The organism is Burkholderia sp. Z1 (assembly GCF_014893795.1).
GTDB classification, from domain to species: Bacteria; Pseudomonadota; Gammaproteobacteria; order Burkholderiales; family Burkholderiaceae; genus Burkholderia; species Burkholderia theae.
The window spans coordinates 1,827,018-2,742,500 of sequence record NZ_JACFYL010000001.1 but is presented as its reverse complement, the minus strand read 5'-3'; the positions used below and the strand labels follow the sequence as shown (position 1 = coordinate 2,742,500).

Annotated in this window: 829 protein-coding genes, 17 tRNA genes, 3 rRNA genes, 1 other RNA gene, 3 pseudogenes and 3 riboswitches (2 of these 856 running past the window's edge); of the genes and pseudogenes, 472 read left to right on the top strand and 381 right to left on the bottom strand. The window is 66.8% G+C overall.

Going from position 1 to position 915,483, the window contains the following annotated elements; genetic code table 11:
- Positions 1–16 carry the 3' portion of a lipid A export permease/ATP-binding protein MsbA gene (gene msbA / locus H3H55_RS12710; RefSeq protein WP_226800189.1) on the top strand. Its footprint begins 1,736 nt before the window's first position, so the window shows 16 of its 1,752 coding nt (coding positions 1,737–1,752); the start codon falls outside the window, past its left edge; its stop codon occupies positions 14–16.
- 97 nt (positions 17–113) lie between these two features.
- Positions 114–494 (top strand): RcnB family protein, encoded by a 381-nt coding sequence (locus H3H55_RS12705; protein WP_193098784.1) that lies wholly within the window; start codon positions 114–116, stop codon positions 492–494.
- A 64-nt stretch (positions 495–558) separates the two neighbouring features.
- On the opposite strand, the gene H3H55_RS12700 is transcribed toward H3H55_RS12705, so the two are convergent.
- The 13 genes from H3H55_RS12700 to upp form a co-directional block, all read right to left on the bottom strand.
- On the bottom strand, positions 559–1,128 hold the full coding sequence (locus H3H55_RS12700; protein ID WP_193098783.1) for an FUSC family protein: 570 nt from the start codon (positions 1,126–1,128) through the stop codon (positions 559–561).
- A 41-nt stretch (positions 1,129–1,169) separates the two neighbouring features.
- A complete protein-coding gene (locus H3H55_RS12695) occupies positions 1,170–2,438 on the bottom strand; it encodes an MFS transporter (protein ID WP_129512642.1) in 1,269 nt (422 codons plus the stop codon).
- Positions 2,435–3,397: a PRC-barrel domain-containing protein gene (locus tag H3H55_RS12690; protein ID WP_193098782.1), complete on the bottom strand. Its 963-nt coding sequence runs from the start codon at positions 3,395–3,397 to the stop codon at positions 2,435–2,437. Before H3H55_RS12690 ends, H3H55_RS12695 begins: the two co-directional genes overlap by 4 nt.
- 323 nt (positions 3,398–3,720) lie before the next feature.
- Positions 3,721–4,056: a YggL family protein gene (locus H3H55_RS12685; RefSeq protein WP_193098781.1), complete on the bottom strand. Its 336-nt coding sequence runs from the start codon at positions 4,054–4,056 to the stop codon at positions 3,721–3,723.
- 126 nt (positions 4,057–4,182) lie between these two features.
- Positions 4,183–5,652 (bottom strand): ribonuclease G, encoded by a 1,470-nt coding sequence (gene rng, locus H3H55_RS12680; protein WP_129512639.1) that lies wholly within the window; start codon positions 5,650–5,652, stop codon positions 4,183–4,185.
- Between the two features lie 8 nt (positions 5,653–5,660).
- Entirely contained in the window at positions 5,661–6,293 is a 633-nt protein-coding gene (locus H3H55_RS12675; RefSeq protein ID WP_048249281.1) for a Maf family protein, read from the bottom strand.
- Between the two features lie 51 nt (positions 6,294–6,344).
- Positions 6,345–6,815 carry a 23S rRNA (pseudouridine(1915)-N(3))-methyltransferase RlmH gene (gene rlmH / locus H3H55_RS12670; RefSeq protein WP_048249282.1) on the bottom strand — a complete coding sequence of 157 codons (471 nt, stop codon included), beginning with the start codon at positions 6,813–6,815 and terminating at the stop codon, positions 6,345–6,347.
- 19 nt (positions 6,816–6,834) lie between these two features.
- Positions 6,835–7,284 carry a ribosome silencing factor gene (gene rsfS, locus H3H55_RS12665; protein WP_129512638.1) on the bottom strand — a complete coding sequence of 150 codons (450 nt, stop codon included), beginning with the start codon at positions 7,282–7,284 and terminating at the stop codon, positions 6,835–6,837.
- A gap of 4 nt (positions 7,285–7,288) precedes the next feature.
- The gene (locus tag H3H55_RS12660; protein WP_193099488.1) at positions 7,289–8,014 is read right to left on the bottom strand and encodes a nicotinate-nucleotide adenylyltransferase; all 726 of its coding nucleotides are present in this window, start codon (positions 8,012–8,014) and stop codon (positions 7,289–7,291) included.
- Positions 8,015–8,028: 14 nt separating this feature from the next.
- Positions 8,029–8,952: an oxygen-dependent coproporphyrinogen oxidase gene (gene hemF, locus H3H55_RS12655; protein ID WP_129512636.1), complete on the bottom strand. Its 924-nt coding sequence runs from the start codon at positions 8,950–8,952 to the stop codon at positions 8,029–8,031.
- 406 nt (positions 8,953–9,358) lie between these two features.
- Entirely contained in the window at positions 9,359–10,639 is a 1,281-nt protein-coding gene (gene purD / locus H3H55_RS12650) for a phosphoribosylamine--glycine ligase (protein WP_193098780.1), read from the bottom strand.
- 104 nt (positions 10,640–10,743) lie between these two features.
- Positions 10,744–11,472: a YebC/PmpR family DNA-binding transcriptional regulator gene (locus H3H55_RS12645; protein WP_006478227.1), complete on the bottom strand. Its 729-nt coding sequence runs from the start codon at positions 11,470–11,472 to the stop codon at positions 10,744–10,746.
- A gap of 217 nt (positions 11,473–11,689) precedes the next feature.
- Positions 11,690–12,340, bottom strand: coding sequence for a uracil phosphoribosyltransferase (gene upp, locus H3H55_RS12640; RefSeq protein WP_048249293.1), 651 nt, complete (start codon positions 12,338–12,340; stop codon positions 11,690–11,692).
- 229 nt (positions 12,341–12,569) lie between these two features.
- On the opposite strand from upp, the gene H3H55_RS12635 reads away from it, so the two are divergent.
- Together H3H55_RS12635 and H3H55_RS12630 are read left to right on the top strand one after the other, a co-directional pair.
- Positions 12,570–13,349 carry an SDR family oxidoreductase gene (locus H3H55_RS12635; protein ID WP_129512634.1) on the top strand — a complete coding sequence of 260 codons (780 nt, stop codon included), beginning with the start codon at positions 12,570–12,572 and terminating at the stop codon, positions 13,347–13,349.
- Positions 13,350–13,401: 52 nt separating this feature from the next.
- Positions 13,402–13,794: a methylglyoxal synthase gene (locus H3H55_RS12630; RefSeq protein ID WP_193098779.1), complete on the top strand. Its 393-nt coding sequence runs from the start codon at positions 13,402–13,404 to the stop codon at positions 13,792–13,794.
- Between the two features lie 149 nt (positions 13,795–13,943).
- Here H3H55_RS12630 and H3H55_RS12625 read toward each other — a convergent pair whose 3' ends face one another.
- A complete protein-coding gene (locus H3H55_RS12625) occupies positions 13,944–14,351 on the bottom strand; it encodes a hypothetical protein (RefSeq protein WP_129512632.1) in 408 nt (135 codons plus the stop codon).
- A 254-nt stretch (positions 14,352–14,605) separates the two neighbouring features.
- Between H3H55_RS12625 and H3H55_RS12620 the strand changes: the two genes are divergently transcribed.
- The 14 genes from H3H55_RS12620 (at position 14,606) to H3H55_RS12555 (ending at position 30,466) form a co-directional block, all read left to right on the top strand.
- Positions 14,606–15,580, top strand: a complete 975-nt coding sequence (locus H3H55_RS12620; protein ID WP_193098778.1) for a quinone oxidoreductase family protein — start codon at positions 14,606–14,608, stop codon at positions 15,578–15,580.
- 300 nt (positions 15,581–15,880) lie between these two features.
- Entirely contained in the window at positions 15,881–15,973 is a 93-nt protein-coding gene (gene kdpF, locus H3H55_RS12615) for a K(+)-transporting ATPase subunit F (RefSeq protein ID WP_006752209.1), read from the top strand.
- Positions 15,970–17,775, top strand: coding sequence for a potassium-transporting ATPase subunit KdpA (gene kdpA, locus H3H55_RS12610; RefSeq protein WP_193098777.1), 1,806 nt, complete (start codon positions 15,970–15,972; stop codon positions 17,773–17,775). The genes kdpF and kdpA overlap by 4 nt, the downstream gene beginning before the upstream one ends.
- Before the next feature lie 54 nt (positions 17,776–17,829).
- The gene (kdpB, locus tag H3H55_RS12605) at positions 17,830–19,914 is read left to right on the top strand and encodes a potassium-transporting ATPase subunit KdpB (protein ID WP_047898641.1); all 2,085 of its coding nucleotides are present in this window, start codon (positions 17,830–17,832) and stop codon (positions 19,912–19,914) included.
- Between the two features lie 18 nt (positions 19,915–19,932).
- Positions 19,933–20,514: a potassium-transporting ATPase subunit KdpC gene (gene kdpC / locus H3H55_RS12600; RefSeq protein WP_048249304.1), complete on the top strand. Its 582-nt coding sequence runs from the start codon at positions 19,933–19,935 to the stop codon at positions 20,512–20,514.
- A 146-nt stretch (positions 20,515–20,660) separates the two neighbouring features.
- A complete protein-coding gene (locus H3H55_RS12595) occupies positions 20,661–23,504 on the top strand; it encodes a DUF4118 domain-containing protein (RefSeq protein WP_193098776.1) in 2,844 nt (947 codons plus the stop codon).
- The gene (gene kdpE, locus H3H55_RS12590) at positions 23,497–24,195 is read left to right on the top strand and encodes a two-component system response regulator KdpE (RefSeq protein WP_048249307.1); all 699 of its coding nucleotides are present in this window, start codon (positions 23,497–23,499) and stop codon (positions 24,193–24,195) included. Before H3H55_RS12595 ends, kdpE begins: the two co-directional genes overlap by 8 nt.
- Positions 24,196–24,353: 158 nt before the next feature.
- Complete coding sequence (locus H3H55_RS12585; protein WP_129512628.1) at positions 24,354–24,635, top strand: DUF333 domain-containing protein; 282 nt, start codon at positions 24,354–24,356, stop codon at positions 24,633–24,635.
- Positions 24,636–24,800: 165 nt separating this feature from the next.
- A complete protein-coding gene (gene sugE, locus H3H55_RS12580) occupies positions 24,801–25,121 on the top strand; it encodes a quaternary ammonium compound efflux SMR transporter SugE (RefSeq protein WP_048249311.1) in 321 nt (106 codons plus the stop codon).
- A gap of 211 nt (positions 25,122–25,332) precedes the next feature.
- The gene (locus tag H3H55_RS12575; protein ID WP_048249428.1) at positions 25,333–25,950 is read left to right on the top strand and encodes a DUF4126 domain-containing protein; all 618 of its coding nucleotides are present in this window, start codon (positions 25,333–25,335) and stop codon (positions 25,948–25,950) included.
- Between the two features lie 50 nt (positions 25,951–26,000).
- Positions 26,001–28,562: an ABC transporter permease gene (locus H3H55_RS12570; protein ID WP_193098775.1), complete on the top strand. Its 2,562-nt coding sequence runs from the start codon at positions 26,001–26,003 to the stop codon at positions 28,560–28,562.
- 43 nt (positions 28,563–28,605) lie between these two features.
- Positions 28,606–29,016: a group II truncated hemoglobin gene (locus H3H55_RS12565; protein ID WP_129512627.1), complete on the top strand. Its 411-nt coding sequence runs from the start codon at positions 28,606–28,608 to the stop codon at positions 29,014–29,016.
- 104 nt (positions 29,017–29,120) lie between these two features.
- Positions 29,121–29,852: an alanyl-tRNA editing protein gene (locus H3H55_RS12560; RefSeq protein WP_193098774.1), complete on the top strand. Its 732-nt coding sequence runs from the start codon at positions 29,121–29,123 to the stop codon at positions 29,850–29,852.
- Complete coding sequence (locus H3H55_RS12555) at positions 29,849–30,466, top strand: DUF924 family protein (protein ID WP_193098773.1); 618 nt, start codon at positions 29,849–29,851, stop codon at positions 30,464–30,466. The genes H3H55_RS12560 and H3H55_RS12555 overlap by 4 nt, the downstream gene beginning before the upstream one ends.
- Before the next feature lie 171 nt (positions 30,467–30,637).
- Here the strand turns inward: H3H55_RS12555 and H3H55_RS12550 are convergent, their stop codons facing one another.
- The 11 genes from H3H55_RS12550 to H3H55_RS12500 form a co-directional block, all read right to left on the bottom strand.
- Positions 30,638–32,530, bottom strand: coding sequence for an ArnT family glycosyltransferase (locus H3H55_RS12550; protein WP_193098772.1), 1,893 nt, complete (start codon positions 32,528–32,530; stop codon positions 30,638–30,640).
- Between the two features lie 229 nt (positions 32,531–32,759).
- Positions 32,760–33,521: an SDR family oxidoreductase gene (locus H3H55_RS12545; RefSeq protein ID WP_193098771.1), complete on the bottom strand. Its 762-nt coding sequence runs from the start codon at positions 33,519–33,521 to the stop codon at positions 32,760–32,762.
- A 22-nt stretch (positions 33,522–33,543) separates the two neighbouring features.
- Positions 33,544–34,125, bottom strand: a complete 582-nt coding sequence (locus H3H55_RS12540) for a TIGR00730 family Rossman fold protein (protein ID WP_193098770.1) — start codon at positions 34,123–34,125, stop codon at positions 33,544–33,546.
- Positions 34,122–34,880, bottom strand: coding sequence for a TetR/AcrR family transcriptional regulator (locus tag H3H55_RS12535; protein ID WP_048249327.1), 759 nt, complete (start codon positions 34,878–34,880; stop codon positions 34,122–34,124). Before H3H55_RS12535 ends, H3H55_RS12540 begins: the two co-directional genes overlap by 4 nt.
- A 206-nt stretch (positions 34,881–35,086) precedes the next feature.
- Positions 35,087–35,623: a diacylglycerol kinase gene (locus H3H55_RS12530; protein ID WP_193098769.1), complete on the bottom strand. Its 537-nt coding sequence runs from the start codon at positions 35,621–35,623 to the stop codon at positions 35,087–35,089.
- Positions 35,620–36,654: a glycosyltransferase family 4 protein gene (locus H3H55_RS12525; RefSeq protein ID WP_129512621.1), complete on the bottom strand. Its 1,035-nt coding sequence runs from the start codon at positions 36,652–36,654 to the stop codon at positions 35,620–35,622. The genes H3H55_RS12530 and H3H55_RS12525 overlap by 4 nt, the downstream gene beginning before the upstream one ends.
- 29 nt (positions 36,655–36,683) lie before the next feature.
- Positions 36,684–37,622, bottom strand: coding sequence for a UDP-2,3-diacylglucosamine diphosphatase (locus H3H55_RS12520; RefSeq protein WP_048249332.1), 939 nt, complete (start codon positions 37,620–37,622; stop codon positions 36,684–36,686).
- A 232-nt stretch (positions 37,623–37,854) separates the two neighbouring features.
- Positions 37,855–38,361, bottom strand: a complete 507-nt coding sequence (locus H3H55_RS12515) for an RDD family protein (RefSeq protein WP_193098768.1) — start codon at positions 38,359–38,361, stop codon at positions 37,855–37,857.
- 6 nt (positions 38,362–38,367) lie between these two features.
- Positions 38,368–39,129 (bottom strand): DUF3106 domain-containing protein, encoded by a 762-nt coding sequence (locus tag H3H55_RS12510; RefSeq protein WP_193098767.1) that lies wholly within the window; start codon positions 39,127–39,129, stop codon positions 38,368–38,370.
- A gap of 26 nt (positions 39,130–39,155) precedes the next feature.
- Positions 39,156–39,584 (bottom strand): DUF3619 family protein, encoded by a 429-nt coding sequence (locus H3H55_RS12505; RefSeq protein ID WP_129512617.1) that lies wholly within the window; start codon positions 39,582–39,584, stop codon positions 39,156–39,158.
- Entirely contained in the window at positions 39,581–40,144 is a 564-nt protein-coding gene (locus tag H3H55_RS12500; protein WP_048249338.1) for an RNA polymerase sigma factor, read from the bottom strand. Before H3H55_RS12500 ends, H3H55_RS12505 begins: the two co-directional genes overlap by 4 nt.
- Positions 40,145–40,496: 352 nt before the next feature.
- Here H3H55_RS12500 and H3H55_RS12495 point away from each other — a divergent pair, with 352 nt between their 5' ends.
- From H3H55_RS12495 to H3H55_RS12470, 6 genes are all read left to right on the top strand, one after another.
- Positions 40,497–42,260 (top strand): acetolactate synthase 3 catalytic subunit, encoded by a 1,764-nt coding sequence (locus tag H3H55_RS12495; RefSeq protein WP_048249340.1) that lies wholly within the window; start codon positions 40,497–40,499, stop codon positions 42,258–42,260.
- Between the two features lie 111 nt (positions 42,261–42,371).
- Positions 42,372–42,863: an acetolactate synthase small subunit gene (gene ilvN / locus H3H55_RS12490; protein ID WP_011352712.1), complete on the top strand. Its 492-nt coding sequence runs from the start codon at positions 42,372–42,374 to the stop codon at positions 42,861–42,863.
- Positions 42,864–42,958: 95 nt separating this feature from the next.
- Positions 42,959–43,975 (top strand): ketol-acid reductoisomerase, encoded by a 1,017-nt coding sequence (ilvC, locus tag H3H55_RS12485; RefSeq protein ID WP_048249341.1) that lies wholly within the window; start codon positions 42,959–42,961, stop codon positions 43,973–43,975.
- A gap of 127 nt (positions 43,976–44,102) precedes the next feature.
- Positions 44,103–44,747: a phosphatidylserine decarboxylase gene (locus H3H55_RS12480; protein WP_048249343.1), complete on the top strand. Its 645-nt coding sequence runs from the start codon at positions 44,103–44,105 to the stop codon at positions 44,745–44,747.
- A gap of 15 nt (positions 44,748–44,762) precedes the next feature.
- Positions 44,763–45,635, top strand: a complete 873-nt coding sequence (pssA, locus tag H3H55_RS12475) for a CDP-diacylglycerol--serine O-phosphatidyltransferase (RefSeq protein ID WP_129512616.1) — start codon at positions 44,763–44,765, stop codon at positions 45,633–45,635.
- 318 nt (positions 45,636–45,953) lie between these two features.
- On the top strand, positions 45,954–47,498 hold the full coding sequence (locus tag H3H55_RS12470) for a 2-isopropylmalate synthase (protein ID WP_048249346.1): 1,545 nt from the start codon (positions 45,954–45,956) through the stop codon (positions 47,496–47,498).
- A gap of 72 nt (positions 47,499–47,570) precedes the next feature.
- Here the strand turns inward: H3H55_RS12470 and H3H55_RS12465 are convergent, their stop codons facing one another.
- The 3 genes from H3H55_RS12465 to H3H55_RS12455 form a co-directional block, all read right to left on the bottom strand.
- Positions 47,571–49,121 (bottom strand): SulP family inorganic anion transporter, encoded by a 1,551-nt coding sequence (locus H3H55_RS12465; protein WP_193098766.1) that lies wholly within the window; start codon positions 49,119–49,121, stop codon positions 47,571–47,573.
- Positions 49,122–49,164: 43 nt separating this feature from the next.
- Positions 49,165–49,806: a carbonic anhydrase gene (locus H3H55_RS12460; RefSeq protein WP_193098765.1), complete on the bottom strand. Its 642-nt coding sequence runs from the start codon at positions 49,804–49,806 to the stop codon at positions 49,165–49,167.
- Positions 49,807–50,187: 381 nt separating this feature from the next.
- Positions 50,188–50,700: a hypothetical protein gene (locus H3H55_RS12455; protein WP_129512613.1), complete on the bottom strand. Its 513-nt coding sequence runs from the start codon at positions 50,698–50,700 to the stop codon at positions 50,188–50,190.
- 169 nt (positions 50,701–50,869) lie between these two features.
- On the opposite strand from H3H55_RS12455, the gene H3H55_RS12450 reads away from it, so the two are divergent.
- From H3H55_RS12450 to H3H55_RS12315, 28 genes are all read left to right on the top strand, one after another.
- On the top strand, positions 50,870–52,129 hold the full coding sequence (locus H3H55_RS12450) for a branched-chain amino acid ABC transporter substrate-binding protein (protein WP_193098764.1): 1,260 nt from the start codon (positions 50,870–50,872) through the stop codon (positions 52,127–52,129).
- Between the two features lie 107 nt (positions 52,130–52,236).
- The gene (rpsO, locus tag H3H55_RS12445) at positions 52,237–52,506 is read left to right on the top strand and encodes a 30S ribosomal protein S15 (protein WP_006398792.1); all 270 of its coding nucleotides are present in this window, start codon (positions 52,237–52,239) and stop codon (positions 52,504–52,506) included.
- Between the two features lie 290 nt (positions 52,507–52,796).
- Positions 52,797–54,944, top strand: a complete 2,148-nt coding sequence (pnp, locus tag H3H55_RS12440) for a polyribonucleotide nucleotidyltransferase (protein ID WP_193098763.1) — start codon at positions 52,797–52,799, stop codon at positions 54,942–54,944.
- A gap of 148 nt (positions 54,945–55,092) precedes the next feature.
- On the top strand, positions 55,093–56,112 hold the full coding sequence (locus tag H3H55_RS12435) for an NAD(P)H-quinone oxidoreductase (protein ID WP_129512610.1): 1,020 nt from the start codon (positions 55,093–55,095) through the stop codon (positions 56,110–56,112).
- 140 nt (positions 56,113–56,252) lie between these two features.
- Entirely contained in the window at positions 56,253–57,008 is a 756-nt protein-coding gene (gene tpiA / locus H3H55_RS12430) for a triose-phosphate isomerase (RefSeq protein ID WP_129512609.1), read from the top strand.
- Positions 57,009–57,080: 72 nt separating this feature from the next.
- Positions 57,081–57,458 carry a preprotein translocase subunit SecG gene (gene secG, locus H3H55_RS12425; protein WP_048249357.1) on the top strand — a complete coding sequence of 126 codons (378 nt, stop codon included), beginning with the start codon at positions 57,081–57,083 and terminating at the stop codon, positions 57,456–57,458.
- 111 nt (positions 57,459–57,569) lie between these two features.
- Positions 57,570–57,654, top strand: a tRNA-Leu gene (locus H3H55_RS12420).
- Between the two features lie 154 nt (positions 57,655–57,808).
- Positions 57,809–58,168 carry an NADH-quinone oxidoreductase subunit A gene (locus H3H55_RS12415; protein ID WP_006398798.1) on the top strand — a complete coding sequence of 120 codons (360 nt, stop codon included), beginning with the start codon at positions 57,809–57,811 and terminating at the stop codon, positions 58,166–58,168.
- A gap of 62 nt (positions 58,169–58,230) precedes the next feature.
- Positions 58,231–58,710: a NuoB/complex I 20 kDa subunit family protein gene (locus H3H55_RS12410; RefSeq protein ID WP_006398799.1), complete on the top strand. Its 480-nt coding sequence runs from the start codon at positions 58,231–58,233 to the stop codon at positions 58,708–58,710.
- Between the two features lie 21 nt (positions 58,711–58,731).
- Positions 58,732–59,334: an NADH-quinone oxidoreductase subunit C gene (locus H3H55_RS12405; RefSeq protein WP_006478264.1), complete on the top strand. Its 603-nt coding sequence runs from the start codon at positions 58,732–58,734 to the stop codon at positions 59,332–59,334.
- Positions 59,335–59,343: 9 nt separating this feature from the next.
- Entirely contained in the window at positions 59,344–60,597 is a 1,254-nt protein-coding gene (locus H3H55_RS12400; RefSeq protein ID WP_193098762.1) for an NADH-quinone oxidoreductase subunit D, read from the top strand.
- A 172-nt stretch (positions 60,598–60,769) separates the two neighbouring features.
- Positions 60,770–61,255, top strand: coding sequence for an NADH-quinone oxidoreductase subunit NuoE (gene nuoE, locus H3H55_RS12395; protein ID WP_129512606.1), 486 nt, complete (start codon positions 60,770–60,772; stop codon positions 61,253–61,255).
- The gene (nuoF, locus tag H3H55_RS12390) at positions 61,252–62,568 is read left to right on the top strand and encodes an NADH-quinone oxidoreductase subunit NuoF (RefSeq protein ID WP_048249360.1); all 1,317 of its coding nucleotides are present in this window, start codon (positions 61,252–61,254) and stop codon (positions 62,566–62,568) included. The genes nuoE and nuoF overlap by 4 nt, the downstream gene beginning before the upstream one ends.
- Positions 62,569–62,653: 85 nt before the next feature.
- On the top strand, positions 62,654–64,984 hold the full coding sequence (gene nuoG, locus H3H55_RS12385; protein WP_193098761.1) for an NADH-quinone oxidoreductase subunit NuoG: 2,331 nt from the start codon (positions 62,654–62,656) through the stop codon (positions 64,982–64,984).
- On the top strand, positions 64,985–66,052 hold the full coding sequence (gene nuoH, locus H3H55_RS12380; protein ID WP_129512604.1) for an NADH-quinone oxidoreductase subunit NuoH: 1,068 nt from the start codon (positions 64,985–64,987) through the stop codon (positions 66,050–66,052). It begins immediately after the preceding gene.
- A 15-nt stretch (positions 66,053–66,067) separates the two neighbouring features.
- On the top strand, positions 66,068–66,556 hold the full coding sequence (gene nuoI / locus H3H55_RS12375) for an NADH-quinone oxidoreductase subunit NuoI (protein WP_014896508.1): 489 nt from the start codon (positions 66,068–66,070) through the stop codon (positions 66,554–66,556).
- Positions 66,557–66,658: 102 nt separating this feature from the next.
- Positions 66,659–67,309, top strand: a complete 651-nt coding sequence (locus H3H55_RS12370) for an NADH-quinone oxidoreductase subunit J (RefSeq protein WP_129512603.1) — start codon at positions 66,659–66,661, stop codon at positions 67,307–67,309.
- A 17-nt stretch (positions 67,310–67,326) separates the two neighbouring features.
- Entirely contained in the window at positions 67,327–67,632 is a 306-nt protein-coding gene (nuoK, locus tag H3H55_RS12365) for an NADH-quinone oxidoreductase subunit NuoK (protein WP_048249367.1), read from the top strand.
- 17 nt (positions 67,633–67,649) lie between these two features.
- Positions 67,650–69,704, top strand: a complete 2,055-nt coding sequence (nuoL, locus tag H3H55_RS12360; RefSeq protein WP_129512602.1) for an NADH-quinone oxidoreductase subunit L — start codon at positions 67,650–67,652, stop codon at positions 69,702–69,704.
- Between the two features lie 17 nt (positions 69,705–69,721).
- Positions 69,722–71,212, top strand: a complete 1,491-nt coding sequence (locus H3H55_RS12355) for an NADH-quinone oxidoreductase subunit M (protein WP_129512601.1) — start codon at positions 69,722–69,724, stop codon at positions 71,210–71,212.
- Positions 71,213–71,248: 36 nt separating this feature from the next.
- The gene (nuoN, locus tag H3H55_RS12350; RefSeq protein ID WP_193099487.1) at positions 71,249–72,703 is read left to right on the top strand and encodes an NADH-quinone oxidoreductase subunit NuoN; all 1,455 of its coding nucleotides are present in this window, start codon (positions 71,249–71,251) and stop codon (positions 72,701–72,703) included.
- Positions 72,703–72,999 carry a DUF2818 family protein gene (locus H3H55_RS12345; protein WP_034184896.1) on the top strand — a complete coding sequence of 99 codons (297 nt, stop codon included), beginning with the start codon at positions 72,703–72,705 and terminating at the stop codon, positions 72,997–72,999. The genes nuoN and H3H55_RS12345 overlap by 1 nt, the downstream gene beginning before the upstream one ends.
- Before the next feature lie 36 nt (positions 73,000–73,035).
- Positions 73,036–73,626: an NUDIX domain-containing protein gene (locus H3H55_RS12340; RefSeq protein WP_193098760.1), complete on the top strand. Its 591-nt coding sequence runs from the start codon at positions 73,036–73,038 to the stop codon at positions 73,624–73,626.
- Between the two features lie 136 nt (positions 73,627–73,762).
- The gene (locus H3H55_RS12335) at positions 73,763–74,185 is read left to right on the top strand and encodes a DUF1178 family protein (protein ID WP_006478278.1); all 423 of its coding nucleotides are present in this window, start codon (positions 73,763–73,765) and stop codon (positions 74,183–74,185) included.
- 104 nt (positions 74,186–74,289) lie between these two features.
- Entirely contained in the window at positions 74,290–75,486 is a 1,197-nt protein-coding gene (locus H3H55_RS12330) for an acyl-CoA dehydrogenase family protein (protein ID WP_193098759.1), read from the top strand.
- Between the two features lie 25 nt (positions 75,487–75,511).
- Positions 75,512–76,645 (top strand): acyl-CoA dehydrogenase family protein, encoded by a 1,134-nt coding sequence (locus H3H55_RS12325; RefSeq protein ID WP_193098758.1) that lies wholly within the window; start codon positions 75,512–75,514, stop codon positions 76,643–76,645.
- Between the two features lie 38 nt (positions 76,646–76,683).
- Positions 76,684–77,145, top strand: a complete 462-nt coding sequence (locus H3H55_RS12320; protein WP_193098757.1) for a MaoC family dehydratase — start codon at positions 76,684–76,686, stop codon at positions 77,143–77,145.
- Positions 77,142–77,618, top strand: a complete 477-nt coding sequence (locus tag H3H55_RS12315; protein WP_193098756.1) for a MaoC family dehydratase — start codon at positions 77,142–77,144, stop codon at positions 77,616–77,618. Before H3H55_RS12320 ends, H3H55_RS12315 begins: the two co-directional genes overlap by 4 nt.
- 47 nt (positions 77,619–77,665) lie before the next feature.
- Here H3H55_RS12315 and H3H55_RS12310 read toward each other — a convergent pair whose 3' ends face one another.
- The 3 genes from H3H55_RS12310 to H3H55_RS12300 all read right to left on the bottom strand — a co-directional run bounded on the left by H3H55_RS12310 (position 77,666) and on the right by H3H55_RS12300 (position 79,553).
- Positions 77,666–78,358 (bottom strand): glutathione binding-like protein, encoded by a 693-nt coding sequence (locus H3H55_RS12310; RefSeq protein WP_193098755.1) that lies wholly within the window; start codon positions 78,356–78,358, stop codon positions 77,666–77,668.
- Between the two features lie 164 nt (positions 78,359–78,522).
- Positions 78,523–78,765 carry a hypothetical protein gene (locus H3H55_RS12305; protein WP_193098754.1) on the bottom strand — a complete coding sequence of 81 codons (243 nt, stop codon included), beginning with the start codon at positions 78,763–78,765 and terminating at the stop codon, positions 78,523–78,525.
- Positions 78,762–79,553: an oxepin-CoA hydrolase, alternative type gene (locus H3H55_RS12300; protein ID WP_193098753.1), complete on the bottom strand. Its 792-nt coding sequence runs from the start codon at positions 79,551–79,553 to the stop codon at positions 78,762–78,764. Before H3H55_RS12300 ends, H3H55_RS12305 begins: the two co-directional genes overlap by 4 nt.
- Before the next feature lie 202 nt (positions 79,554–79,755).
- Between H3H55_RS12300 and H3H55_RS12295 the strand changes: the two genes are divergently transcribed.
- Positions 79,756–80,412: a glutathione S-transferase gene (locus tag H3H55_RS12295; protein ID WP_048249387.1), complete on the top strand. Its 657-nt coding sequence runs from the start codon at positions 79,756–79,758 to the stop codon at positions 80,410–80,412.
- Between the two features lie 42 nt (positions 80,413–80,454).
- Here H3H55_RS12295 and H3H55_RS12290 read toward each other — a convergent pair whose 3' ends face one another.
- On the bottom strand, positions 80,455–81,627 hold the full coding sequence (locus H3H55_RS12290; protein WP_193098752.1) for a pyridoxal phosphate-dependent aminotransferase: 1,173 nt from the start codon (positions 81,625–81,627) through the stop codon (positions 80,455–80,457).
- Positions 81,628–81,660: 33 nt separating this feature from the next.
- The gene (locus H3H55_RS12285; RefSeq protein ID WP_193098751.1) at positions 81,661–82,158 is read right to left on the bottom strand and encodes a putative toxin-antitoxin system toxin component, PIN family; all 498 of its coding nucleotides are present in this window, start codon (positions 82,156–82,158) and stop codon (positions 81,661–81,663) included.
- A 57-nt stretch (positions 82,159–82,215) separates the two neighbouring features.
- Between H3H55_RS12285 and yaaA the strand changes: the two genes are divergently transcribed.
- Both yaaA and H3H55_RS12275 read left to right on the top strand, forming a co-directional pair.
- A complete protein-coding gene (gene yaaA / locus H3H55_RS12280; RefSeq protein WP_193098750.1) occupies positions 82,216–82,998 on the top strand; it encodes a peroxide stress protein YaaA in 783 nt (260 codons plus the stop codon).
- A gap of 137 nt (positions 82,999–83,135) precedes the next feature.
- Positions 83,136–84,290 (top strand): M14-type cytosolic carboxypeptidase, encoded by a 1,155-nt coding sequence (locus H3H55_RS12275; protein WP_193098749.1) that lies wholly within the window; start codon positions 83,136–83,138, stop codon positions 84,288–84,290.
- A 76-nt stretch (positions 84,291–84,366) separates the two neighbouring features.
- On the opposite strand, the gene H3H55_RS12270 is transcribed toward H3H55_RS12275, so the two are convergent.
- The 4 genes from H3H55_RS12270 to H3H55_RS12255 all read right to left on the bottom strand — a co-directional run bounded on the left by H3H55_RS12270 (position 84,367) and on the right by H3H55_RS12255 (position 88,168).
- Positions 84,367–85,014, bottom strand: a complete 648-nt coding sequence (locus H3H55_RS12270; RefSeq protein WP_129512586.1) for a BspC domain-containing protein — start codon at positions 85,012–85,014, stop codon at positions 84,367–84,369.
- Between the two features lie 139 nt (positions 85,015–85,153).
- The gene (locus H3H55_RS12265; protein WP_048249400.1) at positions 85,154–85,828 is read right to left on the bottom strand and encodes an energy-coupling factor ABC transporter permease; all 675 of its coding nucleotides are present in this window, start codon (positions 85,826–85,828) and stop codon (positions 85,154–85,156) included.
- Positions 85,829–85,903: 75 nt separating this feature from the next.
- Positions 85,904–86,740 (bottom strand): LuxR C-terminal-related transcriptional regulator, encoded by an 837-nt coding sequence (locus tag H3H55_RS12260; RefSeq protein WP_193099486.1) that lies wholly within the window; start codon positions 86,738–86,740, stop codon positions 85,904–85,906.
- Positions 86,741–86,950: 210 nt separating this feature from the next.
- The gene (locus H3H55_RS12255; protein ID WP_193098748.1) at positions 86,951–88,168 is read right to left on the bottom strand and encodes a DUF2863 family protein; all 1,218 of its coding nucleotides are present in this window, start codon (positions 88,166–88,168) and stop codon (positions 86,951–86,953) included.
- Positions 88,169–88,733: 565 nt separating this feature from the next.
- On the opposite strand from H3H55_RS12255, the gene H3H55_RS12250 reads away from it, so the two are divergent.
- The 8 genes from H3H55_RS12250 to H3H55_RS12215 all read left to right on the top strand — a co-directional run bounded on the left by H3H55_RS12250 (position 88,734) and on the right by H3H55_RS12215 (position 95,505).
- Positions 88,734–90,266, top strand: a 16S ribosomal RNA gene (locus H3H55_RS12250).
- Between the two features lie 63 nt (positions 90,267–90,329).
- A tRNA-Ile gene (locus H3H55_RS12245) sits at positions 90,330–90,406 on the top strand.
- Between the two features lie 41 nt (positions 90,407–90,447).
- A tRNA-Ala gene (locus tag H3H55_RS12240) sits at positions 90,448–90,523 on the top strand.
- Positions 90,524–90,823: 300 nt separating this feature from the next.
- Positions 90,824–93,705 (top strand): 23S ribosomal RNA (locus tag H3H55_RS12235).
- Positions 93,706–93,886: 181 nt separating this feature from the next.
- A 5S ribosomal RNA gene (rrf, locus tag H3H55_RS12230) occupies positions 93,887–93,999 on the top strand.
- The 16S, 23S and 5S rRNA genes sit together here with 2 tRNA genes alongside, the layout of an rRNA operon.
- Before the next feature lie 253 nt (positions 94,000–94,252).
- Positions 94,253–94,657, top strand: a complete 405-nt coding sequence (gene cueR, locus H3H55_RS12225) for a Cu(I)-responsive transcriptional regulator (RefSeq protein WP_193098747.1) — start codon at positions 94,253–94,255, stop codon at positions 94,655–94,657.
- Between the two features lie 216 nt (positions 94,658–94,873).
- Positions 94,874–95,020: a DUF3563 family protein gene (locus H3H55_RS12220; RefSeq protein ID WP_006478295.1), complete on the top strand. Its 147-nt coding sequence runs from the start codon at positions 94,874–94,876 to the stop codon at positions 95,018–95,020.
- Between the two features lie 113 nt (positions 95,021–95,133).
- On the top strand, positions 95,134–95,505 hold the full coding sequence (locus H3H55_RS12215) for a hypothetical protein (protein WP_129512582.1): 372 nt from the start codon (positions 95,134–95,136) through the stop codon (positions 95,503–95,505).
- A 15-nt stretch (positions 95,506–95,520) separates the two neighbouring features.
- Here the strand turns inward: H3H55_RS12215 and H3H55_RS12210 are convergent, their stop codons facing one another.
- Entirely contained in the window at positions 95,521–96,366 is an 846-nt protein-coding gene (locus tag H3H55_RS12210; protein ID WP_129512581.1) for a 23S rRNA (adenine(2030)-N(6))-methyltransferase RlmJ, read from the bottom strand.
- 111 nt (positions 96,367–96,477) lie between these two features.
- Entirely contained in the window at positions 96,478–97,449 is a 972-nt protein-coding gene (locus tag H3H55_RS12205; RefSeq protein ID WP_193098746.1) for a potassium channel beta subunit family protein, read from the bottom strand.
- Between the two features lie 164 nt (positions 97,450–97,613).
- Between H3H55_RS12205 and H3H55_RS12200 the strand changes: the two genes are divergently transcribed.
- Complete coding sequence (locus tag H3H55_RS12200) at positions 97,614–98,402, top strand: 3-hydroxybutyrate dehydrogenase (protein WP_129512580.1); 789 nt, start codon at positions 97,614–97,616, stop codon at positions 98,400–98,402.
- Positions 98,403–98,524: 122 nt separating this feature from the next.
- Here H3H55_RS12200 and H3H55_RS12195 read toward each other — a convergent pair whose 3' ends face one another.
- Entirely contained in the window at positions 98,525–99,724 is a 1,200-nt protein-coding gene (locus H3H55_RS12195; RefSeq protein WP_129512579.1) for an amino acid aminotransferase, read from the bottom strand.
- A 251-nt stretch (positions 99,725–99,975) separates the two neighbouring features.
- Between H3H55_RS12195 and uvrB the strand changes: the two genes are divergently transcribed.
- The 5 genes from uvrB (at position 99,976) to H3H55_RS12170 (ending at position 105,527) form a co-directional block, all read left to right on the top strand.
- Positions 99,976–102,066, top strand: coding sequence for an excinuclease ABC subunit UvrB (gene uvrB, locus H3H55_RS12190; protein WP_129512578.1), 2,091 nt, complete (start codon positions 99,976–99,978; stop codon positions 102,064–102,066).
- 226 nt (positions 102,067–102,292) lie between these two features.
- On the top strand, positions 102,293–102,844 hold the full coding sequence (locus H3H55_RS12185; protein WP_048248892.1) for an iron transporter: 552 nt from the start codon (positions 102,293–102,295) through the stop codon (positions 102,842–102,844).
- 55 nt (positions 102,845–102,899) lie between these two features.
- The gene (locus tag H3H55_RS12180; RefSeq protein ID WP_034190351.1) at positions 102,900–103,232 is read left to right on the top strand and encodes a cupredoxin domain-containing protein; all 333 of its coding nucleotides are present in this window, start codon (positions 102,900–102,902) and stop codon (positions 103,230–103,232) included.
- 58 nt (positions 103,233–103,290) lie between these two features.
- A complete protein-coding gene (locus H3H55_RS12175; protein ID WP_193098745.1) occupies positions 103,291–104,133 on the top strand; it encodes an FTR1 family iron permease in 843 nt (280 codons plus the stop codon).
- Positions 104,130–105,527 carry a 4Fe-4S binding protein gene (locus tag H3H55_RS12170; RefSeq protein WP_193098744.1) on the top strand — a complete coding sequence of 466 codons (1,398 nt, stop codon included), beginning with the start codon at positions 104,130–104,132 and terminating at the stop codon, positions 105,525–105,527. Before H3H55_RS12175 ends, H3H55_RS12170 begins: the two co-directional genes overlap by 4 nt.
- Before the next feature lie 274 nt (positions 105,528–105,801).
- On the opposite strand, the gene hemP is transcribed toward H3H55_RS12170, so the two are convergent.
- The 3 genes from hemP to H3H55_RS12155 form a co-directional block, all read right to left on the bottom strand.
- On the bottom strand, positions 105,802–106,047 hold the full coding sequence (gene hemP / locus H3H55_RS12165) for a hemin uptake protein HemP (protein WP_193098743.1): 246 nt from the start codon (positions 106,045–106,047) through the stop codon (positions 105,802–105,804).
- Between the two features lie 138 nt (positions 106,048–106,185).
- The gene (locus H3H55_RS12160; protein WP_129512574.1) at positions 106,186–106,668 is read right to left on the bottom strand and encodes an SRPBCC family protein; all 483 of its coding nucleotides are present in this window, start codon (positions 106,666–106,668) and stop codon (positions 106,186–106,188) included.
- A gap of 100 nt (positions 106,669–106,768) precedes the next feature.
- Positions 106,769–107,641 (bottom strand): pirin family protein, encoded by an 873-nt coding sequence (locus H3H55_RS12155; protein WP_193098742.1) that lies wholly within the window; start codon positions 107,639–107,641, stop codon positions 106,769–106,771.
- A gap of 122 nt (positions 107,642–107,763) precedes the next feature.
- On the opposite strand from H3H55_RS12155, the gene H3H55_RS12150 reads away from it, so the two are divergent.
- Complete coding sequence (locus H3H55_RS12150) at positions 107,764–108,738, top strand: LysR family transcriptional regulator (RefSeq protein WP_129512572.1); 975 nt, start codon at positions 107,764–107,766, stop codon at positions 108,736–108,738.
- A gap of 352 nt (positions 108,739–109,090) precedes the next feature.
- Here the strand turns inward: H3H55_RS12150 and H3H55_RS12145 are convergent, their stop codons facing one another.
- From H3H55_RS12145 to H3H55_RS12105, 10 genes are all read right to left on the bottom strand, one after another.
- A complete protein-coding gene (locus H3H55_RS12145) occupies positions 109,091–109,519 on the bottom strand; it encodes an ExbD/TolR family protein (RefSeq protein ID WP_048248885.1) in 429 nt (142 codons plus the stop codon).
- A 13-nt stretch (positions 109,520–109,532) separates the two neighbouring features.
- A complete protein-coding gene (locus tag H3H55_RS12140; RefSeq protein ID WP_048248884.1) occupies positions 109,533–110,264 on the bottom strand; it encodes a MotA/TolQ/ExbB proton channel family protein in 732 nt (243 codons plus the stop codon).
- 35 nt (positions 110,265–110,299) lie between these two features.
- On the bottom strand, positions 110,300–111,034 hold the full coding sequence (locus tag H3H55_RS12135) for an energy transducer TonB (protein ID WP_193098741.1): 735 nt from the start codon (positions 111,032–111,034) through the stop codon (positions 110,300–110,302).
- Positions 111,035–111,085: 51 nt separating this feature from the next.
- On the bottom strand, positions 111,086–111,208 hold the full coding sequence (locus H3H55_RS37550) for a hypothetical protein (RefSeq protein ID WP_264299663.1): 123 nt from the start codon (positions 111,206–111,208) through the stop codon (positions 111,086–111,088).
- Positions 111,209–111,252: 44 nt separating this feature from the next.
- Entirely contained in the window at positions 111,253–111,489 is a 237-nt protein-coding gene (locus H3H55_RS12130; protein WP_039370093.1) for a bacterioferritin-associated ferredoxin, read from the bottom strand.
- A gap of 150 nt (positions 111,490–111,639) precedes the next feature.
- Positions 111,640–112,503: a glutamate racemase gene (gene murI, locus H3H55_RS12125; RefSeq protein WP_193098740.1), complete on the bottom strand. Its 864-nt coding sequence runs from the start codon at positions 112,501–112,503 to the stop codon at positions 111,640–111,642.
- Between the two features lie 28 nt (positions 112,504–112,531).
- Positions 112,532–113,008: a bacterioferritin gene (gene bfr / locus H3H55_RS12120; protein ID WP_111016572.1), complete on the bottom strand. Its 477-nt coding sequence runs from the start codon at positions 113,006–113,008 to the stop codon at positions 112,532–112,534.
- A 193-nt stretch (positions 113,009–113,201) separates the two neighbouring features.
- The gene (locus H3H55_RS12115) at positions 113,202–114,725 is read right to left on the bottom strand and encodes a fumarate hydratase (protein WP_129512569.1); all 1,524 of its coding nucleotides are present in this window, start codon (positions 114,723–114,725) and stop codon (positions 113,202–113,204) included.
- Positions 114,726–114,760: 35 nt separating this feature from the next.
- Positions 114,761–115,369, bottom strand: coding sequence for a TIGR00645 family protein (locus H3H55_RS12110; RefSeq protein WP_193098739.1), 609 nt, complete (start codon positions 115,367–115,369; stop codon positions 114,761–114,763).
- A gap of 113 nt (positions 115,370–115,482) precedes the next feature.
- On the bottom strand, positions 115,483–116,391 hold the full coding sequence (locus tag H3H55_RS12105; RefSeq protein ID WP_193098738.1) for a DMT family transporter: 909 nt from the start codon (positions 116,389–116,391) through the stop codon (positions 115,483–115,485).
- A gap of 315 nt (positions 116,392–116,706) precedes the next feature.
- On the opposite strand from H3H55_RS12105, the gene acs reads away from it, so the two are divergent.
- The 3 genes from acs to H3H55_RS12090 all read left to right on the top strand — a co-directional run bounded on the left by acs (position 116,707) and on the right by H3H55_RS12090 (position 121,138).
- Entirely contained in the window at positions 116,707–118,689 is a 1,983-nt protein-coding gene (gene acs / locus H3H55_RS12100; RefSeq protein ID WP_193098737.1) for an acetate--CoA ligase, read from the top strand.
- A gap of 85 nt (positions 118,690–118,774) precedes the next feature.
- On the top strand, positions 118,775–119,119 hold the full coding sequence (locus H3H55_RS12095) for a DUF4212 domain-containing protein (protein ID WP_129512565.1): 345 nt from the start codon (positions 118,775–118,777) through the stop codon (positions 119,117–119,119).
- Between the two features lie 3 nt (positions 119,120–119,122).
- Positions 119,123–121,138: a sodium:solute symporter family protein gene (locus tag H3H55_RS12090; RefSeq protein ID WP_193098736.1), complete on the top strand. Its 2,016-nt coding sequence runs from the start codon at positions 119,123–119,125 to the stop codon at positions 121,136–121,138.
- Between the two features lie 87 nt (positions 121,139–121,225).
- Here H3H55_RS12090 and H3H55_RS12085 read toward each other — a convergent pair.
- Positions 121,226–121,316, bottom strand: a tRNA-Ser gene (locus tag H3H55_RS12085).
- Between the two features lie 57 nt (positions 121,317–121,373).
- Positions 121,374–123,560, bottom strand: coding sequence for a TonB-dependent receptor (locus tag H3H55_RS12080; RefSeq protein ID WP_193098735.1), 2,187 nt, complete (start codon positions 123,558–123,560; stop codon positions 121,374–121,376).
- 347 nt (positions 123,561–123,907) lie between these two features.
- Here H3H55_RS12080 and H3H55_RS12075 point away from each other — a divergent pair, with 347 nt between their 5' ends.
- The 8 genes from H3H55_RS12075 (at position 123,908) to H3H55_RS12040 (ending at position 130,641) form a co-directional block, all read left to right on the top strand.
- Positions 123,908–124,537 (top strand): LysE family translocator, encoded by a 630-nt coding sequence (locus H3H55_RS12075; protein ID WP_193098734.1) that lies wholly within the window; start codon positions 123,908–123,910, stop codon positions 124,535–124,537.
- Positions 124,538–124,544: 7 nt separating this feature from the next.
- Positions 124,545–124,961 carry a hypothetical protein gene (locus tag H3H55_RS12070; RefSeq protein WP_193098733.1) on the top strand — a complete coding sequence of 139 codons (417 nt, stop codon included), beginning with the start codon at positions 124,545–124,547 and terminating at the stop codon, positions 124,959–124,961.
- A 353-nt stretch (positions 124,962–125,314) separates the two neighbouring features.
- Positions 125,315–126,403, top strand: a complete 1,089-nt coding sequence (locus tag H3H55_RS12065; RefSeq protein ID WP_129512560.1) for a toxic anion resistance protein — start codon at positions 125,315–125,317, stop codon at positions 126,401–126,403.
- 10 nt (positions 126,404–126,413) lie between these two features.
- On the top strand, positions 126,414–127,160 hold the full coding sequence (locus H3H55_RS12060) for a VWA domain-containing protein (protein WP_193098732.1): 747 nt from the start codon (positions 126,414–126,416) through the stop codon (positions 127,158–127,160).
- 43 nt (positions 127,161–127,203) lie between these two features.
- Positions 127,204–128,220: a DUF475 domain-containing protein gene (locus H3H55_RS12055; RefSeq protein WP_048248870.1), complete on the top strand. Its 1,017-nt coding sequence runs from the start codon at positions 127,204–127,206 to the stop codon at positions 128,218–128,220.
- A gap of 92 nt (positions 128,221–128,312) precedes the next feature.
- The gene (locus H3H55_RS12050; protein ID WP_193098731.1) at positions 128,313–128,969 is read left to right on the top strand and encodes a TerD family protein; all 657 of its coding nucleotides are present in this window, start codon (positions 128,313–128,315) and stop codon (positions 128,967–128,969) included.
- Between the two features lie 51 nt (positions 128,970–129,020).
- The gene (locus tag H3H55_RS12045) at positions 129,021–129,887 is read left to right on the top strand and encodes a hypothetical protein (RefSeq protein WP_193098730.1); all 867 of its coding nucleotides are present in this window, start codon (positions 129,021–129,023) and stop codon (positions 129,885–129,887) included.
- 133 nt (positions 129,888–130,020) lie between these two features.
- Positions 130,021–130,641 carry an HAD family hydrolase gene (locus H3H55_RS12040; RefSeq protein ID WP_193098729.1) on the top strand — a complete coding sequence of 207 codons (621 nt, stop codon included), beginning with the start codon at positions 130,021–130,023 and terminating at the stop codon, positions 130,639–130,641.
- A gap of 43 nt (positions 130,642–130,684) precedes the next feature.
- On the opposite strand, the gene H3H55_RS12035 is transcribed toward H3H55_RS12040, so the two are convergent.
- Positions 130,685–131,794: a fatty acid desaturase gene (locus H3H55_RS12035; protein ID WP_193098728.1), complete on the bottom strand. Its 1,110-nt coding sequence runs from the start codon at positions 131,792–131,794 to the stop codon at positions 130,685–130,687.
- A gap of 226 nt (positions 131,795–132,020) precedes the next feature.
- Here H3H55_RS12035 and H3H55_RS12030 point away from each other — a divergent pair, with 226 nt between their 5' ends.
- Entirely contained in the window at positions 132,021–133,058 is a 1,038-nt protein-coding gene (locus H3H55_RS12030; protein ID WP_193098727.1) for an AraC family transcriptional regulator, read from the top strand.
- A 60-nt stretch (positions 133,059–133,118) separates the two neighbouring features.
- Here the strand turns inward: H3H55_RS12030 and H3H55_RS12025 are convergent, their stop codons facing one another.
- The 5 genes from H3H55_RS12025 to cysD all read right to left on the bottom strand — a co-directional run bounded on the left by H3H55_RS12025 (position 133,119) and on the right by cysD (position 139,971).
- Positions 133,119–134,168, bottom strand: a complete 1,050-nt coding sequence (locus H3H55_RS12025; RefSeq protein ID WP_193098726.1) for a lactonase family protein — start codon at positions 134,166–134,168, stop codon at positions 133,119–133,121.
- Positions 134,155–135,522, bottom strand: a complete 1,368-nt coding sequence (locus tag H3H55_RS12020) for an MFS transporter (protein WP_193098725.1) — start codon at positions 135,520–135,522, stop codon at positions 134,155–134,157. The genes H3H55_RS12025 and H3H55_RS12020 overlap by 14 nt, the downstream gene beginning before the upstream one ends.
- 245 nt (positions 135,523–135,767) lie before the next feature.
- Positions 135,768–136,955, bottom strand: a complete 1,188-nt coding sequence (locus H3H55_RS12015) for a helix-turn-helix transcriptional regulator (RefSeq protein WP_193098724.1) — start codon at positions 136,953–136,955, stop codon at positions 135,768–135,770.
- A gap of 119 nt (positions 136,956–137,074) precedes the next feature.
- A complete protein-coding gene (cysN, locus tag H3H55_RS12010; RefSeq protein WP_193098723.1) occupies positions 137,075–138,991 on the bottom strand; it encodes a sulfate adenylyltransferase subunit CysN in 1,917 nt (638 codons plus the stop codon).
- On the bottom strand, positions 138,991–139,971 hold the full coding sequence (gene cysD, locus H3H55_RS12005) for a sulfate adenylyltransferase subunit CysD (RefSeq protein WP_226800025.1): 981 nt from the start codon (positions 139,969–139,971) through the stop codon (positions 138,991–138,993). The genes cysN and cysD overlap by 1 nt, the downstream gene beginning before the upstream one ends.
- A gap of 130 nt (positions 139,972–140,101) precedes the next feature.
- On the opposite strand from cysD, the gene H3H55_RS12000 reads away from it, so the two are divergent.
- Genes H3H55_RS12000 through H3H55_RS11985 form a run of 4 tightly spaced genes read left to right on the top strand, consistent with a single transcriptional unit; the run spans position 140,102 to position 144,235 of the window.
- On the top strand, positions 140,102–141,211 hold the full coding sequence (locus tag H3H55_RS12000; protein ID WP_193098721.1) for a DUF1214 domain-containing protein: 1,110 nt from the start codon (positions 140,102–140,104) through the stop codon (positions 141,209–141,211).
- Complete coding sequence (locus tag H3H55_RS11995; protein ID WP_193098720.1) at positions 141,208–142,401, top strand: sulfotransferase family protein; 1,194 nt, start codon at positions 141,208–141,210, stop codon at positions 142,399–142,401. The genes H3H55_RS12000 and H3H55_RS11995 overlap by 4 nt, the downstream gene beginning before the upstream one ends.
- A 41-nt stretch (positions 142,402–142,442) precedes the next feature.
- Positions 142,443–143,234, top strand: coding sequence for an SDR family oxidoreductase (locus H3H55_RS11990; protein WP_193098719.1), 792 nt, complete (start codon positions 142,443–142,445; stop codon positions 143,232–143,234).
- 20 nt (positions 143,235–143,254) lie between these two features.
- Positions 143,255–144,235, top strand: a complete 981-nt coding sequence (locus H3H55_RS11985; protein ID WP_129512544.1) for an acetyltransferase — start codon at positions 143,255–143,257, stop codon at positions 144,233–144,235.
- A gap of 68 nt (positions 144,236–144,303) precedes the next feature.
- On the opposite strand, the gene H3H55_RS11980 is transcribed toward H3H55_RS11985, so the two are convergent.
- Both H3H55_RS11980 and H3H55_RS11975 read right to left on the bottom strand, forming a co-directional pair.
- On the bottom strand, positions 144,304–144,756 hold the full coding sequence (locus H3H55_RS11980) for a nuclear transport factor 2 family protein (protein ID WP_193098718.1): 453 nt from the start codon (positions 144,754–144,756) through the stop codon (positions 144,304–144,306).
- A gap of 13 nt (positions 144,757–144,769) precedes the next feature.
- Positions 144,770–145,249 carry an SRPBCC domain-containing protein gene (locus tag H3H55_RS11975; protein WP_193098717.1) on the bottom strand — a complete coding sequence of 160 codons (480 nt, stop codon included), beginning with the start codon at positions 145,247–145,249 and terminating at the stop codon, positions 144,770–144,772.
- 357 nt (positions 145,250–145,606) lie between these two features.
- Here H3H55_RS11975 and H3H55_RS11970 point away from each other — a divergent pair, with 357 nt between their 5' ends.
- Positions 145,607–147,085, top strand: a complete 1,479-nt coding sequence (locus H3H55_RS11970; RefSeq protein WP_193099485.1) for a cryptochrome/photolyase family protein — start codon at positions 145,607–145,609, stop codon at positions 147,083–147,085.
- A 33-nt stretch (positions 147,086–147,118) separates the two neighbouring features.
- Here the strand turns inward: H3H55_RS11970 and H3H55_RS37545 are convergent, their stop codons facing one another.
- The 3 genes from H3H55_RS37545 to H3H55_RS11960 form a co-directional block, all read right to left on the bottom strand.
- The gene (locus H3H55_RS37545) at positions 147,119–147,241 is read right to left on the bottom strand and encodes a hypothetical protein (protein WP_264299662.1); all 123 of its coding nucleotides are present in this window, start codon (positions 147,239–147,241) and stop codon (positions 147,119–147,121) included.
- Positions 147,232–148,464, bottom strand: coding sequence for an MFS transporter (locus H3H55_RS11965; RefSeq protein WP_226800023.1), 1,233 nt, complete (start codon positions 148,462–148,464; stop codon positions 147,232–147,234). The genes H3H55_RS37545 and H3H55_RS11965 overlap by 10 nt, the downstream gene beginning before the upstream one ends.
- 187 nt (positions 148,465–148,651) lie before the next feature.
- Positions 148,652–149,593, bottom strand: coding sequence for a LysR substrate-binding domain-containing protein (locus H3H55_RS11960; protein ID WP_193098716.1), 942 nt, complete (start codon positions 149,591–149,593; stop codon positions 148,652–148,654).
- Positions 149,594–149,861: 268 nt separating this feature from the next.
- Here H3H55_RS11960 and H3H55_RS11955 point away from each other — a divergent pair, with 268 nt between their 5' ends.
- Positions 149,862–150,902 (top strand): alpha/beta fold hydrolase, encoded by a 1,041-nt coding sequence (locus H3H55_RS11955; protein WP_193098715.1) that lies wholly within the window; start codon positions 149,862–149,864, stop codon positions 150,900–150,902.
- Positions 150,903–151,085: 183 nt separating this feature from the next.
- Positions 151,086–151,841, top strand: a complete 756-nt coding sequence (locus H3H55_RS11950; protein ID WP_193098714.1) for a 4'-phosphopantetheinyl transferase family protein — start codon at positions 151,086–151,088, stop codon at positions 151,839–151,841.
- Between the two features lie 21 nt (positions 151,842–151,862).
- Here H3H55_RS11950 and H3H55_RS11945 read toward each other — a convergent pair whose 3' ends face one another.
- The gene (locus H3H55_RS11945) at positions 151,863–152,783 is read right to left on the bottom strand and encodes a glutamate/aspartate ABC transporter substrate-binding protein (RefSeq protein ID WP_193098713.1); all 921 of its coding nucleotides are present in this window, start codon (positions 152,781–152,783) and stop codon (positions 151,863–151,865) included.
- 215 nt (positions 152,784–152,998) lie between these two features.
- Between H3H55_RS11945 and hutH the strand changes: the two genes are divergently transcribed.
- From hutH to H3H55_RS11890, 10 genes are all read left to right on the top strand, one after another.
- Positions 152,999–154,522: a histidine ammonia-lyase gene (gene hutH / locus H3H55_RS11940; RefSeq protein ID WP_129512537.1), complete on the top strand. Its 1,524-nt coding sequence runs from the start codon at positions 152,999–153,001 to the stop codon at positions 154,520–154,522.
- Between the two features lie 4 nt (positions 154,523–154,526).
- Complete coding sequence (gene hutC / locus H3H55_RS11935; RefSeq protein ID WP_048248840.1) at positions 154,527–155,222, top strand: histidine utilization repressor; 696 nt, start codon at positions 154,527–154,529, stop codon at positions 155,220–155,222.
- Positions 155,223–155,261: 39 nt separating this feature from the next.
- Positions 155,262–156,950, top strand: coding sequence for a urocanate hydratase (gene hutU / locus H3H55_RS11930; protein WP_129512536.1), 1,689 nt, complete (start codon positions 155,262–155,264; stop codon positions 156,948–156,950).
- A 2-nt stretch (positions 156,951–156,952) separates the two neighbouring features.
- Entirely contained in the window at positions 156,953–157,564 is a 612-nt protein-coding gene (locus tag H3H55_RS11925; RefSeq protein WP_193098712.1) for a HutD family protein, read from the top strand.
- A 4-nt stretch (positions 157,565–157,568) separates the two neighbouring features.
- Positions 157,569–158,792, top strand: a complete 1,224-nt coding sequence (hutI, locus tag H3H55_RS11920; RefSeq protein WP_193098711.1) for an imidazolonepropionase — start codon at positions 157,569–157,571, stop codon at positions 158,790–158,792.
- A gap of 152 nt (positions 158,793–158,944) precedes the next feature.
- On the top strand, positions 158,945–160,321 hold the full coding sequence (locus H3H55_RS11915; RefSeq protein WP_193098710.1) for a formimidoylglutamate deiminase: 1,377 nt from the start codon (positions 158,945–158,947) through the stop codon (positions 160,319–160,321).
- Positions 160,322–160,380: 59 nt separating this feature from the next.
- On the top strand, positions 160,381–161,178 hold the full coding sequence (gene hutG / locus H3H55_RS11910; RefSeq protein ID WP_193098709.1) for an N-formylglutamate deformylase: 798 nt from the start codon (positions 160,381–160,383) through the stop codon (positions 161,176–161,178).
- Between the two features lie 739 nt (positions 161,179–161,917).
- Entirely contained in the window at positions 161,918–162,724 is an 807-nt protein-coding gene (locus H3H55_RS11900; protein ID WP_193098708.1) for a gamma-glutamyl-gamma-aminobutyrate hydrolase family protein, read from the top strand.
- 12 nt (positions 162,725–162,736) lie between these two features.
- Complete coding sequence (locus H3H55_RS11895) at positions 162,737–164,074, top strand: glutamine synthetase family protein (protein WP_129512529.1); 1,338 nt, start codon at positions 162,737–162,739, stop codon at positions 164,072–164,074.
- Between the two features lie 26 nt (positions 164,075–164,100).
- Complete coding sequence (locus tag H3H55_RS11890) at positions 164,101–165,498, top strand: aspartate aminotransferase family protein (RefSeq protein WP_193098707.1); 1,398 nt, start codon at positions 164,101–164,103, stop codon at positions 165,496–165,498.
- Positions 165,499–165,724: 226 nt separating this feature from the next.
- Here H3H55_RS11890 and cysC read toward each other — a convergent pair whose 3' ends face one another.
- From cysC to H3H55_RS11875, 3 genes are all read right to left on the bottom strand, one after another.
- Positions 165,725–166,267 (bottom strand): adenylyl-sulfate kinase, encoded by a 543-nt coding sequence (gene cysC, locus H3H55_RS11885; RefSeq protein WP_193098706.1) that lies wholly within the window; start codon positions 166,265–166,267, stop codon positions 165,725–165,727.
- A 655-nt stretch (positions 166,268–166,922) separates the two neighbouring features.
- Positions 166,923–166,997 (bottom strand) — tRNA-Val (locus tag H3H55_RS11880).
- Between the two features lie 82 nt (positions 166,998–167,079).
- Positions 167,080–167,562, bottom strand: coding sequence for an Lrp/AsnC family transcriptional regulator (locus H3H55_RS11875; RefSeq protein WP_129512527.1), 483 nt, complete (start codon positions 167,560–167,562; stop codon positions 167,080–167,082).
- A gap of 191 nt (positions 167,563–167,753) precedes the next feature.
- On the opposite strand from H3H55_RS11875, the gene H3H55_RS11870 reads away from it, so the two are divergent.
- The 4 genes from H3H55_RS11870 to H3H55_RS11855 all read left to right on the top strand — a co-directional run bounded on the left by H3H55_RS11870 (position 167,754) and on the right by H3H55_RS11855 (position 172,038).
- The gene (locus tag H3H55_RS11870; protein ID WP_193098705.1) at positions 167,754–168,968 is read left to right on the top strand and encodes an amino acid aminotransferase; all 1,215 of its coding nucleotides are present in this window, start codon (positions 167,754–167,756) and stop codon (positions 168,966–168,968) included.
- A 31-nt stretch (positions 168,969–168,999) separates the two neighbouring features.
- Positions 169,000–169,386: a RidA family protein gene (locus tag H3H55_RS11865; protein WP_174961146.1), complete on the top strand. Its 387-nt coding sequence runs from the start codon at positions 169,000–169,002 to the stop codon at positions 169,384–169,386.
- Between the two features lie 71 nt (positions 169,387–169,457).
- Positions 169,458–170,528 (top strand): porin, encoded by a 1,071-nt coding sequence (locus H3H55_RS11860; protein ID WP_413463961.1) that lies wholly within the window; start codon positions 169,458–169,460, stop codon positions 170,526–170,528.
- Between the two features lie 91 nt (positions 170,529–170,619).
- Positions 170,620–172,038, top strand: a complete 1,419-nt coding sequence (locus H3H55_RS11855) for an amino acid permease (RefSeq protein ID WP_193098704.1) — start codon at positions 170,620–170,622, stop codon at positions 172,036–172,038.
- A gap of 13 nt (positions 172,039–172,051) precedes the next feature.
- Here H3H55_RS11855 and H3H55_RS11850 read toward each other — a convergent pair whose 3' ends face one another.
- A complete protein-coding gene (locus tag H3H55_RS11850) occupies positions 172,052–172,954 on the bottom strand; it encodes a LysR family transcriptional regulator (protein WP_129512523.1) in 903 nt (300 codons plus the stop codon).
- 166 nt (positions 172,955–173,120) lie between these two features.
- Between H3H55_RS11850 and H3H55_RS11845 the strand changes: the two genes are divergently transcribed.
- From H3H55_RS11845 to H3H55_RS11835, 3 genes are all read left to right on the top strand, one after another.
- Complete coding sequence (locus tag H3H55_RS11845; RefSeq protein ID WP_193098703.1) at positions 173,121–174,872, top strand: acyl-CoA dehydrogenase family protein; 1,752 nt, start codon at positions 173,121–173,123, stop codon at positions 174,870–174,872.
- The gene (locus tag H3H55_RS11840) at positions 174,869–176,080 is read left to right on the top strand and encodes a CaiB/BaiF CoA transferase family protein (protein ID WP_193098702.1); all 1,212 of its coding nucleotides are present in this window, start codon (positions 174,869–174,871) and stop codon (positions 176,078–176,080) included. The genes H3H55_RS11845 and H3H55_RS11840 overlap by 4 nt, the downstream gene beginning before the upstream one ends.
- Before the next feature lie 88 nt (positions 176,081–176,168).
- Positions 176,169–177,581 (top strand): MFS transporter, encoded by a 1,413-nt coding sequence (locus H3H55_RS11835; protein ID WP_193098701.1) that lies wholly within the window; start codon positions 176,169–176,171, stop codon positions 177,579–177,581.
- Between the two features lie 138 nt (positions 177,582–177,719).
- Here H3H55_RS11835 and H3H55_RS11830 read toward each other — a convergent pair whose 3' ends face one another.
- Both H3H55_RS11830 and argA read right to left on the bottom strand, forming a co-directional pair.
- Positions 177,720–177,995, bottom strand: a complete 276-nt coding sequence (locus H3H55_RS11830) for an oxidative damage protection protein (RefSeq protein WP_006478357.1) — start codon at positions 177,993–177,995, stop codon at positions 177,720–177,722.
- 49 nt (positions 177,996–178,044) lie between these two features.
- A complete protein-coding gene (gene argA / locus H3H55_RS11825) occupies positions 178,045–179,424 on the bottom strand; it encodes an amino-acid N-acetyltransferase (RefSeq protein ID WP_129512519.1) in 1,380 nt (459 codons plus the stop codon).
- Between the two features lie 23 nt (positions 179,425–179,447).
- On the opposite strand from argA, the gene hrpA reads away from it, so the two are divergent.
- The 5 genes from hrpA to H3H55_RS11800 all read left to right on the top strand — a co-directional run bounded on the left by hrpA (position 179,448) and on the right by H3H55_RS11800 (position 187,570).
- A complete protein-coding gene (hrpA, locus tag H3H55_RS11820; RefSeq protein ID WP_193098700.1) occupies positions 179,448–183,650 on the top strand; it encodes an ATP-dependent RNA helicase HrpA in 4,203 nt (1,400 codons plus the stop codon).
- 188 nt (positions 183,651–183,838) lie between these two features.
- The gene (locus H3H55_RS11815) at positions 183,839–184,828 is read left to right on the top strand and encodes a beta-propeller fold lactonase family protein (protein ID WP_129512517.1); all 990 of its coding nucleotides are present in this window, start codon (positions 183,839–183,841) and stop codon (positions 184,826–184,828) included.
- A gap of 16 nt (positions 184,829–184,844) precedes the next feature.
- The gene (locus H3H55_RS11810; RefSeq protein ID WP_048248805.1) at positions 184,845–185,819 is read left to right on the top strand and encodes a sterol desaturase family protein; all 975 of its coding nucleotides are present in this window, start codon (positions 184,845–184,847) and stop codon (positions 185,817–185,819) included.
- Positions 185,820–185,930: 111 nt separating this feature from the next.
- On the top strand, positions 185,931–186,758 hold the full coding sequence (locus H3H55_RS11805; protein WP_129512516.1) for an EI24 domain-containing protein: 828 nt from the start codon (positions 185,931–185,933) through the stop codon (positions 186,756–186,758).
- Positions 186,755–187,570, top strand: a complete 816-nt coding sequence (locus tag H3H55_RS11800) for a competence/damage-inducible protein A (RefSeq protein WP_193098699.1) — start codon at positions 186,755–186,757, stop codon at positions 187,568–187,570. The genes H3H55_RS11805 and H3H55_RS11800 overlap by 4 nt, the downstream gene beginning before the upstream one ends.
- A gap of 115 nt (positions 187,571–187,685) precedes the next feature.
- Here H3H55_RS11800 and H3H55_RS11795 read toward each other — a convergent pair whose 3' ends face one another.
- Positions 187,686–188,150 (bottom strand): rhodanese-like domain-containing protein, encoded by a 465-nt coding sequence (locus tag H3H55_RS11795; protein WP_048248801.1) that lies wholly within the window; start codon positions 188,148–188,150, stop codon positions 187,686–187,688.
- A 405-nt stretch (positions 188,151–188,555) separates the two neighbouring features.
- On the opposite strand from H3H55_RS11795, the gene glnA reads away from it, so the two are divergent.
- The 4 genes from glnA (at position 188,556) to H3H55_RS11775 (ending at position 195,022) form a co-directional block, all read left to right on the top strand.
- A complete protein-coding gene (gene glnA, locus H3H55_RS11790; RefSeq protein ID WP_129512515.1) occupies positions 188,556–189,971 on the top strand; it encodes a type I glutamate--ammonia ligase in 1,416 nt (471 codons plus the stop codon).
- Positions 189,972–190,132: 161 nt separating this feature from the next.
- Positions 190,133–191,275 carry a nitrogen regulation protein NR(II) gene (glnL, locus tag H3H55_RS11785; RefSeq protein ID WP_048248798.1) on the top strand — a complete coding sequence of 381 codons (1,143 nt, stop codon included), beginning with the start codon at positions 190,133–190,135 and terminating at the stop codon, positions 191,273–191,275.
- Between the two features lie 45 nt (positions 191,276–191,320).
- Positions 191,321–192,835, top strand: a complete 1,515-nt coding sequence (gene ntrC, locus H3H55_RS11780) for a nitrogen regulation protein NR(I) (protein ID WP_193098698.1) — start codon at positions 191,321–191,323, stop codon at positions 192,833–192,835.
- A 78-nt stretch (positions 192,836–192,913) separates the two neighbouring features.
- Positions 192,914–195,022, top strand: a complete 2,109-nt coding sequence (locus tag H3H55_RS11775; protein ID WP_193098697.1) for a prolyl oligopeptidase family serine peptidase — start codon at positions 192,914–192,916, stop codon at positions 195,020–195,022.
- A gap of 19 nt (positions 195,023–195,041) precedes the next feature.
- Here the strand turns inward: H3H55_RS11775 and xth are convergent, their stop codons facing one another.
- Positions 195,042–195,818 (bottom strand): exodeoxyribonuclease III, encoded by a 777-nt coding sequence (xth, locus tag H3H55_RS11770; protein ID WP_048248794.1) that lies wholly within the window; start codon positions 195,816–195,818, stop codon positions 195,042–195,044.
- Between the two features lie 183 nt (positions 195,819–196,001).
- Between xth and H3H55_RS11765 the strand changes: the two genes are divergently transcribed.
- Positions 196,002–196,078: transfer RNA gene (locus tag H3H55_RS11765), tRNA-Met, on the top strand.
- Between the two features lie 94 nt (positions 196,079–196,172).
- On the opposite strand, the gene H3H55_RS11760 is transcribed toward H3H55_RS11765, so the two are convergent.
- Positions 196,173–196,865: an aspartate/glutamate racemase family protein gene (locus tag H3H55_RS11760; RefSeq protein WP_193098696.1), complete on the bottom strand. Its 693-nt coding sequence runs from the start codon at positions 196,863–196,865 to the stop codon at positions 196,173–196,175.
- A 150-nt stretch (positions 196,866–197,015) separates the two neighbouring features.
- On the opposite strand from H3H55_RS11760, the gene dinB reads away from it, so the two are divergent.
- Positions 197,016–198,179, top strand: coding sequence for a DNA polymerase IV (gene dinB, locus H3H55_RS11755; RefSeq protein WP_193098695.1), 1,164 nt, complete (start codon positions 197,016–197,018; stop codon positions 198,177–198,179).
- Positions 198,180–198,237: 58 nt separating this feature from the next.
- Here dinB and H3H55_RS11750 read toward each other — a convergent pair whose 3' ends face one another.
- The 4 genes from H3H55_RS11750 to fixL form a co-directional block, all read right to left on the bottom strand.
- A complete protein-coding gene (locus H3H55_RS11750; RefSeq protein ID WP_193098694.1) occupies positions 198,238–200,325 on the bottom strand; it encodes a M3 family metallopeptidase in 2,088 nt (695 codons plus the stop codon).
- Between the two features lie 254 nt (positions 200,326–200,579).
- Positions 200,580–201,440 (bottom strand): bifunctional methylenetetrahydrofolate dehydrogenase/methenyltetrahydrofolate cyclohydrolase FolD, encoded by an 861-nt coding sequence (folD, locus tag H3H55_RS11745; protein WP_193098693.1) that lies wholly within the window; start codon positions 201,438–201,440, stop codon positions 200,580–200,582.
- 262 nt (positions 201,441–201,702) lie between these two features.
- A complete protein-coding gene (gene fixJ / locus H3H55_RS11740) occupies positions 201,703–202,341 on the bottom strand; it encodes an oxygen response regulator transcription factor FixJ (protein WP_006493245.1) in 639 nt (212 codons plus the stop codon).
- Positions 202,338–204,854 carry an oxygen sensor histidine kinase FixL gene (fixL, locus tag H3H55_RS11735; RefSeq protein WP_129512507.1) on the bottom strand — a complete coding sequence of 839 codons (2,517 nt, stop codon included), beginning with the start codon at positions 204,852–204,854 and terminating at the stop codon, positions 202,338–202,340. The genes fixJ and fixL overlap by 4 nt, the downstream gene beginning before the upstream one ends.
- A 273-nt stretch (positions 204,855–205,127) precedes the next feature.
- Between fixL and aceE the strand changes: the two genes are divergently transcribed.
- The 3 genes from aceE to lpdA all read left to right on the top strand — a co-directional run bounded on the left by aceE (position 205,128) and on the right by lpdA (position 211,579).
- Positions 205,128–207,824: a pyruvate dehydrogenase (acetyl-transferring), homodimeric type gene (gene aceE, locus H3H55_RS11730; RefSeq protein WP_129512506.1), complete on the top strand. Its 2,697-nt coding sequence runs from the start codon at positions 205,128–205,130 to the stop codon at positions 207,822–207,824.
- Positions 207,825–207,892: 68 nt separating this feature from the next.
- Positions 207,893–209,530 carry a dihydrolipoyllysine-residue acetyltransferase gene (gene aceF / locus H3H55_RS11725; RefSeq protein WP_193098692.1) on the top strand — a complete coding sequence of 546 codons (1,638 nt, stop codon included), beginning with the start codon at positions 207,893–207,895 and terminating at the stop codon, positions 209,528–209,530.
- Positions 209,531–209,809: 279 nt separating this feature from the next.
- Complete coding sequence (gene lpdA, locus H3H55_RS11720; RefSeq protein WP_193098691.1) at positions 209,810–211,579, top strand: dihydrolipoyl dehydrogenase; 1,770 nt, start codon at positions 209,810–209,812, stop codon at positions 211,577–211,579.
- A gap of 201 nt (positions 211,580–211,780) precedes the next feature.
- Here lpdA and H3H55_RS11715 read toward each other — a convergent pair whose 3' ends face one another.
- Positions 211,781–212,347: a phasin family protein gene (locus H3H55_RS11715; protein WP_048248776.1), complete on the bottom strand. Its 567-nt coding sequence runs from the start codon at positions 212,345–212,347 to the stop codon at positions 211,781–211,783.
- 654 nt (positions 212,348–213,001) lie between these two features.
- On the opposite strand from H3H55_RS11715, the gene pbpG reads away from it, so the two are divergent.
- Positions 213,002–214,168, top strand: coding sequence for a D-alanyl-D-alanine endopeptidase (gene pbpG, locus H3H55_RS11710; protein ID WP_129512503.1), 1,167 nt, complete (start codon positions 213,002–213,004; stop codon positions 214,166–214,168).
- Between the two features lie 98 nt (positions 214,169–214,266).
- Here the strand turns inward: pbpG and H3H55_RS11705 are convergent, their stop codons facing one another.
- On the bottom strand, positions 214,267–215,076 hold the full coding sequence (locus H3H55_RS11705) for an IclR family transcriptional regulator (RefSeq protein WP_129512502.1): 810 nt from the start codon (positions 215,074–215,076) through the stop codon (positions 214,267–214,269).
- A 183-nt stretch (positions 215,077–215,259) separates the two neighbouring features.
- Here H3H55_RS11705 and H3H55_RS11700 point away from each other — a divergent pair, with 183 nt between their 5' ends.
- From H3H55_RS11700 to iscX, 12 genes are all read left to right on the top strand, one after another.
- Positions 215,260–215,982, top strand: a complete 723-nt coding sequence (locus H3H55_RS11700) for a (Fe-S)-binding protein (protein WP_193098690.1) — start codon at positions 215,260–215,262, stop codon at positions 215,980–215,982.
- Between the two features lie 37 nt (positions 215,983–216,019).
- The gene (locus H3H55_RS11695; RefSeq protein WP_193098689.1) at positions 216,020–217,432 is read left to right on the top strand and encodes a lactate utilization protein B; all 1,413 of its coding nucleotides are present in this window, start codon (positions 216,020–216,022) and stop codon (positions 217,430–217,432) included.
- Between the two features lie 129 nt (positions 217,433–217,561).
- Complete coding sequence (locus H3H55_RS11690; protein ID WP_048248768.1) at positions 217,562–217,789, top strand: hypothetical protein; 228 nt, start codon at positions 217,562–217,564, stop codon at positions 217,787–217,789.
- 101 nt (positions 217,790–217,890) lie between these two features.
- A complete protein-coding gene (locus H3H55_RS11685; protein WP_193098688.1) occupies positions 217,891–218,373 on the top strand; it encodes a low molecular weight protein-tyrosine-phosphatase in 483 nt (160 codons plus the stop codon).
- Between the two features lie 114 nt (positions 218,374–218,487).
- Positions 218,488–219,027 (top strand): Fe-S cluster assembly transcriptional regulator IscR, encoded by a 540-nt coding sequence (gene iscR, locus H3H55_RS11680; RefSeq protein ID WP_048248765.1) that lies wholly within the window; start codon positions 218,488–218,490, stop codon positions 219,025–219,027.
- A gap of 65 nt (positions 219,028–219,092) precedes the next feature.
- Entirely contained in the window at positions 219,093–220,316 is a 1,224-nt protein-coding gene (locus tag H3H55_RS11675) for an IscS subfamily cysteine desulfurase (RefSeq protein ID WP_193098687.1), read from the top strand.
- 67 nt (positions 220,317–220,383) lie between these two features.
- Complete coding sequence (gene iscU, locus H3H55_RS11670; RefSeq protein ID WP_006481982.1) at positions 220,384–220,791, top strand: Fe-S cluster assembly scaffold IscU; 408 nt, start codon at positions 220,384–220,386, stop codon at positions 220,789–220,791.
- 65 nt (positions 220,792–220,856) lie between these two features.
- Positions 220,857–221,180, top strand: coding sequence for an iron-sulfur cluster assembly protein IscA (gene iscA, locus H3H55_RS11665; RefSeq protein ID WP_014896627.1), 324 nt, complete (start codon positions 220,857–220,859; stop codon positions 221,178–221,180).
- A 94-nt stretch (positions 221,181–221,274) separates the two neighbouring features.
- The gene (gene hscB / locus H3H55_RS11660) at positions 221,275–221,802 is read left to right on the top strand and encodes a Fe-S protein assembly co-chaperone HscB (protein WP_048248918.1); all 528 of its coding nucleotides are present in this window, start codon (positions 221,275–221,277) and stop codon (positions 221,800–221,802) included.
- Positions 221,803–221,856: 54 nt separating this feature from the next.
- Positions 221,857–223,725, top strand: coding sequence for a Fe-S protein assembly chaperone HscA (gene hscA / locus H3H55_RS11655; RefSeq protein WP_193098686.1), 1,869 nt, complete (start codon positions 221,857–221,859; stop codon positions 223,723–223,725).
- Between the two features lie 88 nt (positions 223,726–223,813).
- Entirely contained in the window at positions 223,814–224,155 is a 342-nt protein-coding gene (fdx, locus tag H3H55_RS11650) for an ISC system 2Fe-2S type ferredoxin (protein WP_006478392.1), read from the top strand.
- A 19-nt stretch (positions 224,156–224,174) separates the two neighbouring features.
- Positions 224,175–224,384, top strand: a complete 210-nt coding sequence (gene iscX / locus H3H55_RS11645; protein WP_010091957.1) for a Fe-S cluster assembly protein IscX — start codon at positions 224,175–224,177, stop codon at positions 224,382–224,384.
- Between the two features lie 120 nt (positions 224,385–224,504).
- Here the strand turns inward: iscX and H3H55_RS11640 are convergent, their stop codons facing one another.
- The 5 genes from H3H55_RS11640 to H3H55_RS11620 all read right to left on the bottom strand — a co-directional run bounded on the left by H3H55_RS11640 (position 224,505) and on the right by H3H55_RS11620 (position 231,222).
- The gene (locus H3H55_RS11640; protein ID WP_129512495.1) at positions 224,505–225,242 is read right to left on the bottom strand and encodes a glycine zipper 2TM domain-containing protein; all 738 of its coding nucleotides are present in this window, start codon (positions 225,240–225,242) and stop codon (positions 224,505–224,507) included.
- A 348-nt stretch (positions 225,243–225,590) separates the two neighbouring features.
- Entirely contained in the window at positions 225,591–227,117 is a 1,527-nt protein-coding gene (lysS, locus tag H3H55_RS11635; protein WP_129512494.1) for a lysine--tRNA ligase, read from the bottom strand.
- A 71-nt stretch (positions 227,118–227,188) separates the two neighbouring features.
- Positions 227,189–228,293, bottom strand: a protein-coding gene (gene prfB, locus H3H55_RS11630; protein WP_193098685.1) for a peptide chain release factor 2 whose coding sequence is annotated in 2 segments (ribosomal slippage) — positions 227,189–228,211 and positions 228,213–228,293 — 1,104 coding nt in all. Because the reading frame shifts where the segments join, the coding sequence is not laid out codon by codon here.
- A 152-nt stretch (positions 228,294–228,445) separates the two neighbouring features.
- Complete coding sequence (gene recJ / locus H3H55_RS11625) at positions 228,446–230,143, bottom strand: single-stranded-DNA-specific exonuclease RecJ (protein ID WP_129512492.1); 1,698 nt, start codon at positions 230,141–230,143, stop codon at positions 228,446–228,448.
- Between the two features lie 14 nt (positions 230,144–230,157).
- A complete protein-coding gene (locus H3H55_RS11620) occupies positions 230,158–231,222 on the bottom strand; it encodes a regulator (protein ID WP_129512491.1) in 1,065 nt (354 codons plus the stop codon).
- Positions 231,223–231,385: 163 nt separating this feature from the next.
- Here H3H55_RS11620 and H3H55_RS11615 point away from each other — a divergent pair, with 163 nt between their 5' ends.
- The 9 genes from H3H55_RS11615 (at position 231,386) to ftsB (ending at position 242,364) form a co-directional block, all read left to right on the top strand.
- The gene (locus tag H3H55_RS11615; RefSeq protein ID WP_048248753.1) at positions 231,386–232,639 is read left to right on the top strand and encodes a lipoprotein-releasing ABC transporter permease subunit; all 1,254 of its coding nucleotides are present in this window, start codon (positions 231,386–231,388) and stop codon (positions 232,637–232,639) included.
- Complete coding sequence (lolD, locus tag H3H55_RS11610; protein WP_193098684.1) at positions 232,632–233,390, top strand: lipoprotein-releasing ABC transporter ATP-binding protein LolD; 759 nt, start codon at positions 232,632–232,634, stop codon at positions 233,388–233,390. The genes H3H55_RS11615 and lolD overlap by 8 nt, the downstream gene beginning before the upstream one ends.
- A gap of 64 nt (positions 233,391–233,454) precedes the next feature.
- On the top strand, positions 233,455–234,243 hold the full coding sequence (locus H3H55_RS11605; RefSeq protein ID WP_193098683.1) for a TatD family hydrolase: 789 nt from the start codon (positions 233,455–233,457) through the stop codon (positions 234,241–234,243).
- Between the two features lie 57 nt (positions 234,244–234,300).
- Positions 234,301–236,784 carry a DNA internalization-related competence protein ComEC/Rec2 gene (locus H3H55_RS11600; protein WP_193098682.1) on the top strand — a complete coding sequence of 828 codons (2,484 nt, stop codon included), beginning with the start codon at positions 234,301–234,303 and terminating at the stop codon, positions 236,782–236,784.
- A 136-nt stretch (positions 236,785–236,920) separates the two neighbouring features.
- Positions 236,921–237,766, top strand: coding sequence for an alpha/beta fold hydrolase (locus H3H55_RS11595; protein ID WP_193098681.1), 846 nt, complete (start codon positions 236,921–236,923; stop codon positions 237,764–237,766).
- A gap of 190 nt (positions 237,767–237,956) precedes the next feature.
- Entirely contained in the window at positions 237,957–239,615 is a 1,659-nt protein-coding gene (locus H3H55_RS11590) for a CTP synthase (protein WP_129512487.1), read from the top strand.
- Positions 239,612–240,466 (top strand): 3-deoxy-8-phosphooctulonate synthase, encoded by an 855-nt coding sequence (gene kdsA, locus H3H55_RS11585; RefSeq protein ID WP_193098680.1) that lies wholly within the window; start codon positions 239,612–239,614, stop codon positions 240,464–240,466. Before H3H55_RS11590 ends, kdsA begins: the two co-directional genes overlap by 4 nt.
- Positions 240,467–240,572: 106 nt before the next feature.
- Positions 240,573–241,856 (top strand): phosphopyruvate hydratase, encoded by a 1,284-nt coding sequence (gene eno, locus H3H55_RS11580; RefSeq protein ID WP_006751590.1) that lies wholly within the window; start codon positions 240,573–240,575, stop codon positions 241,854–241,856.
- Positions 241,857–241,938: 82 nt separating this feature from the next.
- Positions 241,939–242,364: a cell division protein FtsB gene (gene ftsB, locus H3H55_RS11575; protein WP_048248742.1), complete on the top strand. Its 426-nt coding sequence runs from the start codon at positions 241,939–241,941 to the stop codon at positions 242,362–242,364.
- Positions 242,365–242,453: 89 nt separating this feature from the next.
- On the opposite strand, the gene H3H55_RS11570 is transcribed toward ftsB, so the two are convergent.
- The 3 genes from H3H55_RS11570 to H3H55_RS11560 form a co-directional block, all read right to left on the bottom strand.
- Entirely contained in the window at positions 242,454–242,810 is a 357-nt protein-coding gene (locus tag H3H55_RS11570) for a hypothetical protein (RefSeq protein WP_193098679.1), read from the bottom strand.
- A gap of 137 nt (positions 242,811–242,947) precedes the next feature.
- Complete coding sequence (gene hslO, locus H3H55_RS11565; protein ID WP_129512485.1) at positions 242,948–243,898, bottom strand: Hsp33 family molecular chaperone HslO; 951 nt, start codon at positions 243,896–243,898, stop codon at positions 242,948–242,950.
- A 25-nt stretch (positions 243,899–243,923) separates the two neighbouring features.
- Positions 243,924–244,448 (bottom strand): gamma carbonic anhydrase family protein, encoded by a 525-nt coding sequence (locus tag H3H55_RS11560; protein ID WP_193098678.1) that lies wholly within the window; start codon positions 244,446–244,448, stop codon positions 243,924–243,926.
- 143 nt (positions 244,449–244,591) lie between these two features.
- Here H3H55_RS11560 and H3H55_RS11555 point away from each other — a divergent pair, with 143 nt between their 5' ends.
- The 10 genes from H3H55_RS11555 to H3H55_RS11510 all read left to right on the top strand — a co-directional run bounded on the left by H3H55_RS11555 (position 244,592) and on the right by H3H55_RS11510 (position 253,686).
- A complete protein-coding gene (locus tag H3H55_RS11555) occupies positions 244,592–245,458 on the top strand; it encodes a ferritin-like domain-containing protein (RefSeq protein WP_193098677.1) in 867 nt (288 codons plus the stop codon).
- A gap of 199 nt (positions 245,459–245,657) precedes the next feature.
- Entirely contained in the window at positions 245,658–246,548 is an 891-nt protein-coding gene (locus H3H55_RS11550; RefSeq protein WP_193098676.1) for an alpha/beta fold hydrolase, read from the top strand.
- 82 nt (positions 246,549–246,630) lie between these two features.
- Complete coding sequence (locus H3H55_RS11545) at positions 246,631–247,461, top strand: 3',5'-nucleoside bisphosphate phosphatase (RefSeq protein WP_193098675.1); 831 nt, start codon at positions 246,631–246,633, stop codon at positions 247,459–247,461.
- Positions 247,462–247,532: 71 nt separating this feature from the next.
- Positions 247,533–248,165: an L-threonylcarbamoyladenylate synthase gene (locus tag H3H55_RS11540; RefSeq protein WP_129512480.1), complete on the top strand. Its 633-nt coding sequence runs from the start codon at positions 247,533–247,535 to the stop codon at positions 248,163–248,165.
- A gap of 47 nt (positions 248,166–248,212) precedes the next feature.
- Complete coding sequence (locus H3H55_RS11535; RefSeq protein WP_129512479.1) at positions 248,213–248,875, top strand: site-2 protease family protein; 663 nt, start codon at positions 248,213–248,215, stop codon at positions 248,873–248,875.
- 8 nt (positions 248,876–248,883) lie between these two features.
- Positions 248,884–250,086 carry a tryptophan--tRNA ligase gene (locus H3H55_RS11530; protein ID WP_048248731.1) on the top strand — a complete coding sequence of 401 codons (1,203 nt, stop codon included), beginning with the start codon at positions 248,884–248,886 and terminating at the stop codon, positions 250,084–250,086.
- Between the two features lie 5 nt (positions 250,087–250,091).
- Complete coding sequence (locus H3H55_RS11525; protein ID WP_193098674.1) at positions 250,092–250,694, top strand: class I SAM-dependent methyltransferase; 603 nt, start codon at positions 250,092–250,094, stop codon at positions 250,692–250,694.
- A gap of 48 nt (positions 250,695–250,742) precedes the next feature.
- Positions 250,743–251,648: a 4-hydroxy-tetrahydrodipicolinate synthase gene (dapA, locus tag H3H55_RS11520; protein WP_048248727.1), complete on the top strand. Its 906-nt coding sequence runs from the start codon at positions 250,743–250,745 to the stop codon at positions 251,646–251,648.
- A 111-nt stretch (positions 251,649–251,759) separates the two neighbouring features.
- The gene (gene bamC, locus H3H55_RS11515) at positions 251,760–252,905 is read left to right on the top strand and encodes an outer membrane protein assembly factor BamC (RefSeq protein ID WP_193098673.1); all 1,146 of its coding nucleotides are present in this window, start codon (positions 251,760–251,762) and stop codon (positions 252,903–252,905) included.
- Between the two features lie 4 nt (positions 252,906–252,909).
- Positions 252,910–253,686, top strand: coding sequence for an MBL fold metallo-hydrolase (locus tag H3H55_RS11510; protein ID WP_048248725.1), 777 nt, complete (start codon positions 252,910–252,912; stop codon positions 253,684–253,686).
- A gap of 114 nt (positions 253,687–253,800) precedes the next feature.
- Here H3H55_RS11510 and H3H55_RS11505 read toward each other — a convergent pair whose 3' ends face one another.
- From H3H55_RS11505 to H3H55_RS11500, 3 genes are read right to left on the bottom strand one after another with little or no spacing between them, the layout of a single operon-like run.
- On the bottom strand, positions 253,801–254,064 hold the full coding sequence (locus H3H55_RS11505) for a hypothetical protein (protein ID WP_034195863.1): 264 nt from the start codon (positions 254,062–254,064) through the stop codon (positions 253,801–253,803).
- Positions 253,994–254,239: a hypothetical protein gene (locus H3H55_RS37665; RefSeq protein ID WP_075122947.1), complete on the bottom strand. Its 246-nt coding sequence runs from the start codon at positions 254,237–254,239 to the stop codon at positions 253,994–253,996. The genes H3H55_RS11505 and H3H55_RS37665 overlap by 71 nt, the downstream gene beginning before the upstream one ends.
- A gap of 56 nt (positions 254,240–254,295) precedes the next feature.
- Positions 254,296–255,516, bottom strand: a complete 1,221-nt coding sequence (locus tag H3H55_RS11500; RefSeq protein WP_193098672.1) for a cupin domain-containing protein — start codon at positions 255,514–255,516, stop codon at positions 254,296–254,298.
- 32 nt (positions 255,517–255,548) lie between these two features.
- Between H3H55_RS11500 and H3H55_RS11495 the strand changes: the two genes are divergently transcribed.
- Entirely contained in the window at positions 255,549–256,091 is a 543-nt protein-coding gene (locus tag H3H55_RS11495) for an FKBP-type peptidyl-prolyl cis-trans isomerase (RefSeq protein WP_048248723.1), read from the top strand.
- On the opposite strand, the gene H3H55_RS11490 is transcribed toward H3H55_RS11495, so the two are convergent.
- The 5 genes from H3H55_RS11490 to H3H55_RS11470 form a co-directional block, all read right to left on the bottom strand.
- Positions 256,071–257,342 carry a hypothetical protein gene (locus tag H3H55_RS11490; protein WP_193098671.1) on the bottom strand — a complete coding sequence of 424 codons (1,272 nt, stop codon included), beginning with the start codon at positions 257,340–257,342 and terminating at the stop codon, positions 256,071–256,073. The genes H3H55_RS11495 and H3H55_RS11490 overlap by 21 nt on opposite strands.
- Positions 257,323–259,980 (bottom strand): DNA mismatch repair protein MutS, encoded by a 2,658-nt coding sequence (gene mutS, locus H3H55_RS11485; RefSeq protein WP_193098670.1) that lies wholly within the window; start codon positions 259,978–259,980, stop codon positions 257,323–257,325. The genes H3H55_RS11490 and mutS overlap by 20 nt, the downstream gene beginning before the upstream one ends.
- A gap of 209 nt (positions 259,981–260,189) precedes the next feature.
- Positions 260,190–261,812, bottom strand: coding sequence for an NAD(P)/FAD-dependent oxidoreductase (locus tag H3H55_RS11480; RefSeq protein WP_193099482.1), 1,623 nt, complete (start codon positions 261,810–261,812; stop codon positions 260,190–260,192).
- A gap of 171 nt (positions 261,813–261,983) precedes the next feature.
- A complete protein-coding gene (locus tag H3H55_RS11475; RefSeq protein ID WP_193098669.1) occupies positions 261,984–262,145 on the bottom strand; it encodes a hypothetical protein in 162 nt (53 codons plus the stop codon).
- A gap of 155 nt (positions 262,146–262,300) precedes the next feature.
- Positions 262,301–263,104 carry an inositol monophosphatase family protein gene (locus tag H3H55_RS11470; RefSeq protein ID WP_048248720.1) on the bottom strand — a complete coding sequence of 268 codons (804 nt, stop codon included), beginning with the start codon at positions 263,102–263,104 and terminating at the stop codon, positions 262,301–262,303.
- Between the two features lie 280 nt (positions 263,105–263,384).
- Between H3H55_RS11470 and H3H55_RS11465 the strand changes: the two genes are divergently transcribed.
- Together H3H55_RS11465 and cysE are read left to right on the top strand one after the other, a co-directional pair.
- A complete protein-coding gene (locus H3H55_RS11465; protein ID WP_193098668.1) occupies positions 263,385–264,209 on the top strand; it encodes an RNA methyltransferase in 825 nt (274 codons plus the stop codon).
- Between the two features lie 268 nt (positions 264,210–264,477).
- On the top strand, positions 264,478–265,281 hold the full coding sequence (gene cysE, locus H3H55_RS11460) for a serine O-acetyltransferase (protein ID WP_193098667.1): 804 nt from the start codon (positions 264,478–264,480) through the stop codon (positions 265,279–265,281).
- 48 nt (positions 265,282–265,329) lie between these two features.
- Here the strand turns inward: cysE and H3H55_RS11455 are convergent, their stop codons facing one another.
- From H3H55_RS11455 to H3H55_RS11440, 4 genes are all read right to left on the bottom strand, one after another.
- On the bottom strand, positions 265,330–266,130 hold the full coding sequence (locus H3H55_RS11455; RefSeq protein WP_193098666.1) for a UDP-2,3-diacylglucosamine diphosphatase: 801 nt from the start codon (positions 266,128–266,130) through the stop codon (positions 265,330–265,332).
- A gap of 27 nt (positions 266,131–266,157) precedes the next feature.
- Positions 266,158–266,649 carry a peptidylprolyl isomerase gene (locus tag H3H55_RS11450; RefSeq protein ID WP_048248715.1) on the bottom strand — a complete coding sequence of 164 codons (492 nt, stop codon included), beginning with the start codon at positions 266,647–266,649 and terminating at the stop codon, positions 266,158–266,160.
- A gap of 88 nt (positions 266,650–266,737) precedes the next feature.
- Complete coding sequence (locus H3H55_RS11445) at positions 266,738–267,313, bottom strand: peptidylprolyl isomerase (RefSeq protein WP_031399425.1); 576 nt, start codon at positions 267,311–267,313, stop codon at positions 266,738–266,740.
- 40 nt (positions 267,314–267,353) lie between these two features.
- Positions 267,354–268,076, bottom strand: a complete 723-nt coding sequence (locus H3H55_RS11440; RefSeq protein ID WP_193098665.1) for a tetratricopeptide repeat protein — start codon at positions 268,074–268,076, stop codon at positions 267,354–267,356.
- Between the two features lie 233 nt (positions 268,077–268,309).
- Here H3H55_RS11440 and cysS point away from each other — a divergent pair, with 233 nt between their 5' ends.
- The 18 genes from cysS (at position 268,310) to H3H55_RS11350 (ending at position 290,023) form a co-directional block, all read left to right on the top strand.
- Positions 268,310–269,707 (top strand): cysteine--tRNA ligase, encoded by a 1,398-nt coding sequence (cysS, locus tag H3H55_RS11435; protein WP_193098664.1) that lies wholly within the window; start codon positions 268,310–268,312, stop codon positions 269,705–269,707.
- 43 nt (positions 269,708–269,750) lie between these two features.
- Positions 269,751–270,578 carry a DNA-3-methyladenine glycosylase family protein gene (locus H3H55_RS11430; RefSeq protein ID WP_193098663.1) on the top strand — a complete coding sequence of 276 codons (828 nt, stop codon included), beginning with the start codon at positions 269,751–269,753 and terminating at the stop codon, positions 270,576–270,578.
- A gap of 103 nt (positions 270,579–270,681) precedes the next feature.
- A complete protein-coding gene (locus tag H3H55_RS11425; RefSeq protein ID WP_048248707.1) occupies positions 270,682–271,653 on the top strand; it encodes an acetyl-CoA carboxylase carboxyltransferase subunit alpha in 972 nt (323 codons plus the stop codon).
- Between the two features lie 46 nt (positions 271,654–271,699).
- Positions 271,700–273,121, top strand: coding sequence for a tRNA lysidine(34) synthetase TilS (gene tilS / locus H3H55_RS11420; RefSeq protein ID WP_129512470.1), 1,422 nt, complete (start codon positions 271,700–271,702; stop codon positions 273,119–273,121).
- Between the two features lie 343 nt (positions 273,122–273,464).
- On the top strand, positions 273,465–274,715 hold the full coding sequence (locus H3H55_RS11415) for an aspartate kinase (RefSeq protein ID WP_048248705.1): 1,251 nt from the start codon (positions 273,465–273,467) through the stop codon (positions 274,713–274,715).
- Positions 274,716–274,828: 113 nt separating this feature from the next.
- Positions 274,829–274,922 (top strand) — tRNA-Ser (locus tag H3H55_RS11410).
- A gap of 204 nt (positions 274,923–275,126) precedes the next feature.
- On the top strand, positions 275,127–276,509 hold the full coding sequence (locus tag H3H55_RS11405) for a hypothetical protein (RefSeq protein ID WP_226800019.1): 1,383 nt from the start codon (positions 275,127–275,129) through the stop codon (positions 276,507–276,509).
- A gap of 492 nt (positions 276,510–277,001) precedes the next feature.
- The gene (locus H3H55_RS11400) at positions 277,002–278,531 is read left to right on the top strand and encodes a complex I subunit 4 family protein (RefSeq protein WP_048248701.1); all 1,530 of its coding nucleotides are present in this window, start codon (positions 277,002–277,004) and stop codon (positions 278,529–278,531) included.
- A gap of 271 nt (positions 278,532–278,802) precedes the next feature.
- Entirely contained in the window at positions 278,803–279,690 is an 888-nt protein-coding gene (gene cyoA, locus H3H55_RS11395) for a ubiquinol oxidase subunit II (protein WP_193098661.1), read from the top strand.
- 3 nt (positions 279,691–279,693) lie between these two features.
- A complete protein-coding gene (gene cyoB, locus H3H55_RS11390; RefSeq protein WP_193098660.1) occupies positions 279,694–281,700 on the top strand; it encodes a cytochrome o ubiquinol oxidase subunit I in 2,007 nt (668 codons plus the stop codon).
- A complete protein-coding gene (gene cyoC / locus H3H55_RS11385; protein WP_193098659.1) occupies positions 281,700–282,308 on the top strand; it encodes a cytochrome o ubiquinol oxidase subunit III in 609 nt (202 codons plus the stop codon). The genes cyoB and cyoC overlap by 1 nt, the downstream gene beginning before the upstream one ends.
- Positions 282,309–282,641, top strand: a complete 333-nt coding sequence (gene cyoD, locus H3H55_RS11380) for a cytochrome o ubiquinol oxidase subunit IV (protein WP_193098658.1) — start codon at positions 282,309–282,311, stop codon at positions 282,639–282,641.
- Between the two features lie 333 nt (positions 282,642–282,974).
- Complete coding sequence (locus H3H55_RS11375) at positions 282,975–283,334, top strand: hypothetical protein (protein WP_193098657.1); 360 nt, start codon at positions 282,975–282,977, stop codon at positions 283,332–283,334.
- 141 nt (positions 283,335–283,475) lie between these two features.
- Positions 283,476–285,359, top strand: coding sequence for an extracellular solute-binding protein (locus H3H55_RS11370; RefSeq protein ID WP_193098656.1), 1,884 nt, complete (start codon positions 283,476–283,478; stop codon positions 285,357–285,359).
- Between the two features lie 52 nt (positions 285,360–285,411).
- On the top strand, positions 285,412–286,455 hold the full coding sequence (locus tag H3H55_RS11365) for a microcin C ABC transporter permease YejB (protein ID WP_193098655.1): 1,044 nt from the start codon (positions 285,412–285,414) through the stop codon (positions 286,453–286,455).
- 48 nt (positions 286,456–286,503) lie between these two features.
- Positions 286,504–287,601: an ABC transporter permease gene (locus H3H55_RS11360; protein WP_129512460.1), complete on the top strand. Its 1,098-nt coding sequence runs from the start codon at positions 286,504–286,506 to the stop codon at positions 287,599–287,601.
- Complete coding sequence (locus H3H55_RS11355; protein WP_193098654.1) at positions 287,598–289,220, top strand: ABC transporter ATP-binding protein; 1,623 nt, start codon at positions 287,598–287,600, stop codon at positions 289,218–289,220. Before H3H55_RS11360 ends, H3H55_RS11355 begins: the two co-directional genes overlap by 4 nt.
- Before the next feature lie 128 nt (positions 289,221–289,348).
- On the top strand, positions 289,349–290,023 hold the full coding sequence (locus H3H55_RS11350) for a C40 family peptidase (RefSeq protein WP_048248689.1): 675 nt from the start codon (positions 289,349–289,351) through the stop codon (positions 290,021–290,023).
- Positions 290,024–290,171: 148 nt separating this feature from the next.
- Here the strand turns inward: H3H55_RS11350 and H3H55_RS11345 are convergent, their stop codons facing one another.
- Positions 290,172–291,098 (bottom strand): patatin-like phospholipase family protein, encoded by a 927-nt coding sequence (locus H3H55_RS11345; RefSeq protein ID WP_193098653.1) that lies wholly within the window; start codon positions 291,096–291,098, stop codon positions 290,172–290,174.
- Between the two features lie 280 nt (positions 291,099–291,378).
- On the opposite strand from H3H55_RS11345, the gene gltX reads away from it, so the two are divergent.
- The 9 genes from gltX to H3H55_RS11300 all read left to right on the top strand — a co-directional run bounded on the left by gltX (position 291,379) and on the right by H3H55_RS11300 (position 294,799).
- Positions 291,379–292,788: a glutamate--tRNA ligase gene (gene gltX, locus H3H55_RS11340; RefSeq protein WP_193098652.1), complete on the top strand. Its 1,410-nt coding sequence runs from the start codon at positions 291,379–291,381 to the stop codon at positions 292,786–292,788.
- A 127-nt stretch (positions 292,789–292,915) separates the two neighbouring features.
- Positions 292,916–292,991, top strand: a tRNA-Ala gene (locus H3H55_RS11335).
- 140 nt (positions 292,992–293,131) lie between these two features.
- A tRNA-Glu gene (locus H3H55_RS11330) sits at positions 293,132–293,207 on the top strand.
- A gap of 78 nt (positions 293,208–293,285) precedes the next feature.
- A tRNA-Asp gene (locus tag H3H55_RS11325) sits at positions 293,286–293,362 on the top strand.
- A gap of 63 nt (positions 293,363–293,425) precedes the next feature.
- Positions 293,426–293,501, top strand: a tRNA-Glu gene (locus tag H3H55_RS11320).
- Positions 293,502–293,580: 79 nt separating this feature from the next.
- Positions 293,581–293,657 (top strand) — tRNA-Asp (locus H3H55_RS11315).
- 65 nt (positions 293,658–293,722) lie between these two features.
- Positions 293,723–293,798: transfer RNA gene (locus H3H55_RS11310), tRNA-Glu, on the top strand.
- 73 nt (positions 293,799–293,871) lie between these two features.
- Positions 293,872–293,948: transfer RNA gene (locus H3H55_RS11305), tRNA-Asp, on the top strand.
- Positions 293,949–294,334: 386 nt separating this feature from the next.
- On the top strand, positions 294,335–294,799 hold the full coding sequence (locus tag H3H55_RS11300; RefSeq protein WP_048248684.1) for a GNAT family N-acetyltransferase: 465 nt from the start codon (positions 294,335–294,337) through the stop codon (positions 294,797–294,799).
- Positions 294,800–294,826: 27 nt separating this feature from the next.
- Here H3H55_RS11300 and H3H55_RS11295 read toward each other — a convergent pair whose 3' ends face one another.
- The gene (locus H3H55_RS11295; RefSeq protein WP_193098651.1) at positions 294,827–295,705 is read right to left on the bottom strand and encodes an AraC family transcriptional regulator; all 879 of its coding nucleotides are present in this window, start codon (positions 295,703–295,705) and stop codon (positions 294,827–294,829) included.
- 257 nt (positions 295,706–295,962) lie between these two features.
- Here H3H55_RS11295 and H3H55_RS11290 point away from each other — a divergent pair, with 257 nt between their 5' ends.
- Positions 295,963–296,376 carry a gamma-glutamylcyclotransferase gene (locus tag H3H55_RS11290; RefSeq protein ID WP_193098650.1) on the top strand — a complete coding sequence of 138 codons (414 nt, stop codon included), beginning with the start codon at positions 295,963–295,965 and terminating at the stop codon, positions 296,374–296,376.
- 125 nt (positions 296,377–296,501) lie between these two features.
- Here the strand turns inward: H3H55_RS11290 and aceB are convergent, their stop codons facing one another.
- Both aceB and H3H55_RS11280 read right to left on the bottom strand, forming a co-directional pair.
- Positions 296,502–298,094 carry a malate synthase A gene (gene aceB / locus H3H55_RS11285; protein WP_193098649.1) on the bottom strand — a complete coding sequence of 531 codons (1,593 nt, stop codon included), beginning with the start codon at positions 298,092–298,094 and terminating at the stop codon, positions 296,502–296,504.
- 67 nt (positions 298,095–298,161) lie between these two features.
- Positions 298,162–298,923, bottom strand: coding sequence for a haloacid dehalogenase type II (locus H3H55_RS11280; protein WP_129512454.1), 762 nt, complete (start codon positions 298,921–298,923; stop codon positions 298,162–298,164).
- A gap of 153 nt (positions 298,924–299,076) precedes the next feature.
- On the opposite strand from H3H55_RS11280, the gene H3H55_RS11275 reads away from it, so the two are divergent.
- Positions 299,077–299,982 carry a LysR family transcriptional regulator gene (locus tag H3H55_RS11275; RefSeq protein ID WP_193098648.1) on the top strand — a complete coding sequence of 302 codons (906 nt, stop codon included), beginning with the start codon at positions 299,077–299,079 and terminating at the stop codon, positions 299,980–299,982.
- 159 nt (positions 299,983–300,141) lie between these two features.
- Complete coding sequence (locus H3H55_RS11270; protein WP_193099481.1) at positions 300,142–300,576, top strand: universal stress protein; 435 nt, start codon at positions 300,142–300,144, stop codon at positions 300,574–300,576.
- 211 nt (positions 300,577–300,787) lie between these two features.
- Here H3H55_RS11270 and aceA read toward each other — a convergent pair whose 3' ends face one another.
- The 3 genes from aceA to H3H55_RS11255 all read right to left on the bottom strand — a co-directional run bounded on the left by aceA (position 300,788) and on the right by H3H55_RS11255 (position 304,677).
- Positions 300,788–302,095: an isocitrate lyase gene (gene aceA / locus H3H55_RS11265; protein WP_193098647.1), complete on the bottom strand. Its 1,308-nt coding sequence runs from the start codon at positions 302,093–302,095 to the stop codon at positions 300,788–300,790.
- Positions 302,096–302,505: 410 nt separating this feature from the next.
- Positions 302,506–304,047, bottom strand: coding sequence for a DEAD/DEAH box helicase (locus tag H3H55_RS11260; protein ID WP_193098646.1), 1,542 nt, complete (start codon positions 304,045–304,047; stop codon positions 302,506–302,508).
- Between the two features lie 360 nt (positions 304,048–304,407).
- Positions 304,408–304,677 (bottom strand): acyl-CoA-binding protein, encoded by a 270-nt coding sequence (locus H3H55_RS11255; protein ID WP_193098645.1) that lies wholly within the window; start codon positions 304,675–304,677, stop codon positions 304,408–304,410.
- A gap of 147 nt (positions 304,678–304,824) precedes the next feature.
- Between H3H55_RS11255 and tsaB the strand changes: the two genes are divergently transcribed.
- Genes tsaB through H3H55_RS11235 form a run of 4 tightly spaced genes read left to right on the top strand, consistent with a single transcriptional unit; the run spans position 304,825 to position 308,051 of the window.
- Positions 304,825–305,592: a tRNA (adenosine(37)-N6)-threonylcarbamoyltransferase complex dimerization subunit type 1 TsaB gene (gene tsaB, locus H3H55_RS11250; RefSeq protein WP_193098644.1), complete on the top strand. Its 768-nt coding sequence runs from the start codon at positions 304,825–304,827 to the stop codon at positions 305,590–305,592.
- Positions 305,589–306,089, top strand: coding sequence for a ribosomal protein S18-alanine N-acetyltransferase (rimI, locus tag H3H55_RS11245; protein ID WP_193098643.1), 501 nt, complete (start codon positions 305,589–305,591; stop codon positions 306,087–306,089). The genes tsaB and rimI overlap by 4 nt, the downstream gene beginning before the upstream one ends.
- Entirely contained in the window at positions 306,076–307,089 is a 1,014-nt protein-coding gene (locus H3H55_RS11240) for a uracil-DNA glycosylase (RefSeq protein ID WP_193098642.1), read from the top strand. Before rimI ends, H3H55_RS11240 begins: the two co-directional genes overlap by 14 nt.
- Positions 307,086–308,051, top strand: coding sequence for a DUF1853 family protein (locus H3H55_RS11235; protein WP_193098641.1), 966 nt, complete (start codon positions 307,086–307,088; stop codon positions 308,049–308,051). Before H3H55_RS11240 ends, H3H55_RS11235 begins: the two co-directional genes overlap by 4 nt.
- An 18-nt stretch (positions 308,052–308,069) precedes the next feature.
- Here H3H55_RS11235 and thiD read toward each other — a convergent pair whose 3' ends face one another.
- On the bottom strand, positions 308,070–308,879 hold the full coding sequence (gene thiD, locus H3H55_RS11230) for a bifunctional hydroxymethylpyrimidine kinase/phosphomethylpyrimidine kinase (protein WP_193098640.1): 810 nt from the start codon (positions 308,877–308,879) through the stop codon (positions 308,070–308,072).
- Positions 308,880–308,937: 58 nt separating this feature from the next.
- A complete protein-coding gene (gene lplT / locus H3H55_RS11225) occupies positions 308,938–310,245 on the bottom strand; it encodes a lysophospholipid transporter LplT (protein ID WP_048248660.1) in 1,308 nt (435 codons plus the stop codon).
- A gap of 218 nt (positions 310,246–310,463) precedes the next feature.
- Between lplT and alr the strand changes: the two genes are divergently transcribed.
- The 3 genes from alr to H3H55_RS11210 all read left to right on the top strand — a co-directional run bounded on the left by alr (position 310,464) and on the right by H3H55_RS11210 (position 313,334).
- Positions 310,464–311,534 (top strand): alanine racemase, encoded by a 1,071-nt coding sequence (gene alr / locus H3H55_RS11220; RefSeq protein ID WP_129512444.1) that lies wholly within the window; start codon positions 310,464–310,466, stop codon positions 311,532–311,534.
- Positions 311,535–311,545: 11 nt separating this feature from the next.
- On the top strand, positions 311,546–312,922 hold the full coding sequence (radA, locus tag H3H55_RS11215; protein ID WP_129512443.1) for a DNA repair protein RadA: 1,377 nt from the start codon (positions 311,546–311,548) through the stop codon (positions 312,920–312,922).
- A gap of 145 nt (positions 312,923–313,067) precedes the next feature.
- Positions 313,068–313,334 carry a DUF2866 domain-containing protein gene (locus H3H55_RS11210; protein WP_193098639.1) on the top strand — a complete coding sequence of 89 codons (267 nt, stop codon included), beginning with the start codon at positions 313,068–313,070 and terminating at the stop codon, positions 313,332–313,334.
- Positions 313,335–313,515: 181 nt separating this feature from the next.
- Here the strand turns inward: H3H55_RS11210 and H3H55_RS11205 are convergent, their stop codons facing one another.
- A complete protein-coding gene (locus H3H55_RS11205) occupies positions 313,516–315,447 on the bottom strand; it encodes an ATP-binding cassette domain-containing protein (protein ID WP_129512441.1) in 1,932 nt (643 codons plus the stop codon).
- Between the two features lie 136 nt (positions 315,448–315,583).
- Between H3H55_RS11205 and H3H55_RS11200 the strand changes: the two genes are divergently transcribed.
- The gene (locus tag H3H55_RS11200) at positions 315,584–316,063 is read left to right on the top strand and encodes a glutathione peroxidase (RefSeq protein WP_193098638.1); all 480 of its coding nucleotides are present in this window, start codon (positions 315,584–315,586) and stop codon (positions 316,061–316,063) included.
- Positions 316,064–316,126: 63 nt separating this feature from the next.
- Here the strand turns inward: H3H55_RS11200 and cls are convergent, their stop codons facing one another.
- From cls to dapC, 6 genes are all read right to left on the bottom strand, one after another.
- Positions 316,127–317,566 (bottom strand): cardiolipin synthase, encoded by a 1,440-nt coding sequence (gene cls / locus H3H55_RS11195; RefSeq protein WP_129512439.1) that lies wholly within the window; start codon positions 317,564–317,566, stop codon positions 316,127–316,129.
- Positions 317,567–317,679: 113 nt separating this feature from the next.
- Positions 317,680–318,588: a 50S ribosomal protein L3 N(5)-glutamine methyltransferase gene (gene prmB / locus H3H55_RS11190; protein WP_129512438.1), complete on the bottom strand. Its 909-nt coding sequence runs from the start codon at positions 318,586–318,588 to the stop codon at positions 317,680–317,682.
- A gap of 11 nt (positions 318,589–318,599) precedes the next feature.
- A complete protein-coding gene (gene dapE, locus H3H55_RS11185) occupies positions 318,600–319,739 on the bottom strand; it encodes a succinyl-diaminopimelate desuccinylase (RefSeq protein WP_193098637.1) in 1,140 nt (379 codons plus the stop codon).
- 90 nt (positions 319,740–319,829) lie between these two features.
- Complete coding sequence (locus H3H55_RS11180) at positions 319,830–320,198, bottom strand: ArsC family reductase (protein ID WP_048248647.1); 369 nt, start codon at positions 320,196–320,198, stop codon at positions 319,830–319,832.
- Positions 320,198–321,025, bottom strand: coding sequence for a 2,3,4,5-tetrahydropyridine-2,6-dicarboxylate N-succinyltransferase (dapD, locus tag H3H55_RS11175; protein WP_129512436.1), 828 nt, complete (start codon positions 321,023–321,025; stop codon positions 320,198–320,200). The genes H3H55_RS11180 and dapD overlap by 1 nt, the downstream gene beginning before the upstream one ends.
- 44 nt (positions 321,026–321,069) lie before the next feature.
- Positions 321,070–322,302, bottom strand: a complete 1,233-nt coding sequence (gene dapC / locus H3H55_RS11170; RefSeq protein WP_193098636.1) for a succinyldiaminopimelate transaminase — start codon at positions 322,300–322,302, stop codon at positions 321,070–321,072.
- A 159-nt stretch (positions 322,303–322,461) separates the two neighbouring features.
- On the opposite strand from dapC, the gene H3H55_RS11165 reads away from it, so the two are divergent.
- The 5 genes from H3H55_RS11165 (at position 322,462) to def (ending at position 331,187) form a co-directional block, all read left to right on the top strand.
- On the top strand, positions 322,462–323,403 hold the full coding sequence (locus tag H3H55_RS11165; RefSeq protein ID WP_129514678.1) for a DMT family transporter: 942 nt from the start codon (positions 322,462–322,464) through the stop codon (positions 323,401–323,403).
- Positions 323,404–323,542: 139 nt separating this feature from the next.
- The gene (gene smc / locus H3H55_RS11160) at positions 323,543–327,055 is read left to right on the top strand and encodes a chromosome segregation protein SMC (protein ID WP_193098635.1); all 3,513 of its coding nucleotides are present in this window, start codon (positions 323,543–323,545) and stop codon (positions 327,053–327,055) included.
- Between the two features lie 85 nt (positions 327,056–327,140).
- The gene (locus H3H55_RS11155; protein WP_193098634.1) at positions 327,141–328,415 is read left to right on the top strand and encodes a cell division protein ZipA C-terminal FtsZ-binding domain-containing protein; all 1,275 of its coding nucleotides are present in this window, start codon (positions 327,141–327,143) and stop codon (positions 328,413–328,415) included.
- Between the two features lie 166 nt (positions 328,416–328,581).
- Positions 328,582–330,657, top strand: a complete 2,076-nt coding sequence (ligA, locus tag H3H55_RS11150; protein ID WP_193098633.1) for an NAD-dependent DNA ligase LigA — start codon at positions 328,582–328,584, stop codon at positions 330,655–330,657.
- Entirely contained in the window at positions 330,654–331,187 is a 534-nt protein-coding gene (def, locus tag H3H55_RS11145; protein ID WP_193098632.1) for a peptide deformylase, read from the top strand. Before ligA ends, def begins: the two co-directional genes overlap by 4 nt.
- 121 nt (positions 331,188–331,308) lie before the next feature.
- Here def and H3H55_RS11140 read toward each other — a convergent pair whose 3' ends face one another.
- From H3H55_RS11140 to map, 3 genes are read right to left on the bottom strand one after another with little or no spacing between them, the layout of a single operon-like run.
- A complete protein-coding gene (locus tag H3H55_RS11140; protein WP_193098631.1) occupies positions 331,309–333,489 on the bottom strand; it encodes a pseudouridine synthase in 2,181 nt (726 codons plus the stop codon).
- Between the two features lie 16 nt (positions 333,490–333,505).
- Positions 333,506–336,082: a [protein-PII] uridylyltransferase gene (locus tag H3H55_RS11135; RefSeq protein ID WP_193098630.1), complete on the bottom strand. Its 2,577-nt coding sequence runs from the start codon at positions 336,080–336,082 to the stop codon at positions 333,506–333,508.
- Between the two features lie 42 nt (positions 336,083–336,124).
- The gene (map, locus tag H3H55_RS11130; protein WP_096471205.1) at positions 336,125–336,940 is read right to left on the bottom strand and encodes a type I methionyl aminopeptidase; all 816 of its coding nucleotides are present in this window, start codon (positions 336,938–336,940) and stop codon (positions 336,125–336,127) included.
- Between the two features lie 379 nt (positions 336,941–337,319).
- Between map and rpsB the strand changes: the two genes are divergently transcribed.
- The 16 genes from rpsB (at position 337,320) to H3H55_RS11050 (ending at position 352,948) form a co-directional block, all read left to right on the top strand.
- Entirely contained in the window at positions 337,320–338,060 is a 741-nt protein-coding gene (gene rpsB / locus H3H55_RS11125) for a 30S ribosomal protein S2 (RefSeq protein ID WP_011352461.1), read from the top strand.
- 162 nt (positions 338,061–338,222) lie between these two features.
- Entirely contained in the window at positions 338,223–339,104 is an 882-nt protein-coding gene (gene tsf / locus H3H55_RS11120; RefSeq protein WP_048248633.1) for a translation elongation factor Ts, read from the top strand.
- A 156-nt stretch (positions 339,105–339,260) separates the two neighbouring features.
- Positions 339,261–339,974 carry a UMP kinase gene (gene pyrH / locus H3H55_RS11115; RefSeq protein ID WP_128848396.1) on the top strand — a complete coding sequence of 238 codons (714 nt, stop codon included), beginning with the start codon at positions 339,261–339,263 and terminating at the stop codon, positions 339,972–339,974.
- A 91-nt stretch (positions 339,975–340,065) separates the two neighbouring features.
- Positions 340,066–340,626 (top strand): ribosome recycling factor, encoded by a 561-nt coding sequence (gene frr, locus H3H55_RS11110; RefSeq protein ID WP_048248629.1) that lies wholly within the window; start codon positions 340,066–340,068, stop codon positions 340,624–340,626.
- Positions 340,627–340,675: 49 nt separating this feature from the next.
- Entirely contained in the window at positions 340,676–341,458 is a 783-nt protein-coding gene (gene uppS / locus H3H55_RS11105; RefSeq protein WP_193098629.1) for a polyprenyl diphosphate synthase, read from the top strand.
- Positions 341,452–342,273, top strand: a complete 822-nt coding sequence (locus tag H3H55_RS11100) for a phosphatidate cytidylyltransferase (protein ID WP_048248624.1) — start codon at positions 341,452–341,454, stop codon at positions 342,271–342,273. Before uppS ends, H3H55_RS11100 begins: the two co-directional genes overlap by 7 nt.
- Before the next feature lie 15 nt (positions 342,274–342,288).
- Positions 342,289–343,485 (top strand): 1-deoxy-D-xylulose-5-phosphate reductoisomerase, encoded by a 1,197-nt coding sequence (locus H3H55_RS11095; RefSeq protein ID WP_129512427.1) that lies wholly within the window; start codon positions 342,289–342,291, stop codon positions 343,483–343,485.
- An 11-nt stretch (positions 343,486–343,496) separates the two neighbouring features.
- Positions 343,497–344,882, top strand: coding sequence for an RIP metalloprotease RseP (gene rseP, locus H3H55_RS11090; RefSeq protein WP_193098628.1), 1,386 nt, complete (start codon positions 343,497–343,499; stop codon positions 344,880–344,882).
- Between the two features lie 61 nt (positions 344,883–344,943).
- Positions 344,944–347,253 carry an outer membrane protein assembly factor BamA gene (gene bamA, locus H3H55_RS11085; RefSeq protein ID WP_193098627.1) on the top strand — a complete coding sequence of 770 codons (2,310 nt, stop codon included), beginning with the start codon at positions 344,944–344,946 and terminating at the stop codon, positions 347,251–347,253.
- Positions 347,254–347,317: 64 nt separating this feature from the next.
- Positions 347,318–347,815: an OmpH family outer membrane protein gene (locus H3H55_RS11080; RefSeq protein ID WP_048248617.1), complete on the top strand. Its 498-nt coding sequence runs from the start codon at positions 347,318–347,320 to the stop codon at positions 347,813–347,815.
- Positions 347,816–347,831: 16 nt separating this feature from the next.
- Positions 347,832–348,911 carry a UDP-3-O-(3-hydroxymyristoyl)glucosamine N-acyltransferase gene (gene lpxD, locus H3H55_RS11075; RefSeq protein ID WP_193098626.1) on the top strand — a complete coding sequence of 360 codons (1,080 nt, stop codon included), beginning with the start codon at positions 347,832–347,834 and terminating at the stop codon, positions 348,909–348,911.
- A gap of 129 nt (positions 348,912–349,040) precedes the next feature.
- The gene (gene fabZ / locus H3H55_RS11070) at positions 349,041–349,508 is read left to right on the top strand and encodes a 3-hydroxyacyl-ACP dehydratase FabZ (RefSeq protein ID WP_017331951.1); all 468 of its coding nucleotides are present in this window, start codon (positions 349,041–349,043) and stop codon (positions 349,506–349,508) included.
- A gap of 58 nt (positions 349,509–349,566) precedes the next feature.
- Complete coding sequence (gene lpxA / locus H3H55_RS11065; RefSeq protein ID WP_129512423.1) at positions 349,567–350,355, top strand: acyl-ACP--UDP-N-acetylglucosamine O-acyltransferase; 789 nt, start codon at positions 349,567–349,569, stop codon at positions 350,353–350,355.
- 3 nt (positions 350,356–350,358) lie between these two features.
- Positions 350,359–351,528, top strand: coding sequence for a lipid-A-disaccharide synthase (lpxB, locus tag H3H55_RS11060; RefSeq protein WP_043888491.1), 1,170 nt, complete (start codon positions 350,359–350,361; stop codon positions 351,526–351,528).
- Positions 351,525–352,169: a ribonuclease HII gene (gene rnhB, locus H3H55_RS11055; protein WP_193098625.1), complete on the top strand. Its 645-nt coding sequence runs from the start codon at positions 351,525–351,527 to the stop codon at positions 352,167–352,169. Before lpxB ends, rnhB begins: the two co-directional genes overlap by 4 nt.
- Positions 352,166–352,948: a TrmH family RNA methyltransferase gene (locus H3H55_RS11050; RefSeq protein ID WP_193098624.1), complete on the top strand. Its 783-nt coding sequence runs from the start codon at positions 352,166–352,168 to the stop codon at positions 352,946–352,948. Before rnhB ends, H3H55_RS11050 begins: the two co-directional genes overlap by 4 nt.
- A 109-nt stretch (positions 352,949–353,057) precedes the next feature.
- On the opposite strand, the gene H3H55_RS11045 is transcribed toward H3H55_RS11050, so the two are convergent.
- A complete protein-coding gene (locus tag H3H55_RS11045) occupies positions 353,058–353,873 on the bottom strand; it encodes a pyruvate, water dikinase regulatory protein (protein ID WP_048248608.1) in 816 nt (271 codons plus the stop codon).
- 375 nt (positions 353,874–354,248) lie between these two features.
- On the opposite strand from H3H55_RS11045, the gene ppsA reads away from it, so the two are divergent.
- The 3 genes from ppsA to H3H55_RS11030 all read left to right on the top strand — a co-directional run bounded on the left by ppsA (position 354,249) and on the right by H3H55_RS11030 (position 358,305).
- The gene (gene ppsA, locus H3H55_RS11040) at positions 354,249–356,648 is read left to right on the top strand and encodes a phosphoenolpyruvate synthase (RefSeq protein WP_129512419.1); all 2,400 of its coding nucleotides are present in this window, start codon (positions 354,249–354,251) and stop codon (positions 356,646–356,648) included.
- Between the two features lie 253 nt (positions 356,649–356,901).
- The gene (locus H3H55_RS11035; protein ID WP_048248606.1) at positions 356,902–357,336 is read left to right on the top strand and encodes an NfeD family protein; all 435 of its coding nucleotides are present in this window, start codon (positions 356,902–356,904) and stop codon (positions 357,334–357,336) included.
- A gap of 33 nt (positions 357,337–357,369) precedes the next feature.
- Positions 357,370–358,305, top strand: coding sequence for an SPFH domain-containing protein (locus H3H55_RS11030; protein WP_048248604.1), 936 nt, complete (start codon positions 357,370–357,372; stop codon positions 358,303–358,305).
- 249 nt (positions 358,306–358,554) lie between these two features.
- Here H3H55_RS11030 and smpB read toward each other — a convergent pair whose 3' ends face one another.
- The gene (gene smpB, locus H3H55_RS11025; protein WP_048248603.1) at positions 358,555–359,001 is read right to left on the bottom strand and encodes an SsrA-binding protein SmpB; all 447 of its coding nucleotides are present in this window, start codon (positions 358,999–359,001) and stop codon (positions 358,555–358,557) included.
- Positions 359,002–359,099: 98 nt separating this feature from the next.
- Here smpB and H3H55_RS11020 point away from each other — a divergent pair, with 98 nt between their 5' ends.
- Both H3H55_RS11020 and H3H55_RS11015 read left to right on the top strand, forming a co-directional pair.
- Positions 359,100–359,537 (top strand): type II toxin-antitoxin system RatA family toxin, encoded by a 438-nt coding sequence (locus H3H55_RS11020; protein ID WP_048248602.1) that lies wholly within the window; start codon positions 359,100–359,102, stop codon positions 359,535–359,537.
- 4 nt (positions 359,538–359,541) lie between these two features.
- Positions 359,542–359,865, top strand: coding sequence for an RnfH family protein (locus H3H55_RS11015; RefSeq protein ID WP_193098623.1), 324 nt, complete (start codon positions 359,542–359,544; stop codon positions 359,863–359,865).
- A 54-nt stretch (positions 359,866–359,919) separates the two neighbouring features.
- On the opposite strand, the gene H3H55_RS11010 is transcribed toward H3H55_RS11015, so the two are convergent.
- The 3 genes from H3H55_RS11010 to H3H55_RS11000 all read right to left on the bottom strand — a co-directional run bounded on the left by H3H55_RS11010 (position 359,920) and on the right by H3H55_RS11000 (position 362,958).
- Positions 359,920–360,903: a DMT family transporter gene (locus H3H55_RS11010; protein ID WP_193098622.1), complete on the bottom strand. Its 984-nt coding sequence runs from the start codon at positions 360,901–360,903 to the stop codon at positions 359,920–359,922.
- Between the two features lie 110 nt (positions 360,904–361,013).
- Positions 361,014–361,706, bottom strand: coding sequence for a DUF5074 domain-containing protein (locus H3H55_RS11005; protein ID WP_193098621.1), 693 nt, complete (start codon positions 361,704–361,706; stop codon positions 361,014–361,016).
- 31 nt (positions 361,707–361,737) lie between these two features.
- Positions 361,738–362,958, bottom strand: coding sequence for a helix-turn-helix domain-containing protein (locus tag H3H55_RS11000; protein WP_193098620.1), 1,221 nt, complete (start codon positions 362,956–362,958; stop codon positions 361,738–361,740).
- 114 nt (positions 362,959–363,072) lie between these two features.
- On the opposite strand from H3H55_RS11000, the gene H3H55_RS10995 reads away from it, so the two are divergent.
- The 6 genes from H3H55_RS10995 (at position 363,073) to H3H55_RS10970 (ending at position 371,730) form a co-directional block, all read left to right on the top strand.
- Positions 363,073–363,837 carry a DUF899 domain-containing protein gene (locus H3H55_RS10995; protein WP_193098619.1) on the top strand — a complete coding sequence of 255 codons (765 nt, stop codon included), beginning with the start codon at positions 363,073–363,075 and terminating at the stop codon, positions 363,835–363,837.
- Between the two features lie 30 nt (positions 363,838–363,867).
- Positions 363,868–364,674 (top strand): DUF2182 domain-containing protein, encoded by an 807-nt coding sequence (locus H3H55_RS10990; protein WP_193098618.1) that lies wholly within the window; start codon positions 363,868–363,870, stop codon positions 364,672–364,674.
- A gap of 290 nt (positions 364,675–364,964) precedes the next feature.
- On the top strand, positions 364,965–366,425 hold the full coding sequence (guaB, locus tag H3H55_RS10985; RefSeq protein ID WP_048248592.1) for an IMP dehydrogenase: 1,461 nt from the start codon (positions 364,965–364,967) through the stop codon (positions 366,423–366,425).
- A 6-nt stretch (positions 366,426–366,431) separates the two neighbouring features.
- Complete coding sequence (locus H3H55_RS10980; protein WP_193098617.1) at positions 366,432–367,037, top strand: hypothetical protein; 606 nt, start codon at positions 366,432–366,434, stop codon at positions 367,035–367,037.
- A gap of 107 nt (positions 367,038–367,144) precedes the next feature.
- Positions 367,145–368,764 (top strand): glutamine-hydrolyzing GMP synthase, encoded by a 1,620-nt coding sequence (gene guaA / locus H3H55_RS10975; protein ID WP_193098616.1) that lies wholly within the window; start codon positions 367,145–367,147, stop codon positions 368,762–368,764.
- A gap of 257 nt (positions 368,765–369,021) precedes the next feature.
- Entirely contained in the window at positions 369,022–371,730 is a 2,709-nt protein-coding gene (locus H3H55_RS10970; protein ID WP_193098615.1) for an AAA domain-containing protein, read from the top strand.
- Positions 371,731–371,825: 95 nt separating this feature from the next.
- On the opposite strand, the gene H3H55_RS10965 is transcribed toward H3H55_RS10970, so the two are convergent.
- The gene (locus H3H55_RS10965; protein ID WP_193098614.1) at positions 371,826–372,749 is read right to left on the bottom strand and encodes a LysR family transcriptional regulator; all 924 of its coding nucleotides are present in this window, start codon (positions 372,747–372,749) and stop codon (positions 371,826–371,828) included.
- Positions 372,750–372,880: 131 nt separating this feature from the next.
- Between H3H55_RS10965 and H3H55_RS10960 the strand changes: the two genes are divergently transcribed.
- Entirely contained in the window at positions 372,881–373,672 is a 792-nt protein-coding gene (locus H3H55_RS10960; RefSeq protein WP_193098613.1) for a carboxymuconolactone decarboxylase family protein, read from the top strand.
- A gap of 239 nt (positions 373,673–373,911) precedes the next feature.
- Here the strand turns inward: H3H55_RS10960 and H3H55_RS10955 are convergent, their stop codons facing one another.
- The 8 genes from H3H55_RS10955 to H3H55_RS10920 all read right to left on the bottom strand — a co-directional run bounded on the left by H3H55_RS10955 (position 373,912) and on the right by H3H55_RS10920 (position 382,992).
- The gene (locus H3H55_RS10955; RefSeq protein ID WP_193098612.1) at positions 373,912–375,585 is read right to left on the bottom strand and encodes an FAD-dependent oxidoreductase; all 1,674 of its coding nucleotides are present in this window, start codon (positions 375,583–375,585) and stop codon (positions 373,912–373,914) included.
- A gap of 247 nt (positions 375,586–375,832) precedes the next feature.
- Positions 375,833–377,023 (bottom strand): FAD-dependent monooxygenase, encoded by a 1,191-nt coding sequence (locus H3H55_RS10950; RefSeq protein ID WP_193098611.1) that lies wholly within the window; start codon positions 377,021–377,023, stop codon positions 375,833–375,835.
- 57 nt (positions 377,024–377,080) lie between these two features.
- Positions 377,081–377,713, bottom strand: coding sequence for a dTMP kinase (locus H3H55_RS10945; protein WP_193098610.1), 633 nt, complete (start codon positions 377,711–377,713; stop codon positions 377,081–377,083).
- Positions 377,714–377,739: 26 nt separating this feature from the next.
- On the bottom strand, positions 377,740–378,846 hold the full coding sequence (locus H3H55_RS10940; protein ID WP_193098609.1) for a PEP/pyruvate-binding domain-containing protein: 1,107 nt from the start codon (positions 378,844–378,846) through the stop codon (positions 377,740–377,742).
- Entirely contained in the window at positions 378,843–380,675 is a 1,833-nt protein-coding gene (locus H3H55_RS10935; RefSeq protein ID WP_193098608.1) for a PEP-utilizing enzyme, read from the bottom strand. The genes H3H55_RS10940 and H3H55_RS10935 overlap by 4 nt, the downstream gene beginning before the upstream one ends.
- 63 nt (positions 380,676–380,738) lie before the next feature.
- Positions 380,739–381,878, bottom strand: a complete 1,140-nt coding sequence (locus H3H55_RS10930; RefSeq protein ID WP_193098607.1) for a hypothetical protein — start codon at positions 381,876–381,878, stop codon at positions 380,739–380,741.
- 70 nt (positions 381,879–381,948) lie between these two features.
- Positions 381,949–382,770 carry a hypothetical protein gene (locus H3H55_RS10925; protein WP_193098606.1) on the bottom strand — a complete coding sequence of 274 codons (822 nt, stop codon included), beginning with the start codon at positions 382,768–382,770 and terminating at the stop codon, positions 381,949–381,951.
- Between the two features lie 12 nt (positions 382,771–382,782).
- Positions 382,783–382,992 carry a hypothetical protein gene (locus tag H3H55_RS10920; RefSeq protein ID WP_048248574.1) on the bottom strand — a complete coding sequence of 70 codons (210 nt, stop codon included), beginning with the start codon at positions 382,990–382,992 and terminating at the stop codon, positions 382,783–382,785.
- 503 nt (positions 382,993–383,495) lie between these two features.
- Between H3H55_RS10920 and H3H55_RS10915 the strand changes: the two genes are divergently transcribed.
- Together H3H55_RS10915 and H3H55_RS10910 are read left to right on the top strand one after the other, a co-directional pair.
- A complete protein-coding gene (locus H3H55_RS10915; protein ID WP_193098605.1) occupies positions 383,496–384,623 on the top strand; it encodes a methyltransferase in 1,128 nt (375 codons plus the stop codon).
- A 12-nt stretch (positions 384,624–384,635) separates the two neighbouring features.
- Positions 384,636–385,286 carry a hypothetical protein gene (locus H3H55_RS10910; RefSeq protein ID WP_193098604.1) on the top strand — a complete coding sequence of 217 codons (651 nt, stop codon included), beginning with the start codon at positions 384,636–384,638 and terminating at the stop codon, positions 385,284–385,286.
- Between the two features lie 88 nt (positions 385,287–385,374).
- On the opposite strand, the gene H3H55_RS10905 is transcribed toward H3H55_RS10910, so the two are convergent.
- A complete protein-coding gene (locus H3H55_RS10905) occupies positions 385,375–385,992 on the bottom strand; it encodes a PolC-type DNA polymerase III (RefSeq protein WP_048248571.1) in 618 nt (205 codons plus the stop codon).
- A 318-nt stretch (positions 385,993–386,310) separates the two neighbouring features.
- Between H3H55_RS10905 and H3H55_RS10900 the strand changes: the two genes are divergently transcribed.
- Complete coding sequence (locus H3H55_RS10900) at positions 386,311–386,907, top strand: 2'-5' RNA ligase family protein (protein WP_226800017.1); 597 nt, start codon at positions 386,311–386,313, stop codon at positions 386,905–386,907.
- Positions 386,908–386,910: 3 nt separating this feature from the next.
- Here the strand turns inward: H3H55_RS10900 and H3H55_RS10895 are convergent, their stop codons facing one another.
- The gene (locus tag H3H55_RS10895; protein ID WP_413463960.1) at positions 386,911–387,576 is read right to left on the bottom strand and encodes a DJ-1/PfpI family protein; all 666 of its coding nucleotides are present in this window, start codon (positions 387,574–387,576) and stop codon (positions 386,911–386,913) included.
- A 97-nt stretch (positions 387,577–387,673) separates the two neighbouring features.
- Here H3H55_RS10895 and H3H55_RS10890 point away from each other — a divergent pair, with 97 nt between their 5' ends.
- A complete protein-coding gene (locus tag H3H55_RS10890; RefSeq protein WP_193098602.1) occupies positions 387,674–388,228 on the top strand; it encodes a TetR/AcrR family transcriptional regulator in 555 nt (184 codons plus the stop codon).
- Between the two features lie 143 nt (positions 388,229–388,371).
- Here the strand turns inward: H3H55_RS10890 and H3H55_RS10885 are convergent, their stop codons facing one another.
- The 8 genes from H3H55_RS10885 to H3H55_RS10850 all read right to left on the bottom strand — a co-directional run bounded on the left by H3H55_RS10885 (position 388,372) and on the right by H3H55_RS10850 (position 394,568).
- Complete coding sequence (locus H3H55_RS10885) at positions 388,372–388,821, bottom strand: acetyltransferase (protein WP_193098601.1); 450 nt, start codon at positions 388,819–388,821, stop codon at positions 388,372–388,374.
- 58 nt (positions 388,822–388,879) lie between these two features.
- Positions 388,880–389,371, bottom strand: coding sequence for an NUDIX hydrolase (locus tag H3H55_RS10880; RefSeq protein WP_193099479.1), 492 nt, complete (start codon positions 389,369–389,371; stop codon positions 388,880–388,882).
- 51 nt (positions 389,372–389,422) lie between these two features.
- A complete protein-coding gene (locus H3H55_RS10875; protein ID WP_413463967.1) occupies positions 389,423–390,337 on the bottom strand; it encodes an NAD(P)-dependent oxidoreductase in 915 nt (304 codons plus the stop codon).
- An 82-nt stretch (positions 390,338–390,419) separates the two neighbouring features.
- Positions 390,420–390,698, bottom strand: coding sequence for a gamma-butyrobetaine hydroxylase-like domain-containing protein (locus tag H3H55_RS10870; protein ID WP_193098599.1), 279 nt, complete (start codon positions 390,696–390,698; stop codon positions 390,420–390,422).
- On the bottom strand, positions 390,695–391,690 hold the full coding sequence (locus tag H3H55_RS10865; RefSeq protein ID WP_193098598.1) for a HEAT repeat domain-containing protein: 996 nt from the start codon (positions 391,688–391,690) through the stop codon (positions 390,695–390,697). Before H3H55_RS10865 ends, H3H55_RS10870 begins: the two co-directional genes overlap by 4 nt.
- A 114-nt stretch (positions 391,691–391,804) precedes the next feature.
- Complete coding sequence (locus H3H55_RS10860; protein ID WP_048248563.1) at positions 391,805–392,050, bottom strand: ferredoxin family protein; 246 nt, start codon at positions 392,048–392,050, stop codon at positions 391,805–391,807.
- Between the two features lie 11 nt (positions 392,051–392,061).
- The gene (locus H3H55_RS10855; RefSeq protein ID WP_193098597.1) at positions 392,062–393,801 is read right to left on the bottom strand and encodes a fumarate reductase/succinate dehydrogenase flavoprotein subunit; all 1,740 of its coding nucleotides are present in this window, start codon (positions 393,799–393,801) and stop codon (positions 392,062–392,064) included.
- On the bottom strand, positions 393,798–394,568 hold the full coding sequence (locus H3H55_RS10850) for a GntR family transcriptional regulator (protein WP_193098596.1): 771 nt from the start codon (positions 394,566–394,568) through the stop codon (positions 393,798–393,800). Before H3H55_RS10850 ends, H3H55_RS10855 begins: the two co-directional genes overlap by 4 nt.
- Before the next feature lie 342 nt (positions 394,569–394,910).
- Between H3H55_RS10850 and H3H55_RS10845 the strand changes: the two genes are divergently transcribed.
- The 11 genes from H3H55_RS10845 to H3H55_RS10795 all read left to right on the top strand — a co-directional run bounded on the left by H3H55_RS10845 (position 394,911) and on the right by H3H55_RS10795 (position 405,085).
- Positions 394,911–396,122: an MFS transporter gene (locus tag H3H55_RS10845; RefSeq protein WP_193098595.1), complete on the top strand. Its 1,212-nt coding sequence runs from the start codon at positions 394,911–394,913 to the stop codon at positions 396,120–396,122.
- A 279-nt stretch (positions 396,123–396,401) separates the two neighbouring features.
- The gene (locus tag H3H55_RS10840) at positions 396,402–396,803 is read left to right on the top strand and encodes a DnaJ family domain-containing protein (RefSeq protein ID WP_129512386.1); all 402 of its coding nucleotides are present in this window, start codon (positions 396,402–396,404) and stop codon (positions 396,801–396,803) included.
- Positions 396,800–397,393, top strand: coding sequence for a tRNA adenosine(34) deaminase TadA (gene tadA, locus H3H55_RS10835; RefSeq protein WP_193098594.1), 594 nt, complete (start codon positions 396,800–396,802; stop codon positions 397,391–397,393). The genes H3H55_RS10840 and tadA overlap by 4 nt, the downstream gene beginning before the upstream one ends.
- 100 nt (positions 397,394–397,493) lie before the next feature.
- Entirely contained in the window at positions 397,494–398,432 is a 939-nt protein-coding gene (ldcA, locus tag H3H55_RS10830; protein ID WP_193098593.1) for a muramoyltetrapeptide carboxypeptidase, read from the top strand.
- Between the two features lie 307 nt (positions 398,433–398,739).
- Positions 398,740–399,444 carry a GntR family transcriptional regulator gene (locus H3H55_RS10825; RefSeq protein WP_048248554.1) on the top strand — a complete coding sequence of 235 codons (705 nt, stop codon included), beginning with the start codon at positions 398,740–398,742 and terminating at the stop codon, positions 399,442–399,444.
- 149 nt (positions 399,445–399,593) lie between these two features.
- Positions 399,594–401,078 carry an NCS1 family nucleobase:cation symporter-1 gene (locus tag H3H55_RS10820; protein WP_193098592.1) on the top strand — a complete coding sequence of 495 codons (1,485 nt, stop codon included), beginning with the start codon at positions 399,594–399,596 and terminating at the stop codon, positions 401,076–401,078.
- 10 nt (positions 401,079–401,088) lie between these two features.
- Positions 401,089–401,880 (top strand): aspartate/glutamate racemase family protein, encoded by a 792-nt coding sequence (locus tag H3H55_RS10815; RefSeq protein ID WP_129512381.1) that lies wholly within the window; start codon positions 401,089–401,091, stop codon positions 401,878–401,880.
- Positions 401,881–402,028: 148 nt separating this feature from the next.
- Complete coding sequence (gene puuE, locus H3H55_RS10810) at positions 402,029–402,982, top strand: allantoinase PuuE (RefSeq protein WP_048248549.1); 954 nt, start codon at positions 402,029–402,031, stop codon at positions 402,980–402,982.
- A complete protein-coding gene (uraD, locus tag H3H55_RS10805; RefSeq protein ID WP_193098591.1) occupies positions 402,979–403,500 on the top strand; it encodes a 2-oxo-4-hydroxy-4-carboxy-5-ureidoimidazoline decarboxylase in 522 nt (173 codons plus the stop codon). The genes puuE and uraD overlap by 4 nt, the downstream gene beginning before the upstream one ends.
- A gap of 62 nt (positions 403,501–403,562) precedes the next feature.
- Positions 403,563–404,576, top strand: a complete 1,014-nt coding sequence (alc, locus tag H3H55_RS10800; RefSeq protein ID WP_193098590.1) for an allantoicase — start codon at positions 403,563–403,565, stop codon at positions 404,574–404,576.
- Complete coding sequence (locus tag H3H55_RS10795) at positions 404,573–405,085, top strand: ureidoglycolate lyase (protein ID WP_193098589.1); 513 nt, start codon at positions 404,573–404,575, stop codon at positions 405,083–405,085. Before alc ends, H3H55_RS10795 begins: the two co-directional genes overlap by 4 nt.
- An 82-nt stretch (positions 405,086–405,167) precedes the next feature.
- Here the strand turns inward: H3H55_RS10795 and H3H55_RS10790 are convergent, their stop codons facing one another.
- Positions 405,168–406,133 carry a LysR family transcriptional regulator gene (locus H3H55_RS10790; RefSeq protein WP_193098588.1) on the bottom strand — a complete coding sequence of 322 codons (966 nt, stop codon included), beginning with the start codon at positions 406,131–406,133 and terminating at the stop codon, positions 405,168–405,170.
- Between the two features lie 152 nt (positions 406,134–406,285).
- On the opposite strand from H3H55_RS10790, the gene H3H55_RS10785 reads away from it, so the two are divergent.
- A complete protein-coding gene (locus H3H55_RS10785) occupies positions 406,286–406,690 on the top strand; it encodes a RidA family protein (protein WP_193098587.1) in 405 nt (134 codons plus the stop codon).
- Between the two features lie 42 nt (positions 406,691–406,732).
- On the opposite strand, the gene H3H55_RS10780 is transcribed toward H3H55_RS10785, so the two are convergent.
- Positions 406,733–407,548 (bottom strand): aminotransferase class IV family protein, encoded by an 816-nt coding sequence (locus H3H55_RS10780; protein ID WP_193098586.1) that lies wholly within the window; start codon positions 407,546–407,548, stop codon positions 406,733–406,735.
- Between the two features lie 134 nt (positions 407,549–407,682).
- Between H3H55_RS10780 and H3H55_RS10775 the strand changes: the two genes are divergently transcribed.
- Together H3H55_RS10775 and H3H55_RS10770 are read left to right on the top strand one after the other, a co-directional pair.
- Positions 407,683–408,603 (top strand): LysR substrate-binding domain-containing protein, encoded by a 921-nt coding sequence (locus H3H55_RS10775; RefSeq protein WP_193098585.1) that lies wholly within the window; start codon positions 407,683–407,685, stop codon positions 408,601–408,603.
- 71 nt (positions 408,604–408,674) lie between these two features.
- Positions 408,675–409,085 (top strand): ACT domain-containing protein, encoded by a 411-nt coding sequence (locus H3H55_RS10770; protein ID WP_193098584.1) that lies wholly within the window; start codon positions 408,675–408,677, stop codon positions 409,083–409,085.
- Between the two features lie 91 nt (positions 409,086–409,176).
- Here H3H55_RS10770 and H3H55_RS10765 read toward each other — a convergent pair whose 3' ends face one another.
- Both H3H55_RS10765 and uraH read right to left on the bottom strand, forming a co-directional pair.
- Entirely contained in the window at positions 409,177–410,370 is a 1,194-nt protein-coding gene (locus H3H55_RS10765; RefSeq protein ID WP_193098583.1) for a urate hydroxylase PuuD, read from the bottom strand.
- A 54-nt stretch (positions 410,371–410,424) separates the two neighbouring features.
- Positions 410,425–410,778, bottom strand: coding sequence for a hydroxyisourate hydrolase (gene uraH, locus H3H55_RS10760; RefSeq protein WP_193098582.1), 354 nt, complete (start codon positions 410,776–410,778; stop codon positions 410,425–410,427).
- A gap of 511 nt (positions 410,779–411,289) precedes the next feature.
- Here uraH and H3H55_RS10755 point away from each other — a divergent pair.
- A complete protein-coding gene (locus H3H55_RS10755; RefSeq protein WP_193098581.1) occupies positions 411,290–412,702 on the top strand; it encodes an 8-oxoguanine deaminase in 1,413 nt (470 codons plus the stop codon).
- Positions 412,703–412,784: 82 nt separating this feature from the next.
- Here H3H55_RS10755 and H3H55_RS10750 read toward each other — a convergent pair whose 3' ends face one another.
- The gene (locus H3H55_RS10750; protein ID WP_006762467.1) at positions 412,785–413,714 is read right to left on the bottom strand and encodes a LysR substrate-binding domain-containing protein; all 930 of its coding nucleotides are present in this window, start codon (positions 413,712–413,714) and stop codon (positions 412,785–412,787) included.
- Positions 413,715–413,937: 223 nt separating this feature from the next.
- Positions 413,938–414,147: a dodecin gene (locus H3H55_RS10745; RefSeq protein WP_193098580.1), complete on the bottom strand. Its 210-nt coding sequence runs from the start codon at positions 414,145–414,147 to the stop codon at positions 413,938–413,940.
- Between the two features lie 135 nt (positions 414,148–414,282).
- On the opposite strand from H3H55_RS10745, the gene H3H55_RS10740 reads away from it, so the two are divergent.
- A complete protein-coding gene (locus H3H55_RS10740; RefSeq protein WP_129512371.1) occupies positions 414,283–415,176 on the top strand; it encodes an NAD(P)-dependent oxidoreductase in 894 nt (297 codons plus the stop codon).
- Positions 415,177–415,242: 66 nt separating this feature from the next.
- Here the strand turns inward: H3H55_RS10740 and H3H55_RS10735 are convergent, their stop codons facing one another.
- The 4 genes from H3H55_RS10735 to H3H55_RS10720 all read right to left on the bottom strand — a co-directional run bounded on the left by H3H55_RS10735 (position 415,243) and on the right by H3H55_RS10720 (position 418,606).
- Positions 415,243–415,689: a hypothetical protein gene (locus H3H55_RS10735; RefSeq protein WP_027784713.1), complete on the bottom strand. Its 447-nt coding sequence runs from the start codon at positions 415,687–415,689 to the stop codon at positions 415,243–415,245.
- Between the two features lie 333 nt (positions 415,690–416,022).
- Complete coding sequence (gene mscL / locus H3H55_RS10730) at positions 416,023–416,454, bottom strand: large conductance mechanosensitive channel protein MscL (RefSeq protein WP_193098579.1); 432 nt, start codon at positions 416,452–416,454, stop codon at positions 416,023–416,025.
- A gap of 233 nt (positions 416,455–416,687) precedes the next feature.
- Entirely contained in the window at positions 416,688–417,845 is a 1,158-nt protein-coding gene (locus H3H55_RS10725) for a tetratricopeptide repeat protein (RefSeq protein ID WP_193098578.1), read from the bottom strand.
- An 80-nt stretch (positions 417,846–417,925) separates the two neighbouring features.
- Positions 417,926–418,606, bottom strand: coding sequence for a PspA/IM30 family protein (locus H3H55_RS10720; RefSeq protein ID WP_048248525.1), 681 nt, complete (start codon positions 418,604–418,606; stop codon positions 417,926–417,928).
- Between the two features lie 443 nt (positions 418,607–419,049).
- On the opposite strand from H3H55_RS10720, the gene H3H55_RS10715 reads away from it, so the two are divergent.
- Positions 419,050–421,575 (top strand): penicillin-binding protein 1A, encoded by a 2,526-nt coding sequence (locus H3H55_RS10715; protein ID WP_193098577.1) that lies wholly within the window; start codon positions 419,050–419,052, stop codon positions 421,573–421,575.
- Between the two features lie 83 nt (positions 421,576–421,658).
- On the opposite strand, the gene H3H55_RS10710 is transcribed toward H3H55_RS10715, so the two are convergent.
- From H3H55_RS10710 to mfd, 4 genes are all read right to left on the bottom strand, one after another.
- Positions 421,659–422,129, bottom strand: a complete 471-nt coding sequence (locus tag H3H55_RS10710; protein WP_226800012.1) for a DUF3574 domain-containing protein — start codon at positions 422,127–422,129, stop codon at positions 421,659–421,661.
- A gap of 153 nt (positions 422,130–422,282) precedes the next feature.
- Entirely contained in the window at positions 422,283–423,302 is a 1,020-nt protein-coding gene (locus H3H55_RS10705; RefSeq protein WP_129512367.1) for a threonine/serine dehydratase, read from the bottom strand.
- A 60-nt stretch (positions 423,303–423,362) separates the two neighbouring features.
- Positions 423,363–424,583 (bottom strand): acetylornithine deacetylase, encoded by a 1,221-nt coding sequence (gene argE / locus H3H55_RS10700; protein WP_193098575.1) that lies wholly within the window; start codon positions 424,581–424,583, stop codon positions 423,363–423,365.
- 94 nt (positions 424,584–424,677) lie between these two features.
- The gene (gene mfd, locus H3H55_RS10695; protein WP_193098574.1) at positions 424,678–428,148 is read right to left on the bottom strand and encodes a transcription-repair coupling factor; all 3,471 of its coding nucleotides are present in this window, start codon (positions 428,146–428,148) and stop codon (positions 424,678–424,680) included.
- A gap of 108 nt (positions 428,149–428,256) precedes the next feature.
- Here mfd and ispD point away from each other — a divergent pair, with 108 nt between their 5' ends.
- Together ispD and ispF are read left to right on the top strand one after the other, a co-directional pair.
- Positions 428,257–428,967, top strand: a complete 711-nt coding sequence (gene ispD, locus H3H55_RS10690) for a 2-C-methyl-D-erythritol 4-phosphate cytidylyltransferase (RefSeq protein WP_129512364.1) — start codon at positions 428,257–428,259, stop codon at positions 428,965–428,967.
- A 28-nt stretch (positions 428,968–428,995) separates the two neighbouring features.
- Entirely contained in the window at positions 428,996–429,481 is a 486-nt protein-coding gene (gene ispF, locus H3H55_RS10685; RefSeq protein ID WP_129512363.1) for a 2-C-methyl-D-erythritol 2,4-cyclodiphosphate synthase, read from the top strand.
- Positions 429,482–429,606: 125 nt separating this feature from the next.
- Here the strand turns inward: ispF and H3H55_RS10680 are convergent, their stop codons facing one another.
- From H3H55_RS10680 to ompR, 4 genes are all read right to left on the bottom strand, one after another.
- Positions 429,607–430,134, bottom strand: a complete 528-nt coding sequence (locus H3H55_RS10680; RefSeq protein WP_048248515.1) for a carboxymuconolactone decarboxylase family protein — start codon at positions 430,132–430,134, stop codon at positions 429,607–429,609.
- 76 nt (positions 430,135–430,210) lie between these two features.
- Positions 430,211–430,759 carry a peroxiredoxin gene (locus H3H55_RS10675; RefSeq protein ID WP_193098573.1) on the bottom strand — a complete coding sequence of 183 codons (549 nt, stop codon included), beginning with the start codon at positions 430,757–430,759 and terminating at the stop codon, positions 430,211–430,213.
- A gap of 189 nt (positions 430,760–430,948) precedes the next feature.
- On the bottom strand, positions 430,949–432,310 hold the full coding sequence (locus H3H55_RS10670; protein ID WP_193098572.1) for an ATP-binding protein: 1,362 nt from the start codon (positions 432,308–432,310) through the stop codon (positions 430,949–430,951).
- A gap of 39 nt (positions 432,311–432,349) precedes the next feature.
- Positions 432,350–433,084 (bottom strand): two-component system response regulator OmpR, encoded by a 735-nt coding sequence (gene ompR / locus H3H55_RS10665; RefSeq protein ID WP_006478565.1) that lies wholly within the window; start codon positions 433,082–433,084, stop codon positions 432,350–432,352.
- A 258-nt stretch (positions 433,085–433,342) separates the two neighbouring features.
- On the opposite strand from ompR, the gene H3H55_RS10660 reads away from it, so the two are divergent.
- From H3H55_RS10660 to H3H55_RS10650, 3 genes are all read left to right on the top strand, one after another.
- Positions 433,343–433,621: a hypothetical protein gene (locus tag H3H55_RS10660; protein ID WP_193098571.1), complete on the top strand. Its 279-nt coding sequence runs from the start codon at positions 433,343–433,345 to the stop codon at positions 433,619–433,621.
- Positions 433,622–433,755: 134 nt separating this feature from the next.
- The gene (locus H3H55_RS10655; protein ID WP_193098570.1) at positions 433,756–435,255 is read left to right on the top strand and encodes a DUF1800 domain-containing protein; all 1,500 of its coding nucleotides are present in this window, start codon (positions 433,756–433,758) and stop codon (positions 435,253–435,255) included.
- A 67-nt stretch (positions 435,256–435,322) separates the two neighbouring features.
- The gene (locus H3H55_RS10650; RefSeq protein ID WP_193098569.1) at positions 435,323–436,537 is read left to right on the top strand and encodes a DUF1501 domain-containing protein; all 1,215 of its coding nucleotides are present in this window, start codon (positions 435,323–435,325) and stop codon (positions 436,535–436,537) included.
- Positions 436,538–436,547: 10 nt separating this feature from the next.
- Here the strand turns inward: H3H55_RS10650 and hpnD are convergent, their stop codons facing one another.
- Positions 436,548–437,381: a presqualene diphosphate synthase HpnD gene (gene hpnD, locus H3H55_RS10645; RefSeq protein ID WP_193098568.1), complete on the bottom strand. Its 834-nt coding sequence runs from the start codon at positions 437,379–437,381 to the stop codon at positions 436,548–436,550.
- 238 nt (positions 437,382–437,619) lie between these two features.
- Between hpnD and H3H55_RS10640 the strand changes: the two genes are divergently transcribed.
- Positions 437,620–437,706 (top strand) — tRNA-Leu (locus H3H55_RS10640).
- Between the two features lie 193 nt (positions 437,707–437,899).
- The gene (locus H3H55_RS10635) at positions 437,900–438,193 is read left to right on the top strand and encodes a hypothetical protein (protein ID WP_193098567.1); all 294 of its coding nucleotides are present in this window, start codon (positions 437,900–437,902) and stop codon (positions 438,191–438,193) included.
- A gap of 104 nt (positions 438,194–438,297) precedes the next feature.
- Here the strand turns inward: H3H55_RS10635 and H3H55_RS10630 are convergent, their stop codons facing one another.
- The 5 genes from H3H55_RS10630 to H3H55_RS37660 all read right to left on the bottom strand — a co-directional run bounded on the left by H3H55_RS10630 (position 438,298) and on the right by H3H55_RS37660 (position 442,212).
- Positions 438,298–438,528: a hypothetical protein gene (locus H3H55_RS10630; RefSeq protein WP_048248508.1), complete on the bottom strand. Its 231-nt coding sequence runs from the start codon at positions 438,526–438,528 to the stop codon at positions 438,298–438,300.
- Between the two features lie 111 nt (positions 438,529–438,639).
- On the bottom strand, positions 438,640–439,749 hold the full coding sequence (locus H3H55_RS10625) for a class II histone deacetylase (RefSeq protein ID WP_193098566.1): 1,110 nt from the start codon (positions 439,747–439,749) through the stop codon (positions 438,640–438,642).
- Positions 439,750–439,765: 16 nt separating this feature from the next.
- Positions 439,766–440,974 (bottom strand): MFS transporter, encoded by a 1,209-nt coding sequence (locus H3H55_RS10620; RefSeq protein WP_193098565.1) that lies wholly within the window; start codon positions 440,972–440,974, stop codon positions 439,766–439,768.
- A 21-nt stretch (positions 440,975–440,995) separates the two neighbouring features.
- Positions 440,996–442,042, bottom strand: coding sequence for a porin (locus tag H3H55_RS10615; RefSeq protein WP_193098564.1), 1,047 nt, complete (start codon positions 442,040–442,042; stop codon positions 440,996–440,998).
- Positions 442,039–442,212 carry a hypothetical protein gene (locus H3H55_RS37660; RefSeq protein ID WP_319022265.1) on the bottom strand — a complete coding sequence of 58 codons (174 nt, stop codon included), beginning with the start codon at positions 442,210–442,212 and terminating at the stop codon, positions 442,039–442,041. The genes H3H55_RS10615 and H3H55_RS37660 overlap by 4 nt, the downstream gene beginning before the upstream one ends.
- A gap of 132 nt (positions 442,213–442,344) precedes the next feature.
- Between H3H55_RS37660 and H3H55_RS10605 the strand changes: the two genes are divergently transcribed.
- Entirely contained in the window at positions 442,345–443,490 is a 1,146-nt protein-coding gene (locus H3H55_RS10605; protein ID WP_129512352.1) for a helix-turn-helix transcriptional regulator, read from the top strand.
- Between the two features lie 100 nt (positions 443,491–443,590).
- Complete coding sequence (locus tag H3H55_RS10600) at positions 443,591–444,589, top strand: 2-dehydropantoate 2-reductase (protein ID WP_193098562.1); 999 nt, start codon at positions 443,591–443,593, stop codon at positions 444,587–444,589.
- A gap of 188 nt (positions 444,590–444,777) precedes the next feature.
- On the opposite strand, the gene H3H55_RS10595 is transcribed toward H3H55_RS10600, so the two are convergent.
- Together H3H55_RS10595 and H3H55_RS10590 are read right to left on the bottom strand one after the other, a co-directional pair.
- A complete protein-coding gene (locus tag H3H55_RS10595; protein WP_129512350.1) occupies positions 444,778–445,227 on the bottom strand; it encodes a MarR family winged helix-turn-helix transcriptional regulator in 450 nt (149 codons plus the stop codon).
- A gap of 62 nt (positions 445,228–445,289) precedes the next feature.
- Complete coding sequence (locus H3H55_RS10590) at positions 445,290–446,435, bottom strand: glycerate kinase (protein WP_193098561.1); 1,146 nt, start codon at positions 446,433–446,435, stop codon at positions 445,290–445,292.
- Between the two features lie 375 nt (positions 446,436–446,810).
- Here H3H55_RS10590 and tig point away from each other — a divergent pair, with 375 nt between their 5' ends.
- The 7 genes from tig (at position 446,811) to H3H55_RS10555 (ending at position 455,647) form a co-directional block, all read left to right on the top strand.
- The gene (gene tig / locus H3H55_RS10585) at positions 446,811–448,157 is read left to right on the top strand and encodes a trigger factor (RefSeq protein ID WP_129512348.1); all 1,347 of its coding nucleotides are present in this window, start codon (positions 446,811–446,813) and stop codon (positions 448,155–448,157) included.
- Positions 448,158–448,297: 140 nt separating this feature from the next.
- The gene (gene clpP, locus H3H55_RS10580; RefSeq protein WP_010092137.1) at positions 448,298–448,951 is read left to right on the top strand and encodes an ATP-dependent Clp endopeptidase proteolytic subunit ClpP; all 654 of its coding nucleotides are present in this window, start codon (positions 448,298–448,300) and stop codon (positions 448,949–448,951) included.
- Between the two features lie 164 nt (positions 448,952–449,115).
- Positions 449,116–450,387 carry an ATP-dependent Clp protease ATP-binding subunit ClpX gene (gene clpX, locus H3H55_RS10575; protein WP_048248493.1) on the top strand — a complete coding sequence of 424 codons (1,272 nt, stop codon included), beginning with the start codon at positions 449,116–449,118 and terminating at the stop codon, positions 450,385–450,387.
- 197 nt (positions 450,388–450,584) lie between these two features.
- Positions 450,585–453,008, top strand: coding sequence for an endopeptidase La (gene lon, locus H3H55_RS10570; RefSeq protein ID WP_048248492.1), 2,424 nt, complete (start codon positions 450,585–450,587; stop codon positions 453,006–453,008).
- 206 nt (positions 453,009–453,214) lie between these two features.
- A tRNA-Val gene (locus tag H3H55_RS10565) sits at positions 453,215–453,290 on the top strand.
- A 23-nt stretch (positions 453,291–453,313) separates the two neighbouring features.
- Positions 453,314–453,390, top strand: a tRNA-Asp gene (locus H3H55_RS10560).
- Positions 453,391–453,712: 322 nt separating this feature from the next.
- The gene (locus tag H3H55_RS10555) at positions 453,713–455,647 is read left to right on the top strand and encodes a SurA N-terminal domain-containing protein (protein ID WP_193098560.1); all 1,935 of its coding nucleotides are present in this window, start codon (positions 453,713–453,715) and stop codon (positions 455,645–455,647) included.
- 73 nt (positions 455,648–455,720) lie between these two features.
- Here H3H55_RS10555 and H3H55_RS10550 read toward each other — a convergent pair whose 3' ends face one another.
- Positions 455,721–456,395 (bottom strand): arylesterase, encoded by a 675-nt coding sequence (locus H3H55_RS10550; protein ID WP_129512346.1) that lies wholly within the window; start codon positions 456,393–456,395, stop codon positions 455,721–455,723.
- On the opposite strand from H3H55_RS10550, the gene H3H55_RS10545 reads away from it, so the two are divergent.
- Positions 456,394–457,107, top strand: a complete 714-nt coding sequence (locus H3H55_RS10545; protein WP_129512345.1) for an ABC transporter ATP-binding protein — start codon at positions 456,394–456,396, stop codon at positions 457,105–457,107. The two genes, H3H55_RS10550 and H3H55_RS10545, sit on opposite strands and share 2 nt — an antisense overlap.
- Before the next feature lie 60 nt (positions 457,108–457,167).
- Here the strand turns inward: H3H55_RS10545 and pgi are convergent, their stop codons facing one another.
- From pgi to H3H55_RS10530, 3 genes are all read right to left on the bottom strand, one after another.
- Positions 457,168–458,790 carry a glucose-6-phosphate isomerase gene (gene pgi / locus H3H55_RS10540; RefSeq protein WP_193098559.1) on the bottom strand — a complete coding sequence of 541 codons (1,623 nt, stop codon included), beginning with the start codon at positions 458,788–458,790 and terminating at the stop codon, positions 457,168–457,170.
- 111 nt (positions 458,791–458,901) lie between these two features.
- Entirely contained in the window at positions 458,902–460,446 is a 1,545-nt protein-coding gene (locus H3H55_RS10535; protein WP_193098558.1) for an NAD(P)H-hydrate dehydratase, read from the bottom strand.
- A 53-nt stretch (positions 460,447–460,499) separates the two neighbouring features.
- Positions 460,500–461,801, bottom strand: coding sequence for an FAD-dependent oxidoreductase (locus H3H55_RS10530; RefSeq protein ID WP_193098557.1), 1,302 nt, complete (start codon positions 461,799–461,801; stop codon positions 460,500–460,502).
- A 328-nt stretch (positions 461,802–462,129) separates the two neighbouring features.
- On the opposite strand from H3H55_RS10530, the gene purL reads away from it, so the two are divergent.
- The gene (gene purL / locus H3H55_RS10525; RefSeq protein WP_193098556.1) at positions 462,130–466,194 is read left to right on the top strand and encodes a phosphoribosylformylglycinamidine synthase; all 4,065 of its coding nucleotides are present in this window, start codon (positions 462,130–462,132) and stop codon (positions 466,192–466,194) included.
- A gap of 5 nt (positions 466,195–466,199) precedes the next feature.
- Positions 466,200–466,763, top strand: coding sequence for a GNAT family N-acetyltransferase (locus H3H55_RS10520; protein WP_193098555.1), 564 nt, complete (start codon positions 466,200–466,202; stop codon positions 466,761–466,763).
- A gap of 148 nt (positions 466,764–466,911) precedes the next feature.
- Here the strand turns inward: H3H55_RS10520 and H3H55_RS10515 are convergent, their stop codons facing one another.
- From H3H55_RS10515 to H3H55_RS10495, 5 genes are all read right to left on the bottom strand, one after another.
- A complete protein-coding gene (locus H3H55_RS10515) occupies positions 466,912–467,694 on the bottom strand; it encodes a peptidylprolyl isomerase (RefSeq protein ID WP_129512340.1) in 783 nt (260 codons plus the stop codon).
- Positions 467,695–467,712: 18 nt separating this feature from the next.
- The gene (locus H3H55_RS10510; RefSeq protein ID WP_048248478.1) at positions 467,713–468,021 is read right to left on the bottom strand and encodes a BolA family protein; all 309 of its coding nucleotides are present in this window, start codon (positions 468,019–468,021) and stop codon (positions 467,713–467,715) included.
- A gap of 1 nt (position 468,022) precedes the next feature.
- Positions 468,023–468,553 (bottom strand): septation protein A, encoded by a 531-nt coding sequence (locus H3H55_RS10505; protein WP_011352350.1) that lies wholly within the window; start codon positions 468,551–468,553, stop codon positions 468,023–468,025.
- A gap of 130 nt (positions 468,554–468,683) precedes the next feature.
- Positions 468,684–469,115 carry a peptide-methionine (R)-S-oxide reductase MsrB gene (gene msrB, locus H3H55_RS10500; protein WP_129512339.1) on the bottom strand — a complete coding sequence of 144 codons (432 nt, stop codon included), beginning with the start codon at positions 469,113–469,115 and terminating at the stop codon, positions 468,684–468,686.
- A 44-nt stretch (positions 469,116–469,159) separates the two neighbouring features.
- Positions 469,160–470,728 (bottom strand): protein adenylyltransferase SelO, encoded by a 1,569-nt coding sequence (locus tag H3H55_RS10495; RefSeq protein WP_193098554.1) that lies wholly within the window; start codon positions 470,726–470,728, stop codon positions 469,160–469,162.
- Positions 470,729–470,883: 155 nt separating this feature from the next.
- Between H3H55_RS10495 and H3H55_RS10490 the strand changes: the two genes are divergently transcribed.
- The 5 genes from H3H55_RS10490 (at position 470,884) to H3H55_RS10470 (ending at position 478,342) form a co-directional block, all read left to right on the top strand.
- Complete coding sequence (locus H3H55_RS10490) at positions 470,884–472,527, top strand: 3-(methylthio)propionyl-CoA ligase (protein ID WP_193098553.1); 1,644 nt, start codon at positions 470,884–470,886, stop codon at positions 472,525–472,527.
- A 168-nt stretch (positions 472,528–472,695) separates the two neighbouring features.
- Positions 472,696–474,780: a 3-hydroxyacyl-CoA dehydrogenase NAD-binding domain-containing protein gene (locus tag H3H55_RS10485; RefSeq protein WP_193098552.1), complete on the top strand. Its 2,085-nt coding sequence runs from the start codon at positions 472,696–472,698 to the stop codon at positions 474,778–474,780.
- 35 nt (positions 474,781–474,815) lie between these two features.
- Positions 474,816–475,448, top strand: coding sequence for a bifunctional nicotinamidase/pyrazinamidase (pncA, locus tag H3H55_RS10480; protein ID WP_193098551.1), 633 nt, complete (start codon positions 474,816–474,818; stop codon positions 475,446–475,448).
- 50 nt (positions 475,449–475,498) lie between these two features.
- Positions 475,499–476,677 (top strand): acetyl-CoA C-acyltransferase, encoded by a 1,179-nt coding sequence (locus tag H3H55_RS10475; RefSeq protein WP_193098550.1) that lies wholly within the window; start codon positions 475,499–475,501, stop codon positions 476,675–476,677.
- Between the two features lie 261 nt (positions 476,678–476,938).
- Positions 476,939–478,342 carry a GGDEF domain-containing protein gene (locus tag H3H55_RS10470; protein ID WP_193098549.1) on the top strand — a complete coding sequence of 468 codons (1,404 nt, stop codon included), beginning with the start codon at positions 476,939–476,941 and terminating at the stop codon, positions 478,340–478,342.
- Positions 478,343–478,399: 57 nt separating this feature from the next.
- Here the strand turns inward: H3H55_RS10470 and H3H55_RS10465 are convergent, their stop codons facing one another.
- Positions 478,400–479,317 (bottom strand): LysR family transcriptional regulator, encoded by a 918-nt coding sequence (locus H3H55_RS10465; protein WP_193098548.1) that lies wholly within the window; start codon positions 479,315–479,317, stop codon positions 478,400–478,402.
- A 92-nt stretch (positions 479,318–479,409) separates the two neighbouring features.
- Here H3H55_RS10465 and H3H55_RS10460 point away from each other — a divergent pair, with 92 nt between their 5' ends.
- A complete protein-coding gene (locus H3H55_RS10460) occupies positions 479,410–480,423 on the top strand; it encodes a zinc-dependent alcohol dehydrogenase family protein (RefSeq protein ID WP_193098547.1) in 1,014 nt (337 codons plus the stop codon).
- A 72-nt stretch (positions 480,424–480,495) separates the two neighbouring features.
- Here H3H55_RS10460 and H3H55_RS10455 read toward each other — a convergent pair whose 3' ends face one another.
- On the bottom strand, positions 480,496–482,640 hold the full coding sequence (locus H3H55_RS10455) for a hypothetical protein (RefSeq protein ID WP_193098546.1): 2,145 nt from the start codon (positions 482,638–482,640) through the stop codon (positions 480,496–480,498).
- Positions 482,641–483,288: 648 nt separating this feature from the next.
- On the opposite strand from H3H55_RS10455, the gene H3H55_RS10450 reads away from it, so the two are divergent.
- Entirely contained in the window at positions 483,289–483,513 is a 225-nt protein-coding gene (locus tag H3H55_RS10450) for a hypothetical protein (protein WP_193098545.1), read from the top strand.
- 188 nt (positions 483,514–483,701) lie between these two features.
- Here the strand turns inward: H3H55_RS10450 and H3H55_RS10445 are convergent, their stop codons facing one another.
- The 3 genes and pseudogenes from H3H55_RS10445 to H3H55_RS37285 all read right to left on the bottom strand — a co-directional run.
- The gene (locus tag H3H55_RS10445; RefSeq protein ID WP_048248460.1) at positions 483,702–483,995 is read right to left on the bottom strand and encodes a hypothetical protein; all 294 of its coding nucleotides are present in this window, start codon (positions 483,993–483,995) and stop codon (positions 483,702–483,704) included.
- Between the two features lie 785 nt (positions 483,996–484,780).
- Positions 484,781–485,236 (bottom strand): avidin/streptavidin family protein, encoded by a 456-nt coding sequence (locus H3H55_RS10440; RefSeq protein ID WP_193098544.1) that lies wholly within the window; start codon positions 485,234–485,236, stop codon positions 484,781–484,783.
- 447 nt (positions 485,237–485,683) lie between these two features.
- Positions 485,684–485,965: pseudogene (locus tag H3H55_RS37285) on the bottom strand (Arm DNA-binding domain-containing protein); the annotation flags it as partial.
- Between the two features lie 245 nt (positions 485,966–486,210).
- Here H3H55_RS37285 and H3H55_RS10430 point away from each other — a divergent pair.
- The 4 genes from H3H55_RS10430 (at position 486,211) to H3H55_RS10415 (ending at position 488,641) form a co-directional block, all read left to right on the top strand.
- Positions 486,211–486,525, top strand: coding sequence for a Dabb family protein (locus H3H55_RS10430; RefSeq protein ID WP_193098543.1), 315 nt, complete (start codon positions 486,211–486,213; stop codon positions 486,523–486,525).
- Positions 486,522–487,001, top strand: coding sequence for a PaaI family thioesterase (locus H3H55_RS10425; protein WP_129512325.1), 480 nt, complete (start codon positions 486,522–486,524; stop codon positions 486,999–487,001). The genes H3H55_RS10430 and H3H55_RS10425 overlap by 4 nt, the downstream gene beginning before the upstream one ends.
- A gap of 197 nt (positions 487,002–487,198) precedes the next feature.
- Positions 487,199–488,158, top strand: coding sequence for an alpha/beta hydrolase (locus H3H55_RS10420; RefSeq protein WP_193098542.1), 960 nt, complete (start codon positions 487,199–487,201; stop codon positions 488,156–488,158).
- 42 nt (positions 488,159–488,200) lie between these two features.
- Complete coding sequence (locus tag H3H55_RS10415; RefSeq protein ID WP_193098541.1) at positions 488,201–488,641, top strand: GNAT family N-acetyltransferase; 441 nt, start codon at positions 488,201–488,203, stop codon at positions 488,639–488,641.
- Positions 488,642–488,655: 14 nt separating this feature from the next.
- On the opposite strand, the gene H3H55_RS10410 is transcribed toward H3H55_RS10415, so the two are convergent.
- A complete protein-coding gene (locus H3H55_RS10410; protein ID WP_193098540.1) occupies positions 488,656–489,501 on the bottom strand; it encodes an NRDE family protein in 846 nt (281 codons plus the stop codon).
- 73 nt (positions 489,502–489,574) lie between these two features.
- Positions 489,575–490,609: a YgfZ/GcvT domain-containing protein gene (locus tag H3H55_RS10405; protein WP_193098539.1), complete on the bottom strand. Its 1,035-nt coding sequence runs from the start codon at positions 490,607–490,609 to the stop codon at positions 489,575–489,577.
- Positions 490,610–490,686: 77 nt separating this feature from the next.
- Here H3H55_RS10405 and mltG point away from each other — a divergent pair, with 77 nt between their 5' ends.
- The 9 genes from mltG (at position 490,687) to H3H55_RS10360 (ending at position 499,347) form a co-directional block, all read left to right on the top strand.
- The gene (gene mltG / locus H3H55_RS10400) at positions 490,687–491,706 is read left to right on the top strand and encodes an endolytic transglycosylase MltG (protein WP_129512320.1); all 1,020 of its coding nucleotides are present in this window, start codon (positions 490,687–490,689) and stop codon (positions 491,704–491,706) included.
- A complete protein-coding gene (gene tmk, locus H3H55_RS10395; RefSeq protein WP_129512319.1) occupies positions 491,706–492,326 on the top strand; it encodes a dTMP kinase in 621 nt (206 codons plus the stop codon). Before mltG ends, tmk begins: the two co-directional genes overlap by 1 nt.
- Positions 492,327–492,345: 19 nt before the next feature.
- Entirely contained in the window at positions 492,346–493,374 is a 1,029-nt protein-coding gene (locus H3H55_RS10390) for a DNA polymerase III subunit delta' (RefSeq protein ID WP_048246805.1), read from the top strand.
- Positions 493,375–493,515: 141 nt separating this feature from the next.
- Entirely contained in the window at positions 493,516–494,295 is a 780-nt protein-coding gene (locus tag H3H55_RS10385) for a TatD family hydrolase (protein WP_193098538.1), read from the top strand.
- Positions 494,296–494,338: 43 nt separating this feature from the next.
- Positions 494,339–495,046 carry an ankyrin repeat domain-containing protein gene (locus tag H3H55_RS10380; RefSeq protein WP_193098537.1) on the top strand — a complete coding sequence of 236 codons (708 nt, stop codon included), beginning with the start codon at positions 494,339–494,341 and terminating at the stop codon, positions 495,044–495,046.
- 119 nt (positions 495,047–495,165) lie between these two features.
- Positions 495,166–495,522, top strand: coding sequence for a Rap1a/Tai family immunity protein (locus H3H55_RS10375; RefSeq protein WP_048246810.1), 357 nt, complete (start codon positions 495,166–495,168; stop codon positions 495,520–495,522).
- 96 nt (positions 495,523–495,618) lie between these two features.
- Positions 495,619–496,791 carry a mechanosensitive ion channel family protein gene (locus H3H55_RS10370; RefSeq protein ID WP_048246811.1) on the top strand — a complete coding sequence of 391 codons (1,173 nt, stop codon included), beginning with the start codon at positions 495,619–495,621 and terminating at the stop codon, positions 496,789–496,791.
- Positions 496,792–496,825: 34 nt separating this feature from the next.
- Positions 496,826–498,001 carry an AAA family ATPase gene (locus H3H55_RS10365; protein ID WP_193098536.1) on the top strand — a complete coding sequence of 392 codons (1,176 nt, stop codon included), beginning with the start codon at positions 496,826–496,828 and terminating at the stop codon, positions 497,999–498,001.
- 281 nt (positions 498,002–498,282) lie between these two features.
- On the top strand, positions 498,283–499,347 hold the full coding sequence (locus H3H55_RS10360) for a glycosyltransferase family 4 protein (protein ID WP_129512314.1): 1,065 nt from the start codon (positions 498,283–498,285) through the stop codon (positions 499,345–499,347).
- Positions 499,348–499,443: 96 nt separating this feature from the next.
- On the opposite strand, the gene H3H55_RS10355 is transcribed toward H3H55_RS10360, so the two are convergent.
- The 3 genes from H3H55_RS10355 to H3H55_RS10345 form a co-directional block, all read right to left on the bottom strand.
- Positions 499,444–500,031, bottom strand: a complete 588-nt coding sequence (locus H3H55_RS10355; protein ID WP_048246817.1) for a YSC84-related protein — start codon at positions 500,029–500,031, stop codon at positions 499,444–499,446.
- 226 nt (positions 500,032–500,257) lie between these two features.
- Positions 500,258–500,707, bottom strand: a complete 450-nt coding sequence (locus H3H55_RS10350; RefSeq protein WP_193098535.1) for a hypothetical protein — start codon at positions 500,705–500,707, stop codon at positions 500,258–500,260.
- A 258-nt stretch (positions 500,708–500,965) separates the two neighbouring features.
- Complete coding sequence (locus tag H3H55_RS10345; RefSeq protein ID WP_193098534.1) at positions 500,966–501,259, bottom strand: PsiF family protein; 294 nt, start codon at positions 501,257–501,259, stop codon at positions 500,966–500,968.
- A 271-nt stretch (positions 501,260–501,530) separates the two neighbouring features.
- Between H3H55_RS10345 and H3H55_RS10340 the strand changes: the two genes are divergently transcribed.
- On the top strand, positions 501,531–502,553 hold the full coding sequence (locus H3H55_RS10340) for an asparaginase (protein ID WP_129512312.1): 1,023 nt from the start codon (positions 501,531–501,533) through the stop codon (positions 502,551–502,553).
- 104 nt (positions 502,554–502,657) lie between these two features.
- On the opposite strand, the gene lysM is transcribed toward H3H55_RS10340, so the two are convergent.
- The 4 genes from lysM to gcl form a co-directional block, all read right to left on the bottom strand.
- A complete protein-coding gene (gene lysM / locus H3H55_RS10335; RefSeq protein ID WP_034181228.1) occupies positions 502,658–503,128 on the bottom strand; it encodes a peptidoglycan-binding protein LysM in 471 nt (156 codons plus the stop codon).
- A 459-nt stretch (positions 503,129–503,587) separates the two neighbouring features.
- Complete coding sequence (locus H3H55_RS10330) at positions 503,588–504,481, bottom strand: 2-hydroxy-3-oxopropionate reductase (protein WP_048246825.1); 894 nt, start codon at positions 504,479–504,481, stop codon at positions 503,588–503,590.
- A gap of 43 nt (positions 504,482–504,524) precedes the next feature.
- Positions 504,525–505,334, bottom strand: a complete 810-nt coding sequence (gene hyi, locus H3H55_RS10325) for a hydroxypyruvate isomerase (protein WP_048246826.1) — start codon at positions 505,332–505,334, stop codon at positions 504,525–504,527.
- A gap of 43 nt (positions 505,335–505,377) precedes the next feature.
- Positions 505,378–507,153, bottom strand: coding sequence for a glyoxylate carboligase (gene gcl / locus H3H55_RS10320; protein ID WP_129512311.1), 1,776 nt, complete (start codon positions 507,151–507,153; stop codon positions 505,378–505,380).
- Positions 507,154–507,325: 172 nt separating this feature from the next.
- Between gcl and H3H55_RS10315 the strand changes: the two genes are divergently transcribed.
- The 10 genes from H3H55_RS10315 to H3H55_RS10270 all read left to right on the top strand — a co-directional run bounded on the left by H3H55_RS10315 (position 507,326) and on the right by H3H55_RS10270 (position 514,966).
- Positions 507,326–508,237 carry a LysR family transcriptional regulator gene (locus tag H3H55_RS10315; RefSeq protein WP_048246830.1) on the top strand — a complete coding sequence of 304 codons (912 nt, stop codon included), beginning with the start codon at positions 507,326–507,328 and terminating at the stop codon, positions 508,235–508,237.
- 179 nt (positions 508,238–508,416) lie between these two features.
- Positions 508,417–509,058: an RNA polymerase sigma factor gene (locus H3H55_RS10310; RefSeq protein ID WP_193098533.1), complete on the top strand. Its 642-nt coding sequence runs from the start codon at positions 508,417–508,419 to the stop codon at positions 509,056–509,058.
- A complete protein-coding gene (locus H3H55_RS10305) occupies positions 509,048–509,953 on the top strand; it encodes an anti-sigma factor family protein (RefSeq protein WP_193098532.1) in 906 nt (301 codons plus the stop codon). Before H3H55_RS10310 ends, H3H55_RS10305 begins: the two co-directional genes overlap by 11 nt.
- A 230-nt stretch (positions 509,954–510,183) precedes the next feature.
- Positions 510,184–510,558: a 30S ribosomal protein S6 gene (rpsF, locus tag H3H55_RS10300; RefSeq protein ID WP_006402295.1), complete on the top strand. Its 375-nt coding sequence runs from the start codon at positions 510,184–510,186 to the stop codon at positions 510,556–510,558.
- 40 nt (positions 510,559–510,598) lie between these two features.
- Positions 510,599–510,898, top strand: coding sequence for a primosomal replication protein N (gene priB, locus H3H55_RS10295; RefSeq protein WP_006486250.1), 300 nt, complete (start codon positions 510,599–510,601; stop codon positions 510,896–510,898).
- A gap of 4 nt (positions 510,899–510,902) precedes the next feature.
- The gene (gene rpsR / locus H3H55_RS10290) at positions 510,903–511,178 is read left to right on the top strand and encodes a 30S ribosomal protein S18 (protein ID WP_047900883.1); all 276 of its coding nucleotides are present in this window, start codon (positions 510,903–510,905) and stop codon (positions 511,176–511,178) included.
- Positions 511,179–511,205: 27 nt separating this feature from the next.
- Positions 511,206–511,658 (top strand): 50S ribosomal protein L9, encoded by a 453-nt coding sequence (gene rplI, locus H3H55_RS10285; protein WP_193098531.1) that lies wholly within the window; start codon positions 511,206–511,208, stop codon positions 511,656–511,658.
- A 139-nt stretch (positions 511,659–511,797) separates the two neighbouring features.
- Entirely contained in the window at positions 511,798–513,180 is a 1,383-nt protein-coding gene (locus H3H55_RS10280) for a replicative DNA helicase (RefSeq protein ID WP_193098530.1), read from the top strand.
- A 138-nt stretch (positions 513,181–513,318) separates the two neighbouring features.
- Entirely contained in the window at positions 513,319–513,945 is a 627-nt protein-coding gene (locus H3H55_RS10275) for a DUF47 domain-containing protein (RefSeq protein ID WP_048246839.1), read from the top strand.
- A 10-nt stretch (positions 513,946–513,955) separates the two neighbouring features.
- Complete coding sequence (locus tag H3H55_RS10270; RefSeq protein WP_129512307.1) at positions 513,956–514,966, top strand: inorganic phosphate transporter; 1,011 nt, start codon at positions 513,956–513,958, stop codon at positions 514,964–514,966.
- Positions 514,967–515,100: 134 nt separating this feature from the next.
- Here H3H55_RS10270 and H3H55_RS10265 read toward each other — a convergent pair whose 3' ends face one another.
- On the bottom strand, positions 515,101–516,192 hold the full coding sequence (locus tag H3H55_RS10265) for a C40 family peptidase (protein ID WP_193098529.1): 1,092 nt from the start codon (positions 516,190–516,192) through the stop codon (positions 515,101–515,103).
- 237 nt (positions 516,193–516,429) lie between these two features.
- Positions 516,430–518,232, bottom strand: coding sequence for a PhoH family protein (locus H3H55_RS10260; RefSeq protein WP_193098528.1), 1,803 nt, complete (start codon positions 518,230–518,232; stop codon positions 516,430–516,432).
- On the opposite strand from H3H55_RS10260, the pseudogene H3H55_RS37280 reads away from it, so the two are divergent.
- Positions 518,128–518,372: pseudogene (locus H3H55_RS37280) on the top strand (hypothetical protein); the annotation flags it as partial. The gene H3H55_RS10260 and the pseudogene H3H55_RS37280 sit on opposite strands and share 105 nt — an antisense overlap.
- Positions 518,373–518,564: 192 nt before the next feature.
- On the opposite strand, the gene H3H55_RS10255 reads toward H3H55_RS37280, so the two are convergent.
- The 9 genes from H3H55_RS10255 to H3H55_RS10215 form a co-directional block, all read right to left on the bottom strand.
- Positions 518,565–519,026 carry a peroxiredoxin gene (locus H3H55_RS10255; protein ID WP_193098527.1) on the bottom strand — a complete coding sequence of 154 codons (462 nt, stop codon included), beginning with the start codon at positions 519,024–519,026 and terminating at the stop codon, positions 518,565–518,567.
- 110 nt (positions 519,027–519,136) lie between these two features.
- Positions 519,137–520,033 (bottom strand): polysaccharide deacetylase family protein, encoded by an 897-nt coding sequence (locus tag H3H55_RS10250; RefSeq protein WP_193098526.1) that lies wholly within the window; start codon positions 520,031–520,033, stop codon positions 519,137–519,139.
- A 13-nt stretch (positions 520,034–520,046) separates the two neighbouring features.
- A complete protein-coding gene (locus H3H55_RS10245) occupies positions 520,047–521,102 on the bottom strand; it encodes a bifunctional UDP-4-keto-pentose/UDP-xylose synthase (RefSeq protein WP_053077665.1) in 1,056 nt (351 codons plus the stop codon).
- Positions 521,099–522,046: a formyltransferase gene (locus H3H55_RS10240; protein ID WP_129512303.1), complete on the bottom strand. Its 948-nt coding sequence runs from the start codon at positions 522,044–522,046 to the stop codon at positions 521,099–521,101. The genes H3H55_RS10245 and H3H55_RS10240 overlap by 4 nt, the downstream gene beginning before the upstream one ends.
- A complete protein-coding gene (locus tag H3H55_RS10235) occupies positions 522,043–523,080 on the bottom strand; it encodes a glycosyltransferase (RefSeq protein WP_048246850.1) in 1,038 nt (345 codons plus the stop codon). The genes H3H55_RS10240 and H3H55_RS10235 overlap by 4 nt, the downstream gene beginning before the upstream one ends.
- Before the next feature lie 6 nt (positions 523,081–523,086).
- Positions 523,087–524,238, bottom strand: a complete 1,152-nt coding sequence (locus tag H3H55_RS10230) for a DegT/DnrJ/EryC1/StrS family aminotransferase (RefSeq protein ID WP_193098525.1) — start codon at positions 524,236–524,238, stop codon at positions 523,087–523,089.
- A 137-nt stretch (positions 524,239–524,375) separates the two neighbouring features.
- On the bottom strand, positions 524,376–524,747 hold the full coding sequence (locus H3H55_RS10225; protein ID WP_048246853.1) for an EamA family transporter: 372 nt from the start codon (positions 524,745–524,747) through the stop codon (positions 524,376–524,378).
- Positions 524,748–524,760: 13 nt separating this feature from the next.
- Entirely contained in the window at positions 524,761–526,437 is a 1,677-nt protein-coding gene (locus tag H3H55_RS10220) for a glycosyltransferase family 39 protein (protein ID WP_193098524.1), read from the bottom strand.
- Positions 526,438–526,561: 124 nt separating this feature from the next.
- On the bottom strand, positions 526,562–526,936 hold the full coding sequence (locus tag H3H55_RS10215; protein WP_129512300.1) for an Mth938-like domain-containing protein: 375 nt from the start codon (positions 526,934–526,936) through the stop codon (positions 526,562–526,564).
- A 313-nt stretch (positions 526,937–527,249) separates the two neighbouring features.
- On the opposite strand from H3H55_RS10215, the gene H3H55_RS10210 reads away from it, so the two are divergent.
- The 6 genes from H3H55_RS10210 to moaE all read left to right on the top strand — a co-directional run bounded on the left by H3H55_RS10210 (position 527,250) and on the right by moaE (position 533,585).
- Positions 527,250–528,488 (top strand): pyridoxal phosphate-dependent aminotransferase, encoded by a 1,239-nt coding sequence (locus H3H55_RS10210; protein ID WP_048246860.1) that lies wholly within the window; start codon positions 527,250–527,252, stop codon positions 528,486–528,488.
- 53 nt (positions 528,489–528,541) lie between these two features.
- Positions 528,542–529,867 carry a homoserine dehydrogenase gene (locus tag H3H55_RS10205; RefSeq protein ID WP_193098523.1) on the top strand — a complete coding sequence of 442 codons (1,326 nt, stop codon included), beginning with the start codon at positions 528,542–528,544 and terminating at the stop codon, positions 529,865–529,867.
- A gap of 7 nt (positions 529,868–529,874) precedes the next feature.
- On the top strand, positions 529,875–531,326 hold the full coding sequence (gene thrC, locus H3H55_RS10200) for a threonine synthase (RefSeq protein ID WP_129512298.1): 1,452 nt from the start codon (positions 529,875–529,877) through the stop codon (positions 531,324–531,326).
- A 247-nt stretch (positions 531,327–531,573) separates the two neighbouring features.
- Positions 531,574–532,821, top strand: a complete 1,248-nt coding sequence (gene glp / locus H3H55_RS10195) for a gephyrin-like molybdotransferase Glp (protein ID WP_129512297.1) — start codon at positions 531,574–531,576, stop codon at positions 532,819–532,821.
- A gap of 19 nt (positions 532,822–532,840) precedes the next feature.
- A complete protein-coding gene (gene moaD / locus H3H55_RS10190; protein WP_031403202.1) occupies positions 532,841–533,098 on the top strand; it encodes a molybdopterin converting factor subunit 1 in 258 nt (85 codons plus the stop codon).
- A gap of 10 nt (positions 533,099–533,108) precedes the next feature.
- Entirely contained in the window at positions 533,109–533,585 is a 477-nt protein-coding gene (gene moaE / locus H3H55_RS10185) for a molybdopterin synthase catalytic subunit MoaE (RefSeq protein WP_193098522.1), read from the top strand.
- Positions 533,586–533,645: 60 nt separating this feature from the next.
- Here the strand turns inward: moaE and H3H55_RS10180 are convergent, their stop codons facing one another.
- On the bottom strand, positions 533,646–534,206 hold the full coding sequence (locus H3H55_RS10180; protein ID WP_193098521.1) for a group III truncated hemoglobin: 561 nt from the start codon (positions 534,204–534,206) through the stop codon (positions 533,646–533,648).
- 250 nt (positions 534,207–534,456) lie between these two features.
- Between H3H55_RS10180 and H3H55_RS10175 the strand changes: the two genes are divergently transcribed.
- The gene (locus tag H3H55_RS10175) at positions 534,457–534,975 is read left to right on the top strand and encodes an Rrf2 family transcriptional regulator (RefSeq protein ID WP_193098520.1); all 519 of its coding nucleotides are present in this window, start codon (positions 534,457–534,459) and stop codon (positions 534,973–534,975) included.
- Positions 534,976–535,132: 157 nt separating this feature from the next.
- Positions 535,133–537,730 carry an ATP-dependent chaperone ClpB gene (gene clpB, locus H3H55_RS10170; protein WP_193098519.1) on the top strand — a complete coding sequence of 866 codons (2,598 nt, stop codon included), beginning with the start codon at positions 535,133–535,135 and terminating at the stop codon, positions 537,728–537,730.
- A gap of 120 nt (positions 537,731–537,850) precedes the next feature.
- Here clpB and H3H55_RS10165 read toward each other — a convergent pair whose 3' ends face one another.
- The 10 genes from H3H55_RS10165 to trxA form a co-directional block, all read right to left on the bottom strand.
- Positions 537,851–538,288: a YidB family protein gene (locus H3H55_RS10165; protein ID WP_048246875.1), complete on the bottom strand. Its 438-nt coding sequence runs from the start codon at positions 538,286–538,288 to the stop codon at positions 537,851–537,853.
- Between the two features lie 88 nt (positions 538,289–538,376).
- Positions 538,377–538,985, bottom strand: coding sequence for a ComEA family DNA-binding protein (locus tag H3H55_RS10160; RefSeq protein ID WP_193098518.1), 609 nt, complete (start codon positions 538,983–538,985; stop codon positions 538,377–538,379).
- A gap of 321 nt (positions 538,986–539,306) precedes the next feature.
- The gene (locus tag H3H55_RS10155; protein ID WP_193098517.1) at positions 539,307–540,662 is read right to left on the bottom strand and encodes an MATE family efflux transporter; all 1,356 of its coding nucleotides are present in this window, start codon (positions 540,660–540,662) and stop codon (positions 539,307–539,309) included.
- A gap of 2 nt (positions 540,663–540,664) precedes the next feature.
- Positions 540,665–542,497 carry an ArnT family glycosyltransferase gene (locus H3H55_RS10150; RefSeq protein WP_193098516.1) on the bottom strand — a complete coding sequence of 611 codons (1,833 nt, stop codon included), beginning with the start codon at positions 542,495–542,497 and terminating at the stop codon, positions 540,665–540,667.
- A gap of 145 nt (positions 542,498–542,642) precedes the next feature.
- A complete protein-coding gene (locus H3H55_RS10145; protein WP_006753671.1) occupies positions 542,643–542,903 on the bottom strand; it encodes a type B 50S ribosomal protein L31 in 261 nt (86 codons plus the stop codon).
- A 157-nt stretch (positions 542,904–543,060) separates the two neighbouring features.
- The gene (locus tag H3H55_RS10140; protein WP_193098515.1) at positions 543,061–543,894 is read right to left on the bottom strand and encodes a zinc-dependent peptidase; all 834 of its coding nucleotides are present in this window, start codon (positions 543,892–543,894) and stop codon (positions 543,061–543,063) included.
- 38 nt (positions 543,895–543,932) lie between these two features.
- Positions 543,933–545,489, bottom strand: a complete 1,557-nt coding sequence (locus tag H3H55_RS10135) for an MFS transporter (RefSeq protein ID WP_193098514.1) — start codon at positions 545,487–545,489, stop codon at positions 543,933–543,935.
- Positions 545,486–545,986 carry a MerR family transcriptional regulator gene (locus H3H55_RS10130; protein ID WP_129512287.1) on the bottom strand — a complete coding sequence of 167 codons (501 nt, stop codon included), beginning with the start codon at positions 545,984–545,986 and terminating at the stop codon, positions 545,486–545,488. Before H3H55_RS10130 ends, H3H55_RS10135 begins: the two co-directional genes overlap by 4 nt.
- A 131-nt stretch (positions 545,987–546,117) precedes the next feature.
- Positions 546,118–547,380, bottom strand: a complete 1,263-nt coding sequence (rho, locus tag H3H55_RS10125) for a transcription termination factor Rho (protein ID WP_006478662.1) — start codon at positions 547,378–547,380, stop codon at positions 546,118–546,120.
- Between the two features lie 195 nt (positions 547,381–547,575).
- Positions 547,576–547,902, bottom strand: coding sequence for a thioredoxin TrxA (gene trxA / locus H3H55_RS10120; RefSeq protein WP_006402348.1), 327 nt, complete (start codon positions 547,900–547,902; stop codon positions 547,576–547,578).
- A gap of 388 nt (positions 547,903–548,290) precedes the next feature.
- On the opposite strand from trxA, the gene ffs reads away from it, so the two are divergent.
- The 10 genes from ffs to H3H55_RS10070 all read left to right on the top strand — a co-directional run bounded on the left by ffs (position 548,291) and on the right by H3H55_RS10070 (position 557,769).
- An RNA gene (ffs, locus tag H3H55_RS10115) (signal recognition particle sRNA small type) lies at positions 548,291–548,389 on the top strand.
- A 127-nt stretch (positions 548,390–548,516) separates the two neighbouring features.
- On the top strand, positions 548,517–550,889 hold the full coding sequence (locus H3H55_RS10110; RefSeq protein ID WP_193098513.1) for a DNA polymerase III subunit gamma/tau: 2,373 nt from the start codon (positions 548,517–548,519) through the stop codon (positions 550,887–550,889).
- Between the two features lie 92 nt (positions 550,890–550,981).
- Positions 550,982–551,308, top strand: coding sequence for a YbaB/EbfC family nucleoid-associated protein (locus H3H55_RS10105; protein WP_006482124.1), 327 nt, complete (start codon positions 550,982–550,984; stop codon positions 551,306–551,308).
- A 31-nt stretch (positions 551,309–551,339) separates the two neighbouring features.
- Positions 551,340–551,936 (top strand): recombination mediator RecR, encoded by a 597-nt coding sequence (recR, locus tag H3H55_RS10100; RefSeq protein ID WP_034181272.1) that lies wholly within the window; start codon positions 551,340–551,342, stop codon positions 551,934–551,936.
- Between the two features lie 48 nt (positions 551,937–551,984).
- Positions 551,985–553,190, top strand: a complete 1,206-nt coding sequence (locus H3H55_RS10095) for a CaiB/BaiF CoA transferase family protein (RefSeq protein WP_193098512.1) — start codon at positions 551,985–551,987, stop codon at positions 553,188–553,190.
- Positions 553,191–553,305: 115 nt separating this feature from the next.
- On the top strand, positions 553,306–554,067 hold the full coding sequence (surE, locus tag H3H55_RS10090; RefSeq protein ID WP_193098511.1) for a 5'/3'-nucleotidase SurE: 762 nt from the start codon (positions 553,306–553,308) through the stop codon (positions 554,065–554,067).
- Complete coding sequence (locus tag H3H55_RS10085; protein ID WP_193098510.1) at positions 554,064–554,996, top strand: protein-L-isoaspartate(D-aspartate) O-methyltransferase; 933 nt, start codon at positions 554,064–554,066, stop codon at positions 554,994–554,996. The genes surE and H3H55_RS10085 overlap by 4 nt, the downstream gene beginning before the upstream one ends.
- Before the next feature lie 5 nt (positions 554,997–555,001).
- The gene (locus tag H3H55_RS10080) at positions 555,002–555,889 is read left to right on the top strand and encodes a peptidoglycan DD-metalloendopeptidase family protein (RefSeq protein ID WP_193098509.1); all 888 of its coding nucleotides are present in this window, start codon (positions 555,002–555,004) and stop codon (positions 555,887–555,889) included.
- Between the two features lie 11 nt (positions 555,890–555,900).
- Complete coding sequence (gene rpoS / locus H3H55_RS10075; protein WP_129512281.1) at positions 555,901–556,989, top strand: RNA polymerase sigma factor RpoS; 1,089 nt, start codon at positions 555,901–555,903, stop codon at positions 556,987–556,989.
- Between the two features lie 3 nt (positions 556,990–556,992).
- Positions 556,993–557,769: a 3'-5' exonuclease gene (locus H3H55_RS10070; protein WP_193098508.1), complete on the top strand. Its 777-nt coding sequence runs from the start codon at positions 556,993–556,995 to the stop codon at positions 557,767–557,769.
- Between the two features lie 33 nt (positions 557,770–557,802).
- On the opposite strand, the gene H3H55_RS10065 is transcribed toward H3H55_RS10070, so the two are convergent.
- Positions 557,803–558,657, bottom strand: a complete 855-nt coding sequence (locus H3H55_RS10065; protein ID WP_193098507.1) for an endonuclease/exonuclease/phosphatase family protein — start codon at positions 558,655–558,657, stop codon at positions 557,803–557,805.
- 162 nt (positions 558,658–558,819) lie between these two features.
- Here H3H55_RS10065 and rlmD point away from each other — a divergent pair, with 162 nt between their 5' ends.
- On the top strand, positions 558,820–560,274 hold the full coding sequence (gene rlmD / locus H3H55_RS10060) for a 23S rRNA (uracil(1939)-C(5))-methyltransferase RlmD (protein ID WP_048246899.1): 1,455 nt from the start codon (positions 558,820–558,822) through the stop codon (positions 560,272–560,274).
- 63 nt (positions 560,275–560,337) lie between these two features.
- Here rlmD and H3H55_RS10055 read toward each other — a convergent pair whose 3' ends face one another.
- Positions 560,338–561,036, bottom strand: a complete 699-nt coding sequence (locus tag H3H55_RS10055) for a Bax inhibitor-1/YccA family protein (RefSeq protein WP_006484459.1) — start codon at positions 561,034–561,036, stop codon at positions 560,338–560,340.
- A gap of 249 nt (positions 561,037–561,285) precedes the next feature.
- Here H3H55_RS10055 and ndk point away from each other — a divergent pair, with 249 nt between their 5' ends.
- From ndk to H3H55_RS09970, 17 genes are all read left to right on the top strand, one after another.
- Complete coding sequence (gene ndk / locus H3H55_RS10050; protein WP_047900843.1) at positions 561,286–561,711, top strand: nucleoside-diphosphate kinase; 426 nt, start codon at positions 561,286–561,288, stop codon at positions 561,709–561,711.
- A 55-nt stretch (positions 561,712–561,766) separates the two neighbouring features.
- Positions 561,767–562,906 (top strand): 23S rRNA (adenine(2503)-C(2))-methyltransferase RlmN, encoded by a 1,140-nt coding sequence (rlmN, locus tag H3H55_RS10045; protein ID WP_193098506.1) that lies wholly within the window; start codon positions 561,767–561,769, stop codon positions 562,904–562,906.
- A gap of 178 nt (positions 562,907–563,084) precedes the next feature.
- The gene (locus H3H55_RS10040) at positions 563,085–564,104 is read left to right on the top strand and encodes a helix-turn-helix domain-containing protein (protein WP_193098505.1); all 1,020 of its coding nucleotides are present in this window, start codon (positions 563,085–563,087) and stop codon (positions 564,102–564,104) included.
- 112 nt (positions 564,105–564,216) lie between these two features.
- On the top strand, positions 564,217–565,521 hold the full coding sequence (gene ispG / locus H3H55_RS10035) for a flavodoxin-dependent (E)-4-hydroxy-3-methylbut-2-enyl-diphosphate synthase (protein ID WP_048246905.1): 1,305 nt from the start codon (positions 564,217–564,219) through the stop codon (positions 565,519–565,521).
- Positions 565,522–565,537: 16 nt separating this feature from the next.
- Positions 565,538–566,878: a histidine--tRNA ligase gene (gene hisS / locus H3H55_RS10030; protein ID WP_129512275.1), complete on the top strand. Its 1,341-nt coding sequence runs from the start codon at positions 565,538–565,540 to the stop codon at positions 566,876–566,878.
- A gap of 55 nt (positions 566,879–566,933) precedes the next feature.
- Positions 566,934–567,563, top strand: a complete 630-nt coding sequence (locus H3H55_RS10025) for a tetratricopeptide repeat protein (protein WP_193098504.1) — start codon at positions 566,934–566,936, stop codon at positions 567,561–567,563.
- Between the two features lie 41 nt (positions 567,564–567,604).
- Positions 567,605–568,750 carry an outer membrane protein assembly factor BamB gene (bamB, locus tag H3H55_RS10020; protein WP_048246911.1) on the top strand — a complete coding sequence of 382 codons (1,146 nt, stop codon included), beginning with the start codon at positions 567,605–567,607 and terminating at the stop codon, positions 568,748–568,750.
- A 247-nt stretch (positions 568,751–568,997) separates the two neighbouring features.
- Positions 568,998–570,335 carry a ribosome biogenesis GTPase Der gene (gene der / locus H3H55_RS10015; RefSeq protein WP_048246912.1) on the top strand — a complete coding sequence of 446 codons (1,338 nt, stop codon included), beginning with the start codon at positions 568,998–569,000 and terminating at the stop codon, positions 570,333–570,335.
- Between the two features lie 142 nt (positions 570,336–570,477).
- Entirely contained in the window at positions 570,478–570,717 is a 240-nt protein-coding gene (gene hfq, locus H3H55_RS10010; RefSeq protein WP_047901242.1) for an RNA chaperone Hfq, read from the top strand.
- Positions 570,718–570,789: 72 nt separating this feature from the next.
- On the top strand, positions 570,790–571,953 hold the full coding sequence (hflX, locus tag H3H55_RS10005) for a GTPase HflX (protein WP_193099478.1): 1,164 nt from the start codon (positions 570,790–570,792) through the stop codon (positions 571,951–571,953).
- Between the two features lie 47 nt (positions 571,954–572,000).
- Positions 572,001–573,341 carry an FtsH protease activity modulator HflK gene (hflK, locus tag H3H55_RS10000; RefSeq protein ID WP_193098503.1) on the top strand — a complete coding sequence of 447 codons (1,341 nt, stop codon included), beginning with the start codon at positions 572,001–572,003 and terminating at the stop codon, positions 573,339–573,341.
- 14 nt (positions 573,342–573,355) lie between these two features.
- Positions 573,356–574,255 carry a protease modulator HflC gene (gene hflC / locus H3H55_RS09995; protein ID WP_193098502.1) on the top strand — a complete coding sequence of 300 codons (900 nt, stop codon included), beginning with the start codon at positions 573,356–573,358 and terminating at the stop codon, positions 574,253–574,255.
- A 36-nt stretch (positions 574,256–574,291) separates the two neighbouring features.
- Positions 574,292–574,483 carry a DUF2065 domain-containing protein gene (locus H3H55_RS09990; RefSeq protein ID WP_009687995.1) on the top strand — a complete coding sequence of 64 codons (192 nt, stop codon included), beginning with the start codon at positions 574,292–574,294 and terminating at the stop codon, positions 574,481–574,483.
- Positions 574,484–574,584: 101 nt separating this feature from the next.
- Positions 574,585–575,733, top strand: coding sequence for an ATP phosphoribosyltransferase regulatory subunit (locus H3H55_RS09985; RefSeq protein ID WP_129512270.1), 1,149 nt, complete (start codon positions 574,585–574,587; stop codon positions 575,731–575,733).
- Positions 575,734–575,846: 113 nt separating this feature from the next.
- A complete protein-coding gene (locus tag H3H55_RS09980; RefSeq protein ID WP_193098501.1) occupies positions 575,847–577,193 on the top strand; it encodes an adenylosuccinate synthase in 1,347 nt (448 codons plus the stop codon).
- Positions 577,194–577,199: 6 nt separating this feature from the next.
- Positions 577,200–577,796 carry a phosphoribosyltransferase gene (locus tag H3H55_RS09975; RefSeq protein WP_048246924.1) on the top strand — a complete coding sequence of 199 codons (597 nt, stop codon included), beginning with the start codon at positions 577,200–577,202 and terminating at the stop codon, positions 577,794–577,796.
- 274 nt (positions 577,797–578,070) lie between these two features.
- Complete coding sequence (locus H3H55_RS09970) at positions 578,071–579,987, top strand: potassium transporter Kup (protein WP_193098500.1); 1,917 nt, start codon at positions 578,071–578,073, stop codon at positions 579,985–579,987.
- A gap of 221 nt (positions 579,988–580,208) precedes the next feature.
- Here the strand turns inward: H3H55_RS09970 and H3H55_RS09965 are convergent, their stop codons facing one another.
- On the bottom strand, positions 580,209–582,536 hold the full coding sequence (locus tag H3H55_RS09965; RefSeq protein ID WP_193098499.1) for a Tex family protein: 2,328 nt from the start codon (positions 582,534–582,536) through the stop codon (positions 580,209–580,211).
- 160 nt (positions 582,537–582,696) lie between these two features.
- On the opposite strand from H3H55_RS09965, the gene H3H55_RS09960 reads away from it, so the two are divergent.
- The 3 genes from H3H55_RS09960 to H3H55_RS09950 all read left to right on the top strand — a co-directional run bounded on the left by H3H55_RS09960 (position 582,697) and on the right by H3H55_RS09950 (position 586,049).
- Positions 582,697–583,449, top strand: a complete 753-nt coding sequence (locus tag H3H55_RS09960; RefSeq protein ID WP_193098498.1) for a hypothetical protein — start codon at positions 582,697–582,699, stop codon at positions 583,447–583,449.
- A 77-nt stretch (positions 583,450–583,526) separates the two neighbouring features.
- Positions 583,527–583,742 carry a YdcH family protein gene (locus H3H55_RS09955; RefSeq protein WP_006478692.1) on the top strand — a complete coding sequence of 72 codons (216 nt, stop codon included), beginning with the start codon at positions 583,527–583,529 and terminating at the stop codon, positions 583,740–583,742.
- A 57-nt stretch (positions 583,743–583,799) separates the two neighbouring features.
- Positions 583,800–586,049, top strand: coding sequence for an ATP-dependent DNA helicase (locus tag H3H55_RS09950; protein WP_129512265.1), 2,250 nt, complete (start codon positions 583,800–583,802; stop codon positions 586,047–586,049).
- Positions 586,050–586,169: 120 nt separating this feature from the next.
- On the opposite strand, the gene H3H55_RS09945 is transcribed toward H3H55_RS09950, so the two are convergent.
- Positions 586,170–586,994: an outer membrane protein assembly factor BamD gene (locus tag H3H55_RS09945; protein WP_129512264.1), complete on the bottom strand. Its 825-nt coding sequence runs from the start codon at positions 586,992–586,994 to the stop codon at positions 586,170–586,172.
- Positions 586,995–587,035: 41 nt separating this feature from the next.
- Here H3H55_RS09945 and H3H55_RS09940 point away from each other — a divergent pair, with 41 nt between their 5' ends.
- The 7 genes from H3H55_RS09940 (at position 587,036) to H3H55_RS09910 (ending at position 595,414) form a co-directional block, all read left to right on the top strand.
- The gene (locus tag H3H55_RS09940) at positions 587,036–588,244 is read left to right on the top strand and encodes an RluA family pseudouridine synthase (protein WP_129512263.1); all 1,209 of its coding nucleotides are present in this window, start codon (positions 587,036–587,038) and stop codon (positions 588,242–588,244) included.
- A 6-nt stretch (positions 588,245–588,250) separates the two neighbouring features.
- Positions 588,251–589,090 (top strand): peptidoglycan editing factor PgeF, encoded by an 840-nt coding sequence (gene pgeF, locus H3H55_RS09935; RefSeq protein ID WP_193098497.1) that lies wholly within the window; start codon positions 588,251–588,253, stop codon positions 589,088–589,090.
- Positions 589,091–589,451: 361 nt separating this feature from the next.
- A complete protein-coding gene (phaC, locus tag H3H55_RS09930) occupies positions 589,452–591,317 on the top strand; it encodes a class I poly(R)-hydroxyalkanoic acid synthase (protein WP_193098496.1) in 1,866 nt (621 codons plus the stop codon).
- A gap of 99 nt (positions 591,318–591,416) precedes the next feature.
- A complete protein-coding gene (locus H3H55_RS09925) occupies positions 591,417–592,598 on the top strand; it encodes an acetyl-CoA C-acetyltransferase (protein ID WP_129512260.1) in 1,182 nt (393 codons plus the stop codon).
- 120 nt (positions 592,599–592,718) lie between these two features.
- Positions 592,719–593,459: a 3-ketoacyl-ACP reductase gene (locus H3H55_RS09920; protein ID WP_193098495.1), complete on the top strand. Its 741-nt coding sequence runs from the start codon at positions 592,719–592,721 to the stop codon at positions 593,457–593,459.
- A gap of 119 nt (positions 593,460–593,578) precedes the next feature.
- A complete protein-coding gene (phaR, locus tag H3H55_RS09915) occupies positions 593,579–594,145 on the top strand; it encodes a polyhydroxyalkanoate synthesis repressor PhaR (protein WP_129512258.1) in 567 nt (188 codons plus the stop codon).
- 432 nt (positions 594,146–594,577) lie between these two features.
- Positions 594,578–595,414, top strand: coding sequence for a lysozyme inhibitor LprI family protein (locus tag H3H55_RS09910; RefSeq protein WP_193098494.1), 837 nt, complete (start codon positions 594,578–594,580; stop codon positions 595,412–595,414).
- A gap of 62 nt (positions 595,415–595,476) precedes the next feature.
- On the opposite strand, the gene H3H55_RS09905 is transcribed toward H3H55_RS09910, so the two are convergent.
- Complete coding sequence (locus tag H3H55_RS09905; RefSeq protein ID WP_193098493.1) at positions 595,477–595,713, bottom strand: hypothetical protein; 237 nt, start codon at positions 595,711–595,713, stop codon at positions 595,477–595,479.
- A 281-nt stretch (positions 595,714–595,994) separates the two neighbouring features.
- Between H3H55_RS09905 and rimO the strand changes: the two genes are divergently transcribed.
- The 5 genes from rimO (at position 595,995) to H3H55_RS09880 (ending at position 601,402) form a co-directional block, all read left to right on the top strand.
- Positions 595,995–597,356, top strand: a complete 1,362-nt coding sequence (gene rimO, locus H3H55_RS09900) for a 30S ribosomal protein S12 methylthiotransferase RimO (RefSeq protein ID WP_048250895.1) — start codon at positions 595,995–595,997, stop codon at positions 597,354–597,356.
- A 3-nt stretch (positions 597,357–597,359) separates the two neighbouring features.
- Positions 597,360–598,286 (top strand): sugar kinase, encoded by a 927-nt coding sequence (locus tag H3H55_RS09895; RefSeq protein ID WP_193098492.1) that lies wholly within the window; start codon positions 597,360–597,362, stop codon positions 598,284–598,286.
- Between the two features lie 69 nt (positions 598,287–598,355).
- Complete coding sequence (bktB, locus tag H3H55_RS09890; protein ID WP_193098491.1) at positions 598,356–599,546, top strand: beta-ketothiolase BktB; 1,191 nt, start codon at positions 598,356–598,358, stop codon at positions 599,544–599,546.
- A gap of 18 nt (positions 599,547–599,564) precedes the next feature.
- Positions 599,565–600,107: a hypothetical protein gene (locus H3H55_RS09885; protein ID WP_129512253.1), complete on the top strand. Its 543-nt coding sequence runs from the start codon at positions 599,565–599,567 to the stop codon at positions 600,105–600,107.
- Between the two features lie 113 nt (positions 600,108–600,220).
- On the top strand, positions 600,221–601,402 hold the full coding sequence (locus H3H55_RS09880) for a cystathionine beta-lyase (RefSeq protein WP_193098490.1): 1,182 nt from the start codon (positions 600,221–600,223) through the stop codon (positions 601,400–601,402).
- Positions 601,403–601,488: 86 nt separating this feature from the next.
- Here the strand turns inward: H3H55_RS09880 and serB are convergent, their stop codons facing one another.
- Together serB and H3H55_RS09870 are read right to left on the bottom strand one after the other, a co-directional pair.
- On the bottom strand, positions 601,489–602,334 hold the full coding sequence (serB, locus tag H3H55_RS09875; RefSeq protein ID WP_048250981.1) for a phosphoserine phosphatase SerB: 846 nt from the start codon (positions 602,332–602,334) through the stop codon (positions 601,489–601,491).
- Positions 602,335–602,523: 189 nt separating this feature from the next.
- Positions 602,524–603,465, bottom strand: a complete 942-nt coding sequence (locus H3H55_RS09870; protein ID WP_129512250.1) for a LysR family transcriptional regulator — start codon at positions 603,463–603,465, stop codon at positions 602,524–602,526.
- Positions 603,466–603,589: 124 nt separating this feature from the next.
- Between H3H55_RS09870 and H3H55_RS09865 the strand changes: the two genes are divergently transcribed.
- The 3 genes from H3H55_RS09865 (at position 603,590) to H3H55_RS09855 (ending at position 606,134) form a co-directional block, all read left to right on the top strand.
- Complete coding sequence (locus H3H55_RS09865; RefSeq protein WP_193098489.1) at positions 603,590–604,606, top strand: zinc-binding alcohol dehydrogenase family protein; 1,017 nt, start codon at positions 603,590–603,592, stop codon at positions 604,604–604,606.
- A gap of 249 nt (positions 604,607–604,855) precedes the next feature.
- A complete protein-coding gene (locus H3H55_RS09860; RefSeq protein ID WP_193098488.1) occupies positions 604,856–605,407 on the top strand; it encodes a DUF6013 family protein in 552 nt (183 codons plus the stop codon).
- 253 nt (positions 605,408–605,660) lie between these two features.
- Positions 605,661–606,134, top strand: coding sequence for a PliI family lysozyme inhibitor of I-type lysozyme (locus H3H55_RS09855; protein ID WP_193098487.1), 474 nt, complete (start codon positions 605,661–605,663; stop codon positions 606,132–606,134).
- A gap of 42 nt (positions 606,135–606,176) precedes the next feature.
- Here the strand turns inward: H3H55_RS09855 and H3H55_RS09850 are convergent, their stop codons facing one another.
- Entirely contained in the window at positions 606,177–606,980 is an 804-nt protein-coding gene (locus H3H55_RS09850) for an ABC transporter permease (RefSeq protein WP_193098486.1), read from the bottom strand.
- A complete protein-coding gene (locus H3H55_RS09845) occupies positions 606,977–607,678 on the bottom strand; it encodes an ATP-binding cassette domain-containing protein (RefSeq protein ID WP_193098485.1) in 702 nt (233 codons plus the stop codon). The genes H3H55_RS09850 and H3H55_RS09845 overlap by 4 nt, the downstream gene beginning before the upstream one ends.
- 152 nt (positions 607,679–607,830) lie before the next feature.
- On the opposite strand from H3H55_RS09845, the gene H3H55_RS09840 reads away from it, so the two are divergent.
- Positions 607,831–610,110, top strand: coding sequence for an AsmA family protein (locus H3H55_RS09840; protein WP_193098484.1), 2,280 nt, complete (start codon positions 607,831–607,833; stop codon positions 610,108–610,110).
- A 126-nt stretch (positions 610,111–610,236) separates the two neighbouring features.
- Here H3H55_RS09840 and H3H55_RS09835 read toward each other — a convergent pair whose 3' ends face one another.
- Positions 610,237–610,689 carry a lipocalin-like domain-containing protein gene (locus tag H3H55_RS09835; protein ID WP_193098483.1) on the bottom strand — a complete coding sequence of 151 codons (453 nt, stop codon included), beginning with the start codon at positions 610,687–610,689 and terminating at the stop codon, positions 610,237–610,239.
- A gap of 172 nt (positions 610,690–610,861) precedes the next feature.
- Here H3H55_RS09835 and H3H55_RS09830 point away from each other — a divergent pair, with 172 nt between their 5' ends.
- The 6 genes from H3H55_RS09830 to H3H55_RS09805 all read left to right on the top strand — a co-directional run bounded on the left by H3H55_RS09830 (position 610,862) and on the right by H3H55_RS09805 (position 617,591).
- The gene (locus H3H55_RS09830; RefSeq protein ID WP_193098482.1) at positions 610,862–612,454 is read left to right on the top strand and encodes an ABC-F family ATPase; all 1,593 of its coding nucleotides are present in this window, start codon (positions 610,862–610,864) and stop codon (positions 612,452–612,454) included.
- Between the two features lie 243 nt (positions 612,455–612,697).
- Positions 612,698–613,447, top strand: a complete 750-nt coding sequence (locus tag H3H55_RS09825; RefSeq protein ID WP_193098481.1) for an FkbM family methyltransferase — start codon at positions 612,698–612,700, stop codon at positions 613,445–613,447.
- Complete coding sequence (locus H3H55_RS09820) at positions 613,448–614,440, top strand: phosphotransferase enzyme family protein (RefSeq protein WP_193098480.1); 993 nt, start codon at positions 613,448–613,450, stop codon at positions 614,438–614,440.
- A 1-nt stretch (position 614,441) separates the two neighbouring features.
- Positions 614,442–615,320, top strand: a complete 879-nt coding sequence (locus H3H55_RS09815; protein WP_193098479.1) for a 4Fe-4S cluster-binding domain-containing protein — start codon at positions 614,442–614,444, stop codon at positions 615,318–615,320.
- On the top strand, positions 615,317–616,378 hold the full coding sequence (locus H3H55_RS09810) for an asparagine synthase-related protein (protein ID WP_193098478.1): 1,062 nt from the start codon (positions 615,317–615,319) through the stop codon (positions 616,376–616,378). Before H3H55_RS09815 ends, H3H55_RS09810 begins: the two co-directional genes overlap by 4 nt.
- A gap of 7 nt (positions 616,379–616,385) precedes the next feature.
- Complete coding sequence (locus H3H55_RS09805; RefSeq protein WP_193098477.1) at positions 616,386–617,591, top strand: glycosyltransferase; 1,206 nt, start codon at positions 616,386–616,388, stop codon at positions 617,589–617,591.
- Here H3H55_RS09805 and H3H55_RS09800 read toward each other — a convergent pair.
- Positions 617,548–618,237, bottom strand: a complete 690-nt coding sequence (locus H3H55_RS09800; protein WP_129512233.1) for a cephalosporin hydroxylase family protein — start codon at positions 618,235–618,237, stop codon at positions 617,548–617,550. The genes H3H55_RS09805 and H3H55_RS09800 overlap by 44 nt on opposite strands.
- On the opposite strand from H3H55_RS09800, the gene H3H55_RS09795 reads away from it, so the two are divergent.
- Positions 618,236–619,222, top strand: coding sequence for a phosphotransferase (locus H3H55_RS09795; RefSeq protein WP_193098476.1), 987 nt, complete (start codon positions 618,236–618,238; stop codon positions 619,220–619,222). The genes H3H55_RS09800 and H3H55_RS09795 overlap by 2 nt on opposite strands.
- A gap of 20 nt (positions 619,223–619,242) precedes the next feature.
- On the opposite strand, the gene H3H55_RS09790 is transcribed toward H3H55_RS09795, so the two are convergent.
- The 5 genes from H3H55_RS09790 to H3H55_RS09770 form a co-directional block, all read right to left on the bottom strand.
- The gene (locus H3H55_RS09790) at positions 619,243–619,818 is read right to left on the bottom strand and encodes a polysaccharide deacetylase family protein (protein WP_193098475.1); all 576 of its coding nucleotides are present in this window, start codon (positions 619,816–619,818) and stop codon (positions 619,243–619,245) included.
- Positions 619,819–619,958: 140 nt separating this feature from the next.
- A complete protein-coding gene (locus H3H55_RS09785; RefSeq protein WP_193098474.1) occupies positions 619,959–620,768 on the bottom strand; it encodes an ABC transporter ATP-binding protein in 810 nt (269 codons plus the stop codon).
- Complete coding sequence (locus tag H3H55_RS09780) at positions 620,761–621,825, bottom strand: FecCD family ABC transporter permease (protein ID WP_193098473.1); 1,065 nt, start codon at positions 621,823–621,825, stop codon at positions 620,761–620,763. Before H3H55_RS09780 ends, H3H55_RS09785 begins: the two co-directional genes overlap by 8 nt.
- Positions 621,822–622,742: an alpha/beta hydrolase gene (locus H3H55_RS09775; protein ID WP_226800001.1), complete on the bottom strand. Its 921-nt coding sequence runs from the start codon at positions 622,740–622,742 to the stop codon at positions 621,822–621,824. The genes H3H55_RS09780 and H3H55_RS09775 overlap by 4 nt, the downstream gene beginning before the upstream one ends.
- A 22-nt stretch (positions 622,743–622,764) precedes the next feature.
- The gene (locus tag H3H55_RS09770) at positions 622,765–623,886 is read right to left on the bottom strand and encodes an ABC transporter substrate-binding protein (protein ID WP_193098471.1); all 1,122 of its coding nucleotides are present in this window, start codon (positions 623,884–623,886) and stop codon (positions 622,765–622,767) included.
- Between the two features lie 161 nt (positions 623,887–624,047).
- Between H3H55_RS09770 and H3H55_RS09765 the strand changes: the two genes are divergently transcribed.
- The 10 genes from H3H55_RS09765 (at position 624,048) to H3H55_RS09720 (ending at position 638,608) form a co-directional block, all read left to right on the top strand.
- The gene (locus H3H55_RS09765; RefSeq protein WP_193098470.1) at positions 624,048–625,028 is read left to right on the top strand and encodes a helix-turn-helix transcriptional regulator; all 981 of its coding nucleotides are present in this window, start codon (positions 624,048–624,050) and stop codon (positions 625,026–625,028) included.
- A gap of 117 nt (positions 625,029–625,145) precedes the next feature.
- A complete protein-coding gene (locus H3H55_RS09760; protein ID WP_193098469.1) occupies positions 625,146–627,353 on the top strand; it encodes a TonB-dependent receptor domain-containing protein in 2,208 nt (735 codons plus the stop codon).
- Positions 627,354–627,402: 49 nt separating this feature from the next.
- A complete protein-coding gene (locus tag H3H55_RS09755) occupies positions 627,403–628,587 on the top strand; it encodes an isochorismate synthase (protein ID WP_193098468.1) in 1,185 nt (394 codons plus the stop codon).
- A complete protein-coding gene (locus H3H55_RS09750; RefSeq protein WP_193098467.1) occupies positions 628,584–630,200 on the top strand; it encodes a (2,3-dihydroxybenzoyl)adenylate synthase in 1,617 nt (538 codons plus the stop codon). Before H3H55_RS09755 ends, H3H55_RS09750 begins: the two co-directional genes overlap by 4 nt.
- 48 nt (positions 630,201–630,248) lie before the next feature.
- A complete protein-coding gene (locus tag H3H55_RS09745) occupies positions 630,249–631,124 on the top strand; it encodes an isochorismatase family protein (RefSeq protein ID WP_193098466.1) in 876 nt (291 codons plus the stop codon).
- Positions 631,121–631,447, top strand: coding sequence for a DUF2218 domain-containing protein (locus tag H3H55_RS09740; protein WP_129512223.1), 327 nt, complete (start codon positions 631,121–631,123; stop codon positions 631,445–631,447). The genes H3H55_RS09745 and H3H55_RS09740 overlap by 4 nt, the downstream gene beginning before the upstream one ends.
- A 44-nt stretch (positions 631,448–631,491) precedes the next feature.
- Positions 631,492–635,406, top strand: a complete 3,915-nt coding sequence (locus H3H55_RS09735) for a non-ribosomal peptide synthetase (RefSeq protein WP_193098465.1) — start codon at positions 631,492–631,494, stop codon at positions 635,404–635,406.
- Entirely contained in the window at positions 635,403–636,197 is a 795-nt protein-coding gene (locus H3H55_RS09730; protein WP_226799999.1) for a 2,3-dihydro-2,3-dihydroxybenzoate dehydrogenase, read from the top strand. Before H3H55_RS09735 ends, H3H55_RS09730 begins: the two co-directional genes overlap by 4 nt.
- 34 nt (positions 636,198–636,231) lie before the next feature.
- Positions 636,232–637,335, top strand: a complete 1,104-nt coding sequence (locus tag H3H55_RS09725) for a 3-deoxy-7-phosphoheptulonate synthase (protein ID WP_193098464.1) — start codon at positions 636,232–636,234, stop codon at positions 637,333–637,335.
- A gap of 34 nt (positions 637,336–637,369) precedes the next feature.
- The gene (locus H3H55_RS09720) at positions 637,370–638,608 is read left to right on the top strand and encodes an MFS transporter (RefSeq protein ID WP_193098463.1); all 1,239 of its coding nucleotides are present in this window, start codon (positions 637,370–637,372) and stop codon (positions 638,606–638,608) included.
- A gap of 35 nt (positions 638,609–638,643) precedes the next feature.
- Here H3H55_RS09720 and H3H55_RS09715 read toward each other — a convergent pair whose 3' ends face one another.
- Positions 638,644–639,201 (bottom strand): hypothetical protein, encoded by a 558-nt coding sequence (locus H3H55_RS09715; RefSeq protein WP_193098462.1) that lies wholly within the window; start codon positions 639,199–639,201, stop codon positions 638,644–638,646.
- 297 nt (positions 639,202–639,498) lie between these two features.
- Between H3H55_RS09715 and H3H55_RS09710 the strand changes: the two genes are divergently transcribed.
- Positions 639,499–639,978: a DUF2501 domain-containing protein gene (locus H3H55_RS09710; protein ID WP_129512217.1), complete on the top strand. Its 480-nt coding sequence runs from the start codon at positions 639,499–639,501 to the stop codon at positions 639,976–639,978.
- 96 nt (positions 639,979–640,074) lie between these two features.
- Here H3H55_RS09710 and H3H55_RS09705 read toward each other — a convergent pair whose 3' ends face one another.
- Complete coding sequence (locus tag H3H55_RS09705) at positions 640,075–640,440, bottom strand: hypothetical protein (protein ID WP_047900785.1); 366 nt, start codon at positions 640,438–640,440, stop codon at positions 640,075–640,077.
- A gap of 298 nt (positions 640,441–640,738) precedes the next feature.
- Complete coding sequence (locus H3H55_RS09700) at positions 640,739–641,500, bottom strand: hypothetical protein (protein WP_193098461.1); 762 nt, start codon at positions 641,498–641,500, stop codon at positions 640,739–640,741.
- 172 nt (positions 641,501–641,672) lie between these two features.
- Here H3H55_RS09700 and H3H55_RS09695 point away from each other — a divergent pair, with 172 nt between their 5' ends.
- From H3H55_RS09695 to H3H55_RS09685, 3 genes are all read left to right on the top strand, one after another.
- Complete coding sequence (locus tag H3H55_RS09695; RefSeq protein WP_193098460.1) at positions 641,673–643,109, top strand: aldehyde dehydrogenase family protein; 1,437 nt, start codon at positions 641,673–641,675, stop codon at positions 643,107–643,109.
- A 123-nt stretch (positions 643,110–643,232) separates the two neighbouring features.
- Entirely contained in the window at positions 643,233–644,423 is a 1,191-nt protein-coding gene (locus H3H55_RS09690; protein ID WP_193098459.1) for an NAD(P)H-dependent flavin oxidoreductase, read from the top strand.
- A gap of 65 nt (positions 644,424–644,488) precedes the next feature.
- Positions 644,489–645,130, top strand: a complete 642-nt coding sequence (locus H3H55_RS09685; RefSeq protein ID WP_193098458.1) for an OmpW/AlkL family protein — start codon at positions 644,489–644,491, stop codon at positions 645,128–645,130.
- A 74-nt stretch (positions 645,131–645,204) separates the two neighbouring features.
- On the opposite strand, the gene H3H55_RS09680 is transcribed toward H3H55_RS09685, so the two are convergent.
- Positions 645,205–645,408, bottom strand: a complete 204-nt coding sequence (locus tag H3H55_RS09680; protein ID WP_006493160.1) for a DUF1289 domain-containing protein — start codon at positions 645,406–645,408, stop codon at positions 645,205–645,207.
- A 511-nt stretch (positions 645,409–645,919) separates the two neighbouring features.
- Between H3H55_RS09680 and H3H55_RS09675 the strand changes: the two genes are divergently transcribed.
- The 4 genes from H3H55_RS09675 to H3H55_RS09660 all read left to right on the top strand — a co-directional run bounded on the left by H3H55_RS09675 (position 645,920) and on the right by H3H55_RS09660 (position 650,001).
- On the top strand, positions 645,920–647,014 hold the full coding sequence (locus H3H55_RS09675) for a polyamine ABC transporter substrate-binding protein (RefSeq protein ID WP_193098457.1): 1,095 nt from the start codon (positions 645,920–645,922) through the stop codon (positions 647,012–647,014).
- Positions 647,015–647,099: 85 nt separating this feature from the next.
- Positions 647,100–648,260 carry an ABC transporter ATP-binding protein gene (locus tag H3H55_RS09670; protein ID WP_193098456.1) on the top strand — a complete coding sequence of 387 codons (1,161 nt, stop codon included), beginning with the start codon at positions 647,100–647,102 and terminating at the stop codon, positions 648,258–648,260.
- Entirely contained in the window at positions 648,257–649,183 is a 927-nt protein-coding gene (locus tag H3H55_RS09665) for an ABC transporter permease subunit (protein ID WP_129512211.1), read from the top strand. The genes H3H55_RS09670 and H3H55_RS09665 overlap by 4 nt, the downstream gene beginning before the upstream one ends.
- The gene (locus H3H55_RS09660) at positions 649,180–650,001 is read left to right on the top strand and encodes an ABC transporter permease subunit (protein WP_193098455.1); all 822 of its coding nucleotides are present in this window, start codon (positions 649,180–649,182) and stop codon (positions 649,999–650,001) included. The genes H3H55_RS09665 and H3H55_RS09660 overlap by 4 nt, the downstream gene beginning before the upstream one ends.
- A 97-nt stretch (positions 650,002–650,098) precedes the next feature.
- Here H3H55_RS09660 and H3H55_RS09655 read toward each other — a convergent pair whose 3' ends face one another.
- The 4 genes from H3H55_RS09655 to H3H55_RS09640 form a co-directional block, all read right to left on the bottom strand.
- Positions 650,099–651,712, bottom strand: coding sequence for an RICIN domain-containing protein (locus tag H3H55_RS09655; RefSeq protein ID WP_193098454.1), 1,614 nt, complete (start codon positions 651,710–651,712; stop codon positions 650,099–650,101).
- 156 nt (positions 651,713–651,868) lie between these two features.
- A complete protein-coding gene (locus tag H3H55_RS09650; RefSeq protein ID WP_193098453.1) occupies positions 651,869–652,675 on the bottom strand; it encodes a sulfite exporter TauE/SafE family protein in 807 nt (268 codons plus the stop codon).
- 18 nt (positions 652,676–652,693) lie between these two features.
- A complete protein-coding gene (locus H3H55_RS09645; RefSeq protein ID WP_129514670.1) occupies positions 652,694–654,364 on the bottom strand; it encodes a bifunctional protein tyrosine phosphatase family protein/NAD(P)/FAD-dependent oxidoreductase in 1,671 nt (556 codons plus the stop codon).
- Between the two features lie 30 nt (positions 654,365–654,394).
- On the bottom strand, positions 654,395–655,279 hold the full coding sequence (locus H3H55_RS09640) for an MBL fold metallo-hydrolase (RefSeq protein ID WP_193098452.1): 885 nt from the start codon (positions 655,277–655,279) through the stop codon (positions 654,395–654,397).
- A 249-nt stretch (positions 655,280–655,528) separates the two neighbouring features.
- On the opposite strand from H3H55_RS09640, the gene H3H55_RS09635 reads away from it, so the two are divergent.
- From H3H55_RS09635 to H3H55_RS09620, 4 genes are all read left to right on the top strand, one after another.
- Positions 655,529–656,911 carry a sigma-54 interaction domain-containing protein gene (locus tag H3H55_RS09635; protein ID WP_193098451.1) on the top strand — a complete coding sequence of 461 codons (1,383 nt, stop codon included), beginning with the start codon at positions 655,529–655,531 and terminating at the stop codon, positions 656,909–656,911.
- A gap of 83 nt (positions 656,912–656,994) precedes the next feature.
- Positions 656,995–657,522, top strand: coding sequence for a M949_RS01915 family surface polysaccharide biosynthesis protein (locus H3H55_RS09630; protein WP_193098450.1), 528 nt, complete (start codon positions 656,995–656,997; stop codon positions 657,520–657,522).
- A 161-nt stretch (positions 657,523–657,683) separates the two neighbouring features.
- Entirely contained in the window at positions 657,684–658,247 is a 564-nt protein-coding gene (locus H3H55_RS09625) for a DUF2975 domain-containing protein (protein WP_193098449.1), read from the top strand.
- Positions 658,248–658,255: 8 nt separating this feature from the next.
- Positions 658,256–658,480 carry a helix-turn-helix domain-containing protein gene (locus H3H55_RS09620; RefSeq protein WP_193098448.1) on the top strand — a complete coding sequence of 75 codons (225 nt, stop codon included), beginning with the start codon at positions 658,256–658,258 and terminating at the stop codon, positions 658,478–658,480.
- Between the two features lie 165 nt (positions 658,481–658,645).
- On the opposite strand, the gene H3H55_RS09615 is transcribed toward H3H55_RS09620, so the two are convergent.
- The 4 genes from H3H55_RS09615 to H3H55_RS09600 form a co-directional block, all read right to left on the bottom strand.
- Positions 658,646–659,674 carry a MerR family transcriptional regulator gene (locus H3H55_RS09615; protein ID WP_129514664.1) on the bottom strand — a complete coding sequence of 343 codons (1,029 nt, stop codon included), beginning with the start codon at positions 659,672–659,674 and terminating at the stop codon, positions 658,646–658,648.
- Positions 659,675–659,791: 117 nt separating this feature from the next.
- The gene (locus tag H3H55_RS09610) at positions 659,792–661,369 is read right to left on the bottom strand and encodes an efflux transporter outer membrane subunit (RefSeq protein ID WP_193098447.1); all 1,578 of its coding nucleotides are present in this window, start codon (positions 661,367–661,369) and stop codon (positions 659,792–659,794) included.
- Positions 661,370–661,371: 2 nt separating this feature from the next.
- Complete coding sequence (locus H3H55_RS09605) at positions 661,372–664,521, bottom strand: efflux RND transporter permease subunit (RefSeq protein WP_193098446.1); 3,150 nt, start codon at positions 664,519–664,521, stop codon at positions 661,372–661,374.
- Positions 664,518–665,627: an efflux RND transporter periplasmic adaptor subunit gene (locus H3H55_RS09600; RefSeq protein ID WP_193098445.1), complete on the bottom strand. Its 1,110-nt coding sequence runs from the start codon at positions 665,625–665,627 to the stop codon at positions 664,518–664,520. The genes H3H55_RS09605 and H3H55_RS09600 overlap by 4 nt, the downstream gene beginning before the upstream one ends.
- A gap of 179 nt (positions 665,628–665,806) precedes the next feature.
- Between H3H55_RS09600 and H3H55_RS09595 the strand changes: the two genes are divergently transcribed.
- On the top strand, positions 665,807–666,427 hold the full coding sequence (locus tag H3H55_RS09595) for a TetR/AcrR family transcriptional regulator (protein ID WP_129514660.1): 621 nt from the start codon (positions 665,807–665,809) through the stop codon (positions 666,425–666,427).
- Positions 666,428–666,448: 21 nt separating this feature from the next.
- On the opposite strand, the gene H3H55_RS09590 is transcribed toward H3H55_RS09595, so the two are convergent.
- On the bottom strand, positions 666,449–668,182 hold the full coding sequence (locus tag H3H55_RS09590) for a ClcB-like voltage-gated chloride channel protein (protein ID WP_319022292.1): 1,734 nt from the start codon (positions 668,180–668,182) through the stop codon (positions 666,449–666,451).
- Positions 668,183–668,279: 97 nt separating this feature from the next.
- Positions 668,280–669,347, bottom strand: a complete 1,068-nt coding sequence (locus H3H55_RS09585; protein WP_193098443.1) for a YeiH family protein — start codon at positions 669,345–669,347, stop codon at positions 668,280–668,282.
- Positions 669,348–669,459: 112 nt separating this feature from the next.
- Here H3H55_RS09585 and H3H55_RS09580 point away from each other — a divergent pair, with 112 nt between their 5' ends.
- The 8 genes from H3H55_RS09580 (at position 669,460) to H3H55_RS09545 (ending at position 677,278) form a co-directional block, all read left to right on the top strand.
- Positions 669,460–670,353, top strand: a complete 894-nt coding sequence (locus H3H55_RS09580) for a LysR family transcriptional regulator (protein ID WP_129514657.1) — start codon at positions 669,460–669,462, stop codon at positions 670,351–670,353.
- A gap of 161 nt (positions 670,354–670,514) precedes the next feature.
- A complete protein-coding gene (locus H3H55_RS09575; RefSeq protein WP_193098442.1) occupies positions 670,515–671,279 on the top strand; it encodes a TIM barrel protein in 765 nt (254 codons plus the stop codon).
- A gap of 28 nt (positions 671,280–671,307) precedes the next feature.
- Positions 671,308–672,300 carry a sugar kinase gene (locus H3H55_RS09570; RefSeq protein WP_193098441.1) on the top strand — a complete coding sequence of 331 codons (993 nt, stop codon included), beginning with the start codon at positions 671,308–671,310 and terminating at the stop codon, positions 672,298–672,300.
- Positions 672,301–672,458: 158 nt separating this feature from the next.
- Positions 672,459–673,739, top strand: coding sequence for an MFS transporter (locus tag H3H55_RS09565; protein ID WP_129514654.1), 1,281 nt, complete (start codon positions 672,459–672,461; stop codon positions 673,737–673,739).
- A 4-nt stretch (positions 673,740–673,743) separates the two neighbouring features.
- A complete protein-coding gene (locus H3H55_RS09560) occupies positions 673,744–674,709 on the top strand; it encodes an NAD(P)-dependent oxidoreductase (protein ID WP_193098440.1) in 966 nt (321 codons plus the stop codon).
- 307 nt (positions 674,710–675,016) lie between these two features.
- Positions 675,017–676,060: a LacI family DNA-binding transcriptional regulator gene (locus tag H3H55_RS09555; RefSeq protein ID WP_129514652.1), complete on the top strand. Its 1,044-nt coding sequence runs from the start codon at positions 675,017–675,019 to the stop codon at positions 676,058–676,060.
- 53 nt (positions 676,061–676,113) lie between these two features.
- Complete coding sequence (locus H3H55_RS09550; RefSeq protein WP_129514651.1) at positions 676,114–676,902, top strand: YhfC family intramembrane metalloprotease; 789 nt, start codon at positions 676,114–676,116, stop codon at positions 676,900–676,902.
- A gap of 13 nt (positions 676,903–676,915) precedes the next feature.
- Positions 676,916–677,278 carry a DUF3022 domain-containing protein gene (locus H3H55_RS09545; RefSeq protein WP_048250956.1) on the top strand — a complete coding sequence of 121 codons (363 nt, stop codon included), beginning with the start codon at positions 676,916–676,918 and terminating at the stop codon, positions 677,276–677,278.
- 33 nt (positions 677,279–677,311) lie between these two features.
- On the opposite strand, the gene H3H55_RS09540 is transcribed toward H3H55_RS09545, so the two are convergent.
- Both H3H55_RS09540 and H3H55_RS09535 read right to left on the bottom strand, forming a co-directional pair.
- Positions 677,312–677,743 (bottom strand): PGDYG domain-containing protein, encoded by a 432-nt coding sequence (locus H3H55_RS09540; RefSeq protein ID WP_193098439.1) that lies wholly within the window; start codon positions 677,741–677,743, stop codon positions 677,312–677,314.
- A 128-nt stretch (positions 677,744–677,871) separates the two neighbouring features.
- Positions 677,872–678,417: a Spy/CpxP family protein refolding chaperone gene (locus H3H55_RS09535; protein WP_193098438.1), complete on the bottom strand. Its 546-nt coding sequence runs from the start codon at positions 678,415–678,417 to the stop codon at positions 677,872–677,874.
- A 255-nt stretch (positions 678,418–678,672) separates the two neighbouring features.
- On the opposite strand from H3H55_RS09535, the gene H3H55_RS09530 reads away from it, so the two are divergent.
- Positions 678,673–679,137 carry an Lrp/AsnC family transcriptional regulator gene (locus H3H55_RS09530; protein WP_006481526.1) on the top strand — a complete coding sequence of 155 codons (465 nt, stop codon included), beginning with the start codon at positions 678,673–678,675 and terminating at the stop codon, positions 679,135–679,137.
- A 50-nt stretch (positions 679,138–679,187) separates the two neighbouring features.
- On the opposite strand, the gene H3H55_RS09525 is transcribed toward H3H55_RS09530, so the two are convergent.
- From H3H55_RS09525 to H3H55_RS09510, 4 genes are all read right to left on the bottom strand, one after another.
- Entirely contained in the window at positions 679,188–680,564 is a 1,377-nt protein-coding gene (locus tag H3H55_RS09525; protein WP_193098437.1) for a sensor histidine kinase, read from the bottom strand.
- Positions 680,540–681,205, bottom strand: coding sequence for a response regulator transcription factor (locus H3H55_RS09520; RefSeq protein ID WP_193098436.1), 666 nt, complete (start codon positions 681,203–681,205; stop codon positions 680,540–680,542). The genes H3H55_RS09525 and H3H55_RS09520 overlap by 25 nt, the downstream gene beginning before the upstream one ends.
- Positions 681,206–681,287: 82 nt before the next feature.
- On the bottom strand, positions 681,288–681,722 hold the full coding sequence (locus H3H55_RS09515; RefSeq protein ID WP_193098435.1) for a hypothetical protein: 435 nt from the start codon (positions 681,720–681,722) through the stop codon (positions 681,288–681,290).
- A 38-nt stretch (positions 681,723–681,760) separates the two neighbouring features.
- Positions 681,761–682,543 carry a hypothetical protein gene (locus H3H55_RS09510; RefSeq protein ID WP_193098434.1) on the bottom strand — a complete coding sequence of 261 codons (783 nt, stop codon included), beginning with the start codon at positions 682,541–682,543 and terminating at the stop codon, positions 681,761–681,763.
- A 250-nt stretch (positions 682,544–682,793) separates the two neighbouring features.
- Between H3H55_RS09510 and H3H55_RS09505 the strand changes: the two genes are divergently transcribed.
- The gene (locus tag H3H55_RS09505) at positions 682,794–683,894 is read left to right on the top strand and encodes a saccharopine dehydrogenase family protein (RefSeq protein ID WP_034181371.1); all 1,101 of its coding nucleotides are present in this window, start codon (positions 682,794–682,796) and stop codon (positions 683,892–683,894) included.
- A gap of 95 nt (positions 683,895–683,989) precedes the next feature.
- Here H3H55_RS09505 and H3H55_RS09500 read toward each other — a convergent pair whose 3' ends face one another.
- Both H3H55_RS09500 and cydX read right to left on the bottom strand, forming a co-directional pair.
- Positions 683,990–684,607: an AAA family ATPase gene (locus H3H55_RS09500; protein ID WP_193098433.1), complete on the bottom strand. Its 618-nt coding sequence runs from the start codon at positions 684,605–684,607 to the stop codon at positions 683,990–683,992.
- On the bottom strand, positions 684,604–684,762 hold the full coding sequence (gene cydX, locus H3H55_RS09495) for a cytochrome bd-I oxidase subunit CydX (RefSeq protein WP_193098432.1): 159 nt from the start codon (positions 684,760–684,762) through the stop codon (positions 684,604–684,606). Before cydX ends, H3H55_RS09500 begins: the two co-directional genes overlap by 4 nt.
- Positions 684,763–684,941: 179 nt before the next feature.
- Between cydX and corA the strand changes: the two genes are divergently transcribed.
- The gene (gene corA, locus H3H55_RS09490; RefSeq protein WP_193098431.1) at positions 684,942–685,919 is read left to right on the top strand and encodes a magnesium/cobalt transporter CorA; all 978 of its coding nucleotides are present in this window, start codon (positions 684,942–684,944) and stop codon (positions 685,917–685,919) included.
- Positions 685,920–685,929: 10 nt separating this feature from the next.
- Here corA and H3H55_RS09485 read toward each other — a convergent pair whose 3' ends face one another.
- Both H3H55_RS09485 and H3H55_RS09480 read right to left on the bottom strand, forming a co-directional pair.
- Complete coding sequence (locus tag H3H55_RS09485; RefSeq protein ID WP_048250967.1) at positions 685,930–686,217, bottom strand: YciI-like protein; 288 nt, start codon at positions 686,215–686,217, stop codon at positions 685,930–685,932.
- A gap of 300 nt (positions 686,218–686,517) precedes the next feature.
- Positions 686,518–687,006: an adenosine-specific kinase gene (locus H3H55_RS09480; RefSeq protein ID WP_193098430.1), complete on the bottom strand. Its 489-nt coding sequence runs from the start codon at positions 687,004–687,006 to the stop codon at positions 686,518–686,520.
- 142 nt (positions 687,007–687,148) lie between these two features.
- Here H3H55_RS09480 and H3H55_RS09475 point away from each other — a divergent pair, with 142 nt between their 5' ends.
- Together H3H55_RS09475 and H3H55_RS09470 are read left to right on the top strand one after the other, a co-directional pair.
- On the top strand, positions 687,149–688,135 hold the full coding sequence (locus H3H55_RS09475) for a cysteine synthase A (RefSeq protein ID WP_193099476.1): 987 nt from the start codon (positions 687,149–687,151) through the stop codon (positions 688,133–688,135).
- A 101-nt stretch (positions 688,136–688,236) separates the two neighbouring features.
- Positions 688,237–688,722, top strand: a complete 486-nt coding sequence (locus H3H55_RS09470; RefSeq protein ID WP_048250969.1) for an aminoacyl-tRNA deacylase — start codon at positions 688,237–688,239, stop codon at positions 688,720–688,722.
- A gap of 491 nt (positions 688,723–689,213) precedes the next feature.
- Here the strand turns inward: H3H55_RS09470 and H3H55_RS09465 are convergent, their stop codons facing one another.
- Positions 689,214–689,576, bottom strand: a complete 363-nt coding sequence (locus H3H55_RS09465) for a hypothetical protein (RefSeq protein WP_193098429.1) — start codon at positions 689,574–689,576, stop codon at positions 689,214–689,216.
- Between H3H55_RS09465 and H3H55_RS09460 the strand changes: the two genes are divergently transcribed.
- From H3H55_RS09460 to H3H55_RS09400, 13 genes are all read left to right on the top strand, one after another.
- On the top strand, positions 689,575–690,273 hold the full coding sequence (locus H3H55_RS09460) for an energy transducer TonB (protein WP_129514638.1): 699 nt from the start codon (positions 689,575–689,577) through the stop codon (positions 690,271–690,273). The genes H3H55_RS09465 and H3H55_RS09460 overlap by 2 nt on opposite strands.
- A gap of 86 nt (positions 690,274–690,359) precedes the next feature.
- Complete coding sequence (locus H3H55_RS09455) at positions 690,360–691,274, top strand: MotA/TolQ/ExbB proton channel family protein (protein ID WP_193098428.1); 915 nt, start codon at positions 690,360–690,362, stop codon at positions 691,272–691,274.
- Between the two features lie 20 nt (positions 691,275–691,294).
- Positions 691,295–691,717, top strand: coding sequence for an ExbD/TolR family protein (locus tag H3H55_RS09450; protein WP_048250972.1), 423 nt, complete (start codon positions 691,295–691,297; stop codon positions 691,715–691,717).
- Positions 691,718–691,892: 175 nt separating this feature from the next.
- Positions 691,893–692,324 (top strand): ExbD/TolR family protein, encoded by a 432-nt coding sequence (locus H3H55_RS09445; RefSeq protein ID WP_048250973.1) that lies wholly within the window; start codon positions 691,893–691,895, stop codon positions 692,322–692,324.
- 16 nt (positions 692,325–692,340) lie between these two features.
- Positions 692,341–693,531 (top strand): tetratricopeptide repeat protein, encoded by a 1,191-nt coding sequence (locus tag H3H55_RS09440; protein WP_193098427.1) that lies wholly within the window; start codon positions 692,341–692,343, stop codon positions 693,529–693,531.
- A 273-nt stretch (positions 693,532–693,804) separates the two neighbouring features.
- The gene (locus tag H3H55_RS09435) at positions 693,805–694,380 is read left to right on the top strand and encodes a helix-turn-helix domain-containing protein (RefSeq protein WP_193098426.1); all 576 of its coding nucleotides are present in this window, start codon (positions 693,805–693,807) and stop codon (positions 694,378–694,380) included.
- Between the two features lie 348 nt (positions 694,381–694,728).
- The gene (locus H3H55_RS09430) at positions 694,729–697,527 is read left to right on the top strand and encodes a TonB-dependent receptor (protein WP_193098425.1); all 2,799 of its coding nucleotides are present in this window, start codon (positions 694,729–694,731) and stop codon (positions 697,525–697,527) included.
- Positions 697,528–697,744: 217 nt separating this feature from the next.
- Positions 697,745–699,676: an extracellular solute-binding protein gene (locus H3H55_RS09425; RefSeq protein ID WP_413463959.1), complete on the top strand. Its 1,932-nt coding sequence runs from the start codon at positions 697,745–697,747 to the stop codon at positions 699,674–699,676.
- A gap of 12 nt (positions 699,677–699,688) precedes the next feature.
- Positions 699,689–700,741: a microcin C ABC transporter permease YejB gene (locus H3H55_RS09420; RefSeq protein ID WP_048250978.1), complete on the top strand. Its 1,053-nt coding sequence runs from the start codon at positions 699,689–699,691 to the stop codon at positions 700,739–700,741.
- On the top strand, positions 700,695–701,804 hold the full coding sequence (locus H3H55_RS09415) for an ABC transporter permease (protein WP_193098424.1): 1,110 nt from the start codon (positions 700,695–700,697) through the stop codon (positions 701,802–701,804). The genes H3H55_RS09420 and H3H55_RS09415 overlap by 47 nt, the downstream gene beginning before the upstream one ends.
- Positions 701,804–703,438, top strand: coding sequence for an ABC transporter ATP-binding protein (locus tag H3H55_RS09410; protein ID WP_129514779.1), 1,635 nt, complete (start codon positions 701,804–701,806; stop codon positions 703,436–703,438). Before H3H55_RS09415 ends, H3H55_RS09410 begins: the two co-directional genes overlap by 1 nt.
- A gap of 124 nt (positions 703,439–703,562) precedes the next feature.
- Entirely contained in the window at positions 703,563–706,736 is a 3,174-nt protein-coding gene (locus H3H55_RS09405; protein WP_193098423.1) for a multidrug efflux RND transporter permease subunit, read from the top strand.
- A 192-nt stretch (positions 706,737–706,928) separates the two neighbouring features.
- Complete coding sequence (locus H3H55_RS09400) at positions 706,929–708,419, top strand: ISNCY family transposase (protein WP_193098422.1); 1,491 nt, start codon at positions 706,929–706,931, stop codon at positions 708,417–708,419.
- A gap of 207 nt (positions 708,420–708,626) precedes the next feature.
- On the opposite strand, the gene H3H55_RS09395 is transcribed toward H3H55_RS09400, so the two are convergent.
- The 3 genes from H3H55_RS09395 to H3H55_RS09385 form a co-directional block, all read right to left on the bottom strand.
- Positions 708,627–708,809: a hypothetical protein gene (locus H3H55_RS09395; protein WP_129514631.1), complete on the bottom strand. Its 183-nt coding sequence runs from the start codon at positions 708,807–708,809 to the stop codon at positions 708,627–708,629.
- Positions 708,810–709,095: 286 nt separating this feature from the next.
- Complete coding sequence (locus H3H55_RS09390; RefSeq protein WP_129514630.1) at positions 709,096–710,436, bottom strand: APC family permease; 1,341 nt, start codon at positions 710,434–710,436, stop codon at positions 709,096–709,098.
- 129 nt (positions 710,437–710,565) lie between these two features.
- Complete coding sequence (locus H3H55_RS09385; protein WP_193098421.1) at positions 710,566–711,411, bottom strand: carbon-nitrogen hydrolase family protein; 846 nt, start codon at positions 711,409–711,411, stop codon at positions 710,566–710,568.
- Positions 711,412–711,589: 178 nt separating this feature from the next.
- On the opposite strand from H3H55_RS09385, the gene H3H55_RS09380 reads away from it, so the two are divergent.
- A complete protein-coding gene (locus H3H55_RS09380; protein WP_193098420.1) occupies positions 711,590–712,408 on the top strand; it encodes a response regulator transcription factor in 819 nt (272 codons plus the stop codon).
- Here H3H55_RS09380 and H3H55_RS09375 read toward each other — a convergent pair.
- Entirely contained in the window at positions 712,375–712,995 is a 621-nt protein-coding gene (locus H3H55_RS09375; protein WP_193098419.1) for a GNAT family N-acetyltransferase, read from the bottom strand. The genes H3H55_RS09380 and H3H55_RS09375 overlap by 34 nt on opposite strands.
- Positions 712,996–713,416: 421 nt before the next feature.
- Here H3H55_RS09375 and H3H55_RS09370 point away from each other — a divergent pair, with 421 nt between their 5' ends.
- Together H3H55_RS09370 and H3H55_RS09365 are read left to right on the top strand one after the other, a co-directional pair.
- On the top strand, positions 713,417–713,869 hold the full coding sequence (locus H3H55_RS09370; protein ID WP_193098418.1) for a MaoC family dehydratase: 453 nt from the start codon (positions 713,417–713,419) through the stop codon (positions 713,867–713,869).
- An 86-nt stretch (positions 713,870–713,955) separates the two neighbouring features.
- On the top strand, positions 713,956–714,867 hold the full coding sequence (locus H3H55_RS09365; protein WP_048243160.1) for a LysR family transcriptional regulator: 912 nt from the start codon (positions 713,956–713,958) through the stop codon (positions 714,865–714,867).
- Positions 714,868–714,885: 18 nt separating this feature from the next.
- Here the strand turns inward: H3H55_RS09365 and H3H55_RS09360 are convergent, their stop codons facing one another.
- The gene (locus H3H55_RS09360; RefSeq protein WP_193098417.1) at positions 714,886–715,605 is read right to left on the bottom strand and encodes a gamma-glutamylcyclotransferase; all 720 of its coding nucleotides are present in this window, start codon (positions 715,603–715,605) and stop codon (positions 714,886–714,888) included.
- A gap of 293 nt (positions 715,606–715,898) precedes the next feature.
- Between H3H55_RS09360 and H3H55_RS09355 the strand changes: the two genes are divergently transcribed.
- Positions 715,899–716,186: a DUF4148 domain-containing protein gene (locus H3H55_RS09355; protein WP_193098416.1), complete on the top strand. Its 288-nt coding sequence runs from the start codon at positions 715,899–715,901 to the stop codon at positions 716,184–716,186.
- A gap of 57 nt (positions 716,187–716,243) precedes the next feature.
- On the opposite strand, the gene H3H55_RS09350 is transcribed toward H3H55_RS09355, so the two are convergent.
- Genes H3H55_RS09350 through H3H55_RS09340 form a run of 3 tightly spaced genes read right to left on the bottom strand, consistent with a single transcriptional unit; the run spans position 716,244 to position 719,285 of the window.
- A complete protein-coding gene (locus H3H55_RS09350) occupies positions 716,244–717,878 on the bottom strand; it encodes an AMP-binding protein (RefSeq protein ID WP_193098415.1) in 1,635 nt (544 codons plus the stop codon).
- Between the two features lie 26 nt (positions 717,879–717,904).
- Positions 717,905–718,501, bottom strand: a complete 597-nt coding sequence (locus H3H55_RS09345; RefSeq protein WP_193098414.1) for a 2-hydroxychromene-2-carboxylate isomerase — start codon at positions 718,499–718,501, stop codon at positions 717,905–717,907.
- A 40-nt stretch (positions 718,502–718,541) separates the two neighbouring features.
- Entirely contained in the window at positions 718,542–719,285 is a 744-nt protein-coding gene (locus H3H55_RS09340) for an SDR family oxidoreductase (protein ID WP_048243164.1), read from the bottom strand.
- Between the two features lie 265 nt (positions 719,286–719,550).
- Between H3H55_RS09340 and H3H55_RS09335 the strand changes: the two genes are divergently transcribed.
- Positions 719,551–720,120: a TetR/AcrR family transcriptional regulator gene (locus H3H55_RS09335; RefSeq protein ID WP_129514619.1), complete on the top strand. Its 570-nt coding sequence runs from the start codon at positions 719,551–719,553 to the stop codon at positions 720,118–720,120.
- A 37-nt stretch (positions 720,121–720,157) separates the two neighbouring features.
- Here H3H55_RS09335 and H3H55_RS09330 read toward each other — a convergent pair whose 3' ends face one another.
- Complete coding sequence (locus H3H55_RS09330; RefSeq protein WP_226799995.1) at positions 720,158–720,442, bottom strand: ATP-binding protein; 285 nt, start codon at positions 720,440–720,442, stop codon at positions 720,158–720,160.
- Here H3H55_RS09330 and H3H55_RS09325 point away from each other — a divergent pair.
- Together H3H55_RS09325 and H3H55_RS09320 are read left to right on the top strand one after the other, a co-directional pair.
- Positions 720,419–721,062, top strand: a pseudogene (locus H3H55_RS09325) (class I SAM-dependent methyltransferase); the annotation flags it as partial. The gene H3H55_RS09330 and the pseudogene H3H55_RS09325 overlap by 24 nt on opposite strands.
- Complete coding sequence (locus tag H3H55_RS09320; RefSeq protein WP_193098413.1) at positions 721,059–721,934, top strand: lipid A biosynthesis lauroyl acyltransferase; 876 nt, start codon at positions 721,059–721,061, stop codon at positions 721,932–721,934. The pseudogene H3H55_RS09325 and the gene H3H55_RS09320, both read left to right, overlap by 4 nt.
- Positions 721,935–721,970: 36 nt before the next feature.
- On the opposite strand, the gene H3H55_RS09315 is transcribed toward H3H55_RS09320, so the two are convergent.
- On the bottom strand, positions 721,971–722,627 hold the full coding sequence (locus H3H55_RS09315) for a glutathione S-transferase family protein (protein WP_193098412.1): 657 nt from the start codon (positions 722,625–722,627) through the stop codon (positions 721,971–721,973).
- Between the two features lie 258 nt (positions 722,628–722,885).
- Here H3H55_RS09315 and H3H55_RS09310 point away from each other — a divergent pair, with 258 nt between their 5' ends.
- From H3H55_RS09310 to H3H55_RS09280, 7 genes are all read left to right on the top strand, one after another.
- A complete protein-coding gene (locus H3H55_RS09310) occupies positions 722,886–723,890 on the top strand; it encodes a LysR substrate-binding domain-containing protein (protein ID WP_193098411.1) in 1,005 nt (334 codons plus the stop codon).
- Between the two features lie 142 nt (positions 723,891–724,032).
- Positions 724,033–724,830, top strand: a complete 798-nt coding sequence (locus tag H3H55_RS09305; protein ID WP_226799993.1) for an alpha/beta hydrolase — start codon at positions 724,033–724,035, stop codon at positions 724,828–724,830.
- A gap of 83 nt (positions 724,831–724,913) precedes the next feature.
- The gene (locus H3H55_RS09300; RefSeq protein ID WP_193098409.1) at positions 724,914–725,675 is read left to right on the top strand and encodes an SDR family oxidoreductase; all 762 of its coding nucleotides are present in this window, start codon (positions 724,914–724,916) and stop codon (positions 725,673–725,675) included.
- Positions 725,676–725,824: 149 nt separating this feature from the next.
- On the top strand, positions 725,825–726,229 hold the full coding sequence (locus H3H55_RS09295) for an ester cyclase (RefSeq protein ID WP_048243174.1): 405 nt from the start codon (positions 725,825–725,827) through the stop codon (positions 726,227–726,229).
- Positions 726,230–726,267: 38 nt separating this feature from the next.
- Positions 726,268–726,990 (top strand): hypothetical protein, encoded by a 723-nt coding sequence (locus tag H3H55_RS09290; RefSeq protein WP_193098408.1) that lies wholly within the window; start codon positions 726,268–726,270, stop codon positions 726,988–726,990.
- Positions 726,991–727,025: 35 nt separating this feature from the next.
- Positions 727,026–728,147 (top strand): alkene reductase, encoded by a 1,122-nt coding sequence (locus tag H3H55_RS09285; protein WP_193098407.1) that lies wholly within the window; start codon positions 727,026–727,028, stop codon positions 728,145–728,147.
- Positions 728,148–728,181: 34 nt separating this feature from the next.
- Positions 728,182–729,147, top strand: a complete 966-nt coding sequence (locus tag H3H55_RS09280) for a D-2-hydroxyacid dehydrogenase family protein (RefSeq protein WP_193098406.1) — start codon at positions 728,182–728,184, stop codon at positions 729,145–729,147.
- A gap of 209 nt (positions 729,148–729,356) precedes the next feature.
- Here the strand turns inward: H3H55_RS09280 and H3H55_RS09275 are convergent, their stop codons facing one another.
- The 5 genes from H3H55_RS09275 to H3H55_RS09255 form a co-directional block, all read right to left on the bottom strand.
- Positions 729,357–730,913: a DHA2 family efflux MFS transporter permease subunit gene (locus tag H3H55_RS09275; protein ID WP_048243176.1), complete on the bottom strand. Its 1,557-nt coding sequence runs from the start codon at positions 730,911–730,913 to the stop codon at positions 729,357–729,359.
- 78 nt (positions 730,914–730,991) lie between these two features.
- Positions 730,992–732,152, bottom strand: a complete 1,161-nt coding sequence (locus tag H3H55_RS09270) for an HlyD family efflux transporter periplasmic adaptor subunit (protein ID WP_193098405.1) — start codon at positions 732,150–732,152, stop codon at positions 730,992–730,994.
- Positions 732,153–732,221: 69 nt separating this feature from the next.
- On the bottom strand, positions 732,222–733,733 hold the full coding sequence (locus tag H3H55_RS09265; protein WP_413463966.1) for an efflux transporter outer membrane subunit: 1,512 nt from the start codon (positions 733,731–733,733) through the stop codon (positions 732,222–732,224).
- A 127-nt stretch (positions 733,734–733,860) separates the two neighbouring features.
- Positions 733,861–734,295, bottom strand: coding sequence for a MarR family winged helix-turn-helix transcriptional regulator (locus H3H55_RS09260; RefSeq protein WP_193098404.1), 435 nt, complete (start codon positions 734,293–734,295; stop codon positions 733,861–733,863).
- Positions 734,296–734,389: 94 nt separating this feature from the next.
- A complete protein-coding gene (locus H3H55_RS09255; RefSeq protein WP_193098403.1) occupies positions 734,390–735,295 on the bottom strand; it encodes a LysR family transcriptional regulator in 906 nt (301 codons plus the stop codon).
- Between the two features lie 516 nt (positions 735,296–735,811).
- Here H3H55_RS09255 and H3H55_RS09250 point away from each other — a divergent pair.
- A complete protein-coding gene (locus tag H3H55_RS09250) occupies positions 735,812–736,519 on the top strand; it encodes an SDR family NAD(P)-dependent oxidoreductase (RefSeq protein WP_193098402.1) in 708 nt (235 codons plus the stop codon).
- Positions 736,520–736,549: 30 nt separating this feature from the next.
- On the opposite strand, the gene H3H55_RS09245 is transcribed toward H3H55_RS09250, so the two are convergent.
- Positions 736,550–737,515 carry a LysR family transcriptional regulator gene (locus H3H55_RS09245; protein ID WP_193098401.1) on the bottom strand — a complete coding sequence of 322 codons (966 nt, stop codon included), beginning with the start codon at positions 737,513–737,515 and terminating at the stop codon, positions 736,550–736,552.
- A 238-nt stretch (positions 737,516–737,753) separates the two neighbouring features.
- Between H3H55_RS09245 and H3H55_RS09240 the strand changes: the two genes are divergently transcribed.
- From H3H55_RS09240 to H3H55_RS09215, 6 genes are all read left to right on the top strand, one after another.
- Entirely contained in the window at positions 737,754–738,218 is a 465-nt protein-coding gene (locus H3H55_RS09240) for a RidA family protein (protein ID WP_193098400.1), read from the top strand.
- 280 nt (positions 738,219–738,498) lie between these two features.
- The gene (locus tag H3H55_RS09235; RefSeq protein ID WP_048243225.1) at positions 738,499–738,918 is read left to right on the top strand and encodes an organic hydroperoxide resistance protein; all 420 of its coding nucleotides are present in this window, start codon (positions 738,499–738,501) and stop codon (positions 738,916–738,918) included.
- Positions 738,919–738,984: 66 nt separating this feature from the next.
- Positions 738,985–739,311, top strand: a complete 327-nt coding sequence (locus tag H3H55_RS09230) for a DUF4148 domain-containing protein (protein WP_193098399.1) — start codon at positions 738,985–738,987, stop codon at positions 739,309–739,311.
- 63 nt (positions 739,312–739,374) lie between these two features.
- Positions 739,375–739,701: a DUF4148 domain-containing protein gene (locus tag H3H55_RS09225; protein ID WP_193098398.1), complete on the top strand. Its 327-nt coding sequence runs from the start codon at positions 739,375–739,377 to the stop codon at positions 739,699–739,701.
- Between the two features lie 77 nt (positions 739,702–739,778).
- The gene (locus H3H55_RS09220) at positions 739,779–740,105 is read left to right on the top strand and encodes a DUF4148 domain-containing protein (RefSeq protein ID WP_193098397.1); all 327 of its coding nucleotides are present in this window, start codon (positions 739,779–739,781) and stop codon (positions 740,103–740,105) included.
- A gap of 182 nt (positions 740,106–740,287) precedes the next feature.
- Positions 740,288–741,004 (top strand): GNAT family N-acetyltransferase, encoded by a 717-nt coding sequence (locus tag H3H55_RS09215; protein WP_129514604.1) that lies wholly within the window; start codon positions 740,288–740,290, stop codon positions 741,002–741,004.
- A gap of 48 nt (positions 741,005–741,052) precedes the next feature.
- Here H3H55_RS09215 and H3H55_RS09210 read toward each other — a convergent pair whose 3' ends face one another.
- From H3H55_RS09210 to H3H55_RS09190, 6 genes are all read right to left on the bottom strand, one after another.
- Complete coding sequence (locus H3H55_RS09210) at positions 741,053–741,508, bottom strand: MarR family winged helix-turn-helix transcriptional regulator (RefSeq protein ID WP_129514603.1); 456 nt, start codon at positions 741,506–741,508, stop codon at positions 741,053–741,055.
- A gap of 124 nt (positions 741,509–741,632) precedes the next feature.
- Positions 741,633–741,761: a hypothetical protein gene (locus H3H55_RS37540; protein WP_264299661.1), complete on the bottom strand. Its 129-nt coding sequence runs from the start codon at positions 741,759–741,761 to the stop codon at positions 741,633–741,635.
- Entirely contained in the window at positions 741,758–742,129 is a 372-nt protein-coding gene (locus H3H55_RS09205) for a GFA family protein (protein WP_193098396.1), read from the bottom strand. Before H3H55_RS09205 ends, H3H55_RS37540 begins: the two co-directional genes overlap by 4 nt.
- Positions 742,130–742,300: 171 nt before the next feature.
- Entirely contained in the window at positions 742,301–743,401 is a 1,101-nt protein-coding gene (locus tag H3H55_RS09200; RefSeq protein WP_193098395.1) for an NAD(P)H-dependent flavin oxidoreductase, read from the bottom strand.
- A 259-nt stretch (positions 743,402–743,660) separates the two neighbouring features.
- Positions 743,661–744,929 (bottom strand): MFS transporter, encoded by a 1,269-nt coding sequence (locus H3H55_RS09195; RefSeq protein WP_193098394.1) that lies wholly within the window; start codon positions 744,927–744,929, stop codon positions 743,661–743,663.
- Between the two features lie 206 nt (positions 744,930–745,135).
- Positions 745,136–746,062, bottom strand: coding sequence for a LysR family transcriptional regulator (locus tag H3H55_RS09190; RefSeq protein WP_193098393.1), 927 nt, complete (start codon positions 746,060–746,062; stop codon positions 745,136–745,138).
- Between the two features lie 233 nt (positions 746,063–746,295).
- Here H3H55_RS09190 and H3H55_RS09185 point away from each other — a divergent pair, with 233 nt between their 5' ends.
- From H3H55_RS09185 to H3H55_RS37270, 3 genes are all read left to right on the top strand, one after another.
- Positions 746,296–746,928, top strand: a complete 633-nt coding sequence (locus tag H3H55_RS09185) for a 5-formyltetrahydrofolate cyclo-ligase (RefSeq protein WP_193098392.1) — start codon at positions 746,296–746,298, stop codon at positions 746,926–746,928.
- Between the two features lie 62 nt (positions 746,929–746,990).
- Positions 746,991–747,182 carry a hypothetical protein gene (locus H3H55_RS37275; protein ID WP_226799991.1) on the top strand — a complete coding sequence of 64 codons (192 nt, stop codon included), beginning with the start codon at positions 746,991–746,993 and terminating at the stop codon, positions 747,180–747,182.
- Between the two features lie 183 nt (positions 747,183–747,365).
- The gene (locus H3H55_RS37270) at positions 747,366–747,674 is read left to right on the top strand and encodes a hypothetical protein (RefSeq protein ID WP_226799989.1); all 309 of its coding nucleotides are present in this window, start codon (positions 747,366–747,368) and stop codon (positions 747,672–747,674) included.
- 66 nt (positions 747,675–747,740) lie between these two features.
- Here the strand turns inward: H3H55_RS37270 and H3H55_RS09175 are convergent, their stop codons facing one another.
- On the bottom strand, positions 747,741–748,874 hold the full coding sequence (locus H3H55_RS09175; RefSeq protein WP_193098391.1) for an AAA family ATPase: 1,134 nt from the start codon (positions 748,872–748,874) through the stop codon (positions 747,741–747,743).
- A gap of 41 nt (positions 748,875–748,915) precedes the next feature.
- On the bottom strand, positions 748,916–749,785 hold the full coding sequence (locus H3H55_RS09170) for an RNA ligase family protein (RefSeq protein ID WP_193098390.1): 870 nt from the start codon (positions 749,783–749,785) through the stop codon (positions 748,916–748,918).
- Positions 749,786–750,519: 734 nt separating this feature from the next.
- Between H3H55_RS09170 and H3H55_RS09165 the strand changes: the two genes are divergently transcribed.
- The 3 genes from H3H55_RS09165 to H3H55_RS09155 all read left to right on the top strand — a co-directional run bounded on the left by H3H55_RS09165 (position 750,520) and on the right by H3H55_RS09155 (position 754,096).
- Positions 750,520–751,668, top strand: a complete 1,149-nt coding sequence (locus H3H55_RS09165; RefSeq protein WP_193098389.1) for an RNA ligase RtcB family protein — start codon at positions 750,520–750,522, stop codon at positions 751,666–751,668.
- A complete protein-coding gene (gene prfH, locus H3H55_RS09160; protein WP_193098388.1) occupies positions 751,662–752,276 on the top strand; it encodes a peptide chain release factor H in 615 nt (204 codons plus the stop codon). The genes H3H55_RS09165 and prfH overlap by 7 nt, the downstream gene beginning before the upstream one ends.
- Before the next feature lie 356 nt (positions 752,277–752,632).
- Positions 752,633–754,096 carry an MFS transporter gene (locus tag H3H55_RS09155; protein ID WP_193098387.1) on the top strand — a complete coding sequence of 488 codons (1,464 nt, stop codon included), beginning with the start codon at positions 752,633–752,635 and terminating at the stop codon, positions 754,094–754,096.
- Between the two features lie 65 nt (positions 754,097–754,161).
- Here the strand turns inward: H3H55_RS09155 and H3H55_RS09150 are convergent, their stop codons facing one another.
- The 9 genes from H3H55_RS09150 to H3H55_RS09110 form a co-directional block, all read right to left on the bottom strand.
- Complete coding sequence (locus H3H55_RS09150) at positions 754,162–754,923, bottom strand: O-methyltransferase (RefSeq protein ID WP_193098386.1); 762 nt, start codon at positions 754,921–754,923, stop codon at positions 754,162–754,164.
- A 104-nt stretch (positions 754,924–755,027) separates the two neighbouring features.
- Positions 755,028–755,324: a 4Fe-4S dicluster domain-containing protein gene (locus H3H55_RS09145; protein ID WP_193098385.1), complete on the bottom strand. Its 297-nt coding sequence runs from the start codon at positions 755,322–755,324 to the stop codon at positions 755,028–755,030.
- A 2-nt stretch (positions 755,325–755,326) separates the two neighbouring features.
- Positions 755,327–755,635 (bottom strand): hypothetical protein, encoded by a 309-nt coding sequence (locus tag H3H55_RS09140; RefSeq protein WP_193098384.1) that lies wholly within the window; start codon positions 755,633–755,635, stop codon positions 755,327–755,329.
- 12 nt (positions 755,636–755,647) lie between these two features.
- Positions 755,648–756,232 carry an RNA polymerase sigma factor gene (locus tag H3H55_RS09135; RefSeq protein ID WP_193098383.1) on the bottom strand — a complete coding sequence of 195 codons (585 nt, stop codon included), beginning with the start codon at positions 756,230–756,232 and terminating at the stop codon, positions 755,648–755,650.
- A gap of 458 nt (positions 756,233–756,690) precedes the next feature.
- Entirely contained in the window at positions 756,691–757,584 is an 894-nt protein-coding gene (locus tag H3H55_RS09130; RefSeq protein ID WP_193098382.1) for a LysR family transcriptional regulator, read from the bottom strand.
- A 96-nt stretch (positions 757,585–757,680) separates the two neighbouring features.
- On the bottom strand, positions 757,681–758,508 hold the full coding sequence (locus tag H3H55_RS09125; RefSeq protein ID WP_193098381.1) for an alpha/beta hydrolase: 828 nt from the start codon (positions 758,506–758,508) through the stop codon (positions 757,681–757,683).
- A gap of 236 nt (positions 758,509–758,744) precedes the next feature.
- A complete protein-coding gene (locus tag H3H55_RS09120; protein ID WP_129514590.1) occupies positions 758,745–759,128 on the bottom strand; it encodes a VOC family protein in 384 nt (127 codons plus the stop codon).
- Between the two features lie 15 nt (positions 759,129–759,143).
- Entirely contained in the window at positions 759,144–760,106 is a 963-nt protein-coding gene (locus tag H3H55_RS09115; protein WP_193098380.1) for a hydroxymethylglutaryl-CoA lyase, read from the bottom strand.
- Positions 760,107–760,128: 22 nt separating this feature from the next.
- Positions 760,129–761,319 (bottom strand): CaiB/BaiF CoA transferase family protein, encoded by a 1,191-nt coding sequence (locus H3H55_RS09110; RefSeq protein WP_193098379.1) that lies wholly within the window; start codon positions 761,317–761,319, stop codon positions 760,129–760,131.
- A gap of 262 nt (positions 761,320–761,581) precedes the next feature.
- Between H3H55_RS09110 and H3H55_RS09105 the strand changes: the two genes are divergently transcribed.
- On the top strand, positions 761,582–762,547 hold the full coding sequence (locus H3H55_RS09105) for a D-2-hydroxyacid dehydrogenase (RefSeq protein WP_193098378.1): 966 nt from the start codon (positions 761,582–761,584) through the stop codon (positions 762,545–762,547).
- Positions 762,548–762,777: 230 nt separating this feature from the next.
- On the opposite strand, the gene H3H55_RS09100 is transcribed toward H3H55_RS09105, so the two are convergent.
- From H3H55_RS09100 to H3H55_RS09075, 6 genes are all read right to left on the bottom strand, one after another.
- Positions 762,778–762,990, bottom strand: a complete 213-nt coding sequence (locus tag H3H55_RS09100; RefSeq protein ID WP_048243204.1) for a hypothetical protein — start codon at positions 762,988–762,990, stop codon at positions 762,778–762,780.
- 302 nt (positions 762,991–763,292) lie between these two features.
- Positions 763,293–763,730, bottom strand: a complete 438-nt coding sequence (locus H3H55_RS09095) for a hypothetical protein (protein WP_048243205.1) — start codon at positions 763,728–763,730, stop codon at positions 763,293–763,295.
- A 165-nt stretch (positions 763,731–763,895) separates the two neighbouring features.
- Positions 763,896–764,819 (bottom strand): ABC transporter permease, encoded by a 924-nt coding sequence (locus tag H3H55_RS09090; protein WP_193098377.1) that lies wholly within the window; start codon positions 764,817–764,819, stop codon positions 763,896–763,898.
- On the bottom strand, positions 764,819–765,688 hold the full coding sequence (locus H3H55_RS09085; RefSeq protein WP_193098376.1) for an ABC transporter permease: 870 nt from the start codon (positions 765,686–765,688) through the stop codon (positions 764,819–764,821). The genes H3H55_RS09090 and H3H55_RS09085 overlap by 1 nt, the downstream gene beginning before the upstream one ends.
- Positions 765,689–765,725: 37 nt before the next feature.
- Complete coding sequence (locus tag H3H55_RS09080) at positions 765,726–766,805, bottom strand: ABC transporter ATP-binding protein (protein WP_193098375.1); 1,080 nt, start codon at positions 766,803–766,805, stop codon at positions 765,726–765,728.
- Between the two features lie 49 nt (positions 766,806–766,854).
- On the bottom strand, positions 766,855–768,021 hold the full coding sequence (locus H3H55_RS09075; protein ID WP_193098374.1) for an ABC transporter substrate-binding protein: 1,167 nt from the start codon (positions 768,019–768,021) through the stop codon (positions 766,855–766,857).
- On the opposite strand from H3H55_RS09075, the gene H3H55_RS09070 reads away from it, so the two are divergent.
- Positions 768,020–768,211 (top strand): hypothetical protein, encoded by a 192-nt coding sequence (locus H3H55_RS09070; protein WP_193098373.1) that lies wholly within the window; start codon positions 768,020–768,022, stop codon positions 768,209–768,211. The two genes, H3H55_RS09075 and H3H55_RS09070, sit on opposite strands and share 2 nt — an antisense overlap.
- Positions 768,212–768,328: 117 nt before the next feature.
- Here H3H55_RS09070 and H3H55_RS09065 read toward each other — a convergent pair whose 3' ends face one another.
- The 6 genes from H3H55_RS09065 to H3H55_RS09040 form a co-directional block, all read right to left on the bottom strand.
- The gene (locus H3H55_RS09065; protein ID WP_193098372.1) at positions 768,329–768,904 is read right to left on the bottom strand and encodes an RBBP9/YdeN family alpha/beta hydrolase; all 576 of its coding nucleotides are present in this window, start codon (positions 768,902–768,904) and stop codon (positions 768,329–768,331) included.
- A 17-nt stretch (positions 768,905–768,921) separates the two neighbouring features.
- Positions 768,922–770,250, bottom strand: a complete 1,329-nt coding sequence (locus H3H55_RS09060; protein WP_193098371.1) for an MFS transporter — start codon at positions 770,248–770,250, stop codon at positions 768,922–768,924.
- 162 nt (positions 770,251–770,412) lie between these two features.
- A complete protein-coding gene (locus tag H3H55_RS09055; RefSeq protein WP_193098370.1) occupies positions 770,413–771,468 on the bottom strand; it encodes a 3-keto-5-aminohexanoate cleavage protein in 1,056 nt (351 codons plus the stop codon).
- 117 nt (positions 771,469–771,585) lie between these two features.
- Entirely contained in the window at positions 771,586–772,434 is an 849-nt protein-coding gene (locus H3H55_RS09050; RefSeq protein WP_193098369.1) for a TauD/TfdA dioxygenase family protein, read from the bottom strand.
- Positions 772,435–772,444: 10 nt separating this feature from the next.
- Positions 772,445–773,425, bottom strand: a complete 981-nt coding sequence (locus tag H3H55_RS09045; RefSeq protein ID WP_193098368.1) for a quinone oxidoreductase family protein — start codon at positions 773,423–773,425, stop codon at positions 772,445–772,447.
- Between the two features lie 20 nt (positions 773,426–773,445).
- A complete protein-coding gene (locus H3H55_RS09040; RefSeq protein ID WP_193098367.1) occupies positions 773,446–774,354 on the bottom strand; it encodes a universal stress protein in 909 nt (302 codons plus the stop codon).
- 243 nt (positions 774,355–774,597) lie between these two features.
- Here H3H55_RS09040 and H3H55_RS09035 point away from each other — a divergent pair, with 243 nt between their 5' ends.
- From H3H55_RS09035 to H3H55_RS09025, 3 genes are all read left to right on the top strand, one after another.
- The gene (locus H3H55_RS09035) at positions 774,598–777,297 is read left to right on the top strand and encodes a LuxR C-terminal-related transcriptional regulator (protein WP_193098366.1); all 2,700 of its coding nucleotides are present in this window, start codon (positions 774,598–774,600) and stop codon (positions 777,295–777,297) included.
- Positions 777,298–777,555: 258 nt separating this feature from the next.
- Positions 777,556–778,680 (top strand): porin, encoded by a 1,125-nt coding sequence (locus H3H55_RS09030; protein ID WP_193098365.1) that lies wholly within the window; start codon positions 777,556–777,558, stop codon positions 778,678–778,680.
- A gap of 186 nt (positions 778,681–778,866) precedes the next feature.
- Complete coding sequence (locus H3H55_RS09025; protein WP_048251807.1) at positions 778,867–779,571, top strand: glutathione S-transferase N-terminal domain-containing protein; 705 nt, start codon at positions 778,867–778,869, stop codon at positions 779,569–779,571.
- A 103-nt stretch (positions 779,572–779,674) separates the two neighbouring features.
- On the opposite strand, the gene H3H55_RS09020 is transcribed toward H3H55_RS09025, so the two are convergent.
- Entirely contained in the window at positions 779,675–780,190 is a 516-nt protein-coding gene (locus H3H55_RS09020) for a MarR family winged helix-turn-helix transcriptional regulator (protein WP_129514574.1), read from the bottom strand.
- 133 nt (positions 780,191–780,323) lie between these two features.
- Here H3H55_RS09020 and H3H55_RS09015 point away from each other — a divergent pair, with 133 nt between their 5' ends.
- Positions 780,324–781,502: an MFS transporter gene (locus tag H3H55_RS09015; protein ID WP_193098364.1), complete on the top strand. Its 1,179-nt coding sequence runs from the start codon at positions 780,324–780,326 to the stop codon at positions 781,500–781,502.
- A 33-nt stretch (positions 781,503–781,535) separates the two neighbouring features.
- Here the strand turns inward: H3H55_RS09015 and H3H55_RS09010 are convergent, their stop codons facing one another.
- The gene (locus H3H55_RS09010; protein ID WP_193098363.1) at positions 781,536–782,072 is read right to left on the bottom strand and encodes a MarR family winged helix-turn-helix transcriptional regulator; all 537 of its coding nucleotides are present in this window, start codon (positions 782,070–782,072) and stop codon (positions 781,536–781,538) included.
- Between the two features lie 141 nt (positions 782,073–782,213).
- Between H3H55_RS09010 and H3H55_RS09005 the strand changes: the two genes are divergently transcribed.
- Complete coding sequence (locus tag H3H55_RS09005) at positions 782,214–783,128, top strand: DMT family transporter (protein ID WP_193098362.1); 915 nt, start codon at positions 782,214–782,216, stop codon at positions 783,126–783,128.
- Here the strand turns inward: H3H55_RS09005 and cobM are convergent, their stop codons facing one another.
- Genes cobM through cbiE form a run of 4 tightly spaced genes read right to left on the bottom strand, consistent with a single transcriptional unit; the run spans position 783,129 to position 786,961 of the window.
- Positions 783,129–783,857 (bottom strand): precorrin-4 C(11)-methyltransferase, encoded by a 729-nt coding sequence (gene cobM, locus H3H55_RS09000; protein WP_193098361.1) that lies wholly within the window; start codon positions 783,855–783,857, stop codon positions 783,129–783,131.
- Between the two features lie 43 nt (positions 783,858–783,900).
- Complete coding sequence (locus tag H3H55_RS08995; protein ID WP_193098360.1) at positions 783,901–784,632, bottom strand: cobalt-precorrin-6A reductase; 732 nt, start codon at positions 784,630–784,632, stop codon at positions 783,901–783,903.
- A complete protein-coding gene (locus tag H3H55_RS08990) occupies positions 784,629–785,717 on the bottom strand; it encodes a cobalt-precorrin-5B (C(1))-methyltransferase (protein WP_193098359.1) in 1,089 nt (362 codons plus the stop codon). The genes H3H55_RS08995 and H3H55_RS08990 overlap by 4 nt, the downstream gene beginning before the upstream one ends.
- A complete protein-coding gene (cbiE, locus tag H3H55_RS08985) occupies positions 785,717–786,961 on the bottom strand; it encodes a precorrin-6y C5,15-methyltransferase (decarboxylating) subunit CbiE (RefSeq protein ID WP_193099473.1) in 1,245 nt (414 codons plus the stop codon). The genes H3H55_RS08990 and cbiE overlap by 1 nt, the downstream gene beginning before the upstream one ends.
- A 202-nt stretch (positions 786,962–787,163) precedes the next feature.
- Positions 787,164–787,355: riboswitch (cobalamin riboswitch) on the top strand.
- A gap of 67 nt (positions 787,356–787,422) precedes the next feature.
- On the opposite strand from cbiE, the gene cobG reads away from it, so the two are divergent.
- Genes cobG through cobJ form a run of 4 tightly spaced genes read left to right on the top strand, consistent with a single transcriptional unit; the run spans position 787,423 to position 791,885 of the window.
- Positions 787,423–788,811 carry a precorrin-3B synthase gene (gene cobG, locus H3H55_RS08980; RefSeq protein ID WP_413463958.1) on the top strand — a complete coding sequence of 463 codons (1,389 nt, stop codon included), beginning with the start codon at positions 787,423–787,425 and terminating at the stop codon, positions 788,809–788,811.
- Entirely contained in the window at positions 788,804–789,430 is a 627-nt protein-coding gene (locus tag H3H55_RS08975) for a precorrin-8X methylmutase (RefSeq protein WP_048243678.1), read from the top strand. Before cobG ends, H3H55_RS08975 begins: the two co-directional genes overlap by 8 nt.
- Positions 789,427–790,161 carry a precorrin-2 C(20)-methyltransferase gene (locus H3H55_RS08970; RefSeq protein ID WP_193098357.1) on the top strand — a complete coding sequence of 245 codons (735 nt, stop codon included), beginning with the start codon at positions 789,427–789,429 and terminating at the stop codon, positions 790,159–790,161. Before H3H55_RS08975 ends, H3H55_RS08970 begins: the two co-directional genes overlap by 4 nt.
- Positions 790,158–791,885, top strand: coding sequence for a precorrin-3B C(17)-methyltransferase (cobJ, locus tag H3H55_RS08965; protein WP_193098356.1), 1,728 nt, complete (start codon positions 790,158–790,160; stop codon positions 791,883–791,885). Before H3H55_RS08970 ends, cobJ begins: the two co-directional genes overlap by 4 nt.
- Before the next feature lie 6 nt (positions 791,886–791,891).
- On the opposite strand, the gene H3H55_RS08960 is transcribed toward cobJ, so the two are convergent.
- Positions 791,892–793,094, bottom strand: coding sequence for an MFS transporter (locus H3H55_RS08960; RefSeq protein WP_193098355.1), 1,203 nt, complete (start codon positions 793,092–793,094; stop codon positions 791,892–791,894).
- Between the two features lie 94 nt (positions 793,095–793,188).
- Between H3H55_RS08960 and H3H55_RS08955 the strand changes: the two genes are divergently transcribed.
- Entirely contained in the window at positions 793,189–794,091 is a 903-nt protein-coding gene (locus H3H55_RS08955; protein ID WP_048243686.1) for a LysR substrate-binding domain-containing protein, read from the top strand.
- A gap of 194 nt (positions 794,092–794,285) precedes the next feature.
- On the opposite strand, the gene H3H55_RS08950 is transcribed toward H3H55_RS08955, so the two are convergent.
- Together H3H55_RS08950 and H3H55_RS08945 are read right to left on the bottom strand one after the other, a co-directional pair.
- Positions 794,286–796,541, bottom strand: a complete 2,256-nt coding sequence (locus tag H3H55_RS08950; protein ID WP_193098354.1) for an Ig domain-containing protein — start codon at positions 796,539–796,541, stop codon at positions 794,286–794,288.
- Positions 796,542–797,032: 491 nt separating this feature from the next.
- A complete protein-coding gene (locus H3H55_RS08945) occupies positions 797,033–797,356 on the bottom strand; it encodes an H-type lectin domain-containing protein (RefSeq protein WP_164992013.1) in 324 nt (107 codons plus the stop codon).
- A gap of 390 nt (positions 797,357–797,746) precedes the next feature.
- On the opposite strand from H3H55_RS08945, the gene H3H55_RS08940 reads away from it, so the two are divergent.
- Entirely contained in the window at positions 797,747–799,102 is a 1,356-nt protein-coding gene (locus tag H3H55_RS08940) for a chitinase (RefSeq protein WP_193098353.1), read from the top strand.
- Between the two features lie 83 nt (positions 799,103–799,185).
- Here the strand turns inward: H3H55_RS08940 and H3H55_RS08935 are convergent, their stop codons facing one another.
- The 4 genes from H3H55_RS08935 to H3H55_RS08920 form a co-directional block, all read right to left on the bottom strand.
- The gene (locus H3H55_RS08935) at positions 799,186–799,929 is read right to left on the bottom strand and encodes an IclR family transcriptional regulator (protein ID WP_193098352.1); all 744 of its coding nucleotides are present in this window, start codon (positions 799,927–799,929) and stop codon (positions 799,186–799,188) included.
- A gap of 52 nt (positions 799,930–799,981) precedes the next feature.
- Complete coding sequence (locus tag H3H55_RS08930; protein ID WP_193098351.1) at positions 799,982–801,148, bottom strand: acyl-CoA dehydrogenase family protein; 1,167 nt, start codon at positions 801,146–801,148, stop codon at positions 799,982–799,984.
- Between the two features lie 37 nt (positions 801,149–801,185).
- Positions 801,186–802,487 carry a CitMHS family transporter gene (locus tag H3H55_RS08925; protein ID WP_193098350.1) on the bottom strand — a complete coding sequence of 434 codons (1,302 nt, stop codon included), beginning with the start codon at positions 802,485–802,487 and terminating at the stop codon, positions 801,186–801,188.
- A gap of 116 nt (positions 802,488–802,603) precedes the next feature.
- Positions 802,604–803,764 (bottom strand): CaiB/BaiF CoA transferase family protein, encoded by a 1,161-nt coding sequence (locus tag H3H55_RS08920; RefSeq protein WP_193098349.1) that lies wholly within the window; start codon positions 803,762–803,764, stop codon positions 802,604–802,606.
- Positions 803,765–804,040: 276 nt separating this feature from the next.
- Between H3H55_RS08920 and H3H55_RS08915 the strand changes: the two genes are divergently transcribed.
- Together H3H55_RS08915 and H3H55_RS08910 are read left to right on the top strand one after the other, a co-directional pair.
- A complete protein-coding gene (locus H3H55_RS08915; protein ID WP_193098348.1) occupies positions 804,041–804,262 on the top strand; it encodes a hypothetical protein in 222 nt (73 codons plus the stop codon).
- Between the two features lie 150 nt (positions 804,263–804,412).
- Positions 804,413–804,835: an NUDIX hydrolase gene (locus tag H3H55_RS08910; protein ID WP_193098347.1), complete on the top strand. Its 423-nt coding sequence runs from the start codon at positions 804,413–804,415 to the stop codon at positions 804,833–804,835.
- Positions 804,836–804,856: 21 nt separating this feature from the next.
- Here the strand turns inward: H3H55_RS08910 and H3H55_RS08905 are convergent, their stop codons facing one another.
- The 8 genes from H3H55_RS08905 to H3H55_RS08870 form a co-directional block, all read right to left on the bottom strand.
- Complete coding sequence (locus H3H55_RS08905; protein WP_193098346.1) at positions 804,857–805,183, bottom strand: low molecular weight protein tyrosine phosphatase family protein; 327 nt, start codon at positions 805,181–805,183, stop codon at positions 804,857–804,859.
- Between the two features lie 25 nt (positions 805,184–805,208).
- On the bottom strand, positions 805,209–805,781 hold the full coding sequence (locus H3H55_RS08900) for a DUF1993 family protein (RefSeq protein ID WP_129514552.1): 573 nt from the start codon (positions 805,779–805,781) through the stop codon (positions 805,209–805,211).
- Between the two features lie 172 nt (positions 805,782–805,953).
- On the bottom strand, positions 805,954–806,406 hold the full coding sequence (locus H3H55_RS08895) for a YaiI/YqxD family protein (RefSeq protein WP_193098345.1): 453 nt from the start codon (positions 806,404–806,406) through the stop codon (positions 805,954–805,956).
- Between the two features lie 61 nt (positions 806,407–806,467).
- Positions 806,468–807,076: a vWA domain-containing protein gene (locus H3H55_RS08890; protein WP_193098344.1), complete on the bottom strand. Its 609-nt coding sequence runs from the start codon at positions 807,074–807,076 to the stop codon at positions 806,468–806,470.
- Between the two features lie 68 nt (positions 807,077–807,144).
- Positions 807,145–808,221: an ATP-binding protein gene (locus H3H55_RS08885; protein ID WP_193098343.1), complete on the bottom strand. Its 1,077-nt coding sequence runs from the start codon at positions 808,219–808,221 to the stop codon at positions 807,145–807,147.
- Positions 808,218–812,027, bottom strand: coding sequence for a cobaltochelatase subunit CobN (cobN, locus tag H3H55_RS08880; RefSeq protein WP_193098342.1), 3,810 nt, complete (start codon positions 812,025–812,027; stop codon positions 808,218–808,220). Before cobN ends, H3H55_RS08885 begins: the two co-directional genes overlap by 4 nt.
- Positions 812,028–812,033: 6 nt before the next feature.
- Positions 812,034–813,113 carry a cobalamin biosynthesis protein CobW gene (cobW, locus tag H3H55_RS08875; RefSeq protein WP_193098341.1) on the bottom strand — a complete coding sequence of 360 codons (1,080 nt, stop codon included), beginning with the start codon at positions 813,111–813,113 and terminating at the stop codon, positions 812,034–812,036.
- 25 nt (positions 813,114–813,138) lie between these two features.
- Complete coding sequence (locus H3H55_RS08870; protein WP_193098340.1) at positions 813,139–814,197, bottom strand: HoxN/HupN/NixA family nickel/cobalt transporter; 1,059 nt, start codon at positions 814,195–814,197, stop codon at positions 813,139–813,141.
- A 187-nt stretch (positions 814,198–814,384) separates the two neighbouring features.
- A riboswitch (cobalamin riboswitch) is annotated at positions 814,385–814,650 on the bottom strand.
- Positions 814,651–814,764: 114 nt separating this feature from the next.
- A riboswitch (cobalamin riboswitch) is annotated at positions 814,765–815,001 on the top strand.
- Between the two features lie 109 nt (positions 815,002–815,110).
- Here H3H55_RS08870 and cobA point away from each other — a divergent pair.
- Genes cobA through H3H55_RS08850 form a run of 4 tightly spaced genes read left to right on the top strand, consistent with a single transcriptional unit; the run spans position 815,111 to position 818,238 of the window.
- Positions 815,111–815,920 carry a uroporphyrinogen-III C-methyltransferase gene (cobA, locus tag H3H55_RS08865; RefSeq protein WP_193098339.1) on the top strand — a complete coding sequence of 270 codons (810 nt, stop codon included), beginning with the start codon at positions 815,111–815,113 and terminating at the stop codon, positions 815,918–815,920.
- Complete coding sequence (locus H3H55_RS08860) at positions 815,917–816,294, top strand: cobalamin biosynthesis protein (RefSeq protein WP_193098338.1); 378 nt, start codon at positions 815,917–815,919, stop codon at positions 816,292–816,294. Before cobA ends, H3H55_RS08860 begins: the two co-directional genes overlap by 4 nt.
- 34 nt (positions 816,295–816,328) lie before the next feature.
- Entirely contained in the window at positions 816,329–816,931 is a 603-nt protein-coding gene (gene cobO, locus H3H55_RS08855) for a cob(I)yrinic acid a,c-diamide adenosyltransferase (protein WP_129514543.1), read from the top strand.
- 2 nt (positions 816,932–816,933) lie between these two features.
- Entirely contained in the window at positions 816,934–818,238 is a 1,305-nt protein-coding gene (locus tag H3H55_RS08850) for a cobyrinate a,c-diamide synthase (RefSeq protein WP_193098337.1), read from the top strand.
- A gap of 35 nt (positions 818,239–818,273) precedes the next feature.
- Here H3H55_RS08850 and bamE read toward each other — a convergent pair whose 3' ends face one another.
- Together bamE and H3H55_RS08840 are read right to left on the bottom strand one after the other, a co-directional pair.
- A complete protein-coding gene (gene bamE / locus H3H55_RS08845; protein WP_193098336.1) occupies positions 818,274–818,813 on the bottom strand; it encodes an outer membrane protein assembly factor BamE in 540 nt (179 codons plus the stop codon).
- Between the two features lie 178 nt (positions 818,814–818,991).
- Complete coding sequence (locus H3H55_RS08840; RefSeq protein WP_193098335.1) at positions 818,992–820,155, bottom strand: M20 aminoacylase family protein; 1,164 nt, start codon at positions 820,153–820,155, stop codon at positions 818,992–818,994.
- Positions 820,156–820,486: 331 nt separating this feature from the next.
- On the opposite strand from H3H55_RS08840, the gene H3H55_RS08835 reads away from it, so the two are divergent.
- Both H3H55_RS08835 and H3H55_RS08830 read left to right on the top strand, forming a co-directional pair.
- On the top strand, positions 820,487–821,560 hold the full coding sequence (locus H3H55_RS08835; RefSeq protein WP_193098334.1) for a type IV toxin-antitoxin system AbiEi family antitoxin: 1,074 nt from the start codon (positions 820,487–820,489) through the stop codon (positions 821,558–821,560).
- Positions 821,529–822,434 carry a nucleotidyl transferase AbiEii/AbiGii toxin family protein gene (locus tag H3H55_RS08830; RefSeq protein ID WP_193098333.1) on the top strand — a complete coding sequence of 302 codons (906 nt, stop codon included), beginning with the start codon at positions 821,529–821,531 and terminating at the stop codon, positions 822,432–822,434. Before H3H55_RS08835 ends, H3H55_RS08830 begins: the two co-directional genes overlap by 32 nt.
- 48 nt (positions 822,435–822,482) lie before the next feature.
- On the opposite strand, the gene H3H55_RS08825 is transcribed toward H3H55_RS08830, so the two are convergent.
- The 9 genes from H3H55_RS08825 to H3H55_RS08785 all read right to left on the bottom strand — a co-directional run bounded on the left by H3H55_RS08825 (position 822,483) and on the right by H3H55_RS08785 (position 844,703).
- A complete protein-coding gene (locus H3H55_RS08825; RefSeq protein ID WP_027787436.1) occupies positions 822,483–822,899 on the bottom strand; it encodes a PIN domain-containing protein in 417 nt (138 codons plus the stop codon).
- Positions 822,896–823,159, bottom strand: a complete 264-nt coding sequence (vapB, locus tag H3H55_RS08820; protein ID WP_193098332.1) for a type II toxin-antitoxin system VapB family antitoxin — start codon at positions 823,157–823,159, stop codon at positions 822,896–822,898. Before vapB ends, H3H55_RS08825 begins: the two co-directional genes overlap by 4 nt.
- Positions 823,160–823,399: 240 nt before the next feature.
- Entirely contained in the window at positions 823,400–824,416 is a 1,017-nt protein-coding gene (locus H3H55_RS08815) for a GNAT family N-acetyltransferase (RefSeq protein ID WP_193098331.1), read from the bottom strand.
- On the bottom strand, positions 824,416–825,255 hold the full coding sequence (locus H3H55_RS08810; protein ID WP_193098330.1) for a formyltransferase family protein: 840 nt from the start codon (positions 825,253–825,255) through the stop codon (positions 824,416–824,418). Before H3H55_RS08810 ends, H3H55_RS08815 begins: the two co-directional genes overlap by 1 nt.
- Positions 825,256–825,343: 88 nt before the next feature.
- Positions 825,344–827,617 (bottom strand): TonB-dependent siderophore receptor, encoded by a 2,274-nt coding sequence (locus H3H55_RS08805; RefSeq protein WP_193098329.1) that lies wholly within the window; start codon positions 827,615–827,617, stop codon positions 825,344–825,346.
- Positions 827,618–827,639: 22 nt separating this feature from the next.
- Positions 827,640–829,004, bottom strand: coding sequence for a lysine N(6)-hydroxylase/L-ornithine N(5)-oxygenase family protein (locus H3H55_RS08800; RefSeq protein ID WP_193098328.1), 1,365 nt, complete (start codon positions 829,002–829,004; stop codon positions 827,640–827,642).
- A gap of 32 nt (positions 829,005–829,036) precedes the next feature.
- Positions 829,037–830,050 (bottom strand): GNAT family N-acetyltransferase, encoded by a 1,014-nt coding sequence (locus H3H55_RS08795; RefSeq protein ID WP_193098327.1) that lies wholly within the window; start codon positions 830,048–830,050, stop codon positions 829,037–829,039.
- The gene (locus H3H55_RS08790) at positions 830,040–835,019 is read right to left on the bottom strand and encodes a non-ribosomal peptide synthetase (protein WP_193098326.1); all 4,980 of its coding nucleotides are present in this window, start codon (positions 835,017–835,019) and stop codon (positions 830,040–830,042) included. The genes H3H55_RS08795 and H3H55_RS08790 overlap by 11 nt, the downstream gene beginning before the upstream one ends.
- Positions 835,020–835,028: 9 nt before the next feature.
- Positions 835,029–844,703, bottom strand: a complete 9,675-nt coding sequence (locus tag H3H55_RS08785) for a non-ribosomal peptide synthetase (RefSeq protein WP_193098325.1) — start codon at positions 844,701–844,703, stop codon at positions 835,029–835,031.
- Between the two features lie 271 nt (positions 844,704–844,974).
- On the opposite strand from H3H55_RS08785, the gene H3H55_RS08780 reads away from it, so the two are divergent.
- Positions 844,975–846,720 (top strand): cyclic peptide export ABC transporter, encoded by a 1,746-nt coding sequence (locus H3H55_RS08780; protein WP_193098324.1) that lies wholly within the window; start codon positions 844,975–844,977, stop codon positions 846,718–846,720.
- Between the two features lie 185 nt (positions 846,721–846,905).
- Here the strand turns inward: H3H55_RS08780 and H3H55_RS08775 are convergent, their stop codons facing one another.
- The 7 genes from H3H55_RS08775 to H3H55_RS08745 form a co-directional block, all read right to left on the bottom strand.
- Positions 846,906–847,934: an ABC transporter substrate-binding protein gene (locus tag H3H55_RS08775; RefSeq protein WP_193098323.1), complete on the bottom strand. Its 1,029-nt coding sequence runs from the start codon at positions 847,932–847,934 to the stop codon at positions 846,906–846,908.
- The gene (gene fhuF / locus H3H55_RS08770) at positions 847,931–848,731 is read right to left on the bottom strand and encodes a siderophore-iron reductase FhuF (protein ID WP_193098322.1); all 801 of its coding nucleotides are present in this window, start codon (positions 848,729–848,731) and stop codon (positions 847,931–847,933) included. The genes H3H55_RS08775 and fhuF overlap by 4 nt, the downstream gene beginning before the upstream one ends.
- Positions 848,728–850,818 carry a Fe(3+)-hydroxamate ABC transporter permease FhuB gene (gene fhuB / locus H3H55_RS08765; protein WP_193098321.1) on the bottom strand — a complete coding sequence of 697 codons (2,091 nt, stop codon included), beginning with the start codon at positions 850,816–850,818 and terminating at the stop codon, positions 848,728–848,730. Before fhuB ends, fhuF begins: the two co-directional genes overlap by 4 nt.
- Positions 850,815–851,663 carry an ABC transporter ATP-binding protein gene (locus tag H3H55_RS08760; RefSeq protein ID WP_193098320.1) on the bottom strand — a complete coding sequence of 283 codons (849 nt, stop codon included), beginning with the start codon at positions 851,661–851,663 and terminating at the stop codon, positions 850,815–850,817. Before H3H55_RS08760 ends, fhuB begins: the two co-directional genes overlap by 4 nt.
- Complete coding sequence (locus H3H55_RS08755; protein WP_129514523.1) at positions 851,653–852,672, bottom strand: TauD/TfdA family dioxygenase; 1,020 nt, start codon at positions 852,670–852,672, stop codon at positions 851,653–851,655. Before H3H55_RS08755 ends, H3H55_RS08760 begins: the two co-directional genes overlap by 11 nt.
- A 44-nt stretch (positions 852,673–852,716) precedes the next feature.
- On the bottom strand, positions 852,717–852,959 hold the full coding sequence (locus tag H3H55_RS08750) for an MbtH family protein (protein ID WP_193098319.1): 243 nt from the start codon (positions 852,957–852,959) through the stop codon (positions 852,717–852,719).
- A gap of 88 nt (positions 852,960–853,047) precedes the next feature.
- Entirely contained in the window at positions 853,048–853,716 is a 669-nt protein-coding gene (locus tag H3H55_RS08745) for an RNA polymerase factor sigma-70 (RefSeq protein ID WP_129514521.1), read from the bottom strand.
- A gap of 325 nt (positions 853,717–854,041) precedes the next feature.
- On the opposite strand from H3H55_RS08745, the gene H3H55_RS08740 reads away from it, so the two are divergent.
- Positions 854,042–854,284 (top strand): hypothetical protein, encoded by a 243-nt coding sequence (locus H3H55_RS08740; protein WP_193098318.1) that lies wholly within the window; start codon positions 854,042–854,044, stop codon positions 854,282–854,284.
- Positions 854,285–854,332: 48 nt separating this feature from the next.
- A complete protein-coding gene (locus H3H55_RS08735; RefSeq protein WP_193098317.1) occupies positions 854,333–854,470 on the top strand; it encodes an HHHH-motif protein in 138 nt (45 codons plus the stop codon).
- Between the two features lie 90 nt (positions 854,471–854,560).
- On the opposite strand, the gene H3H55_RS08730 is transcribed toward H3H55_RS08735, so the two are convergent.
- The 7 genes from H3H55_RS08730 to H3H55_RS08700 all read right to left on the bottom strand — a co-directional run bounded on the left by H3H55_RS08730 (position 854,561) and on the right by H3H55_RS08700 (position 866,099).
- On the bottom strand, positions 854,561–855,583 hold the full coding sequence (locus H3H55_RS08730; protein WP_048243765.1) for a fimbrial protein: 1,023 nt from the start codon (positions 855,581–855,583) through the stop codon (positions 854,561–854,563).
- Entirely contained in the window at positions 855,580–856,326 is a 747-nt protein-coding gene (locus H3H55_RS08725; RefSeq protein ID WP_193098316.1) for a molecular chaperone, read from the bottom strand. The genes H3H55_RS08730 and H3H55_RS08725 overlap by 4 nt, the downstream gene beginning before the upstream one ends.
- Before the next feature lie 16 nt (positions 856,327–856,342).
- On the bottom strand, positions 856,343–858,796 hold the full coding sequence (locus tag H3H55_RS08720; RefSeq protein WP_193099472.1) for a fimbria/pilus outer membrane usher protein: 2,454 nt from the start codon (positions 858,794–858,796) through the stop codon (positions 856,343–856,345).
- A 119-nt stretch (positions 858,797–858,915) separates the two neighbouring features.
- A complete protein-coding gene (locus H3H55_RS08715; RefSeq protein ID WP_193098315.1) occupies positions 858,916–859,428 on the bottom strand; it encodes a fimbrial protein in 513 nt (170 codons plus the stop codon).
- Positions 859,429–860,282: 854 nt separating this feature from the next.
- Positions 860,283–861,743 (bottom strand): efflux transporter outer membrane subunit, encoded by a 1,461-nt coding sequence (locus H3H55_RS08710; RefSeq protein ID WP_193099471.1) that lies wholly within the window; start codon positions 861,741–861,743, stop codon positions 860,283–860,285.
- Positions 861,743–864,880 (bottom strand): multidrug efflux RND transporter permease subunit, encoded by a 3,138-nt coding sequence (locus H3H55_RS08705; RefSeq protein ID WP_193098314.1) that lies wholly within the window; start codon positions 864,878–864,880, stop codon positions 861,743–861,745. Before H3H55_RS08705 ends, H3H55_RS08710 begins: the two co-directional genes overlap by 1 nt.
- 19 nt (positions 864,881–864,899) lie before the next feature.
- Entirely contained in the window at positions 864,900–866,099 is a 1,200-nt protein-coding gene (locus H3H55_RS08700; protein ID WP_193098313.1) for a MexX/AxyX family multidrug efflux RND transporter periplasmic adaptor subunit, read from the bottom strand.
- A gap of 150 nt (positions 866,100–866,249) precedes the next feature.
- On the opposite strand from H3H55_RS08700, the gene H3H55_RS08695 reads away from it, so the two are divergent.
- Together H3H55_RS08695 and H3H55_RS08690 are read left to right on the top strand one after the other, a co-directional pair.
- A complete protein-coding gene (locus H3H55_RS08695; RefSeq protein ID WP_129514514.1) occupies positions 866,250–866,897 on the top strand; it encodes a TetR family transcriptional regulator in 648 nt (215 codons plus the stop codon).
- 338 nt (positions 866,898–867,235) lie between these two features.
- Entirely contained in the window at positions 867,236–868,501 is a 1,266-nt protein-coding gene (locus tag H3H55_RS08690; RefSeq protein WP_193098312.1) for a M23 family metallopeptidase, read from the top strand.
- Positions 868,502–868,669: 168 nt separating this feature from the next.
- On the opposite strand, the gene H3H55_RS08685 is transcribed toward H3H55_RS08690, so the two are convergent.
- The 9 genes from H3H55_RS08685 to H3H55_RS08645 form a co-directional block, all read right to left on the bottom strand.
- Positions 868,670–869,395: an amino acid ABC transporter permease gene (locus H3H55_RS08685; protein ID WP_193099470.1), complete on the bottom strand. Its 726-nt coding sequence runs from the start codon at positions 869,393–869,395 to the stop codon at positions 868,670–868,672.
- Positions 869,396–869,397: 2 nt separating this feature from the next.
- Positions 869,398–870,120: an amino acid ABC transporter permease gene (locus H3H55_RS08680; protein WP_193098311.1), complete on the bottom strand. Its 723-nt coding sequence runs from the start codon at positions 870,118–870,120 to the stop codon at positions 869,398–869,400.
- A gap of 92 nt (positions 870,121–870,212) precedes the next feature.
- Positions 870,213–871,028, bottom strand: coding sequence for an ABC transporter substrate-binding protein (locus H3H55_RS08675; protein WP_129514511.1), 816 nt, complete (start codon positions 871,026–871,028; stop codon positions 870,213–870,215).
- 214 nt (positions 871,029–871,242) lie between these two features.
- On the bottom strand, positions 871,243–871,935 hold the full coding sequence (locus H3H55_RS08670; protein ID WP_193098310.1) for an alpha/beta hydrolase: 693 nt from the start codon (positions 871,933–871,935) through the stop codon (positions 871,243–871,245).
- Positions 871,936–872,212: 277 nt separating this feature from the next.
- Positions 872,213–873,718, bottom strand: a complete 1,506-nt coding sequence (locus tag H3H55_RS08665; RefSeq protein WP_193098309.1) for an agmatine/peptidylarginine deiminase — start codon at positions 873,716–873,718, stop codon at positions 872,213–872,215.
- A 149-nt stretch (positions 873,719–873,867) separates the two neighbouring features.
- Positions 873,868–874,980 carry an agmatine/peptidylarginine deiminase gene (locus H3H55_RS08660; protein WP_129514508.1) on the bottom strand — a complete coding sequence of 371 codons (1,113 nt, stop codon included), beginning with the start codon at positions 874,978–874,980 and terminating at the stop codon, positions 873,868–873,870.
- 50 nt (positions 874,981–875,030) lie between these two features.
- Positions 875,031–876,143 carry a polyamine ABC transporter substrate-binding protein gene (locus H3H55_RS08655; RefSeq protein ID WP_193098308.1) on the bottom strand — a complete coding sequence of 371 codons (1,113 nt, stop codon included), beginning with the start codon at positions 876,141–876,143 and terminating at the stop codon, positions 875,031–875,033.
- 10 nt (positions 876,144–876,153) lie between these two features.
- Positions 876,154–877,068: an N-carbamoylputrescine amidase gene (aguB, locus tag H3H55_RS08650; RefSeq protein ID WP_193098307.1), complete on the bottom strand. Its 915-nt coding sequence runs from the start codon at positions 877,066–877,068 to the stop codon at positions 876,154–876,156.
- Positions 877,069–877,114: 46 nt separating this feature from the next.
- Positions 877,115–878,152: an agmatine/peptidylarginine deiminase gene (locus H3H55_RS08645; protein WP_193098306.1), complete on the bottom strand. Its 1,038-nt coding sequence runs from the start codon at positions 878,150–878,152 to the stop codon at positions 877,115–877,117.
- Positions 878,153–878,253: 101 nt separating this feature from the next.
- On the opposite strand from H3H55_RS08645, the gene H3H55_RS08640 reads away from it, so the two are divergent.
- Positions 878,254–879,183: a LysR family transcriptional regulator gene (locus tag H3H55_RS08640; RefSeq protein ID WP_193098305.1), complete on the top strand. Its 930-nt coding sequence runs from the start codon at positions 878,254–878,256 to the stop codon at positions 879,181–879,183.
- Positions 879,184–879,261: 78 nt separating this feature from the next.
- Here H3H55_RS08640 and H3H55_RS08635 read toward each other — a convergent pair whose 3' ends face one another.
- From H3H55_RS08635 to H3H55_RS08560, 16 genes are all read right to left on the bottom strand, one after another.
- Positions 879,262–880,566 (bottom strand): MFS family transporter, encoded by a 1,305-nt coding sequence (locus H3H55_RS08635; protein ID WP_129514503.1) that lies wholly within the window; start codon positions 880,564–880,566, stop codon positions 879,262–879,264.
- Between the two features lie 233 nt (positions 880,567–880,799).
- Positions 880,800–882,479 carry a SpoVR family protein gene (locus H3H55_RS08630; RefSeq protein WP_129514502.1) on the bottom strand — a complete coding sequence of 560 codons (1,680 nt, stop codon included), beginning with the start codon at positions 882,477–882,479 and terminating at the stop codon, positions 880,800–880,802.
- Positions 882,476–883,744, bottom strand: a complete 1,269-nt coding sequence (locus H3H55_RS08625; RefSeq protein WP_129514501.1) for a YeaH/YhbH family protein — start codon at positions 883,742–883,744, stop codon at positions 882,476–882,478. The genes H3H55_RS08630 and H3H55_RS08625 overlap by 4 nt, the downstream gene beginning before the upstream one ends.
- Positions 883,745–883,869: 125 nt before the next feature.
- Positions 883,870–885,792, bottom strand: a complete 1,923-nt coding sequence (locus tag H3H55_RS08620) for a PrkA family serine protein kinase (RefSeq protein WP_129514500.1) — start codon at positions 885,790–885,792, stop codon at positions 883,870–883,872.
- 545 nt (positions 885,793–886,337) lie between these two features.
- Entirely contained in the window at positions 886,338–888,098 is a 1,761-nt protein-coding gene (locus tag H3H55_RS08615; protein ID WP_193098304.1) for a methyl-accepting chemotaxis protein, read from the bottom strand.
- 299 nt (positions 888,099–888,397) lie between these two features.
- Complete coding sequence (rbsK, locus tag H3H55_RS08610) at positions 888,398–889,327, bottom strand: ribokinase (RefSeq protein ID WP_193098303.1); 930 nt, start codon at positions 889,325–889,327, stop codon at positions 888,398–888,400.
- A complete protein-coding gene (locus tag H3H55_RS08605) occupies positions 889,324–890,355 on the bottom strand; it encodes a LacI family DNA-binding transcriptional regulator (RefSeq protein ID WP_048243807.1) in 1,032 nt (343 codons plus the stop codon). Before H3H55_RS08605 ends, rbsK begins: the two co-directional genes overlap by 4 nt.
- Before the next feature lie 35 nt (positions 890,356–890,390).
- Positions 890,391–891,410 (bottom strand): ABC transporter permease, encoded by a 1,020-nt coding sequence (locus H3H55_RS08600; protein WP_129514497.1) that lies wholly within the window; start codon positions 891,408–891,410, stop codon positions 890,391–890,393.
- Positions 891,410–893,020, bottom strand: coding sequence for a sugar ABC transporter ATP-binding protein (locus H3H55_RS08595; RefSeq protein WP_193098302.1), 1,611 nt, complete (start codon positions 893,018–893,020; stop codon positions 891,410–891,412). Before H3H55_RS08595 ends, H3H55_RS08600 begins: the two co-directional genes overlap by 1 nt.
- Before the next feature lie 145 nt (positions 893,021–893,165).
- Positions 893,166–894,116: a sugar ABC transporter substrate-binding protein gene (locus H3H55_RS08590; protein WP_129514495.1), complete on the bottom strand. Its 951-nt coding sequence runs from the start codon at positions 894,114–894,116 to the stop codon at positions 893,166–893,168.
- 276 nt (positions 894,117–894,392) lie between these two features.
- Positions 894,393–894,779: a DUF805 domain-containing protein gene (locus tag H3H55_RS08585; protein WP_193098301.1), complete on the bottom strand. Its 387-nt coding sequence runs from the start codon at positions 894,777–894,779 to the stop codon at positions 894,393–894,395.
- 569 nt (positions 894,780–895,348) lie between these two features.
- The gene (locus tag H3H55_RS08580; RefSeq protein ID WP_048243814.1) at positions 895,349–896,275 is read right to left on the bottom strand and encodes a CysB family HTH-type transcriptional regulator; all 927 of its coding nucleotides are present in this window, start codon (positions 896,273–896,275) and stop codon (positions 895,349–895,351) included.
- A 75-nt stretch (positions 896,276–896,350) separates the two neighbouring features.
- Positions 896,351–897,409: a sulfate/molybdate ABC transporter ATP-binding protein gene (locus H3H55_RS08575; RefSeq protein ID WP_193098300.1), complete on the bottom strand. Its 1,059-nt coding sequence runs from the start codon at positions 897,407–897,409 to the stop codon at positions 896,351–896,353.
- Between the two features lie 13 nt (positions 897,410–897,422).
- The gene (gene cysW / locus H3H55_RS08570) at positions 897,423–898,373 is read right to left on the bottom strand and encodes a sulfate ABC transporter permease subunit CysW (RefSeq protein ID WP_129514492.1); all 951 of its coding nucleotides are present in this window, start codon (positions 898,371–898,373) and stop codon (positions 897,423–897,425) included.
- Positions 898,370–899,263, bottom strand: a complete 894-nt coding sequence (gene cysT / locus H3H55_RS08565) for a sulfate ABC transporter permease subunit CysT (protein ID WP_193098299.1) — start codon at positions 899,261–899,263, stop codon at positions 898,370–898,372. The genes cysW and cysT overlap by 4 nt, the downstream gene beginning before the upstream one ends.
- Positions 899,264–899,383: 120 nt before the next feature.
- Positions 899,384–900,421: a sulfate ABC transporter substrate-binding protein gene (locus H3H55_RS08560; protein WP_048243821.1), complete on the bottom strand. Its 1,038-nt coding sequence runs from the start codon at positions 900,419–900,421 to the stop codon at positions 899,384–899,386.
- Positions 900,422–900,685: 264 nt separating this feature from the next.
- On the opposite strand from H3H55_RS08560, the gene lexA reads away from it, so the two are divergent.
- The 3 genes from lexA to H3H55_RS08545 are packed head-to-tail and all read left to right on the top strand — an operon-like array spanning position 900,686 to position 902,440.
- Complete coding sequence (lexA, locus tag H3H55_RS08555; protein ID WP_047900600.1) at positions 900,686–901,333, top strand: transcriptional repressor LexA; 648 nt, start codon at positions 900,686–900,688, stop codon at positions 901,331–901,333.
- Between the two features lie 25 nt (positions 901,334–901,358).
- Entirely contained in the window at positions 901,359–901,694 is a 336-nt protein-coding gene (locus H3H55_RS08550) for a hypothetical protein (RefSeq protein WP_048243823.1), read from the top strand.
- Positions 901,695–901,723: 29 nt separating this feature from the next.
- Positions 901,724–902,440, top strand: coding sequence for a DUF2939 domain-containing protein (locus tag H3H55_RS08545; RefSeq protein ID WP_193098298.1), 717 nt, complete (start codon positions 901,724–901,726; stop codon positions 902,438–902,440).
- An 87-nt stretch (positions 902,441–902,527) separates the two neighbouring features.
- On the opposite strand, the gene H3H55_RS08540 is transcribed toward H3H55_RS08545, so the two are convergent.
- Positions 902,528–903,025 carry a universal stress protein gene (locus H3H55_RS08540; RefSeq protein WP_129514489.1) on the bottom strand — a complete coding sequence of 166 codons (498 nt, stop codon included), beginning with the start codon at positions 903,023–903,025 and terminating at the stop codon, positions 902,528–902,530.
- Between the two features lie 337 nt (positions 903,026–903,362).
- On the opposite strand from H3H55_RS08540, the gene nodI reads away from it, so the two are divergent.
- Together nodI and H3H55_RS08530 are read left to right on the top strand one after the other, a co-directional pair.
- Positions 903,363–904,277: a nodulation factor ABC transporter ATP-binding protein NodI gene (gene nodI, locus H3H55_RS08535; protein WP_240674405.1), complete on the top strand. Its 915-nt coding sequence runs from the start codon at positions 903,363–903,365 to the stop codon at positions 904,275–904,277.
- Positions 904,278–904,283: 6 nt separating this feature from the next.
- Positions 904,284–905,117, top strand: coding sequence for an ABC transporter permease (locus H3H55_RS08530; protein ID WP_048243831.1), 834 nt, complete (start codon positions 904,284–904,286; stop codon positions 905,115–905,117).
- A 37-nt stretch (positions 905,118–905,154) separates the two neighbouring features.
- Here the strand turns inward: H3H55_RS08530 and H3H55_RS08525 are convergent, their stop codons facing one another.
- The 4 genes from H3H55_RS08525 to H3H55_RS08510 form a co-directional block, all read right to left on the bottom strand.
- A complete protein-coding gene (locus H3H55_RS08525; RefSeq protein ID WP_048243832.1) occupies positions 905,155–905,577 on the bottom strand; it encodes a hypothetical protein in 423 nt (140 codons plus the stop codon).
- Between the two features lie 101 nt (positions 905,578–905,678).
- A complete protein-coding gene (locus H3H55_RS08520; protein ID WP_048243834.1) occupies positions 905,679–906,737 on the bottom strand; it encodes a permease in 1,059 nt (352 codons plus the stop codon).
- A complete protein-coding gene (gene mnmH / locus H3H55_RS08515; protein WP_193098297.1) occupies positions 906,734–907,861 on the bottom strand; it encodes a tRNA 2-selenouridine(34) synthase MnmH in 1,128 nt (375 codons plus the stop codon). Before mnmH ends, H3H55_RS08520 begins: the two co-directional genes overlap by 4 nt.
- Positions 907,862–907,925: 64 nt before the next feature.
- On the bottom strand, positions 907,926–908,879 hold the full coding sequence (locus H3H55_RS08510; protein ID WP_129514485.1) for a LysR family transcriptional regulator: 954 nt from the start codon (positions 908,877–908,879) through the stop codon (positions 907,926–907,928).
- Positions 908,880–909,044: 165 nt separating this feature from the next.
- Between H3H55_RS08510 and H3H55_RS08505 the strand changes: the two genes are divergently transcribed.
- Together H3H55_RS08505 and H3H55_RS08500 are read left to right on the top strand one after the other, a co-directional pair.
- Positions 909,045–910,466, top strand: coding sequence for a M20 family metallopeptidase (locus H3H55_RS08505; RefSeq protein WP_193098296.1), 1,422 nt, complete (start codon positions 909,045–909,047; stop codon positions 910,464–910,466).
- 35 nt (positions 910,467–910,501) lie between these two features.
- Positions 910,502–911,788 (top strand): MFS transporter, encoded by a 1,287-nt coding sequence (locus H3H55_RS08500; protein ID WP_048243839.1) that lies wholly within the window; start codon positions 910,502–910,504, stop codon positions 911,786–911,788.
- A gap of 77 nt (positions 911,789–911,865) precedes the next feature.
- On the opposite strand, the gene H3H55_RS08495 is transcribed toward H3H55_RS08500, so the two are convergent.
- Positions 911,866–912,918: an NADP(H)-dependent aldo-keto reductase gene (locus H3H55_RS08495; RefSeq protein ID WP_193098295.1), complete on the bottom strand. Its 1,053-nt coding sequence runs from the start codon at positions 912,916–912,918 to the stop codon at positions 911,866–911,868.
- Positions 912,919–913,061: 143 nt separating this feature from the next.
- Complete coding sequence (locus H3H55_RS08490) at positions 913,062–913,499, bottom strand: PaaI family thioesterase (protein WP_129514482.1); 438 nt, start codon at positions 913,497–913,499, stop codon at positions 913,062–913,064.
- A 169-nt stretch (positions 913,500–913,668) separates the two neighbouring features.
- On the opposite strand from H3H55_RS08490, the gene H3H55_RS08485 reads away from it, so the two are divergent.
- Both H3H55_RS08485 and H3H55_RS08480 read left to right on the top strand, forming a co-directional pair.
- Positions 913,669–914,157: a winged helix-turn-helix transcriptional regulator gene (locus tag H3H55_RS08485; protein ID WP_193098294.1), complete on the top strand. Its 489-nt coding sequence runs from the start codon at positions 913,669–913,671 to the stop codon at positions 914,155–914,157.
- Positions 914,158–914,488: 331 nt separating this feature from the next.
- Positions 914,489–915,112, top strand: a complete 624-nt coding sequence (locus H3H55_RS08480; protein ID WP_193098293.1) for a phospholipase D family protein — start codon at positions 914,489–914,491, stop codon at positions 915,110–915,112.
- A gap of 148 nt (positions 915,113–915,260) precedes the next feature.
- Here H3H55_RS08480 and H3H55_RS08475 read toward each other — a convergent pair whose 3' ends face one another.
- Positions 915,261–915,483 carry the 3' portion of a hypothetical protein gene (locus H3H55_RS08475; protein ID WP_129514480.1) on the bottom strand. 5 nt of this gene lie beyond the right edge of the window, so only the last 223 of its 228 coding nucleotides appear in the window; the start codon falls outside the window, past its right edge; the stop codon is at positions 915,261–915,263.

Sequence of the window (915,483 nt, the reverse complement as noted above, 5' to 3'; positions counted from 1 at the left end):
GCAGCAGGCGGCCTGACGCGCGCCGTGCGCATTTGCGTCATGCACCGTGTGCTAGTCTTGATGAGGCAGGTCCAGTCGTTTCGTCCGACCTGACAACATGGAGGGAAGGCACAATGAAGAAGATGCACAGCATGATGCTGGCCGCGCTGATCGCGGCGAGTTTCGCCGCGCCGGCCGCGATGGCGCAGGATCACGACAACCACAACGACCAGGGCGACCACGGCATGCAGCGTGGCCACGGCCCGAAACGCCCGCCGCCCGGCCAGATGCGTCATGAGGACGACGTGCCGCCGCGCTGGGCCGACCAACCGCGCCGCGAGTGGCACAAGGGCGACCGGCTTCCCCCCGAGTTCCGCGATCGCCAGTACGTGATCGACGACTGGCGCGGCTATCACCTGAGCCCGCCGCCGCGCGGCTATCAATGGGTTGGCGTCGGCGGGGATCACCTGCTGGTGCAGATCGGTTCCGGCATCGTGCTGCGGATCGGCGACTGACCTTGCCGATTGCCCGGCACGTATCGCGATGCCGCGATGCGCGCCGGGCAGCCGGCCCGCCGCATCACTTTGCCGCCGTCGCGCGGCGAAACCAGCGCCGCTCGATTCTCGACATCACCCAGCACACGCCCAGCGCACATACGGTGCCGAGCGCGACCTCGCCCAGCCGCATCAGCGGAATGTCCCACAGCGGGCCGTTGCCCGGAAACAGCAGCACGATCGTGGCGGTCACGCCGCCAAGCCGTGCCGCGCTGCCGACGTTCAGGCACCAGCAGCAGACGATCGTGAGCGCCACCGCGAGCGCATAGGCAACGAGGCGATCGCCGCCGAGCGCGGCGCCCGCGAAACCGAGCACGCCGCCGATCATCGCGCCGATGAACTGGTCGCGCGACAGCGACATCGTGTCCGAGTAGTTGTGCTGCGTGACGGCGATCGCGGTGACGGCCGCCCAGACGGCCTGCTCGGTGTGCAGTGCACGGCCGATCACGAAGGCGAGGCACGCGCCGCAGACGGCCTGGATGGCCATCAGCACGCCTTGCGTGAGCCGTTCGCCGAAGGTCAGCCCCTTGAACAGATCGAAGATCGACTGCTGGATCTGCTGGCGGGCTTCGTTGAGTGTCCTGATCGTATTCATCGTGAGTCGGCCAAGAAGCGGATAACGGCGGCGCGCCGCCTTCAGTGCGCCTGTTCGGGCGATGCGGCGGCCGCTTCGTCGGCGGCCGCGTCGCCGTTCTCGACACGCGTTTCGGGCATCACGAGCCAGACCAGCAGCACCGCGAGCGCGCCGGCGCCCGCGAGCCCGAAGAAGCTGACCGCGTTGCCGAAGTGATCGGCGACGTAGCCGGCCGCGGCCGTGCTGAGCGTCGCACCGATCCCGGCCGCGAGCCCGAACAGCCCGATGCACAGGTTGTAGCGGCCCTTGCCGCCCGCGACGTCCGCCGCGATCAGCGGCAGCATCACGCCGAACACGGCCGCGCTGATGCCGTCGAGCATCTGCACGGGCACGAGCAGGTACGGGCTGCTCACGCCGGCGAACAGCAGCGCGCGCACCGGCAGCGCGGAGAAGCCGAGCAGCAGGATCGGCCTGCGCCCCCAGCGTTGCGCGGAGCGGCCGACCCACGGCGACAGCATCGCGACGATCGCCTGCGGCACGATGATGCATGCGGCGATCACGAGCTGCACGTTCTCGCCCATCCCGGCCGTGACTTCACCGGCCGCGAGATTCAGCATCGCCGCGTTCGACAGGTGGAACAGCACGACGCACGCCGCGAAGATCAGCATCCGGCGGTCGCGCAGCAGTTCGAGCAGCGTTTCGCGCTCGCCGGCTTCGCCGTGGTCGACGTGATCGTCGGGCTTCGACGATTGCGGTATCACTTCGTGCGTCGGCTGGATCATCGCGAGCGCGAACAGCGCGGGCAGCGCCAGCACGGCGGTCAGCCAGAACACCGCGCGCGCGGAGAAATATTCGCCGGTGAGCCCCATCAGGCCCGCCGCGACCGCGCTGCCGATCGACGCCCAGCGCGCGTTGCGGCCGAGCCGGTCGCCGAGGTCGGCGCGGCCGACGAGCGAGAACGAGATCGCGGCCATCGCCGGCACGAGCATGCAGCTCGCGAAACCGTGGAACACCTCGGCGGCGATCACCGGCACGATCGTCGGGCTCGACGCGAGCAGCACCGCGGACAGGATGATGGCCACGATCGCCCACGCGGCCGCGCCTTTCTTGTTCTTCAGCGCATCGACGGCCGCGCCGCCCGGCACCTGGCTGACCATTGCGCTGATCGTGCCGATCGACAGCACCATGCCGATCTCGCCCTGCGTCCACTTGTGCGACGCGAGGTAGGACGCGATGAACGGACCGAACCCTGTTTGAACGTTTGCAACGAAGAAGTTGAGCCAGTCGAGGGACCGGAGACTGCGTACGCTGACGGAATGCTTGATCGTCATCGGGCAACACTCGCAGACGAAGCCGGCGCCGGGGCAACAGGCGGCGAGACCACGATGATCGGCTTGTCTGCCGCGTACGGCGGCGACGCCTTGATCTGCGCGTCGTTCAGGTCGAGCTGCGGATGCAGTGCCTTGTCGCGCGTGACGAAGCGCAGTGCGCCCCAGCTCGCGGCGATCGAGCGGCGGTCGGTATTGACGAGCCCGCCGAGGTCGAGCACGACGGCCTGCGGTTGGGCGCCTCGGTCGATCAGCACGTCGACGATGCGGCCGATCTTCGTGCCGTTCGGGCGCTCGACATCGCTGTCGAGCATCGGCAGCCGCGTCGCGGGCGAGGCCGCGGCCGAGCCCGACAGCGGCACCGCCTTCGGCCGCGCGGCCGGCGGCAGGTCGCCCGACGGCACGTCGAGCACGATCGGCTCCTGTTTGCCGCCGGGCGTGAAGCGGAACACGTTCCACGGGAAGATGACCTTGCGGTCGCCGACGCCCATGAAGCCCTGCAGGTTGACGGTCATCTCGCGCGGCTTGCCGCCCGCGTCGACCACCATGTCGACCGCGCGGCCGATCACCTTGCCGTTGCGGCGCGCGACTTCGCTGTCGAGCAGCGCATGGATCTGGGTGCGGTCGATCGGGCGCGTCGCGACGAGCGGCGCGGGCGGCGGCGGGGGCGGCGTCGGCGTTTCGGGGCGCTGCACGGGCTTCGGCCGTGTCACCTCGCGGTGCGGCTTCTTCGGCGCTTCCGGTTCTTCCGGCTGCGTCGGCGCCGGCACGGGCGGCATCGTCAGCGGCTCGCCGGCCGTTTCCTCGACAGGCTCGACGAGCGCCTCGCTGATCGGCGCGGGCGGATTCTGGGTCGGCAGCAGTCCACAGCCGGACAGCAGCGCGGCGGCGGCGAGAATCAGGAAGACCGTCGAGGACGGAAACGACTTGCGGGATGCGGGAAACGGAAGTCCGCCGCTCATTGACACTCACTCCATGGGTCGGGGGCGGCCCTAGGGCACGCGGCTGGCGATGGATGGCGGGTGCGGGCGGCGCACCACGCGAGGTGAGAGTTTAACGTGTCTTGCTTTCAGGACCGATTTCGATGGCCTGTTGGAGGCGGACTGTCGGGAAAAGGTAGGGATCGGCGCGGTGCGATTCGTGGGAGTCGGTACGGGTGGCGCGGGTGCCGAGCGGCGGGGGCGGAGAGAGAGGGCGCACGCCGGCGCCTCAGACGGCGCCGGCCTCGCCCGCCTTCAAGGCGGACAGGCGCGGGCGCCGCCCGATACGGCGAGAGGCCGGAAAATCAGGCGTCCGGATACCACGCGTCGGTGAATTCGCTGACCTTGACGTCGGTCAGTTCCGGCCGTGCGGCCAGCCAGCCGCGCACGATCTCGCGATCGGCGTCGGTCGTCGTACCGCGCGGTGCGCCGGAGATCACGTAAGCGCCGATGCCTTCGTCCGCGGATGCGACGGTCAGGAGCCCGTGCGCTTCGACGAAATCGATGAACGCGTCGATCAGCTCGCCGCGTTCGAGGTCGGTCAGCTCGTTGCGGTAATGTGCGGTTGCGTTGAACGCGAGTTCCTGGAATTCGCCGATGTGGAGTTTCTTGCGCTGGCGGCGGTTGTGGCCTTGGCTCATGGTATGTCGTGAATGCGAAAAGGGGTGTGAAAGGGCGGCGGCGGGTGCGGACGCGGCGTGCGCGAGCGACCCGGGCGCCGCATCGAAGCGCCGCGCGGCAATGCCGGCGGCGGGATGGGCGGAACCTTACATCAGCACGATATCGTACTGCTCCTGGCTCAGGTTCGATTCGACCTGCAGCGATACCGGCTTGCCGATGAAGTCGATCAGCATCGCGAGATGCTGCGACTCCTCGTCGAGGAACAGGTCGATCACCTGCTGCGCGGCGATCACGCGGAATTCGCGCGGGTTGAACTGCCGCGATTCGCGCAGGATCTCGCGCAGGACGTCGTAGCACACGGTGCGCGACGTCTTCACCTGGCCCTTGCCCTGGCAGGTCGGGCATGGTTCGCACAGCACGTGCGCGAGCGATTCGCGCGTGCGCTTGCGCGTCATCTCGACGAGACCGAGTTGCGAGAAGCCGTTGACCGTCACGCGCGTGCGGTCGCGCGACAGCGCCTTCTTCAGCTCGGACAGCACCGCGTCGCGATGCTCGGCGTTCTCCATGTCGATGAAGTCGATGATGATGATCCCGCCGAGGTTGCGCAGCCGCAGTTGCCGCGCGATCGTGTGCGCGGCCTCGAGGTTGGTCTTGAAGATCGTGTCGTCGAAGTTGCGTGCGCCGACATAACCGCCCGTGTTGACGTCGATCGTCGTCATCGCCTCGGTCTGGTCGATCATCAGGTAGCCGCCCGATTTCAGGTCGACGCGGCGCGACAGCGCGCGCTGGATCTCCGTCTCGATGTTGTACAGGTCGAACAGCGGCCGCTCGCCCGTGTAGTGGTGCAGCTTCGGGGCCACGGCCGGCGTGAACTCGGACGCGAATTCCGCGAGGCGCTGGTACGTCTCGCGCGAATCGACCTGGATGCGCGTCGTGTCGTCGTTCGAGAAATCGCGCAGCACGCGCTGCGCGAGATCGAGATCCTGGTACAGCAGGCTCGTCGCCGGCAGCCGCTGCGCAAGCCCGACGATGGTCGCCCAGGTCTTGCGCAGGTACGTGACGTCGCCGGCCAGTTCGTCGGAGGTGGCGTCCTCGGCGATCGTCCGCACGATGTAGCCGCCTTTCTCGTCCGGCGGGATCACGGCCGTCAGGCGCGCACGCACGGCCTCGCGCTCGGCCTCGCTCTCGATCTTCTGCGAGATGCCGATATGCGGCTCCTGCGGCAGGTAGACGAGCGTGCGGCCCGCGATGCTGACCTGCGTCGACAGCCGCGCGCCCTTCGTGCCGATCGGATCCTTGATCACCTGGACCATCAGCGTCTGGCCTTCGAACACGGTCTTTTCGATCGGCTGGTGCGGCGCGCTCGACTGCGGCTCGCCCGCGATGCGCGGCTGCCAGATGTCGGCGACGTGCAGAAACGCCGCGCGCTCGAGGCCGATATCGATGAACGCCGACTGCATGCCGGGCAGCACGCGCACGACCTTGCCGAGATAGATGTTGCCGACCCGCCCGCGCGACAGCGTGCGCTCGACGTGAAGCTCCTGCACCGCGCCTTGCTGGACGAGTGCGACCCGCGTTTCCTGCGGCGTGAGGTTGATCAGGATTTCTTCGTTCATGGTGGGATTCAGAAGGCGACACGCGCCGCACGCAGCAGCGCGGCGGTCTCAAAGAGGGGCAGACCCATGATACCCGAATGGGAACCGTCGATCCGCTCGATGAATTCGGCGGCGCGCCCCTGGATCGCGTACGCACCGGCCTTGCCGAACGGCTCGCCCGTTTCGACGTAGCGCGCGTAGGCGTCGTGCGACGCGGCCGCGAAGCGCACCGACGAGCGCGACAGCGCGGGCGGCAGCAGTTCGCCGCCGGCATCGATCACGGCGACGGCGGTCAGCACCGCGTGTTCGCGGCCCGCGAGGCGCGTCAGCATCGCGAGCGCATCATCGGCGTCGGCCGGCTTGCCGAGGATCGCGCCATCGATGGTCACGGTCGTATCGGCGACCAGCACCGGCGCGGCCGGCTTGCCGCTCGCGACGAGGCGCGCACGCGCGGCCTCGGCCTTCGCGACGGTCACGCGCCGCACGTACGCATCGGCGGCTTCGCCGGGCAGTTCGGCCTCGAGCGCCTCGGCGTCCTCGTCGGGGCGCGGCAGCAGCAGCTCGAAGCGTACGCCGATCTGCTGCAGCAGCTCCTGGCGGCGCGGGCTTTGCGAAGCGAGGTAAAGGGTGGGGAAAAGCGCGGGGGACGTGCTGGACGGCATGGTGTCGTTATCTCGGTGAGCGCGCGCGGCGCGCGTCTCGAGGACGACACGTCATGCGCGGTGATAGGGGTGATTCTGCGTGATGCTCCACGCCCGGTAAAGCTGTTCGGCGAGCAGCACGCGCACCATCCCGTGCGGCAGCGTCATGCTCGAGATGCGCAGCAGCACGTCGGCGCGTGCTTTCAGTTCCGGATCGAGCCCGTCGGCGCCGCCGATCACGAATGCGACGTCGCGGCCGTCCTGCTGCCAGCCGGGCAGCGCCTGCGCGAGCTGCATCGTGGTCCAGTCGCGGCCGCGCTCGTCGAGCGCGACGAGGCGCGCGCCCTTCGGCAGCGCGGCCTCGATCTTCTGCCGCTCGGCTGCCATCACGCTGTCGGCGCTACGGCCGCCCGAACGCAGTTCGGGCTTGATTTCGCGCAACTCGATGCGCAGCTCGGGCGGCATCCGCTTCGTGTATTCGTCGAAGCCGGATGCGATCCAGCCCGGCATCTTGTGGCCGACCGCGAGGATGAAAAGCTTCATCGGGACGATTCGTGACGACTTAGCGGCGGCGGGCGGCCGTTTTGCGCGCCGGGCGGGCTGCCGGTGCTTCTTCCTCGTCGTCCTCGTCTTCGCTTGCGGTGGCGAAGCCGTTCGTGCCCTTGCCGCCGCCGAGCTTCATCCGGACAGGCTTGTCTCCCCAGATTTCCTCGAGGTTGTAGTACTGGCGCAGGGCCGGCTGCAGGATGTGCACGACGGCGTCGCCGCAGTCGACGAGCACCCATTCGCCGGTGTCTTCGCCTTCGGAGCTGACGACGTCGCCGCCGGCTTCCTTGACCTTGTCGCGCACGTTCGACGCGAGGGCCTTGGTCTGGCGGTTGGAGGTGCCCGAGGCGACGACCACGCGGTCGAACAGTTCGGTCAGGTGGCTGGTGTTGAACACCTTGATGTCTTGCGCCTTGACGTCTTCGAGGGCGTCGACGATCACGCGCTGCAGTTTGCGAATATCCATGGAATCAGGTGTGGTAGAGGCGATGTTGAAGAATATAGGCCCATACGGCGGCCGGCACATGCTCGGCCGACGCGTCGGGCATTTGCGCATGGCGCGCGATGCATTCGCGCAGGTGCGCGCGGATGTCGGTCGCGGCAATGTCGAACGCGAGTGCCGTGTCGATCAGCAGGCTGCCGGCCGGCGTGGCCTTCAGCACGTCGGCGCCGGCCTGCCGCGCGGCGATTTCCCGCGCGACGTCCGGCGGCGCCGCGCCGAGCTCGAAGCCCGGTCGCGTCGACGCGCAGATGTGCGCGTAGTCGAACAGCTTGCGCCAGTCTCGCCACGTGTCGAGGCGCACGAGCTGGTCGGCACCGATCAGCAGCGACAGCGACGCGTTCGGGCCGATCCGCTCGCGCCAGCGCGCGAGCGTGTCGACCGTGTAGGTCGGGCCGGCGTGCTCGATCTCGTCGGTCGCGACGGTCACGGTCACGCCCGGCAGCACGAGCGCATCCGCGGCCGCGCGCGTCATCGCGAGCCGGTGCTCGGCGGCCGACACGTCGCGCTTCTGGTACGGCTGCCCGGCGGGCAGCAGCACGAGCTCGGTCAGACCGAGCAGCTCGGCGAACCGGCGCGCGAGCGCGAGATGGCCGTCGTGGATCGGGTCGAAAGTGCCGCCCAGCAAGCCGATACGACGCGGCAGCGGGGCGGGGCGGAGGGTGGTGTCCAGAAACGCGTCCTTTTCTTGGGGCAGCGGGGCGCGCGGGCTCACACCCAGTCGCGCGGCACGATGAAGTCGCTGTACAGGCGCGCTTCGGGCGTGCCCGGCTCGGGCTGCCAGTTGTAGCGCCAGTTCGCGACCGGCGGCATCGACATCAGGATCGACTCGGTCCGGCCGCCGCTTTGCAGGCCGAACAGCGTGCCACGGTCGAACACGAGGTTGAATTCGACATAGCGGCCGCGCCGGTACGCCTGGAAATCGCGCTCGCGCTCGCCGTACGGCAGGTCGACGCGGCGCTCGACGATCGGCAGGTAGGCCTGCAGGAACGCATCGCCGACGCTTTGCATCATGTCAAACGAGCGTTCGAAACCGGGTTCGGAGAAATCGTCGAAGAAGATCCCGCCGATGCCGCGCATTTCGTTGCGGTGCTTCAGGAAGAAATATTCGTCGCACCACTTCTTGAAGCGCGGGTACAGCTCGACGCCGAACGGGTCGAGCGCATCCTTGCAGGTCTGGTGGAAATGCCGTGCGTCGTCCTCGAAACCGTAAACCGGTGTCAGATCCATGCCGCCGCCGAACCAGAACACGGGCTCCTCGCCCGGTTTCGTCGCGATCAGCATCCGCACGTTCATGTGCACGGTCGGGCAGTACGGATTGCGCGGGTGCAGCACGAGCGACACGCCGAGCGCCTCGAAGCCGCGGCCCGCGAGCTGCGGGCGCGCCGCGCTCGCCGACGGCGGCAGCGCGTCGCCCGCGACGTCGGAAAAGCCGATTCCCGCGCGTTCGAACACGCGGCCGCCCTCGAGAATCCGCGTGCAGCCGCCGCCGCGCAGGCGTTCGGCCGGGCCGCGCTGCCATGCGTCGGTCGCGAGCGGCGTGCCGTCGAGCGCGCCGAGCGCGTCGGCGATGCGTGCCTGCAGGCCCTGGAGGTACGTGCGCACGCGCGCCACGTCGTAGGTCGAATCGGTCATGTCTGGACTGAGTGCCCCCGCCCGAAGCGGGAGCCGTAAAAAAGGCATCTGCCGGGCATTCTATCGAACCCCGGCAGAGGGGCCTGTTCCCGCTAATAACGGGCTTGCGAACGTGCCTTGCCGGTCGCAGTGCAAGGCGCGAGGAGCGCCGTTTGGCCGAGCCAAACAAGCGACGAGCAACGCCGCAATGCGGCCGGCAAGGCACGTTCCCGAAACTAACAAAATTCCATCCCTGGGGCTGGCCCCCAGAAGGGCCGATCGCCGCGTCATGCTCCTTGCGAATACGTCGAGTATTCGCTTCGTCGCAGTCCTTGCGCTCGGCCCTTCTGGGGGCCAGCGCAAGCCCGTTATTAGCGGGAACAGGCCCCTTCGGCCGCGCAGCCTATCGGCGCGGCCGAAGCTAACGTCACGCGTTCTTGCGGTTGAGCGCGCGGAAGCCGATGTCGCGGCGGTACTGCATGCCTTCGAAATTGATCTGGTTGATCGTGTCGTACGCATGCTGCTGCGCTTCGCGCACCGAATCGGCGAGGCCGACCACGCACAGCACGCGGCCGCCGGACGTCGTCAGCTTGTCGCCGTCGCCGAGCGTCGTGCCTGCATGGAACGTGACTGCCTGTTCGGTCTCGGCCGGGATCCCGTTGATGCGGTCGCCCTTGCGCGGCGCGTCCGGGTAGCCGTGCGCGGCCAGCACGACGCCGAGCGCGGTGCGGCGGTCCCAGTCGAGTTCGACCGTGTCGAGCGTGCCCGCGATCGCCTGTTCGACGATCTTCGAGAAATCGCTCTTCAGGCGCGCCATGATCGGCTGCGTTTCCGGGTCGCCCATCCGGCAGTTGAACTCGAGCGTGCGCGGATTGCCTTCCTTGTCGATCATCAGGCCCGCATACAGGAAGCCCGTGAAGCGGATGCCGTCCTTCTCCATCCCGCGCACGGTCGGCATGATGATCTCGCGCATCACGCGTGCGTGCATTTGCGGCGTGACGATCGGCGCGGGCGAATACGCGCCCATGCCACCGGTGTTCGGGCCGCGGTCCTCGTCGAGCAGGCGCTTGTGGTCCTGGCTGGAAGCCAGCGCCAGCGCGTGCTTGCCGTCGACCATCACGATGAAGCTCGCTTCCTCGCCGTCGAGGAATTCCTCGATCACGACGCGCGCGCCGGCATCGCCGAGCTTGTTGCCCGACAGCATCATGTCGACCGCTGCATGCGCTTCCTCGAGCGTCATCGCGACGACGACACCCTTGCCGGCCGCGAGGCCGTCGGCCTTCACGACGATCGGCGCACCCTTCGCGTCGATGTACGCGTGTGCGGCGGCGACATCGGCGAAGGTTTCGTAGTCGGCCGTCGGGATGCCGTGGCGCTTCATGAACGCCTTCGCGAAATCCTTCGAGCTTTCGAGCTGCGCGGCTTCGCGGGTCGGGCCGAACACCTTCAGGCCGCGCGCGCGGAACAGGTTGACGATGCCGGCCGCGAGCGGTGCTTCCGGCCCGACGAGCGTGAACGCGACGCCTTCGCGTTCCGCGAAATCGGCGAGTTCGTCGAGCGCCGTGATGTCGACGTTCTTCAGGCGCTCGTCCTGCGCCGTGCCGCCATTGCCCGGTGCGACGTAGACCATCTGGACGCGCGGCGACTGCGCGAGCTTCCACGCCAGCGCATGTTCGCGGCCGCCGGAACCGACGACGAGTAGTTTCATGGGATTCCCCGCAGACTAGAAAACAGGGCGGCCGGCACGCTCAGGCGCGCCGGCCGCGGATTCGGTCGGGCCGCCGCCGCGACAGATGCACGGCGGCCGGCATTTCATTCCTCGACGATGACGGCGTTCGTATACACGTCCTGCACGTCGTCGAGGTTCTCGAGCGCGTCCAGGAGCTTCTGCATCTTCGCCGCGTCGTCGCCGGTGAATTCGACTTCGTTCTGCGGCTTCATCGTCACTTCGGCGAGTTCGGCCTTGAAGCCGGCGGCTTCGAGCGCGTCCTTCACCGCCGAGAATGCCTGCCAGTCGCACAGCACTTCGATCGAGCCGTCGTCGTTCGTGTTCACGTCGTTCGCGCCGGCTTCGAGCGCGGCTTCCATCAGCGCGTCTTCCGATGTGCCGGGGGCGAACAGGAACTGGCCGACGTGATCGAACATGAACGCGACCGAACCGTCGGTGCCCATGTTGCCGCCGAACTTCGAGAACGCGTGGCGGACTTCCGCGACCGTGCGGGTGCGGTTGTCGGTCAGCGTGTCGACGATGATCGCCGCGCCGCTGATGCCGTAGCCTTCGTAGCGGATTTCCTCGTAGTTCGCGCCGTCCGCGCCGCCGACGCCGCGATCGATCGCGCGCTTGACGTTGTCCTTCGGCATGTTCGCGTCGGCCGCCTTGTCGACCGCGAGACGCAGGCGCGGGTTCGAGTTGACGTCGCCGCCGCCGAGGCGCGCCGCGACCTGGATTTCCTTGATCAGGCGGGTCCAGATCTTGCCGCGCTTCGCGTCGGCCGCTGCCTTCTTATGCTTGATGTTGGCCCATTTCGAATGACCAGCCATACCTTTCTCCGTGCCCGGGCGCGCTGCGCGGGCGATTGTGCCAATGTGTCGTTGAATCGGCGGCCGTTTCGGCGGGCATGAAGCCGCGGGGCCGCGCGTGTCGAGTGGATCGAGATTTTATCACGCGGCGACCGTCGGATCGGGGCCGCCGCGCATGGCCGAACGGCCGGGCAGGCCGCCGCGGACCGGGCCGCGCGCCGCGCGGCGGCCCAGGCCGTCAGTTCTTGGTGCCGAACAGGCGGTCGCCCGCGTCGCCGAGGCCCGGCACGATGTACGCGTGCTCGTTCAGGTGCGAATCGAGCGACGCGACGAACAGCTTCACGTCGGGGTGCGCGTCCTGGAACACCTGCACGCCCTCGGGCGCGGCGACCAGCGCGACGAACGTGATGTTCGCGGCCGGCACGTTGCGGCGCTTGAGCACGTCGACCGCATGCACGGCCGAGTAGCCGGTCGCGACCATCGGGTCGCACAGGATGAAGATGCGGTCTTCCAGATCCGGCAGGCGCACCAGGTATTCGACCGGGCGGTGGTCCTCGGCGCGGTAGACGCCGATGTGGCCGACGCGCGCGGACGGAACCAGGTCGAGCAGGCCGTCCGACATCCCGATACCTGCGCGCAGCACCGGCACGATCGCCAGTTTCTTGCCCGCGATCACCGGCGCGTCGACCTCGACGAGCGGGGTTTCGACCCGCTTGGTCGTGATCGGCAGGTTGCGGGTGATCTCGTAACCCATCAGCAGCGTGATTTCGCGCAGCAGCTCGCGGAACGTGCGCGTGGACGTGTCCTTGTCGCGCATGTGCGTGAGCTTGTGCTGGATCAGCGGGTGATCGGTGATGAAGAGATTCGGGAAACGGCTGTCCTGTTTCATGACGGGGGCGCCTTTACGGCAAAAGAGGATCGGGGGCGGAGGCGGGCGCAAGCCGGCCGTGCGCTTATGCCCGCAATTTTACCAAGGCGCGCCGCCTGATCCGGATAATATCGACGTCTCACGACAATCCGCGCGCCTGCGCCCGCCCGTTCGCCTGCCTGGCCCGCCCGTGGCCATGGGCCGAAGCGACCGGGTCGCGCCGGCGCGCGTCGCCAACCAGGAGTCGACGATGGATCTCGGCATCGCAGGAAAGACCGCGCTCGTATGCGCGGCAAGCAAGGGGCTCGGTCGCGGCTGCGCGGAAGCGCTGGCCGCCGAAGGCGTGAATCTCGTGATCGTCGCGCGCACGCGCGACACGCTCGACGCGACGGCCGACGCGATCCGCGCGGCGTCCGGCGTGACGGTCACGGCGGTCGCCTGCGACATCACGACGCCGGACGGCCGCGCGGCCGCGCTCGCCGCGTGCCCGCAGCCGGACATTCTCGTGACGAATGCCGGCGGCCCGCCGCCCGGCGACTTCCGCGACTTCTCGCACGACGACTGGATCCGCGCGCTCGAGTCGAACATGCTGACGCCGATCGAGCTGATCCGCGCGACCATCGACCCGATGATCGCGCGCGGCTTCGGCCGGATCGTCAACATCACGAGTTCGGCCGTGAAGGCGCCGATCGACGTGCTCGCGCTGTCGAACGGCGCGCGCTCCGGGCTGACCGGCTTCGTCGCCGGGCTGTCGCGCAAGGTCGCCGGTCAGGGCGTGACGATCAACAACCTGCTGCCGGGGCTGTTCGACACCGACCGGATCGCGACGACGCTCACCGCATCGGCGAAGGCGCAGGGCGTGACGGTCGACGAAATGCGTGCGCGGCGCACGAAGGACATCCCGGCCGGCCGCCTCGGCACGCGCGACGAATTCGGCGCGGCGTGCGCGTTCCTGTGCAGCGTGCATGCCGGCTATATCACCGGGCAGAACTGGCTGCTCGACGGCGGCGCGTACCCGGGCACGTTCTGACGCGCGCCCGATTCACGATCACGACAACAACCGAACGACGAAGGAACTGGAGATGAGCAAACCCCGCATCGCACTGATTGCGCACGACGCGAAGAAGGACGAGATCGTCGCACTTGCGGGTCAATTCCGCGCGACGCTCGCGCAATGCCGGCTGGTCGCGACGGGCACGACGGGCGGCCGCATCGCGGCCGCGCACGGGCTGGAGGTCGAGCGCAAGCTGTCGGGGCCGCTCGGCGGCGACCTGCAGATCGGCGCGGAACTGGCCGACGGCCGCATCGACATTGTCGTGTTCCTGCGCGACCCGATGACCGCGCAGCCGCACGACCCCGACATCACCGCGCTCGTGCGCGCGTGCGACGTGCACGATGTGCCGGTCGCGACCAACGTGGCCACCGCGCGGATGCTGCTCGACGATCTGGCGCGCAACATGCAGGACATCTGCTAGGCGCTTGCCGGGGCTGGTGACGAAACGAGGGTGAAGCGGTGCGCCCGCTCGGGCGTTGACCGCTTCTCGCGCCGGCGGCGACGAATGATCGTGGCAGTGAAGACGTCATCGGTCGTTCGCCGCATCTGGAGGTAACCTCCGCCGGCGGATCAGTTGACCGTCTGGATCAGCAGGGTGGCCTGCCCGCTGTTGTCGGCGCAGACATCGTCGGTGATGAAGCTCCAGAGGGGGAGGACGGTCGAGCCGCCGGTTACGTCGACGACGGTCGGCTGCTTCGTCACCGCCACGCCCCATCGCGCATTGCCCATGCCGCCCAGCACGTGCACGGTGTCGATCAGGCAACCGTTCCCGCCCGTGCAACTCATGGTGTTCGTCGAAAGTGACATCACGTATCGACCGGGGGCGAGTTGGAACGCAGCCGAATTGCCGTACGACGGGCCTGGCACGATCGCGTTTTGAATGCAGTTCTGCTTCGCATCGATCGTGATCGAGGTCGCGGCTTGGGCGGTGAAGGAGGCAAGGGCAAGCAGAACGGATGCAACGACGGGAATGCGCATGACTCGGATCCTTGATTTGAATGTAATGGTTTTTTGAAGGCACATCGGCGCGACTTGGCCGACCTCTTGCTTAACGGCATGCACGAACCTGTCTTTATGCTTTCATGTGAGTTTGTTTGACGGGGATCGCATCGAGTCGTCTTGTCGCCTTCCCGAGGCGGCGCGAGCAAGGAATTCGCTGATGCGCGAAAATCAGGCGTTCCGTCGTCAGACGGCCGAATCTTCCCTGAACTTCCAACCCAGGAGTACGACGCATGCCGAAAGCAATCCGATACGACCAGCCCGGCGGCCCGGACGTGATGAAGTGGGTCGATGTCGAGGTCGGCGCGCCGAAGGCGGGCGAAGTCCGCATCCGGCAGCATGCGGTCGGTCTCAACTACATCGACGTGTATTTCCGCACGGGCCTCTACCCGCAGCCGCTGCCCGGCGGCCTCGGGATGGAAGCGGCGGGCGAGGTGACGGCCGTCGGCGACGGCGTGACGGCGCTCAAGGTCGGCGACCGCGTCGCCTATGTCGGGCAGCCGCCGGGCGCGTATGCGCAGGAGCGCGTGATGCCGGCCGAGCGGCTCGTGAAACTGCCGGACGGCATCAGCTACGACGACGCGGCGTCGGTGATGCTGCAGGGCCTGACCGCGCACTACCTGCTGCGCCGCACGTACCCGGTGAAGGCCGGCGACACGATCCTGATCCACGCGGCGGCCGGCGGCGTCGGCCTGCTCGTGTGCCAGTGGGCGAAGGCGCTCGGCGCGACCGTGATCGGGACGGTCGGCTCCGACGAGAAAGCCGCGCTCGCGAAGGCGCACGGCTGCGATCATCCGATCGTCTACACGCGCGAGAACTTCACGCAGCGCGTGAAGGAGATCACGAACGGCGCGGGCGTGCCGGTCGTCTACGATTCGATCGGCAAGGACACCTACATCGGTTCGCTCGACAGCCTCGCGCCGCTCGGGCTGTTCGTCAGCTTCGGCAATGCGTCGGGCCCGCTGCCGCCGATCGACTCGAAGGAGTTCTCGTCGCGCGGCTCGTTGTTCTTCACGCGGCCGACGCTGTTCTCGTACATCGCGAAGCGCGCCGATCTCGAAGCGGCCGCGGCCGAACTGTTCGACGTGATCCTGTCGGGCAAGGTGAAGACGAGCATCAACCAGCGCTATCCGCTCGCGGAAGTCGGCCGCGCGCATGACGATCTCGAAGCGCGCAAGACCACCGGCTCGACGATCCTCGTTCCCTGACCGTTCCCTCCGTGCCGGCGCCATGCCGGCACGCGTCTTCGCGGGCGGCGCTGCGGCGCCGCCCGTCCCGCCCCCGAATCGCTCCCGCCCTCGCGTTTACGCGTTTTTTATATCCGCCCCGATACCTTTGACCCGTCCTTTACGTGGGTTCCCATAAGGTTCTAGTCGTCTCACTTCGATGACGGAGAACACAAAAATGGATGGGGTATTTATCGGCGCCCTGGTGCTTTTCACCGCGCTGATCCTCGGTTTGATCGCCGGTTGCGAGAAGCTCGTGCAATACGGCCGCGGGGGGCGAGCATGACCTGGATGCTTTGGCTGGCGGGCGCATCGACGGCCCTGCTGTTCGCGTATCTCGTCTTTGCGCTGCTGCGCGCGGAGGACATCGAATGAACGCGAACAACCTGTTGCAATCGCTGTTGTTCATCGTCGTGCTGCTGGCGGCGGCCGTTCCGGTCGCCCGCTACCTGACGGCGGTGATGGACGGCACTTCGCGCGTCGTGCGCGTGTTCGGGCCGCTCGAGCGCGTGCTGTACCGCATCGCCGGCGTCGATGCCGGCAGCGAGATGAGCTGGAAGCAGTACGCGATCGCGACGATCGCGTTCAACGCGCTCGGCGCATTGTTCCTCTATGGCCTGCTGCGCCTGCAGGGCTTCCTGCCCGGCAACCCGCAGCAGTTCGGCGCGATGACGGTCGACGGCGCATTCAACACGGCCGTCAGCTTCGTCACCAACACGAACTGGCAGGACTACACGCCCGAACAGACCGTCAGCTACCTGGCGCAGATGCTCGGCTTCACCGTGCAGAACTTCCTGTCGGCGGCGACCGGCATCGTCGTCGTGATCGCGCTGATCCGCGGCTTCGCGCGTCACACCGCGCAGACGATCGGCAACTTCTGGGTCGACCTCACGCGCGTGACGATGTACGTGCTCGTGCCGATGTCGATGATCATCGCCGGGCTGCTGATGAGCCAGGGCGTGATCCAGAACATGAAGTCGTACGAGGACGTGCCGGTGCTGCAGGCGAGCACCTATGCGGCGCCGAAGCTCGACGCGCAGGGCAACCCGGTGAAGGACGACAAGGGCAACCCGGTGACGGTGCCGACCCCGCTCACGAAGCAGACGCTCGCGATGGGCCCGGTCGCATCGCAGGAAGCGATCAAGATGCTCGGCACCAACGGTGGCGGCTTCTTCAACGCGAACTCCGCGCACCCGTACGAGAACCCGACGCCGTTCGCGAACTTCCTGCAGATCTTCTCGATCCTGATCATCCCGGCCGCGCTGTGTCTCGTGTTCGGTCGCATGATCGGCGACCGCCGGCAGGGCATCGCCGTGCTCGCGGCGATGACGGTCGCGTTCGTGGTCGCGGTCGGCTTCGAGGTGAGCGCCGAGCAGGGCGGCAACCCGACGCTCGCCGCGCTGCACGTCGACCAGTCGACGAGCGCGCTGCAGCCGGGCGGCAACATGGAAGGCAAGGAAACGCGCTTCGGGATCGCGCAGACCGGCATCTTCACGGTCGCGACGACGGCCGCGTCGTGCGGCGCGGTCGACACGATGCACGATTCGCTGACGCCGCTCGGCGGTCTCGTGCCGATGCTGCTGATGCAGCTCGGCGAGGTGATCTTCGGCGGGGTCGGCTCGGGTCTCTACGGGATGCTCGTGTTCGCGCTGCTCGCGGTGTTCGTCGCCGGCCTGATGATCGGCCGCACGCCGGAATACGTCGGCAAGAAGATCGAGTCGTACGAGATGAAGATGGTGTCGATCGTCGTGCTGCTCACGCCGCTGCTCGTGCTGGTCGGCACGTCGATCGCCGTGCTCGCCGATGCGGGCAAGGCCGGCATCGCGAACCCGGGCCCGCACGGTTTCTCGGAAATCCTGTACGCGTTCAGCTCGGCCGCGAACAACAACGGTAGCGCGTTCGCGGGCCTGACGGTCGGCACGCCGTTCTACAACTGGATGACCGCGATCGCGATGTGGTTCGGCCGCTTCGGCACCATCGTGCCGGTGCTGGCGATTGCCGGCTCGCTCGCCGCGAAGAAGCGCATCGCGGTAACGAGCGGCACGCTGCCGACGCACGGTCCGCTGTTCGTCGTGCTGCTGCTCGGCACCGTGCTGCTGGTGGGCGCGCTGACCTACGTGCCGGCGCTTGCGCTCGGCCCTGGCGTCGAGCACCTGATGATGTGGCTGGGCGCGTAAAGCGCGCCCGCATGGCGACACATTGAAAAGACTGAAGAGATTGAAGAGATCGCAATGACTCAACATTCCGCAACACGGTCCATGTTTGATCCGGCGCTGCTGCGCCCGGCGATCGTGGACTCGTTCAAGAAACTCACGCCGCGCACGCAGTTCCGCAACCCGGTGATGTTCTGCGTGTACGTCGGCAGCATCCTGACCACGATCCTGTGGATCGCGGCGCTCTCCGGCCAGGCCGAGGCGCCGTCTGGCTTCATCCTCGCGATCGCGCTGTGGCTGTGGTTCACGGTGCTGTTCGCGAACTTCGCCGAAGCGCTCGCCGAAGGGCGCTCGAAGGCGCAGGCCGCATCGCTGCGCAGCGCGAAGAAAGACGTGATGGCGAAGAAGCTCAACGAGCCGCATCCGAAGTCGCCGATCCGCATCACGACCGCGACCGAGCTGCGCAAGGGCGACGTCGTGCTCGTCGAGGCCGGCGACGTGATTCCGGCCGACGGCGAAGTCGTCGACGGCGTCGCATCGGTCGACGAATCGGCGATCACCGGCGAATCCGCGCCGGTGATCCGCGAATCGGGCGGCGATTTCTCGTCGGTGACGGGCGGCACGCGCGTGCTGTCCGACTGGATCGTCGTCAAGGTCACCGCGAACCCCGGCGAGGCGTTCCTCGACCGGATGATCGCGATGGTCGAAGGCGCGAAGCGCAAGAAGACGCCGAACGAGATCGCGCTGACGATCCTGCTCGTCGCGCTGACCATCGTGATGCTGCTCGCGACCGCGACGCTGCTGCCGTTCTCGATGTTCTCGGTGGAAGCGATGAAGGCCGGCCATGTGGTGACGATCACCGCGCTCGTCGCGCTGCTCGTATGCCTGATCCCGACAACGATCGGCGGTCTGCTGTCCGCGATCGGTGTGGCCGGGATGAGCCGGATGATGCAGGCGAACGTGATCGCGACGTCGGGCCGCGCGGTGGAAGCGGCCGGCGACGTCGACGTGCTGCTGCTCGACAAGACCGGCACGATCACGCTCGGCAACCGCCAGGCATCGACGTTCGTGCCGGCGCCGGGCGTGACCGAGGAAGCGCTGGCCGACGCCGCGCAGCTGTCGTCGCTCGCTGACGAAACGCCGGAAGGCCGCAGCATCGTCGTGCTCGCGAAGGAGCGCTTCAACATTCGCCAGCGCGACATGGCCCAGCTTCATGCGACGTTCATCGGCTTCTCCGCGCAGACGCGGATGAGCGGCGTCGATCTCCCCGGGCGTGAAATCCGCAAGGGCGCGGCCGATGCGATCCGCCGCTACGTCGAGACGCACGGCAGCCGGTTCCCGGAAGAAGTGCGCCGCGCGGTCGACGAAGTCGCGCGCCGCGGCAGCACGCCGCTCGTCGTGGCCGACCTGCATGAAGGGGCGGCGCGCGTGCTCGGCGTGATCGAGCTGAAGGACATCGTGAAGGGCGGCATCAAGGAGCGCTTCGCGGAACTGCGCAAGATGGGCATCAAGACCGTGATGGTGACGGGCGACAACCGGCTGACGGCGGCGGCGATCGCGGCGGAAGCAGGCGTCGACGATTTCCTCGCGGAAGCGACGCCGGAAACCAAGCTCGCGACGATCCGCGAACACCAGGCGGCCGGCCGGCTCGTCGCGATGACGGGCGACGGCACCAACGACGCGCCGGCGCTCGCACAGGCCGACGTGGCGGTGGCGATGAACACGGGCACGCAGGCCGCGAAGGAAGCGGGCAACATGGTCGACCTCGACTCGAACCCGACGAAGCTGATCGAGATCGTCGAGATCGGCAAGCAGATGCTGATGACGCGCGGCTCGCTGACGACGTTCTCGATCGCGAACGACATCGCGAAGTACTTCGCGATCATCCCGGCCGCGTTCGTGACCACGTACCCGCAACTGCGCGTGCTCGACATCATGCACCTGACGTCGCCGGCGTCCGCGATCCTGTCGGCGGTGATCTTCAATGCGCTGATCATCGTCGCGCTGATCCCGCTCGCGCTGAAGGGCGTGACCTACCGGCCGCTCGGCGCCGCGTCGCTGCTGCGCCGCAACCTGCTGGTCTACGGCCTCGGCGGCGTGCTGCTGCCGTTCCCGTTCATCAAGCTGATCGACATGACGCTCGCCGCACTCGGCTGGGCCTGAGGTCTTGAAGGAAACATCATGAAAACGTTGATTCGTCCGCTCGTCGTGCTCTTCGTCGTGCTTACCGCGGTGACGGGGCTCGCGTATCCGGCCGTGATGACCGTGTTCGGCCAGGCCGTGTTCCCGTCGCAGGCGAACGGCAGCCTGATCGAGAAGGATGGCAAGGCGGTCGGCTCCGCGCTGATCGGCCAGCAGTTCGACGCGCCGAAGTACTTCTGGGGCCGGCTGTCGGCCACGTCGCCGATGCCATACAACGCGACCGGCTCCGGCGGTTCGAACCTCGGCCCGCTGAATCCGTCGCTCGCCGACCAGGTGAAGGGGCGTATCGCCGCGCTGCGCGACGCGGGCACCGACATGTCGAAGCCCGTGCCGGTCGACCTCGTGACGGCGTCGGCGAGCGGCCTCGATCCGGAGATCACGCCGGCCGCCGCCGCGTACCAGGTCGACCGGGTGGCGAAGGTGCGCAACCTGACGCCCGATGCGGTCGCGCAGATCGTCGCCGCGAACACGACGGGCCGCCAGTTCGGCGTGCTCGGCGAGCCGCGCGTGAACGTGCTGAAGCTGAACCTCGCGCTCGACGCGGCGCAGGCCGCGCACTGATCGCACACTGATCGGCGTCCGGCGCGGTTCGACCCGCGCCGGACGCGTATTTTCCGACGGCGCATGCGCCGTCTTTGCCTTTTGCGGCGATTTGGAACAACAATGCTCGTACTCGCGCGCATCCGGGCGCTCCGCCTTCCTGACGCATGAACCGTCCCGACCCAGACCAACTCCTCGACAAGCTGCAGCGAGACGAAGAAAAGCAGCGGCGCGGCCAGCTCAAGATCTTCTTCGGCGCATCGGCCGGTGTCGGCAAGACCTATGCGATGCTGCAGGCCGCGCGCCAGCGCCTGCAGGAAGGCGTCGACGTCGTCGTCGGCATCGTCGAGACCCACGGCCGCAGCGAAACCGCCGCGCTGCTCGACGGCCTCGACGTGCTGCCGCTCGCGCGCATCGACTATCGCGGCCGCACGCTCGCCGAATTCGATCTCGATGGCGCGCTCGCCCGCCAGCCGCAACTGATCCTCGTCGACGAACTCGCGCACTCGAACGTGCAGGGTGCGCGGCACCTGAAGCGCTGGCAGGACGTCTACGAGCTGCTCGACGCGGGCATCGACGTGTATACGACCGTCAATGTCCAGCATCTCGAAAGCCTCAACGACGTGGTCGGCGCGATCACCGGCATCCGTGTGTGGGAGACCGTGCCCGACCGCGTGTTCGACGCGGCCGACGAGGTCACGCTCGTCGACCTGCCGGCCGAGGAGCTGCTCGAGCGGATGCGCGACGGCAAGGTCTATCTCGCGCAGCAGGCCGAGCGCGCGGTGCGCAACTTCTTCCGCAAGGGCAACCTGATCGCGCTGCGCGAATTGGCGCTGCGCCGCACGGCCGATCGCGTCGACGCGCAGATGCGCGAATACCGTGCCGACCGTTCGATCCAGCGCATCTGGCAGGCGCGCGAGCGACTGCTCGTGTGCGTCGGGCCCGGCGCCGAAGCGCCGACGCTCGTGCGTGCGGCCGCGCGGCTCGCCGCGAGCCTGAAGGCCGACTGGATCGCCGTATACGTGGAAACGCCGCGCCTGCAGCGGCTGCCCGATGCGCAGCGGCAGCGCACGCTCGACGCGCTGAAGCTCGCGGCCGAGCTGGGTGCCGAGACGGCGACGCTCGCCGGCACCGACGCAGTCGCCGCGCTGATCGGTTATGCGAAAGTGCGCAACGTGTCGAAGATCGTCGCGGGCGGCTCGCCGAAGGTCGGGCTGATGCGCCGCTTCGCGCGGCCGTTCGGCGAGAAGCTGGCCGAGCGCGCGGGCGACGTCGATCTGATGCTGATCCGTGCGTCCGCGAGCGACGAGGCGCGCGCCGCGCCGCTCGACCCGCGTGCGCGCGACTGGCGCGACGCGTTCGCGCAGTTCGGCACGCATCGTTCGCCGCCGCGCCACTATGCGTACGCGGCCGCGATCTGCGCGGCGATCACGGTCGTCGCGAGCCTCGTGTCCGAGCGGCTCGACCTCACGAACCTCGTGATGCTGTACCTGCTCGGCGTCGTGTTCTCGGCCGTGCGGCTCGGGCGCGGCCCGGGCGTGCTGCAGTCGTTCCTGTCGGTGGCCGCGTTCGATTTCTTCTTCGTGCCGCCGCGCATGTCGTTCTCGGTCAGCGACACGCAATACCTGCTGACCTTCTTCGGCATGCTGCTGACGTCGCTCGTGATCAGCCACCTGACGTCGACGCTGACGCGCCAGGCGAGCGTCGCGCAGCGCCGCGAGCGCCGTACCGGCGCGATCTATGCGATGGCGCGCGAGCTGGGCGCGGCGCTGACGACCGAGCAGATCGTCGAGATCGGCAGCCGCCACGTGGGCGAGGTGTTCCGCGCGCGCGTCGCGTTCCTGCTGCCGGACAGCGCGGACAAGGTGCGCCAGAAGATCGAGGAGCCCGATGCGGCCGTCACGCTGACGGGCGCCGATCTCGACAGCGACGTCGGCCAGTGGGTGTACGACCAGCAGAAGCCGGCCGGCCGCGGCACCGATACGCTGCCCGCGACGGTCGCGCTGTACCTGCCGCTGAAGGCGCCGATGCGCACGCGCGGCGTGCTCGCGGTCGCGTCGCGCGAGCCGCGCGAACTCGAGGTGCCCGAGCAGCAGCGGATGCTCGACGCATTCGCCGCGCAGATCGCGCTCGCGCTCGAACGGGTGCACTACGTCGAAATCGCGCGCGACGCGCTCGTCAACATGGAGTCCGAGCGGCTGCGCAACTCGCTGCTGTCGGCGATTTCGCACGACCTGCGCACGCCGCTCACGACGATCGTCGGTTTCTCGTCGATGCTCGCGAACGGGCGCGCGGCCGCGCAGAGCGGCGACGTTGCGGCGGCCGAACGGTTCGCGCAGCGCGAGGGCGAGCTCGTCGACGCGATTCACGACGAGGCGCTGCGCATGACGGGCATCGTCACGAACCTGCTCGACATGGCACGGCTGCAGGCCGGCAGCCTGCAGCTGAAGCGCCAGTGGTCGCTGCTCGAGGAAGCCGTCGGCGCGGCGCTCGCCGCGTGCAAGCGCGTGCTCGCGCGCCATCCCGCCCGTGTCACGCTGCCGGCCGACCTGCCGCTGCTGCAGATGGACGCGGTGCTGATGGAGCGCCTGTTCACCAACCTGTTCGAGAACGCGGCGAAGTACACGCCGCCCGACACGCCGCTCGACATCGGCGCGGAGCGCATGACCGACGACGGGCTGCCGTTCGTGCGCGTACACGTCGACGATCACGGCCCGGGCCTGCCGGCCGGCATGGAAACGCGAATCTTCGACAAGTTCACGCGCGGCGAGAAGGAATCGGCGACGCCGGGCATCGGGCTCGGCCTCGCGATCTGCCGCGCGATCGTCGAGGCGCACGGCGGTAAAATCGGCGCGCTCAACCGCACCGCGCCCGACGGCCACGTGACGGGCGCGCGCTTCTGGTTCACGCTGCCGGTCGAGACACCGCCGGCCGCACCCGCCGTACCCGATGACGAAGCCGACGTGCCGGGCGCATCGTCCCCATCCGAGCCATTGCCAGACCATGAGTGAACCCAGCCTGACCGTCGTCCTGATCGAGGACGAAAAGCAGATCCGCCGTTTCGTGCGTGCCGCGCTCGAAGAGGAGGACATCGCCGTGTTCGAGGCCGAGACGGGCAAACAGGGGCTGATCGACGCGGCGACGCGCAAGCCCGATCTCGTGATCGTCGACCTCGGCCTGCCCGATACCGACGGCCTCGACGTGATCCGCGAGCTGCGCGGCTGGTCCGAGGTGCCGGTGATCGTGCTGTCCGCGCGAACCCAGGAAGAAGAGAAGGTCGCCGCGCTCGACGCGGGTGCCGACGACTACCTGACCAAGCCGTTCGGCGTGTCCGAACTGCGCGCTCGGATCCGCGCGCAACTGCGCCGGCGCAACCAGGGCGGCGCGAACGAGTCGCCGAAGGTGAGCTTTGGCACCGTGATCGTCGATCTCGCGCTGCGCCAGGTGTGGCGCGACAACGAGATCGTGCACCTGACGCCGCTCGAATACCGGCTGCTCGCGACGCTCGTGCGGCACGCGGGGCGCGTGCTCACGCACCGCCAGTTGCTGCGCGACGTGTGGGGGCCGTCGCACGTCGAAAGCCATCATTACCTGCGCATCTACATGGCGCACCTGCGCCAGAAGCTCGAGCGCGATCCGGCGCAGCCCGAGTACATCGTCACCGAGACGGGCGTCGGCTACCGGCTCGTCGGCGCCGCGTGACGGGCAGCGCCCGGCGCCAGCAGCGCATGCGGGCGTGACGCCACGCGCCGGCGGGGTTGCGGCGACGCGACAGTCTCGCGACCGACGCCCGCCGTGCACACCGGCCGCGGATTCCCCGTTATGCTGACCGCTCAGCGAACAAAAACAAGGAGCGTGCAATGTCCGTCCGTCTGACCGTCATCTGTGCGCTGGCGCTTGCTGCGCCCGGCGCGTTCGCCCAACCGCTGCCGCCGGGGCAACAGCCGCCCGGTCAGGCGGCGCTGGCCAATCCCGCGTCGGTCAACTGCGAGAAACTCGGCGGTCGCCACGTGATCCGCAGCCTGCCGCGCGGGCAAGTCGGGATGTGCATGTTCAAGGATGGCCGCGTGTGCGAGGAGTGGACGCTGTACCGCGACGACCGCTGCGTCGGCGGCGCCGCGCCGAAGCGCGTGTCGAACTGACGTCGTTTTGAGCGGGCCCGGCCGATCCTGCCCCGGATCGGCCGCCGGCCGTGCGCCGTGCCCGGCGTGTCCGTAAGCATCTTGTTATACTCGGCGCCGCCCGGGGACGACCCCGGGTCATTCGCTTCAACGGGGACGGCCCCATCCGATACGGAGTACGTCGAGATGGCGTGGGTATTGTTGTTGATTGCCGGTTTGCTGGAAGTGGCCTGGGCGGCCGGCATGAAATCGTCGGACGGCTTCACGAAGCTCGGTCCGTCGGTGTTTACGATCGTCACCGCGCTGGCCAGCTTCGGGCTGCTCGCGGTCGCGATGCGCCAGTTGCCGCTCGGCACCGCGTACGCGGTGTGGACGGGGATCGGCGCGGTCGGCGCATTCGTGTTCGGCATCGTGATGATGGGCGAGGCGCTGACCGCCGCGCGCGTCGCGAGCGCTGCGCTGATCGTCGCGGGGCTGATCGGCCTCAAGCTGTCGTCGGCCGCCTGATGCCGGCCCCCGGGCGCGCGAGCACCCGGGGGCCGCGCTGCGGAATTGCGCCGGTCGCCCGGATAGCCTGTCTATAATGGAACGCATTCGGGCCTGAATGCCGATGCGCCGTTCGCGGCACGCGGTGCCGGTCGCCACGCGCCGCGCGGCCGGTCAGACCGACCCGATCCGATCAATCGGCAAATCGCACGGAAAGTGCAAGGAGAGGGCCATGATCGAAGCCATTTCGCTCGGCGCGGGGCTCGCGTGGGCGAGCGGGCTGCGCCTGTACCTGACGGTGCTGATCGCCGGCGTGCTGGCGCGGGTCGGCTGGCTCCATCTGCCCGACACGCTTGCCGTCCTGATGTCGCCGTGGGTCATCGGCGCCGCGGCCGTGCTCGCCCTCACCGAATTCCTTGCCGACAAGATCCCCGCGTTCGACTCGCTGTGGGATGCCGTGCACACTTTCATCCGCATCCCGGCCGGTGCCGTGCTCGCGGCCGGCGCGCTCGGCCATGCCGATCCGACCGTGCTGGCGGTCGCGGGGCTTGCCGGTGGCTCGCTTGCCGGTGCCGCGCACGTGGCGAAGGCCGGTACGCGCGCGCTGATCAACCTGTCTCCCGAACCGATTTCGAACTGGGTCGCGTCGTCGACCGAGGACGGCCTCGTGGTCGGCGGGCTGGTACTCGCGTTCTTCGTTCCGCTCGCGTTCCTCGTGCTGCTGGCCGCTTTCATCGCCGCTTCGGCATGGGCGCTGCCGCGCCTGTGGCGCGGTGTGTCGGGCGGTTTTCGCGGGATGGCGAACCACATGGTGTCGCGGCTCAACTCGATCGGGGGGAAGCGCGATTGAAGGGGCCGCAACACGCGGCGCAGCCGCCGGCCGGGCACCCCGGCCCTGACATGCACGCGCATGCCGGCCGCTTCGGCGTGCGCGACCTGATCCGCCAGGCCGCACGGATGACCGCGCGCGACTGGCGCGCGGGCGAGCTGACCTTGCTCGTACTCGCGCTGGTGCTCGCGGTCGCGGCGCTGACGAGCGTCGGCTTTCTTGCCGACCGGCTGCGCCAGGGGCTCGAGCGCGACGCGCGCCAGATGCTCGGCGCCGATTTCGTCGTGCGCGCCGATCGCCCCGTCGATCCGTCGTTCGACCGGCAGGCCCGCGCGCTCGGCCTGCAGACCGCAACGACCGCGATCTTCCCGAGCATGATCGCGTCCGCCGCGGGCGGGCAGGTGACCGACGCTGCGCCCTCGCGCCTCGCTGCCGTGAAGGCCGTGTCACCCGGGTATCCGCTGCGCGGCGCGGTCGATATCCTGCCGGCCGGCGCCACCGTCGCGCACAAGGCGGCTGCGATTCCCGCGCCCGGCACCGTCTGGGCCGATCCTGCGCTGCTCGATGCGCTGCACCTGAAGGCGGGTGATACGGTGCGCGTCGGGCTGCGCACGTTCACGGTCGCCGCGTCGATTTCCCGCGAACTCGATCGCGGTTTTTCGTTCGTCAATTTCTCGCCGCGGCTGATGATGCGCGCGGACGAACTCGCCGCGACCGGGCTCACCGGCTACGGCAGCCGCGTCACGTACCGGTTGCTGGTCGCCGGCGACGCGCAGGCCGTCACGCGCTTCGAAACGTATGCGCACGCGCGCGTCGACGGCGGGAAGCTGCGCGGCGTCGGCCTCGAGTCGTTGCAGGAAGGCCAGCCGCAGGTGCGGCAGACGCTCGATCGCGCGCGCCATTTCCTGACGCTCGTCGCGCTGCTGACCGCGCTGCTCGCGGCGGTCGCGATCGCGATGGCCGCGCAGCGCTACATGCGACGCCATCTCGATGGCTGCGCGACGATGCGCTGCCTTGGCGTGAGCCGCCGCACGCTCGGCGCGCTGTTCGCGCTCGAATTCGTCGGCATCGGGGTCGTGGCGGGCGCCGTGGGCGCGGCGCTCGGCTACGGCGGCCACTGGGCGTTGCTGACCGCGCTCGGCGGGCTGATCGAGGTCGCACTGCCGCCGCCCACGCTGTGGCCGGCGCTCATCGGCGTGGCCGCCGCACTCGTGCTGCTGCTCGGCTTCGCGCTGCCGCCGCTCGTGCCGCTTACGCGCGTGCCGCCGGTACGCGTGCTGCGGCGTGAGTGGGGCGATGCGTCGCGCACTGCGTGGGCCGCGTATGCGATCGGCGTTGTGCTGTTCGCGGGGCTGCTGATCGTCGCGGCCGGCAACCTGAAGCTCGGCCTGATCGTCGCGGGCGGCTTCGCCGGTGCGCTGGTCGGCTTCGCGCTGATCGCGCGGCTCGTGCTGTTCGCGGCCGCGCGCGCGGTGCGCAACGCGCGCGTGGCCGCGGGCGTCGGCTGGCGCTACGCGCTCGCGTCGCTGCACCGGCGCGGCACGTCCAGCGCGCTGCAGATCACCGCGCTGGCGCTCGGCCTGATGTGCCTGCTGCTGATCGCGATCACGCGCAACGACCTCGTCGCGGGCTGGCGGCAGTCGACACCGCCCGATGCGCCGAACCAGTTCCTGATCGACATCCAGCCCGACCAGCGCAACGACGTCGCGGCCTATCTGACCGCGCACGGCGTGCGCGACGCGGTGCCCGCGCCGATGGTGCGCGGCCGCCTCGTCGCGATCAACGGCAAGCCGGTGAATCCGGACGCCTACCCGTCCGACGAGGCACGCCGGCTCGTCGACCGCGAGTTCAACCTGTCGTACGCGACCGAGCTGCCGTCCGACAACCGGATCGTCGAAGGCGACTGGTTCGGCACCGCGGCCACGCCACAGATCTCGATCGAGGCCGGCCTGGCGAAGACGCTGAACGTGAAACCGGGCGACGTGCTGCGCTTCGACGTGACGGGGCTGACGGTCGACGCGCCGATCACGAGCGTGCGCAAGCTCGACTGGGGCACGTTCCGCGTCAACTTCTTCGTGCTGATGCCGCCGGCGGCGCTGAAGGATTTCCCGGCCGTCTATCTCACGAGCTTCCATCTGCCGGCATCGGATGCCGCGCTGCTCGATCCGCTGATCGCGCGCTACCCGAACCTGACCGCGATCGACGTCGCGCCGATCCTCGCACAGTTGCAGCGGATGATGCTGCAGGTGGTCGGCGCGGTGCAGTTTCTGTTTCTGTTCACGCTCGCAGCCGGCGTGCTCGTGCTGTACACGGCGCTCGCCGGTTCGCGCGACGAGCGGGTGCGCGAGGCCGCGCTGCTGCGCGCGCTCGGCGCGTCGCGTGCGCAGGTCAACGCGGTGCAGCGCGCGGAATTCGTCGTGGTCGGCGCACTGGCCGGCGTGCTGGCGTCGGCGGGCGCGATCGCGGTCGGCTGGGTGCTGGCGTCGCGCGTGTTCGACTTCCAGCTGGCCGTCGATCCGTGGCTCGTGCCGGCCGGCATCGTGGCCGGTGTCGCATGCGCCGGTGCGGCCGGCTGGCTGAGCCTGCATAATGTGTTGCGGCGCCCCGCGCTGCAGTCGCTGCGCGACGCATGAGCGTCGCCGGCGGCCCCGAAGATCCCGTTTTCCGACTATCCGTATGACCGATGTGAATGACGATGCGCCGTCGCAGCCGACGGCGTTCGAGCTCGTGGGCGGCGAAGCCCGCGTGCGCGAAATGGTGGACCGCTTCTACGACCTGATGGACCTCGAGCCCGAGTTCGCGCAGATTCGCGCGGTGCACCCGGCATCGCTCGACGGTTCGCGCGACAAGCTGTTCTGGTTCCTGTGCGGCTGGCTCGGCGGCCCCGACCACTACATCAGCCGGTTCGGCCATCCGCGGCTGCGCGCGCGGCACTTGCCGTTCCCGATCGCGTCGGTCGAGCGCGACCAGTGGCTGCGCTGCATGGCGTGGGCAATGGAGGATATCGGGCTGCCCGAGCCGTTGCGCGAGCGGCTCATGCATTCGTTTTACGAAACGGCCGACTGGATGCGCAACCGGCCCGGTTGATCGACCGGTACGCCGCTGCCCGCGCGCGGGACGATCTGCGTCTGGGCCCGCACGCCGCGCGGCGCGACACTGATCGTTTCCCCCATCGATACGAGGCTCGCCCGATGACGACACAAGCGCTGTTTCGCGAAGACGCGTACCTCACGCAATGCGATGCGATCGTTCAGGCCGTCGGCGACGACGGCATCCGGCTCGATCGCACCGTGTTCTATCCGCTCGGCGGCGGCCAGGCCGGCGACACCGGCACGCTGACGCTGCCCGACGGCGGCACGATCGACATTGCCGATACGCGCAAGGCGAAGTTCGACGGCGCGACGCCCGACGACGCCGTGCACGTGCCGGCGCCGGGGCAGGAGGCGCGTGTCGCCGCGCTCGAGCCCGGCACGCGCGTGGTCGCGACGATCGACTGGCTGCGCCGCTACCGGCACATGCGCCTGCATACGGCCGCGCACCTGATGTGCGCGGTGCTGCCGTACGCGGTCGACGGCTGCAGCGTGACGGCCGACTATGTGCGGCTCGATTTCGCGACGTCCGAAGCGATCGACCGCGACGACGTCGAGCGGCGCCTTGCGGGTCTTGTCGTCGGTGCGCATCCGGTCACGACCGAATGGATCACCGACGACGAGATGGCCGAGCGGCCCGAACTCGTGCGCACGATGAGCGTGAAGCCGCCGATGGGCCTCGGCCGCGTGCGGCTGCTGCGCATCGAGAATGTCGACCTGCAGCCGTGCGGCGGCACGCATGTGCGCAACACGTCGGAAATCGGCGGGCTGCGGGTCGCGAAACTTGAAAAGAAGAGCGCGCGGACCCGGCGCCTCGTACTGGAGTTTGCATGACGATCGACACCGGCACGGCGGGTGCGGCGCCGCTGGATCCGCACGCGCGGGAGATTCTGGATTTCTGGTTCGGCGAACCGGGTTCGGCCGAGTTCGGGCAGGAACGCAAGATCTGGTTCAACGGCGGCGCGGCGTTCGACGACGTGCTGCGCACGCGCTACGGCGCGTTGCTCGACGCCGCGTGCGATGGCGCATGCGATCACTGGGCCGGCTCGCCGTCGGGGGCGCTGGCGCTGATCGTCGTGCTCGACCAGTTCTCGCGCAACATCCATCGCGGCACACCGCGCGCGTTTGCCGCCGATCCGAGGGCGCTCGCGCTCGCGCGCCGCGTCGTCGCGGCCGGGTGGGACGCGCAGTTGCCGAGCGGGCATCACCGCGCATTCGCGTATCTGCCGTTCGAGCACGACGAGTCGGTCGAGAGCCAGCGCGAGGCCGTGCGCCTGTGCGCGGGCATTCGCGATGAGGCAGGGTGCGAGAGCTATCACCGCTTCGCGTTGCGGCATGCGGCCGTCGTCGAGCGCTTCGGCCGCTTCCCGCACCGGAACGCGATTCTCGGCCGTGCGTCGACCGATGAGGAGACGGCGTTCCTGCGCGAACCGGGTTCGTCGTTTTGAGCGGTCGGGCGGCTGCCCGCTGAGGAGAAGCGGCACGCCCGCGGAGTCGTGCGGGCGCCGTGGCGGTCAACGGAAGATGCGAGACGGCCGGCGCGCACGGCGCTCAGGCGGCCGTTCCCGACCGCTGCCGCACATCAAGCCAGGCACGACGGCGCGGCGCGCCGTCCTGCGTCACTGCAAATGCTGTTCGGGCGTGCGCACGTAGACGCGCAGCAGTTCGTCGTTGTCGCCCGGGCGGGCGCCGGTCCAGAACAGTTTCCATTCGCTGCCGGGCGCCGGATCGACGGCACGCACGCCCTGGACGATCATCCAGGTACAGCGCGTCGTCCGCGCGTCGTCGATCGGCGTGTGCTGGATGCCGGAGAAGTAGTACAGCATCGGCGCTTCCGATTCGCCGAGCCCGTGCAGGCTCGCCATGCAGTCGCCGTCGTTCCATTCGAGTGCGAGATGCGCGTTCAGGTCGTCGAACACCGAGCGGTAGCTCTTCGCGATATCGAGCCACGGCAGCAGCAGCGTATAGACGAGCCCCCATGCGACGAGTGCGCCGGCACCCCACGACAGCGCACCGCGCCAGCGGCCCGTCGTGCGCAGCTTCGGCAGCAGCGTCAGCCAGCCGATCGTCAGCGCGAGCGCACCGATCACGAGCGCGGGCTCGATCGGCATCGTCCAGTCGAGCGGCAGCCAGCGGCCGAGCGGCGCGAGATCCGCGCGCGACGCGGCCGGGTCGGCCATCACCGCCCAGATCGCCCATGCGAGTGCGGCGGTGGTGCCGAACAGGATGCGGCTCAGGTAATCCCATGCGAGATGCAGCTGGCGCGGCAGGCGTTCGATCGCCTGTGCGGCGACCAGCGCGAGCGGCGCGAAGAACGGCAGGATGTAGAGCTGGCGCGACGTCGCGGACACTTGCAGTACCGCGAGCCCGATGCCGACGAACAGCACGGGCAGCGCGATGCGCGGCGTGCGCCAGTCGCGCCAGGCACCGCGCGCGAGTGCGACGATCGCGAGCGGCGCGACCGGGAAGCCGACGAGCAGGAATGCGCGCAGGATGAAGAACGGCTTGTCGTTTTCCGCGCCCAGTTCCGGGACGGAGAAGCCGAAGAAGCGTCCGACGTTGTTATCCCAGAACCACGTCATGAACAGCGTTTCGGAGCGCAGGAACAGCGCGGTCGGCCAGATCAGCGCGAACGGCGCGAATACGAGCGCGGCAATGCCGAGCGAGCGCGCGAACGCGCGGGTGCGGCAGGCCGGGTAGAGCACCAGCGTACCCACGAGCGTGGCCGCGAACACGAGCGGCACGAACAGCCCTTTCGTCATCAGCGCGATGCCGACGCCCGCGCCGAAGATCGGCGCGGCCCAGCGGCCCGACGGCCGGACCGGCAGTCCGTGCCGCATCTGCTGCGCGCGCGCGACGTGCTGCATCACGAGTTCGAGCAGCCCGCAGAAGCCCATTGCCGTGCCGGCGAACAGCGCGACGTCCGTCATCATGTCGTGCATGTGCTTGATGACGACGAGCGTGCCTGCGCTCAGCACGACGGGGCCGATCACGCGCAGGTCGAACCAGCTGTCCGCGCGGCTGGCCACGCGCGCGGCGCGCGCGATGAAGCCGAACGCGAGTGCCGCGAACAGCGCGCTCGCGAGCCGTGCCGCGTCGTGCAGCGGCATCACGCGCTGCAGCAGCCATGCGAGGCTGGTCGCCACCCATGCGTAAAGCGGCGGCTTTTCCATGAACGGCAGGCCGGCATTGGTCGGCACGACGAAATCGCCGGTCTCGAGCATGTGCTGGATGATGCCGAACGTGTAGGTTTCGTCCTGTTTCCACGGATCGTGGCCGAGCACGCCCGGCAGCACGTACGCGCAGACCAGTGCGGCGACGAGCAGCCAGGCCCGCCAGCCGAGCAGCAGCGAGCGGCCGCGCGTGGCGCTGGTCGCGGCCGTCGCAGCCACGACGGGCGTGCCGGCGGCGTCCAGCTTCGCGGTGAGGTTGGCGTCGGCGGTCGAGCGGGTGTGCGGGGCCGGAGCGGGCACAGACGTGCGTCGCCGGCTGGGCGCTGCGGTTCCAGGCATGGAAAGGATCTCGGGTCGAGTCGAGCCGGTCCGGCGGCATGGGCAGGACCGATAAGGGCCACATCAGGGGGCGGCGGACAGGCGTGGATGACACCTGTCTGAATGTCCGCTAGTAGAACACGGAATTGTTACGGGTGTTTACTGAAACTGTCACAAAATTGTGGAGATTTGTGGTGTCGTGACGACAGATCGTTTCAGGCGGCGATTTTTATGCGCCGCGAATGCGGGTTTAGCGGCCGCCGCCGACGTCGAGCAGGGCGCCCGTCGTATAAGACGCCGCGTCGCCCAGCAGCCAGACGATTGCTTCGGCGATCTCGTGCGCTTCACCTGCGCGGCCGAGCGGCGTCTGCGCGCCGAGGCGGGCCGCACGGCCCGGCTGGCCGCCGCTCGCGTGGATGTCAGTCTCGATCAGGCCAGGGCGCACCGCGTTGACGCGCACGCCGTGCGGGCCGAGTTCCTTCGCAAGACCGATCGTCAGCGAGTCGACCGCGCCTTTCGAGCCCGCGTAGTCGACGTATTCGTTCGGCGAGCCGAGCCGGGACGCGATCGACGACACGTTGACGATCGCGCCGCCGCGCCCGCCACGGTCGGTGGACAACCGGCGCGCGGCTTCGCGCGCACACAGGTACGCGCCGAGCACGTTGGTGTCGAACATCCGCCGCAGCCGGTCGGCCGGCATGTCGGCGAGCGGCATTGACGGCGCGACGATGCCCGCGTTGTTGACGAGCGCGTCGAGGCGTCCGAATGCGGCGGTGACACCGTCGAACATCGCGACGACGTCGGCTTCGTTCGCGACGTCGCCCGCGACCACGCACGCACGGCCGCCCGCGTCGCGGACGGCTTGCGCGGTGAGTTCGGCCGCTGCCGCGTCGCGCGCGTAGTTGATGCCGACGTCCCAGCCGCGTTCGGCCGCGAGCACGGCGGTCGCGCGGCCGATGCCACGGCTCGCGCCGGTGATGAGGACGGCCTTGCAGTCGGACGGTGCGGTCATCGCGTGCGGTTTCCGGTGAGGGTTACTTCGCCGTGTCGGGCGCCCACTTGTCGCTGGCGGGCGGCTGGTAGCGACGCAGCTGCTCGATCAGTTCGACGGGCTTCGAATCGACGCACAGCGCGTCGAAATAGGTCGGACGCATGAAACCTTCGTCGACCGTATGGCGCAGCAACGCGATCAGCGGATCGTAGAACGAATCGATGTTGTAGAGCGCGACGGGCTTGCGGTGATAACCGAGCTGCGCCCACGTGTAGACCTCGAAGAACTCCTCGAGCGTGCCGGCGCCGCCGGGCATCGCGACGAACGCGTCGGCGAGGTCGGCCATCATTTTCTTGCGGTGGTGCATGTCGGGTACGACGTGCAGTTCCGACAGCCCCGTATGGCCGACTTCCTTGTCGACGAGCAGTTCGGGGATCACGCCGACCGCACGGCCGCCGGCCGCCATCACTTCGTCGGCGATCACGCCCATCAGGCCGACGCGGCCGCCGCCGTAGACGAGCGTGAGGCCCGCATCGACGAGCGCACGGCCGAACGCGCGCGCGGCGTCGGCATAGAGGGGCCGCACGCCTGACGACGAGCCGCAATAAACGCACACAGCCTTCATTGCTTGGCGTCCTTCGCGGGGGCTTGCCCGACGGTGACCGGCCCGCCGGCGGGGCGCGGCGAACCGTCGCGCGGAGGCAGGTAGTCGGTGAACTGGCGCTTGGGCAGCTTGCCGGAGACCAGGTCGTCGAACAGCTGGCGCGAACGCCCGCGCAGGTACGGCGCCATCACGGAGATCACGTGCATGCTGACCTGGTGCAGTTCCTCGCGGATTGCGTCCTGGTCGTTGTACTTGCGCGGATGCATCACGTACTGATACGACAGCCAGTACGTCGAGATGACGGCCATGTTGGTTGCGATGACCTCGATCTCGGCGGGCGTCGCGACCATCTCCGCGTCGGACACGAGCAACTCGCACATGTCGTGCGCGAAGCGCACCTTGTGGCTGATGATCTGCTTGAAGTGCGTCTCGAGCGTGCGGTTGCGGGCGAGCAGGTCGTTGAGGTCGCGATACAGGAACCGGTAGGTCCACATGAAATCGGCCATGTACTGCAGGTACGACCAGGTTTCGTCGATCGTCGGACGATGATCTTCGGGGAAGCGCAGCCGCCGTTCGATCTGCTGCTCGAACTGCGCGAAGATGCTGTTGATGATGTCGTCCTTGTTGCGGAAATGGTAGTACAGGTTGCCTGGACTGATTTCCATTTCCTCGGCGATCGTCGTGGTCGTGACGTTCGGCTCGCCGATCTCGTTGAAGAGTTTCAACGACAACTCGAGAATCCGTTCGCGGGTGCGGCGGGGAGGTTTCGCTTCCATGTCGTCCGGCCCTGTGTGTGCCGGACTGGCGGGCGCTGCAATCGATGCTGCGTGATTCGTCCGGCGCGGGTTGCTGTTCTATGTCTAGCGGACGATTATAAACCGGGGTTTCGCCACATCGGGCGCATTTCGTGATCGCGGCCCCGCGCGGCGCATGGTGCAGCGCCGCACGCGGGCGGTGCCGAGGGCACCCGCCGGGCAGCCGTCTAGAAGCCGAGCCAGTGTGCGACGACCGGGCCGAGCACGAAGCCCCACGTCGTCACGCACGCGAACAGCGCGACCGTCACGGCCGCGCTGCCGAGGTCCTTCGCGCGCTTGGACAACTCATGGCGTTCGAGCGAGATGCGGTCGATCGCGGCCTCGACGCTCGAGTTCAGCAACTCGACGATCAGCACCAGCAGCACCGAGGCGATCAGCAGCGCGCGCGACGCGGCCGGCACTGGCGCGAACGCGCCGATCGGGAGCATCAGCGCGGCGAGCGTGAGCTCCTGGCGAAACGCGCTCTCCTCGCGAATCGCGACACGAAAGCCGTTCAGCGAGTGCTTGAGTGCGTACCAGGCGCGCGTGATGCCGCGGTGGCGCTTGTACGGGTTCGGCGGCAGCGGGGTCAGTTGATCGTCGGGGCCGAGCGGTTCGTGCGCGTGCACGTCTGCTTCGGCGTGCGGCTCGTCCTCGTCGAACGGGCGGTGCCGATGCTGCGGCGCGGCGGGGGGCGGGGTCTTGTCGTTCAGGTCTCGTTTCAAACGGCGGCACCTTCGGCTGGCGAGTACGCGGTCTTCGGCAGCGGCTTCAGATGCGACGCGAACTGCTCGGATGCGGCGCGCCACGAGAAGCGTTCCGCCCACGCGCGCGCGGTCGTGCGTTCGATCTTCAGCGCTTCGAGGCAGGCTTCCTGCAGGTCCTCGTGCATCGAGCCTGCGTCGCCGCCACTGAGCACGTCGATCGGGCCCGTGACGGGATACGCGGCAACCGGCGTGCCGCAGGCGAGCGCCTCGAGCAGCACGAGGCCGAACGTGTCGGTGCGACTCGGGAACACGAACACGTCGGCCGCAGCATACACCTTCGCGAGCTCGGCCTGTGACAGCACGCCGAGATAGTTCGCCTCCGGATAGCGCGACTTCAGCTCGGCGAGCGCGGGGCCTTCGCCCGCGACCCACTTCGAGCCGGGCAGGTCGAGGCGCAGGAACGCCTCGACGTTCTTCTCGATCGCGACGCGGCCTACGTACAGGAAGATCGGCCGCGCGGTGTTGAGCACCTTCGACTCCATCGGCCGGAACACGTCGAGATCGACGCCGCGGGTCCACAGCACGACGTTCGTGAAGCCGAATTTCTCGAGGTCGTCCTTGACGACCGGCGTCGGCGCCATCACCGCGAGCGACGGGCCGTGGAACCAGTGCAGGAAGCGGTAGGTCGCGGCCAGCGGGATGCCGAAGCGCGCCTGCACGTATTCCGGAAAGCGCGTGTGGTACGCGGTCGTGTACGGCAGCTTGCGCGAGCGCGCATAGCGTCGCGCGGCGAGGCCGAGCGGGCCTTCGGTCGCGATGTGCAGCGCGTCGGGCGCGAACGCGTCGATCCGCGCGCGCAGCTTGCGGTACGGCAGGATCGACAGGCGGATCTCGGGGTAGGTCGGGCAGGGCACCGTGCGGAATTCCAGCGGTGTCAGCAGTTCGACGCGATGGCCGAGCGCGGTGAGTTCGCGCGCCGTGCTCTTCAGCGTGCGCACGACGCCGTTGACCTGCGGTTCCCACGCATCGGTGACGATCATGATCTTCATCGCGGCATTGTCCTGTAAGTAGAGTTGTGTCAGGCAGTGGCCTTGGCCTTGCGCGACGAGGTCTCCGACGGCGCGGCGCGCATCACCGTCCAGTAGACGATCTTCAGTTCGCCTTCCATCGTTTCGACGAGCGCGGACAGGCTTTCGACCCAGTCGCCGTCGTTGCAGTACAGCACGCCGTCGATATCGCGGATCTCTGCCTTGTGGATGTGGCCGCACACGACGCCGTCGCAGCCGCGGCGGCGCGCTTCGTCGGTCATCACGGTTTCGAACTGCGAGATGAAGTTGACCGCGTTCTTCACCTGGTGCTTCAGGTACTGCGACAGCGACCAGTACTGGAAGCCGAGCCGGCTGCGGATCCGGTTGAACCAGCGGTTCAGTACGAGGATCAGCGTGTAGAGCGTGTCGCCGAGGTACGCGAGCCATTTCGCGTGCTGGATCACGCCGTCGAACAGGTCGCCGTGCACGATCCACAAACGTTTGCCCGCGAGCGTCGTGTGGAAGGCCTCGCCGCGCACCTGGATGTCGCCGAACGCGAGGTCGCAGAACTGCCGTGCGCCTTCGTCGTGGTTGCCGGGGATATAGACGACCTGTGTGCCCTTGCGCGCCTTGCGCAGGATCTTCTGCACGACGTCGTTGTGCGCCTGCGGCCAGTACCAGCCTTTCTTCAACTGCCAGCCGTCGATGATGTCGCCGACGAGGTACAGGTATTCCGAATCGTTGTGGCGCAGGAAGTCGAGCAGGTACGGCGCCTGGCAACCACTCGAGCCGAGGTGGATGTCGGACAGCCAGATGGTGCGATAGCGATGCGCGGACGAGTCGGGGTCGTCGTGCGGCGTGACGTGCTCGGCAGGTGGTTCTTGCGATGCCAGGTCATCGGCTGCGGCCGAGCCGGACAGGAAGGCGGTGACGGCGCGGGCGCCGATCGGGTGACGGAAGAGGGAGGTCGCGGACGATTTCTGGCCCATGCATGACTCGCGCCGGTTGACATTACCGGCATTCCGCCATGCGGGCGTGACTGTGCCATGACAGTCACGAGACGTTCTTATTACGACCGTTGCAGGGTGTTTAGCAGTGAATGAAAGGGTGTTGTGTAATCTGCCGCACCGAACGGCCGGCGGTTGTCCGGCCGGTCGTCAGATCGGGTGGGATAAGCCTGGGTGAATGGCTTTCGTCTGGCGAATGCGGCGCGTCAGCGCGTCACCGCGGGATGGCGACGACGCGCGTGCGCGCGATCCGGTCGTGCGGGAACTGGCGGCCGGCATGCAGCCGCGCGGCGCCGGCCCACGCGACGATCCACGCGGCGGCGAGCGCGAGCGTGACGGGCACCGACACGCCGAGCAGCGGATGCAGCGCGAGCGGCGGCAGGAACCACAGCCAGCCGAGCGCATAACGAACGAGCGCGTGGGCCGCGCTCAGCGGCCGGCCGCTCGACGATTCGAGCCGCAGCCGCCAGGTCTTCATCGGCAGGGTCTGGCCGCCGTGCGTCCAGAACCAGACGAAGTACGCGCCGATGACGAGCGCGATCCAGGCGGCGAGCAGGTTGTGGTGGACGAGGCCGTTGCGTTGTTGCGTCGCGAGGCTGAACGCGAGCCCGGCGAAGAATACGACGCCGAACAGCAGCACGCCTTCGTAGAGCAGCGCGGCGAGGCGCCGCCGCACGGACGGCGCGGCGGCCGGAGTCCCGGGTGCGGGGGCGGTCGCCACGGCCGCTCAGGAGCCCTTGAACAGCGAAGGTGCGTCGGCGGGCGACACTGGCGCCACGGCGGCCGGTGCGGAAGCGGTGCCGGCCGTCGACGACGCGGGCACCGGCGTCGCGGCGGCGCCGGCCGATGCGGGCGCCGCCGCGGCGGCTGCGCCGCTTGCCGGGTGTTCGTGCGAATTGACGAGGCGGCGGACGTCACGGTCGGCGACGGTCGGCGGCGCGCTGACGACGCTCGGCCGGCGGCGGCGCTCGGCGGCCGCGAGACGTTCCTTCTGCTCCTCGGGGAGTTGCTGGTAGGCCTTCCACGCGCGCTCGCGCGCCTGGGCGGAAAGCTCCTTCGCGCTCTGGTAGTTCTCGCGTGCGACGCGGCGCTGGTCGGGTGTCATCCGCGCCCATTCGGCCATCCGGTCCTGCAGGCGCTTTTGATCATCAGGCGTCAATTTCGCGAAACGTGACGCGATCTTCAGCCATTTACGCTTGCGGGCATCACTGAAGCCGTCCCACTGGTCGGCGAACGGCGCGAGTGCCGCGTGCTGCGCCGGCGTGAGGCGCGCCCACGACAGCGGGCCGGTGGCGGCCGGCAGCGGCAGGGGCAGCGGGGTGAGGTCGGTGCTCAGCCCGGCCGCGGCCGATGCGGGCGCGGCAGGGTTGCTGGCCGCGACGGTCGTCGTCGCGGGGGGCGGGTTGAATCGCGAATAGGTGGCGACGTAGGAAACGGCGATCGCGATCACGCATCCGAAAAATACGGCCAGGCCGCGCTTCTGACTCACCCGTGCGATCCCCTCGTTATTGTCTGTTAGTGAGCGCGCGAAAGATACGCGTTGAACCCGTGATCGAGATACGCGTTGAGCGGCAGGTCGTCGCTGAGCATCGCCGCGTCGATATCGGCGAGTTCGGCGGTGCGCTGCAGGTCTTCCCAGTAGGCGATGCCGACGAGCCCCGCGAGCAGCAGCGCGAGCGGCCACGCGCGCAGCAGACGGCGCGCGAGCGACGCCTGCGGGCGGCTCGTGGGCGCCGGGCCGAATGCGCCGCCGGCCGCGCCGGCGAAGGCCGGCACGAACACCGGCGCGGTCGCGGCTTCGGGCTTCTTGCGCGCGAGCGCAGCCCGACGGGCGACGGCCAGCCGGTCGGTGGTCTCGGCTGGCAGTGCGGCCGCGTGCTCGTCCAGCGCGCGGCGCACCTTCAGCGCGAATTCGTGTTCTCGATTTGCGGGAGCGAAGCTCATAGCGTGATTCCTTTGGCCTTGAGCGCGTGCGCCAGGGTGTGGGTGGCTCGTGAGCAGTGCGTCTTGACGCTGCCTTCGGAGCACCCCATCGCGGCGGCAGTCTCGGCGACATCCATATCTTCCCAATAACGCATCAGGAACGCTTCCCGTTGACGTGCCGGAAGTTTCTGGATTTCTTCGTCGATCAGGGCCAGAACCTGCTCTCGTTCGAGGCGGTGCTCGCTGCTCTCGACACCCGCGTTGTCGTCCGCGGATTCGAGCGTTTCGAGGGGGTCGAAGTCGTCGTCGTCGGTGTTGTTCAGCGACGAGAAGAGCGTAACCCAGGTGTTGCGGACTTTCTGCCGGCGAAACCAGTCGTGGATCGCGTTCTGCAGGATCCGCTGAAAAAGCAGCGGCAATTCAGCCGCCGGCCGGTCGCCGTACTTCTCCGCAAGCTTGATCATCGCGTCCTGCACGATGTCGAGCGACGCATCGTCGTCACGCACGGCGTACGCAGCCTGCTTGAACGCGCGCCTTTCGACGCCCGCCAGAAAGTCGGCGAGTTCCTTGTCTGATGCCATTCCGTAAAGGTATGCGCTGCGGACTGCGGCGTGTGAAAGGTCGAAAAATTTCGTAAAACCCGCGGATGCTATCAAATTTTCGTGCCGCTTGGCACCGGGTTGGCCGCCGCGCGTTGCGCGCGAGCCGCGGCGGCGGGGTGCCGGACGGCGCGCATGATGCGCTGCGGGATATTTTGCTTGACGCCCCAATCATGACCCGCTATCGTCAATGATTCGCAACATGAAGTGATGGTCTCATTTGAGGCTGGCCCAAGAAGCCCGCCCTTCAAACTGGACGCGCCGCTTGAACCCGAGCCACAAGCCCGGCAGAGAGCACCCAATCAATTTTTTGCCGAAAATTCGAAAGGTCAAAATGAACATGCCCAGCGCGGAATTCTCCACGTCGGAACCCCTTTCCCCTCCCGATAGCGACTCCATCGGCGGTACCGTGCTCATGAAGGCACTGGCCGACGAAAACGTCGAATTCATCTGGGGCTACCCCGGCGGCTCGGTTCTCTACATCTACGACGAGCTTTACAAGCAGGACAAGATTCAGCACGTGCTGGTGCGCCACGAACAGGCGGCCGTGCACGCAGCCGATGCGTATGCGCGTTCCACCGGCAATGTCGGCGTCTGTCTCGTGACGTCCGGCCCCGGTGTCACCAACGCGGTGACCGGCATCGCAACGGCGTACATGGATTCGATCCCGATGGTCGTGATCAGCGGCCAGGTGCCGACGGCTGCGATCGGCCAGGACGCATTCCAGGAATGCGACACGGTCGGCATCACGCGTCCTTGCGTGAAGCACAACTTCCTCGTGAAGGACGTGCGCGACCTCGCGGAAACCGTCAAGAAGGCGTTCTACATCGCCCGCACGGGCCGTCCGGGCCCGGTGCTGATCGACATCCCGAAGGACATCTCGAAGACGCCGTGCGAGTACGTGCCCGTCAAGAGCGTGTCGCTGCGTTCGTACAACCCCGTCACGAAAGGCCATTCGGGTCAGATCCGCAAGGCCGTGTCGCTGCTGCTGACCGCGAAGCGTCCCTACATCTACACGGGTGGCGGCATCATCCTCGCCGACGCGTCGCGTGAACTGAACCAGTTCGCGGACCTGCTCGGCTACCCGGTCACGAACACGTTGATGGGCCTCGGCGGCTATCGCGCGTCGGACAAGAAATTCCTCGGCATGCTCGGCATGCACGGCACCTACGAAGCGAACATGGCGATGCAGCACTGCGACGTGCTGATCGCGATCGGTGCCCGCTTCGACGACCGCGTGATCGGCGACCCGGCGCACTTCGCGTCGCGTCCGCGCAAGATCATCCACATCGACATCGACCCGTCGTCGATCTCGAAGCGCGTGAAGGTCGATATCCCGATCGTCGGCGACGTGAAGGAAGTGCTGAAGGAGCTGATCGAGCAACTGCAGACGGCCGAGCATGGCCCCGACACCGAGGCGCTCGCGCAATGGTGGAAGGACATCGAGGGCTGGCGCTCGAAGGACTGCCTGAAGTTCGACCGCGAAAGCGAGATCATCAAGCCGCAGTACGTGGTCGAGAAGGCGTGGGAACTGACGGACGGCAATGCGTTCGTGTGTTCGGACGTCGGCCAGCACCAGATGTGGGCTGCGCAGTTCTACCGTTTCAACAAGCCGCGTCGCTGGATCAACTCCGGCGGCCTCGGCACGATGGGCTTCGGCCTGCCGGCAGCGATGGGCGTCAAGATGGCGCACCCGGACGACGACGTGCTGTGCATCACGGGCGAAGGCTCGATCCAGATGTGCATCCAGGAACTGTCGACCTGCCTGCAGTACGACACGCCCGTGAAGATCATTTCGCTGAACAACCGCTACCTCGGCATGGTCCGCCAGTGGCAGCAGATCGAATACAGCAAGCGCTATTCGCATTCGTACATGGATGCGCTGCCCGATTTCGTGAAGCTCGCCGAAGCGTACGGCCATGTCGGCATGCGGATCGAAAAGACCTCGGATGTGGAGCCGGCGCTGAAGGAAGCGCTGCGCCTGAAGGATCGCACCGTGTTTCTCGACTTCCAGACCGATCCGACCGAAAACGTCTGGCCGATGGTACAGGCCGGCAAGGGCATCACCGAGATGCTGCTCGGATCGGAAGATCTGTAACGGCGCGACGCGCGCGGGCCCGGATGCGGCCGCCTTCACGAAGGGCGGTGCGGCACGTGGCGGCGCGCGGCGCGAGTGAATCGACACGGACACATTCTGGAAGAAGCGAACATGAGACACATCATTTCCGTCCTGCTGGAGAACGAACCGGGCGCGCTGTCGCGCGTGGTCGGTCTGTTTTCCGCACGCGGCTACAACATCGAAACCTTGACGGTGGCGCCGACCGAAGACCAATCGCTGTCGCGGCTCACCATCGTTTCCATTGGCTCCGACGACGTGATCGAACAGATCACGAAGCATCTGAACCGCCTGATCGAGGTGGTGAAAGTGGTGGACCTGACCGACGGTGCACACATCGAACGCGAGCTGATGCTGATCAAGGTACGTGCAGTGGGCAAGGAGCGCGAAGAAATGAAGCGGATGGCGGACATTTTCCGCGGCCGCATCATCGACGTGACCGAAAAGACCTACACGATCGAATTGACGGGCGCGAGCGACAAGCTCGACGCATTCATCCAGGGGCTGGACGCGGGCGCGATCCTCGAGACCGTGCGCACCGGCAGCTCCGGCATCGGACGCGGCGAGCGCATCCTGAAGGTGTGATGCCCAAAGGCACGCCGGGTGCGCCGTCATGTCCCGGCCCGCAGTACTCCATCTGAACGAATTATTGAATTTTTTGAATTAGCGAAGGAACCATCATGAACGTTTTCTACGACAAAGACGCTGACCTCTCCCTCATCAAGGGCAAGCAAGTCACGATCATCGGCTACGGCTCGCAAGGCCATGCACACGCGCTGAACCTGAAGGAAAGCGGCGTGAACGTGACGGTCGGCCTGCGCAAGGGCGGCGCGTCGTGGAGCAAGGCCGAGAACGCCGGCCTGTCGGTCAAGGAAGTCGCGGAAGCCGTGAAGGGCGCGGACGTCGTGATGATGCTGCTGCCGGACGAGCAGATCGCCGACGTGTACGCGAAGGAAGTGCACGCGAACATCAAGCAGGGCGCGGCGCTGGCATTCGCGCACGGCTTCAACGTCCACTACGGCCAGGTGATCCCGCGCGCCGACCTCGACGTGATCATGATCGCGCCGAAGGCACCGGGCCACACCGTGCGCGGCACGTACTCGCAAGGTGGCGGCGTGCCGCACCTGATCGCGGTTGCGCAGAACAAGTCGGGCGCGGCACGCGACATCGCGCTGTCGTACGCGGCAGCGAACGGCGGCGGCCGTGCGGGCATCATCGAGACGAACTTCCGTGAAGAGACCGAAACCGACCTGTTCGGCGAGCAGGCCGTGCTGTGCGGCGGTACCGTCGAGCTGATCAAGGCCGGCTTCGAAACGCTGGTCGAAGCGGGTTACGCGCCGGAAATGGCGTACTTCGAGTGCCTGCACGAACTGAAGCTGATCGTCGACCTGATCTACGAAGGCGGCATCGCGAACATGAACTACTCGATCTCGAACAACGCCGAGTACGGCGAGTACGTGACGGGCCCGCGCGTCGTCACGGAAGAGACGAAGAAGGCGATGAAGCAGTGCCTGACCGACATCCAGACGGGCGAGTACGCAAAGAGCTTCATTCTCGAGAACAAGGCCGGCGCTCCGACGCTGCAATCGCGCCGCCGCCTGACGGCCGAGCACGAGATCGAGCAGGTCGGCGCGAAGCTGCGCGCGATGATGCCGTGGATCGCGAAGAACAAGCTCGTCGACCAGTCGAAGAACTAAGCACCGCGTGCTGTTCCGGCCCTTCGAGTGAAGGGTCGGCATCAAAAAGCCGTCCGAAGGCAGCAGTGCCCCGGGCGGCTTTTGTTATGCTACGGGCTTTGCAATTCACCGAACACAGAACGAATCCATGAACTATCCTCATCCGATCATCGCGCGCGAAGGCTGGCCGTTCATCGCGATTGCTGCCGTCATCGCGCTGTTGATCCACGCCGTCGGGGGCTTCGGCTTCGCGTGGCCGTTCTGGCTGCTGCTCGCTTTCGTCGTCCAGTTCTTCCGCGATCCGCAGCGCCCGATCCCGGCCCAGCCGAACGCGGTGCTGTGCCCGGCGGACGGCCGCATCGTCGCGGTCGAGACCACGCAGGATCCGTATGCGAACCGCGAAGCGCTGAAGATCAGCGTGTTCATGAATGTCTTCAACGTCCATTCGCAGCGTTCGCCGGTCGATGGCGCGATCACCAAGGTCGAATACTTCCCGGGCGCGTTCCTGAACGCGGCGATCGACAAGGCGTCGACCGAGAACGAGCGCAATGCGGTCGTGATCCAGACGGCGAGCGGCAAGACCGTCACCGCCGTGCAGATCGCCGGCCTCGTTGCCCGCCGGATTCTCTGCTACGTCCGCGCCGGCGAGCCGCTGTCGCGCGGTCAGCGCTACGGTTTCATCCGCTTCGGTTCGCGCGTCGACGTGTACCTGCCGATCGGCAGCCGCGCGAAGGTGTCGATCGGCGAGAAGGTCTACGCGTCGTCGACGATCCTCGCCGAGCTCGAACAGTAAGCGGCGGGGCGCACGATGGCCGCATTCAAACCGCGCCGGCCGCGCAACGGCTCCAGCCAGACGCCACGCCCGTTCCGCCGCAACAAGGGGATGGCGCCCGATCCGGTGCCCATCGAGAGCCGCCGCGCGTCGCGCCAGCGCTTCCTGAAGACGCGCGGCATCTACCTGCTGCCGAACGCGTTCACGACCGCCGCGCTGTTCTGCGGCTTCTTCGCGGTCGTGCAGGCGATGAACGTGCGCTTCGAGATCGCCGCGATCGCGATTTTCGTCGCGATGGTGCTCGACGGGATGGACGGGCGCGTCGCGCGCATGACGCATACGCAAAGCGCGTTCGGCGAGCAGTTCGACAGCCTGTCCGACATGGTGTCGTTCGGTGTCGCGCCCGCGCTCGTGATGTACGAGTGGGTGCTGAAGGATCTCGGTCGCTGGGGCTGGCTCGCCGCGTTCGTCTACTGCTCGGGCGCCGCGCTGCGTCTCGCGCGCTTCAATACCAACATCGGGGTCGTCGACAAGCGCTTCTTCCAGGGGCTGCCGAGCCCGGCCGCCGCCGCGCTGATCGCGGGCTTCGTGTGGCTCGCGACCGACAACCGCGTGCCGATGAAGCTCGGCTGGCTGCCGTGGGTCGCGTTCGTGCTGACGATCTACGCGGGCGTGACGATGGTGTCCAACGCGCCGTTCTACAGCGGCAAGGCGCTCGACGTACGGCATCGCGTGCCGTTCGCGGCGATCCTGCTCGTCGTCGTCGCGTTCGTGCTCGTGTCGTCCGATCCGCCGCTGATGCTGTTCTGCCTGTTCGTGCTGTACGGGCTGTCCGGCTATGTGTTCTGGGGCTATATGGCCATCCGCGGGCGGGCGAACCCGGCGCGCTCGTCGCAGCGCGATCACTGACCCGATACGCGATTTGACCGGAAACGGCGGCCTCGAGGCCGCCGTTTTCATTTGCCCCTGTTTGAATGGGGCGGCCCGGAGCGCCCGGGTGCCGTCCGATTGCGCGTCCAGCGGAATGCCGCTATAGTCTTCGGCATGACTGCATTTCCCCGCCTCTCCCTCCTTCTAGCCGGTGCGCCGCTACGCGCGCTAGCGTTGGCGCGCCTGCCGCGCTGACCGTTCTCGCCCTCCGTCAAGCTTCGTCTGTTGTTGAGCGTCGCCAGCGGTGGCGCGATCTCATTACGTTTGACTTCCGTATAAAGAGCCCTGGAGCCCCCCATGACAGACAAGCTGATCATTTTCGATACGACGTTGCGTGACGGCGAACAATCGCCTGGCGCGTCGATGACGAAGGAAGAGAAAATCCGCATCGCGAAGCATCTCGAGCGGATGAAGGTCGACGTGATCGAAGCCGGCTTCGCGGCCAGCTCGAACGGCGACTTCGACGCGATTCACACGATCGCCGGTCTCGTGAAGGACAGCACGATCTGTTCGCTGGCCCGGGCCAACGACAAGGACATCCAGCGCGCGGCCGACGCGCTGAAGCCGGCCAACAGCTTCCGGATCCACACGTTCATCGCGACGTCGCCGCTGCACATGGAGAAGAAGCTGCGGATGACGCCCGACCAGGTGTTCGAGCAGGCGCGCCTCGCGGTGCGCTTCGCGCGCAAGTTCACCGACAACGTCGAATTCTCGCCGGAAGACGGCAGCCGCTCCGATCTGGATTTCCTCTGCCGCGTGCTGGAAGCCGTGATTGCCGAAGGTGCGACGACGATCAACATTGCCGACACGGTCGGTTATGGCGTGCCGGAGCTTTACGGCAACCTCGTGAAGACGCTGCGCGAACGCATTCCGAACTCGGACAAGGCGATTTTCTCGGTGCACTGCCATAACGACCTCGGGATGGCCGTCGCGAACTCGCTCGCCGGCGTGAAGATCGGCGGCGCGCGTCAGATCGAGTGCACGATCAACGGTCTCGGCGAGCGCGCGGGCAACACGTCGCTGGAAGAAATCGTGATGGCCGTGAAGACCCGCAAGGACTACTTCGGCCTCGACGTCGGCATCGACACGACGCAGATCGTGCCGACGTCGAAGCTCGTGTCGCAGATCACCGGTTTCGTCGTGCAGCCGAACAAGGCCGTGGTCGGCGCGAACGCGTTCGCGCATGCGTCGGGCATCCACCAGGACGGCGTGCTGAAGGCGCGCGACACCTACGAGATCATGCGCGCGGAAGACGTGGGCTGGACCGCGAACAAGATCGTGCTCGGCAAGCTGTCGGGCCGCAACGCGTTCAAGCAGCGCCTGCAGGAGCTCGGCGTGTCGCTCGACAGCGAAGCGGAACTGAACGCCGCGTTCATGCGCTTCAAGGATCTGGCCGACCGCAAGTCCGAGATCTTCGACGAGGACATCATCGCGATCGTGTCTGAGGAATCGGCGCTCGCGCACGAGCAGGAGCACTTCAAGTTCGTGTCGCTGTCGCAGCGTTCGGAAACGGGCGAGCAACCGCAGGCGAAGATCGTGTTCGCGGTCGAGGGCAAGGAAGTGACCGGCGAAGCGCGCGGCAACGGGCCGGTCGACGCGACGTTCAACGCGATCGAGGGCGAAGTCGGCAGCGGTTCCGAGCTGCTGCTGTACTCGGTGAACGCGATCACGACCGGTACGCAGGCGCAGGGCGAAGTGACCGTCCGGCTGTCGAGGAGCGGGCGCATCGTCAATGGCGTCGGCACTGATCCGGACATCGTCGCCGCGTCCGCGAAGGCGTATATCTCCGCGCTGAACAAGCTGCATTCGAAGGACGACAAGGTCAACCCGCAGCGCTCATAAGCGCCGCGCGCGGCGCATCGCCGAAACGCCCCGTGCGGCCCAGTGCCGCCGGGGCGTTTTTTCATGCGCCGTTCATTCGGCGGCCGGCGCGCGGAACATCCAGCGGCGGCCGGCCGGGCGGGGCGCCGGGCTGCGTCGGCGGAACTCGACCGTGATCCCGCGCAGCGGCGCATCGGCGACGAACGCGTCGAGCAGTTCGAGCACGTCGTGATCGATGTAGTCGGCACGTGTCGCGTCGATGATCACTGCCGCCCGGTCCGGAATGTGCCGCAGATGATGCTTGACCTGCACCTTGCCGAGAAACGAGACGTCCTTGCGGAACGACAGCAGGAAGTGGTCGTCGTGCTGCGCGAGCGTGACGGGGCTTTTCAGGTTCGCGACGGCGACCGCCAGCACGCTGCAGGCGAGGCCGAACGCGATGCCGAACAGCAGGTCGACCGCGAGCACGCCGGCGATCGTCGCGGCGAACGGCGCGAACGCGGCCGGCCCCTGCTTCAACACCGCGCGGAACAGCGCCGGTTTCGCGAGCTTGAAGCCGGTGTGGATCAGGATCGCGGCAAGGCTCGCAAGCGGGATCAGGTTGATCAGGCCGGTGAGCGCGAACACGCTTGCAAGCAGCAGCATCCCGTGGACGATTGCCGACATCCGGCTTTGCGCGCCCGCGTTGACGTTCACCGAGCTGCGCACGATCACCGACGTGATCGGCAGGCCGCCGAACGCACCCGCGACGAGATTGCCGACGCCCTGTGCCTTCAGCTCGCGGTCGGGTTGGGTCGGCCGGCGCTTCGGGTCGATCTGTTCGACCGCTTCGAGGCTCAGCAGCGTTTCGAGGCTGGCAACGACCGCGAGCGTGATCGCGACGCGCCACACGTCCGGATTGACGAGCTGTGCGAAGTTCGGGCCGAGTTCCGCGTGCTTGAGCGAGGCCGCGAACGCCGCGAACGAGCCGAGCTCGGGCAGCGTCACGCGATGGGCGGCGCCCGGCGCGACCGACGGCGCGACGACGCCCAGCACGAGCGTGGCGCCGATGCCCAGGACGACGACCGCGAGTGGCGCGGGCACCGAACGCACCAGCGCGAAGCGGCGCAGTGCGGGCGTGTCCCACGCGATCAGCAGCGCGAGCGAGGCGAGCGCGATGGCCGTGGCCGCCCACGCGACCGGCAGGCCCGGCCACGAAGCAAACGATTGCGCAGCTGAGCCGCCGATGCCGAACGCAAACGGAATCTGCTTCACGATCAGCAGCAGGCCGATCGCGGCGAGCATGCCCTTGATGACGGGCGACGGCACGTAGGCGGCGAAGCGGCCGGCACGCAGCATGCCGAACCCGAACTGCAGCACGCCGGACAGCAGCACCGCGAGCAGGAACGCGGAGAAGCTGCCGAGCTGCGCGATCCCTTCGACGACGATCACGACGAGCCCGGCGGCCGGTCCGCTGACGGACAGCGACGAGCCGCTCAGCAGCGCGACGACGATGCCGCCGACAATGCCGGACACGAGCCCGGCGAACGGTTCGACACCGGATGCGTTGGCGATGCCGAGACACAGCGGCAGCGCAACGAGAAAAACGACGATGCCGGCGACGATGTCGCGCGGCAGGGTGGACAGGCGCTCGTTCAGTTTCATGGTTGGGGTGATTTCATTGGCTTGGGGGGCAGCGGGGTACGCGTCAGTCGAGCGCGGCGGCCGTCGCGGCCGGCACGGGTTCGACGTTGGCAGGCGGCGTCGCGTAGCCGGAATCGAGCTCCAGCAGGCGGCCGTCGGCGAGCGAAAAAATCCAGCCGTGCACGAGCGGCGGCCGTTCCCGGCCCCGCACGATCGGCGACGCGCGCAGCAACCGCACCTGTTCGAGCACGTTCAGTTCGGCGAGGCGGTCGGCGGCGACCGTGTCGTCGAGCCCGTCGAGCGTGTCGCGATGGCGCCGCGCGAGCGCGCAGAGCGGCGCGATGCGGCGCGCGACGTGCGGCAGGTCGGACGGCGGCGGCAGCAGCGACGCGCGCACGCCACCGCACCCGTAGTGCCCGCACACGATCACGTGGTCGACCTGAAGCACGCGTACCGCGTACTCGAGCACGCTGGCGGAATTGTCGTCGTCGGGGTGGAACAGGTTCGCGATGTTGCGATGGACGAACAGCTCGCCGGGTGCGCAATGCGTGATGGTTTCGGCCGGCACGCGGCTGTCCGAGCAGCCGATCCACAGCACGCGCGGATTCTGGCCGCGCGCGAGCGCGTCGAAAAAGCCGGGCGTGTGTTCGCGCGTCTCGCGGGCCCACGCGATGTTGGCGACCAGCATGCTCTTGGGGCGATTCATAGGACTCCTTTTTGATAAAGGCAAATGAATATCGGCCGAATTGGCGCAATATGATGCTTTCTAAATTGAAAGGTTGAATTTCGACTGATATTAGGGGTATGCCCTAGCGTTCCGGGTGTCCTGAAACAAATTGTTTCAAATTGACTGAACGTAGTGCATCGCCTGCACCAACCCGACGCATGACATGCATGGCGCATGCCTGTTTCCGCGCGAAGGCCCGCATGACGGGGATTTCAGCGTATTGCCATCGGAATGTCATCGATCGGAAAAGATTTCCGTCGCATTTTCTGAATTAATTAGATGGCGGAAAAAAGGAAATGGCCATTTACGCAATAATTCGTGAATGGCCATGGTGAAAATTGCGCGTCAATGCGTAATCGATCAGAACATGTTGCGGCGATCGGGATCGTGCAACGGGTCCGGCGTTTTCTGCGTGATGCGCAGAATGCCCTGCGGATCGAAATAGAAGCTGTACATCATGTACCAGACGTTGTCCTCGAGATACCGGTACGTCCACACCTCGCGCTTCATCAGCGGGAAGTAGGATGTCTCGACGGGGCGTCCGAAATTGACGAGGACATCGGTCTTCGTCCACTTGCCGATCTCCGCGCGATAGAACTCGCTCGGTTGCAGTACCTGGCGCACGTTGACGATCTTGTGAGCGGCGTCGACGTCGGCCGCGACCGTGACCTCGCCCATCGGCTGGGTCGGCCACATCAGGCGCTTGCCGCCGCCGGGCAGGTCGTAGATCTCGCGTGGCGGGCCCATGCGCGCGACGATTGCCGACTCGTCCTGGCCGGCCTGGTATTGCTGCCACGGTTGCGCGCAACCGGCCAGCAGCGCGGCGGCACCGGCCAACAGCACCGGCAGGCGCGCGGGAATGCGAATGCCCATGGGGATTCTCCAGAACACGGAAACACATCCCGTTTTATCACGGACGGCGCGCGACGGCGCGTCGTGCGAAAAAAATCGGTGCAGATCGCCGGTGCTGCGATGCTTGCGGGCGGCAGGGGCGCCGGCCTATGATCCGCGCTTCTCGGGCAGATTGACGGGCAGGTAGCCGATGCAGGGATGGAAGCGGTGTGCGCTCGCGTTGAGCGCGGGCTGGATGCTGGTGTCGTCCGCGTTTGCCGCGGGCGAGCCGGTGCGGATCGCGCTGATCGAAGGGATGTCGGGCCCGTTCGCGAACGCGGGCGCGGCGGTCGAGCGCAACCTGCGCTTCGGTGTCGAGCAGGTCAACGCGGCGGGCGGCGTGAAGCTGCGCGACGGCGCGCATCCGCTCGAGCTGGTCGTGCTCGACAGCAAGGGCAGCCCGGAGGAGGCACTCGTGCAGTTGCGCGCGGCCGCGGACCGCCATATCGGTTTCGTCGCGCAGGGCAACAGCTCGGCTGTCGCGGCCGCACTCGTCGCGGCGCTCGACAAGCTGAACGCGCGCGATCCGGACAACCGGATGCTGTTCCTCAACTATTCGGCCGACGATCCGGCGCTGACCGGCGCGCGCTGCAGTTTCTGGCATTTCCGCTTCGACGCGCATGCAGGCATGCGGATGGCCGCGCTCGCGGACGTGATGGCGAGCGACCGCGCGCTGCGCAAGGTTTATCTGCTGAACCAGGACTACAGCTTCGGCCACGACGTGAGCACACTCGCACGGCAGGCGCTTGCCGCACGGCGCCCCGACGTGACGATTGCCGGCGACGAATTCCACCCGATCGGCCGGATCAAGGATTTCTCGCCGTACGTCGCGAAGATCCGCGCGAGCGGTGCCGATGCCGTCGTGACCGGCAACTGGGGCAACGACCTCACGCTGCTCGTGAAGGCGGCGCGCGAGCAGGGGCTGAATGCGAAGTTCTATACGTTCTACGGCAACAGCCTCGGCGCACCGGCGGCACTCGGCGACGCCGGGGTCGGGCGAGTCGTGGCCGTCGCGGACTGGCACCCGAACGCGGGCGGCGCGAAATCCGACGCGTTCTACCGCGCGTTCCGGACCCGTTTCCCGGCCGCGCAGGACGACTATCCGGTGCGGCGCATGAGCCTGATGATCGAGATGCTGGCCGCCGCGATGAACCGCGCGGGTTCGGCCGACCCCGTCGCGGTCGCGCGTGCGCTCGAGGGCCTGTCGTTCGACGACGGCTTCCACGCGTCGCGGATGCGCGCGCAGGATCATCAGCTGATCCAGCCCCTTTACGTGATGCAGATGGACAAGGCCGGCACGCCGGGCGTGCGCTTCGACAACGAGGGTTCTGGCTACGGCTTCCGGACGGTGCTCGCGGTGCCGGCGCAGCGCACGGAGATGCCGTCGACCTGCTCGATGACGCGCCCGTGACAGGAGGCGGTAAGAAAGGCGTGGAGTTGTGCTACAATGCCCGCCGGTTGTAAGTCACGGCACGGCCATTCTTCCGTGTCCGCCTGTTCAGTTAGAAAGGAAATCAAATGTCTGTTGCAGATATCAAGAAGTCGGAAGTCGTTGCTCAGTTCGCCCGCGGTACCAACGACACGGGTTCGCCCGAAGTCCAGGTCGCACTGCTGACCGCACGTATCGTCGAACTGACGGGTCACTTCAAGACCCACGCGAAGGATCACCACAGCCGCCGCGGCCTGCTGCGCATGGTTAGCCGCCGCCGCAAGCTGCTCGACTACCTCAAGGGCAAGGATGCCGACCGTTACCGCGCGCTGATCGAGAAGCTGGGTCTGCGTAAGTAATCGAGGCGATTGCCGCCAGCAAGATGCCTGTGTCAGTCCGCTGATACAGGCATTTTGTTTTTGCGCGGTGCGTAGCGTCACGCGCACCGCAGGCTGTCCGGCCATTCGTGCCGGGCTGCCGGGACGGCCGATACCGGAGTCGGGATTTGTGTCATTCCAGCGCGCCGCTGCATGAGCGCCGCGCTGGAATGGCATAAGAAACACACCTTGCTCCGGGTGATTCGGTCGCGACGCCGCCGCACGGCAGGGCCGATGCGGTGAATGATAGAAATGCATTCAAAGGAGCAACCATGTCCATGTTCAACAAGGTCGTGAAGGAATTCCAGTGGGGCCAGCACAAGGTGCGCCTCGAAACCGGTGAAGTCGCTCGCCAGGCGAGCGGTGCGGTGATCGTCGACGTCGAAGACACCGTCGTGCTGGCAACCGTCGTCGGCGCGAAGTCGGCGAAGCCGGGTCAGGATTTCTTCCCGCTGACCGTCGACTACCTCGAGAAGACCTACTCGGCCGGCAAGATCCCGGGCGGCTTCTTCCGCCGCGAAGGCCGTCCGTCGGAGCACGAGACGCTGACGTCGCGCCTGATCGACCGTCCGCTGCGCCCGCTGTTCCCGGAAGGCTTCTACAACGAAGTCCAGGTCGTGATCCACGTGCTGTCCGTGAACCCGGAAGTCCCGGCGGACATCCCCGCGCTGATCGGCGCATCGGCCGCGCTCGCCGTGTCGGGCCTGCCGTTCAACGGCCCGGTCGGTGCCGCGCGCGTCGCGTACATCGACAACGCCTACGTGCTGAACCCGACGCGTGACCAGATCAAGGCATCGAGCCTCGATCTCGTCGTCGCAGGTACGGAACGCGCGGTGCTGATGGTCGAGTCGGAAGCCGATCAACTGTCGGAAGAAGTGATGCTGGGCGCCGTGGTGTTCGGCCACGAGCAGATGCAAGTGGCGATCGACGCGATCCACGAACTGGTGCGCGAAGGTGGCAAGCCCGAGTGGGACTGGCAGCCGGCGCCGAAGAACGAAGCGCTGATCGCGCGCGTGACCGAACTGGCGCAGAACGACCTGCTCGCTGCTTACCAGCTCCGCGACAAGCAAGCCCGTTCGACGAAGCTGAAGGAAGTCTACTCGGCGACCTTGGCGAAGCTCGAGGAAGACGCGCAGGCGGCCGGTACGGCAGCGGCCGACAAGGCCACCGTCGGCAACGTCCTGTTCGACATCGAAGCCAAGATCGTCCGTTCGCAGATCCTGAACGGCGAGCCGCGCATCGACGGCCGCGACACGCGCACCGTGCGCCCGATCGAGATCCGCACCGGCGTGCTGCCGCGTACCCACGGCTCGGCGCTGTTCACGCGCGGCGAGACGCAGGCGCTGGTCGTCGCGACGCTCGGCACGAAGGGTGACGAGCAGATCATCGACGCGCTCGAAGGCGAATACCGCGAGCGCTTCATGCTCCACTACAACATGCCCCCGTTCGCGACCGGCGAAACGGGCCGCGTCGGCTCGCCGAAGCGTCGCGAAATCGGCCACGGCCGCCTCGCGAAGCGCGCGCTGGTCAAGTGCCTGCCGAGCGCCGACGAATTCGGCTACTCGATCCGCGTCGTGTCGGAAATCACCGAGTCGAACGGTTCGTCGTCGATGGCATCGGTGTGCGGCGGCTGCCTCGCGCTGATGGACGCCGGCGTGCCGATGAAGGCGCACGTCGCGGGTATCGCGATGGGCCTGATCCTCGAAGGCAACAAGTTCGCGGTGCTGACCGACATCCTCGGCGACGAAGATCACCTCGGCGACATGGACTTCAAGGTGGCCGGCACGGAACAAGGCGTGACGGCGCTGCAGATGGACATCAAGATCCAGGGCATCACGAAGGAAATCATGCAGGTCGCGCTCGCACAGGCGAAGGAAGGCCGCATGCACATCCTCGGCAAGATGACGTCGGCGGTCTCGGGTGCGAACACGCAACTGTCGGAATTCGCGCCGCGCATGATCACGATCAAGATCAACCCGGAAAAGATCCGCGACGTGATCGGCAAGGGCGGTTCGGTGATCCGCGCGCTGACGGAAGAAACGGGCACGACCATCGACATTTCGGACGACGGCGTCGTGACGATCGCGAGCACGAACAGCGACGGCATGGCCGAAGCGAAGAAGCGCATCGAGAACATCACGGCCGAGATCGAAGTCGGCCAGGTGTACGAAGGCACGGTGCTGAAGCTGCTCGATTTCGGCGCGATCGTGAACCTGCTGCCGGGCAAGGATGGCCTGCTGCACATCTCGGAAATCGTCAACGAGCGTGTGAAGGACATCAACGACTACCTGAAGGAAGGTCAGCAGGTCAAGGTCAAGGTGATCCAGACGGACGAAAAGGGTCGCGTGCGTCTGTCGGCCAAGGCGCTGCTGAATGAAGCAGCGGCGTCGTCGCAGTCGGATACGCCGCCGCAGCAGTAAGCGGGCAGGCGGACCAACGGCCGGCAGTGCGAAAGCGCGCCGGCCGTTTTTTCTGTAGCATCGTTGTGCGGCGCAGCAGCGCCGGCGAGGCGCCCGTGCCGCGCGCACGGGTGTGCGATCCGATTCCGATCCAGGAGCGACCATCACCATGAAAGCCATCGAAATCACCGAATTCGGCGCCCCCGACGTGCTGAAGCTTGCGGAGCGTCCGCGCCCCGAACCGAAGCGTGGCGAGGTGCTGATCAAGGTGGCGGCTTCCGGCGTGAATCGGCCTGACGTCTTTCAGCGCAAGGGGGCGTATGCACCGCCGCCGGGCGCGTCGGATCTGCCGGGTCTCGAGGTCGCGGGCGAAATCGTCGGCGGCGACTTGTCCGATGCCGCGCTGAATCCGTTCGGCCTGGAGCTTGGCGATCGCGTGTGCGCGCTGCTCGCGGGCGGCGGTTATGCCGAGTATGCGGTCGCGCCGCTGCTGCAGTGCCTGCCGGTGCCCGGCGGGCTGACCGACATCGAGGCCGCGTCGCTGCCCGAAACGTTCTTCACCGTGTGGAGCAACGTGTTCGACCGTGCGCAACTCGGCGCGGGCGAGGGGGGCGAGCATGAGACGCTGCTCGTGCAGGGCGGCTCGAGCGGCATCGGCGTCACGGCGATCCAGATCGCGCATGCGCTCGGCTTTCGCGTGTTCGCGACGGCCGGCACCGCCGACAAGTGCCGTGCGTGCGAGGCGCTCGGCGCCGAACGCGCGATCAATTACAAGACCGAAGACTTCGTCGAGGTCGTGAAGTCGCTGACGCACGATCGCGGCGTCGACGTGATCCTGGACATGGTGGCGGGCTCGTATGTGCCGCGCGAGCTGTCCGCGCTCGCGGACGGCGGCCGCCTCGTGCTGATCGCGCTGCTCGGCGGTGCGAAGGCCGACGTGAACCTGAGCGAGATCCTGCGTCGCCGGCTGACGGTGACGGGTTCGACGCTGCGGCCGCGTCCGGTCGAGTTCAAGGCGCGCATCGCCGCGCAGCTGCAGGCGCGCGTGTGGCCGCTGATCGCCGACGGCCGCATCAAGCCGGTGATCTACCGTGTGCTGCCGGCCGCGGAAGCCGCGCAGGCGCATGCGCTGATGGAAAGCAGCGAGCACACCGGCAAGATCGTGCTCGATTGGGGTACGAACGCCTGACGCCCGTGCGGCCGGGCTTGACATGCGCGGTTTGACCGGTTCAAGCCGTGCGCAGTAAAATCGCCGGTTTGCTTCGCCAGATCAAACCTGACCGCCGGTTTCCGGCGCGTTAATGACACAGCGGTGACGAGACAGACACGATGTCGAAACAGAGAATAAAGCGGGTGATCGGCAACTGGAAGATGCACGGCCGGCTGGCCGGCAACCAGGCGTTGCTGAACGAAGTGGTGCAGGGCGCGGACGCCGTGGCGGCCGAAACGTCGGTCGGCGTGTGCGTGCCGTTCCCGTATCTCGCGCAGGTTCAGGCGCAGCTTGGCGGCGGTCGTGTCGCATTCGGCGCGCAGGACGTGTCCGCGCACGAGCAGGGCGCGTTCACCGGCGAAGTGGCGGCCGCGATGGTTGCCGAGTTCGGCGCACGCTATGCGATCGTCGGCCACTCGGAGCGTCGCGCGTATCACGGCGAAAGCAGCGAGACGGTCGCGGCGAAGACGCAGCGCGCGCTCGCGGCCGGCCTCACGCCCGTCGTGTGCGTCGGCGAGACGCTCGACGAGCGCGAGTCGGGCGCGACCGAGCAGGTCGTCGGTGCGCAGCTCGACGCGGTGCTGGCCGTGCTGACGGCTGACGAGGCGGTGCGCATCGTCGTCGCGTACGAGCCGGTCTGGGCGATCGGCACGGGCAAGAGCGCGACGTCGGCGCAGGCGCAGGACGTGCACGCGTTCCTGCGTGCGCGTCTCGCGGCGAAGGGTGCGGCGGACGTGTCCGTGCTGTACGGCGGCAGCGTGAAGCCGGACAACGCGGAAGAGCTGTTCGCGCAGCCGGACATCGACGGCGGCCTGATCGGCGGCGCGTCGCTGAAGGCGGAAGATTTCCTGGCGATCTGCCGGGCCGCGCGTTGAGCGGTCCGAGATCGAATTGAACCATGACGGCGGCCGGTCGATCCGGTCGCCCGATCCAATCGGGTGGGTGTGATGCTGTTATTCAAAACGCTGATTATTGTGGTGCAGGTACTGTCTGCACTTGGTGTGATTGGTCTCGTGCTGCTGCAGCACGGCAAGGGTGCCGACATGGGCGCTGCATTCGGCAGCGGCGCGTCGGGCAGCCTGTTCGGTGCGACGGGCTCGGCGAACTTCCTGTCGCGCACGACGGGTATCCTCGCGACGATCTTTTTTATCGCGACGCTCGCGCTGACGTACCTCGGTTCGTACAAGTCGACGCCGTCGGCAGGCGTGCTGGGCGCGGCGGCGACCGCTCCGGCACCGGTGTCCGCCGCATCGGCGCCGGCTGTCGCGGCGTCCGCTGCAGCGGGTTCGGCTGCAAGCGCGCCGGGCCAGGACGTCCCGAAATAAAAAGTCAAAAATTTTGCGGTTGTGCGTTGAACAATTCTGGAAGTCGGGTTAGAATTTAATTCTTGAAGCGATTCGCGGGAAACGAGCAGCATAACCCGAGTTGCATGCAGTGCCGACGTGGTGAAATTGGTAGACACGCTATCTTGAGGGGGTAGTGGCGAAAGCTGTGCGAGTTCGAGTCTCGCCGTCGGCACCAAAGTTACTCAATGCCAGCCGCTTCTAGTGGCTGGCATTTTTCATTTCTGGGGTGTGCTTGCGGTTGTCTTGCGATCGCATGCACTCCGAAATGATTCCTTCCGCCGGATAGTGGTATTCTCCGGACGCTCAGAACTAACCGATAGAGGATTGCCTTGAACCTCGCAGCCTATTACCCCGTCTTGTTGTTCCTCCTCGTGGGCACTGGTTTAGGTATAGCGCTGGTCAGCATCGGCAAGCTCCTTGGTCCCAACAAGCCGGACGTCGAGAAGAACGCACCGTACGAGTGCGGCTTCGAAGCCTTTGAAGACGCCCGGATGAAATTCGACGTTCGGTATTACCTCGTCGCCATCCTGTTCATCATCTTCGATCTCGAAACCGCATTCCTGTTCCCGTGGGGCGTCGCGCTCCGGGACATCGGCTGGCCGGGTTTCATCGCAATGATGATTTTTCTGCTCGAATTCCTGCTGGGCTTTGCCTATATCTGGAAGAAAGGCGGGCTCGATTGGGAGTGATGGGTTAATCGCCGGTTTGCATGAGCGGCCACGCTCGGTCGCTCGTCTGGAGTGGAAAGCAAATGAGTATCGAAGGGGTCTTGAAGGAAGGGTTTGTCACCACGACGGCTGACAAGCTGATCAACTGGACGCGTACCGGCTCGCTGTGGCCGATGACGTTCGGGCTCGCGTGTTGCGCCGTCGAGATGATGCATGCGGGCGCGGCCCGTTACGATCTGGACCGGTTCGGCGTCGTGTTTCGTCCGAGCCCGCGTCAATCGGACGTGATGATCGTTGCCGGCACGCTCTGCAACAAGATGGCACCCGCACTGCGCCGCGTGTACGACCAGATGGCCGAGCCGCGCTGGGTGATCTCGATGGGGTCGTGCGCGAATGGCGGCGGCTACTACCACTACTCGTATTCGGTGGTCCGCGGCTGCGACCGGATCGTGCCGGTCGACGTCTACGTGCCGGGCTGCCCGCCCACGGCCGAGGCGCTGGTCTACGGCGTGATCCAGCTTCAGGCGAAGATCCGCCGCACCAATACCATCGCCCGTCAATAAAGCCCCGAGCGTCCCCTCAATATGGCAAGCAAAATCGAGACTCTCAAGGCAAACCTCGAAGCCGCGCTCGGCGCGCGCGTGGTGAGCCTTACCGAAGCGATCGGTGAACTGACGCTCGTCGTGAAGGCGAGCGATTACCTCGAAGTCGCAAAGACGCTTCGCGACGATCCGAAGCTCCGTTTCGAGCAACTGATCGACCTCTGCGGCGTCGACTACCAGACCTTCGGCGACGGCGCCTACGACGGCCCGCGCTTCGCGGCCGTGTCGCACCTGCTGTCGGTCACGAACAACTGGCGCCTGCGCCTGCGGGCATTCGCGCCGGACGACGACCTGCCGATCGTGGCATCGCTGGTCGACATCTGGACCTCCGCGAACTGGTACGAGCGCGAAGCGTTCGACCTGTACGGCATCGTGTTCGAAGGCCACCCCGACCTGCGCCGCATCCTCACCGACTACGGCTTCATCGGCCACCCGTTCCGCAAGGACTTCCCGGTGTCGGGTTACGTCGAAATGCGTTACGACCCGGAAGAGAAGCGGGTCGTGTACCAGCCGGTGACGATCGAGCCGCGCGAAATCACGCCGCGCGTGATCCGCGAGGATCGCTATGGCGGTCTGAAACATTAAGGGGGCGTCATGGCAGAAATCAAGAACTACACGCTCAACTTCGGCCCGCAGCACCCGGCAGCGCACGGCGTGCTGCGCCTGGTGCTCGAGCTTGACGGCGAAGTCATCCAGCGCGCCGATCCGCACATCGGCCTGCTGCACCGCGCGACCGAAAAGCTCGCGGAATCCAAGACCTTCATCCAGTCCGTGCCGTACATGGACCGTCTCGACTACGTGTCGATGATGGTCAACGAGCACGGCTATGTGCTCGCGATCGAAAAGCTGCTCGGCATCGACGTGCCGGAGCGCGCGCAGTACATCCGCGTGCTGTTCGACGAGATCACGCGCGTGCTGAACCACCTGATGTGGATCGGCGCACACGCACTCGACGTCGGCGCGATGGCCGTGTTCCTGTACGCTTTCCGCGAACGCGAAGACCTGATGGACGTGTACGAAGCGGTGTCCGGCGCCCGGATGCACGCGGCGTACTACCGTCCGGGCGGCGTCTACCGCGATCTGCCTGACGCAATGCCGCAATACAAGGCGTCGAAGATTCGCAACGAGAAGGCGCTCGCGAAGATGAACGAATCGCGCAGCGGCTCGGTGCTCGACTTCATCGACGATTTCTTCACGCGCTTCCCGAAGTGCGTCGACGAATACGAAACGCTGCTGACCGACAACCGGATCTGGAAACAGCGTCTGGTCGGGATCGGCGTGGTCAGCCCGGAACGCGCGCTGCAGATGGGCCTGACGGGCCCGATGCTGCGCGGCTCGGGCATCGCGTGGGATCTGCGCAAGAAGCAGCCGTACGAAGTGTACGATCGCATGGATTTCGACGTGCCGGTCGGCGTGAACGGCGATTGCTACGACCGCTATCTGGTCCGCGTCGAGGAAATGCGCCAGTCGATCCGCATCGCGAAACAGTGTATTGAGTGGCTCCGAAAGAATCAGGGCCCGGTGATGACGGACAATCACAAGGTTGCACCGCCGTCGCGCGTCGGCATGAAGACCAACATGGAAGACTTGATTCACCACTTCAAGCTCTTCACCGAAGGTTTCCATGTGCCGGAAGGCGAAGCATACGCGGCGGTCGAGCATCCGAAGGGTGAGTTCGGCATCTACCTCGTGTCGGATGGTGCCAACAAGCCGTATCGCCTCAAGATTCGCGCACCGGGTTTCGCTCACCTGGCGTCGCTCGACGAAATGGCGCGCGGTCACATGATCGCCGACGCCGTCACGATCATCGGTACGCAGGACATCGTGTTCGGCGAGATCGATCGCTAATGGTTGCGCCGCCCGCACGAGCGGGCGGCGAGCAGTAAGTCACACGCGATGCGCGCTGAACCGGTGCGGCTTCGCAAGCTGTCAACAGAGTGAGCGCCAGGTCTGCCGTCCATGCACCCCAGTGTGCGGCAGGTTGTTCGTTCGGTAGGAATTGAAAGAGTCGTGTCTGAAAATGATCTCAGCTGAAGGCCTGAAAGAAATCGATCGAGCGTTGACGAAGTATCCCGCCGATCAGAAACAGTCCGCCGTGATGTCGGCGTTGGCCGTTGCTCAGGAAGAGCATGGCTGGCTGTCGCCCGAACTGATGCAGTTCGTTGCGGACTATCTCGGCATGCCGGCCGTTGCCGTGCAGGAAGTCGCGACGTTCTACACGATGTACGAGCTCAACCCGGTCGGCAAGCACAAGATCACGCTTTGCACGAACCTGCCGTGCCAGCTGGGTCCGGACGGCGGCGCGGAAGCGACTGCCGACTACCTGAAACAGAAGCTGGGCATCAGCTTCGGCGAGACCACGCCCGACGGCAAGTTCACGCTGAAGGAAGGCGAATGCATGGGCTCGTGCGGCGATGCGCCGGTGCTGCTGGTGAACAATCACAGAATGTGCAGCTTCATGAGCCGCGAGAAGATCGACCAGCTGCTTGAGGAGCTCTCGAAATGACGTCCCTCCACGACCGTCACATCAAACCGCTGATCCTCGCTGGTCTGAACGGCGAGAACTGGCATCTCGAAGACTACGTTGCGCGCGGCGGCTACAAGCAGCTGCGCCGCATTCTCGAAGAAAAGATCACGCCCGAGCAGGTGATCGCCGACGTGAAGGCGTCGGGCCTGCGTGGCCGTGGCGGTGCGGGCTTCCCGACCGGCCTGAAGTGGAGCTTCATGCCGCGCCAGTTCCCGGGGCAGAAGTACCTCGTCTGCAACTCGGACGAAGGCGAGCCGGGCACGTTCAAGGATCGCGACATCCTGCGCTGGAACCCGCACGCGCTGATCGAAGGCATGGCCATCGGCGCATACGCGATGGGCATCACCGTCGGCTACAACTACATCCACGGCGAAATCTTCGAAGTGTATCGACGCTTCGAGGCCGCGCTCGATGAAGCGCGCGCAGCCGGGTTCCTCGGCGACAACATCATGGGCTCGGAATTCTCGTTCCAGCTGCACGCGCACCATGGTTACGGCGCGTACATCTGCGGCGAGGAAACGGCGCTGCTCGAGTCGCTCGAAGGCAAGAAGGGCCAGCCGCGCTTCAAGCCGCCGTTCCCGGCGAGCTTCGGCGTGTACGGCAAGCCGACCACGATCAACAACACCGAGACGTTTGCCGCGGTGCCGTTCCTGCTGTCCATCGGGCCGCAGAATTACCTCGAGATCGGCAAGCCGAACAACGGCGGCACGAAGATTTTCTCGGTGTCGGGCGACGTCGAGCGTCCGGGCAACTACGAAGTGCCGCTCGGCACGCCGTTCGCGACGCTGATGGAGCTCGCCGGCGGGATGCGCGGCGGCAAGAAGATCAAGGCCGTGATTCCGGGCGGTTCGTCGGCACCGGTGATCCCGGGCGACATCATGATGCAGACCGATCTCGATTACGACGCGATCGCGAAGGCGGGCTCGATGCTCGGTTCCGGCGCGGTGATCGTGATGGACGAGACGCGCTGCATGGTGCGCTCGCTGCTGCGCCTGTCGTACTTCTACTACGAGGAATCGTGCGGCCAGTGCACGCCGTGCCGTGAAGGCACCGGCTGGCTGTATCGCGTCGTGAACCGTATCGAGCACGGCGAAGGCCGTCAGGAAGATCTGGACCTGCTGAACTCGGTTGCCGAGAACATCATGGGCCGCACGATCTGTGCGCTCGGCGATGCGGCGGCGATGCCGGTGCGCGGGATGCTCAAGCACTACTGGGACGAATTCGCGTACCACGTCGAGCACAAGCACTGCATGGTCGGCGGCCACGCGCCGCATGTGGCTGCGGCAGCCTGAAGCGAAACACCCGGTTGCGGAATTTGAGCGCACGGTCGGGCGAACGCGCGAACGAGCGGAAATAGGTTAAGGACCATTCACCATCATGGTTGAACTTGAAATAGACGGCAAGAAGGTCGAGGTGCCCGAAGGCAGCATGGTGATCCAGGCTGCGCACAAGGCGGATACGTACATTCCTCACTTCTGCTATCACAAGAAACTGTCGGTTGCGGCCAACTGCCGGATGTGTCTCGTCGAAGTCGAGAAGATGCCGAAGGCCGTGCCTGCCTGCGCGACCCCCGTGTCGGCCGGCATGATCGTTCACACGCAGTCCGACAAGGCTGTGAAGGCGCAGCAGTCGGTGATGGAATTCCTCCTCATCAATCACCCGCTCGATTGCCCGATCTGCGATCAGGGCGGCGAATGCCAGCTGCAGGATCTGGCGGTCGGCTACGGCAAGTCGTCGTCGCGCTACGCGGAAGAGAAGCGCGTGGTGTTCCACAAGAACGTGGGCCCGCTGATCTCGATGGAAGAAATGTCGCGCTGCATCCACTGCACGCGCTGCGTCCGCTTCGGCCAGGAAATCGCCGGCGTGATGGAGTTCGGCATGCTGGGCCGCGGCGAGCACTCGGAAATCACGACGTTCGTCGGCAAGACGGTCGACTCCGAGATGTCGGGCAACATGATCGACCTGTGCCCGGTCGGCGCGCTGACCAGCAAGCCGTTCCGCTACAGCGCCCGTACCTGGGAACTGTCGCGCCGCAAGTCGGTGAGCCCGCACGATTCCGTCGGCGCGAACCTCGTCGTGCAGGTGAAGAACAACCGCGTGATGCGCGTGCTGCCGTTCGAGAACGAAGCAATCAACGAATGCTGGATCTCGGACAAGGACCGCTTCTCGTATGAAGGCCTCAACAGTGAAGAGCGCCTGACGAAGCCGATGCTGAAGCAGGGCGGCCAGTGGATCGAGACCGACTGGCAGACCGCGCTCGAATACGTCGCGAAGGGCCTGAAGGGCATCGCCGCGGATCACGGCGCGAACGCGCTGGCGATGCTCGCGAGCGCGCACAGCACCGCTGAAGAGCTGTTCCTCGTGAAGCAGCTCGCCAACGAACTGAAGACGCCGAACGTCGATTTCCGTCTGCGTCAGCAGGATTTCTCGGCGCCGGTCCAGGGCGCACCGTGGCTCGGCATGCCGATCGCCGACCTGTCGAACGTGGATGCCGCGTTCGTCATCGGTTCGTTCCTGCGCCGCGACCACCCGCTGTTCGCCGCCCGCCTGCGCCAGGCCGCGAAGAACGGCGCGAAGCTGCACTTCCTGCACGCGACCGGTGACGACGCACTGATCCCGACCGCGCAGCGCATCGTCGCCGCGCCGTCGGCATGGCTCGACGAACTGGCCGGCATCGCCGCGGCCGTCGCGCAACTGCGCGGCGTCGCGCTGCCCGACACGCTCGCGGGCGTCACGGCATCGCCGGCTGCACAGACGGTCGCTCAAGCGCTCGCGAACGGCGAACGCCGCGCGGTGCTGCTCGGCAACGTCGCGGTCCGCCATCCGGAATTCGCGAAGCTGCACGCTGTCGCCCAGTGGATCGCCGACAACACCGGCGCCACGTTCGGCTTCCTGACGGAAGCGGCGAACACGGTCGGTGCGCACGTCGTCGGCGCGCTGCCGGGCGACGGCGGCCTGAATGCACGCGAAGCGTTCGCGCAGCCGCGCAAGGGCTACGTGCTGCTGAACGTCGAACCGGAATTCGATACGGCCGATCCGGCGCAGGCGCTTGCCGCGCTGAACCAGGCGGAAATGGTCGTCGTGATGTCGCCGTTCAAGCACGGCCTCGACTACGCCGACGTGCTGCTGCCGGTTGCGCCGTTCACGGAAACGGCCGGCACGTTCGTCAACGCGGAAGGCACCGTGCAGAGCTTCAACGGCGTCGTGCGCCCGCTCGGCGACACGCGTCCGGCCTGGAAGGTGCTGCGCGTGCTCGGCAGCCTGCTCGGCCTGCCGAACTTCGAATACGAGACGGCGGAAGAAGTGCGTCTCGCGGCGCTCGGCGACGCAGGGGTTGCCGGCCGTCTGTCGAACCAGACGTCGGTCGCGCCGGCGCGCGTTGCAGCGAATGCCGCGAACGGCGGCTTCGAGCGCCTCGCCGATGTGCCGATCTATCACGCCGACGCGCTCGTGCGCCGCGCAGGTGCATTGCACCTGACGGTCGCCGCGAAGGCAGCGAATGCCGCAGCCCTGCCGGCCGCGTTGTTCGACAAGCTGGGCTTGAAGGAAGGCGACGCCGTGCGCGTGCGCCAGGGCGAGCGTGCGGTGCAGTTGCCGGCCGTGCGCGACGCGAATCTTGCGGAGACGGTCGTTCGCGTGTCGGCGGCAACGCCTGCCGGCGCAGCGCTCGGCAGCCTGTCCGGTGAACTGGTGGTGGAGAAGGCGTAAATGAGCTTGTTCGATACGATCAACGCGGGCGGATCCCAGCTTCTCGGCTTCGCGTGGCCGACGGTGTGGGCAATCGTGCGCATCCTCGTCGTCTCCGTCGTCATCCTGCTGTGCGTCGCGTACCTGATTCTGTGGGAACGCAAGCTGATCGGCTGGATGCACGTGCGTCTCGGTCCGAACCGCGTCGGCCCCGGCGGCCTGCTGCAGCCGATCGCCGACGTGCTGAAGCTGCTGCTGAAGGAAGTCATTCAGCCGAGCGCGGCCAGCCGGTGGCTGTACCTGATCGCGCCGGTCATGACCGTCGTGCCGGCGTTCGCGGTGTGGGCCGTGATCCCGTTCCAGGCTGAAGCCGTCCTCGCGAACGTGAACGCGGGCCTGCTGTACGCGATGGCGATCTCGTCGATCGGCGTGTACGCGGTGATTCTCGCGGGCTGGGCATCGAACTCGAAGTACGCGTTCCTCGGCGCGATGCGCGCCGCAGCGCAGATGGTTTCGTACGAAATCTCGATGGGCTTCGCGCTGGTGCTGGTGCTGATGACGGCCGGCAGCCTGAACCTGTCGGAAATCGTCGGTTCGCAGCAGCACGGCTTCTTCGCGGGCCACGGCGTGAACTTCCTGTCGTGGAACTGGCTGCCGCTCCTGCCGGCGTTCGTCGTCTACTTCATCTCGGGCATCGCCGAAACGAACCGTCACCCGTTCGACGTGGTGGAAGGGGAGTCGGAGATCGTCGCGGGTCACATGATCGATTACTCGGGCATGGCGTTCGCGCTGTTCTTCCTCGCCGAGTACATCAACATGATCGTGATCTCGGCGCTGGCTGCGACGCTGTTCCTCGGCGGCTGGGATGCACCGTTCGAGTTCCTGTCGTTCATTCCGGGCATCTTCTGGCTGGTGCTGAAGGTCTTCGCACTGCTGTCGGTGTTCATCTGGGTCCGTGCGACGTTCCCGCGTTACCGTTACGACCAGATCATGCGCCTGGGCTGGAAGGTGTTCCTGCCCGTCACGGTGATCTGGGTGATCGTGGTCGGCTTCTGGATGATGTCGCCGCTCAACATCTGGGTGAAGTAAAGATCGGACGAAATCATGACGGCTATCCAACACTTCTTTAAGACCTTCTTCCTGACCGAGCTGCTGAAAGGGCTCGCGCTGACCGGTCGTTACACGTTCAAGCGCAAGGTCACCGTGCAGTTCCCGGAAGAGAAGACGCCGATCTCGCCGCGCTTCCGCGGGCTGCACGCGCTGCGCCGCTACGAGAACGGTGAAGAGCGCTGCATCGCGTGCAAGCTGTGCGAGGCCGTGTGCCCCGCCATGGCGATCACGATCGAATCGGAAACGCGCGCGGACAACACGCGCCGCACGACGCGCTACGACATCGACCTGACGAAGTGCATCTTCTGCGGTTTCTGCGAAGAGAGCTGCCCGGTCGATTCGATCGTCGAGACGCAGATTCTCGAGTACCACGGCGAAAAGCGCGGCGACCTGTATTTCACGAAGGAAATGCTGCTCGCGGTGGGCGATCGCTACGAGAAGGACATCGCTGCGGCAAAGGCTGCCGACGCGCCGTATCGTTGATTGTGTTTGCAGTGCCGGCCCGAAGCACGGGCCAGCCGCCGCGACGGGTGCGGGCGTCCCGCAAGCCGCGCCTGACTATGGCCTAACGATGAACCGGTAATCATGGAATTCACGACCGTACTGTTCTACATCTTCGCGCTGCTCCTGGTGGTATCAGGGCTGAAGGTGATCACTTCGCGCAACCCGGTGGCGTCTGCGCTTTTCCTTGTGCTGGCGTTCTTCAACGCCGCCGCGATCTGGATGCTGCTGGAAGCGGAGTTCCTCGCGATCCTGCTGGTGCTGGTGTACGTGGGCGCCGTGATGGTGCTGTTCCTGTTCGTCGTGATGATGCTGGACATCAACATCGACTACCTGCGTCGCGACTTCAAGCGCTTCGTGCCGATGGCGACCTTGGTCGGCGCGATCATCGTGATCGAGACCGCGCTGATCCTGTGGCGCGGCTACGGCGACACGCACACCGTGCACGCAATGGCGACGGGCGAAATGGCCAACTGGTCGAACACGCGACTGATCGGCAAGGTGATCTACACCGACTACATCTTCGCGTTCGAAATCGCCGGCCTCGTGCTGCTGGTCGCGATCATTGCCGCGATCGGGCTGACCGAGCGCAAGGGCAAGGACAGCAAGCGCCAGCGTGTGTCGGATCAGGTCAAGGTGCGCCGCGACGACCGCGTGCGCCTCGTGAAGATGGACGCCGAGAAGCCGGAGCCGGAAGCGGCGCAGAGCGAAGCCGGTTCGGGCAACAACGGCTAAGCGGAGAAAAGAAAACCATGTTGACTCTTGCTCATTACCTCGTGCTCGGCGCGATTCTGTTCGCGATCAGCATCGTCGGGATTTTCCTGAACCGCCGCAACATCATCATCATCCTGATGGCGATCGAACTGATGCTGCTGGCGGTGAACACCAACTTCGTCGCGTTCTCGCACTATCTCGGCGATATACACGGCCAGATCTTCGTGTTCTTCGTGCTGACGGTCGCCGCAGCGGAAGCCGCGATCGGTCTCGCGATTCTGGTGACCCTGTTCCGCAAGCTCGACACGATCAATGTCGAGGATCTCGATCAGCTCAAAGGTTAATCTCAGGCTACGCTGTTATGTCAACGACACTCAATGAAAACCTGCTGCTGGCGATTCCGCTCGCTCCGCTGGCCGGCTCGCTGATTGCGGGGCTGTTCGGGAACGCAGTCGGGCGCAAGGGCGCACACCGGATCACGATCCTCGGCGTGATGATCGCGTTCCTCCTGTCGGCGAAAGTCTTCCTCGACGTGATGGGCGGCGCGAGCTTCAACGCGACCGTCTACGAATGGATGAACGTCGGCTCGCTGAAGCTCGAAGTCGGCTTCCTCGTCGATTCGCTGACCGCGATGATGATGGTCGTCGTGACCTTCGTCTCGCTGATGGTGCACATCTACACGATCGGCTACATGGCGGAAGAAGACGGCTACCAGCGCTTCTTCTCGTACATCTCGCTGTTCACGTTCTCGATGCTGATGCTCGTGATGAGCAACAACTTCCTGCAGCTGTTCTTCGGCTGGGAAGCGGTGGGTCTGGTGTCGTACCTGCTGATCGGCTTCTACTTCACGCGTGAGAGCGCGATCTACGCGAACATGAAGGCGTTCCTCGTGAACCGCGTGGGCGACTTCGGCTTCCTGCTCGGCATCGGCCTGCTGCTCGCATTCGCCGGCTCGATGAACTACGGCGAAGTGTTCGCGAAGCGCGCCGAGCTCGCGAGCCTGCACTTCCCGGGCACCGACTGGGGCCTGCTGACCGCCGCCTGTATCTGCCTGTTCATCGGCGCGATGGGTAAATCGGCTCAGTTCCCGCTGCACGTGTGGCTGCCGGACTCGATGGAAGGCCCGACCCCGATCTCGGCGCTGATTCACGCGGCGACGATGGTGACGGCCGGCATCTTCATGGTGGCGCGCATGTCGCCGCTGTTCGAGCTGTCGGACACCGCGCTGTCGTTCATCATGGTGATCGGCGCGATCACGGCGTTGTTCATGGGCTTCCTCGGCATCATCCAGAACGACATCAAGCGGGTGGTCGCGTATTCGACGCTGTCGCAGCTCGGCTACATGACCGTCGCGCTCGGCGTGTCCGCTTACCCGGTCGCGTTGTTCCACCTGATGACGCACGCGTTCTTCAAGGCGCTGCTGTTCCTCGGCGCGGGCTCGGTGATCATGGGCATGCACCACGACCAGGACATCCGCAACATGGGCGGCCTGCGCAAGTACATGCCGATCACGTGGATCACGTCGCTCGTCGGCTCGCTCGCGCTGATCGGTACGCCGTTCTTCTCGGGCTTCTACTCGAAGGACTCGATCATCGACGCGGTGAAGCTGTCGCACCTGCCGGGTTCGGGCTTCGCGTACTTCGCGGTCGTCGCGAGCGTGTTCGTCACGGCGCTGTACTCGTTCCGCATGTACTTCCTGGTGTTCCACGGCGAAGAGCGTTTCCGCAAGCCGAAGCATCCGGAATCGCCGATGGGCATGGCGGCCGCGCATGGCCATGACGACCACGGCCATGGCCACGGTCATGACGACCACGCGCACGAACCGCACGAGACCCCGTGGGTCGTGTGGGTGCCGCTCGTCCTGCTGGCGATCCCGTCGGTGATCATCGGTGCGATCGCGGTCGGCCCGATGCTGTTCGGCGACTTCTTCGCGCACGGCGTGGCGTTCGACAAGGTGATCTTCATCGGCGAAAACCATCCGGCGCTGGCCGAGATGGCCGAGGAGTTCCACGGCTGGGTGGGCATGGGCCTGCACTCGGTGTCGGGCCTGCCGGTCTGGCTCGCGCTCGCCGGTGTCGTCGTCGCATGGTTCCTGTACCTGAAGCGTCCGGAGCTGCCGGCGTCGATCCGCCGCGCGTTCGGCCCGATCTACACGCTGCTCGACAACAAGTACTACATGGACAAGATCAACGAGGTGGTGTTCGCCCGCGGTTCGGTGGCGATCGGCCGCGGCCTGTGGAAGGAGGGTGACGTCGTGGTGATCGACGGCCTCGTCAACGGCAGCGCGCGGTTCATCGGCTGGTTCGCCAGCGTGATCCGCTTCCTCCAATCCGGTTACATCTATCACTACGCGTTCGCCATGATCATCGGCATGCTGGGGCTCCTGACCCTGTTTGTAACGCTCGGCGGCAAATAAGGCGGGGGGACAACTTAATGCACGCTTTTCCGATTCTGAGTACCGCGATCTGGCTGCCGATCGTTTTCGGCCTCCTCGTGCTTGCGGTGGGTAACGACAAAAATCCGGGGACGGCCCGCTGGGTCGCGCTGATCGGTTCGCTGCTCGGCCTCGCGGTCACGATTCCGCTGATCACGGGCTTCGATTCGAGCACGGCCGCGCTGCAGTTCGTCGAGAAGTCGACCTGGATCGAACGCTTCGACATCTCGTATCACCTCGGGGTCGACGGCATCTCGATGTGGTTCGTCGTGCTGACCGCGCTGATCACGGTGATCGTCGTGATCTCCGCGTGGGAAGTGATCACCGAGAACGTCGCGCAGTACCTCGCGGCCTTCCTGATCCTGTCCGGGATCATGATCGGCGTGTTCTCGGCGGCCGACGGCCTGCTGTTCTACGTGTTCTTCGAGGCGACCCTGATCCCGATGTACATCATCATCGGCGTGTGGGGCGGCCCGAACCGCGTGTATGCGGCATTCAAGTTCTTCCTGTACACGCTGGCCGGCTCGCTGCTGATGCTGGTCGCACTGATCTACCTGTACACGGAAACGCACTCGTTCGACCTGGCGACGTGGCAGAACGCGAAGATCGCGATGACGCCGCAGATCCTGCTGTTTATAGCGTTCTTCCTTGCGTTCGCAGTGAAGGTGCCGATGTGGCCGGTGCACACCTGGCTGCCGGACGCGCACGTGGAAGCGCCGACGGGCGGCTCGGTCGTGCTGGCCGCGATCATGCTGAAGCTCGGCGCGTACGGTTTCCTGCGCTTCTCGCTGCCGATCACGCCTGACGCGAGCCACTTCCTGGCCCCCGTCGTGATCACGCTGTCGCTGATCGCGGTGATCTACATCGGCCTCGTCGCGATGGTGCAGGCCGACATGAAGAAGCTGGTCGCGTATTCGTCGATCGCGCACATGGGCTTCGTCACGCTCGGCTTCTTCATCTTCAACCAGCTCGGCGTCGAAGGCGCGATCATCCAGATGATCTCGCACGGCTTCGTGTCGGGCGCGATGTTCCTTTGCATCGGCGTGCTGTACGACCGCGTGCACTCGCGCCAGATCGCCGACTACGGCGGTGTCGTCAACGTGATGCCGAAGTTCGCGGCGTTCGCGATGCTGTTCTCGATGGCCAACTGCGGCCTGCCGGGTACGTCGGGTTTCGTCGGCGAGTTCATGGTGATTCTCGCAGCCGTCCAGTACAACTTCTGGATCGCATTCGGCGCGGCGTTCACGCTGATCCTCGGCGCGGCCTATACGCTGTGGATGTACAAGCGCGTGTACTTCGGCGCGGTCGCGAACGATCACGTCGCCAAGCTGAAGGATATCGGCCGTCGCGAATTCGTGATGCTGGCCGTGCTTGCCGCGTTCACGCTGCTGATGGGCCTGTATCCGAAGCCTTTCACCGACGTGATGCACGTTTCCGTGGAAAACCTCCTCTCCCATGTCGCGCAGTCCAAGCTGCCGCTGGCGCAGTAATCGCGAGCGGAGGAACTCAAGATCATGAACGCTCCTATGAATGTCCTGTTGCCTGACGCGCTGGTGATGGCTGCCATCGTCGTCGCATGGCTGAACGACACCTTTACCGGTGCCTCAGGCCGTCGCCTGACCTATCTGATCGCGGTCGTATCGTCGGTCGTCGCCGGCGTGTGGTTCGCCGTGCAGGCACTCGACCCGCAGCAGTACTACTTCTTCTCGAAGATGATCGTCGTCGACTCGTTCGCGAGCATGATGAAGGCGGTCGTGTCGTTCGGTTTTGCGGTCTCGCTCGTTTATTCGCGCAAGTACCTCGAAGATCGCGACATGTTCCGCGGCGACGTGTTCCTGCTCGGCATGTTCTCGCTGCTCGGGCAGCTGGTCATGGTGTCGGGCAACAACTTCCTGACGCTGTACCTCGGTCTCGAACTGATGTCGCTGTCGCTGTACGCGGTCATCGCGCTGCGCCGCGACGCCGCGCAGTCGAGCGAAGCCGCGATGAAGTACTACGTGCTGGGCGCGCTTGCGTCGGGCTTCGTGCTGTACGGCATCTCGATGCTCTACGGCGCGACCGGCTCGCTCGAGCTGGGCGAGGTGTACAAGGCGGTCGGCGGCAACACCGACGCAGCCGTGCTGATGTTCGGCGTGATCTTCATCGTCGCCGGTATCGCGTTCAAGCTCGGCGCCGTGCCGTTCCACATGTGGGTGCCGGACGTCTATCAGGGCGCACCGACCGCGATGACGCTGTTCGTCGGCGGCGGCCCGAAGGTTGCCGCGTTCGCGTGGGGCCTGCGCTTCCTGGTGATGGGCCTGCTGCCGCTCGCACAGAACTGGCAGACCGCGCTCGTGATCCTCGCCGCGCTGTCGCTGATCGTCGGCAACATCACGGGTATCGTCCAGCGCAACATCAAGCGGATGCTCGCGTATTCGGCGATCTCGAACATGGGCTTCGTGCTGCTCGGCCTGCTCGCGGGCATCGTGAAGGGCGACGCGGCGGCACCGGCGAACGCATACAGCTCGGCGATGTTCTACGCGATCGTCTACCTGATCACGACGCTCGGTTCGTTCGGCGTGGTGATGCTGCTGGCGCGCCGCGATTTCGAAGCCGAAACGATCGACGACTTCAAGGGCCTCAACAAGCGCAGCCCGGTGTTCGCGTTCGTGATGATGGTCATGATGTTCTCGCTGGCGGGCATCCCGCCGACCGTCGGCTTCTACGCGAAGCTCGCCGTGCTCGAGGCGACCGTCAACGCGGGTCTCACGTGGCTGGCCGTGCTGGCCGTGATCACGTCGCTGTTCGGCGCGTTCTACTACCTGCGTATCGTGAAGCTGATGTACTTCGATGCGCCGCAGGATTCGACGCCGATCTCGGGCGATTTCTGCAAGCGCACGATCCTCGTGCTGAACGGCCTTGCGGTCGTCGTGCTCGGCCTGATCCCGAGCCCGCTGCTGACGGCCTGCCTGCAGGCGATCCGTCACACGCTGCCGCTGTAATGTCGGCAGCTGGCTGGTTTATCGTGCTGTTGGCGCTCGTGTGCGCCAACCTGCCGTTCCTGAACCAACGCCTCTTCGCCGTCGTGCCGTTCGGCGCGGCGAAGAAGAGCGCGTGGGTGCGGATCGGCGAGCTGATCGTGCTGTATTTCGTCGTCGGTGCACTCGGCTTCTGGCTCGAGTCGCGCGCCGGCAACCGCTTCGAACAGGGCTGGCAGTTTTACGCGATCACGTTCAGTCTTTTCATCGTGTTCGCGTTTCCCGGCTTCACGTTCCAGTATCTCGTCAAACGACGCTGACGGCTCCGGCCGTCGCGCTCAATCTTGGAGCCGCCGATGGCCGAACTACCCAATCACGACGCCGCACTGACCGAAACCTGCCTCGAGAGCGAGGCGATCTTCGACGGCGCGTTCCTCAAGCTCAAGCGCGACACCGTCCGCCTGCCGGACGGCAAAAAGGCCCTGCGCGAATACGTGCAGCACCCGGGCGCGGTGATGGTGATCCCGCTGTTCGACGACGGCCGCGTGCTGATGGAAAGCCAGTTTCGCTACCCGATCGGCAAGGTGATGGCCGAATTTCCGGCCGGCAAGCTCGACCCGAACGAAGGCGCGCTCGCGTGCGCGGTGCGCGAACTGCGCGAGGAAACGGGTTACACGGCACGCGAATATGTGTTCCTGGCCCGCATTCACCCGATCATTTCCTATTCGACCGAATTCATCGACCTGTACCTTGCGCGCGGGCTGACCGCGGGCGAGCGCCAGCTCGACGAAGGCGAATTCCTCGAGACCTTCACCGCGACGCAAGCCGACCTGCAGGAATGGGTGCGCACGGGGCAGATCTCCGACGTGAAGACGATCATTGGCACGATGTGGCTCGACAAGGTGCTGTCCGGCACCTGGCCGCTCGGCCCGGTCCTGACGCCCTGAGCGCAGCGTCAGCGGCGGGTGGGGCGCCGCGTTACAATCCGGTGACGCGGCGCTTCCGCGTCGCGCGATCGGGATTTAGCACGATCGTTCACAAAACCTGTTTTTGCGCTACACTCGCCACACGCCCTGATTCAGCATGAAGGTCCTCGATTTACAGTGCCCGCACGGTCATCGGTTCGAAGGCTGGTTCGCTTCCGCCGATGAATTCGAAGCGCAGTTGTCCCGCAAGCTGGTCGAATGTCCGGTGTGCGGGACGACCGAGGTCAACCGTCTGCCGTCGGCGCCGCGCCTGAACTTGTCGGGCGCGACGCAGGCACAGCCGGCCGATCCGCGTGCGCTGCAGGCGCAGGTGATGCGCGCGCTGCGCGAGGTGCTGGAGAAGACCGAGAACGTGGGCGAGCGCTTCGCCGAGGAAGCGCGGCGCATCCATTACAACGAGGCGCCGGCACGCAGCATCCGTGGCGTCACGACGCCGGAAGATGCGCAATCCTTGGTCGAAGAAGGCATCGACGTGATGCCGCTGCCGATTCCCGCCGCGCTGAAAGAACCGCTGCAATGACGTACGCAGTGGATCCTTGCCCGGCTGGACGGCCGTGGCGAGCGTCTGCATGGGACCGGAGTAACCGCTAAAGCGCTAACTCCGGTCGACAGGAGACACTGCGCATGGATCTGGATTATTCCCCTGCCGACGACGCGTTCCGCGTCGACGTTCGTGCCTGGCTCGAGGCCAACCTGCCTCATGCACTGCGCGCCAAGGTACTCGATCACAAACGACTCGACCGCGAGGATTTCGCGAGCTGGCACCGGATTCTCGGCCGGCGCGGCTGGTCCGCGCCTGCCTGGCCGGTCGAATACGGCGGCCCGGGCTGGGACGCGACGCAGCGACACATCTGGGATGAGGAGTGTGCGCGGATCGGTGCGCCGACCGTGCTGCCGTTCGGCGTGTCGATGGTCGCACCGGTACTGATGAAATACGGCAGCGAAGCGCAGAAGCGTCACTATCTGCCACGCATTCTCGACGGCTCGGACTGGTGGTGCCAGGGCTACTCGGAGCCGGGTTCCGGGTCCGACCTCGCGTCGCTGCGCACGCGCGCCGAACGCCAAGGCGACCACTACGTCGTCAATGGCCAGAAGACCTGGACGACGCTCGGCCAGTACGCCGACATGATGTTCTGCCTCGTGCGCACCGATCCGGACGCGAAGAAGCAGGAGGGCATCTCGTTCCTGCTGATCGACATGAAGACACCCGGCATTACGGTACGCCCGATCGTCATGCTCGACGAGGACCACGAGGTCAACGAGGTGTTCTTCGAGGACGTGAAGGTGCCGGTCGAGAATCTCGTCGGCGACGAGAACCGCGGCTGGACCTACGCGAAATACCTGCTTGGCCATGAGCGCACCGGTATCGCGCGCGTCGGCGCGTCGAAGCGCGAACTCGCGTTCCTGAAGCGCGTGGCGTCGAACCAGCGCAAGAACGGCAAGCCGTTGCTTGCCGATCCCGTGTTCGCGGCGAAGGTCGCGGCGCTCGAAGTCGAGCTGATGGCGCTCGAGGTGACGGTGCTGCGTGTGGTCAGCCGCGAGACGAGCGGCAAGGGGCCGGGCCCCGAGGCGTCGATGCTGAAGATCAAGGGTACCGAAGTGCAGCAGGCGCTCACCGAGTTGATGGTCGATGCGATCGGTCCGCTCGCCGCGCCGTTCGACGTGCCGTTCCTCGACGGCGAGCGCGAGCACAGCATCGCGGGCGACGACGATGCGGCGCCGCTTGCCGCCTACTACTTCAATTACCGGAAGACGTCGATCTACGGCGGTTCGAACGAGATCCAGAAGAACATCATCGCGCAGATGATTCTGGGTCTGTGATCACGGAACGGGAGCGGAGACAACCATGGATTTCAGCTTTACCGATGAGCAGCAGCAGTTCGCCGACGCGCTGCACCGTTATCTCGGCGAGCAATATGGCTTCGATGCACGTCAGGCAATCGTGCGCAGCGACACGGGCGTGTCGGACACGCAATGGAGCGCGTTCGCGGAACTGGGGCTGACCGCACTGCCGGTGCCGGACGCACAGGGTGGCTTCGGCGGCGGCCCGGTCGACATGCTGGTCGTGATGCAGGCGCTCGGCCGCGCGCTCGTGATCGAGCCGTACTGGGCAACGGCGGTCGGCGTCGAGGCGCTGCGCATCGCAGGCTCCGGCGCAGGCGAGGATGCCGCGCTGCTGGAGGCGGTCGCGCAGGGGCAAAAGCGCCTGGCGGTTGCGTTCCACGAACCGCATGCGCGCTACGACCTGTTCGAGCTCGACACGCGCGCACACGAGCAGGGCGGCACGTATCGGCTGACCGGCATCAAATCGATCGTTCAGCACGGCGCACAGGCGCACGTGTGGATCGTGCCTGCGCGTGTCGACGACGGCGGCATCGGCCTCTTTGTCGTCGAACGGGATGCAGCGAACACGAAGGTGGTCGACTACCGGACCATCGACGGCCAGCGTGCCGCGACGATCGAGTTCAACGAGACGCCTGCCCGGCTGCTGACGGGCGGTGCACGCGACGCGGCCGCGCTCGAGCAGGTTGCCGATTACGCGACGTTCCTGCTGTGCGCGGAAGCGGTCGGCGCGCTCGACGAACTGAATCGCGCCACGGTCGAATACACGAAGACGCGCGAGCAGTTCGGCGTGCCGATCGCGCGTTTCCAGGCGCTGCAGCACCGGATGGTCGACATGCTGATCCATGCCGAGCAGGCGCGTTCGCTGACCTACCTGGCGGCGGTGCGCTACGCGAGCGGCGATGCCGATGCGCGACGCAAGGCCGTGTCGGCCGCCAAAGCGCGCGTCGGCGCGGCCGCGCGCTTCGTCGGCCAGCAGGCCGTCCAGTTGCACGGCGGCATGGGCGTGACCAACGAGGTAGCCGCCGCGCACCTGTTCAAGCGGCTGTCGATCATCGAGACGACGCTCGGCGACACCGATCATCATCTTGCCCGGATCGCGGCACTGCCCGATTTCGCGCAGGCCGACGCGGCATGACGGCGGCGCGCGAGCGCGTCAGACAAGGAGACACACAAGTGGGTATCAGTTACGAAGATCTGGTGGTCGGCAGCACCATCGAAGTGGGCCGCTACACATTCGAGCCCGACGATATCAAGGCATTCGCGCAACGCTACGATCCGCAGCCGTTCCACCTCGACGAGGAGGCCGCGAAGTCGTCGCCGTTCGGCGGGCTGGTCGCGAGCGGCTGGCATACGTGCTCGGTGTTCATGAGCCTGCTCATCAAGAAGCTCGGGCCGGACTCGACCAGCATGGGCTCGCCGGGCATCGACTCGATTCGCTGGCTCAAGCCGGTGCGCTCCGGCGACACGATCACGATGTACCAGAAGGTCCACGACAAGCGCGTTTCGGAGAGCAAGCCCGATCGCGGCATCGTGTCGACGGAGTGGATCGGCGTCAATGGCAGCGGCGAGACGGTGATCAGCGTGCACAGCAAGGTGATCTTCGGGCTGCGCCATCCGGGAGGCACGAACGCATGACCGATGTGACATTGCCGCTGATCGCATCGGCGCAGGCGCTGCAGGCGCGTGTCGGCGCGGAGCCGCTCGCGAGCGGCTGGATCGCGATCGACCAGCATCGCGTCGACGGGTTCGCCGACGCGACCGGCGATCATCAATGGATACACGTCGACCCCGAACGCGCGCGGCGTGAGTCGCCGTTCGGCGGGCCGATCGCGCACGGGTTCCTGACGCTGTCGCTGATTCCCGCGTTGATGACCGACGCGATGCGCTTCGAGCAGAAGATGGGCGTGAACTACGGACTGAACCGTGTGCGGTTCCTGAAGCCGGTGCCGGTCGGTGCACGCGTGCGTGCGCTGTTTGCGGTGAAGGAAACCGCCGAGGCCGCGCAGGGCGGCGTGCAGGTGACCTGGTCGGTGTCGATGCAGGCCGAGCGTCCCGACGCGCCGTTGCTGGTTTGCGCGGCTGAATTCATCACGCTGCATTACTTCTGAAACGCGGGGCGGCATGCACGGATGCCGCTCCGCCCGTCACGCGCGGGTCAGTGCTTCGCGTATTGCGTCGCGCCGAACAGTACCTCGCGCGCCTTGTCGTCCTGCAGCGCCTTGCGCATCGACGCAAGGACTTCGACGCCGCGCAGCACGGCCGGTCGCGCGGCGATCGCCTCATGCCAGCGTTTCACGTTCGGCAACTCGTCGAGCACGATGCCCTGGTTTTGCCACGAGCGCGTCCACGGGAACGTCGCAATGTCCGCGATCGTGTACGCGTCGCCCGCGAGATATTCGGATTCGCCGAGGCGCTTGTCCATCACGTTGTAGAGGCGCTTCGCTTCGTTCGTGTAGCGGTTGACCGCGTACTCGATCTTCTCCGGCGCATACAGGCGGAAGTGGTGCGCCTGCCCGAGCATCGGGCCGATACCGCCCATCTGGAACATCAGCCACTCGAGCGTCGCATAACGCGCGGCCGGATCGGTCGGCAGAAATTTGCCGGTTTTCTCCGCAAGGTAGATCAGGATCGCGCCCGATTCGAACAGCGAGATCGGTTTGCCGCCGGGGCCGTCCGGATCGACGATCGCGGGGATCTTGTTGTTCGGGCTGATCTTCAGGAATTCGGGCTTGAACTGGTCGCCCGCACCGATATCGACCGGATGGGCACGATAAGCGAGGCCGGTTTCCTCGAGCATGATGTGCACCTTGTGGCCGTTCGGGGTCGCCCAGCTATAGACGTCGATCATCGTCAACTCCTTGGTTGCATGCGCGAACGCGGCGCCGGCAGCGCGCCGCGGCAGGCGGTCATTAGAGCATGGATCGACGCGGGCTGCTGGCGACGGAAACGTGCCCGCGGAGGCGTACGCGCGGGCGAGCGGGAGACCGTCGCCGAGGTTGCGCGCGGCTTTCCTTAATGCACCTTCTGCACGTATTGCCGCACCAGTTCACCTCTGAATTGCTCGACGATCAGCGAGCCCGCGAACCCGTCGATCGGTGCGGCGAGCCGGTGCGATATCGCCTCGATGTCGAAGCGCTGCTGTTCGCCGACGGAGGCTGTGCCTTCGAATGCCGCGTAGTCGGTACCGTGTTGCGCGGATTGCAGGTATGGGTGGTACGGCACTTCCATCGTCGTGTTGCGGACGCGGAGAATCAACGCTTGTAGTGGGGCTGGCGTTTCTCGAGAAATGCGGTGATGCCTTCGAGCCCGTCCGCATGATGCAGCGATGCGACGAAATGATCGCGCTCGGTGCCGAGATGCGGTTCGAGCGGCTGCATCGTCGCGTCGTCGAGCAACGACTTGATGCGCGTGAGCGTATTCGGCGAGATGCCGGCAAGGGCATCGGCCCATGCCAGCGCATCGGTCAGTGCCGAGCCGGGCACGGCGAGCCGATTGACGACGCCGAGCGCATGGAGGCGTTCGGCCGCGACCGGCTTGCCTTCGAACAGGATCTCGGCCGCGATCGCACGCGGCAGCGCGCGGGCGAGGAACCACGAACCGCCGCCGTCGGGCGTCAGGCCGACGCGCGCGTACGACATCACGAACTTCGCATCGTGCGCGGCGACGATCAGGTCGCACGCGAGCGCGAGCGAGAAGCCTGCGCCGGCCGCGGCGCCTTCGACCGCCGCGATCACCGGCTTCGTCGATGCGCGGATCGCCGTTACCCATGCGCCGAGCTGATCGATGCTGTCGGCCTGGTAGGACGGATCCTTCGAACGATTGTCGAGCAGCCGGTTCAGGTTGCCGCCTGCGCAGAAGAAGCGATCGGCGCCCGTCAGCACCACCGCGCGAATCGCGGGATCGCGCTCGGCAGTGGCGAGTGCTTCGACGCCGGCCGCGTACATGTCGGGATGCAGCGCGTTGCGCGCGCCGGGATTGGATAGCGTGAGGACGAGCGTCGAATCGCTCTCGGGCGGACGCGAGGCCAGCAGTTCAGCACTCATGCGAGCGTGTCTCCATCGGATGGCGGGGCTGCGGCGCCGCGCGTGTCGTGCGGACAGGCGCGGCTGTTGTTGCAGCGGATGTATTGTTGTCGTGACGGACGCAAAACTTGCTTTAGACTAGCACGAACGTGCTTTTCAGCACGACGTATCCCGATGCGGCCGGCATCGTTGCGGCCGCGCTCCAGCAAGGAAGGAGACTCCGATGCTACAGCTGTGCGGTATCCCGTTGTCCAACTATTACAACAAGGTGAAGTTCGTCCTGCTCGAGCACGACATCCCGTTCGAGGAGTCGGTGTGCGGTTTGCCGATCAGCGATCCGGCCCAGCTCGCCGATTCGCCGCTCGGCAAGATTCCGTTCCTGAGGACCGAAGAGGGCGCGCTGTTCGAGTCGCAGGTGATCGTCGAATACCTGGCGGCGCGTTATCCCGAGAAAGCCATTTTCCCGGCGGGGCCGTTCGCGGCCGCGAAGGTGCGCGAACTGGTCGAGACGCTCGAGCTGTATCTCGAATGGATGGCGCGCGAAATCTATACGGAAGCGTTTTTCGGCGGCAAGGTCAGCGACGGAATGAAGGCGCACGTCGAGAAGCGCCTACCGCGCGCGATCGATGCGTTCAAGCAGATGACGCAGTTTTCGCCGTATGTGCTCGGCGAGTCGTTCAGCCTCGCGGACATCGCCGCAACGATCCATCTGCCGGTCATCGGAATGGCGACGAAGGCCGTGTACGGGCGTGACTTTCTGCTCGACGCAGGCATCGACTGGAAGGCGCACTCGAAGAAGGTCGGCGAGCGCGCGGCTGCGCAGCGCGTGGCCGCCGATCGCAAGGCTTACGTCGAAGCGACGAGCGGCGTGCGCTCATAAGCGCGATTCCGGCGGGGCGGCGCGGGCCGCCCCGTGCGGGACTTACAGGCTGGCGAGCCGCTCGAGCGCGGACGCGAGCGTGCGTTCCTGCTTCGCGAAGCAGAAGCGCACGACCCCCGATTCGTGCGGCTCGTGATAGAACGCCGACACCGGAATCGCGGCCACGCCGATCTCCGACGTGAGCCATTTCGAGAATTCCGCTTCGGGCAGGTCGCTGATCGCCGAGTAATCGACGCACTGGAAGTACGTGCCCGTGCACGGCAGCAGCTTGAAGCGCGTGCGCTCGAGGCCGGCACGGAAGAAGTCGCGTTTCTTCTGGTAGAAGCCGGCGAGCGTCAGGTACGGGGCCGGGTCGCGCAGGTAGTCGGCGAGCCCGATCTGCATCGGCGTGTTCACCGTGAAGACGTTGAACTGGTGGACCTTGCGGAATTCCGCGGTCAGCGCTACGGGCGCCGCGACGTAGCCGACCTTCCAGCCCGTCACGTGATAGGTCTTGCCGAAGCTCGACACGATGAAGCTGCGCGACGCGAGTTCCGGATAGCGTGCAACGCTCTCGTGGCGCGCGCCGTCATAGACCATGTGCTCGTAGACCTCGTCGGACACGATCAGCACGTTGGTGCCGCGCACGATGTCCTCGAGCCTGCGCATGTCCGCCTCGCGCCACACGGTACCCGTCGGGTTATGCGGCGTGTTGATCAGGATCATGCGTGTTTTCGGCGTGATCGCGGCCGCGAGACGGTCGAACGGGATCGCGTAGTCCGGCGCTTCCAGCGTGACGAACACGGGCGTGCCACCCGCGAGTTCGATCGACGGCAGGTAGCTGTCGTAAGTCGGTTCGACGACGATCACTTCATCGCCCGGATGCACCGCGCACAGGATCGCCGTCAGCAGCGCCTGCGTCGCGCCGGCCGTCACCGTGATTTCGGTGGCCGGATCGTAGCGCCGGCCGTAGACCTGCGCGATCTTGTCGGCGATCGCGTCGCGTAGCGGCGCGACGCCGGCCATCGGCGGATACTGGTTGTGCCCGTTGCGCATCGCGGCCGCGACGGCGTCGACGATGCGCGGATCGCAATCGAAATCGGGGAATCCCTGGCCGAGGTTCACGGCGCCTTTTTCGGCGGCAAGCGCGCTCATGACCGTGAAGATCGTCGTGCCGACGTTCGGCAGGCGCGAGGGGAAAACGGGCGTCGTGGGCATGTCTGAAGGAGCGTTCATCGATACGGTCGAAATCGGGTGGAGACTGGTGCGTCAGGCCGGCGTGGCCGTGGTGATCGGTGCGGTGTCGAGCGCGCAGGCCTCGGCAAACGGCGCCGGTTGCGCGATCCGGAAGCCAAAGTCGCGTGCGGTGCGCTTCGCGAGCTTCAGCAGCGCACGGTCTTTCGAGACGAGCCATTCGGCCTGCGCGGCGCGGGCGAGTTCGAGAAACTTCTGGTCGTCGCGGTCCTTGCATTTCGGTAGCGGCGGCGCGTCGGCGTCGACGGGCGGCGGCTCGACGAGGCTCGCCAGGCGGGCGACGGTCGCGAGCGCGGCGGCCTTGTCGACCGCGCGCGCCTGGAACTGCGGATAATCGAGCACATACTCGAGCTCCGTCAGGCAGCGGCCGTCGATCACGGCGGCAAGCGTGCCGCGTTCCAGCGCGGCCCGGATCGGGCGCGTAGCGGGGTCGTCGAATACGAGAATGTCGATCCAGACGTTCGAGTCGAGCACGACGCGGTGCACGGTGTGCGGGGCGAGAGAGCGGGTCATTCGTTACAATCGGTGGTTTTCGTCTGACCGCAAGGCACGGCGTGCCAGCGAGCCTCTATGATAATCGTTCTCTCTCCAGCCAAATCCCTCGACTACGATACGCCTGCGCACGTCCAGTCTTACACGAAGCCTGCATTCGTCGACGACGCGTCGGAACTGATCGACGGCCTGCGCAAGCTTTCGCCGCAGGACATCGCGACGCTGATGGATATTTCCGATCCGCTCGCGCGCCTGAACTTCCAGCGCTACGCGGACTGGTCGCCGACCTTTACGCCGGCCAATGCGAAGCAGGCCGTGCTCGCGTTCAACGGCGACGTATATGAAGGATTCGACGCGAAATCGCTGTCGTCCGCCGATCTCGACTATGCGCAGCAGCACGTGCGCGTGCTGTCGGGCCTGTACGGGCTGCTGCGTCCGCTCGACCTGCTGCAGCCGTACCGGCTCGAGATGGGTACGCGCTTCGCGAACGCGCGCGGCAAGGATCTGTACGCGTTCTGGGGCGACCGCATCACGCGCGCGCTGAACGAACAGCTCGAGACGCGCAGCGGCGCGGCGCGCGTGCTGGTCAACTGCGCGTCGACCGAGTACTTCAAGTCGGTCAAGCCGAAACTGCTGGCCGCGCCCGTCATCACGCCGGTGTTCGAGGACTGGAAGGGCGGCCGCTACAAGATCATCAGCTTCCATGCGAAGCGTGCGCGCGGCCTGATGGCGCGTTTCATCGTCGAGAACCGTATTACCGAGCCGAAGGCGCTGCAGGAGTTCGCGATGGAAGGCTACGCATTCGACGCGGCTGCGTCGAACGATTCGACTTACGTATATCGCCGGCGAGTCGGCGAGTAACCATGCCGGCCGTTCACGAGATGGCCGGCGCATGCATGAGGCCGGGCAGGCGACACACCGCCGGTTTCGGCCGACTGCTTTGCATGGGACCGGAGTAAGCGCTGAAGCGCCAACTCCGGTCGACAGAGGAGAGACAGATGACCCTTTCGATCACCAGCAATTTCGACGCAGGCGCAATCGACGTCGTGTCGTGCGACAGCCCCGATGCGATTCGGCTGCGCGTACGTGGCGACAGCCGCTCGGAATTCGCGCAATGGTTTTACTACCGCTTGACGGGTGCACGCGGCGAGCGCTGCGTGATGACGTTCGAGAATGCGGCCGACTGCGCGTATCCGTCCGGCTGGCGCAACTACAACGCAGTGGCGAGCTACGACCGCGTCGACTGGTTCCGCGTGCCGACGACGTTCGACGGCAAGACGATGACCATCGACCATACGCCCGAGTTCGACAGCATCTACTACGCGTATTTCGAACCGTACTCGGAAGAACGTCACGCGGCATTTCTCGGCGCGGTCCAGCAGTTGCCGCAGGCGAGCGTCGTCGAGCTCGGCCGCACGGTCGAAGGCCGCCCGATGTCGCTGCTGACGCTCGGCACGCCGGAAACCGACGGTGAACCGAAGAAGAAGGTGTGGATCATCGCGCGCCAGCATCCCGGCGAGACAATGGCCGAATGGTTCGTCGAGGGCCTCGTCAAGCGGCTGGCCGGATGGGGTGACTGGGCCGGCGATCCGGTCGCGCGCAAGCTCTACGATCGCGTGACGTTCCACATCGTCCCGAACATGAACCCGGACGGCAGCGTGCACGGCAACCTGCGCACCAATGCGGCAGGCGCGAACCTGAACCGCGAGTGGATGGCGCCCGACGCCGAGCGCAGCCCCGAGGTGCTGGCCGTGCGCGACGCGATCCACGCGATCGGTTGCGACATGTTCTTCGACATTCACGGTGACGAGGATCTGCCGTACGTGTTCGTTGCCGGTTCGGAGATGCTGCCGAGCTTCACCGAGCAGCAGGGCAAGGAGCAGACCGCGTTCATCGACGCGTTCAAGGTGGCGAGCCCCGACTTCCAGACCGAGCATGGCTACGCGGCGAGCAAGTACAAGGAAGACGCGCTCAAGCTCGCGTCGAAGTACATCGGCCACCAGTTCGGCTGCCTGTCGCTGACGCTCGAGATGCCGTTCAAGGACAACGCGAACCTGCCCGACGAGCGGGTCGGCTGGAACGGCGAGCGCAGTGCGGCGCTCGGCGCGGCGATGCTGGCCGCGATCCTGGTGCACGTCGACGCGTTCGCGTAAGCGTACCGTCGTCGTATAAAAAAGCCGGGGCATCCTGCGATGCCCCGGCTTTTTTTGTCGTTGCTGCGTCGTCGTATCAGGACTTCTTCGCGGTTTTCTTCTTCACGACCTTCTTCTGGCCGCTCGACTTTTTCGTTGCGACGGCCTTCTTGCCGGTGCGGCCCGATGCCTTGGCCTTGCCTCGGTGCGACTTGCCCTTGAACTTCTTCGTCGAAGACGTGGAGCGTTCGGCGCGCGGCTTCAGCGGCGGAACGGGATCGTTCCAGCTGAACGCGAGCATCTGCTGGCCGACATAGCCGCAACGGAATTTAAGCGGCGTCGCGTCGCTGCCGTCATTGTGGATGCCGAGTCCATCGACCGTGACGATGTTGTCGACCTTCACGCGCTGCTTGCCCTGGTCGAACGAGTCGTTCCACGGCGTGATCGTCGCGTTGCCGCTGTCGAATGCGTTCGGCGCGAAGTCGACACGGTCGAAGGCCGACGACGTGCTGGCGATGAAGCTGCCGTGCGCCGCACAATCGGCAGCGAGCGGATCGGCATGCATTTCGTTGACGAATTTGTTGATCAGTTCGGAGCGCTGGTCGAGCAGGTCGGCGAACACCGGTGTCGGAAGCGCAAGCGACAGGCCCGCGATACAGGCTGCCAGCTTGCCGAGCGCCCGGAAAATCCGGAGCGAGGCAGGTGAGCTGTCCATCTGGTTATTGGTGAGGAGCGAATGAGACATCGGGCACGTATAGATGCCCGATGAAGAACAGGAGTTCAATCTTAGCGTAAAAAAGTTGTGCGGCAGTAGACGGCATATTCTCCCGCGCCGCGGAAGCGGCCGCCGACACGTGTCGACGGTGCCGTGATCGGAAGGGAATTCAGGCGCGCGGGCCGCCGAGGCGATAGCGCCGGACGTCGAAGGTCGTGACCCACGCGGGGCGATAGACGGCGATGAGTGCGGTCGCCATGCCCGTGAACCACGCTTCGCCGAGCGCGAGCAGCGCCGTGTTCAGCAGATAGCCGGCCGGAATCACGACGGGCACGCCATCCGCAAGCGCGAGCTGGACACCGGCCGCGGCAGCCGCGACCGCGATGATCGCGATGGCCGGCGACAGGAATCCCTGGCCGGTGATGAACGATGCGAGATTGTGCGGCAGCCATGCGAGTGCGGCGCGCTGCAGCAACGCCGACACGGCGACAGGCAGCGCACCGTAGATCAGATAGGTCAGGCCAATGCCTTGCCACGGCGCGTCGAAGATGATCGCGGCAACCGCCGTGACGGCGCCCATTGCGATCAGCGCGAGTGTCCAGTCGAACAGCGTGACGAGCAGCGTTGCGCCAAGCAGATGCATGACGATGCCGTCTTCGAGCCAGGCATTCGAGGCCCAGAGGACCGCGATCGCGGTGACGAGCGCGAGCCACACGTGCTGGAGCGTGGCGTCCTGCAGGCGCACGAAGGGGCGATTCCAGATCGCGAGTGCGAGCAGGGCCGCGGCGGCGATCCAGCCACCGATGCCAATCCAGAGCGGAAGCGGTGTGAAAAGAAAACCCATGCGTTCATATTACTCGTTGAGCATCAAAGGTGGGAATCCGCACATACCGACCGTCGCAATATCGAGACTGTTGGCCTAGCGTTCGCGCCGGAACCGCGCCGGCGGCTCTGCGGCGAGCGGCAGGTCTTGCGTACCGGCATTCGCGGCCGGCAACGGGTACGGATGGTCGTTCCGTTGCGCCCGATGTGGAGCCGGACCGTGTTCGCCGATGGCCGGCTTGCACGCGCGGCTGCGGTTCGCCAGCAGCACCTCGAGGTGGGGCGACAGCCAGCCGTTGTAGATCGCGACCGCGGCGGCGCGGTTCGCGGCGCCAAGCTGCTGGAAGATACTGGCGAGGTGGATCTTCACGGTACCTTCGCTGATGCCGAGCGTACGGGCGATCATCTTGTTCGTGCTGCCCATGTGGACGAAGCGCATGATCTGCGCTTGTCGCGGCGACAAGAGGCCGCTCGGCGGGCGGCGGGGCAGCGATCCGGCGAGCGTCTGGAAATGGGCATCGTGGCGGACCGCGGCTGCGGAGGGCAGCAGGCTGAGGGCAATCGGCGGGATGTAGTGCCCACCCAGCAGCACCATCTCGAGCGCGCGTACGATCAGGTGCGGCCGCGTGGAATGTGGGATCACGCCCGCGACACCGTAGTTGAAGAAGCGCTGGATGGATTCCGGCGACGCTTCGTCGACCAGTACGGCGGCGGGTGTCGGCGAGCACGCGCTGCACAGCGCCTGAAGCTCGCTGAGCCGGCCGACGTCCAGCCAGTCGATCGCGACGAGGTCGAAACGCTGGGTGCGCAGCAGCCGGCGCGCCTGGAAGCCGTCGGGCGCATCGTTGATGCTGGCGTGACGGTCGATCTGCCGCAACAGGGCCTTCAGTCCGTCGCGCCGCTCGGCGTCTGAATTGAGCACCAGGAACCGCATATTCAACCTCCTAAGGTGAGTCATTGATTTGCCGTCGGTCATGCCTTGGGTCCGATAATGACAAAGACCTTACACGATGTCTGCTTGGCTGAAAGGCTTAGGAAAAGTCTGAAAATTCGGGCGGCGGAATAGCGGACAAGAAAAAAGCCGCTCCGGCGGGAACCGGGAGCGGCTTCGGGCGGGCAGGCCGGGTGGGCCCGCGGCGCGCGGTCAGTGGAAGTGCGGTTGGGCGGGCGACGCGTCTTCCGGCATTTCCGCGTGGACGATTTCGCCGAGCGGATCCGCGTAGAGCGGCACGCCGCAGTCGTCGCAGTATTCGGGCTCGAAGCGGCCGGCGTGCCTGCGGACGTCGGTTACGCCGCATTCCTTCAGCAGGCTCACGATTTCCTCGAGCGGCCCTTCGATCGGCGCCTCGCCTTCGAGCGTCGCGCTGTCGGTCGACACGTCGCCGTTTTCGCGACCGTAGAGCGGCCACACGACACCGTAGATCACATCGTTGCTGGCACGTCGCGTGAAGCCGACACGATATTCGTCGATACGGCGTTCGCCGAAGCCGGCGACCACCGCGCGGAGTTCCTGCGGTGCCACACCAAGTGTGTCGAAAAGATAACGAATGGCGGTTCGCACCGTGTGCGGACGAATGCGTTCGTCCGCATCCCGGCACGCCGAATAGTACGCGTCCGGAAGCAGGCATTCGAACTCGCAGCCGGGCAGTGCGATCGACAGGTTCGGGCCGCCCTGGGCCGTCCATTGCTCGAGGCACTGGCCGCGTTCGATCCGGCTGCCGCTTTCTTCTTCCTGCCAGCGGAACAGCGACGCGCCGACGGGCGCGGCGACGACGGCGAGCAGGAAGCGCGGGTCGGCGAGGATCGGCGAGGTTTCGGGCAGGTCGCCGAAGCTGAGCTTGGGCGTGTGCTGGGTGATCGCCGAATGCGCGAGCTGCTGGGCAAGCCGGTAGGTTTCGACGTGGTGCCGCGGCAGCTGGTCGATGCTGTAGAGGAACGGCGCAAGCCCGACGAGTGTACCGTTCGCGAGGACATGGGCCTGCAGGTGCGTTCGCAGTGCGTCGGCAACGTCACTCTTGAGCGGGCCCGATGGAATCATGTAGCGCGTCCAGGCGAGCACCGGGACGGCGACCAGCAGCGCGTCGTACGGCTGGCCGTCGTGCTCGATCACCATCGACTCGCTATGGGTCTCGGCCATGTCGGCGAGCGCGCCGTAGGCATCGGGATGATTCTGCTGAAGATGGTCGAGCGCTGCGTCGAGCGTGGTCTGGTTGCCGTTGCGGACAATCTTGGCAAGCAGCGCATCGAGCTTCGCTTCCCAGAAGCGATCCTCGATGCGGCTGCCCGAGGCGAAGAGCGCAAGCGACAGACCAACCAGTTTGTCGGCATCGGGGGGGAGGCGTTTGGCGATTCGCTGGCGCATATTAAAGACGTATATAGAAAGAGGCGAAGAACCTCACATTCTAGTCCGTTCTTTGCACCATAAGCGGTCTCGTGCCCAGGCATGGCCGGACGGCCGAATGACGGCTTTTGTAAAAAAGTTGCTTCAAACCCCTTGCGCGAACGGGGCGGGGTGCATAGAATCACGCCTCTTTCGCGCTAACGGAAACGCAGCGCGGGAGAGGGAAGCGGTGCGGTTGGGGTGTGGTGGTAACGAGCCCTGGCAGCACTCGAAGTTGAACCCCGCAGTCGCAACGAAGCAGTTAAAAAGTTGTTGACGAGCTGCGAAACACGGTTCATAATCTCGCTTCTCTGCTGCTGAAAACGCAGCGCTGCTGAGAAACACCAAGTTCCTCGCAGATTGCTCTTTAAAAATTAACAGCCGATAAGTGTGGGCGCTTGATGGAAGCGAGCTGATCCTCGGATCAGATAGCAAAAGTATCAAGAGTCTCACACTAAAGTAAGTCAGGTTTATGAAGCAATTCATATTCCTGTCAGCTTTGAGTGAGCGACCGGTTCTTAACTGAACCGAAAACAGTAACAGGTTTAAACTGAAGAGTTTGATCCTGGCTCAGATTGAACGCTGGCGGCATGCCTTACACATGCAAGTCGAACGGCAGCACGGGTGCTTGCACCTGGTGGCGAGTGGCGAACGGGTGAGTAATACATCGGAACATGTCCTGTAGTGGGGGATAGCCCGGCGAAAGCCGGATTAATACCGCATACGATCTACGGATGAAAGCGGGGGACCTTCGGGCCTCGCGCTATAGGGTTGGCCGATGGCTGATTAGCTAGTTGGTGGGGTAAAGGCCTACCAAGGCGACGATCAGTAGCTGGTCTGAGAGGACGACCAGCCACACTGGGACTGAGACACGGCCCAGACTCCTACGGGAGGCAGCAGTGGGGAATTTTGGACAATGGGCGAAAGCCTGATCCAGCAATGCCGCGTGTGTGAAGAAGGCCTTCGGGTTGTAAAGCACTTTTGTCCGGAAAGAAATCCTTGGCTCTAATACAGTCGGGGGATGACGGTACCGGAAGAATAAGCACCGGCTAACTACGTGCCAGCAGCCGCGGTAATACGTAGGGTGCGAGCGTTAATCGGAATTACTGGGCGTAAAGCGTGCGCAGGCGGTTTGCTAAGACCGATGTGAAATCCCCGGGCTCAACCTGGGAACTGCATTGGTGACTGGCAGGCTAGAGTATGGCAGAGGGGGGTAGAATTCCACGTGTAGCAGTGAAATGCGTAGAGATGTGGAGGAATACCGATGGCGAAGGCAGCCCCCTGGGCCAATACTGACGCTCATGCACGAAAGCGTGGGGAGCAAACAGGATTAGATACCCTGGTAGTCCACGCCCTAAACGATGTCAACTAGTTGTTGGGGATTCATTTCCTTAGTAACGTAGCTAACGCGTGAAGTTGACCGCCTGGGGAGTACGGTCGCAAGATTAAAACTCAAAGGAATTGACGGGGACCCGCACAAGCGGTGGATGATGTGGATTAATTCGATGCAACGCGAAAAACCTTACCTACCCTTGACATGGTCGGAATCCCGCTGAGAGGTGGGAGTGCTCGAAAGAGAACCGATACACAGGTGCTGCATGGCTGTCGTCAGCTCGTGTCGTGAGATGTTGGGTTAAGTCCCGCAACGAGCGCAACCCTTGTCCTTAGTTGCTACGCAAGAGCACTCTAAGGAGACTGCCGGTGACAAACCGGAGGAAGGTGGGGATGACGTCAAGTCCTCATGGCCCTTATGGGTAGGGCTTCACACGTCATACAATGGTCGGAACAGAGGGTTGCCAACCCGCGAGGGGGAGCTAATCCCAGAAAACCGATCGTAGTCCGGATTGCACTCTGCAACTCGAGTGCATGAAGCTGGAATCGCTAGTAATCGCGGATCAGCATGCCGCGGTGAATACGTTCCCGGGTCTTGTACACACCGCCCGTCACACCATGGGAGTGGGTTTTACCAGAAGTGGCTAGTCTAACCGCAAGGAGGACGGTCACCACGGTAGGATTCATGACTGGGGTGAAGTCGTAACAAGGTAGCCGTATCGGAAGGTGCGGCTGGATCACCTCCTTTCTAGAGCTATCTCGCAAAGTTGAGCGCTCACGCTTATCGGCTGTAAATTAAAGACAGACTCAGGGGTCTGTAGCTCAGTCGGTTAGAGCACCGTCTTGATAAGGCGGGGGTCGTTGGTTCGAATCCAACCAGACCCACCAATGTCTTGTCTGGCGGTAGTACCTGAGGAATCTGTACTCATGGGGGCATAGCTCAGCTGGGAGAGCACCTGCTTTGCAAGCAGGGGGTCGTCGGTTCGATCCCGTCTGCCTCCACCAATCTTCAACGGGAAGCGTTTGGATCACACGTAAGTGACGTGTGAGACGAGCATTTGCCATTGGCGATTGAGCCAGTCAGAGTGATACGTAGTACGTATCGGCTGTCGTTCTTTAACAATCTGGAAGAAGTAAGTAATTTGGATAGCGGAAGCGTCTTGAGATGGACGTGAAAACTATCCGGGTTGTGATTGTATCGATGTATCTCAAGATGATTCGAACTCTATGTTTGACTCAATTGGAATACGGCACAACGCGAAAACTCAACCTGTAACGACTGTCGGAGAGACAGACTCGTTATAGGGTCAAGCGAACAAGTGCATGTGGTGGATGCCTTGGCGATCACAGGCGATGAAGGACGCGGTAGCCTGCGAAAAGCTACGGGGAGCTGGCAAACAAGCTTTGATCCGTAGATGTCCGAATGGGGAAACCCACTCCTTTTGGAGTATCCATGGCTGAATACATAGGCCATGCGAAGCGAACGCGGTGAACTGAAACATCTAAGTAACCGCAGGAAAAGAAATCAACCGAGATTCCCAAAGTAGTGGCGAGCGAAATGGGATGAGCCTTGTACTCTTTATTTGTATTGTTAGCCGAACGCTCTGGAAAGTGCGGCCATAGCGGGTGATAGCCCCGTAGGCGAAAACAGTATGAAAGAACTAGGTGTACGACAAGTAGGGCGGGACACGTGAAATCCTGTCTGAAGATGGGGGGACCATCCTCCAAGGCTAAATACTCGTGATCGACCGATAGTGAACCAGTACCGTGAGGGAAAGGCGAAAAGAACCCCGGGAGGGGAGTGAAATAGATCCTGAAACCGCATGCATACAAACAGTCGGAGCCTCGCAAGGGGTGACGGCGTACCTTTTGTATAATGGGTCAGCGACTTACGTTCAGTAGCAAGCTTAACCGTATAGGGCAGGCGTAGCGAAAGCGAGTCCGAATAGGGCGTTCAGTTGCTGGGCGTAGACCCGAAACCAAGTGATCTATCCATGGCCAGGATGAAGGTGCGGTAACACGTACTGGAGGTCCGAACCCACTAACGTTGAAAAGTTAGGGGATGAGCTGTGGATAGGGGTGAAAGGCTAAACAAACTTGGAAATAGCTGGTTCTCTCCGAAAACTATTTAGGTAGTGCCTCGTGTCTCACCTTCGGGGGTAGAGCACTGTCATGGTTGGGGGGTCTATTGCAGATTACCCCGCCATAGCAAACTCCGAATACCGAAGAGTGCAATCACGGGAGACAGACATCGGGTGCTAACGTCCGGTGTCAAGAGGGAAACAACCCAGACCGCCAGCTAAGGTCCCCAAATATAGCTAAGTGGGAAACGAAGTGGGAAGGCTAAAACAGTCAGGAGGTTGGCTTAGAAGCAGCCACCCTTTAAAGAAAGCGTAATAGCTCACTGATCGAGTCGTCCTGCGCGGAAGATGTAACGGGGCTAAGCTATATACCGAAGCTGCGGATGCGTGCTTTGCACGCATGGTAGGAGAGCGTTCTGTAAGCCTGCGAAGGTGTCTCGGAAGGGATGCTGGAGGTATCAGAAGTGCGAATGCTGACATGAGTAGCGATAAAGGGGGTGAAAGGCCCCCTCGCCGTAAGCCCAAGGTTTCCTACGCAACGTTCATCGGCGTAGGGTGAGTCGGCCCCTAAGGCGAGGCAGAAATGCGTAGCTGATGGGAAGCAGGTCAATATTCCTGCACCATTGTTAGATGCGATGGGGGGACGGATCGCGGAAGGTTGTCCGGGTGTTGGAAGTCCCGGTCGCTGCATTGGAGAAGGCGCTTAGGCAAATCCGGGCGCGGAATTCAAGGGTGTGGCGCGAGCTCCTTAGGGAGCGAAGCAATTGGAAGTGGTTCCAAGAAAAGCCTCTAAGCTTCAGTCTAACGATGACCGTACCGCAAACCGACACAGGTGGGCGAGATGAGTATTCTAAGGCGCTTGAGAGAACTCGGGAGAAGGAACTCGGCAAATTGGTACCGTAACTTCGGGATAAGGTACGCCCTTGTAGCTTGATGCCCCTGCGGGCAAAGGGTGAAGGGGTTGCAATAAACTGGTGGCTGCGACTGTTTAATAAAAACACAGCACTCTGCAAACACGAAAGTGGACGTATAGGGTGTGACGCCTGCCCGGTGCCGGAAGATTAAATGATGGGGTGCAAGCTCTTGATTGAAGTCCCGGTAAACGGCGGCCGTAACTATAACGGTCCTAAGGTAGCGAAATTCCTTGTCGGGTAAGTTCCGACCTGCACGAATGGCGTAACGATGGCCACACTGTCTCCTCCCGAGACTCAGCGAAGTTGAAGTGTTTGTGATGATGCAATCTACCCGCGGCTAGACGGAAAGACCCCATGAACCTTTACTGTAGCTTTGCATTGGACTTTGAACCGATCTGTGTAGGATAGGTGGGAGGCTATGAAACCGGAACGCTAGTTTCGGTGGAGCCGTCCTTGAAATACCACCCTGGTTTGTTTGAGGTTCTAACCTTGGCCCGTGATCCGGGTCGGGGACAGTGCATGGTAGGCAGTTTGACTGGGGCGGTCTCCTCCCAAAGCGTAACGGAGGAGTACGAAGGTACGCTAGGTACGGTCGGAAATCGTGCTGATAGTGCAATGGCATAAGCGTGCTTAACTGCGAGACCGACAAGTCGAGCAGGTGCGAAAGCAGGTCATAGTGATCCGGTGGTTCTGTATGGAAGGGCCATCGCTCAACGGATAAAAGGTACTCTGGGGATAACAGGCTGATACCGCCCAAGAGTTCATATCGACGGCGGTGTTTGGCACCTCGATGTCGGCTCATCTCATCCTGGGGCTGTAGCCGGTCCCAAGGGTATGGCTGTTCGCCATTTAAAGAGGTACGTGAGCTGGGTTTAAAACGTCGTGAGACAGTTTGGTCCCTATCTGCCGTGGGCGTTGGATATTTGAAGGGGGCTGCTCCTAGTACGAGAGGACCGGAGTGGACGAACCTCTGGTGTACCGGTTGTCACGCCAGTGGCATCGCCGGGTAGCTATGTTCGGAAGAGATAACCGCTGAAAGCATCTAAGCGGGAAACTCGCCTTAAGATGAGATATCCCTGGGGACTAGATCCCCTTGAAGGGTCGTTCGAGACCAGGACGTTGATAGGTCAGGTGTGTAAGCGCAGTAATGCGTTCAGCTAACTGATACTAATTGCCCGTAAGGCTTGATCCTATAACAAGTCTGTCTCGATGCCCGTTAGCGCTTTAGCGCTTACGGACATCGAGCGTCGAGTGCAGCGCACTCGACGTACAGCGGTTGAGTAACCGCGTTAGTGTGAGATACAGCTCACAACCCAAAATTACTGCTTCTTCCCGATTGGTCGCGCTGCGAAGCAGCACGACAACCCTCTTTGCCTGATGACCATAGCGAGTCGGTCCCACCCCTTCCCATCCCGAACAGGACCGTGAAACGACTCTACGCCGATGATAGTGCGGATTCCCGTGTGAAAGTAGGTAATCGTCAGGCTCCCTAAGCCAAGAACCCCCGCCCGAAAGGCGGGGGTTTTTGCATTTCGGCGGCCGAAATATACACCCCGGGCGGGCGAGTGCAGCGTGCCCCAATCGACGCGTCGACCTACGCCGGATCAGCCACCGTCCATCCCGCTGCCGGCCCTCACCGCGGAACGAAACCGCGCGATTTGATACGATCGAAATGTCGTCGGCGATTGCTTTCGTCGACGCTCATGTTCGAAACCAGGGCTTGATGGAGAGGGCGGGGAATGAATATCGGCGACGCGTCACGCGAATCCGGAGTCAGCGCAAAAATGATCCGGTACTACGAACAGGTCGGCCTGCTTGCACCGAGCAAGCGCACCGACGCCGGCTACCGGGTCTACGGCGCGGACGAAATCCATATCCTGCGCTTTATCCGTCAGGCGCGACGGCTCGGTTTTCTCGTCGAGGACATCCGCAAGCTGTTGACGCTCTGGCAAGATCGCTCCCGCGCCAGCGCCGAGGTGAAGTCGATTGCGCTCGAACACGTGGCCGAACTCGACAAGCGCATCGCGGAGCTGAGCGACATGCGCGATACGCTGGCCAACCTGGCCGCGCACTGTCATGGTGACGGACGGCCTGAATGCCCGATTTTGGCGCGCCTGGCCGACCCCGTCAGTGAACCAGATTAGTGCGTGCACTCGAGGCCCGAAATGGGCGTCTGATTCAATATCTATAAAAATCAATGGCTTGCGATGGATTTGCGTGAGAGCATTCCAAAGTGGAATGGCTTCCATGCAAGTATTTCACTAGCATCTTGGTGCGGCGTCGTTATAATTCGGGAATACCCTATACGGGAAATCCCTGAATCTCGATTCACCAGGGGTCCCTCTTCCTTGGAGAACGTCATGATCGCCTACATCGTCGAAAAGCTGAGCAACTGGTTCGAATCCGCAGAACGTGAGCGCCGTGAGGCTTACCTCGCCACGTCGTCGGACATCGTCCAGCTCGAGAGCCGTATCCGCTCGCTCGAAACCAACGGCTACTCGCTGTAATCGAGTCACCGTCAGGTGCCGTGTGGCACCGAACGAAAAGCAAGCCCCGTATTTGACGGGGCTTTGTTTTTTGTGCGCCGGATCTGGCGAAATCGTCTGCGCAGCGCTATGGTATGGGCCTGCTTTTCATCCTGAAGGACACGATCATGCGTTTGCGTCTCGATGTGCGTCGCAGTGCCCGCGCGCGTCTCGCTCTGGGCGCGGCGGTGCTTGTCCATGGTCTTGCGGCCGGCGCGGCGACGTCGTCCAAACCGTTGATTCTGGATACGCAACGCGGTATCCAGGACGGCAAGGGCGGGTTGGTGCTGCAGACCGCGCCATTGTCTTCCGAGCCGATCGTCGAGCCGGCGGGCATGCGGGCGCCGGCCGGGCAAGCGCCGAACACGTCGGTTCCGCTGTTTGTCGCACCGTATATCAATGTCCCCGGCTGGGGTGGCGCGCCGCCAGCCAACCAGCCAAGGCTTGCGCCTAGACCGCAGCCGTAACGGCAGGTCGCGCGATCAGTTTCCGCGCTGCTCGATCTGGAAGCGGGCGCCGCTATCCTGTCCCAGCGTCTCGACCAGATAGGGCAGCGCTTCGTTCATGCTCTGGGCGAGCGTGTACGGCGGATTCAGAATGAACATTCCGCTGCCGTAGAGTCCCAGCCCATCGGTCGGCGGATTCGATACCGTCAGCGTCAGATGCAGCCAGTTGTTCGGTTGCAGGCGCTTCAACTGCTCGGGAAAGCGCTGCGATTCCAGCCGGGTGACCTGCGGATACCAGACTGCGTAGCAGCCCGTCGCGAAACGCTTCAGGCATTCCGCCACGCAGCTTACCGTGCGCGCGTAATCCTTCTTGTCCTCGTAGGACGGGTCGATCAGCACGAGTGCGCGGCGCGGCGGCGGCGGCAGCAGCGCCTTGATGCCTTCGAAACCGTCGCCGGCGAAGATCATCGCGCGTCGGCCCGCGTCGCGGAAATTGTGGCGCAGCACGTCGATTTCCGTCGTGTGCATTTCGAACAGGCGCATGCGGTCCTGCTCGCGCATCGATCGCCATGCGATGTACGGGGAACCCGGGTAGAAGCGCAGTTCGCCGTCGTCGTTCAGCGCGCGTACTTCGTCCACATAGTCGCCCAGTGCTTCCGGCAGGTTCTTGTCGTTCCACAGCCGGCCGATGCCGGTGTCGAATTCCGCCGTCTTCGCCGCGTAACCGTCGCGCAGCGAGTACACGCCGGCGCCTGCGTGCGTGTCGATGTACCAGTACGACTTGTCTTTCTTGTTCAGGTAGCGCAGCAGTTGGACGACGACGGCGTGCTTGAGCACGTCCGCGTGGTTGCCTGCGTGAAAACCGTGACGATAACTGAGCATGGCGGGCTGCCTGAAACGAAAGGTGAATCGATGAAAGCGGTCGATCGCGCGCAGCCGTCAAGCCGGGCGCCGACGCGGCCGCGTATTGTACGCGAGTGGCCGTGAGTCGCCTTATTCGTATGCATCGCCGACCACTTCCTCGATGCGTTTCTTCACATCCGGCGTCAGCTTTGTGACGACGTCGAGTGCGCCCATGTTGTCGCCGATCTGCTCGATCCGCGATGCGCCGGTGATGACCGAACTCACGCGCGGATTCGCGAGCACCCACGCGATCGCGAGCTGGCCCGTGCTGCAGCCGAGGTCGGCCGCGATCCCGCCGAGCCGCTCGACGATTTCGTTGCTGGCCTGATCGGTCAACCGGTCACGCATCCAGTCGTAACCCTGCAGTTGCGCGCGGCTGCCGGGCGGCACGCCGTTGCGGTACTTGCCGGTGAGAAGGCCGGACGCCAGCGGGCTCCAGGTCGTGAGGCCAAGACCGTAGTCGTCGTAGAGCCGCGCATATTCCTGTTCGACCCGAATGCGGTGGAACAGGTTGTACTGGGGCTGTTCGACGACTGGCTTGTGCAGGTGATGCCGTTCGGCGATCTCGCATGCGGCGCGAATCTCGTCGGCACTCCATTCCGACGTGCCCCAGTACAGCGCCTTGCCGCGCACGATCATGTCGCTCATCGCCCAGACGGTTTCCTCGATCGGCGTATGCGGATCGGGGCGATGGCAATAGACGAGGTCGACATAGTCGAGCTGCAGCCGGCGCAGCGAGCCGTCGATTGCGTTCAGCAGGTATTTCCGGTTCAGCGTGTGATACTGGTTCGGCGCTTCCGCGAGCCCCCAGAAGAACTTCGTGGACACGATATAGCTGATGCGCGGCCAGTCGAGCGACTTGAGTGCCTGGCCCATGATTTCCTCGGATTTGCCGCCGGCGTAGACCTCGGCGTTGTCGAAGAAATTGACGCCCGCGTCGCGTGCCGCAGCGAGGCATTCGCGCGCGACCCGCTGGTCGACCTGATTGCCGTACGTGACCCACGAGCCGAGCGACAGCGCGCTGATCTGCAGGCCGGAACGGCCCAGCCGTCGATATTGCATGCGAATCTCCTGCGTGACGGAACCGACCTTAAGCTTAGACGTTTTGCGCGCGAACGGCGGGGCCGATCGTGCACAATGACGGCTGGCCCGCCGGCACCGTTGTGCGATGAAAGCGGATGCGGCGGGCGCATGCTTTATCGATCCGACAACGGGAGGAGACGGACATGGCAGCAGATCTGAATGGCAAGACCGCAGTCGTCACGGGCGCCGCGAGCGGCATCGGCAAGGAAATCGCACTCGAGCTCGCCAAGGCAGGCGCGGCCGTCGCGATCGCCGACCTGAACCAGGACGGCGCGAACGCGGTCGCCGACGAGATCATCAAGGCGGGCGGCAAGGCGATCGGCGTCGCGATGGACGTGACGAACGAGGAAGCCGTGAACAGCGGCATCGACAAGGTGGCCGAAGCGTTCGGCTCGGTCGACATCCTCGTGTCGAACGCAGGCATCCAGATCGTCAACCCGATCGAGAACTACTCGTTCGCCGACTGGAAGAAGATGCAGGCGATCCACGTCGACGGTGCGTTCCTGACGACGAAGGCCGCGCTCAAGCACATGTACAAGGACGATCGCGGCGGCGTCGTGATCTACATGGGTTCGGTGCACTCGCACGAAGCGTCGCCGCTGAAGTCGGCGTACGTGACGGCCAAGCACGGTCTGCTCGGCCTCGCCCGCGTGCTCGCGAAGGAAGGCGCGAAGCACAACGTGCGCTCGCACGTCGTGTGTCCGGGTTTCGTGCGCACGCCGCTGGTCGACAAGCAGATTCCGGAGCAGGCGAAGGAGCTCGGCATCAGCGAGGAAGAAGTGATCAAGAAGGTGATGCTCGGCAACACGGTCGACGGCGTGTTCACGACGGTGCAGGACGTCGCGCAGACGGTGCTGTTCCTGTCGGCGTTCCCGAGTGCCGCGCTCACGGGCCAGTCGTTCGTGGTCAGCCATGGCTGGTTCATGCAGTAATACGGGGGCGGGCAGCGCATAGCCGCCCGCGCGCAAACGGCACAAAAAAACGCGCTCCGGAGAGCGCGTTTTTCATTTCGGCAGGGCGGGGCCGGTGACGGCTGCCGCCCACTGGCGCCGCGTTACTTCAGGACGGTTGCGACGGCATTGGCGACCACGTCGAGGTTGCGCGTGTTCAGCGCTGCGACGCAGATCCGGCCGGTGCCGACTGCATAGATGCCGAACTCGTCGCGCAGGCGATCGACTTGCGCCGTGGTCAGGCCCGAATACGAGAACATCCCGCGCTGTGCGTTGATGAAGCTGAAGTCGCGATCGACGCCGCTTGCCTTCAGGCGCTCGACGAGACCGTTGCGCATCGCGCGGATGCGATCGCGCATTTCACCGAGTTCCTGCACCCATGCAGCGTGCAGTTCCGGCGAGGCGAGCACCGCTGCGACCACGGCGCCGCCATGGGTCGGCGGGTTCGAGTAGTTCGTGCGGATCACGCGCTTCAGTTGCGACAGCACGCGCGTGGCTTCTTCCTTGCTCGACGTGATGATCGACAGCGCGCCGACGCGCTCGCCGTACAGCGAGAACGACTTCGAGAACGACGACGACACGAATGCGTTCAGGTCGGCTGCGGCAAACAGGCGGACGGCGGCGGCATCGGCCTCGATGTTTTCGCCGAAGCCCTGGTAGGCGATGTCGAGGAACGGCACGAGGTTGCGCGCCTTCACGACGTCGACGATCTGTTGCCATTGCGCTTCGGTCAGGTCCACGCCGGTCGGGTTGTGGCAGCACGCGTGCAGCACGACGACCGTGCCTGCCGCATAGCCGTTCAGCGCCGACAGCATGCCTTCGAAGTTCACGCCGTTGGTGGCGGCGTCGTAATACGGGTACGCGACGACTTCAAAGCCGGCCGCCTCGAACAGCGCGCGGTGGTTTTCCCAGCTCGGATCGCTGATCGCGACCTTCACGTTCGGGTTCACGGTGCGCAGGAAATCGGCGCCGATCTTCAGCGCGCCCGTGCCGCCCAGCGCCTGGGCCGTGACCACGCGGCCCGCTGCGATCAGCGGCGAATCGTTGCCGAGCAGCAGCTTCTGCACGGCCGCATCGTAGGCGGCGATCCCGTCGATCGGCAGGTAGCCGCGCGGCAAGCCCGCCTCGACACGCACCTTCTCCGCTTCGCGAACCGCGCGCAGCAGCGGAATCTTGCCTTCTTCGTTCGTGTACACACCGACGCCGAGGTTGACCTTGGTCGGACGCGCATCGGCGTTGAAGGCTTCGTTCAGGCCCAGGATCGGGTCGCGGGGAGCAAGCTGGACAGCGGAGAAGAGCGACATGATGATTCGGCAGTTGTGAAAAGAGGGTCAGGCTTTCAGCCGGCGGTGCGGGCGCAGTAGACCGCGCGCCAATGGGCACGACGCCGGAAAGCGCAGCAGCCTGATATTGTAGCGAATTCGCGCAGGCGGGGGCGCGCGATTCGGCGGCGAGTCGCGATTTCGGATGGCCATCGGCCGTCAGGAGCCGACAGCAGTTCGCGCGGCCGCGAAGCGCTAGAATGGTTCCTTTGCCCTCGCTCCAGCCGCATTCCATGTCCGAACATCATGCCGAAGCCGGCGACGCGCTCGACGAATCCAAATTCGTCACCTTCGAAGGGTCGCCGTTCCAGCTGTATCAACCGTATCCGCCCGCAGGCGATCAGCCGACCGCGATCGAGACGCTCGTCGAAGGCATCGGCGACGGCCTTGCCTTCCAGACGCTGCTCGGCGTGACGGGTTCGGGCAAGACCTTCACGATGGCGAACACGATCGCGCGGCTCGGCCGCCCGGCGATCGTGTTCGCGCCGAACAAGACGCTCGCGGCACAGCTCTATGCCGAGTTCCGCGAGTTCTTCCCGCGCAACGCGGTCGAGTACTTCGTCTCGTACTACGACTACTACCAGCCTGAGGCCTACGTGCCGCAGCGCGACCTGTTCATCGAGAAGGATTCGTCGATCAACGAGCACATCGAGCAGATGCGGCTGTCGGCGACGAAGAGCCTGATGGAGCGCCGCGACGTGGTGATCGTCGCGACGGTGTCGGCGATCTACGGTATCGGCAACCCGTCCGAATACCACCAGATGATCCTGACGCTGCGCCTCGGCGACAAGCTCGGCCAGCGCGACGTGATCGCGCGGCTGATCGCGATGCAATACACGCGCAACGAGCAGGATTTCCAGCGCGGCACGTTCCGCGTGCGCGGCGACACGATCGACATCTTCCCGGCCGAACACGCCGAAATGGCCGTGCGCGTCGAACTGTTCGACGACGAGGTCGAGACGCTGCACCTGTTCGACCCGCTGACCGGGCGCGTGCGGCAGAAGATTCCGCGCTTCACCGTGTATCCGTCGTCGCACTACGTGACGCCGCGCGACACCGTGATGCGCGCGGTCGAGACGATCAAGGACGAATTGCGCGAACGCCTGGAGTTCTTCCACCGCGACGGCAAGCTCGTCGAGGCGCAGCGCCTCGAGCAGCGCACGCGCTTCGATCTCGAGATGCTACAGGAGCTTGGCTTCTGCAAGGGCATCGAGAACTACTCGCGGCATTTCTCGGGTGCCGAGCCGGGAGATCCGCCGCCGACGCTCGTCGACTACCTGCCGCCCGACGCGCTGATGCTGCTCGACGAATCGCACGTGCTGATCGGCCAGTTGAACGGCATGTACAACGGCGACCGCGCACGCAAGGAAAACCTCGTCAATTACGGGTTTCGCCTGCCGTCGGCGCTCGACAACCGGCCGCTCAAGTTCCCCGAGTTCGAACGCAAGATGCGCCAGGTCGTGTTCGTGTCGGCCACGCCGGCCGACTACGAGAAGCGCGTGACGGGGCAGATCGCCGAACAGGTCGTGCGGCCGACGGGGCTCGTCGATCCGGAAATCGAAGTGCGGCCGGCAAGCTCGCAGGTCGACGACGTGCTGACCGAGATCAACGCGCGCGTGAACGCCGGCGAGCGTGTGCTGATCACCGTGCTGACGAAGCGCATGGCCGAACAGCTCACCGAGTTTCTAGCCGACCATGGCGTCAAGGTGCGTTATCTGCACAGCGACATCGACACGGTCGAGCGGGTCGAGATCATCCGCGACCTGCGGCTCGGCACGTTCGACGTGCTGGTCGGGATCAACCTGCTGCGCGAGGGCCTGGATATTCCCGAAGTGTCGCTGGTCGCAATTCTCGATGCGGACAAGGAAGGCTTCCTGCGCGCGGAGCGCTCGCTGATCCAGACGATCGGCCGCGCCGCGCGGAACGTGAACGGCAAGGCGATTCTCTATGCCGATACGATGACCGAGTCGATGAAGCGCGCAATCGGCGAGACCGAGCGGCGCCGTGCGAAGCAGGTCGCGCACAACGAGAAAATGGGCATCACGCCGCGCGGCGTCGTGAAGCGCATCAAGGACATCATCGACGGCGTCTACAACGCCGACGAAGCGCGCGCGGAGCTGAAGGAAGCGCAACAGCGCGCGAAATTCGAGGACATGTCGGAAAAGCAACTCGCGAAGGAAATCAAGCGCCTCGAGAAGCAGATGGCCGACTACGCGAAGAACCTCGAGTTCGAGAAGGCCGCCGCGACCCGCGACCAGCTTGCGCTGCTGCGCGAGCGCGTGTTCGGCGCGAACGTCGGCGACCACATCAGCGGCGGCCGGTAAATCTTTCCAAGCGTCACCGAAACGGTGCACTAACAGGCCTGTAAGCCTTGTCGGATCAGGGGTTTACACGGCCTCTGGTTTGTTCCGGAACGGGTTCGGTGCTAAACTCCACAATTATTGAGAATTGTTCGCATTAACGTTCTTCGTCGCGTTAGTGTTTCCAGCGAGCCGCCCCGGAGGCGGTTCGTGTGTCGTCATTTAGTCAGGCAAATAACAAGGAGTGTCCATGTTGGGTTCTTCGTTCATCCGCACGACGGTTGCGGTAGCGGCGGCGCTTGCCGCGATGTCGGCCTCGGCTGCCGAATATCCGATCGGCAAGCAGCAGATCCAGGGCGGCATGGAAATCGGCGCGGTGTACCTGCAGCCGATCACGATGGACCCGGAAGGGATGATGCGCAAGGCGTCGGATTCCGACATCCACCTCGAAGCCGACATCCATGCGGTCAAGAACAACCCGACGGGTTTCGCGGAAGGCGACTGGATGCCGTACCTGCAGGTCACGTACAAGCTGACGAAGCAGGGCGACACGAAGTGGAAGGCTGAAGGCGACCTGATGGGCATGGTCGCGAGCGACGGTCCGCACTACGGCGACAACGTGAAGCTGAACGGCCCGGGCAAGTATCACCTGTCGATGGTCGTCAAGCCGCCGATGCAGTCGGGCCACATGGCGTTCGGCCGTCACATCGACAAGGAAACGGGCGTGGGCGCGTGGTTCAAGCCCATTACCCTCGAGTACGACTTCCCGTTCGCCGGTATCGGCAAGAAGGGCGGTTACTGATCGGTGGCATCACGAACGGCGCGCTTCGGCGCGCCGTCGGCGTAGAGAACCCAGAATGAAAATTCCCCAGAAAATCGTTGCCGCAGCCGCTGCGTTGTGGCTTGCCGGCGCAGCGCACGCTGCCGATCTGCCGACGTTCAAGCTCGAGATGACGGACGGCAAGCTGAATCCCGCCCGCATCGAAGTGCCGGCCGGCCAGCGCTTCAAGATCGAGATCAAGAACACCGGCAAGGGCGCCGCCGAATTCGAGAGCGTGCAACTGCGCAAGGAGAAGGTGCTCGCGCCGGGCGCCGATTCGTTCGTGGTCGTCGCTCCGCTGTCGCCGGGCGAATACAAGTTTTTCGACGATTTCCACCAGCAGGCACAGGGCGTGATCGTCGCGAAGTAACGCGTTTTATCTGCGTGCGGGCACACACGTCCGTTGCCCCGCGCGTCAGGAGGTATCGATGGGTCAGATCTTGTTCATCGTCTGGCGGGAGAGCGTCGAAGCGCTGCTCGTCGTCGGCATTCTCTATGCATGGCTGAAAAACGGCGACGACGACGCGCGCCGCGGCCTGCCTTATCTGTGGGGTGGCGTCGGCGCCGGCCTGCTGATGGCCGTCGGCCTCGGCGCCGCGCTGGTCGGTTTCACCGAAGTGTTGTCCGGCGATGCGCAGGACTACTTCCAGACGGCGATGGTGCTGATCGCATGCGTGCTGATCGTGCAGATGGTGCTGTGGATGCGCCGGCACGGCCGCACGCTGAAGCGCGACATGGAGCAATCGCTGCAGCAGAGCACACGCGATTCGAACTGGTGGGGCGTCGCCGTGCTGGTTGCGCTCGCGATCGCGCGCGAAGGCAGCGAGACGGTGATCTTCCTGTACGGCCTCGGTTTCGGCCAGTCGGGCCACGTCGACGGCAACCAGATGCTCGCGGTCGTGATCGGCCTCGGCCTCGCGTTCTTCACGTTTTATCTGCTGCAGCTCGGTGGCAAGTACTTCTCGTGGCGGCATTTCTTCCGCGTCACCGAAGTGATGCTGCTGTTCCTCGGCGCAGGCCTGTTCCAGACCGGCGTCGACAAGCTGATCGACAAGGAAATCCTGCCGCTCGGCATTTCGCAGGTGTGGGACACGTCCGCGATCCTCGATGATTCGAGCACGTTCGGCTCGCTCGTCGCGACGCTGACCGGTTATCGCGCGCACCCGGCACTGACCAACCTGGTCGCCTATGCGGTGTACTGGGCGGTGGTGTGGCTGCTGATGAAGCGCGCGAGCCGTCGTCCGGCCGTCGCCGCGGGCCGCGCGGCATGAGCGTGGTCGCCGCAGCCAAGCCGGGCTGGCTCGCGCAGGCCGGCCAGTGGATGCAGCGCCACGGTGCGCTGATCCGCGGCATCCAGTGGATCGTCGTCGCTGTCTATGCGTTCCTGATCATCGTGCCGGCGGTGTTGCCGCTGCCGGACGATTCCGCGCATCTGTGGAACAACCTCACGCTCATCGCGCAGTTCGCGTTCTGGGGCATCTGGTGGCCGTTCGTTCTGCTGTCGATGGTGATGCTCGGCCGGGTCTGGTGCGGCGTGCTGTGCCCGGAAGGCGCGCTCACCGAATACGCGAGCAAGTTCGGCCGCGGCGGCCCGATCCCGCGCTGGATTCGATGGGGCGGCTGGCCGTTCGTCGCGTTCGGGATCACGACGATCTACGGGCAGATGGTGAGCGTGTACCAGTACCCGCTCGCGGTGCTGTTCGTGCTCGGCGGCTCGACCGTCGGCGCGATCGTGATCGGCGTGCTGTACGGCCGCGAGAAGCGCGTGTGGTGCAAGTACCTGTGCCCGGTCAACGGCGTGTTCGGGCTGCTCGCGCGGCTCGCGCCGATGCGCTACAAGGTCGACGAGGACGCATGGCGTCGTTCGTACAAGAACGGCGAACACGGCCATCGCGTGATTCCGATCAACTGCGCGCCGCTCGTGCCGTTGCGCAGCATGAAGGGCGCGGCATCGTGCCACATGTGCGGCCGCTGCAGCGGGCACCGCGACGCGATCTCGCTGTCGGCGCGCTCGCCGTCCGACGAAGTCGTGAACCTCGGCGCGCAGCAGGCGAACCCGTGGGACACCGCGCTGATCCTGTACGGCCTGCTCGGCGTCGCGATCGGTGCGTTCCACTGGACCGTCAGCCCGTGGTTCGTGCAGATCAAGCAATGGCTCGCGGGCTGGCTGATCGACCGTGACATCACGTGGCCGCTCGAAACCAATGCGCCGTGGTTCCTGCTCACGCATTACCCGGATCGCAACGACGTATTTTCCTGGCTCGATGGCGGGCTGATCGTCAGCTACATCGTCGGCACGGGGCTCGTGTACGGCACGGCGCTGCTGGTGCTGCTGGCCGGTGCCACGTTGATGCTCGGCCGCTTCGATCGCGTGCGGTTGCATCACCTCGCGCAGGCACTGATTCCGATCGCAGGGGCGGGCGTGTTCCTCGGGCTGTCGGCAACGACGCTGTCGTTGCTGCGCGCCGAGCATGTGCCGCTCGGCTGGGCGACCGATGTGCGCGTCGCGATCCTGGTCGGCGCCAACGCATGGAGTGCGTGGCTCGCATGGAAGGTGACGGGGCGCTACGCGGCCTGGCCGCGCCGGCTGGTTGCATTCGCGTGGTTTGCCGTCGGGCTTGCCGTTGTCGACAGCGCCTGGTGGTTGATGTTCTGGGGTTTCTGAAGCGGCGGGTGTGCCGCTTCGGCGGCATGCATTGACGGCAGCAACGAACACGGGCGGCAATGCGTTACGTATTCGCCGCCCAAATGAAAAAGCGGCACGTCGTTCGACGTGCCGCTTTTTTCTTCCTTGTGCGAGAACCAAAAAAAGTGGCTTGGCTTGCTGCAGCGGCTGCTTGAGTGTGTTTGCACGAAGGGGTCTAGATCTCGCGTGCAAGCCGTTGCGCTGGCTAATGCCCAACACCTCTCAGGGAGGTGGTCCCCACAATACTCTGTCGTTACTTCGTCAGGATCAGCTTGCCGAGCCGAGTGGCACGCAGCTGATAAGTCTCTCCGTTATGCGCGATGCTGATGTGGCTGTGGCCTTGCAGCAGCGAATCGCTGTTGACGACCCGCGTGCCTGCATCGCGGTTGCCGGCGGGTTTCGCCGGCGTGGTGACCGCTGCCGTCTTCTGACGGCTGCTGCCTGCGGTGCCGGTTGGGTGGCGCAAGGTCAGCGTGGTCGGGCGCATGGTGTCGGTCATTCGGTTGATCGGTGACTGTCGATACGATGGAATGAATTCTAAATGATAACCATTCCCATTCGCAAAAACTCTTTATCGATCGAGAAGGCCGAGCTGATAGCTTGAGTCAAAGAGGCGGCCCGAAGGCCGCCACCAGGTTCAGTGCAGCGGATCGGGGTCCTTGCGGCCCTGCGCGTATTCGCGGATCAGGCGGACCGTGTCGATATCCGACGTGCGATACGCTTCCTTGACGATCCCGTGCGTCTGCCGGGCATCTTCGCTGTCGTCCGTGACGGTCAGCGTCGTGCGGTATTCGAAACGCAGGAACAGCTGGTGGTCTTCGCGTTCCTCGATCGTCATCGTCAGCGAGCCGCCGATTTCGCCGTCGGCGGCGAGGATGTCGTAGCGGACCTGCTGGTTCGGCGTGAACGTGACATGGTCGCGCACGATCGCGTGACCGTAGTGCAGTTCGCGTTCGAGCGTCGTATCCGTCCGTTCGCGGACGACGCAGCTGTCGAGGCCGAGCACGAACAGTTGCGGCTGTTCGGCGCGCAGCACGAGACCTTCCCAGAGCTGGTCGCGGGTGAGGGCCGGCACGGCCGAATCATCGGAATTGATCTGGATCAGATGTTCGAAGTTCAAGGGGACGGGTTCCTTCTGGTGGTTGGCGGCCACATGGTTCAAGAAGTTATTGTGACGCAAAACCGTCCGTTTCGCGGTACCTGCCGCCCGCGATCGGGCGTCAGGCTTCGATGCGGCCCATGCGACCGGTCTGGTAGTCGACGACCGCCTGCCGGATCTCTTCCTCGGTATTCATCACGAACGGGCCATAGCGGACGATCGGTTCGTTGAGCGGCACGCCGCCGATCAGCAGCAGGTCGAGCGGCGTGTCGCCGGCGGCGAACGTGACCGTGTCGCCGTCGTCGCCGTACACGACCATGTTCCGTGCGTCGACAGCCTGCCTGTCGGGCCCGTAGAGGCCTGTTCCGTCGATCGGATAGGCGAACACGCGATAGCCGGCCGGAACCGGCTGCGTGACCGTTGCGCCGGGTTCCAGCGTGAAATGCTGGTAGAGGATCGGCGTACGCGTCTCGATCGCGGCCCGGACGCCGAACGCCTCGCCGGCGATGACGCGCACGCGTGCGCGGCCATCCGGTGACGTCGCGGTCGGGATGCGTTCGGCCGGGATCTCCTGGTAGCGCGGCGCGATCAGCTTGTCGCGGCGCGGCAGGTTGACCCACAGCTGGAAGCCGTGGGAGCGGCCGCCGGCCTGCGCGAACGCAGGATCCGGCATTTCGCTGTGCACGACCCCGGCGCCGGCCGTCATCCACTGCACGTCGCCGGGGCCGAGCGTGCCGGCATGGCCGGACGAGTCGCGATGGCAGAAGCGTCCATCGAGTGCGTAGGTCACGGTCTCGAAGCCGCGATGCGGATGGTCGGGCGCGCCCTTGGCTTCACCGGGGGCGTAGTCGACGGGGCCCATTTCGTCGAGCAGCAGGAACGGATCGAAATCCATCAGCAGCCGGGTCGGGAACGGACGGTGAACGACAAAACCGCCGCCTTCGGTGGTGCGGAGCGCGGGGTAGGTGCGGTCAAGCGAGCGAGCGGTCGTCATGGGGAGGCCCTCGGAATCAACGGAATAGCGTTATTTTTGAAACATAGCGCTATTATATTGGGCGTTTTCCCGTTCGATTTGCGATGGTTCGCAATGGATTGTTCTGAAATTGGAACGATGAGATGAATATCGATGCACATAACTTGAACGACCTCATGTACTTTTCGCAGGTCGTCGAACATGGTGGTTTCTCGGCCGCGGAACGCGTGCTGGGCATCTCGAAATCGCGCCTGTCGCGGCGCCTGACCGAACTCGAGGGGGCACTCGGCGTGCGCCTGTTGCAGCGTTCGACGCGCAAGCTCGCGCTGACCGAGGCGGGGGAGTTGTTCTACCAGCATTGCCAGGCGATGCTCGCCGAGGCGCAGGCCGCGATGAATGCGGTGCAGCAGTTGCGCGCGTCGCCGCGCGGTTCGGTGCGGGTCAGCGTGCCCGTCACGCTGTCGCAGACGATGCTGTCGCGCATCCTGCCCGAATTCCTGCGTCGTTATCCCGAGGTGAGGGTGCATGTGCGCGTAACGAATCGCGTGATCGACCTGTTCGAGGACTCGATCGACGTCGCGCTGCGCGTGCGCTCGGAGCCGCCGCAGAACGCCAACATCGTCGTGCGGCCGCTGTGGCGCACCGAGCAGATGCTGGTCGGTGCGCCGAGCCTGCTGAGCCAGAATGCGCCGCCGCTGGTGCCGGACGATCTGGCCGGCTTCGAGACGCTCGATACGCCGAGCGTCGACGGGCGGCACGTGTTCAACCTGATCGCGCCGGACGGCACGCGTCATGTGCACGAGCACGAACCGCGGCTCGTGACGGCCGACCTGATGACGATCCGCGAGGCCGTGCTCGATGGCCTCGGCATCGCGGCGCTGCCGGAGATGATGTACGGCAATGCGCTGCGTGCGGGGCAACTGTCGCCCGTGATGCCGGGCTGGACGCTGCCGGTGCCGCAACTGTATGCGGTGTTCGTGTCGCGGCAGGGGATGCCGCCGGCGGTGCGTGCGTTCGTCGACTACCTGGTCGAGAAGCTCGATCACGGCGCCTACAAGGAGCAGGGGTGCCCCGAGCGTGCGAAGAAGGAAGCCGCGGCCGATGCTTCGGCGACCTGAACACGACGCGCACGACGAGGCAAATTTGTTTTGTCATTGAAGCGTCGCCTGCAATCGCAAGTTTCAATCGCCGGGGCCTTGAATGCGCGCGCGCGCGGGCCTATATTGAAATCCCATTTCGTGAAGGAAGTTCTGAGCGAAATCAGGTGGCCGCATATATTGTGAGCCAGATAGGGCAGAACGCGCAGTCCGTGCAGACCACGGCAGAGTCGCATTTGCGTTGCTCGAGGCGCAACCGATACCGCCAAAGAGCCCGCCGCCCGAAGGCGCCCGCGTGCGCATGAAAAAAGGCCTTCATCTGGCGATGAAGGCCTTTTACTTTGTGCCGGGAGAGAAGCGCGACGTGCGCGCGTTACTTCGCTTTCGCGGCCGGCTCCGTCACGAAGCCGAGTTTCGTCAGGCCGCCTGCCTGCGCATCCGACATCACTTCGGCGACGTGCTCGTATGCAACCTTGCGGTCCGCGCGCAGGTGCAACTCCGGCTGCGGCTTGCGTTGCGCCGCTTCCGCGATGCGTGCCTGCAATTGTTCGCGCGTGACCGTGTGGTCGTCCCACAGGATCGTGCCGTCGCCCTGGATCGCGACGTCGACCGTCTGCGGCTTTTCGTCGACGGGCTGGCTGCTGGCGTGCGGCAGGTCGATCTTCACCGCATGCTGCATCGCCGGGATCGTCACGAGGAAAATGATCAGGAGTACGAGCATGACGTCGACGAGCGGCGTCATGTTGATCTCGCTCATCACGGCATCGTCGTCATCGTCGCTGAAACCAGTGTTCATTGCCATGGTTCACCCCGTCTCAGCTGGCGCGCGTCGCGAGGCGCAGGCCGTCGCGCGTCGACGACGATGCGAGGCTCGCACCGGTCACGAAGTAGGCGTGCAGGCCGTGCGCGAAGCGGCGCAGCTTGCTGACGACACCCTTGTTCGCGCGGGTCAGTGCGTTGTAGCCGAGCACGGCCGGGATCGCGACGAACAGGCCGAAGGCCGTCATGATCAGCGATTCGCCGACCGGGCCCGCGACCTGGTCGATCGACGTCTGGCCGGTTGCGCCGATCACGAGCAGCGCGTGGTAGATCCCCCAGACCGTACCGAACAGGCCGACGAACGGCGCCGTGCTGCCGATCGACGCGAGGACCGCGAGACCGCTCTGCATGCGCGAGATGCCTTCGTCCATCGTGTCCTTCAGGCAGCGCGTGACCCAGTCCGATACGTCCATGCGGTCGTGCAGGTGCGGTTGCGTCTGGTGGTGATGGTCGGCAGCTTCCTTGCCCGACAGCGCGAGCGCGAGGAACGGGTTGTCGTTCGGCGTCGATGCGGCGAGGCCGAGCTTCTTGATGCCGTCGTCGAAATTGTCCGAATGCCAGAATGCCTGTTCGGCGTTCTTCGTGAGGCGGTTCAGGCGAACCACGTTCCAGCCCTTGACGACGATGACGATCCACGACAGAACCGACATCACGAGCAGCGTGATCGCAATGGCGCGCGTGACGAAATCACCTTGCGCCCAGACGTGCGCGATACCGTAGCTTTGCATTTTTTGTTTCCTTTGAATCTTCCGGATGAGGCAGGTTAGTCAGTGAGCCCGAAGCTGTAGGGCTGTGTGCGGGCGACGCGGATCGCCTGGCCGTTCTCGACGTACGGACGGCAAGTGCTTGCGCGTATGGCGTCGAGCGCGGCCTCGTCGAGGCGTGGGTAGCCGCTGCTCTTCTGCAACTCGATGTTTTCGATCTTGCCGGTCACACCGATGACGAAGTGAACAAGGGCCGTGCCCGATTCGCCGCGGCGGCGCGACATCGACGGGTAGGGCGGCTCGATGATCTTGCACTGGACCGTCGGCACGTTTTTCGGTGCGTTGATCTGCATCGTTTCGCGCGCTGGGCTGGGCGTGGCGACTGGTGCTGCGGGAGCGGGCGCGGCGGGAGCAGGCGTTGGATCGGCGGCCGGCGCGGGTGTCGGCGACGGGGCCGGCGACTGTGCAACCGGCTGAGGTGTCGGCTTCACCGCTGTCGGCACCGGTTTCTGCTCGACCTTCGGCTTTACGCGCGGCACCGGCTTCGGCGGCGTGGGTTGCCGGATCGATTCGACCGCGACCTGCTGCGCGATCGGCGCAGGCGCAATGAGCTGCGCGGTGATCGACTGGACCTCGACCGTTTTCGGCGGCGGCGGCGCGTTGCGATGGAGCCAGGCGGCCGTCAGCATGATCGCGTGTGCGGCAAGCACACCGACCGCGACGACGATCACTCGGGGATTCATACGTGGTGCAGCCGGCAAGGCGCCGGCAGGAGCGAAATGCGAAGCCTGCATGTTAGCTTGAAAGAACGATGTCGCACCCGGGGCGCGGCGGGTGAATCGGCATCACTTGCGGAAGATCAGCAGCGAGATGCAAACGGTGGTCACAAATCCGATCAGCAATTCCATGACAGGCTCCTTGGCAGGTAAGCCGCTGGCTCGCGCGGACGGTGGCTTGCTGACGGTCAAGACAAAAAATGCGGCCTGGGCCGCATGCGCACACTCGGCGCCGGTCAGGCAGCCTTGCGTTCGTAGAACGTGACCGGGATCGGGTGAGCGTGATGCTCGACACCGCACCGGCTCGCGCAGACGCCTTGCTCGGCCATGAGGTCGCGTACGGACTCCTCGCACTTGCCGCAGCACGTGGCCACGCCGAGCTCGAACTGGAGTTCATCGAAAGAGTTCACGCCCTCTGCGAGGGACGCGCGGATCTTGCGATCGGAAACAGACTTGCACACGCAGACGATCATGATGAGTTGCGATAGCTAACGTTAATGCGAATTATTATCATTAATTTTGCGGGCGTTGACAAGCCTGGCCCGGGCTTTTTTTAAGGTCATCGGACCCTTGAAACGGCGGGGGCGGCGGAGCCGCGGCGGGAGGGGGCGTGCCGGCCCGCGTCAGGCGGTCGCGCAGGCGCGCGCGTTCGGCGAGGAAATGGTGACGGGTTCGACCGGCGCATCGAGGCCGAGCAGCGTCGATGCGAGTGCCTGCAACTGCCGGCCGTCGCCGGTCGAGCAGAACCGGGGTGGCGCGACAGGCGTGCCGGCGGGCGCGCGCAGGCCGTGCAGGTCGAGCACGCGCGCGAGCTGGCGCGCGATCGCGTCGCTCGTGTCGATGATCGACATGCGGTCGCCGACAATGTCACGAATGGTGGCGGTGAGGAACGGATAGTGCGTACAGCCGAGGACGACCGTATCGGCACCGTCGTCGAGCATCGGCTGCAGGTAGCTGTCGAGCAGTGCGCGCAGCGCGGGCGAGCCCGTGTCGCCGCTCTCGATCGCCTGCACGAGCCCGTGGCCTGGCTGGCAGATGAAGCGGCAGCCGGCGCCGTGACGCTCGAGCAATGCCTGGAACCGGGCGCTGCGCAGCGTCGACTGGGTGGCGAGCACGCCGGCGACGCCGCTCGCGGATTGCTGGACGGCCGGTTTGATGCCCGGCTCGACGCCGACGAGCGGGATCGCGAGATGCTCGCGTACCGCCGCGATCGACTGCGCGGTTGCCGTATTGCACGCGACGACGAGCGCCTTCGCGCCCTGCTGGACGAACCACTCGCCGATCGCGAGTGTGCGCTCGAGGATGAATGCATCGTCGCGTTCGCCGTACGGGATGTAGCGTGTATCTGCGGTATAGACGAACGACTCGCCGGGCAGGTGCGCACGCACGGCGCGCAGCACCGACAGGCCGCCGAGCCCCGAATCGAAGATCCCGACGGGGGCGGCGGCACGCATCGCAGCAGCGGCTGGCTGGTTCGTCATCGTCATGCGGACGGCGCGGCGGCGAGTGGGCCGATTACTCGGCCGAACCCATCATCGATTGCTGGTAGTTCTGCAGGCCGACCTTGCCGATCAGGTCGATCTGCGTTTCCAGCCAGTCGATGTGCTCTTCGGTGTCGTCGAGGATCTTTTCGAAGATCTCGCGCGACACATAATCACGAACCGATTCGCAGTAGGCGATCGCTTCCTTGCACGTGGTCTGCGAGATTTGCTCGAGCTTCAGGTCGCACTTCAGGATCTCTTCGGTCTCTTCGCCGACGAGCAGCTTGTGCAGGTCCTGCAGGTTCGGCAGGCCGTCGAGCATGAACACGCGCTCGATCAGCCAGTCGGCGTGCTTCATTTCGCCGATCGACTCGTCGTACTCGTGCTTGCCGAGCTTGTCGAGGCCCCAGTGCTTGTACATGCGGGCATGCAGGAAGTACTGGTTGATCGCCGTGAGCTCATTCTTCAACTGGGCGTTCAGATATTCGATGACTTTCTTGTCGCCTTGCATGGCTGTTCCTTGTTCAGTGGGGCTTCAGAAACCGAACGATAATCGCTCGAACGAGAAAAGCCAAGCCTCGAAGCCTTGCCGGGCCTGCCTTTTGCGTGTAATGAGAATCAGCCTCGAATAACCGGCCGCGCACAATAATGAGAACGAGAAGCAAAAAGGCCGGACTCGCGTCCGGCCTTTCGTTCGATCGCGCTTAAGCGGTCGCGACCGGGATCTTGCCGATCTTCGCCTGCCACTCCTTCGGACCGGTCTGGTGCACCGACGTGCCCGACGAATCGACGGCAACCGTCACCGGCATGTCCTGCACGTCGAACTCGTAGATCGCTTCCATGCCGAGGTCTTCGAATGCGAGCACCTTCGCGCCGCGGATCGCCTTCGACACGAGGTAAGCCGCGCCGCCGACCGCCATCAGGTACGCGGCCTTGTGCTTCTTGATCGCCTCGATCGCGACCGGGCCGCGCTCGGCCTTGCCGACCATCGAGATGAGGCCCGTTTGCGCGAGCATCGTCTCGGTGAACTTGTCCATGCGCGTGGCCGTCGTCGGGCCGGCCGGGCCGACCACTTCGTCGCGGACCGGATCGACCGGGCCGACGTAGTAGATCACGCGGTTCGTGAAGTCGACCGGCAGCTTCTCGCCCTTCGCGAGCATGTCGGCGATGCGCTTGTGCGCGGCGTCGCGGCCGGTGAGCATCTTGCCCGACAGCAGCAGCGTCTGGCCCGGCGTCCAGCTCGCGACTTCTTCTGGCGTCAGCGTGTTCAGGTCGACGCGCTTGCTGGTTTCCGTGTTCGGTTCCCACTGGACCTTCGGCCAGGCGTCGAGCGACGGCGCTTCAAGCTTGGCCGGGCCCGAGCCGTCGAGCACGAAGTGCGCGTGGCGCGTGGCCGCGCAGTTCGGGATCAGCGCGACCGGCTTCGATGCCGCGTGCGTCGGTGCGGCCATGATCTTCACGTCGAGCACGGTCGCCAGGCCGCCGAGGCCCTGCGCGCCGATGCCGAGTGCGTTGACTTTTTCATGCAGCTCGACACGCAGTTCCTCGACCCAGTCCTGCGGACCGCGCGCGATGATTTCCTGGATGTCGATCGGATCCATCAGCGATTCCTTCGCCATCAGCATGGCCTTCTCGGCCGTGCCGCCGATGCCGATCCCGAGCATGCCGGGCGGGCACCAGCCCGCGCCCATCGTCGGGACCGTCTTCAGCACCCAGTCGACGATCGAGTCGGACGGGTTCAGCATCACGAACTTCGACTTGTTCTCCGAGCCGCCGCCCTTCGCCGCGACCTGCACGTCGACCTTGTCGCCCGGCACGATCTCGTAGTGGATCACGGCCGGCGTGTTGTCCTTCGTGTTCTTGCGGGCGCCTTCCGGCGGGTTGACGATCGACGCGCGCAGCACGTTGTCCGGGTGCGTGTAACCGCGGCGCACGCCTTCGTTGATCATGTCGGTGAGGCCCATCGTCGCGCCGTCCCAGCGCACGTCCATGCCGACCTTCACGAAGATCGTGACGATGCCGGTGTCCTGGCAGATCGGGCGCTTGCCTTCCGCGCACATGCGGCTGTTCGTGAGGATCTGCGCGATCGCATCCTTCGCGGCCGGGCTCTCTTCCAGCTCGTACGCGCGGCCGAGGGCCTGGATGTAGTCGAGCGGATGGTAGTAGCTGATGTACTGCAGCGAATCCGCGATGCTCTGGATCAGGTCTTCCTGTTTGATGACGGTCATGGCTGAGACTCTGTGGGGACAGTGGGGAATGCGTTTTATGCGTTCACGGCTGCTTCGGCCGGTTTCCGGGACGCGACCGCGACGGGCGCATGCGGCTCGTGGAAATGGGCGGGATGCGTGTGCGTCGTCAGGCGGTCGACCCACGCCATCACGAGCGCCGACACGAGGAACGACACGTGGATGATCACCTGCCACATGATCGCGTGCATCGTGTGCTGGTCGGGGTTGATGAACGTCTTCAGCAGGTGGATCGACGAAATGCTGATCAGCGCCATCGACAGCTTGACCTTCAGCACGCCCGCGTTCACGTGGTCGAGCCACTCGGGCTCGTCGGGGTGGCCCTCGATGCCGAGGCGCGACACGAACGTTTCGTAACCGCCGACGATCACCATGATCAGCAGGTTCGAGATCATCACCACGTCGATCAGGCCGAGCACCGCGAGCATCACGCTGATTTCGTCGAGGCTGGTCGCATGCGACAGCAGGTGCCAGACTTCCTTCAGGAACAGGAACACGTAGACGGCCTGCGCGACGATCAGGCCGAGGTAAAGCGGTACCTGGAGCCAGCGGCTCATGAAGATCAGCGCGGGAAGCGGGCGAAGCGGGCGACGGGCGGGGCGGCCGGGCGAATGCGGGGCAGACATGATGGCGGTGCGGGCGCGGTGCGCAGGTATCGGGGGTAATCTTGAAAAGGCGCGCTATTGTAACGCGTCGGCCGGCGCGACTGCAGCGACGCGCCGGCGTGGCCGGGGACCGATCAGGAGGCGGCGGCCGGCACGCGTTTCACGCGCAGGCTCGCGAGCACGATGCCGGTGACGACGCACGCGAGCGCGATGCCGTGCGCGAGCGTCGGGCGTTCGCCGAGGAACGCGATGCCGTACGCGGCGGCGGCGATCGGCAGCACCGCGCTGAACACGCCGGCGAGGCTACCCGGCACGTGCCGGATGCCTTTCATCCACAGCCAGAACGAGAAGATGCTGGCCGACAGCCCGTACCAGACGACGAGCGCCCAGGTGCCGGCCGGCACGCTCGCGTAATCGAAGTGCCACAGCGCCGTCGCGCCGAGCGGCAGCATCAGGAACAGGCCGAACAGGTGTGTATACGCGCAGATGTCGATCGGCGCGAGTGTCTGCGTGAGCCGGCGCGACAGGATCACGTAGATCGATTCGCAGCACACGGCCCCGAGGATCAGCAGGTTGCCGGTCAGCGAGCCGGACGCTTCGCCGGGCGCGCCGTGCCCGGCCGCGCCGCCGTTGGCGAGGTTGATCGTCACGACCCCGACGATCGCGAGCGCGATCGACACGAGCGCACGGCCGTTCGGTTTTTCGCGCAGGATCAGCCACGCGAACAGCGCGACGATGGCCGGGATCGTGCTGGTGATGACGCCGGCCGCCACCGCGCTGGTGCGCTGCACGCCGTTGAGCATCAGCAGCGTGAACATGAAGGTGCCGAAGAAGGCCTGCAGGAACAGGTTCAGCCACTCGCCGCGCTTGACCGCGCGCATTTTCACGGGGCTGAACAGCGGCCACAGCACGGCGATCGCGATCACGAAGCGCAGCGTGGCGAGGATGGCGACAGGAACGAATGCAACGATGGATTTACCGATACCGACGTTGCTGCCGACGAACAGCATCGACAGGATGAGGAAGAGGGCGTAGCGATTCAAGCTGGAATCCGGGAGGCGAGTTCAGTTAGGATTGTAGGGTCGCGTTTGTAACAGCGTAAAGCGCCGCCCGACATGCGAAACGGCTCTGCCAACGGCCATGCCGCGTAAGTGACGGGTAAGTTGAAGCGCTTATCGTGCAAACTACCGGGCCGCACGTTCGCCAACGCGCGACGTGGTGCGGTGCAGCATCGCGCGCAGCCTTCGCGGCCGTGCGCGGGTGGGTGGGAGACAGCGGCGCACATGCGCCGGCCAAGACGCGCGGCGCGCACGATCGCGCCGCCATGCAGAGGATTCATGTTCACCAAGGGGTAGTCGATGTCTGCGATTGAATCGGTTCTTCACGAAACCCGTCAGTTTGCGCCGCCCGCAGCGCTCGAGAAGGCGGCAACCATTTCCGGCATGCCGGCCTATCGCGCGCTCGCCGCCGAGGCCGAGGCCGATTACGAAGGCTTCTGGGCGCGTCTCGCGCGCGAGGGCCTCGCGTGGCACAAGCCGTTCACGAAGGTGCTCGACGAGAGCAACGCGCCGTTCTACAAGTGGTTTGAAGACGGCGAGCTGAACGCGTCGTACAACTGCCTCGACCGGCACGTCGAGGCCGGCAACGGCGAGCGCGTCGCGGTGATCTTCGAGGCCGACGACGGCACCGTCACGCGCGTCACCTATGCGGATCTGCTGGCGCGCGTGTCGCGCTTCGCGAATGCGCTGAAGAAACGCGGGATCGGCAAGGGCGATCGCGTGGTCATCTATATTCCGATGTCGATCGAAGGCATCGTCGCGATGCAGGCCTGCGCGCGCATCGGCGCGACGCACTCGGTCGTGTTCGGCGGCTTCTCCGCGAAATCGCTGAACGAGCGGCTCGTCGACGTCGGCGCGGTGGCGCTGATCACGGCCGACGAGCAGGCGCGCGGCGGCAAGACGCTGCCGCTCAAGAGCATCGCCGACGAGGCGATCGCGCTGGGCGGCTGCGAAGCGGTGAAGAGCGTGATCGTCTATCGCCGCACCGGCGGCAAGATCGACTGGCATGCGGACCGCGACCTGTGGATGCACGAACTGTCGGACGGCGAGTCCGACCAATGCGAACCGGCCTGGGTCGGCGCCGAGCATCCGCTGTTCATCCTGTATACGTCGGGCTCGACCGGCAAGCCGAAGGGCGTGCAGCACAGCACGGGCGGCTACCTGCTGTGGGCCGCGCAGACGATGAAGTGGACCTTCGACTGGAAACCGACCGACGTGTTCTGGTGCACGGCCGACATCGGCTGGGTCACCGGCCACACGTACATCACCTACGGCCCGCTCGCGTGCGGCGGCACGCAGGTCGTGTTCGAGGGCGTGCCGACCTATCCGGACGCCGGCCGCTTCTGGAAGATGATCGGCGATCACAAGGTCACCGTGTTCTACACCGCACCGACCGCGATCCGTTCGCTGATCAAGGCGGCCGAAGCCGACGACAAGGTGCATCCGAAGAGCCATGACCTGTCGAGCCTGCGCATCATCGGCACGGTCGGCGAGCCGATCAATCCGGAAGCATGGATGTGGTATCACAAGCACGTCGGCCAGGAGCGCTGCCCGATCGTCGACACGTGGTGGCAGACCGAGACGGGCGGCCACATGATCACGCCGCTGCCGGGCGCGACGCCGACCGTGCCCGGTTCGTGCACGCTGCCGCTGCCGGGCATCATGGCCGCGGTGGTCGACGAGACGGGCCAGGACGTGCCGAACGGGCAGGGCGGCATCCTCGTCGTCAAGCGCCCGTGGCCCGCGATGATCCGCACGATCTGGGGTGACCCGGAGCGCTTCAAGAAGAGCTACTACCCCGAGGAACTCGGTGGCCGGCTGTATCTCGCCGGCGACGGCACCGTGCGCGACAAGGACACCGGCTACTTCACGATCATGGGCCGGATCGACGACGTGCTGAACGTGTCGGGCCACCGGCTCGGCACGATGGAGATCGAGTCGGCGCTGGTTTCGCACGAGCTCGTCGCCGAGGCGGCCGTGGTCGGCCGCCCGGACGACACGACGGGCGAGGCCGTGGTCGCGTTCGTGGTGCTGAAGCGTTCGCGTCCGGAAGGCGAGGAAGCCGCGGCGCTCGCGAAGACGTTGCGCGACTGGGTCGGCAAGCAGATCGGTCCGATCGCGAAGCCGAAGGACATCCGGTTCGGCGACAACCTGCCGAAGACGCGTTCGGGCAAGATCATGCGGCGCCTGCTGCGCTCGCTCGCGAAGGGCGAGGCGATCACGCAGGACACGTCCACGCTCGAGAACCCGGCGATCCTCGACCAGCTCACCGAAGTGCGCTGATCGCACCTGCGTTGCGCCACGCGCGCACGAGCCCCTGCGCGGCAATCCCGATTGTCCGCGCAGGGGCTTTTTGCTACATAACGGCATGACCGTTCCGACCCGTCCCGCGCCCGCTGCGCCACCGCCCGTTCCCGAACCGCTCGCGCGTGCCCACGCGCGCTACTGGCGTTTCAACGTCGCGCTGATCGTGGTGCTGATGGCGATCGGCTTCACGGTGTCGTTCGTCGTGCCGTTCTTCGCGCCCGCGCTCGCGGGTGTCCGCTTCGCGGGTTTCAGCCTGCCGTTCTATGTCGGCGCGCAGGGTGCGATTCTCGTGTATCTCGTGCTGATCGTCGTCTACATCGGGCTGATGCAACGCGCGGACCGCACACTGCGTCGCGCGTATGACGACCATGCGGCGCGCACCGCCAACGCACACGGCGGGCGCTGATTCATGCTGACGCATCGACTGATACGCGCGTACGCGCTCTACACGCTGGGGTTTCTCGGGTTCGTGCTGCTGATGTGGCGGATCGAGCGCGCGACCGGCTCCGGCGTCTGGATCGGCTACGTGTTCCTGTTCGTGCCGATCGCCGTTTATGCGGTGATCGGGCTGCTGTCGCGCACGTCCGATCTCGTCGAGTACTACGTGGCCGGGCGGCGCGTACCGTCCGCGTTCAACGGGATGGCGACGGCGGCCGACTGGCTGTCGGCCGCGTCGTTCATCGGCCTGGCCGGATCGCTTTATTCCACCGGCTACGACGCGCTGGCGTACGTGATGGGCTGGACCGGCGGGTTCTGCCTCGTTGCCTTCCTGCTCGCGCCTTACGTGCGCAAGCTCGCGCGCTACACGATTCCCGATTTTCTCGGCACGCGCTTTTCGAGCACCGCCGTGCGCGCGCTGGCGGCCGGCGCGGCGATCCTGTGTTCGTTCGTGTATCTGGTCGCGCAGATCCAGGGAATCGGCCTGATCGCGACGCGCTTCATCGGCGTCGATTTCGCGATCGGGATCTTCTGCGGGCTCGCGGGCATTCTCGTGTGTTCGTTTCTCGGCGGGATGCGTGCGGTTACGTGGACGCAGGTCGCGCAGTACATCATCCTGATCAGCGCGATCCTGATTCCGGTGTCGCTGATCGCGATGAAGAACGGGCTCGGTCCCGTGCCGCAGTTCAGTTACGGCAAGCTGATGGAGCGCGTCGCGGCGCGCGAGGCGCAGGTGCGCGATGCGTCCGGGGAGCAGCAGGTGCGCGACGCGTACCGCCGGCAAGCCGCGGACATCCAGACACGGCTCGACCGGCTGCCGGCGTCCTATGCGGACGCACGCAGGCATCTTGCCGACCAGCTCGCCGACCTGCGGCGCCACAACGGGCCGCTGCGCGAGATCAGCCAGCGCGAGCGCGAGCTGGCCGACTTCCCGCGCGATCCGGCGGCGGCGCGCGTCGCGTGGACGCAGGCGCGTGACGACCTGCTTGCCCGTGCCGAGCCGCCCGTGCCGATGCACGAGCCGTTTCCCGCCGCGAGCGACGACGAGCGCAAGCCGCGCGAGCGGAATTTCCTCGCGTTGCTGCTGTGCCTGTCGCTCGGCACCGCGAGCCTGCCGCACATCCTGACGCGCTATAACACGACCACGTCGGTCGCGTCGGCACGGCGTTCGGTCGGCTGGACGCTGTTCTTCATCGCGTTGTTTTATCTCAGCGTGCCGGTGCTCGCGGTGCTGATCAAGTACGAGATCCTCGCGAACCTCGTCGGGCGGCCATTCGCCGAATTACCGGCGTGGGTCACGCAATGGCACCACTTCGAACCGGACCTGATCAGCGTTGTCGAGGTGATACGCGACGGCATCGTGCACTGGTCGGAAATCCAGATGCAGCCGGACATGGTCGTGCTGGCCGCGCCGGAGATTGCGGGGCTGCCGTATGTCGTGTCGGGACTGATCGCGGCCGGTGCGCTGGCCGCCGCGCTGTCGACCGCGGACGGGCTGCTGCTGACGATCGCGAACGCGCTGTCGCATGACGTCTATTACTGCATGGTCGCGCCTGATGCGTCGAGCCAGCGGCGCGTGACGATCTCGAAGGTGTTGCTGCTTGGCGTCGCGCTGTTCGCGTCGTATGTCGCGTCGCTCAATACGGGGAAGATCCTGTTCCTCGTCGGCGCCGCGTTCTCGCTCGCGGCATCGAGTTTTTTTCCGGTGCTGGTGCTCGGCGTGTTCTGGAAGCGCACGACGACGCGCGGCGCGATCGCCGGGATGGTGACGGGGCTCGCGGTGTGCGTGTATTACATCGTGTCGACCTATCCGTACTTCACGCAGCTGACGGGGTTCGCAGGGCGCACGTGGTTCGGGATCGAGCCGATCAGTTCGGGCGTGTTCGGCGTGCCGGCGGGGTTTGCGGTGGCGATCGTGGTGAGTCTGTGCGATCGGCGGCCGGATGAGTACACGCGGGCGTTGGTGGATTACATCAGGCATCCGTGACGCGGGCGGCGGGCGGATAGGGACGTGTCGGCGCGCCAAAAGGAAAAGCCCCTTGATTTCCGGGAAATCAAGGGGCTTCATGCGTTCTGGCGGAGAGAGGGGGATTCGAACCCCCGATAGGCGATTAACCTATACACGCTTTCCAGGCGTGCGACTTAAACCACTCATCCATCTCTCCGGAAGAGCGAGAGTATAGCAAACTCTGGTGGCGGCCCGCCACTCCCTTCCGCTGACGTCAGAAATCCGTCGTCATCGACAGCCACACCGAGCGCGGATCGCCCTGCGTCAGATACCCGCCGATCGTCGATGACCAGTACGACTTGTTCGCGACGTTGCGCACGTTTGCGCGGAACGTCGTCTTCCTGCCGAACAGTTCCGTCGCGTAGCGCGCGCCGAGGTCGACGCGGTCCCACGCGTGGATCGACATCGTGTTCGCGACGTCCAGATACTGCGGCCCCGTGTGGATCCAGCGCGCGGTCAGCGTGAGGCCGTGCAGCATCGGCACGTCGTATTCGGCGCCCGCGTTGAACAGGAACGACGGCACGCCGATCGGCCGGTTGCCGTCGTTGGCGCCGCCCGCGGTGTTCTGCAGCGTTGCATTGAGGTAGGTCGCGCCCGCGATCAGCCGCACGCCTTTCCATGGTTCGCCGTACACGGCCGTCTCGATGCCGCGGTGCCGCTGCGTGCCGTTGGCGCCGAACAGGTTCGATGCCGGATCGGTGTACGCCATCGGCTTCTCGATCTGGAACAGCGCGAGCGACGCGCCGTACTTGTCGGTGTCGTAGCGGATGCCGGCTTCGTATTGCTTCGAGCGGAACGGCGACAGTGCCTGGCCCGCGTTGCGCGCGGTGCTCGGCGCGGTTTCGCCCTGCGCGAGCGCCTCGCTGCGGTTCGCGAAGATCGACACGTTGCGCCACGGCTTCACGACGAGACCGAATACCGGCGTCGTGATCGCGTCGCTGTAGGTCGCGGTGGCCGCACCCGTGTAGCTGAAGTCGTCGACCGAGATCGACTGGCGGCGCGCGCCGATCGTGAACAATACGCGGTCGTCGAGGAAGCCGAGCGTGTCGGATACGGCGAAGCTGCGCAGCCAGGTCCTGGTGACCGTGCCCGGATCGTCCATGTTGCCGCCCGCGAAGGCAGTCGGCGGGAAAGCGACCGGCGCCGGATCGTAGAGCGTCGTCGGAAACGCGTTCGACATCGTGTACGCGGACTGGCTGTCGATGCGGATGAACGACGCGCCGGCCGTCACGAAATGCGACACGGGGCCGGTCGTGAAGCGGCCGCGCACGCCGGCTTCGGTTGACTGCGCATCTTCCTTGTGCGGCACGCTCAGGCGCGAGCCGGTCGTGCCGGACGACGAGTAGGTCGGCGTGTAGTAATCGCCGTGCTCGTTCGTATGACGCGCGCCGGCCGACACATAGGCCGTCCACGCGGGCAGGAAATCGTATTCGGCGCGCACGATCCCGACCGTGTCCTCGAGCTCGCTGAAGCTCCACGGCTGCGCATAGTTGTGCGTCGCGGACGGCACGGCCGGCAACTGGTTGCCGCTGATCAGCACGATGGGGCGGCCGTTGTCGATGCGCTGCCGCTGATACAGGAAGTCGCCGTACAGGCGCAGCTTGTCGCCGCGCCAGTCGAGCGACACGGCCGTCACGTTGCTGCGGCGGCGCTCGTCGTCGACGGCCGTGTCGCCGCCGCGGATCGACTGGTTCACGCGCACGCCAAACTGGCCTTCGCTGCCGAAGCGGCGCCCGATGTCGACATGCGTGCCGAACGAGCCGGACACCTCGCCGTCGACGGTGACGCGCGTGAGCGGCTTGTCGTCCGCGCGCTTCAACTGCAGGTTCACGCCGCCGCCGACCGCCGAGCCGTTCGGCGATGCGCCGTTCAGGAACGCATTCGCGCCCTTGAACACGTCGACGCGTTCGACCGCGTCGGTTTCGACGAGCTGGCGCGGCGTGACGCCGTTCAGGCCGTTCAGCGACACGTCGTCGCCGGCGAGCTGGAAGCCGCGGATGACGAACACCTGCGAAAAGTTTCCGTACCCGGACGCGCTGCGCACGGCCGGATCGTTGTCGAGCACGTCGGCGAGCGTGCGCGCCTGCTGATCCTCGATCAGTTTCGACGTGTAGGTGGTCATGCTGAACGGCACGTCGCTCGCCTTTTGCCGGCCGAGCACGCCGAAATCTGCGCCGCGCGCGACCTGGCCGCCCGCGTAGGTCGGCGCGAGGTCGCCGGGCAGCGGCTCGGCGGCGCCGGTCACGTTGATCGACGGCAGCACGGCGCCGTCGGGCGAAGCGCTGACGCTGGCGCCGGGGGCGGGCTGCTGGGCACGCGCGGCGGCAGGGAGCGTGCAGGCGAGCGCAATGCCGAATGCAATCGGCGTGAGACGCCGGACGGGTATCGAAAGTGTCGACATGGGACGCAAATCGGAGGTAGTCGGTGATCCATCCCAGGGCGGCAAGTCGGAATCCGGGCGGCGTGACGCGTCCGTGCTGTCGCGGACGTGTTTTTATCGAGCGGCGGAGTCTAACGTAAACGCGAATGATTGTCGTTTACAAAATTGGGGCGTCACTATCTGGGATGACGGGCGATCGCCGTGCGCGATCGGCACTGCACAGCGGCCGAGCGGCATCGGGACGATGCGTGCGATCATTGGCCGTTCACATTCGTCGTAGCAAACCGGGCGCGCCGGCTGCGGCCCGCACGGCCGAGATAGACGATGCCAACCGTTCGCACGGCCGCTTTCAGAAGGAACGCCACGCCATGTCGCTCTCCGCCTTGCTCGCATTTGCCCTGATCCTGTCCGTCGGCGTCGCGACGCCTGGCCCGACGGTGTTGCTCGCGATGAGCAACGGTTCGCGCTATGGATTGCGTCACGCGATGGTCGGCATGCTCGGCGCCGTCACGGCCGACGTCGTGCTCGTCGCACTGGTCGGGCTCGGCCTCGGCGTGCTGCTCGACGCATCCGAAACGGCGTTCGTGACGCTGAAGCTGCTCGGTGCGGCGTGGCTCGCGTATGTCGGCATCCGGATGCTGATGTCGAGCGGCCGGTCCGCCGTGGCCGAGGAACTCGAGCCCCCGACACCCGATCGCCGGACCGCCTTCCTGAAGAGTTTTTTCGTCGCGATGAGCAACCCGAAGTACTACTTGTTCATGTCCGCGCTGCTGCCGCAGTTCGTCGACCGGTCGCACGCGATCGCGCCGCAATACGCGATCCTCGCGGCGACGATCGTCGCGATCGACGTCATCGGGATGACCGGCTACGCGCTGCTTGGCGTGCATTCGGTGCGGGTGTGGAAAGCGGCGGGGGAGAAGTGGCTGAACCGCGTGAGCGGGTCGCTGCTGCTGATGCTCGCGGGGTACGTCGCGCTGTATCGCAAGGCCGCGAACTGACGCGGCGATGAAGCCGGTCGAGCGCTTTACGCTCGAAACGCACGACGGTCCGTACGAAGCGTGGCCGTCACGCACGCATGTGCTCGTGGACGACGTGCGTTGCGGCCTCGCCATTTCCGGCTACGTGCTGCTGCGCCAGTTCGAAACGCCGGCCGCCTATCTGCTCGTCACCGACTACGACTGCCCGTTCGAAGAGGCCGTCACCTTCACGCTCGTGTCGAAGGATCCGCTGAAGGTGTGCGCGCAACGCACGGTCGGCGCGATGTATGCGTCGTGCCATCTGGACGACATCTCATGGGCCGACGACCGGCATTTCAGCGCGACGTTCGTGGGCATCGACGGACGATGGGACTTCACGATTCGTGACCGCTCCGTGCCGTTCGTCCTGCGTCGGCTCGGCATGAATCGCGTGCAGGATCGATAGCGCGCGATCGGCGATCGCGAGCCTCGCGGCCGCCCATGCGCGGTGTCTGAAATGCGCCAATACCGGCGATTTCATTTTTCTTTCGCATTGATCAGACATGTAAGTTTGGATGCGTCCGAACCTTACGCGGCCAACGCGCATGGCGGCATGAGTGACGACGGGCTGGCATCGCGGTCACACGCTTCATTACAGAATGAATGGTAATTGAAAGAATTGCGTCGCTTGACGTAATGCGGCCGTGCCATTTATTGTCCGTCTGCCGCCCGTGAGAGAGCACGGCGGTTATCGCGGATGCGCGCCTCGCGCGCACGACAACACGTAGCAAAAAGCAGAAAAGGAAACGTGGTAGCCACATGAAGCCGCTATTCGACGACAAGAAATCCGATGCGGTCAGCGATCGTCCTTCCACCCCGTCTTTGTCACCCGTCGCAGTGCCTGCCGCCGCCGTCGTGCCGGCAGCGCAGCCGATGGAGCACGCGCGCCTGATCACCGTCGACGAGATCGACCAGCTTGGCGCGACGCAGGGCACTCGGATCGCCGCCTTTTCCCAGCAGATTCTCGCGAGCGTCCGCGCGTCGGATGCCGACCAGTTCGGCGACAAGCTCAACGAACTGATCGCGACCGCGAAGGGGCTCGACCCGCGCGGCGCCGACAAGGGCGGGCTGCTCACGCAGGTCACGCGGCTGTTCCGCTCGACCAAGGAGAAGCTGCTGTCGCAATACGAGTCGGTGAGCAAGCGGATGGACACGCTCGTCGTCGAGCTCGAGAGCCATGCGCAGCGCCAGAAGGCCGGTATCGACGAACTCGAGCGGATGTACAACGACAACTACGCGCTGCACCAGGCGCTCGCGCAGTCGAAGGCGCACGGCGAAACTGCGCTCGCGACGCTGCGCGCGCATCTCGCGGCGGGCCAGCAGCAGGTGGACGACGCGTTCGGCGCGCAACGCCTGCTCGACGTGAAGCGCAAGGTCGACGCGCTCGAAAGCAAGCTCGACGACCTCGACCGCGCGATGCTGATGTCGAAGCAGCTCGCGCCGCAGATCCGGATGGAGCAGGACCAGAAACGCACGCTGACGTCGAAGTTCATGACGATCAAGACCGTGCTGATCCCCGCGTGGACCAATGCGTTCGCGCTCTACCTCGAGCAGCTCAGCACGAAGCGCGCGGCGGCGCTCGCGAACGCGACGTACGACGCGGCCGACGAGGCGATTCGCGCGCAGGCCGACCTGAACCGCCAGAACGCGCAGGAAGTCGCGAAGCTCGGCCAGCGCCCGGTGATCTCGACCGACACGTTCGAATACGCGCAGCAGCAGCTGTTCGGCGCGTTCGACGACATCACGCAGATCATCGCCGACGGCAAGCGCCAGCGCGACCAGGACGCACCGCGCCTGCGCCAGCTCGAACAGGACCTGATCACCCGATTCGCTCCGAAGCACGCTTGAGGAACACCGCATGATTACGCTTGAGAAACGCGCGGCGAAGGTCGCGATCGTCCTCGAAAAACGCCAGATCCTGAAGCCGCCCGTCGTGCGCGTCGGCGCGGCGCTCGACATCTCGGGCTCCGCGAAGCCGCTGTATCAGTCGGGCGTGATCCAGGACACGCACGACCGGATCCTCGGCATCGCACTGAAGTTCGACGACAACGGCGAAGTCGACACGTGGACCTTCACCGAAGGCTACGACCGCCTGCCGACCGCGACGCCGGACAACTACGGCTCGTACATTTCCGACCACGTGCTCGAAGCCCGGATCGACAAGTGGGGCGGCACGCAGTACGCGCCGGTGATGAACGACATCGTCGACTTCTTCTTCCGCGCGCCGGAGCCGCAGCCGCAGCGCGAAGCGAAGCGCGGCTTCCTGAGCCGGCTGTTCGGCGGCGCGGACGAAGCACCCGCACCGGCCGAATCCGCACCGGTGAACGGCCATCTGCCTGCCTGGGTGCTGTTCGTCACCGACGGCCAGAACCCGAAGAACGACCGCAAGCGCGTGCGCCAGCTGCTGGCCGAGTCGCAGCACTTCCCGCTGTACTGGTCGCTGGTCGGCGTCGGCGATCCGAGCGAATTCGGCTTCCTCGCGGAAGTCGCGGACGAGATGCCGAACGTCGGTTTCCTGCATCTCGAATCGCTCGACGTCAGCGACGAACAGATCTACGAACAACTGATCACGCAGGAATTCTGCGACTGGGTGCGCGCGAAGTAAGCGCGGCCCGCACGCCTCTTTTCCAGAACTCGATACCCCCATCATGTTGAAAGACTTCAAGATCCCGCTGTCGCTCACGGTGCTCGCGCTGGTCGCGGCCTATCTCCTCGGCGGCGTGAAGGACATGCTGATCGTCGCGGTCCTGTCCGTGCTCGAAATCTCGCTGTCGCTCGACAACGCGGTCGTCAACGCCTCCGTGCTGAAGAACTGGTCCGAGAAGTGGCGCAACCGCTTCATGGTGTTCGGCCTGCCGGTCGCCGTGTTCGGCATGCGCCTCGTGTTCCCGCTGCTGATCGTCGCGGTGATCGGCCACATCGGCCTGTGGGACGCGCTGACGCTCGCGATCGAATCGCCCGAGAAGTACGCGGCGGTGCTGACGTCCGCGCATCATCAGGTATCGGCGTTCGGCGGCGCGTTCCTGCTGATGGTGTTCTTCAAGTTCATGCTCGACACCGAGAAGGACGAGCACTGGATCGGCTTCCTCGAAGGCCCGATGCGCCATCTCGGCCGCATCACGGCGCTGGAAGTGGCGCTGACGCTCGCGATCGTGATCGTCGCGTCGTTCTACGTGCCGGCGGCCGAGCAGGTCAGCTTCCTGCTCGCGGGCGCGTTCGGCGTGATCGGCTTCGTGATCGCGCACGGCGTGGGCGACCTGGTCGGCGGCGGGGAGACCGGCACGCGTGTGGTGCGCGAAGGCGTTGCGGGTTTCATGTATCTCGAAGTGCTCGATTCGTCGTTCAGCTTCGACGGCGTGATCGGCGCATTCGCGCTGTCGAACAACATCTTCCTGATCGCGCTTGGCCTCGGCGTCGGCGCGGCCTATATCCGGGAGATGACGCTCGTGCTGCTGAAGAAGGGCACGCTCGCGCAATATCGCTTTCTCGAACACGGCGCGTTCTGGGCGATCGGTGCGCTCGCAACGATCATGTTCCTCGGCGTGAAGTTCGAGGTGCCCGAGGTCGTCACGGGCCTGATCGGCGCGGCGATGATCGCGGCGGCCGTGTGGTCGTCGATCGTCGTGCAACGCAGGGAAGACCGGACCGCGGTGGCGAGCGAGTAACGCGCGCGGCACGGACACCATCAACGAGGGGCCGCGCAGGGCGGCCCGGCATGACCGCCGGCGCAACGGCGGTTCCAGCAGAAGAGGTTCAGATGATCAATTTGTCGAAAGGCGGTCGCGTCAACCTGTCGAAGGAAGCGCCCGGCACGCAGAAATTCCGCATCGGTCTCGGTTGGGACGCGAACTCGACGGACACGGGCACGGATTTCGATCTCGACGTGTCGGTGTTCCTGTGCAAGTACGACGCGCAGAGCAATCCGAGGCTGATCTCGGATCAGCACTTCGTGTTCTACAACAGCGAAGTGCGCACGATGGAGCGCAAGGAAACCTTCATCCAGCCGGGCGACGACTTCCCGAAGCGCGGGATGCCCGCGTCGAAGTGCATGGGCGTCGTGCATAGCGGCGACAACCGCACGGGCAGCGGCGACGGCGACGACGAAGTGATCTTCATCGACATGACGAAGCTCGCGGCCGATATCGAGGAAATCTCGGTGGTCGTCACGATCGACCAGGCCGAAGCGCGCCGCCAGAATTTCGGCCAGGTTCGCAACAGCTATATCCAGATCGCCGACGAGGTGTCGGGCGCGGTGATCGCGAAGTACGCGCTCGAGGAAGACTTCTCGATGGAGACGTCGGTGCAGGTCGGCAGCTTCTATCGCCGCGACGGTCACTTCATGTTCAAGGCAGTCGGCGCCGGCTACAACCGCGGCCTCGGCGACTTCGTGCGCGCCTACGGCGGCGCGGTCTGACTGGCCGCGGCCCGGCGTGCGGGACACCGCCGCGCTAGGCAGGATGCAGCGATGACGAATCCGTCCGACGAGCCGCAGCGGCTCGAGTTCGATACGACGCCCGAGCGCACGCCCGGGCGTCTTGCGTTCGACGCGCCGCCTGCGGGCGGCGCGCCGGCCGCGCGTGTGCCCGAACGAGCGGCGCCGCAGGCGCTCGACTTCGGGCCGGCGGCTGACAAGGCCGAACGCGCGGCGCCGGCCGATGCGCTCGGCCGTGCGTTGTTCGGCGAATCGAATCACCCGCAGCTCGACGCGTGCTTCCGCGCCGCGCAAGCCAGCTTTCAGAATCTCTATCCCGACTACGCGCCGCGTATCGAGCGGCATATCCGGCAACTGGTGCCGCTCAAGCTCGCGACGGTCGCGACGATCGGCGACGGTGCGTTGGAGACGGCGGGCAACCTCGTCGAAGCCGTCGCGGCGACGACGCGCGAATTCAACGAACTCGGCGCGGCCGACATGATGGCCGGGATGCTCGCGCAGGCGACGCGCAAGGCCGGCATGTTCGAACGCTGGTTCGGCGGAGCGTCGGGCCATGTCGACTACCGCGCGGCGCTCGGCGCGCTCAAGCAGTCGCTCGGTTTCTTCCCGCGCCGCACCGAGGAACTCGCCGCGAAGGTCCGCCATGCGGAAGAAAACCTCGTGGTCGTGCTCGCGGCGTTGAGCGCGGTGGCGGACGTCGTGCACGTGCCGGACGACGCGGGTGTCGAGCGCACGTTGTTCGACCGCCGCAACATCGTCGGGCAGGCCGTCCAGCAGATCCGGATGCAACCCGCGCAACTGCGCGGGCTCGACGAACGCGTGACCGACCTGATGTCGCGCGCCGACCACCTGATGAACGTCGTGCTGCCCGCTGCGCTGGCGGCGCGGCCGCAGCGCTGAGCGAACGGCACGAACCCGGGTGCTGCGGCGCGCGGGTTCGTTGCTTTGAGCGCATCACTTCACGCCATTTCTCGCGCGCGGACGCGAGTCTGCTATCTTCCCGGGCATCTCATCGCTTTCCCGCCGATTCTCCATGACTGACCGCATCGTCGCCGCATTCGATTTCGACGGCACCATCACGACTACCGACAGCTTCCGCCATTTCGTCCGCTATGCGGTCGGCACGCCGCGTTTCGCATGGGCCGGGCTGCGCGCGCTGCCGTGGATCGTCGCGATGAAGGCCGGGCTGCTGTCGCGCGGCGAAGCGAAAGCGAAGTTCGCGTCGTTCGCGTTCGGGCCGATCCGCGAGGATGCACTCGACGCGCAGGCACGCACGTTCGTCGACACGTACCTGCCGCGCTTCGTGCGTCCGGAAATGCTCGAGCGCATTCGCGAGCATCAGGCGCGCGGGCATGAAGTCGTACTGGTCAGCGCGTCGCCGTCGCTGTATCTGGAGAAGTGGGCGAAGACGGCCGGCTTCGATGCGGTGCTCGCAACGCGGCTTGCGTTCGAGCGCGGCACGTTCGCCGGGCGGCTCGACGGCGAGAACTGCTGGGGGCCGCAGAAGGTCGTGCGGCTGCGCGGGTGGTGGGGCAACCGGCCGCCGAAGCAGTTGTTCGCGTATGGCGACAGCCGCGGCGACAAGGAAATGGCCGAGCTCGCGAACTGGTCGTGGATTCGCGGGCAGGGGGCGATGCCGCCGATCGGCGATTGATGGACCGCGGTGGCGCGGCGCAGCGTGCCGCCGGACGCCCGCGTTACGCGTCGGCCTGCATGCGGCGCTCGCCGCGCGGCGAGCGATAGGCACCCCAGCGATTCGCGCGCGCGAACGTGCCGACGTCGTTGAAGCGCACGCCCACTTCACGCAGTGCCGCATGCGCGGTGCGCGCGGTCAGCTGCCGGATGTAGAACGGATCGCGCACCACGAAGTGATGGATCGCGTGCGTGCTGCCGAAATTGAAGCAGAACAGCTGGAACGGCAGCATCCACCACGGGTTGAGCACCTGGGTCTGCTGGATCACGTTGCGCGAATCGATGTCGCCAAAGTAATGCATGTTCGAGCTGACGAAGTTGATGCAGAAGCTGCGCACGAAGTTCGGCCCGAGCCATACCACCGCGAGAAAATCGACGACGTTCATTGCGCGCTCGACGAGGGCTGGCACCGTCACCGCGTAGCCGAACGCATGCAGCGCGAACAGGCCGACGTGATAGACGATGAACGCGTGCCACAGCGCGTAATACACGTGACCGACTGGCATGTACGACGACACCTGCTCGACACGCAGCTGCACGCGTTCGGCCGCATCCTGCACCGGCTGCGCGGCGACATACTGTTTCACCTTGCGACGCATCGCGGCCGGCCGCAGCACGACGGCCAGCATGCCGTCCGCGATCATCAGCAGGCGCTTCACGCCCCAGCGCTCGCCGTTGGTGATGCCGAATTCCTCGAGATCCGATTCGCCGCCCGACACCTTGTGGTGATGCAGGTGCATGCGCCGCCGCGTCCACGGGTTGATCGTGCCGGGCCGCGTGAGCCAGCACAGCGCCATCATCAGGTGATAGGCCCACGGCGTCTTCTTGAAGTACATCAGGTGGATCAGGTCGTGCTCGAGCTCGTGGATCAGCGACGTGACGAACGCGGCCAGCGGCAGCGCGACGTACCACGCGATCGCGCCGCGCGCATACAGCCACGCGATCGCGAGCATCGCGGCGACCGAGGCGGCCATCACGGTCGCGCCGACGAGGTTCTGGTTGTCGAGCAGCGGAAAGCGCGCGCGGATCGCGTCGCTCGCGGCGTTGACCTCGCGGCGGACGTACGCGACCTTGTCCGCGTCGTGGCGAAATGCGGTTCGTGCGGGTTGGCTCATCGACCGGAATCCGTGCGGAAAGAGTGGGGCGTTATGCCGATGTGACAAGCATAGGCGCGCGCCGGACCGCACGCGAGGGCCGCGGGTGCCAATGGTGGTGTCATTTCGGGCCATGCTGGCCGACGCACGGCCGCTCGTTGCCGCGCCGCGCGGCTAGAGTGCCGCCGCGGTGTCATTGCGGGCCAGCGACGCTACAATCCGCCGAAACCGCTCCGGAGTCCGCCGCATGGTCCTGTCCGTCCCGGATGCCGCGCGCCAGTTGAACAAGGCGACGGTGTCGTCCGCGTATGCGCTGTTCATGCTGATGCTGGCCGAGGAACGCGGCATCGACGGCGGCCGCATTCTCGCGGGCTCGGGCGTCGAGCGCGAGCGGCTCGCGCAACCCGATGCGCGCATCACGCCGCTGCAACAGGCGGCGATCGTGTTCAACCTGCTCGACGCGACGGACGACCCGTCGATCGCGATCGAGATCGGCCTGCGCAGCAGCCTGACGAAAGCGGGACTGATCGGTTTCGGGCTGATGAGCTGCGCGACGCTCGGCGAGGCGATCGCGCTCGGCATCCGCTATCTGCCGACGCGCGTGCCGTTCTTCTCGGTGCGGCTCGCGCAGCTCGACGGGATCGTCGACATCGACGTGCTCGAAGCATTTCCGCTCGGCCGGCTGCGCCAGTTCGCGGTCGAGAACTTCCTGGTCGAGACCGCGATCCTGTTCAATTCGCTGCTGTATCCGGCGCAGGGGAGCGCGTTGCAGTCGCGCGCCGAACTCCACTTCGAATGGCCCGAGCCGCCGTGGTTCGAGCGTTACCGCGCGCGGTTGCCGCGCTGCCATTTCGACGCGCGCGCGAACCGCATCCGCTGCGACGCCGCGCTGCTCGACGAGCCGATCGGCACCGCGAACGCGCAGACCGCGCAGATGATCGTCCAGCAGTGCGAGGCCGAACTCGCGCGGCTCGGTTATGCGGAGAGCATCGTCGAGCGCGTGCGCAATCTGCTGATCTGCGGCGATGGCGGTTATCCGTCGGTCGACGACATCGCGCGCGAGCTGCATGTGTCGGCACGCACGCTCAAGCGCAAGCTCGCGGAGCACGGCGCGACCTATTCGACGCTGCTCGACGAGATCCGGCTGCGCGACGCGCTGCGGCTGCTCGAGGGCACGCGCCTGCCGGTCGACGAGATCGCGGCGCGCGTCGGTTATACGGACCGCGCCAATTTCACGCGCGCGTTCAAGCGCTGGACGGGCGTTGCGCCGAGCGAGCGGCGCTGAACGCGGGAAGGCACCGGCCTTCGCGGCGCGCCTGCCGGATTCCGCGCAGGCGCTGCATTGTCAGACGATCGCGACCCAGTTCGCACCGCGGCCGCCCGGCACGCGCGCGTGCAGCGACAGCGCACCGTCGGCCGGCGCGATCGCATACACCGACACGTGTTCCGACTGTTCGCCGCATGCGACGAGCCAGCGCCCCGACGGATCGATCGCGAACCCGCGCGGCTGGGTCTCGGTGGCGGTCGCATGCGCAGGCTCGAACGTGTTGTCGGCGGTGCGGCGATAGCAGAGCAGCCGGCTCGATGTGCGTTCGCTGACATACGCGAAACGCTCGTCGGGCGTCAGGTGGAGATCGGCGGCCCACACGGACGGGGCGGCGGGCGCGGGCGGTCGCGCGTGACCTTGTGCGAGTTCGGCGACGGCCGGGTGGGGTGCGCTCACATGCGCATCGCTGAGCCGGCCGCTGTCGGGATCGCGTGCGAACGTCGCGAGCGTGCCCTGGAATTCGCTGACGACGACCAGCGCGTGGCCGTCGCGCGCGAAGCGCAGATGACGCGGGCCGAAGCCGGCCGGCACGCGCGTTTCGCCGTGTTCGAGCGCGCGCAGGCCGGCCGCGTCCTCGACGAGCGCGAAGCTGAACACGCGGTCCGAGCCGAGCGAGCTGACGTACGCGAAACGGTTATCCGGCGACACGATCACCGCGTGCGCGTTCGCGATGCCGCCGGCCACCTGCAGCGGTGTGCCGTCGCCGTCTCGCACGCGCGCGGCGTCATAGAGGCTCAGCGAATTGCCGCCGTACGACGCGCCGAGCAGCCAGCGGCCGCTGCGGTCGAGCGACAGGTACGCGTGGCTCGCGTCGATCGCGGTCGTGCCGATGCGCGCGAGTGCGCCCGTGGCGGGGACGACCCGGAACGCGACGATCGTCGGCTGTTCGCCGCGCGTCGCGACGTAAAGCCGCGCGCGGTCGGCCTGCACGGCGATCGGCATCGCGACGTCGGCGGCCGGATAGCGGGCGAGCGGCGCGAGCGTGCCGTCGGCCGCAAGGGAGAACGTGGCGAGGTCGGCGTCGGTGGCGTTCGAGACGACGACGGTCAGGCGGTCAGTGTTCGGCATGGCGGAGCATCGAAGCGTTCGTGAAGGACGCGTCGGCCGGCAGGCCGCGCGGTGGATCGTTGCGCCGGTGCGTGCGCGCGAACAGCGCGGCGACCGCGGCGACGAGGGACGCGATCGCGAGCGCATACAGCCCGCCCGTGATCGAACCCGTATGTTGCTTCAGATAGCCGAAAGCCGTCGGCGCGACGAAGCCGCCCAGGTTGCCGACCGAGTTGATCAGCGCGATCACGGCCGCGGCCACGCGTGTGTCGAGATAACCCTGCGGGATCGGCCAGAACAGCGACGACGCGGCCTTGAAGCCGAGCGCGGCGAAGCAGATTGACGCGAACGACCACACCGGATCGTGCGACGTCGACGCGAACAGCCCGCACGCGGCGAGCACGAGCGCGAATGCGAGCCAGCGCTGCGGATGCTTCCACTTCGACGACAGCACCGCGAAGCCGTACATCGCGCCGATCGCGATCATCCACGGAATCGTGTTGTAGAGGCCAACCTGGAAATCGGTGAGGCCGCCCATCTTGCGGATGATCGTCGGCAGCCAGAACGTGGCCGCGTAGATCGTCAGCTGGATCGAGAAGTACAGGAAGCAGAACAGCATGATCTGCGGATCGCGCAGCAGCGCGGTGCCGCGCACCGGCACGCTCGAGCGCACGTCGCGCGTCGCGCGCTCCTCGTCGAGCGCGTGTTCGAGCGCCGCGCGTTCTTCGGCCGTGAGCCACGTCGCGTCGCGGATATGCGATTTCAGCAGCAGCCAGCTCGCGCCGCACAGCGCGACGGAGAACAACCCTTCGATCAGGAACATCCACTGCCAGCCTTCGAGGCCGAAGCCGCGGATCGACAGCAGCGCGCCCGTGACGGGCCCGGACAGCACCGACGCGAACGCGGAGCCGCCGAGGAAGATCGCCATCGCCTTGCCGCGCTCCTGCGGCGGCAGCCATTGCGACAGGTACAGCACGACGCCGGGGAAGAAGCCGGCCTCGGCCACGCCGAGCAGGAAGCGCAATGCGTAGAACGACGTGTCGTTCCACACGAACGCCATCGCGGCCGCGACGATGCCCCACGTCGCCATGATCCGCGCGAGCCACACGCGTGCGCCGTAGCGCTGCATCAGCAGGTTGGACGGCACTTCGAACAGCGCGTAGCCGACGAAGAACAGCCCGGCGCCGAGCCCGTACGCGGCCGCGCCGATCCCGATCGACGCTTCGAGGTGGCGATCGACGAAACCGACGTTCACGCGGTCGATGTAGTTCGCGATGAACATGATCAGCACGAGCGGCAGCACATGCCATTTCACTTTCGAGACGGCGGACGCGAGCGGGTCGCGTCCGGGCAGGGCGGGCGAGGGCGGGTTCAAGGGTGTCTCCGGTCGGGCGGCGGCGGACGGGGCTGCAATCCGCGTCGGCATCTGGGTGGCGATCGATGTAGTATGTCGTCGTATGACATGGTACGCCTGAGTACCGGTAAAGACGTCGCGGGTTTACCCGGAAATAATGCAAATATTGGGGAATGTCACGAGGCTGATGCTCGATTTAGTCATGTCTGATGACGTATGACATGAATTGAGATAACGTCGATCGTCGGGCACCCGGTCGCCGCCCGCTACGCCATCGACACGACGCTGTTGAGCAGCGTCTTCACGAGCACGGCCTGCCGCGTCGCGCCCGTTTTCGCGAAGATGCCGCGCAGGTGCGCGCGGGCGGTGTTCTTCGTGATGCCCGTCGCGGCGGCCGCTTCGTCGAGCGTCAGCCCGTCGACGAGCAGCAGCGCGATTTCGGTTTCCATCGGCGTGAGCCGGAACAGCCGGTGCAGCATGTCGCGCGACGTCTGCGGCGACGCTGCCGGATCGCGGACGAACACGGCGACGGCCGGCCGGTGCTGGCGGTCCTCGGCGCCGCGGTACGGCGCGAGCGGGCGCAGCAGCACGCTCAACGGCATCGCGCCGCCGGGGCGCGACAGCGTGGTGGCTTCGATGCGCGCGAGCGCGCCCGCGCGGAAATGCTCGAGCGCGGCCTGCAGCGCCTTCTGCAACCGGCGCTCGTCGAGCGGGCACGATGCATGAAGCCGCTCCTGGCGTACGCACAGCCCGTCCTGCTGCTCGATCAGCCGCTCCGCGATGCGGTTGCGCTTGATCACGCGGCCGTCCTCGTCGACGATCGCGGTGCCGACATCGAGCCGGTCGACGGTGCCCGCGTACAGCGCGCGTTCGGCATCGAGCACGTCGAACGCCGCGTGCAGCTCGACCGCCCGCTGCAGGTGCGGCAGCAGCGTCGCGACCTGCGCGCGCTCGGCCGCGTCGAAATCGCGCCCGCCGTGCGCACGGCTCACGAAGAACGCGCACTCGACGCCGCGTTCGCCGCGCAGGTTCGCGCCGAGGATGTAGCGCAGGTCGAGCGGCTGCAGGTATTGCCGGTAGAAATCGTGCGTGCGCCACGTGGTTTCGCCGAACAGCCGGTCGGCGGTGAAGACCTGGCCGGGCGGGTGGTCGAGAAACGGACACAGCGCGTAGAACTGCTCGCTGTACGACGGCTCGCCGGGCAGCAGCGGCCCGTGTGTCGATGCGTTGATGATGAGCCCGTGCCGCGAGCCGCCCGGATTGCGCAGCACGAGCGTCGTGAAGCTCGCGTCGAGCCGCACGCGGATCGCTTCGAGAAAGCCGGCCCACGGCGTGGCTTCCGACGGCCCCTGATAGACGAGCCCGAGCCACGCGCTGAGTTCGCGCGCCGTCCACGCGGCGTCGTCGAAACCGTCGTGCGCGGCCGTATCGTCGGGTGCCAGCGCGATCCGCATGCTCGTGTTCTCCTTGGTCCGGATGAAGTGTTCCCGGACCAGCATACCGGCCGGCCGGCGGCCCGCGTCATCCGAACGGAGTAGACGACGCGGGCAGGCGGGCAACCTGCCCGCGGCGCTTACGCGGTGCGCTCGCGCAGCAGGTACGCGACGATGCGGTCCGCCGCCGCTTCCGGCGACTCGGCCACCGTGTCGACGCGCAGCTCGGGCTGCGCGGGCGGCTCGTACGGCGAGTCGATGCCCGTGAAGTGCTTCAGCTCGCCGCGCCGCGCCTTCTTGTACAGGCCCTTCGGATCGCGTTCCTCGGCGATCGCGAGCGGCGTGTCGACGAACACCTCGACGAACTCGTCGGGGCCGACGAGCGCACGCGCCATGTCGCGCTCCGCGCGGAACGGCGAGATGAACGACACGAGCGTGATGAGCCCCGCGTCGAGCATCAGCCGCGCGACTTCGGCGACGCGCCGGATGTTCTCCACGCGATCGGCCTCGGTGAAGCCGAGATCGCGATTGAGCCCGTGCCGCACGTTGTCGCCGTCGAGCAGGTACGTGTGCCGGCCGAGCGCATGGAGCCGTTTCTCGACGAGGTTCGCGATCGTCGACTTGCCGGCGCCCGACAGCCCCGTCAGCCACACGATGCGCGGCGTCTGCGCCTTCTGCTCGGCGCGCGCGGCGCGATCGACGTCGACGGCTTGCCAGTGCACGTTGTGCGCGCGGCGCAGCGCGAAGTGCAGCATCCCGGCGCCGACCGTGTCGTTGGTGAAGCGGTCGATCACGATGAAGCCGCCCGTATGGCGGTTTCGGTCGTACGGATCGAATGCGACGGGCCGGTCGAAGCTCAGGTTGCACACGCCGATCTCGTTGAGCGCGAGCGTGCGCGCGGCGAGATGTTCGCGCGTGTTCACGTCGATCTTGTATTTCGGCGTCGCGCTGGTCGCGCCGACCGTCTGCGTGCCAAGCTTCACGAGATACGGGCGGCCGGGCAGCAGCGGCTCGTCGTGCATCCACACGAGCGTCGCCTCGAACTGGTCGGCCACTTCAGGCGGCGCGTCCGCGCGCGCGATCAGGTCGCCGCGGCTGATGTCGATCTCGTCGGCGAGCGTGAGCGTCACCGCGTCGCCGGCGCGCGCGATGTCGCTTTCGCCGCTTTGTGTGATCACCGACGCGACGCGGCTCTCCTTGCCGGAAGGCAGCACGCGCACGCGTTCGCCGACGCGGATCTCGCCCGATGCGATGCTGCCCGCGTAGCCGCGGAAGTTCAGGTGCGGGCGGTTGACCCACTGCACCGGCAGCCGGAACGGCTCGTCGCGCGTCACGCGTGCGGCGAGCGGCAGGGTGTCGAGATGCTGCATCAGCGTCGCGCCCGCATACCATGGCATGCGCGTACTCGGCACGATCACGTTGTCGCCGCGCAGTGCCGACATCGGGATGCTGACGATCTCCGACAGCCCTAGCTCGGCCGCGAACGCGCGATAGTCGGCGTCGATGCGCTCGAACACGGCCGGGTCGTAGTCGACGAGATCCATCTTGTTGATCGCGAGCACGACGCGCTTGATGCCGATCAGCGCGACGAGATGGCTGTGGCGGCGCGTCTGCGTGAGCACGCCCTTGCGCGCGTCGATCAGGATGACGGCCAGATCGGCGGTCGACGCGCCGGTGATCATGTTGCGCGTGTACTGCTCGTGGCCGGGCGTGTCGGCGACGATGAACTTGCGCCGCGCGGTCGCGAAGAAACGGTACGCGACGTCGATCGTGATGCCTTGCTCGCGCTCGGCCGACAGGCCGTCGACGAGCAGCGCGAAATCGAGTTCGCCGCCTTGCGTGCCGACCTTCTTCGAATCGGCCTCGAGCTGCGTGAGCTGGTCGTCGAACAGCATGTTCGACTCGTAGAGCAGGCGGCCGATCAGCGTGCTCTTGCCGTCGTCGACACTGCCGCACGTGATGAAGCGCAGCAGGTCCTGGGTTTGTGCATCGTCGCTGGTGGACGCGGTAGCGGTGGGGCGCGCGAGCGTGTCGGGCGCGGTGAGAACGTGTGCCATCAGAAATATCCCTCCTGTTTCTTCTTTTCCATCGAACCGGCCGAATCGCTGTCGATCAGGCGCCCCTGGCGTTCGGACGTGCGCGTCTCGCGCATCTCCTGCAGGATGTCGTCGAGCGACGTCGCATCGCTGTCGATCGCGCCCGTCAGCGGATAACAGCCGAGCGTGCGAAAGCGCACCTTGCGCATCTGCGGCACCTCGCCTTCGCGTAATGGCAGACGTTCGTCGTCGACCATGATCAGCGCGCCGTCGCGTTCGACGACGGGCCGCTCCTTCGCGAAGTAGAGCGGCACGATCGGGATGTCGTGAAGCTGGATGTACTGCCAGATGTCGAGCTCGGTCCAGTTCGAGATCGGGAACACCCGCAGGGTTTCGCCCTTGCGCTTGCGCGCGTTGTACAGCGACCAGAGTTCGGGACGCTGGCGCTTCGGGTCCCAGCGATGCTGTTCCGAGCGCAGCGACACGATGCGTTCCTTCGCGCGCGATTTCTCCTCGTCGCGGCGCGCGCCGCCGAACGCGGCGTCGAAGCCGTAGTGATCGAGCGCCTGCTTGAGCCCCTGCGTCTTCCACACGTCGGTGTGCACGGCCGAGCCATGCGTGAACGGATTGATGTCGTTCGCGAGGCCGTCGGGGTTGATGTGCACGCGCAGGTCGAGGCCGAGGCGCTCGGCCGTCTCGTCGCGAAACGCGATCATCTCGCGGAACTTCCACGTCGTATCGACGTGCAGCAGCGGAAAGGGCGGCTTCGCCGGGTAGAACGCCTTCATCGCGAGATGCAGCATGACCGAGCTGTCCTTGCCGATCGAATACAGCATCACCGGGTTCTCGCTCTCCGCGACCACCTCGCGCATGATGTGGATGCTTTCGGCCTCCAGCCGCTCCAAGTGGGTCAACATCGTTCGTCTCCTTGTTTCATGACGGCGCCGCGCGACATGTGCGGCGTTTCGTGCATGACGCCAACGGTATCGAGCGACCCGCATGCCGCTCTTCGTCCGGGTGGACTAAATCGCGGCGCGGCGGCGCAGCGGATCTTTCCTTAGTCCACCCGGACGAAGTGGCGCGCGGCGCCGGCGCTTAAGGTGAGCGCTCGACCATCGGCGGAGACGACACATGACGGACGACACACGTGCCACGCAATTGCTTTCGGGCCAGACCTGGGCCGATTTCTGCGACACCCTGAAACGCAGCGGACAACAGATCCTGCGCGCCGAGGCGCCGGATGACCCGCTGACGCGCGCGGAAGGGTTTCGCTACCTGAGCCGGCTGATGCGCATCGCGCTCGAAATGCACGTCGAGTTCGCGGACGGCGCGTGGCCCGGCTTTTTCTCGCCGTCGCACGAGACCGCGAAGATCGGCGCCGACAATCCCGACAACCTGTACCAGTACGCGCGCCTCGATGGCCGCTGCGAATACCGCGTGACGGGGCGGCGCGGCACGGTCGCGTACCTGAGCTTCGGCACGCAGAAGGGCGGCTACGAAACCGACGGCAAGATGCTGCAAACGGGTTTTCTCGACGCGAAGCAACTGGAGATCGCGCCGGACGGCAGCTTCGAGATCGTGCTGAGCGAGACGCCGCGCGCGGGCAACTGGGTGCGCATGGAGCCCGGCACGAACGCGCTGCTCGTGCGCCAGACCTTCCTCGACCGGCGCGCGGAGACGCCCGCGCAACTGAAGATCGAGCGCATCGGCGCGCTGGAGCGCCCGGCGCCGCTCGATCCGCTCGTGCTGCAAGGCGGTCTCACGCGCGCCGCGCAGTTCGTCGAGCAGACGTCGAAGCTGTTCGCCGACTGGGCCGCGAGCTACCGGTCGCACGTGAACGCGCTGCCGCCCGCCGACCAGGCGCTGTGCCAGTCGGTCGGCGGCGACCCGAACATCTACTACTACCACTCGTGCTGGTCGCTGGCCGACGACGAGGCGCTCGTGATCGACGTCGACACGGTGCCCGACTGCGACTTCTGGAACGTGCAGCTCAACAACTACTGGATGGAGTCGCTCGACTACCGCCACTTCGACGTGTGCGTGAACAAGCACAGCGCGCGGTTGAACGCCGGCGGCGGCGTGACGGTGGTGGTCGCGGCATCGCGGCCGGGCGATGCGAACTGGCTCGATACGGCCGGGCACCGCACGGGCACGATCTGCTGGCGCTGGGTCGGTGCCGCGCAAACCGTGCATCCGCGCACTCGCGTCGTGAAGCTCGCCACGCTGAAGGAGGCCGCATGAACGCGCCGCTCGACCGGATTCGCACGTTGCTCACCGCCGACGGACTGATCGCCGAGGCCGTGTCGCGCACGGGCGGGCTCACCGCGTTCGGCGACGGACCGTATCGCGAAGCGCTCGACGTGATGTGCGCGTCGCTGATCGACGAAGCGAAGCTGTCCGCGCGTGGCGCGGAGATGATGCGCGAGAAGCTCGTCGGCCAGCTTGTGAACCGGCTTGTCATCGAGGATTACTTCCGGCGTTTTCCGGAGATCGCGGACATCGCGATCGACGATCCGCTCGTGATCGTCGGCCTGCCGCGCACGGGCACGACGCTGCTGCAGCGGCTCCTGGCCGTCGACCCGCGCTTTCACTCGGCCGCGTGGTGGGAAACGCGCTACCCGGCACCGCTCGCGGGCGAGACGCTCGACGCGCCGACCGTGCGCATCGCGCGTGCGCAGGCCGAAGTCGCGACAATGATCGACTGCATTCCGCAGATCCTGACGATCCATCCGCTCGACGCGATGCTGGCCGACGAGGAGTTCATGCTGATGGAGCACGCATTCGTGTGCGCGATGGATTCGTATGCGAACGTGCCGCGTTATACGGCGTGGCTGGCGCAGCAGGACCTCTCGCCGGTCTACACGTACCTGAAGCGGATGCTGCAATTCCTGCAATGGCAGAAGGCACGGCGCGGCGTCGCGCCGGCCGAGCGCTGGCTGCTGAAGACGCCGCAGCACCTGCATGCGCTTGACGTGCTGTGCCGCGTGTTTCCGCGCGCGCAGGTGGTCCTCACGCATCGCGATCCGGCGCAGACGATTCCGTCGATGGCGAGCATGGCGCACACGCTGTGGCAGATGTATGCGGACGATCCGGATCCGCTCGCCGTCGGCGCGCAGTGGAACGCGGGGATGGCGCGCGCGATCGGCGCGGCGATGACGGCGCGCGACGCACTGCCGGCCGACCGGTTCCTCGACGTGCGTTTCGAGGACACCGTATCGAATCCGCTCGGCGTCGCGGAAGCCGTGTACGCGTTTGCCGGCATGCCGCTCGATGCGCGGCAGCGCGCGGCGATGACGGGCTGGATGGCGCGCAACGGCCGCGACAAGCGCGCCGCGCACGACTATTCGATCGCGCGTTTTGGCTTCACCGATGCGCAGCTCGCGCACGACTTCGCCGCGTATCGCGCGCGGCACCTGCGGGCAGCCGGCTGACGGCCGCACGCGCGAGACGAACGATAACCAGGAGACAACCCATGTTGCTGAAGGACAAGATCGTCGTGATTTCCGGAATCGGGCCGGGGCTCGGTGTGAAGCTCGCCGTCGAGGCCGCGCGCGAGGGGGCACGCGGCGTGGTCGTCGCGGCGCGCACGATGGAAAAACTCGACGACGCCGAAGCGCGGATTCGCACACTCGGCGTCGACTGCGACGTGCTGAAGGTCAAGACCGACATCACCGACCGCGCGCAATGCCGGCAGCTCGCGACGCAGGCCGTCGAGCGCTTCGGCCGGATCGACGCGCTCGTGAACAGCGCGTTCGTGCACGGCACGTTTCCGGAGCCGGTCGAGGAAGCCGATCTCGACGGCTGGCGCGCGGTGTTCGACACCAACGTGTTCGGGACGATGGCGCTCACGCAGGAAGTCGTGCTGCACATGAAGCGCGCGCAGCGCGGCGCGATCGTGATGATCAACACGCAGGCGACCCGCAAGCCTTTTGCAGGGGAAGGCGGCTACGCTGTATCGAAGGGGGCGCTCGCCGTTGCGGCAAAATACCTGGCGCGCGAACTCGGCGTGCACGGCATCCGCGCGAACAGCATCCACATGGGCTGGATGTGGGGCGTGCCGACGCAGACGTATTTCCGGCAGGCGGCCGCGGAATACGGGATGACGGAAGAACAGATCATCGCGCCGATCGCATCGAACATCGCGCTCGCAAAGCTGCCGACCGACGACGATTGCGCGCGCGCGGCGCTGTTTCTCGCGTCGGACTACGCGAACGCGGTGACGGGCGCGACGCTCGACGCGAACGGCGGCGATTTCATGCCTTGACGAGGATGGAGCAACGGATCATGCAGGACAACCACGACGCGCGGCATTTTTTCGCGTTCAACGGCGATGCGGACGGCCTCTGCGCGCTACAGCAACTGCGGCTCGCGGAGGGCGTGCACGGCACGCTCGTGACGGGCGTGAAGCGCGACATCAAGCTGCTCGAGCGGATCGACGCGCGCGCGGGCGATCTCGTCACCGTGCTCGACGTGTCGCACGACCAGAATCGCGACGCGTGCGCACGGCTGCTGCGCGACGGGGCGACGGTCCGCTATTTCGACCATCACTTCGCGGGCGAGCTGCCCGACGATCCGCGCTTCGACGCGCATATCGACACGGCCGCCGATGTCTGCACGAGCGCGCTCGTGAACCGCTATCTCGGCGGCCGGCACGTGCGCTGGGCGATCGTCGCGGCTTTCGGCGACGAATTGCCGGCGCTCGGCGACGCGCTCGCGCGCGAGCACGGGATCGACGAGGCCGAGCGCTGCACGCTCGCGGAACTCGGGCTCTACCTGAACTACAACGCGTACGGCGAGTGCGTCGGCGATCTGCACTTCGATCCGGCGGCGCTCGCCGACGCGATGCTGCCGTGCGTCGATCCGCTCGATTTCGTGCGCGCGACCGCCGTGTTCGCCGCGCTGCGCGACGGTTACCGCGACGACATGGCGCGCGCATGCGCGCTTGCGCCGTTGCGTGAGGTGCCGGGCGCGACACTGGTGCGGATGCCTGATCATCCGTGGGCGCGACGCGCGACGGGGATGCTCGCGAACGAGCGGATGCGCAACGCGCCGCATGCGGCGCTCGCGGTGCTGTCGCCGCGAGCGGACGGCGGGCTCGTCGTCAGCGTGCGCGTGCCCGACGGCCGGCCGCTCGGCGCCGACGAGTTTTGCCGCGGCTTTCCGACCGGCGGCGGGCGCAAGCGCGCGGGCGGCATCAACCATCTGCCGGAAACCGAGTTCGACGCGTTCGCTGCGCGTTTCGAGGCGGCGTTCCGGCTCGATTGATTCGGCGATCCTCGACACGCGCGCCGTGCGGCCATCGCACAGCGCGCGTCGTTGCCGGTTCAACCGGCTCAGCCGGTCGCGCCTGCGAGTACGGCCGGCACGTTGTGGCCGTAGCAGCGCTCCTCGACGCGCTCGGCGATGCGCCAGCCCTGCGCGGTGCGTACGAACCGGTCGACGTACCACAGCCCGAGAAACATCACCTGCGTGCCGCCGTCCGGCAGCGCGACTTCCATCGGATTGAAGCAGATCGTGCGGCCGCGCGCGGTATCGCCGTCGAGCCGGATCGACAGGTTGCCGACCATGTGCTGGTACTGCGGAAACTGCGGCAGCACGGTGCGCAGCCACGCCTTCACGTCCGGATAGCAGCCGGCGATGCCGCCCATCGCACGATAGTCGATTGCCGCGTCGGGCGTGAACACGGCATCGAGCGCGTCGAAGTCGCGCGTGTCGATCGCGCTCGAATACGCGACGATCAGCTCGCGGATGTCGTGATGGTCGGACAGGGTTTGCAGATCGGGCATCGGCCGCTCCCGGTCACGCGTCGTTGCGCCGGCGTGCCGCATGCAGCGCTTCGGCGCGCTGCTTCACGTCGCGCGCGCACTGATCGAAACCCTGTTTCACCCACGCGCCGTGGTTCTGCATGATCGTGTCCGCGTTGACGCCGAGGAACTGGTCGGTCGTGAAATAGCGGCAGCGCTCCGCGCCGTCGGCGTCGATGTACTGGTCGCGGCGCGCGGCGTCCTTGTTGTCGTCGGTCGGGCGCTGTTCCCACGACAGCAGGCGTTCGGGTTCACAGGCGACGAGGGTCTCGCTGACCGGAATCACGGTCTCCGTGCCCGGAATGCGAATTTGCATGTGCACGAAATCGCCGAGCTTGCCGGTCGTTTCGAAGCCGATGCAGAACGTGTTCCATTCGCCGTAGCGCGGGAAGTCGGTCAGCACTTCCCACACGACGGACGCCGGCGCGTCGATGTCGACGGTGATCGAGGTGACGAGATTCGAGGGTTTGGTCATGGAGGTCTATCGGGTGAGGCGGCGCGCGTGCCCGGGTGGCCGCGCGCTGCGGCGGTCGGAAGGATCCGCGCCGGCAGCGGCCGGCGCGCGTGGCGGGTGCGGGTCGGGACGCGCGGTGCCGGTAGTGGCCGGCACGTGCCGCGCATCGCGGCGCACCCGACATCGAGCGTAGGCCGGCGAACGCGGCGAAGAATCGTCGGAATGGACTAAGGCGTTTCACCGGGCGGACGACGCGGCGCGCGTGCCGTGACCGTCATCGGCGTCGGCACAGGGGCGCGTCGGCATGCCGAGCGTCGACACCGCGCGGCGCAGCCGCGACAATACGTGTCCCGTTCCGCTTTTCGCATCGAGGTGCCCGTGTCCGCCAAGTCGTCCGTTGCTCCCGCGATCGTCTGGTTCCGCGACGATCTGCGCGTGACCGACCATCCCGCGCTGACGCGCGCGGTCGAATCGGGCCGGCCGCTCGTGTGCGTGTTCGTCGACGACACGGGCGACGGCGCCGGGCGCTCGCCGGGCGGCGCGGCGCGCTGGTGGCTGCATGGGTCGCTGGCCGGGCTCGATGCCGCGCTCGCGCGTCATGGCGGGCGGTTGCTGCTGTTGCGCGGCGACGCGCAGCGCGAGATCGAACGCGTCGTGCACGACACGGGCGCGGCGGCCGTGTACTGGAACCGTCGTTATGCACAGCCGCAGCGCGACGCCGATGCGGCGCTGAAGGCGTCGCTCAAGGCGCGTGGCGTCACGGTCGAGAGCAGCAACGGCAGCCTGCTGAACGAGCCGTGGGAGGTGCTGACGGGCAGCGGTGCGCCGTACCAGGTGTTCACCGCGTACTGGCGCGCGGCGCGCCGCGATCGCACGGTTGCGGCTCCGCTGCCGGAACCCGAGCGGATCGAATTTCTTCCGTGGCCGGAAGCCGTGCGCGAGCGCGCGCTGGCACTCGACACGCTGGCGTTGCGCCCACCGGTGCCGGACTGGGCCGGTGGCCTGCGCGACGCGTGGCCCGCGCCCGACGAAGCCGGCGCGCACGAGCGACTCGACGCGTTCCTGACGGCGTCGCTCGCCGGTTATGCGGAGGCGCGCGACTGTCCCGACCGGCCCGCGACGAGCCGCCTGTCGCCGTTCCTGCGCTTCGGCAACGTGTCGCCGCGACAGGTGTGGCATGCGGTGCAGGGCGCCGCGCAGGCGGGCGGTGCGGCGTGCTCTGCGGGCGCCGACAAATTCCTGAGCGAGCTCGGCTGGCGCGAATTCAGCTACGCACTGCTGTATCACTTCCCGGCGCTCGCGACCGACAACTTCCGCGCGCAGTTCGACGCGATGCCGTGGCGCGACGATCCCGCCGCGCTGCGTGCGTGGCAGCGCGGGCTGACCGGTTATCCGCTCGTCGATGCGGGCTTGCGCGAGCTGTGGACGACCGGCTGGATGCACAACCGCGTGCGGATGGTCGTCGCGTCGTTTCTCATCAAGCATCTGCTGATCGACTGGCGCGCGGGCGAAGCGTGGTTCTGGGACACGCTGGTCGACGCCGATCCCGCGAACAACGCGGCGAGCTGGCAGTGGGTGGCCGGCTGCGGCGCCGACGCCGCGCCGTACTTCCGCATCTTCAATCCGGTCGCGCAGGGCCGGAAGTTCGACCCGGACGGCGCATACGTGCGGCGCTGGGTGCCCGAGCTTGCCGGTCTCGACGCCGCGTCGATCCACGCGCCGTGGGAAGCGGCGCCGCTGGAGCTCGACGCGGCCGGCGTGCGGCTCGGCATCGACTATCCGACGCCGCTCGTCGATCACGCCGCCGCGCGCGCCCGCGCGCTCGATGCATTGGCCGCTTTGCCGAAGCGTCGCTGAAGGTCGGCCCGCGCGGCACGGTTCACTGCGGCGTCAGTTGCAGAACGCGACGTGTTCGAGCAGCGCGTACGCGACGCCCGAATCGAAGTAGGCCGCGCCGCACCACGCCACGAACGCGAGCGTAGCGACGGCCAGCGCCGCGCGGATCATGCCCATGCCGCGTTGCCCGAGGCCGGCCGCGCGACGCGCGCGTCGTCGATCGGCAGGTGCAGGAGCGCTGCGAGCACGCCGAGCGCGATCGAGCCGATCCACAGCGGCAGGTACGAATGCGTCGCGTCGTACACGAGCGCGCCGAGCCAGACGCCGAAGAAGCTGCCGAGCTGGTGCCCGAAGAACACGAAACCGAACAGCGTCGCGATGTAGCGCACGCCGAACACCTGCGAGATCACGCCGTTCGTCAGCGGCACCGTGCCGAGCCACGTGAAGCCCATCACGGCCGCGAACGCATAGACGCTCGCGGGCGACAGCGGCGCGGCGACGAACGCGGCCATTGCGAGCGCGCGCACGAGGTACAGCACCGACAGCACGTACTTGCGCCGCAGCAGCCCGCCGAGATGGCCGCACGCATAGGTGCCGGCCACGTTGGTCAGTGCGATCAGCGCGAGCGCGACGCTCGCGTGGCGCGCCGGCAGCCCGTGGTCGAGCAGGTACGCGGGCAGGTGCGTCGCGATGAACGCGAGCTGGAAGCCGCACGCGAAGAAGCCCGCGTTGAGCAGCCAGAAGCCGCGATGCGCGAACGCCTCGCGCACGGCTTCGCCGATCGACTGGTCGGGGCCGGCGGCGGCACCGGCCGCCTGCGCGGGCCGGTCACGCAGCAGCACGGCAAGCGGCGCGAGCAGTGCCGCGACGAGCGCCAGTGCGATGAACGCATGCCGCCAGCCGACATCGCCGATCAGTTCTTGCGCGACGGGCACCATGCAGAACTGGCCGAGCCCGCCGATCGCGCCGGCGACACCGAGCGCCCAGCCGCGCCGGTCGGGCGGAAACAGTCGGCTCAGCGCGCCGTAGATCGACGCGAATGCCGAACCCGACAGCGCGATGCCGATCACGAGCCCGGCGCCGACCGTGAACATGCCGGTCGATGCCGCGTGCGCCATGATGACGAGCCCGGCCGCATACAGCAGCATCCCTGCGACGATCACGCGCACCGAGCCGAAGCGGTCCGCGATCATCCCCGTGAACGGCTGCGCGACGCCCCAGATCAGGTTCTGCAGCGCCAGTGCCAGCCCGAACGCTTCGCGCGACCAGCCGTGGTCGAGCGACACCGGCGCGAGAAACAGGCCCTGCACGTGGCGGATGCCGAGCGCGGCACCCATGATCAGGCCGCCGGCCAGCACGGGCAGCCAGCGGCGTCGGACTTCCTGCTCGATCGGGGTCATGCGTGTCTCCGGATGAAGGCGCGCAGCGAAACGGCCGCGCTCGATCCGATTAGACGATCGCGCCCGTCGCCGCTCAAGCGATCATTCGGTCAGGTTGGCATGCGTGCGGGGAATGCGATTCAGTGAGGACGGGATGGGACGGCAGTGTCCGGCCGTGGTCACGTGCATCCGGGAATACGGTCCCGGTTTACGCCGACGTCTTGTCGTGCGCGTGTATTGCGATATCGCATTCGGCCGCTTCGGCGAGCATCCAGTCGCGCACGTCGGCGACTTCGCGGCGCGGTGCCGGATCGTGCTGGAACAGCCAGTAGCCGTACGTTTCCGTCAGCGCCTGCGTGTGCGGCCCGAGCACCGCGAGCCGCCCGTCTGCGAGCATCGGCGCGACGAGTGCAAGCCGCCCGAGCGCGACGCCCTGGCCCGCGATCGCGGCCTGGATCACCTGGTCGTACTGGTTGAAGCGCAGCACGCCTTTCGGGCGCGCGTCGCCGAGCCCGGCCGCGTGCAGGTGCGTGAGCCACTGCAGTTGCGGTTGCGGCGGCCCGTCGAATTCGAGCAGCACGTGGTCGGCGATCGCGGCCGCGCTCGTGACCGGCCGCGCGGCGAGCGCGGGATGCGCGACCGGCACGACGATCTCGTCGAACAGGTGCAGCGCGCCGGCCGGCGCGCGCTCGCGTGGGCAATAGCGGATGCCGAGGTCGATGCCTTCCGCGCGCAAATCGAGTACCTTGTCGTTCGCGGCGACGCGCAGGTCGATCTCCGGCAGGCGCGCCTGCAGCCGCCCGAGTCGCGGCAGCAGCCACAGCGCGGTGACGCCGATGCTTGCGGTGATCGTGACGGGCTGGCGCTCGCGCGCGGCGGCGAGCGACGCGACGGTGTCCTGCAGGCTGTGCAGCGCCGCATCCGCGGCGCGGAACAGCCGCTCGCCTTCCGGCGTGAATGCGATCTTCCGGTAGCCGCGCTGCAGCAGCGTGACGCCGAGATGCGCCTCGAGCGCGTGCACCTGGCGGCTGACTGCAGACTGCGTGACGCACAGGTCCTGCGCGGCGAGCGTGATGCTCATGCGGCGGCCGACGGCGACGAAACCGCGGACGAGGTCGAGCGACGGGAGACGGACGAGCGGCGTTGACATGCGCGTGACTCATGCGAACGGAGCAGCAAGATTGGTTGAGAACGCGGCACGCGTCAAGTTCAATGGAGGCTGGCCGATGGGTGTGGGCGGTGGTTCGTGCTGGCGTGAATCGCGAAGCGTGGGTCCGGAGGAGGGCGCTGAAGGGCCAACTCTGGTCGACCGTGAAGCATGGGATCGCAGTAAGCGCTAAAGGGCCAACTCCGATCGACCGCGAAGCATGGGGCCAGAGTAAGCGCTAAAGCGCTAACTCTGGCCGACAGGAGACAGGATGACGAATTCGAACGAAGAAGGCGGGGCCACACGGTGTGAGCGCACGGCAGGCGCGTTGCCACCCGAGCCCGTGACGCTGCGTGCAGCCGACGGCTATGTGTTGCGCGGCCATGTGTGGCGCCATCGCGGCGGCGGTGCGGTGCGGCCGGTGACGGTCATCAATTGCGCGACGTCGGTGCGCTGCGACTACTACTTCCGTTTCGCGGCCTGGCTGTTCGCGCAGGGGCGCGACGTGCTCGTGTACGACTATCGCGGCATCGGCGGGTCGCGCCCCGCGCGGCTCGCGAAGCTGCGCGCGAACTGGCTCGACTGGGGGCGGCTCGATTGCGAGGCCGCGCTGCACTATGCGCGCGACGCGTTTCCGGGCCAGCCGCTCGACGTCGTCGCGCACAGCATCGGCGGCTGCGTGCTCGGGCTCGCGGCATCGAACGTGCACGTGCGGCACGCGGTGACCGTCGGTGCGCAGTACGCATACTGGCGCGATTACCTGCCGGCCGAGCGGCGCCGCATGTGGTGGAAGTGGCACGTCGCGATGCCGGTGCTGGCGGCCGTGTTCGGTTATGTGCCCGCGAAGCGGCTCGGCTGGATGGAGGACACGCCGCGCGGCATCGCGCTGTCGTGGGCGCGCTCGCAACCGCGTTTCGAAGATGGTTACGTGGGTGGCCTGCGCGACGAAAGCACCGTGAGCCGCGCGGCGCTGCCTGCGCGCTTCGCGGGGTTGTCGGCGCCGATGCTCGCGATCGGCGTCGACGACGACGCGTTCGGCACCGTCGACGCGATCGAGCGGCTGGTCGGCTATTACACGGGCAGCGACGTCACGCACCTGCGGATCGCACCCGGCGACATCGGCGTCGACGCGATTGGTCATTTCGCATTTTTCCACAGCCGCTTCACCGACGCGCTGTGGCCCGTCGCGCTGTACTGGCTGCAACATGGCGTGCTGCCGGCCGATGCGCCGGGTAGCGTGCACGCGCTACATCCGGCATCGCGCGCTCGGGCGACGGGGAGCGGCGTGCCAGGCGTGGCCGCGAACGGGTGAAGCGGGGCGGCCTCGCAACGCGGTGCAGGCGCGGCACGTTGCGATGCGTGACCTTCGCACCCCAATAGTGACGCCTCCGTGATTCGACGCAGACACCGCAATGCAAGCACACGCCGGTTCGCGCGCCGGCGCGATCGATTAACATCGGACGTTTCATCCCCCAGCACAGGCTGCCGCGTGCCGATGTCCATTCCGTCCGATTCCGCTTCCCCGGTTGAAACGCCCCGCGCATGGGGCATGCAGGCGCTCGACGTGCCGGCCGCCGCGTCCCGCGCCGGCGTGCGGCTCGCGCGCGTCGATTTCGACTGGCGCGTGCCGCTTGCGGCGCCCGCCTATGCGGCGCTGAGCGATGGCGAGCGCGCGCGGGCCGCGCGCTTCATGCGGCATGAGGATGCGGTGCGCAGCGCCGCGACGCGCGCCGCGCTGCGCGACGTGCTCGGGACGGTCCTCGGGATCGCACCGAATGCGGTTGCGATCGTCGTCGACGAATCGGGGCGGCCGTCGCTGGATCGCGCCCATCGCGCGTCGCTCGACTTCAACGTGTCGCATGCGGGCGATCATGCGCTGCTTGCGTGGGCGCCCGCAGGCCGCGTCGGCGTCGATATCGAGTGCTGCAACCGCGCGGCCGACTGGCGCGCGCTGACGCGCGAAGTCTGCGCGCCCGCCGAAGCCGCGTATCTCGACGGCCTGCCGTCCGACGCGCGCGCGGCCGAATTCATGCGCGTCTGGAGCGCGAAGGAAGCGTTGCTCAAGGCGCTCGGCACGGGCATCGTCGGCGGGCTGCGCGCATTCTCGGTCGTGCCGCCGCGCGATGCGGCGACGCCGGCGACGAAGATCGTCGAGCCGTCCGCGCCCGCCGCCGGCGTGGCGGCGTTCGACGCCGCGTGGCTCGACGCGGCGCCCGGCTACGCGGCGTGCATCGCATGGACGCGCGCGTGAGCCCGTGTCAACGCGCGTCGCTCATTCGAGCGGCGCGTCGTTCGGCGCCGCATAGCGCGTCCTGATCACGTCGCTCATCGGGAAATCGAACGACAGCCCCTTCGGCGGCACCGGCTTCATGAACCACTTGTCGTACAGCGCGTTGATCTCGCCGCTCTTCATCAGCTGCACGAGCACGCCGTCGACGAGCGCCTTGAACTGCGGATCGTCCTTGCGCAGCATGAACCCGTAGGCTTCCGACGATTGCGGCGTGCCGACGATCGTCCAGTCGACCGGTTTCGCGGCGAGCTGGCGCACGCCCGCGAGCAGCACGTCGTCCATCATGTACGCGGCCGCGCGGCCCGATTCGAGCGTGAGGCGTCCTTCGCCGTAGTCCTTCGCGCTGATGATCTGCATGTTCATCTTCTTTTCCTCGTTCATCTTGCGCAGCAGGCGTTCGGACGTCGTGCCCTGGTTCGTCACGACCGTCTTGCCCGCGAGGTCGGGGAAGTCGCGGATGCCCGACGTCGTGCGCGTGAGCAGGCGCGTCGTCGCGACGAAGAAGGTGGTCGAGAACGCGACCTGCGCGTGACGCGCGGCGAGGTTCGTGGTCACGCCGCATTCGAGATCGACGGTGCCGTTCTGCACGAGCGGGATGCGGTTCTGCGACGTGACCGGGATGAAGCGCACCTGCAGGTCGGGCTTGCCGGTGCGCGCCTTCACCGCGGCGATCACGCGGTCGCACAGATCCTGCGAGAAGCCGATCACCTTGCCGCTCGTGTCGACATAGGAGAACGGCACCGACGTTTCGCGATGGCCGATCGAGATCAGGTTGGTCTGCCGGATCTTCTCGAGCGTGCCGGAGAGCGGTTCCGCGGCGAGCGCGGCGCCGCACGCGAGCGCGCACGCGGCGACGAGCAGGCGGCGGCCGAGCAGGGCGGCGAATCGTGACGGGAAGTGCATGGCGGGATCTCCTTGGCGAGTGATGAACCGTATGTTGCCAAAGACAAAATAATTGCAACATATGTTAATGAGCGAACCCCACGGCCCGGTCCGGCGGGCAGGGCCGGACATCAGGGAAACTCCCAAGTCGAAATCAGTGAAAAACGGGTTGTCTAGACAAGTTCAGATGGCTACACTTCAATCCATTCCGAACTTGTCTAGACAGGATTGCTCACATGATTACGTTGACCCCCGGCCACCTGACCCTCCCGCAACTGCGCCAGATCGCACGCGAATCCGTGCAGCTGACGCTCGACCCGGCCAGCTTCGCGAAGATCGACGCGGGCGCCAAGGCTGTCGCCGACATCGCCGCGAAGGGCGAGCCGGCCTACGGCATCAACACGGGCTTCGGTCGCCTGGCCAGCACGCACATCCCGCACGACCAGCTCGAACTGCTGCAGAAGAACCTCGTGCTGTCGCACGCGGTCGGCGTCGGCGCGCCGATGGAGCGTTCGTCGGTGCGCCTGCTGATGGCGCTGAAGCTGTCGAGCCTCGGCCGCGGCCACTCGGGCATCCGTCGCGAAGTGATGGACGCGCTGATCACGCTGTTCAACGCGGACGTGCTGCCGCTGATCCCGGTGAAGGGCTCGGTCGGCGCATCGGGCGACCTCGCGCCGCTCGCGCACATGTCGGCCGTGCTGCTCGGCGTCGGCGAAGTGTTCATCCGCGGCGAACGCGCCAGCGCGCTCGATGGTCTGCGCGTCGCGGGCCTCGCGCCGCTGACGCTGCAGGCGAAGGAAGGCCTCGCGCTCCTGAACGGCACGCAGGCATCGACCGCGCTGGCGCTCGACAACATGTTCTCGATCGAAGACCTGTACCGCACCGGGCTCGTCGCCGGCGCGCTGTCGGTCGACGCGGCGGCCGGCTCGGTGAAGCCGTTCGATGCGCGTATCCACGAACTGCGCGGCCATCAAGGCCAGATCGACGCGGCAGCGGCCTACCGCGACCTGCTCGAAGGCTCGCCGATCAACCAGTCGCACCGTGACTGCGACAAGGTGCAGGATCCGTACAGCCTGCGCTGCCAGCCGCAGGTGATGGGCGCGTGCCTGGACCAGATGCGCCATGCGGCCAACGTGCTGCTGATCGAGGCGAACGCGGTGTCGGACAACCCGCTGATCTTCCCGGATACCGGCGAAGTGCTGTCGGGCGGCAACTTCCACGCGGAACCCGTCGCGTTCGCGGCCGACAACCTCGCGCTGGCCGCGGCTGAAATCGGCGCGCTGGCCGAGCGCCGCATCGCGCTGCTGATCGACGCGACGCTGTCGGGCCTGCCCCCGTTCCTCGTGCGGGACGGCGGCGTGAACTCGGGCTTCATGATCGCCCACGTGACGGCCGCTGCCCTCGCGTCGGAAAACAAGACGCTTGCGCACCCGGCATCGGTCGATTCGCTGCCGACTTCGGCGAACCAGGAAGACCACGTGTCGATGGCGACGTTCGCCGCGCGCAAGCTCGCCGACATCGCGGACAACACGAAGCACATCCTCGCGATCGAACTGCTGGCCGCTGCGCAGGGCGTCGACCTGCGCGCGCCGTATCACACGAGCCCGAAGCTGGCGCCCGTGATGGAAACGATCCGCGGCAAGGTCGCGCACTACGAGCTCGACCACTACTTCGCACCGGACATCGCGGCGATCGCGAAGCTGGTCGGCGAGCGTGCGTTCGCGAAGGTCGCACCGTTCTCGTTCGCATCGGAACAGTAAGCCCATGAGCGCGCCGGTCTACCAGGAGATCAAGGATTTCATCCTGGGCCGCATCCACGCCGGCGAGTGGGAGGAGGGCGACCAGGTGCCGTCCGAGAACGAGCTGGCACGCGAGTTCAAGGTCGCGCGCATGACCGTCAACCGCGCGCTGCGCGAGTTGACGGCCGAGCAGGTGCTCACGCGCATGAAGGGCGCGGGCACCTACGTCGCGCGGCCGAAGTACGAGTCGACCCTGGTTGCGATCCGCAGCATCTCGGAAGAAGTCGGTGCACGTGGGCATGCGTATCACGCCAGCGTGCTCGGTCTCGAGACGATCCGCGCCGACGAGGCGCTCGCCGACGAGATGCAGGTGGCCGTGCGCGCGAAGCTGTTTCATTCGCAGGTGCTGCACTTCGAGAACGACGAGCCGGTGCAGCTCGAAGAACGATGGGTGAATCCGGCGGTCGCGCCGGATTACGCCGAGCAGGATTTCACGAACACGACGCCGAACCTGTACCTGATGCGCGCGGCTCCGCTGCAGCGCGTCGAGTACCGGATCGAAGCGGCGGCCCCGGCGCCGGAGCGGCGCGAGCAGCTGCGGATGGACGACGTCGAACCGTGTCTGGTTTTACATCGGCGCACCTGGTCGCAGGGCGTCGTCGCCTCGGTGGCGAATCTGTGGCATCCCGGCAGCCGTTATCGCTTCACCGGGCATTTCTGATTCCTATTTGAATTTCATTTTCCTTCGGGAGCAGTCGTCATGAACCATCCGAAACACATCGATCCCCGTCTCGATCCGACGCGCACGATCCGCGCGCCGCGCGGCAGCGAGAAGACCTGCAAGACCTGGCTGGCCGAAGCGGCCTACCGGATGATCCAGAACAACCTCGACCCGGAAGTCGCCGAGCATCCGCATGCGCTCGTCGTGTACGGCGGCATCGGCCGCGCGGCGCGCAACTGGGAATGCTACGACCAGATCCTCGCGTCGCTGAAGGATCTCGAAGAGAACGAGACGCTGCTGATCCAGTCGGGCAAGCCGGTCGGTGTGTTCCGTACGCACAAGGATGCACCGCGCGTGCTGCTCGCGAACTCGAACCTCGTGCCGCACTGGGCGAACTGGGATCACTTCCACGAGCTCGACCGCAAGGGCCTGATGATGTACGGCCAGATGACGGCCGGCAGCTGGATCTACATCGGCAGCCAGGGCATCGTTCAGGGTACCTATGAAACGTTCTTCTCGGTCGCGAACCAGCACTTCAACGGCGATCCGTCGGGCCGCTGGATCCTGACGGGCGGCCTGGGCGGCATGGGCGGCGCGCAGCCGCTGGCCGCGACGATGGCCGGGTTCTCGATGATCGCGGTCGAATGCGACGAGACGCGCATCGACTTCCGCCTGAAGACGCGTTACGTCGACAAGAAGGCGACGACGCTCGACGAAGCGCTCGGCATGATCGAGGAAGCGAAGCGCGACGGCAAGCCCGTGTCGATCGGCCTGCTCGGCAACGCAGCCGACGTGTTCCCGGAACTCGTCAAGCGCGGCATCACGCCGGACTGCGTGACCGACCAGACGAGCGCGCACGATCCGATCAACGGCTACCTGCCGCAAGGCTGGACCGTCGCGCAATGGCGCGAAGCGCAGAAGGTCGATCCGCAGAGCATCGTGAAGGTCGCGAAGCAGTCGATGGCCGTCCAGGTGCAGGCGATGCTGGATCTGCAGGAACGCGGCGCGGCGACGCTCGACTACGGCAACAACATCCGCCAGATGGCGCTGGAAATGGGCGTCGAGAACGCGTTCGACTTCCCGGGCTTCGTGCCGGCGTACATCCGTCCGCTGTTCTGCGAAGGCAAGGGCCCGTTCCGCTGGGTTGCGCTGTCGGGCGATCCGGAAGACATCTACAAGACCGACCAGAAGGTGAAGGAGCTGATCCCCGACGATCCGCACCTGCACAACTGGCTCGACATGGCACGTGAGCGCATCGCGTTCCAGGGCCTGCCGGCACGGATCTGCTGGGTTGGCGTGAAGGATCGCTATCGCCTCGGCCAGGCGTTCAACGAGATGGTCAAGAACGGCGAACTGAAGGCCCCGATCGTGATCGGCCGCGACCACCTCGACACGGGTTCGGTCGCGAGCCCGAACCGCGAGACGGAATCGATGAAGGACGGTTCGGACGCAGTCAGCGACTGGCCGCTGCTGAACGCACTGCTGAACACGGCAGGCGGCGCATCGTGGGTGTCGCTGCATCACGGCGGCGGTGTCGGCATGGGCTTCTCGCAGCACTCGGGCGTCGTGATCGTCGCCGACGGTACCGCCGAAGCGCACGAGCGTCTCGGCCGCGTGCTGCTGAACGATCCGGCGACGGGCGTGATGCGCCATGCGGATGCCGGTTACGAACTCGCGCAGCAGACGGCCCGCGAAGCCGGCCTGAAGCTGCCGATGCTCGGCCGCTGAGCATGACGGCGCTCGACCAGGCGCCGGTGAACGCGACGATGATCCGCGCGGCGGATCTCGTCGCGTCGCCGTGGAAGAACGGCGGCGGTGTGACGCGCGAGATCGGCGCGTTCCCACCGGGCGCCGCGCTCGATGCGTTTGCATGGCGCGTGAGCGTCGCGGACGTCGGCACGGCCGGGCCGTTCTCGCGTTTCGACGGCGTCGACCGCACGCTCGTACTGCTGTCCGGTGCGGGCATGACGCTCGCGGAAGCGGGCGGTGTTAGCCACGTGCTCGATACGCCGCTGGCGCGCGCGGATTTCGCGGGCGAGACGGCGATCGATGCGACGCTGCACGACGGCGCGACGCGCGACTTCAACCTGATGACGCGTCGTTCGGCTGCGCGCGGGGCACTCGATGTATGGCGCGCAGGCGCGCACCACATCGAGCGCGCTGATACCGTGCTGCTGTTTTGCGCGGCCGGTGCGGCCGGTGTTGAAATCGACGGCACGCACTACGCACTGGAAGAAATGGACACGCTGCGGCTCGACGGGCCGCAGCGTGCGTTTGACGTCGTCGTGAGCGGGGGCGGCGCGCTGCTTGCCGTATCGCTCGCCATCGGCGAACGAGACTGAACGCATGAAACCGACTGTCTGGCATCACCTGAGGCTGTGTCCGCACGGCCATCCCGACGAGACGATCGACGACGCGGCAATCGCCGTTGACGAAACCGGCACGATCGTCTGGCTCGGCGCGCTGTCCGCGCTGCCGCACGGTTATGCGCACTGGCAGCGCGAGGATCTGCATGGCGCGTGGGTGACGCCGGGCTTCGTCGACTGCCACACGCACCTCGTGTACGGCGGCACGCGTGCCGACGAATTCGCGCAGCGTCTCGCGGGCGTCAGCTACGAGGAAATCGCGCGGCAGGGCGGCGGGATCGTATCGACGGTGCGCGCGACGCGCGCGGCCGACGAGACGGCACTGTTCGTGCAGGCCGCCGCGCGCCTGCAGCCGCTGCTCGCCGAAGGCGTGACCGCGATCGAGATCAAGTCGGGCTACGGGCTCGACCTGGCGAGCGAGCGCAAGATGCTGCGCGTCGCGCGCCAGCTCGGCGAACGTTTCCCGGTCACCGTCTACACGACCTTCCTCGGCGCGCACGCGCTGCCGCCCGAATATGCGGGCCGCGCGGACGCGTATATCGACGAAGTGTGCGACCGGATGCTGCCGGCGCTGGCCGACGAGGGACTCGTCGACGCGGTCGACGTGTTCTGCGAGCGCATCGGCTTTTCGCTCGCGCAGACCGAGCGCGTGTTCGAGGCCGCGACGCGGCGCGGGCTGCCCGTGAAGCTGCATGCGGAGCAACTGTCGAATGCGGGCGGCACGGCGTTGGCCGCGCGCTATCGCGCGCTGTCTGCCGATCACCTCGAATTTCTCGACGAAGCCGGCATCGAGGCAATGAAGGCGGCCGGTACGGTCGCCGTGCTGCTGCCCGGCGCGTACTACTTCATCCGCGAAACCCAACTGCCGCCGATCGAGCTGCTGCGCAAGCACGGCGTGCCGATCGCGCTCGCGACCGATCACAACCCCGGCACGTCGCCGCTCGAATCGCTGCTGCTGACGTTGAATCTCGGCTGCACGCTGTTCCGCATGACGGTGCCCGAGGTGCTGCAGGGCGTGACGCGCCATGCGGCCGCGGCGCTCGGCCGCGCGGATCGCCACGGCGTGCTCGAGGTCGGTCGCCAGGCCGACTTCGCCGTGTGGTCGGTCGGTTCGCTGGCGGAGCTTGCATACTGGATCGGCCGGCCGCTGTGCGAGCAGGTCGTACGCGGCGGGACCACCGTGTTTCGCCGGATGAACGGATGAGTTTTGCATGAGACCGGACCCGGCGCCGAAGCGTGTCGCGGTCCGGTCGATTGCAACGGGGCAGGGGAAGCGCTGATGCGCGAGCCCTGCCGACCGTGGAATGGGACCAGACCCAACGCTGGCGCGTCGATTCTGGTCAATAAGGAATCGCAATGACCGACACCCTGTTGTTCGCGGACCAAGCCTACCTGCCCGATGGCTGGCGCCGCAATGTGCTGCTGCGCTGGGACGCGGCCGGCACGCTGACCGAAGTGACGCCCGACACCGACGCGCCGGCAGGCGTTGCGCGCGCGGCCGGGCCGGTGCTGCCCGGCATGCCGAACCTGCATTCGCACGCATTCCAGCGTGCGATGGCGGGGCTCACCGAATACCGCGCGAATCCCGCCGACAGCTTCTGGAGCTGGCGCGACCTGATGTACCGCTTCGCGCTGAAGATCACGCCCGACGCGCTCGCCGCGATCGCGCGCTGGCTGTATGTCGAGATGCTCAAGTGCGGCTACACGTCGGTGTGCGAATTCCACTACGTGCATCACACGCAGGACGGCTCGCGCTATCCGCAGATCGCGGAGCTCGGCACGCGCGTGGTCGACGCCGCGCGCTCGGCCGGCATCGGCATCACGATGCTGCCCGTGTCGTACCAGTTCGCCGGCTTCGGCAACAAGCCGCCGCGCGACGACCAGCGCCGCTTCATCAACACGCCGGACGGCCTGCTCGAACTGCTCGACGCGATGCGCCGCACGGCGCCCGAGCACGGCGGGCTGCGCTACGGCGTCGCGCCGCACTCGCTGCGCGCGGTGTCCGAGAACGGGCTGCGCGTGCTGCTCGAAGGGCTGCCCGGCGATGCGCCCGTGCATATCCATATCGCCGAACAGACGGCCGAAGTCGACGACTGCGTTCGTGCCTACGGCGCGCGCCCCGTCCAATGGCTGCTGGATCGCTTCGACGTCGATGCGCGCTGGTGCCTCGTGCACGCGACGCACGTCGACGCGGCTGAAACGGCGGCGCTCGCGAAGCGTCGCGCGGTCGCCGGCCTGTGTCTGACGACCGAAGCGAACCTCGGCGACGGTGTGTTCCCGGCCGTCGATTATCTCGCGCAGGGTGGTGTGATCGGCGTCGGCTCGGACAGCCACGCGTCGGTCGACTGGCGCGCCGAGCTGCGCCTGCTCGAATACGGGCAACGGCTCGTGCACCGCGCGCGCAACGTGCTGGCGAGCGACACGCAGGCGCATGTCGCCGACCGCCTGTTCGACGCATCGCTCGCGGGTGGCGCGCAGGCCAGCGGGCGGCGCGTCGGTGCGCTGCGCGAAGGCTGCCGCGCCGACTGGCTCGTGCTCGATCCCGATCATCCGGCGATCGCCGAACACGACAGCGCGTCCTGGCTGTCGGGTATCGTGTTCGCCGAGCATGGCGAGACGCCCGTGCTCGACGTCTACACCGGTGGCGAACGCGTCGTGAGCGGCCGCCGCCATCGCGACGAAGCCGTCGCGTATGCCGACTACCGCGCCGCGCTGGCGCAACTGCTGCGCTGACGCGCGGCAACCGGCGCACGCCATGCGCGTGCGCCGGCAGACCCTTACGGTGATGCCACATGACTGAACAACCGGCTGTATTCACGCTGAAGCAGGGCACGCTGCCGCTGCTGATCTCGATTCCGCACGCAGGCACGCACATCCCCGACGACATCGCCGCGACGATGACGGAAGACGCGCGCTTCGTCGACGATTGCGACTGGCATCTCGAGCGGCTGTACGGATTCGCGGCGGACCTCGGCGCATCGATTCTCGTCCCGTCGCACGCGCGTTACGTCGTCGACCTGAACCGTCCACCCGACAACGAGAACCTGTATCCGGGGCAGGACACGACGGGGCTCGTGCCGGTCGATACGTTCGACAAGGCGCCGCTCTATCCGGCGAACGCGCTGCCCGGCAACGACGAGATCATGCGTCGTCGCGACCGCTACTGGATTCCGTATCACGACGCGCTGCAACGCGAGGTCGCGCGCCTGAAGCGCGAGCATGGCCGCGTGCTCGTGTGGGAAGCGCATTCGATCCGCTCGCACGTGCCGCGCTTCTTCGACGGTCGCCTGCCGGACTTCAACTTCGGCACGTCGAGCGGCGCGAGTGCCGCGCCCGGTCTCGCGGAGGCGCTGGCCGCGGCCGTGCTCGAGCACGGCGGTTATACGGCCGTCGCGAACGGGCGCTTCAAGGGCGGCTACATTACGCGTCACTACGGTGTGCCCGATACCGGCGTCGAAGCCGTGCAGCTCGAGCTGTCGCAGATCACCTACATGGAAGAGACGCGCCCGTACGCCTACGACGAAGCCCGTGCAGCGCGGATTGTGCCGCTGCTGCAGACGCTCGTCGAAACCGCGCTCACGCATCGCTGAGCGCGAGCCGCCCGCGTGCGGCGGCGCGGCGAAATAGTGGGTGGCAGCCCGTCGGCGTGCAGCGCGCGACCCGACGCAATGCACAACACGGCATCGATCCCGGCGATCGATGCCGTTTTTTTTCGTCTGATCGATGTCGTCATCGATACCTGAAAATTTGACGCAATTTTTAGGTGATATAAGCTGAATGTCAGGGAGTCGTCACGCGCGTACCGGCGGCGAGGCCACGGCCACGCCGCACCGGAATCCGTCGCGAGATACCTTGCCGACGTGTCGCCGCGAGGCCTTGCCGCATGCGCTTGATCGCGACACGTGTCCTGCATCCATCAGTCAGTCGAGTACGATCGTGAAAGCCGCCAGCCCTTCGATACGCCGGACGCGAAGTCCGTCGGCGGGCGCGCCGCCTCAGGCCGGGTCGATCCGGCATGCTGAACGCGGCACGCGTGCCGCCCCTTTGAGCGAGCCTCGTTTCTTCGCCATGTCCCATCGCGGCCTGCGCCGCTTCAATCTCGTGACCGCGCACGTGTTCAGCGCGGTGCAGTGCGACGGCAGCGCATCGTTGTTGCCCTAGCGTCCTTTTCCGCTTTCGTCCCGGTTCGCACCGCCTGTTGCCGCATCGTCCGCGCGGCGGGATCGCGCCTGCACACGCGCTGCGTGGTTGTGCAGGCGTGGGGCGCAATCGCGGATCTTCATCGTCCCGCGCGCGGGCGTGCCGCGCGCCATTACAGGAGAGACGTCCATGCGTGCGCGCCCGATCGTAGCCGTCACCGCCGACCGCATCTTGCGCGGTGCGCATCCGAATCACACGGCGGGCGAGAAGTACCTGGCCGCGCTCGTCGACGGCGCCGGCGCGCTTGCGTTCGTGCTGCCCGCGCTTGGCGCGCGCCAGCCGGCCGACACGATCGTCGCGGCGGTCGACGGGCTGCTGTTTACCGGCAGCTACTCGAACGTCGAGCCGCATCATTACGGCGGTGACGCGAGCGCGCCCGACACGCTGCACGATCCCGCGCGCGATGCGACCGCGCTGCCGCTGATCCGCGCGGCGATCGAGGCCGGCGTGCCCGTGCTCGCGATCTGCCGCGGCATGCAGGAGCTGAACGTCGCCTACGGCGGCACGCTGCATCAGCGGCTACATGCGACCAACGGTTTCGACGACCATCGCGAACGGCCGGCCGATCCGCTCGAACGGCAGTACGGCCCTGCGCACGTCGTGCAGCTCGCGCCGGGCGGCCTGCTGCAGCGGGTCGCGCGCGGCGCGCACGAAGCGACGGTCAATTCGCTGCACGACCAGGGCATCGCACGCCTCGGCGCGGGGCTCACCGTCGAAGCCAGCGCGCCCGACGGACTGGTCGAGGCCATCAGCGTGCGCGGCGCGCGCGCGTTCGCGCTCGGCGTGCAGTGGCATCCCGAATGGCGCTTCGCGGAACAGCCGCTGTCGCGCGACATCTTCGCGGCATTCGGCGCGGCGTGCCGCGCGCGCATGACGCACCGCATTCATGCGGCGGGCGGCGACATGCCGTCGCCCGCCGCATCCGACGTCGACTGAAAGAGGCCGATCATGCAACCCGAACTGAGCGAATTCCTGCGACAGCACCGCATCACCGAGGTCGAGGCGATCATTCCCGACATGGCCGGCATCGCGCGCGGCAAGATCATTCCGCGCAACAAGTTCGAATCGGGCGAATCGATGCGCCTGCCGCAGGCCGTGATGGTGCAGACCGTCACCGGCGACTATCCGGAGGACGGCACGCTGACCGGCGTGACTGATCCCGACATGGTGTGCGTGCCCGATCCCGCGACGATCTGCCTGATTCCGTGGGCCGTCGATCCGACCGCGCAGGTGATCCACGACTGCGTGCATTTCGACGGCTCGCCAGTCGAGATCTCGCCGCGCTACGTGCTGCGCCACGTGCTCGACCTGTACAAGGCGAAGGGCTGGAAGCCCGTGGTCGCGCCCGAGCTCGAGTTCTATCTCGTCGACACGAACGCCGATCCGGACTTGCCGCTGCGTCCGCCGGTCGGCCGCACGGGGCGTGCGGAGACCGGCCGCCAGTCGTATTCGATCGAGGCCGTCAACGAGTTCGATCCGCTGTTCGAGGATATCTACGAGTACTGCGACATGCAGGGCCTCGATATCGAGACGCTGATCCACGAAGTCGGCGCCGCGCAGATGGAGATCAACTTCGTGCACGGCGATGCGCTGCCGCTGGCCGACCAGGTGTTCCTGTTCAAGCGCACGGTGCGCGAGGCCGCGCTGCGTCACAACATGTACGCGACGTTCATGGCCAAGCCGATGGAAGGCGAGCCGGGGTCCGCGATGCACATCCACCAGAGCCTCGCGGATCTGCACACGGGGCGCAACCTGTTCGCCGAAGAAGACGGCGTCGTGTCGCCGTTGTTCCGCAGCTATCTCGCCGGCTTGCAGAAATACACGCCGGCGCTGATGCCGATCTTCGCGCCGTACATCAACTCGTACCGCCGGCTGTCGCGCTTCATGGCCGCGCCGATCAACGTGCAGTGGGGTTACGACAACCGCACGGTCGGCTTCCGCATCCCGCAGTCGAGCCCGGTGGCGCGACGCATCGAGAACCGGATTCCCGGCGTCGACTGCAACCCGTACCTCGCGTTCGCGGCGACGCTCGCGGCCGGTTATCTCGGCATGACGCAGCAGCTCGCGCCGACCGAGCCGATCGCATCGGACGGCTACGACCTGCCGTACCAGCTGCCGCGCAACCTAGAGGAGGGCATTTCGCTGATGGCCGCGTGCGAGCCGCTCGCCGGCATCCTCGGCGACAAGTTCGTGAAGGCCTATCTGGCGCTGAAGGAAACCGAATACGAAGCGTTCTTCCGCGTGATCAGCTCGTGGGAGCGCAGGCATCTGCTGCTGCACGTATGAGTGCGGCACTGTTATCCGGAGAAAACATGATCGATCGAAACGAAGCCTTCTCGCCGCGGCCGGCCGCGCACTCGACCGCCGAATACCGTGCACTCGACGCCGCACACCACATCCATCCGTTCTCGGACATGGGCGCACTGAACCGCGCGGGAAGCCGCGTGATCGTGAAGGCCGACGGCGTCTACCTGTGGGACTCGGACGGCAACAAGGTCATCGACGGGATGGCCGGCCTGTGGTGCGTGAACGTCGGCTACGGCCGCAAGGAACTCGCCGATGCCGCGTATCGTCAGCTGCAGGAGCTGCCGTTCTACAACACGTTCTTCAAGACGACGCACCCGCCGGTGATCGAACTGTCGGCGATGCTCGCGGAAGTGACGCCCGCCGGCTTCAACCACTTCTTCTACTGCAATAGCGGCTCGGAAGGCAACGACACCGTGCTGCGCCTCGTGCACCAGTACTGGCGCGTGCAGGGCAAGCCGCAGAAGAAGTTCGTGATTTCGCGCAAGAACGGTTATCACGGCTCGACGATCGCCGGCGGCACGCTCGGCGGGATGGGCTACATGCACGAGCAGATGCCGTCGAAGGTCGAGCACATCGTGCATATCGATCAACCGTATTTCTTCGGCGAAGCGCAGCCGGGCGACACGCCGGAAGCGTTCGGTCTCGCGCGTGCGCAGCAACTCGAAGCGAAGATTCTCGAGCTCGGCGCGGAGAACGTTGCCGCGTTCATCGGCGAGCCGTTCCAGGGCGCGGGCGGCGTGATCTTCCCGCCGTCGACGTACTGGCCGGAAATCCAGCGGATCTGCCGCAAGTACGACATCCTGCTCGTCGCCGACGAGGTGATCGGCGGGTTCGGCCGCACCGGCGAATGGTTCGCGCACCAGCACTTCGGCTTCGAGCCGGATCTGATCACGATGGCGAAGGGCCTCACGTCGGGTTATGTGCCGATGGGGGCGGTCGGCATTCACGAGCGTGTTGCACGCCCGATCATCGACAACGGCGAATTCAACCACGGGCTCACGTACTCGGGTCACCCGGTCGCCGCGGCCGTCGCGGTCGCGAACCTGAAGCTGCTGCGCGACGAAGGGATCGTCGAGCGCGTGAAGAACGACATCGGGCCGTATTTCCAGCGCCGTCTGCGCGACGCGCTGGGCGGTCATCCGATCGTCGGGGAGATTGCGGGGACGGGGCTGGTCGCAGGCGTTCAGCTTGCACGTGACCGGGATCGGCGCGAGCGGTTCGGCGCGGCCGTGGATATCGGCACGATCTGCCGCGACTTCTGCTTCAACGGCAACCTGATCATGCGCGCGACCGGCGACCGGATGCTGCTGTCGCCGCCGCTCGTGATCCGTGAGACGGAGGTCGACGAGATCGTCGACAAGGCGCGGCGCGCGTTCGATGCGACGGCGGAGCGGGTGGGGTAGTCGAGCAATGCTTGACCGGGCGCTCGTGTAGTCACGATCGTGGGGCAGCACGTTGCGTCGCGCTCGAACGAGGTTTGGGCGAGTTTCGCTGGACTGGACAGGAGGCGTTCGGATCGCGGGCGACCCGTGCGGAGCATGTCCGCCGTGATCGGGCCAATGCCGTGATCGGCCCGATCACGGGAAAGGAATGGATGTCGCTTCGCTGCGAAACGGCGGCGGGGCGAGATTACGCGTGCGCGAATCGCTGCCGCTCGAAGTTCATGATGAGCGCTACCGAAGAGGCAATGTCCAACGTGCCCGTTTCCACGATGAGATCGGGTGCAGTCGGTACTTCGTATGGATCCGAGATGCCGGTAAATTGCGTCGTCTGGCCCGTGATCGCCTTTTCATAGAGGCGCTTCGGATCACGTGCGGAACAGGTTGCAATATCGGTTTTCAGATAGATCTCGACGAATCGATCGGCACCGATGATTTGTCGTGCCCGCTGCCGATCGGCCTCGTAAGGCGAGATCAGCGCGACGATTACCGTAAACCCCTGATTGTTGAGCAGTTTCGCCATTTCGGCGGTGCGACGACAGTTCTCGGTACGGTCTTCGCGCGTGAAGCCGAGATCTGGCGAGACGCCTGCGCGCAATTCGTCCCCGTCGAGAATGCATGTCGGAACATTGCGGGCACGCAACTGCCTGGCAATTTCGTGCGAAAGGGTTGACTTGCCGGCGCCGCTCAGACCGGTAAGCCACAGGGTGTAATCGTTCTTCTCTGGTGACATGGGGACATTGGTTCTATCGCCAGCTTACCATCGCAAGTCATTCTTTCCGTGCCGTAAATGCGATGACGATTCGGCTGGCTGTTATATGGTGCAACGATTCTATTCATCCGAATACCTACAAATGTTACATAAGAATTACCGAAAATTACAGTGGCAGTTTTCTTACTTTCATATTGAAGGCTCGGCGGCGACTTGTATGAAACGTCCGAGTTTTGTGCAGGTTCCGGTGCCGAATCGGTCGATAGTACCGACATGACAGTGCTTGATTGGCGAAGGAATAGGGTATTTTGCAATTGACAGTCTATTCGTCTGATTTTTATCGCCGATAACAAGCTATTGGTATTGGAAGAATCAGATGGCGTCAATGGGTAATTGTTTGAGGGAGGACGTTCCCGCGGAGGATTTTAATTTGTAGTACTGAGTTATTCTTGGAAAACCACGTAGTTCGAGCCGGGGGCGCTGCGTCGCCGCCAGCGTCCTGCAGATCAGAAACAGGGGAGACCCGAGGCAGCAGCGAACCGGCTGACTGAGTTCGAAGTAGCGGATCCGTGTCGGGTGATGCCGCTATCGGAGGGGGGGCGAAGCAGCCGACGTGAAGTTCGGCGCGCCAAAACGAAAAGGGCCTGCGTCGTGAGACGCAGGCCCTTGAATTCTTTGGTGGGCGGTACTGGGATCGAACCAGTGACCCCTGCCGTGTGAAGGCAGTGCTCTACCGCTGAGCTAACCGCCCAAAGAAGCTGAAATTATGTCAGAGCTTTTGGGGTTCGTAAAGCCCTTTCTGCAAATTTTTTTCAGGTCCGCGCAACGATCGGTCAGCCGGCCGCCGACGGCTCGACGAGATCGAGGATCGATCCGTCACGCTTGAGCGTCGCGAGCACGATGCTCGAGTTGATCGACATCACGCCCGCCGCGCGGTGCAGCCGATTGATCACGAAGTCCGAGTAGTGATCGAGATCGCGTGCACGAACCGTCAGCACGTAGTTCGATCCGCCGGTCACGATCTGCGCCGCGATGACTTCCGGCCACTGCTGGATCGCCTCCACGAACCTGTCGTGCCACTCGGGTACGTCCGGGCGCATCGACACATGCACGAGCGCCTCGAACGCGACGCCGACCTTCTTCGGATCGATCGTGCAGCGATACCCCGAAATGGCGCCGCGCTCCTCCAGCAGCTTTACACGCCGCAGGCACGCCGACGGTGACAGCGCGACCGCGTTCGCGAGGTCCTGATTGCTGATGCGTCCGTCACCCTCGAGGTGCCGGAGGATCCTCATGTCGGTTCGATCCAGGGTCATTTCGCAGAATCCGGTGAATTCAGAGATAACAACCGCAGACTCTACTTCAATCCGGCCGGTTCGTCATCGAAAAGTGAAGCTCATTCTATTTCGACCTCGATAACATGCGCTCCATGCCTCGACCGCACGGCCTGACGCGACGTGATGCCGCCGGTCGCGCCGCCGCCTTCAACTCCTACCGTCACTCCGCCATGTACGAACACATTCCCGCCTATCCGGGTGATCCGATCCTGTCGCTGTTCCAGGCGTTCCAGCAGGATGCGCATCCGCGCAAGGTCAACCTGAGCATCGGTCTCTGCTACGACGAAGCGGGCCGGATTCCGGTGCTCGACAGCACGCGCATCGCGGCCGAGCGTTTGCGCGAAGCCGGTGCGCCGCACACGTATCTGCCGATGGAAGGGCTCGCCGCATATCGGCAGGGCGTGCAGCGGCTCGTGTTCGGCGCCGATTGCGCCGCACTCGCGGAAGGGCGCATCGCGACGCTGCAGACGCTCGGCGGCTCGGGCGCGATCCGGCTCGGCGCGGAATTCGTGAAGCGCTATTTCCCCGACAGTGCGATCTGGATCAGCGACCCGACGTGGGACAACCATCGCGTGATTTTCTCGGCGGCCGGCCTCGACGTGCATACGTATCCGTACTACGACGAAGCGCGCAACGACATTCGCGTCGACGCATTGCTCGCGACGCTCGACGCGTTGCCGGCACGCAGCGTCGTACTGCTGCAGCCGTGCTGTCACAACCCGACGGGGCTCGACCTGGGCCGCGACGCATGGCGCGAGGTGATCGACGTGCTCGTGCGGCGCGGGCTGATCCCGTTCCTCGACATGGCGTACCAGGGTTTCGGCGACGGTCTCGCCGACGACGCATGGGCCGTGCGCGCGATCGTCGATGCGGGCCTGCCCGCGATCGTCGGCAACTCGTTCTCGAAGAATTTCTCGCTGTACGGCGAGCGCGTCGGTGGATTGTCGATCGTCTGCGCGAACGCGGGCGAGGCCGCGACGGTGCTGAGCCAGTTGCAGGCCGGCGTGCGCCGCACCTATTCGAGCCCGCCGCTGTTCGGTGCGCAACTCGTGGCGACGGTGCTGAACGACGACGCGCTGTGTGCGCAGTGGGAAGACGAGGTCGGGCAGATCCGCACGCGCATCAAGCGGATGCGCAGCGAGCTGAAGGCGCGGCTCGATGCGCGCCTGCCGGGCCGTGCGTTCGATGCGCTCGTCGCGCAGCGCGGGATGTTCAGCTACACGGGCATCGCCGCGGCCGACGTCGATCGGCTGCGTGCGTTGCACAGCGTCTATCTGCTGCGTTCGGGCCGCATGTGCATCGCGGGCCTGAACGACGCAAACCTCGACGCCGTGGCGAACGCGCTTGCCGATGTGCTTGGCGGCGCGTCGCGGCAGGCTGCTTGAGCTTCCCGTTCCCGATCCAAAGGAGGACACGATGGCAGAAACGATCCCGGTCGACTTGCCGCAACTCGCGCAACCGTTCTCGTGGGCGACCCGCGCGGGCGGGCTGATGTTTACCGGTCACGGGCCGGTTGACGCATCCGGCGCGATCGCCGGCGACACGATGGCCGAGCAGGCGCGCATCACGCTCGCGAATCTCGCGAAAGCCGTCGCGGCGGCCGGCGCGACGATGGACGATGTCGCGCAGGTGCTCGTCTACCTGTCCGACGTGAAGGCGATGCCCGAATTCGACGCCGAATACCGGCGCCATTTTCGCGAGCCTTATCCGAACCGCACGTGTGTCGGCGTGCAGGGTTTCGCGCATCCGGCGATGCGTGTCGAGCTCGTCGCGTACGTCGCGCTGCCGGCAGCGCGCACCTAGCAGGAACGCCGCGTGACGCGGCGTGTATTAATCACCACCATCAAGAACCGAGAAAAGGACTGGAGGAGAACATGAAGAGAATCCATCGATTCGCACTGCCAATGATGGCGGGTGCGCTTGCCGCGAGCGGTGCGATGGCGCAGAGCAGCGTGACGTTGTACGGGATCGTCGATCAAAGCATCCGCTATACGACGCATGCCGACGCGTCGAACGACGCCAGCGTGCAGATGACCAATGGCGCGATCACGAACAGCCGCTGGGGGCTGAAGGGCAGCGAAGCGCTCGGCGGCGGGCTGAAGGCGATCTTCCAGCTGGAGAGCGGTTTCGAGCCGCAAAACGGGCAGCTCGACGGCGCGTTGTTCGGCCGCTACGCGTATGTCGGTCTCGCGAGCGACTGGGGCACCGTGAAGCTCGGCCGCCAGGCGACCGAGGCGTTCAACCTGTTCGGCGATCTCGATCCGCTGACGGTCGGCAACTACACGGCCAACATGTGGCCGTACTTCCTCACGCAAGGCCGCGCGAGCAACGCCGTCAGCTACGACGGCACGTTCGGCGGGCTGAACGTCGGCGCGAGCTACGGCTTCGGCGGCGTCGCGGGCAGCCTCGGCGCGAATGCATACTGGGGCACGCACGTGTCGTATACGCAGGGCGGGCTGATGGTCGGCGCGACGTACCAGCAGGTGCGCGACCTGAACAGCCGCGCGCAGCAGGCATGGGGCGCGGGCGCGCGCTACGCGTTCGGCGCGGCGACGCTGTACGCGGGTTATCTCGGCGGCATCGACCGCTCGGGCGTGCTGGATGAGGCGCTGCTGAACGCGCCCGGCCGCCAGGTGACCTACGGTTCGTTCGCGGAAAACCCGCGCCGCGACGCGATCTTCTACACGGGCGCGAGCGTCAAGGTCACACCGGCCGTGTCGGTGACGGGCGTTGCGTATTACGACGACATCCGCAACGTCAACGGGGTCGCCGGCAACGGCGGCAAGCGCTATACGGGCGTGATCGAGGCGGAATACGCGTTGTCGAAGGCGACGCAGGTCTACGCGACGGTCGACTACAACCGCGTAACCGGCGGCGCGTTCACCGAAATGCCCGGACGCGGCAACCAGACGGGCGTCGCGGCCGGCCTGCGCCACATGTTCTGAGCGCACGGCGCGCGGTGGCCGGCCGGACCGGCGCCGTGCCGCGCGCCATCGACGCTTCGACCAGACAATCGCTTTCGTACGAGGTCATTCAATGCAACCTGAAGGGCAATTCCAGCATATCGCGGCGCGCGAGCAAGGCCTGCGCCGCACGCTTTCCGCGCGGCAAATGGCGATGATCGCGATCGGCGGTGCCATCGGCACCGGTCTCTTTCTCGGCAGCGGCTTCGCGATCGGCTTCGCGGGCCCGAGCGTGCTCGTCAGCTACGCGATCGGCGCGTTCATCTCGCTGCTGCTGATGGGCTGTCTCGCCGAGATGACGGTCGCGCACCCGACCTCCGGTTCGTTCGGCGCATACGCCGAACATTACGTGAGTCCGTGGGCCGGGTTCCTCGTGCGTTACGCATACTGGGCGTGCATCGTGCTCGCGGTCGGCACCGAGGTCACCGCGATCGCGCTGTACATGAAGTATTGGTTGCCCGGTGTGCCGGGCTGGCTGTGGATCGTCGGTTTCTCGGCACTGCTGGTGTTCATCAACGCACGCAGCGTCGACGTGTTCGGCGCGGTCGAATACGGCTTCTCGGTCGTGAAGATCGCGGCGATCGTCGGCTTCATCGTGCTCGGCGCGTATGTCGTGTTCGGCAATCCGGCGCTGGTCGGCGACGGCGCGGCGCGCGCGGGCTTCCACCATTACACGGATCACGGCGGCTTCTTTCCGAAGGGCATGTGGGGGACGTGGGTCGCGGTGATCGTGTCGATCTTCAGCTACCTGAGCATCGAGATGATCGCGGTCGCGGCCGGCGAAGCGGAGGATCCCGAGCGCGCGGTCACGCGTGCGTTCCGCTCGACGATCGTGCGGCTCGTGCTGTTCTACCTCGTCACGCTCGCGCTGATGCTCGCGATCGTCCCGTGGACGGCGGCGGGGCGCGACGAGAGCCCGTTCGTGAAGGTGATGGAGGCGATCCACCTGCCGGGCGCGGCCGGGCTGATCAACTTCGTCGTGCTGATCGCCGCGCTGTCCGCGATGAACAGCCAGATCTACATCACGACGCGGATGATGTTCAGCCTGTCGCGCGCGGGGCATGCGCCGAAGGCGCTCGGCGAAGTGAACGCGCGCGGCGTGCCGTTCGGCGCGCTGATGCTGTCGACGCTTGGCATCGCGCTCGCGACGGTGCTGAGCGTGCTGTATCCGGACACCTCGTTCACGATCATGATGGCGGTATCGATGTTCGGCGCGCTGTTCACGTGGATGATGATCTTCGTCACGCACTACTGCTTCCGGCGACGTCGCGCGGCGCTCGGCCTGCCGGCGCCCGCGTTCCGGATGCGCGGCTTCCCGCTGCTGACGCTGCTCGGTGCGGGCCTGATGCTCGCGGTGATGGTCACGACTTACTTCACGGCCGAGTTCCACATGACGCTGATCTTCGGCATTCCGTTCCTGGTTGCGCTGTCGATCGTGTACGCGGTCTGGTATCGGCGCGCGCAGCCGGCGCTCCAGCCGGAAGCGAAGTAGCCGGCGTGCCGCGTCAGCCCGCGAGCGCGGGCAGCGCGTCGATCGACGCACGCACGTAGTCGGCGAAGCGCAGCGCAACCGGTTCGGCGGTGCCGCTGCGCTTCAGCGCGAGCGTGCGCGATTCGAGCGACGCATCCTTCAGCGGCCGGAACGCGAGCCGGTCGCTCTTCACCTGCTGCAGCACGCGCGGCACCAGCGCGACGCCCATCCCGAACTCGATCATCGACAGGATCGTCTGCCACAGCCTCGCTTCGTGACGGATCAGCGGGCTGAATCCGGCGTTCACGCACTGCGCGATGATCAGGTCGTGATAGTGCGGCGCCGCTTCGCGCGGAAACAGGATGAACGGTTCCGCCGCGAGCGCGGCGAGCGCGACCTGCTTGCGACGCGCGAGCGGATGCGCGGCCGGCAGGCAGCAGACGAACGGTTCCACGTAGACGGGTGCCGATTCGACCTCGGGCGGGAAATGGCCCCAGTGCGCATAACCGAGATCGATCTGGCCGCGCTGGATCGCCTGCACCTGCGCGTGCGTATTCATCTCGCTCAGCACGACCTCGACGCCCGGGTAGTCGGCCTCGAAGCGTCGCACCGCATCGGGCAGCCCGCGATACAGCATCGAATGGACGAAGCCGATCCGCAGCCGGCCCGCGAGACCCGACGCGGAACGCACCGTCAGGCGCTCGGCCTCGGCCGCCTGCAGCAACAGCCGGCGCGCCTCGCCGAGCAGCACCTCGCCCGCGTTGGTCAGCGCGACGGTCTTGTTGGTGCGCGAGAAGAGCTGCACGCCGAGCGCGTCCTCGAACTTGCGGATGTCGAAACTCAGCGCCGGCTGCGAGATGAACAGGCGCTTCGCCGCGCGCCCGAAATGCAGCTCTTCGGCGACCGCCACGAAGTAGCGCAACTGCCTCAGTTCCATGGTGTCTCCTCCCGGCGTCGGCATCGATAAGCGATATCTATCGTACCGGATAAATCCTGTATTGGACGCTTATCGATCGCGCGCCTACGCTCTGCGAAAGGCTTTGCACAGGGCCGGCCGCGGCGCCAGGTCCGGCCGACGTGCAGGCAACCCAGGAGACGCACGCATGAACGACACCGCTCGCACGCCGGACGCCGGCGCATCCAATATCCCCGACAGCCGGGGCACCAATTTCTTCATCGCCGATCCCGACCTCGGTGCGCTGCTGAAGCTGCATCTCGGCGATGCGCACTATGCGGAACTCGAGCCGCGGCTGCGCGCGCTCGGCGCGCGCGTGTCGGGCGAGCTCGACGAGTGGGCATCGCGCGCGGACAAGCACCCGCCCGTGCTCGAGCACCGCAACCGGCGCGGCGAGGCCGTGCAGCGGATCGACAAGGATCCCGCGTATGTCGCGCTCGAACGCGTCGCGTATTCGGAGCTCGGGCTCGCGTCGCTGAGCCACGGGCCCGAATCGGGGCCGCCGCTCGTCAAGTACGCGCTGACGTTCCTGTTCGTGCAGGCGGAATTCGGGCTGTGCTGCCCGGTCAGCATGACCGATTCGCTGACGCGCACGCTGCGCCGCTTCGGCGATCCGGCGCTCGTCGAACGTTACCTCCCGATGCTCGCGTCACGCGACTTCGACACGCTGTATCAGGGCGCGATGTTCATGACCGAGCAGGCGGCCGGCTCCGACGTCGGCCGCATCGCGACGCGCGCGGCGCGCGAGACCGATGCGCACGGCGAGACCGTATGGCGCCTGACCGGCGACAAGTGGTTCTGCTCGAACGCGGATGCCGATCTCGCGATGGTGCTCGCGCGCCCCGACGGCGCGCCGGACGGCATCAAGGGTCTCGCGCTGTTCCTGCTGCCGAAGACGCTGCCGGACGGCACGCGCAACCGCTACCGGATCGTGCGATTGAAGGACAAGCTCGGCAGCCGTTCGATGGCGAGCGGCGAGATCGCGCTCGAAGGCGCGCAGGCCTACCTGATCGGCGAGATCGGCCGCGGTTTTCACCAGATGGCCGACATGATCAACATGTCGCGGCTGTCGAACGGTGTGCGCGCGGCGGGGCTGATGCGGCGCGCGCTGAACGAAGCGCTGCACGTCGCCGCGCACCGCGACGCGTTCGGCCGCAAGCTGATCGAGATGCCGCTGATGCAGCGCCAGTTGATGAAGATGCTGCTGCCGGCCGAAGCCGCACGCGCGATGTTCATGCAGATCGCGCTGCTGCTGCCGCAGGCCGATGCGGGCGACGAGCAGGCCGCGCGCTGCGTGCGGATCCTGACGCCGCTGATCAAGTTCCGCGCGTGCCGCGATGCGCGCCGCGTGACGGGCGATGCGATGGAGGTGCGCGGCGGCACCGGCTACATCGAGGAATGGAGCGACGCGCGGATCGTGCGCGATGCGCATCTCGGTTCGATCTGGGAAGGCACGAGCAACATCGTCGCGCTCGACGTCGCGCGGGCCGCGCAGCGCGAGCATGCGCTCGACGCGCTACGCGCGTTCCTCGGCGACCGGCTCGGCGCGGCGCCGCTGCCCGATGCGAGCCGCGCGGCGTTGCGACGCATTCTCGCGCGCGCATGCGACGCGCTCGCGCGGGTCGCGGACGCAGGCGACGACTCACGCGTGCGGCAGGCTGCATCCGCGCTGTATTACGCGAGCGCGGCCGTGCTGATGGCCTGCGAGGGCGTGCGGCTCGCGCCGGATTTCCGGCGTCTTGCGCTCGCGCACCTGGTCGTGCGCCACAAGCTGCTGCCGGTCGATCCGCTCGCGCCGGCGTCGCGCGACGACGAATCGGCCGCGTTCGACGCGCTGCTGCGCGGCACGCCGATCTCGCTCGACATGGCGCTCGACCTGCTGCCGGAGGTCGAGCGATGAACGCGACGCGTGGTGCACTGGACGGCCTGAAGGTCGTCGACCTGAGCCGCGTGCTCGGTGGCCCGTACTGCACGCAGGCGCTCGCCGACCACGGCGCTACGGTGATCAAGATCGAGCCGCCGGACGGCGACGAGACGCGCGGCTGGGGGCCGCCGTTCCTCGGCGATACCGCGTGGTACTTCGCGGGCGTCAACCGCAACAAGGAAGGGCTCGCGCTCGACCTGTCGCGCGACGAAGGGCGCGCGATCCTGTGGCGCCTGCTCGATGAGGCCGACGTACTCGTCGAGAACTTCAAGCCCGGCACGCTCGCGCGCTGGGGGATGGACTATGCGCGCGACCTGCAGCCGCGCTTCCCGTGGCTGATCCACTGCGCGGTGACGGGCTTCGGCGCGGACGGTCCGCTCGGCGGGCTGCCCGGCTACGACGCGGTGATCCAGGCGATGGCGGGGCTGATGAGCGTGAACGGCGAGCGCGATGGCGACGCGACGCGGATCGGCCTGCCGATCGTCGACATGGTCACGGGGCTCAACGCGCTCGCCGGCATCCTGCTGGCACTCGCGGAGCGCGAGAAGAGCGGGCGCGGGCAGTCGGTCGACATCGCGCTGTACGACTGCGGCGTGTCGCTGCTGCATCCGCACCTGCCGAACTTCTTCGGCTCGGGGCGCGTTCCGGAGCGCAGCGGTAACGCGCATCCGAACATCGCGCCGTACGACAGCTACCGCACGGCGACCGTGCCGATCTTCCTCGCGGTCGGCAACGACCGGCAGTTCGCACGGCTCGTCGCGCATCTCGGCGCGCCGGCGCTCGCGGGCGATCCGCGCTTCGTCGACAACCGCAGCCGCTGCGCGCACCGCCCCGAGCTGAAGGCCGAACTGGAAGCGCGGCTCGCCGCGCACGCATGCGAGCCGCTCGCGCGCGACCTGATGGCGGCCGGTGTGCCGTGCGGGCCGGTGCGCACGGTGGCCGACGTCGCGCACGATCCGCATGCGCTGCACCGGAACCTGTTCGTCGAGATCGGCGCGTATCGCGGCACCGCGTCGCCGGTGAAGCTGTCGCGTACGCCGGCCACCTATCGTTCGCCGCCGCCCGCGCTCGGCCGCGATACGCGCGCGGTGCTCGACCGGCTCGGCGTCGATCGCGCGCTCCAGCAGCAACTGCTCGATGCCGGCGTGCTGAAAACGGCGCCCGACCAGGTACCCCCCGACTGACACAACGCCGCCGGCCGGCGGCGTCATGCCGGCCACCCGGGAAAGGCGCGCGACAGTCGCGCCCCCGACCACAAACCTGGAGACATCGATGAGCCGTCCGTTATCCCCGCCCGCCGCGCCACTGCGGCCCGGCCGCGCCGCCTTCGCGGCGTTCGTCGGCACCACGATCGAGTGGTACGACTTCTACATCTACGGCACGGCCGCGGCGCTCGTGTTCGGCAAGGTGTTCTTTTCGAGCACGATGGATCCCGGCGTCGCGACGCTGCTCGCATTCGTCACGTTCTGGGCCGGCTTCGCCGCGCGGCCGCTCGGCGGGATCGTGTTCGGGCATCTCGGCGATCGCGTCGGCCGCAAGACCGCGCTCGTGATCACGCTGGTGATGATGGGTCTCGCGACGACCGGCATCGGCCTGCTGCCCGGTTATGCGCAGATCGGGGTATGGGCGCCGGCCGGCCTCGTCGTGCTGCGCGTGCTGCAGGGCATCGCGGTCGGCGGCGAGTGGGGCGGCGCGGTGCTGATCGCGAGCGAGAACGCGCCGAAGCATCGCAGCATCCTGTATGCGGCGTTCGCGCAGCAGGGCTCGCCCACCGGCAACCTGCTGGCGACGGCCGCGTTCTTCGCGCTGAGCGCGCTGCCGACGCCGTCCTTCCTGATGTGGGGCTGGCGCATTCCGTTCCTGCTGTCGGCCGTGCTCGTGATCATCGGCATGGTGATCCGGCTGAGGCTCGAGGAGTCGGCCGACATGCAGCGCGTGCTCGCCCGCAAGCGCACGGTGAAGCTGCCGCTGCGCGACGTCGTGCGCGATCACTGGGTGGTCGTGCTGCTCGCGGCCGGCACGCTGCCGGTGATCAACGTCACGTACTTCCGCAGCACGTTCGCGCTGTCGTGGGCGACGAAGGAGCTCGGCTATGCGCAGGGCACGTTTCTCGGCATCCTGTCGATCTCGCTCGTCGTGCAGTTCCTGCTGCAGCCGGTCGGCGCGTGGTTCGTGTCGAAGGTCGACATGCGTCGCGCGATGTGCTGGATCCTGATTCCGGAGATCGTGCTGATGCCGGTGATGTTCCACGCGCTCGCGACGCGTTCGTACTGGGTTGCCGTCGCGGGCATGTGCATCTCGACGATTCCGTCGGCGATGTTCTACGGTGCGGTCGGCGGCGTGCTCGCGCGCGTGTTTCCGGCGAACATTCGTTATACGGGCCTGTCGCTCGCGTATCAACTGAGCGCGCTGGTCGTCGGCGGCGGCACGCCCGTGCTGGCACAGGCGATCCTCAATTCGACGGGCAGCATCGTCGGCGTCGCGGTCGCGTCGGGGCTTTACGCGCTCGTGTCGCTCGTCTGCATGTTGGCGCTGCTGAACCGCACCGGGTACCGCGCGGACGAACTGTCGACGGCCGAGCGCAGCGACGCGGCGGAATGGGGCGCCGAAGCCGAAAGTGCCGACAACGCGAGCGGCGGGGCGGAAGCGCCCGGCGACGCTGGCGCGCTGAAACCGGCCGGTTGAACCGCGCGAGCGCCGCAGCCGGAGAGGCGCGATCGCATCGATCGCACCTCCGCAAAAGAAAACGGCACCGTGCGATACACGGTGCCGCTTTCTCCGGAGCGCGCGACAGGCAGGCTGCCGGCCATGCGCATTACATCATCAGCCTTCCGTCGGCGGCACGTAGCCGGACGCCTGGTCCGCGCCGTCGCCGAAGAAGTATTTCTCGGTCTGCTTCATCAGATACTGGCGCGCGCGCGGGTCGGCCATGTTCAGGCGGTTCTCGTTGATCAGCATCGTCTGCTGCTTGAGCCAGCCTTGCCATGCTTCCTTCGAGACGCTCTCGTAAATGCGCTTGCCGAGTTCGCCCGGCAGCGGCGGGAAATCGAGGCCTTCGGCTTCCTTGCCGAGCTTCGCGCATTGGATCATTCGAGCCATCGTTTACTTCTCCTGTAATCGGACTGGGGGAGGGCAGTCGTGCCTGCGCTCAGAGCTGCTTCATCAGCACGAGCGACTTGCGCTGCCAGTTATAGAGTTTGCGGCGGTCTTCCGGCAGGTCGTCGACGCTGACCTTGACGAAGCCGCGCTTGAGGAACCAGTGCTCGGTGCGCGTCGTGAGCACGAAGATGTGCGTGAGGCCGCGCGCCCGTGCGCGCTGCTCGATGCGCTTGAGCAGGCGTTCGCCGTCGCCCGAGCCCTGCGCTTCCGGCGCGACCGTCAGGCACGCCATCTCGCCGATCTTCTCCTGCTGGTACGGATACAGCGCCGCGCAGCCGAACAGCACGCCATCGTGCTCGATCACCGAGAAGTGGTCGATGTCGCGTTCGATCTGGTGGCGGCCGCGCCGCACCAGCGTGCCGTCCGACTCGAGCGGCTCGATCAGCGACAGGATGCCGCCGACGTCGTCCGGCGTCGCCTCGCGCAGGCTTTCGAGATTCTCGTACGAGATCATCGTGCCGACGCCGTCGTGCAGGAACAGTTCGAGCAGCATGCTGCCGTCGAGCGATTGCGGGATCAGGTGAGCACGGGTCACGCCGCCGCGGCACGCGCGGATCGAGTGCTTCAGGAAGAACGCGTCGTCGCCCTGCACGTTGCCGGAATCGAGCAGTTCGGCCGCCGCGTCGAGCGACATTTCGCGGATCAGCTCGCCTTCGTCGTCGACGATGCCGGGGCCGTCGGTCAGGAACACGATCTTGTCGGCACGCAGCGCGATCGCGGCGGCCGAGGCGACGTCTTCCATCGACAGGTTGAACGCTTCGCCGGTCGGCGAGAAACCGAGCGGCGACAGCAGCACGAGCTTGCGGCTCGCGAGCGAATGACGGATCGATTCGGCGTCGATCTTGCGCACGATGCCCGTATGCGCGAAATCGACCCCGTCGAGAATCCCCACCGGCCGCGCGGTCACGAAGTTGCCCGACACGACGCTGATGTGCGCGTGCGCCATCGGCGAGTTCGGCAGACCCTGGCTGATCGCGGCCTCGATGTCGAGGCGCACTTCGCCGGCCGCTTCCTTCGCGGATTCGAGCGCGCGCGCATCGGTGATGCGCAGGCCGTGCGAAAACTCGGATTCGACACCGTGCAGGCTCAGCTGCTCCTCGACCTGCGGGCGCGAGCCGTGCACCAGCACGATCTGGATGCCCATCGCCTGCAGCAGCGCGATGTCGGACACGAGCGCGTTCAGCAGCCCCTGCTGCACCACCTCGCCGCCGAACCCCACGACGAACGTGCTGTTGCGGAACTTGTGGATATAGGGCGCGACGGAGCGCATCCAGTCGACGAACTGCGCGTGGCTGGCGGCCGAATCGTCGGCGGCCGGCGGCGTCGCGGCGCCGGTCTGGGCGGGAGGGAGGTCGGTTTGGGAATTCATGGGCGGGATTATAATGCGCCCCCATGTCGAATGTACCTAAAAGTCCCGCGCCGACGCGGGCCAAAGCGCCGTCGGCCCAGCACCCGGATGGTGCGGCCGATGCGCGCCAGCAGCAGGGCCAGCCGCCGCGCCAGCAGCACGAAAAGCAGGCAGGCAAGGCGCCGCGCGGGCCGCGCGGCGACGAGCGCCGTGGCGATGCGCGCCAGCCGGCCACGGCGGACGCGCCCCAGGCAGCCGATGCGCGCGCGCCGCGCCGCGAACGTCCGCCGCGCGCCGTCGTTGCACCGAATCCCGTCCCGCCAATCACGTACCCCGAAAGCCTGCCCGTGTCGGGCAAGCGCGACGAAATCGCGCGCGCGATCGCCGGTCACCAGGTTGTCATCGTCTGCGGCGAAACGGGCTCGGGCAAGACCACGCAGTTGCCGAAGATCTGTCTCGATCTCGGCCGCGGCCTCGGCGCCGGCGGCACGGGCCTGATCGGCCATACGCAGCCGCGGCGTCTCGCCGCGTCGTCGACCGGCCGCCGGATCGCCGAGGAACTCGGCACGCCGTTCGGCGAGGTGGTCGGCTACAAGGTGCGCTTCACCGACAATCTGGCGCCCGGCGCGTCCGTGAAGCTGATGACGGACGGCATCCTGCTCGCCGAGACGCAGACCGACCCGCTGCTGAAGGCGTACGACACGCTGATCATCGACGAGGCGCACGAGCGCAGCCTGAACATCGACTTCTTGCTCGGCTACCTGAAGGAAATCCTGCCGAGGCGGCCCGACCTGAAGCTGATCGTCACGTCCGCGACGATCGACGCCGACCGCTTCGCGCGCCATTTCGGCACCGACGAGCGCCCGGCGCCCGTGATCGAGGTGAGCGGGCGGCTGTATCCGGTCGAGATGCGCTACCGCCCGGTGGCCGAGGATCGCCCGGCCGTGAAGAATGCAGAGGGCACCGCGGGCCGCGATCGCGTGAAGACCGCGCGCGAAGCCGAGCGCGACCTGATGGACGCGATCGTCGACGCGGTCGACGAGCTGTGCCGCGAAGGCCCCGGCGACGTGCTGGTGTTCCTGCCCGGCGAGCGCGAGATCCGCGAAGCGGCCGAGGCGCTGCGCAAGCACCATCCGCCGCACACCGAGATCCTGCCGCTGTTCGCGCGGCTCTCCGCGGCCGACCAGGACAAGGTGTTCAAGGCGTCGAACGCGCGCCGCATCGTGCTCGCGACCAACGTGGCCGAGACGTCGCTGACGGTGCCCGGCATTCGCTACGTCGTCGATACCGGTCTCGCGCGCGTGAAGCGCTATTCGTACCGGAACAAGGTCGAGCAGTTGCAGGTCGAGTCGATCTCGCAGGCTGCCGCGAACCAGCGCGCGGGCCGCTGCGGCCGCGTGGCCGACGGCGTCTGCATCCGCTTGTACGAGGAAAGCGACTACCAGGCGCGCGTGCGCTTCACCGATCCGGAAATCCTGCGCTCGTCGCTCGCGTCGGTGATCCTGCGGATGAAGTCGCTGCACCTGACGGCGATCGAATCGTTTCCGTTCCTCGAACCGCCGCCCGGCCGCGCGATCGCGGACGGCTACCAGTTGCTCAACGAACTCGGCGCGGTCGACGACGACAACGCGCTGACACCGCTCGGCCGCGAACTCGCGCGGCTGCCGCTCGACCCGCGCGTCGGCCGGATGATTCTCGCCGCGCGCGACCAGCAGTCGCTGCGCGAGGTGCTGATCATCGCGAGCGCGCTGTCCGTGCAGGACCCGCGCGACCGCCCGATCGAAGCGCAGGAACAGGCCGACCAGGCGCACCGCCGGTTCGCCGACGAGCGTTCCGAATTCCTGCAGTGGCTGAAGATCTGGGCGTGGTTCGAGGACGCCGTCGCGCACAAGAAGTCGAATCGTCAGTTGATCGACGCGTGCCGGCAGAACTTCCTGTCGCACCTGCGGTTGCGCGAGTGGCGCGACGTCCATTCGCAGTTGCTGACCGTCGTGCGCGAGCACGGCTGGCGGCTCAACGAAGCCGAGGCGACCTACGAGCAGATCCATCTGGCCCTGTTGACGGGCCTGCTCGGCAACCTCGGCCTGAAGGCCGACGACGATCCGCACTACCTCGGCGCACGCGGGATCAAGTTCTACCTGTGGCCGGGCTCGGTGCTCGCGAAAAAGGCCGGCCGCTGGGTGATGGCGGCCGAACTCGTCGAGACGAGCCGGCTCTACGCGCGCTGCCTTGCGAAGATCGAGCCCGAATGGATCGAGAAGGTCGGCGCGCACCTGCTGAAGAAATCGCTGTCGGAGCCGCACTGGGAAAAGCGCCCGGCGCAGGTCAGCGCGTTCGAGCGCGCGACGCTGTACGGGCTGCCGATCTATCACCGGCGGCGCGTCGCGTTCGGCAAGCAGGATCCGGCGCGCGCGCGGGAGCTGTTCATCCGCGGCGCGCTCGTCGAAGGCGAGTTCGACACGAAGCTCGCGTTCTTCGCGCACAACCGCAAGCTGCTTGCCGATATCGAGCAGCTCGAGCACAAGTCGCGTCGTCAGGACGTGCTGGTCGACGACGAACTGATCTACGCGTTCTACGACCAGGCGCTTCCCGAAGGGATCCACACGGGCGCCGCGTTCGAGCGCTGGTATCGCGACGCGGTGAAGCAGGGCGGCCAGCCCGAGGACAAGCCGCGGCTGCTGTACCTGTCGCGCGACGACCTGATGCGCCACGAGGCGGCCGGCGTGACGACCGAGCTGTTCCCGAAGCGTGCGACGATGGCCGGCGTCGAGATGGCGCTCACGTACCACTTCGAGCCCGGCACGCCGCGCGACGGCGTGACGCTCGCGGTGCCGCTCTACGCGCTGAACCAGGTCGACGCGCGCCGCTGCGAGTGGCTCGTGCCGGGGATGCTGAAGGAAAAGGTGCAGCTGCTGCTGAAGTCGCTGCCGCAGAAGCTGCGCCGGCACTGCGTGCCGCTGCCCGAGTACGCGGCCGGCTTCGTCGAGCGGATGGGCCGCGAGCGCTTCGGCGCGGGCGGGCTCGTCGAGGCGCTGATCGCCGACGTGCGCGGCGAGACGCAGATCGCGATGAAGACGGCCGACTTCAAGCTCGAGACGCTGCCCGCGCACCTGTTCATGAACTTCAAGGTGATCGACGAGCACGGCCGCCAGCTCGCGATGGGGCGCAATCTCGCGCAGCTTCGCCAGGAACTGGGCGCGCAGGCGCAGCAGCAGTTCCAGAAGATCGCGGCGGCGTCGACGATCGCGACCGGCGGCGAGACCGATGCGGGGCCGGCAGCCGGCCAGGCGCCGGCGACTGCCGCCCCGGCCGGTGCCGTCGTCGGCCGCGGCGCGAAGCCCGGCAAGGGCGCGGCGCCGCAGACGGGTGCCCCGGCGGAAGGCGGTGCGACGGCGCTGTACGAGAATCTCACGACGTGGAATTTCGGCAAGCTCCCCGAGCTGCTGGAGATCCGCCGGCGCGGCCAGACGCTGTACGGCTACCCGGCGCTGGTCGATCGCGGCACGCATTGCGACGTCGAGGTGTTCGATTCGCCGGAGGAGGCCGCGCGCATCCACCGGGCCGGCTTGCGGCGGCTGTTCGCGCTGCAGCTGAAGGAACCGATCAAGTTCCTCGAGAAGAACCTGCCGGGCCTGCGCGAGATGGCGATGCAGTACATGTCGCTCGGCTCGCAGGACGAGCTGCGCGACCAGCTGATCGACACGGCGCTCGACCGTGCGTGCCTGCAGGATCCGCTGCCCGACGACGACGCGAGCTTCCATGCGCGCCGCGACGAGGGCCGCAGCCGCCTGAACCTGCTCGCGCAGGAAATCGCGCGGCTCGTCGGGCAGGTCCTGGCCGAATACGCGGGTCTCGTGAAGAAACTCGCGCAAGCGAAGCCGTTCGCGCAGGCGCACGCGGATCTGCAGCAGCAGCTGGCCGCGCTGGTCGGCAAGCGCTTCGTGATCGATACGCCTTACGTGCAGCTTGCGCACTTCCCGCGCTACCTGAAGGGCATCGCGCTGCGGATCGACAAGCTGAAGGCCGATCCGGCGCGCGACGCGAAGCAGTCCGGTGACCTGCTGCCGCTCGCCCAGCAGTACCAGCGCGCGGTGTCGCAGCGCGGCGGCGTCGCCGACCCGCGGCTCGCGGAATTCCGCTGGCTGCTCGAGGAATTGCGGATTTCGCTGTTCGCCCAGGAACTGCGCACGCCGATGCCGGTCTCTGTCAAGCGGCTGCACAAGGTCTGGGAGTCGATGCAGCGCTAGCGCAACAGCGGTTTCCCGGCCCGCACCGGCGGCCGGCGACGGTCGGCCGCGCGGCGCTTGCCGATCCGGCCGATCCGGCCGATCCGGCCGCCGCCGCGTGCATCGAAGTGGCGCAATGCCGGCTTCCGTCAACCGGCGGGGCCGGTTGAACGTTTTACAATGACGGTTGTTCCTCGACGTGAGTCTTCATGCGCACTTTCCTTTCCCTCGGCCGCACGCTCGTGCTGGCCGCCGCCGTGCTGGCGCCCGCCGCACACGCGAATAACGTGATCGTCCTCAATTCGGCCGAAGCGACGCTTTCCCTGATCGACCAGCAGACTCGCCAGGTCGTCGGCACGATGCCGACCGGCAAGGAACCGCACCACCTGATGGCCACGCCCGACAACGGTTCGCTGATCGTCGCGAATTCGGTCTCGAACAGCCTGATGTTCCTCGATCCGAAGACGGGCAAGCTGCAGCGCACCGTCGAAGGGATCGACGATCCTTACCAGCTCGGCTTCTCGCCCGACCGCAAGTGGTTCGCGGCGGCAGGCCTGCGGCTCGACCGCGTCGACATCTACAGCTACGACGGCCAGAACCTCCATCTCGCGAAGCGCGTGCCGCTCGAAGTGATGCCGAGCCACCTGGCGTTCACGAAGGACAGCAAGACGGTGCTCGTGTCGCTGCAGGTGTCCGGCGAGATCGCGGCGATCGACCTGCCGACGCAGACGGTCAAGTGGAAGATGAAGGTCGGCAAGGTGCCGGCCGGCCTGTGGCTCACGCCGGACGACAAATACGTGCTGGTCGGGATGACGGGCGCGGATTACGTCGCGGTGGTCGACTGGCGCAACCAGAAGGTCGTCAAGCAGATCTACACCGGCAAGGGCGCGCACAACTTCCGCTCGCTCGCCGACGGCGCGCACGTCGCGGTGACGAACCGGGTCGCGAACACGATCAGCATCATCGACGAGAACACGCTCACCAACGTCGGCGACATCACCGGCCTGCTGCCGGGGCCGGACGACATGGAGCTGTCGGCCGACAAGAAGACGCTGTGGGTGACGTTCCGCTTCGCGAAGAAGGTCGGGATCATCGACCTGCCGTCGCGCAAGCTGGTGCAGACGATCTCCGTCGGCCGCTCGCCGCACGGCATCTACTTCTACGACCGCGCGCCGTGGAAGGCGGCGAACGGCGCGTGACGGACGGAGGCGAACGATGCTGCACCTGATCGATGCGTTCGTGTCGGACATCCAGACCTGGCTGTACGTCGACGTCGTGCAGCCGCTCCTCTTCAAGTTCAACCTGATGGACTATGACGAGGACACCTACGACGCGCTGTACTGGGTGATCGTCGGCGCGCTGCAGATGGTGCTGATGTTCGCGCTGCTGCGCCCGCTCGAGGCGCTGCTGCCGGTCGAACGCTGGAAGAACCGCCGGGCCGTGCGGGTCGACGTGATCTACACGGCGATCTCGAAGCTCGGCATCTACACGCTGTTCTTCTTCTTCGCGCTGCAGCCGGTGTTCGACAACTTCCAGGCGTGGCTGCGGCTGCACGGCGTCTCGAACTTCAACCTCGACTATCTGTGGCCGGGCGTGACCTCGCAGCCGATCGTCGCGTTCGCGATCTACCTCGTCGTGCTCGACTTCGCCGGCTACTGGTATCACCGCTGGCAGCACAAGTTCGGCATCTGGTGGGAACTGCACGCCGTCCATCACAGCCAGCGGCAGATGTCGCTGTGGTGCGATGACCGCAACCACCTGCTCGACGACGTGATCCAGTCGTGCTTCTTCGCGTCGATCGCGCTCGTGATCGGCGTGACGCCGTCGCAGTTCGTCGTGCTGACCGCGTTCACGAACTTCATGCAGAGCATCCAGCATACGAATGCGCGTCTGTCGTTCGGCTGGCTCGGCGAGCGCCTGCTCGTGAGCCCGATCTTCCACCGGCGCCACCACGCGGTCGGCTACGGCCACGAAGGCACCAAGTACGGCTGCAACTTCGGCGTGCTGTTCCCGTGGTGGGACATGATGTTCGGCACCGCATCGTGGAACCGCACGGTCGAGCCGACCGGCATCCGCGACCAGGTCGAGGGCGTGTCCTACGGCGAAGGCTTCTGGGCGCAGCACGGCCTCGCGTTCGTGCGGATCTTCCGGCGCCTGTTCCCCGCGAAGCGCGGCGCGGCGTCGGCCTGATCCGGTTACTCCGCCGTTGAACGCCTCTCCCACGCGGCCCGCATGCGCTTTGGCGCATGCGGGCCGCGTGGTTTATCCTTTCCCCGTTTTTCTCCGTCGATACAGGCCCGCATGAACGACCTGCTGCGTTCCTTCGTCCGCGCATTGGCGAGCGCATTGCATCCGCGCATGCTCTGGCTCACCCTGATGCCGTTCCTCGTCTCGGCCGTCCTGTGGGGCGTCTTGCTGTGGTTCTCGTGGCAGACGCTGATCGACGCCGCGCGCGGCGCGCTCGACGGCTTCGTGCTGACGGCCGCGCTGTATCGCGCATTCGACGCGATCGGCATGTCGCAACTGCATGCGGTCGTGGCGCCGTTCGTCGTCGTGTCGCTCGCGATTCCGCTGATCGTGCTGACCGTGCTGCTGCTGATCGCGACGATTTCGATGCCGGTCGTGATCAAGCACCTGTCGAACCGGCAGTTCGCGGCGCTCGAGTCGAAGCGGGGCGGCACCTTCTTCGGCAGCGTGTTCAATTCGCTGTGGGCGGCACTGGCCGGCATCGTCGTGCTCGTCGTCACGATTCCGCTGTGGCTGATCCCGCCGTTCTTCGCGCTGCTGCCGCCCGTGATCTGGGGCTGGCTCACGTACCGCGTGATGACCTACGACGCGCTCGCGCTGCACGCGAGCCGCGACGAGCGCCGTACACTCGTGAAGCAGCACCGCTGGCCGCTGATCGGCATCGGCGTCGCGACCGGGCTGCTCGGCACCGTGCCGACCTTCGTGTGGGTGTCGTCGGTCTGGATGATGGTGCTGTTTCCGTTCGTCGCGGCGGCCATGATCTGGGTTTACGCTTTCATCCTCGTCTTCTCGGCGCTGTGGTTCGGGCACTATTGCCTGCGCGCGCTGGAGGACTTGCGCGCGAGCGCGCGCGCCACCGCAATCGACATGGGGCAGGCATGAGCATCGGCATCGTCATCATCGGCGACGAAATCCTTTCGGGCCGCCGGCAGGACAAGCATCTGGCGAAGGTCATCGAGCTGCTCGACGCGCGCGGTCTCGCGCTCGACTGGGCCGAATACGTCGGCGACGATCCGGCGCGCATCACGGCGACGCTCGCGCGCGCGATCGCGTCGGGCGACATCGTGTTCTCGACGGGCGGCATCGGCGCGACGCCGGACGACCACACGCGCCAGTGCGCGGCCGCCGCGCTCGGCGTGCCGCTCGAACTGCATCCGGAAGCGAAGGTGCTGATCTCGGAGCGGATCCGCGAAACGCACGCCGATCCGGCCACGCCGGTCGACTTCGACTCGCCGGAGAACCAGCACCGCTTCAACATGGGCGTGTTCCCGGTGGGCGCGACGATCATCCCGAACGGCTATAACCGGATTCCCGGCTTCTCGGTCGGCGATCTCCACTTCGTGCCGGGTTTTCCGGTGATGGCGTGGCCGATGATCGAATGGGTGCTCGATACGAAGTACGCGCACCTGCATCACGCGACGCCGCACGCGGAGCGTTCGCTGTACGTGTTCGAGCTGCCGGAATCGACGCTCACGCCGCTGATGGAGCGCATCGAGCGCGATTTCCCGGGCGTGCGCGTGTTCAGCCTGCCGAGCGTCGGCGACGCGGAGCGCGGCGGCATCTACGCGCGCCGTCACATCGACCTCGGCGTGAAGGGCGAGCCGGAAGCGGTCGCGGCCGCGTTCGTGAAGCTGCGCGAAGGCGTGCACCTGCTCGGCGGCGACGTCGTCGAGCCCGACCTGCCGCGCGCCTGAGCGGCGCGTCAATCAAACGCACAAAAGCCACGGGCCGCGCAACGCGGCCCGTCATCGGCATGTCATCGCCCGGCTCGACGATGGTGCAGTTGCAACCGCCGGGAGGGGCGTGCCGTCAGGCGCCGATCCAGGGCAGCTTGCGGAAGCACCAGCCGTCGACCGTCTTGCGATGGCCTTCGGCATCCTTCGCGCCCTCGAAGCCTTCGAGCAGGTCGAACGCCTTGGTGAAGCCGGCCTGCGACGATGCGACCGCGGCGAGCTTCGAGCGCGCGGCGCTGCGGCACAGGAACAGCACGGGCGTATCGGGCGGGAGGGCGGCCTTCAGTTCGTTGACGAATTCGGCGTTCGGCACGCCACCCGGGTAGCGCGTCCATTCGAGGTGCAGGTACTGGCCGTCGCCGACGAGCGGACGGCCGATCCAGTCGAGTTCGGCGCGGGTGCGCACGTCGACGAGGCGCGCCGACGGGTCGAGCTGCAGCAGTTCGAATGCTTCGACCGGCAGCAGTGCGCCGGCGTAGTTGAGCGCGCCTTGTGCGCGGCGTTCGTCGGCCTTCGCGTAAAGCTGGTCGAGCGTACTCATGGCGAGGGGTCTCCTGTCGGTCAAACGAACATTCTAGCGCGGCGTCGCGTCCCGGATGTCCGTATGCGGCACGGTGCGCGCACCGCACACGCGTTCACCAAAAGAGTGCAGAATGGCGTGCATGCACCAGAATGATTCAGCGGGTTCGGCATGTTTCGGCGATTGCACCATACAGGTGCTTTCGGTTGGCGGCCGATGCGGCCCCGGGCCCCGGAATCGCGCAGCACAGCCCCGTCGCGGCGAGCGCCGGCGCGATTCGCGCCAATCTTGCGCATGGGTGGCACGGAAGCTGCTTTATAGAATTCGGTCAAATCGGGGCGCGCTGCGCAAAAGCTTGATCCCGATCAGCTCGATAAACGAGGCGGTTCCCAGTCCGCCGGAATTGTTCAATCAGGAGAAGAGGTTATGAGTAAAACCGTCGCCGACGTCATGCAACTCGTGAAGGACGAGGACTGCAAGTTTGTCGATTTCCGCTTCACGGATACGCGCGGCAAGGAACAGCACGTGTCGGTGCCGGTTTCGGCGTTTGACGAAGACAAGTTCGAAAGCGGTCATGCATTCGACGGTTCGTCGATCGCGGGCTGGAAGGGTATCGAAGCGTCGGACATGTTGCTCATGCCGGACCCGAACGCTGCCTTCATCGACCCGTTCTATGAAGAGTCGACCCTCGTGCTGACCTGCGACGTGGTCGAGCCGGCAGACGGCAAGGGCTACGAGCGCGATCCGCGTTCGCTCGCGAAGCGCGGCGAAGCGTACCTGAAGAGCACGGGCATCGGCGACACGGCCTACTTCGGTCCGGAACCGGAATTCTTCATTTTCGACTCGGTCCAGTGGAACACGGACATGTCGGGCTGCTTCGTGAAGATCAACTCGGAAGAAGCACCGTGGTCGGCCGGCAAGGAATTCGAAGGCGGCAACACGGGCCACCGTCCGGGCACGAAGGGCGGCTACTTCCCGGTCGCACCGGTCGACACGTTCCAGGACATGCGTTCGGAAATGTGCCTGCTGCTCGAACAGCTCGGCATCCCGGTCGAAGTGCACCACCACGAAGTGGCGGGCCAGGGCCAGAACGAAATCGGCACGAAGTTCTCGACGCTGGTCGAGCGTGCGGACTGGACGCAATGGTCGAAGTACATCATCCATAACGTCGCGCACTCGTACGGCAAGACGGCGACGTTCATGCCGAAGCCGGTCGTCGGCGACAACGGTTCGGGCATGCACGTTCACCAGTCGATCTGGAAGGACGGCCAGAACCTGTTCGCGGGCAACGGTTATGCCGGCCTGTCGGAACTGGCGCTGTTCTACATCGGCGGCATCATCAAGCACGCCCGTGCGCTGAACGCGATCACGAACCCGACGACGAACTCGTACAAGCGTCTGGTCCCGCACTTCGAAGCACCGGTCAAGCTCGCTTACTCGGCGCGTAACCGTTCGGCATCGATCCGCATTCCGCACGTGTCGAACCCGAAGGGCCGCCGTATCGAAACGCGCTTCCCGGATCCGATGGCGAACCCGTACCTGTGCTTCACGGCGCTGATGATGGCCGGCCTCGACGGGATCCAGAACAAGATCCATCCGGGCGAAGCCGCGGACAAGAACCTGTACGACCTGCCGCCGGAAGAAGATGCAAAGATCCCGACCGTTTGCGCGGGCCTCGACCAGGCACTCGAAGCACTCGACAAGGATCGCGAGTTCCTGACGCGCGGTGGCGTGTTCACGGACGGCATGCTGGATGCGTACCTCGCGCTGAAGGAGCAGGAGCTGGCGAAGTTCCGCATGACGACGCACCCGATCGAGTTCGAGATGTACTACTCGCTGTAATCGGCGATGGCGCTTCGATTCAGCGCCGTTTTGCCGGTTCGTTCCCGTCGCGCGGCTTGCGGCGGGAACGGCGGAGTCTGAAAGGGGACGGCGTCCAGCCGTCCCTTTTTTGTTCCGAGGATTTTCATTTTCTGGCCCGTTGAGGCGCGACAAGCACGCAGATGGTTCTGAAGAATCTGATCAAGGCGAAGACGGGGCAACCCGAGCGACTGACGGACGACGAGCGGCTCGCGCGCTCAGGCCTGCTTGCGGGGCTGGAAGCGCTGCCGACGGTCGTGATCGTGCTCGACCGCAAGACGCTGCGGATCGCGTTCGCGAACCCGTCCGCGGAAGCGATGCTCGACATCTCGCGCCGGCAACTCGCGCAGCGGCCGTGGGGCGAGATTTTTCCGAATGCGAACGAACTCGCATCGACGATCACCGCGATCGGCGAGGAGCGCTTTCATGCGACGCATCTCGATACCGTGCTCGACCGGCCCGGCCGCGAACCGCTGCACGTGCATGCGATCGTCGGCTTCCTCGAGACCGCGCCCGATTTCGTGCTCGTCGAGTTGTTCGAGAACGAGCGGCAGTCGCGTACCGATCGCGAGGAGCGCATCCACGACCTGACCGCGGTCAACAAGCAGCTGATCCGCAACCTCGCGCACGAGATCAAGAACCCGCTCGGCGGAATTCGCGGCGCAGCCCAGTTGCTCGAATTCGAACTCGGCGAGCGCGAGCGCGGCGAGTTGCGCGAATACACGCAGGTGATCATCAAGGAGTCCGATCGCCTGCAGACGCTCGTCGACCGATTGCTGGAGCCGCATCGGCATCCGCATATCGTCGGCGACGTGAACATTCATGAAGTGTGCGAACGCGTGCGCGCGGTGATGCTCGCGGAATTCCCGCGCGGGCTCACGATCGAGCGCGACTACGACGTGAGCGTGCCGGATCTGCGCGGCGACAAGGAGCAGCTGATCCAGGCGCTGCTCAACATCGTGCGCAACGCCGCGCAGGCGCTGCGCGAACGGATCGCGCAGGGCGACGCGAAGATCGAGCTGCGCACACGCATCGCGCGCAAGATCACGATCGCGAAGCGCCTGTACAGGCTGGCACTGGACTTGCATGTGATCGACAACGGGCCCGGCATTCCGGAAGAGATCCGCGACCGGATCTTCTATCCGCTCGTGTCCGGGCGCGAAGACGGCAGCGGTCTCGGCCTCACGCTCGCACAGACGTTCGTGCAGCAGCACGACGGGATGATCGAGGTCGAAAGCCGGCCCGGACGTACCGAATTTCAGATCCTGCTACCGCTCGACCATTGAGCGGCGGCAGTGCGATTCACCGGATTTCCCCATTCTGACCGACCTATGAAGCCGATCTGGATAGTTGACGACGACCAATCGATCCGCTGGGTGCTTGAAAAGGCGCTCGCCCGGGACAGCTTCGCGACGAAGAGCTTCGCGAACGTGCGCGACGCGCTGGCCGCGCTCGACCACGAGACACCGCAGGTGCTCGTGTCCGACATCCGGATGCCGGGCGGCTCGGGCCTCGAGTTGCTGCAGGCGATGCACGAACGCCTGCCGGGCCTGCCCGTCATCATCATGACGGCGTTCTCCGATCTCGACAGTGCCGTGGCGGCGTTCCAGGGCGGCGCGTTCGAATACCTCGCGAAGCCGTTCGACGTCGACAAGGCGGTCGAGCTGATCCGCCGCGCGGTCGAGGAAAGCCTGCGCGGCGGCACGCCGCAGGACGAGCGTGTCGCCGAGGCGCCGGAGATGCTCGGCCAGGCGCCCGCGATGCAGGACATGTTCCGCGCGATCGGCCGCCTGTCGCACTCGGCCGCGACCGTGCTGATCACGGGCGAGTCGGGCACCGGCAAGGAGCTCGTCGCGCGTGCGCTGCATCGTCACAGCCCGCGTGCGAACGGGCCGTTCATCGCGCTGAACACCGCGGCGATTCCGAAAGACCTGCTCGAATCCGAGCTGTTCGGTCACGAGCGCGGCGCGTTCACCGGCGCGCAGACGACGCGGCAGGGCCGCTTCGAGCAGGCCGAGAACGGCACGCTGTTCCTCGACGAAATCGGCGACATGCCGTTCGACCTGCAGACGCGCCTGTTGCGCGTGCTGTCGGACGGGCAGTTCTATCGAGTCGGCGGGCACAACCCGCTGCGCGCGAACGTGCGCGTGATCGCCGCGACGCACCAGAATCTCGAGGCGCGCGTGCGACAAGGGCTGTTCCGCGAGGACCTTTACCACCGGCTCAACGTGATCCGGCTGCGCCTGCCGCCGCTGCGCGAACGCAGCGAAGACATCGCGCTGCTCACGCGCCACTTCCTGCAGAAGAGCGCGCGCGATCTCGGCGTCGAGCCGAAGCGGGTGTCCGACGACGCGCTGGCGTACCTGACGTCGCTGGCGTTTCCCGGCAACGTGCGGCAGCTCGAGAACCTCGCGAACTGGCTGACCGTGATGGCGCCTGCGCAGACCGTCGAGATCAAGGATCTGCCGCCCGACCTCGTGCCGGCCGGTGCGCCGGTCGTCGCGACGGGTGACGGCATGGATGCGCACGGCAACGGCGGCGGCGCGCTGGCCGGACAGCCGGCCAGCGGTGCGGTGCCGGTGGCGTCCGCGCCCGTCGCGGCCGCGCCGAACGGCGCGCCGGCCGGTTATCCGGTGTGGGAGCATGGGCTGCGCACCGAAGTCGCGCGGCTGTTGCGCGAGAACTCGGCCGACGTGATGGACGAGCTCGCACGCCGCTTCGAGGCGGCCGTGATTCGCGAAGCACTCGACTTCACCCGCGGCCGCAAGGTCGAGGCCGCGGAGCGGCTCGGCATCGGCCGCAACACGATCACGCGCAAGATCCAGGAACTGCATCTGGAGCCCTGAGCATGATTCGCGGCACGCGCGGGCATCGCGCGTGCCGCGATCGGACATAATCGCGGTTTGCCGTTACGCTTATCCGCAATGTCCGATTCCTTCCGCTGGCCCGCCGGGGCCGACCCGTTCCGTTTCCTCGAAGCGCTCGACAGCAAGCGCGCCCGCACGTGGGTCGACGAGCAGAATGCACGCACGCGCGCCGCGCTGCGCGACGACGATGCGTATCGCGCGCTCACGGCGCGTCTCGCGAAAGCGTATCTGCCGCGCGAACGCCCGGTGATTCCGACCCGCTGGCGCGACTGGGCCTACGACCTGTGGCAGGACGATCTCCATCCGAAGGGACTGTGGCGCCGCACGCGCTGGGATGACTGGCGCGCCGGCCGGCCGGCGTGGGAAACGCTGCTCGACGTCGACGCGCTCGGTGCCGAAGAGGGCGAGTCGTGGGTGTTCGAGCAGGACGCGATCCTGTATCCGGACGGCGACCGCGCGCTCTTGTCGCTGTCGCCGGGCGGTGCCGACGCGGTCGTCGTGCGCGAATTCGATCTCGTCGAGCGCCGTTTCGTCGATGGCGGTTTCACGATCGACGAGCCCGGGCATCACACGATCGGCTGGATCGACCGCGATACCGTGTACGTGAGCTGGGATCGCGGCGAAGCGCATGCAACCGCGGCCGGTTATCCGTATGAAGCACGGCGCTGGGTGCGCGGCACGCCGCTCGCCGACGCGCCCGTCGTGTTTCGCGGCGAACCCGACGACATCAGCGCGGGCGCGGGATTCGATCCGATCGACAACCGTCACGTCGCGTGGCGCAGCGTCGATTTCTTCGACGCGCATGCGTACCGGCTGACGGAGGCGGGTGACTGGGCGCGCTACGACGTGCCGACGCATGTCGAGGTCGGGTTCTGGGAAGGCTGGCTCGTGCTGGAGCCGCGTCTCGACTGGGATTGCGATGGTGTGCGCCATGCGGGCGGCTCGCTGCTGGCGATCCGCGAGCAGGCCTTCATGGACGGGGCGCGCGACTTCACGACGCTGTTCGCGCCGCAACCGTCGACGTCTGCGTGTACGTGGACGCACACGCGCACGACGCTGATCGCGAGCTGGCTCGACGACGTGCACAACCGCACGATGCTGTGGCAGCCGCGCCAGGCCGACGACGGCATGTGGGTGTGGGACGCGCGGCCGTTCGACTGGCCGGGCGACGCGCAGATCGACGTCGAGCCGGTCGAGTCGACGCTGAACGACGAGATTTACGTGGACGTCGACACCTATCTCGACCCGCCCGAATGCTGGCTGGCCGATCTTGCCGATCGCGCGGCCGATGCGCCGTCGCGTCGCGTGCTGCTCGACCGGCCGCCGGTGCAGTTCGACGCGGCCGGGCTCGTCGTGCGCCGCGCGAGCGCGCGCTCGCGCGACGGCACGGTGGTGCCGTACACGCTGATCGGGCCGAGCGATGCACTCGATGCGCCCGACGACGCCGCGCGCGTCGCACGGCCGTGCCTGCTGTCGGGTTATGGCGGCTTTGCGATCCCGAACCTGCCGGGCTACAGCGACGCGTTCGGCATCGCGTGGCTCGAACGCGGCGGCGTCATGGCGTTCGCGCACATCCGCGGCGGTGGCGAGTTCGGGCCGCGCTGGCACGTCGACGCGCAGCGCGAACACCGGCAGCGTTCGTTCGACGATTTCATCGCGGTGGCCGAGGATCTGGCGGCGACGGGCGTGACGACCGCCGCGCAGCTCGGGATCGAGGGCGGCAGCAACGGCGGGCTGCTGGTTGCCGCGTGCATGACGCAGCGGCCGGAACTGTTCGGCGCGGTGCTTTGCCGCGTGCCGCTGCTCGACATGCGGCGCTATCCGAAGCTGCACGCGGGCGCCGCATGGCTCGACGAATACGGCGACCCGGACGATCCGCGCGAGGGTGCGGCGCTGGCCGCGTATTCGCCGTATCACCGCGTGTGCGAAGGCGTCGCGTATCCGCCGTTACTGCTGACGACGTCGACCCGTGACGACCGCGTGCATCCCGCGCATGCGCGCAAGATGGCCGCGCGCATGCAGGCGCTTGGTCACGAACAGGTGTGGTACTGGGAGAACACCGACGGCGGCCACGGCAGCGCCGACGATCTGGAACGCGCCGAATCCGACGCGGCCGAATTCGGGTTCCTGTGGGCCCATCTCGGGCCGGCGCCCGCGCGTCGCTGAACGCGCGCGGGCAGGGTGATCAGCCGACGACCGCGACGACGGGCGTGTGGTCGGACGGCTGTTCCCACGTGCGCGGCGTGCGGTCGACCTCGCACGACGTGCAGGTTTCCGCGAGCGCCGGCGACAGCAGGATGTGATCGATGCGCAGCCCCGCGTTGCGGCGGAACGCCATCATCCGGTAGTCCCACCACGTGAAGGTCTTCTCGGGCTGTTCGAAGCGGCGGAACGCATCGACGAAACCAAGCTCGATCAGCTGCGCGAAGTGCGCGCGCTCCTGCGGCGATACGAGGTTCTGGCCTTCCCATTTCGCGGGGTCGTGCACGTCGCGGTCTTCCGGCGCGATGTTGTAGTCGCCGAGCAGCGCGAGCTTCGGGTAGCGCTGCAGTTCGGTGCGCAGCCACGCTTGCAGCGCGTCGAGCCACTGCATCTTGTAGGCGAACTTGTCGGAGTCGGGTGCCTGGCCGTTCGGGAAATACGCGGACACGATGCGCACGCCGTCGACCGTCGCGGCGACCACGCGCTGCTGCGGATCGTCGAAGCCGGGGATGTTGCGCACGACATCCGCTTCGTCGACGGACAGCGTGTCGCGCGCGAGGATCGCGACACCGTTGTAGGTCTTCTGGCCCGTGAACCAGCTGCGGTAGCCGGCCGCTTCGAGATCGGCGCGCGGGAATTTCTCGTCCGGCAGCTTCAGTTCCTGCAGGCACAGCACGTCGGTCCCGCTTTGCGCGAGCCAGTCGAGCACGTGCTGCTTGCGGACGTTGAGCGAGTTGACGTTCCAGGTAGCGATTTTCATGAACGGAAGTGTGCGTGCGGGATAAATGCGGAGGGCGCCATCTTACCGCGAGCACGCGGTGCGAACGTGCGCGTCGCGACGAAGGCATCACGCGTCACGGATCACTGCATCCGAGAAAGTAGAAAGGATTGTGACAAAAGTGTTGACGTAAGTACTTCCTCACCCTATAATTTATTTCTCTGACGCGGGGTGGAGCAGTCTGGCAGCTCGTCGGGCTCATAACCCGAAGGTCGTAGGTTCAAATCCTACCCCCGCAACCAAGCACACCAGACGATGTGCAGCGCAAGTGACCACTGCGCGCTTCGTCGACAGGAACCCGGCCCCGTGCCGGGTTTTTTGTTTTCTGCGCGCGTATCAGCGCGCCGCCCACTCCACGGCCGCCTTCGCATGCAGCGCGGTCGTGTCGAACACCGGCAGCGGCGAGTCGTCTACGCCGATCAGCAGCGTGATTTCCGTACAGCCGAGGATCACGGCCTGCGCGCCGCGCGCCGCCAGGCCTTCGATGATCGTCACGTACGTCGCGCGCGACGCCGCGTCGACGATGCCGTGGCACAGCTCGTCGTAGATGATCCGGTGCACGTCGTCGCGGCCGCGTTCGTCCGGCACCAGCACGTCCATCCCGAATTTTTCGCGCAGCCGCTGCGCATAGAACGGCAGCTCCATCGTGTAGCGCGTGCCGAGCAGCGCGACGCGCTCGACGCCCGCGTCGCGCAGCGCGGCGCCGGTCGGGTCGGCGATATGCAGGAACGGCAGCGTCACCGCGGCTTCGATCGCTTCGTGCACGCGGTGCATCGTATTGGTCGTCAGCACGACGAGATCGGCGCCGGCCGCTTGGAGCTGCCGCGCGGCGTCGGCCATCCGCTCGCCGAGCGCATCCCAGTCGTGCGCGCGCTGCAGCGCTTCGATCTCCGCGAAATCGACCGTCACCAGCACGCTCTTCGCGTTGTGGTGCCCGCCGTGCAGCGCCTTCGAGTGGCGGTTGATCAGCCGGTAGTACTCGGCCGACGATTCCCAGCTCATTCCGCCGATCAGTCCGATCGTCTTCATCCGTCGCCTCTGCATGTCGTGTGTCGTGGCAGACGAGTATAGGGGCCGCAACCGGCGCGCGGACGGTACGATCCGCGCGCAGCGGACCGGTACGGCATCGCCGGGCCGGGCGGCCGATGCCGGGCGCACGCGACAGTTGAAACCGGCACTGTGTTTTTGTACAGTATCGGCACCGTGAACCCGACCACCATTCCGCCTGCCGATCCGCACGTGCCGCCGCCGGGCGACGCGCTGCCGCGCATGCGCAAGATCATCCACTGCGATTGCGACTGCTTCTACGCATCGGTCGAGATGCGCGACGACCCGTCGCTGCGCAACCGGCCGCTTGCGGTCGGCGGCCGGCCCGACCAGCGCGGCGTGATCGCGACCTGCAACTACGAGGCGCGGCGCTACGGTGTGCATTCGGCGATGTCGTCGGCGCTCGCGATGCGCAAGTGCCCGGACCTGCTGATCCTGCCGTCCGCGATGGACAAGTACCGCGCGGCGTCGCGGCAGATCATGGCGATCTATCGCGATTACACGCCCGACGTCGAGCCGCTGTCGCTCGACGAGGCGTACCTCGACGTCAGCGGCTCCGAGCGGTGCCAGGGCAGTGCGACGCTGATTGCGCGCGAGATCCGCCAGCGCGTGCACGACACCGTCGGCGTGACGGTGTCGGCCGGTGTCGCGCCGAACAAGTTCATCGCGAAGATCGCGTCCGACTGGAACAAGCCCGACGGCCTGTTCGTCGTGCGGCCGCACGAGATCGACGCATTCGTCGCGGCGCTGCCGGTGCGCAAGCTGCACGGCGTCGGCAAGGTGACGGCCACGCGGCTCGACCGGCTCGGCATCCAGACCTGCGCGCAGCTGCGCGACTGGCCGCTGATCGACCTGCATCGCGAGTTCGGCGCGTTCGGGCGGCGGCTGTACGAACTGTCGCGCGGGATCGACGAGCGGCCCGTGCAGGCCGACCAGGAGCGCAAGTCGGTCAGCGTCGAGACGACCTACGTGACCGACCTGACGACGCTCGAGCAATGCGCGGACGAAATCCGCCGGCTCGTCGTCCAGCTCGATGCACGCGTCGAGCGTGCGGGCGCCGCGCGGTCGATCCGCAAGCTGTACGTGAAGATCCGCTTCGCCGATTTCCAGCGCACGACGGTCGAATGCGTGGCCGATGCGACGAATGCGGACACGGCCGTCACGCTGCTCGCGAAGGGGCTGCAACGGCGCGCGCAGGCGGTGCGGCTGCTCGGCGTCGGCGTGCGCATCGACGAGGACACGGCCGAGCGTCACGGGCAGTTTTCGCTGTTCGACGACGAATCGTCCGCACCATGAAAAAGGGCACCGCCGAAGCGGTGCCTGTCGTTCCTGCCGGCCGAGCCGGGCAGCGCGCTCAGTGCGTGGGCGCGGCCATCCCGTTGTGGCGCAGCAGCGCATCGATCTTCGGCTCGCGGCCGCGGAACGCCTTGAACGAATCCATCGCCGGGCGGCTGCCGCCGACCTCGAGGATTTCGCGGCGATAGCGCGTGCCGGTTGCCGCGTCGAGCACGCTGCCGCTTGCGGCGGCCGCTTCCTCGAATGCCGCGTACGCGTCGGCCGACAGCACCTCGGCCCACTTGTAGCTGTAGTAGCCGGCTGCATAGCCGCCCGCGAAGATATGGCTGAACGTGTTCGGCCAGCGCGAGAACGCCGCCTGCGGGATCACGTGGTAGCGCTCGTTGATCTCGCGCGCGAACGCGTTCACGCCGGTGGCGCCCGCCGGATCGAAGTCGACGTGCAGCAGCATGTCGAACATCGAGTACACGATCTGGCGCAGCGTACCGAGCCCGCTCTGGAAATTCTTCGCGGCAATCATCTTGTCGAACAGCTCGCGCGGCAGCGCGGCGCCCGTGTCGACGTGCGACGACATCGACGACAGCACGTCCCATTCCCAGCAGAAGTTTTCCATGAACTGCGACGGCAGCTCGACCGCATCCCATTCGACGCCGTTGATGCCCGACACGCCGAGCTCGTCGACGCGCGTGAGCATGTGGTGCAGCCCGTGGCCGAATTCATGGAACAGCGTGATGACTTCGTCGTGCGTGAAGCACGCGGGCTTGCCGCCGACCGGCGCCGAGAAGTTGCAGGTGAGGTAGGCGACCGGGGTCTGCACGTCGCTGCCGCGCTTCGCGCGCGAACGCGCGTCGTCCATCCATGCGCCGCCGCGCTTGCCTTCGCGCGCATACAGGTCGAGATAGAACTGCGCGACAAGCGAGCCGTCGCGGTTCTCGACGCGGAAGAAGCGCACGTCCTTGTGCCACACCGGCGCGTCGTCCGGCTTGATCCGCACGCCGAACAGCGTCTCGGTGACGGTGAACAGGCCCTTCAGCGCGGCCGGTTCCGGGAAGTACTGCTTGACCTCGTTTTCCGAGAACGCGTAGCGCTGCTGGCGCAGCTTTTCGGCCGCATACGCGATGTCCCACGGCGCGAGTTCGGCCAGGTCGAGTTCCTTCTCGGCGAATGCGCGCAGTTCGTCCCAGTCCTTGTCCGCGTGCGGGCGCGCACGGGTCGCGAGATCCTCGAGGAACGCGATCACCTGCTGCGGCGATTCGGCCATCTTCGGCGCGAGCGACACTTCGGCGAAGTTGCGGTAGCCGAGCATCTGCGCCTCTTCGCGGCGCAGCTTCAGCTCGTCGGCGACGATCGCCGTGTTGTCCCATTCGGCCTTGCCGTCGCCGTACTGCGGACCGAGTTCCGACGCGCGCGTCGCATAGGCGCGATAGAGCGTCTCGCGCAGCGCGCGGTTGTTCGCGTACTGCAGCACCGGGAAGTACGACGGGAAGTGCAGCGTGAATTTCCAGCCGTCCTTGCTGTCCTTTTGCGCGGCTTCGCGGGCAGCCTCGATCGCGTCGCCGGGCAGGCCGGCCAGCTCGGCCTCGTCCTGCACGATGTACGCGTATGCGTTGGTCGCGTCGAGCACGTGGTCGGAGAATGCCTTCGACAGCGCGGCCTGCTGTTCCTGCAATTCCGCGAAGCGCGGTTTCTGGTCTTCGGGCAGCTCGGCGCCCGACAGGCGGAAATCGCGCAGCGCGTTGTCGAGGATCTTCTTGCGCTCGGCGGACAGCGTCGCGTATTCGGCGCTCGTGGCGATCGCCTTGTACTTCTCGTACAGCGCGAGATTCTGGCCGACGCTCGACCAGAATTCGGTCACGCGCGGCAGGTTCTCGCCATAGGCGGCCCGCAGCTCGGGCGTATCGGCGACCGCGTTCAGGTGACCGACGATGCCCCATGCGCGACCGAGCGGCTCCGACGCGTGTTCGACCGTCTCGACCACATCGGCCCAGGTCGACGGCGTCGCGGGTGCGCTCGCGGCTTCGACCGCGCGGGTGGCTGCGTCGAGCAGCGTATCGAGCGCGGGCGTCACGTGTTCCGGGCGAATCTCGCCGAAGCGGGGCAGGCCGGAGAAGTCGAGGAGCGGATTGGTGTTGGCGCTGGCGGACATAAGACTCCCTGTCTGTTGCCGGATGAACCGGGATAAAAAGGGTAACGGCGGTAAGGCGCGACGGCGCCCGATACCGACATTATTGGGGCGCATCGTGCGCTTTCCAATCGTTAGTTTCTAACGGTGCGATTGACGCAGGGTCGGATGCAGGGCGGAGGGCGGTCTGGCGAGGGGGCGGCGAGGTGCGGCCGGCGCGGAGTGGCCGGTCAGACGCCGGCGCACGCGAACCGCGCGCCGGCTGAACAGGCGCGCGATCAGGCGGCCGCGGCGGCGGCGCGCTCGGCGGCTTCGATCGTGTTGATCAGCAGCATCGTGATGGTCATCGGGCCGACGCCGCCCGGCACCGGCGTGATGTGGCCGGCCACTTCCTTCACGCCCGCGAAGTCGACGTCGCCGCACAGCTTGCCCGCGTCGTCGCGGTTCATGCCGACGTCGATCACCGTCGCGCCGGGCTTCACCATGTCGGCGGTCAGGATGTTGCGCTTGCCGACCGCGGCGACCACGATGTCGGCGTCACGCGTGTGCGCGGCGAGGTCGCGCGTCTTGCTGTGGCAGATCGTCACGGTCGCGCCGGCTTCGAGCAGCATCATCGCCATCGGCTTGCCGACGATGTTCGAGCGGCCGATCACGACCGCGTTCGCACCCTGCAGCGCGATGTCGTGGGCTTCGAACATCTTCATCACGCCGTACGGCGTGCACGGGCGGAACAGCGGCTTGCCGGTCATCAGCGCGCCGGCGTTCGCGACGTGAAAGCCGTCGACGTCCTTCTCCGGCGCGATCGCCTCGATCACCTTATGGCTGTCGATGTGCGCAGGCAGCGGCAGCTGGACGAGGATGCCGTGGATCTTCGGATCGCGGTTCAGTTCGTCGATGCGCGCGAGCAGGTCGGCTTCCGACAGCGTCGCGGGGTAGGCATCCTTCAGCGAGAAGAAGCCGTTGTCCTCGCACGCCTTGATCTTGTTGCGCACGTAGACTTCGCTCGCCGGGTTCGCGCCGACGAGGATCACCGCGAGACCGGGCTGGTGGCCGCGTGCGGTCAGGGCGGCGGCGCGTTCGGCGGCCTGCGCGCGCAGGGTCTTCGAAAGGCCGTTGCCGTCAATGAGGAGGGCTGTCATGGTGGTGGGTCCTGCCGGGAAGTTGGAATGCGGGCGTGCGGCGCTCGAAGCGCTGCAGCAAAGCACGCAATTATACCGGTCGCCTGCTGCCGTCCGACAGCGAATCAGCGCAAAGCGTCATGGCCGCGGCGCTCGCGCGCCGGGAAGAAACGCCGCCGCCGCGCGAGTGGGCCGCATCGCGCGGGGCGGCAGGGGCAAGCACGCCATCGGCGTGGACAGGCCCCTGGGCCGGGCGGGCAGTGCCGCCGCGGCCGGCGAACGCTCAGGCCTGTTTCTTCGACAGCGCGAGGCGCAGCAGGTCGGCCACCGTGTTGACGTTGAGCTTTTCCATGATGTTCGCGCGGTGCGCTTCGACCGTCTTGATGCTGATGCCGAGATCGTCGGCGATCTGCTTGTTCAGGCGGCCCGCGATGATCCGTTCGAGCACCTGCTGCTCGCGCGCGGTCAGCTTCGACAGGCGCTCGCTCGCGGCACGCTGTTCCTGGACGCTCTTGCTTTCGCTTCGGGCCTTGTCGAGCATCCGCTCGACGAGCTTGCGCAACTCGGCTTCGTCGAACGGTTTCTCGATAAAGTCCATCGCACCCTTTTTCATCGTCGAGACGGCCATCGGCACATCGCCGTGACCCGTGACGAAGATGATCGGCAGCGCGGCGTTGTCGGCGATCAGGCGCTCCTGCAGTTCGAGGCCGCTCATGCCCGACATCCGGACGTCGAGGATCAGGCAGGCGATCTGGCCGGCTTGCTGCGCCGGCTGATACGCATCGAGGAATTGCTCGGCGCTCGAGAAGCATTGCACGCGATAGCCGTTCGCCTCCAGCAGCCAGCGCAGCGAGTCCCGTACGGCCTCGTCGTCGTCGACGACAAAGACGGTTTCCTGAGTGGTGGTGACAGGGCTATTCATAGTTCTCCCGTTACGGTATGTGATGCCGATGCCTCGCGCCCCCCTCGGCCGAGATCAGCGGGTTCCCCAATGGGCAGGCTGCAGTGGAACGTCGCGCCGGAAATGCGGCCATCCGGCTCGACGTTGTTGACCACCCACAGACGCCCCCGATGCGATTCGATGATCGAACGGCAGATGTTCAGCCCCATGCCCATGCCATCGGACTTGGTGCTGTAAAACGGTTCGAACAGGCGCTCGGCGGTCGCTTCGTCGACGCCCGGGCCCTGGTCGATCACACGGATGTCGACGAATCCCGCATCGATGTCGGCGACGACGCGGATCACGCCGTCCGCCGACGCCGGCTTCACGTCGGCCATCGCTTCGGCCGCGTTCTTCATCAGGTTCATCAGGACCTGCTCGATCAGCACGGGGTCGACATAAATAATAGGCATTCTTGCGAGGATTTCCGTGACGATCCGGATCCTGCGCTTCCTGGCCTCGATTTCGGCGAGCCCGACCGCGTCGGCGACGATGTCCGCGACGCGCGCCGGCTGGCGCTTCGGCTCGCTGCGCTTCACGAATTCGCGGATCCGCTTGACGATCATCCCCGCGCGCAGCGCCTGCTGCGCGGTCTTTTCCAGCGCGGGCTGCAGCGTCTCGGGCGTACCGCGGCCACTCTTGACGAGCGCGAGCGTGCCCGAGCAGTAGTTGTTGATCGCGGCGAGCGGCTGATTCAATTCGTGAGCAATCGACGACGCCATTTCACCCATCGTCATCAATCGGCTCGTGAACTGCAGCTTCTCTTCCTGCTGGTGCGCGAGTTCCTGCGCCTTCTTGCGGGTCGTGATGTCGGTCGCGATCTGCATCTGCGCGAGGTGGCCGTCCACCCACTGGATGTACTGGCGGCGCACCTCGAACCACTTCTGGATGCTCTCGACATACACCTCCTGCGCATCGGCGGTGCTGCTCGTCAGCGCGGCGGCCGGCAGGCCCGCGAACGCGTCGACCATGTCGATCGAGTCGGACGACGCCTGCGCGCGATCGAAACCGCCGCCCGACAGTTCGAGATGGCCGTCCGGGCGGATGCCGAACAGGTGGCGGTAGTAGCGGTTCGCGAACAGCAGCTCGGCCTCGTCGGCGGCCAGCACCGACACCGCGGCGTCCAGGCTTTCGAGCACCGTCGTGAAGCGCTCGTGCGCGGCCGCGAGTTCCTCGCGCGCGCGCTTCGGCTCGGTGATGTCGGTCATCGACGACATCCAGCCGGTCTGGCGGCCGGAGCTGTCGATCAGCGGCGACACGTACAGGCGCGCGTGGAACAGCGTGCCGTTCTTGCGCCGCACGCGCAGCTCGAAGCCCGAGCTCGGCGCCTTGCCGCGCAGCGTCATGTCGAGCTGGCGCTGCATTTCCGGGTAAGCGTCGCGCGGCCAGTACGGGAACGGCGCGACCTTGCCGACGAGGTCGGTTTCGTCCCAGCCCGTCATCCGGCAGAACGCGGGGTTCACGTGCGTGATGCGGCCGTGCATGTCGAGCACGCGCATGCCGATCAGCACCGAGTTTTCCATCGCGCGGCGGAAGAACGCTTCCGCGTACAGCGCCTGCTGCGCCTCGAAGCGCTGGCGCGTGTGCTTCCACAGGCTCCAGAGGCTCCACAGCACGAAGCACGACAGCCCCGCGACGAGCCACACGAGCGTGTTGTTGGTCAGGTTGGTGAGCTGCGGGAATGCGTACACGCGCACGGTCAGCCCCTGGCCGGGCGGATCGAGCGGCAGGTCGTAGTGGGAGTCGCGCGGCAGGCGCGGGCGCGTCGAGGTGGACGACAGCTCGCGGTTGTTCGCGTCGGTGATCGAGATCTTGTACTTCGACGACAGCTCCTGCGGGATGTCGTGCTTCAGGATGCCCTCGACCGAGAACACCGCGGCGATCGAGCCGAGATATTCGCGGTCGCCGCGCATCACGGGCGTTTGCAGCGTGATGAAGCCGTTGCCGAAGTCGTCGTAGATCAGCGGCGAATACGCCTGGCGGCGCGTGCCGCGCGCTTCGTCGTAGGCGCCGCGCACGGCGTCCTGCATCTGCGCGTCGCCGGGCTTCGCGAGCCGCTGGCCGAGCAGCGGCGGATGCACGGTCGGCCAGCGCTGCACGCCGGGCGCCGTATACCAGTTCAGGTAGAGGATTTCCGGATGCGTCTGCATCACGTCGGCGACGGCCATCTGGAACGCGTTCTGGTCGAGGCGGCCGGACGCGAGATCGCGCGACAGCGCCTGCAGCTGTTCCTGCGCGCCCGTCATCGACAGGCGGATCTGCTGCTGCGCCCACGCGACGTTACGGAACAGGGTGTCTTCCTGCTGCTGCTGCTCGCGGCGGTTGAGGCTCCACAGGATGAGGCTCATCACCACGAGGAACACGAGGATCGACAGCAGCGGCGTCAGCAAATAGGAATTGGACCACCACGGTCCGTGGTGCCAACGGGACGGCTGCGACTCCGCCGGCGGGCCCGACGGTCGCGCCGAGCGTGCGAAAAGCCGATCGGTCAACATGGCAGGATTGTAGCGCAGCGCAATACATGGAAAACCTATACCGGATATGTTGAACGGAAACGGATTTGTTCAGCCGGGACGCGCCGGAGCGCCCCGAAATGTGGGTGCAGCGCAGCAATATTCCGCATTGCGAGAAAAGATCTCACGATTCGAAAATTTTGTTGCGCAGGCCCGCGCACGCTCATTACAATCCGCTGGAGCTTGCCCGCAGCCGGTCGCGTCGCGTCGTCTGCACGAGAGCGATCCTCACATTCCAGGACCCAGGAGACGAGAATGTCCGCTGTACCGAACGAAGTGATGAAATATGTCGCCGCCGAACGTGACGACGACCCGCAAGAAACCGTTGAGTGGCTGGAGTCGCTCGACGGCGTAATCTCCTCCGTGGGCACTGGCCGCGCGCATTACCTGATCGAAAAGCAGATCGAGTTCGCCCGCATGCACGGCGAACACCTGCCGTTCTCCGCGAATACCCCGTACATCAACACGATCCCGGTCTCGGGCCAGGCGAAGATCCCGGGCGACCAGGACATCGAGCACCGCATCCGTTCGTACACGCGCTGGAACGCGCTGGCGATGGTGCTGCGCGCGGGCAAGGACACGAACGTCGGCGGCCACATCGCGTCGTTCGCGTCGGCCGCGACGCTCTATGACGTCGGTTACAACCACTTCTGGCACGCAGCGTCCGACCAGCACGGCGGCGATCTCGTGTTCGTGCAGGGCCACTCGTCGCCGGGCGTGTATTCGCGCGCGTTCCTGCTCGGCCGCCTGAAGGAAGAGCAGCTCGACAACTTCCGCCAGGAAGTCGACGGCAACGGCATTTCGTCGTACCCGCACCCGTGGCTGATGCCGGACTTCTGGCAGTTCCCGACCGTGTCGATGGGCCTTGGCCCGATCATGGCGATCTACCAGGCGCGCTTCATGAAGTACCTGCAGGCGCGCGGCATCGCAACGACGGAAGGCCGCAAGGTGTGGGCGTTCCTCGGCGACGGCGAGACGGACGAGCCGGAATCGCTCGGCGCGATCGGGATGGCGAGCCGCGAGAAGCTCGACAACCTCGTGTTCGTGATCAACTGCAACCTGCAGCGTCTCGACGGCCCGGTGCGCGGCAACGGCAAGATCATCCAGGAACTGGAATCGGAATTCCGCGGCGCCGGCTGGAACGTGATCAAGGTCATCTGGGGCAGCCGCTGGGATGCGCTGTTCGCACGCGACAAGTCGGGCGCGCTGATGCGCCGCATGATGGATGTCGTCGACGGCGAATACCAGACGTACAAGTCGGAATCGGGCGCGTTCGTTCGCGAGCACTTCTTCAACACGCCTGAACTGAAGGCGCTCGTCGCCGACTGGTCGGACGACGACATCTGGGCGCTGAACCGCGGCGGCCACGATCCGCACAAGATCTACGCGGCGTTCCACGAAGCCAGCAACACGAAGGGCGCGCCGACCGTCATCCTCGCGAAGACCATCAAGGGTTACGGGATGGGCGAGTCGGGTCAGGCGATGAACATCACGCACCAGCAGAAGAAGCTGCCGGTCGAGCAACTGAAGAAGTTCCGCGACCAGTTCCGCCTGCCGATCACCGACGAACAGATCGCCGACGTGCCGTACCTGAAGTTCGAGGAAGGCTCGAAGGAACTCGAATACATGCGCAAGCAGCGCATGGACCTCGGCGGCTACCTGCCGCACCGCCGCGAGAAGGCGACGTCGCTGCCGGTGCCGGCGCTCGACGCGTTCGAGCCGCTGCTGAAGGGCACGGGCGAAGGTCGCGAGATCTCGACGACGATGGCGTTCGTGCGGATCCTGAACATCCTGTTGAAGGACAAGGCGCTGGGCAAGCGCGTCGTGCCGATCGTCCCGGACGAATCGCGTACGTTCGGCATGGAAGGCCTGTTCCGCCAGATCGGTATCTGGAACCAGCAGGGCCAGAAGTACGTGCCGGAAGATTCCGACCAGCTGATGTTCTACAAGGAATCGGAAACCGGCCAGATCCTGCAGGAAGGCATCAACGAAGCGGGCGGCATGTGCGACTGGATTGCGGCGGCGACGTCGTATTCGACGCACGGCGAGATCATGGTGCCGTTCTACATCTTCTATTCGATGTTCGGCTTCCAGCGGATCGGCGACCTCGCATGGGCCGCGGGCGACATGCGCTCGCGCGGCTTCCTGCTCGGCGGCACGGCGGGCCGTACGACGCTGAACGGCGAAGGCCTGCAGCACGAAGACGGTCACTCGCTCCTGTGGGCGGCATCGGTGCCGAACTGCGTGAGCTACGACCCGACGTTCGGCTATGAACTCGCGGTGATCATCCAGGACGGTCTGCGCCGCATGGTGCAGGATCAGGAAGACGTGTACTACTACGTCACGGTGATGAACGAGAACTACGAGCACCCGGCGATTCCGCAGGGCGAGCACGTGGCGGCCGACATCATCAAGGGCATGTACGCGTTCAGGAAGGCCGACGCCGACAAGAAGGCGCCGCGCGTCCAGCTGCTCGGCGCGGGCACGATCTTCAACGAAGTGATCGCTGCCGCCGACCTGCTGAAGAACGACTGGGGCGTCGCCGCCGATCTGTGGAGCGTGCCGAGCTTCACCGAACTCGCGCGCGAAGGCCATCAGGTCGAGCGCTGGAACCTGCTCCATCCGACCGAAGAGCGCCGTCTGTCGCACGTGCAGAAGTGCCTGAAGGACACGCAGGGCCCGGTCATCGCATCGACCGACTACGTCCGTGCGCTGGTCGACCAGATCCGCGGCCAGGTCGATCGCCGCTTCGTCGTGCTGGGCACCGACGGCTTCGGCCGCTCGGATACCCGCGAGAAGCTGCGTCACTTCTTCGAGGTCGACCGTCACTGGGTCACCGTCGCGGCGCTCAACGCGCTGGCAGACGAAGGCACGATCGAGCGCAAGGTGGTCGCGGAAGCGATCGCCAAGTACAACCTCGATCCGTCCAAGCCCAACCCGATGACCGTTTAACGCACACGCCGTGTGATGCCGCGCGCCGCTTCCGCGAGAGGCGCGCGCGGCCATGGAGACAGAAACAGATGAGTCAAGCGATCGAAGTGAAGGTGCCGGATATCGGCGATTACAAGGACGTGCCGGTGATCGAGATCGGCGTGAAGGTCGGCGACACGGTCGAGCCCGAGCAGTCGCTCGTCACGCTCGAGTCGGACAAGGCGACGATGGACGTGCCGAGCCCGGTAGCGGGCGTCGTGAAGGAAATCAAGGTCAAGGTGGGCGATTCCGTGTCGGAAGGCTCGCTGATCATCCTGCTCGAAGGCGGCGCCGCGGCGCAGGCCAATGGTGCGGCTGCACCGGCCGCAGCACCGGCCGCAGCGCCGGCACCGGTCGCAGCAGCACCGGCAGCCGCGCCGGCAGCAACCGGCGGCACGCTCGAAGTGAAGGTGCCCGACATCGGTGACTACACGGACGTGCCGGTGATCGAGATCGGCGTGAAGGTCGGCGACACGGTCGAGAAGGAACAGTCGCTGGTCACGCTCGAGTCGGACAAGGCGACGATGGACGTGCCGAGCCCGGCCGCCGGCGTCGTGAAGGAAATCAAGGTGAAGGTGGGCGACTCGGTGTCCGAAGGCACGCTGATCGTGCTGCTCGACGCCGCAGGCGCACCGGCTGCCGCACCGCAGGCGAGCGCACCGGCTCCGGCCGCTGCCGCGCCGGCTCCGGCACCCGCCGCCGCACCCGCGCCGGCCGCACCGGCGCCGGCTGCAGCCGCACCGGCTGCCGCGCCGTCGGGCGAATACCGCGCAAGCCACGCATCGCCGTCTGTGCGCAAGTTCGCGCGCGAACTCGGCGTCGAAGTCGCACGCGTGCAGGGTTCGGGGCCGAAGGGCCGCATTACGAAGGAAGACGTCACGGGCTTCGTGAAGGGCGTGATGACGGGCCAGCGCGCAGCGCCGGTCGCGGCAGCCGCGCCGGCAGGCGGAGGCGAGCTGAACCTGCTGCCGTGGCCGAAGGTCGACTTCTCGAAGTTCGGCCCGTTCGAGGCGAAACCGCTGTCGCGCATCAAGAAGATCTCGGGCGCGAACCTGCATCGCAACTGGGTGATGATCCCGCACGTCACGAACAACGACGAAGCGGACATCACCGAGCTCGAGGCGCTGCGCGTCCAGCTGAACAAGGAGCACGAGAAGGCGGGCGTGAAGTTCACGATGCTCGCATTCGTGATCAAGGCGGTCGTGGCCGCGCTGAAGAAATTCCCGACCTTCAACGCGAGCCTCGACGGCGACAACCTCGTGTTCAAGCAGTACTTCCACGTCGGTTTCGCCGCCGATACGCCGAACGGCCTCGTCGTGCCGGTGATCCGCGATGCGGACAAGAAGGGTCTCGTCGACATCGCGAAGGAAATGAGCGACCTGTCGAAGGCCGCGCGCGACGGCAAGCTGAAGCCGGACCAGATGCAGGGCGGCTGCTTCTCGATCTCGTCGCTCGGCGGGATCGGCGGGACGAACTTCACGCCGATCATCAACGCGCCGGAAGTGGCGATCCTCGGGTTGTCGCGCGGCCAGACGAAGCCGGTGTGGGATGGCAAGCAGTTCGTGCCGCGTCTCATGCTGCCGCTGTCGCTGTCGTATGACCATCGCGTGATCGATGGCGCGGAAGCCGCGCGGTTCAATGCGTATCTCGGCGCGTTGCTCGGCGATTTCCGTCGCATCATTCTTTGATGAGCGGGGAGTTGGCTCGCGGGGGCGTGGGTTTTTTGTCGGTTATCCACGCTTCGTCGTTGAACCTGTATTGCTAACGGTCTGTCAGCGTCGCCCCTGCGCGGGGCGGCGGTCACTTTTCTTTGTCTTCCAAAGAAAAGTAACCAAAAGAAAGGCGCGTCCTTGGGCGGACGGCAAAGGTGGTTCTGCCCAGGTTCGCGTTCCGTTCTTTCGCGGCCGTCATCGGTTCATCGCGGGTTGCTCCCTCTCTGTCTGCAGCTAATCAAGAAGGGGACAGTAATGAGTCTCATCGAAGTCAAGGTTCCGGATATCGGCGATTTCAGCGGCGTCGATGTCATCGAAGTCAATGTGAAGCCGGGCGACGTGATCGAAAAAGAGCAAACGCTCATCACGCTCGAATCGGACAAAGCCTCCATGGAAGTGCCCAGCGACGTCGCCGGCACCGTCAAGGAAATCAAGGTCAAAGCCGGCGAGAAAGTCTCGCAAGGCACCGTCATCGCCATCGTCGAAGCATCGGCAGGCGCGGCCGCACCCGCGAAAGCACCCGAACCGGCCAAGCCTGCAGCAGCGGCTGCACCGGCACCGGCCGCAGCCGCTCCGGCACCCGCGCCGCAGGCAGGCAGCTACGCCGGCGCAGCCGACATCGAGTGCGACATGCTCGTGCTCGGCGCCGGCCCCGGCGGCTATTCGGCCGCGTTCCGCGCAGCCGATCTCGGCATGAAGACGGTGCTCGTCGAACGCTACTCGACGCTCGGCGGCGTGTGCCTGAACGTGGGCTGCATCCCGTCGAAGGCACTGCTGCACACGGCGCTCGTCGTCGAAGAAGCCGCGGCGCTCGCGTCGCACGGCATCACGTTCGGCAAGCCGCAAGTCGATCTCGACAAGCTGCGCGACTTCAAGGGCGGCGTCGTCAAGAAGCTGACGACAGGTCTCGCCGGCATGGCGAAGGCACGCAAGGTCGAAGTCGTCACGGGTCTCGGCGCATTCGTCGATCCGTATCACATGGAAGTGCAGGGCGAAAACGGCAAGAAGGTCGTCAAGTTCAAGCAGGCGATCATCGCCGCGGGCTCGCAAGCCGTGAAGCTGCCGTTCATGCCGGAAGACCCGCGTGTCGTCGATTCGACCGGCGCGCTCGAACTGCGCCAGATGCCGAAGCGCATGCTCGTGATCGGCGGCGGCATCATCGGCCTCGAAATGGCGACGGTGTACTCGACGCTCGGCACCGAGATCGACGTCGTCGAAATGATGGACGGCCTGATGATGGGCGCGGACCGCGATCTCGTGAAGGTCTGGGAAAAGTACAACGCGAAGCGCTTCGGCAACGTGATGCTGAAGACCAAGACGGTCGGCGCGGAAGCGAAGGAAGACGGCATCTACGTGAAGTTCGAGGGCGAAAAGGCGCCGGCGGAAGCGCAGCGCTACGACCTCGTGCTCGTCGCGGTGGGCCGCAGCCCGAACGGCAAGAAGATCGGCGCCGACAAGGCTGGCGTCGCCGTCACGGATCGCGGCTTCATCGACGTCGACAAGCAGATGCGCACGAACGTCCCGCACATCTTCGCGATCGGCGACATCGTCGGCCAGCCGATGCTCGCGCACAAGGCCGTGCATGAAGGCCACGTCGCAGCGGAAGCCGCGCACGGCGAGAAGGCCTACTTCGACGCACTGCAGATCCCGTCGGTGGCTTACACCGATCCGGAAGTGGCATGGGCCGGCAAGACGGAAGACCAGTGCAAGGCCGAAGGCATCAAGTACGGCAAGGCCGTGTTCCCGTGGGCCGCTTCGGGCCGCGCGATCGCGAACGGCCGCGACGAAGGCTTCACGAAGCTGATCTTCGACGAGGAAACCCATCGCGTGATCGGCGGTGCGATCGTCGGCCTGAACGCGGGCGACCTGATCAGCGAAGTGTGCCTCGCCGTCGAGATGGGCGCGGACGCGGAAGACATCGGCAAGACGATCCATCCGCACCCGACGCTCGGCGAATCGGTCGGCATGGCCGCCGAACTGTACGAAGGCGTCTGTACGGACCTGCCGCCGCAACGCAAGAAGTAACGCGACCGGCAAGGCCGGCCATGCGCCGGTCACGAAAAAACGCCGCCGCCCGGGCAATCCGGGCGGCGGCGTTTTCTTTGGTCCGCGGCCGGCATTCAAACGACCGTTCGAGGCCGGCGGGCGGCGGCCGGTTCGTGCGTGTTCCGGCGCCGGAAACGAAAAAGCCGCGCTGTGCGCGGCTCTTTCAGGAGCAGGGGACGCTTACGCGGCCGGCTTGCTCGTACGACGTGCAGCAGCGGCGGTAGCAGCCTTCGTTGCGACGGCAGCAGCGGCGTTGAAGTTCGTCTCGGCGATTTCGACGGCTTGCTTCGCAGCCTTCTGAACCGTTTCGTACGTGGTGTTCGCAGCGTTCAGCGCCGACTTCAGCGCGGCGACAGCCGTTTCCGAACCGGCCGGGGCGTTCTTCGCGACGTTGTCGACGAGGGCCTGGACCTTCTTGTTCTGCTCTTCGAATTGCGCTTCAGCAACCTTCGCGAATTCGGCTTGCGTCGACGACGCGATTTCGTACAGGTGACGGCCGTACGACAGCACCTTTTCCGCGACCGGCTGCGACAGGCTCGCTTGCAGCGCGATCAGTTCCTGCGCGTCCTTCACCGACAGCAGGCGCTGTGCGTTTTCCTGGCCTTCGGCCAGCGTCGACTTCACAACCTGCAGGTTGAGTTCGATCAGCTTTTCGACGCCTTCGAACGCCTTGGTCGTCAGACCGAACAGGCTTTCGAGGTTGGCTTTCTGTGCAGCGGCGATTTGCTCGGGGGTCAGCAAGGACATGTCCAGCTCCTGAAAAGCGATCGCGTCGATCGCTGGGTAAAGGGCACTACGACGGGGAACCTCGGATGCGCGTGCTTTGTGCAACGCAGCAATGAAGCGTATTTTAGGGCAGAGAAAACGGATGTCAAGTATTTTTTGTGCGTTGCACAATCGCGACAAATTATCGATAAAACAACGAGTTATCGTGGTCGTTCGGAATCGGTTTCACGCGCGATCCCAAATGGTGCGCACGGCTGCGGGGCAAGCGCGGCGCACCATGAGCATGCACAGGTAAACCTGACAGGCCCATGGAACGTTATCCTTCTGTTCCTGTCGAAAAGCGCGCCGTTTCGATGCGCGTGCCGTGGCGACGTGCCGCCGCCACGGTCGAGACCGGCGCCCCTGGCACGCCGAGCGCCGGATACGTAGTTTCCCCGCTTTAAATCGCCTCCGAAGTGACGTTATCTCAATTAACCGTGTGGTAATCGGGAGACGGGTACTGTCGGGCAGCGCATCCCATGGATTTTTTCGATGGGAGCGGGAGGGTCGATTTGCCAGAGGTTGGCCGACTCTTACATTCCGGTTTAACGACGATCGGTAAGTGCCTAATATTGCTCTTTTTTTCAGCTTTAACTACACTTGCGGAAACCTCCCGCCCGCTTTGTCCAGACCCCAATGAAAGCCGAATCGTTTTCACCGCGCAGATTGTTGCAGAGCATGACGCTCGGCACGGCTGTGTCGGTCGCAGTCGCCTTGCTGGCGACCACCGCGTCCGTCGCGCCTGCTGACGCCTTTGCCGCCACTGCGAGTACCCAACAAGCCGCCAAGAAAAAGGCCGCCGCTCCTGCTTCGTCCGCGAAGAAGAAGTCGGCCAAGGCAAGCTCCGAGAAATCCGCCAAGGTCGCTGCGGCCGATGCGCCGCGCGCGAAGGCGTCGCGCAAGCGCGTGACGCTCGCGGCGAACGTGCACGGCGTCCACCGCGGCGCGGTCCGCAAGGTCGCGTTCCAGCCGCGTCGTCCGACCGTCGGCCAGGCGTTCGGCCTGCACGACACGCCGGACGCGCTCGCGCTGCGTTCGAGCGTCGCGTACGTCGTCGACCAGAATTCCGGCGAGCCGCTGTTCGACAAGAATTCGCACGCCGTCGTGCCGATCGCGTCGATCTCGAAGCTGATGACGGCGATGGTCGTGCTCGATTCGAAGTCGCCGATGACCGACCAGATCGAAGTCACGGACGAAGACCGCGACTATGAAAAGGGCACGGGCTCGCGCCTGTCGGTCGGCTCGGTGCTGTCGCGCGAAGACATGCTGCACATCGCGCTGATGGCGTCGGAAAACCGCGCGGCCGCCGCGTTGTCGCGTTACTACCCGGGCGGCCGTCCGGCGTTCATCGCGGCGATGAACGCGAAGGCGAAGTCGCTCGGCATGGCCGATACGCACTTCGAGAATTCGACCGGCCTGTCGAGCTCGAACGTGTCGAGCGCGCGCGATCTGGTGAAGATGGTCAATGCGGCGTACCAGTACCCGATGATCCGCCAGTTCTCGACCGATCGCAGCTACGAGGTGTACACGGGCAAGCGCAATCTCGCCTACAACAGCACGAACGCGCTGATCCGCGGCAACGGCTCGTGGGACATCGGCCTGCAGAAGACGGGCTTCATCAACGAAGCAGGCGAATGCCTCGTGATGCAGGCGACGATCCACGGCCGGCCGATGGTGATGGTGCTGCTCGATTCGTTCGGCAAGTATTCGCGCTTCGCCGACGCGGCGCGCCTGCGCAACTGGCTCGATGCCGGCGGCGGCGAGCGCCTGACGGCGGCCAACACGCCGAACGGCGGGACCTGATCGTGCCGCGGCGGTTCGCCGCCGCGCCGACGGATGAAAAAAAGCCCCGCAATCGCGGGGCTTTTTTCGTTTCGGAGAACCGGGGCCGGTGGCGTGACTTACGCCTGCCGTTGCAGTCCGTCCGTATCCTTCGTGGGCGCCGGCCGGTAGCCGAGCGATTCCGAGATGGTAAGGGCCGTCCGGCTCAGCTGGCCGAGCCACGCGTCCTGCAGGCGATCGGCCGGTGCCGACAGCGACAGGCCCGCGACGAGCTTGCCCGAATCGTCGTAGATGCCGGCCGCGATACAGCGCACGCCGAGCTCCAGCTCCTCGTTGTCGCGTGCGCACGATTGCTGGCGGACGATCGTCAGCTCGCGCTCGAGCTTCGCGATGTCGGTGATGCTGTTCTGCGTATGGCCGGACAACCCCGTGCGCGTTGCATAAGCACGCACGCGCGACGTTTCGTCCGCCGCGAGGAACAGCTTGCCGACCGACGTGAGGTGCAGCGGCGCGCGGCCGCCGATCGCACGGACGACCTGCATCCCCGAGCGCTCCGAATACGCACGCTCGATATAGACGATCTCGTCGCCCTGGCGCACCGACAGGTTCACGGTCTGCCCGGTGAGGCGGTGCAGTTCGCGCATCGGCGTCAGCGCCGCGTCGCGTACCGACAGGCGCGCCTTCACGAGGTTGCCGAGCTCGAGCAGCCGCATGCCCAGGCGGTACGTGCCGGGATCGGAGCGGTCGACGAGACGGCAGGTCACCATGTCGTTGAGGATGCGGTGCGCGGTCGACGGATGCAGCTCCGTGCGCTGCGCAAGCTCCTTCAGGCTGACAGGGTCGCTGTGCGCGGCGAGCGCGTCCAGCAACCGCATCATGCGTTCGATCACCTGGATCGACGTTTTTGAATCCGGGGTGGGTTGGCTCATGTCGGGGGAGAAATCGGTTGACGCGGCAGGCGGTGTTGCAACGATTGTATCTCGTATTGTGAAAAAAGCGAACGCCGTTCGAGGAAGTCCTCGTTTCGCGCACAGCGGGCTTGCGCGCGAACCGGCGTTGGTCTTGCTGGCCAAACGGCGGATAATGAGAGCCGTTTTCTCGAAGGAGCACGTATGCGAGTCGGTTTGTTCGTGACCTGCCTGGTCGATCTGATGCGCCCCGAAATCGGTTTCTCGGCGCTCAAGCTGATTCGCGATGCCGGCTACGAGGTGATCGTGCCACCCGCGCAGACCTGCTGCGGCCAGCCGGCGTACAACTCGGGCGACCGCGCGCTCGCGCGCGATCTCGCGGAGAAGACGCTGCGCGAGTTCGAGCAGTTCGATTACGTCGTCGCGCCGTCCGGTTCGTGCGGCGGAATGATTCGCGCGCACTATGGCGACCTGTTCCGCGACGATCCCGAACTGATGGGGCGCTATGGGCGGTTCCAGCAGAAGGTCTACGAACTGACCGATTTCCTCGCGAACGTCGCCAGGGTTTCGCTCGAGCCGGGCGAATTCACCGGGCCCGTCACTTATCACGACTCGTGCTCGGGCCTGCGCGAGCTCGGCGTGAAGGCACAGCCGCGCGCGCTGCTCGCGCAGCGCGGCGTCGCGCTCACCGAGATGAAGGATTGCGAGCACTGCTGCGGCTTCGGCGGCACGTTCGCGGTCAAGTACGGCGACATTTCGGCGGCCATCGCGGACGAGAAATGCGCAAACGTGCAGGCGTCGGGCGCGGGCACCGTCGTGCTCGGCGATCTCGGCTGCATGCTGAACATCGAAGGGCGGTTGCGCCGCACCGGCGACCGCGACACGCGCGTGCTGCACGTCGCGCAGGTGCTGGCGGGCGACGTCTGACGCCCGGTTCCGCTCACTTTCCTCCCCCGATACCGCGATGCAAGTCCAATCGATGCATTTCAAGGCGCGCGCCGGCCAGAAGCTGGCCGACCAGCGCTTGCAGCAGAACCTGAAGAAGCTGTCGACGAAGTTCGTGTCCGCGCGCGCCGACGCGATGACCGCGATCGACTTCCCGGCCACGCGCGCCGCGCTCAAGGCGCGCCGCAACCGCGCGCTGGAGAATCTCGACGTGTGGCTCGAGGCATTCGAGCGCGAGGCGACGCGGCGCGGCACGACGGTGCTGTTCGCCGAAACGACCGCGGATGCCGCGCGGCTCGTGGCCGACATCGCGCGCCGTCACGACGTGAAGAAGGTCATCAAGACCAAGTCGATGGTGTCCGAGGAAATGCGCCTGAACGCGGTGCTCGGGGAAATGGGCGTGCAGTCGATCGAGACCGACCTCGGCGAATACATCCTGCAGATCAACGACAACGAGCCGCCGAGCCACATCATTGCGCCCGTCGTGCACAAGGACAAGGACGAGATCGCCGACCTGTTCGCGCGCACCCACCATCGCGAGCGCCTCACCGAGATTCCGGACATGACGCGCGAGGCGCGCGAAGTGCTGCGCCCGCATTTCATGTCGGCCGACATGGGCGTGACGGGCGGCAACTTCGTGATCGCCGAGACGGGTTCGGTTGCAATCGTGACGAACGAAGGGAACGAGGGGATGTGCACGGTGATGCCGCGCGTGCATGTCGCGGTGACGGGCATCGAGAAGGTGTTGCCGACGCTCGAGGATCTGGCGACCGCGATGCGCCTGTTGCCGCGCTCCGCGACGGGGCAGAAGACGTCGAACTATTTCTCGTTGCTGACCGGGCCGCGCGGCCCGGGTGACGAGGATGGCCCCGAACACAACTATGTGGTGCTCGTCGACGGCGGCCGCACGGGGCTGATCGGTGGCGAGTTCCAGGAGATGCTGCGCTGCATCCGCTGCGGCGCGTGCATGAACCATTGCCCGGTTTACCAGAAGGTCGGCGGTCATGCGTACGGCTGGGTCTATCCGGGGCCGATGGGCTCGGTGCTGACGCCGAGCTACGTCGGCCTCGACCGCGCGCTCGACCTGCCGCAGGCCGCCACGCTATGCGGCGAATGCGACAGCGTGTGCCCGGTCGGGATTCCGTTGTCCGGCCTGCTGCGCACGCTGCGCGAGAAACAGGTCGAACGGCACCTGCGGCCGTGGCGCGAGCGGGCGGCGCTCGCCGCATGGGGCTTCTTCGCGCGGCGGCCGATGCTGTACGCGCTGACGACCAAGCTGGCGGTGCGCGTCCTCGAGCGGCTGGGCGGCAACGGCGGCACGCTGCGGCGCCTGCCGATGATGGGCGGCTGGATGGACACGCGCGACATGCCGACACCGACGGGGCGCACGTTCCGCGAACTCTACGCGGCATCGCAAAGCCACCTCGGCTGACGACTGTTCATCGGGCGGCAACAGTGCGTTCGCTATTTGCATATTTATCTCGATAGATGCGGTCTATAGAATCCTGTCTGTAGTCCCCGGAATTGGGTTTCGGGGAACGAGGTCAAGGAGGTCCGCATCATGAGAAAGACAATATCGATGTACTGGCCGCTGGTTATCGTGGTTCCGCTGGCCGCGGCTGCCTATCTGCACGCAATGGCCGATGCGCCGTCGCGCGGCCCGCTCGCGGTTCACCAGGCGTCCGCCGAGCTGGCGCGCGCGGTGTCGTTCGGGCTGGTCGACGACGCGGCGAAGCCGCTGCCGGCCGCATCCGGCGACGTCGCGCTCGCGGCGCCGAAGGCGCTGTAATGCACGGCGCCGTCGCTTTGCGCGGCGGCGCGATTTCGGGCGCCTTTGTATAATGGCGTGCTCCTCTCCCACGCGGTCCGCCGCGGCTTTTCGATAGTGCGATGACCCGCGTTGCGATTTGTTTCGTCTGCCTCGGCAACATCTGCCGTTCGCCCACCGCGGAAGGCGTGATGCGCCATCAGGTCGACGCGGCCGCGCTGGCCGACCGGATCGCGATCGATTCGGCCGGCACCGGCGACTGGCACGTGGGCGAGCCGCCCGACACGCGTGCACAGGCCGCCGCGCACAGCCGTGGCTACGATCTGTCGGCGCTGCGCGCGCGGCAGGTGAGTGCGGCCGATTTCGAGCGTTTCGACCTGTTGCTCGCGATGGACGAAGCCAATCTCGCGGAATTGCACCGGCGCTGCCCGCCGCAGCATCGCGACAAGGTGCGCCTGCTGATGGAATTCGCGGCGGACACGACCGAAACCGAAGTGGCCGATCCGTATTTCGGCGGCGCGCAGGGCTTCGAACAGGTGCTCGATCAGGTCGAACGCGCGTGCGCGGGCCTGCTGGAGACGCTTCGGGCCCGCACGGAGCGTTGATCGCGCGGTATTCAGCGATCTGCGAATACCCTATCAAAGGCATGGATACTTGACTAAATCTGTCAAATATTTATACTTGACCAAAATCGTCAAGATTGCAGTCCCCTAGACACCATGAGACTCACCACCAAAGGCCGTTTCGCCGTCACGGCGATGATTGACTTGGCACTGCGCCAGGAGCAGGGCCCGGTGACGCTTGCAGGCATCAGCCAGCGCCAGCGGATTTCGCTCTCGTATCTCGAACAGCTGTTCGGCAAGCTGCGCAGGCATGAAATCGTCGAATCCGTGCGCGGCCCGGGCGGCGGCTACAACCTCGCGCGTCGCGCGCAGGACGTCACCGTTGCCGACATCATCATCGCGGTCGATGAGCCGCTCGACGCCACGCAGTGCGGCGGCAAAGGCACGTGCGACGGCTCGAAGCAGCCCGACGGCCATTGCATGACGCACGAGCTGTGGTCGACGCTCAACCAGAAGATGGTCGAATACCTCGATTCGGTGTCGCTGCAGGATCTCGTCGATCAGCAGCGCGCACGCGAGGGTGCCCCCGCGGTGCTGCGCGATCGGCGCACGGCGGAGCCCGTCGCCGCGCCGGCCGAGCCGGTGCGCACGATGCCGCTTGGCCCCAATTCGGTGTTCAACATCGCGAGTTCGTGAGCGCCAACGCGCCCGCCATACCCCATAACGCACATAGTCCCTGCACAGAATACCCGGAGCGACAGATGACCCAAGAGACTCTCCACCTGCCCATCTATATGGATTACAGCGCGACGACGCCCGTCGATCCGCGCGTGGTCGACAAGATGGTGCCGTACCTGCGCGAGCAGTTCGGCAACCCGGCGTCGCGCAGCCACGCATACGGCTGGGACGCGGAGCGCGCGGTCGAGGAAGCGCGCGAGCAGGTGGCCGCGCTCGTGAACGCGGATCCGCGCGAGATCATCTGGACGTCCGGCGCAACGGAGTCGGACAACCTCGCCATCAAGGGTGCCGCGAACTTCTACAAGGGCAAGGGCAAGCACATCATCACGGTGAAGACCGAGCACAAGGCCGTGCTCGACACGTGCCGCGAGCTCGAGCGCGACGGTTTCGAAGTCACCTACCTCGACGTGAAGGATGATGGCCTGATCGACCTCGACGTGCTCAAGGCCGCGCTGCGCCCCGACACGATTCTCGTGTCCGTGATGCACGTGAACAACGAGATCGGCGTGATCCAGGACATCGAGACGATCGGTGAGATCTGCCGCGAGAAGGGCATCATTTTCCACGTCGACGCCGCGCAATCGACCGGCAAGGTCACGATCGACCTCGCGACGCTGAAGGTCGACCTGATGTCGTTCTCGGCACACAAGACCTACGGCCCGAAGGGCATCGGTGCGCTGTATGTGCGCCGCAAGCCGCGTGTGCGCATCGAAGCGCAGATGCACGGTGGTGGCCACGAGCGCGGCATGCGTTCGGGCACGCTGCCGACGCACCAGATCGTCGGCATGGGCGAAGCGTTCCGTATCGCGCGCGAGGAAATGGCGACCGAGAACGAGCGCATCCGCATGCTGCGCGACAAGCTGCTGCGCGGCCTGTCGCAGATCGAGGAAACGTACGTGAACGGCGACATGGAACAGCGTGTCCCGCACAACCTCAACATCAGTTTCAACTTCGTCGAAGGCGAGTCGCTGATCATGGCGATCAAGGACGTCGCGGTGTCGTCGGGCTCCGCGTGCACGTCGGCGTCGCTGGAGCCGTCGTACGTGCTGCGTGCGCTCGGCCGCAACGACGAGCTCGCACACAGCTCGATCCGCTTCACGGTCGGCCGCTTCACGACGGAGCAGGAAGTCGACTTCGTGATCAACCTGCTGAACAGCAAGATCGCGAAGCTGCGTGAACTGTCGCCGCTCTGGGAAATGCACCAGGAAGGCATCGATCTGTCGACGATCGAATGGGCCGCACACTAATACCGCATTGAATGCACCCGCGGGCGGATTGGCGCACGCAGACGTAACGAGTCAAGGAGTCTGAGTCATGTCTTACAGCAACAAGGTTCTGGATCACTACGAAAACCCGCGCAACGTCGGTTCGTTCGCGAAGGACGACGACACGGTCGGCACGGGCATGGTCGGCGCGCCGGCTTGCGGCGACGTGATGAAGCTGCAAATCCGCGTCGGCGCGGACGGCGTGATCGAAGACGCGAAGTTCAAGACCTACGGTTGCGGTTCGGCGATCGCGTCGAGCTCGCTCGTGACCGAATGGGTGAAGGGCAAGACGCTCGACGAAGCGCTCTCGATCAAGAACACGCAGATCGCCGAAGAGCTCGCACTGCCGCCGGTGAAGATTCACTGCTCGATCCTCGCGGAAGACGCGATCAAGGCAGCCGTGGCCGACTACAAGAAGCGCCACGACACGAAGGAAGGCGATCAGGCAGCGGCCTGAGCGGCATCGAGCGGCTTCAGAAGGAAACGCGGCGAACCCCGGTGGCGCGCCGCGGCAAGGACATCATGGCAATTACACTGACCGAAAAAGCAGCACAGCACGTCCAGAAATACCTCGTCCGTCGCGGCAAGGGTGTGGGCCTGCGGCTTGGCGTTCGCACGACCGGGTGCTCGGGGCTCGCGTACAAGCTCGAGTATGTCGACGAGCTGGCTCCCGAGGATCAGGTGTTCGAGAGCCATGGCGTGAAGGTCATCGTCGATCCGAAGAGCCTCGCGTATATCGACGGCACCGAGCTCGACTTCGCCCGCGAAGGCCTGAACGAAGGGTTCAAGTTCAACAACCCGAACGTGAAGGACGAGTGCGGCTGCGGCGAATCGTTCCGCGTGTGACGCGGATCTCCGCGCGATGCGGGCAAGAGGCGGCACGGGCCGCCTTTTTAATGTGCGGCGTTTGCCGCGCGACGAATCGGAATTGAACGCGACGATGGTCTCGCTGAAAGACAGCCACTTCGACCTGTTTCACCTGCCGGCGCAATTCGCGCTCGACGAGGCGGTGCTCGACGCCGCCTATCGGACGGTGCAGACGCAGGTGCATCCCGACCGCTTCGCGGCGGCCGGCGACGCGCAGAAGCGCATCGCGATGCAATGGGCCACCCGCGCGAACGAGGGGTATCGCACGTTGCGCGATCCGCTGAAGCGCGCGTCCTATCTGCTGTCGCTGCGCGGCGTCGACATCGGCGCGGAAAACAACACCGCGATGGAGCCCGCGTTCCTGATGCAGCAGATGGAGTGGCGCGAAAGCATTGAAGATGCCGCGGCCGCCCGCAATGTCGACGCGCTCGATGCGCTGCTTGCCGAGTTGCGCGACGAGAAGCGCGTGCGCGTCGAACGCCTCGGCACGCTGCTCGACAGCGGTGCCGATCAGGCGGCTGCAGAGGCCGTGCGCCAGTTGATGTTCATCGAACGGGTCGCGTCGGAAGTGGGCGCGCAGATCGAGCGCCTCGAAACTTAACCGCGTGCCTTGCGGCACGCGCAGCAAACGGGCCGAGCGCCCGAACGAACCAAGATGGCTTTACTGCAAATTTCCGAACCGGGCATGGCGCCGGCACCGCATCAGCGGCGACTCGCCGTCGGGATCGATCTCGGCACGACCAACTCGCTCGTCGCGGCCGTGCGCAACAGCGTGGCCGAAGTTCTGCCGGACGAAGCGGGCCGTGTGCTGCTGCCGTCGGTGGTCCGTTACCTCGAGAAGGGTGGCCGCCGCATCGGTCACGAAGCGAAAGAGCAGGCCGCGACCGATCCGCGCAACACGATCGTGTCGGTCAAGCGCTTCATGGGCCGCGGCAAGGCCGAGGTCGAAGGCGCGGCGAACGCGCCGTACGAATTCGTCGATGCGCCGGGCATGGTGCAGATCCGCACCATCGACGGCGTGAAGAGCCCGGTCGAAGTGTCGGCCGAGATTCTCGCGACGCTGCGCTATCGCGCCGAGGATTCGCTCGGCGACGATCTGGTCGGCGCGGTGATCACGGTGCCCGCGTATTTCGACGAGGCGCAGCGCCAGGCGACCAAGGATGCCGCGCGCCTCGCGGGCCTCAACGTGCTGCGCCTGCTGAACGAACCGACCGCCGCGGCGATTGCCTACGGCCTCGACAACGCGGCCGAAGGCCTCTACGCGGTGTACGACCTCGGCGGCGGCACGTTCGACCTGTCGATCCTGAAGCTGACGAAGGGCGTGTTCGAAGTGCTGGCTGCAGGCGGCGATTCCGCGCTCGGCGGCGACGATTTCGATCACGCGCTGTTCGGTCAGGTGCTCGCGCAGGCCGGCATCGATGCGAAGACGCTGGCGCCCGAGGACGTGCGTCTGCTGCTCGATCGCGTGCGCGTGCTGAAGGAAGCGCTGTCGTCCGCGCCGCAGGCGTCGCTCGACGTGACGCTGTCGGGTGGCCAGCACCTCGTGCAGACGATTTCGCACGACACGTTCGCATCGCTCGTCGAGCCGCTCGTGCAACGCACGCTCACGCCGACCCGCAAGGCGCTGCGCGACGCGCAGGTGACGCCGGCCGACATCAAGGGCGTCGTGCTCGTCGGCGGCGCGACGCGCATGCCGGTGATCCGCGACGCGGTCGCGAAATATTTCGGCCAGCCGCCGCTCGTGAACCTCGATCCGGACCAGGTCGTCGCGCTCGGCGCGGCGATCCAGGCCGACCTGCTCGCGGGCAACCGCGGCACCGGCGACGACTGGCTGCTGCTCGACGTGATTCCGCTGTCGCTCGGTGTCGAGACGATGGGTGGCCTCGTCGAGAAGATCATTCCGCGCAACTCGACGATTCCGGTCGCGCGCGCGCAGGAATTCACGACCTTCAAGGACGGCCAGACCGCGATGGCGATCCACGTCGTGCAGGGCGAGCGCGAGCTCGTCGCCGACTGCCGGTCGCTCGCGCGCTTCGAACTGCGCGGCATTCCGCCGATGACGGCCGGCGCCGCGCGGATTCGCGTGACCTATCAGGTCGACGCCGACGGCCTGCTGTCGGTGTTTGCGCGCGAACAACTGTCGGGCGTCGAGGCGTCGGTCGTCGTGAAGCCGTCGTACGGCCTTGCCGACGACGACATCGCGAAGATGCTCGAGGACAGCTTCAAGACCGCCGAAATCGACATGCGTGCACGCGCGCTGCGCGAAGCGCAGGTCGAGGCCCAGCGGATGCTCGAGGCGACGCAGGCCGCGCTGGCGGCCGACGGCGAATTGCTCGATGCGGACGAGCGCACGCAGGTCGACGCGCTCGCCGCGGCGCTGCGCGCGGTCGCGCAAGGCGACGATACGAATGCGATCGAAGCCGCGACCAAGACGCTCGCCGACGGCACCGACGAATTCGCGGCGCGCCGGATGGACAAGAGCATCAAGCGCGCGCTGTCGGGCCGCCGTCTCGACGAAATCTGAATCTACGAACTGCGCATCGGCCGGCGACGGCCCGCGCGATAATGAACCGTGCGGCGCCCGCCGCCGCACCCTGACTGACGGAACGGACATGCCTCAACTGGTGGTGCTGCCTCACGTCGAACTGTGCCCGGACGGTGCAGTGATCGACGCGACGCCCGGCAAGAGTATCTGCGACAACCTGCTCGACCATGGGATCGAGATCGAGCATGCATGCGAGAAGTCGTGCGCGTGCACGACGTGCCACGTGGTGATCCGCGAAGGCTTCAACGATCTGACGCCGTCCGAGGAGGACGAGGACGATCTGCTGGACAAGGCGTGGGGCCTCGAGCCGACGTCGCGCCTGTCGTGCCAGGCGATTGTGAAGGAAGATTCGGACCTGGTGGTCGAGATTCCGAAGTACTCGATCAACCACGCGAAGGAAAACCACTGACAGGAACCGGAGGCAGGCGATGAAATGGACCGATTCGCGTGAAATAGCGATTGCGCTGGCGGACAAGCACCCGGACATCGACCCGCAGCGGATCAACTTCGTCGACCTGCGCCAATGGGTGCTCGAACTCGACGGCTTCGACGACGATCCGAAGCACTCCGGCGAGAAGATCCTCGAAGCGATCCAGGCGCACTGGATCGACGAATCGGACTTCGACGAAGAGGACTGAGCACGGCGTGCGCCGGAATGGCGCACCTGGCCTGCGATAAAAAAACGGCTCGTGAGCAATCACGAGCCGTTTTTGTTTTCAGGTCGCGCCGCCCACGTACGACACGCGGGCAGCGGACGCTTACGCGCCGACCAGCGTGCCGTTCTCGACCCGCACGCGCTGGCCCTGGCCGAACGGCGGTGCGTTGTGGTACGTGAACGTGCGCGTTGCGCCGCTTTCCATCTGCACTTGCACCTGATAGTCGGTTTCCGCGCGCACCTGCTTCTCGACCTGGTTGCCGGCGAGGCCGCCGCCCAGCGCGCCGATGATCGTCATCGCGGTGCGGCCGTTACCGTGGCCGAACTGGTTGCCGAGCAGGCCGCCGGCCGCGGCGCCGCCCACGGCGCCGATCCCCGAGCTCTGGCCCGGCGTGCGCGTCTGCGTGATCGCGACGACCGTGCCGCAGCTCTGGCAGTAGGTCTGGGCAGGCGCCGACGGCTGCTGCGCGTATTGCGGCGGCTGCGGGGCTGCAGTGTGACGGCGGTGCGTCGTCGCCGGGCGCGGCGCGGGCTTCGGTTCGGCCTGCGCGATCGCCTTTTGCTGCGCGGCGGCTTGCGCGGCTGCCTGTTCGGCTGCCTGCTGCTGGGCTTGCGCGGCCAGCGCGGCGCTTGCCGCTGCGGCCGTATCGACGGCCGGCTGCGACGCGATCAGCGCGGCCTGGGTCTGGCCGTTCTGTTCGTTGCTGCTGCTGGCCTTCGGGAAGACGCCCGTGATCGCTGCCGTCGCCGCGAGGCTGGCGACGATGACGGCACCGGCGGCGGTGGCGATGAGCGGGTGGAGGCGTTGCTTTTGCGGCGTGGTCTGATTCTGGTTGTCCATTTTTTTCTCCGATGTCGATCCGTGTCGGCACGTCGGCGCCGGGCCGGATCCCACGCTTCGGGAGCGAGCAGACTTGGCGTTCCTGCGCCTTGTTCTGGTCCCGTGGTCATGCGTGGTGACGCAAACGGAGTGTCGTATACCGGCGCGGCGCGCACCGTATCAAGGTGTAACGAATTGCAGCAGCGCGCTGGCGATCGTGACCGGGAAAACCCGGGGCAGGTCGTCGCGATGAGGGAATAAAACGGGGTAGGATCGAAAGCCGGCGGACGCCGGCTGGCGGGATTTACGCGTCGTTACAAAGCTGATGCGTGCGCGCCGCGGGGCGCGGCGCACACGCGGGCGCGGCGGTCAGTCTTCGCGGCGCAGATGGGGGAACAGCAGCACGTCGCGGATCGTCGGGCTGTCGGTCAGCAGCATCACGAGACGGTCGATGCCGATCCCGCAGCCGCCGGTCGGAGGCATCCCGTATTCGAGCGCGCGGATGTAGTCGGCGTCGAAGAACATCGCTTCCTCGTCGCCCGCATCCTTCTGCTCGACCTGCTTCTTGAAGCGCGCGGCCTGGTCTTCCGGATCGTTCAGCTCGGAGAAGCCGTTCGCGATCTCGCGGCCGGTCATGAACAGCTCGAAACGCTCGGTGATGCCCGGCACCGTATCCGATGCGCGTGCGAGCGGCGACACCTCGACCGGATAGTCGATGATGAACGTCGGCTCCCAGAGTTGTGCTTCGGCCGTTTCCTCGAACAGCGCGAGCTGCAGCGCGCCGATGCCTGCGTTCAGGAACGCCGGCTGCGACACGTCGACGCCGAAGCGCTTCAGTTCGGTGCGCACGAACGCGTCGTCCGACAGCTGGCCGTCGGTGTACTGCGGCGCGTACTTCTGGATCGCCTGCGTGATCGTCAGCCGATGGAACGGCTTCGCGAGGTCGAGCTCGCGGCCCTGGTACTGGATCGTCGCGGTGCCGAGCGCATCGATCGCCGCCTGGCGGATCAGCTGCTCGGTGAAGTCCATCAGCCAGCGATAGTCGGTGTACGCGGCGTAGAACTCCATCATCGTGAATTCCGGGTTGTGACGCGGCGACACGCCTTCGTTCCGGAAGTTACGGTTGATCTCGAACACGCGCTCGAAGCCGCCGACGATCAGGCGCTTCAGGTACAGCTCCGGCGCGATGCGCAGGAACATCTGCATGTCGAGCGCGTTGTGATGCGTGACGAAGGGCTTGGCCGTTGCGCCGCCCGGGATCGGGTGCAGCATCGGCGTCTCGACTTCCATGAAGTCGGCCGAGTCCATGAACTTGCGGATCGACGCGATCGTCTTGGTGCGTGCGCGGAACGTGTCGCGCGTTTCCGGCGTGACGATCAGGTCGACGTAGCGCTGGCGGTAGCGCATTTCCTGGTCGGAGAGGCCGTGGAACTTGTCCGGCAGCGGACGCAGCGCCTTCGACAGCAGGCGCAGCTCCTTGCACTGGACCGACAGCTCGCCCTTGTTGGTGCGGAACAGCACGCCGCGCGCGGCGACGATGTCGCCGAGGTCCCACTTCTTGAATGCGTCGTAGGTTTCCGCGCCGACGTCGTTCGGCGTCACGAAGAACTGGATCTGGCCCGAACCGTCCTGCACCGTCGCGAAGCTCGCCTTGCCCATCACGCGCTTGAGCATCATGCGGCCGGCGACCGACACCTCGACCGGGTTCGCTTCGAGCGCGGCCTTGTCCGAGTCGGCGAATTTCACCTGGAGATCGGCCGCGTGATGCGTCGGCCGGAAATCGTTCGGGTAGGCGACGCCTTGCTCGCGCAAGGCGCGCAGCTTCTCGCGGCGCTCGGCGATGATCTGGTTTTCGTCCGCTGCGACGGCGGGCTGCGTTTGGGTCGGTTCGGTCATGATGGTCGGAATTCGGATTGGTGCGGCAACGCAAACGGGAAGGGCGGCGCGGCCAGGCCGCGCCGCGGCGCTTACACGCCCTGTTTGAGGCTCGCGCTGATGAAGTCGTCGAGATCGCCGTCGAGCACCGCGCGGGTGTTGCTCATTTCGACGTTCGTGCGCAGGTCCTTCACACGGCTCTGGTCGAGCACGTACGAGCGGATCTGGTGACCCCAGCCCACGTCGGTCTTGCTCGACTCGAGCTTGTCCTGCTCGGCCTGACGCTTGCGCATTTCGGCTTCGTACAGGCGCGACTTCAGCATCGCCATCGCTTCGGCGCGGTTGCGGTGCTGCGAGCGGTCGTTCTGGCACTGCACGACGATGCCGGTCGGCATGTGCGTGATCCGCACGGCCGAGTCGGTCTTGTTGATGTGCTGGCCGCCCGCGCCCGACGCGCGGTAGGTGTCGATGCGCAGGTCGGCCGGGTTCACCTCGACTTCGATCGAGTCGTCGATTTCCGGATACACGAACACCGACGAGAACGACGTGTGGCGGCCGCCCGACGAATCGAACGGCGACTTGCGCACGAGGCGGTGAATGCCCGTTTCGGTGCGCAGGTAGCCGTACGCGTATTCGCCCGAGACCTTGACCGTGGCGTTCTTGATGCCGGCGACGTCGCCGTCGGACTCTTCGAGCACCTCGGCCTTGAAGCCCTTGCGTTCGCAGTAGCGCAGGTACTGGCGCAGCAGCATCGACGCCCAGTCGCACGCCTCGGTGCCGCCGGCGCCGGCCTGAATGTCGATGAAGCAGTTGTTCGGGTCGGCCGGGTTCGAGAACATCCGGCGGAACTCGATGTCGCCGACGCGTGCTTCGAGCTTCGCGGCATCGTCTTCCGACGCGACGAGGGTATCCTCGTCGCCTTCCTCGCGAGCCATCTCGAACAGGTCGAGCGCGTCGCGCAGGTCGCTATCGAGCACCGTCAGCGTCGAGACGACGCCGTCGAGCAGCTTCTTTTCGCGGCCGAGTGCCTGGGCGTTCTTCGAATCGCTCCAGACGTTCGGGTCTTCCAGTTCCTTGTTGACTTCAATCAGACGCGCAGCTTTGGCGTCGTAGTCAAAGATACCCCCGGAGCTCGCCCGCGCGGTTGCGCAGGTCGAGCAGGGAGCTTTCGATCGCGTTGAGACGTTCCGCTTCCATGATCGCTCGCTATTCTTGCTTCGTAAAAAAGCGGAATTATAGCCGATCGGCAGGGTTGCCCGGTGACGCGAATGGTGCCCGCATGTGCGCCGCGGCCCCGTCCGGCGCGGCAGGCATACGTTGGCGGGCACCGCGGGCCGGGCGGCCCGCGCTCAGCCGGCCGCGTGCTCGACGATCAGCTGGACGCGCGTGACGCCGTTCCACGTGTCGGCGACGAGGCGGTATGCGATCAGCGCGCTCGCCGGCAGCGGCTCGGTGTGGTTGAACCAGATCGCGTTGAAGCGCTGGCGGCCGCGCGCAAGCTGCAGCTTCAGGTGCTTGTCCTTCACGAGCGACTGCGACACGACGTCGAATTCGCCCGAGAAAAGCGGGGCCGGAAAACCTTGCCCCCAGACGGCCTCGTCGAGCAGCCCGACGAACTGCGGCGTGAAATATGCGTCCTCGAGTTCGCCGTCGGTCTCGATCACGCGGGCGAGCGCGTCGTCGGACAGCCATTCGCGTGCGACCGCTTCGAACGCGGCCGCGAAGCGCGGCACGTTCTCGGTGTCGAGTGTGAGGCCGGCCGCCATCGCATGGCCGCCGAACGCGACGATCAAGTCCGGTTCGCGTTTCGACACGAGGTCGAGCGCGTCGCGCAGGTGAAAACCGGCGATCGACCGGCCCGAACCCTTGACGCGCTTGCCTTCCTCGTCGGCGTGCGCGAACGTGAACGACGGGCGGTGGAATTTTTCCTTGAGCCGGCCGGCGACGATGCCGATCACGCCCTGGTGCCATTCGGGGTTGAACAGCGTGATCGTGCACGCGTCGGCCGGGTCGACGTCGGCGAGATCGGCGAGCGCCTGCTGCTGCATGCCGGCCTCGATCTCGCGGCGCTCGCGGTTCATCACGTCGAGCTGCTGCGCGAGATCCCACGCGCGGCCGATGTCGTCGGTGATCAGGCACTCGATGCCGAGCGACATGTCGGAGAGCCGCCCCGCGGCGTTCAGTCGCGGGCCGAGGCCGAAGCCGAGGTCGAAGCCCGACGCGGTGCGCGCTTCGCGCGCGGCGGCGCGGAACAGCGCGGCGATGCCCGGCTGCATGCGGCCGTTGCGGATGCGCTGCAGCCCCTGTGCGACGAGCACGCGATTGTTGCCGTCGAGCCGTACGACGTCGGCGACGGTGCCGAGCGCGACGAGGTCGAGCAGGCCGTCGAGGCGCGGCTCGGCTTCCTTGCTCGCGAATGCGCCGCGGCGGCGCAGCTCGGCACGCAGCGCGAGCAGCACGTAGAACATCACGCCGACGCCGGCGATATTCTTGCTCGGGAACGCGCAGCCGGGCTGATTCGGGTTGACGATCGCACGGGCGGCGGGCAGCGCGTCGCCGGGCAGGTGGTGGTCGGTCACGAGCACGTCGATGCCGCGCGCGTTCGCGGCTTCGACGCCCGCGACGCTCGCGATCCCGTTGTCGACGGTGATCAGCAGATCGGGCTTGCGCGCGGCCGCGAGTTCGACGATCTCGGGCGTGAGGCCGTAGCCGTATTCGAAGCGGTTCGGCACCAGGTAGTCGATTTGCGCGCCGAACATGCGCAGGCCGCGCACCGCGACCGCGCATGCGGTCGCGCCGTCGCAGTCGTAGTCGGCGACGACCAGCAGGCGTCGCTGGTCGGCGATCGCGTCGGCGAGCAGCGACGCCGCGTCGGCGCAGCCTTTCAGCTCGGTGGGCGGAACGAGGCGCGCGAGCGCGGTCTCGATGTCGGTCGGGGACTGCACGCCGCGCGACGCGTAAAGGCGCGCGAGCACGGGATGCAGGCCGTGACGCGCGAGCACTTCTGCGTCGGCGGGCGCGACGGGGCGGGTAACGATCCGGGTCATTCGGGCTCTGCTTGTTATTCGAACAGGGAGGCAAGCGCGCGGCGGCGCCAGAACTTGCGCAGGTCGCCGCGCGTCGCGTGCAGCGTCACGGAACTCGTGTCGCCGCACAGCGTGAAATCGACGCTTGCCAGCGCGCCGTCCTGCAGCGCGGCGAGGGCCGGTGCGAACCAGTCGCGCTCGAGCGCGGCAAGCCCGTCGTGCCAGCGTGCCCAGTCCTGCTCGATGAACGGGGTGGTGAGCGCCGGCAGTTCGACGAGCGTCGCGCCGTCGGCGGCGGGCAGTGCGCCGAACGCGGCCGGGGCAGGGCCGGCTTCGGCTTGCGCGGCGCGCGCGAGGCCGAGCGCCGCGGGCGATTCGGACAGCACGCGCGCGAACGGCTTGCCGACCGGCTTCAGCGTGCCCTGCGCATGGAACCAGATCGAATTGACGGCCGGCAGGCCGCGCGCCTCGCGGGCTTCGTTGACCGGGTGCTGGAACCAGGCCATCTGCACCTCGTTCTGCAGTTTCATCCACATCCGAGAGCGCTCGCCCGTGTGGGCCTCGTGCGGCAGCCAGATCTCGATGTTGCGGCCGCTCGCGCGCAGCGGCGCGGCGCCGGCGAGCCGGGCGAGCTGTTCGCTCGACAGGTACCAGCGCGCCGGGTTCGGCGCTTCGAGCCGTACGCCGAGCTCCTCGATCAGCGGCCGCGCGACCGCGAGCAGTGCGGCGGCGTCGCCGTCGTCGAGCGCGAGAGCGGCCGGATCGACGAGCACGAGGTGATCGTGCGCGATTTCGACGTGCACGGGCTCGACGCACGCCCACGCTTGCGCGCCGGGGTCGCCGCCGTCCGCCAGCAGCATGTAGGGCGCGAGCGGCGCTTCGTCCGCGGCGTTGCCCCGGGTCGCGCCGAACTGGCGGGCCAGCCAGCGCTCGTGCGGCAGCGTGCGCTGGAAGTCCTCGCCGGCCACGCGCTCGACGAGACTCGCGCGGGCGAGCAACTTTTCGAGCGCGGGGCTGTCCAGCGTGTGCAGGGACGAGGCCGCATCGGCCGCCGACGGCAGCGCGAACGGAACGAGAAAATGGAGGCGTCGGTCGTGCATGATGGTGCGCATTGTATGGCAAACTGCGCGCGTGATCGGGCCGGCTGACGGCCCGTTCGCGTCCGGCGGCCGTTTTTCCGACCGTGCCCGGGCCGGTGGCCGCCGCCGGGCGGCGGTCCGGCCGCGGGGCGTCTCCCCGCCGTAACCAGCAGAAAGGATTCGCTTGAAACTTCCGTATGAATGGCAGATCGGCTGGCGCTACACGCGCGCCGGCAAACGCACGACCGGCAACGGCTTCATTTCCTTCATCGCGCTCGTGTCGATGCTCGGGATCGCGCTCGGCGTCGCGGCGCTGATCGTCGTGCTGTCGGTGATGAACGGCTTCCAGAAGGAAGTGCGCGACCGCATGCTGTCGGTGCTCGCGCACGTCGAGGTGTTCTCGCCGACGGGCTCGATGCCCGACTGGCAACTGACCGCGCAGGAAGCGCGCCGCAATCCGTCGGTCGTCGGCGCGGCGCCGTACGTCGATGCGCAGGCGCTGCTCACGCGCCAGGACGCGGTGAGCGGCGTGATGCTGCGCGGCGTCGAGCCGACGCTCGAGCCGCAGGTGTCCGACATCGGCAAGGACATGAAGGCCGGGCAGCTCGCCGCGCTCGTGCCGGGCCAGTTCGGCATCGTGCTCGGCGATGCGCTCGCTGGCAACCTCGGCGTGACGGTCGGCGACAAGGTCACGCTCGTCGCGCCCGAGGGCTCGATCACGCCGGCCGGCATGATGCCGCGCCTGAAGCAGTTCACGGTGGTCGGCGTGTTCGAGTCGGGCCACTACGAATACGACAGCACGCTCGCGATGATCAACATCCGCGACGCCGAGGCGCTGTTCCGGATGTCCGCGCCGACCGGCGTGCGGTTGCGGCTGACGGACATGCAGAAGGCGCCGCAGGTCGCGGTCGAGCTGTCGCATACGCTGTCGGGCAGCCTGTACATCCGCGACTGGACCCAGCAGAACAAGACGTGGTTCTCGGCCGTGCAGATCGAGAAGCGGATGATGTTCATCATCCTGACGCTGATCATCGCGGTGGCCGCGTTCAACCTCGTGTCGTCGCTCGTGATGACGGTGACCAACAAGCAGGCCGACATCGCGATCCTGCGCACGCTCGGCGCGCAGCCGGGTTCGATCATGAAGATCTTCGTCGTGCAGGGCGTGACGATCGGCTTCGTCGGCACGGCGTCGGGCGTCGCGCTCGGCTGCCTGATCGCATGGAGCATCCCGTGGCTGATCCCGATGATCGAGCATCTGTTCGGCGTGCAGTTCCTGCCGCCGTCCGTGTACTTCATCAGCGAGCTGCCGTCCGAGCTGGTCGCGAGCGACGTGATCCGGATCGGGCTGATCGCGTTCGTGCTGTCGGCCGTCGCGACGCTCTATCCGAGCTGGCGCGGCGCGAAGGTGAAGCCGGCGGAGGCGCTCCGCTATGAATGACCGCGCGACCACATTCGGGGATTCACGACAACACAACAGACAGGATTCGGCAGGTATGCAGGAATACGTGCTTCAGGCGCGCGGGATCACGAAGGCGTTCGTGCAGGGCGGCTTCAACGTGCAGGTGCTCAGCAATACCGAACTGACGGTGCGCCGCGGCGAGAAGCTCGCGGTCGTCGGCGCGTCGGGTTCCGGAAAAAGCACGCTGCTGCACGTGCTGGGCGGGCTCGACGAGCCGAGCGCGGGCGAAGTGTCGTTGCTCGGCAAGCCATTTACGCAACTGGCCGAACGCGAGCGCAACGAGTTGCGCAACCGCGCGCTCGGTTTCGTCTACCAGTTCCATCACCTGCTGCCCGAATTCACCGCGCTCGACAACGTCGCGATGCCGCTGCGCATCCGCCGGATGACGACCGAGGACGCGCGCGAGCAGGCCCAGACGATGCTCGAGCGGGTCGGTCTCGGCCCGCGCGCGAAGCACCGGCCGGGCGAGCTGTCGGGCGGCGAGCGGCAGCGCGTCGCGATCGCGCGTGCGCTGGTCACGAAGCCGGCATGCGTGCTCGCCGACGAGCCGACCGGCAACCTCGATGGCACGACGGCCGACACGGTGTTCAACCTGATGCTCGAACTGTCCGAGACGCTCGAAACGAGCTTCGTGATCGTCACGCACGACCCCGATCTCGCCGCGCGCTGCGACCGCATCATGCGGCTGCGCGACGGCGTGCTGCACGAGGAGCCGGCGCTGCCGGTTTGAACGCACGCCCTTCGCGCGGTGCCGGGTGCGTCCCGGCACGGCGCAAGGGCGCAGGAATGCTGCCATGTGGATCGATACGCACTGCCATCTCGATGCCGCCGAGTTCGACGCCGACCGCGACGCGGTCGTGCGTGCGGCGTGCGCGGCCGGCGTGTCGCGCATCGTGATCCCGAGCATCGGGCGCGACAACTTCACGACGGTGCGCGAACTCGCGCAGCGCACACCGGGCGCGGTCTATGCGCTCGGCATCCATCCGATGTATACGCCGCAGGCGCGCGACGAGGATCTCGACCGGCTGCGCATGGAGATCGAGGCGAGCCTCGACGATCCGCGTTTCGTCGCGATCGGCGAGATCGGCCTCGACTACTTCGTGCCGGGGCTCGACGAAGACCGGCAGCAGTTCTTCTACCAGGGGCAGCTCAAGCTGGCGCGCGAATTCGACCTGCCCGTTCTGTGCCACGTGCGCAAGTCGCAGGATCGCGTGCTCGCCGGGCTGCGCCGGTTCGGCGTGCGGCGCGGCATCGCGCATGCCTTCAACGGCAGTTTCCAGCAGGCCGACGCGTATCTCGCGCAGGGGCTCCATCTCGGCTTCGGCGGCAACGTGACCTTCGCGCGTGCGCTGCAGATCCGCCGGCTCGCGGCGCAATTGCCGCTCGACGCGATCGTCGTCGAGACGGATGCGCCCGACATCGCGCCCGAATGGGCGTACAAATCCCGCAACACGCCCGACCAGGTGCCGCACATCGGCGATGTGCTCGCCGAACTGCGCGGTCTGGACGCCAGTTCACTCGGTCTATCCACTTCGGCCAACGCACTCGCCGCGCTGCCGCGACTCGCCCTTTCGTCCGCATAATCGTTGCTGGTAGGCGCCGCATTCGTCAGGACGGCGCCCGGTCGACGAGGAGGCGGGATGCGCGTGTGGTGGATCGCGTTCGCGCTCGGCGTCGTCGTGCTGCAGCGGCAGGCGGCGTTGCCGGGCGCGATCGGATGGGCGGCCGGTGCGCTCGCGCTTGCGGGCTGCATGGCTTTGGGCGCGTGGTGCATGCGTCGCCCGCGCACGCGTGCGACCGTCGCGCTCGGATGGGGTGTGTGCGCAATCGCGGCCTGCGTGGCGGGGTTCGGCTATGCGGCCGCGCGGGCCGAATGGCGGCTGATCGATAGCCTGCCCGTCGAATGGGAAGGGCGCGACATCGTCGTCACCGGCGTGATCCGGGGGCTGCCCGTCGTCGACGAGACGGGCGCGCGACTGCTGCTCGCGGTCGAGTCGAACGATGCGGGGCTGGCCCGTTTCCCTCCGTTGATCCGGTTGTCGTGGCGCGCGTATGGCCCATCCGCGACACGCGATGCGCTTCCCGACCTGCGTGCCGCGCAGCGCTGGCGTTTCGTCGTGCGCCTGAAGCGCCCGCACGCCGAGGCCAATCCCGGCGTGCGCGACAGCGAGGCGGCGTGGCTTGCCGCAGGCATTCGCGCGATCGGTTATGTCAGCGCGCCCCGGCGGGCGGCATTGCTCGATGCGCGCGCAGCGGGATGGCGTGCAACGATCGATCGGCTGCGCGACGCGCTGCGGGCACGCATCGGCGAGACGCTCGGGGGCGACGCCGGTCATCGCGGTATCGTCGCCGCGCTTGCGATCGGCGACCAGTCGGGCATCGGCGACGACGACTGGCGCGTGTTGCGCAACACTGGCACGAGCCATCTGGTCGCGATTTCCGGTCTGCATGTCGGGCTCGTCGGCGCGATCGCGGGCGGGCTCGTGGCGATGGTCTGGCGGCGCCTGCGCTGGCGCGCGCGGGCCGCGACGCTCGTGTTGCCGGCGCCGTACGCGGCGTCGCTTGCCGCGCTGGCGGCCGCGGCCGGTTATGCGGCGCTCGCCGGCTTCAACGTGCCGGCGCAGCGCGCGTGGTGGATGATCGCGGCGGGCGGCATCGCGTATCTGGCCGGGCGCAGCGTGCCGACCTCCGCGGTGTGGTGCGCGGCACTCGGCGGCGTGCTGCTCGCCGATCCGTGGGCCGTGCTGTCGGCCGGGTTCTGGCTGTCGTTCGGGGCGGTCGCCGTGATCCTGCTGACGGTTGCCGGCTGGCGCGCGGCGCGCGAGGTCGACGCGGAGGACGTCGAGCGGGACGCTACGCCCGACCTGTCGAGCCGGTTGCGCGCGTGGGGCACGCGCGCCGCGCGCCGTGTCGCCGAGGCCACGCGCGTGCAGTACGCGGTGACGATCGGTCTCGCGCCGCTGACGGCGGCGTGGTTCGCGCAGATTTCCCTGTCAGGTCCGTTCGGCAATGCGTTCGCGATTCCGTGGGTGAGCACGGTCGTGACGCCGATCGTGCTGGCCGGCATCGCGTTGCCCGCGCCGCTCGATGCGCTCGCGTTCCGGCTCGCGCACGCGGCACTCGAACCGATGATGGTGCTGCTCGGGCACCTCGCCGACTGGCCGGCCGGCGTATTCTGGCTGCGCATGCCCGACTGGCCGGTGCTGGCGCTGGCATGCGTGGGCGTCGCATGGGCGCTGATGCCGCGCGGCTGGCCGTTGCGCTGGGCGGCGCCGCTCACGTGGCTGCCGCTCGTCGCGCCGGCAGCCGATGCGCCGCCGCCGGGCGGCTTCCGGCTGACCGTGCTCGACGTCGGGCAGGGCGCGTCGGTGCTGGTGGAGACCGCGCGGCGGACCTTGCTGTTCGACGCGGGGCCGGGCGCGGAGTCGACCCACGCCGGTGCGCGGATCGTCGCGCCGGCGTTGCGCTCGCGCGGCATCGCGGTGATCGATTCGCTCGTGCTCAGTCACGCGCACGCCGATCACACGGGCGGCGTGCCGGCCGTCTATGCGGTAGCCGACGTGCGCCAACTGCTGGCCGGCATTCCGCCGAAGAGCGGGCTGTGGCGCGATGCGGCGGCCGCCGGCGTTGCCGACCGGCTGCCGTGCGCGGCCGGGCAGCGCTGGACCTGGGACGGCGTCGTCTTCACGATGCTCTGGCCGGACGGCGGTCCGGGCACGGGTTCGTCGAACGGGCAATCGTGCGTGCTGCGCATCGACGCGGGCGGCACGTCCGCGTTGCTGACGGGCGACATCGAAGCGCCCGCCGAACGTCGGCTCGTGGACACCGCGCGCGACGCGCTGGCTGCGCAGATCCTGGTCGTTCCGCACCACGGCAGCCGCACGTCGTCGGTCGAGCCTTTCCTCGATTCGGTCGGGCCGCGCGTCGCGGTATTTCCTGTAGGCTATCGCAATCGTTTCGGGCATCCGCACCGGAGCGTCCTCGCGCGTTACGAGGCGCGCGGGATTCCGCTGCCGCGCACCGATCGCGACGGCGCCGTGCGGTTCGACGTCGCGCCGGCCGATGGCGGGTTCGCTTTCGAGCGTCATCGCGACGGCCAGCGGCGATACTGGATGGACCGGTGACCTCGGCGAAGGCCGCTTATCAAGAAAGCATGGGACGGGAGTAAGCGCCAAAACCCTCACTCCCGTCGACCGCGAAGCATGGGACCGGAATAGGCGCTAAAGCGCCAACTCCGGTCGACAAAGGAGACATCGGCGTTTGAAGGACATCCTCCATTTCTCGCATGCGAACGGCTTTCCGGCATCGACGTACCGGACGATCTTTGCCGAACTGACCGACGACTACGAGCTGCGCTACATCGAACGGATCGGTCACGACCGTCGTTATCCGGTGACGCGCGACTGGCCGCATCTCGTCGAGCAGCTGCTCGACGATATCGGCAGCCGCTACGAGCGTCCCGTCTGGCTCGTCGGCCATTCGCTCGGCGGCTACCTGTCGCTGATGGCCGCGCTGAAGAAGCCGCAATGGGTGCGCGGGGTCGTGATGATCGATTCGCCGATCATCGCCGGCTGGCGCGCCGGCGCGTTGCGCGCGAGCCAGTGGGCGGGGCTCGACGAGCGGCTGTCGCCGGCCGCCGCGACGCGCAACCGGCGTACGCGCTGGGTGAGCCGCGACGACGTCTGGCGGCACTTCCGCGAGAAGCCCGCGTTCGCGCGCTGGGACGAACGGATGCTGGCCGACTACATCGACTACGGCATTCCGCAGGCCGGCGCCGACGGCGAGCGTGCGCTCGCGTTCGACCGGCAGGTCGAATACCTGATCTACCGGACGCTGCCGCACACGCTCGGCCCGCGGCTCGCGCACGGCGCGCCGGTGCCGCTCGGTTTCCTCGCCGGCACGCGTTCGCGCGAGGTCCGGCAGGTCGGGCTCGATGCGACGCGGCGTGCGGCGCGCGGCCGCGTCGAATGGCTCGAGGGCAGTCACCTGTTCCCGATGGAGCGGCCGCTCGAGACTGCCCGCGCATTGCAGCGGATGCTGAATTCGCTGAAGGCGGAGGAGGGCGAGGTTTCGCGGGGCGGCGCTCCGCTGGCCAGGCGCGCGTGACGCGTCGTCCGGCCGCCGGGCATGCGCCGCGGCACGTGAGGTCGCGCCGTCCGTCCGACCGGTTTGCCCCGGCTCGAAAGGCCGGCGCGGGTCCGCACGAAAGGGCGCGATCACCACGTGTCGTCCCGGCAATTGCTGAGAAAAGGGCGGGCTTTACGGTATAATCCGTTTTTCCCGCGAGCATCCAGCGATGACCAAATATGTTTTCGTCACCGGCGGCGTAGTTTCTTCCCTTGGCAAGGGTATTGCCGCCGCTTCCCTCGCCGCGATCCTTGAATCGCGCGGTCTGAAAGTCACCCTCCTCAAACTCGATCCGTACATCAACGTCGACCCCGGCACGATGAGCCCGTTCCAGCACGGGGAAGTGTTCGTGACGGAAGACGGGGCGGAGACGGACCTCGACCTCGGCCACTATGAGCGCTTCATCAGCACGAAGATGCGCAAGGCCAACAACTTCACGACCGGCCAGATCTACGAATCGGTGATCCGCAAGGAACGCCGTGGCGACTATCTCGGCAAGACCGTGCAGGTCATTCCGCACATCACGAACGAAATCCAGGCGTTCATCGAGCGCGGGGCCGCATCGGCCACCTGCGGCGAGCCGGATGTCGCGATCGTCGAGATCGGCGGCACGGTCGGCGACATCGAGTCGCTGCCGTTCCTCGAGGCCGCTCGCCAGATGAGCCTGCGCCTCGGCCGCAACAGCGCGTGCTTCGTGCACCTGACGCTCGTGCCGTACGTCGCGACGGCCGGCGAACTGAAGACGAAGCCGACCCAGCACAGCGTGCAGAAGCTGCGCGAGATCGGCATCCTGCCGCACGTGCTGCTGTGCCGTGCGGACCGCCGCATCCCCGACGACGAATCGAAGAAGATCTCGATGTTCTCGAACGTGCCGGAAGACGCCGTGATTTCGGTGTGGGACGCCGACAGCATCTACAAGATTCCGCAGATGCTGCACGACCAGGGCCTCGACAAGATCATCTGCGAGGAGCTGAAGCTGTCGCCGCACGATGCCGACCTGAGCATGTGGTCGGAGCTCGTCGAGAAGCTGGAGAACCCGAAGCACGAAGTGACGATCGGCATGGTCGGCAAGTACGTCGACCTGACCGAGTCGTACAAGTCGCTGATCGAGGCGCTGCGCCACGCACAGCTGCACACGTCGACCAAGGTCAACATCGAGTACATCGACTCGGAAGAGATCGAGACGAACGGCGTCGACAGCCTGAAGCACCTCGATGCGGTGCTGGTTCCGGGCGGTTTCGGCCGTCGCGGCACCGAAGGCAAGATCGCGGCGATCCGCTATGCGCGCGAGGCGAAGGTCCCGTATCTCGGCATCTGCCTCGGCATGCAGCTCGCGGTGATCGAGTTCGCGCGCGACGTGGTCGGCCTGAAGCAGGCGAACAGCACGGAATTCGATCCGGACACGCCGGAACGCGTGGTCGCGCTGATCACCGAGTGGTTCGATCGCGACGGCAAGGTCGAGACGCGCACCGAGGAATCCGATCTCGGCGGCACGATGCGCCTCGGCTCGCAGCGCTGCCCGATCAAGCCCGGCACGATGGCGGAAGAAATCTATGGCAAGGACGTGAACGAACGCCATCGCCACCGTTATGAAGTCAATAACCGCTTCGTGCCCCAGCTCGAAGCCGGCGGCCTTATCATCAGCGCCCGTACCCCGAGCGAGGATCTGCCGGAAATGATGGAACTGCCGCGTTCGATGCACCCGTGGTTCGTCGGCGTCCAGTTCCACCCGGAATTCACGTCCACGCCGCGTGACGGTCATCCCCTCTTCAAGTCGTTCGTCGAAGCCGCGCTGGCCGGCAAGCAAGCGCGCGGAGTGAAAGCATGAAGCTGTGCGATTTCGAGGTTGGTCTCGACAAGCCGTTTTTCCTGATCGCGGGTACCTGCGTCGTCGAATCGGAGCAAATGACGATCGACACGGCGGGCCGCCTGAAGGAAATCTGCGAGAAGCTGAACGTACCGTTCATCTACAAGTCGTCCTATGACAAGGCGAACCGCAGCTCGGGCAAGTCGTTTCGTGGCCTCGGAATGGACGAGGGCCTGCGGATCCTGTCCGAGGTGAAGCGCCAGCTCGGCCTGCCGGTGCTGACCGACGTGCATTCGATCGACGAGATCGAGCAGGTCGCGTCGGTCGTCGACGTGCTGCAGACGCCCGCGTTCCTGTGCCGCCAGACCGACTTCATCCATGCGTGCGCGCGCTCGGGCAAGCCCGTCAACATCAAGAAGGGCCAGTTCCTCGCGCCGCACGACATGAAGAACGTGATCGACAAGGCGCGCGACGCGGCCCGTGAAGCCGGGCTGTCGGACGACCGCTTCATGGCGTGCGAACGCGGTGTCTCGTTCGGCTACAACAATCTCGTGTCGGACATGCGTTCGCTCGCGATCATGCGCGAGACGAACGCGCCGGTCGTGTTCGACGCGACCCACTCGGTGCAGCTGCCGGGCGGGCAGGGCACGAGCTCGGGCGGCCAGCGCGAATTCGTGCCGGTGCTCGCGCGTGCGGCGGTCGCGACGGGCGTCGCGGGCCTCTTCATGGAAACGCACCCGAATCCGGCCGAGGCGAAGTCGGACGGCCCGAACGCGGTGCCGCTGAGCCGGATGAGCGCGCTGCTGGAGACCCTCGTCACGCTCGACCAGGCGGTGAAGCGCAATCCGTTCCTGGAAAACGATTTCAACTAAAGATCGAATGAACCTTGCGACGGCTTCGCGCGTCTGTAGCGAAAGCGGTTCCGGCACGCATGCCGTCGCAGTTTGAAGAATCCATCGTCATTCTCAGAGGAAACCCATGAGTGCAATCGTAGATATCATCGGCCGCGAGATTCTGGATTCGCGCGGCAACCCCACCGTCGAATGCGACGTGCTGCTCGAATCGGGCACGATGGGCCGCGCGGCGGTGCCGTCGGGCGCGTCCACGGGCTCGCGTGAAGCGATCGAACTGCGCGACGGCGAAGCCGGCCGCTACAACGGCAAGGGCGTGCTGAAGGCAGTCGAGCACATCAACACCGAAATCTCCGAAGCCATCATGGGCCTCGACGCGTCGGAACAGGCGTTCCTCGACAAGACGCTGCTCGAGCTGGACGGCACCGACAACAAGTCGCGCCTCGGCGCGAACGCGATGCTGGCCGTGTCGATGGCCGTCGCGAAGGCTGCCGCCGAAGAGGCCGGCCTGCCGCTGTACCGCTATTTCGGCGGTTCGGGCGCGATGCAACTGCCGGTGCCGATGATGAACATCGTCAACGGCGGCGCGCACGCGAACAACAGCCTCGACATCCAGGAATTCATGATCGTCCCGGTCAGCCAGCCGACGTTCCGTGAAGCCCTGCGTTGCGGCGCGGAAGTGTTCCACGCGCTGAAGAAGATCTTGAGCGACCGCGGCATGAGCACGGCAGTCGGCGACGAAGGTGGCTTCGCGCCGAACTTCGGCAGCAACGACGAGTGCCTGTCGACGATCCTGCAGGCGATCGAGAAGGCCGGCTACCGTGCGGGCGAAGACGTGCTGCTCGCGCTCGACTGCGCGGCATCCGAGTTCTACCACGACGGCAAGTACCAGCTCGCGGGCGAAGGCCTGCAACTGTCGTCGGCTGAATTCACCGACTACCTCGCGACGCTCGCCGACAAGTTCCCGATCGTGTCGATCGAGGACGGCATGCACGAAAGCGACTGGGAAGGCTGGAAGCTGCTGACCGAGCGCCTCGGCAAGAAGGTGCAGCTGGTCGGCGACGACCTGTTCGTCACGAACACGCGCATCCTGAAGGAAGGCATCGAGAAAGGCATCGCTAACTCGATCCTCATCAAGATCAACCAGATTGGTACGCTGACCGAAACGTTCGCGGCGATCGAAATGGCGAAGCGCGCGGGCTACACGGCCGTGATCTCGCACCGCTCGGGCGAAACGGAAGACTCGACGATCGCGGACATCGCGGTCGGCCTGAACGCCGGTCAGATCAAGACGGGTTCGCTGTCGCGCAGCGACCGCATCTCGAAGTACAACCAGCTGCTGCGCATCGAGGAAGATCTCGGCGACATCGCGAGCTACCCGGGTAAATCGGCTTTCTATAACCTGCGCTAACGCGCTACTATCGGGTTTGTCATATCGACGCCGCTCTGTGCATGATGCGTAGAGCGGCGCTTCTTATATCTGCGTCTCTTACATGCGGCTTGTCACTGTCGTCCTGATTGCCTTGCTGGCGCTCATTCAGTACCCCCTATGGTGGGGACACGGCGGCTGGCTGCGGGTGCATGAATTGCGTCAGCAGCTTGGCGACCAGCTCCAGAAGAATGCGGACGAGAAGCTGCGCAACGAGCGGACCGCAGGCGAAGTGCAGGATCTGCAGAGCGGCACCGCGGCCATCGAGGAGCGCGCGCGCTACGAGATGGGCATGGTGAAGGACGGCGAAGTATTCGTGCAGTTCGTGTCGCCGAATGCGCCGGCAGGGCCGCTCAACAACACGCCTTCGAGCACATCGACACGCGGTGCCGTGTCCGCGGCGCCGGTGCGGGTCGTGCCGAATCCGCAGTCGATGGCGAAGCCGTCGCGGCATCATGGCGGCGACAAGGGCAAGGCTGCGCATCACTGAGCGCGACAACTCGAATCCATTGAAAAAGCGCGGTAAATGCCGCGCTTTTTTATTTCCTGCCAGTCATCAATCGGCCGGGCGATACACGCTCACCACCACCAGCCCGGGTAGCCGTAACCATAGCCGATGCCCGTGCCCCAGCGATTTCCCCATCCGCCGTAATACCCGCCGTAGACGGTCACGGGCGGCGGCGCGTAATACGCCCACGCGCGCGCGGCCGCCTCGGCCGCTATCGCGCTGTCCTGTTCGCGCAGGACCTGCCGGTCGATCTCGTCGTAGCGCTTGCGTTCGGCGCTCGACAGCACGGGCGGCTGGCCGCCCGACGCGCCCGGTTCGGGCAGGCGGCTCAGGATCGTGGCAGTCGGCGGCGGCACCGCGCAGCCGGCGAGCGCGAGCGTGCCGGCTGCGACGCTCGTCAGGACGATGATGCGAAACGGACGATTCATGGGGTTCTCCTGCAGCGCGCCGACGACGGGAAGCAGCTTGCGCCGAAGGTCGAGCCTCCGGCGCCGGAGCCGTGCGTGCGACGCTCGTGTGCGTCATTATGCGCCCGCGCCCGGACGGCAGGCAGCGGGCGCGCCGCTCAGTGACGCTGGTCGGTCGCAGGCGCGATGCCGGTCTCGACCGCGGGTGTCGCGAACAACTGCGCGACGTCGACGGGATCGAATTCGTAGCGCTGGTTGCAGAACTCGCAGTGGATCTCGACGTGGCCGCGCTCGACGATCACGCTGTCGACTTCGTCGTGGCCGAGCATGCGCAGCATCGCAGCGACCTTCTCGCGCGAGCACGAGCACTGGAAGCGCGTGCCGGCCGGTTCGAAGTGCTGCACGTTCTCCTGCCAGAACAGCCGGCGGAACACGACTTCCGGTTCGACCTCGAGCAGTTCCTGCGCGGACAGCGTGCCACCGAGCGCGCAGACACGCTCCCACGTGTCGAGATCGGTTTCGGCGTTGCGCGGCACGATGCCGCCGTCGCCGGGCAGCTTCTGCAACAGCATGCCGACCGCACGGTCGCGATCGGCCGCGAGCCACAGCCGCGTGTCGAGCTGCTCGGAGTGATGCATGTAATGCTCGAGCACCTGCGACACCGATTCGAGCGGGCCGTCGACGCCGTTCAGCGGCACGATGCCCTGGTACGGCTGCTGGCCTGGCAGCTTGTCGGCCGGGTCGAGCGTGATCACGCAGCGGCCGTGACCGCTCGCGTTGACGAGCGACGCGAAACTCATGTCGTCGCCGATCGTCTGCGCCGTGTCGCCGGAGAACTTTGCGGTGGCCCGCATCGACAGATCCGAGCTGCACTGGACGACCAGCATCTGGACCGGCCCGTCGCCGAAGATCTGCATGATCAGGGTGCCGTGAAATTTCAGGTTCGCGGACAGCAGCGCGCACGCGGCCATCATCTCGCCGAGCACCGTGCGCACGGGGGCAGGGTAGTCGCGGCGGGAGAGCACTTCCTGCCACGTATTGCGCAGCGAAACGATCTCGCCGCGCACGGGCGCCGCATTGAACATGAATTTCTGTAACTGGTCGCTCACTCTTCTTCCTTGAAAACCGTGCGAATCACCCGATCCGCACGAGTTGCTCCTTGAAATGCGCACGCCGCTCGACGTACGTCTTCGCGTTCGTGCGCAGCCGCGCGATGTCTTCGGCCGACAGCTCGCGCACGACTTTCGCCGGTGCGCCGAGAATCAGCGAATTATCCGGGAACGTCTTGCCTTCCGTCACGACCGCGCCGGCGCCAACCAGACAGTTGCGGCCGATGACCGCTCCATTCAAGACCACCGCCTGAATACCGATCAGCGAACCTTCGCCGATCGTGCAGCCGTGCAGCATGGCCTGGTGCCCGATCGTCACGTTTTCGGCAATCGTCAGCGGAAAGCCGGGGTCCGTGTGCAGTACCGCGCCTTCCTGGACGTTGCTGCCGGCGCCAACGGCAATCTGCTCGTTGTCGCCGCGAATCGTCGCGCCGAACCAGACGCTCGCGTTTTCCTCGAGCACGACCTTGCCGATGATGGCCGCCGTATCGGCGACGAATACGCTTTCGTGGATCGTCGGGGCCGTATCGCCCAGCTTGTAGATCGTCACGGAGTCTCCTTGTCTCTTCGATGATGGGCGCCGGTAGAATGGCGCGTCTGGTTTGCCCGGCGCATTGCGCCGCGGAACAATCGCATATTGTAAACCGTCGCGTGCGTGCGCTCCCGCGATGCGCGTGCAGGGTGTCCCCGTTTATGAGCATGGAGTCTTCTTCTTTCGGCAATGCGCCGGCCTGCGTGCGCGGTACCGCGCTCGACGCGCTGCGCGTCGCCGAACCCGCGGCCAAGACCGCGCAGGTGCGCGCGTTGTACGACGCGCTGCTGGCCGGGCACGCCGCGATCGCACCGTCGCTCGAACTGCGCGAACCGGCCGATCTGCCCGGACGTCCTGCGCGTCCGGCGCTCGTCGAGCCGCGCCAGCTTGAGCGACGCAGCATGCGTTCGCCCGAAGGGCGCGCGGTGCTGCTGCACGCGCTCGCCCATATCGAATTCAATGCGATCAACCTGGCGCTCGATGCGGTCTGGCGCTTTCCGGGCCTGCCGGACGCGTTTTATGCGGACTGGCTGAAGGTGGCGGCCGAGGAGGCCTATCACTTCACGCTGCTGTCCGACCGGCTGGCGGCATTCGGCCATGCGTACGGCGATTTTCCCGCGCACAACGGGCTGTGGGAGATGTGCGAGCGGACCAAGGGCGACGTGCTCGCGCGCATGGCGCTCGTGCCGCGCACGCTCGAGGCCCGCGGGCTGGATGCGTCGCCGCCGATCCGCGCGCGGCTCGTGCAGGCGGGCGACGACGCGTCGGCCGCGATCCTCGACGTGATCCTGCACGACGAGATCGGCCATGTCGCGATCGGCAACCGCTGGTTCCGGCATTTGTGCGACGAAGCCGGCCGCGATCCGGTGCCGGCCTACCGGCAGCTCGCCGAGCAATACCATGCGCCGCGGCTGCGCGGTCCGTTCAATTTCGATGCGCGTCGCGATGCCGGATTCGAGCAGGCTGAACTCGACGAGCTGGCCGCGCAGGACGGGGCAGACGGCGTAGACGGAAAAGCGGCGCGTTAGCCGGCTCGCGTTCGGCTGCGATTCGTTTGCCGCCGGCCGACGCGCGCGCGTGGCTGGCGGCGCTTCCCGGTCGGCCAGCCGGCCCGCCCGGCGGGCCGTTGAGCGACCGCGCCGCTAGAGCGGTGCCTCGATTGCCGGCCGCCGGAACGGAGGCGTCGCCGCTATAATCGAACGACCATTCTTTTTTCTGGCGGCTGCAATGAGTGCCTCGAGTTCCGTTTCCGATTTCGTCCTGGTGCGTGGCGTCCGGCTGCATGTGCGGCGCTGGGGCCGCCCCGATGCGCCGACGCTGTTCATGCTGCACGGCTGGATGGACGTCGCGGCGTCGTTCCAGTTCGTCGTCGATGCGCTGGCGGGCGACTGGCAGGTGATCGCACCCGATGCGCGCGGCTTCGGGCTGTCCGACTGGCCGGTCGCGCGGCAGGGCGGCGGCCACTACTGGTTCCACGAATACCTGAGCGACCTCGATGCGCTCGTCGACCACTATGCGCCGACCGGCGAAGTCAACCTGATCGGGCACAGCATGGGCGCGAACGTCGTGTGCCTGTATGCCGGCGCGCGGCCGGAGCGCGTGCGGCGCGTGGTCGACCTCGAGGGTTTCGGGCTCGCGCCCGCGCGGGCCGAGCAGGCGCCGCGCCGGCTGCGCGGCTGGCTGGACGAGCTGCGCGAGCCGCCCGCGCTGCGCCCTTATGCGTCCCTCGACGAAGTGGCGGCGCGCCTGACCAAGACCAATCCGCGGCTCGATCCGCGCCGCGCCGCGTTCCTCGCCGCGCACTGGTCGAAGCGCGGCGATGATGGCCTCTACCACCTGCTGGCCGATCCCGCGCACAAGATGCCGGGCCCGCTGCTTTATCGGCTGGACGAAGTGATGGCCACCTGGACGCAGGTGCGCGCGAAGGTGCTGCACGTCGAGGCCGTCAATTCGCCGACGCTCGCGCACCTCGCCGGCGACATTCCGCTGCCGGAATTCAAGGCGCGTTTCAACGCGTTCCCCGACTGGCGCGAGAAGCTCGTCGAGGATGCCGGCCACATGGTGCATCACGACCAGCCCGAGCAGATCGCGGCGCTGATCGAGGCGTTCTGCGCGTAAGCGCGCGGCGGCAGCGGCGGGGCAGGCGAGCGGCGCGATTGCCGCGTTGCAGTAGAATGAAGCCTTACCTGCCATGCCAACAATGAACGCTGATCTCCACTGCCATTCGAATGTTTCCGACGGGTTGCTGTCGCCTGCCGACGTCGCGCGCCGCGCCCATGCCGGCGGCGTGACCCTGTGGGCGCTGACCGACCACGACGAGATCGGCGGTCAGGCGGTGGCGCGCAGCGAGGCGGAAGCGCTCGGCATGCGCTACCTGAGCGGCGTCGAGATTTCGGTCACGTGGGCGTCGCGCACCGTGCACATCGTCGGCCTGAACATCGATCCCGCGAACCCGGCGCTCGTCGACGGCCTGTACCGCACGCGTCACGGCCGTGCGGCCCGCGCGGTGGCGATCGGCGCGCAGCTCGCGACGCTCGGCATTCCCGGCGCGTACGACGGCGCGCTCAAGTACGTATCGAATCCCGATCTGATCTCGCGCACGCACTTCGCGCGCTTTCTCGTCGAGAACGGTCACGCCGAATCGACGTCCGACGTGTTCGACCGCCTGCTCGGCGACGGCAAGCCCGGGTTCGTCCCGCATCGCTGGGCAGCACTGTCCGATGCGGTCGCGTGGATTCGCGCGGCGGGCGGCGAAGCGGTGGTCGCGCATCCGGGCCGTTACCGCTATTCGCCCGTCGAATTCGACGCGTTCTTCGGCGAGTTCATCGATTTGGGCGGCCGCGCGATCGAGGTCGTCACGGGTAGCCACACGCCCGACCAGTACCGCGAATACGCGGACGTTGCGCGCCGCTTCGGCTTCGAAGTGTCGCGCGGCTCGGATTTCCATGCACCGGGCGAGGGCCGTGTCGAACTCGGCGGCCTGCCGCCGTTGCCGCCCGACCTGACGCCGGTCTGGGAACGCTGGCTGTGACGCCGGGCGGCTGCCCGCCGCCCGTATCGCCGCCGACTGCGCATCCGATTCCTCCCTCTTTACGTGTCCCCATGTCCCAGTTCTTCAGGATTCATCCGGATAATCCGCAGCCGCGCCTGATCAAACAGGCCGTGGAGATCGTCAGCAAGGGCGGCGTGATCGCGATGCCGACCGATTCGAGCTATGCGCTCGCGTGCCATCTCGACGACAAGGATGCGGTCGAGCGCGTGCGCCGGATTCGCGGCCTCGACGAGAAGCAGCACCTGTCGCTGCTCGTGCGCGACCTGTCCGAGCTCGCGAACTTCGCGATGGTCGACAACCGCCAGTACCGGCAGATCAAGTCGGTGACGCCGGGCCCGTACGTCTTCATCCTGCAGGCGACGAAGGAAGTGCCGCGCCGGCTGTCGCACCCGTCGCGCAAGACGATCGGGCTGCGCGTGCCCGATCACGCGATCACGCTTGCGTTGCTGGAGTCGCTCGGCCAGCCGCTGCTCGGCACGACGCTGATCCTGCCGCCGGACGACGAGCCGCTCAACGATCCCGACGACATCCGCGCGCGACTCGAGAAACAGGTCGACCTCGTGATCGACGGCGGCGCATGCCCGCGCGAGCCGTCGACGGTGATCGACCTGACCGGCGACGAGCCGGAACTCGTGCGCGCGGGGCGCGGCGCGCTCGAACCGTTCGGACTCTCGGCCGCGTAAGCGCGCCGTCCTTTTTTGCGCGAGTGCGCTTGTTACAATAACGCGATATGGATGCTTCCCTGATACAGACCATCGCCGTCTACGCGCTGCCCGTGATCTTCGCGATCACGCTGCACGAGGCCGCGCACGGCTACGCCGCCCGCCTGCTCGGCGACAACACCGCTTACATGATGGGGCGCGTGTCGTTCAATCCGATGCGCCACATCGATCCGATCGGCACGATCGCGATTCCGCTCGCGATGTATTTCCTGACGGGCGGCGCGTTCCTGTTCGGTTATGCGAAGCCGGTGCCGGTTTCGTTCGGCAACCTGCGCGATCCGCGCTGGGGCAGCCTGTGGGTCGCGCTCGCGGGCCCGGCCTGCAATTTCGTGCAGGCGCTGGTCTGGGGCCTGCTGACCCTCGTGCTGCCCGCCATCGGCGTCGACGAGCCGTTCTTCACGCGGATGGCGTTGGCCGGCGTCAGCGCGAACCTCGTGCTCGGCGTGCTGAACCTGTTTCCGCTGCCGCCGCTCGACGGCGGCCGCATCCTGGCGGCGCTGCTGCCGCCGAAGCAATCGATCGCGCTGTCGCGCATCGAGCCGTACGGTTTCATCATCGTCCTCGTGCTGGTCGCGACGGGCGTGCTGACGAACTTCTGGCTGCGCCCGCTCGTCAATGTCGGCTACGCCGTCCTGAGCGCCATCCTGTCTCCCTTCGCCTCGCTTTTCTAACGACAATCATGTTCCCAGAACGTATTTTCTCCGGCATGCGACCCACCGGGTCGCTGCACCTCGGCCATTACCACGGCGTGCTGAAAAACTGGGTGAAGCTGCAGTCCGAGTACCCGTGCTTTTTCTGCGTCGTCGACTGGCATGCGCTGACGACGCACTACGAGACGCCCGAGGTCATCGAGAAGAACGTGTGGGACGTGCTGATCGACTGGCTCGCGTCCGGCATCGATCCGGCGCAGGCGACGCTGTTCATCCAGAGCAAGGTGCCCGAGCATGCCGAACTCGCGCTGCTGCTCGGCATGAGCACGCCGCTCGGCTGGCTCGAACGCGTGCCGACCTACAAGGAGCAGATGGAGAAGCTGAAGGACAAGGACCTGTCGACCTACGGCTTCCTCGGCTACCCGGTGCTGATGGCGGCCGACATCCTGCTGTATCGCGGCTCGCTCGTGCCGGTCGGCGAGGATCAGGTGCCGCACGTCGAGATGACGCGCGAGATCGCGCGCCGCTTCAACTACCTGTACGGCCGCGAGCCCGGTTTCGAGGAGAAGGCGCTCGACGCGGCGAAGAAGCTCGGCGGCAAGCGCGCGAAGCTCTATCACGAGCTGCGCAACGCGTATCAGCAGGAGGGCGACGACGAGGCGCTCGAACAGGCGCGCGCGATGCTGCAGGAATCGCAGAGCCTGTCGATGAGCGACCGCGAGCGCCTGTTCGGCTATCTCGAAGGCGCGCGCAAGATCATCCTGGTCGAGCCGCAGGCGCTCCTGACCGAAGCGTCCCGGATGCCGGGCCTCGACGGGCAGAAGATGTCCAAGTCGTACGGCAACACGATCGGCCTGCGTGAAGACGCCGAGACGATCACGAAGAAGGTCCGCACGATGCCGACCGATCCCGCGCGTGTGCGCCGCACCGATCCGGGCGATCCCGACAAGTGCCCGGTGTGGCAGCTGCACCAGGTCTATACGGACGAAGCGACGCACGAGTGGGTGCAGAAGGGCTGCCGTTCGGCAGGCATCGGCTGCCTCGACTGCAAGCAGCCGGTCGTCGAAGGCATTCTGCGCGAGCAGCAACCGATGCTCGAGCGCGCGCAGAAGTACATGGACGATCCGTCGCTGCTGCGCGCGATCGTCGCGGACGGTTGCGACAAGGCGCGCAAGTACGCGACGGAAACGATGCGCGACGTGCGCGACGCGATGGGCCTGTCGTACAACTGATCCCGATGAGCGCATCCGTCATCGCCGCCGCGGGCGGCCACGTCGCCCAGGCCGAACCGTCGCGCTGGGTCGCGCAATGGTCGCGGCTCGTTCCGGCGGGCGGTGCGGTGCTTGACGTTGCCGCGGGCGGCGGCCGCCATGCGCGCTGGTTCGCGTCGCACGGGCACCCTGTCGTCGCGCTCGATCGCGATCCGGCCGCGCTGGCTGCGTTGCGGGCGATCCCGGGCGTCGATGCCCGCGACGCCGACCTCGAAGGCGCGCCGTGGCCGTTGCCGGCCGGCGAGCGGTTTTCGGCCGTGATCATCACCCATTATCTGCATCGTCCGCTCTGGCCCCATCTGCTCGATGCAGTGGCGCCGGGCGGCGTGCTGATCTACGAAACCTTCGCGCAAGGAAACGAAACGGTCGGGAAACCGTCCAACCCCGCGTTCCTGCTCGCCCCGGGCGAGCTGCTGGACGCCGTGCATGGCCGCCTGCGGGTGGTTGCGTACGAGGACGGTTTCGTTGCCGCGCCGCGCGAGGCATTCGTCCAGCGTCTCTGCGCGGTGCGCGAGGGCGCGACCCCGAAGGCGGGGGCGGGAATTCCACGTTACGAACTGCCCGGCTAATCCGCTACAATCTCAATGTTTACCGGTACATAATCTCAATCGCGTTTCATGGCTAACGGCACCCAAGACGGCATTCAAATCCGCGGCAGCATCCCCGCGATCGTCACCCCGATGCTCGAAGACGGCAGTCTCGACCTGCCGGCGTTTCGCAAACTGATCGACTGGCACATCGCGGAAGGCACCGATGCGCTGGTCGTGGTCGGTACGAGCGGCGAGTCGGCAACGCTCAACGTCGAAGAGCACATCCTGATGATCCGCACGGCGGTCGAGCATGCGGCGAAACGCATCCCGATCATCGCGGGCGCGGGCGGCAACTCGACCGCCGAGGCGATCGAGCTGACGAAACACGCGAAGGCTGTCGGTGCGGACGCGACGCTGCAGGTCGTGCCGTACTACAACAAGCCGACGCAGGAAGGCATGTACCGTCACTTCAAGACGATCGCCGAAGCGGTCGATCTGCCAGTGATCCTGTACAACGTGCCGGGTCGCACGGTCGCCGACATGGCGAACGAGACGACGCTGCGCCTCGCGCAGGTGCCGGGCATCATCGGCGTGAAGGAAGCGACCGGCAACATCGATCGCGCCGCGCAGCTGATCAAGGCGGCGCCGAAGCATTTCGCGATCTACAGCGGCGACGATCCGACCGCGATCGCGCTGATGCTGCTCGGCGGCCACGGCAACATCTCGGTGACGGCGAACGTCGCGCCGCGCGCGATGAGCGAGCTGTGCCGCGCTGCGCTGGCCGGCGACGTGAAGACGGCCCGCGAGTTGCACATGAAGCTGCTGTCGCTGCACAAGAACCTGTTCATCGAGGCGAACCCGATCCCGGTGAAGTGGGCGCTGCAGGCGATGGGCAAGATGCAGGGCGGCATCCGGTTGCCGCTCACGGCGCTCGACGAGCGCTGCCACGATGCCGTGCGTTCGGCCCTTGTCGAGGCCGGCGTCCTCGCCTGATGCCGAGGCGGCCGCGTCCTGCGGCCGCCGGCTCGACCCCTGATCAACCCGCACCGGCCGGCTCCGTCCGGCGCCGCTCCTGACGAGCGTTCTAGCAAGACGAAGGATTTCATGAAACGTTTCGCCTTTTCCTCTCGCGCCATCCAGATGTCGGTGGTGGCGCTGGCGCTGGGCGCGCTCGCTGGCTGCGATACGCTGAACGACTATCTGGCCCCCGACCGGGTCAACTACAAGAACACCGGTTCGGCGCCGCCGCTCGCGGTGCCGAGCGACCTGAAGCCGGTGCCGACGACCCAGCAGTTCGTCGCGCCGCCGACCAACGCGGGGCTCGGCACGCTGCCGCCGCGGGTCACGACGCAGGCCGGCAACGCGACCGACGGCATCCCGAGCGCGCAGGATCCGCTCGGCATGCACATCGAACGTGACGGCGATCGCCGCTGGCTCGTCGTCGATGGCCGGACGCCCGAGCAGCTGTGGCCGATCCTGAAGGAGTTCTGGCAGGAGAACGGCTTCTCGCTGAAGACCGATGCGCCGTCGACGGGCATCATGGCCACCGACTGGGCTGAAAACCGCGCGAACATTCCCGACGACTGGTTCCGCCGCACGATCGGCAAGGTCATCGATTTCGCGTACTCGTCCGGCACGCGCGACCGCTTCCGCACGCTCGTGAACCGCACGTCGGACGGCAACACCGACATCTCGATCACGCACAGCGCGATGGAAGAAATGATGGTCGGTCCGCAGGGCGGCACGTCGTCGCGCTGGGAAGAGCGTCCGCGCAACCCGGTGCTCGAAGCCGTGTTCCTGTCGAAGCTGATGCAGAAGTTCGGCCTGACCGACGCGCAGGCGAAGCAACTGCTGACCGATGCGCATCCCGCGACGGCACCGGCGCAGGTCAGCGATACCAGCAGCGGTGCCGCGACGCTGCAGCTGGCCGAATCGTTCGACCGTGCATGGCTGCGCGTGGGCCTGGCGCTCGACCGTACCAACTTCACGGTCGACAATCGCGACCGCGAGAAGGGCGTGTACACCGTGCGCTATGCGAATTCGATGGAAGAGCTCAAGCGTGACGGCCTGTTCGGCAAGCTGTTCTACGGCGGCCCGTCGGCCGCGAAGCCGGGCAAGGAATTCATGGTCAACGTGCGCGCGCAAGGCAGCGGCGGCACGCAGGTCGCGGTGGTCGGCGCTGACGGCCAGGTCGACAACTCGTCGGACGCGCAGCGGATCATTTCGCTGCTCCACGCGCAGCTGAACTGAGCGCGTGCGATTCGCCAGCCTCGGAAGCGGCAGCGAAGGCAACGCGCTGGTCGTCGAGGCCTCGAGCGGCACGACGACCACCCGCGTGCTGCTCGACTGCGGCTTTTCCGCCAAGGAGGTCGAGCGCCGGCTCGGCCGACTGAATCTCGGCATCGACGATCTCGATGCGATCCTCATCACCCATGAACACAGCGACCATGTCGGCAGCGCGTTGACGCTTGCCCGGCGTGCGTCGTTGCCGCTCTACATGAGCTGGGGCACCGCACGCGCGGTAGGCGCGGACGAGGCCGATGTCGATCTCCACGTGCTGTGGGGCGACGAGACGGCCGCGATACGCGATCTGGCCGTGATGCCCTATACGGTCCCTCACGACGCCCGAGAGCCGCTCCAGTTCGTCTTTATGGACGGCTGCCGCCGGCTCGGTGTGCTGACCGACGTCGGGATGGCCACGCCGCACATCACGGCCGTCCTGAGCGGCTGTGACGCGCTGGTGCTCGAATCCAACCACGACACCGCGATGCTGGCCGCGAGCCGCTATCCGCAGTCGCTGAAGGCGCGCATCGGCGGCAACCACGGTCACCTGAGCAATGACGCGGCGGCCGACATCCTCGCGTCGCTCGAACGCAGCCGCCTCAAGCACCTGGTGGCGGCGCACCTGAGCCAGCAGAACAACCTGCCGGAACTGGCCCGCCAGGCGTTTGCCGGCGTGCTGGGGACGAGCGGGGAGGATGTGATCGTCGCCACGCAGGACGCGGGGTTCGACTGGCTGACGCTCGGATGAGCGGGGCAGGGCCGCTGCGGCGGCCCGGTACGACTGCCGGGCGCTCGATCCGCAAACGGCAGACGTAAAAAAACCGGCCCTCGGGCCGGTTTTTTTTCAGCTGAATGCTGAGGCTTACTGGCTTGCGCCCGAAGCCGGAGCAGCCGTCGCTGCCGAAGCAGCCGACGCCACTGCAGCAGCAGCGTCGCTCGCAGCAGCCGTTGCCGACGAAGCAGCAGCAGCAGCATCGCTCGCAGCACCAGCAACTGCCGAAGCAGCCGTCGAAGCGGCAGCAGCCGCGTCGCTTGCAGCCGACGAAGCAGCTTGATCAGCGCTCTTGTTGCAAGCAGCCAGTGCAACAGCAGCCAACAGGGAAGCTACGAGGAGGGATTTCTTCATGATCACGTCCTTTTATGGTTAAAGGTAAGCAACAGCGCGAAACAATACCGGTAATGTGCTCCAACACCGACCTGGGCCGCTGGTGGAGATGCACTTCTAGAGCGTGAATCTTCCCTACGGCTTGGGCGGAAATTATATGCACTTTCCTATCGACCGTCGACAAATGCGGGGTCAATACGTTGTCTTTCCCATACAGAATTTGATCCGTATGGGCATACGGGGCGACTCACACTAATTCCGGTCCCCGACCCGTATCCAGCCCGCACGATACCACTCGTGCAATAAAGCTGTCATCGAGGGAGCCCGGGATAGTGTTACAAACCGTTTCGCCTCCATCTGGCGTTGATTGGCCAGTTCGGGCAGCCATTCCTCGGCATGCTCGAGTGGTCTTTCCTCGCCATTAATGAAGTACGAGCGCGCGTTATACATCAATGCGGCCCGTCTGTCGAGACACACGCCACGGCGCGACGCTTGCGCGACGAACGCGGCCTCGGACAGCGGGCGCGCCGGCGGGTCGAATACGACGTTCGGCTTGGGCTCGCTCAGGTAACAACCGAGGAATTCGGCGACGTCACGTTTGCGCCAGCGGATGGCGTCGACGATCTCGGCGACGCGTTCGACCATGGCCGGAGGCAACTGCGCGGGCGTGTCGACGGCCGGCTGCTTCGGATCGCGGTAGAGGTCGTCGCCGCACCCGTCGCGCAGGCCGCCACGCTCCGCGAGATAGTACAGGAACTGGGCGCCCAGTTCGCCTGCGGAAGGGGCCCGGAAGCCGATCGAGCAGGTCATGCATTCGCCTTCGGCGACGCCGTCGTGCGCGATGTGCGGCGGCAGGTACAGCATGTCGCCGGCCTCCAGCACCCATTCGTCGCTCGGCTCGAAGTTTTCGAGGATCTTCAGCGGCACGTCCGGCTGCAGCGACAGGTCCTTCTGCGCACCGACACGCCAGCGGCGCCGGCCTTCGACCTGCAGCAGAAATACGTCATATGAATCGAAATGCGGGCCGACGCCGCCGCCGTCCGTCGCATACGAAATCATCAGGTCGTCCAGGCGCGCGTCCGGGATGAAGCGGAACCGGTCGAGCAACGCGCGTGCCGCATCGACATGCAGGTCGAGCCCCTGCACGAGCAGGGTCCAGGCCTTGCGCGTGACGGCTGGCAACGAGTCCGGCTCGAACGGACCGTGGGCTAGTTGCCACTTGTTACGAAAATGGGTGATCAGTCGCGATTCCGCGTCATAGTCCGCTGCCAGCTCGAACAGCGCGTCGCGCGTGACCGGCGACGCAACGCCGGGGATCGCCTGGCGGATCAGGAGCGGTTTTTTCTGCCAGTAGTCGCGCATGAACTGCGCCGGCGTGAGACCGCCGAGCAGCGGTGTGGGAAGATCGGAAGGCGGCGCGCCGAGCGGGGCGGCAGCGGCATCCCGCGGTTCGGCTTGAGACCGGTTGCGCATCGTATAATGAGACTTGTATTTGGGAGAATTGGATGAAAATCGCAAAAAACACCGTCGTGTCGGTCACTTACAAGCTGTCGGATGCACAGGGCAATCTGATCGAGGAAAGCGACGAGCCGATGGTCTATCTGCACGGCGGCTATGATGGCACGTTCCCCAAGATCGAGGAACAACTCGACGGCCAGGAACCGGGTTATCAGGCACAAGTGCAGCTCGAGCCGCAGGACGCGTTCGGCGACTACGATCCCGAACTCGTGAAGATCGAGCCGCGCGATCGTTTTCCCGAGCCGATCGAAGTGGGCATGCAGTTCGAAGGCACGCCGGAAGACGGTGACGAGGACGTCGATTCGCTGATCTATACGGTCACCGACATCGCCGACGACAAGGTCGTGCTCGACGGCAATCACCCGCTGGCCGGTATGGCGCTGCGTTTCGCACTCACGGTGCAGGACGTTCGCGAAGCCACCGAAGACGAAATCGAGCATGAGCACGCGCATGGCGCGGAAGGGCTTGAAATCGTCGACGAGGACGAAGAGGAAGACGGAGAGTCGCCGTCAGGGCGCACCCTGCACTGAGCTTGCAGGCAGGCCGGGCGCCGGCCCCGATGCAGGGGGCGGCGCAGGCCACGACGCGCCGCCGGGTGCGGCGCCGTCGCCCTGCAGTGGCGGCGCGACCGACGACGAGTCGGGCAGCGCCGGCAACGCGGGGATTTCCGGCATCTGCGGCAGCGGGACATCGTCGTGCGGCACGAGCGGCAGCGCGGGCGGCACCGGCAGGTTCTTCGGCACCTCCTGCAGGCTCACGTTGAAGATGGTCTGCTTAGCCGGCGACACACTCACCTTCACCCACTGATTTGCCGGATGGCGCGGTCCGATCGCGACACGCGTCACGTTTCCGACCAGTTCACCGTCGTCGGCACGTAGCGGACGATCGATCAGAAAGCCGTTCGCAAGCGGTTCGCCGCTCGCGTGCATCACCAGTATCGGGCCGCGGAACGTCGCCGCCGCCTTCACCAGCGTTCGTTTCAGTTCACGGAAGCCGTCACGCACGCGCGGCCGGTTGAAACGCAGCCATGCGAAGCGCTCCGCGCGTTCGTAGCGCTCGAACTGCGGATCGCCTTCGAAAACCACCACCATCGCACGCGCCTCGCGCCGCTTCGCGTATTCGGCCGCGTGGTCGATCCAGAAACCGTTCGCGATGACGCGATCCTCGAATTCGCCGTTGCGGCCGCCGGCCGTCAGGAAATGGTTGTTCGGCGCCGGCGCGTTGAGCGCGACATAGACGATGTCGTCGCGCATCCAGCGTGCGTTCTCGCGATACGGCCGGAACCGCGCGACTTCGCTCTCCCGCGTGATCTGCAGCGCGCCCGGGTCGGGTAGCGCCGAATCGGCGAGCAGCGTCTGCCGCAGGAAGTCGAGCCGCTCGACCGGATCGTAGCCGCCGCCGGCCGCCGTATTGCACGTTATCCAGTCGTCGTGGCCGGGAATGAACACGAGCGGCACGCGTGCCGCGTCCAGGATCGCGCCGCGCTGCGAATACAGCGCATCGCGGCACGCTTCCTTCGAGCCCTTGAGATCGCCCGCATAGACGACGAACGCGAGGTTGCGCTCGCGCGCGATCGAATCGAGCAGCCGCTGCGCGGCCGGTTCGTCCGCAGGTACGTTGATGACGCCCGACACGACCGCGAACGAGTACGGCGCGGTGGTGCGCTTCGGCGGCGCAGCCAGCGCGCCGGCCTGTGCGAGCGCGAGCACCGCCGCGACGAGCGCAGCGGCGGCGCGGGCCGTCAGGCCCTGCGGGATGCGCTTACGCGAGCCCGTCGGCATCGTGCGACCGGACCAGCGTGCGCAGTTCGTACAGCAGGTCGAGTGCCTCGCGCGGCTTGAGATCGTCGGGGTCGATGTCACGCAGTTTTTCGAGCGCCGGATGCGGCGTGTCGGGCCGCGCCGGTGCGTCCGCGCATTCGAGATCGTCGGCGATCGCCGGCTGCGCACTGAACAGGTCGAGCTGCGGCGTGTGCTGCGTGGCCGACTGCTGTTCGAGATAGGCGAGGTGCTTGCGCGCGGCGCGGATCACGGGCGCCGGAACGCCCGCGAGCTGCGCGACCTGCAGACCGTAACTCTGGTTCGCCGGGCCTTCGTTGACCGCGTGCAGGAACACGATGCCGTGGCCGTGCTCGACGGCCGACAGGTGGACGTTGGCCGCTTGCGGGAATTCGGCCGGCAGTTGCGTCAGCTCGAAGTAGTGCGTTGCGAACAGCGTGTAGCAGGTGTTGTGCGCAAGCAGGTGGCGCGCGATGGCCCACGCAAGCGCGAGGCCGTCGAACGTCGACGTGCCGCGGCCGATCTCGTCCATCAGCACGAGGCTTTGCGGCGTCGCGTCGTTGAGGATCGCCGCGGCCTCGGTCATCTCGACCATGAACGTCGAGCGGCCGCCCGCGAGATCGTCGGCCGCACCAATGCGCGTGAAGATCCGGTCGATCGGGCCGAAACATGCCGACCTGGCCGGCACGTAGCTGCCGACGTACGCCATCAGCGCGATCAGCGCGGTCTGCCGCATGAACGTCGATTTACCGCCCATGTTCGGGCCGGTGATCAGCAGCAGCTTGCGCTCGGTGCCGAACCGGCAGTCGTTCGCGATGAACTGTTCGACCTGCGCTTCGACGACCGGGTGGCGGCCCTGTTCGATGTCGATGCCGATCTCGTCGGTGAAGGTCGGCGCGACCCAGTCGAGCGCACGGGCCCGCTCGGCGAATGCGGCGAGCAGGTCGAGCTCGGCGAGCGCCGACGCGACGCGCTGGCACTCGGGGATGAACGGCAGCAACGCCTGCAGCACCGCGTCGTACAGTGCGCGTTCGCGCGACAGCGCGCGCTCCTGCGCGGACAACGCCTTGTCCTCGAAGGTCTTCAGTTCGGGCGTGATGTAGCGCTCGGCGTTCTTCAGCGTCTGGCGACGGCGGTAATCGTCGGGCACCTTGTCGGTCTGACCGCGCGTGACCTCGATGTAGAAGCCGTGCACCTTGTTGTATTCGACGCGCAGGTTGGCAATGCCGGTGCGCGCACGCTCGCGCGCTTCGAGATCGATCAGGAACTGCCCGCAGTTCTCCGAGATGTCGCGCAGTTCGTCGAGCTCGGCGTCGTAGCCGCGTGCGATCACGCCGCCGTCGCGCACCATCGCGGCCGGCTCGGGCGCAATCGCGCTCGTCAGCAGGTCGAGGCATTCGGCGGGCGGCGCGAGCGCCGCGTCGACGCGGGTGAGCGCGTCCGCATTCGCGACGATCGCGCTGATGCGCTCGCGCAGCGCGGGCAACGCGGCGAACGTGTCGCGCAGGCTCGAGAGGTCGCGCGGGCGTGCGGACAGCAGCGCGAGACGCCCGGTGATCCGTTCGACGTCGGCGATCTGGCGCAGTGCACTGCGCAGCGCATCGAGGCTCGCGTTCGCGGGCGCATCGAGCAGCGCGCCGATTGCCTGCTGGCGCGACTGCGCGGCGACCGACGCACGCGGCGGGTGATGCAGCCAGTGGCGCAGCAGGCGGCTGCCCATCGTCGTGCAGCAGGTGTCGAGCAGCGAATACAGCGTCGGCGATTCGGTGCCGCGCAGCGTCTCGGTCAGTTCGAGGTTGCGGCGTGTCGCCGGATCGAGCCCGATGTATTCGGTTTCGTTCTCGACCTTCAGGCTGCGCACGTGCCGCAGTTGCTGGCCTTGCGTGGCCGCTGCATAGAGCAGCAGCGCGCCGGCCGCACCGCACGCGCTCGTCAGCGAATGCGCGCCGAAACCGTCGAGGCTCGCGACATCGAGCTGGTCGCACAGGCGCTGCGTGCCCGACGCGATGTCGAAGTGCCACGCCGGCACGCGCTTGGTTGCCCCCGTGCCAGCCGGCACGGCGTCGGTCGCGCCGTCCGCCGTCAGGATTTCGGCCGGCCGGATGCGCTCGAGCGCGGCGCCGAGCTGCTCGGGTTCGATTTCGGTGAGCCGCAGCGCGCCGCTTGCGAGGTTCAGCCACGCGAGGCCGATGTTGACCGCGACGCCACGCTTGTTGTGGCCCGTGCACATCGCGAGCAGGTAGACGTCGTTCTTGTCGGACAGCAGCGCGGCATCGGTCAGCGTGCCGGGTGTGACGACACGCACGACCTTGCGCTCGACCGGGCCCTTCGATGTGGCCGGATCGCCGATCTGCTCGCAGATCGCGACCGATTCGCCCATCTTCACGAGCTTCGCGAGATATTGCTCGACCGCGTGATGCGGCACGCCAGCCATCTTGATCGGTGTGCCGGCCGATGCGCCGCGCTGCGTGAGGGTCAGGTCGAGCAGGCGCGAGGCCTTTTCCGCGTCTTCGAAGAACAGCTCGTAGAAGTCGCCCATCCGGTAGAAGACAAGCGTGTCGGGATGATCGGCCTTGATGCGCAGGTACTGCTGCATCATTGGAGTATGGCCGGCGAAGGCTTCGGGCGACAGCGTGGTCATAGGTCAGGCATGAAGTTGTTGCTTTGGTTGCCCGAGTTTACCAGTGGCCCCGACCTGCAAGTGCGAAGTTCGCCGTTTGGCCAGCTGTCGGACATTGCGTCCGGCGGCTGGCGGCCCTATACGGTGATTCGATTCCGTTCTCAGGCGGACAATCGACAGTCGGCTTCGCTCGGCTCCCGGACCTTCGCGAGCCGATCCTGTCCCGCGCCTCAGGACGCGTGTGCCGACGTCATGCTGAGTGCCACCGCTTGCGCGACTTCGATGCCGTCGATGGCTGCCGAATAGATGCCACCCGCATATCCCGCGCCTTCGCCGGCCGGATACAGGCCTTCGACGTTCATGCTCTGGTAGTCGTCCTTGCGTCGCACCCGGATCGGTGACGAAGTGCGCGTCTCCACGCCGGTGAGCACGGCATCGTGCATCGCGAAGCCCGCGATCTTTTTATCGATCTCGGGGAGTGCTTCACGGATTGCTTCGATCACGTAGTCCGGGAGCGCGGTGCTGAGATCGGTCGGCCGCACGCCAGGCTTGTACGACGGCTCCACGGAGCCCAGCGACGTTGACGGCCGGCCTGCGATGAAATCCCCGACCAGCTGGCCCGGTGCGCAGTAATCTCCGCCGCCGAGTTCGAAGGCGCGTTCTTCCCATTTGCGCTGGAACGCAATACCCGCCAGTGGGCCGCCGGGATAGTCTTCCGGCGTGATGCCGACGACGATGCCCGCATTCGCGTTGCGCTCGGCCCGGGAATACTGGCTCATGCCGTTGGTGACCACGCGGCCCGGCTCGGAGGTCGCCGCGACCACCGTGCCGCCCGGGCACATGCAGAAGCTGTAGACCGCGCGCCCATTGCTGCTGTGGTGGACCACCTTGTAGTCGGCCGCGCCGAGTTGCTTGTGGCCCGCAAACTTGCCGAAGCGGCTGCGATCGATCAGCCCCTGCGGATGTTCGATGCGAAAACCTAGCGAAAACGGCTTGGCTTCGATATACACGCCGCGATCGTGCAGCATCTGGAACGTATCGCGCGCGCTGTGGCCCACCGCGAGCACCACGTGGTCGCACCGGAGCGTTTCCCCGTTCGAGAGCTTGAGCGAGCGCACCTTGCCCTGATCGATTTCGATATCGTCGACGCGGGTTTCGAAGCGTACCTCACCGCCCAGTTCGTGGATCGACGCGCGCATTTTTTCCACCATGCTGACGAGGCGGAACGTGCCGATGTGCGGCCGGCTCAGATACAGGATGTCTTCCGGCGCGCCCGCCTTGACGAATTCGTCCAGCACCTTGCGGCCATAGTGGTTCGGATCCTTGATCTGGCTGTACAGCTTGCCGTCGGAGAACGTGCCGGCCCCGCCTTCGCCGAACTGCACGTTGGATTCGGGGTTGAGTACGCTCTTGCGCCACAGGCCGAAGGTGTCCTTGGTGCGCTCGCGCACGGCCTTGCCGCGTTCGAGGATGATGGGACGGAAGCCCATCTGCGCGAGGATCAGTCCTGCAAACAGGCCGCACGGCCCCATGCCGATCACGACCGGGCGCAGGAAAGCAGTGTGCTCGGGGGCCTTCGCGACAAAGTGGTACGCCATGTCGGGCGTCACGCTGCAATGCGGCGTGCCGGCGAGTCGCTTGAGCGCGGCCGCTTCGTCCTGGACTTCGACATCGACGATGTACGTCAGCTTGATGTCGGAGCGCTTGCGCGCATCGTGCGCACGGCGGAACACGGTGTAACGGAGGAGCCCGTCTGCCGGCACGCCAAGGTCCGCGAGACGCGCGCGAATCGCGGCTTCGAGCGCGCTTTCGGGATGGTCGAGGGGGAGTTTAACTTCGCTTAGCCGTAACATGGGTACTCGGATGCTGTCGCCACGGTGTCGTGGCGGTGTTGAAACAGGCGGGGCCGGCATGCTGGTGGCGGCGTTGTTCGCCGCGCGGGCATCTCGGACGCGAACCATTCATCGCTGGAACAAGCTGTACGAGGGGCTGCACACTGACCAGGCCGGACAACGCGGGCAACTTCAGGACGCGAGCATGAAGCGCCCCTTGTGCGGGGAAGATTTTTCCGCCGCCGAATCATCGGGATGCGAAAGTCGCTCCATCATGACGGTGCCGGCGAGCGGTCGGTGCGAAAGCCACGCCAGGCGGGCATAACCGCCCTTGTCGTTCATGCTGGTCAACATAGCACATCGATATCGATGCCACGCACAAATGCGGCCGTCAGGGAAAAGGGCGGTAGCGGCCTGCAAAGCACGCGGCACCCCTTTGCCAACGGCCCGTGCCGCACGAAGCGGACACGGGCCGTCGAAGCGCGCCGCACCGGCGGTGCGGGCGGCGATTACTCCGCTGCCGGATGCACGCGGCTGTAGCGGTTCAGGATCGGAATCATCTGCGCGTAGATCTTCGGGTTCGCGGCGACGATCTCATGACGATGCAGGAAATCGGCGTCGCCCGTGTAGTTGCCGACGAGGCCGCCGGCTTCGGTGATCAGCAGGCTGCCCGCCGCCATGTCCCACACGTTGATGCCTTGCTCGAAGAATGCGTCGAGGCGGCCGGCCGCGACGTTCGCGAGATCGAGTGCTGCCGCGCCCGGGCGGCGCAGGCCCGTGCAGGCCTGCGTCATTTCGGTGAAGAGGCGCGCGTATGCGTCGAGGCCGTCCTTTTCGCGGAACGGGAAGCCGGTGCCGACCAGCGCATCCGACAGGCGGTCGCGGCGGCCGACGCGGATGCGGCGGTCGTTCAGGTACGCGCCGCGGCCACGCGTTGCCGTGAACAGGTCGTTCTTGTTCGGATCGTAGACGACGGCCTGCGTAACGACGCCCTTGTGTTCGAGCGCGATCGATACGCAGTAGTACGGGAAGCCGTGGATGAAGTTGGTCGTGCCGTCGAGCGGATCGATGATCCACTTGAATTCGGATTCGTTCTCCGATTCGCCCGATTCTTCCGCGAGGATCGCGTGGTCGGGGTAGGCGGTCTTCAGCGTCTCGATGATCGCCTCTTCGGCGGCCTTGTCCACTTCGGTGACGAAGTCGTTCTGCTGCTTCTTGCGGATCTCGATCAGGTCGAGATCGAGCGACGCGCGATTGATGATCTGTCCGGCGCGGCGCGCAGCCTTGACAGCGATATTGAGCATGGGATGCATGAGCCTGGATCCTGTAGCCGGCGGCACGGGCCGCCACGAAGTGGAACAACCGCCCGGAACGGCGCAAGCGTGCCGGGCGAGATGAGACGCGAATTGACAAAGAACGGGGTACGACCCGCGCCGCACGGTGTGCGACGCGTAAAGGCATGATTTTACCCGATTTTCGGCGGTTTCAGGCGACCGGAATGCGGGGAAACCCCCACTGGCCGTCCGGACGAGTGGGTTTGCGGGGGCGATGGCGATACCATACTGCCATTCTGATGAACCGAGTCGTATCGTAGTGGAAACCCCGCAGAACACCGCCGCGCCGTCCGAACCGGGCGCGGCCTCGTCCCGGCCGCCGTCCGGCGGCTTTACGTCAACCCGCTTCGTGCTCGTCGAGCCGAGCCATCCCGGCAATGTCGGGGCGGCCGCCCGCGCGCTGAAGACGATGGGCTTCTCGCGTCTCGTGCTGGTCGCGCCGCGCGTGCCGCACGTGCAGAGCGACCCCGAGGCGATCGCGATGGCCAGCGGCGCGGACGACGTCCTCGCGTCCGCGCACGTCGTGCCGACGCTCGGCGACGCGCTGTCCGGCGTCCACTGGTCGATCGCGCTGACCGCACGCACGCGCGAATACGGCCCGCCGCGCCTCGCGCCGCGCGCGGCCGCCACGCAGGCGTGCGCGCAGGTCGGCACGGGCGACATCGCGCTCGTGTTCGGTAACGAGCGCACCGGTCTCGCGAACGAGCACGTCGAGCAGTGCAGCGCGCTCGCGCATATCCCGGCGAATCCGGCCTACAGTTCGCTGAACCTGGCGCAGGCCGTGCAAGTGCTCGCGTACGAGCTGCGCGTCGCATTTCTCGAACAGGCGAGCGAGCCGTCGGCGCAACCGTCGGCCGAGGTCGGCACGCTCGCGCAGAGTGACGAGATCGAGCGGATGTACGTGCATCTCGAGAACGCGTTGATCGCACTCGATTTCCTCGATCCGCGCAATCCGAAGAAACTGATGCCGCGGCTGCGGCGCCTGTTCGCGCGCACCGGCCTCGAGCGTGAGGAGGTCAACATCCTGCGCGGCGTCGCGAAGCACATCCTGCTGAAATCGGGCAAGCTCGACGGCGACGCGTAAGCGGCTGGCATACCGGCAACCGGGCGTTCAGGTGCCGCGTCCCGGCCGGCCGGCGTTGCGTCGGCCGCCGGAATGGAAGTGCCGTACCGGGAGCGTTGCGCCCGGCCGAATACCCCGCGAGCGCCGCCACAGCAAGCCTCCCGCCCGAATACCCGCGCCGGCGGCGGGGTGAACGCGCGGCCTCGTGCGGCCGTGCGCGACTGGCCCTACAATCGCCGGACGTCATAAGCAAATTACCCGGTGCGATAACGGCCGGTCATTGCCGGCGATGCGCGCCGGCCTTTTCCCCGATCAGATCATGTTCACGAGACTGCGCGAAGACGTTGCAACGATTCGCGAGCGGGATCCCGCCGCTCGCAGTGCCTGGGAAGTGCTGACCTGTTATCCGGGGCTGCATGCGCTCGTGCTGCACCGTTTCGCGCACGCATGCTGGCGTGCGAAGCGCTACTGGCTCGCGCGTTTCGCGTCGCAGGCCGGGCGGTTCCTGACGGGTATCGAAATCCACCCCGGCGCGACGATCGGCCGACGCGTGTTCATCGATCATGGCATGGGTGTCGTGATCGGCGAGACGGCGATCATCGGCGACGATTGCACGATCTACCAGGGCGTGACGCTGGGCGGCACGTCGCTCACGCGCGGCGCGAAGCGCCACCCGACGCTCGAGGCCGGCGTGATCGTCGGCGCGGGCGCGAAGGTGCTCGGCGGTTTCACGGTCGGCGCGGGCGCGAAGATCGGTTCGAACGCGGTCGTCGTGAAGCCGGTGCCGGCGGGCGGGACGGCGGTCGGCAATCCGGCGCGCATCGTGATGCCGGCGCAGCCGAAGCCGCAGCCCGAACGCGCGGCGTTCTGCGCGTACGGGATCACGCCGAACGCGGACGATCCGATGTCGCTCGCGATTCATGGCCTGATCGATCACGCGGCGAAGGAAAGCCGCCGCGTCGACGAAATCGTCGCGGCGCTCGAGCGGCTCGGCGCGCATCTGGAAACGCTGCAGGGTGCCGATGCGGCGCGCCTCGACCTGCGCAGGCTGTCGGCGGTGCTGGAAGGAAAGGCGGTCGAACGCCAGGCGTAATGCAATGAACGCCGACGGCTGCCGGTCAGTGCGACGGCAGCTGCGGTGTCAGTCGAGCGGCATCGCGTGGATGCCTTCCGCGTCGACACGCAGGTAGCCGCCGCGCGGCGTGCCGTGATCGAGATCCCAGTCGGGCAGTACCCAGCGGATGCCGCCCGGTTCGGCGTGGCGCGCGGGGCGGTGCGTGTGGCCGTGAATGATCACGGCCGCGCGGCTTTTCCGGAACAGCGCGGCCACGCCTTCACGCGTGACATCGTAGATCGCCGAAGCAGGGCGCATCCGGCCCGCTTCGCTGTTCGAGCGCATGCGCTGCGCGAGCGCGCGGCGCCAGCGCAGCGGCCACGCGAGAAACAGCCATTGTGCGACGCGATTGCGTGCAAAGCGGCGGAACACCTGATAGCCGCGGTCGGCCGTGCATTGCGCGTCGCCGTGCACGAGCACGATGCGCTGGCCGAACGCCATGATCAGCGAAGGGTCGGGCAGCAGCATCGCGCCGGCCGCCTTCATGAAGCGCCGGCCGAGCAGGAAATCGCGGTTGCCGTGCATCACGTAGAGCGCGATCCCGCGCTCCGAGAACGTGTGCATCAGCGCGGCCATGCGTGCCGCGAACGGATCGTCGTCGAGTATGTCGTCGCCGATCCAGTATTCGAACAGGTCGCCGAGGATGAACACCGAGTCGGCGCTGTCGGCGGTGTATTTCACGAAATGCTCGAACGCGGCGACCGTCTTCGGAATCGCTTCGCTCAGGTGCAGATCGGAGAGAAACAGGAACGGGCGTGCGGCTTGCGCGTACTCGCGCTCGCCCGGCACGCCCGCGGAGACGCTTCGCGGCGGACTCTCCTGCAACATCGAAGTGCCTCCGTTACTTGCTGCGCGTCAGACCACGACGGCCTTTTCGATCACGACGTCGTCGGCCGGCACGTCCTGGTGGAAACCAGCGTTGCCCGTCTTGACGCCCTTGATCTTGTCGACCACGTCCTGGCCTTCGACGACCTTGCCGAACACTGCGTAGCCCCAGCCCTGCGGCGTCGGCGACGAGTGGTTCAGGAAGTCGTTGTCGTTCACGTTGATGAAGAACTGGGCGGTTGCCGAGTGCGGATCGTTCGTGCGCGCCATCGCGACCGTGTAGTTGTCGTTCTTCAGGCCGTTGTTCGCCTCGTTGTCGATCGGCGCGTCGGTCGGCTTCTGCTTCAGGCCCGGCTCGAAGCCGCCGCCCTGGATCATGAAGCCTTTGATCACGCGATGGAACACGGTGCCGTCGTAGTGGCCCTTCTTCACGTAGTTCAGAAAGTTCTCGACCGTCTTCGGTGCCTTCTCGGCGTCGAGCTCGAGCTTGATCACGCCGTGGTTCGTATGCAGTTCAACCATGATGAATTCCTTCGATGAGGCGGTTTAAATGGCACGCGGCCGGTCGTGCGACGCGGCCGCGTGAGTCGCCGGACGTGCCGGCAGGTTCTTACTTCGAGACGATGCTGGCCGATTCGATCACGATCGGTTGCGCGGGCACGTCCTGCATCGGGCCGCGCGAGGTCGTCGCCACGCCTTCGATCTTCTTCACGACGTCGAGGCCCGACACGACCTTGCCGAACACCGCATAACCGTTGCCGTCCGGGTTCGGGTAGTCGAGGCCGCTGTTGTCCACCGTATTGATGAAGAACTGTGCGGTGGCCGAGTTCGGGTCGCTGGTGCGCGCCATCGCGATCGTGCCCGTCAGGTTCTTCAGACCATTGCGGCTCTCCAGCGGAATCGGCGCGCGGGTCGGCTTTTCCTCGAAATTGGTCTTGTAGCCGCCGCCCTGGATCATGAAGCCCTTGATCACGCGATGGAAGATCGTGCCGTTGTACTGGCCGGCCTTCACGTAATCGAGGAAGTTGGCGACGGACTTCGGCGCCTTCTCCGGGTAGAGCTCGACGCGAATGTCGCCCTGCGAGGTCTTCAGCTGCACGACGGGGTGCGCGGTAGCCGATTGCGCGAACGCGGGCGCAGTCGCGAGAAGGGCGGCGCCGCCAAGCGCCAGCAACAGACGTTTCATTGCGATCCTCAGGTTGGGAGGGAAAGGGAGGTCGTGCCGCTTATTGCGATGGCGCGACGTACGGCGCCGCCAGTGCGCCCGACGGACCGTTGAACTGGAACGTCGGCGACATCGGCAGCGTGGTGGTGCTCACGTTCGCGGCTGCGCGGTCGGTGTAGTCGCGCGTTGCCGGCGCGGCCGAGCGGGCGTTCGGCGCGGCCTTCGGCGGCGACACGATCTTCTGCAGGTCGGCGAGGCGCTGGGCGGTCGCGCCGCTGGTGCGGCCGAGTGATTGCGCACGCTTGTACGACTCGGCCGCAAGGCGCAGGTACAGGTCGCCGAGGTTCTCGTACGCGAGCGAGTAGCTCGGGTTCGATTGCGTCGCCGTGACGAGCGCGGTGCGCGCTTCGTCGTAGCGGCCGTGCTTCGCGTAGAGCGCCGCGAGGTTGTTGTACGGCTCGGGCAGTTCGGGGTACGCCTGCGTGATCGCGACGAACTGCTGGATCGCGTCGTCGTCGCGGTTCAGGCGGGCCAGCACGGTGCCGCGCTTGAACTGCGCCTGCACGTCGTGCGGGTTCGACGCGATGCGTGCGTCGAGCTGCGCGAGCGCCTGCTTCCACTGCTTGCCGGCGATGGACGAGTCGATTTCTGGGGTGCCGTCGGCGGTGGCCGGGGCCTTCTGCGCATGCGCCGCGGGGGGCGCGAAAAGCGTCAGCGCGACGCCCATGACGGTGGTCGCAACGAGGGTCGCAGCGCTCTGCGCGCGGCCGCGATGAGGTTTCATAGGCGTAAATCGGAATGTTATACTCCGAGCCATTCTAACAAAACGTCTGTGCGTTCCGGCGAGCCGCAGACAGTCTTTCTTTGCCTCTCGTGGCCGTCACCGCTGTGCTTGCAGCCTGACCGCCCCATGTGATACGAGGACGCTCGGCCTGGCGCCGCAGCAGATGGTCCATCCGTGTCGCATGCTGGGCGAGCTTCGCCAGGGCGGTTTCCTTCGGCTCACGGTTCATCTCTATGGAATCACTGCGCATCTACAACACGCTCGCGCGTGACAAGCAAGTCTTCGTGCCGCGCCATTCCGGCGAAGTGCGGATGTACGTATGCGGGATCACCGTCTACGACTATTGTCACGTGGGCCACGCGCGCATGCTGGTCGTGTTCGACCTCGTCCAGCGCTGGTTGCGTGCGATCGGTTATCGGGTCACGTATGTGCGCAACATCACCGACATCGACGACAAGATCATCCGCCGCGCGGTCGAGAACGGCGAGACGATCAAGTCGCTGACCGACCGGTTCATCGGCGCGATGCACGAGGATGAAAGAGCACTCGGCATCCAGCGGCCCGACATCGAGCCGCGCGCGACGCAATTCATTCCGCAGATGCTCGGCATGATCGAGACGCTCGAGTCGAACGGCTACGCGTATCAGGCGACCGACGGCGACGTCAATTACTCGGTGCGCAAGTTCGCGAACTACGGGAAGCTGTCGGGCAAGTCGCTCGACGATCTTCGCGCGGGCGAGCGTGTCGCCGCGAACGACGCGAAGGAAGATCCGCTCGATTTCGTGTTGTGGAAACGCGCGAAGCCGGAAGATCCGGAAGGCGCGTCGTGGGCGTCGAAGTACGGGATGGGCCGCCCGGGCTGGCACATCGAGTGCTCGGCGATGGGCTGCACGCTGCTCGGCGAACATTTCGACATCCACGGCGGCGGGCAGGATCTGCAGTTCCCGCACCACGAGAACGAGATCGCGCAGAGCGAGGGCGCCACCGGCCAGACGTTCGTCAACTACTGGTTGCACAACGGCTTCGTGCAGGTCGACAACGAGAAGATGTCGAAATCGCTCGGCAACTTCTTCACGATCCGCGAAGTGCTCGAGCGGTACGACGCCGAGGTCATGCGCTTCTTCATCGTGCGCACGCACTACCGGTCGCCGCTCAACTACAGCGACGTGCATCTCGACGATGCGCGCGCGTCGCTCACGCGCCTCTATACCGCGCTGAAGGATGTCGAGGCCGACACGCTCGCGCTCGACTGGAACGAGCCGCACGCGCAGCGTTTCGCGGCCGCGATGAACGACGACTTCAACACGCCGGTCGCGGTGGCGACGCTGTTCGAGCTGGCGGGCGAGGTGAATCGTACGCGCGACGCGTCGCTTGCGCGGCAACTGAAACAGCTGGCAGGCCTGCTCGGCCTGCTGGGCCGCGAACCGCGCACGTTCCTGCAGCAGGCGTCCGGCGCCGCGCAGGCGGGCGCGCTCGCCGCCGACGAGATCGAAGCGAAGATCGCCGCGCGCGTCGCGGCGAAGCAAGCGAAAGACTATGCCGAAGCGGACCGGATCCGGGCGGAACTGCTCGAGGCCGGTATCGCACTTGAAGACAAACCGGGCGGATCGACCGAATGGCGTCGCGTATGAGCGCGGTGCGTTCCACTGACCGATCCGTCAGGTAGGAGGCAAGATGGCAACGGCCAGAAAAGCGCCGGTCAGGCGCGCGACCCCGGTCGCCGCGCGTCCGGCAGCCAAGCGTGCGCCGGCGGCAAAGGCGGACGCGACGCGCGCCGTGCCGACCGGCGCGCTCAACGGTCATGCGCAGCCGGCGGCGACGCTGCCGGCCGCCGACGCGGCTCGCAAGACGCGCGTGTCCGACGCCGACGGCGCGGAGGTGATCGTGCGTCCAGCGTACTGGGACAAGGCGTGCGCCGACCTCGTCAAGCGCGACCGGATCATGAAGAAACTGATCCCGAAGTTCGGTCCCGCGCATCTCGTGAAGCGTGGCGATCCGTTCGTCACGCTCGCGCGCTCGGTCGTCGGTCAGCAGATTTCGGTTCCGTCCGCGCAGTCGCTGTGGGCGCGCATCGAGGACGCCTGTCCGAAACTCGCGCCGCAACCGGTGATCCGGCTCGGCGCGGACAAGCTGATCGCATGCGGGTTGTCGAAGCGCAAGACGGAATACATCCTCGATCTCGCCCAGCATTTCGTGTCGGGTGCGCTGCACGTCGACAAATGGACGTCGATGGACGACGAGGACGTGATCGCGGAACTCACGCAGATCCGCGGCATCAGCCGCTGGACGGCCGAGATGTTCCTGATCTTCAACCTGTCGCGGCCGGACGTGCTGCCGCTCGACGATCCCGGCCTGATCCGCGCGATCAGCGTCAATTATTTCAGCGGGGAACCCGTCACGCGCAGCGAGGCGCGCGAGGTCGCTGCCAACTGGGAGCCGTGGCGCACCGTCGCGACCTGGTATATGTGGCGCAGCCTCGATGCGCCCGACGCCGACGCCTGAGCGGCGGCTATCGGGTTTTAAACATCAATAGTTGAGAGCCGGTTTTGAGTGTCGCCCGCGCGGGTAGAATACGCGCTGCCGCAAGACCCAAGGATTCGAACACATGAAGACCACGTTTCTGGATTTCGAACAGCCGATCGCCGAACTCGAGGCCAAGATCGAAGAGCTGCGATTCGTGCAGGACGACTCGGCTGTCGATATTTCGGAAGAAATCGAGCGGCTGTCGAAGAAAAGCCAGCAACTGACGAAAGACCTCTACGCGAACCTGTCGCCGTGGCAGGTTTCGCAGATTGCGCGGCATCCGCAGCGTCCGTACACGCTCGACTACGTCGCGGAACTGTTTACCGATTTCCACGAGCTGCATGGCGACCGCGCGTTCGCGGACGATCTGTCGATCGTCGGCGGCCTCGCGCGCTTCGGCGGCCATCCGTGCATGGTGATCGGCCACCAGAAGGGCCGCGACACGAAGGAACGCGCGGCGCGCAACTTCGGGATGCCGCGTCCGGAAGGCTATCGGAAGGCCGAACGCCTGATGCGTCTCGCCGAGAAGTTCGGGCTGCCGATCTTCACGTTCGTCGACACGCCGGGCGCGTATCCGGGCATCGGCGCGGAAGAGCGCGGCCAGTCGGAGGCGATCGGCCGCAACCTGTACGTGATGGCCGAACTGAAGACGCCGATCATCACGACGGTGATCGGCGAGGGCGGTTCGGGCGGCGCGCTCGCGATCGCCGTGGCCGACACCGTGATGATGCTGCAGTTCTCGACCTACTCGGTGATCTCGCCGGAAGGCTGCGCGTCGATCCTGTGGAAGAGCGCCGCGAAGGCGCCCGAAGCAGCGGAAGCGCTGGGCCTGACCGCACACCGCCTGAAGGCGCTCGGCCTGATCGACAAGATCATCAACGAGCCGCTTGGCGGCGCGCATCGCGATCCGAAGGGCATGGCCGCGCTGCTGCGCCGCGCGCTCGCCGATTCGCTGCGCCAGTTCCAGGGCATGAGCATCGATGCGGTGCGCGAGCGCCGTTTCGAGCGCCTGATGGCCTACGGCAAGTTCAAGGAAACCACGCCGGGCGCATGACCGGCCGCGTGTTCATTTCGCGCGCCGCTGCGCGCGCGTCCCTCTCGTGATCCCACCGACCGAATTCTCCGCCGACCGCGTCGTACTCGACGCGGTCGGCGTTGCGCTTTCCGGCATGCCGCCCGATGCGCGTATCGCGATCGCCTACAGCGGCGGCCTCGATTCGACGGTGCTGCTCGATGCAGCCGTCCGTGTCGCGGGTGCGTCGCGCTGTGTCGCGCTGCACGTACATCACGGCCTGAGCGCGAACGCCGACGCGTGGGTCGCGCATGCCGAAGCGAGCGCGGCCCGGCTCGGCGTTGAATTTGAAGCGATGCGGGTTGACGTGCCGCGCGACAGCGGCCTCGGTATCGAGGCGAGTGCGCGCGAGCGGCGCTATGCGGCACTCGACGCGATGTGCGAACGTCACGGTGCGGCCACGCTGTGGCTGGCGCAGCATGCGGACGACCAGGCCGAGACCGTGCTGCTGCAGCTGTTGCGTGGCGCGGGGATCGCGGGGCTCGCTGCGATGGCGCCGCGTTACCGGCCCGACGGCGTGAGCGTCGAGCGCGTGCGTCCGTTGCTGCGGCTGTTGCGCGCACAACTTGAGCGCTATGCGGCGCAGCACGAGCTCGCGTGGATCGACGACGAATCGAACGGCGATACGCGTTATGCGCGCAATGCGCTGCGCATCGACGTGCTGCCGGCACTGGCCGTGCATTTCCCGGGCTTTCGCGATGCGCTCGGTCGCGCGGCCCAGCATGCGGCGGCCGCGCAGCGGCTGCTCGACGATCTGGCCGAACTGGATTTCGCCGTTGCCGCGCGCGATGACGGGCACGCGCTGTCGCGCGAGTCGCTGGTCGCGTTCGACGACACGCGCGGCGCGAACCTGCTGCGCTTCTGGATGCGCCGGCTCGGCTTGCCGGGCGCGTCGGCCGCCCGGCTCGCCAACATGATGCGGCAGTTGCGTGCCGCGCACGATGCTCATGCGCTGCGCGTCGACCATGCGGGGCAGTGCCTGCGGCTCTATCGCGACGTCGTCTACTGGGAAGCGGGCGACAGCGCCGAACCGGCCGACGACGGCACGGGCACGCCGCACCCGGAAGCGGCGCTCGCATGGGACGGGCAGGAAGTCTGGCACTTGCCGGGATGGCGCGGCACGTTCGTGTTCGCGCCGGCCGACGCGGAAAGCGCCGACGCGGTGCCGGAGGCGCTGCTGCGCGGCGCGCGGCTGGCCGTGCGCGCCCGGGCGGGCGGCGAGCGGATGCGCACCTCGCCGGGCGGGCCGGGCCGGACGCTGAAGAACCTGTTCCAGGAGCGCGGCGTGCCGGCCTGGCAGCGCGACGTGCCGCTGCTGTTCGCGGGCGACCGGCTGATCTACGTGCCGCGGCTCGGCGTGAACCGCGACGTCGGCTTGTCCGATGGCGGGCCGTCCGGCGACGGCGCGTGGCGCCGGATCGAATGGCGTCCCGACCTGCTGATCGCGTAACCGCGGGCAGGTTTCCGGCGGCGCGATGGCGCGCCCATTTTCACCATTTGGTAAACAGCGCCGGAACGGCCGCGGACACGGCGAGCGGCTTGTCAAGCGGGCTTCTATCGGGTACGCTCGGACGTTTGCTCGGCTCGATTTTTGAGCGATTTGTGCAGGTTTTCCGCGTGACGTACCCGGTTTGCGCGGCCTGATCGGCCTTCCGGGCAAAATCCGTCACGCTTGCGCGTTGCGTCCCAGCCGTCTCCCTCGTCGTCCGTCCACAGCCACAAGCCGCGTGACCGAACGGCACCGCGGCCTGCCCAGCGCGCCCGTGCGGTTTCTCCTCCAGTTCAGAACGACAATGGCACTCATCGTACACAAATACGGCGGCACTTCGATGGGCTCGGTCGAGCGCATCAAGAACGTCGCGAAACGCGTCGCAAAATGGCATCAGGCCGGGCACCAGATGGTGGTCGTGCCTTCGGCGATGTCCGGCGAAACCAACCGTCTGCTCGGTCTTGCGAAAGAGATTTCGAGCCAGCCGAGCCCGCGTGAGCTCGACATGATCGCGTCGACCGGCGAGCAGGTCAGCGTCGGCCTGCTGTCGATCGCGCTGCAGGAAATCGGCGTCGAGGCCGTGAGCTATGCGGGCTGGCAAGTCCCGATCAAGACCGACAGCGCGTTCACGAAAGCGCGCATTCACTCGATCGACGACGAGCGCGTGAAGGCCGATCTGAACGCCGGCAAGGTCGTGATCATCACGGGCTTCCAGGGCGTCGATCCGGACGGTCACATCACGACGCTGGGCCGTGGCGGCTCGGACACGTCGGCGGTGGCGGTCGCGGCCGCACTGGGTGCCGAAGAGTGCCTGATCTATACGGACGTCGACGGCGTGTACACGACCGATCCGCGTGTCGTCGAAGAGGCGCGGCGCCTCGATCGCGTGACGTTCGAGGAGATGCTGGAAATGGCCAGCCTCGGCTCGAAGGTCCTGCAGATCCGCTCGGTCGAATTCGCCGGCAAATTCCAGGTGAAGACGCGCGTGCTGTCGAGCCTGACCGATCCGCTGATTGCGCTCGACGAAGAAATGCGCTCGGGCACCCTGATTACTTTTGAAGAAGACGAGACCATGGAAAAGGCAGTCATTTCCGGCATCGCGTTCCAGCGCGACGAAGCACGCATTGCTGTGATGGGCGTGCCCGACAAGCCGGGCATCGCGTATCAGATCCTCGGCCCGGTCGCCGATGCGAACGTCGACGTCGACATGATCATCCAGAACCAGAGCGTCGAGGGCAAGACGGACTTCACGTTCACGGTCGGCCGCGGCGATTACCAGAAGGCGATGGACATCCTCACCAACCAGGTGAAGGGCCATGTGAATGCCGAGCAGGTGCAGGGCGATCCGAAGGTGTCGAAGGTGTCGGTCGTCGGCGTCGGCATGCGTTCGCACGTGGGCGTCGCGAGCAAGATGTTCCGCACGCTGTCGGAAGAGGGCATCAACATCCAGATGATCTCGACGTCCGAAATCAAGATTTCGGTGCTGATCGACGAGAAATACATGGAGTTGGCCGTCCGCGCGCTGCACAAGGCGTTCGAACTCGACCAGGCTTGATGAAATTTTCGTGATGCGATGACGAAATTGCATCACGGAAATTGACGCGCGGTTCGAAACCCTATACTATTTCGTTCTCGTCGCACTGCCTCCCTGGTGCGAGCGAAAGTTTGGGAGACGTGGCCGAGAGGTCGAAGGCACTCCCCTGCTAAGGGAGCATCTGGGCCAAAACCTGGATCGAGGGTTCGAATCCCTCCGTCTCCGCCAAAAGCGGTGACAAAGCCCCGCAAGTTCTCGGACTTGCGGGGCTTTTTCTTTTCCGCGGCAGCATGTGCCCCGCATTCGATGCTGCCGGATCGCGTTCGCGGGCGGCTCGGTCGGTGCAGCCGATCAAGGCAATGAGTGCTCGACTTGGCGGGCGGTAATGCGCTACATATCACCTATCGTTTGGCACGACACTAGGTGACGCTCTTGGCCAGCCCGCATTCCGTTCTGACTGTTCTTTCTCATCGCCCTGTCGACGGACTGGTCGATAACCACGAGCGTTATGCGCGGCTGCACGGCTACCGGCATGCGACGGTTGACGGCATGCACGTGTACGGCGAGCGCCAGCAGGTGCTGCACAAGTACCACACGATCATCGCGCAGCTCGTCGCGATGGAGCCGGGCGCATTGCTGCTCGTGCTCGATCCGTTCTCCGTCGTGTTCGATCCGCACGCGCTGCCCGATGTCGCGCACGGTTACGACGCAATCGTCACCACGCAGACGCCGAAGTCTGCACTGCCGGCCGCAAGCGGGATGATCTTCCGCAACGTACCCGACGTGCGCGAGCGGTTGCGCAAGCTGGTGGTCGAGCTGGGCAAGTGGGCGATGCGCCTTCCGGAGCGGCAGCATGCGTGCGAGGCGACGCTGCTTGCGGAGTGCTTTCCGCCGCTGCCGTTCGACGTGCCGCTCGCGAACGGCCATTTCCCGTCGGTACAGACGATCTGGGGCGACGGGCTCGCGATCGACTCGATCGCTGGCGTGCGGCCGCTCGTCGCGCACAACGCGCCCGAATGGCGGCAGGTGAACGACGGGTGGGCGCCGGCAGCCGACTACGACTTCCGCTATGTGATCGCGCTCGTCGACGATGCCGAACGTTACCAGCGCGGCGATCGCACGCGTGCAATTGACACCTGGCATGCCGCGCAGCGGCGCACGCGCGATGCGGAGCAGCACGTGAATCCTCACGCGCCGGTGGCGTTCGTGAGCCTGCATACATCGCATATCGCGGGCTACGGTGACCTGCACGAGGAGAATTTCGTGCGCTACTGCACGCGGCACGGCTACGCTTACCACGCCTATCGCGAAGCGCCCGCATTTCTGCCGGCCGGCATCGATGCGAACTGGGCGAAGCTGCACCTGATACGCGAACATCTGCCGCATCACGCGTTCGTGTTCTGGGTCGATGCGGATATCCTGGCGATCGACCAGAGCCAGGCCATCGACAGCACGATCGACGGTCGCGACTTCGTGATCGGCACCGATCACACGGCCTGGGCGATCAACTCTTGCATGATCGGCGTGCGTAACGTCGCGCCGATGCGCGAACTGGTCGAGCGCATTTGCGCGCGAATCGAGAGTTTCGGCGATCGTTCTTCGGTCTACGCGAGCGGCGGCGACCAGCAGGCGATCTATGTGGAGATGCTGGCGTCCGGCATGATCGATGCGCGCCATATCGTCGATGCGATGACGCTCGCGTCATCGCCGGTTTATGCGACGCGCAACAGCCGTTTCGTCCATTTTCCCGCGCAACACAATCACTATCGCGCGGTGACGATGCGCGTCTGGGACCGGCTGAGTCACCAGCGTTAGCGGCGGGAACAGGGGCGATGCATGCCGCGACCCTAAGCAGGGGAGCGGGCATTCGCTCGAGCCGCATCGGTCAAAGCTGATTGAAATAAAAATGAAAGTATCATTGTAAGGTTTGAGGCGCCGGACGATCGCCGTCGCGCGTAGCCTCAACCAGCATGCTCCGACCCTCCGGAACGATGCGCTCGCGTCAAAATTGCGGCACTGCGTCGATTTGCGCAGCGTACGTCGTCGCGGAACACAAAAAATTACTCAATTAAATCAGCATCATGGCTCGACGCCAAAAAATCGATGCTCTGTTGCGCTGCAGAAAATAATCAATCGCTTTATGCTCGTTAACCCGATCGCGATTGAGCGGCATCAAGCTTCGTCATGATGCCTCTTTACATTTTCCCAACATCGATGATTCACGAAATCTACCTGACGATTTGATTTCGTTTCTTACGTTTCGCCTGTCTCAAATGCAGTCTGCGACATCCTCAAGGCCTTGTTGAAATGCACGATTTCCCCTTCCTGAGCCTGGCCATCTGGGTTCCGATCCTGTTCGGCGTGTGCCTGCTGCGCGCCGGTTCCGATCAACATCCACGCCGTACTCGACTGATCGCGCTCGTCGGCGCGTTGGCCGGGTTTGCCGCCATCGTTCCGCTGGTCGCCGGTTTCGAGTCGCACTCGGCCGCGATGCAGTTCGTCGAAAGCCGCGACTGGCTGGCGGCGTTCAATTCCGGATGGCGGGTCGGCATCGACGGCGCGTCGCTGTGGCTCGTCGTGCTGACCGCATTCACGACGGTCGTGGTGGTGGTCGCGTCGTGGGAATCGGTCACGGTGCGTGTCGCGCAGTACTACGCGTCGTTCCTGATCCTGTCGGGGCTGATGGTCGGCGTGTTCGTCGCACAGGACGGGCTGCTGTTCTTCATCTTCTTCGAAGCGACGCTGATCCCGCTTTACCTGCTGATCGGCACGTGGGGGCGGGAGCGTCGCGTGTACGCGGCCGTGAAGTTCTTCTTCATCTCGTTCGCCGGCTCGCTGCTGTTGCTGATGGCGATGCTGTACCTGTACGCGCAATCGCATACGTTCGACATGGCCGTGTGGCGTACGCTGCAGCTCGGTTTCGCGCCGCAGTTGCTGGTGTTCCTCGGCTTCTTCGCCGCGTTCGCGGTCAAGGTGCCGATGTGGCCGGTCCACACGTGGTTGAGCGACGTCTACACGGACGGCCCGACGGGCGCCGCGCTGATGCTCGCGATGCTCAAGCTCGGCGGCTACGGGTTCCTGCGCTTCGCGCTGCCGATCACGCCCGACGCGAGCCACTTCTTCGCGCCGGCCGTGATCGCGCTGTCGTTGTTCGCGATCGTCTATGCGAGCCTGATCGCGCTCGCGCAGACGGACCTCGGCAAGCTGCTCGCGTATTCGACGGTCGCGCACATGGGGATCGTCACGCTCGGGCTGTTCCTGTTCAACCGGATCGGTATCGAAGGCGCGATCGTGCAGCTCGTGTCGTACGGGTTCGTCGCGGGCGCGATGCTGCTTTGCGTGAATGTGCTCGTCGATCGCACGAAGCAGCGCGAGATCGCGGCGTACGGCGGCGTGGCGGGCGTGATGCCGCGATTCGCGACCTTCACGCTGCTGTTCGCGATGGCCAACGTCGGCCTGCCGGGCACGTCGGGGTTCGTCGGCGAGTTCATGGTCATCATGGGCGCGATCCGTTTCAACTTCTGGATCGGCGCTATCGCGGCGCTGACGCTGATTCTCAGCGCGTCGTACACGCTGTGGATGCTCAAGCGCGTCGTGTTCGGCAAGGTCTCGAGCGAGCGGATCGCGAAGCTCGCCGACCTGAACCGTCGCGAGATCGTGATGTTCGGGTCGCTCGCGCTGATCGTGCTGATGGTCGGCATCTATCCGAAGCCGTTCACCGACGCAATCGATCCGACCGTGACGCGGCTGATCGAAGACGCCAGCCGATCGAAAGTGCCGGCCGGGGACAGCCCCGTGCAGCCGCAGCCGTCTTACATGGCATCGTCGCACGACTGATCGCCCAGGCGTCGCGCACGGCGGGTGCATCGCACGACGATGCACCCGTTGCGCACGCATCGATCGAGGTCCGGCGCAGGGTTCGCCGGGCCGGCGTTCGGCTGCGTGAAATTGCCCCGCGACAATGTGTCTCACGGCAGATTTTGCAATGATGATTTGCCGCATCCACCGGTTTTTCATCGCACTCGCGCGACGTATGATGCGGCCACTTTCGTGGATCGAATGCGCATCGGGCATACGCAAACGAATTCAATGACCCTCGGGCTGTGTGATGAAAAGAAGAGCTTCAAGAGGCTGGTCGGCGCTGATGTCAATCGGCACGGCGCTAAGCCTGTCAGGCTGTAATTTAGATGTACTAAATCCGAAAGGAAGCGTGGGCGCTGCCGAAAAGGCGCTGATCGCGACGTCCACCTGGGCGATGCTGATCGTCGTCGTGCCGGTGATCCTGCTCACGCTCTGGTTCGCGTGGCGTTATCGCGCATCGAACCGCAACGCAACCTACGCGCCGAACTGGTCGCACTCGACCGCGATCGAAGTCGTGATCTGGACGGTGCCGACGCTGATCATCCTGTTCCTCGGCGTGCTCACGTGGAAGACCACGCACGAGCTCGACCCGTACAAGCCGCTCGAGTCGTCGGTGAAGCCGATCGACGTCGAGGTCGTCGCGCTCGACTGGAAGTGGCTGTTCATCTATCCGGAACTCGGCATCGCGTCGGTGAACCAGCTCGCGATTCCGGTCGGCACGCCGGTGAACTTCCGCATCACGTCGGATTCGGTGATGAACTCGTTCTTCATCCCGCAGCTCGGCGGCCAGGTCTATGCGATGGCCGGCATGCAGACGCGCCTGCACCTGATTGCCGACGAGCCCGGCGACTTCGCGGGCACGTCCGCCAACTTCAGCGGCCGCGGCTTCTCCGACATGAAGTTCCGCACGCTCGCCGAGCCGCGCGAACAGTTCGACGCATGGGTGCAGAAGGTGAAGGCGTCGCCGGACCGGCTCGACGCGACCGTGTATGGCACCGTCGCGCAGCCGAGCGAGAAGGCGCCCGTGCGCTACTTCTCGTCGGTCGATCCGCGGCTCTTCCACAACATCATCGCGAAATACAACGATGGCCACGTCCTCGACCTGAAGGACGCCGCCTGCGGCACGAAGGGGTAACGCATGTTCGGCAAACTCACACTATCGGCGATCCCGTTCGATCAGCCCATCATCATGGTGGCCGGCGCCTTCATGGGGCTGGCCGTGCTGGGCATTCTCGCCGCACTGACGATCACCGGCCGGTGGAAATGGCTGTGGACGGAATGGCTGACGACGGTCGACCACAAGAAACTCGGCGTGATGTACATCATCGTCGCGCTGATCATGCTGCTGCGCGGCTTCGCGGACGCGATCATGATGCGCATGCAGCTCGCGCTCGCGTACAACGCGCCCGGCTACCTGCCGCCGCATCACTATGACCAGATCTTCACGGCACACGGCGTGATCATGATCTTCTTCATGGCGATGGTGTTCATGGTCGGCCTGATGAACCTGGTCGTGCCGCTGCAGATCGGCGCGCGCGACGTCGCATTCCCGTTCATCAACTCGCTGAGCTTCTGGATGACGGCCGTCAGCGCGATCCTGATCAACGTCTCGCTCGTGATCGGCGAATTCGCGCAGACCGGCTGGCTCGCGTACCCGCCGCTGTCGGAGCTGCAGTACAGCCCCGGAGTAGGGGTCGACTACTACCTGTGGGCGCTGCAGATCTCGGGCGTCGGCACGCTGCTGACCGGCGTGAACTTCTTCGTGACGATCATCAAGATGCGCGCGCCGGGCATGACGCTGATGAAGATGCCCGTGTTCACGTGGACGGCACTCTGCACGAACGTGCTGATCATGGCGTCGTTCCCGATCCTGACCGCGACGCTCGCGCTGCTCGGCCTCGACCGTTACCTCGGCATGCACTTCTTCACGAACGAAGCCGGCGGCAACGCGATGCTGTACCTGAACCTGATCTGGGCGTGGGGCCACCCGGAGGTGTACATCCTGATCCTGCCGGCGTTCGGCATCTTCTCGGAAGTCATCGCGACGTTCGCGAAGAAGCCGCTGTTCGGCTACAAGACGATGGTGTACGCGACCTGCGCGATCATGGTGCTGTCGTTCCTCGTGTGGCTGCATCACTTCTTCACGATGGGCTCGGGTGCGAACGTGAATGCGTTCTTCGGCATCATGACCATGATCATCGCGATCCCGACCGGCGTGAAGGTGTTCAACTGGCTGTTCACGATGTATCGCGGCCGGATCGAATTCACGACGCCGGTGCTGTGGACGATCGGCTTCATGGTCACGTTCACGCTCGGCGGCATGACCGGCGTGATGATGGCGATTCCCGGCGCGGACTTCGTGCTGCACAACAGCCTGTTCCTGATCGCGCACTTCCATAACGTGATCATCGGCGGCGTGCTGTTCGGTTACCTCGCGGGCTTCAACTACTGGTTCCCGAAGGCGTTCGGCTTCAAGCTGAACGAGAAGCTCGGCAAGGCCGCGTTCTGGTTCTGGCAGGTCGGCTTCTACGTCGCGTTCGTGCCGCTCTACGTGCTCGGCTTCATGGGCATGACGCGCCGGCTCAACCACTACGACAACCCCGCATGGCACCCGTGGCTGCTGGTTGCCGCGTTCGGCGCCGTGCTGATCGCGATCGGCATCGCGTGCCAGTTGCTGCAGCTCGTGGTCAGCATCCGCAACCGCAACCTGCCGGAGTACCGCGACACGACGGGCGATCCGTGGGGCGGCCGCACGCTGGAATGGGCGACCACGTCGCCGCCGGCTGACTACAACTTCGCGGTGATTCCGCAGGTGCGCACGCTCGACGCGTACACGGACATGAAGGCGCGCGGTGAAGGCCGGCCGAACCCGGCGTCGATCCGCGACATTCACATGCCGTCGAATACCTGCGCGGGCCTCGTGGTCGCGGTCTTCAGCCTGGTGCTCGGCTTCGCGCTGGTGTGGCACATCTGGTGGATGGCGATCGGCGGGCTCGTCGGGATCGTCGCGACGCTGGTGATCTACAGCTCGCGCGATAACGACGGCTATTACATCCCCGCGTCGACGGTGCGGAAGATCGAAGGCAAGCAGCCGACCACGCGCGTGGCCGCGCGGGTCGACGACGTGGAACTGGAGGCCAACTGATGTTGCAGAAAACCTTGAGCGCAACCCTGCTCGAGCACGACGACCATCCGCCGTCGCATTCGGTGTTCGGTTTCTGGCTGTACCTGATGACCGACTGCGTGATTTTCGCGGCGCTGTTCGCGACCTTCGCGGTGCTCGGCCACCAGTATGCGGGCGGGCCGACCGCGAAAGACCTGTTCGACATTCCGGGCGTCGCGGTGGAAACCGCCGCGCTGCTGCTGTCGAGCATCACGTACGGTTTCGCGATGCTCGCGGCGTACAAGCAGCGGCGCGGCGCGCTGTTCGCATGGCTCGCGGTGACGTTCGTGCTCGGCGCGGCGTTTCTCGCAATGGAGCTGCGCGAGTTCTCGCACCTGATCGCGGAAGGCGCGGGCCCGCAGCGCAGCGCGTTCCTGTCGGCGTTCTTCACGCTGGTCGGCACGCACGGGCTGCACGTGACGGCCGGCCTGGTATGGATGATCGTGCTTGCCGGACAGATCGTGTTCCGCGGCGGCGACCTGACCGATCGCGACCTGCGGCGCCTGACGTGCCTGAGCCTCTTCTGGCACTTCCTCGACATCGTGTGGATCTGCGTGTTTTCCTTTGTCTATCTCGCGAGCGTGATCTAAATGGCCCATACGCATTCGTCTCAACTCGAAGAAGGGCACGGCAGTGTCGGCGGCTACGTCGCCGGTTTCATCCTGTCGGTGCTGCTCACGGCCGCGTCGTTCGGCCTCGTGATGGGCGGCGTGCTGTCGCCGCATGCGTCGCTGATCGCGCTGGCCGCGCTCGCGTTCGTGCAGATCGTCGTGCACCTCGTGTACTTCCTGCACATGAACGGCTCGTCGGGCCAGCGCTGGAACGTGATGGCGTTCAGCTATACGGTGCTGACCGCGGCGATCCTGATCGTCGGCACGCTGTGGGTGATGCACAACGTCAGCATGAACATGATGTCGCGCTGAGCGGCGTCGCGGCGCCGGGTTCGCTATCCGCGCGCGTTGATGAAGAAAAGGCGGCACGCAAGTGCCGCCTTTTTGTTTTGGTACAGTCGCGCCGCGCGACGCATCCGGTGTTGCGATGGCGACCGGCGTATCGGGCTCGCGAGCGCGTGTCGGCATCGGCCCGGCCCCGGCGTGGCAGGGCGGGCGGGGCCGGGCAGGCGTCGATTGTTACAAGACGTTAGCGCAGGCTTCCCGTTGCGATGCGGCGCATCAGTTCTTACAAACTTGAAATATGCGGAGACGGCGCTTGCCGTTATAGTCGAATCACACATGACACAACCAGAAGAGGAATCCATGAAGACCTTGCGTGTTGCCTCGCTCTTGACCGGTGTGACGGCCTTGCTCGTGTCGGGCGCAGCAATGGCGGGAGTCAATGTCGGGATCAACATCGGCGTGCCGGCACCGGTCTACGTCGCGCCCGCGCCCGTGTATGCGCCGCCGCCGCCGGTCGTCTATCAGCCGGCGCCCATGTACGCACCGGCCCCCGTGTATGCGCCGGGTCCGGCCATCGTGATCGGCTGGCATGGAGACCGCTACTGGGACGGCCGTCGCTACTGGGGCCGCGACGAGTGGTATCGCCGCCATGGCCGCGGCTGGGGCGGCGATCGCGATCGCGGTCACTGGGATAACGGCCGCCACAACGGCTGGCACTGATCGGCACGTCGCGCACGCGTGACGCGTGCGCGACGTTCGTTCGTGAAGAAACCGCCCGCGTGGCGGTTTTCTTTTGGCCCGAACGATTGAATGGGTAGAATCGTCCCACGTTACATCCCTCATTCGATCGACAGGGCCTCTATGACGAAGGGTTCGCCCCGGGCCGCCGCCGCGCGCGTCCGATTCGGCGCGCTGCGTGCCGCACGGGCCGCCGGCCGCGTTGCCGCGGTGTTCGCGATGCAGGCGGCGCTGGCCGCGACGGCCGCGCACGCGGCCTACGCCATTGCGCAGTACGGCGAGCCGAAGTATCCGCCGGGCTTCAAGCATTTCGACTACGTCAACCCCGATGCGCCGAAGGGCGGCACGCTCGTGCTCGCGAACCCGAACCGGCTGACGTCGTTCGACAAGTTCAATCCGTTCACGATGCGCGGCAACCCCGCGCCGGGCATCGACATGCTGTTCGAGAGCCTCGCGACCGGCAGCTCGGACGAACCGGCGTCCGCGTATGGCTTGCTTGCCGACGACATCGACATCGCGCCCGACCGCCGATCGGTCACGTTCCACCTGAATCCGCGCGCGCGCTTCTCGAACGGCGATCGCGTCACGGCCGACGACGTCAAGTTTTCGTTCGATACACTGAAGAGCAAACTGGCGGCGCCGCAGTTCGGCGCATATTTCGCGGAGATCGCGAAGGCGGTGGTCGTCGATCCGGCCACCGTGCGTTTCGAGTTCCGCAGCGCGAATCGCGAGCTGCCGCTGATCGCCGGCGGCGTGCCGGTGTTCTCCCGCAAGTGGGGGCTGCGCGCGGACGGCTCGCGCATCCCGTTCGACCAGTTCGCGTTCGAACAGCCGATCGGCAGCGGCCCGTACCTGATCGAGCGCTACGACAACGGCCGCACGATCACCTACCGGCGCAACCCCGCCTATTGGGGCGCCGACCTGCCGGTGCGGATCGGCACCAATAACTTCGAACGGATCGTCTACAAGCTGTACAGCGACGGCGTCGCGAGGCTCGAGGCGTTCAAGGCCGGCGAATACGATGTGCTCGTCGAGTACATCGCGCGCAACTGGACGCGGCGCGACGTCGGCAAGCGCTTCGACAGCGGCGAGCTCGTCAAGCGCGAATTCCGCCAGCACAACGGCGCGGGCATGCAGGGTTTCTTCATGAACCTGCGCCGGCCGCTGTTCCGCGATGTGCGGGTGCGTCAGGCACTCGACCTCGCATTCGACTTCGAATGGCTGAACCGGCAACTGTTCTATAGCGCGTACACGCGTCTCGACAGCTATTTCGCCGACACCGACTTGCAGGCGACCGGCACGCCGAGCGCCGGCGAACTGAAACTGCTGGAGCCGCTGCGCGCGCAGCTCGACCCGGCCGTGTTCGGCCCGATGGTCACGCAGCCTGCGACGAACCCGCCGGGCTCGCTGCGCGCGAACCTGCTGAAGGCGCGCGAGCTGCTTGCGCAGGCCGGCTGGACCTATCGCGACGGTGCGCTGCGCAACGCGAAGGGCGAGCCGTTCACGTTCGAGATCCTCGACGATGCAGGCGGTGCGATGGAAGGCGTCGTGACCGCGTACCAGCGCAATCTGACGAAGCTCGGCATCGACGCACGTTTTCGCACGGCCGATTACGCGCTGCTGCAAAAGCGGCTCGATGCGTTCGACTACGACATGACGACGATCCGCTTGCCGGGCGTGCAGGTGCCGGGCGCCGAGCAATACTCGCGTTACGCGAGCAAGTTCGCCGACGAGCCGGGCTCCGACAACTTCATCGGGCTGAAGTCGCCGGCGGTCGACGCGCTGCTGCACGCGCTCGGCACCGCACAGTCGCGCGACGACCTGCTCGATGCGACGCACGCGCTCGACCGCGTGCTGATGCACGGCTACTACGCGGTCCCGCAGTGGTACAGCACGACACACCGGATCGCGTACCGGCGCACGCTCGCCTATCCGCAGACGCTGCCGCTGTACTATTCGGCCGAGGGCTGGGTCGTGTCGACCTGGTGGGCGAAGCCCGATCACTGACCCGCGCCGGCCCTTCGATTAATCCCGCCTACCGATCACGAGTCGACGCCCTATGTGGAGCTACATCCTCAAACGCCTGCTGCTGATGATCCCGACGCTCATCGGCGTGCTGACCCTCACGTTCGCGGTGATCCAGTTCGTGCCGGGCGGCCCGGTCGAGCAGGCCGTGCAGGAATTGCGCAAGGGCGCGACGGAGCAGGGCGCGGTGCCGTTCGGGATGCGCGCACACACCGGCGTCGACGCGCAGCAGCTCGCGCAGCTCAAGGCGCTGTACGGTTTCGACAAACCGCCGCTCGAACGCTATTGGCTGATGCTGAAGCGTTTCGCGCGCTTCGATCTCGGCGACAGCTACTTTCGCCACCAGAGCGTGTGGTCGCTGATCGTGCAGAAGCTGCCCGTGTCGATCAGCATCGGGCTGTGGACGTTTTTCCTCACGTACCTGATCTCGGTGCCGCTCGGCATCGCGAAGGCCGTGCGCAACGGTTCGCCGTTCGACGTCGCGACGAGCCTCGTCGTGCTCGTCGGTTATGCGATTCCGGGTTTCGTGCTCGGTGTGCTGCTGCTCGTGCTGTTCGGCGGCGGTTCGTTCTGGCAGCTTTTTCCGCTGCGCGGCCTCACGTCGGACAACTTCGCGCAGCTGTCGCTCGTCGGCAAGGTGCTCGATTACCTGTGGCACATCGCGCTGCCGATCACGGCATCGGTCGTCGGCAGCTTCGCGGTCATCACGATGCTCACGAAGAATGCGTTCCTCGACCAGATCCGCCGGCAATACGTGCTGACCGCGCGCGCGAAGGGGCTCTCCGAGCGCAGCGTGCTGTGGAAGCACGTGTTCCGCAATGCGATGCTGCCGCTGATCGTCGGCTTCCCGGGCGCGTTCATCGGCGCGTTCTTCACCGGCAGCCTGCTGATCGAGACGCTGTTCTCGCTCGACGGCCTCGGGCTGCTGTCGTACGAGTCGGTCGTGCGGCGCGACTATCCGGTCGTGCTCGGCACGCTGTACCTGTTCACGTTGATCGGGCTCGCAACCAAGCTGATCTCCGACCTTTGTTATGTATGGGTCGATCCGCGCATTCAATTCGAAAACCTGGAGCGCTGACATGAAACAGACCGTCCGCATGCCCGGCGTCACCGGGCGAGGGTCGCGATGAACCGGACCATCGTGTCGTCCCGCATCGACGCGGCGCGCGCACGCGTGTCGCCGTCTCCCGCACGCCGCGTGTGGCAGCGCTTCAGGCAGCAGCGCCTCGGCTACTGGAGCTTCGTGATCTTCTTCGTCGCATTTGCCGCGAGCCTCGCCGCGCCGCTGTGGTCGAACGACAAGCCGCTCGTCGTGCGCTACGACGGCCAATACTATTTCCCGATGTTCCATGCGTATCCGGAGACGGCCTTCGGCGGCGACTTCCCGACGCCGGCCGACTATCTCGATCCATATGTGCGCAAGCGGCTCGAGGCGCCCGGCAATTTTGTCGTCTACCCGCCGAACCGCTACTACTACGACACGCTGAACTACTTCTCGACCGTGCCGAACCCGGCGCCGCCGTCGCGCGCGAACTGGCTCGGCACCGACGCGCAGGGGCGCGACCTGCTCGCGCGGCTCGTGTACGGATTCCGCGTGTCGGTCGAATTCGGGCTGATCCTGACCGTGATCGGCACGCTGCTCGGCATCGCCGCGGGCGCCGTGCAGGGCTTTTTCGGCGGGCGCATCGACATCGTCGGGCAGCGGCTGATCGAGATCTGGAGCTCGCTGCCCGAGTTGTATCTGCTGATCATCTTCGCGTCGATCTTCGAGCCGAGTTTCCTGCTGCTGATCGTGCTGCTGTCGCTGTTCGGCTGGATCGGGCTGGCCGACTACGTGCGCGCGGAATTCCTGCGCAACCGCACGCAGGACTACGTGCGCGCCGCACGCGCGATGGGGCTCACGAACTGGCAGATCATCTGGCGCCACGTGCTGCCGAACAGCCTGACGCCGGTGATCACGTTCCTGCCGTTCCGGATGAGCGGCTCGATCCTCGCGCTCACGAGCCTCGATTTCCTCGGGCTCGGCGTCCCGCCGCCGACACCGAGCCTCGGCGAGCTGCTCGCGCAGGGCAAGGGCAACCTCGACGCATGGTGGATTTCGCTGTCGACGTTCGGCGTGCTGGTCGCGACGCTGCTGCTGCTGACCTTCATGGGCGACGCGCTGCGCAACGCGCTCGACACGCGGATCGCCGATTCGGTGCGCGCGGCGGGAGGCCAGCGATGAGCGAACCGGTCGTATCGACGCAACACGAGCCGCTGCTGTCGCTCGAGCATCTGCAGGTGCGCTTCGGCGACACGGTCGCGGTGGACGACGTGACGCTCGCGATCGGCCGCGGCGAACGCGTCGCGCTCGTCGGCGAGTCGGGTTCCGGCAAGAGCGTGACCGCGCTGTCGATCCTGCGCTTGCTGCGCGACGCCGACGTGAGCGGCACGATCCGCTTTGCGGGGCAGGACCTTTCGGCCAGGAGCGAACGCGAGATGCGCGGGCTGCGCGGCTCGGACATCGCGATGATCTTCCAGGAGCCGATGACGGCGCTCAACCCGCTGTATACGATCGGCGTGCAGATCGGCGAGACGATCGTGCTGCACGACGGCGTATCGGCCGTCGAGGCACGCAAGCGCGCGATTGCGTTGCTCGCGCGCACCGGCATCGCGGAGCCCGAGAGGCGCGTCGACAGCTATCCGCACCAGTTGTCGGGCGGCCAGCGGCAGCGCGCGATGATCGCGATGGCGCTCGCGTGCCGGCCGCGCCTCCTGCTTGCCGACGAGCCGACCACCGCGCTCGACGTGACGATCCGCGCGCAGATCGTCGACCTGCTGCTGGAACTGCAGCGCGACGAAGCGGAAAAGCGCGGGATGGCGATCCTGCTGATCACGCACGACCTGAACCTCGTGCGGCACTTCGCCGAGCGCGTCGCGGTGATGGAGCGCGGCCGGCTCGTCGAGAGCGGGCCCGTCGAGCGGATCTTCGCGGAACCCGAGCATCCGTATACGCAGCGGCTGCTGAACAGCCGTCCGCAACGCGCGGTCGCGCCCGTGATGCCGATCGCGCCTGTCGTGCTCGACGCGCGCCACGTGAGCGTGCAGTTCGCGCGCAAGCGGCCGGGTTTCGCGGGCTGGTTCGGCACGGTGCCCGTGACGGCCGTCGCGGACGTGTCGGTGTCGGTGCGGCAGGGCGAGACGCTCGGCATCGTCGGCGAATCGGGGTCCGGGAAATCGACGCTCGCGATGGCGCTGCTCGGGCTGCAGAAGACGGCGGGCGGCGAGATCGAGTTCCAGGGGCGCGCGCTGTCGACCTATCGCGGCCGCGAGCAGACCGCGCTGCGCTCGAACATGCAGGTCGTCTTTCAGGATCCATTCAGTTCGCTTTCGCCGCGTCACACGATCGAGCGGATCGTCGGCGAGGGGCTCGAACTGCATCACCCGGACATGCCGCCCGATGCGCGCCGCGCGAAATCGCTCGCGGTACTGCGCGAAGTCGGCCTCGATCGCACGGTGCTGCACCGTTATCCGCACGAATTCTCGGGCGGGCAGCGCCAGCGGATCGCGATCGCGCGCGCGCTGGTGCTGGAGCCGCGCATCCTGATCCTCGACGAGCCGACTTCCGCGCTCGACGTGTCGATCCAGCAGCAGGTGCTGAAACTGCTCGCGAATTTGCAACGGAAATACAACCTCGGCTATGTATTCATCAGCCACGATCTGGAGGTGATCGGCGCGATGGCGCACCGCGTCGCGGTGATGCAGGACGGCGCCGTCGTCGAGTCGGGCGACGTGACCGACATCTTCACGAGACCGTCACATCCTTACACACAAAAGCTGTTGAAAGCGGTCTGGAAAGCGTGATAAGCGTCCAATGGTCTGACCATCTCGATTGTATTTTTTAATTTGTTTTGACAAACGATTACGCGCTGGCTAGTATCGACCGAAATTTTCCGCCAATCAGCTGATTTTTAAGCAAATTCCATCGACCAATGCAGCATCGATCCCTGACCCAGGCATGCGCGCGCACCATCGCCGGGCTGTTCATCGGCGCCCTGTTCGCAGCAGCTCCCGGCGCGTTCGCCGACGAAGTCAGCAGTTTTAACCAGAATGTCACGAATTCGACTCAAATCGGGTCGACTTCTTCCCTCCAGCAGACCAGCGCGCAGCCGTCGAGCGGCGGCGCGAAGTCGTTCCTTGCCGGCATGGCGGGCAAGGCGGGCGACGTGGTCGTCGGCGCGCTGAACATGATCGGCGTGCGCTATCGCTGGGGCGGCAATTCGCCGGATTCGGGCCTCGACTGCAGCGGCTTCGTGCGCTACGTGTTCCAGGACACGCTCGGCATGTCGCTGCCGCGCCGTGCGGAAGAAATGAGCCGCGTCGGCGAGAAGGTGAGCATGAGCAACCTCAAGCCGGGCGATCTCGTGTTCTTCAACACGATGCGCCGCACGTTCTCGCACGTCGGCATCTACATCGGCGACAACAAGTTCGTGCATTCGCCGTCGACGGGCAGCACCGTCCGCGTCGACGATCTCGATAGCGGCTACTGGGAAAAGCGTTTCACCGGCGCGCGCCGGATCGAATCGGAGTTCCCGATGAAGGCCGAGGATCTGCGTCAGCGCGTGCGCGCGACGATCGGCGACGATTCGGCGAACGGCAGCAACTGACGTTCGCCGGTCAGTCGGACCGGATAAAAAAACCCTGTCACCGAACGGCGGCAGGGTTTTTTGTTTTTGGGGCTGGTGCAGGCGAGGCGACGGACGCCGTTCCGGCGGTCACGGGACGGCGGCGCGCGCCGTCCCGCGCATCGCGTGCTTACGCGGCCGCCACGCCGCGCGCTGCCGCGAGCTTGCGCTGCAGTTCCGGCATGATGCGCGCGACCGCTTCCTCGCCCGCGAGGATCGCCGCGTTGCGCTGGTTGAAGTCGCTGCCGCCCATGGCCGCGAGATTCGGGCGGATCACGACGTCCGCGTATTTGTCGAGCTCGTAGGTCTTGATCGTCTGGCCCATGATCGTGAAGGTCTGCAGCAGCATCTCGATCGGGTTGTTGGTCGCCGCGCCGTCCGGCCGGGCCGAGATGTCGACCGCGATCACGAAGCTTGCGCCCATCTTGCGCGCGTACGATGCGGGCACGGGGCTCACGAGGCCGCCGTCCACGTATTCGCGGTTGCCGATCTTGACCGGTTCGAACACCGACGGCACGCTGCACGACGCACGCACCGCGAGCCCCGTGTTGCCCTGCTGGAACAGGATCGGCTGACCGCTCTGCAGATCCGTCGCGACGATGCCGAGCGGCTTCGCCATCTTCTCGATCGGTCGGTTGTTGAGCGTCTTGTTCAGGAAGTTCTGCAGCGCGACGCCTTGCAGCAGGCCGCGCGACCGGAACGGCAGCGCCCAGTCGCTGATCGACGCCTGGTCCATGTCGAGTGCGATCTTGTTGATCTGCAACGCGCTCATGCCCGACGCATAGAGTGCGCCGACCACCGAGCCCGCGCTCGTGCCCGCGACGATTTCGACCGGGATGCCGCGCGCCTCGAGCGCCTTCAGCACGCCGATGTGCGAGAAGCCGCGCGCGGCGCCGCCGCCGAGCGCGATGCCGATCTTCACGGGCTTCTCGTGCGGCTGTGCGGGGTTGGATGCGTTGTCAGGGCGTGACTTGTCGCCGAACGACGTACAGGCGGCGAGGCTGGCGGACGCGCACGCGATCGTGAAGTGGCGGCGCGACAGGCGAGGGGACGACATCGAATGGTTCTCCGGCAGCTTGGCGGCGGGTTACACGGCCCGCGGCGGCGATAGGTTCAGCGCAGCCGCGCGACGGGTTCCGTGCGGCCGGCGCCGCGCCGGCTGGCGGCCGCGGCGCGCACATCATAAAGCAAGCGGTGCGCTTGGCGCGATGTCCGGCGCGAGTATAATTCCGGCTTCTTTTCCGTTCCGGGTGTCGCCGGCCCCGTTGCTGTCCGGGCTGCCGCCGTCGATCCCGCGTCGAATCATTCATGCGCCCCAGGCGTTCGAGTTACCGTTTATGACCCGTCCTGTCCGTACCCGCTTCGCGCCGAGTCCCACCGGCTTCATCCACCTCGGCAACATCCGCTCCGCGCTTTATCCGTGGGCGTTCGCCCGCAAGATGAAGGGCACGTTCGTGCTGCGCATCGAGGATACCGACGTCGAGCGCTCGTCGCAGGAGGCGGTCGACGCGATCCTCGAGGGGATGCAATGGCTCGGCCTGGATTTCGATGAAGGCCCGATCTACCAGATGCAGCGGATGGACCGCTATCGCGAGGTGCTCGCGCAGATGCTCGAGAAGGGTCTCGCGTACCCGTGCTACATGTCGGCCGAGGAACTCGACGCGCTGCGCGAACGCCAGCGCGAGGCGGGCCTGAAGCCGCGCTACGACGGCACGTGGCGTCCGGAGCCCGGCAAGGTGTTGCCGGAGCCGCCGGCTGGCGTGAAGCCCGTGCTGCGCTTCCGCAATCCGCTGACGGGTACGGTCGTGTGGGAGGACGCCGTGAAGGGGCGTGTCGAGATCTCGAACGAAGAGCTCGACGACCTCGTGATCGCGCGCCCGGACGGCACGCCGATCTACAACTTCTGCGTGGTGGTGGACGACATGGACATGGGCATCACGCACGTGATCCGTGGCGACGACCACGTGAACAACACGCCGCGCCAGATCAACATCCTGAATGCGCTCGGTGGTGAGGCGCCCGTCTACGCGCACCTGCCGACCGTGCTGAACGAGCAGGGCGAGAAGATGAGCAAGCGGCATGGCGCGATGAGCGTGATGGCGTATCGCGACGCGGGTTTCCTGCCGGAAGCCGTCGTCAACTATCTCGCGCGCCTCGGCTGGTCGCACGGCGACGCCGAGATCTTCTCGCGCGAACAGTTCGTCGAATGGTTCGACCTCGAGCATCTCGGCAAGTCGCCCGCGCAGTACGACCACAGCAAGCTGAGCTGGCTGAACGCCCACTACATCAAGGAAGCCGACAACGCACGCCTTGCGGCGCTGGCGAAGCCGTTCCTCGACGCGCTCGGCATCGACGACGCGGCGCTCGCGACGGGCCCCGCGCTCGACGCGGTGGTCGGCCTGATGAAGGACCGCGCGACGACGGTCAAGGAGATCGCCGAAGGCGCCGCGATGTTCTACCGTGTGCCGGCACCGGAAGCCGACGCGCTTGCACAGCACGTGACCGATGCGGTGCGACCGGCACTGGCCGATCTCGTCGTCGCGCTGAAGGCGGCCGACTGGACGAAGGAGGCCGTGTCCGCTGCGCTGAAGGCGACCCTCGGCACGCACAAGCTGAAGATGCCGCAGCTCGCGATGCCGGTGCGCCTGCTGGTGGCGGGCACGACGCATACGCCGTCGATCGACGCGGTGCTCGTGCTGTTCGGTCGCGACGTCGTGGTGTCGCGCATCGAGGCTGCGCTGGCCTGAGGTTCGTATGCGAATGAAGCTGTCCGTACGTGACAGTGCGGCAGCTTCGCAAAAATTTCGCTCGAATCGCAAAAAGGGTATTTACAAGTTCAAAAACGGTCCATATAATCTCATTTCTGTTCTGCAAGGGGGTATAGCTCAGCTGGGAGAGCGCTTGCATGGCATGCAAGAGGTCAGCGGTTCGATCCCGCTTACCTCCACCAACAGAACAAATTGGATTGATTTGCGAAGCAGCAGCGGTAGTAATAAATGCTTCACAGAACGATCTAAAGCAGTTAGAATTTCGGCCTTCGCTGTTGATGAGAAGTGAATAGCGAAAGTCAGACAGATCTGAAAAGATTATGTCCCCTTCGTCTAGAGGCCTAGGACATCACCCTTTCACGGTGAGTACAGGGGTTCGAATCCCCTAGGGGACGCCAGATTCAGCGGCGTTTCATGGAAGTGTCGCGAGGCTTGCAGGAACGTAACCGACGTCCTGCGGGTTGGGTAAGGAAGTTGGAGCGGTAGTTCAGTCGGTTAGAATACCGGCCTGTCACGCCGGGGGTCGCGGGTTCGAGTCCCGTCCGCTCCGCCAGAACGAAGCCCGTTCAAGACGTTTTTGAGCGGGCTTTTGTATTAAAGATGTAAGCAGTACGCTGTCCCCTTCGTCTAGAGGCCTAGGACATCACCCTTTCACGGTGAGTACAGGGGTTCGAATCCCCTAGGGGACGCCAGATTCAGCGGCGTTTCGTAGAAGTGTCGCAACGCGTGCAGGAACGTGACGATGTCCTGCAGGCGGTGGTGCAGAAAGCTGGAGCGGTAGTTCAGTTGGTTAGAATACCGGCCTGTCACGCCGGGGGTCGCGGGTTCGAGCCCCGTCCGCTCCGCCAGAACGAAGCCCGTTCAAAAAACGTTTTTGAACGGGCTTTTTCATTAAAGATGTAAGCAGTACGTTGTCCCCTTCGTCTAGAGGCCTAGGACATCACCCTTTCACGGTGAGTACAGGGGTTCGAATCCCCTAGGGGACGCCAGATTTCGGCGTCGTTCGAACAAACGATGCGCCGGCAGGAAGTAACCGACGCCTGCCAGGCAAGTAGCAAGACTGGAGCGGTAGTTCAGTCGGTTAGAATACCGGCCTGTCACGCCGGGGGTCGCGGGTTCGAGTCCCGTCCGCTCCGCCAAAAAAATGAAGAAGCCCGCCTTGTGCGGGCTTTTTCATTTGCGTCACCTGTTGCGCCCGCTGGCGGGCGCGTGACTGCGGAGCGGAGGAAGCCGCCTGCGCGGCTTCCGGCGGGACTCGAAGGGATGCGCGTGCACGCGCATCCGCGGCCTGCAGGATGTAGGCGAGTCCCGTCCGCTCCGCCAGAAAATGAAGAAGCCCGCCTTGTGCGGGCTTTTTCATTTGCGTCTCCTGTTGCGCCCGCTGGCGGGCGCGTGACTGCGGAGTGGAGGAAGCCGCCTGCGCGGCTTCCGGGTATCAGGCACCGAGCCGCTCCGAGAAATTCACGATTGCATCCGCACGCGACTGCGCTATATCGTGGCGGGATGCGTTCCTGATCCCTGCGCGATGCTCGATCCGACTGACCTGCGACTCCTGTATCAGCTCCGACCTGCGGAGCCCGGCGATTTCCCGTTCGCCGAAGCGCTGACGCACGGCAACATGGGCGGCTACTACAAGCGCCATGGGCTCGTGTGGCGCAGCGACCTGTTCTATGCGAGCTGGCGCGAATCCGAGAACTTCATCCTCGAGGCCGACGGCGAGCGCATCGGCGTGCTGCGGGTGACCGAAGAGGGCGACTCGCTGCATATCCGCGACGTGCAGATCGCGGCCGGCCATCGCGGGCAGGGCGCCGGCACCTACATGCTCGACATGTCGCACCGCTGGGCGCGTGCGCGCGGGCTGCAGGAACTCCAGTTGCGCGTGTTCGTCGACAATCCCGCCGCGCGTCTCTACTTGCGCATGGGGTATCAGGTCGCCGGGTCGCGGCTTGCGCAACTCGGATCGATTCGCCACATGGTGCGGCCGGTCTGAACGGCTGACGCGTCCGGAACGCGACGGTCAGCCGATCGCGTCAATCGCATCGTCGTCCGGTGTGTCGTCGTCCGCGATGCTGCCTTCCGCGCCGCGGTGCTCGTAGCCGCGCAGCATGAACGCGCGCGGGCTTTCGCCGAATGCGCGGCGGAACATTGCCGAGAACGCGCTCTGGCTCTGGTAGCCGAGTTCGCGCGCGATATGCGAAAGCGGGCGGCCCTGGTTCAGCAGCGGGATCGCGCGCGCAAGCAATGCCTGCTGGCGCCACTGCGAAAAGCTCACGCCCAGTTCCTGCTTGAAGAGCCGCGAAATCGTGCGCGTGCTTGCGCCGACCTCGCTCGCCCAGTGTTCGAGCGACTCCGCATGCGCCGGGTGCGCGAGTACGGATTCGCACAGCATGCGCAGCCGCTTCTCGTCGGGCATCGGCACCGCGAGCGGCAACGGTTCGGCGTGACTCAGCTCGTCGAGCACGAGCCCGCACAGCAGGCGTTCGCGCGCGGCGCTCAGGTTGCGTGCGTCGAGCGCGACGATCAATTCGCGCAGCAATCCCGTCACTTCGACGACCCGGCACGCGTCGAGCCCGCCCGGTACGATCGACTCGTCGATATACAGCGTGCGCAGATACGCCTCTTCGACGATCACGACCTCGTGCGTGACGTGCGGCGGCACCCAGATCGCGCGGGACGGCGGCACCATCCAGGTCGTGCCGGTCGTCGCGACGCGCAGCACGCCGCGCGACGCGTACGCGAGCTGCGCCCACGCATGCGTGTGCAGCGGGATGCGGCGGCCGGCATCGACCTGCCGGGCGCGCACGCGCATCGGATGGACGGCGGTCGGCGCGAATTCGGGCGGGATGTCGATGACGTCGTATGGTTTCGATACGTCGGCTGGGACGGGCGGATTCATGGACGGTTCGGGCAGCGCGGCGGCGATGCCGTTATTTTAGAAGGTGCCGCGCGCGCGCATGCGGCGGTTTTTCGGCCGATCATGCCGTGTTCAAATGAACTTTGTATGGAGCCTGGCGAATCCGCGGCGGCGGCCGTGGCCGTGCGCACGTGCGGGTTCGAACCATCGGGCCGATGCGATGGTCTATCCATGCTTGGGCGATTTCGCACGAATCGCGCGCGAACACGGCAACATACGAATCGAAGAGGAGAACCACGATGCGCTACGTATTCGTCTACGGCACCTTGAGAACCGGAGAGGCCAACGACATCGGTCATGCGGCCGCCAGGCACGGGATTGCCGCGCCGACGCTGCTCGGCGCGGTCGCGCTGCCGGGCGAACTGTACGATTTCGGCACGTATCCGGGGATGATCGCCGGGCCGGCCGGCAAGTCGCTGGTCTGGGGCGACGTCTACGAGGTCGACGAGCAGCTCGTCCCCGTGCTCGACGAGATTGAGCGCGTCTATCCGGGTGTCGACTCGCTGTTCAAGCCGGAACACGTGACCGTCGAGCTCGGCGGCCGGCAGTACGCCTGCCTGTATTATCCGATCGCCGCGCACGCGGTCGCCGGGCGTCCGCGCATTGCGTCGGGCGACTGGGTACAGCACCGGCGCGAGCGGGAAGCCGCCTGATCGACCGCGCGGCAGACGCTCGCACCGCAAAGAAAAAGCGCCCCGCGGGGCGCTTTTTTCATGCCGTCATCGCGTGCGACCGGCGGCGGCGCGTGGCCGGTCGCCGATCGCAGCGGGCAGCTTCGTCAGATTTCCTCGTACAGCGGCAGCGTCAGGAATTCGGTGAAGCCTTCCGACGTCGACATCTGTTCGAAGATCGCCGCGGCCTGCTCGTACGGCTGCGTGTTGCCGCCGACCGAACGCTTCACGTTGTCGAGTTCGGCCTTTGCGTATTCGCGCACGAGTTCGGCCGTAACCTTGCGGCCGTCGTCGAGCACGCCCTTCGGCGAGCGGATCCACTGCCACACCTGCGAACGGGAAATCTCGGCCGTGGCCGCGTCTTCCATCAGGTTGTGGATCGGCACGCAGCCGTTGCCGTCGAGCCATGCGCCGAGATAGTGGATACCGACGTTGATGTTGTTGCGCAGGCCGGCCTCGGTGATCGGCGCTTCAGGCTGGAAGTCGAGCAGGTTCTTGCCCTCGACCTGCACGTCGTCGCGTTGCTTCGCGATCTGGTTCGGCTTGTCGCCGAGCACCTTGACGAACTCTTCCATCGCGATCGGCACGAGGCCCGGGTGCGCAACCCAGCCGCCGTCGTAACCGTCGGTCGCGTCGCGCTGCTTGTCCGAGCGCACTCCGCCCATCGCCTTGTCGTTCGCTTCCGGATCGTTCTTGATCGGGATCAGCGCGCTCATCCCGCCGATCGCCGGCGCGTTGCGCTTGTGGCAGGTCTTCAGCAGCAGCAGCGCGTATGCGCGCATGAACGGCACCGTCATCGTGATCTTCGAACGCTCGGCGAGGCAGAAATCGCGGTCATTCTTGAACTTCTTGATCGCCGAGAAGATGTAGTCCCAGCGGCCGGCGTTCAGGCCCGAGCTGTGCTCGCGCAGTTCATACAGGATTTCGTCCATCTCGAACGCGGCGAGGATCGTCTCGATCAGCACCGTCGCGCGGATCGTGCCGCGCGGCACGCCGACCGCTTCCTGCGCGGCGACGAAGATGTCGTTCCACAGGCGCGCCTCGAGATGGCTTTCCATCTTCGGCAGGTAGAAGTACGGGCCCGAGCCGCGAGCGATCAGCTCCTTCGCGTTGTGGAACAGGAACAATGCGAAATCGAGGATGCCGCCGGACACGCGCTGGCCGTCGACCGTCACGTGCTTCTCGTCGAGGTGCCAGCCGCGCGGACGCACGATCAGCGTCGCGACCTTGTCGTTCAGCTGGTACGACTTGCCATTCTGCTCGAGCGAAATCGTGCGGCGCACCGCGTCCTTCAGGTTGATCTGGCCGTCGATCTGGTTCGTCCAGCTCGGCGCGTTCGAATCCTCGAAGTCCGTCATGTACGAATCGGCGCCCGAGTTCAGCGCGTTGATGATCATCTTGCGCTCGACGGGGCCCGTGATCTCGACTCGGCGGCATTGCAGGTCGGCCGGCAGCGGCGCGACCTTCCAGTCGCCTTCGCGGATCGCCTGGGTGTCCGCCAGGAAGTCGGGGCGCTCGCCCGCGTCGAGGCGTTTGGTGCGCTCGACACGCGCCTGCAGCAGCGCCTGGCGGCGCGGTTCGAACGTGCGGTGCAGCGCTGCGACGAGTTCGAGTGCGTCGGGCGTCAGGATCGCTTCGTAACCCGGCTTGATTTCGCCGGTGATCGCCATGCCTTGCGGCAGCGTGATCGGGGTGCTCATGAGTCTCATCTCCTTGGTCGGTCAGTTGCGGTTTCGGTGAAGGGGGAAGGCGGCAGCATGGCGAACGTCATGCACCCGGGCCGGGGCGCGTGCGGTTTGCGGGTCTGCCGGACGGAGCCGGGGTGGCGAGGAATGCGAGCAGGTCGGCCATGCCGGTGCCCGTACCGTCGGGCGGCACGCCGAGTTCCTCGGCGGGCGCGCCTGTGCGGTTGAGCCAGAACGTCGTGTAGCCGAACCACGCGGCACCGGCGACGTCCCAGGCGTTCGACGACACGAACACGATGTTGCGCGGGTTCGGCCCGAACGCGGCGGTACCGAGCGCGTAGGCGGCCGGACTCGGCTTGTACGCGCGCACGGTGTCGGCCGACAGCACGCGATCGAACAATCCGGACATGCCGGCGCTCTTGATCGCGATGTCGAGCATCTGCGGGGTGCCGTTCGACAGGATCGCGAGCGGCGGGCGCGGTTCGAGCGCGCGCAGCTTGCGCAGCGCGGGCACCGTGTCGGGATAGGTGGACAGGCAGGCGTATTCGTCCATCAGCCGCTTCTCGGCCGCGCTGTTCAGCGCGAGCCCGAGCCGGCGCGCGGCGAACCGCAGCGCGTCGAGCGTGATGTCCCGGAACGGGCGATAGCGGGCGCCGGCCGGATCGGCGAGCGTGCGCAGCTGCGAGTATTCGATTTGCTTGCGTCGCCACAGCTGCGACAACCGTTCCCCGTGACCGGGAAACATCTGTTCTGCCGCGGGCACGACCGCGCGCACGTCGAACAACGTGCCGAATGCGTCGAAGAGGATTGCGTCGGGAGAGGAGAGTGTCGTTGTGGCCGACATAGCCTTGCGCTCCAGTTTCAGAGGTCGGACCGATTCTATTCGTGATCGTAGGTGCTAAAAAAGACGCAAATCATCACTTGATCTTTTACTTTCATATACCTAATCTTGAGCGCTTAAGCCATTTGAAGGGCGGCAGCGCCGTCCTTGCGAGTCATGGACCGGTTCAAACAGATAGAAACGTTCGCCGCGGTCGCGGCGAAAGGCAGCCTGTCGGCGGCCGCGCACGCGGAAGGTGTCGCGCCGGCGATCATCGGCCGCCGCCTCGATGCGCTCGAGGAGCGGCTCGGCGTCAAGCTGCTGGTGCGCACGACGCGCAAGCTCACGCTGACGTTCGAGGGTTCGGCGTTCCTCGAGGATTGCCAGCGGATCATCAACGACATGCAGAACGCCGAGGCGAGCGTGTCCGCCGGCGGCGTCAAGGCGAGCGGCCACCTGCGCATTTCCGCGCCGGCAGGTTTCGGCCGGCGGCACGTCGCGCCGCTCGTGCCGGAATTCAGCGTCGAGCATCCGGACGTGTCGGTCACGCTCGACCTGTCCGACCGGATGGTCGATCTCGTCAACGAAGGGTTCGATTGCGCGGTGCGGCTCGGCGAGCTGCCCGACTCGTCGCTCGTGTCGCTGAAGCTCGGCGAGAACCGCCGCGTGTGCGTCGCGTCGCCCGCGTATCTGGCGCGGCGCGGCACGCCGGCCACGCTCGCGGAACTGGCGCGGCACAACTGCCTCGCGCTCGCGGCGAACGCGAACCAGCAACGCGGCTGGGCGTTCCAGGAGGACGACAAGGTCGTGTCGATCCGCGTGAACGGCACGATGGAATGCTCGGACGGCGCGGTGCTGCACGAGTGGTGCCTCGCCGGTCACGGCCTGGCGTGGCGTTCGTGGTGGGAAGTCGGCGACGACATCGCGGCCGGCCGGCTCGTCAGCGTGCTCGACGCGTACGCCGCGCCGCCGATCGGCATCCACGCGGTGTTTCCGCAGCGCCGGCACCTGCCGCTGCGCGTGCGCCTGTTTCTCGATTACTTGAAGCACACGTACGAACGGCCCGGTTATTGGGGCGAGTAGGCCGCGCGTGCCCGCGCGTTTCCGATATGAGGGCGAACCCGCTTCGGGCGCCGGATGCGCGGTTTCGCACACTACAATCGTTACAGGCATGCCAGATGCGTCGCGGCCGGCTCGGATGGGCTCGCGGCGCGCGGCGTGCGACTGACGAAGGAGGGCGCGATGTTCCGGCACATCCTCGTTCCAACCGACGGTTCCGACCTGTCGCAGAAGGCGATCGACGGCGCGATCGACCTGGCGCGCGTGGTCAGCGCTCGCGTGACGGCCTACGCGTGCCTGCCGCAATATCCGTACTCGCCGTTTTCCGAAGTGATCATCGAGCCGCCTGCCGATTTCCGGGCGCGCAGCGAGCGCGAGGCGCGCGCGCACCTCGACGAGGTCGAAGCGGCCGCGAAGGCGGCCGGCGTCGCCTGCGACACATGGACGAGCGTGCATCCGTCGCCGTATCTCGGCATCATCGAGGCGGCCGAACGCGGCGGCTGCGACGTGATCTTCATGGCGTCCCACGGACGCCGCGGGCTCGGCAGCCTGCTGATCGGCAGCGAGACGCAGCGTGTGCTGACCCATACGAAAATTCCGGTGATCGTCTATCGGTAGGGCGGTGCCGGCCGTGGCCGCGCGTGTCGCGCCATGGAAAAAGGGCGCGCCGGACAGAGCCGGCGCGCGTCGTTGCTGGCGGCCCGCGGGCCGCGCGGCCGGTCGCGCGATCGGAATCGCGCGCCTGCCGTCTCCTCCCTGATTGTTGTCCTGTTGCCGATGCCGCGCCGTCGCGAGACAGGGCGGGCATCGATGCGACGCGTGACGCGTGTTACGCGACCTTCTTGCCGTCGAAGAACTGCTCGTCTTCGGTCGAGCCGTGCAGCGCGGTCGTCGATGCTTCGCGCTCGACCGTCTGCGTCACCGCGTCGAAGTAGCCGGTGCCGACTTCGCGCTGGTGCTTGACGGCCGTGAAGCCCTTGTCGGCTGCCGCGAACTCGGCCTGCTGCAGTTCGACGAACGCGCTCATCTGCGTGCGGGCATAACCGTGCGCGAGGTTGAACATCGAGTAGTTCAGCGCATGGAAGCCGGCCAGCGTGATGAACTGGAACTTGTAGCCCATCGCGCCGAGTTCCTTCTGGAACTTCGCGATCGTCGCGTCGTCGAGGTTCTTCTTCCAGTTGAACGACGGCGAGCAGTTGTACGACAGCATCTTGCCCGGGAACTGCTTGTGGATCGCTTCCGCGAACTTCTTCGCGTACTCGAGATCCGGCTTGCCCGTTTCGCACCAGACCAGATCGGCATGCGGCGCGTACGCGAGACCGCGCGAGATCGCCTGCTCGAGGCCCGGCTTCGTGCGGAAGAAACCTTCCACCGTGCGCTCGCCCGTCAGGAACGGCTTGTCGTTGTCGTCGACGTCGGACGTGATCAGGTCGGCCGCTTCGGCGTCGGTGCGGGCAACCAGCACGGTCGGCGTGCCCATCACGTCGGCCGCGAGACGTGCCGCCGACAGCTTCGCGACCGCTTCGCGCGTCGGCACGAGCACCTTGCCGCCCATGTGGCCGCACTTCTTCACCGAAGCGAGCTGGTCTTCGAAGTGGACGCCCGATGCGCCTGCCTCGATCATCGCCTTCATCAGTTCGAACGCGTTCAGCACGCCGCCGAAACCGGCTTCCGCATCGGCCACGATCGGCGCGAAGAAGTCGACATAACCTTCGTCGCCCGGGTTCTTGCCTTCCGACCACTGGATCTGGTCGGCGCGCGTCAGCGTGTTGTTGATGCGTTTCACGACGAGCGGCACCGAGTTGGCCGGGTACAGCGACTGGTCCGGGTACATTTCGCCCGCGACGTTCGCGTCGCCGGCCACTTGCCAGCCGGACAGGTAGATGGCCTTCAGGCCGGCCTTCACCTGCTGCATCGCCTGGTTGCCGGTCAGCGCGCCGAGTGCGTTGACGAACGGCTCGCCGTTGATGAGGCTCCACAGCTTTTCCGCGCCGCGCTTGGCCAGCGTGTGCTCGATCGGGATCGAGCCGCGCAGGCGGACCACGTCCTCAGCCGTGTAGCTGCGCTTGATGCCCTTCCAGCGCGGATCGGTTTCCCATTGCGTTTGCAGTTCCTGTGCCTGTTGCTGACGCGACATGATGAGCTCCTTGATGCTGTGTGTTGCCTAATGGGTCGAATCTGACGGCGGTGATGCTGTTCGCGAAGCTCGGAGCGGTGCATTCCGGTTCGTGAAGTCTTGTATAAGAGTCTAGGCAAATCGACAGGAGCGAGACAGGGGCTTTCTCAGGAAGTGCGTAAATTTTTAGTTGTTTTAAATCAATTGCTTGTATTTGCAATTTCGGGATAAGAAACGCATTTTTCCATCCCGCAATCACTCATGTTGTGCCACGCAACATGATTTTTTACGACGCAAAAAAATTTTCCGCATCGTGAAATGCGTGACGGGGCGAAAAAAAACCGGCGCATATGCGCCGGTCGGCTGGATTGGCGGGGCGGCCATCCGTGGGACGGCCATCCGTGGGGCGGCCAAGGGCCGCCCGTGCGTGCTTACGACGCAGAGTTGCTGCGACGCGGGCCGCCACTGCGCTGGCCGTCGCGACGCGGGCCGCCGTCACGGCTGCCACCCGGCTTGCCGCTCCAGCCGCCGCCATTGCCGCCGCCGTAGCTGCGGCCGCTACCGCCATTGCCGCCGCCCGGCTTGCCGCCGAAACGTCGACCACCGCCGTTACCGCCGCCCGGACGGCCGCGGCCACCGGTGCCGCCGTTACGCGGAGGTGCCTTGCGCGGCTCGAAACCTTCGATCACGTTGACCGGCAGCGGTGCACGCACGAAGCGCTCGATGCGCTTGAGCGCGCCTTGCTCGGCGTGGTGCACGAGGCTCACCGCGGTGCCCGAACGGCCCGCGCGGCCCGTACGGCCGATACGGTGCACGTAGTCTTCAGCGAACTTCGGCAGGTCGTAGTTGAACACGTGTGTGATGCCCGGGATGTCGATGCCGCGTGCCGCGACGTCGGTCGCGACCAGCACGCGCACGCGGCGCTCGCGCAGCGCACGGATCGTGCGGTTACGCGCGCCCTGCGGCAGGTCGCCGTGCAGCGCGGCCGACTCGAAACCAGCGTCGGCGAGACGGCCGGCGAGCTGGTCGGCGTCGATCTTGGTCGCCGTGAAGATGATCGCCTGGTCGAGCGCGTCGTCGCGCAGCAGGTGATCGAGCAGGCGATCCTTGTGATCGCGGTCGTCGACGTAGTGCACCGTCTGCGCGATGTTCGCGCGCGATTCGAGGCGTTGCTGGATCTCGATGCGCTCCGGGTCCTTCAGCAGGCGGCTCGTCAGCGAACCGATCTTGCCGTCGAGCGTGGCCGAGAACAGCATCGTCTGGCGCGACGCGGGCGTGGCGGCGACGATCGTTTCGATATCGTCGATGAAGCCCATGTCGAGCATGCGGTCGGCTTCGTCGAGCACCAGCATCTTCAGTTCGGACAGGTCGATACGGCCGCGCTCGAGGTGATCGAGCAGACGGCCCGGCGTGGCGACCAGGATTTCGGGGTTCTTCGCGAGCAGCATCAGCTGCTGGCCGTAGGCGACGCCGCCGAGGATGCTGACCGTGCGCAGGCGCTTCAGGTGCTTGCCGTAGTTCGATGCGGCCGTGGTGACCTGCATCGCGAGTTCACGGGTCGGCGTCAGCACGAGCAGGCTCGGGCGCGCGACGGGTTGCGGGCGGCGCACACGGCGGTCACCCTGGCTCGGCTCACGCGGCGCGCGCGGTTGCTGCGCCAGCGTTTTCTGGAGCTGCGCGAAACGTTCGATCGCGGGCAGCATGAATGCAGCCGTCTTGCCCGAACCGGTCGGGCTCGACACCAGCAGGTCACGGCCGGCGATGCCGGCCGGAATCGCGCGCTGTTGGACCGGCGTCGGCTTCACATAGCCGGCGGCCTCCAGCGCGGAGACGATCTCCGGCGACAACCCGAGCGACGCGAAGCTCGGCTCGTCCGACGCCGGTTCGACCGCGGCCGGTACGGCGGCGTCGTCGAGACCGAGCGCCTGGTCGGCGATCGCGTTGAGCGGGCTGGAGTTGATGCTCGAAGTCATAACAATCCTTGAAACACAGTGGGTGAAACGTCGGCGCCAATCGCGCATACCCAAGTCGTCGGATTCAGCGAGCAAATCGGGAAACGGGTGCAATCCGCCGAACAGTCGGCGGATGAGGCATTAGAAGCTGTTTTGGGTGCGGCGCGCTTCAGGAGCGGGGCCGCCAGCCTGATAAGTGACGACCGCGAGGGTCGAAGCAGGAGGGGACAGGTTCTAAACCGGATTGGAGCTTAACGCTACGAGGCGTCTGGCCGGAACGGCTTGCGAGCCGAGCGCGGGAGGTGACGCAGGCCGCATTATAAAGAAATTTGCTGCGCTGCGCCACTGATTTGATTGCCTATTGCGGCGGGACCGATTCGGTCAGGATGCGGTGCCGTTCTTCAGCGATTCGACGAGCTCGACATATTGTTGCTTCGCCGCTTCCTGCGACGTGCCTTTCAGCGCGTCCCAGGCGTCGTACTTGTACTTGCCGACGATGTCGGTGAAGCCCGGCTTGTCGCCATGGGCATCGCCGTCGGTCGCCTGCTTGAACAGCGCGTACAGGCGCAGCAGGGTCAGGTTGCCCGGTCGTTCCGTCAGTTGCTTGACGTCGAGCTGGGCCTGGTCGAATTGGGCGGTGAGTTCGCTCATCGGGTGTCTCCGTAAGGGTTTCAGGTCGGGCGATCTTAACAAGCGGACCGCCGCGCGGGGTCGAGCGATCCTTCCAAACCACCGCCGACGCCGCGCGCACGTGCAGATCGGGCCCGATCGCCCGTGGGAGCGGGGCGCCGCATTACAATGTCGGCCATGACGCAAACAGTGCTCCTCGCCATCGATACGTCGACCGAATACTGCTCGGTCGCGCTGCTGCGCTCGGCTCAAGCCGATGACGCCATTTCCACCCCGCAAACCTGGGTCCGCCACGAGCAGACGGGCGCCGTGTCGAGCACGCGCGTGCTGCCGGCGATCCAGGAGCTCTTCGCCGAATCGGGGCTCACGCTCGCCGATTGCGATGCAATCGCGTTCGGCGCGGGCCCCGGCTCGTTCACGGGCCTGCGCACCGCGACGGGCATTACCCAGGGCCTCGCGTTCGGCGGTGGGCTGCCGGTCGTGCCGATCGGCACGCTGCTCGCGTGCGCGGAGCACGCGCGGCTGCGCGCGCCCGGCACGACCCGCGTGCTTGCCGCGCTGGACGCACGGATGGACGAAGCCTACTGGGCGGATTTCGAGTGGGATGACAGCGTCGGCGACTGGCGCACGCTGCATCCGGCCTCGCTCGACGCGCCGGGTGCCGTCGGCGTGCCCGATGCGCCGTTCACGCTCGCGGGCAACGCGGCTGCCGCGTTCGGCACGCAACTGCCGGCCGCGGCACGCGCGGCCGTGATCGACGGCGATGCATTGCCGCATGCGCTGGCGGTCGCGCATGCCGCGCTGCGCGCGTTTCGCGCCGGGCGTGTGGTGCCGGCCGATCAGGCGGCGCCCGAATACGTGCGCGACAAGGTCGCGCAGACGACCGCCGAGCGTGTCGCGGCACGCGCCGCGCAGACGGGCGGAGCGAAGGGATGACGGGCGTACTGCTGAGCGACCGCTATCTGGCGCCGATGACGGACGCCGATCTCGACGAGGTCGTCGAGATCGAACGGGTCGCGTACGAATTCCCGTGGAGCCGCGGCAACTTCGAGGATTCGTTGCGCAACGGCTATCTGGGCGTGTGCCTGCGGCACGTGACCGGCTCGCTCGTCGGTTACTGCGTGCTGATGCCGGTGGTGGACGAGATGCACCTGCTGAACCTGTGCGTCGCGCCGGCCGTGCAGCACGCGGGCGCGGGGCTTGCGCTGCTGCGCGAGGCCGTGCGCATTTCGCGCGCGGAGCGGCTCGACGGCGTGCTGCTCGAGGTGCGGCCGTCCAATACGCGCGCGATCCATCTGTACGAGCGTTTCGGCTTCGTGACGATCGGCCGGCGCAAGAACTACTATCCGGCGAAGCATCGCAGCCGGGAGGACGCGATCGTGATGCGTCTGACGTTGAACAAGGATGAGGGGGACGCGCATGGCGTGGGCTGAAGCGGCACTCGAGGAAATGGGCCTCGCGCAGATCTGGGTGCGGCGCGGGCAGCGCGCGGACGAAGGCGCGGCAGTCGAAGCGCCTGCTGCGGCGCAAACCGGTGCGGCGGACGGCGCTTCCGTGGTTGCCGCCGATCGGCCGGCGCGCGCGGCGCGGACGCCTTCGCAAGACGATGCGCCGCCGTCCGTCGTGCGTGCGGTCGATGCATCGCCGTCGAGCGAGCCCGGCACGCCGGCGCGCCGTGTCGTCGAGGACGATCGGGCACCCGTGCCGGCCGCGTCGGCCGATGCGATGCCGCCGATGGACGACGCGCCGCCTGCCGGCGATGACGATTTCGCGTGGTTCGACGCGGCGCCGCCGGGCGATCCCGTGCCGGCTGCCGAACCGCGCCGCGCCGAAACGCCGGTTGCCGTGCTCGACTGGGACGCGCTGGCCGCGCGCGTGGCCGGCTGTACGCAGTGCCGGTTGTGCGAGAAGCGGACCAACACCGTGTTCGGCGTCGGCGACCGCGAAGCGGACTGGATGCTGATCGGCGAAGCGCCCGGCGAAAACGAGGACAAGCAGGGCGAGCCGTTCGTCGGCCAGGCCGGCAAGCTGCTCGACAACATGCTGCAGTCGCTGTCGCTCCAGCGCGGCGACAACGTGTATATCGCGAACGTGATCAAGTGCCGGCCGCCCGGCAACCGCAATCCGGAACCGGACGAGGTCGCAAGTTGCGAGCCTTATCTGCAGCGCCAGGTCGCGCTCGTGAAGCCGAAGCTGATTGTCGCGCTCGGTCGTTTTGCCGCGCAGACGTTGCTGAAGACGGACGCGAGCATCGCGTCGCTGCGCGGCCGCGTGCATGCGTACGAAGGCGTGCCGGTGATCGTCACCTACCACCCGGCGTACCTGTTGCGCAGCCTGCAGGACAAGTCGAAGGCATGGGCCGACCTGTGCCTCGCGCGCGACACGTTCCAGCGCGCGGCGGGTGCCGACGCGAACGGGCCGGCCGGTCAATGACGGCCGGCGCGGCGTTCGCATTCGTCGATACGCTGCGTGACGCCGCGGTGCGCGATCTGGGTTGGCTGCTCGCGAGCCCGAGCCTGCTTACCGCGGCACCCGGCGCACCGCTCGCGCATCCGTGGCCGGATGCGGCCGGATGGTCGGCCGTTCAAGCGTGGCTCGCCGCGCTCGATGCTCAGCCTGAGCCGCTGCGCCGCGCGCTCGACGGGCTACGGCCCGTACGGCTCGGCCGCTATGCGGAATGCCTGCTTGAGTACTTCCTCACGCACGGACCGTCGCTGCAGCTCGTCGCGGCTAATCTCCCGCTGCGCAGCCATGGCCTGACGCTCGGCGAAGTCGATTTTCTCGTCGATGCGCCGGACGGGCAGCGCCTGCACTGGGAGCTCGCGGTGAAGTGCTATCTGTGCGCACCGGTGCGCGACGGCGCGTCGCTCGCCGACTTCGTCGGGCCCAACCTCGTCGACCGACTCGACCGCAAGCGCAGCCGGCTGCTCGACCACCAGCTGCGGCTCGGCGATCGCGACGGCTTTGCGCTGCTCGGCTACGGTGCGCCGTCCGATGCGCAGATGTTCATCAAGGGCTGGCTGTTCTATCCGCACGGCGTGCCGCTGCCGCCGGTGTCCGCGGAAATCGCGCCGGATCACCCGCGCGGTTTCTGGCTGACGCACGCGCAGTGGCCGACGTGGGCGGCTGCGCAGCGTGCCGGTGTTGCATGGAGCGTATTGCCGCGGCTTGCGTGGCTCGCGCCGCGGCGTGTTGCCGCCGACGCCGGCTTCGAACCCGAACCGCTGGCCGCCGCACTCGAGCTGCCGCCGGTGTTGACGGCGCGTCAGGCGCCCGCACTGATCGGCGTCCATGAAAAGGGCGGCGATGGCACGTGGCGCGAGACGGCGCGCGGCTTCGTCGTGCCCGACGACTGGCCTGCGCATGCGCAGGCGTTCGCGGCGCAGGACAGCTGACGCCGCGTCAGCCGGCGCTTACCACCAGCGATGGAAGTGATGGACGGGACCGACGCCGTGACCGACGTCGAGGTGACCGCTCGCGGCGATCGCGCCGGTCAGGTAGGCCTTCGCTTCGCGCACCGCGCTTTCGAGGTCGGGCTGCTGCGGCAGCAGCGCGGCAATCGCGGACGACAGCGTGCAGCCCGTGCCGTGCGTATTGCTGACCGGCACACGCGGGCCGTCGAGCCGCACGGTGTGCGTGGCATCGACGAGCCAGTCGGGGCTCGCGGCCGCGTCGGGCAGGTGGCCGCCTTTCATCAGCACGGCGCGCGCGCCTGTCTGCAGCAACGCCCGGCCTTGGCGGACCATGTCGTCTTCCGTGGTCGCGGGCGTGTCGCCGAGCAGCGCGGCCGCTTCCGGCAGGTTCGGCGTGACGACGGTCGCCAGCGGCAGCAGCGCGGCGCGCAACGCGTCGACGGCGTCGGGCGCAAGCAGCGCGTGCGAACTCTTCGAGATCATCACCGTGTCGAGCACGACGAAGCGCGGCGCGTAACGCCGCAGCGCGTCGGCCACCGCGTGCACGATCGCCGCGTTGGCAAGCATCCCGATCTTGACCGCGTCGATGCGGATGTCGTCGAATACCGCGTCGAGCTGCGCGGTCACGAACGCGGCGTCCGGCGCGTGCACGCCGGTCACGCCGCGCGTGTTCTGCGCGGTCAGCGCGGTGATCACGCTGGCGCCGTACGCGCCGAGCGCGGAAAACGTCTTCAGGTCGGCCTGGATGCCTGCGCCGCCGCCCGAATCGGAGCCGGCGATCGTCAGGATGTTGGGTATCGGGTGCGTCATGAGGGCAACGCGCCGGTTCGAAGACCGGCGCCGACGGACGGAAACGGGAAGTGTAGCGTCAGTGCCGCGATTCGCCGATCAGCGCGACCGAGTCGAACTGACGCTGGTTCGCCTGGTGGCGGCGCATCACGAGCCACATCGTCAGGCAGACGAACGTGCCGAACAGCACGATCACGACGCCGACCGGTACGTCGAGCCACACGAGCACCGCGTACAGGCACAGCATCACGAGCACCGACAGGTTCTCGTTGAAGTTCTGTACCGCGATCGAGTGGCCGGCCGACAGCAGTACGTGGCCGCGATGCTGCAGCAGCGCGTTCATCGGAACGACGAAGTAGCCGGACAACGCGCCGACGCCGATCAGGAACAGGTACGCGACGATCAGGTACACGGGCATGCGCATGTGGCCGAAGTGCACGGCCCAGTGCGACGGGAACAGGTCGCGCGTGTAGAACGCCATCAGCATTACCGCGATGCCCATGATGATGCCGACGGGCAGCACGGACAGCGACTTCTTCAGCGGGATCCGGGCTGCGGCGGCGATCGCGCCGGCCGCGACGCCGACCGCGACCACGGCCTGCAGGATCGCGCCTTCCGACAGCGACATGCCGAGCGACACCTCGGCCCATTTCAGCACGATGAACTGCAGCGTCGCGCCGGCACCCCAGAACAGCGTGGTGACCGCCAGCGAGATCTGGCCGAGCTTGTCGCGCCACAGCACCATGAAGCAGTCGGCGAAATCCGTGAGGAGCTTGACCGGGCCGCGCTCCTGCTTCGGGTAGCGGGCGCCCGTATCGGGAATGCGCAGGTTGAACAGTGCGGCGATCACGTAGATCGCCATGATGATCGCCATCGCCGCTTCGGCTGGCGTGCTGATCCAGTCGGGGGTGTGCGCGATCACGTGCGACGCGATGTGCGGGCTGATCAGCGCACCGCCGAGCACGGTGCCGAGAATGATCGAGCTGACGGTCGTGCCTTCGATCCAGCCGTTCGCGGCGACCAGCCGGTCGGCCGGCAGCAGCTCGGTGAGAATGCCGTATTTCGCGGGCGAGTAGGCCGCCGCGCCGAATCCGACGATCCCGTATGCGATCAGCGGGTGGGCGCCGAACAGCATGATCATGCAGCCGACCACCTTGATCGAGTTGGTGATGAACATCACGCGCCCCTTCGGGCGCGAATCCGCGAAAGCACCGACATACGCCGCCAACACCACGTACGACAACACGAAGAACAGCTTCAGCAGCGGTGTCATCCAGTTGGGAGCGTGGAGGTCTTTCAGCAGGGCGATGGCGGCGATGAGGAGCGCATTGTCGGCCAGCGACGAGAAAAACTGCGCGGCCATGATGGTGTAAAAACCTTTTTTCATCTGATGCGATGCTTTCGTCGCTGCGGCAGGGCCGCGTAGGCCGCCTGATATGCGATCGGCTTATTCCGTTCGAAATGGGTTGTGCGCACGGCTTTATAACATGAAAATACAGCAATTCGGACTAGCAAGATTCCCCGATCGTTCCGCAAATTGTCGGCTTCGGTGCTCAAAAGGCGCGGTAAGCTGATGATTCGCAAGCGTCTTTACGTAAATTTCCCATGCCGCGCCCGATCTCCGCCACCATCCACACCGCCGCTCTCGCGAACAATCTCTCCGTCGTCCGCCGCTTTGCCGGCCCGTCCAAGGTCTGGGCGGTCGTCAAGGCCAACGCGTACGGCCACGGTCTCGCCCGCGCGTTTCCGGGCTTGCGCGGCACCGACGGTTTCGGCCTGCTCGACCTCGACGAGGCCGTGAAACTGCGCGAGCTCGGCTGGGCCGGCCCGATCCTGTTGCTCGAAGGATTCTTCCGCTCGACCGACATCGACGTGATCGACCGCTACAGCCTGACGACGACGGTCCACAACGACGAGCAGATGCGGATGCTGGAAACCGCGCGGCTGTCGAAGCCCGTCAACGTGCAGCTCAAGATGAACAGCGGGATGAACCGACTCGGCTACGTGCCGGAAAAATACCGCGCTGCATGGGAGCGCGCCCGCGCGTGCCCCGGCATCGGCCAGATCACGTTGATGACCCATTTTTCGGACGCCGATAACGAGCGCGGCGTCGCCGAGCAACTCGCGACGTTCGAGCGCGGTGCGGAAAGCATCGCCGGCGCGCGCAGTCTCGCGAACTCGGCCGCCGTGCTGTGGCATCCGGATACGCACTTCGACTGGGTGCGGCCGGGGATCGTGCTGTATGGCGCGTCGCCGTCCGGGCTGTCGTCCGATATCGCCGACACGGGGCTGAAGCCCGCGATGACGCTCGCGTCCGAGCTGATCGCGGTGCAAACGATCGCGAAGGGCCAGGCGATCGGCTATGGATCGACGTTCTCCGCGCAGGCGCCGATGCGGGTCGGCGTCGTCGCGTGCGGCTACGCGGACGGTTATCCGCGCGTCGCGCCCGAAGGCACGCCCGTGATCGTCGACGGCATCCGTACGCGGATCGTCGGCCGCGTGTCGATGGACATGATTACCGTCGACCTGACCCCGTGCCCGCAGGCGGGCGTCGGTGCGCGCGTCGAGCTGTGGGGCAACGCACTCCCGATCGACGACGTCGCCCGCCACTGCGGCACGATCGGCTACGAGCTGATGTGTGCGGTCGCCGGCCGCGTGCCCGTGCGCGCGGAATAAGGGCGTCACGCGTGGCCAAACAGAAAACCATCTATGTCTGCAGCGAGTGCGGCGGGCAGTCCCCGAAGTGGCAGGGGCAGTGTCCGTCGTGCCAGGCCTGGAACACGCTCGTCGAATCGGTCCCCGAGACGCCGTCGGCCCACCGTTTCCAGTCGCTGGCGAAACGGGCGCCGGTACAGCGGCTCGTCGACATCGAAGCGGCCGACGTGCCGCGCTTCTCGACGGGCATCGGCGAATTCGACCGCGTGCTCGGCGGCGGGCTGGTGCCCGGCGGCGTCGTGCTGATCGGCGGCGACCCGGGCATCGGCAAGTCGACGCTGCTGCTGCAGTCGCTCGCGGACATCGCGAGCGAACGGCGCGCGCTCTATATCAGCGGCGAGGAATCGGCCGCGCAGATCGCGTTGCGCGCGCAACGGCTTGCGCTGCTCGACGGCGGCACGCCGGCGGCCGAGCTGCAGCTGCTCGCCGAGATCCAGCTCGAAAAGATCCAGGCCGCGATCGACGCGGAACGGCCGGACGTGGCGGTGATCGACTCGATCCAGACCGTCTATTCGGAGGCACTCACGTCGGCGCCGGGTTCGGTCGCGCAGGTGCGCGAATGCGCGGCGCAGCTCACGCGCATCGCGAAACAATCGGGCACCGCGATCATCATGGTCGGGCACGTGACGAAGGAGGGCAACCTCGCCGGCCCGCGCGTGCTCGAGCACATCGTCGACACGGTGCTGTATTTCGAGGGCGACACGCATTCGTCGTTCCGGCTCGTGCGGGCGTTCAAGAACCGCTTCGGCGCGGTCAACGAACTCGGCGTGTTCGCGATGACCGAGCGCGGGCTGCGCGGCGTCGCGAATCCGTCCGCGCTGTTCCTGTCGCAGCACGAGCAGGTCGTGCCCGGCTCGTGCGTGCTCGTCACGCAGGAGGGCACGCGTCCGCTGCTCGTCGAAATCCAGGCGCTCGTCGATACCGCGCACGTGCCGAACCCGCGCCGGCTCGCGGTCGGCCTCGAGCAGAACCGGCTCGCGATGCTGCTCGCGGTGCTGCACCGGCACGCGGGCATCGCGTGCTTCGACCAGGACGTCTTCCTCAATGCAGTCGGCGGCGTGAAGATCACCGAGCCGGCCGCCGATCTCGCGGTGCTGCTCGCGATCCATTCGTCGATGCGCAACAAGGCGCTGCCGAAGGGGTTGTTCGTGTTCGGCGAGGTGGGGCTGGCGGGCGAGATCCGGCCGTCCCCGCGCGGGCAGGAGCGGCTGCGCGAGGCGGCGAAGCTCGGCTTCACGTCCGCGCTGATCCCGAAGGCGAATGCGCCGAAACAGCCGATCGAAGGGCTGAACGTGATGGCCGTCGAGCGGATCGAGCAGGCGATCGACCGTGTGCGCGATCTCGAGTGATCGACCCGGCAGCCGCGCGGGCTGGGCCTGTCGGCGATCTGTCACGTAATTCGCTGTAAAGAATATGTAGGCTTCTGTAACCCGCCGGACATCGCTTTTCCCTATCCTTTGCCGGATTGTCGAACCGCGAATACGAAGGGTACCTATGTTGAAATCGTACGTGGAAGTGCCAAGCGGACGTCTTTACAACCTGCGCGGCTGCCGCGTGTCGGAGCCGATTCGCCAGCCCTGGGGCGGTGGATGCCGGATCGTCGAATGGATCGACGAAGAAGGGCGCCTGGCGCGCAAGGTGGTTTCCGAGGACGTGACGGAAGCAGAGGTCGCCGAGGCGATCCGGCGGCCGACCGAAGGGCGCCGGCACCTGATGGGCGACGACGAGCAGATGCCGCGCGACACGCTGCCGCGGCGTTGAGCCGGCAACACGGCGAGCGGCCGACGCAGCGACGAACAACGGCAACAGACAGGCCGGGCCAGCGTGCCCGGCCTTGTCGTATCCGGGCCCGGCGCGGGCCCGTTGGCTTGATGGGTTGTAGAAACCGCGGCCGCCGACGTGCCAAGGGCTGGCGTGTCGGCTGGCTATGCCGCAGCCGCGTTCAGCCGATCTGCTCGAGTTCTTCGTGCGCGGCGAGCCAGTCGGCCTCGATCGTTTCGAGCCGGGTGTTGACGTCGCCGAGCTTGCGGATCGCGTCGGTCAGTTCCGTCTTGCGCGCGGCGTCGTAGCTCGCCGGATCGGCGACGAACGCGTCGAGGCGCGCCTTCTCCGCGTGCAGCGTCTCCATTTCCTTTTCGAGCTTCGTGATGCGCGTCTGCAGCGGTTTTTTCAACACCGACAGGCGCTGCCGCTCCTCGGCGGCCTGACGCTTCTGGTCCTTGCGGTTGGCCGCGGCACCCGCGCCCGGCGAAGCCGCGCTGTCGGCCTTCGCGGCCGCGCGCTGCTCCGCCGCGTGCTGCAGCAGCCAGTCGCGGTAGTCGTCGAGGTCGCCGTCGAACGGCTGCAGCCGGTGCTTCGCGACGAGCATGAACTGGTCGGTCGTCGCGCGCAGCAGATGGCGGTCGTGCGATACGAGGATCAGCGTGCCTTCGAACTGCGCGAGCGCCATCGTCAGCGCGTGGCGTGTTTCGAGGTCGAGGTGGTTCGTCGGTTCGTCGAGCAGCAGCAGGTTCGGCTTCTGCCAGATGATCAGCGCGAGCGCGAGGCGTGCTTTCTCGCCACCCGAGAACGGGCCGACGGCACTCGTCGCCATGTCGCCCGAGAAATTGAAGCCGCCGAGGAAGTCGCGCAACTCCTGCTCGCGCGTGTCGGGCGCGAGCCGCGCCAGATGCGCGAGCGGCGAATCGTCTTCGCGCAGCGTTTCGAGCTGGTGCTGCGCGAAATAGCCGATCGTCAGCCCCTTGCCGTCGCGGACCTGTCCCGACAGCGGCACGAGCGTGCCGGCCAGCGTCTTGATCAGCGTCGACTTGCCCTGGCCGTTCGCGCCGAGCAGGCCGATGCGCTGCCCGTTCTGGATCGACAGCGCCACGCGCTCGACGATCGGGATTTCCGCGCCGTCGTCGGCATGGTAGCCGCAGCGGACGTCTTCCATCACCATCATCGGGTTCGGCGCGGCGTCGGGCGTGCGGAATTCGAACGTGAACGGCGACGCGATGTGCGCGGGCGCGATCAGCTCCATCTTCTCGAGCGCCTTCATCCGGCTTTGCGCCTGTTTGGCCTTGGTCGCCTTGGCCTTGAAGCGGTCGACGAAGCTCTGCAGGTGCTCGATCGTCTTCTGCTGCTTTTCGTATGCGTTTTGCTGCAGCGCCAGTTGCTGCGCGCGCAGCACTTCGAATTGCGAGTAGTTGCCGCCGTAGCGCTTCACCTGGCGGTTTTCCAGATGCAGCGTGACGTTGCAGATCGAATCGAGGAATTCGCGGTCGTGCGAGATCACGACGAGCGTGCCGGGGTAGCGGTGCAGCCAGTCTTCGAGCCAGACGATCGCGTCGAGGTCGAGGTGGTTCGTCGGTTCGTCGAGCAGCAGCAGGTCGGAGCGGCACATCAGCGCCTGCGCGAGGTTCAGGCGCATGCGCCAGCCGCCGGAGAAGCTGGCGACGGATTCGCGTGTCTGGGCGAGCGTGAAACCGAGGCCGAGCAGCAGCGCTTCGGCGCGGGCGGGCGCGGTGTAGCCGTCGGCGTCGGCGAAAGCGGCGTGCGCGTTGGCCTCCGCGGCGCCGTCATGCGCGGCCGAGGCGGCGGCGATGCGCGCCTCGATCTCGCGCAGCGCGGCGTCGCCGTCGAGCGTGTAGTCGAGCGCGGAGCGGTCGACGGCGGGCGTTTCCTGCGACACATGGGCGATGCGCCACGACGGCGGCATCGAGAAATCGCCGGCGTCCGAGTGGAGCTCGCCGCGCAGGACGGAGAACAGCGTCGACTTGCCGGCGCCGTTCGCGCCGATCAGGCCGGCTTTCTCGCCGGGGTTGAGCACGAACGAGGTCGACTCGAACAGCGGCTTGGTGCCGCGCGCAAGGCTGAACTGATTGAAACGGATCACGGCGGAAATGGCTGGCCAAAACCGCTATTCTAGACTGCGCGCCGCTCGCGCCGGACATCGGCCGCTCGGCGGATGCCGCAACGGTGCATTTTGGCCTAGACTCCACGTCGATCCGGTTTCGTAAAAGGAGTGCCCGATGTCCACCCTGTATTCGTTCAACGCAGAGACGCTTGCCGGTGCGCCGGTATCGCTCGATGCGTATCGCGGCAAGGTGCTGCTGATCGTCAACACGGCGAGCGAGTGTGGTTTCACGCCGCAGTACGCGGGCCTGCAGAAGCTGTACGACCAGTACGCGGCGCGCGGCTTCTTCGTGCTCGGCTTCCCGTGCAACCAGTTCGGCAAGCAGGAGCCCGGCGACGCCGCGCAGATCGGCGCGTTCTGCGAGCGCAATTACGGCGTCACGTTCCCGATGTTCGCGAAGATCGACGTGAAGGGCGATCATGCGCATCCGCTGTACCGCCATCTGACCGACGAGGCGCCCGGCATTCTCGGCCTCAAGGCGATCAAGTGGAACTTCACGAAATTCCTGATCGACCGCGAAGGGCGCATCGTCAAGCGCTACGCGCCGTCGACCAAGCCCGACGAAATCGCCGCGGATATCGACAAGCTGCTGTGATGGCGGGGGATGGCGTGCGCGGCGCCGGTGCGGATCGCACCGGCGCCGCCGTCGTCCCGACTGCTACAGGATCGGCGCGAACAGCCGCGCGACGTGCATCGCGATTCGCCGCCATGCGGGCGAATGGCGGTATTCGTTCGCGTCGACCTCGTACGCCTGCGCGAAGTCGGCATCGAGCATCGTCTCGACCGCGTCCGCGAATGCGCGGTCGACGGTCAGCACCATGATCTCGAAATTGAGGCGGAACGAGCGGTTGTCGAGATTCGCGCTGCCGATCGCCGCCGCGATGCGGTCGATCAGCACGACCTTCTGGTGCAGGAAGCCGGGCCGGTAGCGAAACACCTTGACACCCGCGTCGACCAGATCGCGCGCGTACAGCTTCGATGCCTCGAACACCACGTAGTGATCGCGCCGGCTCGGGATCAGGATGCGCACGTCGACGCCGCGCATCACGGCGAGCTTCAGCGCGGAGATCACGGCTTCGTCGGGGACGAGGTACGGCGAGGTGATCCAGATCCGCTCGCGCGCGGCATTGATCGCCTCGACGAAGAACAGCGAACCGGTTTCCTGCTTGTCGGCCGGCCCCATCGGCACCACGAGGCAATGCATGTCGTCGCCGGGCTGCGCGGGCGGCGGCAGCGCGAGCGGCGGCAGCTTCTGCGTCGCCCAGTGCCAGTCTTCGGCGAACACGTACTGGATGCTCGCGACCACGGGGCCGCGTATCTCGATGTGCGTATCGCGCCACGGCGACAGGCGTGGCTTCGCGCCGAGATATTCGACGCCGACGTTGTGGCCACCGACGAACGCGCGATTGCCGTCGACGACGACGATCTTGCGATGGTTGCGGAAATTGAGCTGGAAGCGGTTCACGAACTTGCGATTGGTCGCGAACGGGTGAACTTCGACGCCGCCCCGGCGCAAGGTGTCGATGTAGCTGTGCGGCAGGTCGAAGCTGCCGATGCTGTCGTACAGCAGGCAACAGCGCACGCCGGCCGCCGCGCGCGCCAGCAGCGAGTCGCGCAGCATCTGGCCGAGCGCATCGTCGCGCACGATGAAGAACTGGACGACTACGTAGTCGCGCGCGGCGTCGATCGCCGACAGGATCGCCGAAAACGTGGCGTCGCCGTTCACGAGCGTGCGCACCGAATTGCCGCCGAGGAACGGCATGCCGCCGAGCCGCGTGAGCGCGAGCACGGCCGCCTGGCCGAGCGCGTCGGCAGCCGGCCCGTCGGTCGCGTCGGTGTCGAGCCAGGGCGAGCGCGGGGTGTGCATGCGCACCATTTCCAGCTCGTGGCGCCGTGCGTCGACGTAGCCGGAGAACTTGCTGCGGCCGAGGAACAGGTACGGAACGAGCGTCAGGTACGGCATCGCGGCGAGCGAGACGGCCCACGCGATCGCGCCTTGCGACGTGCGCGTGTTCATGATCGCATGGCACGCCGCGACGATCCCGAGCACGTGGATCGTCAGGAGCAGGGTACCGAGATGTAGCCAGTCGAGGGTCATGGGCGCGTGACGGACTCCTGAAGTCGTGCGGCGCGGCGGCCGCTTACGCGCATCTTACCCAACCGTGCGGCGCAGCGGTACGCCGTGCCGCACGGTTGGGGAGCCGGGGAGGCTCAGGACTTGCGCGGCAGGTCCGACGCCTGGATCAGGAACACGGCGTCGTCGCCCGCGCTGGTGGGCAGCCACGTGAGTTCGAGGCCGCCGAACGCGGCTTCAACGTGCTCGCGCTCGTTGCCGATCTCGACGACGAGCACGCCGTCGTCGTGCAGCCAGCGGTGCGCTTCGGCGACGATGCGCCGCACGATGTCCATCCCGTCGTCACCGCCCGCGAGCGCCATTTCCGGCTCGTGCCGGTATTCGGGCGGCAGCCCGGCCATCGACGACGCATTCACGTACGGCGGATTCGTCAGGATCACGTCATAGCGTGCGCCGGGGTCGGTACGGAACGCGGGCAGCGGCGCGTAGAGGTCGCCGCGGTGCAGTGCGATGCGGTCTTCGAGGCCGTAGTCGCGCACGTTGATCTCGGCGACTTCGAGTGCCTTGTCGGACAGGTCGACCGCGTCGATCTCGGCGTTCGGGAACGCGCTCGCCGCGAGGATCGCGAGGCAGCCCGAGCCCGTGCACAGTTCGAGCACCGCGCCGACCTGCTCGGGATCGGCGACGTACGGCTGCAGCCCATCGTCGAGCAGTTCGCCGATGAACGAACGCGGCACGATCACGCGCTCGTCGACGTAGAAGCGGTGGCCATGCATCCACGCTTCATGCGTGAGGTACGCGGCCGGCACGCGGTCGGTCGCGCGTCGTTCGATCACGGCGAGCACGGCCGCGATTTCGTCGGGCAGCAGCCGTGCGTCGAGGAACGGCTCGAGCGTGTCGAGCGGCAGGTCGAGCGTACGCAGCACGAGGTAGGCGGCTTCGTCGTACGCATTGTCGGAGCCGTGGCCGAACGCGAGCTTCGCTTTCGAGAAGCGCGTGACTGCGTAGCGCAGCAGGTCGCGAACAGTTGCAAAAGGTGTCGTCATGCGAGGCTCCATCAGGCGATCAGTTGTTCGAGCACGCGGCGGTACACGTTCTTCAGCGGGTCGACGAAACGCACCTCGATGTGCTCGTCGATCTTGTGGATGCTGCCGTTCGGCGGGCCGAACTCGATCACCTGCGGGCAGATGCGCGCGATGAAACGGCCGTCCGACGTGCCGCCCGTCGTTGACAGTTCGGTCGTGATGCCGGTCTCGGTACGGATCGCGTTTTCCAGCGCGTTCGACAGCTCGCCGCGCGGCGTGAGGAACGGCAGGCCGCTCACCGACCACTTCAGCGTGTATTCGAGGCCATGCTTGTCGAGGATCGCGTGCACGCGTGCCTGCAGGCCCTCGACCGTGCTGGCGGTCGAGAAGCGGAAATTGAACAGCAGGTCGATGTGGCCGGGGATCACGTTGGTCGCGCCGGTGCCCGCGTGCAGGTTCGACACCTGCCAGGTGGTCGGCGGGAAGTATTCGTTGCCTTCGTCCCACTGCTCGACGGCGAGCTCGGCGAGCGCCGGCGCGAGCAGGTGGATCGGGTTCTTCGCGAGATGCGGATACGCGATGTGACCCTGCACGCCCTTGACGATCAGTTCGCCCGACATCGACCCGCGGCGGCCGTTCTTGACGACGTCGCCGAGCTCGGCGGTCGACGTCGGCTCGCCGACGATGCAGTAGTCGAGGCGTTCGCCGCGCGCCTGCAGCAGTTCGACGACCTTCACGGTGCCGTCGGTGGCCGGGCCTTCCTCGTCGCTGGTAATCAGGAACGAGATCGTGCCGCGGTGGCCGGGATGGGCCGCGACGAATTCCTCGGACGCGACGACGAACGCCGCGAGCGAGGTTTTCATGTCGGCCGCGCCGCGGCCGTACAGCTTGCCGTCGCGATGGGCGGGGATGAACGGCGGCGAGGTCCACTGTTCGAGCGGGCCGGTTGGCACGACGTCGGTGTGGCCCGCGAACGCGAGCAGCTTGCCGTCGCGGCCGTCGGTGCCGCGCTTGACGGCCCACAGGTTGGTCACGCCGTGCGACGCGATGGTCTCGCATTCGAAGCCGAGCGCGACGAGGCGCTCGGTCATGATCTGCTGGCAATGCTGGTCGTCGGGCGTCACGGACGCACGGGCGATCAGCTGTTCGGTAAGGGCTAGGGTGGCGGACATGGTTCGGACCACTTTCGATAAAAAATGCCGGCGCGGTGGCCGGCAGCGACAAGACGTCGGGCTGCGCCGACTAGCGCAGCGCGAGCGGCCCTATGCGGCAAACAGCGCCGCGTATTGATCGGCCACGAAGCCGAGCGATTTCACCCGGCCGTTGACGACGAGCACGGGGCGCTTGATGACCGACGGCTTGTGGATCATCAGCGCGACCGCGCCGGACTTCGTTTCGGCGGCTGCCTTCATCGCGTCGTCCAGGCCGCGCCACGTGGTGCCGCGCTTGTTCACGAGCGCGTCGAGCGACACGTCCTTCAACCAGTCTTCCAGCAGCGGCACGCTGACGCCGAGTTTCTTGAAATCGTGAAACTCGAATTCGACGCCGTGATCGTCAAGCCACACGCGGGCCTTCTTCACGGTGTCGCAGTTCGGAATGCCGTAGACGACCACGGTGTGCGGCTTCGCCATCAGTCGCCTCGCAGCAGCTCGTTCAGGCCGACCTTCGCGCGGGTCTTCGCGTCGACCTTCTTGACGATCACCGCGCAGTACAGGCTGTGCGAGCCGTCCTTCGACGGCAGGTTGCCGGCGACGACGACCGAGCCGGCCGGGATGCGGCCGTAGCTGACCTCGCCCGTCTCGCGGTCGTAGATCTTGGTGCTCTGGCCGAGGTACACGCCCATCGAGATCACCGAGTTTTCCTCGACGATCACGCCTTCGACGACTTCCGAGCGCGCGCCGATGAAGCAGTTGTCTTCGATGATGACGGGGTTTGCCTGCAGCGGCTCGAGCACGCCGCCGATGCCGACGCCGCCCGACAGGTGCACGTTCTTGCCGATCTGCGCGCACGAACCGACCGTGGCCCACGTGTCGACCATCGTGCCTTCGTCGACGTACGCGCCGATGTTGGTGTACGACGGCATCAGCACGACGTTCTTCGCGATGAACGAGCCGCGGCGCGCGATGGCCGGCGGGACGACGCGGAAGCCGCCCGCGGCGAAGTCTTCAGCCGTGTAGTTCGCGAACTTCGACGGCACCTTGTCGTAGAACTGCGAGTAGCCGCCGGCTGCCATCGGCGCGTTGTCCTCCAGGCGGAACGACAGCAGCACGGCCTTCTTCAGCCACTGGTGCACGGTCCAGTTGCCGTCGATTTTCTCGGCGACGCGCAGCGCACCCTTGTCGAGTTGCTCGATCGCGTGCGCGACGGCCTCGCGGACGTCGGCGGGGGCGGCCTTCGGCGACAGCTCGGCGCGGTTGTCCCAGGCGGTATCGATGATTTGCTGAAGTTGTTGCGACATGTTCGTTTTCGCAGGAGATGGATGGAATTGATCGGGATGGACGATTACCGCGCGAGAGAGCGGCAGAAATCGACGATGCGTTGCGCGCCCTCGACGCATTCGGGGGTGCCCGCGACGAGCGCGATCCGGATGAAATCGCGGCCCGGATTCGACCCGTGCGCATCGCGCGCCAGGTACGAGCCGGGCAGAACCGTCACATTATAGTCGGCGTACAGGCGGCGGGCGAACTCGGTGTCCGACAGCCCGGTGCGCGACACGTTGGCCCACAGGTAGAACGCGGCGTCGGGCAGCTTCACGTCGATCACGTCGGCGAGCATCGGCGTGACCGTAGTGAACTTCTGCAGGTACAGCGCGCGGTTCTCGCGCACGTGCGCCTCGTCGTTCCACGCGGCGATGCTCGCGTGCTGCCAGACCGGCGACAGCGCGGCGCCGTGGTACGTGCGGTACAGCAGGAATTTCTTCAGCAGCGCCGCGTCGCCGGCCACGAAGCCCGAGCGCATGCCCGGCACGTTCGAGCGCTTCGACAGGCTCGACAGCATCACGAGCCGCTCGAAGCCGCGGCCGAGGCGGTGCGCGGCCTCGAGGCCGCCGAGCGGCGGCGCCGCTTCGTCGAAATAGATTTCCGAATAGCACTCGTCGGACGCGATGACGAACCCGTGGCGGTCGGACAGCGCGAACAGCTCGCGCCAGTCGTCGAGCGTCAGCACGGCGCCCGTCGGGTTGCCCGGCGAGCACACGTACAGCAGCTGCGTGCGCGCCCAGACTTCGTCGGGCACGGCCGCGTAGTCGCACGCGAAGTTGCGGGCCGGGTCGCTGTTCGCGAAATAGGGTTCGGCACCAGCCAGCAGCGCCGCGCCTTCGTAAATTTGATAGAAAGGATTCGGACAGAGTACGATCGCCTTCTCGCCCCGGTCGGACGGACCCGCGTCGATCACGGTCTGCGCGAGCGAGAACAGTGCCTCGCGCGACCCCGACACGGGCAGCACCTGCGTGGCCGGATCGATCGCCGGCAGCCCGTAGCGACGTTCGAGCCAGTGCGCGATCGACGTGCGCAACGCGTCCGAGCCGGCCGTGGCCGGATACGACGCGAGGCCGTCGAGCGCGGCCACCACGGCGTCGCGGATCAGCGCCGGGGTCGGGTGCTTGGGCTCGCCGATGCCGAAGCTGATCGGTTTGAGGTCGCCGGAGGGCGTCACGTCCTTGAACAGGGCGCGCAGCTTTTCGAAGGGATAGGGCTGGAGCGAGTCGAGTCGAGGGTTCACGGGCGAAGCGGCCATCGCGGCCGGTTGGAGCGAAAGAAGCGGCGGGCGCGCCGCGCGGCTGCGAACGGGAGCCCACGGCGCCCGGGTCGCAACGGATCATTATAGCGTGACGGAATGCGGTCACGGCCCGTCGGAACGGCGGCCGGGCCGGTGGAATAAAGGGTATTGAAGCAAATGAATAACGCGGTACGCGGCAGCCTGCCGACGCTGGCCATCCTGGTCGGCGCTTCGGTATGGGGCCTGATCTGGTATCCGTTGCGGATCCTCGCGTCGCTCGGCGTGACGGGCACGCTGGCCAGCGCGCTGACGAGCCTCGTCGCGTTCCTGTTCGTGATCGTCGCGCGGCACCGCACGATCGCGACGCTGCGCTGGCATTGGGTGCTGCCGGGCATCGCGGTGACGGCCGGTGTGACGAACCTCGGTTTCGTGTGGGGCACGATCCACGGCGAGGTGCTGCGCGTGATGCTGCTGTTCTACCTGACCCCCGCATGGACCGCGATCTATGCGCACTTCCTGCTGCGCGAGCGGCTGACTTGGGCCGGCGCGGGGCTGGCGGCGCTGTCGATCGGCGGCGCGATGCTGATGCTGTGGTCGCCGAAGCTCGGCTTGCCGCTGCCGGCCAACCCGGCCGAATGGGCGGGCCTCGCGGCCGGGCTGAGCTTCGCGATGAGCAACGTGCTCGTGATCAAGGCGAGCCGCGAGCTGCCCGACATGCGCGCGGAGATGCGCACCGCGACGCTGTTCGGCGGCGCCGCCGTGTTTGGCGCGATCGCGTCGCTGTTCGAGGGGCTGCCGGCCGCACCGGCAGGCGGCCAGCTGGGCGTCGCGGCGCTGATCATCGCCGCGATCGGCGTGACGATGGCGGCCAACAACCTGCTCGTGCAATACGGTCTGGCGCGCGTGCCCGCGAACCGCGCGTCGATCATCATGCTGTTCGAGATCGTGATCACCGCGCTGTCGGCGTGGGTGTTCGCGAACGAGCTGCCGACCGCGCGCGAGTGGGCGGGCGGCGTGTGCATCGTGCTGGCGACGCTGCTGTCGAGCCGGGTCCATCGTTCGGCGCCGGCACCGGACAAACCCGGCGACGGTCGGGACGGCGCACGCGCGATGGTATGATGGAAGCCGTTTGCGGGGCCCAACGCTGTATGCGCGCGGCCCCGTTTTTGAATTCCGGGTCGCGTCTTGCGCATGGGCCGTTCGGCCCCGCGCATCGCGGCACCGTCCGTTTGACACCTTCTTCACATCCGATACCGCCGTGCGTCTGAGCTCGATCAAACTCGCTGGCTTCAAATCCTTTGTCGATCCCACGCATTTCCAGGTTCCGGGCCAGCTTGTCGGCGTGGTGGGCCCGAACGGGTGCGGCAAGTCCAACATCATCGACGCCGTGCGCTGGGTGCTCGGCGAGTCGCGCGCTTCCGAGCTGCGCGGCGAGTCGATGCAGGACGTGATCTTCAACGGCTCGACCGCTCGCAAGCCCGGCAGCCGGGCCAGCGTCGAGCTGATCTTCGACAACTCCGACGGCCGTGCGGCCGGGCAGTGGGGCCAGTACGGCGAAATCGCCGTGAAGCGCGTGCTCACGCGCGACGGCACGTCGAGCTACTACATCAACAACCTGCCGGCGCGCCGCCGCGACATCCAGGACATCTTCCTCGGCACGGGCCTCGGGCCGCGTGCGTACGCGATCATCGGGCAGGGCATGATCGCGCGGATCATCGAGGCGAAGCCGGAAGAACTGCGCGTGTTCCTCGAGGAAGCCGCGGGCGTGTCGAAGTACAAGGAACGCCGCCGCGAGACCGAGAACCGCCTGCACGACACGCGCGAGAACCTGACGCGCGTCGAGGACATCGTCCGTGAGCTTGGCGCGAACCTCGAGAAGCTCGAGGCACAGGCCGTCGTCGCGACCAAGTACAAGGACCTCGTCGCCGATGGCGAGGAGAAGCAGCGCCTGTTGTGGCTGCTGCGCAAGAACGAGGCCGCCGGCGAGCAGCAGAAGCAGCAGCGCGCGATCGAACAGGCGCAGATCGACCTCGAGGCGCAGACCGCGAAGCTGCGTGAAGTCGAGTCGCAGCTCGAGACGCTGCGCGTCGCGCATTACGCGGCGAGCGATGCGATGCAGGGCGCACAGGGTTCGCTTTACGAGGCGAACGCCGAGGTGAGTCGCCTCGAAGCCGAGATCAAGTTCATCGTCGAATCGCGCAACCGCGTGCAGGCGCAGATCGCCGCGCTGAACGCGCAGCGCGAGCAATGGCGCGCGCAGGCCGAGAAGTCGCAGGACGAGCTCGAGGAAGCCGAAGAGGCGCGCGCGATGGCCGACGAGAAGGCCGCGCTCGCCGAGGACAACGCAGCCGCGAAGCACGACGCGCTGCCGTCGCTCGAGGCGAAGTGGCGCGATGCGCAGGCGCAGCTCAACGACGAGCGCGCGCGGATCGCGCAGACCGAACAGTCGCTGAAGCTCGAAGCCGCGCACCAGCGCAATGCCGATCAGCAGCTCCAGCAGCTTCAGCAGCGCCATGAGCGCCTGAAGAGCGAAGCGGGCGGGCTCGATGCGCCGGACGAGGCGCAGCTCGAGGAGTTGCGCATGCAGCTCGCCGAGCAGGAAGAGATCCTGGCCGAAGCGCAGGCGCGCCTCGCCGACGCACAGGAAACGGTGCCGCGTCTCGATGGCGAGCGCCGTGCCGCGCAGGAGCGCGTGCAGGCCGAAGCCGCGCAGATCCACCAGCTCGAGGCGCGCCTGGCCGCGCTGAAGCAGCTGCAGGAAAACGTGCAGACGGAAGGCAAGGTGCAGCCGTGGCTCGACAAGCACGAGCTTGGCGCGCTGCCGCGTCTGTGGAAGAAGCTGCACGTCGAAGCCGGCTGGGAAGCGGCGCTCGAGGCCGTGCTGCGCGAGCGCCTCGCCGCGCTCGAAGTATCGAATCTCGACTGGGTGAAGGCGTTCGCGACCGATGCGCCGCCCGCGAAACTCGCGTTCTACGCGCCGCCCGCGGCCGGCGAACCGCCCGCGGCGGTGGCCGGGCTGCGTCCGGTGCTGTCGCTCGTGCGCATCGACGACGCGGGCATTCGCGCGGTGCTGAACGACTGGCTCGGCAACGTGTATGTTGCCGACGACGTCGCGCAGGCGCTCGCGACCCGCACGCAACTGCCGGCAGGCGGCGCGTTCGTCGTCAAGGCCGGCCATATCGTCACGCGCGTGGGCGTACAGCTGTACGCGGCCGATTCGGAACAGGCCGGGATGCTGGCCCGCCAGCAGGAAATCGAAAACCTGACGCGCCAGGTGCGTGCGCAGGCGCTGCTCGCCGACGAGGCGCGCACGGCCGCCGTGCGCGCGGAAGCGGCGCACACGCAGGCCACGCAGGCGCTCGGCGACGTGCGCGCGCAGGCCGAGCGTGCGACGCAGCGCGTGCACGCGCTGCAGATGGACGTGCTGAAGCTCGCGCAGGCGCACGAACGTTACACGCAGCGCAGCACGCAGATCCGCGAGGAACTCGAGGAAATCGACGCGCAGATCGAAGAGCAGCGCGCGATGCGCGCGGAGTCGGAAGCGAATTTCGAGCGCTTCGACGGCGAACTCGCGGAACTGCAGGCGCGCTTCGAGGACAACCAGCTCGCGTTCGAATCGCTCGACGAATCGCTGACGCAGGCGCGTCAGGAAGCGCGTGACCTGGAGCGCGGCGCGAACGACGCGCGCTTCGCGGCACGCAACGCGGTGACCCGGATCGACGAACTCAAGCGCAGCATCCAGGTCGCGCACGAACAGAGCGAACGCGTCGCCGCGTCGCTCGAAGACGCGCGCGCCGAGCTCGAGACGATCAACGAGCAGACCGCGCACACGGGCCTGCAGGACGCGCTCGAGATTCGCGCGGTGAAGGAAGAAGCGCTGCAGGCCGCGCGGATCGAGCTCGACGACCTGACCGCGAAGCTGCGCGCGTCGGACGAGCAGCGTCTCATTGCCGAGCGCTCGCTGCAGCCGCTGCGCGACCGCATTACCGAATTGCAGTTGAAGGAGCAGGCCGCGCGCCTGGCCGTCGAACAGTTCGCCGAGCAGCTCGCGACGGCCGAGGTCGACGAGGCCGCGCTGTCCGAGAAGCTGACGCCGGATCTGAAACCGTCGTACCTGCAGGGCGAGGTCACGCGGCTCAACAACGCGATCAACGCGCTCGGCCCGGTGAACATGGCCGCGCTCGACGAGCTGAAGGCCGCGAGCGAGCGCAAGGTGTTCCTCGACGCGCAGTCGGCCGACCTGATCGATGCGATCACGACGCTCGAGGACGCGATCCACAAGATCGACCAGGAAACCCGCACGCTGCTGCAGGGCACCTTCGACGAGGTCAACCGTCACTTCAGCGACCTGTTCCCGCGCCTGTTCGGCGGCGGCCAGGCGAAGCTGATCATGACGGGCGACGAGATCCTCGATGCCGGCGTGCAGGTGATGGCGCAGCCGCCGGGCAAGAAGAACGCGACGATCCACCTGCTGTCGGGCGGCGAGAAAGCGCTGACCGCGACCGCGCTGGTGTTCGCGATGTTCCAGTTGAACCCGGCGCCGTTCTGTCTGCTCGACGAGGTCGACGCGCCGCTCGACGACGCGAACACCGAACGTTTCGCGAACCTGGTGCGCGCGATGTCCGACAAGACGCAGTTCCTGTTCATCTCGCACAACAAGATCGCGATGGAAATGGCGCAGCAGCTGATCGGCGTGACGATGCAGGAGCAGGGCGTGTCGCGGATCGTTGCGGTGGACATGGAAACCGCCGCGGGTTTTGCCCAGAATTGACGTTTGACGAAACCGGACCGCGTTCGCGCGGCGCATGGGCGCCCGTTCGCGGTTCCGACGAAAAAGAATTGCTGATGGAGCGTGCATGGACGAGTTGACACTCGGTTTGATCGGCGCGGGCGCCGTCGTGGTGGGCGGCGTCGTGGTCTACAACGCATGGCAGGGCGCGAAGGTGCGGCGCAGGATGCCGCGCCCGATGCCGGAGGAAGCGGCCGAGGCGATGAATCGCCCCGAGCGCGACGAAGATTTGCCGTTCATCGAGCCGGTGCGTCAGCCGGTGCGGCGCGAGCCCGCGGCACCGGTCGCGGCGGCCGTCACGCCGGCCGAAGCCGCGCGCGTCGAGCCGACGTTCGGTGGCGCGGCACCTGCCGACATGCCGGCCGATCTGCAGGCCGAGGCGACCGGTGTCGACCTGTCGTCCGAGTCGACCGAACCGGCCGCCGGTGAAGCAGCGGTGCCTGCCGCCGTGCACGAAGCGTCCGCGGAATCGGCCGACGCATCCGAGCCCGTGCTGCCGGCCGCGACGACGATTTCGTCGGCGCCGCCCGCGATCGTCGATCGCCGGATCGACTGCATCGTGCCGATCCGCCTCGCCGGGCCGCTGCCGGGCGACAAGATCCTGCCGGCCGCGCAGCGGCTGCGCCGTGCCGGCAGCAAGCCGGTGCACATCGAAGGCAAGCCGGACGGCGGCCAGTGGGAACTGCTGCAGAACGGCGTGCGCTACGACGAACTGCGCGCGGCCGCGCAGCTCGCGAACCGCAGCGGCGCACTGAACGAACTCGAATTCTCCGAATTCGTGACGGGCGTCCAGCAGTTCGCGGACGCGATCGACGGCGCGCCGGAATTCCCGGACATGATGGAAACGGTGGCGATGGCGCGCGAGCTCGACGCCTTTGCCGCGCAGTGCGACGCGCAACTGTCGATCAACGTGATGTCGGACGGCGCACCGTGGTCGGCCAACTACGTGCAGGCTGTCGCGTCGCAGGACGGGCTGCTGCTGTCGCGCGACGGCACGCGTTTCGTGAAGCTCGACGCGAAGCAGAACCCCGTGTTCATGCTGCAGTTCGGCGACACGAACTTCCTGCGCGACGACCTCACGTACAAGGGCGGCAACATGATCACGCTGGTGCTCGACGTGCCGGTCGCCGAAGAGGACATCCTGCCGTTCCGGCTGATGTGCGATTACGCGAAGTCGCTGTCGGAACGAATCGGCGCACGGGTCGTCGACGATTCGCGTCGGCCGCTGCCGGAGTCGACGCTGCTGGCGATCGAGCAGCAACTGATGAAGCTGTACGCGAAGCTGGAGGAAGCCGGCATTCCGGCCGGTTCGCCGGTCACGCGCCGCCTCTTCAGCCAGTAACGCGATTGCGCGAACCACGGCCTGCGGCGCCGTCGTTCGCCGTTGCAGCGCACACCTTTCCGTGTGCGCTGCAGCACGCTTGTCGGGCGCGCATTGCACGCCCCGCCACGGCGCCAAACTGAGATAATCGGGCATCCGATTTTCTCAGAACGAATCTGCCGCCAGCATGGCCCGAACCCAAGCCGAACCGCCAGCCAGCCAGCCCGACGCGCGCGCCGCGTGGCTGCGCGATCAACTCGAGCGGGCGAACTACGCCTACTACGTGCTCGACCAGCCGGATCTGCCCGACGCCGAATACGACCGGCTGTTCCGCGAACTGCAGCAGCTCGAAACCGACCATCCCGAACTCGTGACGCCCGACTCGCCGACGCAGCGCGTCGGCGGCGAGGCGGCCGGCGGTTTCACGCCGGTCGTTCACGACGCGCCGATGCTGTCGCTGAACAACGGCTTCGCGGACGAGGACATCGCCGCGTTCGACAAGCGTGTCGCCGACGCGCTCGACAAGACGACCGATCTCGCCGGCTCGGTGACGGAGCCCGTCGAATACGCGTGCGAACTGAAGTTCGACGGCCTCGCGATCTCGCTGCGCTACGAGCGCGGCGTGTTCGTGCAGGCGTCGACGCGCGGCGACGGGACGACCGGCGAGGACGTGACCGGGAACGTGCGCACGATCCGTTCGATTCCGCTGAAGCTGAAGGGGGCGAACGTGCCGGCCGTGCTCGACGTGCGCGGCGAGGTGCTGATGTTCAAGCGCGATTTCGCACGCCTGAACGAACGCCAGCGCGAGGCCGAGCAGCGTGAATTCGCGAACCCGCGCAACGCGGCGGCCGGCAGCCTGCGCCAGCTCGACTCGAAGATCACCGCGCAGCGTCCGCTGTCGTTTTTCGCATACGGAATCGGCGTGCTCGACGGGATGCCGATGCCCGACACGCACAGTGCGCTGCTCGACTGGTACGAGACGCTCGGCCTACCCGTGAACCGCGAGCGCGCGGTCGTGCACGGTGCCGAAGGATTGCTCGACTTCTTCCGCAAGGTCGGCGAGAAGCGCGAGTCGCTGCCGTACGACATCGACGGTGTCGTCTACAAGGTCAACCGGCGCGACGAGCAGGAGCGCCTGGGCTTCGTGTCGCGCGCGCCGCGCTTCGCGCTCGCGCACAAGTTTCCCGCGCAGGAAGCGCTGACGAAGCTCGTCGCGATCGACGTGCAGGTCGGGCGTACCGGCGCGATCACGCCGGTCGCGCGACTCGAGCCCGTGTTCGTCGGCGGCGCGACCGTGACCAACGCGACGCTGCACAACGAGGACGAGGTGCGCCGCAAGGACATCCGGATTGGCGACACCGTGATCGTGCGGCGCGCGGGCGATGTGATTCCGGAAGTGGTCGGCGGGCTGCTCGACCGGCGCCCGGACGATGCGGCCGAATTCGTGATGCCGACCGAGTGCCCGGTATGCGGCTCGAAGATCGAGCGCCTGCCGGACGAGGCGATCGCGCGCTGCACGGGCGGCCTGTTCTGCCCGGCGCAGCGCAAGCAGGCGCTGTGGCACTTCGCGCAGCGCCGCGCGCTCGACATCGACGGGCTCGGCGAGAAGATCATCGACCAGCTCGTCGACCTGAATCTCGTGCGCACGCCGGCCGACCTGTTCAATCTCGGTTTCGCGACGCTCGCGGAGCTCGACCGGTTCGCCGAGAAGTCCGCGCAGAACCTGCTCGATTCGCTCGAGAAGGCCAAGCACACGACGCTCGCGCGCTTCATCTACGGGCTCGGTATCCGCCATGTCGGCGAATCGACCGCGAAGGATCTCGCGAAGCACTTCGGCTCGCTGACGCCGATCATGGACGCGTCGCTCGACGAGTTGCTCGAAGTCAACGACGTCGGGCCGATCGTCGCCGAATCGCTCCACCAGTTTTTCGCGGAAGAGCACAACCGGACCGTGATCGAGCAGTTGCGCGCGCCGGGCAAGGTCACATGGCCGGAAGGGCCGCCCGCGCCGAAGGCGCCGCAAGGCGTGCTGGCGGGCAAGACGGTCGTGCTGACGGGCACGCTGCCGACGCTTACGCGCGATGCCGCGAAGGAGATGCTCGAAGCGGCGGGCGCGAAAGTGGCGGGCTCGGTATCGAAGAAGACGGATTACGTGGTCGCGGGCGCCGAAGCCGGCAGCAAGCTCGTGAAGGCCGAGGAACTCGGCATCCCCGTGCTGGACGAAGACGGCCTGCACCAACTCCTGGAGGGCAATACGCCATGATTCGCGAGATCCTGAAGATGGGCGATCCGCGCCTGCTCGAAATCGCCAAACCGGTCGAGCGGTTCGACACGCCGGAACTGCACGAGATCGTCGCGGACATGTTCGAGACGATGCACCACGCGAACGGTGCCGGCCTGGCCGCGCCGCAGATCGGCATCGGGCTGCAGATCATCATCTTCGGCTTCGGCAACAACAACCGCTACCCGGATGCGCCGCCGGTGCCCGAAACCGTGCTGATCAACCCGAAGATCGAGTACATGCCGCCGGACATGGAAGAGGGCTGGGAAGGTTGCCTGTCGGTGCCGGGCATGCGCGGCGTCGTCAGCCGCTACGCGAAGGTGCGCTACGGCGGCGTCGATCAGTTCGGCCAGAAGATCGATCGCGTCGCCGACGATTTTCATGCGCGCGTCGTCCAGCATGAATACGATCACCTGATCGGCAAGCTGTATCCGATGCGGATTACCGACTTCACGCGCTTCGGCTTCACCGAGGTGCTGTTCCCGGGACTCGATCCGGCCGCCGACGATTGATCGAGATGCGACGCGGCCGGTGTGTTGCCGGTGCGCGGTTTGCCCTGTCCGGTTCGCCGGAAACGAAAAAGCCCGCATGCGCGGGCTTTTTCATTGCATGGCACACATCGTGTGCCTGCGGTCAGAACGTCTCGTCGGCGGACAGATAGCGCCATTGCCCCTGCGGCAGCGCGCCCAGCATCACACGCCCCATCCGCACGCGCTTGAGCCCGATCACGTCGAGGCCGACCAGTTCGCACATGCGGCGGATCTGGCGCTTCTTGCCTTCGCGCAGCACGAAGCGCAGCTGCTCGCCGTTCTGCCAGCTCACCATCGCGGGCTTCAGCGCGACACCGTCGAGTTCGAGGCCGTGGCGCAGCTTCGCGAGCGATTCCGCGGGGAAGTGCTGGTCGATGTCGAGCAGTCGTTCGCCGAAGCGCACCCGCACCAGGTACTCCTTGTCGATGTCCGACTGCTCGCCGATCAGCTGTTTTGCGATCCGGCCGTTCTGCGTCAGCACGAGCAGGCCGGTGGAATCGATGTCGAGCCGGCCGGCCGGCGCGAGCGCGTGCAGGTGCTGCGGCGAGAAGCGCTGCGGCGAGTGGTCGCCGCTCCAGTGGTTCCCGCGCGTGATCAGCACGGCCGCCGGTTCATAACCGTCTTCAGCCTGACCCGACACATAGCCGACCGGCTTGTGCAGCAGGATCGTCACCTGCGCGGCCTGCTCGGCGCTCGCGCGTTCGTCGATCTCGATCTTCTGGTCGGCGCGCACCTTGGTGCCGAGCGTGTCGATGCGTTCGCCGTCGACGAGCACCCAGCCCTTTTCGATCCACTCGTCGGCTTCGCGGCGCGAGCACATGCCGAGTTCGGACATCCGCTTCGACAGGCGCATCAGGCCGGTTTCGTCGCCGTAATCGATGTCGGCTGCCTGGCGCTTGACGGGTTGCGAGGTCTTCAGGCCTGCACCGGTCGAGCGGCGCTCGGTGCCGCTACGCTCGCCAGCGCGTGCGGGGCGAGCCGGGCGGTCGCCAAAGCTGCGCTTCGCGCCTTCGCCTGCTGCCTTGTCGCGATAGGGTGCGCGTGCGCCGCCTTCGCCGGTGCTTGCGCGGCGCGGACGTGCATCGTCTTCGCTGCGACGAGCCGGGCGGTCGGACGGCGTACGGCTGTTGCCGAAGCTGCGCTTCGGACCGTCGCCGGTTGCCTTGTCGCGATAGGGCGTGCGCGCGCCGCCTTCGCCGGCACTTGCGCGGCGCGGACGATCGTCATCGCTGCGACGGGGCGGGCGGTCGGACGGCGTACGGCTGTCGCCGAAGCTGCGCTTCGGGCCGTCGCCGGTTGACTTGTCGCGATAGGGTGCGCGCGGGCCGCCTTCGGCGCCTGCGCGGCGCGGACGTGTATCGTCATCGCTGCGGCGGGGCGGACGGTCGGACGGCGTACGGCTGTCGCCATAGCTGCGCTTCGGGCCTTCGCCAGTTGCCTTGTCGCGATAGGGGGCGCGCGGGCCACCTTCGGCACCTGCGCGGCGCGGACGTGCGTCGTCGTCGCTGCGGCGCGGCGGGCGGTCGCCGAAGCTGCGCTTCGGGCCTTCGCCAGTTGCCTTGTCGCGATAGGGGGCGCGCGGGCCACCTTCGGCACCTGCGCGGCGCGGACGTGCGTCGTCGTCGCTGCGGCGCGGCGGGCGGTCGCCGAAGCTGCGCTTCGGGCCTTCGCCAGCTGCCTTGTCGCGATAGGGTGCGCGCGGGCCGCCTTCGGCACCTGCGCGGCGCGGCCGTGCGTCGTCGTCGCTGCGGCGCGGTGGGCGGTCGCCATAGCTGCGCTTCGCACCTTCACCGGCTGCGTTGTCCCGATAGGGCGCACGCGGGCCGCCTTCGGCACTTGCGCGGCGCGGCCGTGCATCGTCATCGCCGCGACGGGGCGGGCGCGCATCGGGATTGCCGCGGCTGAACGGCTTGTCGCCGCTACGGCGGTCGCCCGTCGGCCGGGCATCGGCGCCGCGATACGGGCGGGACTCGCCGCGCTCGCCACGCGCCGCGGGCTTGCCGTCAGCGCCGCGATAGCTGCTGCGTTCGGCACCGCCGTCGCGCGGCGCACGCTTGGCCGTTGCGCGATCCGCGCCCGGGCGCTCGGCGCCCGCGGCGCCGCGCGGCTTGAACGTGCGTTCGCCGCCGGCAGCCGGGGCCGCCTTTTTCGGGCGCGCCGGCTTGTCTGCCGCGGGCGGCGGGGCGGGGCGCACCGCCTTGCGGGCAACGTGGCTGCCGGAGCGGACGGGTGCGCGGGTCGGCGACGCCGGCTGCGGATTCTTGACGGTGAGTTTGGTGCGCATAAACGCTGGGATTCATTCAGACTGCGATCGCGCGCAGCAATTCGGTTTCGAGCTGGATCTGCAGGCGGTTGTCGGACAAGCCGGCACCCGCGAGCAGGAAGATGTCCTCGACGCGTTCGCCGAGCGTATTGATCCGCGCCGCATGGACGCCGATCCGATGCTCGGCGAGTACGCGCGCGATCGAATAGAGAAGGCCCGGCCGGTCGTTGGCGGACACGGACAGGATGTAGTACTGGCCGCGCTCGTCGGCCCGCAGGTCGACGCGCGGCGTGATCGGAAACGTCCGGGACAGCCTCGACAGGCGGCCCTTGGACGGCTCCGGCAGCGGTGCCGTTTCGGCGAGCCGCGTCGCGAGCTGCTGCTCGACGAGATTCGCGATGTCGCGGTACCGCACGTCACGTTCGGTCTGCGTGACGATGAAGTTGTCGAGCGCATAGCCGTGCCGCGTCGTGCTGACGCGCGCGTCGAGCACCGACAGCCCGTTGCGGTCGAAATACGCGCAGATGCCCGCGAACAGGTCGGGGCGGTCCTTCACGTACACGAGCACCTGCAGCGCGTCGCCGATCGGCGACGGCCGCGCGCGGACGATCGCGGTTTCGGCGTTCACGTGCCGGTACAGCACACGCGTCTGCCACGCGATGTCGGCCGCATCGTGACGCAGGAAGAAGCCGATGTCGAGTTGATCCCACAGCGCGCGGTGCGCGTCGTCGGGCACGGTCTCGAGGCGCAGCAGCGCGAGCGCCTGTTCCTGCCGCGACTTCAGTTCCGAATGCGCGTCCGGGTTGGCGCCGCCGAGCACCGCGAGCGTGATGCGGTACAGGTCCTCGAGCAGCTTGCCCTTCCACGTGTTCCATACCTTCGGGCTCGTGCCGCGGATATCGGCGACGGTCAGCAGGTAGAGCGCGGTGAGGCGTCGTTCGTTGCCGACGAGTTCGGCGAAGCGCTTGATGACTTCGGGGTCGCTCGTGTCCTGCTTCTGCGCGACCTGGCTCATCGTCAGGTGATGCTGGACGAGCCACACGATCAGCGCCGCGTCGTCGCCGGAGACGCCGTGTTCGCGGCAGAAGCGCCGCGCGTCGGCCATCCCGAGCGTCGAGTGGTCGCCGCCGCGGCCCTTCGCGATGTCGTGGAACAGCGCCGCAATATACAGCACCCACGGGCGCTCGAAGTTGCCGATCAACTGGCTGCAGAACGGGTATTCGTGCGCATGCTCGGCGACCGCGAAGCGGCGGATGTTGCGCAACACCATCAGGATGTGCTGATCGACCGTGTACACGTGATACAGGTCGTGCTGCATCTGGCCGACGATGCGGCGGAAGTTCAGCAGGTAACGACCGAGCACGCTCGTCTGGTTCATCAGCCGGAACGCGTGCGTGATCCCTTCGGGCTGCTGCAGGATCAGCATGAACGTGCGGCGGTTCTGCGGATCGCGGCGCCACGCGTTGTTCATGATTTCGCGCGAGTTGTACAGCGCGCGCAGCGTGCGTGCGGACAGGCCCTTCACGCCGCGGGTCGTTTCGTACAGCAGGAACGCTTCGAGGATCGCGTCGGGATGGCGCTCGAACACGCTGTCGTCGACGATCTCGAGCATCCCCTGCTTCTCGACGAAGCGATCGGGCGACAGCACGCGCGTGATGCCGCTCGTCGCGGGGAACAGCTGCGCCTCGATGTTCTGGATCAGTATTGTCGCGAGCTGCGTGACGGCTTTCGCGGCCCAGTAATAACGGCGCATCAGCTGTTCGCTCGCACGCTTGGCCTGCGTCGGCTGGTAGCCGAAGCTCTCGGCCGCCTGCGTCTGCAGGTCGAAGACGAGCATGTCCTGGCGGCGGCCGGCGATCACGTGCAGCCGTGCGCGCAGCGTCTTCAGGAAGCCTTCGTTGCGGCGCAGCTCGCGCGCTTCGCGTTCGGAAATGAGGCCGCGCGTGTCGAGCTCGCGCCAGCTGCTGCCGAAACCCGCCGCGCGTGCGATCCACAGGATCGTCTGCAGGTCGCGCAGCCCGCCGGGGCTTTCCTTCACGTTCGGTTCGAGGCTGTACGGCGTGTCCTGGAACTTCGCGTGGCGCTGGCGCATCTCGAGCACTTTCGCGGTGTAGAACGCGCGGGCGTCGAGTGCCTCGTGGTAGCGCACCGTGAAGCGCTCGAACAATGCGGTGCTGCCGACGATGCGGCGTGCTTCCAGCAGGGACGTCTGTACCGTGACGTCCTGCGACGCCTCCTCGATGCACTGCGCGACCGTGCGCACGCTGCTGCCGATCTCGAGGCCGAGATCCCACGCCATCCCGATGAAGCGTTCGATGCGCGCATCGAGCGCCGGGTCGTGCGCATCGGGCAGCAGCACGAGGATGTCGACGTCGGAATAGGGCGCGAGCTCGCCGCGCCCGTAGCCGCCGACGGCGACGAGCGCGAGTGTCGCGGGCAGCCCGCATTCGTCCCACACGCGCTTCAATGCGTCGTCGGTGAGTTTCGACAGCGCGTGCATCAGCGACGCGACGTTCGTCGCGCGGCGAAAGCGCTCGAGCATGTCGGTCTTGGCGGCCTTGAATTCGGCGCGTCGCGACAGCGCTTCGGGAGAGGGGGCGGCGTGAGCGCTCATGGGCGGCCGTTCAGGTGCGGGCGGGGGCGGGCGCGACGGCGCTCAGACCGCGGCGGCCGGTTGCGCGAACACGGGGCGCGCCGGCGTGCCGGCCGACACGGTCAGCACGTCGTAGCCGGTTTCGGTGACGAGCACCGTGTGCTCCCACTGCGCGGACAGGCTGCGATCGCGCGTCTTGACCGTCCACTGGTCGGGCATCGTGCGGATGTCGCGCTTGCCGGCGTTGATCATCGGCTCGATCGTGAAGATCATCCCGGGCTTCAGCTCGATGCCCGTGCCCGGCCGGCCGTAATGGACGACCTGCGGGTCCTCGTGGAACACCGTGCCGATGCCGTGGCCGCAGTATTCGCGCACGACGCTGTAGCCCTGTGCTTCCGCGTGCTTCTGGATCGCGTAGCCGATGTCGCCGAGGTGCGCGCCGGGCTTGACCTGGTCGATGCCGAGCCACATGCACTCGTAGGTGGTCTGCACGAGGCGCTTCGCGAGGATCGAACCCTCGCCGACGATGAACATCCGGCTCGTGTCGCCGAAGTAGCCGTTCTTGATCACGGTGACGTCGATGTTCAGCGCGTCGCCGTTCTTGATCACCTTCTCGCCGGGAATGCCGTGGCAAATCACGTCGTTGACGGAGATGCAGGTGGCCTTCGGGTACGGCGGGTAGCCGGGCGGCTGGTAGTTCAGCGGCGCGGGGATCGTGCCCTGCTCGTTGAGCATGAACTCGTGGCAGAGGCGATCGAGTTCGGCGGTCGTGATGCCCGCGACGACGTGCGGCGTGATGAAGTCGAGCACTTCGCTCGCGAGACGGCAGGCGACGCGCATCTCGGCGATATCGTGTTCGTTTTTGAGCGTAATAGCCATCGAGGTATGCCTGGAATGCGGTGAATTGACGGATTATCGCACCTTATGGCGGGCCTCGCAGCCCCTGCCGGCCGCGCGGATGCGGGTTTTCGCGGATTGTCCGGCCGGCTGCCGCGCGGCAAGCGAAAGTGGTGCGCGACTTGAGAGCGGACAAATCGGCGTGCTATACTCTTTGGCTAAGTCGATATCCAAATGCTGAGTTTTCCCCATCTTGGGGCGGCATCGCGGTGAAAGGCTTACGGCACGGGCATTCCGCACGTGCCGAATCGCAAGCCGGCGCAACCAGGGTGCCGGCCGCGCTGAATTCGACGCCCTTCGGGGCAGGTTCGCGCGGCGGTACGGCAGCCGGCTTAAGACCCAACCCTCGTGGAGAATTTACATGGCAGTTACGATGCGCCAAATGCTGGAAGCGGGTGTCCACTTCGGTCACCAGACGCGCTTCTGGAACCCGAAGATGGCTCCGTTCATTTTCGGTCACCGCAACAAGATTCACATCATCAACCTCGAAAAGACGCTGCCGATGTTCACGGACGCACAGAAGTACGTGCGTCAGCTGGCGGCGAACCGCGGCACGATCCTGTTCGTCGGTACGAAGCGCCAGTCGCGCGACACGATCGCTCAGGAAGCGCAGCGCGCAGGCATGCCGTACGTCAACGCACGCTGGCTCGGCGGCATGATGACGAACTTCAAGACGCTGAAGGTATCGATCAAGCGCCTGAAGGACATGGAAGCAGCCGTCGAATCGGGCGAAACCGAGAAGATGAGCAAGAAGGAAGCGCTGCTGTTCGAACGTGAGATCGCCAAGCTGCAAAAGTCGATCGGTGGCGTGAAGGACATGGGCGGCATTCCGGACGCGATCTTCGTCGTCGACGTCGGCTACCACAAGATTGCCGTCACGGAAGCGAACAAGCTGGGCGTGCCGGTCATCGCCGTGGTCGATACGAACCACTCGCCGGAAGGTGTGGACTACGTGATCCCGGGCAACGACGACTCGAGCAAGGCAGTCGCGCTGTACGCTGAAGGCGTGGCCGACGCGATCCTCGAAGGCCGTGCGAACGCGGTCAACGAAGTGGTCCAGGCAGCGCGCGGCGACGACGAGTACGTCGAGGAAAACGCGTAACTGGCCCCGAGCCGGCGCAAAAAGGGGGCTCTCAACAGGCCCCCTTTTTTTAAGCTTGTGCGCCGGACCTGATCGCGCCGAATCGGCGCGGGTCCGGAAACGAATCTCGGCCGTTCGCGTCAAAGCGGGCGGCGTTGTGAATACAGACTCAAGGAGCGAATGATGGCGGCAATTACCGCAAGCATGGTGGCAGAACTGCGCGCAAAGACCGACGCACCGATGATGGAGTGCAAGAAGGCGCTGACGGAAGCCGACGGCGATCTGGCCAAGGCTGAAGAGCTGCTGCGCGTCAAGCTCGGCAACAAGGCGAGCAAGGCGGCATCGCGCGTGACGGCCGAAGGCGTCGTCGCATCGTTCGTCGGCGGCAACGCAGGCGCGCTGGTCGAACTGAACTGCGAAACCGACTTCGTCGCGAAGAACGACGACTTCCTCGCGTTCTCGAAGACGGTCGCCGAACTCGTCGCGACGCAGAACCCGGCCGACGTGGCCGCGCTGTCGGCGCTGCCGCTCGAAGGCTCGACGGTCGACGCAGTGCGCCTGGCACTGGTCGGCAAGATCGGCGAGAACGTGTCGATCCGCCGTTTCGTCCGTTTCGAAACCGCGAACAAGATCGCGACGTACCTGCACGGCGCGCGTATCGGCGTGATCGTCGAGTACACGGGTGGCGAAGAGCAAGTCGGCAAGGACGTCGCGATGCACATCGCGGCAATGAAGCCGGTCGCGCTGTCGTCGGCCGATGTTCCGGCCGAGCTGATCGAGACGGAGCGCCGCGTGGCCGAGCAGAAGGCTGCGGAATCGGGCAAGCCGGCCGAGATCGTCGCGAAGATGGTCGACGGTAGCGTCCAGAAGTACCTGAAGGAAGTGTCGCTGCTGAACCAGACGTTCGTGAAGAACGACAAGCAGACGATCGAGCAGATGCTGAAGGCAGCGAATGCCGCAGTGCAAAAGTTCGCGCTGTTCGTCGTCGGCGAAGGCATCGAGAAGCGCCAGGACGACTTCGCCGCCGAAGTGGCCGCGCAAGTCGCAGCAGCAAAGCAGCAGTAAGCAGTCAGGCAGTATCCGCGGCGGGCGTCCGCTCCGCCGCGGTCGGCGCCGCCGCCGGCCGGCCGGGAAACCCGGTCCGACCGTCGGCGCTTGCCCGAATCAGTATTTCGCCCCTACAGTTCGTGGTTGTCATCCTCTCGTCGCTCGGAAGCCCCTATGTCCAATGCCTATAAACGCGTCCTCCTCAAACTCTCCGGCGAAGCGCTGATGGGCGACGATGCCTTTGGCATCAATCGCGCGACGATCGAACGGATGGTGGCCGATATCGCCGAAGTCGTGCGTCTCGGGACGCAGCTTGCGGTCGTGATCGGCGGCGGTAATATTTTCCGCGGTGTCGCGGGTGGCGCAGCCGGCATGGACCGCGCGACCGCCGACTACATGGGGATGCTCGCGACGATGATGAACGCGCTGGCGCTGCAGGACGCGATGCGCCATGCCGGCATCGAGGCGCGCGTGCAGTCCGCGCTGCGGATGGACCAGGTCGTCGAGCCGTACATCCGGCCGCGCGCGATCCGTCAGCTCGAGGAAGGCCGCGTCGTGATCTTCGCGGCCGGCACGGGCAACCCGTTCTTCACGACGGACACGGCCGCCGCGCTGCGCGGTTCGGAAGTGGGCGCCGAGGTCGTACTGAAGGCGACCAAGGTCGATGGCGTATATTCTGCCGATCCGAAGAAGGATCCGGCGGCCACGCGCTACACGACGATCAGCTTCGACGAGGCGATCAGCCGCAACCTGCAGGTGATGGACGCGACGGCCTTTGCGCTGTGCCGCGACCAGAAGCTGCCGATTCGCGTGTTTTCGATCAACAAGCCGGGCGCGCTCAAGCGCATCGTGCTGGGCGAGGACGAAGGTACGCTCGTCCACGTGTAAACTCCCGCGGATGCGGGTCGTCGGCCCTGGTGCGCATGGTGCGCCGGGCAGTGCCCGCGTTTTTTGAAGGTTTGAAGGTTCGGAGGTTGAAATGAGTGTCGCTGATACCAAGAAGGGCGTCGAGCAGAAGATGCAGCGCTCGATCGATGCATTCAAGAGCGATCTGGCGAAGATCCGTACGGGCCGTGCGCACACCGGCATGCTCGATCACGTGCAGGTCGACTACTACGGGTCGATGGTGCCGATTTCGCAGGTTGCCAACATGACGCTCGTCGACGCGCGCACGATCGGTGTGCAGCCGTGGGAAAAGCCGATGGTCGCGAAGGTCGAGAAGGCCATTCGCGAAGCCGATCTCGGCCTGAACCCGGCAACGTCCGGCGACCTGATCCGCGTGCCGATGCCCGCGCTGACGGAAGAGCGCCGCCGCGAGCTGACCAAGGTCGTCAAGAGCGAAGGCGAAACGGCCAAGGTCGCGATCCGCAACCTGCGCCGCGACGCGAACGAAGCGCTCAAGAAGCTCGTGAAGGACAAGGAAATCTCGGAAGACGACGAGCGCCGTGCGAGCGACGACGTGCAAAAGCTGACCGACAAGCACGTGGCCGAAATCGACAAGCTCGTGCAAAGCAAGGAAGCCGAGATCATGACGGTCTGACGACCGTCCTCGCGCGCCGCCTTCTTCCCGCATTACTGTCTCAACGGCCATGACCTATACCAGCTCTACCGTTCGCGTGCCTGACGTCGGCGTCGTGCCGCGTCATATCGCGATCATCATGGACGGCAACGGCCGTTGGGCGACCGAACGCCGCTTGCCGCGCGTCGCGGGGCATACCCGCGGCGTCGATGCCGTACGGGCAGTGGTCGAAGGCTGTGCGCGCGCCGGCGTCGAATACCTGACGCTGTTCGCGTTCAGTTCGGAAAACTGGCGCCGGCCGAACGACGAAGTGTCGTTCCTGATGCGGCTGTTCATCACCGCGCTCGAGCGCGAGGTCGGCAAGCTGCATGCGAACGGGATCCGCCTGCGTGTCGTGGGCGATCTCGATCGCTTCGAGCCGCGCATTCGCGAACTGATTCGCCGCGCCGAAACCAAGACGGCGCGCAATACCCGTCTTACGCTCACCATCGCGGCCAACTACGGCGGCCGGTGGGACATCCTGCAGGCGACGAAGAAACTCGTCGAGCAGGCCGTGCGCGAGGGTCGCGAGGTCGAAGTGACCGAGGACACGTTCGCGCCGCACCTGGCGATGGCCTATGCGCCGGAGCCGGATCTCTTCATCCGTACCGGCGGCGAGCAGCGCGTCAGCAACTTCCTGCTGTGGCAGCTCGCGTACGCCGAATTCTATTTCACCGACAAATACTGGCCGGATTTCGACGGCGCGGCGCTGGCCGACGCAATGGCGTCGTATACCGAGCGCGAGCGCCGTTTCGGGCGCACGAGTGCGCAGCTCGAACCGCAATCGCAGAACGCCGATTCCCTTTCATGCTGAAAACCCGTGTGATCACGGCGCTCGTGATGCTGGCGGTGCTGCTGCCGGTGACGCTGTTTGCGCCGCTCGGCGCGTTCGGGGCGCTGATCGGCGCCGTGCTCGTGTTTGCCGCGTGGGAGTGGGCGCGCCTGCTGAAGCTCGGCGGCGCCGGCCCGGTCGTCTATGCGGTCGTCGCGGCGCTTGCGCTGGCGGCTACCACGCCGCTCGGCATCGACGTGGCTTCGTCCCGTCCCCTTTTCATGGCGGCCGGCGTGTTCTGGCTGCTGGTCGGTCCGTTCGCGCTGCGGCGCAAGCCCGAACTCGCGGGCGGCGTGTGGCGGCCGTTCCTGCTGGCAGCCGGCCTCGTGGTGTTCGCGGCCTGCTGGCATGCGCTCGTCGCGGCGCGTGCGCAGGGCGTGCCATTCGTGCTGTCGCTGCTTCTGGTCGTCTGGCTGGCCGATATCGGTGCATACTTCGCGGGCAAAGCCTTCGGAAAGCGTAAACTGGCCATTACGATCAGTCCCGGGAAAAGCTGGGAAGGCGCGATCGGCGGCTGGCTCGCGGTCATGCTCGTCGCCGGCGTCGCGATGGTTGCGCACGCGTTCGAGCCGACCCTGTTTTCTGCATTCGCCGCGCGCTACGGTATGCCCGGTGCATGGGCCGCGCTGACGCTGCTGGTCGCGTACAGCGTGATCGGCGACCTGTTCGAGTCGCTGCTGAAGCGGCAGGCGGGCGTGAAGGATTCGAGCGGACTGCTGCCGGGCCATGGTGGCGTGCTCGACCGTGTCGACGCGCTGCTGCCGGTGTTGCCGCTCGCGATGCTGCTGCTTGGTTAAACCACTATCTCTGTTATGCAAAAACGTCTGACATTGCTCGGTTCCACGGGCTCGATCGGAGACAGCACGCTCGACGTGGTCGCGCGCCACCCCGAACGATTCTCGGTCTACGCGCTGACCGCGCACCGCAACGGCGACAAGCTCGTCGAGCAGTGTCTGCGCTTCGCGCCTGAAGTGGCGGTGGTCGGCGATGCCGCGACGGCCGCGCAAGTCGACGCGAAGCTGCGCGCGGCGGGCAGCAAGACGACCGTGCTGCACGGGCCGCAGGCGCTCGTCGACGTGTCGAAGAGCGACGGCTGCGACACCGTGGTCGCGGCGATCGTCGGCGCGGCCGGCCTCGCGCCGAGCCTCGCGGCCGCGCGTGCGGGCAAGCGGATCCTGCTGGCGAACAAGGAGGCGCTCGTGATGTCGGGCGCGATCTTCATGGACGCCGTGCGCGACCATGGCGCGATCCTGCTGCCGGTCGACAGCGAACACAACGCGATTTTCCAGTGCATGCCGCGCGATGCGGCCGAGCACGGCGGGATCTCGAAGATCATCCTGACCGCGTCGGGCGGCCCGTTCCGCACGCGCGAGCCGGCCACGCTGGTCGACGTGACGCCGGACGAGGCGTGCAAGCACCCGAACTGGGTGATGGGCCGCAAGATCTCGGTCGATTCCGCGACGATGATGAACAAGGGCCTCGAGGTGATCGAGGCGCACTGGATCTTCGGGCTGCCGGGCGACCGGATCGACGTGCTGATCCACCCGCAGAGCGTGATCCACTCGCTCGTGTCGTACCGCGACGGCTCGGTGCTTGCCCAGCTCGGCAACCCCGACATGCGCACGCCGATCGCGCACGCGCTCGCGTTCCCCGATCGCGTCGATGCGGGCGTCGACCAGCTCGACCTCGCGCAGATCGCCCAGCTGTCGTTCGAAAAGCCCGATTACGCGCGCTTCCCGTGCCTCGCGCTGGCGCTGAAGGCGCTTGAGGAAGGCGGTATCGCGAGCGCGGCATTGAACGCGGCGAACGAAGTTGCGGTCGAAGCGTTTCTCGAGCGCCGGATTGGCTTCATGGCGATCGCGGCAACGGTCGACGCCGTGCTCAACGCGCTGCCGAACCGTGCACCCGACGGGCTCGACGACGTCCTGGCGGCGGATGCCGAGGCACGCCGCCTCGCTGCCGCGATCATTGCAAAAGCGCCTGCGCCCCGCGTGGAACGTACTGTCTGAATGGAGTGCTCATGAACGTGCTGGTCGAACTGATCGCGTTTGCGGTGGCGATCGGGGTGCTGGTCGTCGTGCATGAGTACGGACATTATCGCGTCGCGCGCTGGTGCGGCGTGAAGGTGCTGCGTTTCTCGATCGGCTTCGGCCAGCCCGTCGCACGCTGGGTCAGCCGCAGGACGGGCACCGAGTGGACGCTGTCCGCGCTGCCGCTCGGCGGCTACGTGAAGATGCTCGACGAGCGCGATCCGGGCCCCGGCATCAAGCCCGAGGAACTCGGGCAGGCGTTCAACCGGCAGTCGGTCTACAAGCGCATCGCGATCGTCGCGGCCGGGCCCATCGCGAACTTCCTGTTGGCAATTGCGCTGTTTTCCGTCGTATTCGCCACCGGCGTGACCGAGCCGGCCGCAGTCGTCGCGCCGCCGGCCGCCGGTACGGTAGCGGCGCGCGCGGGTTTCGACGGCAGCGAGACGATCGTGTCGATCCGCAACGTGCGCGTAGGCGATGCGCAGGGCGGCGAGTCGGAGCCGGTGCGATCGTGGTCGGACCTGCGCTGGAAGCTGCTGGCGGCCGCGTTCGATCACCGCGAGATCGTGCTCGGCGCGCGCGACGGCAGCGCGACGTTCGATTTCCGCGTCGACCTCCGCAATGTTCCCGAAAGTCAGCTCGACGACGATTTCATGGCCCACCTGGGCTTCGAGACCGGCGGCGGCACGCTGTCGGTCGCATCGGTGCAGCCCGGCAGCGCGGCGGAGCAGGCGGGCCTGAAGGCCGGCGACAAGCTGGTCGCGCTCGACGGCAAGCCGATCGGCGGCGCGTCGCGCTTCATCGATTCGGTGAAGCACCATGCGGGCAAGGCGCTCGACCTGAAGATCGAGCGCGACGGCGCCGCGCAAACGGTATCGATCGTGCCGCAGATGCAGCGCGACGACGAATCGGGGCAGCAGGTCGGCCGCATCGGCGCGGCGCTGTCGATGCACACGCCGTCGGTCGACGTGCGCTACGGGCCGATCGAGAGCCTGCAGCTCGGCGCGCACCGCACGTGGGACATCTCCGTGTATTCGCTGCGAATGTTCGGGCGGATGATCACGGGCAACGCGTCGCTGAAGAATCTATCCGGCCCCGTGACGATCGCGGACTACGCGGGCAAGAGTGCGCGGCTCGGTCCGTCGGCCTTCCTGTCGTTCCTCGCCCTTGTCAGCATTAGCCTTGGCGTCCTGAACTTGTTGCCGATTCCCGTTTTGGACGGGGGGCATCTGTTATATTATGCGGTTGAAGCCGCGACCGGGAAAGCCGTCTCGGAGCGCTGGCAGCTGATTCTGCAAAGAGCCGGGTTGATCTGCATCGTCGCGTTGTCGGCGATCGCGCTGTTCAACGATCTGGCTCGGTTAATCCATTTCTGAAGCGTCAGGCGGCGGCCGCTCGGCAGCCGCCCGATTTGATGCAGCTAAATATTGGGGATGCATGTTGTTCAAACCTCATCGCTTTGTACCTAAGACAGTTGCGGCGGCCGCGCTTGCCGCTCACGGCCTCGCGGCGCATGCAGCGGCACCGTTCGTGGTGCAAGACATCAAGATCGAGGGGCTGCAGCGCGTCGAAGCGGGTTCGGTGTTCGCATATCTGCCGATCAAGCAGGGCGATACCTTCACGGACGACAAGGCATCCGAAGCAATCCGCGCGCTGTACGCGACGGGCTTTTTCAACGACGTTCGCATCGCCACGCAGGGCAACGTCGTCATCGTGCAGGTGCAGGAGCGTCCGGCCATCGCGTCGATCGACTTCACCGGCACGAAGGAATTCGACAAGGACAACCTGACGAAGGCGCTGCGCGCAGTCGGCCTCGCCGACGGCCGCTACTACGACAAGGCGCTGGTCGACAAGGCGGAGCAGGAGCTCAAGCGCCAGTACCTCACGCGCGGCTTCTACGCGGCCGAGGTCAAGACGACGATCACGCCGGTCGACGCGAACCGCGTGTCGATCCTGTTCGCGGTGGCCGAAGGCCCGAGCGCGAAGATCCGCCAGATCAACTTCATCGGCAACAAGGCGTTCAAGACCAGCACGCTGCGCGACGAGATGCAGCTGTCGACGCCGAACTGGTTCTCCTGGTACACGAAGAACGACCTGTACTCGAAGGAAAAGCTCACAGGCGACCTCGAGGCCGTGCGCTCGTACTACCTGAACCGCGGCTACCTCGAGTTCAACATCGAGTCGACCCAGGTGTCGATCTCGCCCGACAAGAAGGACATGTACCTGACGGTCACGCTGCACGAAGGCGAGCCGTACACGATCTCGGGCATCAAGCTGTCGGGCAACCTGCTCGACCGCGAAGCCGAACTGAACAAGCTGATCAAGATCAAGGCGGGCGACCGCTTCTCGGCCGAAAAGCTGCAGCAGACCACCAAGTCGATCGTCGACAAGCTCGGTGAATACGGCTATGCATTCGCGACCGTCAACGCGCAGCCGGACATCGACCAGGCGAACCACAAGGTGAACCTGAACCTCGTCGTCGATCCGAGCCGCCGCGTGTACGTGCGCCGCATCAACGTCGTCGGCAACACGCGCACGCGCGACGAAGTGGTGCGCCGCGAAATGCGCCAGCTCGAAAGCTCGTGGTTCGATTCGAACCGTCTCGCGCTGTCGAAGGACCGCGTGAACCGTCTCGGCTACTTCACCAACGTCGACGTGACGACGGTGCCGGTCGAAGGTACGAACGACCAGGTCGACGTGAACGTGAAGGTCGATGAAAAGCCGACCGGCGCGATCACGCTGGGTGCCGGCTTCTCGTCGACGGACAAGGTCGTGCTGTCGGCCGGCGTGTCGCAGGACAACGTGTTCGGTTCGGGTACCAGCCTGTCGGTGAACGTCAACACCGCGAAGAGCTACCGCACGCTGACCGTCACGCAGGTCGACCCGTATTTCACGGTCGACGGCATCAAGCGGATCACGGACGTCTACTACCGCACGTACCAGCCGCTCTACTATTCGACGAGCTCGAGCTTCCGGATCATCAGCGCGGGCGGCAACCTGAAGTTCGGCATCCCGTTCTCGGAAGTCGACACCGTCTACTTCGGCGCGGGCTTCGAGCAGAACCGCCTCGACGTCGATTCGAACACGCCGCAGAGCTACCAGGATTACGTGAACCAGTTCGGCCGCGTGTCGAACACGGTGCCGCTGACCGTCGCGTGGTCGCGCGACGCGCGTGACAGCGCGCTGATTCCGAGCCGCGGCTACTTCACGCAGGCGAACATGGAGTACGGCGTGCCGGTCGGCAAGATCCAGTACTACAAGGCCGACCTGCAGGCGCAGTACTACTATTCGTTCTCGCGCGGCTTCATCCTGGGCATGAACCTGCAGGGCGGCTACGGTAACGGTATCGGCAACCCGTACCCGATCTTCAAGAACTACTACGCGGGCGGTATCGGCTCCGTGCGTGGCTACGAGCCGAGCTCGCTGGGCCCGCGCGACACGAAGACGAACGACCCGATCGGCGGTTCGAAGATGGTGGTCGGCAACATCGAACTGACGTTCCCGCTGCCGGGCACGGGCTACGACCGCACGCTGCGCGTGTTCACGTTCCTCGACGGCGGTAACGTGTGGGGCAACGCGCCGGGCGGCACGAGTACGGGCGCCAACGGCCTGCGTTACGGCTATGGTGTGGGTCTGGCGTGGATCTCGCCGATCGGCCCGCTGAAGCTGAGCCTCGGTTTCCCGCTGCAGAAGCACGAAGGCGACCAGTATCAGAAATTCCAGTTCCAGATCGGGACGGCGTTCTGATCGAACGCATGACAACAGCAACGAGAGGGTAATTTTGCTAACCGGTAAGTTTTCGAAACGAGTGATGTGCGCGCTGACCGTTGCGCTGGCCTTGGGCGCGGCAACGGTGCACGCACAGGACGTCGCCCGCATCGCGGCGGTCAATTCGGATCGGATCCTGCGCGAGTCGGCGCCCGCGAAGGCGGCGCAGACGAAGCTCGAAGCCGAGTTCGCGAAGCGCGACAAGGATCTGCAGGACCTGGCGGCGCGTCTGAAGTCGATGTCCGATTCGCTCGACAAGAACGGCACGTCGCTGTCGGCGGCCGATCGTGCGCAGAAGCAGCGCGATCTCGCGCAGCTCGATACCGACTTCCAGCGCAAGCAGCGCGAGTTCCGCGAAGACCTGAACCAGCGTCGCAACGAGGAACTGGCGGCCGTGCTGGAGCGGGCGAACAAGGTCATCAAGCAGATTGCCGAGCAGCAGAATTACGACCTGATCGTGCAGGAAGCCGTGTACGTCAGCCCGCGCATCGACATCACCGACAAGGTGCTCAAGGCGCTCGCGTCCGGCTCGACGAACTGAACGGAGCAGACGACGAATGGCATTGACGCTTGAGGAACTCGTAAAGCGGTTCGGCGGCGAGATCGCCGGCGACGCACAGTGCAAGGTGAGCGGGCTCGCACCGCTCGACCAGGCAGGCCCTCAGCAGCTCGCGTTCCTCGCGAATCCGAAGTACCTGTCGCAGGTCGAGTCGACCCGCGCAGGCGCGGTGTTGATCGCACCGAAGGATCTGGAAAAGCTGGGCGCGGCCGCTAACGGCCGCACCTTCGTTGTGACGCCGAATCCGTACGCGTACTTCGCGCGCGTCGCGCAGATGTTCATCGACCTGGCCACGCCGCCGCGCGCCGCCGGCGTGCATCCGAGCGCGACGGTCGATCCGGCCGCGCAGGTCGCCGCGAGCGCGGTGATCGGCCCGCACGTGACGGTCGAGGCCGGCGCGGTGATCGAAGACGGCGTGCAGCTCGACGCGAACGTATTCGTCGGCCGCGGCACGACGATCGGCGCGGGCTCGCATCTTTATCCGAACGCATCGGTGTACCACGGCTGCAAGGTCGGCCCGCGCGCGATCATCCATTCGGGTGCCGTGATCGGCTCCGACGGCTTCGGCTTCGCGCCGGATTTCGTCGGCGACGGCGACGCGCGCACCGGCAGCTGGGTCAAGATCCCGCAGGTCGGCGGCGTATCGATCGGCCCGGACGTCGAGATCGGCGCGAACACGACGATCGATCGCGGCGCGATGGCGGATACCGTCATCGAGGAATGCGTGAAGATCGACAACCAGGTGCAGATCGCCCACAACTGCCGGATCGGCGCCTACACGGTGATCGCCGGCAAGGCAGGCATCGCGGGCAGCACGACGATCGGCCGCCACTGCATGATCGGCGGCGCGGCCGGGATCGCCGGCCACGTGACGCTCGGCGACTATGTCATCATCACCGCGAATTCGGGCGTGTCGAAGTCGCTGCCGAAGGCCGGCATCTATACCAGCGCGTTCCCGGCCGTCGACCACGGCGAATGGAACAAGAGCGCCGCGCTCGTGCGCAATCTCGACAAGCTGCGTGATCGCATCAAGGCGCTCGAAGCCACGCTTGCCGCCCAGGGCGGCACGGACGCCTGAGCGCACCATGCGAGACCACGAACCGGGCACGGCCAGCGCAACCGGCCCGGTTTGCCAGACTGGGCCGCGCGGCGGCCCGCTTCAGCCTTTGCATCACCACCGCGCAGCATCTGCGTGAGACGAACCATCATGAGCACTGAAAAAATCAATCTCGACATCCACAAGATCCTCACGCTGCTGCCGCATCGCTACCCGATTCTGCTCGTCGATCGCGTGCTCGAACTCGAGCCGCACAAAGGGATCAAAGCGCTGAAGAACGTGTCGATCAACGAGCCGTTCTTCCAGGGGCATTTCCCGAAGCGGCCGGTGATGCCGGGTGTGCTGATCCTCGAGGCGCTCGCGCAGGCCGCGGCGCTGCTGACCTTCGCGGAAGAACAGCCGAAGGATCCGGAGAACACGCTGTATTACTTCGTCGGGATCGACGGCGCCCGCTTCAAGCGGGTGGTCGAACCGGGCGATCAACTGATTCTGAACGTGACGTTCGAACGCTACATCCGCGGCATCTGGAAATTCAAGGCGGTGGCGGAAGTGGACGGGAAGGTGGCGGCGGAAGCCGAGCTGATGTGCACGGTCAAGACGACCGACGCGGCGCCCTGAGCGACGCGGCACGCATGGGCAACGCAACGCGACACATCACATCGAGAGGCAACGGCGCATGACCAGGATTCATCCCACCGCGATTGTCGAACCGGGCGCGCAGATCGACGAGTCGGTCGAGATCGGCCCGTACGCGATCGTTGGTCCGCATGTCACGATCGGCGCGCGCACGACGATCGGCTCGCACAGCGTGATCGAAGGCCATACGACGCTCGGCGAGGACAACCGCATCGGCCATTACGCGTCGGTCGGCGGCCGTCCGCAGGACATGAAGTACAAGGACGAGCCGACGAAGCTCGTGATCGGCAATCGCAACACGATCCGCGAATTCACGACGATCCACACGGGCACCGTGCAGGACGTCGGCGTGACGACGCTCGGCGACGACAACTGGATCATGGCCTACGTGCACATCGGCCATGACTGCCGGGTCGGCAACCACGTGATCCTGTCGAGCAACGCGCAGATGGCCGGCCACGTCGAGATCGGCGACTGGGCGATCGTCGGCGGGATGTCGGGCGTTCACCAGTTCGTGCGCATTGGCGCGCACTCGATGCTGGGCGGCGCGTCGGCACTCGTCCAGGACATTCCGCCGTTCGTGATCGCGGCAGGCAACAAGGCCGAGCCGCACGGGATCAACGTCGAAGGGCTGCGCCGGCGCGGTTTCTCGGCCGACGCGATCTCGGCGCTGCGCAGCGCTTACCGCCTGCTGTACAAGAACGGCCTGTCGTTCGAGGAAGCGAAGGTGCAACTGCGCGAGCTGGCGGAGGCGGGCGGCGAGGGCGATGCGCCCGTGAAGGCGCTCGTCGAGTTCATCGACGCGTCTCAACGCGGCATCATCCGCTAAGCGATGCCGCTTCCGACCAATCAGCTTCGGCTCGCGATGGTGGCCGGCGAGCCGTCGGGCGACCTGCTCGCAGCGTCGCTGCTCGGCGGTCTGCGCGAGCGGCTGCCCGAATCGGCCCAGTATTACGGGATCGGCGGGCAGCGGATGATCGCGCAGGGCTTCGACTCGCACTGGCAGATGGACAAGCTGACCGTGCGCGGTTATGTCGAGGCGCTGGGCCAGATTCCCGAGATCCTGCGGATTCGCGGCGAACTGAAGCGCCAGCTGCTCGCCGAGCGGCCGGACGCGTTCATCGGCGTCGACGCGCCCGACTTCAATTTCAACGTCGAACAGGCCGCGCGCGACGCGGGCATCCCGTCGATCCACTTCGTGTGCCCGTCGATCTGGGCATGGCGTGGCGGCCGGATCAAGAAGATCGCCAAGTCCGTCGACCACATGCTGTGCCTGTTCCCGTTCGAACCGGCGATTCTCGACAAGGCAGGCGTTGCATCGACCTACGTCGGCCATCCGCTGGCCGACGAGATTCCGCTCGAGCCCGACACGCACGGCGCGCGCATCGCGCTGGGACTGCCGGCCGACGGCCCCGTGATTGCGGTGCTGCCGGGCAGCCGGCGCTCGGAGATCGCGCTGATCGGCCCGACGTTCTTCGCGGCGATGGCGCTGATGCAGCAACGCGAGCCCGGCGTGCGATTCGTGATGCCGGCGGCGACACCTGCGCTACGCGAGTTGCTGCAGCCGCTCGTCGACGCGCATCCGCAGCTGGCATTGACGATCACCGACGGCCGCTCGCAGGTCGCGATGACGGCCGCCGACGCGATCCTCGTGAAGAGCGGCACCGTCACGCTGGAAGCCGCGCTGCTGAAGAAGCCGATGGTGATCTCGTACAAGGTGCCCTGGCTGACCGGGCAGATCATGCGCCGGCAGGGTTACCTGCCGTATGTCGGCTTGCCGAACATCTTGGCGGGGCGCTTCGTCGTGCCCGAGCTGCTGCAGCATTTCGCGACGCCCGAGGCGCTGGCCGATGCGACGCTCACGCAGCTGCGCGACGACGCGAACCGCCGCACGCTGACCGAAGTGTTTACCGAAATGCATCTTTCGCTGCGGCAGAACACGGCCGCGAAGGCGGCCGAAGCGGTCGTGCGCGTGCTCGAACAACGCAAGGGGCGCGCATGACGGCAGTACGTGCAACGCGTCGCCGCGCATCGAGCGACGTGCAGGGCGGCTTCGACTTCAGCCGGCCCGACGAGATCGTCTGCGGTGTCGACGAAGCCGGGCGCGGCCCGCTCGCGGGGCCGGTGGTGGCCGCCGCGGTGATCCTCGATCCGGCGCAGCCGATCGAAGGCCTCGACGATTCGAAGGCGCTGTCCGCGAAGAAGCGCGACGCGCTGTACGACCTGATCGTCGCGCGTTCGCGCGCGTATTGCGTCGCGTCGGCAAGCGTCGACGAAATCGATACGCTGAACATCCTGCACGCGACGATGCTGGCGATGAAGCGGGCCGTCGAAGGCCTGTCGGTGCTGCCGACGCTCGCACAGATCGACGGCAACCGTTGCCCGCCGCTGACGGTGCGTGCCGAGGCGATCGTCAGCGGCGACGCGCTCGTACCGAGCATCTCGGCCGCATCGATCCTCGCGAAGGTCACGCGCGACCGCATGCTCGTCGACCTGCACGAACGCTTCCCGGTGTACGGCTTCAACGTGCATGCGGGTTACGGCACCGCGAAACACCTTGCCGCGCTGCGCGAGCACGGCCCGTGCGAAGCGCATCGGCGCACGTTCGCCCCCGTTCGTGCGGCACTCGACCTGATTCGATGAAAAGCATCACTTCCCGCGACAACCCGCTGTACAAGCGCCTGAAGGCGCTCGCGGGTTCGACGTCCCAGCAGCGCCGCGGCGGTCAGGCACTGCTCGAAGGGTTCCACCTCGCCAGCGCGTACCTCGATACGGGTGCCACGCCCGAGCTGTGCGTCGCCACCGAAGGCGCGCTCGGCCACGCCGAGGCACAGGCGATCGTCGCGCGCGTCGACGCGCAGCGTGTCGTCACGCTGCCCGATGCGCTGTTCGGACAGCTGTCGAGCGTCGTCAACGGCGTCGGTTTCCTGCTGCTCGTCGACCGGCCGGCACATCCGCTGCCGGAGCGCGTGATGCACACGTCGGTCGTCCTCGACGGCGTGCAGGATGCCGGCAACGTCGGCTCGATCCTGCGCAGTGCGGCCGCGGCCGGCGTGCGCCATGTATTCTGCGCGCCGGGTACGGCCTACGCGTGGTCGTCGAAGGTGCTGCGTTCGGGCATGGGCGCGCACTTCCTGCTGTCGATCCACGAGGATGTGGCGCCCGATGCGCTCGCCGAACGGCTCGACGTACCGGTCGCGCTGACCGACTCGCACGGCGCGCAGGCGATCTACGATTGCGACCTGTCGGGGCCGGTGGCATGGGTGTTCGGCAACGAGGGCGCCGGCGTATCGGCGTTCTGGCGCGATGCGGCGACGCATCGCGTGACGATTCCGCAGCCGGGCGGGATGGAGTCGCTGAATGTTGCCGCTGCTGCGGCGGTGTGCCTGTTCGAACAGGTGCGACAGCAGCGGCACGCATGATGCCCGGGCGTGCACTGCCGCACGCGCAACCCGCACAACGAAAAATGGCCGCGTCGAACGCGGCCTTTTTGTTTCCGGCGGCGGCCAGGGGCCGCACGCGCGCAGAGGCTCAGTACGACTGCCGGTCGAGGCGGATTTCCTGCAGGATCGTCGTCGCAATTTCCTCGATCGACTTGTGCGTCGACGACAGCCACTTGATCCCTTCGCGGCGCATCATCGCTTCGGCTTCGTTGATCTCGTAGCGGCAGTTCTCGGGCGCCGCGTACTTGCTGCCCGGCCGGCGCTCGTTGCGGATCTCCGACAGGCGCTGCGGGTCGATCGACAGCCCGAACAGCTTCTCGCGGTGAGTGGAGAGCGACGACGGCAGCTTGCCGCGTTCGAAATCTTCCGGAATCAGCGGATAGTTCGCGGCCTTCACGCCGTACTGCATCGCGAGATACAGGCTCGTCGGCGTCTTGCCGCTGCGCGACACGCCGACGAGGATCACGTCGGCTTCCGACAGGTTGCGGTTCGACTGGCCGTCGTCGTGTGCGAGCGAGAAGTTGATCGCCTCGATCCGAGTCTTGTATTCCTCGGTGTCCGCGTTCTGGTGGCCGCGGCCCATCGCGTGGCTCGACTTGAGCTCCAGTTCCTGCTCGAGCGGCTCGACGAAGCGCTGGAACATGTCGAGCACGAGCGCGTTCGAGCGTTTGACGATGTCGTTCGACTCGCTGTCGACAAGTGTCGTGAACACGATCGCGCGGCGGCCGTCGTGCACGGCGGCGTCGTTGATCTTCTCGACGGTCGCGTAGGCCTTGTCGGGCGAGTCGATGAACGGCACGCGCACGAGACGGAATTTCTGGTCGAACTGGGAGAGGATCGAGTGCGCGAAGGTTTCGGCAGTGATCCCGGTGCCGTCGGAGACGATGAATACGGTAGGCAGCATGAATCTGGGCGTCGAACGTGAAGGGCGGTTGCGCGGGGGGCTGGAGGTTCGCCTCCAGACGCAGTGACAAGGTCGCGCCACATCCGGCAGCCGGCACGGTAGAATAGCGGCAACCTGTTGGATAAGCAATTGCGGGGGCAGGGCGCGAACGGCGCCGTCGGCTTGCCCGCTCGACTCCAAAATTCCCGGCAAGTTCGGCGATTTGTCTGAATATATCGCCCTTCTGCCGGGATTTTTGCAAATCGGGTCGGAAGATTTCCGCCGATGCGATTGTTTATCTAACAGGTTGCGCAAGACGCGCCGCGCCTTTTTGCAAGCGCCCGCGTCCGAGCCCACTTGCGCAATCGAGTATTTTTTTCACACTTAGGGGCTTGTATGACTAACGCAGCAAACGTCGCAAAGGACCAGGCGTATGTAATTCCGTTCGAGCAGTTGCGGATGACCGATGTGGAGATCGTGGGCGGCAAGAATGCGTCGCTCGGCGAGATGATCAGCCAGCTTTCCGAGGCTGGCGTTCGCGTACCCACCGGTTTCGCCACGACCGCGCTCGCTTTCCGCGATTTCCTCACGCACAACGACCTGACCGATCGGATTGCCAAGCGTCTCGAGTCCCTCGACATCGACGACGTGAAGGCGCTCGCCGAAGCCGGTGCCGAAATCCGCAAGTGGATCGTCGACGCACCGATGCAGGCGCGCCTCGAGCAGGAAATCCGCGCGCAGTTCGAAGTCCTGAAGAACGGCTCGCCGAGCGAGCTGTCGTTTGCCGTGCGCTCGTCCGCGACCGCGGAAGACCTGCCGGACGCATCGTTCGCCGGCCAGCAGGAGTCGTACCTGAACGTCGTCGGCATCGAGGACGTGCTCGACCGCATGAAGCACGTGTTCGCGTCGCTGTACAACGATCGCGCGATCTCGTACCGCGTGCACAAGGGTTTCACGCACGCCGAGGTCGCCCTGTCGGCCGGCGTGCAGCGCATGGTCCGCTCGGACGTCGGCGCGGCCGGCGTGATGTTCACGATCGACACCGAATCGGGCTTCAAGGACGCCGTGTTCATCACGTCGAGCTATGGCCTGGGCGAAACCGTCGTGCAAGGCGCGGTGAACCCGGACGAGTTCTATGTGTTCAAGACGACGCTCGCGCAGGACAAGTACCCGATCATCCGCCGCTCGATCGGCTCGAAGCTGATCAAGATGGAATTCACGCAGCCGGGCGAGCCGGGCCGCGTGAAGACGGTCGACGTGCCGCACGAACAGCGCAACCGCTACTCGATCACCGACGAAGACGTGATCGAGCTGGCGAAGTACGCGGTCATCATCGAGAAGCACTACCAGCGTCCGATGGACATCGAGTGGGGCAAGGACGGCCGCGACGGCAAGATCTTCATCCTGCAGGCACGCCCGGAAACGGTGAAGAGCCAGGCGACCGGCAAGGCCGAGCAGCGCTTCAAGCTGAAGGGTCAGTCGCAGGTGCTGGCGACGGGCCGTGCGATCGGCCAGAAGATCGGCGCGGGCCCCGTGCGCGTGATCCAGGATCCGTCGGAAATGGAACGCGTGCAGCCGGGCGACGTGCTGGTTGCCGACATGACCGATCCGAACTGGGAGCCGGTGATGAAGCGCGCGGCTGCGATCGTCACGAACCGCGGCGGCCGGACCTGCCACGCGGCGATCATCGCGCGTGAGCTCGGCGTGCCGGCTGTGGTCGGCTGCGGCGACGCGACCGACATCCTGAAGGACGGCGCGCTCGTCACCGTGTCGTGCGCGGAAGGCGACGAAGGCAAGATCTACGACGGCCTGCTCGAGACGGAAGTCACGGAAGTGCAGCGCGGCGAACTGCCGGAAATCCCGGTCAAGATCATGATGAACGTCGGCAACCCGCAGCTCGCGTTCGACTTCTCGCAACTGCCGAACGGCGGTGTGGGCCTCGCGCGTCTCGAGTTCATCATCAACAACAACATCGGCGTTCACCCGAAGGCGATCCTCGAGTACCCGAACATCGACCAGGACCTGAAGAAGGCGGTCGAGAGCGTCGCGCGCGGTCACGCGTCGCCGCGTCAGTTCTACGTCGACAAGCTGACGGAAGGTGTCGCGACGATCGCCGCGGCGTTCTATCCGAAGCCCGTGATCGTGCGTCTGTCCGACTTCAAGTCGAACGAGTACAAGAAGCTGATCGGCGGTTCGCGCTACGAGCCGGATGAGGAAAACCCGATGCTGGGCTTCCGCGGCGCATCGCGCTACATCGCCGAAGACTTCGCGCCGGCGTTCGAGATGGAATGCCGTGCACTGAAGCGCGTGCGTGACGAGATGGGCCTGACCAACGTCGAGATCATGGTGCCGTTCGTGCGTACCGTGAAGCAGGCGGAGCGTGTGGTCGGCCTGCTCGAGAAGTTCGGCCTGAAGCGCGGCGAAAACGGCCTGCGCCTCGTGATGATGTGCGAAGTCCCGACCAACGCGATCCTCGCCGAAGAGTTCCTCGAACACTTCGACGGTTTCTCGATCGGCTCGAACGACCTCACGCAGCTCACGCTTGGCCTCGACCGCGACTCGGGCATGGAACTGCTGGCAGTCGACTTCGACGAACGCGATCCGGCTGTCAAGTTCCTGCTGAAGCGTGCGATCGATACCTGCCGCCGGATGGGCAAGTACGTCGGCATCTGCGGCCAGGGTCCGTCCGATCACCCGGACTTCGCGCAATGGCTGACCGACGAAGGCATCGTGTCGATCTCGCTGAACCCCGACACGATCATCGAAACGTGGCAGGCGCTGGCCAACCGGAAGTAACGGCCGGTAATGCATCTTCGGCGAAAGGGCGGCACCGCTACTCTTTCGATGAAGGCAAAATGCAAGGTTCATGCTATAAACACCCCGGTAGGCACCGGGGTGTTTTTGTTTGTCGGTACGCACCGGGCCGCTCCCAACGTGCCGACCGTCCTCTCGGGGGCGGCGAACGGGTCGATCCGGAGTCGTGCTTCGGCGCATAATCCGGGCCCATGCAACGCAGGTGCGCGTTGGGGACGTTTTTCTGGAGACCACAATGATGTCGGGGCATCTGTTCTGGTGGGTCGCGGTGGGCGTGCTGGTCGTGGCCGAGCTGCTGACGGGCACGTTCTACCTGCTGATGATCGCGCTCGGCTTTCTCGCGGGCGGGTTGCTGCAGCTGGCCGGTTTCGCGCCGCACGTGCAGTTCGGCGCGGCTGCCGCGGTCGCGATCATCGCGATGATCGTGCTGCGCCGTTCGGGGCTCGGCCGCAAGCAGAAGCGCGACACGTCGACGAATCCCGACGTCAATCTCGATATCGGCTCGACCGTCATGGTCGATGCGTGGCGTGACGGCCGCGCGCGCGTGCAGTATCGCGGTGCCGACTGGGACGTCGAGCTGGCGAACGGCGAGCGCGACGACGCGCGTGTGTATCAGGTGAGCGCCGTACGAGGCAACTGTCTCGTGGTCGTGGCGAAACCCGCGGGCTGATTGTCCGCTGATAAAACAAGGAGGGAACGCTTCATGGATTCGCTGATCATCTGGGTTGTCCTGCTCGTCATCGCGATCGTGATCGTGTCGAAGACGGTGAAGATCGTGCCGCAGCAACATGCGTGGGTGCTCGAGCGTTTCGGGCGCTATCACGCGACGCTGTCGCCCGGTCTCAATATCGTGCTGCCGTTCGTCGATCGCATCGCATACCGGCACGTGCTGAAGGAAATTCCGCTCGATGTGCCGAGCCAGATCTGTATCACGCGCGACAACACGCAGTTGCAGGTCGATGGCGTGCTGTATTTCCAGGTGATGGACCCGATGAAGGCGTCGTACGGGTCGAGCAACTTCGTGTTCGCGATCACGCAGCTGTCGCAGACGATGCTGCGCTCGGTGATCGGCAAGCTGGAGCTCGACAAGACCTTCGAGGAGCGCGACTTCATCAACCACAGCATCGTGTCGGCGCTCGACGACGCCGCCGCGAACTGGGGCGTGAAGGTGCTGCGCTACGAGATCAAGGACCTGACGCCGCCGAAGGAAATCCTGCACGCGATGCAGGCGCAGATCACCGCCGAGCGCGAAAAGCGCGCGCTGATCGCCGCCTCCGAAGGCCGCAAGCAGGAGCAGATCAACCTCGCGTCGGGCGCTCGCGAGGCGGCGATCCAGAAATCCGAGGGCGAGCGGCAGGCCGCGATCAACCAGGCGCAAGGCGAGGCCGCCGCGATTCTTGCCGTGGCCGAGGCGAACGCGCAGGCGATCCAGAAGATCGCGAACGCGATGCAGTCGCAGGGCGGGATGGACGCGGTGAACCTGAAGGTCGCCGAACAGTATGTCGGCGCGTTCGCGAATCTCGCGAAGCAGGGCAATACGCTGATCGTGCCGTCGAACCTGTCGGATCTCGGTTCCGCGGTCGCGTCGGCGCTGACGATCGTCAAGAGCGCGTCGCCGGCCGCGGGCGGAAAGGGCTGAGCCGGTGCGCCCGGTGCGCGGGTGGCCGCAGTATGCGGCGATCCGCGTGCGGCGAATCGTCGCGCAGCCGGGCGAGTTCGGCTGGGGCCCGTAGGGTGCCTTCGGCACGAATCGCCAGTCGAAACCACCGGCGTTGCGCGCCGAATGCCGCTGGCAGCCTCCGGGTGACCGGCGCGCACGATTCAGGAACCCAAAGCAACACGGCCCGCTTCGAGCGGGCCGTGTCGTTTGTGATGCGGGTTGCGCGCGTCAGGTGCCGGCGCGCATGATGCGTGCCTTTTCGCGTTCCCAGTCGCGTTTCTTCTCGGTTTCGCGCTTGTCGTGCAGCTTCTTGCCCTTCGCGAGCGCGATGTCGCACTTCACGCGACCGCCCTTGTAGTGGAAGTTCAGCGGCACAAGCGTGTAGCCGCGCTGCTCGACCTTGCCGATCAGTTTCTTGATCTCGTCGCGGTGCAGCAGCAGCTTGCGCGTGCGAACCGGGTCGGGCGTGATGTGTGTCGAGGCTTCGGGCAGCGGGCTGATGTGGGTGCCGATCAGGAAGATCTCGCCGCTCTTCACCACGACGTAGCCTTCCCTGATCTGGCCACGCCCGGCGCGCAGCGCCTTGACCTCCCAGCCCTCCAGCACGAGCCCCGCCTCGTAGCGTTCCTCGATGTGATAATCGAAGTGCGCTTTCCTGTTGTCGATGATGCTCATGAATGGATTGGGCCAACTCGTTTAAAATCACGATTTTAGCAAAGCGGGGCGAGAATCGCCCGGCTTGCGTTCCCACCTTCAGCGATGCCGCGCGATTTATGGCAGATGTCCAGAAAACCGTATTGATCCGTCACTCGGCGGAACAGATGTTCGACCTCGTCACCGACGTGGCCGACTACCCCAATTTCCTGCCCTGGTGCGGCGGCGTCGAGATTCGCCGTCAGGACGAGAGCGGGATGGAAGCGCGCATCGACATCAACTTCAAGGGCATCAAGCAGCATTTCGCGACGCGCAACACGCAGGAGCGCCCGACGCGGATCGACATGGAGTTCACGGACGGTCCGTTCAAGAAGTTCACGGGCACGTGGCGCTTCACGGCGCTGCGCGCCGATGCGTGCAAGATCGAATTCGCGCTGCATTACGAGTTTTCGAGCATTCTGCTTGAGAAGATCATCGGGCCCGTGTTCAGCCACATCGCGAACACGTTCGTCGATTCGTTCGTGAAGCGCGCGGACCAGCGCTACGGGAAGGGGTGACGCGATGCTGTCGATCGAAGTCTGTTATGCGCGGCCGGACCGCCAGACGCTGATTCCGCTGTCGCTGCCCGAAGGGGCGACCGTTCGCTCGGCGATCGACGCGAGCGGCGTGCTCGCGCTGCACCCGGAGATCGATCTCGCGCACGCGAAGACGGGCGTGTACGGCAAGCTCACGCCGCTCGATGCGCCGCTCGCCGACCACGACCGTGTCGAGATCTACCGCCCGCTGATCGTCGATCCGAAGCTCGCGCGACAGCGACGCGTCGACAAATCCCGCCGCGCCGGCTCCGTCGAGGGGCGCAAGTGGATGCACAAGGACGCGCGCTGACACGCTCGGTTTCGCGCCTTTCGTTCCGATTCGTCTGATCAAACGCCGCGGCGCTCAGTGGGCCGCGGCGTTTGCGTTTGCCGATGCGCTGCCCGGCGTATTGCCGCCGGCGGGCGTGTCGCCGTGCTGTCGTACCGACCCGTAGACGCCCGCGAGCAGCAGCACGAGCGCGGCGATTTCGAGCGCGTGCGGCATCCGCTGGTCGTACACGAACGCATAAAGCATCGCGAACACGGTTTCGAACACGATCAACTGGCCCGACAGCGTGAGAGGCAGCCGCTTCGACGCGGCATTCCACAGTCCGTTGCCGAGCCACGACGCGCCGATCGCGAGCACGAGGTTCAGCAGCCAGAACAGCTGCCAGCGTGAGGCCGGGACGGCCGCCTGCACCGTGCCGGCCGGCAGCGCGAGGATCGCGATCCAGCAGAGGCCGCCGATCAGGCCGGTCACGACGCCCCACAGCACCGACCACTCGTTGCCGCCGAAATGATGATGGCGCTGCAGGTAACGCGCGTTCGCGACCGCGTACCAGGTCCAGCTTGCAAGCGCGCCCGCCGCGCAAGCGATCCCTGCGAGCTTCTGGCCGAGCGTCGTCGCGTGCGCGGCCTCGGACGTGAACAGGTCGACGTTGATACAGACGATGCCCGCGATCACCAGCCCGAGCGGCGCGGCGAGCCGCCGCAGCGGCACGGCGCCGTGGTCGCCGAGGCCCGCGAGCGTGACGGTGACGGGCAGCACGCCGACGATCAGCGAGCTGGGCGCGATGCCGATCAGGTGCACGGCGCCGGACAGCAGCATGTAGTACGCGACGTTGCCGACGACGGCGAGCTTCACGAGGGCGACGAGATCCTCGCGCGTCAGCCGCGCGAGCAGCGACCGGGCGGCCGGCAGCGCGGCCGCGAGCGAGACGAGGCCGTACATCGTGTAGCGGCCGGCGCTCAGCAGCAGCGGGGAGAAATCGGTCAGCAGCCGCGGGACGAGAAACACCATGCCCCACATGGCACCGGCCAGGACACCATAAACCACACCGCGCTGCATCGACCGCTCCGAACAAATGACTGATGAGCGGGCATGTTAGCGACGCCGTCCCGACGGCGTCTTGTTCAATCCTGCACTCGGCGCGCGGCGGCGCGGCGACTGGCGGCGGCTCAGGCGTCTGCCGGATCGTGCGTGGCTCCCGCGCCGTCGCCCGACGTGCGCGCCTGCGAGTGCGCCGGCCGCCGCACGGCGCGCAGCTTGCCGCTGTTGCCGCCGCCGCAGTAGAAACGGTCGCGGCCGTCGGATTCGAGCCCCGACACGCCGACGCCGGGCGGCATGTCGACCTGTTCCAGCACCTGTCCCGTGCGCGGATCGATGTGCCGCAGCTCGCTCTGGTCGGCTTCCCAGGTGCCGTGCCACAGCTCGCCGTCGACCCACGTCACGCCGGTGACGAAGCGGTTCGACTCGATCGTGCGCAGCACGGCGCCGGATTCCGGATCGATCTGATGAATCTTGCGTTCGCGGTACTGGCCGACCCACAGCGTGCCTTCGGCCCATGCGAGCCCCGAGTCGGCGCCGCCACCGGGGGCCGGGATCGTCGCGAGTACGCGGCCCGATTCGGGATCGATCTTCTCGATGCGGTCCTCGACGATCTGGAACAGGTGGCGGCCGTCGAACGCGGTGCCCGCATGCGCGGCGACGTCGATCGAGCGAACGGTCGTGCCGCGTTCCGGATCGAGCGCATTCAGCTTGTCGCCGGATGCGTACCACACGTGCTGCCCGTCGAACGTGACGCCGTGCACGCCGTCGACGCCCGGAAACGGGCCGTATTCGCGAATGATGTCTGCGCTGGAGCGTTTCATGTTCGTCACCTCGTGGTTCGGTGAGGTCATCCTAATCTCCCGGCAGCGGCGCCGGGAGTAACAAGGTGGTCGCGAATCCGGGCAGCGGCGGTGTCAGCCAGCGGCGCGCGCGGCCGCGGCCGAGCGCCTGCACCTTGTCCGCTTCGGCGAGCGCGTCGAGCGCGCGTTGCACGGTGCGCTGGCTCGCGCCGAGTGCGAGCGCCAGCGCGGAGCTCGACCACGCCTCGCCGTCGGCGAGGAGCGCGAGCACGGCCGCGTGGCGATCGTCGACCGGGCGTGCGAGGACGACGGTCTCGCGCACGCCGAGCGGTTCGAGCGCGAAGCCGCGCGGCGTCGCGACGACGTTCGCGAGCGGCCGCAGCACCGCGCGCAACCGGCCGATCTCGACGCGCAGGCGCGCGCGATGCGATTCGTCCGCATGTTTCGCGCGGAACGCGGCGGCGACGAGCGCGTTTCTCGACACGTCGGCCGGCCATGCCTCGCCGAGCGCACGGGCGAGCACGAACAGCACGGGGCGCCGCGCGAGCGACACGGTCGTGCGGGCGTCGCGCACCGTGTGGCGGCACGCATCGACGACGAGCGCATTTGACGCGAACAGCGTTTCGACTTCGTCGAGCTGCACGAGTCGCGACGTGCCGCGCGCGATGAGTCGCGCGGCCGGTGCATCGAGCACGCGTGCCGCGGTGTCGACTTCGGCCGTCAGCGCGGCGATGCCGGCGTCGCGGGCGGCCGCGCGCGCACGGACGAGCGCGGCGCGGGCCACATGCGTGCGGATGCGGCGCATCGCGATGCCGGCAGCGATCAGCTCGTGGGCGGTACGCGACGCGGCCGGCAGCGGTGCGGGATCGAGGTTCGCGAGCATCCGTTCGGCATCGTCGACATGACCGATCAGCAGCAGCCGGCGCACGCCGAGATAACGTGCATGCGCGGCGTTCGCATGGTCGCCGTGCGCGTCGAGCGTCGCGCAGGCGGCATCGAGCGCGCGTGTCGGCCAGCGGAGATCGCGCGACGCTAGCGCGATCTCCGCTTCCGCAACGACGCAGCGCGCACGCGCCACGGCTTCCTTCGCGCCGAACGCGCGCGCGGCACTGCGCACGAGTACGCGCGCGCGCTCGAAATCGCCGAGCTGCGCCATCGCGATGCCCCGCAGCGCGAGCGCCGGCGCATCGTCGCGCAGCGCGACGCGGTTCAGCGCGCCGAGCGCGTCACCGGCCGCGAGCGCGCGCGCGGCTGCCGTGATCAGCGAATCCATTCGAATCCCGACACACTTGTCACTCCCTTCGGTCCGATGCCCGGCACTAATCTAGCACCACGCACACGGCCCCGTACGCCGTGCCTGAATACCCAACGGAAGGAGGCACCCGCAATGACGACCCATCTCACCGGAACACGCAACGAATGGCTGGCCGAGCGCAGGGCGCTGCTCGACGCGGAAAAGGCGCTGACGCGGCAAAGCGACGAACTCGCGCGGCGGCGCCAGGCACTGCCATGGGTGCGCGTCGACAAGACTTACCGGTTCGACACCGAAGACGGACAGGCGACGCTCGACGACCTGTTTCGCGGCCGTTCGCAACTGCTCGTCTATCACTTCATGTTCGGCCCCGACTACAAGGCCGGCTGCCCGTCGTGCTCGGCGCTTGCCGACGGCTTCGCCGGCTTTGCCGTGCACCTGGCGAACCACGACGTGACGCTCGCGGCCGTGTCGCGCGCACCGCTCGCGAAGCTGCTCGCCTACCGGCAGCGGATGGGGTGGACCTTTCCGTGGGCGTCGTCGGTCGGCAGCGATTTCAACTTCGACTTCAACGTGTCGTTCACCGAAACGCAGCAGCGCACGGGCGACGTCGAATACAACTACGCGCGGTCGGGCCATGCGATGGACATGGATCCGCCGCCGCCGGTGGTCGCGCAGTTCGCGGCGACCTGCGGCACCGACGCGGCCACGTATTCGCTCGACCGGCCAGGGATGAGCGCGTTCGTGCGCGAGGATGGCGTCGTCTATCACACGTACTCGACCTATGCGCGCGGGCTCGACGGGTTGTGGGGGATGTACCAGTGGCTCGATCGCGCGCCGCTCGGGCGTAACGAGGCGGGCGCCTGGTGGCGCCGCCATGACGAGTACGCGCGCGGCTGAGCGCGTGCCGGCGACGGACCGGAGCGTGCGATGACACAGCCGGCAGCCGGTGATACGGGCCCCGCTTCGCGGGCATTCGCGGTGGCGCTCCTGGCCGTGTTCGCCGTTGCCGCGACGGCGACGCTGGCGCAGCACGCGTCGATGGCCGCGATGGGCGGCGAACCGATGCCCGGCGGCTGGATGATCTCGGCGACCTGGCTGTGGCCGTGCGGCTGGGGCGCCGGCCGCGCGTTCGCGGCATTCGCCGCCATGTGGGGCGCGATGACGGTGACGATGATGCTGCCCGTGCTTGCGCCGACGCTCTGGCAGTACCGGCAGCACGTCGGTCCGCTGGCCGCGACGCGTTCGACCTGGCTCGTCGTCGTCGCGGGCGCCGGGTATTTCTCGGTATGGATGGCGTTCGGCGCGCTTGCATTTCCGGCCGGCGGCGCGCTGACGGCTGCCGCGGCGCGGCTGCCGGCACTGGCCCGCATGATGCCGTTCGCGGCCGGCGCGGTCGTGTCCGGCGCGGGCGTGCTGCAGTTCTCGGCGTGGAAGGCGCGGCGGCTGGCCTGCTGTCGGCACGCGGCGCCGCACGCGTGCGTGCCACGCGTGGATACGGGCGCCGCATGGCGGCACGGCGTGCGAGCGGCCATGCGTTGCAGCGCCTGTTGCGGGAACCTGATGGCGATCGCGCTGGCGGCCGGCGTGATGGATCTGCGCGTGATGGCCGCGGTGACGGTCGCGATCGCCGCCGAGCGCCTTGCACCGGCCGGCGGGCGTGTGGCGCGGATCGTCGGCGGCGTCGCGATCGGGGGCGGCATCGCGATGATCGCGCGTGCGGCCGGGCTGCTGTAAGACCGGGGAAGCGAGCCGTATTGCGGGCCGCTGCGGTGCGTCGCCGGCCCGTGTGCGACCGCGGCCGTCACCGCCGCGTGGCCCGGCCGCGACAGCCGCGCGTGCCGCGGCGCGGCCGTTTGCGCGAATGGCTCGATGCGGCGGTGAAACGAAAGGCGATCGAAAACGAACCGAACGGCGATCCGAACGATTCGGCCCCCGAACGCCTGGAAACGGCTAAGCCGTTGTTCGTGTTGTGAAAATTCGCAGCGCTTCGCGTATAATTCGCTTTTGCGCCCATAGGATTTGCCATGCGTCTGATCCAAAAAGCACTCACTTTCGATGACGTGCTCCTCGTTCCCGCCTTCTCCGACGTTCTGCCGCGCGACACCAGCCTCAAGACCAAGCTGACCCGCAACATCTCCCTGAACATGCCGCTCGTGTCCGCCGCCATGGATACGGTCACCGAAGGTCGCCTCGCGATCGCGATGGCGCAGCAGGGTGGTGTCGGTATCGTCCACAAGAACCTCACGCCGGCCGAACAGGCCCGCGAGGTCGCGAAGGTCAAGCGTTTCGAATCGGGCGTCGTCCGCGATCCGATCACGGTGCCGCCGCAAATGAAGGTGCGCGACGTGATCGCGCTGTCGCGCCAGCATGGCATCTCGGGTTTCCCGGTCGTCGAAGGCCCGCAGCTCGTCGGCATCGTCACGAACCGCGACCTGCGTTTCGAAACGCGCCTCGATGAGCCGGTCAAGTCGATCATGACGCCGCGCGAGCGTCTCGTCACGGTCAAGGAAGGCACGCCGCTCGCCGAAGCGAAGGCGCTGATGCACAGCCACCGCCTCGAGCGCGTGCTGGTCGTCAACGACGCGTTCGAACTGCGCGGCCTGATGACCGTCAAGGACATCACGAAGCAGACCGAGCACCCGGACGCGTGCAAGGACGAACACGGCAAGCTGCGCGCAGGCGCGGCGGTCGGCGTCGGTGCCGACAACGAAGAGCGCGTCGAACTGCTCGTGCAGGCCGGCGTCGACGTGATCGTCGTCGATACCGCGCACGGCCACAGCAAGGGCGTGCTCGAGCGCGTCCGCTGGGTCAAGCAGAACTTCCCGCACGTCGAAGTGATCGGCGGCAACATCGCGACGGCCGCCGCCGCGAAGGCGCTCGTCGAATACGGCGCGGACGCGGTCAAGGTCGGTATCGGCCCGGGCTCGATCTGCACGACGCGGATCGTCGCGGGTGTCGGCGTGCCGCAGATCAGCGCGATCGCGAACGTCGCGGACGCACTGAAGGGCACGGGCGTGCCGTGCATCGCCGACGGCGGCGTGCGCTTCTCGGGCGACGTGTCGAAGGCCCTCGCGGCCGGCGCGAACGCGGTGATGATGGGCAGCATGTTCGCGGGCACCGAAGAGGCACCGGGCGACGTGTTCCTGTACCAGGGCCGCCAGTACAAGTCGTACCGCGGCATGGGTTCGGTCGGTGCGATGAAGGACGGCGCGGCGGACCGCTACTTCCAGGACAACTCGGCGAACATCGACAAGCTCGTGCCGGAAGGCATCGAAGGCCGCGTCGCCTACAAGGGCTCGGTCAACGCGATCCTGTTCCAGCTGGTCGGCGGTGTGCGCGCCAGCATGGGCTACTGCGGTTGCCGTTCGATCGACGAGCTGCACGACAAGGCCGAATTCGTCCAGATCACCGCGGCGGGCATGCGCGAGTCGCACGTGCACGACGTGCAGATCACGAAGGAAGCGCCGAACTACCACGTGGACTGATCGCCGATGAAACCGCTGCTGCGAGCCGTGCTGATCATCGATGCCGTACTGCTGCTGGCGTTCGGCGTGCTGTTCGTGCTGACGCCCTGGCAGGCGCTCTTCAACGCGCTGCAGCTTGCGAACATCCAGCCGGCGATGCTCGGCCAGGCGTTCGGCATCGCGTTGCTCGGGCTCGCGTGGCTCGCGTTTCATGCGGCGTTCAACGGCGACCTCACGGCGCCCGTCGCGCGCTCGGTCGGCCACGTGTACTGGCTGACCGGCGTACTCACGATCGTCTGGTCGATCGGCACCGGCAGCGGTCCCGCGCTCGCGGCGGCCGGCAGGGTGCTGTCGGCCGTGGCCGGTGTCGCGCTGATCGTGCTCGGCCTCGGCGGCGTGCGGCTCGCATCGGCCGTGCGCCGGCGCGAGAAAGCGCAGGCGCTCGAGGCGCGCGCGCCGGCGCAGCGTCCGGCCGAGCCGGCGGTGGCGCCGGCGTCCTCGTCCGCACCGCAGCGTGTCGAACCGGTCGTCAGCCGTCCCGCGGCGCCCGCAGCACCGTCATCGGCCGCATCCAGTCCATCGTCAGGCTCGGGCACCGTCGCACTCGACGAGCGCTCGCCGACGCAGGACTGACCGGCCATGCGTCGTGCGTGCCGCCTGCCGCCCGACGCCGCTGTCCATGCTATTGACGCAGCGCTCGATGCGCTGCTTTTCTTTTTCTCTTCATCCCGTCCGCAGCCATGCACGACAAAATCCTGATTCTCGACTTCGGTTCGCAAGTCACCCAACTGATTGCGCGACGCGTGCGTGAAGCACACGTCTACTGCGAAATCCATCCGAACGATGTGTCCGACGACTTCGTCCGCGAGTTCGCGCCGAAGGCGGTGATCCTGTCGGGCAGCCACGCGAGCACGTACGAAGACCATCAGCTGCGCGCGCCGCAGGCCGTATGGGATCTCGGCGTGCCGGTGCTAGGCATCTGCTACGGCATGCAGACGATGGCCGTGCAGCTCGGCGGCAAGGTCGAGTGGAGCGACCATCGCGAATTCGGCTATGCGGAAATGCGTGCGCACGGCCATACGCGCCTGCTCGACGGCATCGAGGATTTCACGACGGCCGAAGGCCACGGGATGCTGAAGGTCTGGATGAGCCACGGCGACAAGGTTGCCGAGCTGCCGTCGGGCTTCCAGCTGATGGCGTCGACGCCGAGCTGCCCGATCGCCGGCATGGCCGACGAAGCGCGCGGCTACTACGCGGTGCAGTTCCACCCGGAAGTCACGCACACGGTGAAGGGCCGCCAGATCATCGAGCGTTTCGTGCTGCAGATCGCCGGCGCGAAGCCCGACTGGATCATGAGCAACCACATCGAGGAAGCCGTCGCGAAGATTCGCGAGCAGGTGGGCGACGAGGAAGTGATTCTCGGCCTGTCGGGCGGCGTCGATTCGAGCGTCGCGGCCGCGCTGATTCATCGCGCGATCGGCGACCAGCTGACCTGCGTGTTCGTCGACCACGGCCTGCTGCGCCTGAACGAAGGCAAGATGGTGCTCGACATGTTCGAGGGCCGTCTGCATGCGAAGGTCGTGCACGTCGACGCGGCTGACCAGTTCCTCGGCCACCTGGCCGGCGTGACCGATCCGGAAGCGAAGCGCAAGATCATCGGCCGCGAGTTCGTCGAGGTGTTCCAGGCCGAGGCGAAGAAGCTGTCGAAGGCGAAGTGGCTCGCGCAGGGCACGATCTATCCGGACGTGGTCGAATCGGGCGGCACGAAGACGAAGAAGGCGACGACGATCAAGAGTCACCACAACGTCGGCGGCCTGCCGGAAACGCTCGGCCTGAAGCTGCTCGAGCCGCTGCGCGACCTGTTCAAGGACGAAGTGCGCGAACTGGGCGTGGCGCTCGGCCTGCCGCCGGAGATGGTGTACCGCCATCCGTTCCCGGGCCCGGGCCTCGGCGTGCGGATCCTCGGCGAAGTGAAGCGCGAGTTTGCAGACCTGCTGCGCCGCGCGGACGCGATCTTCATCGAAGAGCTGCGCAACACGACCGCGACCGCGCAGGATGCGGCTGCCGGCCTGTGCGGCGACGCCGATGTCGGCAAGAGCTGGTACGACCTGACGAGCCAGGCGTTTGCGGTGTTCCTGCCGGTGAAGTCGGTCGGTGTGATGGGCGATGGCCGCACGTACGACTACGTGACGTCGCTGCGCGCGGTGCAGACGACCGACTTCATGACCGCACACTGGGCGCACCTGCCGTACGCGCTGCTCGGCCGCGCGTCGAACCGGATCATCAACGAGGTGCGCGGGATCAACCGGGTCGTGTACGACATCTCGGGGAAACCGCCGGCGACGATCGAGTGGGAGTGAGTGGTGAGTTGAGACTGGTGTCGTCCCAAGTCTAAAGAGCAGCAGACGATATATAAGCCCGCGTAAATGCGGGCTTTTTCTTTTCCAGGCGGCATGACTGAATGCTTGTCGCCGCTAGCAATCCGGCCGATGCAACGTTTGCAACGCCTGAGTTGCAGAAAATGATGGCAAGATGATTCCCCCATTGAGAAATAACGGCATTTGATAGTCGGCGAGAGGACGAATTCGGATGCCGTTCGCGAACGAATAGGGGATGTATGGTTTCTATCCAAGTGGGTGGCGAGGACAAGACCGCGGAGATCACCAACTGGTCGATCTGGAGTGATAAGAGCGAAGGCCTGCAACTGAGGTGCTCCTACTTAAAGAAGGGGAGGGCCATACACCCGCTCAGTGACTGCCGCATCTCCCCCGTTCGTGAACTGGGAGAGATGTTGCTGACCAAGCCCGGCAGCGTGATCGTCAGGCCCGTTGTCAAGGCAACCATCTATGGCGAGCGGTATGCCGTCGTGTTCCATCCAGGCTCTGATCAGCCCTATATCCATAAGATGGACGGCATCGGCCTCATCGCGCCGACGGCGATGAAGGAGGCGCCGATCTTCCACTATTTCGCGGCCGTGGCGAATGCCCAAATGGATCGCGCGGTGTCGGATAGTGACCGTGAGATCGCCGCCAATGTGGTCCGCCAACTGGAAAAACTGCCCGCCAGCGCAGACACCGCCTTGCATGCCTATTGCACTGCACGGAACGGAGTGCTGGCAGCGGGCAAAGGCTTGATTTATCCATTCGGGGTAAACGAGAGCCAGCTTGCGGCGGTCGAGCGGGCCTTCAGCGCGCAGGTGAGTGTGATCGAAGGTCCGCCGGGAACCGGCAAGACCCAAACCATCCTCAACATCATCGCCAATATTCTGCTGCGCGGGCAGACGGTGGCGGTGTTATCCAACAACAATGCGGCCGTCGAAAACGTCTACGAGAAGCTGGAGAAATACAGCCTCGGTCATCTGGTCGCCAAACTCGGCAACCAGAACAACCGCAAGGATTTCTTCGCCGGCCTGCCGCCTTTGCCATCGAGCGAGCCGGAGCCTGCACCGACTCTAGACGAGATTCAGGCCCTGCTGGCCCGTTTGAAGCAGCACTTGCGCGATCACAATCGGGCGGCGCAACTGCAGGTCGAACTCGATGAGCTGATCGTCGAGCGGCGCCACCTGCAGCAGTGGCAGGCAGACAGTGGAGTGCAGGCCGCCGCCTCGCTCGAAAAGTACGGACTGTCGCCGCGCAAGAGCGTGGACCTGATGGCCTACCTTGCTCATCTCGGCGAGCAGCGCATCCGCCTCAAGGATCGCATCGAGCTGCTGCTCAACTTCAAGATTTTTCGTGCCGCGCCCTTCGTCCAGGGGGACGCGCGCCTGTCTGTTTTCCATGCCCTGCAAATGCACTACTACGACAAGGCGTTGCAAGACAAGGAAGCTGAACTGCAGGCGTGCCGAGCATCGCTGGAACGCGGGAATTTCACCGTCTTGCTGGAGGAATTGAAGACGGCGTCGATGCGTCATCTCAAGCAGCACTTGCATGGGTTGCCCCAGATTACAGAGAGCTTCGATGCCAAGACTTACCGCAAGAAGTTCGATGATTTCGTGCAGCGTTTCCCGATCCTGGGCAGTGGCACGCATTCCATCGTCAATTCGATCCCGCCGGGAGCGATCCTCGATTACGTGATCATCGACGAGGCATCGTTACAGGGCATAGTGCCGGGCATTCTTGCGCTTGGCTGCGCGAAGAACCTGATCGTGGTCGGCGACAACCGCCAGTTGGCGCATATTCCCGTGAAGCTGGGCCTGCAGGCGCCCGCCGACGCCTACGATTGCGAGCGCTACAGCTTGCTCGATTCGTGCATCGGCGTGTTCAAGGAGGCATTGCCCAGAACCCTGCTGAAGGAGCATTACCGCTGCCATCCCAGGATCATTCAGTTCTGCAATCAGCAGTTTTACGACAACTTGCTGGTGCCCATGACCGAGGACAAGGGCGAGGCGCCACTGCGTCTCGTGGTGACCGCCAAGGGCAACCACACCCGCCAGAACACCAACCTGCGGGAGCTGGACTCCCTGCTCAAGCTGCTCGACGAAGAGGGCGAGCCGGTCGGACTGGACGGCGACGGCCGTGGTTTCATCGCGCCGTTTCGCGCACAGGTCAACCTCTCTGATTCGCGCCTGCCGGCGTCTTTCGTCAAAGACACCGTTCACAAGTTCCAGGGTCGGGAGTGCGACGAGATCGTCTTTTCTACCGTGCTGGACAAGAAAAGCTACAACCAGGCGCGCAAACGCCTGGATTTCGTCGATGACCCGCGCATGATCAACGTAGCGGTGTCGCGGGCCAAGCACCGCTTCACCCTGGTGACGGGCGATGATGTGTTTACTGGCAGCAACGGTCATATCGCAGCCTTGATACGCTATGTGGCGTATTACGCGCAAGACGAGCAGATCGTGCGTGCTCCCGTGGTATCGGCCTTTGACCTGCTGTACCGCGAGTTTGACCAGTCCCTGGCGCGCTTGAACGCCCGCTTGCGGTCCGAGGATTCACGCTACAGATCCGAGCAGATCGCGGCTCAACTGCTGCGCGAGGCACTGTCCGATCCGTCCTGCCGGGCGTTGATGTATCACGGCCAAGTCAAGCTGGATCAAATCGCATCACCAAGCACCCCGGATTTGACTCAACGCGAGCGGGTCTTCATGGCGCGTGCCAGTTGCGATTTCGTGATCTATTTCAAGGTGGGTAAGACCCCGCTGGGGGTGATCGAAGTCGATGGTGGGTCCCACGACCGGCCCGATCAGGCGGCGCGGGACGCGCTGAAGAACGGCATTCTGGCGAAAAGCGGCATTCCCATCCTGCGTCTGCGTACTGTCGAGAGTCGCATCGAAGAGAGAATCGTCGACTTTATCGCCCAGTGGGCGAGCCCGGCGCTCGACGCGTAAGGCGGCGTCGGAGCGCTCTGTTCCATTGCTTCCTCTGGAACGCCGAATTCGTGTCTTCGCAGGGGGCGCTTGTCAGCGCCGTTCCGGCGCGACCCTCACACATTCGAATTTGCATCGACGCCGATGCGATAGTGCGATCGCAGCGCATCGATCAGTTGCTGCAGCGATGCATCGTGCGCGTCGGGCATGTATGCGATCGCCACTTCGATCCGCAAGTCTGTCTGCTCCCGCAGCTCGCGATAGATCACACCGTCACGCGCAATCGATTTCAGCGATGACGGAATCAGCGCAACGCCTTGACCCTCGGCGATCAGGCTGAGGAGCACGTGGTGATCGGTCGGCTCCGCGATGCGCCGAGGATGGAAGCCGCGGGTCCGGAAGAGTTTCTCAAAGTGATCGTAATAGCTCGGATTGATCCGTCGTTGCGGCCAGAACAGCGGGTCGCCGGCCAGTTCCAGCAGGGAAATGCGCCGTCGTTTGCGCAATGCATGGCCTTCCGGCAGTGCGGCTACGAGCGGGTCGTCGAACAGCCGTTCGACGCGAAGGCCGTCCGTTGCAGACGGCAAGCCGATCAGCGCGGCGTCGAGTAACCCGCCACGGAGGTCGCGGGTGGAATCCTGCGAGTATTGCCGCTTTTGAATCAACCGGAGTGCCGGGTCGCGCCTCTTGAGCGCCGGTTCGATCCACGCAAACAGCGCGGGATCCAGCACCGTGGTGATACCGAGCCTGAGCTCGCGATTGCCCAGCGCGATGTGCTGTCCGATTCGCTTGAAGGTCGCGTCGGCTACCGCGAGAAGATTGCGGGCTTCGGTCAGTAGATAGGTGCCTTCGGAGGTCAGTCTTACGCCGCCGCGATCGCGTTCGAACAGTCTCGCACCGATGATTTCCTCGAGCGCCTGAATCTGTCTCGTCAACGGCGGTTGTGTAATGAACAGACGCTCCGCCGCACGCCGAAAGCTCAGCTCCTCGGCCACGGCGATGAAGTATCGCAGTTGCCAGAGTTCGATGGTTGACTGCATTGGGGGAAGCTCCGCATGGTCCTTGTGATACTGAAAAGGTATCACGCCAAAGGAATTAGCGCACCGCCGGCGATGTCGTTATCGTTCGCACAACGAGCTGCAACAACGCGACTCGACTTTGCGAGGGAATCATGCAAGACGCTCAATCGACTCTGGCACTGGGTCACCAATACTTGATGGCCGTCGAACAAAAAGAACAGCCCTCGATCAGCGAGGCTTTGAAGGACATTGCGCCGGACCTGGCGCGTATGGCGATCAGCTTCGCGTATGGAGAAATCTATTCGCGACCTGCACTCGATCTGCGGCAGCGACAATTCGTGACGGTTGCCGCGCTTGCAGCGATGGGGGGCGCCGAGCCGCAGCTTCGCTTCCATATCGCGGGTGCGTTGAACGTTGGCTGTTCGCCGCGCGAAATCGTGGAACTGATGATTCACCTTGTCGTCTATGCCGGTTTTCCGGCTGCGGTCAACGGCGTGTCGGCTGCGAGAGACGTGTTCCGCGAGAAGGGTGTCGATGCTGCGCCGGTCTCGGTGTCGCCGAGCACGACGCGTTACGACGATGGCGTGGCGGGGCTGAGGGCCGTCGATGGTGCGGTTGGTGAACGGGTGGTCGAATCGTTGAACGAGATTGCCCCCGATCTCGGCCGCTTCGTGATCGAATTCGTCTTCGGCGAAGTGTACTCGCGGACCGGTATCGATCTCGTCCTGCGAGAACTGATTACGGTGGCGGCGCTGTCAGCGATGGGCTCGGCCACGCCGCAACTGAAGGTTCACATGCATGGTTTTCTCAACGTTGGCGGCACGCGTGAGGAACTCGTGGAGGTGGTCACGCAGATTGCCGCTTATGCCGGATTCCCGAGGGCAATCAATGCGGCGCTCGCGGCAAAGGACGTGCTGCGAGACCGGGATCACGGCGCACATTGATGTTGACGGGCGGCATGCGTCCGCTGCCTCAGCCACTGACCTCAGGACTGCAGAACAGTCAGGTCGGGAAAATCGATCGGCGGCGGAAACACGTCGACATCCGCCGGCCGCGCAAACAGGGTAGCGTGTTCGTCCGGCACCGCCGCGACGAAATCCGATGTTGCAACCGGGCTCGGCTTCCATCGCCAACTCGCACTCCGCGCAGTTGGCGATCTTGTCTTGACGCTTGCAATCAGGCGTTAATCGTACAGAGCCAGATACTGATGAAGGGACTGAATAGCGGCAGCGCCTTCTCCGACAGCGGCCGCAACCCGCTTGACCGAGCCGCTGCGAACGTCGCCTACTGCGAAGATGCCAGGTCGGCTCGTCTCCAGAAAATGAGGAGGGCGGTCTGACGGCCATCTGTCGATGGCATCGGGGCCAGTGAGCACAAAGCCGTTCCTGTCCAGCGCAACACAATCGCCGAGCCACCCCGTATTGGGTTGTGCGCCAAGAAACAGGAAGACGTGCCGGAACGGCTTCGCTTCGATATGCCCCTGCCTGTCCCATACGACAGATTCAAGTTGTGTCTCGCCTTGCAACTCGACGATCTGCGTCCGTACATGAACGGTGATGTTCGCAGCGGCGTCAATCCGCCTGATCAAATAGTTCGACATGCTCGCTTTGAGTCCGTCGCCGCGAATCACGATGTGGACGTGACGCGCAAATCCGGCGAGGAAAACCGCTGCCTGGCCGGCCGAATTTCCGCCGCCGACGATAATCAACTCCTCATTGGCACAGAACGCGGCTTCCATGAACGTTGCGCTGTAATAGACTCCACGCCCCGCAAACTCCTCGAGACGGGCCAGCGACGGTTGTCGATAGCGAGCGCCGGTCGCGATGACGACGGCACGGGCATACACGTGCTCGTCGCAATCAAGACGAAGGTGAAAGGGCGGTGCCCCGTGGCATTCGATGCCGAGTGCTTCGATCGGTACACCGACCTCGGCACCGAATTTGCGACATTGAGACAAGCCGCGGCCGGCAAGCGCTTGTCCGGAAATACCTGTCGGGAATCCGAAATAATTTTCAATCTTCGAACTGGTACCCGCCTGGCCACCCGGGGCCTTGGCGTCGAGAACCGCGACTCTCAACCCTTCGGAGGCCGCATAGACTGCGGCCGCAAGACCTGCCGGTCCTGCGCCGACCACGACCACGTCGAACCGTTCGCCATTCAACCTGTCGGGGCTCAGGCCGATCGCATCCGCCACGGCCCGGTTGGTCGGGCGCCTTAGCGTGTTGCCTTGAGACGTGATGAGCACCGGTATGTCAGCGTCCGTTGCGCCATAACGCGCAAGGAGTACCTTTGCTTCCTCATGCTCATCAAGATCGAAGTAGGCTGAAGGCTGGCCGTTGCGGCTCAGGAAATGCCGCAAACCGAAGGTGGCGGCAGAGGCGGAGCTGCCGATGACCAGAACACCCGCATTCTGATCCTGAATGAACGCGACGCGCCGCAGGATATACGCACGCATGATCGTTTCGCTCAGCTCCGCTTCCGAAATGACGAGCGCACGTAGCGACTCCTCTTCGATAACGATGACTTCGCAATCACTGGTGGCACGCGCTGTCGCCACCGCAGCGCGGCCGGCGAGGGTTCCGACCTCGCCGGTGAAGCTGCCGGGGCCGTGAGTGCCGAGCACATGGAGACTGTCTCCAGAGCCTCGCGTCGCCTCGATCGTCCCGGAGAGGATGGCGAACATCGGAATGTGCCGATCGCCTTCGGAGAACAGCACATCGCCCGCTTTCAGTGTGCGTCGTTCACCGTATCGCTCCAGCAGCGCGAACTGCCTTTCATTCAGCCTTGGAAAAATCTGATGGTGACGGCTGCCGCCTGCCACCAGTTCTTCGACCTTGCCTGACGATTTGTCGCTCATGGCGGTGTTCCGAATGGGAGGGCGCACGTTGCGACCCTGGTGAGCCGGTTGTCGAATATCGAGGCGGCGCGAACAATCGGAAAGACCGGGAAAGACGCCGGGCCGCAATATCAGCGCAGATTGTGCGCCTGACTTCCGCGAGCAGTAAAGGGTACGAAAAAAGGTGATTCGCCTGGCGCCGTTGTCGGCTGTTCACGGCGCGAACGTACCGCGTGCTGGACCCCGGGCGTGCCGCAGCGTATTCACGTCACGTTTCGTTCGCGCGATAGCTGGTCAAAAGGCTATGCAGCCGTTGACTGAGCGCCGGCGTTTCTTCGACAGGGGTAAAAGCGTCGTGTGTCGCCGTGTGGATCGCCTCGAGCACGATGTCGGGCCCGCCCGCGCGGTCACGCGTGACGATTGCCGCGGTCTTCGGACTGCGCAATGCATCGTATGCGCGCAGGCCGTCGACGATGCCGGCGCGGTCGATGCACGCCGCGAGCGCAGCGGCGTCGAGGATCGCTTGTCCCGCACCGTTCGATCCGACGGGATACATCGGATGAGCCGCATCGCCCAGCAGCGTGACGCGACGGTCGCTCCACCGCGGCAGCGGATCGCGGTCCGTCATCGGCATCCTCAGGACCTGCGTCGCATTCAGGATGAGCGATCGCACGTCGAGCCAATCGAATTTCCATGAGAAGAATACGTCCGGCACCGAGGTGGGCTCGATGACGGCGTGTCGTTCCGCGGTCGCGGTCGTGTCGCGCAACTCGAGTACCCAGTTCGCGACGATCTCGTCGGGCGTGTCAGGGTCACGGACGGGATAGGCGACCAGTTTGCCGGTCTCGATCCGGCCGCAACGTAGCATCGTTTGCTGGTCGAGGAGGGGGAAGCGCGTCGTGATGCCGCGCCACATGACGATCCCCGAATGCCGGAGCGGCGCGGCAACAGGATGGAGCTGCCGGCAGACCGCGGAATGTATGCCGTCGCAACCGACCAGCATGTCGCCGCACGCGGCGGTGTCGCGGCAGTCGAAATACGCGCGTGCTTCACGCGTGTCCTGTTCGAATCGAACCAGCCGGTGTCCGAACCGGACGGCATCGGCCCCCAGTCGCTGGCGAACCGCATTCAGGAGAATGCGCAATAACGCCTCACGGTGGATCGAATACTGCGGGAATTCGGCGCCGCTTGCGAAGCCCAGCGGTTCGCTCAACAGAATCTGGCCGACCGAACTCGCGTATACCGACGAGCGAGGCAGCATGGCCGCCTTGCCCAGTTCGGATGCGAGCCCGAGCCGGTGAAGCACGCGCGATGCGTAGGGCAGGATGTTGAGGCCGACGCCCGCGGCGTGCACGTCGGATGTCGCCTCGAATACCTGGCACGCGTACCCGCACGCATGAAGCTCGAGGGCGAGCGCGAGTCCGCCGATACCTGCGCCGATGACAATGACGGCTGGCATGTGCGATGTGTATCCGGTTCGACAGTCCGATGACCGTGTTCCGAGCGCGGTGCCCGATCACCTTGCCGGCACCGGCGTGCGGACGCATTCCGGGTGCACGATCTCGACGACTTGCTGGACCAACGCTTCGAGGGGTGCGCGTCCGTCGATGCGCAGCTGCGGGACATCGTCGGCGAGGTGCAGCATGGTGGACCTGACCAAACGCTGAAACGGGACGAAATCGGCCGGTCGGCCATTGCATTCGAAGAAGTTCATCTCCTTTTTCCGTTGATGCGCGATTTCGATCGGCGTATCGAGGAACAGCACCGCCTCGGGTTTCGGAAGCGATTGGCACACCGAATAGAGGAATGGCGAAGCCATATCCAGGAGCTTCATCTTGGCCGCGAACTTGTACCAGTACGAATCCACGATGACCGGTCGGTGCATCGCCAAGGCGGGACCGATGATCATGTCGTACTCGAGTGCGGCGAGGTAGCAGAACTGCGCAGCGCGCGAATGGGGGCCCAGGCGTCGCAACGTCTCCGGCGGATCCAGATCCGGCAGCAGATCGGGAAACATCGTGACCGACGAAAACTGCTTCCAGTGCGCGATCGTGATGTCGGGATAACGATCGGCAATGGCATTCAGAAGTGTCGTCTTGCCGCTGGCGTCCACGCCCAGGAGGCAAAAGAACTGGCCGGTTTCAAGCATTCGATCCCTCGCTGCGAAGAATGGCCCTACGGTTTCGACATCGGCGGCGGCTGAATCTTGCGCGCGATTCCGTGCAACACATAACCGACTGCATTCGGCTGCGCTTCCATGATCTGCGGCGGCTTTTGCTTGTGCCAGACGGTTTCCGGCCTGCTTTGCAGAATGACCAGGTCATCGGGACGAGACCGATGGCGGTCGCTTGCCCATTCGATGTCCTGCGGAACGCCGAAGTGCTGTTCGATCCGCTTCGCGATGCGCGCCAGCGCGACGATCTCGTCCGTGTCGAGACAGGCCGTGTGTCGTTTGTCGGCATGAACCGGCACGCGACAGACCCGATCCTTTTCATGATCGATTGTGTATTCGACTTGCTTCGAAGACAGGTGCCGTTCGATGACTTCCAGCGTGACCTTGTCGACCACGTAGCGATCGGGTGTGGCCTCTCCCGTGACGACACTTTCTCCCAGGCCCCAGTTGGCTTCGATCACGATCTTCGAGCGATCACCGTTGGCGGGATTCAGCGTGAAAAGGACGCCGGCCGATCGGGCGTCGACCATTTTCTGGATGCCGACACCGATCAACGCGTTTTCGTGCGGAAAGCGCACCTTCTGCCGGTAGGCGATGGCCTGAGGCGTGAAGAGGCTGGACCAGCATTTCCGGATCCTGCCCAGCACGTTGTCGGCGCCGCGTACCCACAGGTAGGTCTCCTGCTGTCCGGCAAAGCTGCTGTGCGCGAGGCATTCGGCAGTGGCGCTCGAGCGTACGGCGACAGGAAGATTGGCGACCCCGAAGTCGCTGGACAGCCTTGCATAAGCGTCGGAAATCGCGACCTCGAACGCTCGCGGAATCTCGATGGATTCGATCAGCTGTCGTATCGCGCGGCTCGTATTCGTCAACGATGCGAGATCGTCGACGACGACGCGGGCCAGCAACCTGTCGAGCGCTTGCCTCGCGGGTTGATCGAGAAACGCCGCGTACACGTCGGTCGCGACGGCGAAACCCGCCGGAACCGGAAAGGCGGCGCGCGTCAGTTCGCCCAGCCTCGCATTTTTTCCGCCCACATGAGCGAGCAGCGCGAGGCTGCATTCGGAGAGCGGGCGGATCCATGCCCCCGCGTCGTTCGACGGCGATGTCATGACAGGATCTGCACGGTTCCCGCATCGCCGTTGACGCGAATGCGCTGTCCCGTCTTGATCAGCCGGGTCCCGAATCCGGTGCCGACGACCGCCGGCAAACCATACTCGCGCGACACGATGGCGGCATGGCACATCACGCCGCCGACGTCCGACACGGTGGCCTTGATCCGGCTGAAGACGGGGGCCCAACTGGGCGAGGTGACCGGGCACACGAGAATCTCGCCGGGCTGGACTTCGTTGAGCTGTTCGGTGCGATTGATGACGCGTACGGGCCCCTCCACGATGCCGGGCGACGCCGCGCAGCCCTTCAGCTCCCGCTGCTCGCCGTCGGCGGACTCGATCCCGAGCCAGTTGATGACGGTCTCCTGAGTGATGCCCCAGAGCATGATCATGAGCGGGTCCGTGATCGATTCGGGCGGCGTTCCCAGTGCGGGCGGCGGGGACGACTGACGAAACCGCTGGTAGATCTCGCGGCGCTGCGCGATCTCGTCGGGCCAGATGCGCGGCCCTCTTGCGTCGGCACCGACCGACCATGCGGTGATCAGGTCGTAAAGCGCCGCCTGAATTTCGTATCGGTTCAGAAAGAAGATGTCGTCCGTCGATGCGATGAAGCCGTGCTGAACGAGGATCTTTCCGAACTCGCGCATCTTTTGCCAGAAGACGGTGTGGTGCCAATGTTCGACGAAGAAGTTGTGGTTCTCGACGTACGGATACACCGTTCGGGCCAGGTTCAGCAGATCCGCGAACACCTTCGCGTCCTCGTCGTTTTTCACGAGCTGCGCATATTCGGTCGTGATGCGGTCGCGTTCGCTGCGAATGGCGTCGAGGGGGCGTTCGATGGTCTCGCCTTGTTCGAGCTTCTCGACATAGCTGCGCAGCGCGACGAACGGAAAGGAAAGGTCGTCGATCCAGCTGCGATCGTGATGATAGAAACCCGTGCCGGTGGAGAAATGGAACCAGGGCTGCTTCGCTTGTTCCAGCGCGCTGCACCATTGCCTGCCATTCTCCGTCTCCTGCAGGTCGGCGAGTATCTGCGACGGCGGCGCGATTTGCTTGACGACGGGTGCGATGTCGAGCGCGATGGCAAGGTGCGCGAGCTTCCTCAATTCGTCGTCCGGACGGAAGAGCAGGACGTCGATCCCGGACACCATCTGTGCGACGCTCTGGTCGGAAATGCCCGGAAAGGCCTGCTTGCAGAATTCCAGAAAGGTCAGGTAGGCGGCGTAGCCGAGATTCAGCATCTCGAAATGGTATTGCCAGACCTTGAGCAGGTTCTCGATGGTGCGGTTGTAGGCTTCGAGCAGATGGTAGCCCGAGGCCACGCCTTGGCCTTCGGTGACGACGGCCTCCGCTTCGAGCTCGGGCAGATCGCGGATCTCGATCGCTGCGAGCGCTTCGATATGGGCGCGGGTCTTGCGCAGCCACTGCTCATAGAGTTCGTCCCAGTGCTCGAAGTAATATCCGGCGCGCCGGGTGAAATGTTCGGTGCGTTGCGCGATCAATGCTGGGTCGGTGACCGCGGTCGGACTCAGATACAGGTATCCGTTCACGATGCGCTGGTCGATACCGAGCGCGGACGGCATCACGAAGACACGCGTGTTGTACTGCGATAACGCGACCCAGATGGCTTCGCAGATGATCGCGTCGAACGGGTACAGCGGCTCGGCATGATGTATCCGGTCCGCAAACCAGAATCGGCTTTCCTCGGAGGTCCGGCGTTCTTCACTGAAGACGTGATAGTACGGATAGAGCCGCTGCCAGCCTTCGCATCCCGGTGGCACCGCGACTTCGAACGGACTCGGGAATTTCCCGCGCGACGAACGGTTCATGATCGATCCTTGGTTCGCGTTGCCAGGTGAGGGCAACGGGCAGCCATCCCGTTACCGTGCGGATCAGGTCGCAGCAGTCAGGCCCGCGTCGCCGAGCGCGTGCAGCACGCGATCGATCATCCCTGCCGTTTCGCTGCTCATCGTCCCGCACACGTGCGCTTGCGCTTCGTCGGCGGTCGTGACGCCGTCGCACAGGAAGACGAGCGCGGCTTCCTGTGCGGACAGGGTCACGACCGTGCCGAATTCATTCAGTCGTGCAAACTTCATGGCGTCGTCCGAAAACGAGAAATCGACGTCGAACTCGAGGGACGGAAGGGGGCGTGTGGTCGTCGGCGGCTCGGCCTCGATCCCGTCACGAGCTTGCGGCACGTCGAATCGTTTTCCGCTCACCTGGCATTCGGCCCATAGAAATGCGGCGCGGGCGAACGCGGCAATGCGTCGCGCGTAGGCCAGCGACGAAGCCCTGTCCGGATACTCTGGTGTGCGCTGCAAATGCCAGAGCAGGTCGGCGGCGCTCAGGCCCGTGGGGCGGCCGAGGAGTTCGTGTTCCCACCCGGATGGCAACTGACCCAGCGTGCGGTTGCGCCACTTGGACAGCGGATTGGTCCGGCCGTAGCCGGCCAGTAGCGCATCGACCGCGTGGCCGAGCAATTTCTGCGCGGCGAACACCAGCGTGCGATAGTCGCCGGTTTCTTCATAACCCACCATGTCGATCTGTATCGTTCTCCCGGCGTGGCGTGCGACTTGCAGTTTGAGCCTGGCAAGCGCGGCCTCGGACGGCCGAAATGCGGCGTCGGAGCGCGTTGCCGATGGGTTGCGCAGAAGTTGCCCATGACGTAGCCGGTGAAGCAGCAGACGCTCGTCAAACGTAAACTTCGCGGTATCGGAAACATCCCAGGGCTGGCGGGACCAATCGTCGAGACGATGGATCAGGCTCTCGATCACGGTATCCGGAAAGATCCGGACGTCCACCACGCATTTGCCCAGTGCCCAGATGACCTCGTCCCGCGGTGGCAGCGCAGAGGCCGGACGCGAGGTGATCAGGAGCACGTCGAGGTCGGACTTGCGGCTTCCCATGCCTTCGGCCAGCGAACCGACCGCCAGGAGGATGTCGTCGTCCTCGAGTCCGACCATGTCGGCAATACTCGTGCGGACGGACGGCAAGTCGGTCTCCCCCAAATGCAGAAATTCTTCCACATTCATTTCTTTTCCCGTTGCGCGAGTGTCTTGTTCTGGGCGGAACGGCGTGCCGATCCGAAACGATCTGCCCGGGTCAGTCGAATACTTTCTTGTCCAGTTCGTGCATGGTGATTTCGTTGAAGTCGTGGAATCGCTTCCGGAACAGATCGCGTATCTTGCCGACGGCAATATGCGTGGCGCGTTGTTCGATCAACATGCCGGTATACGCGACGTGACTCAGCTCGTCGCGCAGCAGCGTATCGAGCAGCTTCACGACCTGCGGCAGCGTTGTGGGCGGGCAGTGGGTGCTGAGCGCATCGCGCTGTAACAGGTGATGGATCGTCGTTCTGATCTCGGCGATATTCATCTGGATGAAATCGTCGACGGTGGGCGGCCTTCCATATAGTGACCCTTCGACCACGAACAGCGGTTGCGCCATCGAGTAGCCCGGCGAGAGCTGTCGCAGTTCGTTGCGAAACGCCGGACTGACGGCGCCGGGAAAGGTCAGGTCCAGCAGCTTCAGATAGAACAGCGCATGACCCGATTCGTCGACCGCATGACGTTTGAGGAGCTGCTGTTCCTCCGCATCCTCGGCGCAAGCCGCCATCGACCACAGGCGAGTCGCGCCGTCGCCTTCGCGCTCGGCATTCGTGATCAGCGATGTCGCCAGCCATTGCTTGTTTTGCGACGCGCCACGGTAAGCCGCCGCATAGGCGCGCGTGCCGTAGGGGGGATCGTCTTCCAGCGCGGCTTCCAAAGCCGACAAATAAGTCGGGCACCGATCGTCGAGACCCGACTGGGACAAAGCGACCCTCGCGGCGATGTAGATCCGTTCGCTGGTCTCATCGGCATCCAGCAATGCGTCGATAGGCGGCCCGTCTGGTGACGGCACGGGCGTGGAGCCAGCGAGCATCATCGCACGTTCACCTTAGAGAGATTGGGAGCAAGGATCGAACGGCGCGTTGAGTGCAACGAACGCGCGATCGGCGTTAGGGAATTTCGCTGCGATTGCGTCGAGCGTTTCCTGATCGAGCACCAGCTTTCCGTTCTTGATGTGACCGGAAAGCACGATACCGAGCCGATTTTCCTCGATTCTCTTGGCGGCATCGAGTACATCGTCTTTATCGTATTGCGACATGTTTTTCCCCTTTTCGAGTAATTGACGTCACGCGCTTGGAATAAGTTGGCCTCGGCGCGTTTAACTAAGCTAATTCATGAGGGGTCTTTGTCAAGGAGATTTGATTAGCGGTTTCGGTGCCGGATTGATGCCTTTGAAATTGTGTTTTTTGCGGAATGAACGAGGAGACTGTTCACGATTTTTAAAATGGAGGATGAGATTTTTTGACCGAAAGTCGCTTTGTCGTAAGCCGACCGATAGCGGTACGAAAGACGTGCCATCGGCGGAAGTTGGGGTGGTGGGAAGCTGCTATGAATGGTTTAAGCAGCTTATACATAATCCGGAGATTGTTTGGATCACGCGTCGGTATGTGGATCGATTTTTAATCGCGCTTTTAATTACAGATTTTCAAGTGACGGATCGAGTCGGCATTACTATTATGGGAATCGATCGTCAATCGCCGGCATGCTCGATTGAACATCCGAACATGTGCGGTGCACGAAACGCAACCAAAGGCACGCGCGATGGAACATGATTTTCAGGGCGTCGATTCGGAATGCCGCGCGAGGGACGACGAATGCTTCGATCTGGGATTGCTGGCGGATGGGTTGGCGAGATCGGGATACGGAGAATTTGTCGCCAACTTCGATCCGCTCGTACCGCGGCCGAATGCCTGGCGGGCCTGCCGGGAATCCATTCCCGTTTCGCTGCGGCCGGTGGTCGATTTATTCCTGATGAACGAACCGGTGGAAGCGGATGCAATTCCTGCTTCCCTTCAGGCGTTGCTTCCGGCGTTGACGGACATCGGACTGATCGTCACGCTCGCCGGGAACCGGATCGCGACGCCGGGGCTCGTGATCTTGCCCGTCTGGGGCAACTGGTTGGTTTGCGAGCGGCCCGGCCCCAATCCCGCGTTTTACTTCGGTGAGGATTCCATCGCGTTGCTCGCGCGCATGCTGCCGCGCAGCGGCGGGGATTGCCTGGATTTATGCACGGGTCCGGGCTTGCACGCGGTGCATTGCGCGCGGTTCGCGAGAAGCGTCGCGGCTGTCGAGATCGATGCGACGGCGGCCCGGCTGGCGTGGATCAACGCGCGCCTGAATCGCGTTGCCGATCGCGTCGACGTGTTTCACGGCGACCTTTATCAGCCAGTCGAGGGGCGGCGGTTCGACACGATCGTCGCGAATCCTCCGCTGCTGCCGTATCCGGACGCACTGCCGGCCCCGCGGGTCGGATACGCCGGCCCGGACGGGTTTCGCATCATCGGACGCATCCTGGAAGGGTTGCCGCATGCGCTGCGTGATGGCGGTGCCGCCCAGATCATCGGGATGACGCTCAGCGATGGGCGAGTGCCGGTGATCGTTGACCGACTGGATGGCATTGCGAAGGAATCGGACATGGCGATCCGTTGCAGTGCGCTGTCCCACCAGAGGCTCATGCCGGACGACGCTTACTTCGATCTCGTTGCCGGCAGCATGATGCACGTGTCCGGACGGGGAGCGTCGCTCGTCGAGGATGCGCTACGGACGATGCTGGCGAGTCAGAAGTGCAGCCATCTCTGCACGTTTTTTCTGCACGTGGTGCCGGGCAACGGGCGATTCGATCTCGTCGACGTATCGCAGCCCGATCGCCCGGGGTTCTGGTACATCTGACAAAGGGCCGATATGGCGACACTGGTCAAGATCGGGGGCAGTCTCATTCCGGCGCACGTCGAGCCGCTGTGTTCGTCGCTTCGCGAGGTCGCCGGCGATCACCACATCCTCGTGATCGCCGGCGGAGGGCAGCTCGTCGATGTGTTGCGCGCGTACCGGAAGACACTGACGCTGAGCGATGAAACGGCCTATTCGATGGCGATTCTCGCGATGGATCAGCATGCCTGCCTGGTGGCGGAGGTAGGCGGATTCACGGTGTCACGTTCACTGCGGGAACTGATGAAACGACGAACTGTTCCGCAGGTCTTCGCGCCGTCCGACGTGCTTCTGAATTTGCCGATCAATGACGATATCCATATCGACCGGATGACGTCGGACACGATTGCGGCGTTTGTTGCGGGTTGGCTGGGCGCCGATCTGATCATCGCGACCGATACCGACGGCATATACAGTGCCGATCCCGCCGTCGTCCCGGATGCGATATTTCTCGAACGCGTGCGCGCTTGCGATCTGACGCATCCGACATCGGTCGACGCCGAAGCCGTGCGGATGATACGCCGCTGGAACGTCAGGACCTGGGTGATGAACGGGACCGTGCCGGATCGGCTGGTGAGATATATGCGTGGCCAACCGGTAAGGGGGACGGAGATCGTGCCCGACTGACGGTCAAGTGTCGTCGGTCCGCGCGCCGCGAATGCGAATCACGAGAATGTGCGCAACGCTACCCGTCGTCGATTTCGACTGCCCGATCTCATGCGTGCGTTCGACCGAGCGAACGCAAGTAGGTCGGCACGTTCGCCTTGGTCGTCGTCTGGACTCGCGTCATGAGCGCGTGATCGATACGATCCAGTCCGTACGTCCGGGCAATGTCGTGCTGCAACCGGCACCACAGATGGCCGGCCATCTCGGCGTCGACCATCGCCCGGTGCGCACGGCCAGTTTTGGGTAACTGCAGCAGGTCGGCCAAGGTCGACAGGCGGTGACTCTGCGCGTGCGGGTAGATGCGTCTCGCCACCAGCATCGTGCAGGCAAAGGAATGCTCGGCCGGCATGTCGAGCAGCCCGAGCTCCGCCTGCCAGAACCGTTTGTCGAAACCGGCGTTGTGCGCCACGACGGCATGCTTGCCGACGAACGCCGCGGCTTCTTTCATGACTTTCGACGCCGGGGGCGCCGTTGCAATCATGTCGTTCGTGATGCCGGTCAGCGCGACGACATCGGACGGGATGCGTCTGCCTGCGTTCATCAGGCTCTGGAAACGGTCGACGACCTGGCCGTCGCGTAGAAGGATGACGGCGATTTCGGTAGCACGGTCGCCCAGATTCGGCGAAAGCCCGGTTGTTTCGAAGTCCAGTACCGCGACGGTTTGCATGGTTGAATCCTGTTACTTCATGCGGTGTTGTTTGGTTTGGCCGAGAGGTTAGCATCTTCGGGCCGGTGAAAGGCTCGTTCAGCCCGAGACACGATCGTTTTCGCCATTTCACCGTTCGTGAGCTTGTGCCACAGGTTTGCTGTCAACGTCCAGTTCCAGAACGGGGCTTTGACGCGTTGATACGCGGTCCAGCGGTCGGCGCATCGTTGGCAGCGTGCCGCATCGGATGATGCGGGCGCTCGGCTGGGATATCAGCCGGGGGTGTTTTCCGATTAACGACAATGGAGACGTTGCCATCGGCGTATTTGAAATATGACCTTGACCCAACTGACGCTACCGGGATTCGATGTGCCGCCACCGGTTCCCGAGCATCGCTTTTTCTTCGCGGCGATGCCGGATCCAGCCACGGCTGAAAATATCGTCTGGATGACTGAACGCTTGCAGTCGAGGAAACCAGGGAAGGACCGGGTGCTGCACACCGCGCGTCTGCATGTCACGCTGCACGCGCTGGGCGATTTTGCTTATGTGCCGTACGCCACCATCGCGCGTGCATGTGCCGCGGCGGATCGCATTGATGTGCCGTCGTTCGGCGTCACCTTCGATCGACTCCTCAGCTTCAATGGGCGGCCGGGCCATCAGCCTCTGGTGCTGACCGGGAGCGCAGGGCTGGACCTACTGATCGACTTTCAGCAGCAACTTCGAGATGCGCTGAGAAAGGCAGGCCTGCGTGTTTCAGGCGCGCGTTTCACGCCCCACGTGACGTTGCTGTACGGCGAACGCAGGCCCGAGCAGTACAGGATCGACCCAATTACCTGGACTGTCCGCGAATTCGTCCTGATCCACAGTTGGCTCGGCAGGACGCACTACGATGTAGTAGGGCGCTGGCCGCTGACGATCGGCAGTACCTCGGTCTGATCGTCACGCAGGAAGCCCGCTTCGCCCTTCAGACATCCGGATCGAGCCCGTGGTTTGCCCCGTACCCTGCCTGATGCTGAATTCGATCAGATTCTCGTAAATCTCCCGTTGTCCGGCAGGCAGCACGGGCCGCAACGTCTCGCGTCGCTTGTCCGCGTCGAACATCGATTCCATCAGCCATCCCGTCAGATAGATCGCAGCAAGACATCCGCCTGCCGTCGCGACGTTGCCGCGACACACGAGCGGCTGGTCCAGTGCCTGCAGTCCGCGTGCCAGCAGACCGTCTCGCGCGTCGGGATGGGTTGTTGCCCGGCCGTCCGGCAACAACCCGAGCTGTTCGAGAACAAAGGCTCCGGCGCAAATCGACCCGATGCGCTGGCGTGCCGGATCGAGATCGAACGACGGCAGGAAATCCGGGCTCGCCAGCGCGGCCGGTATCCCTTGCTTGCCGCTCGAGAACAGGACCGCGTCGGCGCGATTGGCGTCCGACAGCGGGCCATGAACGGGAATGGGCAGACCATGCGCGGAATGCAGCACCGGCTGCGTACCGAGAATCCGAACGCGCCAGTCCGTGGTGTTGCGACCGAGAATGTCCCACATCAGGAACAGGTCGATATCGGTGAACTGGTCGAATGCGACGAGAGCGATGTCTTTCAACGCGAACTCCATGAGTAAGCGGCGCCATGCCGGAAGCGGCGGCGGCCGTGATAGAGTTCGCAGCCTATCTGTCCATGCCGCACCATACACAGCCTGTATGGCGATGCCGATGAGCAAACTGACTCGAAACGACTGGATTGCAGCGGGCTTCGATGCCCTCGACGGAGAAGGGTATGCGGGCATCTCGGCCGAGAGCCTCGCGCGACGGCTGAACGTCACCCGCGGATCGTTCTATCACCACTTCCTCAATCGCGAAGACTTCGTCCGGACGCTGCTGACCGCGTGGGAGGACGACTACACGGCGCGCATGCTCGCCTACGCGGCGGACGGCCGCAGCGTGGGCGATACGCTGACGCGCTACCTGCGCATCGCCGCGGAGAAGCGGCCGGGACGCGAAGTGGCGATCCGCGCGTGGGCGCTGCATGACCCGATCGTGGCGGAATTCCAGCAGCGCGTCGATGCCACGCGTCTGGCATTCGCGGTCGAGACGTCGCGTCGGTGGGTCCGCATGCCGGGTGAAGCCGAGATCGTGGGGCAGGTCGCACACCTGTGCCTGATCGGCGGCCAGCAGGCCGGGCTGCGACGCGACGCCGAGCGGTTCAACCGCTTCATGCAGCGCGCGTTCACGGCCGTCGAGAGCATGCTTCCGCGTCGGCGCGCATAACGGTGCGATGTGCGCGATACCGGTGATGCATGAATTGCACGGGTATCGCGGAACCGGGGGCGAGCGAGTGCGTCGACCCGTTCGGTGCGTGGTTCACGAGAAGCGCTTCAGGCGATGCGGTGACGCGCTTTCCCCAAGTCTCGTCAGACGCGCGCGCCACCGCGATAACGCAGGTGGATCAGCGGATAGGGCCGGCCCTGTCCGTCGAGCGCCGATCGCCCGCAGCGCTCGAATCCGAGCCTTTCATAGAATCCCGCCGCCGGTTCGTTCTGCTCGTTGACGTCGGTCGACAGGTCGGGATGGCGCTTGAGCGCTTCTTCCACCAGCAGGCGCCCGACCCCCTTGCCATGGTGAGCGGGGGCGATGAACAGCGCTTCCATGTGACTGCCGTCGAGCAGCATGAAGCCGATCGGCCGATCGGTTTCGTCGACGGCCAGATCGAGCGGCGCGCCGGGTAGAAACGCCACGACTTCGGATTCGATCGCGCGACGGTCGTCGGCGCTCAGGAAGTGGTGCGTTGCGTCGACCGCGCTGCGCCAGATATCCAGCACGCGTGTGCCGTCGGCCTCGTTGGACTTGCGAATTCTGACCATGGTTTGACGTGGGGTGATTCGGGGGTTCGGAGGACGACGCGCGACAGACGGCGACGCTTCAAGTGGGTTGCCGCTGCTGCCCGCCGCGAAGGGTTTCGGCCCGCTCGATCGCCCGTCGCGCGACGTCCTGCACTCCCGCGCTCATCGGCAGATCGTCCCGGTCAAGTTCGGCGAGATCGAACCAGTGCGCCTCGAGCGCATCGTCGCCTGCAACGGGCGTGCCGCGCAACCATCTGCACAGCACGGCGACCAGCACGTAATGCTGGCGCAGGCCGCCGGCGGCGTCATGATCGAACGCATCCAGCGCGGTGAACACGTCCAGCGCGTCGACGTCGATCGCGGTCTCCTCGGCGATTTCGCGCACGGCGGCGTCCGCGACGGTTTCTCCCGATTCGATCTTGCCGCCGGGAAAGCCCCAGCAGCCTGCGTCGGGCGGATTCGCGCGGCGCACCAGCAGCACGTCGCGGTCCCGAAGAACGACGCCGATCACGGCGGGAACGGCGCGCACGGGCGGCGCGGCACCGGTCGGGAGGCGAGACGAATCTGACATGACGGCGCTACATGGAAGAGGGTTCGCAAGCATGCGAGGGTCGGTGATTGCTCATCGCGCATCCTCGGTACGCTGCTCGATCGCGCGGATCACGGCGACCATGTCGTCCGATCCATGTCCGGCCTGCTCGGCCTCGCCGTAGAGCGCGTGGCAGATGTCGAGCAGCGGCGATGCGATGCCGATGCTGCGCGCGGATTCGGCGACGAGGCGCGCATTCTTCAGCACGTCGGTGATCGCGGCCTGTACCGAGAAATCCTGTTCGACGAGCTTGCCGAGCTTCACGCGCGACACGTCGCTCGCCATCGGGCCGGCGTTCAGCACATCGGCGAAACGCGCGAGGTCGATACCGTGCCGTTGCGCGAAATGCGTGGCTTCAGTCAGGCCGGTGGCCATCGTGATCAGGAACAGGTTGACGGCGAGCTTCATCGTCAGCGCCGACGGCACGTCGCCGCACACGAAGCTGTCGCGGCACAGCGGTTTCACGAGCGCGCGGATCGCGTCGACGTCGTCCGGCGCGCCGGCCAGCATCACGACGAGCTGGCCCGCTTCGGCCGGCTTGCGCGAGCCCGACACGGGCGCCTCGACATAGCGACCCGACGAGGCAACGATCTCGTCGGCCAGCGCGCGCGAGTACTCGGGCGAAGTGGTGCCCATGTTCACGATCACATGCCCGGCGACACGATGACCGAAATCGGGCGTGCCGCGTCCGAGGACGGTGTCGATCGCGGTGTCGTTCGCGAGCATCAGGATCACGATGCGGCAGGCCGCGAACACGTCGTCGGGACGTTCCGCGACGCGCGCGCCGGTGTCGCGCAGCGCATCGTCGCTGCCGTGCGAACGGCTCCACACGACGAGCGCTGTGCCGGCCCGCGCAAGATTGAGCGCCATCGGCGTGCCCATCACGCCGAGGCCGATGAATCCGACTGCCGTTTGCATGTGCTTGCTCCCGCGATGGTTCGAGACGATCGTGGGCGTCAGTATCGCAGCGTTTCTGCACGTCTGCCATCTTGCCCGCGCGGCTGCGGTTGTTGCGTCGTGTCGTCTCGCGCTACGTCATATCCGCCAGATACGGCCACGGATAGATGCCGCGCGCATGACCGTCGCCGAACACGAGGCGGACGCCGTAGCCGGCCGCTTCCACGCCGTCCAGCGTCAGGTCGGGCCGCGCATCGACACGGCCACCGTCGAGCCGGATCCTTCGGCATTCCGCGCACGGGCAATCACGGCGCAACTGCGCATAGCCGATGCGCTGCATGTCGCCGTCCGGCCAGCGGAGTGTCAACGCGCGAGCCGGATGATCGAGTGCGATTTCGGTCGGCGAGATCATCGCGAAGCCTCGTCGATTTGCCGGATCGCGATTCGCACGGCCTTGCGTACCTCGGGATCGCGGTCCTCGAGCGCGTCGGTCAGCGCGGGCAGCGCCGCACGGTCGCGCAATTCGCCGAGTGCAAGCGCGGCCTCCTTGCGCAGATTGCTGATCGCATGCGAGAGCAGCACGACGATCGCCGGTGCCGCGGCGGCATCGCGTAGCTGCCCGAGTGCCCGCGTGGCGCGCAAACGCACCTGCCAGTAATCGTCGCCGAGCGCTGCGACGAGCGACTCGCGTGCGTCCGGGATGCGCAGCTTGCCGAGCGTCGCGGCCGCTTCTTCGCGGACCTGCCATTCACGGTCCCGCAGCGCGGTGAGCAGCGCGTCGACGACGGCTGCATCGTCGGGCGTCGCGAACCCGATCGCGCCGACCGCGGCACGCCGCACGTCCGCATCGGCGTCGGTTGTCGCGATGCGGGCGAGCGGCGGCAGCGCACGCGGCGTCTTGAGCCAGCCGAGCACCGCGACGGCTTCGGCGCGCACGTCAGCGGGTTCGGCATCGAGCGCGTGCAGTGCGGGTGCGAACGCGTCGGGCACGCGCAACTCGCGCAATCCGCGCAGCACGGCGCCGCGCACGAACGGCTCGGGCCGGTCGGCCCAGCGGCACAGCACGGGGCCCGATGTGGTGTCCTTGAGTTCGGACAGGCTCTGCGCGGCCGCGGCGCGCACGCCGTCGTCCGGGTCGAGCAGCGCGCCGCACAGCGCGTCGACGACGTCGGGCTGTTCCCACGCACCGAGCACGCGGGCCGCTTCGCCGCGCACGTCGGCCGACGGATCGTCGCGCAGCGCCGCGACGAACGCAGGCACGAGCCCGGGGTCCTCGAAATCGGCGAGTTCGAACAGCGCAATGCGGCGCACGGATGCGTCGGGCGCGGCGAGGCGGGCGACGAGTGAGGCAAGATCCGGATCGTGCGTGCCGGGCAGTGGGGAGGCTGAAGAGAAAGCGGTCATGGGCAAAAGGTCGGTTCGATGAATGGGCGGCTGCTCACGGCACGCGGTGCACGAGCGGCGTGGCATGGCGATGCGCGAGCCGTCGCGTCGTCGATGCACGGCCCGCGGGCCCGGTCAGCGCAGCAGGTAAGGGATGTCGACCTTGACGGCACCGGTCGGGCAATCGCGCTCGCACGGCATGCAGTACCAGCATTCGTCGAACTGCATGTACGCCTTGCCTTTGGTCACGTCGATCGCAAGCAGGTCGAGCGGGCACACGTCGACACAGACGGTGCAGCCCTTGTCGGCGATGCACAATTCCTCGTCGATCGTGACGGGCGCGCTGCTGCGCAGGAAGATGTCGTGCGGGGTATGGGGCACGGTAGGGCTCCTCAGAGGGCGACCGCGGGCGCGGCCGGTTCACGGATGCGCAGATGCGCATAGGCGCTGCGTTCGTCGTCGGCGAGCGGCACGATGTAAGGCTCGACCGGCCGCTTCTCGCTGCGCATCGCGCCATCGGCGCTCTTGCGCAGCCACGTGTGGCAGAACCAGTCGGCGTCGTTGCGGTGCGGAAAGTCGACGCGGTGGTGGTACAGCCCCCAGCGGCTCTCGGTACGGAACAGCGACGCACGCGCGGCCATTTCCGCGCAGTCGCGGATCGCGCGCACTTCGGCCGCGCGCATCAGTTCATGCGGATGGTTCGCCTTGATCTCTTCGATATCCTCAGTAATATCGTCAAAACGTTGCAGCCCGATTTCCATCTTGCGCGTCACCTTCGGCGGTTGCAGATAGTCGTTCACCATGCGGCGCAGCTTGTATTCGACTTGCGCCGGTGCGAGGCCGCGCTCGCGTAACAGCGGGGCGAGCACGCGGGCGCGCTCGGCGTCGACCTGTTGGTCGTCCACTGGCGCATGGTCGCGGCCCGCGACATCGTCGGCCGCGTTCTGGCCGGCGAACCAGCCGTACGTGAAGGCGCCGAGCATGTAGTTGTGCGGGACGGCCGCCATGTCGCCGGCCGCGTACAGCCCCGGCACGGTCGTTTCCGCGCGGGCATTCACGTAGACGCCCGATGCGCTGTGGCCGCTGCAGAAGCCGATCTCGGAGATGTGCATCTCGACCATCTGCTGCCGGTAGTCGGTGCCACGCCCCGCATGGAAGCGGCCGCGGCTCGGCCGCTCGTTCGTATGCAGGATCTGCTCGATGGTGCGGATCGTTTCTTCGGCGAGATGATCGAGTTTCAGGAACACGGGACCGTTGCCGCTTTGCAGTTCCTGGTAGAACTCCCACATCATCTGGCCGCTCCAGTAGTCGCATTCGATGAAGCGCTCGCCCTTGCCGTTCGCGGTGAACCCGCCGAGCGGGCCGGTCACGTACGCGCATGCGGGGCCGTTGTAGTCCTTGATCAGCGGATTGATCTGGAAGCACTCGAGGTTCGCGAGCGCGGCGCCCGCGTGGTAGGCCATCGCGTAACCGTCGCCCGCGTTGGTCGGGTTCTCGTACGTGCCCATCAGGTAGCCGGACGCCGGCAGGCCGAGGCGGCCGGCCGCGCCGCAGCAGAGAATCACGGCCTTCGCGCGAACCACGTAGAAATCCGCGGTGCGACAGTCGAAGCCGAGCACGCCGCTCGCGCGGCCTTGCGCGTCGGTCAGCACGCGGGTGGCGACGATCCGGTTCGTGATCGCGATGCGCGCACGCTTCAGTTGCCGGTACAGCACCTTCTTGATGTCGTGTCCTTCCGGCATCGGCAGCACGTACGAGCCCATGTGATGGACCTTCTTCACCGCGTAGTCGCCGGTGCCGTCCTTCTCGAACTTCACGCCCCAGCGGTCGAGCTGCTCGATCGTCGCGAAGCTGTGCCGCGCATACGCATGAACGGCCTCCTGGTCGACGATGCCGTCGTTGGCGATCGTGATCTCGCGGGTGTACTGCTCGGGCGTCGCATGCCCGGGGATCACCGCGTTGTTCAGCCCGTCCATGCCCATCGAGATCGCGCCGCTGCGCTTCACGTGGGCCTTTTCGAGCAGCAGCACGCGCAGGGACGGGTCGCGCTCCTTCGCCTTGATTGCCGCCATCGGGCCGGCCGTGCCGCCGCCGACCACGACGACGTCGTATTCGAGTACATGGGTATTCATCGCAGTTTCCTTGCAGGTTTGCGCGCCTTCTGCCGGTCGATGCGCAGCCGGTACTGGAAGGCGTCGCCGCGGAAGTAGAGGTATTCGTAGTCGATCGGCGCGCCCGACGCGTCGTGCGTGAGGCGCTCGATGCGCAGCACGGGGCTGCTTTCCTCGACGCGCAGCGCGTCGACGATCTCGTCGTCGGCGAGGATCGCGTCGATCGACACGTCGGCATGACCGAGCGGTATGCCGCAGTCGTTTTCCAGGACCAGGAAGATGTCGCGGGTCGCGAGATCGGCGCCCGCGAGGCGCTTGCCGAGCGCTTCGGGCACCCAGGTCTGTTCGAGCGATACGGGTTCGCGGTTCAGCAGCCGCACGCGATGGATCTCGACGAGCGGCGCGCCTTCCGGTACGTTCAGCTTCGTCGCGAGATGGCGGTCGGCCTTGACGGTGCGGAAGCTGCGCAACTGGTTGACGATCTCGTAGCCCATCGTCGACATCGCCTCGGCGAAGCCCTGCAGCGACGTCACGTTCTGGAACGCCTTCGGCTTCGACACGAACGTGCCCTTGCCGTGCAGCTTGAACAGCAGGCCTTCCTTCTGCAGGTCGCCGAGCGCCTGGCGCACCGTGATGCGGCTGACGTCGAACATCGCGCAGAGCTCGTGCTCGGAAGGCATCCGGCTGTGCGGCGCATGGGTGCCGTCGAGAATGCGTGCGCGCAGCGTGTCCTTGATCTGCACGTAAAGCGGGGCCGCCGACAGCGGCACGACGTTGGGTGGGGTCATCGGTCAACTTGTTATGACAAGATCGCTCGAGTGTAGTCAGCGCGATCGGGCGTCCCAACCAAGCATTTCTGATTTCTACTTTCCGATTCCGGAAAAGCGGGGCGACAGGGCGGACGGGCGATCCGGCATTCGATCCGCCCCTTGCCAGCCGCGCAGATTGGCCGACAATCAAAAAAATTCGCCGGCGCGTGCGCCGCGCATGTCGAATTCCCGATGCATCGATCGTCGTATCCATGTCGACCGGGTTCGCAACGGCGTCGATGCGGCAGCCGGACAGGCCGCCGCGCGGTGCAGCAGGAGCCCGATTCCCGAGGATTGCCGAAACGAGCCAGGAGACGCCAAATGCCGGATTCCCGATACCGCTGGGTGATCGTCGCCGCGGGCGGCCTGATGGGCTGCATCGCGATCGGCGCGATGTTTTCGCTGCCCGTGTTCCTGCGCGCGATTGCGCGCGACACGGGCTGGTCGATGACCGGCATCTCCGCCGCGATGACGCTCGGCTTCCTCGCGATGGCGTTCGCGAGCATGGGTTGGGGCAGCCTGTCGGACCGCATCGGCACGCGCGCGGTCGTCACGACGGGTGCCGTGCTGTTGTCGGCGAGCCTGGCGCTGGCGAGCCGCGCGCCGTCGCTGCTCGTGTTCCAGCTGACCTTCGGCCTGGCCGTCGGCAGCGCGACGGCCGCGATCTTCGCGCCGATGATGGCGTGCGTGACCGGCTGGTTCGACACGCACCGCAGCCTGGCGGTGTCGCTCGTGTCGGCCGGCATGGGGATGGCGCCGATGACGATGTCGCCGCTGGCCGCGTGGCTCGTGTCGGTGCACGACTGGCGCACGTCGATGCTGCTCATTGCCGCGCTGGCGGCCGTCGTGATGATTCCGGTGTCGCTGCTGGTGCGCCGGGCGCCCGCGCTCGACGGCGCACACGCGGCACCCGCGCCTGCCGGCGCGCCCGCCGCGATGTCGGTTGCGGACGCGCTGCGCTCGCCTCAGTTCATGGTGCTGCTGCTGACCAACTTCTTCTGCTGCGCGACGCACTCGGGCCCGATCTTCCATACGGTCAGCTACGCGGTGACGTGCGGGATCCCGCTGATCGTCGCGGTGTCGATCTACAGCGTCGAAGGGCTGGCCGGCATGGGCGGCCGGATCGTGTTCGGGATCCTCGGCGACCGCGTCGGCGCAAAGCGCATGCTGGTGACGGGGCTGCTCGCGCAGGCGCTGGGCGCGCTCGGCTACTACTTCGTGCGCACGCTCGACGGGTTCTACGCGGTCGCGACGCTGTTCGGTTTTATCTACGCGGGCGTGATGCCGCTGTATTCGGTGCTCGCGCGCGAGAACTTCCCGCTGCGGATGATGGGCACCGTGATCGGCGGCTGCGCGATGGCCGGCAGCCTCGGGATGGCCGCCGGCCCCGTCGCCGGGGGCCTGATCGTCGATACGTTCGGCAGCTATGGCTGGTTGTACATCGGATCGTTCGCGATCGGTCTCGGCGCGTTCCTGATCGCGATGATGTTCCGCCCGTTTGAGAAAACGCGGTCGGAAACGGTGGCCGCGTGACCCGTCAACGGAAGCGGGGCGCCTGCCGTTTGACGGGAAAAGCGGGGCCCGGCCGGCATCATCATGGATAAAAACAGGGCCCGACACTGCTTGAGCTGACCGCTGTCCAAATGGCGCTCAGCCTGCTGCGGCGCAGCAGAGCGGCAAGTGACGGCGATCGGCGTGCATGCGTTGCGATTCGGCCCCTAAAAAACGCAATATCGAGCATATATTCGAAGGGCCTGTCATACCCGCGTCACCCTGCTAGAATTCGGCCTGCCGCATTGTTCCGATTGACTGATGAGATTGCTTGACGCCCTGGTCGAACAACGTATCGCCGCCGCCGCCGCGCGGGGCGAGTTCGACGATTTGCCGGGTACCGGCGCGCCGCAGACGCTGGATGACGACCTGCTCGTACCCGAGGAGGTGCGGGTGGCCAACCGTATCCTGAAGAACGCGGGCTTCGTGCCGCCGGCGGTCGAGCAATTGCGCGCGCTGCGCAACCTGCATGACGAAGTGCAGGCGGTCAGCGACCGTGCCGCGCGCTGCCGGCTGCAGGCGAAGATCCTGGCGCTCGACATGGCGCTCGAATCGCTGCGCGGCGGCCCGATGGTGATGCCGCGCGACTACTGCCGGCGCATCGCGGAACGCCTGTGCGAGCGCGGGCTCGACGAAGCGCCCGCCGAAGCGGGGCCGATGTGACGTCCGACGCGCTGGACGACGCAGCCCGATCGACAACCGACCCGGCAGCCGAACCCGCTCAATCTCCCGCTCCCGAAGCCGCGCCCGTGTCGGCGCGCGACCTGCATTTCATGCGTCTCGCGCAAGCCGCCGCCGAAGAGGCGCGCGCGGCCGGTGAAGTACCGGTCGGCGCGGTGCTCGTGCGCGGCGACGAAGTGATCGCACGCGGCTTCAACCATCCGATCGGCGGGCACGACCCGTCGGCGCATGCGGAAATGGCCGCGCTGCGCATGGCCGCGCAGCATCTGCAGAACTACCGGATGCCCGGTTGCGAGCTGTACGTGACGCTCGAGCCGTGCCTGATGTGCGCGGGCGCGATCATGCATGCGCGCATCGCGCGGGTCGTCTACGGCGCCGCCGATCCGAAGACGGGCGCATGCGGCAGCGTGATCGACGCGTTCGCGAATCCGCAGCTCAACCACCATACCGAAGTGACCGGCGGCGTGCTCGCCGACGAGTGCGGCGCCGCGCTGAAATCGTTCTTCGCCGAGCGCCGTCGTGCGCTGCGCGACGCGCGGCAGGCCCGCGACGCCGAATCCGGCACGTCATAGGCGCGCCGGCCGCGTTTGTCGCCCCGGGCGCGCACGGTTCGGTGAACCGGAGACCGTTCGGACCCTCTAAGCAGGTTTGACGATCCGACACCTTTCGCCCATGTCCCTCCAGCCCGCCGCGTCCTACACCATCCGCCTGCTGGCGCCGTCCGGTTATCCGCACGACCCCGACGCGATCAATCGCGCGCTCGAGCGCCTCAGCACCGCGCAGCAGCGCATCGAGAACATCGAAGCGACGCAGCGGCGCTTCCAGCGGTTCGGCGGCACTGACGGCGAGCGGGCGGGCGACCTGAACCGCCTCGCCGATCCCGAGCGCCCGCTGCCGGACATCGCGCTCGCGGTGCGCGGCGGCTACGGCGCCGCGCGCATCCTGCACGGGCTCGACTATCGCGGGCTCGAACGCCGGCTGCGCGACCAGCCGGTCGCGCTCGTCGGCCACAGTGATTTCACGGCGATCCAGCTCGCGCTGTACGCGAAGGCACGCATCAAGACGTTCGGCGGCCCGATGCTGTCCGCCGACTTCGGCGCGGAAACGCCGAGCGATTTCACGATGCAGCACTTCTGGCAGACGCTGACGCAGCCGAGCACGACGATCATCACCGAAGCGCCGCAGGTGCAGACCGTGAACGTGACGGGCACGCTGTGGGGCGGCAACCTCGCGATCCTCACGTCGCTCATCGGCACGCCGTACATGCCCGACATCGAGGGCGGCATCCTGTTCGTCGAGGACGTCAACGAACAGCCGTTCCGGATCGAGCGGATGATCTATCAACTGCACCTGTCCGGGCTGCTCGCGCGCCAGCAGGCGCTCGTGCTCGGCCAGTTCACGGGAGCGCGGACGTTCGAGTACGACAACGGCTACGACATGCAGGCGATGATCGAGCAGGTGCGCTCGGTGGTCGGGATCCCGGTCGTCACGGGGCTGCAGTTCGGCCACGTACCCGACCTGCTGACGTTGCCGTTCGGCGCGCAGGCGCAGCTGGTCGCGAATGCGCACGGTTTCCGGCTCACGCTGTCGGACTATCCGCATCTCGGCTGATGCCGGCGCGATCGATCGAAAGGCGGGTTTCCCGCCTTTTTCTTTATGTAAGTGTGCAACTAACGGTCCGGAAATTTCATCGCCGCCAACCGAATCGTCTTCACGTTACGCACCATTTTTGTCAACAAAATAGCCGGGCGGGTATACGACGAGAAGGGCCTCTGCTGTGCCTACCAGGCTTGATATGCATGGATTGTGCGCATGCTGCACCGAATGGGGTCATGTCGATGCACGCCGATTGTGCGAAATCCCGGAAAAGAATTGTTGACAATCTTTATGTCCGTCCTAGGATGAGGACCATCACGCGATGCAGATCATGAACGAGCCCGATTCCCACCCGTCCGGCGCAGCCGGTCCCGAAGCGATCGCCGAGCGGATCCGCACGGCGATCCTCGAGCATCGGCTCGCGCCCGGCGCGAAGCTGACGGAAGCGCAGCTCTGCGACGTGTTCGACGTGAAGCGCGGGACGATCCGCCAGGCGCTCGCGCAGCTCGCGACCGACAAGCTGGTCGACCTCGAGCCGAACCGCGGCGCGTTCGTCGCGAGCCCGACGCTGCAGGACGTGCACGAGGTGTTCGAAATGCGCCGGATCATCGAGCTCGCGGTGGTCGAGCGGCTCGCGACCGGGCCCGGCGCGAAGCGGCTGAAGGGTGTCGCCGCGCTGCTCGACAAGGAACGCAAGGCGTTCGAGCGGCACGATTTCGCGGCATGGATCCGGCTGTCGGGCGAATTCCATACGGCGCTCGCCACGCTGATGGGCAATGCGACGCTCAGCGAGTGCCTCGAGGGGCTCGTCGCACGCTCGACGCTGATGTCGGCGCTGTACGAATCGCACGGGCGCAGCCCGTGCTCGTGCGACGACCACGACGGGATCCTCGCCGCGCTGGAGGCGGGGGACGCGAAGCGGGCGGTGACGCTGATGGCGCACCACCTGCAGCATGTCGAACTGAAGATGCTGGACCGGCCCGCGCAAGGGCAGGTCGATTTGCGCGAAGTGTTCGGCGGCGCCTGAGCGGCGACGCGAACCCGGCTGCGCGCCACAGAACGAGAGCAATGCTGGCCTGCGGTATTTGCCGCGGGCCGCTGGTCCGACTCCGGGCGTCGATCCGGAGCGATATCGATGACGGTGGAGCGGCCATCCGGCCGCGTCAAGGAGAAGTCATGGCTCAGTTCAGTGTGGCGCACGACAGCGCTTACCCGGCGGAAGAAGGCGGCGAGGGCGGCGAACCGGCGCTGCCGAATGGTTATAGCAAACGTCTGTACAACGAAGATTTGGCACCCCTAAAACATCAGACATGGGGCTCGTACAACATCTTCGCATTCTGGATGTCGGACGTGCACAGCGTCGGCGGCTACGTGTTCGCGGGCAGCCTGTTCGCGCTCGGGCTGACGAGCTGGCAGGTGCTGATCGCGCTGATCGTCGGGATCGGCTTCGTGAACCTGCTGTGCAACCTGATCGCGCGACCGAGCCAGCAGATCGGCGTGCCGTATCCGGTCGCGTGCCGCGCGACGTTCGGCGTGCTCGGTGCGAATGTGCCGGCCGTGATCCGCGGGCTGATCGCGATCGCGTGGTACGGCATCCAGACCTATCTCGCGTCGAGTGCGCTCGTGATCGTCGTGCTGAAGTTCTTCCCACAATGGCTGCCGTACGCGGACGTCCACCACTACGGTTTCCTCGGGCTGTCGGCGGTCGGCTGGGCCGGGTTCATGGTGCTGTGGGTGCTTCAGGCACTGGTGTTCTGGAACGGGATGGAGACGATCAAGAAGTTCATCGACTTCGCGGGCCCGGCCGTCTACGTCGTGATGTTCATCCTCGCCGGCTACATGGTGTGGCGCGCGGGCTGGCGCAACATCGGCATCAATCTCGGCGGCGTCAAGTATCACGGCGCGGAAGTCATTCCGGTGATGATCACGGCCGTGTCGCTCGTCGTGTCGTACTTCTCCGGGCCGATGCTGAACTTCGGCGATTTCTCGCGCTACTGCCGCTCGTTCGGCGAAGTGAAGCGCGGCAATTTCTGGGGGCTGCCGGTCAACTTCCTCGCGTTCTCGCTCGTCACGGTGATCACGACGGCCGCGACCTTGCCCGTGTTCGGCGAACTCATCACCGATCCGGTCGAGACGGTCGGCCGCATTGACCATCCGACCGCGGTGATCCTCGGTGCGCTGACGTTCACGATCGCGACGATCGGCATCAACATCGTCGCGAACTTCGTGTCGCCCGCGTTCGACTTCTCGAACGTCGCGCCGCGCCTGATCAGCTGGCGCGCGGGCGGGATGCTCGCGGCGGTCGCGTCGATCTTCATCACGCCGTGGAACCTGTTCAACAACCCGGCCGTGATCCACTACACGCTCGACGTGCTCGGCGCGTTCATCGGCCCGCTGTACGGCGTGCTGATCGCCGACTTCTACCTCGTCAAGCGCGGCCGGCTCGTGCGCGACGACCTGTACACGATGTCGGAGAGCGGCACGTACTGGTACACGGGCGGCGTGAACCGCCGCGCGCTGGCCGCGCTGCTGCCGGCTGCGGTGATCGCGATCGTCTGCGTGATGATGCCGGGCTGGCAGGGCGTCGCGAACTTCTCGTGGTTCATCGGCGCGGGGCTTGGCTTCGTGTTCTACCGGCTGCTCGTAAGCGCGAAGGCCTGAGGAGCGTGTGATGAAGATTCGACTGATCAATCCGAACACGACGCAGCGGATGACCGACGCGATGGGCCGCTGCGCGCGCGACGTCGCGGCCGCGGGCACGGAGATCGTGGCCGTGAGCCCGCCGATGGGGCCGCCGTCAATCGAAGGGTATTACGACGAGGCGCTCGCGACGCCGGGGCTGCTCGCCGAGATCGCGCAGGGCGAGCGCGACGGCTGCGACGCCTACGTGATCGCGTGCTTCGGCGATCCGGGCCTGTACGCGGCGCGCGAGCTCGCGCGCGGGCCGGTGATCGGCATCGCCGAGGCCGCGATGCATGCGGCGAGCGTGCTCGCGCCGGGCTTCTCGGTTGTCACGACGCTCGCGCGCACCTGCGGGATGGCGTGGCATCTGGCGGAGCGCTACGGGATGAAGCGGTTCTGCCGCAACGTGCGCGCGACCGATGTCGCGGTGCTCGAACTCGACCGGCCGGGCTCGGCCGCGCGCCGGATCATCGTGGACGAATGCCGGCGCGCGCTCGACGAGGACGGCGCCGACGCGATCGTGCTCGGCTGCGCCGGGATGGCCGAGTTCGCGCACGAGATCGAGCAGCAGATCGGCGCGCCGGTGGTCGAGGGCGTCACGGCGGCCGTCAAATGGGCCGAGGCGCTCGTGTCGCTGCGCCTCGCGACCGCGAAGCGCGGCGACTACGCGCGGCCGCTGCCGAAGCGCTACGACGGCGCATTCGCCCGCTTCAGCCCGCCGGACGGGGATGTGGCGGAAGCGGCCCCGAATTTGCCGCAACCGCACATACACACCGTCTGACACGCACTATCTGCGTCGCTGTATGGGCGCGTATGGACGTTTTCGCTACACTGGGCCGTCATCGCATCGGCTTGCGCGGCCGGCCCCCGGCATCCGCGCCGTCGATGCGAACCCATTATTTGAGCAAGCTTTCGCTGCCCTTCGAACCATGTCACTCGATTCCAACTATCCTCGCGACCTGATCGGCTATGGCCGCCATCCCGTGCAGGCGAACTGGCCGGGGCGCGCCCGCGTCGCCGTGCAATTCGTGCTGAACTACGAAGAAGGCGGCGAGAACTGCGTGTTGCACGGCGATCCGGGCTCCGAGCAGTTCCTGTCCGAAATCGTCGGCGCGGCCGCGTATCCGGACCGCCACATGAGCATGGAGTCGATCTACGAATACGGTTCGCGGGCCGGCGTGTGGCGCATCCTGCGCGAATTCGAGAAGCGCGGGATGCCGCTGACGGTGTTCGGCGTCGGCATGGCGATCGAGCGTCACCCGGAGCTCGCGCGCGCGTTCGTCGAGCTCGGCCATGAGATCGCGTGCCACGGCTGGCGCTGGATCCACTATCAGAGCATGTCGCCCGAGCTCGAGGCCGAGCACATGCGGCTCGGGATGGAAGCGATCGAGCGCGTGACGGGCGTGCGTCCGCTCGGCTGGTATACCGGCCGCGACAGCCCCAATACGCACCGCCTGGTCGCGGAATACGGCGGCTTCCTGTACGACTCGGACAATTACGGCGACGACCTGCCGTTCTGGATGGACGTCGAAGTGTCGGGCGGCGGCACGTCGCCGCAACTGATCCTGCCGTACACGCTCGACACGAACGACATGCGCTTCGCGACGCCGCAGGGCTTCAACACGGGCGATCACTTCTTCGACTACCTGCGCGATGCGTTCGACGTGCTGTACGAAGAGGGCGACGAGGCGCCGAAGATGCTGTCGATCGGCATGCACTGCCGACTGCTCGGCCGGCCGGGCCGGTTCCGCGGGCTGCAGCGTTTCCTCGATCACATCGAGAAACACGATCGCGTATGGGTGACGCGCCGTGTCGATATCGCGCGTCACTGGCGCGAACATCATCCGTATCAGCCCAATCATCAAAACGAAGGGAAAGCATGAAGGCGATGCGCTACACGTTGAATCAACTCAATACGATGGCGCCGAGCGCATTTGTCGCGGCGCTGTCGGGCATCTTCGAACATTCGCCGTGGGTGGCCGAGGTCGCCGCGGGCGAGCGGCCGTTCGCGAGCATCGATGCGCTGCACACGACGATGTCGGGCGCGGTCGAAGGGTCCGGCGAAGTCCGCCAGCTCGCACTGATCAACGCTCACCCGGAGCTGGCCGGCAAGGCCGCCGTGCGCGGCGAGCTGACGGCCGAGTCGACGCGCGAGCAAAGCGGCGCGGGCCTCGGCCAGTGCACGCAGGAAGAGTTCGACAAGCTGCTGACGCTGAACCGCACGTATCGCGAGAAGTTCGGCTTCCCGTTCATCCTCGCGGTGCGCGGTTATGACCGGCACGGCATCATTGCGAACTTCGAGGCGCGCGTGAATCATTCGCGCACCGAGGAACTGCGCGCGAGCCTCGACCAGATCTACCGGATCGCGCGCTTCCGTCTCGACGACCTGATCGACGCCTGACACCGCAATACGGCCTGCTGCGTCGCAGCGGCCTGATCGCATCACTGAAACAAGGAAACATCATGGCTGTTCCGCTTCTCGATCCCAACGCACCCGATTTCACGCGGCGCTATGTGAACCTCGCCGACCCGCGTCTCGGTGCGCAGGCGCTCGAGGCCAGCGACGATTTCTTCGCGCCGAAGGACCGGATGCTGAACCCCGAGCCGGCCGTCTTCATTCCCGGCAAGTACGACGACCACGGCAAGTGGATGGACGGCTGGGAAACGCGCCGCAAGCGCACGACGGGCTACGACTGGTGCATCGTCAAGCTCGCGCGCCCGGGCGTGATCAAGGGCTTCGACATCGATACGAGCCACTTCACCGGCAACTTCCCGCCGGCCGCGTCGATCGAGGCCGCCTTCGTGGCCGACGGCGCGCCGACGCACGCCACCGAGTGGGTCGAGATCGTGCCGTCGACGACGTTGCAGGGCAACAGCCATCACTACGTCGAAGCGAGCGACGCCCGGGCGTTCACGCACCTGCGCGTGAACATCTACCCGGACGGCGGCATCGCCCGCCTGCGCGTGTACGGCCAGCCGCAACTCGACTGGGCCGGCGCGAGCGCGACCGAGCAGTTCGATCTCGCGGCGATGGAAAACGGCGGCTATGTCGTGGCCGCGAACAACCAGCACTTCGGCGTCGCGTCGAACCTGCTGCTGCCGGGCCGCGGCGTGAACATGGGCGACGGCTGGGAAACCCGCCGCCGCCGCGAACCGGGCAACGACTGGGCGATCATCGCGCTCGCGCAACCGGGCGTGATCCGCAAGATCGAAGTCGATACGGCGTTCTTCAAGGGCAACTTCCCTGACCGCTGCTCGATCCAGGCCGCCTACGTGTCGGGTGGCACCGACAGCTCGCTGATCACGCAGTCGATGTTCTGGCCGGTGCTGCTCGGCGAACAGAAGCTGCAGATGGACAAGCAGCATTACTTCGAACAAGGCATCGCGTCGCTTGGCCCCGTCACGCACGTGCGACTGAACATCATTCCGGACGGCGGCGTGTCGCGCCTGCGTCTGTGGGGGACGCTCGACAAATGAAGACGCTTGTTATCGAAGCGCTGACCAAGGAAGCGTTCGCGCCGTTCGGCGACGTGATCGAAACGGAAGGGGCGAAGCAGATCCCGATCAACCTCGGCACGACGATCCGTTTTCACGATCTCGCGACAGTCGATGTGACGGATGAAGATGGCCGTACGCTCGTCAACCTGTTCCGCGGCCAGCCGCGCACGCTGCCGTTCGAAGTGAAGATGCTCGAACGGCATCCGCTCGGCAGCCAGGCCTTCGTGCCGCTGAACGACCAGCCGTATCTCGTCGTCGTGGCGCCCGCGGGCGATCTCGATCCGGCCAGGATCCGCGCGTTCGTGACGAGCGGGTGGCAGGGCGTCAACTATGCGAAGGGCGTGTGGCATCACCCGCTGATCGCGCTCGGCGGCGTCAGCGACTTTATCGTCGTCGATCGCGGCGGCGACGGCCTGAACCTTAACGAGCAGGATCTGCAGGAATCGCTGTGGCTCACCGATGAGGCGCTCACCGCGCTGACTGCCTGAGTCGCCGGCGTTTCGCCGCCAGCCTGTCGAAACCCGCGCACGTTGCGCGGGTTTTTTTATGCGCCGGCGCTGGTCGCGCGGTTCAGGTCACCGCGGCTTTGCGCGTGTCGCGCGAACCGTCGCCGCCGCAGCGCCGGTTCGCGACCGGCGCATGCTGCGCCATCAGGTCGGCGATCCAGTCGACGAATACGCGCAGCTTCGCGCTGACGTGCCGGTTCGGCGGGAACGCGACGTACATCGGCATCGGGTCGAGCCGCCATCGTTCGAACAGCGGCACCAGTTCGCCGCGGGCGCGATACGCGGCGGCCATGTAGTCGGGCAGCCACAGGATACCCAGTCCGGCGAGGCCGGCCTCGAGATATGCGTTGCCGTCGTCGACCGCCAGCACGTAGCGCCCGCGCACGTTGACGTGCTCGCCGTCGCATTCCATCGCGAACGGCAGCGCCTTGCCGGTGCGCGCCCACAGAAAGCCGACGATCCGGTGGCGGGTGTCTTCCAGTTCGTCCGGATGCGAAGGAGTGCCGGCGCGCGCGAGATAGGCCGGCGACGCATACACGCCGAGCCGCAGGTCGCCGACGTGGCGCGCGACCAGCGACCGGTCGGTCGGCTCGCCGCCGCGCACGACGCAATCCACGTTTTCGCCGATCACGTCCACCACGCGGTCGCTCACGCCCATGTCGAGCTGGATGTCCGGATGGCGCGCGTGGAATGCGGGCAGCGCGGGGATCAGGATCAGGCGCGCGAACGGGCTCGGCACGTCCACGCGCAGCCGCCCCCTGGGCGATGCGGACGCAACGGACAGGCTCGTTTCGGCGTCGTCCATGTCGGCAAGCAGCCGCACCACGCGGTCGTAGTACGCGGCGCCGTCGGCCGTGACGACGACCTTGCGCGTCGTGCGGTTGAACAGCTTCACGCGCAGCCGCGCTTCGAGCTGCTGCACCAGTTGCGTGACGGTGGTGCGGCTCATGTGCAGCGTCTCGGCCGCCTTCGTGAAGCTGCCGGCTTCCACCACGCGGGCGAACGCCTGCATTGCGTCGAATCGATCCATCGGGTCAGGGCTCCGCGTCGGTCGGAAATTGTTTGGGTCGCGCAAACAGTGTTGGACAGGGTTGCCCGTTTATCCGCCGGGCAACGGTCCTTAAAGTGCCTTCATCGTTGATGCAGGGGCGGCTTCGCCCCACTGACTGATGGAGGTGTTGGATGGCAAAGCGTAGCGTAGTTTTTCCGCCCGGTCGCCAGGCGCTGTATGACCGCAACCGCTATTCGCCGGCGCTGCGCTCGAACGGATTCCTGTTCGTGTCCGGGCAGGTCGGCAGCCGCGAGGACGGCTCGCCCGAGCCGGAACTGGGCGCGCAGGTCCGCCGCGCGTTCGACAACCTGAATGCGGTGCTGCGCGCGGCCGGCTGTACGTTCGACGACGTCGTCGACGTGACGGTTTTCCTCGTCGATCCCGAAGCGACGTTCGAGCGGATCTGGGAGATCGTCCCCGAATACTGGGGCGATGCGCCGCATCCGACGCTGACCGCCGTCGGCGTGACCTGGCTGTACGGCTTCCAGTTCGAGATCAAGGCGATCGCGCGGCTGCCGGAGGCCGTCGAAGGGTGAGGTGGCGGGCAGCGCACCCGCGCTGCCTGGCGTCGGTGCGCTTCACGGCGCGACCAATGGCTCCCGTTCATACGCGCGATGCAGCAACGCGGCGAGCGACGGCGAATCGGGCAGCGTCGCCGTGCCGAAGCGGCGCACGGCGACACCGGGCGTCCACGAATTCATCACGACGGCACCGGCCATCGACGGCAGGTCGGCCGGCGTCACCTCGCGCTCGTGCTGCGCCACGCCAAGGCTCGCCAGGTGCCGACGCACGATGCGCATCGTGACGCCGCCGAGCATGCCCGCCACCGGCCACACGACCGCGTCGCCGCTCCAGAACGCCAGATTCCAGATCGAGCCTTCGCTGATGCGCCCGTGGCGATCGGTGAATGCCGCATCGTCGAAACCCTGCGCGACCGCGCGGCGCAGGAAGTGCGTCTTCGCGACTTCGCCGACGTGCTTGATGTCGGGCAGCACGCGCTCGTATTCGAACAGCGCGAGATCGAGCGGGCCGGCCGGCCCCGACGACGGCGCGGCGGTGCGGACCAGCACGTCGAGCGCTTCGTCGTCGCGCGCCGCGACGAATTCTCCGGTCGTCGCATGAACGGTCGCCGTCAGCGACAGCGCCGACGGCGCGCGCTCGAGCGCGGCGCGCAGGAACGCGCGCATCCGGTCGTCGGGCAGCGCATGGCCGAACAGTGCATGCGATGCGTCGCGCAGCCGTGCGAGGTGCAGGTCGAGGCCGCGCACGCGGCCGTCGCGTACCTGCATCGCGGTGAAATGCGCATGGCCCGCGAATGCCAGCGCGGCGAGCGCGTCTGGCGGCGCGGTCACGCCGTTGAGCTGGGCGACGGACGGGAACGGGGCAGCGGTCATCGGCAAATCTCCGGGTTTGGCCGTGGGCACGGTGCGGCCCGCGGTATCTTCAAGAAAGCCTATTGTTTGCCGATTGATGGCGTTATGAAAAACGAGTAGTTTTGGAACGGTCATCAAATTCTCTTTGAAGATCGATGGAACGCATGTGGCCCGGTACGCGCGCGCTGAGGACGTTCGATGCGGCGGCGCGGCACCTGAATTTCTCGCGGGCGGCCGACGAGGTCGGGCTGACGCCGGCGGCGGTCAGTCACCAGATCAAGGAAATCGAGGCGCAGCTCGGCATGGCGCTGTTCGTCCGCACGAGCCGCAGCATCCGGCTGACGCCGGCGGGCGTCGTGCTGGCCGGTGCGGCCGCCGATGCGCTGGCGGGCCTGCAGCGCGCGACCGCCCGGGCGCGCCGTATCGAGCGGGAGCAGACGGAACTTCGCGTGTCTGTCGGCGCGCGCTTTGCGACGCACTGGCTGCTGCCGCGCCTGCCGCGTTTCAGGGCCGCGCATCCGGCGCTCGAACTGACGTTCGACATCACCGACCGGTTGCGCGACTTCGATGACGACGACGTGGATGTCGCGATCCGCTTCGGCACCGGGCGTTACCGCGACGCGTGCGCGCAGCGCCTGTTCGGCACGTCGGTCGTCGCGGTCTGCAGCCCGGCGCTGCTGTCGGCCGGGCCGCCGTTGCGCGGGCCGCGCGACCTGCTGCGCCAGACGCTTTGCCACGTGGACTGCGAAGTCGATGGCGTGATCTGGCCGCGCTGGTCGGCATGGATGGCCGCGGCCGGTGTCGACGGTTTCGACGACAGCCGTTGCGTCGCGTTTCCGGATTCGAGCCATGTGGTGCAGGCCGTGACGGACGGCGCGGCGGTCGGCCTCGCGGAGCCGCACATGATCGCGCGAGAACTCGCGGACGGGCGCATCGTGCGGCTGTTCGACGTGAGCGTCGCGCTGTCGCCCGATGTCGCGTATCACGTCGTGTATCCGGAGCGCGCGCAGGACGATCCACGCATCGTCGCGTTCCGCGGCTGGCTCGCGGACGAAGTCGCGATGGTGCGCGCGTGACGCGATCGGCGCGCGTGCTATCTTGCCTGCATCACCACCGCACGGCGCCCGGTTCCGGGCGCGCCCCTTCGATGAGCCAACCTGAAAACGACCTCGCGATCCTGCTGCGCACGATGCAACCCGAACTGCATCCCGGTGCGTATGCCTTCGTATCGCTGCCGCCTGACGCAGATGTATCGTTATCCGAAACGATCGCGACCTTCCGCGAAACGGAAGGACTGACGGTCGTCGTCGATGAGGAAGCGGCCGCACGTCGCGGCTGGCCCGTGCTGTTCCGTGCCGCGTGGATCACGCTGACCGTGCATTCCGACCTCGCGGCCGTCGGCCTCACGGCGGCGTTCGCGCGGGCGCTCGGCGCGGCCGGCATCAGCTGCAACGTGATGGCGGCCGCGTATCACGACCACATCTTCGTACCGTTCGACGACGGCCCGCGTGCGCTCGATGCGCTCGTTGCGCTTCAGCGCGACGCGAAACACGGTTAGCGGGCGAGGGGTTCCGGACAGGCAAAAAAAACGGGCCCGTTACCGGGCCCGCGAACGGAAAGGATTGCGCCGGCAACCGGCGCACGGCGGCTTACTTGACCGCGCCACCCTCGAACCAGGCGGCGAGCTTGGTGCGCTCGTCGTCGGTCATGTGCGTGACGTTGCCGATCGGCATCGCCTTCAGGCGCACGGCCTGTTCATAGATACGCTGCGCGTTCTTCGACACTTCGTCCGGCGTGTCGAACATCACGCCCGCAGGGGCGCTGCCCATCAGCGTCGGCTTCGCCGAGTGGCACTCGACGCAGCGCTGCTGCAGGATCGGCATGATGTCGTTGATCACGATCTTCGGCGCGTTCGCAGCTTGCGCTTCCGGTGCGACCGGCTTCGGCATCGTCCACACCAGCGCGCCCGACAGCAGTGCGACGCCGCCGATCGGCAGGTACCACAGCTGCTTGCCGCGGTGACGCATCACGAAGAACTGGCGGATCAGCGCGCCGGCCAGCATGATCAGCACGAGCACGACCCAGTTGAACTTGTTCGTGTACGTCATCGCATAGTGGTTCGACAGCATCGCGAACACGACGGGCAGCGTGAAGTACGTGTTGTGCACCGAGCGTTGCTTGCCGCGCTTGCCGTAGATCGGGTTCGGTTCTTCGCCCTTGAGCATCTTGTCGACCATCTTGCGCTGGCCGGGGATGATCACGAAGAACACGTTCGCCGACATGATCGTCGCGAGCATCGCGCCGACGATCAGGTAGGCGGCACGGCCCGAGAAGATGTGGCACGCGAGGTACGCCGCGACGACGACGTAGAGGCCGACGCAAATGCCGAGCACACGGTCGTTGGTGCCGAGAACGCGGCACAGCGAGTCGTAGACGATCCAGCCGGCCGCGAGGAAGCCGAGCGCGGATGCCACGGCGACCACCGGGCCCATGTCGAGCACGCTCTTGTCGATCAGGTAGGTGTTCGGCGCGAGCAGGTACAGCACGAAGAACAGCGAGAAGCCCGACAGCCAGGTCGTGTACGACGGCCACTTGGACCAGTGCAGGTCATCCGGCATTTCCGGCGGGGCAACCGTGTACTTCTGCATGTTGTAGAAACCGCCGCCGTGGACGTGCCACAGTTCGCCGAACACACCGCGCTTGCGCTGGTTCGGGTCGGTCGGCGGTTTCAGGCTGTTGTCGAGCGCGACGAAATAGAACGACTCGCCGATCCACGCAATGGCGACGATGACGTGCAGCCATCGCAGCGCGAGGTTCAGCCAGTCGGTGATGAAGCCTTCCATGAAACTCCTCCAGACTCAGATCGTTTGTCTTTGATGTGGGCGCTGATACGTATGTCAGCTGCCGCGATAGGTGCTGTACGACCACGGCGACACGAGCAGCGGCACGTGGTAGTGCGAGCCGGTGTCGGCGATGCCGAAGCGCAGCACGACGCGGTCGACGAAACGGGGTTCGGGCACCTTCACGCCGAGCGACGCGAAGTAGTCGCCGGCATGGAACACGAGTTCGTATTCGCCGGCGGCGAGCGCGGCGCCTTCGAGCAGGGGCTCGTCGCAGCGGCCGTCGCTATTGGTCAGCACGGTCTTGACCGCGCGGCGCGATTCGCCGTCCAGCGCGTAGAGGTCGACCTTGATTGCGGCGCCGGGACGACCGTGCGCCGTATCGAGTACGTGGGTAGTGAGCTTTCCCATTCGCAATTGTCCTTGTGTGAATGCGAGGTTCGGCGGCGACTCGATCCATTGACTGTGCGGCGGATCGAGGCTCCACGTCACGTGGCTACATACCCGTCGGCGAAGTTGAAGCGAGCGCCGTGCAGGCATTGTAAAAAGGTTCCCCGCGCAAATACGGGCGCGATATCAAAGATAATGCGCCGCGCATGAGCGGCTGTCGACGGCACGCCGGATACGGCTTTGGGCGTACGTTTCGGGTGCCTGGCGGGCCTGCGCGCGGCGTACCATATCGGAACCGTGAAACGCGGTATTCGGGATCGAGCATTGTGCGTGGCGCGCGCTTGGGCGATCCTCCCGCCGTGCGCGTCGGCCTGTGGCCCGCGCGTACCCCGAAGACGGCGAGCACGCCGGGTAACCGGGCCAGGGCGTTCGAACGGACGCAGGCACCGGGACGTGCCGCGATTCAGCGTTCGAACGGCTGTGTGACCGTCCCCAGGATTCAACCCTGGGGGCAGACCGACGCGGAGAACGCATGAACCTCGAGCAGCACGCTGGCGCACGCGCGCCGAACGCATCCCCATCCCGCCCGAAAACCCTGCTGGTCAAGCACGCCGACGTGCTTGTGACCATGGACGACACGCGCCGCGAATTGCGCGACGCAGGGCTCTACATCGAAGGCAACCGGATCGTCGCGGTCGGCCCGACCGCCGAGCTGCCCGACACGGCCGACGAAGTGCTCGACCTGCGCGGCCACCTCGTGATCCCGGGGCTCGTGAACACGCATCACCACATGTACCAGAGCCTCACGCGCGCGGTGCCGGCCGCGCAGAACGCCGAGCTGTTCGGCTGGCTCACGAACCTGTACCGGATCTGGGCGCACCTGACGCCCGAAATGATCGAGGTGTCGACGCTCACCGCGATGGCCGAGCTGCTGCAATCGGGCTGCACGACATCGAGCGACCACCTGTACATCTACCCGAACGGCAGCCGGCTCGACGACAGCATCGGCGCCGCGCAGCGGATCGGCATGCGTTTTCACGCGAGCCGCGGTGCGATGAGCGTCGGCCAGCGGGACGGCGGGCTGCCGCCCGATTCGGTCGTCGAGCGCGAGCCGGACATCCTGCGCGACGCGCAGCGCCTGATCGAGACCTATCACGACGAAGGCCGCTACGCGATGCTGCGCGTGGTGGTGGCGCCGTGCTCGCCGTTCTCGGTGAGCCGCGAGTTGATGCGCGACGCGGCCGTGCTCGCGCGCGAGTACGGCGTGTCGCTGCACACGCACCTCGCGGAGAACGTCAACGACATCGCGTACAGCCGCGAGAAGTTCGGGATGACGCCCGCCGAATATGCTGAAGATCTCGGCTGGGTCGGCCACGACGTGTGGCATGCGCACTGCGTGCAGCTCGACGATGCGGGCATCGGCCTGTTCGCGCGCACCGGCACCGGCGTCGCGCATTGCCCGTGCTCGAACATGCGGCTCGCGTCGGGCATCGCGCCGGTGAAGAAGATGCGTCTCGCGGGCGTGCCGGTTGGCCTCGGCGTCGACGGCTCCGCGTCGAACGACGGCGCGCAGATGGTCGCGGAAGTGCGGCAGGCGCTGCTGCTGCAGCGGGTCGGTTTCGGGCCCGATGCGATGACGGCGCGCGAAGCGCTCGAGATCGCGACGCTCGGCGGCGCGAAGGTGCTCAACCGTGACGATATCGGCGCGCTGAAGCCCGGCATGGCCGCGGACTTCGCCGCGTTCGACCTGCGCCAGCCGCTGTTCGCGGGCGCGCTGCACGATCCGGTCGCGGCGCTGGTGTTCTGCGCGCCGTCGCAGACGGCGTACACGGTGGTGAACGGGAAGGTGGTGGTGCGGGAAGGGCGACTGGCGACGCTCGATCTGCCGCCCGTCATCGAGCGCCATAACGCGCTCGCGCACGCGCTCGTCGAGGCCTCGCGCTGAACGAACGCTGACGCCGTGCGGCGGCCGCCTTGCCGGGCGTGCCGCCGTCGCCGCGCCGCGCTGGCGCGGGCGGCGTGTGTCGTTACGCCTCGATCAGCGTACGGGTGGCTTCGGCGACGAGGCTGCGCAGCCAGCGCACTTCGTCCGAGTAGTGGCAGCGCTCGTGCCACAGCTGGTAGTACTGCATCGGCGGGAAGTCGAGCGGCGCCGGCACGACCGACAGCGGCAGGAACTTCGCGTAGTGATCGGCGAACAGGCGCGTCGTCGTGAAGATCAGGTCGGACTTCACGAGCACGTACGGTGCGAGGTTGAAGTACGGCAGCGTGACGACCACGTGGCGCTTGAGCCGTTCGCGTGCGAGATGCACGTCGATCGCGCCGCGCTGGCCGACCGAGTACGGCGTCGGCGCGAGATGCGGCGCGTTCAGGTACTGGTCGAGCGTGAGCCCGCCGCGCTTCGCGAACGGGTGCGTGTTGCTCATCAGGCAGACGATTTCGTCGACGAACAGATTCGACAGGTGCAGCTGCTCGGGCGGTTCCGGCCAGTTGCCGACGACGATGTCGAGCTTGCCGTCCTCCAGCGCGAGCTCGTAGTCGAATGCGGGGCCGAGCGAGTGGAACTCGAGCGTCGCGTTCGGCGCGGCCTGGCGGAAGCGTTCCACGACGGTCGGCACGAACAGCACGTTCAGGTAGTCGGGGCAGCCGATCCGGTAGCAGCGGATCGACGTGGCCGGGTCGAAGTTGTGCTGCTGGAATTTGATGCGCTCGATTTCACGCAGTGCGTTCTGCACGGGCTCGAGCAGGCGCAGCCCGTATTCGGTCGGCACCATGCCGGACTTGCCGCGTACGAGCAACGGGTCGCCGGTGATGTCGCGCAGGCGCCGCAGTGCGGCACTGATCGCCGGTTGCGACTGGTTCAGTTTGACGGCCGCGCGCGTGACGCTGCGCTCCATCAACAAGGTGTGCAAGACGCGCAAGAGGTACGTGTCGATCGCCTCGCGTTGCTGACTCATGATATCTCCGTTTTATATGTCTGGGCTGATCGAGGGGCAGGGGGGATATATCGTTTTTAATATGAAGCTGGGCCAGCGTCAAGAGATGGATACCCGCAGGTACCCGCCGCTCGGGCCTCGACAAGGGGCCTGAACGGGGTGGAATGCAGGGTGCGGAGCGCGCGGTGCCGTCCGGATGCGCGCGGTGCGGATCCGGATCGCGGCGCGTGATGCGGCGTGCGGGTCAGTCGTCGATGCGCATGCCGACCTTCAGCGTGACCTGCCAGTGAACGACCTGATCGCCTTCGATGTGACCGCGCGTTTCGGTCACCTGGAACCAGTGCAGGTTGTGCAGCGTCTTGCCGGCTTTCGAGATCGCGGTGCGGATGGCATCGTCGCTCGATTGCCGCGACGAACCGGTCAGCTCGATCATCTTGTACACATGGTCGCTCATGATGCGCTCCCTGGGATATCGACATATATCGTCGGTGCAGGTCGCGGTCCCGAAGCTGCGCCGCGCGTGCCCGGCTTCTTGAGTGATAGGTATGATGGGCGGCAAGTGCAACCCATATCGGAGACGAGGAATATCGTGGAAGTCGGATTTTGCGGACCGGGATTGATGGGCGCGCCGATGATTCGGCATTTGCTGGCGGCCGGGCATCGGGTCAGCGTGTGGAATCGCTCGCGCGACAAGGCCGAGGCGCTCGTGAAGGACGGCGCGCAGGTGGTCGGCACGCCGCGCGAACTGGCGGAACGCGTCGACACGGTATTCGTATGCGTGCTCGACGGCCGCGCGGTCGGTGACGTCGTGTTCGGCGAGCACGGGCTGCTCTCCGGCGACGCCGCTGCGCGCCGCCTGCAGCGCATCGTCGATCATTCGAGCATTCCGCCCGCCGCGACTCGCGACTACGCGGCGCGCGCGGCCGCGCTCGGCACGGGCTGGGTCGATGCGCCCGTATCGGGCGGCGTGCCGGGCGCGCAGGCCGGCACGCTCGCGGTGATGGCCGGCGGCCGCGCGGCTGATCTCGACGCGGTGCGGCCGCTGATCGGCACGTATGCGTCGCGCATCACGCACCTGGGCGACGCGGGCGCGGGCCAGACGGCGAAGCTGTGCAACCAGGCGATCGTCACCGCGACGGTGACCGCGATCGCCGAGGCCGTCGGTCTTGCGCAGGCGAGCGGCATCGACGCCGCGCGCCTGGCCGAGGCGCTGGCCGGCGGCTGGGCCGATTCGGTGCTGCTGCAGACGTTCGTGCCGCGCATGACATCGGGCGGCCACGCGCCGATCGGCGCGCTCAGCACGTTCCAGAAGGATGTCGATGCGATCGCCGACGCCGCGCGCGACACGGGCGCCGTGATGCCCGTGTCGGCTACCGTGCAGCAGGTGCTGCGGCTCGGCGCCGCGCAGGGGCTCGCCGGTGCCGATTTCGCCGCGTTCATCGACATCGTGCGGCCCGGCAACGGGCGTCAGCAGGCCGTGTGACGGGTGAACTGAGCGCGTAAACGGCAGATGGGCCGCCCGGAGGCGGCCCATCGAATGGCTGGCGGATCAGCCGAGGGAGCGTGGCGTCGTGTCGCCGGCGTTCTGGCGACCGAGCCCGCCGCGCAGGCTCGCTTTCGTACCTGCACCAAACTCGGGCAGGATGCGCGCGCGCGCCCGGCTCGCGAATACCAGGAAACCGAAGCCGTTCGCTTCGTACCAGTATCCGCCGTTTTCGAGGCCGTCCAGCGGCTGCTCGAGCGCGTTGGCGATCGATTCGATGCAGCGCTTGCGCAGCTCGGCAATGGCCGGATAGGGCGGCTGCGCGCCGCGCACGCTGCACAGGAGCACGTCGAGACCGGGCAGCACATGCGCGTACAGGACGGGTTCGTCCTGCGCACGGGCGCGGGCAATCTTGGTGTCGAGCTGGGCAAACGGTTTCGAGTGGCGCAAAACCGCGAGGAATGACTCCTGGCCATCCTGTTGGGCACGCCGACGTTTTTTCGGGAAGGACATAAACACTCGCCTCAAAAACAATTGCAAGAAATGCGGCACTTTCATGCGACCCACTCCCGGCTATGTACGCCGCATGTCGATCCTTTATAGCACACGAAAATGCTGCATTCGTGCAGTACGACGATCAATGTCTCCCGTCGACCTGCTCGCCATGATCGACACAGCCAGCGTCTTGGCGCCCGTACTGTCGTTTAGTCTCCATCATAGACCTGCTTTCCCCGCGCGTGCATTCGCGCGTCACAAAAAAGTGAGATAGGCCGCATGCGGCGGTGCACGGCGCGCGCAATAAAAAGGCCCGCACGGGGCGGGCCTGACGGGCGGGGCGCTTGGCGCTCAGCGCTGCTTGAGCGAATCGCGGATCTCGCGCAGCAGCACGGTGTCTTCCGGCGTCACGGCCGGCGCGGCTTCGTCCGGCTTGCGCAGCTTGTTGATGAATTTCACCATCAGGAAAATGATGAACGCGAGGATGACGAAATTGATCGCGACCGTGATGAACGAGCCGTAACCGAACGCGGCGACACCGGCGGCCTGCAGGTCCTTGAACGAATCGGGATTACCCTTGAACGTCGGGGGGATGGTGCCGAGCAGAACGAACTTGTTCGAGAAATCCAGGCCGCCGGTCAGCACGCCGATGACCGGCATGATGAGATCTTTCACGATCGAGTCGACGATCTTCGAGAACGCGCCGCCGATGATCACGCCGACGGCGAGATCCATCACGTTGCCCTTGACGGCGAACTCCTTGAATTCCTTGATGATGCTCATGAGCGGCTTTCTCCTTGTTGGGGCGAAGGGAGGCGTGCCGCGACGCGCAGGGATGCATTGCGTCGAATGAGGGTCGGTGGCACGCCGATGGCCGCATGATAGCGAACGCTCCCCATTGCCGGTAGTCCATCTTGAAATGATTGACAAATCCGCGCGTCGGCGCGGCCGGCCATGCAGGGGAGCGTGGCGTGCGTTGCAGCGCGTCGCGTCGTGCGTCGACGCGCTGCGCAGGGTCAGGTGTTGTCGTCGGTCCAGCCGTCGTCATTGCTGCCGAGATCGACGTTGCCGCTGCCGCCGTCGCTCCAGTTCGACGCGTCGCCGCGGCCGAGGTCGAAGCCCGGGTCGGCATCCTGCCGGCGGCGCTCGCCGTCGACGATCACGTCGCGTTCGACCACGCGTTCGCGGCCGCCCGACATCGCCTCGCCGAGCAGCACGCCGGTCAGCAGCCCGCCCATCCCGCCGCCGAAACCGCCGCCGCCTTGCTGGATCACGACGGGCGGCTGCTGTTGCGGATAAGGCTGCGGCGGATACGGCTGGCCCTGCGCGCCCGTCATGCGATCGGCTTCCTGCGCGTACACGGAGCCGCTGCCGTTTACCGGTGCCGCGGGTTGCGCGGCCGGGTCGGGGCGGCCTTCGACACGCGCCTTCACGCTTGCATGGCGCTGTTCGAGTTCATCGACGCGATACGGCGGCACCGGATTCTTGCCGTTCGACAGCGCCTCGACGAGCGTGCGCGCATCGCCCTCGAGCGCGTCGAGTTCGCCCGTGAGCGCCGCGGCGCCGGGCGCCGTCGACAGCTTCGCATCGAGTTTCAGCGGACGGATGTCGTTCAGCACGTCGGTCGCACGCTTGAGCTGCGTGCGGCGTTCGTCGTCGGCGCGGCCGTCGTCGGCCGTGCGCGCGCGGCGCAACGTCCAGCGCAGCACCAGCGCGATCATCGCGACGATCAGCCCGAGGCCGATCCACATGCCGGTCGACGGGCCGTGTTTTTCGGCGGGCGCGGCGGGTGCGAGCGACGGTTGCAGCGTGCCGGCCTGCGTGGCCGACGGCGCGTTGCCGCTCACGCGCGCGGCATCGGCACGGATGCGCGACTCGGTCTGCGCGAAGTGCGACGCGTCGGTGAAGCGCAGTTGCGGGTCGAGCGACTTCGCGCGCTGCAGTTGCGTGAGCGCATCGGACGCGCGGCCTTCGCGGTCCAGCACCTGCGCATACAGATAGCGCGCGTGCGCGTTGTTCGGATGGGCGTCGATGACTTGCGACAGCTGCGTGTCGGCTTGTTGCCAGTTGTGCTGTGCGATCGACTGCTCGATCTGCTGCAGCGACGGTACCGCGAACGCGGCGGACGACAGCAACATCAGCGAGAGGCCGAGTGCGGCGAGAGATTTCTTCATGGTCGAACCGGGCGCGGGCGCCCGTCTCCTGACGATCGGTTCGCGCCGCGTGCCCGGGGCGGGCCGCGGCGCGGTGGCCGTTACTGCGCGGGCGTGTCGAGCTGCTTCTTCAGCGCGGCGAGGCGGTCCTCGACCGACGGGCCCTTGTTCAGCGCGGCGAGCTTGTCGTCGAGCGCCTTGCCGCTCGACGTGTCGGCCGAATTGAGGCGCGCGTCCGAGCGTGCGTTCTGCAGTGCGACCTTGTCCTCGAGCTTCTGGAAATCCTCCGACAGGTTCTTGCCGCCGATGCCGCCCAAGGCGCTGGCCGCGACGTCCTTCGCCTGTGCGATTTCCTGCTTGGCCTGCAGGATGTTCGAGCGCGCGTTCAGGTCGTTGCGGCGCTGGCGCATGTCGGCGATCTGCCCCTTCAGCTTGTCGACCGACGGTTCGAGCGTCGTCAGCTCGGCCGCGAGCGCGTCGCGCTCCGCTTCCGCGTTCGACTGCGCGGCGAGTGCCTCGCGTGCGAGTGCTTCGTCGCCGCCCTGCAGCGCGCGTTTCGCGCCGTCCTCGTACTTCTTCACCTTGTCGTCGGCCGCGTCGCGCTTGCTGCGCTGGGTCGCGACCTGTGCCTCGATTTCGATCAGCGAATTCTCGGCACGGCCGATGCTGTCGTCGAGCTCCCGCACGATCTGCCGTGCGTCGCGCGACGGATCCTGTACCGAATCGGCCGCATCGTTCAGCAGGCCTTTGATCGTGCGCGAAACAGAGTCGAAAAGCGACATGAAATCCTCCGTGATTAAAAGGCGCCGCGTCACCGCGGCAATGCCCGTCGCGAGCCGTTCGCGACCCGCGTGAGCCGGCGGATATTACACCACCGGTTCACTTAAATACGGCTTAAACGCGCGAGTTCAAGCGGCATGGGCATCAGGATGTCGAACCTTTCGCGATTGAAAGAAAATCGGCCGCGGACCCCGCATTGCGTGTCCATGATAGGCCGAGGAGGATGACAATACGTTCCGGAAATCACGGTATTGCGGGAATTTTTACAAAAAATCGCGAAGGGGCTCGGTCGATTTCATTAAAATGCGCTGTCACGTCGCGGGAACGGATCGCCGCGCGGCGGGGTCTGTCGACGTGACAGCCGCATCTCGATGCACCCACTCTGATTCATTCGCTTGCATTTCCGCATGCGTCCGAGGGCGCCACGTACGCCCGCCATTCCGACATGCCAATTATCAAACGACCGCCTTCTTCTTCCGACAGGAACGAACCCCACTACACGCTGCGCCGTTCGCCGTCCGGAGCCTATTACCCCGATGACGACGAACGCGACCCTCGCAACGACGACCGCCGCGCACAGCGCAGCGGCGGCGGCGGGGGCCGTCGCTCGTTCGGCTCGCGCGTCGCGCTGTGGTTCGCCGGCCTGTTCGTGACGCTGGCGATCGTCGGCGCGCTGATCGTCGGTTACGCGCTGGTCGTGATGGCGCCGCAACTGCCGTCGCTCGATGCGCTGACCAACTACCAGCCGAAGGTGCCGCTGCGCGTGTTCACGGCCGATCACGTGCTGATCGGCGAGTTCGGCGAGGAGCGCCGCAGCCTCGTGCGCTTCCAGGACATTCCGGACGTGATGAAGAAGGCCGTGCTCGCGATCGAGGACTACCGCTTCTACGAGCACGGCGGCGTCGACTTCGTCGGCATCCTGCGGGCGGGTGTCGCCGACCTGATGCACGGCGGCGCGCGCCAGGGCGCGAGCACGATCACGATGCAGGTCGCGCGTAACTTCTTCCTGTCGAGCGAGAAGACCTACACGCGCAAGATCTACGAAATGCTGCTCGCGTACAAGATCGAGAAGGCCCTGACGAAGGACCAGATTCTCGAGCTGTACATGAACCAGATCTATCTCGGCCAGCGCTCGTACGGCTTCGCGGCCGCCGCGCGCGTGTATTTCGGCAAGGACCTGAAGGACATCACGCTCGCGGAAGCGGCGATGCTCGCCGGGCTGCCGAAGGCGCCGTCCGCGTATAACCCGGTCGTCAATCCGAAGCGCGCGAAGGTGCGCCAGGAATACATCCTGAAGCGCATGCTCGAGGTCGGTTACATCACGCAGCCGCAGTACGACGAAGCCGTGAAGGAAGAGATCCACGTGCGCACGCCGGGCAACCAGTACGCGGTGCACGGCGAATACGTCGCCGAGATGGTGCGGCAGATGATGTATCAGCAGTACAAGGACGAAACCTATACGCGCGGGCTGACCGTCACGACGACGATCAACTCGGCCGACCAGGAGGCCGCGTACCAGGCCGTGCGTCGCGGCATTCTCGACTACGAGCGCCGCCACGGTTATCGCGGCCCCGAAGCGTCGATCAACCTGCCCGCGGCCGGCGACGACCGCGACGAGGCGATCGACGACGCGCTCGCCGATCACCCGGACAACGGCGACCTGCAGTCGGCGGTCGTGCTGTCGGCTTCGCCGAACGCGGTCGAGGTGCAGTTCGTCGGCGGCGCGACGACGACGATCGGCCCGGCCGGGCTGCGCTTCGTGTCGGCCGCGCTTGGGGCCCGTGCGAACAACGCGCTGCGCATCAAGCCGGGCTCGATCGTGCGCGTGCTGAAGGACGGCAAGACGGGCTGGCAGGTCGTGCAGCTGCCGCAGGTCGAAGGCGCGCTCGTCGCGATCGCGCCGCAGGACGGCGCGATCCGTTCGCTCGTCGGCGGCTTCGACTTCAACAAGAGCAAGTTCAACCACGTGACGCAGGCATGGCGGCAGCCGGGTTCGTCGTTCAAGCCGTTCATCTACTCGGCCTCGCTCGACAAGGGCATGGGGCCGGCGACGATGATCAACGACGCGCCGCTGTATTTCCCGCCGAGCGTGCCGGGCGGTACCGCGTGGGAGCCGAAGGACGACGACCAGCCTGATGGTCCGATGACGATGCGCACGGGCCTGCAGCGTTCGAAGAACCTCGTGTCGATCCGGATCCTCGCGTCGATCGGCACGCAGTATGCGCAGCAGTACGTGACGCAGCGCTTCGGCTTCGATCCCGCGAAGACGCCGCCGTATCTGCCGATGGCGCTCGGCGCGGGCCTCGTGACGCCGCTGCAGCTCGCGACCGGCTATGCGGTGTTCGCGAACGGCGGCTACAAGGTCGACCCGTACCTGATCGCCGAAGTCGACGACGCGCGCGGCCAGGCGCTGCAGAAGTCGCAGCCGGTGATCGCGGGCAGCACGGCGCCGCGCACGATCGAAGGCCGCAACGCGTACGTGATGAACAGCCTGCTGCATTCGGTCGCGACGGCCGGCACGGGCGCGGGGACCAACGCACTGGGCCGCAGCGACCTGCAGGGCAAGACGGGTACGACGAACGATGCGAAGGACGGCTGGTTCGCCGGTTACCAGCAGTCGCTCGTCGCGGTCGCGTGGATGGGCTTCGACCAGCCGAAGAGCCTCGGCAGCCGCGAATTCGGCGCGCAGCTCGCGTTGCCGATCTGGGTGAACTACATGCGCACCGCGCTGAACGGCGTGCCCGAGCAGCAGATGCCGATGCCGGACGGCCTGACCTCGCTCGACGGCGAGCTGTACTACGCCGATCGCACGCCGGGCAACGGCTTCGTCGCGAACGTCGACATCAACCCGGCCGAGAACGCGATCAGCGCGAACGACGCACTCGGCTCGGCTGGCGCGGCAGGGCTCGCGCCGCCGCCCGTCACGGCGCAGGAGAAGCAGCAGATCATGGACATGTTCGAGAACAAGTAAGCGGTACGCCGCTGTTCCGGCATGCGACGGGCGCCTTCGGGCGCCCGTTTTTTTGCGTGTCGCCGATAGCGGGAGCAGCGGAATCAGAACGACGCGCAGGCCGGCACGACCGTCATGCCAACCGACTCCTGCCGGAATCGCGCGACATACGTTTGGCGGATCGCGGCGAGCCGCGCGCGCGTGTCGGGTGTATCGTCGGCGATGATACGGATCACGAAGCTGTCTTCGCGCGTGATCCCGCCGCTTGCGCGGTCGCGCCACTGGCCGTGCGTGTCCCAGTAGGTGAGGCCGTCGGGGAAACGCGGCGTGACCGTATCGGCGAGGAATGCCGTGCGTTCCGCATCGGTCACGGGGCCGCGCCCCGCGATGTCGCGCCCAAACAGCAGGTCGGCCTGCAGCATGCGGTTCTCGCCCGGCTGCGTGCAGGCCGGCTGCGCGCCGACGACGGGCGAGGGCGGTGCCGCGCAGCCGGCGAGCAGCGCGATCGCCACGGCGCCGACCAGCGGCAGCACGCGGTGCCGCCACGTCGCAGCCCGTGCGTGCGGCGGCCGCATCCGCCCAATCTGCCCATTTCGCGTCGATCGACCTTCGCGCGCGCAAAACGCTGCGCGCTCAACCACTTGCGTGTTTGTCCGGCGGGTTATCAACAGGGCTGTCAACATAATCTGGGGATAACCCTAGGTTGGTCCACGTGTGCCCGCGCGGGGTCAGTGCCGCAGTTTCGCGTGCGCGAGATGCATGCCGAGCGTGCCCGGGTCGGTATTCGTGCCCGACAGCAGCACGCCGACGCGCTTGCCCTGCAGCGTCTCGCGCAGCGGGCCGAGCAGCGCGGCGAGCGCGGCCGCGCAGGCCGGTTCGACCGACAGTTTCAGGTGCGAGAACAGGAACAGCATCGCGTCGCGCAGCGCGTCGTCGGACACGGTGACGATGCGGTCGATGTGGCGTCGGCACAGCTGGTAGCTGTATTCCTCGGTATGCGGCGCCATCAGCGAATCGGCGATCGTCTGCATCGCGCTCATCTTGATCGTGTGATTCGCCGCGAAGCTGCGGCTCATCGCGTCGGCGCCTTCCGGCTCGACGCCGTACACGTGCACGCGCGGATTCGCGAGCCGCAGCGCGGTCGCCATGCCGGCCGCGAGCCCGCCGCCGCCGATCGGCACGATCACCGCGTCGAGGTCGGGGGTCTGCGTCGCCCATTCGTAGCCGAGCGTCGCGGTGCCGAGTATCGTGTGATAGCCGTTGAACGGATGAATGAAGAAGCGGCCTTCCTCGGCCTCGATCCGCCGCACGAGATCGAACGCCTGCGACGCGCTGCCCGCGAGCACGACTTCCGCGCGGTACTGCTTGCACTGCGCGATGCGCGTCGAGTTCGCGGTATGGAACATCACGACCTTCGCGCTGCTGCCGAGCCGCATCGCCGCATACGCGACGGCCGCCGCGTGATTGCCGGCCGACACGCAGGTGACGCCGGCGTCCTTGCGCGCCTCGTCGAGCGCGAGCAGGTGCGTGAATGCGCCGCGTGCCTTGAAGCTGCCGCTCACCTGCAGCAGTTCGAACTTGAAGTTGACGTGCGTGCCCTCGAGGGACGGCAGGTCGGCGCGCTCGAACACGGGCGTGCGCGCGACCCAGGGCGACAACGCAAAATGCTGCGCGGCGATTTCGTCGAGCGTCGGAATCGGCTCGCCGTCGATCGTCGTATGGGCATTGCGCTGTTGTTCAGTCGACATGGCGTGGCGGGTGGCGGAGTGGGCCAGCCCGCACACGCGGGCCGGCGTGGCGGGAGGCAGTCAGTGCGCGTCGACCGACATGCTGCGGATGAACTTGCGCAGGAACTGCTCGCAGCCGGCGAGCTGCGCGAGCTCGACATACTCGTTCGGCTTGTGCGCCTGCTCGATGTTGCCGGGCCCGCAGACTACGCTCGGGATGCCCGCGCGTGCGAACAGGCCGGCCTCGGTGCCGTACGCGACCTTGCGCTTGTCCTGGTCGGCCGTCAGCGCGCGCACCAGCTGCGTGATCGCGGCCTGTTCGGTCGCGTCGAGGCCGGGCGCCGCGGCGATCTTCGAGAACTCGATCGCGGCATTCGGATGCTCGCGGCGCATCTGCGGCAGCAGCGTTTCGTGTGCATACGCTTCGATGCGCGTGAAGATCTGCTCGGGATCGAGCGTCGGCAGGTTGCGGAACTCGAAGTCGAACCGGCATTCGGCCGGCACCGTGTTGATCGCGTTGCCGCCCTGGATCGTGCTCGTCTGCGCGGTCGTGAACGGCACGTCGTACAGCTCGTCGAACGGGCCTTCGGCGCGGAAGCGCTCGGCGAGGTCGCGGATGTGGCAGATGAGGCGCGCCGCGTACTCGATCGCGTTCAGCCCCTTCGGCGTCAGCGACGAGTGCGCCGCGTGGCCGCGCACGCAGCAGCGGTACGCGTTGATGCCCTTGTGCGCGATGATCGGCCGCATGCTGGTCGGCTCGCCGACGATGCAGCCGGACGGTTGCACGCCGCGCTTGACGAGGTCGGCGATCATCAGCGGTGCGCCCGCACAGCCGATTTCCTCGTCGTAGGACAGCGCGAAATGGATCGGCTGCGCGAGTTTGGTCGCCTGCATCTCGGGCAACAGTGCCAGCGCCGTGCCGATGAAGCCCTTCATGTCGCAGGTGCCGCGGCCGTACAGGCGGCCGTCGCGGATCTCCGGCGCGAACGGGTTGCTGTCCCATTGCTGGCCGTCGACCGGCACGACGTCGGTGTGGCCTGACAGCACGATGCCGCCGTTCGTCGAGCCGTCGTGCGCGGGCACGGTTGCGAACAGGTTGGCCCAGCCCTCGCGCGGATCGTGCGTGATCGTTGACGCGATGCCCTTCGCGGCGAGCGCGTCGCGCACCGTTTCGATCAGACCGAGATTCGGCACGCGGCTCGTCGTGTCCATCGATACCAGTTGCTTGACCCAGGGCAGGCAAACGAGCGATGCGTCGCCCTGGGGTGCAGCGGACGGCGCGGTCGCGTCGAGAGTGGACATGGCAAAACTCCGTCTGATGAATGGGAAAATCATACTCAAAAACGCGCCTGGCCGCCCGCGCCGGGCGCGGTGCGGTGCAGCATCGCCGCGGCCGTCAGCGCGCCGCGGCCGCCGCTCCCTGCTTCGGGCCGAGCGCGCGCAGCGTTTCCTTGATCGTCGACACGCGGATCGCGAGATCGGGCGAGCGCGTCTCGATGCGCAGCTTGTCCTGGCCCGCGAGCTTGATGTGCCGGTGCTTCTGCACCATCTCGATGATCCGCATCGGATCGATCGGTGGATTCGGTTCGAACTGCAGCCCGATCGCGACTTCGCTCGCGTCGATCTTCACGATGCCGAGCGGCTTCGCGGCGATGCGCAGCCGGTGCGTCTCGACCAGCGCGTGCGCCTGCGGCGGCAGCTTGCCGAAGCGGTCGATCAGTTCCTCCTGGATTCCGTCGATCGAGTCGCCGTGCTCGCAGTTCGCGAGGCGCTTGTACAGCGACAGCCGTTCCTGCACGTCCGCGCAGTAGTCGGCCGGCAGGATCGCGGGCGCGTGCAGGTTGATTTCCGTCGTCGCGGCGAGCGGCGCGGTGAGGTCGGGCTCCTTGCCGTTCTTCAGCGCCTTCACCGCGTCGTTCAGCATGTCCGTATAGAGCTGGAAGCCGATCTCGTGGATCTCGCCCGACTGCTTGTCGCCGAGCACTTCGCCGGTGCCGCGGATCTCGAGGTCGTGCATCGCGAGATAGAAGCCCGAACCGAGTTCCTCCATCTGCTGGATCGCCTCGAGCCGGCGCTGCGCCTGCTTGGTGAGCGCCTGCGGATCGTGGACCAGCAGGTACGCATAGGCCTGGTGATGCGAGCGGCCGACGCGGCCGCGCAGCTGGTGGAGCTGCGCGAGGCCGAACTTGTCCGAGCGGTGCATGATGATCGTGTTCGCGCTCGGCACGTCGATGCCGGTCTCGATGATGGTCGTGCACAGCAGCACGTTCGCGCGCTGCGCGACGAAATCGCGCATCACGCGCTCGAGCTCGCGCTCGTGCATCTGGCCGTGCGCGATCACGATGCGCGCTTCGGGCACGAGCGCCTCGAGCATCGCCTTGCGGTTCTCGATCGTCTCGACCTCGTTGTGCAGGAAATACACCTGGCCGCCGCGCTTGAGTTCGCGCAGCATCGCCTCGCGGATCACGCTTTCCTCCTCGCGGCGCACGAAGGTCTTGATCGCGAGCCGCTTCTGCGGCGCGGTCGCGATCACCGAGAAATCGCGCAGCCCTTCGAGCGCCATCCCGAGCGTGCGCGGGATCGGCGTCGCGGTGAGCGTCAGTACGTCGACTTCCGCGCGCAGCGCCTTCAGCGCTTCCTTCTGGCGCACGCCGAAACGGTGTTCCTCGTCGATGATCACGAGGCCGAGGCGCTTGAACTGCACGTCCGACGACAGCAGCTTGTGCGTGCCGATTACGATGTCGACGCTGCCTTCGTTGATCTGCGCGATCGCCGTGTTCACTTCCTTCGTGGTCTTGAAGCGCGACAGCTCGACGATCCGCACCGGCCAGTCCGCGAAGCGGTCGATGAAGGTCTGCGTGTGCTGCTCGGCGAGCAGCGTCGTGGGCGACAGCAGCGCGACCTGCTTGCCGCCCATCACCGCGATGAACGCGGCGCGCAGCGCGACCTCGGTCTTGCCGAAGCCGACGTCGCCGCACACGAGGCGATCCATCGGCTTGCCGCTCGTCATGTCGCCAATCACGGCGGCGATCGCCGCGGCCTGGTCGGGCGTTTCCTCGAAGCCGAAGCTTTCCGCGAATTTCACGTAGTCGCGCGGGTCGAGCGCGAACGCATGGCCTTCGCGGGCCGCGCGGCGCGCGTACAGGTTCAGCAGCTCGGCGGCCGTGTCGCGGATCTGCTGCGCGGCCTTGCGCTTCGCGCGTTCCCACTGGCCGGAGCCGAGCGCGTGCAGCGGGGCGCTGTCGGGATCGGCGCCGCTATAGCGCGAGATCACGTGCAATTGCGCGACGGGCACGTAGAGCTTGCTCTCGCCCGAGTATTCGAGATGCAGGAATTCGGTGTCGCCTTCGCCGAGATCCATCGACACGAGGCCCATGTAGCGGCCGATGCCGTGCTGCGCGTGGACGACCGGGTCGCCGACCTTCAGCTCCGACAGGTCGCGCACCATCGCGTCGACGTTGCTGGCTTGTTCCTGCCGACGGCGGCCCGCGCGGCGGCCGAGCGCGCCGTACAGCTCGGTTTCGGTGACGATCGCGTAGCCTTCGCCCGGGACCGAGAAACCGCTCGACAGCGGCGCGACGCCGAGCGCGAAGCGTTCGTCACTCGTAAGCCAGCCCGCGAAGTGGTCGTTCGACACGGGGCGCAGGTGATGCTCGGCGAGCAGCTGCAGGATCGTTTCGCGGCGGCCGGCCGATTCGACGGTCAGCAGCACGCGCTTGCCCGACGATTCGACGAACGTGCGCAGCGACGCGAGCGGATCGTCCGCATGGCGGTCGACGGTGAGCTCGGGCAGCCCCGTCGCCCAACCGCCGGCCGGTTGCGCGGGCAGCACGACGCGCGCGAACGGCTTCGCGAACGCGAAGAAATCCTCGTCGGACAGGAACAGGCGCTGCGGCTCGAGGATCGGCCGCTCGCGATCGTGCGACAGGAACGCGTGGCGCTGCTTCGTATCGGCCGTGAAGCGGCGAATCGACGCGTCGAGATCGCCGGCGAACACGAGGTGCGCGTCCTGCGGCAGGTAGTGGAACAGCGTGGCCGTCTCGTCGAAGAAGAGCGGCAGGTAATACTCGATGCCGGCCGACGGCACGCCGTTGCCGATGTCCTTGTAGATCGGCGCGCGGCTCGGGTCGCCTTCGAAGGTTTCGCGCCAGCGGCTGCGGAAGGCCGTGCGCGCGGCTTCGTCGAACGGAAACTCGCGGCCGGGCAGCAGCCGCACGTCGCGCACCGGGTAGAGGCTGCGCTGCGTGTCGGGATCGAACGCGCGGATCGAGTCGACCTGGTCGTCGAACAGGTCGATCCGGTACGGCAGCGGCGAACCCATCGGATACAGGTCGATCAGCGAGCCGCGTACGCAGTATTCGCCGGGCCGCACGACCTGGCTCACGTGCTCGTAGCCGGCCAGCGTGAGCTGCGCCTTCAGCTTCGCCTCGTCGAGCCGCTCGCCCTGCGCGAATGCGAACGTGTACGCGGCCATGAACGACGCGGGCGGCATCCGGTACAGCGCGGTGGTGGCGGGCACCAGCAGGATGTCGCAGCGGCCCTCGCCGAGGTCGTGCAGCGTCGCGAGACGCTCCGACACGAGGTCCTGGTGCGGCGAGAACGTGTCGTACGGCAGCGTTTCCCAGTCCGGCAGCAGGCGCACGCGTGCGTCGGGCGAGAAATAGGGGATTTCCTGCGAAAGCCGCTGGGCGTCGACCGCGTTCGCGCAGATCACGGCGAGGAGCGGCACGTCCGGGCGGTTGTCGGCGAGATAACGGGCGATGGCGAGCGCGTCGGCGGAGCCATGCGCGCCGTCGAAGGCAAAGCGCTGGCCGGGTTTGACGCGCGCTACGGGCGAGGCGGACGGGGTGGAAGCGTTATCTGGCATAGGGACGGCAGGGGTGGCGTGCACGGTCGCAGCGCGGTGCGCCGGTCGAGACGAAAGACCTATTATAAAATCCGCTTCTCGATTTCATCTTTCCGGCGTTTTCCTTTCGTGACTCCCCGACTTTTCGCCCTGATTCCCTGTGCCGGCACGGGCAGCCGTTCCGGTTCGGCCGTGCCGAAGCAATACCGCACGGTGGCCGGCCGCGCGCTCCTGCATTACACGCTCGCCGCGTTCGACGCGTGCAGCGAATTCGCGCAGACGCTCGTCGTCCTCGCGCCCGACGATTCCCATTTCGACGCGCGCCGCTTCGCGGGCCTGCGCTTCGCGGTGCGCCGCTGCGGCGGCGGCTCGCGGCAGGCGTCGGTGCTGAACGGGCTGCTCGAACTGGGCGAATTCGGTGCGACCGATCACGACTGGGTGCTCGTGCACGACGCCGCGCGCCCGGGCATCACGCCGGAGCTGATCCGCACGCTCGTCGCGACGCTGAAGGACGATCCGGTCGGCGGCATCGTCGCGCTGCCGGTGGCCGATACGCTCAAGCGCGTGCCGGCCGGCGGCGACGCGATCGCGCGCACCGAGTCGCGCGACGCGCTGTGGCAGGCGCAGACGCCGCAGATGTTCCGCATCGGCATGCTGCGCGAGGCGATCCTGCGCGCGCAGCGCGAAGGGCACGACCTGACCGACGAAGCGAGCGCGATCGAATGGGCCGGCCATACGCCGCGCGTCGTGCAGGGCAGCCTGCGCAACTTCAAGGTCACGTACCCGGAAGATTTCGCGCTCGCGGAAGCGATCCTCGCGCGCCCCGCGAACGCTTCTTGACTTTTACCCCATCTCAATCGGAACACGCATGGATTTCAGAATCGGACAAGGCTACGACGTGCACCAGCTCGTCCCGGGGCGCCCCCTCATCATCGGCGGCGTGACGATTCCGTACGAGCGCGGCCTGCTCGGCCACTCGGACGCGGACGTGCTGCTGCACGCGATCACCGACGCGCTGTTCGGCGCGGCCGCACTCGGCGACATCGGCCGCCATTTCTCCGATACGGACGCGGCGTTCAAGGGCGCGGACAGCCGCGTGCTGCTGCGCGAGTGCGCCGCACGGGTCAAGGCGGCCGGCTTCACGATCCAGAACGTCGACAGCACCGTGATCGCGCAGGCACCGAAGCTCGCGCCGCACATCGACGGCATGCGCGCGAACATCGCGGCCGATCTCGGGCTGCCGCTCGATCGCGTGAACGTGAAGGCGAAGACCAACGAGAAGCTCGGTTATCTCGGTCGCGGCGACGGGATCGAGGCGCAGGCCGCCGCGTTGCTCGTGAAGCAGGGCGGCTGACGCCCGGCCGTCGCGGTGCGCGGTTCGCTCCGCGCGCCGGGGTGCGGAAATGAAAAATGCCACGCTGAAGCGTGGCATTTTCGTTTGCAGCGGCGGCCGCGCGGCGCAACCGCTCATGCGGCGATTCACTCGCCTTCGGCGGCGATCACCTGCGCGGCGGCGTTGATCACCGACGCGATGCGGCCGACGTCGCGCAGCTGCGTGACGGTCATCCCTTGCTCGTTCTTCAGCAGCGCATAGTGCGACTTCACGCAGAAGTGGCACTTGCCGACGATCGACGCGGCGAGCGCGTACATCTCGAACTTGCGCTTGTCGACGCCACCGTGCGTCGCATACGCGCCCATCCGCAGCTCGGCGCGCTGCGTCTTCAGGTCGGCGTCGTCGGCCATCTCGACATACGGATACCAGGTGTTGTTCATCCCCATCAGCGCGGCCGCCGTCAGCACGGCGTTCGTCTCTTCGGGCGACAGCACGCCGGCCTCGCGGATCGTCTTCACGAGCACGCTGCTCTTCGCCGCGATCGCCGCTGCCAGCGCGACGCCGACCGCGTCCGTGCCTTCGAGCGACGAGCGCGAGATCGTGCCGTCGAGGTTCAGGCGAATGTCCTTCGCGTAGTCGGGAATACGCGCCTTAATCGAATCGATGAATTCCATTGATATCTCCTATGGGTTGGCCGTTAAAAAAGCCCGCAGGCAGGACGTGCGCCGCGGGCTTCGTGCATCGATGCGCTTACAGCGTTGCGCCGCCGACTGCACGGTTGCACGGGCACAGTTCGTCCGTTTGCAGGCCGTCCAGAATACGCAGGACTTCTGCCGGGCTACGGCCGACGTTCAGGTTGTTCACCGAAACGTGCTGGATCGTGTTGTCCGGATCGATGATGAACGTTGCACGCAGGGCCACGCCGGCTTCCTTGTCGCGCACGCCGAGCTGGTCGATCAGCTCGCCCTTGACGTCGCCGAACGCGTAGTGGTTCAGCTTGTCCAGGTCCTTGTGCTCACGGCGCCATGCGAGCTTGACGAATTCGTTGTCCGAGCTGCCGCCGAGCAGGACGGCGTCGCGCTCTTCGAACTGCTTCGTGAGCTTCGCGAACTCGACGATTTCCGTCGGGCACACGAACGTGAAATCCTTCGGATAGAAGTAGATGATCTTCCACTTGCCCGGGAACGACGCTTCGGTGACGGTCTCGAACGCCGACTGGCCGTTTTCCTCGTGATGATTGAAGCCCGGCTTCGCGGCTACGACGGTGAAAGCTTCGAGTTTATCGCCCACGGTTTTCATGCGGATACTCCTGTATGAGTTGGGAAGAAGACTGAGTCAAGCTACCTCGGTGCTGCAACGCTGATGTGACAGCATGGGGATAACTCTAACACTATTAATAAAACACTTCAATAGATTTTGGCTAACGATCTTCATAGTTTTTTTCAACTGGATCGATAGTGTGAAGTGAGAACGGCGTGGGCGAGCGCGTCACGCGGTCGCACGCGCCTTGCCGGCGCCGGGGAATTCGACCGTGACTTCGAGGCCCGCTTCGGGGTTGCGGTTGCGCAGGCGCAGCGCGCCGCGATAGCGGCCGACGAGCCGCAGCACGATCGCCATCCCGAGGCCCGTGCCGTCCGCCTTGGTGCGCGCGGTGTCGACGCGATAGAACGGTCGCATCACGAGCGGCAGCTGATCCTCGGGGATGCCGGGGCCTTCGTCGCTCACCGACAGCTCGACGCGCGCGTGCGACACGCGCGTCTCGAGCGTGATGCGCGAGATGCCGTCCTGCTTGCTCTGGCCGTACTTGCGTGCGTTCTCGACGAGGTTGCCGATCACGCGGCGCATGTCGGTCTCGTCGGCTTCGATGATCGCGCTCGGCGCAAGCCGCGTGCGGATCTCGACGCCGTCCTCGCCCGACACGCGTGCGGCCACTTCCTGCGCGATCGACGACAGGTCGACGGGCTCGGGCCTGCGCTGCGACGGGCGTGCATAGTCGATGAAGGCCGCGATGATGCGGTCCATCTGCTCGATGTCGTCGACCATCGCGTCCTTGGTTGCCTGGTCGGACGGGCTCATCTCGGTTTCGAGGCGCAGCCGCGCGAGCGGCGTGCGCAGGTCGTGCGAGATGCCCGCGAGCATCAGCGCGCGGTCGGCCTCGAGCTGTTCGAGGTCGCGGACCATCTGGTTGAAGCTGCGGTTGGTGTCGGCCGCGACGCCCATCCCGCGCTCGGGCAGCAGCTCGGGCGTCTGGCCCGAGCCGATCTGGCGCGCGGCGAGCGCCAGCCGCGAGAACGGCCGGTTCACGAGGCTCGTGATGAACGCGGAGCCGAACAGCGACAGCGCGAGCGCGAACAGCCCCCAGCCGGCCCACTGCAGGCCCGTGACGTTGTCGAGCTGGTCGCGGTCGAGCGCGACCCAGTAATCGTCGTCGTCGATCTTGAAGCTGATCCACACGCCGGGAATGTCGTTGACCGACTGCGCGATCACGGTGTCGTCGCCGAGGCGGCTGCGGATGTCGTGTTCGATCAGGCGGTTCAGCGATTCGTCGGGCTGCAGCTTGAACTTGTCGGTTTTCTCGCGCGGGTAAACGCGCACGCCCTCGTTGCTCTCGAGATCCTGCAGCAGCGCGCGCCGCAGATCGGGATCGGAATAGAGCAGGGCGGTGCGCGTGAGCTTCACGATCGCGACGAGCTGCAGCGCGACGCGCTGCGCGCGCGGCTCGCGCTCGATGACGCGAAAGCTCTGGAACCACGCGGCGAGACTGACCGAGATCAGCAGCGCGATCAGCAGGAAGGTGCGCCAGAACAGCCCGCCGAACGCGAGCTGCAGGAGGCGCCGGTCAATACGCATGGGACGGGCCGTGGGGGGCGAAACCGGAAAAGAAAAAGATCAGGCGGCGCCGTCCGGGATGAACACGTAGCCGAGGCCCCAGACGGTCTGGATGAAACGCGGGCTGCCCGGATCCGGTTCGATCAGCTTGCGCAGGCGCGAAATCTGCACGTCGAGGCTGCGGTCGAACACTTCGTATTCACGGCCGCGCGCGAGCTCCATCAGCTTCTCGCGCGACAGCGGCTGGCGCGGATGGCGTGCGAACACCTTCAGCACCGAGAATTCGCCAGTCGTCAGCGGAATTTCCTGGCCGGACTTCGTCAGCGTGCGCGTCGCGAGGTTCAGCGAGAACTCGCCGAACTCGAATACCTCGGTGGTTTCCGACGGCGCGCCCGGCAGTTCGGCCGGCGCCTGGCGGCGCAGCACCGCATGAATGCGCGCGACGAGTTCGCGCGGGTTGAACGGCTTCGGCAGGTAATCGTCGGCGCCCATCTCGAGGCCGACGATGCGATCGACATCCTCGCCCTTCGCGGTGAGCATGATGATCGGCGTACGGTCATTGCTGCCGCGCAGGCGGCGGCAGATCGACAGGCCGTCTTCGCCGGGGAGCATCAGGTCGAGCACGAGCAGGTCGAAACGCTCGCGTACCCAGAGCTTGTTCATCGCGGTCGCGTTTTCCGCGACATATACGTTGAAACCCTGCTCGCCGAGATAGCGGCGCAGCAGATCGCGCAGGCGCGGGTCGTCGTCGACGACGAGAATCTTGGAGGGGTTTTTCGTTTCCATGATCGGCATCTTATCGCGAATGGGAATTGACGCACGGCCACGTATTTTCGTGCGTTACAGTCAGTTACAAAATTTACCCGTAGTGTCGCGCAGAGTAAAGGCAGGCTATAGAGATTCCTTTACTCGAAGCTGAAATTCGGTAGATACTCCCCAGCACTCCATCTTTCATCTTTGCACACCCGATTTCCGCAGGGTTTTTCAAGTACCAGAGGTAGCCGGTTGCCGCGTGACGAAGGGAACAAATCGACCAAAGAAGCGAGGACGGTCATGCGATCTGTCCGGATTGCACTGATGCTGACGATCGCGCTCGCCGGTCCGTATGCGTCGAACTTCGCGTATGCGCAACGTCCCGAGCAGGGCGTCCCGTCGCGCAAGCCGCCGCGCGGCAAGGCGCCGCAGCCCGATCGTCCCGCCGAGATGACGGTCCGTTCCGCCGTGCCTCCCGATCTCGAACAGCGCCGCCGTGACGGGCACATGACGCCCGAAGAACGCCACCTCTTGCGCCAGCACATCGAAGACGCCGTTCGCGAGTTGTACAAGCGCTGACACGCGCCGTTTTTCTCATTGCGCGGAAAATCCCGCGCGGAAAAAATTCGTAGCAATTTTTCCGTCAACTTTCGCCTGTCGAATGCCGTTGTATCGGCATCCGCACCGCCGGTGCGTTCCGGGAGTCCATGACGATGAAAGCGAACGCTGCCGTACCGGCGCCGTCGCCCGCTATGCAGTCGCCGCTCGACGCCGACGATGCATTGTTTTTCCTGAGTCGCACCGGTTTTTCTCCCGCGCCCGCCGATGTCGCGCGCGTCGTCGGCATGACGCGCGCGCAGGTCGTTGCCGACACGCTCGGCAACGTTCGCCGCGAACCCGTCACGACCTGGCCGGACTGGATCGGCACGTTGCCGCCGACGCGCGCGCAGCGCCAGGCGCTGACGCCCGACATGCGGCGCGACGAACAGAACGAGCGCAATCGCCGCTACGATGCGTTGCGCGCGGCCTGGGTCAACGAGATGGTCGTCACGCCGTCGCCGCTGACCGAGCGCATGACGCTGTTCTGGCACGGGCACTTCACGTCGGGGCAGGACAAGGTGCCTTACCCGCAGACGATGGCCGCGCAGAACGCGCTGTTTCGCAGCGAGGCGCTCGGCAACTTCGGCACGCTGCTGCACGCGGTCGCGAAGGATCCGGCGATGCTGCAGTATCTCGACGGCGCGAGCAACCGGAAGGGGCGCCCGAACGAGAACTTCGCACGCGAGGTGATGGAGCTGTTCACGCTCGGCGAAGGACACTACACGCAATACGACGTGACCGAAGCCGCGCGCGCGATGACGGGCTGGACGGTCGATCCCGATACGCTGCGCTTTCAGGTGCGGCCGGATCTGCACGACGCGGGCATCAAGACGATTCTCGGCGAAACGGGGCCGTTCGACGGCGACGCCTTTCTCGACATCCTGTTGAAGCGGCCGGGCACCGCGCGCTTCATCGTCGGCAAGCTGTGGCGCGAGTTCGTGTCCGATACGCCCGACGCAAGCGCGCTCGATGCGGTGGCCGACCGGTTTCGCGCGAGCGGCTACGACATTCGCGCGGCGCTCGCCGCGCTGTGGTCGACCGACGCGTTCTGGGATCCGCGCAACCGCGGCGTGCTCGTCAAGTCGCCGGCCGAGTTCGTCGTCGGGTCGGTGCGGCTGTTCGACGTCGCCTACGGCGATCCGCAGATGCTCGCGAACACCGTGCGCACGCTCGGTCAGAACCTGTTCTATCCGCCGAACGTGAAGGGCTGGCCCGGTGGCGCGTTATGGATCAACAGCACCACGCTGCTCGCGCGCAAGCAGTTCGTCGAGCAACTGTTCCGCGCGACGGAGACGGCCGGCATGCGGCCGCCCGCTCCCGCAATGGCGCCGCCGCCGAATGCCCGTGCGCACGCGATGCCGGTGGCCGACACCGCATCCGCCGCCGGCATGCGCGGGCCGGCCAAGCCCGCGCGCGCCGGCCTGCGCTTCGATCTCGAGCGCTGGCTTGCGCAATATCGCGCGCGGCCGCAGGCGATCGCGGGATTGTCGACCGAGCTGCAGTTGCAGCACGCGGTGCTGCAACTTTCGCCGGTCGCGGCGATCGACACGGATTCGACCGGCAGTGCGTATCTCGAAGCGCTGCTGATGGATCCGGCCTATCAACTGAAATGATGCAAACGACGACGAATCGGGGAGCCGGTGCGGCAAAGGTGCCGGGCGGCGAACCAAAGGATGCGCGATGAACCGACGTGATTTTCTGACGCTGACGGGCGCGGCGGCCGCGGCCGGCGTGTCGATGTGGCAGTCGCCCGCGCTGGCGGCCGCATCGACGGGACGGCAACCGGCGGCCGGGTATGCGAACGTGCTGATCCTCGTCGAGCTGAAGGGCGGCAACGACGGCCTCAACACGGTGGTGCCGTATGCGGACCCGCTGTATTACCAGTTCCGGCGCAGCATCGGCATCAAGCGCGAGCAGGTGCTGCAGATCGACACACACACGGGGCTGCACCCGTCGCTCGCGCCGCTGATGCCGCTGTGGCGCGACGGACAGGTCGCGGTCGTGCAGGGCGTCGGTTATCCGCAGCCGAACCTGTCGCATTTCCGCTCGATCGAAATCTGGGATACCGCGTCGCGATCGGACCAGTATCTGCACGAAGGCTGGCTCACGCGCACGTTCGCGCAGACGCCCGTGCCGCCCGGTTTCGCGGCGGACGGTGTCGTGCTCGGCAGCGCCGAGATGGGGCCGCTCGCGAATGGCGCGCGCGCGATCGCGCTCGTCAATCCCGCGCAGTTCATCCGTGCGGCGCGGCTCGCCGAGCCGTCGTCGCTGCGCGAGCAGAACCCGGCGCTCGCGCACATCATCGACGTCGAGAACGACATCGTGAAGGCGGCCGACCGGTTGCGTCCGCGCGGCGGGATGCGTGAATTCAAGACGGCATTTCCGGCCGGCGCGTTCGGCACGTCGGTCAAGACCGCGATGCAGGTGCTGGCCGCGTGCGAAGCGTCCGGGCCAGGCGCGCAGGATGGTGTCGCGGTGCTGCGCCTGACGCTCAACGGCTTCGACACGCACCAGAACCAGCCGGGGCAGCAGGCCGCGCTGCTCAAGCAGTTCGCGGAAGGGATGAGCGCGATGCGCGGCGCGCTGATCGAGCTCGGGCGCTGGAACCAGACGCTCGTGATGACGTATGCGGAATTCGGGCGGCGCGTGCGCGAGAACCAGAGCAACGGCACCGATCACGGCACGGCCGCGCCGCATTTCGTGATGGGGGGCCGTGTGGCCGGCGGGCTGTATGGCGCGCCGCCGGCGCTCGGGCGGCTCGACGGCAACGGCAACCTGCCGGTCGCGGTCGATTTCCGCCAGCTCTACGCGACCGTGCTGGGTCCGTGGTGGGGGCTCGACGCGACGCGCGTGCTGCAGCAGCGCTTCGACACGCTGCCGTTGCTGAAGGCGTGATGCGCCGGGTTCAGCGCCGGCGCGCGGCGCGCCACGCGATCCACAGCTTGCGGATCGGCGTCAGCGCGATGCGCTGGTGCAGCACCTGGTAGCCGCCGCGTTCGATTTCGTCGAGCAGCGCGCCGGCCAGGGCGATCTGCGCGCGCAGCGTGCGCTGCGCGCGGCGTTCGGATGAAGGGATCGCCGCTTCAGCGGCGGCAAGCGCCTCGCGCGCGCGGGCCGTCTGGAATTGCAACAATTCGGTGAAGGCCGGGCTGTAGCGGCGGTTCAGCAGGTCGGCCGCGGTCACGTTGTAGCGCTGCAGTTCGTCGATCGGCAGGTAGATGCGGCCGTGGCGCGCGTCGTTGCCGAGTTCCTGCACGAATTGCGCGAGCATCAGCGCGTGGCCGGCGTCCGCGGCCCACGGTTGCGGGTCGGCCGGGTTCGCGGCGCCTGCGCGCGCGACCAGCGATGCGAAGGTGCCGCCGGCCTGTGCGATGTAGCGCTGCAGGTTAGCGAAATCGAGGTAGCGCGCCTGTTCGAGGTCCATCCCGTAACCGTTGACGAGCGTGCGCAGCGCGTCGGCCTCGGCGGCGATCGCCGGATGATGCTGCGCGAGCGCCTTCGTGACGGGGTGCGACGGTTCTCCGGCGGCCAGCGCCGCGAGTTCCTTGTGCCACCACGCGAGCTTCGTGTGACCGACGGTCGGGTCGCTGGTTTCCTTGACGGTTTCCTCGAGTTCGCGACGCAGTGCGAACAGCGCCGTCAGGCGCGGCTGCGCGGCGAGCGGCGCCTGACGCAACGCGTAATAGACGCTGGAGCCCGCGGGGGCGGCCTTTTGCTGACAGTAGTCGTCGAAGTTCACGGGCGGAATCGTGTGGGGGCGGGTTCGGGGGACGCGCGACGGCACGGTGCCGAAACGTCGAGCGCGGCATTCTAGCACCGCCGCACGACGGGTGCCGGCGGGGCGAGACAAGGCCGCCCGGATCGGGTAGAATCTCGCGCTCGCCTGATCGGGCGTGCCGGTTTTCGGGCCGGCGTGACGTCCCGGGCGCGTGGAGAACGCATCTTGCGTGCCGCGCGGTCAGGCGACAGAAAAATACGCGTGAGTGGCGAAATTGGTAGACGCACCAGGTTTAGGTCCTGACGCCCGCAAGGGTGTGCCGGTTCGAGTCCGGCCTCACGCACCAGAAGTCGAACACGTACCCGCCAGGATGCGTGTTCCGGAAACAGCGCTGCCGGTCGGCTGACCGCAGCGCTTTTTCTTTTGATGCCGGCGCTTTCTCTGGAATGCGGGCACTAACGAGCGCTCACGGAACGTCGGCCGCGTGTAATATCGTGATCACTTTTCATATAAGAAGCACATTACGCTGAGGGCCACCGATGAAGAACACTGCACGCCTGCCGATTTCCATTTTCGCGCTGATGCTGGCCGCGCCGGCATTTGCCTCTACGCCCGCCGACAACGTCGCATGGAGCGCCAAACCCGTGCAGACGGTTGCAGCATCGTCGGCGTGTTCCGCTTACTCGGGGCGCGTGATGTCGAGCGGTGAGCCGTTCTCGACGGAAAGCGTGCTGAAAGCGCTCGGCACGTCGCTGGCCGGCGCCGCGTTGGGCGCTGTTGCTGGCGGATATCAGGGCGCAGCCCCCAATCCGTGCCCGCGCCCCGGCCTGTGACCGGTTCGCAAGCGAACCGCAGGGATCGCCGCTTCATCTGAAACAAGCTCGACAACAAGCGCCGCGCATCACCCGACCGCGGCGCTTTGTCGTTTCAGGCGCGCCTACTCCCAGAAGCTCCGGATCGCGACCGCCACGATCACCGGCACCGAGAACACCAGCGGGATCGCGAAATACTGCGCTTCGCGATCGACGACCCAGCTATAGATCACCCACGCCGCGCCGATCGCGAACGTGATGAGGCCGACCGTCACGGCGGCAATGTTCAGGACCAGCTTCGAAGGCTGGCGGCGCGTCTTGGCATTGTCGTTGTTATCGCGCGGGGACGATTTCATCGGAAGAGTGCGGCTTCGGGCCGGAACAGGGGTAAACGCACAGGAAACCCCATCCGCACGGATCGCGCAAGGGCCGGCGCATGCCGGCCCCGTCATGCGGGTTCCCGCGCGTTACAACCCGAACGACGCGGCCAGTTCGTCGAGCAGTTCGCGCTGGAATGCGACGAACCGCTCGCCCGGCTGCTGTGCGATCGCGAGATCGAGCATCGGATCGGCGACGTCGGTGCGAATGCCGGCCAGCGCCTCGACGATCGCGAGCCCGCAGAACGGCACGTACGCTTCCGAATACCCGCCTTCATGAACGATCACGAGCCGCCCGCCGCAATGGCGCTGCGCGGCATCCTTCACAGCGTGCGTCATGAACCGGTAGCTGTCGGTATGCAGTTGCATGCGCGCAAGCGGATCGACCGCGCTCGCGTCGAGGCCGCTCGCGACGACGATCAGCTCGGGCCGGAAACGCTCCAGCGCCGGCAGCACGATCCGCTCGAACGCGTAGAGATACGCGTCGTCGCCGCTGCCCGCGAGCAGCGGCACGTTCAGGTTCGCGCCGACACCCGCGCCCTCGCCGCGATCGTCCGCGCCGCTGTAGCCGGGCGGGAAGCAGCGGTCCTGGTGCAGCGAAATCGTCAGTGTGTCCGGATCGTCGTAGTAGATCGACTGCGTGCCGTTGCCGTGATGCACGTCCCAGTCGATCACCGCGACGCGCTCGATGCCGTGTTTCGCGCGGGCGGCCTCGATCGCGATCGGGATGTTCGCCAGCAGGCAGAAGCCCATCGGCCGGTCGCGCAGGCAGTGATGGCCGGGCGGCCGCGACAGCGAGAACGCATTGGCCGCGTGCTCGGCGACGACCGTGTCGACGGCCGCGATCGCGAGGCCGGCCGACAGCGCGGCGATCTCGTAGCTGCCTTTGCCGAACGGCGCGAGATCGCCGAGGTCGCCGCCGTTCGCGTCGCTGAGTGCGCGGAACGCGTCGAGATAACGCGCGGGATGAATGCGCAGCAGGTCGGCGGTCGACGCCGGCGCGGCGCCGCGCAGGTCGAGCTGTGCGGCCAGCCCCGAGGCCTGCACGAGCGACAGGAAGCGACGCTTCGAATCGGGGGATTCCGCGTAACCCGCGCTCGATGGCGGCTGGACCCAGCCGCCGACCGGGAAGAACAGCGCGTGCGTGCCGCCGGTATGCCAGAAAGTGCGTTCGTCGGTGAAGAAGGCAGTGCGGTTCATGGACGTTTGTGACCTGTCACGGTTGGGAGGAAACGGAAGCGCGTGCGCGGCGATCGAGATGGCGCAGCGCGGCGAACGAGACGATCGCGACGGCTGTCGCGGCCGAGAACAGCGCACGCATCGTGCCGCCGGCATCGAGCATCAACCCGGCAAGCAGCGGGCCGGCCGCGAGGCCGGCGCCGATCACGAAATTGAGCGTCGCGACGAGGCGGCCGGACGTGTCGATCCGCGCGACGGTCGCGAGGATGAACGGCAGCACGAACGTCCACGCGAACTTGAACGCGAAGATCGCCGCGCTGTAGCCGCCAGCGTGCCGCATCGCGGCGAGCGCAATGAGAGACGCCGCGAGCAGCGCGTAACCGGCGGCCAGCATCGCGCGTCGCGCGAGCCGGCCACCTGCGCACGACGCGAGCGCCGCGCCGGCGATCCCCATCACGCTCGCGATCGCGAGCACGTTGCCGGTCGACTGCGGGTCGAGTCCGGCTTCCGTTGCAGCGCGGCTCGCGAAGGTCCACACGCTGCCGATCGCGAGATAGAACGTCAGCACCGCGCCGATCGCGAGCGCAATGAAATGCCGCGGTGTATGCGTCGTGTCGCCGCGCGCGGTTTGTGCGGTTGCCGTCCGCGCGCCGAGCGACGATGGAAAACCGCGCGACAGCGGCGCCGCGAGCAGCGCGAGCGCGGCGAGTGCGACATACAGCGCGCGCAGCCCGAACGCGGCGAACACATGCGGCAGCAAGAACAGGCCGATCGCGCCCGCGATCAACTGGCCGACGACCCACAGGCCGTATACGCGGTCGCTGTTCTCGCTGGTTGCCGCGCTCGTCATGCAGAGCACCATCAGCGAGCCGCCGCCGAGCGCGGTGACGGCGCGCAGCGCGAGCAGCACGGCGAAGTCCGGCATCCACAGCGCGGTCAGCAGGTTGCCCGCGCCGAACAGCGCGATGGCGAACGCGGCGACGCGACGCGCGCCGACACGGCCGAGCCACAGGTACGACGGCACGGTCGCGAGGCTGAACGCACCGAGTTCGACGAAGAAGTAGGTGCCGATCTGCGACGCGGACAGCCCGAGCTGCGTCGCGAGCTGGCCGGCGACGGCCGGCGCCACGAGCAGCAGTAGCGGCGTGATGGCCGCGAACACGACGAGCGCGACGAGCGTCGAACGCGCGAAGGTCGACGCGCGGCCGTCGGGTGAAAGTGCGGCATCCGGGGACAGGGTTTTCATGGCGGGTTCTCGTGTGGGGAATCAGAACAGGTGGTACATGCCGACCATCGCGCCGAACTGCGACGCGCCGGCGAGCGGCGTCGGGTCGTATTCGTAGACGGTCTGCGAGCTCTGGCCGCTGTTGCGCGCGTAACCGAGGTTCACGTATGCGACGGTGCGTTTCGACAGCGCGTACGTGGTGCTCGCGATGAAGAGCGTCGGATGGCCGATCGCCGGCGTGCGCGAGTCGGTGTGGTACACGCCTGCGTTCAGGCCGATCCCGTTCGACGTCAGGTAACGCGCACCGCCCCAGACGATCGTGCGCGCCGCATCGAGGTCGCCCGTCAGGCGTTCGACGCCGGCATAGACGGTGAGCGGCAAGGTGGCGAATGCGTAGCGCGCGGCGAGCGTGCCGAGTTCGCGCCGTCGCGCCGACGTGTCGTCGGCCCCCGACACGTCGCCGTGCGCCTGATGCAGCACCGCGCTGACCGACAGGCCGTTGCTCGTGTACTGGCCGCCGAGTTCGAGCACGCGTCCGGCGCGCGTATTGCCGGCGACGCCGGACGTTGCGGCAAGCGCCTCGACGTCGAAGCCGGCGAACGTCGGCGACTGGTACTTGACCGAGTGGTCGATGAAGTTCGCGTTCATCGGCACGATCACGCCCTGGCCGCTGTACGACGCATACCAGAGCGGGTCGTAGAACAACGTCTTGTCGAACAGCACGCTGAACTGCCGGCCGAGCGTGACGGTGCCGACCGGCCCCGCGATGCCGACGTACGCGCCGCGGAAGAACGCGTAGCCGGGCGCGGTCGCGGTGCCGTCGTTGAGGTTGAGGCCCTGTTCGAGCTTGAACAGCGCACGCCAGCCGCCGCCGAGATCCTCGTTGCCCTTCAGCCCGATCTGCGAAGGCAGGATGCCGTAGTTCTGCAACTGCACGGCCGCGTGGCGCCCGTCGGCGTGCGTCAGGTATTGCACGCCGGCGTCGAGCGCGCCGTACAGCGTGAGGGTCGACTGCGCGTGCGCGGCGGCGCTGCACGCGGCGAGCGTCGCGGCGGCCGCGGCCGTGCGGATGAAGCGGGGTTTCGTCACGTCGGGTTCTCCATACCGTCCTGCATCGGTTTGTCGTTGGTGTTGTCGCGACGCAGTGTCCGCAGCGGGAAAACCTTCGAACAGTCGTACAGATGAACGGTGCGGAAAACCCGCGGTGCGCGGCATGGACGCAGCGCGATGCCGCGACGCGGCGTGCTGCGCAGCAGCAACGTGTCGCGCACCGTTCAAATGGATGGGGTTGATGCCCGTTCCGGCACCGTGGCCCGCCAAAAAAGCCGCTCGCTATAATCGGCCGGTGTCGTTGCGCACATCAGCAGCCCGATCGGGCAGGGGAGCGGAAGGTGAGGATCACGACGGATATCGGGCAGGATCTCGATGCGCTGCGCGACGTGCCGGCCGCCATCGTGCTCGACGAATTCGCGTGGCCGCCGCGGCCGTCCCGCCGTGCCGATTTCGACGGCGTCACGCGGGGCGACGCGTCGCAGCGCGAACTCGGGCTGATGCTGCTCGACCTGTACGCGGTAGCCGCGCAGTCCGGCATCGGCGAATTCGAATACCGCTTCTTTTCGCTGCTGCAAGCGCTCGTTCCGTTCGATGCCGCATGGACCGGCGTCGCGACGCATGCGCCGACCGGCCCGGTGATGCACAACAGCTTCCTGTTCCGCCTGCCGCACGCGTTCTTCAGCGACTGGAAGCGCGTGCGCGATTGCGACCCGCTTGCGCACCGTACGTTGCACGGCGCGCACGGTCGCGCGGTGCGGCTGTCGGTCGTCGAGCCGGGGCTCGATGCGCGGTTTCGCGACTGGTGCGTGAAGTACGGGCTCGCGCAACTGATGTGCGTGTGCACGCTCGATCGCCGCTTCGGCCTGACGACGTTCATGTCGATCTACCGCCAGGGCCTGAATCGCCCGTTCAGCGACGACGATGCTCGCCGTTTCGAGGAAGTGATTCCGCATCTGGCGGCCGCGCTCACGATCAATCGCGCCGCGCAGCTCACGCGCGAACGTGGCGATACGGTTGCGCCGGCGGCGCGCGCGCTGTGCGACAACTTCGGCGTGCTGCATCATGCCGATCACGGTTTCGACGACGTGCTGCGCACCGAATGGCCGGCATGGGTCGGCGCGCGCGTGCCGGAGCCCCTCGTCGCACACCTGCGGCGCCAGTCGGGCCAGCCGTTCGTCGGCGAGGCATTGCGCATCCAGTGCGTGCCCGTCGCGGGGCTGTTCCAGATCGAGGCGCGGCCGCGCTCGCTGCTCGACCGGTTGAGCCCGCGCGAACTCGCGGCGATCCGCTATTACGGCGCCGGGCGTTCGCACAAGGAAGTCGCGCAGCAGATGGCGATTTCGCCGACGACCGTGCGCCACTACCTGCGCTGCGCGTACCGCAAGCTCGGCATGCACGACAAGAGCCAGATCGCGGGTGTGCTCGGCGCGACGGGCGGCGCGGCCGACGACGAGCCGGTGGCAGCCGGCGGCGAGCCACGCTGAAGCGGGTGAGGGCGAGCGCATCGCACGCCGTCATGCGAATGGTTGTGCCCGCAACCATTGAGCGTTATCCTCGTCAGCTCCCAGGAGACGGAATTCCATCATGAACGACACGAATTCAGGGTCGGTGCGCGCGACGGTGGTCGGTGTGGGCGCGATCGGCGGATTGCTCGCGGCCGCGCTGTCGCGGGCCGGCATGACCGTGAGCGCGTATGCGCGCGGCGCAACGCTCGATGCGCTGAACACGCACGGCGTGCGCGTAGTCGACGAGGCGGGCGTTGTTTCGTCGGTTCCGGTGCATGCGAGTGACGATGCGGCCGCGCTCGGCGTGCAGGACTACGTGGTGATCGCGCTGAAGGCGCAGGCGCTGCCGGCACTGGCCGCGCGCATTGCGCCGCTGGTCGGGCCGCACACCGTGATCGTCGCCGCGATGAACGGGCTGCCGTGGTGGTTTACGCACGGGCTCGAAGGGCCGATCGACGGCGTGCCGCTCGACGCGGTCGATCCGGCCGGCGCCGTGTCGGCGGCGTTGCCGCCCGCGCAGGCGATCGGCTGCGTCGTGCACCTGTCGTCGAGCACCGACGCGCCGGGCGTCGTGCGCCGCGGTCGCGGCAACCGGCTGATCGTCGGTGCCCCCGATGCACGACTCGACGCCGCCACCGCGCGGTTTGCCGCCGCGCTTGCGGCGGGTGGTTTCGACGTCGAATCGACGCCCGCGATCCGGACCGAGATCTGGACGAAGCTGTGGGGCAACATGAACATGAATCCGTTGAGCGCGCTGACGGGGTCGACGGCCGAGCAGTTGCTCGACGATCCGTTCACGCAGGATCTCGCGTTGCGGATGATGGAAGAGGCCACCGCGATCGGCGCGAAGCTCGGTTTGTCGACGGGGATGAGCGGGCCCGAGCGGATCGCGGTCACGCGCAAGCTGGGTGCGTTCAAGACTTCGATGCTGCAGGATTTCGAAGCGGGGCGTTCGCTCGAGATCGGGCCGATCCTCGGGGTGTTTCCGGAGCTCGGGCGCAAGCTCGACGTGCCGACCCCGTATTGCGACGCGGTGCTCGGGCTGGTGCGCCAGCGTGCGGAAAACAGCGGCCTGTAGCGCGTGCGAGGCCGCCGCATGCGCGGCCTCGGCCCGGCGGCGAACCGCGAACCTTTCGATGCTGCCGCACGATGCAAAGCGGGCCGCCCGCGCCGCTGGTGATGCGACCCGGGTGGCCCGTCGAATTCATCTGATCAATACCGCCGACAGGGTTCGGCCGCGTGCCGGCGCCGAACCCGCAACGCGGCTCAGTCGTCCCGCTCGGTCGCGTGCGCGACGACCTTGTCGAGCAGCCGTTCGAACGTCTGGCGTTCGCTGTCGGACAGGCATGCGAGCAAGCCGTCGTTCCACTTGCGCACGATCGGCATGATCTTGCGATGCAGCGCGCGGCCGTCGGCGGTCAGCGCGATCAGCACGATCCGGCCATCCTCGTCGCTCGCGCTGCGCTCGAGCAGCCCCTGGCGCAGCAGCGCTTCGGCCGCGCGGCTCGCCTGGCTCTTGTCGAGATTGGTGTGGCGCGCGAGATCCATGATCGAAAACGGACCGAAGGCGCCGACGGCGGCGATCACGCGCGCCTCGGGCAGCGAGATGTCGAGCTTGTGCCGATACACCTCGCCGATCCCGCGGTCGGATCGCTTCGTGAGCGCGTGGAGGCGATAGGTCAGAAACTGATCGAGCCCGGCTTGACGGCCTTTCATGTCGAATCCTGAAGAAAAAGGGCGGGCCCGATTGTTCCTGTATCGCGCGCTCGGGTCAACGGTCAGTGTGCGCCGTATTTCAGGCGCGTCAATTGCTCCGCTTCGTTCGCGAGCAGGTTCGCCGCGTCGCGGATCGCGACGTCGAGCGTGATCGGCCCGGGAGCCGGCGAGAAGCAGCCGGAAAAATGTTCGGACAGGCGCGGCAGCGCGGCCGGGTCGACCGCGCCCGACAACAGCGACGCCGGCACGCCGGCGGCCTGCGCATGCCGGCACGCGATGAACGGCGCCTTGCCGTGCAGCGTCTGCACGTCGGAGCGGCCTTCGCCGGTGATCAGCCAGTCGGCGCCGGCAAGCGCCGCGTCGAGCCCGACCTGCCGCGCGACCACTTCGGCGCCGGCTTCGAACTGCGCGCCGAGCATGTGCAGCGCGAACCCGAGGCCGCCCGCGGCGCCGGCGCCCGGCAGATCGCGGCCGCGCCGGTCGAGCGCGGCCTCGAGCAGGTCGGCGAAGCGGCCGAGTGCGGCGTCGAGCGTCGCCACCTGTTCGGGCGTCACGCCCTTTTGCGGGCCGAACACGGCGGTTGCGCCGTGCGCGCCCGTCAGCGGGTTGTCGACGTCGGACATGCCGATGAATTCCGTTTCCTTCAGGCGCGGGTCGAGCCCCGATGCGTCGATGCGCGCGATGTCGGCGAGCCGCGACGGCACGGGCTCGACCGGCTGGCCGCCGGCGTCGAAGCACCGCAGGCCGAGGCCCGCGAGCAGCCCGGCGCCCGCGTCGTTGGTGCTGCTGCCGCCGAGCGCGACGAAGAAGCGGCGCACGCCGTCGTCGAGCAGCGTGCGGATCGCCTCGCCCATCCCGCGCGTGCTGCGCGCATCCACCGGCACGCTCATGCCGACCGGGTCCGTAATGCCGACGATCTCGGCCGTCTCGACGATCGCGGTGCGCGCGTCGATCACGCCGACCGCCGCGTCGCGTGCCGCGAGCGACGCGCCGGCCACCCGCAGCGCGCGCCGCGTGCCGCCGCCTGCCAGCATCGCGTCGAGCGTGCCTTCGCCGCCGTCGGCCATCGGGCAGCAGCGCACGACCGCATCGGGGCGGGCGCGGCGGATGCCGGTGGCGATCGCATCCGCGACCTGCTCGGCGGAAAGCGAGCCTTTGAACGAATCGGGCGCGATGACGACGACAGGCGCGGACGGGTGTTGCGGCATGGTGTCTCCGGAAGGCGTGATTGGTGTGAAGAATAATGGGGGCGCGACGGCGCCTCACCCTCAATCGGAGCTTACAGGATGGCGGGCCCGTGGTGGATACGGCGTTCGGCATAGCGGCGATCCGCGCGCATTGCCGTGCAACGGGTTGCCGACACGGCGGGGACGCATGCGCGTCGCGCCGATCTGGCGGTGTGAGGAAAATTGTTTGCTAGAATAGTCGATTCTTCCGGCCAAAGCCGTGCTCCGAGCCGCTTGCGCTAGCCATTCGGCACGTGCAGGGATGGCGTGGCGCTCCGGCGCGGCGTATGCAATGCCGCAGGCAGGCACGGCAAGGAAAACCCGATTCGCTCGAATAATTTTAGGACGATTGAAGCCATGGCTAACGTTGTTGAGAACCTCGGCAAGCTTGAACGCCGCGTGACGATTTCCCTGCCGAAAGACACCGTGCAGAAGGAAATCGACACCCGTATCCAGAAACTCGCGAAGACCGTGCGCATGCCGGGTTTCCGCCCGGGCAAGGTGCCGCTGAAGATGGTCGCGCAACAGTACGCGGGTCAGGTCGAGGCGGAAGTGCTGAGCGACAAGATCGGCCAGGAATTCTTCACGATCAGCCGCGCGGAAAACCTGCGCGTCGCCGGCCAGCCGAGCTTCGAGCCGAAGCAAGAGCAGGCTGAAGATGCGTACGCGTTCGACGCGACGTTCGAGGTCTACCCGGAAGTGAAGATCGGCGATCTGGCGACGGCTGAAGTCGAGCGCTCGACGACGTCGATCGGCGACGCCGAAATCGACCGTACGCTGGACATCCTGCGCAAGCAGCGCGTGCACTTCCACGCACGCGGCGAAGCCGGCGACCACGGCGACGGCGGTGCGGACACCGCAGCCAAGAACGGCGACCGCGTGACGGTCGACTTCGTCGGCAAGATCGACGACGTCGCGTTCCAGGGCGGCACCGCTGAAGATTTCCCGTTCGTGCTCGGCGAAGGCCGCATGCTGCCGGAATTCGAAACCGCGGCGCTGGGCCTGAAGGCCGGCGAAGCGCGCACGTTCGACCTGAAGTTCCCGGACGACTACCACGGCGCTGACGTGGCAGGCAAGACCGCGCAATTCACGGTCACGATGAAGAAGATCGAGTGGCCGCACCTGCCGGAAATCGACGGCGAATTCGCGAAGTCGCTCGGCATCGAAGACGGCGACCTCACGAAGATGCGCGGCGAGATCAAGGAAAACCTCGAGCGCGAAGCGAAGCGCCGCACGCAATCCATCGTCAAGAACCAGGTGATGGACGCGCTGCTGAAGATCTCCGAACTCGACGTGCCGAAGGCGCTGATCGAGCAGGACCAGCAACGCCTCGTCGAAATGGCTCGCCAGGATCTGGCGCAGCGCGGCGTGCCGAACGCGAAGGACGCACCGATCCCGGCCGAGATGTTCGCCGAGCAGGCCGAGCGCCGCGTGAAGCTGGGCCTCGTGCTGGCCGAGCTCGTGAAGTCGAACAACCTCGAAGCGAAGCCGGAACAGATCCGCGCGGAAGTCGACGAGTTCGCCAAGAGCTACGAAGACCCGAAGGAAGTGGTCCGCTGGTATTATTCCAACCAGCAGCGCCTCGCCGAGATGGAAGCGTTCGTCGTTGAAAGCAACGTCGTCGATTTCGTGCTGGGCAAGGCGAAGGTGACGGACAAGGAAGTGAGCTTCGAGGCACTCGCGAGCGCATCGGCGCAAGCGTAAGTGTCGCTCTAGCGGCGTGCCGGCTGTCGGAGCGACGGCCCGCACGCCGTTTTTACGTCAAGCGCACGGTTGCCATTAATATGGCGATTGAGCGGGCGGCTTCCTTCCGTTCAATTTTCCATTCGAACAAGGTTCATTGAATGATCACTCGCGCTGAATTGCTGGACATGCTTGCTTCGAACGCGCCGCAGGGTTTCGAGGCTCAAGCACTGGGGCTGGTGCCGATCGTCGTCGAAACGAGCGGCCGCGGCGAGCGTTCGTACGATATCTATTCGCGTCTCCTGAAGGAGCGCCTGGTGTTCATGGTCGGCGAAGTGAACGACCAGACCGCCAACCTCGTGGTCGCGCAATTGCTGTTCCTCGAGAGCGAGAATCCCGACAAGGACATCAGCCTCTACATCAACAGCCCGGGCGGGTCGGTGTCGGCCGGCATGGCGATCTACGACACGATGCAGTTCATCAAGCCGGACGTGTCGACGCTGTGCATGGGGCTCGCGGCCAGCATGGGCGCGTTCCTGCTCGCGTCGGGTGCGAAGGGCAAGCGTTTCGCGCTGCCGAACTCGCGCGTGATGATTCACCAGCCGCTCGGCGGCGCACGTGGCCAGGCATCCGACATCGAGATCCAGGCGCGCGAAATCCTCTACCTGAAGGAGCGGCTGAACCAGTTGCTCGCGCAGCACACGGGCCAGGACGTCGAGCGCATCGCGCGCGACACCGACCGTGATAACTTCATGTCGAGCGAAGACGCGAAGGCGTACGGGCTGATCGATCAGGTGCTCCTGAAGCGCCCGTGAATTTAAGTGGGGTGCCGCCCCGATTCGCGCGGCGCCCCGGCGATATCCCGCACGCCCCGAGCATCTGCGGCAAGCGCATTCGGCCCGCTCCGGTCGCGCCCTAGGCGCGGCGTTCGGAGCATTCGGCGTATCATGTCATTTACCTGTCCGGAGGCTCTACATTCATGGCGGACAAAAAAGGTTCGAACAGCGAGAAGCTGTTGTATTGCTCGTTTTGCGGGAAAAGCCAGCATGAGGTGAAAAAACTCATCGCGGGCCCGTCGGTGTTCATCTGCGATGAATGTATCGACCTCTGCAACGAGATCATTCGCGACGAGGCGGCTGCCGCCGGCGTCGAGGCCAGCCTGTCCCGGTCGGATCTGCCGAGCCCGCAGGAAATTCGCGACATCCTCGATCAGTACGTGATCGGCCAGGAGCGCGCGAAGAAAATCCTCGCGGTGGCCGTGTACAACCACTACAAGCGCCTGAAGCATCTCGACAAGAAGGACGACGTCGAGCTGTCGAAGAGCAACATCCTGCTGATCGGCCCGACGGGCTCCGGCAAGACGCTGCTCGCGCAGACGCTCGCGCGGTTGCTCAACGTGCCGTTCGTGATCGCCGATGCGACGACGCTGACCGAAGCCGGCTACGTCGGCGAGGACGTCGAGAACATCATCCAGAAGCTGTTGCAGAACTGCAACTACGAGGTCGACAAGGCCCAGCGCGGGATCGTCTACATCGACGAAATCGACAAGATCAGCCGCAAGTCGGACAACCCGTCGATCACGCGCGACGTGTCGGGCGAGGGTGTCCAGCAGGCACTGCTGAAGCTCGTCGAGGGCACGATGGCGTCGGTGCCGCCGCAGGGCGGCCGCAAGCACCCGAACCAGGATTTCATCCAGGTCGACACGACCAACATCCTGTTCATCTGCGGCGGCGCGTTCGACGGTCTCGAAAAGGTGATCACCGATCGTACCGAGAAAACCGGCATCGGCTTCGGCGCGACGGTCAAGAGCAAGCAGGAACGCGACGCGGGCGAAGTGCTGCGCGAAACGGAACCGGAAGACCTGATCAAATTCGGTCTGATCCCCGAATTGATCGGCCGTCTGCCGGTGGTCGCGACGCTCGGCAAGCTCGATGAAGCCGCGCTGATGAAGATCCTGGTCGAGCCGAAGAACGCGCTCGTGAAGCAGTATCACAAGCTGTTCGCGATGGAGCGCGTCGAGCTGGAAATTCGGCCGGGCGCGCTGCAGGCGGTTGCCCGCAAGGCGATCCGCCGCAAGACCGGCGCGCGCGGTTTGCGTTCGATCATCGAACAGGCGCTGCTCGACGTGATGTACGAACTGCCGACGATGAAAGGGGTCAGCAAGGTCATCATCGACGAGAACGTCATCGAGGGCGACGGCAAGCCTTTGCTGATCTACGAGGACACGCCGAAGGTGGCGGGTTCGAACTGACCGGCTTGCCGACGATGTTCTGCGAAAAAGGCCGTTCATGAGACCGTGGGCGGCTTTTTTTCGTTTATCTTGTGGGTAACTCTGACTCGACACGCGGTGGTTACTTTCTTACCGAATATTTCCCGCACTTGAAGGCTTGCAATTCGTTGTGGCGGCCTCAATTACCGAACAATTGATTCCACTCATGGGGAAATGAAATGTCAGGCACCCAACTTCTCCCGCCGGAACGCATCACGCTCCCGCTGCTGCCGCTGCGGGACGTCGTCGTTTTCCCGCACATGGTGATTCCGCTCTTCGTGGGCCGGCCGAAATCGATCAAGGCCCTCGAAGCAGCGATGGAAGGCGGCAAGCACATCATGCTCGTCGCCCAGAAAACCGCGGCCAAGGACGAACCGACCGAAAAGGACATGTACGAGGTCGGTTGTATCGCCAACATTCTGCAGATGCTGAAGCTGCCGGACGGCACCGTGAAGGTGCTCGTCGAGGGCCTGCAGCGCGCGAAGGCGTTGTCGATCGAAGAACAGGAGACGCAATTCTCCTGCGACGTGATGCCGCTCGAGCCCGATCATGCCGACAGCGCTGAAACGGAAGCGCTGCGCCGCGCGATCGTGTCGCAGTTCGACCAGTACGTGAAGCTGAACAAGAAGATCCCGCCGGAGATCCTCACGTCGCTGTCGGGCATCGATGAAGCAGGCCGTCTCGCCGACATGATCGCCGAGCGCCTGCCGCTGAAGCTCGACCAGAAGCAGCACATCCTCGAGATGTTCCCGGTCATCGAGCGCCTCGAGCATCTGCTCGCGCAGCTCGAAGCCGAGATCGACATCCTGCAGGTCGAAAAGCGCATCCGCGGGCGCGTGAAGCGCCAGATGGAAAAGAGCCAGCGCGAGTACTACCTGAACGAACAGGTCAAGGCGATCCAGAAGGAACTGGGCGAAGGTGAAGAAGGTGCGGATCTCGAGGAACTCGAGAAGCGCATCAACGCCGCGCGCATGCCGAAGGAAGCGAAGAAGAAGGCCGACGCCGAGCTGAAGAAGCTGAAGCTGATGTCGCCGATGTCGGCGGAAGCCACCGTCGTGCGCAACTACATCGACACGCTGATCGGCCTGCCGTGGCGCAAGAAGAGCAAGGTCAACAACGATCTGTCGAACGCCGAGCAGGTGCTCGACGAGGATCACTTCGGCCTCGAGAAGGTCAAGGAACGGATCCTCGAGTACCTCGCGGTGCAACAGCGCGTCGACAAGGTCAAGGCACCGATCCTGTGCCTCGTCGGGCCTCCGGGTGTCGGCAAGACCTCGCTCGGCCAGTCGATCGCCCGTGCGACGAACCGCAAGTTCGTCCGGATGGCGCTTGGCGGCGTGCGTGACGAAGCCGAGATCCGCGGCCACCGCCGCACGTATATCGGTTCGATGCCGGGCAAGATCCTGCAAAGCCTCGCGAAGGTCGGCGTGCGCAATCCGCTTTTCCTGCTCGACGAAGTCGACAAGATGGGCATGGATTTCCGCGGCGATCCGTCGTCGGCGCTGCTTGAAGTGCTGGATCCGGAACAGAACCACACGTTCGCCGACCACTACATCGAGGTCGACTTCGACCTGTCGGACGTGATGTTCGTCGCGACGTCGAACTCGCTGAACATCCCGCCGCCGCTGCTCGACCGGATGGAAGTGATCCGTCTGTCGGGCTACACGGAAGACGAGAAGGTCAGCATTGCCCAGCGTTACCTGCTGCCGAAGCAGAAGAAGAACAACGGGCTGAAGGAAGGCGAGATCGACGTCACCGAACAGGCGATCCGCGACATCATCCGCTACTACACGCGTGAAGCCGGTGTGCGTTCGCTCGAGCGGGAAGTGTCGAAGATCTGCCGCAAGGTCGTGAAGATGCTGCTGCTGAAGAAGGCATCGGGCGCGATCAAGGTCGATGGCGAGAACCTCGATACGTTCCTCGGCGTGCGCAAGTACGACTTCGGCCTCGCGGCGAAGGAAAACCAGGTCGGTCAGGTGACGGGCCTCGCGTGGACGGAAGTCGGCGGCGACCTGCTGACGATCGAAGCCGCGGTGATGCCGGGCAAGGGCAACGTGATCCGCACGGGTTCGCTCGGCGACGTGATGAAGGAGTCGGTCGAGGCTGCACGTTCGGTCGTGCGCTCGCGTTCGCGCCGTCTGGGCATCAAGGACGAAGCGTTCGAGAAGCAGGACATCCACATCCACGTGCCGGAAGGCGCGACGCCGAAGGACGGTCCGTCCGCCGGCGGTGCGATGACGACCGCGCTGGTGTCGGTGCTGACGGGTATCCCCGTGCGTGCCGATGTCGCGATGACGGGCGAAATCACGTTGCGTGGCGAAGTGCTGCCGATCGGCGGGCTGAAGGAAAAGCTGCTTGCCGCGCATCGCGGTGGCATCAAGCTCGTGCTGATTCCGGAAGAGAACGTGAAGGATCTCGCGGACATTCCGGACAACGTGAAGAACGCGATCGAGATCGTGCCGGTCCGCTGGATCGACAAGGTGCTGGAGCTCGCGCTCGAGCGTTCGCCGACTCCGCTGCCGCCGGAAGAAGAAGCGAAGGCAGCGGCGCCGGTCGGCGAGGCGGCGAAGGATGCCGGCTCGACGGAAGTCGTCAAGCACTGAGACCCTGAACGCCGTCGTTCCTGACGGTTGTTCACGAAACCCGCGGCGTGTCCGCGGGTTTTTTTATGCGTGTCGAAATCGCGCGCGGGCGCCGCAGAAAAAAATTCGCATCCAGGCTTGGCAAAATGATCGGGGATGAATTAAACTTGCGGGCTCGCTGGTTGTTGATGCGGAAACGCAGATCGCAGCCAGAACGAATCGGGAACGGGTGCTTAGCTCAGCTGGTAGAGCGGCGCCCTTACAAGGCGTAGGTCGGGGGTTCGAACCCCTCAGCACCCACCAGTTTCCTGATTCAGCCAGACCAAGGAGCGGTAGTTCAGTCGGTTAGAATACCGGCCTGTCACGCCGGGGGTCGCGGGTTCGAGTCCCGTCCGCTCCGCCAAAAAAATGAAGAAGCCCGCCTTGTGCGGGCTTCTTCATTTGCGTCTCTCGTTGCGCACGCTGGCGTGCGTGTGACTGCGAAGTGGAGGAAGCCGCCTGCGCGGCTTCCGGCGGGACTCGAAGGGTTGCGCTTGCAAGCGCAACCGCGGCCTGCGGGATGTAGGCGAGTCCCGTCCGCTCCGCCAAAAAAATGAAGAAGCCCGCCTTGTGCGGGCTTTTTCATTTGCGTTTCCGGTTGCGCCCACGCGTACCACGTCTGCTTTTCTCCCGTCCCACCCCGTATGTTGTAATATCGGACGTTTTGTCCAATTTTCCCGTCACGCATGCTCGATTTCTTCCGTAATCACCAGCGCCTGATGATGGCGCTCCTGCTCCTGATCGTGTTGCCGGGGCTGGGTTTCGTCGGGATCCAAGGTTTCCGCGGCTTCTTCGACGATAGTGCGAACGTCGCGGCAGTCAACGGGCACAAGATCACGCGGGTCGAATTCGACGGCGCGTTCCGCCAGCAGATCGACCAGGCGCGTCAGGCGCTCGGCGGGCAGTTCGACATCAAGATGTTCGATACGCCCGACCATCGCAAGCAGGTGCTCGACGGCCTGATCCAGCAACGCGTGCTGGCCGACGAGACGCAGCGTCTGCACCTGACCGCCTCCGACAATGCCGTGCGCGAAGCGCTGATGAGCGACCCGATGATCGCGTCGCTGAAGAAGCCCGACGGTTCGATCGATGTCGAGCGTTATGCGCAACTGCTGTCGTTCCAGGGGATGACGCCCGAGCAGTACCAGGAGCGCGTGCGCTACAGCCTCTCGCTGCAGCAGATTCCGGCCAGCATCGTGTCGAGCGCGTTCACGCCGAAGAGCCTCGCGCAGCATCTGTCCGAACTGGCCGCGCAGCAGCGCGAAGTGCAGGCGCTCGTGCTGAAGACGAGCGACTTCGCATCGAAGGTCCAGCCGACCGACGCACAGCTCGCCGCGTACTATGACGCGCACAAGCAAAGCTTCGCGACGCCGGAGACGGCGACGATCCAGTACCTCGTCTATTCGCCGGCCGCAGCGGCCGCGAGCGCGCAGCCGACCGATGCGGACGTCAAGAAATTCTACGACGACAATCCGACGCACTTCCGTACCGAAGCGCAGGTTCGCGTCAGCCACATCTTCTTCGCCGCGGCGAACAGCGCAAGCGCGGCCGACAAGGCCGCCGCGAAGACGAAGGCCGAGCAAGTGCTCGCGGACGTGAAGGCGCATCCGGATCAGTTCGCGCAAATCGCGCAGAAGAGCTCGCAGGACGCGCCGTCGGCAGCGAAGGGCGGCGACCTCGGCTTCATCACGCGCGGCTCGACGGCGGGCGGCAAGGCGTTCGACGATGCCGCGTTCGCGCTCAAGCAGGGCGACGTGAGCGGTGTCGTGCAGTCGGATCTCGGTTTCCACATCCTGAAGGCGACCGAAGTGAAGCCGGCGGCCGTCAAGCCGTTCGCGGACGTGAAGGATCAGATCGCGGCCGAACTGAAGCAGCAGTACGCATCGAAGGCGTTCTCGGACAACGCGGAAGGCTTCACGTCGACCGTCTATGAAAAGGCGAAGACGCTGCAGCCGGCCGCGGACAAGTACAAGCTGACGATCCAGACGGCCACCGTCACGCCGACGCCGAATCCGCAACTGCCGCCGACGAGCCCGCTGAACAATCCGAAGTTCCTGGCCGCCGTGTTCGCGAACGACGCGGTGAAGAACCAGAACAACACGCAAGCGATCGACATCGGCAACAACACGCTGATCTCGGCACGCGTGACCGAGTACAAGCCGGCTGCCGTGCCGGCGCTCGACACGATCAAGGACGCCGTGCGCCAGAAGGTCGTCGCCGAGCAGGCCGCGGAACTCGCGAAGAAGGACGGCGTGGCGAAGCTCGCCCAACTGCAGAAGTCGAAGTCGGCCGACGGCTTCACGCCCGCGCAGAAGGTGTCGCGCACGCAGTCGCAGGGCCTGACGCCGGCTGCGCTGAGCGCCGTCTACAAGGTCGATGCGAAGACACTGCCGGCTTACGTCGGTGTCGATCTCGGCGCGGACGGCTACGCGATCTACCGCGTGAACGCGGTGATCCCGGGTTCGGCGGTCGATCCGCAGCAACTGGCGGCCGCGCAGCAGCAGATGGCGCAGGTCGATGCGCAGAGCGAAGGCGAGGCGTATCTCACCGCGCTGCGCGATCGTTCGAAGGTGAAGCTGTACGGTACGACGACCAGCCAGTCGCAAGACGGCGACAACTGAGCATCGTTTCGCACGCAACAACAAAAAGCCCCGCTTCGAGCGGGGCTTTTTGTTTTGCCGAAAGGCTGAGTGGTCAGCCGCGCGGCTTGCCGAGCAGCGGCTTCAGCGCTGGCCATACGTTGTCGAGCAGGATGCCCTGCGCCTGCTGCGCGGGATGCATCTGGTCGGACTGGAACATCTCGGGCTTGTTCTCGATGCCGGCCAGCAGGAACGGCACGAGCGGCACACCGAGATCCTTCGACAGCCGCGTATAGACCGCGTGGAATTTCTGCGTGTAGTCGGGCCCGTAGTTGGGCGGCACGTACATGCCGACCAGCACGACCTTCGCCTGGGCTTGCCGCGCGCCGGCGATGATGTCGCGCAGGTTCTGCTCGGTCGTCGCGAGCGGCACGCCGCGCAGCGCGTCGTTCGAACCGAGCTCGACGACGACGATCGACGGCTTGAGCCGCTGCAGCACCGCGGGCAGCCGCGCCCGGCCACCGCTCGTGGTATCGCCGCTGACGCTGGCGTTCGCGACGCTATAATCGATTCGCTCGGTCGTGAGCCGTTGCCGAAGCAATGCAACCCAGCCCGTGTCGCGCGGCAGCCCGTATTCGGCCGACAGGCTGTCGCCGAGCACGACGATCACAGGCTGGCCCGATGTCGGTGCCGGCGCCGTCACCGCGTGTGCAGGCGCGGTGGCGGCCAGCAGGGTACCCAGCAGCGCGGCGACCGCCGCGCGCCTTTTCCAGCGAAATGTCGTGTCCATGTTCAAGATTACCGATCCGATCATCGAAGTCCATGACGTGTGCAAACGGGTCGCCGACGCAACGGGCGAGTTGACGATTCTCGACGGCATCACGCTCGCCGTGCGGCCGGGCAGCAGCCTTGCGATCGTCGGCGCATCGGGGTCGGGCAAATCGACGTTGCTCGGCCTGCTTGCGGGGTTGGACAGCGCGACGAGCGGCACGGTTCGCCTGCTCGGCCGCGCGCTCGACCAGCTCGACGAGGACGAGCGCGCCGCGCTGCGCAACGGCGCGGTCGGGTTCGTGTTCCAGTCGTTCCAGCTGATGCCGCACCTGACGGCGCTCGAGAACGTGATGCTGCCGCTTGAACTGCAGGGCGGCATCAGTGCGCGCGACGCGGCCGACCGCGCACGGGCGCTGCTCGTGCAGGTCGGTCTCGGCGAACGCACCGCGCATTATCCGAAACTGCTGTCGGGCGGCGAGCAGCAGCGCGTCGCGCTCGCGCGTGCCTTCGTCACGCGCCCGGCGATCCTGTTTGCCGACGAACCGACCGGCAGCCTCGACGCGGCGACGGGCCATGCGGTCATCGACCTGATGTTCGAACTGAACCGCACGCACGGGGCGACGCTCGTGCTCGTCACGCACGATGCCGAACTCGCGCGCCGCTGCGCGACGACCGTGACGCTCGACGCCGGGCACATCGTCGCGCCGCACGCGGCGCAGCGCGGCGCCTGAATTTTTTTGCCGGCCGCGCAGGTCGGACTGCGCGGCCGGCATGGGCATGACGCGGTAGCGTCAGCGCTTGAGCGCCGCGCGGGCGCGCTCGATCAGCGCCGTGGTCGACGAGTCGTGCTTCGCGGGATCGAGCGACTCGGCCGACAGGTCGGCTTCGACGACCTTGCCGAGAATCTTGCCGAGCTCGACGCCCCACTGGTCGAACGGGTTGATGTCCCACACCGTCGCCTGCACGAGCACCTTGTGCTCGTAAAGCGCGATCAGCGCGCCGAGCGTGCGCGGCGTCAGCGCATCGACGAGCAGCGTCGTGGTCGGGCGGTTGCCCGGGAACGTCAGGTGCGGCGCGAGCGCCTCCTTGCCGGGCCCGGCGACCTTGCGCGCTTCTTCGAGCGTGCGGCCGAGCATCAGTGCCTCGCTCTGCGCGAAGCAGTTCGCGAGCAGCTTAGGATGATGGCTCGCGAGCGCGTGCTCGGGCGTCAGCACCGCGATGAAGTCGATCGGCACGATCGTCGGCCCCTGGTGCAGCATCTGGAAGAACGCATGCTGGCCGTTGGTGCCCGGCTCGCCCCACGTGACGGCCGAGGTCGGGTAATCGACGAAGGTGCCGTCCAGGCGCGCGGATTTGCCGTTGCTCTCCATTTCGAGCTGCTGCAGGTACGACGGCAGGTAGTGCAGCGCTTCCGAATACGGCGCGACGAGATAGCTCTGCGAGCCGAAGAAATTCCGGTACCAGATGCCGATCATGCCGAGCAGCACCGGCAGGTTGCGCTCGAGCGGCGCTTCGCGGAAATGGCGATCCATGTCGTTCGCGCCGGCCAGCAGCTCATCGAACTGTTCGGGGCCGATCGCGATCATGATCGACAGCCCGACCGCCGACCACAGCGAATAACGGCCGCCGACCCAATCCCACATTTCGAACACGTTTTCCGCGGCGATGCCGAACTTCACGACTTCGGCCGGGTTCGCCGACACGCCGACGAAGTGCTTCGCGAGCGCGTCCTCGGGGCAGCCGCGCGCGACGAACCAGTCGCGCAGCGAGCGTGCGTTCGTCATCGTCTCGAGCGTCGTGAAGGTCTTCGACACGATGATCGCGAGCGTTTCCTCCGGATCGACCTGTTCGAGCACGCGCGCGAGATCGGCGCCGTCGACGTTCGACACGAAGTGGGTCGAGATGTCGGGCGTCGCGACGTGGTGCAGCGCATGCACGACCATCTTCGGCCCGAGATCGGAACCGCCGATGCCGATGTTGATCACGTGGCGGATGCGCTTGCCCGTGTAGCCGGTCCAGGCGCCGCTGCGCACCGCACGTGCGAAGGTCGCCATCTTCGCGCGCTCGGCGCTCACCTGCGCGTGGAACGGCGCTTGCGGATCGGTCGCGCGCAGCGCGGTATGCAACGCGGCACGGCCTTCGGTCGGGTTCACGATCTCGCCCGCGAACATCGCGTCGCGGCGCGCTTCGACGCCGGCGTCGCGTGCGAGCTGCACCAGCAGGCGCAGCGTTTCGTCAGTGATGCGGTTCTTCGAGAGATCGGCCGCGAGACCGCCGCCCGGGATCGTGAAGCGTTCGGCGCGGGTCGGCGCGCGATCGTTTTCGGGCGCGAACCAGTCGCGCAGCCGGGCGTGGCGGATCTGTTCGAAGTGGGATTGAAGGGCGGTCCAGGCGGGGAGCGAATTCAGCGTCATGACGGTTCGAGTGAAGCGTGAATCGGGAGGAATGCCGCGCCGGCTCATCGGGATCGGAAAGCCGGCGGACGAGAAGGCCCGCCGTGCGGCGGGGCAGTCAGTATAGCGGCGTTACGTGTCGGCGCGCGGCGACGCATAAAAAAGGCGATTGACCAGCGTGCGCACCATCGGCGCAAGCTCGCCCGCGGTGAGCCCGGCCGGGCCGGTGCCGTGCGCGGTCAGCGTGTCGGCCGCGAGGCCGTGCAGGTAGACGCCCGCGAGCGCCGCTTCGTACGGTGTGACGCGCTGCGCGAGCCATGCGCCGATCAGGCCGCCGAGCACGTCGCCGGTGCCGCCGGTGGCGAGTGCTGCGTTGCCGGTCGGATTGATCGTCACGCGGCCGTCGGGCGCCGCAATCACCGTGCCCGAGCCTTTCAGCACGACGATCGCTGCGTAGCGCGCGGCGAGCGCCTGCGCGGCCGCGACGCGATCATGCTGCACGGTCGCCGTGTCGCTGCCGAGCAGCCGCGCGGCCTCGAGCGGATGCGGCGTCAGCACGCACGCATTGCCGCGCGCGCCGCGCGTGGCGACGGCGGCCGCGAGGTCCGCGTGCGTTGCGACGAGGTTCAGTGCGTCGGCATCGAGCAGCGTCGCGGCGTCGTGCGCGAGCGCGTCGCGCACGAGCGTCGCCGCGGCCTCGCGCGTGCCGAGGCCGCAGCCGGCCGCGATCGCGGTCATCGCGTCGAGATCGAGGCCGTCGGCCGGATGCAGCATCAGTTCGGGGAACGGCGGGTCGTATGGCGGCGCGCCGGTGCCGAGGAAACCGATGTGCACCTTGCCGGCGCCCGCGAACAGCGCGGCGCGCGCGGCCAGGATCGGCGCGCCGCACATGCCCGTGTCGCCGCCGAGCACCGCCAGGCTGCCGAACGTGCCCTTGTGGGACGCGAACGCGCGCGCGGGCAGGGCCGTGGCGAACCGCGCGGGTGCATTCAACACGATGGCCGGCGCGGCGGACGGCGCGACGTCGAGCGACGCGATCTCGATCTCGCCGGCGAGGTCGCGGCCGTCGCCCGTATAGAGGCCCGGTTTCGCGCCGATGAAGGTGAGCGTGTGGGTAGCCGCGACGGCTGCGCCCGCGCCGACGATTCGGCCCGTATCGCTGTCGAGCCCGCTCGGCACGTCGAGCGCGAGCACGCGGCCGCCGCTGCGCGCATGCGCGGCGATGCGCGCGGCCTGCTCGGCGAACGCACCGTCGAGCGCGCGGCCGAGACCGATGCCGAACAGCCCGTCGACGACCCACGCATAACCGTCCAGCGATGCGGGTGGCGCGGCCGACAGCGGCACGCCGGCCGTGCGCGCGAGGCCGAGCGCCCATTGCGCGTCGTCCGGCCTGACCGGCACCGGCATCCATGCCTGCGTCGCGACGCCGAGCTGCTGGAGGTGCGCGGCGGCCACCAGCGCGTCGCCGCCGTTGTTGCCGGGGCCGACCGCGAACCACACGGGGCGGTCGTCGCCGGCGACGCGCTCGGACAGCCAGCGCGCGGCGGCGGCGCCCGCGCGGCCCATCAGCGTGTGCGGCGGCAGCGCCGCGCTCGCGTCGGCTTCGGCCGCGCGCAGGTCGGCGACGCGCAGCAGCGCGATCGGATCGGAATCGGGAAACGGGCGGGTAACGGTCATCGCGGGGTCGTGGCGGCTGGCAAGGATGGCCGCCCGGGACGGGCCCGCGGCGGTCAGGTCGTGAAGCGCCCGGCGCGCAGCGCGGCGAGCGTGTCGGCGGGCCAGTGCTGCACGTCGCCGCCCAGATAGTCGGTCACCACTTTAGCAGACCCGCACGCGAGCCCCCAGCCAGCCGGACCGTGCCCGAAATTGACGAACACGCGCGGATGCGGGGTCGGACCCACGACCGGCAGGCCGTCCGGCGACAGCAGTTGCGTGCCTTGCCACGACAGCGCGGCCGAGATCCTGGCGGCACCGGGCACCCAGTCGTGGACGGCTTGGCCGAGCAGCGCGAGCGCCGCCTCGGACAGCGGCTCGGCAAGCGGCTTCGCGGTGTCGGGCAGGCTCTGCAGCACGCCGGCGCCGCCGACGCGCAGTCGTTGGTGGGTACGCGTGATCGAGATTCGCTTGATCGAGTCGACGACGCTCAGGTGCGGCGCGTGTTCTTCGTACGCAACCGGTGCGGTGAGCGTGTGGACGCGCACCGGGTGCAGCGGCAGGCGCCAGCCGAGCCGGTCGAGCAGCGGCAGGCTGCCGGCGCCGGCGGCGACCACGATCGCATCGGCGGAAATCACGTCGACCTCGCGCGCGTTCGACGCGTGCCGGTCGCCGGTCGGTACGAGCTCAACCGCGGCGCGGCCGGTGTCGACACGGATCGCGGCGACGTCCGCGCCGAAGCGGAACTGCACGCCGTGCTCGTCGAGCGTCTGCTTGACCAGTTTCGCGAACAGCGGGCAGTTCCCGGTGCGCTCGGTTTCGAGCAGCACGCCGCCGGCGAAACCGGGCTCGGCCGGCACCGACGGCTCGAGCGCCGCGCATTCGTCGGCGCTCAGCGTGCGATACGGCTGGTCGAGCGTGCGCAGCAGGTCGAGCGCGGGCTGCATCGCTTCCCAGTCGCGCGGATCGCGCACGACATGCAGGATGCCGGGCTTCTGCTCGAATTCGAGTTCGAGGCGCGCCTCGATGTCGGCGAGCATGTCGCGCGACGCGTCGATCAGCGGGCGCAGCCGTGCGTACTGCGCGGCGAACGCGTCGGGCTCGCGCAGCGTGCCGAGCTGCTTGACGAAGCGGCGCACGCCGCCGTTGAAGCCCGGCTTGTAGACGATGCCGCTGTCGCGCGGCTGGCGCTGGCGCATGAAGGTCGGGCCGAACCAGACGTCGAGCGGGCTCGGCAGCAAGGCGCCGCCGTCGCCGTAGGTCGCGCCCTGCGCGACGGTCGCGTGGCGTTCGATCACGCACACGCGGTGGCCGGCCGCGCGCAACTGGTAGGCGGTGGCGACGCCGCTGATTCCGCCGCCGATGACGATGACATCCATGGATTGCTTCGATGACGGGCGGCGCGCACGCCGCCCGGTGAGAATTCGCTGAGGGCTCCGGCCCGGTGAACCCGGAATGATAGCGCCAAAATCGCGGGAGCCGGCGTCGGGCGAGCGCGTTCCGTGCGGCCGCTCCGTGGCCGCCGGCTGTCGCGTCCGCGCGGGCCGGCCCGGCGGGCGGGCCGTGCGCGGCGCACACCGGGGCACCGTTGCGGTGCATGCGGGCTACCGATCGGCCGGTCTTGGGCGACCGACTTCCGGGTATAATTACGGCCTTCTTTCGCCCCACGTCGCCACCTCGCGCGACTCATCGACGTCAGTCCAGCCCATGGCTCACTTCTCGTGTTTTCCCGGCGCTTCGGCCCTCTCCGATTTCCGTCAAACCCGTCTGCTCGACACGCTCAGGCAAATCGACGCCAACATCGTCGCGGTGCGCGGGCAGTTCCTGCACTTCGTCAATGCGGCCGAACCGCTGTCGGCCGACGACAGCGCGCGTATCGATGCGCTGATGCACTACGGCGCGCCGTTCGAGCCGGCGGCCGAGAAGGGGACGGCCGAGACCTTCGTCGTGCTGCCGCGCTTCGGCACGGTTTCGCCGTGGGCGAGCAAGGCGACCGACATCGCGCAGCACTGCGGCCTTACGCACGTGCGCCGCATCGAGCGCGGCGTCGAATTCACGGTCACGCTGAAGTCGGGCCTGCTCGGCGGCAAGAAGGCGCTGTCCGACGACGCGCGCACGGCCGTCGTGGCCGCGCTGCATGACCGGATGACCGAAAGCGTGGTCGCCGCGCGCGACGATGCGAAGCACCTGTTCGACGAACTGCCGGCCAAGCCGCTCGCGAGCGTCGACGTGCTGGGCGTCGGCCGCGGCGCGCTGGAGCGCGCGAACGTCGAGCTGGGCCTCGCGCTCGCCGACGACGAGATCGACTACCTGGTCGACGCGTTCCGCAAGCTCGAACGCAACCCGACCGACGTCGAATTGATGATGTTCGCGCAGGCGAACAGCGAGCACTGCCGCCACAAGATCTTCAACGCGCAGTGGACGATCGACGGCGAAGCGCAGGACATGTCGCTGTTCGCGATGATCCGCAACACCGAGAAGCTGAACCCGCAAGGCACGATCGTCGCGTATTCGGACAACTCGTCGATCATGGTCGGCGCCGAGGCCGAACGCTGGTTCCCGCGCAACGCGGGCGCGGCCGGCGAGCCGGGCGAGCGGTACGGCCGCCACACCGAGCTCACGCACACGCTGATGAAGGTCGAGACGCACAACCACCCGACGGCGATCTCGCCGTTCCCGGGCGCGGCGACCGGCGCGGGCGGCGAGATCCGCGACGAAGGCGCGACGGGCCGCGGTGCGCGTCCGAAGGCCGGCCTCACGGGCTTCACCGTATCGAACCTCGACCTGCCCGACGCACGCCAGTCGTGGGAAAACGCGCGCGACGCGGCACAGCCGGTCGGCGAGCGCAACCCGAATGACGCGCACGGCCCGTACGGCCGTCCGGACCGCATCGCGTCGCCGCTGCAGATCATGATCGACGGCCCGCTCGGCGGCGCCGCGTTCAACAATGAATTCGGCCGCCCGAACCTCGGCGGCTACTTCCGCGTGTACGAGCAGAACGTCGACGGCCAGGTGCGCGGTTATCACAAGCCGATCATGATCGCGGGCGGCCTCGGCAACATCGCCGACCAGCACACGCACAAGCACGACGTGCCGGCCGGCTCGCTGCTGATCCAGATCGGCGGCCCCGGCATGCGGATCGGGATGGGCGGCGGCGCGGCGAGCTCGATGGCGACCGGCGCGAATACGGCCGAACTCGACTTCGACTCGGTGCAGCGCGGCAACCCCGAAATCGAGCGTCGCGCGCAGGAAGTGATCAACGGCTGCTGGCAGCTCGGCGCGGAAAACCCGATCCTGAGCATCCACGACGTCGGTGCGGGCGGCCTGTCGAACGCGTTCCCCGAGATCGTCGACGGCGCGGGCAAGGGCGCCCGCTTCGAACTGCGCAAGGTCGCGCTCGAGGAATCGGGCCTGTCGCCGCGCGAAATCTGGTCGAACGAGGCGCAGGAGCGCTACGTGCTCGCGATCGCGCCGGCCGACCTGCCGCGTTTCGAAGCGATCTGTGCACGCGAGCGCTGCCCGTTCGCGGTGGTCGGTGTCGCGACCGACGAGCGCCAGTTGCAGCTCGTCGATGACGAAGCGACGGGCACCGACGAATACCCGGTCGACATGCCGATGGAAGTGCTGCTCGGCAAGCCGCCGCGCATGCACCGCGACGTCGCGCGGGTCGCGACCGAGCGCGCGCCGGTCGACGTGACGGGCATCGCGCTGTCGGAAGTCGCGGTCGACGTGCTGAAGCACCCGACGGTCGGCAGCAAGTCGTTCCTGATCACGATCGGCGACCGTTCGGTCGGCGGCACGTCGGTGCGCGACCAGATGGTCGGCCCGTGGCAGGTGCCGGTGGCCGACTGCGCGATTACCGCGCTCGACTATGCGGGCTTCAAGGGCGAAGCGATGACGATGGCCGAGCGCACGCCGCTCGCGGTGATCGACGCACCGGCATCGGGCCGCATGGCGGTCGGCGAGGCGATCACGAACATCGCGAGCGCGCCGATCGCGTCGCTCGACAAGCTGAAGCTGTCGGCGAACTGGATGGCCGCGTGCGGCACGGCCGGCGAGGACGCCGCGCTGTTCGACACGGTCAAGGCGATCGGCATGGAGCTGTGCCCGGCGCTCGGGATCGGCATCCCGGTCGGCAAGGACTCGCTGTCGATGAAGACGAAGTGGGACGAGCAGGGCGTCGCGAAGGAAGTGGTTTCGCCGGTGTCGCTGATCATCTCCGCGTTCGCGCCGGTCGAGGACGTGCGCCGGCACCTGACGCCGCAACTGCGCCGCGTCGCCGACGCAGGCGACAGCGTGCTGATCGCGATCGATCTCGGCCGCGGCAAGAACCGGATGGGCGGCAGCATCTTCGCGCAGGTCACGCAGCAGGTCGGCGACACGACGCCGGACGTCGACGACGCGGAAGACCTGAAGCGCTTCTTCAACGCGATCCAGTCGCTCAATGCGCAGGACAAGCTGCTCGCGTACCACGATCGCTCGGACGGCGGCCTGTGGGCGACGGTGTGCGAAATGGCGTTCGCGGGCCACGCGGGCGTGTCGCTGAACGTCGACATGCTGACGCTCGACCCGAATCACGAATCCGACTACGGCGACGCGAAGGACTGGGCGAAGCAGACGAGCGGCCGTCGCGACGATCGCACGCTGCGCGCGCTGTTCTCCGAGGAACTCGGTGCCGTCGTGCAGGTGCGCACGGCCGACCGCGACGCGGTGCTCGGCGCGCTGCGCGAATTCGGCCTGTCGGCGTGCTCGCACGTGATCGGCGCGGTCAACGACCGCGACGTGATCGAGGTGTACCGCGACGCGAAGAAGATCTTCGACGCACCGCGCACCGAACTCCATCGCGCGTGGGGCGAAGTGAGCTGGCGTATCGCGCGCCTGCGCGACAACCCCGCCTGCGCGGACGCCGAATACGACGCGCTGCTCGACGCGGCCGATCCGGGCATCTCGCCGGTGCTGAGCTTCGATCCGGCCGACGACATCGCCGCGCCGTTCATCGCGACGGGCGCCCGCCCGCGCGTTGCGATCCTGCGTGAGCAAGGTGTGAACTCGCATCTGGAAACGGCCTACGCGTTCGACCGCGCGGGCTTCGATGCGCACGACGTGCACATGAGCGATCTGCTCGCGGGTCGCGCAACGCTCGCCGATTTCGCGGGCGCGGTCGCGTGCGGCGGCTTCTCGTACGGCGACGTGCTGGGCGCGGGCGAAGGCTGGGCGAAGACGGTTCGCTTCAACGCGAACCTCGCCGACATGTTCTCGGCATTCTTCGCGCGTCCCGACACGTTCGCGCTCGGTATCTGCAACGGCTGCCAGATGATGTCGAGCCTCGCGTCGATGATTCCGGGTGCGGAAGCGTGGCCGAAGTTCACGCGCAACAAGTCCGAGCAGTTCGAGGCGCGCTTCTCGTTCGTCGAAGTGGAAAAGTCGCCGTCGATCTTCTTCGCGGGGATGGAAGGCTCGCGGATTCCGGTCGCGGTCGCGCACGGCGAAGGTTATGCGGACTTCTCGCAACAGGGCGACATCGATCGCGTCGCGGTTTCGATGCGGTTCGTCGACCACCGTGGCGAAGCGACCGAGCGTTATCCGTTCAACCCGAACGGCTCGCCGGCCGGCATCACGTCGGTCACGACGGCCGACGGGCGCTTCTCGGTGCTGATGCCGCACATGGAGCGCGTGCATCGCACGGTCGCGATGAGCTGGCACCCGGAAAGCTGGGGTGAAGCGAGCCCGTGGCTGCGCGTGTTCCGTAACGCGCGCCGCTGGATCGGCTGATCCGGATGATGTTCGACCCGAACGCACCGGTCGAAGTCGTCACGCTGCGCGACGAGCGCAAGAGTGAGGCCGACGCGATCGGCCGCCTGATCGTCGAGGCGTTCGCGGGCGAGCCGCAGGGCGGCCAGTTCGAACGGCGGATCGTCGACGCGCTGCGCGCGGACGGCGCGCTGCGCGCGGACGGCGCGCTGAGCGTGTCGCTCGTCGCGGAGCGCGATGGCCGCATCATCGGGCACGTCGCGTACTCGCCGGTCGCGATCGGCGGCGAGCCGGCCGGCACGCAGCAGTGGTACGGGCTGGCGCCGCTCGCGGTGCGGCCCGACTGCCAGCGGCAGAGCATCGGCGCGGGGCTCGTGCGCACGGGGCTAGACGCGTTGCACCGGCTCGGCGCGCGCGGCTGCGTGGTGCTCGGCGATCCCGCGTACTACACGCGCTTCGGCTTCGCGCCGTCCGGCGACATCGTGTTTCCCGGCGTGCCGCCCGAGTATTTCCTCGCGCTGTCGTTCGACGAATCGGTGCCGCGGCCTGCGGGCGACGTTCGTTACCACGATGTGTTTTATCCCGCGTAACGCGTAGCGATCACGGCCGCGCAGCTTGCGCCCGATCCCGCCAAGGCCGCTCTTCGGAGCGGCTTTTTCTTGTGCCTTTCCCGCACGACCATGAAAAAAGGCCGCTCCGAAGAGCGGCCTTTCGATGCGCGGGCGACTGGCGCCGGCGTTACTGAATCTTTGCCTGCTGGCGCAAGCCTTCCTCGAACGCCTGCAGCTTCTGCTGCACGAGCTGCTGCGCGATCTGCGCCTTCACCTGGTCGAACGGCGGCGGTGCGATGTCGCGGATGTCGTCGACGCGGATGATGTGCCAGCCGAACTGCGTCTTCACCGGCGCATCGGTCATCTGGCCTTTCTGCAGCTTCTGCGCGGCCGCCGCGAATTCCGGCACGTATGCCTTCGGGTCCGACCAGTCGAGATCGCCGCCGTTCTTGCCCGAACCCGGATCCTTCGAGTATTGCTTCGCGAGATCCTCGAACTTCGCGCCGGCCTTGATCTTCGCGATCAGGTCCTTCGCCTGCTGCTCGTTGTCGACGAGGATGTGGTGCAGGTGATATTCGCGGTTGCCGCCGGCGCCCTTGACGAGGTCGTCGTAGCGCGCCTTCACTTCGGCGTCGGTCGGCTGGTTCTTCTTCAGGAAGCTCTCGATCATCGAACGCAGCACGACGGTCTGCTGGGCGACGGCGACCTGCGCCTTCACGTCCGGACGATTCGGGATGCCTTCGCGGATCGCTTCCTGCATCAGGATTTCGCGGTTCACGAGTTCCTGGCGCACGGCCTGCTGCAGCTGCGGGCTATCGGTCTGGCCTTGCTGGACGAGTTGCGCGACCATCGCGTCGGCGCGCGACTTCGGAATCGGCGTGCCGTTCACGACGGCGATGTTCTGGGCGAATGCCGGCGCCGCTGCGAATGCAGCCGCCGCGACCCACAGGCGAGGGGATTTCAGGATCATCGGGAATTCCTAATGAGACTAGATAGAAGATTCGTTGAATTCTTCGGGCGTGTAAGCCACGATCGCGAGCGCGTGAATGCCGCGCTGCATCGCATCAGCGAGCGCATCATACACCAGCCGGTGCCGCGCGACGCGCGGCTTGCCCGCGAAGGCGGCCGACACGATCGTGACCGTGAAGTGGCCGCCGGAGGCTGCACCGGCGTGGCCCGCGTGCTGCGCGCTGTCGTCGCGCACGGTGAGCGACACGGGGGCGAGCGACGCGGTGAGGCGCGCTTCGATCAGCGCGATGCGCTCGTCGGGCGACGCGTGGAGAAAGGCGTCCGTCATGTCATTCGTCCTTCAGGTACTTCGTGAGCCACAAGCTCTGCAGGATGATGAACACGACCATCGCGCCCGTCGTACCGAACAGCTTGAAGTTCACCCATTGCGATTCGGTGAAGTTGTGCACCACGTACAGGTTCGCGACGCCGAGCACCGCGAAGAACAGCGCCCAGGCAACGTTCAGCTTGTCCCACACGGGGTGCGGCAGCGTCAGCTGCTTGCCCATCATCTTCTCGATCAGGTTGTTGCCGAACGCATAACGCGCGGCGAGCAGCCCGATCGCAAACAGCCAGTACAGCACAGTCGGTTTCCATTGAATGAATTTCTCGTCATGCAGGACGAGGGTGGCGCCGCCGAAGACGACGATCACGCCGAGGCTGACCCACAGCATCGTGTCGACCTTCCGGTGCCGGAAGGCGACCCACGCGACCTGGGCCAGCGTCGCGACGATTGCGACGGCGGTGGCGGTGAAGATGCCCCAGACCTTGAAGGCGGCGAAAAACAGGATGATCGGAAACAGATCGAACAGAAATTTCATGGCGCTCGCAGCTGCGTGAAAGGCCGCTTGCGCGGCCTTTCACCGTTGTAGGGACCCGCCAGGCACCGCCGTCGCGGATCGGGGCGGCCAGCCCGAGAGCAGGCCGCCCCGTCGATCCGCCCGGCGCCGCTCATTCGTTTTCGGGTCGGGACTCGAAGTTTAACGCAGCCGAATTGATGCAGTACCGCAAACCGGTCTGGTCGCGCGGGCCGTCCTCGAAGACGTGGCCGAGATGCGCGCCGCAATGGTTGCAGCGGACCTCGACGCGGACCATCCCGTGCGAGTAGTCGACCTTCTCGTCGATCACCTCGCCGTTGAGCGGCTTGAAGTAGCTGGGCCAGCCGCAGCCCGAGTGGAATTTGGAACCGGATTCGAACAGCGGCGTGCTGCAGACGACGCATTTGTAGATGCCGGCGTCCTCGGTGTCGGTGTATTCGCCGGTGAATGCGCGCTCGGTCGCCGCATGCTGCGTGACCTCGTACTGCATCGGCGTGAGCCGGCGACGCAGCTCGGTGTCGTCCTTCTTGTACGGGAAGGTCTTGTCGTCGGAATCGTGGGACATGGGGGTTCTCCTGATCGGTCGGTCGATACGCGCGGGTTGGGGCTTCAGGACGAGCAGCTCACTTCGAGCGACCCGGCCCAGTCGGGCGGCAACGCCGCGTAGGCTTCGTATTCCGGTTGTTCGTCGAACGGCCGGCGCAGCACCTGGGCGAGCCGCTCGACTTCGGAAAAATCCTTTTCCTTCGCGCGTCGGATCGCGACTTCGGCCAGATGGTTGCGCAGCACGTATTTCGGGTTTGCGCGGTTCATCGCGGCCGCACGTGCCGCGTCGTCGCGCGTTTCCTCGGACAGCCGCGCGCGGTAGAGGTTCGCCCACCCATCGAACGCGTCGCGGTCGATGAACAGGTCGCGCACGGGCGCGTCGCGGCTCGCGTCGTGCTTCGACAGCTGCGCGAGCCGGCGGAACGTCAGCGTGAAATCCGCGTGGCTCGCATGCATCGTCTCGAGCAGCTTGTTGGCGAGGTCCGCATCGTTCTCGCGTTCGAGCTCGAGGCCGAGCTTCGCGCGCATCGCGCGTTCGAGCGCGGGGCCGAACCGTTCCGGAAATTTCGCGAGCACGGCCTGCGCGTCGTCCACCGCGCGCTCGGCGCGAGCATCGTCGTCCGCGATGCCGTGCTGTAGCCCGATCAGCGGCAGCAGCGCTTGCGCGAGGCAGTAGCAGTTCCAGTGCGCGATGCGCGGCTGCATCCGGTATGCGTAACGGCCGCTCGTGTCCGAGTGGTTGCAGATGTGGTTCGCGTCGAACGCATCGACGAAGCCGAACGGGCCGTAGTCGATCGTCACGCCGAGGATCGACATGTTGTCGGTGTTCATCACGCCGTGGCAGAAGCCGACGGCCTGCCACTGCGCGACGAGATCGGCGGTGCGCAGTGTCGCGGCTTCGAGCAGCGCGAGGTACGGATCGTCCGCGTCGCGGCATGCCGGATAGAAGCGGTCGATCACGTGATCGGCGAGCTGGCGCAGCAGGTCGGGGCGATCGTTCGAGAAGAAGTGCTCGAAGTGGCCGAAGCGCACGAAGCTCTCCGACACGCGCGTGACGACAGCCGACGTCTCGATCTCCTCGCGGACCACCGGCTGGTCGGAGCCGATCACCGTCAGCGCGCGCGTGGTCGGGATGCCGAGGTGATGCATCGCCTCCGAGCACAGGAACTCGCGGATCGACGAGCGCAGCACCGCACGGCCGTCGCCCATCCGCGAATACGGCGTACGGCCGCTGCCTTTCAGTTGCAGCTCATAGCGGCGGCCGTCGGTGCCGGTGCGCTCGCCGATCGTCAGCGCGCGGCCGTCGCCGAGCTGGCCGGCCCACACGCCGAACTGGTGGCCGGAATAGACCGATGCGTACGGCATCGCGCCCGCGGGCCAGTCGCGCGTCGGGTTGCCGGCGAACAGCTCGGCGAACGCGGGTTGCGCGGCGATCGAGGGCGGCAGGTCGAGCAACTGCGCGACTTCGCCGGAAAAACCGACGACGTACGGCGCGGCAAGCGGTGCGGCCGGCAGTCGCGTATGAAACGCGTCGCCGAGCTGCACGAACGCGCCGTCGGCGGGCGCGCCGAGCGTGGCGGCGAGGTCGGGGAGGGTGTCAGCCGTATCGGCTGCGCTTCGGGAAAACGACATGTTGAGCGCCTCTGGGTAAGCCGATATTGTAAGGCGGCGCCGCGCCGCCCGCATGACGGCCCGCGCACCGTGCGCCACGCCTGTCCGGGCCGCTGACGGGCGCACGCCGGTTCGAGGCGCTTCACCGATTCGCGTCCTTCAGGGAGAACAAGACGATGGGTAAGCCGTTGCTGGGCCAGATGATGGACGTGCCGTTGCTGGTGTCCTCGCTGATTACGCATGCCGCGCGGCACGCCGGCGATACGGAGATCGTGTCGAAGCGCGTGGAAGGCGACCTGCATCGCTACACGTATCGCGATTGCGAACGCCGCGCGAAGCAGCTTGCGCAGGCGCTTGCGCGGCTCGGCATCGAGACCGGCGAGCGCGTCGGCACGCTGGCGTGGAACGGCTACCGGCATCTGGAGGCGTATTACGGGATCGGCGGAATGGGCGCGGTGTGCCACATGATCAACCCGCGCCTCTTTCCCGAGCAGATCGCGTACATCGTCAATCACGCGGAAGACCGCTACGTCCTCTTCGACATCAATTTCGCGCCGCTCGTCGACGCGATCGCGCCGCAGTGCCCGCACGTGAAAGGCTGGATCGCGATGACGGATGCGGCGCACCTGCCGTCCGGCGCGACGCCGTTCCTCTGCTACGAATCGCTCGTCGAAGCCGAGGACGGCCGTTACGACTGGCCGCATCTCGACGAACAGCAGGCGTCGGGGCTTTGCTACACGTCGGGCACGACCGGCAATCCGAAAGGCGTGCTGTATTCGAATCGCTCGACCGTGCTGCACGCGTACGGCGCCGCGCTGCCCGACGCGATGAACCTGTCCGCGATGGACGCCGTGTTGCCCGTCGTGCCGATGTTCCACGTCAACGCGTGGGGGCTGCCGTACGCGGTGCCGCTCACGGGCGGCAAGCTCGTGCTGCCCGGCAAGGATCTCGACGGGAAATCGCTGTACGAGCTGATGGAGGCCGAGCGCGTGACGTTTTCCGCGGGCGTGCCGACCGTGTGGCTCGGCCTGCTGAACTACATGCGCGAAGCCGGCGTGCGTTTCTCGACGCTGAACCGCACGGTGATCGGCGGCTCCGCGTGTCCGCCCGCGATGCTGCGCACGTTCGAGGACGAATACGGCGTGTGCGTGATCCATGCGTGGGGCATGACCGAGCTGTCGCCGCTCGGCACGCTCGCGAAGCTCAACTGGGCGCAGTCGCAGCGGCCGCTCGACGCGCAGCGCCGGCTGCTCGAGAAGCAGGGGCGCGTGATCTGCGGCGTCGACATGCGGATCGTCGGCGAGGACGGCCATGAACTGCCGTGGGACGGCGTCGCGTTCGGCGAACTGCAGGTGCGCGGGCCGTGGGTGATCGACCACTACTTCCGCGGCGATGCGTCGCCACTGTCGGACGGCTGGTTCCCGACCGGCGACGTCGCGACGATCGACCCCGATGGCTTCCTGCAGATCACCGACCGCAGCAAGGACGTGATCAAGTCGGGCGGCGAGTGGATCAGCTCGATCGATATCGAAAACGTCGCGATCGCGCACCCGGGCGTGGCCGAAGCCGCCTGCATCGCGTGCGCGCACCCGAAATGGACCGAGCGCCCGCTGCTCGTCGTGGTGCCGCGCGAAGGCGCGAACCTGAGCCGCGACGCGCTGCTCGCGTTCTACGAAGGCAAGGTCGCGAAATGGTGGATTCCCGACGACGTCGTGTTCGTCGAATCGCTGCCGCACACCGCGACCGGCAAGCTGCAGAAGCTGAAGCTGCGCGAGACGTTCCGCGATTACGTGTTGCCGACGGCGGTGGGCGAGCCGTAACGCCCGCGATCCGGTCGCCCGATCCGTCCCCGGATCGGGATGAAAATTCAAATTGAACGACCGTGCTTTTTCGTTGTATGCTGCCTGCGTTCGATCCGGACATGCGGCTGTTCGACCGCGCACAATGAAGCGCAGCCACCCCGGCGCGCGATGCATGGAGGCAGGCAGATGGCAGTGGATTACTCGACTCGCGACGGCGTGGCCGTCCTTACGCTCAACAATCCGCCCGTCAACGGGCTCGGCCTGTCGACCCGGCTCGGCATCATGGACGCGCTCGAGCGCGCCGCGCAGGATCCGTCGGTCACGGCGATCGTGCTGACGGGTGCCGGCCGCGCGTTCTCGGGCGGTGCCGACATCACCGAATTCAGCACGCCGAAGGCGCTGCAGGAGCCGACGCTGCACACCGTGATCCGCGCGGTGGAGGCGAGCGCGAAGCCCGTCGTCGCGGCGCTGCACAGCGTCGTGATGGGCGGCGGCCTCGAGCTCGCGCTCGGTGCGCACTATCGCGTCGCGGCGCCCGGTGCGCAGGTCGCGCTGCCCGAAGTGAAGCTCGGCCTGCTGCCGGGCGCGGGCGGCACGCAGCGCCTGCCGCGCGCGGTTGGGCTCGAAACCGCGCTGAACATGATCGTGTCTGGCGCGCCCGTGCCGTCCGAGCAGCTTGCGAAGAGCGGGCTGTTCGACGACATGGCCGACGGCGACCTGCTCGACGCGGCCGTCGCGTTTGCACGCAAGGTCGGCGCGCAGAAGGGGCCGCATCCGCGCGTGCGCGATCGCAAGATCGTCCACGCGAACGCCGCGGGCTTCATCCAGTTCGCGCGCAATTCCGCGCAGGCCGCCGCGCCGAATTTCCCCGCGCCGCACAAGTGCATCGATGCGATCGAGGCCGGCGTGCTGAACGGCTTCGACAAGGGCAGCGTCGCCGAGCGCGAAGGTTTCGTCGCGCTGATGATGACGCCGGAAAGCCGCGCGCTGCGCCATGCGTTCTTCGGCGAGCGCGCGGCGAGCAAGATTCCCGACGTGCCGGCCGATACGCCGCTGCGCGAGATCCGCCGCGTCGGCGTGATCGGCGCGGGCACGATGGGCGGCGGGATCGCGATGAACTTCGTCAACGCGGGCTTGCCCGTCACGCTGCTCGAGACGAAACAGGAAGCGCTCGAGCGCGGTGTCGCGACGATCCGCAAGAACTACGACGCGCAGGTGAAGAAGGGCAAGCTCACGCAGGAGAAGCTCGACGCGCGCATGGCGCTGATCACGCCGACGCTGTCCTATGACGACCTGAAGGAGGCGGACCTGATCGTCGAGGCCGTGTTCGAGGAACTCGGCGTGAAGGAACAGGTGTTCCGCAAACTCGACGAAGTCGCGAAGCCGGGCGCGATCCTCGCGTCGAACACGTCGACGCTCGACGTCGACAAGATCGCGGCGTTCACGAAGCGTCCGCAGGACGTCGTCGGCATGCACTTCTTCAGCCCGGCGAACGTGATGAAGCTGCTCGAAGTCGTGCGCGGCGCGCAGACCGCGAAGGACGTGCTCGCGACCGTGATGGCGGTGGCGAAGAAGATCCGCAAGACGGCGGTCGTGTCGGGCGTGTGCGACGGCTTCATCGGCAACCGGATGATCGAGCAGTACATCCGCCAGGCGCTGTTCATGCTCGAGGAAGGCGCGCTGCCCGCGCAGGTCGATCGCGCGATCGAGAAGTTCGGTTTCGCGATGGGGCCGTTCCGGATGAGCGACCTTGCCGGCAACGACATCGGCTGGGCGATCCGCAAGCGTCGTTACGTCGAGAAGCCGGATCTGCAGTATTCGAAGATCGCCGACCGCCTGTGCGAGCAGGGCCGCTTCGGCCAGAAGACGGGCGACGGCTGGTACGACTACGTGCCGGGCGAGCGCAAGGCGAAGCCGTCGTCGCTCGTCGACGAGATGGTCGTCGCGTATTCGAAGGAGCGCGGCGTCGAGCGGCGCAAGATCGGCGACGACGAGATCGTCGAGCGGCTGGTGTTCGCGCTCGTCAACGAAGGCGCGAAGATCCTCGAAGAGAAGATCGCATCGAAGGCGTCCGACATCGACATGGTCTATCTGACCGGTTATGGCTTCCCGTTGTGGCGCGGCGGCCCGATGCTGTACGCGGACGTGGTCGGCCTGTACAACGTCGAGCGCGCGATTCGCCGCTACGCGGCCGCGCCGAACGGCGACGCGTGGCAGCTCGCGCCGTCGATCGCCGAGCTTGCGAAGGCCGGCCGCGGGTTCAACGGCTGACGACGCCGCATGGCGGCGCTGCAAGGAGAAACGCAATGAAACGCACCGACGACGTGTTGCTCGTGATCGACGTGCAATACGACTTCATGCCGGGCGGCGCGCTCGCGGTGCCGGACGGCGACGCGGTCGTGCCGGTGATCAACGCGCTCGCGCGACGCTTCGACCAGGTCGTGCTGACGCAGGACTGGCACCCGCGCGACCACGTGTCGTTCGCGGCGAACCATCCGGGCCGCGAACCGTTCTCCACGCTCGCGCTGCCGTACGGCGAGCAGGTGCTGTGGCCCGTGCACTGCGTGCAGGAGACCGACGGCGCGGCGCTGCATCGCGATCTCGACATCCCGCAGGCGCGGCTCGTGATCCGCAAGGGCGGCGACGCGCAGGTCGACAGCTATTCCGCGTTCGTCGAAGCCGACCGCACGACACGCACGGGGCTCGCGGGCTATCTGCGCGAACTCGGCGCGAAGCGCGTGTGGTGCTGCGGGCTCGCGACCGACTATTGCGTCGCGTGGTCGGCGCTCGATGCGCGCGCGGCCGGTTTCGAAGCCGCGGTGATCAACGATGCGTGCCGCGCCATCGACCTGAATGGGTCGCTCGCGCACGCATGGCAGCAGATGCAGGCAGCGGGCGTCGCGCATGCGACGTCCGCGGGCGCGCGCCCGGCGGCGTAGCGCATTCCCCATCCGATTCAGGACATGAAGCAGGACCGAAGGAGACTCGCATGACCGAAGCCGTAATCGTATCGACCGCACGCACGCCGCTGGCGAAATCCTGGCGCGGCGCATTCAACATGACGCATGGGGCGACGCTCGGCGGCCACGTGGTCGCGGCCGCGCTCGAACGCGCGAAGCTCGATCCCGCGCGCGTCGAGGACGTGATCATGGGCTGCGCGAACCCCGAAGGCGCGACCGGCGCCAACATCGCGCGGCAGATCGCGCTGCGCGCGGGGCTGCCGGTCTCCGTGCCGGGGATGACGGTGAACCGTTTCTGCTCGTCGGGGCTGCAGACCATCGCGCTCGCCGCGCAGCGCATCATCGCGGGCGAAGGCGACGTGTATGTCGCGGGCGGCGTCGAATCGATCTCGTGCGTGCAGAACGAGATGAACCGGCACATGATCCAGGAAGGCTGGCTCGTCGAGCACAAGCCCGAGATCTACTGGAACATGCTGCAGACGGCCGAGAACGTCGCGAAGCGCTACGGGATCGCGAAGGAACGGCAGGACGAGTACGGCGTGCAGTCGCAGCTGCGCGCCGCAGCCGCCCAGGAAGCCGGTCTCTTTCGCGACGAAATCGTGCCGATCACCGTGCTCGCGGGCATCGCCGACAAGGCGACGGGCCGCCTGTTCACGAAGGAAGTGACGGTCTCGGCCGACGAAGGCATTCGCCCGGACACGACGCTCGAAGGCGTGTCGAAGATCCGTTCGGCGGTGCCGGGCGGCGTGATCACCGCCGGTAATGCGAGCCAGTTCTCGGACGGCGCGTCGGCCTGCGTCGTGATGAACGCCGATGTCGCGCAGCGCGAAGGGCTGCAGCCGCTGGGCGTGTTCCGCGGCTTCGCGGTGGCCGGCTGCGAGCCGGACGAGATGGGCATCGGCCCCGTGTTCGCGGTGCCCAAGCTGTTGAAGCAGGCGGGGCTGAAGGTCGACGACATCGGCTTGTGGGAGCTGAACGAGGCGTTCGCGGTGCAGGTGCTGTACTGCCGCGATACGCTCGGGATTCCTGAGGATCGCTTGAACGTGAACGGCGGCGCGATCGCGGTCGGCCATCCGTACGGCGTGTCGGGCGCGCGCCTGACGGGCCATGCGTTGATCGAAGGCAAGCGGCGCGGCGTGAAGTACGTCGTCGTCACGATGTGCATCGGCGGCGGGCAGGGGGCGGCCGGCCTGTTCGAAATCCTCTGATTTTTGACCGGTGGCGGCCGCGGCTTCGGTTCGGCGAAGCAGGCGGCCGCAACGCGAATCGGCGCGGCAAGACCGCCATTCGGAACGACCGGGAAGCAAAAGGCATGCGCCCGGCAATGCCGTTTCCCCTTACTTGTCAAACAAATTGCCCCACCTATACTTGCTCTGACATTTGCCTTTCGGCACGATGGGCCGGATCGTGCGTTGCGCGATCCGTGCCGCGAAGGTTCGAACCAACGCAGCAGACCGACCGGGGACCGAATGAGTACGACCTATGCAGCCGGGGGGGAACCGCCGCGCGTCGTCAGCGCGGCCGCGAGGCTCTATGCGAAATGCCTGCTGGTCGGATTCGCGTTGCTGCCTGCGTATCTGATCGCCTATCTGTGGTTCTTCAGCGACCCGCACGTCGTGTTCGAGAGCCACATTTTCCATGAAATCGCGATCGCGGCCGCGACCCTCGAGGGCGCTTTCGTCACCTATGTGACGTGGGTGTGCTACCGGTCGTCCGGCGAGCCGCTGCTGCGCTGGCTTACACTCGGCTTTCTCGGCTTCGCGATGATCTATGCGCTGCACGGTGCGTTCACCGGGATGGCGCATCACAATATCTGGCTGTTCCTGCTGTACGGACCCGCGTCGCGGCTCGTGATGTCGATCCTGCTGCTCACGGGCCTGATGTCGTATTCGCGTCCGCCCGATCGCTTCGACAAGCGCACCAGCGTGCGGACGTGGCTGCCGTGGATCGTGTTCTTCGTGATCGTCAACGTGGCCGTCGCGTACATCGCGTATTCGCCGGTCGCGGGCGCGCTGGGCACGCGGCTGTCGATGGAAGGCGGCGCGCTCGTGTTCTCGCTGCTGAACGTCGGCGTGCTGCTCGCGCGGCGGATCCGCTCGCCGCTGATGGTGATCTACGGCGTGTCGATCATGGCGTTCGCGCTGTCGTCGCTCGCGTTCATTCTCGGCAAACCGTGGAATCACATGTGGTGGCTCGCGCACGCGATTTTCGCGGGCGGGTTCTTCCTGCTCAGCTACGGCGTCGTGCAGGCGTTGCAGACGACCCGCTCGTTCTCGGCGATCTACAGCCAGGAAGACCTGATGAGCCGGCTGTCGGAATCGATGGCGCGCACCGAGAGCGCGCTGCAGGAACTGCGGCGCACGAACCAGAAGCTCGAGTACATGGCCGCGACCGATCCGATGACGGGCGCGTCGAACCGCCGGCAGTTCATCGCGCAGGTCGAACGCGAGATGGTGCGCGCCGAGCGCGACGGCACGCCGTTTTGCCTGCTCGCGCTCGATCTCGACAATTTCAAGAACATCAACGATGCGTACGGGCACCAGATCGGCGACGAGGTGCTGCGCGGCGTCGTACGCCAGTGCCTCGAGGCGATCCGGCCGGCGGGCGGCCTCGCGCGGGTCGGCGGCGAGGAGTTCATGGCGCTGCTGCCGGAGATGCCGCTCGAAGGTGCGCGCATGACGGCCGAGCGCGTGCGCTCGTCGATCGCGAGTTCGCCGTTCGGGCTCGATTTCAAACGCGTGCAGGTGACGGTCAGCGTCGGCGTCGCGCAATACGGGGTCGACGGCAGCACGGTCGACTCGTTGCTGCGCGTGGTCGACGAGCGGCTGTATCAAGCGAAGCGGGAAGGGCGGAACCGGGTCGTGTCGCGGTAACGCGTTGACGCGTGGGCGGTCGGGACGGGCCGCGTACAGCCCGTCGAAATCGGCCGCCTACGACGCGAGCAGCGGCGGAATCGCGGCAAGCACCGCATCGATCGCCACTCTCAGCTTGTGTGGCAGGAACCGTGTCGCGGGCCACACCACATGCATCGGCGTGCCGGGCGACGACACGTGTTCCAGCACGCGCACCAGCGCCCCCGTGCGCAACGCATCGCGCACGAGCCATTCGGGCACGTGAACCAGCCCCGCGCCGCGCATGGCGGCCGCGATCAGGCTGTCGATATCGTCGAAGCCGAGCCGGTAGTGCAGCGCGGGCTGCACGATGCGGCCGTCCGGCCCTGTCAGCGTCCACGGATTCGCGCGGCCGCCGCGCAGGTAGACGATGCAGCGATGGGCGGCGAGTTCGTCCGTATCGCGCGGCGTGCCCCGCGTGTTCAGGTACGCGGGCGACGCACAGACCGCCATCGATTGCACGCCGAGCGGGCGGGCGATCAGCGTATCGCTGTCGGGCAGCGCGCCGCTGCGAATGGCGAGATCGACGCCTTCATCCGCAAAATCGACCACGCGATCGGTGAAATGCCCTTCAACCTGCAGTTGCGGATGCTGCTCCGCCAGATCGAGCAGCAGCGGCGTCACGTGGTGGCGGCCGAACACGACGGGCGCGCTCACGCGAATCCGCCCGGTTGCCTCGCAGCGGCCGGCTTCGAGCATGTGCTGCGCGGCATCGAGCGCCTCCAGCGCCTGCGCGCATTGCTCGTAGAACGCATGGCCGTCGTCGGTCAGCGCGAGACTGCGCGTGGTTCGCACGAACAGCCGCGTCCCGAGCCGCGCTTCGAGCCGGCCGATCGCCTTGCCGACCGCCGAGCGTGTCTGTCCGAGCCGGGCGGCCGCCTGCGCGAAGCTGCCGGCGTCGACGGCAGCGACGAATGCGCTGATACCGGCCAGCCTGTCGTGCGAGATTGGTTCCATCTTGTCTACTATAAGTCGATAAATTGGCATCACATGGCGGTTGCGGGAATCATTATCCTGCCAACTCCTCTGTTTTCGTTATCGGAGTCGCCATGTCGTCACTCATGCATCGCTGGCAATCGCCGGCTTTTGGCCGTCAACACCTGCAACTCGCGGCCGTCCCGGTTCCGACGCCGGGCCCGCGCGACGTGCTGGTCCGCGTGGACGCCGTCGCGCTGAACTATCGCGACCTGCTGGTGTTGCGCGACGGGATGGGGATGGCCGTGCCGTTCCCGCTGGTGCCCGGTTCGGACATGCGCGGCGAGGTTGTCGCGACGGGGGCCGACGTGACGGACTTCGCGCCGGGCGACGCGGTGATCAGCACGTTCTTCACCGGCTGGCAGGACGGCCTCCAGCCGCGCGGCAGCGTGCCGCTCGGCGTGCCGGGGCCGGGGATGCTGTCCGAGTACGTGGTGCTCGGCGCCGATTCGCTGGTGGCCGCGCCGCGCACGCTCGACGCCGCGCAGGCCAGCACGCTCACCTGCGCAGGGTTGACCGCGTGGTATGCATTGGCCGACGCATCGACGACACGGCCGGGCGATACGGTGGTCGTGATCGGCACGGGCGGCGTGGCATTGTTCGCCGTGCAGATCGCCCATGCGCAGGGGGCACGCGTGATTGTCGTGTCGGGCAGCGACGAGAAGCTCGAGCGCGCGAAGCGGCTCGGCGCGCACGACGGGATCAACCGCACGCGCACGCCGGACTGGGCCGCCGAAGTGCGCGCGCTGACCGGCGGGCGCGGCGCCGATCACGTGCTGGAACTCGCGGGCGCGGACAATTTCGGGCGTTCGCTGTCGTCGCTCGTGCAGGGCGGCCGCGTGTCGGTGATCGGCAATCTGGGTGGTGATGCGCTGACGACGTCGGTGTATCCGCTGCTGACGGGGCGTGCGACCGTGCAGGGGATCGGCGTCGCACACCGGCGCGCGCTCGAGGACCTCGTGCGCGCGGTGGACTGGCTGAAGCTGAAGCCAGTGATCGAGCGCGAGTACGGGTTCGATGCGCTGCCGGCCGCGCTCGACCACCTCGAACGCGGCGCGTTCGGCAAGGTGGTCGTGCGGATGCGTTGAGCGGTTTCGTACGCGCTGAAGCCCCGAGGCGAGGCGGCCCGGGGCTTTTTTGCGTTTTCCGCGCGCGATGCGCTATCGCGACGCGACGGCCGCCGCCGCGTTTTTCGGCTGCACATCCTGGATGCGCTGCGACGCCTGCCACCAGTACTTGCCCGCGCGCTGCTGCGGATCGCGGATCGCGAGATACGTCGTACTCCAGAGCTGCGCCGCGTTGGCTTCGGTGGCGTCCGCGCTGCGCGTGCCGAACGCATCGGTCTGGTACTGCCCGTTCACGTAGGACCACGTCCACATCTCCGACGTGCGCATGTCGCGTCCGTTCGAGATCACCTGCCAGATCGTCTGCCGTGCCTGCGCGAGCAACGCGCGGGTCGTGGGCGACAGGTCCTGGCGCGCGAGCTGGCGATCGAGCCCGGCCACCCACATCGCCTGCTGCCACGACCAGATCACCGTGCCGTGATACGCGGAGCTCGTGAACTTCGGCCACAGCGACGGGTTCGCATACGCCGGGTTCGCGATCAGCATCCCGGCATCGGTCACGAGCCCGGCCGGGAAGGGGCGCGTGACGTCGGTGACGATCCGCTGGAGCTGGTCGTCCGGCGGCGTGCCGAACAGCAGCGCGAAGCCGCCGTCGGAATTCATCACCGGAACCGGATTGCCCTGCTGATCGAGCGACAGCGCATAGAACGACAGAGCTGCACCGGACGCGGCGCCGGCCGGCACGCCGGCGGACGGCGCATAGGTCGACACGTCGGTGGCCGCCTGCGCGGCCGGCACGCTGACCTGGAACAGCGGCGGCGCCTGCGTTTCCCACGTGGCAGCCTGGTTCGCCGTGTTGGCGAGCGTCGCACGCTGTCCGGCGTCGAGGTACGGATCGAGCAGGCCGCGCGTGAGGAACGCGTTCGCCGTGCGCAGCGCGGCCGGCACGAGCACCGCGTTTACGTCGTACGGGTACACGCCGCCGCCGAGCCCGTCGGTGCTGTCGCGCCAGTTGCCGACGATCTCGCCGGGCCGCAGGTGGATCAGGTTCGCGACCGACGGTTGTTGCGCGAACGGCTGCGCGGTCGTCGCGACGTGCAGCAGGTTGACCACCAGACGGGCGCCGTTGGTCTGGCCGTCGCTGCCGCGCTGCGCCAGATAAGCGGCCGCGCGCGCCTGGCCGCGCGTATCGTCGATCAGCCACGCGGCCGCGATCGGCGCGAGCAGGTAGTCGCTGTCGATCATCTTGTAGTCGTAGGTCGGCGTCGGGTCGTTCGGCCGCCCGTTCTTCTGGTTGTCGACCAGTGCGAATTCGCCGATGCCTTCCTCGTGCGCGACCTTGCCGTCGACCGACAGGCGGCTCAGCACCGACGACAAGCCGGCCTCGATCGCCGCGGGGGCGAGCACGGGCATCAGCATGCGGACCGAGATCAGCGTGTCGCGGCCGAAGTACGTGTCGTACTGCCACGAGCCGGCCAGCAGCTTGTCGTTGAAGCTCAGGAATTCGAGCACGTTCTGGCTCACCGGATCGGGGTTCACGGACGGCGCGAGCAGGTCGGCGCGCGTGATCGGCGACAGCGGCGTCTCGCCCGACAGCGCATCGACATGCAGCCGCAGCGTGCGCGAGCCGGCCGGTGCGCTCAGCACGAGCTTGCCGCCCGCTGCCGGCGCGATGCTGCCGCCGTCGCGCAGCGTGATGCGCAGCGCATAACCGGTCGCGCCGTCGATCCGGTCGCGTTGCCATTGCGCGGCGTTGCCCTGGATCGTCGGCGCCGTGACGATCTGCTGCGGAATCGTTGCGCCGCCGTTGAAGTCGCGCAGGAAGCGCACATTGCTGAGCACGCCCTGGCGAATCGTCAGCGTGCTGGTGTCCACCGACACGTCGGCACCGATCCCGTACAGCGGGCGGCCGTGCGTGTCGGGCGCCGACAGCGCGGACGGCGGCGTGTCGAGGCTCCAGTTCACCGGCTGCGCGGTGTCGTCGAACCACAGCCCCGTGCCGCTGTTGCCGGCGGGGAAGACCACGAGCAGCCGCGGTTTCGTCGACGAGCGCACCAGCAGATGCGCGGCCACCTTGTCCTGCCGGTAGAACGCGTTGATCTGGCCGCCGGCGTCCATGCGGAACGACAGCGCGGCGTTGTTCGACGGCGTGCTGCTCGATTGGACGTCGTCGTCGTTGCAGGCCGCGAGCAGGGCGGCGCAGACGAACCCGAGACACAGCGACTTCGCAAGGCGATGCATGTTGATGTCCCTCCTGATGACTGGTGATTTTTATCGGAATGGTCGAGTGAACGGATCTTCTGTCCGTTTCGTCTGGTGTCGCGGGCATGCTGGTGAATGCCGGGCGTTAATCGGGTATTGATGCTTCTGCGGCAAGCGAATTGAGCGGCAAATAAACGAATGACCGATAAATGCCGAAAACTGAAACAACAGAGGGCGTCGCCCTGCGGTGCAGCACGGGGAAAGGCAATGCGGATGGCCTTCGCGTGGGCGAACGACGGTTCGTGTACGGCGGGAGAAAACGAAACGTAAGCCGTCGTAGGGGATTCTAAATTTGCGGGAAAGTCGAAGTCAATAACGTTTTCGAGATTTTATGATATTCGATTGGTATGGTTGCGCAATTATTACTCGTCGAATCGGTAAAATATGCGATTTAATGGGAGTGGGTAATGGAATCCGCTTATCAAGCGATGAAATGATTGGCAATGACGTTTCATTCGGGCAATTGATTCCGGACAGGAAACGAATCGTCGCGTTCGTGCAGGAGGTTGTCGTGCAAGCCGTGTTCCAGCGATTCAACCCGGGACGAGCGCCGTGCCGGTTTCGAAGCGTGATTTCGATAACCGAACCTATGGTCGACGGCCGCCTGAGTCGTCGAGCCGCCTCACGATGCACAGCCGACCCGATCTGTCGGCCGAAAAGACGATCGCGCTGAAGGCGTTCAAGATGGGGCTAGATGATGAGTTTCCGATCGAGTCGGACGAACACACGTTCGCGTCGCGAGGGTGGCTCACGGTCGTTACGTCGAACAGAGGGACCAACGGGAAGGTGAAGGTCGGACGCGGGAAGAAGCCGGGCAAGAAGACCAATCTTGTTGGTCCGACGCCGGAGTAGTACCGGGCAGACGATTCGCCCGCCTTTCCGCTAGCAATTTCTCAAGGAAGCCGTTCCAAGCATCATCGATGACGCGTTCAATGTTTTCGCCCGTGTGCTCCGGCCCTTGCTAGACCTTTACGACGGATTCGCCAGCCGGTTCGTAGCGGATCCTCGGCAAGGGCCGGTGCGGCATGATTGATGAATTGCTAGTTGCCAATCGCGATGAATGCAAAGCTTCTGTTTTGAAGGCTGCCTGAATTGTTGCCGGTATTGGCCTGGCAGGAATTCTTGTTGACGAACGGGAAGGCTACGGCGTCAGAACTGGCCTGTGATGAGTCGTTGTAGTTGTTTTGAGATCCGACAAGTCCGGGGAGTGCCGAGAATCCGGGGCTGAAGGAGATCGAATATCTGCCGGAGCTGATGTTCTCGACGGTGAAGTCCCCGCTACCGTTGAGAATGTTTCCGTTTTTGTCGATGGTGCCCCAAACGATACGAGCCATTATTTCCTCCGGTGTGGTCAATGTAAATAATGTGCCATATTGGATGGCTTGAACCAAGGTGATCGATAAATTCGGATTTTGAAAAATCCTATATGGATCGCATTGGAGTTTTGATGGTAGGTCTTGATTGTATGAAAGTAAACCGCTGGTTAAAGTGGGTTTTATCGCTTGAATATTGTGATTTCGTTTTCTTTGAGAAGAATTATTTTGGATTTTGATTGATCAATAAATTGAAGAGAATGTGACTTCTGTTGAGTATTCTGGATGCCGTCCGAGCTGGCTCGGGCGGCTTTTTTATGGGGCGGATGCAAGGCCACGAAAAGACAATTCCGGAGCGGATCGTCACGGGTGGACTGATTGGTATCGCGAAGGGACTGGTCGGCAGGGTGCGACTGACGTTTCGGCTCGTCGTCGTCCGGACCTCGAGATACAGCCCATTGGCATCGGTAAGTTGGCAGGCTTGTCGCCTGCCTTCCCTTGTCGGATCCTGACTTCGGTAAGCGGCTCGGTGAAAAGGCGGGTACTCGTGTCGCAACCATCGCCCGACAGGCGGACTGAATCGCGGGAGCGCCGCGACCAACAACGATAACTGTCTGTCGGGATTTGTTGGGGGCGTTCGCCCTTACGAAATGAATATCGAAGCCCTGAGTGCGTAAGCCCTCGGGGCTTTTGGCTTGTGCGACACAATCTGTGCCCCACGCCGATCCTTCGGCAGTGGGGCTCAGTCGTTTCGACTCCCGACGTTGATACGTGAGTCTGGCGTGGGAGTGCGGGATGCAGCCCCACTACTGCGAGACAAGCGGGGTGAAAACGTTTTGCCCCGTATTGACATGCTTCCACGAATACTGGGCGAAGGCGTTTGAGTAGTAGTAAAGCGCCGTGATCGTCGGTGTGCCGTTCGTCACCTGGCAAAGTCCTGACCACGTCGTAATGCTGTTGTAGTTGGCAGAGCCATTGTTCCAATTCACGGAAAATGTGACCAGCGTGACTTGATCAAGCCCGTTGTTTGCAGGCGGCGCTGCATAAAACCAGCCAGAAAGTGGAAAGGTCTGCCCGGTCGTTCCCGAGGGTGAGATATATGTTCCAGTAATGGCGCCAGTTGGCGCGACGGACGTGATATTCATCGTTGAGCTCAACTCATTGCGCCACGAGCCGGTTGGGTTTTGGCAAGTTGCCGCGTCGGCCAGAGAGGGCAATGCAAGAGTCCCCAAAATAGCGAGTGATGCGAGGGTCTTCTTCATTTTCGATTCCTTTCGTGTGATTTCGCGGATCCCGCGTATTGGCTCAATCACGACTTGGCGAGCCTGACCCCAATCCGACATGTGTTTTGTGCGAGCTCGACTAACGATGTCTGGCGATAGCAATCATCCTCTCGTCAGGCTTCGCCGAGTGGGCGATAGATTTTTTGATCATTCCCGTTAATGGTGGCGGGAGAATTTGAAAAACCTGGAATAATTATTTTTGTTAATGATTTGATTAATATTTTTATTCCAATGAAATGCCGATCTGATATTCAGCATAGGTTGGAAGAAAGAGGGTGGCAAGAGTGAATGCTTGTTTTTAGAGGGATTGCGGAATCGAGAAATATTGACTTTGTGTCGATAGGAATTCGGGTTTTGATGGGCATCAGAGACGTAAAGGTGAATTCAGTGAAGATGCTCCCAATTCCCAATGATCGTGCGTGATGATTAATCACGTCTTCCGCTTCTTCGCAGCCACGCGTCACTGACGGCGCGGAAAGTTGCTTTGCCTTCGTTGCTGCGCGCGGACAGCACGTCCTGCCGCGCATGAGACGGGTGCAGTCCCTTCTTGACGAGTTCACGGGCATCGTCGCGTGCCGCGCGAGCGTCTTGAAGGCTGACGGTGGGATATCCACCGATCGCGAAGAGATTCTCCTTCCCGGCAATGCTGTACTTGTATCGCCAGAGCTTGGAGCCAGACGGATTCACCAACAGATACAGCCCATTGCCGTCGGTAAGTTTGGTAGGCTAGTCGCCTGCCTTCGCTTGTCGGATCTTGACGTCGGTAAGCAGCGCGGTGAAAACGCGGGTATCACCTTCGGCGGCTTGAAACGATGCCCGCTCCGATACCCGCTTTTGCCCCGGGCGGGACATGATTCCCGGCGAACGCAAGCGAACGGTGGAAGGGCTCAGGATGCCCGGCTGGCAAGAATTCTAGGAAAATCGCGGCACCAAGACGAACTGGAGCGAACGAAGTGATCAGACATATTGTCATGTGGAAGTTGAAGGAATCGGCAGAAGGCGCGACGCGCGCGCAGAACGCGCTGAAGCTGAAGGAAAAGCTCGAAGGCTGCCGCGATCTCGTGCCGGGCATCCTGCAGATCGATGTCGGCGTGGCGACACCTGGCCTCGACGCGACCTCCGACATCGTGCTCGTATCCGATTTCACGGACAAGGCCGCGCTCGACGCATACCAGGTGCACCCGGTTCACCAGGAAGTGAAGAAATTCGTCGTCGCGGTGGCCGAATCGCGCGAGTGCGTCGACTACCTCGTCGACAGCGCACGATGAGCGACGCGGCATCCCCGGCGGACGGCCCGTCGATCGAAAGCCCGTTCGTCGACATGCTCGGCGTGCGACTCGTGTCCGCGAAGGACGGTGCGAGCGAGATCGTGCTGCCGCTCGAAGAGCGGCACATGAACACGTGGAGCATCGCGCACGGCGGCGTGACGATGACGCTTGCGGACATCGCGCTCGCGATGGCCGCGCGCAGCCTGACCGACGACGGTATCGGCGTCGTGACGGTCGAGATGAAGGTGAACTTCATGCAACCGGGCCGTGGCGAGTTGCGCGCTTACGGGCGCGTGATGCATCGCTCGACGACGATGGCCTACTGCGAAGGCGAAGTGCGCGACAGCGACGGCAATTTCGTCGCGAAGGCGCTCGGTACGTTCAAGTACATGCGGCGGATCGCAGTGGGCCGCGACATCAAGCGGCAACGCTCGCGCACCGCGCCGGACGCGCAGCCCGGCCCGAGCGACGCGTAAGCGCCCCGACGCATGGCCCTGCCTCTCCCAAGGCAGGGCCGTTTTGTTTGGCGTCGTGCAATCGCGCGCCGGACTCGTTTCGCGGAGCGCCGAAGCGCCGTAATTACGGCAAGTAGCGCGTACGGCCCGTCCGTCGCGGGCGTGGCATCATGTAACGCTTGTCCGCTTACGGCGCCGCGCACGCGCCGTCCTCACCGATGCCGCTGAATCCGAAGATCGCCCAGGTGCTCGACATGATCGAGCGCGCGAAACGTCCGTCCTATCATCACCAGACGCCGCAGCAGGCGCGCGCCGCGTACGAGAAGAGCGCGCCGATTCTCGACGTCGCACCGGCGACGATGCATTCGGTCGAGGAATGCGTCGTGCCGACGCGCGACGGTCGCACGATCGGCGCGCGGCTGTACTTGCCGGTCGCGCCGAGCCTCGCGGAGCCGCTGCCCGCGCTCGTTTACTACCACGGCGGCGGCTTCACGGTCGGCAGCGTCGACACGCACGATGCGCTGTGTCGGATGTTCGCGCGCGATGCGCAATGCGCGGTGCTGTCGGTCGGCTACCGGCTCGCGCCCGAGCACCGGTTCCCGACCGCGGTGAACGACGCCGACGACGCATTGCGATGGCTGCATCGCGAGGCCGCCGCGTTCGGCATCGACGCAGCACGGCTGGCGGTCGGCGGCGACAGCGCGGGCGGCACGCTCGCGACCGTCTGCGCGGTGCTCGCGCGCGACGCCGGTATTCACCTCGCGCTGCAAATGCTGATCTACCCGGGCGTGACGGGCCACCAGGACACCGAGTCGCACGCGCGGCTCGCGAACGGCTACCTGCTGTCGCAGGACACGATCCAGTGGTTCTTCGCGCAATACGTGCGCGATTCCGGGGACCGCGACGACTGGCGCTTCGCGCCGCTCGACGGCACGCGCGGTGCACCGTCGTTCGCGGGCGTCGCGCCGGCCTGGATCGCGACGGCCGAGTACGATCCACTGAGCGACGAGGGTGCCGCGTACGCGGACAAGCTGCGTGCGGCCGGCAACGCGGTTACGCTGGTCTGCTATCCGGGGATGATCCACGAATTCTTCAAGATGGGCGGCTACGTGCCGGAAGTGCGAGCCGCGCATGCGGACGCGGTAGCGGCGCTGAAGGCCGCATTCGACGACGTTTGACGACTGGCGTTTGACGGCGTGCGCGCCGCATGGGGGGCAGCGATGACGGACGGCGTGGTGGAAACGGGCGACTGGACGGTCCTGGGCGGCGACGCCGCGCGGATCCGCGATGCGGTGTTCGTGCGCGAGCAGCGGATTCCGCCGGAATGGGAGCTCGACGACGACGATCCGCTGTCGCTCCATGCGGTTGCGTACCGGATCGATGCGGTGACGGGCATCCGCCGCGCGGTCGCGACGGGGCGGTTGCTGCCGTCCGGCACGATCGGCCGCGTCGCCGTGCTGGCCGACGCGCGCGGGCAGGGCGTCGGGTCAGCGGTGCTGAACGCACTGCTCGGTGCCGCACGGCGCCGCGGCGAAACCGTCGTGCGGCTCTATGCGCAGGCGTCGGCGGTGTCGTTCTACGTGCAACACGGTTTCGCGGCGGTCGGCGAACCGTTCGTCGAAGCCGGCGTGCCGCACGTCGAGATGGCCCGCGCGCCGTAGCGCGGAACGCGCGTTCAGCGCGGCCGCGTCGCGTCGATATCGAACGTGAACGCGCGTTCGAACGTGCCCGGACGGACGGTGCGGTGCGAGCCGTCGTCGTCGCAGCGCTCCTTGATCTCGACCGTCAGCCGCACACCTTCCTTCATCGTGACGCGCAGCGCGGTCGTGCCGCGCGTGCCGTACTCGGGCGTCTCGATGAATGCGGCCGACAGCGCACGCTCGCGCTCGATCGGAATGCCCGTGTGCGGCAGGGCTTCGTCGTCCGCGACATGCGGGTCGCGCATCAGATCGATCAGTTCGTCGAGCGACGGGGTCGGGTTGTCGGTGAGCAGCGTGCCGAGCTCCGCGCGCTTGCGCACCACTTTCGGCCAGGGCGTATCGAGCCGCGCATTCGACAGCGCATGCACACCGGGCGTGATCGTGACGGGCGCGGCGACACTGCTTTCGCCCTCGGGCGCGCGGTTGCAGAACCATGCGAGTTCGCGCCGCTTCCAGTCGCCGACGAGCAGATTGAAGCCGTTGTACACGGCCGCATGCTCGGCAAGCTGCCCGAGATAGTCGAGCGGCGCAACGGACGGACCGCCGAGGAAATCGGACACGAGCTTGCCGCGGGTCGGCGCGCCCGCGCGGATGTCGAACGGCGCGCGGTAGTTCGTCAGCGCCGCGAAGCGGCCGTCGCGCGATACGCCGAGCCACGTGCCGCCTGCTTCGAGATCGCGACCGGCCAGCACGCCCGGTACATCTTCCCACCACGAGAGCGGCGCGCTCGTGCGGCGAAAGAACTCGTCGCGGTTGGCGGCCAGGGTAAAGACGGGACCGGCGGCGGTATCAGGCTGCCAGTCGAAAGCGATCAGACACATCAGGCGAATCTCTCGCAGGAAACATCGGGCGCCGGCGACTTGCGAGCCGGCGCGCGAACGGGTTGTCAGTGCGTCATGCTTCCGTCGGCCATGCGTACGGGAGTGCGTCGAACGCGAGCACCGGGCCGTCGGCCGAACCGAGATGCACGGTGCCATTGTCGAGCGCGGCGAGCTTGATCTCGACGAGCGCGTCAACGCCGCCGGCGGGCGCGGCTGCCGCATTGACGATCATCCCGCACGGCTGGCCGGGATCGTCGCTGTGGAACAGCTCGACGCCGGCATGCACGGTATCGGTCTCGCCGGCGACGTGCGCGAGCGCGGTGCGGCGCTTGATCGTGCCGCGGTACTGGCTGCGCGCGACGATTTCCTGGCCCGGGTAGCACCCCTTGCGAAAGTTAACGGCGCCGATCACGTCGAAGTTGACCATCTGCGGCACAAACTGCTCGACGGCCGGCTGCGTGATGCGCGGCTCGCCCGCGCGCACGTCGAGCCAGTCCCACACGGCCGGCGACACGATCGGCAGCGTGCCGGCGAGCGCGGCGACGCGCGCATCGACTTCCGCGCGCGGGCCGATCCACAGATAGCGCTTGCGGCCGGCCGCATCGGGCACGCGGATCAGCGCGCCGGCCGGGCCGTCGACCTTCACGTGCACGCCGTCCGGCAGCGCATCGAAGATGCCCGAGAGCGCGTTGCGCACGTCGCCCGCGAAGCCGACCACGGCGAGCGCGTCGCTCGCGTCGGTGAGCTTTGCCTTCGCGCGCAGCACGAACATCGACAGCCGCTTTTGCACGGCAGGCTGCACGTCCTTCGACACCAGCAGGCGCACGCCGTGGCCGGCACGCCACGTGAGGAACGACCCGAGGAGGCGCCCCTTCGGCGAGCAATAGCCGGACAGCCGTGCGGTCGCGGCATCGAGATGCTCAATGTCGTTGGTCAGCTGGCTGTGCAGGAACGTCGCGGCGTCGTCGCCGGCCACGTCGATCACACCGAACTGCGGCAGCGGCATGCAGGCGCCCGGCGCGTCGAAATCGGCGGCGGACGGACGGGGGAAAACGGGGAGCGAGGCGGGTGCGGCCTGGGCAGCCGGTGAAGCGAACGGTGTGCTCATGGAATGAGGGAACAGTCAACCCTGACTTTGACGAAGGCGAGCAAGTATTATATGGGTCTTACCTGAGTCACGTTTCCATGTCCCTACTGAAGAAATGCGCCGCGACGATCGTGGCGCTGGCCGTCGTTGTGGCCGCTGCCGGCGCGGGCGGCGGGTATTACTGGGCAACCCGGCCGTTGTTGCTGGGTTCGGCATCGCTCGACGTCACGATCAAGCCGCGCAGCAGCGTGAAGAGCGTTGCGCTGCAATTGCGGCGCGGCGGCGTGCCGGTCGAGCCGCTCGGTTTCGTCGCGATGACGCGCGTGCTCGGGTTGTCGAGCCGGCTCAAGTCCGGCAACTACGAATTCAAGACCGGCATCACGCCTTACGACGTGCTGCAGAAGATCGCGCGCGGAGACGTGAACGAATACGTCGCGACGGTCATCGAAGGCTGGACCTTCAAGCGGATGCGCGCGGAACTCGACGCGAACCCCGATCTCGCGCACTCGACGGCCGGCATGAGCGACGCCGAGCTGTTGCGCGCGATCGGCGCGTCGGACAACGCCGTGCAGCGCGGCAGCGGCGAGGGGCTGTTCTTCCCGGATACCTACCTGTTCGACAAGGGCACGAGCGACCTGAACATCTACCGGCGCGCGTACCACCTGATGCAGACGCGCCTCGACGAAGCCTGGGTCGCACGCGTGCCGGGGTTGCCGTACAAGTCGCCTTACGAAGCGCTGACGATCGCGTCGATCATCGAGAAGGAAACGGGCCACGCGGCCGACCGCGCATTCGTCGCGGCCGTGTTCGCGAACCGGTTGCGCATCGGCATGCCGCTGCAGACCGATCCGTCGGTGATCTACGGGCTCGGCGATGCGTACGACGGCCGTCTGCGCAAGCGCGACCTGCAGGCCGACACTCCTTACAATACCTACACCCGACGCGGGCTGCCGCCGACGCCGATCGCGTTGCCGGGCGTTGCCGCGCTGCAGGCGGCGATCAATCCGGCGCAGACGAGCGCGCTCTATTTCGTCGCGAAGGGCGACGGCACGAGCGTGTTCTCGGACACGCTCGGCGACCACAACAAGGCCGTGGACAAGTACATACGAGGTCAATAATGGCGAGCGGTAAATTCATCACGTTCGAAGGGATCGACGGGGCGGGGAAGACCACCCACCTGCAGTGGTTCTGCGAACGCCTCCAGGGCAAGCTGGCCGCGGCCGGCCGGCAGGTCGTCGTCACCCGCGAACCGGGCGGCACGCAGCTCGGCGAGAAACTGCGCGAGATCCTGCTGAACCAGCCGATGGATCTCGAGACGGAAGCGCTGCTGATGTTCGCCGCGCGCCGCGAGCATCTGGCGCTCGTGATCGAGCCCGCGCTCGCGCGCGGCGACTGGGTCGTGTCCGATCGCTTCACCGATGCGACGTTCGCGTACCAGGGCGGTGGCCGCGGGCTGCCGCGCGACAAGCTCGAGGCGCTCGAGCGCTGGGTGCAGGGGGGCTTCCAGCCCGACCTCACGGTGCTGTTCGACGTCGCGCCGCACGTCGCGAGCGAGCGCCGCGGCGCGGCACGCATGCCCGACAAGTTCGAAAGCGAGTCCGACGCGTTCTTCGCGCGCACGCGCGGCGAATACCTGCGGCGTGCGGAAGAGGCGCCGCACCGTTTCGCGATCGTCGACGCGACGCAGTCGATTCCCGAGATCCGCCAGCAGCTCGAACGCGTGCTCGCCGCGCTGTAACACGCAAGGAACGCACCACATGATCTATCCGTGGCAGACCGACGACTGGAACCGCCTGCAGCAACTGCGCGCGCAATGGCCGCATGCGCTGCTGCTGCACGGCCAGGCCGGGATCGGCAAGCTGCAGTTCGCGCAGCATCTCGCGCAGGGCTTCCTGTGCGAATCGCCGAAGCCGAACGGCGAGCCGTGCGGCGCATGCGCGGCCTGCAACTGGTTCTCGCAGGGCAACCATCCGGATTACCGGATCGTGCTGCCCGAGGCGCTGGCCGGCGAGGCGCCGGGCGCCGCGGACGACGCGAAGCCGGCCGACGCGGACGAAGGCGGCAAGAAAACGCGCGCGCCGAGCAAGGAAATCAAGATCGAGCAGGTGCGCGCGCTGCTCGACTTCTGCGGGGTCGGTTCGCACCGTGGCGGCGCGCGCGTCGTCGTGCTGTATCCGGCCGAGGCGCTCAACGTCGCCGCGTCGAATGCGCTGCTGAAAACGCTGGAGGAACCGCCGTCCGGCGTCGTGTTCCTGCTCGTGTCGGCACGCATCGACCGCCTGTTGCCGACCATCATCAGCCGCTGCCGGCAGTGGCCGATGTCCGTGCCGGCGCCCGACGCGGCTGCGGCGTGGCTCGCCGCGCAGGGCGTCGACCATGCGAGCGCGCTGCTTGCCGAGGCCGGTGGCGCGCCGCTCGCCGCGCTGGCGCTTGCAAGCGACGAGAACCGCCCGCTGCGCGACTACACGCTCGGGCAGCTCGCGGCCGGTGCGGCATGCGATCCGTTCGCGTGCGGCGAGACGCTGCAGAAGCTGCCGGTGCCGCTGGTGCTCGGCTGGCTGCAGCGCTGGTTGTACGATCTGCTTGCGCAGCGGATGGCGGGTGCGCCGCGCTACTTCCCGATGCACGCGGCGGCGCTCGCGCGCTGCGCGGAGTCGGTCGACGCGAACGCGTTCGCGCGCTTCATGAAAGCCGTGACGCGCCAGCGGACGGTCGAGAACCATCCGCTCAACGCGCGGCTCGTATTCGAGGAATTGTTTCTCGGATATCGGGAAATATTCGCGTGATCCGGCATTGTTTCGCGTGGGTTGCGAAACGATGAACGGTTCACGCGGCGACGCGACCGTGGCCGGCCGGCCCGCGAACGCCGCCCGTTGCCGCATGCCGGCGAGCGCATGAGCGCTGGCCTTACGTATTCAGGAAACACGATGTTCGTCGATTCTCACTGCCACATCAATTTCAAGGGCCTGGCCGACCGCCTGCCGGCCGTTCTCGAGAACATGCGCGAGCACGACGTCACGCACGCGCTGTGCGTGTCCGTCGATTTCGAGACGCTGCCGGAGGTCCTCGCGATCGCGGACGCGCACGACAACGTCTACGCGTCGGTCGGCGTGCATCCCGATCACGAGGACGCGCGGGAGCCGACGCTCGCGGAGCTCGTCGAGCTGGCCGCGCACCCGAAGGTCGTCGCGATCGGCGAAACGGGCCTCGACTACTACCGTCTCGAAGGCCGCTCGATCGCCGACATGGAATGGCAGCGCGAACGCTTTCGCACGCACATCCGCGCCGCGACCGCGACGATGAAGCCGCTGATCGTCCATACGCGGTCGTCGTCGGAGGACACGCTGCGGATCATGGCCGAGGAGCGCGCGGACGTGCCGGGCGGCGTGATGCACTGCTTCACCGAGCCGTGGTCGGTCGCCGAGCAGGCGCTCGCGCAGAACTTCCATATCTCGCTGTCGGGCATCGTCACGTTCAAGAACGCGACCGACGTGCAGGACGTTGCACGGCGCGTGCCGCTCGACCGGCTGCTGATCGAGACCGACTCGCCGTACCTCGCGCCGGTGCCGTATCGCGGCAAGCCGAATGAACCTGCGTACGTCAGCCATGTCGGACGCTTTATCGCATCCGAGCGCGGGATCGCCGTCGAGGCGCTTGCCGATGCGACGACGCAGAACTTTTTCCGGCTGTTCAAGATCGCCCGCTAACGACGCGCGCGCAGCCGACAACCCAGGGAAGGAGCCCACAACAATGACGAAGCCGACCAACCATCTGCCCAAACGCGCACGCGTTGCCGCCGCACTCGTCGCGAGCAGCCTGTTCGCCGCGGCCGGCGCGCATGCCGAGTCGCTCGACGCGGTCGTCAAGGCGGTCAAGTTCGACGACATCGCCGACATCGGCAAGCAACTGAAGAACGGCCTCGATCCGAACACGCTCGCGCCGAACGGCGATCCGCTGCTGGTGATCGCCGCGCGCGAGAAGTCCGACAAGGTCGCGGCGGCGATCGCCACGACGCCGAACGTCGACCTCGAGAAGGAAGACAAGGCCGGCGAGAACGCGCTGATGCTCGCGTCGCTGAACGGCGACGTCGGCCTCGCCAAGCTGCTGATCGACAAGGGCGCGGAAGTCAGCAAGAAGGGCTGGGCGCCGCTGCACTACGCGGCGACCAACGGCCAGGACGCGGTCGTCAAGCTGCTGCTCGATCACGACGCCTATATCGATACCGCATCGCCGAACGGCACGACGCCGCTGATGATGGCCGCGCGCGGCAACCATGCGACGACGGTCAACCTGCTGCTCGACCAGGGTGCCGATCCGCAGGTGAAGAACCAGCTCGGCATCACCGCGCTCGAGTTCGCGAAGCACTACAAGGCGCCGGACGCGATCGAGATCCTGAGCAAGCGGACGGTACGCGTCGGCGGGTCGGCGCCGGCCGATGCGCAAAAGAGTGCAAAATGACGGTTTTCGGCGTGGCAGGCGGAGCGCGCCCGGCCGGTTTCCGGCCGGAACAGCGTGCCCCGGCGCCGCGCCGGCCAAGGCAGCAGGCGGCCTCGGGCCGCATTGACATAAGGAACACCATGTTGCGCGCAATGTTTTGTGCCGTGGCGTTTGCCGTGCCGTTGTCGGCGGCGGCTTTCACGGGCGCGGATCTCGACCGGCTGTGCGCGAAGACGGACGTCAAGTCGCGGGCGTCGTGCGCGGCCTACATCGAAGGCGCCGCCGACGGCGTCTACAACACCATCGACGCGATTGGCGGCACCACGGGGCCGCGTGTCGGCCAGTATTTCTGCCTGCCGCCCGACATCCGGGCGCAGCAGATGACCGACGCGGTGCGCAAGTACATCGCGGAAAATCCGAAGCTGGCCGACTACAACGCGAGCACCGCGGTGTCGCTCGGTCTCGGCAAGGCGTTTCCCTGCAGGAGCGGCAACTGATTTGAAGCCGTGTCCAGGCGCGTGCGTTGCCCGGACGTCGCCGACGCATCCAGGACGAGGCGTGTGCGCCTCATAACCTAGACATCCCGGGCGCCGATGATTTCAATCGAGGAACTGCAGCGCATCGCCGATGCGCCGCTGCATTCGTGGCTCGGCACGTTGGGCGTGTCGGTCATCGTCGTACTGGTCGTCACGATCGTGCATCGTCTCGGCGCACGCATCGTCAAGCGCGTCGCGCAGCCGTATCCGCTGATGAGCGTGATGCTGCGCTACATCGACAAGCCGTCGCTCGTCGTGCTCGCGCTGCTGGCGCTCGAATTCCTGTGGGTCCAGGCGGACGACGGCATGTCGTTCGTGCGCGGCATGCGCACCGCGGCGGCGGTCGGCTCCATCGTGTCGCTCACGTGGCTGCTGGTGCGGCTCGCGGCCGGCGTCGGCGACGCGATCATCCAGGCGCATCCGATCGATACGGCCGACAACCTCCAGGCGCGGCGCATCCATACGCAGGCCAGGGTGCTCGTGCGGACCGTGATGGTGCTGATCGTGATCATCGGCACCGGTGCCGCGCTGATGACGTTCCCGAATGTGCGCCAGGTGGGCGCGAGCCTGCTGGCATCGGCCGGCGTCGCGGGCCTGGTCGCCGGTATCGCCGCGCGGCCGGTGCTCGGCAACCTGATCGCCGGGTTGCAGATCGCACTCACGCAGCCGATCCGGCTCGACGACGTGGTCGTGATCCAGGGCGAGTGGGGACGCATCGAGGAAATCACTGGTTCGTTCGTGTCGGTGCGGTTGTGGGACCAGCGGCGCCTCGTCGTGCCGCTGCAATGGATCATCGAGAACCCGTTCACGAACTGGACGCGCAACAGTTCGGAGATCATCGGCACGGTCTTCCTGTCGGTCGACTACCGCACGCCGCTCGCGCCGCTGCGCGAGGAACTTGCGCGGCTCGTCCATGCAGCGCCCGAGTGGGACGGCCGCGTGCAGGTGCTGCAGGTGACCGACGCGACGGAGCGCGCGATGCAGTTGCGCGCGCTAGTCAGCGCGGCCGATTCGTCGTCGTGCTGGGACCTGCGCTGCCGCGTGCGCGAAGGATTGATCGCGTACCTGCAGGACCGCTATCCGCAATGCCTGCCGCGCAGCCGGATGGAGCTGTATCCGCATGATTCCGCGCCGGACGCGCCGAATCCCGAACGGCCGCATGCGCGGCCGCCTGCCGCCAGCACGGCGGCCAACACCGCAGCCGATCCGCAGGCCGGCGAAGGCCGCTGAACGCGGCCCGCATGCTTGCCCTCCTTCCCTTGTCATGACCGCGCTGAAAACGCTCGCCATCGCCAATTACCGCTCGCTGCGCGAGCTGATCGTGCCGCTCGCGGCGCTCAACGTCGTCACCGGACCGAACGGGAGCGGCAAGTCGAGCGTGTACCGCGCGCTGCGGCTGCTCGCCGACACTGCGCAGGGCCGCGTGATCCCGTCGCTTGCCCGCGAGGGCGGGTTGCCGTCGACGCTGTGGGCCGGCCCCGAGCGCTTCTCGAGGGCGATGCTGGCCGGAGATGTGCCGGTGACCGGCACGGTGCGCAAGGGGCCCGTGAGCCTGAAACTCGGCTTCGCGTGCGACGATTTCGGCTATTCGATCGATCTCGGCCTGCCGCTGCCGAGCCACTCGCAGTTCGCGCTCGATCCGGTGGTCAAGCGCGAATGCATCTGGGGCGGCGCGTTGCTGCGCCCGTCGACGCTGCTGGTCGACCGGCAGGGCGCGCAGATCCGCGCGCGCACCGCGTCGGGCGAGTGGCAGACGATTCCGCAGCAGGTCGCGAGCTTCGACAGCATGATGACCGAGTTTGCCGACCCGACCGGCGCGCCCGAAATGATCGCGGTGCGCGAGCGGATCCGCTCGTGGCGTTTCTACGACCATTTCCGGACCGATGCGCAGGCGCCCGCACGGCAGTCGCACATCGGCACCCATACGCCGGTGCTGGCGGACGACGGGGCCGACCTGGCCGCCGCGTTGCAGACGATCCGCGAAATCGGCGACGGCGCGGCACTCGATGCGGCGATCGATGATGCATTTCCCGGCGCGTCGGTCGAGATCGACAATCCGGGCGGCCGCGGCCGTTTCGACGTGCTGATGCGCCAGCCGGGGCTGCTGCGGCCGCTCGCGGCGGCCGAACTGTCCGACGGCACGCTGCTCTACCTGCTGCTGGCGGCCGCGCTGCTGACGCCGCGGCCGCCGGCGCTGATGGTGCTGAACGAACCGGAGACGAGCCTGCATCCCGATCTGCTGCCGGCACTCGGCCGCCTGATCGCGCAGGCCGCGCAGCGCTCGCAGGTGCTCGTCGTGTCGCACGCGGCGCGGCTCATCGCGACGCTCGAGCGCGAGGCCGGCTGCGAATCGCTGGTACTCGACAAGCAGCTTGGCGCGACCGCGCTCGTCGATGCCGACACGCGCGACCTGCCGGCATGGAAGTGGCCGTCGCGTTGACGGGCGGGCGGCGCGCGGTCGCCGCGAGCGGTGCGTCGAGGGTCGAATCGGCCCGGTTGTGCCCGATGCGCTTCGATCGGACTCGATGGGCGGAATGTATCCTGTCTGTAACAACGCCCATAAAATGAAAGACGGGCGGTTCCGGGCATCGGGATCGCGAATAATAATGAGATAACCGGCTGGCGCCGTGCCGGCCAGCGCTGCAGGGAGGCGCGGTGAGCGCGCAAGCGCATCCGCCCGCCGGCCGTGCGGCAACGGACAGGACACTGGAGACGTGGACCATGAGAATTGCGCAGATCGCCCCGCTGACCGAATCCGTACCGCCGAAGCTGTACGGCGGCACGGAGCGCGTCGTGTCCTACATCACCGAGGCGCTCGTCGATCTCGGCCATGATGTGACGCTGTTCGCCAGCGGCGATTCGACGACGCGGGCGAAGCTTGAGCCCGTCTGGCCGCGCGCGCTGCGGCTCGATTCGTCGATCCGCGACCGCGTCGCGCCGCACATGCTGCTGATGGAGACGGTCGCGCGCCGCGCGAAGGACTTCGACGTGCTCCATTTCCACATGGACTACTACTCGTTCTCGGTCTTCAACCGGCAGGAAACGCCTTACGTGACGACGCTGCACGGCCGGCTCGACCTGCCCGAGCAGCAGCCGGTGTTCGACACGTTCAACACGGCGCCGGTGATCTCGATTTCGAACTCTCAGCGCCAGCCGCTGCCGCAGGCGAAATGGCTGACGACCGTCTACCACGGGCTGCCCGACACGCTGTACATGCCGCAGCCCGTCGAGCCGCGCTATCTCGCGTTCCTTGGCCGCATCTCGCCGGAAAAGCGGGTCGACACGGCGATCCGCATCGCCGCCCAGTGCGGGCTGCCGATCAGGATCGCCGCGAAGATCGATGCGGCCGACCAGGAGTACTTCGACCGCGAGATCAAGCCGCTCTTTGCGTTGCCGCACGTCGAATACATCGGCGAGATCGCCGATCACCAGAAGGCCGAATTCCTGTCGGGCGCGCATGCGCTGCTGTTCCCGATCGACTGGCCGGAGCCGTTCGGCCTCGTGATGATCGAGGCGATGTCGTGCGGCACGCCGGTGATCGCCTTCAATCGCGGCGCGGTGCCCGAAGTGGTGGACGAGGGCGTGTCGGGTTTCATCGTCGAGGACGAAATCAGCGCGGTGGCCGCGGTGAACCGGCTGCACCTGCTGCCGCGTGCGCGCGTGCGGCAGCGCTTCGAGGCGCGCTTCACGTCGCGCCGGATGGCGCAGCAGTACGTCGACGTCTACCAGTCGGTGATCCGCGCGCAGAAGCGCTCGCGCTTCAAGGTGATCGATTCGACGACCTGACGGCGGACGCGGGCGGATAAAAAAACGGCGATGCCCGCGTGGACATCGCCGTTTGCGCATGGCCCGCGCGCGGTGCGCACGGGCGGTGCGTCAGCGTCAGATCTTGAGCTTCGTGACCTTCGTGCCGTTGATCGACACGTCGCCCATCAAGCCGGCGTTCGTCAGCACGACGACCTGGACCGGTGCGGTGGCCGTGGTCGTGTCGATCGCGCCATTCGCGCCCATCTTCACGAGCGCGACCGATGCGCCGGCGCCGGCGGCCCAGCCGTCCGAGCCGCGGAATTCGTCGAGCGATTCCTGCGTCATGAACAGGAACACGATCGCCTTCGACTGAGCGCCGGCCTGCAGGCCGACCGACAGCGACGACGTGTTGTAGTAGCCGACCGTGCTGCCGCCGACGCGCAACGAGCCGTTGCCCGACTGGCCGCCGACGATGAAGCCTGCCTGGATCACGTCCGGGAAGACCAGCACGCCGCGCGACTTCGCGACGAGCTCACGCGAACCCTTGACCGTCGAATACAGGCGCGACAGCGTGGCGTCGACGCTCGAGTCGATTGCCTGACGCTTCGACGCGTTGGTTGCGGCGTTGTCCGGTTTGTCCGGGGTGGTGGTGCAACCGGTGAGCGCGAGGCTACCGACGATGAGCGCCGCGGCGGCTTTCAGCACGAGATTCCGTTTTTGCATCGTTCTTCTCCATCGGATGACGTTCGGAGTGAGTCTCGCTCAAGGAGCGGATCACGTCGGCAGTTATATCACAGTGGATTACAACCCCTTTTCGTCGCCGCAAGAAAAGGCGACAAATCGCTTGGGTATGTCGCGGCGCGCCAACGGACGGGCAGGCGCCCGCGCGCCGGGCACCGGACGGCCGGCGGGAGCGCGACGACGAATCGGACGGCGCCCGTGGGGCGCATCAGTGCGGGACCGGCGGGACGGGGGGCTTGATCGGCGGGCGGCGCAGCGCGCGGCGGATCAACGCGATCACGACGCCGCAGGCGAACAGGAATGCGGCCGGCACGACCCAGTAGCCGACGAACGCATGCCACAGGTAGCCCGCGAGCGTATTGCGGCGCACCACGTATTCGTCGCGGGCCGCCTGCTGGCGCGGCGCATTGGCGGCGAGCACGTCGGCCGGGCAGCCGGCCGCGCGCGCCTCGTCAGCATCCCCGTGGCACTTCGCGGCGGCGCCGGCGGCCTGCTGCGCATCGGTGAGCTGCCAGGTGGTCAGCGCGAGCTGCAGGTCCGCCTTGTTGTAGGCCATTTCCTCGCGGATCTCGCGGACGGCCACGATCGCGACGGGCACGGCCCAGAACACGATCACGATCAGCCAGCGGCGGAACCAGCGGTGTTGTCTCCATGCCATCCATGCCTCCGTTTGACGCGCATGCGCGTTCGTCTCGAGGGCGGCCCGATGGCGCTTCTTGTACTTGGGTGGGCCGCGTTGCAGCCATCATAGAAGAAAACGCGGCGAATTGCCGCACCATGTGGCGGCGCCGGTAGGGCAGGACGGGAAAGCGGGGCGGGAGGGGGCGGAACGCGTGCGTCGATGCGCGTGCAACCAAAACAAAAATGCCGCGCCCGCCGAAGCGGTGCGCGGCATTCGATACGGGAGCGCCGTGGCTCAGGCGGCCGGCTGGTTGCTCAGGCAGCTCTTCATGAACGCCTTGCGGTCGTCGCCCTTCTTGCCGGTGGCCTGCGTGTTGCACGCCTTCATCTTGTCCTGCTGCGACATCGCTTTCGAGGCGGGCTTCGCCGACAGGCAGTCCTTCATGAACGCCTTGCGTTCGTCGCCCGTCTTGCCGGTTGCCTGGGTGTTACAGGCCTTCATCTTGTCCTGCTGGTTGTTCGCCGCGAACGCGGGGGAAGCCAGCATGCCGCCGAGCAGCACTGCGGCTACGAGCGATTGGATTTTCATTTCGACACTCCCATGGGGTGAATTGCGTGTTATCGACGCCGTCACGAAGCCCGACACGATGTGGATAGGGTCGCATCGCGCTGCGTGCTCCGATTATGGCAAATCAATGTGAAAACACCAAAACGGCACTTTCTATAACGTTGTGCGCGCCACGGCCGTTGACGACGCGACCGAAAGGGCGATCGGGACAAACCATGACGCGCGGCGGCCGGTGTCGTCCGCCGTGCCGGAACCCGCCGGATCCCGGCCGCGAGCCATTACAATCGCGGCCATGAATACTCCGAATCCCGCATCCTCTCCGTCCACCGCGGTGCTGCCGCGTATCGCCGTGCTCGCCACCGGCGGCACGATCGCCGGCGCCGCACCCGACGCGGCCAGCACGGCCGGCTACCAGGCCGGCGCGCTCGGCGTCAATTTCCTGGTCGACGCGGTGCCGGCGCTCGCGTCGGTCGCACGCATCGACGCCGAGCAGATCGCCAGCATCGACAGCAAGGATCTCGCGCTGCCGCTGTGGAACACGCTCGCCGCGCGGATCGACGCGTTGATGGCCGATCCGGCGATCGACGGCATCGTGATCACGCACGGCACCGACACGCTCGAGGAAACCGCATACGCGCTGCATCTGGTCGTCCGGGGCGACAAGCCGGTCGTGCTGACAGCCGCGATGCGCCCGGCGACCGCGCTGTCGTCCGACGGTCCGCTGAACCTGCTGAACGCGGTGACGGTGGCCGCGCATCCGTTGGCGCGCGGGCAGGGCGTGCTGGTCGCGTTCAACAACCGGATCCATGGCGCGCGCGACGTCGTGAAGACGAGCACCTATGCGGTCGACGCATTCCAGTCGCCGGAGCTCGGCGCACTCGGCTGGGTGCAGGACGGCCGCGTCGAATTCGCGCGTCGCGTCACGCGGTCGCGCGACACGCAACTGGCGATTGCGGCAACCTGGCCGTCCGTCGAAGTCGTCGTGAGTTATGCAGGCGTGACGCGCACGGCCGTCGACGCGCTGGTTGCGGCCGGCGTGCGCGGTCTCGTCGTCGCGGGCACGGGCAACGGCTCGATCCATGCGACGCTGCAGGCGGCGCTGGCCGATGCGGCGAACGCGGGTGTTGCCGTGGTTCGCGCGTCGCGCGTCGGTTCGGGTCACGTGATGCGCAACGGTGCCGCGAACGACGATGCGCTCGGCTTCGTGAGTGCGGGTTCGCTGAATCCGTTCAAGGCGCGTGTGCTGCTGATGCTCGCGCTGGCAAACGGTATCCGGGCGCGCGACGAACTGCAGCGCCTGTTCGATACGCAGTGATGCAGTGACGCGGTGACCGATACGCGCCGATCGGGCGCGCGCGTCACCCATGAAAAAAGGCAGGCCATCGGCCTGCCTTTTTTGCGTCAATCCGGCAAGAATGCTCAGGACTGCGGCGGAATCACGAGCTTCTGGCCCGGGTAGATCCGGTCCGGGCTCGACAGCATCGGCTTGTTCGCTTCGAAGATCGCCGGGTACTTGTTCGCGTCGCCATACACTTCCTTGGCGATCGCCGACAGCGTGTCGCCCGGCTTCACGTCGTGGTACTGCACTTCCGGATCGTCCGGCTGGAGGTCGTCGTCGTTGACGCCCGCGACGCCCTGCACGTTGCCGGCCGCGACCTTGACCTTGGCCTTCGTGTCGAGGTCGGCGACGCTGCCCGACAGCGTGACGGTGCGCGATGCGCCGTCGAATGCGACGGTCAGGTTCGACGTGTCGAGACCTTGCGTGCTGATGTAGTTCTTGATGGCGTCGGCCGCGGTCTGGTTTGCGGCATTCGGATCTTCCGCCGCTTGCGCGTCGGCATGACCCAGCAGTTTTTCACCCGCCTCTTTGATAAACGAAAGAAGACCCATCGTTGCACTCCTTAGGTGGTTGAAAAGAAAACGCGCCGTGAAGTGGCGAAAAAAACACCGCGCTGGGCGCGTTCACCGGGGTGAGCGCAAGCGCGGCGGTTTTCTCGAAAGGCGTGGCGAAAGTGTAGGCGTTCAACGCGACGATTGCATGAAAAATCGCACGCTCGAACGTAAAGAAATGTAATACGCGAAATCCGACAGGCGGACACCCGACGACGACGTCTGACCGACCAAGGCTTCCCCGGCGCCGCCGGGTGCCGCTGCGGACCCCACCACGCCGCTCTCAGCCCAGAGCGGCGTTTTTCGCCCCGTCCCGCATGCCGTTGGCGATGCGTGGCGGGGCGCCCCACCGTGATGCGCGAGCACGTCGCGCATCGATGCGACCGGTCGTGACCGAATCGCGTGTGTCTGTCGCGCGTTTCCGCCATTGCAGCGGAAACGCGCGTCGTTGCATCCGCGTTACGCGGCCGGTGTCTGGCCGATTTCGAAGTTCGACATGATCTCGAGCGCGCGCACGAGTGCCGAGTGATCCCATGCCTTGCCGCCGTGCGACGCGCACACGCTGAACAGCTGCTGCGCGCTCGCGGTGTGCGGCAGCGCGAGGCCGAGCTTGCGTGCGCCGTCGAGCGCGAGGTTCAGGTCCTTCTGGTGCAGCTCGATGCGGAAGCCCGGATCGAACGTGCGCTTGGTCATCCGCGCGCCGTGCACTTCGAGGATGCGCGACGCGGCGAAGCCGCCCATCAGCGCCTGGCGAACGCGCTCCGGATCGGCGCCCGAGCGTGCGGCGAACAGCAGCGCTTCGCCGACGGCTTCGATGTTCAGCGCGACGATGATCTGGTTCGCGACCTTGCAGGTCTGGCCCGCGCCGTTGTCGCCGACGAGCGTGATGTTCTTGCCCATCTTCTCGAACAGCGGCTTCGCGCGCTCGAATGCCTGCTCCGGGCCGCCGACCATGATCGTCAGCGAGGCTTCGCGGGCACCGACTTCGCCGCCGGACACCGGCGCGTCGAGGTAGTCGCAACCGAGTGCGTTGATCTGCTTCGCGAATTCCTGCGTGTCGAGCGGCGAGATCGAGCTCATGTCGATCACGAGCTTGCCGGCCGTGAGGCCCTTGGCGACGCCGTCGTCGGCGAACAGCACGTTACGCACGTCGGGCGTGTCCGGCACCATCACGACGATGACGTCCGCGTTCTGCGCGACTTCGGTCGAGTTCGCGACGACCTTCGCGCTGGTGCGCAGGTCGTCCGGAATCGGGAACGCACCGTTCACGACGAGCTGGTGGTCGCCCTTGAGCAGGTTGCGCGCCATGTGCGCGCCCATGATGCCGAGGCCGATGAAACCGATGGTTGCCATGTTGAATGTCTCCTATAGGGGCGAAAACGGGAAGGGGCGGATCTCAGGCGGCGCGGCGCGCCGAGCCCGGTGCGCAGCCGGCGACGCTTTGCAGCCAGCCGAGGCCTTCCGTCGTGGTGGTGCGGGGCTTGTATTCGCAGCCGACGTAGCCGGCATAACCGAGCCGGTCGAGCAGGGCGAACAGGAACGCGTAGTTGATCTCGCCCGTGCCCGGCTCGTTACGGCCCGGGTTGTCCGCGAGCTGGACGTGGCCGATCGATGCGAGGTTGCGTTCGATCGTTGCGGCCAGTTCGCCTTCCATGCGCTGCATGTGATAGATGTCGTACTGCAGGAACAGGTTGTCCGAGCCGACCGCGCGGATCACGTCGAGCCCTTCGGACGAGCGGTTCAGCGCGAAGCCCGGGATGTCGAAGCTGTTGCACGGCTCGACGAGCAGGCGGATGCCTTCGCGCTTCAGTGCGTCGGCGGCAAAGCGCAGGTTGTCGACGATCGTGACGAACGTCTTGTCGCGCGCCGTGCTGGCCGACGGGATGCCGACCAGGCAGTTCAGCTGCGGTACCTTCAGTGCCTTGGCGTACTCGATCGCACGGCCGACACCTTCCTGGAACTCGCCGACGCGATCGGGCAGGCACGCGATGCCGCGCTCACCCTGGTCCCAGTTGCCGGCAGGCAGGTTGTGCAGCACGAGGCGCAGGCGGTGCGTCTCGAGTTGCTCGGCGAGTTCCTCTTTCGCGTACGGATACGGGAACAGGAACTCGACGGCGTCGAAGCCCGCGTCCGCGGCCGCCTTGAAGCGGTCGAGGAACGGCACTTCGTTGAACAGCATGGTCAGGTTTGCAGCAAACTTCGGCATGAGCTAAGCCTCTTCGGTCGGTCAGTCAGGAATGTGTTGAGGATCAGTCGAGCATCGAGATGGCGGTCGGTGCGTGCTCGGCCTTTTCGGCGAGATCCTCGAACTCGTTGATCGCGTCGATTTCGGTGCCCATCGAGATGTTCGTCACGCGCTCGAGGATCACTTCGACGACCACCGGCACGCTGAACTCTTCCGCGAGCGTCTGCGCCTGGCGCAGCGCCGGCTCGATCTCTTCCGGCTTGAACACGCGCAGCGCCTTGCAGCCGAGGCCTTCCGCAACGGCCACGTGGTCGACGCCATAACCGTTCAGCTCCGGTGCGTTCACGTTGTCGAACGCGAGCTGCACGCAGTAGTCCATGTCGAACGCACGCTGTGCCTGGCGGATCAGCCCGAGGTACGAGTTGTTCACGACGACGTGCACGTACGGCAGCTTGAATTGCGCGCCTGCTGCCAGTTCCTCGATCATGAACTGGAAGTCGTAGTCGCCGGACAGCGCGACGATCGGGCGGCTCGGATCGGCGGCACGTACGCCGAGCGCGGCGGGGATCGTCCAGCCGAGCGGGCCGGCCTGGCCGCAGTTGATCCAGTTGCGTGCCTTGAACACGTGCAGGAACTGCGCGGCGGCGATCTGCGACAGGCCGATCGTGCTGACGTAGCAGGTATCGCGGCCGAACACCTTGTTCATCTCTTCGTACACGCGCTGCGGCTTGACCGGCACGTTGTCGAAGTGCGTCTTGCGCTGCAGCGTGCGCTTGCGTTCCTGGCAGTCGGCCACCCATGCGCTGCGGTCCTTCAGCTTGCCGGCGGCCTTCCATTCCTGCGCGACCGCGACGAACAGCTCGAGTGCCGCCTTCGCGTCGGACACGATGCCGAGATCCGGGCCGAACACGCGGCCGATCTGCGTCGGCTCGATGTCGACGTGCACGAACTTGCGGCCCTTCGTATAGACCTCGACGCTGCCCGTGTGGCGGTTCGCCCAGCGGTTGCCGATGCCGAGCACGAAGTCGGACGCGAGCATCGTTGCGTTGCCGTAGCGGTGCGACGTCTGCAGGCCGACCATGCCGGCCATCAGCGGATGGTCGTCCGGAATCGCGCCCCACGACATCAGCGTCGGGATCACCGGCACGCCGATCGTTTCGGCGAACTGGACCAGCAGGTCTTCGGCCGCTGCGTTGAGCACGCCGCCGCCCGACACGATCAGCGGCTTGTCCGCGTCGTTGAGCATCGTGAGCGCCTTCTCGATCTGCGCGCGGGATGCCGCGGGCTTGTAGATCGGCAGCGGTTCATACGTGTCGATATCGAATTCGATTTCGGCGAGCTGCACGTCGATCGGCAGGTCGACCAGCACCGGGCCCGGACGGCCCGAGCGCATCAGGTGGAAAGCCTGCTGGAACACGCGCGGCACGAGCGCCGGCTCGCGCACGGTGACGGCCCACTTGGTGACGGGCTTCGCGATCGACTCGATGTCGACGGCCTGGAAGTCTTCCTTGTACAGGCGGGCACGCGGTGCCTGGCCCGTGATCGCAAGGATCGGAATCGAGTCGGCCGACGCGGAGTAGAGGCCCGTGATCATGTCGGTGCCGGCGGGGCCCGACGTGCCGATACACACGCCGATGTTGCCCGGTGCGGCACGCGTGAAGCCTTCGGCCATGTGCGATGCGCCTTCGACGTGGCGCGCCAGCACGTGGCTGATGCCACCCGACTTGCGCATGGCGGAGTAGAACGGGTTGATGGCTGCACCCGGCACGCCGAACGCGGTCTGGATGCCTTCTTTCTCGAGCACGAGCACAGCTGCGTCGACGGCTCTCATCTTGGCCATGAATGTCTCCTTGAATGGGGTGGATCTTGCAAATGGGTCTGTTGGGAACACTTTAGGGACGCAGGAAAGGTTTGATAAGATCAGCCGGAGTCGCTTATTTCGAAACTAAAAGTATGGAATGACGGCCGGACGGGGTTTCCCGCCGGTGTCGGAACCGAGACGGAGACGGGAGATGGATCGCTTCAAGCAGATCGAGACGTTCGTGCGGGTCGCGGATGCCGGTAGCCTCGCGGCCGCGGCGCTCGAGGAGGGTGTGTCGCCGGTGGTGCTCGGGCGGCGCATCGACGCGCTCGAGAAGCGCCTCGGCGTGAAGCTGATGTACCGCTCGACGCGGCGGCTGGTGGTCAGCGAGGAGGGCGCCGCGTTCCTCGAGCGCTGCCGCGGGCTTCTGTCCGAATGGGACCAGGCCGAGAACGAGCTGGCCGCCGGGCGGCGCGCGGTCAGCGGGCACCTGATCGTGTCCGCGCCGGCCGCGTTCGGGCGCAAGCACGTCGCGCCGCACGCGCCCGGCTTTCTCGCCGACAAGCCCGAGATGCAGCTGTCGTTCAACCTGACCGACCGGGTCGTCGATCTCGTGCGCGAAGGCTACGACCTGTCGATCCGGATCGGCGGCGCCGTCGATCCGAACTTCGTCGCGGTGAAGCTCGCGTCGAACCGGCGCGTCGTGTGCGGTACGCCCGATTATTTCCGCCGGCACGGCCGGCCGAAGTCGCTCGACGACCTGCTCAAGCACAACTGCCTGGCCTTCAACCTGCAGGGCGGGCAGAACCGCGGCTGGTATTTCCAGCGCCACGGCAAGATCGCGACGATGCGCGTGGCCGGCAATCTCGACTGCAACGACGGCGAGCTGCTGCACCGCTGGGTGGCCGAGGGCCTCGGGCTCGGCTGGCGCTCGACCTGGGAAATCGCCGCGCAGCTCGAAACGGGCGAGCTCGAGACCGTGCTCGACGAGTATGCGCTGCCCGACTACGACATCCTGGCGGTCTACCCGCAGCAGCGCTACGTGCCGGCGCGCGTGCGCTATTTCATCGACTACCTGCGCGCCGCATACGCGCTTCCGGGCTACTGGAGCACCACGCCGTAGCAGGGGCGGGCGGCCGGGCCGCAACGCCGTCCGGCGATTTTTTTTACGCTTCGTGCGCGCGGCGCGGGAATAAACTCGACGCAACGACGGTAAGGTCATCGAGCGTGCACGTTGCCGGTCTGTCCGGGCATCGTGCGCGGAACGGGCGCGGCGTCGGCCGCCGGGACCAGGGAGGCCATGTGGGGCAAGCCGGACAGGCGGTCGATGAGCAGGTGGCGGACGACGCGGTAGCGCGCGGCGAGCGGTTTCGCACGCTCGTGCTGCCGCATCTCGACGCCGCGTACAACCTCGCGCGCTGGCTGAGCGGCAGCGCCAGCGATGCGGACGATGTCGTCCAGGACGCGTGCATGCGCGCGCTGCGCTTCGTCGATTCGTGTCGCGGCGACAACGCGCGGCCGTGGCTGCTGACGATCGTGCGCCACACCTGGTACACCGAATGGCGGCGCCGGACACATGCGCACGAGGTCGCGCTGCCCGACACGCTCGATGACACCGAGGCGCTCGACGACTGGCAGCCCGCGACCGAGGATCCGCTCGCGCAACTGCTGCGCGGCGAGAACGTGCGGCTCGTGAATGCGGCGCTCGCGAAGCTGCCGCCGGAATACCGCGAGGTGCTCGTGCTGCGCGAGATGGAAGATTTGAGCTACCGCGAGATCGCGGCGATCGCGGACGTGCCGGTCGGCACGGTGATGTCGCGGCTCGCGCGCGGCCGCCGCAGGTTGGCCGTGCTGCTGGGCGGCGCGCCGGCGCCGGCGGCCGGCGGCAAGCCGGGCCGTACGCCGGCGGGTGGAAATGCATCGGAGGCTATCGATGGACTGTAACGAAGCGCGAGCGTTGCTGGACGCGGACGTCGACCGCGAGCTGTCGGCGCCCGATGCGTTGCGGGTCCAGCAGCATGTCGAAGGGTGCGACGCGTGCCGCCGCGAACGCGCGCGGATCGTCACGCTGGTGCAGGCCGTGCGGCAGGCCGACTATCACCGCGCGCCGGATGCGCTGCGAGCGAGCATCCTTGCGGCGTTGCCGGTAGCGGATGTCGGGCGGGCCGGCGAACCCTCGCGGGCGGAACCGCGGCCCGCGCCGCAAGCGCAGGCGCGACCGAAAGCGCCGCCGCGCGGCCGCCGCTGGTTCTTCTGGCCGACCGGCAGCGGCGTGCCGGCACGCCCGGCGCCTGCCGGCACGGGGCCGCGCGTCGCCGCGCTGCCCGGGCTCGGCTGGGGCGTCGCGCTGCTGGTGGCACTCGCCGCGGCGGCCGGGATGGCGCTGTCCGCGCGCCACGCCGACACCGACCGCACGGTCGACGAACTCGTCTCGAGCCACGTGCGGGCCGACCTGTCGGCGCGCGACATCGACGTGATCTCGACCGACCGGCATACGGTCAAACCGTGGTTCAACGGCCGGCTCGACTATGCGCCGCCGGTCGAGGATCTCGCGGCGAGCGGCTTTGCGCTGGTCGGCGGCCGGCTCGACTATGTCGGGCGTCGCCGCGTCGCGGTGCTCGTGTACCGCTACCGGCAGCACGTGATCGACGTCTACGTGCGGCCGGCCGGCGAAGGGCAGGCAAACGCGCCGTACACGACCGTGTCGCAGGGTTATGCGCTCGACCGCTGGGACGCGGCCGGGATGACGTGGTGGGCTGTGACCGACGCGGAGCCGTCGGCGCTCGCGGCGTTCAGGACGGCGCTCGACGCGCGGCTCGCCGGCACGCGCACTGAGTAGCGGCGCGACGGGGCACGGGTCCGCCCAGGATCCGGCCCCGATCTCAAAAAGGCCGCAACGCAGCCGATTACGCAGGGCCGGCCCTTCAAGTCTTTGAAAACACGGCTGAATCCAGCCGCGAGCCGTCGATTGGCCTTGCACGAGCCCCGTATCCGGGTTAGAATCTTCGGCTTCTCACTTGCCACACCGGTTCAGACGCCCGGGTGGCTTTAATCCACAAGGAGTGTGTAATGCGTCATTACGAAATCGTATTCATCGTGCACCCCGATCAAAGCGAGCAAGTGCCCGCGATGATCGAGCGTTACAAGACCACGATCACGTCGCACGGCGGTCAGATCCACCGCGTCGAAGACTGGGGCCGTCGCCAACTGGCCTACATGATCGAGAAACTCGCGAAGGCTCACTACGTCTGCATGAACATCGAGTGCGACCAGACGACGCTCGACGAACTCGAACACGCGTTCAAGTTCAACGACGCCGTGCTGCGCCACCTCATCGTCAAGATGAAGAAGGCCGAAACCGGCCCGTCGCCGATGATGAAGGAAGTTCAGCGCGAAGAAGCCAAGAAGGCGGCTGCAGCTCAGCCGACCGAAGCGCAGGCTTAAGTTCGTCATTCATTAAGCCATCAAGGAGCGCGTCACTCACGTGAACAGGTTGCAATTGACGGCGAGCGTCGTCGAACGCGCACCGGTGCGATATACGCCGGCAGGTGTTCCGATCGCAAGCGCCACGTTGCACCACCGCACGGAAGTCGTCGAAGCAGGCATTCCCCGTCAGGTCGAAATGACGATCGAGGCGGTGGCGGCCGGTGAGGCGAGCGGCAAGCTGGAAAGTCGTGAAATGGGCGTCGAAACGCTGTTCACGGGCTTCCTGGCAAAGAAAAGCCGCAACGCGAGAACCTTGGTGTTTCACATCACAGCATTGCAGGACATTGGAAAGGACTGAAATCATGCCCCGCCCGACTGGTAAGAAATTCGACAAGCGTCGTCAGCAACAAAACCCGCTCTTCAAGCGCAAGAAGTTCTGCCGTTTCACGGCTGCCGGCGTCGAGCAGATCGACTACAAGGACACGGAAACGCTGAAGGACTTCATCGGCGAAAACGGCAAGATCACGCCGGCTCGTCTGACGGGTACGAAGGCGCACTATCAGCGTCAGCTGGACACGGCAATCAAGCGCGCGCGTTTCCTCGCGCTGATGCCGTACACCGATCAGCACAAGGCGTAATCAGGCGACGCAATAAGGAGAATTCGAATGCAAATCATTCTGTTGGAAAAAGTCGCCAACCTGGGCAACCTCGGCGACATCGTCAAGGTCAAGGACGGTTACGCTCGCAACTTCCTGATCCCGAACCGCAAGGCTCGTCGTGCAACGAAGGAAGCGATCGCTGAATTCGAAGTCCGCCGCGCGGAACTCGAAAAGATCGCCGCTGAAAAGCTGGCAGCATCGCAGGCAGTCGGCGAAAAGCTGAACGGCCAATCGTTCGAAATCACGCAGAAGTCGGGCGTTGACGGCCGTCTGTTCGGCTCGGTCACGAACGGCGACGTCGCGGAACTGCTGAAGAAGGCAGGTTTCGAAGTCGAGAAGCTGCAAGTTCGTATGCCGGAAGGCCCGCTGAAGATGATCGGCGAGCACAACGTCCAGATCGCACTGCACACGGACGTCGTCGTCGACGTCACGGTCAACGTGATCGGCGACCACGCGTAAGCGTACGCAAGCTTCCCGGGCGGCTTCCGCTGTCCGGACAAGGGCAGGCGCCCGGGCAACCGGGGCCTGCCTTTTTTATTGCCCGTTCGCTGGTGGCCGGTATGGCGCCGTCCTGTGTAATTCGCGATAATCCCAACCCATGAACGCGCCGCAAGATCCCCAAATCGAATCGCTGAAAGTCCCGCCGCATTCGGTCGAAGCCGAACAGTCGGTGCTCGGCGGCCTGTTGCTCGACAACGCGGCATGGGACCGGATTGCCGACTTCCTGTCGCAGGGCGATTTCTACCGCTACGACCACCGGATCATCTACGAGCACATCGGCCGGCTGATCGCGTCGACGCGCCCGGCCGACGTCGTGACCGTGTACGAAGCGATGGTCACGTCCGGCAAGGCCGACGACGTCGGCGGGCTCGCGTACCTGAACGCACTCGCGCAGAACACGCCGAGCGCGGCGAACATTCGCCGTTATGCGGAAATCGTGCGCGACCGTGCGGTGCTGCGCCGGCTCGTGTCGGTCGCCGACGAAATCTCGGCGGACGCGTTCAATCCGCAGGGCAAGGAAGTGCGTCAGCTGCTCGACGAAGCCGAGTCGAAGGTGTTCTCGATCGCCGAAGAGGGCGCGCGCGGCAACCAGGGCTTCCTCGAGGTCGGCCCGCTGCTCACGCAAGTCGTCGAGCGCATCGACACGCTGTACCACACCGCGAACCCGAGCGACGTCACGGGCACGCCGACGGGCTTCGTCGACCTCGACCGGATGACGTCCGGGATGCACGGCGGCGAGCTGATCATCGTCGCGGGGCGCCCGTCGATGGGCAAGACCGCGTTTTCGATGAACGTCGGCGAATATGTGGCGGTCGAGTACGGGCTGCCTGTTGCCGTGTTCTCGATGGAAATGCCGGGCACCCAGCTCGTGATGCGTATGCTCGGCTCGATCGGCCGGCTCGATCAGCACCGGATGCGGACGGGTCGCCTGACCGACGAGGACTGGCCGAAGCTGACCCATGCGGTGCAGAAGATGAGCGAGGCGCAGATCTTCATCGACGAGACGGGTGGCCTGAACCCGATGGAATTGCGCTCGCGTGCGCGGCGTCTCGCGCGGCAATGCGGCAAGCTCGGCCTCATCATCGTCGATTACCTGCAGCTGATGTCGGGCTCGTCGCAGGGCGAGAACCGCGCGACCGAAATCTCGGAAATTTCACGTTCGCTGAAGAGTCTCGCGAAGGAACTCGACGTGCCGGTGATCGCGCTGTCGCAGTTGAACCGCGGCCTCGAGCAGCGCCCGAACAAGCGTCCGGTGATGTCGGACCTGCGTGAATCCGGCGCAATCGAACAGGATGCGGACGTGATCCTGTTCATCTATCGCGATGAAGTTTACAATCCCGACAGCCCGGACAAAGGGACGGCCGAGATCATCATCGGCAAGCAGCGTAACGGTCCGATCGGACCCGTTCGACTCACATTCCTTGGGCAATACACGAAGTTCGACAATTTTGCCGGGGCGCAGAACTTCCTCGGCGAGTAACGCCGGAAGTAAACCCCTATTTCGCCAAACGTTGTATTCAATCCCGGCGCGCGCATATGTGCGCGCCGAGTCGCGACCGGAAACGGTACAATGTCGCCCGTTTTCGTGACAGTAGTTTGACAATCTCTCAGGAATCCCATGTTCGGTCGATTCATGCCCACCGAGGGCAAGTTCTTTGAACTCTTCAACGCGCACGCGAAGCACATCGTTTCCGGTGGCCGCGAGCTCGAACTGCTGATCGACAATCTCGCCGACGCCGAGATTCACAAGCAAAACGTGCAGACCGCCGAGAAGGCCGCTGACAAGCTCACGCACGAAGCGATCGATTTGCTGCACAAGACTTTCATCACGCCGCTCGATCGCGACGAGATCCACAAGCTGATCACGACGATGGACGACATCCTCGACCTGATGGAAGACGTCGCGACGGCCGTGTCGCTGTACGACGTGCGTGCCGTCACGTCAGAGGCGAGCCAGCTCGCGCACATCGTCACGCAGTCGGCCCAGCACGTGCAGCAGGCGGTCGGCATGCTGTCCGACATGAAGCAGTCGGGGCAGATCCTCAAGCAGTGCGAGGAGATCGACCGCTGGGAGTCGGAGGCCGATCGCGTGCTGCGCGCGGCGATGTCGAAGCTGTTCCGCGAGGAAGACGACGTGAAGACGCTCATCAAGCTGAAGGCGATCTACGAGCTGCTCGAAGAGATCACCGACAAGTGCGAGGACGTTGCGAACATCATCGAAGGCATCGTGCTGGAAAACGCCTGAGCGGACCACGATGCATTCGATACAACTCGCCCTATGGATGGTCGCGACGCTGGTGCTCGTCGCGCTCGTATTCGACTTCATGAACGGCTTTCACGACGCGGCGAACTCGATCGCCACCGTCGTGTCCACCGGGGTGCTGAAACCCCAGCAGGCCGTGGTGTTCGCGGCCGCGTTCAACGTCATCGCGTATTTCATCTTCCACCTGAAAGTCGCGCAGACCGTCGGTAAAGGCACGATCGATCCCGAGATCGTCGACCACTACGTCGTGTTCGGCGCGCTGGTCGGTGCGATCGGCTGGAACGTGATCACCTGGTACTACGGGATTCCGTCGAGCTCGTCGCACGCGCTGATCGGCGGCCTCGTCGGCGCGGCACTCGCGAAGTCGGGCTGGAGCTCGCTGAACATGGACGGGCTGATGAAGACCGTCGCGTTCATCTTCATTTCGCCGCTGCTCGGCTTCGTCCTCGGTTCGCTGTTCATGCTCGGCGTGTCGTGGCTGTATTTCCGTACCGCGCCCAGCAAGGTCGACCGGCGGTTCCGGCGGCTCCAGCTGCTGTCGGCCGGCCTGTACAGCCTTGGCCACGGCGGCAACGACGCGCAGAAGACGATCGGCATCATCTGGATGCTGCTGATCGCGTCGGGTTATGCGTCGGCGACGTCCGATGCGCCGCCCGCGTGGGTCATCGGCGCGTGTTACCTGTCGATGGGCCTCGGCACGCTGTTCGGCGGCTGGCGCATCGTGCGCACGATGGGCCAGAAGATCACGAAGCTCAAGCCGGTCGGCGGTTTCTGCGCGGAAAGCGGTGGTGCGATCACGCTGTTCATCGCGTCGTTCCTCGGCATTCCCGTTTCGACCACGCATACGATCACCGGCGCGATTGTCGGCGTCGGCGCGACGCGCAAGCTGTCGGCCGTGCGCTGGGGCGTTGCCGGCAACATCGTGTGGGCATGGGTGCTGACGATTCCCGCGTCCGCGCTGATCGCGGCCGGCGGATGGTGGCTCGGACACCGGATCTTCTGATCGCCAACACCGCAGGATCGACATGAAATGCGCCGCACGCCGAAAGGCTGCGGCGCATTTTCTTTTGTGGCTGCGGGAGTGAGCGACGAACGGCCGGTGCTGTTTCAGGTGGCCGCAGGCAGCGACGAAACGGGTCAGTAACTTCCGTTCGCGAACCGGGCGATCGGATCGTCGGCCGTGCCGGTGCGCGGGGCGACGGGCGCGGCTTGTGTCGATGCACGCAGTACCTGCACGGCGGCGGGCTCGGTGCTGCGCGCAGCCGTCGCGGCAGGGGCGGGTGCCGGTTCCGCGTCGAAAGCGGCCGCCTGGGCGGCCGTCAGTGCCGTGGTCGGAATCTGTGTGCCGACCTCTGCCGGGCTGGCCGGCGCCGCATTCGCCGCCATCGCGGTTGCGCCGTCATTCGCGGACGTCGCCTGCTGCTGAGCTGCCTGCACGCGCGGCGGCGGCGGTTCATACGGATCGGCGGGCGCGGCCGCCGGTGCAACCGCAACCGCGGCGGTCGACACGGCCTGCGTGGCCGGCGTGACCCGAGCGGGGGACTGGGTCGCTCCGGCTTGCGACGACGCATAGGCCGGCGGGCGCGGTGCGGCGGCAGTCACGACGACAGGGGCGGGCACGACTGCCGGCGGGTTGCGCGGCTCGTCGCGCCGCGCGTCGTAGGTCGGCGCATCGAACGGCGCGGGCGCCGTGCGCGGCGGTGCGACGCGGCGAATGCCGTCGAAGCGCTTGGCCCAGTACGGGTTCGTCAGGTAGTCGAGCCGCACGGTGCCGCCCGTCGACGGTGCGTTGACGAAGCGCAGCTTGCCGACATAGATGCCGACGTGCGAATGCGGCCGCCCGGTCGTGTTGAAGAAGATCAGGTCGCCCGGTGCGACCTGGTCGGGCTCGATCGACACGCCGCGGCCGCTCATGTCGGCGGTCGTGCGCGGCAGGTTCACGTCGGCCGCGCGGCCGATCACGTAGCGCACGAGCCCGCTGCAGTCGAAGCCGCTCGTCGGGGTGTTGCCGCCCCAGCGATACGGAACGCCGACGAGGCTCATCGCCTGGATCGAGATTTCTTCCTGGCCGACGCTGTGGTCGACGAATTTCGGGAAATTGGCGGGTGCCGGGAATGCGCGCGGCGTCGTGATCTTCATTCCCGGGTCGCGCGATGCCGACTGCGGCGGCACGCTCGAGCAAGCCGCAAGCAGAGAAACGACGGTGACGGGAACCCAGATTCGAAGCATGGCAAGGCGGGCGAGCGCGGCGCGCTCGCGAATCGTATGACAACAGACAGACCCGATGGTAGACGCTCCGGCGGGGCTTAAGCAACCATTCCTGAGAATTTACTTGAAGTTTCGCGCGTAAGTGAGGTTGTTGCGTGACGATGTGTTACTTCCGTTTTCGACCCCAAATAAAAACGGCGCTCCGGAAACGGAGCGCCGCGATGCGTCGAAAGCCGGCCGACGGGCCGGCCTGCCGCGTTACAGGATGTCCGACGCGTAGTCGGCGAGCCGCGAGCGTTCGCCGCGCGCGAGCGTCACGTGGCCGCTGTGGCCCCAGCCCTTGAAGCGGTCGACCACGTAGGTCAGGCCCGAACTGCCTTCGGTCAGGTAAGGCGTGTCGATCTGCGCGATGTTGCCGAGGCACACGATCTTCGTGCCGGGGCCCGCGCGCGTGACGAGCGTCTTCATCTGCTTCGGCGTCAGGTTCTGCGCCTCGTCGATGATCAGGTACTTGTCGACGAACGTGCGGCCGCGCATGAAGTTCATGCTCTTCACCTTCAGGCGCGAACGGATCAGCTCCTGTGTCGCGGCACGTCCCCATTCGCCGGCCGCGTCGTCGGTCTTCTGCAGCACTTCGAGGTTGTCGTCGAATGCACCCATCCACGGTTGCATCTTCTCTTCCTCGGTACCGGGCAGGAAACCGATGTCCTCGCCGACGGGCACGGTCGCGCGCGTCACGATGATCTCGTTGTAGCGCTTGTCGTCGAGCACCTGCGCGAGGCCGGCCGCGAGTGCGACGAGCGTCTTGCCGGTACCGGCTTGGCCGAGCAGCGTGACGAAATCGATCTCCGGGTTCATCAGCAGGTTCAGCGCGAAGTTCTGCTCGCGGTTGCGCGCGGTGATGCCCCACACGTTGTTCTTGTGGTGGCTGTAGTCGCGCAGCGTCTGCAGCAGCGCCGTCTTGCCGTTCAGTTCGCGGACGATCGCATGGAACGTCGGCTCGCCGTTCTGCGGCTCGAGATAGACGAACTCGTTGACGAGCATCGACGCGACGAGCGGGCCGGTCACGCGGTAGTACGTGGTGCCCGTCTTCGTGTCCTGCCAGCTCTCCATGCCCTTCGCGTGCTTGGTCCAGAAGTCCTGCGGCAGTTCGCGCACGCCGGTGTAGAGGAGATCCGAATCCTCGAGCACCTGGTCGTTGAAGTAGTCTTCCGCGGGCAGGCCGAGCGCATGCGCCTTGATCCGCATGTTGATGTCTTTCGACACCAGCACGACCTGGCGGTCGGGCCGGTCGCGCTGCAACGCGCGCACGACGCCGAGGATCTGGTTGTCGGCCTTGCCTTCGGGCAGCCCTTCGACGGGAGCGATGTCGGTGAGCTTGGTCTGGAAGTACAGGCGGCCGAGCGCCTCGCGGCTGCCGAGGCGCGACAGCGGAATGCCGCCCGAGATCGGGCCGCCGTCGGCGACGAGCGCGTCGAGCGTGCGGCTGACCTGGCGCGCATTGCGTGCGACCTCGGACATCCCCTTCTTGTGGTTGTCGAGTTCCTCGAGCGTCATCATCGGCAGATAGACGTCGTGTTCCTCGAAGCGGAAGAGGCTGCTCGGGTCGTGCATCAGCACGTTGGTGTCGAGCACGAACAGTTTCTGCTGCTCGGCTTCGGCCGGCTTGCGGCTGCGCGACTTCGTCGTCGCGCCGGTATCGCGCGCGGGTGCCGCGGCCGGTTTGTCGGCGGCCGGCTTGTCGTTGCGCGCGACGACCGGTGCCGCGGGTTCGGCGGGCGCCGGCATCGGCTGCAGCAGGGCAGCCGTCTGTCTGGTCTTGCGGCCGCGGGCGGGTGCGCTCGCGGCATCCTGCGCCGAAGACGCGACGGCGCGCAGCGGCGCGGCCGTGTTCGCGGCTTCGATCATCGGTTGGGCCACGCTGGCCGGGCCATAGTCACCGGCTGTGGATGCGTCCCCTTCGGCGGATTTCTTCGCGGTTTTCGCAGGCCGCGCTTTCGCCTTGTATTCGTCGGGCGGCAGAAGGCTGCCGAGCTTGCTGGGGGGAGTAGGCAAAGGCATGGTGTCCCTCGGGAGGAATCGTGTCGCATGGCGTGCGCCGCTGATCGCATCCTGCGTGACGTAGACGCATGCAGTTTGCGCGCGGTGGCGCACAGGAATTTCGTCTAGCCGGTTCGCCTAAGTGTCGATCAGCTCCTTGACGGGGTGAGGGCCGGACCGAGGGCCGGCGCGCAATCCATAAAAAAAGCCGCTGCCCCGTCGACAGGGGCATGCGGCTCGGCTGATACCGTCGTAATGCGCGTCAGGTGCTGGCAAGCATCGCTACGAGCACCGGCGCAGCTACGAGAAATATGGGGCGAACTGGCATTCATTGCGGGCCAATATAACGCGCCTCAAAGCGCTTGTACAGCACTTAGCACGTCGTCCACATGCCCCGGTACCTTGATGCCGCGCCATGCCTGACGGAGCACGCCGTCGGCGTCGATCAGGAACGTCGAGCGCTCGATTCCGCGTACTTCCTTGCCATACATTTTCTTCATCTTGATGACATCGAACAGCGCGCACAGCGCTTCGTCGGCATCGGAAATCAGCGGGAACGGCAGTTCGAGCTTTGCCTTGAAATTGTCATGCGAGCGCAGGCTGTCGCGCGACACGCCGATGACTTCCGCACCGGCTTTCTTGAACCTCGGATAGAGATCGCGGAACTGCAGCCCTTCGGTCGTGCAGCCCGGCGTGTTGTCCTTCGGATAGAAGTACAGCACGAGCTTCTTGCCCTTCAGGTCGGACAGCGAAATGTCGCCGCCCGTGGCCGGTGCGGTGAAATCGGGAACTTGACGGTCAACTTCGACAGACACGTGTTTCTCCTGTTGTTATGCAAAGGCGCCGCGGCGGCGGCGCGGTTCGGCGGGGCGTCGCGGCAGTGCGCCGCAAGGGCGGAGCGGGCGACGCCGGCTCGCGCGCGAACTCAGTCGGGCTGGACGATCAGTTCGCCGGAGCGGCCGGGGATTTCGCCCCACGTGACAGGGTACGATGGCAGCGAGTCGCGGTCCAGCGTCGCGTGGTAGTCGCCCATCGTCGCAAACGTGTGGCCTTGCGCGCGCCAGCCGGCGAGCAGTTGCTCGAACACGGGCGCGAGCTTCTGGCCTTCCAGTTCCGCATGCAGCGTGAACACCTGGTCGTGCGGATTGGTTTCGGTGAACTTGAGGATGTGCGCGGCGACGTTGTGCGTGTCGACGCCGTCGATGCCGAGCACTTCGTCGAGCGTGGGCAGCGTCGTCGGCATCTGCACGTGCGACAGCGTGCGGCCGCCGACGACGGGCAGGTACGGCGAATGGCCGCGACCGTCGGATGCGTAGCGCATCCCCCATGCGTCGATCTGCTCGAACGCGGAATCGTTCATCTGCCAGCCTGCCGCGCCGTGCGTGACGGGCGGCGCGCCGAAGATCTCGACGAAGCGCGCGTGACTCTTCTGCATTTCACGCGCGGTCCAGTCGCGATCGCGCGCGCGGACGTTGTCCTGCCAGTACACGTGATCCCACGTGTGGATGCCGCATTCGAAGCCGGCCTCGTGAATCGCGCGCATGTCGGCGATCGCACGGCGGCCGATGTCGGGGGCCGGCAGCAGCACGCCGTACATCAGCTGCTTCACGCCGTAGTGTTCGACCACCGACGTGCGCGACACCTTCTTCAGGAAGCCGGGGCGGAACACGCGCCGCAGCGCCCAGCCCGTGTGATCGGGCCCGAGGCTGAAGAGGAAGGTCGCGCGCGCACTGAAGCGGTCGAAGATGCGCGCGAGGTTCGGCACGCCTTCGCGCGTGCCGCGCAGCGTGTCGACGTCGATCTTGAGGACGATGCGAGCCAAGCGAACGACCCGATCAGCCTTGCTGTTCGACGAGCGCGCGCGCGTCGGCGACGTGGCCGCGATACGCTTCGAAGATGTTGCGCAGCGCGTCGTCGAACGTCGCTTGCGGCGCCCAGTTGAGCTCCTGCATCGTGTTGTCGATCTTCGGCACGCGGTTCTGCACGTCCTGGTAGCCGTTGCCGTAGTAGGCGCCCGACGTCGTTTCGACGAGCTTCACCTGCTTGGCCGAATCGGCGTACTCGGGGTATTCCGCCGCCAGTTCGAGCATCTTGTGCGCGAGCTCGCGAACCGAGAAGTTGTTCTTCGGATTGCCGATGTTGTAGATCTTGCCCGATGCGACGCCGTTCGCGTTGTCGATGATCTTCATCAGCGCGCTGATGCCGTCGCCGATGTCGGTGAACGCGCGCTTCTGCGAACCGCCGTCGACGAGGCTGATGTTCTCGCCGCGCACGATGTGGCCGAGGAACTGCGTGACGACGCGCGAGCTGCCTTCCTTCGGCGTGTAGATCGAGTCGAGGCCCGGGCCGATCCAGTTGAACGGACGGAACAGCGTGAAGTTCAGGCCTTCCATCCCGTAGCCCCAGATCACGCGGTCCATCAGTTGCTTCGAGCAGGCGTAGATCCAGCGCGGCTTGTTGATCGGGCCGTAGGTGAGCGCCGATGCATCCGGGTCGAACTGCTCGTCCGAGCACATGCCGTAGACCTCGGAGGTCGACGGAAACACGAGGTGCTTGCCGTACTTGACGGCCGAACGCACGATCGGCAGGTTCGCCTCGAAGTCGAGCTCGAACACGCGCAGCGGCTGCTGGACGTAGGTGGCCGGCGTCGCGATCGCGACGAGCGGCAGGATCACGTCGCACTTCTTCACGTGATACTCGACCCACTCCTTGTTGATCGTGATGTCGCCTTCGAAGAAATGCATCCGCTCGTGGTTGACGAGATCGCCAAGCCGATCGGTCTGCATGTCCATGCCGAACACTTCCCAATCGGTGGTTTCAAGAATGCGCTTCGACAGGTGATGGCCGATGAAGCCGTTCACACCCAGGATCAGGACTTTTTTTGCTTTCATGAATGACGGGAAGAATGAATGAACTGCGCGAATTCCGCGGGCGTCACGACGGTTTCGCTGCCGTCGCGCTGCTGCCACAGCTCGAGAATGGATAGGGCGCGGCTGTCGCCGCAGACGCCGAATAGCGCATTATCGCTTACGTGCAGGCCAGGCGGCAAATCTGCCGCGGCGGCCGCCGCCGCGCTGCCGGGCGCCGCGAGGCGCGCGCGCGCGATCACGAAACGCGTGCCGCCGACGTCCGTGAACGCGCCCGGATACGGCGGCGCGACCGCGCGCACCAGGTTGTAGACCTGCGCGGCCGGCTTCGACCAGTCGACGCGGCCGTCCTCGGGCTTGCGCCCGCCGAAGTAGCTGCCGGTCGCGAGATCGTTCGGCAGGTGCGGCGCCTCGCCCGCGAGCAGCGCGGGCAGCACGCGCCAGAGCGTCTGCTCGGCGGCCACCGTGACCTTGTCGAACACCTGCGTGGCCGTGTCGTCCGGCAGGATCGGCACCGCGGTCTGGCCGATGATCGCGCCCGCGTCGGGCTTCGCGGCCATTTCGTGCAGCGTCGCGCCGGTTTCGGTCTCGCCGTTCAGCACGGCCCAGTTGGTCGGTACCCGACCCCGGTATTTCGGCAGCAGCGAACCGTGCATGTTGTACGCGCCGCGCGGCGCGATCGCGAGCAGGTCCACCGGCAGCATGTGGCGGTAATAGAACGAGAAGATGAAATCCGGCTGCGCGTCGGACACCGCGCGGCGCAGCGCCGGATCCGCGGGATCGGCCGGCGTGACGACCGGAATGCCGTGCTCGGCCGCGACGGACGCGACGCTGCCGAACCAGATGTTCTCGTTCGGGTTGTCCTCGTGCGTGACGACGAGCGCGACGTCGACGCCGCGCGCGAGCAGCACCTGCAGGCACCGCACGCCGACGTTGTGATACGCGAAGACGACCGCGCGCGGCTTCATTGCGCGGCTCCCGCGCGGTTCGCGCCGGCCGGCACCGCCGGCACGCCGTCGTGCTGTTCGAGCACGGCCTGGATCAGGTAGCGCGGCCGCGCGCGCACCTGCTGGTAGATGCGGCCGACGTATTCGCCGAGCAGGCCGAGCGCGAAGATGATGACGCCGAGCAGGAAGAACGTGATCGCGAACAGCGTGAACACGCCTTGCACTTCCGCGCCGACGATGAAGCGCCGTACGAGCAGCAGCACGAACAGCGCGGCGGAGCCGATCGACAGGATCACGCCGATGAACGACAGCCACTGCAGCGGCACGACCGAGAAGCCGGTCACGAGGTCGAAATTCAGCCGGATCAGGCTGTACAGCGAGTACTTCGACTCGCCCGCGAAGCGCTCCTCGTGCGCGACCTCGATTTCGGTCGGGTTCTGCGCGAACGTATAGGCGAGCGCGGGGATGAAGGTGTTGACTTCGCCGCACACGTTGATCGTGTCGATGATGCGGCGGCTGTACGCGCGCAGCATGCAGCCCTGGTCGGTCATCTTGATGCGCGTGATGCGCTCGCGCAGCCGGTTCATCATCTGCGACGCCTTGCGTCGCCACAGGCTGTCCTGGCGCTGCTTGCGGATCGAGCCGACGTAGTCGTAACCCTCGCGCATCTTCGCGATCAGCTTGCCGATTTCCTCGGGCGGGTTCTGCAGGTCGGCGTCGAGCGTGATGACGATGTCGCCGTGCGACTGCGCGAAGCCGGCGAGGATCGCCATGTGCTGGCCGTAGTTGCCGTTGAGCAGCACGACACGCGTCGTGTCGGGGCGCACGTGGAACTGATCGGCGAGCATCGCGGCCGAGCGGTCGCGGCTGCCGTCGTTGATCAGGATCACTTCGTATGACGTGTCGAGTGCGTCGAGTGCCGGATACAGCCGCGCGAACAGCGCGGCGAGGCCATCTTCCTCGTTGTACACGGGGATGATGATCGATACTTCGGGCCGGCCGGCGTCCAGGTGCCCGGCGCCCGGATGCCCGGCGCGTGCTTCAAGGTGACTCATGTACGCTTATTTTCCGTATTGTTCGCAAATCTGGTTGATGGCGTCGACCACGCGACGCACGTCGTCTTCCGTCATCTGCGTGAAGAGCGGCAGCGTGACGGTCGATGCGCCGTACCGTTCGGCGTGGGGGAACATGCCCTCCTTGAAGCCGAGCCCGCGGTACAGCGTGAAAAGATGGATCGCCGGGTAGTGAATGCCCGTGCCGATGCCGCGTTCCTTCATCTGCGCCATGAACTCGGCGCGGGTGATCGTCAGCCGCTCGAGCGGCAGCGTGACGAGGAACATGTGCCAGTTGCCGTTCTCGAATTCGGCGAGCGGCAGGCCGAGGCCGAGCTTCGTGGCCGCACCGCCGTCGAACGCGGCGAAATACGCGCGCGCGAGCGCATGGCGCTGCGCGGTGAACCGCTCGAGGTGCGGCAGCTGGCCGAGGCCGACGCGCGCGGCGACGTCGGTCAGGTTGTACTTGCCGCCGAGCACGTCGCAGTCCATGCCGTCGAAGCCCGTGCGCGTGATGCCCTGCAGCCGGTACTTCTGCGCGAGCGTCGCCTCGTCCTCGTCGTTCAGCACGAGCGCGCCGCCTTCGATCGTCGTCAGGTTCTTGTTCGCGTGGAAGCTGAACGACACGATGTCGCCGATCGCGCCGATGCGCTTGCCGTTCCACGTCGAGCCGAGCGCCTGCGCGGCATCCTCGATCACGCGCAGGTTGTGTGCGCGCGCGATCGCGTACAGGCGGTCCATGTCGACCGGCAGGCCGGCCAGGTAGACGGGGATGATCGCCTTCGTGCGCGGCGTGATCGCCTGCTCGAGCTTGTCGAGGTCGATGTTGCGCGTGACCGGATCGATGTCGACGAACACGGGCGTCGCGCCGGTCTCGAGGATCACGTTGCTGGTCGAGACCCACGACGCCGGCGTCGTGATCACCTCGTGGCCGGCGCCGACGCCCGCGATGCGCAGGCCGATCTCGAGCGTGCAGGTGCCCGAGTTGAACGCGCGGACCGGACGGCCGCCGCAGTACTCGGACAGGGCCGCTTCGAATTTCTGGCTCTGCGGGCCGGTGGTGATCCAGCCCGAGCGCAGCACTTCGACGACGCCCTGGATGGTTTCCTCATCGATCTCGGGGCGGGTGAACGGCAGAAACGGAGCGGAAGTCTGGCTCATGAACGCTTTGGCCTGTAATGGCGTGTAATAAAAGGGTCGGGCGATCCCGTCCGAAACCGGCATTAAACACCGGTTGACGGATTCGCACCGTGATTTTTTGTAGGCGGACGCTTAACGCCGCCGGGTGCCGCGGGCGCTCAGCTGCGTGCGAGCACGAGCACCCCGATCAGGATGATGCCGATGCCGATGAGCCGCTGGACCGACAGCACTTCGCCGAACAGGTACCAGGCCGCGAATGCGTTGACGACATAGCCGAGCGACAGCATCGGGTACGCGATCGACACGTCGACCCGCGACAGCCCGACGATCCAGACGACGACGCTCAGCACGTAGCAGCCGAGGCCGCCGATGATCGGCAACTGGGTCGCGATCTTCAGGCCGACCGGGATGATGTTCGCACGGCTGAATTCGAAGTGTCCAACGGCGTTGACGCCGGCTTTCAGCAGAAGTTGCGCACAGGCGTTGAGCATCACGCCGGTGATGATGCAGACGAGTGAAACGGGATTCATGCGGTGGGCGTCCTTACGATTGCGGTTTCTCGACGATCACGCGGCGGCTGTCGCACGCAATGACGCGCATCGGCACGCCTTGCTTGACCAGCGTGTCGTACTGGCCGGGCGGCATGATCGCGAGCGCATGGGTTTCCTGCTTCCAGCGCGTGATCCATTCGTCGACGGTCGGAATCCACTTGTTCGGCTCGACGGAGATCCCGAACGCGAGTTCGTCCTGGCGCTGGACCATGATCGTCGTGTGGCCCATATAGAACGGGAACGTGTGATCGAGCATCTCGATCGAGTAGAACGGCGTGTCGGGCGGCAGCTTCGCCAGTTCGGCGCGCACGGCGGGTGCGAGCAGCGCGCCCGAGCTGTAGCGGCCGAACTCGTCGTGCCCGGTGCCGCCGATCGTACCGAACGCGAGCCACGCGGCGCCGAATGCGGTGATCGCGGCCGCGACGCCCGCGCGGCGGTTCAGCCATGCGGCCGCGAGCGTCAGCGCGGCCGAGACCGCGAGGCCCGCGTACAGCCACATCTGGAACGCGCGGTACAGCGCGTTCGGCGTGCGTGCGTCGCCCTGGTACGCGAGGAAGATGAGCCCGAACGCCGCGACGACGAAGAACACGAGGTAGCCGAGCAGGTGGCGGCGGAACCGGTCGGCCGTCATCAGCGGCAGGTACGCGCCGATGATCAGCGCGAGCGCCGGCGCGACCGGCAGCACGTACGAGATCAGCTTCGAATGCGACGCGCTGAAGAACAGGAAGATGAATGCGCTCCAGATCAGCAGCACGAGCATCGGCGAGAAGCCGTTCGGCTGACGCGGCATCCGCAGCGCATGGCGGATGCTCTGCCACGCGACCGACAGCCACGGCAGGAAGCCGACCAGCAGCACGGGCACGAAGTAGTAGAGCGGGCCCGGACGGTTCTGTTCCGGGGTCAGGTACCGGCGGAACTGCTGGACGATGAAGAAGAAGTTGAAGAACTCGGGGTTGCGCTGCTGGACGAGCACGAACCACGGCGTGACGATCGCGAAGAAGATCACGAGGCCGCTGATCAGGTACAGGCGCTTCCACAGCGCCCAGTCGCGTGCGATCAGCGTATAGAGCACGAGCACGGCGCCGGGCAGGATCACGCCGACCAGGCCCTTCGACAGCACCGCGAACGCCATCGCGGCCCAGCACGCCCACATCCAGCCGCGCACCGCGGCCGGCCGCAGCCCGGGCCGCTGCGCGAGCAGCAGCGAGCAGAGCGACAGCGTCATCCAGAACGCGAGCCCCATGTCGAGCGCGTTGAAGTGGCCCATCAGGTTCCAGTACGGCGAGCACGCGAGCACGACGGCCGCGAGGAAGCCCGACAGCGGGTTGAACAGGCGCGCGCCGGTGTAGCCGACGAGCAGCACGCCGGCGAAGGACGCGACGGCCGTATAGAGGCGCGCCTGCCATTCGCCGATGCCGAACCAGGCGAACGTCAGCGCGTTCAGCCAGGTCTGCAGCGGCGGCTTCTCGAAGTACTTGTAGCCGTTGTAGCGCGGCGTGATCCAGTCGCCGGTGACGAACATCTCGCGCGCCATCTCCGCGTAGCGGCCTTCGTCGCTCGGGATCAGGTGGCGCAGCCCGAGCGGCGCGAACCAGACGATCGCGAGCGCGACGAGCAGGAGGACGAGCGTGATGCGATTGAGCGGTAGCCTCGACGGCGTATCGTTCATGGATTTTCAGCCTGTTGGTTGTTGTGACGGGCCGCCGGCGGGTTGCGCCGGGGGCGGGCGGCCTGGCCGGGCCGATCCGGGGGATCGACCCGCTGCGCCGGCCCGAGTTTTACCGCATCGGGGATTAACGTTCAATTAAGAGCGCGGCGGCGACTTTGCGGCCCTCGGCCATCAGGATGTTGTAGGTGCGGCAGGCCGCCTGGAAATCCATGGTTTCGACGCCGATCCGCTTGGCCGTGAGCGCCGCGACGAGCCGCGGGTGCGGGAAGCGCAACCGCGCGCCGCTGCCGAAGATCACGAGTTCGGGGGGCGGGTCGAGCAGCATCGCGAAATGCTCGGGGGCGAGTGCGTCGAACGACGACACGGGCCACGCCTGGACCGGCGCGCCGGGCAGCACGATGACGCTCGTTTCGTGGCGTTCGAGATTGACGTCGACATAATCGGGGCCGTAGCCGGTGACGGTGTTGAGCGCGCCGCTCGTGTCCTGGTGCAGTTTCAAATCGGTATTCCGCGGTTCCGTAGGGGAATGTGTCGCTGGGCCACACGGGCCCGGGCGGCAGGTTTCGCGCTCCAGTACTGGCGGGACGCCCGACGGCGGGGCCCGGTGCGGTTATGGTGCATTGCGAAAGTCGGCCAAAATCCGCTAAATTATAACTTTTTGGTCGCCCCCGGGCGCCACTTGCGTCGTGCGTCGCCACAAGCCGCGTCCGACCGCCCGCTTTTTCCAGTCTAGACAGCGCGCACAGACCGGCCGCTTTCCAGTTTTGATCCCGCCCCCCCGGCCGCAAGGCCAACCCAGGAACCGTGTCGTCGTGAAACCGATTCAGAAGTCGAACAAGCTGCTCAACGTCTGCTACGACATCCGTGGCCCGGTGCTCGAGCACGCGAAGCGCCTCGAGGACGAAGGCCACCGCATCATCAAGCTGAACATCGGCAACCTCGCGCCGTTCGGTTTCGACGCGCCGGACGAGATCATCCAGGACATGATCCGCAACCTGCCGACGTCGTCGGGCTATTCGGATTCGAAGGGCGTGTTCTCGGCCCGCAAGGCCGTGATGCACTACACGCAGCAAAAGGGCGTCGTGGGCGTCGGTCTCGATGACATCTACATCGGCAACGGCGCGTCCGAGCTGATCGTGATGGCGACCCAGGCGCTGCTGAACGACGGCGACGAAGTGCTGCTGCCCGCGCCCGACTACCCGCTGTGGACGGCGGCGGTGAGCCTGTCGGGCGGCACGCCCGTGCACTACGTCTGCGACGAGCAGAACGCGTGGATGCCCGATCTCGACGACATCCGCCGCAAGATCACGCCGAATACCAAGGCGCTCGTCGTGATCAACCCGAACAATCCGACGGGCGCGCTTTATTCCGACGAATTGCTGCTCGAGTTGCTCGAGATCGCGCGCCAGCACGGGCTGATCGTGTTCGCCGACGAGGTCTACGACAAGATCGTCTACGACGGTCTCGAGCACACGGCGATGGGCGCGCTGTCGGAGGACGTGATCACCGTCACGTTCAACAGCCTGTCGAAGAGCTATCGCTCGTGCGGCTACCGCGCGGGCTGGATGGCCGTGTCGGGCCTGGGCGGCGACAACCGCCGGCACGCGAAGGATTACCTCGAGGGGCTCGGCATCCTGTCGTCGATGCGCCTGTGCGCGAACGTGCCCGGGCAGTTCGCGATCCAGACGGCGCTCGGCGGTTACCAGAGCATCAACGAGCTGATCGTTCCGAGCGGGCGCCTGTACAAGCAGCGCGAACTCGCCTACGACATGCTCACGTCGATTCCGGGCGTGACCTGCGTGAAGCCGCAGGCCGCGCTGTACATGTTTCCGCGCCTCGACCCGAAGCTCTACCCGATCCAGAACGACCAGCAGTTCATTCTCGACCTGTTGCTCGAGGAGCGCGTGCTGCTGGTGCAGGGCACGGGTTTCAACTGGGCGACGCCGGACCACTTCCGTGTGGTCTTCCTGCCGAACCTCGACGACTTGACCGATTCGATCAACCGGATCGCACGCTTCCTCGACGGCTACCGCAAGCGCCATTCGGCCTGAGCGGGCAGGACCACATGGCACTCACTCATTCTTACTCATCGATCACACGCAGCATGGAACCGATCAAAGTTGGCCTGTTGGGCTTCGGCACGGTGGGCAGCGGCACCTTCACGGTGCTGCGCCGCAACCAGGAAGAAATCAAGCGACGCGCGGGGCGCGGCATCGAGGTGACGCGCATTGCCGTGCGCAACCCGGCCAAGGCGCAGGCTGCGCTCGGCGCCGCCGGCACCGTTGAGATCACCGACGATTTCAATTCGGTCGTCGACGATCCGTCGATCTCGATCATTGCCGAGATGATCGGCGGCACGGGCATCGCGCGCGAGCTCGTGCTGCGCGCGATCGCGAACGGCAAGCACGTCGTGACGGCGAACAAGGCGCTGCTCGCGGTGCACGGCACCGAGATCTTCGAGGCCGCGCGCGAGCAGGGCGTGATGGTCGCGTTCGAGGCGGCCGTCGCCGGCGGTATCCCGATCATCAAGGCGCTGCGCGAAGGCCTGACCGCGAACCGCATCCAGTACATCGCGGGGATCATCAACGGCACGACCAACTACATTCTGTCGGAAATGCGCGACCGCGGGCTCGACTTCGCGACGGCGCTGAAGGCCGCGCAGGAGCTCGGCTACGCGGAAGCCGATCCGACCTTCGACATCGAAGGCGTCGACGCCGCGCACAAGGCGACGATCATGAGCGCGATCGCGTTCGGCGTGCCGGTGCAGTTCGACCGCGCGTATGTCGAGGGCATCAGCAAGCTCGACGCGACCGACATCCGTTACGCGGAAGAGCTCGGCTACCGGATCAAGCTGCTCGGCATCGCGCGCCGTGCCGAAAACGGCATCGAACTGCGCGTGCATCCGACGCTGATCCCCGAGAAGCGTCTGCTCGCGAACGTCGAAGGTGCGATGAACGCGGTCGTCGTGCACGGCGACGCGGTCGGCACGACGCTGTACTACGGCAAGGGCGCGGGCGCGGAGCCGACCGCGTCGGCCGTGGTCGCGGATCTCGTCGACGTCACGCGCCTGCACACGGCCGACCCCGAGCATCGCGTGCCGCATCTCGCGTTCCAGCCCGACAGCCTGTCGAACACGCCGATTCTGCCGATCGAGGAAATCACGAGCGGCTACTACCTGCGCCTGCGGGTGGCCGACCAGACCGGCGTGCTGGCCGCCATCACGCGCATCCTCGCCGAATCGGGCATCTCGATCGACGCGCTGCTGCAGAAGGAATCGGAGCAGGTCGACGGCGCCAACGGCGAGACCGACATCATCCTGATCACGCACGAGACGATCGAGAAGAACGTCAACGCGGCGATCGCGCAGATCGAAAGCCTCGCGACGGTCGTCTCGAAGGTGACGAAGCTGCGCATGGAAGCGCTGAACTGAGGACGACATGAACTACATCTCCACGCGCGGCGCCGGCATCGGCGAGCGCCACACGTTCTCCGACATCCTGCTCGGCGGTCTCGCGAAGGACGGCGGGCTCTACCTGCCGGCCGAGTACCCGAAGGTTTCCGCCGACGAACTCGCGCGCTGGCGCACGCTGCCGTATGCGGATCTCGCGTTCGAGATCCTGTCGAAGTTCAGCGACGACATTCCGGCCGACGACCTGCGCGCCCTCACGCGCCGCACGTACACGGCCGACGTGTACAGCAACACGCGCCACGGCGAGAACGCGTCCGACATCACGCCGCTGAAGACGCTCGGCACCGAGAACGGTGCGGCGCTGTCGCTGCTCGAACTGTCGAACGGCCCGACGCTCGCGTTCAAGGACATGGCGATGCAGCTGCTCGGCAACCTGTTCGAGTACACGCTCGCGAAGCAGGGCAAGGCGCTGAACATCCTCGGCGCGACGTCGGGCGACACGGGCAGCGCGGCCGAATACGCGATGCGCGGCAAGGTCGGCGTGCGCGTGTTCATGCTGTCGCCGCACAAGAAGATGAGCGCGTTCCAGACGGCGCAGATGTTCAGCCTGCAGGATCCGAACATCTTCAACCTCGCGGTCGAAGGCGTGTTCGACGACTGCCAGGACATCGTGAAGGCCGTGTCGAACGATCACGCGTTCAAGGCACAGCAGAAGATCGGCACGGTCAACTCGATCAACTGGGCGCGCGTCGTCGCGCAGGTCGTGTACTACTTCAAGGGCTACTTCGCGGCGACGCAGTCCAACGACGAGCGCGTGTCGTTCACGGTGCCGTCGGGCAACTTCGGCAACGTGTGCGCAGGCCACATCGCGCGGATGATGGGGCTGCCGATCGCGAAGCTCGTGGTCGCGACCAACGAGAACGACGTGCTCGACGAGTTCTTCCGCACGGGCGCGTATCGCGTGCGCAGCGCCGAGAACACGTATCACACGAGCAGCCCGAGCATGGACATCTCGAAGGCATCGAACTTCGAGCGCTTCGTGTTCGACCTGCTCGGCCGCGATCCGGCGCGCGTGATGCAATTGTTCCGCGACGTCGAGGAGAAGGGCGGCTTCGATCTCGTGGCGAGCGGCGATTTCGCGCGCGTCGCCGAGTTCGGCTTCGTGTCGGGCCGCAGCAGCCACACGGACCGCATCGCGACGATCCGCGACGTGTTCTCGCGCTACAACACGACGATCGATACGCATACGGCCGACGGCGTGAAGGTCGCGCGCGAGCATCTGGACGCGGGCGTGCCGATGGTCGTGCTCGAGACGGCCCAGCCGATCAAGTTCGGCGAGACGATCCGCGAAGCGCTCGATCGCGAACCCGAGCGTCCGGCTGCATTCGACGGGCTCGAGGCGCTGCCGCAGCGCTTCGAGGTCGTGAAGGCCGACGCGCAGCAGGTGAAGGACTTCATCGCCGCGCATACGGGCGAGTGACGCACTCGCCGGGCCGCGGGCCCGGCAGTGCAGCGCGGCCGGAACGCCGATTCGTCGAACGGATCGGGGTTCCGGCCGTTTCCATTTGGTGGCGTACGTGTTCGACACCCGCCGCACCTCGCGCGAAACAAGTGCCAGTACCCCGCGTTCGCGCCGATCACAGTTTCCGCATGTCCGCCATATCGCGCGCCCGCGCGACGGCGTCGCTACAATGACGTATTGAATCCAACGATCCCCGCTTCCATCGATGTCGAACCCGAATCCCGCGGCGCCGCGCGCGCCGATGCTGTCGACCGCCGAGGCGCTCGCCGCGCTGCTCGAAGCCGCGAAGCCGCTGCCCGGTACCGAAACCGTCGCCACGCTCGACGCGCTTGGCCGCGTGCTGGCGGCCGATGTGAGTTCGCCGCTCGACGTGCCGCCGATGCATACGAGCGCGATGGACGGTTATGCGGTGCGCGTCGCCGACCTGTTGCACGGCGCGCGGCGCCTGCCGGTGTCGCAGCGTATTCCGGCCGGCCATCCGGCCGTGCCGCTCGCGGCCGGCACGGCCGCGCGGATCTTCACCGGCGCGACGGTGCCGCCCGGCGCCGACGCGGTCGTGATGCAGGAGCAGGCATCGGCCGAAGGCGACGCGGTCGAGATCCTGCACACGCCGAAGGCCGGTGAATGGATCACCGCGCAGGGCGCGGACATCCGGCAGGGCTCGGTGATCCTGCCGGCCGGCACGCGACTCACGCCGCAGGCGCTCGGTCTTGCCGCGTCGGTCGGCTGCGCGCAGCTGCCGGTCGCGCGGCGGCTTCGCGTCGCGGTGTTCTTCACCGGCGACGAACTGACGATGCCGGGCGAGCCGCTGAAGCCCGGCGCGATCTACAACTCGAACCGCTTCACGCTGCGCGGGCTGCTGGAGCGGCTCGGCTGCCACGTGACCGACTACGGGATCGTGCCCGATTCGCTCGCCACGACGCGCGACACGCTGCGCGAGGCCGCGCGCGATCACGACGTGATCCTGACGAGCGGCGGCGTCTCGGTCGGCGACGAGGATCACGTGAAGCCGGCCGTCGAGGCCGAAGGGCGGCTCGCGTTGTGGCAGATCGCGATGAAACCCGGCAAGCCGCTCGCATTCGGCGCGGTACGCCGCGGCGACGATCGCCCCGCCGCCCATTTCATCGGGCTGCCGGGCAACCCCGTATCGAGCTTCGTCACGTTCCTGCTGTTCGTGCGGCCGTTCCTCTTGCGCCTGTCCGGCGTGCGCGACGTCGCGCCGCGCGCGCTGTCGCTGCGTGCCGACTTTTCGCAAGGTAAGGGCGACCGGCGCAACGAATTCCTGCGCGCGCGCGTCAATGCGGCCGGTGGTCTCGACCTGTTCCCGAACCAGAGCTCGGCGGTGCTGACGTCGACGGTCTGGGGCGACGGCCTGATCGACAATCCGCCGCAGCACGCGATCAGCGCAGGCGAGACCGTGCGTTTCATTCCGTTTTCCGAACTGCTGTCGTAACGCGACGGCTTCCCGACTCATGAAGATTCAACTGAAATTTTTTGCAAGCGTACGAGAGGCACTGGGCGTGGCCGACGAGCAGGCCGACGTGCCGGATGGCGTGACGACCGTCGGCGACGTGCGCGCGTGGCTGCGCGTGCGCGGCGGTGCATGGGCCGAGACGCTCGCCGAAGGGCGCGCGTTGCGCATGGCCTGCAACCACGAGATGACCGATCCCGACACGCGTCTCACCGAGGGCTGCGAGGTCGCGTTCTTTCCGCCGGTGACGGGCGGCTGACGGGCACGCGATGGCAACGATACGAATCCAGGCCAGCGACTTCGATCTGAACGCCGAAGTGACGGCATTACGCGCGCGCAACCCGAAGATCGGCGCGGTCGCGTGCTTCGTCGGCACGGTGCGCGACCTGAACGAAGGCGATTCGGTCGCCGCGATGGAGCTCGAACACTATCCGGGCATGACCGAGAAGGCGCTCGAGAAGATCGCGGCCGAGGCCGGCCGGCGCTGGCCGGGTATCGACGTCGCGATCGTGCATCGCGTCGGCAAGCTCCTTCCGCTCGACCAGATCGTGATGGTCGCGACGGTCGCTGCGCACCGCGGCGACGCGTTCGCGTCGTGCGAGTTCGTGATGGACTATCTGAAGACCGAGGCGCCGTTCTGGAAGAAGGAAACGACGCCGGACGGCGAGCGCTGGGTCGATGCCCGTACGACCGACGATGCCGCGCTCGCGCGCTGGGGCGTCGAATCCGGCAACACGCCGCGCTGAACGCGGCGTCCGCGCGCTGCGGCCATGTGCCGCAGGTGCGCAATCGGTGCGCGACGCGCGTTACGCGTCCGGATCGGCGCTGCGCCCGATGATCTTCGTCGGAAACGGCTCGCCGCGGGCGCGCGACGGCAACGCGTGCGGATCGTCGCTCGTGTCGCGGCGGCGCGGCGCGATCGCGTCGAGCAGGGCCTGCTGCTCGGGCGGAATCCGATAATCCCAGCCGAACCGGCTCAACTGCAGGCTTTGCGCGATCCGCAGCGCGGGTTCCATGAAGCGGATCGCCGCGGGCGGTGCGTAGCGCATCTCGACGGTTTTCAGGAACAGCGACAGCCAGCGGCTGAAATGGGCCGGTTCGATCCCGTCGAGCGGCTGGTGCGCCTGCTGCACGTTGCCGCGATAGCCCTTGGTGCCGAGCACGAGGCTCGACCAGAACGTGACCATCTTCGGCAGATGGTCGTCCCAGCGGCCGGCCAGCTTCGCGTCGAACACGGGCCCGAGCAGCGGATCGGCGCGCACGCGGTCGTAGAACGCGTAGACGAGCGCGCGGATGTTGTCTTCGGTCGGCTCGGCATCGCGAGGGCGGGCCGGGGCGGGATCGGGCAAGGCGGGGATGACGGTCATGGCTAAAAGGGCCGGGAGAGCTGGGCAACGTCAACGCGGTGGCGCGGGAAACGGACAGGACGCCGGCCGGATTTTGACGCAAAATAGCGTCCAACACCCCCTGAAAAACGTGCAGATGTCACGCATCTTATATGTGCGCGCGCCATCCCGGCAACCCGGGCTGCGAAACAGGGCCGTCGGTCGGCCCCGCGCATCCCGATCGGCCCGGTTCACGTGACCGGGGCATGATCGATCTTTTCCGTATTCGCCCATGAGACTCACCGACTACACCGACTATTCGCTGCGCGTGATGCTGTACCTTGCCGTGCGTGGCGAGGGGCTCGCGACGATCCAGGAGATCTCGGATGCCTACGGCATCTCGAAGAACCATCTGATGAAAGTCGTGCAGCAGCTCGGCGAATTGGGATGGGTCGACACGGTTCGCGGCCGCAATGGCGGGCTGCGGCTCTTCCCGGAATCGCTGCAGCTGACGGTCGGCCAGGTCGTGCGCGCGACCGAGAGCGACTTCGCGCTGGTCGGCTGCTTTTCGACCGACGACGGCGAGTCGCGCGGTTGCGTGATCGAGCCGCAGTGCCGCCTGAAGGGCGTGCTGGTGGCCGCACGCGATGCGTTCTTCGCCGAACTCGACCGTCACACGCTCGGCGAGCTGGTCGAAGATGCGTCGCCGCTCGTGGCGTTGCTCGGCATCCGTCCATTCGCGCTCGTGCGTGCCGAGCCGGCACCGGACGAAGCGGCTGCGGCCGTCGAGCCGCCGTCGACGACCGGCTGACGCGCGGGCACCGCGTCCCGCGATCCGGCCGTGGCCTGCTCCCGGGCCGCTTCACGGATATCCAGCAATTTTTGCGCTGAATCAACCCGAATTTCGCTTGAAAGCCGCATAACCATCCTCATCTTGGTGTTAATCGAAAATTGGAGGTCTCGACTAAATGAGAATCGACAAGCTCACCACCAAGTTCCAGGAAGCACTCTCGGACGCGCAAAGCCTCGCGGCAGGCCGCGACAATCAATACATCGAACCCGTTCACGTACTGGCGGCGCTGGTCGCGCAGCAGGACGGTTCCGCCCGCTCGCTGATGTCGCGCGCGGGTGTTCACATCCAGGCGCTGCAAGGCGCGCTGAACGAAGCCATCTCGCGCCTGCCGCAAGTGACGGGCACGGGCGGCGACATCCAGATCGGGCGCGAGCTGGCCGGGCTGCTGAACCAGGCCGACAAGGAAGCGCAGAAGCTCAACGACACGTTCATCGCGAGCGAGATGTTCCTGCTCGCGGTCTCCGACGACAAGGGCGAAGCCGGCAAGCTCGCGCGTCAGCACGGCCTCACGCGCAAGTCGCTCGAAGCCGCGATCGCCGCGGTGCGCGGCGGCTCGCAGGTGCATAGCCAGGACGCGGAAAGCCAGCGCGAGGCGCTCAAGAAATACACGGTCGACCTGACCGAGCGTGCCCGTGCGGGCAAGCTCGATCCGGTGATCGGCCGCGACGACGAAATCCGCCGCTCGATCCAGATCCTGCAGCGCCGCACGAAGAACAACCCGGTGTTGATCGGCGAGCCGGGCGTCGGCAAGACCGCGATCGTCGAAGGGCTCGCACAACGGATCGTCAACGGCGAAGTGCCCGAGACGCTGAAGGGCAAGCGCGTGCTGTCGCTCGACATGGCCGCGCTGCTCGCGGGCGCGAAGTACCGCGGCGAATTCGAGGAGCGCCTGAAGGCCGTGCTCAGCGACATCGCGAAGGACGAAGGCCAGACGATCGTCTTCATCGACGAAATCCACACGATGGTCGGCGCGGGCAAGGCCGAAGGCGCGATGGATGCGGGCAACATGCTGAAGCCGGCGCTGTCGCGCGGCGAGCTGCACTGCATCGGCGCGACCACGCTCGACGAATACCGCAAGTACATCGAGAAGGATGCCGCGCTCGAGCGCCGCTTCCAGAAGGTGCTGGTCGACGAGCCGAGCGTCGAGGCGACGATCGCGATTCTGCGCGGGCTGCAGGAGAAGTACGAACTGCACCACGGCGTCGACATCACCGACCCGGCGATCGTCGCCGCGGCCGAGCTGTCGCACCGCTACATCACCGACCGTTTCCTGCCCGACAAGGCGATCGACCTGATCGACGAAGCCGCTTCGAAGATCAAGATGGAAATCGATTCGAAGCCCGAAGAGATGGACAAGCTCGACCGCCGGCTGATCCAGCTGAAGATCGAGCGCGAAGCCGTGAAGAAGGAGCCGGACGAAGCGTCGCAGAAGCGCCTGCAGCTGATCGAGGAAGAGATCGACCGCCTCGGCCGCGAATACGCGGACCTCGAGGAGATCTGGACCGTCGAGAAGGCCGCGGTGCAAGGCAGCGCGCAGTTGAAGGAAGAGATCGAGAAGGTGCGCGCGGACATCGCGCGGCTGCAGCGTGACGGCAAGCTGGAGAAGGTCGCCGAACTGCAGTACGGCAAGTTGCCGCAGCTCGAGGCGCAACTGAAGCAGGTCACGCAGGCCGAAGAGAAGGAGCAGCACAACCCGACGCGTCCGCGCCTGCTGCGCACGCAGGTCGGCGCCGAGGAAATCGCGGAAGTCGTGTCGCGTTCGACGGGGATTCCCGTGTCGCGGATGATGCAGGGCGAACGCGAGAAGCTGCTGCACATCGAGGAAAAGCTGCACGAGCGCGTGGTCGGCCAGCACGAGGCGATCGGCGCGGTGGCCGACGCGATCCGCCGTTCGCGCGCGGGTCTTGCCGATCCGAACCGTCCGTACGGCTCGTTCCTGTTCCTCGGCCCGACGGGTGTCGGCAAGACCGAGCTGTGCAAGGCGCTGGCGTCGTTCCTGTTCGATTCGGAAGAGCACCTGATCCGCATCGACATGAGCGAATTCATGGAGAAGCACAGCGTCGCGCGGCTGATCGGCGCGCCGCCGGGCTATGTCGGCTACGAGGAAGGCGGTTACCTGACGGAAGCCGTGCGCCGCAAGCCGTACAGCGTGATCCTGCTCGACGAGATCGAGAAGGCCCATCCGGACGTGTTCAACGTGCTGCTGCAGGTGCTCGACGACGGCCGCATGACGGACGGGCAGGGGCGCACGGTCGACTTCAAGAACACGGTGATCGTGATGACGTCGAACCTCGGCTCGCAGGTGATCCAGGCGATGACGGGTGCGCCGCAGGACGAGATCAAGGACGCCGTGTGGCTCGAGGTGAAGCAGCATTTCCGCCCCGAGTTCCTGAACCGGATCGACGACGTCGTCGTGTTCCATGCGCTCGACCGCAGCAACATCGAGTCGATCGCGAAGATCCAGCTGGCGCGCCTGCACGAGCGGCTCGCGAAGCTCGACATGGCGCTCGACGTGTCGGAAGCGGCGCTCGAGCAGATCGCGAAGGTCGGCTACGATCCGCTGTTTGGCGCGCGGCCGCTGAAGCGCGCGATCCAGCAGGAGATCGAGAACCCGGTCGCGAAGCTCATCCTCGCGGGCCGCTTCGGTCCGAAGGACGTGATTCCGGTCGACGTCAACGACGGCAAGTTCGTGTTCGACCGCGTCGTTCACTGATCGCCTGCCATCGGCCGCCCGCCCGGTTCGCGCCGGGCGCGCAAAAACAAACACCCCGCCTCGGCGGGGTGTTTGCTTATGGGGCGGCTGAAGCGGCCGCTGCGCGGCGCGCCTGGCCCTTTAGCCCTGCTTGTTGCCGCCGAACATGCCGGCGAGCTGCGACAGCGAGCCGAGCACGTTCGACGGGTCGACCTGCGCCTGGCCGTCGGCCGGCACCGCGCCGTCCGGCGTCGCATGGTTCACGACGTGCGGCAGCACCTGCGCGAGGACGGTCGATGCCATCGACGGATCGACGCCGAACTTGCTCGCCAGCGCGCCGATCGCGTCGGAGCCGAGCACGTTCTGCAGCGCGTCGGGCGAGATCGGCTGGTTCTGGCCGTTGCCGACCCACGAGCCGATGATGTCGCCGGCGCCGCCTGCCTTGAACTTCTCGATCAGGCCGTTCAGGCCGCCCGGCTGGTTGTTGATGAATTCGAGCGCGGTGGTGATCAGCGCGCTTTGCGAGTTGCCGCCTGCCTGGCCGCCGATCAGACCGCCAACGATGTCGAGGAGACCCATGGTTCTTCACCTTCACTGAGAAGGGCGCCGTGACGACGGCGCCCGTTGAACGAATACCGCGCGCACGCCGTCGCGCGCGCGGCGCACATCAGGCGCCCGACGCCGCGGCGGCGGAGGCTGCCTTGTCCTGCTTGCTCTTCTTCTTCGAACCCTTCGCCGCCTTCGCGGACGATGCCGCGGCTGGTGCGCTTGCACCCGCTTCCGCGGACGCCGACGCGGCAGCCGCCGCCTTTTCCTTCTTCGACATACGCTTGCTCTTCGCCGGCTTCGTTGCCGCGTCCGGTGCGCTGGCAGCCGGGGCCGGTGCCGTCGTCGTAGCGGCCGTCGTGGTCGTGGACGTCGACGCGGTGCCTGCCGACGTCGTCGCCGGCGTGGTGGCCGGTGCCGTCGCGGCCGGCTTCGACAGCTTCACACCCTTCGGCGGCGTCGCCGAGCCGCCGATCGTCAGGCCATTTTCCTCGAGATGCCCGACCGATTTCGTGCCGAGGCCCTTCACGCGGTTCGCCAGATCGTCGGCGTCCTTGAACGGGCCGTTCTTGGTGCGTTCGTCGATGATCGCCTTGGACTTCACCGGCCCGAGACCCTTCACGGATTCGAGCGTGGCCTGGTCGGCCGTGTTGACTTCGACGGCCGCGGCAAGGCCGGCGGCAAGCGACAGCGATAGCGCGACGAACAGCATCAGCAGCTTTTTCAGCATGGCAAAGGCTCCCTGGTTCTGACGGATGAATGGCTGTTGCAACGGACGGCGGGGCGAGACCCGGCGAAGTGTCGCCGTTAAGCATAGGACAAATGCGTGCCCTTTTTAAGACAGGCTGACCGAATCTTGCTGAAGGCTTGCGTTGCTGTAAAGACCGAAAGCCACGCCGGGCGGCGATTTTGACCATTCTTTACGGTGTCGCGGGGCGTGGTTTTGTTCCTGGCATGTCGAGAACCGTCTCGAAACGTTCTGCCCCCGATCCGCTGACGATCGGGCATTCGCCGAGCTGCGCGGCGATGTCGGCCGGCAGGTCGTGCCGCGTCAGGCCTCGGCCGCGACGTGCACGCGACTCACGCGGCGCAGGTAGAACACGAGCCCGGCGCCCGCGAGCATCAGGCTGATCGTGTTCGCGAACCAGAAGCCACGCGCGCCCGTCAGCCACGCGGGGGCGATGCCGCCCACGTCGAAGCCGAGCACGTAGCCGCCGCTGAGCCCGACGCCCCACAGCGCGACCGCATAGATCACGGTCGGCACGATCGCCACCTTGTACGCGCGCAGCACGAAGGCCGACGTGACCTGCAGCGCATCGAAGCAGTGGTAGCACGCGACGATCGCGACCAGCGGCATCGCGGCCGCGGCGACGGCCGGGTTCGGCGTATAGCCGCTGACGATCAGCGGGCGCAGCGTGAACACGAGCACGCCGTAGGTGGCGGCGACGCCGCACGCGAACATCACGCTGTGCCGGCCGAGCAAGCGTGCTTCTTCGGGGCGTCCGGCGCCGAGCGCGCGCGCGACCAGCGTCGAGGCCGCCACGCCGATCGACAGCGGCGTCATGTACAGCACCGCGCCGATGTTGCCGGCGATCTGGTGGCCGGCAAGCGTCGTCGTGCCGAACTGCGCGATGAACAGCGCCATGCACGTGTACGACGTGACCTCGATCAGGTACGACAGGCCCATCGGCACGCCGAGTTTCAGGATCGCTTTCTGGCGTTCCCAGACGGGCCAGCAGAAGCGCGAGAAGATCGCGAGCGGCGCGAACACGTCGAGTTTCGCGAGCAGCGTGTAGCCGATCAGCGCGAGCGCCCAGTTGATCAGCGTACTGGCGAGCCCGCAGCCGGGGCCGCCGAGCGCCGGCACGCCGAACCCGCCGAAGATGAACCACACGTTGAGCGGAAACTTGAGCAGCAGCGCGCCGATCTGCAGGATCATCGCGAGGCGCGGTTTACCGGCCGCGTTGGTCAGCGCGTTGTAGATGCGGAATACGAGGCTGGCGGGCAGCCCGTAGGACAGGATGCGCAGGTAGTCGACGGTGCGGTCGTGCAGCGCGGCGGGCGTGTGCGCGAGGTGCAGCAGCGGCTCGGGAAAATGCAGCAGCAGGAAGCCGGGCACCGCGAGCAGCAGCGCGAGCCACAACGCCTGGCGCACTTCCTCGCCGATCTCGGCATAGCGCCGCGCGCCATACAGTTGCCCGGTGATCGGCTGCAGCGCGGACAGGATGCCCGTCAGGCCGATATAGATCGACACGTAGATCGACGAGCCGAGCCCGAGCGCGGCCAGATCGGTGGCCGAGTAGCGGCCGACCATCGCGGTGTCGATCACGCCGAACGCGATGATCGCGAGCTGGCCCACCAGCACCGGCCACGCGAGACCGACGATTCGGCGGATGTCGCCGAGCATCGTCAATCGGCCGCCTGGCGGCGCGGCGGACGCCGCTTGACGGGTGTCTTCGGCCGTTCGATGCGCTCGTACAGGCGGAAGCGTTCGTCACGGTCGGCGACGCGGCGGCCTTCCCACACGAGACGCCACACGTATTGCGACATCGCGCTCGGCTCGCCGAAGTCTGAGCGGTCCTGGCGCAGGATCACGTCGCAGTCGCCGGAGAAATCGAAATGCATGTTGCCGAAATACGCGAAGGTCGCGATCTGCGCATCGCCGAGCCGCACCGGCGAGATGCACTCGTAGTCGGACGGCAGGTGCACCGCGATCTGCTGCGCGACGTCGCGATAGGTCCGGCCGTAGTTGACGATCGGCAGCCACAGCGTCATCAGCAGCACCCACATCAGCGTGGTGCCCGCACCCGACAGCACGACGCTGCGCCACAGCACCTTCGGCTGCCGCGAGATGCGCCAGCGCACGAGCACGCACCAGCACACCGTGACGCTCACCGCGCAGATGAACGACAGGATCTTGAAATGCGGCTCGTAGCCGGGCACGAGACGCGCGAGGTTGCGCGCGAGCGGATGCGGGAAGCCCGTGAGCGACGCGAGCCACACGAGCCATACGAAGGTGCCGAGGATCGTAAAGCTCAGCACCGCGAACCAGTCGAACGCGTTGATCGCGCCGCGCTTGAGGGTCGGCAGCGCAAACGTCGCGAGTACCGCGAGCGGCGGCAGCAGCAGCATGTACATGCGGTTCGACTGCTGGCTTTGCAGGATCACGAGCGCGACGAGCGGCACGGCGACCGACAGCGGAATCGCGATGTGCGCGCGGCGGCGCATGCCGGCCCAGCTCCACCACGCCCAGATCGCGAGCGGCCACGCGGGCCACGTGAACAGCGGCAGGTTTTTCGCGGCATAAGCGAGCACGGCGGTCGGCGGGCCCGAAAAGCGCATCAGGCTGCCGTGGACCCACTGGTTGAAGAACCATGCGGCGTCGTCGGGCGCCGCGACGAACGCGGCAAGCGGCCACAGCGCGAAGATCGCGGCCGCGAGCGGCACGCCGACCAGCGGCAGGCGCAGGTTGCGCATCTCGGGCGTGACGAGCCACAACGCGGCCGTGCCGGCGAGCAGCGCGACGACCAGCACGGGATTGCCGGACAGCGCGACGAGGCCGATCGCGAGGCCCCACCACAGCGCGCCCTGCATCGGCTTGTCGATGCCGCGCACGATCCCGTAGACGAGCATCGCGATCCACGCGAACTGCGCGACCTGCGGCGTCGTTTCGTGTCCGCGTTCCGCGAGGCCGAAGCAGGCGACGAGGACCAGCAGCGCGCCGTCGGCCAGCGTGCGGCCGTAGTCGCGCGGCTCGGGCTCGCCGCCGAATGCATACTTGAACGGCTGGACCTCGGCGCGCCGGCCGAGCAGGTAGGCCGCGTACCAGACGAACGCGCACGCGACGCAGAACAGCACGCCCGTATCGACGCGCGACGCGTTGCTCGCATCGACCCACGGGCCGAGGCCGCGGATCGACAGCGCGCCGAGCCAGTAGCCGAGCGGCCCGTCGGTCGTGATGAACTTGCCGACGAGGTTCGGCAGCAGCCAGTCGTGCCAGCCGCCCTTGGCCATCGTCCACATCACGCCGAAGCCCGCCGCGTCCTCGTTCTTCCACGGGTCGCGGCCGAACAGGCCGAACGCTGCGTAGACGAAGCAGAGGGTGAGCAGCAGCCAGCGCGGCAGCGCACGCGTGGCGGAGGCGGTGAGACGGACGACAGGCTTCATGCAGATGAGCGATTTGTTATGGGCAGGCGGCCGGCGCGATCGCGCACGGCCGAGCCGGTTTCGAGCATCCGGCATTGTAGACGCGCCGGCTGTTGCGCGTCAGGTCGATGCCCCGGGCGCCGGCCGGCGGTTTCCGGGCGAGCAGAGACAAAAAAGGGCAGCCTGGGCTGCCCTTTTGTGCGATACCGGTGCGTTGCAACCACCGGATGCGGTGCGAAGCTTACTTCGCCTTGCCGCTGGCGCGAACGCCGAACTTGTTCTTGAACTTCTCGACACGGCCTGCCGTGTCCATGATCTTTTGCTGACCCGTGTAGAACGAGTGCGATTCCGACGACACTTCGATCTTGGCGAGCGGGTAGGTCTTGCCGTCGAGTTCGATGTTTTCGCGCGTCTGGATCGTCGAGCGCGTGATGAACTTGAAGCCGTTCGACATGTCTTGGAAGACGACTTCGCGGTAATTCGGGTGGATGCCTTCTTTCATGGTCTTTCCTTGGTGAGAGCGGTAGCCAACCCGCCGCTTGCCGTGCCGGATCACGTGAATTACGCGTTCCAGCCGACGCCAAGCCCGGCGCGAGCCACTTGCCTAAGGTCGAAAAACGGCGATTATGCCAGAAAATCAGATGGTTGACGAATAATTTTCACGGTGCGTCGAGCGCGCCGGTGCCGGCCGGATCCTGCCGATAGTAGCGGGCGAGCAACCGGTACAGTTCCGGAAATTCGGACTCGAACGCGCTCGGCCGCACGAACAGCGCTTCGCTGCACACCGCGAAGAATTCCGACGGGTGGTCGGCCGCATACGGATCGATCAGCGACTCCCGCTCGAAGCGCGCCCACGCGCGGTCCGGCACCGCGTCGACGCGCGCGCAGAACTGATCGTACGCATGCTCGAACACGTCGGCCCACGCCTGCGCGTCGAGATGCGGCGCGTGCCAGCGGCGAAAGAGGGGCGGATAGCCATCGGCCGCGCCGTTGACCATGTCGATCTTGTGCGCGAACTCGTGGATCACGACGTTGTACGCGTCATGGCCGTCCGTCATCTGCGCGTCTTCCCACGACAGGATCACGGGGCCGCCTTCCCAGGCCTCGCCGCTCGCATCCTGTTCGACTTCGTGGACCACCCCGTCTTCGTCCTGCACGGTCTTGCGGATCAGGAATTCGCCCGGATACACGACGACGCCGACCCAGCCGTCGTACAGCGACAGGTCGAGATTCAGCACCGGCAGGCAGGCCTGCGCCGCGATCGCGACGATCATCGCGTCGGTCAGTTCGAGCCCGTGCGCGGTCGAAAACGATTTCTTCGCGACGAACAGGCTCGTCAGCTCGCGCAGCCGGCCGAGCGCGTCGGGCGGCAGCGTGGCGAGGAACGGCAGGCGCTCGACGGTGTCGTGCCACAGCGCGTCCGAGATCGGGTGGCTGCGCAGCGCGCGGTCGCGGCGGCGGTCGTCGAACCAGCGGGTCAGTTTCGAGAGCATGGAGGCGGCTCGCGGAAATCCAAACTCTGTCTTTTAACTCAATCGATCTCTTTTTGCCATGCTGCGAAGAGACCGCCGACGAGCGCCACGCCCGCCAGGAAGTAAAAGCCGTCGAGCGACGCCAGGAACGACGCCTGTTGCGCGACCATGCGGGCGATGGCGGCAATCGCGAGGCCGTGCGCCTCGTTCAGCGCGTGGCCGGCCGCCGCATAGCTGCGCGTCAGCGTGTCGACGGTCTGCTGGAACAGCGGGTCGAATACGTTCGCGCGCTCGACCAGCCGCGTCTGGTGCACAGCCACGCGATGCTGCTCGACGATGATCACCGACGACGTCGCGAACGAGATCGTCAGTTGCCGCACGATGTTCTTCAGCCGGTAGCCGTGCGTGTATTCGTCGATCGCGAAGATCCGGAACGTCAGGTTGGCCACCGGCAGCACGATGAAGAGCAGCAGCAGGCCGCGCAGCAGCAGCGGGACGATCAGCGCGGCTTCGCCGACCTGCGGCGTCATCCGCGTCATCCACAGCGCGGCCGTGACCGCGATCGCGAACCCCGGCACGACGAACCACTTCTTGTGCGTGACGAATTTCGCGTAGCGCAGGTACGCGAACAGCGCCGTGGCCGAAATCAGCGACATCGTGCCCACCAGCCGCCCGGCGTTCTCGACCGGATAACCGAGCCCGCCTTCGAGAAACCGCGATGTCAGATAACTGAAACCCGTCGTCTCGTAGTAATAGAACATGTAGAGCAGCAGCCCGACCTGGAACGTCCGCTCGCGGAACGCATGCAGCCGCACGAGCGGCGTCGGGTGATGCCATTGGTGATACGCGAACCATGCGAGCGCGCCGAGCCCCGCGATCGTCAGCAGGATCAGCATCGGCGAGCCGCTGTAGAGCTGGTAATGCACCTGCTGCAGCACGATCTGCAGCGCACCTTGCGCGAGCGCGAACACGACATACGGCCAGAAGTGTCCGGAGCCGCGTTCGTCGTCGGGGGTTCTGCCCGAATCGGGCAGCGTGAGCAGCGCGAGGATCGCGAACGCGATGCCCGCCGGCGCGGTGCACGCGAACAGCGCGCGCCACGTCGAATGCGCGACGAGCAGCCCGCCGACGATCGGCGCGAGCGCGCTGCCGAGCAGGATCATGATCAGGAACGCGCGCGTCGCGGGCGGCCGTTCCTGCGGCTTGAAACTGATCTGGATCAGGATCCGGCATGCGCCCATCATCGGGCCGATGAAATACCCCTGGAAACCACGCGCGAACGCGAGTTCGAGCGACGTATCGGCGAGCGCGGCCGCGATCGCGCCGCACGAGAACATCAGCATGCAGCCGGCGACGTAACGACGATGCCCGAGCCGGTCGACCCACCATTGCTGCTGCAGGATGCCGAGCACGGCCGTGACCGCGTACGCGCTCGACGACCACACGAGTTCGTCGGGCGACGCGTTGATGCCGCCCGCGATGTAGCTCGCGAAGAACGAGAAGACCGCGTTGTCGAAGTAGTCGATGCCGGTGACGAGCGCGAGCGCCCACGGGAACAGGTCCGCGCGCAGGTTCGCGCGGCTCCACAGCGGCGGGCGACCGGGCAACGCGCTCATTCGCGATCCTTGCGCGCGCGCCGCGTTCCGGCTTCGGCCTGCCGTTGTGCGATCAGCGCATCGGGGTTTTCGCCGGCGAGGCGCCGCTCGACGTAGTCGATGTCGTGCTGCAGCTCCTTGCGCAGCGCGACGGCTTCCTTCAGTTCGCGCTGGACGGCCGCGATCCGCCGGTCGAGCGTGCCGATCTGCTCCGCGAGGCCGGTGCGGATGTCGCGCAGCGACGCGTCCGAGTAGCGGCGTCGTCCGTCGCCGGTTTCCTCCAGCGGACGCTTCAGCATTTCGGTGATGCCGTGCAGCGAGAAGCCGAGCGCGCGCAGCCGCAGGATGCGCGCGAAGCGCTCGAGATCGGCTTCGTCGTAGAGGCGGTAGCGGCCTTCGCTGCGCGACGGCGTGACGAGCCCGCGCTCTTCGTAATACTTCAGCGTGCGCGGCGTGACGCCGAGCCGCGACGCGGCGTCGCTCACGGTCAGCAGCGGGGTGGAGGCGTCGTTCGGCATCGGGAGGCGGGGGATTTGGTCGGGGCGATGACGCGATTATAGATCAACCTGTACGTTCACGTTCAGGTTGGGATCGAAAAACGGCCGCCGGCAAGATGCGCGGGCGGCCGTTCGTTGCGGAGCGGGGGCGATCAGCCGCCGCGGCGCATCAGGTCGAAGAACTCGGAGTTGCTCTTCGTCTGGCGGATCTTGTCGAGCAGGAATTCCATTGCCTCGACTTCATCCATGTCGTGAATGAACTTGCGCAGCACCCAGATCTTTTGAAGGATCTCGGGCTTGATCAGCATTTCCTCGCGACGCGTGCCCGACTTGTTCAGGTTGATCGACGGATACACGCGCTTTTCGGCGAGACGGCGCTCGAGGTGCACTTCCATGTTGCCGGTGCCCTTGAACTCTTCGTAGATCACGTCGTCCATGCGGCTGCCGGTTTCGATCAGCGCGGTGCCGATGATCGTCAGCGAACCGCCTTCCTCGATGTTGCGCGCCGCGCCGAAGAAGCGCTTCGGACGCTGCAGTGCATTCGCGTCGACACCACCCGTCAGCACCTTGCCCGAAGCCGGGATCACGGTGTTGTAAGCGCGTGCGAGACGCGTGATCGAGTCGAGCAGGATCACGACGTCGTGCTTCATTTCGACGAGGCGCTTGGCCTTCTCGATCACCATTTCGGCGACCTGGACGTGGCGCGTGGCCGGTTCGTCGAACGTCGATGCGATCACTTCGCCGGCGACCGAGCGCTGCATTTCGGTCACTTCTTCAGGACGCTCGTCGATCAGCAGCACGAACAGGATCACGTCCGGGTGGTTCTGCTTGATCGCGTGTGCGATGTGCTGGAGCATCACGGTCTTGCCCGACTTCGGCGACGCGACGAGCAGGCCGCGCTGGCCCTTGCCGATCGGCGCGATCATGTCGATGATGCGGCCCGTGACGTTCTCTTCGCCGCGCATTTCGCGTTCAAGCGACAGCGGCTTGTTCGGGTGCAGCGGCGTGAGGTTCTCGAACATGATCTTGTGTTTCGAGGCCTCGGGCGGCTGCCCGTTGACTTTGTCGACCTTCACCAGCGCGAAGTAGCGCTCGCCGTCCTTCGGCGTGCGGACTTCACCTTCGATGGTGTCGCCGGTGTGCAGGTTGAAGCGGCGGATCTGCGACGGGCTGATATAGATGTCGTCGGTGCTCGCGAGGTACGACATTTCCGGCGAGCGGAGGAAGCCGAAGCCGTCCGGCAGCACTTCGAGCGTACCGTCGCCGAAGATCGTCTCTCCCGTCTTGGCGCGCTTTTTGAGAATGGCGAACATCAACTCCTGCTTGCGCAGGCGGTTCGCGTTTTCGATCTCGAGGCCATTGGCCATTTCGATCAGTTCGGAGACGTGCAGAGACTTGAGCTCGGATAAATGCATACGGAGAACCCGCCAGGGAGGAGAAGCGACGAAAGAAATAAAGGGAGGAGGGCGAGCGGAAGCGCTCAGAGACTTAAATGCGTCTTGTAGACGTTTTTTAATTCTAGCATAGGCCGATTCGCGCTTGAGCGGCCGATCGGCGGCTTGACGACGGACGTGTTGCCGGCTGACAACACGTCCGCGGAACTGCCGGTATTACAGGTGGCTGTCCAGGAATGCGGTGAGCTGCGACTTCGACAGCGCGCCGACCTTCTGCGCGGCGGCCGCGCCGTTCTTGAACAGGATCAGCGTCGGGATGCCGCGCACGCCGAACTTCGCGGGCGTCGCCTGGTTGTCGTCGACGTTGATCTTCGCGATCTGCAGCTTGTCGCCGTAGTCCTTCGCGACTTCGTCGAGGATCGGGGCGATCATCTTGCACGGGCCGCACCATTCGGCCCAGAAATCGACGAGCACGGGCTTGTCGGACTTGACGACGTCCTGTTCGAACGATGCGTCGCTGATGTGTTTGATCTGTTCGCTCATTGGGTCAATACCTCTTACGGTTCGGGGACTGCCTGCTTGCGCGTTGCGGCGTACCGGCCTCCGTAGGCTGCCGGCCGCCGTGGCAGGTAGCTCCGCTCTCCGGACGGGAGGCGTAAGCGCTGCATGCCGCGGCTCGCGGGTCGTTCGGGCGTCATATTAGCCTAAATTGCTATCTGCTGCGGGCGGCGATAGTAGCCGCTACGCGAGTAGGGGTACGACGCGACGTTCGACCGTTGTGTCCTGCAGGTGGAGGCCGGCTCGCGAATTACAAGGGGGACGGGCATGCATGCGATTCGCGCGGCCGGACGCGCGCCGGTTTTGTCCGGCCTTTCGCATTGATGCGAACAAACGGTCGCATTCATCCGGAAGCGGTGATAGAATATGCCGTGACGGGCCTCCTCGCATGGTGGGGCGGTGAACCTGGTCAGGTCGGGAACGAAGCAGCCACAATCGTTTTCCGCCAGTGCCGAGGGTCGGGCTCGTCACCTTCCTTCTCGCCCCGTTCGCCGGGCGATTTTCATTTCTGCGCCACACTCCGTTTTACCTGCACTTTGCCCGACTTCCGCACTGTTTCGCGTGTCGGCGCGACGCAACGTTACTGATACAATTTCCCGATGACCTATCAAGTTCTCGCACGCAAGTGGCGTCCGAAGGATTTCGCTTCGCTCGTCGGCCAGGAGCACGTTGTCAGGGCGCTCACGCACGCGCTCGACGGCGGGCGTCTCCATCACGCCTATCTGTTTACCGGAACCCGCGGTGTCGGCAAGACGACGCTGTCGCGGATCTTCGCGAAGGCACTCAATTGTGAAACCGGCGTCACGTCGCAGCCGTGCGGCGTGTGCCGTGCCTGTCGCGAGATCGACGAGGGCCGTTTCGTCGATTACGTCGAAATGGACGCGGCGAGCAACCGCGGCGTCGACGAGATGGCCGCGCTGCTTGAGCGCGCGGTGTACGCGCCCGTCGATGCGCGCTTCAAGGTCTACATGATCGACGAAGTGCACATGCTGACGAATCACGCGTTCAACGCGATGCTGAAGACGCTCGAAGAGCCGCCGCCGCACGTCAAGTTCATCCTCGCGACGACCGATCCGCAGAAAATTCCCGTCACCGTGCTGTCGCGCTGCCTCCAGTTCAACCTGAAGCAGATGCCGGCCGGGCACATCGTGTCGCATCTCGAACGGATCCTCGGCGAAGAGCAGATCAGTTTCGAGCAGCAGGCGCTGCGACTGCTCGCACGCGCCGCGCAAGGCAGCATGCGCGATGCGCTGTCCCTCACCGACCAGGCGATCGCCTATTCGGCGAACGAGGTGACCGAGTCGGCCGTGTCGGGCATGCTCGGCGCGCTCGACCAGACTTACATGGTGCGCCTGCTCGACGCGCTCGCGGCCGGCAGCGGCCCGGAAATCCTCGCGATTGCCGACGAGATGTCGCTGCGCAGCCTGTCGTTCTCGACCGCGCTGCAGGATCTCGCGAGCCTGCTGCACCGGATCGCCTGGGCGCAGTTCGCGCCGGGCTCGGTGCTCGACGAATGGCCGGAAGCGACTGACTTGCGCCGCTTCGCGGAGACGCTGAGCCCCGAACAGGTTCAGCTGTTCTATCAGATCGCGACGGTCGGACGCGCGGAACTCGGCCTTGCGCCGGACGAGTACGCCGGTTTCACGATGACGCTGTTGCGGATGCTCGCATTCGAGCCGGCCGTGGCCGCCGGCAGTGCACCGGGCGGCCAGCCGTCCGTGCCGCGTGCCGTGCCGGGCCCGCGCGCTGCCGCATCGGCCGCTGCAGCGAAGCCGGTATCGGTCGCACCCGCTGAAGCAGTGCGCGCGCAGGCTGCCGCACCGGCTGCACCCGCTGCGCCGGTTGCGCGTTCAGCACCGGCACCGGCGCTGTCCGGCGATCCAGCAGGCCAGCCGGCCGTGAAGCCGGCTGCCGTCCAGGCGTCCGCGCCGGCCGCGGTTGAAGCGCAGGTTATCGAAACGCCGCAGCCGGAAGCGGATGCGGTGCCGCAAGCGGCGCCGGCCAGCGATACGCCGCCACCCGCCCGCAAGGAATCCGAGCCGCCTGCCGCTGCTGCCGTTGCCGTTGCGCAGCGAAACGACGAACCGGCTGCGCCTGCCGCACCGGCGCCGCGCGCCGTGCCGGCCGAGCCGGCTGCGCGTCCGGCTGCACGCGCAGGCGGTGCTGCCGCCGCGCTCGACGTGTTGCGCAATGCAGGGATGCGCGTGTCGTCCGACCGCGGTCGCGCAGGCGCTGCGCCCAAGCCGGCGGCCCAGCCGGCCGCCGAGAAGCCGGCTGCGCCGCGTCCTGCCGTCCAGGTGCCGACGCCGCGCGCTGCCGCCCGTGCGCCGCAGGCGGCCGATTCGCGCCAGGCCTCGCCGCCGTGGGAAGACATCCCGCCGGACGACTACGTGCCGCTCAGCGCCGACGAGATGTTCGGCGGCCCGCCCGACGATGGTTTCGTACCGGTGTTCGACAGCGGTCCCGACGACGTGCGCGTGACGCCGAATCCGGTGGAGGCTCGTCCGTCAGCACCGGTCGACACGCGACCGTTACCGCCCGCGATCGCGCTGGATCCGGTCGGCTTCGACGGCGACTGGCCGGCGCTGGCCGCACGGCTGCCGCTCAAGGGCGTCGCGTACCAGCTCGCGTTCAACAGCGAACTGACTGCCGTCGATGCGACGACGTTGAAACTTTCCGTGCCGGTGCCGCAGTATGCAGAGGCCGCACAGGTGGCGAAGCTGAAGGCCGCACTGGCCGATGCGCTCGGCAAGCCGGTCGAGGTGGTCGTCGAGGTCGGGCCCGCACGGCGCACCGCGGCGGCGCTCGACGCGGCCGCGCGCGCGGCACGCCAGCGCGAGGCCGAGCAGGAGATTCACGGCGATCCGTTCGTCCAGCAGCTCGTGCGCGACTTCGGTGCGCGCGTCGTCGAGGGTTCGGTGCGTCCGCTCGCCGATTCGGCGTCGGACGGCGCGCCGCCGACGCTGCATTGAACTGACCGCGCCCCGACAGGCACAATCACGCCCACACATTGGCCGGCACGCGCCGCGTGCCGGTTTTCACACGATCAAGAAGGAGTATTCCCATGTTGAAAGGCAACCTCGCCGGACTGATGAAGCAAGCGCAGCAAATGCAGGAAAACATGAAGAAGATGCAGGAGCAGCTTGCGCTGATCGAAGTCGAAGGCCAGTCGGGTGCCGGCCTCGTCAAGGTAACGATGACGTGCCGCAACGAAGTGCGTCGCGTGTCGATCGATCCGAGCCTGCTCGCGGACGACAAGGACATGCTCGAGGATCTCGTCGCGGCTGCGTTCAACGACGCCGTGCGCAAGGCCGAAGCGACGTCGCAGGAAAAGATGAGCGGCATGACGTCGGGTCTGCCGTTGCCCCCGGGCTTCAAGCTGCCGTTCTGAGCGCAGCGTCCGTGCCACTTTTTGCCGCCGTATGAAACAGCCGTCCGCCCTGTCCGCTCTCGTCGAAGCGTTGCGCGTGCTGCCCGGCGTCGGGCCGAAATCCGCGCAGCGCATGGCGGTTCACCTGATGCAGCACGATCGGGAGGGCGCGGAGCGGCTCGGCCGGTCGCTGCTGTTCGCGACCGAGCACCTGCAGCACTGCGAGAAGTGCAACACCTTCACCGAAGCGCAGATCTGCGAGGTCTGCAGCGACGAGGAGCGTGATCCGACGCTGCTGTGCGTCGTCGAGACGCCTGCCGACCAGATCATGCTCGAGCAGACGATGACTTACCGCGGGCTGTATTTCGTGCTGATGGGGCGGCTGAGCCCGCTCGACGGGATCGGCCCGAAGGAAATCCATTTCGACCGCCTCGTGCGACGCGCGTCCGACGGAATCGTCAAGGAAGTCGTGCTCGCGACCAACTTCACGAACGAGGGCGAAGCCACCGCGCACTACCTCGGCCAGACGCTGAAGGCGCGCGGGCTCGCGGTCACCCGCCTCGCGCGCGGTGTGCCGGTGGGCGGCGAGCTCGAATACGTCGACGCGGGCACCATCGCCCGCGCGATGCTCGACCGCCGCACGATGTAAGCCGGGCGCCGCCCGCGGGCGGCGCCGTTCCTCATGCCAGGGAGACACATGAGCACCAGCCAGGGCCCGCTCGCGGGCGTCAAAGTGCTCGAATTCGGAACGCTGATCGCGGGGCCGTTCGCGTCGCGGCTGTTCGCCGAATTCGGCGCGGAAGTGATCAAGATCGAGGATCCGAACGGCGGCGACCCGCTGCGCAAGTGGCGCAAGCTCCACCCGGAGCAGGGCGGCACGTCGCTGTGGTGGTCCGTCCAGGCGCGCAACAAGAAATCGGTCACGCTCAACCTGAAATCCGATGCCGGCAAGGCGATCGCGCGGCAGCTCGCGGGCGAGGCCGACATCGTGATCGAAAATTTCCGTCCGGGCCTGCTCGAAAAGCTCGGGCTCGGCTACGACGTACTGTCGGCCGACAACCCGGGCCTCGTGATGGTGCGCCTGTCCGGCTACGGGCAGACGGGCCCGTATCGCGACCGGCCCGGCTTCGGCGCGATCGCCGAATCGATGGGCGGGCTGCGCCACATCACCGGATATCCCGATTTGCCGCCGCCGCGTATCGGCATCTCGATCGGCGATTCGATCGCCGCGCTGCACGGCGTGATCGGCGCGCTGATGGCGCTCCATCACCGCAAGGTCAATGGCGGCGCGGGGCAGGTGGTCGACGTTGCACTGTATGAAGCCGTATTCAACATGATGGAAAGCGTGGTGCCCGAATACGGCGTGTACGGGATGGTGCGCGAGCGCACCGGCGCGTCGCTGCCGGGCATCGTGCCGTCGAATACCTATGCGTGCCGCGACGGCAGCATCGTGATCGGCGGCAACAGCGACCCGATCTTCAAGCGCTTGATGAAGGCGATCGAGCGCGACGACCTCGCCGACGATCCCGCGCTCGCGCGAAACGACGGACGCGTGCCGCGCACGCAGGAGATCGACGACGCGATCGCCGCGTGGCTCGCGCCGCGCACGATCGACGACGCGCTCGTGGTGCTCAACGCGGCCGACGTGCCGGCCGGGCGCATCTACAGTGCCGCCGACATGTTCACCGATCCGCAGTTCGTCGCGCGGCAGATGATCCAGCGCTTCAAGCTGGCCGACGGCACCGATATTCCGCTGCCGAACATCACGCCGAAGCTGTCGGACACGCCGGGCGAAACGCGCTGGCTCGGGCCCGAGCTCGGCGAACATACGGACGAGGTGCTGCGCGGCCTCGGCTACGACGCGCAGGCGATTGCCGCACTGCGCGACGCGGGCGCGATCTGAGCGCAGAACGCCGCCGCGCAATGCGGCGGCGCACCGTGCGCGGATGCGTGCGCCGTCCATCCGCGGCCGCCGGACTGTCGCTCTCGCGCCATCTTTCCTCGGTTACAATCGCCGGATGCGAATCCTACTCAGCAACGACGACGGCTATCTTGCCCCCGGTCTCGCCGCGCTCAGCGAAGCGCTGCGGCCGCTGGCCGAACTCACGGTGATCGCGCCCGAGCAGAACTGCAGCGGCGCGTCGAATTCCCTGACGTTGTCGCGGCCGCTGTCGGTGCAGCGCGCGACGGGTACGGGTTTCTTCTACGTGAACGGCACGCCGACCGATTCGGTGCACGTCGCGTTGACGGGGATGACCGACGCCAAGCCGGATCTCGTTGTGTCGGGGATCAACAACGGCCAGAACATGGGCGAAGACACGCTCTATTCGGGGACAGTTGCAGCGGCCACCGAAGGCATCATGTTCGGCGTTCAGGCCATCGCATTCTCGCTGGCCGACAAGGGCTGGGTCCATCTGGCGGACGCCGCGCGCGTCGCCGCGGAAATCGTCGAGCACACGCTCGCGCATCCGCTGCCGGGTCAGCCGCTGCTGAACGTCAATATTCCGAACCTGCCGTACGACGAACTGAAAGGCTGGAAGGTCACGCGCCTCGGCAAGCGTCATCCGTCGCAGCCGGTGATTCGCCAGACCGACCCGCGCGGCGAGCCGGTCTACTGGATCGGTGCGGCGGGCGAGGCGCTGGACGCGAGCGAAGGCACCGATTTCCACGCCGTCGCAAACGGTTTCGTGTCGATCACGCCGCTGCAGCTCGACCTCACGCATACGCAGATGTTGCCCGCGACGCGCGAATGGGCGCGCGCCGGAGGGCGGGCTTCATGAGCGGCGAGCGCGCGAAGCGGTTCCCGCTCGCGCTCGAGGATCTCAAACGAGCGCCACGCAAGTCGGAAGGTCGGGCCGGCGATCGCCATGCGGCAGCCGCGAAGCCGAAGGCCGCCGACAAGCCCGCGACCGTGCTGAAACCGGTTGCGGTGAAGCCGGCCGCCGTGCGAACGACGCTGCCCGGTCCCGCCGCCGCGAAGCCAGCGACCGCGCCGAAGCCGACCGCACTCAAGCCCGCGCTGCCGAAGCCGGCGGCGCCGAGCGTCGCGCCGGCCGGCGCGTTCGCGCTCACGTCGGAACGTGTGCGCGAGCGGATGGTCGAACGGCTGCGCGCGAACGGCGTGACCGACGCGCGCGTGCTGGAGGCGATGGCCGCGGTGCCGCGCCACCTGTTCGTGGATCCGGGGCTCGCGACGCAGGCCTACGAGGATTCCGCGTTGCCGATCGGCCACCAGCAGACAATTTCAAAGCCGTCGGTCGTCGCGCGCATGATCGAGCTCGCGATGGCTGGCCGCACACTCGAGCGCGTCCTCGAGATCGGCACGGGCTGCGGCTATCAGGCCGCCGTGCTGAGCCACGTGGCACGCGACGTGTATTCGATTGAACGCATCAAGCCGCTGTACGAGCGCGCGAAGCTGAACCTGCGGCCGCTGCGCGTGCCGAACATCCGTCTGCACTACGGCGACGGGCGTGTCGGCCTGCCGTCCGCGGCCCCGTTCGACGCGATCGTGATCGCGGCGGCGGGGCTCGACGTGCCGCAGGCGCTGCTCGAGCAGCTCGCGATCGGCGGGCGGCTCGTCGCGCCGGTCGGCGCGCAGAGCGGGCAGCACCAGGTGCTCACCCTCGTCGAGCGCGTCGCGCACGCGCAATGGCGAGAGTCACGGCTTGATCGCGTTTTCTTTGTCCCTTTAAAATCCGGAGTGATTTGAAACCGATGAGTATGTTGCGCGCGATGCAAAACAACCGATCCAGGGAACCGCTCACGCTCGCCCAGCGCGCGATCTGTGTAGCAGCGTTCTCCACCCTACTGGCCGCGTGTGCGACGCGGCTCGACAACGCGCCCGTCGTCGACCGCTCCGGGTCGCTCGGCACGTCCGCCACCGCGCAGCCCGCGGTGCCGCTCGGCCCGCCGCCTCCTGGTTTCTACCGTGTGAAGCCGGGCGACACGCTGTACCGGATTGCGCTCGAGAACGGGCAGAATTATCGCGACATCGCCACGTGGAACAACCTGGCGAACCCGAACCAGATCGAAGTCGACCAGCTGCTGCGCGTCGCGCCGCCGGGCGGCGCTGCGGTTGCAGGCGCACCGGTTGCCGCGCCGATCACGGGCGCAGGCGTCGCAACCGCGCCGCTGAGCAGCGGCCCCGCGACGCCGGCTGCCGGCACGTCGTCCACGCTTGCGACGCCGCCGGCTGCGGCCACCGGATCGAGCGACACGGCGGCGGCCCCGAGCGGCCCGGTGACGTTCGCGTGGCCCGCGCGCGGCCCCGTGCTGAACGGGTTCGACGACGCGAAGAACAAGGGTGTCAACATCGGCGGCACGGCCGGCGAAGCCGTGAAGGCGGCGGCCGACGGCCGCGTCGTCTACTCGGGCAACGGCCTGCGCGGCTACGGCAACCTCATTATCATCAAACACGATGCAACTTACCTCACGGCGTATGCACACAATCGCGCTTTGATGGTAAAAGAGGGGGACGCGGTAACGAAGGGGCAGAAGATCGCCGAGATGGGTAATAGCGATGCCGACCGCGTGATGCTGCATTTCGAGGTTCGCCGGCAGGGTAAGCCTGTCGATCCGCTGAAGTATTTGCCGCCTCAATAACCGAGACGACCATGCCGAAATCGAAGCGCCACGAGCCGCAAGCCGAGTCTGAGAAGATCAGTCGTGCCACGCAAGCATCGGTGGGGCGAGCTGGCGCTTCGACGGACGACGAAGACGACGTCGCGGAAAACGAGCGTGACCTCGAGGCACGCGACGTCGAGGCGGACGGTGGCGACGACGAGCGCGAAGGCCGCTCGGAAGTATCGCCCGAGGTCGACGATTTCCGCACGCTGCTGCAGGCCGAACTCACGGCCGACACGATCCAGCATTACCTGAACCGCATCAGCGTGAAGCCGCTGCTGACCGTCGAGGAGGAGCAGCGTTATTCCCGTCTCGCGAAGGCCGGCGAATTCGAGGCGCGGCAGGTGATGATCGAGCGCAACCTGCGTCTCGTCGTCAGCATCGCCAAGGGGTATCTGAATCGCGGCGTGCCGCTGCTCGACCTGATCGAGGAGGGCAATCTCGGCCTGATGCACGCGATCGAGAAATTCGACCCGACGCGCGGTTTCCGCTTCTCGACCTATGCGACCTGGTGGATCCGGCAGAGCATCGAGCGGGCGATCATGAACCAGGCTCGCACGGTGCGCCTGCCCGTGCACGTGATCCGCGAACTGAACCAGGTGCTGCGCGCGAAGCGCCACCTCGAAAAGAATTCGATGTCGACGGGCGAGGCGGCCGAGCGCCGCGAAGCCAGCATCGACGACATCGCCTATCTCACCGGCAAGACCGCAGAGGAAGTCACCGACATCCTCGCGCTGAACGAGCACACGGCGTCGCTCGACGCGCCGCTCGATCTCGATCCCGCGAGCAGCCTGCTCGATCTGCTGCCCGACGACCAGAGCCAGTCGCCCGATGCCGAGGTGCAGCACCGCGAGCTCGAGACGCTGACGCGTGCCTGGCTGTCGCGGTTGTCCGACAAGCATCGGCACGTGATCGAGCGCCGCTTCGGCCTGAACCACATCGAACCGGCGACGCTCGAGGAGCTGGCCGACGAGATGGGGCTCACGCGCGAGCGCGTGCGGCAGATCCAGCAGGAAGCGCTGGTGCGCCTCAAGCGGTTCTTTGCCTCCAACGGCGTGCGCAAGGACGCCGTTCTGTAACTGATGACTCCGATTCTTGTTTTTGACATCGAGACGATCCCCGATGTCGACGGCATTCGCCGTCTGGAAGACCTGCCCGTGACGCTCGACGATGCCGCGGTGGCCGAACATGCGTTCGCCGCACGCCGCGAGAAGACCGGCGGCGATTTCCTGCCGCACCACCTGCAGCGCATCGCGGCGATTTCGTGTGTGTTCCGCGACAACAACGGCTTTCGCGTACGCTCGCTCGGCACGCCGCAGGACGACGAAGCGACGCTGATCCAGTCGTTCTACCGCGTGATCGAGAAATACACGCCGCAGCTCGTGTCGTGGAACGGCGGCGGCTTCGATCTGCCGGTGCTCCATTACCGCGCGCTCGTGCACGGCATTCCCGCGACCCGCTACTGGGATCTCGGCGAGGACGACCGTGAATTCAAGTGGAACAACTACATCTCGCGCTATCACTCGCGGCACACCGACCTGATGGACGTACTCGCGATGTATCAGGCGCGCGCGAACGCGCCGCTCGACGCGCTCGCGAAGATGTGCGGTTTTCCGGGCAAGCTCGGGATGGACGGCAGCCAGGTGTGGCCGGCGTTCCGGGAAGGGCGGATAGAGGAAATCCGCAATTATTGCGAGACCGACGTCGTCAATACGTACCTGCTGTACTGCCGGTTCCAGTTGATGCGCGGCGGCCTGACGCCGAGCGAGTATGCGGACGAGATCCTGCTCGTGAAGAACGCGCTCGCGCTGGAACCGGCGTCGCACTGGGTCGAATACCTGGCCGGTTTCGACGCGTAGTGCGGGCGGCGGCGCCGCCGGCGGCCCGCGCGATCAAGCGAGTTCGAGCAGCACCGGCTGGTGGTCCGATGCGCGCGTATCGCCGTCGATCTCGCACCGCGTGACGCGCGGCAGCAGCGTGTCGGTCACGAACACGAAGTCGCACACCAGCGGCCCCTCCGACCATTGCACCGTATCGTAGACGCCCGCCGTCGGCGGCGGCGGGCTGCCGGAATGCCGCGCGGCCCATGCGTCGACGAAGCACGGGGCGTCGGCGATCGGCTCCAGGAAGCGCCGATATGCGTCGCTGCCGAACGCGCTGTTGAAATCGCCGCAGACGATCGCGTCGCGCGGCTGGCCGGTCGCGCTGAACGGCCCCTCGGCGGTTTCGGCGGGCGCCGGTTGTTCCGCATGCGTGCAGGCTTCGCGATGCCGGTCGCGCAATGCGTCGACCTGCGCCAGCCGCTGGCGCGCCGAATAGTATTCGAGATGCGTGGTGACCACGCGCAACGGGCCGAACGGCGCCTGCAACTCGACGTCGAGCGCGACGCGCGGCATCGACGGCGCGTCGGCATCGGCCGGCCACGGCAGCAACTGGCGCAGCACGCGCCCGATCGGCAGCCGGGTCGCGATCGCATTGCCGAACTGGCGACGCAGTGCGCCGGGTTCGATGGCCGGCAGGTCGGCGCCGATGGCTTCGACGATCGTATAGCCGGGCAGCAGCGCCGCGAGTTCGGCGAACTGGTCGGGGCCGGGCCGGCCGGACAGTGCGCCGAAGCCGCGTGTGACTTCCTGCAGGCACAGCACGTCGAAATCGCCGAGTCGGCGGATCGCCGCGACGGTGCGCGAGAGGTCGACGACGCCGTCCGCGTCCCGGCCCCATTGGATGTTCCAGTCGATCAGTCGCATGGTCGAATCTCCTGCCGCGCGGATGCCGGGCCGCGCACCGCTCCCGATTGGCGCCGCGGCCCGCCGGCCGCGGGCCTGCCCGAGCCGCCTGCCTGGCCGTTCCGGCGCGATGCAGGGCCGTCTATGCTTAAGTGTCGACGCTTGCCCCATGCAAAGCGGCCGATGCGGGCTTTCGTCGTCTACAATCTCGCCTTCTTCAACGTTTGTCAGGAAAAGCTGGTGTCCGAAGCCGTCCCCACTTCTGCGCGCAAATCGAAAAATGCGCCCGTCGCGCCCGGGATCGCCCCGGTTCTCGAGATCGAATCGCTCGACATGGAAGCGCGCGGTGTCGGCCGCACGATCACCGAGGACGGCGAGCCGGGCAAGGTCATCTTCGTCGAGGGGGCGCTGCCGGGCGAGCGCGTGACCTATTCGAGCTACCGCCGCAAGCCGAGCTACGAGCAGGCGACGGTTGTCGATATTCTGCGCCCGAGCGTGATGCGCACCCAGCCGAAATGCAAGTTCTTCGGTACCTGCGGCGGCTGCTCGATGCAGCATCTCGACATGCGCGCGCAGGTGGCGGTCAAGCAGCGTGTGCTCGAGGACAACCTGTGGCACCTGGCGAAGCTGCGCGCGGAAACGATGTTCGCGCCGATCCACGGCCCGTCGTGGGGCTATCGCTACCGTGCGCGCCTGACCGTGCGCAACGTGGTGAAGAAGGGCGGCGTGCTGGTCGGGTTCCACGAGAAGAAGAGCAGTTACGTGGCCGACATGACGAGCTGCGAAGTGCTGCCGCCGCATGTGTCGGCGATGCTCGTGCCGCTGCGCCGGCTCGTCGAGGGGCTGTCGATCCGCGATCGGATGCCGCAGATCGAGCTGGCGGTCGGCTCGGAGGTCACGGCGCTTGTGCTGCGCGTGCTGGAGCCGATCAACGCGGACGACGAAGCATTGCTGCGCGCGTTCGCGGACGAGCACAAGGTGCAGTTCTGGCTGCAGCCGAAAGGCCCAGACACGGTGACGCCGTTCTATCCGCTCGACGTGTCGCTCGACTACACGCTGCCGGAATTCGGCATCCGCATGCCGTTCAAGCCGACCGACTTCACGCAGGTCAACCATCAGATCAACCGCGTGCTGGTGGGCCGCGCGCTGCGCCTGCTCGCGCCGTCGCGCGACGACCGCGTGCTCGACCTGTTCTGCGGGATCGGCAACTTCACGCTGCCGCTCGCGCGCCTGTCGCGCGAAGTGATGGGCATCGAGGGCAGCGACACGCTGACGACGCGTGCGCTGGCGAACGCGCGAGAGAATGGTGTGGACGGGCACACGACGTTCGCGTGCCGGAACCTGTTCGAAGTGACGGGCGACGACCTCCGTGCGCTCGGCGCATTCGACAAGTACCTGATCGACCCGCCGCGCGAAGGTGCGCTCGCGGTGTCGAAGGCGCTGGCCGAGATCGCGCAGAGCGGCGAAGGCCCGCTGCCGAAGCGCATCGTCTACGTGTCGTGCAACCCGTCGACGCTCGCGCGCGACGCGGGCCTGCTCGTGCACGAGGCCGGCTACCGGCTGAAGGGCGCCGGTGTCGTGAACATGTTCCCGAATACGTCGCACGTCGAATCGATCGCGCTGTTCGAGCGCGACTGAGCCGGGCGACAGACGTAAAAAAACCGGCCTGAAGGCCGGTTTTTTCATGGTGCGTGGCGAACGTCAGTTGCGGTTGCCGCCGAAGATGCCGAGCAGCGCGAGCAGGTTCGTGAACACGTTGTACAGGTCGAGGTAGATCGCGAGCGTCGCCGAGATGTAGTTCGTCTCGCCGCCGTTCACGACACGCTGGACGTCGAACAGCATGTACGCGGAGAAGATCGCGATCGCGAGCACCGACACGGTGAGCATCAGCGCCGGCAGTTGCAGGAAGATGTTCGCGACCGATGCGAGCAGGATCACGATCACGCCCATGAACAGCCACTTGCCGAGGCCCGAGAAATCACGCTTGCTGACCGTGGCGATCGTCGCCATCGTGGCGAAGATGATGCCGGTGCCGCCGAACGCGAGCATGATCAGCGACGGGCCGTTCGAGAAGCCGAGGATGAAGCTCAGCAGCCGCGACAGCATCAGGCCCATGAAGAACGTGAAGCCGAGCAGCACGAACACGCCGGCCGCGCTGTTTTTCGTCCGCTCGATCGCGAACATGAAGCCGAACGCGATCGCGAAGAACGCGAGCAGGCTCATCATCGGGCTCGTGGCCGCGAACAGCGAGAAGCCCGTCGCGACGCCGACCCAGGCGCCCAGCACGGTCGGCACCATCGACAGCGCGAGCAGCCAGTACGTGTTCCGCAGCACGCGGTTGCGAACCTCGGCGGTGCTGACGGAACCGCCACGGCCGAAATTGTACGGATAGTCGTTCATGGTTTCTCCTAACATTGAACGCATGGGCGTCCGGGGCCGGTTCGGCGCGCGCGGTGTGCGGCGCAGCAAACCGGAGCAGCTATGGCTAAGATACGTTCCGCGCCGGGAGGTTTCAATGGCTGCACGGCGCAAAACATATGGATTCGGAACCTTTCACATGTGTAAGGGTTCAATCGCAATGATACACGGGATCGTGCTACAATAGCGGATTCATTTGAACCTGTAACTTCTTAATTTTTTGGAGTTTTTATGGCAATCGAGCGCACCCTGTCGATCATCAAGCCGGACGCTGTGGCAAAGAACGTGATCGGCCAGATCTACAGCCGTTTCGAAGGCGCCGGCCTGAAGATCGTCGCATCGCGCATGGCACACCTGTCGCGTGCTGACGCAGAGAAGTTCTACGCGGTTCACGCAGCGCGTCCGTTCTTCAAGGACCTCGTCGATTTCATGATCTCGGGCCCGGTGATGATCCAGGTTCTGGAAGGTGAAGGCGCGATCCTGAAGAACCGCGACCTGATGGGCGCAACGGATCCGAAGAAGGCGGAACAGGGCACGATCCGCGCCGACTTCGCAGACAGCATCGACGCGAACGCCGTGCACGGCTCGGACGCAGCTGAAACGGCTGCCGTCGAAGTCGCGTTCTTCTTCCCGGAAATGAACGTTTACTCGCGTTAAGCCCTGGCTGACAGCAAGTAGGCAGGATTCAGCGCACGCGGCAAGGCAGCACATCATGACGAGCGAAACTTCCGTCAATCTTCTCGACTTCGATGCCGAGGGTCTTGTCGCGTACTGCGGCAGCCTGGGCGAGAAGCCGTTCCGCGCCAAGCAGTTGCAGCGCTGGATCCATCAGTACAACGCCGGCGATTTCGACGGCATGACCGATCTCGCGAAGTCCTTGAGAGAAAAGCTCAAGGGCCGCGCGTCGATCGTGATGCCGGATATCGCCAGCGATCACGTTTCCACCGACGGCACGCGCAAGTGGCTGATCGACGTTGGAAACGGCAATGCGGTCGAAACCGTGTTCATCCCGGAAGAGACGCGCGGCACGCTGTGCGTGTCGTCGCAGGCCGGGTGCGCGGTCAACTGCCGCTTCTGCTCGACGGGCAAGCAGGGTTTCTCCCGCAACCTGTCGACAGCCGAAATCATCGGCCAGCTACGGATGGCCGAATTTGCATTGCGAGCGTCGCTGGGCCGCGCGCCCGGCCCGAACGGCAAGGCCGAACGGGTCGTCACCAACGTGGTGATGATGGGCATGGGCGAGCCGCTCCTGAATTACAGCGCGGTCGTGCCCGCGATGCGGTTGATGCTCGACGACAACGCGTACGGCCTGTCGCGCCGCCGCGTCACGCTGTCGACGTCCGGCGTGGTGCCGATGATGGACCGCCTCGGCGCCGAGTTGCCGGTTGCGCTGGCCGTTTCGCTGCACGCGCCGAACGATGCGCTGCGCGACGAGCTGGTGCCGCTCAACAAGAAGTACCCGCTCCGCGAGCTGATGGCTGCGTGCCAGCGCTATCTGAAAGTCGCGCCGCGTGACTTCATTACTTTCGAATACTGCATGCTGGACGGCGTCAACGACACCGAAGCGCATGCGCGCGAATTGCTGGCCGTCACGCGTGACGTGCCGTGCAAGTTCAATCTGATTCCGTTCAATCCGTTTCCGGAATCGGGCCTCCTCCGCTCGAAGTCGGAGCAGATCAAGCGCTTTGCACAGATCCTCATCGACGCGGGTGTCGTCACGACCGTGCGCAAGACGCGCGGTGACGATATCGATGCCGCGTGCGGCCAGCTGGCCGGCGCGGTGAAGGACCGCACGCGCCTCGCGGAACGAACGGGCGCAGCAGCAAAAATCATCGAAGTTCGGGCAATTTGACGGGGACGCCTAGTCGGGGATGCCTGTCCGGGGATGCCCGAACCTTTTGGCAGTACAACACGCGAACAGCGATCGGTCGCGGCGCCACGGCGCCGCGCATGGTATGGACAGTTGCGGGTGCCGGCCGGTGGAAGCCGGCGGCGCTCGCCAGTGAAGAAGAATCGACGCGAGGACAAGGATGAGTGAGCCGCAGCCGTCTAACGGCGCAGAGACGAATGCCGCGAAGCCGGCACCGGCGGGACTGGAATCGCTGGCGGCGGTCGGCAGCCGGCTGGCGCAGCTTCGGGAGACGAAGGGCTGGACGGTCGACGACGTGTCGGCGCGACTCAAGGTCGCACCACAGAAGCTCCGGGCGCTCGAGGCTGGCGACATCAGCCATTTGCCGGGTGCGACGTTCGCGCTCGGTGTCGTGCGCAGCTACGCGAAGATGCTCGGCGTCGATCCGGAACCGTTCGCGCAGGCGTTGCGCCGTGAGCGCGGGGTGCCGGAAGTCGATCTGTCGATGCCTGCGTCGTCCGGGACGGACCTGCCACGCGGCCGCGTGTCGATTCCGCTGGGCGGCTCGTCGCGTCACCACCCGTGGCTGTGGGGAACGGCGATCGTCGTCGTCGCGGTGGTTGCCGTACTGATGTGGCACACTGGCGGCGATTCGTCGAGCCTGCTCGCGCGCTTCAAGGGCGGTGACACGGAGCATGCGTCGGCCGCGAGCGCGCCGGCTGCCTCCTCGTCGTCCGTCGAAGATGTGGCCGCGAGTGGCGCGTCGGCGGTGGTCGCCAATGAGGTTCCGGCCCCGGCTTCGACGTCCGCAGGCGCCGTGCAGGCGATTGCATCCGCTGTCCCGGCGCCCGCGGCACCGGCCGTGACGGCGCCTGCGTCGCAGCCCGTCGTGGCAACGACGGCGGCGAGCGCCGCCGCGCCGGCCGAGCCGGCGAGCGTCGTGGTCGCGGCAGGTCAGTCGATGGTCGAACTGAAGGTCAAGCAGGATTGCTGGTTCAGCGTGCGCGACAAGAACGGCAAGGAGCTGTTCTCGGCGCTGGTGCGGGCCGGCGAGACGAAGCAGGTCGCCGGCGACGGGCCGTTCAAGGTCACGATCGGCAACAAGGCAGGCCTCGACGCGGTCGCGTTCGACGGAAAACCTGTCGATCCGGCAAAATATTCGGCAGCGCGGGGTAATGTGGCGCGGTTCACGTTGCCCTGACGTCAAGCGCCGTGGCGAAGGCCTGTCGTCGATATCGGCAGGCCGTGAGGGCACGGCGCTTTTTCAATTCATGCGCTGCGTTGCGGCGCATTCCGCGTAAATGGATCTATCGATGCAATCCGAAGCCCAATCCCCACGCAGCAGTCAGATTTGTTCAACCGAGCCGGTGTTCGGCGGGCATCAGCCGCGCCGCGTGTCGCATGCGGTGGATGTCCGCTGGGGCGGACAGCTCGTGACGATTGGCGGCGCCGCGCCGGTGCGCGTGCAGTCGATGACGAATACCGATACGGCCGACGCGATCGGTACGGCGATCCAGATCAAGGAACTCGCGAATGCGGGCTCCGAACTGGTGCGCATCACGGTCAACACGCCGGAGGCCGCCGCCGCCGTGCCGGCGGTCCGCGAGCAGCTCGACCGGATGGGCGTGACCGTGCCGCTCGTCGGCGATTTCCACTACAACGGCCATCTGCTGCTGCGCGATTTCCCGGGCTGCGCGGAGTCGCTGTCGAAGTACCGGATCAATCCCGGCAACGTCGGCCAGGGCGCGAAGCGCGATACGCAGTTCGCGCAAATGATCGAAGCCGCGGCCAAGTACGACAAGCCCGTGCGGATCGGCGTGAACTGGGGCAGCCTCGACCAGGACCTGCTCGCGCGCATGATGGACGAGAACGGCGCGCGGTCGCAGCCGTGGGACGCGCAGAGCGTGATGTACGAGGCGCTGATCCAGTCGGCGATCGGCTCGGCCGAGCGTGCGGTCGAGCTGGGTCTCGGCCGCGACCGCATCATCCTGTCGTGCAAGGTCAGCGGCGTGCAGGACCTGATCGCCGTCTACCGCGAACTCGGCCGCCGCTGCGGCTTCGCGCTGCACCTCGGGCTGACCGAGGCCGGCATGGGCTCGAAGGGCATCGTCGCATCGACGGCCGCGCTCGGCGTGCTGCTGCAGGAAGGGATCGGCGACACGATCCGCATCTCGCTGACGCCGGAACCGGGCGCATCGCGCACGGGCGAGGTGATCGTCGGCCAGGAAATCCTGCAGACGATGGGTCTGCGCTCGTTCGCGCCGATGGTGATCGCGTGCCCGGGCTGCGGCCGTACGACGAGCACGCTGTTCCAGGAACTCGCGATGCAGATCCAGACCTACCTGCGCGAGCAGATGCCCGCGTGGCGCAAGGAGTATCCGGGCGTCGAGAAGATGAACGTCGCGGTGATGGGTTGCATCGTCAACGGTCCGGGCGAATCGAAGCACGCGAACATCGGCATCAGCCTGCCGGGTTCGGGAGAGAACCCGGCCGCGCCCGTCTTCATCGACGGCGAGAAGGTCAAGACGCTGCGCGGCGAGCGGATCGCCGAGGAATTCCAGCAGATCGTCAGCGACTACGTCGCACGCAATTACGGCCGTACCGAGGCCCTGAATTAATTCGTCCACACACACGATGACTGAACAGAAACGCAAGATCGAGAAGCTCGCCGGCGTCAAGGGCATGAACGACATCCTCCCGCAGGATGCCGGTCTTTGGGAGTTCTTCGAAGCCACGGTGAAATCGCTGCTGCGCGCCTATGGCTATCAGAACATCCGCACGCCGATCGTCGAACATACGCAGCTCTTCACGCGCGGCATCGGCGAAGTCACGGACATCGTCGAGAAGGAGATGTACAGCTTCACCGACGCGCTGAACGGCGAGAACCTGACGATGCGCCCGGAAAACACCGCGGCCGTCGTGCGTGCGTCGATCGAGCACAACATGCTGTACGACGGCCCGAAGCGCCTGTGGTACATCGGTCCGATGTTCCGCCACGAGCGCCCGCAGCGCGGCCGCTATCGCCAGTTCCACCAGGTCGGTGTCGAGGCACTCGGTTTCGCGGGTCCCGATGCGGATGCCGAGATCATCATGATGTGCCAGCGCCTGTGGGACGACCTCGGCCTGACCGGCATCAAGCTCGAGATCAACTCGCTCGGTCTCGCCGAAGAGCGCGCCGCGCACCGCGTCGAACTGATCAAGTACCTCGAGCAGTTTGCCGACGTGCTCGACGAGGATGCGAAGCGCCGTCTGTATACGAACCCGCTGCGCGTGCTCGACACGAAGAATCCCGCGCTGCAGGAGATTGCGCAGAACGCGCCGAAGCTGATCGACTTCCTCGGCGACGAATCGCGTGCGCACTTCGACGGGCTGCAGCGCCTGCTGCTCGCGAACAACATTCCGTTCAAGATCAACCCGCGCCTCGTGCGTGGCCTCGACTATTACAACCTGACCGTGTTCGAGTGGGTGACCGACAAGCTCGGCGCGCAGGGCACGGTCGCGGCCGGCGGCCGCTACGATCCGCTGATCGAGCAGCTCGGCGGCAAGCCGACCGCCGCGTGCGGCTGGGCGATGGGCATCGAGCGTATCCTCGAACTGCTGAAGGAAGAGGATCTCGCGCCCGAGCAGGAAGGTGTCGACGTGTATGTCGTGCACCAGGGCGAGACCGCGCGCGAACAGGCGTTCATCGCTGCTGAGCGCCTGCGCGACACGGGCCTCGACGTGATCTTCCACTGCAGCGCCGACGGCGCGACGGCAAGCTTCAAGTCGCAGATGAAGCGGGCCGACGCAAGCGGCGCCGCGTTCGCGGTGATCTTCGGCGAAGAAGAGGTCGCGAACGGCACGGTGGGCGTGAAAGCGCTGCGCGGTGCGGGCGAAGAAGGGGAAAAGAACGTTCAGCAGACCGTACCGGTCGAAAGCTTGACCGAATTCCTAATCAATGCGATGGTTGCATCCGCCGAAGACGGCGACGACTGATCGCGCTGACATCCGCTCGACAAGAAAAGCCTGAACAGGAAGGAAACGCTCGCCGATGAGTTATCACGACGAACAAGAATCGATTGAAAGTCTGAAGGCGTGGTGGGCCCGCTGGGGCAACCTCACCACGTGGATCGTGCTCGCAGCGCTCGTCGTCGCGGCCGGTTTCAACGGCTGGAACTACTGGCAGCGGCGTCAGGCTGCCGAGGCGTCCGGGCTGTACGAGCAGGTCCAGAAGGCCGCCGCCGCGAACGACAAGGCGACGATGGCGCGCGCGGCTGCCGACATGGAAGACAAGTTCAGCAGCACGCCGTATGCACAGATGACGGCGCTCTCCGCCGCGAAGGTGCTGTACGCGGCAGGCGACGCGGCAGGCGCGAAGGCGCAGCTGCAATGGGCCGTCGATCACGCCAAGGACGACGAGTACAAGCAGATCGCGAAGCTGCGTCTCGCATCGCTGCTGCTCGACGAGAAGGCGTACGACGCGGGCCTCACGCTGCTGTCGGGTACGCCGGTCGATGCATTCAAGGGCCTCGTGGCCGATCGCCGCGGCGATCTGCTTGCCGCGCAAGGCAAGACCGACGATGCGCGCGCCGCTTACAAGCTCGCGCTCGACGGCCTGTCGAAGGACGACCAGTCTGCACGCCAGCTCGTACAGTTCAAGCTGGACGCGCTCGGCGGCTGAACCCCGGTCCCCTCAACCTCTTAACTCTGCTTCGCTAACCGATGAATTTGCTGAAACGTTACGCTGTGCCCGTCGCCTGCGCGGCGGCTGTCCTCGCATTGGCGGCCTGCTCGTCGTCGAAGGACGCGCGCCGCGTGCCGACGCCGCTCACCGAGTTCAAGCCCGTCATGGACGTGCAACAGGTCTGGAAGGCGAGCGTCGGCAAGGGCGGGCGCTACCTGTTCTCGCCGGTGGCCGTGGGCGACGCCGTCTATGCGGCGGGCGAAAACGGTTCGGTCGAGAAGATCGACGCGAAGACGGGCCAGACGATCTGGCGCTCGAAGGTCGACTCCGACCTGTCGGCCGGTGTCGGCAGCGACGGCAACCTGACCGCGGTCGGCGCGCTGAAGGGCGGCGTGTTCGTGCTGGGCCCGGACGGCAAGCAACTGTGGAAGACCAGCGTGCAGGGCGAGATCTTCTCGCCGCCGCTCGTCGGCAACGGCCTCGTGGTTGTCCGCACGATTGACGGCCAGGTGATCGCGTTCAACGCGCAGACGGGCGAGCAGAAGTGGAACTACCGCAACCGCGCGGTACCGCTGAACCTGCGCGTGTCGGCCGGCATGACGTTCGCGGGCGACGCGGCGGTGCTGGCGGGCTTCCCCGGCGGTGGCCTCGTCGCGATCAACCTGCAGTCGGGCGATCCGTTCTGGCAAACGCCCGTGTCGTTCCCGAAAGGGGTGACCGAGGTCGAGCGCATCAACGACGTCAGCGGCCCGCCGACACTCGTGGGCGCGGAAGCCTGCGCGGTGACGTTCCAGGGTCAGCTCGGCTGCTTCGATGCGAACTCGGGCCGCCCGCTGTGGGAAAAGGCGTTCTCGAGCCGCAGCGGTCTTGCGCAGGACGATTCGGTTGTCGCAGGCGGCGACGACTGGTCGGTCGTGACGGCGTACGACGCGGCCTCCGGCAACCAGCTCTGGCGCAACGACAAGCTGAAGAGCCGTGACGTCGGCGTGCCGTATCTGCTCGGGCATGCGGTCGTGATGGGCGATTACCAGGGCTTCGTGCATTTCCTGTCGCGCGAAGACGGCAGCTTCATCGCCCGGATGAAGACCGACGGCAGCGCGATCACGGCGGCGCCGGTCCTCGCGGGCAATACGCTCGTCGTGCAGACGAAGGACGGCGGCCTGTACGGGTTCCGTCCGCGCTGACGAGCAGGAAACCTGCGCGGCCGTGGCGCGGCGGGCTTGTCCCGCGCGCCCGGGCCGTGCGATTTGAAGGCGGCCGGTGTTCCCGGCCGCTCGGTATTTGAAAGGCAGTTCGAGACGAAAGACGACGGCGCGCAACGTGCGCCCGGCGCGCGCATCCGGCGCTGCGCGAATTCGTGATATTTTCATTCAGCGCAGCCGCCCGCAGCAGCGGGCCTCCCGCTGCTGCGCTTCACCGTAGAAAACACAGATGAAACCGGTCATTGCCCTCGTTGGGCGCCCCAATGTGGGGAAATCCACGCTGTTCAACCGGCTCACGCGTTCGCGCGATGCGCTGGTCGCCGACTTGCCGGGCCTGACACGCGATCGCCATTACGGCGAGGGGCGGACGGGCGAGCGGCCGTACCTGGTCGTCGATACGGGCGGCTTCGAGCCCGTCGCGAAGGACGGCATCCTGCACGAGATGGCGCGCCAGACGCGCCAGGCCGTCGAGGAAGCCGACGTCGTCGTGTTCATTGTCGATGGCCGCAACGGGCTCGCGCCGCAGGACAAGTCGATCGCCGACTACCTGCGCAAGACCGGCCGGCCGATCTTCCTGGTCGTCAACAAGGCCGAGGGGATGAAGTACACGTCGGTTGCGTCCGAGTTCTACGAACTCGGGCTCGGCGACCCGCGCGCGATCTCGGCCGCGCACGGCGACGGCGTGACCGACATGATCAACGAGGCGCTGGAGGTCGCGTACGCGGACCGTCCGGCGGAAGAGGACGAGAACGACCCGTCGCGCGGCATCAAGATCGCGATCGTCGGCCGCCCGAACGTCGGCAAGTCGACGCTCGTGAACGCGCTGATCGGCGAGGACCGCGTGATCGCGTTCGACATGCCGGGCACGACGCGCGATTCGATCTACGTCGACTTCGAGCGTAACGGCAAGAAATATACGTTGATCGACACGGCCGGCCTGCGGCGCCGCGGCAAGGTGTTCGAAGCGATCGAGAAGTTCTCGGTCGTGAAGACGCTGCAGTCGATCTCGGATGCGAACGTCGTCATTCTTCTGCTGGATGCGCAGCAGGACATCTCCGATCAGGACGCGCACATCGCCGGCTTCGTCGTCGAGCAGGGCCGCGCGCTCGTGATCGGCGTCAACAAGTGGGACGGGCTTGACGACCACGCGCGCGATCGTGCGAAAGCGGATTTGACCCGCAAGCTGAAATTCCTCGACTTCGCGAAATCGCACTTCATTTCGGCGACGAAGAAGACGGGCATCGGCACGCTGATGCGCTCGGTCGACGACGCGTACGCGGCGGCGATGGCGAAGCTGCCGACGCCGAAGCTCACGCGCGCGCTGATCGAGGCTGTCGAGTTCCAGCAGCCGCGCCGTCGCGGCCCGGTGCGTCCGAAGCTGCGCTACGCGCACCAGGGCGGCCAGAATCCGCCGATCATCGTCATCCACGGTAACGCGCTCGACGCGGTGACGGAAACGTACAAGCGCTACCTGGAAAACCGGTTCCGCGAAACTTTCTCACTGATCGGGACTCCATTGCGCATAGAGTTCCGTTCGTCGAACAACCCGTACGCGGACAAGGGCTGAAGCACGCCCCGCAAGGGATAGGCCGCAAGGCCTACGCCCCGGGCGGGGCAGGCAAAATCGGCTATAGTGTAGCGATTGGCGCCGGATCTCTTTTTCTTCGCCGCCAATCCAGATCAACCTGCAAAAAAAGATGGAGTACGCCATGAGCAACAAAGGGCAATTGTTACAAGACCCGTTTTTGAACGCACTGCGCAAAGAGCACGTTCCCGTTTCGATCTACCTCGTCAATGGCATCAAGCTCCAAGGGAACATTGAATCGTTCGACCAGTACGTCGTGTTGCTCCGTAATACAGTGACCCAGATGGTTTACAAGCACGCCATCTCGACGGTCGTGCCGGCGCGCCCGGTGAATTTCCACCCGGACGCGGAAGCTACGTCCTAACCTATCGCAGCGGCCGGCATCCGGTCGCCGCGAGCGACCGATGCCAGCCGCCTTATCTTGACACCTGATAATTTGATCAACGCAGCGCTCGTCGGCATCGATTTCGGCAAGACCGATTTCGAAGCCAGTCTCGAAGAACTCAGTCTTCTCGCCTCCAGCGCGGGGGCCCATCCCGCCGTCACCCTCACGGGTCGTCGCTCCAGTCCCGATGCCGCGATGTTCATCGGCAGCGGCAAAGCCGAAGAACTGCGGCTTGCCTGCGACGCGCACAACGCCGAACTCGTCATCTTCAACCACGCACTGGCGCCGGCCCAGCAACGCAATCTGGAGCGGGCACTTAACAGGCGTGTGATCGATCGCACGAGCCTCATCCTCGACATCTTCGCGCAGCGTGCCCGCAGCCACGAAGGCAAGCTGCAGGTCGAACTCGCGCAGCTTCAATACCTGTCGACGCGACTCATTCGCGCATGGACCCACCTCGAGCGGCAAAAGGGCGGTATTGGCCTGCGCGGTCCTGGCGAAACCCAGCTCGAAACCGACCGCCGACTGATCGGCGAGCGGATCAAGATGCTGAAGTCGCGGCTCGACCGGCTGCGCCGGCAACACAGCACGCAACGCCGGCAGCGCGCGCGCAGCGGCACGATGTCGGTGTCGCTCGTCGGCTATACGAACGCGGGCAAGTCGACGCTGTTCAATGCGTTGACGAAGGCGCAGGCATATGCGGCCGACCAGCTGTTCGCGACGCTCGATACGACGTCGCGGCGCGTGTACCTTGGTGACGAGGTCGGCCAGATCGTCGTGTCGGATACCGTCGGGTTCATCCGTGAACTGCCTCACCAGCTCGTCGCTGCGTTCCGCGCGACCCTCGAGGAAACGATCCACGCGGATCTGCTGCTGCACGTGGTCGATGCGTCGAGTGCAGTGCGGCTCGAACAGATCGAGCAGGTCAACGGCGTGTTGCACGAGATCGGCGCGGACACGATCCGGCAGGTGCTGGTCTTCAACAAGATCGACGCCGTGCCTGAGCTGGCGGCCCGCGGCGACGCGGTTGAGCGGGACGAGTATGGTAATATTTCGCGCGTCTTTTTGAGCGCACGCACCGGTCAGGGTCTTGACGCGTTGCGTGCCGCCATCGCCGAAATCGCCTCCGCGGAACACCTGTCCGGCGCGATGCCGCTCGACGGCGCGTCCGCTGAACCACACGAAGACCACACGATTTCCGAACACGGGCGCTAACCGGTCCCGGCCGGTACGCCGGCGTCTAATCTGGTGAACAAACTCTGGTGAACGAATACAACGAGCGGAGTACCTGGCGGCGGATGCGCGCCTTGCTGTCGATCAACGATCCCCGCTGGGGACGCGGCGAAAGCAATGGCAAAGACGGATCCCGCCCCCGTGCGAACGAATCGAAGCGCCCGCAAAGCGGCGACGGTGATGGTCCGCCCGATCTCGACGAGATGTGGCGCAACTTCAACCGGCGCCTGAGCGGCCTTTTCGGCGGCAAGGGCGGCAACGGCTTCCGTCCCGACAACGGGCGGGCCGCGCGGGTCGGCGTCGGCATCGTGATCGGCGTGCTGGTCGCAGTCTATGCGGGCAGCGGGCTGTTCGTCGTGCAGGAAGGCCAGACCGGCGTCGTGCTGCAGCTCGGCAAGCTGTCGGGCACGGTCGGGCAGGGCGTGCACTGGCGCGCGCCGTATCCGTTCGCGTCGCACGAGATCGTCGATACGTCGCAGGTCCGTTCGATCGAGATCGGCCGCAACAACGTCGTGCGTCTCGCGAACGTGAAGGAAGCGGCGATGCTGACGCGCGATGCCGACATCGTCGACGTGCGCTTCATCGTCCAGTACCGCATCCGTTCCGCGACCGATTACCTGTTCCGCAGCGTCGACCCGGAGCGCAGCGTATCGCAGGCCGCACAGGCCGCGGTGCGCGCGATCGTCGGCACGCGCAGCGCGGCCGACGTGCTGAGCCAGGACCGCGACGCGCTGCGTGAGCAGCTTTCCGCCGCGATCCAGCGCGATCTCGACCGCTATCAGTCGGGGCTCGAGGTGACGGCCGTCACGATGCAAAGCGTTGCGGCGCCCGAACAGACGCAGGCCGCCTACGCCGAAGTCGCGAAGGCGCGCGACGAGCGCGAGGCCGCGAAGCGCGCCGCGCAGGCGTACGCAAACGACCTGCTGCCGAAGGCGCAGGGCGATGCCGCGAAGCTCGTCGACGAAGCGAAGGCGTATGCCGATCGCGTGGTCACGGAAGCCGACGGCGATGCCGACCGCTTCAAGCAGGTCTACGCGCAATACTCGAAGGCGCCTGCAGTGATCCGCGAGCGGATGTACCTCGAGACGATGCAGGAAATCTATTCGAACGCGACGAAGGTGTTCGTCGGCAACAAGGGCGGCAATAGCGTCGTGTATCTGCCGCTCGACAAGCTCGTCGAGCAGGGGCGGCAAAACGCCGCGGCGTCCACCGGCGCATCCGCGCCCGATGCGGCGTCGGCACCGGCGGCTGTCGCGCCGGCAGCTGCCGCATCCGCGAGCGCGGCACCGGCCGCCGCAGCGTCGGGCAGTGACGTGCTGCGATCGCGCGAAGCGTTTCGCAGCCGGTCGCGCGAAGACGATCTGAAGTAACGGGAGCGCAGAACATGAACCGAATCATTGCGCTCGTCGTCGCAATCGTGATCGTTGCCTTTGCGGCGTCCTCGACGGTCCTCACCGTCGATCCACGCCATGCGGCCGTGCTGTCGGGCCGCGACGGCGCGCAGCCCGAACTCGCGGGCCCCGGCATCCATTTCAAACTGCCGCCGCCGCTGCAGACGGCCACGCTGATCGATACGCGCCTGCAATCGCTCGAGTCGTCCGATCCGCTGCAACTGGCCACGGAAGACAAGCACGACCTGCTCGTCGCGTATGCGGTGAAATACCGGATCAGCGATCCGATGAAGTATTTCACGGCGACGGGCGGCGATCCGGCGGCGGCCACCGAACGCCTGGCTGGCGTGTTGAAGAGCGCACTCGGCGACGCGTTCGGCAAGCGCGCGCTCGACGACGCGCTCGGCGGCCAGCGCGCGATCGCCGATGCGGCCCGCGACGCGGCGAAGGAGAAGGCATCCGGTTTCGGCGTCGACGTGGTCGACGTCCAGTTGACGCGCGTGGACCTGCCGGCTGCGCAGACGGACGCGGTCTATCAGCGGATGATCGGCGCGCTGCGCGATCAGGCGGCGCAGGTGCGTGCGGAAGGCGCGGCCGACGTCGAGCAGATCAAGGCCGACGCCGAACGCGAACAGCAGGCCGTGCTCGCGAACGCGTACAAGTCCGCGCAGACGATCAAGGGCGAGGGTGACGCGAAGGCCGCGTCGATTGCCGCCGATGCCTTCGGCCGCGATCCGCAGTTCTATCAGTTCTACGCGAGCCTGCAGGCCTACCGGAATACGTTCAAGCGCAACGACATCATCGTCGTCGATCCCGACAGCGAGTTCTTCCGCTTCATGCGCAGCCCGACGGGCGGTGCCGCACCGGCGGCGCCTGCTCCCCGCAAACATTGACCTTGGGGCGCCGCGTCGAGCGGCGCCGTCGCTCGCATGGACCTGGCTGGCTCGTTGTTGCTCGCAGTAGCGCTGATGCTGATTATCGAGGGGGCGTTCCCTTTCGTGTTTCCCGTCGCCTGGCGCGACACGTTTCGTAGAATAGCTGAGCGGCCGCCGCATCATATCCGGATCGGCGGGCTGATCGTGATGGCGCTCGGGCTCGTGCTGCTGCTGCTCGCCACTTGATCCGGACGGCGCATCCGCCGTTCGTCCCGCCCGATTCCGAATTTCCGATTCATCTCGCGGCGCGCGTGTCGCGCGCTGTTTCCCGTCGTAGGACCGTACCGATGTCGACCTGGTTACTTCCCGAGAATATCGCCGATGTACTGCCGTCGGAAGCGCGCAAGATCGAAGAGCTGCGTCGCAGGCTGCTCGACCGCTTCCGTTCGTACGGCTACGAAATGGTGATGCCGCCGCTGCTCGAGTATCTCGAGTCGCTGCTGACGAGCGGCGGCGCCGATCTGCGCCTGCGCACCTTCAAGCTGGTCGACCAGCTGTCGGGTCGCACGCTCGGCCTGCGCGCCGACATCACGCCGCAGGTCGCGCGGATCGACGCGCACCTGCTGAACCGCCAGGGCGTGACGCGTCTTTGCTATGCGGGCCACGTGATGCATACGCGCCCGCGCGGCCTGCACGCGACGCGCGAGCAGATCCAGATCGGCGCCGAAATCTACGGGCATGCCGGACTGGAAGCCGATCTCGAGATCCAGCAGCTGATGCTCGACGCGCTGCATCTGGCGGGCCTGTCGCGCATCCGTCTCGACCTCGGTCATGCGGGCGTGCTCGCGGCGCTGCTCGCGCGCGACGCGCAGGCCGCCGAGCGCGGCGAGTCGCTGTATGACGCGCTGTCGGGCAAGGACGTGCCGCTCCTGAACGAACTGACCGACGATCTCGGCGCCGATACGCGCGCCGCGCTGCGCGCACTGCCGCACCTTTACGGCGACGCGAGCGTGCTGGCCGAGGCGCGTGCGCGGTTGCCGGTGCTGCCGGAAATCACGCAGGCGCTCGACGATCTGGCGCAGCTCGCCGCACAGGCGAAGGGCGTGGAAGTGGCGATCGACCTGGCCGACCTGCGCGGCTACGCGTACCACAGCGGCGCGATGTTCAGCGCCTACATCGACGGCGTGCCGAACGCGATCGCGCGCGGCGGCCGTTACGACCACGTCGGCCAGGCGTATGGCCGTGCGCGACCGGCAACGGGTTTCTCGCTCGACCTGCGCGAACTTGCCCGGATTTCGCCGATCGAGGCGCGCGGCACCGCGATTCTCGCGCCGTGGGTGCAGGACGACGCGCTGCGCGCGGCCGTCGCGGCGCTGCGCGATGCGGGCGAGGTCGTGATCCAGGCGCTGCCGGGCCACGACCACGTGCTCGACGAGTTTGCATGCGATCGTTCGCTCGTCGAGCGCGATGGTGCATGGGTGGTCGAACCCCGTTAAACAGGCGTTCGCGGGCCGTGCTTCGGCGTGCATATCGTTGAAGCGAAACGGAAAAATTCGGAATCGCCCGCGAACATAGGTAGAATACGTTTTTAACCAGCTAACGAATCAACATGTCTGCCAGCGCAGTGAACGTGACTCCCGGGCGCAATGTCGTCGTCGTGGGAACTCAATGGGGTGATGAAGGCAAGGGCAAGATCGTCGACTGGCTGACGGACCACGCTCAGGGCGTCGTGCGTTTCCAGGGCGGCCACAACGCCGGCCACACCCTCATCATCGGCGGCAAGAAAACGATCTTGCGCCTCATTCCGTCGGGCATCATGCGTGAAGGCGTCGCCTGCTACATCGGCAACGGCGTCGTCCTGTCCCCCGAAGCACTGTTCAAGGAAATCGGCGAGCTTGAAGAAGCCGGCGTGAACGTGCGCGACCGTCTGTTCATTTCCGAAGCCACGACGCTGATCCTGCCGTACCACATCGCGATCGACCAGGCGCGCGAAGCGCGCAAGGGCGCGGGCAAGATCGGCACGACGGGCCGCGGTATCGGCCCCGCGTACGAAGACAAGGTCGGCCGCCGCGCACTGCGCGTGCAGGACCTGTTCGACGCGAAGACATTCGCCGACCGCCTGCGTGAAAACCTCGATTTCCACAACTTCGTGCTGACCCAGTACCTGGGTGGCGCGGCCGTCGACTTCCAGGCCACGCTCGACACGATGCTCGGTTATGCCGATCGCCTGAAGCCGATGGTGGCCGATGTGTCGCGCCGCCTGTACGACGCGAACAACGCGGGCCAGAACCTGCTGTTCGAAGGCGCGCAGGGCACGCTGCTCGACATCGACCACGGCACCTATCCGTTCGTCACGTCGAGCAACTGCGTCGCGGGTGCGGCGTCGGCTGGCGCGGGCGTGGGTCCGCAGAAGCTCAACTACATCCTTGGTATCACGAAGGCGTATTGCACGCGCGTCGGCTCGGGTCCGTTCCCGAGCGAACTGTACGATGCGGACAACCCGCAGCGCCAGGACCAGGTCGGCGTCACGCTCGCGAACGTCGGCAAGGAATTCGGTTCGGTCACCGGCCGTCCGCGCCGCACGGGCTGGCTCGATGCAGCCGCGCTGCGCCGCTCGATCCAGATCAACGGCGTGTCGGGCCTGTGCATGACGAAGCTCGACGTGCTCGACGGTCTCGACGAGGTCAAGCTGTGCGTTGGCTACAAGATCGACGGCAAGGATGCCGACATCCTGCCGCGCGGCGCAGCCGACGTGGCCCGTTGCGAACCCGTGTACGAGACGTTCGCCGGCTGGAAGGAAAGCACGGTGGGCATCAAGACGTGGGACGCACTGCCGGCGAACGCGCGGGCCTACCTGACCCGTGTCCAGGAAGTGGCCGGCGTGCCGGTCGACATGGTGTCGACGGGCCCGGACCGCGACGAAACGATCCTGCTCCGCCATCCGTTCAAGGTGTAACCCCAGATGACGCAGCAAATTTCGATGACGGCGGCAGACTTGATGACCGATCCGCGCAACGACGACAAGAATCTGTGGGTAGGCTGGGACGAGTATCACCGTCTGATCGAGCTCCTCGCGCTCCAGGTGCATGCATCGGGCTGGAAGTTCGACCAGATCCTGTGCCTCGCGCGCGGCGGCCTGCGCGTCGGCGATCAACTGTCGCGTATTTATGACGTGCCGCTCGCGATCCTCGCGACGAGTTCGTACCGCGAGGCGGCCGGCACCGAGCAGGGCGACCTCGACATCGCGCAGTACATCACGATGACGCGCGGCAACCTCGCGGGCAACGTGCTGCTGGTCGACGATCTCGTCGATTCGGGCGTCACGCTCGCGCGCGTGCAGGAGCACCTGAAGGAACGTTATCCGGCCGTGACGGCCGTGCGTTCGGCCGTGCTCTGGTACAAGGGTTGCTCGAAGGTCAAGCCCGACTATCACACGCAGTTCCTGCCGACGAATCCGTGGATTCATCAGCCGTTCGAGGAGTGGGACACGGTTCGTCCGCACAACCTCGAGGCGTGGATCAAGCGCGGTCGCGCGCAGCGCGACGGTTCGGGCGCGTAAGCGGCCGGCCGATTGAAGGAAAGCCTTGTACGGCGCCGCTTGCGGCGCCGTTTTTCATTGGCGCGCCGGGTGCGCCGCGCCACGGGCTCTGCATATCCGGTAGGCAGACGGCGCAGCCCCGGCTATGATGGCAGCCCTGCCACAGCTCGCGCCGGATTGCATGCGCGGCGTGGATCACGTGGCTCCACGGCAACAGAGCAGGGCGGCGTTTCACGGGGGCGCGAGTAGAATAGCGCTCGTTTTGTCCGACCCGGACCCGATTATTACGCTTCATATGAACGACACGATCCACGCGACCGACGCAGCACACGCGCCGCATTCGACGCAACAACACTCGATGCGGGCGCTAGCGATAGCAGCCATCGGCGTCGTGTTCGGCGACATCGGCACCAGCCCGCTGTATTCGCTCAAGGAGGCGTTCAGCCCCGCACACGGCATTCCGCTCACCGAAGGTTCGATTCTCGGCGTGATCTCGCTGCTGTTCTGGGCAATCATCCTGGTGGTCGGCATCAAGTACCTGCTGTTCGTGATGCGGGCTGACAACAACGGCGAAGGCGGCGTGCTCGCGCTGATGGCGCTGTCGCTGCGGCCGCTCGACTCGAAGACCCGCGTCGCGGGTGCGCTGATGGCGCTGGGGATATTCGGCGCGTGCATGTTCTACGGGGACGCGGTGATCACGCCGGCGATCTCGGTCATGTCGGCGGTCGAAGGCCTCGAAATCGCGACGCCGCACCTGTCCCATCTCGTGATGCCGATCACGATCGTGATCCTGATCGCGCTGTTCTGGATCCAGCGTCACGGCACCGCGCTGGTCGGCAAGCTGTTCGGCCCGATCATGGTGCTGTGGTTCATCGTGATCGCGGCGCTAGGCGTGTACCACATCGTGCGCGTGCCGGGCATCATCGCCGCAATCAACCCGTACTACGCGGCGTCGTTCATGGCCGATCACCTGCTGCAGGCCTACGTCGTGCTCGGTTCGGTCGTGCTGGTGCTGACCGGCGCGGAAGCGCTCTACGCGGACATGGGCCACTTCGGCGCCAAGCCGATCCGCCTCGCCGCATACGGGCTCGTGATGCCGTCGCTGGTGCTGAACTACTTCGGCCAGGGCGCGCTGCTGATCCAGAACCCGAAGGCAATCGAAAACCCGTTCTTCCTGCTGGCGCCCGAATGGGGGCTGCTGCCGCTCGTCGTGCTGTCGACCGTCGCGACCGTGATCGCGTCGCAGGCCGTGATCTCGGGGGCGTATTCGCTGACGTCGCAGGCGATCCAGCTCGGTTACGTGCCGCGCATGAAGGTGCTGCATACGTCCGAACTCGCGATCGGCCAGATCTACGTGCCGGTCGTGAACTGGCTGCTGCTGTTCGTGATCCTCTGCATCGTGGTCGGCTTCAAGAGCTCCGACAACCTCGCGGCTGCGTACGGCATCGCGGTGACGGCGACGATGGTGATCACGACCGTGCTCGCGGCCGTCGTGATGGTGAAGGTGTGGAACTGGAACCGCCTGCTGGTCGGCGCGATCATCGCCGTGTTCCTCGTGGTCGATCTCGGCTTCTTCGGCGCGAACCTGCTGAAGGTCGCGCAGGGCGGCTGGCTGCCGCTCGGCATCGGCGCGCTGCTGTTCTTCCTGCTGATGACCTGGTACAAGGGGCGTCACATCGTCAAGGAGCGCACCGCGGCCGACGGCATTCCGCTCGAACCGTTCCTGCAGGGGCTGCTCGCGCATCCGCCGCATCGCGTGTCGGGTACCGCGATCTACCTGACCGGTAACGACAAGCTCGTGCCCGTCAGCCTGCTGCACAACCTGAAGCACAACAAGGTGCTGCACGAGCGGACCATTTTCCTGACGTTCGTCACGCGCGACATTCCTTACGTGCGCGACGACAAGCGCCTGAGCGCGCGTGATGCGGGCGGCGGGCTGTACATCGTCACGGCCGAGTACGGCTTCAACGAGACACCGGACGTGAAGGCCGTGCTCGAGGAATTCGGCCGTACGCACGACATGATGTTCGAGCTGATGGACACGTCGTTCTTCCTCGCACGTGAAACGGTCGTGCCGACGCATCTGCCGGGAATGTCGATCTGGCGCGAGCGCGTGTTCGCGTGGATGCACCAGAACGCCGCGAAGCCGACCGACTTCTTCTCGATTCCGGCCAACCGCGTCGTCGAGCTCGGCACCAAGATCGAGATCTGACCGGGCGCGGCGCGCGGGCCGTCTGGCCGCGCGCCGCGTCTGTCGACCGCTCGAACCGGCCGCGATCGTTCGCATCGCCGGTCGTAATCGCAAACGCAGCCGCATGGCGCTGCGTATTCCGCACTAGCCAATCCGATCCGGTAACCGATTGCGTGTCCGCCGCCGCAATGAAAAAGCCCGCCTTTCGGCGGGCTTTTCGTGCGTCGACGGTTTTCGCGTGCTCAGCGCTTCAGCTTCGCGAATGCCGCGGCCATCGCGCCGGCCGGTTCCGGCTCGCGCGAGCGCGGCGGGCGTGCGGCGCCGCGTCCGGCATTGCCGCGATCCTGGCTGCCGCCGCGCGCCGACATGCCGGGCGCTGCCGCGTCGTCGTCGAGGCGCATCGTCAGCGCAATGCGCTGACGCTTCACGTCGACGTCGATCACCTTGACCTTGACGACCTGACCGGCCTTCACGACTTCGTGCGGGTCCTTGATGAACTTCGTCGACATCGCCGACACGTGGACGAGGCCGTCCTGGTGGACGCCGATATCCACGAACGCGCCAAATGCGGCAACGTTCGTCACGACCCCTTCGAGTGTCATGCCCGGCACGAGATCCGACACTTTCTCGACGCCTTCGCGGAACGTCGCGGTCTTGAATTCCGGACGCGGATCACGGCCGGGCTTCTCCAGTTCCGACAGGATGTCGCGTACGGTCGGCAGGCCGAAACGTTCGTCGACAAATTCCGTCGGGGACAGGCCCGACAGCGCGTCACGGTTACCGAGCACGTCGTCGATGCGCTTGTTGATCTTCGCGAGCATCCGTTCGACGACCGGATAGGCTTCCGGGTGCACCGACGAGCGGTCGAGCGGATTCTCGCCGCCGTTGATGCGCAGGAAGCCGGCAGCCTGTTCGAACGTCTTGTCGCCGAGGCGCGGCACCTTGCGCAGGTGTTCGCGCGACGGGAACGGGCCGTTTGCATCGCGGTAATCGACGATGTTGCGCGCCAGCGTCGCGTTCAGGCCCGATACGCGCGCGAGCAGCGGGGCCGATGCCGTGTTCGCGTCGACACCGACCGCGTTCACGCAATCCTCGACGACCGCGTCGAGCGAGCGGGCGAGTTCGCGCTGGTTCACGTCGTGCTGGTACTGGCCGACGCCGATCGCCTTCGGCTCGATCTTCACGAGCTCGGCGAGCGGGTCCTGCAGGCGGCGCGCGATCGACACGGCGCCGCGCAGCGACACGTCCATTTCGGGGAATTCCTTCGCCGCGAGTTCGGACGCCGAGTAGACCGACGCGCCGGCTTCCGACACGACGATCTTCTGCAGGCGCAGCTCGGGGTGTTTCGCGATCAGTTCGCTCGCGAGCTTGTCGGTTTCGCGCGATGCGGTGCCGTTGCCGATGCTGATCAGTTCGGCCTGCGTCTGTGCGGCGATGCGGGCGAGTTTCGCGATCGAGCCATCCCAGTCGCGGCGCGGCTCGTGCGGAAAGATCGTGTCGGTCGCGAGCACCTTGCCGGTGCGGTCGACGACCGCGACCTTCACGCCCGTACGCAGGCCGGGGTCGAGACCGATCACGGCCTTCGGGCCGGCCGGTGCCGCGAGCAGCAGGTCGTTCAGGTTGCGCGCGAACACGCGGATCGCTTCGGCTTCGGCCGTTTCGCGCAGCTGCGTGAGCAGTTCGTTCTCGATATGCGGCTGTACCTTCACGCGCCAGCACCAGCGGCACACGTCCGACAGCCATTTGTCGGCCGGACGATTCTGGTTCGCGATGCCGAAATGGCGCGCGATCATCGCCTCGCCGGGATGCGGCACCTGTGCGTCGAGTTCTTCGCCGAGGCCGAGCTTGACCGTCAGCACGCCCGCGTTGCGCGCGCGGAACAGCGCGAGCGCGCGGTGCGACGGCACGGTCTTGATCGTTTCCGCGTAGTCGTAATAGTCGCGGAATTTCTCGCCTTCCTCGTTTTCCTTGCCCTCGACGACGGCCGACGACACGACGCCCTGGTTGTGCAGGTAGTCGCGCAGCTTGCCGAGCAACTCGGCCGTTTCGCCGAACTGTTCGGACAGGATGTCGCGCGCGCCGTCGAGCGCGGCCTTCACGTCGGCGACGCCCTTGTCGGCGTCGACATACGCGGCCGCCTCGGCCTGCGGGTCGAGCAGCGGATTCGCGAGCAGCGCCTGCGCGAGCGGCTCGAGGCCGGCTTCGCGGGCGATCTGTGCACGCGTGCGGCGCTTCGGCTTGTACGGCAGATAAAGGTCTTCGAGCACCTGCTTGCTGTCGGCCGCGTCGATCGCGGCACGCAGTTCGTCGGTCAGCTTGCCCTGTTCGTCGATGCTCGACAGGATCGTCGCGCGGCGATCCTCGAGTTCGCGCAGATACAGGAGGCGTTCCTCGAGCTGGCGCAATTGCGTGTCGTCCAGGTTGCCGGTCACTTCCTTGCGGTACCGGGCAATGAACGGAACGGTCGAGCCTTCGTCGAGAAGTTGCACGGCCGCCGCGACCTGGCGCGGCTGGACGGACAGTTCGGTGGCGATGCGCTGTACGATCTTGAGTGCTACGGTTTCCGTCATGTCGTGGATGATCTGCCTGCTGAAATCGCGGCGCGGGCCGGCGGGCCCGAAGCGGCGGGCTGCGTGGCGGGCCCGACGGGCCTGAGGCCGCGGGTGAGTGAAGCGGGGCATTTTGCCATAAATGGCGGAGGCTCCAGCCGGGGGTGATAGAATTTGACACATGTCCCGCAGCTTTCCTACGACGTTGCCAACTTCCCGCATTTCTCTCGTCGCGCTCGGCGCAGCGCTCGCCGCGGCTTTGTCTGCCGGGCCTTCCTGCGTGTTCGCGCAGGCCTCGGGCGCAACCGCGCCGGACGCCGTCGCGGCCGCGCCTGCCGCCGCCTCCGTCGCACCGGATTTCGACGCCCGTCAAAAAGTGCTCAATCAACGCTCCGCGGAAAACGATTATCGTTATGCGGTGGCCGAGCACGATTGCTACAGCAAATTCTTCGTCAATCACTGCCTCGGCAAGGCACGCGACCAGATGCGCGACGAGCGGGCGAGCATTCGCCAGGAGCAACTCGCGCTCAACGACGAGCAGCGCGCGGTGCGCGCGCAGCAGCGCGACCAGCAACAGGCGCTGAAGCAGGCACAGAACGCGGCGGAAGCACCGCAGCGCGCGGCGACCGACGCGGCGAACGCGGCTGCGTTCCGCGACAAGCAGGAGCAAAATGCGCTGAAGCAGGCGCAGCGCGGCGCGGAAGGGCCGCAGCGCGCGGCGAGCAAGCAGGCGTACGACCAGAAGCAGGCCGACTTCCAGCACAAGCTCGACCAGGCGCACCAGCAGGCTGCGCAGAAGGCGCAGGAGCGGGCGGACAATGCCGCGCGCTACGAGCAGAAGCAGAAGGAAGCCGTGCAGCACAAGGCCGACGTCGAGCGGCGCCAGCAGGAAGCGGCCGAGAAGGCCAAGCAGCAGCAACAGCAGGGGCAGTAACGTGTTGGATTGATCCGGAATCAGTCTCAAGCGCGTCGGCACGCCAGCCGGTGCGCTGCTTCGATGAGGAGGCAAATATGCAAAACCGTCACACGGAACAGCAGCAGGAATTGCACAACCGTTTGGCTGCATTGCAGGAGCAGCACCAGCAGCTTGCTCGGGAGATCGAGCTGAAGGAAGGACACTCCGACATCGACGACATCACGCTGCACCGGCTGAAGAAGGAAAAGCTGGCGGCCAAAGACAAGATCATTTTGCTGCAATCGCAGCTGGAACCGGATAAGCGCGCCTGAGCGCGGCCTGGCAAGCGCCGGCGCCGCACGGGCGCTGGACACACAGGAACGCTTGCCTTGAATTCTCCGCTTGAAGCCACCCCCGATGCCCGGCGTGACACATCGTCCGCCGGGCGCGTTCGTGCGCCCGAAGGCACTTTCGAACTGAGCCGCAAGCGCGTCGACGAACTCGACACGATCTTCGGCGAAGGCGGGTTGCTGGCACGTGCGCTCGACGGCTATCGGCCGCGTACGTCGCAGATCGAGATGGCGCGTGCGGTTGCGTCCGCGATGGAAGCGTCCGCGCGCCGGATGCCCGAGCCCGAGATCTTCGAAACCCGCAAGCGGCCGGCGCGCCGCCTCGGCGACGGCGACAAGACGGCAGAGCCGGGCGCGGACGCCGCCGCGGCGGCCGAGCCCGACAGCGACTCGGGCGACAACACGCTGATCGTCGAAGCCGGTACGGGTACCGGCAAGACCTATGCGTATCTCGTGCCCGCGATGCTGTGGGGCGGCAAGGTGATCGTGTCGACCGGCACGAAGCACCTGCAGGACCAGTTGTTCCAGCGCGATATCCCGACCGTGCGCAACGCACTCGCGGTGCCGGTGACGGTCGCGATGCTCAAGGGGCGCGCAAACTACCTGTGCCACTACTACCTGCAACGCACGGCCGATAACGGCCGCCTGCCGTCGCGGCAGGACACGGCTTATCTGCAGGAAATCGTCCGCTTCGCGAAGATCACGAAGAGCGGCGACAAGGCCGAACTCGCGAGCGTGCCGGAAACGGCGCCCGTGTGGTCGATGGTCACGTCGACGCGCGACAACTGCCTCGGCCAGGAGTGTCCGCACTACAAGGAATGCTTCGTGATGCAGGCGCGGCGCGAGGCGCAGCAGGCCGACGTCGTCGTCGTCAACCACCACCTGTTCTTCGCGGACATCATGCTGCGCGACACGGGGATGGCCGAGCTGCTGCCGAACGCGAACACGGTCATCTTCGACGAAGCGCACCAGTTGCCCGAGACGGCGACGCTGTTCTTCGGCGAGACGCTGTCGACGACGCAGATTCTCGAGCTCGCACGCGACACGGTGGCCGAAGGCCTGAGCCACGCGCGCGACGCGGTCGAGTGGGTGAAGCTCGGCGGCGATCTCGAACGCGCGGCGCGCGACTTGCGCCTTGCATTCGCGAACGACCAGATCGTACGCATGTCGCTCGCCCAGCTTGGCGACGATCACCCGATGTTCGGTGCGCTCGACGCACTCGATGCCGCGCTCGACGCGCTCGCGTCGGCGCTTGCGAGCCAAGCCGAGCGGGCGGAATCGCTCGGTGCGTGCCTGCGGCGCGCACGCGAGCTGCAGGACCTGCTGGCCGGCTGGGTCGCCCCCGGTGCGGCGGAGGAAGCCGCGAAGGCCGATGCGGCGGCGGCCGGCGACAAGGCGGCATCCGACGGCGATCCGAACGAGAAGGTGCGCTGGGTCGAGGTATTCGCGCATACCGTCCAGCTGCACGAAACGCCGCTGTCGGTCGCGCCGATCTTCGCGAAGCAGCGCGCGGGCGTGCCGCGTGCGTGGGTGTTCACGTCGGCCACGTTGTCGGTGCGCGGCGATTTCACGCACTACGCGGCGCAGATGGGCCTGAGCTCGCGTCGCTCGATGACGCTCGCGAGCCCGTTCGACTACCAGACGCAGGGGCTGCTGTACGTGCCGCGCAACCTGCCGCAACCGTCTTCGCCGGCGTTTACCGATGCCGTATTCGATGCCGCGCTGCCGGCGATCGAGGCGTCCGGCGGCGGCGTGTTCATGCTGTGCACGACGCTGCGCGCGGTCGACCGGATCGCGTCGAAGCTGCGCGACGTGATCGAGTCGCGCGGCTGGAACACGCCGCTGCTCGTACAGGGCGATGCGAGCCGCACCGAGTTGCTCGACCGCTTCCGCGCGTACGGCAACGCGATCCTGGTCGGTAGCCAGAGCTTCTGGGAAGGCGTCGACGTGCGCGGCGACGCGCTGTCGCTCGTCGTGATCGACAAGCTGCCGTTCGCACCGCCGGACGATCCGGTGCTGGCCGCGCGGCTCGACGCGCTGACGAAGAAGGGGCTGAGCCCGTTCGCCGTGCACCAGTTGCCGCAGGCCGTGATTACGCTGAAGCAGGGCGCGGGCCGGCTGATTCGCGCGGAGACGGATCGCGGCGTGCTGATGATCTGCGACACGCGGCTCGTCGACAAGCCCTACGGACGCCGGATCTGGCAGAGCCTGCCGCCGTTCAAGCGGACCCGGGAGATCGCGGTCGTCCAGGATTTCTTCGACGAGCAACGGTCGGACAAGCGCACGTGACGGCGCGCGCGGCGATTGCCGCGCGGGCTTACCTGCGCCGCATGAATGCGGCGCCAATAAAAAACCCGGCTCGATGGCCGGGTTTTTTGTGTGTGCAACGGGCGTTGCGTCGCGCGTTCGTCAGAACTGCCACCACGACTTCTTCGCGCCGGGGCGCGAGTGGCCCGTGACGTACGGGCTGTCGGGGAACGTGCCCGCGAGCACGCGCTTCGTGTCCTCGGCGAGTTGCGGTTGGTCCAGCTTGCCGTACGACAGGATCATGATGTGCAGCGCGTCCTCGATCGCCGGTGCGCCCTTGTAATCCTTGATCGCGAGCTGCGCGCGGTTGATTGCCGCGACGTAGGCGCCGCGCCGGTAGTAGTAGTCGGCCGCGTGCACTTCGTGCGACGCGAGCGCGTTGACGATGTAGCGCATCCGTGCCGCGGCGTCGGGCGCGTACTTGCTCTTCGGGAAGCGGTCGACGACGACCTTGAACGCATCGTACGATTCGCGCAGTGCCTGCGGATCGCGCTCGCTCATGTCCTGGCCGGAGAAGCGGCCGAACAGGCCGAGATCGTCGTTGAAGTGGATCATCCCCTTCAGGTAGTACGCGTACGGGATATCCGGATGATCGGGGTGAAGCTGGATGAATCGGTCGACGGCCTGGTCAGCGGCTGCCGCTTCGTTGTCCTTCCAGTTGCAGTATGCAACGTTGATCTGCGCCTGTTGCGCGAAATGACCAAACGGATCGCGACCTTGCAGCGATTCGAAATATTTCGCGCACTTGCCCCAGTCGCCGCCGGACAGTGCGTCCTGGGCCTCTGAGTATAATTTGTTATTCGACCAGGTAGCCGTCTCGTCCTGCTTCTGCGGCAAGCCGTGGCAGCCGGCGATGAGGGCCGCGGCCGCTACCGCCGCAGCCCGGGCGGCGGCGGTTCTGGCCGTGCGTTTGGTCGAATTCATCATGCTCGCATGTCCTAGCTTCAAGTCTCGGTGACCCAGTCTAAATGACCCGTTCAAGTTCGCAGAATGCCCAGCCGGGCACACCAAATCGCGAAGATTATAGCCCAAGCGATCGGCCCGCCGACGCTGCCTCGGGGGATTCCCTCGATGACGATCTGATTGGCGACGCATTGCAACCGCCCGTTGTGCCGTCCGCGGCCGTCGATGACGCGCCGCGCGTCGTCGAAGTGCCGTCGTCGCTCGCGGGTGAACGCCTCGACAAGGCGCTCGCCCAGCTGTTCCCCGAATTCTCGCGCAGCCGCCTGCAGAGCTGGATCGAGGCGCAGCGCGTGCTCGTCAACGGCGCGCCCGCGAAGATCCGCCAGCCGGTGCCGCTCGGCGCGACGATCGAGCTCGTGCCCGATCTGCTTCCCGAGCAGCTCGCGTTCACGCCGGAGCCCGTGCCGCTCGACGTCATCTACGAGGACGACGCGCTCGTCGTCATCAACAAGCCGGCCGGCCTCGTCGTGCACCCGGCAGCCGGCAACTGGAGCGGCACGATCCTCAACGGGCTGCTGCACCGCTACGGCGACGCGGCTGCCGGCCTGCCGCGCGCGGGGATCGTCCACCGGCTCGACAAGGAAACGTCCGGCCTGATGGTGGTGGCGCGCACGCTGGCCGCGCAGACGGACCTCGTGCGCCAACTGCAGGCCCGCACGGTGAAGCGCCGCTATTTCGCGCTCGTGTGGGGCACGATGCCCGAGGAAGGCACGATCGACGCGCCGATCGGCCGCGATCCGCGCGAGCGTACGCGCATGGCCGTCGTGACAGGGGCGTCGGGCAAGCCCGCGCGCACCCATTTCCGTACGGTTGACACATGCGTGTGGCAACGTCAGCCGGTTTCGGCGATCCAGTGCGACCTCGAAACCGGTCGCACGCACCAGATCCGCGTGCACTGCTCGCACGCCGGCCACCCGCTGCTCGGCGATCCCGTCTACGGGCGCGCGCGCGGCAAGCGCTCGGTCACGCCGCTGCCGGACGGGTTCGCGCGGCAGGCACTGCATGCCTGGCGGCTCGGCCTCGTGCATCCGGTGACGGGCAAGATGGTGCAATGGCGCTGTCCGCTGCCCGACGACATGAACGCGCTCGTCGCGGCGCTCGGCTTCGGGCAGGGCGACGAGGAATTCGACGACGATGACGGTGTCTACGACGATGACGATTTCGGCGGCGAATATCACGACGATGAGCCGTACCTGGACGATGAGGAGGAGTGAGTGCCGATGACGAACCTGGCGCCGTTGACGTGGCAGGACTGCGTGCAGCCCGACTGGCAGGTGTCGCCGCGCGTGCGCGCGCTGATCACGACGCGCGACGGTGGTGTGAGCGAAGGCCCGTACGGGCGCTGGCAGGATGGTGCCGCGTTGCCGGGCGGGATGAACCTCGGCCTGCATACCGGTGACGATCCGGCCCATGTCGCCGGGAATCGTGCACGCTTGCTCGCGCTGGCGGGCCAGACGAGCGCGGCATGGCTCGAGCAGGTTCACGGCGCGCAGATCGTGCGTGCCGACGAAGTGATCGCGGCGGCGCCGGCTGCCGCGGCGCCGGTGCAGGCCGACGCAAGCGTCACGGACCGGGCGGGCGCCGTCTGCGTCGTGATGGTGGCCGATTGCCTGCCCGTGCTGCTGTGCGACGCGCAGGGCCGGGCGGTGGGAGCCGCGCATGCGGGCTGGCGCGGGCTCGCGGCCGGCATCGTCGAGCAGACCGCGGCGCGCGTCGCGGCGCTCGCGGGCGGCGCGACGGACGCGCTTCATGCGTACCTCGGGCCGGCGATCGGCCCGCAGGCGTTCGAGGTCGGTGCCGACGTGCGCGACGCGTTTCTCGACACGGCCCCGCAGTCGGAGCATGATAAAACCCGCCATGCGTTCGTCGCGATCGACGGCGCGCCCGGCAAGTTTCTCGCCGATCTCTATGCACTCGCGCGCCTGCGTCTCGCACGCGCGGGCGTAGCGCACGTGAGCGGCGGGACAGCTTGTACGGTCACCGAACACGCACGTTTCTATTCGTATCGGCGCGACCGTGTAACGGGCCGCATGGCGGCGGCGATCTGGCTGGCAGATTGACGGCATGCGCATGCGCGCATGGTTTTGTTGCGCCGCGAAATCGGGTTATCTCGATATTCCGGCGGCAATTCGGCGTTGCATGCGCAGTCGAATGAAAAATCCCGAAGTCAAGTCGACCAATATGTTTTATGTTTCGCCGGAACCCTTGTCGTGTCTGTTGCACACGGATTATCTCCGCGCAGAAATGTTCAGCGGTTTGACGCGGCGCTTCACATGGGGAAAACGATAATGATAAAAATACCGCACTGCGGCAGAATCTGGAGACGCCTCTCCAGAGCATGACGGCCCGGCTCGCAGCCGGCACGCCGCGCGCGAGCAGGATTTCACGATTGACGCTCACGAATCACCGGTAAGGCAGGTAATGACAGCATCGAAAAATTCGTCGACGTCCGCTCAGGCGGGCACTTCCGCGGGCAGCATCGGATTCGATCCGACCGCCCAGCCGATGCAGCAGATGTTCGAGTCGTGGTTGCACGCGTGGCGTGGTTTTGCAGATCCGGCACGCGCCGCGACTGCGTCGGCCACCGTGAATCCGTTCGCGACATTCCAGTTCCCGACGTCGTTTCCGTTCCAGGTGCCGTCAATGCCCGATCTCGGCAGCATGGCGTCGCCGTTCGCGGGGCTGAAGCTGCCGGTTGCCGCGATCCCGCCCGAACGGCTCCAGACGCTGCAGGCCGACTACGCGCGCGATTGCATGACGCTGATGCAGCAGGCAGCCGCCGCGAAGCTCGAGTCCCCCGAACTGAAGGACCGCCGCTTCAGCGGCGATGCGTGGAAGGCGTCGCCCGCGCATGCGTTCGCGGCTGCCTGGTATCTGCTCAACGCGCGTTATCTGCAGGAACTGGCCGACGCGCTTCAGACCGATCCGAAGACGCGCGAGCGCATCCGTTTCACGGTCCAGCAATGGACGGCGGCCGCCGCGCCGAGCAACTTCCTCGCACTCAATCCCGACGCACAGAAATCGATTCTCGAGACGCAGGGCGAAAGCCTGCGGCAGGGGATGATGAACCTGCTCGGCGACCTGCAGCGCGGCAAGATTTCGCAGACCGACGAATCGCAGTTCGTGGTCGGCAAGAACCTCGGGTGTACTGAAGGCGCGGTCGTCTACGAAAACGACCTGATCCAGCTGATCCAGTACACGCCGAAGACGGACAAGGTGTTCGAGCGGCCGCTGCTGATCGTCCCGCCGTGCATCAACAAGTTCTACATCCTCGACCTGCAGCCCGAGAATTCGCTCGTCGCGCATGCGCTGTCGAACGGCCATCAGGTGTTCCTCGTGTCGTGGCGCAATGCGGATGCATCGGTCGCGCACAAGACGTGGGACGACTACATGAACGAAGGGCTGCTCGCGGCGATCGATGCCGTGCAGCAGGTCAGCGGCCGCGAGCAGATCAACACGCTCGGCTTCTGCGTCGGCGGCACGATGCTCGCAACGGCGCTGGCCGTGCTCGCCGCGCGCGGCGAACATCCGGCCGCGTCGATGACGCTGCTCACCGCGATGCTCGACTTCACCGACACGGGCATTCTCGACGTGTTCGTCGACGAGGCGCACGTGCAGATGCGCGAGCAGACCATCGGCGGCAAGAACGGCACGCAACCGGGGCTGATGCGCGGCGTCGAGTTCGCGAACACGTTCTCGTTCCTGCGCCCGAACGACCTCGTGTGGAACTACGTCGTCGACAACTACCTGAAGGGCCGTACGCCCGCGCCGTTCGACCTGCTGTACTGGAACAGCGACTCGACGAGCCTGCCGGGTCCGATGTACGCGTGGTACCTGCGCAATACCTATCTCGAGAACAAGCTGCGCGAACCGGGCGAGCTGACCGTGTGCGGCGAATCCGTCGACCTGTCGCTGATCGACGTGCCGACCTTCGTCTACGGCTCGCGCGAGGATCACATCGTGCCGTGGCAGACGGCCTACGTATCGACGTCGATCCTGACGGGCCCGCTGAAGTTCGTGCTGGGCGCGTCGGGTCACATCGCGGGCGTGATCAATCCGCCGGCGAAGAAAAAGCGCAGCTACTGGGTCAACGACAGCGACCTGCCCGAATCCCCGGACGACTGGTTTGCCGGCGCGACCGAGCAGCCGGGAAGCTGGTGGACGACCTGGGTCGAATGGCTCGACCAGTACGGCGGCCGCAAAGTGGCGCCGCCCGCCCAGCCCGGTTCCGCGCAGTTCCCGGTGATCGAGCCGGCGCCGGGACGTTACGTGTTGCAGCGCGATTGACGAAAACCGGACAGCGGCGCACGCTGTCCGATGCACCGCAGTTTTTTTAACAGGGCCGGTAGCGATGCGCCGTGTCGTGCGGGCCTGGAGGAAAGGGAAATGACGGACGTAGTGATCGTATCGGCCGCGCGTACCGCGGTCGGCAAATTCGGCGGCTCGCTTGCGAAGATTGCGGCGCCGGAGTTGGGCGCGACGGTGATCCGCGCGGTGCTGGAGCGTGCGGGCGTGAAGCCCGAGCAGGTCAGCGAAGTGATCATGGGGCAGGTGCTGACGGCCGGTTCGGGGCAGAACCCGGCGCGGCAGTCGCTGATCAAGGCCGGGCTGCCGACGGCGGTGCCGGGGATGACGATCAACAAGGTGTGCGGCTCGGGCCTGAAGGCCGTGATGCTGGCGGCGAATGCGATCGTGGCGGGCGACGCGGAGATCGTGATCGCGGGCGGCCAGGAGAACATGAGCGCATCGCCGCACGTGCTGCCGGGCTCGCGCGACGGGTTCCGGATGGGCGACGCGAAGCTGGTCGACACGATGATCGTCGACGGCCTGTGGGACGTGTACAACCAGTACCACATGGGCATCACGGCGGAGAACGTCGCGAAGGAATACGGGATCACGCGCGAAGAGCAGGACGCATTCGCGGCGCTGTCGCAGAACAAGGCGGAAGCGGCGCAGAAGGCCGGGCGTTTCAACGACGAGATCGTGCCGGTGTCGATCCCGCAACGCAAGGGCGAGCCGCTGCAGTTCGCGACCGACGAGTTCGTGCGTCACGGCGTGACGGCGGAATCGCTGGCGGGGCTGAAGCCGGCGTTCTCGAAGGACGGTTCGGTGACGGCGGCGAACGCGTCGGGCCTGAACGACGGCGCGGCGGCGGTGCTGGTGATGTCGGCGCAGAAGGCGGCGGCGCTGGGCCTGACGCCGCTGGCGCGGATCAAAGCGTACGCGAACGCGGGCGTGGATCCGAGCGTGATGGGCATGGGCCCGGTGCCGGCCTCGCGCCGGTGCCTGGAGCGCGCGGGCTGGACGCCGGGCGACCTGGACCTGATGGAGATCAACGAGGCGTTCGCGGCGCAGGCGCTGGCGGTGCACAAGCAGATGGGCTGGGACACGTCGAAGGTGAACGTGAACGGCGGCGCGATCGCGATCGGTCACCCGATCGGTGCGTCGGGCTGCCGGATCCTGGTGACGCTGCTGCACGAGATGGCCAAGCGCGATGCGAAGCGCGGGCTGGCGTCGCTGTGTATCGGCGGCGGGATGGGTGTCGCGCTCGCGGTCGAGCGTCCGTAACCGGTCGTTCGCCACCAGCGAACCGAATCCGGGCGCCGGCCGATTGCGGCTTCGGCCGGCGCCACGTGAAGTCAGAGGGGCCTCAGGCAGCTCTCGAAACCAAAAAATGGAGTGAGATTTATGTCTCAGCGAATTGCGTACGTAACGGGCGGGATGGGCGGCATCGGCACCAGCATCTGCCAGCGTCTGTTGAAAGACGGCTTCAAGGTGGTCGCGGGTTGCGGCCCGAATTCGCCGCGCCGGGTGAAATGGATCGAGGACCAGAAGGCGCTCGGATACGATTTCATCGCGTCGGAAGGCAACGTCGGCGACTGGGACTCGACCAAGGAAGCGTTCGACAAGGTCAAGGCCGAAGTCGGCGAGATCGACGTGCTGGTCAACAACGCGGGCATTACGCGCGACGTCGTGTTCCGCAAGATGACGCATGAAGACTGGACCGCCGTGATCGACACCAACCTGACGAGCCTGTTCAACGTCACGAAGCAGGTGATCGACGGGATGGTGGAGCGCGGCTGGGGCCGGATCGTCAACATTTCGTCGGTGAACGGCCAGAAGGGGCAATTCGGCCAGACCAACTATTCGACCGCGAAGGCCGGCATCCACGGCTTCACGATGTCGCTCGCGCAGGAAGTCGCGACGAAGGGCGTGACGGTCAACACCGTGTCGCCGGGCTACATCGGCACCGACATGGTGAAGGCGATCCGTCCCGACGTGCTCGAGAAGATCGTCGCGACGATCCCGGTGCGACGTCTCGGCGGTCCGGAGGAAATCGGCTCGATCGTCGCGTGGCTCGCGTCGAACGATTCCGGCTTCGCGACGGGCGCCGACTTTTCGCTGAACGGCGGCCTGCACATGGGCTGAACGCCCGGGCTGTGCGGGCCGGGTGGCCGCGCAGCCGGGTGTGTTCCGAAGGCCCCCGCCTCCCGGATTCGGGCGGCGGGGATTCGTCACTTGCGCTACGCTGCACAGAAGGGCGTTACATGACCACTACAAAGAAGACGGCCGAACGGCTCATCAAGAAGTATCCGAACCGCCGGCTCTACGATACCGAGACAAGCACGTACATTACGCTCACCGACGTGAAGCAACTCGTGCTGGAGCAGGAGGACTTCAAGGTCGTCGATGCGAAATCCAGCGAAGACCTGACGCGCAGCATCCTCCTTCAGATCATCCTCGAAGAGGAAAGCGGCGGTGTGCCGATGTTCTCGTCGTCGATGCTGTCGCAGATCATCCGCTTCTACGGTCACGCGATGCAGGGCATGATGGGCACGTACCTGGAAAAGAACATCCAGGCGTTCATCGATATCCAGAACAAGCTCGCGGATCAGTCGAAGAACCTGTACGACACCAATGCGATGAATCCGGAAGTCTGGTCGCAGTTCATGAACATGCAGGCGCCGATGATGCAAGGGATGATGACGAGCTACATCGAGCAGTCGAAGAACATGTTCGTGCAGATGCAGGAACAGATGCAGAACCAGGCGAAGTCGATGTTCAGCACGTTCCCGTTCAAGCAGCCGGGCGCGTCGGAGCCGGAGAAGAAGTAGCGATTTCGCGGCAGGCCGGCCGTGGCGGCGCGAGCTGTCGGGCGTCGGTGCCGTGAAGCAAGGCGGCGCGGGGCGGCCGATCGATCGTGCGTTCCCGCACGACGATGCGCGGCTGCCGCCTGCCGGAAGCGTTCGCCGACGGTCGTTCATGATCGTCGGCACCGAATGCTCGCGCCGGGCATGAACGGGCATGACCGTGGTCCGGTCGATCGAGCTCCAGTCACATACGAATGAACGCCGGGACGCACCGCACCTGACAGGTGCGTTTGTACCGGCGTGGGTGTTTGCCCGTCGAACCCGCAGCGGCGCAGCACCGCAAAGCCGTGGAAGTCGTCTGTCGCGAAGCGCGGCATCGGGTTCCGGGCACGACACGATGTGCGACGCCGCGCCGATGCGGTGCGGCCAAGAAAAACAAACCGGATGAGAGAGAGCATGCGAGGGATTCAAATGGCATCGGCCGGCAGGCTGGCCGGTCTTGCTTCGATGTTCATGTGCGGCATTGGCCTGGCCGCACCGGGCTTTGCGATGGATTGCGCGAAAGCCGCGCAACCGATCGAGAAGCGCATCTGCGCGAATCCCGGGCTGCGGTCGGCCGATGCGCGCATGAATTCGGCCTATGCGGGCGTGCTGAAGGCTGCGCCGGACGCTGCTATCCGCGACATGCTGGTGCGTAGCCAGCGCCGCTGGATCGACGCGCGCAACAACCGTCTCGCGGCCGATTACGAGGGCCATCCGATGGCCGTCGACGAAGTGCGCAAGGCGATCGATCGGCGCACCGCCGTGTTGGCCGATCAGTCGGGTAAAGGGCTGATCGCGCGAGCGCTGGCCGAGCGGCAGTGGCTCGCGAAATACACGGGTGGCCCGTTGACGGGTTTCGACGGAAACTGCGATTTCATTCCCGACGATGCGAGCGGCGCACACGTGTCCTATGCGTGTTTCGGCGCGGTCCATGTGCAGAATCGTGCGCGGGTCTGCAGCCAGAGCGAGGACTGGGCGACCGGCGCGGTTTATCAGTACCGGTTGGTGAGTGCGGCCGACGGCGGGAAGGTGCGACCGGTGGCGTTCTGCGAAGCGCAGGCGCATGCGAGTGCGTGCGACAACGGTGGAACGCAATCGGGGTGGATGCGCGCGGGGGCGGCTGGTGGCGATAACCACGCGTCAACGCCGGTAACCGGGTTGCCGCAACTCGATGCGGAAATGTGGCCGATCGGTGATGGAGACGACGCGGTGTGGTTCGATCGGTGCCTGACGGCGGCGATGTTTCCGTGAATGCAGGACCGGGTCAAGCCCGCTTCGGCGGGCTTTTTTACGACCTCGTCGCGGGCGCGATGTCAGTCCTCGTCGTCGTGCGGAGGAAGGTCGAGCACGAGCTTGACGGCGCTGTAGTTGGCCTTGAGCGAAAACACACGGCCGATCACGAAAAACGTCTGCGGCGAATTCTCGAGCTCGACGAAGTCGCCGGGTTGCGGTACGTGCGCGCCCTGGTCATACGAAAAGCTGGTGCTGGTCTGCTCGCCGATGGTTTCGGCAGCGTGTTCGGTGAATTCGATCGTGATGTGGGTGGTCATACTGGCCCCGTTGGCTAGTTGAAGAGAGCGGACGCTGCGATTTTCGCATAGCGGTGGGGCGGTTTCGGGGCGATTCTGGTGCGGCGGTGTTTGCCGATCGTGTCTGTTGTCTCGTTGCGTCGATCTGAAAGGGGCGGATCGGTTTCCCCTGTCGACTCGGGACGCCCGCGCGAGCCGCACGTCGTCGTCGTGATCCGTGGCGTCGCAACGGCCGATTTTGGCTCGCTGACCCATAAATGGCTGTAAACTCACGCTTTTGCTGCCACGCCCCCACACGCCAGATGTCCCAATCCCCCAAAGTAGGATTCGTATCCCTCGGGTGCCCGAAAGCCCTCGTCGACTCCGAACAAATCATCACCCAGCTGCGCGCCGAAGGTTATGAAATCTCCGGCACCTACGACGGCGCCGACCTCGTCGTCGTGAACACCTGCGGCTTCATCGACGAAGCCGTGCAGGAAAGCCTCGACGCGATCGGCGAAGCGCTGACCGAGAACGGCAAGGTGATCGTCACCGGCTGCCTCGGCGCGAAGTCGAGCGCCAGCGGCTCGAACCTGATCGAGGAAGTCCACCCGAAGGTGCTCGCCGTCACCGGCCCGCACGCCGTGGGCGAAGTGATGCAGGCCGTACATTCGCACCTGCCGAAGCCGCACGACCCGTTCGTCGACCTCGTGCCCGCGGCCGGCATCAAGCTCACGCCGCGCCACTACGCGTACCTGAAGATCTCCGAAGGCTGCAACCACCGCTGCACGTTCTGCATCATCCCGTCGATGCGCGGCGATCTCGTGTCGCGTCCGGTCGCCGAAGTGATGCTGGAAGCCGAGAACCTGTTCAAGTCGGGCGTGAAGGAACTGCTCGTGATCTCGCAGGACACGAGTGCGTACGGCGTCGACGTGAAGTACCGCACGGGCTTCTGGAACGGCAAGCCGATCAAGACGCGCATGACCGACCTGGTCGCCGCGCTCGGCGAACTCGCCGCGCAGTACGGCGCATGGGTGCGCCTGCACTACGTGTATCCGTACCCGAGCGTCGACGAAGTGATTCCGCTGATGGCCGAAGGCCCGTTCAAGGGCCACGTGCTGCCGTATCTCGACGTGCCGTTCCAGCACGCGCACCCCGAAGTGCTGAAGCGCATGAAGCGTCCGGCGAACGCCGAGAAGGTGCTCGAGCGCGTGCAGAAGTGGCGCGAGATGTGTCCGGACCTGACGATCCGCAGCACGTTCATCGCGGGCTTCCCCGGCGAGACGGAAGAGCAGTTCGAAACGCTGCTCGACTTCATCCGCGTGGCGGAACTCGATCGCGTCGGTTGCTTCGCGTACTCGCCGGTCGAAGGCGCGACCGCGAATGAACTCGACGGCGCGCTGCCTGACGAGGTCCGCGAGGAACGTCGCGCGCGCTTCATGGAAGTGGCCGAGGAAGTGTCGGCGAACCGCATCCAGCGCAAGGTCGGCAAGACCCTCAAGGTGCTGATCGACGAAGTCAGCGCGGAAGGCGGCATCGGCCGCACGGCGGCGGATGCGCCGGAGATCGACGGTGTCGTTTATGTCGAGCCGGCGGCGAAGGCGTCGAAGCGCTACAAGGTCGGCGATTTCGTGTCCGTGAAGATCACGGGCGCCGACGGCCACGATCTGTGGGGCGAGGTGTAAGCAATGACCGGCGTATTTCCGGAGATCCTCGCACTCGGCGAGGCGATGATCGAATTCAATCAGTCGCAGCCTGGCCGTCCCGAGTTCCTGCAGGGCTTCGGCGGTGATACGTCGAACTTCTGCATCGCCGCAGCGCGCCAGGGCGCGTCGACCGGCTTCGTGTCGGCGATCGGCGACGATCCGTTCGGCCGCCTGCTGGCCGACATGTGGCGCGCCGAGCACGTCGATACGACGTACGTGCGGATCGACCGCGCGGCGCCGACCGGCGTGTATTTCGTGACGCACGGCGCCGACGGCCACCAGTTCGACTATCTGCGCGCGGGCTCCGCGGCGAGCCGCTATGCGGTGGGCGACCTGCCGCTCGACGCGCTGGCGGCCGCGAAGGCCGTGCACCTGTCGGGCATCAGCCTCGCGATCAGCACGGCCGCGTGCGACGCCGCGTTCGCGGCGGTCGACCATGCGCGTCGCAACGGCGCGAAGGTCAGCTTCGACACGAACCTGCGCCTGAAGCTGTGGCCGTTGTCGCGCGCTCGTGCGGTGATGCGCGAGGCGCTGGGCCAGACGGACATCTGCCTGCCCAGCTGGGACGACGTCACGGCGCTCACGGGTGCGAACGATCGCGACGCGATCGTCGATGCGATGCTCGAACACGGGCCGCAGGTCGTCGCGCTGAAGCTTGGCAAGGACGGCGCGTATGTGGCGACGCCGAACGAGCGGCGCGTCGTGCCGGGCTTTGCGGTCGAGGCGGTCGATGCGACGGGCGCGGGCGACTGCTTCGGCGGCGCATTCGTCGCGCGGATCGTCGCGGGCGACGATCCGTTCGCGGCGGCGCGTTATGCGAACGCGGCGGCGGCGCTGTCGACGACGGGCTACGGCGCGGTCGCGCCGATTCCGCACCGCGACGCGGTGGAGCGCCTGATGCAAGGCTGACGCGGAACACGCACGCCGGCCACGGCCCCGCACGATCGATTCATTCGCTGACAAGGATGAGGAGGCAACATGCAACGTGAAGTGGTGGTGGTGAGCGGCGTGCGTACCGCGATCGGCGATTTCGGCGGCAGCCTGAAGGACATCGCGCCGACCGAGCTGGGCGCGAAAGTCGTGCGCGAAGTGTTGCAGCGTGCGCAGGTGTCGGGCGACGAGGTCGGCCACGTGGTGTTCGGCAACGTCGTGCACACGGAGCCGAAGGACATGTATCTCGCGCGCGTCGCCGCGATCAACGGCGGCGTCGCGCAACATGCACCGGCGCTCACGGTCAACCGGCTGTGCGGTTCCGGGCTGCAGGCGATCGTGTCGGCCGCGCAGGGCGTGCTGCTCGGCGACGCGGACATCGCGATCGCGGGCGGCGCGGAGAACATGAGCCGCGCGCCGTATTCGATCCCGGCCGCGCGCTTCGGGCAGCGCATGGGCGACATGCGCGCGGTCGACATGATGGTCGGCGCGCTGAACGATCCGTTCCAGACGATCCACATGGGCGTGACGGCCGAGAACGTCGCGGCGAAGTACGGCATTTCGCGTGACGCACAGGATGCGCTCGCGCTTGAATCGCACCGCCGCGCGTCGCATGCGGCGAAGGCCGGCTACTTCAAGGAGCAGATCCTGCCGGTCGAGTTGATCGGCTCGAAGAGGGGCACGCCGGTCATGTTCGATCACGACGAGCACGTGCGCCACGACGCAAGCCTGGAGGATTTCTCGAAGCTGCGGCCCGTGTTCGTGAAGGAGAACGGCACGGTGACGGCCGGCAATGCGTCGGGTATCAACGACGCGGCGGCCGCGGTGCTGCTGATGGAGCGCGGCGTTGCCGAGAAGCGCGGCGCGAAGCCGCTTGCGCGCCTCGTCGCGTATGCGCACGCGGGCGTCGATCCGGCCTACATGGGGATCGGTCCCGTGCCGGCCACGCAAAAGGCGCTCGCGCGCGCAGGGCTGACGGTCGCCGATCTCGACGTGATCGAGGCGAACGAGGCATTCGCCGCGCAGGCCTGCGCGGTGACGCAGGAACTGGGTCTCGACCCGGCAAAGGTGAACCCGAACGGGTCCGGCATTTCGCTCGGTCACCCGATCGGCGCGACGGGCGCGCTGATCGCCGTCAAGGCGCTGTACGAGTTGCAGCGCGTCGGCGGCCGTTACGCGCTCGTCACGATGTGCATTGGCGGCGGGCAGGGCATCGCCGCGATTTTCGAGCGAATCTGAAGCAAGGAGCAACGCAAGGTGGGTCGATATTCGGAATGGCAACGGGCGCTCGTCGTCGCGGGCGCGCTGGCGGCGGGCATGGCGATGTCGGGCGCGGTCGCGGCGCAGGCCGTCGCGCCGGGCACGCAACAGGACGAACCGGCACCCGCGCGGCCGCTGCGGCCGAATCCCGAGTTCGCCCGCCTGCCGCGCTACGAAGGCACGCTCGGCGACCGGCCGATCGTCGTGCATCTCGGCCCGAAGACGGACGAGGAAGGCGTGCATGGCGAATACCAGTTCACCGATACGGGTGAGGTCGTCCTGCTCGCGGGCGATCGCGACGGCGATACGCTGGAAATCGAGGAATCGAACGACGGCACGAACATCACGGGCGTGTGGGTCGGCCGCTTCGACGCGACGGGCGACCTGAAGGCCGACCGGATGAACTCGGACGAGTCGGACCCGCAACCCGTCGTGCTGCGTCTGGCGCCGGGCAAGCGCGCGGCGCTGCAGGTGCGCGACGGCCGCGTGCAGGAAATCGAGACGGTGGGCGGCGTCGTCAACCTGCGCACCGACGACTGAGCTTGCGCTGGCTCGGTGTGCGCGGCGCGCATTGTACCGGGCCAAATGCGCCGATTTTGGCTAATCTAGCGACATATTCCGCAACCGAACGGCCTCGTGCCCGCCTTCCTGTCATGACTGCATCCACTTCCAAGCGCGCGCTGCAAACCCGCATCGTTCAACCCGACGACGTCATTCCGGAAGGCTTCCGTTCGTTCGTGCCGCCGGTCGCGCGCGCGTCGACGGTCGTGTTCCCCGATCTCGCGACGATGCGCGCGCTCGTGTGGCACAACGACAACCAGTGGCGCTACGGGCTGCACGCGACGCCCACGTCGCTCGCGCTCGCGCAGCGGCTCGCCGAGATCGAGGGCGGCACGCATGCGCTGCTGCAGCCGTCGGGCCTCGCGGCGATCATGAACGTCTATTTCGGTATCGTGAAAGCGGGCGACGACGTGCTGATTCCGCACAACGTGTACGGGCCGAATGCCGACTTCGGCAACTGGCTCGCGAAGGATTTCGGCATCACGGCGCGCTTCTACGATCCGCTCATCGGTGCCGGCATCGCCGACCTGATCCAGCCGAACACGCGACTGATCTGGATCGAGGCGCCCGGCTCGGTGACGATGGAAGTGCCCGACGTGCAGGCGATCACGGCGGTCGCGAAGGCGCGCGGCATCGTCACCGCGATCGACAACACCTATTCGGCCGGGCTCGCGTTCAAGCCGTTCGATCACGGCGTCGACATCTCGATGCAGGCGCTGACCAAGTACCAGTCGGGCGGCAGCGATGTGCTGATGGGCGCGACGATCACCGCGGACGCGGAGCTGCACGCGAAGCTGAAGCTCGCGCGGATGCGCTGCGGGATCGGCGTGTCGGTCGACGATTGCTCGCTCGTGCTGCGCAGTCTGCCGAGCATGCAGGTGCGCTTCGACGCGCACAGCAAGAGCGCGCTCGCGCTCGCGCAGTGGCTGAAGGCGCGGCCGGAAATCGCGTCGGTATTGCACCCGCAGATTGCCGACTGCCCGGGGCACGCGTCGTTCATGCGCGACTTCACGGGCGCGGGCGGGCTGTTCTCGGTGGTGTTCGACGCGCGCTACAGCGCGGAGCAGATCGACCGCTTCGTCGAGTCGCTCGAACTGTTCGCGATCGGCTGGAGCTGGGGCGGCGCGTGCAGCCTCGCGATGCCTTACGACGTCGCGTCGATGCGGCAGGACTGGCCGCATCGCGGCACGCTGGTGCGTTTCTACGTCGGTCTCGAGGACGAAGCCGACCTGCGCGCGGACCTCGAGCGCGCGATGCAGGCCACACTCGGCTGATCGCAGGCCGATCACGGTCGCGGAAAAACGAAACGCCGGCGCGATGCCACATCGCGCCGGCGTTTTTCATTTGAGGCCGTGCGGAATCAGAACAGCCGCAGCAGCCCGTCGAGGCCGACGTGATCGAACGCGACCGTTGCCGCTTCGCGCACGACGGGCTTCGCGTGGAATGCGACCGACAGCCCGGCTTCGGCCATCATCTTCAGGTCGTTCGACCCGTCGCCCATCGCGATCGCGCGGTTCGGCGCGAGGCCGAGCGACGCGCACGTCTCGCGCAGCAGGCGTGCTTTCACGTCGGCGTTGACGATCTCGCCGAGCACCTTGCCGGTCAGCTTGCCGTCGACGATCTCGAGCGTGTTCGCCTGCGCGTAGTCGAGGCCGAGGCGCGCCTTCAGCCGCTCGGTGAAGAACGTGAAGCCGCCCGACACGAGCAGCGTCTTCATGCCGGCGGCCTTCACGCCGGCCAGCATCGTCTCGGCGCCGGGCGACAGTTGCAGCCGCTCCTCGTACACGCGTTCGAGCGCCTGCGCGTCGAGCCCGGCCAGCAGCGCGACGCGGCGCGTGAGGCTTTCGTTGAAATCGCGGATCTCGCCGCGCATCGACGCTTCGGTGATCTCGGCGACCTGCGTTTTCAGGCCGCAGAAATCGGCGATCTCGTCGATGCATTCGATCGTGATCAGCGTCGAATCCATGTCCATCACGACGAGCCCGAAATCGCCGAGCGCGAGGCCGGCCTCGACGAATGCGAAGTCGAGCGCGTGCGTGCCGCAGTACGCGTCGATGTCGAGACGCTGCGCCGGGTTCGCGTTGTCGATGCGCAGCGCGTGATCGTCGGTCTGCACGATGCGGGTGCCGCGCGACAGCGCGAGCAGCGGTTTGTGATGGGCGTCCGACAGCGGCGCAAGACTCTGGATGACGAGGTTGTGGGTCATGGCGGGATGGTTGGAAGGCGAATGAAACGCTTACGCGGCCAACGGGCGGCCGCCTGCGAACGCGGCCCCGTTCGGCTGCGGGCCATTGCGTCGCGAACGCGCCATTGTAGCCGCTCGGTCGAGGCCGGTACGAATCCTGAGGCCGGACTCGAACCGGCACGCGCGCGGCGCGAGCATGAACACCGGTGCCTAACGTTCGTCCGCGCGATCCCAGTAAGGTGGATCGCCGAAATGCTCGGCGAGAAATGCGATGAACGCGAGCGTCTTCAGTGGCACGTGCGCGCGGCTCGGATAGACGGCCCAGATCGCGACGTCGTCGGCGAACGGATAGTCGTCGAGCACCGTGACGAGCGCGCCGCTCGCGAGCAGCGGGCCGACGTCCCAGGTCGACTTGATCGCGATCCCGAAGCCGTCGACGAGCGCTTCGCGGATCGCCTCGCCGTTGCTCGCGACGAGCCGGCCGCCGACCCGCACGGTGAGCGGGCCTTGCGGCGTGGCGAACGACCAGTCGCGCTGGTCGCCGAGGATCACGCATTCGTGTTGTGCAAGGTCGGCCGGGTGGCGCGGCGTGCCGCGCTCGGCGAGATACGCGGGCGAGCAGCACAGCACACGGCGGTTCACGGCGAGCTTGCGCGCGACGAGCGTCGAATCCTTCAGCGCGCCAAGGCGGACCGCGACATCGTAGCCGTCGTCGACGAGATCGACGATCTCGTCGGACAGCCGCAGGTCGAGCGACACCGACGGGTAGCGGCGCAGGAACGCGGGAATCACCGGCGCGACGTGCTGGCGGCCGAACGACGACGACATCGACACCTTCAGCCGCCCGTACGGCTCGCTGCGGCCGTGGCCGACCGACGCGCGCGCGGCGTCGGCGGCCGACAGCAGCGCGTCGGCGCGCGCCATGAAGACTTCGCCGTCCTGCGTGAGGCTGATGCGGCGCGTGGTGCGGTGCAGCAACCGCGCGCCGAGCTGGCGCTCGAGCTGCGCGATGCGTGCGCTCGCGACCGCGGCCGAGACGCCGAACTCGCGTCCGGCCGCGGTGACGTTCGCGAGCAGCGCCGCGCGCACGAACAGCGCGACGTCGAGCAGGTCGAGCGGCTTGTCGGGAGCCGGAATCGGATCGGACGTCATTATTCTGAAATTCCTGAAAATGTTTCAGGAAATATAGCGGTTTTCTCGAAGGATCGGGTTGCCTACGATGACGTTCATGGGGCTGCGCCGCAGCCCGCCCGGTTTCCCTGAAAGGAGTTTCGTGATGAAAGCCGTTGGACTGACCCGCTATCTGCCGATCGACGACCCGCAAGCCTTGCTCGACGTGGAACTGCCGCAGCCCGTGCCGGGCCCGCGCGACCTGCTCGTGAAGGTCGAGGCGGTTTCCGTGAACCCGGTGGATTTCAAGGTGCGCGCGCCGAAACCGAAGGTCGAGGACACACCGCGCGTGCTCGGCTGGGATGCGGCCGGCACGGTCGTCGCGGTCGGCGCCGACGTCACGCTGTTCCGGCCCGGCGACGAAGTGTTCTACGCGGGCAGCATCACGCGGCCCGGCACGAACAGCGAATTCCATGCGGTCGACGAACGGATCGCCGCGCTGAAGCCGCGCGCGCTCGACTTCGCCGCGGCGGCCGCGCTGCCGCTCACCGCGCTGACCGCATGGGAGGCGCTGTTCGACCGGCTGCATGTATCGCCGCAGGGCACGGACGCCGGCAAGTCGGTGCTGATCATCGGGGGCGCGGGCGGCGTGGGCTCGATCGCGATCCAGCTGGCGAAGACGCTCGGCAAGCTGCACGTGATCGCGACCGCGTCGCGGCCGGCGTCGGCCGAATGGGTGCGTTCGCTCGGCGCCGATGCGGTCGTCGACCATTTCGGCGACCTGCCTGCGCAGTTGCGCGACGCAGGGCATCCGAACGTCGACTACGTGCTGATCTTCAACGACACGGACCGCCATTTCCCTGCCGCTGCGGAAGTAATCCGGCCGCAGGGCGGCATTTGCACGATCGTCGAGAACGATAAGCCGGTGCCGGTCGAACTGCTGAAGGCGAAGAGCGCCGCGTTTCATTGGGAATTCATGTTCACGCGCGCAATGTTCGAGACGCCGGACATGATCGAGCAGCACCGGATCCTCGGCGAAGTCGCGCGGCTCGTCGACAGCGGCACGCTGCGCACGACGGTCGGCGAGCAGCTCGGCGCGATCAATGCGGCGAATGTGCGGCGCGCGCATCAGTTGCTCGAGGGCGGGCGCGCGATCGGCAAGCTCGTGCTGAGCGGCTTCTGAGCGCCGTCAGGCCCGTCGCTTTGTACCACGCCCCTCGACGGGCCTCCCCCAAGGTGACTTCCTTTGAGGCGGCCCGGCGTTTTCCCGAGCGCCGGCACTACACGTAAGGTTGCGGCGTCGCGAGCGCAAGCGGGGTAACACCCGATGCGTTTGCGGCGCATTGCATGCCGCTTGGCGGTAGACTGGCAGCGCATCATGCATCGAAAACCGCGCGGCACGCGCGTGCCGCCGCATTACAAGGAGGTCAGCATGAGCCAACGCAGCTTGTCGGTCGCCGCATCGTGGTCGGTCGTGTTCGCGGCGGCGTGCGTCAGCGCGAGCGTATTCGCGGCGCCGCCGGTCAAGGGCAGCCTGAAGGGCGGCGGTACGGGACAGCTCGAATACACCGTCAAGGTCGATTCGAAGACCTTCGGTAATACGCAGGAGACCCGCAAGATCCGCTCGGGCGAGACGGACGACTTCAACTGGAAGTCGGTGCCGCCGAGCGGCGCGGTCGCGATGCCGAGCGGCTGCCCGAACGCCGACAGCCTGCCGCGCGACGAGAACGGCGCGATGGTGCGCCAGACCCAGGTGCGGCTTGCGCCGTCGGTCGACGCGAAGGGCGTCGCCAACGTGCAGCTGAGCTTCCAGGCGGCCGCGCCGAAGGGCACGCGCAACGTGACGGCCGGCGGCAAGTCACTGCAGTGTCCGGACGTCGCGTCGGTGAGCCAGGTGAAGTGGGTGTCGATTCCGACCAACGGCGGTTCGAAGTCCGTGACGATGAGCGATGGCACGAAGGTGACGGTGTCGATCAAGCATTGAGCGGCGCCGCGGGCCGGCGTGTCGTTCGGTGCGCGCACAACGGATTCGAATGGCGTGACAAGCAGGGCGGCACGTGACCGTTGCGTGCCGCCGTCACGATGCTTTCTGCGACCTGCTTCGCGGTACTTACAGTGCCGCGATAACGGTATTGCACCGTTCGCCGCGCGTTGGCGGTTCGTGACGGCCTGCGTGACGTCATGCGGATGTCACGCTATGCTCGGCCACATCATCACCTTCCTGTAACGATATCCCGATGAAATTCCGAATGCGCACGCTGCTGTCTGCCGCTGTGTTCGTCGCCGCGCACGCGCAGGCGGCCGACGATTGCAGTTTCGTGAAGAAGGTCGAGCTGCCGTCGCGGCAGCAGGTGGCCGTGGTGTCGAGCGGCGCGCTCGAACCGTGCTCGACCGGCAGCTACGCGGTGCGCGTGTATTCGACCGCGCATGCCGCGCCCGGCTTCGATACCGACGATTACGTGACGGGCGTGCTGCATGCGCGCGATGGCACGATCGCCGACGCGTTTACGGCCGACCTCGGCGCGCGGGCGCCGCAGGCGCTCGTCGTGACGACGCGTTCGGCCGGCAGCGGCGGCTATGTCGGCGCGCAGGCTTATGTGACGACGCCGCGCGCGGTGCGGCTCGTCGCATCGGTCGACGGGCTCGCGCCCGGCGCGGACATCGCGGCCGCGTTGCGGCAGGCGATCGGCAAGCGCCGCGCCGCGCGCTGACTACGCAATCGCGCATCGCGCTTCGCGCGGCGCTGTTGCGTGTCAGTGCGCGCGCTCTTCTAGCCGCGCCGCGAGAAAGCGGTGATCGGCCGAGAACAGCCGGCGATAGGTCATCAGCACCGCGCCGACGGTGCCGAGCGCGGAGGCCGCGGCAATCAGGAACATGATCACGATCTGGTAGCGCACGGCCTGCAGCGGCGACTGGCCGGCCAGCACCTGGCCCGTCATCATCCCCGGCAGGCTCACGACGCCGACCACTGCCATCTGGTTCAGCGTCGGCAGCATGCCCGCGCGCACGGCCTGGCGTGCGGCGTCCTGCACGGCTTCCCAGCGCGTCGCGCCCAGCGCGAGAGCGGTCTCGACGCGGTCGCGGCGGGCCGTGAGTTCTTCCATCATCCGCTCGACACCGAGCGACACGCCCGTCAGCGTATTGCCGAGAATCATCCCGAGGATCGGAATCGCATATTGCGGCGCGAACCACGGATGGATGCGGATCACGACGAACAGGCCGACCGCCGCGACGAACCAGCTGCTGAACCAGATCGATGCGATGCTGTCGATGCGCTGGCCGCGGTACGTGCGCTTGCCGCGTCCCGCGCCGGCGAAGCCGGCAATCAGCGTCATCAGCGCGGTGAGCGGCAGCACGACGTACCAGTGAGGATGACCGAACACCCAGCCGAGCACGTAACCGATCGCGAGCAACTGGACGACGGTGCGCACCGCCGCGAGCGCGAGCTTGCGGCCGAGGCCGAGCGACAGTGCGGCCGAGATCGCGCCGTTGACTGCGACGAGCGCGGCGGCAATGCCGACGTCGACAAGACTCAGGTCCTGCAGTGCCGGGCTCATTGCGCAGCCTCCGTCGGGTTTGCGACATGCAGCACGCCGGCCTGCATGACGAGCCGCATCGTGGCGATCCGCGCGGCCTGCGCCGGATCGTGCGAGATCCACATGTACGCGCGTGCATCGGGCGCCGCGTCGAACCATGCGCCGACGAGCGCCTCGATCGCGCGTGCCGATTCGGGATCGAGCGCGGAGGTCGGCTCGTCGAGCAGCAGCACGTCGGGATCGAGCTGCAGCACGCGCAGCAGTGCCGTGATCTGCGCTTCGCCGCCCGACAGGTCGCTCGCGCGCTTGTCGAGAAAGTCGGGGCCGCGGCCGGCCTGCGCGGCGAGTGCTTCGGCGCGCGCGCGATCGAACGCGACGTCGCGATAGATCGCGAGCGAATACGGATAGCGCAATTGCGATTCGACGGTGCCGTCCATTTGCGCGGGGCGCTGGCGCACGTACGCGACGCTGCGCCGGTAGCGCGGGATCGCGCTGCGCCGGATCCGGCTGCCGCGCCACAGGATGTGGCCGCCGTCGAGCGGGTCGAGCAGCGCGAGCGCGCGCAGCAGCACGCTCTTGCCCGACCCGGACGGGCCCGTGATGGCAAGTCGCGATCCCGCAACGAGGCTGAAATCGGTCGGGGCGAGCAGGGTCTTGCCGCTGCTGGCGTCGCGCCGCGTAATGCGCTGCGCATCGATGAGGCCGGTGGGGGCTGTCATGTCACAAATGAAAAAAAGCGTTAACGGCGCCGAAACGTCACCATGGCGTGCGTCATAATACCGATTGAAAAGCCGCGAGTGTCGTGCGCCGTTCGTCCACGCACGCGGCCCGGCATGATGCGGCAACACTTCAGAACAACAACGGAACCGCCATGACGCTAACCCGAGCCATCGGCAAATCGGCTGCATGGATCGTCGGTATCGTCGCGGTGCTCATCGCGGCGGCCGGCGTCTTTCTTTTCACGTTCGACTGGAACCGCGCGAAGCCGTGGGTCAACGAACAGGTGAGTGCGGCACTCGGCCGTCCGTTCGCGATCAACGGCGACCTGAAGGTCGGCTGGCGTCGCCCCGACGGCGAGACCGGCTGGCGTGCGTGGGTGCCCTGGCCGAGCTTTTCGGCCACGCAGCTCGAGATCGGCAACCCCGACTGGGCGAAGACGCCCAAGTTCGTCACGCTCGATGCCGCGCATTTCGATCTCGCGATCCTGCCGCTGCTCGCGCACGAGATCGTGATTCCGTCGATCGACATCGAGAATCCCGCCGTCGACCTCGAGCGACTCGCCGACGGCCGCAATACGTGGACCTTCCAGTTCAAGCAATCGTCGCAGCCGTCGCCGTGGAAGGTACGGCTCGACAGCTTCGGCTTCGCGAAGGGCACCGTCACGTATCGCGACGCGATCACGAAGGCCGACCTGACCGTCGCGATCGATACGCTCGGGCAGCCGATTCCGCTCGGCGACGTGCTGAAGGAGCAGGAACAGACGTCGCGTGCGGCGTCCGCGCAGCGGGTCGGCAAGCACGGCGCCGCGCAGCTGAGCGCGAAGGCCAACGCGGAAGCCGCGTCGAAGGCGGCGAGTGCGGCGTCGTCCGCAGGCGCTTCGTCGGCGTCTTCGGTTGCTTCGGCTTCAGCATCGTCTGCCCCGTCTGCCGCGTCCGCATCGACGGCCGCTGTCGCGTCCGGCGCAAGCGGTGCCGCGGCGCCGGCGAAGCCGTCCGGCCCGACCTATGCGTTCGGACTGAAGGTCGACGGCCGCTACAAGAACGTGCCGATCAGCGGTACCGGCAAGCTCGGCGGCGTGCTGGCGATCCAGGACACGTCGCGGCCGTTCCCGCTGCAGGCCGACGTGAAGGCCGGCGACACGCGGCTCGCGATTGTCGGCACGCTGACCGATCCGACGCATCTCGCGGCGATCGACCTGCGGCTGTGGCTGCAGGGCACGTCGATGTCGCACCTTTACCAGCTCACCGGCATCACGCTGCCCGACACGCCGCCTTACGCGACCGAAGGGCGGCTGATCGGCAACTTCAAGCGGCGCGCGAGCACATTCCGTTACGAGAACTTCAACGGCCGCGTGGGCGGCAGCGATCTTGGCGGCACGTTGGTGTACGAGCAGCGCGAGCCGCGGCCGAAGCTGTCGGGCGAACTCGTGTCGAACCTGCTGCAGTTCGCCGATCTCGCGCCGGTGATCGGTGCGGACACGGCCGCGAGCAAGGCGCAGCGCGGCGACACGACACGCCAGCCGTCGGGCCGCGTGCTGCCGGTCGAGACGTTCCGCACCGACCGCTGGCGCGCGCTCGACGCGGACGTCAAGTTCACGGGCCGCAAGCTGGTCAAGAGTTCGGACCTGCCGATCACGAACTTGTACACGCACATCGTGATGCAGGACGGCGTGCTGTCGCTCGAACCGCTGCAGTTCGGCGTCGCGGGCGGCACGCTCGCGACGACCGCGCACCTCGACGGCAGCGGCGCGCCGCTGAAGGGGCGCTTCACGGTGGCCGCGCGTCACCTGAAGCTCAAGCAGCTGTTCCCTGCGCAGAAGGTCATGCAGTCGGCGCTCGGCGAGATCAACGGCGACGCGTCGCTGTCGGCGACCGGCAATTCGCCGGCCGCGCTCGCCGCGACGTCGAACGGCGAAGTGAAGGCGCTCGTGACCGACGGACGCATCAGCCGCCTGCTGATGGAAGCGGCGGGGCTGAACGTGGCGAACGTCGTCTACGAGAAGCTGTTCGGCAACAACGACGTGAAGATCAACTGCGCGGCGATCGATTTCGTCGCGACCAACGGCATTCTCGACCCGAAGGTGTTCGCGCTCGATACGGACGACGCGCTGATCAACGTCGATGGCCCGATCAGCCTGCGCGACGAAACGCTCGACCTGAAGATCCATCCGCATACGAAGGGCTTCCGGATCTTCTCGCTGCGCTCGCCGCTGTATGCGAAGGGCACGTTCAAGAACCCGAACGTCGGCGTCGATGCGGGCGCGCTCGCGCTGCGCGCCGGCGCGATGATCGGGCTCGGGCTGATCAACCCGTTCGCGGCGCTGATCCCGCTGATCGCGCCGAGCAACAACCGGGACGTGCCGTGCTCGGAACTGTTCGGGCAGATGAAGGAGAGGGTCGCGCAGAAGGCGGCGATGAAGGCCGGCAAGTGATGTGCGGATGTGCGCGCTCGTCGCACGGCGAGCGCGAGGCAGCCGCGCCGCACGCCGCGCGTTTGCACGACGGCCGGCCGCCCGGTCGCCCCGATCCGGCGAACCGTTGCGACCGCCAGCGGCGTGTCAGCGGCCCGCGCGCGCCCAGTGCAGCACGGCGTCGACTTCCCGGCCGTCGATCCGCGCCGGGGCGGCGGTGCCGAGTTGCAGGCGATCGCCGTCAAGCACGGCGACCCGCTGCTGCACGTTGCCGATCCAGTTCGGAAACAGGCTGACGTCCATTTCGTGGGTCAGCGTGCCGTCGTCGTCGACATGAAAGGGGCCGGAATAGGCGACGTAGCCGCGCGCGGCGGTCGCACACTCGTCGGCGGTGCCGCCGTGCAGGTCGCCGTTCGCGTAAGGCGGCCGACCGGCTGCCATCAGCTGGGCGGACATGTAGCCGTCCGGTGTGTAGAGAATCCAGCCGCGCACGTCGCGACCGAGCGGGTAGGCGACCGCGCTACCGTCGCGCGGGCGGACTTCGTAGGACACGAGGCGCCATGCGCCGACGAGTTGTTCGCGAAGCTGGCTGGCAAGCATGCGGGATTCCATCCAGTAAGACGGCGGTGGGGCGCGTGCCGTCGTGTTGGCGGGCCGCCGGGCGGCGGACCAGGGGTCGGAATGCGCTGTCGGAACGGCATGGTCGGCAGTTTCTCCGACACCTGCTAAAATACACGGTTTTCCGTCGATTTATCCTTTAACGGGACCTGCCGTGCTTTCTACTGCCAACATCACGATGCAATTCGGGCCAAAGCCCCTGTTCGAGAACATCTCGGTCAAATTCGGCGAGGGCAACCGCTATGGTCTGATCGGCGCGAACGGCTGTGGCAAGTCGACGTTCATGAAGATCCTCGGCAGCGACCTCGAGCCGAGCGCCGGCAACGTCGCGCTGGAGCCGAACGTCCGTCTCGGCAAGCTGCGCCAGGACCAGTTCGCGTACGAAGACGTGCGCGTGCTCGACGTCGTGATGATGGGCCACACCGAGATGTGGGCCGCAATGACCGAGCGTGACGCGATCTACGCGAACCCGGAAGCCACCGACGACGACTACATGCACGCGGCCGAGCTCGAGAGCAAGTTCGCCGAATACGGCGGTTACGACGCCGAAGCGCGCGCGGGTGCGCTGCTGCTCGGCATCGGCATCGAGGAGAAGTTCCACAGCGGCACGATGAGCGACGTCGCGCCGGGCTGGAAGCTGCGCGTGCTGCTCGCGCAGGCGCTGTTCTCGAAGCCTGACGTGCTGCTGCTCGACGAACCGACCAACAACCTCGACATCAACTCGATCCGTTGGCTGGAGAGCATGCTCAACGAGTACAACTCGACGATGATCATCATCTCGCACGATCGTCACTTCCTGAACTCGGTGTGCACGCACATGGCCGACATGGACTTCGGCACGCTGAAGGTCTGGCCGGGCAACTACGACGACTACATGCTCGCGTCGGCGCAGGCGCGCGAGCGCCAGGCCGCGGCGAACACCCGCGCCAAGGAGCGCGTCGCGGAACTGCAGGACTTCGTGCGCCGCTTCTCGGCGAACAAGTCGAAGGCCCGCCAGGCGACGAGCCGCGCGAAGCAGATCGACAAGATCAAGATCGAGGATTTCAAGCCGTCGTCGCGCCAGAACCCGTTCATCCGCTTCGAGTTCGAGAAGAAGCTGCACAACGTCGCGGTGGTCGCTGAAGACATCACGAAGAAGTACGAGCGCACGATCTTCCAGAACTTCAACCTGTCGGTGCAGCCGGGCGAGCGTATCGCGATCATCGGCGAGAACGGCGCGGGCAAGACCACGCTGCTGCGTTCGCTGCTCGGCGCGCTCGCGCTCGAACACGGCACGGTGAAGTGGTCCGAGAACGCGAATGTCGGTTACATGCCGCAGGACACGTACGAGGAGTTCCCGAACGACATCACGCTGATGGACTGGATCGACCAGTACCGCAAGGACGGCGACGACGAAACGATGGTGCGCGGCACGCTCGGCCGCCTGCTGTTCTCGTCGGACGACATCAAGAAGTCGGTGAAGGTGCTGTCGGGCGGCGAGAAGGGCCGCATGATCTGGGGCAAGCTGATGCTCGGCCGCCACAACGTGCTGCTGATGGACGAGCCGACCAACCACATGGACATGGAATCGATCGAGTCGCTGCAGATCGCGCTCGAGCAGTTCGAAGGCACGCTGATCTTCGTGTCGCACGACCGCGAATTCGTGAGCGGGCTGGCGAACCGGATCATCGAGGTGCGTACGGACGGTACGTTGTTCGACTTCGGCGGCAACTACGAAGAATTCCTGACGAGCCAGGGGCAGGAGTAATCGCGCTGACGCGTCCGTTCATGTGCCCCGGCTAAGCAGCACGAAGCCGGGCACATAAAGCGGAACGGCCGGAAACGCATCAAGCCCGCATCGACAGCATTGTCGATGCGGGCTTTTTCATTTCTGCCCCGGCGAGGCCTGACGGCGTTGCTCATTCCAGTTTCCTCTGGTTAATCGACTTCAGGTAAATTACCCACCGAACGCCAATCTCCAATCCCCATCCCGACCCGGAGCCGCCCCTCGATGCAGGACCATCCTTTCCCGCTCGACCTGTCCGGCCTTGCGCCAAGCCTGTATGCGCAGGGCACCGAGGAAAGCATCCTGGCGCGGCTGATGGAACGGATCGAGCCGGTCAACCGCTTCTGCGTCGATATCGGCGCGAGCGACGGCCTGCGCAACAGCAACACCGCGCGGCTGCTGCGCGAACAGGATTGGGCCGGCGTGCTGGTGGAAGGCAGCGCGTACCGGTTCGGCAAGCTGGCCGCCCACTACGCGGGCGCGGAGCGTGTCCGTCTGCATCATGACCGTGTCCAGCCCGATACGGTCGACCAACTGCTCGCCGACGCGAACACGCCGGCCGACTTCGACCTGCTGTCGATCGATATCGACGGCAACGACTACTGGGTGTGGCGCGGCCTGCAGGCGTTTCAGCCGCGCATCGTCGTGATCGAATACAACCCGTACTACACGCCGCCCGAGCGCTGGGTCATGTGCTTCAATCCGGACCACGAATGGGACGGGTCGACCTATTACGGCGCGAGCCTCGAATCGCTCGTGCACCTCGGCCGGCAGAAGGGTTATGAACTCGTCTGCTGCGACGACATGGGCAACAACGCGTTCTTCGTGCGGCAGGATCTGTATCCGCTGCTCGGCATCGCGAACAACGATCCGTCGGTGCTGTTCCGGCCGGCGATGTACAAGCTGCGCTACGTCGGCCACAACACGTTCCTGAGCGGCCATCCGTATCGGCACGGCCCGGCCGAGCACATCTGAATGGACCCGCTCGCTGCCACCTTCGACGAAATTCGCGACGCCTATGCGCTCGGCCGAAGCGGATCGCCACGTCAGGTCGGCGAACGTGTCTTGCATCTGCCGGCCGATGATGGCGGTGTCGCGATCAAGCTCTACGCACTCGAGCATCATGCGCGCGCGACCAAGGAAGCCGCTGTCCTTGCGCATTTCGAGACGCACGGCGATGCCCGCTTCCGTGTGCAGACGCTGAAACGCACGAAAGCCGGCGCACCGCTGTGGACGGGTGCGGGTTCGCACGCGATGCTGACGCGCTGGGAAGCCGGACAGTTCAGAACCTACGATACGTTTTCGCCGGCCGAGTGGGATGCGCTCGGCGCAAGCCTGGCTGCGTTGCATCTGAGTCTCGAGCGGCTTCATCTGCCGTCGCTCGACACGATCGGCGCGCGGCTGACCGCGATCGATGCGGATGCGGTGCGCCGCAGCCTGCTGGACGCGCTTGATCGCGCGCGCTCGAACGACGGCGCGGCGAACCTGCGCCGTTATGTCGAACTCGCGCTGCGCATGATCGACCGCTACTATCCGGGCAGCATCGAAGCGTTTCCCGCCGACGATCCGCAGCATCCGATCCACAACGACTACAACCAGTTCAACTACCTGTTCACGGGCTTACCGCCGCCGCTCATCCTCGACTGGGAAGCGGCGATCGGCGCGCCGCGCGAATACGAGCTGGTGCGTTGCCTGAACCATCTGCCGCTGGAGGCGCCGCACCTCGCGGAAGCCTTCGTGCTCGCGTATCGGCGGGTGCGGCCGGTGAATCTCGCGTGTATCGCGTGGGCGGTCGATGCCGCGTGCCTGCAGCACGCGCTCAAGCTGTGGGTCGTGCAAGGCTGGCTCGACGATCCGTCGCGCTACGCCGCGCACCTGAGCGGTGCGGTGACGATGGCGTTCGCGATGGTGGACGCGCGCGACCGTCTCGTCGATTTCTTTTCCCGTTGCGTGCAGGCAGGAAGCTGAAGTGAATGCGAATCTGAACCGGGTTTCGAATCCGACGCCGTCCGGCGAGCGGCAGCATGTCTTTCCGCCGCCGCTGGACCGCGATTACCGCGTCGAAGACGGGCGCGTCAGGACGCGCTCGCTGGAAGCGCATATCGTCGACCACTGCAACCTGACCTGCGCGGAATGCTGCTCGCTGTCGCCGCTGCTGCCCGAGTGGTTTGCGAGCCCCGATTCGGTCGAGGCCGATCTGCGCAAGGCCGCGAAGGTCCTGAGCCCGCGCGTTTTCAAGCTGGTCGGCGGCGAGCCGCTGCTGCACCCGGCGCTCGTCGAACTCATCGGGCGCGTGCGCGACACGGGTATCGCGCCGGTGATCTCCGTCACGACGAACGGGCTGAAGCTGGGCGAGATGTCCGACGCGTTCTGGCAGGCGGTGGATGCGCTGACGATCTCGCGTTACCCGAAACCGTCGCTTTCGCCCGACCTGATCGCGCATGTCGAGCACCAGGCCGCACGCTTCGACGTGCGCCTGAACTGGAAGGTGCAGGACGTGTTCACGACGATGAATCGTGCGCAGCCCGGCACGGACCGCGACGACGCGCAGCGTCTCTATCACGATTGCTGGATCCGCGAGCGCTGCCATATGATTCGCGACGGCATGTTCTACACCTGCACGCGTCCGGCCCATTTCCATACGCTCTACAAGGGCGAGAAGGATTTCCGGTCCGACGGCCTGCCGCTGCGCGACGACGCGGACATGCTCGACGCGATGCTCGCCTATCTGCAACGCGAGGCGCCGCTCGAAGCGTGCTTGCATTGCCAGGGCGGCAGCGCGCCGGTGGCGCCGCATCGCATCCTCAAACGCATTGAAGTGGACACCTTGAAGGCTCGTTATCCATGATCGTCGGCACGCGCGACCTGTTCGGTTTCGATCGTCTGCACTACCATCCGCGCAGCGGCATGTCGGCGTCCGGCATCCGTGCCGTCCTGCTTGCGTCGGGGCAACCGGCCGGCGCGCCGGACACGACCGGCATCGCGGGCTACCTGAGCGGCGAGCGTCCGGTCGATCGCACCGTGCTGCGCGATGTGCTCGCGGTGCCGCCGGGCCATGCGCTGATCCGTTCGCCGCAAGGTCTGACCGTGCAGCCGGCGCCCGAACGGCCGCAGCGCGGCGATCTGGAAACCGTGCTGCGCGCATCGCTGCAACGCGCGCTCGACAGCGGCAAGCGGGTTGCGCTGGCGCTGAGCGGCGGGCTCGATTCGGCGCTGCTGCTCGCGTTGCTGCGCGAACTCGGCGCGCAGCGGCACGTGACGTCCTACATCCTCGCGACCGACATGCCGGACTATTGCGAACGCGACGCGGCGCTCGAACTGGCCGCGCAGATGCAGGCGACGGTGAAGATCGTGCGTGCGAACGAGGCCGATTTCGTGGCCGCGCTGCCGCGAACGACGTATGCGGTCGAGGAACCGATGTTCAACCTGCATCCGGTCGCCAAGCTGCTGCTGGCCGAGGCGATGGCCGCGGACGGCATCGAGGTCGCCATTACCGGCGACGGCGCGGATCAGGTGTTGCGCCGCGACCGGTCGGCCAACTACCTGCCGCTGTGCCATGCGTTGTTCGATGCGGCGTCGGTCGACCTGCATCCGCCGTTTGTCGACGATGCGGTCGTCGCGCATCTGACGAGCATCGAACCCGACCTGAACAAACAATGCCTGCGCGATCTCGGTGCGCGCCTGAACCTGCCGGACCGTCTCGTGCACGGCCCCAAGCGCGGGCGGCTCGCGCCAGCGATGGACCTCACGGCGCTGCTCGATCGCGACCGCGCATGCGCGCTGGCCGGCACGCTCGGTCTTGCCGCGCCCACGCTGCAGGCGGATACCGAACGCGTGCTGTGGACGACGCTGATGCTGATCCTCGATCACTTCGATCATTGCGATGCCGCGCATCGCCCAACCTGAGCCGCTCATGAAACGCATCCTGTTCTGCGTGGTGCCCGAGAAGGGGCACGTCAATCCCTGTATCGGCCCGGCCCAGCATCTGCGCGCCGCCGGCTGCGACGTCGCGTTCTATGCGCCGGCCGACATCAGCGCGCAGCTCGATGGCGCCGGTGACTTCGCCTTCGTCGGGCCGCGCGAGACGCCCGAACGCCACGACCTGTCGCGCGGCGCGAGCTTCGCCGCGAACATTCGCGATGCCGACTGGCTGCGCCACTGGATCCGCACGCTGCTGATCGACCTCGCGCCCGCGCAGGTCGACGGTATCCGCGCGGTGCTGCGCGAATGGCAGCCGGACGTGGTCGTGATCGATCCGCTGCTCTATGCGGCGGCAATTGCGGCCGAGCTGGAAGGGCTGCCGTGGGTCTCGATGTCGAATTCACTGAATCCGGTGTTGCCGGACGATCTCGATTCGGAACTGCTGCGCACGGTGCGCTGGCTCGCACCGGAACGCACGCGCCTGTTCGCGCGCTACGGCCTCGACGCGCGCTTTCGCGGTTGCGACATCCTGTCGCCGCATCTGACGCTCGCGTTCACGACCGACGCGCTGGTCGGTACTCCGCCGCCAGGTGTCGAACTGGTCGGCCCCGCGCTGCCGTCCGGCCCGCGCGGCGACGAGACGGCGTTCCCGTGGGAGCGCCTCGATGCGGATCGCCCGCTCGTCTACATGTCGCTCGGCAGCCAGCTTTACTACCATCCGGATGTGTTCGCGAAGGTCATCGAAGCGACGCGGGCAACGTCGGCGCAACTGGTGCTGTCGGTGGGCGAACTGGTCGATTCGGATCTGCTGCCGGCCGGTGACGAGCGCGTCGTCGCGGTGCGTTATGTGCCGCAACTGGCGCTGCTGCAGCGTACGCACGCGTTCGCCAGCCACGGCGGCGCGAATTCGGTGATGGAGTCGCTCGCGTGCGGCGTGCCGATGCTGCTGTCGCCGTTCTGCAACGACCAGTTCCATTCCGCGCACTTCGTCGAGCGGGCCGGCGCCGGATACGTGCTGGATCTGCAGCAGGCTGGCGTGGCGGACATCACCGATGCGCTCGAACAGCTGTTGCGTCCCGGTTCGTTGCGCGAGCATGCGGCGCGAATCCGCGCGAGCTACGCGCGCGACGGCTCGGCGCAGGCCGCGCGCCTGATCAGCGCACTCGCTTCAGGAAGCCGCCTGGCGACAGCGTCATGAGCACGCGGTCCTCGATATCCTCGTCGACTTCGAATCGTGCGTCGCGGGCGAGAAATTCGCGCGCGGCCGTGGCCGGGTTGTTGCCTTTGCCGTACGGCTTGCCGTCGAACATCGATGCCGGCAGGTACTCCATGATGGTGTCCATCACGATCGCGTAGCTGTCGGGCGTCACGAGTGGCGCATAGCATTCGAGTTCGCGCAGCACGTGTGCGTGGGTATGCGTGAGATCGAGGATCGCCATCACGCGCGCGCCGTCGCCGATCTGCGCGCGCACCGACGCGAGCGTGTCGGCTGCGCACGATTCGCCTTCGATCAGCACCATGCGATGGGCGAGCCGGTGCGATTGCAGGCGTTGCCTGACCTCGTCGCGCAGGCGCGGTTCGATCGCGACGACGCGCCCGTGCTCGCCCGCCAGTTCCAGCATCGACGCGGAGAACACGACACCGCCGCCCGCCGCGATACCGGTCTGCACGATGCAGTCGGGGCGCGTGCGCCAGATCAGTTCCTGGAGCGCGAGCATGTCGCCGGGCAGGTGGAAGAAGCGCTCGCCGAGCCAGCGCGTCTGGAACAGATGGTCGAATTCGGCAGCGCGCGTCAGCCATTCGATGTTGATGTCCCGCATGCGGGCCGAAGGACGCTCTGACATGGTCAATGCAACGAGTAGGAGTGACGTGAAAACGCTGGAATCCTGGCTTCACCGGCACTGGAACCTCAGGCCGGCGCGCATGCAGGCGCTGTCGTCGGGCCATACTAACAAAACGTATCTCGTCGAGTGCGATGCGGCGCGCGCGGTGCTGCGCGTGTCGTGGTCCGGCAAACCGGTCGAGCAGGTGCATCGCGAGGCGTCGATACTCGGCCATCTCGGCCGCTCGCGCACGGCGCCGATGCTGCCCGCGCTGCCCCGATTGCGGCCGACCGTGGACGCGCAATCCGGTGTGCAGGCGCCCGATGGAAGCTGGCTGCATCTGTTCGAGCATATCGACGGCAGTCCCGGCTTGCCCGGCGATGCGCAGGCGGGCGCGATCGATGCGATGCGTGCGCTCGCGTATCTGCATGCGGCGCTGGCAGCGATCCCCGCGAGCGAATCCGCGCCGCTGGCTTGGCTGTCGGCGCGCCATATGCGCGTATCGGCACGTGCGATGCCGTCGTTGCCGGCCGACTTGAGCAGCCACTACGACACGATGATCCGGCGGATCGGCGCGCATCTCGATGCCGCGGCACGCTGGCTGACCGGGCCCGTGCATTGGCTGCATGGCGACTATCACGCGGGCAACCTGCTGTATGTGGGGCATGCGGTAAACGGCGTGCTCGATTTCGACGATGTCGGGCAGGGTGCGCAGTGGCTCGAGACGGCCTTTGCGCTGTTCGCGCTGTCGCGCGATGCAAGCAGGGACGATCGCTTCGTGTTCGATGCGCAACGATGGGAGGCGGGGCTGCAGACCTATGCGGCGACGCGGTGCGATGCTGCGCCGGACTGGATGCACGACAACTGCGATGCGCTGATGGCCCTGTTCTGCGCGGACCAGACGCTGATCCATCTGGAAGCCGCACAGCGCGGCCTGTGGATGCCGGGGCCCGGCATCGGATTTCTCGGTGGCTGGCGGCAATTGCTGGATGGTGCGACGCCCTGAAGCTGGCAGGTCGCCCTGTGTCAGTCCCGGAGATTCAGGAACAAGCGCACGGCTTCGACCGTATTGGGCCGCGCTTCGCCATGCCGCGATCCGTCGTGCATGCAGAACAGCACGTCGCGATGCTGTGCCGCGCTGGCGTCGACATGTGCGCACATCGCGTCGCACAGCGCCTGGGGCGACGGTGCCGGCCGCTGCCAGTCGTCCAGTATCGCGGTCCAGCCCGTGTGTTCGCGCCGCAGCCGTGCGAGCACGCCGGCGCGATTGTCCTGCGGCATCAGTCCGTAGGGAAGGCGCAGCGGGATCGCGTCCGGTGCGGGAACGCCGGCCCGGTGATAGGCCTCGCGAATCAGCGCGTCGGTCGCCTCGATTTCGTCGATCAACACGTCGTCCGGCAGCGCGCCCGGCCTTGCATGCGAATGAGTGTGATTGCCGAGCCGATGACCTTCGCGCGCCATTCTCGCCGCGACGTCGAGCGCGCCCGCGAGGTTCTGGCCGAGCAGGAAGAAGGTCGCCTTGCACGAGGCGTTGCGCAGGACGTCGAGCAAGGGCAGTGTCGACGGGCCCGGGCCGTCGTCGAAACTGAGGCGTATGGACATCGCTTGGAGGGCGCGTCGTGTGAGTGGAACCTGAACGATAGCGCAATCCGACAGCTTACCGGTCGAGCCTCGTCAGTGAGCGGAAGCATGCCGGCACAACGCGGCCGGCCGACAACGCCCGTGCTCACGCATTGAATCGCTCACGCGTCGCAAGCAAGCGCCGGCTCGTCCGGAATCGCCCGCTCCGCCAGCGCGATGTAATCGCCCGACGCCGTGCGCTCGACCCTTGCATCGACGCGGTACGCGCGCCGCAGGTTCGGCGGCGTCAGCACGTCGGCCGGTGCGCCGTCCGCGACGAGTCCGTCGGCACTCAGCAGCACGAGCCGGTCGCAGAAACGCGATGCGAGATTCAGGTCGTGCATCGCGACCAGCACGATCGCGCCGCGCCGGCGGGCCGCGTCGCCGACCGCCTCCAGCGCGAGCAATTGCCAGCGCAGGTCGAGCGCGCTGGTCGGTTCGTCGAGCAGCAGCAGCGGCGTGTCGCGCACGAGCACCTGCGCGAGCCCGACCATCTGCCGCTGGCCGCCCGACAACCGGTCGAGCGGCGACATCGCCAGCGGGTGCAGCCGCAGCCGCGTGAACACCTGTTGCAAACGCCGGTCGTGCGTCGCGTCGGACAGGCCGCCGCAGGTGGCGCGCAACGCGCTGCGCACGGCTTCGTAGACGAGCAGCGACGACGGTTGCGGCAAGGTCTGCGGCAGATAACCGACCTGCCGCGTGTGCTCGCGGCGCGACCCGGACAGCAGGTCGAAGCTGCCGAATGCCGCGCGACCGGTCGCGGACGCGAGCCGCGCCAGCGCGCGCAGCAGCGTCGACTTGCCGACACCGTTCGGCCCGAGCAGCCCGATCGTCGTGCCCGGCTCGACTGGCGCGAGCGACAGCCCGTCGAGCACGACCCGGGCGCCGTAGCGGACGCACAGCGCGTCGAGTTGCAGCATCGGCTCAGCCATCCAGCCTCCTGCGCCGGCTGACGAGCAGCATGAACAGCGGCACGCCGACCAGCGCGGTGATGATGCCGATCGGCAGCGTTACGCCGGGGATCAGCGTCTTGCTGAGCACGGACGCGCCGGCCAGCATGATCGCGCCGGCGAGCGCCGCGCCCGGCAGGTAGTAGCGATGCTCGTCGCCGACCAGCAGCCGCGCGACGTGCGGCCCGACGAGGCCGACGAAACCGATCGTGCCGACGAACGACAGCGCCGTCGCGGACAGCAGGCTGATGCGCGCGAGCGCGACGAGCCGCAGCCGTTCGACCGCGATGCCCATGCTGCGCGCCTGCTCGTCGCCGGCGCGCAGCGCCGTCAACGACGCGACGTCGATGCTCGCCCACAGCGTGCAGGTGGCGAAAACGCAGGTCAGCAGCACGATCTTGCCCCATGTCGCGCGCGCCAGGCTGCCCATACTCCAGAACACGATCTGCTGCAACGCATTCGCGTCGGCGATGAACTGCAGCAGCCACAGCAAGGCCTCGAAGCTGAACATCAGGCCGATGCCGAACAGCACGACGGTCTCGGTCGTCGCGCCGTGGCGCCACGCGAGCCAGACGATCAGCAGCGTCGCGGCGCTCGCGCACGCGAACGCGCCGAGCGACAGCGCGACGTTCTCGTTCCACAGCACCAGGTGCCAGCCGGAAATCACGACGAGCGATGCGCCGACGCTCGCGGCGGCCGACATGCCGAGCGTGAACGGGCTCGCGAGCGGGTTGTTCAGCACGGTCTGCATTTCGGCACCGGCGAACCCGAGCGACGCGCCGACGAGCACGGCCATCAGCGCATACGGCAGGCGCACGTCCCACAGGATCACGCGCTGTTCGAGCGGCAGCCCGTCGGGCCGGAACAGGCCGCCGAGCAGGTCGGCGACCGGGAACGGCGACGGGCCGGTCGAGACGTCGACGACGAGCAGCGCGACGAGCACGCCCGCGAGCGCGGCGAGCGCACCGACACGCCGCGCGGCGACCGCGCGGTAGCGAAGTCGCAGCGACGGAGGTGAAACGGGTGTCGTCGTGCTCATGCGGCCACTCCGGATGCGGGCTCGAAAACCACGCGTGACGCAAGCGCGAGGCTCGGCAGCACGACGCCGCCGTGATCTTCGCCGTCGATCAGCCGGAACGCGGCGTCGAGCCCTGGGCGGCCGCCCACCCGCGCGACGAAGTCGCGGGCGGAACTGACCTGCTTGCGTGCCTGCTGGCGGCGCACCCGTTCGGCGTCGGGGTTCGGTGCACCTTCCTCGAGGCTGCCTGCGGTCACGAGGACGCGCAGCGGCGGCGCGAGCGGGGCGGTTTGCGCGGCGAACCGGTCGGCATAAGGCAGCAGCATGCGCTCGCCCCACCAGATCGACGGGCTTGCGGCCACGTAGCGCCGAAACAGGTGCGCACGCGTGAGCATCGCGTACAGCGTCAGCAGGCCGCCGTACGAGTGGCCGAACAGCGTCTGCCGCTCGGGATCGACCGGCAGCTGGCGGGCGAGCCACGGCTGCACGTCGTGTTCGATGAAGTCGAGAAAGCGGTCCGCGACGACGCCGCGGCCGTTCGGCAACGGCGCGAGCGTGTAGTCGTCCGCGCGCGCGGCCATGTCGTAGGGCCCATCGACCGGATAGCCGATGCCGATCACGACGGCCTCCGCGTCGCGCGTGCCGTCCGGCCGCGCGCGGCGATTGCGGGTGAGTTGCGCCGCGAGCGGGAACAGCGCATTGCCGTCGAGCACGGTGAGCACCGGATGGGGCGCCGAGCCGGAACGCTCGGCCGGCAACGCGACGAACAAACGCCGCGTGCGGCCGGCGATCGTCACGTCGAACTGGCGGCTGTTCGGCACGAAGACCGGCGGCGCGGCGTCGAGGCCGGGCCACGCAGGCATATCGGCGGCACACGCGGGCGCGAGCCGGCCGCCGAGCGGGCCGGCCAAGCCGGCGACGAGCAGGGAGCGGCGCATGGAGGAGGCGGGCATCCGCATGTCAGGACCCTTCCTGCACCCAGTATTCGCCTTGCAGCGCAACGGGCTGGAAGCGTCGCACCATCGTGTCGAACGTGGCGCGCGGATCGAGATCGGCGAACAGCGCCGGGTGCAGCCACTTGGCCATCGCCTGCACGGCGACGACGTTGAACGGCGAATTGTAGAAGTGATGCCAGATCGCATACGCGCGCCGCTCGCGGACCGCGCGCAGCGGCGCGATCTGCGGCCGCTTCAGCGAACGGTCGAGCGAGCGGACGGCGGCGTCGCGCGGCACGCCGGCGCCGAGCGCGATGCGTTGCGGCGCGCTTTGCAGCGTCTGGAGCGAGCCGATCGCGGTACCGATGTAGAAATCGGGCTGGCGGCTCAGCAGGTATTCGGGGTTCAGCGTGCCGTGCTCGCCGGGCACGCGGCCTTTCGCGACGTTGTTGCCGCCGGCGGCGTCGAGCAGGTGGCCCATCATGCCGGTCATCGTGTCGCAGCAGTCGCCCGACAGGCCGACACGGCTTTCGAGGAACACGCTCGGCGCGACCGGGCGTGCGGTCGCGAGCCGCGTGCGGACGAGGTCGAGCTGCTGCTGCCAGTACGTGTTGAATTCCGTCGCGCGCTGCGGCGAGCCGAGTACCTGTCCGAGCAGCGCGATGCTGCGCGGCGTGTTGGCGAGCGGGTCGTGCCGGAAGTCGACGAACACGATCGCGACGCCGGCCGCCTCGAGCCGCGCGAGCGTTTCACGATCGCGCTCGCCGGGGCCGTGGCCGCCGCCGAGCCCGAAGATCGCGACCTGCGGGCGCAGCGCGAGCGCGCGCTCGTCGCTGAAGCTGCCGGACTGCGAGCGTCCGATGCGCGGCACATCCTTCAGGTGCGGGAAGCGCGCGAGCCATTGCGCGTAGCTCGCGGGATCCAGTTGCTCGAAATCGCCCATCATGCCCACGAGGCGGCGCGTCGGATCGTCGCCGTCGACCACCGCCAGCGCCGGCAACAGGCGGCCCTCGCCGAGCAGCACGCGCTCGACGCGCGCGGGAATCCGGACCTGCCGCCCGGCCAGGTCGGTGACGGTCGTCGTGTCCGCCCGAGCGGCATGGATCACGAGCCAGCCGCACAGCCATACGCCCAGCATGGCCCACATTCCGCTTGTCTTTTTCACGCGACTCCCGATACGATATAAATGAGAACAATTCTCATTTAATTGTAGCCGAGCCGAGGCCATGACAGGGGTATCGGCCGTTTGATCGAACACCAAAATAGTTTGTGCGGGCGCAAGAGGCCCGCACGCGGGGGTATGACGACATGACAGCGCTGACGCCAGCCGCTTCCCATTCCGATCGCTATCGACACGATGCGCACGTCGCGCGGATCCGCGAGGTGCGGCCCGGGTTGCGGATCCATTCGGACGATGCAACGGACGAATTCGACGCCGTGATGTCGGGGCAGTGTTCACCGGGCCTGCATCTCGTGCTGTTGCTCGAGGGTGCGCTCGACGTGTCGTACGGCGACCGGCGCGTGGTGCTGACGACCGACGGGCGACGCACCGGCCGCGTGGACCGCGAAACCGCGCGGCCCGCGGTGCGGATGCAGTCGTTCCTGCTCAACGCGACCGAGCCGGACACGTTCCGCCGGCGGCTCAGCAAGGGCGGTTATGCGCGGCGGCTGAGCCTCGCGATGTCGGGCGAATGGCTCGGCCATCTGCAGGAGGCCAGCCGCGGCGTCCTGCCGGAACAGCTCGGCGCGATGCTGTCCGCGCATCTCGCGATCCGCTTCTGGCAGCCGACGCCGCGCGCGACGGCGCTCGCCGAGCAGATCGTGCGGCCACCGGCCTATCAGCCGATGCTGCAGGCGATCTATCTGGAAAGCCGCGTGCTCGAACTGCTCGCCGAGGCGTTCACGCCGCTCGAGAGCGATGCGGCGCACGCGGCGCACGAGTCGGACGCGTCGCTCGGGTCGCGCGACTATCGCCGGATGGCCGAACTGCGCGCGTTCCTCGCGAGCGATGCGGCGCAGGAACTGTCGCTCGACGACATCGCGCGGCATGCCGGGATGAGCGCGAACGCGATGCAGCGCCAGTTCCGCGCGGCCTACGGTACGACCGTGTTCGACTTCGTCCGCGAACATCATCTGCAGCGCGCGCGGCTCGCGCTCGAGCGCGACGCCGTGAGCGTCAAGCAGGCCGCGGCGCTGGCCGGCTACACGAGTGCCGCGAACTTCGCGACGGCCTACAAGCGCCGCTTCGGCGTCACGCCGACGCTCGCGCGACGCAGCGACCGACGCTGACGACGGCTGGCGACGGCGCTCAAACGACTTCGATGCTTACGCAAAGATTTCGGTTGATTACATGTTTCATAATGTAAATGAGAATCAATCACATTTTGAAACATCGAAAGCGCCACCATGTCGAGTCAAGCTGCAAGCCTTGCATTGAAGCCGGTCGTCGTTGCCGGCCTGTATCTGATGGGGGCGTCGTGCGCGTGGGCGCAGACGCCTGACCGGGCGGCGGAACCTGCCGCCGCATCTGCCGTCGCCGCTCCATCCGCCGCCGCCAAACCGGACGACCCGGCCAAGCCGGCCGGATCAGCGCCGCCGGAGGCCGCCGCCGACCCGGCCATGCTGAAGGAGGTCGTCGTCACGGCGAGCCGCCGCGAGCAGGCGATCCGCGAGGCGCCCGCGAGCATTTCGGTGATCAGCCGGGAAGACATCGAGGCGAAGCCGTATACGTCGGTCGCCGAGATCGTCGCCAACGTCGAGGGCGTGAGCGTCGTCGGTGCATCGCCGAACGACCAGGACATCTCGATTCGCGGGATGCCGGGCGAGTACACGCTGATCCTCGTCGACGGCCGTCGCCAGAACACGCGCGAAACGATGAACCGCGGCACGGCCGGCGTGCAGTCGAACCTGATGCCGCCGCTGTCCGCGATCGAGCGGATCGAGGTGGTGCGCGGGCCGATGTCGTCGCTGTACGGCGCCGACGCGATGGGCGGCGTGATCAACGTGATCACGCGCAAGGTGCCGAAGCGCTGGGGCGGCACGATCACGGCCGGCAGTGTGTGGCAGCTCGAATCGAACCAGGGCGACACGCAGAGCGTCGACTTCTGGCTCGGCGGCCCGCTGAAATCCGACGTGCTCGGGCTGCAGGCGTCGGGGCGTCTCCTGCATCGCGGCGAAGACGACATCTACTACCCGAACAGCGGGACGGGCGGCGCGAACGGGCAGCGGATCGGCAGTTTCGACGTGAAGTTGTCCGCGAAACCCGCGAGCAACCAGGACGTGAGCGTGAACATCGGGCGCGAGCAGCTCACCTATCTCAGCACGCCGGGCAAGAGCGCCGCGCCGCTCACGCCGCGCACGGCGGCCTCCGCGCTCACGGAGACGCGTCATGTCCGCGATTACTGGGGCATCACGCACGACGGCCGCTGGGGCTTCGCCGACACGACGGTGTCGCTGTACGGTGAGCGCGGCGTGCAGGACCAGTGGACGCCGGCCGGGCGTTCGCCGGTGAAACCCGCGCTGACCGATACGATTCTCGAGGCCAAGGCTGCCGTGCCGTGGTGGGGCGAGCGCAACATCCTGACCGTGGGTGGCCAGCACATCTGGTCGAGGCTGTCGGGCGTCAGCGTGCAGGACGCGGTGCCGAAAGGGCATGGCGTCAATGCGGATCGCGTCGCACGCAACGCGTGGGCGCTGTTCGGCGAGAACGACTACTTCTTCAACGACCGCTTCACGCTGACGACCGGCGTGCGACTCGATCACGACGATCGCTACGGCAGCCACGTGAGTCCGCGCATCTACGGCGTGTACCAGCTCAGCAAGGCGTGGACGGTGCGCGGCGGCGTATCGACCGGTTTCCGTCCGCCGTCGCTGCGTCAGAGCACGGCCGGCTACTGCATGACGTCGGGTGGCGCGGCGGGCGCGATGCCCGGCACGCTGTGCGGCAATCCGGATCTCAAGCCGGAGACGAGCCTGACCGAGGAGCTCGGCGTGCGCTACGACCTGGGCGACACGTACGCGGGCCTGACGCTGTTCAACAACCTGTTCAAGAACAAGGTGGCGAGCTACGACACGGGCAAGGCCGATCCGCGCTCGCCGGGCCGCAACATCTATGTGTACGACAACATCGACCGGGTCAAGCTGTACGGGCTCGAGATCGGCGCGGGCACGCGCCTGTCGCGCACGCTGAAGGTGTCGGGCGCCTACACGCTGACCGAATCGCGCCGCGAGGGCAGCGGCGAGAAGGCGTTCAACGGCAGTTCGCTCGACGGTTATCCGCTCGACAAGACGCCGAAGCACAAATTCAACGTGCAGGTCGACTGGACGCCGACCGCCAAGCTCGACCTCTACGCGGCGGCGAACTACAGCGGCAGCGAATACTGGGCCGCGTTCCGCAACGGCGCGCAGGGCGTGCGCGAGCGGCCGTCGACGACGACCTTCGATCTCGGCGGGCGCTACCGGATCGACAAGCGTTTCTCCGTCAATTTCGCGGTGCTCAACCTGACCAACAAGATGGTGCCGATCGACGATCGCACGCGCACGACCGGGCTGAGCGGCAACTGGCTCGTCGACCAGGGGCGCCGCATCGCGGTGAGCCTGACCGCCGAAATGTGACGGCATGGCCGGCGCGTCGCGCCGGCTCATTCAATCTGGAGGCAATGTCATGAATGCGATTTCCCGACCCGATCAACTATTAGTACCCCATAACGTGTGGGATGTGTATCGCGCGGATACCCCGTTGTTTCTCGCCACGCCGGCGCATACGGTGCTGGCCTGCGATGTCGCGGAGGCGATTCCGCACGCGGACGCACCGCTCGCGGCGCGCGTGAACGATGCGTTGCGCCGCGCGCGGGCCGACGGCCACGTGGGCGCGACGGTGGTCGGCGCGGTGCCGTTCGACGTCGGCACGCCGACTGCGCTGCGGGTTGCGCGCACGATGCTGCGCGCGCGGCCGCTCGGCGCGCGGCGGGCAGCCGGGCCGGCCGGCACGCGCTATGCGACGCGCGAGGTGCCGTCCGCGGATGCGTATGCGGACGCGGTCGCGCAGGCGGTTGCCCGGATTCGCGCGGGCGAGCTCGACAAGGTCGTGCTGGCGCGCACGCTGGAGGCGACCGGCGAGGTGCCGGTCGATGTTGCGGCGCTCGTCGCGCGACTCGCGTCGTGCAATCCGCACGGCTATACGTTCTCCGTGGATCTCGGCGCGGGTCGCACACTGCTGGGCGCGAGCCCGGAGCTGCTCGTGAACCGCTTCGGCGGCGTCGTGCGCGCGAATCCGCTGGCGGGTTCCGCGCCGCGCAGCCGCGACCCGGTCGAGGACCGGCGCCGCGCGCAGGCGCTGCTGGCGTCCGCGAAGGATCTCGACGAGCACCGGGTCGTCGTCGAAGCCGTGCGCGACAGCCTCGCGCCGCTGTGCCGGCGGCTCGACGTGCCGGCGCGCCCGTCGCTCGTCCATACGGAAACGATGTGGCATCTGTCGACCGAGGTGTGCGGCGAAACCGACGCGGATGCGTTGACGCTCGCACTCGCACTGCATCCGACGCCCGCCGTCTGCGGCGCGCCGCGCGCGGCGGCACGTGACTGCATTCGCGATGCCGAGCCGTTCGATCGCGGCTTCTACGCGGGAATGCTCGGCTGGGTCGATGCGCATGGCGACGGCGAGTGGGTCGTCACGATTCGCTGCGCCGAAGCGTTCGACCGCACGCTGCGGCTCTATGCGGGCGCGGGCGTGGTCGGGGAATCGACGCCCGAAGGCGAACGCGCGGAAACCGCGGCCAAGTTCCGGACGATGCTGGATGCGCTCGGTATCGATCGCGATGCCGCATCGGGCGCCGCGCGGGAGGCCGCATGACGCTCGCGAACCGCACGCCGTGGCCGGACGCGTTCGCCGCCGCGTATCGGCAGAAGGGGTACTGGCTCGGCCAGTCGTTCGCGCAGTGGTTCGACGAACGCGTCGCGCGGCACGGCGAACGCATCGCGCTCGTACAGGGCGACCTGCGCTGGTCGTACCGGACGTTCGCGGTGGAAGCCGAACGCACGGCCCGCGCGCTGACCGCGTGCGGGATCGTGCCGGGCGACCGCGTCGTCGTGCAATTGCCGAACTGCGTCGCCTTTTTCGCGGTGACGTTCGCGCTATTCCGGATCGGCGCGCTGCCGGTGTTCGCGCTGCCTGCGCATCGCCGGCGCGAGATCGGCTACTTCTGCCGGCACGCGGGCGCGGTCGCCTATGTCGCGGCCGAACAGCACGACGGGTTCGACTACCGGGCGCTCGCGAGCGAGATCCGCGCCGATGCGCCGACGCTGCGCCACGTGCTGTTCACGGTGCCCGGCAATGCGCGCGTGGCGCTGCCGGATGCGCCGCCCGACGTCGCGCTGCCGCCGGTGCCCGGCGCGCACGAGATCGCGTTCCTGCAACTGTCGGGCGGCAGCACGGGTACGCCGAAGCTGATTCCGCGCACGCACGACGACTACCTGTACAGCGTGCGCGAGAGCGCGCGCATTTGCGGGCTGACCGAACGCAGCGTCTATCTCGCGGCGCTGCCGGCCGCGCACAACTATGCGCTGAGTTCGCCGGGCTCGCTCGGTGTGTTCGATGCCGGCGGCACCGTCGTGCTGAGCGACGGCGCGAGCCCTGACACCGCGTTCCCGCTGATCGAGCGCGAGCGCGTGACGGTGGCGGCACTGGTGCCGCCGCTCGTGCCCGTATGGCTGGCCGCGGCCGGGCAGCGGCGCGGCGCGCTGGCGAGCCTCGAACTCGTCCAGGTCGGCGGCGCGCGCTTCGATCCGGCGCTTGCGGCGCGCGCGGCCGACGGCTTCGGCGCGCAATTGCAGCAGGTGTTCGGGATGGCAGAAGGGCTCGTCAACTACACGCGGCTCGACGATCCGCGCGACGTGGTGATCGCCACGCAAGGGCGCCCGATCTCGCCGGACGACGAGATCCGCATCGTCGACGACGACGACCGCCCGGTCGAACCCGGCGCGGTCGGCCATCTGCTGACGCGCGGCCCGTACACGATCCGCGGCTACTACGACGCGGCCGCGCACAACGCGCGCGCGTTCACGGCGGACGGCTTCTATCGCACCGGCGATCGCGTCCGCCTGACGGCGGGCGGTCAGCTCGTCGTCGAGGGGCGCGCGAAGGACCAGATCAACCGCGGCGGCGAAAAGATCCCGGCCGAGGAAATCGAACACCTGCTGCTCGCGCATCCGGGTGTCGTCGACGCGGCGCTGGTCGCGATGCCCGACCCGTATCTCGGCGAACGCAGTTGCGCGTACGTGATTCGCGGCGCGCCCGCGCCGGCCGCGGCGGACCTCGTGCGCTTCGTGCGTGGCCAGGGCGTGGCCGCGTTCAAGGTGCCCGACCGGATCGAATTCGTCGACGTTTTCCCGAAAACGCCCGTCGGCAAGATCGACAAGCGCGCGCTTCGGCAGCACATCGCGGATCGGCTCGCCGCTGCCGCGTGACGGGTGCGGCGACGCCCCGTCGATTTTTCCATTCCCAAGCAATCCAACATGGCCATTCCGAAAATCGCTTCCTATCCGATGCCGGCCGAGCTGCCGGCGAACCGCGTGAACTGGCGGTTCGACCCGCGCCGCGCGGCGCTGCTCGTGCACGACATGCAGGACTACTTCCTCGACTTTTACGACCGTGCGGCCGCGCCGGTGCCGACGCTCGTCGCGCACGTGCGCCGCCTGATCGATTTCGCGCATGCCGCCGGGATGCCGGTCTACTACACAGCGCAGCCGGCAACCCAGGCGGCGGCCGACCGGGCGCTCCTGACCGACATGTGGGGGCCGGGCCTCACCGCGCAGCCGTCGCGCGCGGCGATCTGCGACGCGCTCGCGCCGGCACCCGGCGACACGGTGCTCGACAAGTGGCGCTACAGCGCGTTCCGGCGCTCGCCGCTCGAGACGCGCCTGCGCGAGCAGGGGCGCGACCAGCTCGCGATCTGCGGGATCTACGCGCACATCGGCTGTCTGATGACCGCCTGCGACGCGTTCATGCGCGACGTGCAGCCGTTTTTCGTCGCCGACGCGCTCGCGGATTTCTCCGAGCGCGAGCACCGCATGGCGCTCGACTACGTGGCCGGACGCTGCGGAATGGCGGTGACCACGGACGCGCTCGTCGGTGTCGCGCCGGCGGACGATACGGTACCGCTGCTCGCCGCGATCGCGGCGCAGGTCGCCCGCAGCCTGCGGATGCCGGCCGCCGACCTGCGCGAGCACGACAACCTGGTCGATTGCGGACTCGATTCGATCCGGATGATGACGCTCGTCGAGCAGTGGCGTGCGCAAGGCTACGACGTCACGTTCGTCCAGCTCGCCGAGCAGCCGACGCTCGGTGCATGGACGCAGGTGCTGCAGCGCGCGGCGCGGGTGAGCGCATGACGGCGCGTCCGGCGATGCCCGGTGCCCGTCCGGCGACGTTCGTTAGCACGGCGGAGGTGTCGGTGCCGCAGGCCGACCGCGTGCTGTTCAAGCTGTGCAAGCACTACGCGATCAAGGTGCCGGTCGTGTTCGACGAGCATCGCGCGACCGTCGATTTCCCGTACGGCGTCTGTCGGATGCTGCGCACCGACGACGTGCTGCAGCTTCGCTGCGAAGCCGATTCGTCGGAGCAGCTCGAGCAGATCCAGTACGTGATGGACGAGCACCTGGGGCTGATGTCGCGTAACCGGGCGCTGGTGGTCGCATGGGAGCGGGGCGCGTGACGCGGCCCGCCTCCGGCTCAACGAACTTCGGAGCAAGCTCGCTCATGACAAACGAATCCTTGCCGATCCGCGCGACTTCCGCGCAGTACGGAATCTGGGTCGCGCAACAGGTCGATTCCGACGATCCGGGCTATCTGACGGCCGAGACCGTCGAGCTCGACGGCGCGCTCGACGTCGCCGCGCTGACCGACAGTGTCGAGGCCGTGCTCGATCACGCCGACGCGCTGCACATGCGGTTCGCGTGGCAGGACGATGCGCTGTGGCAGGCGCGCCGGACGCCGCGCACGCGGCTGCCGCTCGTCGACCTGTCGGTGCAAGCCGATCCCGTGCAGGCGGCGCATGCGTGGATGAAGGCGTCGCTGTCGATCTGCTGCGACGTGACGGCCGATCCGCTGTACCGCACCGCGCTGCTGCGGCTGTCGCCGACCCGGCACTGGTGGTACCTGCAGGTGCATCACATCGCGCTCGACGGCTTCGGCTACGGTCTGCTGCAGCAGGCCGTGGCCGCCCGCTACAACGCACGTGTCGGCGGCGGGCCGCTGCCGGTGCTGCCCGACTGGCGGATCGATCGCGTGGTGGAGGCCGAGGCGCGTTATCGCGCCGACGGCGGCTTCGATGCCGATCGCGCGTTCTGGCGCGCGCATCTGCGCGAAGTGCCCGCGCCGCTCGTCCTCGCGCCGAAGCAGGACATCGCCCCCGACGCGTGGCGCGCGACGCGCGTGCTCGACGCCGAACGCGTGCGCGCGCTGCGCGCGGCCGCCGAGCGGGTCGACGTCGACTGGAATGCGTGGCTGCTGTGCGCGGTCGGCATCTGGCTCGCGAAGCAGGGCGGCCAGTGCGACCTGACGCTCGGGCTGCCGGTGATGAACCGGCTTGGCACGCCGGCGCTCGGCGTGCCGTGCATGGCGATGAACATCGTGCCGCTGCGCATGCATGTCGACGCCGAGCGCTCGCCGCGTGCGCTTGCGCGCGAATGCGCGGCGCGCCTGCGCGCGATCCGGCCGCACCTGTATTACCGGTACGGCTGGATTCGCGGCGATCTCGGGCTGCTGGAGCGCAACGCGTTCCTGTTTAACCAGGCCGTCAACGTGATGCCGTTCGAACGGCAGGTCGCATTCCACGGGCTCGCGAGCGACACCCGCGCGGTGAGCGGCGGCCCGGTGAAGGATCTGAACGTGACGCTCGCCGTGCGCGGCGGCGCGTGGCATCTGACGCTGGAAGCCAACCCGAACGCGTACGACGAAGCCGTGCTCGCCGCGCATGCGCGCGACCTTGCCGCGTGGCTCGACGCATTTGCCGAACAGGCGCCGGACGAGCCGGTGAGCGCGCTGCTCGACGGGATGCCCGCGCCGTCGATCGTGCGCGGCGCGCCGCTCGCCGGGCCGTACGACGACGTGCTCGCGCGGATCGAACGCATCGCGCGCGACGCACCGGCGCACCCGGCTATCGAGGCCGGCGACTGGCGCATCGACTACCGCGCGCTGCTTGCCGACGCCGATGCGCTTGCGACGGAACTCGAACGACGGGGCGTGGCGCGCGCTGCACGTGTCGCGATCGCCGCGCCGCGCGCGCCCGACGTGATTGCGGCGATGCTGGCCGTGCTGAAGGTCGGCGCGACGATCGTGCCGATCGATCCGGACGGACCGCCACAGCGCGTCGCGGCGATGCTGGCCGATGCGGCGCCCGCGCTGGTGATCACGCGCGACGCGTATCGCGAATGTGCGGGTGGGCGGCCGGTGCTCGATCTGGACGCGGCGCGTGTGCCGTCGCCGCGCGACGTGGCGTGCGCGGCGACCGACGCGGCACAGCCCGCGTACCTCCTGTACACGTCGGGATCAACCGGCCGGCCGAACGGCGTGCTGGTCGGGCGCGGCGCGCTCGCGCATTTCGTCGCGAGCACGCGCGACCTGTATCGCATCGGTCCGAGCGACCGGGTGCTGCAGTTCGCGCCGCTGCATTTCGATGCGAGCTTCGAGGAGATCTTCGCGACGCTCTGCAACGGCGCGACGCTCGTGCTGCGCGACGACGCGATGCTCGACTCGATCGATGCGTTCACGGCCGAGGTCGAGCGCCGCCGCATCACGGTGCTTGATCTGCCGACCGCCTACTGGCACGTGCTCGCCCATGCACTGGACGCGCGCCATGCGCAGCGCCTTGCCGGCGTGCGTCTGACGATCATCGGCGGCGAGGCCGCGTTGCCGGAGCGGATCCGGCGCTGGCACGCGCACCTGCCGCATCTGGCGCTGCTGAACACCTACGGGCCGACCGAAGCGACGATCATCGCGACGGCCGCCTGCGTGAGCGGCCCCGGTGCGGTCTGGCGCGACGGCGAGCCGGTGCCGATCGGCACGCCACGCGCGGGTGTCGACGCGCAAGTGGTCGACGAGCGGCTGTATCCGGTGGCCGAGGGCCGCACGGGCGAGCTGGTGCTGTGCGGCGACGCGCTGGCGCTCGGCTACCCGGGCAATGCGGCGCTGACGTCCGAGCGCTTCGTCGCGCTGCCGGGGAGCGGCGCGCGCGCGTACCGGACCGGCGATCTCGCCACCGTGCGCGACGGCCGGCTGGTGTTCGACGGCCGGATCGACCACGAGGTGAAGATCAGCGGCGTGCGCATCGATCCGCGCGAGATCGAGGACTGGCTGCTGCGCACGCCGGACGTGCGCGAGGCGGCGGTCGTCGCGTTGCGCGGCGACGCCGACGTGACGACGCTCGCGGCGTTCGTCGTCGGGGTGGACGAAACGACCGCGCTGCGTGCGCGGCTCGCCGACGCGTTACCGGCCGCGGCGATTCCCGACGCGTGGCACGTGCTCGAACGGCTGCCGCGCAACGTCAACGGCAAGACCGATCGCAACGCGTTGCGGCAGCGTGCGATGGCGGCCCGCATCGGCGTGGACGACGATCCGCGCGCCGACGCGCTCGAACGGCAGGTGATGCACGCGTGGCGCAGCGTGCTCGGCGGCGTCGCGCTGATGCCGGATTCGAATTTCTTCGACATCGGCGGCAAGTCGTTGCAGGCGATCCAGGTGAGCGCGCGGCTGGCGACCGCGCTCGGCCGCGACGTGCCGGTATCGATGCTGTTCCGCCATGCGACGGTCGCGGCGCTGGCGGCTGCACTGCGCACGCCGCTGCCGTACCGGCCGCGCGCGGAGCGCGACGCGTTCGCCCCGCATCTTGCGATCCAGACGGCGGGAGGCGCCGCGCAGCGGCTCATCTGCATCCATCCGGCCGACGGCCTCGCGTGGAGCTACCTGCGGCTTGCCGCGTACCTGCCCGACACGACGGTCGACGGGCTGCAACTGTCGGTCGGCGACACGAACGGCGCGGCCGATTTCGACGCGCTCGTCGACACCTATGTGCGGCGCGTGCGGGCACTGCAGCCGGACGGTCCGTACCACCTGCTCGGCTGGTCGCTGGGCGGCGCGCTCGCGTACGCGGTCGCGGCGGCCCTCGAACGCGCCGGCGCACCGGTGGGCGTGCTCGCGTTGATGGACAGTTATCCGTCGTCCGCGTGGATGGCACAGCCGCAGCCGGAGGCGGGCGATGCGCTGCGGATCCTGCTGACGGTGAACGGCGATTTCGACACGGCGGCGTTGTCCGACGCATTGCTGCGGCAGCGCCTGCTGCGTGCGAACAGCCCGTTCGCAGCGCTCGGCGGCGCGGGGCTCGACGCGCTGGTCGACGCGACGCTGCGGCAGATGCGCCAGTTCCGCGCCGCGCCGACCCCGCATTACGGCGGCGAACTGCTGCTGTTCAACGCAACCCGCAGGCGGCCCGGCACACCGGCACCCGACAGCTGGGCCGCGCACCGGCCGGCGGCGTTGCCGACCTGCGTGGCGCTCGACTGCTCGCACGACGGGATGTCCGATCCCGAACCGATGGCGGCGATCGGCGCCGCGCTGACCGAACGGCTCGCCGCATGGGCCGACATGGAAACCGTTACGAGGAACTTGAATCGATGAGCAGGGAAACCGAAATGACATTTCCGGCCGGTGTGGCCGTCGTGACCGGCGCGGCGCGCGGGATCGGCGCCGCGGTGGTTCGCGCGCTCGCCGCGCGCGGGGTCGACGTCGCCGCGTTCGACGCCGACGGCGACGCGCTGGCGCGGGCGACCGAGGATCGCACGCCGGCGCCAGGCCGCGTCCATCCGTTCGCGGTCGACGTGGCCGACGCACGCGCCGTGCGCGCGGCAATCGAGCGCGTGGAGGCGACGGTCGGCCCGATCGGCATGCTCGCGAACGTCGCCGGCGTGCTGCGGCTCGCGGCGGCGACGTCGCTGACCGACGACGACTGGGCGCATTGCTTCGCGGTGAACACGCACGGCGTGTTCCACCTGTCGCGCGCGGTCGCACAGCGCATGATCGAGCGGCGCGCGGGCAGCATCGTGACCGTCGGGTCGAATGCGGCGCTCGTGCCGCGCACGCAGATGGCCGCCTACGCCGCGTCGAAGGCCGCCGCGCATCAGTTCACGCGCTGCCTCGGCCTGGAACTGGCCGGCGACGGCATTCGCTGCAACATCGTCGCGCCGGGTTCGACCGACACGCCGATGCAGCGCCAACTGTGGCGCGGCCCGGAAGGTCCGGCAGGCGTCATCGCGGGGTCGCTCGAAACCTATCGCACCGGCATTCCGCTCGGTCGCATCGCCGCACCGGACGACGTCGCCGACACCGTGCTGTTCCTGCTGTCCGACGCCGCGCGCCACGTAACGCTGCACACGCTGTGTGTCGACGGCGGCGCGACGCTCGGCGTGTGACGGCCCGTCTGAATTCCGTCTCCGGAGCATCTTCATGAAACAGATATCGGCCTGTGCCGAACAAGGCGCGGCAGGCGCATTCGCGTTGCCGCGTCACGAAGAACGGTTGCGCGTCGGTGCGCGGCTGCCCGTACCCGACGCGCTGCGCCACGCGGTGCCGGCGTCGTATGCCGCGCGGGCGACCGTCGACGCGGGACGCGCGCAGCTGCGCGCGATTCTCGAACGGCGCGACGCGCGCCGGATCGTCGTCGTCGGACCGTGCTCGATCCACGATCCGGCGGCCGCGCTCGACTATGCGCGCCGTCTCGCCGGTCTTGCACACGCGGTGCGCGACGCGCTCTGCGTGGTGATGCGCGTCTACTTCGAGAAGCCGCGGACGACGGTCGGCTGGAAAGGGTTGATCAACGATCCGGGGCTCGACGGCAGCCATCGCGTCGAGGAGGGGCTGCGCACCGCGCGCCGGCTGCTCGTCGACATCAACGCGCTCGGGCTGCCGGTTGCGACCGAGGTGCTGGACGTCGCGACGCCGCACTACCTGTCCGACCTGGTGAGCTGGGCCGCGATCGGGGCGCGCACGACCGAATCGCAAATCCATCGCGAGCTGGCATCGGGGCTCGCGATGCCGGTCGGTTTCAAGAACGGCACGGACGGCCAGGTCGACATCGCAGCGCACGCGATGCTGGCCAGCATGCGGCCGCACACGTTCATCGGCGTCGATGGTGCCGGCAGTCCCGCCTTGCTGCACAGCACCGGGAATCCGCACGCGCACCTCGTGCTGCGCGGCGGTCGCCACGGGCCGAACTACGACGCTGCATCGGTGGCGGCCGCGGTCGAAACGTTGCGCGCGCAACGCCTGACGCCGAACCTGCTGATCGACTGTTCGCATGCGAACTGCGGCAAGCAGGCGATGCGGCAACTGGCGGTGCTGGACGATGTGGTCGGGCAGATGCGCGCGGGCAACGAAGCGATCCGGGGCGTGATGCTCGAAAGCTTCATCGAGGACGGCGCGCAGCCACTGGGCGGCGCACTGCGCTACGGCTGCTCGATCACCGATCCGTGCATCGGCTGGGAGGCGACCGAGGACGCGCTGTGGCGCGCCCGCTGCCTGCTGACCGACGACGGCACCCATGCGCGCTGACGCGCGCCGTTTACCTTTTCCATCGGAACACCTCATGTCGACGACTTCCGTTGAATCCCTGCAAGCGCCGGCCGATGCCGGCGCGTCCTTGCTGCCGCTGCTGCTCGCGAACTTCGCGATGGTGGCCGGCACCTACGCATTCGTCACGATCGCCGGCCCGATGGCGCGCCGCATGCATCTCGAACCGCTGCACATCGGCGCGATCATCGGCGTCGTCGGGCTCGTGTGGATGGCTGTCGCGCCTCGCTGGGGGCGAGCGGCGGACACGCGCGGGCGCTTGTCGACGATGCGCGCGGCGATCGTCGGGTTCGTCGCGAGTTCGCTGCTGCTGGCCGGCTACGTCGGCTGGGCGTTGCGCGACGGCGGCAGCGCCGTGCCGCCGGTGTGGGCGGGCCTTGTCGCGCTGCTCGTCACGCGCGCGGCGATGGGCGGTTGTTATGCGGGGCTGCCCGTCGCGGCCACGGCGTGGATCGCGGACCGGACGCCGGCCACGGGGCGCGCGGCGGCGATCGCGCGATTCGGCGCGGCGGGCGCGATCGGGATGGTGCTCGCGCCGCCGCTCGCGGGCTGGCTGGCCGGGTTCGACATGACGCTCGCGCTCGCCGTGTTCGCGTTGCTGCCGCTCGTCGGGCTGGCGGGGCTGCGACGGCTGCGCGCCGACGGCGTGCATGCGGTGCGGCAGGCGCCGCCCCGGCTGAAGCCGACCGATCCGCGCGTACGCCTGCCGTGGTGCAGCGCGTTCGCGCTGTACAGCGCGGTGATGATCGCGAACAGCGTGCTCGGTTTTTACGTGATCGACCGGCTGCACGTGCGAACGGGCGACGCGTCGATGGTGGTCGGTTACGCGCTGGGTAGCGCCGGCCTCGGGTTGATCGCGACGCAGTCGCTGGTCGGCCGCCTGCGTGCGGTCGCGCCGCTCCAATGGCTGCGCTGGGGCGCGCTGGCGGGTGGCGCGGGGTTCGTGTCGGCGCTGGCCGCGGAGGCCGCGCACCCGCTGCTGCTATGCGCGAGCTACTTCGTGGCGGCCTGCGGGATGGGCGCCGCATTTCCCGCGGTCGCGGCGCTCGCGAGCACGCGCGTCGAACCGCATGAACAGGCTGCATGCGCGGGCGCGATGTCGATGGCACAAGGGCTCAGCATGGTCGTCGCGCCGCTGGCCGGCACGATGCTGTACGAACTGCATCCGGCGGCGCCGTTCGTGTCGATCGGCGTGGTGCTCGCGGTCGTATTCGTCGCGACATGCGGTGCCGGGGCACGCGCGCCGGCGGCGTGACGGTTGTCGTGAGCGTCGCGCGAATCGGTCGTCGGTTATTCGACCGGCGCAACGACCAGCGGACAGGCGCCGATCGCGTGCAGCCGCGTGCCGGTCCATTCATAGAAGAACCGGGCGGCCTTCGCGTTGTTGTCGTCGCAGTCGTCGTTGAAGCAGCCCGCGACGATCAGCAGCGCACTGCCGGCGCGGAAATCGACGCGCTCGTCGTCGTTGCCCATGACGCCCGCGATCGCGTTCACGCCGGGCATCGTGTAGGTCGCGCCCGTGTACTTGTCGACGATCGCGAAATTCCGGCAATCCGTTCCGCAACCCCAGATCGCGACGCGGTAGTGGCCGGCAAAATTGGCCGGTTGCGCGAATTCGTCGCGGATGACGGTGCGGTACAGGCGCGCTTCCTTGCTGGTCAGCCGGGGCGCCGCGGCCGGCTTGCGCGGCGCGCGTGCGGCGGGTGCCGGATAGCGGTCGAACGAAGGCGACGGGCATGCGGCGGCAGCCGTCGCTGCGGGCGGGGGCGCCGCATGGGCGGCGCCGGAGTCGGCAAGCAGCGCGGCCGATGCACCGGCGATCAGCAGAAATCGATGGGCGAGTGCCACGCGTCATCCTTCATGTTCGAGGTTGAGATCGGGCCGAGGGCCCGAACGGCCGACGACGATTCTATGACGCTTCGCGTGTGCCGGCGACACGGAATGGCGTTCGCGCGCGAGTGCCTTCAGTTGCGCATCGAACCGGCCGTGCGTGATACGTCTCCCCGTCAAGCATTGTCAAATCGCGGCGATATATCACGATGCCTGACGTTTCAGGCCGTGCACGAAGGCTGTCATGTCCGGGTCGATTGAGTATCCTTGAATTCGATTTGCGGTACTCACGCAGTCACAACCGGGAGGCTTCACATGAATGCACGTCTATACCGCGCGACCGTTGCCGGCGCGCTGATCGGATTGCTCGCGCCGTTTTCGGTGGCCCATGCGCAGCTTGGCGACGTCCTGAAGCAGGTCGGCGGCGGTGGCGATTCGGGCGGCAGCGCGGGCGGTGCGCTCGGTAACCTGGGCGGCCTCGGCAGTGCGCTGACGGGCGGCGGCGGTTCGTCGCTGATGCCGGGCAGCACCGGCAACGTCGCGGGCCTGCTGCAGTTCTGCATCCAGAACAACTATCTCGGCGGCGCGTCCGGCGGCGCATCGTCGGTGAAGGACGCGCTGATGGGCAAGCTCGGCGGCAATGCGTCGTCCGACAGCGGCTACACCAGTGGTGCGAGCGGGATCCTCGATGCCGGCAACGGCAGCAAGCTCGACCTGAGCGGCGGCGGCCTGAAGCAGCAGGTGACCAAGCAGATCTGCGACAAGGTGCTGTCGCAAGGAAAATCGCTGCTTTAACTACGGCGGCGTGCGCGCTGCAACGCGGCGCACGCTATCGAACCGGCGCGGCGGATGTGCGGCGGCAGTCGCCGCTTGCATACCGCCCCGCGCGCGTCAATCGGCTAGCCGCTTGTCGGCGAGCGCCTTGCAGCAGTCTTCGTACACCCATTGCACGAGTTTCGCCCGATAGTCGAGATCGTCGGTATCGACGATTTCCTCGACCGCGTCGCGTGCCCACGACGCATCGACGAACCCGGCATGTCGTTTCGCGATGTCCTGCGCGAGCGCGGCGAGCTTCGCGACCGCGAGCCAGTCGGCCTGGCGGTGATGGCGATCGAGCCAGCGGTGCGCGGCCTGAACCTGGAACGTGGCGTCCGGCCACGATTCGTTGAGGTAAAACGCGCCGAGATTGCCGCAGGTGAGCCAGCAGAGCAGTTCCAGGCGGTCTTGCGAGCCGAGGGTGTGGGATGCGTCGGACATGGCAGCGCTCACGAAATGCAGGGATTCCGGGCGGCGCCGGTCGCAATGGGCCGGTGCCGATAATAAAAACATAGCACGATGCGGGCCTGGTCGCGCACTCGGGCGGATGCTTACACGATGGCGGCCGGGTCGACGCTGCACCGGCGTTCGTGACTGACTGCGGAGCAACGGTGCGGCGGAATGGAAGGCGGGGGAACAGTGGGGAAATGCTCGACGCGGAACGGTAGTTTCCGCGGGGTGGCGGGCCCGTGGCGGGGCCCGCCCCGCAGCCCGGCACGCGGGCTGCCGATGCGTGCGCTCAGGTGGGCGTGTGCGTGGCGCGCGCGATCGAGCGGATGCTGCGCTCGACGCGGATCAGGATGATCAGTACCGCGAGCGACACGAACGAGTACAGCGCGACGAGCGCGGCGGCGCCGGCGTAGCGCGCGGTCTGGCCGTTCTCGACGGCCGTGTCTTCCGCGGCTTTCTTCTCGTTCTCGATCGCGGTTCGGCGGGCCTCGTAGCGCTGGGCGAAGTCGCGTGTGATGGCCGTTATGAGGTCGATATACGCTTGGTCGCGCGTGTACGCGTCGCCGTGTGCGGCGACCTTTTTCTTGATGTCGGCCGCGACGTCCTGGCGCGACAGTACCTTGTCGAGATAAGCGATCTGCTGTTCGTAGTACGCGACGGGCGGATGGCCGTCTTCGCCGAGCACGCGCTGGAACGACGGTTCGTACACGTTGCTGTCGAGCGTGAAGTCCGGAGTCAGTGCCACGCGGCCGTGTTTCTGCACGATGGCCGACAGTTGTGTCGACAGGCGCTGCGCGGGCGACGCGGCGTCGTCCTTCGCAGTCGGGCTGCCGGTGGCCGGCGCGGCCTTGGCGGGCGCGTCGCTCTCCCACGAGAACGACGCCGGATCGACCTGGATGGCCGGGTCGATCTTCGGCGGCTTCGACAGGTGCGCATCGAGTGCGACCGCGCCGAATATGACCCCGCCGATCAGCACCGCGGTCGCGAACAACAGCACGATCACACGCAGTACCTGAAGGTAGCCGCCCTCGATTTTGGTCAGGATGCTCATGGCATTCTCCTTTCTTATGATGATTGAGGCGCCAGAGGCTAAATAGCTTTCGAATGGCTGTCAATCGTCACACGCGCCGCCCGCAATGCTCGTTAGAATGTCGACTTTCTCGCGAAGCATGGAACGGGAGTGCGCGGAGGCGCCCACTCTGGCCAACAGGAGACGCAGCACGATGAAAATCTACGACCAGTTCTATATCGACGGCGCATGGCGCAAACCGGCCGGAACCGGCACGATCGACGTGATCGACTCGGGCACCGAAGCGGTGATCGGCCGGATTCCGGAGGGCGTCGCGTCCGACGCGCAGGATGCGATCCGCGCGGCGCGCGCGGCCTTCGACGCGTGGGCGGTCACGCCGGCCGCGACGCGCGCGGGCTACCTGCGCAAGATCGTCGAGCATCTGCAGGCGCGCAGCGAGGAACTCGCGCAGTCGATCACGGGCGAAGTCGGCATGCCGATCAAGCTGTCGCGCGCGATCCAGGTCGGCGGTCCGATCTACAACTGGAAGGCGTACGCGAAGCTCGCCGAGTCGTTCGAATTCGAGGCGCAGGTCGGCAACTCGCTCGTCGTGCGCGAGCCGGTCGGCGTCGTCGCGGCGATCACGCCGTGGAACTACCCGCTCAACCAGGTCACGCTGAAGGTCGCGCCGGCACTTGCGGCGGGCTGCACGGTCGTCCTGAAGCCGTCCGAAGTCGCGCCGCTCAACGCATTCATGCTCGCCGAGGCGATTCACGAAGCCGGTCTGCCGCCCGGCGTGTTCAACCTCGTGTGCGGTTATGGCCCGGTGGTCGGCGAAGTGCTGGCGACCGATCCGGACGTCGACATGGTGTCGTTCACGGGTTCGACGCGCGCCGGCAAGCGCGTGGCCGAACTGGCGGCCGCGGGCGTCAAGCGCGTTGCGCTCGAACTGGGCGGCAAGTCGGCGTCGGTGATCCTCGACGACGCCGACTTCGCGACGGCGGTGAAGGGCACGGTCAACGCGTGCTACCTGAACGCGGGCCAGACCTGCTCCGCGCATACGCGGATGCTGGTGCCGGAAGCGCGTTACGAAGAGGCGCGCGAGATCGCGAAGGCCGCGGCCGAAACGTACGTCGCGGGCGATCCGCGGCAGGACGCGACGCGCCTCGGCGCACTCGCGTCGGCCGTGCAGCAGCAGCGCGTGCAGGCGTATATCCAGCGCGGCATCGACGAAGGCGCGGAACTCGTGACGGGCGGCACGGGCCTGCCGGAGGGGCTCGCGAAGGGCTTCTTCGTGAAGCCGACCGTGTTCGGCCGGGTCGATCCGAAATCGACGATCGCGCAGGAAGAGATCTTCGGGCCGGTGCTGTCGATCATCACGTATCGCGACGAAGACGAGGCCGTGCGGATCGCGAACGATTCGCCGTACGGGCTCGGCGGCGCGGTATGGGCCGGCAGCGACGAACGCGCGATGGGCGTCGCGCGCCGCATCCGCACGGGGCAGGTCGACATCAACGGCGGCACGTGGAACGGCGCCGCGCCGTTCGGCGGCTACAAGCAGTCGGGGCATGGCCGCGAGAACGGCGTGTACGGGCTCGAAGAGTATCTCGAGTACAAGTCGATGCAGCTCAAGCCAGCGAAGCCGGCCTGAGCGCTTCGCAGCGCATGAACCGGAAACGGCACGCTTGCGTGCCGTTTTTTTATTGACGCGCGTCAAGGTGCGCGGCGGTGGATCGTCGATCATCGCGGTTCCGATGTTCCGACGAGGTTTCAGATGACCGTACGCAGTTCCTTTCCGCCGCTGACGATTCGCGGCCGCACCTTGTTGCCCGTCGTGCAGGGCGGCATGGGCGTCGGCATCTCCGCACACCGGCTGGCGGGCAGCGTCGCCCGCGAAGGCGCGGTCGGCACGATCGCGAGCATCGACCTGCGCCACCATCATGCGGACCTGCTCGCGCGGTGCCGCGCGCAACCCGATCGCGCGACGCTCGAGAGCGCGAACCTCGATGCGCTGGCGCGCGAGATCCGTCTCGCGAAGACCTACAGCGAAGGGCGCGGGATGATCGCGGTCAACGTGATGAAGGCGGTGAGCGCGCATGCGGACTACGTGCGCGTCGCGTGCGACGAAGGCGCGGACGCGATCGTGATGGGCGCGGGCCTGCCGCTCGACCTGCCCGATCTCACGCAAGGACACGACATCGCGCTGATCCCGATCCTGTCGGACAGCCGCGGGATCGCGCTGGTGCTGAAGAAGTGGATGAAGAAGGGGCGCCTGCCCGATGCGCTCGTGATCGAGCATCCGGCGCATGCGGGCGGCCACCTCGGCGTCACGCAGATCGACGACATGCACGACCCTCGATTCGATTTTGCGCGCGTGCTCGACGAGACCGCGCAGGTGATGGCGTCGCTCGGCCTCGCGCGCGAGACGATCCCGCTGATCGTCGCGGGCGGGATCAACAGCCACGACACGGTGCGCGCGGCGTTCGCGGCCGGCGCGAACGGCGTGCAGGTCGGGACGCCGTTCGCGGTGACGGAAGAGGGTGATGCGCATCCGGATTTCAAGCGCGTGCTCGCCGACGCGACGCCCGACGACATCGTCGAATTCGTCAGCGTGACGGGGCTGCCCGCGCGCGCGGTGAAGACACCGTGGCTCGATCGTTACCTGCGCAACGAGACGCGCATTCGCAACAAGCTCGGCGCGCTGAAGCAGCGCTGTCCGACCGCGCTCGAATGCCTGAGCGTGTGCGGGCTGCGCGACGGCATCGAGAAGTTCGGCCATTTCTGCATCGATACGCGGCTCGCGGCGGCGTTGCGCGGCGACGTTGCGAACGGGCTGTTCTTCCGTGGCCGCGAAGCGCTGCCGTTCGGCCGTACGATCCGCAGCGTGCGCGACTTGCTCGACCTGCTGCTGACAGGACGTGCGACCGAGCCTGCGGCAAACCGTCCCACGTTTACGCTGGCTTGACGGATATCAAGATGTCGAAAAGACCCTACGAGGAGAATGGAAACCATTCTTTGGGGGTCCGTACCATGCATAAAACGATTCGAACTTGTGTCACCGCTGCCGCCGTCGCGGCAAGCCTCGTCGCGATGCCTTCGCTGTCGCACGCAGCGTCGCCGGGCGACGGCATCAATCAGGGTGACGTACTGGTTCGACTGCGCGCGATCAGCATCCAGCCTAACGAGCGCGCGAGCGACACGCTGGGTGCGCTCAACGTCGGTGTGAACAACGCGATCGTGCCCGAGCTCGACTTCACGTACATGATCCGCGATTACCTTGGTGTCGAGCTGATCCTCGGCACGTCGCGGCACCAGCTGACGTCGAGCCTCGGCAATCTCGGCGGCGTGGGCGTGCTGCCGCCGACACTGCTGCTGCAGTATCACTTCAACCATGCGGGCAAGGTGCGTCCGTACGTCGGCGCCGGGGTGAACTACACGTACTTCTACAACAACGGGCTCAACGTCGGTGGGGAGGGCGTGTCGATCAACAAGAGCAGCTTCGGCCCCGCGCTGCAGTTCGGCGTGGACGTGCAGTTGACGAAGAAGGTGTTCATGAACGTCGACGTGAAGAAGATCTGGATGAGCACCGATGCGACGCTCGGCGACAAGGGCATCGGCACGCTGCACATCGATCCGCTGATCGTCGGCGTGGGCGTCGGGATGAAGTTCTAGACGCGGCGGGAAAAAAACAGAGTTGGGGTTGGCGGCATGGCAGTCGGCATGCCGCTTTTTTTTGCGCGGCGGATTTACAGCTTGTCGTACTGGAAGCGCATCGCGGTGCCTTCGCGCGTGATGCGCTCCCACACCGCGCGCTTTTCGTCGTCGCTCAGGAACACCCAGTTCGATACTTCGGCGGCCGTGCGGCCGCAACCCTTGCAGACTTCGTCGAAGAGGGTCGAGCACACGCCGATGCAGGGGCTGTCGGGCAGGTCGTGGAGATTGGAGGCCATCGGGAGGGTTCGCGCAGTTGAATCGTCAGCCGCCATTTTAATGCATCGCGGCCGCCCGGTCGGGCGGGGGCGGCCGGCATGCTGTACCGGTGCAGAGCCGTGACAGTACGACCCCACACCGGCAACGGCTGGCCGGCGGGATCGCCAGCCGGCCCCGGGCCCGGGTGCGCGCGACACGCGTCGCGATTTCACCGGCGAAACAAGCGACGTGCACACCCGCCGAACGGGCCGCCCGCCCGGCACGCGAACGTCGTTTTGCCACCGCCGGTTTTTCCCTGTGGACAGCCGCCGATTACCCGATAAAATTCCCCCGGAACACCCCGCCGCACGGGCGGCCTGACTGGCCGGCGGCGGGAATCTGTTCCGTTTGCGCGACACCGGCATGATTTTTTTGTGACGTAGCGCGAATGGTGGTAGTTTTCGGGGTTTTCGAGGGGCGGAGCACCAGAATGCGCCGCCATGACGAGGCAGACGGCAGCCGGACAACGTGTCCGGCCGGAGGGAGAGCGGGATGAAAGCAAAGGTAGTGGGCCGGTTCGCAGCGCTCGCGCTGTGCGTGGGTGCATCGGCGGCAGCAGCGAAGGATACGCAGCTCAATGTCTATAACTGGTCCGACTACATTGCGAAGGACACGATCCCGAACTTCGAGAAGCAGTCGGGCGTGAAGGTCCGCTACGACAACTACGACAGCGACGACACGCTGCAGGCGAAGCTGCTGACGGGCAGCTCGGGCTACGACATCGTCGTGCCGACCAGCAACTACGCGGGCAAGCAGATCGCCGCCGGCATCTTCGCGCCGCTCGACAAGTCGAAGCTGCCGAACCTCAAGTATCTCGATCCGCAACTGATGGCGCTCGTCGCCGGCGCAGACCCGGGCAACAAGTATTCGGTGCCCTGGGCGTATGGCACGACGGGTCTCGCGTACAACCTGACGAAGGCGCAGCAGGCGCTCGGCAAGGTCCCGCTCGACAACTGGGACATCCTGTTCAAGCCGGAAAACCTCGCGAAGCTGAAGACCTGCGGCGTGTCGGTGCTCGACGCACCCGACCAGATGTTCGCGGCCGCGCTGCACTACATCGGCAAGGATCCGATGAGCACGAACCCGGCCGACTACAAGGCCGCGATGGACGTGCTGAAGAAGATCCGCCCGTACATCACGCAATTCAACTCGTCGGGCTACATCAACGACCTGGTCGGCGGCGACATCTGCTTCGCGTTCGGCTGGTCGGGCGACGTCGTGATCGCGAAGCATCGCGCGATCGAAGCGAAGAAACCGTACAAGGTCGAGTACTACATTCCGAAGGGCGGCGCGCCGGTGTGGTTCGACGTGATGGCGATCCCGAAGGACGCGAAGAACAAGGATGCCGCGCTGCAGTGGATCAACTACATCGAGGATCCGAAGGTGCACGCGGCGATCACGAACGCGGTGTACTACCCGAGCGCCAACGCCGAGGCCCGCAAGTACGTGCGGCCCGACGTCGCGAACGACCCGGCCGTCTACCCGCCGGCCGACGTCGTGAAGACGCTGTTCCTGCTCAAGCCGCTGCCGCCTGAAATCCAGCGCCTGCAGACGCGTCTGTGGACCGAGCTGAAGTCGGGCCGCTGACGCGAGCGAAGTGAACCAGCAGTCATGAAGCCCCTGGTGCCCCCGGGGGCTTTGTTCGTCAAACGCAGGAGAGAAGCAGCACATCATGAATAGCCAGTCGGGTGCGCCGGTCGCGGGCGCGCCGTTCTCCGTTTCCTCCTCCGGCGCCGATGCGCGCGCCGAGAACTTTGTCCAGATCGTCGACGTCGTCAAGAAATTCGGCGACACCGAAGCCGTGCGCAGCGTCAATCTGACCGTGCGCCAGGGCGAGCTGTTCGCGCTGCTCGGCAGCTCGGGCTGCGGCAAGTCGACGTTGCTGCGGATGCTCGCGGGCCTCGAGACGGTCACGTCGGGCAAGATCCTGATCGACGGCGAGGACCTCGCGCAGATGCCGCCGTACAAGCGGCCCGTGAACATGATGTTCCAGTCGTATGCGCTGTTCCCGCACATGTCGGTCGAGTCGAACGTCGCATTCGGCCTGAAGCAGGAAGGCGTGCCGAAGGCCGAGTTGAGGGAGCGCGTCGCCGCGGCGCTCGAACTCGTGCAGATGATCAAGTACGCGAAGCGCAAGCCGCATCAGCTGTCGGGCGGCCAGCAGCAGCGCGTCGCGCTGGCCCGCTCGCTGGTCAAGCGCCCGAAGCTGCTGCTGCTCGACGAGCCGATGTCCGCGCTCGACAAGCAGATCCGCCAGCGCACGCAGATCGAGCTCGTCAACATCCTGAACAAGGTCGGCGTCACCTGCATGATGGTCACGCACGACCAGGAAGAAGCGATGACGATGGCGAATCGCCTCGCGGTGATGAGCGAAGGGCAGATCGTGCAGATCGGCTCGCCGAACGAAGTGTACGAATATCCGAACAGCCGCTTCTCGGCCGAATTCATCGGCTCGACGAACCTGTTCGACGGCGTGACCGTCGAGGATGAACCCGACCACGTGTACATCGAATCGCCGGAACTGCCGAGCCGGCTGTACGTGAGCCACGGCATCTCGGGCCCGCTCGGGATGCCGGTCACGGTGTCGGTGCGCCCCGAGCGGATCGCGCTCACGCGCAAGCCGCCCGAAGGCGCGTTCAACTGGGCGCGCGGCAGGATCAGCAACGTCGCGTACATGGGCGGTTATTCGCTGTATCACGTGAAGCTCGACGCGGGCAAGACGGTGATCGCGAACGTGTCGAGCCTCGCGATTTCGGAGCTCGACACGCCGGCGCTCGGCGACGAGATCTACGTGCGCTGGAGCGCGACCGCGGGTGTGGTGCTGACGTCATGACCACGTTCAAGTCCCTGCTCGAGTGGCCGGTGCGGCGCTTCAACCTGACCGGCGCCACGGCGGTCGTCGCCGGGCCGTTCACGTGGCTCGTGCTGTTCTTCCTCGTGCCGTTCGTGCTGGTCGTCAAGATCAGCTTCGCGGAGCTGCAGCTCGGCATCCCGCCGTACACGGAGCTCGCGTCGTACGCGGACGGTGTCGTGCACGTCGCGCTGAACCTGTCGCACTACGCGTTCCTGTTCACGGACAGCCTGTATTTCGCGACCTACGTGAATTCGGTGTGGGTGGCCGCGGTCACGACGCTGCTGTGCCTGCTGCTCGGCTATCCGATGGCGTACTACATCGCGCGCTCGAACCCGGCGACCCGCAACCTGCTGATGATGGGCGTGATGCTGCCGTTCTGGACGTCGTTCCTGATCCGCGTGTATGCGTGGATCGGCATCCTGAAGAACAACGGCCTGCTGAACAACTTCCTGATGGGGATCGGGCTGACCCATACGCCGATCGAGCTGTACCGCACGAACTACGCGGTGTACATCGGGATGGTGTATTCGTACCTGCCGTTCCTCGTGATGCCGCTCTACGCGCACCTCGTGAAGATGGACCTGCGCCTGCTCGAGGCCGCGTACGACCTCGGCGCCAAGCCGTGGAAGGCGTTCGTGCAGATCACGCTGCCGCTGTCGAAGAACGGGATCATCGCGGGCTGCCTGCTGGTGTTCATTCCGGCGGTGGGCGAGTACGTGATTCCCGAGCTGCTCGGCGGCGCGAACACGCTGATGATCGGCCGCGTGATGTGGAATGAGTTCTTCAACAACGCAGACTGGCCGATGGCGTCGGCCGTGACCTGCGCGATGGTGCTGCTGCTGCTCGTGCCGATGGCGATGTTCCAGCATTTCCAGGCGAAGGAGCAGGGGGGCCGTCGATGAAGCCGAATCGTTACCTGCAGTTCGCGGCGCTGTTTGCCGGCTTCGCGTTCCTGTACATCCCGATCATCAGCCTGATCGTCTATTCGTTCAACGAGTCGAAGCTCGTCACCGTGTGGTCCGGCTTCTCGTTCAAGTGGTACTCGGCGCTCGTGCAGGACGACGAGCTGCTGACCGCCGCGTGGCTGTCGTTGAAGATCGGCGTGCTGACCGCGTTCGCGTCGGTGTTCATCGGCACGTGGGCCGGTTTCGTGCTCGCGCGGATGGGCCGCTTTCGCGGTTTCGCGCTGTTCAGCGGGATGATCAACGCGCCGCTCGTGATTCCCGAGGTGATCCAGGGGATCTCGCTGCTGCTGCTGTTCATCGAACTGGCGAAGTGGATCGGCTGGCCGGCCGAGCGCGGGGTTTTCACGATCTGGCTCGGTCACGTGATGCTGTGCATCTCGTACGTCGCGATCATCGTGCAGTCGCGCGTGCGCGAGCTGAACCCGTCGCTGGAGGAAGCCGCGCTCGATCTCGGCGCGACGCCGCTGAAGGTGTTCTTCACGATCACGCTGCCGCTGATCTCGCAGGCGCTGATCGCGGGCTGGCTGCTGTCGTTCACGCTGTCGATCGACGACCTCGTGCTGTCGGCGTTCCTGTCGGGCCCCGGCTCGACGACGCTGCCGCTCGTCGTGTTCTCGCGTGTGCGCCTCGGGCTCAACCCGGAGATGAACGCGCTTGCGACGCTGTTCATCGTCGCGGTGACGGCCGGCGTCGTGATCGCGAACTTCGTGATGCTGCGTCAGGAGCGCAAGCGGATGGCAGGGGCCGCGGCCTGACGGTTGCGTTGCTTGCGGCAATGAAAAAACGCCCGGTGCCGACGATGAGTCGGGCCGGGCGTTTTGCTTGGGCGCGCTGCGTGCGCTGCAGTGCCGGTCAGTACGCGAAGCTCTTGCCGGGTGTCGTCCAGACTGCCGTGGCGGCCGTGCACGGCTGGAGGCTCAGCGTGCCGCCCGCGGCAGGCGCCAGGCAGCGGCCCGTCGATTGCGACACGATCTGAGTCGAACCCGGTGCGGTGCCGGTTTTCACGCGCCATTGCTGATCGGCCGCACCGGCGGTACAGGTGCGCAGCAGCGCGCCGTTGCCCGCGCCGGATGCCTGCGCGGTGAGGCAGTAGCTGTACTTGGTCTGCAGCGTGCCGTCGCTCGCGACGACCCACAGTTGCGGATTGAAGTGCGTGCCGCCCGACACGCGCACCGACGCGAGCGTCGCGCAGGCGCCGAGCGCTGCGGGATGGCCGTCGGCAAGGCCGCCCGACGCGGTCAGGCACATGCCGTTCGCTTTCACGAGGCCGGCCGCCGATTGCTGCGGGCCGCCGATCAGCGTCGCGACGCCGTTCGATACGGACGCATTCGCATCGCTGGCCGGACAGGTCTTGTTGACGGTGACCGACGGTGCCGGCACGGCCACTGCGTTGCCGATCGCGTCATATGCGCGAATGTCGAACTGCGCATCGGTGTGCGCGATCGACGTGCAACTCGTGCGGCTCGAGTTCCAGTCGAAATATTCCACCCACTGGCTGATCGACGAAACCGGCACCTGCGTCTGCGTCGTGCCGACGTAGATGCTGCCGATGTCGAAGCTGTCGCCGGTCGAGCCGGGCGTCACGTCGGTGACGTTGCTCTTGAACCAGCCCGGGCCCTGGGCCGTGTCCGGCGTGATGCGGAACCGGTACGTGTGGCCGGCCTGCCAGTCGTAGCGGTAGCGGCACTGCGCGCCCGCGCTGCCGTCGGTCGCCGAGCCGCTGACCGTGCAGTAGCTGCCCGCGCCGATGCCGGCGCTGGCCGGCGTGCCGGGTTTGGCGGCCGTCGCGCCCCACAGGCTGAACAGGAATTGCCGGCCGGTGCCTTCGCTGGCCGATACCAGTTCGGTCGACTGGAGGCCCGTGTAGCCGTTCAGCGAATTGACCTGGTTCGACCAGAACACGTTCGAGTTCGGGCCGGGGTCGGTCCGTGGCGTGATGAACAGATCGAGCGTGCCGACGCTGCGCACGGTCGACGGGAACCACGTGTTGCTGTAGAGCCCCGGCGTCGAGCCGAGGAAGCCGGACAGCGTCGGCGCGGTGCTGGCGGACAGCGTCGCGAGACCGGGTGCCGGGTTGCCTGTGACGGTGAAGCTGCGCGCGCCTGCAGGCGGCAGCGACGCGACGGGCGGTACGTCAAGCGTGAAGCTGAACGTGCAGGTGCCGCCGGCCGGCACCGTCGCGCCCGACAGCGCGACCTGTGTCGTACCGTCGCTGGCCAGCGCGCCGCCGCACGCGCTCGTGAACCCGGTGGCAATGAAGCCGGCCGGCATGCCGATGAACAGGCCGGCAGCGGCAGGCTCGGTGCCGGCGTTGGTGAGTTTCAGCGTCGCCTTGTCGGTCGTGCCGACGGACGGCGACAGACTGGCGAGCGTCAACGCGGCCGTGTAGGCCGGTGCGGCGAACGTGGTGAGCGGGGCGAGCATCAGCGCGGCGACTGCCGCGCGCTTGGCGGACGGAACGAGCATGGCCGGACTCCTGAATAATTATTCGTTATCGACACGCACCGGATAAACGGGCGCGCGGCGGCGAGTCTAGCATGCGGTCCTGACAAATTCGCGACAGATGAGGGGGGCCGCGGGCCGGACGCGGGTTCGATCCCCGCGCCCGGTTCGTGCGCCGGATTACGCGCCGAATGCGGCCTTGCCCAGCAACCCGAGCGCGACACACACGAGCACGGCCGCAAAGCCGGCTTGCACGTGCCGCGCGGCGAGGTGCCGCGATGCGCCGCGGCCGGCAGCCATGCCGAGCGCGGTCGCGACGGTGAACCACAGCGTCACGTCGAGCGGCGCGTGCGTGCCCGACACGAGCGTCGCGAACACGCCGCCGGTGCCGACCAGCGCGATCACCATCAGCGAGGTCGCGACGACGCCGTGCATCGACACGTTCGTGAACTTGCGCAGCATCGGCACGATCACGAAACCGCCGCCGACACCGAGCAGCCCGGTCATCAGGCCCGTCATCGCGCCGGTCGACGCAAGCGCGACGCCGACCGGCCAGGACCATACGAGACGGCCCGTATCGGGATTCACGCGGCCGACGCACAGCGGCGACGCGTCGGCATCGGCGGGCGCGTGCCGCAGCGCCTGCCGCAGCAGGCGGCCGGCGACGATCAGCATCGTCAGCGCGAACAGCGCGAGCAGCATCCGTTGCGGCAGCACGTGCGCGAGCCGCACGCCGAGCGTGGTCAGCGGCACGCCGGCCACGGCCATCAGCAGCGCCGCGCGATAGCGCACGAGCCCGCGGCGGAAACCTTCGAGCGCGCCGAGCGCGGCGCTGCCCGCCACCGCGACGAGCGCGACGGGCGTGGCCTGCTGCATCGGCCAGCTCATGCCGACCACGAGCGCGGGCACCGCGAGAATGCCGCCGCCGGCGCCGGTCAGGCCGAGCACGGCGCCGACGAAGCCGCCCAGTACGAGGGAAATCAGCATGACGTCATCGGGCTCCGGTCAACGTGCGATCGCGGGCTTCGCGAGCCATTCGCGGCCCTTGAGCATCGCCTTCCAGTAGAGCGGCGGCAGCACGCGTTCCTTGAGCAGCCATGCGAGCCGCGACGGGCGCTTGCCGTCGATCAGCCACGCGGGGAAGGTCGGCGCGACCTTGCCGCCGTACAGGAATTCGGCGAGCACGATCTTGCCGCGCTCGACGGTGAGCGGGCACGAACCGTAGCCGTCGTACGCGGCGTCGCCGTGCGCGCGGCCGAGCGACGCGAGCAGGTTGTGCGCGACGACGGGCGCCTGCTTGCGGGCGGCCGCGGCGGTTTTCGCATTGGTCGTGTTGGTGACGTCGCCGAGCGCGTAGATGTCCGGAAACTGCTTGTGCCGCAGCGTTGCCGGATCGACGTCGATCCAGCCGGCCGCGTCGGCGAGCGGGCTCGCGCGCACGAAGTCGGGCGCTTTCTGCGGCGGCACGACGTGGATCATGTCGAACGAACGCACGACGGTTTCCTTGCCGCCGTCCGGCAGTGCGCGTGCGAACGTCGCACGGCGCGCGGGCCCGTCGATCGAGACGAGGTTGTGGCCGAACGACAGCGCGATGTCATAGCTTTTCACGTACTCCATCAGCGCGGGCACGTAGTCGGCGACGCCGAACAGCGCACCACCCGCATTCAGGAATTCGACGTTCGCGGCGTCGAGGTGGCCCGCGCGGCGCCAGTGGTCGCACGACAGGTACATCGCCTTCTGCGGCGCGCCCGCGCACTTGATCGGCATCGGCGGCTGCGTGAAGAGCGCATTGCCGCCGCGGAACGCGCGGACGAGTTCCCACGTGTACGGCGCGAGATCGTAGCGGTAGTTCGACGTGACGCCGTTGCGGCCGAGCGTGTCGGCGAGGCCTTCGATCGCTTCCCAGTCGAGCTTGAGCCCCGGGCACACGACGAGCTTGCGATAACCGATGCGGCGGCAGCCGTCGAGCACGACCGTATGCGCGTCGGGCTCGAAGCCCGCGACGGCGGCCTGGATCCGGTGCACGCCGCGCGGCAGCAAGTCGGTGATTTGGCGCGCGGTCGTCTCGGGCCGGAACACGCCCGCGCCGACCATCGTCCAGCCCGGCTGGTAGTAGTGAACGTCGGCCGGGTCGATCACGGCGATGTCGAGCGACGCGTCGCGCGCGAGCAGGCTCGATGCAACCGCGATACCGGCCGCACCCGCGCCGACGATCACGATGTCGTGCCGCGCGTCGACGGCCGGCGCGGCTTGCGTGCCGCCTTGAGCGACGCGAGACGCGACCGCGCGCAAGTCGTAGCCGGCTGTATTGGCCGTCGCGACGATGTCGTTCAGCGGGCGCAGGCCGGCTTGCGACAGCGCCCACAGCGTGGCCGAGCGCGTGCCGCTGCGGCAATACGCGAGCACCGGGCCTTCCAGCGACGCGACGAGTGCGCCGAACTGCGCGGCCTGGTCGTCGGTGACCTTGCCCGTATCGACCGGCAGGTAATGCACGTCGATACCGAGCGGCGCGGCGGCCGCGCGGATCTCGGCGACGGTCGGCTGGTCGGGGCCCTCACCGTCGGGCCGGTTGCAGACGATCGCCCGGATGCCCGCCGCGTGGAGCGCGGGCAGGTCGGCCGCTGCGATCTGCGGCGAGACCGACAGCGCGTCGGTCAGCTTGCGAATGGTGGTCATGTCGGGGGTCTCGGTTGGGGGCGGCGGCGCTTAGATCGCGTCGAGCGGGATCTTCAGGTAGCGCACGCCATTGTTTTCGGGCTCGGGCAGGTGGCCGGCGCGCATGTTGACCTGCACGGACGGCAGCATCAGCACGGGCATCGCGAGCGTTGCATCGCGCGCGGTGCGCATCGCGACGAAATCGTCTTCGGTCACGCCGTCCTTCACATGCACGTTCGCGCGGCGCTGCTCGGCGACGGTCGTCACGAACTGCACGTCGCGGCCGCCCGGCTGGTAGTCGTGGCACAGATACAGGCGGGTGTCGGGCGGCAGGCCAAGCACGCGCGCGATCGAGCGGTACAGCGTGCGCGCGTCGCCGCCCGGGAAGTCGCAGCGGGCCGTGCCGTAGTCGGGCATGAACAGCGTGTCGCCGACGAACGCCGCGCGCTGCGTCGCGTCGTCGACGCAGTAGGTCATGCATGCGGGCGTGTGGCCCGGCGTGTGCAGCGCGTGGATCGTCAGCGCGCCGAGTTCGAGCGTGTCGCCGTCGTCGACGAGCCGGTCGAACTGGCGGCCGTCGTCCGCAAAGCCGGGGCCCGCGTTGAACAGCGTGCCGAACACGTGCTGCACGCGGCGCACGTGCGAACCGATCGCGATCCGGCCGCCGACTCGTGCCTTCAGGTATGGCGCGGCCGACAGGTGGTCGGCATGCACGTGCGTTTCCAGCAGCCAGTGCACGGTCGCGCCGAGTTCGGCAACGCGCGCGATCAGCCGGTCGGCACTGTCGGTGCGCGTGCGGCCGGATTTCGGGTCGTAGTCGAGCACGCTGTCGATCAGCGCACAGGCGCGGCTCGCCGTATCGAGCAGGAGATAGCTGACGGTGTGGGTCGCCGGGTCGAAAAAGCCTTCGACCGACAGCGTGGGGGCATGGCTCACGGGGTGTCCTCGATCGGGTTCTGCATCTGCAATCGGGATCTTTATCTCAAGAAACGTGCCAGCCGGCACCGCAACCCCGGTCGATGTGCCAGAGACTTGATTCGGCTCGGGTTTTTGGTACGGCGCCGGCAATGCGCAGGCGTCGGTGGCATCGACTTCTGGATGTGGACTGCCATATCTGGCAGTGTCGTGGCAGAATTGGCAGTCTGCCTGGCAGTTCGTCCGGCAGCATCCTCACCGAGCGTCCGCATGAATCCGCACGACACCATCCCGATCGTTCCCGCGCCGCGCCAGGACGCCATGCCCGACGTGCGCGCGCTCGTCGCGTATCTCGAGCAGGACCCGCAGCCGATGATCGTCGTCGATCCCGACTATCGCATCCTCGCGGCGAACGATGCGTACCGGCGCCAGTTCGGCGTGGCGGGCGTCGAGCACGTGGGCCGGCACTGCTTCCAGGTCTCGCATCACTACGACGTGCCGTGCGACCAGGCCGGCGAGCATTGCCCGATGAAGCAGGCGCTCGAATCGCGCGGGCTGAACCGCGTGCTGCACATCCACCACACGCCGCGCGGCCCCGAGCATGTCGACGTCGAGCTGCGGCCGATCTTCGATGCGTCCGGCACCGTGATCGCGTATGTCGAGCGGCTGACGACGGTACGCAGCGCGTCCGCGCAGCCGAGCGCGGAGGGGCTGGTCGGCGGCGCCGACGCATTCAACGCGGCGCTCGGCGCACTGCAGCGCGTCGCGCCGTCGACGCTGCCGGTGCTGCTGCTCGGCGAATCGGGCACCGGCAAGGAACTGTTCGCGCGCGCGCTGCACGAGGCAAGCGATCGCGCGATGGGGCCGTTCGTCGTCGTCGATTGCTCGGGGATCGCCGAGACGCTGTTCGAGAGCGAACTGTTCGGTTACGAGAAGGGCGCGTTCACGGGCGCGAACCAGCGCAAGCCGGGCCTCGTCGAAACCGCGCAGGGCGGCACGCTGTTTCTCGACGAGATCGGCGACGTGCCGCTGCCGATGCAGGTGAAGCTGCTGCGGCTGATCGAATCGGGCACGTTCCGACGCGTCGGCGGCGTCGAGGCGCTGCGCGCGGATTTCCGGCTCGTTGCGGCCACGCACAAGCCGCTGCGCGAGATGATCGACGACGGCCGGTTCCGGCAGGATCTCTATTACCGGATCAACGCGTTTCCGATTCCGTTGCCGGCGCTGCGCGATCGGCGCGGCGACGTCGCGCTGCTGGCCGAATCGATCCTGCGGCGGATCGCGAACGCGCGCACCGGCGCGGGCGACGCGAGCGCCCGGCCGTTTGTGCTGACCGAGCGTGCGCGCGCGTGTCTCGATGCGTATGCGTGGCCCGGCAACATCCGCGAATTGCGCAACGTGCTCGAACGCGCGTGCCTGTTCGCGGACGACGGGACGATCCGGGTCGAGCATCTGCCGGCGGAACTGGTCGCCGCCTCGGCGGTGCCGCAGGACCGCGCGGCGGATGTGCGCGGCGTGTCGGACGCGGAACTCGTGCGCATCGCGCGCACGTTCGACGGCACGCGCAAGGCGCTTGCCGAGCAGGTCGGGATGAGCGAGCGGACGTTGTACCGGCGAATGAAGGCACTCGGGCTCGGGTCGCGCGACCGGTAAGCAGCATGGGCGCCAGGCGCCGCTGGCAGCGGCAGGCGGCTTTGCCGATAATGGCGCGTTCGATCCAGCCCCCCCCATCGCCCATGAAGCAATATTTCCTTTCGCCTTGCCTGTTCGTCGCAGCCGCTGCGCTGGCCAACCCGGCACCGGCCGCCGAATACACATGGACCGATGCGGCCGGCGCGCATGCGGTGACGCTCGTCAGAACCGAGTCCGGCGACGACGTCGCGCTCAAGGTCTCCGCGACGCTCGACGGCCGGCCCGACTGGACGGTGCGCGATTACGTGAAGGAATGCCCGGTCGACGTGATCCTCGACGTCGTGCCCGCGTCGATCGAAATGCGCGACCTGCTCGGCAACGGCCGCAAGCAGTTCCTGTTCGCGTACAAGATCGGCTGCCGCGGCGACATCAGCGCCGATCAGGTCAAGTACTTCCTGGTCGACGGCGGCACGAAGTACGTGATGCGCGGCGAGGAAACCGTGACGGTCAAGGGCAAGTTCACGGACGGCGGCGCGCCCCCGGTGCCGAATGCGGACCTGAAGGCCCATCCCGCGTTTCTGCACTACATGACGAAGCATTGGCGCGGGATCAGCGTGCGCAACTACGAGTAGGCGGCTGCGTGGCCGCCGCGGCGCGTGCGAAGCCGGTTCGTCGAAGCAGCGAGAGTCCGTTGCACGATAAAAAATCATGACAGAACGACGATTAATTATTGTTTTACGATAATTAATCGTCGTACAATCGGCGCGTGTTCAATCTCCGTCGAGGACCTCGCATGCATTCCGATCGCATCGCCCGTATCAGCCAGCGGATGGCCGCCGTCACGCTGTGGTTCATCGTCGCCATGCTGGCGCTCAACGCCGCTTGCTGGGCGTTTCCGTCGCTGAGCGCGGCCGACTCCGGGCCCGGTTTCGTATTCGGCCTGACGGACTCGGTGATGTCGAACCTGCGCTTGGACGTCGCCGCATTCCCGTGGTGGCAAAAGGCGGTCGGCATCGTGCTGTCGAGCGTGCCGCTCGTCGCGCTCGCGAACGGGCTGCGCCATCTGCGCGCGCTGTTCCGGACTTACGCGCGCCGCGACTATTTCTCCGCGCAGGCGGCCGGCCATCTCGGCAAGACGGGCCGCGCGATCGGCCTGTGGGTGCTGCTGAGCCTGCTGTGCGAACCGCTGCTGAGCGTGTGGGCGACGATGCGCGAGCCGGTCGGCCATCGCGTGGTCAGCATCGGCTTCAGCATGCCGTACGTCGTCGCGCTGTTTACCGCGGCCTGCATCGCGGTCGTCGCGCACATTCTCCGGCAGGCGAGCGAGCTCGACGCCGAACATCGGCAGTTCGTCTGAGGCGCGCCATGTCGATCGTAGTCAAGCTCGACGTGATGCTCGCGACCCGCAAGGTCCGCTCGAAGGATCTCGCGGCGGCTGTCGGCATCACCGAACAGAACCTGTCGCTGCTCAAGCAAGGGAAGGTCAAGGGCATCCGCTTCGCGACGCTCGAGGCGATCTGCCGTTATCTCGACTGCCAGCCTGGCGACCTGCTCGCGTTCAGCGATGACGGCGTCAGCGAGCCGGAGTGACGCATCGTCACGGCGCGCCGCATCGACTGCCGGAACGCGTATGTAGACGCCGGCCTTGTTGCATTGCCGATGCCGGCACGGGATGCGGTTCGCGATACCGGCTGCAAGGGGTGACGCGGGCGGCCGGATCGGTAACCCGCATGCCGCCCGCCACGCCATTCCCGATCAGCGCGCAGGCGCAAGCTGCGCCATCGCCTCGCGCATGAAACCGAGCAGCGTCTCGTCGACCCACGTGTCCTTCGTCAGCTGCGGCTCGTTCATCATCGCGTGGCGGAATTTCGCGTGCGTGGCCGGATCGTTGCCCGCGTAGCTGCAGAACAGGTCGAGCCAGCGACGCGCGAGCGCACGGCCTTCCGGCGAATCGGGCTGCGCGCCCGACTCGATCGCGTCGCGCACGTCGCCCATCAGTTGCGGCCAGTCCATCGCGCGTTCGCCGTAGTGCGCCCGCATGAAGCGGATCTCGTCCGGGGCAAGATACTTCTCGAAGATCCGCATCTTCGTTTCGGAAGCCGCGCGCAGCACGTAGTCGCGCAGCGCGGTCGAAATGCCGATCTTCGACTGCATCGCGGGTTCGTGCTCGTGCATCAGGTTCAGCTTCGCCAGCAGCCGCGGGTCGTTGTTCGTGTCGCGCACGAGCATCGCCATCCAGCGGCCGGCGAGCGCACGGGCGCGCTCGTCCTCGGGCGGCACGCCCGCGTCGTGCAGCGCGCGCACGTCGTCGACGAGCGCGATCCATTCCGCGTCGCCCGTCTGGCTCTTGCGGTACATCGGCATGCTGGCGAGTTCTGCCTCGGAGAAATATTTGTCGTACACGGTCATCAACTCCAGTGTGGTGAGCCAATCGGCCAGTTCCGGCTCGGTGCCCGCGGCGAGCTGCGCGTGCAGGTGCACGAGCCGCTCGCGCAGCTGCGCGGTCTGCGCGAGCTGGCGGTCGAGCGACGCGATCTGCTTCGCGACGAGATCGACGAGCGGGGCGTCGGGCTGGTTCAGGTAGTCGCCGATTTCGGTGAGCGACAGTCCGAAGCGACGCAGCGCCTGGATCTGGTGGAGCCGGGCGATGTCGTGGCGGTCGTACAGCCGGTAGCCGTTGTCGGCACGTGCCGAAGGCGTCAGCAGACCGATCGCGTGATAGTGATGAAGCGTGCGGACGGTCAGCCCGCTGCGTTTCGCCAGTTCTCCCACTTTCAGTCGCATTCGTTCCTCCGTTCGGTACGCACACTGGAGTCTCGAACGTTACGCTACGTGAGGGTCAAGCGGAAGATCGGAAATCGGGCGCGCCGGGGACCGCGCGCGCCCGATCGAAAGGCCTGCTTATTGCGGCGAAGGCGGGGTGTCGGGCGTGACGGCGCGCGCTTCGTTGCCGGTTGCGCTGTCGCCGGCCGCCTGGTCGGCGGTTTTGCCGGCTTTATCGGTCTTGTCGGCCTTGCCGGCCGGCGGCGTGCCCATCGCCTGATAGAGCCGCGCGGTATCCGCGAACCGCGCGCCGGTCGCGCGGATCTCGTCGAGCCGCGCGTTGCGGTACTGCAGTTCGCTGGCGCGCGCGGCCGACGGTGGCAGCGCGCCGAGCCGCACGCGGGCGGCCGCGTCGTCGTACGCGCCGCGCGCGGACAGCGCGGCGCGGGACGACGCGTCGAGCGCTTCGGCATCGTGTTCGAGCGCCGCGAGCGAATCGGCGACGTTCTGGAACGCGCCGAGCACGGCCTGCTTGTACTGGTCGACCGCTGCTTCGTAGGTGGCCTTGGCCGCGCGGCGCTGCGCGAACAGCGCGCCGCCGTGAAAGATCGGCTGGCTCAGCGACGCGCCGACGTTCCAGATCGCGCCGGCGCCCGACAGCATCGTCGGCCAGCTGAAGCCGCCTTGGCCCATCGCCGCCGACAGCGACAGCTGCGGGAACATCTGCGCGGTCGCGACGCCCACTTCGGCCGCGGCCGCCTTCAGCCCCGCGTCGGCCGCCTGGATGTCCGGGCGGGTTTGCAGCAGGTCCGACGGCACCACGACGGGCACCTGTTCGGGCAGGTGCAGATCGGCAAGCGTGAGATCGGCCGGCGGCCGGTCGGGCGTGCGGCCGACCAGCACCGCGAGCGCATGGCGTGCCGAGTCGCGCTGCTGGCGCAGCGCGGGCAGGCTTGCCGCGAACGTGTCGGCGCTTTGCCGCGCGGTCAGTGCGTCGCTGCGCGACGCCGAGCCGAGCGCGTAGCGGCGTTCGGCGTCGTGCGCCTGGTCGTTCGAAAGCGCGACGAGCCGCTCGGTCGTGTTGATCTGCGCGTTGAGCACCGACACCGTGATCGACGCGGTGACGATGTTCGCGGCCAGCGCGCGCCGCGCGGATTCGAGCTGGAACGCGCTGACGTCGACGCGTTTCGCGAGCGCGCGGTTCGCGAAGCGGGAGACGCCGAACAGATCGATCGTGTAGCTCGCCTGCAGTTGCCCGACGAACGTGTCGTACAGCAGCGTCGGCGCGCCGAGCGCGGGAATCGGCACGCCGAGCGCACGCTGGCGCGTGGCCTGGCCGACCGCGTCGATCGACGGCAGCATCGAGCTGCCGATCTGCCCGCGCAGCTGTTCGCGCGCGGCATCCAGCGAATGCGACGCCGCACCGAGCGTCGGGCTGTTGCGCAGCCCTTCGTCGACCAGCGCGTTCAGCGAATCGGAGCGGTACTGCTTCCACCAGTCGGGCACGGGCTGCGCGCCGACCTCGAACTGCTGCGCGACGCCTTGCGCGGACACGGTCTGCTGGATTTGCGGCGCCGTGCCGTAATGCGCGGGCGACGGCATCGCGGGCGGCTCGCCGCTCGGCGCGAACCACGCGCAGCCGGCGAGCGGGCCGGCGAGGCTCGCGGCCGCGAGCGCCCGCACGGCTTTCGTTTTCAGGTTCATCGATACGTCCATGGTCAGGCTCCCGACGGCGCGGCCGGCGTGCTGCCGCCCGGCGGCGGACCGTCCTGCGGGTCGCGTTCGTCGCGCTTCACGCGGAACCACGTCGCGTACAGCGCGGGCAGGTAGAACAGCGTCAGCACGGTTGCGCTCGTGATGCCGCCCATCAGCGCGGTTGCCATCGGCCCGAAGAAGTTCGAGCGCAGCAGCGGGATCAGCGCGAGCACGGCGGCCGCGGCCGTCAGCGTGATCGGGCGAAAACGCCGCACGGTCGCGCCGATGATCGCGTCGACTCGGCCGTGGCCGACCGCGATGTCCTGCTCGATCTGGTCGACGAGGATCACCGAGTTGCGCATGATGATCCCGAACATCGCGATCACGCCGAGCATCGCGACGAAGCCGAACGGCTGGCCGAACAGCAGCAGCGTGGCGACCACACCGATCAGTCCGAGCGGCGCGGTCAGCACGACCATCAGCACGCGCGAGAAGCTTTGCAGCTGGATCATCAGCAGCGTGAACACGGCAATCGCCATCAGCGGCATCTGCGCATTGATCGACGTCTGCGCCTTCGCGCTTTCCTCGACCGAGCCGCCGATGTTGATCTGATAGCCGACCGGCAACTGCGCGCGCAGCGCGTTCAGCTTCGCGTCGATCGCATGCGTGACGTCGATGCCCTGCGCGCCGGCGCGCACGTCCGACTGCACGGTGATGGTCGGCTGGCGATCGCGCTCCCACACGACGCCGTATTCGAGCGTCGGCTTGAAGCGGCCGAGCGAGCCGAGCGGCACCGGGCCGTTCGGGGTCGGCAGCGCGAGGCCCGCGAGCTTCGCGGGGTCGACGCGATCGGCCCGCGGCGCGCGCAGGTCGACCGCGATCAGCTTGTCGCGCTCGCGGTACTGCGTGACGGTCGTGCCGGACAGCGTCATCGCGAGGAAGCTCGACACGTCCTGCGACGTGACGTTCAGCTCGCGTGCCTTCTTCTGGTCGATCTCGAAGCGCACCGAGCGCTCGGCGGGTTCATCCCAGTCGAACTGAACGTTCACGGCACGCGCATCGCCGCGCATCGTCGCCGCGACCTTCTCGGCGATCGAGCGGACCGTCGCGATGCTGTCGCCGCTCACGCGGAACTGCACCGGATAACCGACCGGCGGGCCGTTCTCGAGTCGCGACAGGCGCCAGCGTACGGCCGGGAACTGGTCGCGCAGCGTGGTTTCGAGCCAGGTCGCGAGCTTTTCGCGATCCTCGACCGATTTCGCGGTGATCACGAACTGCGCGAAGTTCGGCAACTGAAGCTGCTGGTCGAGCGGCAGGTAGAAGCGCGGCGCGCCGCTGCCGACGAAGTTCACCGAATGATCGATCTCGGGGCGCTTGTCGATCACCTTCTCGAGGCGTTCGGTCTCGCGCAGTGTCGCCGCGAACGACGCGCCCTCGGGCAGCCGCAGGTCGACCAGCAGCTCGGGCCGGTCGGAACTCGGGAAGAACTGCTGCGGCACCAGCGAAAAGCCCATCAGCGCCACGACGAACAGCGCGCCCGTGATCAGCAGCACGACGAAGCGCCGCTCGATGCACCAGTCGATCCAGCCGCGCAGCCGCCGGTAGAAACGCGTGTCGTAGATGTCGTGTTCGTGGTCGTCGGGCAGATGCGCCTCGTGCGCGTGCCGCTTACGCTCGGGCAGCAGGTGATAGCCAAGCAGCGGAATCAGCACGACGGCCGCGAACCACGACGCGATCAGCGCGATCGCCGACACCTCGAAGATCGAGCGCGTGTATTCGCCGGTGCTCGATTTCGCGAGCGCGATCGGCAGGAAGCCCGACACGGTGACGAGCGTGCCCGTCAGCATCGGGAACGCGGTGCTGGTGTACGCGAACGCGGCGGCGCGCGCGCGGCTGTAGCCCTGTTCGAGCTTCACGGCCATCATCTCGACCGCGATGATCGCGTCGTCGACGAGCAGCCCGAGCGCGAGCACGAGCGTGCCGAGCGACACCTTGTGCAGCCCGATGTCGAACAGGTACATGAAGAGGGCCGTCACCGCGAGCACGACGGGAATCGAGATCACGACGACCATCCCGGTGCGCAAGCCGAGCGACACGAGGCTCACGACCAGCACGATCGCGACGGCTTCGGCGACGGCTTCGAGGAAGTCGTCGACCGAATGCGCGACCGCGTGCGGCATGCTCGACACCAGGGTCAGCTTGAGACCGGCCGGCAGTTGCGCCTGCAGGTTCTTCGATTCGGCGTCGAGCGCCTTGCCGAGCCGGATCACGTCGCCGCCCGGCTGCATCGTCACGCCGATGCCGAGCACGGCCTTACCGGCCGCCCGCATCTGCGTGATGACCGGATCGTCGTAGCCGCGCCTGACCGTCGCGAGATCGCCGAGCCGGAACGTGCGGCCGTTGATGCGGATCAGCGTATCGGCGATCGCGTTGACGTTGTCGAACTGGCCGCTCGGGCGCACGAACACGCGATCGTCGTCGGTCGTCAGCACGCCGGCCGACGAGATGTCGTTCTGCGCGTTGATCGCCTGCCCGAGTTGCTGCGGCGAGATGCCGAGGCGCGTGAGCTGCGCGTTGTTGACCTCGATGAAGATCCGCTGGTCGGGGTCGCCGAAATAGTCGACCTTGCCGACGCCCGGCACGCGCAGCAGCACGGTGCGCAACTGGTCCGCGTAGTCGTGGAGCTGCGCGGGCGAGAAGCCGTCGCCCTCGAGCGTCCAGATGTTGGTGTAGACGTCGCCGAATTCGTCGTTGAAGAACGGGCCCTGCACGCCGGGCGGCAGCGTGTAGCCGACGTCGCCGACCTTCTTGCGGATCTGGTACCAGGTATCGGGCACGTCCTTCACGGGTGCCGAATCCTTCATCGTGAAGAAGATCAGCGATTCGCCGGGGCGCGAGTAGCTGCGCAGGAAATCGATGGCCGGCGTTTCCTGCAGCTTGCGGCCGATCCGGTCGGTCACCTGTTCCTGCACCTGCCGCGCGGTCGCGCCGGGCCAGAACGTGCGGATCACCATCACGCGGAACGTGAACGGCGGGTCTTCCGATTGGGCGAGCCGCGTGTACGCGAGGATGCCCGCGAGCGTCGCGAGCGCGATCAGGTAGACGACGAGCGCCTGGTGGCGCAGCGCCCACGCCGACAGGTTGAACCGGCCTTCTTCGTGGGGGGTGCTCACGATGCGAAGTCCTCCGGATGCAGCGGCGCGATCGGGCGCACCTTCTCGCCGGCGCTGACCGTATGCACGCCCTGCAGCACGACGCGTTCGCCCGGCTGCAGCCCGTGCGACACGGTCACCGTGCGTTCGTTGAAGCGCGCGACGTCGACGCGGCGCAATTCGAGCGTGTCGTCCTTCGTGCGCACGACCCACACGGCCGGTTGCGCGCCGTCGTGGAACAGCGCGGTCGCGGGCAGCGTGATCGGTTGCGCGTCGCCGGCGGCCGGCGCGCCGTCGAACGCGACGCTGGCGGTCATCCCGAGGCGGATCGCCGGATCGGGCGCGGCGAGCGTGAGCTTCACGCGATAGGTGCGGCTTTGCGGATCGGCGGCCGGCGCGATTTCGCGCACCTTCGCGGTGAACTGGCGGCCCGGCAGCGACGGCAGCGTGACGGTCGCCGCGTGGCCGGGCGCGAGCGACGCGAGCGCGGCCTCGGGCACGTCGCTGACGACGTCGACGTCGCCGGACCACGCGAGCTGGTAGACGGCCTGGCCGGCCGACACGTTCTGGCCGGTGTCGGCCTGTTCGGCGGTGATATAGCCCGCATGATCGGCGACGAGCGTCGCGTAGCGGAGCTGGTTCTTCGCGAGCGCGAGCTGCTGCTGCGCCTGGTCGCGTTGCGCGAGCGCCGACGTGTAGCTGTTCTCGGTCTGCTCGAGCTGCGCGGTCGCGATCAGGTTTTCGCGTGCCTGCGCGCGATCGCGGTCGAGCTGCTGCTTCGCGAACGCGAGGCTGTGCGTCGCGGCATCCAGCTGCGCCTGCGCGCTCGCGGCGTTTTTCTCGACGTCGGACGGATCGAGCAGCGCGACGACCTGGCCGACCTTGACCGTATCGCCGAGGCGCACCTTGCGCTCGACGATCTTGCCGGCGATGCGGAACGACAGCGGCGTCGCGTAGCGCGGCTGGATCTCGCCGGGGAGCGTGCGCGCGGCCGCCGCGTCGTCGGCGTGCGCGGGCAGCGCGACGACGGGGCGTGGCGCGGGCGGCGCGGATTCTTTCGGATGACAGGCGGCAAGGACAAGCGCGGCGCCGATCAGCAGCGCGGCGCGGGAACCGGAGCGATTCACGAAACCCCCAGGTGAGGTGGAGCGGAACGAAGCCGGCAAGCGCGGCGGGCGCTTGCCCCAAGCGGCGCCGGCACGGGCGCGCGGACAACATCTTTCGGAAACTGTGGCGGATTCTAATACACACCTGTATCCGAATGCAAAGATGAATCCGAAAGGGAATTGGTGCTAGACTGCGCGCCATGAAACCACAGCGCTTAACTCGCGAGCAGAGCAGGGACCAGACGCGTGAACGTCTGCTGAAAGCCGCGCACCGTATTTTTCTGAAGAAAGGCTATGTGGCCGCGAGCGTCGAGGACATCGCGGCCGCGGCCGGCTATACGCGCGGCGCGTTCTACTCGAATTTCCGCAGCAAGTCGGACCTGCTGCTGGAGCTGCTCGAGCACGACCACGCGTCGGTGCGGGCCGATTTCGAGGCGATCTTCGAAGGAGGCGGGCCGCGCGAGCAGATGGAATCGATGGCGCTTGCGTACTACCGGACGCTGTTTCGCGACGACGAATACTCGCTGCTGTGGGGCGAGGCGAAGCTGCAGGCGGCGCGCGACGCGAAGTTCCGCGTGCGCTTCAACCAGTTCCTGCACGGCAAGCGCATGCAGATGGCCGAATTCATCCAGCGTTTTGCCGAGCGTGCGGGCACGCCGCTGTTGCTGCCGGCGGATACGCTCGCGTTCGGGCTGATGTGCCTGTGCGACGGCGTGCAGTCGTACTACACGGCTGATCCGCAGCACGTGTCGGCCGACACGGCCGAAGCGGTGCTCGCGGGGTTCTTCGCGCGGGTCGTGCTGGGGCGCGCGCCGGACTGAAGGGGAATGCGGGCTCGCGGGTCAGCGCTCGCCGGTCATCCGGCGGTACGCGTCGAGCAGCGACGTCTTGTAGACCACACCCGCAAGCGTCGGCTCGGCCTCGCTTTCGATCACCGGCAGCCGTTCGCCCTGGAACGCCATGAAGCGTTCGAGCGCGGTGGCCAGCGGCATGTCGGGCGTGAGAAGCGGAAACGGCGTATGCGCGTAGTGCGCGGCCGTCTTGTCGGTCGTGTCGCGCTTGTCGAGCAGGTCCGACGTGATGTCCTTCAGCGCGACCGCGCCGCGGAAGCGCCCGGCGTCGTCGGTCACGTACAGGTACTTCACCGGATATTCGAGAAACACGCGCGTCATGTCGGCAACGCTCGCCGTGAGCGGCACGACCGTCTGCGCGGGCTGGATCAGTTCGCGCATCTGCGTGGTGCGCAGCCGCAGCCGTTCCTGCGCGTCCTGGTAGTGGTGCAGCGTGATCTCGTACATCGACGTCGTGCCCGTCGCGCGGGCGACGAAATACGCGAACACGCACGACACCAGCAGCGGCAGCACGACCTGGTAGCTCAGCGTCATCTCGAAGATCATCAGGATCGCCATCAGCGGCGCCTGCGTGGCGCCCGCCATGAACGCACCCATCCCGACGATCGCGTACGCGAAATACGCGGACGTATGGCCGGGCCACAGCGCTTCCATCGCGAGCCCGAACAGCGAACCGAACACCGCGCCGACGAACAGCGTCGGCGTGAAGACGCCGCCGATCGCGCCCGAGCCGACCGTCGCGGAAGTCGCGATCACCTTGAACACGAGCACCGCGACCAGCGCCTGCCAGGTCCACGGCGAATGCAGGATGTTGTTCACGACGCTGTAGCCGTTGCCCCACACGTCCGGTGTCCACACCGAGATCACGCCGACCACGAGGCCGCCGAGCGCGAGCCGCACGGGCAGCGGCATGGGCAGCCGCTTGAACTGGTTCTTCGATGCGTCGAGCAGGTGCAGGAACTGCGGCGCGAGCACGCCGCACAGCGCGCCGAGCACGACGAACAGCAGCACCTCGGGGCCCGTGACGGCCGGGAACACCGGCATCTCGTACGGCGGCCGGTAGCCGGCGAATTCGCGCATCACGATGTTCGCGACGACCGACGCGACGACCATCGGCCCGAAGCTTTCCATCGCGATCGTGCCGAGCACGATTTCCGACACGAAGAACGCGCCGGCGATCGGCGCGTTGTAGGCGGACGTGATGCCGGCGGCGGCCCCGCAGGCGACCAGCAGGCGCAGGCGCGGCGGATCGAAGTGCACGAAGCGGCCGACCAGCGACGCGGCGAGTGCCGCGAGCTGCACCATCGGGCCTTCGCGGCCGATCGAGCCGCCGCTGCCGATCGTCAGCAGCGACGACACGCTGCGCCACAGGCTCTGCCGCACGGGCACGATGCCGTTGCCGAGCGCGACGGATTCCATGTAGTCGGTCTTGCCGGATGTCTTGTCGCCGCGCGTCGCGAGCAGCAGCACGCAGCCGGCGAGGAAGCCGCCCGCGGCCGGCATCCAGAACCGCACGTACCACGGCAGGCTCTTCGCCATCTGGACGAAGCTGCCGCTGCGCCCGGAGATCAGGTGCTGCATCAGGTCGATGCCTTCGCGGAACGCCATGGTGGCAAAGGCGCCGCCGACGCCGACGATGGCCGACCAGATCAGCATCGTATGGGCGTCCGACAGGCGGAACAGCGTTTGGGCGCGAGTGCGCAGCTTCAGCAGGAACGAGAGCACGGCTGAAAGAGGGCGATGGAAAACGACGCGAAGCATAGCACTGCGCCGCGCCCGCGGGACCATCCCGTCGGGCGCGGCGCGCGAAGTGTTGCGGGGCTCAGCCAAGCCAATGTTGTACCGCCCTGGTGATCCCGTAGCCGCCGGCGATCAGCCACACGTACAGGATCAGGCCGGTCATCAGCGCGCGGGGGCCGGCCGCGCGGATCTGCGACACGCGCGTTTCGATGCCGAGCGCGGTCATCGCCATCGTCAGCGCGAAGGTGTCGAGCACGTTCAGCGTGTGGGTGACCTGACCCGGCAGCACGTTCAGCGAGTTGACGATCACGAAGCCGAGGAAGCCGAGCGCGAACCAGGGCACGGCCACCTTGCGCTTGCCTTGCGCGCCGCCGGCCGTCGCACGCGCCGAACGGGCGAGCCACCAGCCGAGCACCAGCAGCACGGGGACCAGCAGCATCACGCGCGTCATCTTGACGATCGTCGCGATGTGCGCGACCTGCGGGCTGATGTCGCTCGCCGCGCCGACCACCTGCGCGACCTCATGGATCGTGCCGCCGAAGAACAGGCCGAGGCCGGCCGGATCGAGGTTCAGCAGCCCGGCGTGGTACGCGATCGGGTACAGGAACATCGACAGCGTGCCGAACAGCACGACGCTGCCCACGGCCATCGCGCTCTGGTGCGGCTTCGACTGCAGTGTCGACTCGAACGCGAGCACGGCGGCCGCGCCGCAGATCGCGCTGCCGGCGGCGGTCAGCAGCGCCGCGTCGCGGTCGAGTTTCATCAGCTTCATGCCGGCCCAGGTGCCGATCACGAGCGTGCTGACGACGACCAGTACCGAGACCGTCAGGCCCGGCAGCCCGACCTGCGCGATTTCCTGCAGGCTCACGCGCAACCCGAAGAACGCGACCGCGATGCGCAGCAGCTTGCGCGCGGAGAAGTTGACGCCGGCTGCCCAGCTGGCCGGCATGCCGTCGCGCAGCGCATTGCCGTACAGCGCGCCGGCGACGATGCCGACGATCAGCGGCGACAGGCCGAGGCCCGCGATCGCGGGAAGCTCGGACAGGCTCGTGACGGCGGCGGCGAACAGCGCAACGAACAACACGCCGTTCAATTGGCCGCGCATCGACGGCGCGGCGTGGCTGAGATGAGGTGTCGGGGCAGTGGACATGGAAGCACCGTGATGGAGCATGTTGCGATGCTGTAATCCTAATTTTGTTATATCGATATGAAAAATTGTGATTTGTGACGTAAACTATCCGGAAAGCCGATAATTTATCCCCATGACCCCGGATCAACTGATAACGTTCGCCGCCGTCGCCGAACACTTGAACATCAGCCACGCCGCCGTGGCGCTGCATCTGTCGCAGCCGGCCGTGTCGGGCCAGTTGCGGCTGCTGCAGGACGAGTTCGGGGAGCCGCTGTACCAGCGCGACGGACGTGGCATCCGCCTGACGCCGGTCGGCGAACAGCTGGCGCAATACGCGAAGGCGCAGCGCGACACGTTCGCGCAGGCCCGCGCGTTTCGCGATGCGGTGCGCGGCCTCGAAGCCGGCACGCTGCGGGTCGGCGCGAGCACGACGCCCGCGAGCTACCTGCTGCCGTACCTGATCGCCAAGTTCCAGCCGCGCGCGCCGCGCGTGGCGATCCATACGATGAGCGGCAATACGGCCGACGTGGTCGCGGCGCTGCCGTCGCTCGACATCGCGATGATCGAAGGACCGCCCGGCGAGGCGCTGCCGCCCGGCACGGCCGTGCATGCGTGGCACGAGGACGAGATCGTCGCGATCGTGCCGGCCGGCCATCCGCTCGCGGCGCCCGGCTACGACGCGGGCGTGACGCTCGACGCGCTCGCCGCGCATCCGCTCGTGCTGCGCGAGGAGGGTTCCGGCGTGCGGCAGCTGGTCGAGCGTGCGTTCGCGCACGGCGGCGCGCCGATGCGCGTCGCGTTCGAGATCGCGGGTGTCGAAGCGGTGAAGGAGGCCGTGCGTGCCGGGATGGGCGTCGGTTTCGTGTCCGCGATGTCGCTGCGTCACCAGGATGCGGCGCTCGTGCTGCGTTCGCTCGCGCCTGCGCCGCTCACGCGTCATTTCTCCATCCTCGTGCCGCATGGCGGCGCGCCGTCGCGGGTCGCCGCGCAATTCCTCGAAATGAGCCTCTCGCAAGACCTCGCCTGAGCAGCCGAAGCCGGCCCGGGAACGCGTGATGCGCGCCTTCGGGCGTGCGTTCATGCGGCACCCGGTCTTAGGGATTTCCTCTATGGCGTGGGTCTGACACGAAGCGCACCATCCGTCTCAAGTAAATGGAACCGGTTCCATGCCGGTGAAAAAGGGCAGACATGGCAGACATCGTGATCGTGGCGAGCGCATTCGGGATGGACCGCGTGCGCCAGGAGGGCCACCGCGCATTCGTCGCGACCGCGGCGGCAGCCGGTGCGACCGGTTTCGAGGTGCGGCGCGAACTGTTCGCGTCGGACGACGATGCGGCACCCGTCGCGCTGGCCGCGCTCGGCGCGCAGCTTGCCGGCCACGGGCTGTGGTCGGTCTATTCGACGCCGGCCATGCTGTACACGGAAACGGGCGCGCTCGATGCGGACGCATTGCGCGACACGCTCGCGGAAGCCGACGCGCTCGGCGCACGCTTCGTGAAATTCCAGCTCGGCGGCTTCGCCGGCGACGCGCAGGCGGCCGAAATCGTCGCGCTGTCACGCGGCGCGCGGGCCCGCGTGGTGGTCGAGAACGGCCAGCTTCCGGTCGGCGGCGCGCTTGCGCAGTTCCGCGGGCTGTTCGATGCGCTGGCGGCGGCGGGCATGCCCGATGTGCTCGGGATGACGTTCGACATCGGCAACTGGCAGTGGCCGGGCGAAGCGCCGCTTGATTGCGCGCAGATGCTCGCGCCACATGTGGAATACATTCATTGCAAGGCAGTCGAGGGCGAGGGCGTGCGCCGCTTCGCGGTCGCGCCGGCGCCGAACGACCCGCTCGTGACCGGTGTGCTCGCGGCGCTGCCGCAGCATGCGCCGCGCGGCATCGAGTTTCCGTTCGATGCGGCCGACCTGGCCGGCGATGCAGGCCGGCGCGTCGCGTGGCTCGCAACCGCGTGACGGCGGCAGGATACTGGAGAGTTCAGTCATGAAAGCAGCACTCGATGTCGTGACCTACGGCGAAGCGATGGCGATGTTCGTCGCGACCGAGCCCGGCCATCTCGCGCAGGCGGCGCAATTCGCGAAGCGCATCGCGGGCGCCGACCTGAACGTCGCGATCGGCCTGGCACGGCTCGGCTTCCGGGTCGGCTGGATGAGCCGCGTCGGCCGCGATTCGTTCGGCGGCTACGTGCTCGACACGCTGGCGCGCGAGGGCATCGACGCGTCGTGCGTGACCGTCGATCCGCGCTACCCGACCGGTTTCCAGCTGAAGTCGCGCAACGACGACGGCAGCGATCCGACCGTCGAATATTTCCGCAAGGGCTCGGCCGCGAGCCACCTGTCGTGCGACGACTACGTGGCCGACTACGTGCTCGGCGCGCGTCACCTGCACCTGACGGGTGTCGCGCCGGCGATCTCCGCGACCTCATGCGAGCTCGCGTTCCATCTCGCGCGCGAGATGCGCGCGGCCGGCAAGACGATCTCGTTCGACCCGAACCTGCGCCCGACGCTGTGGCCGTCCGCCGACGTGATGGCGAAGACGCTGAATGCGCTCGCGACGCTCGCCGACTGGGTGCTGCCGGGGCTCGCCGAAGGGCGGCAGCTCACCGGGCACGACACGCCGGCCGACATCGCGGGCTTCTATCTCGCGCAGGGTGCGCGCGGCGTCGTGATCAAGCTCGGCGCGGAAGGCGCGTACTTCCGGACGGCCGACGGCCGTGAAGGCACGGTCGCGGGCGAGCGCGTCGAGCGTGTCGTCGACACGGTCGGCGCCGGCGACGGCTTCGCGGTTGGCGTGGTCAGCGCGCTGCTGGAAGGTCGGAGCGTCGAGCAGGCCGTCGCGCGCGGCAACCGGATCGGCGCGCTCGCGATCCAGGTGATCGGCGATTCGGAAGGCTTGCCGACCCGCGACGCACTCGATCGAATCGAAAATGTCAGCAATCGCGCCGATCGCTTAGAGGAAACCGTCACCGCGCAATGAGAGGCCGGACACGGCACAATCCGCGGATTCATTTCGTGCATCGAGCACCGCTTTGCGTGGGGCCGGACGGCAAAGCAGGCGACTGGAACGGTGCTGACGCACCGCTTCCGGCCGCGAAGCGCTGAAGTGTCAGCCCGGTCAACATAGGAGACATTCTGATGGCAACCAATCTCGCAGCCCGACGCTGGTGGACGATCATGCCGATCGTCTTCATCACGTACAGCCTCGCCTACCTCGACCGCGCGAACTACGGGTTCGCGGCCGCGGCCGGCATCAACCAGGACCTCGGGATCAGCAAGGGCCTGTCGTCGCTGATCGGCGCGCTGTTCTTCCTCGGCTACTTCTTCTTCCAGATTCCCGGTGCGATCTATGCGGAGCGCCGCAGCGTGAAGAAGCTCGTGTTCGTCAGCCTCGTGCTGTGGGGCGGCTGCGCGGCGCTCACGGGCGTGGTCAGCAACATCCCGTCGCTGATGGTGATCCGCTTCCTGCTCGGCGTGGTCGAGGCGGCCGTGATGCCGGCGATGCTGATCTACATCAGCAACTGGTTCACGAAGAACGAGCGCTCGCGCGCGAACACGTTCCTGATCCTCGGCAACCCGGTCACCGTGCTGTGGATGTCGATCGTGTCGGGTTATCTCGTGCACGAATTCGGCTGGCGCCACATGTTCATCGCCGAAGGCGTGCCGGCCATCATCTGGGCCGTGTGCTGGTGGTTCCTCGTGCAGGACAAGCCGGCCGATTCGCCGTGGCTCAACGCGCAGGAAAAGCGCGACCTCGACGCCGCACTGGCGGCCGAGCAGGCGGCGATCAAGCCCGTGCGCAACTATGGCGAGGCGTTCCGCTCGCCGGCCGTGATCAAGCTGTGTGCACAGTATTTCTGCTGGAGCATTGGCGTGTACGGCTTCGTGCTGTGGCTGCCGTCGATCGTCAAGAACGGCTCCGATCTCGGCATGGTCGCGACCGGCTGGCTGTCCGCGCTGCCGTATCTCGCGGCGACGATCGCGATGATCGCCGCGTCGTGGGCGTCCGACCGGGTCGGTTCGCGGCGCGGCTTCGTGTGGCCGTTCCTGCTGATCGGCGCGGCCGCGTTCGCCGCGTCGTACGCACTCGGCTCGTCGCATTTCTGGATCTCGTATGCGCTGCTGGTGGTCGCGGGCGCCGCGATGTATGCGCCGTACGGCCCGTTCTTCGCGATCGTGCCGGAGTTGCTGCCGAAGAACGTCGCCGGCGGCGCGATGGCGCTGATCAACAGCATGGGCGCGCTCGGCTCGTTCGTCGGCTCGTACTTCGTCGGTTACCTGAACGGTGCGACCGGGTCGCCCGTCGCGTCGTATGCGTTCATGAGCGCCGCGCTCGTCGCCGCGGTGATCCTCACGCTGTCCGTCAAACCCCAGGCGCGCGATGCGCATCCGCTCGCGGCGCCGCTGCAAGGAAAATGAAACGATGAAGCCTCGTATCGTCGCGTACAAGCCGCTGCCCGATGACGTACTCGCGTACCTGCGCGAGCATGCGGACGTCGTGCAGGCCGACGGCGCCGACGCGCTCGCCGATGCGCTCGGCAACGCGGACGGCGCGATCGGCGCGAGCCTGAAGGTCACGCCGCAGATGCTCGACGGTGCGCCGCGGCTGAAGGCCTGGTCGACGATCTCGGTCGGCTACGACAACTTCGACGTCCCGGATCTCACGCGGCGCGGCATCGTGCTCGCGCATACGCCGGACGTGCTGACCGAATCGACCGCCGATACGGTGTTTTCGCTGATCCTCGCGTCCGCGCGGCGCGTGGTCGAGCTGGCCGAGTGGGTGAAGGCCGGCCACTGGCACCGCAGCATCGGCCCCGACCTGTACGGCACCGACGTGCAGGGCAAGACGCTCGGCATCATCGGGCTCGGGCGCATCGGCGGCGCGGTCGCGCGCCGCGCGGCGCTCGGCTTCCGGATGCAGGTGCTGTACGCGAACCGGTCCGCGCATGCCGAAGCCGAGACGCAGTACGGCGCACGTCGCGTGACGCTCGACGAATTGCTCGCCCAGTCTGATTTCGTGTGCGTGCAGGTGCCGCTGTCGCCGGAAACCCATCGCCTGATCGGTGCGCCGGAATTCGCGAAGATGAAGCGCGGTGCGATCCTGATCAACGCATCGCGCGGGCCGGTCATCGACGAAGCCGCGCTGATCGATGCGCTGCGCGCGGGCACGATCCGCGGCGCGGGACTCGACGTGTTCGAGAAGGAGCCGCTGCCGGCGGATTCGCCGTTGCTGCAGATGAAGAACGTCGTCGCGCTGCCGCATATCGGCTCGGCGACGCACGAGACGCGCCACGCGATGGCGCGTTGCGCCGCGGAAAACCTGGTCGGCGCGCTGGCCGGCACGCTGCGCACGAATCTCGTCAATCCGGACGCGCTCGCGCGGGCCTGAGCCGCGGCGGGCAACCGGCCGACGACCGGCGGGCGGGGTGCCGGCGCCGTTAGAGTTGATGGTCTTGGTGCCGGAGGGCTGGCTGCGTTATGATCGCCCGCTCGTCGTATCGATGGTCCGGCAACGCTGCCGGCTGCGTTCGGCGACGGGCATCCGCGCCAGGTCCGGTGCGGCCGACTGCTACCAGTGCAAGCGCTGAAGCGCCAACGCTGATCGACAGGAGAGTCCGCCGGGTGGCTTACGTTTCCAACAACAAAGGTCCGTCTGCTCACGAAGCGGCGCGGATCGTACGTCGCGAGGCACGACAGTGACCGATTCGCAACCTTCCACGACGCGTCCGGCGACGATCAGCGACGTCGCGCGCGAGGCCGGCACGGGCAAGACCAGCGTTTCGCGCTTCCTGAACGGCGAGACGCATGTGCTGTCCATCGATCTGCGCCAGCGGATCGAAGCGGCGATCGCGCGGCTCAACTACCGCCCGAACCAGATGGCGCGCGGGCTCAAGCGTGGCCGCAACCGGCTGCTCGGCATGCTGGCGGCCGACCTGACCAATCCTTACACCGTCGAAGTGCTGCAGGGCGTCGAGGCCGCGTGCCACGCGCTCGGCTACATGCCGCTCATCTGTCACGCGGCGAACGAAGTCGAGATGGAGCGCCGCTTCCTGCAGCTGCTCACGACCTACCGCGTCGAAGGGCTGATCGTCAACGCGCTCGGCGCCGACGAGGACGTGCTGCGCCCGTTGCGCGGCGCGGGCATCCCGGCCGTGCTCGTCGACCGGACCGTCGAGGGGTTCGAGGCCGACCTGATCGGCCTCGACAACGCCGACGCAATCGAAATGGCGCTCGCGCACCTGGTCGAACACGGCTTCGACGCGATCCATTTCGTCGTGCAGCCGTTCGAGCGCGTCAGCTCGCGGCGCGTGCGCGAGGCCGCGTTCCGCGCGGCGCTGGATGCGCGCGGGCTGACGGTGCCGTCGACGATCGTGCTCGACCTGAACGAACCCGATGCTGTTGCCGCGGCGCTCGCCGACGTCGATGCCCGTATCGACGACGCGGCACGGCGCGGCGTGCGCGCGGCACTGTTCGCCGCGAACGCGCCGGTCGCGCTCGCGATCGCGCGCCACCTGCGTGCGCGGTTCGGCACCGCGTGGCAGCAGAAGGCAGCACTGCTGTCGATCGACGATCCGGAATGGGCCGAGCTGATCGGCATCACGACGATCCGTCAGCCGACCTACGAAATCGGCTACAAGGCCGTCGAATTCGTGCACGAGCGGATCGACGGCGCAGCGGGCGACGTGCGCGTCGCGATGCTGCCAGGCGAGCTGATTGCGCGCGCGTCGACCGCAAGCTGAGTATCATTCGGGCACGCAGCGCGCCACGTGCGCTGCCCCGAACAAGGAATTACATGATTGTCGCTCCCGTCACGCTGGCGGTGCTGATCGCCGCCACGCTGATCATCGCGCTGCTGCCGCTCGTCCTCTACCGTATCCTGCGCAAGCCGCTTGCGCTCAATCGTCGCGACACGATCGTCGGCGTCGCCGTCTTCACGCTGTTTGCGATGATCCTCGAACGCGCGTTCCACGGGCTCGTGCTGAGCCAGACGCCGGCGGGTGGCTGGCTGACGCAGCCGCTCGCGTTCGTCGCGTACAGCGCGCTCGCGACCGCCGTGTTCGAGGAAGTCGGCCGTTATCTCGGGATGCGCTTCCTGAACCGGCGCTACGGCGCGTCGGCCGGCGACGGTCGTGCGATCGGCTACGGCATCGGTCACGGCGGCGCCGAAGCGTGGTTCGTCGGCGTGCTCGTGTGGGGCCAGTGGTCGTATCTCGCGTGGCTGGCGAGCCGCGGCCAGCTCGAGACGCAACTGTCCGACCTGCCGGGCGATACCGTCGTGCGGCTGCACGTGATGCTGGCAACGCTGTCGGCGCAGTCGATGCTGCTGTTGCTGCTCGAACGCTGCGCGGCATTCGTGCTGCAGCTTGCGCTGTCGGTGCTGGTATGGCGCGGCGTGCGCGCCGGCCGCGCGGGCGTGTTGCCGCTCGCGATCGTGCTGCATGCGCTCGCGGCGGCGCCGGCGCTGCTGTACCAGGTGCGCGTGCTGCCGGCCGCATGGGTCGAGGGCGCGTATTTCGTGCTGGCCGCGATCCTGGTCGTCGTGATGGTCAAGACGTGCCGGCCGTCGCGTACGGCCGCCTGACGGGAGAGACGGGATGGACGACTATCTGATCGAATGCCAGAGCGCGGAATTCGACGCGCTCGCGCGCGTGATCTGCGATCTCTTTCCGGAGCAGACGCGCTTCGCGGAAAGCAGCGACGAGCGCGGGCGATTCCTGTCCGTGCACTGGCTCGCGATGCGTTTCGGCGCGACGCCGAAGCGGATGACGCTCGATATCCGCGTCGTGCCGGCCGCGCTCGCGCGCTATCTCGCGCTCAAGCCGATGCAGCGCGCGCGCAGCCATGCGGTGCTGCATGCGTATACGGAAGCGATGCTCGGGTCGCTCGAGGAGCGCCACGCGGCCGGTGAGGCCGTCGAGCGCAATGCGGAACTCGAACTGGACGAAGACTTTGCGTGAGCGTTCGCGCCGGCGCGATGCCGGCGCGCGGCATTACGCGTCGCGGTAGACCTGCGCGAAGCGCTGCGCCTGCACGACGCCGTAGTCGCCGGGCGCGTACTGCATCACCCAGTCGCCGGCGACGCCGCGCAGCGTGTCGCCGTTTTCCGAGCGGGCGATCGTAAACGGCTCGTCCATTCGGCGGGCGAGCACGACGGCCGGCCGGTTCCGGTATGCGCCCGGTGCGCCGTGCGCGAGTGCCGGATCGGCAGGCAGGTATTTGGCGTCGAAACGCGCGCGCGACACGACCCAGCGGTCGCCGGTCGAGCCCGTGATCAGCGCGTCGCCCGCGGCATAGCGGTTCGGGCCTTCGAGGCTCATCAGTTCGCCGTCGGCGTCCGCGAATGAAACCGCGACGGTTTCGTCCTTGACGACTTGACGGGCCTGCGGGTCGGTACGCAGATCGATGTGCTTGAGTTCGAGCATGGCGAGGAAGTGCGGGAAAAGCCGGGAGCTTATCCCGAATTCGGCGCGCCGTGTGACGCGCCGATCGCCTGTAGCGGGCGCGGCGCCGTTCGGCCCGGACGGGCAGCGCGGCGCCGGCGGGGAGGGTGTCAGGGCTGGGCGGGTGCGCTTGCGGCCGGCGCGGCTGCCGCCTTGCCTTCCTTGCCCTTCGCCTTGCCCTTGCCGCGGTGCTCGCCGCCGTGATTCAGCCAGCTGCGGAACGTCGTGTCGGCGAGCGCTTTCTGCTCGGCCGGGAAGCTCTCGTAGAGCGGCGCGAAGGCGTCGGCGAGCTTCTTCGCGCCGTCGGCGTTCGCCTGCGACAGTTCCGCATACTGCTTCATGTCGTCGAGCGCGGATACGTCGTGCTTGGCCATCCGGTCACGATAGAGGCGGCCCATCGTGTCGCCGTTGTCGCGCATCGTGTCGGCGAACGTCTTCCATTGCGGTTCCTGCGCCGACGTGATCTTCAGCTGGTCGTGCAGATACTTGATGCGCTGCTCGACGCGCGCTTCGTGGCGTGCGGCGCGCTGCTCGGCGCTCGGGGCCGAAGCCGCGGGCGCCATCGCCGGGGCGGCCGCTTGCGGCTGCGCCGGGGTTTGCGCGAATGCACTGGCTGCAACGACGAGCGTAGCGAGGGTGAGCGAGATTTTCTTCATGGTTGGCTCTCCGGGGTGGTGTCTTGCGAGCGGGCGCGGCGGCAACTGCCGCAAGCGCGACTCTCGCGTCGCATGCTATTAGTAGCACGTTGCGTGCGGCGCGGCAGTGAATGCGACACTTGCTTACATCCGATACGAATCGAAATTGAAAGGTTCGAATCGGCGCCGGGCGATGCCGTTTGGGCATGCCGGCGTTCGGCGCTATCATCGCGTCACCTTTCACTCAGCCGGCGCGTCGCGCACCGGCCCAGCCTCATGCGTCCACCCCGCCTCGATCAACTCGACGATCTCGACCGGCAACTCGTCGCGCTGCTGCAAGCCGATGCGCGCGCAAGCGTCGCGGATCTCGCGCGCCAGCTCGACGTCGCGCGCACGACGGTCGTTGCACGCATCGCGCGGCTCGAACGCACCAACGTGATCGCCGGCTACAGCGTCCGGCTCGGGCAGGACGTGCTCGATGCGAGCATCTACGCGTATGTCGGCATCATCCTCACGCCGAAGTTCGGCAAGGACGTGTTGCGCAAGCTCGACCGGATGCCCGAAGTGCAGCTGCTGTGCGCGGTGAGCGGCGAGTACGACTACGTCGCGTGGCTGCGCGCCGATTCGCCCGAACGGCTCAACGACCTGCTCGACCAGATCGGCACGCTCGAAGGCGTCGAGCGCACGACGACGTCGATCATTCTGTCGCGCAAGATCGATCGCGGGACGATCGGCGGCTGACGCTCAAGTCCCGCGTCCGCCGCGCGTCCCGCGTCGGCGCATCGATCCGGCTATCGGTCGGGCTGCACCGTGCCCGGCGGCCGCGCGAGCGGAATCCGCACCGATATGCGCAACCCGCGCGATTCCCGTTCGTCCGAATACGCGAGCGTGACGTCGGCACCCATCCGGTCCGCGAGGATCTTCACGATCGACAGGCCGAGCCCGGAGCCGATCTGCACGTTGCCGGGCACCCGATAGAACGGATCGAACACGCGCTCGCGTTCGTTCGGCGCGATGCCCGGCCCGGTGTCGGCGATCGTCACGCACGCGTGCGTGTCGGTCCGTTGCGTCGACAGGTCCACGCGTCCGCCGGACGGCGTATAGCGGATCGCGTTGTCGACCAGATTCATCACCAGCGACGTGAGTTCGAGCTCGTCGACCGGCACGCGGGTGTCCGGGCCGTCCTCGACACCGATGTCGAGCGACTTCGCGTCGGCCAGCGGCATCAGGTCTTCCAGCACGCGACGATAGATCGCATGGACCGATACGGCGCCGGGTGGCGCGGCCGGCGCGCTTTGCGCACGCGCGAGCGCGAGGAGTTGCCCGATCAGGTGGCGGCTGCGTTCGAGCCCGCCGCGCAGCGCGGCGAGTCGCGCACGCGCATCGTCGGGCAGGTCGGTGTCGGCCAGGCGTTCGGCCTGCAGCGACATCGCCGTCAGCGGCGAGCGCAACTCGTGCGCGGCGTCGGCGACGAAACGACGCTGCGCGTCGACCGATTGCGCGACGCGCGCCAGCATCCGGTTGATCGCGACGACGAACGGCCGCACCTCGACCGGCACGCGATCGGCCGGCACCGGGCGCAGGTCGTGCTCGTCGCGCGCGTCGATGCCGGCGGACAGCGCGGCCACCGGACGCAGCAGCTTGCGCACGAGATCGGCGACGAGCAGCAGCAGGATCGGCACGAGGAGCAGCAACGGCAGCGCGGTGCGCCACGCACTTTCGCGCGCGACGTCGTCGCGCATGCCGGCGTTCTGCGCGACCGCGATGCGTTCGCCGTTCGCGAAGGTACGGACCATCACGCGATACGCGTTGCCGCCGGCCTCGACCGTATGCAGTCCGTCGGCGAGCGTCGGCGGTAACGCGAGCGGCGGCGCGCCATCGGTGCCCGGCTGCGGCGTGCCGCCGAGCGGCTGCACGATCACGCGCGACAGCTCGTCGCTTTCGCGCGCGGGCCCGGCGCCGGCGGCATGGGGCGACGGCGCGCGCTGATGGTCGAGCAGCGTCGCGACCTCGCGCAGCACGTCGTCCTGCAATTCGTGCGCTTCGTCGAATGCCGATGAAAACGCGAACGCGGCCGCGGCCGTCGCGACGACCAGGATCACGGCCGACAGCACGACCGACAGCCGGAACCCGATCGACTCGCTCAGGCGCTTCTTGAAACCATCCATCCCACACCCCTGACGTTCTTGATCACGGTGCTGCCGAGCTTGCGGCGCAGCGAATGGATCAGGAATTCGACCGCGTTGCTTTCGACTTCCTCTCCCCAGCCGTACAGGCGATCCTCGAGCTCGCGGCGCGACAGGATCGCGCCGGGGCGCACCAGCAACGCGCGCAGCAGCGAGAACTCGCGATTCGACAGAGGGACCGGCGCGTGCCCGTCGACGGCGGCCTCGCGCGTCGCCGGATCGAGCGACACGATGCCGTTGCTCAGCAGCGGCGCGGCCGAACCGGCACGACGCCGGATCGCGACGCGAATCCGCGCGAGCAGTTCGGCCATCTCGAACGGCTTCACGATGTAGTCGTCGGCGCCGCCATCGAGGCCGCGCAGGCGGTCGTCGAGCCCGTCACGCGCGGTGACGATGAGCAGCGGCGCGCTGGCGTCCTTCGCGCGTATGCCGGCCAGCACGTCGAGCCCGTCGCGGCCGGGCAGGCCGAGGTCGAGCAGGATCAGGTCGTAGGGCTGGGCCGCGAACGCGGTCAACGCGTGGGCGCCGTCGGTGACCCAGTCGGTGGCGTACGACGCGTCCTTCAGCGCGGCATGGACTGCCTCGCCGATCATCGGGTCGTCTTCGACGAGCAGTATTCGCATACGTATTCTCCGTGCCGCGCAAACGCCGCCAGCGTATGCGATTCCCGGGCGCGCGTCACGTGCCGCGCGCCCGGCGCAACGGTTATTTGCCGCCGAACCGGTCGAAGGCCGCGAGCAGGTTCTTCATCGCGGCGGCCGAATCGGCCTGGGTCGGATGATCGGCGCGCAGTGCGCTGAGCGCGCGGTCGATCTCCTGGTCGACCATGTGCCAGTCGGCGGCGGCGCGCGGCTTGAGGCCGGCCTCGGCCGCGTCCCACGCGATCTCGAGATCCTTGATGCGCGTCTTCGCGCCGGGCAGGTCGCCCTTGCCGACGAGCGTATCGACGTCGGCGGCGATCGTGCGGAACTGCGACAGGTCGCCGAGCTTCGACGCGTGGCCGACTGCGGACGACGCCGCGGCCGGCACCGAGGTCGATGCGTTCGCATCCTGCTGCTTCGAGCAGCCGGCGGCGGCGCTCAGCAGGGCTATCGTGGCCGTGGCAACGGCGAGACGGGAAACGGAATAACGGAGGTGCATGGGGTGTCCTCGATGCGGTGAACGGAAAGGAAAGGGTGTCATTCGGCGGCGCCGGCACGCGTGTGCGGGCCGCTGCCGAATTGCGCGACGGCGACGAGCAGCACGATCACGGTCAGGAACAGCAGGCTCGTCCACGCGGCGCCGAAGCCGAGCCCGCCGTATGCGCGGGCCTGCGTGAGCAGGTCGCCGAGGGAGGCGCCGAACGGGCGCGTCAGGATGTACGCGATCCAGAATGCCAGGACCGCATTGGCGCCGAGCCGCCACATCACGAACACGGCCGCGATCAACCCGCCGAAAATCAGCGCGCCGAGCGTGAAGCCGAGCCCGAGCGCCTCGGTCGCGAGATCGCCGGCGGCGGTGCCGAGCGCGAACGTGCAGAGGATCGCGGCCCAGTAGAACAGCTCGCGCCGCGGCGTGACGATCGTGTCGATCGACAGCGTGCCTTCGATGCGATGCCACACGAAGAAGATCGCGGCGAGCGCGACGGCAAATGCGGCGGTGCTCGCATACAGGCTCACGTTCAGGCCATCGGTGAGCAGGTCGGTGATCTGCGTGCCGACGATGCTGACCAGCACCACCGTGAGCCAGTAGATCCACGGTACGTAGCGGCGCGTGCGCAACTGCAGCCACAGCGCGATCGCGAGCAGCGACGCCATCGCGATGCGCGTGAAGGTCTGGCCGAGGCCCGCGTTGACCGCGAGAAAGTCCGCGCCGGTTTCGCCGACCGTGGTCGACATGATCTTGATGATCCAGAACGACAGCGCGACGTCGGGCACCTTGTTCAGCCAGTGCGACGCGCGATTGACGGGCAGGGATTGCATGCGATGTCTCCTTGGAGAGCGGGTGGTCGGCATGCAGTCTGAAACGGGAGACTTAGGCCAGCCATAGCGCGGCCGGCAACGGGCTAAAACGCATCGTTTCGACGTTTCGACGAAATGTATCGTCGTAACGTCGAAATTATCGGTCGTTTCGCATCATTCTTCGTCTTGGAACTGATTTTGCGCGTCTCTACACTGTGTTCATGGCTCAACGCCGTCCACAACACCAAACCCATCATCAGGAGATAAGCGCATGAAAATCGCCATCGTCGGCGCAGGTCTGATCGGCCACACCATTGCTCACATGCTGCGCGAAACGGGCGACTACGAAGTCGTCGCGTTCGACCGCGATGCGGATGCGCTCGCGAAGCTGTCGCGCGAAGGCATCGCGACGCAACGGGTCGATTCGGCCGACGCGAACGCGATTCGCGAAGCAGTGAAGGGCTTCGATGCGCTCGTCAACGCGCTGCCTTATTACCTCGCGGTCAACGTTGCCGCCGCCGCAAAGGCTGCCGGCGTCCATTACTTCGACCTGACCGAAGACGTGCGTGCGACCCACGCGATCCGCGAACTGGCCGACGGCTCCGACCGTGCGTTCATGCCGCAGTGCGGCCTCGCGCCGGGCTTCATCGGCATCGCCGCGCACGAACTGGTGAACGGCTTCAGCGAAGTGCGCGACGTGAAGATGCGCGTCGGCGCGCTGCCCGAGTATCCGACCAACGCGCTGAAGTACAACCTGACGTGGAGCGTCGACGGCCTGATCAACGAATACTGCCAGCCGTGCGAAGCGATCCGCGACGGCCGCAAGCAGTGGGTGCAGCCGCTCGAGGGCCTCGAGCACTTCTCGCTCGACGGCACCGAATACGAAGCGTTCAACACGTCGGGCGGCCTCGGCACGCTGTGCGAGACGCTGTCGGGCAAGGTCGAGACGCTCGACTACAAGTCGGTGCGCTACCCGGGCCACCGCGAGCTCGTCCAGTTCCTGCTCGAGGACCTGCGCCTGTCGACCGACCGCGACACGCTGAAGTCGATCATGCGCCGTGCGGTGCCGTCGACGAAGCAGGACGTCGTGCTCGTGTTCGTCACGGTGACGGGCGTGAAGGATGGTCAGCTCGTGCAGGACGTGTTCACGCGCAAGATCTTCGCGAAGGACGTGTGCGGGATGCACATGAGCGCGATCCAGATCACGACGGCCGGCGCGATGTGCGCGGTGCTGGATCTGTTCCGCGAGAAGAAGCTGCCGCAGAGCGGTTTCATCCCGCAGGAAAAGGTATCGCTGAAGGCGTTCCTGTCGAACCGCTTCGGCAAGCTGTACGAAGGCGGCACGATGGAGCGCGTGCACGCGGTGGCCTGACCACCCGCCTCAGGCACGAGGGCCGTACGACGCCGGGAGCGCAGCAGCGCTTCCGGCGTTGTTTTTTGCGGGAGCGGGAAGGGCGTCGGTGCGGGTCAGGCCGGCAGCGGCGGGACGATCGTCGCGGCGGGCGCGGGTGGCACGATGCGGTACAGCAACGCGTCGACGTCCTTGTCGGACGGCGCGGTGTTGTCGAACATCACGATGCCGTCGCATTCGCGGCCGGTCGGCACGAAGCGGCGCTGCCGGTATTCGTCCCAGTGCGTGAGCTTGTATGCATCGTTCGGGTTGCCGCGTGCGACGATCCGCGCGTGCGCGACGTCTTCCGACGTGTGGACCCAGACGACCGTCAGCGCGACGTCGGGCCCGATGCCGAGCCACGCGCGGTCGAGGATACGCCGGTCGCGTACTTCGCGCGACAGCGGGCCGACGACGATCGCGCCGATGCCGAGCGCGAGATTTTCACGGGCCGTGTCGAGCAGGCCGTGGTATTCGGGATCGCGCAGGTGCTTCAGGTAGAGCGGGCTGTCGCGGTCGTTCGGATCCTCGGTGAGCGCGCCCATCGCGGCCGAGCTGTAGCGGCCGTACAGCGTGTCCTTGTCGAGCAGGCAGAAGGCCTCGCCGGTGGCGCGCATCAGCGGCCCGATGAGCCGCTTCGCGAGCGTGGTCTTGCCGGTGCCGGCGTGACCGCAGAAGAACACCAGGTGCGTCACGAATACCGGCTCCCCGGCCGCTGGCCCGACGTGTCGCCGCGTGTGTCAGCGCGCTTGTCGTCGCGCGAGAACACTTCCGCTTCCAGCCACATCGCGTTGATGATGCCGAAGCCGAGCGCCACGCAGATGCCGAGTATCCACGAGAAATACCACATGGGTCTGTCTCCTTGACGGTGGGGCCGCACGGCCGTGCGGCGGGCTTGCCGAAGTGCGTCGCTGCGCGTGCTGCGGCGCACGCAGCCCGATCATGACCAATATCGGCGTGCCGCGCAAGCCGGGCCGCCCGCGCAGCAAACCGGTAAACTGATGCGCAAACCGCAACATCACGGACAACATGCTGATCAACTGTGCTGCATACCAGGATGGCCGCAAGCTGGCCGACATCGATATCGACGCCATCAGCGACTACGTGTCGAAGCCCGAATGTTTCGTGTGGGTGGCGCTGAAGGATCCGACGCCCGAGGAAATCGACCTGATGGGCGAGGAGTTCGGGCTGCACGAGCTCGCGCTCGAGGATGCCCGCAAGGGGCATCAGCGGCCGAAGATCGAGGAGTACGGCGATTCGCTGTTCGCGGTGCTGCATATGGTCGAGCTCGACGAAGACGACGAACTCAAGGTCGGCGAACTGAACGTGTTCATCGGCCCGAACTACGTGCTGTCGATCCGCAACCATACCGAGCAGGATTTCCGCGACGTGCGCAAGCGCTGCGAGCGCGAGCCGCATCTGCTGAAGGAGGGCTCGGCGTTCGTGTTCTACGCGCTGATGGACCAGGTCGTCGACCGTTATTTCCCGATCCTCGAAACGCTCGGCGCCGAGCTCGAGGAACTCGAGGACCGCATCTTCACGAAGGCCACGCCGGCGTCGTCGCGCGCGATCATCGAGGATCTCTATTCGCTGAAGCGCCGGCTCGTGATGCTGCATCAGCACACGGCGCCGCTGATCGAGCCGCTCGCGAAACTCACCGGCGGGCGCGTGCCGCAGGTCTGCAGCGGGATGGACGCTTACTTTCGCGATGTGTACGACCATCTGCAGCGGATCGTGAAGACGATCGAAGGGCGGCGCGAGATGGTCGTGACGGCGATCCAGGTCAACCTCGGCATGATTTCGCTCGCCGAGAGCGAGGTGACCAAGCGACTCGGCTCGTTCGCCGCGCTGTTCGCGATTCCGACGATGATCGCCGGCATCTACGGGATGAACTTCGCGAACATGCCCGAGCTGCACCTGAAATACGGTTTCTACGGCTGCATCGCGGTGATGCTCGCAGCCGATCTCGGGCTGTGGTGGCGTTTCAAGCGGGCAGGGTGGCTGTAGCCCCGCGCGCCTAGCGCGGCGCGTGCTTGCCGATCACGACGCGCCACGGACGCACGCGCCACGATTTCACGAGACCGTTCTGCACGTACGGATCGGCGCGCGCGAACGACTCGGCCGCTTCCGGCGAATCGCCTTCGAACACGAGCACGGCCTGGTCGGCCGGATCCGACAGCGCGCCGGCGAGCATGAGTTCGCCGCGCTCGGTCGCGGCCTGCGCGAGCGCGAGGTGCTGCGCGCGGAACGGTTCGCGCCGGGACAGGTAATCGTCGACGAGATCGTAGATCAACTGGTAATGCATGCGTTGCTCCGGGAAGGGTCGGTGGCCGTGGCCGGTGTGTCGGTGCGGCCGTCGGTTGGCCTGCTGCGGCCAGTATAGGACAGCCGGTCGGTGGCAGCGCGGCGCCAGCGGACGCGTATCCTTGCTCTCTAAAATGCAACTAACGGTCCGGTTGGCTTCCGCCCCGGAATTCCTGCCGTCATCGCCCGTTCGATGCATCAGCCTTTGCGTGTTGTGCAACAAGGTGAGCCTGGAAGGGCTGCAGGACGGGCCCGCGCACCAGCGACGCGATGACGCCCCGTCTACCGCGGCGGCCCGTGCCTACGCCTTGTATCCGATCGTACGCAGCAGATCCTTGCGCCAGCGCACGTCGTCGTCGTTCTCGACGCCGAGCGGCGGAAAGCCGTCGACGACGCCGACGATCCCGCGTCCTTGCGCGGTTTCCGCGACGATCACGTCGGTCGGGTTCGCGGTCGCGCAGTAGATCCGGCAGACCTCCGGCACGGCCTTGATCGCATTGAGTACGTTGACCGGATAGAAGCCGTCGCCGAGGAACACGATGAACGCGTGACCGGCGCCGATCGCCAGCGCGTTGCGGCACGCGAGTTCGACGAGTTCCGCATCGGTGCCCGAACGGCGCACGAGCCGTTTGCCCGATGCCTCGCAGAATGCGAGCCCGAAACGGATGCCGGGCACGGTGCCGACCAGTGTCTCGTGGATGTCCTCGACGGACTTGATGAAGTGCGACTGGCCGAGGATGAAATTCACGGGCTCCGGTTTATCGACGGCGATGGTGTGCAGTTGCAGCATGGCGGACCTCGTCTGGCGATGCGGCGCGCGTGCCGCAATGAACTCTCCCAGCTTAGTACGCGGCTGCCGGCGTCGAAAGCGGCGGGCGCGTCCTATCCTTCGTTGTGTAGGGCGCGCAAGCGCGAACGCAACGGAGGCGACCATGGACGTGCGGCAGGGCTTCGTGGACTGCGTGGGGCGCACGCCGCTGATCCGGCTGGCGAAGCTCAGCGCGGAAACGGGCTGCGAAATCCTGGGCAAGGCGGAATTCATGAATCCGGGCGGCTCGGTGAAGGATCGCGCGGCGCTTTACATCATCCGCGACGCCGAGCAGCGTGGTGCGCTGAAGCCGGGCGGCACCGTCGTCGAGGGTACGGCGGGCAACACGGGCATCGGTCTTGCGCATATCTGCGCGGCGCGCGGTTATCGCTGCGTGATCGTGATTCCCGACACGCAATCGCCGGACAAGATGGCAATCCTGCGTACGCTCGGCGCCGACGTACGCCCGGTACCGGCGGCACCGTACCGTGATCCGAACAACTATCAGAAGATTGCCGGGCGGCTCGCGGACGAACTCGACAACGCGGTATGGGCCAACCAGTTCGACAACGTCGTCAACCGGCAGGCGCACTACGAGACGACCGGGCCGGAAATCTGGCGCGACACCGCGGGCACGGTCGATGCATTCGTCTGCGCGACCGGCACGGGCGGCACGTTGGCGGGCGTGAGCCGTTACCTGAAGGAGCAGAATCCGGCGGTCCGGATCGTGCTGGCCGATCCCCACGGCAGCGGACTCTACGGTTACGTGAAAACGGGCGATCTCAGCGCCGAAGGCAGCTCGATCACCGAAGGCATCGGCTCGACGCGCGTCACCGCGAATCTCGCCGACACGCCGATCGATGACGCCGTGCGGATCGACGATGCGCTGTGCGTGAAGATGGTCTACCGGCTGCTGCGCGAAGAAGGGCTGTACGTCGGCGGGTCGAGCGGCATCAACGTCGCGGCGGCGGTCTGGCTGGCCCGCCGGATGGGCCCGGGGCATACGATCGTGACCTTGCTGTGCGATCGCGGCGACATCTATCGTGCGCGGCTTTTCAATCGCGAATGGCTGCGCGAAAAGGGGTTGGAACCGGAGCTGGCGCCGGAATGAGGGAGGGGCGAGGCGGCGATTTCCATTGGCCCGAATGCGACCTATGCTGAACAAATCCGGAGCGAACTCCGTTCGCCCGATTCGCCCAGACGAGGTGTGCCATGCCTGTATCTGCCACCCTGCAGGATTGCCTGCGCCAGAAGTCATCGCGGTACGAAGTCGTGTACCACCCCTATAGCCATACGAGCATGGAGACGGCCGCCGCCGCGCATATTCCCGGCGATCGTCTCGCGAAAACCGTGCTGCTCGAGGACGACGAGGGCTACGTCGCCGCCGTGTTGCCGACGACGCACGCCGTGCGCCTGTCAGACCTCTGGGTGAAGACGGGACGCCATCTCGTGCTCGCCCGGGAAGTCGAACTGCGCGAACTGTTCAAGGATTGCGACATGGGCGCGCTGCCGCCGGTCTGCATGGCGTACGGGATGAAGACGTTCCTCGAGGAACGTCTCGCGGAGCAGCCGGAAGTCTATTTCGAGGCCGGCGACCACGAAGCGCTGATCCACATGATGCAGGACGAATTCCTGATGCTCATGGAGACGGCCGAGCGCGCGCATTTCTCGCACAAGATGCAGGGCATGCATTCCTGAGCACGCGGCGCATGCGGTGAGGCGCGCATCGGTACGCACGCGTGTGCGCCGATGCGCGGGCGGCAGGGTCGTGTACCACGTCGTCGGCTTTCACGCACGATAGTTAATTCGATATGCGAAGTAATTTTTATGGATCCCGTGCGGTGAAGGAGGGTCTTGTATTTGCATCGGATTCCGTATTGATTGTTTGGGTAGCCATGCGCGTTCTTGACGTGTCGCGGAAGTGGTGCAGGCCGGTCTGGGGCAGGTAGCCAGGGGGGAGGACGATCGATGCCGGCGTTGGCGACGCGAACGGGCGAAACTGGCCGGTCGCCTCCGAATCGGGTCATTTTGCTGCGACGCAGGAAATACGCGGATGCCTATGTTGGAAGAACTTAATATCCGGTTCCGTATATACCAATACAAAACGATTACCGTTTAAATAATAAAAGATTGATTTATGCTTACCGGAATATTATTTGAATAAACCCTCCAAACTTTGTATTCGGACATCAAATAAAGTTTGACGGCAAAATTTTTTCCTTGCTATCGTCTGCACCCAAGTGAACGGCGCCATTGACATCACCGTGTAACGAACGGCGAATCGTCATACGAAATACGAGGTTGCGCCCGCCAGCTGACAATTGCCTGAACGTGCGGGCGCATGGATTTCCGGTGTGACACCGGGCCGCGCCTGCCGGAACGATTCCTTGAAAAAGAATGAATTGGAATTCGAATGTAATTCTTTCAATTCGGATTGCTAATTGAATTTGAAATGAAATTTTCGGATTGATGCGGTGGCGATGCCGACCTGGCTGCGCCGCCGGCAGCAATCCGAAACTGGGCGAATCGCTTGGGGGATGGAAGGTGGGCATGAAAGTCGAAGAACGTCTGGCTACATCGAACAGCGGACTGGCCATGCTGGGGCGTCCGCGAGAGTTCGGCAAGAAGCAGCAGAATCCGGTGCGCCGGTTCGGCGGCATCGGCATCGTCCTGGTGCTGCATGTCGTGCTGATCTACGCATTGCTCAACGGCCTCGCGACGAAAGTCGTGCAGGTGATCCAGCATCCGATCGAAACCCGCATCATCGAGCCGGTCAAGCCGCCGCCGCCACCGCCGATGCCCGTGGTCAAACTCCCGCCGCCGAAATTCGCGCCGCCGCCGCCGCCGTTCGTGCCGCCGCCGGAAGTGCCGGTGCAGGCGCCGCCGCAGGCGACGATCACGCACCAGGCGGCTCCCGTGCCTTCCGCGCCGGCCGTACAGGCGCCGGTCGTGGCGCCCGCTCCGGCGGCCAAGCCGGTCAGCCATGACGTCGGTGTCGTCTGCCCGAACTCGGACTCGCTGCGCGCGTCGATCCAGTACCCGAAGGAAGCGCAGGAAAACAACATCACGGGTGACGTGACGATCGAATTCGTCGTGGATGCGGAAGGGAACATCACGAACGAGCGGGTGGCGCAGTCCGCTGATCCGATCCTCGATCGCGCCGCGTTCAACACCGTGAAACGGTTCAAGTGTGTCGCGCAGGGCCAGTCGGTGCGGGTCCAGGTGCCGTTCTCGTTCAATCTGAATTGATGCAGTGGGCGGCCCGGCGCGAGCCGGGCCGGGGAAAACCATCTCGAACTGAAGTGTTTAGTTCAACGAAATAGCAGGAGTGGGGTATGACGAAGCGTTCACTGGCCGCGCTGGCGGCAAGCATGTTGATGTCCGTCGCGGCAGTCGACGGGTTCGTTGCACCACAGCTCGCCCACGCGCAGGCAAGCGGTGCGGCCGGCACGTCGGCGCAGGCCGCGGCGCCGTCGGCCGCGCCCGCGCCGGTTCCGGTCGCCGCCGAGCCGGCTCCGCCGCCCGCGCCGGCCACGACGGAAGCGGTCGAGAATCCGTACGGGCTCGGCGCGCTATGGAAAAACGGCGACTTCGTCGCGCGTTTCGTGTTGATCCTGCTGGTGATCATGTCGATGGGAAGCTGGTACATCATGATCACGAAGTTCCTGGAACAACTGCGTGCGAATCGCCGTGCGAAGCTGGCGGACGCGCAGCTCTGGACCGCGCCGTCGCTGGCCGAGGGCGCGAAGCTGCTCGATGAGGCGTCGCCGTTCCGGTTCATCGCCGAAACGGCGATCGAGGCCGGCGAGCATCACGAGGACGCGCTGCTGGAAGCGGTGGACCGCAACACGTGGATCGACGTCTCGGTCGAGCGCTCGATCACGAACGTGTCGAACCGGATGCAGGACGGACTCGCGTTTCTGGCGACGGTGGGCTCGACGGCCCCGTTCGTGGGGCTGTTCGGTACGGTCTGGGGGATCTATCACGCGCTGACGGCGATCGGCATCGCGGGCCAGGCATCGATCGACAAGGTCGCGGGCCCGGTGGGCGAGGCGCTCATCATGACCGCGATCGGCCTGGCCGTCGCGGTGCCGGCGGTGCTCGGCTACAACTTCCTGGTCCGGCGCAACAAGTCGGTGATGGAGCGGGTCCGCAACTTCGGCGCGCAACTGCACGCGGTGCTGCTGGCCGGCAACCGGCGTCCGGTGCGTGCGTCGTCGCCGGCGGCAGCGGCATCGCTCGCGAACTGATCGGCTGACGGAGACGCGCGATGGCCATGAACGTCGGGCAGGACGATAGCGACGAGGTGATCGCCAACATCAACACGACGCCGCTCGTCGACGTGATGCTGGTGCTGCTGATCATCTTCCTGATCACGATCCCGGTCGTGACGCACACGATCCAGCTGCAGCTGCCGAAGGAGACGGTGCAGCCGCTGCAGACGACACCGAAGAGCATCGAGATCGCGGTGAATCGCGACGGCGATTTCTTCTGGGGTGAGCAACTGGTGGACGCGCCGACGCTGCTCGCGAAACTGAAGGGCGTGTCGCAGCAGCAGCCGCAGCCGAGCGTCCACGTACGGGGCGACCAGAACACCCGCTACGAGTTCATCGGCCGGGTCGTCACGATGTGCGAGCGTGCGGGGATCGCGAAGCTGTCGTTCATCACGGAGCCGCCTGCGCGCGGGGGTTAGTGTTGCTGGGGAAGCGTTGCGAGGCGGGGGGATGGGGTGGGTGCCAAGGCACTCATTCTTATCGACCGCAAAGCATGGGACCAGCGTAAGCGCTAAGGCGCTAACGCTGGTCGACCGCGAAGCATGGGATCCGAGTAGGCGCTAAAGCGCCAACTCGGATCGACAGGAGCCGACGATGGGAATGAATGTGCCTTCGGGTGGGGGCAATGCGGAACCGGAAGTGATGGTGGACATCAACACCACGCCGCTGATCGACGTGATGCTGGTGTTGCTGATCATGCTGATCATCACGATCCCGATTCAGATGCATTCGGTCAAGATGGACTTGCCGGTCGGCAATCCGCCACCGCCGGCAACGCCGCCGGAAATCGTGCAGATCGACATCGACTTCGACGGCACGACGACATGGAACGGCGCACCCGTGCCGGATCGTGCGGCGCTCGAGTCGAAACTGACGCAAGTGGCGGCGGAACCGGTGCAGGCGGAGATCCATCTGCGGCCCAACAAGCTGGTGCCGTACAAGGACGTGGCGGCCGTGCTGGCATCCGCGCAACGCGTGGGCGCGACCAAGATCGGCCTGATCGGTAACGAACAGTTCATGCAATGACGAAACGGACGAGCCGATGAACCAGCGACGATGGAAACGGATGATGGCGGTGACGGCGCTCGGCACGGCATGCATGCTCGGCCGGCCGGCGTTGCCGGCGGATGCGCTGCGGCCGGACGTGGCGAAACCGCTGGCGGCGGCGCAAGAGCTGTACCGGGCGCACAAGTATCGCGATGCGCTCGGCAAGATCGCCCAGGCCGCGGCCGTGCCCAACCGGACACCGTACGAAACGTACATGGTGGAAGAGATGCGCGGCGCCGCGGCGATGGCGGCAGGCGACTCCGGCACGGCCGCGCAGGCCTACGAGACCGTGCTGAACTCGGGGCGGTTGTCGGGCGAGGACGAGCAGCGGACGACGGCGGCGCTGGCCGGCATCTACTTCCAGCAAAAGAACTACCCGCTGGCGATCCGGACCGCGCAGCGCTACCAGAAGGCGGGCGGAACGGATCCGGAAATGCGCACGCTGCTCACGCAGTCGTATTACCTGTCGAACGATTGCGCACCGGTCGTGAGCCAGTTGAAAGCGAGCACGGATGCGCAGGCGAATGGCGGACACGCGCCGGATGAAGGGCAGTTGCAGATGCTCGCGACCTGCGCGCAGAAAGTGAAGGACGGCAACGCGTACCGCGGTGCGCTCGGGCTGCTGGTGGCCTATCACCCGAGTCCCGCGTACTGGGACGAAATGGTCACGGCCATTCGCGGCAACCCCGGATATCTGTCGTCGCTCGATCTCGACATCTACCGGTTGCGCCGTGCGACAGGATCGCTCGCGACGGCCGACGCCTACATGGAGATGACGCAGCTCGCGCTGGTGGCGGGACAGCCCGCCGAAGGCAAGCAGGTGATCGACCAGGGGTTCGCGACCGGCGTACTCGGCAAGGACGCGCAGGCGGACCGCGAGAAGCGGCTGCAGGCGCTCGCCGCCAAGCGCGCGCAACCGGTCGCGGACGCCGCGACGCCGGTGGCGCCGCTCGACGCGGGAATGAATCTCGTCTTTGCGGGCCATGCGCAGCAGGGCTTGCCGATGATGGAGCAGGCGATCGCGAAGGGCGGGCTCGAGCATCCCGATGCGGCGCGACTGCGGCTCGGCGAGGCGTACTACGTGGCCGGCCAGAAGACGCGCGCGGTACAGGTGCTGCGCACGGTCAAGGGGGCCGACGGTTCCGGTGACCTGGCCAAGCTCTGGACGGCAGTGGCATCCCGGTAACGCAACGACGCGACGGCGCGCGACGCAGGCGCGCTCGGCAGGCGGCATGCCGCCGCTGCAAAGCAAGTGCTTGACGGTCAGGTCCGACGAGGAAAAGGGGCAGCCTTGTTAGTTAGTAAACCGAATGAAATGTGCGATGGCCGCGTGACCACGCCGAGGCGGTGTCGCGCAGAGTCGCGCGTCGCCGGGTGTCACGCCCGGCTGGTCGCGACATCTCATCGGTCAAGGATCGCCGACATCAAACCGATTTCGACTGCGAGGTTCCGTCTCTCCATGCCTTTGCCCCCTGATGAGTCGGTGCTCGTCGCCGTGTCGCTCGGCAACAAGATCCGGGCGCTGCGCCAGCGCCTGAAGCTCACGCTCGACGAAACGTCGACGATCGCCGGCATTTCGAAGCCGTTCCTGTCGCAGGTCGAGCGCGGGCGGGCAACGCCGTCGATCACGTCGCTGGTCCGGATCGCGAAGGCGCTCGGCGTGACGATGCAGTATTTCATCGACACGCCGACGGAAGCGCGCTCGGTGTGCCGCGGCAACGCACTGAAGTATTTCCAGTTCGCGAATTCGACCAGCCTGTTCGCCCGGCTGACGAACCTGGTGGACGGCCGCAAGCTCGACGCAATTCTCGTGCGGGTGCCGGTGGGGCAGTCGCCGTCGGAGGTGACGACGCATGCGGGCGAGGAGTTTGTCTACGTGATGCGCGGGCAGGTCGCGCTGACGCTCGAGGATTGCACGTTCACGCTGAACGAGGGCGATACCGCGCACTACGAATCGACGATGCCGCATGCATGGCACAACACGGCGGACGAGGAGGCAGTGATCGTCTGGGTCGGCACGCCGAGGCTGTTCTAGCGGCGCGGCCGGCGCGGTGCGCCGCGATGAAGGAGAAGTACCCGATCGACAGCGGATCGCACGTGGTGCGGCGCGAGAACAGTGTCGTCGTCCGCGGGAATTTCCGTTGATCGAATCGGGAGGCAGTACGCAATGCGCTCAATGCAGGTAGTTAGTATGACGAATCAAAATCAAAAAAGACGGTGGTGCTGAATGGCGCGGGTGCCCCGAGGCCGATCCGTTCGAGTCATCGCAGTCGGAAGGGTGGCAATCGCGGGTTCCGGTACACGGGCGCCCAGGACGTGCAAGGAATCCACAAGATTCCGGCGCGCAGCAGGTGGGGTCTTACTACGAGCGAGAGGGAACAAGATGAAGCAAAGAGTTTTGGCGTTGGCCATCAAAAGGATAGTCTGGGCGGAACTGGCGCTGACGGCCGTACTGGTGCCGCCGGCGTTCGCCCAGAGCCAGCCGGCGCCGGGCGCCGTCGCGGTCGCGGATGCGGTCGCGACCGGCGCGCCCGTGACCGTTGCACAGGCGGGCGGCACGTCGGGCGCCGCTGCTGCGTCGGGTGCCGCGGCGCCCGACGCGGCGTCCGGTGCGGCAGCGGAGGCCACGCCCGCGACATCCGGTGCGAACGGGCAGGGCAAGGTCGCGCAGATCAAGCGGTTCGAAGTGACGGGCTCGCTGATCCGGCAGGCCGACAAGACCGGTTTCCAGCAGGTGCAGACGATCACGCCGAAGGAAATCCAGGCCAGCGGCGCGGTGACCGTCACCGACTTCCTGCGCGATGCGGCAGCCAACTCGGCGAACAGCTGGGGCGAGGGGCAATCGGGCAACTTCGCGGCCGGCGCCGCCGGCATCGCGCTGCGCGGCCTGTCCGAGAAATATACGCTCGTGATGATCGACGGCCAGCGCGTGGCGCCGTACGCGTTCTTCTCGAACAGCGTCGATTCGTTCTTCGACCTCAATACGATCCCGCTCAACGATATCGAGCGCATCGAAATCGTGAAGACGGGCGCCGTGTCGCAATACGGCTCGGACGCGATCGGCGGTGTCGTCAACATCATCACGAAGCACGATTTCCGCGGCCTGCAGCTCGACGGCAGCCTCGGCAGCGCGATCAACGCGGGTAACGGCGACGGCACGATAAAGTTCGGCGTGCTCGGCGGTTTCGGCGACCTGAACACCGACCGCTTCAACGTGACGGCGGCGCTCAGCTACTACAAGTCGAACGGCTTCACGCTCGCCGACCGCGATTCGACCCGCAACCAGGACTTCACGGGCAAACCGGGCGGCTTCTCGCTGCTCGCGCCGTCCTACTGGAACATGCCCGGCGGCGTCGCGCAGGCGTTGAGCGGCGGCTGTCCGTTCGGCGGCTCGGTGCATCCTGCCGTGTCGAATTCGCTGTCGGCCGGGTCGCCGGGCACGGTCTGCGCGTACAACACCGCTGAAAGCACGTCGATCCTGCCGATGACCGAGCGCCTGAACGCGAAGATCCATGCGGACTTCAAGATCGACGACAAGACGACCGCGTTCGCGGATTTCCTCGAGAGCTACAACACGACCACGACCAACGACGGCCTGTGGAACAACGTGATCGGCAACCCGCAGAACCCGGCGCTCGTCTGGAATCCGCAAACGAAGCTGCTATCGCCGTTCAACACCGTCGTGCCGATCAGCAACCCGTACAACACGACGGGCGCGGCCACGCCGCTCACCTATGCGTTCCCGAACACGGTCGCGCAGAAGACCTGGGCCAACTACTGGCGCGCGGCCGCCGGCATCAAGGGATCGTTCACGCTGCCGTACGGCGACTGGGACTGGGCGACGTCGGTCAGCCATTCGCAGAGCACGGTGTCGAACGTGTTCACGAACCAGCTGAACGTCAACGCGCTGAACAACATTTACCAGAACGGCACGCTGAATTTCGCGAACCCGGCGGCGACGCCCAACGCGTTCAACGGGCTGTACCAGGAAGCGAACAACCTCGGCATCTCGAAGCTCGACACGATCGACGCGACGCTGTCGACGCCGAACCTGTTCCATCTGCCGACCGGTGACGTCGGTATCGGCTTCGGCGCGCAGTTCACGCACCAGAGCGAAGTGCTGACGCCGGGTTCGGAATACCTGAGCGGGGCCGTCATCACGCCGGACCTGGAGACGGTGAACGGCCAGCGCAACGTCGCGGCCGTCTATTACCAGATCAACGTGCCGATCCTCGAGAACCTGACGTTCAGCCAGGCAGGCCGTTACGACCACTACACGGACGTGGGCGGTGCCTTCTCGCCGCGCTTTGCGTTGCGCTACCAGCCGATCAAGGCCCTCACGCTGTATACGTCGTACAACCGCGGCTTCCGCGCGCCGACCTTCGTCGAGGACAGCAAGTCGCAGACGCTCGGCATCCAGGTCGACCCGGCCACCGGCCAGAACTATACGTCGATCACCGTCGGCAACCCGAACCTCGCGCCGGAACGCACGCGCAACTTCAACATCGGCTTCCAGGTGTCGCCGAGCCGCTACACGGATCTCGGTTTCGACTGGTACAAGATCCGCATCGACAACGTGATCGGCCAGGGCACGCCGTCGCAGGTCGTGACCGATCCGACGACGGGCCAGTTGCTGTACAAGGTGATTCCGTACCAGAACCTCGGCTACCTCGACACGAACGGCTTCGAAGGCACGTTCCGCCAGGGCCTGCCGCTCAAGGGCTGGGGCACGGTCACGCTGTCGGGTGACTGGGCGTACATCAACAGCTACAAGATCGGTTTCCCGGGCGGCACGCCGGTGAACGGCGCGGGCAACAACTTCACGATCACGCAGCCGTTCGGCGGCAGCTTCCCGCGCTGGCGCGGCAACACGACGCTGGACTGGAACTACCGGAAGTTCGATGCGGCGCTGACGTGGGAGTTCACGGGCCCGTACGCGCAGAACCTGCTGCCGGCGCCCGCGCCGTCGAAAGTCGGTTCGTACAGCCAGTTCAACCTGATGATGACGTACACGGGCTTCAAGAACTGGACGATCTACGGCGGCATCAACAACATCTTCAACCGCACGCCGCCGTACGACCCGATCTTCGCGAACGGCACGCTGGACCAGAGCGGCTATGACACGTCGGTGTATTCGTACATCGGCCGATTTGCGCAGATCGGCGCGACTTACAAGTTCTGATGGCGATTGCGATGCACTGACAGGCTTTAGACCGGCCGCTCCGCGTCCACACCCCCCCTTTATGGAGCGGCCTTTTTTCGCCTGGCGCCACGACGGCGCAGCTTGCAGGATCTTCTACAGCACGAACACCCAGCGGGACGCGGCGGGCACGCGGCGTCCGGCACAGGCTTCGACCGCGCGCGGGTGTCACGCCCGCACGCTTCCGGACAGACTGACCATGACACTGTTGAAATGGCGATGGACACGTGAGCCGCGCCCGACGCGCCCGACGCGCCCGACGCGCACGCACGCACGAATGCGCAACGGCACGCGTGCCGCGCTGCTCGCCTGCGCGGCGCTGCTCGTGTCGGGCGGCGCCATGCCACGGGCCGCGCTCGCGGTGTCGGCGATCTCGCAATACGACCAGCCGAAGTATCGGCCGGATTTCACGCATTTCGACTATGCGGATGTGGATGCGCCGGACACCGGTACGCTCAATTTCGAAAACTACGACGAGCGGCAAAGCTACGATTCGCTGAACCCGTTCCTCGTGCGCGGCTCGCCCGCGCCGGACATCAAGAACCTGATGTTCGACACGCTGATGCAGCGCAGCTGGGACGAACTCGCATCCGAATACGCGTTGATTGCCGACGACGTCGAGATCGCGCCCGACGGGACGTCCGCGACGTTCCACATCAACCCGGCCGCGCGCTTCTCGAACGGCGACGCGATCACCGCGGCCGACGTCAAGTATTCGTTCGACACGCTGACGAGCCCGCAGGCATCGCCGATCTACAACGCGCAGTTTTCGATCATCAAGCGCGCGGTGGTGGTCGACAGCCATGCGGTCCGTTTCGAATTCAAGCACGCGGAGCGCGACGCGGCACTGATCGCGGGCGACCTGCCGGTGTTCTCGCCGAAATGGGGGCAACGCGCGGACGGCACGCGGCCGCCGTTCGACCAGATCGCGAACACACCGCCGATCGCGAGCGGCGCGTACCTGATCGAGCAGCGCAAGAACGACAAGCAGATCCGCTACGTGCGCAACCCGCACTACTGGGCCGCGAACCTGCCGTCGCGGCGCGGGATGTTCCGCTTCTCCCGCGTGTCGTTCAAGCTGTACCTGGACGAGTACACGGCGCTCGAAGCGTTCAAGGCCGGCGACATCGACGCGCGGATGGAATACAGCTCGACGCAATGGGCGCGCAAGTACGTCGGCAAGAATTTTCGCAACGGCCTGCTGAAGAAGGGCGAATTCCCGGACGGCCCCGCGCAGATGCAGGGGTTCCTGATCAACATGCGCAAGCCGATGTTCCAGGACGTGCGCGTGCGGCGCGCGCTCGCGCTGGCGTTCGACTTCGACTGGATGAGCCGGATGATGTTCTACGGGCAATATCGCCGCACCAGCAGCTTCTGGGAGGCGAGCCCGTTCGCGGCGTCCGGCATGCCGAGCGCGAAGGAGCTCGCGCTGCTCGAACCGTACCGGTCGACGCTGCCGCCCGAGGTGTTCGGCCCGATGGTCAGCCAGCCGTCGACGCTGCCGCCCGGTTCGCTGCGCGCGAACCTGAAGGAAGCGCGCGACCTGCTTGCGCAGGCCGGCTGGCACTATCGCGACGACGCGCTGCGCGACGCGAACGGCACGCCGATGACGATCGAGATCATCGACGATCAGCCCGGCATGGACCGCCTGATCCTGCCGTACACGCAGGCGCTCGCGACGCTCGGCATCCATGCGTACCTGCACGAGATCGACAGCGCCCTCTACCTGAAGCGGCTCGACAATTTCGAGTACGACATGACGACGTACATCTACCTGCCCGTGACGATCCCGGGTGCGGAGCTGACACGCCGTTTCGGCAGCGCGGCCGCGTCGGAGCCGGGCTCCGAGAATTATCCGGGCGTGAAGTCGAAGGCGGTCGATGCGCTGATCCGCGCGGCGCTCGCGGCCAACACGCTCGACGATCTCGAAACGGCCACGCACGCGCTCGACCGCGTGCTGATCAACCTGTACGCACTGATCCCGCAGTACTACCTGCCGAACGCGCGGATCGGGTACAAGGCGACGCTCGGCCATCCGGCGGTCGTGCCGGACTCCTATCTGTACGAGGACTGGATCATCGATTACTGGTACGTGAAAAAGCCGGCGGCGCAACCCGCTCCGGCGGCCTGACGGGGAGCAACGATGCTGGCATACATAGTGAGGCGGCTGCTGCTGATGATCCCGACGCTGCTCGGGGTGGTGACGATCACGTTCGCGGTCACGCAGTTCGTGCCGGGCGGCCCGGTGGAGCAGGTGCTCGCGCAGTTGCGCCACGGCAGCGCACGCGGAGGCGAGGCGGGCGGAGGCGGGGGCGGCTACCACGGCAGCCAGGGTGTCGATCCGCAGCAGATCGAGCAGATCCGCAAGCAGTTCGGCTTCGACAAGCCGCCGCTTGAACGCTACGTGCTGATGCTGAAAAGCTATGCGACGTTTGACCTCGGCCAGTCCTACTTCGCGCACCGCAGCGTGTGGGCCGTGATCCGCTCGAAGCTGCCGGTGTCGATCACGCTCGGGCTGTGGACGGTGATCCTCACGTATCTCGTGTCGGTGCCGCTCGGCATCGCGAAGGCGGTGCGCAACGGCTCGCGCTTCGACACCGTGACGAGTGTGCTGGTGTTGACCGGCTACGCGGTGCCGGGTTTCGTGCTCGGCGTGCTGCTGCTGATGCTGTTCGGCGGTGGCACGTTCTGGCAGGTGTTTCCGATGCGCGGGCTCACGTCGGACAACTTCGACGACCTGACGCTGATCGGCAAGACGCTCGACTATCTGTGGCACATCGTGATGCCGGTGACGGCGGCGGTGATCGGCAATTTCGCGATCGTCACGATCCTGACGAAGAACACGTTCCTCGAGGAAATCGGCCGGCAGTACGTGCTGACCGCGCGCGCGAAGGGGGCGCCGGAGCGCGACGTGCTGTGGAAACACGTGCTGCGCAATGCGGCGATCCCGCTGCTCACCGGGCTGCCGGCGGCGTTCGTCGGCGCGTTCCTGAACGGCAACCTGCTGATCGAGACGCTGTTCTCGCTCGACGGGATGGGGCAACTGTCGTACGACTCGGTGATCCGCCGCGACTATCCGGTCGTGCTCGGCTCGCTGTTCCTGTTCACCCTGATCGGTCTGCTGACCAAGCTCATCGCGGATATCTGCTATGTCGTCGTCGACCCCCGTATCCAGTTCAGCCGCCTGGACCACTGATTCCCCGTGCGCGTGCGCGCCGTCGCCGTCGCCGTGGCGACGTACGTGGCAGCGCTTTCGCGCGCAGCCGCTCGGTTATGCGAGCCTCGTGATCTTCGCGGCGCTGTTCGCGCTCAGCCTGTGTGCCGACGTGCTGTCGAACGACCGGCCGCTGCTCGTGCGCTACGACGGGCACTATTATTTTCCGATCGCGAAGGACTATCCGGAAACCGAGTTCGGCGGCGATTTTCCCGCGAAGACGAACTACCTCGATCCGTACATCCGCGCGAAGCTCGAGACGCACGGCAATTTCGCGATCTATCCGCCGAACCGCTACCGCTACGACACGATCGACTACTTCGCGTCGCGGCCGTATCCGGCGCCGCCGTCGGCGAGCAACTGGCTCGGCACCGACCAGTTCGGGCGCGACGTGCTCGCGCGGCTGCTGTACGGGTTCCGGCTGTCGGTGCTGATGGCGTTCGCGCTGACCGTGTCGGGGGTGCTGGTCGGCGTGCTGACCGGCGCGCTGCAGGGCTTCTACGGCGGCCGCACCGACCTGTTCGGGCAGCGCCTGATCGAGATCTGGAGCGCGCTGCCCGACCTGTATCTGCTGATCATCTTCGCGTCGTTGTTCACGCCGTCGCTGTGGCTGCTGTTCATCCTGCTGTCGATGTTCGGCTGGCTCGTGCTGTCCGATTACGTACGCGCCGAATTCCTGCGCAACCGCACGCTCGATTACGTCAAAGCGGCACGCACGATGGGGCTGACGAATGCGCAGATCATGTGGCGCCACGTGCTGCCGAACAGCCTCACGCCGGTGATCACGTTCCTGCCGTTCCGGATGAGCGCCGCGATCCTGTCGCTGACGAGCCTCGATTTCCTGGGGCTCGGCGTGCAGCCGCCGACGCCGAGCCTCGGCGAGTTGCTGCAGGAGGGGAAGAACTACCTCGACGCATGGTGGATCTCGGTCTCCGCGTTCGCGGTGCTGGTGGTGACGCTGCTGCTGCTGACCTTCATGGGCGACGCGCTGCGCAACGCGCTCGACACCCGTGCGCGCGGCTCGGCGTTCGGCGGGGGGCGATGATGACGAACGCGTTGTTGCAGATCGACGGGTTTTCAGCCCGCTTCGGCGCGAAGGCGGCGGTGCAGGACCTGAGCCTGTCGGTCGGTCGCGGCGAGCGCGTGGCGCTCGTCGGCGAATCGGGCTCGGGCAAGAGCGTGACGGCGCTGTCGATCCTGCGGCTCGCGCAGCAGGCGACGCTGTCGGGACGGATGCTGTTCGACGGCGAGGATCTGCTCGCGAAGACAGAGCAGCAGATGCGCGGCATTCGCGGTGCCGACATCGCGATGGTGTTCCAGGAACCGATGACCGCGCTGAATCCGCTGTACACGATCGGTAAGCAGATCGCCGAGAGCCTGCGGCTGCACGAAGGATTGAGCCCGGGCGACGCGCGAGAGCGGGGAATCGCGTTGCTGCGGCGCACCGGTATCCCCGAGCCGGAGCGGCGTATCGACAGCTTTCCGCACCAGTTGTCGGGCGGGCAGCGCCAGCGCGCGATGATCGCGATGGCGCTCGCGTGCCGGCCGCGCTTGTTGCTCGCGGACGAGCCGACGACGGCGCTCGACGTGACGGTGCGCCAGCAGATCGTCGACCTGCTGATCGAGTTGCAGGAGCAGGAGGCCGCCGCGCGCGGGATGGCCGTGCTGCTGATCACGCACGACCTGAATCTCGTGCGGCGCTTTGCGCAGCGCGTGGCCGTGATGGAGCAGGGCGTGCTGGTGGAGACGAACACGACCGGTGCGCTGTTCGCCGCGCCGCAGCACGCGTACACGCGCCGGCTGCTCGACAGCGCACCGCAGCGGGACGTCGAACCGGTCGCGGCCGGCGCGCAGACGATCCTCGACGTGCAGGATCTCGCCGTCGACTACCGCATCGCGGCGAAGGGCTGGCGCGGTGTGCTCGGCAAGACGACGTTCCGGGCCGTGCACGACGTGAAGCTGAACCTGAGGCGCGGCGAAACGCTCGGGATCGTCGGCGAGTCGGGGTCGGGGAAATCGACGCTGGCCGCGACGGTGCTCGGCCTGCAGCGGCCGGCGGCCGGCTCGATCGCGATCGACGGCATGCCGCTCGACACGCTGCGCACGACGGGCGGCCGGCGCGCGCTGTACGGCAGGATGCAGGTCGTGTTCCAGGACCCGTTCGGTTCGCTGTCGCCGCGGATGACGGTCGAGCAGATCGTCGGCGAGGGGCTCGCGGTGCACCGTCCACAGGTGGCCGGGGCCGCGCGTCGTGCACGCGTCGCCGCGCTGCTGCAGGAGGTCGGGTTGCCGGCCGAATCGATGCTGCGCTATCCGCACGAATTCTCCGGCGGTCAGCGGCAGCGGATCGCGATCGCGCGCGCGCTGGCGGTCGAGCCGGAACTGCTGGTGCTGGACGAACCGACGAGCGCGCTCGACGTGTCGATCCAGAAGCAGGTACTGAATCTGCTGACGAATCTGCAAAAGAAGTACAAACTGAGCTACCTGTTCATCACGCACGATCTCGCGGTGATGCGTGCGATGGCCCACCGGGTCGTCGTGATGAAAGCGGGGCGCGTGGTCGAGGAGGGCGATACGCTCGACGTGCTGCATGCGCCCACCCATCCGTATACCCGCGCGCTGCTGGCGTCGTCGATGCTGGCGCCGGAGCGCGGCCCGCAAGAGAGAACCGATGATTGACGTGAACCGGGCGAAGCGCGCCCAGGTCGCCCGCGCGCGGCGCGGCAGTGCCGATTTCGTTGCTGTTGCCCAAGCCGTCCGGCGGTCCCGCGCCGGAACGCCGGCGGTTCGCTGACGCGTGCCCATGCCGTCGTTTTTCATCGATCGTCCCGTCTTTGCGTGGATCGTCGCGCTCGCGATCGTCGTCGCGGGCGTGCTCGCGATTCCGCAGCTTCCGATCGCGCAATATCCGCGCCTCGCCCCGCCGCGGGTCGTGATCACCGCCGCGTATCCGGGCGCGTCGACCGAGACGGTCGACGGCGACGTCGGCAGCATCATCGAGGAAAGCCTCGACGGCGCCGACGGGCTTCTGTACTACGAGACGAGCAGCGACGGTCACGGCAACCTCGAGATCGACGTGACGTTTTCGCCCGGCACCGATCCGGACATCGCGCTCGTCGACGTGAACAACCGGCTGAAGCAGGTCGAGTCGCGGTTGCCGCAGCAGGTCGTCCAGCAGGGGATCGGCGTGTTCAAGGCGGCAAACACGTTCCTGATGCTCGTCACACTGACGTCGACCGACGGCACGCGCGATTCCGCGCAGCTCGGCGATTACCTGAACCGCTACGTGCTGCGCGAACTGAAGCGCGCGCCGGGCGTCGGCGCAGCCGAACTGTGGGACGCCGACGAGGCGCTGCGGGTCTGGCTCGATCCGCACAAGCTGCGCGAATACGGGGTCGGCGCCGACGACGTGATCGCGGCGATCGGTACGCAGAACGCGACGGTGACGGCCGGCGCGATCGGCGATGCGCCGTTCCCGGGCGGCCAGCAGCTCACCGCGTCGATCGTCGTCAAGGGGCAGCTCGCATCGCCGGACGAGTTCGGCCGGATCGTGCTGAAGTCGAAGACGGACGGTTCGGCGGTGCGCGTCGCCGACGTCGCGCGGGTCGAGATCGGCCGCGACGACTACTCGTTCTATTCGCGGCTGAACGGCCGGCCGGCGGCGACCGTCGGCATCCAGCTCGGCCCGCGCGGCAACGCGCTCGAAACGTCGAACGCGATTCGTGCGCGGCTCGCCGAGCTGTCGAGGACGTTGCCGCCGGGCGTCGCGATCGAGATTCCGTTCGACGGCGCGCATTTCGTGAAGATCGCGATCCGCGAAGTCGTGCTGACGCTCATCGAGGCGGTCGTGCTGGTGTTCTGCGTGATGTGGCTGTTCCTGCGCGACCTGCGCTACACGCTGGTGCCGACCGTCGTGATTCCCGTCACGCTGATGGGCGCGTTCGTCGCGATGTGGGCGTTCGGGCTTTCGATCAACGTGTTTACGATGTTCGGCCTCGTGCTGGCGATCGGCATCCTCGTCGACGATGCGATCGTCGTCGTCGAGAGCGTGCACCGGGTGATGGAGGAGGGCGTGTCGCCGCGCGACGCCACGCGCCGCGCGATGAAGCGGATCGGCGGGGCGATCGTCGGCGTGACCGCGGTGCTGACCGCCGTGTTCGTGCCGATGGCGTTCTTTCCGGGCACCGTCGGCGGCATCTACCGGCAGTTCGCGGTGGCGATGATCGCGTCGATGCTGGTGTCGTCGTTCATGGCGCTGTCGCTCACGCCCGCGCTGTGCGCGAACCTGCTGAAGCCGGTCACGCGACACGATGGCGCAACCGGCCGTGCGCGGCGACGCGGGATCGGCGCGCGCCTGGCCGACCGGTTCGGTGCGGCGTTCACGCGCGCCGAAACCGGTTATCGCCGCATCGCCGTGTTCGCCGTGCGCCGCACCGGCATGGTCGTGGCGGTCTACGTGGCGCTCGTGATCGTCTGCGGGCTGCTGTACTGGATGATGCCGGGCGGCTTCCTGCCGACCGAGGACCAGGGGCAACTGCAGGTGATGATCCAGTTGCCGGCCGGTGCCACGCAGGCGCGCACGCTCGCGGTCGTCGAGCGCGTCGAGGCGGTGCTGCATGCGGAGCCGGCGATCGCGAACGTGACGAGCGTGATCGGCTGGAGTTTCGCGGGCAGCGGGCAGAACGTCGGGATGGCGTTCGTGGAGCTGAAGGACTGGGCGAAACGCGACGTCGACGCGATGGTGTTGCGCGACCGGCTCAACCAGCGTTTCGGTGCGATTCTCGACGGCGACGTCGAAGCGTCGCTGCCGCCGTCGGTGCGCGGCATCGGGCATTCCGACGGATTCACGTTCCGGCTCGAGGATCGGGGCGGCGTCGGGCTCGACGCGTTGAAGGCGGCTCGCGAGCAGCTTTCCGAACGCGCGAAGGCCGATCCGTTGCTCGCCGCCGTGCATTTCGAAGACCTGCCGGACGCGCCGCGTATCGAGCTCGATGTCGATCGCGCGAAGGCGTATGCGCTCGGCGTACCGTTCGAGCGAATCGCTGGGTTGCTGGGCGGCACGTTCGGCTCGAACTACATCAACGATTTTCCGGCGTCAGGGCGGATGCGGCGCGTGATCATCGAGGCCGACCCGACCGCACGCGCGACCGATGCGCAGCTGATGGCGCTGACGGTGCCGAACCGTACCGGCGACATGGTGCCGCTATCGGCGATCGCCGCGCCGCACTGGACGATCGGCCCGGTGATGCTGAATCGCTACAACGGTTATCCGTCGCTCGACATCAGCGGCCGGCCGGCGACCGGTACGAGTTCGGGCGCGGCGATGGCGGAGATGGAGCGGCTTGCCGGCGCGCTGCCGGCCGGGATCGGCTTCGACTGGGTCGACGCGGCGCGTGAGGAGCAGGTTGCCGCACGGCAAACGCCGCTGCTCGTCGGGCTGTCGGTGCTGGCGGTGTTCATGGCGCTGGCCGCGCTGTATGAAAGCTGGACGATTCCGCTGTCCGTGCTGACGATCGTGCCGCTCGGCATGATCGGCGCGATTGCGGCGGCGCTCGCGCGTGACATGCCGAACGACGTGTATTTCAAGGTCGGGATGATTACCGTGGTCGGATTGGCGGCGAAGAACGCGATCCTGATCGTGCAGTACGCGCGCGATCTGGCCGGGCGCGGCGTGCCGCTGCGGCAGGCGGTGATCGACGCGGCTGCCGCGCGGTTCCGGCCGATCGTGATGACGTCGATGGCGTTTTTGCTCGGGGTCGTGCCGCTCGTGCTGGCGACGGGCGCGGGTGCGGAAAGCCGGCGGTCGATCGGGACCGGCGCGTTCGGGGGCGTGCTCGCCGCGACGATGTTCGGGCTCGTGTTCGCGCCGGTGGCGTTTCGGGTGGTGGCGTCCGTCGGCCGGCGTGGCAAGCATGTTGCGACGACGCGGCGGGAAGCGCGGCGGGCGGAAACGGTTGGGGATCTGGAGATTGATTGACGGTCGCGGAGGGTTGTTGGCGACGGAATCAGGGGTTGGGAGACGTGAATATCGTATTTGACATAATCAACATTATCGATAGTTTGTGTTGTAGTGGCTAGATTGAAATGTCCGCTTTTGGCTACATAGAAATGTCCGCTTTCGTGCCACGTAAGCTGTCCGGCCGCCGGGTGTCCGGCGCCGGAGGCTGCGATGGCTGCAACGGAGCGGATCACGATGACGATGCGCGAGCTGGACAGGTTCAAGGTCATTCAAGACGTGGCGGACGGCAAGCTCAAGCCATGGCGTGCAGCGGAACGGCTGGAATTGACGACACGACAGATTCGCCGACTGGTCGCCCGGCTGCGTGAGCACGGTCCGGCGGGTTTGGTGTCGGGACACCGCGCGAAGCCCGGCAACCGCCGTCTGGACCCAGGAGACGCCGACCGGGCGCTGTCGATCATCCGAGATCGCTACGCCGATTTCGGACCGACACTGGCCTGCGAGAAGCTGTGGGAATGCCACGGTATCCGGCTGGCCAAGGAAACGGTCAGGACGCTGATGACGGAGGCTGGGCTCTGGATTCCGCGTCGGCAGCGTCCGCCGAAGGTTTATCAGCCGCGAGCGCGCCGGGCCTGCCTGGGTGAATTGATCCAGATCGATGGCAGCGACCATCGGTGGTTCGAGGAACGGGCGCCGGCCTGCACGCTGTTGGTGTACGTCGACGACGCGACGAGCCGATTGATGATGCTGCACTTCACGCAAACCGAATCGACCTTCAGCTACTTCGAAGCGACGCGCGCGTACATCGAACGGCACGGCAAACCTGGGGCGTTCTACAGCGACAAGGCCAGCGTGTTCCGCAACGTGAAGCCAGGCAAGACCGGTAACCGCGTGACACCGTTCGGCCGCGCGATGTACGAGTTGAACATCGACACGTTCTGCGCGAACAGCAGTTCAGCCAAGGGACGAGTCGAGCGCGCACATCTGACGTTGCAGGACCGATTGGTCAAGGAGATGCGATTGCGCGAAATCAACACGGTGGCCGACGCTAACGCTTACGCGCCCTCCTTCATGGCCGTCTACAACGCGCGCTTCGCGAAACCGCCGAAGAGCGACTTCAACGCGCACCGGCCGCTGCGGCCCGACGAGAGCTTGGATCTGGTGTTGACGTGGCGCGAGCCGCGGAAAGTGACGAAGTCGCTCACGGTGCAGTACGACCGGGTGATGTACTTGTTGGAGGACACGCCGGAGAACCGGAAGCTGATCGACCGACAGATCGAGGTGTGGGAGTACCCGGATGGGCGGATCGAAATCCGGTCTGACGATCGCGTGTTGCGCTGCAGGCAGTACGACCGTTTGGCTGAAATCGATCAGGGTGCCATCGTCGAGCACAAGCGCTTGAGTCATGTGCTGCTGGTTGCGCAAGCCCTTCAGGCACAACGCGATAACAGTCGAATCGGTAAAGCGCCGTCACGCACACATCGCGGCGACTCGACCCGGACCGACCGAAACGAACCCCAAGTGGGCAAGAAGAAGCAACGCAAGATCACGCAGGCCGACGTCGAGCATGTGATCGTGGATCTGGCGCAACGTAAACAGACCGCAAAGCCATCAGACAAACCTGGCCGTCGGTCTGCAAAGGCTGGGGAAACAAACGTGAGCGCCCTGCCCGTTCAGGCGCCGACCTTCGACACTGCGTAACGCTCAAAACGAGGGAAAAACGCAGCAAAACCAACCCTAAAACCGGACATTTTTAAATAGCTGGAAGGTGGACATCTGAATCCGGGTATGACATGTGTGTAGGTCCCAAGTTCAGATGTCGCGTTTCCGCTAAATAAAAATGTCGCGTTTTGGGCCCCGGGAATGCAGTGATTCGCACCCGTGATCGGGCCCATCGGTAGCCGCGTGTTATTCGTCGGTAATCCGACTGGCGACATCGGCCGCGCCACCCTTGACTCTCAACGCATGCTCGGCGCCGAAGAAGATCTGGGTTTCGTCCGACTGGGCTTCGCGCACGAAAGTTACGCGCTCGGGATTGACGTAGACGGCATTGCCATTCACGTCTTCAAAATGCACAAACTTGGTTGCCATAGGTCTTTCGCTGTCGTTATGTGATTGGCAGCGCGAGCCGCTGCCGGACGAAAAACACTATCAGAGGAGGTGCGATTTCACAATCGGGAATCCGGTTTTGCCGGATTGGCTGCGCTCAAGCAGCCCGGGCTGGCGGAAGGCAGCCGGACTCGAACCGACTCGAGCGTGTCTGACACACCCAACCCGGATTCGAAGTCCAGCCGCACTAGTATGGATCGGGCCCGTTGACAGTGACTGCAGCCATGTCTGTCAGCTTTCGAGTCCGAATGCCCCCTCCTCGCCTCGATCAAATCGCCACTTCAGGCGGCGCCTGACGAAACAGCCGCGTAATCCAGCACAGATACACCAGCCCGAGCGCGAACCACACGACGCCGAGCACGAGCGCAGTTTTCTCGAGGCTGACGAGCAGCCAGATATCGGACACCGCGCCGATCACCGGAAACACGATGCCGCCGAACACGCCGATCCTGCGGTCGCCGTGATTGCCCGACAGGTACAGCCGAATCACGCACAGATTGACGGCCGTAAAGGCGAGGAACGCGCCGAAATTGATGAACGAAGTCGACGTGGCGACATCCAGCTTCAGCGCGATCAATCCGACGACGCCGGCAAGCGCGATGTTGATCGCCGGTGTCTTGAAGCGCGGATGAATGAAACCGAAGATGCGCTTCGGCAGGATTTCATCGCGACCCATCGCATAGAGCAGCCGGCCGACGCTCGCCTGAGCCGAGATGCCCGACGCGAACTGCGCGAGGATCAGGCCCGCGAGGAACACGGTCACGAACAGATCGCCGCCGATCATCTTCGCGACTTCGAACGCGGCCGAATCCGTATCCTTGAACTCGACGCCGGGGTGTGCGAGCTGCATCGTGTACGCCGCGATCACGAAGATCGCGCCACCGATCAGCGCAATCAGCAGGATCGCGCGCGGCATGTTCTTTTTCGGATCGATCGTCTCTTCGGTCAGCGTCGAGACGGCATCGAAACCGAGATACGAATACGCGGCGATCGCGGCACCGGCCATCGTCGCGCCGAACGGCACGTGCGGCTTGAAGAACGGCTCGGCCATCGCGATACCGCCCGCGCCTGCCGCCGCCGACGCGTAGTGCCAGCACAGCACGACGAACATCGCGACGATCGCCAGTTGCACGACCATCAGCACGATATTGAAGCGCGCGGCCAGTTCGATGCCGACGATGTTCAGGCCGCTCGTCAACACGATGAATGCAACGATCCAGATCCAGGTCGGCACATGCGGAAATGCCGCGTTCAGATACGCGGCGCCGATCAACCAGATCACCATCGGCAGGAAGAAATAGTCGAGCAGCGTCGCCCACCCGATCATGAAACCTACATGCGGGTTGAAGGTCTTGCGCGTGTACGTATAGGCGGAGCCTGCGGCGGGATAGAGCCGCGCGAGCTTGCCGTAGCTGAGCGCGGTGAACGCGATCGCGATCAGTGCGAGCAGATACGCCAGCGCCGCCGTATCGTCGCTGGCCTTGGCGAGCACGCCGTAGGTGCCGTAGACGATCAGCGGAGCCATATAGGCGAGGCCGAACAGCAGCACGGACGGCAGTCCGAGCGTGCGCTTCAGGCGCACGGGTTCATGGGATGACGACGCTTGCATGTTATCTCCTGGGCCTGCGGGGGCCGATACGAATGCCTTGGTGCCACCCGGCCGGCATTTCAATGGAATGGGCGGGCATGCGCGGCGCGTGGCGCCCGCGCGATGCCATGGAGGGACAGTGAAACCGGATTACTCGGTGCGGTGACGGCGCGCGTCGATCATGAGCGCGCGATGCCCGTTCGACTGTTCGACAGGCGCGAGACCGAGCGCCACGCGTGCGTCGTGCAGATAGCTGTAGTGTTCGCGGCTCGCTTCGAGACGCGTCAGATCGAGGTTCGCCTGCACGACCGCCTCGTCCCGGCCCAGCTCGACGGTGGTGTCGCCGAACGGATCGACGAGCGCGGACAGGCCGGCGAACGTCAGGTTGTCGTCGCCGGAACCGCAGCGGTTCACCATCAGCGCGAACATCTGGTTCTCCATCGCGCGTGCCGCGATCGCGCGGCGATGCACGGGGCCGAACGGGTCCATGTTGCCGTTGGTGACGATCAGCAGATCGGCGTCGAGCGCACCGACGGCGCGCGCCGTCTCGGGGAATTCGATGTCGTAGCAGATCAGCAGGCCCACCGTCAGGCCGTTCCAGATGCAGGTCGCGAAGCGGTCTCCCGGCGTGAAGACGCCGACATCCGAGGCCCACAGATGCGTCTTGCGATACCGCAGCACGATGTCGCCCTGCTCGTCGACGAGCACCGTGGTGTTGTAGAACTGTCCGCCGTCGCGTTCCGCGACGCCGACCGCGACGGCGACGCCCTTCTGCCGTGCCGCGTCGCGTACCGCCGACAACGCGAGACCGTCGAGCGTCTGCGCGATATCGGCGACGTTTTCCCGGGTCGGGAACCCCGACAGCGTCGTTTCGGGGAACACGATCAGCTTCGTGCCGCCTGCCACGTCGACGCGCTCGATCGTCTCGATCACCTTGCGCGTGTTATGCGCGACGTCGCCGTCGATCAGCGCGAGTTGCGCAAGTGCTACCTGCATGAAGTCGTCTCCCTCCATTAACCTTTCAACGATGTGTCGCAGGCGTTGGCACGTCCCGTACGACGCTTCGGCAAGCGAACCAGCGCATGACCCGCTGCCTTTCGAAGTGAGGCCGATTATCGGGGTATTATTTTTGACCTGAAATTCCCCGCCAGGGTTACCCTCACCGGAGGACACGATGGACTTCGAATGGCGAGATCTCGCTTTTCATCGGGAGATTGGTTCGGCCATCGACGCCCTCGATGGCCCGCATTTCTGGGCGCGCCTCACGCGCGTGCTCGAGCGGCATCTCGGTTTCGACAACTGGGTCGCGCTGCGTTTCGCACGCGATGGCGCGCCGCTCGTGCTCGCCGAACAGGCGATGCCCGACGGCAAGATCGACCTGATGTTCCAGGACTATCTGGCCGCGCTCTATCAGCTCGATCCGTTCTATCTCGCCGCGTTCGAAACGCAGGCGTCGGGCTTCTACACGCTGGCCGACGTCGCGCCGGACAACTTCCGGATGACCGAGTACTACCAGCGCTACTTCAAGAAAAACATCGTCGGCGACGAAGTGCATTTCAACGTCGTGATCGACCGCGATCACACGCTGGGTTTTTCGCTCGGCAAAACGAGCAAGTACGACGAACGCGAGATGGCATTGCTCACGCTGTACTCGCCGTGGGTGCTGTCGTTGATGCAGCAGCGCATGCGCTTCGAGAAGTTCGCGGTGAAAGAAGCGCCGGGTACCACCGAAGGCGAAGCGCCCGACCTGCATGCGCGCTTCGGCATGCTGACCGGAAAGAACGGGCGCGGCGCGTTGACGACGCGCGAAATCGAAGTGGCGATGCTGTCCTTGAGTGGCTACTCGTCGCGCGCGATCGGGGAGAAACTGTCGATCTCGTTCGAGACTGTGCGCGCGCACAAAAAACACATCTACGCGAAGCTGGGCGTCGGCTCGCAGTCCGAACTGTTTGCGATGTTCTACGACCCGGGTAGAACGGGCGAGCCCGCGTGACATGCGTGACTCGCGTCCAGATCGAGCCGCAGATTCGTCACGAACGCGGCCCCCGGCTCGCGAGACAGCGTGAATCCGAGCGATCGCGCGAGGCCGGTCATCGCATCGTTCTCGCTCAACGTCGAGCCGACCATGCGCTTCATGCCCGACCGTCTCGCCAGATCGATCAGGCTCGACAGCAGCGCACGGCCGAGTCCTTGCCGTTGCCACGCATCGTCGATCACGATCGCGCACTCGACGACATCGGATTCTCCGTCGTTCATCGCGTAACGCGCGACGCCGATCAACCGCTCGCGGCCGCCGGGCCGGATCGTCGCGATCACCGCGCCTTCCCGCCGGCGATCGATGCGGGTCCATCGAACCATCTCGTCCTCGGTCGGCTTGCGCGCCGACATCAGCCGCATATAGCGGCTCTGGCTCGACAGCCGGTCGACCAGGTCGCGTTCGATATCGAGATCGCGGTGCTCGATCGCGCGCAGGAGTACCGGCGTTTTGTCCCGCGCATTCCAGAGGTGCCGGATGCTGAGGGCCGGTGCGTCCGGCATTGCGTCGCGGGACGGGGCTTGTTCGATCTCGATCGTATCCATCCATGCCTCCGCAGGGTTGGCGCGCTGCCCGCCGTGTGTCGGGATTCCTTTCGGCACGGAAAGCAAACCGCTTTCGGCTGGCGCTTCATCATGCACTCAGTCTAGCGATACGCCCGCCTCTCCCCCAGGTGTACCGGATCAAAGCGGTTTTCCAATCGCATCAATAATGCCGGCCGGCAGGTGGCGTGAGCACGACCGCTCGTCGGCACCGTGCGGCCCCGTCACGCGGGGCCTGCTCCCCATTCGTCGCCGCTTGCGGCACCCGCATCCCGCCGCGCCGATTATTGACCGATCCGGAATGCCGCATTCATCGCCACCCTCTTTCGCCGCGTCGGAACGTTTCATACAGTGGTATCAAGCCCGGACGACAACGCATCAGCGACGCTGCCGGGATCTTCCCTCCAGCGCATCGGATATGTCCATGGAACAGCCGCTTTTCTACTTCGACGATTTCTCGGTCGGCGACACCTTCGTCGGCGACTCGGTCGAGGTCACCGAGGCCGACATCAAGCGCTTCGCCGCGGAATTCGATCCGCAGCCGTTCCATCTCGATGACGAAGCCGCGCGCGGCACGATGTTCGGCGGCCTGGCCGCCAGCGGCTGGCATACCGCGGCGATCACGATGCGGCTGCTCGTTGTGAGCGGGCCGAAGCTGGCGAACGGAATACTCGGCGCCGGCGCCGACGTCGAATGGAAACGGCCGACGCGCGCCGGCGACGTGCTGCGCGTCGAGAGCGAAGTCGTAGAGCTGACGCCGTCCCGGTCGCGCCCGCAGTACGGCGTGCTGACACTGCGAACCAGGACGGTCAATCAGCGCGGCGAAGTCGTGCAGATTCTGACCGCCAGGCTGATGGTCGAGCGTCGCGCCGCGTGACGCGCCCTGCCCTGCACCGCTCAACTAGCGGCGCGTAGCCGGATTGCGGTTTAATGGCGACTCCACTCTCGACCGGAGTCGCGCACATGGACCGCATCGCTGCGATGAATGCCTTCGTCCGCGTCGTGGAGGCCGGAACCTTCACGAAAGCGGCCGATACGCTCGACATGCCGAATGCGACGCTGACGCGGTTGATCCAGAAACTCGAGGAAGACCTGCAGGTGCGCCTGCTGCATCGCACCACGCGATCGGTGACGGTCACGCCCGAAGGGGCGATCTACTACGAGCGCGTCGTGCGGCTGCTCGCCGATCTCGCGGAAATCGAATCGTCGACGACCCATGCGCGTGCGAAGCCGTCCGGCAAGATTCGCGTGGATACGGCCGCGGCGATCGGCACGCTCGTTCTCGTGCCCGCGCTCGCGGCATTCTATGACGCCTACCCCGACGTCGAGATCGAACTCGATATCGGCAACAAGCGTACCGACCTGATCGCCGAAGGGATCGACTGCGCGATACGCGCGGGCGAAGTCGACGAGCAGTCGCTGGTCGCACGGCAGATCGGCAGCTTCGGCTTCACGACCTGCGCGACGCCTGCGTTTCTCGACACGCACGGCACGCCTGCATCGCCGGATGCACTGCGCGATTTTCCGACGCTCGGCATGATTCCTTCCCGCGGCGGCCGTTCGCTGCCATTTCAGTTCTCGGAAGACGGCAAAAGAAACGATCTCGCATTGAATCATCGGCTCGTCGTGAACGATACGAATGCCTACCTGGCCGCGGGCCATGCGAACCTCGGCATCATCCAGGCGCCGTCCTATTCGGTCCGCGCTGCCATCGCCGCCGGCACGCTCGTGCCGATCCTCGAAGACTGGACGCCCCATGCGAATCCGGTCTACGTGATCTATGCGCCCAACCGCTACCTGAGCGCGAAAGTGCGGGTGTTCATCGACTGGGTCATCGCGCTGTTCGAGCGCGACGAACACCTCAGGCGCCGCTGACGCCGCAAACGCGGAGGGTTAGCCGTTCGCGGATTCGGCTTCCGCGTCGTCCGCACCACGTATTTCGCGCACGAGCCGTTCGATGCCGGCGTCATGGAGGCCAAGGCGCGCCAACGCCTGCACGGTCGAATCGAAGTAGTCGCGCGACGTGCCGAGCGGGCCGTGGCCGGTACGGATCAGGTGTGCGACACGGTCGGGCGCGTATCCGCCGAGGTAACGGTCGTGCGACCGGTTGACGACGAACGTCAGCGCGCGGATCGCCCGGCCGTCGACCTTCGCCGTGATCCAGCGCGGCTGGTATGAATCGGCGAGCATTTCACGCCGCCACAGCAAACGCAATTCGGCTTCGACTTTGGCCGCGTCGATCCGGTACAGCACGCCGTCGCACCTGCCGCCGCGGTCGAGCGCGAGCATCGCGCCCGGCTGCTGGGGCGTGCCGCGCGCAATGATGAGGCGCAGGCAGAACGCGCGGTGCCAGCCGTCGACGCGCGCAACCGACGAGCCGGCCATATCGAGCGCCGGATTCCACATCAGCGAACCGTATGCGAATACGTGGAGATCGCGCCCGGATGGGTGGCGCTCGAGCGTGGCCCGCAACGTGCGTTCGAGTTCCGCATCGCTTCGCACCGTCATGCCGGCCGGCGGATCCGCGCGCAGCGCGTGCAGCAGCGTGCCTCGCGCCAGACGCTCGCGCGTCATCTCGTAGTCGGAGTCGGTGGTGCGTCGATCGTCGGACATGGCCGGATGCGATTGCGCGTCGTGGTGATGAAACGACTGTAGATTGCGCTGCCGGTGCGGGGAAGCCGAGCGCGAACAATGCGCTTTTGTCGCGAATGAAAAAGCGAACGCGATGTGGGCGACACGCGATCAAAAGCCCTTTTCGTCGGGCAGCACGATCGCTCCGGCATTTTTGTTCCAACTGGAACGTTGAATTGGAGTGGCGGCCATTTATCGCAACGTCGTTCGATCCTAAGCTCCGCTCAACGACTGAAACACAGGTCGCTTCGCCCAATATTCCGGAGGTGGTCATCATGAAATCGCTGATTCGCACACTCGTCGTTGTATCCGCACTCGCCGCGCCGGCAGTCGTTTTCGCGCAGGAAGCCCAGCCGCTGACGCGCGCGCAGGTTCGCGCCGAACTCGTCGAGCTCGAGCACGCCGGTTACAACCCGATGGACTACTACTACGCGGAAAGCCTTCAGGCCGCCGAAGCGAAGGTTGCACGCCAGCATGAACGTGACGCGCAGACCGAATCCGGCAGCAAGCAGGTCATGTTCCAGGCGGAAGCGCATTCGCCGCTGAACGTCACGCGCAAATGAAGTGTCGCGGTGCACGGGAACCGGCTTCCCGTGCACCAGCCGCTACGCCCATTGCGCTTACCTCAACGCGCGACGGAGCACTTTCCCGACCGGTGACTTCGGCAACGCGTCGATAAATTCGAACTGTCGAGGCACCTTGTACGCGGTCAGGTGCTCGCGGGCGAATCGCTGCAGAACGTCTGCGGTGAGTTCGCGCCGCCGCGACACCACGAACACCTTGAGCGCTTCACCCGTCCTTTCGTCCGGAATGCCGATACACGCGCACTCGACAACTGCGTCGTGCAGGCTGATGACGGCCTCGATCTCGTTCGGGTAGACGTTGAATCCGGACACCAGCACGACGTCCTTCTTGCGATCGACGATCGACAGGAATCCGTCCTTGTCGAGCATGCCGATATCGCCGGTTCGAAGATAACCGTCGGCGGTAAAGGTATCGCGGGTTTCCTCGGGCCGGTTCCAGTAGCCGCTCATGACCTGCGGGCCTTTTACCGTGATTTCGCCCGGTGTACCAAGCGGCGTCTCGTCCCCCTGTTCGTCCAGCAGCTTGATGTCGGTCGACGGAAACGGCACGCCGACGCTATCCCGGCGCGCGAATGCATGAGGCGGCGTGGCACAGACGCTGGGCGAGGCCTCGGTCAACCCGTAGGCACTGAGAAGATGGCAGCCGGTCAGTTCGAGCCACCTTCTCGCGACGCTCGCCTCCACCTGCGCGCCGGCGCCGATCGTTTGCCGGAGGCAACTGAAATCCAGCGCACGAAACGGCTCGTGTTCGAGCAGCGCATTGAACAACGTGTTGACGCCAAGCAGAAACGTAAAGCGATGAGCGCGGAACGCGTCCGCGAAATGTTCGAGATCGCGCGGGTTCGGGATCAGCACGTTCTTGCATGTCATCGCCACCGAAAAGAAGCAGCCGACGGCCAGCCCCATGATGTGATAGATCGGCAGGACGGTCACGAGACACTCGTCACCGCGCGTGAAATCGGCGCCGAACCAGTCGCACATGATCCGGGTGTTCGCGATGATGTTCCGGTGCGACAGAATGGCCGCCTTGTTTTTTCCCGTCGTGCCGCCCGTGTACTGCAAGAAGGCATTCATGTCCGGTGTCACGACCGGATCGCGATAGGCGACGGTGCGGCCTTTCAGGAGCGCGTCCTTGAACCGGCACCGCTCCCCTTGCGCCGGAAGCGCAGCGGTCGTGACCCCTTGCCGCGCCCACTGCGCAAACGACGGCATTTCGTCGGCCGCCGCGACGACGACCCGGCAGGGCCGCCCGTCGACGTCGGCCGGCACCACGTCCAGCGCCGATTCCGTCACGACGAGCAGGCTTGCGCCGCTATCCTGCAGATTGAACAGCACCTCGCGCGCCGTATAGAACGGATTCAGGTTCACGAGCGTGAGGCCCGCCCGCAGCGCGCCGAACACCACGACGGGATAATGAAGCAGGTTCGGCAGCATGATCGCGACACGGTCGCCGGCATGCAGCCCTTCGACGTCCAACAGGTAGCCGGCGAACGCGCGACTGAGCGTATCCAGCTCCCGATAACTCAGTGTCGAGCCCAGACATACCATTGCCGTCTCGTCGGGGCGCGCGTCGGCGGCCCGCGTGAGGAAATCGACCGCCGACCGATAGCCTTCGATGTCGATGTCCGCGGGAACACCTTCCTGGTACTGCCGCTGCCAGATTCTCTTCATGCTGCCTGCCCCCTGACTGGGTTCGTTCAATCGGCTGCGAGTGCGTCGCGCACGAAGTCGAGCCGGTCCTGCCCGAAGAACATGTGCTCGCCGACGAACATCGTTGGCGCGCCGAAGAGCCCTCTGGCAACCGCCGCCTCGGTATCCGCCTTCAGCTTGTCCTTGACCGACTGATCCTGGGTGATCTCGTAGAGCAGCCGAGGATCGAGATCGGCGTCTCGCAAGACCTTTTGCAACGTCTCCATGTCACCGAGGTTCTGCGGCGTTTCCCACATCGCCCGGAACATCGCGTCGACATATCGCTGGAACAACGCCTCGTCGCGCATCTGCGTGCCGGTGGCGCCGCGCATCAGGACCAGCGTGTTGATGGGGAAATACGGGTTGTATGCGAAGCGCACGCCGTACTTGCGCGCGAACCGTTCGAGATCCTTGCGCATCCACGCGGACTTGGCGGGGATCGTTGCCGGCGACGCATTGTTCGTCGCCTTGTGGATGCCGCCCAGCAGGACCGGCTTGAAGACGAGTTCCGCCTGATGGTCGGCGGCGATGCCGGGAAGCTGGGTCCACGCGAGGTAGGCCGTCGGGCTGCCGAAGTCGAAGTAGAAGTCGATGCGTTTGCTCATGGAGATTCCTTTTGGATTGCGGGCCGTCGAGACGGATGACTCACCACGTCTCGCGCCACGGCCGCAGATCCAGCTCGTGCGTCCACGCATCGCGAGGTTGGGTATGCAGATGCCAGTAGTTGTCGGCGATGTGATCCGGATTGAGGATGCCGTCTTCCGCCTTCGTCGCGTACCGCTCCGGGAAATTCTCGCGAATGAATTCGGTGTCGATCGCGCCGTCCACCACGACGTGCGCGACATGGATGTTCTTCTTTCCCAGTTCGCGCGCCATGCTCTGGGCCAGTGCGCGCAGTGCATGCTTGGCGCCGGCAAACGCGGCGAAATTGGCGGACCCGCGAATGGCGGCGGTCGCGCCGGTGAAGATGATGGTTCCCCGCTCTCGCCCGACCATGCGCTTCGCCACTTCCCGGCCGAACAGGAAGCCGCTGAAGCAGGCCATTTCCCAGATCTTGTAGTACTTGCGCGCGGTTTCCTCGAGGATGCTGCACGGTACGTTCGCACCGATGTTGAAGACCATCGCCTCGATCGGGCCGATCTCCTGTTCGATCCGCGACACCACATCGATCACGTCTTCCTCCTTGCGCGCATCGGCCCCGAAACCGACCGCCGCCCCGCCCTCGGCCTCGATTTGCCGGATCAACGGTTCGAGCTTGTCCGCTTGGCGACGCACCACGCAGGCCACCAGCCCTTCGCGCGCGAAGCGTCGCGCGATGGCGCCGCCGGTCGCATCGCCGGCGCCGATGACGAGCGCTGCCGGTCGACCCTTCACGATCTCATTGGCCATCTCTCCTCCTTCATTGATTAACGATCGTTTACTTATAGGGCACAGGTCCCGATCTGCCTAGTCATTGATTACCCTAGTACTGTCCGGATTTCGCGGAAAGGCGGTTGACGGCCTCCGGCGGCGCCAGGCGGGCGTGCTAACATCGATCGGCCCTTTTCCGCGTCAACCTTGGCGTTCGTGATCGCTGCGAGTCCAGGCTTGAATGGCCGGCAACGGACGGCTATTCTGAATTTGAATTTTTTGCCAACGATGGATCCCGGCGACCATGCGCTACTCAAGTACCCACAAGGAAGAAACCCGCCAGAAGCTGATCGCCCAGAGCCGAGCGATCGCGAAGCGCGGCGGTTTTGCGACAACGGGCATCGATGCGTTGATGGCGTCGATCGGGCTCACCGGCGGTGCCTTCTATACGCACTTCCCTTCGAAGCAGGCGCTGTTTGAAGCGCTCGTCAGCGAAGAGGTCGAGAAGAGCGCGGAGATGCTGGCCGGAGACGATGCGTCGCCGGCCGACCATGTCGCACGCTGTTTGCGAAACTACCTGAGTTCGGTTCATGCGTTGCACCCGGAGGACGGCTGCGTGTTGCCGACCCTCGGGCCGGAGATCGCACGCGCGGAACCGGAGGTTCGGGAAGTCGTGGAGCAGGCACTCAAGCGCACGCAAAAGAGCTGGAGCGGCCGCACGGGTGATGCCGATGCGGCATGGGCACTGATTGCCCAGTGCGTCGGCGCATTGGTGCTCGCACGCTCGGTGGAGTCGGAGCGCACGCGCAAGGAGATTCTTGCCGCCAGCCGGCGCTTTCTTGGCAAGGCGCTGGCGATCGATTCGCTGCGCTGAGCCGGGTCTTCACCTCTCGCCGGCGCTCGCGCTAGCGCTAGCGCTGCCAGCGCGCCGGCTCCAGCCAGATCGGAAACGACAGGATCACCGCGAGTCCGCGCCCGTCGATACCGTCCGCGACCTCGACCGACCCGCCGTGAGACTCGGCGATCCGCGCGACCAGCGACAGTCCGATGCCGCTGCCCGGCTGCACCGTACCGGGCACCCGGTAGAAGCGTTCGAAGATCCGCGCACGCTCGTCGACCGGCACGCCCGGCCCGTCGTCCGCGATACGCAGCCTGACCTGTGCGCCATCCGCATCGCCGCACTGATTACCGCGCATATTCCGCGCGGCGGCGCATCCGTGATCGAACTCGGTGCGGGCACCGGCGTGTTCACGCGCGCACTGCTCGCACGCGGCGTCGCGAGCGACAGGCTGGTGCTGGTGGAAGCCGATCCGGCTTTCGCGAACGCGCTGCGGCATCAGTTTCCCGCGTTGCGGATCATGCAGATGGATGCGGCCCAGCTCGGCATGACGGGGGATTTCTTCGGCGGGGAGCGCGCCCATGTTATTGTGAGCGGATTGCCACTCGTCGCGATGCCGGTCGAACAGGCCGTCGCGATCGTTCACTGCGCCTTCGCGCGCCACCTGGCTGCCGGTGGTGCGTTCTACCAATCACGTATGTGCCGCGCTGTCCGATCCCGGCGCGTTATCTGGAGGCCATGCGCATTCGCGCAGTCCGAGTCGGCATCGCGTGGATGAACTTCCCGCCCGCCTTCGTGTATCGCTTCGAACGTCGGTTCGATGCGGCCGGCCACCAGCGGCCTGGCACGCGGCCTCTGTCAGAGGTAGTCGCGCAAGCCACTTCTTCAACCAGCCTCGACACAACCCGATTCTCCCGTACACCATCACTCGACTCGAGCGGCGCCGGGCAGTCAACAGACGGAAGTCCATCATCATGAACGCTCTCGGGTACTGGCTGATGCTCGGCCTGCTACGGCTCCTGGCCATTCTTCCGTACGGGCTGGTCGCGCGAACCGGCAGCGGCATCGGCGCCGCGCTTTACCGCATACCGAGCCGACGCAAACACGTGGTGCACGTGAACCTGCAACTCTGCTTCCCGCTGAAGACCGACGCGGAACGCGACGTGCTCGCACGTGCCCATTTCGAACATGTCGTGCGGAGCTACCTGGAGCGCGGCTTCCAGTGGTTCGGCAGCGCGCGGTCGATCAATCGGCTGGTCGAACTGGACAGCCACATCGATCTCCACGATCCGGATGCGCCGCCGACGATCTTCATGGGTTTTCACTTCGTCGGCATCGAGGTGGGCTGCATGCTCTATTCGTCGTCGCTGCCCGTGGCGGCGCTCTACACGCGCATGTCGAACCGTCGCATGTGCGATCTCGCCAAACGTCAGCGCGGGCGCTTCGGGGCCGAGATGATCGAACGCAGCGCGAGTGCGAAACACCTCGTCAGGCTGCTGCGCGCGGGCACCCCGGTGATGCTCGCCGCGGACATGGATCACGGCACGACGGGTTCGGTGTTCGCGCCGCTGTTCGGCGTGCAGGCCTGCACGCTGACGTCGGTATCGCGGCTGGCGAAGCTGAGCGGCGCGCGGGTCGTGCCGTTCGTGACCGAAGTGCTGCCGGACTTCCGCGGCTACAAGCTGACCATCTTCGAGCCGCTCGGCAGTTATCCGACCGATAGCGACACGTTCGACGCGCGCACGATGAACTCGTTTCTCGAAACGCAGATCCTGCGATTTCCCGAGCAGTACTACTGGGTGCACCGACGCTTCAAGCATCGTCCGGCGGGCGAGCCAGGCGTTTATTGACGGCTCCATGAGCGGCACGGCCGGTGGCCGCGGCCGTTATGCGCCGCCGTTCGTGCCGACCAGCCCGGACGCCTGCAGGTCGCTCAGGTCGGGAACCGTCGACGAAAACGCAACCGACTGCATCGCACACTGTGCGAGACGCGCCAGTTGCGGGAAGGCATCGTCGTTGACCGCGTGCGGCATGACGACCGCAGCACTCTGAAACGCGATGACCGTCATGATGTCGGCTTGCGAAATGCGTGCGCCGAGCAACCACGGTGCAGCATGCGCTGCATTCAGCACGCCGAACCCGGCCTGCATCTGCTCCAGGTAGCCGGCCTGCAGATGTGGCAGCCGGTGAGACTCGGGGCGCAGCATCAGTTCGTCGCAATAGCGCGCCAGCTTGTCGTAACAAGCCGCCGCATAGCTGACGAGCTGCATCGCGCGCATCCGCTCCGGGCCGCCGGCAGGCATCAGGCGTTGCTCGGCCGGGACGAGGCTGTCGAGATAATCGACGATCGCGCCGCTGTCGATGAGCACCTGCCCGTCGTCCAGTTGCAGCGCGGGGACCCGCTTCATCGGGCTGAATGCCGCGACGCGCTCCGGTTGCTGGTAAGCGTGATAAGGCAGATGCTCGAACGGAATGTTCAGCAGATTCAAGGTCACGCCGACACGGCGCGTGTACCCGGACAACCATGGACCCACCAGTTTCATCGCGCACGCTCCACGGACATCGGTTGAACGACTTGGCGAAATCCAGTTTAAGTCAATTCATTCACGCTCAACCGGCACGCGCGCAGCGGCTGCCGATCGGTCGGGCAATCACGTAGCCGCCGTGGCGTGTAGCGGCCTTTCCTGCCGCGGTTTAGACTGCGCGCTGGGCGTAACGGCCCGGGTTGCGGCCTCCCGCGCGTATCGAACGCGACGGCGGCTTCATGAATTTTCAACGCGTCGTTCTGGAAGGTCCGCGCCATGGATATCGTGTTGGCCATGAGAGTGTTCGCCCGCGTCGTGGAAACGAAAAGCTTCACGCGTGCGGCCGAGACGATGGACCTGACACGGGGGCGCGTGACCGTGATCGTCCAGAGCCTCGAAGCGCACCTGAAAGCCCGGCTGCTGCAGCGCACCACGCGCAGCCTGAACCTCACGGCGGACGGCGCGGCCTATTACGAGCGATGCGTGCGCGTGCTCGCGGATCTCGACGACATCGAGAATTCGTTTCTCGGCAAGGAACGCTCGCCGCGCGGCAGGCTGCGCGTGGACATGCCGGGCGCGCTCGGGCGCGTCATCGTCATGCCCGCGCTGAGCGATTTTCATGCGCGCTATCCGGACATCGACCTGATGCTCGGCCTCGGCGACAAGCCGCTGGACCTGGTCCAGGAAGGCATCGACTGCGTGGTGCGGATCGGCACGCTGCAGGATTCGTCGCTCGTGGCACGGCGCGTCGGCGTCTATCAGGGCGTGACCGTCGCGAGCCCCGGCTATCTCGAACAATCCGGCACCCCGCAGACACTCGAAGAACTCGCCGATCACCGCACCGTGAACTACTACTGGGGGCGCACGGGGCGGATCATGCCGCTCACGTTCGACGTCGACGGCAAGGCGGTCGAGGTGAGGATGCGCGGCGCCATTGCCGTGAACGACGCCGAGGCCTATCTGAGCGGTGCGCTGAAGGGCCTCGGCATCGTCCAGGGCGCCCGTTTCCTCGCGCTGCCGCACCTCGAATCGGGCGCGCTGGTCGAGATCCTGTCGCAATGGAAACCCCTGCCGCTGCCGATTTCCGCGGTCTATCCGCACAATCGCCACCTCTCCGCCACCGTGCGCGCGTTCGTCGACTGGATCGCCGAGCTGTTCCGCAACGACCCGCGGTTGTCGAGCACGCCGGAGACGGATGCGCGCTGCGGCCCGGTCAGCCTCGACGCGCAGGATGGCGACGCGCTCGACCCGGACGGTGACGAGGAAGAGCCGATAGCGTAACCAGGCCCCGCCGGCAAAGGCTGCCGCATTGTTCTCGCGGAGAGAACACTGTTGCGGCAAACACGAGATTTATCCGTTCCGCGGTAACAACCAGAATGCGTTCATTGTTCAAGCACATGAGAACGCAGCCGCGTTGACTGGTATGTCTACCGTTTCCCTTTCAGGTTTGCTGGTCGAAGAAGCGCGTATCGCCGGCTACAGCCAGCCGATCGACGTGCGCAGCTTCCGGCCGTCGACGCACCGGCACCCGCTCTCGATCGTCCTCTATTTCCACGGCGGTCTGTTTACCGCCGGCTCGCTCGACGACACGAATGCCGTCTGCGAGACGCTCGCGTTGCAGGCGCGTGCATGGGTCCTCTCCGTCGGCTACTCGCTCGCCCCGGCCTTCCCGTTTCCGAATGCGGTGGAAGACGCGCATCGTGCGTTGCAATGGGTGCGCGCGGAAGCCAGGGCGATGCGCGCGGACAAGCGGCAGATGGCCGTCGCCGGCCACGACGCCGGCGCGAATATCGCCACCGGCCTTGCCGCGATTGCGCGCGACCGCGGCGACGCGGGCATCCGTGCGCAGGTGCTGCTCGCCCCGCTGCTCGACCCGAGCATGACGCGCATCGGCCGGGACGCGATGCACGCGGCACCCGCGATCGACACGCTGGCGGCCAGCTACCGCGCGTATCTGCCGACGCTGTCGCAGCGCGTTCATCCGTATGCCGCACCGCTCGAATCGTGCCGCTTGGCCCATCTACCGGCCACGTTCATCGCCACGGTCGAGCATGACCCGCTGCATATCGAAGCCGAACATTACGCCGCGTCGTTGATCGCCGCGGGCGTCCCTACGGAATGCGCGCGTTTTGCCGGCACGACGCGCGCCGGCATCGCGACGCACGCGCCGACGCTGCTCGCGGCCAGCGGTTTCCTGCAGCGCCAGCTTGCGGGCAGTTGACCGGCCATCGCTTTCACGACGGCCTTGTGTACAGCGAATTCGAAGTCCCTTGATCGATCTTCACCCACCCAGGAGCACGCATCATGAAACTCAGCGGAAACACCCTCTTCATCACCGGCGGCACGTCGGGGATCGGCCGTGCGCTGGCGGAAGCCCTCCACCGGCGCGGCAACAAGGTCATCGTCGCGGGCCGGCGCAAGGCGTTGCTCGATGAAATCGCACAGCAGAACCCCGGCATCGACACGGTCGAGCTCGATATCGGCGACGCGGCGCAGATCCGCACGGTCGCCGCGCAACTGATCGAGCGCTATCCGGCGCTGAACGTCGTGATCAACAACGCAGGCATCATGCCGTTCGACGATGCCGGCGGGCCGCTCGACGATGAACAGGCGGTGCAGCTCGTCACGACGAACCTGCTCGGCCCCGTGCGCGTGAGCGCGGCGTTCGTCGAGCACCTGAAGCAGCAGCCCGACGCGACGATCATCAACAACAGCTCGGTGCTCGCGTATGTGCCGCTTGCGGCTACGGCCCTCTACTCGGCGACAAAGGCCGCGATCCATTCGTACACGCTGTCGCAGCGTTTCGCGCTGCGCGACACCAGCGTGCGCGTGCTCGAGATCGCGCCGCCGTGGGTCGACACCGATCTCGTGCACAAGAGCGGCGACCCGCGCGCGATGCCGGTCGACGCGTTCGTTGCCGAGACGTTGAAGCTGCTCGAAACCGCGACGACGGAGGTGGTCGTCGAGGCAGGCAAGCCGTTGCGCGACAACGCGGGGCCGAACGAACACGCGTTCGTCGAGCAGTTCAACCAGTTCATCGCGGACAACCCGATTCCCGTCGCATGACAGCAGCAAGCGCCCCGTCTTCGCGGCGCAGAAAGACGTACTGAAGACGCTTTTCCATTCACCCTGCGGTGTCGTTCCGGACCCTCGAGCCCGGGCGAAAGCCAACCGGAACGAACGAAACGACACCTTGAATATACGGAGTCCGAATCATGTCAAAGGCACTGGAAGAAAAGAATATCGCGTTCGTTCTCGACGCGCTTGACACGTTGTTCAACAAGAAGGATTACGACAAGGCCGCGCAGTTCTGGTCCGACGCGTACATCCAGCACAGCCAGCACGTGCCGGCCGGCCGCGACGGCCTGTTCGGCCTCGTCGACTCGATGCCCGACCTGCGTTTCGAGTACGACATGGTGGCCGCCAACGGCGATTTCGTGTGGGTGCACAGCCGCTACAGCAACTCGGCCACGCCCACCGCGCTGATCGCGATGGATATCCTGCGGATCGAGAACGGCAAGCTGGTCGAGCATTGGGACGTGCTGCAGAACGAAGCGGCGCGCAGCGAATCCGCCGGCGGCCATCCGATGTTCGGCGACACGTTCGGCGACGAGCGCTAACGCGCTCGCGACACGCCGCTCAACCCACGGAGGACGCAATGAGTACGCTGCTCGAACAGGCCATCCACGCGCATGGCGGGATCGACAACTGGGACAGGTTCCGCACGGTTTCGGCGGAACTCGATATCGGGGGCGCCGTCTGGCATCTGAAAGGCCAGCCCGACCTGTTCCAGGGTATCGAGCTGGCGGCCGACCTGCGGCGCCAGCACGTCGCCATTACGTCGAGGGCCGGTGGCTGGCGCGGCACGTTCGAGCCGGACGTCGTCGGTATCGGTGCGATGAACGGCGCGGCACGCGAAGAACGGCGCACGCCGCGCGACGCGTATCAAGGCCATACCCAGCCAACCCGTTGGGATCGCCTGCATGCGCTGTACTTCACCGGTTACGCGCTCTGGACCTACCTGACCATTCCGTTTCTCTACGCCCGCCCGGGTTTCCGGACGGAAGAACTGCCCGACTGGCACGAGAACGACGAAACCTGGCGGCGCTTGAAGGTCACGTTCCCGGAAACGATAGCGAGCCACAGTCGCGAGCAGGTGTCCTACTTCGGCGAGGACGGATTGCTGCGCCGCCACGACTACACGGTGGACGTGATGGGCGGTGCGCGCGGCGCGAACTACGCGTCCGGCTACCGCAATGTCCGCGGCGTGATGGTGCCGATGTCGCGCCGGGTGTTTGCGTACGACGACACGATGCAAAGGATCGACGAACCGCTGCTGGTGTCGATCGATTTCCGCAGCATCGATTTCCACACCGAATAGGCGCGTGACGCCCTGCACTTTCGCCGGAGATTTTCATGGAAAACCAGACCCGCCAGCCGTTGCTCGAACCGATTCGCATCGGGGATCTCGATCTGCCCAACCGCATCGTCATGGCGCCGCTCACGCGCATGCGGGCCGCGAATCCCGAGCATGCGCCGACCGCGCTGCACGCCGATTATTATGCGCAGCGCGCGTCCGCGGGGCTGATCGTCAGCGAAGGGGTTTTCGTGAGCCCCGACGGTTTTGGATGGGCCGACGTTCCGGGCCTGTGGAGCGACGCGCAGGTGCGCGGCTGGCGCGTGGTGACGGATGCCGTGCATCGCGCGGGCGGCCGTATCGTCGCGCAGCTTTGGCATACGGGGTCGATCGGGCATCCGGATTTCCTCGGCGGCGCGGCGCCGCCGTCCGCTTCCGCGGTCAATCCGGAACAGCAGAGCGTGACGGCGTTCGGCCGCAAGGACACCGTCGTGCCGCGTCCGATGACCCGGGACGAAATCCGGCGCACGGTCGCCGATTTTGACCGGGCAGCACGTAACGCGATCGCGGCCGGCTTTGACGGCGTGCAGATCCAGGGCGGGTACCACTACCTGTTCAACCAGTTCCTCAACGTTCGCACCAACCTGCGTACCGATGAATACGGCGGCTCGGTCGAAAACCGCGCACGCTTCCTGTTCGAGGTCGTCGAAACCGTGGTCGAGGCCGCCGGCGCACAGCGGACGGGGATCAAGACCGGGCCGGCGACGTCCGAAACGGGCGCATTCGTTTCCACCGACGAGACCCTCGCGACATCCGATTACGTGATCGGCCGGCTCAACGAATTCGATCTGTCCCATCTGCTGCTGATGGGCGCGATGACCGACCTGTCGGCCACGCCGCTGGCCGGTCTGGCCGGCGACGGGATGTTCCGCCATTTCCGCGGCCTCTACCGCGGCAAGATCATCGCCAACGTCGATCTCGATCGCCTGAACGGCAACCGTCTCATCGACGCGGGGCTGGTCGACATGGTGGCCTTCGGCCGCCCGTTCATCGCCAATCCGGATCTGCCGGAACGCTTCGCGACCGATGCACCGCTGGCCGAAGTCGTCTGGCCGACGGTCTATGGCTCGACAGCCCACGGTTACACCGACTATCCTGCGCTGCAGACGCTACCGGCGTGATGCGGCGACGGGGTGTCATCGAAGGAGAACATTCATGTCACATGCGTCGCCCGTCAACGTCGCGATACTCGACGATTACCAGAACATTGCGCTCGACCTGGCCGATTGGTCCGTGTTGCAGGGTCGTGCGAACCTCACGGTCTTCAACGACCACGTGGCGGACGACGCCCGGCTCGTCGAGCGCCTGAAGCCGTTCGACGTGCTGTGCGTGATGCGCGAGCGTACGCCGCTCACGCGCGCGATCATCGAACAGTTGCCCCATCTCAAGCTGATCGCGTCGACCGGAGCCGGCAACGCTTCGATCGATGAAGCGGCGGCCGCCGAGCGGAACGTGAAGGTCGTTCACACCGGATACCGGTCCGCGCCGACCATCGAATTTACCTGGGCCATGATTCTGGGCCTGGCCCGCAACCTTGCCGTCGAGAACCGGTCGGTGCGCGACGGCGGGTGGCAGGTCTCGCTCGGCACGGAGCTTGCGGGCAAGACGCTGGGCCTGCTCGGGCTCGGCAGGGTCGGTTCGGCCGTCGGCGTGATCGGCCGCGCGTTCGGCATGAACGTGATCGCGTGGAGTCAGAACCTGACGGCGGAGCGCGCCGAATCGAAAGGCGTGCAGCGGGTCGGCAAGGATGAACTGTTCTCGTCGTCCGACTTTCTGTCGATCCACGTCCGCCTGAGCGAGCGGACGCGAGGCCTGGTCGGCGCCGCCGAACTCGGCCGGATGAAACCCTCGAGCCGCCTCGTCAATACGTCGCGCGGCCCCATCGTCGATACGGCTGCGTTGCTCGCCGCGCTGAAGAGCGGGCAGATCGCCGGGGCCGCGATCGATGTCTACGATACCGAGCCGCTGGAACCGGCGCACCCGTTGCGCTCGCTGGACAACGTGCTTGCCACGCCGCATATCGGCTATGTGACACGCGAGCTCTACGAGACGTTCTATGGCGATACCGTGCGCAATATCGTCGAATGGCTCGACCAGACGCAATCCCCTGCGCTTCCATGACTGTCGGCAAACCCGACGCGATCGGATCGCATTCCGACGCGCGTCGAACCAATGCCGACGCATGCGCTGCATGACCTGACGCGAAAGACGTGAAAGAAACGAAAGGCCGCGCCTCGATTCGGGCGCGGCCTTTCAATGCATCGGCCTTCATTCGGCATTCGGCGTTCGACCGACAGCAGCATCACCGCCGAACGCCTGCCCTCCTCCTTTCAGTGCGCGGCTGCCGCCGCGTCGCTCGACCCGCTTGCCTTGCCCGGCTTGGTGATCCAGATGAGCGGGATGATCAGGATCATCACGACCGCCGCGCCGTAGAACACGTCGTTCAGCCCGAGCATCGCCGACTGCGACTGCACGACGTGGTCGAACAACGCATACGACGATCCCTGGCCGAGGCCGAGCAGCGAATGGTAGCTGTCCATCTGCGCATTGAAGAGCGGGTTGGTCGGGCTCGACTGCTGCGTCAGGATCTCGTGGTGCATGATCGTCCGGTTGTTCCACACGACGCCCGCGAGCGACGTGCCGATGCCGCCGAAGAACATCCGCGCGAAGGTCGACAGCCCTGCCGCGGCCGGCACCTTTTCAGGCGGCTGACCCGACAGGATGATCACGGTCAGCGGTGCGAAGAACAGCGCCATCGGGATACCCTGCAGCAGGGTCGGCAGGATGATGTAGCCCTCGCTGATGTCCGTGAAGAAGAACGTGCGCATGTAATAGACGATCGCGAAGCCGACGAACGCGAGCGTGCCGATGATGCGTGCGTCCGAGCGCGGCAGGAGCTTGCCCATGATCGGCGCGCCGATCACCGCGAAGATGCCGAGCGGTGCCGTCGCGAGCCCCGAGTCGACGGCGCGGTAGCCGAGATATTCCTGCATCCACTGCGGCAGCAGCACGAGCGTGCCGAAGAAGATCCCGTAGGCAATCGCGATCGAAATCGTGCCGCCGAGGAAATTACGCTGCTTGAAGAGCGTGAGGTCGACGACCGGATTCTTGTCGGTCAGCTCCCAGATGATGAACAGCACGAGACCCACGACCGCGACGATGGTCAGGATCACGATCGTGCTCGACGAGAACCAGTCGAGATCCTTGCCCTTGTCGAGCATCACCTGGAGCGACGCGACCCAGACGATCAGCAAGGTCAGCCCCACGAAGTCGATCGGCAGTTTCCGGGTGGGTGTGTCGCGCTTGCGGTACAGGAACCAGACCATCGTGGCGGCGAACAACCCGACCGGGATATTGATGTAGAAGATCCACGACCACGCGTAGCTGTCGGTGACCCAGCCGCCGAGCGACGGCCCGACGATCGGCCCGGTCACGACGATCATCGAGAACAGCGATAACGCCAGCGACGATTTCGCCTTCGGCCACGAACTGAGCAGCAGCGCCTGCGACATCGGGATCAGCGGCCCCGCCACGAGGCCCTGCAGCACGCGCGCCCCCAACAGGAACGGCAGCGACGGCGCGATGCCGCACAGCCACGATGCGAGCACGAACAGCAGGATCGAGCCGACGAACAGCTTGACCTGCCCGAGCCGCTGCGTGAGCCAGCCGGTCAGCGGGATCGCGACGGAATTCGCCGCGGCAAAGACGGTGATGACCCAGGTGCCCTCGTCGACCGATACGCCGAGGTTGCCCGAGATGGTGGGAATCGCGACGTTGGCGATCGAGGAATCGAGGACGGTCATGAAACCCGCGAGGCCCACGCTCAACGAGCCCAGCGCGAGTGCCGTCCCCGTCAGCGGAGGAGGATTCGATTGATTGGCGGTCATGGTGATAATCCGGTTACGGTCGGGCCGGCGACGCGGGCGCAGGCTGCTTCGCACGCGCGTTCGCCGGGCGTCGGGAGGTCATTTGTTGGCGGCGATGATGGTGGCGATCGCGGCATCGGCCTGGTCGCCGTATTTCGCGAACACGTCGGTCTTGTAGATCGACGGCGGATCGGTTTCCGGGCCGGCGCTGCGCTGCTCCTTCACGTTGACGTCGACATTCATCGACAGCCCCACGCGTAACGGATGCTTTTCCAGTTCCTCCGGCGGAATCTCGATCCGCACCGGCAGCCGCTGCACGACCTTGATCCAGTTGCCCGTCGCGTTTTGCGCGGGCAGCAGCGCGAGCGCCGACCCGGTCCCCGGCGTGAAGCCCACCACCTTGCCGTGGTAGACGGCCGACGAGCCGTAGACATCCGCCGTCAGCTCGACCGGCTGCCCGATGCGGATGTAGCGCAGCTGCCACTCCTTGAAGTTCGCGTCGACCCACACCTGGTTCAGCGGCACGACCGACATCAGCGCGGCCCCCGGCGACACGCGCTGGCCGACCTGGACCGAGCGCTGCGCGATGTAGCCGGTGACCGGCGCCGGCAGCGTCGTGCGCGAATAGGCCAGGTACGCGTCGCGAACGCGCGCGGCGCTCGCCATCACGTCCGGATGCTGGTCGACGGTCGTGTTCGACGTCAGCGCGCGATTCGAGCCGAGCTGCTGCTTCGCGGCGTCGAGCGCGGCCTGCGCCGACCGCACGGCGTCCCGTGCATGCGAGATGTCCTCCTCCGACACCGCGCCCGTCATGCCGGTCGACTGGCGGCGCCGCAGGTCGTCCTGCGCCTTTGCGAGATCGGATTGCCGCTCCGCGATGTTCGCGCGGTATTTGTCGTCGTCGACATACAGGCCGTGAACCTTGCGCACGGTCTGGCCGAGATTCGCTTCCGCCTGCTGCAGCGCGATCTTCGCGTCGGCGGGATCGATCTGCACGAGCGGCTCGCCGGCCTTCACGATCTGCGTGTTGTCCGCGTTCACCGCGATGACCGTGCCCGATACCTGCGGCGTGATCTGCACGACGTTGCCGTTGACGTAAGCGTCATCGGTTTCGACGTGATAACGCGCGTCGAGGAAGTAATAGGCGCCGTAGGCGGCGCCGGCGATCCCGAGGGACGCGGCGACCAGTGCGAGCAGCGCGCGGCGCTTGCCCGGTTGCTTCGGTGCGTCGTCGGTCGGCTGTGAATCGGGCGTGTTCATGAATGGCTCCAGTCAAGGTTGAGGTTCAAGGTTTTCCGTTCGGCGCGCGCGAGCCGCCGAATCGATCGATCAGTTCGACGCCACGGGGCGCGACGGCGCGGGAATCGGCGTTTCGGCACTCGCCGCGAGACCGGCATGCGACGCATCGAAGCCGCCGCCGAGTGCCTTGATCAGCCCGATCTGCTGGCTGCGACGGCCCATCTCGAGATTGACGACGGCCGTCTCGGCCGCCAGCCGGTTGTCGTCTGCGTTCAGCACCTGCAGTTGCGGGTTCAGCCCCGCCCGGTAGCGGGCGATCGCCAGTTGATAGGCGGTGGTTTGCGCATCCAGCGCCTTGCGCGCATCGACCAGTTGGAGATCGGTCGAGCGGATCTGCGTGACCTGCGTGGCGACGTTGGACAGCGCGCCGATCAGCGTCTGGTTGTAGGTCGCGACGTCGTAGTCGAAGTCCGCATAACGACCCTTCAGTTGCGCGCGCAGCGCGCCGGCGTCGAAGATCGGCAGGTGAATGGCCGGGGCCGCCTGGAACTGCCCGCTGCCGGCCGTCAGGAAACGGCCCCAGCCGAACGCGTCGAGCCCGGCCGCCAGCGACAGATTGACGTCGGGGTAGAACTCGGCCTTGGCTTCCTTCACGTCGTGAACGGCCGCGTCCACCTTCCAGTAGGCCGCGACGATGTCGGGCCGGCGCGACAGTAGGTCGGCCGGCAGGTTGTCGGGCAGCGCGACGACGTCGCCGCCATGCAGCGCCGGCACGGCGATCGCGAGGCCGCGATCCGGGCCCGCGCCGAGCAGCGCGCCCAGCTGGTAGCGCACCGTCTTGATCTGGCCGTCGAGATCGCTGACGCTGGAACGGCTCGTCGCGGTTTCGCCGTATGCGGTCTGCCGCTCCACGTTGCTGTCGAGGCCCGCATTGACGCGGCCTTCGGTGAGGTGCGAAATCGTCTCGCGGTTCGATACTTCACGCACCTGGATGTCGCGCAGCGCGTAGAGCAGCGCGAGCTGGTTGTAGGTGCTCGCCACCGACGCCGCGAGCGTGATGCGCACCTCCTCGGCTTCCGCGTCCGCCACCTTTTCACTGGAGACGGCCTGACGCAGTCGCTCGCGGTTCTTGCCCCACAGGTCGAGATCCCACGACACGCTCGCCAGCAGGCTGTTCTCGCTCTGCCACGAGCCGCCGTACGGCGGCGGCACGATGCCGTTTTCGGTGTAGCGCTGGCGCGTCCACGTATAGCTGCCGTTCGCGTTCGGATAGAGCGCGGATCGCGCGGTGCCGATATACGCCGACGCCTTCTCGATCCGCGCGCGCGCCTGGTCGATCGTCGGATTGCCGCGCAACGCTTCGTCGATCAGCGCCGGCAGCTGCGGATCGCCGAACTGGCTGGCCCAGTTCATCGCCGGCCACTTGCCGCCTTCGGCCGGCAGGCTCTCGGTCGACGCGAACTGCGTCGGGGCCGCCATCTGCTTGTCGCTCTTGATGCCCGCGTAGTTCACGCAGCCGGCCAGGCTGAACGTCAGCGCCGCGACGGCGATCCATCCCTTACGAATGCCCGACTGCGGCCGGGGGAGCGAGTGATACGTCATCGTTTCCATTTCCATGTTTCCCTGAGTCATCAAGTCATCGAACGATTAATGAGTGCATATGCACAAGTTAGCGATCCGGCAGTCGTGCATCAATGTCTGGAACGGCATGAATGAGTTGTCGGAGCGGCTAACTGTCTGACGTGTCGTGCGTCATGCGAAACAGTTCGCGACGCAGATGCGCCGCCTGTTGCGAGCCGAATTCGCGTTCGAAGCTCGCCTGCGCCCTCGCCCAGTGAACGGCGGCTTCATCGAGCTTCTTCGATCCATGCACGGTCAATACGACCTGGAGCCGACGATGGCGCTTCCCTTCGGCGGGCGCCGCCACCAGGCCGCGCCGCAGCAACGGCTTGAGGGCGCGCACCAGCGTCGTTCGGTCCATCACCATCGCTTTCGCGAGTTCGGCCATCGTCAGGCCGGCCCTCAGGCCGAGCGTGCCGAGGATGCTGAACTGCGTGGGCGTGATGCCGACGGCGGACAGGTGGTGCTCGTAGAGCTTCGAGATATGCCGCGAAGCTTGGCGAAGCGCGAAACAGTCGTCGTCGAGGAGGTCGATTGAGTGCATGCGCACAGCGTAGTGCGCGGCCTGCCGCGGGGCGATGGCAGGCGGGTTATCAGATTGTTGTCGCTGGGTGCAGTAATGGCGCGCGGATTGCGGCTTACCGGGTTTTCGATGTTTCGAAGAAATCGACCGCGTGGTCGATGAATGCGCGGACCTTGGCGGGCAGCAGCGTCCGGTTGCTGTAAGCGAGTTGAAGCTCGATGCTCTCGTCGATCAGCGGGAACTCGGCAAGCAGCCGCACCAGCCTGCCGGACGCCAGGTCGCTTTCGACCAGCGCCAGCGGCGTGATGCCGATGCCCAGCCCCTGCAGCACCATTTCGCGGTTGAACGCGGGACTGTTGGACGAAATGTCGAAGCTCAGCGCAACGGCGAACTCCTCTTCGTCGATGCGGAAGCGGAGGTCGGGACGGCGGATCGACGCCGACAGCGGCACGAAATGGTGGCTGGCCAGATCCGACGGATGCACGGGTGTCGAGCTGGCTTTCAGGTAGTCGGGCGTCGCAACGAGGACGATCGGAATCCGGTCGAGCACCCGGATGACTGTCGTTTCGCTCATCAGCATGAAGGGCACGACGATGCCCAGGTCGTACCCTTCGCCGACCAGGTCGACCGGCCGTTCCGTCAGCGTCACGTCGAGCGTGACCTTCGGATGGGCCCGCTTGAATCCGGCAATGAGCGGGACGAGCCGATGTATCGTCGCGGTCGCATGCGCGACCAGGCGCAACACACCCTGGGCCTCCCGCGTCTGGTTCGCGACCGCCGCCTCGACCGTATCCACCTCTTCGAGAATGCGCACGCAGCTTTCGTAGAACCGCTCCGCGGCTTCCGTGAGCGATATCCGGCGGGTCGTCCGGTTCAGCAGCCGGCACCCCATCCGCTGCTCGAGCGCCGAGATCGCCCGCGATACGGCCGGCGGCGCCATGCCGTGATGATCGGCTGCGCGGGTGAAGCTCTTCAGTTCCACCACCGTCCGAAAAATACGCATGCTTTCGATGTAATCCATGGCCGCATCTCGAAAACGGGTAGAGGTCAGACGCAACATCGGCGCGCTTCAAGGGGGCTTGTGACGCGAGACGGTGTTGCAGGCTTGTTCGCCGAAATATAGCAAAACCGGACCGCCGGGCCGATGCAGGCGTGCTGTCGAAGACCGCTTCCCTGCCCTCGAATCGATCATGGGTCGCATCGGAATGGTCTGGGTGGAGACGTCAGACGCGTTTGTGAAATGACGAGTTTGGATTTTCAATAGCGCTATTGTGATAAGAATAGTTATCCGGATAGGTGCATGGAATTATCCAACTGCGTGTTCCGTGACAGGCAAATCGGGGCCGGTGTCGGTCGTATTTCGACCGGGTGCACGCCCCGCTTCAAACCCTCCCTCCCCCATTTGTTCCCCCGACGCAAGACTGTTGCTCCACGGTGGGTGTTCGAAATCGCGATCGGCACGCCTACAGTCTGCCCATCGGATTCATCGATCCGGTCGGCACCGAAGCCGAACACCCATTACTTATCGAGGCATGTCATGAGCGCATCCAAAGTCATCATCGTCACCGGCGCATCGCAAGGCATCGGCGCGGAAACGGTCAACGCATTCCGCGCACGCGGCCATCGTGTCGTCGCGACGTCCCGGTCGATCGGCCCGTCGAACGACCCCGATCTCGTCACCGTCGCGGGCGACATCGGCGATCCGGCCGTCGCGCGGCGCGTGGTCGACGCGGCAATCGAACGCTTCGGCCGCGTCGACACGCTCGTCAACAACGCCGGCGTGTTCATCGCGAAGCCGTTCACGCAGTACACCGCGGACGACTACGCGCAGATCACGAGCGTCAACCTGAACGGGTTCTTCCACATCACGCAGCGCGCGATCGCCGCGATGCAAAAGCACGGCAGCGGCCACGTGGTCAGCATCACGACGAGCCTGGTCGATCACGCGAACAGCAACGTGCCGTCGGTGCTCGCATCGTTGACGAAAGGCGGATTGAATGCGGCGACGAAATCGCTCGCGATCGAGTATGCGAAGGCCGGCATCCGCGTGAATGCCGTGTCGCCGGGCGTCATCAAGTCGCCGATGCATGCGCCCGAAACGCATGCGACGCTCGCGTCGCTGCATCCGGTCGGCCGCATGGGCGAGATGAGCGACATCGTCGGCGCGATCCTTTATCTCGACTCGGCGCCGTTCGTCACCGGCGAGATCCTGCACGTCGACGGCGGCCAGAGCGCCGGGCATTGAGTGCAGCGTCGAAAGAACGCGCCGGCGTGCCTATCGCGATGCGGTGGCGCGTTTGGGGCGCGCACCGCCCGCCTGCCTGGCGGGGGCGCGCTCCAGATGCTCGACGAGAAAGTCGACGAACACGCGCACGCGCGACGACAGAAAGCGCGCATGCGGGTACAGCAGCATGAACGGCCGCGACCGGCCGCCAAGGCCGGGCAGCACCTCGACGAGCGTGCCGGCGCGCAGATCCTGTTCGACGATGAAGCGGTAGGTCTGGAACAGGCCCGCGCCGCTGCGCGCGAGCGTCACGCCGGCGAGGACGTCGCCCGACGCACTGTAGTTGCCGGTCGTCGCGATCTCGATCTCGTCCGATCCGTCGTCGAACAGCCAGGGAATCGGCCGCCCGCTGCTGGGCAGCTCGAACTGGATGCATTCGTGCGCATGCAGATCGTCGATGGCGGCCGGCGTGCCCGCACGCTTCAGATAGCCGGGCGTCGCGACGACCACGAGTTCGGCGTCCTCCAGCTTGCGCGCGACCAGCGTCGAATCGGCCGGTGTGCGGCCGCGGATCGCGAGATCGAAGCCTTCTTCGGCGAAGTCGATGTTGCGGTTGCTGAGGTGGGTTTCGACGCGCACGTCCGGATACCGCTCGCGAAATGCGGGCAGCAGCGGCAGCACGCGATAGTGCCCGTACGGCGTCGGCATGCTGATCCGCAGCACGCCGGCGGGTGTCGCCTGCTGGCCGGTCGCTTCGCGTTCCGCGTCGACGAGCTGCGACAGCGCATCGCGGCACTGCTCGAAATAACGCCGGCCGGAATCGGTCAGGCGGATCTGCCGTGTCGTGCGCACGAACAGCCGCACGCCGAGACGCTCCTCGAGCCGCGCCACCGACCGGCTGACCGCGGCCGGCGTGACGCTTGCCGCAGTCGCCGCCAGCGTGAAGCTGCCGAGTTCGGCGGCGAGACAGAACAGCTCGATGCTGCCCAGCAGCAGATCGTCGAATTTGCGTTGCATGGGGCGGTTCCTGCCGTCGCGCGATGGAGCAACGAGTGTGCATGAATATCGCGCGGGAAACCAGCGAGCGTACGTGGGCGAACGCGGCTCGCATCGGGCCGTCGCGCGCGTTGCGTCATGCGTTACACCGCGTTGTGAATCAATTGCGCCGCTGACATTTACCGGCTTCGGCCGCATCACTAGAGTGACTGACAGGCAATACCGATCGCCCGATCCATTTTCCCGCAAGGAGCACGACATGACCGTCGAACAGAAACTGGCCGAACTCGGCCTCGCATTACCCGAACCGCCGCAACCACTCGGCAGCTATACGGCCGCAAGTGAAGCCGGCAACCTGCTGTTCGTATCGGGGCAACTGCCGCTCGTCGACGGCAGGATCGCCTACACCGGCCGCGTCGGCGAGCAGTTGAGCGTCGACGAAGGCCGGCATGCGGCCCGGCTTGCGGCGCTGAACGTGCTCGCGCAGATCCAAAAGCATCTGGGCGGGTTCGACCGACTGCGCAAGATCGTGCGCGTCGAGGGGCACGTAAGTTCGGCGGACGGATTTTTTGGGCAACCGGCCGTGATCGACGGCGCGTCCGACCTGTTCGCCGCCGTGCTGGGCGACAAGGCGGGACACGCGCGCTCGGCGTTCTCCCCGCGCCAGTTGCCGGCCGACGCGGCCGTCATCCTCGTCGTGATCGCCGAGATCGACCCGGCCTGACGCCTCGGCCGCCCCGCGCGGCCGCAAGCCATTCCCGCGGGCGTGTTCGCCCGCCCTGCCCGGGTTTCGTCGCCTGCCTCGGTACCGTGGATATCGGGACTCGATCGTCCGGAAGCCTTGTCCAGCCAAGCCGGACACGTTCCGGATACATTGGAATACAAAATATCGGATGCGATCTAATCGAATGCGCTTGACATGGGTGGTCGCCTCGACGAAACTCCATCGCATGCGATCGAATCGCATCAGAGAAAACCTGCTGAACCCACTGACGGAGCAAATGATGAGCAAGATCGAAAAAGTGCTGTACACGGGCAAGACGCATACGACTTCGGGCGGCCGCGACGGTACGGCGCGCAGTTCCGACGGCCGCCTCGACATCCAGTTGTCGTCGCCGGGCAGCGCCGGCACCGGCACCAACCCGGAACAGCTGTTCGCGGCTGGCTGGTCGGCCTGCTTCATTGGCGCGATGCAGCTTGCGGCGCGCGCCGCGAAGGTGACGCTGCCGGAAGATCTGGCCGTCGACGCCGAAGTGGATCTCGGCACGGCCGGCAACGCGTACTTCCTGCAGGCACGCCTGAACGTGAGCGTGCCGGGGCTCGATCGTGACGTCGCGCAGCGCCTCGTCGATGCCGCGCATCAGACCTGCCCGTATTCGAAGGCGACGCGCGGCAACATCGACGTCGAAATCCGTATCGCATGAACGTGGCATCGGGCGGCCGATGCGCTGCCTGCCACATTCCAGAATTTTTCCCTACCGAGGTGAATGATGAATATCCGACTGATCGCCGCCCTTCTCGTCGCTGTTTCGGCTTCTGCCGCCGCACCGGCGTTCGCCAATGAAACCACCGTGACCCGTGCGCAAGTGCGCGCCGAGCTGACCCAGCTTCAAACGGCCGGCTATCCGCTGAATCGCGCCACCGATGCCACCTATCCGAACGATCTGCAGGCCGCGCTGACGCAGATCCATGCGGCCGATGCGGTCGCGGCCAACGAGCGGGCTTCCGGCTACGGCAGCAACGGCGACGCGGCGACGCAAGCGGGCCGCCCGCACGCCGTCAGTGTCGCCGACCGCTCGGTGTATTTCGGTCATTGAGCGCCGCGCGCCGATACCTGAACGCTGAATCCTTTCCATTCCTGTTCTGAATCGAGGTAAATCATGAAAACCCAATTGATCGCTGCCCTTCTCGGCGCTGTTTCGGCTTCTGCTGCCGCACCGGCGTTCGCCCATGAAACCACCGTGTCCCGCGCGCAAGTGCGTGCCGAGCTCGTCCAGCTCGAACAAGCCGGTTATCGGCCGGGCCGCGCGAACGATCCGCACTATCCGGACGACCTGCAGGCCGCACTGACGCGCGTTCACGCGAACGACGCCGTGACGGCCGATGCAGCGGCATCCGGTTACGGCCGCGACGCCGTTGCCGCCACGCAGTCGGGCAGCCGGCCCGCGACGCGCGTCGCCGAGCGCTCGATCTACTTCGGTCATTGAATGAAACCGCGATCGGCGCCGATGGCCGGCGTGCGGTGCGCGAGTCCCGAATTCCTGATTTCCTGTCGAGGTAAAAAATGAAGACCCAATTGATTGCCGCCCTCCTCGTTGCCGTGTCGGCCGTCGCCGCCGCACCGGCGAACGCCAGCGAAAGCACTGTCACGCGTGCGCAAGTGCGAGCGGAACTGGCCGCGCTGCAGAAAGCCGGCTTCCAGCCGAACCGCCCCAATGACCCGCACTACCCGGACAATCTCCAGGCGGCGCTGAGCCGGATTCACGACGATGGCGCCGTCGCCGCCGATACGCAGGCGTCCGGTTACGGCCGCGACGCTGACGGCGCGGCCCAGTCCGGCAACCGCAGCGTGGTTCGTGTGGCCGAGCGCTCGATCTATTTCGGTCATTGAGCGTGGCGCGACGCAATAGGTCGCCAACGTCCGCCACATAAAGCGCATGCGATGTAATCGCGTGCGCTTTTCTATTTGGGGCGACCGGATTTGCAGCACCAATTCAAGCGGCCGCGGTGCGACGTCCGCGGCCGATCCGGTCTATTCTGTGCGGCACGCAATCTTCAATCGAGGAACAGCCGATGCCGGATACCACAACCGGGAACGCGACAAGCGGCGCACACGCGCTCGACCAGGTCGTCTGGAACGCGCTCACAAGCAAGCAGCGCCACTTTGCACTCGGTAACGACCGCGCGTTGCGGTTTCCGGCGGCCGTTGCGCCGTTCGCCGCGCTCAAGGACACGAGCCCGGCATCCTTCGACGCGTTGCGCGAGCTGATCGCCGCGCACGGGCCGGCGGCGCTGGTCACACCGGACGAGATCCGGCCGCCGGCGGGATTGTCGGTGATCCGGCGCGCGACGTTGCTGCAAATGGTCTGGCAAGGGACGCTCGAACCGGCATCCGCATCGGAGCACGTCGCGCTGGCCGAAGCCGATGTGCCGGACATGCTCGCGCTGACCACCGCCGCGCAACCCGGCCCGTTCGGCCCGCGCACGTTCGAACTCGGCGGCTATATCGGCGTACGCAGCGAAGGCCGGCTTGCCGCGATGGCGGGCGAGCGGATGCGGCTCGACGGTTACACCGAGATCAGTGCCGTGTGCGTGGATGCCGCGTTTCGCCGGCAAGGTCTTGCGGCGCGACTCATCCGTGCGTTGATCGCGACCATCGGCGCACGATCGGAAACACCGTTCCTGCACGTCCTCACGACGAACCAGGTCGCGATCGAGCGCTACCTCGCTCTCGGTTTTGTCGTGCGGCGCGAGATGAACCTGCTGGTGCTGGGGGAAGCGCAGGCGTGACGATGCCAGCCGACGCCGCTCGGGCGTCGGCTGGCTCCTGTATGGCGTTTATTCTTCGGTCGACCGGATCAGGTTGCCGCGCAGCGTGACGATCGCCTTCTGCATCTTCGCGAATTCGTCCGGCTTCAAGCCGGTGGCCTCGACCAGATTCATGTCGAGCCCCTTCTCGCGCACGCGGCGGCCGCTCTTCGTCAGGCTGACGAGCACCTGGCGTTCGTCCGACGGATCGCGGTGCCGCTCCAGATAGCCCATCGCCTCGAGCTTCTTCAGGATCGGCGTCAGCGTATTGGATTCGAGGAACAGCTTCTCGCCGAGCTGGCCGACCGTCTGGTTGTCCTGCTCCCACAGCGCAATGATCGTGATGTATTGCGTGTACGTGAGGCCGAGCTCGTCGAGGATCGGTTTGTACGCCTTGCCGAACGCGAGGTTCGTCGAGTAGATCGCAAAACACAGGAAATCGGACAGCTTCGGCGCGGCGGGCGATGGTGCTTCGGTCGGTTTCATGAACTTCCTCCAGCGACGCGAACGGTCGCAGATAAGCGCATTATATATCGCGTGCGATCTTATCGGAAGCATGATAATCGGTCTCGATGAACCGGCGGGATGGTGCACCGCGGCCCGATCGCCGTCAGTCCTGCCTGCGGCGCTTGCCGGTCTGCACGCGGCTTTCCGAGCGCAGCGAGCATTGCACCGGATGGGCGATTTCGGTCGCGAGCCCGCCTGCGGCAAACAGCAGGATCATCAGCCAGCGTTTCATGCGTCCTCCACGACCGACAGGCTCGCGCCGTTGGCGACCGTCGCGTCCAGCGCATACGGATCGATGCCGTCGAGGCAACCGAGATTGACGCGCCAGCATGCCGGGTCCATGCGTGTCCGATGGAACGGATAGATGCCGCAACGACTGCAGAAATAGTGACGGGCCGTGTGGGTGTTGAAGTGGTAGCACGTCAGCGCGTCCTCGCCTGCGACGATCTTCAGGTCGTCAGCGGGGAACATCGGGCTCATCAGCGCGCCGCGGCGGCGGCACAGGCTGCAGTTGCAGCGGGCGGCCGGCGCAATGGCTGTTCGGACTTCGAATTTGACGGCCCCGCAATGGCAGGACCCTTTGAACCAGGTTGCAGACATGGTGCGCTCCCAAAGAGGTCATGCCTGCTTTATAGCGAACTCGCGCAGCCGCGTTGTATCGCACTGTATCCGCGGTCCGAGCAGATACAGAACATTGCAAATCGGCGGCCGTCGGTGCAGGTTCGCGTGCTGATCGCCTGCATGTGTGCGCGGCTTGCGAACCGCGCGCGATCAGTCCAGCGCGTGCTGCAGCCGCGCGATCGCGGCCCGCGTTTCGCGCTCGAGCGTCGCGAACAACTCGGCGGCCGGCAGCGCGCGCACGAGCGGCGCCGCCTGCCCGGCCCACTGCGCGCCGTAGCCGAATTCGCCCTTCGCCTTTGCCGCCGCATGCAGCGCCTTGCCCGCGTCGTACGCGATCGGATACGCGGGTGTGGCCGGCGCATGCGGATCGTCGCCGAGCGCGGTCAGCCGGTTCGCGATGCCGCGCGCGACCCGGCCCGAGATCGCGGTCGTGAACGTGGTGCGGTGTGTCGCGTCGCCGAGGATCGCGCGGCGATAACCGTCGTCGATCGACGTCTCCGGGCACGCGACGAACGCGGTGCCGAGCTGCGCGGCCTGCGCGCCGAGCGCGAGCGCGGCGGCGATGCCTTCGCCGTCCATGATGCCGCCCGCGGCGATCACGGGCAGCGCGCATTCGCGCACGATCAGCCGCGTCAGCGCGAACGTGCCGAGGCGATCGTCGCGGGCGGTCGAATCGAACACGCCGCGGTGCCCGCCGGCTTCGATGCCCTGCGCGACGATCGCGTCGATGCCGGCGGCGGCGATCTGCCGCGCCTCGTCGAGATTCGTCGCGGCCGCGAACAGCGTGATGCCCGCGCGCTTCAGCGCGGCGATCACGTCCGCCGACGGCAACCCGAAATGGAAGCTGACGACGGCCGGCGTTTCCTTGACGAGCATCGCCTGCATCGCGTCGTCCGCGACGAAACTCGTATAGATCTCGGACAGCGATGCGGGCGGCGTCGCGCCGTATTCGCGGAACGCCGGCGCGAGCCAGTCGAGCCACGCGCGTTCGACGGCCGCGTCGGCCCGGGCCGGACGGTGGCAGAACACGTTGATGTTGAATGGCCGGTCGGTCAGCGCGCGCGTGTCGCGGATCATCTTGCGCGCGCCGTCGGCGTTCGTCGCGCCGACGCCGAGCGAGCCGAGCCCGCCCGCGTTCGACACGGCGGCCGCCAGCGCCGGCGTGCTGACGCCGGCCATCGGCGCCTGCACGATCGGCGCGCGAATGCCGAGCGTGCGCAACAGCGTTCGGTTATCGGTCGATTGATTCATGTTGCTTGCCTCCTGCACGATCCGTCATCGAAATGCGTCGGCCGCATGTCGGCCGACGCGTGTTGGTCGGGTCCGGCACGACGCGCGTTCGTCGTTCTTTGCACATAGCCGGACATGTGAAAACGGTGTCGAAAATGATGGGCAGCGTTAAGGTGCGGTGCACGGAGCGCGCAGCGAACGGGTGTGTTGCCGCTGCTTCCGGGCGCGGCATCCGCAACTGCGACCATCCTACGCCATGCCACGATCCGCGGACCAGCCGCTATCGGCCGCGCGCCCAGTGCGCGAGCACCGCGCAGGCCGCCAGCAGCGCGCCCGTCACGAAGAACACCGAATGCAGGCCGAGCGCGACGCCGATCTGCCCGCCGATCACCGGGCCGATTACCTGCCCGCTGAACTGCGCGGACTGCAGGTAGCCGAGCATCTGCCCCGTCGCGCGCTCGTCGACCGATTGGCGGACGAGCTTGCCGATCGACGGCAGCAGCCCCGCGAGTGTCATGCCCATCAGCACGCGCAGCGCGGCAAGCTGCCACCAGTGCGTGACGAACGCCTGCGGCACCATCGCGAGCGCGGTCAGCAGCAGGCAGCCGACGATCACGTTCCAGCTGCCGATCCGGTCGGCCAGCGCGCCGAGCCGCGCGGCGGTCAGCATGCTGCCGAGCGCCGAACACGCCATCACGACGCCGGCGATGCGCGCGAGTCCGTCGCCGCCCACGCCGAGGCCGCCGATATAGACCGTGATGATCGGCTCGATCGACATGTTCGCGAGCAGCACCATCATCGCCGTCACCAGCAGCGCGGCGACCGCCGCGCGATTCGTGCGTTGCGCCGTGCCTGCGGCCGCGCCGGAGGTACGTGCTTTCGCGTCGGTGTCCGCGTGGAAGTCTTCTTTCACGAAGACGATCGTCAGCAGCGCGGCGACGGCGATCATCGCGCCACCGGCGAAAAACGTGCCGCGAATGCCGACCCAGCCCGGCAGCAGCCCGCCGACGAGCGGCCCGACGAGATTGCCCGCGAGCGCGCCGGTCGACAGGATGCCGAGCGCCCAGCCAGCCCGTTCGCGCGGCGCCTGCGTGCCGACCATCACGGTCGACGCCGACGCGTAGCCGCCGACGAGCCCCGCGATCAGTCGCAGCGCGACAAGTTCGAACACGTTGTGTGCGATGCCGATCAGCGACATCACGATGGCCATCCCGATCGCCGCGCGCACGAGCATCGGCTTGCGGCCGAAACGATCTGCGAGCCGGCCCCACAGCGGTGCGGTGACGGCCGTGCCGAGAAACGTCGCGCTGAACGCGACGCCCGACCACTGGATCACGGCCGACTGCGAGTCGACGCCGAGTTGTCGCACGTACAGCGGCAGGAACGGCAGCAGCATGCTCAGGCTGACGAGCGTCGTGAACGATCCGAATACACAGACGGCGAGATTGCGCCGCCAGTAGCGCGCGTTGCGTTCTGCATAGCTGGCGGCGGGCCGTTCGGCGAGCGTCGGCGTCGGCGTCGGCGTCGGCAAATGTGCGGTCGTGCTCATCGCGCCCTCACCGGGCCGGCACCGGCGGCACACGGCGTGCCGCGCCACGCGTTGAGCGCACGCGGCTGATCCAGAAGGGCTTGATGCATGTCGACCTCCATTCGCTGGACGGACACCACGCGCGTCCGTCGGTTGAAGAAAGTCTAGATTGAGTCGAATGTCGAGAGAATCCCCGTCATGCGAAAGCCATTCTTCCGCATTGCGGTTCAATCGCCGTCGGTGATGGCGGCCAGCCGTGCGAAATGCTCGCGCAGGCGCGGCGCCGCGAAATCGACGAACGCGCGCACCTTCGGGACCGACAGCCGTCCGTAAGGTGTGACGAGATGGATGGGTAGCGGCGCATGTTCGCTGTCGCTCAGCACGATCCGCAGCGCGCCGTCGCGCACCGGTTCGGCGACGTGATACGAAAACAGCCGCGTGACGCCGTGGCCGGCGACGGCCGACGCGACCGCGCCGCGGATCGTGTTGATGATGAAGCGCGGCGCGAACTGGACGACCTGCGGCAGCGCCGATGGCCCGGACGGCGGGAAGCTCCACGAGTCGAGGCCGAAGTGCGTCATCGAGATGATCCGGTGCCGCGCGAGATCGGCCGGCGTCTCGATCGCGGCATGCTTCGCGAGGTAATCGGGCGACGCCACGACGACGCGCCGCACCGTGCCGACCGGAATCGCGACGAGTGTGGAATCGGTCAGGTGCGCGATGCGCAGCGCGACGTCCATCCCTTCGTCGATCAGGCTGACGGGACGGTCGAGCAGCTGCAGGCGGATCGACACGGCCGGATGGCGCTCGATGAATTCGTCGAGCAGCGCACGCAGCACGTCCTCGCCCGCGGCGACCGGCGCGGTGATCGTCAACATGCCGCGCGGCGCCGAGCGCTCGTCGGCGACCAGCATGTCGGCTTCCTCGAGATCGGACAGGATGCGGCGGCACGCGGCCGCGTAGCGTTCGCCGGCTTCGCTCAGCCGAATCGTCCGGGTGGTCCGGTACAGCAGCGCGGTGCCCGTGTGCGCCTCGAGAAAGGCGATCGCGCGGCTGACCGCCGCCGGCGAGCGGCCGAGCCGGCGGCTCGCGCCCGCGAGGCTGCCCTCGTCCAGCGTGGCGACGAACACCTTCATCGCGTCGATTCGATCCATGGCGTGTGAATGGGGCGAGCGGTCGTGTGATTGGCGGCGGGCCAGCGAGCGTGCAGTCTACCGCACGCGGGTGCGGTGCCTTGCCGGGGGGATGCTGCGGTCGCGGTTTTGGCCCTACAATGCGCAGGCGAAGAAACCGCACGAACGGCCGTCACGGCGCCGCGTTCATCGAACGCGGCGCCGGACATTCAAGCGGTTGCGCTGAATAACGAACAACAACCTGAACAGCACTCATGAAAAGAAGAACATTTCTCGCGCTGCCCGCCGTGGCAGCGTCCGGCATGCTTGCCGGCTGCAGCGACTTCGGTCCCGTCACCAAGGAATGGATGAAGGATTCGAAATACGACGAAACGTTGTCGACCTTCCTGATTACCGCGGACGGCAAGCAGCTCGTCGTGCTGGGAACGAAGTACCACTACATCTTCGATTTGCCGCCGAGTCTCGCGACCGTGCTCAAGGCACCCTATCGTCCGAAGCTTCAGACGGCGTTCCTCGATTTCGAGGCGCGCGGCGAGCGGATCACCGGTCGTTATGCGATGCGACTCCCTTATGCGGATGCGCCGGACGGCTCTGAGACGAGCGCGCGCGCGCTCGCGGACGGTTTCAAGGAAGAGTCCGGTTACCTTGAGGAAGAAGGCACGATCAGCGGCAAGCGCTACCTGCCGAACGAGGTCACGCCGTCGTCGGTACCGCAGGCGTTCAATCGTCCGTACCAGGTCACGGTGACGGAGAAGCTGACGGCGGTCGGCCACGGCGCCAAGCTGGCGTTGTCGCCGATCACGATGGCGGCAGACGGCGCGCTCGGCCTGCTCGGTCTGGCGCTGTTCCCGATCGCGCTGACCGCATTCATCGTCATGGCGAGCTGAGATCGGCGCATCGCGGGCTGGTCGTGATGCGTCGACAACCTCTCGACAAACCGGAATCCAAGATGAAATCTCCTGCCCGAAAGCTGTTCCGGATCGGCTGCCTGGCCGGTTGCCTGGCCTTCACGCAACACGCCATCGCTGAAAGCGACTGGGACGCCGCGCGCCATGTCCGCACCGACTGGGTGTTCGCGTCGATGAAGGAAAGCGACGTGCGCCCGACGCTCGATCGCACGCTGAAGGACCAGGTGCGCTAGGCCGACCTGCCCGGCAATGCCCCCGATGCGGGCAACTTCCAGTGCACGAAGCTCGCGCTGCCGCCGCCGTCGGCCGAAGCACAGGCCGCATTCGACGCCGCGCCGTCGCCGCGTGGCCGCGACGCCGACAACGCCTATGCGAAGGCCGCATCGCTCGGTTCGTGGCGTGCGGCCGCGCGCCTGGTGAACAGTTCGCTTGAAGACGAGGATTGGGAAGGTGCGCAGCCGGTCATCGCGTGGCTGCTCGTTCATCACGTGCCGGCCGGATACAACAAGCTCGCGGACGTGCTGCAGACGATGTCCGGCTACGACGGCGAAACGCCCGGCGAGCGCATGCGCGGGATGATCGCGTCGTTGCGCTGGCGCGCGGCGCGCGAAGGCGATCCCGTTGCGCAGATGGAGATGGCCGATCTGTTCGAGAAGCTGGGCAAGGCGGATCTCGTCACCGCGCTGCGCGCGTGCGCGACGCAGCAGAATCCGGAATTGAAATGATGCGCGTCGCGCCGGTACGCCGCTCGTGAGATTCGGCGAACCGGCGCGAGCAACCGTGTTGTCGTTTCAGACTTCGTACCGCACCGCATGCGCTTCGGTCGGCAGCGGCAGATCCCAGCGCAGCAGCATTGCCTCGAGCGCGCGATTCGTCAGCGACGTGTCGCGTCGCGCGTTGCGGCGCAACAGTTCCGCGCGCGGCTGTTCGAGGTAGACGAGCGTCACGTCGGCGCCGTACGCATACAACAGGTCGAGCGTCTTCTTGCGCATCAGCGGCGACAGGTTCGTCGCGTTCCACACGAACGGCCGCCGGTCGCGCAGCAGCGCTTTCGCGGCATCGACCGCATGGTGCGCGACCGCGCCCTCGTTCTGGCCGTGACGCAGCCCGAGCGCATCGCGCGCATCGTCGAACGACACGACCGGCAGATCCGGATGATGTCGTGCGACCCACGTGTTCTTGCCCGACGCGGGCAGGCCCGACATCACGACGACCTGCGAGCCCGGTGTGCGAAACAGCGGATAGTCGGGATGTACGTCCGCGCCGCGGAAGTAGCTGAGCGCCGTGTGCGCGTCGGCGAACGCGCGGGGCTGGCCGTAACAGCCTTCTTCCCGCGCCAGTTCGCGCAAGAGTTCGATGTTGTCGAGCACGCGCTGGGTGTCGGCGCAGATACGCCCGCGGATGTCGGCTTCGGCGAGCAGGCACAGCAGCGGGATGCTGACCTGCCACGACAGCTCGCGCGCGATGAACTCGGGCGTGCCGCGGCGCGACCCGCTCATTGCAAAGAACGGCACCTGGTGCACGCCGATCATCCGGCAGATCGCCTCGCGCACCGCGAACGGAACGCCGGCATCCCAAAGCGCGATGCGCGCATCGATCGCCCCCTTGCGCGAGTGGCCGGGATGGCCGATCGCGCCGGTGACGGGATCGACGACCGTCGTGCTGTACTTGGCGATGTCGTGCAGCAGCGCGGCCAGGAACACGATTTCCTGGTCGGCGCGCGACGCGGCCCGATAGCCGGGCAGCGCCAGCAGCGTATCGATCACCATCATCGTATGCGTCCACACGTTGCCTTCGCCGTGATGCGCTGGCTCCTGCGGCGTCGTCTTCGCGTGTTCGAGCGCGGGAAACGCCGCGAGACACGCGCGATAGTCCGGCTGCTGGCCGGGCGCGGGCACGAGTGCCTGCAGATATGCGTATTTCATGATCAAGACTCCTGTCGAAACGGCGCACGGCCGTGTCGTCGTTATTCTTTTGCGGGTGCGACCGGGATCGATGCCCACGTTACCGTCGGGCGCGGCGCATACAGGTCGACATCCGGCGCGAGCAGGTTCGGGATGAACGGCTGCTCCGAGTGATGGCGCGCCGAATCGAGAATGGCCTGCACGAAATCGTGGCGCACCCACTTCAGGCGCGCGGTCGTCGCGTCGTCCGTCTCGACCTTCACGTAGAGCCCTTCGGAGCGTTCCGACTTGTCGCACTGCTGCCATGCGCGTGCGAGGTCGAGCCCCTGCCGTCGCACGGTGTCCTCGAATGCGCGGCGCCAGTCCGGCGTCTTCGCGAGCGACGGACCGAGCAGTGCCTTCAGGTCGGCCAGCCGCGCCGGCGCGATGCCTTCGTACAGCACGGGCACCGAGAGCACCGGCCCGTCGGCGAGCAACGCGCGGCGCGCGGGCGTCGACAGGAAGCGGCCGGTCGCGCGGTCGAACACGTCGAACTCGAAGAAGTGATGCGGCAGCGCGTCGTAGAACACGGCGTGCTTCTTGCTCATCGTCTCGCCGTACATCACGTAGCGATCGCCGAGGCGCTCGAGCAGCCAGCCGGCATGGGCCGCGGCCCAGGTCTTCACGAAACCGAACTGCCGTTCGCGGCCGCCGCCGGCCAGATAGTGGCCGCGCGACTGCAGCAGCAGTTCGCCCGCCGGGCTGAAACTGATGCCCGTGTTCGCGCCGTCGAGCTTTTCCTCGACGACGAGGTGTGCGCCCGCGAGGGTGCGATAGGGAACGTGGTCGTGACCTTCGTCGCCGTCCTGCAGGCGCGAGCCTTCGAGGTGCGGCGTGCGCGGATAGCGGGCGAGGTCGAGCGATTGCGCGTAGGCGCGAAAATCCAGCGTCATGGTCTTTCTCCGGAAACAGGGGAAAAAGCCGACGACGTGAACGAACGGATGGGCGTGCGTTGCGGTGTCAGTGCGAGTCCGGGCGCGGCCCTGCGATCATGGTTCCGGCGCCGTGAGGCAAACGGAAACGGGCAGGACGACACGCGGCCGGGACGGCAGTCGTCGGCGTATCAGGCGAAGGGACGATTGATTGCGGGCACTTGGATCACCGATTCGATGAGGGTTCAGGGATGAAGCAGGCGGATGCTACGAAACGGCTTTTGCGCTGTCAAGCGGGATCGGATACGCCCGTCGAGGCGGCATGCATCCGTTGAACGCCTGCCGCGGCGCGCCGCACACGCGATCGATGCGCAAATGATCCGGATTCCTATGTGTGCGTTTTTCGCAACATCGAACCGGAATTCGATCGGCAATGCCCCGCCGCCCGCTTGCTGCGTCCGTTGTGCGCATGCTAGAGTCGCCGCCATTCCGATCAACCCCTCACTCGCAAGGAGAAGAAAAACATGACGTCATACCAACGCTCCTCCCGTCGCGGGTCGTAGTTCGGGTTTTTCGCGTCCGTCCGTTTCATCGTTCACGCAACGCAGCACAATGCATCGCCGTCCTGGCGATGAGCCGGATCGTTTCGATCCGGTCGTGCCGCCCTCTTCCCGACTTCAGATGTCGAGCAGCGCATGCGTGCGCTGCCCGTGCCATGGCCCGCCGTTCTTCCTTTTCATCGAACGGAAACCTCCATGGGCAATTCCATGCAATACCTGGCCGAGCGCATCACGTTGTGCGCTTGCGCCACCACCTGGATCGAAGGTGAGGCGATCCGGCAGCTCGAGCACGCTGCCACGCTCCCCGGCATGCGGCGCGTCGCCGGCATGCCCGATCTTCACCCCGGACGCGGCTACCCGGTCGGCGCCGCGTTCTTTTCGACAGGCCGGCTGTATCCGGCGCTGATCGGCGGCGACATCGGCTGCGGGATGGCGTTGTGGCAAACCGCGCTCGACGCGCGGCGCGTTAGCGCGTCGAAGCTCGCGAACCGGCTCGGCTCGATCGATGCCACGCCCGATGCAAGCTGGCAACCGCTCATCGCGGCCGCCGGGTTCGCGGATCACGCGTTCGCCGCGTCGCTCGGCACGATCGGCAGCGGCAATCATTTCGCGGAAGCGCAGCGGATCGATGCGGTGTACGACGCCGACGCCGTCGAGGCGCTCGGTCTCGAGCGCGATCGCCTGCTGTTGCTCGTGCACAGCGGATCGCGCGGCTTCGGCCAGTCGATCCTCGAGCAGCACATGCGCGAGCACGGCTACAACGGTCTCGACGAGACGGATGCCGCGTGCACGGCTTACCTTGCACGTCACGATGCGGCGTTGCGCTACGCGGTCGCGAATCGCGACCTGATCGCGCGGCGCATGCTGGCGCGCTGGCGCAGCGACGGCCGGTGCGTGCTCGACGTGAACCACAACCTGGTGAGCCGCGCGCGCGTCGACGGCGAGCCGGGCTGGCTGCATCGCAAAGGCGCGACGCCCGCCGACGCGGGGCCCGTCGTCATTCCCGGGTCGCGCGGCGACTACAGCTACCTCGTCGCGCCGGTGCGGCCCGACGATGCGGCCAGCCTCGCGTCGCTCGCGCACGGCGCGGGCCGCAAGTGGGCACGCGGCGATTGCAAGGGCCGTCTCGAACGGCGCTTCACGCCATCGCAGCTCACGCGCACGCCGCTGGGCAGCCACGTCGTCTGCGAAGACCGCGAACTGCTGTACGAGGAAGCACCGCAGGCGTACAAGCCGATCGACAGCGTCGTCGACGCGCTCGAGGCGGCCGGCCTGCTGCGCAAGCTCGCGCGGCTCGCGCCGGTGCTGACCTACAAGACCTCCGGGGAGGACCGCCGATGCTGATGCAGATTTCGTCGGCGCACGGCCCGCTGGAGTGTCAGCTCGCCACGGCCAACGCGTTGCGGCGCCTGCAGGCGGAAGCCGAAACGCGGCGTGTCGTCGTGACGGTGCTCGATGCGCAGCCCGGCGAACGGCCCGGCACGCTGCGCTCGGCGCTGCTCGATCTCGACGGCGACGGCGCGCAGGCGCTTGCGGACCGGTGGACCGGCACGCTGCAATGGATTTGCGCGAGCCCGTACCGGCTGCGCCATCCGCGCAAGAACTGGTTCATCGGCGTCACGCGCTGTGCCGATGCGGCGCCACCGCCGGACGGCGACGTGCGGTTCGAAGCCATGCGCGCACGCGGCCCGGGCGGCCAGCACGTGAACAAGACGAGCTCGGCGATCCGCGCGACCCACGTGGCGACCGGCCTGTCGGTGCGGGTGGAAAGCGAGCGCAGCCAGCATGCGAACAAGCGTCTGGCGCTGCAGTTGCTGCAGGTGCGGCTGCAGCAGGAGGCCGACCGACACGCGTCGGACGCGCGCCGGCAACGGCGGCTGCAGCATTTTGCGCTGGAGCGCGGTAACCCGGTGCGCGTGTTCCATGGGGCGGCGTTCGTGCCGGCCGATTGAGTGCGGCAGCCCGGCCGTCGGCGGCTGTTACGCCGGCGGCCGGGCAATCGGGCTCATGGTTTTCCCGGCCAGCCGGCTGCGCGCTCGCACAACCGGATCCAGCGCACAACCACCCGCCACGCAGGCTGCACCGGCCTGCCGCGCGCATGCCGGCCGCCGCGCAGTCCCTACCCTTTCTGCACGGGAAAGGACGCTTGAGACATCCGCAATTATCACGTGCCCCGGATTTGCCCACCATGTGTCGGACGATCGGCGCAGCCCGCATGGCCGGCCCTTTCACGGGCCTCGCGGTGCCTGCCGTCGCGTCGTGCGACCGGCCGCATTGCGCGACGGCATATCGATAATCAGGAGACACGATGAACAGCCAATCCCTCGATCTGGGCGGCACCGCGGGCGAGCCCGCGTCCGCCCGGGCGCCGGCCGCTCCCGCCGGCGTCGGCGCCGATGCGGCGGCCCTCCCCGCCCGCCGCGTCACGCTCGGCGATTTCATGGACGACCTGCCGGTCGGTGCATTGCACCGGTTCGTCGTCTGGGTGATCGGCATCGGGCTGTTCTTCGACATGTACGAGATCTTCCTCGTCAGCACGATCGGTTCCGCGTTGCAGAACGAATACGGATTGAGCCGGCAGAGCGCCGATTTCAAGCTGCTGCTGGCATCGGCGTTCATCGGGATGTTCGTCGGCGCGATGTTTCTCGGCAGCCTCGCCGATCGTATCGGCCGGCGCAAGGCGTTCCTGTTGACGCTCGTGTGGTACAGCGCGTTTTCGCTGGTCGGCGCGTTTTCGGTGAGCGCCGACATGCTGGTCGCGTGCCGGTTCCTGACTGGCATCGGCGTCGGCGCGATCTATCCGGTCGCCGACAGCTTCCTGTCCGAAATCCTGCCGAAGGAAAAGCGCGGACGGCTCGCCGCGTGGGCCTATACGACTTCCTATGTCGCGGTGCCGCTCGTCGGTTTCCTCGCGCTGTGGCTGAACCCGCTGCATGTGGCCGGCGTGGCCGGCTGGCGCATCATCCTCGCGATCGGCAGCCTCGGCGCAGTCTATGTGCTCCTTGTCCAGCACCGGTTGCCGGAGAGCCCGCGCTGGTTGCTCGCGCAAGGCCGCACGGCCGACGCGCACGCGGCGCTGCGGCGCTTCGCGGAAGGCACCGGCGTGCGCGTGCCTGAGCAATTCGCGGAACCGGCCGAGCCGCAGCGGCCGCTCGGGCTCGGCGAGCGCATCGCGCTGCTGCGCCGCGAACCCTACGGCGCGCGCTATGTGATGCTCGCGATCTTTCACCTGTTGCAGGGCTTCGGTTACTACGGTTTCGGCACGCTGGCCGGCACGGTCGTGAAGAGCCGCGGTTTCGACGTGACGGACAGCACGCTGTTCATCGCGCTGTCGTTCGTCGGTTATCCGATCGGTTCGCTGCTGTCGATTCCGCTGCTCAACTGGATCGAACGCCGCACGCTCGTGATCGTGTCGATCCTGTCGATCGCGGTATTCGGGCTCTGCTTCGCGTATTCGGGCAATACCGTGCTGATCGTCGGCTTCGGGTTGCTGACGACCTGTGCGTCGAACGTGTTCAGCAACGCGTATCACGTGTACCAGGCCGAGATCTTTCCGGCGCGTGTACGCTCGACGGCGATCGGCAGTACGTACGCGCTGTCGCGCATCGTCAGCGGCGCGCTGCCGTTCGTATTGCTGCCGGTGCTCGTCAGCCACGGCGCGGGCGCGATGTTCGGCGTGATCTCGATCGCACTCGGCATCGTCGCGGTCACGCTGCGCGTGCTCGGGCCGCTGACCACGCGGCGCAGCCAGGATGAGATCAATCCGGTTTGAGCGTGTGCCAACCGATGGCGGGCGCAGTCCGACGCGAGATGCGTGTCGATCGATGGCTGCGCCCTTCAGTCCGGGCCTGCGCGGCAAGGATCCGTTGACGACATTCCCGCTTGAGAAACGACGACCGTGAATTCGATCCCCGATTCAAAATTCAATGTCATGGTGGAGAACCGCGGATCGTCATCGAGGTAGTGCTTGTACGGTCGAACGGCGTCCTCGGCCGTGTACATGTTGTCGGCCAGGACGATCGATCCCGGGCGCAGCAGGCGCTCGATCCCCTTGAACAACTTCAGATAGGCGTCGGCCCATACGTCGATGAAGACCATGTCGAAGCGACCGTCCAGTTCAGCAACGGTCTCGAATACATCGCCCTCGCGCAGGTCGACATGGGCGTCCAGGCCCGCCGCCCTGACGTGATCGCGCAATCGTGCGCACTTGAGCGCATCGCGTTCGGTCGCGACGACCACGCCACGGCCCAACGTGCGCAGCGCCTCGGCGAAATACAGCGTGGACACGCCGCACGAACTGCCGAGCTCGAGGATTCTGGCCGGCCGTTGCGAGAGCACCATGTTGCGCAAGAATCCTCCCGTTTCCGGCGACACGGCCAACGATAACGAACTGCCTTGCGACGACTCGAAGTCGTCGGTGGACAGCCCGAGCGTTTCGAGAAACCGCCCCCGCAGACGGGGGGCGATCGCGTCGTATTCGTCGGCTAACGACAGGAAATCCTCGTTCGATCCCTGGAACTGCGCGCGGGCGCGGGCGATGATTTCGGTCCGGCTCTCTTCGTGGAGCCGTCGCAGAAGACCGAGGGTGGGTGAAGCCATGTGCGTTCCTGGACGAGATTGATCACGTCGACGCGGTATCCGGCGACTGCGCGTCCCGTCAGGGTTGCTGCGCAGTCGCTCGATCGCGGCGATACACGGGGTTGCTAAACCGTTCGGGCGAGCGTGATGGCGTGCTCGGGGCACGCCGTCACACACAGTCCGCATGACCGGCACGCATCCGCGTTCGGCGTGTAGGCGACTTTCATGCCATGCACGCGCAGCTTCAAGCGATGCATCAGATCAAGGCCGACGTAATCGGCGTTGTCGATGCGACGGATCTCGAACACGTTCTCAGGGCACACCTCGACGCAATCCCCTTTGCCTTCGCAACGCTTCAGATCGACGACCGGCGCGATCACGCCCGGTTTCTGTTTGCAGTCGCCCGTTGATGTTTCGCGCACGTTCACTCTCCCGTGGGCCGGTTGCTGCCGGCTTGCCACGCGGTCCGGAAATGCTCGCGTTCCTCGGGTGTCATGGATTCCCACTTGCGCCAGTGGCGCCGGCCGCGCCAGCCGTGGTGTCCGCGGAATCCGCCGAACAGGATGCGGCTCAACACGAGCAGGCCCAGCGCATGGGCGAAGTCGATCGTCCGGGCGCCGACGAACAGCGCCGGAATCACCCAGTTCCATAACATCATGACGACCCATCCGAGCACGCCTATGGCGATCACGACGAACAGCGCCTTGCCCGCACATCTGATTCGAAATTTCATCTGTCGACTCCTCTAGGTATTGTCCAATTCGTCATAAATGAGCTGCAGCCGGGCACGCAGATGCAAGACCGCATAGCGTTTGCGAGCGAGCAGCGTATTGAGCGCGACACCGCTTTGCGCGGCCATCTCCTTGAAGGACTGGCCGTCCAGTTCGTGCGCGACGAATACCTCGCGCTGATTCGCCGGCAACTCGTCGAGCGCATCCTGCAACGCCTTGAGCAAGAGCGTGCGAGCGTAGAGCGCTTCGGGGCCGGCATCGTGTGCCGGTAGCGCAAGGTCCAGGCGATACTCGCTGTTCGCTTCGTCGTCGGCGTCGAACAGGTCCGTCAGCGGCTGCTCCTTCTTCTTGCGAAAGCGGTCGACGATACGGTTGCGCGCGGCACGGAACAGCCACGCGCTCACCTGTTCAATGGGCGCGGGAAGCCGGTAAGCCTGAACGAATTCGTGAAACACATCCTGCAGAATGTCCTCGGCATCGTCCGGATCGCGTATCCGACGCCGGATAAAGCTCACGAGTCTCGTTCGCTCACGCGTCACTATCGCGGTGATGTCGCGGTCTGGGTCGGTCATCGTGCGTGAAGTGGGTGGCGATTCCATGTGCCTGAAGACGTTTCAGGCGCGCGAATATTGTGTCGAGTGCGAAAAATGACTGCCGAACGCGTCGGCTTCACGGGGACGCCGCCAAGCCAGGGGAATACTTGTTTGTCCGGCCCGGAGGTCATCGCCGACACAGCCGGGAACGGTGTAAAGATAGTGCAAGGAACGAATCCGCGACGACAACGCGGAAAATACGCTTCGCGGCAGCGAAACGTGCGGGCGGCACGCGCGTGCCCCGGCATCGGTCTTCCCGGGGAGAGATGGGCAAGCGCGTGCCGTGCTCGCGATTGTCGGCTGCAATCGAACCGTACCCCGCGACAGTCGTTCGCGGTCGTCTGCCGGTCGGTCTGGCGCGGATGTGTCGAATCGGCTTCCTGCGGCGGTGGGCTGAACGCGCACCGATGATCGCACTTCCTCGAAGCCGCACCGCGCCAACTTCTACCGCTTGCGGGCTGGCCTCAACGCGCCGACATGAAATCGAACAGCTTCGCGATATCGGTCGACAGCACGGTGCCGGCCTTCACGCCGACCCACAGCGTGCGCGTCGCCCATGCATCGTCGAGCTTCACGACCCCGAGCCGCGCCGCGCGCTCGCCGGTCACGGCATCGCGCGGCAGGATGCCGATGCCGAGCCCCGCCTCGATCATCCGGCTCACGCCGTCGAAATTCGATACCTGGATCCGCAGCTTCAGCGAACGCTCGACCGCAAACGCGGCGTCGGTCATGCGCGCGAGCAGCGAACTGCCGTCGCTGAGCCCCACGTAGTCCTCGTCGAGCGTGTCCGCGAAGCGGATGCTGTCGCGCGTGGCGAATCGATGCGTGCGCGGCACGAGCAGCACGAGTTCGTCGCGCCGATACAGCCGCCGTTCGATGCCGGGCGCCGGCACGTTGTCGGCGAACACGCCGAGATCGGCCTTGCCGGACGCGAGCGCATCGACGATCTCGTGGCTCAGCCGTTCCTCGAGACTCACCTTGATGCCCGGATTGACGGTGAGGAACGCGGCGAGATCGGCGGGCAGGAACTGGACGATCGCGGACGTGTTGGTCCATACGTGGACATGGCCGCGCACGCCGGCGACGTAGTCGCTCATCTCGTGCGCCATCCGGTTGACCTGCTCGATCACCTTCGCCGCGTGGTCGAGCAGTGCGCGGCCCGCGGGCGTCAGCTCGACGCCGCGTGCATGCCGCACGAACAGCGCGCTGCCTGTCACGCTTTCAAGCTCGGCGATGCGCTTGCTGACCGCGGACAGCGTGAGCTGGCCGTGTTCGGCGGCCTTCGTCAGGCTGCCGTGCTCGGCGACGAGCGCGAACACGCGCAGCGACTGCAGATCGAAATGAAGCGGGTTCACCATGTCGTGGGTCCTGGGAAGGCCGTTCGGCGCAAGCAAATCGTCGCGGCGGCCTGACGCCGATCATACGCCCGGCCATGTGCGCGCGATATGGCGCGGCTAGCGCGGCGCGATTGCCTGCAACACGGCGAGCATTTCGCCGTGCGGGTTCGCGAGATCGTCGAGCACGTCGAAGTGCTTCATGCCCGGCAGCCGCACGTGCGCGATCGGTTCGCCGGCTGCGTCGCATGCCGCCGCATAGTCATGCGCTTGCCGAATCAGTTCGGGCAGTTCGGCGTCGCCGACCGCGACGACGGTCGGCACGCCCGGCCCGATATGGCGCAGTGGGCTGCAGGTATCGATTTCGTGCGCGGTGAGCTGCAGCTTGTCGTTCAGGCAGCACAGCGAGATCGGTTCGAGATCGACGAGCGGGCTGATCGCAAGCGCCGATACGACGGCCGGATGCGCGCGATGCATGGCCGTCAGGTGGCCGCCTGCCGAGTGGCCGCTCAGGTGGATCGGCCGCCGCGCGGTGCCCAGGCCGTCGGGATCGGCGGCGAGGTAGTCGAGCAACGCGCCGATCTCGGCGACGATATCGGCCATCGACGCGGCCGGTGCCAGCGTGTATTCGGCGAGCACGACGTCGAAACCATGCGCGAGCGGCCCGCTCGCCGCGTACGCGAAATCCTCTTTCGCGCAGTGCTGCCAGTAGCCGCCGTGAATGAACACGAACAGCGGCGCGCCCGGTTGCCCGCACGACAGCCAGTCGAAGCGCTGCGCGGGGCGCGTGCCGTAACGCAGGTCGCGGCGGCCCAGCGTCGCGTCGTAGAGTGCCGCGCTGCGCGCCTGGCACGATGCGAGCACGGCCGGGAAATCGGGAATGGCCTTCGTGTTCAGGTAGGCGGCGTCGAGCGCCGCGCGGTCCATGCCGCGATAGAGGATCGTCATTCGGGGAGCACCTGGGTCGGGTTGCGGATGCGCGGGGCAGGTTCGCCCTCCCCGCTGCGAAGGCGGCGGCAGTGCCGACGCCGTTGCGTCATTATCCGCAGCGTGGCCGGGGCCGGCTATCCGGAATCGGCGGGCGCGGTGCTGATCTGTCCGCTTTCGGCGAAGGACTGCGGCCCCGGACGGAGCGATACGCCGACGCGGCGCGGCCGGCGACGCGAACGGTCCGCCGCCGCCAGTCAGATCAACTCGGAGATCTCGATCAGGTTCAGGTCGGGATCGCGCACGTACACCGAGCGGATTTTCTGCGTCGCGCCGGTGCGCTCGACCGGCCCTTCGACGATCGGCCAATCGACGCGCTTCAGGTGCGCGATCACGTCGTCGAGCGGCACCGATGCGATAAAACACAGGTCGAGCGCACCGGGCACCGGCACATGCGCTTTCGGTTCGAACTCCGCGCCGCGTACGTGCAGGTTGATCTTCTGGTTGCCGAAGCGAAACGCGAGCCGGCCGGCACCGAAGGTTTCGAGCTGCATCTGCAGCACCTCGGTATAGAAATGCCGGGTCCGCTCGGGATCGACGCAGGTCAGCACGAGATGGTCGAGGTGGTCAATCAGCGCCATGGGGTTCGCTCCTGTTCACGAGAAAGCGCGTTGCGCGGGCATGTCGCCGGCGTCGGCGCGCGGTGGCGGATGAAGATCCGAGCGGCGCCCGGCCTTCAGGATCTGGCTCGGCACGTCATGCCCGATCAGCGCGGGCAGCCGTGCCGATGCGGCGAGCACGGCCGCGAGATCGATGCCCGTATCGTAGCCGTCGAGGTCGAGCATGTGCACGAGTTCCTCGGTGCAGGCGTTGCCGGTCGCGCCCGGTGCGTACGGGCAGCCGCCGAGCCCGCCGAGCGACGCATCGAAGCGGTCGATGCCGGCATCGAGCGCCGCGAGCGTGTTCGCGAGCGCCATCCCGCGCGTATTGTGAAAATGCAGCGCGAGCTGCAACGTGCCGAAGCGCTCGCGCGCGTGCTCGGCCAATGCGCGCACCTGCGACGGAAACGCCATGCCCGTCGTGTCGCACAGCGTGAAGCCGTGCACGCCGAGATCCGCGAAGCGCTGCATCCACGCGAGCACCGTTTCGGCCGGGACGTCGCCTTCCATCGGGCAGCCCATCGCGGTCGACAGCGACACGTTGATCGCGGTACCCGTGCCGCGCACCGCGTCGATCACGTCGCGCAGTTGCGCGAACGATTGCTCGCGCGTCATCCGCAGGTTCGCGCGGTTGTGGCTTTCGCTCATCGACATCACGAGGTTCACTTCGTCGACGCCGCACGACAGCGCGCGCTCGGCGCCGCGCACGTTCGGCACGAGTACCGTATAGACGATGCCCGGCGCGCGCACGATGCCGTGCATCACGGCCTCCGCGTCGCGCAGTGCGGGGATCGCCTTCGGCGACGTGAACGACGTGACCTCGATCTTCGCGTAGCCGCATGCGCTCAGCGCATCGACGAGCGCGATCTTGTCGTCGGTGTCGACGAATGCCGCTTCGTTCTGGAAACCGTCGCGTGTCGCGACTTCCTGGATGTAGAGCCGTTTGCGTTGCGTGCTCATGTCGTCGTCTCCCGTATTCCGTTCAGATCACGCCGCGCGTGCGCCAGTCGCCGCGCGTCGCGGCATCGATGCCGATCGATTCGAGCACCGCATCGGTATCCGCGCCGAGCGCGGGCGCCGCGCGCTCGATGCGCCCGGGCGTCGCGCCGAGTTTCGGCACGATGCCCGGCACCAGCACGGGTGTGCCGTCGGGCAGCGCGGCGTCGACGATCATGTCGCGTGCGCGGTAATGCGGGTCGGCCGCGATGTCCGCGACGTCGTAGATGCGCCCGGACGGAATGCGCGCTTCGTTCAGCGCGGCCAGCACGTCGTCGAGATCGTGGCGCGCGCTCCACGCGCCGATCGCCGCGTCGATGCGCTCGACCTGTGCGACACGCCCGTCGTTGTGCGCGAGCGCGGGATCGTTGCCCAGATCGGGCCGGCCGATCAGCTCCATCAGGCGCCGGAAGATGCTGTCGCCGTTACCGGCGATCAGCGCGTACTTGCCGTCGCGGCAGCGATACGCGTTGGTCGGCGCGATGCCGGGCAGGCTGCTGCCGGCCGGCTCGCGCACCGCGCCGAATGCCGAGTATTCGGGCAGCAGGCTTTCCATCATGTTGAACACCGATTCGTACAGCGCGACGTCGACGACCTGCCCCTTGCCGCCCTGCTGCTCGCGATGCCGCAGCGCGAGCAGCACGCCGATCACGCCGTGCAGCGCCGACAGCGAATCGCCGAGCGAGATGCCGACGCGCACCGGCGTGCGGCCGGGTTCGCCGGTCAGGTGCCGCAGGCCGCCCATCGCCTCGGCGATCACGCCGAAACCGGGGCGGTCGCGGTACGGGCCGGTCTGTCCGAAACCGGACACGCGCAGCATCACGAGCCCCGGGTTGATCGCGGACAGCGCGTCCCAGCCGAGCCCCCAGCCTTCGAGCGTGCCGGGCCGGAAGTTCTCGATCAGCACGTCGGTCTCGGCGACCAGACGGCGCACGACGTCCTGTCCTTCGGGTGTACGCAGGTCGAGCGTGAGCGAGGTCTTGTTGCGCGACTGCGCGGCCCACCAGACCGATGTGCCGTCGTGCAGCAGCCGCCATTTGCGCAGCGGGTCGCCGAGGCCGGGCGGCTCGACCTTGATCACGTCCGCGCCGAATTCGGCGAGCATCCGGCCCGCGAACGGCCCGGCGATCAGTTGGCCGAGTTCCAGCACGCGGATGCCGTCCAGGGGTCGCGTCATGACTGTCTCCGATGAAAGCGTGTTGTCGATGACGGCGATCATGACGGCGTTCGCGCACGGCGAAAATCGATCGATGCTCAACCAGCCTTTCCGAAACGGAAAGGCGCTGGCCGGTGCGATTGCCGCAGCCGTTCTCGTGCGGGTGCGTCAGCCTTTCCATCCGGGAAAGCGCGCTCGCGCAACGGTCAAACGACGGCGCGCAAACCGGCGGCAGAATCGAACCCGTTCCGCGCCCGCCGGGCGCCTGTCAGCGAGACCCGCCATGTTTTCTGTTTCCTCTCCCGCGAAGATCGTGTTTCTCGACCGCGCGACGCTGTCGCCGCAGACCGTACTGAAGCCGTTCCCGTTTCCGCACGAACTGCATGCGTTCGAACGGACGGCCGCGCATGAAGTCGCGGCGCGCATAACCGATGCCGACATCGTCGTGACCAACAAGGTGCGGCTCGATGCGGCGGCACTCGCCGGCGCACGGCGCGTGCGCATGATCGCGATCGCCGCGACGGGGACCGACATCGTCGATCTCGACGCGTGCGCGTCGCGCGGAATCGTCGTGAGCAACATACGCGGGTATGCGGTCCGCACGGTGCCCGAGCATACGTTCGCGCTGATCTTCGCGCTGCGCCGCAGCGTCGTCGCTTATCGCGATGCGGTGCGCGCGGGGCGCTGGCTCGACAGCGGGCAGTTCTGCTTCTTCGACCATCCGATCCGCGACCTGGCCGAGTCGACACTCGGGATCGTCGGCGACGGCGTGCTCGGGCGCGCGGTGGCCGGCATCGCGCGTGCGCTCGACATGCGCGTGCTGTTCGCGGCGCACGGCGATGCCGACGGCGCCGACTACGCGCCGCTCGACACGCTGCTGCGCGACAGCGACGTGATCACGCTGCACTGCCCGCTCACGCCCGCGACGCGGCACCTGATCGACGCGGCCGCATTCGCGCGGATGACGCGCCGGCCGCTGCTGATCAATACCGCGCGCGGCGGGCTGGTGAACGAAAGCGCGCTGGTCGATGCGCTGCAGTCGGGACAGATCGCGGGGGCGGGGTTCGACGTGGTCACGCAGGAGCCGCTGCCGGCCCTGCATCCGTTTCACGCGATCCTGTCGCATCCGGCGTTCATCCTGACGCCGCACGTCGCATGGGCGAGCGAGGAAGCCATGCAGGCGCTCGCCGATCAGCTCGTCGACAACATCGCCGCGTTTGTGGCGGGCGAACCGCGGCATGTGGTGTGACTCGTGTGATGCACGCCGCTGAGCGAGATCGTTTCAACCGCGCAAACAGAAAAGCCCCGCTCGATTGCTCGAAGCGGGGCTTTCTGAATGAGGGGCTGCTTACGCCAGCGACTCGGCACGTGCCGGGTTCGTGCATCCGCGCTGTCTTGCGGCCGGTTTCCGAATGCCTAGTGGGTTCTACTCTGAGGAATTCAGACCGACGGGGATGCAGGGCGACCCGGAAAAGCGGCTTAGTAAGCAGACATCTCGACGCAAGGATCGACCTTGGACGGCGAGCAGATGACCGAATACTTGGCGCTCTCGCGCATCAGCGCTTCGCCTTCGTGCAGTGCGATCTTGATCTCGGGGTGACGCTCGTACGCGAGGAATGCCGAGCACACGACCGCGGACATCACGATCAGGGAAAACACAAATTTTTCAAGGGTTTGGAAACGTTCAGGCATGGTTTGACCTTTCTCTTAGCCTGTGATTATACCCTGAGATAAGGGTTTTCCCTATAACCCGGCCCGCATACCGAGGATGCCTTCGAGCAATGGCGGGCCCAGTGCTTGCGCCCTTTTTTAGTTGATCCGTGCTTGAGCGCCGGTCGCGGGCGCCGAACGACACCTGCCCGTGCGCGGGTGGTGCTCGCACGGGCAATCGTCATCGATGGATTGCTGTCAGCGGAGCGCATGGAAAGGCGCGGCTTTCATGAACGAGAAACCGTGCGCGGCAGGAAGGAAGTGAACAGCCCGCCGCCGGCGCATCACTGCGGCGCCGACGCGCCGCTTGCCGCGTCGCCGTGCCACGCCTTGCCGATCTGGTCGATCAGCGATTTCGCGGTGCCGGTCGCGAGCGCCGCGTCGACGCCCGACGTCTGCCAAGAGCCGTCGGCGGCCTTCACGAAGGTCAGGTTCGCACGCGACGGCGAGTAGTCGGCATTGCGCCACGTGACCACGACGTCGCACGAGTACGTGCGGTCACCGAGCTTCTTGCAGTCGCCGTCGGGCTTCGCCGACACGACATCGGCCGATACCGGCAGCGGCTGGCCGAACAGCGCGTTCAGGCCGCCGTGGTTTTCCGCTTCGAGCGCGCGGCGCACCGCGGCGTCGACGTCGCTCGATCCGGGGCCGTCGTGGAGCAGGTTGCAGGCGGCCAGCAGGGTCGATGCACAGCCGAGTGTCAGCAGCGTTTGAAACTTCATGGATATCCGTCAATCGAGTGAGCGTCGGGTGGCGCGCGGCGACATGCACGAACGCAGCCGCCAGGCCGGTACGCCGCGTAGTCTGCAACGTCCGCGCGTCGTTCGCGGTATCCATTTGTAACCAATTGCACGGACGCGCAGCGGCACGGCGCACCCTCTTCTCTTCTACTGCCGCTCGTGCTTCACGCGGCTGACGAGCTGCGTCGGGCTGACGAACTGCAGCGCGATCACGACCCACACGAGCGTGATGGCCATGTAGATCATCGCCATCGCGTCGATCGACTGCGGCGCGCGCACGCCGGTCGAGAACACCGCGTAATACAGCGCGACGACGAGCGTCTGCGTGCTGGGGCCCGCAGTGAAGAACGTCAGTTCGAACATCCCGATTGTCCGAACCAGCACGAGCAACCCGGCCGCGAGCATGCCGGGCACGAGCAGCGGCAGCAGCACATGGCGGAAATAGCGCCACGTGTTCGCGCCGAAGACCCGCGCGGCGGCTTCGAGATTCGGATCGATCTGCTCGATGAACGGCGTCATCACGAGGATCACGAACGGCAGCGCCGGCACGAGGTTCGCGAGGATCACGCCCGGCAGCGTACCGGCGAGCCCGACCTTGTACATCACGGTCGCCATTGGAATCCCGTACGTGACGGGCGGCACCATCAGCGGCAGCAGGAACACCAGCAGCGCGAAGCGCTTGCCGCGAAACTGCACGCGAGCCAGTGCATACGCGGCCGGCACGCCGAGCGCGATCGACAGCAGCACGACCGCGCCGACGACCTCGACGGTCACCCACAGCACGCTCGCGAGCTGGAAATCCTCCCACGCCTTCGCATACCAGCGCAGCGTGAAGCCTTGCGGCAGCGGCGTGCCGAACCAGCGGGTCGCGACCGAGTTCACCGCGACAGTCGCGATCAGCAGCATCACGTTCAACAGGAAGAACGCCATCAGCCCCCAGACGAGCGCCTTCCACGCGCGACCGGCGAGATTGCTTCTCATCTTTTGCGGTTTCCTCTCGTCGACGGGCCGTGCATCGGGCGCGTCCTGTTTCGGCGGCCAGGCTCGCGCGGCATGATTGTCGATCGCCATCAGCCCTTGCCTCCCGTCACCGCGCCCGTATAGAAGAAGCGACGCGCGCCGAGCATCGATGCGACCACCAGCAACTGCACGAAGCCCATCACGATCGCGATCGCCGACGCGAGCGAATAGTCGTAGCTCTCGAACGCGGCCTCGGCCGCCGCGATCGAGATCACGCGCGTCGGCCCGGCCGGCGCGCCGAGCAGTACGGCCGACGGGAACACCGAGAACGCCTGCACGAACGACAGGCACGCGGCCATCGTGAGCCCCGGCACGAGCAGCGGCAGGTAGATCTGCCGGAACTGCTGCCACGGGTTCGCGCCGAGCGTCGCCGCCGCGCGCGCGAGCGTCGGGTCGATGCCGCTGATGTACGACAGCATCAGCAGGAACGCGAATGGAAAGCCCGATACGATCAGCGACAGCAGCACGCCCCAGTAGTTGTGCGTGAGGCGAACTTCATCGGTGTACAGGTGCAGCCCCTGCAGCGCCTGCGGGAACCAGCCGTTCGGCCCGAAGTACGTGAGCATCCCGTCGGCGACGAGCACCGTGCCGAGCGTGACGGGAATCACGAGCAGCGTCGTGACGAACTTCTGGTACGGCGAATTGCGGCGCAGCGCGAACGCGACGGGCACCGACACGCCGACGTTGATCAGCGTGGCCGGCACCGCGAGCTTCAGCGTGACGAGCACGGTCGGCCACATCGCGGTATCGGTGAAGAACTGCACGTAGTTCGCGAGCGCGCCGCCGCCGTTCATCGGCTGGAACGACAGCACGAGGCCGTACGCGAACGGGTAGATGAACAGCGCGGCGATGAACGCGAGCGCGGGCGTGACGAGCCAGGCCTTAGTGTCGCGCGGCGTGCCGGTCGCGAGCGCGCTCATGCGGCCTCCCGGCATGACGGCGCTGAGGACGGGCCGCTCATGTCGGCTCTCCCGGATAGACGAGCGTGCGCGACGGCGCGACGCGCAGCCGCAGCCGCTCGCCTTCCGCGAATTCGCCGGCCACGCGCGCCCAGATCGGGCCGAACGGCGTGACCGCGCGGATCAGCGAATCGCGGCCGCCGTACTCGACCGTTTCGACCGTCGCGTCGAACGTGTTGTCGCCGGCGTCGTCCGCGCGCTCGATGTCGTCGGGGCGCAGCGCGACCACGACGTCCTTCGCGTCGAAGCCGGCCATCGGCACGCCCGCGATGCGCACGCCGCCGGCCGTGACGTTCACGTAGTCGCCGGCCATCCCTTCGAGCGTGAACGGCAACACGTTGCGATAGCCCATGAAGCGCGCGACATGCAGGTTGTGCGGACGCGTGTAGACGTCCTTCGGCGACGCAACCTGCTGCACGACACCCTCTTTCATCACGACGATGCGATCGGCCATCGACAGCGCCTCGTCCTGGTCGTGCGTCACGTAGATCGTCGCGCGTTCGAGCTGCGTGTGGATGCGGCGGATCTCCGCGCGCATCTCGATGCGCAGCTTCGTGTCGAGGTTCGACAGCGGCTCGTCCATCAGCACGAGCGGTGGCTCGATGACGATCGCGCGCGCGATCGCGACGCGCTGCTGCTGCCCACCCGACAACTGCCCGGGCAGCTTGCCCTCGTGGCCGACGAGCTGCACGAGTTCGAGCGCCTGCTGCGCGCGCCGCCGCGTTTCCTGCTTCGGCACGCCGCGCATCTTCAGGCCGAAACCGACGTTGTCGAGCACCGACATGTGCGGAAACAGCGCGTAGTTCTGGAACACCATCCCGAAGCCGCGGCGCTCGGGCGGCAGCACGTCGATGCGCGTGTCGTCGAGCCAGATGCCGCCGCTCGTGAGCGGCTGCAGCCCCGCGATGCAGTTGAGCGCGGTCGACTTGCCGCAGCCCGACGGGCCGAGCAGCGCGATGAACTCGCCGCGCCGGATCTCGAGGTCGAGCCCGTTCAGCGCGGCGACCGGCGCGCCTTGTGCGTTGGTGAAACTGCGGCACACGTCGTCGAGACGCAACCGTTCGAAACTGTGCTTCATTGCGCGAACTCCATGGACGCGGGCGCCGCGGCGCCCGCCGGTTCATGCGTCACTTCGACTTCTGCGAACCGATCTCGCGATCCCACTTCTGGAACGCGGCGACCATCGCCTGCGCGTTGAGCGGCTGCACGTGCGGGCGATCCGCGAGCAGCTTCGCGTACTCGGGGCGGCCGAACTTGCGGATCACTTCCTGGCTGTGCGCGGGCGCCATCTCGAGCGTCACGCCCTTCACCGCCGGGCCCGGATAGAAGTAGCCGTCGTCGTAGGTCATCGCCTGCTGCGCCGGTTCGAGCAGGAAGTTCATCAGCTTGAACAGCACGTCGAGCTTTTCCTTCGGCACGCCCTTCGGGATCACCATGTAGTGCGCGTCGTTGACCCACGTCATGTTGTCGAACGCCTGGATCCGGAACTCGGCCGGCACGATGCCGAGCGCGCGCGGGTTGAGGTCCCAGCCGGTGACGGTCACGGTCATGTCGCGCGTGCCCTCGCCGAGTTCCTTCATCACCGCCGACGTGCCGCCCGGGTAGTACGGGATGCAGTCGTTCAATGCCTTGAGGAACGCCCAGGTCTTGTCCCAGCCGTTGATCGGGTCCTGCGGATTCTTGTCGCCGAGCACGTACGGCAGCCCCATCAGGAACGTGCGGCCGGGGCCCGAATTCGCCGGGCGCGCATAGATCAGCTTGTTCGGGTGCGCCTTGCACCACGCGAGCAGCTGGTCGGGCGTCTTCGGCGGGTTGCTGACCTTCGCCGGGTTGTATTCGAGCAGCGGGCCGGCCGGCATGTAGGTGACTTCGAGGCCGAAGCCCTGTGCGAGATCCTGCATCTTGCGCGGGCCGGGTGCGTACTTGTCGAGCACGCCGGGGAACGCGGCCGCGTCGTCGGGCAGGAGTTTCTGCCACAGGTTCTGTTCGATGCCGGCGGCCAGCGCATCGGTGCCCGTCAGCACGAGGTCGATGTCGGAACGCCCGGCCGCCTGCATCGCCTTGATCTTGCCCGGCAGCTGCGGTGCGGGCGCATTCGTGAACGTGACGGTCGACACGAGGTTCGGGTTCTTGTCCTTGAATGCCTCGATGGCCTTCTGCGTGAGCTGCAGGTTGCCCGCGACGTCGACGATGTTCAGCGACACGGGTGCGGCAACGGCTGCCGTGGCCGACAGCGTAACGCCCAGCGCGAGTGCGATTCGGCGAACCCGGCGCGCGATCGTGGTTGTGTTCATGTCTCCTCACTTCGGTCGGTGGATGGGACCTTTCTTTCAGGAAATCATGACGGCGTTATACGATGTCGGTCAACAAAAAACCATGACGCGCGGGGCGGGACTTTCCCTGACAAAAACCTTCCGGTTGTTGACGATTTGCGTGCTGACCGATTTTGTGGAACGTCGCGGCATCGATGGCACGGTGTGTTAGGACGTCGTATCTCGGCGGGCGACGAAAAGGAAGCGGCTCAGTGCGACATGGCGGGCGGACGATGATCGGGGAAGCGCGCCGGAACCCGATCGGTCCCGGCGCATGGCGGAGGGAGGTTCAGGACGCGCCGAGCACTGCCACTTCGCCGATCAGCCGCTCCGCGTCATGCCACTCGCCATACCCCGACGCCGGGTTCAGATGCCCGACCTCGCCGAGATCGACGAGTTTGCTGCCCCACCCCGCTGCCAGCGCCTCGACGCGCTCGAAGCGCGCGAGCGGATCGTTGCGGCTCGCGGCGACGATGCTCGGGAACGGGAGGCGCGCGGTCGGCACCGGCGTCCAGCCGTGCGCGTCGATCGCGTCGGGTGCCGGATAACCGGCGGGCATCGGCATATCGAGATCGGCCGGCGCCGCGAGCAACGCGCCATGGATCGCGCGCGTGGCCTGCCGCGCCCAGTGCACGGCGATCATCACACCGGCGCTGTGCGCGACGAGGATCACCGGGCCGTCGATTGCGGCCAGCGCCGCGTCGAGTGCCGCGACGCGAGCGGCACGACTCAGTTTGTCGGCTTCGAGTGGTGCGACGGAACGCGCGTTCGGCAAGCGCCGTTCGAGATGCGTCTGCCAGTGGTCTTCGACGTGATCGCGCAAGCCGGGCACGATCAGGATGGTGGGCGCGGTCGCCAGGGTCATGTTGCCTCCGGGAGGGTTCAGGAAAGTTGGGATGCGCGCCGTTCGCGTTCGACGCGCGCGAGATCGGCCGCGTAACTCGCGCGTCCGATCGCGAACAGCACGGCGGCCGCGAGCGGCACGACGGGAATCCATTGCAGTGCGCCGACGAGCCCGGCGCGATCGGCGACCCACCCCGTCAGCAGCGGGCCCGGCGCCATGCCGAGCAGGTTGTTCGCGAGCGTGAGCGTCGCAAACGCCGACGCGTGGATCGCGGCCGGCGTCAGGTTCGCGACCATCGCGCCCGACGCGCCGGATGCGCCCGCGCCGACCAGCATGCCCGCGCAGATCAGCGCAAGCTGCAACGGCCCGGGCGGCAGCCGGAACGCGACGGCGAGGCAGGCGCCGGTGATCAGGCAATAGGCAATCGCGGTCAGCCATTTGCGCGAACCGTCGGCGCGGCCGACGCGATCGGTGACGATGCCGCAGCCGACCATCCCGACGCCCGCGAGCAGCACGAAACCTGCCGCGAGCACGGCGGCGCGGTCGGGCGCCATCGCGTAATAGCGGTTCAGGTAGCTCGGCAGCCATGCGAACAGCGCGCCGGGCACGAACAGGTGCAGCCCGCTGCCGATATACGCGCACACCACCGAGCGCGACGCGAACAGTCCCGACATCAGCACGCGCACGCTGCCGCGCAGGTCGCGCGGTGCGTCGGCATCGCGCCGGCACGGTTCGACGCGGCATGCCGCGAGCCGCCGTTCCGTGACGACGCCGCGATACGCGACGAGCAGCACGATGCCGAGCGCGGCCATCACGCCGAACGACCAGCGCCAGCCGAGATGCGCGCCGACCAGGCCGCCTAGCGCCATGCCGAACACGGAGCCGAATGCGCCGCCGGCCATGAACGCGCCGGTCAGCGTCGCGCGCAGGCGGGCCGGGAAGATGCTGAGGATCAGCGCGACGCCGACGCTGCCGTACGCGGCTTCGCCGAGCCCGACGAGGCCGCGCGACACGAGCATTTCGGTGTAGTTGGTCGACAGCGCGCAGCCGAGCGTCGCGACGCTCCACAACGCGGCCATCAGCACGATGCTGCGCACGCGTCCGAAGCGGTCGGCAAGCACCGACAGCGGAAACGTCAGCAGGCCGACCAGCAGCGCGACGACGCCGGACAGCGAGCCGAGCTGCGTGTCCGACAGTCCCCACGCGTGCTTGAGCAGCGGAAACACGGCGTTGAGCACCTGCCGCGACATGTAGTCCGACAGCAGCAGGCCGACGGTCAGCCCGAACACGAGCCATGCGTAGGCCGGCGCGCGCCGCCCGGTGGCCGCCCGCTCCTGCAGCGACGGCTCGACGTGATGAATCAGCATGCGTGTCTCCTCCGGCACCGGTGCGGCAACGCGCCGGCGCGGCTTGCGCGGCCCCGCTCCGTCGACCGGAGTCCGCCCTGCGTCACGTGCAGGGGTGGGTGCCGCGCCACAACGATCGGCGGGCGGCGGCCGCGCTGGCGGGCCGCCCGGATGCGCAGCGCGTCAGGCCGCGCGCAGCGGCACGTTCATCTGGCCCGGCCGGCGGTTCGGCGCCATCCCGAGCTGCGCGAGCGTTTCGTCGACGCTGTCGTACTGCACGCCGATCCGGTAGATCGCCTTCGCCTCCTTGCCGGTCGCGATGTCGCGGCCGAGTTCGCGTGCGATCCGCGCGCACTGCTCGACCTGCTGCACCGACGTCATCCGGTTGCCCTTCTGGTCGATGATCGTGTCCTCGATCCCGCAGCGCGGATGCAGACCCAGCGCCATCGCGACCGTGTTGATCGGCAGCACGTTCTTCATCAGCGATTCGAGCGTGATGCACGCGCCGTCCGGGCAACGCCGCACGAATTCCATGAAGTTGTACGGATTCGGGCCGTCGAAGCCGCCGCCGATGCCGACCCACGTGACGTTCAGCGGGCCGCGATAGACGCCGCGGCGGATGATCCGCTCGAGCGTTTCGAGCGCGTGCATGCCGGTGAGCTGAAAATGCGGCTGGATGCCGGCCGCCTGCAGCCGGCGCAGGTGTTCGTCGACCCAGCCGGGGCCGGCCGGCACGGTCATCTCGCGGTACGCGTCCCAGTACGCGGTTTCGTTCAGCGACGTGCCGGCGATGTCCTGGCGGTTCATCAGCTCGGTGATGTTCATCTGCACGGTGTTGATCGCGACCGTCACCTGGTCGGGCTTCGGCGTCAGCTCGGCGAGCATGTGGCGCGTGTCGTCGGACAGCCATTTCGCTTCCGCGCCGTCGCCTTCCGGCGCGAACGAGATCGAGCCGCCGACCTGCAGGATCATGTCGGGCACGGCTTCGCGCAGCCGGCCGAGCAGCTCGTTGAATTTCGACAGGCGCTTGCTGCCCTTGCCGTCGAGCTCGCGCACATGCATGTGCAGCACCGTCGCGCCCGCGTTGTAGCAGTCCACGGCCTTCTGCACGTGCTCGTCCATCGTCACCGGAATGTCTTCCGGAAAATCGGCGGGCATCCATTCGGGGCCGTACGGCGCGACCGTGATGACTACCTTGTCCTGGTTTTCCGGGTGCAGCGAATCGTCGAGAAATTGCATGTCGTCCTCCAGTGGAAATCGTTGTGTTCGGGCGTACGGGCGTGCGTATCCCGCCGTGCCGGGCGGCATGCCCGGCGCGTGGTGTGGGGTTGCGTTTAGGTTAGGGTGTGGCGGCGCTCAGAACGGCACGTCGCCGACGATGCCCGCGCGCTCCATCCTGCGGACGCACGGCGGGTAGTCCATCACCGCGTAATGCTGGGTGCTGCGGTTGTCCCAGATCGCGACGCTGTTCTTCTTCCAGCGCCAGCGCACCTGGTATTCGGGGATAAAGGCCTGGCTGATCAGGTAGTGCAGCAACTGGCCGGCACCCGGGTTCGCGTCCTGCCCGAAGCGCACGCGCCCGGGCGTGTGGAAGTTGGTGAAATGCGTGGTGAACGCATTCACGTACAGCACCTTCTCGCCGGTTTCGGGATGGATGCGCACGACCGGATGCTCGGCGTCCGGATACTGCGCTTTCAGCGCGAGCCGCTTGTCGATCGGCATCGCGGCGCCGAAGCTCGCCTCGATGCTGTGGCGCGCGCGCAGCCCGTCGATCTGCTGCTTCACGTGCTCCGGCAGGTTGTCGTAGGCGAGCACCATGTTCGCCCACATCGTGTCGCCGCCAACCGGCGGACCCTCGACGCAGCGCAGCACACAGCCGAACGGCGGCGCCACGCGCCAGCTCGCATCGCTGTGCCACGCATTCTCGTAGCGGTCGTTCGGCTGGTCGGGCGACTTGTAGATCCGCACGAGCCCCGGGTGGTCGGGATCGCTGCCGGCGACCGGATGATCCTCGAGCTCGCCGAAGCGCCGCGCGAACGCGACGTGCTCGGCGCGCGTGATGTCCTGGTCGCGCAGGAACAGCACGCGATGCCGGAGCAGCTGCGCGCGGATCTCGGCGAACAGGCCGTCGTCGTGCACGGCGTCGGCGAGGCTCACGTCCAGCAGTTCCGCGCCGATCGCGCAGGTCAGGGGTTCGACTCGCATGCGCGTCTCCTCAGACGATGAACACCGACGAACCGGTCGTCTTGCGCGATTCGAGATCGCGGTGTGCCTGTGCGGCGTCCTGCAGCGCATAACGCTGGTTGATCTCGATCCGGATGCGGCCGGCCGCGACGTGCGCGAACAGTTCGCCGGCGAGGTCGTTCTTCTCGGCCGGATCGGCGATGTAGTCGGCCAGCGCCGGGCGCGTCAGGTACAGCGAACCCTTCATCGCGAGGCGCTGCGGGTCGAACGGCGGGATCGGGCCCGACGCGGTGCCGACGCACACCATCAGCCCGCGCCGCTTCAGCGAATCGAGCGAGCCTTCGAAGGTGTCCTTGCCGACGCTGTCGAACACGACGTCGACGCCCGTGCTGTCCGTCAGTTCACGCACGCGTTTCGCGACATCCTCGCGGCTGTAGTCGATCGTATGGTCGCAGCCGTGCGCGCGGGCGATCTCGGCCTTGTGCGCGCTGGACACGGTGCCGATCACCGTGAGCCCGAGCAGCTTCGCCCATTGCGACACGATCAGCCCGACGCCGCCCGCGGCCGCATGCAGCAGCAGCGTGTCGCCCGGCGCGAATGCGTGAATGCGGCGCAGCAGATAGGCCGACGTCAGGCCGCGCATCGTCATCGCCGCGGCGGTGTCGCACGCGATGCCGTCCGGCAGCCGGATGAGCGGCGCGGCCGGGATCAGCCGTTCGGTGCTGTACGCGCCGAGCGTGTTCAGGAAGCCCGTGTAGGTCACGCGATCGCCGGCGGCGACGTTCGTCACGCCGGGGCCGACGGCCTCGACCACGCCGGCCGCCTCGACGCCGATGCCGGACGGCAGCGGAACCGGATACAGGCCGCTGCGGAAATAGGTATCGGCGAAGTTCAGGCCGACCGCCTCGTGCCGCAGGCGCACCTGGCCGGGGCCCGGGTCGCCGACGTCGACCGCTTCCCAGCGCAGCACGTCGGGGCCGCCGGTTTCGTGGAATCGCACTGCATGTGCCATCTTGTTCTCCGTAGGGTGTCTCAGTCGGATGCGCGTCGCGCATCGTCGATTTCATTCGCGCCCAGCGGCGTCGCGGCTGCGCCGCCCGCCAGGCGCCGGTCCAGTTCGGCCCAGTCGGCGTCGCCCAGGTAGCGCCGCGCGGCCGGGAAAATCACGCCTTCGATTCGCCCCATCTGCTCGAACGCGCCGCGCGCATAACAGGCGAGCGCCGTGTCGAATGCGGGCGACGGTTGCCCGTCGGATGCGATCCGCGCCAGCGCGTCACATGCTTGCGCGTCGCGGCGTTGCTGGCGGTCGAGCTCGTCCAGTTCGGCCGCGACGCTCTCCGTGCGGGTGCGCAAGGCCGCGAAGAGTTGCGCTTCGGCGGCCGTGCCGAAACGCGTGCGTTGCAGGGCCGCGAGCGCTGCCAGGGTGCCGCCGATGTCGACGGCTTCTGGCACGGTTGCCGGTTTCGCCGCTTCCCCGCCGTGCGCGATCAGCCCATGCAGCATCGCGGCCACGTCGCGATGCGCATCGAGGCAGCGGGCGATCACGCGCGCCGCGGCCGGCGGGCGCGGCGACGTGCATACCAGCACCGGCACGTCGCACATTGCGAGCAGTTGCTGTCGCTGCCGGCACTCGGCTGGATCCGCGTCGGGCGGCAGTGCCGCCATGCCGATCAGGTCGCAGCCGAGTTCGCGGGCAAGTGCACCCGGCGATGTGCCACCGGCCTCCGCGATCGCATGGGACAGGCCCTGCGCCCGCGCGGCGGCTTCCACTTTCGCACCGTGTTCCGGCAGCCGCGCTCCGGATAAACACGAGTCCGGCGCGGCGCCGGCCAGCACGAACGTGACCCGCGCGCCGACCGCACGGGCCAGTTCGAGCGCATGGCCGATCGCGTCGATGCCGCCGGGCGTACCGTCGACCGTCACGAGCAGATGGCGGTACATCGTGCCGCTCCGCTTATCCGGCGGTCGGCGCGCTGCGCCTCGCGCCGGTCGATTCGATGTTCATGGCTGCCCTCCTCGTTGCGTTCGTGATGCATCTGAATCCATGCTATCGGCGCGGCGCCGGCACGGCCCCACTCGTCGCGGGGGGGATTGACGCGCGAACGCGGTTCGGCCGATCCTTCCCCCCACGCCCACCCCGGACGCTGGCCCGCACGGCACCGCCGGAATCCGACTCCTGCCCCGATGGCCCACCCACCCGATCGCGCCGCCGCGCCCCCCACCGAACTGGTCCTGAAGACGACCGCGCCGCGCGTGCCGGCGCAGTTGCTCGCCCGCGCGCGGCTGAGCCTCGCCGCGCCGGCCTTCGACGACCGTCCGGTCACGCTCGTGCAGGCGCCGGCCGGCTACGGCAAGACGTCGCTGCTTGCGCAATGGCGCCGCGAAACGCTCGCGCTCGGCCGCGCGGTCGTGTGGCTGTCGGCCGACGAGCGCGACGACGCGCCGCGGCTGCTGCAGGGGCTCGTGCATGCGGTACGGACCGGCTGCGCGCGGCCCGGCTTCGGGCGCCTGATCCCGGTCGGCGCGGCGGATACGGCCCGCGCGCTGGAGGGCGTGACCGCGTGGCTGGCCGAAGTCGCGCAGCTGTCGATCGACGCGCTGCTGATCGTCGACGACGCGGAGCGGCTGCCGGCCGCCGGGCTCGATGCGCTGACCTACGTGCTGCACAACGCGCCGCAAAACCTGCATGTCGTCGTCGCGGCGCGGCGCGGGCTCGATCACACGGCCGGCGCCCTGCTCGCCGGCGGGCAATGCACGCTCGCGGGCCCCGACGCGCTGCGCTTCACGCTCGACGAGACGATCGCGCTGGTCGGCGCGCGCTTCGCGCAACGGGTCGACGCCGACGCATGCGCGCGCTTGTTCGAACGCGTCGACGGCTGGCCGCTCGGGCTGCAGCTGGCGATGGCCGCGATGGCGCGCTCGGCCGATCCGCGCCAGGCGGTCGACGCGCTCGGCGCACGCGTGGACGGCACGCGCGACCGGCTCGTCGAGCTGTTGCTCGCGAACCTGTCGGCAGACGACACCGCGTTCCTGACGCGCACGAGCGTCGCCGATCGCCTGCATCCGTCGCTCTGCGCCGCGCTGCTCGACGATGCCGCCGCGCCCGACCGTCTCGCGCGACTCGCGCGTGACACGCCGCTGTTCATCGCGTCGGACGATTCCGACTGGTGCCGGCTGCATCCGCTCGTGCGCGACACGCTGCGCGACCGCCTGGCCACGGGCCCGGACGCCGAACGCAACGCGCTGCACGCGCGTGCGGCGGCGTGGCTCGACGCGCACGGGATGACCGAGGAAGCCGCGCGCCATGCGTACGCGGCCGGCCAGTTCGAGACGGCGTATGCGCTCGCGCAACGGTGCCTCGAGGATGCGATCAAGCAGGGCCGTATCAACGACGTGCTCGACTGGCTCGCGTTGTTGCCGGATGCCGAACTCGACAAGCGCCCGACGCTGCGGATCGCGGTGGCCTGGGCGCTTGCACTCGGCGAGCGCCATGTCGAGGCGCAGCGCCAGATCGCGGGCATCCTCGCGGCGCCCGATACGCCGCCCGCGATGCGCTACGAGTGCGCGCTGATCCTCAGCGCGGCCGCGTATTACGCCGACGAAATCGACCGCTTCGTCGAGCTGTTCGAACCGTGGGCCGATTTCACGCCGCCGGCGGCGACGTGGCTGGCGCAGATGCATGCGAACCGGTTGTCGGCGCGCGCGATCATCGTCGGCGAGCCCGCGCAGGCGCGCCGGTTCCAGCAGGCCGCGTCGCGCGGCGACGCGGCGGCCGAGTTCGGCTACGTCGCGCGCTGGGGCGAGCTGATCACGGGCCTCAGCTATCTGTGGGAGGGGCAGATCCGGCTCGCGGACGACGTGCTGTCGCCGGCGCTGGCCCGCGCGGAAGCCGATCTCGGCCGCCGCCATCCGCTGACCTGCATGCTCGCGGCGATGTGCGCGGCGATCGCCTACGAGGCCGACCGCATCGACCAGGCCGCCGCGCTGCTCGCGAACCGGCTCGACGTGCTCGAACACGCGGGCATCCCCGACACGGTGCTGCTCGGCTACCGCACCGCCGCGCGCATCGCGCTGCTGCGCGGCGTCGAGCATCGCGCGATCGACCTGCTCGAGGCACTCGATGCGATGGGCGTCGCGCGGCGGCTGCCGCGCTTGTCGGTCGCGAGCCTCGCCGAGCAGGTGCGGATTCACGCGGCGCGTTATCGCGAGGCGACCTGTCATGCGCTCGTCGAGCGCATCGACGCGATCGCCGCCACCGAGTTTCCGTTGCACGGGCCGCTGTGGCGGCGACCGGTCGTGCTGCTGCAGGCAACCGCACACGCAGGCGCGGCGCTCGCCGCGCGCCGCTGGGACGATGCGAGCGCGGCCCTCGACGAAGCCGCCGTGCTCGCCCGCGAGATGAACATGGGCCGCGCGCGCATCGAAATCATGGCGCTCGGCGCGTTCGCGCGCGAGCAGTCGGGCGGCGGCGGCCGCGCGCTGCTCGACGAGGCGATGAACCTGGCCGACCTGTTCGGGCTGACGCGCACGCTCGCCGACGCGCACCCGGCCGTCGCCGACTGGGCACGCCGCGTCGGCGACGAGGCGACAGGCGACGGTCCTGCACGCCACGCGCTGCCGCAGCCGCGCATCGTGCCGCCTGCGCCGCGCAGCGCGGCCAGCCCGCGCGCGGTGCCGAGCGTCGTGCTGACGCCCAAGGAGCGCGCGATTCTCGAGCTGCTCGCGCGCAACCTGTCGAACAAGGAGATCGCGGTGGCGCTCGCCGTCGGCGAGGAAACCGTGAAGTGGCACCTGAAGAACCTGTTTGGCAAGCTCGACGCCAGTTCGCGCAAGCACGCGGTGCGCCGCGCGCTGGTGCTCGGCCTGCTCGAAAGCGCGCCTTGATGGCCGCTTGAGGCTGCCTGCAACGACCTGACCCGGCCTGCGCCGCTCGCCTGTCGCGGCGGCGTCGCCGCACCCCCTTCGATTCTCCGCAACCCTGCCCCCCGCGCGTGGGGGGGAGCGGCCGCCCGCCGTTGCGTAGTCTTTCCGCACGGCTCGCAGCGGCGTCGCCCGTCACGCCTTCCCGCCTGCCTCGACGCTTCCCCGCTTTACCCGGACGGGCTCGATCCCGTCCGGTCCACTACGATCCTGGAGACTTCGATGAAGACGAAACTGGCCGCGCTCGCGGCGCTTGCCGGCTGTTCGGCGCTCGCGCATGCGCAATCCTCCGTCACGCTCTACGGCGTGATCGACACGGGCCTGCTGTATCAAAGCACGTCGGCCGCGTCGTTCAGCCCGACCGCGCCGAACACCGGCAAGGTGTTCCGCATGAAGGACGGCGGCATCTATTCGAGCTTCTGGGGCATCAAGGGCAGCGAGGACATCGGCGGCGGCTACAAGGTCAACTTCAAGCTGCAGGGTTCGTTCGACAGCGGCACCGGCAAGCTGCAGCTGAGCGACACGCCGGGCGCCGTCGCGATCTTCAACCAGATTGCATCGCTCGGCGTGTCGGGCCCGTTCGGCACGTTCACGGCCGGCCGTCAGATCGTGCCGATGATCTACGCGATGGCCGACACCGACGTGCGCAACGCGCAGTTCTTCGGCAGCGTGCTGACCGCGTGGCTCGGCCTGAACACCGCGGCCGGCTGGCCGGGGACGAGCACCAACGGCGCGATTGGCGCGCTGTACGACAGCAACGCGCTCGTCTACCAGTCGCCGACGTTCGCGGGCGTGTCGATCGCGCTCGAATACGCGCCGGGCGGCGTTGCCGGGCAGTTCCAGGGCGGCACGCGCGAATCGGTCGTGCTCAAGTACGCGAACTACGGGCTGAACCTGTCGGCGCTCTACTACAACGGCCACGACACGAACCCGGCGCCGGGTGTCGCGCCGACCGGCGTCGACAACAACCGCTTCATGTACTTCGGCGCGAAATACACGATCCACGATTTCTCGGTGTCGGCGTCGTACGGCAACGGCAGGAATCCGTCGCACGCGGACCGCGTGAACCTCGACATGCTGTCGGCCGGCGTCGGTTATCGCTTCACGCCGGCGCTGCAGGTCGCGTCCGCGGTGTATTACCTGAAGGATCGCAACAACTCGGCGAACAAGTCGACGTCGGTCGTGCTGACCGCCGACTACAGCCTGTCGAAGCGCACGATGGTCTATGCGCAGGTCGGCCACGTGAATAACCGCGGCACGATGGACCAGATGCTCGTGTACGGGCAGCCGGTCGCGCCGGGCGTCGGCACGACGGCCGCGATGGTCGGGCTGCGGCACAACTTCTGACGACGCGATGCGCTGACGCGGCGCCCGGGTGCGACTCGCGGCCGACGCCTGCATCGATTGCGAGGATCGGCTACAGTGGGCGTTTTTCGGCGCGCCCCGCCGATGCCGCCCGCGCCGCGGATCGTCCGCGGCACGCGACTGGTTGGCGGGGCGCGGTTCACCCACCTCGTCGACGAGCGAACTTCCATGCCCGACCTGTCCGCCTTCCCGATCACGCAAAAGTGGCCGGCCCAGCATCCCGACCGTCTCCAGCTCTACTCGCTGCCGACGCCGAACGGCGTCAAGGTGTCGATCATGCTCGAGGAAACCGGCCTGCCGTACGAGCCGCACCTCGTGCGCTTCGACACGGACGACCAGTTGTCGCCCGCGTTCCTGTCGCTGAACCCGAACAACAAGATCCCGGCGATCATCGATCCGAACGGCCCCGACGGCAAGCCGCTGCCGCTGTTCGAATCGGGCGCGATCCTGATTTATCTCGCGGACAAGACGGGCCAGCTGATCCCGAAGGATCTCGCCGGCCGCTACGAGACGATCCAGTGGGTGATGTTCCAGATGGGCGGCATCGGGCCGATGTTCGGCCAGGTCGGCTTCTTCCACAAGTTCGCCGGCCGCGACTACGAGGACAAGCGCCCGCGCGACCGCTACGTCGCCGAATCGAAGCGCCTGCTCGCCGTGCTCGACGCGCATCTCGCGAACCGCAAGTGGGTGATGGGCGACACCTACACGATCGCCGACATCGCGATCTTCCCGTGGGTGCGCAACCTCGTCGGCTTCTACGAAGCGGGCGATCTCGTCGGCTTCAGCGAATTCCGGCACGTCGCACGGGCGCTCGACGCGTTCGTCGCACGCCCGGCCGTCGCGCGCGGGCTCAACATCCCGGCCCGCGGCTGACCGGCAGCGCGGGCGGGTTGCCCGCGATCTGTCCAGCCCGCCGCATTGCGCGGCGGGCGTATCTTTCCGCCCGCCTGGCGCGTTCGTATCGCGCCACGCGGCGCTACTTCCGGCCCTGACTTTCCGGCGCCGTTTCCTCCAGCCCCGCCAGCAGCTTTTCCAGCAGCCGCGACAACTGCGCCTGTTCCGCGTCCGACAGCGCGGCCAGCATCGTGCGCTGGTTGTCGATGTGCGCGACAACGGCGTCGTCGATCAGCGCGCGGCCCGTTTCGGTCAGCGCGACGAGCGTGCCGCGCCCGTCGGCCGGGTTCGGCCGGCGCTCGACCCAGCCGGCCCTCTGCAGCCGGTCGATGCGCGCGGTCATCCCGCCCGACGACATCATCAGCGCGTCGTACAGCGCCGTCGGCGTCAGCGCGAACGGCGCACCGCCGCGCCGCAAGGTCGCGAGCACGTCGAATTCGCCCGGCTGCATCCCGAAGCGCGCAAACAGCGGATTGAGACGGTCGCGCGCGATCACCAGCGCGGCTTCCTGCAGCCGCCCCATCACCACCATCGACGACGCGTCGAGATCCGGACGTTCGGCGCGCCATTGCGCGAGCGCATGCGCGGCTCGATCCATTGATTAACCCTCCTCGGCTCACCAGTTATCTTGACGTCGAGATAAATCGGCGTTTATCTTGATGTCGAGATACTTTACCTGAAAACCCACGGCACCCGGACGGATGCCGTGCACCGATACCGAGGGCCTGTCGATGAATCGCTTCACTTCCCCCGGATGGCGGCTCGCCGCCATCGTGCTCGTCGGGCTGAACCTGCGGCCCGCGCTGGCCGCGGTCGGCCCGCTGCTCGACATGATCCAGCGCGCGACCGGCATGAGCGACGGCGCGGCCAGCCTGCTGACGACGATCCCGGTCCTGCTGATGGGGTTCGGCGCGCTGAGCGCGCGGCGCCTGCAGCGCGTGACCGGCATCGCGGGCGGCGTATGGCTCGGCGTCGCGTTGATCGGGCTGGCCTGCGTGGCGCGCATCGGCGCGCAGCACGCGTGGCTGCTGCTCGCGAGCGCCTGCTGTGCGGGCATCGGGATCGCGATGGTGCAGGCGCTGTTGCCCGGCTTCGTGAAGGCGCATTTCGCGACGCGGATCGGCGGCGCGATGGGCGTGTATTCGACGTCGATCATGGGCGGTGCGGTGCTCGCGAGCGTCGTCGCGCCGTTCGCCGCGGCCCGCTGGGGCTGGCTCGCCGCGCTCGCGGGCTGGGCGTTGCCGGCCGTGGTGGCCGCGCTCGCCTGGCCGCTCGCCAGCCGCGGCGGCGATGCGCTCGCGGCCGGGCCGGCTTCGGCGTCGAATGCGCAGCCGTCGCGCTCGCCGCGCGCCTGGCGACTCGCGCTGTTCTTCGGGATCGCGACGGGCGCGTACACGCTCGTGCTCGCGTGGCTGCCGCCGTACTACATGCGGCTCGGCTGGTCGCCGACCGCGGCCGGCAGCCTGCTCGGCGGCGTGACGCTCGCGGAAGTCGTCGCGGGGCTGACGATCTCGGCGGCGATCGACCGCCTGCCCGATCGCCGGCCCGCGCTGCATGCGGCGATCGCGTCGCTGTTGATCGGGTTGCTCGTGATGCTGGCCGCGCCCGAAACGCTCGCGCTGCCGGCCGCGCTGCTGCTCGGCGCGGGAATCGGCGCGCTGTTTCCGCTGTCGCTGATCGTCACCGTCGACCATGCGGCGACGCCGGCCGATGCCGCATCGCTGACGGGCTTCGTACAGGGTATCGGCTACCTGATCGCCGGGTTGTTTCCGTTCGCGGCCGGCGTCGTGCGCCAGCATCTCGCGGATCTGACGCCCGCGTGGGTAGCGATGGCGTGCTTGTGCATCGTGCTGTTCGTGCTGGCGGCGGGTTTTGCGCCGAGGCTTGCGCGGCGTGTCGCGAGCGCCTAGGCGTTCGGCCCCGCGTCAGTCCCATCAGCCTGGTCAGCCCGTCGTATCGCGCTCCGCGACGAATCGTCGATACGCGCGTTCGGACGGGCACCGCCGCAAGTCGCACGCATCTTCGTCGCACAGCCGGCAGACCCGGATCGCGTTCTGCATGTCGCTGGCCAGTGCGCCGATCAGTTGCTCGCAGATCGGCATGAGCTGCGCGCACTGTTCGGCCGTCAACGTGCGCGTGAGGTCCGCGATCGCCGCGCCGCGCGCGCCCAGCACCTGCTGCACCGCATCGTGCCCGGCCTCGGTCAGCGCCAGCACGACCGTCCGCTTGTCTTCGCCGGGCTCGCGCGCGACGAGCCCTTCCTGCGCCATCCGCTCGGCAAGTCGCACCGCCGACGAATGTACGAGCATCAGTTGCCGCGCGAGCGCGTCGATCGTCAGCGTATGCGCCTGCGACAGCAGAACCAGCGCATCCGCGATCGACCCATGCAGCCCTGTTTCGCGGGCGATCGCGTCCTCTACCCGGTCGTTCAGCGCAAGCGCGAGCGCGCCCAGCAGATTGTTCAGGCGTTGCTTTTTCACGTAGGCGCTCCTAGTATATGTGTGCGTCACGCATATAATTTAAACCATCGTGTCGCCGATGTCAGCCGCGGCGCGATCCCGTCGATCCGGGCGGCCGCACGCCCGCATTTTACGTGTCGATATCTCGAGCGGAGTCACCGCATGAACGGCAGCGCGCGCAAGACCGGATGCCTGATCATGGCGACGCTGTGCTGGGGCGTCGCCATTCCGTTCAGCAAGATGGCGTTGCCTGCCCTCTCGCCCGCGTGGCTCATCGTGCTGCAGATCGCCGCGAGCGTCGCGGCGCTCGCGTGCGTCGCCGCCGTGCAACGCGTCAGCCTCGCCGGCATCGCACCGGCGCAGGTCGCCGTCGTCGCGTTGATCGGCATGCTCGAACCGTGCGGCGCGTACTACCTCGGATTCGTCGGCATGCAATCCACGTCGGCGTTGCACACGGCGGTGATCTTCGCGCTCGAACCGCTCGGCATCCTCGCGTTCAACATCGCGCTGTTCCGGTTCAGGGTCGACACGCGGCTGCTGGTCGCGGGCGTCGTTGCGTTGACGGGCGTCGTGGTCATCGCGCTCGGCGATGCATCGGCGGACGGGCATGCATCGCTGCGCGGCGACGCGTTCGTGTTCGCCGGCGTGATGGTGGCCGCGCTGTATGTGTCGCTGTCGACGCAGGCCGTGACGCTCCCGTCCGCGACGACGATGCTGCTGATTCAGCAGGCCGGTTCGCTGCTTCTGGCACTCGTGCTGCTTGGTATCGAGGCCGACGGCGGTGACGGGTTGCACCGGCTGCCGGCCTGGTCGGCGGTGTGGCCCGCGCTGGCGATCGGCGTGCTGCAGTTCACGCTCGCGTTTCTGTTCTATTTTCGCGGTGCGCGCGACAACGCGTCGTACTGGAGCGTGGTCGTGCTCAACCTGATCCCCGTCGTCGGCATCGCTGCTTCGATCCTGATCCTCGGGGAATCGGCGTCGCCGATCTACTTCGTCGGCGGAGCGATCACGATCGGCGCCGCGATCTACACGCACCTGCGCGAGCGTCGCGCCGAACTCCGGCCGGCGCGCGCGTGATCAGCCCGCGCTCGCGTACAGCGTCGAATCCGCGAACCCTTCGGCATCGAGCACGCGCCCGATCAGGATCAGCGCGGTGCGCTCGATCTGCGTGCCCTGCACCTTGTCGACGATGTCGGCGAGCGTGCCGGTCACGCGTTCCTCGTCGGGCCAGCTCGCGCGATAGATCACCGCGACCGGGCAATCGGCGCCGTAATGCGGCAGCACTTCGTCGACGATGCGTGCGAGATGACGCACGCCGAGATGGATCGCGAGCGTCGCGCGGTGCGCGGCGAGCGAGCCGAGCGCCTCGCCTTCCGGCATCGTCGTCTTGCCCGCGAAACGCGTGAGGATCACCGTCTGCGCGACGCCGGGCAGCGTCAGCTCGACGCCGAGCGTCGCCGCGCACGCGGCCGTGGCCGTCACGCCCGGCACGATTTCGTAGGGAATCCCGAGCGCCTTCAGGCGGCGAATCTGCTCGCCGATCGCGCCGTATAGCGATGGGTCACCCGAATGCACGCGTGCAACGTCCTGCCCTTTCGCATGCGCGCCGGCGAGCAGCGCGACGATCGCGTCGAGGTCGAGTTCGGCCGTATTGACGACCTGCTCCGCGCGATGGCCGTCGAGTACGGCCGGCGGGACCAGCGAGCCCGCATACAGGATCACCGGGCACGTGCGCACGAGGCGCTGGCCCTTCACCGTGATCAGCTCCGGGTCGCCGGGGCCCGCGCCGATGAAATACACCGTCATCGAAAAATCTCCGTTTATTCGTTGGATGATCGGCCGCGCGGCGTCACGCGCGCGCAGCCGGATCGAGTGCGTCGAGCAGCGCGGCGGCCGAGTCGAATGCGCGGTCGGCGTCGGGCAGCGGCGGCCGGCGCAGCATCACGACCGGCAGCCGGTGTTCGCGCGCGACGTCGAGCTTGGCCTCGGTGGCCGCGCCGCCGCTGTTCTTGCTGACGACGACGTCGATGCCCATCAGCGCGAACAGCGCACGCTCGCCGTCGAGCGTGAACGGCCCGCGTGCGGCAATGATCTGCGCCTGCGCGTTGCCGGGATGCGCGTCGAGGCAGCGCACGAGCCAGAACTGGTGCGGCGGAATCGCATCGAGATGCGCGAGCGGCTCGCGGCCGAGCGTGAACAGCGGCCGCCGGAACGGCGCGAGCGCGGCCTCGATGCCGGCCCAGTCGTCGACCATCCGCCAGTCGTCGCCGGGTTGCGGCACCCACGGCGCGCGGCGCAGCGCCCATAGCGGCACGCCCGCGTCGCGCGTCGCGGCGGCCGCGTTCGCGCTGATTCGTGCGGCATACGGATGCGTCGCGTCGACCACGAGGCCGATGCCGGCGTCGCGCAAATAGGCGGTCAATCCGGCGGCGCCGCCGAAGCCGCCGACGCGCACGTCGCAGCGCAGGTCGCCGGGCACCTTGCCGAGGCCGGCCAGGCTGTAGACGTGCTGCGGGCCGAGCGCGCGCGCGATGGTCAGTGCGTCGCCGGTGCCGCCGAGCAGCAGGATGCGCGCGCTCATCGCGCTTGCCCGACGAAGCGGCCCTGCCGGTCGATCGCGAACATCTCGACGGCGACCGTTGGCGGCACGATGTCGCGCGCAACCCGCAGCGCCTGCGCGCAGACGAGATCGCCGAGCGGCACGCCGTCGGCCAGCGCGAGCTTCAGCGCTTCCTGGCTCGTGTTCGCGCCGCGCATCACGGCCTGCAGCGCCTCGCTCGCGCCCGCTTCGGCCGCCCATTGCGCGAGCATCGGCAGATCGATGCTCGAATGGCGGCTGTGCAGGTCGAGGTGGCCGGCCGCGAGCTTGCTGAGCTTGCCGAAGCCGCCGCACATCGACAGGCGCGCGATCGGCGCGCGCCGCAGATGCTTGAGCACCGCGCCCGCGAAATCGCCCATTTCGACCAGCGCCATGTCGGGCAGGTGGTAGTGCGCGCGCATCGCGTCCTCGCTCGCGTTGCCCGTGCACGCGGCGATATGCGTGATGCCGTTCGCGCGCGCGACGTCGATGCCCTGGTGGATCGACGCGATATAGGCCGAGCACGAGAACGGCCGCACGATGCCGGTCGTGCCGAGGATCGACAGCCCGCCGACGATACCGAGGCGCGGATTCATCGTCTTCAGCGCGAGCGCCTCGCCGCCTTCGACGCCGATCGTCACGTCGAAACCGCCCGCGTAGCCATGCTCGGCCGCCAGCGCGTCGAGGTGCGTTGTCATCATCTGGCGCGGCACCGGGTTGATCGCCGGTTCGCCGACCGGCAGCGTCAGCCCCGCGCGCGTGACCGTGCCGACGCCCGGCCCCGCATGAAAGCGCACGCCGGGCGCCGCCGCGAGCGCGACGCGCGCGAAGACCAGCGCGCCGTGCGTCACGTCCGGATCGTCGCCGGCATCCTTGATCGTGCCGGCCTCGGCGCCGTCGGCGGTGATCCGGCAGAACTCGAGCCGCATCAACACGTGTTGCCCCTTCGGCAGCACGATCTCGACCGCGTCGTCCGCACGGCCCGCGAGCAGCAGGCGCGCGGCCGCGAGCGACGTCGCGGTCGCGCAGCTTCCGGTCGTATAGCCGAAACGCAGCGGCGCGGGCTGTTCGGGGGTTTCGTCGCGCATCACACGTTGGTCGGGTTCGACGGCCCGGTCGCGTCGGCCGCGTCGGGCTTGCGCACGTCATACAGCGTGACCGGCAACGGTTGCCGCCACGTATCGAAGCGGCCGAGCGGCTCCGCATGCGCGAGCGACACGCGCGTGAGCGTGCCGCCGTGTGCATCGCGCCATGCAGCGAGTGCCATCTCGCCCTGCAGCGTGACCGCGTTCGCGACCAGTCGGCCGCCCGGCTTCAGCGACGACCAGCATGCGTCGAGCACGCCGGGCGCCGTCGCCCCGCCGCCGATGAAGATCGCGTCGGGTGCAGCGAGCCCCGCGAGCGCATCGGGTGCGCGGCCGGCGACGAGTTGAAGGCCCGGCACGCCGAGCGCATCGCGGTTGTGCTCGATGAAGCGCTGCCGCTCCGCATGCGCTTCGATCGCGATCGCCTGGCACGACGGATGTGCGCGCATCCATTCAATGCCGATCGAGCCGCTGCCGGCGCCGACATCCCACAGCAGCTCGCCGGGCGCGGGCGCGAGTCGCCCGAGCGTCATCGCGCGCAGGTCGCGCTTGGTGAGCTGGCCGTCGTGGCGGTATGCATCGTCGGGCAGGCCGGGCGTGAGCGCGCGGCGCGGTGCGTCGGGGCCGGCCTGGCAGTCGAGCGCGACCAGATTGAGCGCGGCGGTTTCGTCGATGTTCCAGTCGTGCGCGAGGCCGTCGAGACGACGCTCGAGCGGGCCGCCCAGATGTTCGAAGACACTGATGCGCGTCGGCCCGAAGCCGCGGGCGACGAGTTCGGCCGCGACGGCGGCCGGCGTGCGGCCGTCGGCGCTCAGCACGAACAGGCGCCGGCCCGGCAGCAGGTGGCGTGCGAGCGTCGCGAGCGGACGGCCGACGAGCGATACCGCGCCGATGTCCTGCAGCGCCCAGCCGAGGCGCGCGGCCGCCAGCGACAGCGACGACGGTGCGGGCAGCACGCGCCATTCGTCGGGGGAAAGCACGCGGGCGAGCGTCGCGCCGACGCCGAACAGCATCGGGTCGCCGCTCGCGAGCACGCAGACGGGCGACCCTCGCCGCGCGAGCACGCCCGCGAGATCGAACGGCGACGGCCACGCTTCGCGCGCGGCCGGCAGCCGTGCGGGCAGCATGTCGAGATGGCGCGTCGCGCCGACGACAAGCGTCGCGTCGAGCAGCGCACGCCGCGCGCGGCGTCCGAGCCCCGCGTAACCGTCGTCGCCGATACCCACTACCGTCAGCCACGCCGTCATGCACCCTTCCCCATCGTTCGAATCCATCGTGTCGCCGCGCGGCCGTGAAAGAGCCGGCGCAGCCGTCCGCATTGCGAAAAACGGCATGGTACCGTGTTCCATCGCCCGTTTCATCTGCCGGCCCGCCGCTGGCCGGCCCTCTTCCGCTTCGCCCGTCGCGAACGGCCTGCCGGTCGCGAATCGCGATCGAAATCGGGTATCCTACGGCCGTTCGTTCGCCGGTGCCCTTCGGGGCCGAAGAGGGAACACAGGGCGCACCGCGCGCCGCTGTGGCTGCCCCCGCAACTGTAGACAGCGAGCCGATCTCCCCCTCATGCCACTGGTTCGACCGGGAAGGCCGGGAGCCGGTGCCGACCTGTCAGCCAGGAGACCTGCCGGCCAGAAAGTGCGTGCGTGCCAGTCGGCGTCGGGCGGGGTGTACCGATGCGTTGGCCGCGGCGCGACACTGCCCCGGTACCCCGTTGAGTTCCGCCCCCGATTCGATTCCTCCGTCCCCCGTCGTGCGCCCATCGGCCTGCCCGGGGCTCGTGCGCGTGGTCGCGGCCGCCGACGGCGGGCTGTGCCGGATCAAGCTGCCGGGCGGCCGGCTAGACGCGCATCAGGCACGTGCGATCGCCGCCGCCGCGCGCGCCTGCGGCTCCGGCGCGATCGACGCGACCAATCGCGCGAATCTCCAGCTGCGCGGCATCCGCGACGATGCGGCCGACGCACTGACGCGCGCGTTGCTCGACGCGGGTCTCGGCCCGCGCATCGACGCCGGCGCCGATGCGGCCGCGCTCGCCGCGAGCGACGACGCCCGCAACCTGATGCTCAGCCCGCTTGCCGGGCACGATCCCGCCGCACTCGTCGACAGCCGTTCGCTCTCAATGCCGCTGCTCGACATGCTGGCGCGTGAACCGCGTCGCGTCGAGCTGTCGCCGAAATTCTCGATCCAACTCGACGGCGGCGAATCGGTCGCGGCGCTTGATCATCCGCACGACATCTGGCTGGCCGCGTGGCGTCGCGACGACGGCGCGGTACGCATCGCGGCCGGGCTGGCCGGCTGCCCGCCCGTCGCGCATGGCGACCGGCCGGCTTTGGTCGACGTGTCGCCCGATCAGAGTGTCGCGCTGGTCCGCGCCTTGCTGCTCGCGTTCCTCGATCTCGCGCCGGCCGACGTCACGCGGATGCGCGCCCTCCTCGCGACGTGCGGCGAACGCGCATTGCTCGAACGCGCACAGCACTACCTGCCGTTCCCGCTCGCGGCCGATCCGGCGCTGGCGGGCTGGCGGCGCATGCGTGCCGATCCGGCACTGCGTTTCGGCACGCGCCCGTCGCACGACGCGGCGCGCTGCAGCGTCGGCGCGCAGTTCGTGCTCGGCCGGCTCGACGCGACACAACTGGAACGGCTCGCCGCACTGGCCGACACCGACGGCGACGGCACGCTGTCGATGACGCCGTGGCAAGGCGTGTTCATGCACGGCGTGTCGCGCGAACGCGCACCGGCCACGCTTGCCGCGCTCGCGTCGCTCGGCCTCGTCTGCGCGCCGTCGGACCCGCTTGCGACGCTCGTCGCATGCACCGGCAGCGCGGGCTGCGCGAAAGCGCACGCCGACACGAAACACGACGCGCTCGCCCTCGCCGCCCGTATCGGCCATCCGGTCGACGTACACCTGAGCGGCTGCGAGCGCCACTGCGCGCTGCCGCATCCCGCGATGCACACGCTCGTTGCGGTGGCGCCCGCGCACTACGACCTTTACCGGCGCGACGCCGCCGCGGGCCTCGGCGCCCCGCTCGCGCGCCATCTGACGATTGACCAGGCCGCGGCCCGACTGACGGGCGCGGCACAGCCAGGACACACCGATGCTTGACTACATTCGCGACGGGCAGGAAATCTACCGCCAGTCGTTCGCGACGATCCGTGCCGAGGCCGACCTGTCGCAGGTCCCGCCCGATCTCGAGAAACTGGCGGTGCGCGTGATTCACGCGAGCGGGATGGTCGACGTCGTCTACGACCTGCGCTTCTCGGCCGGTGCCGGCACGGCGGGCCGCGCGGCACTCGCGGCGGGCGCGCCGATCCTGTGCGACGCGAAGATGGTCGCCGAAGGCATCACGCGCGCGCGGCTGCCTGCGGCCAACCGCGTGATCTGCACGCTCGGCGAGCCGGAGGTGCCCGATCTCGCGCGGCATCTCGGCAACACTCGCTCGGCCGCGGCGCTCGAACTGTGGCGCCCGCATCTGGCAGGCAGCGTCGTCGTGATCGGCAATGCGCCGACCGCGCTGTTCCATCTGCTCGACATGATCGACGCCGGCGCGCCGCGCCCCGCGCTGATCCTCGGGTTCCCGGTCGGGTTCATCGGCGCGGCCGAATCGAAGGCGATGCTCGACGCCGACAGCCGCGGCGTGCCGTACGTCGCGCTGCTCGGCCGGCGCGGCGGCAGCGCGATGGCGGCCGCCGCGGTCAACGCGCTCGCGACGGAGGTCGAATGACGACCGCGCGCGGACGCCTGTTCGGGGTCGGCGTCGGCCCCGGCGACCCTGAACTGATGACGATCAAGGCGCTGCGCGTGCTGCAGGCCGCGCCCGTGGTCGCGTATTTCGTCGCGAAGGGCAAGAAAGGCAATGCCTATGGCATCGTCGAAGCGCACCTGCTCGACGCGCAGACGCAACTGCCGCTCGTCTATCCGGTGACGACCGAGGCACTGCCGCCGCCGCTTTGCTACGAGACGGTGATCGCCGACTTCTACGATACGGCCGCCGAGATCGTCGCCGCGCACCTCGACGCGGGCCGTAACGTCGCGGTGATCTGCGAGGGCGACCCGTTCTTCTACGGCTCGTACATGTACCTGCACGACCGCCTCGCGCCGCGCTACGACACCGAGGTCATTCCGGGCGTGTGCGCGATGCTCGGCGGCACGGCCGTGCTCGGCCAGCCGCTCGTCTATCGCAACCAGAGCCTGTCGGTGCTGTCGGGCGTGCTGCCCGAGCACGAACTGCGCGCGCGGCTCGCGCAGGCCGACGCGGCCGTCGTGATGAAGCTCGGCCGCAATTTCGACAAGGTGCGGCGCGTGCTCGACGAACTGGGGCTCGCGAAGCGCGCGCTGTATGTCGAGCGCGCGACGATGGCGAGCCAGCGCATCGTGCCGCTCGACGAAGTCGACCCGATGGCGTCGCCGTATTTCTCGCTGCTCGTCGTGCCGGGGGAAAAATGGCAAGGATGACGACTCCGCCCGCGATCGTGATTCTCGGCGCGGGCGCGCTCGACACCGCGCGGCGTATCCAGGCGCGTTATCCGGGTGCGCGCATCCACGGGCTCGCGTCGCGCGTCGACGCCGACGTGCCGTTCGACGAGCTCGGCGCGCACCTGCGCGAACTCTATGCGCGCGGCCTGCCGATCGTCGCGCTGTGCGCGGCCGGCATCGTGATCCGTTGCATCGCGCCCGCGCTCGCCGACAAGGGCGTCGAGCCGCCCGTGCTCGCGGTCGCGGAAGACGGGTCGGCCGTCGTGCCGCTGCTCGGCGGGTTGACGGGCGTGAACGCGATCGCGCGCGAACTGGCCGAATGGCTCGGCGTCGCGCCGGCGATCACGACGAGCGGCGAACTGCGCTTCGGCGCGTGCGTGCTCAATCCGCCCGAAGGATATGCACTCGCCGATCTCTCGCAGGGCAAGCGCTTCGTGTCCGACCTGCTTGCGGGCGCATCGACGCGCATCGATGGCGCGGCGCCGTGGCTCGACGATGTCGCGCTGCCGCGCGCCGCCGCCGCCGCGCATGCGATCCGCGTGACGCCCGATGCGTGGCGCGGCACGCGCGACGAGCTCGTGATCCATCCGCGCAGCGTGGTGGTCGGCGTCGCTGCACATGCCGTGCACGCGCACGAAACGCTCGCCGCGCGCATCGAAGCGGCGCTCGACGCACAAGGCCTCGCGCGGCTGGCGCTCGCGGCCATCGTCGCGCCGGCATCGGCGATCGGCCACGCCGCGCTGGAGGAAGCCGCGCAAACGCTCGACGTGCCACTGCGTTTCGTCGATGTCGATATCGATGTCGATGCCGACCGCGACGCGCAAGCCGATGCGGCGACGCTGCTCGGCCATGCATTGCGCGTCACGCACACGCTGCGCGCAACATCGGAAGGCCTCGCATGCGCGGTCGCGTCGCAGCCGGTCGATCCCGCCACGCTCGGCCGCGCGCGCGGCCGCCTGACGGTGCTCGGCCTCGGCCCGGGCGGTGCCGCGTGGCTCACGCCGGCCGCGCGTGCCGCGCTCGACCAGGCGACCGACATCCTCGGCTACACGACCTACGTGACCATGGCCGGCCCGTTTCGCGACGACCAGCGTGTGCACGGCACCGACAATCGCGAGGAGATGCAGCGCGCGCGCCATGCGTTCGAGCTCGCGGCCGAAGGCCGGCGCGTCGTGGTCGTGTCGTCGGGCGACCCCGGCGTGTTCGCGATGGCCGCGGCCGTGCTCGAAGCGCTCGACGAAGCGCGCGACCCGCAATGGGCCGCGGTCGACCTGCGCGTGGAGCCCGGCGTATCGGCCTCGCTCGCGACGGCCGCGCAGGCCGGCGCGCCGCTCGGCCATGATTTCTGCGCGATCTCGCTGTCGGACAACCTGAAGCCGTGGGACGTGATCGAGACACGTCTGCGGCATGCGGCGCAAGCCGACCTCGTGATGGCATTCTACAACCCGATCTCGCGTGCGCGGCCGTGGCAGCTCGATCGTGCGCTCGACGTCGTGCGCGCGCACCGCGCGGCCGATACGGTGGTCGTGCTCGGGCGCGACATCGGCCGGCCGGGCGCGACGCTCGCGACGACGACGCTCGGCGCGCTGCGCAGCGATCAGGTCGACATGCGCACGATGGTGATCGTCGGTTCGTCGACCACCCGGCGTTTCGCGATCGGCGACGGGCGCGAGTGGGTCTATACGCCGCGCTGGTATCGCTGAAGCGGGCTAGCGTGTGAACCCGGCGCCGCGCGCGTCGGCATGCTCGGTGCCGGCTGCGCTGCCGGTTCGCCAGAAGCGGTACACGAGCACGCCGACGATGGCCTGCGCCACGAGCACGAACGCTACGCAGCCGGCCCATCCCCACCGATGCCACGCAGGCACCGGCAGGATCGAGCCAAGACTGCCGCCGAAGTAATAACAGGACAGGTAGATGCCAATCGCCGTCGAGCGCGCCGACGCTGCCGCCTGCGAGATGAACGTGTTGGCCGACGCCTGTTCGACGAACACGGCGGTCGAGCTGAGCGCGAGGCCGGCCAGGATCACGGGCACGCTGTCGGACAGCGTCAACAGCGCCCCGCCGATCGCAAGCGCAGCTGCGGCGAGCCCCGGCGCGCGCGGGCCGCGATGCCGCGCGAGGCGCCCCGCGAGCGGCGTCACCACCACCGCTACCAGAAACACCGCATAGATCGCGCCGATCTCGACCGTGCCGAAGCCGAACGGCGCGCGCGCAAGCCGCAGGCCGACGAACGTGAACGTCGCGACCTGCGACGCGAGCACGCACGCGCCGATCGCGAACGACGCGAGCAGCGGGCCGCGCGTGACGACTCGCCATGACGGCCCCGCATCCGCATCGTGGCCGGAACGCGGCGCGATCGCGCGGGATGCCGGCAGGCTCGCATAGATCGCCACGCCCGTCACGAGACACAGCGCGGCGACGACGTCGAGCGCGTGCCGCCAGCCCCACATCGACGTCAGCAGGTTGGTCGCGAAGCGGCCCGCGAAACCGCCGAGCGTCGTGCCGGCGACGAACAGCGCGCCGATCTCGGCCGACGTGCCGCGATCGAAACGTTCGCCGATAGTCGCGATCGACAGCGCAAAGACAAACGGCATGATCAGGCCGGCGGCAAAGCGCGCGCCGAGAAACGACGTGAAACTCGCCGCATGCGCGGACCACACGACCGGCAGTGCGACGGCCACTGCCGCGCACGCGATCGCGATGCGCCGCTCGATGCGTGCGGCCAGCACGCCGACGAACGGCGCGATAATGGCGACGGCCGTCGTGGTCGCGCTCACGCCCTGCCCCGCGCGCTCCGCGCTGACGCCGAAGGTCGCCGCGAGTTCGTGCAGGATGCCCTGCGTCGAATAGAGATTGAGAAACGCGGCGAAGCCGCAAAGAAAGAACGCGATGCGCGTGGTCCGGTCGTTCATCGGAGAGGCCTGGTCGTCGATGCCGACAGTCTGACGAGCGCGCCGCATGCACGCCAATACCGTTTTCACCGTCTTTGATACCGGAACGACAACAATGCTCGACCTGCGCCGCCTCCGTTATTTCGTGGTCGTCGCCGACGAACTGCACTTCGGCCGCGCGGCATTGCGCCTGCGCGTCGCGCAGCCGCCGCTGACGCGCCATATCGCCGCGCTGGAAAGCGAGCTCGGCGTCCGGCTGTTCGAGCGTTCGACGCGCGCGGTGCGGCTGACGCCCGAAGGCGCGCTGTTCCTCGAGCATGCGCGTAACGTCGTCAGCGCGGCCGCCGAGGCCGAGGCGAGCGCGCGCAAGATGGCGCAAGGCATCGCCGGGCGCCTCGTGATCGGTTATGCGAGCTCGATTCCGATGTCCGACACGTTCCCGGACGTCATCCGCGTCGCGAGCCGGACGATGCCCGACGTCGAGCTCGCGTTCCGCGAAGCGGCGACCGCCAGCCAGCGCCAGCAGATCGCGGACGGCACGATGGACATCGGTTTCGGCTGGGCGTGGGACGGCGCGCCCGGTGTGCCGGTTGCGTCGCTCGTCGTGTCGCGCGAACCGCTCGTCGCGGCCGTGCCGGCCGGGAATCCGCTCGCGGGCCGCGCGAGCGTCGACGTCGCGGCGCTTGCAAACGAAACCTTCGTGACCTTTCCGCCCGGTTACGGTTCGGCGTTGACCGCGGCGCTGGACGACCTGTGCGCGCAGGCCGGATTCGCACCGCGCATCGGCGCGACCGCTGCGCAGATCACGACGCTCGTGTCGCTGGTGGCCGCCGAACGCGGTATCGCGATCGTGCCGGGCTTCACGGCGACGCTGCAGCGTCCGGGCGTCGTGTACGTGCCGCTCGCCGGCACGCGTGCGGTCGAGCAGATCGTGTCGTGGAGCGAGCCGTTTTCGTCGGCGTGCGTCGAACGCTTCGTCGCGCTCGCGCGCTCGCTTGTGCAACCCGCATCGGCATGATGCGGGTCAAACGACCCGGATCGCTCTTCCCCCGTGGTTCCGGTGTCCTGGCCGCGCAACACCCTCTTCCACATCGATCACGTTCGCCAAAGCGGCTGATCGCCCTCACCGAATGCCGCAGGTATCGCCGGATTGACGCGCGTCCCGAATGCCGGCGCAGTCGCGCGCGAATTCGATGAGGGCTGCTCGATACTTCAGTTCACCACGATGGTGTAAACCGCACGCGCGTCAGGCAGTCCCCCGTCGTTCGTGGCCGTGACGCCAAACGTGTAACTCCCGGTCCTCCCGGGCGTACCAACGATCCCGCCAGTATCCTGATTGAACTGGAGGCCTGGGGGCAATCCCCCGCTGGTCACCGTGAAACGGACGGTCGCAGGCGTATTCGACGTGATTTTCGCTGCGTAGAGCGTGCCTCGAGCGGCGGCTGGCAAGACTGCGGGGCCCAGTTGCGGTGTCGGCACCGATACGGTCTGCGGATTGCCGATCGGGATGCCTCCGGAACTTACCGGCCGCAACGACCAACTTTGGCCGGGGGTAATGGTCTCCAGGGTCCAGCAGGTAGTCTGGTCGCGAAGCGCGGCCCTTTGCTTTTCGGTGAACGCGCCGAGATTCCTGGCTGTTTCCCACTGCTTGATCTTGTCGAGAATCTTCGGCGCCGAGGGCAAGGTTGCCACCCAGCCCCGGAAGCCTATGCCGGCGTTGAGCGCCGCGCCGCGTGCGAGCCTGGTTTCGATCTGGGTCAACGAGAGGTCTGTGATATCGAACCATCCAAGCATGCCCGGCAGGTAGTTGGCCTGGTAGAACACGTTGTTGCGGTACAGCTGATCCATATCCGGGTTGGTCCAGTTCGCCCGGGTCAGCATATCCCACGCATTCGAGGTCATCCGGCTTGTCTCGCTGATGTATCCATCGTGCCCGGTCTGGGCAGCGTAGGTGCCGTTTATCAACCGGGCAATGCCGAAGCTGCCCCAGCCGGTATCACTGGCGGATTCCACCCCGTCGAAGGAGTGGTACCGGATGCCGACGTTGTTCCTGATGGTCCCCAGCCGGGTGGCGATCTCGTCGATGATGCCGAGGCCGCCGATGGCCCCGTTATACGAATTCAAGATCACACTCGCAACGGGCGTGCCGCGCGCGGCCGGGGCGGGGATGGAGTCCCACTGGCCTCGGGTCAGCCCACTGACTTTCCATTCACTGCCGCTCCTTTGGGCATCTTTGTACGAGATGAACTCGTCGCCGATACGTAGCATCTTCTCTTTGATCCCGTCCGGCATCGGTACGAATCCACTCAAGTAGAGCATCGCGGTCGTCATGTTCAACGACCGGGACAAGGTGGCTTGGCTGCCCAAGGCTAAACGAGGGTCCGCGGGCGGTGAAACGTAGCGATCGATGGAGGTGGGCGGGCCAACGCTGATGAAGTCCGACATGGTATGAACGCCGACGCGGACACCGTGCTCCTTGGCAGTTTCCACCAGCTTTTCAGCCCCGTTGTCGCTGCCGCCGAAGGTGGAGTCGAACTGATAATGCCCGGTGGATTTCCAGGGGCCGCGATAGTTCTCTGGCGAGTAGATGTAGTTGATTCCCGCGCTGTGGGCGAGGCGGGCAGCCTTGTCGACATTGCCGGTGTCGAGATCGTTCACCACGAAAGACGACTGGCCGCTGGCCTGCGCCACTTTCTGCCACTGGCCATTCTGGGTCGGATACGGGAGATTTTCACCCGAAGCAATGAACGACAACAGGGTCGTCACGAGCTCCGGTGCGCTGCCGTATAGCGCAATCTTCGATCCGATTACCGAGCCTGCGCGGTCGAGTGGGCCGAGCGGGATCGGATAGCCATCGGGGTTGAGCCGATCGCGCCGGCGCGTGTAGTCGTACGTAAAGGCTCGCAGCACGGCCCCCCATGACGTCTTTGCCGCCACGCTCCACGGTTCCATCGACGCCACGTACAGATTGTACGGATTGGAGATAATGTCGTTTCCCCAGCCGTATTGCGGATATTCCTTGGGCCACGCGCCTTCGGTGCGGTCGTTGAGCGGCTTGAGGCCGATGGCGAATTCGTTGTCTCGTACCACGCCCGCGGCTTCGCCGACGGTCTGGTTGATCGCGACAGGCAATGGCCCCCACAGCAGCGCCTGAACGTCGTAAGCGCGGTCGGTCTTCACGCGGGTGACTTCAAAGGTGGCATAGCCGGTCTTCTGCAGGACGCGGACATCGACCTCGAATGCGATGCCGGTGTCATTCGCGAAGGACAGCGTGTTGTCAGCGGCGGACCACCGGACGCTGGCGGGCAACACCAGTATTCCGTTGATCACGAGTCTGACGAGCAGGACGAACTTCCCGGGCGAGATGTAGTTGCGGCCGCTGCGGGAATCGATGAGTTCGACGATGGCGCCGGTGGAGTCCAGGCCGAGCGTCAAGTAGCCAGCCGGAATGTGTAGAGTGCTTGTCATTTTTCGACCTTCCTGACGAGAATGGGGGGCGCGAGCGGCGCAGATGCACCAGTGCACCCTTCCCTCGCGTGCCGTGAGTCAATATTCAGAACACCGAATCGATGCTCTTGACGTACATGCAGCGGTGGTCGGCGGATACGCCGGACATTGGACATGGCCGATCTGGCCGACGGATTCGAGCGCTCCCGCCTGCCGTCGACGGCGGCCATCTTTCATCGAAAGGCGACCGTGCCGGCTTTCGAAGCGCGATCCTTTACGGCATCGGGATCGCGGGCTCTGCGTCGTCCGACAACGCACCACGACTGCCTCAACAGCCCTCGCCGACGCAAGCAACCTGCGCGGAGCATGCGGCGCAACACGTGACACCGATGGCGGCCAGCCGCAGCGAATGGCTGCGGCTGGCCAGCCGCCGAACTGCCTGGTCAAACTTCCGGCGGTGAAGCCGGCGCAGTTAGAAAAGAGGCAGCGACCGCATTATTCCGGTTCGATTTTTATTGGCTCGGCACTTCGGCGATATACGAAACGTAGAGGTTTTGCCCCCAATCGCTGCCCGAGTAATTGGGAAACACCTTATCTTCGCGGGTGATGTTGACGTTGAATCCGGTCGTCGTGACTTGGGTCACCGTCACCGAGAACGTGTCCGGATAATTGGTTGAGTCGTTGGGGTCCTGGAGGGCCGTCACGACAACAATGGGCGCGGTCGAAAACGTGCCCGGGAACGTGATTTGCGCATTGAAAGGCGGGTTGATCCAGGAATTCTGGTCGCCGCCTGGAACGCTTCCGACTGCCTGCTTTGCTACGATTCTTTCCAGCATTTTGAGCTCCTTATGGATAAGACGACATTGCATCGTGGATGAGCCGCGCGCGAAAGCACTCCGCTCGAAGACAAAGTTATGCCGTGCGTAAGGCGAAAGCGATTACACGTGATTACACGATGGAAGCGGCTGTCAGGGCGTGCCGAGCGTGACGTTTTTATTTCGAAACCGGTGGTAAGTTTTTCTTGATCGATGCCCGGCGCATTACAGAACAGTGTCGAATCGGCAAGATCGTTACGTATCGGGAATCAAATAACAAAAAGAACACCTAACCATTCACTATTCGGCGCGAATCCTCCAAGATGGGCACGCCGCCGGCCGGGCATGCCCGGTCGCCCGTCCGGCGGCGATACGCGGGCCAGCGTATCCCTCTTCCACTTGGAGAACCCAATGAACAACAATGTGTTGCCGCGTTTCATCCCGCGCGCGCTTGCCGCGGGTTGTCTGCTCGCAGCCGCGAGCGTGTCCCAGGGCGCCGGCGTCTATGCGCCTTTCGTCGACGTCACGCTCTATCCGACGCCGCTCGTCGACCAGATCGGCGTCCAGCAAGGCATCCAGCAGTTCACGCTCGCGTTCGTGGTCGCGGGCAACGGCTGCGCGCCGTCGTGGGGCGGCGTGCAGTCGATCGGCAACGGCGCGAGCGGCGGCCTGCTCACCGCGCTGTCGACGTCGATCGCGAGCTATCGTGCGAAAGGCGGCGAAGTCGCCGTATCGTTCGGCGGCGCGAACGGCACGCCGCTGATGCAGGCGTGCTCGACGGTCCCCGCGCTGAAGACGGCGTACCAGACCGTGATCGACACGTATGGCCTCACGCATATCGACTTCGACATCGAGGGCGCGTCGCAGCAGGACACCGCCTCGGTCGCACGCAACTTCCAGGCCGTCGCGCAACTGCAGTCCGACTATGCGGCGAAGGGCAAGCCGCTGCACGTCACGCTGACGCTGCCGACGATGCCGACCGGGCTCACGCAGGACGGCGTGAACGTCGTCAACGCGGCGATCGCGAACAACACGTCGTTCGACGCGGTGAACCTGATGACGATGGACTACGGCCCCGCGAACATCGACATGGGCGCGGCCGCGATCAGCGCCGCGCAGGCGCTGTACGCGCAACTCGACACCGCGTTCAAGTCGGTCGGCCAGACGAAGACCAGCGCGCAGCTCTGGCAGATGGTCGGCGTCACGCCGATGATCGGCGTGAACGACGTGCAGGGCGAGACCTTCACGCTCGCGAACGCGCAAAGCGTGCTGAACGCGGCGGTCAACAACGGCTACGGATTCTTCGGCAACTGGTCGGTCGGCCGCGACCAGCCGTGCCCGAGCAACGGCGCGTATGCGTCGCCGACCTGCTCGGGCGTCGCGCAGCAGCCGTACGCGTTCGCGACGATCTTCAAGGCACTCGACGGCAAGTGGGGCGCGGGTGTCACGCAGGACCCGAACTACGGCGGCGGCTCGAACGGCGGCACGCCGCAACCGGGCGCGCCCTGGGCGGCCGGCCAGGTCTATACGGCCGGCGCGACGGTCACCTACCAGGGCACGACGTATCAGGCGCAATGGTGGACGCAGGGCGACGTGCCCGGCCAGGCCGCCGTGTGGAAGCCGGTCGGCGGCGGCTCGCCCGTATGGTCGGCCACGACCGCCTACCAGGGCGGCACGTGCGTGATGTACCAGGGCGCGAAGTACTGCGCGAAATGGTGGACGCAGGGCGACAACCCGAGTGCGGGCGGCGTGTGGGTGAAGTCGTGACGGTGTGACGCGCGGCGGGCCGTTTCCGGCGCGGCGGGATCGCGCGCCGGCGAGCGGCCCGCCGCCGGTGACGGCGTACTGCCCTACCCGCGTGCGTGCTCGGCCAGCAGCCGCGCCTTCGCGTCGACGAGCAGCGCCGCATGCGTGTCGCGATGCTGGCGGATCCGCTCGGTCGGCCCGACGACCGACAGCCCGTACCAGTCGCCGTCGAGCGTCAGCGCGACCGCGATCGCCGACAATTCGGGCGCGCTCTCGCCGAAGTTCTCGGCCCAGCCGAGTTCGCGAAACCGCGCGGTTTGCGCGACGAGCGCCGGCAGGTCGGCCACCGTCGCGTCGGTGAAGCGTTCGAACGGCAGCTGCGCGCCGAGCGCTTGCTGCGCATCGCCGGCGAATTCCGCGAAGATCGCCTTGCCGATCGAGTTCGCGTGCAGCGGGCGCAGTTCGCCCGGCTGGCGCGTATAGCGGATCGCCTGCTCCGATTCGACGACGTCGAGGTACGTAACCGACAGGCCCTGGATCTTGCCGAGCACGGCCGTCTCGCGGCTCGCGTCGCGCAGCGCGACGAGATGCGGATGGACGATGTCGACGACGGGATCGGTCGCGTCGATCGCGGCGGCGATCGTCTGCAGTCGGCGCGTCGGGTAGTAGCCGCCGCGCTTGCGCACTTCGTACAGGTAACCGCGGCTCACAAGCGTGCGCGCCATCGCGAGGCAGCTCGACGCCGGCACATTGAGCAGGCGCGCGAGTTCGGTGAGCGGCAGCGGCCGCCGTTCGGCGGCGAACAGCTCGAACAGGTCGAGCGTGCGGGCAACGAGTTTGACGTCCATGACGAGCGCTTGATTCGAAACGGGAAACCGCGCGCCGGCGGGCTGCCGCGCGTCAGTACGACTTCGGCAGCCCGAGCACCTTCTCCGCGATGTAGCACAGGATCAGTTGCGGGCTCACGGGCGCGAGCCTCGGAATCATACACTCGCGCAGGTAGCGCTCGACATGGTATTCCTTCGCGTAGCCCATCCCGCCGTGCGTCGCGATCGCCGTCTGGCACGCGTGGAACGCGGCTTCCGCGCCGAGGTATTTCGCCGCATTCGCCTCCGCGCCGCACGGCTGCCCCGCGTCGTAGCGCGTCGCGGCCTTCATCACCATCAGCCACGCGGCCTCGAGCTGCATCCACGCCAGCGCGAGCGGATGCTGGATCGACTGGTTCTGCCCGATCGGCCGGCCGAACACGACGCGCTCGCACGCATACTGCGTCGCGCGGCGCAGCGCGGCCTGCCCGAGGCCGATCGCCTCGGCGGCGATCAGGATCCGTTCGGGATTCAGCCCGTGCAGCAGGTACCGGAAGCCGTCGCCTTCGTTGCCGATCAGGTCGTCGCGCGATACGCGCAGGTTGTCGATGAACAGCATGTTCGAATCGACGGCCTTGCGGCCCATCTTCTCGATCTCGCGCACCTCGACGCGCGAGCGGTCGAGGTCGGTATAGAACAGGCTCAACCCGTCGGTCGGTTTCGCGACCTGGTCGAGCGGCGTCGTGCGCGCGATGATCAGCATCTTGTTCGCGACCTGCGCGGTCGAGATCCAGATCTTGCGCCCGCTCAGCACATAGTGGTCGCCGTCGCGGCGCGCCTGCGTGGTCAGGTGCGTGGTGTCGAGGCCCGCGTCGGGTTCCGTCACCGCGAAGCACGCCTTGTCGCGCCCCGCGATCAGCGGCGGCAGGAAGCGCGCCTTCTGCGCGTCGTTGCCGAACACCTGCACCGGGTTCAGCCCGAAGATGTTCATGTGGACGGCCGACGCGCCGGACAGGCCGGCGCCCGATGCACTGATCGTGCGCATCATCAGCGCGGCCTCGGTCATCCCGAGCCCCGCGCCGCCGTGGGCCGGGTCCATCGCGATGCCGAGCCAGCCGGCCTCGGCGAGCGCCGCGTGGAAATCGGCCGGAAACCCGCCCGCGCGATCGCGTTCGAGCCAGTAGTCGTCGCCGAAGCGCGCGCAGATTTTCTCGATCGCGCTTTCGATCGCGCGCTGGTCGTCGGTCAGGTCGAACTGCATGGACTGCTCTCCCGGAAAAGATGAACGGATGCGCCGCTCATAGCGGAAACACGCCCGTCGCGACCGCGGCGAAGACCATCAGCACGGTGGCGGCGAACAGGAACGGAATCGTGAATTTCTGGTGCTCGGCCAGTTCGACGCCGGTCAGGCCGACGATCAGGAAGGTCGCGGGCGTGAGCGGGCTCACCGGGAAACCCGTCGTCATCTGGCCGAGCAGCGCGGCCTGCGCCATCTGGATCGGCGGCACGCCGAGCAGCTTGCCGCTCTCCGCGAGCACCGGCAGCACGCCGAAGTAGAACGAATCGGGATCGAACAGCAGGCTGAGCGGCATCGACAGCAGCCCGAGCACGAACGGCATGTGGCGCGCATGCTCGACCGGCACGTGCGCGACGACGACTTCCGCCATCGCCTTCAGCATCCCGGTGCCGGACATGATGCCGGTGAACGCGCCGGCCGCGAGCAGCACGCTGGCCATCATCAGCGCGGCCTTCGCATGCGCGTCGATCCGCTCGCGCTGGGCCTGCACGTCCGGGTAGTTGATCACCAGCGCGGCGACCGTGCCGAGCATGAACATCACCATCGGGTCGACGATGCCCGAGACCAGCGTGACGAGTACGACGAGCGTCAGCGCGAGGTTGATCCGGAAGCGGTCCGGCCGGCGCAACGCGCGTTCGGCATCGGTCAGCTCGCGCGGCGCGACCACGAGCGACGCCGCGCCGGCACGATCGAGCCCGAGCCGTTTCGCCTCGCGCGCGCCAAGCACGTACGCGGTGCCGAACACGAATACGAGCCCGACGATCTGCACCGGGATCATCGGCATGAAGATCGCCGAGCCCGGAATGTGCAGCGCCGCCGATGCGCGCAGCATCGGCCCGACCCACGGCAGGAAGTTGACGCCGGCCGCCATCGACGCGACGCATGCGAGGATGCGGCGATCCATTCCGAGCCGCGTATAGAGCGGCATCATCGCGGGCAGCGTGACGAGAAACGTGACGGCGCCCGAGCCGTCGAGATGGATCAGCAGCGCAAGCAGCGCCGAGCCCATCACGATGCGCGGCGGATGGCAGCCGATCACGCGCAGCACGCCCGCGATGATCGGGTCGAGCATCCCTGCATCGGTGAGGATTCCGAAAAATAGAATCGCAAAAACAAACATCCCGGCGATCGGGCCGATGTTCTGTACGCCGTGCACGATGAACTTGCCGGTCGTGAGCCCGAACCCGGCCGCGAGCGACGCGGCCACCGGCACGACGATCAGCGCGACCAGCGGCGACAGCCGCTTCGTGATGATCAGGCCGAACAGCGCGACGATGGCGATCGCGCCGATCCATGCGAGCATGATGCGTCTCCTCTGCAGCCGGTGCGCGCCTCGGTGCGCGGGCCGGCGTGATATCCGAATGGGGGCGTCCGGCTCGCGCGTCGGGTGGCCGCGATGCCGGGATGTCGCGTTGCCGGTCAGTCCCGGCGGGGCGCGCCGTGCTCGTCGTCGGCAAACACCTGCGCCGCGTGTTCGTTCAGCGCGGGCGGCGGCCGCCGGTATGTGGCCGGCGTGCGGCCGAGCTTGATCGGCGACGCGATGCCACGATGCCGGCCCAGCTCGACCTTCATTTCCCGATGCGCGACGTGCGGATGGTCGAGCGCCGCATCGAGCCCGAGCACGGGCGCGCACGGCACGCCGCGGCGCATCAGCTGCTCGGCAAGCGCCGCGCCGTCGTGTCCGGCCAGCGCCGTTTCGAGCAGCGCGCGCAGCGCGGCACGGTTCGCGCTGCGCGCGCGGTTGTCCGCGAACCGCGGATCGCCGGGCCAGTCGCGCGTGCCGAGCACGTCGCACAGCGCCGCGAACTGCCCGTTGTTGCCGACCGCCAGGAAGATGTCGACGGTGGCCGTCGGAAAGCTGTCGTACGGCGTGATGTTCGGGTGCGCGTTGCCGGTGCGCACGGGCGCGTTGCCCGAATGGAAGAAGTTCGGCGTATGCGGATGCAGGATCGACAGCGCGCAGTCGAACAGCGTCGATTCGACGAACTGGCCGCGGCCGCTCGCGTCGCGTTCGCGCAGCGCCATCAGCACGCCGAGCGCCGCGTTCAGCCCCGTGACGAGGTCGACGATCGGCACACCGACGCGCAGCGGCGCGCCACCTGCTTCGCCGTTCACGCTCATCAGCCCCGCGAGCGCCTGCACGGCCGCGTCGTAGCCGGGCAGCCCGCCGAGCGGGCCGTCCGCTCCGAAGCCCGACACGCGGCAATAAACGAGGCGCGGAAACCGCGCATGCAGCGCGTCGAAACCGAGCCCCCAGCGCTCCATCGTGCCGATCTTGAAGTTCTCGACGACCGCGTCCGCGTGTTCGAGCAGGCCGAGCAGCCGCTCGCGATCGTCCGGTTTCGTCAGGTCGAGCGCGATGCCGAGCTTGTTGCGGTTCACGCCGAGGAAATACGACGCGGTGTCGCCGTCGAACGGCGGGCCCCACGTGCGCGTCTCGTCGCCCGACGGCGGTTCGACCTTGATCACTTCCGCGCCATGGTCGGCGAGGATCTGCGTCGCGTACGGGCCGCCCAGCACCCGCGACAGATCGATGATGCGCAATCCTGCCAGCGCGCCCTGCTGCTCGTGTTCCGCCATGCGTCTCGCTCCTGCTTCCGGTTGATCGGACTGCCGGTTCCGGCGGTTCGGCGCCTGCGGCGCACCCTTCCGGATTTGTCGAATAATTCTTGTGTGTGAATTTATATTCACACTCGGGAATTATATTGTCAAGCCCGGATGCACCCGGCTGCCGCATGGAGAACGCCGCCGCGCGCAAGTGGGGACGACACCGAACCCGGGCCGGTTGCGGTGCCGCCCCGCCCTTCGTTAAGCTGACGAAATTCGTTCATCTCGAAAAAATAAGGCGGAATATTCATGAAACGGTTGCTGCTGACGGCCTTCGTGCTGGCGTCGACGCTGGGCGTCGCACACGCGCAGACCCAGACTTTCCAATTCGGCGAAGGACAGACGCAGATGCCCGGCGCGGCGCCTGCAAGCCGGCACGCGCCGGCGCCCCATCACCGGCGCGCCGTTCACAAGAGCCACCATCCGCGCCACGCGAAGCCGACGCGTAACGGGATCTACACGCACGCGTGACGCGGCGTCGGTCGCGCGACGCCGTGCACGGAACTGTCACGAACGGCCGGTAAGATCGGCGCGGCTGCCTGCATGCCGTCGCGGCCCGCTGCCGGATCACGAACCGCCGACGCGCATTTTCTCCACGATTCAGCACCTGTTTTGCCGAACATGAGTACCGGGCCGGATACCCTCGCCGTCATCAAGGAACGCGCCACGATCGTGTGCCGCCAGCGCAGCAGCGTGCTGCTGGTCGCCCGCACCGCGTCGCGCTGGTCGCTGCCGGGCGGTACGATCCGGCGCGGCGAGACGCCGCTCGAGGCCGCGCAGCGGGAGCTTGCCGAGGAAACGCGGCTGGAGGGGCTCGTGCTCGACTACGCGGTTCAATTCGGCGGGCTGACGAAGCTGCATCACGTGTTTGTGGCCGAGGTGCCGGCGCACCTGACCCCGCACGCGAGCAACGAGATCGCCCGCTGCAAGTGGTTCACCGTCGACCGGCTTGAAACGCTGCGCGCGAGCGTGCCGACGCGCAAGATCATCGAACTGCTGCGCCTCGACTGTTTTTCGGCGATCCTGAACGGCCCGCGGCGCTGACGCCGATGTCGTCCGCGCCGCTCACGCGCGCAGGAACGGGCCGGCCTTGCGTTCGAGCAGCGTGACGAGTTCCGGCTGCATGAACGCGTACCGGTCGGGGATGTCGAGGCAGACGATCTGCTTGTGCTTCAGGTGAGCGCCGAATAACGCCGACAGCCTGGCTCGGTGCGCACGCTCCATCACGAAGACGATGTCGGCCCAGTCGAGCTGGTCGGCGGACAGGCGCGTGTCCGCATCGGGCGCGAGGCCCGCGGAGTCGGTTTCGACGCCCGGCCACGCGGCGAACACCGCTTCGGCCGTCGGGCTGCGCAGCCGGTTGCGGCTGCAGATGAACAGCGCCCGCGTCATGTCGCTTCTCCGCCCGCTGGCCCGCTTACCCCTGAGGAATCGTGCCCGGCCGCACGTACGCGAGCATGTGCGGCACGTAATCGGCTTTGCCGAGCTCGACGCCGTGATGGCGCAGGATCGCGTATGCGGCGATCGCGTGGAAGTAGAACTGCGGCAGCGCCCAGTCGCGCGCGTACTGCTCGCCCGTCATGTCGAACGCAATCCCGTTCGGCAGTTCGAGCGCGATCGGCAGTGCGGCGCCGCCGTCGAGCGCATCCGGCGCGAGTTCGCCGAGAAACGCGAGCGTGCCGGCGAGGATGCCCTGCGCGTCGCTCAGCGAGCCAGGCTGCGCATCCGCGTTCCATCCGGCTTCGCGCAATGCCAGCAGTGCCGCCGGCAGCGGCTCGCCGCGCAGCCGGTAGACCGGCTCCATCGACTGGAAGCACGAGAAGCGCACCTGTGCGGCGAGCGGATACATGTCGGCCGCCAGCTTCAGCGTCATCACCGCGTCGAGCTCGCCGCCCGCGGCCTGCCGGTGCGCGACAGCCTTGTCGAGCCACGCGGACTGCGCGCGCAGCATCTGGGTAAATGTGGGAACGAGAAGTTGGGTCGGTGACACGTGTGCGCTCCTGTGTAGTGGTTCGCGTCACGATATCAGCGTCGGCGTAAAACTGCATCCCGACCGCGGTGACGTACGCGATCCGATGCGGATCCGGCGCATTGTCGCGTGGCACGTGCGAATGTTTCCGCTTGCCGGACGATCGACGGCGCCTGGCCGCCGACACGCAGCGTCAAGGCTTGCCGTGGCGTGCCAGGAACCGGTCGAGTTGCGATGCAAACGTCTTGCCGTCGCGCGCGCTGAACGGCGCCGGCCCGCCCGTGTCGATGCCTGCGCTGCGCAACTGGTCCATCATCGCGCGCGTCGACAGACGCTCCTCGATGTTCTCGCGGCTGAACCAGTTGCCGCGCGGGTCGAGCGCATGCGCGCCCTTGTCGAGCACGGCGGCGGCCAGCGGGATGTCGGCGGTGATCACGAGGTCGCCGGCCTCGGCCATCTCGACGATGCGCGCATCGGCCACGTCGAAGCCGGCCGGCACCTGCACCGCCTTGATGAACGGCGACGGCGGCGTGCGCAGAAACTGGTTCGCGACCAGCGTCACGCAGATTTCGGCACGACGCGCGGCGCGAAACAGCATGTCCTTGATGACGGCGGGACACGCGTCGGCATCGACCAGTACTTGCATGGCGGTTGTTTCCAGTGGGTAGCAGCAGAAGCGGCGATCATAGCGCACCGCCGGCCGGCAATCAGCCGATCGGGTCCGTGCAAAGCGCATCGGCGGTCACCCACTGCGCGCCCCATGCAGCCGCGAGCCGCGCGCCCTGCCCGATCCGCACGGCCGCATCGTCGAAGTCGACGAACACGACGTGATCGGCCGCCGCGGGTTTCGCCGGCGTCTCGCGCGTGCGCCCGTCGGACAGCACCCACAGCCAGCGCTGCTTGTCGGGCTCGCGCCGCGCATCGTGCGCGAGCAGGTGCGCGGCGGCCGCGATGCCGTCCGCGAGCGGCGTGCCGCCGCCGCCGTCGACCGGTTCGAGCCAGCGTGCGTTCCACCAGCGCGGCACGGCCGGACCGAAGCGCCGCGCGGCGCCGTTGCCGCCGAAGCAGATCAGCGCGGTTTCGACGCGGTCGCGCGCGGCGCGATCGAAATACGCGACGATCAGCCCCTTCGCCAGCGCGAGCCGGTCGCGCGACAGCATCGACGCGGAACAGTCGAGCACGAAGCAATGCAGCGCATCCGGTGCGCCGGTTCGCTTCCGGAAGCGCAGATGGCCGTGATGCAACGGATCGCCGCGCTTCGCGGCGAACGTCGCCGGCCATGCGACGACTGTGCCGGCGCGCGCCGTACCCGGCACGCGCGCGGCTGCGCCTTGCTGCCATCGAGGACCGCGAACGGTGTTCGCGGCGGCGCCAGCTCGATGGCTCAGTGTTTTTTTAGCGGCAGCGGCACCACGCTTTTCACGTCGCGCAGCCCGGCCGGCTCGGGCCGCAGGTAGCCCCAGTCGCCCTGCGCGACGGCGGTGTCGTTCCCGGTTGTGCCCGGTTGATCTTCCGGCTGCTGGCGCGCCTCCGGCGGCGAACGATCGTCGCGTGCGCGGTCCGGCTGCGACGCGCCGGACGACGGCGGCGCACCGGCATGGCGGCGGTGCCGCAGCACGGCTTCGGCCACGCGCGCCACGTGCGATACCGTCACCGCATCGGCCTCCTCCAGCGCGGCGAGTGCGCGCGCGGCGCGTAGCATCACGAGATCGGCGCGCAGCCCGTCGACGGCCGCGTCGATGCACAGCGCGCTGACATGCGCATGCACTGCATCGCCGAAATCGAGCATCGCCAGCCGCGCACGCGCCGCGTGAATCCGGTCGCCGAGTTCGCGCTGCGCGGGTGCATGGCGTGCGCGGAACGCGTCCGGATCGAGATCGAATGCCAGCCGCGCCTTCACGATCCGCTCGCGCTGCGCGGCATCGAAACAGTTCTCCAGCTCGACCATCAGCCCGAAACGGTCGAGCAACTGCGGGCGCAGTTCGCCTTCTTCGGGATTCATCGTGCCGATCAGCACGAAGCGCGCGTCATGCGCGTGCGACACGCCATCGCGCTCGACGAGGTTCACGCCGCTCGCGGCGACGTCGAGCAGCGTATCGACGAGCCCGTCGGCGAGCAGGTTCACTTCATCGACATACAGCACGCCGAGATGCGCACGCGCGAGCAGGCCCGGCCGGAAGCGCACGCCGTTTTCGGCCAGCGCATGCGCGAGATCGAGCGTGCCGGTGACCTGTTCGTCGCTCGCCGACAGCGGCAGCGTAACGAACTGCCCTTCGGGCAGCAGCTCCGCGAGGCCGCGCGCGGCGGTCGATTTCGCGGTGCCGCGCGGCCCGCTCACCAGCACGCCGCCGAGCGACGGGTCGATCGCGGCGAGCAGCAGCGCCTGCTGCAATGCATCCTGCGCGACGAGCGCCGCAAACGGAAAGACCGCGCGGGCGCGGTGCAGTGTCGGATCGGTCATCGCCGTCCCCCTTCCTGGAGTTGTTCGCTTTCGAGCCAGACCGCTTCGATCCGCTCGCGATAGTCGCCCGGCTGCTGCCACAGGCCGCGCTGCATCGCCTCGACGAAGCGTTCGCAGATGCCGTGCAGCGCCTTCGGATTGTGCCGTTCGAGGAACCCGCGCGTGTCGTCGTCGAACAGGTACGCGTCGGCGACGAGCACGTACTGGTGGTCGGACAGCACGCGCGCGGTCGCGTCATAGCCGTACAGGTAGTCGACGGTCGCGGCCAGCTCGGCCGCGCCCTTGTAGCCGTGGCGCTTCACGCCGTCGAGCCACTTCGGGTTGACGACGCGCGAGCGGATCACGCGCGCGATTTCCTCGCGCAGCGTGCGCATCTTCGGCGCGACCGGGTTCGCATGGTCGCCGTGGTAGATGCTCGGCTGCTGCCCGGACAGGTGCCGCACGGCCGCCGTCATCCCGCCCTGGAACTGGTAGTAGTCGTTCGAATCGAGGATGTCGTGCTCGCGGCTGTCCTGGTTCTGCACGACAACGTCGATTGTCGCCAGCCGCTCGCCGAACACGTCGGGCGCGGCATCGCCCGCACTGTTCTGCGCATACGCATGGCCGCCCCACTGGCGGTAGGCGTCGGCGAGATCGGCGTCGGTCTGCCAGCGGCGCTGGTCGATCAGGTCCTGCAGGCCCGCACCGTAGCTGCCCGGCCGCGCGCCGAACACGCGCCAGCCGGCGCGGCGCCGCGCTTCGTCGGGCGACACGCCTTGCTCAATCCATTTCGAGCGTTCGCGCTCGATGCGCGCGCGGATCGGATTCAGCTCCTCCGGCTCGTCGAGCGCGGCGACGGCCTGCACCGCTGCGTCGAACAGATGCATCAGGTTCGGGAACGCATCGCGGAAGAAACCCGATACGCGCAGCGTCACGTCGATGCGCGGCCGGTCGAAGATTTCGATCGGCAGGATCTCGAAGTCGGTCACGCGATGGCTGCCGTGCGCCCATTTCGGCCGCACGCCGAGCAGCGCAAACGCCTGCGCGATGTCGTCGCCGCCCGTGCGCATCGTCGCCGTGCCCCACACGGACAGGCCGATCGCGCGTGGATAGTCGCCGTGATCCTGCAGATGGCGCTCGATCAGTTGCTGCGCGGATTTCAGGCCGAGCGACCAGGCGGCCTGCGTCGGCACCGCGCGCGTGTCGACCGAGTAGAAGTTGCGGCCGGTCGGCAGCACGTCGGGGCGGCCGCGCGACGGCGAGCCGCTCGGCCCCGGCGGCACGAAGCGGCCGTCGAGCCCGCGCAGCAGCTGGCGCATTTCCTCGCCGCCGCATGCGTCGAGCGCGGGGATCAGCGTCGAGCGCACGCGCTCGATCACGGCGAGCGTGTGCGGCCATGCGCCGGGCGGTGTCGCGTCGGTGCTGGCGTTGCCGCCGGCGGCTGCGCACAGCCCGTCCAGCCACTGCTGCGCGAGCCGTTCGAGCCGCTCGCGCGTATCGCCCGCATGGCGCCACGGCGACGCGTCGAGCGCCTGCAGGATCGCCGGCCGCGGGCCAGCCCACGGCGCGGCCCAGTCGGCCGACAGCGGATCGAAGTCGTCGCCGAGCGCGAGATCGCGCGCAAGCGCGCCGATCAGCCCCGCACGCACGCCCTTGCCGTCGCCGATCGGAAAACGCGCGAGCGCGAGCAGCGTGTCGCGCCGTTGTCGATCGGCCGGCGATACGCCGAACACGTGCAGCCCGTCGCGAATCTGCGCTTCCTTCAACTCGCACAGCCAGGCGTCGACGCGCGTCAGCAGCGCATCCTCGTCGCCAGTGTCGCGCGGCGGCGATACGCTCAGCTCGTCGTGCAGCCGGTGCTCGGCGATCGTCGCGAGGATCGTCTTGCGCAGCAACTTCGCGCGCCGCGCGTCGACCATCAGCGCCTCGTAGTATTCGTCGACCTGCCGTTCGAGATCCTGCAGCGGGCCGTAGTTTTCCGCGCGCGTGAGCGGCGGCATCAGGTGATCGATGATCACGGCCTGCGCGCGCCGCTTCGCCTGGCTGCCCTCGCCCGGGTCGTTGACGATGAACGGATACAGGTGCGGCAGCGGCCCGAGCGTCAGGTCGGGCCAGCACGCGTCGGACAGCGCGACGCTCTTGCCCGGCAGCCATTCGAGGTTGCCGTGCTTGCCGAGGTGGATGACCGCGTCGATGCGATACGCATCGCGCAGCCAGAAATAGAACGCGAGATACGCGTGCGGCGGCACCAGATCCGCGTCGTGGTAGCTCGCGTAGTCGTTCTCGCCGCGCGAGCGCGACGGCTGGATGCCGACGAACACGTTGCCCGCACGCCAGCCGGCGATCGTGAAACGCCCTTGACGCAGCGTCGGGTCGGCTTCGGGCGGTCCCCAGCGCGCGTTCAGCGCGTCACGCACGGCCGCCGGCAGCCGCGCGAAATGCGCGACGTAATCGGCCAGCGCAAAACTCTGGAACGCCGGGCGCAATGCATGCACGGCCGCGTCGTTGGTCACGCCTTCGGTGAGCCGCGCGATCAGCGCGTCGCCGTCGGGCGGCAGGTCCGCCACCGCGTAGCCCGCGTCGCGCAGCGCAGCGAGCACGCGCAGCGCGGACGCCGGCGTGTCGAGCCCGACACCGTTGCCGATTCGCCCTTCGCTTTGCGGATAGTTCGCGAGTATCAGCGCGACGCGCTTGCTCGCGTTGTCGAGCGTGCGCAGCCGGCACCAGCCGCGCGCCAGCGCCGCGACGAACGCGATTCGTTCGGCGTCGGGCTGGTAGCGTACGACGTCGACCTCGGTGTGCGGGCAGCGATACGCAAGCCCCTTGAAGCTCACCGCGCGTGTGACGATGCGCCCGTCGACCTCGGGCAGCGCGATGTGCATCGCGATGTCGCGCGCATGCAGCCCCTGGTTGTCGGCCACCCATGCGTCGCGATTGCCGCCGGACAGGATCACCTGCAACACCGGCGCGTCGCCGGCGAGCACCTCCGGCTCGGCGGCATCGATCGCGCCGGCCGCGAACGCGGTCGTGTTCAGCACGAGCGCGACACCGTGCGTGTCGCACAGCTGCGTGATGACCTCGCGGCTCACCGCATCCTTGAGCGACGTCACCGCGATCGGCAGCGGATTCAGCCCTTCCCGCACGAGCGCGTCGGCCAGCGCGTCGAACACGGCCGTGTTCGCGGCCTGCCAGTGCGCGCGATAGAACAGGATCGCGACGCCCGGCGCGCCGGGCGTCCAGCGCGGCCGCCAGTCGTCGACGCTCGCGCGGTCGCGCGCCGGGTGATACAGCGCGGCGGCCGGCAGCGGGCGCGGCAGCTCGGGTTCGTCGCCGAAGCCGAGCGTGTGGAATGCGATGCTGCGCAGCAGCGCCTCAGCGTTGTGCACGCCACCTTCGCGCAGGTAGCGCCACCACAGCCGGCACAGGTCGGGCGCGACCGTGCTCTTCGCGACGAGGTTCGGGTCTTCCTGCAGGTCGCCCGAGAACATCGCGAGCTGCTGCCCGCGCTTCGACGCGAGCGACACGGCCTGCTCGATCCCGTACGGCCAGTACGCTTCGCCGCCGAGATGATCGATCACGACCGCCTTCGCGTGGCGCAGCACGTCGTCGACATAGAAATCGACCGACGCCGGCTGCCGCAGGAACGTGACGTTCGCGAGTCGCACGCTCGGAAAGCCGGCCGGCAGCTGCGGCACGACGCTCGCGAGCAGCGACAGCGTCGTGTCGGCCGAGCTCAGGATCACGATGTCGGCCGGTTGCTGGGCGATCCGGACGACGCCCTGCGTATCGTCGACGAAGCCGCCCGGCGTGGTGCGCAGCAGATGCATCGTGCGTTACGCCTGTTGCGGTTCGGCCGCGCACGCGGCGTCGAACGCGCGCTGCAGTGCGGCCGCGTCGAGATCCTCGCCGATCAGCACGAAGCGGCTCGCGCGCGTTTCGCCGTCCTGCCAGCGACGGTCGAAATAGCTGTCGAAACGGCGGCCGACGCCCTGGATCACGAGCCGCATCGGCGCGCCGGGCAGCGCGGCGAAGCCCTTCGCGCGGTAGATCGTGTGCGTCTCGACGACGCGCTGCAGCGCGGCGATCGTCGCTTCGCGCGTGCCCGCATCGCCCGATACGACCACCGAGTCGAAATCGTCGTGGTGGTGATCGTGATCGCCGTCGTCGGCCGAGCCGTGGTGATCGTGACGCAGGTGGATCGTGTCTTCCGATGCCGATTCGAGCCCCAGCAGCATCGCAAGGTCGAGCTCGCCGCGCGTCGCACGCACGATCTTCACCTGCGGCGGGATCTCGTCGCGGATCGCGGTTTCGATCTGCGCGAACTGCGTGTCGCCGACGAGATCGGCCTTGTTCACGATCACGAGATCGGCGGACGACAATTGGTCGGCGAACAGCTCGTGCAGCGGCGATTCGTGGTCGAGGTTCGGGTCCGCACGGCGTTGCGCGTCGACGGCCTGCGGGTTTTCCGCGAACTGGCCGCTCGCGGCGGCCGGCCCGTCGACGACGGTCACGACCGCGTCGACCGTGAAGCTGTTGCGGATCGTCGGCCAGTTGAACGCCTGCACGAGCGGCTTCGGCAGCGCGAGGCCCGACGTCTCGATCAGCACGTGGTCGATGTCCGCGCGCCGCTCGACGAGCGCTTCCATCACCGGATAGAACTCTTCCTGCACGGTGCAGCACAGGCAGCCGTTCGCGAGTTCGTAAAGCTGGCCGGACGCTTCGTCCTGCGTGTCGTCGCAGCCGATGCCGCAGCCCTTGAGGATTTCGCCGTCGATGCCGAGTTCACCGAATTCGTTGACGATCACCGCGATGCGGCGGCCTTCGGCGTGCTGCAGGATGTGGCGCATCAGCGTCGTCTTGCCGCTGCCGAGAAAGCCCGTGACGATCGTGACGGGAAGCTTGCGTAGGGTCATGGTGGGTCCTGGGTCGAATGGGGGTTCAGGCAGAGATCGTCACATCGATCTCGTCGTAGCGTTTGATGCGATAGATCGCGGCGGATACGAGCCAGCTCGCGAGGAACAGCCCGATCACGACGTAGCCGAGCATCCCGAAATGCGCGGCCGCCGTCGTCGCGAAGTCCCACACGGTGCCCTGCAGCGACAGCTTGTCGGCGAGCAGCGCCAGCACCTCGATGCCGCCGATCAGCGCCGCGACCAGCACCGATACGAACGTGATCGTCATGTTGTAGTAGATCTTGCGGATCGGCCGCACGTATGCCCAGCGGTACGCACCCATCATCAGGATGCCGTCGGTCGTGTCGACGAGCGTCATGCCGGCCGTAAACAGCGCGGGCAGCACCATCACCGACCAGAACGACAGGCCGCCCTGCACCTGCGTGGCCGAGATGCCGAACAGCGCGATCTCGGTCGCGGTGTCGAAGCCGATGCCGAACAGGAAGCCGATCGGATACAGGTGCCAGCTGCGCGACACGATCCGGAACAGCGGGCGGAAGATGCGCGCGAGCACACCGCGCTGGTTCATCAGCAGGTCGAGATCCGCCTCGACGAGCGGCTCGCCGCGCTTCACCGCGCGAAACGTGCGATACACGGAAACCAGGATCATCAGGTTTGCGGCCGCGAGCAGCAGCAGGAAGAACGCGGACACGCAGGTGCCGATCGTGCCGCCCAACTCGCGCATGCCGTCGAAGCGCGACAGCGACGCGGCGGTTGCCGCGACCACGGCCGACATCACGATCACGACCGTCGAGTGGCCGAGCGAGAAGAACAGGCCCGCGCCGAGCGGGCTGCGGCCCTCCTGCATCAGCTTGCGCGTGACGTTGTCGATCGCCGCGATGTGGTCGGCGTCGACCGCGTGGCGCAGCCCGAACACGTACGCGAGCAGCGCGGTGCCGAGCAGCACGGGCTGGCCGTGGAAGGCGGCGAACGCCCAGACCCACGCGCCGACGTTGAAGGCGATCAGCAGCGCATAGATCGCGACGATCTTGCCGCGCAGCCCGGATGAACTGTCGTTGAACAGGCGAAACAGCGAATCGAGCATGACGCTCCTTTGCGAACGGTCGACATGAAGCATGCCAACACGGCCGTCGCTGCGCGGCCCCGTGCGGTCTCGCCTTCCATCGGGCCCGATCATGCGCGCTTGCGCGGGCGACCGGACGACGGGAATCGGGAAACGCTCGGGTGTCGGGCACGCTGCGGCCGTGGACGATGCGCCGCCTCCCCGCGGCGCTGAACCCCAACGTTTAGGCCGGTATCCGGGCTGACGAACACGCCGCTTCGCCTTCCCGGATGCGCGGGGCATCCAGTGGCGGTCGTCCGCATGCGCGCGGCATGCGGCGAAGCGGCGTTGCATCGTGGCGGGCACGATGCGTTCGCTTACCGTTGCGGGGGCAGCACAGGTTGGCTCGACTGCGACGCAGGCAGGCTCCCTGTTTCCCGTTTAACTGCGCGCGCCGGAGCGGCGCGCGCGAGCACCAAAACGCGTGCGAGTGTAGGCGCCGAGGGCGGGAGCGTCAAGGCGACGCGGGCCGCCGGGCCGGGTTTCGCACGGCCGGCGCGTCGCGCCGGAGGCCGTGCGCGGCGGGTTCGCGCGGGCGGACCGCTGTGCTATCGTAGCGCCGCGTTCGGTGCTCGCACGCGCATTCCGCGCATGCAGTTAAACGGGAAACAGGAGGCGGACGACCGCCCGGCCTGTGCTGTCCCCGCAACGGTACGCCGCCCGCGCGACGCGCTTCCCCGCGCACGCGCCCATGCCGCCCACGATGCCACTGCCCTTTACCGGGCGGGAAGGCCGCGGCCTGGCAAGCGGCCAGCCCGGATACCGGCCGACGCAAGGGGCGAGCCCGACGCTCGCCGAACGCCCGATCCGCGGGGGACGGATGGGGTGCGCATTCCACCCGCGTTCGCGCGGGCTTCGCCCGATCCGTCATGTCTTGCCTGTTTGCCGGCCGCCGATGTGCCGCCCGCCTTCCCCTTTCCACTGTTTCGACACGGTGCGCGCCGTGCCGCGCGCGATGAGCCGCGCGTGGCTCATCGGCGCCGGCCCCGGCGACGCCGACCTGCTGACGCTCAAGGCCGTGCGTGCGATCGGCACGGCGGACGTGCTGCTCGTTGACGATCTCGTGAACCCCGACGTGCTGCGTCATGCGCGCGCCGACGCGCACATCGAGCACGTCGGCAAGCGCGGTGGCCATGCATCGACGCCGCAGGAGACGATCGTCGCCGCGATGCTCGCGCACCTGCGCGCGGGCCGCAGCGTCGCGCGGCTCAAGGGTGGTGATCCGTTCGTGTTCGGTCGCGGCGGCGAGGAACTGGCCGCGCTCGGCGCGGCGGGTTTTTCGGTCGAGGTCGTGAACGGCATCACCGCGGGCATCGCCGCACCGGCCGCACTGGGCATTCCGGTCACGCAGCGCGGCGACGCGCAGGGCGTGATCTTCGTCACGGGCCACGGCGCGGGCGCCGACGAACCCGACTGGCGCGCGCTCGCGGCGACGCGCATGACGATCGTGATCTACATGGGCATCCGCCGGCTCGATACGATTGCCACGGCGCTGCGCGACGGCGGCCTGCCCGGCGATACGCCGTGCGCGGCGATCGAGAACGCGACGCGTCCCGGGCAACGGCACGTGCTTGCGACGCTCGACACCCTCGTCGAACAGGTCGGCACGACCGGCATCGGTTCGCCGGCGATCGTCGTGATCGGCCGCGTCGCGGCGCTCGCCGACGATCCGGCGGTGCGTGCGGCGCTCGGCAGTGGCGCATGATGCGCGTCGCGCTCGGCGTCGGTTTCCGCGCGGGCACGACGGCCGTGCAACTCGACGCGGCGATCCGCGCGGCGCTGGCGCTTTACCCGGACGCCGAACCGGCGGTCGTCGCGACGCTCGCCGACAAGGTGCACGCCCGTGCGCTGCGCACGCTGTGCGCGCGCCGCGGCTGGCCGCTCGTCGCGTTCGACGCGGCGCGGCTCGCGAGCTGTCCCGAACTGGCCGCGAGCGGCCCGTCGGATGCCGCGCTCGCGCGCTTCGGCGTCGCGGGCGTGGCCGAGCCGTGCGCGCAGCTCGCGGCGCCTCACGGGCGGCTGCTCGGCCCCAAATCCATCCGGGACGGCGTGACGGTCGCGCTCGCCGGCCCGCTCTGAACCCTTTGTTTCGCTTTCGACAGGACGATTCCCGATGAAGACCGATACCGAATCCCATCAGCGGATGGCCGAACGCCGCCGCGCCGGCCACGAGAAGAAACAGGCCGCCGCCACCCACGAAAAGGGCCTGCTGATGGTCCACACCGGCAACGGCAAGGGCAAGAGCACGGCCGCGTTCGGCATGGCCGTGCGCGTGCTCGGCCACGGCATGCGGCTCGGTGTCGTGCAGTTCATCAAGGGTGCGCTGCATACGTCCGAGCGCGACTTCCTCGGCGCCGTCGCGGAATGCGACTTCGTGACGATGGGCGACGGCTATACGTGGAACACGCAGAACCGCGACGCCGACATCGCGACCGCGCGCAAGGGCTGGGACGAGGCGCGCCGGATGATCGAAAGCGGCGACTACCGGATGGTGATCCTCGATGAGCTGAACACCGTGCTGAAGTACGAATACCTGCCGCTCGACGAGGTGCTCGCGACGCTCGTCGCGCGCCCGGACTCGGTGCACGTCGTCGTCACCGGGCGCCATGCGCCCGATGCGCTGATCGACGCGGCCGATCTCGTCACTGAAATGCGGCTCGTCAAGCATCCGTACAAGGAGCAAGGCGTGAAGGCGCAGCGCGGCGTGGAGTTCTGAGCGTGCCGGCCTGCCCCGCGCTGTTCGTCAGCGCGCCCGCGTCCGGCCAGGGCAAGACGTCGGTGACGGCCGGCCTCGCGCGGCTGCATCGCCGGCTCGGCCGCCGCGTGCGCGTGTTCAAGACCGGGCCGGATTTTCTCGATCCGATGCTGCTCGAGCGCGCGAGCGGCGCACCCGTGCATGCGCTCGACCTCGGGATGGTCGGCGAGGCCGGCTGCCGCGCGCTGCTGGCCGACGCCGCGCGCGATGCGGACCTGATCCTGATCGAGGGCGTGATGGGGTTGTTCGACGGCACACCCAGCAGCGCCGACCTCGCGGTCGCGTTCGGCGTGCCGGTCGTCGCGGTGATTTCCGCGAAATCGATGGCGCAGACGTTCGCGGCGATCGCGTTCGGGCTCGCGCGGTTCCGGCCGGGGCTGCCGTTTCACGGCGTGCTGGCGAACCGCGTCGGCTCGGCACGGCATGCGGAACTGCTGCAACAGGCGCTGCCCGCCGACCTGCGCTGGCTCGGGCACGTGCCGGCCGACGCGGGCATCGCGCTGCCTGAACGGCATCTCGGCCTGCACCAGCCGGCCGACATCGGCGATCTCGATACGCGGCTGGAGCGCGCGGCCGACGTGCTCACCCAAACGGCGCTCGCCGAATTGCCGCCGGCCGTTACGTTCGCGGAACCGGACGTCGCGGCGCCGCTGCCGCGTGCGCTTGCCGGCAAGCGGATCGCGGTCGCGCGCGATGCGGCATTCTCGTTCATTTATCCGGCGAATCTCGCGTTGCTCGACGCGCTCGGTGCACAGGTGCGATTCTTTTCGCCGCTCGCGGACGAGCGCGTGCCGGACGATTGCGACGCGCTGTTCCTGCCGGGCGGTTATCCGGAACTGCATGCGGCGACGCTCGCGGCGAATGACGAAACCGCGCGGACGATTCGTGCGCATGCGGCCGCAGGCCGGCCGATCGTCGCGGAATGCGGGGGAATGGTGTATCTGTGTGAATCGCTGACCGATGTGGACGGCGCAACAACACCGATGCTCGGCCTGCTGCCGGGCCACGCGACGATGCAGCGCCGGTTCGCGGCGCTCGGCATGCAGCGGCTCGATACGCGCGACGGGCCGATGCGCGGCCATACGTTCCACTATTCGCGGCTCGCGACGCCGCTGGAGCCGGTCGCGAACGCCGTGCGCCCCGACGACGCGCCGGGCAGCGGCGAAGCCGTCTATCGCAGCGGCGCGGTGGTCGCGACGTATATGCACATGTACTGGCCGTCGAATCCGGAGATGACGGCAGCGCTGTTCGACGGCACGGTGTTCTGAAGGAAAAAACGGTGAAGCGCCGCGACACCGCAAGGTCAGGGTTTTTCGCGGCCCGGCGCTTCCGAACGCGAAGTCCGGATCACGGTGCCGTCGGGCGAGAAATGCGCGTTGAACATCGCGTCGCCCGATACGCCGCCCTCGGCCCAGTGCCAGCTCCACACCTCTTCATGGCTCAGCGCGTATTGCGCGACCTCGGTCGGCTTGCCGAGCAGTTGCCGTACGTCGTCCTTCGACATCCCCGGCACGACCTTCGCGATGTTCGCCGCCGTCAGCGCCTGCGTGATCGACACGAGCCGGCCGTCGGGTCCGAAATCGAGCATGTAGGTACTCGTGCCGTACGGGCCGCGCGGATACTCGAACCGCTGCGAGCCGTCGTCGCCCTGCCTGACCATCTCGGGCTTGCCTGCCTGGCGGAGCACGTCCTCGACCGTCGAGACGCCCGGCTGCAGGTTGCCGAATGCCATCGGATCGGGCTTGATCGCGTTGACTGCATCGGCCACCTTCTGGTCGTCACACCCGGCCGCCAGAACGCTGACCGCACAGGCCGTCAGCACGGTCAGAAGCTGTTTTCGCATTTCGTCCACACCTGTATTCATCGAGCCGATCCGGCGTCGCGCGCAGCGTAGCACGCGACCTGTCCCGTCGATGTCAAGGAGCGTCAAATCAGCGTGTGCGGTCCGCGCGCATCCGATTTCACGGGCGGGCGCGCACGCACACACCGGGCGGCGGTCACCATGCCGCCGTGACGCTGCGTCACACCAGAAACGCCTCGGCCAGCTTGACCCAGTAAGACGCGCCGGTCGGCAGCGCGGCATCGTTGAAGTCATACCCCGGGTTGTGCACCATGCAGCCGCCCTCCCCGTCGCCATTGCCGATGATCAGGTAGCTGCCCGGCCGTTTCTCGAGCAGGAACGCGAAATCCTCGCTGCCGGTCAGCGGCACCATCCCGTCGATCAGGTTCGCGTCGCCCACCCACTCGCGTGCAACGCCGCACGCGAACGCGGTCATCTCAGCATCGTTGACGAGCACCGGGTAACGGCGCTGATAGTCGATCGTCGCGGTCGCGCCGAACACGGCCGCCTGCGCATGCACGACCTCCTTGATGCGCGTCTCGAGCAGGTCCCGCACTTCGGGCTTCAGCGCGCGCACGGACAGGCGCATCTGCGCGCGATCGGGAATCACGTTCGGTGCCTCGCCTGCGTGGATCGCGCCGACCGTGACGATCGCCATGTCGAGCGGCGACACGTTGCGCGACACGATCGTCTGCAACGCCAGCACGATCTGCGCGCACACGACGACGGGATCGATCGCCTTGTGCGGCACCGCGCCGTGGCCGCCGCGGCCCTGCACGTCGATGGTCACGGTATCCGACGACGCCATGAACGGCCCCGGCAGGAAGCCGAATTTTCCGGTCGGGAAGCCCGGCATGTTGTGCATCGCGAAGATCGCATCGCACGGGAACAGCTCGAACAGCCCGTCGTCGAGCATCTTCTTCGCACCGCCGAGCCCTTCCTCGGCCGGCTGGAAAATCAGGTTCAGCGTGCCCGAGAAGCGGCGCTCACGGGCGAGATGCTTCGCGGCCGCGAGCAGCATTGCCGTGTGGCCGTCGTGGCCGCACGCATGCATCTTGCCGGCGATCGTGCTCTGGTACGGCAGGCCCGTCGACTCGTGGATCGGCAGCGCGTCCATGTCGGCGCGCAGGCCGAGGCGCTGCGTGCCGTCGCCTGCCTTCAACTGCGCGACGACGCCCGTGCCACCCAACCCGCGCTGCACCGTGTAGCCCCACGACTGCAGTTGCTCCGCGACGAGATCGCTCGTCGCGAATTCCTCGAAGCCCAGTTCGGGATGGGCATGGATGCGGTGCCGGATCTCGATCATTTCGTCGGCAAGGCCTGCGGGGATCACGCTGTGCGTCATGGGGTCGTCTCCTGTGTCCGGTGGGGAATGTGCAGGCAAGGATAGTCGGTTCGGCGGCAACCGGGCAGACGGAAAGTCGTCGCGGTAGCAACTGATGGTTGCCGTTTCAAGGCGTGACACGCGGTGGGCACACCCCGGCCATCCGGACGACTGCCGCTCGCCATGCGGGCATGTGAAACTTCGATTTTCCGTGTATAAGGATCCGGCGATGGCCGCTGAGATATCGAGAATATCGCCTGTTCATCAAGGACTTGCGAAGGGTTGTTCATTTTTTGACGTTTGTACATTTTTTGTGTACGCTGACAAAAAAGTGAACAGGCGACCCGCTCCGATGCCCAAGAACGCCACCCTCCCGATGTCGGAACAGCGCGTGCTAGACGAAGCCTGCGCCGCGTTCGAACGCGCGACGCGGCGCTTCAAGGCACGGCCCGTGCGCGTGCCGGCGGCGTACAACGCGCGCGCCGACGCGATGATCCGCTTCGACGTCGCGGGGCAGGCATTCGAGATGCCGGTCGCCGTGAGCCTGCGCGTCGAATCACTGCCGGGTGCGCTCGCCGAATTGCGCCGCCGCGGCGGCGCTGCCCCGATGCCCGGCGAGCGGCCGCTGATGCTGGTCGCGCCGCATCTTTCGGCCGAGCTGGCTGCCGGCCTGACCGACCAGGGCATTCCGTTTCTCGACACTGCCGGCAACGCATGCCTGATTCAGCCGGAGGCAACCGTGATGATCGCGGGCCGGCCGAAACCCGCACGCGCGCCACGGCGCCAAGCATCGCGCGCGACGACGCCAAAGGGGCTGGCCGTGATGTTCGCGCTCGCGACGCAGCCGGGCCTCATCGCGCAGCCGTATCGGGGGATCGCCGCCGCATCGGGCGTCGCGCTCGGCACGGTCAATCTCGCGATGGACGATCTGATCGCGCGCGGCCTCGTCGGGCAGCGTCGCAACGGCGAGCGCCTGATTCCAGACTGGCCGCGCTTCGTGCAGGAATGGGTCGCGCTGTACCCGAGCCGCTTGCGCGCGAAACTGCCGAGCCGCCGGTTTACCGGCCTCACGCCCGACTGGTGGCGCGGTTTCGATTTCGCGGCTTTCGATGCGCGGCTTGGCGGCGAGCCGGCGGCCGACCTGCTGACGCACGACCTGAAGCCGGCCGCGACCACCGTCTATACGCACGGCGCGGTGCCCAACCGCCTGCTGCTCAAGGCTCGCCTTCGCCCGCACGAACACGGCGACGTCGAGTTCCTCGAAGCGTTCTGGCCGCACTCGCCCGCGCTCGACTGGCGCGAGCAGGATGTGCCGCTCGTGCCGCCGCTCCTGATCTACGCGGATCTCGTCTCGTCCGGGGACAGCCGCAACCTTGCCGCCGCCGAACGGATCCATGACCGATACCTCGCCCATCCGCCCGCTTGAAGTCGATCCACGCCGGCCGCTCGAGCCGGCGGCGGTCGCGCTGCTGCAAGCCCTCAGCACGGCCTGCGTGCGCCTCGACGCGGCTTTCGTCGTCGCTGGCGCAACCGCACGCGACATCCTGATGTGGCACGTGCACGGCATCCGGCCGGTGCGCGCGACACGGGACGTCGACGTCGCGGTGTGCGCGGTGAGCTGGCCATTCCACGCGCATCTCGTCGATGAACTCGTCGCGACCGGGCAATTCACGCGCGCACCGAAACAGCAGCAGAAACTGCTGTTCGAGAGCGGAACGTACGGTTTTCGCACCGAGCTCGATCTCGTGCCGTTCGGGCCGCTCGAAGCGCCGCCGGGCGAGATCGTGTGGCCGCCGGACGGTGAATTCGTGCTGAACGTGCTCGGGTTCCAGGAAGCAGTCGACACCGCACAGCCGGTGTCGATCGACGCGCGCACCGTGGTGCCGGTAGCCAGCCTGCCGGCGCTCGCGCTGCTGAAGTTGCTCGCATGGAAGGACCGGCGCGCGCGCCAGAACAGCGACGCATACGACCTGCTGTTCCTGCTGCGGAATTTTCACGACGCCGGCAATCGCGAACGTATCTGGGATGCCGCGCCGGACCTGCTCGAAATGCACGCGTTCCAGCCGGGCCTTGCCGCCGCCGCGCTGCTCGCGCGTGATGCGAAACGGATCGCGTTGCCGCAAACGCGCGACGCCATCCGCGCGCTGCTGTCCGACGAAGCGACTTACACGGCACTCGGCCAGGATCTGCTGGCACGCGCGTTCGCACTGTTGCCGGGCGAATTCAGCGATGACGCAGATCGGTACCTCGACGCGTTCCGCCACGCCCTTCTCGTTGATCCGCCCGCCCCGCCCACTTGACGCGCCGCTGCAAAACAGCCACGCCACCGAGCGTTCGCCCCGCTGCGCTCAGGCCGCCCAGTCTTCAAGCGACAACCCGGCGACCCGGCCGAATTCGCGGCCGTTGTTCGTGACGAGCACCGCGCCGGCCGCGATCGCATGCCCGGCGATCGACGCATCGTTCGCGCCGATCGGCGTGCCGCGCGCGGCGAGATCCGCGCGAATCGCGGCCGTTGCATCGACGGCCGCCGTATCCCATGACAGCACGCCATCCAGCCGCGACACAAAGGCCGTCACGAGTTCCGCATGCTTCGGCGACGCTTTCCTGCCGACCGCGCCGAACCGCATTTCGGCATAGGTAATCGCCGATACGACGATCCGGTGCTGCGCATTGACGCACGACTGCAACCGCGACAGCACCACGGGTGGGCGCTCGCGCATGATGAACGAACAGATGTTCGTATCGAGCATATAGAGCGTCGTCACCGGCCGGACTCCGTCGAATCGGCGGCGTCGCCGGACAGGTCGAAACGGCCGGACTCGATGACGGCCGGGCGTTCGGCGAGGAAGTCGGTGTCGGCCAGCGGTTCGTTCGCGAACGAGAGCCACGTGGGACGCACCGGCCGCAGCAGCAGCGTGTCGCCCTCGCGGCGGATCTCGAGTTCCGTCACGCCCTCGAACTCCATGTCCTTCGGGATGCGGATTGCCTGGTTACTGGCGTTCTTGAAAATGGAAACGGTGCGCATGAGCCACTCCACGGGAGTACGATGCGCCCATTCTAGGCATATGCCAGCATATGTCAATATTGGGGGCCGCGAATCGGGCGTCGAGCCCCATGCTGTAGCGGGTGTTTTTGCCATGTCGTCGTGCCTGTCGTCGATGAGGAGAGCGATCCATTCTTCACGACGCAGGCCGCGCGGTCCATATCCCGAACGGCCGAGGCAGGCGCGACGCAGGGCCGCGCGCATCGTCGCCCGCCCGCCTCGTCACGGCAACCGGAAAGTGTCGAAGAATGTGTCGCGCTCGATCATGGTGAGCGCCGCACGCTTGTGCGGGAAATCGAATTCCTTCAGCGTGTGGAACCCGAGCCGGTGCATGTACGCGATGTGCCGCACGTGATCGACGCGCGGCTCGCCGACGAGCCGCTGCGTGCGCGGTTCGTCGACGAACATGTAGTGCAGCACCCCGCTCCACCACGCATGCAGCTTGCCCGCGCTCTGGAAGCGCGAGTCGCCGATCAGCAGGTGCAGCCCGCGATCGTAGTCGTGCGCGTCGTAGAACGGCGCGAGGCGATCCTCCTTCGCCCAGTAGAACTCGAAATAGCCGAACGGCTTGTCGTCGAAATAACCGATCATCGGGTGCATGTGCGGATCGGCGAGCCGCTCGGCGAGATACGCCGCATGCTCGTCGCGCGTGCCGCGCTGGTCCCAGAACTGCGCGACGCGATCGAGGTTCATCCAGCCGCTGAACAGGTCCGCGTGCGCGTCGATGTCGACGGTGCGCAGGCTGAACGTCATCCCGACCTGCGGCATGTAGCGCGCATAGATCTCGCCGGCCGGCGACGGCGGCCGCACCGGATGCCGGTGGCCGTTCGTGATCGCGTAGCGCAGCGGCATCCCGCCCGACGCGGGCGCCGTCAGCCACGGCCGCGGGTTCTGCCAGAACGTCGTGCGCGACACGCTCAGGCGCAGCATGTCGCCGGCGACCTGCTCGCTGTCGATCACGCCCTCGCGCACCGCGCGTGCGACGTACGATGCGACGGCCGCCGCACCGGCGCCGCCGAGCGGCACCGAGATCGTTGCCGCATCGTGCCGCGTGTCGGTATTGAACAACGCGACGAACGCCGCGAGCAGCCGGTCCGACGAGTCGTCGGGATGCCATGCGTCGAGCGTGTGTTCGGCGACCGGCGCCGCCTGGCCGGGCGCGGCGCCGTCGAGCGCGGCTGCCACCTCACCTTCGACGGCGTCTGCGGCGCCGGCCGGTTTCGTCAGCGTGCCTTCCATCACAGTGCTCCCGCATCGTGGCGGTCGGCGAGGACGTGAAGCCCCCGCTCGAGCGCCGGAAACAGACTGCGCTGGAAGTTGTTCCAGCGCAGTTCGAGAATCGTGTCGTCCGGCGCGATCGGCGTGTCGAGCACGTCGCAGATCACCTCGCCGGAATCAATGCCGTTGTCGACGTAGTGGAACGATGCGCCCGTCATCGTCACCGGCGCGACGGACGACGTCGCGCCGCTCGCCCAGTCGACCCGTTCGCCGCGCGCGCCGTGCAGCGCGTCGAGCGTCGCCCACGCGCCGCGCCGCTGATACGGCGAATCGTCGGCCGTGATGCCCGGGTGGATGTTCGCGATGCGCCGGTGAAAGCGCGCGCCGGGACGCACGAGTTCGTCGAGGATCACGAGCAGCCCGTCGAGCACGACGACGTCCGCGTCGAGTTCGAGCAGGCGCTCGAGCAGGCGGCGCTCGAACGCCTGTTTGCCGGCCACGCGCTCGCGCGCGTCGCGCGGCAGGCGCCGGTACGTCGACGGAATCGAACAGAACAGCTCGTCGACCGGCCGGCCCTGCACCGTCAACCCTTCCGGCAGGATCCACGGGCGGCCCGGCGTGCGCGCGAACCCGTAATCGGCCACTTTCGCGCGATCGGCCGGCGAACCGTCGTCGTCGTCGACGATCACGCCCTCGAGCGTGTAGCGCTCGCCGAGCGGCGAGTCGTTCAGGCGCTCGACGAGGAATTCGAGCGGCGCCTTCATGTAGCGCGTGCCGCCCTGATAAGCGACCGGCTGGCCGGCGCGATCGGCCGCGCCGTTGCGCAGCGACTGGATGTAGACGAGATTTTTCTTCGGCATGGAGGCGTCGTGGAAAAAAGCGGACGAAGGCGCCGCGGCCGGCCCGCGCCGGCCACGAGGGCCGGCCGGCAGGCTGCGACGCGCAACGTCACCAGTTGTATTTCGCGGTTGCGATCACCGTGCGGTCGGTGCCGAACACGCAGACGTTCATCGACTGGCAACCGCTGATGTAATGGCGGTTGAACAGGTTCGTCCCGTTCACGGCGAAGCGCCAGTTACGCGTGTCGTAATGCACACCCGCGTCGAACAGCGTGACGCTCGATACCGTCAGCGAGTTGTCGGCCGCACCGGCCGACGCGCTCTGGTAGCGAATGCCGCCGCCGAGGCCGAAGCCGGCGAGCGGCCCCGTGTGCCACGTCCAGTCGGTCCAGAGCGACGCCATCTGGCGCGGACGCGGGATGTCGACCGGCCAGTTGTTCAGCGACACGTCGTTGGCCTTCACGTTCTTCACGTCCTGGTACACGTACGACGCGATCAGCGACAGGTTCCGCGTGAGCTTGCCGGTCGCGCTCAGCTCGATCCCGCGCGAACGCACCTCGCCCGTCTGCACCGACTTCGTGCCCTCAGGGTCCTGACTCGGCAGCGCCGACGTGAGCACATTGGTCTGGTTGATCTGGTAGATCGCCGCGTTCAGCATCAGGTTCTTGCCGGGCGGCTGCCAGCGCAGGCCGGCCTCGATCTGCTTGCCGCGCGTCGGCTGCGGCAGCCCGCCGCCGAGCAGGTTCACGCCGATCAGCGGGTTGAACGACGTCGCGTAGCTGACGTACGGCGACAACCCGTAGTCGCCCTGGTACGTGAGGCCGACGCGGCCGGTAAACGCCGTCACGTCCGCCTTCGTCGACGTGCCGCCCGCGCGGTCGTCCATCCGCATGTTGACCCAGTCCTCGCGGCCGCCGAGCGTCAGCGTCCAGCGGTTCCACTTGATCTGGTCCTGCGCGTACAGGCCGAACGTGTTCATCGTCGTGTACGTGTTGGTGCGGGACGTCGACGCCGGATCGAACACCGCCGTCGTGACCGGCAGGTAAACCGGGTTGTAGATGTTCAGCGGCGGCGCGGCGGCGAGCCATTCGCTGTCGGTCGCGGTCTGCCGGTTGTACTGGAAGCCGAGCAGCAACGTGTGCTGGAGCGGGCCCGTCGTGAAACGGCCTTCCACGTTGTTGTCGATGTCGAAGCGGCTGTAGTTCATCTGGAACACGCCGGCCCAGCGCGACACGTCGGTCGTGCTGCCGTCGACGAAGCCGTTGCCGAACACCGAGCCGTTGTCGAGCGACAGGTGCATCAGGCGCACGTTCTGCCGGAACTTCCACGCCGGGGTCAGGTTCTGCTCGAACTGGTAACCGACCGACCACTGCTTCTTGCGGTAGTAGTTGAAGTTCCCGTCGCCTTCATAGACGTCCTTGTTGATCTGCCCGTTCGGGTTCGGCAGCACCGTGCCCACCGCGGGCAGGAAGTTCGACGAGATGTCGCCCCAGTCCTGCAGGTACGTCGCGGACAACGTCAGCGACGTATCCGCGTTCGGGCGCCAGCGGAACGACGGCGCGAGCGCGACGCGCTGGTCGTTGTTCGGGCCGGTCAGCGCATTGCCGTCGCGCGCGACGCCGACGAAGCGGTACGCGTACTTGCCGTCGGCGTCGAGCTTGTCGCCGACGTCGATCATGAACTGCTTGCGTGCATAGTTGCCGATCTGCACGCCGGCCTCGCGCACGCGCTCGCCGTCGGCGAGCTTGGTCTGCACGTCGATGATCGCGCCCGGGTCGCCCGCGCCGTACAGCACCGAGGTCGGCCCGCGCAGCACGGTGATGCTGTCGATCATGTACGGATCGACGCGCCAGCTCGCGAGGTTGATCGTGTTCGGCACCTGCAGCCCGTTCACGTAGGCGGTCGGCGTGAAGCCGCGCAGTGCCGCGTACCAGTCCGAGCGGTTGTCCGAACCGTACGACGAGAAGCCCGGCACGTAGCGCAGCGCAGCGTTCACGTCGGTTGCGCCGGTCATCTCGATCTGCTGCGCGGTGACGACGTTGATCGTCTGCGGAATCTCGTTGATCGGCGTGTCGGTCTTCGTGCCGGCGCGGCTGCGCTTCGCGACGAGCCCGACCGTGCCGTCTCCTTCCGAGGCCGCGTTGACGTTGATCGCCGGCAGCGTGCCATTCGGCGAGCCGTTCTGCGCGCTGGTCGACGCATTGGCCGCCGCACCGTTCTGCGCACTGCTGGCCGACGCCGCGGCGCCTGCGTTCCCGGCCGGCGCCGTCTGGGCGTATGCCTGCCCCGCCGCCGCACCGAACGCCACGCTTGCCGCGGCTGCGATCGCACGCAAACGCGTGCCTGTTGCCCACTCCATCTTTCTCTGCTCCACTTTTTTCATGCGGTCTCCGACCGCGCCTTTGTCAAAGAGCGAAAGCCATGCGGCCCGCACTCACCCCGTTTTCTTGTCTTGCCCGGGCCGCGCCTTCGTTTTGGGCGGGCGCGATCCCGTCTTCGAGCGACGCGCAGATTTCGTCCGCGCGGCGTGCCAGTACCGACAGCAGCGTGTCGGACAATCCGTGGCTGTCTTCGCAGCAGCCTTGCAGGTAGATGCGCGGCGCGAAGTGCTCGGGCGTCGCGAGCAGGTAGTCGCGCGTGACGTCGCCGCGCGTGAGCGCGTCGCCCAGGTGCGGCGCGAGCCCTTCGAGCAGCGCCGAATGCGTATCGCGGCGGTAGCCCGTCGCGAGCACGAGCGCGTCGAAGCGCTCGACGCGCGTGGCGCCGCTCATCCGGTCGCGCAGCGTCAGTTCGATGCGGCCGTCGGCGCTGCGCACGGCGCCCTCGATCGCGCTGTTCGCGAGCAGCGCATGACGCGGCGTGCCGTCGATGCGCTGCAGGTACAGCATTTCGTAGATCTGTTCGATCAGCGGCCGGTCGACCACCGCGTAGTTGGTGTCGCGATAGCGATCGAGCAGTGCGCGGCGCGCGTCGTGCGGCTGCGCATAAACGACGTCGGTGAACTCGGGACTGAAGATCTCGTTGACGAACGGACTGTCGTCGGCCGGCTTCAGCGCACCGGCGCGCATCACGAGGCTCGCGTCGACGTGCGGGAAGCGGCGCGCGAGATCGATGAACACCTCGGCCGCGCTCTGCCCCGCGCCGATCACCGCGACGCGGCGGCGTTCGCCGTCCGGCGACGCGACGAGCCGGTCGATGTCGGTGAGATACGACGACGAATGGATCACGCGGTCGCGGCCGAGCGCGGCGAACGCGTCCGGAACCGCGGGCGTGCCGCCGACGCCGACCGACAGCGCGCGCGCGACGCGCTGGCGCTCGTGGCCGGCGGCGTCGCGCGACAGCACGCGCAGCGCGTCGATCCGCGCGCCGTCGCCGTGCACGGGTTCGATCGCGAGCACGGTTTCGCTGTAATGGACGCGATCGTCGAACGCGTCGGCGACCCAGCTCAGGTAGTCGTGGAATTCGACGCGAGTCGGATAGAAGTTCTTCAGGTTGACGAATTCGTTCAGCCGGCCGCGTTCGAACAGGTAGTTGATGAACGTGTAGCGGCTTTTCGGATCGCGCATCGTGACGAGATCCTTCAGAAACGAGATCTGCATCCGGCAGTCGTCGAGCAGCATCCCGCGATGCCAGCCGAATTCCGGCTGGCGCTCGACGAAGCAATGGGCGAACGTGCGCGCGCCGCTGCGCTCCGCGAGGCGCACGGCCAGCGCCAGATTCGACGGCCCGAAGCCAACGCCGATCAGGTCGAATACGGTTTCTCTCTGCATGTTTCAGCTCCCTTGTCGGTGAATCCGGCCCGTCAGACGTGACGGCCGGAGAAGAACGTCTCGCGCAGCGTGCGCATCCACAGCGGCTGCACGTCGGCCAGCGCGAGACGGCGCTGCCGCGCGAAGCCATGCCGCGCGAGATGGTCGGCAACCCGCGCGTGGCCGGCCGGAACGGCACAGCCGACCGCTTCGGTACGCAGGTCGTCGAGAAACAGGTAATGAACGACGGACGGCAGCCAGCCCGCCACGCAATGCGGGCCGCGCCAGCGCGACTCGCCGACCAGCATCCGCAGCCCGCGGTCGTAGTCGCGCGCCGCGACGTGCGGCGCGAGCGCGTCTTCCTTCAGCCAGTAAGCCTCGAAGTACGCGAACGGCTCGCCGTCGAAACAGCCGACGAGCGGCGTGACATGCGGATCGGCGTCGGCCGCGCCGGGCTGTGCGCCCGGCCAGCCGTCGCGCACGCGCGGCTCGGCGAACCAGCGCGCGACCCGCTCGGCATCGTCGGCCGGCTGCCAGCCGCGCAGCGTGAAGCGCACGCCGAGCGCCGGCAGGTCACGCGCGTAGACCTCGCCGCGCGGCGCTGGTGGCCGGCGCGGGTGACGCCGGCTGCCGGTCAGCATCGGCAGCGTCGCGCACGGCAGATGCGGGCCGACGAGCCACAGATCGGCCTGCTGCGCCCAGCCGTCGCGCACGCAGCGGCCGCCGTCGGCGAGCACGCCGCTCGCGCGCAGCGCATCGAGCGCCACCGCCGGCCATGCGGCCGGATCGAGCCGGATCACCGCGTGGTGCGCGCCGTCCGAAAACGCCGCGGACAGCGCGGCCAGCAGCCCACGCCGCTGGTCGGCCGGCGCCGCGCGATGGTTGTACGCGACGAGGCGCAGCGTGCCGTCGTCCGCGAGTTGCGCGCGCAGCAACTGCGCGCCGATGCCGTCGCCCTGCGCGACCCGGATCTCCGAGCCGTCGCGCGCGGCGAACAGGCCGTCCGCGAACGCGAGGCGGCACGTATCGGGCATCGTGAATCCGTCCGGACGCACTTCAGCCAGCATGGCGTTCCTCCTGTCCTGTTTCTGCTTGCGCATCGAGCCGCGCGCCGAGTGCCGCGAGCGTCGGCGATGCGAACACGTCGGCGACCGTCAGCGCATGACCGGAGCGGCCGGCCGCGTCGACGAAACGCACGACGTCGAACGACGTCGCGCCAGCTTCGAACAGGTTCGCGCCGGGCTCGGGCGCGGCCGTCGCGAACGTGTCCGACCACAGCGCCGCGAGCGCGACAGCCGCGTGCGGCGTGTGGGACGGCGTGTCGGCGAGTGCGCCGCCGCTTGCATGGGCGATGCCAGCCATTTGCGCGACGGCACGCGTATCGGGTGCGCCGAGCGCAGCCTCCGACGCACCGGCGAAGCGCGCGACTTCGTCGTGATAGACATCGACGAGCGCATCGACGAAACCGCGGTCGAGCAGTTCGTCCGCATACGAGAACGCGGCGCTCACGCGGCCGTCCGGATGCTCGACGACGTCCAGCTCGAGCGTGAACACGACGCGATGGCGCACGTCGTCGAACGCCGCGAGCGACAGGCCGGCCCAGTCGCGAGCGGCCGCGCCCGTCGGGCGCAGGTAGTTGAACATCACCTGGAACAGCGGATTGGCCTGCGCGGCACGCGGCGCGCGCAGCGCCGCGACGACGTCCGCGAACGGCACGTCCGCATGCGCATACGCGGTGAGCGCCGTATCGCGCACTTGCGCGAGCACGTCTGCGCGGCGGGCGGCCGGGTCGATCCGCGTGCGCACGACGACCGAGTTGATGAACAGGCCGAGCGCATCGCGTGCCGCATCGCCGGTCAGCTCGCGCGTCGACGCGAGCACGCCGACCGGCTGGTCGGCCGCGCCCGTCGCACGGAACAACGCGGTATTGAGCGCCGCGTGCAGCAACATCGGCAGCGTCGCGTGCGCCGCCGACGCGGCGTCGCGCGCGGCGCGGATCAGCGGCGCGTCGAATTCGAACGCGATGCGGGCCGCGCGCCATTGCGGCACGACCGGCGCATCCGCGCGCTGCGGCAGCACGCGTGACGGCAGATCGGCCAACGCGTCGCGCCAGTACGCGACGCGGGCCGGATGGCACGGCGCGGGCAGCACGAGTTGCGCAGCCGCTTCGGCCGGCACGGCGTTGCCCTGCACACGAGCGACATAACAGGCGCGAACCGCATCGAGCCACAGCTCGATCGATTCGCCATCCGACACGATGTGATGGATCGTCACCGACAACACGTGGTCGTCCGTGCCGAGCCGCAGCACGCGGGCGCGCCACAGCGGCGCATCGGCCGCGAGGTCGAATGGCGCGAGCGCATCCTCGTCGGTCAGCGCCGTCGCGCGGGCGAGCGCATCGGGCTGCGCCGACAGGTCGACGAGCGGCAGCGCAACCGGCGCCGCCGCGTCGATCCGTTGGCCCGGCAACGCGCCGTCGCGAACGACGAGCCGCGCGCGCAGCGCCGGATGCACGGCCGCCGTCGCCGCGAACGCGGCGCGCAACGCATCGACGTCGAGCGGGCCGCGCACGCGCAGCGCGACCGGAATGTTGTACGCGACGCTGTCCGGCTGCGCGCGCCACAGGAACCACAGGCCGAGCTGCGCGGGCGACAGCGGCCACACGCCGTGTGCGTCGGGTTTGGCGACCGCGACGCCCGGCGCTGCCGCACCGGCATGCGCGGCGCGCGGTGCGTCGGCCACCTGTTGCGCGTACTGCGCGAGCACCGGCGCCTCGAACAGCGCGCGCACCGGCACGTCGCGGCCGAGCCGTTCGGCCACGCGCGTCGCGACGCGCACGGCGGCGAGCGAATGGCCGCCGAGATCGAAGAAGTGATCGCCGCGGCCGACGCGCTCGAGATTCAGCACGTCGCACCAGATCGCCGCGAGCGCGGCTTCGTCGCCATCGCGCGGCGCTTCGTACGCACGCTCGACGCGCACGGGCGCCGGCAACCGTGCGCGGTCGACCTTGCTGTTCGCGTTGCGCGGCAGCGCGTCGAGCACGATCAGTTGCGCGGGCACCATGTAGTCGGGCAGCGTGCGGCGCAGGTGCGCGTCGAGCGTCGCGGCTTCGACGGGCTGCGCGGCCGCCTGTGCGTCGGCGGTCAGCTCGACATACGCGACGAGTTGCGCGAGCGCGCCCTGCCCGTGTACGACCGCGCACGCTTCGCGCACCGCATCGTGCGCGGCCAGCTGCGCCTCGATCTCGCCGAGCTCGATACGCAAGCCGCGCAGCTTCACCTGGTGATCGACGCGGCCGATGAAGTCGAACACGCCGTCCGCGCGGCGCCGCACGAGGTCGCCCGTGCGATACAGGCGCGCGCCCGGCGCGCCGTACGGATCGGGCACGAAACGTTCGGCCGTCAGCGCCGGGCGGTCGAGATAGCCGCGCGCGACGCCGATCCCCTCGCCGCCCAGATACAGTTCGCCGATCACGCCGACCGGCAGCGGATGCAGCCGCTCGTCGAGCACGTGAGCGGTACGCGCGCCGACCAGCGTGCCGATCGGCAGATACGCGGCGTCGCCGAGCTTCGCGAGATCGTCGCCGGGCCGGAACATCCACAGCGTCGGCGTGATGACCGTCTCGGTCGGGCCGTAACCGTTGACCACGCGCACGTTCGGCAGCGCGCGGCGCAGCATCGCGAACGCTTCTCGCGACGTCGCTTCACCGCCGACGGTCAGCGAACGCAGCGTCGGCGGCGCGCCGTGCGCGAGCGCCCATTCTGCGAGCTGCGCGGCGCAGCCCGGCGGCACGTAGGTCATCGTCACACCGTCGCGGACCATCATCGCGCAGGTCTGCGCGGGCGGCCACAGCACGTCGGCCGTCACCGACACGGCGGCGCCCGACATGTATTGCGAAAACCAGCCTTCATGCGCGCCGTCGAAGTTGACCGACTGGAACAGCAGGAACACGTCCTGCTCGCCCGCGCCGTAGCGCTTGGCGATCGCCGCGCAATGCAGCGCGAACGACGCATGGTCGACGATCACGCCCTTCGGCTTGCCGGTCGAGCCCGACGTGTAGATCGCGTAGGCCGCATGACCGGGCAGCACGTCGGGTAGCGCGATATCGGCGGCTTCGTCGAGCGCCTCGATTTCGTCGGCGCGCCAGACGCGCAGCGACGGCAGCTCGGGCAGCGACGCGGCGCTCGCGCCGTCGGTCAGCACGTGTGCAATGTTGGCATCGCCGACGATCTGCGCGAGCCGTTCGCGCGGGTGGGCCGGATCGAGCGGCACGAACGCGGCGCCCGACTTCAGCACCGCGATCAGTGCAACGAGCAGGTCGACCGAGCGCTGCAGCGCGACGCCGACGCGCATCTCCGGCCGCACGCCGGCCGCCACCAGATGGCGCGCCAGGCGCGCCGCGCGTGCATCCACTTCGCCGCGCGTCAGCGCGCGATCGATATCGGCGACGCCGCGGGCATCGGGCCGCGCGTGCGCATGCGCGGCGATGCGCGCATGCACCGGCACGAACGGTTCGGTATCCGTCGCGCCCGCCGGCGCATTCCACGCAAACAGCTGTGCCCGCTCGTCGGCCGGCAGCCAGTCGAGATCGCCGACCGGCATGTCGGGGCGCGCGAGCGCGTCGCCGAGCAGCGTGACGAAGCGCGCGGCCAGCCGCGCGATCGCGTCGGCGTCGAACAGGTCGAGCGCGTAGATGAACGCGGCGTCGAACGTCCCGTCGGGCGTCGCCTCGACCGACAGCGTCAGGTCGAACTTCGCGGACGGCGTGCCGGACGGCAGCAACGCGGCCGACGCCGCGCCGAGCGCAGGCAGCGCACGGCGTTCGCCATACGCGGCCATCACCTGGAACAGCGGATGGTGGCTCGCGCTGCGCGGCACGCCGAGCGCGTCGACCACCTGCTCGAACGGCACGTCCTGGTGCATCTGCGCGTCGACGAGCGCGCGCTGCGTACGCGCGACCAGCGACGAGAAGTCGCCGTGCGCGGGCACGTCGACGTCGATCGCGAGCGTATTGACGAAGAAGCCGATCAGGCCGGCGACCTCCGCGCGTTCGCGGTTCGCGGCCGGCACGCCGACGCAGATCCGCGCGTCGCCGGTCGCGCGTGCCAGCAGCGCATCGAGCGCGGCGAGCAGCACCGCGAACGGCGTCGCGCCCGATGCGGCCGCGAACGCGCGCAGTTGTGCGCCGACGCGCGCGTCGAGCGAAAACACATGGCGTGCGCCGCGCGCACTGCGGCGCGCCGGCCGCGCGGTGGCGCCCGGCAGCGTCAGCACGCCGCGCTGCGGATCGAGCCGTTCGCGCCAGAACGCAAGCTGGCGATCGCGTTCGCCGGCGTCGAGCCAGCGACGCTGCCACAGCGCGTAGTCGGCGTACTGGATCGGCAGCGGCGCGAGCGGCACCGGCCGGTCGGACGCATACGCGCGATAGAACGCCGCGAGTTCTTCCAGCATCACGCCCGACGACCAGCCGTCCGACACGATGTGGTGCACCGTCAGCGCGAGCCAGTGATGCGTCGCGTCGAAGCGCACCAGGTGCGCGCGCACGAGCGGCGCCGCGCCGAGATCGAACGGTTCGGCTTCGTCGGCCGTCGCGACGGCCTCCGCGCGCGCGGCACGCTGCGCGTCAGGCAGCGCTTCGAGATCGGTTTCGCGCCACGGGCAGCGCAGCGGCGCGTGGATCGTCTGCGCGACGCCGTCCGGCGCCTCGTCGAAGGTGGTACGCAGCGCCTCGTGGCGTGCGATCAGCGCGTCGCACGCGAGACGCAGCGCATGCGCGTCGAGCGGGCCCGTCAGTGCGAGGCGCTCGGTGATGTGATACGCGTCGGGCGCGTCGATCAGCCGCGCATGCAGCCACAGCCGCGTCTGCGCGAACGATGCCGGCACGCGGTCGCTGCGCGGCGTGCGCGGCGGGATCGGCAGCACGCGAAAGTCGATGCCGGCCGCGCCGAGCTTGTCGATGAAGACCGCGCGCTGCGCGTCGGGCAGTTGCGCGAAACGCGTCGCGAGCGCCAGCCAGTCGGGTTGCACCTTCGTCATCCGTCGTCCTTATTGGGTTTCCAGTTCGCCGAGCAGCGCGTCGATCGCACTCGCCGCATCGGTCGCGCCGCGCGCCGCGCAGGCCGCATCGATCGCTTCCGCGCAGCGCGCGAGCGTGCGCGTGTCGAACAGCGTGCGCAGCGGCAGTGCGAGCCCCCAATGCAGGTTCGCCTGCGCGTGGGCCTGCGTCGCGAGCAGCGAATGGCCGCCGAGCAGGAAGAAATCGCCGTCGCGGCCGATCGCATCCACGTGCAGCACGCGCTGCCAGATCTCCGCAAGCGCACGCTCGGTGTCGGTCGCAAGTTCGACGGCTTCGGCCACTTCGCGCACCGGCGCCGGCAACGCATGGCGGTCGCACTTGCCGTTCGGCGTGACAGGCAGCGCGTCGAGTTCGATCAGCTGCGACGGCACCATGTAGGCCGGCAGTTGCGCGCGCAACGCGTCGAGCAGCGCCGCGCGGTCGAGCGGACCCGCGTCGCCGCGTGCGACATAACCGATCAGCTGCTCGTCGCGCACGATCACGACCGCATCGTTCACGCCGGGCGCCGCGCGCAGCAATGCCTCGACCTCGCCCGGTTCGATCCGCTGGCCGCGCAGCTTCACCTGCGTGTCGACGCGGCCGAGATAGTCGAGCGCGCCGTCGGCGCGGCGCCGCGCGAGGTCGCCGGTACGGTACATGCGCCCGCCCGGCACGAACGGATCGGGCACGAAGCGATCGGCGGTCAGCGCCGGACGGCCGAGATAACCGCGCGCCAGGCCCGCGCCCGCGAGGTACAGCTCGCCGGTCGCGCCGGCCGGCACCGGTTGCCATGCGGCATCGAGCACGTGCAGTTGCAGGTTCGCGATCGGATGGCCGATCGGCACCGCGACCGCGTTCGCGTCGTCGGGGCCGCAGGTCCAGTGCGACACGTCGATCGCGGCTTCGGTCGGCCCGTACAGGTTCACGAGCGTCGCGTTCGGCAGCAGCCGTGCCATCTTCGCGACGAGTTCGGGCGCGAGCGCCTCGCCGCTCGCGACGATCAGGCGCACGCTGTCGCATTGCGCGGCGGCAGAGAAATCGTCGAGATAAGCGGCGAACGCGGCGAGCATCGACGGCACGAAATGCAGCACCGTCACGCCGTGCGCGTGGATCGCGGCCGCCAGGCGCGCCGGATCGCGATGGTCGCCGGGCGCGGCGATCGCGAGCTTCGAGCCGATCGCCAGTGGCCACACGAATTCCCATACCGATACGTCGAAGCCGAACGGCGTCTTGTGCAGCACGACGTCGTCGCGCGTCAGCCGGTATGCGTGCTGCATCCACGCGATCCGGTTCGCGAGCGCGCCGTGCGTGTTGCCGGCGCCCTTCGGTTTGCCGGTCGAACCCGACGTGTAGATCAGGTAGGCGAGCTGCGCGTCGTCGACCTCGGCGGTCGTGTCGGCGGATGCGTCGGCTGCTTCATCGGCCAGCAGGTCCGCCACCGTCAGCAACTGCGTCGCGGCGCCGTCGCCCAGCGCGGCCTCGACCTGCTCGCGCAGGTGGGCCTGCGTGATCGCAACGGCCGGCCGCGCGTCGCGCAGCAGGTACGCAATGCGCTCGGCCGGATAGTCGGGATCGACCGGCAGGTACGCCGCGCCGGCCTTCAGCACGCCGACGAGCGCCATGACCATGTCGAACGAGCGCTCGACGCACAGTGCGACCGGCGTGTCGGGCCGCACGCCGCGCCGGCGCAGCGCGGCCGCGATGCACGACGTGCCGGCATCGAGTTCGCGATAGGTCGCGCGATGCACGCCGCCGTGAACATCCGCGTATTCGAGCGCGATCGCGTCCGGCATCGCCTGTGCCGCGGCGGCGAACTGCAGGTGCAGCGGCTGCCGTTGCGCATCCGGCCATGCACGCGCGGTGTCCTGCGCCAGCGCCAGTGCGGCGCGTGTCGCGTCGTCGGCGATCGACAGCGTGCCGAGCAATGCGTCCGGCGTGCGGGCCAGTGCGTCGAGCGCGCAGGCGAACGCGCGGTGCCAGGTCTCGACCTGCCGCGCATCGACGCGCGCGGTGTCGTAGCCGTAGTCGATCGTCAGCTCGGCGCCGCTTTCGATCACGAGCGTCAGCGCGAAATCGGTGGCTTCGATGCTGCGCACGCCGCTCAACGCGAGCGAGCGCGGATCGGCGTCACGCGCCGTGTCGTCGACCGGGTAGTTCTCGAACACGACCAGCGTGTCGAACAGTGCACCGCCGGCGCCGCGCGCCCAGCGCTGGATGTCGGCGAGCGGCGTGTGCGCATGCTCGGCGGCGGCCGCGTTGTCGCGCTGCAAGGCCTGCAGCCAGTCGGCCGCGCGCTGCTGCGGCGCGGGCGCCGTGATTACCGGCAGCGTGTTGATGAAGAGACCAAGCACCGTGTCGACATCCGCGAGCGCATCGGGGCGGCCCGCGACCGTCGCGCCGAATGCGACGGCCGGCTGGTGCGTCATCCGCTGCAGCGCGAGCGCCCAGGCGCCCTGCACCAGCGTGTTGACGGTCAGCTTCAGTGCGCGCGCCGTCTGCGCGACGCGCGTCATCGTTTCCGCGTCGAGCGTCGCGCGCCACGTGACCATTTCGGCGTCCGCGCGATCGGCCGCGCGTTCCGCGATCAGCGTCGGCGCGTCGAGCCGTGCGAGGCGTTCGGTCCAGAAACGCTCGTCGGCATCGCGGTCGCGCGTGCCGAGCCATGCGATGAAGTCGCGATAACGCAGCGCCGGGCGGCTGGCGAACGGCGACACGGCGTCCGGGTCGCGATAGTCGCGCAGCACGTCCGCGAGCAGGCGCGCGGTGCTCCAGCCGTCGAGCAGCACGTGGTGACGCGTCCACACGACGCGCCATGCGTCGTCCGTCACGCGGATCAGCGTGAGCCGCATCAGCGGCGGCTCGCGCCAGTCGAAACCGCGCGTGCGGTCAGCCGCGAGCCATGCATCGAAATCGGCGTCGAGCGTGTCGCCGCGCGCACGCCAGTCGAGCTGTTCGACCGGCATCCGCGCATGGCGATGCACGCACTGCAGCGGCGCGGCTTCGTCCGGCATCACGCTCGTGCGCAGGATGTCGTGGCGCGCGACGGATGCATCGAACGCGGCCGCGAGCCGGTCTGCGTCCAGCGCGGTCGCGGTCGCGACGAGCTGGTTCACATAGCTCGCGTGACCGGGCGCGAACAGCGCGTGGAACAGGATGCCCTGCTGCATCGGCGACAGCGGATACACGTCGTCGATCGCGCGCCAGTCGAGCGGCGTGCGTTCGATCGCGGCCTGCGTGAGGCCGGCGGCCTGCGCGAGCGGAAAATCACCCGGCGTCGCACCGCCGCCGCGATGCGCGACCCGCGATGCGCAGGCTTCGACGAGCTCGCGCAGCGCGGCCGCGAAGCGTTCGGCGAACGCGTCGATCGTCGCGCGTTCGAACTGCGGCGCGCCATAGACCCAGTGCATTTTCAGCGTGCGTGCGCCGTCGCGGTCCGTATCGAGGTATGCGTGGATCGCGAGCGTATTGCCGAGCGGCCCCTGTGGGTCGCGTTCGACGCCGGTGCCGCCGAAGCGCGGCACGAGCGTCGCGTCGCGCGGCGCATCGAACTGGCCCAGGTAGTTGAACGTGACGCGCGGGCGCGGCACGGCGGCCAGCGCCGCGCGCGTCGCCGCATCGCCGTAATGCGCGAGCACGCCGAAGCCGAGCCCCTTGTGCGGCACCGCGCGCAGCGCGTCCTTGACCGCGCACAGCGTGTCGCGCGCCGTTGCCGCGACCGGCAGCGTCACCGGGTAATGGCTCGTCAGCCAGCCGATCGTGCGGCTGGCATCCGCGTCGTCGAACAGCGCCTCGCGGCCGTGCCCTTCCAGTTCGACACGGCACGATGCGGCGCCGCGTGCGCCGGCCAGCGTCAGCGCAAGGGCCGCGCCCAGCAGTTCGATCGTCTGCGTGCGGTAGGCCGCGTGCGCGTCGGTCAACGCCGCGCGGGTCAATGCCGCGTCGATCGTCTGCACGACGACGGCCGCATCGGCATTCGTTGCCGCGGCGTCGGGATGATCGGGCACGATGTCGTCGCCCTGCGCCATGCCGGCCCAGTACGCGGCCTCGGCTGCGAACGGCGACGCCGGTTCCGTCGCGGCGCGTGCGAGCCGTGCGGCCCATGCGTCCGCGCGCAGGCCCGGCTGCGACAGCCGGACCGGCGTGCGATCGCACGCGGCGCGGTAGGCCGTGTCCAGGTCGTCGAGCAGGATGCGCCACGATACGCCGTCGACGATCGCATGGTGAATCGCGAGATAAAGCTGCGTCGAACCGTCCGGCAGCCGTGCTGCGCAGGCGCAGGCGAGCGGCCCGCGGCCGAGGTCCAGACGGCGCTGCAACGCGTCGAAGCGCGCGAGCGCGTCAGCTTCGTCGCGTGCGGCGACGTCGACGAACGGCAGTGCGTCATAAGGCTTCGCGGCATCGCTGGCGTGCCACGTGCCGTCCGCGCCGCGCGCGAAGCGCTGGCGGAAGGCATCGTGATGCGTCAGTACCGCATCGAATGCCCGCGCGAATGCATCCGCGTCGAACGGCCCGCGCACGTCGAACGCGACCGACTGGTTCCAGTGGCCACGATGCGGGACGTCGAGCGCGAAGAAGCGCTGTTGCGCGGGCGTCAGGATCGGCGCGGCCGCCGGCGCCGCCGCTGCGGTCGCCGTGGCGATTGCAGGCTGTGCAGCAGCACTCACGTCCTCGGTCTTCGCGATGCGCGCGAGTTCGGCAACCGTCGGGCCGTCGAACAGCTGCTTCGGCGTGAAACGCACGCCGCGCTTGCGTGCACGGGCGATCACCTGCAGCACGAGGATCGAGTCGCCACCGAGTTCGAAGAAGTTGTCGTCGCGGCCGACCTGCGGGGCTTTCAGCACGGCCTGCCAGACTTCGGCGAGCACGGTTTCGACCGCGCCCTGCGGCGCGTCGCCGGACGCGCTTGCGACCGGCGCGGCCGCCAGTTCGCGCAGCGCCGCGCGATCGATCTTGCCGTTCGCGGTCACCGGCAGGCGCGCGAGCGCGACGAACTGCGCGGGCACCATATAGTCGGGCAGCTTCGCGGCGAGCGCCGCGCGCATCGCGGCTTCGTCGAATGCCGTGCCATCGCGCATCACGACGAACGCCGCGAGCCGCAGGCGGCCGTCGTGCTCGATCGCGAGCGTTTCGGCTTGCGCGACCGGGCCGGCCGCGCGCACGGCCGCACTCACCTCGCCCGGTTCGACGCGGTAGCCGCGAATCTTCACCTGGTCGTCGATGCGGCCAAGGAAAGCGATCCGGCCGTCCGCGCGCAAGCACACGCGGTCGCCCGTGCGATACAGCCGCGCGCCGGGCGTGTACGGATCGGGCACGAAGCGTTCGGCGGTCTGCGCCGGGCGGCCGAGGTAGCCGCGCGCGACGCCCGGCCCGCCCAGGTACAGTTCGCCCGTCGCGCCGGCCGGCACGCACGCGCCGAACGCGTCGAGCACGAGCGCGCGCGCATTCGGCAGCGGCAGGCCGAGCGGCACACCGCTCGCGGAATCGCGCGCGTCGGCGGCAATCGACGCCGTGTCGCATGCGATCGCACCGACCGTCGCTTCGGTCGGCCCGTAATGGTTGATCACGCGGCAGGCCGGCGCGAGCGCGGCCAGGCGCGCGACGAGCGCCCATGTGAGCGTTTCGCCGCCCGTCACGAGCGCGTGGCGCGGCAGCACGTCAGCCGGCACGCGTGCGTCGAGCAGCGCCTGCAGGTGGCTCGGCACGATCTTCAGCACGCCGACGTCGCGGCGGCGCATCTCGTGCGCGAACAGGTCGGGATCGAATGCGCACGCGGCCGGCAGCAGGTGCAGCGTGCGGCCCGCGCACAGCGCGCCGAACAGCGTCGTGTGGCCGAGGTCGGCCGCCACGGTCGACACCATCGCGAACGACGCGTCCGGTGCGAATGCGAGTTCGTCGAGCATCCCCTGCACGTAGTCGGCCAGCGCGCCGTGCGATACGACGACGCCCTTCGGCGCGCCGGTCGAACCCGACGTATAGATCAGGTACGCGCCCTGTTCCGGATGGGGTGCGACGCGCACGCCGGCCGCATGGGCGAGCGTCGCGTCCTGTGCGAGCGCATCGACGTCGAGCGGCTGCGCGTCGATGCCGGCCGGCCACGCGGCCGTATCCGCGACGAGCGCCCAGCGCGCGCCGCAGTCGGCTGCCGCCGCGGCGAGCCGGGCGGACGGTTGCGCGGGATCGAGCAATACGGCGAGCGCACCGGCCTTCAGCGCGCCGAGCAGGCCGACGACGAAGCGGGCCGATCGTTCGATGCAGACGACGACCGGCGCTTCGGCGGCGGCACCACGCTGGATCAGCGCGCGTGCGATGCGGTTCGACGCGTCGTCGAGTTCGGCGAACGTCAGCGACGCCGACGCATCGGCAAGCGCGACACGATGCGGGTACGCGGCCGCCTGCCGCGCGAATGCGGCGACGATGTCGGCATGCTCGACCTTCAGCGCACGGCCGTCGCGCGGCTGGCGCGAGGCAGCCGACGCGTCGCACGGCAGCGCGGCCGTCGTGCGTTGCGGATCGTGCGCGGCCGCGCCGACGAGCGCCGCATAGCTGTCGAGCCAGGCGCGCGCGGTATCCGTGTCGATGCAGTCGGTCGCATAAGCCGCGACCAGTTCGATCCCGTTCGCGTCGTCGGTGAAATCCAGCGCGAAATCGAAACGCGCGGCGAGATCGGGCCCCGGCGTTGCAACCGCCGTTGCGCCCGGCAGCACGCTGTCGTGCCGCGCGTCGAACTGCTGCGCGAATTTCACGCGCAGCCATTCGTCGCCGCGCTTGACCGGCGGCTTCACCGCGTCGACGACACGCTCGAACGGCACGTCCTGGTGCGCAACCGCGTCGAGTGCCGCCGTGCGTGCCGCATCGACCAGCGCGCGAAACGGCAGCGTCGGCGCCACATGCACGCGCAGCGCGACCGTATTCAGGAAGAGACCGAGCAACGCACGCGTTTCAGGGCGTTGGCGATGCGCGACCGGCACCGCGACGACGACATCCGTTGCGCCGGTCAGACGCGACAGCCATGCGTCGAGCGCGGCCAGCAGCACCGTGAACACGGTGGCCTGCGCGTCGCGTGCGAGTTGCCGCACGTCGGCCGCGACCGCGTCAGGCAGGCGCACCGATACGCGCGCGCCCTGCAGCGTGCGTGCGGCGCCCGGCTGCCGATCGACCGGCAGAGCGAGCGGGCCCGGCACGTCGCGCAATGCGCCGCGCCAGTAATCGAGCTGACGCTCGCCCTCGCCGCCCGCCAGCATGTCGCGCTGCCAGTCCGCGTAATCGGCGTACTGGATCGGCAGATCGGGCAACGACGGTTCGCGGCCTTCGGCATACGCGCGGTAGGCAGCCGACAATTCGTCGAACGCGCAGCGCGAGCTCCAGCCGTCGGTGATCGCGTGATGCGCGGTCAGCAGCAGGCGATGACGATCATCGGCGAGCGCCACGAGTGTCGCGCGCAGCAGCGGGCCTTGCGCGAGGTCGAACGGTTCGGCCGCATCGCGCTCCGCGAGACGCGCGGCTTGCGCGTCGCGCGCGGCCGGCGACTGGTCGCGCAGGTCGATCGCGGCGATCGATACCGGCAGATGCGCATGGATCCGCTGCATCACGACGCCATCGTCGTTGTCGACGAGCGTCGTGCGCCACGCTTCGTGCCGTCCGATCACGTGATCGAGCGCGCGCTGCAGCGCGTCGCGATCGAGCGTGCCGTCGATGGTCCAGTGCGCGGCGATGTGATATGCGGCGCTCGCGTCACGCGTTTGCGCAAGCACCCAGAAACGTTGCTGTGCGAGCGACGCCGCACGGTCGACATGGGGCACGCCCGATGCAGCCGCATCGATCGTCGTGCGGCGTGCGGAAATGGCGGCCAGCGGCTCGCCGGTCTCGCGTTCCGCGCGATCGACCGTCCCGGCCAGTTCGGCGAGCGCCGGATCGGCGAACAGCGTGTCGAGCCGCAGGTTCACGCGCCAGGCGGCACGGATCGCGGCCTGCAACTGCATCGCGGCGAGCGAATCGGCGCCCAGCGCGAAGAAATGGTCGTCGCGCGACGGCGTCGCGTCGAGGCCGAGCAGCGTCTGCCAGAGGCCGGCGAGCTGTTGTTCGGTCGGCGTGCGCGGCGCGTCACCGGCACCGTGCGTCGTGTCGCGCGCGGCGGCAATCCGCTCGCGCAGCGCGGCACGGTCGATCTTGCCGTTCAGCGTATACGGCAGCGCAGCGCAGCGCACGAACCGGTGCGGTTGCCATGCCGCCGGCAGTTGCGCGGCCACGTGCGCCTTCAGCGCCGCATCGTCGGCCGCCGCACGCAGTGCAACGCACGCGATCAGCCGCGTCGGCCCATTGCCGGTTTCGGCGACCACGGCCGCATCGGCCACGGCCGGATGCGAGCGCAGGCACGCGGCGATTTCAGCAGGCTCCACGCGTACGCCGCGCACCTGGACCTGATCGTCGAGGCGCCCGAGGTAGTCGAATGCGCCATCGTCGCGCATGCGTGCAAGGTCGCCCGTGCGGTAGACGCGCGCACCCGGCTCGCCGTCCGGATCGGGAATGAAACGTTCGGCGGTCAGTGCCGGGCGGCCGTGATAGCCGCGCGCGACGCAGACGCCGCCAAGCAGCAGTTCGCCCCCTTCGGCCGTATCACCGGCGGCGTCGCCGTCGATGCGCGCGACGCGCGGGCCGATCACGCGACCGATCGGCAGCGACGCATACGCGTCGTTGGCGGCCAGCACGGGTGTTTCGCCCGGCTCGACCGGCCACAGCATCGGCGAGATCACGGCTTCGGTCGGCCCGTAACCGTTGATCAGGCGTACCGACGGGAACGTGCGGCGCACGAATTCGAATGCCTGCTGCGGCAGCGCTTCGCCGCCAAAGGCAAGCACGCGCAGTGCCGGCGGCACGCCTTCGCGCGCGGCGACGGCCGCGAATTCGCGCAGGTATGCGGGCGGAAATGCGGCGACGTTGACCGACTCGCTCATCATCAGCGCATGCGCGGCGTCCGGCGCGAACGGCTGCGGCGGTGCAATCGCGATGCTGGCGCCGACCGCGAGCGGCGCGAGCCAGCATTCATGGGCGGCGTCGAAATTGACCGACGCGAAATGCAGCAGACGGTCGCCGGCCTCGATCGGCAGCGCGGCCGCGAGCGCGTCGCAGTGCGCGGCGAGCGGCCCGTGCTCGACGACGACCGCCTTCGGCGTGCCGGTCGAGCCCGACGTATAGATCATGTATGCGGCCGCACGCGGGTGCACGGGCACATCCTCGTCGTCGGCGGCGAGGTCCTGCCCGCCCGCCGCTTCGGCTGCCGCGTCGAATGCGTGTTCGAACGGCGCGCCGAGCGCCGCCCGGCCCGCTTCGTCGACGATGCCGTGCCGCAGCTTGGCATCCTGGACGATCCAGTCGAGGCGCGCGGCCGGATGGCGCGGATCGAGCGGCACGAACACGCCGCCCGCCTTCAGCACGGCCAGCAACGCGACGAACAGCTCGCACGAGCGTTCGACGCAGACGCCGACCCGCACTTCAGCGCCGACGCCGGCCGCGCGCAGTTGCCGGGCCAGCCGCGACGCACGCGCATCGAGCGCGCCGCGCGACAGGCGCAAATCATTCTGGAAAGGTGCCGCGATTGCGGGTGCGTCGGGCGCGACGCGCGCCAGTTCGCGGATTCGGTGATGCAGCGCAGTCGGGAAACTCGTCATGTGCGTGAAGTCCTTCGGTCCGGCCGCTACGGCCAAGTCTCGGGGCCGCTTGGGGCGGCTTCACTGGTGTGACGAACGGCGCGGCCGATTTTTTACCGTTTTGCGCTCAAAGTACGTGCGGCCACCTTTTTTGCAGGCGCCGTTAAATATTTGCGCGGCCCATTCGTCTATCAGGGAGGAAAGCCGGATCCAGACCCGCCCCGTCCGACGCTTTCGCCTCCGTTTTGCCGTTTCCGCGTATTCACTTGCCTTCCCTCTACCGACGTTGCCGATGACTGCTGCCCACGAGCCTTCTTCCCCGCCGTCCCTCGACGCCTCTCCCGCCCGCCCCGCGGCCCGCCTGATCCTCGCGCTGTTGCGCGAAAGCCGCGCGTCGCTCGCGCTTGCGCTCGCCGCGTGCGTGCTGAACGGCGTCGCGAGCGTGCTGCTCGTCGCGACGCTGAACCGCGCGCTCGCGACACCCGGCGCGGCCGATGCGTCGCTCGCATGGCGCTTCGCGCTGTGCGCGGTGATCGCGCTCGTCACACGGATCGTGTCGGGCACGCTGTTCGCCCGCCTGTCGCAGGACACGATGGCGCGGCTGCGCGTGCATCTCGCGCGGCGCGTCGGCGCCGCCGAACTGCGCGACATCGAGCGGATCGGCGCGGCGCCCGTCCAGTCGGTGCTGACCGACGATGCAACCAACGTGTCGATGCTGTTCTTCGCGCTGCCGAACCTGGTCATGCACGGCTCGATCGTGTTCGGCTGCCTGGGCTACCTCGCGTGGCTGTCGTGGCCCGTGTGCGTGCTCGCGCTGGCCGCGATCATCGCGGGCTCGCTCGGTTACCACACCGGCGACCGTCGCGCGATCGCGTCGCTCGAGGCGGCAGGCAAGGCGCAGGACCGCCTGTTCGGTTATCTCGGCTCGCTGTTTTCCGGCGCGAAGGAACTGAAGCTGCACGATGCGCGCGCACGCCAGTTCGTCGACGGCCAGCTCGGCGCCGCGATCGGTGAAGTGCGCGACCACCGCCGCCGTGCGTTCAGCGCGTACGCGGTCGGGGTCGGCTGGATCATCTTCCTGTTCTACGTGTTCCTCGGCGTCGCGTCGTTCTGGCCGCAGCTCGGCGTGCATGCCGATGCGGGCGCGGCGGCCGGCTACGTCGTCGTGTTCCTGTTCATGCTCGTGCCGCTCGACGGCCTGCTGAACAACCTGCCGACCGTCAACGCGGCGCGCGTGTCGCTCACGCGGATCGAAGGCGTGATGGCCGAATTCGGCGCGCTGCGCACGGTGCCGCCCGCGGCGGACGCGCCCGATGTGCCGACGGCCGGCGCCGTCACGCTGCGCGGCGTCACGCACGCGTATTTCCACGAACGCGACGAACGCATGTTCAGCATCGGGCCGGTCGACCTGACGATCAAGCCGGGCGAGCTCGTGTTCATCGTCGGCGGCAACGGCAGCGGCAAGACGACGCTCGCGAAGGTGCTGACGGGGCTCTACGAGCCCGAGGAAGGCACGATCGAGGTCGACGGCCGGCCGATCGGCTGGCGCGAGCGCGCCGCGTACCGGCAGCGCTTCAGCGCGGTATTCAACGATTTCCACCTGTTCGATGCGCTGCTCGGCATCGTCGACCCCGACGATCCGGCCCGCGCGCAGGCCGATGCACGTGCGAACGCGCTCGTCGCGAAGCTCGCGCTCGACCACAAGGTGAAAGTGGTCGACGGCGCGTTCTCGACCCGCGCGCTGTCGACCGGGCAGCGCAAGCGGCTCGCGCTCGTCGTCGCGTATCTGGAGGACCGGCCGTTCTACCTGTTCGACGAATGGGCGGCCGACCAGGATCCGTCGTTCAAGGCCGTGTTCTACGAGCAATTGCTGCCCGAGCTGCGCGCGCGCGGCAAGGCCGTGATCGTGATCACGCACGACGATCGTTATTTCGATCTCGCGGACCGGCTGCTGAAGCTCGACAACGGACGCATCGTCAGCGACACGATGCCTGCGCGTTCGCATGCGCGGGACGGCGCCGATGCGCTGAGTGCGTAAGCCGTCCATCAATGAATCGCCGACGCGCGGCAACCGCAGCGTGTCGGCGATGTGCATTTCGGAATGGCATGTTGCGGATGAGCGGCCGAGCGGCCGAGCGGAAACGCCGAGGACGCCCGCCATCAAACCAGCGACAACGCCCTGCCCGTCAAAGCGGCATGCTCCGCCGACACACGTTCACGTGCTCAACGCACGGCCGGCAGTTTCAGCATCGTATCGGTCATCACATCGGCCAGCTTCAGCGCCGACATCGGCCCGCCGAACCCCCAGATATTGCGTTCGATCAGTGCGATCCGGCGGTCGCGCAGCGCGGGCACGAAGCGCCACACCGGCGAATCGAGCTTCGCCGACAGCGGCACGTCCATCCCCGACGCGGTCACGAACAGTACGGCCAGGTCGCGCTGCCTGAGCAGGTCGGCCGACGTCACGTACAGCGTGCCTTCCCGCGTCGGCTTCTTCGGCCATGGATCGAGCCCGAGCGCACGCGCGAGACCCGCCGACGTGCTGTTGCCCGTATAGGCCCAGTAACGGTCGGGCAAGCCGAGATCCTGCAGCAGCGCGATGCGCTCGCCCTTTCGGCCCGCGGCCGCGAGGCGCGCCGCATTGCGCGCGATCCCCGCATCGAGTTGCGCATCGACCGCCTGCGCACGCGCGTCGCGCCCCGTGACCGTACCGATCGTCCGGAAGATCTGCCGCATCCAGTCGAGCTGCGTGACCGGCACGCCGTCCTCGGAAACATTCGGGCTGAACTGGAACAGGATGGTCGGCGCGATCCGGTCGAGCGCGTCGAAAATCGGCGCATGCCGGAAGCCGACGCCGATGATCAGATCGGGCTTGACCGCCGCGATCGCTTCAAGCCCTGGCTCCTGCCGCGAGCCGATATCGGTCACATGCGCGAGCCGGTCGCTCTCGTAGCCGAGCCAGCCCGGATAAAACGCGGTATCGGCCATCCCGACCGGCACGATGTCGAGCGCGATCACGCTTTCCGCGAACATGAAGTCGAGCGCGACCACGCGCTGCGGCCGCACCGGCATCGTTTTGCTCGCCTGCGACACGACGGGATTGCCGGCGAGCGACACGGCACGCAAGGCCTGCGCACCGCTTGCGTCGTTGGCAGCAGTCACTGCAGCAGCCGTTGCGGAAAACGCGCCGCAGCACGCGGCGCCGAGCGCGGCGAGTGCACCAAGCGCATGCCGGCGTCCGGCGTGTGTCACCGGATCGCGTCCTGCTCGGCCAGCGCCGCGTCGTCCATCGTCAATAGCAGGGGGCAGCTTCCACACAGTTGCGTTTCTCCAGGAATTTCGTAGCGCAGGCAGCACACACGGCGCGCGCGAAACGGCGTCGGCAGCAGCGACGAGCGCGGCACGGCATCGCGCACCGGCACGCGCAGCGGATTCGGTTCGCAGCCGTTGCACGTCGAGCCGAACAGCCAGTCCGCGTCGTGCACGGGATCGGCCGCGCATGGCAGCGAACGGCAAGTGTTGAGCAGATAGTCGAGCAGGTTGCCTGCGTTGCTCCACAGCACGCGCGGCGTGACGCGCCCCATCGCCGCGAGCAGGTCGATCACCGCGCCGAGATGCGCGATGAGCCCCGCATAGCGCGGCGCAGGGTCGTCGCACGGCGCGCCGAGCGCGTCCGCCGCGAAATACAGCGCGGCAGGCATCCCGTCGTCGAGCGCGACGAAGGTGCGCTCGGGCGTCATGTCGAGCGGCCGGCCGAGCGTCAGCGCGGCGACGACGCCAGCGGGCGCCGCCCGGCCGAAATAGTATTTGCTCCATTGCGATATCAGCGCGCGCGCATGCTGCGCCGGATCGCCGCCGTAATGGCGGACCATCGCGTCGAGCACCGCGTCACGGTGCTCGGGCAACTCGCTGACGGGCACGACGATCCGGCCCGGCATGTGCGCGTCGTCGGGCATGCCGAGCCAGACGACGTCGAGATGATCGGCAAACGGTTCAGGCGCGAACGCCGAGAAACGCGTGGCGCGCGCGCCGTCGGGCAACGGCGTCATCGCCCCGCGCGCCGGGCGCGGCGCCCCTCGAGGATCAGCAATCCGAGCAGATACGGCGCGCCGATCAACGCGGTCAGCACGCCGGCCGGCACTTCGCGCGGCGCGACGACCGTACGGGCCGCGAGATCCGCGACGCCGAGAATCAGCGCGCCGCACGCGGCCGCGAGCCACAGCCGCGTGCGATGCCGGCGCGCGCCGAGCAGCGTCGCGACGTGCGGCGCCATCAATCCGATGAAGCCGACCGGCCCGACCGCCGCGACGGCCGCGCACGCGGCGAGCGTCGCGATCGTCAGCGCGAGCGGCCGCAGCGCGGCCACCGGCAGGCCGAGCGCGGCCGCCTGGTCGTCGCCGAGCGCGAGCATGTCGAGCGGTCGCGCGAGCCACGCGAACACGGGCACCGCGAGCACGCACCACGGCAGCAGCATCGACACCTCGCCCCAGCTGCGGCCATAGGTGCCGCCGACGAGCCACACGACGAAGCGCGCGGGCTGCACGCTTTGCTGCGTGATCAACCATTGCGCGAGCGTCGTCCATAGCGCGCCGATCGCGATGCCCGTGAGCGCCACCGCGAGCGGCGCATAACGATGCCGGTGATTCAGCGCGAGCGTGATCGCGAGCGACAGACCGCCGCCGATCAGCGCGGCCGCCGCAAGCGTGACATGGCCCATCAGCGGCCAGGTCGACAGCGCGAACAGCGTGACGAGCCCCGCGCCCTGCGTGACGCCGAGCACTTCGGGGCCCGCGAGCGGATTGCGCACGACGCTCTGCATCGCGACGCCGCTGACCGCCAGCAGCGCGCCCGCGAGGAGCGCACACAGCAGGCGCGGCATGCGCAGGTCGATCAGCATCCGCGCGAGCGCATCGTGACCGGACAGCGCGGCGAGCCAGCGTGCGGGCGATAGCCATTCGGGGCCGGCCGACACGCCGCCCCACACCGCGAGCACACCGACCACGACGAACAGCACCGTACGCAATGGCCAGCCGAGCTGTTCGAGCCAGCCGACGAACCGCGTCGATCCGCCGCCCGCCACGCGCTCGGCGTCCGCGTGCAGCACGCCCGACCACGCGGCACCACGCCGAATCATCGCGAGCATCAACGGCGTGCCGACCAGCGCGATCGCGACGCCGGTCGACAGCGTCGCGTCGAGGCCCGACGCGAGCACGGCGCTGTCGGTGACGAGCACGAGTGCGCCACCGGCGAGCGCCGACAGCGGCACCATCACGCCGAGACGCGCCACACGTGCGCCGCGCACCTGGCGCAGCAGGTTCGGCGCGACGAGCCCGACATACGACAGCGGGCCCGCGATACTGACGGCCACGCTCGTGAACGCAACCGCGACGATCGTCGCGGCAAGCCGCGTCGCATCGACACGCACGCCGGCCGCGGCCGCCGCATCGTCGCCGAGCGTGAGCGGATTCAGCGGCCGGATCACGAACGGCAATGCAAGCAGCGGCACGACGAGCCAGCGCATCGCGAGCGCGAGGCCCGTCGCGCCCGGCTGGTAAAGGCTGCCGTTGGTCCACAGCGCGGCGCCCGCGATGTTCTGCTCGAAGAACGCAAGCACGAGCGTCGACAGCGCGGCGAACAGCAGCATGCAGACGCTGCCCGCGAGCACGAGGCGCAACGGCGTCGCGCGCCAGCCGCCGGCCGCGACGATCGCGCATGCGGCGGCGGCCAGCCCGCAGACGAACAGCAGCGGCACCGACGCGACGCCCGCCAGCGCCGGCACGAGCATCGCCGCGAGCAGGCCGAGCTGCGCACCACCCGTCACGCCGAGCAGGTCGGGGGACGCGAGCGGATTGCGCGTGAGCGACTGGAACAGCGCGCCGGCGATGCCAAGACAGCCGCCCGCGACGAGCGCGGCCGCGACACGCGGCAAGTTGAGATCGAACAGGAAGACGTGCGCGAGCGCGGCACCATCGCTGCCGGGCGCCGCGTCCCACCACACGCGTAAATCGGGTGCGACGCGCAACGCCGCGAGACCCGCGATCAGCACGACGAGGCCGATCGCGATCGCACCGGCCCGGCCGGTGGCCGCGCCCTTCCCCGTCGCCGCGAGGCGCTTGCGCATCGCGAACGTCGTCATACGGCGAGATCCCGGTCGTAGACGCCGGCCGCATGCGGCGTGGCGGTGCTCGACGGCCCGTAGGCCGGCACGCACATCGGCGCGCCCGTCTGCGGATGCGCGAGCTTCAGCATATCGACGCCGAACGCCGCGCGCAGTCGCGCCGGTTCGAGCATTGCGTCGGGCGAGCCCTGCGCAACGAGGCGGCCCACGCGCATCAGCACGATCTCGTCGCTGTACGCGGCCGCCTGGTTCAGGTCGTGCAGTACCCAGACGATCGTCAGCCCGCGCGCGCGGTTCAGCGCACGCAGCGCATCGAGGATGTCGAGCTGGTGATGGATGTCGAGATAGGTCGTCGGTTCGTCGAGCAGCACGATCGGCGCCTGCTGCGCGAGCGCCATCGCGATCCACGCGCGCTGGCGCTCGCCGCCCGACAGCGCGCCGACGTCGCGGCCCGCGTCATCGGCGAGGCCGCTCGTCTCGAGCGCCTCGTCGATCGCCGCATGGTCGGCGCGCGACAGGCCGCGCAGGAAGCCGCCATACGCATAGCGCCCGTACGCGACGAGTTCGCGCACCGTGAGGCCCGACGGAATCTGGTTGAACTGCGCGAGCATCGTCAGCTCGCGCGCGAGCGCGCGACGGCGAAACGACGCAAGGGGCTTGCCATCAACTTCCACATGGCCGGCACGCGCGGGCTGCAGGCCCGCGAGCGTGCGCAGCAGCGTGCTCTTGCCGCAGCCGTTCGGGCCGCACAGCGCGGTTACGCGGCCGGCCGCGATCGACAGATCCAATCCGTCGATCACGACATGGTCGCGATAACCTACCGTCAGCCCCCGCGCGGCAAGCGCGGCGGTACTACGCGTCATCGGTCCTCCGGTCGGTCGCGCGCGGGACCGTGTAACTCTGCGCCATCGCGACGACCACCTTGCGCGGCCCTTCGAACGGGTCGCGCGCATGCGCGGTCAGCATGTTGTCGAGCATCAGCACGTCCCCCGTGCGCCACGGAAACACGATGCGCTGCTGGTCGAGCACGCCACGGATTTGCGCGAGCGCATCGGCCTCGAGCGGCTCGCCGTCGCCGTAGTACACGTTACGCGGCACGTTCTCGAGCCCGACCGCGTCGACGAGCGCTTCCTGCATGTCGTCGTCGAGCGCGGACAGATGGAACAGGTTGGCCTGGTTGAACCACACGCGATCGCCGGTGCGCGGATGGCGCGCGACGGCCTGGCAGCGTTCGCGGGTGCGCAGCAGCAGTTCGCCGTCGTCGTCGGTGCGCCATGCGCATTCGATGCCGCGCGCCGCGCACATCCGCTCGACCTCGGCCGGCTCGTCGGTGCCGAACGACTGCTGCCACGGCAGGTCGAGCCCCTGCCCGAAATTGCGCACGTACAGCAGCTCGCGCCGCTCGAAGCGCGCGATGAGCGCCGGATCGAGCGCGCGGTAGACCGCACGGCTGTCAGCGATCGGTGTCGCGCCACCCTTCGGCGCCGCGAGCGCGCAGTGGAACCAGATCCGCAGCGGCCATTCGCGCGTATACGACTGCTCGTTGTGCAGCGGAATCGCGCGGTGCGGCGGGTATTCGGTCGACGTGTAGACGGCGCCTTCGACCTGGCTGCGCGGCGTCGACGCGTATTCATAGCCGATCAGTGGATCGCCGAACGACGCCGCGAACTGCTGGAACGCGTCGATCGACGGCACGTGAAAGCCCGTAAACAGTACGCCGCCCGCGCGTTCGAGCGTGTCGGCCGCGATCTCGCGCGCCAGCGGCGCGACTTCGTCGATCGACATGCCGTCGCTACCACGCGGCGACACGACGGTGGGCAGCCCCGGCTCGATACGCAGATCGTCGAGCGTCGGCAACGAAAGCAGGGTCATGCAACGTCCTCTTCAGGTGGCGCGCCGGATCGCGGCGCAGCGGTTCACGACACGCGCGGCGCGCGCTCGCCGTCCATCGCACGGCGCAGGCTTGCGGGGCGCATGTCGGTCCAGACGGTCTCGATGTGCGCGAGACAGTCGGCCTTCGGGCCGCTCACGCCGACCTCGCGCCAGCCGGCCGGCACGGGCCGGAACGTCGGCCAGATCGAATACTGTTCTTCGTCGTTGATGACGACCGTATAGACGAGATCGTCGGTGTCGGCGGAAGGCGTCGTGGCTTGCGTCATGATCGGAAAAAAGCGGGAGACGGTTGAAGGAGGCGAAGCGGCGAATTCGGCCGCCTCTGTCTGATAGACGATTGGCCGGCGCGTTTTTTTACCGCCGCCGCGCGCGGCCGCCGAGGAACACCGGGCACGCGACGCCGCGATGGCACGCGTCGAGGCATTCCGCGCAATGGCGCTCCGCGTCGCGCACCATGAAATGCACGAGCGTCTGCGACACGTTCAGCGCGCGCGCCGCGGTCTGCAGCGTTTCCTCGCGCAGCCGCACCATCTCGAAGGCCGCGCGGCTGCGTGCCGGCAGGTCGTCGAGCGCGGCCCATACGCGCTTCAGCGTATCGCGCGTCATCAGCGCGGCTTCCGGCGTCGGCTCGGACGACGGCACGTCGTAGCCGTCGTCCTCTTCCGTGTGATAGACGTTTTCGAGACTTTGCCGGCGGCACGCGTCGATCGACGCATTGCGCACCATCCGCGTCACATACGCGACCGGCTGGCGCACCGCGTCCTGGTTCGGGAATTCGACGAGCTTCACGAAAACATCGTGCACGACGTCCTCGGCACGGCTCGCGCAACCGACGAAGCCGCGCGCGACATTCACCAGCATCGCGCGATGCGAGATCAGCACGTCGAGCAGCGCACCCTGCACGCGGGGCTCCGCGGCACGGCGCGCACGCGGCGCGGCGCGCGGCGGCAGGTCCGGATAACTGCCGAGGAACGGGTTCGCCGTTGCCGCCGCCGGTCGGTCGAGCACTTCCGCCATGGCCATCGATCTGCTCCGTCAAATTCCGAGATAGCGCAATTTAACGTAAACGCAAATCATTCTCAATCCGATTACCGAATGGCCCTTTCAGTTGTCAGGATTTGTCTGAATAATTGACGGAATCGCTGCGCGGGCGGATGGGACACCCGCCATCGGCCGCGGTGCGCGGTCATCGGCAATCCCGAACGGCGTGACCGGCTTGCGCATCGTCGACCCGATCTTTCACGTGCCTGACGAAGCGCCTGCACTTGTCATGGGCGGTAGCAACTTCTTACCACGTGAAATTTAGGGGGCTCGTACGATCTAGCTGCTGTTTCCAAGGGAGAAAACCATGAAATCCATCGTGTTATCCGCTGTCATGGTTGGCGCGCTATCGAGCGTGATGCTGACCGGATGCGTTGCCTACCCTGCCGGTCCGGCTCAAGTCACGATCGGCTGGCATGGCGATCGTTACTGGGACGGCAATCGCTACTGGGAGCGCCGCGACTGGGAAGCGCAGCATCAGCGCGGGAATGACGATCGCCGGGACGACCATCGGGACGACCGGCGCGACGATCAACGGCCGCAGTGGTAATGCCCTTCCTGCTCCGGTGATCCGCACTTCAACGACAAGGACTTCAACATGAAAACGCTACTGAAAACGCTGACCGCCGCGGCTTTGGCTGCCGCCGTGCTCGTGCCGGCCATCGCCGAAGCGCATCAGCACCGCGAGTGCCACTTCGACCATCACCATCACAAGGTGTGCCGCTGGGTGCGTTGAGCATCACGCAGCAGATGCGGAAAAGCGCCGGGATGCCGGCGCTTTTTTTCATTGTCGCGACTGACCGTACGGTGCCCGGCCCTGGTTCGCTCAATAGATGAACAGCCGGATCGTTGCGGTCGCATCGAATCGCCCGATCTTCGGCGGCCCGAACGACTTCAGCACCGCGTCCATCAAGACGCTCTGGTTCATCACGTTGGACGGGAACTGAGCCAGATTGAACTGTTCGTTGAACGGAATCGCCTTGCCCTGGCTGTCCTCGATGCCGATACCGAAATTGCTGTCTTTCGCGGGCACCAGCAAGCCATTCCGAACCGGATAGCTCGTTTCGAAATACCCGTCGACGCGTACCGCGACATTGCATTTCTTGGTCAACGACAACGAGAACCGCTTGCGCGGCACCGCCGGCATGAAGCCGTTGCCGACCGCCTGCACCTGTCCGAAATTGACGATGCCCGGTTCGGGCGTGACCAGCACGTCGACGAAGCACGGCGTCGGCTTGAGGTTGCGCAGGCCGCTCAGGCGATACTGGAAGCTCGGGTTGTACGCGTTCAGCCCGAACTCGCCATCGAACTGGAACACCGTGTAGATATCGCTCGGCGGCTGAACCCAGTTGCCCTTCTTGCGCACGACGACCTGATAGTCGATGCTGATTCGCGTCTGCTGGCAACGTCCGCGGTCGAAGTCATACTTGCTGCATGGCGGCACCGAATAACCGGTGAACACCCCGCCGCCGCGGTTGCTGGTCTTGTCGAAATAGTCGATGCCCTTGTAGCGGATACCGATCTCGAGCCCCCACGACGCAGGGTTCGTGCGATTCGGATTCGCGTAGAAATAGATGTTGTCGACGACTTTCAGGCTGCCGTCGTCACCCAGATCCTTGTAGCAATACCCCGAGGTCGTGCGCACCGGCGACACCCAGATCACGTATCCGTCCGGCGCGTCGGTCGGATACGATGCAACGCCGCCGATCGGCTCGGTCAATGACGTTGCACCGCTGTTGGTCAGGCACCGCAGCGCCCATGCGGGCTGCACAGCCGCGACCAGCAATACGAGCACGATCCAGCGCAACCATGCCGCCGGCGATTCCCGATGCCGCATTCCCCCGCTCATTTCTTCACGCTCTTGCAGGCACCCGCATCGCACGCATACTCGACCGCCACCTGGCCGCCGTAATCGTCGATATGCGTGATGAACAGCGTCGACGGCGTCGCGGCCTTGAACGGCACGTCGGCCGTGCTCATCGGGCTCACCATCACCGGCTCGATCGGCACCGGCGTCTTCTGCGCGCCCGCGCTCACGTCGACCACCGTCACGTGGTACGGCGTCGGATTGTCGAACACCAGCTTGTGCGCGGTCGTGTCCACCCGCAGCGTCATCGGCAGCGTCCAGTCTTCGTCGCGCGCGGGCTGCGCGGCCTTCGGCCGGTAGAACAGCTTCATCTGCGTATGCAGCGCGATCTGCAGCGTATTCGGCGTATCGGTCTTCGGCGGCACTTCGCGGATGTTCAGGTAGAACACCGATTCGCGATCGGCCGGCAGTTCGGTGCCGGGCAGTTTCGCGATCCGCAGCACGTTGCGCTCGTTCGCCTCGACGCGCTGCAGCGGCGGCACGACCATCAGCGGCGACGTGATCTTGTTGCCCTTCGCGTCCTCGAGCCACGACTGCACGAGATACGGATACGTCGTGCTCTTGTTGGTGATCGTGACGATCGCGGCCTGTTCGCCTTCGTTGAAGATCACGCGCGTGCGATCGGGCACGATCGCCGCATGCGCGGCACCCGCGAACAGCGCGCTGGCGGTCGCGAGCACGCATGACGCGCGTCGCAGGAAAGAAAGGGACAAAGAGTTTTTCATCGCAGGATCCGTGAAATCATCGTTCGACCCGCGCGGCCGCTGCGTGCGACTCGCCGGGCGTCTGGCACGTCACCGGGATCGGCGTGCCTTCGAGTTGAAGCTGGTTCGGCAGTGCGTCGACCGTGCAGAGCGTGCGTTCGCCCGCGCGCACCGCAAGCGTGGATTTCGGCTGAACCTGGGTCAGGAACGCGGCGCCGCCCTCGCCGACGATGCCGAGCTCCTTGCCGTTCGCCGCGTCCTGCACCGACGCACCGAACGGCAGCGGCTTGCCGGCCGGGTCGGTCAGCGTCAGGTACAGGTTGCTGCCGCGCGCGGCGGAGAACTTCACGAAGCCGATCGCGCCGTCGGTCAGCACCATGCGCTGGATCGGGTTCGTCACCTGCACTTCGAGCGGCAGCTTCTCGACGTTGACGGTCGCGTCGTACACGTTGTACGGCGAGATGCCGTCGAGCACCGCGTAGCCGCGCGAGTTGGTATGCGCGAGCGTGCCGGACAGCGGCACGTCGGGCACGCCGTCGGTCGACACCAGCAGCCGCGTATCGCCCGCGTTGCCGTTCGCATGCGCGGAAACACCGTACTGCGTCGCGACGAACGAGCCGTCGACCTCGAGCGATGCCGCCGCATACGCGTTGGCGAGCGTCGACGCCTGTGCCGTGAGCTGATACGCCGACGTGCGCTGGCGGTAGCTCGCGTTCGCCGACGCGCGGCCGTCGGTCGCGCCCGCGTTGACCTGGTAGGTGCGGCCGTCCGGATCGTCGTAGATATAACCCGCGTTCACGCTCGTGCTGCCGCTGCCCGTCGTCAGGTTCGACGTGACGGTGTGGCGGCCGCCGATCGGCAGCGTCGCGGTGACCGAAAACTGGTTGCCGCTTCCGCCCGCGCTCTGCGTGCGAAATGCCGACATGCTGACGTTCACGTTGCGCAGCGCGCCGATCGAGAACGCACGCGTCAGCGTGAGGCCGACACGATGCTCGGACGAGCGTGCCCAATAGGTCGTCTGGTCGTACGAGAAATAGGTCGACGTGTCGCCGAAGCGCTTCGACATCGTCGCCGAGTAGCGCTGCTTGCTGTTGGCCAGGCCGTACGCGGTCGGGTCGCCCGAGAATTGCGCGAAGTTCGTGTAGTCGCGCTCGGAGAAGCGATAGCCGAAGAAGCGCACATCGGCGTCGAGCCCGTCGAAGTGCTTCGAATAATTGATGCGATACGAGTTGCCGTTGCGCGTCGCGCCGTTCCACCACAGGCGCGCCCGCGCATGCGTGACGTCGGCCGACACCGCGCCGAACGTGCCGAAATCGCGGCCGACGCCGAGCGCGAGCGACGTGTAGCCCGATGCGGCGATGAAGCCGCCATACACGGTGACGTCCAACGGCAGGCCGTACGCCATTTCGCCGAAGCCGAAGAACGGCGTGATGCCGGCGCCGCCGAACAGGCGCGGCTTGCCGACGGCGGCCTTGTAGCGCAACTGCCCGGTACGCGCGAGGAACGGCACCGCGGCCGTCGTCACCTGGAAGCGCTGCACGCTGCCGTCCTCTTCCTCGACCGCGACGTCGAGCGTGCCCTGCACGCTCGTGTTGATGTTCTGCAGCGCGAAGGCGCCCGGCGACACGCGCGTCACGTACAGCACGCGGCCCGCCTGCGACACGGTCACGGTCGCGTTGGTGCGCGCGACACCCGCGATCAGCGGCGCATAACCGCGCAGCGAAGGCGGCAGCATGCGGTCGTCGCTGCGGATCGACGCGCCCGTCAGCGCGAACGTGTCGAAAATGTCGGAGGTCAGGTAGTCGTCGCCGAACGTCACCGTCGACTGGATCGACGGCAGCGCGCGAAACGCGTAAAGCCGGCTGAAGCGGAACGTGCGGTCCGCGTACGCCGTGTTGCCCACGTTCGATTGCGCCTGGTAATCGCCGCGAAAGCGCCATGCATCCCAGTTCGCGCCAACCGTCCCGTAGGCCTGGATCGAATTCGTCTGTCCGCCGCCCGCACCGAAATTGCGGTTCGTGTTCGCGATCACGCGATAGTCGAGCATCGCGCCCGGAATCCCTTCGGACCAGCGCTCCGGCGGCAGGTAGGTCGAATCGGTGAACTCGAGCGCGGCCTGCGGAATCGTGATCTTGAGCCGCCCGTCGCTCTTCAGGTAACGCACGGTCGCGCCCTCGATCGCACCGAGATCGACGCAGCGTCCGCCCTGGAAGCGCGGCAGGTCCTTCGCGAGCGACGGCTTCAGCCCGAACTGCGCGACGAGCTCCGGTCGCAGGCACGGCTTGCCCGCCCCGGACGCGTCCACCGCGATGAACTCGATCGACTGCAGCCCGTAGAACAGGTCGTTGACCTGCACGTCGAGCATGTATTCGCCCGGCAGCGTGAAGTCGGCCTGCGAGAACTGCGACAGATCGACGTTGTTCGTGCCGTCGATGTTCAGAAACGACGAATTGAATTCCGTCGCATGGCTCTGGCTGCCGACGACCAGCACGGAGACGCAAAGGAAGGAATGTCTGATTCGCACGCGGCGCTACCGGAAGTCCGAGAAGGAGAAAAACGGGAGGAATGTGAACGAGGAAGGGTGCGCGCACCCTTCCCCGGTACGGCGGCTTACTGGTAGCGGACCGTGAAGTTCGCGACGCCGTCGGCGGTACCCGGCGTGACGCCGGCTGCCGTCGCTTCGTACATGGCTGCGAAGCGGGCGATGTTCGTGCCGTTTTGCAGCACGGTCGGGGCCTTCTGTTCGGCGCCGTTGTCGAGGTATTCGCCCGACGCGGCTTGCAGGCGGATGCCGACGTTGGTTGCCGAACCGATCGTGGCGAGCAGCTTCGGCTGGCCCGCGCTCGACGTGCCCGTGAACGTGAAGTACGCGTTCTGCGCGATGCTCGTGTCGCAGTCGGTCAGCTTGATGTCGAAGTTGGTCGGCGTGGACTTGTCGCCAGCCTGCTTGAACACGTTGGTCGGCACCTTGCCGAGGTTCACGGTCTGGTTGACCGAGCCCGAATCGATGCCGCATGCGCCCGCGACGATCTCGCCCGTGAAGTTGATCGTGCCGGTGCCCGCTGCGAAGGCCGAGGTCGACAGGGCCGCGAGTGCGACAGCGGTCAGGATGGTTTTTTTCATGACGTTTCCCGTAAGGAGTGCAAATGGATTGGACGACGTGGCGGACACAAACGGCAGCGTGTGGTTGGCTTCCGTCCGTCACGAGGCGGCATTATCGAGATAATCATGAAAGATTTCTGTAAATCATTGTCAAATGTCTCTGACAATGTCCAATTCACCCCCTGAAAATCACATTCTTTCCTGCCAATTTTCAATCCCGTATTTTTTATCCGCAGTCCTTTTTTATTTGACGGAACCAATTGAAGATTAAAGATATTTTCGGCCAGCAACGATCGACACCCCGCCCAGCCTTGCTGGCATTGGCTCGCCCAAGATCCATCCCGCAAAAGACAAAACATTGTCCAATGCCGCCATCGTTGCCAAGCGACAACGCCAATCCCAATTCATTTTCAACAACCAGGAAATTAAAACGGAGCCTCAATCAACCCCAATTTAGCGCGCAAACGATTGCGACATAAATACAAACGTTTTACCGCGACACTTTGCCACCCTCATTAATTCCAATACATGGATTAATCGGAGCGTCAATTCCCGATCGGGAATCGAACGCATGCGCGGCCGTCGGAACGCAATTTGTCCGCAGACTGGATGAGGCGGGAAAGAAAGAGACGCGGCACACGTGTGCGCCAGGTTGCGACACGATCGGTCGCGCAAGGCGGGACGTTCCGGACGGTGCACGCGTGCACTGTCTCGGGACGTAAAACGTTTGGCAGGCTGGGATCGACGGGGAAAGGTATCGCCGCTGGCGATCGGCGATTCAGCGGATAACGGTATCAGTTGAATCGGCTGCGGCACGTCGAATCGTGCCGCCGCCGTCTTGCCGCCCGACGCGCTGCGGCGTCAGGCGAACGGGCTTACGCGGAAGCCGCGGCTTCCGCTGACGCCGGCGCCCAGCCGCCGCCGAGCGCGCGATACAGCGCAATCGCGTTCGCGAGCCTGAGCTGCTTGAGGCGGATCAGCTCCTGCCCCGACTCGTACGTGCTGCGCTGCGCGTCAAGCAGTTCGAGATATGTCGCGACGCCGCCCGCGTAGCGGCGCTCCGCGAGCTTCAGCCGCGCGCCGTCCGCCGTGTACACGTCCTGCTGCGCGGCCAGCTGGCGATCGATCCAGTCGCGCGCGGCGAACGCGTCGGCCACTTCGCGGAACGCGGTCTGCACGGTCTTCTCGTATTCGGCGACCGCGATGTGCTTGCGCGCGTTCGCGACGTCGAGGTTCGCGCGATTGCGTCCGCCCGCGAAGATCGGCAGCGTGATGCGCGGCGCGAACGTCCACACGCTCGTGCCGGCCGCGAACAGGCTCGAGAACGCGTCGCTGACCGAGCCGTAGTCGGTCGTCAGCGCGATGCGCGGGAAGAACGCCGCGCGGGCGGCGCCGATCTGCGCGTTTGCGGCCTTGAGCCGCGCCTCGGCCTGCCGGATGTCCGGCCGTCGTTCGAGCAGCGCGCTCGGTGCGCCCGGCGCCACGGGCGCGATCGACAACGTATCGAGCGCGGTCGCGTCGCCGGGCACGTTGCGCGCGAAGTCGCCCGCGAGCAACTGCAGCGCCCGCACGGCCTGCGCATGCTCGCGCTGCAGCGCGGCCTGCGACGCGCGCGCGGATGCCACCAGCATCTCGGCCGAGCGCAGCTCGATCGCGTCGCTCGTGCCGGCCGCGTAGCGGCGCTGCGTGAGCGCGGCCATGCGTTCGCGCGCATCGAGCGTGCGCTGCGCCAGCGCGAGCTGCTCGTGCAGCGAACGCTCCGATACGTACGCGCTCGCCACTTCGGCGATCACGCCGATACGGACCGTGCGCTGCGCATCGGCCGTCGCAAAATAGTCGGCCAGCGCCGCGTCGGACAGGTTGCGCACGCGGCCGAACAGGTCGAGCTCGTACGCGCTGACGCCGACGCCCGCGCGATACAGCCCGCTGATCGCGCTTTCGCGCACGACCGGGTCGTACTGGCGCGCGCGTTCATAACCGAGATTCGCATCGACCGACGGCATCAGGTCCGCACGCTGCACGCCGTATTGCGCACGCGCCTCCTCGAGCCGGCCGGCCGCGATCCGCAGGTCGCGGTTGTTCGCGAGCGCCGCGTCGATCCATGCCTGCAATGCCGGATCGGTGAAATACGCATGCCAGTCGTCGAGCAGTGCGGCATCGGCCGCGGTGCCCGGCGCCGTGACCGGCGCCAGGCTGCCGTCGGCCGGCGCATAAGTGGACGGCACAGGCGCCGCCGGACGCTCGTAACGCGGCGCGAGCGAGCAGCCGGCGAGCGCGAGCGCGACGGCCAGCGCGAGCTGAGCGCGCAGCGCGGCGCGTGTTTTCAGCGCAAACATCATTGCGATCCCTCCATCGTCGCCGGCTGCGCCCCGCCGCGCCGGCGCGGGCCGACGTCGAACAGGCGGCCGACGATCACGAAAAACAGCGGGACGAGGAACACCGCGAGCACGGTCGCCGTGATCACGCCGCCGAGCACGCCGGTGCCGATCGCCATCTGCGCGCCGGACGCAGCGCCCGACGCGAACGCGAGCGGCAGCACGCCGACGCCGAACGCGAGCGACGTCATCACGATTGGCCGCAGCCGCAGGCGCGCGGCCTCGAGCGCGGCGTCGACGAGCGACATGCGCTGCGCGACCAGATCCTTCGCGACTTCGACGATCAGGATCGCGTTCTTCGCGGACAACCCGATCGTCGCGATCAGCCCCACCTTGAAATAGATGTCGTTCGGCATCATCCGCAGCGTGACGCCGAGCACCGCGCCGATCACGCCGAGCGGGACGACCAGCATCACCGCGAACGGGATCGACCAGCTCTCGTAGAGCGCCGCGAGCGCGAGGAACACGACCAGCACCGACAGCGCGAACAGCATCGGCGCCTGCGCACCCGACAGCCGCTCCTCGAACGACTGCCCCGACCACGAGAAGCCGATGCCGGCCGGCAGCTTCGCGGCGATCCGCTCGATCGCGGTCATCGCCTCGCCGCTGCTGTGGCCTTCCGCGGCCGAGCCGTTGATCGTGAACGACGGATAGCCGTTGTAGCGCGTGAGCTGCGGCGGCCCGAGCGTCCAGTGCAGCGTCGTGAATGCCGCGAGCGGCACCATCTCGCCGCGCGCGTTGCGCACGCGCAGCTTCTTCACGTCGTCGGGATCGAGCCGGTGCAGCCCGTCGGCCTGCACGACCACGCGCCGCACCTGCGTGCCGTGCATGAAATCGCCGATATAGTCCGAGCCGAACATCACCGCGAGCGTCGTGTTGATCTCTTCCATCGACACGCCGAGCGCGGAGGCCTTCGCGCGATCGATGTCGAGCTTCAGCTGCGGCGCGTCCTGCGTGCCGGCGAACATCAGGTCGGTCAGCGCACGGTCCTTGCCGCCCGCCGCGAGCAGTTGCTCGCGCGCGGCGCTGAAGGTCGCATAGTCGAGCCCGCCGCGATTCTGCAGCCGGAAGTCGAAACCGCTCGACGAGCCGAGATCGGGCAGCGCCGGCGAGTTCATCGCGAACACCGTCGTGTTCGGCGTGCCGCCGAAACGTTCGTTGATGCGCGCGACGATCGCCTGCACGTGATCGCGCTCGGCCTTGCGCTCCTTCCAGTTCTTCAGCGTGACGAAGATCATCCCGCCGTTCGGCCCTTCGCCGTACAGGTTGAAGCCGCCGAGCGCGAACGTATACGCGGCCGGCTCGTCGTTGCGGATATACGACTCGACCTCGCGCACGCTCTGCATCGTTTCCGCGAGCGGCGTGCCTTGCGGCCGGATCACCATCACCATGAAGTTGCCCTGGTCCTCGTCCGGCAGGAACGCGGTCGGCAGTTGCGTAAGCATCAATCCCGCCGCCGCGGTCAGCGCACCGTATACGACGAGCCAGCGCACCGGCTTCTTCAGCATCGCGCCGACGCGCGTCGCGTAGCGCTGCGTCGCACGCGCGACGAAACGGTTGAACCAGCCGAAGAAACCGCGCTTCTCGTGATGGTCGCCGTTCACGGGCTTGAGCAGCGTCGCGCACAGCGCGGGCGTCAACGACAGCGCGAGGAATGCAGAGAAGCCGATCGACACCGCGAGCGACAGCGCGAACTGCCGGTAGATGTTGCCCACCGCGCCGCCGAAGAACGCCATCGGCACGAACACCGACGTCAGCACCACGGTGATCCCGATGATCGCGCCGCTGATCTGCGTCATCGCCTTGACGGTCGCGTCATACGGGCCGAGCCCTTCCTCGACCATCAGGCGCTCGACGTTCTCGACCACGACGATCGCGTCGTCGACGAGGATGCCGATCGCGAGCACCATCCCGAACATCGTCAGCACGTTGATCGAGAAGCCGGCCGCGTACATCACGCCGAACGTGCCCGCGAGCGCGACCGGCACGACAAGCGTCGGGATCAGCGTCGCGCGCAGGTTCTGCATGAACAGGAACATCACGAGGAACACGAGCACGCCGGCCTCGATCAGCGTCGTGACGACCTTGTTCATCGACACGCGCACGAACGACGACGTCTCGTACGGAATCTGGTACTTCACGCCCGGCGGGAAATACGCGGACAGCTCGTCCATCGTCGCGCGCACGCGCTTCTCGGTGGAGACCGCGTTCGAGCCCGGCGCGAGCTTGATGCCCATGCCGGTCGCGACCTTGCCGTTCACGTACGACGGATAGTTGTAGTCGTTGCCGCCGAACTCGATGCGCGCGACGTCGCGCAAATACAGCGCGGAACCGTCGGCCTGGGTGCGCAGCGCGATCGCGCCGTAATCGGCCGGCGTCTTCAGCGGCGCGTCGGCGAACACGGTCGCCGCGATCGGCGCGCTGTCCGGCACCGCACTGCGGCCGATATCGCCGATCGTCACGCGCGCGTTGTGCGCGCGCACGGCCGACGCGATGTCCGACGCGGTGAGGCCGTGCCCGGCCATCTTCACCGGGTCGGGCCAGATCCGCATCGCATATTCGGCGCCCCAGAACTGCACCTTGCCGACACCTTCGACACGGCGCAGCGCCTGCACGACGTTCGCTGACGCATATTCGCCGAGCTGCACGTCGGTCATCCGTCCGTCGTCGGACGTCAGCGACACGACGAGCTGGATGTTGTCGGCGGCCTTCTCGACCTGGATGCCGTCGCGGCGCACCGGCTCGGGCAGCCGCGCCTCGACCGTCTTCAGCCGGTTCTGCACTTCGACGGCCGCGAGATCGGCGTTCACGCCCTGCTTGAACGTCAGGTACAGCGACGCCATCCCGGCGCTGCTCGTCGCCGACGTATACATCAGCCCCGGCGCGCCGTTCATTTCGCGCTCGATCAGCGCGGTCACCGATTCCTCGACGACCTGCGCGGACGCGCCCGGGTACGTCGCATAGATGCTGACGACGGGCGGTGCGATGTCCGGGTACTGCGCAACGGGCAGCGCACGGATCGCGAACGCGCCGCCCAGCATGATGAAGATTGCGATTACCCACGCGAAGACGGGGCGATCGATGAAGAAACGTGCCATGGTGGTTGGTTTGAACCGGTCAGGTTTGACGGGCGGCCGCCTGCGAAGCGGCCGCTGCCGGCGCCGCCTTCGACGGCGACGCCTTCTCGACGGGCTTGACGGCCGTATCGGGCGCGAACTGCGCGGCGTTGTCGACGATCACGCGCTCGCCGCCCGTCAGGCCGCGCGTGATGCGCCAGTCACGGCCGCTCATCTGGTCGGCCGCGACCTCGACGTCCTTGACCTTGCCGTTCGCGCCGACCACGCGCACCGACGTGCGGTCGGCCGTGCGCAGCAGTGCGTCGCGCGGCACGAGGATCGCCCGCTGGTCGACCGCCGTATCGAGCGCGATCCGCACATACGCGCCCGGCAACAGCTCGCGCTCCGGGTTCGGGAACAGCGCGCGCATCGCGACGGTATCGGTGGTCGGATCGACCGCGAGATCGCTGAACAGCAGCTTGCCCTTCAGCGGATATGCGGTGCCGTCCGCGCGCAGCAGCGTCACCGCGATGTCGTGCTGCGCGATGCCCGTCGCGCGCCCGCTCTTCACCGCGCGGCGCAGCGCGTCGACGTCGGCGGCCGGCTGCGAGAAGTTCACGTAGATCGGATCGAGCTGCTCGACGGTCGTGAGCGGCGTCGCCTGGTCCTGGCCGACGAGCGCACCTTCGGTCACGAGCGCGCGCCGGGCGCGGCCCGCGATCGGCGCGGTGACGGTCGCATAGTCGAGCTGCAGCTGCGCACGCGCGAGCTCGGCCTTCGCGGATGCAACCTCGGCCTTCGCCTGCGTGTCGCCCGCGACGGCCTCGGTATGGTCGCGCTCGCTCACCGCGCGGTCGCGCACGAGATCGTCGTAACGGCGGCGCTTGTCGCTCGCTGCAAGCAAAGCGGCCTGCGCCTTCGCGAGCGCCCCCTGCGCGGCGTCGCGCGCGGCCTTCAGCGGCGCGGGATCGATGCGGAACAGCACCGCGCCCTGCTTCACTTCCTGGCCTTCCTCGTAGGTGCGCGCGGTGACGATGCCCGCGACCCGCGCGCGCACTTCCGCCTGCCGGTATGCGTCGAGCCGGCCCGGCAATTCGACGGTCATCGGCACGGCCGTCGGGCGCACCGTCACGACGGTCGCCTGCTTCGCGGTCTCCGGCGCTGCGTCCTTGTCGCCCTTTCCGCATCCGGCCACGGCCAGCACGGCCGCCAGTGCGAACGGCGCCAGCCCGTGGCGCAACAGGGAGCGATTGTTATTCATGTGTGACCTCGGATCGTTCGCCGCCGATACAATGCGGCGGCTCAGGGTGGCCGATTATAATCAGTCACGACTGATTAATTAAACGCTGTTTCAATCCGACCGCCACACTGTCTCAATAAAACGACAGCGAATTGAAAGGAAACTCACGACATGGCCCGCAAGACCCGGGAAGAATCGCTCGCCATCAAGCACCGGATCCTCGACGCCGCCGAGCTCGTGCTGCTTGAGAAAGGCGTCGCGCAGACCGCGATGGCGGACCTCGCCGAGGCCGCCGGGATGTCGCGGGGCGCCGTCTACGGCCACTACCGCAACAAGATGGAAGTGTGTCTCGCGATGTGCGACCGCGCGTTCGCGCGCACGTCTGAAGGTTTCGACGCGGGCGACGGCCTGCCGCCGCTCGCCACGCTGCGACGCGCCGCGTCGCACTACCTGCAGGAATGCGGCGAGCCGGGGCCGATGCAGCGCGTGCTCGTGATCCTCTATACGAAATGCGAGCAGAGCGAGGAAAACGGCGCGCTGCAGCGGCGCCGCATGCTGCTCGAACTGCAGATGCTGCGGATCACGAAGGCGCTGCTGCGCCGCGCGATCGCGGCCGGCGAGCTCGCCGCCGATCTCGACGTGCACCTGGCCGCCGTCTATCTCGTATCGCTGCTCGAAGGCGTGTTCGCGTCGATGATCTGGACCAACCGGCTGCGCGGCAACCTGTGGAACGACGCCGAGGCGATGCTCGACGCCGGTTTCGACACCGTCCGCATGTCCGCCGCGCTGCGCGGCCGCGCGCAAAAATTGCCGGACTGACGAAAATCGTCGTAACAAATGCTGATTTAACCCGATTTACCGCACTGCGAAACGAACGAGCTGACCCCCTTTAAAATTTTTAACGTTTCGCGGAACATCGGTAGACTGACGCTGTCATCTTTCTTTAGCGTCTTCGTGATAACCGGGTTCGACCCGGTATGCACGCCGCCGTTCGAAGCGGGCCCGCCCCGCGCGTTGGGTCGAACGGAAACGACACAGGCCCCTGGCGGGGCCTGTTTTGTTGCACGCCCGCCGCCCGCCCCGTCGCCCTTCGACGGTTGTGCCGCCGTCGGCCCCTGCCCACACCCCCTTGAACCGCTCTCCTGGATGTGGACACCTTGGTCAAGTCTGCCGCAACTCCTGATGCTTTCGCGCCCGGCCGCGCGCAGCGCGTCGTGCGCGCGCTCGTGCCGGCCGCCGTGCTCGGTGCCCTCGCCGCCCTCGGTCTCGCCGCCGCGCTACCGGCCGTGTCGCAACTGCCGGGCGCCGTCGATACCGGCACCGCCGCACTGCCGCAGCGCGTGCTGTCCGACACGCCGTTTCCCACCGCGCAGCATTTCGTGACGAGCGAACTCGCCCGCACGATCGGCGAGCGCAATGAACACGTCGAACGCAACGACCGCAGCCTGCAGCCGGGCCTGTTCGCACCGCTCAGCGCACACCGCAACGACATGCTCGGTTATGCGAGCCTGTTCCAGCTCGCACCGCCCGAGAGCCAGCACGGAATGCGCGCGGGCAACATCGAGCTCACGCTGTCCGATACGCTGAACCGTCTCGACGTGCCGCCCGAGGTGCGCATCCAGCTCGGCGATCTCGTCACCGGCAAGGTCGCGATGCGCGCGAGTGCGCAGCGCGGCGACTATTACCGCGTCGCGTTCGACACCAACGACGGTACGCCGCGCCTCACCGCGTTCGAGTTGCGCGTCGCCGGCCGCACGTTCGGTGCGATCTGGTTCCGTGCGCCCGGTGCCGAACACGGCGCGTACTACGCGCTCGACGGCTCGCCGCTCGAAGCCGCCGCGTTCACGATGCCGGTCAAGTGGACGCGCATCAGCTCGTTCTTCGGCGAACGCATCCATCCGCTGTCGCAGGCGATGGCGTTCCATACGGGCGTCGATCTCGCCGCGCCGACCGGCACGCCCGTCGACGCGGCGGCCGACGGCGTCGTATCGTTCGCCGGTTTCGATCCGGGCGGCTACGGCCGCTACGTGATCGTCGATCACGCGGACGGCTACTCGACCTACTACGCGCACCTGTCCGCGTTCGCGCGCGGCCTCAAGACGGGTGAAAGCGTGAAGCAGGGCCAGCGGATCGGCTCGGTCGGGATGACGGGTGCCGCAACGGGCCCGCACCTGCATTTCGAGGTGCGCGTCGCGAACAATCCGGTCGACCCGCTCGTCACGCTCGCCAGTGCGCAGACGGCGCTGTCCGACATGCAGCTCACCGCGTTCCGCCAGGAAGCGGCGCAATGGCGCTTCCGCCTCGCGTCGATCGATACGACGCCGTTCGCGTTCGCGCAGAACGACGGCCCGCTGTGGGGCGATTTCGCGACCGACAAGTCAACGCTGCGCGCGGTCTTCAACACGCACTACACGGCGTCGTGACGCGCGTGCCGCCCGCCGTCGCGCCGGAAGCGGCGGCGCAAGCGGCCAGTCGTCTGCCCTTCTTGTCCGATCTGCACGCCGCGCCCGACCTGCGCGGCGTGCAGTCCGTAGCAGATCACTGACGTTTCGTCGCCGGACGTTCTCCACGGCCACGGCCGTGATGCATCGTCACCGCGCGGGCTCCGTGCGCTCGGCCGTCGTCTGCCCGACGCGTTCCGCACGCGGGCCGCGCGACAGCAGCCAGCGTGCCGCACCGTCAAGCGACGTGCACAGCACCAGATAGATCACCGCGACGAACAGGAAGATCGGCGCCGGATACACCATCAGCCGGTTGTTCACCTGCGTCGCGACGAACGACAGTTCCGGCACGCCGACGATATACGCGAGCGACGTGTCCTTCACGAGCGCGACCCACTGGTTTACGAACGACGGCGTCATGATCCGGATCGCCTGCGGCAGCAGCACGTAGCGCACCGTCTGCCAGCGCGTGAGCCCGAGCGACAGCCCGGCCTGCCATTGCCCGTCGCCCGCCGCGACGATGCCCGCATGCACCGCATGCGCGAGATACGCGCCACCGATCAGCGCGAGCGCGCAGACGACCGTCGCGAGCCCCGGCACGTCCATGTGCAGCAGCATGGGCATCAGGAAATACGTCCAGAAGATCAGCATCAGCACCGGAATCGCGCGGAAGAAGCCGATGAACGCGAGCAGCAGCACGCGTACGGGGCCACGCGCGAGCGCCATCGCGACGCCGAGCGCGACACCGAGCACGGCCGACGCAATGGCGGACGCGATCGCGAGCACCAGCGACAGCGCGGCGCCGCCGAGCGGGCCTTCCGGGAATGCGCCGACCAGCAGGTATGGCAGGTTGGCGAGCAGCAGCGAGAAGTCCATCGTCAGCGCCCCGCTCCCAGCCTGTCGCGCCATTGCGTGGCCGCGTATGCGCCGGCCTCGATCGCGGCCACCGCCGCGACGTACAGCACGGTCGCGACGCCGAACGCGGCGAAGGTCTTGAACGTTTCCGTTTCGACCTGCCGCGATGCATACGACAGCTCGGCCACGCCGATCGCCATCGCGAGCGACGAGTTCTTCACGAGATTCATGTATTGACCGCACAGCGGCGGCAACGCGATACGCACGGCCTGCGGCAGCACCACATAACGCAGCGACTGCATCGGCGTGAGGCCCAGCGCCGCCGCCGCGTCATGCTGTGCGCGTCGCACGCCGCGCAGGCCGGCTTCACATTCCTCGGCGACGAACGCGGCCGTGTACGCACTCAGCCCGACCCAGCCCGCGACGAATTCGAACGACGGCCATGCGAGCGTGAACGGGCCAGCGCTCACTGCATGGCGTGCGTTCAGCCACGCGATCCACGTGTCGGGCAGCAGCGACGCCACGCCGAAATACCAGAACAGCAACTGCACGAGCAGCGGCGTGTTGCGGAACGCGACGACGTACGCGGACGCCGCCATGCGCAGCGCCGTGCTTCGCGCGTGACGCATGACCGCGAGCAACAGCCCGCCGGCGGTCGCGGCAACGGCCGACGCGGCCGCGAGGCCGAGTGTCAGCAGGAAACCCTGCCAGAGCCAGGACAGATATTTGGGAGCCAACCCGAGCATGCTGGGGTGCGCGCACTAAGCGCGATCGGAAGAAAACGGAAAGCGCCGCGACGCCGATGTTCCGGCAGATCGCGGCGCGCGTGCGGCGTGAATCAGGTCTTGTCGCCGATACGGAAGATGCGCGTGAGCGGCGTCTTCGTCGTCGGCCCGAACCATGCGTCGTAGATCTGCACGGCGCGGCCGTTCGCCTCGAGCCCCTTCAGCGTGTCGTTGACGAAGCCGAGCAGGCGCGTCTCGCCCTTCGGCACGCCGACGCCCATGTAGTCGTTCGAGATCGTGAACGCCGGGATCTCGTAGTTCTGCTTGTCGGGCACGTTCGCGAGCAGGCCGATCAGCTTCGGGCCATCCTGCGTGATCGCCTGCACGTTGCCCGCGCGCAGCGCGGCGAACGCGAACGGCGTGTCGTCATAAGCGACGATCGTCGCCTTCGGGAATTTCTCGCGCAGCGTGATCTCGTTCGTCGTGCCCTTGTCCGCGCCGACGCGCAAGCCGCTCAACTGGTCGGCCGATTTCAGCACGCCCTTCTTCGCGAGAAACTGCTGGCCCGACGAGAAATACGGAATGCTGAAGTCGACCTGCTTCGCGCGCTCGTCGGTGATCGTGAAGTTCGCGAGCACGAGATCGACCTTGCCGGAGGTCAGGAACGGAATGCGGTTCGCGGGGTTGGTTGGCTGAAGTTGCAGCTTCACGCCGAGCTTGTCGGCAAGCGCCTTCGCATAGTCGACGTCGAGACCGACGATGTGGTTGTTCTTCGCATCGACATAACCGAACGGCGGGTTGCTGTCGAACGTCGCGACGCGCAGCACGCCGGCCTTCTTGATGTCGTCGAGGCGATCCGCATGCGCGACGGTGCCGGCGGTAATGAGCGCGGCCCCGACGAGCCACGTAGCGAGAGTGTGGAATTTCATGAGCACGACCTGTCTTGTTATGAAGGCCGCCGCGGATCGCGCGGCGGCCCGGTTCGAGGAACATCGCGACGCGTGTGGGTCGCGAAGCCGCTAACGTATCAGCGCATGCGGCGAATTCGAACCAACAAATGGTGCTTTGCTCAGCGGGTTTCGTGATGAGCCGTGCCGGCCGCGGGCGCGGCATGGCGCTGCGCCCTTCCCGCGAATCTCCTCCTTATCCGGCAAGCGACGCGGCCGCCTCGTCGATCAGCGCGGCGACCGCCACCGGTTTCGACGCGAGCGACGCATGGCTCGCATCGAGCGTGATGACCTTGCGCGCATTCATCCGCGCCGACATCCGCTCCTGGTTCTCCGGCGCGATCATCCGGTCCTCGCTCGAGATCTGGTACCACGACGGCTTCGTGCGCCACGCGGGTGTGCTGACGGTGTCCGCGAACGTGCTCGCCAGCGGCGCCTTCTGCGTGACCGCCATCACGAGCGCTTCGTCCGACGACAGGTCCTGACAGAAGCTCTCGTGGAATTTGTCTGGCTTGAGCCACAGATAACCGTCGCTGTCGGGTGCGAGATTCGGCGCGGCCACCGGCAGGTGTTCCTGCGTGATCGCGCCGGGGCTTTCGCCGGCGTCCGGCGCGAACGCGGCAATGAACACGAGGCCCGCGACGTTCGGCAGGTTGCCTGCCTCGCTGATCACCGCGCCGCCGTACGAATGGCCGACCAGCAGCACGGGGCCGTCCACCTGACTGACCATCTTGCGCGTGCGTTCAGCGTCGTCGGCGAGCGATGTCAGCGGCATCTCGACCGCATGCAGCGACACATGCCCTTTGCGCGCAAGTTCGACGATCACTTTTGCCCAGTGCGCGGCGCCGCCCCAGAAGCCGTGCACGAGCACGATCGCGGGTTTGCTCATGGTGTTTCTCCTTGACGTGGCATGTCATCGAAACGTCACCGGTCCGGCCGATCCGGACCGCCGCGCGGACACGCAGCAACCAGCATAGGCGAGTCGCCGCGCACCACCAACCCCGCCGTGGCCGGCATGAGATGCAGCGCACCAAAAAAGACGCCCGCTGCAAGCAGCGGGCGCGAATCCCAGTCAAGGAGGTGTCACACGAACTACAGGTTCAGATTAAGGAAATCGCGCGTCACGGACAACGAATCGATTTCCATATCGATATGACACGACACGCTCATGCCGGCACTTCCCGGGTCGAGCAGTGGATGCCGCCGCCCCCGGACGCGATGCCGAGGATGTCGACCTGCACGATCGCGCGCTTCCCTGCATACGGGCGGAGGGCGGCGACCGCGGCCGAGTCGGCCGCCGCGTCGTTGAACTTCGGCATCACGATCGCGCCGTTGCACGTGTAGAAATTGATGTAGCCGGCCGCGAAATGCGACATCTGTCTTTCGCTCAGGCTCGTGCCGGCCGACGTGCCGAAGTTGACCGGCGGCACGAGTTCGACGATCTGCAGCGGCCGACCGTTCGCATCGGTCTGGCCGGCGAGGCGTTGCCGGTTCGCATCCGTCAATGCACGTTCGCCGGTTGAATTCGACGCGTCGTAGCAGCACGCGACCACACCCGGCGCGAGAAACCGCGCATAGAAATCGACATGGCCGTTCGTTATGTCGCTCTCGCCGGCCGGCGTCGTCGCACCGCCCGCACCGCCCACGCCGGCACCGCGCGGATAGGTTGCCGTGCCCGGCAGCCAGATGATCTTGCGCACGCCGAGCGTGCGCTGCAGCTCCGCAAGTACGGTATCCCTGGCCGTCGGCAGCAGTGTCGCGTTGGCGATGACACCGTTGGGGATGTCGAACAACTGCGGATTCCGGTTCACGTGCAGCACGGCCGATTCGGTAAGGATCGCCGTCGCATCACCGTCGAATTCGATCGCGCCGCCTTCGAGCGTCAACGTGCTGCGGATCAGGTTCGCGCCTTTCGTCTGTGCCATCCAGCCCGCCACCGTGCTGTCGCGGCCGAACGGCTGGAAGAACTTGCCCGCCTTCGACCGGTTGCTCGCGGCGGCTACCGCCGGCGGGATCGTCGCGCCGACGCCGTCGGTGTTTGCGTTGCCCCAGCCGTTGAAATTGAAGCCGACCGCGTTCAGCGCATTGCCGTTCGCGGTGTCCCTGACGAACACGCAGCCCGTGTCGCGCACCCAGAAATCGTTGAAGCCGTCGGCGAGCGGCACGAGGTTGATCCCGCCCGCGCCCGCCGGACGCGCCGCATAACGCGCATGCAGGTCGGGATTCGCGACGCTTGCAGTCGCGAGCAGCGCGCGGGCCGCGTCGAGATCGGCCGGCAGCACCAGCATGTTGACCGGCTCGGTTGCGCCGATCGCTTTCGCGACGTCCATCAGGTCGGCCCGAACCCGGTCGATGCCGGCATCCGTGCTTTGCGGCGTGACGGGCATCCAGATGCCTTCCGTGCCGGACGCGAAAGCCATGTAGGTCGACGCGTGCGGCGCATCTTCGGCCGGCAGCCGGTACACGGCCTGCCGAGCCGACGGCGTCGGTGGCGTCACGCGCGGCGCGGACGCCGCATCGGACGCTCCATCGCCGCCACCGCACGCGGCCAGGCTGCCCAGCAGCGGCATGCCGAGCCACGCGGCCGAACAGCGGATGAAGCCGCGCCGGCCGGTATCCGGCATGTGCCGCACGTGTTTGTCCACGCTTGCGCGGGTCCCTTTTTTCGTCATGTGTTCACTCCATTGCGCAGCCGGCGCGCATGCGCACGCCGACTTCCGTCTATAGAGACGGATTTCATATTTTTTATCAGTAGTCCGGATCGACCGGCGAATGTCGGCAGCCGTGCGAACCGGTCACGCAGACCGGCCCGCGGCCGCGCTCAGGCCGGCTGCTGTTGCGTCGTGCAGTGGATGCCGCCGCCGCCCGCCGCGATGCCGTCGATATTCAGCTGAATGACGTCCCGGCCGGGAAACAGGTCGACGAGCGTGTCGCGCGTATTGCGGTCGGCCCGGCTGTCGCCGAACTGCGGCGCGATCACCGCGCGGTTGCACACGTAGAAGTTGATGTAGCCGGCCGCGAACTCCGCGTTCTCGTAGGTGTGCCGGACGGTCTTCGGGCCCGGCAGCACGACGACCTTCAGCGGGCGGCCCTTCGCGTCGGTGGATTTCCGCAGGATCTCCAGATGCTGTCGCGTCACCGCGTGGTCGTACGAGGACGGGTCCGTGTCGAGCCCGGCCACCACGACACCCGGGCTCGTGAAACGCGCGTAGAAGTCGGTATGCCCGTCGGTGATGTCCTTGCCCGCGATGCCGGGCAACCAGATGATCTTCTTCAGCCCCAGCAACCGGCTCAGTTCCGCCTCGCACTGGGCCTGGCTGACGCCCGGATTGCGGTTCGGATTCAGCACGCAGCTGCGCGTGATGATCGCCGTCCCCTCGCCGTCCACCTCGATGCCGCCGCCTTCCAGCACCAGCCGCGTATCGACCAGCCGCGCACCCGCGCGTTCGGCCACGAACGGCGCGACTTCCGCGTCCTGGTCGTGTTCCTGCTTGTTGCCCCAGCCGTTGAAATTGAAGCTCACGCCGCCGAGCTGGCCCGACCCGTTCTTCACGAACACGGGCCCCGTGTCGCGCATCCACAGATCGTCGACCGGATGCTGGACGAGCTCGACCGACGAGCCGCACAGGCGCGAAGCAATCGCATAGTCCTGTTCCCGCACCAGCATCTTGAGCGGCTCGTGCGCGGCGATCGCCTTCGCGACCGCAGCGAGGTTCTCGCGCACCACGGGCAAGAGCCGCGCGCCCCAGATGTCCTCGCTCGGGCCGAACGCCATCCAGGTCGCCGTGTGCGGCGCGCCCTCGTCCGGCATGTGCCAGGCCGCGCCCTGCTGCGCATGCGCGGCGCGGCCGAGCAAGCCGCCCAGCGTGCTGGCGGCCAGCGCCGCGCCCGATACGGACAGGCCGCGTTTCAACAGTTGACGTCTCGTTGTCATGGCATTCCTCTTTCGCTTGCCAGTTGCTTCAATTGTTTCATGGTGTGCCGTCACGGTCGCGCCGTCTTGAAACCAAGCCAGGTTCGGCCTTCAAGACGCATCGTGGCCGGCGATTCGGCGATCGGCGTAAACAATGTGCGCCGCGTCGACTCGTCCGGATAGATGCCCGGATCGCGCACCAGCGCCGGGTCCATCAGCTTCAGCGCACCCTGGTTCGCATTCGCGTAGCGCGTCGAATTCGAGATCTTCGCGATCACGTCCGGCCGCAGGATGTAGTTGATGAACGCATGCGCGTTGTCCGGATGTTTCGCGGATGCCGGAATGACCATCGCGTCGAACCACATCAGGCTGCCGATGCGCGGGATGTCGTACACGATATCGCGCTTCGGATCGCGCGCCTTCGCCTTCTGCGCGGCCAGGTTGATCGCACCGGAGAAGCCGACCGTCACGCACAGCTCGCCGTCGATCAGCTCGTTCGCATCGGACGACCCGACGAACTCGCGGATGAACGGCCGGACCTTCATCAGCATCGCCTGCGCGGCCGCATAATCCTGCGCGGACGGGTGCATCGGATCGCGGCCGATGTAGCGCAGCGCCAGCGGCAACACCGTGCTCGCGGAATCCTGCAGGCCCAGCCCGCACTGCGCGGCGACACGCGCCGCGAGCGCCGGGTTGAACAGCAGGTCGAGGCTGTCAGCCGGCATGTCCTTGCCGAGGATCGCGCGCACTTTGGCGCGGTCGTAGCCGACGCCCACGGTGCCCCACATGTACGGCACGCCGTACTGGTTGCCCGGATCGGATTGCGCCATCTGCTTCAGCAGCGACGGATCGAGATACTTCAGGTTCGGCAGCCGGCTCTTGTCGAGCTTGCGAAACACGCCGGCCTGGATCTGCTTGGCCATGAAGTCGTTGGTCGGCCATACGAGGTCGTAGCCGCTGTTGCCGGTCAGCAGTTTCGATTGCAGCGTCTCGTCGCTGTCGTATGCGTCGTAGCGAACCTTGATGCCGGTTTCCTTCTCGAACGCGGACACGGTATCCGGCGCGAAGTAATTGCTCCAGTTGTACAGGTTCAGTACCTTCTCTTCGTCGGCCCGGGCCGTTCCGGCCAGCACGCACAGCGCGAGGCCCGGTACCGCGAAGCGCAGCCATCCTTTCCGTTTCATCGGCCACTCCTCATCGATAACAGGACGACATGCCGTCGCTGGTGAGCAAGGTGCGATACATCTCCGGGCGGCGATCGCGGAAGAAACCCCACGATTGCCGGTCGGCGCGAATCGCGTCGAGGTCGAACGTATGCACGAGCACGGCTTCGTCGGTACGGTTCGCCTCGGCCCGCTTCTCGCCCGTATGATCCGCGATGAAGCTCGACCCGTAGAACACGCCCGTGAGCCCCTGCTGCTGCGGATTGCCGTTGCCGAAACCCACTTCGCGGCCGATCCGGTTGGCCGCCACCACCGGCACCATGTTGGCCGCCGCGTGGCCCTGCATCGTGCGCTGCCAGTGGCCGGCCGAATCGAACTCGCTGCTGAACGGCTCCGAGCCGATGATGGTCGGAAAGCACAGGATCTCGGCGCCCATCACCGCGAGGCAGCGCGCCGTCTCCGGGTACCACTGGTCCCAGCAGATACCGATGCCGATCCGGCCGAAGCGCGTGTCCCACACCTTGAATCCGGTGTCGCCGGGCGTGAAATAGAACTTCTCCGTATAACCCGGCCCGTCCGGGATATGCGTCTTGCGGTAGACGCCCAGCACGCGTCCGTCGGCATCCGCCACGGCGATCGAGTTGTACGCCGCATTGCCCGCACGCTCGAAAAAGCCGATCGGCAGCACGATGCCGAGTTCGCCGGCCAGTGCCGCGAAACGGGCGATCTGCGCGTTGCCTTCGAACGGCTGCGCAAGTTCGAGATGACGCACGTTCTGATCGAGGCAGAAGTACGGCATCGCGAACAGCTCCGGGCACAGCACGAGATTCGCGCCCTGCGCGGCGGCCTCGCGGATCAGGCGTTCCGCGGTGGCCATGTTGTCTTCGAGATTCCAGCTGCCCGACGCCATCTGGACGGCGGCGACGGTGATGTGTTTGGACGGCATTGCGATTGCTCCTCGGTGGGACCGGAAACCGCGAGTGGGACGTCGCTCAGCGCGCGACGGACGGCTGCTGCTGCGTCGAACAGTGGATGCTGCCGCCGCCGATCGACAGCGTCGGAATCGGCAACATCACCACGTTACGCTCCGGGAACGCGCGACTGAAGACCTCGCGCGCGGCCTGATCCTGCTCGACGCCGAACGCGGTCACGATCACCGCGCCGTTCACCAGAATGTAGTTCGCATAGCAGTCGCAGTAGCGCTCGGAGCCGAAGCGTTCGTTGACGATCGGCGACGGCAGGTCGATCAGCTCGAAACGGCGCCCGGCCGCATCGGTCGCGAGTTCCAGCGCGCGGCGGTTTTCGCGCATCACGCGGAAATAGTCGCCCTGCTCCGGCAGTGCGGCCTGGCACAGCATCCGGCCGGGCGCGATGAACGACGCGATGCCGTCCACGTGCCCGTTCGTCTCCACTTCGTCGGGATTGCCCGGCAGCCAGACGATCTTCTCGACGCCCAGCATGCGCCGGAGCTCCGCTTCGATCTCCGCGCGACTCAGGTGCGGATTGCGGTTGGGATGCAGCAGGCAGCTCTCGGTGGTGACCAGCGTGCCCTGCCCGTCGACGTAGAACGAGCCGCCCTCCAGCACCATGTGCGAATTGAAGATCTCGGCGCCGGCCGCGCGCGCGATGTCCTGCCCGGCCTGCTGGCAGCCGTCGTACGGCTGGTACTTCTCGCCCCAGCAGTTGAAGCGGAACACGGCCGCCCCCAGCCTGCGCTGCTCGCTGACGAGGAAGATCGGCCCGCAATCGCGCAGCCAGTTGTCCTCGGCCGCGACCGGCAACACGTCGACACTCGCGCCCACCAGCTCGCGCGCGGCGTCGGCCTGACGGTGGTGGACGGCCACCACGCAGCGCTGATAGCGGGCGATGGTCCGCGCGACCAGCGCGAATTCGCGGCACACCTGCGCGTAATGAACGCCCCACAGGTCCTCGCGCCCTTCGAGAACCGGCCATCCGAGCCACGTGGCATCCATGGATTCCCATTCGGCGGGCATCCGGTAACCGCGCTGGCGAGCATCAAAGCGACCCATCGATCAGCCTCCGTTGTGATTGATGGCCGATTGTGCGACAGGTTAAACTTGATGAATATTGATATTTTTTGACCGAATTAATCAATCTACCTCATACCTCGATGCAACGCGTTCCGTCCCTGAAACTGCTGACCGGCTTCGAAGCCGCGGCCCGGCTGGGCAATTTCTCGCGCGCGGCCGACGAGCTGCACCTGTCGCAATCGGCGATCAGCCATCAGATCCAGCAGCTCGAAGCACAGCTCGGGCAGCCGCTGTTCCGCCGGCGCGGCCGCGGTGTCGAACTGACCATCGCTGGCGAGGTCCTGCAGCGCAGCGTGCAGCGTGCGATGGACACGTTGCGCGGCGGGCTCGACCGCATCGCGACCTACCTGAACCCGGGCCTGGTCGTGCTGGTGTGTCCGGCGCCGTTGCTGCACGGCTGGCTGCAGCCGCGCCTCGAGCAGTTACAGGAGATCCTGCCGGACCTGTGCCCGCTGCTGTCGACCGACGAAACCGCGCGTTATGTCGACGAGATCGACGTCGACATGACGATCGGCACGCGGCCGATGCTGCAGCCAGGCCTGCTGGATATCCCGTTCATGCGCGACGAATGGGTGACGGTGTGCGCGACGCCGCTCGCCGAGCAGCTCGAACGCGTGCCGCGCGGCGAGCACCCGCGGCATGCGGGGCTCATCTGTCTCGAAGCGAGCCTGACCGACGAGCGTCTGGCGACGGTGTTTCGCGAGCAGTTGTCGGATTTCCGGATGCACGCGATCTACGACGATCAGCGGCTCGTGCTGGACGCCGTGCTGCGCGGCCGCGGCCTCGCGTGCCTGCCGCGCCTCGTCGTGCAGGCCGGCATCGACCAGCGCGCGCTGACCGTGCTCGCCGACTACCCGCGCCTGCCCGGCACCACGTGGTGGCTGTCGCGCATCGACGGCCCGTCGCGTTCGCCGATCGTCGAGCGGATGTTCGAATGGCTGGTCGAGCAAGGCCGGCAGTCGGGCGCGCCCGATCCGGCATCCGCCGCCATGCCGCTGCCGTCCGCGTAATCGCACGCTGCAAAAAAAAACGTCCCGCCGGCTGGCGGGACGTTCGTCACGATGCGAATGCGCGCGCGGCCCAATCGATCACGGTTCGTGGCGCAGATACCCTTCCTTGCTCGGATCGCGCATCCGCCACGACACGATCAGCGAGATCGCGCACAGCACCGTCACATACCAGTAGAAGGTTTCCTCGCTGCCGACCGACTTGAACCACAGCGCGACGTACTCGGCCGAGCCGCCGAAGATCGCGTTCGCGACCGCGTACGACAGGCCGACACCCATCGCGCGCACTTCGGGCGGGAACATCTCGGCCTTGATGAGGCCGCTGATCGACGTGTAGAAGCTGACGATCGCCAGCGCGACCGTGATCAGCACGAACGCGGCCACGGGGCTCGTCACGTCTTTCAGCGCATGCATCAGCGGCACCGTGCCGATCACCGCGAACGAGCCGAACAGGATCATCGACGTGCGGCGGCCGATCCTGTCGGACAGCGCGCCGAACACCGGCTGCATCAGCATGTAGACGAGCAGCGCGACGGTCATCACGTTGCTGGCCGTCTTCGCATGCATGCCGGCCGTGTTCACGAGGTACTTCTGCATGTACGTGGTGAACGTGTAGAAGATCAGCGAGCCGCCGGCCGTGAAACCGACCACCGTGAAAAACGCGCCCTTGTGCTGCCACACGCCGCGGATCGTGCCGGCGTCCTTCTTGTCGCGCGACGCGCTCGTCGACGTTTCGTCGAGCGATTTCCGCAGGTACAGCGAGATCAGCGCGGCCGCCGCGCCGACGACGAACGGAATGCGCCAGCCCCACGCCTTCAGTTCGTCGGCCGACAACGTCTGCTGCAGGATCACGAGCACGAGCAGCGCGCACAGCTGGCCGCCGATCAGCGTCACGTACTGGAACGACGCGAAGAAGCCACGCCGGCCCTTCAGCGCGACCTCGCTCATGTAGGTCGCGCTCGTGCCGTATTCGCCACCCACCGACAGGCCCTGGAACAGGCGCGCGACCAGCAGCAGCGCCGGCGCGAGCGCGCCGATCTGCGCATAGGTCGGCAGCACCGCGATCACCAGCGAACCGCCGCACATCATCAGCACCGAGATCATCATCGCAGCGCGACGGCCGTGACGGTCGGCGATGCGGCCGAACAGCCAGCCGCCGATCGGACGCATCAGGAAGCCGGCCGCGAACACGCCGGCCGTGTTCAGCAGCTGCGTCGTGGTGTTGCCGCTCGGGAAGAACGCCGGCGCGAAGTACAGCGCGCAGAACGAGTAGATGTAGAAGTCGAACCACTCGACGAGGTTGCCCGATGAGGCGCCGACGATGGCGAACACGCGCCGCCGGGTGTCATGCGCAGACAGCGCAGCTTGGTCGGTCTGGACGTCCATGGGTTGGTCTGTTCCTTTTAGTACTTTCTGGGCGAGACGGCTCGGGGCCGCCGCGTACGGTCACACGTGGCACCGGTTCCGGCGCACGGCGCTACGGGATTTTAGCGAAATGTAAAGTAACAGGCTTTCCGGGTTCGTCCGGATGTAGAAAAATATTCTCCCGTCGCGCGTTCGTCATATGAAAACGCCAGCCCGCAGGCTGGCGTCCGATGCAAACTAGCCGAAAGCACCGCTCACACGCGCACCTCCGGCGGCACATAGCGGCACTCGTAGCGCTTGCGCACGGTGCCGGCCTCGTCGACGCTTTCAAGGTACACGTCGAACTGCCAGAGCCGCGCCATGTGCTTGAGCACCTCGTCGCTGTCGTTCGACAGGTGGCGGTTGTCGGTCATGAAGTGGCGCAGCGTGAGGCTGCGGTCGCCGCGCGTGTTCACCGCCCACACCTGGATGTTCGGCTCGCGGTGATGGATGTCGTACTGCCGCGACAACGCCTGCCGCACGTACTGGTAACCGGAATCGTCGTGGATCGCCGACACCTCGAGCGAATCGCGCATGTCGTCGTCGAGCACCGAGAACAGCCGCATCTCGCGGATCAGGTTCGGCGACAGGTACTGCGCGATGAAGCTCTCGTCCTTGAAGTTGCGCATCGCGTAGTGCATCGCCGGCAGCCACGGGGTGCCCGCGATCTCCGGAAACCACTTGTAGTCCTCTTCCGTCGGCGCCTCGCAGATCCGCCGGATGTCGCTCATCATCGAAAAGCCGAGCGCATACGGGTTGATCCCGCTGTAGTACGGCTTCGTGACGGGCGGCTGGTAGACCACGTTGCTGTGCGAATGCAGGAACTCCATCATGAAGCCGTCTTCCAGCTTGCCCTGGTTATACAGCGTGTTCAGCAGCGTGTAGTGCCAGAACGTCGCCCAGCCTTCGTTCATCACCTGCGTCTGCCGCTGCGGGTAGAAATACTGGCCGATCTTGCGCACGATGCGGATCACTTCCCGCTCCCACGGTTCGAGCAGCGGCGCGTTCTTCTCCGCGAAATACAGCAGGTTCTCCTGCGGCTCGGGCGGATAACGACCTTCCTGCTCCTCCATCAGCTCGGGTTTCTTGCCGGGCAGCGTGCGCCACAGTTCATTCACCTGCGACTGCAGGTACGCCTCGCGCTCGCGCCGCAGCGCCGCTTCCTTCGACAGCGACGGCTTCTGCGGCCGCTTGTAGCGGTCGACGCCGTAGTTCATCAGCGCATGGCACGAATCGAGCAGTTCCTCGACGCGATCGAGGCCGTAGCGCTCCTCGCATTCCGCCACGTAGTTCTTCGCGTACACGAGATAGTCGATGATCGCGTGCGCGTCGGTCCACAGCCGGAACAGGTAGTTGCCCTTGAAGAACGAATTGTGCCCGTACGCCGCGTGCGCGATGACGAGCGCCTGCATCGTCATCGTGTTCTCTTCCATCAGATACGCGATGCAAGGGTTCGAATTGATGACGATTTCGTACGCGAGGCCCATCTGGCCGCGGCGGTAGCTCTTCTCGGTCGAGAGGAAATGCTTGCCGAACGACCAGTGACGGTAGTTGACGGGCATCCCGACCGACGCATACGCGTCCATCATCTGTTCGGCGCTGATCAGTTCGAGCTGGATCGGGTAGATGTCGAGCTCGTACTGTTCCGCGACCTGCGAGATGTGCGTGTCGTATTCCTCGAGCAGTTCGAACGTCCAGTCGGACGGGCACGGCAACGGCTTGCGTTCGGCAACGTTCATACGCGCTTCCTTTTGCCCGACACCGGGCAAGTCGGCGGCCGGCGGCGGCGGTTCGGCCTGCGCGCGTTGCTGCGCCGCGGCAGGGCCGGCCGTGTCGTCGCCGGAGGGGCGCGGCTCGTAGCCGCGCGACTCGTTGTGCAGATGGCGCGTCGTCATGACATTTCCACCTGCTTTTCGAACAATTCGCGAAACACCGGGTAGATGTCGGCAGCCGATTCCGCTTTTTTCATCGCAAGATGCGGCTGCGACAGGGCCAGCTGCGCGTATTCCAGCCACAGGTTCTGCTCTTCCGGCGCGACCTGGATATACGCGAAGTAACGCGTCTTCGTGAGGATATCCTCTTCCAGGATTTTGCGACACTTGGGCGAATCGTCGGTCCAGTTGTCGCCGTCGGACGCCTGCGCGCCGTAGATGTTCCACTCGGTCGGCGAGTAGCGTTCGTTCATCACCTTGCGCATCAGCTCGAGCGCGCTCGACACGACCGTGCCGCCGCTCTCGGTCGAATGGAAGAAGGTATCTTCGTCGACTTCCTCGGCGCGCGTATGGTGGCGGATGAACACGACCTCAATGCGCTCGTAGTTGCGCTTGAGGAACAGGTAAAGCAGGATGAAGAAGCGCTTCGAGAGATCCTTGCGCTGCTCGTCCATCGAGCCCGACACGTCCATCAGGCAGAACATCACGGCCTGGCTCGACGGCTGCGGCTGCTTCACGCGGTTGATGTAGCGCAGGTCGAACGGATCGATGAACGGAATCCGCCAGATGCGCCCCTTCAGGTGATGGATCTCGGCCTCGAGCGTCGCGATTTCCGCGCGGCGGTCTTCCGGATCGCTCTTCATCAATTCGAGCTGCGCCTCGAGTTCGCGCAGCTCGTTGACGAGCGGCGAGCCGAGCGCGATGCGCCGGCCGAGCGCGCTGCGCAGCGAACGCACGACGTCGATGTTGTTCGGCGTGCCTTCCGCCGACCAGCCCGCGCGCACGTTCTTCCAGCTCGGCACCGTGAGCAGGTGCGTCTTCACGAGGCGCGGCAGTTCGAGATCGTCGAAGAAGTACTGCATGAACTCGTCGCGCGACAGCTCGAACACGAAGTCGTCCTGCCCTTCGCCCTCGTTGCTCGCCTGACTGCCGCCGCCGCCCGCGCCACCCTGCGGACGCGGGATCTTGTCGCCGCGCACGTAGTCCTCGTTGCCGGGGTGCACGTACTCGCGACGCCCGCCCGGCCCGTGCCGGAAATTCGGCTCCGCGATGTCCTTGCGAGGGATCGTGATGCTCTGCGTGTTCTGGATGTCCTTGATGCTACGGTCGCGCACCGCGTCGGACACGGCACGACGAATGTAGTTCTTGACGCGACGCAGAAAGCGTTCGCGATTGGCGATACTCTTGTTCTTGCCGGCCAGCCTGCGGTCGATGATTTGATGAAGCACTGCCGGTCTCCCGCTCGAAAGTCGAAATGCCGGGACGCTCGCCGCACATGCCGTCTCCCGTCATGCGGGCGGCGCCTCTGAAAGCGCCCGTACGGACTCGCCGCACGGGCGCGGTACCGCGCGCGTCATGACGACTTGCGCACACGCAGGTACCAGTCGCAAAGCAGCCTCACCTGCTTCGGCGTATAGCCCTTCGCGACCATCCGGTTCACAAAGTCCTCATGTTTGCGCTGCTCCTCCGCCGACCCCTTCGCGTTGAACGAAATCACCGGCAACAGTTCCTCGGTGTTCGAGAACATCTTCTTCTCGATCACGACGCGCAACTTCTCGTAGCTCGTCCACACGGGGTTCTTGCCGGCATTCGCCGCCCGCGCACGCAACACGAAGTTCACGATCTCGTTGCGGTAATCCTTCGGATTACTGATGCCGGCCGGCTTCTCGATCTTCTCCAGCTCCGCGTTCAACGCGGCGCGGTCGAAGCTCTCGCCCGTGTCGTGATCGCGGAATTCCTGGTCCTGGATCCAGAAGTCCGCATACGTGACGTAGCGGTCGAAGATGTTCTGGCCATACTCCGAATACGACTCGAGGTAGGCCGTCTGGATCTCCTTGCCGATGAAATCCGCGTAGCGCGACGCGAGCACGTCCTTCACGAAGGACAGGTACTTCTGCTCGGTTTCCGGCGGGAACTGCTCGCGTTCGATCTGCTGTTCGAGCACGTACATCAGGTGCACGGGGTTGGCCGCGACCTCGCTCGAATCGAAGTTGAACACGCGTGACATGATCTTGAACGCGAAGCGTGTCGACACGCCCGTCATCCCTTCGTCCACGCCCGCGTAGTCGCGATACTCCTGGTACGACTTCGCCTTCGGATCGGTGTCCTTCAGGTTTTCACCGTCGTACACCTGCATCTTCGAGAACAGGCTCGAATTCTCCGGCTCGTGCAGGCGCGACAGCACCGAGAACTGCGACATCATCTTCAGCGTGCCCGGCGCGCAGACGGCTTCGGCAAGCGACGAGTTGCGGATCAGCTTCTCGTAGATCTTGGTCTCTTCCGACACGCGCAGGCAGTACGGCACCTTCACGACGAAGATCCGGTCGAGCAGTGCCTCGTTGTTGCGGTTGTTGCGGAACGCCTTCCACTCCGACTCGTTCGAGTGCGCGAGGATCACCCCGTCGAACGGAATCGCGCCGAAGCCTTCGGTGCCCTTGAAGTTGCCTTCCTGCGTTGCGGTGAGCAGCGGGTGCAACACCTTGATCGGCGCCTTGAACATTTCGACGAACTCGAGCAGGCCCTGGTTCGCGAGGCACAGGCCGCCCGAGTAGCTGTACGCGTCGGCATCGTCCTGCGCGTACTGCTCGAGCTTGCGGATGTCGACCTTGCCGACGAGTGACGAGATGTCCTGATTGTTCTCGTCGCCCGGCTCCGTCTTCGCGATGCCGACCTGCCGCAGGATCGACGGATAACGACGCACGACGCGGAACTGGCGGATGTCGCCGTTGTATTCGTGCAGCCGCTTGACGGCCCACGGACTCAGGATGCTTTTCAGGTAGCGGCGCGGGATGCCGTATTGTTCCTCGAGGATCGGGCCGTCTTCGTCGTAGTCGAACAGCCCGAGCGGCGATTCGTTGACGGGCGAACCCTTCAGCGAATAGAACGGCACGCGCTCCATCAGTTGCTTCAGACGCTCGGCGATCGACGACTTGCCGCCGCCCACCGGACCGAGCAGATAGAGGATCTGCTTCTTCTCTTCGAGCCCTTGCGCAGAGTGGCGGAAGTACGCAACCACCTGCTCGATCACTTCCTCCATTCCGTAGAACTCACGGAATGCGGGATAGACCTTGATGACCTTGTTCGCGAAGATCCGCGACAAGCGCGGCTCGTTGCGGGTATCGATGTGTTCAGGTTCCCCGATTGCTGCCAGCATGCGTTCACCAGCCGTCGCGTACGCGGATGGATCGTTCTTGCAGAGCGCGAGATACTCCTCCAGCGAGAGCTCTTCCTCTCGCGTTTTTTCGAAGCGGTTCGCGAAGCTGCTGTAAATATCCATGCTACCTCCCTCGCCTGAGTCTGAAGACGTGCCTGCCTTCGTACGACTGCGCAGAAGCAAGCGCGTTCGAATTCATCCTAAACCCTTTCTGTTTTTTTTTCACGAACTCTTCGTATGAAGTTCGTTATTCTCGACAACACCGCTTGGACAACACATTTCGTCGTTTTACAATCGATCTCCCGAGCCGCAGAAACTGCATCCGCCGCGTCTCGTCGAACGACAGAACGTCTTGTGCGTTGGACACATCCGACGTTGCCACTTCTCCCCTTCATCCCTATACGTTCGAGCGGCCGTTTACGACGACACGCTTCGTGCGCCGTTACAATTTTTTTGCGCAGCGCCCTTACGGAGATACCCGTACCATCGATGCGGACATACGACACGCATCGTTGCGTGGATCCGTCGGCACAGGTCACGCGCTGCACACGACGATGCACGATCGTGCATGCGCGCTGTCACATTTTGTTCGCCGCAAAAACGACAACGCCCGCAGGTCGCGGGCGTCGTTCGTCACCAAATGGGGATAGATGCGCGGCACGCGCGAATCAGAAGGTCTCCCAGTCGTCGGCGCCGGCGGTCGCGGCCGCTGGCGCCGGTGCGGGCGCGGCAGCGGCAGTAGCTGGCTTGCGTGCCGGCATCGCCGCGGCCGTGCGTTTCGGCGCTGCATCGCGATCGTCGCGCGCTGCAGCCTGACCTGCCGCCGAAGGTACACGCGGCGCATGACGCGCCGCAACCGGAGCGACCGCACCCGAGCGCGGCGCGTCGCCGTCGAGCTGGAATACCGATGCCGTTTCACGCAAGCGCGCCGCCTGTTCGTCGAGCGACTGCGCGGCCGCCGCGGCTTCCTCGACGAGCGCCGCATTCTGCTGCGTGACCTCGTCCATCTGCGCGACCGCGCGCGCCACCTGGTCGATCCCGCCGCTCTGCTCCTCGGACGCCGCCGCGATCTCGCCCATGATGTCCGTCACGCGCTGCACCGCACCGATCACGTCGCTCATCGTGCGCCCTGCTTCGTCGACCAGCGTCGAACCCGACCGGATGCGCTCCACCGACGCGTCGATCAGCGCCTTGATCTCCTTGGCCGCGGCCGACGAACGCTGTGCAAGGCTGCGCACCTCGCCCGCGACGACCGCGAAACCGCGGCCTTCCTCGCCCGCGCGCGCCGCTTCGACGGCCGCATTCAGCGCAAGAATGTTGGTCTGGAATGCGATTCCTTCGATGATCGCAATGATGTCCGCGATCTTTGCCGAGCTGTCGTTGATCTCGCCCATCGTGCCGACCACCTGGCCGACCACCGTATTGCCCTTGTTTGCAATCTCCGATGCGTTCGCGGCCAGCGAGCTTGCCTGGCGCGCATTGTCCGCGTTCTGTTTCACGGTGCCGGTCAGTTGCTCCATGCTCGACGCGGTTTCCTGCAGCGCGGCGGCCTGTTCCTCGGTACGCGACGACAGGTCGATGTTGCCGGCCGCGATCTGGCGGGCCGCCGTCGCGATCGACTCGCTGCCGCCGCGCACGGTGCGTACCGTGTCGACCAGCCCGCGCTGCATCTTCGCCAGGCCCTCGAGCAGCTGGCCCATCTCATCGCGCCGCTCCACGACGATCGGCCGGCGCAGGTCGCCCGCGGCGATCGCGTCGAAATGCGTGAGCGCATCGGCAATCGGGCGGCCGATCGCGCGGCTCAGCGTCAGCCACGACAGCAGCGCGGCGCCGATGCCGGCCACGAGCGCGACGATCGACAGGACTCGCAACGTGTCGAACATCGATTCCGCACTGTCGAAACCCGCCTTCGCATCGGTGAACTGGAAGTTGCGCAGCGCTTCGCTGGACACCGCGAGGTCGTTGTAGAGCGCCTGGAGCTGCTTGGCGCCGTCGCCGATGCGATCGCGCTGGTCCGCCCCGAGGATGCTCGCGAACGCGTCACAACCGCGTTGCAGCGCCTGTCGCTTCGCGGCCACATCCTGCGCGAGCCGATCCTCCTCCGGCCCGCGCGGCAGCGCGAGATACTTCTGCCACCACGCATCGGCCTGCGTGCGCATCGCGCGGCTGCGCTCGACGGCGGCCGCCGAGTCCGGCGTGCCGGCCAGCAGCGCCGCGCGGTCGAGTGCGAGGCGCTCGCGCGCCGCGAACATTTCCGCGACCGCCACGTCGACCGCGCTCGGCATCTGGTTCGTGAAAATTTCGCGCGTCGAGTCGTTCGAACGCGTCATCCCGTACAGCCCGAGCACGCCGGTTACGCCCAGCAGCACCGCCAGAAACGCCATCGTCAAACCGATGCGCGCGCGAATCGTCAGGTTCCTGAACACCATCATCCTTCCTGTGTAGCGACGTCATGAACGGGCCAGGCCCGTTGGCTCGAAGCATTGCTTCTCCTGGTGCATTTACGACCGTGCGACGCACAACTTGATGGTTTTCACGGATTTTTTCGAATAATTCGTCTGTTTATTACAAATAGCTGAACGAATAATGCAACGTCGTGCAATCTCGGCAAGCAGGATGGAAAAAGGTTCGCCGGCGCTCCGGCGCGTGGCCGCGAGCGCGGCCGGCCATCTCGTGTGACGAGCCGGCCGTGCTGCGGAATCGGGGATCGGGGGTTGGAGATCGGGCCCTAATCGGCCAGTTCGGCGAGCGTCGGAATCGACGGCTGCGCGCCCGCGCGCGTGACCGACAGCGCCGCCGCGCGTTGCGCGAAGCGGATGGCGGTGTCGACGTCCGCGCCGGCCGCGAGCCGTGCGGAAAAACCGCCGATGAAGGTGTCGCCGGCCGCCGTCGTGTCGACGGCGTGCACGGCCGGGGCCGGATAGTGCCGCGCGGCGCCGTCGGCCGTCAGCGCAAGCACGCCACGCGCGCCGAGCGTGACCAGCACGTTGCGCGCGCCGCCGGCCTGCAGCGCACGCGCGGCGGCTTCCGCCTCGGCCGGATCGCGCACGGGCAGCGCGGTCAGCGCGGCCGCCTCGACCTCGTTCGGGATCAGGTAATCGACGAGCGGCAGCCAGCCCGCCGGCAACGGCGCGACGGCCGGGGCCGGATTGAGCACCACCGTGCGGCCGAGCCGCCGTCCGGCCGACAGCGCCGCGAACACCGTGTCCGGCGGCGTCTCGAGCTGGCAGATCAGCACGTCGGCCGACGCCAGCGCGGCCTCGTGGCGCGCAACTGTTGCGGCCGTGACCTCGCCGTTGCCGCCCGCGACGATCACGATCGCATTCTGGCTCGCATCGTCGACGACGATCAGCGCGACGCCGGTCGACGCCGACGTGCTCGTCGCGAGCCCCGTGCAGTCGATTCCCTCGGCTTCGAGGCCCGCGCGCAATGCCGTGCCGTGCGCATCCGCGCCGACGCAACCGATCATCGCGACCTGTGCGCCGAGCCGCGCCGCGGCGACGGCCTGGTTGCCGCCCTTGCCGCCCGCCGCCTGCGCGAACGCGTGACCGGCGAGCGTTTCGCCCGGCAGCGGCAGCCGCGGCGCACGCACGACGAGATCCATGTTGAGGCTGCCGACCACCGTCACGCGGCCGGCGCCCGCCGCGGGCGCCGTCATGCGCGGCCGCCCGGTGCAGGCGGCTCACGGTAGATCGCGGTCGATTCGCGCAGCACGAGGCGCGGCGACACGACCCGGCGGCGGCTCGGCGCGGCCGTCGAGCCGCCGCCGATCCGCTCGATCAGCGTCTGCGCGGCCATTTCGCCGAGCGCGCGCACCGACTGGCCGACCGTCGACAGCGCCGGATAGGTGTAGCGGGAAAATTCGATGTCGTCGAAACCGATGATCGAGCAGTCGTCGGGCACGCGCATCCCGCGCTCGGCCGCCGCGCGCAGCGCGCCGACGCCCATCAGGTCGTTGCCCGCGAAGATCGCGCTCGGCCGCACCGATTCGAACAGCCGCGACGCCGCGTGATAACCGCCGAGGCACGAGAAATCGCTTTCCGCGATCGCGCCCGGCATGATGTCGATCCCGCGCTCGGCCATCGCGCGGATGAAGCCGTGCACGCGCATCGCACTGACCGCCGTGTCGGTCGGCCCCGTGATGCAGCCGATCTTCGCGTGCCCGAGTTCGAGCAGATGGCGCGTCGCCAGGTAGGCGCCGCGCTCGTGGTCGATCTGCACGAGGTCGGCCGCGAGCCCCTCGATGTTGCGGTCGACGACGACGAGCGGCGCATGCGCGTCCGCGAGCGTCTCCGCAAGCACCGCATCCTCGCCCGCCGACGCAACGATCAGCCCGTCGATGCGTTTTTCCTGCAGCACGCGCAGGTAGTTGCGCTGCTTCTTGGGATCGTCGTCCGAATTGCAGAAGAACACGCAATAGCCGTTGGCCGCGCACTGGTCTTCAATGCCGCGCGCAAGCTCGGCGAAATACGGATTCGTGCTGTTCGGCACGACGAGGCCGATGGTCGCCGTCGAGCGTGCCTTCAGCGAGCGCGCCACGGCCGAAGGCACGTAGTTCAGCTCGCGGATCGCGCCCTCGACCTTCGCACGCACATCCGCGGACACCGGCCGCGAATTGTTCACCACGTGCGAGACGGTCGTAAACGACACGCCCGCCATGGCCGCCACATCCTTGATCGTCGCCATTTCCCGTTTCTCTCTGGTCTGTTCTGTCTGTCGTACTACCGGGCGCGCGCGCGCCGGCTGCGATACGTGTCGAGCACGACCGCCACCACGATCACCGCGCCGGTGATGATCCGCTTGGTCGGCTCGTTCGCACCGATCTGCGCCAGCCCCGCGGCCAGCACGGAGATGATCAACACGCCGAAAAACGTGCTGATCACCGAGCCGCGCCCGCCCATCAGGCTCGTGCCGCCGATCACGACGGCCGCGATCACCTGCAGTTCGAGGCCCACGCCCGCATTCGGGTCGGCGGCCTCGAGCCGCGAAATCTGGAACAGCGACGCGAGCCCCGCGAGCGCGCCCATCAATGCGAATACGAGAATTTTATACGGACGCGGGTTAACCCCTGCAAGTCGGACGGCTTCTTCGTTGGTACCGATCCCGACGAGATAGCGTCCGAACACGGTGCGCGTGAGCCCGAACTGGGCCGCGATCATCACCGCGACCGCGATCAGGAACGCCGGCGAGATGCCCAGCGCGATCGGATTCGACAGGAAATCGAACGCGTCGCCGATATAGGCCGTGCGCGAATTCGTCAGCTGGTACGCGAGGCCGCGCGCGGCCTCCAGCACACCCAGCGACACGATGAACGACGGGATCCGCCAGCCGACCGTGACGGCGCCCGTCAGCGCGCCCGTGACGGTCGCGGCCGCGATCCCGATCAGCGCGGCCGGCAGCGGCCCCCACTGCCATTTCAGCGCGGCGACGCTGACCATCGACGCGGCGAGCGCGAGCACCGAGCCGACCGACAGGTCGATCCCGGCGATGATCAGCACGAAGGTCATCCCGACCGACATCACGACGAGATCGGGAATCTGGTTCGCGATCGTGCTGAACGTATCGTAGGTCAGGAAATGCGAACTCAGCATCGAAAACAGCGCGATCATCGCGGCGAGCGCGCCGGCGAGCCCCAGATAGTTCGACAGGCCGAGCCGCGTGCCGGACAGCGTGCGCGCGCGGCGCCCCGTCGCGCTCTGCTGCGCGCCTGCGTCGGTCGGGGATACGGGAGGCTGGGTCATTACTGTCGTCCTGTCGTCGAAGTGCCCGGAGCGGCGCCTTGCGCCTGCCCGGCGTCCGGATGCTGCGCGCCGCCCGGCGGCGTCTCGCGGCCGAAGCCGGCGAACGCCGCGGCCAGCAGCGCATCCTGGGTCCAGTTGCCGCGCTCGAACACGGCGGTCATGCGGCCGGCCGACATCACGCCGATCCGGTCGCAGATCAGCATCAGCTCGCGCAGGTCGCTCGACACGACGACGAGTGCACGGCCTTCGCGCGCGAGCGCGCCCATCAAAGTGTAGATCTCGAACTTCGCGCCGACGTCGATCCCGCGCGTCGGCTCGTCGAACAGCAGCACGCCCATGTCGCGCGCCAGCCAGCGGCCGATCACAACCTTCTGCTGATTGCCGCCCGACAACTCGCCGACCGCCTGCGTCGCACCGTGCGTGCGGATCCGCAGCGCGTCGATCTGCTGCTCGGCGAGCGCCGTTTCGCGCACGGTATCGACGATGCCGCCGCGCGCGAACCGGTCGAGCTGGCCGAGCGACACGTTCGCGGTGACCGACTGCGACAGCAGCAGCCCTTCACCCTTGCGATCCTCGGTGATCAGCGCGATGCCGTGCTTGACCGCATCGACGGGCGAACCGATCCGCGCCGGCTTCAGCGGCTGGCCGACCGCGATCGTCCCCGCATCCGGCGTGTCGGCGCCGTAGATCAGCCGCAGCAGCTCGGTGCGCCCTGCGCCGATCAGCCCCGAGATGCCGAAGATTTCGCCTGCGCGGATCTCGAGCGACACGTCCCGCACGGCCGTCCCGCGCGAGAGACCCGACACGACGAGCCGCGGCGCGCCGATATGGCGTTCGCCGAGATCGATGTGCTCGCCGATCTCGCGCCCGACCATCAGCGTGACGAGCCCGTCGGACGTCGTCGCCGCCATGTCGCCCGCATGCACGAGCCGGCCGTCGCGCAGCACCGCGACTCGCTCGGCGACGCGTGCGAGTTCCTCGAGCCGGTGCGAGATGTAGACGATGGCGACACCGCGCGCCTTCAGCCGGTCGATCTGCTCGAACAGCAGCTCGACTTCGCGCGCCGTCAGCATCGCGGTCGGCTCGTCGAGAATCAGCACGCGGCAGTCGCCGATCAGGTTGCGCGCGATCTCGACCATCTGCTGGTGGCCGATGCCGAGCGCGCCGACCGGCGTATCGGGATCGACCGCGTCGAGCCCGACCTGCGCCATCGCGGCACGCGCGTCGTCGCGCAGCCGCGTGCGGTCGATGATCCCGAAGCGCCGCGGCAGGCGGTTCAGGAACAGGTTTTCGGCGACCGTCAGCGTCGGCAGCAGGTTCAGCTCCTGCATCACCATGCGCACGCCGAGCGCCTCCGCCTGCGTGCGGCTCGCCGGCGCATACGGGTGGCCGCCGAGCTGCATCGTGCCGGTGGTCGGTTCGACGAGCCCGCCGATGATCTTCGACAGCGTGCTCTTGCCGGCGCCGTTCTCGCCCGTCAGCGCAAGCGCGTGGCCCGCCTCGAGCGTCAGCGTGACGTCGGCGAGCACGGGTTCGGCATAGGTCTTGCCGATGCCGGAGACGGACAGCACGGGATGGGCTGAACGGGAGGGTTGGAAGGTCGGTTCCATCGCGATCCTGGTTGCGGCCGCTGGTACGCGGCGCGCGGGTGTGACGCTCACAAGTGCATGTGCATGCAGTGGCCGTGATCGCGCTCACCCCTGATAACGGCCGCCACGCCGGATTCTTGAGGGCGGCGGCCGCATCGGGGTTGCGTCACTTCGTCACGAGATCCACCGGCGTCTCGACCACGCCCGACATGTCGGCCTGCTTGCGATGCTCGGCAATCGCCTTGAGTGCCGTGTCGATGCCGAACACGGCCTGCTTCGCCGCGTATTGATCGGCGGTCGCGACCACGCGGCCGTCCTTCAGCATCGGCTTGATCGCGTTGATGTTGTCGTAGCCGACCACGAGCACCTTGCCCTGCTTGCCGGCCGCGCGCACGGCCGACACGGCGCCGATCGCCATGTTGTCGTTGCCGCACAGCAGCGCCTTCAGGTTCGGGTATTCGTTGAGCATCGCGGATGCGACCGCATTGCCCTTGTCGATCTCCCATTCGCCGGACTGCACCGACACGACCTTCATCCCGCCCGCCTTCATCGCGTCCTGGAAGCCGGCCGTGCGCTGCTGCGCATTGGTCGTCGTCGACACGCCTTCGACGATGCCGACCTGGTCGCCCGCCTTCAGCCGCTTCGCGAGGTAGTCGCCGATCTTGCGCGCGCCCTTGCGGTTGTCCGGGCCGACGAACGGCACGTTCAGGTTCTTCGACTTCAGCACGTCGGGATCGAGCCGGTTGTCGATGTTCACGACGATGATGCCCGCATCGACCGCCTTCTTCACGACCGGCACGAGTGCCTTCGAATCGGCCGGCGCGAGCACGATCGCGTCGACCTTCGACACGATCATCTGTTCGACGATGCGGATCTGGTTCGCGGTGTCGGTCTCGTCCTTGATGCCGTTGGTGATCAGGTCGAACTGGCTGGCATTGTGTTTCTGGTATTCCTTCGCGCCGGTTTCCATCGTCAGGAAGAACTCGTTGGCGAGCGACTTCATCACGAGCGCGACCTTCGGCTTGGCCGCCGATTGCGCGTGGACGGCCGGTGCGGCAGCGACCGCGACGGCGGCGAGCGCGGCGGTCAGGAAGCGACGGCGAAACAGGACATTCATACACATCTCCTGGCGACTGGCCCAATGGGCCGGACTGTTGTTTTAATGTGAGCAAACGTTTGCGCCACACTACCCGAGCAATGGCCATCGATGCTGCTGTCGGTACCACGAAATGGAAGCGAGGCAGACGGCCGACTGCCTGGCGCGTGCTGTCGTTGACGCGCCGCCGCCAGCGGGACCGCCGGCGGAGTGAGGGCTATGCTGTACCGATTCGCTTCGACGCGCAACCTGTCTGATCAATAATTAAGGGTTTATTCGGAGCGCGCGCGTCGCGCATCACGCCGGGTCCTGCGGTGCGGGTTCGTCTTCATCGGACGACGGCGGCTCGCCGAAGCGGTTCGCATGGGGCGTGCCGGCGATGAAGCCGTTCATCACGAACAGCGCGATCGCGCCGACGATCGGCACGAAAATCAGCAGCATCCACCATCCCGACTTGTCGATGTCGTGCAGCCGCTTCACACCGACGGCAAGCGACGACCACACCGCGACGACCGCGATCGCGACCAGCACAAGCATCGCCAGCAGCGGCAAATCGTCATCCGGCGAACCGCGGGAACCCGCATCGAAAACCGCGCTGATCAACGCGGAAACCAGCGCGTAGATCCACCACGGCATGCGGCCGATCCGGCCTTCGAAGGAAAAGAGAAACCATTTGAGATTCATTGTTTAGCGCTTCTCCGTGCGTGTTGCGCGCTGCGCGCTGCGTGTTGCGTGTTGCGTGTTGCGTGTTGCGTGTTGCGTGTTGCGCGCTGCGTGATGTGCGTTCGAGTGGGTTGGAACCGGCAATCCGCGTGCGTTGTTCGCTGAACGACGATGGCTTGCAGGTTTTGCTTCTCGCACTTCGTCGCAGCGTTGTGCGTTGCGTTTTGCCGCGGGGGCCGGCCGGTCGGTCAGGATGACGGCCGTGAAGCGGCCTGAACGCCCGTCATCCGGCATTCAGGCGCATTGAATCATATCTTCCGAAGAGTAGCCCGCTCGACAAAGCCGAAACGAAGCGTTCGAATGTGCCGTCTTGTTTTTCTGCTGGCAGACGAACGCGTGTCGAGCGCCGTTCGCGGCGCATCGGACTGGAAACCGCGACTGCGGTCGATGATTCGATTATTCGACGAGTCGGTCAGCCATGACAGCGGCGGCGCATCCCCTGCTCCTGCCGCCGCCCGGTGCATGGCAACCGGTGCGCACGTCGCGCCGTCCGCGGGCAACTTTCCCGGACGGCGCGCGGCGCGCCACCGTCAGACGGCTTCGCGCAACATCCCCGCGATTTCCGCTTCGTTCAGGTGCGGCGCGAACATCTCGATCAGCCGGTATGCATACGCGCGCAGGAACGCGCCCTTGCGCAGCCCGACCCGCGTCGTGCTCGCCTCGAACAGGTGCTGCGTATCGAGTTCGACAAGCCCGGTATCGCGCTGCGGATCGTAGGCCATCGCCGCGACGACGCCGATCCCCATCCCGAGCTCGACGTAGGTCTTGATCACGTCCGCGTCGATCGCGGTCAGCACGACGTCGGGCACGGCACCCGCCTGCGTGAACGCCTGGTCGATGTGCGAGCGGCCCGTGAAGTCCTGGTCGTACGTGATGATCGGGTATTCGGCGATTTCCTCGAGCGTCAGGTTCTCGCGGCCGACGAGCGGATGGCCCTTCGGCACGACGACCGTGTGGTGCCACGAATAGCACGGGAACGTGACGATGTCCGGATAGCGGTCGAGCGCCTCGGTCGAGATGCCGAGATCGGCCTCGCCGTTCAGGATCATCTGCGCGATCTGCTGCGGGCTGCCCTGACGCAGCGCGAGATGCACCTTCGGGAACACGTCGGTGAACTGCCGGATCACCTTCGGCAGCGCGTAGCGCGCCTGCGTGTGCGTCGTCGCGACGACGAGGTGGCCGCTGTCCTGGTCGGCGAACTGGCGTGCGACGCGCCGCAGGTTCTCGGCGTCGAGCAGCATCCGCTCGATCAGCTGGTGCACGGCCTTGCCGGGCTCCGTGAGCCCCGTCAGCCGCTTGCCGCGCCGGATGAAGATGTCGACGCCCAGTTCATCCTCGAGATCCTTGATCTGCTTCGACACGCCCGACTGCGACGTGTACAGCACGTTCGCGACTTCCGTCAGGTTCATGTTCTGGCGCACCGCTTCGCGCACGAACCGCAATTGCTGAAAATTCATGGGTATGCCTCTTAGGCTGTCGTTGTTTGATTGTCGAATCGGAGCGGTTTCCGCCCTCTGCCCAGCATTCTCTCGTCAACGCGCGGGAAACACACGCACCGCGCGCGGCACGGCCATCGCACCGTCGCCGACCTGCAGCGAAAGCGCACGCCACGTGTCGCGATCGAGTTCCGCCTCGAGCGCGCCGCCCGCGCGCGCCTCGAGCTCCACGCGCACCGAACCGCCGAGCGGGATCACGCGGCGCACGTCCACCGCGATGCCGTCCCGATGCCCTTCGCCCGTCGGCCAAAGCTGCAGGTCGTGCGGCCTCACGTACGCGTTCGCGGGGCCCGCGAAATCGGCATCGACCTCGATCGGCGCGGCCGCGCCCTCGGCGACGAAGCCGCGCCCGGCGACCGTGCCCGGCAGCCGGTTGGCAGCGCCGAGGAACTCGTACACGAACGCGCTCTGCGGATGATCGTAGACGTCCTGCGGGCTACCGACCTGCTCGACGTGGCCGCGATTCAGCACGACGATGCGGTCCGCGACTTCCAGCGCCTCCTCCTGGTCGTGCGTGACGAAGATCGTCGAGATGTGCAGGTCGTCGTGCAGACGACGCAGCCAGCCGCGCAGTTCCTTGCGGACCTTCGCGTCGAGCGCGCCAAACGGTTCGTCGAGCAGCAGCACCTTCGGCTCGACCGCGAGCGCGCGGGCGAGCGCGATGCGCTGGCGCTGGCCACCCGACAGCTCGGACGGATAGCGCTGCGCGAGCCAGTCGAGCTGCACGAGCTTCAGCAGGTCGTGCACCTTGTCGCGAATCGCGGCTTCCGACGGCCGCTCGCGGCGCGGCTTCACGCGCAGCCCGAACGCGACGTTCTCGAATACCGTCATGTGGCGGAACAGCGCGTAATGCTGGAACACGAAACCGACCTGACGGTCGCGCGCGCCGACCGATGCGACGTCGAGCCCCTGCAGCACGACCTGGCCGGCGTCCGCGTGCTCGAGGCCCGCGATCACGCGCAACAGCGTGGTCTTGCCGCAGCCGGACGGCCCGAGCAGCGCGACCAGTTCGCCGGGCGGGAAGTCGAGCGAGACGTTGTCGAGCGCCGTGAAATCGCCGAAGCGCTTCTGAAGGTTACGGACGGTGATACCCATTCTGGTTGCCTCTTTACGATTTCGACGAAACGGCGGCGACGGGGCCGGCATGTGCGGGAACGGCGTCGCGCGCGCCGGCCAGTTCGGCGGCGAGATGACGCTCGGCGAGCAGCTTCAGCGCGAGCGTGACGAGCGCGAGCAGCGCCAGCACCGACGCCACCGCGAACGCCGCCGCGAAGTTGTATTCGTTGTACAGGATCTCGACGTGCAGCGGCATCGTGTCGGTCACGCCGCGGATATGGCCCGACACGACCGACACCGCGCCGAACTCGCCCATCGCGCGCGCATTGCACAGGATCACGCCGTACAGCAGGCCCCACCGCACGTTCGGCAGCGTCACGCGCCGGAAGATCTGCCAGCCCGACGCGCCGAGCACGCGCGCGGCCTCCTCCTCGTCGGTGCCCTGCGCCTGCATCAGCGGAATCAACTCGCGCGCGACGAACGGGAACGTGACGAAGATCGTCGCGAGCACGATGCCCGGTACCGCGAAGATGATCTGCACGTCGTGGTCCTGCAGCCACGGCCCGATCCAGCCCTGCGCGCCGAACAGCAGCACGTAGACCAGGCCCGAGATCACCGGCGACACGGAGAACGGCAGGTCGATCAGCGTCGTCAGCAACGCCTTGCCGCGGAATTCGAACTTCGCGATCGCCCACGATGCGCACACGCCGAACACAAGGTTCAGCGGCACGGCGATCGCGGCGACGGTCAGCGTCAGCTTGATCGCCGCCCATGCGTCGGGATCGGCCAGCGATTCGAGGTAGAAGCCGACGCCCTTTCTCAGCGCCTCGACGAACACCGCGGCGAGCGGCACGACGAGGAAGAACGCGAGGAACGTCAGCGCGATGCCCGTGAGCAGCCAGCGCACGACACGCGACTCGCTGACGGGGTCGAGCCGTTTCGCGGCGCGGCCGCGCGCGGCCGACGACGGGGTTTTCAGCACGACGGTGGCCTCCTGGTTCATTGCTGGCCTCCTGCCGCGGTTGCGACGACGGTCGCGGGTGCGGGGCCGCTCGCGCCCTTGCTCGTGCGGCGCTGCAAATACCATTGCAGCGTGTTGATCAGCAGCAGCATCAGGAACGACACGACCAGCATCACGACCGCGAGCGCGGTCGCGCCCGCGTAGTCGTACTGCTCGAGCTTCGTGATGATGAGCAGCGACGTGATCTCGGATTTCATCGGCACGTTGCCGGCGATGAAGATCACCGAGCCGTATTCGCCGAGCGCACGCGCGAACGCCAGCGCGAAACCGGTGAGCAGCGCCGGCAGCACGGCCGGCAGCACGACGCGGCGGAACGTCAGCCAGCGCGACGCGCCGAGGCACGCGGCGGCCTCTTCCTGCTCGCGCTCGAAATCCTCGAGTACCGGCTGCACGGTGCGCACGACGAACGGCAGCCCGATGAAGGTCAGCGCGACCAGCACGCCGGCCGGCGTGAACGCGATCTTGATGCCGAGCGGCGCGAGATACTGGCCGACCCAGCCGTTGGTCGCATAGACGGCCGCGAGCGAGATGCCGGCGACCGAGGTCGGCAGCGCGAACGGCAGGTCGACGATCGCATCGACGATCCGCTTGAACGGGAACGTGTAGCGCACCAGCACCCACGCAACGAGGAAGCCGAACACGGCGTTGATCAGCGCGCCGCCGAGCGCGGCCGAGAACGTCAGCCGGTACGACGCGAGCACGCGCGGCGACGTGACGGCGGTGACGAACTGGTCCCACGACAACGTCGCGGTCTTCAGGAACGTGGCGGCGAGCGGAATCAGCACCACGAGGCTCAAATAGGCCACCGTGATGCCTAGCGTCACGCCGAAACCGGGCAGCGCGCTCGGCTTGCGAAAGGTGTACGTCGTCATCGGATGCTCTTGCTGGGTCGTTGCTGCTCATGGGTCCGACGCAAACGCCGGCGCATGAATCGCGCCGGCGGCCCGTCGGGGATGCGGCGCACTGCGTGGCGCACCGCTGTGGTTATGGCATTACTGCGGCTTGTAGATCGAATCGAACACGCCGCCGTCCGCGAAATGCGTCTTCTGCGCATTCGTCCAGCCGCCGAACGTGTCGTCGACCGTGTACAGCTTCAGCTTCGGGAACTGCTTCGTCAGTTCGGCCGGCACGTTCTTCGAACGCGGCCGGTAGTAGTTGCGCGCCGCGATCTCCTGGCCCTGCGGGCTGTACAGGAAATTCAGGTACGCGTCGGCCAGCTTGCGCGTGCCCTTCTTGTCGACCACCTTGTCGACCACCGCGACGGGCGGCTCGGCCAGGATGCTCACCGACGGCACGACGATCTCGAACTTGTCGGTGCCGAATTCCTTGACCGACAGGAATGCCTCGTTTTCCCATGCGATCAGCACGTCGCCGATCCCGCGCTGCACGAAGCTCGTCGTCGCGCCTCGCGCGCCCGAATCGAGCACGCCCGCATTCTTGTAGAGCTTCGTGACGAATTCCTTCGCCGTCTGCTCATTGCCGCCCGGCTTGTGCAGCGCATATGCCCACGCGGCCAGGTAGTTCCAGCGCGCGCCGCCCGACGTCTTCGGGTTCGGCGTGACGATCGAGATGCCCGGCTTGGTCAGGTCGTCCCAGTCCTTGATCCCCTTCGGATTGCCCTTGCGCACGAGGAACACGATCGTCGACGTGTACGGCGAAGCGTTGTCGGGCAGGCGCTTCTGCCAGTCCTTGTTGACGAGCCCCTTGTTCGCGAGCGCGTCGATGTCGTAAGCGAGCGCCAGCGTGACCACGTCGGCCTGCAGGCCGTCGAGCACCGATCGAGCCTGCGCGCCCGAGCCGCCGTGCGACTGCTTGAAGTTGACGGTCTCGCCCGTCTTCGCCTTCCACTCCTTGCCGAACGCCTGGTTGAAGTCCTGATACAGCTCGCGCGTCGGGTCGTACGACACGTTCAGGAAGGTCGTATCGGCCTGCGCATGCGTCGCGACGCCCAGCGCCGCCGCCGCGCCCAGCGCGAGTGTTGCGATCAGGCGGCCCACCCCGCCCACCAGCCCCGTATTGCGCTTCGCCATCCTTGGTTCTCCAGTGTTGTCGGTATTGCGATGTCGGGCCAGTCTAGCGAACGGGTTACATGATTAAAAATAATCGTTCTTCATTTTTTAATACTCAAAAGTGCTAACGCAGACGGGATGGACGGTTGCGGCGGATAAACCGGCGTCCGGACGTCGTGGAATCGCGTCGGAACCGGCGCGATCGCGTCGAACCTCACGTAACACTTGAATTTCGCGAAGTACTGTATAAAAATACAGCTCACTGTCTATCCATACAGTTAAGCCATGACCAAACTCACCGCCCGTCAGCAGCAAGTGTTCGACTTGATCCGTCGCGCGATCGAACGCTCCGGATTCCCGCCCACCCGCGCCGAGATCGCGGCTGAACTGGGCTTCAGCTCGCCGAATGCGGCCGAGGAGCACCTGCGCGCACTGGCGCGCAAGGGCGTGATCGAGTTGGCCGCCGGCGCGTCGCGCGGCATCCGCCTGCTCGGCCTCGAAGATTCCCCGCACCAGTTCACGCTGCCGCATGCCGGCCTGATGCAGCTGTCGCTGCCGCTCGTCGGCCGCGTCGCGGCCGGTAGCCCGATCCTCGCGCAGGAGCACATCTCGCAGCATTACGCGTGCGATCCCGCGCTGTTCTCCAGCAAACCCGACTACCTGCTGAAGGTGCGCGGCCTGTCGATGCGCGACGCCGGCATTCTCGACGGCGACCTGCTCGCCGTGCAGAAGCGCACCGAAGCGAAGGACGGCCAGATCATCGTCGCGCGTCTCGGCGACGACGTCACGGTCAAGCGCCTGATGCGTCGGCCGGGCGGTCTCGAGCTGATCGCGGAGAACCCCGATTACGAAAACATCTTCGTCAAGGCCGGCAGCGCGGAATTCGCGCTGGAAGGCATCGCCGTCGGGCTGATCCGATCCGGCGAACTCTGACATTCCGTCTCGTTAGGAGAACATCATGGAACGCCTTGCCCGCCTGCTGCCTTTCCGTCAATTCGGTCGCCTGCGTCATCTGCGCGGCCGCACGCCTTGCGCACCGCTGTCCGCGGCGGCGCCTGTGGAAGAAGAAGTCGCAGTCGAACGGCAGGCGTCGCTGCTGCCGTCAGCGCTTCCCGCCTTCGCGCGGGTATCGCTGAACGCCGGTCTGAATCACGCGGAACCCGCGCGCCGCGCGCCGGTGCGCGTCTATCACGGCCGTTCGCGCCTGATCATGGTCGGCACGATCGATGCCGTGTGCCGGATGATCGATCGCTGCATTGCAGAGGAACGATCGGCCACGCCAGGCGGTCTCTGATTGCGGAACATCCCCGCACCGGAGGCAACGTGACTGGATCTTCGGGCCGCGCATGGCGGCTCAAGCCCCTGCTGATCGCCGTGCTGGCCGTCGCCATCATTGCGGCGATCGGCTATGCATACGCGTCGCCGTACGTCGCGCTCGGCCGCCTGAAATCGGCGATCGATGCGCGCGATGCGCAGGCCATCAGTGAATATGTCGATTTTCCGTCGCTGCGCATCAGTCTGAAGCAGCAGGTCACGGAAGAGTTGATGCGCCGGATCGACGCGGTGAAGAAGAACAATCCGTTCGCGGTGATCGGTGCGCTGATCGGGTCCGCGCTGATCGGCCCGCTGGTCGATGCATACGCAACCCCGGAGGGCGTGGCCGCGCTGATGAGCGGCTTGCCGCCGCGCGGCAATCCGGGCGAGCGTCCGCCCGAATGGTCGAATCTGCCGCAAGGCAATGCACCGGGCAGCGCACCGGCCGCACCGCCGGCCAATCCGGCTCCGGCAAGCGCAGCCGTTCCGGGCAGCAACGCGGTCGCCACGGCCGCGTCATCGCCGGCACCGGCCCCTGCCGCACCCGCCAGCCCGGGCGATGCAACGCATCCGCCGCATCAGCAGCAAACCAGTGCCGGCTACCGGAATGTCGACGAATTCGTCGTGACCTATCAGCGAAGCGCCGACGGCACGCGCTATGCGGCGATATTCCACCGCTTCGGCCTGTTCTCGTGGAAGCTGTCCGCGATCGACCTGCATGCGTAGCCGGTCGCGGTCGACGCCCGCGCTGCTGATACCGCGCGGCGCCTGACCGGCGCAAATCGCCGGTCAGGCCGTCGTCAAGTCATCAGATCATTTGCCGCTCGCCGTAGCCGCTTCACGCTCGCGCGCGATTTCGGCCTTCTGCTCTTGCGCGGACGAGCACGCAACCAGAATGCTGCAGTTCACGCGGTCGAGCAGTTGCGTATTGCCCGACCCCATCCACCATCTCGACAGTCCGCTACGGCACCGGTGGCCAACGACGACGAGGTCAACCTTCAGTTCCGTCGCGAGATTCGCGATTTCGTCGATCGGATAGCCGAACGCGAAATGGCCTTCGGCCTGTACGCCGCGCTCGCGTAGCCAGTTCACGCCTTCCTGCAGGATTTCGCGCGCGGTTTCCTCGAATCGGCCACACGCGACGTCGGTCAGCAAACCCGCGCTTTGTGCAATGCTCGAACGCATGTCGACGACCGACAGCAAATGCGTCTCGGCCTTCAGGTCCATTGCGAGATTGGCACCGCAACGCAGTGCCTTGCGCCCTTCGAGCGAGCCGTCGTAACACAGCAAAATCTTGTTGTAGCTAGCCATGAAACCTCCCTATCGCGACAACGAGCCTACGCATTCATCATGGTGCGCCGCAATTCAGGACGCAAGGGATGGAAAACGCTGATTCGCCCCGCTCGGCGCGTGCGCGATGATGCAGTGCACGATCGGTGCGCGCATGCATCGCACCGTGCAGGCATGCCCTGAAGAGACGCAGTCGATGCACTAGAATGGCCCGTTCGTACTCCGGCGGGCCATCAGGCGTCGGCCTCGTGCGCTTCGGTCATGCCCATGTGACACGCATTCGCCCGATCCGTTCGCAAACCGGCCACGCAGCCGACAGCGGAACGCCTGTGCGCCCGCTCACAATGACAACATGCCCATGTCCGTCGCACCGATCGATTTACGGAACGTAGAGAAGCGCTATGGCGACAAGCTCGTCGTCAACGGTCTGTCCTTCAACGTGCAGGCCGGCGAATGCTACGGCCTGCTCGGGCCGAACGGCGCCGGCAAGACCACGACGCTGAAGATGCTGCTCGGCCTCGCGCATCCCGATGCCGGCACCATTTCGCTGTGCGGCGAACCGGTTCCATCCCGTGCACGGCATGCGCGCCAGCGCGTCGGTGTCGTCCCGCAGTTCGACAACCTCGACCCCGACTTCACCGTGCGCGAGAACCTGCTCGTGTTCAGCCGCTATTTCGGGATGTCCGCGCAGGCTGCCCGTGCGCTCGTGCGGCCGCTGCTCGAATTCGCGAAACTCGAGAACAAGGCCGATGCGAAAGTCGGCGAGCTGTCGGGCGGCATGAAGCGCCGCCTCACGCTCGCCCGCGCGCTCGTCAACGATCCCGACGTACTGGTGCTCGACGAGCCGACGACGGGCCTCGATCCGCAGGCGCGGCACCTGATGTGGGAGCGGCTGCGCTCGCTGCTCGCGCGCGGCAAGACGATCCTGATCACCACGCATTTCATGGAAGAAGCCGAACGTCTGTGCGACCGCCTGTGCGTGATCGAGGAAGGCCGCAAGATCGCCGAAGGCGCGCCGCACGCGCTGATCGAATCGGAGATCGGCTGCGACGTGATCGAGATCTACGGGCCCGATCCGGCCATCCTGCGCGACGAGCTGTCGGCGTTCGCGAAGCGCACCGAGATCAGCGGCGAGACGCTGTTCTGCTACGTGAGCGACCCCGAGCCGCTCAGCGCGCGGCTCAAGGGTCGCCCGGGGTTGCGCTATCTGCATCGCCCGGCCAATCTGGAAGATGTGTTCCTGCGGCTCACGGGCCGCGAAATGCAGGACTGAGCGACCATGGACGTCCGCAACTATTCCGCAGCCGCACCGTCGGCACCGCCGCGCGAGTCGCGCTTCGCGATCGCGATGCCCGCGAACGCAACCAACTGGGTTGCCGTCTGGCGGCGCAACTATCTCGTCTGGCGCAAGCTCGCGCTCGCGTCGATGTTCGGCAATCTTGCCGATCCGATGATCTATCTGTTCGGGCTCGGTTTCGGGCTCGGCCTGATGCTCGGCCATGTCGACGGCGTGTCGTATATCGCGTTCCTCGCGGCCGGCACGGTCGGGTCGAGCGTGATGATGTCCGCGAGCTTCGAGTCGATGTATTCGGGCTTTTCGCGGATGCACGTGCAGCGCACCTGGGAAGCGATCATGCATACGCCGCTCGCGCTCGGCGACATCGTGCTCGGCGAGATCGTCTGGGGTGCCAGCAAGGCGATGCTGTCGGGTGTCGCGATCATGCTCGTCGCGGGTGCGCTCGGTTATGCGCGGTTTCCGTCGATGCTCGCGGCGCTGCCCGTGATCGCGCTCGCGGGCCTCGCGTTTGCGAGCATCGCGATGATCGTCACGGCGCTCGCGCCGTCCTACGATTTCTTCATGTTCTATCAGACGCTCGTGCTGACGCCGATGCTGCTGCTGTCCGGTGTGTTCTTCCCGATCACGCAGTTGCCGCCGATCGCGCAGCATGCGGCGCATGCGCTGCCGCTCGCGAACGCGGTCGAGCTGATCCGGCCCGCGATGCTCGGCCGCCCGGCGACGGACGTCGCGTTGCATATCGCGGTGCTCGCCGGCTACGCGGTCGGCGGATTCCTGCTGTCCGCGTGGCTGTTCCGGCGGCGGATGATGCGCTGACAGCCGGCGCGCGTTGCGCCGGCTTCACGCGACGACGTCACTCGTCGTCGTCGCTCCACGGGATCTCGACGTCGGTCAGGAACGCGACGGTCGCGAGCGGGCCGCCTTCCTGGCGGCCGAGCTTGCCGTCCGCGCGATGCCATTCGACGCGGAATTGCGTACCCGGATCGTCGGCAACCAGATAGACCGTGCGCAGTTCGTCCGCGTCGGCTTCGTCCACCGGGCCGTCGAACGACACCAGCATCTTCTGCGGCCACAGGCCGTTGACGGGATCGTAAATGCGGTCGCCCTGCGGAATGTCGATGCTGGCTTCGACGCCGATCGTTGAAGAGGCTTCGATGATCATCGTGCCGAGCGCGTTCAGCACGGCAGTTGCCCGCGCGGAATTGGCCTGGCGGATCGCGAGATCGCCGCGCGTCAGCGCCTTTTCGAGTCGAGGATGGATCTTCGGTTGGGTCATGCGTTTTCCTGTTTGCTTCTTGTAAAGGGCGCCGCACGCGTGAAGCGGCGGCGCCGGATAAATACGACGTTCGCGCCCGATCGGCGCATCGCTTGCGCGCGTCAGAACCCGAACGCGACCGCGAGCAGTCCGCTCGCGATCCCGAACACGACGACGAGGACCGCGACGATCGCCAGCATGTAAGGCTTGAACGAACGCGCGAGCATCGCGAGCGACGGCACGCTGATCGGCGGCAGCGTCATCAGCAGCGCGGCGGCCGGGCCGACGCCCATGCCGAGCGACAGCATCGCCTGGATGATCGGTACCTCGCCGGCCGTCGGAATCACGAACAACATGCCCGCGACCGCGAACGCGACGATCCAGCCGAGATGATTGCCGATGTCCGGGCCGATATGCGGGAACAGCCATGCGCGCGCGGCGCCGAGCAGCAGCACGAGCACGATGTATTCGGGCACGAGGCGCACGGCCATGCGGGCAAGCAGCTTCACCCAGCGGACGAACGGATTGCCGGCCGCGGCCTGCTCGGCCGCCAGCGCGGCGAGCTGTGCATCGTCGATGCTGCGGTCTTCAGGACGCGCAATGCGGTTCAGCAGATAGCCGATCCCGAACACCATCGCGATGCCGAGCACGAGGCGCAGCGCGCTCCAGTGCCAGCCGAGCACGAAGCCCATGAACACCAGCGCCGCCGGGTTCAATACCGTGTTGCCGAGCCAGAACGCGACCGCACCGCCCGGCGATGCATGGCGCGCACGCAGGCCCGCGACGACCGGCGCCGCGCAGCACGTGCACATCATCCCGGGCAGCGACAGCAGGCCGCCCGCGGCGACGCTGCCGAAGCCCGTGCGGCCAAGCACGCGCGCAACCCAGTGTGCGGGCAGCAGCGCCTGAACGGCCGAACCGAGCAGCAGGCCGAGCACCATTGCCTGCCAGATCGCCTTGCCGTACGCCCATGCGTAGTCGAGCGCGGCCTTCAGCGACGGCTCGGGCGCGACCGCCGACGTGCCCATCAGGATCGACTGGCCGATCGAATGATGCTCGGCGGCCACGAACGCCTTGTTGTAGTACGGGAACCATTTCACATAGAACAGCCCTGCGACCGCGATCAGCAGGAAGGTCATCCAGCCGAGGGCCGGATTGGGTTGGGTGCGTGTGGTCGTCATCGTGTGGTCGTCGATTTGTCTTTGTCGGTAACGGATTCCGCGCCTGCCGCCAGCGCGGCCGACGCGGGCAGCCCGGCCAGCGCGAGCTGGGCCAGCAGCGAATGCGCCTGATCGCGCACGTCGGCCGCGTTGGGCCGGAAAGCGAACGTCAGCGCCCGGTTCGGCTTGTTGTACGTTGCGCGGTACGTGCGTGCGTACGCGGGATCGTAATGCTTGTCGATCAGCGTCGTGAACAGTTCGGCCCGCGCGTTCGCATCGATCAGCGCATTCCAGTGCGCCACCTCTTCGCGGCTGTGCAGGCCGATCAGCCGATGGAGTTGCGCCTTGAACGCGACCGGTGCGTCGAACAGGTGGGCGTAGTCGTCGAGCAGGAATGCGATGCGCTCGTCATGTGCCGCTTCGACCTGCACCCACGGCCCCGCGTGAAACGCGTCGATCAACGCGATCGGCAACTGCACGAGCCCGATCTTGCGGCTTTCCGATTCGACGAACACCGGCCATTCGGGGTCGAAACGCCCAAGCGTTTCGACGAGCCCCGAATCGAACCCCTTTTGCGACGGCTGCGGCGTGCCCGGCAGCGCGCCGAGCAGCGAGCCGCGATGACACGCGAGCGCCTCGAGATCGAGCGTCTGTGCACCCACGTCGCGCAGCGCGTTCAGCAGGCGCGTCTTGCCGCAGCCCGTATGGCCGACGAGCGCGATGTAGCGAAAGCGCGTCGGCAGCGTGTCGAGCGTCGCGCACACCGAGCGGCGATAGGCCTTGTATCCGCCGTCGAGCTGGCGTGCCTGCCAGCCGATCAGGTTGAACCAGGTCGTCATCGAGCCGGAGCGCTTGCCGCCGCGCCAGCAATAGATCAGCGGCCGCCAGTTGCGCGGACGGTCGGCGAACGTCGTGTCGAGATGGCGTGCGATGTTGCGCGCCACGATCGCCGCGCCGACGCGCGTCGCCTCGTAGGGCGACACCTGGCGGTACATCGTGCCGACGAGCACGCGCTCTTCGTTGCTGAGCACGGGCGCGTTCAGTGCGCCGGGAATATGGTCCTCGGCGAACTCGAGCGGCGTGCGCACGTCGATGATCTCGTCGAACTCGCCGGCGCGATCGAGGGTAACAATCAGGTTCTTCAATTTGGCGTCGAACAGGGGCGATGCGGCTCGATGAGCCGCATGGGCGCGGAAGGCGGATTGACGATTATCTCACGGGCCGGCGTCTCGGGCCGCGCGCGGCGGCCGGCGGCGGCGATGCGGCCTGCATCGCGTCGATCAGATGGTCGCGAAACGCCCGTACCGACGCGGGCAGATCGCGCCCCGCCATCGTCTGCACCTGGATGCTGCGCTCGCGCAGCTGCGGGTTCGTCACGGGCACGACGACGAAGCCGTCCGCGTCGCAGCGGTCGCGCACCGACAGCAGCCCCGTGAACATCACGGCTCCGGTGCGCCGCGCGTAGCCGTACATCGCCGCCGTGTTGTTGCTCGTCAGTTCGGGCTCGAGCAATAGCCCGTCGAGCGCGCACGCGATGTCGATCAGCTGGCGCACCGTCGTGCCGGCCTCGGGCAGCACGTGCGGGTGACGTGCGACATCGGCGAGCGATACCGCGTCGCGCGTCGCGAGCGGATGGTCGTGCCGCACCAGCGCGAAGATCGGTGCGCGTTCGGTGTGCTCGACGCGCACGCCCTTTTCCGGCGCGAGGCTGAAGGTCAGTGCAACGTCCGCGTCGCCGTCGCGCACGCGCCGCGTTGCGTCCGCCGGCGACACGACCCACACGGTGAAATCGACGCCCGGGTGGCGTGCCTTGAAGCTCGCGAGCGCGCCGGGCAGGAAATCGATCGCGAACCCTTCCGAGCACGCGATCTTCAGCAGGCTGCCGTGCAGCGCATCGAGCCCGCCGATGTCCTTCATCACGTGCTCGGCCTCCAGCAGGCTGCGCTGCGCGAACGCCAGCAGCCGCTCGCCGGCTTCCGACAGCGCCATCCCGCGCGGCCGGCGCTCGAACAACGGCGCGCCGAGCTCGCTCTCGAGCTTCGCGATCTGGCGGCTGATCGCCGACACGGCCACATGCAGCCGCGCGGATGCGTCGCTGATCGAGCCGGTGCGCGCCACTTCGACGAAATACCGCAACGCGAGGCCATGCAGGAAAGCCGCCATCGTTCTGTCTCCGTGCCGCTGCCGGCTGCGCTGCTTTGCCTTTTCGGCAAAGAAAGGTTCGAAATTCGATCATTGTGACAAAAAAAACGGCTTTCTAGAATCGATCGCACTTCACGCTGCGCACGTGATCCGCATGCGCCGCGAACCCGACCGAGGAGACCCGACTTGAGCCGTACCGCCGCCATCCAGCACGCGCTGAACCAGTTCGAATCCGGTGCGTTCTTCACGACCCTGAGCCGCCGCGTCGGCCTGCGCACCGAAAGCCAGGAAAGCGGCTGCGGTGCCGCGCTGCGCGCGTACCTGACCGACGAGATCGCCCCCGAGGCCGCGCGCCTCGGTTTCAGTTCGCGGATCGTCGACAACCCCGTCGACGGCGGCGGCCCGTTCCTGCTCGCGTCGCGCCACGAAGACGATGCGCTGCCGACCGTGCTGATCTACGGCCACGGCGACGTGGTGCGCGGCTACGACGCGCAGTGGCGCGCGCCGCTGTCGCCGTGGACGCTGACGGCCGACGGCGACCGCTGGTACGGCCGCGGCAGCGCCGACAACAAGGGCCAGCACACGATCAACCTGGCCGCGCTGGCGAGCGTGCTCGACGCGCGCGGCGGCCGGCTCGGCTTCAACGCGAAGCTGCTGATCGAAATGGGTGAGGAAACCGGGTCGCCCGGCCTCGACGCGCTGTGCCGCCAGGAGCGCGACGCGCTCGCGGCCGACGTACTGATCGCGTCCGACGGCCCGCGCATCGCCGCCGCGCGCCCGACCGTGTTTCTCGGCTCGCGCGGCTCGGTCAACTTCAAGCTGAGCCTGCGCGCCCGCGACGGCGCGCACCACTCGGGCAACTGGGGCGGCCTGTTGCGCAATCCGGCGATCGTGCTCGCGCATGCGCTCGCGAGCCTCGTCGATGCGCGCGGCGCGATTCGCGTCGCGGGGCTGCGCCCGCCGCCGATCCCGGCCGCCGTGCGCGACGCGCTCGCCGACCTGTCCGTCGGCGGCGGCCCCGGCGATCCGGCGCTCGATGCCGGCTGGGGCGAGCCCGGCCTGTCCGCCGCCGAGCGCGTGTTCGGCTGGAATACGTTCGAGATCCTCGCGTTCAAGGCCGGCAACCCCGAGCACCCCGTCAATGCGATCCCGCCCGTCGCGTATGCGCATTGCCAGTTGCGCTTCGTCGTCGGCACCGACTGGAAAGCGCTGCAAGCGCACCTGCGCACGCACCTCGATGCGCACGGCTTCGGCGACATCGAGATCGACGTCGAACGCGGCGCGCCGGCGACGCGCGTGCCGCCGGACGATCCGTGGGTCCGCTGGGCCGTCGCGTCGCTGGCGCGCACCACCGGCAAGAAGCCCGCGATCCTGCCGAATCTCGGCGGCACGCTGCCGAACGAAGTGTTCGCCGACACGCTCGGGCTGCCGACGCTGTGGGTGCCGCACTCGTACCCGGCGTGCTCGCAGCACGCGCCCGACGAGCACCTGCTCGCGAGCGTCGTCAGCGAGGGGCTGCAGATGATGGCCGGCCTCTTCTGGGATCTCGGCGACGACGCGCCGCTCGTTCGCCGCGCGGCGCCCGCCGCGGCCGGCGCCGCCCTGTAACGCGCTTCGCCCCTTTCACGGGACCTGCACACACGATGAATACGACCACCCTGACCTCGCAGGAAGCCGCCCGCCCCAGCGCCGCGAAGATCCGGCGCATCATCTTCGCGGCGTCGATCGGCAACGCGCTCGAATGGTTCGACCTGATCGTCTACGGCTTCTTCGCGGTGACGATCGCCAAGCTGTTCTTCCCCGCGACGAGCGAAGCAACGTCGCTGATGCTGACGCTCGGTACGTTCGGGCTGTCCTACCTGATCCGGCCGATCGGCGGCTTCGTGCTCGGCGCGTACGCGGATCGCGCGGGCCGCAAGGCATCGCTGCTGCTGTCGATCGCGATGATGATGGCCGGCACGCTGCTGATCGCGCTGATGCCGACCTATGCATCGATCGGTATTCTCGCGCCGCTCGGGATCATGCTGTCGCGGCTGATGCAGGGCTTTTCCGCGGGCGGCGAATTCGCGAGCTCGACCGCGTTCCTCGTCGAGCACGCGCCGCAGCGGCGCGGCTTCATGTCGAGCTGGCAGTTCGCGAGCCAGGGCCTCGCGACGCTGCTCGCCTCCGGCTTCGGCGCACTGCTGACGACCACGCTGACACCCGCGCAACTCGAAAGCTGGGGCTGGCGCGTGCCGTTCCTGTTCGGTCTCGCGATCGGGCCGATCGGGCTGTATATCCGCCGCTACGTCGACGAAGGCGTCGAGTTCAAGACGCAGGCGCGCTCCGAAGCGCCCGTGCGCGAGCTGTTCGCGGATCAGAAATTGCGGTTGCTGCTGTCGATCGGCGCGCTCGTGATCTCGACCGCGATCAACTACATGGTGCTGTACATGCCGACCTATGCGATCAAGCAGCTCGGGCTGCCCGCGTCGACCGGCTTCGCGGCGACGCTCGCGACCGGCTTCGTGCTGACGCTCGTCACGCCGGTCGTCGGCCACCTGTCCGATCGCACCGGGCGGATCCGCATGATGGTGGTCGCGGCCGTCCTGATGCTCGTCTCCGTGTGGCCGACGTTCGCATGGCTCACGCGCCACGCGTCGTTCGCGACGATGCTCGCCGCACTGATCTGGATCGGCATGCTGAAGGCGATGTACTGCGGCGCGCTGCCGGCGCTGATGGCCGAACTGTTCCCGCCGCAGACGCGCGCGACGGGGCTCGCGGTCAGCTACAACACGGGCGTCACGCTGTTCGGGGGCTTCGCGCCGTTCGTCATCACCTGGCTGATCAGCACGACCGGCAACCGGCTGTCGCCGGCGCTCTATCTGATGGGCTGCGCGCTGCTGAGCCTCGCCGCGCTGTTTGTCGCGCGCACGCGGCTCAAGATGCGGTAACGAAGCCAGCGGCGGCGCCACGATGCGCCGCCGAAGCGGCCCGTCGCGGCATCGTTGCCGCGCGGGCCGCGTGCCGTTTACGGCGCCGGGTTCGGCTGCAGTTCGTGCAGCGCGTCGATCTCGGCCAGGATCTCGTCGGACAGCGTCACGTCGATGCTGCCGATGTTCTCCTTCAACTGCGCGAGCGACGTCGCACCGACCAGGTTGCTGCGCACGAACGGCCGGCTGTTGACGAACGCGAGCGCGAGCTGCGCGGGCGACAGCCCGTGACGCTGCGCGAGCGCGACGTAACGCGACGTCGCCTCGACGGCCTGCGGCTTGCTGTAGCGCTGGAAGCGCTCGAACAGCGTGATGCGCGCGCCGGCCGGACGCGCGCCGTTCTCGTACTTGCCGGACAGCCAGCCGAACGCGAGCGGCGAATACGCGAGCAGGCCGACGCCGTCGCGATGCGTGAATTCCGACAGCCCGTTCTCGAACGTGCGGTTCAGCAGGCTGTACGGATTCTGGATGCTCGCGATGCGCGGCAGCCCGAGCTTCTCGGCCGCGCGCAGGAACTGCGCGACGCCCCACGGCGTTTCATTCGACACGCCGATCGCGCGCACCTTGCCGGCCTTCACGAATTCCGCGAGCACGCCGAGCGTTTCCTCGATCGGCACCGTATAGACGTCGTCGACCCACGGATAGGCCGGGCGGCCGAACGTCGTCGTGCTGCGGTCGGGCCAGTGCAACTGGTAGAGATCGACGTAGTCGGTCTGCAGGCGCTTGAGGCTGCCGTCGAGCGCCTCGGTCAGGTTCTTGCGGTCGAACTGGTTGCCCTCGCCGCGGATATGGCGCGGATTGTGCGGCTGCCGCGCCGGCCCCGCGATCTTCGTCGCGAGCACGATGCGGTCGCGCTGCGCGCGATGCTGCGCGAGCCACGTACCGATGTACTGCTCGGTGCGCCCCTGCGTGTCGGGCTTCGGCGGCACCGGATACATCTCCGCGGCATCGATCAGCGTCACGCCCTGCCCGAGCGCGTAGTCGATCTGCTCGTGCGCGTCACGCTCCGAATTCTGCTCGCCCCACGTCATCGTGCCCAGACCGATCAGGCTGACCTCGATGCCCGAATCGCCGAGTGTGCGGTATTCCATGCTGTTCCTGTCGCGTCGGTGGAAAGCAGAAACGCTATCACATTGAAGCGGCCGCTTCAGACTTGCGCCGCGGACGCTTACAGGCGGCCTTCGCCGCCATGGATGTTCACGCGCCTGCGCGGACGACGGCCCTGGCGCCCTCGTTACTGCGGCCGCTGAATGAAACAGGTCGCCGACGCATGCGCGACGATCTTGTCGTCCGGTGTCTTCAGCGTGCCCTCCGCGACGCCCAGCGAGCGCGACAGGTGGATCACGCGCCCTTCCGCGATCAGGTCGGCGTCGCGCGGCACAGGCCGCAGCATCTTCACATGCAGATCGACCGTGCCGTAACCGACACCCGCGTCGAGCATCGAATGCACCGCGCAACCCGTGACCGAATCGAGCACCGTCGCGGCGAACCCGCCGTGCACGCCGCCAAGCGGATTCAGGTGCCGGCCGTCCGCGCGCGCCGAAAACTTCACATAGCCGAGTTCGACGTCCAGCGGACGCATCGGGATCGTCTCGGAAATCGACGCGAGCGGCGCGTCGCCCGCCACCGCGGCACGCAGCAGATCGAGACCGGACAGGGAAAGCGGATTCATCGGGGTGTCTCCGGGTTGAAAGCGCGTCGCCGCGCGAGTAAGTTCTAAATTGGAACTTATTATTGACAACGATGCCGGCCGTTGTCAACGCAGCCGTGCCCGTTGCAACCGAAGGCGGGTTCTATAATCGAACCCGCTGATTCGCTGAACCGCCGCAAGAGACTCGACGATGAAATGGGATGACATCGGTACGCTGAACTGTTCGGTCGCGCGCACGCTCGCCGTGCTCGGCGACCGCTGGACCATGCTGATCCTTCGCAACGCGTTCCTCGGCTGCCGCCGTTTCGACGCGTTCCAGACCCAGCTTGGCGTCACGCGCCATGTGCTGGCCGAACGGCTTGCGCGACTCGTCGACGAAGGCGTGCTGGTCAAGCGTGCGTATCAGGAGCGCCCGCCGCGCTTCGAATACCGGCTGACGGACAAAGGTCTCGACCTCTACCCGGCCCTGCTCGCACTGATGTCGTGGGGCGACCGCTGGAAGGACGACGGCCAGGGGCCACCGGTGCAATTGCGCCACCGCACCTGCGGCCAGCTGATGCATGCGGTCACCGTGTGCTCGGCCTGCGGCGAACCGCTCGACGCACGCGACGTGCTGCCGGAGCCCGGCCCCGGGTGGATCGCATCCGACCAAGCAGGCGCGCCGGCGGTCGAGGATTGACGCATCGCGCGCGCATGATCGACTGACGCCGACGAGTCGTTCTTTGCACGCGCGCTTCCATCACGGGCCGCAACGCGCCCGCTCGACCGCGCTCGCGCATTGCTTGCGCATCGCTATCCCGCAACGGCAAGCGCAATCACACGCCGCCGTCGGCAACATCCGTCGATCAACCTGATCGCATACGCGGATACCGCACAACGCAACTTTGCGTCATTGCCACGGCGACCACCGATCATCGCGCGTGCGAATCCCTTCGCATCCGCACGTGACCGAGCCGCCGCGTCTGCGTTACACTCACGGCCCGCTGTCTCGAAATTGTTCGCTGTCCAAGATGTTGTCGCGCAATCGCCTCGCCGCCGCCTGTCTCGCCGCTTCCCTGCTCGCCACACCCTTCGCCGCTTTCGGCAAGACGCAAAGTGAATCGCTGCTCCAGCAAGCGATCGACTTCGTGTCGCGATGGCTGCCCGCGCCCACTCACGAAGCACCCGCGACGCAGGTCGTCGAATCGGCGTTCTCGCCCGACGGCGGCGCCGAGGCACTCGTGCTGAAAGCGATCGGCGCCGCGCGCAGTTCGATCCGCGTCGCCGCGTATTCGTTCACGTCGCCGCCCGTCACGCGCGCGCTGCTCGCCGCGAAGCGACGCGGCGTCAATGTCGCCGTGGTCGTCGACGACAAGGGCAACCGCGCAAAGAGCAGCAAGCAGGCGCTGAACCTGCTCGTGAACGCCGGCATCCCGACCCGCACGATCGACGCCTATGCGATCCATCACGACAAGTACCTCGTGATCGACGCCGAGCACGTCGAAACGGGTTCGTTCAACTACAGCGCATCGGCCGCCAGCCGCAATTCCGAAAACGTCGTGGTGGTCTGGAACAATCCGCAACTCGCATCGCGCTACCTCGCGCACTGGCAGAGCCGCTTCGACCAGGGCACGCCGTACCGCTCCAGCTACTGACGCGCGCCGCACTTTCGCGCGGCGCTCGCCGGCTCGCATTCGATCCGCCGCGTTGCCATAGGATCGGCGAGCATCGCGCGACGTTCAATTCGGCCGAATGGCCAGTGCGCCGCCTCACGCATCGAGCGACACGCGCGACAATCCGCGCTCAATGGATTTCAGGCAGCCGCCCGGTTGCGGCACCGGCCTGCGCGGTCGGCGCACAGCGGTTCGCGTGTCCGTCCACGCCGCTTGCCGAAGGCGTCGACAAACCGCGGGCGCCCCCCGGCAGCGCACTGCTCACGCAATCCGTGCCGAATGCCAGCGCGTTCTGCACCATCGGGTAAAGGAGATACAGCGCAAACGCGAGATAACCCGCGTACAGAATTCGA

Coding starts and splice junctions, on each gene's coding strand:
- H3H55_RS11235 (WP_193098641.1), top strand. CDS start 307,086: ATGACGGCCGGCGCGGCGTTCGCATTCGTCGATACGCTGCGTGACGCC.
- H3H55_RS08755 (WP_129514523.1), bottom strand. CDS start 852,672: ATGACCCTGCTTTCGTTGCCGACGCTCGACGATCTGCGTATCGAGCCG.
- H3H55_RS12115 (WP_129512569.1), bottom strand. CDS start 114,725: ATGACCGTCATCAAACAGGAAGACCTGATCCAGAGCATCGCGGATTCG.
- H3H55_RS12200 (WP_129512580.1), top strand. CDS start 97,614: ATGGCAGCAGATCTGAATGGCAAGACCGCAGTCGTCACGGGCGCCGCG.
- H3H55_RS12675 (WP_048249281.1), bottom strand. CDS start 6,293: ATGCCGTCCAGCACGTCCCCCGCGCTTTTCCCCACCCTTTACCTCGCT.
- H3H55_RS08895 (WP_193098345.1), bottom strand. CDS start 806,406: ATGCAAGTACTGGTCGATGCCGACGCGTGTCCCGCCGTCATCAAGGAC.
- H3H55_RS11080 (WP_048248617.1), top strand. CDS start 347,318: ATGTGCGCGCTGACCGTTGCGCTGGCCTTGGGCGCGGCAACGGTGCAC.
- rsfS (WP_129512638.1), bottom strand. CDS start 7,284: ATGGATATTCGCAAACTGCAGCGCGTGATCGTCGACGCCCTCGAAGAC.
- lpdA (WP_193098691.1), top strand. CDS start 209,810: ATGAGTCTCATCGAAGTCAAGGTTCCGGATATCGGCGATTTCAGCGGC.
- glnA (WP_129512515.1), top strand. CDS start 188,556: ATGAGTAAAACCGTCGCCGACGTCATGCAACTCGTGAAGGACGAGGAC.
- H3H55_RS12275 (WP_193098749.1), top strand. CDS start 83,136: ATGACCCTTTCGATCACCAGCAATTTCGACGCAGGCGCAATCGACGTC.
- H3H55_RS09370 (WP_193098418.1), top strand. CDS start 713,417: ATGGAACAGCCGCTTTTCTACTTCGACGATTTCTCGGTCGGCGACACC.
- H3H55_RS11280 (WP_129512454.1), bottom strand. CDS start 298,923: ATGTCGGCCACAACGACACTCTCCTCTCCCGACGCAATCCTCTTCGAC.
- H3H55_RS10175 (WP_193098520.1), top strand. CDS start 534,457: ATGAGACTCACCGACTACACCGACTATTCGCTGCGCGTGATGCTGTAC.
- H3H55_RS09570 (WP_193098441.1), top strand. CDS start 671,308: ATGAAAGCAGCACTCGATGTCGTGACCTACGGCGAAGCGATGGCGATG.
- H3H55_RS11705 (WP_129512502.1), bottom strand. CDS start 215,076: ATGAGCCAACCCACCCCGGATTCAAAAACGTCGATCCAGGTGATCGAA.
- H3H55_RS12300 (WP_193098753.1), bottom strand. CDS start 79,553: ATGAGTGCTGAACTGCTGGCCTCGCGTCCGCCCGAGAGCGATTCGACG.
- H3H55_RS10465 (WP_193098548.1), bottom strand. CDS start 479,317: ATGGAACCAATCTCGCACGACAGGCTGGCCGGTATCAGCGCATTCGTC.
- H3H55_RS08500 (WP_048243839.1), top strand. CDS start 910,502: ATGAATACGACCACCCTGACCTCGCAGGAAGCCGCCCGCCCCAGCGCC.
- H3H55_RS10590 (WP_193098561.1), bottom strand. CDS start 446,435: ATGCCGCAACACCCGTCCGCGCCTGTCGTCGTCATCGCGCCCGATTCG.
- H3H55_RS08780 (WP_193098324.1), top strand. CDS start 844,975: ATGACTGCTGCCCACGAGCCTTCTTCCCCGCCGTCCCTCGACGCCTCT.
- hscB (WP_048248918.1), top strand. CDS start 221,275: ATGGTCTCGCTGAAAGACAGCCACTTCGACCTGTTTCACCTGCCGGCG.
- hutC (WP_048248840.1), top strand. CDS start 154,527: ATGAGCGCGCCGGTCTACCAGGAGATCAAGGATTTCATCCTGGGCCGC.
- H3H55_RS09740 (WP_129512223.1), top strand. CDS start 631,121: ATGACGGCGCGTCCGGCGATGCCCGGTGCCCGTCCGGCGACGTTCGTT.
- H3H55_RS10450 (WP_193098545.1), top strand. CDS start 483,289: ATGCACAGCCGACCCGATCTGTCGGCCGAAAAGACGATCGCGCTGAAG.
- H3H55_RS09270 (WP_193098405.1), bottom strand. CDS start 732,152: ATGAACACGCCCGATTCACAGCCGACCGACGACGCACCGAAGCAACCG.
- H3H55_RS09070 (WP_193098373.1), top strand. CDS start 768,020: ATGTCTCCTCACTTCGGTCGGTGGATGGGACCTTTCTTTCAGGAAATC.
- H3H55_RS08830 (WP_193098333.1), top strand. CDS start 821,529: ATGACCGATACCTCGCCCATCCGCCCGCTTGAAGTCGATCCACGCCGG.
- pssA (WP_129512616.1), top strand. CDS start 44,763: ATGGCCGCATTCAAACCGCGCCGGCCGCGCAACGGCTCCAGCCAGACG.
- H3H55_RS10600 (WP_193098562.1), top strand. CDS start 443,591: ATGAACGACACGAATTCAGGGTCGGTGCGCGCGACGGTGGTCGGTGTG.
- H3H55_RS11865 (WP_174961146.1), top strand. CDS start 169,000: ATGGCAGAAACGATCCCGGTCGACTTGCCGCAACTCGCGCAACCGTTC.
- H3H55_RS10950 (WP_193098611.1), bottom strand. CDS start 377,023: ATGCCAGCCGTCATTGTCATCGGCGCAGGTATCGGCGGACTCGCGCTC.
- H3H55_RS10785 (WP_193098587.1), top strand. CDS start 406,286: ATGGCAAAGCGTAGCGTAGTTTTTCCGCCCGGTCGCCAGGCGCTGTAT.
- H3H55_RS12150 (WP_129512572.1), top strand. CDS start 107,764: ATGAATATCGATGCACATAACTTGAACGACCTCATGTACTTTTCGCAG.
- ispF (WP_129512363.1), top strand. CDS start 428,996: ATGGATTTCAGAATCGGACAAGGCTACGACGTGCACCAGCTCGTCCCG.
- H3H55_RS09335 (WP_129514619.1), top strand. CDS start 719,551: ATGCGCTACTCAAGTACCCACAAGGAAGAAACCCGCCAGAAGCTGATC.
- alc (WP_193098590.1), top strand. CDS start 403,563: ATGGCTGTTCCGCTTCTCGATCCCAACGCACCCGATTTCACGCGGCGC.
- H3H55_RS11620 (WP_129512491.1), bottom strand. CDS start 231,222: ATGCACGACCGACGCCTCCATTTTCTCGTTCCGTTCGCGCTGCCGTCG.
- H3H55_RS11500 (WP_193098672.1), bottom strand. CDS start 255,516: ATGCGCAACCGGTCTCAAGCCGAACCGCGGGATGCCGCTGCCGCCCCG.
- H3H55_RS12070 (WP_193098733.1), top strand. CDS start 124,545: ATGAAGCCGGTCGAGCGCTTTACGCTCGAAACGCACGACGGTCCGTAC.
- H3H55_RS09205 (WP_193098396.1), bottom strand. CDS start 742,129: ATGTCTGCAACCTGGTTCAAAGGGTCCTGCCATTGCGGGGCCGTCAAA.
- H3H55_RS09535 (WP_193098438.1), bottom strand. CDS start 678,417: ATGAAGAAAATCTCGCTCACCCTCGCTACGCTCGTCGTTGCAGCCAGT.
- dapA (WP_048248727.1), top strand. CDS start 250,743: ATGGCTAACGGCACCCAAGACGGCATTCAAATCCGCGGCAGCATCCCC.
- H3H55_RS09970 (WP_193098500.1), top strand. CDS start 578,071: ATGAACGACACGATCCACGCGACCGACGCAGCACACGCGCCGCATTCG.
- purD (WP_193098780.1), bottom strand. CDS start 10,639: ATGAAACTACTCGTCGTCGGTTCCGGCGGCCGCGAACATGCGCTGGCG.
- H3H55_RS11210 (WP_193098639.1), top strand. CDS start 313,068: ATGTTGAAATCGTACGTGGAAGTGCCAAGCGGACGTCTTTACAACCTG.
- H3H55_RS10345 (WP_193098534.1), bottom strand. CDS start 501,259: ATGAAAATCCAATCGCTCGTAGCCGCAGTGCTGCTCGGCGGCATGCTG.
- H3H55_RS11360 (WP_129512460.1), top strand. CDS start 286,504: ATGAACCGGACCATCGTGTCGTCCCGCATCGACGCGGCGCGCGCACGC.
- H3H55_RS09285 (WP_193098407.1), top strand. CDS start 727,026: ATGGAAAACCAGACCCGCCAGCCGTTGCTCGAACCGATTCGCATCGGG.
- H3H55_RS09505 (WP_034181371.1), top strand. CDS start 682,794: ATGAAAATCGCCATCGTCGGCGCAGGTCTGATCGGCCACACCATTGCT.
- rimO (WP_048250895.1), top strand. CDS start 595,995: ATGTCCCAATCCCCCAAAGTAGGATTCGTATCCCTCGGGTGCCCGAAA.
- hyi (WP_048246826.1), bottom strand. CDS start 505,334: ATGCCGAAGTTTGCTGCAAACCTGACCATGCTGTTCAACGAAGTGCCG.
- H3H55_RS08955 (WP_048243686.1), top strand. CDS start 793,189: ATGCTCGACCTGCGCCGCCTCCGTTATTTCGTGGTCGTCGCCGACGAA.
- hflC (WP_193098502.1), top strand. CDS start 573,356: ATGAACCGAATCATTGCGCTCGTCGTCGCAATCGTGATCGTTGCCTTT.
- H3H55_RS08525 (WP_048243832.1), bottom strand. CDS start 905,577: ATGACCCAACCGAAGATCCATCCTCGACTCGAAAAGGCGCTGACGCGC.
- H3H55_RS11095 (WP_129512427.1), top strand. CDS start 342,289: ATGCAAAAACGTCTGACATTGCTCGGTTCCACGGGCTCGATCGGAGAC.
- aguB (WP_193098307.1), bottom strand. CDS start 877,068: ATGCCGTCCAAACACATCACCGTCGCCGCCGTCCAGATGGCGTCGGGC.
- H3H55_RS09595 (WP_129514660.1), top strand. CDS start 665,807: ATGAAACCACAGCGCTTAACTCGCGAGCAGAGCAGGGACCAGACGCGT.
- H3H55_RS10710 (WP_226800012.1), bottom strand. CDS start 422,129: ATGCGGCCGCCGCACGCACGGGCTGCGACGTGGCGGCACCGCGTGCTG.
- H3H55_RS10385 (WP_193098538.1), top strand. CDS start 493,516: ATGTTCGTCGATTCTCACTGCCACATCAATTTCAAGGGCCTGGCCGAC.
- H3H55_RS12480 (WP_048249343.1), top strand. CDS start 44,103: ATGAACTATCCTCATCCGATCATCGCGCGCGAAGGCTGGCCGTTCATC.
- H3H55_RS11455 (WP_193098666.1), bottom strand. CDS start 266,130: ATGTTGCAGGAGAGTCCGCCGCGAAGCGTCTCCGCGGGCGTGCCGGGC.
- H3H55_RS10145 (WP_006753671.1), bottom strand. CDS start 542,903: ATGAAAGAAGGCATCCACCCGAATTACCGCGAAGTCGTCTTCCAAGAC.
- H3H55_RS10225 (WP_048246853.1), bottom strand. CDS start 524,747: ATGAATCCCGTTTCACTCGTCTGCATCATCACCGGCGTGATGCTCAAC.
- H3H55_RS08710 (WP_193099471.1), bottom strand. CDS start 861,743: ATGTTTGCGCTGAAAACACGCGCCGCGCTGCGCGCTCAGCTCGCGCTG.
- H3H55_RS11805 (WP_129512516.1), top strand. CDS start 185,931: ATGAACGACCTGCTGCGTTCCTTCGTCCGCGCATTGGCGAGCGCATTG.
- H3H55_RS12325 (WP_193098758.1), top strand. CDS start 75,512: ATGGATTTCAGCTTTACCGATGAGCAGCAGCAGTTCGCCGACGCGCTG.
- H3H55_RS09250 (WP_193098402.1), top strand. CDS start 735,812: ATGAGCGCATCCAAAGTCATCATCGTCACCGGCGCATCGCAAGGCATC.
- H3H55_RS10390 (WP_048246805.1), top strand. CDS start 492,346: ATGATCTATCCGTGGCAGACCGACGACTGGAACCGCCTGCAGCAACTG.
- H3H55_RS11600 (WP_193098682.1), top strand. CDS start 234,301: ATGCGCGTGTGGTGGATCGCGTTCGCGCTCGGCGTCGTCGTGCTGCAG.
- H3H55_RS09620 (WP_193098448.1), top strand. CDS start 658,256: ATGTCGATCGTAGTCAAGCTCGACGTGATGCTCGCGACCCGCAAGGTC.
- H3H55_RS08665 (WP_193098309.1), bottom strand. CDS start 873,718: ATGACGAAAAAAGGGACCCGCGCAAGCGTGGACAAACACGTGCGGCAC.
- H3H55_RS08670 (WP_193098310.1), bottom strand. CDS start 871,935: ATGAGCAAACCCGCGATCGTGCTCGTGCACGGCTTCTGGGGCGGCGCC.
- H3H55_RS08550 (WP_048243823.1), top strand. CDS start 901,359: ATGGAACGCCTTGCCCGCCTGCTGCCTTTCCGTCAATTCGGTCGCCTG.
- H3H55_RS11490 (WP_193098671.1), bottom strand. CDS start 257,342: ATGCCGACGGGCTCGCGTAAGCGCATCCCGCAGGGCCTGACGGCCCGC.
- H3H55_RS09810 (WP_193098478.1), top strand. CDS start 615,317: ATGATCGTCGGCACGCGCGACCTGTTCGGTTTCGATCGTCTGCACTAC.
- H3H55_RS09960 (WP_193098498.1), top strand. CDS start 582,697: ATGTCCCGCAGCTTTCCTACGACGTTGCCAACTTCCCGCATTTCTCTC.
- H3H55_RS09150 (WP_193098386.1), bottom strand. CDS start 754,923: ATGGCTTCACCCACCCTCGGTCTTCTGCGACGGCTCCACGAAGAGAGC.
- H3H55_RS10420 (WP_193098542.1), top strand. CDS start 487,199: ATGCCGCTGAATCCGAAGATCGCCCAGGTGCTCGACATGATCGAGCGC.
- H3H55_RS09910 (WP_193098494.1), top strand. CDS start 594,578: ATGCGAGGGATTCAAATGGCATCGGCCGGCAGGCTGGCCGGTCTTGCT.
- H3H55_RS08925 (WP_193098350.1), bottom strand. CDS start 802,487: ATGCTCGCATGGATCGGCGCGATCGCCATCGTCGCGCTGTTCGGCCTG.
- H3H55_RS10885 (WP_193098601.1), bottom strand. CDS start 388,821: ATGGTCAGAATTCGCAAGTCCAACGAGGCCGACGGCACACGCGTGCTG.
- H3H55_RS09695 (WP_193098460.1), top strand. CDS start 641,673: ATGAAAATCTACGACCAGTTCTATATCGACGGCGCATGGCGCAAACCG.
- fdx (WP_006478392.1), top strand. CDS start 223,814: ATGCCTCAACTGGTGGTGCTGCCTCACGTCGAACTGTGCCCGGACGGT.
- H3H55_RS09240 (WP_193098400.1), top strand. CDS start 737,754: ATGACCGTCGAACAGAAACTGGCCGAACTCGGCCTCGCATTACCCGAA.
- kdpB (WP_047898641.1), top strand. CDS start 17,830: ATGACTCAACATTCCGCAACACGGTCCATGTTTGATCCGGCGCTGCTG.
- H3H55_RS09920 (WP_193098495.1), top strand. CDS start 592,719: ATGTCTCAGCGAATTGCGTACGTAACGGGCGGGATGGGCGGCATCGGC.
- H3H55_RS09075 (WP_193098374.1), bottom strand. CDS start 768,021: ATGAACACAACCACGATCGCGCGCCGGGTTCGCCGAATCGCACTCGCG.
- H3H55_RS12075 (WP_193098734.1), top strand. CDS start 123,908: ATGTCGCTCTCCGCCTTGCTCGCATTTGCCCTGATCCTGTCCGTCGGC.
- H3H55_RS09625 (WP_193098449.1), top strand. CDS start 657,684: ATGCATTCCGATCGCATCGCCCGTATCAGCCAGCGGATGGCCGCCGTC.
- prmB (WP_129512438.1), bottom strand. CDS start 318,588: ATGACGACACCTTTTGCAACTGTTCGCGACCTGCTGCGCTACGCAGTC.
- H3H55_RS09140 (WP_193098384.1), bottom strand. CDS start 755,635: ATGAAATTTCGAATCAGATGTGCGGGCAAGGCGCTGTTCGTCGTGATC.
- H3H55_RS12565 (WP_129512627.1), top strand. CDS start 28,606: ATGACCGATGTGAATGACGATGCGCCGTCGCAGCCGACGGCGTTCGAG.
- H3H55_RS12625 (WP_129512632.1), bottom strand. CDS start 14,351: ATGCGCATTCCCGTCGTTGCATCCGTTCTGCTTGCCCTTGCCTCCTTC.
- H3H55_RS10240 (WP_129512303.1), bottom strand. CDS start 522,046: ATGAAGCCGCGCGCGGTCGTCTTCGCGTATCACAACGTCGGCGTGCGG.
- dapE (WP_193098637.1), bottom strand. CDS start 319,739: ATGTCCGCCACCCTAGCCCTTACCGAACAGCTGATCGCCCGTGCGTCC.
- ilvC (WP_048249341.1), top strand. CDS start 42,959: ATGAACGTTTTCTACGACAAAGACGCTGACCTCTCCCTCATCAAGGGC.
- H3H55_RS11000 (WP_193098620.1), bottom strand. CDS start 362,958: ATGGATTCGCTGATCACGGCAGCCGCGCGCGCGCTCGCGGCCGGTGAC.
- H3H55_RS09065 (WP_193098372.1), bottom strand. CDS start 768,904: ATGACCCTGGCGACCGCGCCCACCATCCTGATCGTGCCCGGCTTGCGC.
- H3H55_RS08935 (WP_193098352.1), bottom strand. CDS start 799,929: ATGGACGTCAAACTCGTTGCCCGCACGCTCGACCTGTTCGAGCTGTTC.
- H3H55_RS11260 (WP_193098646.1), bottom strand. CDS start 304,047: ATGACTTCGAGCATCAACTCCAGCCCGCTCAACGCGATCGCCGACCAG.
- H3H55_RS10095 (WP_193098512.1), top strand. CDS start 551,985: ATGAGCACCAGCCAGGGCCCGCTCGCGGGCGTCAAAGTGCTCGAATTC.
- H3H55_RS10915 (WP_193098605.1), top strand. CDS start 383,496: ATGGAACATGATTTTCAGGGCGTCGATTCGGAATGCCGCGCGAGGGAC.
- H3H55_RS09420 (WP_048250978.1), top strand. CDS start 699,689: ATGCTGGCATACATAGTGAGGCGGCTGCTGCTGATGATCCCGACGCTG.
- acs (WP_193098737.1), top strand. CDS start 116,707: ATGTCTGCGATTGAATCGGTTCTTCACGAAACCCGTCAGTTTGCGCCG.
- pncA (WP_193098551.1), top strand. CDS start 474,816: ATGAAACGCACCGACGACGTGTTGCTCGTGATCGACGTGCAATACGAC.
- H3H55_RS10275 (WP_048246839.1), top strand. CDS start 513,319: ATGTTCGGTCGATTCATGCCCACCGAGGGCAAGTTCTTTGAACTCTTC.
- rlmD (WP_048246899.1), top strand. CDS start 558,820: ATGCGGGCTTTCGTCGTCTACAATCTCGCCTTCTTCAACGTTTGTCAG.
- mscL (WP_193098579.1), bottom strand. CDS start 416,454: ATGAGCATCATCAAGGAATTCAAGGAGTTCGCCGTCAAGGGCAACGTG.
- H3H55_RS09210 (WP_129514603.1), bottom strand. CDS start 741,508: ATGAAACCGACCGAAGCACCATCGCCCGCCGCGCCGAAGCTGTCCGAT.
- H3H55_RS11675 (WP_193098687.1), top strand. CDS start 219,093: ATGACCCAAGAGACTCTCCACCTGCCCATCTATATGGATTACAGCGCG.
- H3H55_RS08790 (WP_193098326.1), bottom strand. CDS start 835,019: ATGACGAAGGTGCAACCCGACTGGCTGGCGCTCGCGACGCGTTTCGCG.
- H3H55_RS10245 (WP_053077665.1), bottom strand. CDS start 521,102: ATGAAAGCAAAAAAAGTCCTGATCCTGGGTGTGAACGGCTTCATCGGC.
- H3H55_RS10165 (WP_048246875.1), bottom strand. CDS start 538,288: ATGGGTCTCCTCGACATCGTTGGCGGTCTGATCGGCGGCCAGGCAGGC.
- def (WP_193098632.1), top strand. CDS start 330,654: ATGATTCGCGAGATCCTGAAGATGGGCGATCCGCGCCTGCTCGAAATC.
- H3H55_RS11715 (WP_048248776.1), bottom strand. CDS start 212,347: ATGTCCTTGCTGACCCCCGAGCAAATCGCCGCTGCACAGAAAGCCAAC.
- H3H55_RS09430 (WP_193098425.1), top strand. CDS start 694,729: ATGAAGCAAAGAGTTTTGGCGTTGGCCATCAAAAGGATAGTCTGGGCG.
- H3H55_RS09760 (WP_193098469.1), top strand. CDS start 625,146: ATGTCGAGTCAAGCTGCAAGCCTTGCATTGAAGCCGGTCGTCGTTGCC.
- nuoG (WP_193098761.1), top strand. CDS start 62,654: ATGGTTGAACTTGAAATAGACGGCAAGAAGGTCGAGGTGCCCGAAGGC.
- H3H55_RS09945 (WP_129512264.1), bottom strand. CDS start 586,994: ATGATGAATTCGACCAAACGCACGGCCAGAACCGCCGCCGCCCGGGCT.
- cysE (WP_193098667.1), top strand. CDS start 264,478: ATGCGCGCCGGCCTTTTCCCCGATCAGATCATGTTCACGAGACTGCGC.
- cysS (WP_193098664.1), top strand. CDS start 268,310: ATGGAATCACTGCGCATCTACAACACGCTCGCGCGTGACAAGCAAGTC.
- H3H55_RS10790 (WP_193098588.1), bottom strand. CDS start 406,133: ATGGATCGATTCGACGCAATGCAGGCGTTCGCCCGCGTGGTGGAAGCC.
- H3H55_RS09290 (WP_193098408.1), top strand. CDS start 726,268: ATGAGTACGCTGCTCGAACAGGCCATCCACGCGCATGGCGGGATCGAC.
- H3H55_RS12700 (WP_193098783.1), bottom strand. CDS start 1,128: ATGAATACGATCAGGACACTCAACGAAGCCCGCCAGCAGATCCAGCAG.
- kdpF (WP_006752209.1), top strand. CDS start 15,881: ATGACCTGGATGCTTTGGCTGGCGGGCGCATCGACGGCCCTGCTGTTC.
- H3H55_RS11345 (WP_193098653.1), bottom strand. CDS start 291,098: ATGTCGTCCCCTCGCCTGTCGCGCCGCCACTTCACGATCGCGTGCGCG.
- H3H55_RS10865 (WP_193098598.1), bottom strand. CDS start 391,690: ATGACCGCTTTCTCTTCAGCCTCCCCACTGCCCGGCACGCACGATCCG.
- hisS (WP_129512275.1), top strand. CDS start 565,538: ATGACTGAACAGAAACGCAAGATCGAGAAGCTCGCCGGCGTCAAGGGC.
- H3H55_RS10855 (WP_193098597.1), bottom strand. CDS start 393,801: ATGAATACCCATGTACTCGAATACGACGTCGTCGTGGTCGGCGGCGGC.
- cobO (WP_129514543.1), top strand. CDS start 816,329: ATGAAGACCGATACCGAATCCCATCAGCGGATGGCCGAACGCCGCCGC.
- H3H55_RS12185 (WP_048248892.1), top strand. CDS start 102,293: ATGTTGGGTTCTTCGTTCATCCGCACGACGGTTGCGGTAGCGGCGGCG.
- hutG (WP_193098709.1), top strand. CDS start 160,381: ATGACTGAACAACCGGCTGTATTCACGCTGAAGCAGGGCACGCTGCCG.
- H3H55_RS09020 (WP_129514574.1), bottom strand. CDS start 780,190: ATGGATCGAGCCGCGCATGCGCTCGCGCAATGGCGCGCCGAACGTCCG.
- dapC (WP_193098636.1), bottom strand. CDS start 322,302: ATGGCCGCTTCGCCCGTGAACCCTCGACTCGACTCGCTCCAGCCCTAT.
- H3H55_RS12080 (WP_193098735.1), bottom strand. CDS start 123,560: ATGTCGACACTTTCGATACCCGTCCGGCGTCTCACGCCGATTGCATTC.
- H3H55_RS12520 (WP_048249332.1), bottom strand. CDS start 37,622: ATGGGCCAGAAATCGTCCGCGACCTCCCTCTTCCGTCACCCGATCGGC.
- H3H55_RS08760 (WP_193098320.1), bottom strand. CDS start 851,663: ATGACGCGTAGTACCGCCGCGCTTGCCGCGCGGGGGCTGACGGTAGGT.
- H3H55_RS12310 (WP_193098755.1), bottom strand. CDS start 78,358: ATGATCGACGTCTATAGCTGGGCGACCCCGAACGGCCACAAGGTGCAC.
- purL (WP_193098556.1), top strand. CDS start 462,130: ATGGCTCACTTCTCGTGTTTTCCCGGCGCTTCGGCCCTCTCCGATTTC.
- H3H55_RS08870 (WP_193098340.1), bottom strand. CDS start 814,197: ATGCTCGATTCGCTGTTTCGCCTGTTCAACGACAGTTCATCCGGGCTG.
- H3H55_RS09880 (WP_193098490.1), top strand. CDS start 600,221: ATGACTGCATCCACTTCCAAGCGCGCGCTGCAAACCCGCATCGTTCAA.
- H3H55_RS12635 (WP_129512634.1), top strand. CDS start 12,570: ATGGATCTCGGCATCGCAGGAAAGACCGCGCTCGTATGCGCGGCAAGC.
- H3H55_RS08800 (WP_193098328.1), bottom strand. CDS start 829,004: ATGCAGAGAGAAACCGTATTCGACCTGATCGGCGTTGGCTTCGGGCCG.
- H3H55_RS12140 (WP_048248884.1), bottom strand. CDS start 110,264: ATGCAAAGCTACGGTATCGCGCACGTCTGGGCGCAAGGTGATTTCGTC.
- H3H55_RS08575 (WP_193098300.1), bottom strand. CDS start 897,409: ATGGGTATCACCGTCCGTAACCTTCAGAAGCGCTTCGGCGATTTCACG.
- H3H55_RS11955 (WP_193098715.1), top strand. CDS start 149,862: ATGACGAATTCGAACGAAGAAGGCGGGGCCACACGGTGTGAGCGCACG.
- serB (WP_048250981.1), bottom strand. CDS start 602,334: ATGACCCACAACCTCGTCATCCAGAGTCTTGCGCCGCTGTCGGACGCC.
- tpiA (WP_129512609.1), top strand. CDS start 56,253: ATGTCGAAACAGAGAATAAAGCGGGTGATCGGCAACTGGAAGATGCAC.
- H3H55_RS12450 (WP_193098764.1), top strand. CDS start 50,870: ATGCAGGGATGGAAGCGGTGTGCGCTCGCGTTGAGCGCGGGCTGGATG.
- H3H55_RS10455 (WP_193098546.1), bottom strand. CDS start 482,640: ATGCATCGCCTTGCGAAGTCGCTGTGTCTCGGGTTCGTCTGCGCCGCC.
- H3H55_RS10635 (WP_193098567.1), top strand. CDS start 437,900: ATGAAGAACACTGCACGCCTGCCGATTTCCATTTTCGCGCTGATGCTG.
- H3H55_RS09220 (WP_193098397.1), top strand. CDS start 739,779: ATGAAGACCCAATTGATTGCCGCCCTCCTCGTTGCCGTGTCGGCCGTC.
- H3H55_RS10040 (WP_193098505.1), top strand. CDS start 563,085: ATGAGTGAGCCGCAGCCGTCTAACGGCGCAGAGACGAATGCCGCGAAG.
- sugE (WP_048249311.1), top strand. CDS start 24,801: ATGGCGTGGGTATTGTTGTTGATTGCCGGTTTGCTGGAAGTGGCCTGG.
- H3H55_RS10850 (WP_193098596.1), bottom strand. CDS start 394,568: ATGACCCCACCCAACGTCGTGCCGCTGTCGGCGGCCCCGCTTTACGTG.
- H3H55_RS11005 (WP_193098621.1), bottom strand. CDS start 361,706: ATGAAACGCTCCAGCGCAGACATCATTCGCGAATACGGCCCGTTTCCG.
- H3H55_RS08685 (WP_193099470.1), bottom strand. CDS start 869,395: ATGGACTTCTCGCTGCTGCTCGCCAACCTGCCATACCTGCTGGTCGGC.
- H3H55_RS08680 (WP_193098311.1), bottom strand. CDS start 870,120: ATGCTCGGGTTGGCTCCCAAATATCTGTCCTGGCTCTGGCAGGGTTTC.
- H3H55_RS12090 (WP_193098736.1), top strand. CDS start 119,123: ATGCTGACGCATCGACTGATACGCGCGTACGCGCTCTACACGCTGGGG.
- aceA (WP_193098647.1), bottom strand. CDS start 302,095: ATGTCGCGTCAGCAACAGGCACAGGAACTGCAAACGCAATGGGAAACC.
- H3H55_RS12035 (WP_193098728.1), bottom strand. CDS start 131,794: ATGAGCCAACCCGCACGAACCGCATTTCGCCACGACGCGGACAAGGTC.
- H3H55_RS09745 (WP_193098466.1), top strand. CDS start 630,249: ATGGCCATTCCGAAAATCGCTTCCTATCCGATGCCGGCCGAGCTGCCG.
- H3H55_RS09905 (WP_193098493.1), bottom strand. CDS start 595,713: ATGACCACCCACATCACGATCGAATTCACCGAACACGCTGCCGAAACC.
- rimI (WP_193098643.1), top strand. CDS start 305,589: ATGACGGGCGTACTGCTGAGCGACCGCTATCTGGCGCCGATGACGGAC.
- H3H55_RS11685 (WP_193098688.1), top strand. CDS start 217,891: ATGACCCGCGTTGCGATTTGTTTCGTCTGCCTCGGCAACATCTGCCGT.
- H3H55_RS11430 (WP_193098663.1), top strand. CDS start 269,751: ATGGCAACGGCCAGAAAAGCGCCGGTCAGGCGCGCGACCCCGGTCGCC.
- ndk (WP_047900843.1), top strand. CDS start 561,286: ATGGCAATCGAGCGCACCCTGTCGATCATCAAGCCGGACGCTGTGGCA.
- H3H55_RS10550 (WP_129512346.1), bottom strand. CDS start 456,395: ATGGACACGACATTTCGCTGGAAAAGGCGCGCGGCGGTCGCCGCGCTG.
- map (WP_096471205.1), bottom strand. CDS start 336,940: ATGGCTATTACGCTCAAAAACGAACACGATATCGCCGAGATGCGCGTC.
- H3H55_RS09050 (WP_193098369.1), bottom strand. CDS start 772,434: ATGCGAGTCGAACCCCTGACCTGCGCGATCGGCGCGGAACTGCTGGAC.
- H3H55_RS10595 (WP_129512350.1), bottom strand. CDS start 445,227: ATGAAAGGCCGTCAAGCCGGGCTCGATCAGTTTCTGACCTATCGCCTC.
- H3H55_RS09395 (WP_129514631.1), bottom strand. CDS start 708,809: ATGGCAACCAAGTTTGTGCATTTTGAAGACGTGAATGGCAATGCCGTC.
- cysN (WP_193098723.1), bottom strand. CDS start 138,991: ATGGCACACGTTCTCACCGCGCCCGACACGCTCGCGCGCCCCACCGCT.
- H3H55_RS09655 (WP_193098454.1), bottom strand. CDS start 651,712: ATGCTCGTTCCGTCCGCCAAGCGCGCGGCAGTCGCCGCGCTGATGCTC.
- H3H55_RS11505 (WP_034195863.1), bottom strand. CDS start 254,064: ATGAAGAAATCCCTCCTCGTAGCTTCCCTGTTGGCTGCTGTTGCACTG.
- H3H55_RS08725 (WP_193098316.1), bottom strand. CDS start 856,326: ATGAAAAACTCTTTGTCCCTTTCTTTCCTGCGACGCGCGTCATGCGTG.
- puuE (WP_048248549.1), top strand. CDS start 402,029: ATGTCACTCGATTCCAACTATCCTCGCGACCTGATCGGCTATGGCCGC.
- H3H55_RS12355 (WP_129512601.1), top strand. CDS start 69,722: ATGCACGCTTTTCCGATTCTGAGTACCGCGATCTGGCTGCCGATCGTT.
- H3H55_RS10505 (WP_011352350.1), bottom strand. CDS start 468,553: ATGAAATTTCTGTTCGATCTGTTTCCGATCATCCTGTTTTTCGCCGCC.
- H3H55_RS10530 (WP_193098557.1), bottom strand. CDS start 461,801: ATGGATGTCATCGTCATCGGCGGCGGAATCAGCGGCGTCGCCACCGCC.
- cysD (WP_226800025.1), bottom strand. CDS start 139,971: ATGCGGGTCGCTCGATACCGTTGGCGTCATGCACGAAACGCCGCACAT.
- rpsR (WP_047900883.1), top strand. CDS start 510,903: ATGCCCCGCCCGACTGGTAAGAAATTCGACAAGCGTCGTCAGCAACAA.
- H3H55_RS08995 (WP_193098360.1), bottom strand. CDS start 784,632: ATGAGCGCGCGCATCCTGCTGCTCGGCGGCACCGGCGACGCACTGACC.
- H3H55_RS08740 (WP_193098318.1), top strand. CDS start 854,042: ATGAAATCCATCGTGTTATCCGCTGTCATGGTTGGCGCGCTATCGAGC.
- H3H55_RS09670 (WP_193098456.1), top strand. CDS start 647,100: ATGAATAGCCAGTCGGGTGCGCCGGTCGCGGGCGCGCCGTTCTCCGTT.
- H3H55_RS09730 (WP_226799999.1), top strand. CDS start 635,403: ATGAGCAGGGAAACCGAAATGACATTTCCGGCCGGTGTGGCCGTCGTG.
- H3H55_RS09260 (WP_193098404.1), bottom strand. CDS start 734,295: ATGCACTCAATCGACCTCCTCGACGACGACTGTTTCGCGCTTCGCCAA.
- H3H55_RS11525 (WP_193098674.1), top strand. CDS start 250,092: ATGAGCGCATCCGTCATCGCCGCCGCGGGCGGCCACGTCGCCCAGGCC.
- H3H55_RS10660 (WP_193098571.1), top strand. CDS start 433,343: ATGCGATCTGTCCGGATTGCACTGATGCTGACGATCGCGCTCGCCGGT.
- H3H55_RS08675 (WP_129514511.1), bottom strand. CDS start 871,028: ATGAAATTCCACACTCTCGCTACGTGGCTCGTCGGGGCCGCGCTCATT.
- H3H55_RS09850 (WP_193098486.1), bottom strand. CDS start 606,980: ATGAGCCCGGCACTGCAGGACCTGAGTCTTGTCGACGTCGGCATTGCC.
- H3H55_RS09375 (WP_193098419.1), bottom strand. CDS start 712,995: ATGGATACGATCGAGATCGAACAAGCCCCGTCCCGCGACGCAATGCCG.
- H3H55_RS12145 (WP_048248885.1), bottom strand. CDS start 109,519: ATGGCAATGAACACTGGTTTCAGCGACGATGACGACGATGCCGTGATG.
- H3H55_RS09545 (WP_048250956.1), top strand. CDS start 676,916: ATGGACGACTATCTGATCGAATGCCAGAGCGCGGAATTCGACGCGCTC.
- H3H55_RS10155 (WP_193098517.1), bottom strand. CDS start 540,662: ATGCTCGGCGACATCCGCCGAATCGTCGGTCTCGCGTGGCCGGTGCTG.
- H3H55_RS11870 (WP_193098705.1), top strand. CDS start 167,754: ATGTACGAACACATTCCCGCCTATCCGGGTGATCCGATCCTGTCGCTG.
- H3H55_RS11045 (WP_048248608.1), bottom strand. CDS start 353,873: ATGCTGCCTACCGTATTCATCGTCTCCGACGGCACCGGGATCACTGCC.
- pgeF (WP_193098497.1), top strand. CDS start 588,251: ATGACGAACCTGGCGCCGTTGACGTGGCAGGACTGCGTGCAGCCCGAC.
- H3H55_RS10495 (WP_193098554.1), bottom strand. CDS start 470,728: ATGTCGTTTTCCCGAAGCGCAGCCGATACGGCTGACACCCTCCCCGAC.
- H3H55_RS12285 (WP_193098751.1), bottom strand. CDS start 82,158: ATGACCCGCTCTCTCGCCCCGCACACCGTGCACCGCGTCGTGCTCGAC.
- H3H55_RS09530 (WP_006481526.1), top strand. CDS start 678,673: ATGCGTCCACCCCGCCTCGATCAACTCGACGATCTCGACCGGCAACTC.
- bamC (WP_193098673.1), top strand. CDS start 251,760: ATGAAACGTTTCGCCTTTTCCTCTCGCGCCATCCAGATGTCGGTGGTG.
- cueR (WP_193098747.1), top strand. CDS start 94,253: ATGAATATCGGCGACGCGTCACGCGAATCCGGAGTCAGCGCAAAAATG.
- H3H55_RS11415 (WP_048248705.1), top strand. CDS start 273,465: ATGGCACTCATCGTACACAAATACGGCGGCACTTCGATGGGCTCGGTC.
- uraD (WP_193098591.1), top strand. CDS start 402,979: ATGAAGGCGATGCGCTACACGTTGAATCAACTCAATACGATGGCGCCG.
- H3H55_RS10555 (WP_193098560.1), top strand. CDS start 453,713: ATGCTCGATTTCTTCCGTAATCACCAGCGCCTGATGATGGCGCTCCTG.
- H3H55_RS08705 (WP_193098314.1), bottom strand. CDS start 864,880: ATGGCACGTTTCTTCATCGATCGCCCCGTCTTCGCGTGGGTAATCGCA.
- H3H55_RS11995 (WP_193098720.1), top strand. CDS start 141,208: ATGAACGCGCCGCTCGACCGGATTCGCACGTTGCTCACCGCCGACGGA.
- H3H55_RS10025 (WP_193098504.1), top strand. CDS start 566,934: ATGAGTTATCACGACGAACAAGAATCGATTGAAAGTCTGAAGGCGTGG.
- H3H55_RS08950 (WP_193098354.1), bottom strand. CDS start 796,541: ATGACAAGCACTCTACACATTCCGGCTGGCTACTTGACGCTCGGCCTG.
- H3H55_RS11815 (WP_129512517.1), top strand. CDS start 183,839: ATGCGCACTTTCCTTTCCCTCGGCCGCACGCTCGTGCTGGCCGCCGCC.
- H3H55_RS10085 (WP_193098510.1), top strand. CDS start 554,064: ATGAGCGGCGAGCGCGCGAAGCGGTTCCCGCTCGCGCTCGAGGATCTC.
- H3H55_RS12585 (WP_129512628.1), top strand. CDS start 24,354: ATGTCCGTCCGTCTGACCGTCATCTGTGCGCTGGCGCTTGCTGCGCCC.
- fhuF (WP_193098322.1), bottom strand. CDS start 848,731: ATGACGCCGTTGCCCGACGGCGCGCGCGCCACGCGTTTCTCGGCGTTC.
- bamB (WP_048246911.1), top strand. CDS start 567,605: ATGAATTTGCTGAAACGTTACGCTGTGCCCGTCGCCTGCGCGGCGGCT.
- H3H55_RS10755 (WP_193098581.1), top strand. CDS start 411,290: ATGAACCTCGAGCAGCACGCTGGCGCACGCGCGCCGAACGCATCCCCA.
- trxA (WP_006402348.1), bottom strand. CDS start 547,902: ATGAGCGAACAGATCAAACACATCAGCGACGCATCGTTCGAACAGGAC.
- pyrH (WP_128848396.1), top strand. CDS start 339,261: ATGTCCAATGCCTATAAACGCGTCCTCCTCAAACTCTCCGGCGAAGCG.
- H3H55_RS10960 (WP_193098613.1), top strand. CDS start 372,881: ATGCAAGACGCTCAATCGACTCTGGCACTGGGTCACCAATACTTGATG.
- ldcA (WP_193098593.1), top strand. CDS start 397,494: ATGTCCCTCCAGCCCGCCGCGTCCTACACCATCCGCCTGCTGGCGCCG.
- hfq (WP_047901242.1), top strand. CDS start 570,478: ATGAGCAACAAAGGGCAATTGTTACAAGACCCGTTTTTGAACGCACTG.
- H3H55_RS11895 (WP_129512529.1), top strand. CDS start 162,737: ATGCAACCCGAACTGAGCGAATTCCTGCGACAGCACCGCATCACCGAG.
- H3H55_RS11240 (WP_193098642.1), top strand. CDS start 306,076: ATGGCGTGGGCTGAAGCGGCACTCGAGGAAATGGGCCTCGCGCAGATC.
- H3H55_RS11100 (WP_048248624.1), top strand. CDS start 341,452: ATGCTGAAAACCCGTGTGATCACGGCGCTCGTGATGCTGGCGGTGCTG.
- H3H55_RS11695 (WP_193098689.1), top strand. CDS start 216,020: ATGCAAGTCCAATCGATGCATTTCAAGGCGCGCGCCGGCCAGAAGCTG.
- H3H55_RS12705 (WP_193098784.1), top strand. CDS start 114: ATGAAGAAGATGCACAGCATGATGCTGGCCGCGCTGATCGCGGCGAGT.
- H3H55_RS09080 (WP_193098375.1), bottom strand. CDS start 766,805: ATGAAGCACAGTTTCGAACGGTTGCGTCTCGACGACGTGTGCCGCAGT.
- nodI (WP_240674405.1), top strand. CDS start 903,363: ATGTCCGTCGCACCGATCGATTTACGGAACGTAGAGAAGCGCTATGGC.
- H3H55_RS09005 (WP_193098362.1), top strand. CDS start 782,214: ATGAACGGCAGCGCGCGCAAGACCGGATGCCTGATCATGGCGACGCTG.
- alr (WP_129512444.1), top strand. CDS start 310,464: ATGCCGCGCCCGATCTCCGCCACCATCCACACCGCCGCTCTCGCGAAC.
- der (WP_048246912.1), top strand. CDS start 568,998: ATGAAACCGGTCATTGCCCTCGTTGGGCGCCCCAATGTGGGGAAATCC.
- H3H55_RS09895 (WP_193098492.1), top strand. CDS start 597,360: ATGACCGGCGTATTTCCGGAGATCCTCGCACTCGGCGAGGCGATGATC.
- H3H55_RS12000 (WP_193098721.1), top strand. CDS start 140,102: ATGACGGACGACACACGTGCCACGCAATTGCTTTCGGGCCAGACCTGG.
- H3H55_RS09055 (WP_193098370.1), bottom strand. CDS start 771,468: ATGCAATTTCTCGACGATTCGCTGCACCCGGAAAACCAGGACAAGGTA.
- H3H55_RS10545 (WP_129512345.1), top strand. CDS start 456,394: ATGTTCAAGATTACCGATCCGATCATCGAAGTCCATGACGTGTGCAAA.
- H3H55_RS12535 (WP_048249327.1), bottom strand. CDS start 34,880: ATGGAAGCGAAACCTCCCCGCCGCACCCGCGAACGGATTCTCGAGTTG.
- H3H55_RS08785 (WP_193098325.1), bottom strand. CDS start 844,703: ATGACGAGTTTCCCGACTGCGCTGCATCACCGAATCCGCGAACTGGCG.
- H3H55_RS11400 (WP_048248701.1), top strand. CDS start 277,002: ATGCACGATTTCCCCTTCCTGAGCCTGGCCATCTGGGTTCCGATCCTG.
- H3H55_RS09575 (WP_193098442.1), top strand. CDS start 670,515: ATGGCAGACATCGTGATCGTGGCGAGCGCATTCGGGATGGACCGCGTG.
- H3H55_RS09755 (WP_193098468.1), top strand. CDS start 627,403: ATGAATGCGATTTCCCGACCCGATCAACTATTAGTACCCCATAACGTG.
- H3H55_RS12135 (WP_193098741.1), bottom strand. CDS start 111,034: ATGCAGGCTTCGCATTTCGCTCCTGCCGGCGCCTTGCCGGCTGCACCA.
- H3H55_RS08920 (WP_193098349.1), bottom strand. CDS start 803,764: ATGGCGGAACACGAGCAGCAGGGCGCGCTGGCAGGATTGCGCATCATC.
- uvrB (WP_129512578.1), top strand. CDS start 99,976: ATGTCCGAACATCATGCCGAAGCCGGCGACGCGCTCGACGAATCCAAA.
- cobA (WP_193098339.1), top strand. CDS start 815,111: ATGTGCCGCCCGCCTTCCCCTTTCCACTGTTTCGACACGGTGCGCGCC.
- H3H55_RS08810 (WP_193098330.1), bottom strand. CDS start 825,255: ATGCCGAAGAAAAATCTCGTCTACATCCAGTCGCTGCGCAACGGCGCG.
- H3H55_RS09365 (WP_048243160.1), top strand. CDS start 713,956: ATGGACCGCATCGCTGCGATGAATGCCTTCGTCCGCGTCGTGGAGGCC.
- H3H55_RS08635 (WP_129514503.1), bottom strand. CDS start 880,566: ATGGACGTCCAGACCGACCAAGCTGCGCTGTCTGCGCATGACACCCGG.
- ligA (WP_193098633.1), top strand. CDS start 328,582: ATGGCCCGAACCCAAGCCGAACCGCCAGCCAGCCAGCCCGACGCGCGC.
- H3H55_RS09775 (WP_226800001.1), bottom strand. CDS start 622,742: ATGCGCCGCTCCCTGCTCGTCGCCGGCTTGGCCGGCCCGCTCGGCGGC.
- H3H55_RS12265 (WP_048249400.1), bottom strand. CDS start 85,828: ATGGGTTTTCTTTTCACACCGCTTCCGCTCTGGATTGGCATCGGTGGC.
- H3H55_RS08630 (WP_129514502.1), bottom strand. CDS start 882,479: ATGACGACGCGCCATCTGCACAACGAGTCGCGCGGCTACGAGCCGCGC.
- uppS (WP_193098629.1), top strand. CDS start 340,676: ATGACCTATACCAGCTCTACCGTTCGCGTGCCTGACGTCGGCGTCGTG.
- H3H55_RS09405 (WP_193098423.1), top strand. CDS start 703,563: ATGCCGTCGTTTTTCATCGATCGTCCCGTCTTTGCGTGGATCGTCGCG.
- H3H55_RS12470 (WP_048249346.1), top strand. CDS start 45,954: ATGACAGACAAGCTGATCATTTTCGATACGACGTTGCGTGACGGCGAA.
- H3H55_RS08750 (WP_193098319.1), bottom strand. CDS start 852,959: ATGACGCAAGCCACGACGCCTTCCGCCGACACCGACGATCTCGTCTAT.
- H3H55_RS10105 (WP_006482124.1), top strand. CDS start 550,982: ATGTTGAAAGGCAACCTCGCCGGACTGATGAAGCAAGCGCAGCAAATG.
- H3H55_RS09870 (WP_129512250.1), bottom strand. CDS start 603,465: ATGACGTCCGATCCGATTCCGGCTCCCGACAAGCCGCTCGACCTGCTC.
- H3H55_RS11545 (WP_193098675.1), top strand. CDS start 246,631: ATGAACGCTGATCTCCACTGCCATTCGAATGTTTCCGACGGGTTGCTG.
- H3H55_RS09975 (WP_048246924.1), top strand. CDS start 577,200: ATGACGCAGCAAATTTCGATGACGGCGGCAGACTTGATGACCGATCCG.
- H3H55_RS10405 (WP_193098539.1), bottom strand. CDS start 490,609: ATGAGCACACCGTTCGCTTCACCGGCTGCCCAGGCCGCACCCGCCTCG.
- H3H55_RS10415 (WP_193098541.1), top strand. CDS start 488,201: ATGACGGACGGCGTGGTGGAAACGGGCGACTGGACGGTCCTGGGCGGC.
- H3H55_RS12065 (WP_129512560.1), top strand. CDS start 125,315: ATGAAGCCGCTATTCGACGACAAGAAATCCGATGCGGTCAGCGATCGT.
- H3H55_RS10205 (WP_193098523.1), top strand. CDS start 528,542: ATGGAACCGATCAAAGTTGGCCTGTTGGGCTTCGGCACGGTGGGCAGC.
- rpsF (WP_006402295.1), top strand. CDS start 510,184: ATGCGTCATTACGAAATCGTATTCATCGTGCACCCCGATCAAAGCGAG.
- H3H55_RS11570 (WP_193098679.1), bottom strand. CDS start 242,810: ATGAATCGTCCGTTTCGCATCATCGTCCTGACGAGCGTCGCAGCCGGC.
- H3H55_RS09360 (WP_193098417.1), bottom strand. CDS start 715,605: ATGTCCGACGATCGACGCACCACCGACTCCGACTACGAGATGACGCGC.
- dapD (WP_129512436.1), bottom strand. CDS start 321,025: ATGTCGCAACAACTTCAGCAAATCATCGATACCGCCTGGGACAACCGC.
- H3H55_RS11590 (WP_129512487.1), top strand. CDS start 237,957: ATGACCAAATATGTTTTCGTCACCGGCGGCGTAGTTTCTTCCCTTGGC.
- H3H55_RS09785 (WP_193098474.1), bottom strand. CDS start 620,768: ATGGCTGAGCCGATGCTGCAACTCGACGCGCTGTGCGTCCGCTACGGC.
- H3H55_RS08835 (WP_193098334.1), top strand. CDS start 820,487: ATGCCCAAGAACGCCACCCTCCCGATGTCGGAACAGCGCGTGCTAGAC.
- H3H55_RS11540 (WP_129512480.1), top strand. CDS start 247,533: ATGTCCCAGTTCTTCAGGATTCATCCGGATAATCCGCAGCCGCGCCTG.
- H3H55_RS09350 (WP_193098415.1), bottom strand. CDS start 717,878: ATGAAGAGAATCTGGCAGCGGCAGTACCAGGAAGGTGTTCCCGCGGAC.
- H3H55_RS08700 (WP_193098313.1), bottom strand. CDS start 866,099: ATGAATAACAATCGCTCCCTGTTGCGCCACGGGCTGGCGCCGTTCGCA.
- pnp (WP_193098763.1), top strand. CDS start 52,797: ATGTCCATGTTCAACAAGGTCGTGAAGGAATTCCAGTGGGGCCAGCAC.
- H3H55_RS11015 (WP_193098623.1), top strand. CDS start 359,542: ATGCTGTCGATCGAAGTCTGTTATGCGCGGCCGGACCGCCAGACGCTG.
- H3H55_RS10840 (WP_129512386.1), top strand. CDS start 396,402: ATGAGATTGCTTGACGCCCTGGTCGAACAACGTATCGCCGCCGCCGCC.
- H3H55_RS09305 (WP_226799993.1), top strand. CDS start 724,033: ATGTCTACCGTTTCCCTTTCAGGTTTGCTGGTCGAAGAAGCGCGTATC.
- H3H55_RS09090 (WP_193098377.1), bottom strand. CDS start 764,819: ATGGCGATCGACAATCATGCCGCGCGAGCCTGGCCGCCGAAACAGGAC.
- H3H55_RS12495 (WP_048249340.1), top strand. CDS start 40,497: ATGAACATGCCCAGCGCGGAATTCTCCACGTCGGAACCCCTTTCCCCT.
- H3H55_RS11375 (WP_193098657.1), top strand. CDS start 282,975: ATGAAGACCTTGCGTGTTGCCTCGCTCTTGACCGGTGTGACGGCCTTG.
- H3H55_RS12015 (WP_193098724.1), bottom strand. CDS start 136,955: ATGCGGATCGCGCTGGCACCCGACGATACGGCCGCGCACGACGGTTTC.
- H3H55_RS10625 (WP_193098566.1), bottom strand. CDS start 439,749: ATGAACCGCACTGCCTTCTTCACCGACGAACGCACTTTCTGGCATACC.
- H3H55_RS09390 (WP_129514630.1), bottom strand. CDS start 710,436: ATGCAAGCGTCGTCATCCCATGAACCCGTGCGCCTGAAGCGCACGCTC.
- H3H55_RS10980 (WP_193098617.1), top strand. CDS start 366,432: ATGAAACCGCTGCTGCGAGCCGTGCTGATCATCGATGCCGTACTGCTG.
- lexA (WP_047900600.1), top strand. CDS start 900,686: ATGACCAAACTCACCGCCCGTCAGCAGCAAGTGTTCGACTTGATCCGT.
- H3H55_RS10160 (WP_193098518.1), bottom strand. CDS start 538,985: ATGCTGAAAAAGCTGCTGATGCTGTTCGTCGCGCTATCGCTGTCGCTT.
- H3H55_RS09455 (WP_193098428.1), top strand. CDS start 690,360: ATGACGAAGCGTTCACTGGCCGCGCTGGCGGCAAGCATGTTGATGTCC.
- H3H55_RS09345 (WP_193098414.1), bottom strand. CDS start 718,501: ATGAGCAAACGCATCGACTTCTACTTCGACTTCGGCAGCCCGACGGCC.
- H3H55_RS10230 (WP_193098525.1), bottom strand. CDS start 524,238: ATGAGCCAGACTTCCGCTCCGTTTCTGCCGTTCACCCGCCCCGAGATC.
- H3H55_RS10375 (WP_048246810.1), top strand. CDS start 495,166: ATGTTGCGCGCAATGTTTTGTGCCGTGGCGTTTGCCGTGCCGTTGTCG.
- H3H55_RS11495 (WP_048248723.1), top strand. CDS start 255,549: ATGAAAATCGCAAAAAACACCGTCGTGTCGGTCACTTACAAGCTGTCG.
- H3H55_RS08640 (WP_193098305.1), top strand. CDS start 878,254: ATGCAACGCGTTCCGTCCCTGAAACTGCTGACCGGCTTCGAAGCCGCG.
- H3H55_RS09475 (WP_193099476.1), top strand. CDS start 687,149: ATGGACGTGCGGCAGGGCTTCGTGGACTGCGTGGGGCGCACGCCGCTG.
- H3H55_RS10510 (WP_048248478.1), bottom strand. CDS start 468,021: ATGACGGACGCCTTTCTCCACGCGTCGCCCGACGAGCGCATCGCGCTG.
- H3H55_RS09110 (WP_193098379.1), bottom strand. CDS start 761,319: ATGACGCGACCCCTGGACGGCATCCGCGTGCTGGAACTCGGCCAACTG.
- H3H55_RS10820 (WP_193098592.1), top strand. CDS start 399,594: ATGGCTCAGTTCAGTGTGGCGCACGACAGCGCTTACCCGGCGGAAGAA.
- H3H55_RS10965 (WP_193098614.1), bottom strand. CDS start 372,749: ATGCAGTCAACCATCGAACTCTGGCAACTGCGATACTTCATCGCCGTG.
- H3H55_RS09235 (WP_048243225.1), top strand. CDS start 738,499: ATGAGCAAGATCGAAAAAGTGCTGTACACGGGCAAGACGCATACGACT.
- H3H55_RS12155 (WP_193098742.1), bottom strand. CDS start 107,641: ATGACGACCGCTCGCTCGCTTGACCGCACCTACCCCGCGCTCCGCACC.
- H3H55_RS10315 (WP_048246830.1), top strand. CDS start 507,326: ATGGATCGCTTCAAGCAGATCGAGACGTTCGTGCGGGTCGCGGATGCC.
- H3H55_RS09230 (WP_193098399.1), top strand. CDS start 738,985: ATGAATATCCGACTGATCGCCGCCCTTCTCGTCGCTGTTTCGGCTTCT.
- H3H55_RS09100 (WP_048243204.1), bottom strand. CDS start 762,990: ATGCCTGAACGTTTCCAAACCCTTGAAAAATTTGTGTTTTCCCTGATC.
- H3H55_RS12260 (WP_193099486.1), bottom strand. CDS start 86,740: ATGCGGTTCCTGGTGCTCAATTCAGACGCCGAGCGGCGCGACGGACTG.
- H3H55_RS09615 (WP_129514664.1), bottom strand. CDS start 659,674: ATGCGACTGAAAGTGGGAGAACTGGCGAAACGCAGCGGGCTGACCGTC.
- H3H55_RS11890 (WP_193098707.1), top strand. CDS start 164,101: ATGATCGATCGAAACGAAGCCTTCTCGCCGCGGCCGGCCGCGCACTCG.
- H3H55_RS09925 (WP_129512260.1), top strand. CDS start 591,417: ATGACGGACGTAGTGATCGTATCGGCCGCGCGTACCGCGGTCGGCAAA.
- tsf (WP_048248633.1), top strand. CDS start 338,223: ATGGCGGCAATTACCGCAAGCATGGTGGCAGAACTGCGCGCAAAGACC.
- cysW (WP_129514492.1), bottom strand. CDS start 898,373: ATGAACCAGGAGGCCACCGTCGTGCTGAAAACCCCGTCGTCGGCCGCG.
- iscX (WP_010091957.1), top strand. CDS start 224,175: ATGAAATGGACCGATTCGCGTGAAATAGCGATTGCGCTGGCGGACAAG.
- cysT (WP_193098299.1), bottom strand. CDS start 899,263: ATGACGACGTACACCTTTCGCAAGCCGAGCGCGCTGCCCGGTTTCGGC.
- H3H55_RS08540 (WP_129514489.1), bottom strand. CDS start 903,025: ATGGCTAGCTACAACAAGATTTTGCTGTGTTACGACGGCTCGCTCGAA.
- H3H55_RS09025 (WP_048251807.1), top strand. CDS start 778,867: ATGCCCGACCTGTCCGCCTTCCCGATCACGCAAAAGTGGCCGGCCCAG.
- H3H55_RS09280 (WP_193098406.1), top strand. CDS start 728,182: ATGTCACATGCGTCGCCCGTCAACGTCGCGATACTCGACGATTACCAG.
- H3H55_RS10770 (WP_193098584.1), top strand. CDS start 408,675: ATGAGCCAACCTGAAAACGACCTCGCGATCCTGCTGCGCACGATGCAA.
- msrB (WP_129512339.1), bottom strand. CDS start 469,115: ATGTCCCACGATTCCGACGACAAGACCTTCCCGTACAAGAAGGACGAC.
- glp (WP_129512297.1), top strand. CDS start 531,574: ATGTCGAACCCGAATCCCGCGGCGCCGCGCGCGCCGATGCTGTCGACC.
- lpxD (WP_193098626.1), top strand. CDS start 347,832: ATGGCATTGACGCTTGAGGAACTCGTAAAGCGGTTCGGCGGCGAGATC.
- H3H55_RS12045 (WP_193098730.1), top strand. CDS start 129,021: ATGACGAATCCGTCCGACGAGCCGCAGCGGCTCGAGTTCGATACGACG.
- H3H55_RS12500 (WP_048249338.1), bottom strand. CDS start 40,144: ATGGCATCAGACAAGGAACTCGCCGACTTTCTGGCGGGCGTCGAAAGG.
- H3H55_RS08805 (WP_193098329.1), bottom strand. CDS start 827,617: ATGAAAAAAGTGGAGCAGAGAAAGATGGAGTGGGCAACAGGCACGCGT.
- H3H55_RS12540 (WP_193098770.1), bottom strand. CDS start 34,125: ATGAAGGCTGTGTGCGTTTATTGCGGCTCGTCGTCAGGCGTGCGGCCC.
- H3H55_RS10305 (WP_193098532.1), top strand. CDS start 509,048: ATGGACTGTAACGAAGCGCGAGCGTTGCTGGACGCGGACGTCGACCGC.
- H3H55_RS08605 (WP_048243807.1), bottom strand. CDS start 890,355: ATGGCGACGATCAAGGATGTGGCGGCCATGGCGGGCGTGTCGTTTACG.
- guaA (WP_193098616.1), top strand. CDS start 367,145: ATGCACGACAAAATCCTGATTCTCGACTTCGGTTCGCAAGTCACCCAA.
- H3H55_RS10725 (WP_193098578.1), bottom strand. CDS start 417,845: ATGAAGAAATCTCTCGCCGCACTCGGCCTCTCGCTGATGTTGCTGTCG.
- H3H55_RS11475 (WP_193098669.1), bottom strand. CDS start 262,145: ATGTTGACCAGCATGAACGACAAGGGCGGTTATGCCCGCCTGGCGTGG.
- H3H55_RS09175 (WP_193098391.1), bottom strand. CDS start 748,874: ATGAAATACGCATATCTGCAGGCACTCGTGCCCGCGCCCGGCCAGCAG.
- kdpA (WP_193098777.1), top strand. CDS start 15,970: ATGAACGCGAACAACCTGTTGCAATCGCTGTTGTTCATCGTCGTGCTG.
- H3H55_RS10995 (WP_193098619.1), top strand. CDS start 363,073: ATGACGACCCATCTCACCGGAACACGCAACGAATGGCTGGCCGAGCGC.
- H3H55_RS09330 (WP_226799995.1), bottom strand. CDS start 720,442: ATGCGCGGTAATCAGTGCGGCGATGCGGATGGCGCACAGGTCAGGCTG.
- H3H55_RS08600 (WP_129514497.1), bottom strand. CDS start 891,410: ATGACCCAGCCTCCCGTATCCCCGACCGACGCAGGCGCGCAGCAGAGC.
- H3H55_RS10380 (WP_193098537.1), top strand. CDS start 494,339: ATGACGAAGCCGACCAACCATCTGCCCAAACGCGCACGCGTTGCCGCC.
- rplI (WP_193098531.1), top strand. CDS start 511,206: ATGCAAATCATTCTGTTGGAAAAAGTCGCCAACCTGGGCAACCTCGGC.
- cyoB (WP_193098660.1), top strand. CDS start 279,694: ATGTTCGGCAAACTCACACTATCGGCGATCCCGTTCGATCAGCCCATC.
- H3H55_RS10365 (WP_193098536.1), top strand. CDS start 496,826: ATGACCGCGCTGAAAACGCTCGCCATCGCCAATTACCGCTCGCTGCGC.
- H3H55_RS12195 (WP_129512579.1), bottom strand. CDS start 99,724: ATGTCGCTCTTCTCCGCTGTCCAGCTTGCTCCCCGCGACCCGATCCTG.
- H3H55_RS10070 (WP_193098508.1), top strand. CDS start 556,993: ATGACTCCGATTCTTGTTTTTGACATCGAGACGATCCCCGATGTCGAC.
- H3H55_RS12525 (WP_129512621.1), bottom strand. CDS start 36,654: ATGAAGATCATGATCGTCACCGATGCGTGGGAACCGCAGGTCAACGGC.
- corA (WP_193098431.1), top strand. CDS start 684,942: ATGCTGATCAACTGTGCTGCATACCAGGATGGCCGCAAGCTGGCCGAC.
- H3H55_RS09720 (WP_193098463.1), top strand. CDS start 637,370: ATGTCGACGACTTCCGTTGAATCCCTGCAAGCGCCGGCCGATGCCGGC.
- H3H55_RS09540 (WP_193098439.1), bottom strand. CDS start 677,743: ATGCTCGAACTCAAGCACATCGATCTGCGTACCGACCCGCAGGCCCGT.
- H3H55_RS12040 (WP_193098729.1), top strand. CDS start 130,021: ATGACTGACCGCATCGTCGCCGCATTCGATTTCGACGGCACCATCACG.
- H3H55_RS10720 (WP_048248525.1), bottom strand. CDS start 418,606: ATGTCGCTTTTCGACTCTGTTTCGCGCACGATCAAAGGCCTGCTGAAC.
- H3H55_RS11860 (WP_413463961.1), top strand. CDS start 169,458: ATGAAGAGAATCCATCGATTCGCACTGCCAATGATGGCGGGTGCGCTT.
- ilvN (WP_011352712.1), top strand. CDS start 42,372: ATGAGACACATCATTTCCGTCCTGCTGGAGAACGAACCGGGCGCGCTG.
- H3H55_RS08645 (WP_193098306.1), bottom strand. CDS start 878,152: ATGGGTCGCTTTGATGCTCGCCAGCGCGGTTACCGGATGCCCGCCGAA.
- H3H55_RS09460 (WP_129514638.1), top strand. CDS start 689,575: ATGAAAGTCGAAGAACGTCTGGCTACATCGAACAGCGGACTGGCCATG.
- H3H55_RS09120 (WP_129514590.1), bottom strand. CDS start 759,128: ATGGCGCTGATTGACCACCTCGACCATCTCGTGCTGACCTGCGTCGAT.
- fhuB (WP_193098321.1), bottom strand. CDS start 850,818: ATGACGACGTTCGCGATGCGCAAGCGCCTCGCGGCGACGGGGAAGGGC.
- H3H55_RS10895 (WP_413463960.1), bottom strand. CDS start 387,576: ATGGAGTTCGCGTTGAAAGACATCGCTCTCGTCGCATTCGACCAGTTC.
- H3H55_RS12555 (WP_193098773.1), top strand. CDS start 29,849: ATGACGATCGACACCGGCACGGCGGGTGCGGCGCCGCTGGATCCGCAC.
- H3H55_RS11980 (WP_193098718.1), bottom strand. CDS start 144,756: ATGCCCGATCTGCAAACCCTGTCCGACCATCACGACATCCGCGAGCTG.
- argE (WP_193098575.1), bottom strand. CDS start 424,583: ATGTCCACTCTCGACGCGACCGCGCCGTCCGCTGCACCCCAGGGCGAC.
- H3H55_RS10670 (WP_193098572.1), bottom strand. CDS start 432,310: ATGCGTATTGACCGGCGCCTCCTGCAGCTCGCGTTCGGCGGGCTGTTC.
- pgi (WP_193098559.1), bottom strand. CDS start 458,790: ATGACGCTGAATTCGCTCCCCGCCTGGACCGCCCTTCAATCCCACTTC.
- moaD (WP_031403202.1), top strand. CDS start 532,841: ATGAAGATTCAACTGAAATTTTTTGCAAGCGTACGAGAGGCACTGGGC.
- H3H55_RS08860 (WP_193098338.1), top strand. CDS start 815,917: ATGATGCGCGTCGCGCTCGGCGTCGGTTTCCGCGCGGGCACGACGGCC.
- H3H55_RS10825 (WP_048248554.1), top strand. CDS start 398,740: ATGCAGATCATGAACGAGCCCGATTCCCACCCGTCCGGCGCAGCCGGT.
- H3H55_RS09445 (WP_048250973.1), top strand. CDS start 691,893: ATGGGAATGAATGTGCCTTCGGGTGGGGGCAATGCGGAACCGGAAGTG.
- H3H55_RS09585 (WP_193098443.1), bottom strand. CDS start 669,347: ATGTCCACTGCCCCGACACCTCATCTCAGCCACGCCGCGCCGTCGATG.
- H3H55_RS11440 (WP_193098665.1), bottom strand. CDS start 268,076: ATGAAACCTCATCGCGGCCGCGCGCAGAGCGCTGCGACCCTCGTTGCG.
- prfH (WP_193098388.1), top strand. CDS start 751,662: ATGCTGATGCAGATTTCGTCGGCGCACGGCCCGCTGGAGTGTCAGCTC.
- lolD (WP_193098684.1), top strand. CDS start 232,632: ATGAATGACCGCGCGACCACATTCGGGGATTCACGACAACACAACAGA.
- H3H55_RS11445 (WP_031399425.1), bottom strand. CDS start 267,313: ATGAAACGTCTGTTGCTGGCGCTTGGCGGCGCCGCCCTTCTCGCGACT.
- H3H55_RS12110 (WP_193098739.1), bottom strand. CDS start 115,369: ATGTCTGCCCCGCATTCGCCCGGCCGCCCCGCCCGTCGCCCGCTTCGC.
- thrC (WP_129512298.1), top strand. CDS start 529,875: ATGAACTACATCTCCACGCGCGGCGCCGGCATCGGCGAGCGCCACACG.
- H3H55_RS09660 (WP_193098455.1), top strand. CDS start 649,180: ATGAAGCCGAATCGTTACCTGCAGTTCGCGGCGCTGTTTGCCGGCTTC.
- H3H55_RS10910 (WP_193098604.1), top strand. CDS start 384,636: ATGGCGACACTGGTCAAGATCGGGGGCAGTCTCATTCCGGCGCACGTC.
- aceB (WP_193098649.1), bottom strand. CDS start 298,094: ATGAGCACCCCGATCACGCTGCCGCAAGGCATGGCGATCACCGGCGAA.
- H3H55_RS12290 (WP_193098752.1), bottom strand. CDS start 81,627: ATGAACGCTCCTTCAGACATGCCCACGACGCCCGTTTTCCCCTCGCGC.
- H3H55_RS11800 (WP_193098699.1), top strand. CDS start 186,755: ATGAGCATCGGCATCGTCATCATCGGCGACGAAATCCTTTCGGGCCGC.
- H3H55_RS37545 (WP_264299662.1), bottom strand. CDS start 147,241: ATGGGCATGATCCGCGCGGCGCTGGCCGTCGCTACGCTCGCGTTCGTG.
- H3H55_RS09835 (WP_193098483.1), bottom strand. CDS start 610,689: ATGCTTGCCAGCCAGCTTCGCGAACAACTCGTCGGCGCATGGCGCCTC.
- fixJ (WP_006493245.1), bottom strand. CDS start 202,341: ATGAATAGCCCTGTCACCACCACTCAGGAAACCGTCTTTGTCGTCGAC.
- H3H55_RS10235 (WP_048246850.1), bottom strand. CDS start 523,080: ATGAGTCACCTTGAAGCACGCGCCGGGCATCCGGGCGCCGGGCACCTG.
- H3H55_RS09105 (WP_193098378.1), top strand. CDS start 761,582: ATGTTTTCTGTTTCCTCTCCCGCGAAGATCGTGTTTCTCGACCGCGCG.
- H3H55_RS10650 (WP_193098569.1), top strand. CDS start 435,323: ATGAACCGACGTGATTTTCTGACGCTGACGGGCGCGGCGGCCGCGGCC.
- H3H55_RS11020 (WP_048248602.1), top strand. CDS start 359,100: ATGGCAGATGTCCAGAAAACCGTATTGATCCGTCACTCGGCGGAACAG.
- H3H55_RS10265 (WP_193098529.1), bottom strand. CDS start 516,192: ATGCTTCGAATCTGGGTTCCCGTCACCGTCGTTTCTCTGCTTGCGGCT.
- H3H55_RS12370 (WP_129512603.1), top strand. CDS start 66,659: ATGGAATTCACGACCGTACTGTTCTACATCTTCGCGCTGCTCCTGGTG.
- lon (WP_048248492.1), top strand. CDS start 450,585: ATGTCAGGCACCCAACTTCTCCCGCCGGAACGCATCACGCTCCCGCTG.
- nuoL (WP_129512602.1), top strand. CDS start 67,650: ATGTCAACGACACTCAATGAAAACCTGCTGCTGGCGATTCCGCTCGCT.
- H3H55_RS10680 (WP_048248515.1), bottom strand. CDS start 430,134: ATGGAATTCATCGATTCGATTAAGGCGCGTATTCCCGACTACGCGAAG.
- H3H55_RS12340 (WP_193098760.1), top strand. CDS start 73,036: ATGGCCGAACTACCCAATCACGACGCCGCACTGACCGAAACCTGCCTC.
- H3H55_RS10655 (WP_193098570.1), top strand. CDS start 433,756: ATGAAAGCGAACGCTGCCGTACCGGCGCCGTCGCCCGCTATGCAGTCG.
- H3H55_RS11550 (WP_193098676.1), top strand. CDS start 245,658: ATGAGTGCCTCGAGTTCCGTTTCCGATTTCGTCCTGGTGCGTGGCGTC.
- H3H55_RS11990 (WP_193098719.1), top strand. CDS start 142,443: ATGTTGCTGAAGGACAAGATCGTCGTGATTTCCGGAATCGGGCCGGGG.
- H3H55_RS11270 (WP_193099481.1), top strand. CDS start 300,142: ATGTTCCGGCACATCCTCGTTCCAACCGACGGTTCCGACCTGTCGCAG.
- nuoK (WP_048249367.1), top strand. CDS start 67,327: ATGTTGACTCTTGCTCATTACCTCGTGCTCGGCGCGATTCTGTTCGCG.
- ompR (WP_006478565.1), bottom strand. CDS start 433,084: ATGCCGATCATGGAAACGAAAAACCCCTCCAAGATTCTCGTCGTCGAC.
- H3H55_RS12330 (WP_193098759.1), top strand. CDS start 74,290: ATGGATCTGGATTATTCCCCTGCCGACGACGCGTTCCGCGTCGACGTT.
- H3H55_RS11795 (WP_048248801.1), bottom strand. CDS start 188,150: ATGAGTACGCTCGACCAGCTTTACGCGAAGGCCGACGAACGCCGCGCA.
- H3H55_RS09190 (WP_193098393.1), bottom strand. CDS start 746,062: ATGGATCGAATCGACGCGATGAAGGTGTTCGTCGCCACGCTGGACGAG.
- iscU (WP_006481982.1), top strand. CDS start 220,384: ATGTCTTACAGCAACAAGGTTCTGGATCACTACGAAAACCCGCGCAAC.
- H3H55_RS11985 (WP_129512544.1), top strand. CDS start 143,255: ATGCAGGACAACCACGACGCGCGGCATTTTTTCGCGTTCAACGGCGAT.
- H3H55_RS11975 (WP_193098717.1), bottom strand. CDS start 145,249: ATGACCAAACCCTCGAATCTCGTCACCTCGATCACCGTCGACATCGAC.
- nuoE (WP_129512606.1), top strand. CDS start 60,770: ATGATCTCAGCTGAAGGCCTGAAAGAAATCGATCGAGCGTTGACGAAG.
- H3H55_RS12050 (WP_193098731.1), top strand. CDS start 128,313: ATGATCAATTTGTCGAAAGGCGGTCGCGTCAACCTGTCGAAGGAAGCG.
- H3H55_RS08590 (WP_129514495.1), bottom strand. CDS start 894,116: ATGAATGTCCTGTTTCGCCGTCGCTTCCTGACCGCCGCGCTCGCCGCC.
- lysM (WP_034181228.1), bottom strand. CDS start 503,128: ATGGGTCTTCTTTCGTTTATCAAAGAGGCGGGTGAAAAACTGCTGGGT.
- H3H55_RS08520 (WP_048243834.1), bottom strand. CDS start 906,737: ATGACGACCACACGCACCCAACCCAATCCGGCCCTCGGCTGGATGACC.
- H3H55_RS11835 (WP_193098701.1), top strand. CDS start 176,169: ATGAGCCGTCCGTTATCCCCGCCCGCCGCGCCACTGCGGCCCGGCCGC.
- H3H55_RS10795 (WP_193098589.1), top strand. CDS start 404,573: ATGAAGACGCTTGTTATCGAAGCGCTGACCAAGGAAGCGTTCGCGCCG.
- H3H55_RS08745 (WP_129514521.1), bottom strand. CDS start 853,716: ATGGCCATGGCGGAAGTGCTCGACCGACCGGCGGCGGCAACGGCGAAC.
- fabZ (WP_017331951.1), top strand. CDS start 349,041: ATGAGCACTGAAAAAATCAATCTCGACATCCACAAGATCCTCACGCTG.
- H3H55_RS10355 (WP_048246817.1), bottom strand. CDS start 500,031: ATGCAAAAACGGAATCTCGTGCTGAAAGCCGCCGCGGCGCTCATCGTC.
- H3H55_RS12620 (WP_193098778.1), top strand. CDS start 14,606: ATGCCGAAAGCAATCCGATACGACCAGCCCGGCGGCCCGGACGTGATG.
- H3H55_RS09015 (WP_193098364.1), top strand. CDS start 780,324: ATGAATCGCTTCACTTCCCCCGGATGGCGGCTCGCCGCCATCGTGCTC.
- rlmN (WP_193098506.1), top strand. CDS start 561,767: ATGACGAGCGAAACTTCCGTCAATCTTCTCGACTTCGATGCCGAGGGT.
- H3H55_RS12060 (WP_193098732.1), top strand. CDS start 126,414: ATGATTACGCTTGAGAAACGCGCGGCGAAGGTCGCGATCGTCCTCGAA.
- aceE (WP_129512506.1), top strand. CDS start 205,128: ATGTCCGCTGTACCGAACGAAGTGATGAAATATGTCGCCGCCGAACGT.
- H3H55_RS08930 (WP_193098351.1), bottom strand. CDS start 801,148: ATGCAGTTCGACCTGACCGACGACCAGCGCGCGATCGAAAGCGCGATC.
- H3H55_RS12465 (WP_193098766.1), bottom strand. CDS start 49,121: ATGAAACTGAACGAGCGCCTGTCCACCCTGCCGCGCGACATCGTCGCC.
- H3H55_RS10945 (WP_193098610.1), bottom strand. CDS start 377,713: ATGCTTGAAACCGGCCAGTTCTTTTGCCTCCTGGGCGTGGACGCCAGC.
- H3H55_RS09550 (WP_129514651.1), top strand. CDS start 676,114: ATGATTGTCGCTCCCGTCACGCTGGCGGTGCTGATCGCCGCCACGCTG.
- cbiE (WP_193099473.1), bottom strand. CDS start 786,961: ATGACGGCGTGGCTGACGGTAGTGGGTATCGGCGACGACGGTTACGCG.
- H3H55_RS09425 (WP_413463959.1), top strand. CDS start 697,745: ATGACACTGTTGAAATGGCGATGGACACGTGAGCCGCGCCCGACGCGC.
- H3H55_RS09770 (WP_193098471.1), bottom strand. CDS start 623,886: ATGTGGGCCATGCTGGGCGTATGGCTGTGCGGCTGGCTCGTGATCCAT.
- H3H55_RS10775 (WP_193098585.1), top strand. CDS start 407,683: ATGGAACGCATGTGGCCCGGTACGCGCGCGCTGAGGACGTTCGATGCG.
- H3H55_RS11255 (WP_193098645.1), bottom strand. CDS start 304,677: ATGAGCGAACTCACCGCCCAATTCGACCAGGCCCAGCTCGACGTCAAG.
- H3H55_RS10150 (WP_193098516.1), bottom strand. CDS start 542,497: ATGCCGGATGCTCGAAACCGGCTCGGCCGTGCGCGATCGCGCCGGCCG.
- H3H55_RS10970 (WP_193098615.1), top strand. CDS start 369,022: ATGGTTTCTATCCAAGTGGGTGGCGAGGACAAGACCGCGGAGATCACC.
- H3H55_RS08595 (WP_193098302.1), bottom strand. CDS start 893,020: ATGGAACCGACCTTCCAACCCTCCCGTTCAGCCCATCCCGTGCTGTCC.
- uraH (WP_193098582.1), bottom strand. CDS start 410,778: ATGGGAAAGCTCACTACCCACGTACTCGATACGGCGCACGGTCGTCCC.
- H3H55_RS12575 (WP_048249428.1), top strand. CDS start 25,333: ATGATCGAAGCCATTTCGCTCGGCGCGGGGCTCGCGTGGGCGAGCGGG.
- lpxB (WP_043888491.1), top strand. CDS start 350,359: ATGCCGCTTCCGACCAATCAGCTTCGGCTCGCGATGGTGGCCGGCGAG.
- H3H55_RS11180 (WP_048248647.1), bottom strand. CDS start 320,198: ATGGCGAAGCCGCACACCGTGGTCGTCTACGGCATTCCGAACTGCGAC.
- H3H55_RS09650 (WP_193098453.1), bottom strand. CDS start 652,675: ATGCTGATTTCCCTCGTACTGGGCGGCTTCGTCGGCGCCGTGCTCGGC.
- H3H55_RS09580 (WP_129514657.1), top strand. CDS start 669,460: ATGACCCCGGATCAACTGATAACGTTCGCCGCCGTCGCCGAACACTTG.
- H3H55_RS11350 (WP_048248689.1), top strand. CDS start 289,349: ATGCAGCATCGATCCCTGACCCAGGCATGCGCGCGCACCATCGCCGGG.
- H3H55_RS09520 (WP_193098436.1), bottom strand. CDS start 681,205: ATGCGAATACTGCTCGTCGAAGACGACCCGATGATCGGCGAGGCAGTC.
- H3H55_RS12410 (WP_006398799.1), top strand. CDS start 58,231: ATGAGTATCGAAGGGGTCTTGAAGGAAGGGTTTGTCACCACGACGGCT.
- H3H55_RS09295 (WP_048243174.1), top strand. CDS start 725,825: ATGTCAAAGGCACTGGAAGAAAAGAATATCGCGTTCGTTCTCGACGCG.
- H3H55_RS09845 (WP_193098485.1), bottom strand. CDS start 607,678: ATGACAGCCCCCACCGGCCTCATCGATGCGCAGCGCATTACGCGGCGC.
- H3H55_RS09275 (WP_048243176.1), bottom strand. CDS start 730,913: ATGACCGCCAATCAATCGAATCCTCCTCCGCTGACGGGGACGGCACTC.
- H3H55_RS12270 (WP_129512586.1), bottom strand. CDS start 85,014: ATGTCTCATTCGCTCCTCACCAATAACCAGATGGACAGCTCACCTGCC.
- phaC (WP_193098496.1), top strand. CDS start 589,452: ATGACAGCATCGAAAAATTCGTCGACGTCCGCTCAGGCGGGCACTTCC.
- H3H55_RS08940 (WP_193098353.1), top strand. CDS start 797,747: ATGAACAACAATGTGTTGCCGCGTTTCATCCCGCGCGCGCTTGCCGCG.
- H3H55_RS09665 (WP_129512211.1), top strand. CDS start 648,257: ATGACCACGTTCAAGTCCCTGCTCGAGTGGCCGGTGCGGCGCTTCAAC.
- bfr (WP_111016572.1), bottom strand. CDS start 113,008: ATGCAAGGCGACAAGAAAGTCATCGAATATCTGAACGCCCAGTTGAAG.
- H3H55_RS10935 (WP_193098608.1), bottom strand. CDS start 380,675: ATGAACCGTTCGTCGCGCGGGAAATTCCCGAGTCCGTTCGAAGTCGCG.
- H3H55_RS09165 (WP_193098389.1), top strand. CDS start 750,520: ATGGGCAATTCCATGCAATACCTGGCCGAGCGCATCACGTTGTGCGCT.
- H3H55_RS09400 (WP_193098422.1), top strand. CDS start 706,929: ATGGCTGCAACGGAGCGGATCACGATGACGATGCGCGAGCTGGACAGG.
- H3H55_RS09855 (WP_193098487.1), top strand. CDS start 605,661: ATGAAATTCCGAATGCGCACGCTGCTGTCTGCCGCTGTGTTCGTCGCC.
- H3H55_RS11875 (WP_129512527.1), bottom strand. CDS start 167,562: ATGACCCTGGATCGAACCGACATGAGGATCCTCCGGCACCTCGAGGGT.
- cobN (WP_193098342.1), bottom strand. CDS start 812,027: ATGCATCTGCTGCGCACCACGCCGGGCGGCTTCGTCGACGATACGCAG.
- pbpG (WP_129512503.1), top strand. CDS start 213,002: ATGAAAGCCGAATCGTTTTCACCGCGCAGATTGTTGCAGAGCATGACG.
- cobJ (WP_193098356.1), top strand. CDS start 790,158: ATGACGACTCCGCCCGCGATCGTGATTCTCGGCGCGGGCGCGCTCGAC.
- H3H55_RS11965 (WP_226800023.1), bottom strand. CDS start 148,464: ATGACCCCGATCGAGCAGGAAGTCCGACGCCGCTGGCTGCCCGTGCTG.
- cydX (WP_193098432.1), bottom strand. CDS start 684,762: ATGTGGTATTTCTCGTGGATACTCGGCATCTGCGTGGCGCTCGGCTTC.
- H3H55_RS10370 (WP_048246811.1), top strand. CDS start 495,619: ATGATTTCAATCGAGGAACTGCAGCGCATCGCCGATGCGCCGCTGCAT.
- H3H55_RS09840 (WP_193098484.1), top strand. CDS start 607,831: ATGACGCTAACCCGAGCCATCGGCAAATCGGCTGCATGGATCGTCGGT.
- H3H55_RS10055 (WP_006484459.1), bottom strand. CDS start 561,036: ATGAACGACTATCCGTACAATTTCGGCCGTGGCGGTTCCGTCAGCACC.
- H3H55_RS09380 (WP_193098420.1), top strand. CDS start 711,590: ATGGACTTCGAATGGCGAGATCTCGCTTTTCATCGGGAGATTGGTTCG.
- H3H55_RS09225 (WP_193098398.1), top strand. CDS start 739,375: ATGAAAACCCAATTGATCGCTGCCCTTCTCGGCGCTGTTTCGGCTTCT.
- H3H55_RS09820 (WP_193098480.1), top strand. CDS start 613,448: ATGGACCCGCTCGCTGCCACCTTCGACGAAATTCGCGACGCCTATGCG.
- guaB (WP_048248592.1), top strand. CDS start 364,965: ATGCGTCTGATCCAAAAAGCACTCACTTTCGATGACGTGCTCCTCGTT.
- H3H55_RS11810 (WP_048248805.1), top strand. CDS start 184,845: ATGCTGCACCTGATCGATGCGTTCGTGTCGGACATCCAGACCTGGCTG.
- H3H55_RS11035 (WP_048248606.1), top strand. CDS start 356,902: ATGATGTCGGGGCATCTGTTCTGGTGGGTCGCGGTGGGCGTGCTGGTC.
- H3H55_RS10470 (WP_193098549.1), top strand. CDS start 476,939: ATGAGTACGACCTATGCAGCCGGGGGGGAACCGCCGCGCGTCGTCAGC.
- H3H55_RS09310 (WP_193098411.1), top strand. CDS start 722,886: ATGGATATCGTGTTGGCCATGAGAGTGTTCGCCCGCGTCGTGGAAACG.
- H3H55_RS08530 (WP_048243831.1), top strand. CDS start 904,284: ATGGACGTCCGCAACTATTCCGCAGCCGCACCGTCGGCACCGCCGCGC.
- H3H55_RS08560 (WP_048243821.1), bottom strand. CDS start 900,421: ATGGCGAAGCGCAATACGGGGCTGGTGGGCGGGGTGGGCCGCCTGATC.
- H3H55_RS09115 (WP_193098380.1), bottom strand. CDS start 760,106: ATGAGCACGCAACGCAAACGGCTCTACATCCAGGAAGTCGCGACACGC.
- H3H55_RS12505 (WP_129512617.1), bottom strand. CDS start 39,584: ATGAGCTTCGCTCCCGCAAATCGAGAACACGAATTCGCGCTGAAGGTG.
- H3H55_RS10750 (WP_006762467.1), bottom strand. CDS start 413,714: ATGAGTCAGCAACGCGAGGCGATCGACACGTACCTCTTGCGCGTCTTG.
- glnL (WP_048248798.1), top strand. CDS start 190,133: ATGGTTCTGAAGAATCTGATCAAGGCGAAGACGGGGCAACCCGAGCGA.
- H3H55_RS09805 (WP_193098477.1), top strand. CDS start 616,386: ATGAAACGCATCCTGTTCTGCGTGGTGCCCGAGAAGGGGCACGTCAAT.
- tig (WP_129512348.1), top strand. CDS start 446,811: ATGGCTAACGTTGTTGAGAACCTCGGCAAGCTTGAACGCCGCGTGACG.
- cls (WP_129512439.1), bottom strand. CDS start 317,566: ATGACCCTCGACTGGCTACATCTCGGTACCCTGCTCCTGACGATCCAC.
- H3H55_RS08975 (WP_048243678.1), top strand. CDS start 788,804: ATGCTTGACTACATTCGCGACGGGCAGGAAATCTACCGCCAGTCGTTC.
- H3H55_RS09215 (WP_129514604.1), top strand. CDS start 740,288: ATGCCGGATACCACAACCGGGAACGCGACAAGCGGCGCACACGCGCTC.
- H3H55_RS09705 (WP_047900785.1), bottom strand. CDS start 640,440: ATGTCCGACGCATCCCACACCCTCGGCTCGCAAGACCGCCTGGAACTG.
- cyoC (WP_193098659.1), top strand. CDS start 281,700: ATGTTGCAGAAAACCTTGAGCGCAACCCTGCTCGAGCACGACGACCAT.
- H3H55_RS11275 (WP_193098648.1), top strand. CDS start 299,077: ATGGACCGGTTCAAACAGATAGAAACGTTCGCCGCGGTCGCGGCGAAA.
- hemF (WP_129512636.1), bottom strand. CDS start 8,952: ATGACCGATTCGACCTACGACGTGGCGCGCGTGCGCACGTACCTCCAG.
- H3H55_RS12315 (WP_193098756.1), top strand. CDS start 77,142: ATGACCGATGTGACATTGCCGCTGATCGCATCGGCGCAGGCGCTGCAG.
- H3H55_RS10270 (WP_129512307.1), top strand. CDS start 513,956: ATGCATTCGATACAACTCGCCCTATGGATGGTCGCGACGCTGGTGCTC.
- H3H55_RS12255 (WP_193098748.1), bottom strand. CDS start 88,168: ATGCGCCAGCGAATCGCCAAACGCCTCCCCCCCGATGCCGACAAACTG.
- H3H55_RS08885 (WP_193098343.1), bottom strand. CDS start 808,221: ATGACCGATCCGACACTGCACCGCGCCCGCGCGGTCTTTCCGTTTGCG.
- hemP (WP_193098743.1), bottom strand. CDS start 106,047: ATGACCGACACCATGCGCCCGACCACGCTGACCTTGCGCCACCCAACC.
- H3H55_RS09790 (WP_193098475.1), bottom strand. CDS start 619,818: ATGTCCATACGCCTCAGTTTCGACGACGGCCCGGGCCCGTCGACACTG.
- H3H55_RS10460 (WP_193098547.1), top strand. CDS start 479,410: ATGTCGTCACTCATGCATCGCTGGCAATCGCCGGCTTTTGGCCGTCAA.
- H3H55_RS11535 (WP_129512479.1), top strand. CDS start 248,213: ATGGATGCTTCCCTGATACAGACCATCGCCGTCTACGCGCTGCCCGTG.
- H3H55_RS10780 (WP_193098586.1), bottom strand. CDS start 407,548: ATGACCGCTGCCCCGTTCCCGTCCGTCGCCCAGCTCAACGGCGTGACC.
- H3H55_RS12095 (WP_129512565.1), top strand. CDS start 118,775: ATGACCGTTCCGACCCGTCCCGCGCCCGCTGCGCCACCGCCCGTTCCC.
- H3H55_RS12170 (WP_193098744.1), top strand. CDS start 104,130: ATGAGCGTGGTCGCCGCAGCCAAGCCGGGCTGGCTCGCGCAGGCCGGC.
- H3H55_RS10440 (WP_193098544.1), bottom strand. CDS start 485,236: ATGAAGAAGACCCTCGCATCACTCGCTATTTTGGGGACTCTTGCATTG.
- H3H55_RS09095 (WP_048243205.1), bottom strand. CDS start 763,730: ATGAAGTTTCAAACGCTGCTGACACTCGGCTGTGCATCGACCCTGCTG.
- H3H55_RS08480 (WP_193098293.1), top strand. CDS start 914,489: ATGTTGTCGCGCAATCGCCTCGCCGCCGCCTGTCTCGCCGCTTCCCTG.
- murI (WP_193098740.1), bottom strand. CDS start 112,503: ATGACGATGACGAACCAGCCAGCCGCTGCTGCGATGCGTGCCGCCGCC.
- H3H55_RS10110 (WP_193098513.1), top strand. CDS start 548,517: ATGACCTATCAAGTTCTCGCACGCAAGTGGCGTCCGAAGGATTTCGCT.
- clpP (WP_010092137.1), top strand. CDS start 448,298: ATGATCACTCGCGCTGAATTGCTGGACATGCTTGCTTCGAACGCGCCG.
- H3H55_RS08510 (WP_129514485.1), bottom strand. CDS start 908,879: ATGGCGGCTTTCCTGCATGGCCTCGCGTTGCGGTATTTCGTCGAAGTG.
- H3H55_RS11370 (WP_193098656.1), top strand. CDS start 283,476: ATGACGAAGGGTTCGCCCCGGGCCGCCGCCGCGCGCGTCCGATTCGGC.
- mfd (WP_193098574.1), bottom strand. CDS start 428,148: ATGCCAGATAACGCTTCCACCCCGTCCGCCTCGCCCGTAGCGCGCGTC.
- H3H55_RS12550 (WP_193098772.1), bottom strand. CDS start 32,530: ATGCCTGGAACCGCAGCGCCCAGCCGGCGACGCACGTCTGTGCCCGCT.
- cobW (WP_193098341.1), bottom strand. CDS start 813,113: ATGACCCTACGCAAGCTTCCCGTCACGATCGTCACGGGCTTTCTCGGC.
- H3H55_RS09470 (WP_048250969.1), top strand. CDS start 688,237: ATGCCTGTATCTGCCACCCTGCAGGATTGCCTGCGCCAGAAGTCATCG.
- H3H55_RS09980 (WP_193098501.1), top strand. CDS start 575,847: ATGTCTGCCAGCGCAGTGAACGTGACTCCCGGGCGCAATGTCGTCGTC.
- H3H55_RS09795 (WP_193098476.1), top strand. CDS start 618,236: ATGGTCAATGCAACGAGTAGGAGTGACGTGAAAACGCTGGAATCCTGG.
- cobM (WP_193098361.1), bottom strand. CDS start 783,857: ATGACGGTGTATTTCATCGGCGCGGGCCCCGGCGACCCGGAGCTGATC.
- H3H55_RS08910 (WP_193098347.1), top strand. CDS start 804,413: ATGAGTACCGGGCCGGATACCCTCGCCGTCATCAAGGAACGCGCCACG.
- H3H55_RS11425 (WP_048248707.1), top strand. CDS start 270,682: ATGAAGACCACGTTTCTGGATTTCGAACAGCCGATCGCCGAACTCGAG.
- H3H55_RS09990 (WP_009687995.1), top strand. CDS start 574,292: ATGGACCTGGCTGGCTCGTTGTTGCTCGCAGTAGCGCTGATGCTGATT.
- H3H55_RS09300 (WP_193098409.1), top strand. CDS start 724,914: ATGAAACTCAGCGGAAACACCCTCTTCATCACCGGCGGCACGTCGGGG.
- H3H55_RS10130 (WP_129512287.1), bottom strand. CDS start 545,986: ATGCCGAACGACGCCTCCACCCCGCTGCTGACCGTGAGCGACGCCGCG.
- H3H55_RS09725 (WP_193098464.1), top strand. CDS start 636,232: ATGAAACAGATATCGGCCTGTGCCGAACAAGGCGCGGCAGGCGCATTC.
- H3H55_RS09130 (WP_193098382.1), bottom strand. CDS start 757,584: ATGGTGAACCCGCTTCATTTCGATCTGCAGTCGCTGCGCGTGTTCGCG.
- H3H55_RS08580 (WP_048243814.1), bottom strand. CDS start 896,275: ATGAATTTTCAGCAATTGCGGTTCGTGCGCGAAGCGGTGCGCCAGAAC.
- H3H55_RS09060 (WP_193098371.1), bottom strand. CDS start 770,250: ATGCTGATTCATCACGTCGAGCCGTCGCTGCAGGAGCGGGCGGCCACC.
- hutU (WP_129512536.1), top strand. CDS start 155,262: ATGAACCATCCGAAACACATCGATCCCCGTCTCGATCCGACGCGCACG.
- H3H55_RS10880 (WP_193099479.1), bottom strand. CDS start 389,371: ATGTCAGATTCGTCTCGCCTCCCGACCGGTGCCGCGCCGCCCGTGCGC.
- H3H55_RS09865 (WP_193098489.1), top strand. CDS start 603,590: ATGAAAGCCGTTGGACTGACCCGCTATCTGCCGATCGACGACCCGCAA.
- rnhB (WP_193098625.1), top strand. CDS start 351,525: ATGACGGCAGTACGTGCAACGCGTCGCCGCGCATCGAGCGACGTGCAG.
- H3H55_RS12335 (WP_006478278.1), top strand. CDS start 73,763: ATGAAGGTCCTCGATTTACAGTGCCCGCACGGTCATCGGTTCGAAGGC.
- H3H55_RS09255 (WP_193098403.1), bottom strand. CDS start 735,295: ATGGATTACATCGAAAGCATGCGTATTTTTCGGACGGTGGTGGAACTG.
- H3H55_RS09035 (WP_193098366.1), top strand. CDS start 774,598: ATGGCCCACCCACCCGATCGCGCCGCCGCGCCCCCCACCGAACTGGTC.
- lplT (WP_048248660.1), bottom strand. CDS start 310,245: ATGAAAAAAGGTTTTTACACCATCATGGCCGCGCAGTTTTTCTCGTCG.
- H3H55_RS09315 (WP_193098412.1), bottom strand. CDS start 722,627: ATGAAACTGGTGGGTCCATGGTTGTCCGGGTACACGCGCCGTGTCGGC.
- ispG (WP_048246905.1), top strand. CDS start 564,217: ATGCAATCCGAAGCCCAATCCCCACGCAGCAGTCAGATTTGTTCAACC.
- H3H55_RS08585 (WP_193098301.1), bottom strand. CDS start 894,779: ATGAATCTCAAATGGTTTCTCTTTTCCTTCGAAGGCCGGATCGGCCGC.
- H3H55_RS12685 (WP_193098781.1), bottom strand. CDS start 4,056: ATGAGCCAAGGCCACAACCGCCGCCAGCGCAAGAAACTCCACATCGGC.
- surE (WP_193098511.1), top strand. CDS start 553,306: ATGCGAATCCTACTCAGCAACGACGACGGCTATCTTGCCCCCGGTCTC.
- H3H55_RS09030 (WP_193098365.1), top strand. CDS start 777,556: ATGAAGACGAAACTGGCCGCGCTCGCGGCGCTTGCCGGCTGTTCGGCG.
- H3H55_RS08615 (WP_193098304.1), bottom strand. CDS start 888,098: ATGGTGTTCAGGAACCTGACGATTCGCGCGCGCATCGGTTTGACGATG.
- H3H55_RS10990 (WP_193098618.1), top strand. CDS start 363,868: ATGACACAGCCGGCAGCCGGTGATACGGGCCCCGCTTCGCGGGCATTC.
- H3H55_RS09610 (WP_193098447.1), bottom strand. CDS start 661,369: ATGGACGTATCGATGAACCTGAAAACGAAAGCCGTGCGGGCGCTCGCG.
- H3H55_RS12345 (WP_034184896.1), top strand. CDS start 72,703: ATGTCGGCAGCTGGCTGGTTTATCGTGCTGTTGGCGCTCGTGTGCGCC.
- H3H55_RS08735 (WP_193098317.1), top strand. CDS start 854,333: ATGAAAACGCTACTGAAAACGCTGACCGCCGCGGCTTTGGCTGCCGCC.
- H3H55_RS11925 (WP_193098712.1), top strand. CDS start 156,953: ATGACGGCGCTCGACCAGGCGCCGGTGAACGCGACGATGATCCGCGCG.
- H3H55_RS09320 (WP_193098413.1), top strand. CDS start 721,059: ATGAACGCTCTCGGGTACTGGCTGATGCTCGGCCTGCTACGGCTCCTG.
- H3H55_RS09485 (WP_048250967.1), bottom strand. CDS start 686,217: ATGCATTACCAGTTGATCTACGATCTCGTCGACGATTACCTGTCCCGG.
- H3H55_RS10410 (WP_193098540.1), bottom strand. CDS start 489,501: ATGTGTCTGATCGCTTTCGACTGGCAGCCTGATACCGCCGCCGGTCCC.
- H3H55_RS11295 (WP_193098651.1), bottom strand. CDS start 295,705: ATGAATCCGCCCGTCCCAGCCGACGTATCGAAACCATACGACGTCATC.
- H3H55_RS08490 (WP_129514482.1), bottom strand. CDS start 913,499: ATGAATCCGCTTTCCCTGTCCGGTCTCGATCTGCTGCGTGCCGCGGTG.
- H3H55_RS11945 (WP_193098713.1), bottom strand. CDS start 152,783: ATGCACTTCCCGTCACGATTCGCCGCCCTGCTCGGCCGCCGCCTGCTC.
- H3H55_RS11450 (WP_048248715.1), bottom strand. CDS start 266,649: ATGGTTGAACTGCATACGAACCACGGCGTGATCAAGCTCGAGCTCGAC.
- H3H55_RS09170 (WP_193098390.1), bottom strand. CDS start 749,785: ATGACGCTGGATTTTCGCGCCTACGCGCAATCGCTCGACCTCGCCCGC.
- H3H55_RS09200 (WP_193098395.1), bottom strand. CDS start 743,401: ATGAATCAATCGACCGATAACCGAACGCTGTTGCGCACGCTCGGCATT.
- cyoA (WP_193098661.1), top strand. CDS start 278,803: ATGAAAAGAAGAGCTTCAAGAGGCTGGTCGGCGCTGATGTCAATCGGC.
- H3H55_RS09465 (WP_193098429.1), bottom strand. CDS start 689,576: ATGCCCACCTTCCATCCCCCAAGCGATTCGCCCAGTTTCGGATTGCTG.
- H3H55_RS10485 (WP_193098552.1), top strand. CDS start 472,696: ATGGCAGTGGATTACTCGACTCGCGACGGCGTGGCCGTCCTTACGCTC.
- eno (WP_006751590.1), top strand. CDS start 240,573: ATGAGTGCAATCGTAGATATCATCGGCCGCGAGATTCTGGATTCGCGC.
- H3H55_RS09510 (WP_193098434.1), bottom strand. CDS start 682,543: ATGCAATCCCTGCCCGTCAATCGCGCGTCGCACTGGCTGAACAAGGTG.
- rpsO (WP_006398792.1), top strand. CDS start 52,237: ATGTCTGTTGCAGATATCAAGAAGTCGGAAGTCGTTGCTCAGTTCGCC.
- H3H55_RS11750 (WP_193098694.1), bottom strand. CDS start 200,325: ATGTCCGCCAGCGCCAACACCAATCCGCTCCTCGACTTCTCCGGCCTG.
- H3H55_RS09185 (WP_193098392.1), top strand. CDS start 746,296: ATGAAAAGAAGAACATTTCTCGCGCTGCCCGCCGTGGCAGCGTCCGGC.
- H3H55_RS09940 (WP_129512263.1), top strand. CDS start 587,036: ATGACCCGTTCAAGTTCGCAGAATGCCCAGCCGGGCACACCAAATCGC.
- kdpC (WP_048249304.1), top strand. CDS start 19,933: ATGAAAACGTTGATTCGTCCGCTCGTCGTGCTCTTCGTCGTGCTTACC.
- H3H55_RS09645 (WP_129514670.1), bottom strand. CDS start 654,364: ATGACCACCATTCGCAAGCTGACCGACGCGCTGTCGGTCTCGCCGCAG.
- H3H55_RS09515 (WP_193098435.1), bottom strand. CDS start 681,722: ATGCACCTCCGTTATTCCGTTTCCCGTCTCGCCGTTGCCACGGCCACG.
- hscA (WP_193098686.1), top strand. CDS start 221,857: ATGGCTTTACTGCAAATTTCCGAACCGGGCATGGCGCCGGCACCGCAT.
- H3H55_RS10425 (WP_129512325.1), top strand. CDS start 486,522: ATGAGCGACGCGGCATCCCCGGCGGACGGCCCGTCGATCGAAAGCCCG.
- rpoS (WP_129512281.1), top strand. CDS start 555,901: ATGCCGAAATCGAAGCGCCACGAGCCGCAAGCCGAGTCTGAGAAGATC.
- H3H55_RS11700 (WP_193098690.1), top strand. CDS start 215,260: ATGCGAGTCGGTTTGTTCGTGACCTGCCTGGTCGATCTGATGCGCCCC.
- H3H55_RS09480 (WP_193098430.1), bottom strand. CDS start 687,006: ATGCTGCAACTGCACACCATCGCCGTCGATAAACCGGAGCCCGTGAAT.
- thiD (WP_193098640.1), bottom strand. CDS start 308,879: ATGACGCACCCGATACCCAACATCCTGACGATCGCCGGCTCCGATTCG.
- H3H55_RS10140 (WP_193098515.1), bottom strand. CDS start 543,894: ATGCTCTCGAAACTGACCCGCTGGTTCGACGACCGCCGCCGCGACCGC.
- H3H55_RS08660 (WP_129514508.1), bottom strand. CDS start 874,980: ATGACAACGAGACGTCAACTGTTGAAACGCGGCCTGTCCGTATCGGGC.
- H3H55_RS09800 (WP_129512233.1), bottom strand. CDS start 618,237: ATGTCAGAGCGTCCTTCGGCCCGCATGCGGGACATCAACATCGAATGG.
- H3H55_RS12460 (WP_193098765.1), bottom strand. CDS start 49,806: ATGAATCGCCCCAAGAGCATGCTGGTCGCCAACATCGCGTGGGCCCGC.
- H3H55_RS12025 (WP_193098726.1), bottom strand. CDS start 134,168: ATGCCGAACACTGACCGCCTGACCGTCGTCGTCTCGAACGCCACCGAC.
- ppsA (WP_129512419.1), top strand. CDS start 354,249: ATGACTAACGCAGCAAACGTCGCAAAGGACCAGGCGTATGTAATTCCG.
- H3H55_RS09780 (WP_193098473.1), bottom strand. CDS start 621,825: ATGAGCACGACGACACCCGTTTCACCTCCGTCGCTGCGACTTCGCTAC.
- H3H55_RS08485 (WP_193098294.1), top strand. CDS start 913,669: ATGAAATGGGATGACATCGGTACGCTGAACTGTTCGGTCGCGCGCACG.
- H3H55_RS11155 (WP_193098634.1), top strand. CDS start 327,141: ATGGACGAGTTGACACTCGGTTTGATCGGCGCGGGCGCCGTCGTGGTG.
- H3H55_RS11855 (WP_193098704.1), top strand. CDS start 170,620: ATGCAACCTGAAGGGCAATTCCAGCATATCGCGGCGCGCGAGCAAGGC.
- H3H55_RS12180 (WP_034190351.1), top strand. CDS start 102,900: ATGAAAATTCCCCAGAAAATCGTTGCCGCAGCCGCTGCGTTGTGGCTT.
- H3H55_RS37275 (WP_226799991.1), top strand. CDS start 746,991: ATGAAATCTCCTGCCCGAAAGCTGTTCCGGATCGGCTGCCTGGCCGGT.
- H3H55_RS10080 (WP_193098509.1), top strand. CDS start 555,002: ATGAGTATGTTGCGCGCGATGCAAAACAACCGATCCAGGGAACCGCTC.
- argA (WP_129512519.1), bottom strand. CDS start 179,424: ATGAATTCCCAAACCGACCTCCCTCCCGCCCAGACCGGCGCCGCGACG.
- nuoN (WP_193099487.1), top strand. CDS start 71,249: ATGAATGTCCTGTTGCCTGACGCGCTGGTGATGGCTGCCATCGTCGTC.
- H3H55_RS12630 (WP_193098779.1), top strand. CDS start 13,402: ATGAGCAAACCCCGCATCGCACTGATTGCGCACGACGCGAAGAAGGAC.
- gltX (WP_193098652.1), top strand. CDS start 291,379: ATGACCCGTCCTGTCCGTACCCGCTTCGCGCCGAGTCCCACCGGCTTC.
- H3H55_RS11850 (WP_129512523.1), bottom strand. CDS start 172,954: ATGGAACTGAGGCAGTTGCGCTACTTCGTGGCGGTCGCCGAAGAGCTG.
- H3H55_RS11135 (WP_193098630.1), bottom strand. CDS start 336,082: ATGAGCGCTCACGCCGCCCCCTCTCCCGAAGCGCTGTCGCGACGCGCC.
- H3H55_RS12435 (WP_129512610.1), top strand. CDS start 55,093: ATGAAAGCCATCGAAATCACCGAATTCGGCGCCCCCGACGTGCTGAAG.
- recR (WP_034181272.1), top strand. CDS start 551,340: ATGAAACAGCCGTCCGCCCTGTCCGCTCTCGTCGAAGCGTTGCGCGTG.
- bamA (WP_193098627.1), top strand. CDS start 344,944: ATGTTGTTCAAACCTCATCGCTTTGTACCTAAGACAGTTGCGGCGGCC.
- hrpA (WP_193098700.1), top strand. CDS start 179,448: ATGTCGAATGTACCTAAAAGTCCCGCGCCGACGCGGGCCAAAGCGCCG.
- H3H55_RS11830 (WP_006478357.1), bottom strand. CDS start 177,995: ATGGCTCGAATGATCCAATGCGCGAAGCTCGGCAAGGAAGCCGAAGGC.
- H3H55_RS10735 (WP_027784713.1), bottom strand. CDS start 415,689: ATGTCCTTCCCGAAAAAACGTCGGCGTGCCCAACAGGATGGCCAGGAG.
- H3H55_RS11900 (WP_193098708.1), top strand. CDS start 161,918: ATGCGTGCGCGCCCGATCGTAGCCGTCACCGCCGACCGCATCTTGCGC.
- H3H55_RS11690 (WP_048248768.1), top strand. CDS start 217,562: ATGAGAAAGACAATATCGATGTACTGGCCGCTGGTTATCGTGGTTCCG.
- H3H55_RS11555 (WP_193098677.1), top strand. CDS start 244,592: ATGAGCATGGAGTCTTCTTCTTTCGGCAATGCGCCGGCCTGCGTGCGC.
- lpxA (WP_129512423.1), top strand. CDS start 349,567: ATGACCAGGATTCATCCCACCGCGATTGTCGAACCGGGCGCGCAGATC.
- tsaB (WP_193098644.1), top strand. CDS start 304,825: ATGTCGGCCATGACGCAAACAGTGCTCCTCGCCATCGATACGTCGACC.
- H3H55_RS10330 (WP_048246825.1), bottom strand. CDS start 504,481: ATGGCAACCATCGGTTTCATCGGCCTCGGCATCATGGGCGCGCACATG.
- H3H55_RS09410 (WP_129514779.1), top strand. CDS start 701,804: ATGACGAACGCGTTGTTGCAGATCGACGGGTTTTCAGCCCGCTTCGGC.
- H3H55_RS08620 (WP_129514500.1), bottom strand. CDS start 885,792: ATGGATATTTACAGCAGCTTCGCGAACCGCTTCGAAAAAACGCGAGAG.
- H3H55_RS09045 (WP_193098368.1), bottom strand. CDS start 773,425: ATGGCACATGCAGTGCGATTCCACGAAACCGGCGGCCCCGACGTGCTG.
- H3H55_RS10135 (WP_193098514.1), bottom strand. CDS start 545,489: ATGAGCGCGTTGCCCGGTCGCCCGCCGCTGTGGAGCCGCGCGAACCTG.
- H3H55_RS11775 (WP_193098697.1), top strand. CDS start 192,914: ATGTCCGATTCCTTCCGCTGGCCCGCCGGGGCCGACCCGTTCCGTTTC.
- H3H55_RS08815 (WP_193098331.1), bottom strand. CDS start 824,416: ATGGAAGGCACGCTGACGAAACCGGCCGGCGCCGCAGACGCCGTCGAA.
- H3H55_RS12220 (WP_006478295.1), top strand. CDS start 94,874: ATGATCGCCTACATCGTCGAAAAGCTGAGCAACTGGTTCGAATCCGCA.
- H3H55_RS10535 (WP_193098558.1), bottom strand. CDS start 460,446: ATGACCGTTACCCGCCCGTTTCCCGATTCCGATCCGATCGCGCTGCTG.
- H3H55_RS11200 (WP_193098638.1), top strand. CDS start 315,584: ATGTCCACCCTGTATTCGTTCAACGCAGAGACGCTTGCCGGTGCGCCG.
- mutS (WP_193098670.1), bottom strand. CDS start 259,980: ATGACCACGCTGTCGCCCGAAGCCTTCGCCGGCCATACTCCAATGATG.
- H3H55_RS09415 (WP_193098424.1), top strand. CDS start 700,695: ATGTCGTCGTCGACCCCCGTATCCAGTTCAGCCGCCTGGACCACTGAT.
- H3H55_RS10340 (WP_129512312.1), top strand. CDS start 501,531: ATGAATACTCCGAATCCCGCATCCTCTCCGTCCACCGCGGTGCTGCCG.
- H3H55_RS11915 (WP_193098710.1), top strand. CDS start 158,945: ATGACCGACACCCTGTTGTTCGCGGACCAAGCCTACCTGCCCGATGGC.
- secG (WP_048249357.1), top strand. CDS start 57,081: ATGCTGTTATTCAAAACGCTGATTATTGTGGTGCAGGTACTGTCTGCA.
- H3H55_RS09825 (WP_193098481.1), top strand. CDS start 612,698: ATGCAGGACCATCCTTTCCCGCTCGACCTGTCCGGCCTTGCGCCAAGC.
- H3H55_RS10845 (WP_193098595.1), top strand. CDS start 394,911: ATGCCGGATTCCCGATACCGCTGGGTGATCGTCGCCGCGGGCGGCCTG.
- H3H55_RS10705 (WP_129512367.1), bottom strand. CDS start 423,302: ATGTCGACTGAACAACAGCGCAATGCCCATACGACGATCGACGGCGAG.
- H3H55_RS08495 (WP_193098295.1), bottom strand. CDS start 912,918: ATGGAATACCGCACACTCGGCGATTCGGGCATCGAGGTCAGCCTGATC.
- H3H55_RS11845 (WP_193098703.1), top strand. CDS start 173,121: ATGAACGACACCGCTCGCACGCCGGACGCCGGCGCATCCAATATCCCC.
- H3H55_RS09085 (WP_193098376.1), bottom strand. CDS start 765,688: ATGAGCGCGCTCGCGACCGGCACGCCGCGCGACACTAAGGCCTGGCTC.
- H3H55_RS09955 (WP_006478692.1), top strand. CDS start 583,527: ATGCAAAACCGTCACACGGAACAGCAGCAGGAATTGCACAACCGTTTG.
- H3H55_RS10715 (WP_193098577.1), top strand. CDS start 419,050: ATGCCAATTATCAAACGACCGCCTTCTTCTTCCGACAGGAACGAACCC.
- H3H55_RS09700 (WP_193098461.1), bottom strand. CDS start 641,500: ATGAGCATCCTGACCAAAATCGAGGGCGGCTACCTTCAGGTACTGCGT.
- hutI (WP_193098711.1), top strand. CDS start 157,569: ATGAAACCGACTGTCTGGCATCACCTGAGGCTGTGTCCGCACGGCCAT.
- H3H55_RS11365 (WP_193098655.1), top strand. CDS start 285,412: ATGTGGAGCTACATCCTCAAACGCCTGCTGCTGATGATCCCGACGCTC.
- H3H55_RS09630 (WP_193098450.1), top strand. CDS start 656,995: ATGAAGCAATATTTCCTTTCGCCTTGCCTGTTCGTCGCAGCCGCTGCG.
- H3H55_RS12595 (WP_193098776.1), top strand. CDS start 20,661: ATGAACCGTCCCGACCCAGACCAACTCCTCGACAAGCTGCAGCGAGAC.
- H3H55_RS09965 (WP_193098499.1), bottom strand. CDS start 582,536: ATGACGGAAACCGTAGCACTCAAGATCGTACAGCGCATCGCCACCGAA.
- H3H55_RS09155 (WP_193098387.1), top strand. CDS start 752,633: ATGAACAGCCAATCCCTCGATCTGGGCGGCACCGCGGGCGAGCCCGCG.
- H3H55_RS08730 (WP_048243765.1), bottom strand. CDS start 855,583: ATGAGCGGGGGAATGCGGCATCGGGAATCGCCGGCGGCATGGTTGCGC.
- gcl (WP_129512311.1), bottom strand. CDS start 507,153: ATGGCCAAGATGAGAGCCGTCGACGCAGCTGTGCTCGTGCTCGAGAAA.
- H3H55_RS11290 (WP_193098650.1), top strand. CDS start 295,963: ATGCGCTACGTATTCGTCTACGGCACCTTGAGAACCGGAGAGGCCAAC.
- H3H55_RS12695 (WP_129512642.1), bottom strand. CDS start 2,438: ATGACGATCAAGCATTCCGTCAGCGTACGCAGTCTCCGGTCCCTCGAC.
- H3H55_RS08960 (WP_193098355.1), bottom strand. CDS start 793,094: ATGAACGACCGGACCACGCGCATCGCGTTCTTTCTTTGCGGCTTCGCC.
- H3H55_RS10260 (WP_193098528.1), bottom strand. CDS start 518,232: ATGCCTTTGCCTACTCCCCCCAGCAAGCTCGGCAGCCTTCTGCCGCCC.
- H3H55_RS09450 (WP_048250972.1), top strand. CDS start 691,295: ATGGCCATGAACGTCGGGCAGGACGATAGCGACGAGGTGATCGCCAAC.
- recJ (WP_129512492.1), bottom strand. CDS start 230,143: ATGACCCGGATCGTTACCCGCCCCGTCGCGCCCGCCGACGCAGAAGTG.
- vapB (WP_193098332.1), bottom strand. CDS start 823,159: ATGCGCACCGTTTCCATTTTCAAGAACGCCAGTAACCAGGCAATCCGC.
- clpB (WP_193098519.1), top strand. CDS start 535,133: ATGAGAATCGACAAGCTCACCACCAAGTTCCAGGAAGCACTCTCGGAC.
- H3H55_RS12055 (WP_048248870.1), top strand. CDS start 127,204: ATGTTGAAAGACTTCAAGATCCCGCTGTCGCTCACGGTGCTCGCGCTG.
- rng (WP_129512639.1), bottom strand. CDS start 5,652: ATGAACGAAGAAATCCTGATCAACCTCACGCCGCAGGAAACGCGGGTC.
- H3H55_RS09735 (WP_193098465.1), top strand. CDS start 631,492: ATGACAAACGAATCCTTGCCGATCCGCGCGACTTCCGCGCAGTACGGA.
- H3H55_RS09680 (WP_006493160.1), bottom strand. CDS start 645,408: ATGGCCTCCAATCTCCACGACCTGCCCGACAGCCCCTGCATCGGCGTG.
- H3H55_RS12690 (WP_193098782.1), bottom strand. CDS start 3,397: ATGAGCGGCGGACTTCCGTTTCCCGCATCCCGCAAGTCGTTTCCGTCC.
- H3H55_RS08655 (WP_193098308.1), bottom strand. CDS start 876,143: ATGAAACGGAAAGGATGGCTGCGCTTCGCGGTACCGGGCCTCGCGCTG.
- lysS (WP_129512494.1), bottom strand. CDS start 227,117: ATGACCGAACCGACCCAAACGCAGCCCGCCGTCGCAGCGGACGAAAAC.
- H3H55_RS09135 (WP_193098383.1), bottom strand. CDS start 756,232: ATGGAATCGCCACCCACTTCACGCACGATGACCGACCCAGACCGCGAC.
- H3H55_RS08840 (WP_193098335.1), bottom strand. CDS start 820,155: ATGACGCACAGCGTGATCCCCGCAGGCCTTGCCGACGAAATGATCGAG.
- H3H55_RS09525 (WP_193098437.1), bottom strand. CDS start 680,564: ATGGATGGTTTCAAGAAGCGCCTGAGCGAGTCGATCGGGTTCCGGCTG.
- H3H55_RS09635 (WP_193098451.1), top strand. CDS start 655,529: ATGAATCCGCACGACACCATCCCGATCGTTCCCGCGCCGCGCCAGGAC.
- H3H55_RS10630 (WP_048248508.1), bottom strand. CDS start 438,528: ATGAAATCGTCCCCGCGCGATAACAACGACAATGCCAAGACGCGCCGC.
- H3H55_RS10870 (WP_193098599.1), bottom strand. CDS start 390,698: ATGATCTCGCCGACCGAAATCGCACTCGATCATCCGGCTCGCGCGTTG.
- H3H55_RS11640 (WP_129512495.1), bottom strand. CDS start 225,242: ATGGACAACCAGAATCAGACCACGCCGCAAAAGCAACGCCTCCACCCG.
- H3H55_RS10765 (WP_193098583.1), bottom strand. CDS start 410,370: ATGGAAGGCTTCATCACCGACTGGCTGAACCTCGCGCTGCGATGGCTG.
- moaE (WP_193098522.1), top strand. CDS start 533,109: ATGGCAACGATACGAATCCAGGCCAGCGACTTCGATCTGAACGCCGAA.
- H3H55_RS11605 (WP_193098683.1), top strand. CDS start 233,455: ATGTGGATCGATACGCACTGCCATCTCGATGCCGCCGAGTTCGACGCC.
- H3H55_RS10745 (WP_193098580.1), bottom strand. CDS start 414,147: ATGAGCGACCATGTGTACAAGATGATCGAGCTGACCGGTTCGTCGCGG.
- mltG (WP_129512320.1), top strand. CDS start 490,687: ATGTCCCTACTGAAGAAATGCGCCGCGACGATCGTGGCGCTGGCCGTC.
- H3H55_RS09690 (WP_193098459.1), top strand. CDS start 643,233: ATGACCGTACGCAGTTCCTTTCCGCCGCTGACGATTCGCGGCCGCACC.
- H3H55_RS10350 (WP_193098535.1), bottom strand. CDS start 500,707: ATGGCATGGAGACAACACCGCTGGTTCCGCCGCTGGCTGATCGTGATC.
- H3H55_RS08715 (WP_193098315.1), bottom strand. CDS start 859,428: ATGAAAAAAACCATCCTGACCGCTGTCGCACTCGCGGCCCTGTCGACC.
- H3H55_RS12295 (WP_048249387.1), top strand. CDS start 79,756: ATGCTACAGCTGTGCGGTATCCCGTTGTCCAACTATTACAACAAGGTG.
- smpB (WP_048248603.1), bottom strand. CDS start 359,001: ATGAGCATCATCGACAACAGGAAAGCGCACTTCGATTATCACATCGAG.
- tmk (WP_129512319.1), top strand. CDS start 491,706: ATGGCGAGCGGTAAATTCATCACGTTCGAAGGGATCGACGGGGCGGGG.
- H3H55_RS10920 (WP_048248574.1), bottom strand. CDS start 382,992: ATGTCGCAATACGATAAAGACGATGTACTCGATGCCGCCAAGAGAATC.
- bamE (WP_193098336.1), bottom strand. CDS start 818,813: ATGCGAAAACAGCTTCTGACCGTGCTGACGGCCTGTGCGGTCAGCGTT.
- kdsA (WP_193098680.1), top strand. CDS start 239,612: ATGAAGCTGTGCGATTTCGAGGTTGGTCTCGACAAGCCGTTTTTCCTG.
- phaR (WP_129512258.1), top strand. CDS start 593,579: ATGACCACTACAAAGAAGACGGCCGAACGGCTCATCAAGAAGTATCCG.
- H3H55_RS09440 (WP_193098427.1), top strand. CDS start 692,341: ATGAACCAGCGACGATGGAAACGGATGATGGCGGTGACGGCGCTCGGC.
- H3H55_RS09750 (WP_193098467.1), top strand. CDS start 628,584: ATGACGCTCGCGAACCGCACGCCGTGGCCGGACGCGTTCGCCGCCGCG.
- H3H55_RS10620 (WP_193098565.1), bottom strand. CDS start 440,974: ATGAAAACCCTGTCCCCGGATGCCGCACTTTCACCCGACGGCCGCGCG.
- H3H55_RS09675 (WP_193098457.1), top strand. CDS start 645,920: ATGAAAGCAAAGGTAGTGGGCCGGTTCGCAGCGCTCGCGCTGTGCGTG.
- rseP (WP_193098628.1), top strand. CDS start 343,497: ATGAACGTGCTGGTCGAACTGATCGCGTTTGCGGTGGCGATCGGGGTG.
- H3H55_RS12570 (WP_193098775.1), top strand. CDS start 26,001: ATGCACGCGCATGCCGGCCGCTTCGGCGTGCGCGACCTGATCCGCCAG.
- ftsB (WP_048248742.1), top strand. CDS start 241,939: ATGCGGCTTGTCACTGTCGTCCTGATTGCCTTGCTGGCGCTCATTCAG.
- H3H55_RS11760 (WP_193098696.1), bottom strand. CDS start 196,865: ATGAAGACGATCGGACTGATCGGCGGAATGAGCTGGGAATCGTCGGCC.
- H3H55_RS09985 (WP_129512270.1), top strand. CDS start 574,585: ATGTCGACCTGGTTACTTCCCGAGAATATCGCCGATGTACTGCCGTCG.
- xth (WP_048248794.1), bottom strand. CDS start 195,818: ATGAAAATCGCTACCTGGAACGTCAACTCGCTCAACGTCCGCAAGCAG.
- H3H55_RS09710 (WP_129512217.1), top strand. CDS start 639,499: ATGAATGCACGTCTATACCGCGCGACCGTTGCCGGCGCGCTGATCGGA.
- H3H55_RS10475 (WP_193098550.1), top strand. CDS start 475,499: ATGACCGAAGCCGTAATCGTATCGACCGCACGCACGCCGCTGGCGAAA.
- H3H55_RS12560 (WP_193098774.1), top strand. CDS start 29,121: ATGACGACACAAGCGCTGTTTCGCGAAGACGCGTACCTCACGCAATGC.
- frr (WP_048248629.1), top strand. CDS start 340,066: ATGAGTGTCGCTGATACCAAGAAGGGCGTCGAGCAGAAGATGCAGCGC.
- H3H55_RS09765 (WP_193098470.1), top strand. CDS start 624,048: ATGACAGCGCTGACGCCAGCCGCTTCCCATTCCGATCGCTATCGACAC.
- H3H55_RS12405 (WP_006478264.1), top strand. CDS start 58,732: ATGGCAAGCAAAATCGAGACTCTCAAGGCAAACCTCGAAGCCGCGCTC.
- H3H55_RS08970 (WP_193098357.1), top strand. CDS start 789,427: ATGACGACCGCGCGCGGACGCCTGTTCGGGGTCGGCGTCGGCCCCGGC.
- nuoH (WP_129512604.1), top strand. CDS start 64,985: ATGAGCTTGTTCGATACGATCAACGCGGGCGGATCCCAGCTTCTCGGC.
- H3H55_RS10905 (WP_048248571.1), bottom strand. CDS start 385,992: ATGCAAACCGTCGCGGTACTGGACTTCGAAACAACCGGGCTTTCGCCG.
- H3H55_RS10940 (WP_193098609.1), bottom strand. CDS start 378,846: ATGACATCGCCGTCGAACGACGCGGGGGCATGGATCCGCCCGCTCTCC.
- aceF (WP_193098692.1), top strand. CDS start 207,893: ATGAGTCAAGCGATCGAAGTGAAGGTGCCGGATATCGGCGATTACAAG.
- rho (WP_006478662.1), bottom strand. CDS start 547,380: ATGCATTTATCCGAGCTCAAGTCTCTGCACGTCTCCGAACTGATCGAA.
- H3H55_RS10180 (WP_193098521.1), bottom strand. CDS start 534,206: ATGACCGTCATCCCCGCCTTGCCCGATCCCGCCCCGGCCCGCCCTCGC.
- H3H55_RS10220 (WP_193098524.1), bottom strand. CDS start 526,437: ATGAACGATACGCCGTCGAGGCTACCGCTCAATCGCATCACGCTCGTC.
- iscA (WP_014896627.1), top strand. CDS start 220,857: ATGGCAATTACACTGACCGAAAAAGCAGCACAGCACGTCCAGAAATAC.
- H3H55_RS09355 (WP_193098416.1), top strand. CDS start 715,899: ATGAAATCGCTGATTCGCACACTCGTCGTTGTATCCGCACTCGCCGCG.
- nuoF (WP_048249360.1), top strand. CDS start 61,252: ATGACGTCCCTCCACGACCGTCACATCAAACCGCTGATCCTCGCTGGT.
- hutH (WP_129512537.1), top strand. CDS start 152,999: ATGATTACGTTGACCCCCGGCCACCTGACCCTCCCGCAACTGCGCCAG.
- H3H55_RS09860 (WP_193098488.1), top strand. CDS start 604,856: ATGAGCCAACGCAGCTTGTCGGTCGCCGCATCGTGGTCGGTCGTGTTC.
- H3H55_RS11470 (WP_048248720.1), bottom strand. CDS start 263,104: ATGCATCCCATGCTCAATATCGCTGTCAAGGCTGCGCGCCGCGCCGGA.
- H3H55_RS11300 (WP_048248684.1), top strand. CDS start 294,335: ATGCTCGATCCGACTGACCTGCGACTCCTGTATCAGCTCCGACCTGCG.
- H3H55_RS09560 (WP_193098440.1), top strand. CDS start 673,744: ATGAAGCCTCGTATCGTCGCGTACAAGCCGCTGCCCGATGACGTACTC.
- rbsK (WP_193098303.1), bottom strand. CDS start 889,327: ATGACGGCGCCCGCGGCGGGCGCCGGCCGCGTGACGGTGGTCGGCAGC.
- H3H55_RS10490 (WP_193098553.1), top strand. CDS start 470,884: ATGGGTAAGCCGTTGCTGGGCCAGATGATGGACGTGCCGTTGCTGGTG.
- H3H55_RS11010 (WP_193098622.1), bottom strand. CDS start 360,903: ATGCAGCGCGGTGTGGTTTATGGTGTCCTGGCCGGTGCCATGTGGGGC.
- upp (WP_048249293.1), bottom strand. CDS start 12,340: ATGAAACAGGACAGCCGTTTCCCGAATCTCTTCATCACCGATCACCCG.
- H3H55_RS09125 (WP_193098381.1), bottom strand. CDS start 758,508: ATGACGATCCTCTATCGCGGCATGGACCGCGCGGCGCTCGACGCCGCC.
- H3H55_RS11140 (WP_193098631.1), bottom strand. CDS start 333,489: ATGCGCACCAAACTCACCGTCAAGAATCCGCAGCCGGCGTCGCCGACC.
- H3H55_RS12030 (WP_193098727.1), top strand. CDS start 132,021: ATGGTCCTGTCCGTCCCGGATGCCGCGCGCCAGTTGAACAAGGCGACG.
- H3H55_RS11840 (WP_193098702.1), top strand. CDS start 174,869: ATGAACGCGACGCGTGGTGCACTGGACGGCCTGAAGGTCGTCGACCTG.
- folD (WP_193098693.1), bottom strand. CDS start 201,440: ATGACAGCCCTCCTCATTGACGGCAACGGCCTTTCGAAGACCCTGCGC.
- H3H55_RS10675 (WP_193098573.1), bottom strand. CDS start 430,759: ATGAAAACCGTGGGCGATAAACTCGAAGCTTTCACCGTCGTAGCCGCG.
- H3H55_RS12175 (WP_193098745.1), top strand. CDS start 103,291: ATGGGTCAGATCTTGTTCATCGTCTGGCGGGAGAGCGTCGAAGCGCTG.
- H3H55_RS08990 (WP_193098359.1), bottom strand. CDS start 785,717: ATGCGCGACGAAACCCCCGAACAGCCCGCGCCGCTGCGTTTCGGCTAT.
- H3H55_RS11355 (WP_193098654.1), top strand. CDS start 287,598: ATGAGCGAACCGGTCGTATCGACGCAACACGAGCCGCTGCTGTCGCTC.
- iscR (WP_048248765.1), top strand. CDS start 218,488: ATGAGACTCACCACCAAAGGCCGTTTCGCCGTCACGGCGATGATTGAC.
- H3H55_RS12130 (WP_039370093.1), bottom strand. CDS start 111,489: ATGATCGTCTGCGTGTGCAAGTCTGTTTCCGATCGCAAGATCCGCGCG.
- fixL (WP_129512507.1), bottom strand. CDS start 204,854: ATGTTGACCGATCGGCTTTTCGCACGCTCGGCGCGACCGTCGGGCCCG.
- H3H55_RS12215 (WP_129512582.1), top strand. CDS start 95,134: ATGGGCCTGCTTTTCATCCTGAAGGACACGATCATGCGTTTGCGTCTC.
- H3H55_RS09040 (WP_193098367.1), bottom strand. CDS start 774,354: ATGTACCGCCATCTGCTCGTGACGGTCGACGGTACGCCCGGCGGCATC.
- H3H55_RS12210 (WP_129512581.1), bottom strand. CDS start 96,366: ATGCTCAGTTATCGTCACGGTTTTCACGCAGGCAACCACGCGGACGTG.
- H3H55_RS37540 (WP_264299661.1), bottom strand. CDS start 741,761: ATGAAACGCTGGCTGATGATCCTGCTGTTTGCCGCAGGCGGGCTCGCG.
- nuoI (WP_014896508.1), top strand. CDS start 66,068: ATGACGGCTATCCAACACTTCTTTAAGACCTTCTTCCTGACCGAGCTG.
- H3H55_RS12455 (WP_129512613.1), bottom strand. CDS start 50,700: ATGGGCATTCGCATTCCCGCGCGCCTGCCGGTGCTGTTGGCCGGTGCC.
- H3H55_RS10445 (WP_048248460.1), bottom strand. CDS start 483,995: ATGGCTCGTATCGTTTGGGGCACCATCGACAAAAACGGAAACATTCTC.
- H3H55_RS12400 (WP_193098762.1), top strand. CDS start 59,344: ATGGCAGAAATCAAGAACTACACGCTCAACTTCGGCCCGCAGCACCCG.
- H3H55_RS09265 (WP_413463966.1), bottom strand. CDS start 733,733: ATGACGTATCACTCGCTCCCCCGGCCGCAGTCGGGCATTCGTAAGGGA.
- H3H55_RS11480 (WP_193099482.1), bottom strand. CDS start 261,812: ATGTTACGGCTAAGCGAAGTTAAACTCCCCCTCGACCATCCCGAAAGC.
- H3H55_RS12645 (WP_006478227.1), bottom strand. CDS start 11,472: ATGGCTGGTCATTCGAAATGGGCCAACATCAAGCATAAGAAGGCAGCG.
- rpsB (WP_011352461.1), top strand. CDS start 337,320: ATGGCAGTTACGATGCGCCAAATGCTGGAAGCGGGTGTCCACTTCGGT.
- H3H55_RS08795 (WP_193098327.1), bottom strand. CDS start 830,050: ATGCTGGCTGAAGTGCGTCCGGACGGATTCACGATGCCCGATACGTGC.
- cyoD (WP_193098658.1), top strand. CDS start 282,309: ATGGCCCATACGCATTCGTCTCAACTCGAAGAAGGGCACGGCAGTGTC.
- H3H55_RS10890 (WP_193098602.1), top strand. CDS start 387,674: ATGAGCAAACTGACTCGAAACGACTGGATTGCAGCGGGCTTCGATGCC.
- H3H55_RS10520 (WP_193098555.1), top strand. CDS start 466,200: ATGATGTTCGACCCGAACGCACCGGTCGAAGTCGTCACGCTGCGCGAC.
- H3H55_RS08695 (WP_129514514.1), top strand. CDS start 866,250: ATGGCCCGCAAGACCCGGGAAGAATCGCTCGCCATCAAGCACCGGATC.
- H3H55_RS11960 (WP_193098716.1), bottom strand. CDS start 149,593: ATGTCAACGCCGCTCGTCCGTCTCCCGTCGCTCGACCTCGTCCGCGGT.
- H3H55_RS09565 (WP_129514654.1), top strand. CDS start 672,459: ATGGCAACCAATCTCGCAGCCCGACGCTGGTGGACGATCATGCCGATC.
- H3H55_RS11050 (WP_193098624.1), top strand. CDS start 352,166: ATGAAAAGCATCACTTCCCGCGACAACCCGCTGTACAAGCGCCTGAAG.
- kdpE (WP_048249307.1), top strand. CDS start 23,497: ATGAGTGAACCCAGCCTGACCGTCGTCCTGATCGAGGACGAAAAGCAG.
- H3H55_RS09385 (WP_193098421.1), bottom strand. CDS start 711,411: ATGCAGGTAGCACTTGCGCAACTCGCGCTGATCGACGGCGACGTCGCG.
- H3H55_RS09435 (WP_193098426.1), top strand. CDS start 693,805: ATGCCTTTGCCCCCTGATGAGTCGGTGCTCGTCGCCGTGTCGCTCGGC.
- H3H55_RS10925 (WP_193098606.1), bottom strand. CDS start 382,770: ATGATGCTCGCTGGCTCCACGCCCGTGCCGTCACCAGACGGGCCGCCT.
- H3H55_RS10930 (WP_193098607.1), bottom strand. CDS start 381,878: ATGAATGTGGAAGAATTTCTGCATTTGGGGGAGACCGACTTGCCGTCC.
- clpX (WP_048248493.1), top strand. CDS start 449,116: ATGGCGGACAAAAAAGGTTCGAACAGCGAGAAGCTGTTGTATTGCTCG.
- H3H55_RS10955 (WP_193098612.1), bottom strand. CDS start 375,585: ATGAGCGACAAATCGTCAGGCAAGGTCGAAGAACTGGTGGCAGGCGGC.
- H3H55_RS11030 (WP_048248604.1), top strand. CDS start 357,370: ATGGATTCGCTGATCATCTGGGTTGTCCTGCTCGTCATCGCGATCGTG.
- H3H55_RS09685 (WP_193098458.1), top strand. CDS start 644,489: ATGCATAAAACGATTCGAACTTGTGTCACCGCTGCCGCCGTCGCGGCA.
- H3H55_RS12205 (WP_193098746.1), bottom strand. CDS start 97,449: ATGCAATATCGACGGCTGGGCCGTTCCGGCCTGCAGATCAGCGCGCTG.
- H3H55_RS08915 (WP_193098348.1), top strand. CDS start 804,041: ATGAAACGGTTGCTGCTGACGGCCTTCGTGCTGGCGTCGACGCTGGGC.
- ntrC (WP_193098698.1), top strand. CDS start 191,321: ATGAAGCCGATCTGGATAGTTGACGACGACCAATCGATCCGCTGGGTG.
- H3H55_RS09195 (WP_193098394.1), bottom strand. CDS start 744,929: ATGAGCACGACCGCACATTTGCCGACGCCGACGCCGACGCCGACGCTC.
- H3H55_RS11165 (WP_129514678.1), top strand. CDS start 322,462: ATGAATAACGCGGTACGCGGCAGCCTGCCGACGCTGGCCATCCTGGTC.
- H3H55_RS10360 (WP_129512314.1), top strand. CDS start 498,283: ATGAGAATTGCGCAGATCGCCCCGCTGACCGAATCCGTACCGCCGAAG.
- cysC (WP_193098706.1), bottom strand. CDS start 166,267: ATGTCACCAGAGAAGAACGATTACACCCTGTGGCTTACCGGTCTGAGC.
- H3H55_RS08945 (WP_164992013.1), bottom strand. CDS start 797,356: ATGCTGGAAAGAATCGTAGCAAAGCAGGCAGTCGGAAGCGTTCCAGGC.
- H3H55_RS10065 (WP_193098507.1), bottom strand. CDS start 558,657: ATGCGACTGATCGACTGGAACATCCAATGGGGCCGGGACGCGGACGGC.
- H3H55_RS08905 (WP_193098346.1), bottom strand. CDS start 805,183: ATGACGCGGGCGCTGTTCATCTGCAGCCGCAACCGGCTGCGCAGCCCG.
- H3H55_RS09245 (WP_193098401.1), bottom strand. CDS start 737,515: ATGCAACGCAAATTCGACGATCTGCTGCTGGGCAGCATCGAGCTGTTC.
- H3H55_RS10280 (WP_193098530.1), top strand. CDS start 511,798: ATGAACGCGCCGCAAGATCCCCAAATCGAATCGCTGAAAGTCCCGCCG.
- H3H55_RS10515 (WP_129512340.1), bottom strand. CDS start 467,694: ATGATCCTGAAATCCCCTCGCCTGTGGGTCGCGGCGGCTGCATTCGCA.
- rlmH (WP_048249282.1), bottom strand. CDS start 6,815: ATGAAGCTTTTCATCCTCGCGGTCGGCCACAAGATGCCGGGCTGGATC.
- H3H55_RS10815 (WP_129512381.1), top strand. CDS start 401,089: ATGAAGATTCGACTGATCAATCCGAACACGACGCAGCGGATGACCGAC.
- H3H55_RS12545 (WP_193098771.1), bottom strand. CDS start 33,521: ATGACCGCACCGTCCGACTGCAAGGCCGTCCTCATCACCGGCGCGAGC.
- yaaA (WP_193098750.1), top strand. CDS start 82,216: ATGATAATCGTTCTCTCTCCAGCCAAATCCCTCGACTACGATACGCCT.
- bktB (WP_193098491.1), top strand. CDS start 598,356: ATGCAACGTGAAGTGGTGGTGGTGAGCGGCGTGCGTACCGCGATCGGC.
- H3H55_RS11950 (WP_193098714.1), top strand. CDS start 151,086: ATGTCCATTCCGTCCGATTCCGCTTCCCCGGTTGAAACGCCCCGCGCA.
- H3H55_RS09340 (WP_048243164.1), bottom strand. CDS start 719,285: ATGGCCAATGAGATCGTGAAGGGTCGACCGGCAGCGCTCGTCATCGGC.
- H3H55_RS11530 (WP_048248731.1), top strand. CDS start 248,884: ATGTTCCCAGAACGTATTTTCTCCGGCATGCGACCCACCGGGTCGCTG.